This window comes from Sphingobacterium corticis, from assembly GCF_042684745.1.
Taxonomy (GTDB): Bacteria; Bacteroidota; Bacteroidia; order Sphingobacteriales; family Sphingobacteriaceae; genus Sphingobacterium; species Sphingobacterium corticis.
On sequence record NZ_JBHUMA010000006.1, the window covers coordinates 403,701 to 1,326,446 of the forward strand.

General features: G+C 40.7%; 754 protein-coding genes, 10 tRNA genes, 2 other RNA genes, 3 pseudogenes and 2 riboswitches (2 of these 771 running past the window's edge). Of the genes and pseudogenes, 387 read left to right on the top strand and 382 right to left on the bottom strand.

Annotated elements, in window-relative coordinates:
* Window positions 1–1,247: the 3' portion of an efflux RND transporter permease subunit gene (locus tag ACFSQ3_RS07825; RefSeq protein WP_380868984.1), read on the top strand. 1,804 nt of this gene lie to the left of the window's left edge; 1,247 of the gene's 3,051 nt are visible here — the last part of the coding sequence; the start codon falls outside the window, past its left edge; the stop codon is at window positions 1,245–1,247.
* A gap of 22 nt (window positions 1,248–1,269) precedes the next feature.
* Here the strand turns inward: ACFSQ3_RS07825 and ACFSQ3_RS07830 are convergent, their stop codons facing one another.
* Window positions 1,270–1,788, bottom strand: a complete 519-nt coding sequence (locus tag ACFSQ3_RS07830) for a hypothetical protein (protein ID WP_380868985.1) — start codon at window positions 1,786–1,788, stop codon at window positions 1,270–1,272.
* Window positions 1,789–1,902: 114 nt separating this feature from the next.
* Between ACFSQ3_RS07830 and ACFSQ3_RS07835 the strand changes: the two genes are divergently transcribed.
* The 5 genes from ACFSQ3_RS07835 to ACFSQ3_RS07855 all read left to right on the top strand — a co-directional run bounded on the left by ACFSQ3_RS07835 (window position 1,903) and on the right by ACFSQ3_RS07855 (window position 10,224).
* Complete coding sequence (locus ACFSQ3_RS07835; RefSeq protein WP_380868986.1) at window positions 1,903–4,170, top strand: alpha/beta hydrolase family protein; 2,268 nt, start codon at window positions 1,903–1,905, stop codon at window positions 4,168–4,170.
* Between the two features lie 109 nt (window positions 4,171–4,279).
* Complete coding sequence (gene rimP / locus ACFSQ3_RS07840) at window positions 4,280–4,744, top strand: ribosome assembly cofactor RimP (protein WP_380868987.1); 465 nt, start codon at window positions 4,280–4,282, stop codon at window positions 4,742–4,744.
* Window positions 4,745–4,746: 2 nt separating this feature from the next.
* Window positions 4,747–5,988, top strand: a complete 1,242-nt coding sequence (gene nusA, locus ACFSQ3_RS07845; RefSeq protein ID WP_380868988.1) for a transcription termination factor NusA — start codon at window positions 4,747–4,749, stop codon at window positions 5,986–5,988.
* 106 nt (window positions 5,989–6,094) lie between these two features.
* Entirely contained in the window at window positions 6,095–9,052 is a 2,958-nt protein-coding gene (gene infB, locus ACFSQ3_RS07850; RefSeq protein ID WP_380868989.1) for a translation initiation factor IF-2, read from the top strand.
* A 38-nt stretch (window positions 9,053–9,090) separates the two neighbouring features.
* Entirely contained in the window at window positions 9,091–10,224 is a 1,134-nt protein-coding gene (locus tag ACFSQ3_RS07855; RefSeq protein ID WP_380868990.1) for a 2Fe-2S iron-sulfur cluster-binding protein, read from the top strand.
* A gap of 86 nt (window positions 10,225–10,310) precedes the next feature.
* On the opposite strand, the gene ACFSQ3_RS07860 is transcribed toward ACFSQ3_RS07855, so the two are convergent.
* The 3 genes from ACFSQ3_RS07860 to ychF form a co-directional block, all read right to left on the bottom strand.
* Window positions 10,311–10,604, bottom strand: a complete 294-nt coding sequence (locus tag ACFSQ3_RS07860; protein ID WP_380868991.1) for a hypothetical protein — start codon at window positions 10,602–10,604, stop codon at window positions 10,311–10,313.
* A gap of 50 nt (window positions 10,605–10,654) precedes the next feature.
* Window positions 10,655–11,608 (bottom strand): acetyl-CoA carboxylase carboxyltransferase subunit alpha, encoded by a 954-nt coding sequence (locus tag ACFSQ3_RS07865; RefSeq protein WP_380868992.1) that lies wholly within the window; start codon window positions 11,606–11,608, stop codon window positions 10,655–10,657.
* Window positions 11,609–11,674: 66 nt separating this feature from the next.
* Window positions 11,675–12,775, bottom strand: coding sequence for a redox-regulated ATPase YchF (gene ychF, locus ACFSQ3_RS07870; RefSeq protein WP_380868993.1), 1,101 nt, complete (start codon window positions 12,773–12,775; stop codon window positions 11,675–11,677).
* A 185-nt stretch (window positions 12,776–12,960) separates the two neighbouring features.
* Here ychF and ACFSQ3_RS07875 point away from each other — a divergent pair, with 185 nt between their 5' ends.
* The 4 genes from ACFSQ3_RS07875 (at window position 12,961) to ACFSQ3_RS07890 (ending at window position 17,436) form a co-directional block, all read left to right on the top strand.
* On the top strand, window positions 12,961–13,905 hold the full coding sequence (locus tag ACFSQ3_RS07875; RefSeq protein ID WP_380868994.1) for a polysaccharide deacetylase family protein: 945 nt from the start codon (window positions 12,961–12,963) through the stop codon (window positions 13,903–13,905).
* Window positions 13,906–13,981: 76 nt separating this feature from the next.
* Window positions 13,982–14,437: a hypothetical protein gene (locus ACFSQ3_RS07880; protein WP_380868995.1), complete on the top strand. Its 456-nt coding sequence runs from the start codon at window positions 13,982–13,984 to the stop codon at window positions 14,435–14,437.
* A gap of 248 nt (window positions 14,438–14,685) precedes the next feature.
* Window positions 14,686–16,122 carry an ATP-binding protein gene (locus ACFSQ3_RS07885; RefSeq protein WP_380868996.1) on the top strand — a complete coding sequence of 479 codons (1,437 nt, stop codon included), beginning with the start codon at window positions 14,686–14,688 and terminating at the stop codon, window positions 16,120–16,122.
* Between the two features lie 306 nt (window positions 16,123–16,428).
* Window positions 16,429–17,436: a S41 family peptidase gene (locus ACFSQ3_RS07890; RefSeq protein WP_380868997.1), complete on the top strand. Its 1,008-nt coding sequence runs from the start codon at window positions 16,429–16,431 to the stop codon at window positions 17,434–17,436.
* An 85-nt stretch (window positions 17,437–17,521) separates the two neighbouring features.
* Here the strand turns inward: ACFSQ3_RS07890 and ACFSQ3_RS07895 are convergent, their stop codons facing one another.
* Both ACFSQ3_RS07895 and ACFSQ3_RS07900 read right to left on the bottom strand, forming a co-directional pair.
* Window positions 17,522–20,560: an AAA family ATPase gene (locus ACFSQ3_RS07895; RefSeq protein ID WP_380868998.1), complete on the bottom strand. Its 3,039-nt coding sequence runs from the start codon at window positions 20,558–20,560 to the stop codon at window positions 17,522–17,524.
* 19 nt (window positions 20,561–20,579) lie between these two features.
* Complete coding sequence (locus ACFSQ3_RS07900) at window positions 20,580–21,818, bottom strand: metallophosphoesterase family protein (protein ID WP_380868999.1); 1,239 nt, start codon at window positions 21,816–21,818, stop codon at window positions 20,580–20,582.
* A 107-nt stretch (window positions 21,819–21,925) separates the two neighbouring features.
* Between ACFSQ3_RS07900 and ACFSQ3_RS07905 the strand changes: the two genes are divergently transcribed.
* Window positions 21,926–22,612: a carboxylesterase family protein gene (locus ACFSQ3_RS07905; RefSeq protein WP_380869000.1), complete on the top strand. Its 687-nt coding sequence runs from the start codon at window positions 21,926–21,928 to the stop codon at window positions 22,610–22,612.
* Here the strand turns inward: ACFSQ3_RS07905 and ACFSQ3_RS07910 are convergent.
* Together ACFSQ3_RS07910 and ACFSQ3_RS07915 are read right to left on the bottom strand one after the other, a co-directional pair.
* Complete coding sequence (locus ACFSQ3_RS07910) at window positions 22,607–22,990, bottom strand: hypothetical protein (RefSeq protein WP_380869001.1); 384 nt, start codon at window positions 22,988–22,990, stop codon at window positions 22,607–22,609. The two genes, ACFSQ3_RS07905 and ACFSQ3_RS07910, sit on opposite strands and share 6 nt — an antisense overlap.
* A 70-nt stretch (window positions 22,991–23,060) precedes the next feature.
* Window positions 23,061–23,936 carry a PPK2 family polyphosphate kinase gene (locus ACFSQ3_RS07915; protein WP_380869002.1) on the bottom strand — a complete coding sequence of 292 codons (876 nt, stop codon included), beginning with the start codon at window positions 23,934–23,936 and terminating at the stop codon, window positions 23,061–23,063.
* 451 nt (window positions 23,937–24,387) lie between these two features.
* Here ACFSQ3_RS07915 and ACFSQ3_RS07920 point away from each other — a divergent pair, with 451 nt between their 5' ends.
* The 3 genes from ACFSQ3_RS07920 (at window position 24,388) to ACFSQ3_RS07930 (ending at window position 26,326) form a co-directional block, all read left to right on the top strand.
* Window positions 24,388–24,990, top strand: coding sequence for a hypothetical protein (locus ACFSQ3_RS07920; RefSeq protein ID WP_380869003.1), 603 nt, complete (start codon window positions 24,388–24,390; stop codon window positions 24,988–24,990).
* Window positions 24,984–25,712, top strand: a complete 729-nt coding sequence (locus tag ACFSQ3_RS07925) for a DUF3307 domain-containing protein (protein ID WP_380869004.1) — start codon at window positions 24,984–24,986, stop codon at window positions 25,710–25,712. Before ACFSQ3_RS07920 ends, ACFSQ3_RS07925 begins: the two co-directional genes overlap by 7 nt.
* Window positions 25,713–25,828: 116 nt before the next feature.
* Entirely contained in the window at window positions 25,829–26,326 is a 498-nt protein-coding gene (locus ACFSQ3_RS07930) for a hypothetical protein (protein ID WP_380869005.1), read from the top strand.
* A 36-nt stretch (window positions 26,327–26,362) separates the two neighbouring features.
* Here the strand turns inward: ACFSQ3_RS07930 and ACFSQ3_RS07935 are convergent, their stop codons facing one another.
* Window positions 26,363–28,831 (bottom strand): DUF5686 and carboxypeptidase regulatory-like domain-containing protein, encoded by a 2,469-nt coding sequence (locus ACFSQ3_RS07935; RefSeq protein WP_380869006.1) that lies wholly within the window; start codon window positions 28,829–28,831, stop codon window positions 26,363–26,365.
* A gap of 149 nt (window positions 28,832–28,980) precedes the next feature.
* Between ACFSQ3_RS07935 and rplU the strand changes: the two genes are divergently transcribed.
* Window positions 28,981–29,292, top strand: coding sequence for a 50S ribosomal protein L21 (gene rplU, locus ACFSQ3_RS07940; protein WP_380869007.1), 312 nt, complete (start codon window positions 28,981–28,983; stop codon window positions 29,290–29,292).
* Between the two features lie 74 nt (window positions 29,293–29,366).
* A complete protein-coding gene (rpmA, locus tag ACFSQ3_RS07945) occupies window positions 29,367–29,630 on the top strand; it encodes a 50S ribosomal protein L27 (RefSeq protein WP_380869008.1) in 264 nt (87 codons plus the stop codon).
* Window positions 29,631–30,001: 371 nt separating this feature from the next.
* Here rpmA and ACFSQ3_RS07950 read toward each other — a convergent pair whose 3' ends face one another.
* Entirely contained in the window at window positions 30,002–31,684 is a 1,683-nt protein-coding gene (locus tag ACFSQ3_RS07950) for a DUF4980 domain-containing protein (RefSeq protein ID WP_380869009.1), read from the bottom strand.
* 34 nt (window positions 31,685–31,718) lie between these two features.
* Window positions 31,719–32,276 (bottom strand): GNAT family N-acetyltransferase, encoded by a 558-nt coding sequence (locus ACFSQ3_RS07955; protein ID WP_380869010.1) that lies wholly within the window; start codon window positions 32,274–32,276, stop codon window positions 31,719–31,721.
* A gap of 195 nt (window positions 32,277–32,471) precedes the next feature.
* Between ACFSQ3_RS07955 and ACFSQ3_RS07960 the strand changes: the two genes are divergently transcribed.
* The 4 genes from ACFSQ3_RS07960 (at window position 32,472) to ACFSQ3_RS07975 (ending at window position 37,649) form a co-directional block, all read left to right on the top strand.
* The gene (locus ACFSQ3_RS07960) at window positions 32,472–33,368 is read left to right on the top strand and encodes a PepSY-like domain-containing protein (RefSeq protein ID WP_380869011.1); all 897 of its coding nucleotides are present in this window, start codon (window positions 32,472–32,474) and stop codon (window positions 33,366–33,368) included.
* Window positions 33,369–33,578: 210 nt separating this feature from the next.
* The gene (locus ACFSQ3_RS07965; RefSeq protein ID WP_380869012.1) at window positions 33,579–34,274 is read left to right on the top strand and encodes a hypothetical protein; all 696 of its coding nucleotides are present in this window, start codon (window positions 33,579–33,581) and stop codon (window positions 34,272–34,274) included.
* Between the two features lie 23 nt (window positions 34,275–34,297).
* Window positions 34,298–36,301, top strand: coding sequence for a hypothetical protein (locus ACFSQ3_RS07970; protein WP_380869013.1), 2,004 nt, complete (start codon window positions 34,298–34,300; stop codon window positions 36,299–36,301).
* Between the two features lie 4 nt (window positions 36,302–36,305).
* On the top strand, window positions 36,306–37,649 hold the full coding sequence (locus ACFSQ3_RS07975; RefSeq protein ID WP_380869014.1) for a hypothetical protein: 1,344 nt from the start codon (window positions 36,306–36,308) through the stop codon (window positions 37,647–37,649).
* Here the strand turns inward: ACFSQ3_RS07975 and ACFSQ3_RS07980 are convergent.
* The 5 genes from ACFSQ3_RS07980 to ACFSQ3_RS08000 form a co-directional block, all read right to left on the bottom strand.
* Window positions 37,646–38,827: an MFS transporter gene (locus ACFSQ3_RS07980; RefSeq protein ID WP_380869015.1), complete on the bottom strand. Its 1,182-nt coding sequence runs from the start codon at window positions 38,825–38,827 to the stop codon at window positions 37,646–37,648. The two genes, ACFSQ3_RS07975 and ACFSQ3_RS07980, sit on opposite strands and share 4 nt — an antisense overlap.
* A gap of 48 nt (window positions 38,828–38,875) precedes the next feature.
* Window positions 38,876–39,067 (bottom strand): hypothetical protein, encoded by a 192-nt coding sequence (locus ACFSQ3_RS07985; RefSeq protein WP_380869016.1) that lies wholly within the window; start codon window positions 39,065–39,067, stop codon window positions 38,876–38,878.
* 593 nt (window positions 39,068–39,660) lie between these two features.
* Complete coding sequence (locus ACFSQ3_RS07990; RefSeq protein ID WP_380870039.1) at window positions 39,661–39,948, bottom strand: hypothetical protein; 288 nt, start codon at window positions 39,946–39,948, stop codon at window positions 39,661–39,663.
* Window positions 39,870–40,049 (bottom strand): DUF2256 domain-containing protein, encoded by a 180-nt coding sequence (locus ACFSQ3_RS07995; protein ID WP_380869017.1) that lies wholly within the window; start codon window positions 40,047–40,049, stop codon window positions 39,870–39,872. The genes ACFSQ3_RS07990 and ACFSQ3_RS07995 overlap by 79 nt, the downstream gene beginning before the upstream one ends.
* Window positions 40,000–40,485: a DUF4385 domain-containing protein gene (locus ACFSQ3_RS08000; RefSeq protein WP_380869018.1), complete on the bottom strand. Its 486-nt coding sequence runs from the start codon at window positions 40,483–40,485 to the stop codon at window positions 40,000–40,002. The genes ACFSQ3_RS07995 and ACFSQ3_RS08000 overlap by 50 nt, the downstream gene beginning before the upstream one ends.
* A gap of 131 nt (window positions 40,486–40,616) precedes the next feature.
* On the opposite strand from ACFSQ3_RS08000, the gene ACFSQ3_RS08005 reads away from it, so the two are divergent.
* The 3 genes from ACFSQ3_RS08005 (at window position 40,617) to ACFSQ3_RS08015 (ending at window position 45,039) form a co-directional block, all read left to right on the top strand.
* The gene (locus tag ACFSQ3_RS08005; protein WP_380869019.1) at window positions 40,617–41,762 is read left to right on the top strand and encodes a lipase family protein; all 1,146 of its coding nucleotides are present in this window, start codon (window positions 40,617–40,619) and stop codon (window positions 41,760–41,762) included.
* Between the two features lie 332 nt (window positions 41,763–42,094).
* Window positions 42,095–44,560 carry a tetratricopeptide repeat protein gene (locus ACFSQ3_RS08010; protein ID WP_380869020.1) on the top strand — a complete coding sequence of 822 codons (2,466 nt, stop codon included), beginning with the start codon at window positions 42,095–42,097 and terminating at the stop codon, window positions 44,558–44,560.
* 137 nt (window positions 44,561–44,697) lie between these two features.
* The gene (locus tag ACFSQ3_RS08015) at window positions 44,698–45,039 is read left to right on the top strand and encodes a hypothetical protein (RefSeq protein ID WP_380869021.1); all 342 of its coding nucleotides are present in this window, start codon (window positions 44,698–44,700) and stop codon (window positions 45,037–45,039) included.
* Between the two features lie 205 nt (window positions 45,040–45,244).
* Here ACFSQ3_RS08015 and ACFSQ3_RS08020 read toward each other — a convergent pair whose 3' ends face one another.
* A complete protein-coding gene (locus tag ACFSQ3_RS08020) occupies window positions 45,245–45,688 on the bottom strand; it encodes a hypothetical protein (protein WP_380869022.1) in 444 nt (147 codons plus the stop codon).
* A gap of 265 nt (window positions 45,689–45,953) precedes the next feature.
* Here ACFSQ3_RS08020 and ACFSQ3_RS08025 point away from each other — a divergent pair, with 265 nt between their 5' ends.
* Window positions 45,954–46,757 (top strand): DUF3667 domain-containing protein, encoded by an 804-nt coding sequence (locus tag ACFSQ3_RS08025; RefSeq protein ID WP_380869023.1) that lies wholly within the window; start codon window positions 45,954–45,956, stop codon window positions 46,755–46,757.
* A gap of 349 nt (window positions 46,758–47,106) precedes the next feature.
* A complete protein-coding gene (ku, locus tag ACFSQ3_RS08030) occupies window positions 47,107–47,865 on the top strand; it encodes a non-homologous end joining protein Ku (RefSeq protein ID WP_380869024.1) in 759 nt (252 codons plus the stop codon).
* Here the strand turns inward: ku and ligD are convergent.
* The 3 genes from ligD to ACFSQ3_RS08045 all read right to left on the bottom strand — a co-directional run bounded on the left by ligD (window position 47,862) and on the right by ACFSQ3_RS08045 (window position 52,107).
* Window positions 47,862–50,333, bottom strand: a complete 2,472-nt coding sequence (gene ligD / locus ACFSQ3_RS08035) for a DNA ligase D (protein ID WP_380869025.1) — start codon at window positions 50,331–50,333, stop codon at window positions 47,862–47,864. The genes ku and ligD overlap by 4 nt on opposite strands.
* 141 nt (window positions 50,334–50,474) lie before the next feature.
* Window positions 50,475–50,960 (bottom strand): hypothetical protein, encoded by a 486-nt coding sequence (locus tag ACFSQ3_RS08040; protein ID WP_380869026.1) that lies wholly within the window; start codon window positions 50,958–50,960, stop codon window positions 50,475–50,477.
* 4 nt (window positions 50,961–50,964) lie between these two features.
* Window positions 50,965–52,107 carry a zinc-dependent alcohol dehydrogenase gene (locus tag ACFSQ3_RS08045; RefSeq protein ID WP_240920140.1) on the bottom strand — a complete coding sequence of 381 codons (1,143 nt, stop codon included), beginning with the start codon at window positions 52,105–52,107 and terminating at the stop codon, window positions 50,965–50,967.
* Window positions 52,108–52,489: 382 nt separating this feature from the next.
* On the opposite strand from ACFSQ3_RS08045, the gene ACFSQ3_RS08050 reads away from it, so the two are divergent.
* Window positions 52,490–53,071: a DUF4142 domain-containing protein gene (locus ACFSQ3_RS08050; protein WP_380869027.1), complete on the top strand. Its 582-nt coding sequence runs from the start codon at window positions 52,490–52,492 to the stop codon at window positions 53,069–53,071.
* A gap of 247 nt (window positions 53,072–53,318) precedes the next feature.
* Here ACFSQ3_RS08050 and ACFSQ3_RS08055 read toward each other — a convergent pair whose 3' ends face one another.
* Entirely contained in the window at window positions 53,319–53,759 is a 441-nt protein-coding gene (locus ACFSQ3_RS08055) for a hypothetical protein (protein ID WP_380869028.1), read from the bottom strand.
* Window positions 53,760–53,976: 217 nt separating this feature from the next.
* On the opposite strand from ACFSQ3_RS08055, the gene ACFSQ3_RS08060 reads away from it, so the two are divergent.
* Entirely contained in the window at window positions 53,977–54,279 is a 303-nt protein-coding gene (locus ACFSQ3_RS08060) for a hypothetical protein (protein WP_380869029.1), read from the top strand.
* A 396-nt stretch (window positions 54,280–54,675) separates the two neighbouring features.
* Here ACFSQ3_RS08060 and ACFSQ3_RS08065 read toward each other — a convergent pair.
* A tRNA-Lys gene (locus ACFSQ3_RS08065) sits at window positions 54,676–54,751 on the bottom strand.
* A gap of 173 nt (window positions 54,752–54,924) precedes the next feature.
* Window positions 54,925–55,782: a peptide chain release factor N(5)-glutamine methyltransferase gene (gene prmC / locus ACFSQ3_RS08070; RefSeq protein ID WP_380869030.1), complete on the bottom strand. Its 858-nt coding sequence runs from the start codon at window positions 55,780–55,782 to the stop codon at window positions 54,925–54,927.
* Between the two features lie 62 nt (window positions 55,783–55,844).
* Between prmC and ribD the strand changes: the two genes are divergently transcribed.
* Together ribD and ACFSQ3_RS08080 are read left to right on the top strand one after the other, a co-directional pair.
* The gene (gene ribD / locus ACFSQ3_RS08075) at window positions 55,845–56,894 is read left to right on the top strand and encodes a bifunctional diaminohydroxyphosphoribosylaminopyrimidine deaminase/5-amino-6-(5-phosphoribosylamino)uracil reductase RibD (RefSeq protein ID WP_380869031.1); all 1,050 of its coding nucleotides are present in this window, start codon (window positions 55,845–55,847) and stop codon (window positions 56,892–56,894) included.
* A 22-nt stretch (window positions 56,895–56,916) separates the two neighbouring features.
* A complete protein-coding gene (locus ACFSQ3_RS08080) occupies window positions 56,917–58,206 on the top strand; it encodes a DUF2851 family protein (RefSeq protein WP_380869032.1) in 1,290 nt (429 codons plus the stop codon).
* On the opposite strand, the gene ACFSQ3_RS08085 is transcribed toward ACFSQ3_RS08080, so the two are convergent.
* Complete coding sequence (locus ACFSQ3_RS08085; RefSeq protein WP_380869033.1) at window positions 58,203–58,853, bottom strand: ankyrin repeat domain-containing protein; 651 nt, start codon at window positions 58,851–58,853, stop codon at window positions 58,203–58,205. The two genes, ACFSQ3_RS08080 and ACFSQ3_RS08085, sit on opposite strands and share 4 nt — an antisense overlap.
* 340 nt (window positions 58,854–59,193) lie before the next feature.
* On the opposite strand from ACFSQ3_RS08085, the gene ACFSQ3_RS08090 reads away from it, so the two are divergent.
* From ACFSQ3_RS08090 to ACFSQ3_RS08125, 8 genes are all read left to right on the top strand, one after another.
* A complete protein-coding gene (locus ACFSQ3_RS08090; protein WP_380869034.1) occupies window positions 59,194–59,754 on the top strand; it encodes a UbiX family flavin prenyltransferase in 561 nt (186 codons plus the stop codon).
* 191 nt (window positions 59,755–59,945) lie between these two features.
* Window positions 59,946–61,214, top strand: coding sequence for a dihydroorotase (locus ACFSQ3_RS08095; RefSeq protein ID WP_380869035.1), 1,269 nt, complete (start codon window positions 59,946–59,948; stop codon window positions 61,212–61,214).
* Window positions 61,215–61,226: 12 nt separating this feature from the next.
* Window positions 61,227–61,895, top strand: a complete 669-nt coding sequence (locus ACFSQ3_RS08100) for a hypothetical protein (RefSeq protein WP_380869036.1) — start codon at window positions 61,227–61,229, stop codon at window positions 61,893–61,895.
* Window positions 61,896–61,905: 10 nt separating this feature from the next.
* The gene (locus ACFSQ3_RS08105) at window positions 61,906–62,529 is read left to right on the top strand and encodes a DUF4199 domain-containing protein (protein ID WP_380869037.1); all 624 of its coding nucleotides are present in this window, start codon (window positions 61,906–61,908) and stop codon (window positions 62,527–62,529) included.
* Window positions 62,530–62,587: 58 nt separating this feature from the next.
* Window positions 62,588–63,538, top strand: a complete 951-nt coding sequence (locus ACFSQ3_RS08110; protein ID WP_380870030.1) for a glycosyltransferase family 2 protein — start codon at window positions 62,588–62,590, stop codon at window positions 63,536–63,538.
* Complete coding sequence (locus ACFSQ3_RS08115) at window positions 63,539–64,534, top strand: glycosyltransferase (RefSeq protein ID WP_380869038.1); 996 nt, start codon at window positions 63,539–63,541, stop codon at window positions 64,532–64,534. It begins immediately after the preceding gene.
* A gap of 44 nt (window positions 64,535–64,578) precedes the next feature.
* A complete protein-coding gene (locus tag ACFSQ3_RS08120; RefSeq protein WP_380869039.1) occupies window positions 64,579–64,851 on the top strand; it encodes a hypothetical protein in 273 nt (90 codons plus the stop codon).
* Window positions 64,848–65,612, top strand: a complete 765-nt coding sequence (locus ACFSQ3_RS08125) for an MBL fold metallo-hydrolase (protein WP_380869040.1) — start codon at window positions 64,848–64,850, stop codon at window positions 65,610–65,612. The genes ACFSQ3_RS08120 and ACFSQ3_RS08125 overlap by 4 nt, the downstream gene beginning before the upstream one ends.
* A gap of 19 nt (window positions 65,613–65,631) precedes the next feature.
* Here ACFSQ3_RS08125 and ACFSQ3_RS08130 read toward each other — a convergent pair whose 3' ends face one another.
* Window positions 65,632–66,429, bottom strand: coding sequence for a murein L,D-transpeptidase catalytic domain family protein (locus ACFSQ3_RS08130; RefSeq protein WP_380869041.1), 798 nt, complete (start codon window positions 66,427–66,429; stop codon window positions 65,632–65,634).
* A 245-nt stretch (window positions 66,430–66,674) separates the two neighbouring features.
* A complete protein-coding gene (locus ACFSQ3_RS08135) occupies window positions 66,675–67,727 on the bottom strand; it encodes a L,D-transpeptidase (protein ID WP_380869042.1) in 1,053 nt (350 codons plus the stop codon).
* Window positions 67,728–68,050: 323 nt separating this feature from the next.
* Between ACFSQ3_RS08135 and ACFSQ3_RS08140 the strand changes: the two genes are divergently transcribed.
* Genes ACFSQ3_RS08140 through ACFSQ3_RS08150 form a run of 3 tightly spaced genes read left to right on the top strand, consistent with a single transcriptional unit; the run spans window position 68,051 to window position 73,935 of the window.
* Window positions 68,051–69,217: an efflux RND transporter periplasmic adaptor subunit gene (locus tag ACFSQ3_RS08140; RefSeq protein WP_380869043.1), complete on the top strand. Its 1,167-nt coding sequence runs from the start codon at window positions 68,051–68,053 to the stop codon at window positions 69,215–69,217.
* A 55-nt stretch (window positions 69,218–69,272) separates the two neighbouring features.
* Window positions 69,273–72,470, top strand: a complete 3,198-nt coding sequence (locus ACFSQ3_RS08145) for an efflux RND transporter permease subunit (protein ID WP_380869044.1) — start codon at window positions 69,273–69,275, stop codon at window positions 72,468–72,470.
* Window position 72,471: 1 nt separating this feature from the next.
* Window positions 72,472–73,935 carry an efflux transporter outer membrane subunit gene (locus ACFSQ3_RS08150; protein WP_380869045.1) on the top strand — a complete coding sequence of 488 codons (1,464 nt, stop codon included), beginning with the start codon at window positions 72,472–72,474 and terminating at the stop codon, window positions 73,933–73,935.
* A 6-nt stretch (window positions 73,936–73,941) separates the two neighbouring features.
* On the opposite strand, the gene ACFSQ3_RS08155 is transcribed toward ACFSQ3_RS08150, so the two are convergent.
* On the bottom strand, window positions 73,942–75,384 hold the full coding sequence (locus ACFSQ3_RS08155) for an alkaline phosphatase (protein ID WP_380869046.1): 1,443 nt from the start codon (window positions 75,382–75,384) through the stop codon (window positions 73,942–73,944).
* Window positions 75,385–76,204: 820 nt separating this feature from the next.
* Here ACFSQ3_RS08155 and ACFSQ3_RS08160 point away from each other — a divergent pair.
* The 4 genes from ACFSQ3_RS08160 to ACFSQ3_RS08175 are packed head-to-tail and all read left to right on the top strand — an operon-like array spanning window position 76,205 to window position 80,672.
* Complete coding sequence (locus tag ACFSQ3_RS08160) at window positions 76,205–77,215, top strand: NAD(P)H-dependent glycerol-3-phosphate dehydrogenase (protein WP_380869047.1); 1,011 nt, start codon at window positions 76,205–76,207, stop codon at window positions 77,213–77,215.
* A 9-nt stretch (window positions 77,216–77,224) separates the two neighbouring features.
* Window positions 77,225–78,118, top strand: coding sequence for an oxygen-dependent coproporphyrinogen oxidase (hemF, locus tag ACFSQ3_RS08165; protein ID WP_380869048.1), 894 nt, complete (start codon window positions 77,225–77,227; stop codon window positions 78,116–78,118).
* Between the two features lie 15 nt (window positions 78,119–78,133).
* A complete protein-coding gene (locus tag ACFSQ3_RS08170; RefSeq protein WP_380869049.1) occupies window positions 78,134–79,390 on the top strand; it encodes a M16 family metallopeptidase in 1,257 nt (418 codons plus the stop codon).
* Window positions 79,380–80,672 carry a M16 family metallopeptidase gene (locus tag ACFSQ3_RS08175; RefSeq protein WP_380869050.1) on the top strand — a complete coding sequence of 431 codons (1,293 nt, stop codon included), beginning with the start codon at window positions 79,380–79,382 and terminating at the stop codon, window positions 80,670–80,672. The genes ACFSQ3_RS08170 and ACFSQ3_RS08175 overlap by 11 nt, the downstream gene beginning before the upstream one ends.
* A gap of 93 nt (window positions 80,673–80,765) precedes the next feature.
* Here the strand turns inward: ACFSQ3_RS08175 and ACFSQ3_RS08180 are convergent, their stop codons facing one another.
* Window positions 80,766–80,945 (bottom strand): spore protein, encoded by a 180-nt coding sequence (locus ACFSQ3_RS08180; RefSeq protein WP_380869051.1) that lies wholly within the window; start codon window positions 80,943–80,945, stop codon window positions 80,766–80,768.
* Between the two features lie 41 nt (window positions 80,946–80,986).
* Window positions 80,987–81,057: transfer RNA gene (locus tag ACFSQ3_RS08185), tRNA-Cys, on the bottom strand.
* A gap of 331 nt (window positions 81,058–81,388) precedes the next feature.
* On the opposite strand from ACFSQ3_RS08185, the gene ACFSQ3_RS08190 reads away from it, so the two are divergent.
* Window positions 81,389–82,021, top strand: a complete 633-nt coding sequence (locus ACFSQ3_RS08190) for a porin family protein (protein WP_380869052.1) — start codon at window positions 81,389–81,391, stop codon at window positions 82,019–82,021.
* A gap of 586 nt (window positions 82,022–82,607) precedes the next feature.
* On the opposite strand, the gene ACFSQ3_RS08195 is transcribed toward ACFSQ3_RS08190, so the two are convergent.
* Together ACFSQ3_RS08195 and ACFSQ3_RS08200 are read right to left on the bottom strand one after the other, a co-directional pair.
* Window positions 82,608–83,444 carry an MBL fold metallo-hydrolase gene (locus tag ACFSQ3_RS08195; RefSeq protein ID WP_380869053.1) on the bottom strand — a complete coding sequence of 279 codons (837 nt, stop codon included), beginning with the start codon at window positions 83,442–83,444 and terminating at the stop codon, window positions 82,608–82,610.
* 22 nt (window positions 83,445–83,466) lie between these two features.
* A complete protein-coding gene (locus ACFSQ3_RS08200; protein WP_380869054.1) occupies window positions 83,467–84,201 on the bottom strand; it encodes an SIMPL domain-containing protein in 735 nt (244 codons plus the stop codon).
* 192 nt (window positions 84,202–84,393) lie between these two features.
* Between ACFSQ3_RS08200 and ACFSQ3_RS08205 the strand changes: the two genes are divergently transcribed.
* Both ACFSQ3_RS08205 and ACFSQ3_RS08210 read left to right on the top strand, forming a co-directional pair.
* Entirely contained in the window at window positions 84,394–87,240 is a 2,847-nt protein-coding gene (locus tag ACFSQ3_RS08205; RefSeq protein WP_380869055.1) for an alpha/beta hydrolase family protein, read from the top strand.
* A gap of 181 nt (window positions 87,241–87,421) precedes the next feature.
* Window positions 87,422–89,611, top strand: coding sequence for a glutamine synthetase III family protein (locus ACFSQ3_RS08210; RefSeq protein WP_380869056.1), 2,190 nt, complete (start codon window positions 87,422–87,424; stop codon window positions 89,609–89,611).
* Window positions 89,612–90,469: 858 nt separating this feature from the next.
* On the opposite strand, the gene ACFSQ3_RS08215 is transcribed toward ACFSQ3_RS08210, so the two are convergent.
* Window positions 90,470–90,543 (bottom strand) — tRNA-Ala (locus ACFSQ3_RS08215).
* 78 nt (window positions 90,544–90,621) lie between these two features.
* Window positions 90,622–92,403 (bottom strand): ABC transporter ATP-binding protein, encoded by a 1,782-nt coding sequence (locus ACFSQ3_RS08220; RefSeq protein ID WP_380869057.1) that lies wholly within the window; start codon window positions 92,401–92,403, stop codon window positions 90,622–90,624.
* A 152-nt stretch (window positions 92,404–92,555) separates the two neighbouring features.
* Here ACFSQ3_RS08220 and ACFSQ3_RS08225 point away from each other — a divergent pair, with 152 nt between their 5' ends.
* The 7 genes from ACFSQ3_RS08225 (at window position 92,556) to ACFSQ3_RS08255 (ending at window position 98,086) form a co-directional block, all read left to right on the top strand.
* Window positions 92,556–93,629 (top strand): Glu/Leu/Phe/Val family dehydrogenase, encoded by a 1,074-nt coding sequence (locus ACFSQ3_RS08225; RefSeq protein ID WP_380869058.1) that lies wholly within the window; start codon window positions 92,556–92,558, stop codon window positions 93,627–93,629.
* Between the two features lie 74 nt (window positions 93,630–93,703).
* Window positions 93,704–94,654 carry a transcription antitermination factor NusB gene (nusB, locus tag ACFSQ3_RS08230; protein WP_380869059.1) on the top strand — a complete coding sequence of 317 codons (951 nt, stop codon included), beginning with the start codon at window positions 93,704–93,706 and terminating at the stop codon, window positions 94,652–94,654.
* A gap of 18 nt (window positions 94,655–94,672) precedes the next feature.
* The gene (locus ACFSQ3_RS08235; protein WP_380869060.1) at window positions 94,673–95,110 is read left to right on the top strand and encodes a DUF1573 domain-containing protein; all 438 of its coding nucleotides are present in this window, start codon (window positions 94,673–94,675) and stop codon (window positions 95,108–95,110) included.
* A gap of 38 nt (window positions 95,111–95,148) precedes the next feature.
* Window positions 95,149–95,472, top strand: coding sequence for a preprotein translocase subunit YajC (gene yajC, locus ACFSQ3_RS08240; RefSeq protein WP_380869061.1), 324 nt, complete (start codon window positions 95,149–95,151; stop codon window positions 95,470–95,472).
* 104 nt (window positions 95,473–95,576) lie between these two features.
* Window positions 95,577–96,524 carry a hypothetical protein gene (locus ACFSQ3_RS08245; RefSeq protein WP_380869062.1) on the top strand — a complete coding sequence of 316 codons (948 nt, stop codon included), beginning with the start codon at window positions 95,577–95,579 and terminating at the stop codon, window positions 96,522–96,524.
* A gap of 1 nt (window position 96,525) precedes the next feature.
* Entirely contained in the window at window positions 96,526–97,119 is a 594-nt protein-coding gene (gene coaE, locus ACFSQ3_RS08250) for a dephospho-CoA kinase (protein WP_380869063.1), read from the top strand.
* On the top strand, window positions 97,112–98,086 hold the full coding sequence (locus tag ACFSQ3_RS08255) for an exonuclease (protein ID WP_380869064.1): 975 nt from the start codon (window positions 97,112–97,114) through the stop codon (window positions 98,084–98,086). The genes coaE and ACFSQ3_RS08255 overlap by 8 nt, the downstream gene beginning before the upstream one ends.
* 12 nt (window positions 98,087–98,098) lie before the next feature.
* Here ACFSQ3_RS08255 and ACFSQ3_RS08260 read toward each other — a convergent pair whose 3' ends face one another.
* The 4 genes from ACFSQ3_RS08260 to ACFSQ3_RS08275 all read right to left on the bottom strand — a co-directional run bounded on the left by ACFSQ3_RS08260 (window position 98,099) and on the right by ACFSQ3_RS08275 (window position 102,297).
* Window positions 98,099–99,277 (bottom strand): cysteine desulfurase family protein, encoded by a 1,179-nt coding sequence (locus tag ACFSQ3_RS08260; RefSeq protein ID WP_380869065.1) that lies wholly within the window; start codon window positions 99,275–99,277, stop codon window positions 98,099–98,101.
* Window positions 99,278–99,327: 50 nt separating this feature from the next.
* Window positions 99,328–99,474, bottom strand: a complete 147-nt coding sequence (locus ACFSQ3_RS08265) for a hypothetical protein (RefSeq protein WP_380869066.1) — start codon at window positions 99,472–99,474, stop codon at window positions 99,328–99,330.
* A 45-nt stretch (window positions 99,475–99,519) separates the two neighbouring features.
* Window positions 99,520–100,695, bottom strand: a complete 1,176-nt coding sequence (locus ACFSQ3_RS08270; RefSeq protein WP_380869067.1) for an MFS transporter — start codon at window positions 100,693–100,695, stop codon at window positions 99,520–99,522.
* Between the two features lie 105 nt (window positions 100,696–100,800).
* Window positions 100,801–102,297 carry an aminotransferase-like domain-containing protein gene (locus tag ACFSQ3_RS08275; RefSeq protein ID WP_380869068.1) on the bottom strand — a complete coding sequence of 499 codons (1,497 nt, stop codon included), beginning with the start codon at window positions 102,295–102,297 and terminating at the stop codon, window positions 100,801–100,803.
* An 81-nt stretch (window positions 102,298–102,378) separates the two neighbouring features.
* Here ACFSQ3_RS08275 and ACFSQ3_RS08280 point away from each other — a divergent pair, with 81 nt between their 5' ends.
* Complete coding sequence (locus tag ACFSQ3_RS08280) at window positions 102,379–104,277, top strand: TonB-dependent receptor plug domain-containing protein (RefSeq protein ID WP_380869069.1); 1,899 nt, start codon at window positions 102,379–102,381, stop codon at window positions 104,275–104,277.
* A gap of 1 nt (window position 104,278) precedes the next feature.
* On the opposite strand, the gene ACFSQ3_RS08285 is transcribed toward ACFSQ3_RS08280, so the two are convergent.
* The 5 genes from ACFSQ3_RS08285 to ACFSQ3_RS08305 form a co-directional block, all read right to left on the bottom strand.
* Window positions 104,279–105,220: a zinc dependent phospholipase C family protein gene (locus tag ACFSQ3_RS08285; protein ID WP_380869070.1), complete on the bottom strand. Its 942-nt coding sequence runs from the start codon at window positions 105,218–105,220 to the stop codon at window positions 104,279–104,281.
* A 73-nt stretch (window positions 105,221–105,293) separates the two neighbouring features.
* Complete coding sequence (gene tenA, locus ACFSQ3_RS08290; protein ID WP_380869071.1) at window positions 105,294–105,950, bottom strand: thiaminase II; 657 nt, start codon at window positions 105,948–105,950, stop codon at window positions 105,294–105,296.
* Window positions 105,934–106,767 (bottom strand): bifunctional hydroxymethylpyrimidine kinase/phosphomethylpyrimidine kinase, encoded by an 834-nt coding sequence (thiD, locus tag ACFSQ3_RS08295; RefSeq protein WP_380869072.1) that lies wholly within the window; start codon window positions 106,765–106,767, stop codon window positions 105,934–105,936. The genes tenA and thiD overlap by 17 nt, the downstream gene beginning before the upstream one ends.
* 73 nt (window positions 106,768–106,840) lie before the next feature.
* A riboswitch (TPP riboswitch) is annotated at window positions 106,841–106,935 on the bottom strand.
* A complete protein-coding gene (locus tag ACFSQ3_RS08300; RefSeq protein ID WP_380869073.1) occupies window positions 106,901–107,395 on the bottom strand; it encodes a hypothetical protein in 495 nt (164 codons plus the stop codon). (Overlaps the previous riboswitch by 35 nt.)
* A gap of 200 nt (window positions 107,396–107,595) precedes the next feature.
* Window positions 107,596–108,798, bottom strand: coding sequence for a GTP-binding protein (locus ACFSQ3_RS08305; RefSeq protein ID WP_380869074.1), 1,203 nt, complete (start codon window positions 108,796–108,798; stop codon window positions 107,596–107,598).
* 130 nt (window positions 108,799–108,928) lie between these two features.
* On the opposite strand from ACFSQ3_RS08305, the gene ACFSQ3_RS08310 reads away from it, so the two are divergent.
* Entirely contained in the window at window positions 108,929–109,420 is a 492-nt protein-coding gene (locus ACFSQ3_RS08310) for a hypothetical protein (protein ID WP_380869075.1), read from the top strand.
* Window positions 109,421–109,736: 316 nt separating this feature from the next.
* Here ACFSQ3_RS08310 and ACFSQ3_RS08315 read toward each other — a convergent pair whose 3' ends face one another.
* The 5 genes from ACFSQ3_RS08315 to ACFSQ3_RS08335 form a co-directional block, all read right to left on the bottom strand.
* Window positions 109,737–110,678: an alpha/beta hydrolase gene (locus ACFSQ3_RS08315; RefSeq protein ID WP_380869076.1), complete on the bottom strand. Its 942-nt coding sequence runs from the start codon at window positions 110,676–110,678 to the stop codon at window positions 109,737–109,739.
* 86 nt (window positions 110,679–110,764) lie between these two features.
* Entirely contained in the window at window positions 110,765–111,064 is a 300-nt protein-coding gene (locus ACFSQ3_RS08320; RefSeq protein WP_380869077.1) for an antibiotic biosynthesis monooxygenase family protein, read from the bottom strand.
* 13 nt (window positions 111,065–111,077) lie between these two features.
* Window positions 111,078–111,848 (bottom strand): serine aminopeptidase domain-containing protein, encoded by a 771-nt coding sequence (locus ACFSQ3_RS08325; protein ID WP_380869078.1) that lies wholly within the window; start codon window positions 111,846–111,848, stop codon window positions 111,078–111,080.
* A gap of 2 nt (window positions 111,849–111,850) precedes the next feature.
* The gene (locus ACFSQ3_RS08330; RefSeq protein WP_380869079.1) at window positions 111,851–112,534 is read right to left on the bottom strand and encodes a VOC family protein; all 684 of its coding nucleotides are present in this window, start codon (window positions 112,532–112,534) and stop codon (window positions 111,851–111,853) included.
* A gap of 21 nt (window positions 112,535–112,555) precedes the next feature.
* Entirely contained in the window at window positions 112,556–114,388 is a 1,833-nt protein-coding gene (locus ACFSQ3_RS08335; RefSeq protein ID WP_380869080.1) for an MGH1-like glycoside hydrolase domain-containing protein, read from the bottom strand.
* Window positions 114,389–114,524: 136 nt separating this feature from the next.
* Here ACFSQ3_RS08335 and ACFSQ3_RS08340 point away from each other — a divergent pair, with 136 nt between their 5' ends.
* A complete protein-coding gene (locus tag ACFSQ3_RS08340; RefSeq protein ID WP_380869081.1) occupies window positions 114,525–115,955 on the top strand; it encodes a SecDF P1 head subdomain-containing protein in 1,431 nt (476 codons plus the stop codon).
* Window positions 115,956–116,082: 127 nt separating this feature from the next.
* Here ACFSQ3_RS08340 and ACFSQ3_RS08345 read toward each other — a convergent pair whose 3' ends face one another.
* Entirely contained in the window at window positions 116,083–116,823 is a 741-nt protein-coding gene (locus ACFSQ3_RS08345) for an SDR family NAD(P)-dependent oxidoreductase (RefSeq protein WP_380869082.1), read from the bottom strand.
* Between the two features lie 73 nt (window positions 116,824–116,896).
* A complete protein-coding gene (locus ACFSQ3_RS08350; RefSeq protein WP_380869083.1) occupies window positions 116,897–117,463 on the bottom strand; it encodes a Crp/Fnr family transcriptional regulator in 567 nt (188 codons plus the stop codon).
* Window positions 117,464–117,973: 510 nt separating this feature from the next.
* On the opposite strand from ACFSQ3_RS08350, the gene ACFSQ3_RS08355 reads away from it, so the two are divergent.
* Genes ACFSQ3_RS08355 through ACFSQ3_RS08370 form a run of 4 tightly spaced genes read left to right on the top strand, consistent with a single transcriptional unit; the run spans window position 117,974 to window position 127,040 of the window.
* Window positions 117,974–121,177: a SusC/RagA family TonB-linked outer membrane protein gene (locus ACFSQ3_RS08355; RefSeq protein WP_380869084.1), complete on the top strand. Its 3,204-nt coding sequence runs from the start codon at window positions 117,974–117,976 to the stop codon at window positions 121,175–121,177.
* 12 nt (window positions 121,178–121,189) lie between these two features.
* A complete protein-coding gene (locus ACFSQ3_RS08360) occupies window positions 121,190–122,641 on the top strand; it encodes a RagB/SusD family nutrient uptake outer membrane protein (protein WP_380869085.1) in 1,452 nt (483 codons plus the stop codon).
* Between the two features lie 16 nt (window positions 122,642–122,657).
* Window positions 122,658–124,868, top strand: coding sequence for a redoxin domain-containing protein (locus ACFSQ3_RS08365; protein ID WP_380869086.1), 2,211 nt, complete (start codon window positions 122,658–122,660; stop codon window positions 124,866–124,868).
* A gap of 15 nt (window positions 124,869–124,883) precedes the next feature.
* Complete coding sequence (locus ACFSQ3_RS08370) at window positions 124,884–127,040, top strand: alpha/beta hydrolase family protein (RefSeq protein ID WP_380869087.1); 2,157 nt, start codon at window positions 124,884–124,886, stop codon at window positions 127,038–127,040.
* A gap of 78 nt (window positions 127,041–127,118) precedes the next feature.
* Here ACFSQ3_RS08370 and ACFSQ3_RS08375 read toward each other — a convergent pair whose 3' ends face one another.
* On the bottom strand, window positions 127,119–129,662 hold the full coding sequence (locus ACFSQ3_RS08375) for an AfsR/SARP family transcriptional regulator (RefSeq protein ID WP_380869088.1): 2,544 nt from the start codon (window positions 129,660–129,662) through the stop codon (window positions 127,119–127,121).
* Between the two features lie 303 nt (window positions 129,663–129,965).
* Between ACFSQ3_RS08375 and ACFSQ3_RS08380 the strand changes: the two genes are divergently transcribed.
* The 6 genes from ACFSQ3_RS08380 (at window position 129,966) to ACFSQ3_RS08405 (ending at window position 140,956) form a co-directional block, all read left to right on the top strand.
* Complete coding sequence (locus tag ACFSQ3_RS08380; protein ID WP_380869089.1) at window positions 129,966–131,450, top strand: glycoside hydrolase family 76 protein; 1,485 nt, start codon at window positions 129,966–129,968, stop codon at window positions 131,448–131,450.
* 34 nt (window positions 131,451–131,484) lie between these two features.
* Window positions 131,485–134,661, top strand: coding sequence for a SusC/RagA family TonB-linked outer membrane protein (locus tag ACFSQ3_RS08385; RefSeq protein WP_380869090.1), 3,177 nt, complete (start codon window positions 131,485–131,487; stop codon window positions 134,659–134,661).
* A 28-nt stretch (window positions 134,662–134,689) separates the two neighbouring features.
* Window positions 134,690–136,753 carry a RagB/SusD family nutrient uptake outer membrane protein gene (locus ACFSQ3_RS08390; protein ID WP_380869091.1) on the top strand — a complete coding sequence of 688 codons (2,064 nt, stop codon included), beginning with the start codon at window positions 134,690–134,692 and terminating at the stop codon, window positions 136,751–136,753.
* A 4-nt stretch (window positions 136,754–136,757) separates the two neighbouring features.
* The gene (locus ACFSQ3_RS08395) at window positions 136,758–137,588 is read left to right on the top strand and encodes a DUF3823 domain-containing protein (protein WP_380869092.1); all 831 of its coding nucleotides are present in this window, start codon (window positions 136,758–136,760) and stop codon (window positions 137,586–137,588) included.
* Window positions 137,589–137,600: 12 nt separating this feature from the next.
* On the top strand, window positions 137,601–139,808 hold the full coding sequence (locus tag ACFSQ3_RS08400) for a hypothetical protein (protein ID WP_380869093.1): 2,208 nt from the start codon (window positions 137,601–137,603) through the stop codon (window positions 139,806–139,808).
* Between the two features lie 113 nt (window positions 139,809–139,921).
* Entirely contained in the window at window positions 139,922–140,956 is a 1,035-nt protein-coding gene (locus tag ACFSQ3_RS08405) for a S41 family peptidase (RefSeq protein ID WP_380869094.1), read from the top strand.
* An 84-nt stretch (window positions 140,957–141,040) separates the two neighbouring features.
* Here ACFSQ3_RS08405 and ACFSQ3_RS08410 read toward each other — a convergent pair whose 3' ends face one another.
* From ACFSQ3_RS08410 to ACFSQ3_RS08425, 4 genes are all read right to left on the bottom strand, one after another.
* The gene (locus tag ACFSQ3_RS08410) at window positions 141,041–142,114 is read right to left on the bottom strand and encodes a phytase (RefSeq protein WP_380869095.1); all 1,074 of its coding nucleotides are present in this window, start codon (window positions 142,112–142,114) and stop codon (window positions 141,041–141,043) included.
* 7 nt (window positions 142,115–142,121) lie between these two features.
* The gene (locus tag ACFSQ3_RS08415) at window positions 142,122–143,135 is read right to left on the bottom strand and encodes a metallophosphoesterase (RefSeq protein WP_380869096.1); all 1,014 of its coding nucleotides are present in this window, start codon (window positions 143,133–143,135) and stop codon (window positions 142,122–142,124) included.
* 80 nt (window positions 143,136–143,215) lie between these two features.
* Window positions 143,216–146,014 (bottom strand): TonB-dependent receptor, encoded by a 2,799-nt coding sequence (locus ACFSQ3_RS08420; protein WP_380869097.1) that lies wholly within the window; start codon window positions 146,012–146,014, stop codon window positions 143,216–143,218.
* A 224-nt stretch (window positions 146,015–146,238) separates the two neighbouring features.
* Complete coding sequence (locus ACFSQ3_RS08425) at window positions 146,239–147,345, bottom strand: cadherin repeat domain-containing protein (RefSeq protein ID WP_380869098.1); 1,107 nt, start codon at window positions 147,343–147,345, stop codon at window positions 146,239–146,241.
* Window positions 147,346–147,440: 95 nt separating this feature from the next.
* Between ACFSQ3_RS08425 and ACFSQ3_RS08430 the strand changes: the two genes are divergently transcribed.
* Window positions 147,441–149,843, top strand: coding sequence for a TonB-dependent receptor (locus tag ACFSQ3_RS08430; RefSeq protein WP_380869099.1), 2,403 nt, complete (start codon window positions 147,441–147,443; stop codon window positions 149,841–149,843).
* 75 nt (window positions 149,844–149,918) lie between these two features.
* On the opposite strand, the gene ACFSQ3_RS08435 is transcribed toward ACFSQ3_RS08430, so the two are convergent.
* The 4 genes from ACFSQ3_RS08435 to ACFSQ3_RS08450 form a co-directional block, all read right to left on the bottom strand.
* Window positions 149,919–150,788: a glycoside hydrolase family 16 protein gene (locus ACFSQ3_RS08435; RefSeq protein WP_380869100.1), complete on the bottom strand. Its 870-nt coding sequence runs from the start codon at window positions 150,786–150,788 to the stop codon at window positions 149,919–149,921.
* Window positions 150,789–150,794: 6 nt separating this feature from the next.
* Window positions 150,795–152,078 carry a glycoside hydrolase family 2 TIM barrel-domain containing protein gene (locus ACFSQ3_RS08440; protein ID WP_380869101.1) on the bottom strand — a complete coding sequence of 428 codons (1,284 nt, stop codon included), beginning with the start codon at window positions 152,076–152,078 and terminating at the stop codon, window positions 150,795–150,797.
* Between the two features lie 75 nt (window positions 152,079–152,153).
* On the bottom strand, window positions 152,154–153,710 hold the full coding sequence (locus ACFSQ3_RS08445; protein ID WP_380869102.1) for a RagB/SusD family nutrient uptake outer membrane protein: 1,557 nt from the start codon (window positions 153,708–153,710) through the stop codon (window positions 152,154–152,156).
* A gap of 26 nt (window positions 153,711–153,736) precedes the next feature.
* A complete protein-coding gene (locus ACFSQ3_RS08450) occupies window positions 153,737–156,790 on the bottom strand; it encodes a SusC/RagA family TonB-linked outer membrane protein (RefSeq protein ID WP_380869103.1) in 3,054 nt (1,017 codons plus the stop codon).
* A gap of 246 nt (window positions 156,791–157,036) precedes the next feature.
* Here ACFSQ3_RS08450 and ACFSQ3_RS08455 point away from each other — a divergent pair, with 246 nt between their 5' ends.
* Entirely contained in the window at window positions 157,037–159,829 is a 2,793-nt protein-coding gene (locus ACFSQ3_RS08455) for a triple tyrosine motif-containing protein (RefSeq protein WP_380869104.1), read from the top strand.
* Window positions 159,830–159,843: 14 nt separating this feature from the next.
* On the opposite strand, the gene ACFSQ3_RS08460 is transcribed toward ACFSQ3_RS08455, so the two are convergent.
* Complete coding sequence (locus ACFSQ3_RS08460; protein ID WP_380869105.1) at window positions 159,844–162,195, bottom strand: sensor histidine kinase; 2,352 nt, start codon at window positions 162,193–162,195, stop codon at window positions 159,844–159,846.
* Between the two features lie 276 nt (window positions 162,196–162,471).
* Here ACFSQ3_RS08460 and ACFSQ3_RS08465 point away from each other — a divergent pair, with 276 nt between their 5' ends.
* Genes ACFSQ3_RS08465 through ACFSQ3_RS08490 form a run of 6 tightly spaced genes read left to right on the top strand, consistent with a single transcriptional unit; the run spans window position 162,472 to window position 172,122 of the window.
* Window positions 162,472–162,843: a response regulator transcription factor gene (locus ACFSQ3_RS08465; RefSeq protein WP_380869106.1), complete on the top strand. Its 372-nt coding sequence runs from the start codon at window positions 162,472–162,474 to the stop codon at window positions 162,841–162,843.
* Window positions 162,844–162,861: 18 nt separating this feature from the next.
* Window positions 162,862–163,998: a HEAT repeat domain-containing protein gene (locus ACFSQ3_RS08470; RefSeq protein WP_380869107.1), complete on the top strand. Its 1,137-nt coding sequence runs from the start codon at window positions 162,862–162,864 to the stop codon at window positions 163,996–163,998.
* Window positions 163,998–165,440 carry a glycosyltransferase family 2 protein gene (locus ACFSQ3_RS08475; RefSeq protein ID WP_380869108.1) on the top strand — a complete coding sequence of 481 codons (1,443 nt, stop codon included), beginning with the start codon at window positions 163,998–164,000 and terminating at the stop codon, window positions 165,438–165,440. The genes ACFSQ3_RS08470 and ACFSQ3_RS08475 overlap by 1 nt, the downstream gene beginning before the upstream one ends.
* Before the next feature lie 3 nt (window positions 165,441–165,443).
* Window positions 165,444–166,937, top strand: coding sequence for a glycosyltransferase family 2 protein (locus tag ACFSQ3_RS08480; protein WP_380869109.1), 1,494 nt, complete (start codon window positions 165,444–165,446; stop codon window positions 166,935–166,937).
* Between the two features lie 9 nt (window positions 166,938–166,946).
* Window positions 166,947–169,832, top strand: coding sequence for a tetratricopeptide repeat protein (locus tag ACFSQ3_RS08485; RefSeq protein WP_380869110.1), 2,886 nt, complete (start codon window positions 166,947–166,949; stop codon window positions 169,830–169,832).
* A 31-nt stretch (window positions 169,833–169,863) separates the two neighbouring features.
* The gene (locus tag ACFSQ3_RS08490) at window positions 169,864–172,122 is read left to right on the top strand and encodes a DUF4838 domain-containing protein (protein ID WP_380869111.1); all 2,259 of its coding nucleotides are present in this window, start codon (window positions 169,864–169,866) and stop codon (window positions 172,120–172,122) included.
* 8 nt (window positions 172,123–172,130) lie between these two features.
* Here ACFSQ3_RS08490 and ACFSQ3_RS08495 read toward each other — a convergent pair whose 3' ends face one another.
* The 7 genes from ACFSQ3_RS08495 to ACFSQ3_RS08525 form a co-directional block, all read right to left on the bottom strand.
* Complete coding sequence (locus tag ACFSQ3_RS08495; RefSeq protein WP_380869112.1) at window positions 172,131–173,219, bottom strand: sensor histidine kinase; 1,089 nt, start codon at window positions 173,217–173,219, stop codon at window positions 172,131–172,133.
* Between the two features lie 12 nt (window positions 173,220–173,231).
* Window positions 173,232–176,216 (bottom strand): response regulator, encoded by a 2,985-nt coding sequence (locus ACFSQ3_RS08500; protein ID WP_380869113.1) that lies wholly within the window; start codon window positions 176,214–176,216, stop codon window positions 173,232–173,234.
* A gap of 60 nt (window positions 176,217–176,276) precedes the next feature.
* Window positions 176,277–177,131: a DUF6620 family protein gene (locus ACFSQ3_RS08505; RefSeq protein WP_380869114.1), complete on the bottom strand. Its 855-nt coding sequence runs from the start codon at window positions 177,129–177,131 to the stop codon at window positions 176,277–176,279.
* 17 nt (window positions 177,132–177,148) lie between these two features.
* Window positions 177,149–178,060 (bottom strand): hypothetical protein, encoded by a 912-nt coding sequence (locus ACFSQ3_RS08510; RefSeq protein ID WP_380869115.1) that lies wholly within the window; start codon window positions 178,058–178,060, stop codon window positions 177,149–177,151.
* A 10-nt stretch (window positions 178,061–178,070) separates the two neighbouring features.
* Complete coding sequence (locus ACFSQ3_RS08515; protein ID WP_380869116.1) at window positions 178,071–178,313, bottom strand: hypothetical protein; 243 nt, start codon at window positions 178,311–178,313, stop codon at window positions 178,071–178,073.
* Window positions 178,314–178,321: 8 nt separating this feature from the next.
* A complete protein-coding gene (locus ACFSQ3_RS08520; RefSeq protein ID WP_380869117.1) occupies window positions 178,322–179,260 on the bottom strand; it encodes an SPFH domain-containing protein in 939 nt (312 codons plus the stop codon).
* 154 nt (window positions 179,261–179,414) lie between these two features.
* Complete coding sequence (locus ACFSQ3_RS08525; protein ID WP_380869118.1) at window positions 179,415–179,846, bottom strand: PH domain-containing protein; 432 nt, start codon at window positions 179,844–179,846, stop codon at window positions 179,415–179,417.
* A 129-nt stretch (window positions 179,847–179,975) separates the two neighbouring features.
* Between ACFSQ3_RS08525 and ACFSQ3_RS08530 the strand changes: the two genes are divergently transcribed.
* The 6 genes from ACFSQ3_RS08530 to ACFSQ3_RS08555 all read left to right on the top strand — a co-directional run bounded on the left by ACFSQ3_RS08530 (window position 179,976) and on the right by ACFSQ3_RS08555 (window position 184,996).
* Complete coding sequence (locus ACFSQ3_RS08530) at window positions 179,976–180,587, top strand: hypothetical protein (RefSeq protein WP_380869119.1); 612 nt, start codon at window positions 179,976–179,978, stop codon at window positions 180,585–180,587.
* Window positions 180,587–181,447, top strand: a complete 861-nt coding sequence (locus ACFSQ3_RS08535) for a hypothetical protein (RefSeq protein ID WP_380869120.1) — start codon at window positions 180,587–180,589, stop codon at window positions 181,445–181,447. The genes ACFSQ3_RS08530 and ACFSQ3_RS08535 overlap by 1 nt, the downstream gene beginning before the upstream one ends.
* Before the next feature lie 57 nt (window positions 181,448–181,504).
* Window positions 181,505–181,765 (top strand): hypothetical protein, encoded by a 261-nt coding sequence (locus ACFSQ3_RS08540; protein ID WP_380869121.1) that lies wholly within the window; start codon window positions 181,505–181,507, stop codon window positions 181,763–181,765.
* Window positions 181,766–181,925: 160 nt separating this feature from the next.
* A complete protein-coding gene (locus ACFSQ3_RS08545) occupies window positions 181,926–182,522 on the top strand; it encodes a sigma-70 family RNA polymerase sigma factor (protein WP_380869122.1) in 597 nt (198 codons plus the stop codon).
* An 81-nt stretch (window positions 182,523–182,603) separates the two neighbouring features.
* Window positions 182,604–182,951, top strand: coding sequence for a hypothetical protein (locus ACFSQ3_RS08550; RefSeq protein ID WP_380869123.1), 348 nt, complete (start codon window positions 182,604–182,606; stop codon window positions 182,949–182,951).
* A gap of 122 nt (window positions 182,952–183,073) precedes the next feature.
* Window positions 183,074–184,996 (top strand): alkaline phosphatase, encoded by a 1,923-nt coding sequence (locus ACFSQ3_RS08555; protein ID WP_380869124.1) that lies wholly within the window; start codon window positions 183,074–183,076, stop codon window positions 184,994–184,996.
* Between the two features lie 116 nt (window positions 184,997–185,112).
* On the opposite strand, the gene ACFSQ3_RS08560 is transcribed toward ACFSQ3_RS08555, so the two are convergent.
* From ACFSQ3_RS08560 to ACFSQ3_RS08575, 4 genes are all read right to left on the bottom strand, one after another.
* Window positions 185,113–186,309, bottom strand: coding sequence for a glutamate-5-semialdehyde dehydrogenase (locus ACFSQ3_RS08560; RefSeq protein ID WP_380869125.1), 1,197 nt, complete (start codon window positions 186,307–186,309; stop codon window positions 185,113–185,115).
* 65 nt (window positions 186,310–186,374) lie between these two features.
* The gene (gene proB, locus ACFSQ3_RS08565) at window positions 186,375–187,172 is read right to left on the bottom strand and encodes a glutamate 5-kinase (RefSeq protein ID WP_380869126.1); all 798 of its coding nucleotides are present in this window, start codon (window positions 187,170–187,172) and stop codon (window positions 186,375–186,377) included.
* Window positions 187,165–188,073 (bottom strand): pyrroline-5-carboxylate reductase, encoded by a 909-nt coding sequence (gene proC / locus ACFSQ3_RS08570; protein WP_380869127.1) that lies wholly within the window; start codon window positions 188,071–188,073, stop codon window positions 187,165–187,167. The genes proB and proC overlap by 8 nt, the downstream gene beginning before the upstream one ends.
* Before the next feature lie 201 nt (window positions 188,074–188,274).
* Window positions 188,275–189,417 (bottom strand): cytochrome-c peroxidase, encoded by a 1,143-nt coding sequence (locus ACFSQ3_RS08575; protein ID WP_380869128.1) that lies wholly within the window; start codon window positions 189,415–189,417, stop codon window positions 188,275–188,277.
* 125 nt (window positions 189,418–189,542) lie between these two features.
* Between ACFSQ3_RS08575 and ACFSQ3_RS08580 the strand changes: the two genes are divergently transcribed.
* The 3 genes from ACFSQ3_RS08580 to ACFSQ3_RS08590 are packed head-to-tail and all read left to right on the top strand — an operon-like array spanning window position 189,543 to window position 195,258.
* On the top strand, window positions 189,543–192,293 hold the full coding sequence (locus tag ACFSQ3_RS08580; protein ID WP_380869129.1) for a TonB-dependent receptor: 2,751 nt from the start codon (window positions 189,543–189,545) through the stop codon (window positions 192,291–192,293).
* A 36-nt stretch (window positions 192,294–192,329) separates the two neighbouring features.
* The gene (locus ACFSQ3_RS08585; protein WP_380869130.1) at window positions 192,330–193,703 is read left to right on the top strand and encodes a DUF4876 domain-containing protein; all 1,374 of its coding nucleotides are present in this window, start codon (window positions 192,330–192,332) and stop codon (window positions 193,701–193,703) included.
* Between the two features lie 4 nt (window positions 193,704–193,707).
* Entirely contained in the window at window positions 193,708–195,258 is a 1,551-nt protein-coding gene (locus ACFSQ3_RS08590; protein ID WP_380869131.1) for a DUF6850 family outer membrane beta-barrel protein, read from the top strand.
* Between the two features lie 12 nt (window positions 195,259–195,270).
* Here the strand turns inward: ACFSQ3_RS08590 and ACFSQ3_RS08595 are convergent, their stop codons facing one another.
* Entirely contained in the window at window positions 195,271–196,902 is a 1,632-nt protein-coding gene (locus ACFSQ3_RS08595; RefSeq protein WP_380869132.1) for an ABC-F family ATP-binding cassette domain-containing protein, read from the bottom strand.
* 182 nt (window positions 196,903–197,084) lie between these two features.
* Between ACFSQ3_RS08595 and ACFSQ3_RS08600 the strand changes: the two genes are divergently transcribed.
* From ACFSQ3_RS08600 to ACFSQ3_RS08625, 6 genes are all read left to right on the top strand, one after another.
* Window positions 197,085–197,888, top strand: a complete 804-nt coding sequence (locus ACFSQ3_RS08600; protein ID WP_380869133.1) for a class I SAM-dependent methyltransferase — start codon at window positions 197,085–197,087, stop codon at window positions 197,886–197,888.
* Window positions 197,889–198,236: 348 nt separating this feature from the next.
* Window positions 198,237–199,322 carry a family 43 glycosylhydrolase gene (locus tag ACFSQ3_RS08605; protein ID WP_380869134.1) on the top strand — a complete coding sequence of 362 codons (1,086 nt, stop codon included), beginning with the start codon at window positions 198,237–198,239 and terminating at the stop codon, window positions 199,320–199,322.
* A gap of 61 nt (window positions 199,323–199,383) precedes the next feature.
* The gene (locus ACFSQ3_RS08610; RefSeq protein WP_380869135.1) at window positions 199,384–201,867 is read left to right on the top strand and encodes a glutaminase domain-containing protein; all 2,484 of its coding nucleotides are present in this window, start codon (window positions 199,384–199,386) and stop codon (window positions 201,865–201,867) included.
* A gap of 565 nt (window positions 201,868–202,432) precedes the next feature.
* Window positions 202,433–203,653, top strand: coding sequence for a glycosyltransferase WbsX family protein (locus ACFSQ3_RS08615; RefSeq protein WP_380869136.1), 1,221 nt, complete (start codon window positions 202,433–202,435; stop codon window positions 203,651–203,653).
* A gap of 179 nt (window positions 203,654–203,832) precedes the next feature.
* Window positions 203,833–206,832, top strand: coding sequence for a glycosyl hydrolase (locus ACFSQ3_RS08620; RefSeq protein WP_380869137.1), 3,000 nt, complete (start codon window positions 203,833–203,835; stop codon window positions 206,830–206,832).
* A gap of 21 nt (window positions 206,833–206,853) precedes the next feature.
* Complete coding sequence (locus ACFSQ3_RS08625; RefSeq protein ID WP_380869138.1) at window positions 206,854–208,287, top strand: arabinose isomerase; 1,434 nt, start codon at window positions 206,854–206,856, stop codon at window positions 208,285–208,287.
* Window positions 208,288–208,294: 7 nt separating this feature from the next.
* Here ACFSQ3_RS08625 and ACFSQ3_RS08630 read toward each other — a convergent pair whose 3' ends face one another.
* A complete protein-coding gene (locus ACFSQ3_RS08630) occupies window positions 208,295–209,188 on the bottom strand; it encodes an AraC family transcriptional regulator (protein WP_380869139.1) in 894 nt (297 codons plus the stop codon).
* A 329-nt stretch (window positions 209,189–209,517) separates the two neighbouring features.
* Between ACFSQ3_RS08630 and ACFSQ3_RS08635 the strand changes: the two genes are divergently transcribed.
* The 6 genes from ACFSQ3_RS08635 to ACFSQ3_RS08660 all read left to right on the top strand — a co-directional run bounded on the left by ACFSQ3_RS08635 (window position 209,518) and on the right by ACFSQ3_RS08660 (window position 222,414).
* Window positions 209,518–212,607, top strand: a complete 3,090-nt coding sequence (locus ACFSQ3_RS08635; protein ID WP_380869140.1) for a SusC/RagA family TonB-linked outer membrane protein — start codon at window positions 209,518–209,520, stop codon at window positions 212,605–212,607.
* A 14-nt stretch (window positions 212,608–212,621) separates the two neighbouring features.
* The gene (locus tag ACFSQ3_RS08640) at window positions 212,622–214,418 is read left to right on the top strand and encodes a RagB/SusD family nutrient uptake outer membrane protein (protein ID WP_380869141.1); all 1,797 of its coding nucleotides are present in this window, start codon (window positions 212,622–212,624) and stop codon (window positions 214,416–214,418) included.
* A gap of 292 nt (window positions 214,419–214,710) precedes the next feature.
* Entirely contained in the window at window positions 214,711–217,731 is a 3,021-nt protein-coding gene (locus ACFSQ3_RS08645; protein WP_380869142.1) for a glycosyl hydrolase, read from the top strand.
* Between the two features lie 220 nt (window positions 217,732–217,951).
* Complete coding sequence (locus tag ACFSQ3_RS08650) at window positions 217,952–218,956, top strand: SMP-30/gluconolactonase/LRE family protein (RefSeq protein WP_380869143.1); 1,005 nt, start codon at window positions 217,952–217,954, stop codon at window positions 218,954–218,956.
* Window positions 218,957–219,525: 569 nt separating this feature from the next.
* Complete coding sequence (locus ACFSQ3_RS08655; RefSeq protein WP_380869144.1) at window positions 219,526–221,034, top strand: DNA translocase FtsK; 1,509 nt, start codon at window positions 219,526–219,528, stop codon at window positions 221,032–221,034.
* A 354-nt stretch (window positions 221,035–221,388) separates the two neighbouring features.
* Window positions 221,389–222,414 carry an AAA family ATPase gene (locus tag ACFSQ3_RS08660; protein ID WP_380869145.1) on the top strand — a complete coding sequence of 342 codons (1,026 nt, stop codon included), beginning with the start codon at window positions 221,389–221,391 and terminating at the stop codon, window positions 222,412–222,414.
* Window positions 222,415–222,426: 12 nt separating this feature from the next.
* Here the strand turns inward: ACFSQ3_RS08660 and ACFSQ3_RS08665 are convergent, their stop codons facing one another.
* Complete coding sequence (locus ACFSQ3_RS08665; protein ID WP_380869146.1) at window positions 222,427–225,105, bottom strand: S8 family peptidase; 2,679 nt, start codon at window positions 225,103–225,105, stop codon at window positions 222,427–222,429.
* A gap of 207 nt (window positions 225,106–225,312) precedes the next feature.
* Window positions 225,313–225,603, bottom strand: coding sequence for a hypothetical protein (locus ACFSQ3_RS08670; protein ID WP_380869147.1), 291 nt, complete (start codon window positions 225,601–225,603; stop codon window positions 225,313–225,315).
* A gap of 431 nt (window positions 225,604–226,034) precedes the next feature.
* Between ACFSQ3_RS08670 and ACFSQ3_RS08675 the strand changes: the two genes are divergently transcribed.
* Window positions 226,035–228,803, top strand: coding sequence for an NACHT domain-containing protein (locus ACFSQ3_RS08675; protein ID WP_380869148.1), 2,769 nt, complete (start codon window positions 226,035–226,037; stop codon window positions 228,801–228,803).
* Between the two features lie 993 nt (window positions 228,804–229,796).
* Here the strand turns inward: ACFSQ3_RS08675 and ACFSQ3_RS08680 are convergent.
* Complete coding sequence (locus ACFSQ3_RS08680) at window positions 229,797–231,410, bottom strand: hypothetical protein (protein WP_380869149.1); 1,614 nt, start codon at window positions 231,408–231,410, stop codon at window positions 229,797–229,799.
* Window positions 231,411–232,206: 796 nt separating this feature from the next.
* On the opposite strand from ACFSQ3_RS08680, the gene ACFSQ3_RS08685 reads away from it, so the two are divergent.
* From ACFSQ3_RS08685 to ACFSQ3_RS08700, 4 genes and pseudogenes are all read left to right on the top strand, one after another.
* Window positions 232,207–232,479: a helix-turn-helix domain-containing protein gene (locus ACFSQ3_RS08685; protein ID WP_380869150.1), complete on the top strand. Its 273-nt coding sequence runs from the start codon at window positions 232,207–232,209 to the stop codon at window positions 232,477–232,479.
* Window positions 232,472–232,807: a hypothetical protein gene (locus ACFSQ3_RS08690; RefSeq protein WP_380869151.1), complete on the top strand. Its 336-nt coding sequence runs from the start codon at window positions 232,472–232,474 to the stop codon at window positions 232,805–232,807. The genes ACFSQ3_RS08685 and ACFSQ3_RS08690 overlap by 8 nt, the downstream gene beginning before the upstream one ends.
* A gap of 77 nt (window positions 232,808–232,884) precedes the next feature.
* A pseudogene (locus tag ACFSQ3_RS08695) lies at window positions 232,885–233,172 on the top strand (hypothetical protein); the annotation flags it as partial.
* An 877-nt stretch (window positions 233,173–234,049) separates the two neighbouring features.
* Window positions 234,050–234,421: a hypothetical protein gene (locus ACFSQ3_RS08700; protein WP_380869152.1), complete on the top strand. Its 372-nt coding sequence runs from the start codon at window positions 234,050–234,052 to the stop codon at window positions 234,419–234,421.
* Between the two features lie 16 nt (window positions 234,422–234,437).
* On the opposite strand, the gene ACFSQ3_RS08705 is transcribed toward ACFSQ3_RS08700, so the two are convergent.
* The 3 genes from ACFSQ3_RS08705 to ACFSQ3_RS08715 form a co-directional block, all read right to left on the bottom strand.
* On the bottom strand, window positions 234,438–234,806 hold the full coding sequence (locus ACFSQ3_RS08705) for a response regulator (protein ID WP_380869153.1): 369 nt from the start codon (window positions 234,804–234,806) through the stop codon (window positions 234,438–234,440).
* Window positions 234,807–235,065: 259 nt separating this feature from the next.
* The gene (locus ACFSQ3_RS08710; protein ID WP_380869154.1) at window positions 235,066–235,560 is read right to left on the bottom strand and encodes a nucleoside deaminase; all 495 of its coding nucleotides are present in this window, start codon (window positions 235,558–235,560) and stop codon (window positions 235,066–235,068) included.
* Between the two features lie 244 nt (window positions 235,561–235,804).
* On the bottom strand, window positions 235,805–236,176 hold the full coding sequence (locus ACFSQ3_RS08715; RefSeq protein WP_380869155.1) for a response regulator: 372 nt from the start codon (window positions 236,174–236,176) through the stop codon (window positions 235,805–235,807).
* A gap of 347 nt (window positions 236,177–236,523) precedes the next feature.
* Between ACFSQ3_RS08715 and ACFSQ3_RS08720 the strand changes: the two genes are divergently transcribed.
* A complete protein-coding gene (locus ACFSQ3_RS08720; protein WP_380869156.1) occupies window positions 236,524–236,799 on the top strand; it encodes a hypothetical protein in 276 nt (91 codons plus the stop codon).
* Between the two features lie 119 nt (window positions 236,800–236,918).
* Here ACFSQ3_RS08720 and ACFSQ3_RS08725 read toward each other — a convergent pair whose 3' ends face one another.
* Complete coding sequence (locus ACFSQ3_RS08725) at window positions 236,919–237,149, bottom strand: hypothetical protein (protein WP_380869157.1); 231 nt, start codon at window positions 237,147–237,149, stop codon at window positions 236,919–236,921.
* 219 nt (window positions 237,150–237,368) lie between these two features.
* Here ACFSQ3_RS08725 and ACFSQ3_RS08730 point away from each other — a divergent pair, with 219 nt between their 5' ends.
* From ACFSQ3_RS08730 to ACFSQ3_RS08755, 6 genes are all read left to right on the top strand, one after another.
* The gene (locus ACFSQ3_RS08730; RefSeq protein ID WP_380869158.1) at window positions 237,369–237,800 is read left to right on the top strand and encodes a S24 family peptidase; all 432 of its coding nucleotides are present in this window, start codon (window positions 237,369–237,371) and stop codon (window positions 237,798–237,800) included.
* Window positions 237,745–239,025: a Y-family DNA polymerase gene (locus tag ACFSQ3_RS08735; RefSeq protein ID WP_380869159.1), complete on the top strand. Its 1,281-nt coding sequence runs from the start codon at window positions 237,745–237,747 to the stop codon at window positions 239,023–239,025. Before ACFSQ3_RS08730 ends, ACFSQ3_RS08735 begins: the two co-directional genes overlap by 56 nt.
* Window positions 239,026–239,069: 44 nt before the next feature.
* A complete protein-coding gene (locus ACFSQ3_RS08740) occupies window positions 239,070–239,747 on the top strand; it encodes an SOS response-associated peptidase (protein ID WP_380869160.1) in 678 nt (225 codons plus the stop codon).
* Window positions 239,748–239,993: 246 nt separating this feature from the next.
* Window positions 239,994–241,841, top strand: coding sequence for a tetratricopeptide repeat-containing sensor histidine kinase (locus tag ACFSQ3_RS08745; protein WP_380869161.1), 1,848 nt, complete (start codon window positions 239,994–239,996; stop codon window positions 241,839–241,841).
* Window positions 241,842–242,357: 516 nt separating this feature from the next.
* Window positions 242,358–243,356, top strand: coding sequence for a type IV toxin-antitoxin system AbiEi family antitoxin (locus ACFSQ3_RS08750; protein WP_380869162.1), 999 nt, complete (start codon window positions 242,358–242,360; stop codon window positions 243,354–243,356).
* On the top strand, window positions 243,356–244,183 hold the full coding sequence (locus ACFSQ3_RS08755; protein ID WP_380869163.1) for a hypothetical protein: 828 nt from the start codon (window positions 243,356–243,358) through the stop codon (window positions 244,181–244,183). Before ACFSQ3_RS08750 ends, ACFSQ3_RS08755 begins: the two co-directional genes overlap by 1 nt.
* A 79-nt stretch (window positions 244,184–244,262) precedes the next feature.
* Here the strand turns inward: ACFSQ3_RS08755 and mobC are convergent, their stop codons facing one another.
* From mobC to ACFSQ3_RS08770, 3 genes are read right to left on the bottom strand one after another with little or no spacing between them, the layout of a single operon-like run.
* A complete protein-coding gene (gene mobC, locus ACFSQ3_RS08760; protein ID WP_380869164.1) occupies window positions 244,263–246,251 on the bottom strand; it encodes a conjugal transfer protein MobC in 1,989 nt (662 codons plus the stop codon).
* Window positions 246,252–246,285: 34 nt separating this feature from the next.
* Window positions 246,286–247,569, bottom strand: a complete 1,284-nt coding sequence (locus ACFSQ3_RS08765; protein WP_380869165.1) for a relaxase/mobilization nuclease domain-containing protein — start codon at window positions 247,567–247,569, stop codon at window positions 246,286–246,288.
* A complete protein-coding gene (locus ACFSQ3_RS08770) occupies window positions 247,557–247,946 on the bottom strand; it encodes a plasmid mobilization protein (protein ID WP_380869166.1) in 390 nt (129 codons plus the stop codon). The genes ACFSQ3_RS08765 and ACFSQ3_RS08770 overlap by 13 nt, the downstream gene beginning before the upstream one ends.
* Window positions 247,947–248,602: 656 nt before the next feature.
* Between ACFSQ3_RS08770 and ACFSQ3_RS08775 the strand changes: the two genes are divergently transcribed.
* Window positions 248,603–248,887, top strand: coding sequence for a hypothetical protein (locus ACFSQ3_RS08775; protein WP_380869167.1), 285 nt, complete (start codon window positions 248,603–248,605; stop codon window positions 248,885–248,887).
* A gap of 130 nt (window positions 248,888–249,017) precedes the next feature.
* Here ACFSQ3_RS08775 and ACFSQ3_RS08780 read toward each other — a convergent pair whose 3' ends face one another.
* On the bottom strand, window positions 249,018–249,509 hold the full coding sequence (locus ACFSQ3_RS08780) for a JAB domain-containing protein (RefSeq protein WP_380869168.1): 492 nt from the start codon (window positions 249,507–249,509) through the stop codon (window positions 249,018–249,020).
* A 606-nt stretch (window positions 249,510–250,115) separates the two neighbouring features.
* Between ACFSQ3_RS08780 and ACFSQ3_RS08785 the strand changes: the two genes are divergently transcribed.
* The 3 genes from ACFSQ3_RS08785 to ACFSQ3_RS08795 all read left to right on the top strand — a co-directional run bounded on the left by ACFSQ3_RS08785 (window position 250,116) and on the right by ACFSQ3_RS08795 (window position 254,510).
* Window positions 250,116–251,492, top strand: a complete 1,377-nt coding sequence (locus tag ACFSQ3_RS08785) for an AAA family ATPase (protein WP_380869169.1) — start codon at window positions 250,116–250,118, stop codon at window positions 251,490–251,492.
* A complete protein-coding gene (locus ACFSQ3_RS08790; RefSeq protein ID WP_380869170.1) occupies window positions 251,482–252,330 on the top strand; it encodes a DUF4435 domain-containing protein in 849 nt (282 codons plus the stop codon). Before ACFSQ3_RS08785 ends, ACFSQ3_RS08790 begins: the two co-directional genes overlap by 11 nt.
* 656 nt (window positions 252,331–252,986) lie before the next feature.
* The gene (locus tag ACFSQ3_RS08795; RefSeq protein WP_380869171.1) at window positions 252,987–254,510 is read left to right on the top strand and encodes an AAA family ATPase; all 1,524 of its coding nucleotides are present in this window, start codon (window positions 252,987–252,989) and stop codon (window positions 254,508–254,510) included.
* Window positions 254,511–254,802: 292 nt separating this feature from the next.
* Here ACFSQ3_RS08795 and ACFSQ3_RS08800 read toward each other — a convergent pair whose 3' ends face one another.
* Window positions 254,803–255,030, bottom strand: a complete 228-nt coding sequence (locus tag ACFSQ3_RS08800; protein WP_380869172.1) for a helix-turn-helix domain-containing protein — start codon at window positions 255,028–255,030, stop codon at window positions 254,803–254,805.
* A 502-nt stretch (window positions 255,031–255,532) separates the two neighbouring features.
* Here ACFSQ3_RS08800 and ACFSQ3_RS08805 point away from each other — a divergent pair.
* The 4 genes from ACFSQ3_RS08805 (at window position 255,533) to ACFSQ3_RS08820 (ending at window position 261,844) form a co-directional block, all read left to right on the top strand.
* Complete coding sequence (locus ACFSQ3_RS08805; protein ID WP_380869173.1) at window positions 255,533–256,891, top strand: thioredoxin domain-containing protein; 1,359 nt, start codon at window positions 255,533–255,535, stop codon at window positions 256,889–256,891.
* Between the two features lie 4 nt (window positions 256,892–256,895).
* Window positions 256,896–260,126, top strand: a complete 3,231-nt coding sequence (locus tag ACFSQ3_RS08810; protein ID WP_380869174.1) for a SusC/RagA family TonB-linked outer membrane protein — start codon at window positions 256,896–256,898, stop codon at window positions 260,124–260,126.
* 52 nt (window positions 260,127–260,178) lie between these two features.
* The gene (locus ACFSQ3_RS08815; RefSeq protein WP_380869175.1) at window positions 260,179–261,525 is read left to right on the top strand and encodes a RagB/SusD family nutrient uptake outer membrane protein; all 1,347 of its coding nucleotides are present in this window, start codon (window positions 260,179–260,181) and stop codon (window positions 261,523–261,525) included.
* 70 nt (window positions 261,526–261,595) lie between these two features.
* Complete coding sequence (locus ACFSQ3_RS08820; RefSeq protein ID WP_380869176.1) at window positions 261,596–261,844, top strand: hypothetical protein; 249 nt, start codon at window positions 261,596–261,598, stop codon at window positions 261,842–261,844.
* Between the two features lie 166 nt (window positions 261,845–262,010).
* Here ACFSQ3_RS08820 and ACFSQ3_RS08825 read toward each other — a convergent pair whose 3' ends face one another.
* Both ACFSQ3_RS08825 and ACFSQ3_RS08830 read right to left on the bottom strand, forming a co-directional pair.
* Window positions 262,011–262,361 carry a hypothetical protein gene (locus tag ACFSQ3_RS08825; protein WP_380869177.1) on the bottom strand — a complete coding sequence of 117 codons (351 nt, stop codon included), beginning with the start codon at window positions 262,359–262,361 and terminating at the stop codon, window positions 262,011–262,013.
* A 417-nt stretch (window positions 262,362–262,778) separates the two neighbouring features.
* Entirely contained in the window at window positions 262,779–263,393 is a 615-nt protein-coding gene (locus ACFSQ3_RS08830; protein WP_380869178.1) for a Crp/Fnr family transcriptional regulator, read from the bottom strand.
* A gap of 507 nt (window positions 263,394–263,900) precedes the next feature.
* Between ACFSQ3_RS08830 and ACFSQ3_RS08835 the strand changes: the two genes are divergently transcribed.
* From ACFSQ3_RS08835 to ACFSQ3_RS08935, 21 genes are all read left to right on the top strand, one after another.
* Window positions 263,901–264,830, top strand: a complete 930-nt coding sequence (locus tag ACFSQ3_RS08835; protein WP_380869179.1) for a hypothetical protein — start codon at window positions 263,901–263,903, stop codon at window positions 264,828–264,830.
* A gap of 190 nt (window positions 264,831–265,020) precedes the next feature.
* Window positions 265,021–265,935, top strand: coding sequence for a histidine kinase (locus ACFSQ3_RS08840; RefSeq protein ID WP_380869180.1), 915 nt, complete (start codon window positions 265,021–265,023; stop codon window positions 265,933–265,935).
* Between the two features lie 11 nt (window positions 265,936–265,946).
* A complete protein-coding gene (locus tag ACFSQ3_RS08845; protein ID WP_380869181.1) occupies window positions 265,947–266,687 on the top strand; it encodes a LytR/AlgR family response regulator transcription factor in 741 nt (246 codons plus the stop codon).
* A gap of 119 nt (window positions 266,688–266,806) precedes the next feature.
* Window positions 266,807–267,988, top strand: coding sequence for a hypothetical protein (locus ACFSQ3_RS08850; RefSeq protein WP_380869182.1), 1,182 nt, complete (start codon window positions 266,807–266,809; stop codon window positions 267,986–267,988).
* 309 nt (window positions 267,989–268,297) lie between these two features.
* Window positions 268,298–268,780 carry a hypothetical protein gene (locus ACFSQ3_RS08855; RefSeq protein WP_380869183.1) on the top strand — a complete coding sequence of 161 codons (483 nt, stop codon included), beginning with the start codon at window positions 268,298–268,300 and terminating at the stop codon, window positions 268,778–268,780.
* Window positions 268,781–268,912: 132 nt separating this feature from the next.
* Window positions 268,913–269,245: a DUF4134 domain-containing protein gene (locus ACFSQ3_RS08860; RefSeq protein WP_380869184.1), complete on the top strand. Its 333-nt coding sequence runs from the start codon at window positions 268,913–268,915 to the stop codon at window positions 269,243–269,245.
* Window positions 269,246–269,257: 12 nt separating this feature from the next.
* Window positions 269,258–269,587: a DUF4133 domain-containing protein gene (locus ACFSQ3_RS08865; protein ID WP_380869185.1), complete on the top strand. Its 330-nt coding sequence runs from the start codon at window positions 269,258–269,260 to the stop codon at window positions 269,585–269,587.
* Window positions 269,588–269,592: 5 nt separating this feature from the next.
* On the top strand, window positions 269,593–272,082 hold the full coding sequence (locus ACFSQ3_RS08870; protein ID WP_380869186.1) for a TraG family conjugative transposon ATPase: 2,490 nt from the start codon (window positions 269,593–269,595) through the stop codon (window positions 272,080–272,082).
* Window positions 272,079–272,762, top strand: coding sequence for a conjugal transfer protein TraI (locus ACFSQ3_RS08875; protein ID WP_380869187.1), 684 nt, complete (start codon window positions 272,079–272,081; stop codon window positions 272,760–272,762). The genes ACFSQ3_RS08870 and ACFSQ3_RS08875 overlap by 4 nt, the downstream gene beginning before the upstream one ends.
* Window positions 272,763–272,827: 65 nt before the next feature.
* Window positions 272,828–273,415 carry a hypothetical protein gene (locus ACFSQ3_RS08880; protein ID WP_380869188.1) on the top strand — a complete coding sequence of 196 codons (588 nt, stop codon included), beginning with the start codon at window positions 272,828–272,830 and terminating at the stop codon, window positions 273,413–273,415.
* Window positions 273,416–273,440: 25 nt separating this feature from the next.
* Entirely contained in the window at window positions 273,441–274,082 is a 642-nt protein-coding gene (locus ACFSQ3_RS08885; protein WP_380869189.1) for a TerB family tellurite resistance protein, read from the top strand.
* Entirely contained in the window at window positions 274,079–275,272 is a 1,194-nt protein-coding gene (gene traJ, locus ACFSQ3_RS08890; RefSeq protein WP_380869190.1) for a conjugative transposon protein TraJ, read from the top strand. The genes ACFSQ3_RS08885 and traJ overlap by 4 nt, the downstream gene beginning before the upstream one ends.
* 12 nt (window positions 275,273–275,284) lie before the next feature.
* Entirely contained in the window at window positions 275,285–275,908 is a 624-nt protein-coding gene (gene traK / locus ACFSQ3_RS08895) for a conjugative transposon protein TraK (RefSeq protein ID WP_380869191.1), read from the top strand.
* Window positions 275,909–276,214: 306 nt separating this feature from the next.
* On the top strand, window positions 276,215–277,510 hold the full coding sequence (gene traM, locus ACFSQ3_RS08900) for a conjugative transposon protein TraM (RefSeq protein WP_380869192.1): 1,296 nt from the start codon (window positions 276,215–276,217) through the stop codon (window positions 277,508–277,510).
* A gap of 11 nt (window positions 277,511–277,521) precedes the next feature.
* The gene (gene traN, locus ACFSQ3_RS08905) at window positions 277,522–278,358 is read left to right on the top strand and encodes a conjugative transposon protein TraN (protein WP_380869193.1); all 837 of its coding nucleotides are present in this window, start codon (window positions 277,522–277,524) and stop codon (window positions 278,356–278,358) included.
* 17 nt (window positions 278,359–278,375) lie between these two features.
* Window positions 278,376–279,152 carry a hypothetical protein gene (locus ACFSQ3_RS08910; RefSeq protein ID WP_380869194.1) on the top strand — a complete coding sequence of 259 codons (777 nt, stop codon included), beginning with the start codon at window positions 278,376–278,378 and terminating at the stop codon, window positions 279,150–279,152.
* Between the two features lie 357 nt (window positions 279,153–279,509).
* The gene (locus tag ACFSQ3_RS08915) at window positions 279,510–279,782 is read left to right on the top strand and encodes a helix-turn-helix domain-containing protein (protein ID WP_380869195.1); all 273 of its coding nucleotides are present in this window, start codon (window positions 279,510–279,512) and stop codon (window positions 279,780–279,782) included.
* A 382-nt stretch (window positions 279,783–280,164) separates the two neighbouring features.
* Complete coding sequence (locus tag ACFSQ3_RS08920) at window positions 280,165–281,199, top strand: thioredoxin-like domain-containing protein (protein WP_380869196.1); 1,035 nt, start codon at window positions 280,165–280,167, stop codon at window positions 281,197–281,199.
* A 132-nt stretch (window positions 281,200–281,331) separates the two neighbouring features.
* Window positions 281,332–282,069, top strand: coding sequence for a carboxylesterase family protein (locus tag ACFSQ3_RS08925; protein WP_380869197.1), 738 nt, complete (start codon window positions 281,332–281,334; stop codon window positions 282,067–282,069).
* Between the two features lie 1,068 nt (window positions 282,070–283,137).
* Complete coding sequence (locus tag ACFSQ3_RS08930) at window positions 283,138–283,677, top strand: AAA family ATPase (protein ID WP_380869198.1); 540 nt, start codon at window positions 283,138–283,140, stop codon at window positions 283,675–283,677.
* Between the two features lie 285 nt (window positions 283,678–283,962).
* Window positions 283,963–285,372 carry a S41 family peptidase gene (locus ACFSQ3_RS08935; RefSeq protein WP_380869199.1) on the top strand — a complete coding sequence of 470 codons (1,410 nt, stop codon included), beginning with the start codon at window positions 283,963–283,965 and terminating at the stop codon, window positions 285,370–285,372.
* 1,034 nt (window positions 285,373–286,406) lie between these two features.
* Here the strand turns inward: ACFSQ3_RS08935 and ACFSQ3_RS08940 are convergent.
* The 5 genes from ACFSQ3_RS08940 to ACFSQ3_RS08960 form a co-directional block, all read right to left on the bottom strand.
* Entirely contained in the window at window positions 286,407–287,354 is a 948-nt protein-coding gene (locus tag ACFSQ3_RS08940; RefSeq protein ID WP_380869200.1) for a TolB family protein, read from the bottom strand.
* Window positions 287,355–287,608: 254 nt separating this feature from the next.
* Window positions 287,609–287,839 (bottom strand): hypothetical protein, encoded by a 231-nt coding sequence (locus tag ACFSQ3_RS08945; RefSeq protein WP_380869201.1) that lies wholly within the window; start codon window positions 287,837–287,839, stop codon window positions 287,609–287,611.
* 71 nt (window positions 287,840–287,910) lie between these two features.
* Window positions 287,911–288,951 carry an alpha/beta hydrolase gene (locus ACFSQ3_RS08950; protein WP_380869202.1) on the bottom strand — a complete coding sequence of 347 codons (1,041 nt, stop codon included), beginning with the start codon at window positions 288,949–288,951 and terminating at the stop codon, window positions 287,911–287,913.
* On the bottom strand, window positions 288,948–289,523 hold the full coding sequence (locus tag ACFSQ3_RS08955; RefSeq protein WP_380869203.1) for a sugar O-acetyltransferase: 576 nt from the start codon (window positions 289,521–289,523) through the stop codon (window positions 288,948–288,950). The genes ACFSQ3_RS08950 and ACFSQ3_RS08955 overlap by 4 nt, the downstream gene beginning before the upstream one ends.
* Before the next feature lie 92 nt (window positions 289,524–289,615).
* The gene (locus ACFSQ3_RS08960; RefSeq protein ID WP_380869204.1) at window positions 289,616–290,437 is read right to left on the bottom strand and encodes a helix-turn-helix domain-containing protein; all 822 of its coding nucleotides are present in this window, start codon (window positions 290,435–290,437) and stop codon (window positions 289,616–289,618) included.
* Window positions 290,438–290,807: 370 nt separating this feature from the next.
* On the opposite strand from ACFSQ3_RS08960, the gene ACFSQ3_RS08965 reads away from it, so the two are divergent.
* A complete protein-coding gene (locus tag ACFSQ3_RS08965) occupies window positions 290,808–292,277 on the top strand; it encodes a redoxin family protein (protein ID WP_380869205.1) in 1,470 nt (489 codons plus the stop codon).
* Window positions 292,278–292,737: 460 nt separating this feature from the next.
* Window positions 292,738–294,477: a glycoside hydrolase family 15 protein gene (locus ACFSQ3_RS08970; RefSeq protein WP_380869206.1), complete on the top strand. Its 1,740-nt coding sequence runs from the start codon at window positions 292,738–292,740 to the stop codon at window positions 294,475–294,477.
* A gap of 84 nt (window positions 294,478–294,561) precedes the next feature.
* Here the strand turns inward: ACFSQ3_RS08970 and ACFSQ3_RS08975 are convergent, their stop codons facing one another.
* The 3 genes from ACFSQ3_RS08975 to ACFSQ3_RS08985 are packed head-to-tail and all read right to left on the bottom strand — an operon-like array spanning window position 294,562 to window position 296,955.
* Entirely contained in the window at window positions 294,562–295,752 is a 1,191-nt protein-coding gene (locus ACFSQ3_RS08975; protein ID WP_380869207.1) for a hypothetical protein, read from the bottom strand.
* Window positions 295,753–295,786: 34 nt separating this feature from the next.
* Window positions 295,787–296,227, bottom strand: coding sequence for a MarR family winged helix-turn-helix transcriptional regulator (locus ACFSQ3_RS08980; protein WP_380869208.1), 441 nt, complete (start codon window positions 296,225–296,227; stop codon window positions 295,787–295,789).
* Window positions 296,228–296,253: 26 nt separating this feature from the next.
* Window positions 296,254–296,955, bottom strand: coding sequence for an SDR family NAD(P)-dependent oxidoreductase (locus ACFSQ3_RS08985; RefSeq protein WP_380870031.1), 702 nt, complete (start codon window positions 296,953–296,955; stop codon window positions 296,254–296,256).
* Between the two features lie 253 nt (window positions 296,956–297,208).
* Here ACFSQ3_RS08985 and ACFSQ3_RS08990 point away from each other — a divergent pair, with 253 nt between their 5' ends.
* From ACFSQ3_RS08990 to ACFSQ3_RS09000, 3 genes are all read left to right on the top strand, one after another.
* Complete coding sequence (locus ACFSQ3_RS08990; RefSeq protein WP_380869209.1) at window positions 297,209–298,066, top strand: helix-turn-helix domain-containing protein; 858 nt, start codon at window positions 297,209–297,211, stop codon at window positions 298,064–298,066.
* A gap of 99 nt (window positions 298,067–298,165) precedes the next feature.
* Window positions 298,166–299,281, top strand: a complete 1,116-nt coding sequence (locus ACFSQ3_RS08995; RefSeq protein ID WP_380870032.1) for an alkene reductase — start codon at window positions 298,166–298,168, stop codon at window positions 299,279–299,281.
* Between the two features lie 148 nt (window positions 299,282–299,429).
* On the top strand, window positions 299,430–300,383 hold the full coding sequence (locus ACFSQ3_RS09000; RefSeq protein ID WP_380869210.1) for an aldo/keto reductase: 954 nt from the start codon (window positions 299,430–299,432) through the stop codon (window positions 300,381–300,383).
* A 282-nt stretch (window positions 300,384–300,665) separates the two neighbouring features.
* Here ACFSQ3_RS09000 and ACFSQ3_RS09005 read toward each other — a convergent pair whose 3' ends face one another.
* A complete protein-coding gene (locus ACFSQ3_RS09005) occupies window positions 300,666–302,339 on the bottom strand; it encodes a hypothetical protein (protein ID WP_380869211.1) in 1,674 nt (557 codons plus the stop codon).
* 2,521 nt (window positions 302,340–304,860) lie between these two features.
* On the opposite strand from ACFSQ3_RS09005, the gene ACFSQ3_RS09010 reads away from it, so the two are divergent.
* From ACFSQ3_RS09010 to fbp, 3 genes are all read left to right on the top strand, one after another.
* Complete coding sequence (locus ACFSQ3_RS09010) at window positions 304,861–305,496, top strand: helix-turn-helix transcriptional regulator (RefSeq protein WP_380869212.1); 636 nt, start codon at window positions 304,861–304,863, stop codon at window positions 305,494–305,496.
* A 365-nt stretch (window positions 305,497–305,861) separates the two neighbouring features.
* On the top strand, window positions 305,862–307,412 hold the full coding sequence (gene pckA, locus ACFSQ3_RS09015; RefSeq protein WP_380869213.1) for a phosphoenolpyruvate carboxykinase (ATP): 1,551 nt from the start codon (window positions 305,862–305,864) through the stop codon (window positions 307,410–307,412).
* A gap of 15 nt (window positions 307,413–307,427) precedes the next feature.
* Window positions 307,428–308,447, top strand: a complete 1,020-nt coding sequence (fbp, locus tag ACFSQ3_RS09020) for a class 1 fructose-bisphosphatase (RefSeq protein WP_380869214.1) — start codon at window positions 307,428–307,430, stop codon at window positions 308,445–308,447.
* A gap of 301 nt (window positions 308,448–308,748) precedes the next feature.
* Here fbp and ACFSQ3_RS09025 read toward each other — a convergent pair whose 3' ends face one another.
* The 4 genes from ACFSQ3_RS09025 to ACFSQ3_RS09040 form a co-directional block, all read right to left on the bottom strand.
* Complete coding sequence (locus tag ACFSQ3_RS09025) at window positions 308,749–309,234, bottom strand: site-specific integrase (protein WP_380869215.1); 486 nt, start codon at window positions 309,232–309,234, stop codon at window positions 308,749–308,751.
* Window positions 309,235–309,285: 51 nt separating this feature from the next.
* A complete protein-coding gene (locus ACFSQ3_RS09030; RefSeq protein WP_380870033.1) occupies window positions 309,286–309,552 on the bottom strand; it encodes a phage integrase SAM-like domain-containing protein in 267 nt (88 codons plus the stop codon).
* 220 nt (window positions 309,553–309,772) lie between these two features.
* Window positions 309,773–309,955, bottom strand: coding sequence for a hypothetical protein (locus ACFSQ3_RS09035; protein ID WP_380869216.1), 183 nt, complete (start codon window positions 309,953–309,955; stop codon window positions 309,773–309,775).
* A 343-nt stretch (window positions 309,956–310,298) separates the two neighbouring features.
* Window positions 310,299–310,754 (bottom strand): hypothetical protein, encoded by a 456-nt coding sequence (locus tag ACFSQ3_RS09040; RefSeq protein WP_380869217.1) that lies wholly within the window; start codon window positions 310,752–310,754, stop codon window positions 310,299–310,301.
* Between the two features lie 228 nt (window positions 310,755–310,982).
* Here ACFSQ3_RS09040 and ACFSQ3_RS09045 point away from each other — a divergent pair, with 228 nt between their 5' ends.
* Entirely contained in the window at window positions 310,983–311,411 is a 429-nt protein-coding gene (locus ACFSQ3_RS09045) for a DUF1810 domain-containing protein (RefSeq protein ID WP_380869218.1), read from the top strand.
* A gap of 69 nt (window positions 311,412–311,480) precedes the next feature.
* Here ACFSQ3_RS09045 and ACFSQ3_RS09050 read toward each other — a convergent pair whose 3' ends face one another.
* From ACFSQ3_RS09050 to ACFSQ3_RS09075, 6 genes are all read right to left on the bottom strand, one after another.
* Complete coding sequence (locus ACFSQ3_RS09050) at window positions 311,481–311,852, bottom strand: hypothetical protein (protein WP_380869219.1); 372 nt, start codon at window positions 311,850–311,852, stop codon at window positions 311,481–311,483.
* Window positions 311,853–312,137: 285 nt separating this feature from the next.
* Window positions 312,138–313,358 carry a site-specific integrase gene (locus ACFSQ3_RS09055; protein WP_380869220.1) on the bottom strand — a complete coding sequence of 407 codons (1,221 nt, stop codon included), beginning with the start codon at window positions 313,356–313,358 and terminating at the stop codon, window positions 312,138–312,140.
* Between the two features lie 249 nt (window positions 313,359–313,607).
* A tRNA-Lys gene (locus tag ACFSQ3_RS09060) sits at window positions 313,608–313,683 on the bottom strand.
* Window positions 313,684–313,785: 102 nt separating this feature from the next.
* Window positions 313,786–314,487 (bottom strand): carboxypeptidase-like regulatory domain-containing protein, encoded by a 702-nt coding sequence (locus ACFSQ3_RS09065; protein WP_380869221.1) that lies wholly within the window; start codon window positions 314,485–314,487, stop codon window positions 313,786–313,788.
* Window positions 314,488–314,489: 2 nt separating this feature from the next.
* Window positions 314,490–316,445 (bottom strand): M1 family metallopeptidase, encoded by a 1,956-nt coding sequence (locus tag ACFSQ3_RS09070; RefSeq protein ID WP_380869222.1) that lies wholly within the window; start codon window positions 316,443–316,445, stop codon window positions 314,490–314,492.
* 13 nt (window positions 316,446–316,458) lie between these two features.
* Window positions 316,459–316,824 carry a Spx/MgsR family RNA polymerase-binding regulatory protein gene (locus tag ACFSQ3_RS09075; protein ID WP_380869223.1) on the bottom strand — a complete coding sequence of 122 codons (366 nt, stop codon included), beginning with the start codon at window positions 316,822–316,824 and terminating at the stop codon, window positions 316,459–316,461.
* Window positions 316,825–316,977: 153 nt separating this feature from the next.
* On the opposite strand from ACFSQ3_RS09075, the gene ACFSQ3_RS09080 reads away from it, so the two are divergent.
* From ACFSQ3_RS09080 to ACFSQ3_RS09090, 3 genes are all read left to right on the top strand, one after another.
* Complete coding sequence (locus ACFSQ3_RS09080) at window positions 316,978–317,406, top strand: SRPBCC family protein (protein ID WP_380869224.1); 429 nt, start codon at window positions 316,978–316,980, stop codon at window positions 317,404–317,406.
* A gap of 3 nt (window positions 317,407–317,409) precedes the next feature.
* Window positions 317,410–317,691, top strand: a complete 282-nt coding sequence (locus tag ACFSQ3_RS09085) for a GNAT family N-acetyltransferase (RefSeq protein WP_380869225.1) — start codon at window positions 317,410–317,412, stop codon at window positions 317,689–317,691.
* Between the two features lie 87 nt (window positions 317,692–317,778).
* Window positions 317,779–318,594, top strand: a complete 816-nt coding sequence (locus ACFSQ3_RS09090) for a ZIP family metal transporter (RefSeq protein ID WP_380869226.1) — start codon at window positions 317,779–317,781, stop codon at window positions 318,592–318,594.
* A gap of 2 nt (window positions 318,595–318,596) precedes the next feature.
* Here the strand turns inward: ACFSQ3_RS09090 and rpoN are convergent, their stop codons facing one another.
* Window positions 318,597–320,060: an RNA polymerase factor sigma-54 gene (gene rpoN / locus ACFSQ3_RS09095; protein WP_380869227.1), complete on the bottom strand. Its 1,464-nt coding sequence runs from the start codon at window positions 320,058–320,060 to the stop codon at window positions 318,597–318,599.
* Window positions 320,061–320,280: 220 nt separating this feature from the next.
* On the opposite strand from rpoN, the gene ACFSQ3_RS09100 reads away from it, so the two are divergent.
* The 5 genes from ACFSQ3_RS09100 to ACFSQ3_RS09120 all read left to right on the top strand — a co-directional run bounded on the left by ACFSQ3_RS09100 (window position 320,281) and on the right by ACFSQ3_RS09120 (window position 331,355).
* Entirely contained in the window at window positions 320,281–322,599 is a 2,319-nt protein-coding gene (locus tag ACFSQ3_RS09100; RefSeq protein ID WP_380869228.1) for a transglycosylase domain-containing protein, read from the top strand.
* Between the two features lie 29 nt (window positions 322,600–322,628).
* Window positions 322,629–325,751: a basic secretory protein-like protein gene (locus ACFSQ3_RS09105; protein WP_380869229.1), complete on the top strand. Its 3,123-nt coding sequence runs from the start codon at window positions 322,629–322,631 to the stop codon at window positions 325,749–325,751.
* A gap of 518 nt (window positions 325,752–326,269) precedes the next feature.
* A complete protein-coding gene (locus ACFSQ3_RS09110) occupies window positions 326,270–327,730 on the top strand; it encodes a mannitol dehydrogenase family protein (RefSeq protein WP_380869230.1) in 1,461 nt (486 codons plus the stop codon).
* Window positions 327,731–327,743: 13 nt separating this feature from the next.
* On the top strand, window positions 327,744–329,060 hold the full coding sequence (locus ACFSQ3_RS09115) for an MFS transporter (protein WP_380869231.1): 1,317 nt from the start codon (window positions 327,744–327,746) through the stop codon (window positions 329,058–329,060).
* Between the two features lie 171 nt (window positions 329,061–329,231).
* Window positions 329,232–331,355 carry a cation:proton antiporter gene (locus tag ACFSQ3_RS09120; RefSeq protein WP_380869232.1) on the top strand — a complete coding sequence of 708 codons (2,124 nt, stop codon included), beginning with the start codon at window positions 329,232–329,234 and terminating at the stop codon, window positions 331,353–331,355.
* Between the two features lie 139 nt (window positions 331,356–331,494).
* Here the strand turns inward: ACFSQ3_RS09120 and ACFSQ3_RS09125 are convergent, their stop codons facing one another.
* Window positions 331,495–332,511: a hypothetical protein gene (locus tag ACFSQ3_RS09125; protein ID WP_380869233.1), complete on the bottom strand. Its 1,017-nt coding sequence runs from the start codon at window positions 332,509–332,511 to the stop codon at window positions 331,495–331,497.
* 294 nt (window positions 332,512–332,805) lie between these two features.
* On the opposite strand from ACFSQ3_RS09125, the gene ACFSQ3_RS09130 reads away from it, so the two are divergent.
* A complete protein-coding gene (locus tag ACFSQ3_RS09130) occupies window positions 332,806–333,030 on the top strand; it encodes a hypothetical protein (protein WP_380869234.1) in 225 nt (74 codons plus the stop codon).
* Between the two features lie 42 nt (window positions 333,031–333,072).
* On the opposite strand, the gene ACFSQ3_RS09135 is transcribed toward ACFSQ3_RS09130, so the two are convergent.
* Both ACFSQ3_RS09135 and ppk1 read right to left on the bottom strand, forming a co-directional pair.
* Entirely contained in the window at window positions 333,073–334,131 is a 1,059-nt protein-coding gene (locus tag ACFSQ3_RS09135) for a PA0069 family radical SAM protein (protein WP_380869235.1), read from the bottom strand.
* A 34-nt stretch (window positions 334,132–334,165) separates the two neighbouring features.
* Window positions 334,166–336,238, bottom strand: a complete 2,073-nt coding sequence (gene ppk1 / locus ACFSQ3_RS09140) for a polyphosphate kinase 1 (protein ID WP_380869236.1) — start codon at window positions 336,236–336,238, stop codon at window positions 334,166–334,168.
* A 475-nt stretch (window positions 336,239–336,713) separates the two neighbouring features.
* Here ppk1 and ACFSQ3_RS09145 point away from each other — a divergent pair, with 475 nt between their 5' ends.
* From ACFSQ3_RS09145 to ACFSQ3_RS09155, 3 genes are all read left to right on the top strand, one after another.
* The gene (locus ACFSQ3_RS09145) at window positions 336,714–337,016 is read left to right on the top strand and encodes a hypothetical protein (protein WP_380869237.1); all 303 of its coding nucleotides are present in this window, start codon (window positions 336,714–336,716) and stop codon (window positions 337,014–337,016) included.
* An 84-nt stretch (window positions 337,017–337,100) separates the two neighbouring features.
* On the top strand, window positions 337,101–338,237 hold the full coding sequence (locus ACFSQ3_RS09150; protein WP_380869238.1) for an efflux RND transporter periplasmic adaptor subunit: 1,137 nt from the start codon (window positions 337,101–337,103) through the stop codon (window positions 338,235–338,237).
* 12 nt (window positions 338,238–338,249) lie between these two features.
* Complete coding sequence (locus ACFSQ3_RS09155) at window positions 338,250–342,815, top strand: efflux RND transporter permease subunit (RefSeq protein ID WP_380869239.1); 4,566 nt, start codon at window positions 338,250–338,252, stop codon at window positions 342,813–342,815.
* Window positions 342,816–342,924: 109 nt separating this feature from the next.
* Here the strand turns inward: ACFSQ3_RS09155 and ACFSQ3_RS09160 are convergent, their stop codons facing one another.
* On the bottom strand, window positions 342,925–344,133 hold the full coding sequence (locus ACFSQ3_RS09160) for a pyridoxal phosphate-dependent aminotransferase (RefSeq protein WP_380869240.1): 1,209 nt from the start codon (window positions 344,131–344,133) through the stop codon (window positions 342,925–342,927).
* A 105-nt stretch (window positions 344,134–344,238) separates the two neighbouring features.
* Here ACFSQ3_RS09160 and ACFSQ3_RS09165 point away from each other — a divergent pair, with 105 nt between their 5' ends.
* The gene (locus ACFSQ3_RS09165; RefSeq protein WP_380869241.1) at window positions 344,239–345,228 is read left to right on the top strand and encodes a bile acid:sodium symporter family protein; all 990 of its coding nucleotides are present in this window, start codon (window positions 344,239–344,241) and stop codon (window positions 345,226–345,228) included.
* Here the strand turns inward: ACFSQ3_RS09165 and smc are convergent.
* Window positions 345,225–348,785 (bottom strand): chromosome segregation protein SMC, encoded by a 3,561-nt coding sequence (gene smc / locus ACFSQ3_RS09170; RefSeq protein ID WP_380869242.1) that lies wholly within the window; start codon window positions 348,783–348,785, stop codon window positions 345,225–345,227. The two genes, ACFSQ3_RS09165 and smc, sit on opposite strands and share 4 nt — an antisense overlap.
* A 116-nt stretch (window positions 348,786–348,901) precedes the next feature.
* Window positions 348,902–349,573, bottom strand: a complete 672-nt coding sequence (locus ACFSQ3_RS09175; protein ID WP_380869243.1) for a DUF4397 domain-containing protein — start codon at window positions 349,571–349,573, stop codon at window positions 348,902–348,904.
* A gap of 235 nt (window positions 349,574–349,808) precedes the next feature.
* Between ACFSQ3_RS09175 and ACFSQ3_RS09180 the strand changes: the two genes are divergently transcribed.
* Both ACFSQ3_RS09180 and ACFSQ3_RS09185 read left to right on the top strand, forming a co-directional pair.
* A complete protein-coding gene (locus tag ACFSQ3_RS09180) occupies window positions 349,809–350,312 on the top strand; it encodes a lipocalin-like domain-containing protein (RefSeq protein ID WP_380869244.1) in 504 nt (167 codons plus the stop codon).
* 87 nt (window positions 350,313–350,399) lie between these two features.
* Window positions 350,400–352,313 carry an amidophosphoribosyltransferase gene (locus ACFSQ3_RS09185; protein ID WP_380869245.1) on the top strand — a complete coding sequence of 638 codons (1,914 nt, stop codon included), beginning with the start codon at window positions 350,400–350,402 and terminating at the stop codon, window positions 352,311–352,313.
* 32 nt (window positions 352,314–352,345) lie between these two features.
* On the opposite strand, the gene ACFSQ3_RS09190 is transcribed toward ACFSQ3_RS09185, so the two are convergent.
* On the bottom strand, window positions 352,346–352,948 hold the full coding sequence (locus tag ACFSQ3_RS09190) for an HPP family protein (RefSeq protein ID WP_380869246.1): 603 nt from the start codon (window positions 352,946–352,948) through the stop codon (window positions 352,346–352,348).
* 62 nt (window positions 352,949–353,010) lie between these two features.
* On the opposite strand from ACFSQ3_RS09190, the gene ACFSQ3_RS09195 reads away from it, so the two are divergent.
* Entirely contained in the window at window positions 353,011–354,354 is a 1,344-nt protein-coding gene (locus tag ACFSQ3_RS09195; protein WP_380869247.1) for a neutral/alkaline non-lysosomal ceramidase N-terminal domain-containing protein, read from the top strand.
* Between the two features lie 3 nt (window positions 354,355–354,357).
* On the opposite strand, the gene ACFSQ3_RS09200 is transcribed toward ACFSQ3_RS09195, so the two are convergent.
* A complete protein-coding gene (locus ACFSQ3_RS09200) occupies window positions 354,358–354,642 on the bottom strand; it encodes a SelT/SelW/SelH family protein (protein WP_380869248.1) in 285 nt (94 codons plus the stop codon).
* Window positions 354,643–354,706: 64 nt separating this feature from the next.
* Here ACFSQ3_RS09200 and ACFSQ3_RS09205 point away from each other — a divergent pair, with 64 nt between their 5' ends.
* Entirely contained in the window at window positions 354,707–355,570 is an 864-nt protein-coding gene (locus ACFSQ3_RS09205) for a DUF808 domain-containing protein (protein ID WP_380869249.1), read from the top strand.
* Window positions 355,571–355,579: 9 nt separating this feature from the next.
* On the opposite strand, the gene ACFSQ3_RS09210 is transcribed toward ACFSQ3_RS09205, so the two are convergent.
* Window positions 355,580–356,461, bottom strand: coding sequence for a YitT family protein (locus tag ACFSQ3_RS09210; RefSeq protein ID WP_380869250.1), 882 nt, complete (start codon window positions 356,459–356,461; stop codon window positions 355,580–355,582).
* A 141-nt stretch (window positions 356,462–356,602) separates the two neighbouring features.
* On the opposite strand from ACFSQ3_RS09210, the gene ACFSQ3_RS09215 reads away from it, so the two are divergent.
* Both ACFSQ3_RS09215 and ACFSQ3_RS09220 read left to right on the top strand, forming a co-directional pair.
* Window positions 356,603–357,055 (top strand): hypothetical protein, encoded by a 453-nt coding sequence (locus ACFSQ3_RS09215; protein ID WP_380869251.1) that lies wholly within the window; start codon window positions 356,603–356,605, stop codon window positions 357,053–357,055.
* Window positions 357,056–357,127: 72 nt separating this feature from the next.
* Complete coding sequence (locus ACFSQ3_RS09220) at window positions 357,128–358,285, top strand: lycopene cyclase family protein (RefSeq protein WP_380869252.1); 1,158 nt, start codon at window positions 357,128–357,130, stop codon at window positions 358,283–358,285.
* 286 nt (window positions 358,286–358,571) lie between these two features.
* Here ACFSQ3_RS09220 and ACFSQ3_RS09225 read toward each other — a convergent pair whose 3' ends face one another.
* From ACFSQ3_RS09225 to fmt, 12 genes are all read right to left on the bottom strand, one after another.
* The gene (locus ACFSQ3_RS09225; RefSeq protein ID WP_380869253.1) at window positions 358,572–359,171 is read right to left on the bottom strand and encodes a hypothetical protein; all 600 of its coding nucleotides are present in this window, start codon (window positions 359,169–359,171) and stop codon (window positions 358,572–358,574) included.
* Between the two features lie 68 nt (window positions 359,172–359,239).
* On the bottom strand, window positions 359,240–359,962 hold the full coding sequence (locus ACFSQ3_RS09230; protein WP_380869254.1) for a tRNA threonylcarbamoyladenosine dehydratase: 723 nt from the start codon (window positions 359,960–359,962) through the stop codon (window positions 359,240–359,242).
* 200 nt (window positions 359,963–360,162) lie between these two features.
* Window positions 360,163–360,936 (bottom strand): SDR family oxidoreductase, encoded by a 774-nt coding sequence (locus ACFSQ3_RS09235; protein WP_380869255.1) that lies wholly within the window; start codon window positions 360,934–360,936, stop codon window positions 360,163–360,165.
* 78 nt (window positions 360,937–361,014) lie between these two features.
* On the bottom strand, window positions 361,015–361,623 hold the full coding sequence (locus ACFSQ3_RS09240; protein WP_380869256.1) for a Crp/Fnr family transcriptional regulator: 609 nt from the start codon (window positions 361,621–361,623) through the stop codon (window positions 361,015–361,017).
* 9 nt (window positions 361,624–361,632) lie between these two features.
* Window positions 361,633–362,298, bottom strand: coding sequence for a TatD family hydrolase (locus tag ACFSQ3_RS09245; protein WP_380869257.1), 666 nt, complete (start codon window positions 362,296–362,298; stop codon window positions 361,633–361,635).
* A 16-nt stretch (window positions 362,299–362,314) separates the two neighbouring features.
* On the bottom strand, window positions 362,315–362,698 hold the full coding sequence (locus ACFSQ3_RS09250; protein WP_380869258.1) for a hypothetical protein: 384 nt from the start codon (window positions 362,696–362,698) through the stop codon (window positions 362,315–362,317).
* Window positions 362,698–363,258 (bottom strand): NADPH-dependent FMN reductase, encoded by a 561-nt coding sequence (locus ACFSQ3_RS09255; RefSeq protein WP_380869259.1) that lies wholly within the window; start codon window positions 363,256–363,258, stop codon window positions 362,698–362,700. The genes ACFSQ3_RS09250 and ACFSQ3_RS09255 overlap by 1 nt, the downstream gene beginning before the upstream one ends.
* Before the next feature lie 44 nt (window positions 363,259–363,302).
* Window positions 363,303–363,980, bottom strand: a complete 678-nt coding sequence (locus tag ACFSQ3_RS09260; RefSeq protein WP_380869260.1) for a hypothetical protein — start codon at window positions 363,978–363,980, stop codon at window positions 363,303–363,305.
* A 54-nt stretch (window positions 363,981–364,034) separates the two neighbouring features.
* Window positions 364,035–365,159 (bottom strand): lipid-A-disaccharide synthase, encoded by a 1,125-nt coding sequence (gene lpxB, locus ACFSQ3_RS09265; protein ID WP_380869261.1) that lies wholly within the window; start codon window positions 365,157–365,159, stop codon window positions 364,035–364,037.
* 24 nt (window positions 365,160–365,183) lie between these two features.
* Window positions 365,184–366,209, bottom strand: a complete 1,026-nt coding sequence (locus ACFSQ3_RS09270; protein ID WP_380869262.1) for a WD40/YVTN/BNR-like repeat-containing protein — start codon at window positions 366,207–366,209, stop codon at window positions 365,184–365,186.
* 22 nt (window positions 366,210–366,231) lie between these two features.
* Window positions 366,232–366,891: a YceH family protein gene (locus tag ACFSQ3_RS09275; RefSeq protein ID WP_380869263.1), complete on the bottom strand. Its 660-nt coding sequence runs from the start codon at window positions 366,889–366,891 to the stop codon at window positions 366,232–366,234.
* A gap of 61 nt (window positions 366,892–366,952) precedes the next feature.
* A complete protein-coding gene (fmt, locus tag ACFSQ3_RS09280) occupies window positions 366,953–367,879 on the bottom strand; it encodes a methionyl-tRNA formyltransferase (RefSeq protein ID WP_380869264.1) in 927 nt (308 codons plus the stop codon).
* Between the two features lie 108 nt (window positions 367,880–367,987).
* On the opposite strand from fmt, the gene ACFSQ3_RS09285 reads away from it, so the two are divergent.
* From ACFSQ3_RS09285 to metA, 4 genes are all read left to right on the top strand, one after another.
* Window positions 367,988–369,142, top strand: a complete 1,155-nt coding sequence (locus tag ACFSQ3_RS09285; RefSeq protein ID WP_380869265.1) for an ABC transporter permease — start codon at window positions 367,988–367,990, stop codon at window positions 369,140–369,142.
* A gap of 68 nt (window positions 369,143–369,210) precedes the next feature.
* Complete coding sequence (icd, locus tag ACFSQ3_RS09290; protein ID WP_380869266.1) at window positions 369,211–370,476, top strand: NADP-dependent isocitrate dehydrogenase; 1,266 nt, start codon at window positions 369,211–369,213, stop codon at window positions 370,474–370,476.
* 66 nt (window positions 370,477–370,542) lie between these two features.
* The gene (locus ACFSQ3_RS09295; RefSeq protein WP_380869267.1) at window positions 370,543–371,580 is read left to right on the top strand and encodes a threonine aldolase family protein; all 1,038 of its coding nucleotides are present in this window, start codon (window positions 370,543–370,545) and stop codon (window positions 371,578–371,580) included.
* A gap of 53 nt (window positions 371,581–371,633) precedes the next feature.
* A complete protein-coding gene (gene metA, locus ACFSQ3_RS09300) occupies window positions 371,634–372,596 on the top strand; it encodes a homoserine O-acetyltransferase MetA (RefSeq protein ID WP_380869268.1) in 963 nt (320 codons plus the stop codon).
* Here the strand turns inward: metA and ACFSQ3_RS09305 are convergent.
* A complete protein-coding gene (locus ACFSQ3_RS09305) occupies window positions 372,571–373,590 on the bottom strand; it encodes a DNA topoisomerase IB (RefSeq protein ID WP_380869269.1) in 1,020 nt (339 codons plus the stop codon). The two genes, metA and ACFSQ3_RS09305, sit on opposite strands and share 26 nt — an antisense overlap.
* Before the next feature lie 226 nt (window positions 373,591–373,816).
* On the opposite strand from ACFSQ3_RS09305, the gene ACFSQ3_RS09310 reads away from it, so the two are divergent.
* The 10 genes from ACFSQ3_RS09310 to ACFSQ3_RS09355 all read left to right on the top strand — a co-directional run bounded on the left by ACFSQ3_RS09310 (window position 373,817) and on the right by ACFSQ3_RS09355 (window position 381,222).
* The gene (locus tag ACFSQ3_RS09310; RefSeq protein ID WP_380869270.1) at window positions 373,817–374,491 is read left to right on the top strand and encodes a MarR family winged helix-turn-helix transcriptional regulator; all 675 of its coding nucleotides are present in this window, start codon (window positions 373,817–373,819) and stop codon (window positions 374,489–374,491) included.
* Complete coding sequence (locus tag ACFSQ3_RS09315) at window positions 374,488–375,984, top strand: phytoene desaturase family protein (protein WP_380869271.1); 1,497 nt, start codon at window positions 374,488–374,490, stop codon at window positions 375,982–375,984. Before ACFSQ3_RS09310 ends, ACFSQ3_RS09315 begins: the two co-directional genes overlap by 4 nt.
* Complete coding sequence (locus tag ACFSQ3_RS09320; protein ID WP_380869272.1) at window positions 375,968–376,804, top strand: phytoene/squalene synthase family protein; 837 nt, start codon at window positions 375,968–375,970, stop codon at window positions 376,802–376,804. Before ACFSQ3_RS09315 ends, ACFSQ3_RS09320 begins: the two co-directional genes overlap by 17 nt.
* A 16-nt stretch (window positions 376,805–376,820) precedes the next feature.
* A complete protein-coding gene (locus tag ACFSQ3_RS09325; RefSeq protein WP_380869273.1) occupies window positions 376,821–377,291 on the top strand; it encodes an SRPBCC family protein in 471 nt (156 codons plus the stop codon).
* Window positions 377,288–377,758, top strand: coding sequence for a beta-carotene hydroxylase (locus tag ACFSQ3_RS09330; protein ID WP_380869274.1), 471 nt, complete (start codon window positions 377,288–377,290; stop codon window positions 377,756–377,758). Before ACFSQ3_RS09325 ends, ACFSQ3_RS09330 begins: the two co-directional genes overlap by 4 nt.
* Window positions 377,745–378,305, top strand: a complete 561-nt coding sequence (locus ACFSQ3_RS09335) for a lipocalin family protein (protein ID WP_380869275.1) — start codon at window positions 377,745–377,747, stop codon at window positions 378,303–378,305. The genes ACFSQ3_RS09330 and ACFSQ3_RS09335 overlap by 14 nt, the downstream gene beginning before the upstream one ends.
* Entirely contained in the window at window positions 378,295–379,599 is a 1,305-nt protein-coding gene (locus tag ACFSQ3_RS09340) for a cryptochrome/photolyase family protein (protein WP_380869276.1), read from the top strand. The genes ACFSQ3_RS09335 and ACFSQ3_RS09340 overlap by 11 nt, the downstream gene beginning before the upstream one ends.
* Window positions 379,600–379,608: 9 nt before the next feature.
* On the top strand, window positions 379,609–380,157 hold the full coding sequence (gene idi / locus ACFSQ3_RS09345) for an isopentenyl-diphosphate Delta-isomerase (protein WP_380869277.1): 549 nt from the start codon (window positions 379,609–379,611) through the stop codon (window positions 380,155–380,157).
* Between the two features lie 74 nt (window positions 380,158–380,231).
* Entirely contained in the window at window positions 380,232–380,582 is a 351-nt protein-coding gene (locus ACFSQ3_RS09350) for a hypothetical protein (protein ID WP_380869278.1), read from the top strand.
* Window positions 380,583–380,712: 130 nt separating this feature from the next.
* Window positions 380,713–381,222, top strand: a complete 510-nt coding sequence (locus tag ACFSQ3_RS09355) for a GNAT family N-acetyltransferase (protein WP_380869279.1) — start codon at window positions 380,713–380,715, stop codon at window positions 381,220–381,222.
* 46 nt (window positions 381,223–381,268) lie between these two features.
* Here the strand turns inward: ACFSQ3_RS09355 and ACFSQ3_RS09360 are convergent, their stop codons facing one another.
* Window positions 381,269–381,823, bottom strand: a complete 555-nt coding sequence (locus tag ACFSQ3_RS09360; protein ID WP_380869280.1) for an NADPH-dependent FMN reductase — start codon at window positions 381,821–381,823, stop codon at window positions 381,269–381,271.
* A 104-nt stretch (window positions 381,824–381,927) separates the two neighbouring features.
* Between ACFSQ3_RS09360 and ACFSQ3_RS09365 the strand changes: the two genes are divergently transcribed.
* Window positions 381,928–382,332, top strand: a complete 405-nt coding sequence (locus tag ACFSQ3_RS09365; RefSeq protein ID WP_380869281.1) for a YkvA family protein — start codon at window positions 381,928–381,930, stop codon at window positions 382,330–382,332.
* Between the two features lie 139 nt (window positions 382,333–382,471).
* Here ACFSQ3_RS09365 and ACFSQ3_RS09370 read toward each other — a convergent pair whose 3' ends face one another.
* From ACFSQ3_RS09370 to ACFSQ3_RS09385, 4 genes are all read right to left on the bottom strand, one after another.
* Window positions 382,472–383,182, bottom strand: a complete 711-nt coding sequence (locus ACFSQ3_RS09370; protein WP_380869282.1) for a hypothetical protein — start codon at window positions 383,180–383,182, stop codon at window positions 382,472–382,474.
* A gap of 83 nt (window positions 383,183–383,265) precedes the next feature.
* A complete protein-coding gene (locus ACFSQ3_RS09375) occupies window positions 383,266–383,628 on the bottom strand; it encodes a GntR family transcriptional regulator (RefSeq protein ID WP_380869283.1) in 363 nt (120 codons plus the stop codon).
* A gap of 1 nt (window position 383,629) precedes the next feature.
* Entirely contained in the window at window positions 383,630–384,433 is an 804-nt protein-coding gene (locus tag ACFSQ3_RS09380; RefSeq protein WP_380869284.1) for a hypothetical protein, read from the bottom strand.
* Window position 384,434: 1 nt separating this feature from the next.
* Complete coding sequence (locus tag ACFSQ3_RS09385; RefSeq protein ID WP_380869285.1) at window positions 384,435–385,277, bottom strand: ABC transporter ATP-binding protein; 843 nt, start codon at window positions 385,275–385,277, stop codon at window positions 384,435–384,437.
* Between the two features lie 286 nt (window positions 385,278–385,563).
* Here ACFSQ3_RS09385 and ACFSQ3_RS09390 point away from each other — a divergent pair, with 286 nt between their 5' ends.
* Window positions 385,564–385,713 (top strand): hypothetical protein, encoded by a 150-nt coding sequence (locus tag ACFSQ3_RS09390; protein WP_380869286.1) that lies wholly within the window; start codon window positions 385,564–385,566, stop codon window positions 385,711–385,713.
* A gap of 32 nt (window positions 385,714–385,745) precedes the next feature.
* Entirely contained in the window at window positions 385,746–387,440 is a 1,695-nt protein-coding gene (locus tag ACFSQ3_RS09395) for a hypothetical protein (protein ID WP_380869287.1), read from the top strand.
* Between the two features lie 87 nt (window positions 387,441–387,527).
* Here ACFSQ3_RS09395 and purL read toward each other — a convergent pair whose 3' ends face one another.
* The gene (purL, locus tag ACFSQ3_RS09400) at window positions 387,528–391,205 is read right to left on the bottom strand and encodes a phosphoribosylformylglycinamidine synthase (RefSeq protein WP_380869288.1); all 3,678 of its coding nucleotides are present in this window, start codon (window positions 391,203–391,205) and stop codon (window positions 387,528–387,530) included.
* 118 nt (window positions 391,206–391,323) lie between these two features.
* Entirely contained in the window at window positions 391,324–391,860 is a 537-nt protein-coding gene (locus ACFSQ3_RS09405) for a lipocalin family protein (protein ID WP_380869289.1), read from the bottom strand.
* Between the two features lie 88 nt (window positions 391,861–391,948).
* Here ACFSQ3_RS09405 and ACFSQ3_RS09410 point away from each other — a divergent pair, with 88 nt between their 5' ends.
* The 4 genes from ACFSQ3_RS09410 (at window position 391,949) to uxaC (ending at window position 397,009) form a co-directional block, all read left to right on the top strand.
* Window positions 391,949–392,410, top strand: coding sequence for a DUF4268 domain-containing protein (locus ACFSQ3_RS09410; protein WP_380869290.1), 462 nt, complete (start codon window positions 391,949–391,951; stop codon window positions 392,408–392,410).
* A 31-nt stretch (window positions 392,411–392,441) separates the two neighbouring features.
* Window positions 392,442–393,233 carry a S1/P1 nuclease gene (locus ACFSQ3_RS09415; RefSeq protein ID WP_380869291.1) on the top strand — a complete coding sequence of 264 codons (792 nt, stop codon included), beginning with the start codon at window positions 392,442–392,444 and terminating at the stop codon, window positions 393,231–393,233.
* A 60-nt stretch (window positions 393,234–393,293) separates the two neighbouring features.
* Complete coding sequence (locus ACFSQ3_RS09420) at window positions 393,294–395,297, top strand: M13 family metallopeptidase (RefSeq protein WP_380869292.1); 2,004 nt, start codon at window positions 393,294–393,296, stop codon at window positions 395,295–395,297.
* A 308-nt stretch (window positions 395,298–395,605) separates the two neighbouring features.
* Window positions 395,606–397,009, top strand: a complete 1,404-nt coding sequence (uxaC, locus tag ACFSQ3_RS09425; protein ID WP_380869293.1) for a glucuronate isomerase — start codon at window positions 395,606–395,608, stop codon at window positions 397,007–397,009.
* A 374-nt stretch (window positions 397,010–397,383) separates the two neighbouring features.
* Here the strand turns inward: uxaC and ACFSQ3_RS09430 are convergent, their stop codons facing one another.
* Window positions 397,384–399,063 (bottom strand): RluA family pseudouridine synthase, encoded by a 1,680-nt coding sequence (locus ACFSQ3_RS09430; protein WP_380869294.1) that lies wholly within the window; start codon window positions 399,061–399,063, stop codon window positions 397,384–397,386.
* 88 nt (window positions 399,064–399,151) lie between these two features.
* Between ACFSQ3_RS09430 and ACFSQ3_RS09435 the strand changes: the two genes are divergently transcribed.
* Window positions 399,152–400,594: a dicarboxylate/amino acid:cation symporter gene (locus tag ACFSQ3_RS09435; protein ID WP_380869295.1), complete on the top strand. Its 1,443-nt coding sequence runs from the start codon at window positions 399,152–399,154 to the stop codon at window positions 400,592–400,594.
* A gap of 95 nt (window positions 400,595–400,689) precedes the next feature.
* On the opposite strand, the gene ACFSQ3_RS09440 is transcribed toward ACFSQ3_RS09435, so the two are convergent.
* Entirely contained in the window at window positions 400,690–401,049 is a 360-nt protein-coding gene (locus ACFSQ3_RS09440) for a winged helix-turn-helix transcriptional regulator (protein ID WP_380869296.1), read from the bottom strand.
* Between the two features lie 103 nt (window positions 401,050–401,152).
* On the opposite strand from ACFSQ3_RS09440, the gene ACFSQ3_RS09445 reads away from it, so the two are divergent.
* A complete protein-coding gene (locus tag ACFSQ3_RS09445; RefSeq protein ID WP_380869297.1) occupies window positions 401,153–401,899 on the top strand; it encodes an SDR family oxidoreductase in 747 nt (248 codons plus the stop codon).
* A gap of 155 nt (window positions 401,900–402,054) precedes the next feature.
* Window positions 402,055–402,306 (top strand): hypothetical protein, encoded by a 252-nt coding sequence (locus ACFSQ3_RS09450; RefSeq protein ID WP_380869298.1) that lies wholly within the window; start codon window positions 402,055–402,057, stop codon window positions 402,304–402,306.
* Window positions 402,307–402,652: 346 nt separating this feature from the next.
* Here ACFSQ3_RS09450 and ACFSQ3_RS09455 read toward each other — a convergent pair.
* From ACFSQ3_RS09455 to ACFSQ3_RS09465, 3 genes are all read right to left on the bottom strand, one after another.
* A tRNA-Leu gene (locus tag ACFSQ3_RS09455) sits at window positions 402,653–402,737 on the bottom strand.
* Between the two features lie 8 nt (window positions 402,738–402,745).
* A tRNA-Gly gene (locus ACFSQ3_RS09460) sits at window positions 402,746–402,818 on the bottom strand.
* A gap of 107 nt (window positions 402,819–402,925) precedes the next feature.
* Window positions 402,926–403,672, bottom strand: a complete 747-nt coding sequence (locus ACFSQ3_RS09465) for a DUF6733 family protein (RefSeq protein ID WP_380869299.1) — start codon at window positions 403,670–403,672, stop codon at window positions 402,926–402,928.
* 324 nt (window positions 403,673–403,996) lie between these two features.
* Between ACFSQ3_RS09465 and ACFSQ3_RS09470 the strand changes: the two genes are divergently transcribed.
* Genes ACFSQ3_RS09470 through ACFSQ3_RS09480 form a run of 3 tightly spaced genes read left to right on the top strand, consistent with a single transcriptional unit; the run spans window position 403,997 to window position 407,646 of the window.
* On the top strand, window positions 403,997–406,429 hold the full coding sequence (locus tag ACFSQ3_RS09470) for a bifunctional UDP-N-acetylmuramoyl-tripeptide:D-alanyl-D-alanine ligase/alanine racemase (RefSeq protein ID WP_380869300.1): 2,433 nt from the start codon (window positions 403,997–403,999) through the stop codon (window positions 406,427–406,429).
* Between the two features lie 7 nt (window positions 406,430–406,436).
* Window positions 406,437–407,030, top strand: coding sequence for a DUF502 domain-containing protein (locus ACFSQ3_RS09475; protein WP_380869301.1), 594 nt, complete (start codon window positions 406,437–406,439; stop codon window positions 407,028–407,030).
* Between the two features lie 13 nt (window positions 407,031–407,043).
* Window positions 407,044–407,646: a hypothetical protein gene (locus ACFSQ3_RS09480; RefSeq protein ID WP_380869302.1), complete on the top strand. Its 603-nt coding sequence runs from the start codon at window positions 407,044–407,046 to the stop codon at window positions 407,644–407,646.
* Between the two features lie 4 nt (window positions 407,647–407,650).
* Here ACFSQ3_RS09480 and ACFSQ3_RS09485 read toward each other — a convergent pair whose 3' ends face one another.
* Window positions 407,651–408,496, bottom strand: a complete 846-nt coding sequence (locus tag ACFSQ3_RS09485; protein WP_380869303.1) for a universal stress protein — start codon at window positions 408,494–408,496, stop codon at window positions 407,651–407,653.
* 295 nt (window positions 408,497–408,791) lie between these two features.
* Here ACFSQ3_RS09485 and ACFSQ3_RS09490 point away from each other — a divergent pair, with 295 nt between their 5' ends.
* Window positions 408,792–409,328 carry an RNA polymerase sigma factor gene (locus ACFSQ3_RS09490; RefSeq protein ID WP_380869304.1) on the top strand — a complete coding sequence of 179 codons (537 nt, stop codon included), beginning with the start codon at window positions 408,792–408,794 and terminating at the stop codon, window positions 409,326–409,328.
* A 12-nt stretch (window positions 409,329–409,340) separates the two neighbouring features.
* Complete coding sequence (locus ACFSQ3_RS09495) at window positions 409,341–410,690, top strand: hypothetical protein (RefSeq protein WP_380869305.1); 1,350 nt, start codon at window positions 409,341–409,343, stop codon at window positions 410,688–410,690.
* Here the strand turns inward: ACFSQ3_RS09495 and ACFSQ3_RS09500 are convergent.
* Complete coding sequence (locus ACFSQ3_RS09500) at window positions 410,687–411,301, bottom strand: HAD family hydrolase (RefSeq protein ID WP_380869306.1); 615 nt, start codon at window positions 411,299–411,301, stop codon at window positions 410,687–410,689. The genes ACFSQ3_RS09495 and ACFSQ3_RS09500 overlap by 4 nt on opposite strands.
* The gene (locus ACFSQ3_RS09505) at window positions 411,301–412,500 is read right to left on the bottom strand and encodes a proline dehydrogenase family protein (RefSeq protein WP_380869307.1); all 1,200 of its coding nucleotides are present in this window, start codon (window positions 412,498–412,500) and stop codon (window positions 411,301–411,303) included. The genes ACFSQ3_RS09500 and ACFSQ3_RS09505 overlap by 1 nt, the downstream gene beginning before the upstream one ends.
* 84 nt (window positions 412,501–412,584) lie before the next feature.
* Between ACFSQ3_RS09505 and ACFSQ3_RS09510 the strand changes: the two genes are divergently transcribed.
* Both ACFSQ3_RS09510 and aroB read left to right on the top strand, forming a co-directional pair.
* Window positions 412,585–412,791 carry an RNA-binding S4 domain-containing protein gene (locus ACFSQ3_RS09510; RefSeq protein ID WP_380869308.1) on the top strand — a complete coding sequence of 69 codons (207 nt, stop codon included), beginning with the start codon at window positions 412,585–412,587 and terminating at the stop codon, window positions 412,789–412,791.
* Window positions 412,792–412,815: 24 nt separating this feature from the next.
* A complete protein-coding gene (aroB, locus tag ACFSQ3_RS09515) occupies window positions 412,816–413,886 on the top strand; it encodes a 3-dehydroquinate synthase (protein WP_380869309.1) in 1,071 nt (356 codons plus the stop codon).
* Window positions 413,887–414,053: 167 nt separating this feature from the next.
* Here the strand turns inward: aroB and ACFSQ3_RS09520 are convergent, their stop codons facing one another.
* Window positions 414,054–414,638: a suppressor of fused domain protein gene (locus ACFSQ3_RS09520; protein ID WP_380869310.1), complete on the bottom strand. Its 585-nt coding sequence runs from the start codon at window positions 414,636–414,638 to the stop codon at window positions 414,054–414,056.
* A gap of 169 nt (window positions 414,639–414,807) precedes the next feature.
* On the opposite strand from ACFSQ3_RS09520, the gene htpG reads away from it, so the two are divergent.
* Window positions 414,808–416,697, top strand: coding sequence for a molecular chaperone HtpG (gene htpG, locus ACFSQ3_RS09525; protein WP_380869311.1), 1,890 nt, complete (start codon window positions 414,808–414,810; stop codon window positions 416,695–416,697).
* A 93-nt stretch (window positions 416,698–416,790) separates the two neighbouring features.
* On the opposite strand, the gene ACFSQ3_RS09530 is transcribed toward htpG, so the two are convergent.
* Window positions 416,791–417,207 (bottom strand): VOC family protein, encoded by a 417-nt coding sequence (locus ACFSQ3_RS09530; protein WP_380869312.1) that lies wholly within the window; start codon window positions 417,205–417,207, stop codon window positions 416,791–416,793.
* A 242-nt stretch (window positions 417,208–417,449) separates the two neighbouring features.
* On the opposite strand from ACFSQ3_RS09530, the gene ACFSQ3_RS09535 reads away from it, so the two are divergent.
* A complete protein-coding gene (locus ACFSQ3_RS09535) occupies window positions 417,450–418,205 on the top strand; it encodes an isocitrate lyase/PEP mutase family protein (RefSeq protein ID WP_380869313.1) in 756 nt (251 codons plus the stop codon).
* A 698-nt stretch (window positions 418,206–418,903) separates the two neighbouring features.
* On the opposite strand, the gene ACFSQ3_RS09540 is transcribed toward ACFSQ3_RS09535, so the two are convergent.
* Window positions 418,904–418,991 (bottom strand) — tRNA-Ser (locus ACFSQ3_RS09540).
* A 347-nt stretch (window positions 418,992–419,338) separates the two neighbouring features.
* Here ACFSQ3_RS09540 and ACFSQ3_RS09545 point away from each other — a divergent pair.
* The 10 genes from ACFSQ3_RS09545 to ACFSQ3_RS09590 all read left to right on the top strand — a co-directional run bounded on the left by ACFSQ3_RS09545 (window position 419,339) and on the right by ACFSQ3_RS09590 (window position 430,058).
* Window positions 419,339–420,304 carry an ROK family protein gene (locus ACFSQ3_RS09545; RefSeq protein WP_380869314.1) on the top strand — a complete coding sequence of 322 codons (966 nt, stop codon included), beginning with the start codon at window positions 419,339–419,341 and terminating at the stop codon, window positions 420,302–420,304.
* A 90-nt stretch (window positions 420,305–420,394) separates the two neighbouring features.
* Entirely contained in the window at window positions 420,395–420,580 is a 186-nt protein-coding gene (locus ACFSQ3_RS09550; RefSeq protein ID WP_380869315.1) for a CsbD family protein, read from the top strand.
* 200 nt (window positions 420,581–420,780) lie between these two features.
* Complete coding sequence (gene sbnA, locus ACFSQ3_RS09555) at window positions 420,781–421,764, top strand: 2,3-diaminopropionate biosynthesis protein SbnA (RefSeq protein WP_380869316.1); 984 nt, start codon at window positions 420,781–420,783, stop codon at window positions 421,762–421,764.
* 12 nt (window positions 421,765–421,776) lie between these two features.
* Complete coding sequence (locus ACFSQ3_RS09560) at window positions 421,777–423,612, top strand: FAD/NAD(P)-binding protein (protein ID WP_380869317.1); 1,836 nt, start codon at window positions 421,777–421,779, stop codon at window positions 423,610–423,612.
* The gene (locus ACFSQ3_RS09565; protein ID WP_380869318.1) at window positions 423,605–425,011 is read left to right on the top strand and encodes a Y4yA family PLP-dependent enzyme; all 1,407 of its coding nucleotides are present in this window, start codon (window positions 423,605–423,607) and stop codon (window positions 425,009–425,011) included. Before ACFSQ3_RS09560 ends, ACFSQ3_RS09565 begins: the two co-directional genes overlap by 8 nt.
* Window positions 425,012–425,116: 105 nt before the next feature.
* Window positions 425,117–425,656, top strand: coding sequence for a hypothetical protein (locus tag ACFSQ3_RS09570; protein WP_380869319.1), 540 nt, complete (start codon window positions 425,117–425,119; stop codon window positions 425,654–425,656).
* A gap of 168 nt (window positions 425,657–425,824) precedes the next feature.
* Window positions 425,825–426,469, top strand: a complete 645-nt coding sequence (locus tag ACFSQ3_RS09575; RefSeq protein ID WP_380869320.1) for a hypothetical protein — start codon at window positions 425,825–425,827, stop codon at window positions 426,467–426,469.
* A gap of 312 nt (window positions 426,470–426,781) precedes the next feature.
* A complete protein-coding gene (locus tag ACFSQ3_RS09580) occupies window positions 426,782–427,723 on the top strand; it encodes a formylglycine-generating enzyme family protein (protein WP_380869321.1) in 942 nt (313 codons plus the stop codon).
* A gap of 28 nt (window positions 427,724–427,751) precedes the next feature.
* Window positions 427,752–429,065 carry a Gfo/Idh/MocA family protein gene (locus ACFSQ3_RS09585; RefSeq protein WP_380869322.1) on the top strand — a complete coding sequence of 438 codons (1,314 nt, stop codon included), beginning with the start codon at window positions 427,752–427,754 and terminating at the stop codon, window positions 429,063–429,065.
* Between the two features lie 3 nt (window positions 429,066–429,068).
* On the top strand, window positions 429,069–430,058 hold the full coding sequence (locus ACFSQ3_RS09590) for an FAD:protein FMN transferase (protein WP_380869323.1): 990 nt from the start codon (window positions 429,069–429,071) through the stop codon (window positions 430,056–430,058).
* Between the two features lie 85 nt (window positions 430,059–430,143).
* On the opposite strand, the gene ACFSQ3_RS09595 is transcribed toward ACFSQ3_RS09590, so the two are convergent.
* The 12 genes from ACFSQ3_RS09595 to ACFSQ3_RS09650 all read right to left on the bottom strand — a co-directional run bounded on the left by ACFSQ3_RS09595 (window position 430,144) and on the right by ACFSQ3_RS09650 (window position 442,373).
* Window positions 430,144–432,027 (bottom strand): RagB/SusD family nutrient uptake outer membrane protein, encoded by a 1,884-nt coding sequence (locus ACFSQ3_RS09595; protein ID WP_380869324.1) that lies wholly within the window; start codon window positions 432,025–432,027, stop codon window positions 430,144–430,146.
* A gap of 10 nt (window positions 432,028–432,037) precedes the next feature.
* Window positions 432,038–435,265 carry a SusC/RagA family TonB-linked outer membrane protein gene (locus ACFSQ3_RS09600; RefSeq protein WP_380869325.1) on the bottom strand — a complete coding sequence of 1,076 codons (3,228 nt, stop codon included), beginning with the start codon at window positions 435,263–435,265 and terminating at the stop codon, window positions 432,038–432,040.
* A gap of 937 nt (window positions 435,266–436,202) precedes the next feature.
* Window positions 436,203–437,576 carry a DUF2971 domain-containing protein gene (locus ACFSQ3_RS09605; protein ID WP_380869326.1) on the bottom strand — a complete coding sequence of 458 codons (1,374 nt, stop codon included), beginning with the start codon at window positions 437,574–437,576 and terminating at the stop codon, window positions 436,203–436,205.
* Window positions 437,558–438,157 carry a tetratricopeptide repeat protein gene (locus ACFSQ3_RS09610; protein ID WP_380869327.1) on the bottom strand — a complete coding sequence of 200 codons (600 nt, stop codon included), beginning with the start codon at window positions 438,155–438,157 and terminating at the stop codon, window positions 437,558–437,560. Before ACFSQ3_RS09610 ends, ACFSQ3_RS09605 begins: the two co-directional genes overlap by 19 nt.
* A gap of 62 nt (window positions 438,158–438,219) precedes the next feature.
* Window positions 438,220–438,453: a hypothetical protein gene (locus tag ACFSQ3_RS09615; protein ID WP_380869328.1), complete on the bottom strand. Its 234-nt coding sequence runs from the start codon at window positions 438,451–438,453 to the stop codon at window positions 438,220–438,222.
* Window positions 438,454–438,681: 228 nt separating this feature from the next.
* On the bottom strand, window positions 438,682–438,885 hold the full coding sequence (locus ACFSQ3_RS09620; protein WP_380869329.1) for a hypothetical protein: 204 nt from the start codon (window positions 438,883–438,885) through the stop codon (window positions 438,682–438,684).
* Window positions 438,886–439,041: 156 nt separating this feature from the next.
* Window positions 439,042–439,701: a hypothetical protein gene (locus ACFSQ3_RS09625; protein ID WP_380869330.1), complete on the bottom strand. Its 660-nt coding sequence runs from the start codon at window positions 439,699–439,701 to the stop codon at window positions 439,042–439,044.
* Between the two features lie 396 nt (window positions 439,702–440,097).
* Entirely contained in the window at window positions 440,098–440,295 is a 198-nt protein-coding gene (locus tag ACFSQ3_RS09630; protein WP_380869331.1) for a hypothetical protein, read from the bottom strand.
* Window positions 440,296–440,382: 87 nt separating this feature from the next.
* A complete protein-coding gene (locus ACFSQ3_RS09635; RefSeq protein ID WP_380869332.1) occupies window positions 440,383–440,724 on the bottom strand; it encodes a cupin domain-containing protein in 342 nt (113 codons plus the stop codon).
* A gap of 26 nt (window positions 440,725–440,750) precedes the next feature.
* On the bottom strand, window positions 440,751–441,119 hold the full coding sequence (locus ACFSQ3_RS09640; protein WP_380869333.1) for a hypothetical protein: 369 nt from the start codon (window positions 441,117–441,119) through the stop codon (window positions 440,751–440,753).
* Between the two features lie 71 nt (window positions 441,120–441,190).
* Window positions 441,191–441,787: a hypothetical protein gene (locus ACFSQ3_RS09645; protein WP_380869334.1), complete on the bottom strand. Its 597-nt coding sequence runs from the start codon at window positions 441,785–441,787 to the stop codon at window positions 441,191–441,193.
* Window positions 441,788–441,812: 25 nt separating this feature from the next.
* Entirely contained in the window at window positions 441,813–442,373 is a 561-nt protein-coding gene (locus ACFSQ3_RS09650; protein WP_380869335.1) for a recombinase family protein, read from the bottom strand.
* Between the two features lie 534 nt (window positions 442,374–442,907).
* Between ACFSQ3_RS09650 and ACFSQ3_RS09655 the strand changes: the two genes are divergently transcribed.
* The 3 genes from ACFSQ3_RS09655 (at window position 442,908) to ACFSQ3_RS09665 (ending at window position 445,059) form a co-directional block, all read left to right on the top strand.
* Window positions 442,908–443,330, top strand: coding sequence for a hypothetical protein (locus tag ACFSQ3_RS09655; RefSeq protein ID WP_380869336.1), 423 nt, complete (start codon window positions 442,908–442,910; stop codon window positions 443,328–443,330).
* A 164-nt stretch (window positions 443,331–443,494) separates the two neighbouring features.
* Entirely contained in the window at window positions 443,495–444,538 is a 1,044-nt protein-coding gene (locus tag ACFSQ3_RS09660) for a hypothetical protein (protein ID WP_380869337.1), read from the top strand.
* Between the two features lie 8 nt (window positions 444,539–444,546).
* A complete protein-coding gene (locus ACFSQ3_RS09665) occupies window positions 444,547–445,059 on the top strand; it encodes a hypothetical protein (protein WP_380869338.1) in 513 nt (170 codons plus the stop codon).
* A gap of 1,665 nt (window positions 445,060–446,724) precedes the next feature.
* Here the strand turns inward: ACFSQ3_RS09665 and ACFSQ3_RS09670 are convergent.
* On the bottom strand, window positions 446,725–446,850 hold the full coding sequence (locus tag ACFSQ3_RS09670; RefSeq protein WP_380869339.1) for a hypothetical protein: 126 nt from the start codon (window positions 446,848–446,850) through the stop codon (window positions 446,725–446,727).
* 72 nt (window positions 446,851–446,922) lie between these two features.
* Between ACFSQ3_RS09670 and ACFSQ3_RS09675 the strand changes: the two genes are divergently transcribed.
* Both ACFSQ3_RS09675 and ACFSQ3_RS09680 read left to right on the top strand, forming a co-directional pair.
* Entirely contained in the window at window positions 446,923–447,189 is a 267-nt protein-coding gene (locus ACFSQ3_RS09675) for a transposase (RefSeq protein ID WP_380869340.1), read from the top strand.
* Between the two features lie 32 nt (window positions 447,190–447,221).
* The gene (locus ACFSQ3_RS09680; protein ID WP_380870034.1) at window positions 447,222–448,007 is read left to right on the top strand and encodes an IS3 family transposase; all 786 of its coding nucleotides are present in this window, start codon (window positions 447,222–447,224) and stop codon (window positions 448,005–448,007) included.
* A 388-nt stretch (window positions 448,008–448,395) separates the two neighbouring features.
* Here ACFSQ3_RS09680 and ACFSQ3_RS09685 read toward each other — a convergent pair whose 3' ends face one another.
* Genes ACFSQ3_RS09685 through ACFSQ3_RS09710 form a run of 6 tightly spaced genes read right to left on the bottom strand, consistent with a single transcriptional unit; the run spans window position 448,396 to window position 454,748 of the window.
* Window positions 448,396–449,643, bottom strand: coding sequence for a sulfate adenylyltransferase subunit 1 (locus ACFSQ3_RS09685; RefSeq protein ID WP_380869341.1), 1,248 nt, complete (start codon window positions 449,641–449,643; stop codon window positions 448,396–448,398).
* A gap of 39 nt (window positions 449,644–449,682) precedes the next feature.
* Window positions 449,683–450,573 carry a sulfate adenylyltransferase subunit CysD gene (gene cysD / locus ACFSQ3_RS09690; RefSeq protein WP_380869342.1) on the bottom strand — a complete coding sequence of 297 codons (891 nt, stop codon included), beginning with the start codon at window positions 450,571–450,573 and terminating at the stop codon, window positions 449,683–449,685.
* Window positions 450,574–450,582: 9 nt separating this feature from the next.
* Window positions 450,583–451,281, bottom strand: coding sequence for a phosphoadenylyl-sulfate reductase (locus tag ACFSQ3_RS09695; RefSeq protein ID WP_380869343.1), 699 nt, complete (start codon window positions 451,279–451,281; stop codon window positions 450,583–450,585).
* Window positions 451,265–451,849 carry a precorrin-2 dehydrogenase/sirohydrochlorin ferrochelatase family protein gene (locus ACFSQ3_RS09700; protein WP_380869344.1) on the bottom strand — a complete coding sequence of 195 codons (585 nt, stop codon included), beginning with the start codon at window positions 451,847–451,849 and terminating at the stop codon, window positions 451,265–451,267. Before ACFSQ3_RS09700 ends, ACFSQ3_RS09695 begins: the two co-directional genes overlap by 17 nt.
* Window positions 451,849–452,619 carry a uroporphyrinogen-III C-methyltransferase gene (gene cobA, locus ACFSQ3_RS09705; protein WP_380869345.1) on the bottom strand — a complete coding sequence of 257 codons (771 nt, stop codon included), beginning with the start codon at window positions 452,617–452,619 and terminating at the stop codon, window positions 451,849–451,851. The genes ACFSQ3_RS09700 and cobA overlap by 1 nt, the downstream gene beginning before the upstream one ends.
* Window positions 452,620–452,642: 23 nt before the next feature.
* A complete protein-coding gene (locus ACFSQ3_RS09710; RefSeq protein ID WP_380869346.1) occupies window positions 452,643–454,748 on the bottom strand; it encodes a HEPN domain-containing protein in 2,106 nt (701 codons plus the stop codon).
* 127 nt (window positions 454,749–454,875) lie between these two features.
* On the opposite strand from ACFSQ3_RS09710, the gene ACFSQ3_RS09715 reads away from it, so the two are divergent.
* The 6 genes from ACFSQ3_RS09715 to ACFSQ3_RS09740 all read left to right on the top strand — a co-directional run bounded on the left by ACFSQ3_RS09715 (window position 454,876) and on the right by ACFSQ3_RS09740 (window position 459,824).
* Complete coding sequence (locus tag ACFSQ3_RS09715; protein ID WP_380869347.1) at window positions 454,876–455,877, top strand: PstS family phosphate ABC transporter substrate-binding protein; 1,002 nt, start codon at window positions 454,876–454,878, stop codon at window positions 455,875–455,877.
* On the top strand, window positions 455,874–456,761 hold the full coding sequence (pstC, locus tag ACFSQ3_RS09720) for a phosphate ABC transporter permease subunit PstC (protein ID WP_380869348.1): 888 nt from the start codon (window positions 455,874–455,876) through the stop codon (window positions 456,759–456,761). The genes ACFSQ3_RS09715 and pstC overlap by 4 nt, the downstream gene beginning before the upstream one ends.
* Window positions 456,754–457,626: a PstA family ABC transporter permease gene (locus tag ACFSQ3_RS09725; RefSeq protein WP_380869349.1), complete on the top strand. Its 873-nt coding sequence runs from the start codon at window positions 456,754–456,756 to the stop codon at window positions 457,624–457,626. Before pstC ends, ACFSQ3_RS09725 begins: the two co-directional genes overlap by 8 nt.
* The gene (locus ACFSQ3_RS09730; RefSeq protein ID WP_380869350.1) at window positions 457,581–458,393 is read left to right on the top strand and encodes a phosphate ABC transporter ATP-binding protein; all 813 of its coding nucleotides are present in this window, start codon (window positions 457,581–457,583) and stop codon (window positions 458,391–458,393) included. The genes ACFSQ3_RS09725 and ACFSQ3_RS09730 overlap by 46 nt, the downstream gene beginning before the upstream one ends.
* Window positions 458,394–458,754: 361 nt before the next feature.
* A complete protein-coding gene (locus ACFSQ3_RS09735; protein ID WP_380869351.1) occupies window positions 458,755–459,030 on the top strand; it encodes a hypothetical protein in 276 nt (91 codons plus the stop codon).
* Window positions 459,031–459,224: 194 nt separating this feature from the next.
* Window positions 459,225–459,824, top strand: coding sequence for a nitroreductase family protein (locus tag ACFSQ3_RS09740; RefSeq protein ID WP_380869352.1), 600 nt, complete (start codon window positions 459,225–459,227; stop codon window positions 459,822–459,824).
* A gap of 24 nt (window positions 459,825–459,848) precedes the next feature.
* Here the strand turns inward: ACFSQ3_RS09740 and ACFSQ3_RS09745 are convergent, their stop codons facing one another.
* Both ACFSQ3_RS09745 and ACFSQ3_RS09750 read right to left on the bottom strand, forming a co-directional pair.
* A complete protein-coding gene (locus ACFSQ3_RS09745) occupies window positions 459,849–460,214 on the bottom strand; it encodes a rhodanese-like domain-containing protein (RefSeq protein ID WP_380869353.1) in 366 nt (121 codons plus the stop codon).
* Window positions 460,211–460,525 carry a DUF3817 domain-containing protein gene (locus ACFSQ3_RS09750; protein ID WP_380869354.1) on the bottom strand — a complete coding sequence of 105 codons (315 nt, stop codon included), beginning with the start codon at window positions 460,523–460,525 and terminating at the stop codon, window positions 460,211–460,213. Before ACFSQ3_RS09750 ends, ACFSQ3_RS09745 begins: the two co-directional genes overlap by 4 nt.
* Before the next feature lie 48 nt (window positions 460,526–460,573).
* Here ACFSQ3_RS09750 and ACFSQ3_RS09755 point away from each other — a divergent pair, with 48 nt between their 5' ends.
* Window positions 460,574–460,738: a hypothetical protein gene (locus tag ACFSQ3_RS09755; protein ID WP_380869355.1), complete on the top strand. Its 165-nt coding sequence runs from the start codon at window positions 460,574–460,576 to the stop codon at window positions 460,736–460,738.
* A gap of 339 nt (window positions 460,739–461,077) precedes the next feature.
* Here ACFSQ3_RS09755 and ACFSQ3_RS09760 read toward each other — a convergent pair whose 3' ends face one another.
* Window positions 461,078–461,674, bottom strand: a complete 597-nt coding sequence (locus tag ACFSQ3_RS09760; RefSeq protein ID WP_380869356.1) for a TetR/AcrR family transcriptional regulator — start codon at window positions 461,672–461,674, stop codon at window positions 461,078–461,080.
* A gap of 63 nt (window positions 461,675–461,737) precedes the next feature.
* A complete protein-coding gene (locus ACFSQ3_RS09765) occupies window positions 461,738–461,947 on the bottom strand; it encodes a hypothetical protein (RefSeq protein ID WP_380869357.1) in 210 nt (69 codons plus the stop codon).
* Between the two features lie 182 nt (window positions 461,948–462,129).
* On the opposite strand from ACFSQ3_RS09765, the gene ACFSQ3_RS09770 reads away from it, so the two are divergent.
* Window positions 462,130–462,738, top strand: coding sequence for a hypothetical protein (locus ACFSQ3_RS09770; protein ID WP_380869358.1), 609 nt, complete (start codon window positions 462,130–462,132; stop codon window positions 462,736–462,738).
* 90 nt (window positions 462,739–462,828) lie between these two features.
* Here ACFSQ3_RS09770 and ACFSQ3_RS09775 read toward each other — a convergent pair whose 3' ends face one another.
* From ACFSQ3_RS09775 to ACFSQ3_RS09785, 3 genes are all read right to left on the bottom strand, one after another.
* The gene (locus ACFSQ3_RS09775; protein WP_380869359.1) at window positions 462,829–463,854 is read right to left on the bottom strand and encodes a YihY/virulence factor BrkB family protein; all 1,026 of its coding nucleotides are present in this window, start codon (window positions 463,852–463,854) and stop codon (window positions 462,829–462,831) included.
* A 133-nt stretch (window positions 463,855–463,987) separates the two neighbouring features.
* Window positions 463,988–464,377, bottom strand: a complete 390-nt coding sequence (locus tag ACFSQ3_RS09780) for a hypothetical protein (RefSeq protein WP_380869360.1) — start codon at window positions 464,375–464,377, stop codon at window positions 463,988–463,990.
* A gap of 136 nt (window positions 464,378–464,513) precedes the next feature.
* The gene (locus ACFSQ3_RS09785) at window positions 464,514–464,966 is read right to left on the bottom strand and encodes a ferritin-like domain-containing protein (RefSeq protein WP_380869361.1); all 453 of its coding nucleotides are present in this window, start codon (window positions 464,964–464,966) and stop codon (window positions 464,514–464,516) included.
* A 199-nt stretch (window positions 464,967–465,165) separates the two neighbouring features.
* Here ACFSQ3_RS09785 and ACFSQ3_RS09790 point away from each other — a divergent pair, with 199 nt between their 5' ends.
* The 3 genes from ACFSQ3_RS09790 (at window position 465,166) to coaA (ending at window position 467,881) form a co-directional block, all read left to right on the top strand.
* Window positions 465,166–466,395 carry a nucleoside recognition domain-containing protein gene (locus ACFSQ3_RS09790; protein WP_380869362.1) on the top strand — a complete coding sequence of 410 codons (1,230 nt, stop codon included), beginning with the start codon at window positions 465,166–465,168 and terminating at the stop codon, window positions 466,393–466,395.
* A gap of 99 nt (window positions 466,396–466,494) precedes the next feature.
* Complete coding sequence (locus ACFSQ3_RS09795; protein ID WP_380869363.1) at window positions 466,495–466,866, top strand: methylglyoxal synthase; 372 nt, start codon at window positions 466,495–466,497, stop codon at window positions 466,864–466,866.
* A gap of 61 nt (window positions 466,867–466,927) precedes the next feature.
* The gene (gene coaA, locus ACFSQ3_RS09800; RefSeq protein ID WP_380869364.1) at window positions 466,928–467,881 is read left to right on the top strand and encodes a type I pantothenate kinase; all 954 of its coding nucleotides are present in this window, start codon (window positions 466,928–466,930) and stop codon (window positions 467,879–467,881) included.
* Here coaA and ACFSQ3_RS09805 read toward each other — a convergent pair.
* On the bottom strand, window positions 467,868–468,758 hold the full coding sequence (locus ACFSQ3_RS09805) for a mechanosensitive ion channel family protein (protein WP_380869365.1): 891 nt from the start codon (window positions 468,756–468,758) through the stop codon (window positions 467,868–467,870). The genes coaA and ACFSQ3_RS09805 overlap by 14 nt on opposite strands.
* Window positions 468,759–469,029: 271 nt before the next feature.
* Between ACFSQ3_RS09805 and ACFSQ3_RS09810 the strand changes: the two genes are divergently transcribed.
* The 16 genes from ACFSQ3_RS09810 to panD all read left to right on the top strand — a co-directional run bounded on the left by ACFSQ3_RS09810 (window position 469,030) and on the right by panD (window position 495,748).
* Complete coding sequence (locus ACFSQ3_RS09810; protein WP_380869366.1) at window positions 469,030–469,611, top strand: RNA polymerase sigma factor; 582 nt, start codon at window positions 469,030–469,032, stop codon at window positions 469,609–469,611.
* A gap of 135 nt (window positions 469,612–469,746) precedes the next feature.
* Complete coding sequence (locus tag ACFSQ3_RS09815; protein ID WP_380869367.1) at window positions 469,747–470,994, top strand: FecR family protein; 1,248 nt, start codon at window positions 469,747–469,749, stop codon at window positions 470,992–470,994.
* 192 nt (window positions 470,995–471,186) lie between these two features.
* Window positions 471,187–474,714, top strand: a complete 3,528-nt coding sequence (locus tag ACFSQ3_RS09820; RefSeq protein ID WP_380869368.1) for a SusC/RagA family TonB-linked outer membrane protein — start codon at window positions 471,187–471,189, stop codon at window positions 474,712–474,714.
* Between the two features lie 14 nt (window positions 474,715–474,728).
* Window positions 474,729–476,108 carry a RagB/SusD family nutrient uptake outer membrane protein gene (locus ACFSQ3_RS09825; RefSeq protein WP_380869369.1) on the top strand — a complete coding sequence of 460 codons (1,380 nt, stop codon included), beginning with the start codon at window positions 474,729–474,731 and terminating at the stop codon, window positions 476,106–476,108.
* A 69-nt stretch (window positions 476,109–476,177) separates the two neighbouring features.
* Window positions 476,178–477,125, top strand: coding sequence for an ABC transporter ATP-binding protein (locus tag ACFSQ3_RS09830; protein WP_380869370.1), 948 nt, complete (start codon window positions 476,178–476,180; stop codon window positions 477,123–477,125).
* 23 nt (window positions 477,126–477,148) lie between these two features.
* Complete coding sequence (locus tag ACFSQ3_RS09835; protein ID WP_380869371.1) at window positions 477,149–479,449, top strand: Gldg family protein; 2,301 nt, start codon at window positions 477,149–477,151, stop codon at window positions 479,447–479,449.
* Between the two features lies 1 nt (window position 479,450).
* Window positions 479,451–480,782 carry a MutS-related protein gene (locus tag ACFSQ3_RS09840; RefSeq protein ID WP_380869372.1) on the top strand — a complete coding sequence of 444 codons (1,332 nt, stop codon included), beginning with the start codon at window positions 479,451–479,453 and terminating at the stop codon, window positions 480,780–480,782.
* Window positions 480,783–480,784: 2 nt separating this feature from the next.
* A complete protein-coding gene (locus ACFSQ3_RS09845; protein ID WP_380869373.1) occupies window positions 480,785–482,125 on the top strand; it encodes a MutS-related protein in 1,341 nt (446 codons plus the stop codon).
* Window positions 482,126–482,141: 16 nt separating this feature from the next.
* Entirely contained in the window at window positions 482,142–485,012 is a 2,871-nt protein-coding gene (locus ACFSQ3_RS09850; RefSeq protein ID WP_380869374.1) for a M16 family metallopeptidase, read from the top strand.
* A 176-nt stretch (window positions 485,013–485,188) separates the two neighbouring features.
* Window positions 485,189–487,273 carry an adenylate/guanylate cyclase domain-containing protein gene (locus ACFSQ3_RS09855; protein WP_380869375.1) on the top strand — a complete coding sequence of 695 codons (2,085 nt, stop codon included), beginning with the start codon at window positions 485,189–485,191 and terminating at the stop codon, window positions 487,271–487,273.
* A gap of 10 nt (window positions 487,274–487,283) precedes the next feature.
* The gene (locus tag ACFSQ3_RS09860; protein ID WP_380869376.1) at window positions 487,284–487,865 is read left to right on the top strand and encodes an HD domain-containing protein; all 582 of its coding nucleotides are present in this window, start codon (window positions 487,284–487,286) and stop codon (window positions 487,863–487,865) included.
* A gap of 228 nt (window positions 487,866–488,093) precedes the next feature.
* A complete protein-coding gene (locus ACFSQ3_RS09865; RefSeq protein ID WP_380869377.1) occupies window positions 488,094–491,225 on the top strand; it encodes a SusC/RagA family TonB-linked outer membrane protein in 3,132 nt (1,043 codons plus the stop codon).
* A gap of 25 nt (window positions 491,226–491,250) precedes the next feature.
* Window positions 491,251–493,098: a RagB/SusD family nutrient uptake outer membrane protein gene (locus ACFSQ3_RS09870; protein WP_380869378.1), complete on the top strand. Its 1,848-nt coding sequence runs from the start codon at window positions 491,251–491,253 to the stop codon at window positions 493,096–493,098.
* 195 nt (window positions 493,099–493,293) lie between these two features.
* Window positions 493,294–494,307: a PLP-dependent cysteine synthase family protein gene (locus tag ACFSQ3_RS09875; RefSeq protein ID WP_380869379.1), complete on the top strand. Its 1,014-nt coding sequence runs from the start codon at window positions 493,294–493,296 to the stop codon at window positions 494,305–494,307.
* Window positions 494,300–495,373: a DUF6695 family protein gene (locus ACFSQ3_RS09880; protein WP_380869380.1), complete on the top strand. Its 1,074-nt coding sequence runs from the start codon at window positions 494,300–494,302 to the stop codon at window positions 495,371–495,373. Before ACFSQ3_RS09875 ends, ACFSQ3_RS09880 begins: the two co-directional genes overlap by 8 nt.
* A gap of 6 nt (window positions 495,374–495,379) precedes the next feature.
* Window positions 495,380–495,748 carry an aspartate 1-decarboxylase gene (panD, locus tag ACFSQ3_RS09885; protein WP_380869381.1) on the top strand — a complete coding sequence of 123 codons (369 nt, stop codon included), beginning with the start codon at window positions 495,380–495,382 and terminating at the stop codon, window positions 495,746–495,748.
* Here the strand turns inward: panD and ACFSQ3_RS09890 are convergent.
* The 3 genes from ACFSQ3_RS09890 to ACFSQ3_RS09900 all read right to left on the bottom strand — a co-directional run bounded on the left by ACFSQ3_RS09890 (window position 495,745) and on the right by ACFSQ3_RS09900 (window position 499,176).
* The gene (locus ACFSQ3_RS09890; protein WP_380869382.1) at window positions 495,745–496,437 is read right to left on the bottom strand and encodes an ABC transporter ATP-binding protein; all 693 of its coding nucleotides are present in this window, start codon (window positions 496,435–496,437) and stop codon (window positions 495,745–495,747) included. The two genes, panD and ACFSQ3_RS09890, sit on opposite strands and share 4 nt — an antisense overlap.
* Window positions 496,434–497,348 carry a hypothetical protein gene (locus ACFSQ3_RS09895; RefSeq protein ID WP_380869383.1) on the bottom strand — a complete coding sequence of 305 codons (915 nt, stop codon included), beginning with the start codon at window positions 497,346–497,348 and terminating at the stop codon, window positions 496,434–496,436. Before ACFSQ3_RS09895 ends, ACFSQ3_RS09890 begins: the two co-directional genes overlap by 4 nt.
* 73 nt (window positions 497,349–497,421) lie before the next feature.
* The gene (locus ACFSQ3_RS09900; RefSeq protein ID WP_380869384.1) at window positions 497,422–499,176 is read right to left on the bottom strand and encodes a transcriptional regulator; all 1,755 of its coding nucleotides are present in this window, start codon (window positions 499,174–499,176) and stop codon (window positions 497,422–497,424) included.
* A gap of 342 nt (window positions 499,177–499,518) precedes the next feature.
* Between ACFSQ3_RS09900 and ACFSQ3_RS09905 the strand changes: the two genes are divergently transcribed.
* Window positions 499,519–499,857, top strand: coding sequence for a hypothetical protein (locus ACFSQ3_RS09905; RefSeq protein WP_380869385.1), 339 nt, complete (start codon window positions 499,519–499,521; stop codon window positions 499,855–499,857).
* A gap of 68 nt (window positions 499,858–499,925) precedes the next feature.
* Window positions 499,926–500,252, top strand: a complete 327-nt coding sequence (locus ACFSQ3_RS09910) for a DUF4870 domain-containing protein (protein WP_380869386.1) — start codon at window positions 499,926–499,928, stop codon at window positions 500,250–500,252.
* A 413-nt stretch (window positions 500,253–500,665) separates the two neighbouring features.
* On the opposite strand, the gene ACFSQ3_RS09915 is transcribed toward ACFSQ3_RS09910, so the two are convergent.
* From ACFSQ3_RS09915 to ACFSQ3_RS09985, 15 genes are all read right to left on the bottom strand, one after another.
* Window positions 500,666–501,664, bottom strand: a complete 999-nt coding sequence (locus ACFSQ3_RS09915) for an FAD:protein FMN transferase (protein ID WP_380869387.1) — start codon at window positions 501,662–501,664, stop codon at window positions 500,666–500,668.
* Window positions 501,664–503,862, bottom strand: coding sequence for a PepSY domain-containing protein (locus ACFSQ3_RS09920; RefSeq protein ID WP_380869388.1), 2,199 nt, complete (start codon window positions 503,860–503,862; stop codon window positions 501,664–501,666). Before ACFSQ3_RS09920 ends, ACFSQ3_RS09915 begins: the two co-directional genes overlap by 1 nt.
* A 10-nt stretch (window positions 503,863–503,872) precedes the next feature.
* On the bottom strand, window positions 503,873–504,358 hold the full coding sequence (locus ACFSQ3_RS09925; protein ID WP_380869389.1) for a DUF2271 domain-containing protein: 486 nt from the start codon (window positions 504,356–504,358) through the stop codon (window positions 503,873–503,875).
* 4 nt (window positions 504,359–504,362) lie between these two features.
* Window positions 504,363–505,862 (bottom strand): ankyrin repeat domain-containing protein, encoded by a 1,500-nt coding sequence (locus tag ACFSQ3_RS09930; protein WP_380869390.1) that lies wholly within the window; start codon window positions 505,860–505,862, stop codon window positions 504,363–504,365.
* Between the two features lie 213 nt (window positions 505,863–506,075).
* Window positions 506,076–508,457 carry a TonB-dependent receptor gene (locus ACFSQ3_RS09935; RefSeq protein WP_380869391.1) on the bottom strand — a complete coding sequence of 794 codons (2,382 nt, stop codon included), beginning with the start codon at window positions 508,455–508,457 and terminating at the stop codon, window positions 506,076–506,078.
* Window positions 508,450–510,834: a TonB-dependent receptor gene (locus ACFSQ3_RS09940; RefSeq protein ID WP_380869392.1), complete on the bottom strand. Its 2,385-nt coding sequence runs from the start codon at window positions 510,832–510,834 to the stop codon at window positions 508,450–508,452. The genes ACFSQ3_RS09935 and ACFSQ3_RS09940 overlap by 8 nt, the downstream gene beginning before the upstream one ends.
* A gap of 9 nt (window positions 510,835–510,843) precedes the next feature.
* Complete coding sequence (locus ACFSQ3_RS09945; RefSeq protein WP_380869393.1) at window positions 510,844–512,112, bottom strand: hypothetical protein; 1,269 nt, start codon at window positions 512,110–512,112, stop codon at window positions 510,844–510,846.
* A 6-nt stretch (window positions 512,113–512,118) separates the two neighbouring features.
* Window positions 512,119–513,327, bottom strand: coding sequence for a hypothetical protein (locus tag ACFSQ3_RS09950; RefSeq protein WP_380869394.1), 1,209 nt, complete (start codon window positions 513,325–513,327; stop codon window positions 512,119–512,121).
* A 5-nt stretch (window positions 513,328–513,332) separates the two neighbouring features.
* On the bottom strand, window positions 513,333–514,511 hold the full coding sequence (locus ACFSQ3_RS09955) for a hypothetical protein (protein WP_380869395.1): 1,179 nt from the start codon (window positions 514,509–514,511) through the stop codon (window positions 513,333–513,335).
* A complete protein-coding gene (locus ACFSQ3_RS09960) occupies window positions 514,501–515,730 on the bottom strand; it encodes a hypothetical protein (RefSeq protein ID WP_380869396.1) in 1,230 nt (409 codons plus the stop codon). The genes ACFSQ3_RS09955 and ACFSQ3_RS09960 overlap by 11 nt, the downstream gene beginning before the upstream one ends.
* Window positions 515,731–515,774: 44 nt before the next feature.
* Window positions 515,775–516,926 carry a hypothetical protein gene (locus tag ACFSQ3_RS09965; RefSeq protein WP_380869397.1) on the bottom strand — a complete coding sequence of 384 codons (1,152 nt, stop codon included), beginning with the start codon at window positions 516,924–516,926 and terminating at the stop codon, window positions 515,775–515,777.
* 159 nt (window positions 516,927–517,085) lie between these two features.
* Window positions 517,086–518,030 (bottom strand): HmuY family protein, encoded by a 945-nt coding sequence (locus ACFSQ3_RS09970; protein WP_380869398.1) that lies wholly within the window; start codon window positions 518,028–518,030, stop codon window positions 517,086–517,088.
* 11 nt (window positions 518,031–518,041) lie between these two features.
* Window positions 518,042–518,743 (bottom strand): HmuY family protein, encoded by a 702-nt coding sequence (locus ACFSQ3_RS09975; RefSeq protein WP_380869399.1) that lies wholly within the window; start codon window positions 518,741–518,743, stop codon window positions 518,042–518,044.
* A gap of 101 nt (window positions 518,744–518,844) precedes the next feature.
* Window positions 518,845–519,108, bottom strand: a complete 264-nt coding sequence (locus tag ACFSQ3_RS09980) for a hypothetical protein (protein ID WP_380869400.1) — start codon at window positions 519,106–519,108, stop codon at window positions 518,845–518,847.
* 9 nt (window positions 519,109–519,117) lie between these two features.
* Entirely contained in the window at window positions 519,118–519,696 is a 579-nt protein-coding gene (locus ACFSQ3_RS09985; protein WP_380869401.1) for a biliverdin-producing heme oxygenase, read from the bottom strand.
* Window positions 519,697–519,892: 196 nt separating this feature from the next.
* Here ACFSQ3_RS09985 and ACFSQ3_RS09990 point away from each other — a divergent pair, with 196 nt between their 5' ends.
* The 3 genes from ACFSQ3_RS09990 to ACFSQ3_RS10000 are packed head-to-tail and all read left to right on the top strand — an operon-like array spanning window position 519,893 to window position 522,693.
* Window positions 519,893–520,735, top strand: coding sequence for a heme/hemin ABC transporter substrate-binding protein (locus ACFSQ3_RS09990; protein WP_380869402.1), 843 nt, complete (start codon window positions 519,893–519,895; stop codon window positions 520,733–520,735).
* A gap of 6 nt (window positions 520,736–520,741) precedes the next feature.
* Window positions 520,742–521,782 (top strand): FecCD family ABC transporter permease, encoded by a 1,041-nt coding sequence (locus ACFSQ3_RS09995; protein ID WP_380869403.1) that lies wholly within the window; start codon window positions 520,742–520,744, stop codon window positions 521,780–521,782.
* Window positions 521,783–521,817: 35 nt separating this feature from the next.
* Window positions 521,818–522,693 carry a heme ABC transporter ATP-binding protein gene (locus ACFSQ3_RS10000; protein ID WP_380869404.1) on the top strand — a complete coding sequence of 292 codons (876 nt, stop codon included), beginning with the start codon at window positions 521,818–521,820 and terminating at the stop codon, window positions 522,691–522,693.
* Window positions 522,694–522,707: 14 nt separating this feature from the next.
* Here the strand turns inward: ACFSQ3_RS10000 and ACFSQ3_RS10005 are convergent, their stop codons facing one another.
* The 6 genes from ACFSQ3_RS10005 to ACFSQ3_RS10030 all read right to left on the bottom strand — a co-directional run bounded on the left by ACFSQ3_RS10005 (window position 522,708) and on the right by ACFSQ3_RS10030 (window position 531,139).
* The gene (locus tag ACFSQ3_RS10005; protein ID WP_380869405.1) at window positions 522,708–523,688 is read right to left on the bottom strand and encodes a helix-turn-helix transcriptional regulator; all 981 of its coding nucleotides are present in this window, start codon (window positions 523,686–523,688) and stop codon (window positions 522,708–522,710) included.
* A 110-nt stretch (window positions 523,689–523,798) separates the two neighbouring features.
* Window positions 523,799–524,884: a RagB/SusD family nutrient uptake outer membrane protein gene (locus ACFSQ3_RS10010; RefSeq protein ID WP_380869406.1), complete on the bottom strand. Its 1,086-nt coding sequence runs from the start codon at window positions 524,882–524,884 to the stop codon at window positions 523,799–523,801.
* Window positions 524,793–525,128 carry a hypothetical protein gene (locus ACFSQ3_RS10015; RefSeq protein WP_380869407.1) on the bottom strand — a complete coding sequence of 112 codons (336 nt, stop codon included), beginning with the start codon at window positions 525,126–525,128 and terminating at the stop codon, window positions 524,793–524,795. The genes ACFSQ3_RS10010 and ACFSQ3_RS10015 overlap by 92 nt, the downstream gene beginning before the upstream one ends.
* 198 nt (window positions 525,129–525,326) lie before the next feature.
* Window positions 525,327–527,975 carry an alpha-L-rhamnosidase gene (locus ACFSQ3_RS10020; RefSeq protein WP_380869408.1) on the bottom strand — a complete coding sequence of 883 codons (2,649 nt, stop codon included), beginning with the start codon at window positions 527,973–527,975 and terminating at the stop codon, window positions 525,327–525,329.
* A gap of 33 nt (window positions 527,976–528,008) precedes the next feature.
* On the bottom strand, window positions 528,009–529,706 hold the full coding sequence (locus tag ACFSQ3_RS10025; protein ID WP_380869409.1) for a hypothetical protein: 1,698 nt from the start codon (window positions 529,704–529,706) through the stop codon (window positions 528,009–528,011).
* A 29-nt stretch (window positions 529,707–529,735) separates the two neighbouring features.
* Window positions 529,736–531,139 carry a sialate O-acetylesterase gene (locus ACFSQ3_RS10030; RefSeq protein ID WP_380869410.1) on the bottom strand — a complete coding sequence of 468 codons (1,404 nt, stop codon included), beginning with the start codon at window positions 531,137–531,139 and terminating at the stop codon, window positions 529,736–529,738.
* Window positions 531,140–531,369: 230 nt separating this feature from the next.
* Between ACFSQ3_RS10030 and nagA (ACFSQ3_RS10035) the strand changes: the two genes are divergently transcribed.
* The 3 genes from nagA (ACFSQ3_RS10035) (at window position 531,370) to ACFSQ3_RS10045 (ending at window position 533,414) form a co-directional block, all read left to right on the top strand.
* Window positions 531,370–532,473: an N-acetylglucosamine-6-phosphate deacetylase gene (gene nagA, locus ACFSQ3_RS10035; protein ID WP_380869411.1), complete on the top strand. Its 1,104-nt coding sequence runs from the start codon at window positions 531,370–531,372 to the stop codon at window positions 532,471–532,473.
* Between the two features lie 216 nt (window positions 532,474–532,689).
* Complete coding sequence (locus ACFSQ3_RS10040; protein WP_380869412.1) at window positions 532,690–533,175, top strand: hypothetical protein; 486 nt, start codon at window positions 532,690–532,692, stop codon at window positions 533,173–533,175.
* A 17-nt stretch (window positions 533,176–533,192) separates the two neighbouring features.
* Window positions 533,193–533,414, top strand: coding sequence for a PLDc N-terminal domain-containing protein (locus ACFSQ3_RS10045; protein ID WP_380869413.1), 222 nt, complete (start codon window positions 533,193–533,195; stop codon window positions 533,412–533,414).
* Between the two features lie 71 nt (window positions 533,415–533,485).
* Here the strand turns inward: ACFSQ3_RS10045 and ACFSQ3_RS10050 are convergent, their stop codons facing one another.
* From ACFSQ3_RS10050 to tssD, 10 genes are all read right to left on the bottom strand, one after another.
* A complete protein-coding gene (locus ACFSQ3_RS10050) occupies window positions 533,486–535,954 on the bottom strand; it encodes a phosphocholine-specific phospholipase C (RefSeq protein WP_380869414.1) in 2,469 nt (822 codons plus the stop codon).
* A 21-nt stretch (window positions 535,955–535,975) separates the two neighbouring features.
* Entirely contained in the window at window positions 535,976–537,466 is a 1,491-nt protein-coding gene (locus tag ACFSQ3_RS10055; protein WP_380869415.1) for a SusD/RagB family nutrient-binding outer membrane lipoprotein, read from the bottom strand.
* 104 nt (window positions 537,467–537,570) lie between these two features.
* The gene (locus tag ACFSQ3_RS10060; protein WP_380869416.1) at window positions 537,571–540,798 is read right to left on the bottom strand and encodes a SusC/RagA family TonB-linked outer membrane protein; all 3,228 of its coding nucleotides are present in this window, start codon (window positions 540,796–540,798) and stop codon (window positions 537,571–537,573) included.
* Between the two features lie 13 nt (window positions 540,799–540,811).
* Window positions 540,812–541,858, bottom strand: coding sequence for a FecR family protein (locus ACFSQ3_RS10065; protein WP_380869417.1), 1,047 nt, complete (start codon window positions 541,856–541,858; stop codon window positions 540,812–540,814).
* Window positions 541,859–541,942: 84 nt separating this feature from the next.
* Window positions 541,943–542,524 carry a sigma-70 family RNA polymerase sigma factor gene (locus ACFSQ3_RS10070; RefSeq protein WP_380869418.1) on the bottom strand — a complete coding sequence of 194 codons (582 nt, stop codon included), beginning with the start codon at window positions 542,522–542,524 and terminating at the stop codon, window positions 541,943–541,945.
* 285 nt (window positions 542,525–542,809) lie between these two features.
* A complete protein-coding gene (locus ACFSQ3_RS10075; RefSeq protein WP_380869419.1) occupies window positions 542,810–543,025 on the bottom strand; it encodes a hypothetical protein in 216 nt (71 codons plus the stop codon).
* Between the two features lie 17 nt (window positions 543,026–543,042).
* The gene (locus ACFSQ3_RS10080) at window positions 543,043–543,639 is read right to left on the bottom strand and encodes a hypothetical protein (RefSeq protein WP_380869420.1); all 597 of its coding nucleotides are present in this window, start codon (window positions 543,637–543,639) and stop codon (window positions 543,043–543,045) included.
* A 163-nt stretch (window positions 543,640–543,802) separates the two neighbouring features.
* Window positions 543,803–544,345, bottom strand: coding sequence for a hypothetical protein (locus ACFSQ3_RS10085; RefSeq protein WP_380869421.1), 543 nt, complete (start codon window positions 544,343–544,345; stop codon window positions 543,803–543,805).
* Window positions 544,346–544,596: 251 nt separating this feature from the next.
* On the bottom strand, window positions 544,597–545,604 hold the full coding sequence (locus ACFSQ3_RS10090) for a hypothetical protein (protein WP_380869422.1): 1,008 nt from the start codon (window positions 545,602–545,604) through the stop codon (window positions 544,597–544,599).
* 3 nt (window positions 545,605–545,607) lie between these two features.
* Entirely contained in the window at window positions 545,608–546,105 is a 498-nt protein-coding gene (gene tssD, locus ACFSQ3_RS10095; protein WP_380869423.1) for a type VI secretion system tube protein TssD, read from the bottom strand.
* 163 nt (window positions 546,106–546,268) lie between these two features.
* Here tssD and ACFSQ3_RS10100 point away from each other — a divergent pair, with 163 nt between their 5' ends.
* The 6 genes from ACFSQ3_RS10100 (at window position 546,269) to ACFSQ3_RS10125 (ending at window position 552,451) form a co-directional block, all read left to right on the top strand.
* Window positions 546,269–547,045 (top strand): amidohydrolase family protein, encoded by a 777-nt coding sequence (locus ACFSQ3_RS10100; protein WP_380869424.1) that lies wholly within the window; start codon window positions 546,269–546,271, stop codon window positions 547,043–547,045.
* Window positions 547,046–547,092: 47 nt separating this feature from the next.
* Window positions 547,093–550,308, top strand: coding sequence for a S41 family peptidase (locus ACFSQ3_RS10105; protein WP_380869425.1), 3,216 nt, complete (start codon window positions 547,093–547,095; stop codon window positions 550,306–550,308).
* Between the two features lie 167 nt (window positions 550,309–550,475).
* Complete coding sequence (locus ACFSQ3_RS10110) at window positions 550,476–550,718, top strand: hypothetical protein (RefSeq protein WP_380869426.1); 243 nt, start codon at window positions 550,476–550,478, stop codon at window positions 550,716–550,718.
* A gap of 14 nt (window positions 550,719–550,732) precedes the next feature.
* Window positions 550,733–551,041, top strand: coding sequence for a hypothetical protein (locus ACFSQ3_RS10115; RefSeq protein ID WP_380869427.1), 309 nt, complete (start codon window positions 550,733–550,735; stop codon window positions 551,039–551,041).
* Window positions 551,042–551,154: 113 nt separating this feature from the next.
* Window positions 551,155–552,141 (top strand): DUF4625 domain-containing protein, encoded by a 987-nt coding sequence (locus ACFSQ3_RS10120; RefSeq protein ID WP_380869428.1) that lies wholly within the window; start codon window positions 551,155–551,157, stop codon window positions 552,139–552,141.
* Window positions 552,142–552,316: 175 nt separating this feature from the next.
* On the top strand, window positions 552,317–552,451 hold the full coding sequence (locus ACFSQ3_RS10125; protein ID WP_380869429.1) for a hypothetical protein: 135 nt from the start codon (window positions 552,317–552,319) through the stop codon (window positions 552,449–552,451).
* 232 nt (window positions 552,452–552,683) lie between these two features.
* On the opposite strand, the gene ACFSQ3_RS10130 is transcribed toward ACFSQ3_RS10125, so the two are convergent.
* From ACFSQ3_RS10130 to ACFSQ3_RS10175, 10 genes and pseudogenes are all read right to left on the bottom strand, one after another.
* Window positions 552,684–555,203 (bottom strand): carboxylesterase family protein, encoded by a 2,520-nt coding sequence (locus tag ACFSQ3_RS10130; RefSeq protein WP_380869430.1) that lies wholly within the window; start codon window positions 555,201–555,203, stop codon window positions 552,684–552,686.
* Window positions 555,204–555,249: 46 nt separating this feature from the next.
* On the bottom strand, window positions 555,250–556,581 hold the full coding sequence (locus ACFSQ3_RS10135) for a c-type cytochrome (protein WP_380869431.1): 1,332 nt from the start codon (window positions 556,579–556,581) through the stop codon (window positions 555,250–555,252).
* A gap of 2 nt (window positions 556,582–556,583) precedes the next feature.
* Window positions 556,584–557,159, bottom strand: a complete 576-nt coding sequence (locus tag ACFSQ3_RS10140) for a redoxin domain-containing protein (RefSeq protein ID WP_380869432.1) — start codon at window positions 557,157–557,159, stop codon at window positions 556,584–556,586.
* An 86-nt stretch (window positions 557,160–557,245) separates the two neighbouring features.
* On the bottom strand, window positions 557,246–558,940 hold the full coding sequence (locus tag ACFSQ3_RS10145) for a SusD/RagB family nutrient-binding outer membrane lipoprotein (protein ID WP_380869433.1): 1,695 nt from the start codon (window positions 558,938–558,940) through the stop codon (window positions 557,246–557,248).
* A gap of 12 nt (window positions 558,941–558,952) precedes the next feature.
* Window positions 558,953–561,631: a SusC/RagA family TonB-linked outer membrane protein gene (locus tag ACFSQ3_RS10150; protein WP_380869434.1), complete on the bottom strand. Its 2,679-nt coding sequence runs from the start codon at window positions 561,629–561,631 to the stop codon at window positions 558,953–558,955.
* The gene (locus ACFSQ3_RS10155; protein ID WP_380869435.1) at window positions 561,628–562,254 is read right to left on the bottom strand and encodes a carboxypeptidase-like regulatory domain-containing protein; all 627 of its coding nucleotides are present in this window, start codon (window positions 562,252–562,254) and stop codon (window positions 561,628–561,630) included. The genes ACFSQ3_RS10150 and ACFSQ3_RS10155 overlap by 4 nt, the downstream gene beginning before the upstream one ends.
* Before the next feature lie 5 nt (window positions 562,255–562,259).
* Window positions 562,260–563,462, bottom strand: a complete 1,203-nt coding sequence (locus ACFSQ3_RS10160; protein WP_380869436.1) for an ROK family protein — start codon at window positions 563,460–563,462, stop codon at window positions 562,260–562,262.
* A gap of 1,026 nt (window positions 563,463–564,488) precedes the next feature.
* Window positions 564,489–565,031, bottom strand: a pseudogene (locus ACFSQ3_RS10165) (glycoside hydrolase family 76 protein); the annotation flags it as partial.
* A 46-nt stretch (window positions 565,032–565,077) separates the two neighbouring features.
* Complete coding sequence (locus tag ACFSQ3_RS10170) at window positions 565,078–565,389, bottom strand: glycoside hydrolase family 76 protein (RefSeq protein WP_380869437.1); 312 nt, start codon at window positions 565,387–565,389, stop codon at window positions 565,078–565,080.
* Window positions 565,390–565,477: 88 nt separating this feature from the next.
* A complete protein-coding gene (locus tag ACFSQ3_RS10175) occupies window positions 565,478–565,696 on the bottom strand; it encodes a hypothetical protein (protein ID WP_380869438.1) in 219 nt (72 codons plus the stop codon).
* A gap of 667 nt (window positions 565,697–566,363) precedes the next feature.
* Between ACFSQ3_RS10175 and ACFSQ3_RS10180 the strand changes: the two genes are divergently transcribed.
* From ACFSQ3_RS10180 to ACFSQ3_RS10220, 9 genes are all read left to right on the top strand, one after another.
* Window positions 566,364–567,407, top strand: a complete 1,044-nt coding sequence (locus tag ACFSQ3_RS10180) for a YncE family protein (RefSeq protein WP_380869439.1) — start codon at window positions 566,364–566,366, stop codon at window positions 567,405–567,407.
* A 94-nt stretch (window positions 567,408–567,501) separates the two neighbouring features.
* Window positions 567,502–569,865, top strand: a complete 2,364-nt coding sequence (locus ACFSQ3_RS10185; protein ID WP_380869440.1) for an outer membrane beta-barrel protein — start codon at window positions 567,502–567,504, stop codon at window positions 569,863–569,865.
* 11 nt (window positions 569,866–569,876) lie between these two features.
* The gene (locus tag ACFSQ3_RS10190; protein ID WP_380869441.1) at window positions 569,877–570,101 is read left to right on the top strand and encodes a hypothetical protein; all 225 of its coding nucleotides are present in this window, start codon (window positions 569,877–569,879) and stop codon (window positions 570,099–570,101) included.
* Between the two features lie 60 nt (window positions 570,102–570,161).
* Window positions 570,162–570,686 (top strand): RNA polymerase sigma-70 factor, encoded by a 525-nt coding sequence (locus ACFSQ3_RS10195; RefSeq protein ID WP_380869442.1) that lies wholly within the window; start codon window positions 570,162–570,164, stop codon window positions 570,684–570,686.
* Between the two features lie 50 nt (window positions 570,687–570,736).
* The gene (locus ACFSQ3_RS10200) at window positions 570,737–571,408 is read left to right on the top strand and encodes a hypothetical protein (protein ID WP_380869443.1); all 672 of its coding nucleotides are present in this window, start codon (window positions 570,737–570,739) and stop codon (window positions 571,406–571,408) included.
* A gap of 3 nt (window positions 571,409–571,411) precedes the next feature.
* Window positions 571,412–572,638, top strand: a complete 1,227-nt coding sequence (locus ACFSQ3_RS10205; protein WP_380869444.1) for a hypothetical protein — start codon at window positions 571,412–571,414, stop codon at window positions 572,636–572,638.
* An 80-nt stretch (window positions 572,639–572,718) separates the two neighbouring features.
* Window positions 572,719–575,127: a TonB-dependent receptor gene (locus ACFSQ3_RS10210; RefSeq protein WP_380869445.1), complete on the top strand. Its 2,409-nt coding sequence runs from the start codon at window positions 572,719–572,721 to the stop codon at window positions 575,125–575,127.
* Between the two features lie 13 nt (window positions 575,128–575,140).
* Window positions 575,141–576,373, top strand: coding sequence for a hypothetical protein (locus ACFSQ3_RS10215; RefSeq protein WP_380869446.1), 1,233 nt, complete (start codon window positions 575,141–575,143; stop codon window positions 576,371–576,373).
* A gap of 164 nt (window positions 576,374–576,537) precedes the next feature.
* Window positions 576,538–577,680, top strand: a complete 1,143-nt coding sequence (locus ACFSQ3_RS10220) for a PepSY-associated TM helix domain-containing protein (RefSeq protein ID WP_380869447.1) — start codon at window positions 576,538–576,540, stop codon at window positions 577,678–577,680.
* Here the strand turns inward: ACFSQ3_RS10220 and ACFSQ3_RS10225 are convergent.
* Window positions 577,677–579,149: a magnesium chelatase gene (locus ACFSQ3_RS10225; protein ID WP_380869448.1), complete on the bottom strand. Its 1,473-nt coding sequence runs from the start codon at window positions 579,147–579,149 to the stop codon at window positions 577,677–577,679. The genes ACFSQ3_RS10220 and ACFSQ3_RS10225 overlap by 4 nt on opposite strands.
* A 41-nt stretch (window positions 579,150–579,190) precedes the next feature.
* Window positions 579,191–580,309 (bottom strand): vWA domain-containing protein, encoded by a 1,119-nt coding sequence (locus tag ACFSQ3_RS10230; RefSeq protein ID WP_380869449.1) that lies wholly within the window; start codon window positions 580,307–580,309, stop codon window positions 579,191–579,193.
* Window positions 580,310–580,466: 157 nt separating this feature from the next.
* Here ACFSQ3_RS10230 and ACFSQ3_RS10235 point away from each other — a divergent pair, with 157 nt between their 5' ends.
* Both ACFSQ3_RS10235 and ACFSQ3_RS10240 read left to right on the top strand, forming a co-directional pair.
* Window positions 580,467–580,808 (top strand): hypothetical protein, encoded by a 342-nt coding sequence (locus tag ACFSQ3_RS10235; RefSeq protein WP_380869450.1) that lies wholly within the window; start codon window positions 580,467–580,469, stop codon window positions 580,806–580,808.
* A 6-nt stretch (window positions 580,809–580,814) separates the two neighbouring features.
* Window positions 580,815–581,525, top strand: coding sequence for a DsbA family oxidoreductase (locus ACFSQ3_RS10240; protein ID WP_380869451.1), 711 nt, complete (start codon window positions 580,815–580,817; stop codon window positions 581,523–581,525).
* A 152-nt stretch (window positions 581,526–581,677) separates the two neighbouring features.
* Here the strand turns inward: ACFSQ3_RS10240 and ACFSQ3_RS10245 are convergent, their stop codons facing one another.
* Together ACFSQ3_RS10245 and ACFSQ3_RS10250 are read right to left on the bottom strand one after the other, a co-directional pair.
* Window positions 581,678–583,381, bottom strand: coding sequence for a hypothetical protein (locus tag ACFSQ3_RS10245; protein WP_380869452.1), 1,704 nt, complete (start codon window positions 583,379–583,381; stop codon window positions 581,678–581,680).
* 103 nt (window positions 583,382–583,484) lie between these two features.
* Window positions 583,485–583,673, bottom strand: a complete 189-nt coding sequence (locus ACFSQ3_RS10250; protein ID WP_380869453.1) for a hypothetical protein — start codon at window positions 583,671–583,673, stop codon at window positions 583,485–583,487.
* A 612-nt stretch (window positions 583,674–584,285) separates the two neighbouring features.
* Here ACFSQ3_RS10250 and gloA2 point away from each other — a divergent pair.
* The 4 genes from gloA2 (at window position 584,286) to ACFSQ3_RS10270 (ending at window position 587,985) form a co-directional block, all read left to right on the top strand.
* Entirely contained in the window at window positions 584,286–584,672 is a 387-nt protein-coding gene (gloA2, locus tag ACFSQ3_RS10255) for an SMU1112c/YaeR family gloxylase I-like metalloprotein (RefSeq protein ID WP_380869454.1), read from the top strand.
* Window positions 584,673–584,986: 314 nt separating this feature from the next.
* Window positions 584,987–586,072, top strand: a complete 1,086-nt coding sequence (locus ACFSQ3_RS10260) for a glycosyltransferase family 4 protein (protein ID WP_380869455.1) — start codon at window positions 584,987–584,989, stop codon at window positions 586,070–586,072.
* Window positions 586,062–587,165 carry a glycosyltransferase gene (locus ACFSQ3_RS10265; RefSeq protein WP_380869456.1) on the top strand — a complete coding sequence of 368 codons (1,104 nt, stop codon included), beginning with the start codon at window positions 586,062–586,064 and terminating at the stop codon, window positions 587,163–587,165. The genes ACFSQ3_RS10260 and ACFSQ3_RS10265 overlap by 11 nt, the downstream gene beginning before the upstream one ends.
* A 34-nt stretch (window positions 587,166–587,199) precedes the next feature.
* A complete protein-coding gene (locus ACFSQ3_RS10270; protein WP_380869457.1) occupies window positions 587,200–587,985 on the top strand; it encodes a glycosyltransferase family 2 protein in 786 nt (261 codons plus the stop codon).
* Window positions 587,986–588,077: 92 nt separating this feature from the next.
* Here the strand turns inward: ACFSQ3_RS10270 and ACFSQ3_RS10275 are convergent, their stop codons facing one another.
* The 3 genes from ACFSQ3_RS10275 to ACFSQ3_RS10285 are packed head-to-tail and all read right to left on the bottom strand — an operon-like array spanning window position 588,078 to window position 591,779.
* Window positions 588,078–588,971: a bestrophin family protein gene (locus ACFSQ3_RS10275; protein WP_380869458.1), complete on the bottom strand. Its 894-nt coding sequence runs from the start codon at window positions 588,969–588,971 to the stop codon at window positions 588,078–588,080.
* Between the two features lie 58 nt (window positions 588,972–589,029).
* Entirely contained in the window at window positions 589,030–589,914 is an 885-nt protein-coding gene (locus ACFSQ3_RS10280; RefSeq protein ID WP_380869459.1) for an SMP-30/gluconolactonase/LRE family protein, read from the bottom strand.
* Between the two features lie 20 nt (window positions 589,915–589,934).
* Window positions 589,935–591,779, bottom strand: coding sequence for a glycoside hydrolase family 15 protein (locus tag ACFSQ3_RS10285; RefSeq protein WP_380869460.1), 1,845 nt, complete (start codon window positions 591,777–591,779; stop codon window positions 589,935–589,937).
* Between the two features lie 95 nt (window positions 591,780–591,874).
* Between ACFSQ3_RS10285 and ACFSQ3_RS10290 the strand changes: the two genes are divergently transcribed.
* Entirely contained in the window at window positions 591,875–592,651 is a 777-nt protein-coding gene (locus ACFSQ3_RS10290; RefSeq protein ID WP_380869461.1) for an SDR family NAD(P)-dependent oxidoreductase, read from the top strand.
* A gap of 175 nt (window positions 592,652–592,826) precedes the next feature.
* Here the strand turns inward: ACFSQ3_RS10290 and ACFSQ3_RS10295 are convergent, their stop codons facing one another.
* The 8 genes from ACFSQ3_RS10295 to ACFSQ3_RS10330 form a co-directional block, all read right to left on the bottom strand.
* Window positions 592,827–593,897 carry an endonuclease/exonuclease/phosphatase family protein gene (locus tag ACFSQ3_RS10295; RefSeq protein ID WP_380869462.1) on the bottom strand — a complete coding sequence of 357 codons (1,071 nt, stop codon included), beginning with the start codon at window positions 593,895–593,897 and terminating at the stop codon, window positions 592,827–592,829.
* Window positions 593,898–593,914: 17 nt separating this feature from the next.
* Window positions 593,915–594,571 (bottom strand): ligase-associated DNA damage response endonuclease PdeM, encoded by a 657-nt coding sequence (pdeM, locus tag ACFSQ3_RS10300; RefSeq protein ID WP_380869463.1) that lies wholly within the window; start codon window positions 594,569–594,571, stop codon window positions 593,915–593,917.
* Entirely contained in the window at window positions 594,568–597,033 is a 2,466-nt protein-coding gene (locus ACFSQ3_RS10305; RefSeq protein WP_380869464.1) for a ligase-associated DNA damage response DEXH box helicase, read from the bottom strand. Before ACFSQ3_RS10305 ends, pdeM begins: the two co-directional genes overlap by 4 nt.
* A 4-nt stretch (window positions 597,034–597,037) precedes the next feature.
* A complete protein-coding gene (locus tag ACFSQ3_RS10310; protein ID WP_380869465.1) occupies window positions 597,038–598,627 on the bottom strand; it encodes an ATP-dependent DNA ligase in 1,590 nt (529 codons plus the stop codon).
* A complete protein-coding gene (locus ACFSQ3_RS10315) occupies window positions 598,624–599,637 on the bottom strand; it encodes a ligase-associated DNA damage response exonuclease (RefSeq protein WP_380869466.1) in 1,014 nt (337 codons plus the stop codon). The genes ACFSQ3_RS10310 and ACFSQ3_RS10315 overlap by 4 nt, the downstream gene beginning before the upstream one ends.
* 38 nt (window positions 599,638–599,675) lie before the next feature.
* Window positions 599,676–600,299 carry a response regulator gene (locus tag ACFSQ3_RS10320; RefSeq protein ID WP_380869467.1) on the bottom strand — a complete coding sequence of 208 codons (624 nt, stop codon included), beginning with the start codon at window positions 600,297–600,299 and terminating at the stop codon, window positions 599,676–599,678.
* A complete protein-coding gene (locus ACFSQ3_RS10325; RefSeq protein ID WP_380869468.1) occupies window positions 600,280–602,265 on the bottom strand; it encodes a sensor histidine kinase in 1,986 nt (661 codons plus the stop codon). The genes ACFSQ3_RS10320 and ACFSQ3_RS10325 overlap by 20 nt, the downstream gene beginning before the upstream one ends.
* A gap of 78 nt (window positions 602,266–602,343) precedes the next feature.
* Complete coding sequence (locus tag ACFSQ3_RS10330) at window positions 602,344–603,339, bottom strand: hypothetical protein (protein ID WP_380869469.1); 996 nt, start codon at window positions 603,337–603,339, stop codon at window positions 602,344–602,346.
* A 79-nt stretch (window positions 603,340–603,418) separates the two neighbouring features.
* Between ACFSQ3_RS10330 and ACFSQ3_RS10335 the strand changes: the two genes are divergently transcribed.
* Complete coding sequence (locus tag ACFSQ3_RS10335; protein ID WP_380869470.1) at window positions 603,419–603,910, top strand: regulatory protein RecX; 492 nt, start codon at window positions 603,419–603,421, stop codon at window positions 603,908–603,910.
* 23 nt (window positions 603,911–603,933) lie between these two features.
* Here the strand turns inward: ACFSQ3_RS10335 and ACFSQ3_RS10340 are convergent, their stop codons facing one another.
* Together ACFSQ3_RS10340 and ACFSQ3_RS10345 are read right to left on the bottom strand one after the other, a co-directional pair.
* Window positions 603,934–604,707 carry a DUF2490 domain-containing protein gene (locus ACFSQ3_RS10340; protein WP_380869471.1) on the bottom strand — a complete coding sequence of 258 codons (774 nt, stop codon included), beginning with the start codon at window positions 604,705–604,707 and terminating at the stop codon, window positions 603,934–603,936.
* Between the two features lie 137 nt (window positions 604,708–604,844).
* Entirely contained in the window at window positions 604,845–605,075 is a 231-nt protein-coding gene (locus ACFSQ3_RS10345) for a hypothetical protein (RefSeq protein ID WP_380869472.1), read from the bottom strand.
* 173 nt (window positions 605,076–605,248) lie between these two features.
* On the opposite strand from ACFSQ3_RS10345, the gene ACFSQ3_RS10350 reads away from it, so the two are divergent.
* Window positions 605,249–605,878, top strand: coding sequence for a hypothetical protein (locus ACFSQ3_RS10350; protein ID WP_380869473.1), 630 nt, complete (start codon window positions 605,249–605,251; stop codon window positions 605,876–605,878).
* Between the two features lie 69 nt (window positions 605,879–605,947).
* Here the strand turns inward: ACFSQ3_RS10350 and ACFSQ3_RS10355 are convergent, their stop codons facing one another.
* A complete protein-coding gene (locus ACFSQ3_RS10355; RefSeq protein WP_380869474.1) occupies window positions 605,948–607,465 on the bottom strand; it encodes a GH3 family domain-containing protein in 1,518 nt (505 codons plus the stop codon).
* A 130-nt stretch (window positions 607,466–607,595) separates the two neighbouring features.
* Between ACFSQ3_RS10355 and ACFSQ3_RS10360 the strand changes: the two genes are divergently transcribed.
* The 6 genes from ACFSQ3_RS10360 (at window position 607,596) to ACFSQ3_RS10385 (ending at window position 615,916) form a co-directional block, all read left to right on the top strand.
* Entirely contained in the window at window positions 607,596–609,080 is a 1,485-nt protein-coding gene (locus ACFSQ3_RS10360) for a DUF5687 family protein (protein ID WP_380869475.1), read from the top strand.
* Between the two features lie 16 nt (window positions 609,081–609,096).
* A complete protein-coding gene (locus ACFSQ3_RS10365) occupies window positions 609,097–609,792 on the top strand; it encodes an ATP-binding cassette domain-containing protein (RefSeq protein WP_380869476.1) in 696 nt (231 codons plus the stop codon).
* Between the two features lie 23 nt (window positions 609,793–609,815).
* Complete coding sequence (locus tag ACFSQ3_RS10370) at window positions 609,816–613,151, top strand: DEAD/DEAH box helicase (RefSeq protein ID WP_380869477.1); 3,336 nt, start codon at window positions 609,816–609,818, stop codon at window positions 613,149–613,151.
* Window positions 613,152–613,240: 89 nt separating this feature from the next.
* Entirely contained in the window at window positions 613,241–614,320 is a 1,080-nt protein-coding gene (locus tag ACFSQ3_RS10375) for a mechanosensitive ion channel family protein (protein WP_380869478.1), read from the top strand.
* Window positions 614,321–614,540: 220 nt separating this feature from the next.
* A complete protein-coding gene (locus ACFSQ3_RS10380) occupies window positions 614,541–615,245 on the top strand; it encodes a relaxase/mobilization nuclease domain-containing protein (RefSeq protein WP_380869479.1) in 705 nt (234 codons plus the stop codon).
* An 11-nt stretch (window positions 615,246–615,256) separates the two neighbouring features.
* The gene (locus ACFSQ3_RS10385; RefSeq protein WP_380869480.1) at window positions 615,257–615,916 is read left to right on the top strand and encodes a hypothetical protein; all 660 of its coding nucleotides are present in this window, start codon (window positions 615,257–615,259) and stop codon (window positions 615,914–615,916) included.
* Between the two features lie 21 nt (window positions 615,917–615,937).
* On the opposite strand, the gene ACFSQ3_RS10390 is transcribed toward ACFSQ3_RS10385, so the two are convergent.
* Together ACFSQ3_RS10390 and ACFSQ3_RS10395 are read right to left on the bottom strand one after the other, a co-directional pair.
* Window positions 615,938–616,447 (bottom strand): hypothetical protein, encoded by a 510-nt coding sequence (locus tag ACFSQ3_RS10390; protein ID WP_380869481.1) that lies wholly within the window; start codon window positions 616,445–616,447, stop codon window positions 615,938–615,940.
* Window positions 616,448–616,491: 44 nt separating this feature from the next.
* Window positions 616,492–616,713 (bottom strand): hypothetical protein, encoded by a 222-nt coding sequence (locus ACFSQ3_RS10395; protein WP_380869482.1) that lies wholly within the window; start codon window positions 616,711–616,713, stop codon window positions 616,492–616,494.
* A gap of 72 nt (window positions 616,714–616,785) precedes the next feature.
* Between ACFSQ3_RS10395 and ACFSQ3_RS10400 the strand changes: the two genes are divergently transcribed.
* Entirely contained in the window at window positions 616,786–617,016 is a 231-nt protein-coding gene (locus ACFSQ3_RS10400) for a helix-turn-helix domain-containing protein (protein ID WP_380869483.1), read from the top strand.
* A 187-nt stretch (window positions 617,017–617,203) separates the two neighbouring features.
* On the opposite strand, the gene ACFSQ3_RS10405 is transcribed toward ACFSQ3_RS10400, so the two are convergent.
* The 7 genes from ACFSQ3_RS10405 to ACFSQ3_RS10435 form a co-directional block, all read right to left on the bottom strand.
* Complete coding sequence (locus ACFSQ3_RS10405) at window positions 617,204–617,746, bottom strand: hypothetical protein (RefSeq protein WP_380869484.1); 543 nt, start codon at window positions 617,744–617,746, stop codon at window positions 617,204–617,206.
* 123 nt (window positions 617,747–617,869) lie between these two features.
* Entirely contained in the window at window positions 617,870–619,822 is a 1,953-nt protein-coding gene (locus tag ACFSQ3_RS10410; protein ID WP_380869485.1) for an AAA family ATPase, read from the bottom strand.
* Window positions 619,823–619,992: 170 nt separating this feature from the next.
* Window positions 619,993–620,415, bottom strand: coding sequence for a hypothetical protein (locus ACFSQ3_RS10415; RefSeq protein WP_380869486.1), 423 nt, complete (start codon window positions 620,413–620,415; stop codon window positions 619,993–619,995).
* A complete protein-coding gene (locus ACFSQ3_RS10420; protein ID WP_380869487.1) occupies window positions 620,415–621,065 on the bottom strand; it encodes a S1 family peptidase in 651 nt (216 codons plus the stop codon). The genes ACFSQ3_RS10415 and ACFSQ3_RS10420 overlap by 1 nt, the downstream gene beginning before the upstream one ends.
* Window positions 621,066–621,690: 625 nt before the next feature.
* Window positions 621,691–622,059, bottom strand: a transfer-messenger RNA (tmRNA) gene (ssrA, locus tag ACFSQ3_RS10425).
* A gap of 67 nt (window positions 622,060–622,126) precedes the next feature.
* Complete coding sequence (locus tag ACFSQ3_RS10430; RefSeq protein ID WP_380869488.1) at window positions 622,127–623,107, bottom strand: cation diffusion facilitator family transporter; 981 nt, start codon at window positions 623,105–623,107, stop codon at window positions 622,127–622,129.
* Between the two features lie 35 nt (window positions 623,108–623,142).
* Window positions 623,143–623,991 carry a glycoside hydrolase family 25 protein gene (locus ACFSQ3_RS10435; protein ID WP_380869489.1) on the bottom strand — a complete coding sequence of 283 codons (849 nt, stop codon included), beginning with the start codon at window positions 623,989–623,991 and terminating at the stop codon, window positions 623,143–623,145.
* Between the two features lie 209 nt (window positions 623,992–624,200).
* Here ACFSQ3_RS10435 and ACFSQ3_RS10440 point away from each other — a divergent pair.
* Window positions 624,201–624,285, top strand: a tRNA-Ser gene (locus ACFSQ3_RS10440).
* Window positions 624,286–624,803: 518 nt separating this feature from the next.
* On the opposite strand, the gene mnmE is transcribed toward ACFSQ3_RS10440, so the two are convergent.
* From mnmE to pyrE, 3 genes are all read right to left on the bottom strand, one after another.
* Entirely contained in the window at window positions 624,804–626,222 is a 1,419-nt protein-coding gene (gene mnmE, locus ACFSQ3_RS10445; protein WP_380869490.1) for a tRNA uridine-5-carboxymethylaminomethyl(34) synthesis GTPase MnmE, read from the bottom strand.
* A gap of 117 nt (window positions 626,223–626,339) precedes the next feature.
* The gene (locus ACFSQ3_RS10450; protein WP_380869491.1) at window positions 626,340–626,738 is read right to left on the bottom strand and encodes an SRPBCC family protein; all 399 of its coding nucleotides are present in this window, start codon (window positions 626,736–626,738) and stop codon (window positions 626,340–626,342) included.
* 46 nt (window positions 626,739–626,784) lie between these two features.
* The gene (pyrE, locus tag ACFSQ3_RS10455; protein WP_380869492.1) at window positions 626,785–627,426 is read right to left on the bottom strand and encodes an orotate phosphoribosyltransferase; all 642 of its coding nucleotides are present in this window, start codon (window positions 627,424–627,426) and stop codon (window positions 626,785–626,787) included.
* Between pyrE and ACFSQ3_RS10460 the strand changes: the two genes are divergently transcribed.
* Entirely contained in the window at window positions 627,425–628,051 is a 627-nt protein-coding gene (locus tag ACFSQ3_RS10460) for an NUDIX hydrolase (RefSeq protein WP_380869493.1), read from the top strand. The genes pyrE and ACFSQ3_RS10460 overlap by 2 nt on opposite strands.
* 88 nt (window positions 628,052–628,139) lie before the next feature.
* Here ACFSQ3_RS10460 and lysA read toward each other — a convergent pair whose 3' ends face one another.
* The 4 genes from lysA to serC form a co-directional block, all read right to left on the bottom strand.
* A complete protein-coding gene (gene lysA / locus ACFSQ3_RS10465; RefSeq protein ID WP_380869494.1) occupies window positions 628,140–629,327 on the bottom strand; it encodes a diaminopimelate decarboxylase in 1,188 nt (395 codons plus the stop codon).
* A gap of 12 nt (window positions 629,328–629,339) precedes the next feature.
* The gene (locus ACFSQ3_RS10470; protein WP_380869495.1) at window positions 629,340–630,653 is read right to left on the bottom strand and encodes an aspartate kinase; all 1,314 of its coding nucleotides are present in this window, start codon (window positions 630,651–630,653) and stop codon (window positions 629,340–629,342) included.
* A 116-nt stretch (window positions 630,654–630,769) separates the two neighbouring features.
* Entirely contained in the window at window positions 630,770–631,717 is a 948-nt protein-coding gene (locus ACFSQ3_RS10475; protein WP_380869496.1) for a D-2-hydroxyacid dehydrogenase, read from the bottom strand.
* A 32-nt stretch (window positions 631,718–631,749) separates the two neighbouring features.
* Window positions 631,750–632,817 carry a 3-phosphoserine/phosphohydroxythreonine transaminase gene (gene serC, locus ACFSQ3_RS10480; RefSeq protein WP_380869497.1) on the bottom strand — a complete coding sequence of 356 codons (1,068 nt, stop codon included), beginning with the start codon at window positions 632,815–632,817 and terminating at the stop codon, window positions 631,750–631,752.
* A gap of 324 nt (window positions 632,818–633,141) precedes the next feature.
* Between serC and gyrA the strand changes: the two genes are divergently transcribed.
* From gyrA to ACFSQ3_RS10495, 3 genes are all read left to right on the top strand, one after another.
* The gene (gene gyrA / locus ACFSQ3_RS10485; protein WP_380869498.1) at window positions 633,142–635,727 is read left to right on the top strand and encodes a DNA gyrase subunit A; all 2,586 of its coding nucleotides are present in this window, start codon (window positions 633,142–633,144) and stop codon (window positions 635,725–635,727) included.
* A gap of 1 nt (window position 635,728) precedes the next feature.
* The gene (locus ACFSQ3_RS10490) at window positions 635,729–636,832 is read left to right on the top strand and encodes a tetratricopeptide repeat protein (RefSeq protein ID WP_380869499.1); all 1,104 of its coding nucleotides are present in this window, start codon (window positions 635,729–635,731) and stop codon (window positions 636,830–636,832) included.
* A gap of 67 nt (window positions 636,833–636,899) precedes the next feature.
* The gene (locus ACFSQ3_RS10495; RefSeq protein ID WP_380869500.1) at window positions 636,900–638,072 is read left to right on the top strand and encodes a tetratricopeptide repeat protein; all 1,173 of its coding nucleotides are present in this window, start codon (window positions 636,900–636,902) and stop codon (window positions 638,070–638,072) included.
* A 382-nt stretch (window positions 638,073–638,454) separates the two neighbouring features.
* Here ACFSQ3_RS10495 and ACFSQ3_RS10500 read toward each other — a convergent pair whose 3' ends face one another.
* The 7 genes from ACFSQ3_RS10500 to rnpB all read right to left on the bottom strand — a co-directional run bounded on the left by ACFSQ3_RS10500 (window position 638,455) and on the right by rnpB (window position 646,487).
* Window positions 638,455–639,024, bottom strand: coding sequence for a gluconate 2-dehydrogenase subunit 3 family protein (locus ACFSQ3_RS10500; protein ID WP_380869501.1), 570 nt, complete (start codon window positions 639,022–639,024; stop codon window positions 638,455–638,457).
* An 11-nt stretch (window positions 639,025–639,035) separates the two neighbouring features.
* Window positions 639,036–640,460, bottom strand: coding sequence for a Gfo/Idh/MocA family protein (locus tag ACFSQ3_RS10505; RefSeq protein ID WP_380869502.1), 1,425 nt, complete (start codon window positions 640,458–640,460; stop codon window positions 639,036–639,038).
* 27 nt (window positions 640,461–640,487) lie between these two features.
* A complete protein-coding gene (locus ACFSQ3_RS10510) occupies window positions 640,488–642,173 on the bottom strand; it encodes a GMC oxidoreductase (RefSeq protein WP_380869503.1) in 1,686 nt (561 codons plus the stop codon).
* Window positions 642,174–642,213: 40 nt separating this feature from the next.
* Window positions 642,214–643,428: a nucleoside permease gene (locus ACFSQ3_RS10515; RefSeq protein WP_380869504.1), complete on the bottom strand. Its 1,215-nt coding sequence runs from the start codon at window positions 643,426–643,428 to the stop codon at window positions 642,214–642,216.
* 95 nt (window positions 643,429–643,523) lie between these two features.
* Window positions 643,524–644,432, bottom strand: coding sequence for a hydroxypyruvate isomerase family protein (locus ACFSQ3_RS10520; RefSeq protein WP_380869505.1), 909 nt, complete (start codon window positions 644,430–644,432; stop codon window positions 643,524–643,526).
* 239 nt (window positions 644,433–644,671) lie between these two features.
* A complete protein-coding gene (locus ACFSQ3_RS10525) occupies window positions 644,672–646,027 on the bottom strand; it encodes a sigma-54-dependent transcriptional regulator (protein WP_380869506.1) in 1,356 nt (451 codons plus the stop codon).
* Between the two features lie 81 nt (window positions 646,028–646,108).
* Window positions 646,109–646,487: RNase P RNA component class A (gene rnpB, locus ACFSQ3_RS10530), an RNA gene on the bottom strand.
* Window positions 646,488–646,576: 89 nt separating this feature from the next.
* Here rnpB and ACFSQ3_RS10535 point away from each other — a divergent pair.
* The gene (locus tag ACFSQ3_RS10535) at window positions 646,577–647,482 is read left to right on the top strand and encodes a DNA/RNA non-specific endonuclease (protein WP_380869507.1); all 906 of its coding nucleotides are present in this window, start codon (window positions 646,577–646,579) and stop codon (window positions 647,480–647,482) included.
* Window positions 647,483–647,532: 50 nt separating this feature from the next.
* Entirely contained in the window at window positions 647,533–647,877 is a 345-nt protein-coding gene (locus ACFSQ3_RS10540) for a hypothetical protein (protein ID WP_380869508.1), read from the top strand.
* A gap of 445 nt (window positions 647,878–648,322) precedes the next feature.
* On the opposite strand, the gene ACFSQ3_RS10545 is transcribed toward ACFSQ3_RS10540, so the two are convergent.
* Complete coding sequence (locus tag ACFSQ3_RS10545) at window positions 648,323–648,661, bottom strand: zinc ribbon domain-containing protein YjdM (protein ID WP_380869509.1); 339 nt, start codon at window positions 648,659–648,661, stop codon at window positions 648,323–648,325.
* Window positions 648,662–648,891: 230 nt separating this feature from the next.
* Here ACFSQ3_RS10545 and ACFSQ3_RS10550 point away from each other — a divergent pair, with 230 nt between their 5' ends.
* From ACFSQ3_RS10550 to ACFSQ3_RS10565, 4 genes are all read left to right on the top strand, one after another.
* Window positions 648,892–650,604 (top strand): hypothetical protein, encoded by a 1,713-nt coding sequence (locus ACFSQ3_RS10550; RefSeq protein WP_380869510.1) that lies wholly within the window; start codon window positions 648,892–648,894, stop codon window positions 650,602–650,604.
* 164 nt (window positions 650,605–650,768) lie between these two features.
* Complete coding sequence (locus ACFSQ3_RS10555; RefSeq protein ID WP_380869511.1) at window positions 650,769–652,394, top strand: ABC-F family ATP-binding cassette domain-containing protein; 1,626 nt, start codon at window positions 650,769–650,771, stop codon at window positions 652,392–652,394.
* Between the two features lie 89 nt (window positions 652,395–652,483).
* Window positions 652,484–653,005, top strand: coding sequence for a GtrA family protein (locus tag ACFSQ3_RS10560; protein WP_380869512.1), 522 nt, complete (start codon window positions 652,484–652,486; stop codon window positions 653,003–653,005).
* Window positions 653,006–653,055: 50 nt separating this feature from the next.
* Window positions 653,056–653,874, top strand: a complete 819-nt coding sequence (locus tag ACFSQ3_RS10565; protein WP_380869513.1) for an SDR family NAD(P)-dependent oxidoreductase — start codon at window positions 653,056–653,058, stop codon at window positions 653,872–653,874.
* A 60-nt stretch (window positions 653,875–653,934) separates the two neighbouring features.
* Here ACFSQ3_RS10565 and ACFSQ3_RS10570 read toward each other — a convergent pair whose 3' ends face one another.
* The 3 genes from ACFSQ3_RS10570 to ACFSQ3_RS10580 form a co-directional block, all read right to left on the bottom strand.
* Window positions 653,935–657,333, bottom strand: coding sequence for a TonB-dependent receptor (locus tag ACFSQ3_RS10570; RefSeq protein WP_380869514.1), 3,399 nt, complete (start codon window positions 657,331–657,333; stop codon window positions 653,935–653,937).
* Window positions 657,334–657,657: 324 nt separating this feature from the next.
* A complete protein-coding gene (locus ACFSQ3_RS10575; protein WP_380869515.1) occupies window positions 657,658–660,045 on the bottom strand; it encodes an endonuclease MutS2 in 2,388 nt (795 codons plus the stop codon).
* A 16-nt stretch (window positions 660,046–660,061) separates the two neighbouring features.
* Complete coding sequence (locus ACFSQ3_RS10580; RefSeq protein ID WP_380869516.1) at window positions 660,062–660,682, bottom strand: DUF4296 domain-containing protein; 621 nt, start codon at window positions 660,680–660,682, stop codon at window positions 660,062–660,064.
* Between the two features lie 77 nt (window positions 660,683–660,759).
* Between ACFSQ3_RS10580 and ACFSQ3_RS10585 the strand changes: the two genes are divergently transcribed.
* Genes ACFSQ3_RS10585 through ACFSQ3_RS10600 form a run of 4 tightly spaced genes read left to right on the top strand, consistent with a single transcriptional unit; the run spans window position 660,760 to window position 664,725 of the window.
* Window positions 660,760–661,446, top strand: a complete 687-nt coding sequence (locus ACFSQ3_RS10585; RefSeq protein ID WP_380869517.1) for a YggS family pyridoxal phosphate-dependent enzyme — start codon at window positions 660,760–660,762, stop codon at window positions 661,444–661,446.
* A gap of 3 nt (window positions 661,447–661,449) precedes the next feature.
* On the top strand, window positions 661,450–662,262 hold the full coding sequence (locus ACFSQ3_RS10590) for a DUF3298 and DUF4163 domain-containing protein (protein WP_380869518.1): 813 nt from the start codon (window positions 661,450–661,452) through the stop codon (window positions 662,260–662,262).
* 20 nt (window positions 662,263–662,282) lie between these two features.
* Entirely contained in the window at window positions 662,283–663,551 is a 1,269-nt protein-coding gene (locus tag ACFSQ3_RS10595) for an aspartate kinase (RefSeq protein ID WP_380869519.1), read from the top strand.
* The gene (locus ACFSQ3_RS10600; RefSeq protein ID WP_380869520.1) at window positions 663,544–664,725 is read left to right on the top strand and encodes a class I SAM-dependent methyltransferase; all 1,182 of its coding nucleotides are present in this window, start codon (window positions 663,544–663,546) and stop codon (window positions 664,723–664,725) included. The genes ACFSQ3_RS10595 and ACFSQ3_RS10600 overlap by 8 nt, the downstream gene beginning before the upstream one ends.
* Window positions 664,726–664,755: 30 nt before the next feature.
* On the opposite strand, the gene ACFSQ3_RS10605 is transcribed toward ACFSQ3_RS10600, so the two are convergent.
* The gene (locus ACFSQ3_RS10605) at window positions 664,756–665,667 is read right to left on the bottom strand and encodes a sugar phosphate isomerase/epimerase family protein (RefSeq protein WP_380869521.1); all 912 of its coding nucleotides are present in this window, start codon (window positions 665,665–665,667) and stop codon (window positions 664,756–664,758) included.
* Between the two features lie 83 nt (window positions 665,668–665,750).
* Here ACFSQ3_RS10605 and ACFSQ3_RS10610 point away from each other — a divergent pair, with 83 nt between their 5' ends.
* The 3 genes from ACFSQ3_RS10610 (at window position 665,751) to ACFSQ3_RS10620 (ending at window position 667,762) form a co-directional block, all read left to right on the top strand.
* On the top strand, window positions 665,751–666,422 hold the full coding sequence (locus tag ACFSQ3_RS10610) for a DUF1349 domain-containing protein (protein WP_380869522.1): 672 nt from the start codon (window positions 665,751–665,753) through the stop codon (window positions 666,420–666,422).
* Window positions 666,423–666,494: 72 nt separating this feature from the next.
* On the top strand, window positions 666,495–667,502 hold the full coding sequence (locus ACFSQ3_RS10615; RefSeq protein ID WP_380869523.1) for an LLM class flavin-dependent oxidoreductase: 1,008 nt from the start codon (window positions 666,495–666,497) through the stop codon (window positions 667,500–667,502).
* Between the two features lie 11 nt (window positions 667,503–667,513).
* Window positions 667,514–667,762: a hypothetical protein gene (locus ACFSQ3_RS10620; RefSeq protein WP_380869524.1), complete on the top strand. Its 249-nt coding sequence runs from the start codon at window positions 667,514–667,516 to the stop codon at window positions 667,760–667,762.
* A 184-nt stretch (window positions 667,763–667,946) separates the two neighbouring features.
* On the opposite strand, the gene ACFSQ3_RS10625 is transcribed toward ACFSQ3_RS10620, so the two are convergent.
* From ACFSQ3_RS10625 to pdxH, 6 genes are all read right to left on the bottom strand, one after another.
* A complete protein-coding gene (locus tag ACFSQ3_RS10625; RefSeq protein WP_380869525.1) occupies window positions 667,947–668,636 on the bottom strand; it encodes an SIR2 family NAD-dependent protein deacylase in 690 nt (229 codons plus the stop codon).
* A gap of 226 nt (window positions 668,637–668,862) precedes the next feature.
* A complete protein-coding gene (locus ACFSQ3_RS10630) occupies window positions 668,863–669,159 on the bottom strand; it encodes a YgaP family membrane protein (protein ID WP_380869526.1) in 297 nt (98 codons plus the stop codon).
* Between the two features lie 57 nt (window positions 669,160–669,216).
* Window positions 669,217–670,014, bottom strand: coding sequence for a 4-(cytidine 5'-diphospho)-2-C-methyl-D-erythritol kinase (gene ispE / locus ACFSQ3_RS10635; RefSeq protein ID WP_380869527.1), 798 nt, complete (start codon window positions 670,012–670,014; stop codon window positions 669,217–669,219).
* A 22-nt stretch (window positions 670,015–670,036) separates the two neighbouring features.
* Window positions 670,037–671,227 carry an NADH-quinone oxidoreductase subunit D gene (locus ACFSQ3_RS10640; protein ID WP_380869528.1) on the bottom strand — a complete coding sequence of 397 codons (1,191 nt, stop codon included), beginning with the start codon at window positions 671,225–671,227 and terminating at the stop codon, window positions 670,037–670,039.
* Window positions 671,224–671,733, bottom strand: coding sequence for an NADH-quinone oxidoreductase subunit C (locus ACFSQ3_RS10645; RefSeq protein WP_380869529.1), 510 nt, complete (start codon window positions 671,731–671,733; stop codon window positions 671,224–671,226). The genes ACFSQ3_RS10640 and ACFSQ3_RS10645 overlap by 4 nt, the downstream gene beginning before the upstream one ends.
* Window positions 671,734–671,739: 6 nt before the next feature.
* Window positions 671,740–672,393 carry a pyridoxamine 5'-phosphate oxidase gene (pdxH, locus tag ACFSQ3_RS10650; RefSeq protein WP_380869530.1) on the bottom strand — a complete coding sequence of 218 codons (654 nt, stop codon included), beginning with the start codon at window positions 672,391–672,393 and terminating at the stop codon, window positions 671,740–671,742.
* A gap of 138 nt (window positions 672,394–672,531) precedes the next feature.
* Here pdxH and ACFSQ3_RS10655 point away from each other — a divergent pair, with 138 nt between their 5' ends.
* Window positions 672,532–673,098 carry a YqgE/AlgH family protein gene (locus tag ACFSQ3_RS10655; protein ID WP_380869531.1) on the top strand — a complete coding sequence of 189 codons (567 nt, stop codon included), beginning with the start codon at window positions 672,532–672,534 and terminating at the stop codon, window positions 673,096–673,098.
* Between the two features lie 27 nt (window positions 673,099–673,125).
* Entirely contained in the window at window positions 673,126–674,376 is a 1,251-nt protein-coding gene (locus ACFSQ3_RS10660) for a PQQ-dependent sugar dehydrogenase (RefSeq protein WP_380869532.1), read from the top strand.
* A 144-nt stretch (window positions 674,377–674,520) separates the two neighbouring features.
* Here ACFSQ3_RS10660 and ACFSQ3_RS10665 read toward each other — a convergent pair whose 3' ends face one another.
* The 3 genes from ACFSQ3_RS10665 to ACFSQ3_RS10675 form a co-directional block, all read right to left on the bottom strand.
* A complete protein-coding gene (locus ACFSQ3_RS10665) occupies window positions 674,521–675,603 on the bottom strand; it encodes an acyltransferase family protein (protein ID WP_380869533.1) in 1,083 nt (360 codons plus the stop codon).
* Window positions 675,604–675,766: 163 nt separating this feature from the next.
* Window positions 675,767–676,456 (bottom strand): hypothetical protein, encoded by a 690-nt coding sequence (locus ACFSQ3_RS10670; RefSeq protein WP_380869534.1) that lies wholly within the window; start codon window positions 676,454–676,456, stop codon window positions 675,767–675,769.
* Window positions 676,457–676,503: 47 nt separating this feature from the next.
* Entirely contained in the window at window positions 676,504–677,028 is a 525-nt protein-coding gene (locus ACFSQ3_RS10675; RefSeq protein WP_380869535.1) for a YceI family protein, read from the bottom strand.
* A 49-nt stretch (window positions 677,029–677,077) separates the two neighbouring features.
* On the opposite strand from ACFSQ3_RS10675, the gene ACFSQ3_RS10680 reads away from it, so the two are divergent.
* Complete coding sequence (locus ACFSQ3_RS10680; RefSeq protein WP_380869536.1) at window positions 677,078–677,458, top strand: DUF423 domain-containing protein; 381 nt, start codon at window positions 677,078–677,080, stop codon at window positions 677,456–677,458.
* Window positions 677,459–677,480: 22 nt separating this feature from the next.
* On the opposite strand, the gene ACFSQ3_RS10685 is transcribed toward ACFSQ3_RS10680, so the two are convergent.
* The 5 genes from ACFSQ3_RS10685 to ACFSQ3_RS10705 form a co-directional block, all read right to left on the bottom strand.
* Entirely contained in the window at window positions 677,481–678,212 is a 732-nt protein-coding gene (locus ACFSQ3_RS10685) for a menaquinone biosynthetic enzyme MqnA/MqnD family protein (protein ID WP_380869537.1), read from the bottom strand.
* Entirely contained in the window at window positions 678,212–678,838 is a 627-nt protein-coding gene (locus tag ACFSQ3_RS10690; RefSeq protein WP_380869538.1) for a histidine phosphatase family protein, read from the bottom strand. The genes ACFSQ3_RS10685 and ACFSQ3_RS10690 overlap by 1 nt, the downstream gene beginning before the upstream one ends.
* Before the next feature lie 6 nt (window positions 678,839–678,844).
* The gene (mqnE, locus tag ACFSQ3_RS10695; protein WP_380869539.1) at window positions 678,845–680,038 is read right to left on the bottom strand and encodes an aminofutalosine synthase MqnE; all 1,194 of its coding nucleotides are present in this window, start codon (window positions 680,036–680,038) and stop codon (window positions 678,845–678,847) included.
* Window positions 680,039–680,334: 296 nt separating this feature from the next.
* The gene (locus ACFSQ3_RS10700; protein ID WP_380869540.1) at window positions 680,335–681,231 is read right to left on the bottom strand and encodes a transglutaminase-like domain-containing protein; all 897 of its coding nucleotides are present in this window, start codon (window positions 681,229–681,231) and stop codon (window positions 680,335–680,337) included.
* Between the two features lie 42 nt (window positions 681,232–681,273).
* The gene (locus ACFSQ3_RS10705) at window positions 681,274–683,109 is read right to left on the bottom strand and encodes an ABC transporter ATP-binding protein (protein ID WP_380869541.1); all 1,836 of its coding nucleotides are present in this window, start codon (window positions 683,107–683,109) and stop codon (window positions 681,274–681,276) included.
* A gap of 236 nt (window positions 683,110–683,345) precedes the next feature.
* Between ACFSQ3_RS10705 and ACFSQ3_RS10710 the strand changes: the two genes are divergently transcribed.
* Together ACFSQ3_RS10710 and ACFSQ3_RS10715 are read left to right on the top strand one after the other, a co-directional pair.
* A complete protein-coding gene (locus ACFSQ3_RS10710) occupies window positions 683,346–684,515 on the top strand; it encodes a pyridoxal phosphate-dependent aminotransferase (protein ID WP_380869542.1) in 1,170 nt (389 codons plus the stop codon).
* 15 nt (window positions 684,516–684,530) lie between these two features.
* On the top strand, window positions 684,531–685,382 hold the full coding sequence (locus tag ACFSQ3_RS10715) for a prephenate dehydrogenase (RefSeq protein ID WP_380869543.1): 852 nt from the start codon (window positions 684,531–684,533) through the stop codon (window positions 685,380–685,382).
* Between the two features lie 117 nt (window positions 685,383–685,499).
* On the opposite strand, the gene trxA is transcribed toward ACFSQ3_RS10715, so the two are convergent.
* The 6 genes from trxA to ACFSQ3_RS10745 all read right to left on the bottom strand — a co-directional run bounded on the left by trxA (window position 685,500) and on the right by ACFSQ3_RS10745 (window position 693,546).
* A complete protein-coding gene (gene trxA / locus ACFSQ3_RS10720; RefSeq protein ID WP_380869544.1) occupies window positions 685,500–685,817 on the bottom strand; it encodes a thioredoxin in 318 nt (105 codons plus the stop codon).
* A 90-nt stretch (window positions 685,818–685,907) separates the two neighbouring features.
* Window positions 685,908–690,332, bottom strand: coding sequence for a DNA polymerase III subunit alpha (gene dnaE, locus ACFSQ3_RS10725; protein WP_380869545.1), 4,425 nt, complete (start codon window positions 690,330–690,332; stop codon window positions 685,908–685,910).
* 87 nt (window positions 690,333–690,419) lie between these two features.
* Window positions 690,420–690,863, bottom strand: a complete 444-nt coding sequence (locus tag ACFSQ3_RS10730; protein ID WP_380869546.1) for an OmpA family protein — start codon at window positions 690,861–690,863, stop codon at window positions 690,420–690,422.
* Window positions 690,864–690,975: 112 nt separating this feature from the next.
* Window positions 690,976–693,168: a glucoamylase family protein gene (locus ACFSQ3_RS10735; protein ID WP_380869547.1), complete on the bottom strand. Its 2,193-nt coding sequence runs from the start codon at window positions 693,166–693,168 to the stop codon at window positions 690,976–690,978.
* A gap of 212 nt (window positions 693,169–693,380) precedes the next feature.
* A tRNA-Leu gene (locus ACFSQ3_RS10740) sits at window positions 693,381–693,465 on the bottom strand.
* A gap of 8 nt (window positions 693,466–693,473) precedes the next feature.
* A tRNA-Gly gene (locus tag ACFSQ3_RS10745) sits at window positions 693,474–693,546 on the bottom strand.
* Between the two features lie 513 nt (window positions 693,547–694,059).
* Between ACFSQ3_RS10745 and ACFSQ3_RS10750 the strand changes: the two genes are divergently transcribed.
* Window positions 694,060–694,239 (top strand): hypothetical protein, encoded by a 180-nt coding sequence (locus ACFSQ3_RS10750; RefSeq protein ID WP_380869548.1) that lies wholly within the window; start codon window positions 694,060–694,062, stop codon window positions 694,237–694,239.
* An 11-nt stretch (window positions 694,240–694,250) separates the two neighbouring features.
* The gene (locus tag ACFSQ3_RS10755; protein WP_380869549.1) at window positions 694,251–696,005 is read left to right on the top strand and encodes a hypothetical protein; all 1,755 of its coding nucleotides are present in this window, start codon (window positions 694,251–694,253) and stop codon (window positions 696,003–696,005) included.
* A gap of 184 nt (window positions 696,006–696,189) precedes the next feature.
* Here the strand turns inward: ACFSQ3_RS10755 and ACFSQ3_RS10760 are convergent, their stop codons facing one another.
* Window positions 696,190–696,921 (bottom strand): glucosamine-6-phosphate deaminase, encoded by a 732-nt coding sequence (locus ACFSQ3_RS10760; RefSeq protein ID WP_380869550.1) that lies wholly within the window; start codon window positions 696,919–696,921, stop codon window positions 696,190–696,192.
* Window positions 696,922–697,107: 186 nt separating this feature from the next.
* On the opposite strand from ACFSQ3_RS10760, the gene ACFSQ3_RS10765 reads away from it, so the two are divergent.
* Both ACFSQ3_RS10765 and ACFSQ3_RS10770 read left to right on the top strand, forming a co-directional pair.
* Window positions 697,108–698,244 (top strand): acyltransferase family protein, encoded by a 1,137-nt coding sequence (locus ACFSQ3_RS10765; protein WP_380869551.1) that lies wholly within the window; start codon window positions 697,108–697,110, stop codon window positions 698,242–698,244.
* Window positions 698,245–698,249: 5 nt separating this feature from the next.
* On the top strand, window positions 698,250–700,766 hold the full coding sequence (locus ACFSQ3_RS10770; protein ID WP_380869552.1) for a family 20 glycosylhydrolase: 2,517 nt from the start codon (window positions 698,250–698,252) through the stop codon (window positions 700,764–700,766).
* Window positions 700,767–700,827: 61 nt separating this feature from the next.
* On the opposite strand, the gene ACFSQ3_RS10775 is transcribed toward ACFSQ3_RS10770, so the two are convergent.
* The 8 genes from ACFSQ3_RS10775 to ACFSQ3_RS10810 all read right to left on the bottom strand — a co-directional run bounded on the left by ACFSQ3_RS10775 (window position 700,828) and on the right by ACFSQ3_RS10810 (window position 713,423).
* Complete coding sequence (locus ACFSQ3_RS10775; protein WP_380869553.1) at window positions 700,828–701,856, bottom strand: glycosyl hydrolase family 18 protein; 1,029 nt, start codon at window positions 701,854–701,856, stop codon at window positions 700,828–700,830.
* Between the two features lie 85 nt (window positions 701,857–701,941).
* Window positions 701,942–703,135 (bottom strand): N-acetylglucosamine-6-phosphate deacetylase, encoded by a 1,194-nt coding sequence (nagA, locus tag ACFSQ3_RS10780; RefSeq protein ID WP_380869554.1) that lies wholly within the window; start codon window positions 703,133–703,135, stop codon window positions 701,942–701,944.
* Between the two features lie 8 nt (window positions 703,136–703,143).
* The gene (locus tag ACFSQ3_RS10785) at window positions 703,144–704,469 is read right to left on the bottom strand and encodes a sugar MFS transporter (protein ID WP_380869555.1); all 1,326 of its coding nucleotides are present in this window, start codon (window positions 704,467–704,469) and stop codon (window positions 703,144–703,146) included.
* A 6-nt stretch (window positions 704,470–704,475) separates the two neighbouring features.
* Entirely contained in the window at window positions 704,476–706,038 is a 1,563-nt protein-coding gene (locus ACFSQ3_RS10790) for a family 20 glycosylhydrolase (RefSeq protein WP_380869556.1), read from the bottom strand.
* A 34-nt stretch (window positions 706,039–706,072) separates the two neighbouring features.
* Window positions 706,073–707,152, bottom strand: coding sequence for a glycoside hydrolase family 5 protein (locus ACFSQ3_RS10795; RefSeq protein WP_380869557.1), 1,080 nt, complete (start codon window positions 707,150–707,152; stop codon window positions 706,073–706,075).
* Between the two features lie 52 nt (window positions 707,153–707,204).
* Complete coding sequence (locus ACFSQ3_RS10800; protein WP_380869558.1) at window positions 707,205–708,575, bottom strand: glycosyl hydrolase family 18 protein; 1,371 nt, start codon at window positions 708,573–708,575, stop codon at window positions 707,205–707,207.
* 22 nt (window positions 708,576–708,597) lie between these two features.
* Window positions 708,598–710,184 (bottom strand): SusD/RagB family nutrient-binding outer membrane lipoprotein, encoded by a 1,587-nt coding sequence (locus ACFSQ3_RS10805; protein ID WP_380869559.1) that lies wholly within the window; start codon window positions 710,182–710,184, stop codon window positions 708,598–708,600.
* Between the two features lie 11 nt (window positions 710,185–710,195).
* Complete coding sequence (locus ACFSQ3_RS10810; protein WP_380869560.1) at window positions 710,196–713,423, bottom strand: SusC/RagA family TonB-linked outer membrane protein; 3,228 nt, start codon at window positions 713,421–713,423, stop codon at window positions 710,196–710,198.
* Window positions 713,424–713,736: 313 nt separating this feature from the next.
* On the opposite strand from ACFSQ3_RS10810, the gene ACFSQ3_RS10815 reads away from it, so the two are divergent.
* A complete protein-coding gene (locus tag ACFSQ3_RS10815; protein WP_380869561.1) occupies window positions 713,737–714,300 on the top strand; it encodes a Crp/Fnr family transcriptional regulator in 564 nt (187 codons plus the stop codon).
* Window positions 714,301–714,486: 186 nt separating this feature from the next.
* Complete coding sequence (hchA, locus tag ACFSQ3_RS10820) at window positions 714,487–715,335, top strand: glyoxalase III HchA (protein ID WP_380869562.1); 849 nt, start codon at window positions 714,487–714,489, stop codon at window positions 715,333–715,335.
* 105 nt (window positions 715,336–715,440) lie between these two features.
* On the opposite strand, the gene ACFSQ3_RS10825 is transcribed toward hchA, so the two are convergent.
* Window positions 715,441–716,502: a LacI family DNA-binding transcriptional regulator gene (locus ACFSQ3_RS10825; protein ID WP_380869563.1), complete on the bottom strand. Its 1,062-nt coding sequence runs from the start codon at window positions 716,500–716,502 to the stop codon at window positions 715,441–715,443.
* A 201-nt stretch (window positions 716,503–716,703) separates the two neighbouring features.
* Here ACFSQ3_RS10825 and ACFSQ3_RS10830 point away from each other — a divergent pair, with 201 nt between their 5' ends.
* Window positions 716,704–717,654, top strand: coding sequence for a DUF2268 domain-containing putative Zn-dependent protease (locus tag ACFSQ3_RS10830; RefSeq protein WP_380869564.1), 951 nt, complete (start codon window positions 716,704–716,706; stop codon window positions 717,652–717,654).
* 114 nt (window positions 717,655–717,768) lie between these two features.
* The gene (locus ACFSQ3_RS10835) at window positions 717,769–717,921 is read left to right on the top strand and encodes an SDR family NAD(P)-dependent oxidoreductase (protein ID WP_380869565.1); all 153 of its coding nucleotides are present in this window, start codon (window positions 717,769–717,771) and stop codon (window positions 717,919–717,921) included.
* Window positions 717,922–718,172: 251 nt separating this feature from the next.
* Here ACFSQ3_RS10835 and ACFSQ3_RS10840 read toward each other — a convergent pair whose 3' ends face one another.
* The 4 genes from ACFSQ3_RS10840 to ACFSQ3_RS10855 form a co-directional block, all read right to left on the bottom strand.
* Window positions 718,173–718,931 (bottom strand): SDR family NAD(P)-dependent oxidoreductase, encoded by a 759-nt coding sequence (locus tag ACFSQ3_RS10840; protein ID WP_380869566.1) that lies wholly within the window; start codon window positions 718,929–718,931, stop codon window positions 718,173–718,175.
* A gap of 87 nt (window positions 718,932–719,018) precedes the next feature.
* Window positions 719,019–719,960: a helix-turn-helix domain-containing protein gene (locus ACFSQ3_RS10845; RefSeq protein ID WP_380869567.1), complete on the bottom strand. Its 942-nt coding sequence runs from the start codon at window positions 719,958–719,960 to the stop codon at window positions 719,019–719,021.
* 181 nt (window positions 719,961–720,141) lie between these two features.
* Window positions 720,142–721,761, bottom strand: coding sequence for a SusD/RagB family nutrient-binding outer membrane lipoprotein (locus tag ACFSQ3_RS10850; protein ID WP_380869568.1), 1,620 nt, complete (start codon window positions 721,759–721,761; stop codon window positions 720,142–720,144).
* A gap of 20 nt (window positions 721,762–721,781) precedes the next feature.
* Window positions 721,782–724,832 (bottom strand): SusC/RagA family TonB-linked outer membrane protein, encoded by a 3,051-nt coding sequence (locus ACFSQ3_RS10855; RefSeq protein ID WP_380869569.1) that lies wholly within the window; start codon window positions 724,830–724,832, stop codon window positions 721,782–721,784.
* A gap of 1,152 nt (window positions 724,833–725,984) precedes the next feature.
* On the opposite strand from ACFSQ3_RS10855, the gene ACFSQ3_RS10860 reads away from it, so the two are divergent.
* From ACFSQ3_RS10860 to ACFSQ3_RS10875, 4 genes are read left to right on the top strand one after another with little or no spacing between them, the layout of a single operon-like run.
* On the top strand, window positions 725,985–729,239 hold the full coding sequence (locus ACFSQ3_RS10860; RefSeq protein WP_380869570.1) for a SusC/RagA family TonB-linked outer membrane protein: 3,255 nt from the start codon (window positions 725,985–725,987) through the stop codon (window positions 729,237–729,239).
* A 29-nt stretch (window positions 729,240–729,268) separates the two neighbouring features.
* On the top strand, window positions 729,269–731,224 hold the full coding sequence (locus tag ACFSQ3_RS10865; RefSeq protein WP_380869571.1) for a RagB/SusD family nutrient uptake outer membrane protein: 1,956 nt from the start codon (window positions 729,269–729,271) through the stop codon (window positions 731,222–731,224).
* A 32-nt stretch (window positions 731,225–731,256) separates the two neighbouring features.
* Window positions 731,257–732,462, top strand: coding sequence for a DUF5000 domain-containing lipoprotein (locus ACFSQ3_RS10870; RefSeq protein WP_380869572.1), 1,206 nt, complete (start codon window positions 731,257–731,259; stop codon window positions 732,460–732,462).
* 32 nt (window positions 732,463–732,494) lie between these two features.
* Window positions 732,495–733,655, top strand: a complete 1,161-nt coding sequence (locus tag ACFSQ3_RS10875) for a DUF4998 domain-containing protein (protein WP_380869573.1) — start codon at window positions 732,495–732,497, stop codon at window positions 733,653–733,655.
* Window positions 733,656–733,740: 85 nt separating this feature from the next.
* Here the strand turns inward: ACFSQ3_RS10875 and ACFSQ3_RS10880 are convergent, their stop codons facing one another.
* On the bottom strand, window positions 733,741–734,184 hold the full coding sequence (locus ACFSQ3_RS10880; protein ID WP_380869574.1) for a DUF3276 family protein: 444 nt from the start codon (window positions 734,182–734,184) through the stop codon (window positions 733,741–733,743).
* Between the two features lie 475 nt (window positions 734,185–734,659).
* On the opposite strand from ACFSQ3_RS10880, the gene ACFSQ3_RS10885 reads away from it, so the two are divergent.
* Window positions 734,660–735,199 (top strand): GNAT family N-acetyltransferase, encoded by a 540-nt coding sequence (locus tag ACFSQ3_RS10885; protein WP_380869575.1) that lies wholly within the window; start codon window positions 734,660–734,662, stop codon window positions 735,197–735,199.
* 54 nt (window positions 735,200–735,253) lie between these two features.
* Here the strand turns inward: ACFSQ3_RS10885 and ACFSQ3_RS10890 are convergent, their stop codons facing one another.
* On the bottom strand, window positions 735,254–735,760 hold the full coding sequence (locus ACFSQ3_RS10890; RefSeq protein ID WP_380869576.1) for a 2'-5' RNA ligase family protein: 507 nt from the start codon (window positions 735,758–735,760) through the stop codon (window positions 735,254–735,256).
* Between the two features lie 94 nt (window positions 735,761–735,854).
* Window positions 735,855–736,100 (bottom strand): DUF3253 domain-containing protein, encoded by a 246-nt coding sequence (locus ACFSQ3_RS10895; RefSeq protein WP_380869577.1) that lies wholly within the window; start codon window positions 736,098–736,100, stop codon window positions 735,855–735,857.
* 222 nt (window positions 736,101–736,322) lie between these two features.
* Between ACFSQ3_RS10895 and ACFSQ3_RS10900 the strand changes: the two genes are divergently transcribed.
* Together ACFSQ3_RS10900 and ACFSQ3_RS10905 are read left to right on the top strand one after the other, a co-directional pair.
* Window positions 736,323–737,603, top strand: a complete 1,281-nt coding sequence (locus ACFSQ3_RS10900) for a glutaminase (RefSeq protein WP_380869578.1) — start codon at window positions 736,323–736,325, stop codon at window positions 737,601–737,603.
* Window positions 737,600–738,682, top strand: a complete 1,083-nt coding sequence (locus tag ACFSQ3_RS10905; RefSeq protein WP_380869579.1) for a peptidoglycan DD-metalloendopeptidase family protein — start codon at window positions 737,600–737,602, stop codon at window positions 738,680–738,682. Before ACFSQ3_RS10900 ends, ACFSQ3_RS10905 begins: the two co-directional genes overlap by 4 nt.
* Window positions 738,683–738,793: 111 nt before the next feature.
* Here ACFSQ3_RS10905 and ACFSQ3_RS10910 read toward each other — a convergent pair whose 3' ends face one another.
* The 3 genes from ACFSQ3_RS10910 to ACFSQ3_RS10920 all read right to left on the bottom strand — a co-directional run bounded on the left by ACFSQ3_RS10910 (window position 738,794) and on the right by ACFSQ3_RS10920 (window position 744,933).
* Window positions 738,794–740,005 (bottom strand): enolase C-terminal domain-like protein, encoded by a 1,212-nt coding sequence (locus ACFSQ3_RS10910; RefSeq protein WP_380869580.1) that lies wholly within the window; start codon window positions 740,003–740,005, stop codon window positions 738,794–738,796.
* Between the two features lie 310 nt (window positions 740,006–740,315).
* Entirely contained in the window at window positions 740,316–741,926 is a 1,611-nt protein-coding gene (locus ACFSQ3_RS10915; RefSeq protein ID WP_380869581.1) for a RagB/SusD family nutrient uptake outer membrane protein, read from the bottom strand.
* 61 nt (window positions 741,927–741,987) lie between these two features.
* A complete protein-coding gene (locus tag ACFSQ3_RS10920) occupies window positions 741,988–744,933 on the bottom strand; it encodes a SusC/RagA family TonB-linked outer membrane protein (RefSeq protein ID WP_380869582.1) in 2,946 nt (981 codons plus the stop codon).
* 147 nt (window positions 744,934–745,080) lie between these two features.
* Here ACFSQ3_RS10920 and ACFSQ3_RS10925 point away from each other — a divergent pair, with 147 nt between their 5' ends.
* The 4 genes from ACFSQ3_RS10925 (at window position 745,081) to ACFSQ3_RS10940 (ending at window position 749,844) form a co-directional block, all read left to right on the top strand.
* Window positions 745,081–746,748, top strand: a complete 1,668-nt coding sequence (locus ACFSQ3_RS10925; protein ID WP_380869583.1) for a ribulokinase — start codon at window positions 745,081–745,083, stop codon at window positions 746,746–746,748.
* 13 nt (window positions 746,749–746,761) lie between these two features.
* Window positions 746,762–747,463 (top strand): L-ribulose-5-phosphate 4-epimerase, encoded by a 702-nt coding sequence (locus ACFSQ3_RS10930; RefSeq protein ID WP_380869584.1) that lies wholly within the window; start codon window positions 746,762–746,764, stop codon window positions 747,461–747,463.
* A 74-nt stretch (window positions 747,464–747,537) separates the two neighbouring features.
* Window positions 747,538–749,037: an L-arabinose isomerase gene (gene araA, locus ACFSQ3_RS10935; protein WP_380869585.1), complete on the top strand. Its 1,500-nt coding sequence runs from the start codon at window positions 747,538–747,540 to the stop codon at window positions 749,035–749,037.
* Window positions 749,038–749,151: 114 nt separating this feature from the next.
* On the top strand, window positions 749,152–749,844 hold the full coding sequence (locus tag ACFSQ3_RS10940; protein ID WP_380869586.1) for an NUDIX hydrolase: 693 nt from the start codon (window positions 749,152–749,154) through the stop codon (window positions 749,842–749,844).
* A gap of 280 nt (window positions 749,845–750,124) precedes the next feature.
* Here ACFSQ3_RS10940 and ACFSQ3_RS10945 read toward each other — a convergent pair whose 3' ends face one another.
* Both ACFSQ3_RS10945 and ACFSQ3_RS10950 read right to left on the bottom strand, forming a co-directional pair.
* On the bottom strand, window positions 750,125–753,058 hold the full coding sequence (locus tag ACFSQ3_RS10945) for an ATP-binding protein (RefSeq protein ID WP_380869587.1): 2,934 nt from the start codon (window positions 753,056–753,058) through the stop codon (window positions 750,125–750,127).
* A gap of 93 nt (window positions 753,059–753,151) precedes the next feature.
* Window positions 753,152–753,547, bottom strand: a complete 396-nt coding sequence (locus ACFSQ3_RS10950; RefSeq protein ID WP_380869588.1) for a winged helix-turn-helix transcriptional regulator — start codon at window positions 753,545–753,547, stop codon at window positions 753,152–753,154.
* A gap of 94 nt (window positions 753,548–753,641) precedes the next feature.
* Here ACFSQ3_RS10950 and ACFSQ3_RS10955 point away from each other — a divergent pair, with 94 nt between their 5' ends.
* Together ACFSQ3_RS10955 and ACFSQ3_RS10960 are read left to right on the top strand one after the other, a co-directional pair.
* Window positions 753,642–754,271 (top strand): NAD(P)H-dependent oxidoreductase, encoded by a 630-nt coding sequence (locus ACFSQ3_RS10955; RefSeq protein ID WP_380869589.1) that lies wholly within the window; start codon window positions 753,642–753,644, stop codon window positions 754,269–754,271.
* 213 nt (window positions 754,272–754,484) lie between these two features.
* The gene (locus ACFSQ3_RS10960) at window positions 754,485–755,567 is read left to right on the top strand and encodes a tetratricopeptide repeat protein (RefSeq protein WP_380869590.1); all 1,083 of its coding nucleotides are present in this window, start codon (window positions 754,485–754,487) and stop codon (window positions 755,565–755,567) included.
* Between the two features lie 29 nt (window positions 755,568–755,596).
* Here ACFSQ3_RS10960 and ACFSQ3_RS10965 read toward each other — a convergent pair whose 3' ends face one another.
* The 6 genes from ACFSQ3_RS10965 to ACFSQ3_RS10990 all read right to left on the bottom strand — a co-directional run bounded on the left by ACFSQ3_RS10965 (window position 755,597) and on the right by ACFSQ3_RS10990 (window position 764,438).
* Window positions 755,597–757,492, bottom strand: a complete 1,896-nt coding sequence (locus tag ACFSQ3_RS10965) for a glycoside hydrolase family 2 protein (RefSeq protein WP_380869591.1) — start codon at window positions 757,490–757,492, stop codon at window positions 755,597–755,599.
* Between the two features lie 261 nt (window positions 757,493–757,753).
* Window positions 757,754–758,617 carry a glycine betaine ABC transporter substrate-binding protein gene (locus ACFSQ3_RS10970; protein WP_380869592.1) on the bottom strand — a complete coding sequence of 288 codons (864 nt, stop codon included), beginning with the start codon at window positions 758,615–758,617 and terminating at the stop codon, window positions 757,754–757,756.
* Window positions 758,617–759,447: an ABC transporter permease gene (locus ACFSQ3_RS10975; RefSeq protein WP_380869593.1), complete on the bottom strand. Its 831-nt coding sequence runs from the start codon at window positions 759,445–759,447 to the stop codon at window positions 758,617–758,619. The genes ACFSQ3_RS10970 and ACFSQ3_RS10975 overlap by 1 nt, the downstream gene beginning before the upstream one ends.
* A 3-nt stretch (window positions 759,448–759,450) precedes the next feature.
* The gene (locus ACFSQ3_RS10980; protein WP_380869594.1) at window positions 759,451–760,695 is read right to left on the bottom strand and encodes a quaternary amine ABC transporter ATP-binding protein; all 1,245 of its coding nucleotides are present in this window, start codon (window positions 760,693–760,695) and stop codon (window positions 759,451–759,453) included.
* A 291-nt stretch (window positions 760,696–760,986) separates the two neighbouring features.
* Window positions 760,987–762,183 carry a PepSY-associated TM helix domain-containing protein gene (locus tag ACFSQ3_RS10985; protein WP_380869595.1) on the bottom strand — a complete coding sequence of 399 codons (1,197 nt, stop codon included), beginning with the start codon at window positions 762,181–762,183 and terminating at the stop codon, window positions 760,987–760,989.
* Between the two features lie 35 nt (window positions 762,184–762,218).
* The gene (locus ACFSQ3_RS10990) at window positions 762,219–764,438 is read right to left on the bottom strand and encodes a TonB-dependent siderophore receptor (RefSeq protein WP_380869596.1); all 2,220 of its coding nucleotides are present in this window, start codon (window positions 764,436–764,438) and stop codon (window positions 762,219–762,221) included.
* Window positions 764,439–764,678: 240 nt separating this feature from the next.
* Here ACFSQ3_RS10990 and ACFSQ3_RS10995 point away from each other — a divergent pair, with 240 nt between their 5' ends.
* Both ACFSQ3_RS10995 and ACFSQ3_RS11000 read left to right on the top strand, forming a co-directional pair.
* Complete coding sequence (locus ACFSQ3_RS10995; protein WP_380869597.1) at window positions 764,679–765,392, top strand: DUF421 domain-containing protein; 714 nt, start codon at window positions 764,679–764,681, stop codon at window positions 765,390–765,392.
* A gap of 11 nt (window positions 765,393–765,403) precedes the next feature.
* A complete protein-coding gene (locus tag ACFSQ3_RS11000; protein WP_380869598.1) occupies window positions 765,404–765,703 on the top strand; it encodes a hypothetical protein in 300 nt (99 codons plus the stop codon).
* A 7-nt stretch (window positions 765,704–765,710) separates the two neighbouring features.
* On the opposite strand, the gene putP is transcribed toward ACFSQ3_RS11000, so the two are convergent.
* Both putP and ACFSQ3_RS11010 read right to left on the bottom strand, forming a co-directional pair.
* Window positions 765,711–767,204 carry a sodium/proline symporter PutP gene (gene putP, locus ACFSQ3_RS11005; protein ID WP_380869599.1) on the bottom strand — a complete coding sequence of 498 codons (1,494 nt, stop codon included), beginning with the start codon at window positions 767,202–767,204 and terminating at the stop codon, window positions 765,711–765,713.
* 114 nt (window positions 767,205–767,318) lie between these two features.
* Window positions 767,319–767,669 carry a 4Fe-4S dicluster domain-containing protein gene (locus tag ACFSQ3_RS11010; RefSeq protein WP_380869600.1) on the bottom strand — a complete coding sequence of 117 codons (351 nt, stop codon included), beginning with the start codon at window positions 767,667–767,669 and terminating at the stop codon, window positions 767,319–767,321.
* A gap of 169 nt (window positions 767,670–767,838) precedes the next feature.
* Here ACFSQ3_RS11010 and ACFSQ3_RS11015 point away from each other — a divergent pair, with 169 nt between their 5' ends.
* From ACFSQ3_RS11015 to ACFSQ3_RS11040, 6 genes are all read left to right on the top strand, one after another.
* Window positions 767,839–768,852, top strand: coding sequence for an acyl-CoA reductase (locus tag ACFSQ3_RS11015; RefSeq protein ID WP_380869601.1), 1,014 nt, complete (start codon window positions 767,839–767,841; stop codon window positions 768,850–768,852).
* 138 nt (window positions 768,853–768,990) lie between these two features.
* Entirely contained in the window at window positions 768,991–769,194 is a 204-nt protein-coding gene (locus tag ACFSQ3_RS11020; RefSeq protein WP_380869602.1) for a fructose-6-phosphate aldolase, read from the top strand.
* Between the two features lie 6 nt (window positions 769,195–769,200).
* Window positions 769,201–769,881, top strand: a complete 681-nt coding sequence (locus tag ACFSQ3_RS11025; RefSeq protein WP_380869603.1) for a cell division ATP-binding protein FtsE — start codon at window positions 769,201–769,203, stop codon at window positions 769,879–769,881.
* Between the two features lie 144 nt (window positions 769,882–770,025).
* The gene (locus tag ACFSQ3_RS11030) at window positions 770,026–770,577 is read left to right on the top strand and encodes a nucleotide exchange factor GrpE (RefSeq protein WP_380869604.1); all 552 of its coding nucleotides are present in this window, start codon (window positions 770,026–770,028) and stop codon (window positions 770,575–770,577) included.
* Between the two features lie 10 nt (window positions 770,578–770,587).
* The gene (gene dnaJ, locus ACFSQ3_RS11035; protein ID WP_380869605.1) at window positions 770,588–771,760 is read left to right on the top strand and encodes a molecular chaperone DnaJ; all 1,173 of its coding nucleotides are present in this window, start codon (window positions 770,588–770,590) and stop codon (window positions 771,758–771,760) included.
* A 181-nt stretch (window positions 771,761–771,941) separates the two neighbouring features.
* Window positions 771,942–772,679 carry a hypothetical protein gene (locus ACFSQ3_RS11040; protein WP_380869606.1) on the top strand — a complete coding sequence of 246 codons (738 nt, stop codon included), beginning with the start codon at window positions 771,942–771,944 and terminating at the stop codon, window positions 772,677–772,679.
* Window positions 772,680–772,779: 100 nt separating this feature from the next.
* Here ACFSQ3_RS11040 and ACFSQ3_RS11045 read toward each other — a convergent pair whose 3' ends face one another.
* From ACFSQ3_RS11045 to ACFSQ3_RS11055, 3 genes are read right to left on the bottom strand one after another with little or no spacing between them, the layout of a single operon-like run.
* On the bottom strand, window positions 772,780–773,769 hold the full coding sequence (locus tag ACFSQ3_RS11045; RefSeq protein WP_380869607.1) for an NAD(P)H-quinone oxidoreductase: 990 nt from the start codon (window positions 773,767–773,769) through the stop codon (window positions 772,780–772,782).
* Window positions 773,770–773,778: 9 nt separating this feature from the next.
* Complete coding sequence (locus ACFSQ3_RS11050; RefSeq protein ID WP_380869608.1) at window positions 773,779–775,161, bottom strand: M20/M25/M40 family metallo-hydrolase; 1,383 nt, start codon at window positions 775,159–775,161, stop codon at window positions 773,779–773,781.
* Window positions 775,162–775,198: 37 nt separating this feature from the next.
* Window positions 775,199–775,465 (bottom strand): hypothetical protein, encoded by a 267-nt coding sequence (locus ACFSQ3_RS11055; RefSeq protein ID WP_380869609.1) that lies wholly within the window; start codon window positions 775,463–775,465, stop codon window positions 775,199–775,201.
* A 244-nt stretch (window positions 775,466–775,709) separates the two neighbouring features.
* Here ACFSQ3_RS11055 and ACFSQ3_RS11060 point away from each other — a divergent pair, with 244 nt between their 5' ends.
* Window positions 775,710–776,036 (top strand): HesB/IscA family protein, encoded by a 327-nt coding sequence (locus tag ACFSQ3_RS11060; protein ID WP_380869610.1) that lies wholly within the window; start codon window positions 775,710–775,712, stop codon window positions 776,034–776,036.
* Window positions 776,037–776,276: 240 nt separating this feature from the next.
* On the opposite strand, the gene ACFSQ3_RS11065 is transcribed toward ACFSQ3_RS11060, so the two are convergent.
* The 7 genes from ACFSQ3_RS11065 to ACFSQ3_RS11095 all read right to left on the bottom strand — a co-directional run bounded on the left by ACFSQ3_RS11065 (window position 776,277) and on the right by ACFSQ3_RS11095 (window position 782,778).
* Entirely contained in the window at window positions 776,277–777,230 is a 954-nt protein-coding gene (locus tag ACFSQ3_RS11065) for a hypothetical protein (RefSeq protein ID WP_380869611.1), read from the bottom strand.
* Window positions 777,231–777,589: 359 nt separating this feature from the next.
* Window positions 777,590–778,603, bottom strand: a complete 1,014-nt coding sequence (locus tag ACFSQ3_RS11070) for a hypothetical protein (protein WP_380869612.1) — start codon at window positions 778,601–778,603, stop codon at window positions 777,590–777,592.
* 154 nt (window positions 778,604–778,757) lie between these two features.
* Window positions 778,758–779,672, bottom strand: a complete 915-nt coding sequence (locus tag ACFSQ3_RS11075) for a hypothetical protein (RefSeq protein ID WP_380869613.1) — start codon at window positions 779,670–779,672, stop codon at window positions 778,758–778,760.
* Window positions 779,673–779,820: 148 nt separating this feature from the next.
* The gene (locus ACFSQ3_RS11080; protein ID WP_380869614.1) at window positions 779,821–780,747 is read right to left on the bottom strand and encodes a hypothetical protein; all 927 of its coding nucleotides are present in this window, start codon (window positions 780,745–780,747) and stop codon (window positions 779,821–779,823) included.
* Complete coding sequence (locus ACFSQ3_RS11085; RefSeq protein WP_380869615.1) at window positions 780,716–781,921, bottom strand: hypothetical protein; 1,206 nt, start codon at window positions 781,919–781,921, stop codon at window positions 780,716–780,718. The genes ACFSQ3_RS11080 and ACFSQ3_RS11085 overlap by 32 nt, the downstream gene beginning before the upstream one ends.
* A 183-nt stretch (window positions 781,922–782,104) precedes the next feature.
* Window positions 782,105–782,260, bottom strand: a complete 156-nt coding sequence (locus ACFSQ3_RS11090; protein WP_380869616.1) for a hypothetical protein — start codon at window positions 782,258–782,260, stop codon at window positions 782,105–782,107.
* Between the two features lie 14 nt (window positions 782,261–782,274).
* On the bottom strand, window positions 782,275–782,778 hold the full coding sequence (locus ACFSQ3_RS11095; protein ID WP_380869617.1) for a hypothetical protein: 504 nt from the start codon (window positions 782,776–782,778) through the stop codon (window positions 782,275–782,277).
* Between the two features lie 465 nt (window positions 782,779–783,243).
* Here ACFSQ3_RS11095 and ACFSQ3_RS11100 point away from each other — a divergent pair, with 465 nt between their 5' ends.
* The gene (locus ACFSQ3_RS11100) at window positions 783,244–783,399 is read left to right on the top strand and encodes a hypothetical protein (protein WP_380869618.1); all 156 of its coding nucleotides are present in this window, start codon (window positions 783,244–783,246) and stop codon (window positions 783,397–783,399) included.
* A gap of 1,092 nt (window positions 783,400–784,491) precedes the next feature.
* Here ACFSQ3_RS11100 and ACFSQ3_RS11105 read toward each other — a convergent pair.
* The 11 genes from ACFSQ3_RS11105 to ACFSQ3_RS11155 all read right to left on the bottom strand — a co-directional run bounded on the left by ACFSQ3_RS11105 (window position 784,492) and on the right by ACFSQ3_RS11155 (window position 793,959).
* The gene (locus tag ACFSQ3_RS11105; protein WP_380869619.1) at window positions 784,492–785,511 is read right to left on the bottom strand and encodes a hypothetical protein; all 1,020 of its coding nucleotides are present in this window, start codon (window positions 785,509–785,511) and stop codon (window positions 784,492–784,494) included.
* A 17-nt stretch (window positions 785,512–785,528) separates the two neighbouring features.
* Window positions 785,529–786,668, bottom strand: a complete 1,140-nt coding sequence (locus ACFSQ3_RS11110) for a hypothetical protein (RefSeq protein ID WP_380869620.1) — start codon at window positions 786,666–786,668, stop codon at window positions 785,529–785,531.
* 330 nt (window positions 786,669–786,998) lie between these two features.
* Window positions 786,999–788,000 (bottom strand): hypothetical protein, encoded by a 1,002-nt coding sequence (locus tag ACFSQ3_RS11115; RefSeq protein ID WP_380869621.1) that lies wholly within the window; start codon window positions 787,998–788,000, stop codon window positions 786,999–787,001.
* A complete protein-coding gene (locus ACFSQ3_RS11120) occupies window positions 787,951–788,256 on the bottom strand; it encodes a hypothetical protein (protein ID WP_380869622.1) in 306 nt (101 codons plus the stop codon). Before ACFSQ3_RS11120 ends, ACFSQ3_RS11115 begins: the two co-directional genes overlap by 50 nt.
* Window positions 788,237–788,920, bottom strand: coding sequence for a hypothetical protein (locus tag ACFSQ3_RS11125; RefSeq protein ID WP_380869623.1), 684 nt, complete (start codon window positions 788,918–788,920; stop codon window positions 788,237–788,239). Before ACFSQ3_RS11125 ends, ACFSQ3_RS11120 begins: the two co-directional genes overlap by 20 nt.
* Window positions 788,921–788,981: 61 nt before the next feature.
* Window positions 788,982–789,341 (bottom strand): hypothetical protein, encoded by a 360-nt coding sequence (locus tag ACFSQ3_RS11130; protein WP_380869624.1) that lies wholly within the window; start codon window positions 789,339–789,341, stop codon window positions 788,982–788,984.
* Window positions 789,342–789,467: 126 nt separating this feature from the next.
* A complete protein-coding gene (locus ACFSQ3_RS11135) occupies window positions 789,468–789,623 on the bottom strand; it encodes a hypothetical protein (protein ID WP_380869625.1) in 156 nt (51 codons plus the stop codon).
* 210 nt (window positions 789,624–789,833) lie between these two features.
* Window positions 789,834–790,922, bottom strand: coding sequence for a DUF3810 domain-containing protein (locus ACFSQ3_RS11140; RefSeq protein ID WP_380869626.1), 1,089 nt, complete (start codon window positions 790,920–790,922; stop codon window positions 789,834–789,836).
* A 12-nt stretch (window positions 790,923–790,934) separates the two neighbouring features.
* Complete coding sequence (locus tag ACFSQ3_RS11145) at window positions 790,935–791,990, bottom strand: nucleoid-associated protein (protein WP_380869627.1); 1,056 nt, start codon at window positions 791,988–791,990, stop codon at window positions 790,935–790,937.
* A gap of 24 nt (window positions 791,991–792,014) precedes the next feature.
* A complete protein-coding gene (locus ACFSQ3_RS11150; RefSeq protein WP_380869628.1) occupies window positions 792,015–792,920 on the bottom strand; it encodes a histone deacetylase family protein in 906 nt (301 codons plus the stop codon).
* 10 nt (window positions 792,921–792,930) lie between these two features.
* The gene (locus ACFSQ3_RS11155) at window positions 792,931–793,959 is read right to left on the bottom strand and encodes a quinone-dependent dihydroorotate dehydrogenase (protein WP_380869629.1); all 1,029 of its coding nucleotides are present in this window, start codon (window positions 793,957–793,959) and stop codon (window positions 792,931–792,933) included.
* A 52-nt stretch (window positions 793,960–794,011) separates the two neighbouring features.
* Between ACFSQ3_RS11155 and ACFSQ3_RS11160 the strand changes: the two genes are divergently transcribed.
* The gene (locus ACFSQ3_RS11160; protein ID WP_380869630.1) at window positions 794,012–795,922 is read left to right on the top strand and encodes an ABC-F family ATP-binding cassette domain-containing protein; all 1,911 of its coding nucleotides are present in this window, start codon (window positions 794,012–794,014) and stop codon (window positions 795,920–795,922) included.
* A gap of 64 nt (window positions 795,923–795,986) precedes the next feature.
* Entirely contained in the window at window positions 795,987–797,024 is a 1,038-nt protein-coding gene (locus ACFSQ3_RS11165; RefSeq protein ID WP_380869631.1) for an AI-2E family transporter, read from the top strand.
* A 163-nt stretch (window positions 797,025–797,187) separates the two neighbouring features.
* Here ACFSQ3_RS11165 and leuS read toward each other — a convergent pair whose 3' ends face one another.
* Window positions 797,188–799,971: a leucine--tRNA ligase gene (gene leuS, locus ACFSQ3_RS11170; RefSeq protein WP_380869632.1), complete on the bottom strand. Its 2,784-nt coding sequence runs from the start codon at window positions 799,969–799,971 to the stop codon at window positions 797,188–797,190.
* A 133-nt stretch (window positions 799,972–800,104) separates the two neighbouring features.
* Between leuS and ACFSQ3_RS11175 the strand changes: the two genes are divergently transcribed.
* From ACFSQ3_RS11175 to ACFSQ3_RS11195, 5 genes are read left to right on the top strand one after another with little or no spacing between them, the layout of a single operon-like run.
* Window positions 800,105–800,983 carry a cell division protein FtsX gene (locus ACFSQ3_RS11175; protein ID WP_380869633.1) on the top strand — a complete coding sequence of 293 codons (879 nt, stop codon included), beginning with the start codon at window positions 800,105–800,107 and terminating at the stop codon, window positions 800,981–800,983.
* 19 nt (window positions 800,984–801,002) lie between these two features.
* Window positions 801,003–801,248: a DUF3098 domain-containing protein gene (locus tag ACFSQ3_RS11180; RefSeq protein ID WP_380869634.1), complete on the top strand. Its 246-nt coding sequence runs from the start codon at window positions 801,003–801,005 to the stop codon at window positions 801,246–801,248.
* Window positions 801,249–801,253: 5 nt separating this feature from the next.
* Window positions 801,254–802,048 carry an undecaprenyl-diphosphate phosphatase gene (locus tag ACFSQ3_RS11185; protein ID WP_380869635.1) on the top strand — a complete coding sequence of 265 codons (795 nt, stop codon included), beginning with the start codon at window positions 801,254–801,256 and terminating at the stop codon, window positions 802,046–802,048.
* A gap of 5 nt (window positions 802,049–802,053) precedes the next feature.
* The gene (gene truB / locus ACFSQ3_RS11190; protein ID WP_380869636.1) at window positions 802,054–802,776 is read left to right on the top strand and encodes a tRNA pseudouridine(55) synthase TruB; all 723 of its coding nucleotides are present in this window, start codon (window positions 802,054–802,056) and stop codon (window positions 802,774–802,776) included.
* 39 nt (window positions 802,777–802,815) lie between these two features.
* A complete protein-coding gene (locus ACFSQ3_RS11195) occupies window positions 802,816–803,802 on the top strand; it encodes a bifunctional riboflavin kinase/FAD synthetase (RefSeq protein ID WP_380869637.1) in 987 nt (328 codons plus the stop codon).
* A gap of 9 nt (window positions 803,803–803,811) precedes the next feature.
* Here ACFSQ3_RS11195 and ACFSQ3_RS11200 read toward each other — a convergent pair whose 3' ends face one another.
* Window positions 803,812–804,348 carry a hypothetical protein gene (locus ACFSQ3_RS11200; RefSeq protein ID WP_380869638.1) on the bottom strand — a complete coding sequence of 179 codons (537 nt, stop codon included), beginning with the start codon at window positions 804,346–804,348 and terminating at the stop codon, window positions 803,812–803,814.
* 215 nt (window positions 804,349–804,563) lie between these two features.
* On the opposite strand from ACFSQ3_RS11200, the gene ACFSQ3_RS11205 reads away from it, so the two are divergent.
* The 5 genes from ACFSQ3_RS11205 (at window position 804,564) to bglX (ending at window position 816,034) form a co-directional block, all read left to right on the top strand.
* Complete coding sequence (locus ACFSQ3_RS11205) at window positions 804,564–807,434, top strand: ligand-binding sensor domain-containing protein (RefSeq protein ID WP_380869639.1); 2,871 nt, start codon at window positions 804,564–804,566, stop codon at window positions 807,432–807,434.
* 302 nt (window positions 807,435–807,736) lie between these two features.
* Window positions 807,737–810,778 carry a SusC/RagA family TonB-linked outer membrane protein gene (locus ACFSQ3_RS11210; RefSeq protein ID WP_380869640.1) on the top strand — a complete coding sequence of 1,014 codons (3,042 nt, stop codon included), beginning with the start codon at window positions 807,737–807,739 and terminating at the stop codon, window positions 810,776–810,778.
* Between the two features lie 22 nt (window positions 810,779–810,800).
* Window positions 810,801–812,342 (top strand): RagB/SusD family nutrient uptake outer membrane protein, encoded by a 1,542-nt coding sequence (locus ACFSQ3_RS11215; RefSeq protein WP_380869641.1) that lies wholly within the window; start codon window positions 810,801–810,803, stop codon window positions 812,340–812,342.
* Window positions 812,343–812,360: 18 nt separating this feature from the next.
* The gene (locus ACFSQ3_RS11220; protein ID WP_380869642.1) at window positions 812,361–813,731 is read left to right on the top strand and encodes a glucoamylase family protein; all 1,371 of its coding nucleotides are present in this window, start codon (window positions 812,361–812,363) and stop codon (window positions 813,729–813,731) included.
* A gap of 20 nt (window positions 813,732–813,751) precedes the next feature.
* Entirely contained in the window at window positions 813,752–816,034 is a 2,283-nt protein-coding gene (gene bglX, locus ACFSQ3_RS11225) for a beta-glucosidase BglX (protein WP_380869643.1), read from the top strand.
* Window positions 816,035–816,091: 57 nt separating this feature from the next.
* Here the strand turns inward: bglX and galK are convergent, their stop codons facing one another.
* From galK to ACFSQ3_RS11255, 6 genes are all read right to left on the bottom strand, one after another.
* Window positions 816,092–817,246: a galactokinase gene (gene galK / locus ACFSQ3_RS11230; protein ID WP_380869644.1), complete on the bottom strand. Its 1,155-nt coding sequence runs from the start codon at window positions 817,244–817,246 to the stop codon at window positions 816,092–816,094.
* A gap of 2 nt (window positions 817,247–817,248) precedes the next feature.
* Window positions 817,249–818,289 (bottom strand): UDP-glucose--hexose-1-phosphate uridylyltransferase, encoded by a 1,041-nt coding sequence (locus ACFSQ3_RS11235; RefSeq protein ID WP_380869645.1) that lies wholly within the window; start codon window positions 818,287–818,289, stop codon window positions 817,249–817,251.
* Window positions 818,290–818,436: 147 nt separating this feature from the next.
* Window positions 818,437–819,318, bottom strand: a complete 882-nt coding sequence (gene dapA / locus ACFSQ3_RS11240; protein WP_380869646.1) for a 4-hydroxy-tetrahydrodipicolinate synthase — start codon at window positions 819,316–819,318, stop codon at window positions 818,437–818,439.
* Window positions 819,319–819,337: 19 nt separating this feature from the next.
* Entirely contained in the window at window positions 819,338–821,350 is a 2,013-nt protein-coding gene (gene ligA / locus ACFSQ3_RS11245) for an NAD-dependent DNA ligase LigA (protein ID WP_380869647.1), read from the bottom strand.
* Between the two features lie 39 nt (window positions 821,351–821,389).
* Window positions 821,390–822,424, bottom strand: coding sequence for a glycosyltransferase family 2 protein (locus tag ACFSQ3_RS11250; RefSeq protein WP_380869648.1), 1,035 nt, complete (start codon window positions 822,422–822,424; stop codon window positions 821,390–821,392).
* Window positions 822,425–823,291 carry a lysophospholipid acyltransferase family protein gene (locus tag ACFSQ3_RS11255; protein WP_380869649.1) on the bottom strand — a complete coding sequence of 289 codons (867 nt, stop codon included), beginning with the start codon at window positions 823,289–823,291 and terminating at the stop codon, window positions 822,425–822,427.
* Between the two features lie 81 nt (window positions 823,292–823,372).
* On the opposite strand from ACFSQ3_RS11255, the gene ACFSQ3_RS11260 reads away from it, so the two are divergent.
* Window positions 823,373–823,984: a WbqC family protein gene (locus tag ACFSQ3_RS11260; protein WP_380869650.1), complete on the top strand. Its 612-nt coding sequence runs from the start codon at window positions 823,373–823,375 to the stop codon at window positions 823,982–823,984.
* Window positions 823,985–824,075: 91 nt separating this feature from the next.
* The gene (locus tag ACFSQ3_RS11265; protein ID WP_380869651.1) at window positions 824,076–824,738 is read left to right on the top strand and encodes a hypothetical protein; all 663 of its coding nucleotides are present in this window, start codon (window positions 824,076–824,078) and stop codon (window positions 824,736–824,738) included.
* Between the two features lie 293 nt (window positions 824,739–825,031).
* Here ACFSQ3_RS11265 and ACFSQ3_RS11270 read toward each other — a convergent pair whose 3' ends face one another.
* Together ACFSQ3_RS11270 and pnuC are read right to left on the bottom strand one after the other, a co-directional pair.
* Complete coding sequence (locus ACFSQ3_RS11270) at window positions 825,032–826,096, bottom strand: acyl-CoA dehydrogenase (RefSeq protein ID WP_380869652.1); 1,065 nt, start codon at window positions 826,094–826,096, stop codon at window positions 825,032–825,034.
* Window positions 826,089–826,709, bottom strand: a complete 621-nt coding sequence (gene pnuC, locus ACFSQ3_RS11275; protein ID WP_380869653.1) for a nicotinamide riboside transporter PnuC — start codon at window positions 826,707–826,709, stop codon at window positions 826,089–826,091. Before pnuC ends, ACFSQ3_RS11270 begins: the two co-directional genes overlap by 8 nt.
* A gap of 609 nt (window positions 826,710–827,318) precedes the next feature.
* On the opposite strand from pnuC, the gene ACFSQ3_RS11280 reads away from it, so the two are divergent.
* The gene (locus ACFSQ3_RS11280) at window positions 827,319–828,035 is read left to right on the top strand and encodes a hypothetical protein (protein WP_380869654.1); all 717 of its coding nucleotides are present in this window, start codon (window positions 827,319–827,321) and stop codon (window positions 828,033–828,035) included.
* Window positions 828,036–828,109: 74 nt separating this feature from the next.
* Here the strand turns inward: ACFSQ3_RS11280 and ACFSQ3_RS11285 are convergent, their stop codons facing one another.
* From ACFSQ3_RS11285 to ACFSQ3_RS11300, 4 genes are all read right to left on the bottom strand, one after another.
* Window positions 828,110–829,684 (bottom strand): RagB/SusD family nutrient uptake outer membrane protein, encoded by a 1,575-nt coding sequence (locus ACFSQ3_RS11285; protein WP_380869655.1) that lies wholly within the window; start codon window positions 829,682–829,684, stop codon window positions 828,110–828,112.
* Window positions 829,685–829,702: 18 nt separating this feature from the next.
* Window positions 829,703–832,996, bottom strand: coding sequence for a SusC/RagA family TonB-linked outer membrane protein (locus ACFSQ3_RS11290; RefSeq protein ID WP_380869656.1), 3,294 nt, complete (start codon window positions 832,994–832,996; stop codon window positions 829,703–829,705).
* 207 nt (window positions 832,997–833,203) lie between these two features.
* Window positions 833,204–834,208, bottom strand: a complete 1,005-nt coding sequence (locus tag ACFSQ3_RS11295; RefSeq protein WP_380869657.1) for a FecR family protein — start codon at window positions 834,206–834,208, stop codon at window positions 833,204–833,206.
* A gap of 82 nt (window positions 834,209–834,290) precedes the next feature.
* Window positions 834,291–834,914: an RNA polymerase sigma-70 factor gene (locus tag ACFSQ3_RS11300; protein WP_380869658.1), complete on the bottom strand. Its 624-nt coding sequence runs from the start codon at window positions 834,912–834,914 to the stop codon at window positions 834,291–834,293.
* A 198-nt stretch (window positions 834,915–835,112) separates the two neighbouring features.
* Here ACFSQ3_RS11300 and ACFSQ3_RS11305 point away from each other — a divergent pair, with 198 nt between their 5' ends.
* A complete protein-coding gene (locus tag ACFSQ3_RS11305; protein WP_380869659.1) occupies window positions 835,113–836,648 on the top strand; it encodes a family 43 glycosylhydrolase in 1,536 nt (511 codons plus the stop codon).
* A 372-nt stretch (window positions 836,649–837,020) separates the two neighbouring features.
* Here ACFSQ3_RS11305 and ACFSQ3_RS11310 read toward each other — a convergent pair whose 3' ends face one another.
* Window positions 837,021–838,538, bottom strand: a complete 1,518-nt coding sequence (locus ACFSQ3_RS11310; protein WP_380870035.1) for a malate:quinone oxidoreductase — start codon at window positions 838,536–838,538, stop codon at window positions 837,021–837,023.
* A gap of 251 nt (window positions 838,539–838,789) precedes the next feature.
* On the opposite strand from ACFSQ3_RS11310, the gene fabG reads away from it, so the two are divergent.
* The 4 genes from fabG (at window position 838,790) to ACFSQ3_RS11330 (ending at window position 842,342) form a co-directional block, all read left to right on the top strand.
* Window positions 838,790–839,533 carry a 3-oxoacyl-[acyl-carrier-protein] reductase gene (gene fabG, locus ACFSQ3_RS11315; RefSeq protein ID WP_380869660.1) on the top strand — a complete coding sequence of 248 codons (744 nt, stop codon included), beginning with the start codon at window positions 838,790–838,792 and terminating at the stop codon, window positions 839,531–839,533.
* Between the two features lie 26 nt (window positions 839,534–839,559).
* The gene (locus ACFSQ3_RS11320; RefSeq protein WP_380869661.1) at window positions 839,560–840,543 is read left to right on the top strand and encodes an acyl transferase; all 984 of its coding nucleotides are present in this window, start codon (window positions 839,560–839,562) and stop codon (window positions 840,541–840,543) included.
* Window positions 840,544–840,631: 88 nt separating this feature from the next.
* Window positions 840,632–841,399 (top strand): 5'-nucleotidase C-terminal domain-containing protein, encoded by a 768-nt coding sequence (locus tag ACFSQ3_RS11325; protein WP_380869662.1) that lies wholly within the window; start codon window positions 840,632–840,634, stop codon window positions 841,397–841,399.
* Entirely contained in the window at window positions 841,377–842,342 is a 966-nt protein-coding gene (locus ACFSQ3_RS11330; protein WP_380869663.1) for a metallophosphoesterase, read from the top strand. Before ACFSQ3_RS11325 ends, ACFSQ3_RS11330 begins: the two co-directional genes overlap by 23 nt.
* Here the strand turns inward: ACFSQ3_RS11330 and recR are convergent, their stop codons facing one another.
* A complete protein-coding gene (recR, locus tag ACFSQ3_RS11335) occupies window positions 842,343–842,957 on the bottom strand; it encodes a recombination mediator RecR (RefSeq protein ID WP_380869664.1) in 615 nt (204 codons plus the stop codon).
* A 195-nt stretch (window positions 842,958–843,152) separates the two neighbouring features.
* Between recR and ACFSQ3_RS11340 the strand changes: the two genes are divergently transcribed.
* Both ACFSQ3_RS11340 and ACFSQ3_RS11345 read left to right on the top strand, forming a co-directional pair.
* Window positions 843,153–843,857 carry an LOG family protein gene (locus ACFSQ3_RS11340; RefSeq protein ID WP_380869665.1) on the top strand — a complete coding sequence of 235 codons (705 nt, stop codon included), beginning with the start codon at window positions 843,153–843,155 and terminating at the stop codon, window positions 843,855–843,857.
* A gap of 94 nt (window positions 843,858–843,951) precedes the next feature.
* Window positions 843,952–844,104 (top strand): lmo0937 family membrane protein, encoded by a 153-nt coding sequence (locus ACFSQ3_RS11345; protein ID WP_380869666.1) that lies wholly within the window; start codon window positions 843,952–843,954, stop codon window positions 844,102–844,104.
* A 9-nt stretch (window positions 844,105–844,113) separates the two neighbouring features.
* On the opposite strand, the gene ACFSQ3_RS11350 is transcribed toward ACFSQ3_RS11345, so the two are convergent.
* The 5 genes from ACFSQ3_RS11350 to ACFSQ3_RS11370 all read right to left on the bottom strand — a co-directional run bounded on the left by ACFSQ3_RS11350 (window position 844,114) and on the right by ACFSQ3_RS11370 (window position 848,567).
* Window positions 844,114–844,842: a 2-C-methyl-D-erythritol 4-phosphate cytidylyltransferase gene (locus tag ACFSQ3_RS11350; RefSeq protein ID WP_380869667.1), complete on the bottom strand. Its 729-nt coding sequence runs from the start codon at window positions 844,840–844,842 to the stop codon at window positions 844,114–844,116.
* 29 nt (window positions 844,843–844,871) lie between these two features.
* Window positions 844,872–845,921: a tRNA preQ1(34) S-adenosylmethionine ribosyltransferase-isomerase QueA gene (gene queA, locus ACFSQ3_RS11355; RefSeq protein WP_380869668.1), complete on the bottom strand. Its 1,050-nt coding sequence runs from the start codon at window positions 845,919–845,921 to the stop codon at window positions 844,872–844,874.
* Between the two features lie 96 nt (window positions 845,922–846,017).
* Window positions 846,018–846,500, bottom strand: a complete 483-nt coding sequence (locus ACFSQ3_RS11360) for a copper resistance protein NlpE (RefSeq protein ID WP_380869669.1) — start codon at window positions 846,498–846,500, stop codon at window positions 846,018–846,020.
* Window positions 846,501–846,605: 105 nt separating this feature from the next.
* On the bottom strand, window positions 846,606–847,571 hold the full coding sequence (gene trxB, locus ACFSQ3_RS11365; RefSeq protein ID WP_380869670.1) for a thioredoxin-disulfide reductase: 966 nt from the start codon (window positions 847,569–847,571) through the stop codon (window positions 846,606–846,608).
* A 9-nt stretch (window positions 847,572–847,580) separates the two neighbouring features.
* Window positions 847,581–848,567, bottom strand: a complete 987-nt coding sequence (locus ACFSQ3_RS11370; RefSeq protein WP_380869671.1) for an exonuclease domain-containing protein — start codon at window positions 848,565–848,567, stop codon at window positions 847,581–847,583.
* A gap of 157 nt (window positions 848,568–848,724) precedes the next feature.
* On the opposite strand from ACFSQ3_RS11370, the gene ACFSQ3_RS11375 reads away from it, so the two are divergent.
* The 6 genes from ACFSQ3_RS11375 (at window position 848,725) to ACFSQ3_RS11400 (ending at window position 857,295) form a co-directional block, all read left to right on the top strand.
* A complete protein-coding gene (locus tag ACFSQ3_RS11375; protein ID WP_380869672.1) occupies window positions 848,725–850,992 on the top strand; it encodes a cation:proton antiporter in 2,268 nt (755 codons plus the stop codon).
* Window positions 850,993–851,329: 337 nt separating this feature from the next.
* Entirely contained in the window at window positions 851,330–853,072 is a 1,743-nt protein-coding gene (locus ACFSQ3_RS11380) for a hypothetical protein (RefSeq protein WP_380869673.1), read from the top strand.
* A 438-nt stretch (window positions 853,073–853,510) separates the two neighbouring features.
* On the top strand, window positions 853,511–853,912 hold the full coding sequence (locus ACFSQ3_RS11385) for a hypothetical protein (protein WP_380869674.1): 402 nt from the start codon (window positions 853,511–853,513) through the stop codon (window positions 853,910–853,912).
* Between the two features lie 545 nt (window positions 853,913–854,457).
* Window positions 854,458–855,144, top strand: a complete 687-nt coding sequence (locus tag ACFSQ3_RS11390) for an HAD family hydrolase (RefSeq protein WP_380869675.1) — start codon at window positions 854,458–854,460, stop codon at window positions 855,142–855,144.
* 1 nt (window position 855,145) lies between these two features.
* A complete protein-coding gene (locus tag ACFSQ3_RS11395) occupies window positions 855,146–855,925 on the top strand; it encodes a sulfite exporter TauE/SafE family protein (protein ID WP_380869676.1) in 780 nt (259 codons plus the stop codon).
* 62 nt (window positions 855,926–855,987) lie between these two features.
* Window positions 855,988–857,295 carry a DEAD/DEAH box helicase gene (locus tag ACFSQ3_RS11400; protein ID WP_380869677.1) on the top strand — a complete coding sequence of 436 codons (1,308 nt, stop codon included), beginning with the start codon at window positions 855,988–855,990 and terminating at the stop codon, window positions 857,293–857,295.
* A 416-nt stretch (window positions 857,296–857,711) separates the two neighbouring features.
* Here ACFSQ3_RS11400 and coaD read toward each other — a convergent pair whose 3' ends face one another.
* Genes coaD through ACFSQ3_RS11415 form a run of 3 tightly spaced genes read right to left on the bottom strand, consistent with a single transcriptional unit; the run spans window position 857,712 to window position 859,513 of the window.
* On the bottom strand, window positions 857,712–858,182 hold the full coding sequence (gene coaD, locus ACFSQ3_RS11405; protein ID WP_380869678.1) for a pantetheine-phosphate adenylyltransferase: 471 nt from the start codon (window positions 858,180–858,182) through the stop codon (window positions 857,712–857,714).
* 12 nt (window positions 858,183–858,194) lie between these two features.
* A complete protein-coding gene (rsmD, locus tag ACFSQ3_RS11410; protein ID WP_380869679.1) occupies window positions 858,195–858,737 on the bottom strand; it encodes a 16S rRNA (guanine(966)-N(2))-methyltransferase RsmD in 543 nt (180 codons plus the stop codon).
* Window positions 858,728–859,513, bottom strand: coding sequence for a DUF3822 family protein (locus tag ACFSQ3_RS11415; RefSeq protein ID WP_380869680.1), 786 nt, complete (start codon window positions 859,511–859,513; stop codon window positions 858,728–858,730). Before ACFSQ3_RS11415 ends, rsmD begins: the two co-directional genes overlap by 10 nt.
* Before the next feature lie 77 nt (window positions 859,514–859,590).
* On the opposite strand from ACFSQ3_RS11415, the gene ACFSQ3_RS11420 reads away from it, so the two are divergent.
* Window positions 859,591–861,024 (top strand): ATP-dependent DNA helicase, encoded by a 1,434-nt coding sequence (locus tag ACFSQ3_RS11420; RefSeq protein ID WP_380870036.1) that lies wholly within the window; start codon window positions 859,591–859,593, stop codon window positions 861,022–861,024.
* A 5-nt stretch (window positions 861,025–861,029) separates the two neighbouring features.
* Window positions 861,030–861,590, top strand: a complete 561-nt coding sequence (locus ACFSQ3_RS11425) for a hypothetical protein (RefSeq protein WP_380869681.1) — start codon at window positions 861,030–861,032, stop codon at window positions 861,588–861,590.
* On the opposite strand, the gene ACFSQ3_RS11430 is transcribed toward ACFSQ3_RS11425, so the two are convergent.
* The 10 genes from ACFSQ3_RS11430 to ACFSQ3_RS11475 form a co-directional block, all read right to left on the bottom strand.
* Window positions 861,587–863,428 (bottom strand): carbon starvation CstA family protein, encoded by a 1,842-nt coding sequence (locus tag ACFSQ3_RS11430; RefSeq protein ID WP_380869682.1) that lies wholly within the window; start codon window positions 863,426–863,428, stop codon window positions 861,587–861,589. The genes ACFSQ3_RS11425 and ACFSQ3_RS11430 overlap by 4 nt on opposite strands.
* A 153-nt stretch (window positions 863,429–863,581) precedes the next feature.
* A complete protein-coding gene (gene ruvB, locus ACFSQ3_RS11435; RefSeq protein ID WP_380869683.1) occupies window positions 863,582–864,601 on the bottom strand; it encodes a Holliday junction branch migration DNA helicase RuvB in 1,020 nt (339 codons plus the stop codon).
* A 1-nt stretch (window position 864,602) separates the two neighbouring features.
* The gene (locus tag ACFSQ3_RS11440) at window positions 864,603–865,340 is read right to left on the bottom strand and encodes a polyprenol monophosphomannose synthase (RefSeq protein WP_380869684.1); all 738 of its coding nucleotides are present in this window, start codon (window positions 865,338–865,340) and stop codon (window positions 864,603–864,605) included.
* 51 nt (window positions 865,341–865,391) lie between these two features.
* Window positions 865,392–866,876 (bottom strand): peptide MFS transporter, encoded by a 1,485-nt coding sequence (locus ACFSQ3_RS11445; protein WP_380869685.1) that lies wholly within the window; start codon window positions 866,874–866,876, stop codon window positions 865,392–865,394.
* A gap of 26 nt (window positions 866,877–866,902) precedes the next feature.
* Window positions 866,903–868,678 carry a peptide MFS transporter gene (locus ACFSQ3_RS11450; protein WP_380869686.1) on the bottom strand — a complete coding sequence of 592 codons (1,776 nt, stop codon included), beginning with the start codon at window positions 868,676–868,678 and terminating at the stop codon, window positions 866,903–866,905.
* 196 nt (window positions 868,679–868,874) lie between these two features.
* Window positions 868,875–870,461: a peptide MFS transporter gene (locus ACFSQ3_RS11455; RefSeq protein WP_380869687.1), complete on the bottom strand. Its 1,587-nt coding sequence runs from the start codon at window positions 870,459–870,461 to the stop codon at window positions 868,875–868,877.
* Between the two features lie 109 nt (window positions 870,462–870,570).
* Window positions 870,571–871,461: a TIM barrel protein gene (locus ACFSQ3_RS11460; RefSeq protein ID WP_380869688.1), complete on the bottom strand. Its 891-nt coding sequence runs from the start codon at window positions 871,459–871,461 to the stop codon at window positions 870,571–870,573.
* Window positions 871,462–871,496: 35 nt separating this feature from the next.
* Complete coding sequence (locus ACFSQ3_RS11465) at window positions 871,497–872,228, bottom strand: heterodisulfide reductase-related iron-sulfur binding cluster (protein WP_380869689.1); 732 nt, start codon at window positions 872,226–872,228, stop codon at window positions 871,497–871,499.
* The gene (locus ACFSQ3_RS11470; protein ID WP_380869690.1) at window positions 872,221–873,546 is read right to left on the bottom strand and encodes an MFS transporter; all 1,326 of its coding nucleotides are present in this window, start codon (window positions 873,544–873,546) and stop codon (window positions 872,221–872,223) included. The genes ACFSQ3_RS11465 and ACFSQ3_RS11470 overlap by 8 nt, the downstream gene beginning before the upstream one ends.
* Window positions 873,547–873,586: 40 nt before the next feature.
* Window positions 873,587–874,885, bottom strand: a complete 1,299-nt coding sequence (locus ACFSQ3_RS11475) for a D-alanyl-D-alanine carboxypeptidase (RefSeq protein WP_380869691.1) — start codon at window positions 874,883–874,885, stop codon at window positions 873,587–873,589.
* 72 nt (window positions 874,886–874,957) lie between these two features.
* Between ACFSQ3_RS11475 and ACFSQ3_RS11480 the strand changes: the two genes are divergently transcribed.
* Window positions 874,958–875,164, top strand: coding sequence for a hypothetical protein (locus ACFSQ3_RS11480; protein ID WP_380869692.1), 207 nt, complete (start codon window positions 874,958–874,960; stop codon window positions 875,162–875,164).
* A 57-nt stretch (window positions 875,165–875,221) separates the two neighbouring features.
* Window positions 875,222–876,100, top strand: a complete 879-nt coding sequence (gene rlmF, locus ACFSQ3_RS11485) for a 23S rRNA (adenine(1618)-N(6))-methyltransferase RlmF (protein ID WP_380869693.1) — start codon at window positions 875,222–875,224, stop codon at window positions 876,098–876,100.
* A gap of 41 nt (window positions 876,101–876,141) precedes the next feature.
* On the opposite strand, the gene recQ is transcribed toward rlmF, so the two are convergent.
* A complete protein-coding gene (gene recQ / locus ACFSQ3_RS11490) occupies window positions 876,142–878,334 on the bottom strand; it encodes a DNA helicase RecQ (protein WP_380869694.1) in 2,193 nt (730 codons plus the stop codon).
* 204 nt (window positions 878,335–878,538) lie between these two features.
* Between recQ and ACFSQ3_RS11495 the strand changes: the two genes are divergently transcribed.
* Window positions 878,539–878,913: a DUF1573 domain-containing protein gene (locus ACFSQ3_RS11495; protein WP_380869695.1), complete on the top strand. Its 375-nt coding sequence runs from the start codon at window positions 878,539–878,541 to the stop codon at window positions 878,911–878,913.
* 109 nt (window positions 878,914–879,022) lie between these two features.
* Complete coding sequence (locus ACFSQ3_RS11500; RefSeq protein WP_380869696.1) at window positions 879,023–880,222, top strand: pyridoxal phosphate-dependent aminotransferase; 1,200 nt, start codon at window positions 879,023–879,025, stop codon at window positions 880,220–880,222.
* Window positions 880,223–880,278: 56 nt separating this feature from the next.
* Here the strand turns inward: ACFSQ3_RS11500 and ACFSQ3_RS11505 are convergent, their stop codons facing one another.
* Window positions 880,279–881,010: a C40 family peptidase gene (locus tag ACFSQ3_RS11505; RefSeq protein ID WP_380869697.1), complete on the bottom strand. Its 732-nt coding sequence runs from the start codon at window positions 881,008–881,010 to the stop codon at window positions 880,279–880,281.
* Between the two features lie 232 nt (window positions 881,011–881,242).
* Between ACFSQ3_RS11505 and ACFSQ3_RS11510 the strand changes: the two genes are divergently transcribed.
* The gene (locus ACFSQ3_RS11510) at window positions 881,243–881,719 is read left to right on the top strand and encodes a universal stress protein (protein ID WP_380869698.1); all 477 of its coding nucleotides are present in this window, start codon (window positions 881,243–881,245) and stop codon (window positions 881,717–881,719) included.
* Here ACFSQ3_RS11510 and ACFSQ3_RS11515 read toward each other — a convergent pair whose 3' ends face one another.
* The 3 genes from ACFSQ3_RS11515 to guaA all read right to left on the bottom strand — a co-directional run bounded on the left by ACFSQ3_RS11515 (window position 881,720) and on the right by guaA (window position 885,726).
* Window positions 881,720–882,775, bottom strand: a complete 1,056-nt coding sequence (locus tag ACFSQ3_RS11515; protein ID WP_380869699.1) for an RsmB/NOP family class I SAM-dependent RNA methyltransferase — start codon at window positions 882,773–882,775, stop codon at window positions 881,720–881,722.
* Window positions 882,776–882,906: 131 nt separating this feature from the next.
* Complete coding sequence (locus tag ACFSQ3_RS11520) at window positions 882,907–884,160, bottom strand: ABC transporter substrate-binding protein (RefSeq protein WP_380869700.1); 1,254 nt, start codon at window positions 884,158–884,160, stop codon at window positions 882,907–882,909.
* Window positions 884,161–884,175: 15 nt separating this feature from the next.
* Window positions 884,176–885,726: a glutamine-hydrolyzing GMP synthase gene (gene guaA, locus ACFSQ3_RS11525; RefSeq protein ID WP_380869701.1), complete on the bottom strand. Its 1,551-nt coding sequence runs from the start codon at window positions 885,724–885,726 to the stop codon at window positions 884,176–884,178.
* Between the two features lie 82 nt (window positions 885,727–885,808).
* Between guaA and ACFSQ3_RS11530 the strand changes: the two genes are divergently transcribed.
* Together ACFSQ3_RS11530 and ACFSQ3_RS11535 are read left to right on the top strand one after the other, a co-directional pair.
* A complete protein-coding gene (locus ACFSQ3_RS11530) occupies window positions 885,809–886,687 on the top strand; it encodes a DUF72 domain-containing protein (protein WP_380869702.1) in 879 nt (292 codons plus the stop codon).
* A 37-nt stretch (window positions 886,688–886,724) separates the two neighbouring features.
* Window positions 886,725–886,817: riboswitch (SAM-I-IV-variant riboswitch) on the top strand.
* Between the two features lie 46 nt (window positions 886,818–886,863).
* Window positions 886,864–887,133, top strand: a complete 270-nt coding sequence (locus ACFSQ3_RS11535; protein WP_380869703.1) for a 5-oxoprolinase — start codon at window positions 886,864–886,866, stop codon at window positions 887,131–887,133.
* Window positions 887,134–887,154: 21 nt separating this feature from the next.
* Here the strand turns inward: ACFSQ3_RS11535 and ACFSQ3_RS11540 are convergent, their stop codons facing one another.
* Entirely contained in the window at window positions 887,155–888,279 is a 1,125-nt protein-coding gene (locus ACFSQ3_RS11540) for a DUF2891 domain-containing protein (protein ID WP_380869704.1), read from the bottom strand.
* A 163-nt stretch (window positions 888,280–888,442) separates the two neighbouring features.
* Here ACFSQ3_RS11540 and ACFSQ3_RS11545 point away from each other — a divergent pair, with 163 nt between their 5' ends.
* The gene (locus tag ACFSQ3_RS11545) at window positions 888,443–889,021 is read left to right on the top strand and encodes a TetR/AcrR family transcriptional regulator (protein WP_380869705.1); all 579 of its coding nucleotides are present in this window, start codon (window positions 888,443–888,445) and stop codon (window positions 889,019–889,021) included.
* 92 nt (window positions 889,022–889,113) lie between these two features.
* Window positions 889,114–889,911, top strand: coding sequence for an SDR family oxidoreductase (locus tag ACFSQ3_RS11550; RefSeq protein ID WP_380869706.1), 798 nt, complete (start codon window positions 889,114–889,116; stop codon window positions 889,909–889,911).
* 78 nt (window positions 889,912–889,989) lie between these two features.
* Here the strand turns inward: ACFSQ3_RS11550 and ACFSQ3_RS11555 are convergent.
* Window positions 889,990–890,148: pseudogene (locus ACFSQ3_RS11555) on the bottom strand (DapH/DapD/GlmU-related protein); the annotation flags it as partial.
* A 570-nt stretch (window positions 890,149–890,718) separates the two neighbouring features.
* On the opposite strand from ACFSQ3_RS11555, the gene ACFSQ3_RS11560 reads away from it, so the two are divergent.
* The 4 genes from ACFSQ3_RS11560 (at window position 890,719) to ACFSQ3_RS11575 (ending at window position 897,370) form a co-directional block, all read left to right on the top strand.
* Window positions 890,719–891,345 carry an RNA polymerase sigma factor gene (locus ACFSQ3_RS11560; RefSeq protein ID WP_380869707.1) on the top strand — a complete coding sequence of 209 codons (627 nt, stop codon included), beginning with the start codon at window positions 890,719–890,721 and terminating at the stop codon, window positions 891,343–891,345.
* Window positions 891,346–891,443: 98 nt separating this feature from the next.
* On the top strand, window positions 891,444–892,508 hold the full coding sequence (locus ACFSQ3_RS11565; RefSeq protein WP_380869708.1) for a FecR family protein: 1,065 nt from the start codon (window positions 891,444–891,446) through the stop codon (window positions 892,506–892,508).
* Between the two features lie 46 nt (window positions 892,509–892,554).
* A complete protein-coding gene (locus tag ACFSQ3_RS11570; protein WP_380869709.1) occupies window positions 892,555–895,812 on the top strand; it encodes a SusC/RagA family TonB-linked outer membrane protein in 3,258 nt (1,085 codons plus the stop codon).
* Between the two features lie 19 nt (window positions 895,813–895,831).
* Complete coding sequence (locus ACFSQ3_RS11575) at window positions 895,832–897,370, top strand: SusD/RagB family nutrient-binding outer membrane lipoprotein (protein WP_380869710.1); 1,539 nt, start codon at window positions 895,832–895,834, stop codon at window positions 897,368–897,370.
* Between the two features lie 320 nt (window positions 897,371–897,690).
* On the opposite strand, the gene ACFSQ3_RS11580 is transcribed toward ACFSQ3_RS11575, so the two are convergent.
* The 4 genes from ACFSQ3_RS11580 to ACFSQ3_RS11595 all read right to left on the bottom strand — a co-directional run bounded on the left by ACFSQ3_RS11580 (window position 897,691) and on the right by ACFSQ3_RS11595 (window position 908,720).
* Window positions 897,691–899,352: a RagB/SusD family nutrient uptake outer membrane protein gene (locus ACFSQ3_RS11580; protein ID WP_380869711.1), complete on the bottom strand. Its 1,662-nt coding sequence runs from the start codon at window positions 899,350–899,352 to the stop codon at window positions 897,691–897,693.
* A 34-nt stretch (window positions 899,353–899,386) separates the two neighbouring features.
* Entirely contained in the window at window positions 899,387–902,455 is a 3,069-nt protein-coding gene (locus ACFSQ3_RS11585) for a SusC/RagA family TonB-linked outer membrane protein (RefSeq protein ID WP_380869712.1), read from the bottom strand.
* A gap of 338 nt (window positions 902,456–902,793) precedes the next feature.
* Window positions 902,794–907,218 carry a chemotaxis protein CheB gene (locus ACFSQ3_RS11590; RefSeq protein ID WP_380869713.1) on the bottom strand — a complete coding sequence of 1,475 codons (4,425 nt, stop codon included), beginning with the start codon at window positions 907,216–907,218 and terminating at the stop codon, window positions 902,794–902,796.
* Window positions 907,219–907,232: 14 nt separating this feature from the next.
* Window positions 907,233–908,720: a GAF domain-containing protein gene (locus ACFSQ3_RS11595; protein ID WP_380869714.1), complete on the bottom strand. Its 1,488-nt coding sequence runs from the start codon at window positions 908,718–908,720 to the stop codon at window positions 907,233–907,235.
* 221 nt (window positions 908,721–908,941) lie between these two features.
* On the opposite strand from ACFSQ3_RS11595, the gene ACFSQ3_RS11600 reads away from it, so the two are divergent.
* On the top strand, window positions 908,942–909,430 hold the full coding sequence (locus ACFSQ3_RS11600; protein ID WP_380869715.1) for a hypothetical protein: 489 nt from the start codon (window positions 908,942–908,944) through the stop codon (window positions 909,428–909,430).
* 3 nt (window positions 909,431–909,433) lie between these two features.
* On the opposite strand, the gene ACFSQ3_RS11605 is transcribed toward ACFSQ3_RS11600, so the two are convergent.
* Window positions 909,434–909,736, bottom strand: coding sequence for an aldo/keto reductase (locus tag ACFSQ3_RS11605; RefSeq protein WP_380869716.1), 303 nt, complete (start codon window positions 909,734–909,736; stop codon window positions 909,434–909,436).
* 56 nt (window positions 909,737–909,792) lie between these two features.
* Here ACFSQ3_RS11605 and ACFSQ3_RS11610 point away from each other — a divergent pair, with 56 nt between their 5' ends.
* The 7 genes from ACFSQ3_RS11610 to ACFSQ3_RS11640 all read left to right on the top strand — a co-directional run bounded on the left by ACFSQ3_RS11610 (window position 909,793) and on the right by ACFSQ3_RS11640 (window position 916,030).
* Window positions 909,793–910,176: a DoxX-like family protein gene (locus ACFSQ3_RS11610; RefSeq protein WP_380869717.1), complete on the top strand. Its 384-nt coding sequence runs from the start codon at window positions 909,793–909,795 to the stop codon at window positions 910,174–910,176.
* A 16-nt stretch (window positions 910,177–910,192) separates the two neighbouring features.
* Window positions 910,193–910,930 (top strand): DUF2071 domain-containing protein, encoded by a 738-nt coding sequence (locus ACFSQ3_RS11615; RefSeq protein ID WP_380869718.1) that lies wholly within the window; start codon window positions 910,193–910,195, stop codon window positions 910,928–910,930.
* Entirely contained in the window at window positions 910,921–911,676 is a 756-nt protein-coding gene (locus tag ACFSQ3_RS11620; protein WP_380869719.1) for a class I SAM-dependent methyltransferase, read from the top strand. The genes ACFSQ3_RS11615 and ACFSQ3_RS11620 overlap by 10 nt, the downstream gene beginning before the upstream one ends.
* A complete protein-coding gene (locus ACFSQ3_RS11625) occupies window positions 911,669–912,079 on the top strand; it encodes a hypothetical protein (protein ID WP_380869720.1) in 411 nt (136 codons plus the stop codon). Before ACFSQ3_RS11620 ends, ACFSQ3_RS11625 begins: the two co-directional genes overlap by 8 nt.
* A gap of 367 nt (window positions 912,080–912,446) precedes the next feature.
* Window positions 912,447–913,457 (top strand): aldo/keto reductase, encoded by a 1,011-nt coding sequence (locus ACFSQ3_RS11630; protein ID WP_380869721.1) that lies wholly within the window; start codon window positions 912,447–912,449, stop codon window positions 913,455–913,457.
* An 11-nt stretch (window positions 913,458–913,468) separates the two neighbouring features.
* Window positions 913,469–914,632: a glycoside hydrolase family 76 protein gene (locus ACFSQ3_RS11635; protein WP_380869722.1), complete on the top strand. Its 1,164-nt coding sequence runs from the start codon at window positions 913,469–913,471 to the stop codon at window positions 914,630–914,632.
* A 336-nt stretch (window positions 914,633–914,968) separates the two neighbouring features.
* The gene (locus ACFSQ3_RS11640; protein WP_380869723.1) at window positions 914,969–916,030 is read left to right on the top strand and encodes a fatty acid desaturase family protein; all 1,062 of its coding nucleotides are present in this window, start codon (window positions 914,969–914,971) and stop codon (window positions 916,028–916,030) included.
* An 88-nt stretch (window positions 916,031–916,118) separates the two neighbouring features.
* On the opposite strand, the gene ACFSQ3_RS11645 is transcribed toward ACFSQ3_RS11640, so the two are convergent.
* Together ACFSQ3_RS11645 and ACFSQ3_RS11650 are read right to left on the bottom strand one after the other, a co-directional pair.
* Window positions 916,119–916,310: a cold-shock protein gene (locus ACFSQ3_RS11645; RefSeq protein WP_380869724.1), complete on the bottom strand. Its 192-nt coding sequence runs from the start codon at window positions 916,308–916,310 to the stop codon at window positions 916,119–916,121.
* Between the two features lie 283 nt (window positions 916,311–916,593).
* Window positions 916,594–917,571: a hypothetical protein gene (locus ACFSQ3_RS11650; protein ID WP_380869725.1), complete on the bottom strand. Its 978-nt coding sequence runs from the start codon at window positions 917,569–917,571 to the stop codon at window positions 916,594–916,596.
* Window positions 917,572–918,165: 594 nt separating this feature from the next.
* Here ACFSQ3_RS11650 and ACFSQ3_RS11655 point away from each other — a divergent pair.
* The 3 genes from ACFSQ3_RS11655 to ACFSQ3_RS11665 form a co-directional block, all read left to right on the top strand.
* On the top strand, window positions 918,166–918,762 hold the full coding sequence (locus ACFSQ3_RS11655; protein ID WP_380869726.1) for an RNA polymerase sigma-70 factor: 597 nt from the start codon (window positions 918,166–918,168) through the stop codon (window positions 918,760–918,762).
* Between the two features lie 101 nt (window positions 918,763–918,863).
* Window positions 918,864–920,027, top strand: a complete 1,164-nt coding sequence (locus tag ACFSQ3_RS11660; RefSeq protein WP_380869727.1) for a FecR family protein — start codon at window positions 918,864–918,866, stop codon at window positions 920,025–920,027.
* Window positions 920,028–920,242: 215 nt separating this feature from the next.
* Window positions 920,243–922,746 carry the 5' portion of a SusC/RagA family TonB-linked outer membrane protein gene (locus ACFSQ3_RS11665; protein ID WP_380869728.1) on the top strand. 847 nt of this gene lie beyond the right edge of the window, so the window shows 2,504 of its 3,351 coding nt (coding positions 1–2,504); it begins with the start codon at window positions 920,243–920,245; its stop codon lies off the right edge, out of view.

Below are 922,746 nucleotides of genomic sequence, written 5' to 3' on the forward strand. Positions count from 1 at the left end.
ATAACATGCAGCAAGCAACAGAGAATCCATCCTATGCGGAAATTTTTGTGCAACTGCATGATGATGTGAAATATGCGGATAAAATAGCCTTAGTAGAACAGCTTCGTAAACGTTGGTCACCGTATTTGGGTGCGAAGGTGGAAGTGCGCGATTTTGAGCAAGGTGTTCCGGTTATATCTCCGGTGGAAGTACGTCTAATGGGCGAGAACTTGGATACCTTACAACGTTTGGCAGCGTCTGTTGAGCAATTACTGAAAACTACGCTGGGAACGGAATATGTCAATAATCCAATTAAAAGCAATAAATCCGATGTGCGCGTTTCGGTATATCGCGAGAAAGCAATGGCATTTGGCATTCCGACAAGTACGATTGATCAAACCGTGCGAGTTGCATTGGCCGGTTATCCTGTCGGAACATTTTCTGATCCAAACTCAGACGACAACGATTATCAAGTGCTGGTAACCGTTCCGCGCGGATCGTATGCCGATTTGCAAACGCTGGAAGGGATTTTTGTGCAAAATATTCAAGGACAGGCGATTCCTTTGGGACAGGTAGCTACGTTGAAATTGGAATCGTCGCCATCCAGTATTTATCACCGAAATAAAGAACGGACGGTTTCTGTTAACTCCTTCGTGCGAAAAGGATTCGGCAATGATGAAGTAATTAATTCCGTGATTGAGCAGATGGATGAGTTTGATTTTCCTGCCGGATACAGCTACAGCATGGGCGGAGAAGTGGAAAGTCGGGAAGCGGCGTTCGGAGGATTCTCGACCATTATCATCATTACAGTATTCCTATTTATCGCGGTGCTGATCCTCGAGTTTAAAACATTCAAAAGTACATTAATCGTGTTGTCGGTTATTCCTTTGGGGATCGTGGGGGCGGTGCTAGCTTTGATGATAACGGGAAATACTTTGTCGTTCGTAGCGACTATTGGTATTGTGGCGCTTGCCGGAATAGAGGTGAAGAACACTATTTTGTTGGTGGATTTTACGAATCAATTGCGTCGGGAGGGCATGCCATTGAATGAAGCAATTGAAAAAGCTGGGGAAATCCGTTTCTTGCCGATTATTTTGACTTCGTTAACCGCTATTGGTGGATTGATGCCAATTGCTTGGTCGTCCAATCCATTGATATCGCCTTTAGCCATTGTAATGATTGGCGGTTTAATCAGTTCAACCTTGCTGTCGCGTGTGGTTACTCCAGTAATTTATAAGCTGATTCCTCCGGCAATTTCGGAAGACTAAAATTCGACTTGATCAAGCGATGTTAGGCTTGATCAGGTCGTTCGAAAACGACAGGAGCTTCATGTTTTTTATCCACAATAAGTATCATTGCTGGGTGGGAAATGTGAAGCTCTTTTTGCGTTATATGTACGCTGTATCTATGCTTTATGTTCCCTTCATCCACCTTTAAATCCAGCGGTTCTATCGTTGTAGAAAATTCGGTGGGTTCGATCACCACAGCGATCACAAATTGCTTGTCAAAATCGATCGGAGTTGGTGTGCCTTGCTCGCCCATCACGGCAGCCGCTCCAAAAATCTTGTCAAATTCTTCTTTCGTTTTTATGACAGCGGTTTCTGATGGTGAAGCATCGTTCTTAACAAAATAATTTTTTGCAATTGCGAACGGTACTTCCGTCAATTTTGTTTCGCTATGTTCCTTTTCAATCATGGATACCGTATCCTGATTTCCCGATTGTTTGTCGCTACTCGATTGGCAAGCGATGTTTATGGCCAATGCCGAAAAAGTAGAAAATGCGAATAGAATGAGTTTAGGTCGTTTCATAATCATTTCATGTTTATTCTATTGCTAAACATGGGAATTCGTGCAAAGTTTTTTTTGTTGCGCTTGTAACATTTTTATGTACCATGCTACTAATAGTGAAAAACACGATTAAGCATGATAAGAATAGTATTTTCAATGGTATTTGTACTTTTGGGTATGACAAATACTTTTGCGCAGATTGCCGGCGATTGGAAAGGCACGCTGGATGTTCAGGGAACCAAACTTGATTTGATTTTCCATATTACCGAAACTCCTGATGGTATTACCGCTACTTTGGACGTGCCTTTGCAAGGTGCGACCGGATTGCCACTTTCTCCAGCAACTTTTGTAGATAATAAGCTGACGGTCGCGATGGAGCAAGCCGGAATTAAATATGAAGGCGTTTTGGCGGACAAAAAAGTGACCGGAACGTATTCACAAGGCGGTATGGAGCTTCCATTGGTTTTAGAGAAAACCGTGGTTACCAAGCCTGGTGACACCACTTTAGTTTCCAGTCCGCAAGATTTAGAAGCATTGACGGCATTGGATCAAGGTAAATTTGCTTATGAAGTGAAGGATTACTTTGCGAAACCAGTAATGTCCGGCTTTCAGCTTTCGCCGAATGGTAAATATTTGCTTTACCGCGAAAAAGATTCAAACAACAAACGCCATGTCATGATCAAAGAAGTCGCAACTGGCCATGTGGTTAAAGCGATCGAAGAAAAAGATGAGCTAATTCGCGGTACGGGTTGGGTAAACGACGAGCGCTTGATCTACGTGATGGATGAAGGCGGTAATGAAAATTACCATTTGTTTGCTATCGATATCGATGGAAAAAATAACATCGACTTAACACCGTTTGACGGTGTTCAGGCTAGCATTTTAAATATGCTGAAAGAACAAAAAGACTTCATTATTATCCAAATGAATAAAGATAATAAGCAAGTTTTCGAACCTTATAAAGTCAATATCAAAACAGGTGATTTAGAAAAATTATTTACCAACGAAGATCCAGCAAATGCTATTGTAGGATATGATTTTGATAAAGAAGGTACGCTACGTGGATATGCGAAAATGTTGAACGGTACGCAGACGGAATATTATTACCGCGCTGCCGGAACACAAGATTTTGTAAAGAAGCACACCGGACGTTGGGATGATTCATTTAGTATTGTTTCTTTCAACTATGCATCCGACAATAAAGACGAAGCGTATGCGATCACGAATTTGACATCGGATAAAGCGCGTATTGTATTGTACGATTTGAAAGAAAATAAGGAGATCAAAGAAATATTCAAACACGATGAGTTTGATGCAAACTTAATTTCACTTTCGCGAAAACGCAATTGGGAAGTAGATTTCGTAGGTTTTGAAGGGGAGAAGGTGGAAATTAAACCGATCAGCGACACCTTCAAAAAAATCTACTCGAACCTAGAAAAGCAATTTCCGGGTTACGAATTTTCTATCGTAGGCAAAACCGACGACGAAAGCAAATTACTGATCGTTGTGCAAAGCGACAAGTTATACGGTAAGTATTATCACTATGATACCGCTTCCGGAGAGGCTACTTTGTTAGTAGATTTGATGCCACAATTGAAAGAGGCAGATATGGCGGAGATGCGCCCTATTAAATTCAAATCGCGCGACGGTCTAACGCTTCACGGTTATATTACGTTGCCAAAGGCCGCTTTGGAAGGTAAGAAAGTGCCTTTGATTGTTAATCCACATGGTGGCCCGCAAGGTATTCGTGATAGCTGGGGCTTCAATCCAGAAACGCAATTATTCGCCAGCCGTGGTTATGCTACATTGCAAGTGAACTTCCGCGTTTCGGGTGGTTATGGGAAAGATTTCTTGCGTGCCGGATTCAAACAAGTCGGTCGTAAAGCGATGGATGATGTGGAAGATGGTATCCAATATGTGATCGAGCAAGGTTGGGCTGATAAAGATAATATTGCAATCTATGGCGCGAGTCACGGAGGTTACGCCGTGTTGCGTGGTTTGACTAAAACGCCTGATCTGTACAAGGCTGGTGTAGATTATGTTGGTGTATCCAATATCTTTACCTTGATGAGTTCGATTCCGGAATACTGGAAACCCTATAAAGATATGTTGTACGAAATTTGGTACGATTTGGATAAGGAAGACGAAGCTGCAATTGCAAAAGAAGTTTCCCCAATTTTCCATATCGAGAAGATCAAAGCGCCATTATTTGTTGTGCAGGGAGCTAATGATCCACGTGTGAAAATCGCGGAAGCGGATCAAATCGTAAAAGCATTGCGCGAAAAAGGTGTAGATGTGCCATATATGGTAAAATACGATGAAGGACATGGATTCGGTAAAGAAGAAAACCAAATTCAGTTTTATAAAGCGATGATGGGCTTTTTCGGCAAACACCTGAACTAAAGTTCACGAAGCAGTTTGCTATTTAAATAAAATTTGTATCTTTGTACATCTGAAAAGAAGGGGGCATGTATTTGCCCCCTTTTTTTAATTCAATAATTGGATCAAAGTTATGCAGGTAGAACAACGCGTACGGGAATTGGTGGAAGAGAAGATTGCAGATCGCGACGATTTGTTTATCGTTCGAATTAAGATGCAGAAAAACGGAGTTTTGTCTATCTTAGTGGATGGAGATCAAGGCTTACCGATTGAGGATTGTGCGCAGATCAGCCGCCATGTGGGATATCATTTGGAGGAAGAGAATGTGTTGGATCAGGCCTACCGTTTGGAAGTTTCTTCGCCGGGTGTTGATTTTCCGTTGGAAATGCTTCGTCAGTACCAGAAGAATATTGGTCGCCAAGTGAAGGTAACCACGCAAGATGATGTCAAGCAAGAAGGCGAATTGTTGAGTGCGAGCGATGCGGCGATTGAATTATCAGTAAAAGTAAAAGAAAAGGGAAAGAAAGCGCAACAAGAAACGCGTCAAATTCCATTTGAAAATATCAAGGAGACTAAGGTGTTAATTTCATTTAAATAAAAATGAGCAGCAGCAATATCAATTTAATTGACTCGTTTCAGGAGTTCAAAGATTTCAAGAACATAGACCGTCCTACGGTTATCACTGTACTGGAAGAAGTATTTCGCAGTATGATCCGCAAACGCTTCGGTACAGACGAAAACGTCGACGTTATCGTAAACCCGGATAACGGGGATTTAGAGATTTGGCGTACACGTACGGTGATGGAAGATGGTTTTTCTGAAGATGATGATCTAGAAATCGAATTGAAAGAAGCACACACCTACGATCCGGATTTGGAAGTTGGCGACGATTACATCGAACAAATTACCTTAGAAAGTTTCGGTCGTAGAGCGATCCTTGCTGCCCGTCAAACCTTGGTTTCTAAAGTTTTAGAATTAGAGAAAGACGAAGTTTTCAAAAAATATAAAGATCGCGAAGGCGAGTTGGTTATTGGTGAGGTTTACCAAATCTGGAAAAAAGAGATTTTGGTATTGGATGAAGATGGTAATGAATTAATCATGCCTAAAACCGAACAAATTCCTGCCGATTACTTCAAAAAAGGAGATAGCATCCGCGCGGTAGTGCATAAAGTAGATATGATGAACAACAATCCGAAGATCATCATTTCTCGTACTGCTCCGGAATTCTTGCAACGCCTTTTCGAATTGGAAGTTCCAGAGATTTTCGACGGATTGATTACGATCAAGAAAATCGTTCGCGAACCAGGAGAGCGTGCTAAAGTAGCCGTAGAATCTTACGATGACCGCATTGATCCAGTTGGAGCATGTGTGGGTATGAAAGGTTCTCGTATTCACGGTATCGTTCGTGAGTTGCGCAATGAAAACATTGACGTGATCAATTTTACGACAAACAGTTCTTTATACATCACACGTGCATTGAGTCCAGCTCGTATCAGCTCTATTAAGTTGAGCGACGAAGATTCAACGGCTGCGGTATATTTGAAACCGGATCAGGTTTCTTTGGCGATCGGTCGCGGTGGTCACAACATCAAATTAGCTGGTAAATTAACTGGTTACGAGATTGATGTATATCGTGAGAACGATGAAATTGATGAGGATGTGGATATCGAAGAATTCGCAGATGAAATCGATAGCTGGATTATCGATGAATTCAAACGCGTTGGTTTGGATACCGCAAAATCAGTACTAGCATTGTCGGAAGAAGAATTAGTACGCCGTACAGATCTAGAGGAAGATACGATTCAAGAAATCGTACGCATTTTACAAGCGGAATTCGAATAGTCGTTGCGACATTTGCGTGCCGGGCTATTTTTCATTAAAAAATGTTAAATAGGTGTAAAAAAAACATATTTTTGTAATATCATATTTTATAGCGAGTATAAGTTAGATGACAGAAGGTAAAAGCATTAATTTGCTGAAAGCAGCAAAAGAACTAAACATTGGAATCGGTACTGCCGTGGACTTCTTGAATAAGAAGGGATTCGACGTGGAGTCGAAACCTAATACGAAGTTAGGACCGGACATGTATGCAGTTCTTTTGAAGGAGTTTCAGGGAGATAAGATAGTAAAGGACGAAGCAAAACAAATTGTTATTGGTAAGATTCGTCGTGATGAAGCGCCTGTTGCAAACCAGACTGAAACATCTACTGACGCTCCTGTTGATACCGATAGTAAGGCGGAATCTACTCCAGCTCCTGCTAAAGAAAGTGAAGCGCCAGCGGCGACTGAGCAACCAGCAGCGGAAGCTAAGGAAGAGAAAAGCCCACTTAAAGTAGTTGGTAAAATCGATTTGGATAGTCTGAAAAAAGGTAAACCTGCGCCAAAAGCAGAAGAGCCTAAAAAGGAAGAACCAAAAGCAGCTCCTGTAGTGGAGAAGCCGGAAGCACCAGCGAAAAAAGAAGAACCAGTTAAAGAAGTTCCAGCAGAAACTGCTCCAGTGGAAACGGTTAAGGAGGAAAAAGTGGTAGAGAAGCCGGTTGAAAAACCCGTGGCGGAAGCTGAACCTATTAAAAAGGAAGAAAAACAGCCAGAAGTTATGAAAGAGAAACCGGCAGAAACTAAGGATGCTGCTGCTTCAACAAAGAAACCGGAGAATCCGAACGAAGTGATTCGTGCGAGATCAACCACTTTATCCGGTCCAAAGGTGATCGGAAAAATTGATCTTCCGGTATTTAAATCGAACAAACCTGTTGCTTCATCTTCGGATTCGAACAACAACGATAATAGAAGAAAGCGCAAGCGCACCAATACACCTCAAGCAGGTGGCGCGCAAGGCGGTGGAAATCAAAATCAACAAAATCGTCCTGGAGGCGGTGGTCCTCACGGAAATCGTCCGGGCGGTCCTGGAAGACCAGGTGATAGAAACAACCCTGGAAACAGAGGAAGACATGACAATCGCGGTCGCGGACCTCAAACACCGAAGGAGGAACCTTCAGAGAAGGATATCCAAGATCAAATCAAGGCAACACTTGCTCGCCTAAGCGGAGCAGGTAAGTCGGGTAAATTTGCTCAACGTGCTAAACTTCGTCGTCAGAAACGTGATGATGTCGCGCTTTCGGCGGAAGAGGCAGCAATGGAGCAAGAAGCACAATCAAGAATCTTGCGCGTAACGGAATTCGTAACAGCGAATGAGTTGGCCAACTTGATGGATGTTACGGTAACACAAGTTATCTCGACTTGTATGAGCTTGGGTATGTTCGTTTCCATCAACCAACGTTTGGACGCGGAAACGTTAACGATCGTAGCGGATGAATTTGGTTTCGAAATCGAATTTATCAAACCGGAAGATGAGGAAGTAGCTGATCTGGAAGAAGCGGACACTGAAGCAAACTTAGTTTCCAGAGCACCAATTGTAACGGTAATGGGTCACGTTGACCACGGTAAAACGTCCTTATTGGATTATATTCGTAAATCGAACGTTACTGGTGGTGAAGCCGGAGGTATTACGCAGCACATTGGTGCATACGCGGTGAAATTGGATGATGGTCGTAAGATGACTTTCTTAGATACGCCGGGTCACGAAGCCTTTACAGCGATGCGTGCTCGTGGTGCTAAAGTAACCGATATTGTAATTATTGTGATTGCTGCGGATGATGCAGTGATGCCGCAAACGAAAGAGGCGATTAACCACGCGCAAGCAGCTGGTGTGCCGATTGTGTTTGCCTTTACAAAAGTAGATAAGCCGGGAGCGAACGCGGACAGAATCCGTGAGCAACTTTCCGCAATGAATATTTTAGTCGAAGAATGGGGAGGTAAATACCAAGCTCAGGAAATCTCGGCAAAAACAGGTGACAACGTGGAGCTGTTGCTAGAAAAAGTGCTTTTAGAGGCTGAGTTATTAGATCTGAAAGCCGATCCTAAGAAACGTGCGGTTGGTTCAGTTATCGAAGCAGCATTGGATAAAGGTCGTGGTATTGTTACTACGGTATTGATTCAAGGTGGTACGTTGCGCGTTGGAGATGCCATCTTAGCAGGATCCCACTCCGGTAAGGTAAAAGCCTTGACCAATGAGCGCGGAGAGCGTGTGAAAGAAGCAGGTCCGGCAACACCAGTACAGATTTTAGGTATGGGTGGTGCACCGACAGCGGGTGATAAGTTCTACGCAATGGAAAGCGAGCCGGAAGCAAGACAGGTAGCGAACAAGCGACTTCAATTGCAACGTGAGCAAGGTATGCGTGCTACGAAACACATTACCTTGGATGAAATCGGTCGTCGTTTGGCAATCGGAAACTTCAAGGAGCTTAACTTGATCGTTAAAGGTGATGTGGATGGTTCTATCGAGGCATTATCTGACTCGTTATTGAAACTGTCTACGGACGAAATCCAAGTGAATATTATTCACAAATCGGTGGGTGCGATCTCTGAATCCGATGTATTGTTAGCTTCGGCTTCCGATGCGATCATCGTCGGTTTCCAAGTACGTCCGACGCAAGGTTCACGTAAATTGGCAGAGCAAGAGCAAATCGATATCCGCCTGTATTCGATCATTTACGATGCGATAGAAGAGATCAAATCTGCGATGGAAGGTATGTTGGCGCCGAAATTGGAAGAGAAAATTGTGGCGAACGTGGAAATCCGCGAAACCTTCAAAATCTCCAAAGTCGGAACGATTGCCGGATGTATGGTATTGGATGGTAAAATCAACCGAAACAACGATATCCGCGTTATCCGCGATGGCGTCGTGATCCATACCGGTAAACTGGCATCCTTGAAACGTTTCAAAGATGATGTGAAAGAAGTATCATTCGGTTACGAGTGTGGTTTGAACATCGATAGATTTAACGACATTCAGGTGGGCGATATCGTAGAAGCTTACGAACAAGTAGAAGTAAAACGTAAGTTGTAATCAACTGATATATCATTTACGGGCATACCAATAGCGGTTTGCAACCGATAAAATTTTGTCCTGATGCGTTTTCCATGCGTCAGGACTTTTTATTTATAAGCGAAGGAGAGAAAACATTGTTAGATACGTATCCATTCCGCATAGCGGAAATTATTCGACAACCCAACGAGAACGTCACGATTCACTTAACTGATTTATCGGGAGAATATCCGGCTTATCTCGCTGGTGAATTTCTCACATTGGAATTTGATTTCAACGGAAGACAGGTGCGTCGATCCTATTCGTTCAGTAGTTCGCCTGTCGTCGATGAACCGTTGGCTATCACGGTGAAACGTGTGGATAATGGAGAAATATCACGCTTATTGCACCACCGTTCGCAAGTTGGCGATAAGCTTCAGGTTTTACCATCGCAGGGCATGTTGGCGTATACCCCTGATGTTATTGGGAAGTCGAAAACACTTTTCCTCTTTGCTGCCGGGGTTGGAGTTACGCCGCTTTTTTCGATTCTAAAGACGGCCTTGGTTGCTGAATCTGATACAAATATTGTTCTTGTTTATAGCAATGGTTCCGCTGAGCGAACGTTATTTTTAGAGGAATTGAAAGCATGGCAAGCTCAGTACCCCGACCGATTGCATATCGAATGGATATTTTCGAACGCGAAGAATCTACTCACAGCTCGACTGAATAGAGAATATATTATTCGCTTGATTGACGCACACAAGAAGGAGGGAAGTACGCTTTCTTTTTATTTATGTGGTCCTGTTTTCTATATGGATTTATGTCGTTTCACGTTGCTTGGCATGGGATATCCGGATGCGGATATTCATCGCGAAACGTTTCATTTTCCGGAAGAGGAGGAAGACGATGATGAGCGGGAAGAAGAAGAGGTAGATACGACGGCCTACAACGTGGTTTTAAGATATCAGGGGAAATCCTATGAACTTTCCGTGCCCTATAATAAAACCGTATTAGATGCAGGGTTGGCGGAGAAAATCCGTTTGCCTTATTCATGTAAATCAGGTATGTGCAGCACCTGTATTTCTCAGGTAACTAATGGTTCGGTACGTATGAGCTACAATGAGGTTTTGACGGATCGGGAAGTGGAGAATGGGCAATGTTTGATCTGCACGGCACATCCATTGGAAGACGGAACAGTGATTGAAGTAAGGTAAACTTCCTCACTTAAGCGTTATAAATTTAAAACGAAAAAGTCCTGACAATAGTGCCAGGACTTTTTCGTTTCCCTGATTGGAATAGCTTATTTCACGCTATCGATATCTTGCTGCTCTTTCAGCTTACTGATATTGTTTTTATCGCCAAACTCTTCTGTTTTGGTTTGGAACGATTCCAAAATCTCCTTGATAGCTTCGGCATTATGCGCTGTGCGTTCGTAGATCTCTGGAATTTTAGTTTCAATACCTTTGTCGCCTAATTCGATATTATCGACTTCGATTTTTGCTATTTTTTCTAGAACCGCTTGCTGACTGTGTCTCACATCTTCTAGCTCTCTAGAAATCTTTTCCATCAAATCAAACTTTTTTAACTTGTCCATAAGATTTACTGTTGTTTCATCTTATACAACAAAGCAACGTTCGAAATGTTTTATTCTACGACAACGCCCATGTTACTGAACTTGTCAATACGCTCATTTACAAGTGCGTCTACGTCTTTTGATTTTAATGTTGCTAGATCGCTCACGATACGTGCTTTCACGAATTCTGCTGCCGCTAAAGGATCTTGATGCGCTCCGCCGATCGGCTCTTCAATGATACCATCGATTAAGCCGTTCTGCAACATATCCTCTGCACGAAGTTTTAGTACTTCCGCTGCTTTCTCTTTATGATCCCAGCTTCTCCAAAGGATAGAAGAACAAGATTCAGGAGAGATAACTGAATACCACGTATTTTGCATCATATATACTTTATCGCCAATTCCGATACCTAGCGCACCACCTGATGCACCTTCACCGATAACGATACAGATCACAGGAACTTTAAGCACCGACATTTCCAATAAGTTGCGTGCAATTGCTTCACCTTGTCCGCGTTCTTCGGCTTCCAAACCCGGATAAGCACCCATGGTATCGATCAACGTAACGATAGGTTTTCCGAATTTCTCGGCCATTTTCATCAAACGTAATGCCTTGCGGTAACCTTCCGGATTAGCCATCCCGAAATTGTGAAACTGACGTTCTTTGGTGTTTTTACCTTTTTGGTGACCGATGATCATCACCGACTCGCCATTAATTTTGGCAAATCCACCTACAATTGCTTTATCATCACGTACGGTACGATCTCCATGAAGTTCTACAAAATCTGTAGCGATCATTTCGATATAATCATACGTTTGAGGGCGACCGGCATGGCGTGACATCTGTACTTTTTGCCATCCAGTCATATTCTGATAGACCTCAATTTTGGTCTGCGCTAGCTTCTCTTCCAGTTCGCGGATCGTGGCGCTCATGTCCACTTTTGTTTTCTCCGCTACCTGATTTACCTTTTCGATTTGGGTTTGCAGATCTGCTATCGGCTTTTCAAAATCAAATGTTGTCTCCATATTTTCTGTTTACTATCCTTGCTAATAGGCTAAGGTAGCGATTTTTAGATTAGTAAAAAATGAGGTTTATACGTTAAAGCGGAAGTGCATAATATCACCATCTTGCACGATGTATGTTTTACCTTCTACTGCTAATTTACCAGCTTCTTTCACGGCCGCTTCCGAACCATATTGTACGAAATCAGCAAATTTGATTACTTCGGCACGAATAAAGCCTTTTTCGAAATCTGTGTGAATAACACCTGCTGCTTGCGGAGCAGTATATCCCTTTTCAATCGTCCAAGCGCGCACTTCCTGCACACCAGCCGTAAAATAGGTCGCTAAATCCAATAAATCATACGCTGCGCGGATCAATTTATTAACCCCCGATTCTTCCAAACCAAGATCATCTAAGAACATTTGACGCTCTTCATAATCCTCCAATTGTGCAATTTCCGATTCGATTTGTGCAGATATTACCAATACGCTGGCGTTTTCATCTTTCACCGCTTCTTTTACGCGCTCTACATAAGCGTTTCCAGTATTTACGGAAGCTTCCTCCACGTTACATACGTAAAGAACAGGTTTGCTAGTTAATAGCGATAGATCTTCGATAAATTCAAAATCTTCCTCAGAAACTGGAGCTGTACGAGCCGATTTTCCTTCCTCTAAATGCGCTTTGATAATCGAAAGAATTTCATAAGTTTTTTTAGCATCCTTATCTCCGCCGGTTTTAGCCATTTTCTCCACCTTTTGGATACGTTTAACTACCGTGTCCAAATCTTTTAATTGCAGTTCGGTATCAATGATTTCTTTATCGCGAATTGGATCCACTGATCCGTCTACGTGAATCACATTACCGTCATCAAAACAGCGTAATACGTGAATGATTGCGTTGGTGGTTCGAATATTTCCTAAGAATTGATTTCCCAAACCTTCTCCTTTGGAAGCTCCTTTTACCAACCCGGCGATATCAACGATTTCGATCGTGTTTGGCACAATGCGCTGAGGATTCACTAATTCCGTTAACGTCTTCAATCGATCATCCGGAACCGTAATCACACCCACATTAGGTTCGATTGTACAAAACGGGAAATTGGCTGCTTGAGCCTTTGCATTTGATAAGCAGTTGAACAAGGTCGATTTACCCACATTTGGTAAACCAACAATTCCACATTGTAATGCCATATAAGTCCTAAAATTTGTGCAAAGATATGAATTTGCAGAAGATTGCCCAAAACGGTGTGCGTAAACGCTAATAAATAGGCGGATAATATGATATGAGCAATTGGTTTTTTCGTATATCTGCGGCAGATATTCCCCTATAGGCGACACATGTGTGTTTAAAATCAATTTGGGACGAATTAATGTTTATGAGCGGTAAGTTGTTAGGTTGTTTTTTGGCGTTAGGCAGTAGCCTTTTCATTTTTAATGCATGTAATACGACGGCTTCGAAAGCAAGTGCTTTGGCAGGGTTGGATACGATTCGGTATGATGAAGATCTGATGGAATCTCCAGCGCTTTTGATGGATAAACTGGATTCACTAAATAAGGGATTGATTTCTTTTCCTGCGGTAGATTCCTTGAACAAAATTACGCCAAAGCAAGCCAAGCAATTACTAAAGGATTCTATTTATCGCGAATTACGGAAAAAGCCGAAGCATATTTACCTTACGTTTGATGACGGCCCACTGTTGGGAAGTGATGCTATTGATTCTATTGCTACACAAAAGCAGGTTAAAATTAGCGCTTTTTTAATTGGGAAGCACGCTCGAATGAGTAAGCGCCTTACCGGATTTCTACAGCGCTATCTGGATAATCCTTTAGTGGAAGCGTATAATCATAGTTACACGCATGCCCATCATCGCTACCAAACGTTTTACGCGGATTCGACAGGTGCTTTTGCTGATTTTGCCAAGGCGCAAGAAGATATGGGGCTGACGCATAAAGTGGCTCGCTTGCCGGGAAGAAATATTTGGCGTTTCGATGGTTTGAAAAGATCCGATAGCGGAAATGGTGCTACGACTGCGGAAATGTTATACAACAGCGGTTACAAAGTTTTTGGTTGGGACGTAGAATGGCGTATTGATGGCAATACAGGAAAATCTGCTCAATCTGTAAGCGATACCTATCGAACTATTCGTCGGTTTTTAGATAAAAACTACACCTTGCTTCCGAATAATGTGGTGGTGTTGATGCACGATGATATGTTTAATCATCCCAAAAGTCGTGCTCAGTTACGTGCTTTAATTGATAGCTTGAAACAGCATCCGGAGTATCATTTTGAGTTTATGTCGGCTTATCCAAAGAAATACTGACGATAACTGCTAAAGCTACATCATTGCATTTATTAATAACGTTTCTTACATTTGGTTATATCCAATCGAAGAGCTTATGTTACGTTATTCATCCTTTCTATTTTTCGCGAGATCTATCGTGCGTGTAGCGCTTGTTACTTCCGCGGTCTTTATGTTTTCTTGCCAATCTTCCGATAAAAAATCAGATGATGTGCAAACTGCCGACTCGGCTAATGGTCGCGAGCGTATTGATACAACCATTCCCGTGATTACGGATTTAGACGTTGGGATAAATGCCAAAAAGAATGATCTGCATATTGAAGCGGAGTTATCAGCCGTGAAGAAGATCGATCGCGTTGTCGTGACGTTGAAAGGCGATAGTTGGACAAAAGATATTACATTCGATCAAGCGCCACCGCGCGGGGAATTAACCACAAACTTTCATCAGCACGTACACGTCGACGAAGCGCCAGCCGGAGAATACCAAGTGATCTTAACCTTGCACGATCAGGAAGGAAGAGAAGCTAAAGCTGAAGGAAGTTTCGTTAAGTAATTCTGTTTTATTTGTTGGGGATAGGTTGGTTTATTAGATTATTATTTAGGGAATCTGAAAAATAATCAAGATGCGATATTTTAATAAGTAGGCTGGGTCGGATAATTACATTTAAATGTACGTTGATATTACTAAAAAATATTAAACGTCTAAATATTGGAAATTTCATCAATAAGCTTAGTTTGCTATTAAATAGATTGTTTTGGATCTGCTTATTTTTACTATTTTTGATCATTTAAACGTAAATCATGAGTCAGTCCAGTTTAATTCCGACCGAAAAAATAATCGAACGCTTACGATACGAAAATCCCTGGTGGGTAAATAAGCAAATACCAGACACCTACAAGTCGATGTCTAGGCGCTTATACTTCGAGTTATTCTTTCCCTATGTAATTGAAGAGAAAATACGGAGAGCTTTAGTACTTATGGGGCCGAGACGAGTTGGTAAGACTGTTATGTTGTTTCACAGTATTCAGAAGCTAATTGAGGAAAATACGAATCCGCAAAAAATATTCTTCGTAGGTATTGATAATCCCATTTATGTTCATCTAAGTTTAGAAGATCTTTTAAGTCTTTGCAAGCAATCTCTCAATCAAGATAATTTAGATGGCTGCTATGTTTTTTTTGATGAGGTACAGTACTTGAAAGATTGGGAGCGGCACCTCAAAGCTCTTGTTGATAATTACCCTAATACCAAATTTATTGTTTCCGGCTCCGCAGCGGCAGCTCTGAAATGGCATAGTACAGAAAGTGGGGCAGGTCGATTTACTGATTTCATGTTGCCTCCGCTTACATTTCAGGAATACATTCATCTCAAGGGAATGAATCATCTCATTTACGATGGAAAGATTACTTACGGGAATAACCAAATACCTTACTGCCTTACACATGATGTAAAAACATTCAATAAAGAATTTATACATTATTTAAACTTTGGCGGTTATCCTGAAGTTGTGTTGAACGAAAGGATACAAAGCGATATGGGGAGATACGTAAAGAGCGATATAGTTGATAAAGTTTTGTTGAGAGATTTGCCAAGTTTGTATGGGATAAAAGATGTTCAAGAGTTGAATAGATTTTTTACATACATAGCCTATAATTCTGGAAACGAATTTTCTTACGAAAAGATGAGTCAAGAAAGTGGTATTCAGAAGGATACGCTGAAAAAATATTTGGAATATTTAGAAGCGGCATTCTTAATCAAAGTTTTAAATAAAGTTGATATAAATGCCAAGCGTTTAAAAAGAGTGACAAGCTTTAAGGTTTACTTAACCAATCCATCTTTACGAACAGCCCTCTTTTCACCTATAATCGAGACTGATCAGGAGATGGGGAATATGGTTGAAACTGCTGTTTTATCCCAGTGGATGCACCGTGAAAAATTGGACTTAACGTATGCCCGTTGGAAAGAAGGTGAAGTGGATTTAGTTTTGGTAGACGATAAAAAATTTAAACCGGTTTGGGGGGTCGAAATTAAATGGAGTAACCGTTATTTTGATAAACCCAATGAACTCAAAAGTCTTATTGCCTTTTGCAAAAGTAATAGTTTCCAAAAGGCTTTAGTGACATCAATTGATCAATCAGGATACAAAAAAATCGATGATCTATTATTTTCATTCCTCCCAGCATCCGTTTATAGCTATAATATTGGTGATATAACTTTAAAAATGAAAAACGGCAGATAAAATGCCGCATATAGTGAGGTTGCGATATAGAAAGGTGGTAGTTGGCCGAAGAATATTACATTCGATCAAGCTTAAATATCATTGGGAATACGTTGAATTTTGGAAGGGAGAAGATAAATAAAATGCGGAAAATGTAAATAAATACTTTGCTAAGTACTTAATGAAACAAAAACTTCGTATCATCAGTAAATGTTGAAAAGAGAACTAAGGCTACCAAATAATTGACCAATTCAAAATGCATTTTGATAGAAAATGGTAAACCACAACTAATCAATAGCGTAAATTAAATTGTTAATCGACCTACTAATGAATAAATACTTCCTGCTGATCTCCTCGCTAATTTTTCTTAATCCGGCATTTTCCCAGAAACTTAAGAATGACAGCATCAAAATCTTTATTGATAAGTCGATCGAACTTATCCAATCAAATTCGATTCACACAGAAAATATACCATACATAAGGCAGGAGCTATACTATAAATCGCAAAATTTTCAATTATTAGATAGCGTTGCTCCGATGTATGTACGAGTTTTTGAACTGCTAAAAGATCACCACGGAAACTTGGCGTATCACGGCAAAAGCTACGGCTGGCAGAAAGTTCCATCATTCAGGAATGCTTATCTGAAAGAGAAGTTGTCCCATGAAAAATCGGTCGTGAGTAGTGTCGTTGATGAAAGCGTTGGGTATCTCAGAATTCCGGGGAATAATGATTTTGCGTTCAAGAAAGTCGACAGTATTGCCAACGATATTGCCTCACATGTCAATAAAGTGAACTCTGAAAAGATCAAAGCATGGATTTTGGATTTGAGATTAAATACCGGAGGAAATATGTATCCGATATTACTCGGGTTGAAAGAATTTATTGGAGAAGATATCGTATTTGGCGGCTTCAGAAATGCTAAAAATGAATCCACTGGCGAATGGGCGGTCAAAGATGGTAAAATGTTGATCGATGGTATTGAGTTGGTTAGAGCGACTAGCCTAGCTTTGCCGTTAAATAAAGATATTTCTATCGTCATTTTAACAAGTTGTTATACAGCAAGTGCAGGGGAAATGACGGCAATATCGTTGATTGGATGCAAGGACACCTACATCGTAGGTGAGCCTACCGCAGGCTACACGACGGCTGTACAGGGTTTTGAAATAAATGAATCCGCCGGCATTAATCTATCAACGGACTTTGTGGTGGATAGAAACTTAAACGTGTACAAAGACCGTATCGAGCCAAATTTCGAAGTTTTACTCGGCGATAATTTAGAAAACTTGCAAGACGATAAGAAGATTGTTCAAGCGTTGAAATTGTTGAAGAAGTAGTAAGCACTACTATTTTTTCACGAAGAATCGGAGAACTATACTTATAAAGTGAGCCGCAACAAAGTTCACCTTATACTAGGCCTCCCTAAACCATGCCCACCAAGCTTCCTCTATCAAAATCCTTTGTAATGGTGATCGCTCTTGGCATGCGTTCCTTTAACTCTTCGACGTGCGAGATAATACCTACAACGCGGTTTTCCTGATGCAAATATTGTAGCGTATCGAAAACGGTATTGATGCTTTCGTGGTCTTGCGTGCCGAAACCTTCATCGATAAAGAAAAAGTTTTTGTCTGCCTTGTTTAGCGACTGTATATTTTCCGCAAGCGCTAATGCCAAGCACAGTGAAGCCTGAAAACTCTGTCCGCCGGATAGCGTTTTTACTGATCTGCGTCGGCCATCGTTGAGATTGTCAATGACGTCGAAATCGTTGCCTTCGCTGACGCTTAAGCTGAGTTGATTTTTGGTAAGGCGATGGAAACGTTGGTTAGCGATTTCACATAAGCGCTCCATGTGAATAGTGGAGATATAATTCACGAAACCGTTGCCGCGGAAAAGGTTGTCCATCACCTTCAATTGCTCTGCGCGTTTGGTAAGTTCATCGTGTTGTTCGTGCAACTTTTCTTTCTTCGCATATTCCAATGTCAGGTGCGTCAATTCCTTTTCAAGACCGCCGAATTGTGCCAATTGTGCTTCGTACGCGTGATGAATACCCGTCAATTTTGCCTGTTGCTCTTCGAAAATTTCTGCGCTGTAATTGTCATTCGTTGTGCGTTCGATCAAATCGGCCACGCTGCGCTGTAGTACCTCCAGCTGCACATCAAATTCGTGAATTTCCGTACGAATTTTATCGACTGGTAAATCTTTTTGAATGATTTGATTGACCTCAGCCAAATCGCTGTATCCATTTTCCGCCAGCAGTTGTGCAATTTCCGCGCGATATGTTTTTAAGGATTCTCGAAGCAAGCTGAATTGCTCTTTCAATGTTTGATATTTCCCGGCAATATCCGCCATGATTGTTTTCTTCTGATGAAGCAATGTTGTTAAAGATTGATGATCTTCGGTCGTTTGCGCTATTTTACGTTCATGCTCCTGCTTAAGTTGTGTTAGAGCTACTTCATCATGCTGTAGATATTGATCTTCCTCCACAGTTTGAAGTTGATTGCGATATTGTGTAATTAAGTTATTCGCTAAAGAAATCTCTTCCATAATCGATTGCATCCGCTTTTCGTACTTCGCTACGGTGTCCGTTTGTCGGATGATTTCTTCACGGCCGTTCTTTAACTCGGCTTCCAATGCGCGAATGGCATCTTCGGTTTGCTTATTGCGTAATTTCTGTTCGCCAAAAAGGCTTTTGTCTTCGGGCGAATATTGCTCCCAAACGAAATCCTTGATGTGCACGTGCAGTTGTTCGTTTAAAAGATTTTCGTTTTGTTCTAAACGCGAGATTTGATCTTTTTTATTGGTAATAGCGTTCGCGGATTGTCGCAAAGCTTTCGCTTTTTCTTGCAAAGCTAATATGTCTTGCTGAAGCTCCTTTCGTAGCGCGAACAAAGTATTTAATTCCTCGTGTGCATGATCGCTGGACATCGGATGCGGATGTTCTGCCGCGCCACAAAGTGGACAAGGTTCGCCATCGCGCAAAGCATGCGCAAAGTCACCTAACTTAATTTGCACTTGCCATTGCGTTTCTTGCTCGGAGAGAACGCGCAATTGTTCCTGTAGTAAGGTATCTTGTTGTTTGATTTTTTCTTCGAAATCATTTGGGTGATAACCACTTTCGGAAAACTGCTTTTCCATCGTTTCGATTGATAGCGCTACATCTTTCTTTTCCTGAGCAAGTTGATCCATCTGTTTCTGAATATTGTCTTTGCTGACGTACCAGGTTTCAATTTCCATCAATGCGGAAGCATCAAACTTCTCTTCTTTCAGCGTTTCCAGCTTTTCTTCGTCTTGACGTAATTTGAGTTGTGTTTTTTCTAATTCTTTTTTCGATTGCTCCACATAAGGTTCGCCTTTCTTCAGGTTGATTTGTGCAGTCTGTTGCAACGCTTTGTGTTTACGGATCAGTGCCAAAAGATGAAAGTCAGCATGTTCTTTTCTCCAAGTTTCTATTTGACGAAAATCATGATCGACACGTTCGAATTTTTCCTGAACGGTATCAATTTCCTCCGAAAGCGATTTGCGATGACTTTGCAGTTCTTCCACGCGAAGTCCGATGCCATCTTTCTCTTTCTCCATGCGTTGCAGACTGTGCAACGGATCCCGGAATAGCTGAACGGTTTTCTCAAATAGTTGTAATTCTTTTCGAATGTAATTAACGCGATCTTTTTGTTCGATCAATTCTTGTAGAACCGATTGCTTATTCGCGAGTTCGCGATGCCGTTCGGAAGCTTCTTTCAGCAATTGCACCTGCGTTTGCAGCAAATCCAGCTCTTTTTTGGCGTTTGTCAAAAGTTCACGCTCTGCGGTAATGTTCGCTTCTTTTTCGGCTAATATTTCTGGTGAAATGCTTTCGTAGCCAGATAGCGCACCGCGAAGATTTTCGAGTTTTTGATTGTTGACTTGTTGTAAGGCAGAAACTTTTGGTCCGAGGTCATAGCGATTGAGCTGAAAAATTTCCTTCATCATTTCGGATCGCTCTTTTCCTTTCAGCTCTAGAAACTCTTTAAATTGTCCTTGCGGAATGATGATCGTGCGTCGGAAGTTTGCGTAGGATAAATTTGTTACCAATGAACCGTCGGCTGATTCCAAAGGAATCCACTGTTCGGCTTCCCAACGATAAGCGCTTCTTTCTATCGTGCTGGTGTCTTCGAATTTGGATGCACGTCTTTTCCATTGTGCAACGAAACGGTGTTTTTTGCCTTCAAAGTTGAGCAGGTCGAAAACAATTTTCGCTTGCGAAGATTTGAGGTTTAGCATGTTGTAACCCCGGCGATCCGTCTTATTTAGTCGTTCCGTATCGCCGTACAAGGCTAAGCTGATGGCTTCCAAAATGGACGATTTTCCGGAACCTACGGCGCCGAAAATTCCAAAAAGTCCCGCTTCAGTCAATGCGGTGAAATCTATTTCTTGCTTCTCTTGGTAAGAATAAAAGCCTTCTACGCTCAAATATAATGGTAACATGTTCGGAATCTTTTTGGGGTTAGGATTGACGTGGATTTTCGTCCATTTCCGCATTAATCTCACGGAATATGGCTAAAAGTTCCTCGTTCGGTTGTTGCTGATACCTGCTTTGGAAATAATCAACAAACAGGGATTCAACATCTTTTTCCAAATCGGCCATTGTTTTGTTGGACGAGCTGGATTGTTGCAGGTGACGAACGACTGGGATGATATGAATAATTCCATCATGCGCTTCGCGCAAACGTTTCAAGGATTCGGTGCTCATAAAGCTGTCGCTTACCATCGTCAATTCCACCAAGGTATTAGGATTTGCTTCTAGCCAATCCACGGCCGATTGCACTTCCTCGAATCGCTTTCTCATCAACAAGCGACCGCCGTGCAGCGTGTGCGTTTGATAGGACGGGGGAGTGGCAGGTTCAATATCTACCAAAATCACTTTTTTCTCTTGCCCTGCTTCGGAGAAAGAATAGGCCAGCGGACTTCCGGAATACACCACCGGAGCGTCGGAAGTTCCGAGCTGATGATGGCGATGCAAATGCCCAAGTGCGGTATATTGAATTTGAGGAGGAATAGTATCGGTGTAAATCAGTTCTGCGTTGCCGATTTTCAATGGTTTTTCACCTTCAGGTTCTTCTAACACTTCGCCACCGCGTTTCATCATGTATAAATGCGTCACCAATATATTCACGCCTTCATCATCGCAATAGTTGTCGGCCAAGGATTGCCAATGCGAAGCCAATGTTTCGTTGAGCCTGTTGTCCCGATCGTCGTCGTTTCCTAGATATTGCTTTAAGCGAATTTCGTTGGCATATGGTGTGGTCAATACGCGTAGCGGATAGGGAAATTTCGGTAATAATAACTCTACAAATCCTTTGTCTGCACGAAGAATTCTAAATCCATCCGTAGTTGCAGAGGTGCTCAATTGTGCATCCGGATATCCAACGAATAATATGCCACATGCGCGGGCTAAAGGATCAGGCGCATCGATTCTATCCGCAGAATCGTGATTTCCTGCTATCGCAATCACGGGACGGCGTCCATGATTGGTCAGACGTTTTAGCGTAAGATATAATAATTCAATTGCTTCTACCGGAGGATTGAAAGTGTCAAATAAATCCCCGGCAACTACCACAGCATCTACGGCTTCGCGATCTGCTACCTCGCAAATTTCATTCAATACATCCTGTTGTTCTTGTATACGGGAGAAGAAATCCAATCGTTTGCCCAAGTGCCAATCTGCTGTATGTAGTATGCGCATAGTGTATTTTCGCTATCCATGTGAAGAGTTAAAATTAAGGATTTTATTTTTGTCGCGCTATTTTTCCTATATTCGGCTTCGTTATTTTTCCATAACGATCACCTATTATGCGATTTATCTATTTGTTGTTGCTTTGCACGATGGTAACATCGGTTACGCAAGCTCAGTTGCAGGCTGTGCGCAAGAAAAGTGGCTATTCCTATTGGGTTCATGTTCCCGATCATTTGGAGGAAAAAAAGCAATCGCTTCCTATTTTGGTTTTCTTGCATGGGCGCAGTCTTTCCGGATCGGATATCAATCGGGTGAAGCGCTATGGCGTGATTCGTGCAATAGAAAAGGGAAAGCAAATTGATGCCATTGTCGTAGCACCGCAGACATCGAACGGCTGGAATCCAGATAAGGTGATGGATATGGTAGATGAGGTGGCGGATGCGCATCAGGCGGATCGCTCGCGCATTTACGTTTGCGGCATGAGCATGGGTGGATATGGAACGATGGATGTTGCCGGCAAGTATCCGGATCGCATTGCGGCGGCGGTGGCTATTTGCGGTGGCGGAACGCTGGGCTTGGCGTGCGGATTAACGAAAGTGCCGCTTTGGATACATCATGGCAATAACGATCGCATTGTTCCGCTTTCTGAATCGCAGAAGATTTTCAAGGCCATAAAAAACTGCAATCCCCGTGCGGATGCCACGCTAACCGTGGTTCCGGGCGGCACGCATGGGAGCGTGGAAAATATTTTCCATCAGGATGCGATTTATGATTGGATGTTTGGATACACGCGGCAATTATGATGCTTCGGACGGATTTTCTAAAAGATCCGTTACACAGCCAAGTACCTCATGTATATTGTCGCCATTCTCCAACATCGTAAAAGCAATGTAAGCGGCATATATCTCGCCACTGCAAGCTTCATGTTTGTCTGCTAGCACTTTATCGATCACATCTTCTCGAATATCGATGCCAATATGCTCCAATTCGTTGTGCAGGTTGGTCGCAATGCTTTCGTGATCTTCGCCGCAGGCAAAGCCCAATATGATGTGAAGCACCAATTTGTCATAGATTTCAGGATCTATGTTTCCCAACTTCTTGACATATCGCGTGTTGTCAAATCTCTTCTTTGCGCTGCATACAATCTTGTCCCAGATCAGGAACTCTGTTTTTGTCTGCATAATACTAGGTTTACGTTATCGTAAATATAGTAAAATAAAATAAGCGAATGACATATTTCGATAAGTCTGATTATTCGTTTTCCAAAGCTTTTCGATACGACTTAATGTTTTCTGCAATTTCTGGCGCTAGTTCTGGATATTGTATATCCTTATGTTGCTGCAAAACTTCCAGCAAAATTTTGGCTACAATGTAACGCGCATTCCATTTATCATCAGCCGGAACGATGTACCAAGGAGCTTCTTTGGTATTCGTATGTCGAATAGCATCTTCGTAGTACACCATATATTCGTCCCATTTTTTGCGTTCGGACAAATCCGAAGGCGAGAACTTCCAGTTTTTGTCTTCATTGTTCAAACGGCGTAGGATACGATTCTTCTGCTCTTTTTTGCTTATGTTGAGGAAGTATTTAAAGATGATTGTGCCATTTTCCGTCAGGTGTTTTTCAAAGTTATTGATTTGTTCAAACCGTTTTTCCCAAAAATCCTTTGGGAGATTGTCCGTGTCCGAAACGTTTGGTAGATGTTCGTTTTCCAAGTTGTTCGGATGCACTCGATTCACTAACACATTTTCATAATGCGTTCTGTTAAATACGCTGAACTTACCACGCTCTGGCAAAGCGATGTAGTGTCTCCATAAATAATCATGCTGATATTCTTTGCTCGTTGGCACTTTAAAACTGTGCACCACCACGCCGCGCGCGTTAAACTTTTCAAATACTCGGCGTACGAGTGAATCTTTTCCGGCCGTATCCATGCCTTGTATACAAAGCAATACGCTGTATTTTGCATGCGCATACATTACATCCTGTAATTTCGCCAACTTTTTGCGCACATCCTTTAAGTTTTCTTTCGCTTCTTTCTTGCTTAATGGTGTTTCGAGTGCTGTCAGAGATTCCTCGATCCTAAATTTTTTTCCTGCTTGAAATTGTTCAGAATATGCTGTCATAGAATTTTGGTTTATGCGTTGTTCGATTTTTGTGTATTTAGTGACAACAGTTTACGATGGTATTGGTTTGGAAAGTTGTTGGAGGGAAGAGGTTGTTATAAGGTTGATAAGGTTCATGATGTTAAACTGTAAATCACATCGTCATCGTAAGGAGGATCGGAGGAGTGATCTTTAAGCTAATAATCGACGAGGTTAATTCGTAAAGTTGTGAGATTGCTTTACCCGTGTTTTTTGGGTTCGCAACGGCGGCGAAATTTAGATATGCAGAATCACAATCATCGAATTTGCTGATATTTCGTATTATCATTGAATTTAGTGATAATTTACATTATCATTGAATTTGATGATATTTTGTTTATCATTGAATTTAGTGATAAAATGTTTTAATTTGGATAACCATAAAACTTATGGTCAAATATTACATATTTGAATGTGATTGATATTCCATAAAATGAGATTAAAAGCTATATTAACAGGAGATATTGTTGGTTCGCGAGAAGTAGATTCCGTCGTTTGGGGAAAGGCTTTGCGGCGTGTATTGGAGCAGTATGCTACCCGTTTCGATATATATCGCGGAGATAGTTTTCAGGCGGAGCTGCCTGTGGCAAGTGCTGTAGAATGCTGTATGGTGTTGATGGCGGAATTATTGGCGGCAGGAAATATTGGTGTGCGCGTCGGTGTTGGCGTCGGAACTGTTGATCGCATGGAAAAGCACGTGCAGGAATCAACTGGCGAAGCATTTATTCGATCTGGAAAAGCTTTCGATCAACTTAAAAAGGAATTGTTTCGGATGGAAACGCCATGGTCTGATGTCAACGAGCAAGTTAACTTGATCTTCGGATTGTGTGTAGAATTGATGGGAAGATGGACGCCGAATATGGCGGAATCTTTTCTTGCTGCATGGCGAAACCCGAGCATGAGCCAGAAGCAATTGGCGGAACTCCTGAATCGGAAACATCAAAGCCAGATAAGTACTGAGTTAAGTAAGGCCGGTTACGCTAAGATTATCGAAAGTATTCATTATTGTACACGTCAACTTCAATCAAAATGCTAATCATCTTCCTTCAATTTTTGGTTGCGCATGTTTTGGGAGATTTCGTATTCCAAACGAAAACTCTAGTTGCTAAGCGAAAGCAAAATATCCTTTACCTTCTTTTGCATGTCGGTATTCATGGACTGGCTTTATCGCTTGTTTTTTGCCAATCATTGACGACATGGTGGCCGGGAATCGTATTTGTACTAGCTACGCATCTCGCAATAGATAGTTTTAAGATATTGTATGAGCGTAAGTGGAAATCTCGGCCTTTTCAAACGTTTATCATAGATCAAGCATTGCACCTTGCTATGATTTTTTTGGTTATGTTTTATTACTTCCCGAATTATTTTCAGCATATATCCCTATGGACACCCGTAAATTTGCTCTACTTGCTGACTTTGTTGGTTCTTCTGTTTGTTACCCCTATAATGATGCGTACATTTTTCGCTAAATGGGATACAGAGCATGCTTTTACTGGAAAGAAGGAAGAAACTTTACTGGATGCAGGTTTGGTGATCGGGATACTCGAACGCATCATGGTAGTAGTTTTTATTCAGATGGATTTCCTTTCGGGGATTGGTTTTCTGATTGGCGCTAAATCCATCTTCCGCTTTGGTGATCTAACAAATGCTAAAAACACCAAGTTTACCGAATATATTTTGGTTGGAACCTTTCTTAGTTATGCGCTCGCTTTAGGGATAGGTGTGATGCTGAAATTGGCGTTGACTTGGGTGTCGTAATGTGACAATCACACCTGTTATTATGCGTAGAATCGATAATTAACACATTGCTTATAAATTACTTGGTCTGTTTTTTGTATATTTCTTCATGTAAGTGTCAAAAATAAACTAAGATTATGCGCATATCGATCTCCATTATCCTGCTGTTGCAAGTGTGTTTATGTTACGCACAAAAGGTAGACTTATCGGGCATTCGCCAAAACTTCAACAAAGGCGTAAAGAATAAAGAGCTTTGCGAGAAATATCACGAGCAGTTGCAAAAAGGGGCTAAAAGTCCTGTCGAAAAAGGCTACAAGGCAGCTTTTCACATGTTTATGGCTAAGCATACATCCAATCCATTCAAAAAAATGAGTTATTTTAAGGATGCGAAAAGTATGCTGGAAGAGGTGATCGAAGATAATCCACAGAACGTCGAATTGCGATTTATTCGTTTGTGTATTCAATATTATTCTCCGAAATATTTAGGTTACCACAGCGAGGTAGAGCAGGATAAAGAATACGTAATGAACAACCTGCATAAGATGACGGACAAACAAACGAAGCAATTGATCTATGATTACTTGGATGGAGCGAAAATGTACACCGAAAACGAACTAGCGCTTTTGCGACGCTAGAACGTTTCTGGATTCCTTTGAAGCTCAGTTTTCTTATTAGAAGTTCAAAAACTTCATGCCGATTACCCAACCATTTTGGTGATCTCCAGCTTGGATAGCACGCACATAATCTATGCGGAATACCCGAAATTTACCCCAACCAATTTTATCTAATCCTACCGTAAATTCCTGATAAGACGGTTTGTTAGGTATGCTAAAATGATGGTGGCCAATCACTTCGGTAAAACCTAAACGGTTCAATAATGGAATTTTATTCAGTAAAAAGCCTTCGAAATGGTGTTCCGCATGCGTTTCTATATAACGTTGGTTGGTGCTATTGGTGTAATAGGGCAAGATCATAAAGCGATCCATGTATTCTTTTGATGAACCAATGTGCGTTTGGTTTCCATTGAAATGTTTAAAGTCGATAAAAGACATATTATCAGCGTCGAAAAATACTCCACCGCGAGCGAATAATTGCAATGTACCTTTGTTTTGCCAAGATACATCCTCACGAACGTTCGCGGAGGCGAAGAAATAATCGTGATCCGAAGCGAATCCTTGCTCCAATTGAACGCGAATCGTTGGCATGTAAGGTCGGCTGATATATTGGTAACCATCTGGACGATCTATAACACGGCGACCAGGATTGATAACGGATCCTACTCGCCATTTCGCAATATGGTGTCGCTCGAAAGGCGCGCTATTGTAGTTTTCAGGCTGAAGTGGATCATTAGATTCGAACAGTTTGTCTTTATCTCTAAAGGAATAATGTGTGTTTATGAACAAAGGCGAACGTCGATTATATTGTAGCGTTGCGAATATGGATAATTCCGGAGCCAAAACTTGTTCATAAGCGAATTCAATGTGGTCGCGTTGGTAAAGCTTGATGAAATTTTCTTTAAAAAATAAAGAAGCAACGGTGTTCACAAAGGGAGCAATGGGCTCGGATGAATTAAATTGTTGAACATTTGATCCGCCACGCAATGTCAGCGCAGCTCGAGCTTTATTATTCAATACATGGGTTAGAGAGCCATCGAAACGTAATTTTTGATCGGCAAAACCATAGGATATATCGCTGTTGAAATAGGTTCCTCCAAACCCTTTGGCACGCCTTTGTCTTGCAAACAGATTCAAGGTTGGCACGAATCCTTGTACGGCATTATAACGTATTTTATCTACTTGATCTAACAACCCATAACCGATGGTGCGTTTCTTTTCGCGATTGTAATGGCTGTAGCCGAAAAGCATTTTATTGGCCGTGAATGTGTTTGATTTTCGATCAATAGAATCCAGATAAGCCGGCGACCTACGAACTTGTTGAATGCTGTCGCGACGGATGTAATTGGTGGATTCGTCCTCCTTCAAAACCAACGGGCGGTTTTGCGACCAAAAATCATCCGACAACTTATTCGATTGTTCTTCGACCTTAATCAACGTTTTACCAAAAGTTCCCCTTTCGAAAGAAGATACAAATTGGTAATTGCTAAAAACATGGTCGAATTGTCCCGCCATTTTTAAGTTGAATATACCCAACTTGAATTGGATATTTTGGGTTTGTTTCGCCCAGATTGCATCCGTTGGGTGATAAACATATTGCTGTTGGATAAGGATGCTATCAATCACTGGCTCGTTAATGCTTGAGCCTTTTATCGCAACATTCACCGCGTAAATTTGCCATCCCTGATCGATGATGTAAAGGGAACCAGAGGCTACTGGCTCCGCGATACGACGCGGTATTACTTGGATTTCGTGGATAAGATCATCGCCATCTTCGAATGATCGCAATAGCTTAAAACGATAATAATTGAATGCCTGATCCGCCAGTGGCGAGATGATATGATTTAATACCGTAACTTGATTAGCATAAAAATCAAAGTTGGTTCCCATTGCCGAATTAAAACTATAACCTTGGTCGTCGCCACCGACTTTTGATGCCTTCACGGTTTCCGTAAATTTGTTCGGACGATCAAGAGCAACTTCGGACATGGTTTCGGATAGATAGACAATGCCCGAACGCGTAGAATCCAATTGTAAATCGTCTATCACATCTTCATCGACCTCTTTCCCAAATATCTTCTTCGGTAGATCCACCATTTTGATGACACCTTTTGAGTAAAAATCAACTTTATACCGGTCGTATTTTTGTCCATTTTTTTTGCGATGCTTAATAGCTTCTCGCATGATGCGGTCGGCGGAATTTGTTGTGTTCCGTATCGTGACGGTTTCGATTACCTGTTGTATCGGTTGTAATTGCAGGTTGGTCGTTAACGTTTTGCTTTCGTAGTTGATCTTTTTCGATGCGGTTTGATAACCTATTTTATGGACCTGTAATATATAATCTCCAGCCTTAGTAAGTTTGATTTCGTATTCACCTGCGTTGTTTGTTGAACTTCCGAGGTAGCTATCAGCAATCGTGATACTGGCGCCTGCAACGGGTAATCCGGTTTCATCTGTAATAATTCCGCGTATTTGCGCGTTAATAAATAGGGGAAAAGCGGCGATTAGCAGCAAAAGGTACTTCATGTTTGGTTAATGGGTTGAATCAGTTTCACTAAAATAGGAAAAATATCAATTGCAGGCTATTCGATGAGAAGAATAAATAGTTTGTTTTTATTTGAAGGAATTTTTATCTTTGCCGATCATTAAACAATTAACAAATTAATTAAATAACAATGTACGCAATAGTAAATATAGCAGGACAGCAATTCAAGGTTGCAAAAGACCAATATCTTTTCGTGCACCGTTTGCAGGGAGATGAAGGCGCTAGTATTGAATTTGACAACATATTGTTAGCAGAAGACGGTGGTAAATTCACTGTAGGTACACCAAGTATCTCAGGTGCTAAAGTTTCAGCTACGATTTTGTCTCATTTGAAAGGTGATAAAGTAATCGTTTTCAAGAAAAAACGTCGTAAAGGCTACAAAAAGAAAAACGGTCACCGTCAACAATTCACTAAAATCCAAATCACTGGAATTAGTTTGTAAGTAACAAGGCTGAAGAAGCTTTGATAATAATTGAATGTTTAATCTGACGTCAAGTCATAAATTAAGATAAGAAAATGGCACACAAAAAAGGTGCGGGTAGTTCCAAGAACGGTCGTGAGTCACACAGTAAGAGATTAGGTATCAAAATTTTCGGTGGTCAAACAGCTATCGCTGGTAACATCATCGTTCGTCAACGTGGTACTAAACACAACCCTGATGCAAACGTAGGTATCGGTAAAGATCATACTTTGTATGCATTGGTAGACGGAACTGTAGTTTTCCGTAAAAAAGCTAATGATAAATCATACGTTTCTGTAGTTCCTGCTGAGCAGAACTAATTAAGCGGTTTATCGCAAGAAAAAGCCTTCGAACAATATGTTCGAAGGCTTTTTTGTTTTGTGGAAGTTTGATTTTAGTTTATAGTAGTTAAGGGATGATGGATAGTAGTTGCGCTGTTTCCAACTGTCAGCGAATCGAAGCTGAAGGAGGTAGGCGTTTTCATTTTGATAGATCGTAAAGTGCCACCTTATCGCTGGCGCATTGGATGGGTTAATTTTCCATCATAAACGAAAAGAGGTTATCGAAAGCGGATGTACGAAAACTCAATTTTAAGATCAGAAAACAATGCATCTAAAACTGTGTCAGTAATGTTTTTGAGATTGACTTAAAATAAAAACTGCCGATCTTTTTGGGATCGGCAGTTTAGGAGTTATTTTTTCCAGATGGATTTTGCTTCGAATACTTCGAGGGAATCGACATCAATATTGTTTCCAAAAAAATGGAAGCCTTCTTTGTTATTTTTGTCGGGTTTGCGCTCCATAGAGTAGGAGTAGCGACCCCCATCAATGAATACCTCAATGGATGTGTTGTCGATGTAGATATCTGCGGTAAGCGACATGCTGGTCATATCTTCTGGGGAATAGAAAACACCGTTAATCGTATTATGGTTCATGTCGTAGCGTACAATACGTTGTCCAAACAAATTGAGTCCGGCATCGGTGGCATGAGATAAAGTGAACGTCGTGCGAATGCGTAATTGTTTGGCATCGTCGAAAGGTTTAAGCTCTTTGTTCGCGTCGTCCGATTTTAGCTTCGTCCATTTCTTTACTGACGTAAACAGTTTTTCCACCTCAGCAACCGGCTCGCTATAAAGTCGAACGCCGTTGTTGGTCTTCTTTAAAGTCAGTTCGGTAGGCAGTAGGAACATGCCATTGAATGGCATTCCAGGGTGTGCAACACGTCCCCATCCAATTTGAATGCGACGGCCGTCACTTTCCGGAATATTAGAAAATGTTTGCGCAGCATAGATCGTTCCCGTGCCTAGTTGATGCTTTCCGCTTTCCGGCGTAAATTTCTTGCCGTCAAACGAACCAATCATATAGGTGTTGGAGGCACCATACATGACCCATTTTTTGTTGTTTTCATCGCCATCAACGGCTAATTCGAATAATTCAGGACATTCCCAAAATCCGGTTGTGTGGCTTTCGTATTTCCAATCTTTCAAATCCGTGGAGGTATATATTGATTGCCCATCGCGTTCATTCAATACCATCACCCAATGTTTGGTAGGTTCGTGCCAAATGATTTTAGGATCTCGTGTATCGCGGCTATTCCATTTCTCTTTGCTGTCAATCACCGGGTTGTTAGCATACTTTGTCCATGTGCGACCGTTATCTAGGCTGTAAGCCATGCATTGTACTTGTCGTTCTCCTGTCTCGGCGGTGTAAGAAGCCACCATTGCCGGTTTGTCCGGTTTCCCCCAACCGGATGTGTTATTGTAATCAATTACTGCAGAGCCCGAAAACATCGTTCCTATCTCATCTGGATGCAATGCTACGGGCAACTCCTCCCAATGAATTAGATCTTTACTTACCGCATGCCCCCATGACATATTTTCCCACTCGCGTTCGTATGGATTATGTTGATAGAACAAATGATATTCGCCTTCGTAGAATATCAGTCCGTTCGGGTCGTTTACCCAGCCTCGGCGCGTAGTAAAATGAAATTGCGGACGATTGAATTCTTGATAGATTGAATCCTGTCCAGCTATTTTATCATCTTGATAGATTTGTTTCAACGAGCTTTCGTCCCCGTCATAACTTAGCGTTATTGTTTTGCCTTTAAATTCTGAAACATCTGAGAAAACCCAATATTCCGGTTCGCCATCTGCCAAGCGAATGTTGAACTTTCGTTCTTCTTGACCATTTACCGCCATCTTCATTACTTTCCGATCGACTTTGTGAGAAATTGGAAAGTTCAGATATTGTTTAGTGATTTTGATTTTTATATCGCCTGCTTGCGCGAAAAGCGCGCAAGATGTCAAAGCAATAGTGCTTAAAAAAGTGTTGAAACTAAAGTTCATTCTTGGTACGATGCTTATTATTCCGTTCATGTAATTATAATCAAAACTGGCAATATTCAGCGAATTAACCTATCAAATTTGTATCAAAATTATCTAAATAACGATCATTGTTTAATTGATACCAATGATGGTCCATGGATTCTACGACAAATTTAGACGTTATTTCAAACCCTAATTTCTTTAATACACGATCCGATTTTTTATTTCTGCAATCTGCAATAGCAAATATCTCCGTAAGCTTCATTTCTCGAAAACCATATTCTAGCGTTGCCTTTGCCGCCTCGCTTGCGTAACCTTTTCCCCAAAATCGAGGAATCAACCGATAACCTAAATCATAATAATTTATATGTCCGTTTGTTGGTTCAGTAATATATTTTAAACCGCACCAACCAATAAATTCATTGGAATTTTTATCGATGATTGCGCAACGACCAATGTTGTAATCAATGTATTGTTGGCGAATGAAATCAATGATCTGCTTGACCTGCTGCATATCGCTCAATGGCGTTTTGCCCAGATAGCGATGCACCTCCGCATCGGAATCTAGTTCAAAAAGTCCTTCAGTATCTTCGTAGGTTATTTCTCGAAGGATTAATCTTTTAGTTTCTACAGATTTACTCATTAGGCTTGTTAGTTAACGGTGACATTTGTTCTTAAGATCGTTCATTTTCGATAATACTTTATCATTTCGACGCATAATTCTTGCTATTAAATAATTTATGTTAAAGGCATTGCTTTGGCTTCCAGTTTATTATTGTTTTGGCCTAGATATTGCTAAACCGATTTTGTTTTAAAAATTATCACGAATAAAAACAATATGAACATCAACAAAACAATTTTCGGAACATTAGCGGCTGTGTTTGCTGCATTCATCATGTCTAGCTGTAGCGATGATATTGACTTAGGCGATTCTAATCAAATGACAATTGAAGCATCATCATTACCTAGAGCATCAACTGCTACCGTCGAGACTTATTTTTCGGGTGCAACTATTACTACAGCCAAAAAATCCAATACCGCTAATATCTACGGGTCAATTTACAGCGCACTGTTAAGCAATGGATTCGAAATCGATTTCAACGAACAAGGTTTGTGGACAGAGATAGAAAGCGAAAAGGACATAGCTATTCCGGATCAATTTTTGGATGGTGAACTGCCAACCATTTTTGCTTATTTGAACGCTAATTATCGAGATAATTTTGTGGTAGAATTAGAGCGCGAAAGGAGCGGCTACACAGTTGAGCTAAATAACGGCGTTGATTTAGTATTCGATCAAGAGCAAAACTTTATTGGTATTGATTTGGATGAAAATGACGACGATGAAGTTCGTATAGCATACGAAGAACTGCCGGAAAACAGTCGCAACTTTATCGCAGCTAATTTCGAAGGTGCTACTGCTATTACCGTTAAAAAGGAAACAGATAACCGTGTGGTTTCCTACGATGTTTATCTAGACAACGGAGTTAAAATTGAATTTAACCAAGAGGGTAACTGGGTGGAAATGGAAAGCAAACGCAATCAAGATTTGCCAATGAGCATCCTTCCTCAAAATGTTGCTCAATATATCGCGCAAAACTACCGCGGATTTGTTTTGACAGAAGTAGAAATCGAAAGCAATGGTCGATATAGCTTGGAATTAGTAAACCGCATCACTCGTCAAGACGTAGAATTGGAATTCGACGCAAACGGAAATTTTATCCGCGAGGACAATTAAACTAGGCGCTATTGCCGACCTGAACAAATAAATATAATGCGGAGGATTGATTTAGTCGATCCTCCGTTTTTACTTTTAATTCCAACAAAAAGCTATAAAATTATTGCTAAATACGTAGTCAAAGTATCTACATCATCGATATAGCGCGTAGATAGACAGTTAATTCATTATATTCGTAATAAAATTTCTACTACAAGGAATAATTACACTATGAATACGATCTGTCAAATGAACTTATATATGCTTCGATTTGTAGCCGCTTTAGTCGCTTGCGCTTTTCTAAGCAGCTGTTTCGATATTGTGGAAGATGTTACGCTGAAAGGGAATGGTAGCGGAAGCATCAAAGCAACAGCAAATCTAAGTAAAAGCAGAACCAAGGTAGCTTCGTTGATGAAGCTCGACAAAGTCGACGGTGTTAAAATTCCAAAGGAAGCCGATATCCGGAGAGAAATGGGAGAGGTGGTTGTGTTGCTTCGAAAAACACCCGGTATTTCTAATGTCAAAGAGACTTTAGATTTCGACAATTACATTGCGACACTGTCTTGCGATTTCACTTCGGTAAGTGCGCTGAATGCTTTTACGACTACGCTATCTAAACATTTTAAGGCCAACGTTAATGGATATTCGAGTTATGCATACGATGCGAAAACCGGGACTTTTGAGCGTAAATCGGCCTACAATGCAGAAGCCAAGAAGAAACTGGACCAGCTTAGCGCAGAAAGTAAAAAGAGCTTTTCAGATGCCTTTTATTCGGCCATATATCGATTTGAAAAGCCGGTAAAATCGGTGTCAAATAATCAAGCAAAAATTTCTTCCAATAAAAAAGCTACCATGCTCAAGGTTTCGGCACTGCAGGTTATGGAAGGCAAAGTCAATCTCTCCAATAAAATTCAACTCAGCAACTAATAAGTTATTTTTATCATATGAAAATGAAATATTTCATTGCCGCGTCGCTTGCTTTTTTCTTTGGCAGTCAATACTCACGCGCGCAAGATTTGGTAGATCGGGTTCCCGAACACGCTAATGTATTCGTTACGTTAAACACCAAAGCGATTTTCCAACATTTAGACATCAATGATGTGAATGGACTTTTCGAACGTTTAGGCATGTTCAAAGCGTTGGAAGAGAAAGCAAATAGCAAAATGACCAGCATCCAAGATGCCGGAATTGACGTCAATTCGAAAGCATATATGTATGTGGAAGTGACAGACAGCGTGCAATACCTAGGCGGTTTATTGCCCTTGGCGAATGCGCAGCAATTTGAAGCGTTGGTAAGCAGCAAAAAGAAAATTCAAATCGTTCAAGGTTTAAAAACGGTATACAATCATGACAAAACCATTCGATTGAGTTTCGATGATAGGAATGTCTACATCCTAGGTGCGTTGCCGCACACGCCATATTTTGCTCGAGAAGATGTACGCGTGCGCTTTAATTTGCCTGAAATGATGGAAGAAGCGTATCCGACGTACGATTACTCGGATGATGCGGCGGCGATGGTGGATACCGCATATTGGGGCGACGATTGGGCTTATGCGGACACCGCTGTGGTCGATGACTATTGGGAAGAAACGGATACGGTGGATTATGAAGTAGTTGATAGCGCAATGGTTGTTGCTGTACCAGCACCCGTGCCAGCTCCTCCGATCGTTTGGGATGGCGATTATGATGCTGTCGATTCTGTATTGGAACAAGATCAATACGCAGACGATTATTACCTGAATTATCGTAACTACATTAATGAGCGTGATTCGTTGGTTAGCATTATTGTTTCCGGCTGGCTAGAAAACCACATGCGGGATATGCTTTCAGGTAAAGTGAAATCCTATCGTTCGAAATACAAATTAGCTAAAATGAGCGACAATGTAATTGCCGATGTGCAGCTTCGTAATTTTGGTTCATTCTATCAGGCATTCCTACCTGCTGATATTTTCTACAGCATGGTTGGTTATTCGAAAACACCTAATTTCGATTATGGTGTGGATGCTATTAGCGGGCAATTAGTGGTTGAAGGTAATCGATTATTATTCAAAGGCAACGCAGAGCTAGATCGCGAAATGAGTCGTTATTTCCGTGATATCTACGCGAAGAAGATGAACAAAAAGTTTTTACCACATCTTCAGCAAGATCTATTGGGATTTATGTCATTCGCTATGGATACAGAAGATTACATCAAACACATGCCAGCCATGATGCAACGCTATTACGGACCGATGGCAGGGCGTTACGATAAATTTGTCGATGTAGCTGCAGTATTTTTCGATGTGTTGTTGGATGAAAAAGCGATTGCCAAAGTGTTTAAAGGCGATAATTTAATGGTAATGTACGGTGTAACGCCTACGAAGGTGACATACACGGATTATGAATACGATGATGATTACAATTATAAAGAGGTAGAAAAAGAAAAGACAGAGCAAATTCCCGATTTTATCTGGATGTTCTCCTCAGAAGATATGCGCATCTTTGATAAGATGATTCAAATCGGTGTGCAAGAATCAAAAGTGGAGGATCTCGGCGGTATTTATGCATTGGAAAAAGGTTACCGCTCGGGACTGCAATTATATTTTTTGACTAAGGATGGAGTCGTTTACGTAGGAAGCAATTTGTCGAAACTACAAGACATCAAAGCAAATAAACCAATGCCAAGCCCACATAAACCGTATGTCAATATGGTAAGAAACGATGCGTTTTCGGTATTGTTTAACACAAAAAGAGCACCTGAGTTGTTTGATGAAATGAACATCCCGATTGATAGAAAAATGAAGTCTACAGTGGAGGAGTTAGGGCAGTACGGCGATTTCTATTTCCGCTCTTCCGGTATTCGTAAGAATAAAGTAGACGCCGAAATCGCGGTAGATTTCCCGAGTGAAAAAGATAACGCTTTGTTATTCATTTTCGAATTGGTTAACAGATTGAGTACAGAAGCTAAATATTAATACAATGAGAAAAGGAGTACGTATTTTTGGATGGGTCAGCCTAGTTTTAGGCTTTATCGCATTATTAGTCGTACTCCTTTTTCTTTACCGAAACCATCGCGCTAATCAACAGCTGATCCCTCAGACAGCAGAAGCGATTCTAGAAGTAAAAGCCGATGAAATTTTCCGTCAGCTTTTAGGAAATGCAATTGCTAATCCGACGTCTTATTTTGCTGGTAAAAAGGATAGCGCAAAAGATGATCGCTTCGAGGATTTGCGACCGTGGAATTTGGGAGTAGATCTACCTGCGAAATTCTATTTTTTTCAAATCCCACAAGCGCCATCCAGTTACTTGTGTTTTCTAAAGATAGATGATCTTACCCGATTAAAAGCATTGCTAACGGATCGAATGCAGCTTACATGGAACGACGAAGGAAATAATTGGTCCGCAACCAACGAGGATCAGAAACTAGTGTTCGCCGGAAATGCAGAGCATGCTGTGTTAGCTTGGTCATCGAAGAAGGACAACAGCAATCCGTCCCTCATCTTCGAATTATTAGATAAGACGGAAAATATGGTGCCGATATCGGATTTTCTAGATAGCATTCCTTCGAATGATCGCGGACAAATTACCTATTGGCAACCGCATACAGCAAATCATTGGAGTATCTCACTAAAAGTGGGAAAAGCTTCTCTTGAAGGTGTCTGGTCTAACGATTCGTGGCAATTCCCAGAAAAAACGAACGCTCCTGCGTTAGATAACGAAGCTATTCTTTCGGTTGCTTTACATGCCGATATTCGTAATTGGTTGGCACAACATCCGGAATGGTTGCCCAGTCAGGATATTACGTGGAGCGAAGTTTCGCCCTATATTGGGAATTATTTTGAAATGCAATGGAAAGCCGGAACAGTTATGCAATCTGACACCGTCGTAACGTATGATTACGACGATAATTTCGAAATGGTAGAAAAGCAAGAATTGCGCGAGGAAGCTGTTCCAAACCTTACATTATCGTTGATGGCTTCGCCACATTTATTAACCTACCTGCCGGAAAAGATGTTCTACAAATTTAATCGCGGACAGAACGGTCAACTATTGGAACTGAGCACATCACCAACTTCCTTAAAAACACCTCGGCCGTTCGTTGAGAATGATGCGCATTTTGTGTTAAAGTACCGCGAACCCAACTTGTCGGAACAACAACATTTGCCTATTCCTACGTGGTTACAAATTTATAGGAGCGTAGATATTACGGGGGAAAGCACAAAAGCGCATACCATTCGTATTTCCGGAGAAATGCTCACCGCAAACCAAAATCTTCATCCAATAAAACAATTGGCGGATCAGCTATCCAGCAAGAACAACTAAGCTTTCTTGAAAACCGATAGCATACTGCACATCGCAAAGAGCAATAATCCGAATAGCGAAAATACGCCGTAAGAAATACGCAAGCTAGACAATTCGGCTAAATAACCGATAAGCGGAGGTCCGATCAAGAAACCCAAATAGCTTAAGCTAGAAACCATGGCAAGTGCCATTCCTGAAGGAATGGTTGGGTGCTTTCCTGCCACGGAATAGATCGTCGGAACGTTGCATGCGACACCAAAACCAACCAACATAAACCCCGCCGTGCTGGCCATTAACGTTGGAAAACTAACTGCAATCGCTAAACCTAGAAACATCAAAATACCGCTATATTGCAACATTCGCCGACGGCCGAATCGCGTGAGCACCTTATCACCAATGAATCGTGCCGTAGCCATCATGATCATAAAGGAAGCATAGCCTAAGACTATCAAACTCTTCGGAGCATGAACCACCTCATCGAAATAGACGCCCGACCAATCGAACATTGCACCCTCTGTAGCCATGCTACAAAAGCCAACAATACCTAGAGAAATCAACATTCCATCCGGTTTAAAGGCAAATCCACTTTTCTTCGGCGCATTCTCCGCTGGCGGAGCCAAGTATTTTCGGTTGGCCAAATTTAATGTCCAAACAATCGCTGTCACAATTAAGAAATGAACCTCAATGCCTATATTAAAGGTCATACAAATTAAGCCAATCAACGCGCCTGTGAATCCCGCGATGCTCCACGTGCCATGAAAAGAGGACATAATTGATCTTTGGTAAATACCTTCTGCTAACACGCCCTGCGTGTTTACGGCAATGTTGCACATGTTGCCAATAATTCCGAAAAGAAGTAATGCTGCTCCAAGCCACCAAGCATTGGGTGCTAAAGCAATGGAAAATAAATTGGCAACATAGAGCATACCGACAATTGGCAATAGCCGATGGCTACCGAATTTAGAAACCAAATTTCCGGAAATAGGCATGGTTAGCAACTGTCCGATCGGAAGCATAAGTAGGATAGTTCCTAGCTCGCCTTCGGATAGCTCTAAAGCTTGTTTTATTGTTGGGATTCGGCTTGCCCAGGAAGCAAAAGCCAATCCCTGACAGAAATAAAAAGCTGCAACAGCGATTCGTATTCTACGTCTTTCGGAAAGGGGAGCGTCGGACGTAACGTCGCAGGTGGATGTCGGCATGGTGAAGAAAAAATTTGGTCACAAATGTAGGGAAAAATCCTTTGCTTCCTACCAAACCTTCGCTTCCGGCAGTATGTAAAAGTTCGAGTCAATTTCTAGTTGCCAAGGAGCATGATCAAATTGCCAGTAATCATCAAGACGATCGAACCATCGGGAAAGGTTTCGGTGTTCCCATTGATAGTGAATGTCGTATGATTTGCCTTCAAACTCCACGTTGCCAAAAAGATAAGTAGATACCATTTGCGGAAGCGGCTAACGCTTTTCAATCGCTGTGTCGGTTATTCCCATCATCAATAATACCAGCTGCGAAAATCCAACGGAGCCTGTAGATTACAAAAGAAGCAAGCAACCAGAATGTGCCGATATAGCTTAAAATGGATTGTGTTTTAGCATTCATCTTCCCAAGAAATCAAATGTTGCTTAATAGTTCTTTGGTAATTACCCTATAAGGCTTTCAATTTTTGATCAGGTATTACATTAAGTTTTCAGATGTGTGTGAAAAATTTGTTAAAAGATTCGATTCACTTGCTATTGATTTTCTCCGGACGTATTTTTACATAAATAACCTTTATATATGAAATTAACATACTTTATTATCAACTTAGTTATTGAATTAGTGGATTATCTCTTTATATGAGATTAGTTCGTGTTAATCGACATTTCTGTTGAATTCAATCCCGACTTCGTGGTGTTTTATGTTTGTCGTAGCTAGATAATTTGCAAAACCTGTTTTCATATTTTCATGTGTATGGATATTACCTGTTTTCCGCCATGGCAGGTCTTTTTGTGACCACTAGCAGGATTCTTTGTACAACTTAAACATTTCAAGTCGTTTACTTGTCACTTGCAAAACGCACATAATCGGCGGGTTTGCCGATAAGTCCACCAAGCCTGTTTATGTCATTTTCATTTTGATGTCTGGCGGATCTCACTTCCTCAGGCGTCGCACCGCACATATAATTTGTACTAGGCCATAATTTTTTGGCTGTCTTCACGAAAAAAATGATAAGGTATGCCGTTTCGATTGTCTGAAGATTGGTCATTATTTCGTTTTCTGTCTTTTGCACTTCTCTGAACAGTATTTGACTTCTTGCCAAACTTTCTCCCATTTCTTTCTCCAAGTAAAAGGTCTACCACAAGTAACACAAAGCTTGTGCGGTAGATTTTCCTTTTTAACCCCTTTCATTTTTCCAATCCTTTTTGCGTTTGGCGTATAGTTCATTCGCTTCAGCTAACTTCCAATATTTGTAAAAAATATCAGCGGAAGCTGCTTTCTCTAGATCTCCTGTACCTTTTTCCAATATTGCATAATTATTGTTTGCATCATATTTTTTTCCACCTTTGTAGTTCGCGTATCGTCGCGCACGCGTGTACCCCATTTGTAAATACTTTCGAGCCATATCCGCTCCCACGAAATCATCGTCTTTTACATATTTCATAAAGAGCGCATAGATTTTTTTGCTGCTTTTATCTGCAATTTCTTTTGTTTTAAATCGCCAATATTGGCCAATTTCTGTTTTGTAAGGTTCACAAATTAATACGCCTTGTTCACCTTTCCCGACGCGATAAGTGAGGGGTTCAACTCGATAATCAATGTCAGGTTTCCATGCATAGTTCTTTTCGTCGAAGTTTAAATATGTAGGTTTTGTATGAGCCACATCGATCAAACAAATTGATGTGATGGAAGTTTGCTTCCGAACCCAAAAGTCGATTCACACGGGAAGGCTTTATTATGCATTATGCAAGCAATTAGGTATCTTGTATGACAATACGTCAACATCTTTTAGCAATGAAATACAACTATTTATCTCATATACGAATACTCATTTTAAGTTTTTTTCTTCTAGCATTGGTTTCATTCTCATCCGCTCAGCGACAAAATTTATCGCCGAATTTTGATGCTGTAGAATGCGAGGAGGTACTGAAGTTGAATAAATCATTTTTAGATACTAATCTGGATAGTCGTTTTGAAAACATGGTTGCTGGATATCAAATGTACTACCGAACGCCTAGCGTGGGTTTGGATAACCGTGCGGATATTTGGTTGCGCGCGGATTCTACCGTAGTCATCATGTTACGCGGTACTACCCGCAATCCGTCATCATTGTTGGCCGATTTCTATTGCGCGATGTTGCCTGCGAATGGACGTATTCAGCTGAACGAAGGCAGAGAATTTAATTATCAATTAGCTTCTGATGAGCGAGCGGCCGTACATGCTGGATTTCTGATTGGTTTTGCCTACTTGGCGGATCATTTGGAGGAAAGAATTTCAACATTATACCATAATGGCTACCGTCAATTTCTAGTGGGGGGACACTCGCAAGGCGGCGCCTTGTGTTATTACTTTAGTGCGTGGTTAATGCAAAAGCGAAAGCAAGGTATTTGGCAAAATACAACGATAAAGACCTATGCCAGTGCTTCCCCAAAAGTGGGCAATATGTATTTTGCCTATGATTACGACAACGCCCATCTTGCTCAATGGAGTTTTAGTCTTGTAAACACAGCGGACGCTGTTCCAGAAATTCCGCTTACCACACAGCAGTTGGAAATTGATATGAATGAGCCGAACCCCATGATCGATCTTTATGAAAGGATGAATGGCTTACCTTTTTTCAAGCGTACGATCTTAAAGCGATCTTTTAACGTGATGGATAAACGAGCGAGGAAATCATCAGAAGCTTACCAAAAATATTTAGGTAAATATGTAGGACGATTTATAAAGAACCACTTACCGGAACTCGTGTTGCCGCAAACCGTTAAAACGACTTATTTTGTACGGCCTGGTGTTCCAATAATACTCTCCGCAAATGATTCGTATTTAGGTTTTTACAAGGACGCATCCAAATATTTTCATCATGGTATCGATAGCTATCGCTTTTTGCTACGTGAGTATTTTCATGGTTTGGATGAGTTTGCGCCATTTGTAAAACGTTAGTGTCTTTTCTTGATGCTGTTCCATATGTTTTAAACAAGCTTTTCAGTTTGAGGCGACTTCACTTTAACCTATTCACGCGTTGTATGAAGACGAACGCGTACCGTGCTTCTATGGAATTACCTGTAATTTTTTAGTCGAGGCTCGAGATTTGCGCATGGATTTTGATAGTTGAGGAATCAAGCATAATAGCACGTATAAGTAGAATTGTTATTATTGCTCCATTAAATGAATGCTTAGGATAATTAAGAAATACATAATAAAAGATGATAGTGAAACAAAGGGTTAAGTATAATAGCCTACAAAATATATTTACAGGAGTTTTTTCTTTGCTAATGATCGCAGCCTCTGCACAGGAAGGCGAGAAAAGCAAAGTAGAGAATGAGCAATCCGTAGAGCAGCAAAGCAAAGCGCCAACTTCGGTAATGGATTCGATCACTGTTGTGCGCGATTATCGCCCAATGTTAGCGGACGCCGTTAAAATCCGTCGAAGTCCGGATATGGATATCGATCGGAAGGCGCTGGAGATGGAGATGCGCCAAACAGCTGCCGCTATTTATTTTCAAAGGAATAGGTACAAGGAAGCTTATCATGTTCCTTTACCACAAAAGTATCCCAATGCGTTGCGTAATAATATAGACAATAACCGTATTGGTATTTTGGCCTATCGCGCGGGCGAGTACGAGAGGGCGAGTTCCATTTTGGAGAAGGTAGAACCATTGGACGCCTTTTATCAAAGTTCGTTGATCGCATTAGGCCACATTGCAGTTCAAACTGGAAATAATAACCGCGCTCGCGATGCATTTTACAAGGCTTCAAGATTAAACTATGATCAGGAACTGAAAGCGGATGCGTTGTTTAATTATGGCAAAATCTTATGTGAGTTGGATTCCGTCCAAAATTCGATAAAGCCCCTTCAGGAATTCATCAGCCTAAAATATCCTGGACAGCACACGGATGCGGAAAAAGCAGAAACCGTAGAAATGAGATTATCCGATGTACTATCAGGCACAAGCAATTTTCAGGCAGCCGTTTACTTTCTGGAGTCATTCAAAGATAGAGACCCTAAAGCGGACAGGATCTATCAAAAAATAACCTATTACCGCGGATTGGAATTCTATAACGAGCGTGCGTTTGAAAATAGCATATCCATGTTTATGCGATCAGAAAGATTTGCTTTTGATGAAGAAATGGCTGCGCTAGCTACGTATTGGAAGGCTGAAGCGATGTATGAGGTTAGAAAATATGGCGAAGCCGTGGAGAACTTTTCGCAATTCCTTCGATTGCCTGCCGCGCGGCAAACTGCTATATATAATTACGCGAATTATGCTTTGGCATACGCCGCATTCCGAATTAATAGGTACAGCATGGCATCTGAACATTTTGAACGCTTTCTATCTACAGAGGAGAGTACCGCGGATAAAACTATTCGATATGATGTGATCGCTCGTTTAGGCGATTCGTATCTATCCATGCGCAACTATGGTCGAGCTAAAAGCTTCTACGATCAGCTCATCAAGGAGAAAGCGCCTAATCAAGATTATGCCTTATTCCAACAAGGGATTATTCAAGGGTTACAGGGAGATAAGGAAGCGAAATTAAATACGCTAAGAGCGGTTGTGGAGAGGTTTCCAAATTCTAATTATGCAGATGACGTCGCTTTTGAAATTCCATACATGTATTTTACGTCCGGAGATTATGATGTGGCGATTGAAGGTCTACAAAGGATGATCAAAAAATATCCTCGGAGTAGCTATATTCCCAGAGCTTTGATGACTATCGGTCTGGTGCAGTACAATAAAAATGACACGGATGCGGCATTGGCTACTTTCGAAAAGGTGGTAAAAGAATACTCCACGACAGGCGAAGCAGCGCAAGCGCTCCATTCCATCGAAAACATTTATCTGGACCAGGGCGATGCTACCAGTTATATTCGTTATGCGACTAGTACAAATGTTCGAGATTTGAGCCCTTCTGAATTGGATAACCTCGCTTTTCAGGCTGGAAATACTTTATTCTCAAGAGGGCAATATGGCGCAGCTGTCGAAGCAATTAACGCATACTTCGACAAATTTCCTAAACCTAGGCAAGAGAAACATGCTCGATATATCCGAGGGGTAAGTTTATACCACACTGGACATCCGAACGAAGCTTTGCATGACTTAAATATGATTTTGAATACTTGGACAAGTCCTTATACGAAGAATACGCTGGTAACCGTCGCTGCATTATACTTAAACTTGAAGCAATACAACGAGGCTATCGTTCATCTAAAAAAATTAGAGTTGAATTCGGATTATAAAGATAAGTACGGTTATGCTGTGACGAATCTAATGGTTTGTTATTTCGAAATTGGCGATTTCCAGCAGATGGATAAGTATGTAAAATTGATCAAAAATTATGATAGGGTAACGGATGATGAATTGGCGATGATGCACTTGTATACTGCTAAAGCAAAACAGCAGGAGGGAGATAAAGCTTCCGCTCTGAAAGAATTCAACCTAGCGGCTCTGAAAAGCCAATCCGCAGCTAGCGCTGAGGCCAGGTATTTGGTTGGACTCAAGCAATATGAGGCCAAAGAGTATGATAAAGCGGAGAAGTCGGCATTCGATGTAATCGAAAACATGGACGACCAAGAATATTGGGTAGCCAAAAGCTTTATTCTGCTAGCAGATACTTATGCTCGAAAAGGCAATACGCTTCAAGCAAGAAGTACACTGGAAAGTATAATCGAGAATTATACGGAGGATGATGATATTATACCTTCCGCAAAAGAGCGTTTACAGAAGTTGAAGAAGTGATAATCGGTATTCCGAAATGTTTAGTAATTTCTTTGGATAGAAATTAAGCTTAAAAAGGACTGCTCCGAGAAGGTGAGGTACTTTCTCGGGGCATTTTTATCGTGGAAAACAAGAAGAACGGCTTATACAAGTCCTGCTTGACACGTAATTGCTCACAAGTCATTACTAGCGAGGGACAAGTAAAGTCTACGCTCACATCTGTTTTCCTTCTACAAACATTCTATACCTCCCAGTCGTTTTCCTTAAAAACACGCTACTACTGTGCGCGCGATCTGGACGGGGCAGTTGGTTTTGGGTTGGTAAACATTCCCATCAAAATATTTGGTGCCATTCAAGAAAGTCAACTTGACTTAGATATGCTCGATTTGAAGGATTTATCCAACATCAGGTATAAACAGGTAAACGACAAAACAGGGAAAGAAGTTGCTTGTACTCAACCTAAGTTAAAGAAAAGCTACTTAAAATGTTGCCCTTTATAAAAAGATTTAATTTCAATTGTTTCGTAAAGACTAACAACGCCTGCAAACATCAGATAAATAAATATCCAGTTGCAGGTTCTATTGGAATCTCCTCAAATTGTTACCAAAATGTAATTAGTTAGTAAATTGAAAATGGTCGATAGGTACTGGCAATAATAGTACAAATCAAAAACCAAGTATTATTGAAAAATGGCCATACAAAATCTTATTTTGTAAGTTGCCAAGAAGATAAATTATCATCAAAATTCACATTGTTATTATTTTGCATTAATTCATCAACCTTACGAGATTTACATGGATCAGCTTCATTCGGAATTGAGGTGAATCTAATCGTATCTATTAATGTGGAATCAAGTTGAATAAAAAATACCCCTTCCGCAGCAGAAAGCAGCTGTGCTGTAATCTTGGATCTGTCGTTACTAAAATGATGTGGTATACGGACCTTCGCTCCGTTTCTGGTTTCATACAGGTCAAAATCATCTTTAGAAAACCTAGGATTATCTCCAGCGAAAAGATTTTCGCCATCTTCATTAATATATGAGAATTCGACAACTAAGGGGTGTCCCAAATCTGTACATACCGTATCGCTAGTGCAAGACATAATAAAAAGGAACAGGCAGATGCAAGGGTAAAATGTTCTTTTTTTCATATTTGGCTATATTAGTTACAAAACGTACTTTTTATTCAAGTCGCTACAGCATCGCGATTATGCGACTTACTAAAGTGATCTTGCAAATGGAACGTTTTGGAAAGCCCTATTCTCGACTTTGAAGCCAATAAACTGATTAAAAAACAAATGTTATGTTGGCTTTTTTTGTATTTTAGCGATTGATAGGATAAATTATGCAAATACAAATGGATAACTTTCACTAATCCGAGAACTAACTTCAATTCAAAACGGATTGTATAAATAAATGAAAAATAAAAATTGTCTTAATTGCGGAGAAGAATTAATAAATAAATATTGTTCACATTGCGGACAAAAATCCGACACGCACCGTATTACTTTTAAAAATTTTATTTTTCACGATGTTTTGCACGGGACATTTCATATTGATAAAGGGATATTATTTACTGCCAAACAAGCTTTAATCCGTCCAGGAAAAGCAGCTCTTGATTACATATCAGGAAAAAGAAAGCCATATTACAATGTGTTTTTGCTCATTTTGCTAACTATCGGTTTGATGTTGTTTCTTAGACATTATTACAGTGAAATAATGATTGAACAAGGAAGAGCATATGTTAAAGGGACGAGAGGTTTGAATGAAGCGAGTCAAAAAATGGACTATATTTTTTCTCAAAAAAATAAAATAGTAATTTTTCTGTTTGTTCCATTTGCAGCATTAAATAGTTATGTTCTATTTAGAAGGAAACAGCTAAATTTAAGCGAACATACCATTATTGCAGGAATGATATTGTTGGGAATTCTGCTGTTCTCTACTTTTGGAAATGCCATTTTTTATCTTAACTTATTTATTGACTTCAGCAGTACAGTCACGGATTTAGTGAGCACCACAATTATATCCCTAATTTTCCTATATATTATTTATGGATATTTCAATGCTTTTGGCAACAACTATTCTAGATTAGGATTTTCCTATAGAATTCTCTTATTTTTTTTATTGCTTTTTGCGGAAGTCATAATTTTACTTTTGATAACCATTGGGATTGTTACAAACTGGGAATTCGGAGCAATCAAATTGACACCATTTAATTAAAGAGATATTATATATACAAAAGCGCTGTGATCTGCGATACCTAATAAATTGTAAAGTGTTTCAGTAGAATCGAATACCAAAGCCATATTATGTAAGTTATCTAATTTCATTATAGGTTAAAAAAGTAATTTGGAAATAATAAATATGATTGATTTTTGAAAAAAATCATCTGATTAAATTGTAAGATTAGATATTAGTTAAATTATACTATTTCTCATAATTGTGCCGATATATTTAGCCATTGATAAGGTTATATTTATTAGCAATGGAAAGTCTACGCTCACACCTATATCTCATCTACAAACATTTTATGCCTCTCAGTCGTTTTCCTTAAAAACATGCTACTACTATGCGCGCGATTTGGACAGGGGCAATCGGTTTTGGACTGGTAAACATTCCCATCAAAATATTTAGTGCTATTCAAGAAAGTCAGCTTGACTTAGATATGCTCGATCGGAAGGATTTATCCAACATCAGGTATAAACGGGTAAACGACAAAACAGGGAAAGAAGTTGCTTGGAAAAATATCGTAAAAGGATATCTCCTAAAGGATAAATATGTGGTGATAGAAGAGGCCGATTTTGAGGAGGCACTACCCGAGAAAAATAAGATGATTAATTTGCAGACCTTCGTAAAAGAGCGTGATATTGATACAATTTATTTCGATACTCCGTATTATTTGGAACCGCAAAAAGGAGGTGAGAAAGCCTATTCCCTTTTGTATAAATCGTTGGAAAAAACGGGGCATGTGGGGTTAAGCACCTTTGTAATGCGGACCACTGAAAAGTTGGCTATTGTACGACCTTACGACGGGATGTTATTGTTGAATAAATTGCGCTTCGAGGAAGAAATTCGGAACACCGAAGATTTAAAAATACCCAAAACCCGTATTGCCAAAGCAGAAATGGATATGGCGACCAAGCTGATCAAGCAGAATAGCTCGGACTTCGATATATCGGGTTTTCGTAATGAGTATAGCAAGGAACTGCTGAAAATTATTAAGAAAAAAGCTCAAGGAAAGCGCGCTAGCATTCGCAAAATTAACGTCGATAAGGAGAATACAAAAGCTTCTGAATTGTTGGCAAAACTGAAAGCGAGTCTGGCTTAAAAAGCAGCAATGGCTTTCTTCAAGTTGGCTTTGTGTTCAAAAATATTTTTCCAAGGATCCTGTTTCGATTCGATTCTCGTCAATAGAGTATTCATGGAAAACTGCGCAATGCTCAAATCATCATTTAACTCATTCCATTCCAAAGGAGTCGAAACGGTAGCTCCTGACTTGGGACGTACTGAATAGGGCGCTACGATGGTTTGCGCACGTTTGTTCTGCATAAAGTCTAGGTAAATCTTTTTCTTTCTTTTGGATGGTGAGCGATCTACGCTAGTAGTATCTGGATGTTGTTCGTGCACCAATTCGGCTAGCATTTCCATAAAATCACGTACGACATCAAAGGTATATTGCTGGGCTACATAGATGTAAATATGCAATCCTGTAGATCCCGATGTTTTGATAAAGTTGGGTACGCCAGCTTGATCCAATATATCGTGTGCGGTATTGGCTACAGCGATTACTTCTTTGAAATCTGTACCATTAGGATCCAGATCCAATACTGCAAAAACAGGTTTTGTTTTCTTGCGATACGTGGCTAACCAAGGATTAATCTCAATAGATCCCATATTTGCAATCCAAAGCAGGGTAGGAAGATCATTGCATATCAAGTAGTTTACCGTATTGCCGGTAGATTCAGATTCTAGCGCTACGGTTTTTAACCAATTTGGCCCGGTATTCTTGTCTACGTCTTTTTGAAAGAAACCTGTTTCTTTGATGCCATTTGGAAAGCGATTCATAGAAATGGGCTTATCTTTCAGGTAGGGCAACATCAGCTCGCCGACCTGTTCATAATAGTTCAATAAATCGCCTTTTGTTATACCTTCATCAGGCCAATATATTTTCTTTTGGTTCGATAAGGTAAGTTTCTTTTTGCCAAAAGTCAGCTCGCGCTCGTTCACTATTTCTACTAACGGTTCCACCTTTGTAATATCTTGAATCTTCTTATCGTGACGTAACGCTTTAAATACCGGATGTCGAAGATGATCATCGGCCGTCCACTCACTAAATGTTACTTCTGCTATGAGTTTTGGTTTTACCCAGGTTACTTTATTCTCGTTGGCCACCGCAATCGATGTCGCAAAGGGTTTTTTGGTAGTTTTGATCTTGCTAAGTTGCGTGCTCAACTCTTGCAACTGCACATCCGTGAAGCCAGTTCCTACATTTCCAATGTATTGAAATTTCTTGTTGTACATTACCGCTAAAACTAATGCTCCAAATCCAACGCGACTGCCAGCAGCTGCGGTGAATCCGACAATGATGGCTTCTTGCGATTGCAACAGCTTTAGTTTGCGCCAAGAATCTGCTCGTTTGTCCGATAGGTAAGCGCTATCACTTATTTTGGCTACGATACCTTCCCAATTTTTGTCTTTGGCAATTTTCAGGGCCTCTTGTTCGTTTTCGGTTTGTAGACTTTCTACCAAACGCACGTGGGGAATTTTAGCCTTTTTCACCCATCGCTCCAGCAAATCACGACGTTCTACAAATGGATAGTCCCGTAGATCATTATCATCTAACATCAGTAGGTCAAATACATAATATACTAATTGGTATTTTGCCGGAAGTGGATCGCCATGTTGCAACAACTGGAAACGTGATTTGCCCGTGGCATCTTCAGCCACAATTTCGCCATCCAATATGAGGGAGCGCTCATTAGTTTTTAGTGCTTTCGCTAATGAAGCAAACTGTTTGTTGAAGCTTTTTCCATTGCGAGAGCGTAGCTGAACATTTTTTTTCGATAGGTGCGCGATTGCACGGAATCCGTCTAATTTTTGCTCAAAAATCCAATCATCATCTTCGGTGGTGGCAGTTGCTAAAACGGCGAGCATGGGTTCGAATGCGGATGAATTGGTTGTGGTGGAATCTTCTGCTGTTTTGGTAGTACTAACACCTTGCTTGCGAAACCGTTTTCCCACCGCTTTATCCGCTGCGCTGACTTCGTCTTCGGCATCATACGCGTGTTCCACAGCATATTTATCATTATGTTTAAGTAGAAGCCATGCGTTATCATCTTGCGCCTGTTTCATACGTACCAAAGCAAATTCGCCCTTTAACTTTTTGCCATGCAATACAATTTTTATGTTGCCGCTCTCGAGCTCAGCCAACAGTTCTTTTTCCCCGTGCGATTTTTCCAAAGGAGTATAGTAACCTTCGTCGAAAATAGCGACCATTCCAAAACCGTAGCTTCCTTTGGGTATTTCGCCTTCAAATGTGCGGTAACTTAGCGGATGGTCTTCCACCATAACGGCCAAACGTTTGTCTTTCGGGTGGAGTGAAGGTCCTTTGGGAATTGCCCAACTTTTTAAGACGCCATCCATTTCCAACCGGAAGTCGTAGTGTAATCGCGAAGCATGGTGCCGTTGCACAACAAATCGTAATCTCTTTGCAGATCGCCTCGTTTTCTCATCGCCCTTTGGCTCTTTTGTTTTATCAAAATCGCGTTTCTGCTGGTATTTATTGAGCTTCGCCATATCCAAAAAACGTTTGTGCGATTGATTGGTTTGCCATGAGTTTATTTAGCAGTAAGAGATAGGAATATATTAGAGGTAAGCATAATTGTAAAGCGGTAAAGAAGTACTGACGAACTTCTTTACCGCGAAATCTTATTGGTTTTATCGCCTTGTTTTGCGTGAAAATAAGCAAATGACTAGTCCCACAGCGGCAATAGTAGCCACTTTCTTAATCATTCCTTTCTGGTTGTATTTCCATTCGACTTTCCAACCTCTTTCGGCTGCGATATTTGGAATATAACCGCTCCGAATATCATCTAATAGACCTTCCCAGACCTGTAATCTATCCGCTATTATCAATGGAATCCAGTGCCTCATTTTATCTTCGCTATGTTTAAAAGCATAGCGGCGAATCGCCCCACTACAACCCGAAGGTGGTACGGTTGTTCCAAATACACGGGAGATAGCTGGCCGTTCAGTAGATGACAACAATTCGATAGTATCTTTTTGTTGTTCTGCTCGCTCGTACTCACTGCGATTGTGATCATCACCAGTATAATTTTTCATCGGATAGGTGGGTTCATTTTCAGGATCTGCATCCATTCCCCAGCCGGGTATATCTTTATATTTTTCATTTATAATGTCCATAGTATTATGCTTTTGTAGAGGGAATTAATACCGTTTTGATACAATTATCGAGTTTTGAAGAGAACAGTCGGTAAGCGTCTGAAACTTCTTCCAATGGTACACGATGCGTGATTAATTCTTTAGGATTTAATCTTCCGGATTGCACATGATCGATTAATTTTGGTAGTAGGCGCTTGACAGATGCTTGATTGGCACGTATTGTAATGCCTTTGTTCAATACATTACCGATAGGAATCATATTAAATGGCGGCCCATACACGCCTACAATGGATACAATTCCACCTTTTTTGACGGAGTTAATTGCCCATTGTAGTGCAGTAGCGGATCCTGCTTGCATCATCAGATTTCGCCCTGTAAATGTTTGCACGGGATTTCCATCTGCTTCACAACCGACAGCATCAATACACACATCGGCACCATACCAATCTGTAATTTTCTTGATGAATAATACGGGATCTTCATAATCCTTGAAGTTATAAGCTTCGCATTTTGCATAATTTTGCGCAAACTCCAATCGGTAATCGATCTGGTCAATAATGATTACACGTGAGGGGCCGAAGAACCATGCGCATCGGGCAGCCATAATTCCGATAGGTCCAGCTCCAAACACGACTACGGTGTCACCTTTTTTAATGCCCGCCATTTCGGCTGCTTGATAGCCGGTCGGAACGACATCCGTCAATAGCACAGCATCATCGGGATCCATATCAGCTGGAATAACAGTTGGTCCAACATCCGCGTAAGGTACCCGTACATACTCTGCTTGTCCGCCATCAAAACCGCCAGCCGTATGCGAATAGCCAAAAATAGAACCTACAGCGGTCGACATGGTATTAGCTTCATGACAGTTTCCGTAAAGACCTTGTTTACAAAAATTGCAACGACCGCAGGCGATATTAAATGGTACAAGCACTTGATCGCCAACTTTTAAATTTTGTACTAAAGGTCCGACTTCCTCTACGATACCCGTAAATTCATGTCCAAATGTGGAACCAACTCGCGTATCAGGAACCATTCCATGATAAAGATGCAGATCAGAGCCGCAAATACATGTGCGAGTGACTCGAATAATAGCATCTTCCGGATGTTGTATTTCTGGCATCGGTCGCTGCTCGGTTCGAACCCGATAAGGGCCTCGATAATTCATTGCTAGCATAATTTTATTATTTAGATGTATATAAATCCATTTTGTCGCTACCTGTACAATAGGATGTGGAATAGTTAATCCGTTTTACCACTAAGTAGTTGATGTTAGAACCCTCCAGTGAATAGATCGTTCTTAATAAATTCAAAACGGGTATATCTTACTGCCGCTTGCAAATAATACGGTAACGACCATAGGCCGTCGGATATTCTTGAAGTGTGATTCTAAATACCTTTCAAGATTATATTAATTCTGTACGATAACTATGCCTGCGGATAACAAGTCAATCTTTAAAGAAGGTATTTTGGAACCATACAAACCAAATGACATATAAATCGTTCTACAAGAGAAGAGAAACATTTATAAACTTATTAATATGATTACCATGAAGAACGTAATTTATCCATTAGCCGTTTCAGCTTTATTAGCTGCCACTGCTTGTAACAACAGTGCAAACAAAACTGATGGGACTTCCGATACTACAATGGGTGCGGCCAATACGCCACCAGCAGTTGATGACAACGCTATGCAGTCTGCGCAGGTTGACACTGGTTTTGTTCGTAAAGCGGCGATAGGAGGTATGGCTGAGGTTGAGATGAGCAAATTAGCACTTGACAAAAGTAGCAATGCGAAAGTCAAGGAGTTTGCAACGATGATGGTCAATGATCATACAAAAGCGAATGAGGAGTTGAAATCAATCGCCGAACAGAAAAATTTGACGATACCTACATCATTAGACGCTGCACACGAGCAGAAGAAACAAGATCTGATGAAAAAGGAAGGTGCGGAATTTGACAAAGCTTACCTTAAAGCTATGGTCGAGGGTCATGAGGATGCACATAAAGTGATGGAAGAGGGAGCGAAGAACAATCAAGATCAGCATTTACGTGAATTTGCCGCGAAAACGGAGCCAGTTGTCAAACAACACTTAGAGATGGTGAAGAAGTTGCATGCCGATATGAAATAATTCAAACATATAGCATGTTCTAATAAAGCCTCGCTCAATTGCGAGGCTTTATTCGTTTCATTTAGTCAAAATCACATATTATAACCTTGTTTACCGTTTTCCATATAGCCGTAGTATCGCAGGATTATGCAATTATGTGATTGGACAGCTGTTTGCCATACACTTGCCCTATAATTAATTGTTGTACTATAGATATTAGGCTTACAGCGTGATCGGTTCACTGAGTGAATTCTTAAGTCAATGTTTACTATCGTCGCAATGCTTTAATCACTAAACCGGCAGCTAGGCCGCCAATGGTGTACCAAGCGACAGTCATGCATTTCGTTTTGTTGGTTCGAGTAATAGGTTTATCGTCCAAGCCCATAGGCTTTGTTAGGGTCAATGCGCCAACTCCAGCGAGAAGTCCAGCCGCCAATCCAAGCTCAATGATATTTTTTCTACGTACTGTACCTATAAAGCTGTAGTAAGCAGCATTGCTAATCACGTCTGCTGCAAGCGTCGTCAAAAATAATTTCTTTCCCTGAGGTGGCTGTATGCCGATTTTGTCGAGCCCTTTTGAAAGCGCTTCTTCGCCCACTTTATCAACACGAGGAGCATCTTCACTAAACTGTGCTACCGCCTGATGTACAATATTGAGGATCGCCGCGCCAACCAGGCCGCCAACAAGATTTCCTATTACTTTTTTCATAGTTACATGTTTAAAGTGACAAATATGCTAGTTATGTCTGAGCCTTAAATAACAAGTATCCAACTAGATCATGTCATCTACAAAAACAAGCGTAAAGCGCAATTGTTCTCATTGGATAATCGCTATAATACAATGAATAAGGCTACAGGTCAGTATATTATAAACAATTGGAAAACAAAATATGCGCAGATCTCTTTTACTTACAAATAAAGAAGCAATGATACATAAAACAAATCAAACGAGTTTGAAAGCAGAACAAGCTGGCCAGACGAGCTACGAATACTATGATGTTCAATCCGATAAAACGAATCTTAGCGGCTCAGGAATGTATGTAAACGGTGGACAAGACGTTGGCGCTTGGTGTGAGGTTGACAAAACAGAAGGTAAATTCTTCGTCAACAAATCGCTGAATTTGGAGAACGAACAAATGGTGCTAGGGAATTTTGCAGATTACTGTAAGTTGCAATATCCGGGTGTAAAGTTTACAGAATTTGAAAGGGTAGAGGTGGTGGGTATCTAGGTACATCCACTTTCTACACAAAAGCCTCTTTTTGTTGAGAGGCTTTTGTGTTTTAGTAAAGTCTGATTTCTGATTTATTAGATGAAAGGATTTGGTTTAGTAAAATATCGACCTGCAAGCAATGCTATTTTTTCGCGCAAATGAATAAGTGCTAAGGCATTGAGTACATACGAAATGTCTTTTGGATCATTATGCCTTTCTATTAATATGGTGTTAGGTTTCAAAATATCAATAAGTTAAGTCCTTATCCGGTGCGTCATTTAAAAAAATGCCGATGACTCACCGAAAAACGCACCTCAAGTATGCAATTTCGCGCATATTTTGGCGGGTTTGACCAAATAAAAAACCCTGCAATATGTTTATTTGCAGGGTTTTAATGATTTTTAGTGTTACTCTTGGTGATCCCGCTGGGATTCGAACCCAGGACCACTACATTAAAAGTGTAATGCTCTACCAGCTGAGCTACGGAATCGTACTTCTTATTTTCGAAATAACTTTCGTTGTTTGAAGTGATGCAAAGGTAGAAAAATGTGTCATTCACTCCAAATAATTCTCACTAATTTTCTTCTTAATTCAAATAAATGCTTGTTTATCAGTTTGAAAAAATACATCGCCTTTTTTCGTCGCAAGCCAGTTTTGTTGCATTTAACGTTTACAGTGAAGCATTCGCTTGGCACCATTGAGATCCTTCAGTACAGAAACCTTTACAAACCCATATTGCTCCACTAAAGATTTCATTTCTGACTCCAGATATTGATTGATTTCGAAATACAAACTGCCGTTTACAGAAAGTGCCTCTCTAGCAAATGCAGAAATCTCGCGATAAAAAATAAGTGGGTCTCCATTGCTTACGAAAAGTGCGCTATGCGGCTCGTGCTTCAAAACATGGTCGGACATTTCCGCCTTTTCCAAATCACGAATGTATGGCGGATTGCTTACTATTACGTCAAATCGTCTTTCTCTATTAAAGGTTGTTCGCCAATCCAAAATGTCTTGCTGTAGAAAAGCAACATTTGCTCCCAATGTTGTTGCGTTGGCGGTTGCCACTTCCAATGCGTCTGCCGAAATATCCAAAGCAGTGACCGTCGCATTAGATAAATATTTAGCTAAGCTAATTGCTATACATCCGGTTCCAGTGCCGATATCCAATATATTCATCGAACCTCGATGCTTTTCGTTGCGGATAATAAGATCAACTAATTCTTCCGTTTCTGGCCGCGGTATTAACGTGTGTTCATTAACCGAAAAATTCAATCCATAAAATGGTGCGTGACCCAGTATATATTGAATCGGTTGGTTTGCCGATAATTGAGTAAGAAGATTGGTAAATTTTGCAGATTCTTGTTCGAGCATCACTCTTTGCATCTGCATCTTCGCAGAAACCGGACGAAGATTTAAAATCTCCTCCGCACAAATAAAAAATAGGCTGTCAATCTCCGAATCGGAATAGATTATTCTTAGGTTCTCATTGAATTTCTGGCGAATACTTTGGAGCGTTTGCATGTACAAACTTACGAAAGGCAATTCTTTTATTGATACGTTATTGATAGCTTTGCGATATGCAGATGGATGAATTATACATGCGCCGATGTTTGCAGTTGGCAGAAATGGGAGCGGGCACAGTTAGTCCAAATCCTATGGTCGGTGCGGTAATCGTTTGTGAGGAGAAAATCATTGGCGAGGGATATACCTCGCCGTACGGCGGTCCGCATGCGGAAGTCAATGCTGTACAAAGCGCTATAAAGAAATATGGAGAGTCCGAAGCAGGTAGATTGTTCGCGAAAAGTACCATTTACGTAAGTTTAGAGCCGTGCGCGCATTTTGGTAAGACGCCTCCTTGCGCTGATATGTTAGTGAATTATCGTTTTCGTCGCGTAGTCATCGCTTGTCAGGATCCATTTGCAAAAGTGAATGGTGCAGGTGTTCGGAAATTGAAGGACGCAGGCATATCCGTCGTTGTCGGTGTATTAGAAAAGGAAGCGAAGTGGTTAAATAGACGTTTTTTTACTCGGCTATCTCAGCATCGTCCATATGTCATATTGAAATGGGCGCAAACGAAGGATGGATTTTTTGCCCCGCTTGATGATCGTCAGCAATGGATATCAAATAGCGCGAGTAAGCAGCTTGTTCACAAATGGCGCTCGGAAGAGGATGCAATTTTGGTCGGAACTAAAACAGCTTTAGTAGATAATCCGTCGCTCACCGTTCGCGATTGGAAGGGTAGGCATCCCAAACGTGTGCTAATTGATAAGAATTTAGTCGTTCCGCCGGAAGCGGCCATTTATAGTGACGAGGTGGAAACGATTGTTTTCAATGCGCAAAAGACCGATTGGTCATCGCATATCAAATACGTCGAATTAGAAAACTTTGATTTATATCTACCTCAAAATATTCTTTATCAACTACATTTGATGGATATCCAATCCATCATCATCGAAGGAGGCGCAAAAACTTTGCAACTATTTATTGATGCGGGTCTATGGGATGAGGCACGTATCATCTCTTCTCCGAATGTTTGGAATGAAGGCTTCGATGCACCCCGCATAGCGGGAATTTGTATAACGTCAGAAGAAATTGCTGGTAACAATTTTAAGATATATTTAAAGGAAAATTAATTTCTTTTAAATATATTTACGGATGCGCTATCCGGAAAAGTTGTTGATGATGATTTGGCAATGTCGCATGTACAATGCTAAAGCATTGCGCTGCGAAACGGGCGAATATCTACATATAATCTCTCCAGGAAGCGTAAATCGGGACGCAGGACCGGATTTTTTGCAAGCTAAAATACAAATGGATGGTATTGCTTGGTTTGGACATATAGAAATACATTGGGATGCTGCAGATTGGTACGCACACGGTCATCAAAGCGATGTAAATTACGATGGCGTTATTTTGCATGTGGTGTGGCAAGGTGATGATGTCATAAAAAGGACCGACGGGACGATTATCCCGAGCTTGCAACTACAAAAGATTGTCGACCCGCAGATTTTACCACATTACCAGCAATTGATGGAATCGTTAACGTGGATTCCTTGCGCTAGTCGTTTACCTCATGTCCCAAATCATATCTCACGCCAAGTATTAGATAGATTGCTTCCCGATCGACTTATGGAGAAAGTGGAAATGGTATTTAAAATGCTGTCGGATTATCAGGGCGACTGGGAGCGGACTGTTCGTGTATGGATGGCTCAGACATTTGGTATGCGCGTAAACAAGCATGCTTTTTTGCGGTTGCTGGAAAGTTTTCCTAATGCATTAATTGATCGTTATAAACATAGAAAAACAAGTTTGGAAGCTTTGTTGTTCGGCCAATCTGGGCTCCTGCCATCTACGCCCACAGATAGCTATACGCAGTGTCTTCGGTCGGAATATAATTATTTAAAGAAGCTTCATCGGTTAACACCGATGGATGCTCAGGAATGGAAATTTTTGAGAATGCGACCGAGTAATTTTCCGACAATTAGAATAGCGCAACTTGCCGCCTTGTTTCATCACACTCCCAATCTTTGTTCGTTGATAGTAGAAGCTGAAAATTTCAAAAACGTTGAAGTGGTATTTTCTAACGTTGAAGTTTCGGATTACTGGACTAATCAAGTTCGTTTTGGAAAAATAGGGAATATAAATAGTAGATTCTTTTCCAAAAATTTTATGTATCACCTTATTATCAATTCTTTCGTAGTAATCGCGTATGCGTATGGTCATTATCATGGAACGGAAGCTTTGCAACATAGAGCCGTCAAATGGTTGGAGAAACTGCCACCTGAAAATAATAATTTGGTTCGGAAATTCTCCAAACACGGGTTGGACGTACTGCATGCTGGCGATACGCAAGCGCTTTTATATTTGCATGCTCGGTATTGTTCCAGCAAACAATGTATGTCTTGCTCGATCGGTTATTTCGTTATGAACAACCGAGGAAATTAAAAACTTAGAATTTTTCCTATTTCTTGGTGGCCATACTGAAACGCTATTTCCGATGCGCTATCTCCTTTAGCGCTAAGAATTTTAATGTCGATCCCATTTTCTAATAACAGAATAATTAGATCAATATTACCGTGTTGCGCAGCGAAATGTAAAGGAGAAAACCCACCTTGCTGTATCACATTCACCTCGGCGCCGCCTTCAATGAGTAATTTCGCGGTCGATGTATGGTTCGCATTCATTGCGGCATGTATAGGATATACATCATATCCATTTTGCGATGGAATGTTTGGATTCGCGTGATTGCGTAAAAGAATGCGAACCGCGGATTCTTTCCCAAAATGACTGGCAATGCCGAGCGTGGAAAAGCCATTAGTAGAAAGTTCGTCTATAACTTTCGGTCTTTGCGCCAGCATTAATTCGAGTTGTTCGTCGTAGCCTAACGCACAAACCTCGTGAACGCTAATGCTCTTTGTGTGCTTAAGTATCGTTTGAATGATCGGAGCCTTTTGATAATAACACGCAAGTAAAAGTGGGGAAACCTCTTGGCTGGTTAAAGTATTCAATAACTCAGGTTGCTTTGCTAGCAGCATTTCCAAGTCTTGTACGTTTCCGGTTTCTATGTATTCTTCCAAAATAAGTGCGCTCATGTTTGAATAATATTACTTTTACGATTTTTTTAAGCTAATTATCAGTTATTACTGAATTGTTTAATAAAACAAGTAAGCTGTTAATTTTATGACAAGGTATAATCGATTGCGTGTTGACAATTTATTATGATTATTATTAAATTTTTTAACTCAAAATGTAGATTCGTAGCTACAAATCGCTTGGGAATCTCGGTGAAGTGAATTTTTTTATCGGAATTGTTATATATTTGTAATGCCCCTCCCAAGGGCATGTTTTTCATAGGTAGATGTAGGGTCGAATTAAAGCTCTTTATTCGACCCTTTTTTTATTTTTGACTTAAATATATGCAAATTTGGTCAAATGAATAGAAAAGTAGTAGTTGCCATTACCGGAGCCAGCGGATCGATTTACGGAAAAATGCTTTTAGAAAGCTTGGTAAAGATCAAAAGTCATGTGAGCGATGTTGGTGTTGTAATGTCCCAAAACGCAAAAGACGTATGGAAGTTCGAACTTGGGGACGAGTCTTTTACGGATTATGATGTGCAATTTTACGATCGTAATGATTTCTTTGCGCCATTTGCTTCAGGATCCGCAGGATACGACACGATGATTATTTGTCCGTGCTCTATGGGAACACTGGGAAGGATAGCGCACGGTGTTTCCAACGACCTAACCACACGTGCTGCTGATGTAATGCTTAAAGAGCGCAGAAAGTTGGTGTTAGTTGCACGAGAAACCCCTTATAATCTGATTCATTTGAATAACATGACCGCCATCACGCAAGCAGGCGGAATTATTTGTCCAGCAAGCCCTTCTTTCTACAGCAAGCCAGATTCTATGGAGGCTTTAGCAAAAACAGTGACCGATCGTGTCCTTAGTTTGGTTGATCTGCCTAGCGACGGATACCAATGGGGTAGTTAGTTTTAATCTATTTATATCGGCGAATAGATAGTATTTTTGTACATTTGTTCTCCAATGATAGCAATGAGAAATCCGACATTGGAAAATACACCTAGCTACGCTTTCATGGCGGTTTGCAATCTTTCAAAACGATTAGCTCATACATTCGAAAAGTTGTTTGTTTCACCTTACAAAATCACGTTAATAAATACATGGCTACTGTTTTAATCAACTCCGCAACGTTGGTATTGCCGGGACATGCGCATCACTTGAAACAAGTGGACGTCTTGCTGGAGAATGGCACTATAAAATCTATTGGTTCGATTTCGCTTCAGGAAAACGAAAATTGGGAAGTGATTGATGCACGCGGGCAATATTTGTCTCCAGGATTTTTCGATTTGAGTGCCAATTTTGGTGAGCCCGGGTTAGAAACCAAGGAAGATTTGCAAACAGGAATGGCTACTGCAGCAGCAGGGGGGTACACCGCGGTGGCGGTACAACCAAATACCAATCCGGCGGTATACACTAGGGCAGAAGTATCTTTGTTAGTAAACGCTAGTAAAGGTGGATTTGTTAAGGTTTTGCCAATTGGTGCAATTAGTAAGAAGCGACAAGGTGAAGAATTGGCCGAGCTCTATGATATGAAATTAGCGGGAGCAGTTGCATTTAGTGATGGTGACAGAAGTATCCAACAAGCAGGATTAATGAGTCGCGCCTTACTGTATGCAAAAGGTTTTGACGGGTTAATTATGGCGTTTGCGCAAGATGAATCTATCGCTGGAGGCAATAAGATGAATGAAGGCGAAGTTAGCACATATCTAGGTATGAAAGGAATTCCAAATCTCGCTGAATCCGTTATGGTTTCGCGCGATTTGAGTTTGGCAGCCTACCACGACGCACGTATCCATTTCTCGGCAATTTCTACAGCGGAAGCTGTCGATTTGATTCGCGAAGCTAAAAAGCAAGGCACGCGCGTGACATGCGATGTAGCGGCGCACCATCTATTGCTTACCGACGAATCCGTTAAAACTTTTGACAGTCAATACAAGGTAAGTCCACCATTGCGTACGCAAAAGGATGTGGATGCTTTGAAAGCTGGTTTGGCAGATGGTACAATCGATGCAATCGTTTCTCAACACACGCCTCACGAAATCGAATTTAAACAAGTAGAATTTCACATTGCTCACGATGGAGTGATCGCTTTACAAACGGTATTACCAACTTTACTAAGCGCCGGTTTTTCTCCAGAGCAAATTGTGAAACATATTGCTATCAATCCGCGTCGAGTCTTAGGCCAAACTATTCCAAAGTTCGAAGAAGGTGAGCAAGCGGATTTGGTCTTATTCGATGCAAACGCGAATTGGACGTTTGATCGTTCAACAAATAAATCAAAAAGTATAAACAGCCCATGGTTTGGACAACAGCTTGTGGGTAAATCGGTGTTGACGGTGGTCAACAATCAATTAGTTAAACAATCATAAAACGAGATTATTATGGACGCTAACGTAAATAAATCCTTACACCACGCCCTGCAGTTCTACGCAACCGTAGAAGAGCAAGATTTTGCTGCCTTGGAAGCAGAATTAACCACCACTTTCGATGCCGAATTACCTTTTATGGAAAAGGTGGCAAAATTAGATGAGGCATTCGACAACCATCCGCGTTTCGAAGAATTACGTGAGTATGTTTTCGATCTATTGATGATCAATTTCTTCTCAGAAGATGTACAAAAGCTCGAAGAAGATTATTTGGATTCGGAAGAATGGGAGGCAATTGAAGAAGAAACGTTAGATCGCGGTAGCGAATTATTGAACGTTTTGCTTTACCTGAAAGAATGCGAAGATGCTGAAGTGGAACCTTCTTTGGATGACTACCTGAAAGAATTTTTGTTGGTAGAGGAAGATGAGTTTCAAGATGAACATCGGATCTACGAGCAGGTAATTAGCAATCAGATTTTGGTAGAAAGCAATTTTGCCGAAATTTCGAAGGTAGCTTCAGGTATCTCTGAGGATGAAGAAATTAAAGATATCTTCTATCCATTGATGTCGTTTTTCGCCGAGCCACAACCTGATCAGCAGGCAATTACTGAATTTTTAGCACAAAGTGATCGCAAATCATTAGATTTGGCTATTTACCAACTTATTATTCAGTTTAATAATTAACACCTTCCTTATGACTACCAATCCAGTTTTACCAAACGATTTGAAGAAAAAGGCCGCAATATTTGGGCTTATTATCGGAGCAGCTATTTTACTTTTTTCGATCGCGTCACTCGTTTTCGGAGCAAATGCAACTGGGCTTTTCACAGCTGCGTTTGTTAGTATAATCTTGGTCTACGTGATCCCGTTAATCATTACCTGTTTTCTTATCGTTAAATTGAGAAGACTGATAGGTGGTTTTTGGAGTTTTCGTACCGCATTAAGTTATATCTATCTGATGTTAGCCGTAGCGGTGGCATTTTCTACGGTAGGCATGCGAGCATTTAGTTATTTTGCTCCTTCACTAGAAGAACGTTCTTTAGATAACATGGCTAATTTGTCTATCGAGTATTTCGAATCTTTAGGTGTACCAGATGAACAAATTGACGCAACAATAGCAGAAATTGACGTGCAACGCGAAGCTTTGTACACGTTTTCTTTGCCAAAACTATTGCAAGCTGTAGCGCTGACATTGATTATGTACTTCATTCTAGCATTAATCTTGGCTGCCATTTTCAAAAAAGAGCAACCGATGTTTGTTGAGGAAAGTGCTTCAGATCCGCATCCGTGGAAAAGCAATGAGGAATCAAATAGCTAAGAGCGCCGTTTGTTTCTATTATTTATATTGATCATATTCGATGTTAAAATCCGAAAATTTGGATATATCGGTGGTTGTACCACTGTACAATGAGGAAGAATCGTTACCGGAACTTACAGCGTGGATTGCACGCGTGATGTTGGCTCACAATTTTTCGTACGAAATCATATTAGTGGACGATGGAAGTACCGACCGATCTTGGAAAACCATTTGCCAGTTAAAAGAAACGGATTCCTGTATTACAGGAATCCGTTTTCGTCGGAATTACGGTAAATCTGCTGCGCTAAATGTTGGTTTCGCTGCCGCCGAAGGTGAAGTTGTGATAACAATGGATGCAGATTTGCAAGATAGTCCGGACGAAATTCCAGAATTATACGATCGCATTGTCAACCAAAATGCTGATTTGGTTTCCGGCTGGAAACAAAAACGCCACGATCCGTTGTCGAAAACGATTCCTACGAAGTTGTTCAATTCTGTAACCAGAAAGATGTCTGGTATAAAGAACTTACATGATTTCAATTGCGGATTGAAAGCATATCGCAAAGATGTAGTAAAAAGCATTGAGGTTTATGGCGAAATGCACCGCTATATTCCAGTCTTAGCGAAGTGGGCAGGGTTTAGCAAGATACAGGAGCAAGTTGTACAGCACTATCCTCGGAAATACGGCAGTACGAAGTTCGGCGCTGGTCGATTTATTAAAGGCTTTTTAGATTTAGCATCCATCTTTTTCGTTGGCAAATTCGCTAAGCGGCCGATGCACTTTTTTGGTCCAATTGGTGTACTCAGCTTTTTAGTTGGGTTTGTCATTACAGCCTATCTAATATTCGATAAATTGGCAAGTATTGCCAATGCTACGCCTTACCGGAACGTTACCGATCAGCCATTATTTTATCTTTCCTTGGTTGCTATTATTCTAGGTACACAGCTATTCCTTACCGGGTTTATTGCGGAGTTAGTTTCTAGAAATGGATCCGATCGCAACAAATACCATATCGAGCAAGTAATCTAGATGTTTTTTTCGATCATCATACCACTTTATAATCGGCCGAACGAAATACATGAACTGTTACTTTCTTTGGTTCAGCAGAATTACACAGATTTTGAAGTGATTATCGTTGAGGATGGTTCACGAATAAAAGCCGAGGATATCGTAAACGCTTTTGTAGATCGATTACAGGTTCGCTATTTCGTCAAGCAAAATGAAGGACAAGGTTTTGCGAGAAACTATGGATTCGAACAGGCGAAAGGAGATTTTTTCATTGTTCTAGATTCTGATGTAATCGTGCCAGCAGATTACTTAACGAACGTCAGAAATGGTCTGCAACAACATAAATGGGACGCTTTCGGAGGTCCAGATTCAGCGCATAACTCGTTTACAACCTTGCAAAAAGCAATTAGCTATTCGATGACGTCACCACTCACGACTGGCGGCATTCGAGGTAATAAAAAACATGTCGGTGTTTTTCATCCGAGAAGTTTTAATATGGGGATTTCTAGGAAAGTCTGGCAGACAACAAATGGATTTAAACTATCGCGGCGTTCTGAAGATATTGAGTTCAGTATCCGCATGATAGCTAGTGGATTCCGCGTTGGATTGATCCCAGAAGCATTTGTATATCATAAGCGTCGATCAACGTTGTCGCAGTTTTTTTCGCAAACGTATCAGTTCGGAAAAGGACGTATCGATATTTATCAACTTTATCCAAAGGAGTTGAAGTGGGTGCACGCGTTGCCAGCCATTTTTCTAATTGGGTTAGGCATTGTTGGCATGTTGACCATATTCAATTTATTGACATACGGTGGTGTTTATTTTTTCGTCGCGCTGGCGAACGTTGCTTACTTTATTTTAGCAGTGTACACAACGGCATTATTTGCCGACGCATTACGAACCACTAAAAATATCGGGGTATCGCTGAAAGCGGTGGCTGCTGGCTACGTACAACTAATAGCGTACGGCGCAGGATTTATCCAGCAATACATGGACAAAATTTGGTTCAAGAAATAAGTAAGTCGACTGTTCGCTGAAAAACATATTAAATTGTAACTACTATGGCATCATCGCTCACGAATCAACTAAGCAAATTAGAAGATTTATTGAAAGGTTTCGGTTATCGCGTTCGATATGAGAAGGGCAACTTTCGTACTGGGGCATGTATTTTGCAAACATCCAAGGTGGTAGTGGTCAACAAATTTGCAAATGTGGAGGTAAAGATACAGTCGCTCCTAGATCTATTGCTTACCTTGGAACTCGACGTCGAATTGTTAAACGAACAACAGCAAGACTATTACCAACAAATTCAGGAAAAGGAGATGTCCAATTGATAGTTACTTTCCTAGGCACCGGAACCTCGCAAGGCGTACCTATGATTGGGTGCAACTGTTATGTATGTAGCTCTACCGATGCGAAAGACAAGCGCTTGCGTTCTTCTATTTTGTTGTCTATTGACGGGAAACAAATTGTGGTGGATACCGGTCCGGACTTCAGAACGCAAATGTTACGTGAAAATGTAACGCGTTTGGATGCCGTATTGATGACACATTCACATAAAGACCACATCGCGGGTTTAGATGACGTTCGCGCATTCAACTATCTGCAACAGGAATCTATTCCCATCTACGGCACAAAGGAAACGCATGACGCGCTTAAGCGTGAGTTTTATTATGCTTTCTCGGATTATCGTTATCCCGGAGTTCCGCAGTTAGAGTTAGAAGAGATTTATCCTACAAAACCTTTTAATCTAAAGGGTTCGGAAATAATACCGATTGAGGTATTGCATTACCGCATGCCCGTTTTAGGTTTTAGAATGGGTTCGTTCGCCTATGTAACGGATGCTAAAACTATTTCCGAAGAATCGTTTGCATTATTGGATGGAGTAGAAGTTTTGGTTCTAAATGCGCTACAAAGGGAGCCGCATATATCTCACCTCACATTACAGGAAGCCCTACACGTGGTGGATCGATTAAAACCCAAACGAGCTTATTTTACGCACGTAAGCCATCGTTTTGGGCGCCATGATGAGATACAGCAAGAACTTCCGCCGCATGTATCAATGGCCTACGATGGCTTACAGATAGAATGCTAATGTATTCTTATTTCCTTTATTAATTCAGTACAACAGTAGGTGAAGAGGTGTTTTCGACCTCATCATGTTGCGCTAACATGGTTTTAGACGCCGCCAATTTTGTTTTCATAATCGTACTACTTGCCATGTAGTTTTTGTTGTTGGCGTAAATGTATAACATTGATCCACCCTTAATCGTATTAATCACCGCCGTGTTCAGTTCGCGTGGTAAAGCAGGGCAACCATACGAACGACCTAATCTTCCCATGCTTTTGACCAAGTTAACATTGCAATAATCGGCGCCGTGCATAACCACAGCGCGTGCACGAGCTTGGTCATTAATACCTTTTTCTAAACCATCTAAACGTAACGAGTACCCATTTCCACCTTGGTAAGTTTCAGCAGTTAAGTAAAAACCCAAGGAGCTTTGATAAGATCCATGTTTGTTGGAAAAGTTCGTGGCATAATTATCTCCACTATTACGTCCATGGGCGACAACGGTGTGATATAGTAATTTTTTATGCTTCAAATCCAATACATACATCCGCTTTTCCGTAGATGGTAACGTAAAGTCGATCACGGTAAGTATATCTTTGCGCTTCGCTTTATCGAAAGCTTCCGCTCCATACATAGCTTCTTCAAAAGCAACATAACTCAAAATACTATCTACATGTAAGCTGTCGTACAACGCACGAATATGATCGAACGGCGCAGGTTTCTCGACATCTATTACTGTTAAAATTTTAGTATTTTGATCGATTGATCGGTTTTTAAAACTGGCAAATGCTACAAACATTAATCCCACACACAGCATAACTCCAAAAAAAATCTTCCTCATAATCCCAACATCCTCTTTTTTGTGAATGAGCAAATTTAGTAATAAAGAAGTTACCATTGTGTTAAATACTGTCAAATGAGGTATTTGCCGCAAATGCTAAATGCGGTTTACTCCCTACGAGAAATAAGCTAGATTGGTCGAGCTTTGGCTTAAACACGTATTTTCGACTTATGTAAACAAAAATAGGCTGACTCCGAAACGAAGTCAGCCTAATGGTTTATAAGATCGGTTAAAAGATGCTTTTATTATTCAATCACGATAATCAGTGAGGATAATGTTTTTGTCCAGTCATATACAAATTTTGCGTGAGATGAGGCATTGCGGACGCACATGTGTGAGCGTGGAATTGTTCCTAACGACCAACTATATTCGACAATGCTTCCTTTCGGATTGTTTACAGGAACGCCATGAATGTAACCACCATTGCTAAACCGTGACGCATAAGGCGCAAAACCTTGAATGCTCGATGTTCCATCTTTTAAAAACATCATCTTCGCTTTCTTTTCTTGCACAACGTACACACCTAAAGGAGTTTCGGTAGAGAATGGTGGCTTGTGCATGCCACTCGTTGCTGGATTCATACTTAACACCTTCCAAGCTCCTTTATCCGTCTTTTCAAACGTCGCAATATTTTGGTTGGTCACATCTACCACCGCTACGCGATCGAAAATGACTGTGTCGCCTAAAGCTTTCACATAACGCTTTGGCACATCAAATTCTCCGGACAACGATATTCCTTCGATCGACATCATATCCGTTGTGTCATTACTTGTAATGATCACCAAATGTCCATCGCGGCCATAAATAACTGGCGCATCATGTTCATCGATCGCATATAGCGGAATGCCTTGCCAACGCTCAGTTCCCAAGGTATCGGCTACACGTTTATACGCATTACGCTTCCAGTTTTTTACGAGTGGAGCTTCTTTGTTTTTATTCTTGTGATTCTGTAACACACCGTATTTGTGCGGCATACGCTGAAAATTTTCCACGTCAGCCAATCTTTCTTTTATCTTCTCCCATTGAAAAACACGCGTAGTGTCCTCATAGGCGTAGGAATCCTCAAGTGTGTGCTTGTCATACTGTAGATCTTTAGATAGTGTAATATCAGCCGCGGTTAGCGGTTTCTTCCTGACTTCTTCCGCCTCTGCTTCGACTCTCGCCAAAGAGTCTGCAGATCTTTTTTCAGCCTCGGAAATATTCTTCTCTTCCGGTGTGTTGTTTTGGCAAGATGTTAGCGTATAGCCGAGTGCAAACGATAAGATGATTAGTTGGATTTGGTAAAAAGGTCTTTTCATATATTATACGTGGAAATTACACTAAATGATAGCATTGTGCTGTTATTAAAACAAAAAGCCGACCAAATATCTACGTGATAACGTATATTATCCAAGAAATGAAATTAAACCGATTGGTGCGATATTTAAAATCGATAATTATTATGTTATAAAATGAATGTAATTCGCTTAATATTAGTTTTTTGTGAAATTAAGCTAAGTGTTAACTATACACACTTATCATGTTAACGCATCGTTAATTTCTGTGATTTTACACAATAAATCCAGATATTCGGGGTTATAGTATTGAATTGTAATAAAAACGTTACCTCCAAAACAAATATATGCCAGATATAAAAATGAAATGGTTTAGGCCACAATTGTTCGTCGCGTGCTTGTGCGCGATTGCCGTATTAGATAGCTGTAGTCAAGGCGAATCTAAAGAGAAAGAAAATTCGGAAAAAGCTCTAGCTTTACCCGTACATGTCGTGGAAAGAACTGATGCAGTAACTGTAAAAAATTACTTGGGAACTATTGAGGGTAAAGTAAACGTAGAAGTGCGCTCTCAAGTGGAAGGTTTGTTGAAAGAGATTTATGTGGACGAAGGCGCTTATGTACAGAAAGGACAGAAATTGTTTCGCATTGATCCATCTGCTTATCAAGAAACGCTAAATAACATGATCGCTACCGCTGAAGTGGCAAAGGCGCAATTGAAAAATGCACAATTAGAAGTAGATCGTTTGAAGCCATTGGTCGATAATGACGTAATTTCTGATGTGCGATTGTCTGCTGCGCGTTCGGATTATGAGGTAGCACAAGCAACTTTAGAGCAAGCGCAAGCTGCCGTTCGTAGTGCGCAGATCAATAAGGATTTCACGTTGATTACCGCTCCGGTAAGTGGTTACATAGGTCGTATTCCTAATCGTGTCGGTAACTTGGTCACTAAAGGCGACGGCGAACCGTTAACTTTTTTATCAGATATCCAAGAGGTGTATGTCTACTTCGCGATGAACGAATCTGATTTCTTGTATTTTTCTAAGGCACAAGCGAAAAAAGATAGCATTGCTGGCCGCGTTTATGACCGTAATAATAAGTTGACCTTCCCGAAAGTTACGCTGATGCTTGCAGACGGAGAGGAATACCCGATTAAAGGTGTGGTAGATGCCGTTAATGGACAGGTAGATCGTAGCACTGGAGCGATCTCCTTGCGTGCAACATTCGCCAACAGAGATAACATCTTACGTTCTGGAAGTAGCGGTACCTTAAAGATTACCGAAGTGAAAGAAGCAGTGATTCAAGTGCCTCAATTGGCTACCAACGAATTACAAGATAGAACTTTCGTATACATGGTGGATAACTCCAACCAAGTGCAGCGTAGAAACGTGGTAGTGAGCGGCAAAAGTGCAGACAACTACATCATTTCTGAAGGTTTAAAGGAAGGGGATCGTGTTGTAATGAGTGGGTTTGACAAGCTTACGGACGGATCAACCATCATTCCAATCAAGAAATAGCGATCGATATTTTTTGTATCAAGCTGTTTCTATTCTTTCAATCTAAAATCAAAATATGCTAAAAGTATTTGTCGAACGTCCAGTGTTGGCCACGGTGGTATCCATCGTGTTGGTCATCTTGGGATTAGTAGGAATGAAATTACTTCCCGTAACCCGTTTCCCGGAGATCGCGCCACCTAGCGTTGTGGTAACGTTAACGTATCCGGGTGCTGATGCGGAAACCGTTGCTAAAAGCGTTTTGCTTCCTATAGAGGAAGCGATCAATGGGGTCGAAGATATGACCTATATGCGTTCCAACGCCTCGAATTCCGGCGCTGGAACAGTTACCGTATTTTTTAAAACAGGAACGAATCCGGATGTAGCTTCAGTAAACGTGCAGACACGTATATCGCGAGCAATCAGCCAAATTCCGGCAGAAGTAAATGAGGCCGGAATTACTACGATGCCCCGGCAAAGCGGTGTCATCATGACGATTAACTTGTATTCGGATCACCGCGATACCGTTTACGACGAAACATTCTTGCAAGCTTACGCGCAGATTAATTTGATGCGCCCATTACTTCGTGTAGATGGCGTGGCACAGGTGGCGCGTTTAGGTGCAAGGGATTATGCAATGCGCCTTTGGTTGAATCCAGAAAAGTTAGCCTTGTATAATTTGGTTCCTCAAGATGTGATGAAAACTATCGGTGATCAGAACTTCGAGATGGCACCTGGAAAGTTTGGCGAAACGTCAGAAGAGGTTTTTGAAACAGTTATTCGACATAAAGGTCGATTCACGCATCCAGAACAGTTCCAAAATATGGTTGTTAAAACCAATACCGATGGTTCTGTACTTTACTTAAGAGATGTTGCCAGGATCGAGTTCGGTGCCACCAACTTAAACTCCGATAATAAAGTAAACGGAAATCCGGGCTTAACACTCAACTTGACTCAAACCAGTGGTTCGAATGCGCACGATATTGACGTGGAAGTGCGCAAAGTATTGGAAGAGCAAGCTCGTTCGTTCCCAAATGGTATTAAATACGAAATTACCTATTCCGTTCGCGAACAGATTGACGAATCTATCAGTCAAGTGCAACATACTTTGTTTGAAGCCTTTCTTTTGGTATTCATTATCGTATTTATCTTTTTGCAAGATTTGAGATCAACTTTGATTCCAGCTATCGCAATCCCTGTGTCACTCGTAGGTACGTTTTTCTTCCTGCAAATGTTCGGTTTCTCGCTAAACGTATTGACAATGTTTGCGTTAGTGCTTGCCATCGGTATCGTGGTAGATGATGCGATTGTCGTGGTGGAGGCAATACACCATAAAATGCACAGCACAGGTTTGAAACCGAAAGCTGCGACCATCCGGACGATGTCCGAGATTACCAGCGCCATTCTTTCCATTACCATGGTTATGGCAGCGGTATTTTTGCCAGTCGGATTTATGGAAGGTCCGGCCGGGATTTTCTATCGACAGTTCGCGTACACCTTAGCAACAGCGATTTTAATTTCCGCATTAAATGCCTTGACATTGAGCCCTGCATTGTGTGCATTGTTGCTGAAAGCACCTCCCGCGCATGGGCTGGATGGACATTCGGAAGATACACAAAAAGTCGGAGAAGCTGAGAAAAAGAAAAATAAGTTTGCCTACTACCGTGATCGTTTCTTTATCGCTTTCAACGCTGCGTTTGATCGTTTTACAGACAAGTACATCGTTGCTGTTAAGTTTTTAATCAACAACAAAAAGGTCGCATGGGCAGGATTGGCGTTGATTAGCGCGTTGGGCCTATTTTTATTATCACGTTCACCGAAAAGTTTTATTCCGACGGAAGATGATGGGTTTATTACTTACAATCTAGCCATGCCTCCGGGTGCTTCCCTAGCACGTACTACAGAAGTGCTGCGTCGTGCGGATAGTATTTTACGTCAGCGTGAGGATGTTTACGGGATGACTACCGTTTCCGGTTTCAATGCTTTGGACGGAAGTGCCAGTCCAGCGTTCGCAGCCGGATACATTAATATGTTTCCTCATGCAGAACGTAATGGAGTGAAGAGCATCGAATCTTTTATGGACACGGTTCGTAAAGATCTTTCCCAAATCCATGAAGCAAACTTTACCGTTTTTGCTCGACCGACGGTGCAAGGTTTTGGTGATTTCGCCGGTATAGAAATGGTATTGCAAGATAGGATGGGAGGTGATATTCGCGATTTTAATATGATCGCCGATACATTCATTAATAAGCTAAATACGCTCCCGGAAATCGATAATGCTTACACCACCTTCAAATCAAACTTCCCGCAATATGAAGTAGATATCGATGTAGTGAAAGCAAAAAGTTTGGGTGTAGATGTGCGCGAGCTGATGTCAACCATACGTTCATATTATGCGCGTGTGCAAGCGGGAGATTTTAGTCGATTCGGAAGACAATATCGTGTGTACATTCAATCGGATTTCGATTTTAGAAAGGATCCAGAATCCTTCAATTCTATTTTTGTAAGAAATAAAGCTGGAGAGATGGTGCCGATTAATACTTTGATTAATCTGGACAAAACCGTTGGGCCAGAAACGATTACCAGATATAACTTATACAACGCTATTGCAGTAAATGCGACGCCCGCGCCTGGATATAGTTCCGGCGATGTAATGGAAGCGATCGAACAACTTGCGGATGCTGAGTTGCCCGGAAATTACGGCTACGAGTGGACGGGTATGAGTTACGAAGAAAGTCAATCCGGTTCGCAGATGATTTTGATTTTCATTCTGAGTATTCTCTTCGTGTATTTCCTGCTATCCGCACAATATGAAAGCTACATTTTACCCTTTGCGGTGCTTCTTTCCATTCCGGTTGGTCTAGTTGGTGTTTACGCCACGATCGGTTTGGTTGGCTTGCAAAACAATATTTATGTGCAGGTAGGTTTGATTATGTTGATCGGACTTTTGGCTAAGAACGCGATTTTAATTATTGAGTTTGCCGTGCAAGAAAGAGATAAAGGATTGACCATTGTGGACGCCGCTATTATGGGAGCTCGCTTGCGTTTACGTCCTATTTTAATGACGAGTTTGGCATTCGTGGCCGGTTTAGTGCCATTGATGTGGTCTGTAGGTCCGTCTGCAATTGGTAACCATTCCATTAGTTTTAGTGCAGCAGGTGGAATGCTTTCGGGTGTTATATTCGGTATTTTCATTATCCCGATGTTATTTATCGTTTTCAAAACATTGGACGAAAAAGTGCGTGACAAATTTAAAGATGAGGAGGAGGTAGCATAATATGAGAAACAATATAATTTTTGGATTATTTGGACTCGCTTTGTGCATCTTGTTTGGTGTGCAAAGCTGTAAAGTCGGAAAGAAATATACGCAACCTGATTTGGATCTTCCCGAAACATATCGTGGCGATACGATTGCATATTTTGCAGATACGATTAGTATTGGTCGTATTGATTGGCGCACATTTTTTCAAGATCCTATATTAAAGGACTTAATTGATTCCGCGCTGGTTAATAATAATGATATGCGAACTGCGATATTAAATATTGATATTGCCGATCAGCAGGTTCGACAAAACCGCGCGAACTTTTTACCATCGGTAGAAGCTGGCGTGGCGAATGCTAGCAGGCAATGGGTATCTCGAGATTACATTTCAGCACCGCCATCGAAATACTATGGTAACGGACAGCGTGAGCAACCGGAAAATATGTATCTGTTGAACTCATTTTTCGGAACAGATGTTACATTTAGTTGGGAACTAGATATTTGGGGCAAAATCCGAAATCGCCAAGATATGGTGGTCGCAGATTATCTTGAAACGCATGAAGCACGTAAGGCTGTGCAAACGAATTTGATTGCGCGTGTTGCGAGTGGATATTTCAATTTGTTGATGTTAGATGCAAAGATTGAAGTAGCCAAGCGAAATGTACAATTGAATGATAGCACATTGCAGATCATCAAATTGCAGTACGAAGCAGGTGAAATTACTGCATTAGCGATTCAGCAAACAGAATCTCAAAGATTGTTGGCGGCATCGTTGGTTCCGGAACTCGAACAGGAAATCGCTTTGCAAGAAAACGCACTTCGTGTTTTGATAGGCGAAATGCCTGCTGAAATCAACCGAGGAACAAGCTTCGATAATTTATTGGATGATGCGACCGATGTTTCTTTAGGTTCTCCACTGGAGATTATTCGTAATCGCCCAGATATTCGACAAGCGGAATTAAGCTTAATTGCAGCAAATGCGAACATGAATGTGCAACAAGCGATGCGTTATCCATCCCTAACATTAGGTGGGCGCTTTGGTGTAAATGCAGCGCTTCCAAAGAACTGGTTCAATATTCCCGGCGCGTTGCTAGGACAGATTGGCGGAGATTTGACAGCACCGATCTTCCAAAATAGACGTTTGAAAACAGAGTATGAGGTAGCCAGGCTGGAGCGTGAACAAGCTGAGATTGGCTTGCAACAAACCGTATTGGAGGCGGTTGGCGAAGTTTCTGATGCAGTGATAACCGTGGGTAAACAGCGAGAGCAACTGGAATTTGCGAAGCAACGTGTAAGTAATTCGCAATTGGCCGTTCGCAATGCTGGTTTGCTTTTCAAAGGAGGGTATGCTTCTTATTTGGAGGTAATCACCGCCCAAAGCAGCGCTTTGGACAGTGATTTGGCTTTGGTGGAATTGCGTCAGCAATACCTAGCTTCCTATATCGATTTATACCGCTCCTTGGGCGGCGGTTGGCGATAGCCAAAATTATTTTTTCTTAACAGAAACTTTCGATGTTGACATTTTCCAGCCAGCTGCTTCGGCAATTTTGGTTGGAATGTCAACATTGTCCATTTTTCGGCTGAATAGATTGGCGCCTGCGCCAATAGCATAAATTGGAATGTACGCTGCAGAGTGATTGCCGGAAGCCCAAGAAATGCTGGAAGCACGATTTAGGGATTTAACGGCTAAGGCTGCAATGCGATCGTCAATAGCATACAAACTTTTTTCCGTTTCGTTTTTGTGTTGAACGAAGCTTCGTTGATAAGCTTCTTTGATGTCGCTTTCCTCGTGTTCAGTCGGTTTAATCTCATTCCAAAGTCCGATATTTTCCTGAAGTACCTGTTTTACTTGGTCCCATGAAGCGTTTGGCGAAGCTTTGCGTAAGTCGGAAATCTTTTGACTTAACGCTCCCTGAGAAATTTTTTGATGCTGAATATTACCTAATCGAAGGGTTGAACTACCATTCCCTAAAACCATTCCGCCTGTTTCGTGATCGGCTGTAACAATGATTAGTGTTTCCTCTGGATGTTGTTTGTAGAACTGAAATGCTTCTGCCACTGCGGCATCAAAATCGCATGTTTCTTGAATTGCTGTAGCGCCGTCGTTACTATGGCAAGCCCAATCGATCTTTCCGCCTTCAACCATTAAGAAAAATCCATTATCATTATCTTTCTGCAAAGTTTGGATGGCTGATGCCGTGATTTGTTGTAATGTTAATTCTTCTGGTTTGCGATCAATGGCGTACGTTAAGGATTCGTTGGATGCTCCTTTGTCGGCCATCAAAATGATTTTGGTCGCTGATTTTGCTTTGGTATTATAATCATTTAATCCATATGCTAATGTATATCCAGCTTTCTCAAATTGTGGAAATAACGACGGTGCATCTTCCTTTTTATGATTCTTTTCTGGACTCAAAAAGCCGGCTCCTGCGAAGAAATCGAATCCAGATTTTACCAAATCTTGTCCAATTTCGTAGTACATCCCGCGATCCGGTTGCGTAGCGTAAAATGCCGCCGGCGTTGCATGATCGATACTTACGCTGGTCGTAACGCCGACCTTCATGCCACTTTCTTTCGCGAAATAAGCAATGCTTTTGTAGGTTTCGTTTCTACTAGAATCCATACCGATCACGCCATTTTTTGTTTTCTTACCAACAGAAAGAGCAGTTCCTGCTGCTGCCGAATCTGTCACACCGTGCGATAAAGAAAAGGATGTCGCAAATGTTGCAAATGGAAACTGGGTGAACGTTAAGGGAAATACGGTATTTCGGCTCTCAATTGCGGCCGCATAGCTTTCTGCAATATGGACTTGGTTTAATCCCATACCGTCGCCAATCATATAAAAAATATATTTCGGTCTGTTTTGAGCAAAGGACGCGCTTGCTAGGAATACAAATAAAAATAGAAGATAAATTGAATGTTTTTTCATGTTCTCGGATTTTTCTGCAAAGATATGAGCTGAATATTAAGGCTATATTATCAAATAAGCAGATAGGTATGTTTTTGGGGTTGAGTGAAGTTGATGGGGTTGAGTGAAGTTAATATTTGTTAATAGGTTTATAAACTTAGTAAACACAGTTATCGCGAACCCCAGGCGCGAGTGGTAAAGTGATCTCAAAACTTGATATTGAAACTATTTGATAAACTTATTGAATGCTATTAACATCTATCAAAGACTGCTTTGTCGTGCCTCCGCGCAGTGACGATATGGGTGGTTATTCGTCATCGCGAACCCGAGGCACGAGTGGTGAAGCGATCTCAAAACTTGATATAGAAACTATTCGATGAACTTATTGAATGCTATTAACATCTATCAAAGACTGCTTTGTCGTACCTCCGCGCAGTGACGATATGGGTAGTTATTCGTCATCGTAAACCCGAGGAACGAGCGGTGAAGCGATCTCAAAACTTGATATAGAAACTATTCGATGAACTTATTGAATGCTATTAACATCTATCAATGACTGCTTTGTCGTACCTCCGCGCAGTGACGATATGGGTGGTTATCCGTCATCGCGAACCCGAGGCACGAGTGGTGAAGCGATCTAGTTACTAAGTAGCTCCACAACTTTACAACTCAACACCTTCATACATTTACCACCCAACAACTTTACATTCTTAACTACAAACCGTATGGTTAATAACGATGTTACCTCCTTAGTAAATCGTGGTGATGATCGGATATTTTATCCGTTAATTCGTTGATCGGCAGTATTCCTTGGGAATGTGTACCTTTGCGACTTAATTACATGCAGCGAAAATCAGGAATGAATATAGGAGTAATTGGTAGCGGAAGTTGGGCAACGGCCATGATTAAGATGCTATCCGACAATCAGCAAACGAAACAAATCTATTGGTGGGTTCGCAAAGAAGCGGATGTGGAACACATTCGCCGATATAAACATAACCCAAGTTATTTGAGTTCTGTTGCAGTTGATTTTGAAGATGAATTCGTTACTTCGGATTTAAAGCAGGTATTTGCCCAATCGAATATTATTGTATTGAATACGCCTGCCGCGTATTTAAAATCTGTTTTAGAGCCACTATCAGCGAGCGATTTTGCTGGTAAGGTAATCGTTTCTGCTATTAAAGGAATTGTACCAGGAGAAAACATGGTAGTTGGCGACTATTTGGCGCACGTCTATCAGGTTCCTTTAGAACAAATTGTGGTAGTTGGCGGTCCTTGTCATGCGGAGGAAGTTTCTTCCGAACGGCTTTCTTATTTAACCATCGCTTCGCGCACTTCTGATCACGCCCAATCGGTAGCCTCATTACTAGAAACGCGCTACATCAAAACCATTTTGTCCTCCGATATCATCGGTATTGAATATGCAGCGGTATTGAAGAATATTTTTGCTTTGGCCGGCGGCATTTGTCATGGATTGGGATTTGGTGATAATTTTCAGGCAGTTTTAGTATCCAATGCGATTCGTGAAATTGATTACTTTGTGGAAGCATTGGATCCAAGTGATCGCGATATTAACCATTCGGCTTACTTAGGTGATTTGTTGGTTACTGCCTATTCACAATTTAGCCGTAATCGAACGTTTGGGGCGATGATCGGTAAAGGTTACAGCGTAAAGTCGGCGCAAGTGGAAATGAATATGGTTGCTGAAGGATATTACGCTTCCGCATGTATACAATCGATTATTGCGGAGCATCAGTTGGATATGCCGATTTGCCAAACGGTGTATCAAATTCTTTATCAAAACGGCCAGCCGATGCAAGAGATTAAAAAATTAGCAGAGAAGCTTACCTAATTATTTCTCATGAATAGAGAGCATATAGCGAATACCTATAAACAAATACAACAAGAGATCACGGAAGCCTTAGAAAAGGTGGATGGCGTAGCTACATTTAAGGAAGAAAATTGGGAGCGCGATGGCGGTGGCGGTGGACGCACGCGCATCATTCAACATGGCGACATTTTCGAAAAGGGCGGCGTCAACTTCTCGGAAGTTCATGGCAAATTGCCGGAACCGATTCGACGATCGTTTGGCGTGGAAGAAGAAGATTTTTTCGCTACAGGCGTTTCCATCGTTATTCATCCAAATAATCCTTGGGTTCCTATTATTCACATGAACATCCGATATTTCGAATTGAATGACGAAATAAAATGGTTTGGAGGCGGAATTGATTTGACTCCGCATTATGTGGATCGCGAAGATGCCAGCTACTTCCATCAAAGTTTAAAGAAAGTCTGCGACGATTATCATCCTGAGTTTTATGCAAAGTATAAAGCGTGGGCCGATCGCTATTTCTACATCAAACACCGACGAGAAACCCGCGGTATTGGTGGTATATTTTATGACAAAATTACACCTGAAAATACCGGCCTGAACTATGAAGACATTTTTGCTTTTTCTTGCGATTTAGGTCGGTTGTTTCCGAAAGTGTATGCTGATCTGGTTAACAAATCTCGACACAAGGCATTTTCTGAAGCGGAGAAGCAATGGCAATTGATCCGACGCGGTCGATATGTTGAGTTTAATTTGGTGTACGATTCGGGAACCAAGTTTGGGTTGGAGACTAATGGCCGCATTGAATCAATTCTGATGAGTTTGCCTGAGCAAGCGAATTGGATTTACAATTATCAACCCATCGCCGGTTCGGCAGAAGAGCAAACGTTGGCTCTGCTGAAACAGGATATTAACTGGGTTTAACTTTTAAGCTTTTACATGGTAAACTACGATAAGTTTGTGTTGGCAAACGGTCTTCGCGTATTGGTGCATGAAGATCCGACTACGCCAATGGCTTGCGTCAACGTTCTGTATGACGTAGGTGCGCGCGATGAAGATCCAGAACGCACCGGATTTGCCCATCTTTTCGAACATTTGATGTTCGGCGGATCAGTTAATATTCCGAATTATGATGAGGTTTTGCAGCGTGTTGGCGGCGAGAACAATGCATTCACTAGCAATGATATTACAAATTATTACATCACGTTGCCAGCAGTCAATTTAGAAACAGCACTCTGGTTGGAAAGTGATCGAATGCTCAGTTTGGCATTTAATGAGCAAAGTTTGGAAGTGCAGCGGAACGTGGTATTGGAAGAGTTTAAGCAGCGTTACTTAAACCAACCTTATGGAGATGTTTGGTTGCGTCTGCGCCCGTTGGCTTACAAAACGCATCCATATCGTTGGGCAACGATTGGCAAAAACATGAAGCACATCGAAGATGCTACGATGGACGAAGTGAAGGATTTCTTCAAAACGCATTATCATCCCGCAAATGCCATTTTGGTTGTTGCTGGAGATGTGAAGACAGACGAAGTCAAGAAATTGGTGGAAAAATGGTTCGATACAATTCCTGCTCAAACTGTCAAGCAACGCAACCTTCCGCAAGAAAGTCCTCAAACCATCGCACGGCGTGAGTCTACAGAGGCAGATGTTCCTGCGGACAGCATCTACATTGCTTTTCACGGACCAGATCGTCTACATGCCGATTATCAAGTGTTGGATCTGCTGTCGGATTTATTATCGCGCGGCGGATCATCCCGCCTATACCAGCAATTAGTAAAGGAGAAGCAATTATTTTCCGAAGTAAATGCTTATCTGATGGGCAGTATTGATACCAATTTATTTGTGGTTGAAGGTAAACCTGCAGACGGTGTTTCGCTATCTGACGCGGAAGCAGCCCTTTGGATTGAACTAGATCTTTTGAAAACCAAATTGGCGGAGGAGAATGAATTACAGAAAGTGAAAAATAAAGTCGAATCTACGATGGTTTTCGCCGAATTATCCATTTTGGACAAGGCCATGAATCTGGCGTATTTCGAATTGCTCGGCAATGCTTCGGAATATAATACGGAAGTAGATAAATATATTGCCATTACTGCGCAGGATATAAAACGCGTCGCTAATGATGTGTTCCGTACGGAAAACTCTTCTACATTATCTTATTACGCAAAAAAATCAGAAGCCCATGCTGAATAGAACAGTGGCACCCGCTGCTTACGAAATACAAGGAATGTGGTTGGTCGAACCACAATCTTACATTTGGAATAATGGATTGTGTGTTTTTACCTTTCATGCGCCCGATCAACCTTTGGTGAAAGCGGAATTTGTTTTTAAAAACGTATTTGATTCGCAAAAAGAGGATCCACTGCAAAACATGGCATTAAGTGCGATGATGCGCGAAGGGACGAGTAAGATGAGCAGCGCAGAAATAGCCGAAGCGGTGGACTATTACGGCGCATATCTAGTTCCCGAATTTAGCTTCGATTATACTTCGTTTACGTTGTACACGTTAAGTAAATATGTCGATCAGGTTCTTCCGATTTTGCATGAGATATTTATTGATGCACAGCTTCCGGAATCCGAGTTGCTGACCTACAAACGAACGAACAAACATAGTTTACAGATCTCCTTGGAGAAAAATGAGTTTATTGCGAAACGCGCATTTTACCAACAACTTTTTGGTGAAAATAGATATGGTCGGGTAACTATTGAGTCTTCGTTAGATGCTTTAAATCGGGAGGAGTTGCATCGACTAATGTTTTCTCAGATGAGGCCTGAAAACTGTACGTTGTTTCTTTCTGGAAATGTCAGTGAAGAATTACTCCAACAAACGAATAATTACTTCGGGGAGCGATGGTCTTCTTTGAAGAACATTGAATCTAAGCCGTCAGAAACGTCGTTTCGGCCAATGTCGGCATATTCTACGGATTTAATTTATCAAGAACGTGTCCATTCACTACAATCTGCTATTCGTTTAGGAAGTTGGGGATTACAACGTACAAACCCGGAGTTTCCCGCACTACAATTTGTAAACACACTTTTCGGTGGATATTTTGGTTCACGCTTGATGCGTAATATTCGCGAAGATAAGGGTTATACATATGGGATAAGTTCTTCTGTTGTCAGTTTTCAGCATGTGGGAATGATTGCAATTGCTACACAAGTAGGAGCGGAGGTTACGCAGAGTGCGCTTGATGAAATCAAGAAGGAAATGGATGTGTTGCAGGATAAACTAGCGGATGATGGTGAAGTTTCTTTGGTGAAGAATTACCTGCTTGGAGCCATGCTAGGTAGTCTGGAATCGATATTCTCTCATGCCGATAAATTTAAAGCGGTGTATTATGCGGGGTTGGATTTAGATTACTATCCCTACTATGCGCAAGTAATTCATGAAATGGATGCAATCAAGGTGCGTGATATTGCAGGGAAATATTTACAATACGACGCAATGGCAAAAGTAATTGTTGGTAAGATGTAGGAGCATCTTGCCAACAGCGGCTAGGCTAAGGCAATAAAAAAAGGAAAGACAAGCGTCTTTCCTTTTTTTATGTGTGCAGTTTCGTGTCGAAACTTATTTTGCGCTAGCAGATAATTGATCTAGAATAGCGTTGTTCAAAGAAATCTGATCTTTGTCAGACATTTTGCTTTTAGAACCTAACTCGATGTTACGACCTAGTTTCAAAAACTGAACTTCAACACGAGAAACAGTTTTGTTTCTTCTATCTTTTCTTTTTAAACGAGTAACTCCCATTGTGCTAAATTTAATTTTTTACTTTTTTGTTTTTAAGTACGAGGTCGGAAGCGGATTCGAACCGCTGTAGCAGGTTTTGCAGACCTGAGCCTAGCCACTCGGCCATCCGACCATAACCCTTTCGGCTTGCAAAAATATAATTTTGGTTTGACATTATAAAGTTTTTTTTGCCTTCAAATGCAATTAAAGCGAAAAGGCCTGATTTTTAAGCTTTATTATTCTATGATAAGTTGTTCTGACGGTAATGGAAATTGAATTTGCATAAGCTACAATCCACAGTTGATGAGGTTCCAACTTTAAAAATAATAGATTGAATATCTTTTTATTACCGTTTGATTTTAGCTGCTATGTCGATTTTGGTCTGAACTTTGATTAATGAGAGTCAAACATTGCTGACGTTGAAAACAACAACAGCTATTATTTAAAACTTAAAGATTATAGTGATGAAAAAAGTTTTACTATCATTTGGAGTAGCTATGCTACTAGCAGGAGCAGCACAAGCACAAGTTTCTTACGGATTGCGCGGTGGCGTTAACTTAGGTAAGATTTCAAACCTTGGAGAAAATCAATCTAACAATACATCGTTTCATGTAACTGGTTATGCAGATTTACCAGTAGCGCCGAATTTCTCAATTCAGCCAGGTTTATCTTTGCAAGGTAAGGGTACGAAATTCGACTCAAACTTCGAAAATGCATCAGGAAGTTATACGCGTAACACCATGTCATTGGAAATTCCTGTTAACGCAGTGTATTATATTCCAACAGGATATTCAGGAAGCGTTTTTCTTGGAGCGGGTCCGTACGTAGGAATGAATTTGAGTGGAAAAGATAAAATCAAAGGAGACTTGGCTAATACAGCGGGATTTGAGAACGAAAGAGATCTAAGCTTTTCTGGCGATAATAAAGACATGAACCGTATTGACGCAGGTGTAAACTTCTTGGCTGGTTACCGTTTTAATGGAGGTTTATTACTGAATGCTGGTTACGGATTAGGGTTGACAAATTTGAATCCTGTAAGCAACAACACAACTTACGCTAACCGTGTATGGTCATTCGGAGTTGGTTTCCAATTCTAGTCATTCGTAAAGAATTTCTATTTGATATTATTAATTATGCGATAAAAAGCGGGCTTTAGCCCGCTTTTTCTATTTTGTAAAACGGTTCGTAGTTACGAAGCTGGTAGTTCGGTTGTTAAATAAGATCGCTTCGTCGCCTCGCGATGACGATAGAAGGGAAAGAAGGCTAACCCCACAATCTCGTCATTACGAAGCAGAGGTACGAGGCTGAAGTAATCTTCGCGATGTATAGTTCGGATGTTGAAGAAGATCGCTTCGTTCCCTCGCGATGACGGCACGGAAGGAGGGCTGAGGGCTAACTCCATAACCTCGTCATTACGAAGCCGAGGCACGAGGCTGAAGTAATCTTCGCGAAGTGTTATTTGATTGAATAAGATCGCTTCGTCGCCTCGCGATGACGACAGAAGGGAAGGAAGGCTAACCCCACAATCTCGTCATTAAGAAGCTGAGGTACGCGGCTGAAGTAATCTTCTCGTGTATAGTTCGGATGTTGAAGGAGATCGCTTCGTCGCCTCGCGATGACGGCAGCAGGGAAGGAGGGCTAACTCCGCAATCTCGTCATTAAGAAGCTGATGTACTCTAAATCTTAGATCTCACTCAATTTAAACGTTTCGTTTACCCGAATGCCTTTCTCCGTAAGTTGAAGCGTACAACATTCGTAAATTGGGTCGTGCTCCAAATAGCAGATGTACTCATTATCGACAATCTCCTGCCAGTAATCTTTTCTTTCCTGCATAGTAACTAATGGGCGAACGTCGTAGCTCATCACGTACGCAATCGGAATGTGGCCGACGGAAGGAAGCAAATCAGCCATATAGAGCAATGTTTTGTCCTTATACTGTATCTGCGGAAGCATCATTGCTTCGGTATGTCCGTAAGCATAACGCATATCAATTTTGTCGCCATAAGCTGCGTTTTCTTGTAAAAATCGAAGCTGTCCGGATTCTTGAATAGGTTTGATGTTTTCCACCAAAAAGGAAGCTTTTTCTCTGGGATTAGGATCAACGGTTGCCCAATTCCAATGCTTTTCGTTCGACCAGAATTGCGCATTCTTAAAGGCCGGAACAAGCTTTTCGCCTTCGCGCTTGATTGCTCCACCACAATGATCAAAATGCAAATGCGTTAAAATTACATCCGTAATATCGTCGCGATGAAAACCATGTTTGGCTAAAGATGAATCTAATGTATCATCGCCATGCAAATCGTAATGTCCGAAGAATTTAGCGTCTTGCTTATCACCTAATGATGTATCCACCAATGTTAGTCGATCACCGTCTTCAATAAGTAGCAACCTTGTTGCCCAAGTGCACAAATTTTTTTCGTCAGGCGGATTTGTTCTCGACCAAATCGATTTCGGTACAACGCCAAACATGGCGCCGCCGTCCAATTTGAAAAAGCCGGTATCAATGGTGTATAAATTCATGAAATGTTATTTTTGTTGGTAGTTATCGTGCTAAATAACTTGTCTTGACCGTGATATTTGCTGTTTTGCTTCTCGACGTTGTGTTGAAAGCACCTCCGTAAGAATATTCTTCGTTATCGTTCTGTCCGGTAATTTGAAAAATACCCAAATCTGCTTTTACTAAATTACCTAGTGAGGAACCGGATTCGGTAGCAATGTTATTAGCGCGCAATTTTGCGTTTTCTGAAGCTTGAGAAATCAACTCTAATTTCAGATCCTCCAAACCTGAAAAATAGTAACTCGGCGCATTGGAACTCAATTCTACGCCTTGAGATATCAGTCCGGATATTTCGCGGGAAGCATTATCCACTTTGTCCAAATCTTTCGATTCGATGCTGACCTGTTGCGAAAGGTTGTATCCCGTAAATGTATTATAACTATTGCCATCGCTGTCGCGATTATAGTTGAATTCGCGATTAATATTTACCGCATTAAAAAGAATTTCTTTTTCTTGAATACCGCGTTGTACCAAAAAGTTTTTTACCAAATCGCGATCTTTTCTAAGTTGTTCGGAAGCGCTACTTAAATCCATCGATTTGCGACTAAAGGAAGCAGACCATTTTACAATATCAGACTCGAAATCCTTCTTCGCATTGCCTGTAACGTTGATGGTATTGCTGTTGTTGTATTTGAATTTATAAGCCGATCCGAATATCCAAGCGAAGGAAATAATGGCGAAAGCGGCAATTAAGCTGATAACTATGTTGGAGTTTTTCATAGTGTGCGGTTTAGATTGTGCCAAATTTGTTGCACGTAAAGCTTAGGCAAGATAAGTAAAAAATGCTAATATTGGACTTCACAAACGAGCAATAACGCACCTAGTATGGAATGTCCATGATTGCAAGAAAACAATCATCCACGAAAGTGATCTGGATATTCCATATGGCCACGAAAAAACAAACTACTTAATATGAATAATTGGAGTATTCTCTGCGCAACGCTAGGCACTTTTTTAAGTGTACAAGCATTTGCGCAAAAGCCACCTTTGGATCACGATGTGTACGATAATTGGAAAAGTATCGGATCATCCAACATCAGCAAATCAGGAAATTTCCTGCATTACACAATTGTGCCGCAAGAGGGCGATGCTGTTCTTGAGTTGAAAGATCAGAAAAATAATTTGCTATTGCGCGTTCCGCGCGGCGATCGTGGGACATTGACTACCAATGATCAATTTTTCGTAGCAGGCATCAAACCTATGTTCGCGGATGTTCGCCAAGCAAAAATTAAAAAGAAGAAAGCGGATGATATGCCGAAAGATTCTTTGTTGGTGTTTGGTCTGAAAGATAAGAACCAACCAAGAAAGTTTGCAAACGTTAAATCATACAAGCTTGCGAGAAATAGCAAAGAATACGTCGCATTTATCGCCGAAAATAAGCTTTCGGAAACAAAAGATAGCTTGACGATCGCGAAGGATTCTACTTCTTTAGCAAACAAAACTTCTGCTAAAGGGAAGGGCAAAACAAAAACAGTATTACACCTTTTGCATTTGCCAACTGGGGATACCACGAATTTTGAAGGTGTTGATGACTATTTTTGGCGCGATGATGAACAACAGCTTTTGATGACAAAGAAAGGCGAAGATAAGGACAGTACATCGAAAGAAGCTGGACTTTATTTGTATTCGTTGAAAGATAAATCGATAAAGAAAATTAGCAATGGCAAAGGTTCTTACAAATCATTTAATTATTCAGATGATAATGCGCAATTAAGCTTCGTTGCGTTCAAAGGCGATGATAAAACATTGTCGAAGGAATACAAGCTTTATTATTACACAGATCGTCAGGATACTGCGCAAATTTTGGCGCAACGCGGATCTTCCGGCATGCCGAAAGATTGGTGGGTGAGTGGCGATGCATCTTTGGATTTCAGCGCCGACGGCAATAAATTGTACTTAGGTTTAGCGCCAATTCCGTTGGTAAAAGACACTGCTCTAGTGGAATTTGAACATGCTAAGTTGGATATTTGGCATTGGAAGGACGATTATTTGCAACCTCAGCAGTTAGTGAACCTAAAACGCGATCAAGCGAGAAGCTTTTCAGCCGTAATTTATCCAGAGAATTCCGCAAATGTTATTCCACTCAGCGACGAAACATTCAACCGTATGATCCGAACCGATTTGGGAAATGAAGAATGGGTTTTGGTAACTACGGATTTTGGCAATCGTATTCAATCGCAATGGGATTTGGGCACTTCATCGAAAGTGTATAAAGTTTCGACAAAAAGCGGGAAGAATGAGTTGATCATTCCGACATTGGATGGACAAGTTTATCTTTCTCCGAAAGCGACGCACGCGGTTTATTTTGATCGTAAATCGGCTGGCTGGTACAGTTTAGATTTAAATACGGGCGATAAAAAACATTTGAATCAATCTATTGAGGCTTCTTTCGTAGACGAAGAAAATGATATGCCTATGTTGCCGGGATCTTATGGTGTAGCGGGTTGGTCGGAAGATGGAAAGACCGCATACGTTTACGATCGCTATGATGTTTGGGCATTTCCTTTAGATGGAAAAGCGCCGTCGACAATCACGAATGGTTACGGTCGTGAGAACAAAATATCCTTACGTTTAGCCAATCTGGATCGCCAGGACCATCCGCGTTTCAGGACGAATTATGTTGATCTTGGTAAAGCGCAGTATCTGAATGCGTTCAACGAAGTGACGAAAGAAAATGGCATGTATATTTTGGATGCAGGAAAGCGAATTCGCAATCCACGTCCGGTATTGATGGCGAAAAATACGTTTCGTCGTTTGATGGCGGATGAAAAAGCAGATCGTGTGATTTATACCAAAGAAGATTACATGCATTCGCCAGATTTATATGTGAATTCCATTGCAATGAACCAAGAAATGCGTTTGACGGATATCAATCCGCAACAAGCAACCTATAATTGGGGAACAGCGGAGTTAGTAGAATGGACAACGCCAAAAGGCCATGCTGCGGAAGGAATTTTATACAAGCCGGAAGATTTCGATCCGAATAAAAAATATCCGATAATCGCGTATTTCTACGAGAAACTTTCGGACGGATTGTATTCATATCAAGCACCAGCACCAACGCCTTCACGTTTAAATATTCCTTATTTCGTAAGCAACGGTTATTTGGTTTTTGCGCCGGATATTGAATATGAAACAGGACATCCGGGTCAGGCTGCGGAAGAATTTATCAACTCCGGTATGCGTCATTTAGCGCGCACAAACAGTTGGGTAGATTCCACGAAGATGGGCATTCAAGGTCAAAGCTGGGGTGGCTATCAAGTTGCGCATTTGATTACGAGAACCGATATGTACGCAGCTGCGTGGACAGGAGCGCCCGTTGTAAACATGACCTCTGCGTACGGCGGTATTCGTTGGGGATCGGGTATGTCGCGCCAATTCCAATATGAGAACACGCAAAGTCGTATTGGGCAAAACCTTTGGGAAGCACGCGATTTGTATATTGAAAATTCGCCTTTGTTTTTCTTGGATCGCGTAACCACGCCAGTGGTAATTATGCACAATGATCAAGATGGAGCCGTGCCTTGGTACCAAGGAATTGAAATGTTTACGGCGCTTCGTCGTCTGCAAAAGCCTGTTTGGTTATTAAACTACAACGGCGATGATCACAATTTGATTCAAAGGCAAAATCGGAAAGACATTCAGCGTCGCGAAGTGCAGTTTTTTGACCATTACCTGAAAGGAAAGCCAGCTGCCGTTTGGATAAAGACCGGCGTTCCAGCAATTCATAAAGGAATTCAGTGGGGATTGGAAGTTTAAAAACGATATGAATGGTCATTAAAAATAGGAGGAATGAGAATTCCTCCTATTTTTTTATCAAAAATCTTGTATGTTTTTGCTTTTGATCTTAAAAAGCGTCATATTTACAATGTAAATAATGTGCGATCTACCTGATTTCTTAAGGTGACGGAAATTATTATAAAATTAACTTTCAAAAAATATGTCATTTTTACGGTTTCAATCTGTTAATTCGGCTGGTTCAAGAGAAATAAGCCACGAAGGATATGCAGAATCAAAAAAGGCCATAGCAATTTATGGTAAAAGTGTTTTTACAGTAGATAAAATGCGGGACTACCTGCCGAAGCCTACTTTCGTAGAGCTAAAGGACGCTATCGAAGGCGGTAAGCGCATTTCTCACGATTTAGCAGAGCATATCGCTCAAGCAATGAAATCTTGGGCCTTAGCAAATGGCGCTTCGCACTATACGCACTGGTTTCAACCATTAACCGGATCAACTGCAGAAAAACACGATGCTTTCTTTGAGCCGGATAATAATGGATTAGCGATCGAAAAATTTACAGCTGATGCTTTGGTACAACAAGAGCCGGATGCATCTTCTTTCCCGAATGGTGGTATCCGCAATACCTTCGAAGCGCGTGGTTATACCGCTTGGGATCCATCTTCTCCAGCGTTCTTATTCGAAACTGGCGGTGGCAAAACCTTATGTATTCCTACGGTTTTCGTTTCATACACAGGTGAATCTTTAGATTACAAAGCACCTTTATTGAAAGCGGTTTCCGCGGTAGATAAAGCAGCGACTGAAGTAGCGCAATTCTTCGATAAATCCGTAAGTAAAGTAACGGCTTCTTTGGGTATCGAGCAGGAATATTTCTTGGTGGATTTATCTTTGTTCAACGCACGTCCGGATTTGCAATTGACTGGCCGTACTTTGTTTGGTCACATGGCTGCAAAAGGACAACAATTGGACGACCACTATTTCGGGGCTATTCCTGAGCGCGTTCTAGCATTTATGGTAGATTTGGAAAACGAAGCGTTGAAATTGGGTATTCCTTTGAAAACACGTCACAACGAAGTTGCTCCAACGCAATTCGAATGTGCGCCAATGTTTGAGGAAATCAACTTAGCGATCGATCACAACCAATTGTTGATGAACCTGATGGAGCAAGTTGCTCGTCGTCATCACTTCAAAGTATTGTTGCACGAAAAACCTTATAGCGGTATCAACGGTTCCGGTAAACACAATAACTGGTCATTGATTACAAATACAGGTGTGAACTTGTTAGCACCGGGCAAAACGCCTAAAAATAACTTGATGTTCTTAACATTCTTCGTAAACACAGTGAAAGCTGTTTCTGCGCATGCAGATTTGTTGAGAGCTTCTATCGCTAGTCATTCCAACGATCACCGTTTGGGAGCTAACGAAGCGCCGCCGGCAATTATTTCTATCTTTTTAGGATCTCAATTGGATGAGATTTTGGATGAAGTGGAATCTGCACGCGTAGCGAAAAGAGTTAAGAATGAGACGAACTTGTGGCACGGTATTCCTAAAATTCCAGATTTGAAATTGGATAATACGGATCGTAACCGTACATCTCCATTCGCTTTCACAGGAAACAAATTTGAGTTCCGCGCAGTAGGTTCATCGGCGAATTCAGCATTGCCAATGACTATTTTGAATGCAATTGTTGCTAATCAATTGATCGAATTCAAAATCGAGGTAGATAAGCAAATCAAAAAAGGAACGAAGAAAGATCTAGCGTTGCTAAACGTGGTTCGTAGATATATCAAAGAATCAAGAGCAATTCGTTTCGAAGGAAATGGTTATAGCGATGAGTGGGCGCAAGAAGCCGAAGCTCGCGGTCTATCTAACGTTAAATCTACGCCGAAAGCGTTGGATGTTTACGTATCGGAAGAATCGTTGGCATTGTTCGAGAAATTGGGTATCTATTCTAAACGCGAGTCGGAAGCGAGACACGAAATCTTGTTGGAGAACTTCTACAAGAAATTGCAAATCGAAGCACGTGTGATCACTGAGCTTACAAACAGCTTAATCGCGCCAGCTTGTTTCGAATACCAAAATCAATTGATCGAAAACGTAAAAGGATTAAAAGAAATCGGTTTATCCGAGCAAGCTTACAGCTCGCAACGTAACTTCATTGAGCGTATTTCTTCGCACATCAACATTGCTTTGGAGAAATCAGAAGCGATGCGTCAGGAGCGTAAGAAAGCAAACGAAATCGAAGATATTCGTGAACGCGCTATCGCTTACGACGAAATCGTTAAACCTTACTTCGATGAAATCCGTTACCATGTGAATAAATTGGAGAAAATCGTTGACGATAATAAATGGCCATTGCCAAAATTGCGTGAACTTTTGTTCATCAACTAATAGATAGCATTACTAACTAACCTGCTATTATCCGGAAGCCACTTGCGAAAGCGAGTGGCTTTTTTTATTGTTTAGTCGACAGTAGTACGTGAGTTGGTTTAAAGAAGCATTATGAATGCGATGAACAACGACAGGTTATTTATAAAGAGCAAGGGCAACAATAGATCTTATAGACGCAAATAAATAGAAAGAACTTTAAATAAAAAATGCCGCAGCTTGGGAGACTGCGACATTTGTATTGAGAAGAGATAATGTACTTAGAAGTTGTTTATAATATTTATTTAGATTAAATATAAACAACATTACAAATGTATATTCTATCGAGCATATATGCAAATAGAAATACTTAAAAAATGAAAAATATTTTAGGAAGCTTATAAGTCATAAACAACCGACATGTTGTATGCCAAAAGCGTTATCCGAACAATCCGCGCTATAGAGAGCCGAGTTATCTAAAAATGATAATTGCCACAGTAACTGCAATTAAGACTAGGAGCAAAGCTATTGATTTAATACTAACGGCCTTCCTGAAAAGTTGAAAAACCGCCAAAAACAGCGAAAATATAATAAGTATTAAGGTTGGAATAAAAAACAATTCGTGAACGAACTGCGCCATGTTAAGTAAGAAACCTTCCACATCTGCGTAAGTGACTATTGTGGTAAAAACCAATAACGCTATGGCGATTGCATTGAGTAGAATTGTAAATCTAAATGCTTTGCCAGCATCAGAAGGTATGTTATCGGATAATGGTCTTGTGCGTCGATCCATGGTTATAGAATTTAGCTCTATATATCTTGGTTGATAGTTCTGTCTACCCTAAAGTAAATAAAAAAAGCGACTAATAGGTCGCTTTCTTGTGGAGATTATCGGAGTCGAACCGATGACCTTTTGGCTGCCAGCCAAACGCTCTAGCCAGCTGAGCTAAACCCCCGTTTTGGTTTGATTTGCACGCAAATATACTATTTCGCTTATAATATCAAACCACAAGTTTACAATATTTTAAAAGTGGTTATTGCTCTGCATTTTCCAACAATTGCATTTCGTACAAGTTTGCATATTCGCCTTGTTGTGAAAGGAGCTCCTCATGTGTGCCTCGCTCCACAATTTCACCTTGATCCATCACTAAGATAAGATCTGCATTTTTAATCGTGGAAATACGATGCGCGATGAAAATACAAGTTTTGCCATCCATAATGCGCGATAGATTATGAAGAATTTCTTCTTCCGTTTTCGTGTCGACAGCAGATAGGCAGTCATCGAAAATTAAAATCTTAGGATCTTTTACTAATGCTCGAGCGATTGACAAACGTTGCTTTTGTCCGCCCGACAGCGTCACTCCGCGCTCACCAATGAATGTTTCGAACCCATCATCAAAACGAATAATGTTATCGTAAACTGCCGCATCGCGCGCCGCTTGCTCCACTTTCTCCTGATCAAGCGTATCCAGTCCGAAAGCAATATTTCTGGCGATGGTATCTGAAAACAAAAATACTTGTTGCGGCACAAATCCAATTTGGCTACGTAAGCTTGCGGTTTGCAAATCACGAATATCCACGCCGTCGTACCGAATGTTTCCATTATCCGTGTCAAACATTCGAAGCAACATATTGGCCAATGTCGTTTTTCCCGATCCAGTTCGTCCGATTAAAGCAACGGTAGTTCCCGGAGCAATATCCAAATTGATATTTTTCAAAGCCGTAATTCCTGTTGATTCGTACGTGTACGAAAGATTTTCTATGCGAATCTGTCCGTTCAACGTTTGATCGGCATAGCCGTTAGGAATGTCCGATTGCGTCTTCAAGAACTCGTTGATACGTTTTTGAGATGCTGCGGCGCGTTGGATCAGCGATGTTACCCAAGCTAACGACATCGCCGGAAAAGTCAATTGGTTGACATAAATGATAAATTCCGCTATATTTCCTGCGGTAATGGTTCCTTTGCTCAATTCTAAACCGCCCACATAAACCGTGATAATCGTACTGAATCCGATCAAGAAAATAATCAATGGAAAGAATACCGCTTGAACGCGAACCAAATCTAACGTGCGGTCTTTGTAGTAGTTACTTTCGTTAACAAATTCATCCATTTTGTGATTTTCGCGGGTATACGTTTTGATCACGCGAATGCCTGAAAAGGTTTCCTGCACGAAGGAGGACAATTTCGACAGTTGCGCCTGAATGCGTGTGCTTCGTCGGTTGATTACTTTATTGACAAAAAGAATAACGGCTGCAAGGATTGGGATTGGAAGTAGGGAATAGGTCGCTAAAGTGGCATTCACGCTGTACATCGCATAAATAATCATAATGGATAATACAATCGTATTAATCGCATACATGATCGCCGGCCCTAAATAATTACGAACCTGATTGACATCTTCTGTCACCCGATTCATCAAATCTCCCGTATTGTTTCTTCTGTAAAATCCAAAATCCAACGCTTGATAATGCTCGTAAATTTCGTTTTTTATATCGTATTCAATTCTTCGGGATGTCAATATTAGCGTCTGACGCATCAAGAAAAGAAATACTCCGCGAAGCAATGCTAAAACAAGGACAACGATACCAAAAAATAATAAACTACTGCCGAATACCTTGTAAATCACCTCTTGTCGATCAAATCCGTCATACAAACGATACAAATCGATGTTCTCCTTAACCAAATCGAACGCTTCACGAATGACGCGTGCCGGAAGGATGCCGAAATAGTTGGAAATGATTACGAAAAGCACGCCGGGAATAACTTGCCAACGATATTTTATGAAGAATTTATTGAGATAGGAAAGCTCTTTCATGTGCCACAAAAGTACGCAAATATCCGCGATATGAACTGCTTAATTTCGTTGCTCAGCTGTCACATTTTTGCCATTTGCATTTGCGATAATAAAATTCTCCACGTGAATTATTATTTCTAATTTTGCGGAGTTAATTCTATTAAACACCCGTTATGAGTCAGCAACAAGGCCATTCTCTATTCGATCTGATGCAAGCATCTGATCATCAAAACTTATTTTTTTGTCAGGATTCTGAAGTCGGCTTAAAGGCCATTGTTGCGATCCACGATACCACGCTTGGTCCTGCGATCGGTGGCGTGCGTATGTTGCCTTACGTATCCATTGATGATGCCATCGAAGATGCGCTTCGTTTGTCGAAAGCCATTACGTACAAAGCATCTTTGGCAGGATTGAATTTGGGCGGTGGAAGCGCGATTATTTTAGGAAATCATCGTACGGAGAAATCTGAAGTGTTGATGCGTCGTTTCGGACGTTTTGTAGAAGGTTTGAATGGAAATTTCATTGCTTCTACGGATGTGGGTACCTCTCAACTGGATTTGGAGCATATTCATGCAGAGACAAATTATGTGGCTGGACTTCCTGCTTCGCTAAAAGGTGCGGGTGATACAACGGTTTTTGCTGCAAAAGGTGTTTTTTATGGGATCAAGGCGGCGATCAAAGAGCTTTACGGCGATGATAATTTAGCCGGACGCAAGATTGCGGTAGAAGGTGTTGGTGCGGTTGGCGAGCATTTGGTTTCGCTATTACGTGGAGAAAATGCACGCGTTTATGTTACTGATATGACGGAGGAGCGCATGATGAAGATTGCTGCAAAATACAAAGCGGAGCCATTAACGTATTCTACCAGTTTCGAACATGATATTGATGTGTATGCACCATGTGCTTTGGGAGGAACGGTAAATCCGGATTCGGTACCGCGTATGCGTTGTAAAGTAATTGCCGGATCGGCAAATAATCAATTGAAAGAAGAAGAGCGCACGATCGGTTTGTTAAAAGAACACAACATCCTTTACACGCCAGATTTCTTAATTAATGCCGGTGCGTTGATTAGCTGCTATTCGGAGTTGGAAGGATATGGAGCGGAGCGCACCGAACATTTGATCCGTCACATTTACACCGCGACACGCCACGTGATTCAAAAAGCAAATGAAGATAATGTCTCAACATACGAAGCTGCGAAACAATTGGCAGAAAAGCGTATCTTTGACCTTCGTAAGTTAAAATAAGTCGGCACGAGCAGACTTATTATTAGTAATACATTTATTATTCGTTCTTATATACAAATTCGTTCTTTTAAAACATGCTAAACAGAAGACATCTTCGCGTAAAGGTTATGCAGGCGCTTTATGCCTATCATTTGACAGAAGATAAAAACATCAAGGATTTCGAGCGCGCACTATTTCGCAGCATCGAAGAAGTGGATCACATGTACATCTGGACACTGAATCTACTGGATGAGGTAGCAGAATATGTGGTTATCGATTCCGAAGAAAGATCAAAAAAATGGATTCCTTCGGATAAGGATAAGTTTTTCTCTTCCACAAAATTAAATAGCAATGCCTTTATCGAAAGTTTACGCCAAAATCGGGAGTACGTCGAGAAAGTAAAGAAGTATAAAGTAGATTGGAGTTTCGATCCGGAAATTGTTCGTTCGGTGTATGCTCAATTGAAAGCTTCTGATGCTTACGAAGCTTATTTGCACGATGAAGACCGTTCGATTGCGAAAGAAAAAGATATCATCAAATACGTTTTCAAAAAGATAATTTTGAAAACACCGGATATTGAACAGTCTCTAGAAGCACGTTTTATAGATTGGTCAGTAGATAAAGAAGTGTTGAAAGCAATGGTCGCTAAAACATTTAAGAATTTCTCTTTCGAAGATCCTAACAAAAACAAATTAGCTGATCTAACACCGAGTTGGGTAGAAGATCAGGATTATGTGTTAGAATTGTTGTCGAAAGTAATTCGTAACCAAAGCGAGTATGGCGTTCTAATTGCTGACAAAACGAAGAACTGGGAATCAGATCGTATTGCATTGATGGACAATTTGTTGATGCAGATGGCGATTGCGGAATTGTTAAATTTCCCAACGATTCCTGTTAAAGTAACGATGAACGAATACATCGAAATCTCAAAAGATTACAGTACGGCAAAAAGTAGTACATTTATAAACGGTATCTTAGACAAGATCTTGGCGGAATTGAAGCAAAAAGGCCGAATCCGTAAAGAAGGTCGAGGACTACAGGATTAATAAAACTAAAAATACGTAATGATGCAGAAATCACTTATTTATTCCGCTGTTTTAAGCTTGTCATTCATAGTGGCATGTAACAATGCTCAAGAGAAATCTAAAGATTCCACTGACGCGGTTACGGAAGAAACTGCTAAGGCAGTGGGAAATGGCCAAATTAGTTTCGACGAGGAAGTGTTTGATTTTGGACAAGTGAAAGATGGTGAATCAGTAGAACATGTTTTCACATTCAAGAATACGGGGTCTGAGCCGGTCATCGTTTCGCGCGTTTCTACGTCATGCGGTTGTACGACGCCGGAATACACAGCTACACCAGTTGCGCCGGATAAAGAAGGACAGATCAAAGTAGTTTTCGATAGTCACGGTCAATCAGGAAAGCAACAGAAAATCATTACGGTAGTTTCGAATGCGAAGAATAATATTCAAACTATTCAGCTTAAGGGTGAAGTAAGCTAAAGGTAAGTAAATAACTATAAATCTAATACATAACAATAATGCTATCAACAATTTTATTGCAGGCACAAGGCGGGTTGGGAATGTTTGTTCCAATGATTTTGATTTTTGTAGTCTTCTATTTCTTCATGATCAGACCGCAAATGAAAAAGCAAAAGGATCATAAAAAATATATTCAAGAGCTTGGCGTGAACGCAAGAATCGTGACTACTGCGGGCATTCATGGTCGTATTGTCGAGGTAAACGATACGTCTTTCTTAGTTGACGTAGGCTCTGGTGTAAAGATTCGTTTCGATAAATCAGCGGTTTCATTGGATGCTTCCAAAGCGTTAAACGAAGTAAAAGAAAAGAAAGAGACGGTTTAGTTTTTAAATCAAACCTTATAAAAGTAAAAAGCCACGACATCAATCGTGGCTTTTCTGCATATCATGACATGGTATTTTGATGCCATAATGCTACATTTGTAAATATGCTAGGAAACAAAATTTCCAAAAATCAAAAGCGAAAGATCACACTGTTTTTACGGTGTTTGATCATTTCCTTTGTTGCTTGGGCGCTGTTCGCTATTTCTAGCATGTACGATTTTCAGCAAGTTGCTCGAATTAGCTATGTCAATTTGCCGGAAGAGAAAGCTTTTCATCCCTTGCAATCTGATTTGGTTCGTGTGCATCTTAAAATGAGTGGATGGGATGTATTGGTGAAACGATTTACGCCGGATACCGCCCGTCTGGAACTGGATTTAAGTGGATTAAAAACCAAGAATTTCATCGCTTTAAGCAGTCAAATCAATTTTATTAATAAGCAGTTTCCGGCGACGAAACAGGCTATTTCTGTTTCGCCAGATACACTCTATTTCGATTTTTCTAAGCAATCGCAAAAGCGCGTTCCGGTGAAGCCGGTTTACGGGCTAACATTTCGTAAGCAATATGGCATTGCGGGTGAAATTCGCACCAATCCATCCTATGTTACAATTACGGGTCCCGCGGAAGATGTAGACGAAATTACGTATATCGAAACGGATAGCGTTAAAGGTAATTTGGTGGATTCCGATGTACGAACGGTGAGCTATCTCAACCGAAACAATATGACGAATATTGCTATTTATCCAACATTTGCCGAAGTGTTAATTCCGGTAGCGGAAATGACAGAAAAAGTAATTGAGCTACCTATTCGTTTACGAAATACCGAATCATATACGTCTGTGCGCACCATTCCAAGTAAAGTGAAAGTAACCTTGCTCGTTTCTTTGCTGGATTATGGGAAATGGACACCACGAGATTTTGAGGCGGTAGCTGATATGCAAGATTGGGCAAAAGGTCGAGCAACAAGTTTGCCCGTGCAACTCACCAAAGTGCCGCCTTATTGCAAAGTGCTCAGTATCGAACCGCAAAATATTGATTTCTTTGTTCGTTTATAATATGGGATTGAAAGTTGGCATTACCGGAGGAATTGGAGCAGGAAAGAGCTTGGTTTGTCGCATTTTTTCGGTTTTAGGCATTCCAATTTATGATGCAGATCGGGAAGCTAAAGTTATTATGTCGGAAGATAGAGAAGTTGGGAATGCTTTGAAAGCAGCATTCGGCGATGCTGTGTTCGATCAATACGGCAAGCTCGACCGCGCCTATCTTTCTGAGGTCGTTTTCTCCGATGAAAAGAAGCTTAAACAGCTTAACAGTATTGTACATCCTGCTGTAATCAAAGCAGGAGACGATTGGGCGTCGGCACAAATGAGCGCTTATTCCCTAAAGGAAGCAGCATTGTTGTTTGAAAGCGGTTCCTATAAAAAGTTGGATTTTACCATTCTTGTAACGGCGCAAGAATCCATTCGTATAAATCGCGTGATGAAACGTGACGGTGTTACCGAAGATCAAGTGCGCGCGCGTATGAGCAAACAATGGTCGGATGATCAAAAGTTGCCATTAGCGGATGCAATTATTATCAATGACGGTGAACAATCACTGATCGAACAAGTGATGGCCATTCATCACCGACTTACTCATTCTAATGAATAACACCATCTTAGCAGATTTCTTAATAAAAAAAGACGACTCGTATTATTGCCGTTATGGCGATTTCTACATCGATCCACTTTACCCGGTAAAAACGGCTGTCGTTTCGCACGCGCATGGCGACCATGCCAGTCCCGGACATCAAACTACGTTTGCCACATCATTTACAATAGCTTTTATGGAACATCGTTTTTCGAAATATCCGAAAGATGGTTATCAAACAAAACGTTTTGGCGAATCGTGGATGATAGGACCAGTAAAGTTAACGTTATTTCCTGCTGGACATATTTTAGGTTCAGCACAAATATTAATGGAATATAATGGTGTTCGCTACCTCTACACCGGCGATTACAAATTGCAGGAAGATGCTACTTGCGAAGCGATTGTGGTCGTTCCAGCCGATGTGTTGATCACTGAAACGACATTTGCGGATCCTGAAGTGCAACATCCGGATGCTGCGGAGGAAATACAAAAGCTGAACGATATAAATAGCAACATCCTGTTAGGCTGTTATACACTTGGTAAATCACAGCGCATTACGCATTTGATCAATACATTTTGTCCGGATCGGGAAGTGCTGTTGCATCATAAAATGGCGATGGCGCATCGGTTGTATGAACAGTACGGCGATGTACCTTTACGCTACAAGTTATATGATCGCAAATCGATGAAAGGGACGAAAGATAAAGTATATTTGGTTCCGCCATTGACTTTCAATAGCTATTTCCGGGCGACAAACGTAGCGAGGGTATTTGCATCAGGTTGGGCTCGATTGCAGCAGCATAATGATCTTTCGCTGTATATTTCCGATCACGTAGATTGGACGGATTTATTGACGTATATTGATCAGGTAAGACCAATAGAAATCTGGACGATTCATGGTGATGGAACTCAATTGAGGACTCATTTTGAAGGTAATATCTTGGTGAGAGATATTCATCAAGCGAATTCCTCATTGTTGATCGACTAATTCCGACCTGTACTAATCCAGAAGACCTTTTTCAAAAAGCATCCAAGTAGGTGAGTTGGACCGAATTTTATGCACGGCCGCAACGATCGCTTCAATCGTTTGTTCGATTTCTCCATCCGTGGTGTATTTGCTTAAAGAGATGCGGATGGTACATTTTGCATCATCGGGAGATAGACCCATTGCTAGCAAAACGTGCGACGGATCGCGGGTGCCGGTAGCGCATGCAGACCCCGATGAAATCGCAATATCCGGAATCTGACTCATCAATTCCGAACTAAGAACGTGTTTAATGGTAATGCTACTGGTGTTACAAAGTCGATCGTGCTGTTCTCCGTTTATAGCAACATGCTTCAACTTTTCGGCCAATTCTTGCTCTAGATAATCACGTTTATTCGCTATGCTCCGCCAATCCGTTTCAGCGGAATGTGCAATTGCTTCACCCATCCCAACAATGTTATGTACAGAATAAGTTCCGCCACGAAAGCCCTTTTCTTGTTGTCCTCCGGCTATCATAGTCTCCAGCTGTATGGGTTGTCGTTTTCGGCGAATATAGAGCGCGCCTATTCCTTTGGGGCCATGGAATTTATGCGCGCTCACGCAAAGTAAATCTATAGGTATATTTTGTAGATTTACAGTGTCGGTTTTTCCAATATATTGCGTTGCATCACACAAGAATAGGACATTTCGTTCTTGACAGATATTAGCTACGTCAGCGATCGGATTGATCACGCCCGTTTCGTTGTTTGCCGCCATCAGACATACCAAAATGGTTTTTTCAGCAATTGAGGATTTTAAATCTTCCAAGTTTATCAATCCATCTCGGCCGACGGGCAAGTAGGTGATCTCAAATCCTCTTTTTTGTAGTTGGGCGCAGGTCTGTAACACGGCGGGGTGCTCGGTTTGGCTGGTGATAATATGATTTCCTAAACTAGTATATCTTTCAGCCACACCTTTCAATGCCCAATTAATGGCTTCCGTTGCGCCGCTGGTAAAAAATATTTCCGAAGGATCGCTGGCTGATAAGGATTGCGCAATTTGTATACGCGCTTTCTGAATGGCCTCATTTGCTTTTCGGCCCATTCGGTGTTGCGTGCTGGATGCGTTGCCGTATTCGTCTTTTAGAAATGGAAGCATCGCCTGTAAAACGGCATCGTCCAACCGAGTGGTCGCATTGTTATCTAGATAAACCATGCGTAAAAATAAGGTTTATCCACGGTTGGTGGAGGATGAACGACTTATTATTAATCTTTTGATTGAATCAATACGTAATAGCGAAATGCCACGACAGCCTGTTGCCACTTGGTTAGTTTTGTGGGATCTAATTTGCTGTAGCGTGGAAGTATGCTTTTATTGATCTTATTAATAAAACGGAAAAATGCCTTTTTCATACGCTTTTTGATTTATTAGCATAACAAGGGCATAAACAAAAAGTTTTAGGCTTCCGCTACCACAATCGCCTCTTGGGATTGACGAAGTAGCTTGTAATAAAACGCAATCAGCGCACCGATACTAGCCATACCGATACCAACGAGCAGGGGAGAATTGTAAGCTAAACCGTAGGTTAACGGAATTCCACCCAAGTATGCACCCAACGTATTACCTAAGTTGAATGCTGCCTGACCGCCAGCTGCAGCTAAGGTTTCAGCACCGCGTGCCGAATTGATCAAACTAATCTGAACTGGTGAGCCGATTGTAAATGAAATCATTCCCGTTAGGAACGCTAAAATGTATGCCAATCCGTCGATATGAATGGTAAAATATACCAGGAACAAGCAAGTAGCCATGGCAGAAAAACAAACAATGGAAGCCTTAACGGAACCAATGCTATCCGATAATTTTCCGCCGATGAAATTGCCCACAACCATTCCCAGCCCGACTAATGCCATAATGTAGCTGACATTCTCTTCTGGCAATTTCGCAACTTTCGTCATTAATGGAGAGATGTAAGACATCCAAGCAAACAATCCGCCCGTACCGATGGAAATCATGGCAATCAAAATCCAAGCTTCTTTTTTCGTAAAGTAGGAAAGCTGTTTAAAAATGTTTTGTGCTTGATAGTTAGCGATTTTTGGTAGCCAAAAGAAGATGCTCGCAATAGTTGCTAATCCGCACACACTGATAATTCCATACGTCCAACGCCAAGAATAATGGTGACCTAAATAGGTTCCCATCGGCACACCGAACAAATTGGCCAGCGTCATTCCGGTAAACATGATGGATATAGCCTGCGCTTCTTTTCCTTTGGTAGCTAATTGCGTCGCAACTACCGAACCGACTCCAAAGAAGGCGCCATGAGGCAATCCAGATAGGAAACGTGTAAGCATTAATGTATCATAGTCTGGCATCACTGCAAATAGTCCATTAAAAATTACGAACAATAGCATAAGAAACAGTAGTACTTGCTTCGGTTGGTATTTACTGGTAAAAAGTACCAACGTAGGGGCACCGACCACAACACCGAGCGCGTAAATTGCTATCAGGTGGGCGGCAGTTGGGATTTCAATTTGTTGATCCTTCGCTATATCTTGTAGAATTCCCATCATCGTAAATTCGGTCATGCCGATGGCAAAAGAACCAAACGCGAGGGATATCAAACTTTTTTTCAACATGGTAGTGGTGTGCTATATTTCTTCTTGTCGGTTGCGCGGTAGAATCACGGCATCCTGAATTCGGAAGCAAATGTAGTGGTATTTGCCGCTTATTCCAATTTGATTTTAATGAAATCCCAAATCCGCTAAACCTTTTAATAATAGGTTTACACAAGTCGTCATTTCCTCTTCATTCATCCGCCCAAACCCGATTCGCATTCCCGAAATATCATGACGTTGATACAGCAAATGTCGCGGAATATGTAAGCCATGTTTTTCGCATGCTTCCGCAAGTTTGGATAGGTTAATTTCTGGTGTCCACGTTGTCCAAATAGCTAAACCACCCGGTGGAGAAGTAAATCGGATATATTTGTTCAGCTTTTCGCTAAATAATCGGGTAATGTGCTCTCGGCGTTGTTCATAGATCTTCAGAGATTTTTTTGCATACCGTTGGATTTCGCCGTCTGCAATCATTTCACCCAATGCAAGTTCCATCGTCAAATCACCTTGCCGATCGATAATACCCAGGTATTTCCGCATCTCCAGCATAAGATCCTTTGGCGCGACGATAAATCCTGTTCGAAAGCCGGGTGCCAACGTTTTTCCAAATGTGCCTATATAAATGACCATACCATCGCCGTCGGCGCTGGCGATAGGGAGAGTGGGTTTACGATCGTAACGGAATTCGTAATCATAATCATCTTCCACAATAGCAAAGCCGAATTGTTTAGCTAACTGTAAAAGTTCGAAACGTCGTTGCGCACTCCATGTAACTGTTGTCGGATAATGGTGGTGTGGCGTAACATAGATCATGCGGATTCGGTGCTTTTCACAAAGGTTGCGAATGGCATCGGTGTCCAATCCATTATCATCTACGGAGACGGTCATGATTCTTGCACCCGATGCTTGCAAAACCATGTTTACCGCAAAATAGCTTAACGATCCAACAAGAATAATATCACCTTCTGAAAGCATCACTTTTGAAATGATATATAAACTCATTTCGGTACTTCGTGTCACTAAAACATTTTCGGGAGAAATCTGTAATCCGCGCGTTAAGTGTAGGTATTGGCTGAGTTGTTCTTTAAAATATTCACTTCCTTCGCTGTTGTAGCGTTCCATTTTCTTCTGATTGCTTTTCCGCTTAAGATTTGCCGAGTAGAAACGAGACAATTGTTTAATCTGCGTTAAGCGTAAATCCGGGATACCATCATCCAACGAGTATGCGCTTGTGCTGATTGACCAAGGATTGTCAAGAATATTAGATTGTTTAAAATTAAAACCTGCGTGAGGAGCATAAACAGCGGAGCTTCGTGAACTCGTATTCGAAGAAATCTTCGAATACGTTGCCGTATGCGGAGCGACAACGAAAGAGCCGCGATTCGGAAAAGTTTCTATCCAGCCTTGTGCTTCCAATTCTTGATAAGCGGCAACCACCGTTTGGCGGTGTACACCGAGTTCGGCGGATAACTGTCGAGAGCCGAGTAGCTTAGTACCATTAGGTATTCGCCCGCCTTGTATAGCATTTGCTAGACAATCGGCGATTTGCAAATATAGCTGTTTATCGCTGGAACGATCGAAATCAATATAGCTCGATAACGTGATTGAAGCCGGACTGCTCATTATTTTAAAAGTGGCATAGTTTGCTGGTCCGGCAATATACTACATTTGCCGAAATAAAAAATACAGCGCAAGAATTCAATAATGGCAAATCGAAAAAATAAACAGCATATAGCATTTTTACTTATTACCGTGTTCGGCTTCTTTCCATTAAAGCAAGTTGTAGCACAATCGAGTACAGGCGACACCACAAAGATTAATGAAGTGGTAATTCAGGAAAATAGGCTGCAAATTCCATTTGATAAAAACAGTCGAAATATCGAAATACTAACACAAGAGGAGATTCGTCGGATGCCTGTTCGCACGCTTAACGAAGTTTTGACGCATTTGAACGGAGTAGATTTGCGACAGCGCGGGCCGTTTGGCGCGCAGGCGGATATTGGAATCGACGGCGGTAGTTTTGAGCAGACATTGGTTTTGGTAAATGGAATGAAAATGAACGATCCGCAAACCGGACATCACAGTTTAAATCTTCCTATTCCTTTGGAAGCCATTGAGCGAATCGAAGTCGTTCGCGGTCCTACTTCGCGTATTTACGGAATTAATGGATTGACTGGATCGATTAATATTGTAACGCGGTCGGCGACGAAAAGTGAAATTTTTGCACAAAGCTATTTAGGCTCTTCGCTAAAATCTGTCGAAGAGGAACCTGGCCGTTCTGGGATTTATTATGGAATGGGGCATCAGCTTGGAGGACAATTTGTTCGCGAAAAGCATCAACACCAGCTTTATTTGACCAAAGAAACTAGCAATGGTCAGCGTTACAATACCGCTACGGACGCATTCAAAGCATTCTACGAAAGCAAAATGCAGTTGAGCGAGCAAGATGAAATACAAACTATGGTTGGCTACATTGCTAACGAGTTTGGCGCTAACGGTTTTTATGCTGCGCCGGGCGACGTGGAATCCGAAGAGAAAGTACGCACATTTATCGCGGCGCTAAGTTCCGCACACGACCTAAATGCACGTTGGCGAATTAATCCGCGGATCAGTTATCGCAATAACAACGATGATTATCGGTATTTCAGAAACGATTGGTCGCGCGCGCGCAGCTTGCATGAAAGCAATGTTTTGTCGGCGGAATTTAACACGCGTTATCGCACGGATATTGGGGACATCGGTGTCGGAGCGGAAGCGCGATGGGAACGTATCGAAAGTTCGAACTTAGGTAACCATAATCGACAAAATCAAGGCTACTACGCTGAATTCCGCACGGAACGCATAAAGGATGTTATTTTGAATGTCGGAACATATATTAATCACAATACGCAATATGGTTGGCAACCTTTTCCGGGTTTGGATGTGGCGTATAATTTTCATCCACGCTGGCGCATTGCAGCGAATGTTGGATCGAGCCAGCGTATTCCCACGTTTAATGATCTTTATTTAGATCAGCGACCGGGAAACATTGGGAATCCGTTATTAGAGTCCGAGAATGCTTGGCAGGCGGAAGGGGTTTTACGTTATCAATACGGCAACTTTACGGCGCAAGCTGGATATTTCTATCGGAATGTTTCACAATTTATCGATTGGCGAAGAAGTAGTATCGATGTGCCTTATCAACCGATTAATATAGATCATAACAGAATGCGTGGATTACATTTTAGAACGGATTATACGCACAAAATTAGTAATGATGCGCAGCTTCGATTCCGATTGGGATATAATTATTTAAATCCGGAAATTATGTCGAATTCCGATGGCCTAATTTCCAAATATGTTATCGAGAACTTGAAGCATCAGGTGAATAATGCCGTTCATTTTTCGGTTAAGGATTGGACTTTCTCGTCGACCAATCGTTTCATCGAACGAGCATCCAAAACGTCCTACGTGGTTTCCGATCTTCGGGCAGCATACCAATGGAATGCTTTTACCATTTTTGCCGATATGCAAAATTTATGGAACGTCACATACGTTGAAGCAGGAGCGGTGCCCATGCCGGGAAGATGGCAAACAGTTGGCATTCGTTACACAACGAGATAAATTAATGCCATTCCTCTCTACCAAAAATTTTGTTGGTTGGGGTAGGTAAGGTATCCTGTATTGTATAAGTTGATGTCGGATCAATATTGCGTAGCGATGGTTGTCCGGCATCAACCCATGCAGAAAACCAAAATGATCCCACCATGTGGATGGATGATCGAAGTCGACGTTGCACCATATCATTCAGTGCATCGTGATATGCGTGCGCATAATGATCGGAAAATTGCAAGCTCATTACCTTATTTCGGCTTAGATATGCCTTTTGCAAATGTGCCGGAATCGATTTGGAAAGATTTTTTTCCACCGATAGTACTGAATCGACCAATCCATGGCTTTCTTTTACAATTTCCCATGCGGTGCTCAGCGGATCTTCGATGTATTTCGCTCGCCCAACCAACAGGTCATATTTGCTGGAAAACATTTCCGGTAGTCGGGTTTCCCAAAACGCGTGTATGCCAATTTGTTTGGAATATTGTCCGTTATAATTTCTCGTGGTATGCAACGGTACGTGTGCATCAGCAACGTAATGTCCTAAATCCGCAGCATGCCGAATGATGGCATTGATTTCTTTTTTCTCGAATGCCGAAACGAGCTTTCTGTATGTTTTCTCGATCTGCCAAGGAATAATTCCTCGGGCGATAATCGTTCTTTCTTGATATTTTTCTTTTGCTTTTGACCAATGAACGGGAATAGAATCCGGGGCATCATCATAACGGTCTAAGTCGATATAATGTCGTACTGACTCTGCTGTATCGGCATAGCAACGTTTATCGGCATCAATTGCCTTCGCGGTAATGGTGGCAATATGAACCTTGAAAAATCCGGCTAACTCGCTAGGCAATGTGAAAACTGCCGATTGATTAATTAGCTTGTGCACGAAGAATCCCCAAGAGCTGAAAAAGCAAAGCGCGAGGATACCTAAACAGAATCGGAATATTCGCATAACAAACGAAGGTTTGTTATAAAGATACAAATATTTCTTTTAAAGAAATATTTGTAATTAAATAATGTTGATATTACCATCTTCGAAGATGATACGCTGCATTCCAAAACTCAAATTCTAAGCGCGTTGATGCTTCAAAAGCTCGCCACATTTGTTCGCGAATGGCTGGAGTAGATTGAGACGCGGCACGATCGGCATATTCAATCGCTCGCTTTACGCCATCTGCGAAATCATCGCCGCTGTAGGTTTCTATCCAAGCCTTATATTGATTATTGTCCAAGGAGCAGTTTGCATAAATGTAATCTCCAACTTCCTTGTAAATCCAAAAGCAAGGAAGCACGGCTGCAATAGCTACTTCGATGGGGCAAAAGGCCGCGGTGCTTTGCAAGAAATGCACATAATGATGGCAGGCCGGTTGTATATCGCCGTCTGCCGATGCGTGATTTACGCCAAAATCCTTGAAGTACGTTTCATGTAAAGCTTTTTCGACCACCAGTGCATTGGTTCCGAACTCAAAGAAATGGAGCGCTTGCTGATTATCATTGCTTTTGCTTCCGATGAATGAGAGAACACGACCAAAATATTCTAGATAGCGCGCATCTTGTTGCATATAAAACTGGAAATTGGGAAGTGGGAGCGTGCCATCTTTCAATTCCTGGATAAATGGCATTTGAAGAATTTCTTCGTAAATGGGCGTAATGTTTTCCCAAGCTTTATGACTCCATTGCATAGCTGATTAGTTTTTGTGGTTCGAAAAAATGATTTAATGGTCCATTTCCTTGTCCGATTTTCAGGTCTTTCGCCTCTGCAATTGCCTTATATATATAATGTATTGCTTGCTCGACGGATTGTTCCAAATGATGTCCGATCGCTAAGTAAGTCGCAATAGCGGATGATAAGGAACAGCCGGAACCGTGCGTGTTTTCGGTGTCGATTCTTGGTGTTTGATATCGCTCGATATGGTTATTCGGTTGTATAAGCAGGTTGGTTAATATAGATTCCTGCAAATGACCGCCTTTAGCCAAAACGCTTTTGCATTTCAAACTTAGCAGTGTTTTTCCGGCGGATTCCATGTCCGCAACATGCGTGATTTCCTTCCCAACCAATACACCGAGTTCATCCATGTTTGGGGTGATAACGGTTGCTAAAGGAAAGAGGAGTTCCTTGCAAGCTGCTACCGTGTTATCCTGAATGAGTTGATGTCCGCTGGTCGAAACCATTACTGGATCGAAGACAATTGGGCCGTGATAATCGCGAAGATGTTGATGAATACATTCGACTAATTCTACAGAATGCACCATGCCGATCTTGATTGCATCGGGATAAATGTCGTCGAAAATTGCTTTGATTTGATCCGCAACCGCAGATGTGGGAATGTCGTAAATGGTGCGAACACCTTGTGTGTTTTGCACTGGCAACGCGGTTAAAACATTGGTGGCGTATCCGCCAAGTGCCGATATGGTTTTGGTGTCAGCTTGAATGCCAGCGCCTCCGCTACCGTCGAATCCGGCAATACTTAAAACAGTTGGAACGCGAAACTTATCCATGAGATTATCCGTTTAAAAAATTACTTGATGAGAAACGGATGATGGAATAGGGAAATGCCAAAAAGGCCAGAATGGTCTAATCTGCGCTTTTCCCTACGTCGGTATCAACCGAATCAGGTTCAAAGGGACTGTCTCAATTCTGTATCCAGAATACCCCTAAAGCCGTAGCGAATATAGGGATTTTATTCGATTTGTCAACCACATCAAAATGCAGTGTTTCCGAATTCGGATTCTGTTTACTGTCGATATTATTCGACCGGATAGGAGTTAAGGAAAGGTTTTTTGTGTTCTTGCTCAGGCTGTATTGATAATAGAATCGATTATCGTTATATGAACGTGATAGTTGTAGGTTTTCGGGTATTACGATTTCGAGCATCAATTGGTTTTTCGTTGAATCGAATTCGTATTTGGCTCTCAATTCTTGGTTGATGAGTAGTTTCTGTTCCCCAAATTCCCAAATTTCGACGGACTTTTGATTGGGTGCAATTCGTTTTCTTAAGTCGGTACTCTGTTTTAGTTTCCAAGTTGATGAGATAATGTAAGCAATATCGTTTCGGGCAACTCGATGTTGAACAGATGGAATGACAAGCAGTACAATCAGGGCAATTAGATTAGTGGATATGTTCATACGTTATTTATGATAGCTCAGTCTTTTATTTCCTATTCCAATAGATAAAGGTTTTTATTCTTTACGATTTGGTTCCTATATCCTGAAAGAATTATATGGTTTTTATTATTAAATTTTCGATTTATAAATCTTCTGAAAAAGCTATCCACCAAAACAAAGCGCGGAATATATAATTAAGATATATCTCCGCGCTTCTTTTATTAAAGGTTTTTCGGGAAATCGTCTTTCCACCATTTTAATTTCCAATCGTCCATTTCGCTGTCCGTTAGCAAGCACGCGCGAAGATCCGACAAATTCTTTTCCTTGTCCATATCTTGTCCGATAAATACCAATTCGATTTTTCGGTCTTCCCATTCGGGATGCCAACGTTGCATAATTTCCGGTTTTGCTTCGCTATAACTTGGGTACATTATTCGCTCCTCTTCGGGCATGCTACTCCACCACGATCCTGCATTTTCTAAACGTAGACTTCCGCCTGCCTGACTGAAATTGATGGCAACATCCGGCCTGGAAGCCATCCAAAATAAACCTTTTGCGCGAATAATATTGTGCGGATATGTATCATGCAGATACGCATGCCAACGCTGCGGATGAAAACCGCGTTGCGACCTGAATACGAAAGACGAAATACCATATTCTTCGGTTTCCGGCACGTGCTCGTTTTCCAATTCCTGAATCCATCCGGCAGAGGAAGCTGCTTTCTCAAAATTGAAGGATTTTGTTCCAATGATTTCACCTGGATGGATTTGTCCAAAGCTTGTGCTAATTACCTTCGCGTCCGGATTTAACCTTTTGATCGCCGCTTTCAATAAATTGATGGTTTCATCTGCTACTAAGTCCGATTTGTTGAGCAAAATGACATTAGCGAACTCAATTTGATCGGTTAGTAAGTTGACGATAGTACGCTGATCATAATCATCATCCGTCAGATCACGATCTAACAAAGTTTCCGCCGATCCGAAATCTTTAAAGAAATTGTAGCAATCGACCACCGTTACCATGGTATCGATATAACTGAACGTAGATAAATCAATGTTCTGCTGCTCGTCTACGTAACTGAATGTTTGTGCAACGGGAATAGGTTCGGAAATTCCTGTGCTTTCGATTAACAAATAATCAAAGCGGTTTTCTTTAGCTAATCGTTCGACCTCCAATACCAAATCTTCACGTAACGTACAACAGATACAGCCGTTGCTCATTTCCACCAATTTTTCTTCAGTTCGCGATAGCACATTTTCCTTTTCTACCAGTTGAGCATCGATGTTGACTTCACTCATATCATTGACGATAACGGCGACTTTCAAACCTTCCTTGTTATGCAGAATGTGATTGAGCAATGTGGTTTTGCCGGCTCCCAAAAAACCGCTTAATACAGTAACCGGTAATTTCCTATTGTTTTCCATATAATCTCTTCTTTTAGCTTTTCGAATTATTCGCAAAGCGATATGACACACAAAAGTAATAAACAATTTATCAAAAGCAACAATGTTGCTTTTGATAAATTTTGTTAAGTTTGTTTTATATCTATTGAATATGAAAGCGATCTACTTTGCCACTACAGCATTATTTTTATGTCTGATTGCCATATCAGGCTATGCGCAGGACGAGAAATCCAAGCATCTGCAAGATCATAAACCGTTGATGAATGAGGTTTGGAAAACTTTTGATTTGATGATGTATAAAGTGACTAAAACCAATGGAAAAACGATTTACACGCCCTATTTTCCACCGAAATTACAACAGCTTCATGGAAAACGTGTTCAGCTAAAAGGATATATGATTCCCATAAAATCGGGGGTGAGACACAATAGTTTTTTGTTGTCGGTTTTGCCTTTGCATCAATGTATGTTTTGCGGTCAAGATGGTATTCCGGCGATGGTTCAGGTGACGTTATCCGGTGATGCTAAAGAACGTGCTAGGGAACATCCGATAACCATTATTGGTGTGATTTCGCTGAATGCAACGGATAAAAATAAGACCGAAATTCTTTTGGAAAAGGCATCGATGTTATCAGATCGGAATTAGTGACTTAATGTAAATCGATATTTTTAAAGTTATGAGGTACAAATTAGTGTATGATTGCCCGACATTCGATCAATACCGATTTCTGTGTGAAGCTTCTGGATTAATTTCCGAAAACAGAACAAGCAGTAAGCATTGCCTCGAAAAATTCGTTGTGTAGCATTTTAGCATTGGATGTAGAAATCGAAAGCAATAGTCGTTGTACCTTGGCATTTGTTAACCACATCGCCCGCCAAGATCTTACATCAGGATTTGATAATGTTAAGGGAAATGTCATCCGCGAAGACAACTAATTGAATTGTCTTTTCTTGTCTGGTCGTTACTCGCTCCGTACTAATTTTGATAAATACTCGATGAATAATTCCTGTTGATCGACAAAAGGATAATGCGAACAATTATCTATGAATAAGCATCTATCTTCACCAATAAGATTTTTGATGTCACTCTTTTGCTTACCGGAGAAAATATTGTCTTGCCAGCCGTAGATGCCAGCCAGCTTCACGCCAGCTGCTTTAATATTTCTTAGGTTGCTTTTCGTATCAATATTAACTTGGCTTTCATTTTTATAAAAAAGAAGGGGTGCATTATCATTTCGGATGTTGTCTTTAGCAAAGACTCCATGTTCATAATTCGACTTTATTTCTGTTGATGAAATGGTCGAATTTGGCATTTTGAAAAAGCCAAATTTCGCCGCAATATCGTAACATTGCTTACGATATTCTGCGCTAAGCGTATCTAAGGAACGCGTAGCAAGAATTTTGTCGCGCATATCTTTATCGTTGTGCCTATTGGATAGGATGGCGCAACTATCTAAAATATGGTCGTATGTTTCTTGTTGCGAAAATAATGCGCCGACCAAAATTAAGTTATCTACTTTATCGGGGAATGCTTCCGTGAAGAGGGTTGAAACTATTCCGCCAAAACTATGGCCGATGATATTCACTTTTTTCAAATCATAATGTTCTATGATGCTATGCAAATCATCAAAAGCTTCGCGGAAAGTAAGCGTTGCATTCTCATCGACCGATCGACCTTCTCCTCGACGATCGTAAACAATTACATGAAAGCCGCAGTTTGCTAATTTTTCGGCAGTGGTTCCTTCAAACAAAGTGGAGTTGCCACGGGGCCCGCCGTGTACATATAATAATGGTGGATCATCGACTTTGCCATAGGATTTACTATAAAGATTCTGAGCAAATAAAGTTGTGCTCGACATCATCAAGACGGTAATGATGAAATTGGAAATAATTCTTATAATCATGTGCTTTTGTAGCCAACTGAAGGATGTAATGTTTTCGAATTTAATTTATTAATTAGCCTGTCAAAGTATATCTCAAGATCTTTATATTAATCATTTTGTGAAATCTCTTTATAATGAAATACCATTGGAAAGGGCTCATAGTAATGATGTAACAGCTCTTTCCATTTTTGATATTGTGGTGATTGTCGGAAGCCAATTTCATGAGCTTCCAAAGATTCCCATTCTACCAAAAGTAAATATTGATGCTTGCTTTCCAAGCAACGATGTAAAGAATGCTTTATATATCCATCAATAGAAGAAATGTATTTCGAAGCTAATTTGAAATCCTTTTCAAATTCTTTTTCCTTTCCTGCTATTACCTGTAATGTTGCTTGTTCTAGAATCATTTTCCGTTTTTAGTTATTTATTAAGGTACTGCTCTATAAAACCTAGTAAAGTTTTTCTTTCGCTTTCGGTCGCGTCATCATCCATGCTGCTATGATTGACATCTACAAATTGGATAGCGATTTGATATTTTAAAGCTTCCTCTTTATTCGGTAAAACGCCATCGTCCGCTGGATAATCATTGGATCGGATTGTGAAAATTCGAGGTTCCGATGTTCTCGGCAATGGCATTCGACGATTATCTAAAGAAATGATTTTATGAGCCAACCTAGGGTATTTGTGAGCAAATAATACCGACATATCACCACCGTTGGAATGACCTATTAATGTTACGGAATTATAATCCAGATTAGGATGTTTTTCCTTTAAATAATGAAGTACAAAATGGATGTTTTCCATTCCACGTTTCCAATTGGGCATACGCGTTTCCATGAAGTTTCCTTCCATAGCTAACAACTCGTCATCCGGCAGTTCGTGCTGGATACTCACCACAAAGTAACCTTTACGCGCTAAAAAATTGGTTAGATAGCTGTATTTTAAGAGATCGCCACCTTCGTTTTGCCCATATCCATGACTTATTATGACAACTTTTTGAGGAACGTTTTCTTTGTTATCCCCATCTGAAATATACGCTACAGGAATTTTTCGTTGACGATTTTTATCAAAAAGTTCTTCCTGATTGATGGTGATGTTACTATTATCCAATGGTTGTCGAGTATCTTTTTGGCTAAAGGCATCATTAGAGATTGATAAAAAAGAAATGACGAGGATAATAAGAGTTTTCATGATCACGAAGATAGAATATTAATTAATCGACCATTGCTAAAATAGAAGCTGAATACTCGATTATTGATTTCGATGACAGAAGAAATAGATATAGGTTTAGTTTGAATATCCGTAGGAAACCATGTCGTTTTGGTGTGATGATTGGGCAGAAGAAATAATCCTTCTTGAGATCCAATGGTAGAAAATCGTTCCCAATCGCCTTTCCAAATATCCAATCCAAATGCATTGTAAAATTGATCGTAAACTGCTCGAATATTGTCTGTCGGTAGTCCAACTTCATTAACACATAAAAAATGTTTTGTCGAAAATGGAGTCGTTATATCATTCTCTAAATCGTGTCGAACGATGCATTCCGCAATATTTCCAGCAGGATCTAGAAAGTAGAATGATTGCGCGTTCCAATCTTCGAAGAACGCGAATTTTTCATCTTCGTTAGTGTCCATTATTTCGACACGATTGTACATCCACTCAAATGCTTCATTTAGCTTATTCCTCGGAATTAAAAAGCAATAATGATAAGCAGGAATTTGCAGGTCAGATCGTTGAAACTCTAAACAAGTCCACCCAACTTGAACCTGAAATGAGTTTTGGGTTTTATTTTTTACCTCAAATGCTAAGATAGATTCATAGAAATACAGCTGCTCAGCAAGGTAATTGGTTTGTAAAGTAAGGTGTTTAATTTTCATAACCGACTAAGAATGCTTCTTCTATAACTTCACTACCAATTTACTGTTTAAATCTGGGCTTGTCGCCACCAATTTATTATCTACCCAAACGCACAGCATGCTTTGATCTCCCGATTTTTCTTCGTTCCAATCTTTTTTCCAAATAATATCGATATCGCGATCGTGGTAACGAAGCTGACCTAAATAGAAATAATCCCATTCGTCAACAGGCAACAGCGGTTGCAAGGTGAACTCATTTTTTTGCGAAGCTTTAAAACCGATTAAATCGTCAATAATAATATCCGGGTAGGTCGAATGAAAATAATCTTGTTCGCCACCAAATGCTTTGCCATCGCTCGGAATGTACCATTCGCCGATATTTGGTTTTTCTGGATCATGCAATGAGGTGAGCTGACTGGTGTGTTTGTATAACAAGTTGCGATCTTCCGACGTTATGTCTTCCTTGTAGTTGCGTAAATAATTTGCGTAAGCCTTGTAAACGACGGAATTTTGAAATGGCCAACCGCGACCGTTCCATGCGTAAGCTTGTTCATTATAATAAGGATGTTGGCGTTCAGCAGTCGTCATTCCTTGCGTATTCATAAAGCCATCTTCGGATCCAAATAGCTTCCAGGCTTCCGCGTATTGCGTAGATTTATTCTTCGGAATCATGTTGAAATACCAAGGTGTATAACCCACCGATTCGCGAACCTGCGCTTCAAAACCTTTCGCTCCAAATGCATTATCTCCCGCAGTGTATGTGTTGAAAAACTGCATTTCCTCGTTCCACAACAAATCCAGTGATTTATCGCGGACGGCGCTGGCGCGCGCTTTGTACATGTCGGATTTCTCTTTCGAAAAACTATTTAGCGCATACAACGTGCTCAACGCTTTCAGATTTCCATACGCGTAACCGTTAACGGATGGACGTACTAAATATAGATCCGGATAGCCTTTTCGATAGGCTTTCGGATATTCGCTGGCGTATTTTGATTTTGCGGCAGCATCGGTCGTATTCCAACCCAAATAATAATTTCGCCAGTTTTCAGCGGTATATAAATCGTAAGCGCCTTTGCTTTCAATTAATCCCAACACAGCGGAAAGACTGAATTCCATGCCATCATACAAATCCAAAATTTTGTACAAGCCATTTGTCGCTGACTGCGGATTATGCACCGTAAATAAACTGTCCCAAACCGCCTGGTGCTTTTCCATGTGTGGCAAAATGTGTTTCGTCCATTCTTTGTCGGGATGGATTTGCAAATAGGCATGTACGCCATCAATCATCCAACTGGAAAAATGATGACTTTCCGGTCGACTCATGTAGGTTAGAAAGTTTCCGTTTTCGCGTTGATTCAATCGTGAAGCCGATCCGCTCATAAAATAATCTGCATAAGATTTTAGATATTTCGGATCGCGGAGCCAGCGTAAATCATAGAATTGGTGGCCGGCAGGGCAGGTGATGGCACCGCTAAATGAAGCCCACGGTTTATCGCCAAAAAATTCGGTAACTACCCAATAATCCTTGTTGTCGATGCTGTCACGGTATTGCTTCAAATGCTTGCTCATCATCCACCAGCGATAATTGTATACGCGATTAAAGTCGGTGTTTGAGCTCATGAAAAGCGGAACATTTTCTTTCAAAAAAGCTACGTTGTTTGTGGAGTTAAACGGTCCGTCAGATGTTGGACGATCTCGGTAGCTATTAAATTCTTCCACATCTTTAACCAAGTATTCTTGCGCCGATTCCTTGACTTTTTTCAACTCCTTTTCGTAACTAATCGATTTAGTTGTTCCGCACGCTGCTAATAATCCAATACTGATAATCGAAGTTGTACAGAGGGCAAAACTGCGCCAAGATGATTGAAAATGCATAGATAAGGTTTATGTCTTGTACGTTGAGATTTCTAATATAACAGTTCGTGGCGGTAATCGCAAAGTAACATCCGCGATGTAATACGTCGATTTGTATTTTTATTATATTTATGAATCAATAGTTATCTGACAAACGATGAAGAAAATACTATGGAGTTTATTGTTGTTGGCCGTTTGTAGCGACGCGATGTCACAAACAACTAAAATAAATAAAGACTACATCGGCCGATATGGTAGTAGCAATGGTGTTTGCATCTTCGAAGATGGTAAATTCTTTCTTTATGGATATGCCACGATGGTTTTTGGTAATTATAAGTTAGATGGAAGTAAGATTGAGTTTCGCCCGGATCGAAGAGATCTTTTCGAGTTATATGGCAATAGAAATCCGCAATTAGAAGACGGAAAAACACGTTGGCATTTCGTAGGGTTTGAACGTGGAAATACATTCGTTAAGTTCGATGAGGATTCTGTGCAGCGCGTGTTCAATGTTGGTGCGAATTGTTTTTCTTCTCCTTTTATTCATAATCACGACAAAACTGTGAAAGCAATCACGTTGATTGAAGAAAAAGAGGGTTTCGACGGCAATTCCTATCTTAATTGGCAATTCACTAATGCGGATCGCAACGATTTTATCGTCGTATACAATGAGGTTAAATACGAGAATGAGGATTTCTTTGGTATGATAGAAGACGGTGTCTTACGTCTTTCTAATTTTGGTGGTGAATCTGGCTATAAAAAGCATCAGGACGATCACGAATGGGATGATATTATCTCTATGAAAAGGGAATATGAGAATTATCAAGGAAATGATCAAGCTGTTTATGCCAACAGGGAATTTGCCAATTTTCAAATGGATTCATCAAGATATACATTGGATTTATCTACCAATCAATACATGGTTGCCGACACAACGATCAATGCTGAGTATCACAAAGATAGCCCTTATCAGGATGATCGCATTTTAAGAAAGTTCGATAAAATGGAACGAAAAAGTGCGAGTAACAAGGTTTTGGAATCAAATGGCATCGCTCATTCGACCATTTTCTATACTACGTGTGAAGAGGTAGAGAATTCTTATCGCTACAAAAGTGAGTATGAATCGGAGGAGTACAATCTAGAAGATCATGGGCACTTACCAATCCTAGAGCCAATTCCTGTCCCATTGGTTGATGAGGAAGAGGATAAATTTTGGGAGTTAGTTCCGTTTAGGTTGGAACGGGAAAATGGCCTTTATCTAGTTCAACTTCGTGACGAAAACACTGAAACGGCAATAATTATCGCTGATACGGCTTCTTTATTGTTGGATGATATTAGGTCTGTTGAATATGAAATAGAAGATCATGGGCTTCCAGTGGTTCGACTAAAGTTAGGAGAGCAAAGTGCGGAAAAATTTGCCGAACTCACGAAAGAATACAGCGGAAAATACCTTGCGATTATCGTAGATAACATGGCGATATCAATTCCACAAATTAATCAACCCATTGCGGATGGAAACATTCAAATCGGAGGAAATTTGTCGGTTGAAGAAGCGCAAAATATAGTTAAAGCGTTAACTCCAAAAAAGTAACATTGTAATCTATACTGGTTTAATTCCTTTGATTTTTAGCAGAACACCCTGAAGCTAAATTGAATTTGGCATTCAGGGTGTTTTATTTTGAATAATGCTGTTTATTCAACTGGCTCTAACCAAAATCTTACCAAGCGACTTCGCCGGTGGCTGGATTTGTTTCCTCACTGAAAAACTTTCCGGTTGGACAGTGTTCTTCCAGCAAAGCATATTTTATTATTCTTCTTGCTGCGTCGCTTACCGATCCACCTTGATTGCCTGTGAAATCGGTTTGTGTGTAGCCCGGACAAACAGCGTTCACCTTAATAGCCGTATCTTTCAGTTCGTAAGCCAGTTGCACGGTAAGCATATTGAGCGCCGCTTTGGAGATCGCGTAAACCGCATATTTCGCGTAATCATAAGCCGGCCAGTTCGGATCACTTTGTAAAGTTAATGAACCGACGCTGGTACTCACGTTGACGATACGAGCTGATGAAGATTGTTTTAGCAGGTCAACAAATGCTTTAGTTACCAACGCTGTTCCTAAAACATTCGTCTGAAAGGCATCTGTGAATTCCTGTTGATCTGCGGCAAGCACCGTATATGGCGCGCTTCCTCCATTAATCCCGGCGTTATTGATCAAAACATCTAATTGCTCAATCTCCAAACCAATAGCTTCGCGCGCTAAGTTTACGGATTCGGCGTTCGTGATATCAAGTTGAATAGCTTTAACTTGATCAAAACCTTCTTGGTTCAATAGTTTTGCAGCAGCTTGCCCACGAGATAAATCTCGGCTGCCTACATAGACGAAAAACCCACATGCCAATAATTGCTTCGCTGTTTCGAATCCTATGCCTTTATTTGCACCTGTAATTAATGCTGTTTTCATTGCTCTAATTCTTTGTTTACCACAAAGGTCAATCAAAAAAATAGCGTAAAATTTACCAAATGGTAAATTAAAATTAGCGCACGTTCTTTCGAATTCTACTCAATGATTGTAAGGTAACACCTAAATAAGAAGCGATGTGAGATAGGGGAACTCGATTTGCCAAATTGGGATAATTCTCCAGAAAAGCTTCATATCTCGCAGTAGCATCTTGCGATATCACTGGGCCTTTTCTGGATTTTTGGTACATACACTGATGTACCATTTTATTTTTTATCTCGTTCCATTCAACGACTTGTTCGGAAAGCTGTTCCCAAGATTTTTTGGAAAACACGAGCAATGTACAATTGGTACAAGCCTCAATATACTCGGTAGATGTTGTAGCAGCTTCAAAATTAATGTAATCGGCACTTAGGCTGCCCTCGGGGATAAAACAACGCGTTATAGCGTCGCCTTTTTTGGTATAATAAACACCACGTAAAACACCTTCCAAAACATAAGCAACAGTGTTCGGAACTTTTGCTGCCTCCGAAAAATAATCACCTTTGTGGAGATATACCTTCTCCAATTTATGGGAAATTGCCGCCAATTTTTCATCCGACAATTCAACATATTCTGCTACAAAGTCATTCCATGTTTTCACGGTGCAAGATAAAAAAAGGAATTTAGAATCAGCTGTGTTGGCAATTAGCTAAATGCATTATTAGCCCTTAACAACGTGTTTTATTCATTTATTAGTCGAACAGCGTACTGTCCGCTGAATACTGAGATAAACATTTAGGCTAAAATTCAATATTTAAAATAAAAACTACTAAAAACATAGATTATATATTTTTAATAATGTATATTTGCTTAATATCATTTTGACAGTGATGTATTATTAACGTAACATATATTAATCAAACGCCAGATGAAAACAATTGTACCCCAATTTTCATTCCCGAACGGGTTTCTCAGTACAACAATTATTTCCGCATGCAACTCCTGTATGCGAATGTGTAGCTAACTAAAGCTATCGACAACGGTCACTATCGCCGTTTGTTTTACACGGATTTAAATCCGGATTTCTTCCAATTACTTCGGCAATCAATCGGTACATCTATCTGAACATCTCAAGTAGATATCAGTCTGCATTTGCCAAAATTTTATCCTTATGAAAAAAAATTACACATTTAGGTATGCCATCGGTTTACTTATATTTATTGGATCGCCGTATCCTATATTACTAAAAGCACAAGAAACACCGCGTGCGATTGTCAATGCCAATTTCCGTGGTATAGTGGTGGATGCTAAGAACGGTACGCCAATTGAAGGCGCCACCGTTACTTTGTATGGCGTAACGCATTCGGTTACCACCAATCGCCAAGGAAGTTTCAGCTTCGTTACCGGCCAGAGCTTACCCGCACGAGTCGTGGTTTCTTCGATTGGTTACGACGAACAAACGGCAACGATCACCAATCCAGGAGATACTATTCGCTTAGTTCAAAGTGATAAATCGGTAGATGAGGTGGTCGTTGTGGGTTATGGCACGCAGAAAAGGCGCGAATTTACAGGTTCAGCTGCAAATGTCTCTGCCGAAGATATAAAAGATATTCCCGTGCAGAGCTTCGACCAAGCATTGGTAGGCAAGGCGGCGGGTGTCAGTATTTCTTTGCCGAATGGTTTGTTAAACAATCCTCCCGTTATTCGCGTTCGCGGAGTTAATTCCATTTCCTTAAGCTCTTATCCGTTAGTTGTAGTCGATGGTATTCCGGTGAACACAGGAAGTATTGGTTCTAATAATGTGCCTAACAATCCTTTAGCCGACATTAATCCGGCCGATATCGAATCGATTGATGTGCTAAAAGATGCAGCGTCTACATCCATTTACGGCTCTCGTGCTGCGGGCGGTGTGTTATTGGTAACGACCAAGAAAGGTAAAGCCGGTCGAGTAAAAGTAAACTATGATGCTTGGGGATCAGTCGTTCGCGCTGCACGGTTACCTAAGTTATTGAATGCTGAACAATACATGGAAATCAAAAATGAATCGGTGCGCAATAGCAAATTACTTTCTGGTAATCAAAATAACGCAGCGGTCGCTGATGCCTTGTTTTTCCCTCAATATGACGAAGCTGGAAATTTGGTGCAAACGAATTGGTACGATCATGTTTACAATACCGGGTACAGCCACAGCCACAGCCTTTCGGTAAGTGGTGCGAGTGAAAAAACACAGTATTACATGTCGGCTAACTTTTCGGATCAAGAAGGCTTTTTCGCCGGAAACGCATTTGATCGACAAGGCATACGTTTCAATTTGGAACACAAGGTTAATGATTGGTTCAGCGTGGGAGGAAACGTGAACTACAACAAAACGTTTAATCAAGCTCAAAATTCCGGGTCTCTGCCGGGAAGCCAATTATTTTTGGTAGGTGGAGCACGATTGGCGACGGCTCTTCCACCCAATGTTTCGCCATTTAATCCAGATGGAAGCTATCATTTAAGTAGTACAGGCTTACTTGGTCCCGGCGCAAATAGATTTACAAATACATTGTATAACCCCGAAGCATTATTCGATTACAGCAGTTTCACGACTGGTAACGATCACATTTTAGGTAATATTCATGCGCAGTTACAATTGGCTCGTGGATTGAAATTTACCAGCACTTACGCGGTAGATCGAAACCTAACGACTAGCAAAACATTTCAAAGTCCGAACATTGGATCAGCGGGTTATACCAATGGTGGGTCGGTTACCAATTTAAGTGCGTTGCGTAACAATTGGAACTTCATAAATACGTTGAATTTCGATCGTACATTTGATGGAAAGCATGATGTAGGTTTGTTGCTCGGTTACGATATTCAACAATACAATAACGACATTTGGAGTGCTTCACAAAACAATTCGGCCGATCCTTTTTTCGAAAATTATCAAGGAAGTTGGACAACCATTTCGGGAGCTGGTGGAACGTTGAATGAGCAATTTTTTCGTTCTACATTTTTCCGCGGATCATACAATTACGATCGACGGTATTTCTTGACAGCGAACTTCCGCCGCGATGGAAACTCCGCATTGGGAGGCAATAACAAATACGGCGATTTCGGTGGAGTTTCCGCAGGATGGTCGATTTTCGAAGAAAGCTTTTACAGCGAAAGCTTATCCAATTTGTTCGGTGATTTGCGCGTTCGTGCAAGCTGGGGAAAAGTCGGTAATGGCAATCTTTCCGCGTTTCAATCACTCAACTTATATAGCTCTGCATTATATGGAGGCGTTTCCACCTGGAATTTGTCGCAAGCAGGTAATCCAAATTTAGGTTGGGAAACCTCCGAGCAAACCAACGTCGGGCTATCTTTTGCTTTATTGCGAAGAAAACTAAACGTGGATATCGACTACTTCCGAAACAATGTAAACGGATTAATTCTAAACGCTCCGCAATCACCGTCGAAAGGAATTCCTGGAAACAGCATTACACAAAACATCGGAAGCATGTATAATCGCGGATTGGAAATCGCACTACACGGCGATATTGTCCGTACAGAAAATTTCTCTTGGAATGCCGGACTAAACTTCACGCACGTAAAAAATAAGGTTACCGCACTTGCGGAAGGAAATTCGGACATCATTGGATATACGCATACCACCACCGAAGCGAATAATGTTACGCGAGTAGGCCACTCTGTAGGTAGTCTTTACGGCGCATTGACGGATGGCGTAAATCCAGAAAATGGCCGACGGATTTTCTTCAACCGAAATGGAGAGCGCGTGCAATACAGTGCTGCAGTAGCTCCAGGAGAAAGCAATTGGACCTACTTAGATGGAACAACGGCGGCACCGATAACGGTAGCTGATTACCAAGTTTTGGGAAATGCTTTACCAACCTATTACGGCGGTTTTAACAATAACTTCCGCTACAAGGATTTTGATGCGACGGTCAACTTCACATTTGCCGGTGGCAATAAAATAATGAATGGCACGCGAGGAACTTTGCTGGATCAGCGTTTTTACAACAATTCCACGGAAGTTTTAGAAAGATGGACAACGTCAGGACAACAAACGGACATTCCGCGCGTGGTGTATAACGATGTAATATCTAATGGCTCTGCTGGCTTTTCGATTTCGGACAATGCGGAGAAAGCAGACTTTTTACGTCTTCAACAAGTAGTTCTGGGATATACTTTCCGTCCAGCGTCTTTAGCGCGTTTAGGATTGTCAAGTGTGAGATTTTACGCACAAGCTTCTAATTTGTTCTTAGTAACAGGTTATACGGGGGCGGATCCTGAATCATCGTCCAATGGAAATTCAAACACATCGATCGGAATTGAGAAGAATTCCATCGGACAAGGACGCACATGGAGCGCAGGCTTAAATGTTTCATTTTAATGATTAGAAAACATGCAAAACTTTATTCATAATCCAGTAAAAAAATATCTTATTTGGGCACTTGTACCTATTACCATTTTCCAAAGCTGCAAAAGTGAGTCGGGATTATATCCTATTCCCGAAACCAGTATTTCTGATCAGAATGTTTTCGATACGCCTGCGCGGATAGAAGGATTGGTGAATGGGATATATCGAAACTTGAAGGCCGCTAGTTTGTACGGTGGACGATATTTGCTCTATCAAGATGTTCGCGGCGAAGAATTTATTAATGTAACAGCGAATAGCTATACCGCATACGAAAGCTGGAACAATTCGTACAGTTCGGGTTCGAATGATATCAACAATCTTTGGACGGGCGCCTACGCCACGATCAATAGCGCCAATATAGTAATTCAGGGTTTGGAGAATACGGAGGTGATTTCTCGGGAAGCGGCGTCAGCGTATATCGGCGAAGCTAAATTTCTTCGCGCACTCGCTTACTTTAGTCTTATCACGGTTTTCGGGCAACCTTACAATTCGGATCAAGGTGCGTCTGCGGGTGTGCCATTGCGATTGCAAGCCGAAACAGGAACGCAGAACAACGATTTAGCAAGAAGTAGCGTTGCGGAGATTTACACGCAAATCTTGAAAGATTTGGATGAAGCGGAACAAGCGCTGCCGGATAAACATGCTTCCGCATCGTTAAACACAACAAGAGCGCACAAAAATACCGCAATTGCATTGAAAACGCGCGTTTATCTAACGACTAAAAACTTTGCAAAAGTTTCCGAGGAAGCCGCTAAGATCGTTCCGCAAACCGCAGCGCCATTTTCCGCTCAACGTGGGGTCGCGCATCAATTGCAAAGCGATCTCCAAACGGTATTCGGAGGAAATTATACAACGACAGAATCCATTTTAAGTTTGCCGATGACGCCCACAGATGCGGTTTCTGGTCAATCTGCTTTAGGATACGTTTATCTGGTAAATAGAGAATATTATCTTAATCCAAATGGGATCATTTCGGACGCGCAGTGGCGATCGAATGATACACGCCGTGCACTGATACAAACAACCAGCGGTCGGCAATATTTAAGAAAATATGCAAAAGCATCGCCTTATATCGATTATATTCCTGTTATTCGATACGCGGAAGTATTGCTTAATTATGCCGAATCAGCGGCGGAAAGCGGACAATTAGCGCTTGGCTATTCTTTATTATCGGCGGTGCATGGTCGGTCGGATGCTAGCTTTACGTTTCCTGCGGCAACAGCAAGCGATAGAAGCACGTTGCTAAATGCTATTGCTACGGAGCGAAGAATAGAGCTGCTAGGGGAGGGTTTCCGTGGTCACGATTTGCTTCGTAAATTACAGCCATTACCAGCGAAAGGCGATGCCAATATCCAAACGCCGAAAGTGGAAACATCTGCACAGAATTATATATTTCCAGCACCAAATACGGAATTGGCAACAAATAAATTGTTTTAGATAAAAATCGACTCCTATGAAAACTAAAGTATATCTTACCACAATAGGTATGTTATCCAGCTTTGTCGGATTGCAAGCGCAAGATTCTCCCGTAAAATTGGCAGGTACAGTGAATCATTCCGATAGTAAATATGTGTATTTGCATCGTTTTGAAAATAAGACATTTACCGTAATAGATTCCGCGAAAGTGAGCAAAAAAGCGTTTGCATTTAATACAGTATTGCCCTTGCCCGAGTTGTATGGCCTATCCTTGAGCAGAGAAGAAGCACCATCTTATGTTTTTCTAGATAAGGGAGATATTAAGGTTCAACTGGATGGCGCATCGTCAAAAGAATTCGAAGTGAGCGGATCGGCTAGCCAAACGCTTTTTGAAACGTACAAAAAAGAAAAACATACTGATGTAGCAGATTTCATCGCGAAGCATCCCGACGAGATTGTTTCGAGCTATGTGTTGTATCGCGATTGGTCTTATCGACTTTCGCCAGATCAATTGGAACGGAATATTGCTTTACTAACTTCTAAACAACAGCAATCCCGCTACACGCAAGAATTGAAAAAGATTATTGAGGTAACTAGACAAGTTGCTGTCGGTAAAAAAGCACCTCCAATAACCGCTGCAAATCCGGAAGGGGATGATGTTGCGCTTTACGATCACCTTGGAAAATACACACTGATTGATTTTTGGGCTTCCTGGTGTCCGCCATGTCGCCGGGAAAACCCAAATATCGTAGCAAACTACCAAAAATATAAGGATCAAGGATTTCAGATTTATGCCATTTCTCTAGATAAGAAGAAAGATGCTTGGCTGAAAGGTATTGCTGATGATCATTTGACGTGGTTGCACGTTTCGGAGTTGAAATATTGGAATAGCGATATTGCTGCAGCGTATGCAGTGCGGGCGATTCCTGCAAATTTTTTAGTGGATGAAAATGGCATTATCGTAGCTAAAAATGTGAAAGGAGAACGATTGGGAATTGTTTTGGATAGTTTGTTTAATGGACAGAATGATCAACAAGGATCAAAAGTAGGATTAGGTTGGAAAGGCAACACATTTAAAGGACAGGATCCGATCGCATTTGAATCTACAGAAAGTCAACCTACGGCCAAGCAAATAAAAAATACATTTAGTGCGGACAATCGCGTGTTTTTCAGTAACGAATCGGCAGGGTCGCGATTGAATGAATTAGCTAAAGCCGATGACGGAACCTATGAAATCTTAATTTCTCCAGAGAAAACGCCGATCAATCAAAGTCCGTGGTATGGTTTTCAAGTTTGGGCGGAGCGAGATACCACGATCAGCGTGAAAATTAAGTACGCTACAGGTTTCTATCATCGATACGATCCGAAGATTAGTAAGGATGAAGGGACATGGGAAAAGTTGCCCACGCCGACTTACATTCTGGAAGGCGACCGAAAAGTAGCCATCGCGTTTAATGTTTCCGTTGGACCCAATAAGACGTGGATCGCGGCGCAGGAGAATATTCCATCTGCAAAAGCTTATGCTTGGTTAGAAAACGTAAATCCAAAACTTCAATTAGATAAAACGGAGGTAGGTAAAACGGCGCTTGATGCGCCGCTTTACGTTTATGGCGCAGGAAACTCGAATAGCAAAAAACGGATTATTGTAATGGGACGGCAGCATCCGCCTGAGATTACAGGGCATTATGCGTACGCAGGCTTCGTGGATTATTTGTTGGGAGACACACCGGATGCGAAAGCATTTCGTGACGAATATTACCTTTATTTTATTCCCGTCGGAAATCCTGATGGCGTAGATGAAGGACATTGGCGCACGAATGCGAACGGTGTTGATCTCAACCGCGATTGGGACGCGTTTCATCAACCAGAAACGCGCGCATTTCGGGATTATTTCGAACGAGAAATCAAATCAAAAGATCGTGAATTGTATTTCGCTATCGATTTCCATTCCACGGCGAAGGATATTTATTACACCGTTGACCCATCGCTTAGCAGCAGGTTTCCAGGTTTTGTTCCCGATTGGATTAATGGGTTAAAGGAAGCTATTCCTAGCTATCATCCACACGTAAAGCCGCTTTATTTTGAAGGACCAACTTTCACAGCTTATAGTTATTTTTATAAAAATTACGATGCTGAAGCTTTGGTTTATGAGATCGGTGATGATACGGAACCAGGGTTTATCGATCAAAAGTCGAAATTGTCCGCAAAACATTTAATCCAAAAATTAACGCAAGCAGATAAGTCTTAATACCAACGAAAAACTATGAATATAAAAAGCAAGTTACTGAGCATAGCAGCGCTCGCCATTGTTCAAACTTTATCTGCTCAGAGCGATAAAATTACGGTCACGGACCTGACCAAAATCAAGCAGATTACCGATTTGCAGGTTAATGCGGACATCTCTGAGGCCGCTTATTCGGTCAAGAGCGTAACGCAAGACACTGCAGCTCGCGGCGGTTATACGTATAAAACGCAATGGTTCACGAGAGCTTTAAAATCCAAAAAGTTGTCGGAAAATGCGCTGAACAACGCACTAGATGAACGAATCGAAAAAATTATCTACACGCCCGATGGCAAACGCTGGGCTTTGGTAAAGAAGAAGGAAAAGGTTGTGCAATTGCACCCATATTCGTCGAATGAACTAGATACCTCTGCATTTTTTAGAGGAGTTACTTATCCTATACAGCAAGTTCGATTTAGCGCCGATAGCAAAAGGGCTTTGTTTTCTGTTCGACTTACTTTGGACGAATTAATAGAAAGCAAAGATTTCAACCCGAAAAACGAGTTGCCGAAATGGTCTTACGAGCGTCCCGGTGACGCGAACAACGCATCTTTGCGGAATGCGAAAGCCAATCCAAATGCAGATGGCGATTCCGAAAGTGTGGCGGCCTATCTTTTGGAAAACGAAAAGAAAGAGTTAGCAAAACGTACAAATAAATTGCAATTTCAGACTGAAAACTCTACGACGGGAACGCTTTATTTCGTGCATTGGTATGCAGTTGATTTGAAAGAAGGATCGCTCGTAAAACCTTTGACGTCAGGATTTCGATCTTATCCACGAGCGGAATTTTTATCGGATAAACAAATTATTGCAAGCACTGATCGCGACACGATCGCGCATCCCGACAGAATAAATACCTCGGATATCGTCATTTTCGATACCCAGAACGGAACACACAAAACGGTGCTCGGCGATGGGCAATATCGTTATCAATTGGAAGCGGTCGCATCTTCCGGCAAATACATTGCTGTTAATAGAAATATTCCCAACGTGCTCACGCAGTCTCAATTACTCGTTTACGAAACTAAAAATTGGAAAGGTAAACCAATTGATTACGATCGTACGGCAGGGCAGGTGCTGTTTGGCGAAGGCGATTCCGATTTATATTTTATTTCGCCGAGCAACGGTGGTAAAGTCGTTAATCGCGTAGAACTATCTACAGGAAAAATTTTCGCGTTGACTTCTGTCGATGAAGGCATAAACGAATTTTGGATCGGTAAGAATAAAGCGATTTACGCTAAAACGACATTTGCTAATCCGGCAGAACTGTTTTTAGCTGACGCAAACTTTTCTAATGAAGAAGTTTTGACTGCACTTAATTCGGAATGGCTAAAAGAGAAAGCCATCGTAAAGCCTGAAAAATTTACTTTTAAAAACGAATTGGGATTAGACGTGGAGTATTGGTTGTTGAAACCTACGAAGGGAACAGCCGACGAAAAAGCGCCACTTTTAGTGGAGATCCACGGTGGGCCTGCATCCATGTTCGGTCCCGGCGATGCGAGCATGTGGCATGAATATCAATATTTCGCGGCGAGAGGTTATGGCGTGATATATGGTAATCCGCGGGGTTCCAGCGGATATGGCGAAGATTTTTTAAAATCGAATTATCGAGATTGGGGAAAAGGTCCTTCTACTGACGTGTTGAGTGCGTTGGATCACGTGGTTGCTCAAAATTGGGTGGATACAACTCGATTGTATCTTACTGGCGGATCGTATGGCGCATTTTTGACAACATGGATTATCTCGCATGATCATCGTTTCCGCGCTGCATCCAGCCAGCGCGGCGTGTATGATCTATATACATTTTTTGGTAGTGGAAATGTTTGGCCGATGTTGAAGCGTTATTTTGGAGGATTTCCTTGGGAGGATGGCATTTTGCAAGTATTGCAAGAGCAATCGCCCATTAATTATGCCACAGCAATCAAAACGCCTTTGCTCATTTTTACGGGTGAAAACGATAATAGAACTGGTCCGGTGCAAGGTGACTATTTATACAAGCAATTGAAATATTTAGGTCGAGACGTAGAATACATCCGTCATCCGGGCGCAGATCATGAAATCACGCGTTCTGGAAATGTAACGCAACGAATCGATCAAATGCTTCGAACCTATGAATTTTTCGAGCGATTCAAGAATTAGTAAAAGCAGCCGATTTTAAAAGACATATCCTGATCGTAAAACCGTCAGGATATGTTTTTTTAAAGGCAGGATAGATTACTAGGATTTAAACGTCTTTAGGATATCGTCCAAACTACGATTATACGCTTCTCCGAAAGCGTCCATGTGTTGCTTTTCGAATTGCTCATAGAATCGTCGCTGTGTTTTCTCATTTTGGTTTAGCTTAGTTAGCGCATTTAACCCTTTAAAAAGCGCCTCCTCGTTGGTCGGATCCGCTAACATCATGAGCTTTGCTAGTGAATAAATATTCTCCCAATGATGTTGCTTTTCGTTTGCTTCTATAGCATTCTGTAACCTGCTAATTAGCGTTTGCTCCAGTTTGGCTTTGGCATCATCAAACATCGGATCATCCATCCCCAATAAAAACGATCCACGCCGAAGGATCAGGGCCAAACGATCAATTTCTAGCTTATGTTGCGCCGATAAATGCTTTATCAAATTCTGATGATCACAATAGCAATTCTCTGCCATAATCAACTTGTACTGACCATTTTCATAAACAATTTCTATGTCATCGAGGTCACTCAGCGACTTTCTCAAATTGTTGATAGCTACATTTCTTGATGTTTTTACTTTGTCTTTTTCTTTATCTGGCCAAATCAAATGGCTCAATAAGTTAGAACTAATTCCCGCACCATCGCTATGCAGTAGAATTAAACAGAAAACCTGACGTAATCGCGTACTGAACAAATGGGAAATATCTGTACCACGACGATCCAAAACGGTAAAGTCCCCAAAAAGAAAAATGGCATTACGGTCTGGTCGTTTATGCGTAATTTCTACGATTTCATTCCGGGAAGTTTGATTGATATTCGTTTCGACTTCCAGTTTTGGACTGCCCGTTTTTCGGCGAACTAAAACCGCTCCCGCAATTGCTCCACTTACCAGAAGTCCGGCCAGTACAATCCACTTAATCTTTTGGCTTTTCTCGGGAAATGCTCCAAGCTGTGCTTGATGGATTGCTGGAAATTCCAACTCATAGATGGAAAGTTTTGATCGAACATCATCATCTGATTCCTGTACCAGCGCCACCATTTTTTGTAAATATTCATCGTAGTACAACCTCGCGCGCGTGCTTATTTTGTCGGAATAGATAGGAATGGAATCGCCCAAGTTTTCCGAATAGCCATCGCGTAATGAAAAACGCTTCAGTTGGATTAGTGAATGCGATACATGCTCGGGATAAGTTAATGCATACAACCAGTCGTCATTTGGAATAGCTAACCCTTTGGCAGGCACAAAATGTTTCTCCGGCGCATTCAATTGCCATATTTTTTTTGCTGTACCGTCAGCAGGATCAATTTCATAGAGATCGTAAAAATAGGTTCTTCCGACGATGTGTTCGCCGGATTCGTTCCCCATTCCGCCAAAAAGATAGATTTTTTTGTTTTTAGCAGAATAGCCCATTGAAGTGAAATAGCGCGGTAAAATTTTATCGCCAGTTAATTCCTTTGGCGCTGTCCAGGACGATCCGTCGATTGGAAGCTGCATCATCTTGTTATTATATAACATGTTTCCAAACCCACCGAACACGAACAATGATTTTTTATTCGCTATATACTGGACGCCGTGGTGGTTTATCTCCATCTCCTTATAACTGTCATTTTCCACGCGCCAAGTGAGATCCGATAAATCTAAACTTGCTATGGTTGGGCCGTCATAGGGATGTTCGTAAAATGTTTCGTACACATAAAGCCGATTAGAAGCCGTGTCAACGAAGCTATTGCCCAGTTTTATTAAGACAGGACATGGCGCCGTGAATTTGAAACTTCGGTGAGTATTATCTCGCAGATAGTGTGCATATAGCGAATCGCTGTTGAAGTAATAGGCAATTTGATGCTTGGCATCGTAATCGGATCCCGCTTTTTTGCTGGAATACTGTACACGATGCCGTTGCCAATGATAGGCATTATTAAGAAGCCATGTACCTTTTGTTAAATAACCCAAACTTTCGCCGTGTTCATCATGCAGTTGATTTCCGTCACTTTCGAGCATCGGGAAGCGATAAGTTTTCTTTTGATCTTTGACAACTAAAGAGCGTATAGAAAATGTTGGTACATCAATTAAGTAATCGCTTTTGCCGAAGATCAAGATTGGATCGTAATGGGTTCTTTTCTTCGCGCGAACCGCCTTTTTATTCAATTTTCCAAGTGTTAGTGATAACACGCCTTGATGCAAATCATACTCAATTCGCGTAGATAGCCAACGATTCGCTTTTAGCTTCTCCATGGGAACAGATAAGCGAATCAAACAACTTTTACCTTCTTCATTAAGTCGAAATACGCCCTCGTCATCCTCTTTATCGAAATACAGATTGTACGTAGGATCGCTTCCGCGATCTTTGATTCGGATGATGTATCCAGCTGTTCTATTATCTATCAAATCAAGGTCGAAATCAATGGTCAGTTTTCCATTGAAAGCATGTTTAGAATCCTGAAATAATTGTAAAGAAGATCGCTGCTCTATCGGAGAATTGCTACCGGTAAATGCTATCCCTTGTGCCCACGTGTTGAACGAATTCATCGAAATAATGACACAGATTGGAATGGCTAATTGTTTAAGGCGGCTAATTATATTCATCATCAAGTTTATCATTCGGCACATAACAAGCCTATTTATCGGTAGTGTTAATATAACAAATGTAAAAAAAGTTCCACAATCGTTTTAGTACATAAATAGGGATAGGATGCTGTTTTTAATGGCGACAGTACGTGCCCACAGAATTGTTACGCATCGATCGATAGGGGTTAAGAGATTTATATACGTATTAAACGCCCTTTTTTAACCCATTCATTAACCCCTCCGTTTGTATATTTGGTTTGTTATGATCGAGCAACTTTAACCATGTTGCTCAGCTAATAATTATTAAACCAAATATAGAACATCATGCCGTTAAACCGTATTGTTCCTACCGCGCTTAGTGCTGCTTTAGTTTGCGCGACCATGGCCAGCACCACGGTGTTTTCCTGTTCGGAAAACGCTGTTCAGAAAATTGATGTTGTCGACCCTGATATCGGCCAACCTTTACAAGTTGCGAAGCAAAATTTAGAACGCGCAATCAGCTTAGTGGATGTGACGATGGGGAAGCAATTTGATCCGCAGACGTTTGAAATGCGCCGCTTCTACAATCCATTTACGAAAAGTAAGTCAGAAGAGCGTGCTTCCGTCTGGATGTACACTGCCGGAATCGAAGCCGTGAATGCGATTATAGCAGGATTGAAAAAAGCAAAGGATGCAGGCGATCCGCAATTGCATGATTTACATTTCCAACGTTATGTGAAATTGCTCGATGATCTTTATGCGAATGCAGATTATTATCTCGGCACGTTTGAGTTGGTTTCTTTTACGCAAACGAAAGAATGGTCGGTTTACGCCGTAGATCGTGTTAACACCAAAGGACAAGCGAATGTTACGGGCGTATTGAATGTGTATGATGATCAAATGTGGTTGATTCGGGAGTTGTTGGAATCCTACAAGTTGACAGGAAATGATGCGTATCGCCAAAAAGCGGAATACTTAACAGATTATGTATTGGATGGATGGGATACGACGTTGGATGAGCAAGGACAGGAAAATGGCGGTATTCCATGGGGACCAGGTTATACCACAAAACATGCGTGTAGCAATGGACCATTAATCACGCCATTAGTCTGGTTGCACGAACTTTATCGTGATAAATCCGAACAGATAGCAAAACACTACATTGATGCGAGCGATAAAAAAACGCGGTTGACAAAGATGGTTGATAAGGGAGCGTATTACCTCGATTATGCTAAGAAAGTTTACGCTTGGCAAAAAGATCATCTCTTGAATAGCGAGGGTGTCTACAGCGATATGATGGGCGGATGTGTGCCCAACTGTGACTTGCAATATGAAAACATTGCGGGTGTCCGCTATCGAGCAAACACACCACTTCGTGATGCAGTGGGCGAAGCATTTACCTACAATAGCGGAACAATGCTCTCTGGTGGTGCCGACTTATATCGTGCTACGCAGGAGGAAAGCTATGCTTCCGATGTAAAGAATCTATCCCAAAAAAGTTTTGCGAAGTTCGCTTCCTTAGGGCAGGATGTTCCGCAACATTTTACGTTCGGAACGGATGGATTTAAAAACTGGTTCAACGGCATACTATTGCGTGGATATCAAGAATCTACAGCGCTTAATGAGCAGAATAACGCGTATCTAAATGCATTTCAGAAAAACTTGGATTATGGATTTGAGCGTTTCAACGAGGATGGGTATTTACCGACAAATTTGCTAAAAGGCTGGCAAGATGAGCGAAATGGCCAGGGTGTGGAAGGCATGTTTATGTTCACTTATGCCGCGCAATACGCGCTTCTCGGTCAGCATCAATTGGACATTAATTTTTAGTAGGGGATAAACCAATTTATAAACCAATATAACCATGAAGGTAATCTTAAAAAGATGCGCCGCAATGTCGGTGTATGCGTTTACCGTGCTTGTTTTATGTTTGCCTAATATTTTGCTGGCGCAAACAACAATACAAGGAACGGTAACAAATTCGCTAAATCAACCTTTAGCCAATGTTTCGGTAGTGGTGAAAGGTATAACACCACAAATCGCTACCAGCACAAATGAGCAAGGTTTTTATCGTATTAGTGTGCCCGCGAGTGCCGTATTGCAATTCACTTTCATCGGCTATCAGCCCGTAGAGGAAGCCGTGAATGGGAAAACGAACATCAACGTGAAACTCGAAGCAGGGGATCAAAGCGTAGAAGAAGTAGTTGTGGTTGCTTACGGCACGCAGCGAAAGAAAACACTTACTGGCGCCATCTCCGGTGTGAAAGGTACTGAGATGCGTCAAACGCGGAATGAAAATCCACAAAATATGCTCACTGGACGAATCGCGGGTGTGCGTGTTTGGCAGCAAAGTGCCGAACCAGGATCCTACCGCGCAAATTTCGATATCCGCGGAATGGGCGCACCGTTGGTCATTATAGACGGTGTCCCTAGGTCGATTCAAGATTTTCAACGCTTAAATCCCGCCGATATTGAGGATGTTTCGGTACTTAAAGATGCTTCTGCGTCCATTTACGGAGTTCGTGCAGCGAACGGAGTGATGTTAGTGACCACAAGAAAAGGGAAAGAAGGCGCTATTGCTGTGAACTACAATGGTTCGTATACGTTTCAACGCCCGTCGAATATGCCTTTTTTGGCAACGGCTTTTGAAGCAATGACCTTGTACAACGAGCGTTCAATGAACAACATTAATGGTGGAAACCACGTGTACACCGAAAAGGATTTCGAAGATTTCCGCACCGGAGCACGACGATCCTCCGATTGGACATCCCTCATCTTTTCAGAAGTATCGCCACAAACGGCGCATGATTTGAGCATTTCGGGCGGTTCCGCTAAAACCCAATATTACTTCGGTGGCGGATATAATTTTCAGGAAGGATTTTTCCGAAGTGGCGATTTGAATTACCACAAATTCAATATACGAACGAATCTAACGACCGAGATCACAAAAGGACTGAAATTAGAACTTAATTTAGCAGGAATGTCAGACGTGCAAAACAATCCGTATGCATCGTCAGTAGATATTATTCGGAATTATTGGGCTCAAGGAATGCTGGTTCCGGCGTTTGCTGATCCGGAAGGAACATTGATCAATTATGAAGGAATTGGTTTGGAGCAGAATACCGTTCCGATGATCTATTCAGATATTTCCGGTTATCGAAAATACAAACAGAAAACGTTTCAGTCGTCCGCTGCATTGAATTATGACTTTGGAACTTTATCGGAATCCTTGAAAGGATTAACCGCGCGAGGTTTAATTTCCTACGATTACCGAACGGATAACAATGCCATTTTCCGCAAGGAATATTATCAATATGCGTTCGATCCGATTAATAATCGTTACAACCAGAAGTTGTTTGATTTAAGCAGTCCGAGCAGAATGCGACGCGAATTTTTCGAAAAGCAACAAATTCTAAGTCAGTTTACATTGAATTTCGATCGCACCTTCGGAAACGGACATTCACTAAACACATTAGTGGGTTGGGAAACCCAAAAGAATGACGGCGATAATTTCTACGGAATGAAGAATTTGGCTTTCAATTCCGATATCCTGTTTCTAGGCGTCGAAGAAGGACAAATGACCGGAATGAACGGTGGCTTGGGAGATTATTATAATGAAGCAAAACAAGCCGCGCTTGGTCGGGTAAATTACGGTTTTAAAGATCGTTATATTGCTGAATTCCAATTTAGGTACGATGCGTCGTCTCGATTTTTTAAGGATAATCGATGGGGATTTTTTCCATCGGGATCAGCCGCTTGGCGAATCTCTGAAGAACCATTTTTCAAATCTATTGATGCATTAAAGTTTGTCGATCAATTAAAAGTACGCGCTAGCTATGGCTTATTGGGCGATGATATAGGAAATAACTGGAATTTTGATTGGGTTTCCGGATACAATTATCCTGCTACCAGTGGCAATGCGGAGAATGGTTATTACAACCAGTATGCTCCTGGTTATCTTTTCGGAGATCAATACATCACGGGTGTTACGCGTAGAGGTATTCCTAATCAATTCCTCACTTGGTTTGAAGCAACGGCTTTGAATGTGGGTGTGGATTTCGATGCATGGAACGGCAAGTTCGGCTTTACGTTGGATTACTTCGATCGGAGAAGACACGGACTTTTCAATCGTCGCTTAGGTGATTTTCCGACCGTAATTGGAATGGAAGCTCCTTTGGAAAATGCAAATAGCGATCAACACTTTGGCTTAGAATTAGAGCTACGCCACCGCAATCAGATTGGTGATTTTGGTTATAGCTTACGCGGTATTGCCACAATTACGAGAAACAAATATTTGGTTGGCGTGCAGAATGGACCTTATGCAAATTCGTACCGAAAATGGCGCGATGATAACTTAAACCAACGTTATCAAGGTCAGCAATTTGGTTACTTATCGGACGGTCGGTTTATGGATTGGAATGATATCCGAAATTATCCAATTTATACGGAGCGCGACCAACTTCCCGGCGATTACAAATATGTGGATTGGAACGGTGACGGAGAAATCAGCGGTTTGGACGAGCATCCATTTGCTTTTGATCAAACGCCGTGGATGAACTTCAGTTTGAATATGCAAGCCAATTACAAAAACTTTGATTTAGCGATGCTATTTCAAGGATCAGCTTTAGGCTCGATGGAATACAAAGAACCGCTTTATGCTATCTGGGGAAGTAACGGCGGAGGAACGTTGACGCAATATTTAGATCGTTGGCGTCCGGTAGACCCCAATGCCGATCCGTACGACCCAGCAACGGAATGGATTCCGGGTTATTATGCATATACCGGACGTTATCCGAGAGGAAATTCAGAATTCAATCGCGTCAGCACCTCGTATTTGCGGCTAAAAAGTTTGGAGTTGGGATACACATTGCCAGCATTTGCTAAAAATCCAAACATGCGATTGCGTGTTTTCGCGAACACGTACAACGTATTCACCATTACGGCGGTAAAATTTGTTGATCCTGAACATCCGGATAGTGATTTGGGGAGAATGTATCCACTCAACAAAACCTACACGGTGGGTGCTTCTCTTAATTTTTAATCGATCACAGACCAAAGAACTAAAACCTATGAAACGATTTGTTCCAATACTTTTAAGTCTGACACTGTTTGCTGCTATGCAATCTTGTGTGAAGATGGATATTGAACCGAAGAATATTGTGTCGGATAATGAGCTGTTTAGCACACCGGCCAGTGTGGATATTTATATGGCAACGATGTACAGCCGTATGCCATTCGAAGATTTTAAATACATGAGCCAGTGGGGATTTGAATATAATGGCTGGCTAAACTCAGTCGGAATTGATGGATCCGGCGAAGCGGTAAATCGCGACGGAATTACCACTGCGTTTACTGGTGAACGTACCGCTTATTGGGGACAGGCGTTCGGTTTACTCCGAAATGCCAACCATTTGATCGAAACCTTGCCACAGTACCAAAGTAATTTTAGCGAGGATTTGTATAACCACTATTTAGGAGAAGCATATTACATCCGCGCATTCGTGTTTTACACCATGGCCAAGCGATTTGGCGGAGTGCCGTTGGTGACCAAAGTGATTCAATATCCTGCCGATGATGCGGATCTCGAAGTACCCAGAGCTAGTGAAGAAGAAACCTGGGATCAAATTCTCTCGGATTTCGATCAAGCGATTGAGTTAATGAACGAAACGAGCCCGAAGGAAGGTTACTCCAATAAATACGTGGCGTTATCTTTCAAAGCACAAGCGATGCTTTATGCTGGGAGCGTCGCTAAATACAATGAAAACGTAATTGGACGTTTGACCGGTTTGGGACGCAAAACGCAGGTGCGCGTTATTGGTTTCGAAGCATCTCGCGCTGCTGCGGCATCACAACGTTATTTCACGGAAGCGTATAAAGCGGCGCGACAGGTCATGCAATCTGGGAAATACTCGCTCTACCGAAAAGGTTGGGCTGCAGGAAACAAGGAAGCACAGTTTCAAAATATGGTCGATATGTTTACGGATGTAAGCAGTACAGAGAATATTTACGTGAAGCGCTACCTATTTCCAACAATAACGCACGGTTTTGATGGTTATAATATGCCGTATTCATTTCGTCAGCCACTTTCCGCAGGAACTTGCCCAACATTGGATTTCGTGGAGCTTTTTGAGGGCTTTCCGCGCTATCCGAATGGAAGAATTCGCGTAACGACAGGTTCGGACAACGCGTCGGGCGATTATATTATGTACGATAATCCTTCCGATTTTTTCCAAAACGCGGAACCGCGTTTACGAGCTTATGTTATTTTTCCATTTGATCAATTCCGTTTCCGCGAAATGGAAATCCGTGCGGGTGTTTTTACGGGCGAGACGCCGATCAAGCCATTTTTCTCAAACTACGCCTACAATACGGCAGATGAGCGCTATCAAAATCTGAGTATTTTCAATGGTAATGCGAAAACGCTGTATTTAAGTCCGCGTGAAGGAAATGGACAGCAGACGGTGCAGTATCAAGGTCGAACGATGACCGCAGCTGGACAAGAAGGTCCGTTTTTCGATAATGGAGAAGCGACGCTCACGGGTTTCTACATCCGTAAATGGTTGCAAACTTCCGCGGAAATCGTTACCGGAGAAGGGAAATCCGCACAGCCCTTTATTTTAATGCGTTATGCGGAAATGCTTTTGACTGCTGCCGAAGCTGCGATAGAGTTGCAGCTAGCGGATCAACCATCGCCGGACGGCAGTAATTTATCGCAAGTGGCAACAGAAAGCATCAATCAGATTCGCGAACGCGCCGGAGCGAGTTTACTCGTTGGGCAGTTGACACCCGACCTTGCAAGTCGAGATACTGTACGTAAAGAACGCCGGAAGGAATTGGCATTTGAGCATAAATCCAAGTGGGATTTGCGGCGCTGGCGCGTTAATCATTATGAAGGACGCGATGGATTTTGGGGCGAAACGCGTGATAAAAATTTCTATAGCAATAATGAGAACTATCGCTTCCGCGGATTGTATCCCTTTTTCTCGACGCGCGAAGGCAAATATTTCTTTGATACACGCTTTCAGTGGGTTTCATCCAAAACCTTCGGTTATCAGCCGATCGATTATTATTTTTCTATTCCGGGCGGCGAAGTAGCAAAGAGCCCATTGATTGACCAACAACCAAACCGATAAAACCATGAAAAAGATAACAACGAGAGTAACAAGTTGGGTGATTTTAGGCTTAATAGCTATGGGTTCAAGCTCCTGTAGTTTCTTTGAAATAGATAATTACGACGCACCCGATGTGACCATAAACGGTGAAGTGGTAGATGTAGCGACCGGTCGGCCCGTGCTGACCGATCAAGGCTCAGAAGGCATTCGTGTCCGTTTGACAGAATTGAGTTGGGGAGATAATGTAGAACACAATCCTGATTTCTACTGTATGCCAAACGGCAAATTCCGCAATACAAAAATATTTAAGGGAAACTATCACATCAATATCGAAGGGCCGTTTATTCCCATTCTTCGACGCAGTCAAGATGGAACCATTGTGGCTGATGAAAGTATCGTAATGGATTTGGAATCCAGTCACGACGTGCGTTTTGAAGTGCAACCATTTTTGCAAGTAGAGTGGGTGGGAGAACCTACGGTGCAAAATGGAAAGATTACTGCGCAGGTTCGGGTAACGCGGGCTGTGAATTCAGCAGATTTTAAGTCTAAAATGGAACCTATTCGTCAATACAATGATGATTTGTTAAACATGACCGATATTCAATTCTTTGTCAGTTATTCTTCGAGCATCGGTTATCGGGCGCGCGACGAACGCTGGTCGAGCCGATTGGATTACGCCGGAAAATCGTTTGATCCATTATTTGGTGAAACGATCACACTCGTTTCCAATGGACAGATTCCGACTGGTCGAACTGTTTACATTCGCGCAGCAGCACGAATCAATTGCGACACGCCTGTCGGAAGTGGTGTTCGCCGTTGGAATTACAACGAAGCGAAAGAAGTGTTGGTGAATTAGAACTGTTCAATCATGAAAAGAAGTGGGAATAAAATCATTTATTGGAAATCCTTTTGCGCATTTGGCGGAATGACATTGTTGGCGGCGCCATCCGCATATAGTCAACAGAAACCCGATCAGGTAAAAACCACGTTCCAATCATCGGCCGAATGGCGACCAACGATCGATAATCGGGCAGATGCGGTGATGATTTACGGGGTAAAAGGTAATCCGTCAGATAAGCGTAAGAAATGGCCATTTTCAGATCGCGTAAAATCTTGGAAAGATAATGGATATACCATTCATTTCATGACGGGAATTGCTTGGGGAGAATACCAAGATTATTTTACGGGCGCTTGGGATGGAAAAATGCATTTGGATGAAGGGCAGGTAACGCAGATGCAGGATACCATTTGGCACGGACACATGGTGCCTTACTTGGTGCCTACGGATAATTTCATCAAGTACCTTAACGAAGAACATATTAAGCCGGTAATTGATGCTGGCATTGATGCTATATTCTTGGAGGAACCTGAATTTTGGGCAAGAGCCGGTTATAGCGAGGCATTTAAACGCGAGTGGAAGAAGTATTACGGTTTCGATTGGCGCCCGCAACACGAATCGCCCGAAAACACCTATTTGTCCAATAAGCTAAAATATTGGTTGTATTACAATGCGTTGGATAAGGTATTTACGTTTGCGAAGGAATATGGGAAATCCAAAGGGATAGATGTAAAATGCTATGTACCTACGCATTCTTTAGTCAATTACTCCCAATGGATGATCGTCTCTCCGGAAGCAAGTTTAGCGTCGCTTCCAGTAGTTGATGGCTATATCGCTCAAGTGTGGACGGGAACTTCACGCGAACCAAATTGGTTTGACGGAAAGGAACGCGAACGTGTTTTTGAAACGGCATATTTGGAATATGGATCTATGGAATCCATGACTGCGCCGACAGGCCGAAAAATGTTTTTTCTAACTGATCCGATCGAAGATCGAGCGAAAGATTGGGATGATTACAAGCGAAATTATCAAGCTACGTTTACCGCACAATTATTGTATCCAAATATTTCGGATTACGAAATTATGCCGTGGCCAGAGCGTATTTATGAAGGCTTATATCGCGTGTCGTCAAATAGCGAGGAGAAAGCAAAAATTCCAAAACCATATGCTACCCAAATGCAGATCATGGTGAATTCACTAAATGATATGCCAAAAAGCGATAACAAATTGTCGGGTAGTGAAGGTATCTCGGTCTTGATGGGAAACTCATTGATGTTTCAACGATTTCCTACGCATAAAGGATATGATGATCCGCAACTTGCCAACTTTTATGGTTTGACGTTACCTTTCGTAAAGCAAGGTATTCCGGTTAAGACGGTGCATATCGAAAATTTAGGTTATCCAGCCGCGTTGGCCGAAACGAAGGTGTTATTAATGACGTACTCCAATATGAAACCATTGGATTCGATGGCACACAATCAGTTGGCGGATTGGGTAAAGCAAGGCGGACAATTGATTTACAGTGCGACCGATAATGATCCGTTTCAGTCCGTTCAAGAATGGTGGAACACCGAAGGAAAGCAATACGCAACGCCGTCGGATCACCTTTTTGAAATAATGGGCATTGGTGCTGGGGCGGTGGAAGGAACTTATTCGTTCGGAAAAGGAACAGTACAAATCCTTCGTCATGATCCAAAAGAATACGTATTATCGGATGGCAAGCATCAGCTTTTGGTTGATGCGGTGCATGCGCGCTACCAAGCGAGTACTGGTAAGGAACTGACTTTCAAAAACCATTTTTATTTACAACGCGGACATTATGAGTTGGTTGCGGTGCTGGATGAAAATGTATCAACCGAACCGTTTGAGCTTCAAGGCAAACTGATTGATTTGTTCGATCCAAATCTGCCGATTTACAACAAGCGGAAGATTGTTCCCGGAGAGCAAGGGTATTTTCTGAATGTAAATTTGGTAAAAGACAAAAAGAAGGCGAAAGTGTTGGCAGGGGCTAGCCGTATATACGACGAACAACAGGATAAAAATGCATTTTCGTTTGTAGCGAAAAGTCCGATTGATACCGATAACGTATCGCGGGTGTTATTGCCTAAAAAGCCAAAATCGGTAGCTATTGATTTAAAAGAAAGTTTCGAGGAGAAAAATTGGGACGAAGATTCAAAAACCTATTTACTCCGATTTGCAAATAATCCAGAAGGAATAAAAGTAAGATTTGTTTGGTGATTTAATTGCGCCGTTTGTGTTGGTGGTGCCGATCCTCGAAAGAGGATCGGTTTTTTTGTGAAAAAAAATAACTTTCGTATTATTGCGAAATAACCAGTGTTTAATAACTTATTATGAATTTATCTCGCATTTCAATAAGTACCACGATTGCTTCACTTTTCTTTTTCATTAGTTCAACTTCCTTTGCGCAACATCGAGAAATTCTAGATTCCATTGTTCAAACACTTTCGAAGGAATCCATTTACAAGGATAAGCTGGACAAAGCGAAGTATTTGAAACAATTAGATACGTTGAATGTCCAAGATTTTGAAGGTGCTGTAGGGCCGTTTGTGATGCAAATATTTTCTGATATTGGGGATCAGCATGGATTATTTCAGATGGGTTGGGCTACATTTGTTGGCGAACAAAATGAAAGCGCAAAAGAAAAGTTAGAGTTACAAAAATATGCGTACAATGAACATTTTGCCTTTCGCTCAGCGGTAATCAGCGGTAAATACGGATATGTCGCTATTCCATCTCCACAAATTCCTACGAAATCATTTTCAGCTCAAGAGCAAGCCGTCAAATACATATCGCAAATGGCGCAGCAAATCCAAGATACACTGTGTGCGGCAAGGTCGCAATCCGAGGGCGGATTAATCTTGGATTTGCGACTTAGCATGGGAGGAAATATGCCGCTGTTATTGAATAGTATCGCTCCCATATTAGGCGACGGAAAGCTGTTTGATGCAGTTTGGGGGAATGGCACTGAGTCCAAATATGAGCTGATTGATGGACAACTTTTTGAAGACAATGTTGCACTAGGAAAAACCAAATGCAAATGCAATTTTGATGGTGTAAAAGTTGCGGTACTTCTTAGTCCTTTAACTGCGAGCGCTTCATCTCAAACCGCTATTGCTTTAAAAGGATTGCCTAACGTGCGTTTTTTCGGTGAAGACACGGATCCGCAAAGTTCCAATATCACCAAAACGCTAATGTTTAAAAATGGTCCGATAGTCACTTTCGCAGGAGGATTAGTTCGCGATCGATTGGGCGTAATGTATGAAAGTTCTGTTTCGCCCGATCAAATAATTAAAGGTGGAGACAATTTCGAATCCCTAAAAGATGATGCTAAAATCAAAGCAACGCTTGAATGGTTTGCTGAGTAGAAAGGATTAGTTTAAACGAGATCTTTATACGATAATAAACAAGCAATTCCCTGAAGGAATGCTTGTTTATTATGCCCTAAAATCCTAATCTGTTAATAGGTTTTCATCAATCCGCTGCTGAATAATCCGCCAATCATAATAATGGAAGATTTTATGGTTACTCATAGCAACCAACATACCTTGCGGGAATTTCGGTCCAAAGTTTAAATTCATCGCATCTGCGCCATCGCATTCAACCGCTGAAACAGGAACTTCAGCAATGAGCGTATGCGCGTGCTGATCCTCACTTTTGCCTTCGCGTTTGTAAACTAAAAAGGAATTTTTCTGCTGGTTGGAAACCAAGATATATCCTGTAGTGGCATCTTTTTTATAAATCGCAATGCCTTCGTGATCGCGCAGGGCATCTTTTTGTCCGAAAAAAGCTAGCTCTTCGTTTCCTTTTTTCGGGTCTGCATAATATTTTCGGATTCCTGATGTTTCGTCCGAGTAGTACACGTAGCCCAGCTCATTGTCCACGGCGATAGCTTCTATTTCCTTGTTTCCACTGTATTTTCCGAATTTGCGAACGACTTCACCCTCCACATTCCCGTTTTCATCAGCAGATAATTTATACTGCCATAAATATGAACCTGAAGGTCCTGTTTTTCTTCCGACAATAGCGTAAATAGTTGCCGAGGAATCGGATTTTTCGGTGTAAAGCGCAATGCCCATTCCATCGCGCTCATCTTCTCCCGTTTCACCTTCAAAGATTGGAATACCTCCGTTATCGATTGGCTTTAAATCAGGTAAAGAAAAGATACGAATCGTATTTGCTTTTCTTTCTGTAGTGACGGCGATATCCGTTTTCACACCGTTGATCTCCAGACTATAAGCTACATCAACATTATTTGGACGTTGCATATTCAAGAATTTGTTCACGATTTTTCCGTCTAGATCATAAACATATAATCCGCCATCGACTTCTTTATCTGTGCCGATAATCAAGCTTTTGCTAGGATCGGTCGGATGAATCCAAAATGCAGGGTCATCTGTATCATGTTGGGTAGCTTCTGTAACGATTGTCGGTTTGATGGCGTTGGGCGCAACAGCGGCCAAACGATCGCCACAAGATTGAAAGGCAAGCGCTACGGCAAAAAATAAAATATGATTAATACGCATAGTATAATTATTTTTTGGTGTGTTGATGTTTATATAAGACTTCGTTGCCGTTTGAATCTGCTTTGATCACATGTACGGTCAATTTATTATCCAAAATGGAAAAAGTCATAAATCCTGGTTCGCCGGCAGAAAAAATCGTTCCTTCGCGTTTTCCGGTTTCGCCACGACGCACTTCGCTAGCCGATCCAGTAAGATATTGGGTAGTATAGCGTCCTTTTGGCTTAATGACCTGCTGATCATGTTCGTGTCCGCAGATATACGCATCTACTTTGTATTTATCGAATAAGTCGGCAAATTGCTGTTCAAATCGTTTGGTATCCATAATATCCTTTCGTGGACCACCACTATAAAGCGGATGATGACCAACAACGACGGTCCAACTTACATTGGGATCATTTTCAGCTAATTCTTTAGTCAACCAAGTACGTTGCGCAGCGGTATCTTGCTCGGCAAGGTTCAAATATTTTTCGGGCGTTTTGTAATAACTTTCGATGTATGGATTGGTATCCATTACGATCATTTTAAGTAGCTTACCATTTTCCATCTTAAACTTCTTGCTGTAATAACGGTCAGGCATATTCCATCGACGACTTACTTTTGAGTAATCGATTTGTGCTTGTACATTACCGCGATAATCGTGGTTGCCTAAAGCTACATACCAAGCGCGATAAAGGGAAGGATCCTTATAGATTTCTTCGAATGAGGAAATCCAATGATAATCCTGTGTGCTTTCTACGCCGTCGGGATAGAAATTGTCGCCAACAGAAACGATAAAGCTGGCATCCAAAACGATTGTTGCTTGTCCCATTTCCCGCGCTACATCGCGTTGATAATAATCGCCCACGCGGCCAAAATCACCTAAAACGATAAAGTTGAAACTATCCTCTTGATAATTCAGTCCGGTGATATTTTTGCCGGAATAACCGGTTTGTTTCTCATACTCAAATGGCGTCATGTTGTGTTGCGCAAAAGCGGATACACTACAGGAAAGCATTAATGCGGTAAAAAATGTGTATTTCATCGATTCTGTGTTTATAGCACATGCGACGAAGCTGTATAGCTCCGTCGCATGTAATGAGTTATTAAATATTGTTTTACGATCTACAAATCGAATTTTAAACCCATTGTGTAGCGAGCGCGGTAATATTCTAATTGCATCATGCGTTCTTGACTGCCTTGGTAATAGCGCAATGGCTGATTGGTCAAGTTATTTGCTTCCGCAAACACACGCAATTTAGGTGTGATCTTGAAAGAAGCATTTGCATCCAAGAAGAATTGCTTATCGTAATAAGGATCATCAAAGGCGGTCTCACCAATCCCGTCCAAATAAGCGGCTGCGAAGTTTGCCGATAATCGAGCAGAAAAGCGATTATTCTCCCAAGATAGTGAACCATTAAACATATGTGGAGCTGTTCTAGGCAAACCTAAACCAGTTCTTTCTTCGCCATCTTCGTTCGTAATACCTTTAGCAACCGATTTAGTGAATGTATAGTTGGTGTAGATGCCGAATCCTTTTAAAAATTTACCTGGAAGAAAATCCAATTGACGTTGGAAAGCAACTTCTAAACCATAGACATCTACGCTTTCGCCATTACGTGCTTGCAGGAAATTCCATGGCAAATTATTATCCGCCGGAATAGGGTTTTCTACGTTCGGAAAATCTCCAGCGAATTTTTCGCGATTATAGTTTGGATCGCTGTAGTTGTAGATAAAGTTTTTAAGACGTTTGTAAAAAACACCACCCGACACCAAGCCGACATTTTGAAAATAGTTTTCTGCCATGAAGTCAAAATTAGTAGCGTAAGTAGCTTTCAAGTTTGGATTACCTGCTTCAATAGATTGCTCATCAGGAATAGTACTCACAAATGGCGCCAGCGCATAGTAATTTGGTCGTGCTAAACCGGTTGTTATGGCAGCTCTTAAGATAAAGTCATTCGTTACATCATGTTTGAAGGAGATGCTAGGTAAAATGTTTAGGTAGCTGTTTTTATTATTCACCTGTCCCAAAAGTTCCTCTTCCGACTGTACGTAGTTTCCAGTATAATTAATACGTGTGTATTCCATTCTGGCACCGACGATCATAGATGTACGCTCCGTAAAGTTTTGATCCCAACGGATGTAATTAGCGAAGATGGTTTCTTTAGCAGAGTAATTTAATGCTAAAAACTCTTCCAATTTAGCGGATTCCGTAAACAAAGCGGGGTTGTTTAAATCTAAAGAGCCTAAAAATTGTTTGTCAACAAATGATCCAGGTACATATTGACTTCCCGGTCCATAATTTTCGCCAGCCCAATCCACTAAAGGAAGGTTGTTCATTCCTCCGAAAGGTGTAGTTGGTTTATAAGTGAAGTAATTATTCTCACGCATTTTGTTTTTTAAACGCAAACGGGTACCTACGCGAATACGGCCTTTTTGTTCAGGAATAACGCTAAATGGAAAGCGGACGTTTGCTTTGAACCCAAACTCATCTTCTGAGGTATAATCACTTTTCTGAGTAAGTTGTTGTAGCGTGAACTTGGAATAGTCGCGATAGTTATCTGGAATGAATGGATGATTTGGATCACTCAAATCTTGTGTTAACGCTACGTTATCTTGCTGAAATTGGATAAGGCGCTCCAAAGGACGGTCTTCTAGTGCTTTGGAGTAACTTGCTGCCCAATCAAAGTCCAGGGTGGGAGCAAGTAAATGCTCTCCACGTAAAGAGAAATTCATCACACGCTGCTGTTCAAAACGTGTATTATCATTTGGATTCCTGCCTAGACCTCCTTTGGTTTCGCGACGAATACGTCCGTTGTAGTTTTGATTTGTTTCATTCCATTCTAGATCTGTATAGCGCGTGCGATAACGGTTTTCACGATCATCACGCCAGTTGTAAATGGCGTTAAATTCAATACGGTTTCTAGCATCAAATTCATAATCAGACGCGATAGAAACACTCCTACGGATACGCTGCACATCGTATTTACGGATGTCCATCTCGCTCATATCAATTCGTCCGCCGTCGTTTTTCCAAGTAGCTTCTATATTATCCGAACCAAAGTTTTGGGATTGGAATGTTCCGCTCGCTACGATACCCAGTTTATTATTTGCAAAACGATTTCCATAAACTAAAGCACCATTATAGACGCCCTTTCCACGGATTGGCGCGTATCCACCGCTTAATGTAGCGGAAATACGTTGTCCGTTTGGTGTAGCGCGCGTGATCAAGTTTACCGAACCACCGATCGCGTCAGCATCCATATCCGGAGTAAGCGTTTTGTTTACTTCAACGGTTGAAATCATGTCCGAAGGAATCAAATCCATCTGTACATTACGGTTATCGCCTTCGGCGGATGGAATACGATCGCCGTTGATGGTCACCGAGTTCAATTCTGGCGACAAACCGCGAACAATGATATTTCGCGCTTCGCCTTGATCATTTTGCATCGTAATGCCGGGTACGCGCTTCAACGCATCACCGATATTTTGATCTGGAAAGCGACCAACTTGATCGGAAGAGATAATATTGGTGATGTTGCTATTGTTTTTCTGTTGATTCAGCGCTTTCGCTTGTCCTTTCGCCATATCCCCAAGTACGGCAATAGCTTCCATAGATTGGCTTGCTGGCTGAAGTAAAACCACGATAGGTTGTTGATTATTTCCAGTAGTTATCTGTTGTTTATACAACTGATAACCCATGTAATTTACGCTTAGCGTATAAGTGCCTCGTGGCACATTAAGAAATTCGAAAGATCCTGTTTGGTCAGAGACGGTGTGTCGGTTGCCTTCTTCCAAACGAAGTGTAGCACCAGGAAGGGAAAAATTATCGGATGCATCTAAAACCTTCCCCTGTAGGATCGTGTTTTGAGCAAATGCATGCCCGCAGATTAACATAAATAGTAACGAATAGAGTAATTTCATAAGGGTAGTTATTTTGGGACAAAAGTATTACCGATATGATAAGTAAAGATTATTTGGGTGTTACGCTTGTGTTAAGATATACCAAAGAAAGTGATTCCACAGCGGTGTGTGCGCTTCGAATAAGCAAAAAGGTGTCAGGTTTTTATGGCGAAAAATATAGAAACATCGTTTTGCCTCACGCAATGGGCAAAACAATGTTTTTATATCTGATACGTAATATTAACTTATTCCGTAAGCGGTTCCATTGCTAAGGTCAACGTATTTCTCATAGTCAACCCAACAGTCGTTTTTGCTTCCACAGTTAGGGTGTACCGACCTGCGCTTAGCGTTTGGTTTTTCATAACGCGTATAATTCCGCTGGATTCATCAATACTGAAGATATTATTCACATCATCAAAAGCTTTTCCATCTTTTTCGATCGAGTCAATTCGAAATTTTCCCTTGTATTTCTCCGGAAAAAATGCTGGAGCACTCGATACATATGCGTTTGATAACGCAATATGTATCAAGTTCATATTGATCGTTAAGTCGTACTCTGGATAATACTGGCCGAAGAAAAACTTGATTTGAGGGATAAAGATGATTCGAAAATCTCTTGACGCAATCGTAAAGCCGTCTTTTTCGAAGGAGGACTGAATCGTTACGCTTGTTTCCTCATTGTCTTTTTTGTTTACTAGTGCTTTTATGGTAAGCGTATTTCCCGATACATTTGCTATTTGTTCAGAACCAGATTTCGTCGCTACTTTCCACGTTCCGGTCGCCTGAGCATCGTCAGACAAGGATAGGTTAAAATGATTGTTTTCTGTTTCCCCATAAAGCATATAACTGAATTCCGCATTCGCATCGGTGTCCTTGTTGATTAATCGAATATTGGGCGATTGTATTTTGATATTTACGTTTTGTCTTCCTACGACGGCTCCATTTTGATCAGTGGCAATTACGGTTACTTGATAATAATCTGGTATTTGCTTTCCGTCAATCGCTGAAGTAGCACCGTTCGGAAATAGTTCTTCCGTTGAGATAATTATTTTCTTTGTTGCATGATCAATAATAATCCCTTTTTCTAGGTATTGTCGGAGCGATAAATTACTTGTGATAGCTAAATTTTCTATGTTGCTGAAATCCAAAGAAAATTGCGTGGATTTCTTGTCTAACGAAGATTTATCGAGTTCGATTTCTTGTATCCTTCCGAATGGAATACTCAGATCAGCAGGAAGTCCCATAGGAATATCTTGAGGTGTTTCTTCCTTTTTGCAGTTGGAGAAAATTAGGACCGACAAAAGCAGGCTTAGTAGCATTGCTAGGCGATTGATTTGGTGTTTAAAGCTCATATGTTTCTTGAAATTTTGGCAAAGCTACATATCAACATTATAAAATGCAATAATGTTGCATTTATATTTTATTTATTTAATTTTGCAGCCTGTTCATGCCCAAACACCATTTTAATAAGATGCGTTTTGCCTATTTATCTATAAGTATATTGTTTTCACATGCGCTACTCGCTCAAAATCGAGACGAGAAAACAGATTCGCTAAAAACAATTCAAATACCCATCACCACGGTTATTGGTCAGGGAACTCGCGACGGAAAACGCGTTTTCATCAATCGCGAACAGCTAAATATTTTGCAATCTACAACGCTGGGCGAAACGTTAAGTAGGACACCAAGCGTACAGAATGCATCATTCGGACCTAACGCCGGAATGCCGATGATTCGGAGTTTGAGTGGAAATCGCGTTCGCGTTATGGCGGACGGTTTGTCACTTAATGACTTATCGGGTATAACGCCAAATATCAATACGCAAATTGATTTAGAAAACCTTTCGGGCATAGAAATTTACAAAGCGGGAGCGAATGTACTGTTTGGCGGGCGCGCGATTGGTGGAGCAATAAACCTTATCGATAACACGATTCCAAAAGCTGTGTACAAGAAACAAGTTCAGGGATCGGCGGTGGTGGAAGCGGGTACAAACGCGGGTCATCGAGAATCTATTTCCGTCAAAGGAAATGCAGGAAAAAGATGGGCTTGGCATATCGGAGGATCTCAGCAGCAACACGGCAATTTGCGCATTCCGGGAAACACGAAATCGGATGTTGCGTACGATCCCAACATTGACCACTTAACTGCGGATATGGCACAAGTGCACGTCGATCGGCGAAGCGAAATGAATCTAACGCTGTATCGATATTTGAGTCGCTTTGTTCAGGAAAATATCAACAATCCCGAATGGGGATTGTCAGAATTTGAATTGTATACCAACGAACCTTATTCGAATATCGATGGAGAACGTGTTCAGAATGATCCAAACCCACTTTACATTGCCGGGCAACCTGAAGATACACCGCGTTATAATAGTACGGTCCTTGGCATTCAAGATTATGCTCCGGTTCGCAAAGGAATTATGCCAAATAGCCATGCAGATAGCAGATCTGTGCATGTTGGAGCTGGATACATGCACAATAAATTCCGCTTAGGGATGGGCTACAAGGCAATCGAAGGTTATTATGGCATTCCCGCATTCGCCCAATTAGCGAAGCCAAAGCACACACATAATCCGGCAGAAATGGTCGAGCCGACGTATTTGCCCATCAACACACGAACCTTGTCGCATAGCGGTCATTTCGAAGGTGCTTACAAGTCAGACAATCTTTTTATTTCAGAAGTACTCGTTCGATACAGCTATCAGCGAGGCGACGATCGGGAATTGGTCGGCATCTATCGCGTAAACAAATTCGATAGTAAACGACATAACGTTCGAGGTGAGGTTAATCAGCAAAAATGGCGATTCTGGAGCGGTACGACCGGAGTAGATTTTTCCGATATGCAGATCGAAAGTGATGGCGAACAGCGCTATCTACCCGATGTTTCCGGTCGCGAACTCGGCATATTTACTTTGCAGAAGTTTGATTTTAAACGTGTTAACGCTAGCTTAGGTTATCGGCGAGATTGGGTGGCGAGAAGAGCGGTGCATGACGAAGGTTATGTGGTTAGTCGCGGAATGGCAGGAGGGAAATTGTCGGATCGTGATTTTGGTTTACATCAAGCGGCTGCTGATATTCGTTGGGATATATCATCAAATTTTTTCGTGCGCAGTGCAGCAAGTCATGCGGAGCGCGCGCCGGATTTTAATGAGCTATACGCCGGAAATGATCATTTTGCAATTCTGGTGGAGGAAAATGGCGACGATCGGTCACCTCAGGAAAGAGCACTTTCGTATGAAATAGGAGTAGGAATGAAATTCCAAAATCTCCAACTTTCCGGAAGTCATTATACATCTTCATTTAAAAATTATCTGTATTTAGCGCATACTGGAATCTCGCGTTCGGGTGGATTCTTGGTAAAGGAATGGCGCGCTTCGGACACAGAGATTAGCGGGTGGGAAGCACAATTGGATTATCATTATACCTGGCAGGAGGGCTCGATGTTGGAATTCTTGGCGTTTTTCGATTTGGTCAAAAATCGGAATACATCGGACGACGACATGCGACAATGGGCGGAAGGCGACTTCATGCCTAATTTGCCAACCAGTCGCTATGGCCTTTCGGCAGGTGGGCAGCACGGACGTTGGATGTTCAATGCCTCGCTAGATCGTTATCTGAAACAGCGATTTTTAGGAAAAAATATCAACTTAGAGCGGCCTATGCCTGCTTATACGATGGTTCGCGCACGAGTTGGTCACCGATTTACGATCCTAGATAGAGCGTTATTAACTTACGTGGATTGCAATAATTTATTGAACGCGGAAGCACGACCGCAGAATTCTCCGTTAAAATACTTGGCGCCATTGCCCGGAAGAAATATTTCGCTGGGTTTGCGGATGGAAATTTAAGTCAAAAATGAAAACAGCATCCGCAAATGAATGGGATGCTGTTTTGTGAAATAAGCGAATCTCCTTACCGTTCTATTATTTTTTTAAGTCGTAAACACGTACATAATCTACAACAAACGTAGCCGGGAATGCTTTTGGATCGATGCCTTTTTCGCCGCCCCAAAATCCGCCAACTGCGAGATTTACTAACCAATGAAATTTTTGATCGAATGGCCAAGCTTTCGACCCCGTGCCTTCATTCGCAAACGAGAATAGCTCTACATTATCCACGAAACCTTTGATAGAAGCAGGCGTCCAATCGATTCGGTAGGTATGGAATTGTCCACTGGCATCATCAATTTTCTTGAAAGCTGTTTTTTGTGTTCCTATGGAATGATGGTAATCTTTGGTGTGTACGCTGATGTGAACCATATCTTGATCAAAGCCGACGTGCTCCAAAATATCAATCTCACCGGATTCCGGCCAGCCGCCATATTTGTCTTCGGTAGGCAACATCCAAACCGCTGGCCAAGTTCCGCGCCCTTTAGGAACTTTCGCGCGAACTTCGAATCTCCCATACAGAAAATCACCCTTTCCTTTGCTCACCAAGCGCGTAGATGTGTAATCTTTGCCTTCCTTCTGTTCAGCAAGTGCAGTGATGTGCAACAATCCATCTTTAACTTGCACGTTCTTCGGATCTGCATCGGTATAATATTGTAACTCTTGATTGCCCCATCCATCGTATTTCGAACCCACATCATACGACCATTTGCTCGTGTCAGGTAAACCTTCTTGATCGAATTCGTCCGACCAAGAAGGTGTTGTGTTGAATGTGTACGAGGTCGTGCTATCCACAGTGGATGTTTCATTGGCAGTCTGCTCCGTTGTTCCTGATTGGCAAGCAAAAAGCGTTGCACATAGCAGTGTTGCCGGGTAGAGTAGGGTATTTGATAATATGTTTTTCATAGCTGTTTATTTTTTGACGAAAAATGGAATGTTTGCAGTCGCTACTTTCCCGTTTCCATCGCTCGCGTAATAGAATAAGCGATAAGCGCCTTCTTTTTTCGGAGCAGTTAACGTCGCATTTTGGTAATCATTTTCTTTTAGTAAACCCTGAATAGCTTTCGGACGATTTTCGCGATCGCCACCTTCTTTTAGATCGGTACTTTCCGGCAATAATTCCCAACGTGCGGTAATTGCGTTGCCTTGCGGATCGCTAACTTGTGCAGCAACAGGATACGAAGTGCCGGGTTTTAAATAAACATGATCAGCTGCTTTCTTATCATTGATCGTAAAAGAATCAATATGTGGTGCTCGGTGCGTTGGCCATGATCCTGTCCATAAGTATTGCATCACGTCGATCACTTCGGATTGTTCGCCTTTTTCCGTAAACAAACCATACCAAGTTGGCGTGCGCTCCTGCTTTTGTCCCCAAAGAAAGACATACGATCCTACACAATGTGAATCCTTCGCGATGGATGCTTCGTACCTACTTTTATAAACGGCCGCTTTCTCACTACTTGTTTCCTCGATGGATGCTTTCCACGGTGTTTGTAAACCTTCCCAATGTCCGGTTGGTCCCCATTCAGTGACCATATACGCTTTGTTCCATCCAGCGTCTTTCAATTGTTGTGGAACCGAAGCCAACGTTCCGTAAACTTGTACGGCAATTAAATCCAAAGCAGGACATTTGCTGTTTATTAAATCGATTTCTTTTTTGTTTACACCCGCAAGCATCGTGGTAACCAAATGGTTTGGATCTTCTTCGTGTAACATCGTTGCAATATCATTTACCGCATCCCACACTTTTTCATTACTATAATGCAGGTTTAGCTCATTGCCGATTCCCCAAGCCAACAAAGCAGGATGATTTTTGAAAGGTTGAATTTCCTGTCGGATTCTTTCCAATTGCTCTTTTACCGCATTTTGATCGTTGTAATCAAAACCGTGGCGCTCGGTGCTAACTCGGATTCCCAAGGTAACGGTAAGTCCTAATCGCTGCGCTTCATCTAGAATTTCCGTTGCACCATCAGTGCTCCACGTACGGATGGAATTCCCACCAGCTGCTTTTAGTTCTTCCAGTCGTCCGGTTCCTCCGGCTCCCAAAATAAAATACGGCTTATCTTCGCGAAGAATTTGATAAGAATTTTGATTTTCTTTAATACGAACCGGAATAGGTTTTTGTTGGGCATGAAGGTTAGGAATCACGAAATGCCATCCTAAGAAAAGTAAGGTAGTAAGCTTTTTAATTTGCATGGTAGCTGGCTTTGATTTAAAATTTTAACGGACAAATAAATAGCTCGTAACGAAATGCTACGAGCTATTTTGTTTCTATCTGAAATTTTGATTGGCGTCAATTTGTGTTTGCGGAATAGGAACCGATTCACTAACTCCCGGTACAAATCGAGAACCGAAAACCTGAGCTGCCCTTCCTGTGCGCACCAAATCGTTGAAACGCTCACCCCACCATTCACAAGCAAATTCCGCACGGCGTTCATCCAGAATCTGTGTCAACGTTACGCCGGTAATAGCTGGCATGTTCGCGCGAGTACGAACCAAATTGAATGGCTCGTCGCCGTTTTGGCCTTTGCGAACTTTCGCTTCTGCATTCAATAACAATACATCCGCGTAGCGAAGAATACGGACATTATTGTTCGCACCATACTCAATACGTCCTTCGGTCATTTGGTTCTTCGGCAAATAAGCTTTACCGTTAAAGTATTTGATACCAAAGATATTTGGATAAATCGCATCACCGCTCGGTGTGGTGGCTGGAACATCTACGCCATTTGTTCGTGTTCCGTAATTAAGAATGGTTGTTTTTAAACGGGTCGTATCTCCGCGAGTCGTTAAGAAATCAACGATATTTTGCGAAGGCGGAATCCATCCCGCACCAGAAATAGCACTTCCTTTTTGATCTCCCGTCGGACCTTGCCATCTGAAAAAGGTACCCCAATCGATTCCCGGACGAACGATATCTCCTGTAGGTAAGCCGAAATCCGAATACTGCAGCTCGAATAACGATTCGTTGGATAACTTTCCTCTGATTTTCCAAAGCTCGTAGAAGTCTTCGAAAAGGGTAAAACGATTGCTCGCGATGATTTCGTTCGTCGTATTCAACACGACATCCCATTGCGCACTGCCGTTGTCATTTGCGGCAAGATCAGCCGCCGCTTTTGCTTTTAATAAAAGGGCGGAATATGCCGTTACTGCACCGCGGTGCGTGGTTGATTGATTCGGACGTTCCTTCTTCATGTTTGCAATACAGAAATCCATCTCTTCGATAATCCACTGACGAACTTGTTCGCGTGTACTTTTTTCGATTGTGGTCAAACGAGCAATGTCTTCGCTATCGGACAAGATCGGCACATCGCCAAACAATCGCGAAGCCAACAAATGCGCGTAAGCTCTTAAGAAGCGAACCTCTCCTTGATATTGTAAATTCAAAGCAGTTTGCTCGGTATTACTTGCCGGAATCGTTGCAGCGAACTTTTCCAGTTCCAAAAGTGCATTATTGGCCGCAATAGCTAAGCTATAGTAACCGATCCACGATTGATTTAATCCCCAATAGGATTGAATGGTGGCATCACGTTGGAAGTTTTTAATAGCCATCAACTCCGGATTATCGTTTGGATCAGGAGCTGCTTGTTGGAAATCATCATCGCGAATAACACGAATACATAGGTCGATCCAATGTACCAAATTATCGTCGGATGCCGCGCGATACACACCGGAAACAGGCTCGTACATTCTGTTCCAATTGCTGTAATTGATTTCTTCGGAAGCTTGTTGGTTTTCCAAAGGTTTGTCTAGAAACTTTTCGCAACTGCTCATTAATGTCGCAGCGCCAAAACATCCAGCTAATATGATATAATTTAATTTTTTCATGATAATGTTGTTGAGGAATTCGGTAATTAGAAACTTGCTCTTAATCCTAAACTGTATGTTGCCGCTACCGGATAGACATTCGAATCGAATCCCATTCCAGAAACTTCAGGCGTAAATCCGTTGTAATTCGTAAAGATCAACGGTCGATCTGCCGTTGCAAATACGCGGAAAGGAATAGACGGTGTCAAGTTGAAACTATATCCCAACTGCACGTTTTGTACACGTAAATAAGCGCCGCTTTCTACAAAGAAAGAACTTGCTTGTAGGTTCCAAGGAGCAACGCTTCCCTCTGCTGACGGATACGTATTGGACGTTCCTTCACCTGTCCATAAACCATTCATAAATGCTTGATCGGCATTCATTTGTGGATATTTACGGCGCATCGCTCTGTTCAAATTGTGAATTTTATTTCCAGCAACTCCTTGGAAAGCAACCGTTAAGTCAAATCCTTTGTAATCAACTCCTACATTAAAGCCATAGCTCAAGGTTGGAAGATAATTTCCTAAGTTAACACGATCGCTTTCATCCAATTCGCCATTGCCGTTTTGATCTTTGTAGCGCAAATAACCTGGCTTAATCGTTGAACCGGGATTCAATTCATTGTAACGGCTAGCAATTGGATCTGCGTTAATTTCCGCTTGGTTTTGATAAACACCCTGCACTTCATAACCATAAAAATAATTCAATGGTTGACCAACTTCAATACGAGAAGGGAACTCGGCAGCCCATTCTGGAAATCCGTTCATAATGTTTTGCAAACCACCTAGATCGGTTACACGATTTTTCAATGTTGTAGCGTTCGCACCAATTCTGTAGCCAAAATCACCACGTTTGTCCGCCCAGTTTAATCCAAATTCCCAACCGCTGTTAGCTACCGTTCCCCAGTTGCCATAAACGCGATCCCAAAGGAATGGAATTGGACGATCGAAGGCTAAATCTTGCGTTTCGCGATGATAATAATCCACCGTACCGTTCAAACGATTGTTAAACAAGGCGAAATCGATACCAGCATCCCATTCTTCGACGATTTCCCAACGTACCTGCGTGAAGAAACGATTGACGCGGTAGCCCGGAACACGTGCGCCGATATTTTCTCCGAAACTTCCATAAATCCCAGAGAAAGCATTTCCTGAGTTGACGATCGCATAACCTGCATTCGGTTGAATACCATCATTACCCAATAAACCCCAGCTACCACGAATTTTCAACAAATCAAATAGATTTTGTTTCTCCATGAATTTTTCACGGCTCAATACCCAGCCCAAACCTACAGAAGGGAAGTAACCCCATTTCGTTTGGTACTTGGAACTACCATCCGCACGGAATGTAGCAGTTAACAAATACTTGTTATCGTAATCGTACGTACCACGCGCAAATACCGACACGCCGGCGTTACGGAAACCATTTTCGCCGTATCCGGTCGCCGATCCTAAACCTTGCGCACCTTGACCAGCATACCAGAATTCTTGTGATGCAGGAACATCGTTCGCGGAAACCCACGTTTCACGCCAGCGCTCTTCGCGAGCAGATTGCCCCAAAAGCACACTCCAATGATGTTTTTCCGAAGCATCGCGATATGTCAACAAGTTATCCAAAATGTAGTTGGAATCGCGACCTTGCGCAGAACGTAAATAGGAGCGGTCAGCACGCTGGTCATTGTCGATGTAATAGACCGGATTGTATTGAATGCCGTGTACCGACTGGTAGCGTTGGCTTAATTGTGAACGAAACGTAATTTTGTTCTCCCAAAAATTAGCCTCTACGTAAGCGCTTGGCAAAATTTGAAAACCTTTGCTTTCATTGTGATTATAGTAAGCCGTCGCAATTGGATTATTAAACCAAAATCCGGTAGGAATGCCTATTGGTGAACTCGATCCAAACTTTACTGGATCAGCTAATTCCAATTTATCATCATAAACCGGATACAATGGCGATGCGAAATAAGCTTGGCGGAATGCGGCGTTATTCGGGTGGAAGTTGTTGAAGTTGTTGATGTGAGCTGTGAAACCAACTTTCAACCAATCGGTAACGCGTGCTTCCGTTTGCATGCGGATATTGTATTTCTTATGGAAGTTCTTTGCGTCCATAATACCATCCTGATCCAAATAATTCAGTCCAAAGGAATAGGTGATTTTATCACTACCGCCTTGTACATCCAAATTATGATTGTGAATCAATGCGCGAGAACGCAAAAGTTCGCCATACCAGTCCGTACTCATTGGAGTGGTATTTCCCGGCTCATTGAAACGATCGATCGACGCATCCACAACGCTTTTTCTGCCAATTGCTGTCGCGTAATCAGCGAATTGCTGGCCGCTCGCCATTTTTAGCATATTGGTTGGCGTCTGAAAACCAGCGTACCCATTGTACGTAATACGCGCTTTTGTGTTTAGTTTACCTCGTTTTGTGGTAACAATGATGACACCATTTGCTGCGCGAACTCCGTAGATCGCTGCGCCGGAAGCATCTTTCAGCACGGACATGTCTTCGATGTCGTTCGGATTTAGGAAATCGATGTTATCCATAAACATACCATCTACAACGTAAAGCGGACTTTCGTTGTTGAACGAACCGACACCGCGAATTCGAACGGTCGGCGTTGATCCCGGCGCGCCACCGCTTACGACTTGAACGCCTGGCACGGCACCTTGGATTGCGTCCATTGGCGTTGCAACGGTGCGTTTTACCGCTTCTTCCATATTTACCGTTGCTACAGGTGCGGTCAAGTCGCCTTTTTTCTGCGTTCCGTAACCGATGACGACTACTTCTTCAACATTGAAGCCTTCGTCGGCAATCATTTGAACATTTACAGTATTCGATTTAACGGCGACTGATTGCCGCATATATCCAACTGCGGTAACAATTAAAGAGTCGGCGCTTTCCAGAACTTGAAGTCGGAATGCACCTGTGGCGTCGGAGCTGGTGCCTCCGCTTGCGCCTTTAATCAAAATGGAAGCCACTAACGGATGTCCGTTTGGATCCGTAATTCTTCCGGTTACCTGACGGCTTTGTGCGAACGCTAAGTTAGCATGTAAGCAAAGAAAGGCAACCATAACAAAAAATAGTACACGGTGTTTCATGTGACAAGATTTGGTTTTTGGTTGTTGTTTATAATTTAGCTGAGCCAAATGTAGCGAAGCTGTGCTAAACTCGCTAAAAATGGTACTACTTCATTACTACGTCATGCAGTATAATATGCGTTAATGCCTATATTTGCATAGTTTTCCCGGTCGATTGCGGTTGAATAAGTTATGATGACGTTAAGAAGAATTTGTTGTTTTGTTGGACTTTTATTTGTTCAAACGATTAGTGTCCACGCACAAAATATGATTGGTACACCGTTAATTTATGGTTATCCTAAATCCATGTATCAAGGTGGCAGCCGAACTTGGCAAATCACACAAGACAGCAGCGGCGTCATGCTCTTTGCAAATAATGAAGGCTTGATCGCATTCGATGGACAATATTGGACGAGGCATCAGTTGCCGAACCAAACCATTGTAAGGTCAGTATGCGTGGATGAGGAAGGTCGTGTTTTTGTCGGTGGACAAGGGATATTTGGATTTTTTGATAAGGACGATGATGGACAACGTCGCTTTCATTCTTTAAGTGATAAACTTTCTGCTAAATATCCAGCCTTTGCTGATGTTTGGAATACGGTCGTTCACAATCATAGAATCATTTTTCGGTCGCACAATGCTATTTTCGTGTATGATAAAGGTCGAATCGTTATTCATCCTGCCGTTTCCAGGTGGGAATTTCTGGCGGTTGTTGATGGGAGACTATTTGCTCAAGATGCAAAGCTTGGTTTGATCGAATTTCGATCCGGTAAAAAGGTACAGATTTCCGGATCAAACGTGTTGCAAGATGAATTGATTTCTGCCATCTTACCTCAAAAAAATAATCAACTGCTTATTGTTACAACCACCGATAAGCGATTTTCGGTAAAGAATGGTCGGCTGGAGAAAATGAGTTTTCGGGATGCTAATTTCCACGATTTATATGTTCCATCGGTAGCGCGCATAGATAACAACACTTATGTTTACGGTACGGCATTGGAAGGTTGCCTTATTCGCGATGCGCAAGGAAATCCGTTGCAGACGATTGGCATGTCGGAGGGATTAGCAAATAATAACGTTTCTAGCGTATTTGTTGATCGCCAACAAAATATTTGGGCAGGCGTCGATAATGGTTTGGCATTAATTAGTTACGGTAGCGCAGTACGATATATGCGTCCAAGCGCGCATGCAGATGTTACGGGATATTCTACGCTGATTAAAAATGACGATTTGTACATTGCATCATCCAATGGTGTTTTTCATACGAAAATTCCAGCAGGGCAAACGGATCATAGTCGAATACGAGATCGCTTTCAATTGATCGGCGGTAGCGCGGGAGGTGAATCATGGAAATTAAAAGCACTAGATGAACAAATTTGGCTAGCACATAACCGTGGAATTTACAAAATTTTCCAAAACAGAATTTCGGAAATTTCAAAAGGTCAGGGAGTTTGGACATTTATTCAGCAGCGAAATCAAGGTAAACCGCAAACAAAAAAGGAATCTATTCTGGCTGGTGGATACCACGGTATTCAACGAATAGAACAAGCATCTCGTCAGAAATTTTCGATAAATACACTGGCAGGTCAATCGGATTCTTACCGATTTTTAGTGCAAGATGAATTCAGTACTATTTGGGCTTCACATCCTTACCGCGGTATCTATCAATTGAAGATGGATAAGGAATCTAGAGAATATCAGGCGCATTTATTTACCGAAACTGATGGTTTACCATCAACATACCAAAACTACGTTTTCCAATGGGGTAAAGGTGTTGTTTTCGGTACGAAAAATGGCATTTTTAAGTTTAATTCTGCTAACGAGCGATTCGAAGCTATTAAGGAATTGTCTGCGTTTAATGGTGTTGGATTACGTTTCATTCAGCGTAACGAGGACGGTAATATTTGGTTTGCCAGCGACCGGCACATCGGTTTGGCTCGTTCAAATGGCCATCAAGGTGGATATCAACTGTGTTATTTGAACGAAATTGACGGCATGCACACAACGGGGTTCGAAAATATTTATGCGTACGATAAAAACAATGTTTATATAGGAGCGGAGAAAGGAGTTGTACATGTTAATTGGGAAAAATATGTAGCTCAACGCGATAAGCCCAGCGTGCTTTTATCTAAAGTGATTATCAAAGATAAAAATGATAGTATTCTTTACAATAAGCAGTTATTGGATGCTAATTTTGATTCATTTCATTTTGAGTTTACATCACCAAGTTACGGAGCAAACGCAGATTTGTCGTTCAGTTATAAATTGGATGGATACGATAAAAGATGGTCGGATTGGAGTACTGATCGGCAGAAAGCGTATACCAATTTGCCCAGCGGGAAGTATCAATTTCAAATTAAAGCAAAAAACAATCTACATTTCGAATCGGATATTTTAAATTACTCCTTTGAGGTAAAACCTCCCTGGTACGCGACCACATTTGCTTGGGCAATGTATACGATACTGTTTTTATTCGGCTTTTATATACTGGTGAAGTGGCAACGTGCGATGTGGTTGAACAGACAAAAAAAGCACGACGCAGAGATTGCGCGTTTGCGTTATATTTATCAACTCGAATTGGAGAAGAACGAACGAGAAATTATCAAACTGCAAAAGGAACATTTGGAGGATGAAGTGCTAGAAAAAACGAAAGAATTAGCAAATACCAGTTTGCAATTGATGGAGAATGCGGACGCGCTTACCAAATTACGCAACGAATTGAATAAAATTGAATCTGGACAATTGGATGAAACCGAATTGAGACGTGTTACCTCTATGCTCAAAGACGTAGAAAAGAATGCTGCACATTGGGATCAGTTCGCTGTTCATTTTGATGAACTAAATGATGGCTTCTTACAACGACTAAGCGCGCTACATCCTAATCTTTCTCGGAATGATCTAAAAGTTTGCGCTTATCTTCGGTTGCATCTCAGCACGAAACAGATCGCGCAATTGCAAAGCATTTCGGTGCGAGGCGTAGAAGTGCATCGTTATCGGATTCGCAAAAAACTTCAGGTCGAAACGGAGGTTTCGCTAAGTACCTATCTAAATAAACTTTAGGAAACCAATCGTGCTTAATATTCTGAAGTTCGCGCGGTAATGTCAAATGAAAATACGCTGCCGACATCGACCGTGCTTTTCAGCTTTAGCGCGCTTCCCATCGTTTCTAACAATTTATTCGATACCGTCAATCCTAATCCAGTTCCACCGTATTTGCGCGTGACCGATCCATCTTCCTGCGCGAACGCGTCGAAAATACGTTGTTGGTTTTCTGGTCGGATGCCAATTCCCGTGTCGGAGATAGAAAACCGCAAGGTGCTGCTTTCTTCATCCTTACCAAGCAATTGAATGCTAAGAAGCACCTCGCCGGCTTCCGTAAATTTAATCGCGTTGTTTAACAGGTTGTTTAAAATCTGCCGAAGGCGCATAGAATCTGTCCAAATATAGCGGGGGATATCAGAGTAATTGTCTACTCGAACGGAAATGCCTTTTTGTTTTCCCTCCATTGCAATTCCGTTAATCGATTTTTTGACCAATGTTTGCAGGTCGGTGCGCTCAATCTGTAATGGGATGGTTCCTCCCTCCAATTTAGAGTAATCCAAGATATCGTTGATAACTTGTAGAAGATTGTAGCCCGACTTGATCACCAACTCTAAATATTGCCGACGGCTTTCGTCGGTGTCGGTATCCAACGCTAATTCAGCAAATCCCAAAATACCGTTCAATGGCGTTCGCAATTCATGACTCATGTTCGCCAAAAATTCTGATTTTGCCCGACTAGCTGACTCTGCTATTGCTTTAGCCTCTTCCAATTGCTCGCGCTGTTCGACTTGATGACTCACATTTTTTGTGAAAATCATAATACCGCCTATTTCACCGTCGATTTTGTACCATGGCCGCATTTCCCAAGCCGTATAGCCGTGGTACGGACTATCTTTTAACAAAATCAGATCTTCATCATTTTGTTCTACTGCTCCATTCAAAACCCGTTCATGGCGTGCTCTACCTTCCGGTGGAATGAAAGGGAATACATCGTAGTGCGATCTTCCTATGATTTGTTGATCTTGTAGTTCGTACTCGTTAATCCACTCATTACTTACTGCGATATACCGTAATTCGCGGTCAAACATGGCAACCGCGGCTGGCGCGTGCTTAACGAATGCCTGCAGTACCGCTCTAGAATTCGCATTCTCAATTTGCACCTTTTTCTTTTCATCAATATCCTGAAACGTTCCAAACAGACGATTACAGTTTCCATCACACATTTCGGCTTTTCCAATAGCACGTACCCAAATCTCCTTTCCGTTACTATCTACGATCTGTACTTCCATAGACCAAGGCTCGCCGGTTGCTATTGCTCTGTCGACCGCTTCCTTAACGCGCATACGAACTTCTGGTTCTTTATAAAAAAGGATCGCATTCTCTATAGTAGGCTCAAAATCTGCCGGCACAGCATGTATTTTCTTGGTTACCGCCGTCCAACGCAGTTCCGCGGTATTGATGTCAAATTCCCAACCGCCGATCCGAGCTACCTCGTTCGTCTCTTCTAACAATTGGGCGGTGCGCTCTAGCTCTTGTTTTAATGCAATAGAATCCGTCACATCGCGTCCCATAGCAAATACCTGATTGGTTTTATGCTCCAACGACAATATCCATTCTACGAAACGATATGTTTCGTCCGCCGCTTTTACGCGAATCGTAAATTTTGCTTCGCTTTTGGTTTCATTGCATGCTTGAAAAGCTGTAAGTACATGCATTTGATCATCACGGTGAATAGACTGATACCAATAATCACCTTCTATTAACGAGTTTTTGATTCCGGTTAAGGCGCGATAGGCAGGGTTAACACGAATCATATTCGTGTCCATTTTGTAGATACCGATTAAATCCGGTGATAAAGTAAACAGTCTTTCAAAATTTCGAAATTGTTCTTTCTGACGACGCTCAACGATTAACGTCATGACCCCATTAGCCAACAAGCGTAGCGATCGACGTTGTTCATCAGTAAGTTCGCGTGGGATACGATCGATCACACATAGCGTACCTAAATTCAATCCTGCTGGATCTGTCAGGGGAAATCCGGCATAAAAGCGAATATGAGGATCTTGCGTTACCAAGATGTTGTCAGCAAACCTTTCATCCAGCTGGGCGTCTGGAACCTCGAATGGTTCGTTGTTCATAATCGTATATTGGCAGAAAGCGATTTCACGTGGCGTTTCAGTAACTACTAATCCTTTTTTTGATTTAAACCATTGACGTTTTTCGTCCAAAAGTGTGATCAACGAGATTGGGGTATTGCAAATGAGGGAAGCTAACTCCGTAATCCGATCGAATTCTTCCTCACTTAGAGAATCTAATATCTCGTATTCTTCTAGCGCTCGCAGCCGCTCCAGCTCGTTACTCGGAATAGGGTTAAGGTTGTTCATTTCGCTTTGTATTTTAATTCATCCACCTCAAGCTACGGCAGTTACTTCACCGTTAAGACTCCTCCATTTCTACGTTATAAACAACAGATAGTAAGAAAGCGTTTGCTCGCCGATTGTCTTATTTTCCTAAAGTTATGAAGTTGAATGTTTTAAAGCAATAATCATTTTTGTATTTTTTTGCAGGAATAGAGTTCTATGCTTAGTTTTGTACGTTTTAATATGAAATTACGGGAAACCCCAGCTGCAGTCCAATTCAGCCGAAAAATGATATAAAGCATGAAGAAAATTTTATTGGTGGAAGATAATGAGATTATGCAAAAGCTAATCATTGCGATCTTGGAAAAGGAAGGTTATCACGTTAAAATGGTTGGTAATGGAAAGGATGCGCTTGATTTATTAAGTGCTGAAAATGTTGACTTTGATCTGATCGTTACCGATATTATGATGCCGTATGCTAGCGGTTTTGAAGTGTTGAATAAGGTCAGCAAGTTAGAAGGGAAGCGGATTCCAACTATTATTGTGTCTAGTTTGTCTAATGAAGAAATGATTTTGGAGGGATTCAAATTGGGGGCATCGGATTACCTGACCAAGCCAATAATGGCTGGAGAGCTGGTTTTGCGTGTAAAACGTTTGTTACAACAATTTTAGGGCATTTACCTACAGATTATGTTCAACGATTTAATTCCATATTTTCGCAATACGCCCGATCTGCCAATTGTGATCAAAATTGCTATGGTGTTCGTTGTGGTAGCTATTTTTGCTACGCTGATTGCCTATTTATCGATTTTGCGAGGCAGATATTTGGGAAGCGTGCGCGCCAGACGCGAGGCAAAAGTTACGCCTTTAATAGATGATTTGTTGATTGGAAAAGTATTGGCAAATGACAAGTTGCATTATCCGGATAGTGCAGCCGAAGAATCCATTGCTGATTATTTTGATATTCCAGAATTAGATCCGAAGTGGGCTCGGCAAATTTTAATTGATCGAATCGTTGATTACAGAAAAAACATTCGCGGTTCGATGGGTGAGGTGCTTCGAAATCTTTATTTGGATTTAGAATTGGATAAGGATACGCATCGTAAATTGAAATCGGGGAAATGGAATAAGCGTGTGCAAGCGTTAAATGAGTTTGTGAATATGGGAGTTCCTGTTGCCGATGTCGCTTTGCTTCCACTTACGAATAGCCGAAACATGGAACTTCGTGCTGCCGCTCGGCATGCCTACATTAAGCTAAGTAGAAATGAGCCTTTTAAATTTTTCGATGTCGTTTCGGACACCCTGTTACCTTGGGATCAGATTGAACTTTTCCGCATTATTACGACTACCGAAAAAATTGTAATTCCAAACTTCGCGCGATGGATTACTTACAGTGCCAATAAATCGGTCGTGTCATTTTGTTTGAAGTTAGTAGTTCACTTCAATCAGGTTGCCGCCATTCCTGCAATTATAAAGTTATTGGGTACGAAAGATCATTATCTACGTGCTGATGCAATCATTGCATTAGGTAAATTAGAGGTAGACGAGGTGGAGCATGATTTGGTTAATATGTACAATAATCAACCGCTCAACTGCCAAATTGAAATTCTTCGAGCGTTGAGTCGTTTACGTGGTAAATCGCATGTTGATTTTGTGATGACAGAATTTCTTCACGCTACAGATTTTGAAGTACGTAAGAGTGCGGCGCGTGCCTTGCTGAAGATGCATGCACCGGATTCGCCTGTTATTCAAGAATTATTGGAGAATTCCAGTAAGGAAAATCAATTGATTCTTCGCCATTGTATGAACCCGTTAATCAAACATTGATGGAAGAACGTAGTATTTGGGATTGGATTGGTTTCTTCTTCGAATGGGCGATATTCTCCTATGGAATTATTCTGCTTTTGGTCTACGCTATGTTGGCCATTTTGTCGTTTTATGCTATACGCCATTATCTTCGTTCCTCATCCTTTACCGATACGCACCATGGCTTAATGGCTTCGCCTTTAGCACCTGGCATCACGGTGCTGGCACCTGCCTATAACGAGGGGCTTACGATTATCCAAAATGTTCGTTCATTGCTCACGCTGAATTATTCGGAATTCGAAATCATCATTGTCAATGATGGTAGTACAGATACTACGCTTGAACAGCTCATCGCCGAATTTGACATGATCAAAGTTGATTTTGCGTACAATGCGCAAATTACTACGCAACCTATTCGTGGCATCTACAAATCGAATAATCCTGCCTACGGTCGGTTGTTAGTTATAGATAAGGTAAATGGGAAAAGTAAAGCAGATGCTGTAAATGCCGGAATTAATGCCGCGACCTATAACTATTTTGTCTGTACAGATGTCGATTGCATCTTGCATACAGATACTTTGCTAGAACTAATTAAACCTGTACTTCAAGAGTCCGAAAAACGCGTTATTGCTGTGGGTGCCACGCTACGCTTAGCCAATTCGTGTGAATTTGAAGATGGCGTAATGGTGCGTATGCGTCCGCCAAGACAGTGGCTACCGCGGTTCCAAGAGGTGGAATATATTCGCTCGTTTATTGTCGGAAAAATGGGCTGGAGCAAAATAAATAGCGTTCCGAATGTATCCGGAGGTTTGGGTTTATTCGATCGGGAAATTGCTACCAGAGCAGGCGGTTATGATAGCAAATCTTTCGGGGAGGATATGGAACTCATGTTTAGAATGTGCCGATTTGCGAGCGATAATGATATTAATTACGCGATTCGTTATTTGCCAAAAACATTGTGTTGGACGGAAGGACCAGCGACTATACAAATTTTTAAACGGCAGCGTACGCGTTGGGCGAAAGGTTTAGCACAACTCATGTATGCCCATTTCAAGATGTTTATGCGTCCGCGTTACGGCCGGATGGGTATGATTGTATTACCCTACAATTTTTTTTTCGAATTATTAGCACCAATAATTGAAGCGGTTGGATTGTTATTTTATCTATTTATGATCCTTTTTGGTGTGATCAATTGGCCGTATGCGATCATATTATTGGTTTTTGTGTACACGTATGCGATTATGATTACCACGATTTCCATCGTTTGGGATCAGTTAGCATTTCGGCATTACAGATCATGGAAAGAAGTGGCGCAACTGTGCGTTGCTCCGTTTTTTGAGTTCCTGATCTACCACCCCTTAATTGTTGTGTTTTCTTTGATGGGATATTGGGATTTCCTAACAGGGAAAAAGGGAAGCTGGGGAAATATGCAACGTCAGGGATTTGGAGGGACAAAAAAGTAAGCGATGGAGTGGATTCAAAACATATTCCAATGGATAATCTTTGCTTACGGATGTACGCTTTTGTTCATCTACGCACTGTTAGCGTGGTTGTCTTTACGAGGAGTACGTCGTTTTAAAGCAGAAAGTGAGTTTGTGGATTATGACCGCGCTTTCCAATCCTCTATTTCTCCCGGAATTTCCGTTATCGCGCCTGCTTTTAACGAAGCATTGACGATCATCATGAACGTTCGCTCGTTGCTCACGTTGAATTACCCCACATTCGAAGTCATTATTGTCAACGACGGAAGTACGGATGATACTTTGCAACAGCTCATCGATGAATTTGAAATGGTGGAAGTGCCATTTGCCTACGATGAAAAGATCGTTACGCGACCGACAAAGCGTTTCTATAAGTCTACTAATTCGGCGTATAGCCGTTTGTTGGTGATCGATAAGGTAAATGGAAAAAGCAAGGCGGATGCTTCCAATGCGGGTGTTAACGCAGCTGCTTACGATTACTTCTTGTGTACGGATGTAGATTGTATCCTCGAGAAGGATACGTTGTTAAAAATGATTAAGCCCTTTTTGGATGAAGGCGGCAAAACGGTCAAGGAAGTAGGCGAACCTTGTCCGGAATGTGGATATGTACACGTGGTAGAAGATAATGTACGCGTGATAGCCAGCGGAGCGACATTGCGTTTGGTAAATTCTTGTGAGGTGGAAGGCGGTTTAATTACCCGTGTTCGTCCCCCGAAGCAGTGGCTACCACGTTTTCAGGAAATGGAATATATTCGTGCTTACGTGCTTGGGAAAATGGGCTGGAGTCAGATCAATTGTGTACCGAATGTTTCTGGAGGATTGGGATTATTTGATAAAGAAATCGCTATCAAAGCCGGTGGATACGATCATAAATCCTTCGCGGAAGATATGGATATCGTGACGCGGATGTGCACGTATATGATCGAAAATAAGATGAAATATGCGATTCGCTATATTCCATCTTCACAATGTTGGACGGAAGGCCCATCATCGTTGGATGTATTCGGTAGGCAACGTACACGTTGGGGACGAGGTTTGGCGGAAATTATGACCATGCATAAAAATGTCCTGTTCAACCCGAGGTATGGTCGCTTAGGACTGGTCGTTTTACCTTACAATTTGTTATTCGAGTTTCTTGCACCAATCCTTGAAGTGATCGGGATTATATCTTATGTTTACTTGATAGTTACGGGAAGTATAAATTGGCCATTTGCCCTGATCTTGTTGTCCTTTGTTTACCTATATGCAGTTATGATTTCAACGTTGGCTTTACTTTGGGATCAATTGACTTTTAGGTATTATAAAACTTGGGGCGAATTGATGGGATTAAGTCTGATGGCATTTATTGAGCCTATTGTTTATCACCCGTTGATCGTATTCTATGCGTTAAAAGGTTATTTTAATTTTGCTACAGGACGTAAGCATACATGGGGAAATATGAAGCGCCAGGGATTTGGACAAAAGAAAACCGCAAAATAATTAAACAGGATGGCCATTATGGGGACATTTCGTATCACATTCAGAATTTTAATAGTTGGCATTTTGTTGCTGTCCGGTATATCTTCTGCGCAGAGCCAATGGTTTCGCTCAAAAGACAATGCAGATGAAATGTATGAACAAGCTGTGCAGCTTACAAATCAGAAAAACTACAATCGCGCCATTGCCGTAGCGAAAGAAGGCTTAAGTCAGCGTCCGGAATTTACTGATTTAGAGTTGTTATTGGGTCGTGTTTATATGCTAACCGGTCAATGGGATTTAGCAAGGAAGCATGTCGATAATGTCTTGAAAAATGATGAAAAATATTTGGATGCGTATTATTACAAAATCAACATCGAAGTTAGTTCCAAACATTATAAATCGGCATTGACTGCTGTTGATGGCGCACTGAAAGCATACCCGAATCGTAAGGATTTGTTGTTGCGTAAGCTGGGCATTTTGGACGTACTAGGTTATATTGCAGAAGGAAATAATTTGGCTGATCGCTTAATTCGGCAGGCCCCGCGAGATAAGGATATTCAACAAGCATACATCGGTCATCATTTGGAAAATGCGCGTCGCTATCGCGCACAAGATTTGCCAAGCGCGGCAATATCGAGTTTAGATAAAGTTTTTGCGATCGATCCTGGAAACTTGGAAGCGCGCGAATTAATGGGCACATCAGATCTTTCCGTGCATACCCGTTCCACCATGGCAAATCAAATATCTGCCGAATTGGAAAGCAACCCCACTTCGTACGAATGGCTGATGAAGAAATTAAATATGCTTCGGGAGGATTTACGTTATGCGGAAGCTTTAACCGTTTTACAAACTATTTATCGTTATCACCCGAATGATGGCGTAGCTCGCGCGTTGGAGCGCGAACTGCGTGAAGAAGCTGCCGTATTCTATACGCAAACCGATCCTTACATGCTTTACCAGTCGATTTTGGAAAAAGATCCGAGCAATCGGGAGGCGTTACGCAAGGTAATTGGTTTGGCGACATCTCGTGGTGCATATCGAGAAGCGATGACTTGGGTCAATGCCGGATTACGCAGGGAGCCAAGCTCGACGGAATTATTGTTGTTGAAGCTTGATCTGCTAGAATATGAAAGGCAATTTAGCGAAGCTTCTCAAATAGCTGGAAATTTGTTACAACGATCGCCTTCCAATACCGATATGCGAGCCCGATATGTGGATTTGAAAATTGCAAGTTCGCGTTATTACGTTAGTCAACAACAAAATGATTTAGCTTTGCGGGAGTTGGAGTTAGCGCTTGAAATTAATCCTCAAGATTCTTCGGTGCTGGAAAGTATGGTTAACACCTATGCCGCTCAACGCAATTATGATCGCGCGCTGGAAACCTTGGAACAACAAATTTCTGTTACCAACAATGACCATCTTAAGCTGAAACAAGCCAGCTTGCTTACAGATGCCGGACGTTTTGATGAAGCAGGAGATGTGCTGCAAGATTTAATTAATGCGTATCCGGATGTGCCTCAATACTTAACAGCATTCACGGAAAATCGTCTGCGCGCAGGAAATCGATTGTTGCAAGATGACGAATATGCTCTTGCTGCACAGCAGTTACGTGCCGTATTGCGCCGGGATACAAACAATAGAGAAGCAATCAATTATCTAATTAATTTGTACAGCGCAACCAATGAGCTGGATAGCGCATTGTATTTTACCGATTTAGGACTAGCATCTTACCCACAAGATCGGGAAATCTTATTAAAACGCTCTTCTGTACTTACAAGCATGGGACGATTTGATGAAGCAAATCGTGAAGTTCGTTCGTTGATGGATCGTTATCCATATACGATTCGTTATCGCGATGCCTACACAGAAAACTTGTTGAGCGCAGCAAACCAAGCAAAACGAATTAATAATCTTGATGGCGCGCTTGATAATTATCGTGCAGTTTTAGCCATTAATCCCAAAGATTCTGTGGCTCAGCTCAATATTATCAATATCCAAATGGAACGCTTAGCATACGATAGTGCTCAATATTACATTCAGCAAAGTTTGCAGTGGAATCCGAATTGGACGGATATTCGATTGCGCAGAGCGCAAGCATACGAAGCGCAACGCGATTTCCTACGCGCATCCGCCGATGCGGACACTGTGTACACACAGCAACCATCCGTAATAAATAGAGATTATGCTGCGTATCTGAAAAGCCGGACGTTAAAGAACCAGTTCGGAATGCATTTTCTACGTTCCAGGTACGATTATTCAGAAGATAAATACGATATCGCTACCTTAGAGTACATCCGAACGTTCAAAAAGGGGACAATCGGAGGTCGGATTAATTATGCGGGAAGAGCAAGCGGCACGGGACTGCAAGCCGAGACAGAAATGTATTACACGCACAATCCGAAATGGTATTCTTATGCACACCTGGCATTTGGAAATCAAGTTGCTTTTCCACAGGTGAGGCTAGGGTACTCATTGTACCGCACTTTCAAAAATGAAAGCGAAGTGGGACTTGGGGTACGTTATTTGCAACGCGATACGTTGAGAAGTACTTCGGTGTTAGGCGCGTATTCCAAAACGATTGGTGATTTTTGGGTAAACCTGCGTGGTTATGCAGTTTGGGAAGCACAAGATATAGCATCTTCCTTTGCGTTGGTCGGTCGATATTATATGAATAATAGACAAGATTTTCTATCCACGACCATTGGATTAGGTACGTCGCCGGATGATCGCAGTCGGTTAATTCAATTCTCGCAATTAACCGGTCTGTTGACGCGTAGCGTTGGTGCGGGCTATCAACGAACATTTCAGTATAGAACGAGTTTAGGTATCAATGGAACGTGGATTTCACAAAAAGTGGGGCCGCAAAATTTTCAAAATCAATATGATCTCTACATTTCCGTAATGCGACGGTTTTAGTGGAGATTACTAATAAGTTGGAGGTGATCTCATGTGGAAAAATATATTATTTATCTGCTTAATCGTGCAAGCGCAATTTAGTTGTGGGGCAGCGCAACCGGTTTTCGAATTAACCAAAGATGGGCGCGCTACTGCAAATATTGTTGTGTCGGAATCTGCTCCGGCAATTGATCATAAATCGGCAGCTGTACTACAAGATTATGTTTTTCGCATGAGCGGAACGAAGCTTCCTATTATTCGCAGTCAAAAGGAAGACCAACTGAATAGCATTTTAATAGGCGCAACTGCAGCCGATTTTGCTGGAAAGTCTGCACAAAGCACAGATGGTTTTACGATTCGACAAGATGGCAATAAATTATTGATTTATGGAGGCGGAGGTAAAGGAACACTTTACGGTGTTTATTCCTTGTTGGAGTTGCTTGGATGCCGAAAGCTGGATGAGGGCGCTACCTATGTACCCGAACAAAAAACAATTCGTTTGCCCGAATCAATAAATATCACTGAGGAACCCGCTTTTACATATCGCGAAAGCTTTTATCCAGCCGCAATGGACAACGAATACATGGATTGGCACAAACTTCATCGTTTCGAAGATCTTTGGGGATTTTGGGGACATTCTTACTTTAAACTGGTCGATCCCAAAGTGCACTTTGCTGCGCATCCCGAATACTTCGCATTAGTTAACGGGAAACGCCAAGCTACCCAACTCTGCTTAAGTAATCCGGATGTTTTAAAGCTTGCAAAAGCTACGTTGAAAGAAGCAATGGCGGATCGCCCGGAAGCAGAATATTGGTCAATTGCACCGATGGATGGAGCTGGATTCTGTACGTGCGAAAGCTGTCAGAAAGTAGATCAGGAAGAAGGTGGTCCACAAGGAAGTTTGATTCGATTCGTCAACAAAATTGCAGAATCTTTTCCTGATAAGAAATTTACGACTTTAGCGTATACTTATACTGCTAACCCACCGAAGAAAACTAAACCTGCCGAGAATGTTTACATCATGCTAAGTAGCATTGATGCGCAACGGCAGAAAGATTTGGAACGCGAACCAACGGCAAAGGCATTTCGTGATCAACTAGCCGGTTGGAAGGAAAAAACAGATCGCATCTTCGTTTGGGATTATAATACGCAGTTCACTAACTACATTGCGCCATTTCCAGATGATGAACATCTTGCATCCAATATTTCCTATTTTAAGAAGAATGGAATTGGCGGTGTCTTCTCGCAGGGATCAGGATACACACATGGCGATCTAGCCGAATTGAAAAGCTATCTAATTGCAAAATCGCTATGGAATTCGGAGATTGATGTAGATGCTATTCGTCAAGACTTCTTGGCGAATTATTATGGTGCTGCTGCACAAAAAGTTCAATCTTTTTTGGATGCACAGCACAAAGCGATCAAGGAAACCAATTCCGTTTTGGATATTTATGGCACGCCCGTAAATAGTCGAAAGGATTTTTTGAAGCCGGAGCTTATTGATCAGTACAGTAGCTTACTCGACGAAGCGGAGGCGGCTGTTGAGTCAGACGAAATCCGTTCAGCTCGCATCCGTAAATTACGTTTGGGACTAGAGTATGCCGTTTTGCAACAAGCCAAATTGTTCGGAAGGGAAAAATTTGGGTACTTAGCTTACGATCCCGACAAGGAAACGATAGGTGTGAAGCCCGGCTGGAAAGCTCGTGTTGAGCGATTTGTAAAAGCGTGCAACGAAGCTGGAGTAACGGAATTGGCTGAAGCGGGAATAGATCCTAAAACTTACGGTCAGGAATGGCAAGCGCTGTTGGATCAAGGCTTTATCTCTGGTTTATCATTGGATAAGCCGGTGGTACTGGCTAATGCATTTGTTCCTGATTACCCAGCCAAACGTGAAGTGACATTAACAGATGGCATGGCTGGGGGATTAGATTACAGCTACAATTGGTTGCTTTTTGAGCAGGTAGATCTGGTAGCAACAATCGACTTAGGTAAAACACAACCTGTACAAGAAGTGCAAGTGAATTACTTAGATGATCCACGTCATTATATATTCGCACCCGATCAAATGATTGTGGAGGTTAGCGTAGATGGGAAAACATTTCGAAAGGTTGGATCTGCGAAGCCGGAATCAGGCGTTGATGGAGAAGCTTCTGCACTGCGTCGTACACAACAAATAAAAATCATCGATAAGAAGATTGAAGCGCGCTTTGTACGAGTTACAGGTGTTACGCCAAAACAATTTCCGAGTTGGTTCTCGGGGAATAATCGTCGCAAGCCGTTAATTGCTGTTAACGAAATTACCGTGCGGTAGCAAGAATTTTATTCTGGCCAAGTAAAATAGAATGTGCTGCCTTGGTTTGGTTCGGAGTCGACGGTAATTTTTCCGCCTCGCTCTTCGACAAATAGTTTGATCACATTTAGTCCGATACCGGTATCGTTAGGATCGTTTTTATCTACCGTTTCAAACAATTTGAAGATTCGCTGGTGATCCTCTCGTTTTATTCCAGGACCATTGTCTTTCACATAAAACGTGTAGTAACCTTTTTCAGGACCTTTAAATCCTATTGTAATTTCGCCATGCATTTTATCATTATGTTTGATGGCATTACTAACAAAGTTTTGGAATACTTGATGTATTTTTAATTTATTTCCATGAATTACTGGTAGAAAGCCATCAATTGAAATACGGATATTTGGCGGAGGGAAAAGTAAGCGAATCATTTCACTAACTAATGCGTGTGTATCGACCAATTCAACTTGTTGTTCCGTATTTGCCTTCCTAGAATACTCTAAAACAGAGCTAATCATTCCATTTAAGTGGTGCGCCGCATCTACACACATTTGCAAATAGTTATCTACCGTCGTATTAATACTATCTCGCTCATAGGTCCGGATATAATCCATCATGGAAAGCATGCCCGAAAGAGGAGATTTTAGATCGTGAGCTACGACGTACATGAAGCGCTCCAACTGCTTATTAATGTCCTCTTTTTCTTTTAATGCAACTTGCAATTCGTTTTGATAACGATACAATTTTTCAAAGACTGCTACTTTAGCACGTGTTACCTGAACGTCCAATGGTTTGCTCAAATAATCCACTGCACCACCTTCAAAACCTTTGAGAATATATTGTGGTTCTTTATTAATTGCGGTGACAAAAATAATAGCTACGTGTTGTGTCTTCGGATTGCTTTTAATTAAGGAAGCTACCTCAAAGCCGTCCATATCAGGCATTTGTACGTCGAGCATGACTAAAGCAACGTCCGAGTTTCGCAATAACTGTTTTAGTGCATCGTTGCCGTTATTCGCGATAAGAAATTCGCGGTCATTTTGCGCGAGCATGTGTTCCAGCGCAATAATATTTTCCTGTTTGTCGTCTACTAGAAGAATTTTAAATGCGCCTTTCATACCGCTTTTTTGTTAGCCTCTATTCTTTGGTATACAAGAATGAATTAATGTTATTAGTTCTGTTTTATTTATCGGCTTTGTTAAATATTCCGTTGCTCCCGCATCAATTGCTTTCTGCCGATCACCCGCCATCGCTTTTGCACTTACTGCAATAATAGGAATTTCTTGATACTTTTCCTGCTTCCTGATGTGTTGCATGGTTTCATAACCATCCATGACCGGCATCATAATATCCATCAGAATTAATTCTATATCGTTCTCCTGCGACAAATAATCGAGTGCCTCTTCTCCGTTACTAGCTGCAGTAACATCAGCACCAAGTGCCTCCAGCATAGCTGTTAGTGCATAAACGTTACGCATATCATCGTCGGTCAATAATATACGGCAACCATCTATACGGAGCAGATCCTCATCGATCGTCGATGATGGTGGATTATTTTGCTGTTTTTCGCGCGGCTGTTGGATGGATAACCTGTTTAGCGTGTGCTCCGTTGTTTTACTTTGTGTTGGTTCCGCGTTTTGTAGATTACCGGATTTTGGAGCAATGCTTTGGAAGATAGAATCTAATTGCTCGAATTCAAATGGTTTAATGGTAATGCCTGCAATCTCCTGCTGTAAATATCCTAAATCATCGTGGGAAGTAATGACGTGGATTGGAATATTGGACAGGTTCGGCGTACGTTTTAATGTATATATAATTTCCGTTCCGGATAATCCAGGTAGATGAATGTCCAGTAATACCGCCGAAGGAGCGAATTTTCGCGCGCAGTATAATCCTTCTTCGCCGCTGAGCGCTACTATAGCATTGTAATTCTTCTTCCTAGCAAAATCACGCAGTATGGTAGCAAAATTTTCATCATCTTCAATAATCAGTAATTTTAGCTTGTTTCCATCTTCCAATGCGTAACGATCGTCTTCCACGCTGTCTTGGTGCGTTACCAGCGCAGATGCAGGTGCAGGCATGGGCTTCGTTACCGCTTGCTTCATTTCTAGGGATTGAATAGGAGCGGTTGGCCCAATTTTAGGCAATAACAGCGTAAACTCACTACCTACACCCAATGTACTTTGCAACGTTAGCGATCCGCCCAATTGTTCCGCCAAATTCCGACTGATGGATAATCCCAAACCGGTACCACCAAACTTACGGTTGGTCGCACCATCCACCTGCTGAAAAGCTTCGAAGATAACGGATTGGTATTCATCTGGAATGCCCTTTCCAGTATCTTTAACCACGAATTTGAAGTGGTCGCTGTCACTGTTGTAGTACGATTTCAAACTTACTGTACCGCCTGCAGTTGTGAATTTTAATGCGTTGGACAGTAGGTTTTTAAGGATTTGTTCGATACGTTTCTTATCGGTATATATGCGCGGATCGTTTGGAGATGTGAATTCTACCGAAAAGGAAATCTCACGCTCTGACGCAACATGGCTGAAAAAATCATCCATATCTTGGGTGATAATATCAACAGAAATTTCTTCTGGAAATAGGTCTATTTTGCCGCTTTCAATCTTAGATAAGTCGAGAATATCATTAATCAAATGCAAAAGATCGGATCCTGACTTATGAATGATTTGACTATATTCTTTCTGTTTTTCGGACAACTGTCCACCCATATTTTCAGACAAGAGATTAGCCAATATCAAAATACTATTCAATGGAGTACGTAGTTCGTGCGACATATTCGCCAGAAACTCGGATTTGTAACGGTTGCTTTGCTCTAAGGCAGACGATTGGGCTTTTACAGCTTCTTGCGAAGTTTCCAACTCTTCTTTCTGCTTGCTGATTTGATTTACTAACTCTTGTAAATGTTCCCTGGAAATTACGCTTTGTAACGCACCTGCCATATTATGGGCAAGTAAGTTTAATAGCTGTACATGGATATCCGTGAAGGGTTTAAATCCAATGACCTCAAGTAAACCAATTAACTGATCATCTACCCACAATGGCAATAGAATAAGGGCTTTTGGATGCGCTGACCCGATGCCGGTCGATAAGGTCGGATAATCTTCCGGCAAGGTATCAATAACTGTCGCCTCACGAGCGAGTGCAGCTTGTCCTGTGATTCCTGTCCCTAAATAGTGATGGGTAGGAATTTCACTCGGCGTAGCGTGCGTACCAATAGGTTGTAAAAGTTGTCCCTCTTCATGAAAGCTATATAAAATCGCCGCTGGTGCATCCAATAGCTTGGCAATTTCCGAGGTGCAAGCTCCTGCAAGTTGTTGCGCATCCTCATAATATTGTCCTTGCAATAAGTTGTTTACTTTGGAAAGACTGGTTAATTGCCAATTCTGACGCGTAGTTTCAGCATTCAGATTCTCCATGTTTTTCAGGCTTCGTTTTAACTTGTTTTGCGTTCTTAGGCGACCGACTAGTTCGTGGTAAACTTGGTAACTCAAAGCACCGACAATAATCAAGATTAGCGCTAATCCGCATAGCAATATACCGATACTTTGCTGAGCCCACTTTTCAGCCTTATTGCTTCGATCTACAAATAGCCTGTGTTCAAATTGTTTAAAACGTTCTAGTTCTTCTACCAATGCATTGGTTTTTGCAGACCCAGCACGGATTTTCTGCAATAATATTAAGGTGTCGTTGTTCGGATCAAAGTTCTTCGGCGCGTTAATATCACGCCAAATTTGGATAAATGCATTCGTGGAATCCAATATGGACTGCACATGTGCGGTGGCGTCGGGGTTATCTTCGACCAGCGAATCCAATTGTTTCAATGTATTTTGCAAACTGACCACCGTGGTATCAAAAGCCATTTTTGCTTGAGTAGTGGGATTGGTGATGATGTTTCGCTTATTGGTTTCAATTTGCGTAATCAATTGCTTTACTGACGTGGTGGTATTGATAACTTCTTGCGTATGCTGTACCCATTTGCTCTGCCTGATCTGCTTTTGGTATGACAAATAGGAGAGTACCCCGATAGTAAGGACAATGATAAAGCCAGCGATTAGTCCAAAATAAAGACGTTGGGCGATAGAAAACTTCATAGGGTTCGGTAATAATAACGTACAAATATGGTCATTTAGCCGCTCATTTTAATCGAACGATTAAAATTCTATATCGTCCGCAATATTTCCACCTTGTTCTTCCGCAAATTTAGCAGCGTATTCTTCTTTTTTTTGTTGATGATAATCTGTAAAATGTAGCACGTCCGCGCTATTGAATTGTTGATTTTGTTGGGTCATCCATTGCATCGCAACCGATTGAAAATCGGCCAAATTAATACCGTATTCGTCCAAAATCCACTGAGCACCATCTAAACCATATTCGTAAGCGGCTTCGCGTGCGCCAGCCAATTCTTCGTAGAAATAGCGATCAGTGCTCAATTTCCGCAAGTTTTCCGAATTGCCCGCGCTCGAAGAAGCTCCTAATGCTTCCAATTTTGGATGCGTAGCATTTTCCGCGAAATATTGTCCAAATAATGTGGTCACGGTAAAGCTGGTATCTTCCGCCATTCGCTGTCCCCAAATTGTGTTTAATTCATCCCAAACGGGAGCTTCGATTCCCATCGCCGCAAATATGTCGGCTTCCGGAACACCCTGTGTTATTTTGATCGTCATCGCAGTATAATCTCTTAACGACAATCCGTGAACGGGAGCAAGCAGAGGATTTTCTTCGACATCGTTTTCCTTGACAAATCCCGATGATTGAATACCATGATGTTTGTAAGAATTAGCCGTTTCAAAACGAATGACTTGATCCGAATCGCAATCATTCCATTCTTGATACAACGACTTACGTAGGTTGGTACGGATGTTAGCGATTTCATCTTCACTATAAACCTCATCATCACTCGCCAAATACTGTTGAACACGGTTTTCTAATTCTTGGTAAAATGATTCGGAAGAATAATGCGTTCCATGTAAATTTTCTACATCGTAATTTGTGTGATTATTGCTCATTTCGATTTTAGTTAAGTTTACTTGATAGGGATTAATTTTCGTTTAAATGCCGTTAGATCGTTTTGATATCTTTTCATGAGATGCTCTTCTTGATCTGGACTTATGCTGATCCAATCTTTATAGAACGCTTCTAGGTAATTTTCCTCCGCTAACAGAGATTCTTGGATAACGCGCTCGCGTTCTTCTTGTAATTCCTGCAATTTGGATTCGGAAGCTAGCTTTTCGTTATTGGACAAATGAATAGAGCTGATTTTAAGTTGATGAATTTCCAAATACAACGTGCGTTCTCTTTCTTGCAATTCATCGATGTGCATACGCAAATGCGCTGTTCGCTGTTCGGCCAAAGGACGGGCAATTAGATTGAGCTTGGCCAAACCCGTCCCAGGCTCAAATGTGTTTTGCGTGCTGCAACTCGGACAGCTTATGTAAGTTCGCAAATAGATTTTTTTACCTAATGTAAGCGGCGATCCGCATTGCGTACATTGAAAGCTTTCTTTTAAACGCTGAAATTCATCTTCAATTTCTTGAAAAACAATCTCCAAGTCTTCTTTGGATGTATTTTGAATTTCAGTGTGATAAGCGTTTAATTTTTCTTCGAAAGCGTGCAAACGATCCATGCAAGCTTCGCGAAACGCATAGCTCTCTTGATTTAGAAACCCGGAAGCAAGCTGACTATGTTTTTCCCAAAGTGGAACAATCTGTATTTCGTAGGTGTCGGAAGCTTTAACACGCAAACTCTCCAGTTGGCCTAAAATTCCTGATTGAACTTGTGAAAAGTTCCGTTTGTACAAATCTTCATCCGTAGCATACAACGTGCGAAGTTCTGGTATTGCTTCATCAACGAGCTCTGACATACGTTGCTCCATCTTTTCCAAAAATTGAAACCAACGCTGTTGTTGGTTTACAAAAGTCGCTGTGCTATCTTTCATGACTTAAAAGCTATGATTTGGTATTATCGTCGGTGTTGAGATAAATTCCTTTGCTCAATTCGGTGTCAATAAATACAAAGCCACAGTAGGCGCATTTCGTCAATCCGTCGTGTTTTGCGCGTCCGGCTCCGCAATTCGGACAAGTTAGCGTTTGCAGATTACTACTTCTTTCCTGCGCCTCGCCACCGTAGATTGATTTCTTGCTAGCCTTTTCTTTCAGCTGCGCCAAAATAGACTTTGTTTTATTTGTCATGATCGATGCTATAATTGATCCAATAACTCTTTTTTCTTTGCTTGATAATCTTCGCTATCAATCAATCCATTATCTAGCAAGTCCTTCAATTGCTTCAGCTTTGCCGGAATATCTGTTTCCTTGGTTGTCGTTTTCGGGAAACCCTGATTCATAGCTTGGATCGCCATAGAACTCGCTGCGATATCGCTCATCGCAGTTCCTTTTTGACTCATCGCTTGTGCCGCCGAGAATTGCGTGTATTTATCGATATCGTTTACCATGTTCATGCTGGTAATTTTGTCGTAATGTTTGCTTACTTCGTCGGGTAACGTAACGGAGCTTATACGAAAATCCAACAATTCCAATCCCAGTTTTTGAAAATACGGAATCAATAACAGCAATACGCGTTCGCTCAAATGCGTCATGTTGCCGGCAACTTCTTTGATAGAAATTTGTTCTTGCGCTAGCACTTCTCCGAAGATTGGTGCGATAAAATCACGTAATTGCGCCTGCAGCTCAAAAATGTTGAAGTGCGAGAAACTTCCTGCATATTGCGAGAAAAACGTTTTCACATCCGCTATTCGTATATCGTACGTGCCGAATGCCCGTAAACGAACTTGTCCGAAAGCTTTATCCTGCATCAAAATAGGAGCGGGCGTTCCCCATTTATTTTGGATAAATCGATGCGTATTGAAAAAGTAAACATCTGCTTTGAAAGGACTTTCAAAACCATATTTCCAACCCTTCAACTTACTTAGGATAGGTATGTTTTCTGTTTTGAGCGTGTGCAATCCGGCATCAAAAACATCAGCTATTTGTCCCTCATTAATAAATAATGCTTGTTGAGAAGGCCGAACGGTTAGCTTCGCACCATTTTTAATTTCTCGATCTGTATCCGGATATTTCCATAATAGCAGATTCGGGTTGGGCGCAACGGATTCGATAATTTCGATATGTGGTAGCTTCATGTGAAATCAATACGTAAAATGTAGATGTCGACTAATCCGAGGTAGATTTTCGAAAAGTCAATGCTTTAAATATAACGTATTTAAATGAAATTTTAGTGTAATTACGGATAGTTTGATGGATGAGCGAAGGAAATATTCGAGCAAATAGGATTCGCTATTTGATTATTTCAATGTCGGATTTAATCTGCAATAAGGCTTCTATAAACCGATCGTTATCGTCGGGAGTAATATACACATCATCAAATTTATCATAATGAATAATTAATCCTTTTGTCGCAAAGGCATAACGGTCTCCAGAAAGCATAGTTTTTTCTCGTTCTATCTTACGGATTGTCGCTATCGAAACGGTTTTTCGCATGTAACCACATATTATGTGGATGTTTTGCTCGTCGATAATAAAAGATGAATCAAACCAACTTCTTAACAGATATATAGAGAATCCGATGAGGATGATGGCAATAATAATAGATGGATGTAGTATCCCGAACGCGACAATACATGCGATTGGAGCAATCCACATGCTCAGAACAGAAAACCAAAATATAATTCCGTAAATCCAGTCTTTACGCATTTTGAAGTATGTCATCTACATCAAGCTTTCCTGAAATATATGAAATTTTTACCTTAATGTTGGAAAATTTGTATGTTTGTTTCGTCACAAGCGCTATGAAAAATCTATGATGATATATAGCGCGAATTCTAACTAACTATTATTATGCGATTTACTTTACAAACTTCTCTTTGCCTCATTTTTTTTGCGCTCTTATGGACAAGTTGTTCCAAAAAAGCAATTGAACCAATTGTTGATCCAGTTGAACCTGAGGAACCTGCACCACCGCTTCCCGAAGAACCAGATTCTAGTTACTACGTTTTCGGTATGACGAAATCGCAAACGCGATTTAAGATTGAAAAAGGTGTTGAGTCAAATAATTTAAACGATGAAGAAGTTGAGCAATATTTCGCAAATCGACGTCAGTTTTTTCAACCTACGGAAATCCTCATCACTAAAGATTCGACGTTCATAACCAAATCCAATCTCACCGAAAAATACAAGTCCGTTTGGAAAAATGACGACAAAGAACTTTATATTCTTACGGGTATTGATGGCACAGAAAAACTTTTAGGCAAGCTGACAGAAGATAAACTTTTGCAAATTGATGTGGCATTTTCTCGGCAAATACAAAGCTCCGGTTCGCGAAGTTTGGTGGTTTTAGATCAGGATTATTCCAGTAATCCTTTCGACAAATCTTTACATTTAGGAAAAACCGGAAACTCGGCTTATGGAGTTGCAGAAGTACTTTTATATAAGGAGAAGGAAACCAAATAATGAAAGAATTTTTGAAAGTGATATTTTCGGCGGCCTTACTCTTATTTTCGGACTGCCTTTTCGCACAGCATAACCGAAGTCAACGAATTTTTGTGAAAAATCCAGATGCCATTTATCTCGGAGCGTTTGTTTCAAAATCTTCCATTAATGAAAGTGAGCACATTATATTGGATGCTCCAACAGATTCGTTGACTGTAAGTTCAAGTTTGCCAATTCTGTCCAAGCGTTTTGCATGTAATAAATTGTCGTATGAAAAAGCCGTAGCGGACATGATAGAAGCCGCTAATTTGTCGAATTTCGGTTCTGTCGGTTTCGCTTCCACACAACGTGAGTTTGTAAACTACGCGGATTTGAATGTTTTGTTCGGTCAGGAAATCGATATCGAAAGTTTTTTGATGACCAAGGCAACGGCGCCATCCACTAAAACGAATCTTGTCTTTAATGTGGAGCATATTTTTGCAGATTTTGCAGCAGACATTAAAAAGCGAGAATTTGATGCAGAGAAACTAAACGGGCTGGAAGAAGATAACATAGCATACGTCTCGGTCGTCGAATATGGTCGTAAAGCTGTTTTGCTAGTGGAATCCAATTTGGGAGAGGATATAGTCAAAGAAGCAATCAATGATGCCTTCGAGAAAGGAGGAATTCGATCTTCAAAATTTAAAGATGTGCTGGCAAATTGTACAATCCGCTACATTAGCTTGGACGCTTCAACATCTCCCGAAGAGTTGGATTTAGATCCCGTCGAACGATTCGTCAATTATCTTGAAAACCCTGTTACGAAAGAAGATTTTAAATCGCCAATGTCATTTCATTTATCCACCCTAAATAACGGGATGTATTTGAATGAATATCCTTAGCTGAAAATCTACGTTGAGTTCTGTGGAACCGATTAATACATCGAAATTTTCGACTTTATGAAAGATTTACAAAAGTGGTGGATTCTAATCAGCTTCATGTTTTTAATGAACCACGCATTTGCGCAAACCAACTCAAGCACTGAACTTTTTGCGAAAAATCCTAAAAAGATTTTTTTAGGCGCCTTAGTTAAGAAAAGTAGTATTAATGGAGCCACACACGAAACCTTAAACACCAGCGCGGACTCTGTCGTCATCCTTCCAAGTGAATTGATGTTGGACTACCGTCGATTTTCTGGTGGGAAGAATGCATTTAACTAAGCCTTAAAACTTATGTTAAAAGATACCGATCCTTCACGATATTCAAGCGGGAGCGCGCTTTTAATAATTTCATAACATCAACTTCAAACCAGCAGAATAGTATTTAAATACTTTTGTTTCGCGTTCCCGAATGTAAAGATTGGGCAGTAAAAACATCAGTATGGAAATGGAAAGCTCGGAAAAAAATGATGTTAGCGGTCTAGCTATCGGCGATGTAACAGCTTTTAATAGAATTTACGAACGCTATCACAAACGCATTCATGCCAATATTCTGAAATTCATTCGCCACGACGATGCTTCGTTTGAAATTTTGCAGGATGTGTTTCTTTCCTTATGGCAAAATCGCTTCAAATTCGAATCCAGCGACACGGTTGGAAATTGGCTTTTTGTAGTTAGTTACAATAAGTCCTTAAACAAACTGCGTAGCGAGCTGAAGCATTCCATTGATTACGTTGCTGAGTTTTCTCAAGAACAAAGTTACTATGTGGACGAGGAAACAGATGATGTGCAGGAAAAACAATTAGCCCTTATTGATGATGCTATTAACATTTTGCCGGCGCGTAAAAAGCAAGTTTTTGTGATGTGCAGATACGAAGGTAAATCGAAAGATGATGTAGCAGCATTGCTCGGGATTAGCCCGCAGTCCGTTTCTGATTATCTGAAACAAGCCAACAAAGCCATCAAGTCCTATGTTCTGCAACGTTATGATGCGCAGGTTCCATATATTTTGTTGTTGTCCGTTTTTCTACAGTCCTAAATTTTATCCTTACAATTTCTTCATGATTCGTTAATACGAATTCGCATCCCCAATTGGTCAATCGTGGTGTATTTATAGTTGATGAAACACCAGAATGATAAACGCATCGCCGATTTTTGGAAAGGTTTGCTGACAAAAAAGCAGAAACAGGAGCTTTTAAAAGAACTCGAGGAAAATGCGGATACAAATGAGGAAAATACGAGAGTAGCATTTCTTCATGCGCATCCCGACGAAAAAGATTTATTTTCTGAAACTCAATATCAGCAAATCTTACGTCAATTGCATCGCGAAATGGGCGTAGAGGAAATCAAACCTATTACGACAAGTCGATATCGCTGGTATGCTGCGGCAGCATCCATTGTTATATTGATAACAACGACGATAACGATCAATTCTAGAAATAATGCGATCGAAGCAGGTAAGATTTAAGTAATGGAAACATTTCGCAAAACGAAGGTTGGTAATCGTAAATAAGAACATTTAACTTTAAGCTATGTATGCGGAATTCTCTTATGAATTTGGTGTACATAGCTTTTCCAATAATTAATACCATGAAGAAATACTTTTTAGCCATAGCCACTTGTTTCGTTATCACTTCGGCAACACATGTTGTAATCGGTCAAGACAACGCGTCGATGAGCCAACGATTCGAACAATTGATGTTCGCGGACAAATCAGCTGGAAAATTAGCGGTTGCCGGACACAGTCACAACGATTACGAACAAGCTATTCCATTTTTAACGGCTTATCATGCCGGAATGGAGTCGATCGAAGTAGATTTGTACTTATCGAATGATAGCTTATATGCTGCCCATGATAAAAAAGATATTAAAGAGGGCAGAACGCTGGAAAAATTGTATTTGCAACCACTTGCTGCGGAATTCAAGAGGAATCAAAATCATCCATTCGCTGATTCGACGAAAAATCTACAGTTACTGATCGATTTCAAGGAAGATTATACGCGCTTGATGGCGCCGTTATTAGCAATTTTGAACAAGTATAACTTTATGTTTGATGAAAAGCATGCAGCACATCCGGTTCGTATAGTTATTAGCGGAAGCATGCCGCCACCAGAGAAATTTGCTGAGTTTCCGACTTGGCTTCGGTTCGACGGTCGACCGAACATTACGTACACGGAAGCGCAACGTAAATATTTGGGAATGATCAGTCAGGATTTGCGCGCTTACGCGGATTGGAACGGAAAAGGAGAACCAAAAGTTTCGGAAATGCAAGCGATTATGAACGATAGTCGCAAAGCGAAGGATTGGAATATTCCTTTTCGATTGTGGGGTACAGCTGATAATGCAAATTCATGGCTTGTACTGGAAAAAATGGGTGTGAAATGGCTAAATACCGACCATCCGGCAGAACTTCAACTTTATCTTAAAAACCTGAACGCATCACGTTTTGAGTTGCCACAAGCGTTAGAAACCTATGTCCCGACTTACAAATCGGATGGGCATAAGTCGAAGATTAAAAATGTAATCCTACTGATTGGTGATGGGATGGGTTTAGGACATTTGCAAGCAGCGATAGCAGCGAATCATGGAGAATCCAATATTAGTCAGATGCACTATATCGGCTTTTCTTCGACAACGTCTTACAGCTTAGGTAACACCGATTCGGGAGCCGGAGGAACGGCAATTGCTACTGGCACGAAAACATACAATGGCCAAATTAGTGTAGATACGAGCGGACGGGCTTTGTCAGCAATCCCAGAATTGCTAAAGCCACTTGGGATGCGCAGTGCGATCATTACGACGGGTGATGTTTCCGATGCTACGCCAGCTGTTTTCTATGCGAAAAACAAAGATCGCGAAGCATCAGAAGAGATCATGGCATCTTTGTTTAACAATCAATCCATTGATTTGCTTATTGGTGGCGCACCCGCGTCTTATCGCGAAAGCGCCAAGCAAAGATATTTCAAGGATCAATTGGCTGAAAATGGTTTTGGGTTGATTAACGACATAAGTACTTTTGAAAAATCAGCGGATCGGAAATTGGTTTTGTTTTTGCCAGATTCACTAACGAAACCCGTTAAAGATGGAAGGAAGCCTGTATTATCGTCGTTACTAAACCTGACTGCTCAAAAATTTGGCAAACATAAAGATGGCTTTTTCATGATGGCGGAAAGTGCGCAAATCGATTGGGGCGGACACGCGCGTGATTTGAATTATGTAGCTACGGAAACGTTGGATTTTGATCAAGCGGTTGGTGAAGCTTTACGTTTCGCGGATCAAAACGGCGAAACATTGGTGATTGTGACCGCGGATCACGAAACAGGTGCTTTAAGCTTGCTGGATATTGATCGTGAAAACGGAAAAGTTCAAGCAAATTTTGCATCCAATGATCATAGCGCGATGTTTGTTCCAGTTATGGCTTACGGTCCGCATGCCGACGCATTTATTGGGTTTTATGAGAATACCGAGATATTTCATCGATTAATTAAGCTTTTAAAAGAACAACGGAACTAGTGATTCTGTTGACTTTGTTGTTCATATTTCCTTTGTTAAGGATTTGAACAATACATAAATAAACCGATCAGGCATCCTCTTTAGGATGCCTGATCGGTTTAATATATAATAGTTTTCTATTCTCTGATCTGCCCAGTGCCAAAAACGTAATATTTGTTGGTGACCAATTGCTCCAATCCGAGCGGACCCCGATGATGCAATTTGTCGGTACTAATCGCCAATTCTGCACCAACACCCATCTGTCCGCCATCCGTAAATCGGGTAGAAGCGTTGTGATAAACTGCTGCGCAATCCACTTGTTCCATGAAAGCTTGCGCCTTCGTTTCGTCTGCGGTAAATATCACAGCAGAATGTCCACCGCTGCAGGTATTTATTTTCTCAATCGCTGCTGAAAGTCCGTCTACTGCGCCGATGGCAATTTTCTTCGCCAAAAACTCCTCGTGCCAGGCTTCGTCTGGTAAAGACTGCGCAGCGGAGAAATAATCTTTCAATTCCTCATCCGCCAAGATTTCTACGGATTCCGTACCAAATCGTTTACCTAATTCTTGCATACGCTCCGTTAAATTTGGTAGAGAAGCATCCACCAGAATCTTATCCAATGCATTACATGCACTGATTTTATCTATTTTGGAATGCACAGCGACTTTAACAACCATATCCCAATCCGCATCAGGCGCAATGTAAGCAAAGTTGTTTCCGCGTCCACTGATCAACACGGCACATTGTGCATGCTCTTTCACAAATGCAATTAATCGTTCTCCACCTCGGGGAACAATTAAATCTAAGCGTTGCGGCGGATTACGAAGAAATTCTTGTGTTTCTTCTCGATTCAGCGTAAGCAACTGAATCCAATCTTCCGATAAATCGTGCTCCGCTAAAGCACGATGCCAGCAATCTACCAAAGCTTGATTGGTATAAATAGCTTCCTTTCCACCTTTTAGCAAAATGCTGTTATTCGCTTTAAATGCAAGCACGGCTGCTTCGATGGTTACATCCGGGCGTGATTCATAAATAATCATGATCGTACCGAATGGGGCCGTTTGGTTGGAAATACGTAAACCGTTTTCCAAATTTCTTTCAGAAATTGTCCTTCCAACTGGGTCATCCTGCGAGCTAACGGCCTGAACGGCTCGGATCATTTCGTCGATCTTCTTATCGTTGACGAGCAGGCGATCGTAAAGCGCTTGATCTTGTCCTTGAAAATTGGCAATATCCTGTGCGTTAACATCTAAAATTTTTTGACGATCTCGATTTAATATTTCAATCATCGATGCTAAAACCTTATTTTTTATATCTGTATCTAAACGTTTCATCTGTAAATGATTTTTATCGTATGCTATTCGGTTGTTCGGCTCTGTAAATTAATCAATTGATTCCATTACATGGTAAACTTCGTGCCTACTTCTACACCATTTACAATATCTAAAATTACGTTCGGACGTTTTCCGTTGGCGATATACGTAGTGATCCCTAGATTAGCCGATTTTTTAGCAATATTCAATTTGGATTTCATTCCGCCACGACCTTGCGCTTCGCCTTTGGTGCTTTCCTGCACATATTTTTCTACGGGTTCGTCCGCGCTGATATGACTTAGCAATTCACTATCGGGATCTTCAGGATGGCCATTAAAAAATCCATCTGCATCCGTCAATAGAATCAACATATCTGCTTGAATCAATTCCGCTACCAAACTAGCCAGCTCATCGTTGTCTGTGAAAGTGGACATAGATAGCGATACGGCATCATCCTCGTTGGCAATCGGCACAACGCCTTCCTGCAACAATCCTTCATAACAATTGATCATGTTTTCTCGGTGTCTGCCTGGATCGAAATCGCGTTTTGTAGCTAAAACTTGTGCGCAGCGGATTCCGTATGAACGAAACAACGTATAATAATGACGCATCATACGTGGCTGGCCTATGGCCGAGAACACTTGCCGACGTACGATTTTATCGTCTGTTTTTAGTTTATGACGCATCACTTCTTTCCCAGCAATCACCGAACCCGAAGATACAAGTACGGTCATAATATCCTGCTCGTGCAAAAAAGCGATTTGGTCAACTAATTTTTGAAGCACCTTCTCTACGATGCGATTGTCTTTATTGGTTATGACGTGCGTCCCCACTTTGATGACTACACGTCTGATTTTCTTTTCCTCTATGTTGTTATTATGCATGGTTAAATTCTTTTCCTAATTCTACCGCTCGGTTAAATGCTGCGTAAGCCGCTTCTTTAATTTGCTCTTTCACGTTGTTGTCTTCCATGGAATCCAGCGCCGCTTGTGTTGTGCCGCCTTTGGAAGCCACTTTTGCCATCCAAGCGTTTGGATCTAAGTCGGAAGATCCGAAAAGTTCCACTGCCCCCGCAAAAGTTTGATAAACAAGCGTACGTGCTTCCCGCGCTGAAAAGCCCATTTGCTGCGCCGCTTCCATCATGGATTGCATGAAATAGAAGATATATGCAGGTCCGCTGCCCGAGATTCCAGTAGATGCGTCAATGTCCTTTTCGGTATCTAAATAAATGGAGCGTCCCGTTGTGTCCAATAATTGTTTGATGGTCGAACGTTCCAATCTAGATACTTCCGGAGAAGCGGTAAATGAAGTCATCCCCAAGCCAACTTGTGCTGGTAGATTTGGCATAGCGCGGATTACCTTGCTCATTCCCAGTCCTTCCTGAATCACTTTGATGGTCACGCCCGCCATAATAGAAACAAACACCTGTTCGTCGTTAACAAATGGGCGCATTTCCTCCATCAGGCCTTGCGCATGATTGGGTTTTACGGCAATAAAAATAACGTCAGCCGCCGGTAGACAAGCGCTGAGTTGTGTATAGCCATCCAACAACGGATTGGTGGATAGTTCAGCCACACGTTCTTCTGATTTATCTAAAATCATCAGATCGTTGGTTTTTAAAATGGTTGATTTCGCAATAGCTTCCGCGTAAGTGAAGCCCATATTCCCGCCCCCGATTACTAGTACTTTCATCCTTTTGTAATATTGATTTTTAAAATGTACCAAATGAAGGTTTTCTTCATTTTTACACCTAAAATGAAGCAATCTTCGTGCGAAACGTGCCAAAAATGGTCTATTTTTTTCATTTTTCGCAAAATATGAAAAATAAGGTGATGAAGTTTTCAGTGCTTTTATCGGCTATCTCCGGCTAAACGTACATTATTTTCATAGCCTGCAAATGTGTCACCTTTACACTTAGGTAAGGAAATCATTGCGATATGGCCTGACAGATCTGCGAGATGTCGAGCATTTCCGTGAGAATCGGGATTAATCTCGCGGCAAACGCTCCGGACGGCGCATGTGGTAGCTAGTTGCTGTGATCGCCTCCATGAATGAAACGATAGCCGCAACTTCCGATTTTGTGAGATGTAATTTTTGAAGTAGCGGATCGGTGATTGGATGCAATGGATCAGCTGCTTTTTCTTCGGCGGTTGCCGTGTTCATTTGCATGCCGCTGTTGTAAATATTTATCACACCAGTCATATTCCAAAACATACCGTTGTGCATCCACGGCTCTGTATTCATGACGTCGCGGAGCGATGGTGTGCGGAATTTTCCAACATCTTCCGGTTTTCCGGTGATATGGTACCGCCCCAAATCTTCGTATTTTCTTTTATAATAAGTCAGACCAATATTATGGAAATCCTCATCGGTTAGAAATTGTCCATTATGACAATTCATACATCGTGCCTTGGTTCTAAATAAATGTAGCCCTTCAATTTCTTGTACGGAGAGTGCCTTGTAGTTTCCATCTAGAAATTCGTCAAAGCGGCTTCTTCTGCTTTTTATTGTTCTTTGGAAGGCTCCTAATGCTTTTAATACTTCGGGTACAGAATAGTCCGGATCATCAAATGCGGCCAGAAAAAGCTGGTTGTAAGCGCGGATTGATTTTAGTTTCGGGATGAGTTCCGTGATGTTCATATTCATCTCGTGATGTGCTTCGATAGGAGATAGCGCCTGCGCTTCAAGTGCACGCTCACGTCCGTCCCAAAAAAGCGTTTTGCGCGCGTAAACATTTAATAAGGAAGGTGTGTTTCGCGTGCCTTGCTGATGATCATGACCGATCGGAGTGCTCACCTTATCCGCCCAACTGCTTTGAGGATGGTGACAGGAACTGCAGGAAATTTGATTGGATCCCGATAAGATCGGATCGAAGAATAAATTTTTACCCAAGACTACAATCGGCGATTCCATGATTTCGAAATAGTTCGAGTCGACTTTTGGTAGCGATTGAAATTCTGCCCAATTGACGGATGGATCGATAGTAGGTTTCGGCCATTCGCTTATTGGCTTTTTATATAAGTGAGCTATAGTGTCTGCTTTTTGGATTGATTGATTCATTTGCTCATTACCGAAGGATAGCAAAAGAACCGTGAACACACAGCAAAAGAAACCAATTAAAACGCGCATACTATTTGATCTAAAGTGCACAAAATTATATCTTTTATTTAGAATAAATAAAAATAATTAGGGATTACTAAACACGATTTCTATATTTGCCGCATTATTTAGAATCTATATAAATAGTGTCTGCCGTGGGAATTTTATTGAGGACATTGGTATTCATTGGTCTGATTTGTTTCGCTATTTTATTCAATGCTGTGAACGCTTTCGCACAAAGCCGATATGAAGCCAAAATAGTTGGTAAAGTGTATGACAATTCCATTAGTGATGTGCTATCGCTTGCTAATATCTATGTAGAGGAAACACAGCAGTCGACCAGAACCGATGCCAAAGGTGCATTTGAAATTAATTTAGGTCGCTATTCCTCGGATATTACCGTAGTGGTTACTTACATCGGCAAGAAGATGGTCAAACAAAAGATTTCACGACGAAACTTCAATCATCCGATTAGCATCATCTTGGTGGATAATAGCTTGACGTTGGAAAAAGTGGATGTCAATCCAAATTTTGAAGGAACGAGGAACTCTATATCGTCCATCACGTTTGACGAGGAAGCGATCGAACGAGTCCAAGCTTTTAGTCTGATAGATGTTTTGAATAATCTACCCGGTAAACAAATTACCGCTCCAAATATCAATGGTCCGCAAACGTTGACATTACGCAATACTTTGGATAGAAGTGACGCAATCAATAATTCTCTAGGTATTCCTATTATTATGGATGGAGTCGCGATATCAAACGATGCGAATATGCAATCGCGCTTGGTGGGACAACGGGGAATGGGTTCGACCGGCATACCATCGACTGGTGGAGCGCGATTACCGGTAGACGTGCCATTTACCGGAATTGATTTGAGGGAGATTCCAGTGGAATCGATCGAAAAAATTGAAGTTATCCAAGGTGTTGCGTCTGCGGAGTATGGAGAATTGACGGATGGTGCAATTTTGATTGAGAGAAAAGCAGGAAAATCGCCTTGGCATTTTACGACCAACATTAATGCTGGCGCACGTAACTTTTCTCTTAACAAAGGCGTCAACTTACCGAAAAAATGGGGTGGGTTGACCATCGATGGTAATTACGCTATTTCTAATTCCGAACCTACTGATCGATTTCAGGAATATCGTCGCTATGGTTTGGGCGTACGCTGGAATACGGTGCAGTACAAATACTTTCGTAACAAACTTAGTTTGGACTTCAACCAGCGTTTGGACGAAGTTAAATTGGATCCAGACGATAATGCTGACAAACGCTTTGAATCAAAGGAATCCGGTATTCGTATCTCCAATAATACGTCCATTTTGATCAATAAATCTTGGTTGGATGATATCAATGTGGTTCTTTCTTATTCGGAACGCAACCAAGAAAGCTTCGCTCAGATGCTATTGAACAGAGGCCCGATTCCAATCGGAGGAAGAGATACTACCGGAATTTACGAAGGGATTTACATAGATGGGCGTTATCTTTCTGAGGAACAAATCATAGGCCGGCCGGTCACAGCTTCTGCCAATATTCGATTAACAACTCGATTTAAAATAGGGGATGCTTCGCATGTACTAAGTTACGGCGCGAACGCGAATTATTCCAATAATGGCGGGCGTGGAATGATTGCCGATCCGGCTCGTCCGAGGTTTATTAACTTCAACGGACAAAATCTTCGACCTTACCCATTCGAGCTTACGCCATCCATTCTAAATTCCGGAATTTATTTAACAGATAATATGCGGTATCGTTGGTTCGGCAAAGCCATGAATAGCAGCCTTGGTGTTCGCTTCGATTCACAAAATGGTTCACTATCTATCCAGCCTCGACTTAATACTCAAATCGTATTTAACAAAAAATGGCAAGCCGGATTGGGATTTGGCGTGGCAACAAAATCTCCTACTTTATTGCATCGGTATCCGCCACCAACTTGGATCGATATTCCATTAGGTAATGTTATGTATAATGATACGTATTTGTATCTGTTGCATACAGAACGCGTAGAATTAACTACGCCGAATTTGAAACCAAATCGATCCATGCAAGCCGAATTTACGGTGAATTATCGAAATGAATTCATCACATCGCGCTTCAATGGTTTCTTTAAACATGCGACAAACGGCTTTCAAAGCGTAAACGCCGTCTATCCGATAACGCTACCTAATTTTTCATTTAGTAGAAATCAGGAAACCGGAAAAATCGAATACGAAGAAACGGGTGAATACACGAAGCATTTCGCGGAAATCAATAAAATTGAAAATCGTTTGAGTTCCTACAGCTACGGGTTTGATTGGACAATATCAACAAAGAAGATTGACGCCATTCAAACGAGCTTTCTTACGAGTACCTCGTTCATTCTATCACAAAATGATAATGGCGAATTAGTCAATCGTGTCCGACTTTCATCGCCAGTAGATATTAATGGCGCGGAAATTTGGCATGCATTATATCGGCCGACAGACAACGATCAACGATATATCTTGACCAGTAAGCTAAATTCTACTACGCATATCCCGAAGCTAGGTTTTGTCGTGATGGCCAATGCCGACGTTTTTTGGATGAATAAGCTATCGTCGCTACATAAAGCAGATACGCAACCCGCCGTTGGCTATCTAGATGAATATTTAAATCCCGTTTACTTGACTTCAGCGCAACAAATAGCGGGAATCATTCCTCCGCGGGATTTAAATCGAAATAGTACGGAACAACGAATCGTATATGCAAACTTGTCGCTGTCCGTAGCTAAGGAAATCGGGAAAAAAATTCGAATCGCAGTAACGGCTTATAACGCATTCAATCTTCGACCTGTATCTTCTTTTATCGATCCAAATAGTGGTCAAGAAAACACCATTCAATACAATAGTCCGGTAAGCGTAACCGGTGGAGTCGCGTTCAGACTTTAATCTACTTTATTTAGAAAACCATTCACAGAAATATATATGAAAATGAAACCAAGTTTATTATTTATAGCAAGTGCGCTGTTCTTATTTACTATCGCTTGTCAAAAAGATAGGGAGCAGGCGATGCCAGTTAATATGCAGATTCAATTGGGTGTTGACGAAGCAGAAGTTCCCTTTCAGGTGCCTTATGAGAAAGCAAAGATTGTGCTGGAAAGTAGCGCCGGAGGAATGAAGTATGAAATTCAGGCCGATTCCGAAGGAAAAATAACATTACGTGATCTAGTCCCGGGAGTGTATTCTATAAATGTCACTTTGCAAATTCCCGCTGCTGATTACAGCACGTTGAGCGGTTCAAATCAAGAAGATGATTTCTTTTTAAACTTTTCGCTACCTAACAAAGGAATCTATGCAGATGAAATTTTGAATGCTACGCTTATTCCAGCAAGTACCGTCGGCGGATTTGTTATCAAGCAGATTTATTATTTAGGTTCCGACATAAAGAAGGGAGCAAATTTCCGAGATAATTTTATTGAAATCTATAATAATAGTTCACAAAGACTTTACGCCGATAGTTTGTTGATTATTACTGTTTTCGGTAATCAAGGAAAAGTTTCTAACGATTGGACACTTCCTGGTACCACACAATATGATTGGAGTAAATCGATAAATATGGATTTATCAAAAGGCGATCCAAATACTGAATTTATATATGCGAAGGCACTATTTGAAATTCCAAGTGATGCCACCGGAAAAAGATATCCAGTTGATCCCGGAGAGAGTATTATTATCGCCGCTACAGCCGCAAATCATGCAGGTTCTTACGTAGATGTAAACGGCAAAACGATTACTGTAGAAAATCCAGAGCTTACTGTAGACTTGAGGGACGCGGATTTCGAAGTAAATACTGCGGACTACAATAAACGGATTGGTGATACTAGAGCGCCCATGGCTAGCGATATTGATAATTTAGATGTGGATAATGTTTATATCCATTTTATGAGTAATAGCAAGGAGTGGCTTCTTGACCCGAAAGCAAGAGAATCTTACGCTATCGCGAAAGTAGACCGAACAGTCGATGTAAGTAAATTGCCGACCTATTCAAAACCCGAAGATAGAAATGTGACATCGTCAACGACGCTTTATCCACAGTTTCCAATAAAATACATCATTGATGCCGTTGAAATTAAAACTATGGTAACAAAAGAAATTACGGCTAGGCGGTTACCTATCCGGCTTGACGCTGGTGCAACGTATGGCCCGGGTGAACAATACTCAAGTCAATCTGTGGTTCGTCGTACTGCTAAATCGGTAAATGGAAGAAGGATTTTAAAGGATACCAATAATTCTAATAATGATTTTGGGTATTTACAACGAGCTGACGCGACAAAAGGGCAAACTTCATTTATCGATTAATTGAATGATTCGTATTAGTTTATTCGTTTTACTATTTTTTACCATCCAAACTACGTTTTCACAATGTAGTTTGGATTCGGTGTATTGGTTTAACCAAATTCAGCAACGAACGGAAGCACTTATTCTAGCACCTACCTTTAGGATGCAAGGAGAGCAAAACAGCTATGGGATTTTGGAACTTAACCAACAATTTGGGCAAGGCAGATTTAGGCAAGCGCAACAAGCATTCTCCAATAGAAATACCAGTTTTACGGCAAAGGGTTTCAATCAATTAGGCCGTTTTCATGTTGGGGCTGTATTTACTTTTAACAACCAATATGAAGATAGTTTAGCGAATAATCTGCGAAGTAATCTGAATGATTTAGCCACGTTTTATCCTTATGCAAACCAAAGCGGACGATATCAACGACAAAATTATAAGCTAAATGCGGCACTTGCTTTTCAAGCTACGGATCACGTTAAACCTTTCATCAAATTGGACTACCTATATCATTGGTCGGCCGGTACCGTCGATCCTAGACTGAAAGCTACGCGTTTCGAATTAAGAGCCAAACCCGGCGTTGCTTTTACCTATGGTGCGCATCAATTGGGTGTTTACGGAATTATAGGGAAGGGGGATGAGCAAGTTAGCCTTTCTTATAAGAACGACGTGTTTTCAAACTCTATGCTGTATCCAGATCGGATCTACCACATGAGTTACGGATATGGAAGCTCCGTGATCCGTGATTTTAGTAATAATTATAAATATGATTCTTATCTAGGCGGCGGATTAGAATATGCTTCTATGTTTCGTGATTGGAAGATGCAAGCCAATGCAGAATGGCAACGTTATCATAACACCAATCAGATTACGTCTAAAGGCTCGGCATATTACACAGGAATTGTGGGAGAATTTGAGTTGCAATCTTGGAAAGCCAACTTAGCTTTATTCGGACCTTCGAATAAATCGACACAACAGTCGTTTAGTCTGGATGCTCTCTATCAAAGTGGATTCGACGGTAATATAAGAACTACAGGAAGCTTAGATATTGTAAACTACAAGGTAAATACGCTGGATCTTTTAGGTAGGTACGATTTGTTGTGGGACAAGGATAAGCCATTTTCTAAGGAAATAGGTTTGGATGTGAAATATGCTTCTAGCTCTCGGCAGGATTTGGTTCAATCGGTGGATTTTAATATAGCGGATGTCGACATCGGGGCTCATTTTCGAGCTTATGTTCAGCAACGTTCCGGAAACCGGATGAAGTTTGCCGTGCTTCCTTATTTCAGATTGCCTACAGAAACATCACTGACTTACAATACCTATTCCAAATCGGAGTTCGTTCGGAATGTTATTTTCACAGATTACTATTATAACGCAGCGCGATATGTTGGGTCGCAATTTCAAGCGGAATATATCGGTCAATTCTTCGGGAAAAACCACTTGGGATTCTACGCGAATTTCGACTACCGCCGAGCGTCCAATCCGGAATTAAGACCCGATTTTGATCCGACTTTTGTTCCCAACGGGAATCGTTGGGAAACAAATGTGGGAATACGGATGTATATTCAATAAGTTAGGAAAGGACTAGCGCTCAATATCTTTCAGACTATCCATTTTCTTGTATGCTAAGAAACCTTTGATATCTTCGAAATGTTCGCGCACGCGTTTGTTGCCAAACTCAAATACTTTCTTCGCTAAGCCGTCCAAGAAATCACGATCGTGAGAAACCAAAATCAGCGTGCCATCAAAATCTTGCAACGCATCCTTGATGATATCCTTGGTTTTCATGTCCAAGTGGTTAGTTGGCTCATCGAGGATAAGTACGTTCACTGGTTCAAGCAACAGTTTAATCATTGCTAAACGCGTTTTCTCACCTCCGGAAAGTACTTTTACTTTTTTGGTGGTATCATCTCCGCTGAACATAAAAGCACCCAACAAATCCTTGATTTTCACACGAACATCGCCCACAGCAATTTGGTCGATGGTTTCAAAAACCGTCATTTCCTGATCCAACAATGCCGCTTGGTTCTGTGCGAAATAACCGATTTTTGCATTGTGGCCAACTTTTAGGGAACCTTCGTAATCGATCTCGCCCATAATTGCTTTGATCATGGTGGATTTACCTTCCCCATTTTTTCCGACGAAAGCTACCTTTTCGCCCTGCTCAATCACCATATTCGCCTTTTCGAATACCGTATGATCGCCATATTTCTTGGTCAATTCTTCCACCATCACCGGATATTTACCCGAGCGCGGAGCAGGAGGAAACTTCAATCGCAATGCCGATGTATCCACTTCGTCCACCTCGATAATTTCCAATTTCTCTAACATCTTTACACGCGATTGCACTTGCAATGTTTTAGAATATGTGCCCTTAAAGCGATCGATAAATTCTTGGTTGTCGGCAATAAAACGTTGTTGCTCTTCGTACGCTTTCAGCTGATGTTGACGGCGTTCTTTACGCAATTCTAGATAATGGCTATAGGTCGCTTTGTAATCGTAGATCCGACCCATCGTCACCTCGATCGTGCGATTGGTGATATTATCAACAAAAGCTCTATCGTGTGAAATCACAACAACCGCTTTTGCAGAGTTTAACAGAAAATCCTCCAGCCATTGAATACTTTCGATATCCATGTGGTTGGTCGGCTCATCCAATAAAATTAAATCAGGTTTCTTCAACAGAATTTTCGCCAACTCAATACGCATGCGCCATCCACCGGAAAACTCAGACGTCAAACGCGTGAAATCTGCGCGCTCAAAGCCCAAACCTTTCAATACTTTTTCGACTTCGGCATCATAGTTCGTTTCTTCCAAAGAATAAAACTTCTCGCTGAGTTCAGAAACCTGCTCAATCAGGTTCATGTATTCGTCACTTTCGTAATCCGTGCGCACGGTAAGTTGTTCATTCAGTTCTTCCAACTGCGATTGCATACGATGCACTTCATCAAAAGCTTTTGATGTTTCCTCAAAAACCGTGGCATTATCTTCGGTTAGCAAATGCTGCGGAAGGTACGCGATCACCGCATCTTTCGGAGCGGAAACATTACCGGATGTCGCCTTGCCGACACCAGCAATAATTTTCAATAGCGTAGATTTCCCCGCGCCATTTTTACCCATCAACGCAATTTTATCATTTTCATTAATGGAAAACGATACGTCGCTGAAAAGCGTAGTTCCCCCAAATGCTACCGAAATATTATTAATACTGATCACTGTTTGTCTTGTTTTTAATGCAGCCGCAAAGATAAGGTAGTTAGTGCATTTGACGCATAGTTCGAAGTAAATAATTTGCAAGGAGATTTCGGGTATAATGAGCGGCTATTTAATCTTTAACATCATAAAATTCTGTATCTTCGATAGTCTATCTTCAAAAACTGATCACCGATAAACTAAATATGGATCCTTCGAAAGACTATATAGCGATTAACAGAGCATCTTGGAACAACAGAACCGACGCGCATATTCATTCCGAATTTTATGATATGCCGAGCTTCTGGGCAGGGAAATCATCTCTAAAAGAAATAGAACTGCCGTTGCTCGGTGATCTTCGTGGAAAATCGGTGTTGCATCTGCAATGCCATTTCGGACAAGATTCGATTTCGTTGAGTCGGTTGGGAGCCAAGGTAACTGGTGTTGATTTGTCAGACAAAGCGATCGATAAAGCGAGGGAAATTGCTACGGAAGCCGGGTCGGATGCGCAATTCATTTGCTGTGATATTTTCGATTTGCGTAATCATCTAGAAGGTCAGTTTGATGTGGTTTTTGCCAGCTACGGAACGATCGGTTGGTTGCCGGATTTGAATAAATGGGCGAGCATTGTCGAACATTATCTGAAACCTGGCGGCAAGTTTGTGTTTGTTGAATTTCATCCGGTGATCTGGATGTTCGATGAGCAATTTCAGGGAATCCAATACAGTTATTTCAATACCGGCGCAATCGCGGAATGCGAAACAGGAACTTACGCGGATAAACAAGCAAATATTTCACAAGATTACGTGATGTGGAATCACAATTTGAGTGAGGTTATGGGAAGCTTATTGCAAAACGGTTTACAGATCGAGCATTTTGATGAGTTCGACTATTCACCGTATGATTGTTTTAATAATACAACCGAGTTTGAGCCCGGCAAGTTTCGTATCGTTAATTTTGATTCAAAGATTCCGATAGTTTACGCTTTAGTTGCTAGCAAAACGGTATAGATGTTGTTCGAAGTATTTCGTTAATCAAGAAAAGAAAGTTATGGAATTATGGATTCTTTATGGTTTAGATGCGATTTGGATTGGCGCAACGATCTGGTATGGCGTCGTGCATTTTAGACGTAAGTTTGCGAAGTAGTTAGCGCTTGTGTTATTTCGATATCGCTATGTAATTTTCCTGTTGCTAAAACCTTTTTGTGATACGATTTGGATATTTTATGATCTAAATTGACAACTTCCTCATTGCTTTAATCTTCAAATTTGTTTTATCGAGTCGTCCATATTGGAATTCCTCTTGAGGCCAATTTGGCGCCTGATATAACCATTGTAAATAGAATAAAGCGATTTTTGATGATTACACCGACAATAAACCATTTTATTCATTTTGGCATTTGGGCAATATGTATTTCCGGTTTCCATTTCCCACCAACCAATAATGCGGAAAACGGATCGGCAATTGATTCTATAAAAACGTATCAAAATCCGGTATTTGAGCCAATCCTTGCGGACCCTAGCGTAATTCGCGATCCACTTACCGGTGTTTTTTACGCGTATGGTACGCAAGATAATTGGCGCGACGGAAAAGGTAGTCGATTAGTTCCTATTTTGGAATCAAATGATTTGGTATCATGGAAAGTGATTGCAAACGCATTTTTGACGAAGCCAAACTGGAAAGCGGAAGGTGGCATTTGGGCGCCGGACGTTGTTTTGCTTAACAATGAATATTATATGTATTATGCATATTCCACGTGGGGCGATGCTAATCCCGGCATTGGCGTTGCACGTTCCAAATCGCCAACCGGACCATTTACGGACGAAGGAAAGCTTTTTGATAGCAAGGACATTGATGTACCCAATTCCATCGATCCATATTTTATCCAAGAGGATGGTAAAAACTATCTATTCTGGGGAAGCTTTAGCGATGCGCCAACGCAAGGGAATTTCGGCGTAGAGTTATCGAGCGACGGTTTAAACATTGCCGAAGGCGCAGAGAAATTTAAAATTACAGCTGGCGATGTGGAAGCAGTCGTAATCCACAAGCGCAACGGTTATTTTTATTTTATAGGTTCCAAGGGGAGCTGTTGCGAAGGAAAGAAAAGCACTTATCATGTTGTAGTCGCTCGTTCCAAATCGTTAACCGGACCATATTTGGATAAAGAAGGAAAAGATATGAAAAATCGCGGTAGCGGCACCCTGTTGTTCAAACGAAATGCTCGCTTTGTCGGTACTGGACATACTTCGCGTATTATTACCGACGATGAGGGGCAGGATTGGTTATTGTATCACGGGATAGATTCTCAGAATGATCGGGTGGGAAATGGAACTTCCCGTCGTACTTTAATGTTAGATGCCGTTCGTTGGGAAGATGATTGGCCGAGCGTTGTTGGCGATACGGCAAGTGCCGCCATACAGAGAGCACCAAGATTTAAGAAATAACACATGTACCTATGGAAAACGTGCCTTTCCAAACGGGTACGTTTCCTTAATTAGCAAACCTATGATAAAACGATTTATTAGTTGCGTAATACTAGCCGCGACGATTTATGGAGCATCCGCGCAAGCCACAAAAAGCGATCTACGCGCACCGGCTTACCCTTTAATTACTATCGATCCCAATACCAGTGCTTGGTCGTACACCGATGAATTGTACGGATCTACTGTAAAGCATTGGACAGAACGTCCATTTCCACTATTAGGTGTGCTAAAAGTAGATAATGAAACCTACCGTTTTATGGGAACCGAAGAAGTGGAAGTATATGCTTTATTGTCCATGGGCGAGGATACGGCTTGGGAAGGAAAATACACGACCAAAATGCCTTCAGGTAATTGGTTTTCTCCGAAATACGATGCTAAAGGCTGGCAGACAGGTAAAGGAGCCTTCGGGACGCCAGACAGCGAAAAAGCTTCGAAAACTGCATGGAATGAGGAGAAAATATGGGTGCGCCGCCCATTTACATTAGATCAGGATCTGAAAGGCAAAACAGTTTATATTGAATATTCGCACGACGATGATGTGGTACTTTATCTGGATGGGGTAGAAGTAGTCAATAGCGGACCTGCGACCGGGAAAAATAAACGGGTTAAATTATCGCCTGAACAAACAGCAAAACTTACCAAAGGCGAACACCTGATTGCTGGATATTGCCACAACACCGGTGGGAATGGTTTCTTCGATGTGGGTGTTGTCGTCGAGAAAGATATGCCCCGATCGTTTGAAAAAACCGCACAACAGATCTCGGTCGATGTACAAGCTATGCAAACACATTATACCTTTCGCTGTGGCGATGTGGATCTAAAAATTACGTTTACGGCACCATTGTTTCTGGATGATTTGAATCTAGTTGCTCGTCCAGTAAACTATATCTCGTACGAGATCAAGAGCGATCAACCTCGTGAGATGTCGATTTACCTAGAAGCAGCGCCAAACTGGGCTTTAAATTTGCCTTCGCAAGCGTCGACTTCGTCAACGAGTAAACAAGGAAATCTATTATTTGCAAAAACTGGTAGTGCACAACAGCCTGTTTTGCAGCGTAGTGGAGATCATATCAATATTGATTGGGGCTATTTTTACCTGGTAGGCAGTGACCATAATGGTAGCGTAGGTGCTGGCGGTAGTCAGGCCTTGCGCAAAGCATTTGCTGCTGGCAACGACATTGCAAAGGTGAGCGGAGCCGGATCTGACGGCCATCAAAATATAGCATACACAAAGTCATTCCGTGTAAACGGAACGCACCACGATCATGTTATGGTGGGTTATGATGATGTGTATTCTATTCAATATTTCGGAGAAAATTTACGCGGTTACTGGAATGTGGATGGAAAAAATACCATCGAAGCCGTATTTGCTAAAGCAGATCAACAATATAAAACGCTACGTAAGCGAGCAGATGCTTTTGATGCAGACTTTATGCGTCAATATACTGCTGCTGGTGGTAAAAAGTATGCCGAGTTGTGTGCGCTGGCTTATCGTCAATCGATCGCTGCTCACAAATTGGTGGAAGCACCAAATGGTGACCTTATGTTGCTGTCGAAAGAGAATGATAGCAATGGATCAATCGGTACAGTGGATGTGACGTATCCCTCAGCGCCTTTGTACTTGTACTACAATCCAGAGCTGGCAAAGGCTTTGTTGAATTTCATCTTTGCCTACAGCGAAAGTGGTAAATGGACAAAGCCGTTTGCGGCACATGACATCGGCACGTATCCATTGGCTAATGGACAAACCTACGGTGGTGATATGCCTGTAGAGGAATCGGGCAATATGTTGATCCTGACGTATGCTATTGCGCGCATGGAACAACAAGCGAAGTATGCCGAAAAACATTGGGACGTCTTGACCACTTGGACGGATTATTTGGTGGAGCATGGTTTAGATCCGGATAACCAATTGTGTACCGATGATTTTGCCGGGCATTTTGCACATAATGCGAACTTATCCGTAAAGGCAATTGTGGGAATAGGATCGTATGCGAAGTTAGCGGCCATGTTAGGTAAAACGGATGTTGCAGCGAAGTACGAAAAAATAGCTAAAGATTATGCAGCAAAATGGAAAACCATGGCGAACGATGGCGATCATTATCGTTTGACGTTCGATAAATCGGGAACATGGAGTCAAAAGTATAACCTGGTTTGGGACAAGTTATTTGATATGGAATTGTTCGATAAGGATATTTTCGATACCGAGATTGCCTATTATCTAACGAAGCAAAATCAATACGGATTGCCTTTGGATAATCGCGAAACGTACACGAAAACGGATTGGATTTGCTGGACGGCAACCATGGCCGACGATCAGGCAACTTTTGAGAAGTTCGTTAATCCAGTGCATGCTTTTATGAATGAAACCACGACGAGAACACCGATGTCGGATTGGGTATATACCGATAAGCCAGTACGCCGTGGCTTCAAGGCGCGTTCGGTGGTTGGTGGCTACTTTATCAAGATGTTAGAACAGAAGGTTAACCAATCGGAGAGGAAGTAGGGAAGTTCTAATACGAAATTAGTTCAGCGCTTCGGATTATTTTCCGAAGCGCTTTTTTATTTAGTTTCACTATGAATCGATTCAATTGATTACAAGTCTTTGTCTATCAAATTCTCTTTGCCTGTCTTTGTCTATCAAATTCTCTTTGCCTGTTATGCAACGTTTTTCAAAGGCGAATGAATAACACATATTGCTTCAACGGAAGAGCTTTTTTGTGTCAAAAACCTAAACTTATAAATCATTTGAAAAAATAAAAGCTAAAACTATTCGTCTATTTTTACTGAAGCCATAATGACCATAATTTGCTATTTATTAAGGTGTGAATTGATGATTCGGGGTCGTTCTCGATTAGTTTTGTGCGTTTAGATTTTTGGTATTCATTATTTAAATAGTGAATAGAAACTTTTCTAGAACGCCATATACTAACTTCAATGATACTGAATCTGTAGCTTTATCTACAGATACGGACGATATAGTACAGCGCATTATTAAACACTTTGAAAGTAGTTGGAAGGGCCTAAACGAAGTAAATGTGAAATTAAAAACTAAAAAAACTAAAATAGATATGACAGAAAAGATAAAGATTACGGTGATTCTTGCTATGATGTGTGTCTTAGGTTCTTGCCAAAATGCGGTTTCGCAACAAGGAAAAGACGACATAACTGTAGCTTGTTATTATTTCCCTAATTATCATACTCGCGATTCATCCGAACTTCCTATAAGTCGACAGCATTTTACGAACTGGTCGGAGTGGGAACTCGTGAAGCAAGCCAAACCCCGTTTTGAAGGACATGAACAGCCTAAAGTACCGGCGTGGGGTTACGAAGATGAAAAGGATCCTAAGGTAATGGAAAAGAAAATTAAAGCCGCTGCTGATCATGATGTAGATGTGTTCATTTTCGATTGGTATACGTATGAAGGTAAACCTTTTTTAAACCGTTGTTTGGACGAAGGATTTCTTCAGGCAAAGAACACCAATGATATTAAATTCTCGTTAATGTGGGCTAATCACGATTGGATGGAGTTATATCCGTACACATCAGGCACCAAGCATGATTATTTGTACGACGGTAAAGTAACTTCGGAAATTTTTGATAAGATAGGAAGTGATTTGGTAAGTCAATATTTTACGAAACCAAACTATTGGTTAATAGATGGTAAGGCGTATTTTTCCATCTACGATATTCAAAATTTTATAAATAGCTTCGGGTCTTTAGAGGCTACTTTGGCAGAGATGAAAAAATTGGATGCTAAAGCGGTTAAAGCAGGTTTAAAAGGGATACATTGGAATCTGGTAGCATGGGGACAAGCAATTCTTCCCGGACAAGATGCACCGACTAATAATGCCGAATTATTAGAAAAACTCGCATTTAATTCGGCAACATCTTACGTTTGGGTACACCACGCCGGACTTCCAAAAGTACAGACCGATTACAATGAAGTTCGTGGTGTGTACATGCAGCATTGGGATAAGGTAAAAAATGAATACAAAGTTCCATATTATCCCAATGTTAGCATGGGTTGGGATCCTAGTCCACGAACTAATCAAAATAAAGAGTGGCATGGCAACGAAGGATACCCATACTCGTATACTATGGGTAACAATACGCCTCAAAACTTCAAAGCAGCATTGCAACTTACCAAAGAAAAATTACTAAAAGATCCGAAAGGTCCGCGTGTACTAACCATCAACTGTTGGAATGAATGGACAGAAGGCAGTTATTTAGAGCCGGATACCAAGAATGGAATGGGATATTTGGAAGCGGTAAAAGCCGTTTTCAAATAAATATTTTTGTTAAAGATCTCTACCGATAAATAACCTACTAAATGATTTATCCAATTAAACAACGATTTTATATTCGCACACTGTGCACACTTGTAATAAGCATTTTTTCTGTCGGATTAGCGACAAAATCTACATTTGCTATATCTGTAAATACGTTACGTATCTCGCAAAATGATACCTTGGCAAACTTATTTAAAGAGCCCCCATTATCATCAAAAGCGGGAGTATATTGGTACTTTGGTGATGGAAACCTTTCAAAAGAAGGGATTACTAAGGACCTTGAATCTATGGCTAAGGTCGGTATCAACCATGCGTTGTTTCTAGAGGTCAACGTGGGATTACCGCTTGGACCGGTAAAAATGCTGAGCCCAGAATGGAAGGATATGTTTGCGCACATGGAGTCGGAAAGTAGACGTTTGGATGTACAGCTCATATTGGGAACCGGTCCAGGTTGGGCGGGTACCGGAGGGCCGTGGGTAGACGTAGAGAAATCTATGAAACATCTAATCCATACTTCCGTTGAAATTGATGCGAATGAGCTTCCTAGTATAAAGCTTCCGATCGGTGAGCCTAAAGATCGCTATTACGGAACATTTCATGGCTCACGCGAGCAGTCGCAACAACGAAATGACTATTTCAAAGATATTGCCGTTCTAGCTTACCCATTGGTCGCGGGTACCGATCAAATTGAGGATATCGATGAGAAAGCACTTTATGATCGTCCTCCTCACAGCTCTATGTATGGCGTAAAGCAATACATCCCTATGCATGCTAACTACGAAAATGACGAAGGTTCCGCAATTGCTGTAAGTAGTATTATCGATTTGTCGGATCGTCTACAGCCCGATGGCAGCATTAGCGGAACGCTTCCAAAAGGGAAGTGGAAGATTATGCGTTTCGTATCCAGAACCACAGGTGCAATATCGAGTCCTGCTCCGGTAGCAGGGTCGGGGTTTGAAACAGATAAACTAGACACGGTAGGCATTTCGCATCACATGGATCATTTCGTAGGCCAATTGTTGAAACAGATAAACTTCAAGCCACGCAACGAAAAATCGCCTTATGGAGGTCTTACGCAGTTGCATTTTGATAGCTGGGAGATGGGCGCGCAAAATTGGACTGAAAATTTTCGATCAGAATTTTTAGCACGTCGTAAATATGATCCACAACCTTACTATCCAGTGTATGCAGGCGCCATTGTGGAAAATCGTGAAATTTCTGAGCGTTTTCTTTGGGATTTACGATTGACCGTGCAAGAGTTGATTGTGGAAAAATACATGGGTTTTATGAAAAAATATGCCCATGAGCGAGGTTTGAAATTATCTATCGAACCTTACGATATGACTCCCTTGGCTGATATGGAACTCGGAGCCGTGGCAGATATTCCATCGAGTGAGCATTGGTCTATCGGTTACGGATTTAATACCGTATTCAGTATCGCTCAAGCAACATCATTGGCTCATTTAAAAGGTCAGCCTATTGTTTCATCGGAAAGTTTTACGGCATTGCACGACGGATGGGATTTGTATCCCGGAAGGTTGAAGAATCAAACGGATTGGGCACTTGCTGCTGGGATAAATCGTTTTATGTTCCACACCTTTCAACATCAGCATTTGCCAGACAACTTAAAGCCAGGTGCAACCATGGGAGGTATCGGAGTACATTGGGATCGTAGCCAAACATGGTGGGAGATGGGAAAAGCTTATCATGATTATCTAGCAAGATGTTCGTTCTTGCTTCAGCAAGGAAGCCATGTTGCTGATGTATTATATTTAACACCAGAAGGTGGCCCACACGTGTTTAGAGCGCCCAATTCGGCGTACGAGGAAGGCATTCGCGAAGCCAGCGAAGCATTTTATGTGAATAGTAGTCAGGAATTAATTCGTTCTTCTGAAGTCGATTTCCCTGCTCTATTGCCAGACAAAAGAGGGTACGCCTTTGATGGATGTCCGCCAAGTCTTTTCTATGAAAGCAAAGCAGAAAATGGACGGGTAGTGTTTCCAAGTGGAGCGTCGTACGAGTTATTAGTTTTACCTGCTACGGAAACGATCACGCCGCGGATGTTATCGAAAATAAAAGAATTGATAAATGATGGGGTAACAGCAGTAGGTTTACCTCCTCAAAAATCACCAAGTTTGATGGATTACCCATCTGCGGATCAGGAGATTGCATCGCTAGTTGAAGATATTTGGGGGGATGTTTCGTTGATTCCGTCTTACGAGAAAAGATCGGTAGGTAAAGGTTTCATTATTTGGGGAACAGAGGTTGCCAAAAATACGGAGAACCTCTATGCTAATTATGCAACGACATCCGCTATTCTCGCTAGTAAAGGGGTTAAGGAAGATTTTACCGCTGACGGAACTATCCGCTATGCACACCGGAATAGTGGAAACTATGACATCTACTTCTTATCAAATCGATCTGGTAAGCCGACAAATTCGATCTGTACGTTTCGAGTTGACGGCAAAATTCCTGAACTTTGGGATCCAATGACCGGACGTGTAAAGGACCTGAAGGTATTCGAATCTGCCGATGGCATGGTAAAAGTACCTATCAATCTGGACAGCGACGAAAGTCTATTTGTGGTATTCAGAAATTCTGGAACATCAACTAATGTAAAAGGAAAAAACTTTCCAGAACTAAATCCTATTCAAGTATTAGATAAACCTTGGAAGGTTTCCTTTGATCCTAACTGGGGCGGTCCTGAACAGATTACTTTCGACCATTTGATCGACTGGTCTCAACATCAGTTGGATGGAGTAAAATATTATTCAGGATGCTCAACGTATCATCAGTCATTTAATCTAAAGAGCAAGCCTAGAGGTAGCTATTTCTTAGATTTAGGAGAGGTGTCCGTTATGGCTACGGTAAAGTTAAATGGGAAAGTCGTTGGAACAGTATGGACGAGTCCTTGGAGGTTAGATATCAGTGAGTTTTTAAAAGCTGGAAAAAATGATCTAGAAATCGAAGTGGTCAATTTGTGGATCAACCGATTAATCGGAGATGAATATCAAGAATATGATGGAGTCAAGAATGGTCGTTGGCCAGATTGGTTGACCAATGGGCAACCAAGACCTTCCAAACGGTATACATTTTCTACCTATGCACCGTACGGGAAAGATACCGAGTTGCATAAGTCTGGTTTGTTAGGTCCAGTCAGAATTCTCAAATCTCAATAACTATTTCAAAATATGTTTCAGATGAGCTCAAAATATACTTTAAAAGTCGGTTTATTTGGTGTTGGACTTGATGCCTACTGGGATCAGTTCGATGGTTTGAAGGAAACGCTGGAAGGGTATTTAGATATCGTACATCAACGTCTCGATCAGTTTGGAAGTGAGGTGGTCAATCTCGGTCTGATTGATACCGCCGAGAAGGCAATGGACGCTGGACACGCTTTTCGGCGTGCCGACGTCGATATTTTGTTTCTTTATGCCACTACCTACGCATTATCCGCTACCGTATTACCTATTGCACAACGTGCAAAAGTTCCTGTAATTATACTCAACCTATCACCAACGTCAGCGATCGACTATCAATATTTCAATAAATTGGGTAATCGGAAGATGATGACTGGTGAATGGCTGAAATTTTGCGGATCATGTCCAGTTCCTGAAATTGCAAATGTATTTAAAAGATGTAATATTCCATTTTATGAGGTGACCGGGGTACTCGATGATAATGACAGTTGCTGGCAGGAGATTCAAGAATGGATAGCAGCAGCCGAGGTTGTACATACTATGGCACACAACCGCCTCGGTTTAATGGGTCATTACTATAATGGTATGTTGGATATTTACACCGATAAAACCAAACAGCTAGCCACCTTCGGCGGACACATGGAGGTGATAGAAGTAGATGAGTTAAGTGCAATTAAGCGAGGAGTATCGGGTCAACAAACGAGAGAACGAGTTGCTCTTTTTAGGGAAAAATTTGATATAGATCCATCTTGTATAGAATCTGAATTAGAACGCGCAGCTCGTACATCAGTAGCCTTAGATCTGTTGGTAGAGCGATACAATCTGGGTTCGCTTGCCTATTATTATAAGGGAACGGGAAATGTTGAAAACGAAGATACAATGAGTTCTGTAATATTAGGAAATTCCTTGTTAACGGCTAATCATGTTCCTGTTGCTGGCGAATATGAGATCAAAAACGCGCAGGCAATGAAAATCATGGATGCGTTTGGCGCTGGCGGATCATTCACAGAATATTATGCATTGGATTTTGATGAGGATGTCGTATTAATGGGGCACGATGGGCCGGGTCACATCGCAATTGCTCAGGGCAAAACTAAAGTGAAACCATTGGAAGTATATCATGGCAAGGTTGGCAACGGTTTGTCTGTGGAAATGGCGGTAGCTCATGGACCTGTAACTTTATTGTCAGTAGTAGATCGCATGGATGGTTCAATCGCCTTATTGGTGGCCGAAGGAGATTCTGTAGCTGGACCAATTCTCGAGATCGGTAATACAAATAGCCGTTACCGTTTTTCTATTGGTGCTCGAAAATTCGTCAATGATTGGAATAGTCATGGACCAGCGCATCATTGCGCTATCGGAGTCGGGCATATTGTTAACAAAATTGAAAAATTAGGAAAACTTCTTGCTACCGAGGTAATAAGAGTGTGCTAATCCGACATTAGCACTTCACAAGAGAAAGTCGATAAATCTTGGGCGACATGCCGGTTTTAGATTTAAAGAAAGTTACAAAGTAGCTTATGGATTCAAAGTTGAGTTCATAAGCTATTGTTTTTATAGGCTTGGATGTGTTAGATAACAGTTCCTTCGCTTTCTCTAATTTGATTTCCATCTGATATTGCAATGGAGAGAATCCCGTATATTGCTTGAATAGTTTTCGAAACCAAGAATAGCTTAGGTTAAGCTCCTCTGCGATTTCCTCAGGGCTCTTTTTGTTGTAAGCATTTGCGGTCATAATCATACGCGCTTTGTCGATAATGCTCAAGACATCTTGGTCTACCAGTGTTTTGTTTTGATGTGTGTAGAATAAAAAGCTAACCAGATGATGTATAATTCCCGCCATCATTTCCTGATAAGAATGCCGTTGTGAATTAGCTACTTCAATAGCTTTTTCCAATAAAAAAACAGCAAATTCATTGAAGCCGATGTCGAATACTGCATTCTCTTTATTAGAGAAGATATCCGTAAATAATGAGTGAGCGTGTTTTCCATCAAATCCTAACCAATACACTTGCCATCCAGTGGTTTCAGATGGGCTAAATGTGTGCCATTCTCCAGGAAAAAGTAAGATAACAGATCCTGCGTTAACTTCCATGGTGGAACATGAAGTTGATTGGAAACTACCTTTACCCTCTACTATGTAGATAAGTTGATACTCCTGCAAAATCCTACCAACAGATGTTTTAAAAATATACTCCGAGGGATGTCCTTGCGGTGGATAGGAAGTTTTGGGAGATATATTTTGAAAGCCAATCGTGGTAGCATATAACCCCCACGACCTATTGAAATTATTGGAGATAAGGTATTTTAAATGTTCATTTTTTCGAATGTTCATCTTGGTATCAAAAATTTAAAGTTTAAAATCAAATATTGGTACAGCAAAGATAGTTTAAAATATACTTTTATAATATAATTATTACAAATTAAATTCAACCTATGATACTGATTTTTAGGTTGTTAAGTTTCTTTTTGTAATTATTTACCTAGATCAAATACGTTACGTGTTTGATACGCCTAAAATGATAAAAAATTCGATCTATTGCGGTGGATTGTTAGCACGTTGTTGCTTTTAATATAACCTATAATAATAACAAGTTTAATTAACCATTTATCTATATGAGCCTAATTTCATACACTAGTTTTAGTGCAATCTGCGCCATCGTAATGAAAATACCTTCGGCATCAAGATTACTTTTATTAACAGGATTTTTATCCTTTGTTGTACCAGAACTCGCTTGTGCATTTCAAAACGTTCAGACTGCTGGACGCGACGATTTAACAATCACTGGGACAGTCACCGATAGCATTGGAACAACTTTGCGAGGCGTTACTGTTTCCGAAAAGGGAACCACGAATAGTGTAGCAACCAACCAAAATGGCAGGTACACAATCAATGTGAAAAGCAGTGAGGCAATCCTTGTATTTTCCCTTGTCGGTTATGCGGATCGAGAGATTCAAGTTGCCAGAGAGACGGTTATTAATGCGGTGCTGAGTACGCGAGATAATCAGTTGGAAGATATCGTTGTGGTGGGATATGGTACCCAAAAACGGACCTTAGTTACAGGTTCGGTATCGACTGTCCAGTCCAAAGATATTACGGTAGCACCGGTCGGAAGTACGATTAATACGCTTGCAGGACGAATACCCGGATTGATTTCTAAACAAGAATCCGGACGACCTGGGGCTGATCAAGCTGCGCTAAGTATTCGAGGCTTTGGACAGGCTATTTGGATTGTTGACGGAGTGGAATCGAACTTTAATAACATAGACCCCAATCAAATCGAGAGCATTAGTATATTGAAAGATGGTGCGGCAGCTATTTATGGTGCTAGAGCGGGTAACGGTGTAGTTTTAGTAACGACCAAGCAAGGTCTAGTAGGGAAAACTGACATCACGTTAAATTCAGCTTATACTTTACAAGGGAATACCATTATGGTTGAGCCTGTTAGTTCAGGTCAATACGCGGAGTTGCAAAACCGCTTCTTTCAAAGTCAGGGACGACCACTTCCATATACGGAAGAGGATATCCAAAAATATTATGATGGCACAGATCCAGGCTATCCGAACACCAACTGGCGTAAAGTGGCTATGAAAAATTGGGCACCTCAACACAACCAAAATGTGTCGGTCCGCGGCGGTAGCGACAAGATTAAATATTTTGGTTTCATTGGCTATATGGATCAGCAATCGATTTGGAGAAACAATGGCGGTGGTTACAAGAGATATAACTTACAATCGAACATCGATGCGAAAATAAGTGATGATTTCAGTGTGCAATTACTTTTGTCTGGGGTACATGATGGACGTTCTGAATCTGCACGCGGAGCAGGAATTAATGGAGGCGTGTTCGGAGATTTGTGGGCCTCACTTCCTATTTATCCAGCAACATTACCAGACCCGACTAAACATTCTTACGCAGTTGCGCAAGGCGTGGGTAGTGCGTTGTTGGCTACCGACGAAGAGATTTTCGGTTACAGTAGAAACAACGCCGAAAATGTGAAAGCTACTTTTATTGCCGATTATAAAATCCGAGCCGTAGAAGGACTGAGCTTGAAAGCCTTTATCAACTACGATAAAACCTACATTACCAACAAGCATTTCTTGAAGGCATACTCGTTTTATACCTATGATCCGGCCAGCGAGCAGTATACCCTAATTGGGTCTAAAGGATCGACGGCAAAATTAGATTATAGTAATCAGCAAAATAGGAATATTACTACCCAGTTTAGCATTAACTACAATCGTCGATTTAATAACGATCACTATGTAAATGCGTTGTTACTAAACGAAATGATCGATTATCGTACAAACGTAGTATTGGCGGGTAGAGATAACTTTTTGACACAATCCATCGAAGAGCTTTTCGCTGGTTCTGTAGCAACTGTTACGGCTAATAGTTCTGCTACGCAAATGGGCAGAGCGAGTTATCTTGGTCGGGTAAACTATTCGTACAAAGAAAAGTATATCGCAGATGTGGCGCTGCGCGCAGATGCTTCTGCTAAGTTTGCTGAAGGTAGCCGATGGGGATATTTTCCGAGCACCTCATTGAGCTGGCGTATTGATCAGGAAGATTTTTTTCAACAGTTGAAAGCTGTCGATGAGTTAAAACTACGTGCTAGTTACGGCCGTTCTGGGTTAGACAATGTGGGGGATTTCAGGTTCTTGACCGGTTATCAACTGGGCGGACAGTGGTTAATAGGTGATACGCCAGGACCGGGGATAGCCACTACAGGTTTAGCGAATCCAAACCTTACTTGGCAAAATGTTGCTATTTCAAATTTGGGAGTCGATTTCTCTTTATACAATAGAAAACTGTATGGTACAGCGGAAGTTTTCTACAGAAAGTTGACCAGAATCCCGGCGACTCGTTTAACTACTTTACCTAATACATTTGGGGCTGTACTTCCAGAGGAAAACTTAAACAGTATGTCTAACCGAGGTTTCGATTTTAGCTTGGGAACAGTTGGTAATATTGGGGAATTGAATTACGATATATCGGGTAACCTTTCATGGAGCAGAGCCAAATGGATTCATTACGAAGAACCCGAATATACTGACCCTGATCAAATTCGATTGTATCAGCTCTCGGGACAATGGGCAGACAGAAGGATTGGTTATCGTGCTGATGGTTTGTTTACCTCACAAGAGGAAATCGATAATCTTGCCTTCACTTATCCGCAAGGAAATGACGGGCTTCGTCCGGGAGATATAAAATATATTGACGTGAATGGAGACGGAAAACTAGATTTTCGTGATCAAGAAGTAATAGGTGCGGGTACTACGCCAAACTGGATGGCAGGTCTAACCATCAATCTACGGTATAAGAATTTTGATCTACAAACCTTATTTCAAGGGGCGTTTAATCACTATGCTTATATCCTAACAGGGAGAACAGACGTAAATTATTCGGTAGCATTTTACAATACGCTGTGGACAGAGGAGAATAACCGTGCGGATGCGTATACGCCTCGTATTGGCGGAGCATCTAGTAATAGCTTATTTTCAGATCATTTTTACAGAAAGATAAATTACTTAAGACTAAAAACCTTGGCGATTGGATATACATTGCCACAAACTATTTCAGAACGTGCGAGAATCCGAAATCTACGGGTTTTCCTTGCAGGAACAAACTTGTTTACCGTGAGTCCGTTGAATGAATTCTTTATGGATCCTGAGGCGCCTTCTTCCTTTGGTGTCGGCTATCACTATCCACAACAACGTACCATCACGCTTGGTTTAAATTTGACCCTTTAATAAAAAGATACACGATGAAAATTTTGAGATACTTAATGAGCATCACCTTACTAATATCGGTAAGCTCTTGTGAAAAATGGGTTTTAGACAAAAAGCCCCTGAATATTATATCTGATTCCGATGTGTTTACTGATGAGGCATTGATCGAAGCATATCTAACTCAGGTCTACGCCCAAATGACGATTTTTGCAAACGACGTAAATGGAAGTGGTATGCAAGGAGATGGTTATGTCGCTGTCTTCGAACTGAACGAAGTCTCCGATGAATGTCTTCCACAATGGCGCGACGCACCGCAGAGCAACGCCTATACATTCAAATACGGAAACTTGAACATTAATGGCGGTCTTCTAGATTGGTGGGGATATGGTACCGTGCGTGTAATTAATATGTTTCTGCAGAAGATCTCCGATTCGCCGCTGTCACCAGAAGTTATCGTTTCAAAAACAGCAGAAGCCAGATTTTTACGCGCATTTTGCTATTTCGCTATGGCTAAACGTTACGGTGGAGTTCCTATTATTACTACGCCACAAAATGTGGATGATCCTGAAGAAGCACTCTATCCAGCTCGCGCGAAAGAAGAAGAAGTGTATGATTTTATTATTGCCGAAGCAGAAGCAGCGAGTGCCGATTTACCGGAGATGCAAACGGGTGCAAACTTGGGAAGGCCATCCAAATATGCGGCGCTAGCACTTAAGTCTAGAGCTGCTTTGTACGCAGCAAGCATCGGACAATTTGGAACAGTAAAGTTGAACGGTGTTGTTGGAATACCTTCTGCTCGCGTGCAAGGGTATTACCAAAAATCTTTGGAAGCTTCAAAAGCGATTATGGACGGTGGGAAGCACGCACTATATAACGCAGATGCGGATAAGACCACCAATTTCAGAAATATCTTCTTGGTAAAAAACAATCCGGAAGTAATTTTCGCAAAACGCCATGATAACATCAGTCAGTTTGCTGGAGGTAGTGGCTGGAGTATTGATTTTATCAACGCCCCACGTCCAAATGGATGGGGAAGAGGTATGTACGACCAAGCTTACTTAGAACTTGCTGAAGCTTTTGAATATGTAGACGGTAGACCTGGAGCGCTCAATAGAACGGCCATACAACAAGGTGTACACACGATGGATGAAATTTGGGGAGATCGTGATCCGAGATTTTACGCAACACTTTACACACAAGGTACATCATGGAAGGGAGATAACCTTGCTTTTCATGCTGGGCTGCGGTTGCCAAATGGAACGATACAGACAGCTGGAAGTTACCAAGGCGTGCTAGCTACGGGTAACCAAGATTATTTGGGAACTGGATTTGGTATGTTAAAATATCTAAATGAAAGTCATGATAATATGGCTGGAGCATCAGGCAACTGGCCGGATTCAGAGCAAGATTGGCAGATTTTTAGGTATGCAGAAGTTTTATTGAATTACGCGGAAGCAGCATTTGAACTTGGTCTTACTTCGGAAGCGGTTTCCGCTATTAATCAAGTTCGCGATAGAGCTGGTATAAGCCTTTTGACATCGCTTACTCGAGAGAAAATTCATCATGAGCGACGTGTCGAGCTCGCCTACGAGGGACATCGTTATTGGGATGTGCGTAGATGGCGGACTGCTGTGAGAGATCTTTCGGTTAGGTGGTCTGGTCTGCGTTACATTTTAGATTTCGAAACGAAAAAATTTCAGGTGCAAATTTTAAATAATTTCGATGGTACTACAAATATTCCACGTTTTAGAGAAGAGAATTATTATCTTCCACTTACTAATGGTAGAACATCTAACAACCCAAAATTAATAGAAAATCCAGGTTACCAATAGTCTTTACCTGTTTAGAAAACGAATCGTGTTGGAATGTGAAGATCACTTCCAGCACGATTTTGATATTAATAAAGTTTACCTATAAATATATTTTTGCTGTTGTCGTCATCTTCGGAGATATTTACTATAAATCACATTTGAGCTCGACGATGTAGAATTAAAAGCTGTGATGATCGAAAAAAAAATGAATTACCTAGTCCTATTATTTTTTATAATAATCAATGTTTTGGTGTCGCAAGCGCAGACACCTGAGTGGAAAAAGAAATATACTAACCCAAGCACCGTGCGGGGAATGTTTGCCGAACCACCCATGTTCTACGCTCCACACACATTTTGGTTTTGGGATGATACGATCCGCAATGAGAATACTCCGGCCGTTATGGCTGAAGAAATGATTAAACAACGTCTAAATCCAGGGTACGTACATCCTCGAAGCTCCATGAATCGAGGTGATGCTCGTCTACCTTCCTTACCTTTTGAACAATACTTAGAAGCACCTTGGTTTAACAGCTTCCGAAATGCGTTAGACAAAGCCGCTTCTGCAGGATTTACGCTCGGCTACTGTGATGAATACGACTGGCCAAGTGGGCAAGCCGCAGGAAGGGTGCTAGAGCAACGACCTGATTTGGAAGCACAACATCTCGATTGGAAGCGCACGGTGGTACATGCTGGAAAGTCGGTATCCTACGATTCAATCGATTTTGCGGTTGCTGGAAGGCTAATTGACGGAAAGTTAGACGGTTCTACATTAAAATTGCTGGGTGAAAAAAAGGTAAGTTGGAAAGTGCCGAAGGGCGAATGGGTGGTGTACACCTATACAAAAAAATTTCACGCCGGATTTGATGGCGGTCGGGTAAATTACTTACATCACGAGCTGGCAGAAACTTTTATTCCATTAGTGCATGAGCGTTACGAGCAGGAGGTTGGGGCTCAAATGGGCAAAGCTATACCAGGCGTATTTGTCGATCACGAAGGTGATTATGGTTGGCATATCGCATGGTCAGATTATCTAGCAAAACTCTATCATATGAAAAAAAACCGTGACATGCGGCTATGGTTACCGATGCTGACAGAACAGGATCGAGACGGATTATATGTAAAAGCTAGAAATGACTGGTTCGAGGTGGTAACGGATGCATATATTAACTGCTTTTTTGAACCCGTGGTCGACTGGCTTGCCAAACGCGATATGTATGCCATCAGTAATTTATGGGAAGAATCCTTGCAGTTGCAGACTTCGATGGTGGGTGATTTGATGAAAGTCACTCGTGCCATAACTATGCCGGGAAATGATTGTTTGATAATGAAGTCGCAGAAGATTCACGATTTTAAAGAAGTTCAATCCGTAGCAGAATTTGAAGACCGTCCATTTATGAGCGAAATCATGGGGGTAGCTGGATGGGAACAAACGCCACAAATGATGAAAATGACGGTCAACGCGGTGACATCATTTGGGGTAAGTCATATTGTGCCGCACGGTATCAACCTTAATCGAAAATTAGAAACTATTCCCTTTCCCGCGGATTGGTACACAGAAAATCCATTTTGGCCGTATCTACATAACTGGACAGATTTTGCGAGAAGAAGCTCATTTGTAACCCGACAAACTCAATTGGCTGCGGATGTCCTCCTGTATCATCCACTTGAAAGTATTTGGGGAGAAGCAGAAGGGATGTTTCATTATCCGGAAGGTGGTTTTCACGACCAAAATAATAAGATATGGAGCGATTTGTCGCGCGAGGTGAATGAGACATACAGCGATGCCATGGAGCATCTAGATCAAAATCACATCGAATTTTTAATAGCAGATAGGCACTATCTTGAAAATGCTAATATAGGAACATCTAAAGACGGTAAAACGACTATATCAATAAACAAACACGAACTGTCCGCGATCGTACTTCCGCCAATAAGCGTTATTTCAAAAGGCGCAGCAAAGAAAGTGGTTGATTTTGCGCAGGCCGGAGGTGTAGTAGTAATACTGGGGCAGTTGGCTACAGGCTCGCCTCAAGTCGGCAAAAACGATCCGGCTATCGCAGAATTAATGCATCAGCTTCGGAATTGTAGTAAGGTAATTGATCTTTCTAAAGCAGCGGAAGATCGAGAACGTTTGGCGCAGGAACTTCATCGCACTGTTGGTGTAGATATGTCCTTCGATGATGCTGGTAGATTGTACACATCACATCGAAAATTAGGTGAAACACACTTTTATTGGATTGCCAATAATACAGATAGTACGAAGTGCATTGACTCCTGGTTGCGTGATGGGAAAGGGACGCCTGAGATTTGGAATTGCGAAACGGGAGCCGTGGACACGGTACATTCTTCCATAGAAAACAATGGAAATTCTATGTCACTCACTTTAAAACCTTATGAGGCATATTGGGTAGTTTTTAACGCAGAGAAACCGCTAAGTACTTCGGGAATGTGGGAATCATCTTTATCTAAAGAGAAAAGTAAAGGGATAAGTAATATAGAGATACAATTGACCACTCCTTGGAAAATTAGTTATGTTGATTCCGACACGATTTACTGTACTTCAGCGATTGCATGGCATGGGTTAAATGATATTATCGACTTTGAGGCTTTCTTGAAGCGAACAAATGGAACTCCCGGACAGCGCTCTTCGTTTATTCGTGGATCTTTGGAAAGAATCGATCGCTCGCATGAACCAATCAAGCGTGAATCAATAGAACTTGAAGGCGGAAAAGCTTCCTGCTGGCAACTCACTATTCCATTAGGCGCAACATCAATAGTATTCCCTAGTGAGATGAATGGATTGCGTGTTTGGGTCGATCATCAAGATGTTTTAATATCCAATAAACCTGTCCAATTACCTCCAAATTCGAAGCAACTAACCTTTGCTATATCTGACTCGGCGCAACTTCCTACAACGCCAATTGCCTTTAAGGTTAATAAAGTGAATACCGCACACCTTGATTCATGGTACGGCTACGGATTGGATGAGTACACCGGTTATTTGGAATATGAAACTAATATTAAGATTGATGGAAATCACGAGAAACTACTATTGGCACTCGGAAAGGTGAGTTATATGGCTGAGGTATTTGTAAATGGTAAATCTTTAGGGGCAAAGCTGTGGCCTCCCTATGATTTCGACCTTTCAAATGCAGTAAAAGAAGGTCTAAATACAGTAAAAATTCGCGTTGGAAATTTGATGGTTAACCGAATGTCACTAATGGATGATCTTGGTCAATTACGAACTTGGTCGTGGGGATTTTCCCCTGAGCCTGATTTGGATAATTTTGCCGCAGGCTTGTTCGGCCCTGTTGAAGTGGTTACATTGGATTGATGATTATTAATTAATGGAGTTAAGCATATTTTGGGAGTAATGTTAAGCGTTTAGTGCTCAATTTATCTATTCATAAATTAACATGTTTGTCTGGCTATCTTTCACTTTTAATCTTTGTTAATGTATCTAATACGAACACAAGTAGCCGAAGTTTTGGTCTAAAATTCGTTACCTTGCTCATTGAATACGTTATTGGTATTTAACCTATGATATTATCCATATGAGTTTAGCAAAATATATTATTATCAGCTTAACAATGCTACCGGCAATCGGAACAATAGCACAAACGCATTTAAAATTAGGAAGAATTGATGTGTATGACGATGACTTCCACGCCATCGCGGATACGAATTGCATGATCGAAATATTAGCTGAAAGTTTGGAATGGGCAGAAGGGCCAGTTTGGGTACACGACGACAAGTTTTTATTATGTAGCGATCCAAAGCGAAATACCATATACAAATGGAGCGCAGAGCAGGGGTTTCAGTCTTTTTTTTCTCCATCAGGATTTACGGGTAAAGGACGATATAGCGACGAGCCTGGATCAAATGGACTTTTGATTAATCATTCAGGTGAGTTGGTCGCGTGTGAGCACGGCGACAGGCGAATATCAAAAATGAATTTGCAAAATGGATACAAAGAAACCATTGCTAGCTCATGGGATGAAAAGCGTTTTAATTCGCCTAACGATATCTGTCAGAGTGAGGATGGTACTTACTATTTTACTGATCCGCCGTATGGGTTGCCAGATCGAGAAAATGATATTAAAAATAGAGAGATTGTAGAAAATGGTGTTTATAAAATAAGCACAAATGGTCAAGTGCAACAAATTATCTCGAACCTCGACAAGCCTAACGGGATAGCGTTGTCGCCCGATGAATCTAAATTGTACGTTGCGCTAAGTGATTCGCGACATCCATATTTGATGTCTTACGAATTGGAAGGCGGCAGTGTAGTTGGAGAAGGAAAAATTTTGTTCGACTTTGGTAGTAATCAATTACTTGGAAATGGTGCGGCTCCAGATGGAATAAAAGTAGACAAAGAAGGCAATATTTTTATGGCTGCAGGCAGGGGAATCATTGTTATCAATGGAAAAGGTAAGCTTTTAGGCCGAATCTTTACTGGCGTACAAACTGCTAATTGTGCTTTCGGAAGCGATGATTGGCTATATATCACTGCATCAAATTACTTGTTGCGGATAAAGATTGAACCGGCTTCGATGTAGCTGAATAGATGATCGCTATTTTTAATACGATCTAAACGGTTATGTTTTTATGAGTCCATCTTTGTCGTCGACATTGATCGCGTATCGACCATAATTTTTCGTTCAACAAAGTTTTAGCGATTTGGTATAGTCTGTCACAAACAATAAAACCTCAACGAAAGTTGAGGTTTTATTGTGATCCCGCTGGGATCATATTTTGAGTGTGAAATCGTCATTTAAAGTGCTTTAACGCTACTTTTTAGAAAGCGACTCACCGAAATGCGCACCTTGTTTTTTAGCTGCAAATGCTATTTTATAAATCTACGAATTTAATCCATATTATAATGAAGAATATGTACCTCTTTGCAATCGTAATCGACTGAGCTAGTCGATCACACAAAACTTTCTTGAATAGCATAAAAATGTCATAATTTACTCTCGGTAATTGTAATCATAACCAATTAGTAACAGCTAGAAAAATTTCTAGTTGCCATATGTTGTATGAACATATTTTACCCAAATAGCAATCAAGATACTAAACACTTGCTATTACTACGTTGTAAGTAAAGATGTTTATTAATTATTAACTAATGAATAACAATGATTCTTCCGAAGACTTAGTAGAAAAGTATGGAACTTATGACCCACAATTAGATTTGTCATCTTATCGGCATCCAACATTAGAATTGTTGCCAGAATCACAGCGTCTATGGCTCTCTAATGTCAAGACTAGTTACCGTAATTTTGAGCTGCCATTATTGTTAGAAAATGCGCCGTCGATTATTGTGCGTGATCTTTATCATCATCCAAATGTACTACTAGCGGGGACAATAGCATCTGGTAAAACGCAGTTCATATACAATCAGATAATCAGCTGGCTGTATGTTTTTCATCCAGCGGAATTGAAGTTTATAATTTGTCGTAGTAAACCCGTTGATTATAATTCTATTGCTAAGATTGAAAGACACTTCTTGTCTAAGTTACCAGGTGCAGAACCGGCTATAGCCGAGAGTGGTCAGGTAGCTAAGACTATAAACGCTCTATTAATTGAGTGTGACCACAGATTGGATTTATTTACTACGGCAGGCGTAAAAACGATTAAGGATTATAATAACTTATTCATCCATAGAAAACTTAATCCTGCCGATGGGCATCGATTTTTATCTAATATCGTATTGATAATGGATGACATGCAAACATTCCTACATGGAGACGTAACAAGCTCATTGATTAGTCTGACGCAAAGGAACTTGTATACTGGGATATATTTTATTGGCGCTACAAGTCAGATCATGTCTCGAAGCATTACTCCCCAACTTAGAGCGAATTTTAGTGTTCGGTTAGCGATGCGTTTGATGTCTCAAAATGAATCGCGAAAAATATTGGATCGGGTAGGAGCAGAAAAGTTAAATCCACCTGGTGAACTAATTTTTGAACAGGGAGATAGACTTCTTACGGTTAAACAGCCTTTTGTAGACTATGATGTTATACAGAACGTCTGTGATTTCGTAGGCTCCCAGAGAGGCTATCCTAATGCCTATCTATTGCCTATAACAAATGTCGAGGAATCAATTTTCTTTAGTGATTTTGATATTTACGATCGTGATCCGCTCTTTGAAGAATCAACTAGATTAATCGTGATGCACCAGCAAGGTTCAACTTCGTTGATACAGCGCAAATTAAAACTTAGATATAACCGAGCTGGGAGAATAATGGATCAATTAGAAGCTGCGGGAATAGTTGGGTCGTTTGAAGGTAGTAAGGCAAGGGAGGTATTTTATGCAGATGAACATGCATTAGAACAATATTTGGAAACTATAAACGCCTCTAACTCTTCAAAATTATCGAATTTATCTATTTCAGAGAGTATTCTTCGCGTTGCAGGTAGCAAAATTGATAAAATCGTTGAACAACCAGAGAAGTTAGTACAACCCAAGTCGGGTAAAGAGAATATAGCAATAAAATCACCGAATGATTCCTGTCACAACGGGAATGATAGTAGAAAAGCACAACTTGCAATCGCAATTTTTATTTTAGCTATGATATTGATCATCTACTTGATTAGCGGGTGGGAAGGTGTAGTAAACTGGCTTAAGTAGAGGGATAAGAGTCAAAAAAATATTTGTAATGCGTTTTGGCAAAGAATATATTATTTTACAGTGTCAAATTGAGTGTCAAACCCAGCACAAACTTTTACGGTTTAAGATCGAATACGCCTAAAAAGATCTTTATATGAGCCTTCACATTAGAAATGGTGACTAAAGATTTACCTTTAAACTGCAATACGAACTAGATACTCATAAATTACGTACACATTCTTTTGCTTTGAATGCATGCTTTTAAATGTTCACTTGGTAAGAAATTTGTTATATTTAGCTAAATAAACTTAAATATGCAAGAAAAGTTAACAATGTGTAACTTTGCGGTAGCAGAATCTGCTAACAAAAAATAAAATGGGACAACAAGATTACATTAAAGATATAGCGCGTTTTGGGTTAGAAAATGACCAAGAGAAGCTATTGTCCACTTTGAATGAGTTTATTGAACACAATAAAAATAGTAAAAAAGTTAACTTTGCGCTGCAGTTGCAGTCCCTGCTAAAAGATAGTATACGTCGTCATCAGAATAGCTCCTTGCAAAAAGTAGGCTCGCCTTCGCACTACCAAAGTCTGCAAGAGCGAGACACGGAGGATTTGATATTAGAGAAGCTCACCTCCGCCTATAGCCTTACTAATCTTGTTTGCACCGAATCAGCAAAAGACCAGTTGGTAAACTTTTTGGAAGAACACAGGCATAGCGAGCTTTTAGCAAAGTATGAACTCCCCTTATCAAACAAGCTTTTGCTCTATGGTCCATCAGGATGTGGTAAAACCTTAGCTTCCTATGTGGTTGCCGGGGAATTGCAGAAAATGATGATTGTGGTCAATTTGGGTGCTATTGTTTCGTCTAAGCTTGGAGAAACAAGTAAAAATTTGGCCAAGCTATTTCGCAAAGCTGCTCAAGACGATTGTATCATTTTTATTGATGAATTTGACTCGTTGGGTAAGGTGCGCGACTATAGTCAAGACCATGGAGAAATGAAAAGGGTGGTGAATACGATCCTCCAACTTTTTGACTACCTGCCGCAAAGCAGCATGGTGATCTGTGCGACAAACCAAAAGGATATGCTTGACGACGCGCTATTGCGACGTTTTGACCTTGCTATCTCCATGGATCTTCCGGAAAAGCAGCAGATTGCGGAGTTGATTCATTTGGTACTGAAAGAAGACAAATTTGCGCTTGACAAAAAGGTTTCCTTGGTGAAACTCATGGCAGAGGCACAGGGACTTTCCTACTACAGCATACAGAAAACGCTAGTTAACGCGATAAAGCGCAGTATCTTTGCGATGACGGGCACGCGCGCCTTAAAGCCGAAGATCGATACGCAAATATGGATGGATCTACTCATTAAAGAAAAAGAAGCCTTGTCAAGTAAATAAGCCGAGGCTTTTTTATGCGTCGGCTTCTAGATCTTGATCAAGGTCTGCCATTGTATTTGCAATTATCTCCAACGTATTAATAGCCTGCAATTCTTCATAGAGTTTCGGTTTGTCTTCAAGCTTAGACTCGTCAGTTATTCGCAAGGCTATTGAGAATTGATGCATAGGCGTCCTCCTGATCCATTCCTGTAAATCGGAATCCAGATTTTCTTTTACTGCGCAGCGCACGGCAAGCACAAGCTGGTTGCCTATTTTCTGAATATCCTTTTTAGCCAGTTTGATGCTAATTTGCTGCCTGTTTGAGAGTGGCTTATTGACCAATGGGAAGAAATCTTCAGACCATCGATTGACGGATGTTTTAAAACCTAGTAAATTTCCAATCGCTTCTGTTTTCAATTTTGCTAAACGTTTCTTTTCCTCTTTTGACAGGGCTTCTTCGTCTTTTTTGTTTTGCAATTGCTCAATTTCTTCCGTCCAGATTCCCTGATAGAAGTCGTGGTGGCGATCGGCTATAACTTCGGCTAGTTTATCTGGAGAATCTTTAATAAAGCTATTTAAAAAGTTGAAAGACATGTGAAGGGGATTGTAGTCAACATGATTACCCCAAGCCGGGTTCATTTTAAAAGATAAAGTCGCTTGGATGTGCAGTGATTTGCCGTTAGTGCTATTTAATAGATATTCTGGAATGTTGATCAGAAAGACTTTATGATGATCCATTGAGATTACGTCTTCCAAAACTAAGGAGACAGCGTTATCAGTAGAATAGAGTAACTTCTCCTGGTCGGGCTTTCCATATCCGGCAATGTTACGATGGATATCTTCAGCCGACAGGATTTGCCTAGTAATAACCGCCTTCTGCGCTCCGCCCAAATCATCGAAAGCAGATTGGTAATCTCTTTCTGCTAACAATTCCCTACGTTTTTCTACACTTTCGTCAAGATGGGCATGCGAGTAGCTATCTGCGCTATTGATCATTAACGCCTTAACCGATTGTAGCGCGATATTCGGGTACAGATTCATTAATTGCGCTGCTAAATTTGCAGCAATGGGCGTCGCCAAACTGGTGCCTGCGTCAAAAACATAGTAATCATTGCCATTGTCGCCAAAGCCAAGCACTTGCATGGCGGAATCGTCATTCAAAAGATCTCCGCCCGGCATCACTATGTCTGGCTTAAATAAATTCCTATTGCTATAATTGTTACTCAACCGAACACCGTTAATTGGTTGCTTAAAGTCGTAATGATTTTTGCGTGTATAGTAGGCCGGCAAGTTTTTATCTAGACTAAGATGAGTCGGTGTATCTGGACGATAATTGTCGGCAAGTGCGCCTACCGTAATATTGTTCATGCTTTCAGCAGGTGCACAAATATTTGTGAAGGTACATTCATGTATGGCAGAAGATACGCCGGGATTGTAAAAATGATTTGGATAAACATGCAACTCATGCGAATCTTCCTGCATAGCAAGCAAATCGTCTTGATACATGTTCCCTGCCGCTATAAAGATCAAAACATCGAGCTCGTAGGACAACTTATCCAGCAAATAGGCAAAAAATGAAGGCATTTCATTGTAAGCCTTGCTTTGAATGCAAACCGATAAATTAAATAGTCGTACCCCATGAGAATAATGAATGGATCGAATCGCTTCTGTTACCTTGATAACGTCAATGTATCCGTCGACACCATCCATTATCTTAATAGAATAAATCTTTGCATCGGCCGTCAAATTATTTTGCGTACCAAAAAAACGATGCCCTACCGCAGCGAGACTTGCCACCACGGTTCCATGTCGATGTGATGCTGCCAGTGAGTCTCCCGATTCAGTAACATCCAGTCCATCCAAAACGATCTCGTTAAGGGGACCTATGGGACGAATCCCGTTATCCAGCACCCCAATAGTCATTGTGTTGTCATCGCTATTGTTTATACTTAGATCCCATGTCAATTGCTTGATATTAAATTTATCTGGTCGAACGGTTACTGTTCGTAAAGAATGGGCTTGGGCGACTACATCAAAATTTTGCGCAATTTCTACCATAACTTGCTTACTCGCACCCTTGATTTGCACCATTTTGTCATAAGGATCAATGGTGAACGAGGAAATCTCCTCAAGAACTCTGCGTTCATCTAGATATTCTATCAAGAAGGCACGTTGCAGATCGTACTTAGCATTTACTTCAGCATTATTGCTAATGAATTCAAAAACTAGATCGCCCGAACAATTATTTCGGATAGCATCCGCGGTATGATACTTCACATCAAATAATGTTGTCATGATCGCATAAGGTGTACCCTGAGGAGGAGTGCGTTTGTCGCTTTCTACATATTGGTTTAGCAAGATATGGAAGTTTCCAAATTTTGCCTCATCAACTATGGCGAAAAGCACAGTACGATTGAAATCTCGCTGCATAACGGGACTCAATCCGAAATCTTTCAAGAACTTGTTAAGTGCGTAATACGGAGCAACATTGCTGAAGGGAATTAAAAATCTGACTTCGACTATAGAAATATTTTCCACCTTTAGTGTCTTCCGCTCTAGTCTATCTGCTCTATCTTGAAGTAATTTGGCGAAGGAAGTCGCTAACTTCTTTTTGTGAGCCGTATAGGCCTCGGGGTCTTTTGGCTTCTCTTCAGGATCTGTAATCGCTCTAGATTTATCAAATCTGTTAGTTTGGCCGAAAGGGTTTTTCAAATAGAGATGAGGTAATTTTGGATTCATACATTTAATAATCTGGTTAACAAATCGAATATAATTAAATACTGACTGATTAAAAATAAAATACAGTTCTAAGGTGCATTACGCCCAAAATTATACTCTAGTATTCTTTAATATTATTAGATATCGGTACAATAGTTAAAGACTAACAACAAAAAGCCCATACATGGTGGGCTTGTATAACTATTTAGTCTCTTTTGAAACTTCTACAATCCATTGGTAAATCAATTCGCTAAGTGGACAGTTATCAAATGCATTACGTCTTTCGGTTTTGATTGATATCTTTCCATCCTCTACACGACCACAAACAACTTCACGTTGGGTATTAGTATTATCTAGTGATCTTATATATACTGGTAGAATTCCAACATTACTTCTATTCTCACAGTTGAAAGTAAAAGCAGACATAAATAATTCAAACTTTTTGTTTTCGCTATTGGTGAAGAATTTATTAGATTTGTTAATTATTAGCATAATATATAATTTTACGGTTTTAAAGATTTTTTGATGATTTCAAACTAGAAGTTGTCTTTAATAGATTCTCTGCGCCTAATATATTCGTAATCTTTAAAAAGCACTACAATTTCGACAGTTAAATAAAATTCGTTTGAATGACGCTTTAATAAATCATCAAGGATAAGCGGAGCGAGTTACTTTGCAAGTAGTTTGGAAATGGTCATAATTTTATATCATTAATTACCAAATATACCATCCCAAAAACTATGAAAATTACGGTTTTCCGTTTCCACCATAAAACCCCATTAATGGTGGTTAATCTTTATAGATCTTCAATCCAGCGCTTCAGTCTACGAATCGTGCTCTGCCATACTCTTACTAGAGAAAATTTATTCTAATTGAAGTCAACAAATATTTTTATCTTAGAAAGTTAATTAGGTTTTTTAATGATGAGTGGAGAATTAGCTATGCTAAATATTGGAAAATGGATTCTAACAAAAATTCTTGATAAAGGTTTCGACTCTATAGTTGGCAAAATTTCAAACAATGATGAGATAAACATCGCGTTTAATAAGGCATTTAAAAAAACCGCTGACGAAATACAAAGTAAACACCCAGATGTGCTTGGAAATAGTCTTTATGTATTTTTCAAAAAAGATGAAATTTACAACGAATTATTTAAAATGCTTTTCAAATCATCTAGAGTTAATATATCCATTATCGAAAAGCACTTTGACACCAGTTCTTTACCTAAAAATTTGATACTTGATTTTATCAACTCTTTAAGGACGGAGCTATTAAAATATAGGATCTTCGACGAAATTTTATCTGATAATCAATTATTTTTTATTTTCCAGGGTTTGGATGCAAATATTCAAGTGATAGCAGAAAACTCACTGATATCAGTAGAAACTCTAAGTGCAATTTACGACACTATACAAACTCGAATTGGACAAAGGTTTGATTACGAAAAATTTAAAAGGATTTATTCGGAAAATGCTATAAATAATCTTTCTCAAATAAGCTTCATTGGACTAGGTATTGACATTTCAATAAAAAAAAACAGAAAGAAGCTTAACGATGTATTCGTTGAGCCACTGTTTGAATTGAGCGATAGGGGAAACCCAGATCTCTATCAACTCCAAAATATCTTCTCCGATTCAATCACATTTGATGATATATTTGCAGCAGGTAAAAAAATCGTTATTTTAGGAAATCCTGGCTCTGGAAAGTCCATGGTGCTAAAATCAATAGTATGTGACATTCTACAAAGAAAAGAAGCAAGATTTAAGGGAAATCTCGTTGATTATTTACCTTTTAGAATAGAACTTAGAAACTATCTTTCATACAAGAAGAAAAATCACGTTAACATATGCAAATACTTGTTATCCTTATTAGAAACAGATTACCAAGTAACTAACTTAACCGAAGAAATACTTTCAACCATTTTATCTTCTAAAAATTGCATAATGTTGTTCGATGGTCTCGATGAAATCTTCGATATAAGTGACAAGATTGCGATTAAAAATGATATCGAAAACTTTCATAACAATTTTGATAATATTTTTTCTATAACGACTTCTAGGATCATTGGATACGAAGATGCGAGCTTAAATGAAGATTTTCAAGTAATACAGATTAAACATTTCAATATCGATAAGATTCAAGAATATGTAAAAAAATGGTATGATAAAGAGGAAGAAGTAGCAGATATTAGAGAACGTGAGGTTAATGGTTTTCTTAGTAAAATGCACGAGATAGATGGAGAGCTAACAAGTAATCCCCTTTTACTATCATTAATAGTAATTATTTACAGAAATATCCTTAAGCTGCCCGAGTCTAAACTTGAGATTTACCAAAGCTGTACTAAGACCCTAGTTGACAAATGGGACGCTTCAAAAGATTTAGTCATTAATCTCGATGAACGATTATTGAAGGAGAAAGAAAAACTATTTGCAGATTTAGCTCATTGGCAATATGACCAATTGAGTAGTAAAGAAACTGCTATAACCTTCGTAAAAGCAAGGCAAACCGTTGCAAAAACAATTAGAAGATTAAATATTGCGGACGAAGATACTTCAGAATCTTTAGCAGAAGAATTCATGGAGTATGCTCAAAAACGATCTCTGTATTTCGATAACACATTTACACACAAAACTTTTCTAGAATATTACACAGCTTACTGGATCTATTCTAACATAGAAAAAAAACATAATGTTGATGAAAGAAATAGAATTATCAGCAAATACATCGGCAATTCATTTTGGTTTATCGTATTAGAGCTATTGTTAAATTTGATTGATAAAGACCAAGCCGATACTGACATTATCGACGACATATATAAGATCCAAATTCGTGATAACCCAGCAGGGATTCCATTTCTGATAAATATGTCTTTACAATTAAAGAATATTAGCGACATATCGATTCGTGACTGTATAATAACTGGCGTAGATCAGTTATTCTGTAAAAAGATCAGAGAGAATATGTATCGATCGAGAGTAGACAATAATCTATTTTCGTCATTATCTAAAGCTATTAGATACTCTACTAAAGCTAAAGCATTTTTTGATAAACATATTACAGAAATGGAGAGAATATACTCTCAAAATATGTCCGAATTGATAAAAGTTTACGCGCTAAAAATCGAACTTAATAATGTAGATTTTAATAAAGGTATGGATTTCTTTAAATTTGAAAATCCAGCAACCTACAGGGAAGCTACTTTGTCAAACGCCTATTTGTATTTGTTAGATAAGTCCATATCTATGGAATACCCGCAGTATATTGTTGATACTTTAGACGAGTTTATTAGGTTATTCGGGATACAAAAGATATTTGAAGAATTAATCTCCTTTTATGACGATTATCATTTCGGATCATACTTCAGCGGCTTTATGCATAGTGTGTTTTCGAGCCCAATCAACAAAATGGAACAAATGATTATTATTCTAAACAATCTTGGCATTACAAATAGTGACATCATAGATAACATTAATCGTTCGTTGCACGGCTATTTCATTTCTGAAAGTCAGAAAAAATCATTGTTAAAAGCCTTTGAAGCTACCGAAAATTTAGAAATTTGCGAGATGATATATCTTGCGATTTTAAAGGAAACATTTGATATAAAAATACCATTGGAAAATCTTTCAGAAGCTAAAAAACAGATGATCACTAGAATAGAGCAGCAAAATATTGAAAAGTCGATCACATTATAATGATTGTAGGGATATTGATTATCAATTTATCTAATTTAAGCTTTAAATAGGCACTTATGATCGTTATTAATAGAATATTAAAAATGTTATTAACTCATTATAAGCTTATTAGATTTGTAAGGTGCCATGCCTGACTTCCATAATCTAGTCACGTTTTTTTAGGCTTAATCTTTACGCGGAAAAATACCTAATAAATCACAAGATTGTATGCAGGTAGTGAAGCAAATAAATAGTACTATAGTCTTTCTTAATATCATAAAAGTTATAAGAATCATAGTTGAAAGTTGGTGATCTTCTAAAGATAATGCATGCAATGTAACAACCGTTAACTTATCAATGTCAATTTGAGCTTTTCCTCTTTTTGTTTAGCTAGCAATCGAGCTATTATTGCTGTCACAGAAAACAACCAGTTTACTCAATTGAGATTCCAAACATAAATGCTTCGATCCCCCTTCGAAATTTGGATTGGATCGTTTTATCTATTGAACTGGTTTATCTTTGAAGTTCACTTAGCGTCCTACAGCTAGATTTGTGAACTGTTAAAGGATTCAGTTTCAAAACCTGTGGGCTAGGGAAATAATTTTGTCAACCTGAATAGGAAAAAGTTTGAGCAAGCGGAAGTTGGGCAGAGCATCACTTTTGTGCTTTAAAGCCTTGTAGTCGCACATTTCAGTATCCTCCGGGGATAATTATTTTAATTAAACTTGGGTAGGTAGAGTTTTAAGTATACCCCTAGGAATACCTTTATTGTGTGACAAGGTACCCGTTTTGGTAAGGCTTCAAGGTTGATCACAACTAAATTAGAGGGTCAGAATTATAGATATGATAGTTTACTTAAAACGACTTTAAGATAATTGCCTAATGGCGAAATATTGTAATTTTGTATCTAAGTATTAATTAACAATACTAATTCCAAAAGAAGTATCACATTACCAATATCATTATATGTAGAATATAATGATATTGATAAGCAAAGTTAAAGTTAAGAATAATTTATTTATACAATGGTAAATACGTTCTGGTCATAACAATAGGATCCGTATTATAAGGACTTTTAGGATATAAAACTAAAGTAACTTTGACAATAAAAGAAGGATCATAGTTATTCATAGGAACATTCTTCCTAGAAGCGTCCCTGAACTCAATCCAGTCCATATTTTGTACATATACCCCTCGAGCATTTCTGTAAAATTCGTTTTGGTCATCTTTATATATTAATTCTCCAGCATGTTCATTCGAATTTGATACTTTTTTAATACCATAGATATACGGTTCTGTACCTCCTGTATTTGAATTATTAAATGTAGGTTTATTCACCCCCATATATTTGTCATAATACCACAATTCAGTTGTTACAGTATAGTCAGATATTGCTTCAGCTGTTTTTGAATTCAATACCACTTCTATTGATGAATTATCAATTGTATATGATTGAATAAGATCATCTCTTGTTCCTCTAGCAAACTTTCCGTAAGATACAACAGGCCTTTGTTTAAGCGTCCAGCTACCCAACAAACCACCTTGACTTGGTAAAATTCCTCCGTCAATATAATTTGTTCCAGGCAGAGCAAAGTTTTTTGCGGAAACAATGATCCCAGGTATACCTGTTAAAATTGTTCCCGAAGAAGTGATCTTTCCTTCAGTATTTAAATTTATTGACTGTGAACTAGAAGATGTTGATCCAAACTTTCCTATGAAAGAAGAAAATATTCCAGTTATTCCAGAGGTAGCTAAGTTTGAAACCAAATTAACTGAATTTGATATGAGAAGAGGTAATATCCCAGACTTTCCTTTAATCGTATCTCCGCTTATTTTGTTTTCTAAAAATTCTTTAGCCTTTGTACCTCCCTGTTTAATACTCGCATTTATTAGTGATGATAGGGGGTTCGACGATGATGTTGTTGTTAATGTACCCTTTGTTGTTGAGGAAAACGTGCCAGTCATAGCAATTGTTGACAATTGCTTTTGATCTGAGTGAATAGAGATTTTAAGCTTATCGGAAGAAGATATATCTCCATCATACACAAGTGGTATATCAAAACTATTCCAGCCTACCCGAAATCCAGAAAGGTCGCCATCTGAATCATTAGATATGATGATATTTGGATTGCTTGTTTTGAAATCACCAATTAAAGGATCTTTCATTGCTAACAAAGATGTTGATTTAATACCCTCAATCTGAACATTGAAAAGTCCTTCAGAATTATTGATTGAATGATCGAAGTTATAAGTGAAAACACGTAAAACACCTGTAAATCTATTGTGAAAAATAAGATAGTTTTGATTATAAACACTAAGATTCCAATCTGGAAAATTATAGTATAATTCCCATCCATTAGCTTTAGACATGTCCTCAAGAATTCTTGTAGGTATTGTTGAAGGTACTCCACCTATCCAAGGTAATGGAACTTCCGTCGGAACTCCATTGTTATTTTTAAGAAGGATTGAACTTGTGCTCCAATCGAAATCAGTTGAATAATAAGTGTTTAATGTATTGTTTGCATTCGCAGAAATATTCGATATATGTGAATCCGTGTTTTCTGGTAAATAATCAGTTTTGCAGCCTATTAATGATGAGATAATAAATATCGCAGTAATTTTCTTCATAGCATTTAGTTAGTTAATGTGGATAGCTTCATTAAGTTAGGAAAAAACAAACTTAGGAGTTTTGATAGTAATTTGCAAGTTTAAAAATGCTGAACGCTACAAAAAGTAAACAATTCTTTTAACCGCTATGATCGACAATTTACGTATCTACATAAATAAGTTAAAATTTAACATAAAAACTTTTAAATGGTAATATTCTCTGCGAAAATGAGCACAAAGCTGCGGCAATCCTTCGCCATGAATTGAGACTTAAAATTGTCCTATAGCGTTATGTGAAAGCATTAAAACGTATTTAAATTTAGCAAATGACTGATGTTTTTATTTTTTTATTCTCCGAATTTAAAAAAGTCAGCAAAGAGTATCAATCAACTTCACAAACGCACATCGTTCACGGCATTTAAAATTATTCGATCTTATCCGCACTTAATTCTTATCAAAAAAAATAGGTATAGCTAAGAGCTTTAACTATTTAGTATTTTATGCAAAAAGTTCTGATCTCTTGCGCTTAACTTAAGTATATCCAAATTTTATCAAAACGTTTGTTATGCCAATTTATGAAACATATATTTTTGAAACAAGAATCTGAAACTTGTTATGATAAGATATATAGATCATTCATCAATCTAATTTTGTTGTTGCAGAAAACGACCAATTTACAGAACTGAGATTCCAACATAAATGCTTCGATCCCCTTCGAAATTTGGAGGGGATCGTTTTTATCCGTTAAATTGGTTTATCTTTAAGGTTTATTTAGCGTCCCACAGCTGAATTTGCGAACAGATAAAAAAGACCAAAGATGAAGATAGATTTTGTGAGCAGGGAGGAATTGGCAGCGCTTAAAGCGGAGCTACTTAAGGAAATCAAAGATATCCTAAAAGAAAAAGTAAATGGAGGTATTAGCCAGCAATGGTTTCGCAGTGCCGATGTCAGAAAGTTACTGGGCATCTCCGCTGGCACATTACAAAACTTCCGAATTAATGGCACGCTGCCGTACCGAAAGGTAGGAGGAATTATGTTCTACAGTAGAGCGGATATTTTGGATTTGATGCAAGGGAGGGATAATGGCTAAAGGTAACCGTAACCCCAGAAGCCAAACCAATGGCTACTTCCAACGCATTGCGGTTGATTCGCGATTAACGTGCATGCATATTGGACTGCTGATGGCGCTGTATTATTATGGTGAATCGATAAAGATAAAGTTTGATGAAAACTTTCGAGCAAGCAGGCGCAAACTGATGAGCTTTTCGCGCATCAGATCAAGGGCTACCTATCATAAGTGCATCAAGGAGCTGGTTTGTTATAAATATATCAGCTATGAGCCCTCTTGGCATCCTCAACATGGAAGTAGTTTTCAGTTCCTAGTTAAAGAAAAGGGAGGTAGTGATGAGCAAGCTTGATAAAAAACTGTGAGTCGATTCGCTTTCCGGTAAATTTAGATGAAAAGCTATAGTTACTTTAGCACAAGCTTGGACGTAGCAAAAGGCAGATTACAATGAATATGATCGGTTATTTTTACGAAAGTAAAAAGGATTCTACTGATCTAAGTTATGACCTATTAAAGCGGGAGCTTTCCAGTGGAATCCGCCGCATTATATCCTTTATCAAAACGCAGGAGACAGATTGCTTGATTCCTATGTATGCGCAGCTGGATGGATTGTCCAAGGCTTTTGAAGCCCAGCTAACTATATGGACGAAGCAAATGACAAACTCCCATTTGTGCAAGAATCGATGTATAAAACGATCAGTTAAGTTAGCGCTGTAGGCAATAAGCTTGATTTACTTTTTACTCAAACGAGCGATAGCAAAATATTGAAAAGAGAGTTTCTGAAGCTTTTTGATGATTATGCATTCCAGCGATTCTTGCTGGAATGCATAATCATCCGCTACTGTAGGAGACATGCTACTTAAGCAGCCTCATGCTGGTATTTATGCAGTTTAATGTTAGTCGTTGTATTTTTATCAATCATCAGAAATGTGAGATAACAAATGGAACTGTAACACACTATTGGAATATTTCCAAAAGGAGTAGCTTCCACGTGAGCGCAGCACACAATCATTCAGCCATGTCGATAACAAGAAGCCGAATAAGCAGATTCGCCCCAATATGCTTAATTGTTTGGAAGCAATAACCAACCGGTATATGTTGTGTCGTAGATCGGGTCATATGACCGACCTATTGTGCGCGGACTGCGTACGTCGAGCTGGCCTACTGCGCCACTGATTGTACTGGATAACTTTCCCTATGATGGTAATCTAGATCATATCAACTCGATGAGGCACAAGAAATCACGATAGTAAAAGATGCTGAGGCGGCTTCGATCTAGCGAGCGCGCTGGTGATGGTGTAATTGTGGCAGGACGAAACCCAACCCTCGCAAAATCCTTAATATCAATATTTTAGTAGTTTTTCTATTTAAAGACTCACCTTATCGCTCACCGTTATATTTGTTATCGCAAATATAATAAACTCCTGTTATAAAGATATGGATAAATATCAAAATCAACGCTGGATTTCAAATTGATTATATGTAGTCTTCCTTTGATTGATCTACAATTATTGATGCAGTCTATGATTTGACTTTCAAGATGATCTGCTTACCGTATCTATTTACTCGGCACCATTATTGACAGTGGACAATTATGAGAAATCTAGCCATACTACTATTTACTTCTATCATACTATTTTCGTGCGGAAAAGATAAGGATATGAACTCGGATCAGATTCAAGGGAAATGGTATTATTTTTCTGAGCAAAGAATATCTACCAGTGGCGAAATTACCATCGATACTTTAGACTCTAAAGACTACTATTTTGACTTTAGAGCTGATATGTCATTTTTATCCACTGCAGACGGAGAAGGGTTTTACGAGTTATCTCGAGATTCTGTACACATCAATGTAAAATCTGGTGACGCAGATCAATATGAACGTTTTGGATTCAAATATACCATTTCCGGAAATGATCTAGCGCTTCAAGAGGGGAGAGTGATAGCAAACATGAAACGTTTGTAGTGAATAGTGATTCTTACTAAGCCGCAAGACCTTCATCCACTGCCTTTACAATATCATCCATATTAAAGGGTTTGGCCAAGAACGCATTAGCTCCAGCATCGATCGCTACATGCATGCCGTCCATGCTGGCAGAAATGCAAACTATATACAAGTTTTTGAAAATTTCTTTTGAACGAAGCTCTCTGATGACCCTGTCTCCAGACATCTTCGGCATCCAAAGATCGATGACTAAAACCCGGGGTTGGGTTTTAGTAATACGGTCAAATAGCTGACTACTATCGATTTCTACCTCAACGCTCATATCCGACATTTCCAATATTACTTGTATTACTTCGGCGATACTTTTATCATCGTCACAAACCATAACCCTGTTTTTCGTATTCATCAATTTTAGTTGGGTGTTATTGAAATAATCAACTTATTATATTAGTGCTAGACAATAATTATACCCCAATAGATAATTCTTGAATATTATTCGATTTAGCGTAGTAATACTTTAATTCTGAATTATTTATATTATTCAAATTTCATGTCTTCCGTTATCAAAAATGTTCCAAACTATATCTTATATCCACGAAAGGGATTTTAGCAGCGCTTAAAAAAGACTATCCGCTAGAAATACATAGCTTTATATTTTATCAAGTTTATAGGGAACCATCTTTAACATTTTCCTTTTTCTCAGAAGGCATATTTACCCATTCCTCGAAATGCTTTATTGAGTCGCTCGCAAAAATGCGCTCAAATACGATTGATTGATCTTCAATCTTTTTATGCAATTCATCAATAATAAATTGATCTCCAAATCCAGCCCATTCAGCATCTCGCTTTGTGTTTCCATAGTAAACCATGCTTATATTCGCCCAGTAGATAGCGCTCAAACACATCGGGCATGGTTCAGTACTTGTGTACAAAATGCAACCGCTCAAATCTGCTTTACCAATTTTTCTTGCAGCTGCGCGAATCGCATTAATTTCAGCGTGTGCAGTGGGGTCACAATCTTTTGTCACCGAGTTACTTTCAGCACTTAGAATTTTTCCATCTCTAACGATGACTGATCCAAACGGACCTCCATTTAAACTTTTCAAGTTCTGCTCCGCTAAAGCTATAGCGCGATGCATAAATTTTTGGTGTTCATCCATATGATCTATACTATTCAATTAGTTTACAAAGTGATGCTACAATATGCCTAACCAAAGAATACTTATGGATATTTGGTGGATTTTCATAAGCTAATATAACTTGGTGTACGAAGGTGAATAATCCTTGTCCGAGTAAGTTTGTTATCGCTTCTCTATGTTTTAGCGTTATCACTATATTTGGTTTCTAGTATAGTTAGAAACTCGAAGCTTACAGTAATGTTTTAATTAACTATGTTAGCCCTCATCACTTTTTACTGTCAGGGATTAATGCCTGAATAATTGACTCAAAATCTTGAATGTCGAAGGGTTTACTTAAAAACGCATCAGCCTTTGTAGATTGAGCTAAGTTGGCGAAATCCGTATTCGCGGAATAAAATATAATCGGGATTTGCTTAGTCCTTTCGTTCTGTTTCAACATATTTATCGAAGCGACACCACCTTTACCTGGAATCCAATTATCCATAATTATCAAATCCGGTTTTTCCTGCATAACATCGTCTAACACATTGTTTGTTTTTGTCCTATATGCAACATCGAAACCCAACTGATCGGCAATTATCCCGGAAAATTCAGCTGTAGCGCTATCGTCCTCAAAAATTAATACTTTTTTATTCATAGATGTGCAATGTTTGAAACACCTGGAATGCGTCAAATATAGCTAAATTATTTAGTAATGCTTATTCGCTACCAAACTGAGTTTTTTCCTGCTTAACACTTAATCTGCTTGGGGTATTATCCCCTTTCTATTACAAATTGTACCCTTATGTTTACGACAATGGTATATTATAAAACCAATTTGATGCTCAAATGTTTTTTTTTCGTTCTAAAAGACAACTTATGATAGACAACTACATAGAAGTGAACAAAGCATTTTCGGTAAAAGTAGAAGCGCTATACAGCACATGGACAAAATTTGAAAAGTCAAAACAATGATGGAAGCCCTTAGGAAAGAATTTAGAAAAAATGAATCTAGAACAAAGGGAGCCTGAAGTGGTTTATCAATTTTCCGCGGATGTTGATGATTGCAGGGCTCTTTTTATTAAAAGCAAGTTCAAGGAAAAAGTTGTAAATGAGCGATTAGATTATTCTTGGAACTGGTATTTGGACGGCTCAACTATTAAAGATGGCATTTATAATCTTAACGTCTATTTTGAAAAGAATGAGGGGGGATCCAAAATCACTGTAGTTAAAACGAATCAATCGGAAGATGAAAGCACGCATCCTCACTCGGATGGATAGGAAGCTGCATTAAATCAATTAGAATCTTATCTTGAATCCGGGAAATTAAAATATCAAATTCAAATCCATCAAAAAAGGGCTTTCGATTTTCGAAAGCCCTTTTTTGATCACTATGCACACTAGTCGTGACCTTCTGTTTTAACGATTTTGTTATAAATCCCAAGCAGTAAAAATGGAGCCGCCCATTGCCCGACAAACAAGGCATTCTTATCCTTGCATAAACATTTTAGTGTTAGTGAAATTCCCATTGACGCAACTGCCGCGCCTAAAAATACGATCGATGGAATTTTAGAAGTTTGATCTTCTACTGCCTTTGTCAAGTTTCCTTCATTTCCTGTTCCTAAAGCCATAATACTTTATTTAATTTTTAAAATTAGTGTATAAATAATCTAAAAGAATAACGCTCTAAACGTTTTACAGTTTGTGGTGTATTCACGGTTAAATGGGTAACAAATACTCAAATTTTTAGGGTACTAATTCTGATTCTGTAATATATAGATGCTACGAACAAATACGCGTTTTAAAATCGGTTGGTTGAATACTAATATTTTTAGTATAAATTTGTTGCTATGATTAGGAAGGTACAGCAACGTGCGCAACAAATTGTCTCTGGTTTTAAATCTCCCGCTGATGATTATTTAGAAGGGAGATTGGATATTAGCGACGTGCTTGTCGTGGATCCGCATTGTACTTTTTATTTTCGAATGGACGGAAATGCTATGTCGAGTTACTGTATCCCAGATGGAGCGTTGCTAGTGGTGGATAGATCGCTACGCGCGATTGATGGCGCGATTATCATTACACCATTACACGGCCAATTAGTTTGCAAATCCCTTAGTTTCTCTAAGGATCGTATCGTGAAGCTTACTTGTGATACTGGTGAGGTAACCCTAAGAAATAATGATGTTTTGGAAGTTTGGGGTGTAGTCATTGCTGTTTGTTATAATGTATTGCCAAAAGGATTACAGAAAGGGAGGTATCGCCGTGTTTGCGCTATGTGATTGTAATAATTTCTACGCATCAGCTGAACGGCTCTTTCGACCGAGTTTGAAAGGATTGCCTATCGTTGTGCTTTCCAATAATGATGGTTGTGTTATAGCAAGAAGTGAAGAAGCGAAGGCTGCCGGCATCCGAATGGGAGATCCAGAATTTTTAATTCGTGATCTTCTAAAGAAATTTGATATTCAAGTATTTTCAAGCAATTATGTGTTGTATGGGGATCTGTCCGAACGCGTCATGAGCAATTTGGCACGATGGTATCCGATGGTGATTCCATACAGTATCGATGAAAGTTTTGCTTGGGCAGGTGGGATAGATAATTTGGGAGATTACACAAAGCGCGTGCGAGAAGAAGTCATTCGTAATACCGGAATACCTGTATCCATAGGTGCAGCGCCTACCAAGACGCTTGCTAAGGTAGCGAACAAAATAGCTAAGAAGAACTCCGGTACATGCGTTCTTTCTACTCCCGAGGATATTACCAAAGCGGTGGAAAACTTTCCAATTGATGATCTATGGGGAATCGGCCGACAATACTATCAGAAGCTTCAGGCTATGAAGATCGAAACGGTAGGGCAATTGCGCGATCTACCGGAAGGATGGTTTAAACAGCATATGACCGTTCAAGGGCAACGTTTATGGAATGAGCTTTGGGGGCGACCTATGTTAAGTTTGGGAGATCCGCCGCCAAAAGCTAAGGGATTATCTGTTACGCGCTCTTTTAGTGGCTACATAGAAAATCCAGATATTCTATGTGAAGCGGTAACCACGTACGCATCGCGCTTGGCGGAAAAATTGAGAACAGAGAAAATGTGTTGTCAATTCTTGGAAGTCTTTCTATTGACTAACAAGCACCGCGAAGATCACCCGCAACATTATCCACGTCATACGCATAGGCTAGCTATCGCTAGTAATAACACATTACATATTGTAGCAGCTGCTACTAAGGTTGCGCGAATGTTGTTTCAATATGGGATCAAATACAGGAAAGCCGGGGTATTAGCTACTGCGTTAGTGCCAGAAAGCGAGGTGCAATTTAATTTGTTTCAAAAACACGATGAGAAAGCGGATAAGCTGTCGTCGGTATTGGATCATCTAAATATGGCCTACGGACGCGGCACGATCCGCATTGCTAGTGAGGGATACAAAAAGGAGTGGCGATTGAAACACGAATTTTTAAGTGGGGGATACACTACGCGTTGGGATGAGATTATTAAAGTTTCTTAAGATTTTGTAAATTAGTATGTTGTCATTAACAGGGAGATAAAGATATGTGTGGAAGAACATTGATTAGTGAAGCAAAAGAGTTGGCTGCAAAAGCTGGCGTACAATTGGGTAGCGAGAACAAAGAGCGCGATACAAACCGACCTCCAGGAACCGATATGCCTGTAATTTTAGATGCTCGTCCGGGCAAATTGCATTATATCAAATGGGGACTGATTCCGGCTGGCAGTGTCGAGCCACCCAAGTTTGCAACTACGTACGCGCGAATTGAGACAATGCATTCGCTACCAAGTTATAAAAATTTGATTGGCCGTCGGCATTGTGTGTTTGTTATTGACGGGTTTTATGAATTCGACAAACGCCAAACACCAAGTCAGCCTTATTATTTTCAGCGCAAAGATGGAGAAACATTGTATTTAGCTGGCTTTTGGGATACATGGAAAGATCCTACTAAAGACGTTGTCATTCCAAGTTGCACGATGCTCATGCAACGTGCCAACAATTTTATGAGCCAGATACACGATCGTATGCCTTGCATCTTGTCGCAATCCGAAGCTTTGATTTGGTTAGATCGAGAAGCGGCGAAACAAAAGCGCATGTCTGTTTTGCAACTTCCTGCTGATGATTTGTTGGAAGGTTGGCCTGTCGATAAGCGTGTAAACAATGCTAGAAATAAAGATGACCATAACAGCGACAGAAATGGGCCGCAGCTGGGATTGTTTTAGTTTAATGAGCTGAAATAGTAGTTTAATACTATACGCAAAAAGAATAGTGAAAACTATCGAACATTTCTATATATGAGATAGTTAAAAAAAAGCAATGCATTCTGAGATTTGCTAATGTGCGGATATTGTATGAGAAATATTTTCTACTTTAGCAAGATTAATACATTATGACATTTCCAATATTAACCGATTGCTTTGAAGCCATTTGTCTACGTTACTCTTATACTGATTCTTTGTACATCTTTTTTGACTTCAAACGCATTTCAACGTGATGAAACTGAGATTAAAAAAGACAGCGTTATACGCTTTTCAGAGAAATTAAAGTCATTATATCAATCCAGTGATTTCGCTGGAGTTCTCTCCTTGCAAGAAGAATTTGGATATATAAAGCGTCACTTCGGAGCTGGAAAAGGTTATTTTCCTGATTTAGAAATGATAATTGCTAAGTCATTATATAATTTGGGAGATTACGAAAAATCCTTAACGCTGGTGTTACGCGAGCTTACCAAATATGAGGATCAAAAAGATCTGAAGGGAATAGCCGACGCCCGCAATATATTGGGATTAATATATCTTGAACAGCACCAATATGAGGCTGCATTGCAAGAGTTTTCTAAATCTGCGAATCAGCACAAAAAACTTAGAAACTTTCGGCGTTTGTCCGCCAATCTTTTGAATATGGGTTTAGTTCATAAAAGACTCCACCACCCGGATTCTGCGCAATATTATTATCTACTGTCGAAACAATATGCATCAAATTCCGCCTATTCAAGTGTTGTAGCGATGGCGAATAATAGGCTGGGCGAATTGTACGCATCGCAGATGAAATTAAAAGAAGCGGTGAGATCTTATAATAGCGTGCTAAATGACACTACATTTACCGATGACTGGGAATTGAGTTTTGCGCATAGCGGAATAGCATCTTGCTATGCGCATTTAGGTCATTATGAAAAGGCGAGAAAACATGCTTTGACAGGGTACGAGTTAGCAAATAAATTGAAAACGAAATGGGATATTAAACGTGCTGCAGAAGTATTGTCCGAGGTAAGTGTTGAGTCAGGAGATTTTAAAGATGCTTTTTTCTATCAATCAGTTGCTATAAAATACCGGGATAGTATTTTGTCAGAAAGCAAAAGAATCAGTTTAGATTCCATGCAAATGAGTTTTCAACGTTTGGCTAACGAAAAACTCAAAATTGAAAATGACTCCGTGCTCTCCAAACTACGAATTGGGCAATTGATGTTAATTTTGGCCTGTTGCATAATTGGATTTGTAGCTGCCATATGGTTGACCGCGCGAAAGCATAATCGTACTACGATGGCGCTTAATAGAGAGCTTCGAATAAATAGCCAATTGATGACGCAGCGCAATAAATTAATTGAAAAACAAAACGATGAACTTAAAGAAGTCGTTACGACAAAAGATTTTTTAATTGCAGTGTTAACGCACGATCTACGAACTCCAATGACTTCAATATTGAGTGTGATCAAATATATCGAAGAAACAGATTTGAATATTAAAGAGATGAAGGAATGGTTAGGCATGTTACATAACCAAACCTTATCGACAAGTAAACTTATGGATAATCTTTTACTGTGGTCAGAAATACAGCGCAGTGGTGTAAAGGTCAAGCGTGAATGTATTCAGACATCAAATATGGTTAGTAGCATTATAACTATGTTACAAAAATCCATTCACGACAAAAACCTGAATTTTGTCCATGTTCCCGAACCAGATGTTACTGCTTTTGTTGACCCCTATCACTTACAAATAATTCTGTCAAACATTATCAGTAATGCTATTAAGTTTACACCCAAAGGTGGAGATATCCTAGTTAATTACGAGCATCGCGAAGATAAGTTATTGATAAACATTCGGGATACCGGTATGGGAATGAATGCGGAGAAATTAAAGCAAATACAAGCAAATAACACAAGTTTATATTTTACCCACGGAACCGATCAAGAACGTGGTTTTGGAATGGGAATGAAGTTAATTTATCATTTTTTGAAAGCAAATGGCGGTGAGCTGCTAATCGAAAGTAAAGAAGGGGTAGGAAGTCTATTCTCCATCGTATTAACCATTTCTGAGTAAAGCATTTAAATCTATTATCACTACTTACTAGTAATGGTGAGATTAAAAACTCTTATCATGATAAATATGTTTTCTTAGCCATGCAGGCTTCCTTGCTTCGTTGATTAAAAAATTGCATGCTTTCTCATACCAACATCTTAGTTTCGTTTTTTCACACGTATTAAATCCCTTGCAACGATCTGTCTCAGGTTCGCTAATCACTTGGCGTTACAGGTGGATTTGGTATAACGGATGTGTTCAGTTTTAAAACTTGAGCTGATCATTTTGGATTGGGATAATTTGTAGATCTCGACAACCCTTTGTAATGCGAAGCGAATCTCGTTGCATACGCATAGGTTTATATCCATAACGGTTGATATACATCAGTTAACTGATTATTTAATAATTTCATCAATTACAATCACTTTAGTAGTGATTTCTTATTTCAATTGAAAAAACTGTTAACAAAACTCAATAATGTTCATTATATTTAAATGCTCATAAAATGTGAACATTATAATTTAATGAACAAAAAATATGGTGCATAGGAAGAAAGATTTATTGGAGAAAGTTATGCATTCTTTCCAAGAAACAACGCAGATAGAATCGCGGTGGCGGGAGACTGACGATTTCGATTACAGGCTGACTATGGAAGTCAATAAAAAGGAACTGCAATGGTGTGTAGAAGTAAAGAATAACATACAACTTTACCACTTGAGTGATTTGATACACAAATCAACACAAAACGGACAATTGCTGATAATTTCAACAAGTTTTTCTGAAGCAATAAGGCAGGAATTGCGAAAAGCGAATATCGGCTATATTGATCTGCTGGGGAATGCGTATTTAAGGCAGAAAGACACGATGATATGGATAGATGGTAGAAAGAAATCAAAGCAAGAAAATCCAGTCGTGACTAGAACATTTTCGAAATCTGGGTTGAAGCTGATATTTCTGCTATTAAGCGAACCTTCCGCTGTAAAGATGACGCAGAGAGCGCTCGCTGATCAAGCCGAAATAGCCTTGGGAACCGTTCCAATTATCTTGAAAGGATTAAAGGATGATGGCTATTTAATGAAACTAAACGCGAAGGAATATACACTTACCAATAAAAAGGAGCTTTTGGAAAAATGGATTGAAGGATATGGAGATAGACTAAAGCCATCGATTCAGATCGGAAAATACAGACTGTCGAAATCGCATAAAAATTGGCAAGAGATATCCTTGTTGAGCGGAGACGTATGGGGCTCTGAGGTAGCTGCATCGCTGATGAACTATTCATTAGTTCCTGAAAAATTCACGATATATAGTAATAGGACTTTTAGTGAACTCATCAAGAATTATAGGCTTATACCAGATGAAAATGGATTAGTAGAAATAAACAATGCGTTTTGGAAAGAAATCGACACAAAGAACTCAGAAACAATTGCGCCACATATTCTGATTTATGCGGATTTATTGACGAGTGATGATTATAGAAATCATGAAGTGGCATTTAGCATCTATAATGATTTAATTAAGCAGCACATCGTCTAATGAGAAACGGAGAACTGAAAGAACTTTTTGATACCATTGAAGAAGGGTTTGCGTACCTAAATATTGACTTTTACTTAATCGGCGCATTAGCACGACAAGTATGGTATGACAAGGAAGATATTGTTTATCGAAGAACAAAAGACGTTGATTATGGTGTATTGATCAGCACACAACAAGAATATGAGGAAATAAAGCGTTATTTAATTACTAGGGCAAAATTCACGGAATCTCAAGATAACGCTTTTTTAATGATTTCTCCTGACGGCATTCAAGTGGATCTTTTGCCTTTCGGAGATATCGAAAATACTGGATCAGTTTTGAGAGATAGCCACGGGATGACCTCAATAAAAGTTGATGGCATGATGGAGGTTTTTAGATTGGGAACACGCGAGGTAACATTTGAAACTGGTCATACATTTAAGGTTGCAACTTTATCAGGAATCACTATACTCAAATTCATTGCCTATGATGACCGGCCGGAACAAAGGCAGAAAGACATCACAGATATAGCAAACATTATCAAGCATTTCTTCCAGCTTCATGAGGAATTGATATACGAAGAGCACAATGATCTTTTCGATGAATCCATAAATACTCGTTTTGAATCTATAGGTCCGATTGTATTAGGGCGCGAAATGCAGCGAATTTGCAACGAAAATGAAGGTTTAAAAACTAGAATAGCATCCATCTTTGCAAAGCATATCGAACAAAAAGAACAGAGTTCACTTTTAAAACTGCTGGTAGCCGCCCAAAGAGAAGCGGAATTAAGCATCGAGGACGCTAGCGAAATACTAAAAAATATACGCAGGGGTTTTTTAGCGCAATAAATTTCGATATGCCTTTTTTCAGTAGATTCCGTTTTGTCTAGGGCGGGATCTGTGTATATCTGATTCAATTACATCTTTCCTATTTTTCGATTACCAAATGACTTAACGAAGGGTTTTGACGCAACCGGTCCATTTCTACGTTAATACACAATTGTATATCCTGTTTGATCTGTAAATAGTTTTGTTGAATGACCTGCTGGGTAACTGCGCGTACATCAGGAATGTCCTGATAACTATTTTGCTCAGCAGCTAACATGTTATGATCATTAACAATCTCCGCATTAAATATCTTATGATCTATTTTAGTGTCTGGGTTATCAGCTACAATGCCAACAAACTCACCTGAACTCAGTGTTGAAATCTTCGATGCTGGAATGGCCAGATCAAGTTGTTTGGATCGGGTAATAGAGGTGTCCGTACTATTGATTGAAAGGCTTTCGCGATCTTGCAATATTTTCCCGAAGCGATCGGAGAGCTGTTTTGCCGTGTCGCCTGTCACCTGACCAGAAATAATGTTGCCGGCAATATTCACAATAACGTCGGCTTGTTCCCTGCCGTAGTCTTTTCGTAGCTGACTGAAATCTTGGACACCTAGTACGGTAGATACTAAATTGCTTCTAGCCGTAGCCATTAAACTATCTATATTGTTTAAGTATATGGTTGGAAACTCATCGAATATTAGGCTACTTTTAAGTTTCTTTTTCTGGTTAACAATCTTTATCAGTCTATTTACATACAGCGATAACACGGCACCATAGGTCTGGATTTTTTGCGGATTGTTGCCCATGCAAATAATTTTTGGATCAGCGGGATTATTCAGGTCTAAACGAAAATCATCGCCTGATAGCACATAATAAAGTTGAGGTGATGCCAAGCGAGCCATAGCAATTTTAGCAGACGCTATCTGGCCTTCCAACTGATCCGTTGCGCCATTTAAGTATGCGTTCACAAATGGGTTTATTAACACTTCGATCTCTTTTTCGGTACGCAATAATGTGAACAGACTGTTATAGTCAGATTGCATGAGTTCTATAACGTGGGGGAGGGTACAAAACTCGCCGTCGCGGTAGCATCTTAAATACCATATAATAGCCGTTAAAAAGTTGATGGGAGATTCCACAAAAAAGTCCCCCTGCTTTTTAATCCATTCGCGGTTTAATCCCATCAGAATAGTTCTCGCGCTCTCCGCTGCATCTGTAATATCGTTCATGCTTGAGGGTTCTAAGGGGTTGCAACGATGAGTTCGGTTAAGGTTGTCAAAGTTGATTACATAGAACTTTGGTATGGTGGAATACTGATGTTTATTTGCCAGCCAGGTATTGTAAGCAATACGCGAAAGATCATCGAATTTGAAGTCATAAATAAACATGCTAAAACCCTTTGCGATGTGTTGGGTAATGAAGTGCCTAATTACGAAGTAAGATTTTCCTGAACCTGGCGACCCCAGAACGAGCGTTGCACGAAATGGATTGATAATATTTATCCAGCTATTACGATGTTGCTTTTTTAGTTGATAGCGAGCAGGTAAGTTTATGGAGTACTCATTATGCAGGTATCTTTCTTCTTGGGGAAAGGTCTCGTTTTCTCTATTGAATATGTCCGCTCCGCTTAGTCGCTGTTTAATGATGCGCGTTAAGAGTGTTCCGCTAGTAATGATAAATAGTAAGCCTAGGGATGTCAATATTATATAGGTGACGAGCGCGGTTTTGCCAGCCAAACCTATTTTAAAAATAAATACGCTTGTAAAATAAAGCAAGATGCCCATTATCAAAAACCTTAAAGTTTGCCCATAGTTGATCTTCTCACTTTTGCGCCCTTTCGCACCCAATAGAGAAACAATTACTAGCCCCAAACAAATTACTTTTGAATAGTGAAATCTTGTAAATAATCCAGTAGATTGAATATTATTCATCAGACTATCAGTGATCGAACTATGCAGTCCCCAGCTGGCAAATATGCTATACCCGTAGTAGTAAAAATGCAGGCAAAGGATTACTATTCCCAGCATGCGTGTCATGTCTAGAATCTTGCGTAATGCTTGTTCGTTTTCTCCAGTTTGTAAAGCCATACCATTTCTTTCTTTGTTTCAATGCCTAAGCGCTTCAACGTTTAATATTTCTCTTTTTCTTCTTCTTTTTGGTCAAAGATTTGGACACATAGTCAGGCGTATACTCGGCATTCATTATGGTACTGATAGCATCCGTGAGATCTACTGGTGATTGCTGCTCCATAGTAGTGGGTTTATCCAATGATCCAGGCGCGGCATTGTCTTGTAGCGCGGTCTTATTGTATCGAAAAGAAGTTCCCACAGAGTCATCTGCTGAATTGTTTATTGATTGAATTCTTTCTTGTAAGGGCTTTGCACTATAACTCTTTCCTAAGGCACTGCCGTTAAATACGCATTTTGTAATGTGATCAACAAACGTTAGCCCATAGATTTCTTGGTTATTATTTTGGCGCAGATGTAACTGTATACCGCTATTTTTTAGCAGCGCGCGAAGATCAGACAAACTCGAAGGGTTATAAGCAAATGCTTGTTCAATTTTGTTGCGAAGATGCGGTTTGTATGCCAGGCGCGCGTTGTGATGTTTTGAAAACGTCGACTCCAAATATTTCAAAGTTGCCGCCGAATAAAATTTGCTTGCCTTAATTGGTACACCAATAGGTTTTTTATTGTGGTCTATGATTCGATACATTAGTCCGCCATGCCTGTAAGTTCGCGAAGTTTCATTGCCTCTATCTGCCATAATATTAAACTCACTAAGCACGGCGTTAAGCTCGGGCAGACTGGTAAACTTGTAATGAGGCAACACGGCATCAAGCACTTTTTGGATGGCTGCTTTAGTTTCAATTTGGCCATATAATACTTTGCTAATTGCAGATACATTGATAACCTTGCTTTGCCGCTTACTACGTGAATCAGCAAACACTAAATCGAATCTTTTTTCAATTTCGCGCCGAGCATCTTCCGACTGGTTACGACCGATGTTTTGCATATCTATGCGGCTTCCGTCTGGGCGCACTTTAACCGTGACGATGTGAATATGTGGATGCCCGGCATCGTGGTGCTGATAAACCAAATAAGGCTGTTGTTCAAAGCCAATTTTTTGCATGTATACCTGTGCAATTTCATTCAGTCTATCTGCAGTCAAATCGCGATCAGTGGTATCAAAGTTCAGTGAAATATGAACGCTATTTCGGGAGACATTTGTATTAAGTTCCGCACATCTCGATAGCCTATTCAGCTTCATGTGGAATGTCAAATTTTGCAGCTCACACGGGTAATTGATCGCAGCGATACAATTGGCAACGCCTTGATCGACCTTCGCTTCATTGTAGTTGAGAATCCTAGAAATGGAGCTACCTGTCTTAATTATTGCAACCATAATTCTGCAATTTTTTGTATTGAATTTTTGATTTGCTCTATTTTATTAGTTAGGATTTTTCGTTGCATTTCAAAGCCAATTTGCCACGATTTCAACTCGTGATATGTTGTAAGCATATGCAATCTTTTCACTGCTTGATTAAGATTATTGCCTAGTGGATTAAGCTGATTTCTAAGGCGAATAAGTTCTTCCATCATATCATCCATTGACCTATTTCGAATGGTCTTGACAATAGGTTTCCCCAATGCGCAATTACGTATATATTCACTCAGCTTACGGCAGGTGGACTGCTCGAACCTTTTCTGAATTAACACATATTCATCCTGCGTTAACCTGAAAATTACGCGCCTACTTCTGTTTGCATTTTCGTTCTCCATCACATTTTCCCTTTCTACATTACAAACACTATCTTTTCATTTTCATTACTTCATAAAATCGCCGAGTTCCGAGGCGTTTACCAATAATCGGTTGTCTGACAAACGGACATCTTGCCGATTGCACAAGACAAGCAATCTCACTTAGCATGTCAAATGACCTACGGTAACTAATCAAATTCAACTCACTACCTACGCATTCTGAGGTTTCTCAATTTTTCCCCAATCTGAAACCCGACAAAACTCCTCTAAACCCAAAAACTGGCTTTAAATTTTAAATTTCTAATTCTCCGAAGAATAACATCTCGAACTATCTCAAAGAAAACCGATAGAAATAATTAAAAATTCATTAATCGGGTGTTCAACTTTTCATCATAATTTGCTGTTCAGCCTAGAATATTTAAAACATCAAAAGCTTGTAATTCTAACTACCAATTCCAACCCGCTTCCCCAATTAATTACTTAGGTTAATCCTTATCTCTTTGTTATTAAAGGGTAACCTGAACTACTATACACCTAACTGTCTAATCAGTAATCAGCAGATCAAATTTAGTAAGTCTATTGCCTTAGAACGAACCACTACAAATTTCGAAGGGGTCATCATGGAAATTATCCTTTAGATTTGCAGAATAAGTGTTGAAGGATAAAGTGAGGAAATTATGTTATCAAAAAATGATGTTGCTCAAGTGTATGATACCATATTGAGTATCCCGGGTATGACTGAAACGGTCAAAATTGATTTGAAGATATCTCGGACGAGCGCGTTGCTGCTAGCGCACGTAATAGATCGTGGTATTAAAACTAAGGGCGATGGTACAAGCATGCTTGATGCAATCTCGCCGGAGAGCTTACGCGAGCTCGAATCGCTGAGCGAAAGCTGTTTGTCAAAAGCTGGATTGACGGATTTAAATGAACGCTTAAAAACGTTGGAAGCAGTCAAGTAATCGTGCATGTATTAGCGGCGATTAGCTGCGGTACATGTCATCGGCAAGAGCTGATTCCACCTGTCTCAACTTGATCGAACGCCAATTCAAAAAGTTTCAATTTCTATATCAAAAAAAATGCAAATGGGGGCTATAAGTCCCCATGTTCATTAAAGGAATAAAAATGGTTTTCGGTTAAGATGATGTGATCATTAACTGTGATGCCTAACAAGTCAGCTCCTGCTTTGATGCGAGCAGTAATACTATGATCAGCTTCACTTGGTTTGAGTGTTCCCGATGGATGATTGTGCGCAACAATAATGGATGATGCGCGGCACAGCAGTGCTGCAGAAAATATCAGTCTGGTATCCACCATTACCGAGTCGATTCCACCATCGGCGACTTTAAAATATCCAATTAAATCAGCAGCATTTGAAAAGCATAATAAGTAGAAACTTTCTCTAATAACTAGATCTGCAGCATTCCAAATTTTGCGTAAAACTTGTGAAACTTTATACGGACTGTTCACATGTTTGAATGTACCATCTTCAAGCATGGCACTTTGGTGATAAGTAAGCATTAATTCGTTGGCGTAGACTGGAGATAATGTTTTTAGATCGGTTGTTTTGCTTTGAGTAGACATAACTTTAAAATTTACGTGATGAAAAAAATTAATTAACAACAGCGTCCTACGAGACAATAGCAAATCGATAAAAAGAAAAATGAAAGAAAATGAGCGTAGCGAGGAGGCTCCATTACAAATGGATACCCATTTTGTTGAAATTTTTATTTGCGCCGAGGCATGGGGGAGGGATATCGTTTTGCTGGTGAAGTAACTTTGTGTATAATTAATATTCGCTCCGATTCTTTATAATACTTAAAACGGTATTTTCTATTCAAAAAACTATCCCGCCATCTATTGATTTTGACTCATGTAGAATGGAGCGAGCTCCAAAGCAAAAGTCCCAACCTGAAGAACTATTATTTAATATATTTCGTACAAAGGATCATAATATTTCATAGGGAAAGCTAACCTAAGAAAAATAGATAGATTATTTAAGAAAGATTCTATGATATAACAATCGTTCATTTTCAACGAAAGCAAAAATAGTTCGATAAAAAATGCTCAATAATATTTACTTTAGTTCACGAATTTTCAACGGATTGACGGGTGAATATACGATTCAGAATAGCATGAAACCCTTTCCTGAAAAATTATTTAGAATACGAACCTTATATAGCCTTAATAATGAGAATACTAAAATTTGTAGGGACTAAAATCCATGATTATATAAACATTGATGTCGAATTTAATCACGATCTATCGATAGTCACAGGCGTAAATGGATCTGGGAAAACGACAGCAATACTATTGCTTCAAGCGATACTCTGTCCTAATGTTAAGGACTTAATTTCAATCCCATTCGAAAAGCTAGCATTGAGTATTTTCTATGATGGACTAGAACACCATATTACACTTGTAACGGAAGGGGACAATATAAACATCAACATCAATAGTATTGATGTCCCTATGATAATTAACAAAAGAAAACTAGAAGAATACGACTATATACAGTATAAACAAAAAGATGGCATCGAGGTGAATGACTATCTGCTAAAAAGTATCGCCCCCCACCCGGTAATCGATTTTATCCAAAGACTACCCTCTCCTATTTTTATAGGTCTCGAGCGAAGAATAGATGAGTCTCAATCTGATAAGGATGATTTCCTCATGGAAAGAAGAATGTTCATGAATAAGTCTAGGCATGCTATTTCACAGTATAGGCGACAATATAAAGGAACTCTCGGAGTGAGTCTTTTAGAAACAGAATTTCTAGTCCAATCAATGTATAAAACAATTAAAAAAATTGACGATGGTTACACTGCGGCTATCCAAAAGCAGATACTACTTAGTTATTTTGATTACATGACATTTGATCCGAAAAAAGATATTGCAAATCTTGATAATTACAACGAGAAGCTCCAACTGTTATCGAGGAGGCATGAAATTGAACAAACATTAAGAAAAATTGGTTATGACAACAATGCGTTTGTACAAAAATTGCAACCATTTTTTGAAAAATTGGAAAGGCTAATTGACAGCATTAAGCCCATGGAAACTGAAAGAAGCGGTATCAGTATTGAATGGCTAATAAATCGCTCACAAGTTGATAAATTGGCAACACTTGTAGAAATTATTGACGATTACAATAAAAAAGCAAGCAAAGCGTTCAGACCAATCACGAAGTTTGTTGATATAATCAATTCTTTTATAAAGGATACAGGAAAGAAAATTTACATTGATCAAGTCGGACATTTATTTATTAAAAGGCCTAATGGCAGAGATGTATCAATAGACGCTTTATCCTCAGGTGAAAGACAGATTGTTATTCTTTTTGCAAATGTAATGTTCAATAGATTTAGCTCGCAGTCTCAAGAAAACATACTGATCATCGACGAACCTGAATTGTCTCTTCACATAAGATGGCAAGACATATTTATAGAAAAATTATTGATAGCGAGCGAAAAAACTCAATTTATTCTAGCCACTCATTCCCCCGATATTGTTGGTGATTATAAAAGTAAAGGCGTCAAAATTAACAAAAACAAGAAAAATGCACAATAGGGCAATCGCTGCGAAATCGGCATCATCGATTTTCTACGAAGAGTATAATGATGTTGACATTTATATTGAAGATACTGGGGAAGGTTATCGTAAAATTTTTAAAGAACTTTTAAATAAAGCTCTGGGAAAAAAATTTAATATCGAACAAGTGTTCCCTTTAGGAAACAGGTCGCAAGTTATCGATCAGTGTAAAAAAAATCAGGAAAGCGATGGTCGAAAAAAAGTATACATAGTAGACGGTGATCTACATATTTTAAATTATGAAACAGATGATGAACTTAAAGGTCTATATGTACTTCCTCGATATTGCATTGAAAATTATCTTTTTTGTGAAAATGCTATAAATGAAACAGCTGACGAGGAGGAGTGTGAGATGGATGAAGATGAAATACGGTCTAAAATTGATTTCGAGTATTGGCTGTCAGAAAACGAACAAACTTTAGTGGATCTATTTATAATTTATGCGATCTGCCATAGATACATTCCTGACGAACAAACGGTTGGCTATAAAGTTTCGAAATTATGCAGTTCAAACTCAGGAATTGTTAACCCAGATAAGGTAATGGAGAGAAAGGAGAGTTTATTATCAAAGCTTATACCTATCCTGGGTGAGGAAAAGCTTCAACAAGAAATAAATAGCATAAAAGAAAGGATAAATCGTGATGACCGAAAACTGCTAAAATTTGTTTCTGGAAAAGACTACTTATTTCCCCTCATTATTACACGGCTACAATCAATAATGCGTTTTCCATCAAACAGTATATCCGTCCGTTTAAGGTTGGCGAAAAAAGCTAATGCTGACGAGCTAAAAAATCTAGAAAACTATATTTTTGAATAATAAACTTTTGGTTTTCACAGGAAGCATCATTCTGAAATCGAGAATAAAACCTTTTCATAGACAATATGTACTAACTGTTGGAAAGAAAACTTTGTTGCTAGGAATGCGTTATAGGAACCATTTAATCCTCTAAGCTGCATGGTGTTAATCTTAAAGGAACTAAACTTGAAATCTATTAAAATAAATTCCATATAGAATCATTGAAGGTCATAATTAAGAAATGAAAAACCCGAGGAACCGAAAGAGCTATACTCAGCCCTTCAATAGTAATAAATTATGCTTTTGGTAAATATACAATGGGCTAAAACTATGAAAACATTGCCACATCTTGAATTTTCATATATTAGCGAAATATAAAAATTCTTTGAATGCAAATTGGGTGCAATTTGATGTTTCAAATGCTATCAAACGTAAAAGAGATAAAACAGGTAGAAGCATCTCGAATAGATTTGTCATAAATCCGTAGTGATGGAAATTCATGACTATAAAGCTAACAGTATCTACTTAATCAATTTCGCAGTCTTAGCTATAAAAATTGATGTGATTTTTACAACAAATAACTTATGAAAATTAAAAAGATATAACTGAAAAACGGATATAAAAGGTTTCAAGACTTAACTATCGACCTTGGTGATAACCCCAAACGAATCGTAGCATTGGTCGGGCCGAATGGATGTGGGAAAAGTAGTGTTTTCGAAGGGATGTTGTTTCTCAATTCATCATTTAATTATTTGGGTGATACAGGAGGCAAGGATCATACTTATCATTCCCTTTACCAAACACCAAACTTCAATTATGAAAATGTGTCTATAGAATTTGACGAAGGTGGTTTTCATGAGTTAAGACAGAGACGAGAACAATTCGGTACGGAGAATACACTTTTCTCATTTCGAAGCCCATACAGGTACAATAGCAACTTAAAAGTCACGCAGGCTAGATCAACTAATGAAATAAGATTGAACCGTTATGGGGCAAGTTCCTCTGCGGATATCGATAGCAAAATGGAAGAGAACTATCGGCGAATTAATATCGAATTTAATCGATACATCAAGAACAATCCGTCATTCGTGACCTATGATTTAGCCAAACAAAAAATTATTGGAGATTTGAATAAGTCTCTAAAGAACTGTTTAGACCTTGAGATAGTTAGCATTCGAGATATTGAGGATGACAAAGGTACCTTGTATTTTAGAAAAGATGATCACGTAAATGAATTTGATTATAATGTTCTATCGTCAGGAGAAAAAGAAGTTGTCGACATATTGCTCGATTTGTATCTGCGACAAAACGACTATACGGATACTATTTTTTTAATTGACGAACCTGAGTTACACATAAATACATCAATACAGAAAAAACTTCTTTTGGAAATCAACAATCTGATTGGAGCTAATTGTCAAATCTGGATATCTACACACAGCATCGGATTTTTGAGAGCGTTGCAGCAAGAATTGAAAGATGATAGTCAAATTATTCAATTTGAAAAAGGAATTAACTGGGCGTCTTCAACTCAATTACTCGTACCTATAAAGAAATCGTTATCCAAATGGAAAGAAATTTTTGAGACTGCACTAGACGATTTGACAGGCTTAGTTAGTCCGAAGAGAATTATATATTGTGAAGGCAGAGATAGACCTGGATTGAATGGAATAGAAAAAGGTTTAGATGCAAAGGTATTTAACAACATTTACGGTGAAAAATACCCTGATACGTTATTCATTTCAAGCGGCGGAAACACTGAACTTGACCAAAGAAGTGAAATTGCATTAGCAATTTTGACTAAAGTCTTTTCCAATATAGAGATTCTGGTTTTTAAAGATCGAGATGTGTCTTCTGGTAAGCATAACACTGAAAATGATCGACAACATTATCTACTTAATAATCCGGCGCACTACAGAATTATGAAACGTTGGGAAATTGAAAACTATCTCTACGATAAAGAGGTTTTGGTTGCATATTGCAACAAATTCGGATTTAATTTTAATGAAACTAACTACGACGAGCACGTGCTCAATATTTACGATCAAAACCTTAAAGACGAAACTGGTAAAATCAAAAAGTTTTGCGGCATTACAACTAGCATAAATACTGAACAATTTAAAATAAATCTATCTGAGTGTATTACTGAGAATATGAAAGTGTATAAAGAATTAGAACAATGCATTTTTTATAGAAAATAATCTATATCGATAATATTATTTTAGATAAATACTTTTCTAGTTTGACGACACTTGTTATTGATCAAAACATAGGTGTGTGAGTGTAGTATATTTGTAGTAAACAAACTTAAATAACTGACTATCAACATACAATTATATTTATCTAACAAAGAACATCTTTTTATTTCAGTTTTTTCTAAACCGTATTATTCTAGTGGTTTAAGTTATCAGCCGTTTTCTATAATTAATAAAGGATAATTAAGATATCGAAATTATTAAGGAGCTATAATGCAACTTTATGTATTAATTTCGTTTAATTTTTGCCAAATAAATCCCGTACATCTTTGCCTAACGCTTGACAAATCTCAATAAGTGTAGATAACATGTAGTCTTCTCTAGCATTCTCAATTTTGCTTATTTTTTCTCTGTTAACTGTTCGACATCTATTCGCCAGATCTTTTTGTGTCCAACCTTTATTATGACGTAAATCTCTTATTTCTTCTCCGATTATTTTGTAGGTAGTTTTATGCTCTTCCTTCATCCTTTGAAAATCGCACATTCAAAAAATTATTTACGTGTTAATATTGACACATTCATATTTTATTCTTAACTTTAAATCGTAGAAAAAATTAAATATATCAGCTTCAAAATCTGATTGAACAGGTTGGAGCATTGATTAAGAGTCTCGTCACTCAAAGAATGACAGCCAAGATGCGAGACGGTAAGACAATGCCCATTACCATTCTTAAAGTGTATATTCGCACGTTGAGATAGGTATGGGCCTTACTGTAAATCCATTTTCTTGGCTGTCAACTAGGAGTGATGGTATGGGAGGCCCACCTATCTTTCTTCCACGAGACTCGTAATTCAACGAGTATGAAAAAGCAACTTTATAAAAATATTATCCGTAATCCGGCTTAATTGTTGGATTCCAATTGAATTGGTATCTATGTTAGGCTACTAAATTTTTACCCAATTCAATATTGAGATATACTAATCTATCTCAATAGTAATATTATCCACTTGTTAACCCGCTAAAAATTATGACGTATTTATATGCATTGGCCACGCTTTGGCCTAAATCCAAAAAATATTTAGCCACTGTTTACCGGCTATTAACCCTACTTCTAGTAAGTGTGTATTGGCTATTTAATAGCGCCTTTGCCCAGCCTGGCAAGAACAGCCGGGCTGAGGTAAAGGTTCAGAATGTAAAACCTTTAAATGTGGGCGACATGCTTCCCGATGATTTTTGGAAGCAGGAGCACCTGTTTTCTGTCGGTGGTACAACTTCCAAAAAAACGCTCGAAGCTTATCGTGGCAAGCTGCTTGTCATCGACTTTTGGGCGAGCTGGTGCGGCCCGTGTCTAGCGTCTTTCCCGAAAATTGATTCCTTGACATCCAAGTATTCCGATCTGGAATTTTTAAAGGTGACTTCAGAAGATCAGGCTGCGCGAGCTGCCCATACCAGTATTATCCAAGACTCTGTGCTCCGAATGTGTTTTGATCACCAAATTATTCCGCACTATGCATGGATCTCACCAGCCGGAGAAGTTCTAGCATTTACCTCTAGTGATGGATTAACCGAGCAAAACGTAGAAATGATGCTAGACGGAAATCGCCCGGAGATACTTGGCAAAGTTGATTTGGATTATTTCAAACCAATCTTCCTGCATATGCCAGACAGTGTGCGCGTGCTGGATGTCTATTCCGCTTTCTATAAAGGACTTTATAGAGGACTACCTAGTAGCTTTCATTACCGAACTGGTAATGGCCGCACAGTAGGCATGGCTATTATGAATGAACCCCTAAGAATTATTTACCGAAAGCTTGCTCGCCAGTTACTATTAGAAATTGATAGCAGCTACTTTCATCACCCTTTTATTGTCGAAGTGAACGATCCGCAGGGCTGGGCTTTTGGCGGTGAGGTGTCTAGCCGGCACGATGAGCTATATAACTACGATATAGAAGTGTCGATTACTAGAGCAAAAGAACTTCACAGGCTCGTCTTGCAAGACATCAACCGATACACACCTTATCATGGCTGTTTGGAAAAACGTAAAATGCCGGTTTATCTGCTCCAGCGTAAGGCAGCAAAACACGCAATCAAAAGTCAATCGGGTAATGATTCCATCCCACCACTACGTTTGAAAGATAACAAGATGGCTACGCTGGTCAACTTTCTTAATGCGGCAGGCAAGCTGGGTAGATTTATTATAGATGATACGGGCAGTTTGACTTATACCAGTTTGCACATTCCTTATCAGGCTACCGCCCAGCAGATCAAAGTAGCGCTGGCTGCGCAAGACCTGGAGATTGTAGCGGCTATTAAAGAGTTAGATGTTTTTGTCGTTCGTGACCAGAAAATTGCTTCTAGAGATAAAACGACCACTCCAATCCACTAATGCTATGGAGAAACTAACCATTAAATCAAAGCAACCTAAACGGATTGTATTGTGCATAGCGCTTTTAATGCTCCTAGATGGACATGACACACAAGCTCAAAGCTATAAGGGCATAGTTCGCTCGCATGCTACCCGGCAGCCACTCTCGGGCGTCACTGTAACAGATAATTTACAGCGGCAGCAGCTTAGCGGCAGCAAAGGAGAATTTACGTTTTCTGGTAGAACAATCAGCTGGGTAAGCGCGCAGATGCTGGGCTACAAAGTAGATACGATCACAGGTGTATCTGTAGATTCTCTTATCGTATTTGATCTGCAACCAGGCGGGCAGCAGATTCAGCAGGTGGTAGTCTCCACGGGCTATCAGCAACTTCCGCGCGAGCGTAGCACGGGATCATTCAGCCATGTGGACAATGGTAAGCTTAATGAGCAGATCGGCTCCAATGTACTTGACCGACTTGAAGCGGTGACTAGCGGCTATATGGTGGATCGCCGTTCGGGTTTTCCCGATCGCCCGATCGTGCGCGGACTGGGTACATTGAGCGGACCTACTGCACCACTGATTGTGCTGGATAATTTCCCCTATGATGGGGATTTGGATAATATCAATCCCAACGATGTACAGGACATCACGGTGTTAAAAGATGCTGCGGCAGCTTCGATCTGGGGCGCGCGCGCTGCCAATGGCGTCATTGTCATTCGCTCGAAACAGGGTAGCGATGCGCCGGGATTGCGTTTGACCGTTAATGCCAACACCACGGTTTCGACCAAACCGGATTTGTTTTACATCCCGCAGATGAATAGCCATGATTTTATCGCTGTAGAGCGGATGCTTTTTGAAAATGGCTATTATACGCCGCAAATTGATAATATAAGCCGTCCGTCACTCTCACCGGTGGTGGAGCTACTGATCAGGCGTCAGGACGCTGGTGTCGAGCAGCAAATACTTATCGATCAACAAATTAGGCAGCTTGGTGAAATAGATGTGCGTGAGCAGTTTTTAGATCATGTCTATAGCCCAGGGCTGGATCAGCAGTATGCTGCCCAGCTTAGTGGCGGCACGCGCCGAGGCAGCTGGCTGATTTCTCTGGGTCATGATGCCAACCGTAACCAGCTGGGCGCGGCTTACAACCGTACGAATATACGCATGAGTCATAACTTGCAGGTAAGCTCGTGGATGGATGTGGTGGCGGGACTTCGCTACACGCATGCAGGAACAAAAAACGGCCGTACAGGTTTTGGCGACATTTCTGTAATCCGTGGTGGACTGTATCCCTATGCCCAGCTTGCCGCTAGCGATGGAACTCCGATGGTACTAGCTAAAGATTACCGCCGCACGGTAATTGATGGATATAATAGCGAAGGCAAACTGTTGAATTGGGATTACATTCCATTACAAGAGGATAATCATATCGATCGCACGAGCAATTTGAGTGATCTAGTTGCAAACTTAGATATGAATCTGACCTTTACTTCGTGGCTAAAAGGGCGTATTGCTTACCAGTATCAGCAGGAAACTTCCGGCGCGCAGTTTTACCGCTCGCCCGAAAGCTATTTTACGCGTAATTTGATTAACGGTTATTCGCAGATTTCGGGCAGCTCGATCAGTAGACCCATACCAATTGGTGGTATCTTGGATGATGATGCCGGCCGTATGGCTTCCCATCAACTGCGCGGTAGTTTGTCTGCCAATCATAGCTGGTCGGAGCATAGTATTGATTTGCTGCTGGGTGTAGAAGGTCGCCACCTCGGAAGAACTTCTCAGTACTATCGCACCTATGGAATGGATCGCGACATTTTAACCTATCAAGAAGTAGATTTTCTAAATCCATATCGAAACTTGATATCGGGCAGCGCATTTCCCATTCCTAACCGTAAAGGCTTTGACAAGGTAACCACACGCTTTATCTCTACCTTTTTTAATGGCGCGTATACCTTCAAGCAGCGGTATAGCCTTTCTGGGAGTGCAAGGCGGGATGCGTCTAACCTTTTTGGACTTGCTACGAATGATCAGTGGAACGTGTTCTGGTCAGTGGGGGCGGGCTGGGACATAGCCGCTGAGGATTTTTATAGTAGCAGCTGGCTAGCTGCACTGAAGTTGCGCGCCACTTATGGCAGCTCCGGAAATATTGACCCGGCGATGGCGGCCGTGACTACGATTGCTTATGATGGTTATGCAGACATCTACTCGCAGACTCCGTATGCGCGGTTTAATAACTACCGCAATGATCAGCTGCGCTGGGAAACATCACGCATGCTGAATCTGGCGTTAGACTTTTCCACTTCGGGCAACACCATTTCCGGATCGCTGGAGTATTACACCAAGCGGGGGCAAGATCTTTTTGGTCGGGCGCTGCTGGACTACACGGGCGGGGTGGGGCGTACAATCACGCAGAATGTAAGCAGTATGCACGGTAGTGGTGTAGAGTTGCAGCTTCGCGCAAGGGCGGTTAGGGGAAATCTAAATTGGGAAGGCACGTTGAACGGAAATTATTTCCGCGATCGAGTGACTAAGAATATTCCCTCCACTAGTTCAGTTAGTTCGCTAGTTTCTGGGCTAGCAGGAACAACTGGTGTGGTGGCGGTAGAAGGACGTCCGGTAAATGCGCTGTTTTCCTACCGCTGGGCAGGGCTTGATTCAGCCACGGGTAACCCTAGGGGTTACCAAAATGAGCAGCCGAGTATGGATTACGTGGCGCTAACAGGCGGGCAGCTTACCACGGATGATCTGGTGTACAATGGTTCGGCCGTACCGATTGTCTTTGGCACACTAGGCAACCGTTTTGCTTACCGCAAAGCTTCCATCAGCGTGGGGATAACCTACCGGCTGGGGCATTACTTTCGGCGCCCATCCATTCACTATAATACGCTATTTTCCAACTGGCGCGGCGGTCACAGCGATTTTTCGGATCGCTGGGTGGTCCCGGGCGATGAACTTACTACAGATGTACCGGCGTTGGTGTATCCGCAGAACTCATCACGTGATAACTTTTACAGCGGATCAGAGATCCTTGTTGAGCGGGCAGATCATATACGTGTGCAGTACATCAACTTGGCTTATGCCCTGCAGTTGGGTAAGTCAAAAACGCCGCTTACCGGAGAGTTGTATTTTAATATCAACAATCCAGGGCTACTTTGGCGGGCGAACCATAGAGGGATAGATCCGGACTATTCGGGTGCTACTGATTTTCCGATATCGTCATCCTATAGTCTGGGCTTACGGTTTACTGTTCACTAAAAAAACTACGAAAAAATATAGTAATCATATGAAAACGACTTTAAGAACATATATGCTTATTGCAATAATAACAAGTGCAGCCGTGCTGGCTACAGGATGTGACAAGTTTTTACAGGAAAAATCAGATGGTAAGTTGGTGGTTCCGCAGACGCTGGCTGATTTGCAAGCGATGCTAGACAATTCGGCAATCCGCACGGTATCCTACTGCTCGCTGGGAGAAACCAGCGCAGATGATTATTACTTGCCCCAGGCAACCTATGATGGTTTAGCTGAACACCTGCGGCGTCAATACACCTGGCAGCCCGATGAATTGTTTGCTCGTTCGGGACTCAATGAATGGCTAAGTACCTATCAAGCGGTATATGCATGTTCCTCGGTGCTGGAGTCTTTAGAGGATATTCAGCGAACAGCGGGCAATAGGGAGCAATGGGATTCAGTAAAGGGACAGGCACTTGCGCTGCGAGCGCTTCGTTATTTGGATGCACTTTTAGTTTGGGCGCCTGCTTATGATGAAAGTTCGGCTGAAACTGATTTAGGTATTGTCCTGCGTAACCGCGCAGATTTTAATGAGCGTAGCGAACGCGCTTCTGTGCAGATTTGCTATGATCAGGTTATTAATGACTTCCAGCAAGCGGCCGCGCTATTGCCGATAATCAACATCAATGCCTCACGCCCCTCTAAATCGATGGCTTATGGCGCGCTGGCACGTACGCATTTATTTATGCGGCAGTACTGGCAGGCTGGAATTTATGCGGATTCTTGCCTAAGTTTACGCGATGTGTTGCTGGATTACAATGCCTTTAACGAAAGAGCCAACCAAACCTTTCCGGCATACTTCAATGAAGAGGTGATATTCTTAGCGCAGATTGGATCAGGGAGTTTAGCATCTAGCCAGCCTCGAATTCCTGACAGTTTGGTACGAGCTTATGATAGTAATGATCTTAGAAAAACTTTATTTTTCAGACTGGATAATGCCGGGTTGTGGCAGTTCAAGGGTCAATACACAGGTACAGCCACGATGAGTAGCAGTTTGACTACGGCCGAGATGCTGCTTATTCGGGCGGAGTGTCTGATTCGTGCCGGAAATGTGCAAGCAGGTCTTGACGCCGTAAACATACTAGGTCAGAAAAGATGGAGAGAAGGAAGTTATAGGCAGGTTACGGGATTACCAGCTCCGCAAGCCTTAGATTATGTTTTTGCAGAAAGAAGGAGAGAATTAATCCGCCGAGCACTACGCTGGCCGGATATCAAAAGGCTAAATAAAGAGGGCATGGGAATCAGCTTGCATCGGGATGTATCAGGTGAACACTACCGATTACGCGCAAATGATCCTCGGTTCGCTATAGCGCTTCCTGAAGAGATATTAGAACTATCGGGCATGCCGCAGAATCCGAGGTAGCGTAAAATAGCTAAAAGAAGCATGGAGTTATTGTTCCTTATCTTTACTAGAACAAATACGTTATAGAATTATGAATATCATTGAAGAGTATCTTGCTTTACACCCGGTAGCTAGCCGTTTAAGCCAGGCTGATGCCGATCTCTTGCGGCGGACTTTGAGCCTTTCTATTTACCGCCAAGATGATCGTGCACTTTTAAACACATCAGTATTGATTGGCTATTGCAGTGAGCAGTTGACAAATCTTAATTATCCGCAGCCCGCTATAGCGCGCATAGCTACGAAAGCTGCTGAGATTCTCTTTAAAAATGAACTAGTCTAGATCTGTAGAAAAAGAGAAACTTACAAACGTAAATAGCCAGTTCTTTTTATCCGCAGCTCTGCACGGCTCGCAAGTTTCTTTGAAAATTACACACTTAACTCTTTATACTGAAAAAATCCCATGACGCCTGCCATGGGATCTAACTGAATATTGCTTAGGAATTAAATCAAGGAGCGCTGCGACCAACTGCAATCTCAAAGATAGCTTGTTCAGGGTAGTCTGCGAGTAGAGTCTGTAACTCATCACGATCTGTGGCGGTAACATTACTGAGCTGGCATGGTACCTCTTGGATGGCATCGCATGTTACGGGACTTGTTCCTAACTCCCAGTTTTGTGGTTTGTTAAAATCTGCCGGGTTTGACCCGCCAGTATAGTGCCAAGTTTGATTACCAAACTCTGGCTTTTTAACCTTCGCACCATTTTTATTCATCACTGCATTAAATGCGAACGTACCGATTGCAATTAGTGCTAATATTAAAGTGAAAAGTGACGTCTTCACTACAAATGTATTTTTCATGTTATTTATGTATTAAAAGATTTATTATTTGCCTAAATAGACCGCAGCTACAAGGCTTTAGATAATATGTGCTGTGGTGGCCTACTTACATTTATTAATTTGTAAGTAGACCTTGAGCCGGAAGAGAGCAAATCTCATTTTGAACTTTTTCATGTCAAATCTCCTTTCGAACTAAACAGATCATTTGGTTTGTATTGATAATAGTCAAAGTTCCATATCATAAGTTTCAAATATTGCGTATTCAGGTGCGCAATATTTGGATTCTTAATGAACAAGCGGAGGAAAATTAGGTGTTTACAACTTTTGAAAGTATGCTAAGAGCGTATTGATTTAAAGTCATCTATATTTTTACTAATTACTATCAATATCCTTTATTCTTAGCAGAAATAAGGATATTGATATTTCAAAAAATTATTTCTACTTCGACTTACTTGTCAACAGTGCGTACAAACTTTTCTGCAGCGCTCGCCTACTGATTCCCAAATAGTCTGCCTGCTCTTGCTGGGTCATTAGTAGCGCTAGCTGATTTAATTCGAGCCTGAAATGACGCACTCTCTCAGTAACAGATTTATGTAGTATTACAGCAATGTGTGCATCTTGCTGCCGCATTTTTTTATTCACTAGAATATTTACCAGTCTTGCAATAAGAGGATCCATCTCTTTCATTTTGTTAATGCTGCTGTACGCTATCCTTAAAACTTTACTTGCCCGGAGTGCCACGATTTTTCCAGAGCGTGGGGTATCACTATGCAAATGACTTGTGGTTTTCAATGCATTAAAAGGCGCAGCAATACTCTTTATTATTCGACGATTTTCCCCATTAATTTCTATAAGCGCAATCATTCCTTTACAAACGAAATAGATACATTTTTCCGGTGTACCACTGTCGTAAAGGACTTGCTGACGTTTTGCTGATATTTGTTTCGCGTGTTCTCTAGCCCATTGCTTATGAAAATTTTCTATTGGAGCATGCTTTAGCCAAAAAGCTAAAAAGATTTGTAATGAAATACTATCTCTATAGCGCTTTGACATAGATGGAAAAGTTAGGTACGCTCGCTATTATTCATGAGGTAGGAATGATAATTACTTTAAAAATACTTAACCCATATTACAAAGATGCTAATCTCCGCGCGAAAGGCTATTTGATACTACAAAATGCTTATTTGCTCGTCATGTATTGTAAAAGTGAGCATATACACATAGCTACGAGGAGAAGACGTATAGTTATTTTTAATTGCGAATTAGGCTGCTGAATTTAGCCAGTGATCGATCAATAGCCTTCAGCGCATGAAGCCGTTTTTTCCAATGCGAGATTGGAGTATGGTTTTATAATTTATAGAAGATCATTGGCTATGGAACTAAAAGAGCTAAATAATCTAAGCGACCTTTTTTTGAGTGTGCCACTGGCACTATCAGAGGTTATGCATCTACTGGATGAAGATATTGCTGACAAGAAATGCAATATTGTGTTTCCATTCTAAACAGATTAGGTAGCTAGTGTTTCGCTAGCTACCTCGTTTAACCAATAAAATTGACATTATGAAACATCACTTTGAACTGAATTGGACAGAATTCTGCTTTTTCTCTGCTAATGTCATACATGTTTTTGGCAAAAAGGATCTATCGGATCTTTATAGCTTATATAAAAGAACCATGCTTGCTTTAAAGGTACCAGTTGCGGACGCCGGATTGATTCGGGAAACATCAATAGGAGAGGTAAAACTTCTATTAAATAAACAACCTTCACTCATTATCAGCTTTCATTATGGCATGTACTGGAAACTACCTAATCAATTAATCAATCAGGGTTGTAAGGTTGCTATACTGGTCAGTCGAGATATCATTCAAAACCAACAGCGGTTTTCTACGAAAAATCTAGCTCCATCACTTCGCCAAAACCTAGTTTTTATTGATGCTGAAGATCCGTCCATTTTCTTTCGAATAAGGATATTAAATCAGGATGGGTTTCATGTATTATGTTATATGGATGGCGGAGTTGGGGCAAAACAGCTGTCATCGATAAATAAGGAAAAACTGTCAAATGTAAATTTCGGACAGGGTGTGGTGTGCGTTCGAAAAGGAGTTTTCGAAATAGCCTATTTGTTAAGGCTTCCCATACATTACTTTCCAGATTTAAGCACGTCATCAGCTCTAGCGGGTATTGTTAGTTTTTATCCCATAGATGGTGAGCATAGAGGTGCATACGTTAAAAGGATATTGCATGAAACATATCTTTTATTGTATGGGTGTATTAACAAGGATTTAACGCGCTGGGAAGGTTGGTTTTTTATGCATCATTCGCTGCTGCCAATTCCTAACTCATTCAATAAAGGACATCTCTATTTGCCTTTTGCAATCAATAAGCGATATTATCTAATGAATGTATACAATTATGAATCCAGAGAAGTTGGCGTTGAAAACTTTGGGTTCGTGAAGGATTCAATTGGATGTCAACTTGATATTTGTTAATTTATCCCTGATTAATGGTTGCTACTTCACTGGCGCAGCGTATTAATCTGACTAGTTACACAAACTTATGAATGGTAGAAGCCGGTACACTAACACTTGGCGTCATCTACTTTATTGGTGTATTTACCTAATATACTTTTATACGGTCAACTTATTAGGTAACGAGGAGCTATCACCAGTTACAGTATTGATGTCATTCCCTTACTTTATAGGGATCTTTTATGCCACCCTAAGTATTTTTAAAAGGTATTTTTTAAAAGACAAGATACTTTTAGGCTGTTCAGCATTTCTCATGTTCTATGTGATTTCAGGGGCTTTTATGTATATGGCTACAAGCAGTTCGCCCTTGTTTGAAGAGCACTTTGGAGAATATCTTAAAGAGTCCTACCGTTTTAATTTTCGTGAGTTCTTGCAAACATTTTTGATTATGCATGGACACTTTACCATGCTAGCATTCTTATACTATCAACATGAAAATGAGCTTCGAGCTATTCAAAAACAATTATCTGAAATTCGCCTAAGACATGATTATGAATACTCGGCACTAGCGCAGCAAATATCACCGCACATGTTGACTAATCTTTTGCAAAACTGCATTATGGAAATTCGAAGAGGACATCCCACAACCGCAGATCAACTCAACGACTTATATCGTCTTATGAATTACTACACTGATGCTCATGCTGCAGGTTCTAGAAAAACCATATTAATCAGCACGGAAATTGAGTCAGTTAAAACATATTTACGAGCGAATCAAGCCTTATCTGATGTTCCCTATTATATCGATTGGAAGATTACTGGTAATATTAATAGAGGTAGTTTGCCACCGACGTCAATGATATGCCTGGTTGAAAACGCCATTAAATATGGGGAAATTGGTGATAGGAATGATCCTTTAAAGATTCAAATCGAAATTGGTACGAGTACAATTTATCTAAGCATAAGAAATAGAAAAAAACGGTCAAGTCCTTCATCCATTTCAAGCCGTGGTTCGGGCTTACAAAACTTGCGTAGGCGTTTGCAAATTGCATACCCGCGTGGTCACCGATTTCTAGTGCGCGATGAGAGCATATATTTCAAGGTAAAAATACTTATACACTATTAACCTATACTTTTATGAGAAAATCCATTGGTATAATCCTAGACGATCAGCAGTCAAGTATAGACTATCTGATTGAAAAATTAGCACTTATAGAGTACGTAGATATTGTCAAAACTTTTGATAAACCCTTAAAGGCTATGGCTTTTTTACGTAAAAATAAAGTTGACTTTATCATTCTAGATGTGGAGCTCGGATCAATAAATGCTTTTGAGTTTTTGGCATCATTACCTGATCCAAATTTGCCTACTATTCTTCACACCGCCCATCCGAAATATGAGGACAGAGGTTACGAGATGAATTTAATCGATGTGTTACTCAAGCCAGTGAGTTCAGCTAGATTACGAGGAGCTTTACGCAGGGTGACTCGCGATATTTATGAAACGCTAAAGGGCGATACTTCGCTAGATCATTGGTATGATTACTTTTTAGTACGTGGACCGGCTCGCTATGAACGGCAACTGGTATGGTTAAAGAACGTAGTGTGTTTCGAAAGCATAAATCGCACAGTGAACATTTATCAGTCAGATGGTAGCGCACCACTAGTGAGCAGCACTCCGCTAAGAGAAATTGTAGATCGATTACCGGAAAACTGGTTTAAGCAATGTCATAAAAGTTATGTTTTCAATATTAACTACTTTAAATCATTCAAAAGCAATAGGGTTGTGCTTTCCTACTTAGCATCTCCAGTGCCTGTCGGAAGAAAACACTCTTACCCTGAATTTTATCGGTTTTTGGAAAACGATGATGATTCGTAAACCTGCGAAATAATAATAACAACCTTAGTGTACGCCATCACTTAGATTTCAAACCATTTGGAGGTGATGAAATTGATATTATAGCCAACTATTATGGCTCTTAAGAATCTTTTGAGCTTATGGAAGAAACAATTGTAGATGATCTACTAGGTCTAGAATATATGTTCGATAATGTTGCCATTCATCGAAAGGAATTGCAACAATCGGCCAAGGAGTCAACTATCCCTATTAAAGATAGGATGCGATTTGCCGAACTTAAACTTATGAGGCTGCTTGTGGAAGCTGGAGATGAAAACACATGTAAAACAATACTAAATCAAGTACGACAAGCACTCCAATATTGCTCCCAAAGAATACTTAGCAACCCAATCTTAGCTACGGGGACTTCTTTGAATATAGAAAAATCGCACAAGCATGGTCAAGAATTGCTTCAATTTCAGGCGTATATAGAGGATAGGTACGGACACCTTTTAGAAAGTAGTGATATAGTCGCGCCATTGATTGTGGTAAACAGAATACGCTTATATAGGGCCCAACTTCGGGAAATTGCGCAAAACATAGATTCTGCCGCAGCCTATACAGCTTGGAAATCTTTATTAGCATATTTTTCTTTCGATGGAAAGCAATTGTTCAAGATCCGATATTATCAAATTTGGGAAAGAGATGCGTTTCTTGAGCGACTTTCTGTTATCAATGCTATACCGATTTCCTTGAAATACTTCTCTCGCATAGATGCCTCATTGATTTTGTTAGACTATGCCGAATCACCTTACAGAGCAACTATGCTAAATCAGCTAAACGCTTTATCGAAACACAATACGTTTTCTGAGCAGTTAGTTTGGCTTGTGGATGATCTATCCCAGATGGACATCGTATCGAATGCTACTTTAATAGAAAGTCGTGACGAAGGATCCAATGTCTTTTTGAGGTCTGTCAAGCAACTATTCAAACGTACTAAAAAGACATCTTTTGGTCTTGCGACGAAAAATGAACTTAGCAACCAGACGAGTAGTACTGATAAAATAGGCGAAAAAAAACAAAATCCTCCATATAAAATTTTATGCAATCTTTCCGCTGACCAACTTGCTTTGATACTCCGGTCAGTAGATGATACTCGCTTACTAACTGCAAAGTCGCTGAGTATGGTTTTTAGTAGCGTTGTGCCCTATCTATCCACGCCTGCCAGGAAAAATTTATCAGCAAACTCCTTACGAAGTAAATCGTACGATCCAGAGGAATCCGATCGAGAAAAGGTAATCACTGTATTGCAAAAAATGATTGCATCGATAAAAGGTTATTGAATGGGATTTTCCGCTGATAGCCATATGTAGGTACTTCATATAATAGAATTATATATCGTGCTAGAATCCGATGCATGCAATGTTTGCTATAGCGCATTGATATACAAACCGGCTTATTAACGCTTTCCTTTCGCTCTTGGCATCTTAAAGTAATAATCCTTTCGGGGCACAATAAGGGTACAACTTTTACAGGGCAAAGTTGTACTTGTCGACCTATGTTTTAGCGTGTTTCTTTGTAATAGAAATCAAGGTAAACAACCCGACTAGGTAGCCGAGTTGAGATGTGTGGAACGACAAAAATAGAAGCGTATGTTTACAGAAATTTCATGGGGAGAATACCTCATCACAACACTCATTATTACGATCCTTTATTATCTAGCTGTCCTGTTTTTAAAATTTAGGATGGAGATCAAAAATCTATTTCATAAGGGTTCTTCCAGGCAAGCTCAAGTTGAAGACATCAATTCATCGGAGGATTCGAATATGACCTTAGAATTTTCAAAGGGAGATACACCAACTGGTTTAACCCAAGAAGCCGATTGGTCAGAACATGATTCGACAGCAGTTGATGAATTTATCACCCTCATTCAAGAGACGTTAAGTAGCAGAAGAAATTTGGATAAAAATGTGATGGAGCAATTGCTTCGCGAGCTATTCAGTAACTATTCAAATATCAAGCACTCGGCTTATCGAAGCTCAATTAATGAGTTCACCATTAGTGAGGGTGAAAAGTATGGACATGTTATGCCCAGTGAGGTGGAAATAGATGTGCTGTGGAATGAGCAGGCATAACGTGTTTTGCGAAGTACTGTTCCTATCCATCCACGCGCTGTAGGGCATGATGTGGTAGTGATAAGGTGGGTATGGTGATAGCGGCAGTGCTTCGCTTTTTAAATTAGTTTCAATTTTAAATAGATGTGTGGTATGGAAATGTGGAGTAGGAAATTGTTTTTTAAGAGATTAATCAGTCGAGCCGTAGTCCTATTGACCGCTTTGGTAATTGGCGTAAGTGCGCGTGCTCAGGATGGCATTGCCGGAATCAATGAGGCCAATATGCGCGTTCGTAGTTATTTCGAGGTGGGTACCAGCTTGATGTATGGTGTAGGCGCTCTGCTAGCACTCATTGGGGCGGTAAAAGTTTATCAGAAGTGGAATGGTGGAGAGCCCGATACCAGCAAAGTCGCTGCGGCATGGTTTGGTAGTTGTGTTTTTTTAGTGGTTGTGGCCACGGTTATCAAGTCATTTTTTGGTGTTTAATCTTATCTGATTATGATGACATCCATTTACAAAATCAACAAGGGAATTAATCAACCTATTGAATTCAAAGGTTTAAAAGCGCAATACATTTGGTACCTAGGTGCCGGAGTGGTGGTATTGCTTATCTTTTTTGCGGTTTTATATCTTTTTGGTATACCCAATATGATCTGTGCAGCGGTCGTCGGCGTTGCAGCATTTGGATGGATTAGCTTGGTATATAAGATGAGCCGAGATTACGGGCAGCATGGGCTTATGAAAGTCTTCGCATGGCATTGTTTACCTAAAGCGATACACGCTCGATCTCGGCGTCCCTTTTTTACTGACGGGTTGAAAATTAAGTAATGATCATGGAACATATTTTAGATGATGCACTTCCAATTATGGAAGTTGCCAATGATTGTATTGTGAGTAAGATGGGAGATATTTCTGTTGCTTACCGGCTGGAATTGCCAGAAATATTTACGCTGTCAGATGCCGAGTATGAAGCATTTCATCAGTCTTGGATCAAGGCGATCAAGATACTTCCAGCGGGAAGTATTATGCACAAACAAGATTGGTTTTTGCGAACGGCATTTCGAGCAGATTTTCAAACAGATGATCAAAGTTTCCTTACTCGAGGCAGTGATCACTTTTTTAATGAGCGCCCCTTTTTAGATCATAGCTGTTATGTGATGCTAACGAAGAAACCGACTGGCAGAAAGCCAGCTAGTTCTTTATTCAGTTCGCTGCTCCGCAAAAGCATCGTGCCCTCAGAGACATTAAGCGATCAGAGTTTACAGCATTTTTTGGATGCTGCCGGGCAGTTCACTCAAATTTTAAAAGATAGTGGTTTTGTAGGGATTCGCCGCTTAAAAGACAATGAACTACTTAGCGACCGAACGTCGGTGGGCTATATAGAGAAATATTGCACATTAGCGGATCGCCCAGATAGTTTGTTAATTAACGATTTGCAATTTAAGGATCATTTATCGATTGGCAACCGACATTGTCAGCTTTACACACTTGGCGATGTCGCTGATTTACCTAGTTTGTGCGGAAGCCGGATAACCTATGACAAGTATTCCACGGATCGCAGTAAATTCAGTATAGGGTTTGCTTGTCCTATCGGTCAGCTACTGCCATGCGATCACATGTACAATCAGTACATTTTCGTGGATGATGTCCAGAAGACCATTGCGCGTTTGGAAAACAAACGGCTGCGTCTTCAGTCGCTGTCTGCTTACAGCCGAGAGAATGCCATCGCTCGTGAGGCGACCAATGATTTTCTAAACGAAGCGCTCTCCGAGCAGCACGTTCCTGTAAAGGCACATTTTAATCTTTTGGTGTGGACCCCCGAGCGTGAAGCATTAAAGGAGATCAATAATATGGTTAGCTCGTCGCTTGCTCAGATGGATGCTGTGGCTAAGCCCGAAACGCTGGGTGCCGCGCAAATATTTTGGGCTGGCATTCCGGGCAATGCAGCAGATTTCCCGATGAATGATACTTTCGATACGTTCGTTCAGCAGGCCTGCTGCTTTTTAAACTTGGAGACAGGCTACAAAAGCTCCATCAGTCCTACAGGCATACGTCTTGGCGATCGCCTAAGTGGCAGGCCTGTGCATGTAGATATCAGCGATGAGCCCATCGAAAAAGGTATTTGTACAAACCGCAATAAATTTATCCTTGGGCCATCAGGGTCGGGAAAATCTTTTTTCACGAATCATATGCTGCGTTCTTATTATGAGCAGGGTAGTCATATTGTGTTGGTTGATGTTGGTCACTCTTATCAGGGCTTGTGTGATCTTGTAGGTGGATATTACTTTACTTATAGCGAGCAAAATCCGATACAGTTCAACCCATTTTATATCGGTCAGGGAGATACGCTAGACACGGAGAAGAAGGAAAGCATCAAAACATTACTGCTTGCCCTGTGGAAAAAGGATGACGAAAATTTCAAACGTTCTGAATATGTAGCGCTCTCGAACGCAATCACAGGCTACTACCGTTATTTGGAGGATAATTTGACGCTTTTTCCTTGTTTTGATACGTTTTATGAATATTTGAAACTTTGCTACATCCCCATCTTGAAGGCGGATAAAGTAAAAGAAAGGGATTTTGACATTGACAATTTCTTATATGTATTACGCCCCTATTACGCAGGCGGCGAGTTCGACTACCTGCTCAATGCCAAGACTAATCTAAATCTTTTACAAGAGCGATTTATTGTCTTTGAGCTGGACAACATAAAGGATCATCCCATTTTATTTCCAGTAGTGACTATTATCATTATGGAAGTCTTTATCAATAAGATGCGTAAGATGAAAGGTGTGCGTAAGATGATATTAATTGAAGAGGCATGGAAAGCGTTGATGAAGGAAGGGTTTGCCGAATACATCAAATATCTATTTAAAACGGTGCGTAAGTTTTTCGGTGAAGCAATAGTGGTTACTCAAGATGTGGAGGATATTATATCCTCGCCCATTGTGAAGCAGGCCATCATCAATAATAGCGATTGTAAGATTCTACTGGATCAGAGCAAGTACCAAAATAAATTTGATCAGATTCAGGATTTGCTCGGATTAAGCGAAAAGGAAAAGTCTTTGGTGCTTTCCATAAATAGAGCAAACGATCCAGCGCGTAAGTATAAGGAAGTTTTCATCTCGCTTGGCGGAGTGCTTTCCAAAGTATACCGTACAGAGGTTAGTCTGGAGGAGTACTTAGCCTATACTACCGAGCAGCGCGAGCGTGTAGCACTAAATGACTACATAGTTCGCTATAAAGGGGATATAAAAAAAGGTATTGCCGCCATGGCGCAAGACATCCGTCAACCTGAAGATGCAAGGGAGGTGAGATCATGAGCAAGCGATGGATTGTTTTGATGCTGACATTATGCATAAGCTTTGCATGCCTTCCAACGCAGCAAGCCACGGCACAGCTGGGTATTGCTGAGGTTATCCGTGCCGGAGTTAAGCGCGTCATCCGGGCAGTTGATCTGCGTATTCAGCGCCTACAAAATCGAACGATCTGGCTTCAAAATGTACAGAAAACATTAGAAAATAAACTATCCGAGCTAAAGTTGGAGCAGATTGCCAGCTGGACTGCCCGGCAGCGCGATCAGTACCAAGTGTACTACGATGGGCTTACTCAGGTCAAGGGTATTATTGCGCAGTACCAGCGCATTCGAGAAGTTATCAACAGGCAAGCTTTACTAGTTAAGGAATACGGCAGGGTATGGTCACTGTTGCAAAAAGATACTCGCTTTAGAGCCGAGGAACTGCAGTACATGGGTAAAGTATATGAAGGTATTTTGGACGCTAGCTTACATAACATCGAGCAGATTGCCAGCGTTATCCAGTCCTATTCTTTAAAAATGGAAGATGCGGATCGGGTAGCGTTGATTCAACAGTTGGCTACTGGGGTAGAGCAGAACTACCATGATTTACGGACTTTTAATCAGCAGAATATTACGCTGAGCATCCAGCGAGGTAAATCAGTTCAGGAAGTCCAGACTCTTAAAAAATTATATGGCGTAAAGTAAAATGATGTATTATGAATCTACTAAAATTTATTTGTGTAGGGATGCTATCGCTATGTTTCACAGGCATGGCAAATAGTCAAACTGTGGCTGAGTGGCTACGTCAAAAAAGTACTCAAAAAAGGTATCTGATCCAGCAAATCGGTGCGGCACACGCCTATGCCGAGCAGCTTAGTGCCGGCTACCGAATTATTACTGGTGGTTTGTCAATTATCAACGCTTTACAACGTGGAGAATTTGATTTGCACAAAAAGTTTTTTAATGATCGGAAGTCTCCGAGTCCATATTTGCGGACTGATAAACGAATAGATCAGATTATGGTGTTACAGCGGGACATTCTACTCGAGCAGCGCCACTGTGCTCGCCTACTTTCTAAAAGTAATTTGGCTGATGGCCGGATTGCTTATGTGCGCCGGGTAATGACACGAGTCGGCCGGGAAAGCCAAGGGGATTTAGCGGATCTATCCACGCTTTTTAAGTCAGGCGCATTTGAGCTGGATGATGCTGATCGTTTGAGCCGTTTGCAGGCGATTTACCAACAAACGCTGCAGCGACATACTTTCACAAAGCATTTAACCCGGTGGCTGAACGTACTGGTTTTAGGAAAGCAATACGAGAGTCGTGAGATCCATAGGTCGATCATTCTTCACAATTAAAACGAAAAACACCATGGCGAAATATATGCTAGTATTTATACATCTTTTTATCGGGGGATTCTGCGGCGTTAAAGAAACGTTAGGGCAGAGCCATGAGGTGCAGCAGCTATTGCTGAATGTAGAAAAGCTTAGGCAATTTCGAGATATATTGGATCAGATGCAACGTGGTTATGAGACCATTAGTAAGGGTTATAATACCGTTCGAGATCTTTCCAGTGGCAACTTTAATTTACATAAGCATTTTTTAGATGGACTATGGCAGGTAAGCCCTAGCGTTCAAAATTACCGCAAGGTTGGGGAGATTATTGATTATCAGCTGAAGCTTGCCCGTTTATCACGTCAGGCTAGTATCCGATATGCCACTTCTGGCTTGTTAAATGGTGCTGAACGAAACTATTTGCTCAAAATATACGACCGTGTATTAAGGGAAAGTTTGCGCCAATTTGATGAGTTGACGATGGTACTAACTGCCGGTAGTATGCGCATGAGCGATGAGCAGCGACTGGCTGCTATTGATGCTATTTATTTGAAAATGCGGGAGCGTGTACACTTTGTACGGGAATTCGATGGTAGTACGGCCATTTTGATAGCAAATCGTAAGAAGGAGCTATCTGAGGTAGATAGAGTAAAGAAGTTGTATGATTTACCGCAAGGAGGTGGGCAATGAGGAAGATAATATTGGTGCCAACTTTGTTTTTATTTGGCTTAATACCTCAAGCGCTTTGTCAGGGGCTCGCCGGTGAAATGAATAGCTTGCATGCAGTTCTTGATCAACTTTATCAAGAGATGCTGCCTTTATGCAGCCAACTGATAGGTGTAGGACAAGGGATTGCCGGCTTTGGAGCACTTTGGTACATCAGTTCACGTGTCTGGAAGCAACTGGTGAACGCAGAAGCGATAGATTTCTATCCCCTTTTTCGTCCTTTCGTACTTGGTTTCTGTATTATCATATTTCCTTCAATTATAGGGCTCATAAATGGCGTGCTACAGCCTACGGTGGATGCAACAGGTAAGATGGTAAGTGATTCGGGAAAAGCTATACGTGTGCTTTTAGAACGCAAAGAACAAGCTGTTGCTCAAAGCGAGGCGTGGGAAATGTATGTAGGGGATACCGGGGATGGTGATCGTCAGCGGTGGTACAAATATACGCAGGATGAGGAAGGCGAATCCTCCTCAGAAGGTTTTTTTGAAGGCATAGGAAATGATATACGCTTTGCCATGGCCAAGGCAAGCTATAGTTTTCGCAATTCTATCAAGCTATGGATGAGTGAAGTCTTAGCTGTATTGTATGAAGCAGCTGCGCTATGCATTAATACGCTGCGCACTTTTCAGCTTATTGTGTTGGCTATTTTAGGGCCACTTGTTTTTGGCTTAGCTGTTTTTGATGGCTTTCAGCATACGCTGACGGTATGGCTTGCTCGGTATATCAATGTGTTTCTTTGGCTTCCCGTTGCTAATATTTTCGGGAGTATTATGGGTAAAATCCAAGAAAATATGCTGCGGCTTGACCTTTCGCAAATAGAGGAGGCTGGGGATACCTTTTTCAGTCGTACGGACATGGCCTACATCGTATTTATGATTATCGGAATCGCCGGATATTTCACGGTGCCATCGGTAGCAAATTATATCGTGCATGCTGGCGGCGGTAGCGCTGCAACCACCAAAGTCACAAACCTTTTTAGCGGAGCGGTCACTAACGCTACGGCTGCGGCCTCAGGTATGGCGCGCGATGCTATGGGAGATGCATCTAGTAAAATGTCTTCGGGCATGGCGAGTTCGGCTAAGACGGAAGGTTATTTTCCAAACCAAGCTTCGTCCTCTTCATATATGAACGATAAAATTAAAGGTAATCAATAAAAGGAGTGGAGTATGACATTCAAAAAAACCAAAAATATTGACACCGCATTTAGGCATGTACGCGGATTTACGATGCTACTGATTTCTCTGGGAGCCATAGTTTTAGGGTTTACGATTTACAAATCTTTTTCCGCAGTACTTGCCTTGCAAGAGCGGATATATATACTGGCCGATGGTAAAGTTTTGGCTGCGAATGCTTCTCTTCGGGAGGATAACATTTTAGTGGAAGCCCGAGATCATGTTGCAACTTTTCACCAACTATTTTTTACCCTTGATCCAGATGACAAGGCTATAGCGGAGAACATCTCTCGTGCGCTATACTTAGCTGATCGTAGTGCACATCAGGCCTATGATAACCTGAAAGAAAAAGGCTTTTATTCGGGGTTGATTGCGGGAAATGTGAATCAAACTTTACACATAGATAGCGTAGTGGTAAATACGGAGGAGTATCCATTTTCATTTCAATGTTTCGCTAGCCAGCAAATAGTGCGTCCAACGAGCATCACTACGCGGAGTTTAACCACCGCGGGAGCTTTACGAACAGTTTCGCGTAGTGACAATAATCCGCATGGCTTTTTAATAGAGCGATGGACAACACTGGAAAACCGGGATCTTAAAACCGAGCTCAGAAGATGAAAAAGCCATTTACCAAATATCTCAACAGATGTTTCCTGCAACTGCAACTAGTATGCTGTCTGTGGCTAGGACAACAATCCCGGAGATACACCATCTTGCAGTGCAAGCTTTTTTTAATTCTATGGGTAACGATCGTTGGTTTTTGGAGTACATACAAAATAGTATATCCTAGTTCTCCGAGCGAAACGTTGAAACAAGATGATGTCGCTAAAATTGACCAAACAAAAAGATTGATCGACAAGAGGGAACAAGAATCCAGCATGCCCCAGCATAAGAAACGAATTTATCATAATAAGCAAAAATAATATGGAACCAAAAATGATAACTATCAAGCAGAGGCAGCATCGAAGATTTCTTCTGATGTTACCGCTACTAACTTTTCCCTTTTTGACTATCCTATTCTGGTCATTAGGTGGCGGAAGCCCTAAAGCCGGCAACGAAAATATTTATCAGGATGCTGGCCTTATGGTAGATTTACCAAATCCAGACTTTAGTGATCAAGCACCACTGACTAAGTTAGATTATTACGCTAATGCGCGTAAAGATTCTTTACTCAGGGATGAGCAAACTAAAAATGACCCTGCATATGTGGCACTTGACTCACAAGAAGCTACGGGTGAGGATGATTATTTTGTCCAGGGAGATTACTTATCGCAAAGTTTTCCGGCATCGGGCAATATTACGTTTGTTGATTACCAACAAGAGCAGGTACATCGTAAGATGGCTGAGCTTGAAAGAACGCTTCGAGAGCAATCGGCTCGAGAACAGAATCATACACAAACATCTATGGAAATGCTGCCACCGCGGCAAGGAATAGCTACAGCTGATATTGATCGGTTGGAGCAGTTGATGGCTGGATTATCGGAAAGTTCAGGTCCGGATCAAGAGCTGAATGAACTTAGTGGTATTTTGGAAAAAATCATTGATATCCAGCATCCTGATCGAATAACATCCGAAGGTCGAGAACAGTCTAATTCATCTATTGATAGTATGGTAGCACCTTTAGAAAGGTTTAGCACAAGCCTTCATATATCGCAGCTTGGGCAACTGGATACTTTTTCGGGAAATGGGGTCGGATTTTATGGAATACGAGAAAGCCGCTCTACAGAGATAAAATCAAATATTATTAGGGCTGTGATTCATGAGGATCAAACTGTGGTTGACGGCTCTGTTGTCAAATTAAGATTCTTGGATGATGTAAAGCTGCATAATGTGCTGATTCCAAAAAGCAATTTTGTCTATGGGGTGGCACGCTTAGCAGGGGAGCGTTTGCAAATACATATCAGTGAAGTTCGCTGGATGGATACCTTGATACCACTTAAAGTATCACTATACGATTTGGACGGTATGATAGGTATTCATGTCCCCGGCTCCATAACGCGCGAGAGCGGTATGCAATCTGCCGATCGATCTATTCAAGCACTAACACCCAGAATGATGGATCCTTCTTGGTCCATACAGGCTGCTGGTGCGGGTATTGATGCAGCGAAATCATTGCTCAGCCGAAAAACTAAATTAATCAAACTGCACCTGAAGGCAGGACATCAGGTTTTACTTCGAAACGATCAAAACCATCATTATTCTAATAATTCGAATATTTAGATAGCTATTTTATGAAAAAGATAATTGTAAATATAACCATTTGGTGGACTGCTTTAATAACGGGCGCGACCGCTTTCGCTCAAAGATTCACCCCTATTGATCTAACGCCGTTACCAGTAGAGTTAAGCACTGGATTTACAACACATATTATATTCCCGCATTTTATTAAAGCGGTGGATTTAGGAAGCACGGATATAATCGCGCAAAAAGCCCAAAATACGGATAATGTCCTTCAAGTAAAAGCTGCTAAGGAGCATTTTAATCCCACAAATTTGACTGTTATTGGAGGAGATGGAACGTTGTATAGTTTTTTAGTTAGTTATGTCGCGCGTCCGGATAAGCTGACCATTTCGTTGAAACCAAAATTGGAGAGCGACTCGCAGATTATGATTTCCGATACGCAGGTGAATGAATCGAAATTACATGAAAATTGTAAGTTGATCACCAATCAACAGTTTAGGCGACCTATGGTTAAGCGTGCAAAATATGGTGCAGAGGTTGGTATGACAAACCTTTACACCCATGAGAACCAACTTTACCTGCGACTAGATTTGCAAAATAGCAGCACAATAAACTACCGGGTCGCTCAAATACGTTTTTTCATGAGCGATAATAAGCTTGCTAAGAGAACCACGATACAGCAGCAAGAATTATTGCCAATATACGTTGACGGTGACATTTCGAAAATTGCACCCCGAAGCCATCAGCTAATTACGTTTGTGTTGCCATTATTTACTATTCCAGATGGTAAACATCTACGGATACAAATGCTGGAGGAAAATGGAGGCAGGAACATTGAAATAAAACTACGCAACAAGCATTTGCTTCGGGCAATTAATATTGATTGATATAAACCTTAAACATCATGAACATGAACAATTTTGAATACCTACGCGATCAAATTAAATATTCTGGATTTGGTGAGCATTTGGAAAGCGATCTCAAAAAACATATTGAGCAAGGTAAGCCGGAGTTTCAACTAAAGCACAGTACTGATTTCGGGCATGATAAGGTAAACGCAGAATTGAATTTTTCGAAATCAAAGCAGACAGATATGTATTTTTTTAATTCCTATCAAGTTCAGATTGAAAAGCCGGATAATCAGCTGGCTTCATCGCAACTGTTTTACATTAACAAAAATAATAACATCACGTTCAAAGAGGCTTACAATCTGATGGACGGTCGTTCGGTACATAAAAATCTTACCAATAAGCAGGGAGAAAGTTTTGAAGCGTGGTTACAGCTGGACTTTAAACAGACAGATGACCAAGGAAACTTTAAACTTAAGCAGTATCATGAAAATTATGGATACAATCTGGATTCAGAATTGAGCAAGCATACTATTAAAGAATTAACAAACCAGACCTACAAAGATAATTTGACCGAATCGCTGAAAAAAGGCAATGTTCAGTCTGCCACTTTAATACGCGATGGTGTTGAGCAGAAAGTTACGCTTGAAGCTAATCCTCAATATAAGACGGTAAATATCGCAGAATTTGTTTCTAATGATATGAAGCAACAAAACGATAGGACGCTAGTTACGCGGCAGGGACAAAAAGATTTGGTTCACGACAAATCCAAAAGTGAGGATGTGAAAAAAACTCAAACAAAGCAAAGTCGCAACAAAAAGCAGAGTATGTAACCCAAAAGAAAGGCAGTTCAAATGCATGTAAAACCATTGAATACCTTTTTTGACGCAATAGCATATGATGCCCGAATTGGAATGTCTCATATCGCGTTATACGCAGCTATTTTTCAATACTGGTCAAGAAATTCACAAGTTAAAAGCATTTGTTTGTATAGCAAAGAAGTTATGAGGATGGCAAAAATATCTTCACCGTCCACTTATCATCGATGCTTAAATGAACTAAGAGAATGGAATTACATCATCTATCGTCCATCGTATAATAGATTGAGAGCAAGTGAAATTGAACTGAAAATTCTTGATGGTAATTCTGCTCAAGATGTTGAATAGCTATTGATTTTAAAAATTAAAATTATGAATGTAGAAATAATAACGAAACGAGATTTGGAAGTTCTGAAGACTGAGCTCATCCATGAGATCCGAAATATGCGATTTACTAAACAGACCAATGCTTCGTTGCAAAAGGAATGGTTGAAAACCTATGAGGTGCTTGAAATGCTAGGCATTTCGCCGGGCACCCTGCAGAATCTCCGTCAGAAAGGGGTAATACCATATTCAAAGATTGGTGGTTTAATATTCTACAAGCTAAAGGATATCGAAAGTATGTTATGCACTAATCAATCTTAAAATCTTTGGTGGATACTTTCAGCGTACTAACGTTCGCATAGCAGTTCAGTAATGTCTCATTATTGAACTGCTTTTTTATCGGTCGTTTTTTGCGACAGAAATAATAGATTCATCACTTACCCACTTTTCACACTAAATGTTATCTCAAAATGTTGTTTTACAAATCTATGTTTCATAAAATTTCATATCAAACGTTTTTATGGAAATAGGATATGCTGGGTTTAATACCTAAGATCAGAATCTAAATATGGAGATTGACTGCTTACAAAAAACGGTTGTAAGACAAAATAATTAGATAGATTTCAAGCTTCTCCTTTTCAAATCTATCTCAAAAAAGACGGCAATTTTACGTATATTTAATTTCACCTAAATAGTACCTTTTATGATGTTTCGTTTCTTTTTCTTGCTGATAATCTGCATTATGGTAGGCAACCCTCATATTTTGCTTTCTAGCGATAATGATAATTTTCGCATTAAAGGCTCTGTTGAAGGGAGTTCTGGAGCAAAGGCTTATTTGGTGGATATTGGAATCTTCTATCGCCTGATAGATAATGGTATAATTCTAGACTCTTGCGAAATAGAGAATGATAAATTTGAATTTAAAGGGAATGTCAATATCCCTACTTGGTGTGCTATAAAGATACCAGAAATGACTAAAGCTTACCAGATATTTATTCTTGAGCGTGGAGACATTGAGGTTGCTGGGCATATCGACAAGCTACATGAATCGAACATCTTTTCAGAGGGTTCTGAAAACGATGTGCTGAAAAATTACAATAAAAGAAGTTATTCTCTAGAAGAAAAACTAGCTATGATATCAGAGAATCCTGAATCGATTGTATCACTGCATGTACTCGACATGCTACTTTACCGATCGGAAATAGATTTGTCACAGGCGCATAGCCACTTTTCGAAGCTTTCAGAAGATATAAGACGCTCTGAAATGGGCAACATTGTATATAAAAGAATAGAACAGTTAGAGCATAACAACTGGCAGGTCCTCCCAGCATTCATCGGCACCGATATATCTGGAGAAAAAATATCTTTTCGAGATTTTAAAGGCCAATACGTGATAATAGATTTTTGGGCAACTTGGTGTCAGCCGTGTATGGAAGATATGCCCAAATTGGTTGATATTTACGAAAAATATCAAGATAGCTTAGAAGTCATCTCAGTATCTCTGGATCGCGACATAAATCTTTGCAGGGAAACAATTGAAAAAGCAAATATGAATTGGCGGCAAATTTGCAGCGGCGATGCATCCAGAGGTGTTCTTCCGCTAATGTTTAATGTTGATGCAGTACCTCGCGCTATTATTTTTGATAAAAATCAAAATCTAATTTATGATTCCTCAACTTCTGAAGTGAAATTTCACGACTTTCTGGAGGATAGGTTCTTTAAAAATAGTCGCTTGTAATGTATTTTGAGTTAACCGGGGTGTGCTAAAAACTTATATACCCAATAGATATTGCTGTCTCACAAATCGAATAGTAATAAGTAAATCGCTTTTCAGGTTTCAGAAATATCTTAAAACAACTAGATTTGTGCGATGATATTTCCAGTACCAAATAAATTTCTTAGATCAATATTACCCTTTTGTCACTTTGCATTTTTGATTGCCATTTTCCATAATTCAATAGTTAAAGCATCAGCACAAGAAAAACCGAGAGTTAGTTATAACCAATTAACTTATCTGCCAAAACAATATAATTTAGACACGCTATATCATCCGCTGGTTATCTATCTGCACGGAGGATCTCAAAAAGGGAATGATTTGAATAAACTTAAAACTTACGGTCTTCCTTTTCTAGTAGATCAGGGAAAGGAATTTGATTTTGTCATGGTCGCTCCGCAATGCCCAGATGGAAAATACTGGTCTACGGAAAACTGGTTTGATTCACTCTACAATGATGTTACCTCAAAATATAGAATTGACAAAAGCCGAGTATATGTGACGGGTATCAGCATGGGAGGGTACGGAGCATATATTACTGCATTAGATCATCCGGACAAAATAGCAGCCATTGTTCCTTTGTGCGGAGGGATAAATGATAGGGACATATCTCGGATATGCACAATCAATCACATTCCTATTTTAACATATCATGGAACCGCTGATGATGAAATATCTATACACGAAACTGAGAGAATAGAAAATTTGTTGAAGCAATGTAATGGCAATATGGTATTTCATCGACTAGAAGGTGAAGGTCACGCTATTCAATATATTTATGAGACCAAATTACAAATCTATAAGTGGATGTTGCAACAGCAAAAACATTTGTAAAACATCTCAAATTCCAAGATAATTACCTGATGGTTTAGAGTACCCACCATTAGTCTCGGCGAAAGACTGACAGGGGCTATTTAATATTTCACTTGACTTTAGACTCAGCGGAAAAGATCTTTTGTAGTCTCACAAAAGGAATATTTTCATTTCTAGTATCTAGGCCGTCTTCAATAGGGTAGTTCTAATCAAATTTGATATATTTGGGTAAATTATGAATTCCATGAAAACCAGATATTCAAAGCGATCCTATTTGAGGGATGCTGTATTCTTATTTTTAGGTGTGATTTTATACAAAATTATCGTAGACCTCATTTTTCCTTTGTTTTCATAATCCCAAAAACTACTAATCTAACGCTAAAATTTATGTTAAGTAAAATTGACTTTAAGAAAACTTCGGATGATGAATTAATACGCAAATCAAAAAAAATGCGAAGAGATTACAAAATATCTTTAGTGTGTACGATAGTATTGTCAGTTGCATCAATTGTCTCGATTATTGACGGTACTGTCAAAGTGTACACATTTTTATTTATTCCTTTGCTTTTACTGCTTATCGCTAACCGTAGGCAGCAGAAATCTCTGATAAACGAACTTGAACAGCGGAGAATTGCCTGAGGAAATATCAGCTATTTTCTTAATTAGGATTTGTTAAACCGGTTTTCCACTTGTCAAGTCTACTATTTAAGACCATTTAATTCTATGAAAGACAACAACACCGAATTAAAAACAATAACTATGAAGGAGCTTTTGAGAAAAAAGTCTTCTGCTAGTGCGGTACTCTTAGGTATTAGTTCAACAGTGCTATTTCTAATAACTACACTCATATATTTAGCCATAGTTAAGGATAAACCTGTACTATAAGTTGTTGCTACCTCACTCTCAGTTACGATATTGCCGAGTGTGATCTATGTAAAAAACATTCTTGATGAAATCAAAAGGAGAGGTGAAGCATCATAAGGAATTGTATATACCAGTTGTCTCACAAAACGAACAGATTTGATCTCGATTCGTTTTGAACTATACAGTATTCCATTACTATTCAAAACTGAAAGCAATCAAGATTATATGGATAATTTTTATGTAATAACTGGCGGCCCAGGTGTTGGTAAAACTACATTGCTGACCGAGTTGGAGAAAGTCGGTTTTAGAATCGTACATGAAGACGCGAGGCGTATAATACAAAATGAAGTTAAAAAAGGAGGAGATGGATTACCATGGAAGAATAAAGCATACTACACGAAATTGATGATTGAAGAGTCAATCAAAACATATAAATTACTTTCTGAAAGTGGTTCAAGTGATATCCATTTTTTTGATAGGGGTATTTTCGATGCGTTTTGCTACGCTGATATGATTGGGATAGATATAGAAGATCATTTAAAAAAGGCTGTCAGCGATATTAGGTACAATCGAAAAGTCTTTCTTTTGCCACCTTGGAAAAGGATATACGAAAATGATAATGAGCGTAAGCAGGAGTGGAATGAGGCCATATCTACCTATAACGCTATGAAATTGACTTACCGTAAGTATGGGTATGAATTAATGGAAGTACCAATTGGGACTATCGCTAATCGGGCTGATTTTGTAATCAGCCAGATCGGTTGATGGTGTCAGACTATCACAATCTGTCTCACAAAACGAAGAATTTTAACTTTAGTAATGCATATGGAAGTAACTATTTAGTATTTCCAGACATTATTTCCCGTCCTACTGTCATACGAATTAAAGATTTCGAGATTCAGAATGTCATGTTTATGCCGGCGGCTTCTTTATGCGCGAAGCCTTTATATACTTTACAAAATCTCAATAATATCATCATCAATTTTTTATGTATTTTAGTAATTAGGAAGCATCTATACTATCCTTAACTTGAAAATATAACCTAAGAATATGAGAATTGTATTGTTTATTTTATTAATTATCGCAGTTTCAGGAAGCAACGTTTATTCACAAACACGAAGCACCTTGTCAATCGACGAGAAGATTTATGGTTTATCCAAATTTTGGAGTGAGGCAAATTACAATTTCGTATACATGTACAAGATAAATCCATCGGTATGGAACAGTGCATATAAAGAAGCTATTGCTAACGTTCAAAAGGTACAAAACGATTATGAATACTTTCGGGAACTTCAAAAACTTTGTGCAATTTTAAAAGACGGTCATACTCAAGTATATTTCCCGGATGATATACAGAATGAAATACTGACAACTAATTTTGGAGAATACCGCATATTTCTAGCAAATGTCAACGGCAAAGTGTATGTTGTAGATGTAAATAAGAGCAAACAAAAAGATATCCCAATAGGCAGTGAGGTTATTAAAGTAAATGGCTTATTAACAGAAGAATATCAACGACAGTTTGTAAAACCGTTTATCGCAACTTCGACAGAAGCTGACCTGAATAATAAAGCAGCTTATAACCTTCTTTCGGGATTAGCTGGAGAACAATACAGTATTCATGTCAAGACGCCCGAAGGCGAAATGAAAAACATTAAATTGACTCACGCAAAAACGGATGAGATTGAAATGGTTTCAGGGTCAATGCCTAATAGTGAGATGTTCGAATTTAAGTGGCTAGAAAACGACATAGCTTATACCGCTATTCGCTCTTTTGAGGATGGGGAGGTTGTGCAAAAATTTGAGTCAATACTAGCAGAATTACAAAAGGCTAAAAGTATTATTATTGACATTCGTAATAATGGCGGCGGAAGCGGAAAAAATGCTATGAATATTGCTAAATATTTTATAGAAAATGATATTATTTATGGGGCTAAAAACTATAGTAGGAATATAATCCCGACAGAACGAGCAATCGGCTCATTTCTTACACCACAAGATACGATCAATGGAAAAGCTCAATGGGGTATATCTAAAAAAGAAGCCATCAACTACTATAAAGCATTCATGGGTGTAAAATTCCATGCGTTTGATTATCGACCTACTGTCGCTCATACAGATATTAAACTGTTAGTCCCTGTCGTCATTCTTTCCAATAGCTACACCGCTTCTGCGGCTGAAGATTTTTTAATATATCTTTACGATAAGGAAAATATTAAACGGATGGGTGATTACACAAATGGCAGTACAGGCCAGCCGATCCAAATTGACTTGCCGGGGAATACTACAGCTTGGATTTGTACAAAGAAAGTGACATTACCAAATGATGAGGAATTTGTTGGTGTAGGAATAAAACCTAATGTTGTTGTAAGACAAAATCTCAATGACGTTTTATATCCCTTAAAAAGTGACTCTCAATTGGAATCTGCTATTCAATATTTAAACCAAGATGAAAAATAGATCAATATAAACTTCACTCTGTGCGCATGAAATCAATGTCTAGAAAAGTAGCTAAATGTTTTTAAGATTATCGAGTTTCTTAAAAAACAAACAATAAAAGCATTTTACCGTCTCAAAAGGTCTCCACGCATTCTTTCGAATACTATTTCAGGTCCAGCCAGTAATAAGAATAGCGCTACAAATGCAATCTGTGCAACGATAAGGTAGATATTTGGAATCAGTATTATCCACCAGACAAGATTTTTTTTGCGTATCTTGACCAAGGAGGCAATTGTCGTTGTTGATGTAAATAAGAATAATATTAAGTAGACTCCATAAGTCATTATATCATTCCAGTATGCAAAATAAAATACGTTTCCACTGATAATTGTCATTGTGGCTGCGATTAGCAGTAAACTATTTCTGTTCATACAATAAGCCTCCTCACTAATATATTAATTCAGTTTGGAATCCACGGAACATATTAATTGAATGGGCATAGAAATACTACCTATAGAACTTGAAGAATTAAAGCGGATAAGATCGAGGTCGGCATTATTAAGATTCCTCCTTCTCGTATTTGTATGTCCTCTTTACATCCTATTAATGTACGAGGGCATATCTTCCTTAATCTACCTTGTAAGAACCAATTTCCAATTAACAGATTTACTTCTAATAGCTTTCGTTATTATTTTCAACTTTCTGATATTTAAATATGTTACCCCTTTTTATAGAGTAGCAGCTGATGATTCAAAGTTGACGACAAAACGTGTAATCAAGACAAGAATTATAAAAGTCGAAGAGGAATTTATAAGTGACATGGGGACCAGATACATTGTTTATACAGACTTAACTCCCCCTATAATATCTACCCAGAATGTTCTCATATTTAAAAACATTGATTTCTCAAAACTTGCCCAAGGCCAACTGATTGAGATAAACTGTCTTGATCGAGAGTGTAAGAGAATACTATCTATTAAAACGTATTTGGGTAATTGATTTTGTCTCACAAAACGAAGATATATACAAACTATATGCTTTTAGGGTTCAAAAGCCTAACGCCATAACATATAGTCATCACCTCTCTCCACATTTGAGCTGTTTTGTTCTTTAACTACAATTACGGATTGTGATGGGTTACTGCCTACCGTATGTATGCTTCCATCCAATGGAATAATATTTAGGTTCCATGTACCAGGTCTAAATGTAGCCGGCTGATAATCCGATACAACAAGCAAAAAGTTTCCATCTGGGGAAAAAACACCCTCTCTTTCTTGGGTCTGGCTATCTGTAACCTGTTTTAACTCGGTTCCATCGCTATTCATAACGTATATGTGTTTGTCTATTCGAACCGAAATTTTCGAACCATCTCTACTACAATGCATATTACCCCACTCGGAATAACTCATTTCTTTTATTGCCACAATTTCATCATATGGAGGATGTGTTTTCAAAATATGTTTGCCATCAAAGGTAAATAGGATACTCTTATCAGCAAGCATCAATGCTCTATCTCCCAGTGTTAAATTCTTACCGTTTACCGTCTGTAGATGTTTAACAATATTACCTTCTAAATCAAGCAATACAATTCCATGATTCAAATCTGGTTCAAGTAAAATATGAGAGTTGTCCGGGCTGAGCTTACCAGCTATCAAACGATCTTCTCCTGCAAGACGTGGGTAGATTATTTCTTTCGAAATCGCACCATTTCCAGTCTGAACGAAGTTGAATTTGATGTGCTGAAAATCGCCAGCTATGGATGATGTTTCCAGACGTAAGAGCCCATCCCAACTCACATCCCAACCATTCAAAGAATAATTATTTTGATCAAAATAGATTTTCTTTGTACCACTGCTCAAATCTAATGAATATGTTTTCTCGCCGTTATCGTATAAAATATTTCCAGTTGGGGTTAGGTTCGATCTGTCGTCATCGACGTTGTTGTCCTTGCTACAGGCAGAAACAAATGCGATTAGGTATACCAAAAAATGGATATTTTTCATAATATATAAACGTTGTATGCGATAAATTAAAGCAATAAGAGTGCCCTTACTTATCCACGAAAACCAGTATTTTATAGAAAAATCTCCTAAAAATTAGATCAAGAATATAAACTAAATATTAACGTACAATCGAACCCTATGAGAGTTATGAATGTCGCACAAAACGAACTAATAAAAAAAGTCGCTCTCATGCATAAGCATGTAGCGACTTCAGCATTAGTAGTCATGTCAAAATCTTTATTCCAGGGGCAAGATTAAGGCAAAATTGGAAATGCAAAGACATAAATATACGTTCCATCAATTCCAGTATTTTTTAAGACATTTACCTGTGTTTCCACATAATCTGCCTGTTCCTTCTCACGTATTACGGGCACTTTATTATCCATATAGATGCCCGTACCATCAGGGTTAGTACCTTGTAAAACAGCAAATCCACCATTTTCTTTTTCAGCAGCGCCATCATAAGCACAGCTACCTACTTCCATTAACAATAGAGGCTTACCTATTTTATATTTTTCCAGTCCACGTACATAAATATTGAAGCTATATCATATAATTACTTTAGGTTCTGCTTAAAAAACGCCTCCATCTTATCAAATGGAATAATATCAATCTTGTCGTACAAATCGGTATGTACGGCATTAGGCACTATAACCAGTTCTTTGGGGCTTGCTGCGTTTTCATAAGCAGTTTCGCTAAAATAGCGCGAGTGTGCTTTTTCGCCTGCAATAATTAAAACAGGTCGTGGCGAAATCTCTCGTATGTAAGCCAATATCGGTGCATTCATATTTGTCACCGCGTTAGTCAATGACCACGATGCATTGGAGTTGAGCGAACGCGGATGAAACCCTCTATCAGTTCTGTAATATGCTGCATATTCTTTCACAAACTGTGGCGCATTTTCAGCGACATTTGCCAGCCCGGTAGCGCCATAAGCCGGAGTTCCGTTTTGCACATCCTTCCAACGTTGTTCGCCTATTTGTACATATTCATTTAAACGTTCTTCCGATGTTTTCTTATCATAATAGCCATTTGCAGCCCCTCTCGATATGTCATACATGGTGGAAGTAGCGACGGCTTTGATACGTTTATCTGGTGCTGCGGCATTCAGGGCATAGCCTCCAAATCCACAAATACCGATAATACCTATTTTGTTACGGTCTATATTATTTTGTACGCCCAAGTAATCTACGGCAGCACTAAAATCCTCGGTATTAATATCGGGGGATGAGATATTTCGGGGTTCGCCACTGCTTTCTCCTGTATACGACGGGTCAAAAGCAAGGGTTATAAATCCACGTAATGCTAACTGATTCGCATATAATCCCGATGATTGTTCTTTGACCGCGCCATAAGGACCGCTAATGGCAATAGCAGGCAGCGGTGATGTTCCTATACTTTTGGGAATATACAGATCGCCTGAAAGTGTTATTCCGAAACGATTTTTGAATGTTACTTTTTTACGAGTTACCTTATCACTTAGTTGAAAGGTGTAATGGTCTGTTGTGTCTAACTGTTTCATTTCTGTATGTTTATGCTGTGCAGTGGCCCCTAACATAAAAAAGGTTGCTATTGCGACCATAAGTGTCTTTTTCATTTTATTCGCTGATTAAATTGTTTTAATAATTTTGCAGGTATACCGCCTACAACTGCATTATCGGGAACATCTTTGGAAACCACCGATCCGGCGGCTACGACTGCATTTTCGCCAATGGTCACGCCCTGCAAGATGATTGCTCCAGCCCCAATCCAAACATTCTTTTTAATATGTATAGGCTTTGGAATTAATGATTGTCTCTCCTCGGGCAAGATACCGTGACCCTCTGACAATAAGCTTACTTTCGGTGCTATCAGCACGCCGTCTTCTATAGTTATGCCTCCCATATCAAGAAAAACGCAGTCGAAATTGATAAATACGTTCTTTCCGATTTTGGTATGCTTTCCGTAGTTGATATGCAATGGGGTAAATATCGTTACACTTTCATCAATCTCCGCACCTGTGATTTCGCTCAATAAAATTCGCATCTCGTTCGGATCGGTGGTATCGTTCATCTGAAGAAGTAACTTTTTCGTAGCAAAAGCAGCCTCGCGCATTCTATGTACTTGCGAGTCATTAGATAATATGGTTTCCCCATTTTTCAGTTTTTGAAATATATCTCCTGTGTCCATACGATAAGAATTTGATACAATTCAAAATTAAAATAAAAGCCTTACAGGTATATTTCTGTAAGGCTCAAATATCTTTTCCTTTAGGCTCAATTCTACACTTCGGTCGGTGTCATTCCGTACTGTTTCTTAAATGCGGTAGAAAAATGTGAGGGATTTTTAAAACCGACTTCTACATATACATCCTGCACCTTTTTTCGGTCTTCTTTCAACTTTACATACGCAGCATCTAAACGTTTTTTTATCAGCCATTTTTGAGGACTTAGGTTGCTGACCTTTTTAAAATCCCGCTTGAATGTTGCCAAACTTCGACCTGTATATGCGGCAATCTGCTCCATCGAGAGGTCGTCCATATAATGATCGTTGAGGAACTCCAAAATATCTATCTTCCACGGGTCGGTGAAATCAAATAATACTGGAAAGAAAGTATCGGAATTATTCAACAAGGCATAAATGCCCTCCAATAATTTCAAATGGGTAACGCCCACGGTAGGTTTTATGTTCTCATCGAAATATGGAGTAAGCGATTGAAACAAACTGATAATATCTGCGCGAGGTTCAATTTTAAATACACTTTTGTCTGAAATGTTTACCTTTTTTGGCAGTTCTGATTTATTGAGGTTGCCATAAAATTCTCTTAATATGTTACGGTTAAAGGTCAGTGAAATTCCTTTATAAAACTCTTTACCCTTGCTATTTTTGTGTAATGTCAGCCTGTTGTTACGTCTTATAAAAGCGCATTCGCCGGCTTTTATTTTGATCTTCTTATTACTGTCCTCTATTATTTGCTCGCCTGAATAGAGGTACAGTAATACGTGTTCCGGTGTAGCGTGGATACATTTCTCACTATAATCAGTAAAACAGGATAAGAAGATACCCGAATAGTTTATTGTCTTTAATTTATCAGTTTGTCCCATATATTATACCTATATTATAAGGTCACCCTATGTACATGCAAAAGTACGCATTGAAACTTTGCGCACGTTTTTTGTAAGGCTCAATATACATTTTTGTATGCCTCATTATGCATTGCTCGTCCAGGTTATCATTTTTCAAATCCTATCAGAGTTTAAGTAGTTGTTTCAATAGATCGCATAAAAATCCCTGATAATTTACAGATAAAAAAAGAGATAAGATTTCAATGTAAATACGAAATATTGTCTCAAAAAACGAAGCATATTAGTCGCTAATGACCTCCTATTATTTGGGGAATAAATTGTATGTCGCATTTAAACAATCATTTAGATAATGAGTTCTATATACAATTATACAAACCTAATTTCTGGCATGACGAAATTTAAAATAGCCCGTTTAATATTTATTAAGTTGCTTTGCGTAGTATCCGCACACTCTTACTCGCAAGAAAACATATCCATAAAACAACTGGAACAAAATCTAGATAGCCTTGATTTACATATGATTTTTCTGGAGGAGTCTGACCTGAGCATAGATAGTTTAATATCACAATATGAAGTATGGAGGCTCAAATTTCCTCATTCTTCAACGGTACCATTAGCGTTGGGAAGATCATTGTTCTATCGAAGTCATTCAGATGCTCGAAAGTGGTTAACGTATGCGTTGCAGAACGATTCCGCCTTGGCAGAAGCACATATGCTATATGGCATGGATGCAGAAAGGTGGGGAGATAACAAAGTGGCTTCTGAAGCTTTTAGTAAAGCGAGTAGGATAGAAAAGGGTAACGCTCGTTACGCATTTTATGAAGCACATAGTTATGCTAATTACGATCTTAAAACTTATTTTGATAAGATGAATTCAATACCCGTCAACTACAAGGGCGATGAGGCTGCTGCGATGGCGCTTTATTGGCTGGCTAACAAAAGCCTTGATACTTTTCAAAAGAAGAGATATTACAAACAACTAGCTAAGGAGTATCCATTTGAGAAGTATCATTTTACCCGTAGCGGAATGAATGAATATTTCGATCTTTTGGTAAATGAGGATTTAAAGGAAGCAATAGAGTTAGCTACAAGTATATGGAAGCAACAGGCAGATAGCACTTGGTTTATTCGTCTTGAAAGTGCACAACTGTTATACTCCGCAAAAAATCAGTACAGCTCCGCTCAATATGATTCCGTATTATATTCAATAAAGAGCCTTGAAACTAGTAGGTATTCCTCAATCTCGCGTGCAACGACTTTATTGGTTGCAGACACATTTGTGAAACTATCCGATTTTAAATCAGCGCTTCAGGCTCTGACAACATACTTCGTTCAAAATCCCGATACTTCGGTATACAAGAGGATAGAAAAAATAGGTTTTAACAACGGTATGGAAAAATTTCAAATCAGGGATTTAGTTAAAACTACAATACTCGAAGAAGCGGATAATGCTTCCGAGATAAAAGCGACAAGTTATATAGATCAAAGTGAAATAAAGCTGAGCGACTTTTACGGCAAAACTGTACTGTTATCCTTTTGGTTTCCTACATGTGGGCCATGCAGAGCCGAATTCCCGCATATAGAGTATGTTCTAAACAATAGAAAGGAACGAGATGTCGTATATCTAGGCATAAACATGGTTCACGAACAAGATGACTATGTATTACCGTTTTTAGAAAAAGCTAAAACGTCATTCATACCTCTGAAAGACAATCCAGAAGAAAGAGGCAATCTAATTGCAGAAGCAGCACCTTCGAATTATCTAATAGACAAATCCGGGAAAATAGTCTTCAAGGATTTTCTAGTCAACAGTAATAACAGAAATGTCTTAGAGTTGATGCTTTGGATAATTGAATAACTGCCAAATAGAAATATTCGTGAAAATTCAAAGTACCTATAAGATCTCTTGTTGGAGATATATGTATCAGCTACACTACATATGTAATTTTTACTCATACTGAGTTGTCGCACAATACGAAGGTATCCAGCGATGATATCGTCTTATATAATTACTTATAATTACTTGGTGGGTGAGATGCTATTACACTGCGATAGATAAGTTCCTAACTGAAATATTCGCAAATCAAAAAACTTTATGATAAAATATCAGGATGACAAATTTGTATATCTCACTTTTCAGGTAGTAGCTTAGATTTCTTTTTTACTACAATACATAACATCACAGCGTAAAGATATTTACTAGACTTCCATTTAATAAAAACAAAAAGGTAACAAGAATCGTCTTTAAAGGGTAAGTAATTATGTTCAAACATCTAATAGAACCTTAATTATTTTTCATCACTATAATAATTGTATTAATGGACTATTATCCTACTATCGAGTCATTGGCACTGATCAGTGATCGAAATACTTGCGCTATATTAGACAAGAATGCGACGATCAATTGGTACTCTCCAAAAAGGTTTGATGACTCTTCGGTCTTCCACTCCTTATTGGATTCTAAATCTGGAGGAAGCTGGGAAATAATTACATCAGCGAGTCTAGAAAGTAGAAATTTTATTGATCGCAGTTCAGTTTTGGAGCAGAACTTTGTTGGGGGCGATGATCAGTTTACCTTGCGCGACTGGATGCCGATTCATAAATCTTACCGCGGCATCGTTCGCCAGTTCAGTAGTTCCAAACATAATATACACTCCCAAATAAAGATGACCCCTGACTATGGTAGGGGTCAAGCAGATATCACACGCATAAATGACCAGACCGTGCTATTTGAAAATACGGGCCTTTACCTATTCGTAAGCGTGCCCATTCAGATTTCTGGTGAAATGGTCGGTTTCAGTATTCCTGCAGGCACGGGAGGTTGGGCTTACCTGACCGATTTACAAACACCGGATGTATGGGAAGATGATTTTTTCGAAAGCATGCTTACCATCACGTTGGAAAATTGGTCTGACATTGCTTCCGAATTTGAGTATGAAGGTCTGTATCAGACAGAGGTTCTGAACGCAGTTCGGGGAATTCAGCAGCTAACTTGCGGGGCTACCGGAGGGGTGATAGCAGCTGCCACAACTTCTCTTCCGGAGGTTATTGGAGCTGAGCGAAACTATGATTACCGGTATGTTTGGGTACGTGACGCCGCACTTATCACCGGTGCACTTTCTGCACTGGAAGTAAGTGGAAAGGTGGAAGAAAAGTTTCTGGAATTCATGTATGAATCTATGCGCAAGAATACCGGGCAGTGTGTCTATCCCCTATACACTATCGATAATAACATTATCGAAGATCTTACTGAGCTGGAACTGGACGGCTATCAGCGGAGCAGACCTGTCCAAATCGGAAATATTGCTTCAGATCAGCGGCAGCTTGATGCCGAAGCTAATATCCTTATATCCTCTAAAATTATATACGACAAGTACGGTCGCAAAACGCACTGGGAAATGGTTCGACGTGTAGCTAATTATATCTGTGAAAACTGGCATAAACCTGAAAATGGTATCTGGGAAGAAGGGGCTGAATTGCAGTACACGTCTGGAAAGGTATTTTCAGTTATTGGTCTTGAAATGATCTCTCGTTATAGCGATGATGAACAGGAAAAATCGTACTGGCAGGCTACAGCGAAAAAGATAAGAAAATATGTTGGCCATAATTGTATGACCAGCTATGGGGCGTTTGCAAACTACGCTGGATCAGAAGAAGTGGATGTTTCCTCTGCGCTTTATGTACTGTGGAACTATACACTAGCGGACTCTCCTGAGATGCTGGCTACCATTGATAGATTGGAACAGCATCATTCGCGTGATAATTTATACTGGCGCACTTTGGTAGAATTTGATGCAAGCAAGGAAGGTGCTTTTTTGGCGGGAAGCTGCTGGATTGCGCACTACTATGCCGTAGCAGGTAATTACGAAAAAAGTGCGCAGATTTTGGATTCAGTCAAGTCTTATCAAAATGATCTGGGATATTTTGCGGAGGAGGCGGACGTTGATAATAAATGTCAGCTAGGGAACTTCAATCAAACTTTTGTACAGTCCTCATTTATTTGTGCAGCTAACGGTCTTAGCCGTGAAAAAGAGGGAGTAGATACCGTAGTGCGATAGTCTTGCAGCTACGCGGGAATCTAAAAAAAGCGTTCGATAGGCATATCCTATCGAACGCTTTTCATTTATCAAACTGTTTTCAAATCAATTTCCCTTTAATTTACCATACACTTCACCTAGGCGATCAAATGCCTCTTTCTTTTCCCAAGTCGGGATTTTTTGGGAGCGTGGATCGTCTTTAGGGAAAGACTTCACTAGGGAGAAGGTGGTCATATCAAAATCTCTATTCCCGGGTCCACTATAAGGCATAATCGGAAAGGCAAATACGTAGATATAGGCACCGTCAATACCTGTACCATTAAGGATATTTATTTGAGTTTCTATATAGTCCGCCTGCTCTTTTTCATCTCGGACAGGAACCTTGTTATCCATATATATGCCCGTACCGTCGGGGTTCGATCCCTGGAGAACGGCAAATCCGCCATCTCCCTTTTCACCGGCACCCTCGTAGGCGCAGCTACCAAGCTCCATAACCAAAAGCGGCTTTCCTATTTTGTATTTTTCAAGCCCCTGTACATACTCTTCTGCTGTCTCTCCTCTACGGTAATAGTCAATGCCCACAATGTCAAATAGATCCCAGTTCACCTCTTCCCAAGTTCCCGAAGAGTAAGTGACCTTTCCTGTGAAATTGGCACGCACGCCCTTGCATATCTCAGCAAGTATTTCGTTTAGCTTTACGTTGGCCTGTTTAAACTCTTCCGTCTTTTCTGTGCCGTGTCCAGGAGCAACACCGTTTTCTATCATGAACATTACGCGTTCATTAAATGTCTCTCCCGGAAAGGCTCCGCGACTAAAAATAGTGTATTCGCATCCTTCTACAAAGATAAGATCCACCCCTTTGGACTTCAACTTTTCAGCTTCTTTCGCTGCTTCGGTCATAAAAGCAATGGTCTCATTTGCATCCGCGCCCATTTTCCATGGATTGAACAGTACATGTAGTCCAGCCTCATGCGCGGCTTCTGCCGCCATTACAAGGCGTGGTATTTCTTCTCCTTCGATACGTACTGAATTGGCATGCAACTGACCCGCAATCTGCTTCATATCGTATTTTACCAATTCCGGATTGAATGGTTCTACCGAAAGTGGGCCTGGACTAAACTGGAGCCCAACATCATAAACTACTCCTCTGTACTTCATATTGTTATCATTTTTATTAATTTCATTCTGTTTAATTTCATTTTCTGGATTCTGCTGTTTTGCAAAGCTGGGTACATACTGAAATACAGAAAGTACCATAAGTCCCATAAGTGTGCTTTTTAATGCTGATTTATTCATGCTATCTAAAACTTTTATACCTGTAAAGACTAATCTAAAACCCTTTTAATTTTACAAGCAATCCTATTAATGTCTGCATCTCTTGGCTGGACAGCGAATCAAAATTGCTTTCCATCTGGCTAAATTCTTTCTCCACTTTATTGTATAATTCCTGTCCTTTTGGAGTAAGACCAATGACCACAAGTCTCTTATCTTGAGTGTTTGCCGACTTTTCGACCAAACCCTTTTTTAGTAGTCTATCCACCAAACGAGACACTCCAGGATTTTTCTCGTACATCCACTTTAGAATGTCCGATGTGGATACTTTCCCTGCGTGATGCAGTATGGCCATAACATTATGCTGCTGGGGAGTGAGATCGTATGTCTTAAAAAACTCTAATGCCCGGTTGGTCAAGTGGTGATAAGCCTCCAAGATTTCTACGCCAATCCTTTTGGTGTCATTTAGATGTTGCTTCCCTTCTGTTTGTGCTTTCATCGTATATGAATTTTATTATTATAACATTACATATGTGCTCCGCCATCGATCCTTAACTCCGTGCCGGTGATGAATTTACCATCATCCGAAGCGAGCATGGCTATTGCTCCGGCTACTGCATGCACAGATCCCAAACCGCCAGGAATCGCCGCCTCCTGCTTGGCGAAAAGTTTGTAGTCAATATCGGGCGGAAAAGCGATTCCGCCCTGTTTTGTCATGCCCGTTTGTATACCACCTGGAACAATATTTACTGCACGAAGTCCCCTGTGGGCATACTCTGCAGCAATGGCATGGGTAAGTGCTTGTATGCCTCCTTTGCTGGCAGCATATCCCGCAAAATAGGGGTGTGCAAAGTTTGCAGCAGTGGAGCTGAAGTTAACCACTACACCCTTTCCCGATTTTAACAAAGCTGGTAGCGCAGTTTTGGTCATTAAAAATGTACTGGTCAGGTTTACCTTTATCAAGGTATTCCAAAGATCCAGCGATGTCTCATGGAAATGAGCTGCCCGAAGAATTCCAGCAGCATTAACTAGCACATCTAAAGTATCATCTTCTTTAAGTAAGCTAGAAATTGTATCCGTCACTTTATTTTCATCGGACACATCTAGTGTAACCAGCGTAAGTTTGTCGTCTTCCAACCATTCCAGAGCCATGTTTCGCGTAATTTCTAGGCCATCGCTGGATATGTCAATAGCCAATACTTTAGCCCCTTCGGTTAATAGCCTTATTGTTGTTGCTTAGCCAATGCCGGAGCCCGCTCCAGTGACGATCACTGTTTTACCTTCAAATCTTTTATTCATATATTAATTATATTACATTTCAAAACTAATGATTAAACATCAATGTCTAGTCATTGTTTTGTTTTTTTTGCTTTTCAATATTCAGCGAGACAAGATTTGCACGATCATGACCAATATATGAGTACAGGTGTATTCATATTATTGGGTATATTTGCACATTATTTAGGTAGAAAGGTTACACATGAAAGTATTAAGTCAATTCGAACCGTTATCTGTAGAAGAAGTTCAGGAGGTTAGCTATTCCTGCTCCAGACACTCGCATACCTATTACGAGCTGGTTTACATTTCTAGTGGAACAGGTAACCATTTGCTCAATGATGACATCATTCCCTATGTTGCGGGAGATCTTTTCCTGGTTGCACCAGGCGAACTTCATTCATTTGATTTAAAGAGCGAAACCCACTTTATCTACATCAAATTCACAGAAGCTTATTTTGAGAGTAAAAAGCATTTGGCACCTGATGAATTTAAGATTGGATCTCCAGAGCTACTTATGCAGATGAAGTGGCTGAAAGAAGTGAAGATTGTAGTGAAGGAGCCGTGCAACCATATTCTAAAGTCGACAATTGAAAATCTATTACTGTACAGCAAGCACCGGAGCATCAGTGCTTCGCCAGTGGCATATTATCAGCTGCTGAGCATCTTTGGTATGATAAGAGAAATCCTTCGAGAACGTAATGCAGCCAGCAAAGAAGAACTAAATCACGAACGGCTGATATCGTTTGTTCATGAGAATATCTACGACCGTCAAAAACTGCTTGTTCGAAATGTAGCTAATCACTTCAGTATTTCATCCACCTATTTTAGTAATTACTTTAAGCGTCACTTTGGCATGTCCTATCAAACGTACCTAGACACTTACCGAACTGCTCTGGTAGAAAAGCGTTTGAGTGTTGGAGGGCTAAAGACCAAACAGATCGCGCAGGAGTTCGGGTTTACCGATGTCAGCCATCTTTCCAAGACATTTAAGAAAGTAAAAGGATATACCCCTAAAGCTTATCTCAATAGTTTAAAGTCCAACCTTAAGCAAAGCATTTAGACCGAAAAGCCCAAAATTAAAGTTATTATACTTTTAAATGAAATAAATTTACTCAAATTTTGATTCTGATGGCACTAGCTTTGTAAAAAAGCTAGTATGATGTTTGAGAAATTTAATTTAAAAGGCACTGAGCTGTCCAATAGAATCGTGATGGCTCCTATGACTAGAACTAGGTCAAAGAACGGAATCATGACAGAAATGAACGCGCTATACTATCGGCAGCGCGCATCCGTGGGATTGATTATTACTGAAGGCACATCGATCTCGGATACATCCATGGGTTACCTGTATGTTCCTGGAATATACAATGCTGCACAAACCGAGAGCTGGAAGCAGGTGACAGATGCTGTGCATGCGGATGGAGGAAAGATTTTCACGCAGCTGTGGCATGTAGGTCGCGTCGCGCACATTTCCAACCAACCTAACCATTTCCAGCCCGTAGCACCGTCTGCGCTGCTGGCAAAGGATAGCACGGCTTGGGGTATAGAAGATGGGGTGGAAGGAAGAGTGCAGGTATCAACGCCACGCGCTTTAGCACACAATGAGATTGCGGAAGTTATTGCAGATTATGTAAAGTCAGCAAAGAATGCCATGGAAGCCGGCTTTGATGGTATTGAGTTACACGGCGCTAATGGTTATTTGATAGATCAGTTTTTGAACCCTGATACAAATCTACGTAAGGACGAATACGGCGGATCGATCCAAAACAGAGCAAAATTTGTACTTGAAGTAATTGACGCCGTTTCCGCAGAAATCGGTGCAGGAAAAGTGGGCATTCGTATATCGCCATATGGCACGCAGCATGACATGTCCGTGTATAAAGAAATTGCGGAAACCTTTGAATACCTCGCTCTAGAATTCTCAAAAAGAGGTATAGCGTATGTACATCTGCATGATCAGGGAACACTGCTAAAAGATCACTATGATTTTGTGAAAAATTTTAGAACATGGTTTGATGGGGCATTAATCTTTGCCGGATTTTTGACTAAGGAAAAAGCGATGGAAATGTTAGCTGAAAACGTTATCGATCTCGCCGCATTTGGGCGGCCCCTGATATCAAACCCAGATTTACCGGAACGCTTTGCCAAGGATCTTCCTCTCTCGCCGGGCGATCGGGATCGCTATTATGGTTTTTCCGCTGAAGGTTATATCGACTACCCAAGGTATGAAGAATTAAGTGAGGCCGATAAAAAAGAATTGGAAGAAAACAATTAGCAGCAGCAAGTAGTACTAGACTAGGGTGTAGTACTACTCACAAATTTTGTCCGTTTCTGTGGTGTGGCGCTAAGCAGAATTGATCAATGCCTGTAGATCGGACAAAGTACAAGACAATATTCTTTTCACATTTTAAAATTGAAAGCATATGGAAAAAATTGGAATTGGAAACACGGATCTACAGGTAAGTAGAATAAATCTGGGAGGAAATGTTTTTGGATGGACGTTAGACGAGAAACAGTCGTTCAGTATTCTAGACGCATTTATTGATAAGGGGGGCAATTTTATTGATACTGCAGATGTATATTCTGCTTGGGTTTTGGGAAATAGCGGTGGAGAATCAGAGACCATCATAGGAAAATGGCTTAAAACCAAATCAAAAAGTGATGATATTATCGTTGCGACAAAAGTAGGATGGGATTTCGGCGATGGAAAAAGAAAGGGACTTAGTCCTTCTTATATTCGAAGTGCTGTTGAAGACTCTTTAAAAAGGCTTCAGATTGATCGTATCGATTTGTACTACACCCATGTCGACTCGGAGGAAATTCCCGTGGAGGAATACCTCGGCGTCTATGCTGATCTGATTAGGGAGGGAAAAATAGCACACATCGCTGCATCAAATGTGCCTGCGGATAGACTAAAGAAATCATTGGAATTAGGAAAGTCAGGTCAATACCCGCTCTACCAAGCATTACAACCTCACTACAATTTAGTCGAACGTGAAAAATACGAACATCAGTACGCTCATATTGCAAAGGATTTTAACTTAACAGTCTTTCCTTACTGGTCTTTAGCGGCGGGATTTTTAACAGGGAAATATAGATCCGAATCGGATTTGAATAAAAGCCAACGCGGCGAAAGCGTTAGACAGTATTTAAATGTAAAAGGCCTGGCAATACTAAAACAGCTTGATGAATTATCGGAAAAGCACCATACAACCCCGGCGGCAGTTGCAATAGCTTGGCTTTTACATAGACCGCAAATTGGTGGTACAATAGCAAGTGCAACGAATGAAAAGCAATTAAACACTTTAATTGAAGCATCAGGACTCAGATTGGATAAAGGTGATATGGAAGTCCTTGACACCGTAAGCCAATACTGATAGACATAGTTTTTTATAAGACCTCCTTTATGAGGTCTTATTTGTTTTATATCGTTACGACATGGTAAAGAGTATATGTCTCACAAAACGAAACTATTATTAAAAAATATATGATACTATTATGTTATGGAAGTCAACACTTACTCTATTCTCTATGTTTTTGAGTTATAATGGGAGTTGTGTACCAATTCATAATGAAGCCTTACCAAAACAGGTAAGGCTACCTATAGACCTCAACGGTTAATACTTTAAAAGAAAAGTATTTTAAAGGTTATTTATAATTTATGTTGGCCTTCTCACACATCGGTATGGCTTTCTATCTAATCGGTTGCCGTCTGTAGCACCGTTAAAAGCTCCGTAACTGTAATTTCCAGCAGTGACTTGAGTAATCTCTGATCGAGCTCTTGAGGATGTTGAGCCGGTATTCTCTACTTGCCAATATTCAGCAACTGCCAGGCCGCCTACTGGTTGGTTGTGGCCTTGCTGTACGAGTACACGCTGTCCATTATCGTAGTAACCGATGTATAGTAGCTCAAAGGTGTTTCTCGGGTATGCGGGGTTATTCGGCGTGTTTGCTGCTGGATCCCATTGCGCCATAACACGTGTATTGCCTCCAATAGTTGTTCTGAGGTTTCGCGTAGGAGCTCCTGTAGAAACCCTGTTAGCATTTGTTGGGGTAGACCATACATTGTTTGGATACACAGAGTTGCATGGATCGTAAGTTGCACTGAATGTTGTTCCAGCGGGGGTAGTTGTTCCTTTGTTCCAGAATTCTCGAGCCACATCGCCTATCGCATACTCGTTATTTGGCCTGAATCTATATCTGTCTACCACCCCCTCATCTGAATTGTACAACAGATTTGTCCTCGCCCATCTTACTCCATTGATCGTCACAGGTGATTCAATCAAACGGGCAGTTATCACATGGCGGCTACCTATTGCTGGATTTATAGACCCTGTGATAGATAATAATGTATTCGCTGTAAACGTTCGCGTATTTGTGTTGTCCAAAGTAATATTTAATGTATTCAGGCGAACACGTAGGCTGCCAGCTGGTACATTCGCCGTATTGATGGTGTGGAATGAAGCCTTTTTAACAGCATTACCTAAAGAAGCATCCACCACCGCCATGCTTCCTCCATTTATTTGGGGGGCATCCACCAGGTTAGTAAATGTCGCATTTTGTATATTCAGGTCGCCAATTCTGTTGAGTTTAACGAAAGACCCTGAAGCCACTGAGCCTATATCAATTTCTGAAGAGTTTTGAATTTGTCCGAATATTCCCCTCGTATTCAAATCTACTTCAATGCGCGAAGTTAATCTGCGGAAAGCAACAGTAAGCGTATTGTTTCCAAAATTTGGTGTAATCTGACCAGAAGAATATAAGATATCTTTGTTCCCAAGCAAAGATGAAGGAATAATTCCTGAGGAATTGATATCAGGAACTGTCGTTTCATTTATAGAAACCGCATACCAATTGTAAGTTCTCCCTGCATTAACTTGAAAATTGAGAGCTGATCCAGCGGTTGCTACGCGGTTTGCTACCAAAATTCCTGTTGGCGTTTCATACATTAAGATTCTATATTGTATACCGTTTGACATTGGTGTCGAAGCCCTATTTACCGTTCTCGCCTTCGTAGAATTTGCGCTATTTGTGCTATCTACACTAACTGGGAACTGAATATCATCTATCATATCAAATTCAGGTAGTTCAACTATTTTGAACTGATTTGAATGTGACATCTGCGATGTTGCCGAACGCGATCTATTCGATGATGATCTCGAAATTTGATCTTCAACATTGGATGGATTTACTTCAAATGATGCTTCATCCTCAATGTTGATTAAAGAGATGTTGATATTTGAGTCTCCATTACTCTCAGATACATTTGATTTGGAACAAGATTGCAAAGCAATTAATCCAAATAGTAGCGTACTTAGCCGGATGTTTATCATATGAATGTGGTTACAGATTCTAAATGTCAAAGTCATTGATTCTGGTATCATCGTTGTTCCAATCTTCGATCTCAGGATTCGCTTGATTTGGGCTTGAGCCAACATTAATGTTAGCAGAACCGCTAGCTATAGAATGCTCACATTTCACAGTGAGTGTTTCAATCTTGGGGGGAATATAATTTTGGAGCATAATTTTGACGTGTTAGTTATGTCGTTTATTATCAAAGATATGCCAATAGTTCTCGGTGCGGGGAATAAATTTTTGACGCTGTAGCTAAGCAACTACAAATTTTTATTCTTGAGATAATGAAATTATTGAAAAGTGTTACAGTGAACTATGTCTTTATAAATTTTGTCATGCTATAACAGTATGTAATTTTTCCTATTAGGTTAGGAGAAATTCTTATGATGTTTATTATTGTAATTTAAAGTGTAATAAATCCGCTTCACGAAAGTGGTTTATTGCTTTTCGACTGGTTCGCTATTGGCAGTTTAAACATTCCTTCGTACCCGAATAGAATAAACATTGCTAAACATTTGCATTCCTATTATAAGTGGATTAGATTAAATGGTTAGGTATCCGAAGAAACTGATATACTATTAGATTATGTAACCATAAGTGTTTCAACATGAGAATGGTAGATAATATTTGATGAACAATAGTTCTTTGACTCGCCTGAAGTAATAACCAATATTACAGCAGCCGGATTAGGAAGTATAACAGTCATAGGTGTTAAGACAGGCTGAGCAATGATTTGCGGATTGAAGCGCCCTGAAAGATATCCAACTTGAGCCTTAAGCAGGATTATAGTTAAATAGAGTATAACAGATTTTACTTTTTGCAATACGAAGTACTTGTACAACCGTTATGAAAAGATTGGGACTAGCGAAATATAAAAAACATGTAACGCGTTATTTTTTAATAATTTAGTGGAAAATTCTATCAGGGACAATAGAAGTTTTTATTTCCAAAATAATATTTTTTTAGCTCTGGAGAAATACAGTTAAATCTGCACTACTTAACAAAAGCATATTGTTTGGAAGCAATTCGTTGTTACCGGTAATATTGATCTTAAATTTCCAAAAGGACATTATTATATTTTTTGATGTTACTATTGATATAGCTGAAAATTATAAATAAGATTAGCTATACACCTCTACTCCAAGCTGAATGTTCTGGCGAGATCAGTTTTAAACGAATCAAGTTCTTGATTAAGATTTATTACAGCTCTGCAATTTTTACTCAACAATTCTATTAATTTCTTGGGCGCTTTTTCATCCTTAATTAGAATTAGCCTGTTTTTAAAATCATAATCTTGAGACGCCGAAAAGCCTAAAAAGTTTTGATCAGTCAAAATGCCAGAATTCACTAATATAAACTTAAAGGTATTAATATTCAATTGATGGTTCAATTCATCAAGATTGTCTACTTCGTAACAAGTAACGGACGGGTTGATTTCATTTATCACCAATATCAAACCGAAGCGAGTTATACTAGATACGTCGGCTATTATTATATTCATATTACAAATGATTTAAATTGATTCTTCTTAAAACTTTTATGCTTTTGCTAATCGGAATTAATTGGTGCTCTACTCACCAATGTTCCGACCACTATATATCGACATTTCAAATGTAGTTTTTAACAGAGAGCTTATAAGGTGTTATCAAAAGTAAAAGCTATTTATTTTGGAGCGGCAATTATGAAAAAAGTATATCGAATGGTTTGGGTATAAATATAGAAAATTTAATTAAACAATTTTGCGCAAACGATTGCGTAAACTTTTCAGTGTTTTGTAGTTTTTTATATTACTATCAAATTGCATACATACTTGGTAACTAAGATCTTTAATTGAAATTTATCTTTACCGAGCTTTGTTGATCGCATTTCACGTTCGAAATATTGAGCGTTTTTGCTTCAGTTTAATGAGGATTTATTGTCAAGGAAGTTCCGAGAGGTAGATTTCTTATACAACACGATTTTAAAGAAACTTTACTAAGCTCTAGCTCTATCAATAACATCTATCGGGCAATCACCTGATGCTGTATAATAACGGTTTTGTTAAGTTGAAACCTGAGCTAACTTGAGTGGTAGTCAATTTTACTAATATCCGTATTTATACATTTTAGTTTTATCACTTTTATAAATGCCTGTAAATGAGTATTTAAATTATTTTTGATGTCCTGTGTTTTGTGTTGTTTAAGGTGTATTTATATACCTTTGTAGTTGATTAGCTACAACGATCAACATTCTTTTTTAACTTCAAATTCCAAAAGTTAATTTTATTACTAGCACTAAATGGTAGGAGAGTTGTCTGCTTTATGAAAGAAAACTGTAGCTCTTTCCAAATTTTGAAACCTTGTGAAATGATCTTTTTTGGGTAACAACCAATTTAATCAGCTTACTAAGTTGTTCTTAATACCTACCATCACCTGACACTCGAAGGCTTAATAAAAACAGTGGCATGATACAATATTTACTACCAAATTATATCCCACACTCAAATTAACTATCGTTTATATGAGATGCCTGATTATTGATAACAATACTCCACGAAGAACAGGAATTTTCACCATTGCTAGACAGGTTGATGACAATCTCTATGTTCAAGAGTTGCGAAATGTGGACGACTTTAAAGTATTGTCGAATGAATATTTGGTGAGTCGTGTAGTAATAAGTACTTCAATCGTTGAGCGAACACTTACAGATTTGATTGAGGTGGTCAAGCAAAATCAACCACTTGCAAAAATACTTCTTATCACCAACGTTGGTGATATAGTAGTTCCCAGTTTATTTTTGGAACGTGAAATCGATGGTTTTATCTACTTCAATAGCACTATTAATGAATTTGAAATCTCTTTACGATATTTTATTAAATTCGGAAGCTTGAGGAGTATTACTAAAGAAAAAGTCTCGTACTTTTCAGCGATGGACAAAATATATAACCTGTGTAAAATTCACAGTAGCCTTTCTGAAAAGGAAAAGCTAATGCTTGAACTGATATTGAAAGGCCACAAAGTAATTGACTCAGCGAAAATTCTAAAGATTTCTCCATCTGCGGCATCAACTTATAAAAAAAGAGCATTCAAAAAGCTGGGTATAAAAAATATAATACAATATATTTCCATTTTAGAGGTGTATAGAAAATTAGCGTAGCACTAATAAATTTTCCCGTGAAATGACAATCAACTATAGCTGTGGGTTATTTAGTAGAATTTTCATTTTTCTAAAGCTCGCTCTTTAAATCAAGGGTAAGGCTTCAAAAACAGGTAAGGCTACCAATATTTCACGATTAGCCGAATTTTTGTCCCAAAATTTATCTACAACATAGTTATAGTGCAGGGATAGTGTATTATTTAGCTAAAATGTTTTAGCCTTTTCATGTAAATTAATATATAGCATAAATCACTGTATAGCAGTATTTTATGTATGTGTATCTCCTACAATAACTAAAAAAGTGGTTTTCTCTTGCTTCGTTTATGGATAATTTGCAGCACACAAACAAAAACAAATAAACCGCTATGCAAAAATTTCTAAACGAACTATCTTCACAAGTGAAGCCCAAAACGAATGGTAACATTTTCGAGGACTTGACGCCTGCCGAATTGATGGAACATGCGATCAAACAAAAACAAAGTACATTATCAGCCAATGGATCCCTAAATATTATGACGGGAAAATTTACTGGACGATCGCCCCGCGACCGCTACATCGTGCAAGATGAGGTAACCGCTAATGTGGTGGATTGGGGAGCTGTCAATCAGTCTTTGAGTTCCGATATTTTCGATGTATTGGAAATGCAGGCGCTAGATTATCTGAATGCACGTGAAGTGTTATTCACTCGGCGTGCCAATATTGGAAGTTTCGCGAAATATAGTAGGAGCATCTATTTTGTTACCGAGCTTGCTGCGCAAGATTTGTTTATTCGCAATATGTTTTTGCCGACGGACCATACAGCAAAGCAGGATGATTGGAGCGTTTATGTTGCGTCTTTGTTGAAAATAGCAGATTACAAAGAGCTTGGATTAAACGCTTCGAATGCGGTTGTGCTTGATTTTTCTCGTCGAAAAGTCCTCATTATAGGCACAGCGTATACTGGAGAAATTAAAAAAAGCATGTTTTCGATGATGAATTTCGTGCTTGCTCAAAATGATAATGTGTTGCCGATGCATTGTTCTGCTAACGCAGGAAAAGATGGAGAAACTGCATTGTTCTTCGGCTTATCCGGAACGGGTAAAACAACATTATCGGCAGATCATGATCGTTTTTTGATTGGCGATGACGAGCATGGATGGGCAAATGAGGGAATCTTCAATTTGGAAGGCGGTTGCTATGCGAAATGCATTGGTTTGAAAGCAGAGACAGAACCTGATATTTATCATGCAGTACGTTTGGGTGCATTGACCGAGAATATGGTTTACCATTCAAATACGCGTGATTTAGATTTTGATAATAAGTCAATCACGGAAAATATCCGCGTTTCTTATCCGCTGAACTTCATACCCAACGTAGTTAAAGCAAATATTTCCGCTTCACCAAAACATATTTTCTTCCTAACGGCGGACGCATTTGGTGTTTTGCCGCCATTGTCAAAGTTGACCGTGGAACAAGCAATGTACTATTTTCTAAATGGCTACACAGCGAAAGTAGCTGGAACGGAAGTGGGCGTTGCAGAACCTGTCGCTACATTTTCAGCCTGCTTCGGACAAGCGTTTCTTCCGTTGCATCCCATGCGCTATGCAGAAATGTTGGGCGAGCGTTTACAACGCGATCAATCCACGCAGGTTTGGTTGGTCAACACAGGTTGGATCGGCGGGCCTTACGGAGTAGGGCGACGAATTCCATTATATCATACGCGCGCGCTAATTCGTGGCGTTATGCAAGGAGCTTTGGAAGATGGACATTTTGTGAAGCATCCGATATTTGGTTTGCGCATGCCGGTATCTTGTCCATTGGTGCCCGATACGATACTGGATCCACAATCATTGTGGGATGATGCAGATTGTTACGATATAAAAGCACGTGAACTGCAGCAGTTGTTTGAACAGAATTACCAAAAGTATATTGATTAATCAAGCAAAGCTTTTATGAAATTTAAAACATTAGGCCAATTTATTATTGAAAAGCAGGCCGAGTTTCCATTTGCAAAAGGCGAATTATCTCGTTTGCTGCGGGATATTGGTATAGCTGCCAAAGTGGTTAATCGCGAAGTGAATAAAGCTGGATTGGCCGAAATCTTGGGCCCGCTCGGACAAATCAATGTACAAGGCGAAGAGCAACAAAAGTTGGATGTTCTTGCTGATGAAGAATTTATTTCGGCATTAAAGCGAGGAGGTGAATGCTGTTATGTAGCTTCTGAGGAACACGATGAAGGTATTGATCTTTGCGCTGATGATACATTATGTCCGGGGAAGTATATTGTTTGTATCGATCCATTAGATGGCTCTTCAAACATCGACGTTAATATTTCCATTGGAACTATTTTTTCGATTTACCGAAGAATATCACCTTCGGGAAAAGTGCAGAAGGAAGATGTGCTGCAGAAAGGGTTGTACCAAGTTGCTGCAGGATACGTATTATACGGATCATCAACGATGTTGGTATACACAACGGGGCATGGCGTGAATGGATTTACGTTAGATCCTAGCATTGGTGAATTTTGTTTGTCGCATCCGATGATGCGCATTCCAGAAAATGGAAAGACCTATTCCATCAACCAAGGCAACTTTGTGCATTTTCCAGAGCCGATAAAACAATTTGTTAAATATTGTCAGGATGAAGATCCAGAGTCGGATAAGCCGTTCAGTTTGCGCTATATCGGTTCCTTAGTAGCAGATTTACACCGAACTATGTTGAAGGGCGGTATTTTTATGTATCCTGAAAGTTTGCGTCATCCCGATGGTAAGTTGCGATTAATGTACGAATGCAATCCAATGGCTTTTATTTTGGAGCAGGCTGGGGGAGCCGCATCCACAGGTAAACAACGAATATTGGATATCATTCCAGAGAAACTACATCAGCGAACACCGCTAGTCATTGGTAGTGAACGGATGGTTCAACAGGTGCAGCAACTTTACGCATTGGAAAAATCAGCCATGTTAACGTGATAGTAATAGTATAATGTTGAAGATATGGGTTAGCATGATCAATTGCTAGCCCATTTTAGAAGAATATCTTCGCGCACTAACAGCTAAAGTATCTTAATATTTTGCAGGATGCCGTATTTTTTAAGGTATTTTGAACCTATACGTCAAATTTAAAAAAAGCTGTAGTGGTAGTGCATTTTGCATAACATAAAGTGCAAAATCTATTACCACATATGCTTAAGTTGGTACTGCAAGGTTATTAGATATGAAATGCATCATCAAAGTCACTTGATAATGCATTTATTTAATTAATCCAAACACTTTAACTCATCAATTTTTTTGCCATACTATTTTCCAATTTTTCCATATCTGACTCTATTTTCTGTTCGACCACTTTAGCATAAATCTGCGTGGTACGTATACTTGTATGGCCTAACATCTTAGATATGCTTTCTATTGGTACACCATTACTCATCGTAACAGTTGTAGCAAAAGTATGTCGAGCGATATGAAAAGTTAGGTTTTTCTCGATGCCGCATATTTCAGCAATCTCTTTTAGATAGCCGTTCATGCGCTGATTTGAAATACACGGAAAGATTGGGTCATTCTCTGTAGCCCGCACATCATCTCTGTATTTTTCTATCATTAACAATGCTTGAGGCAGCAAAGGTATCCGGACTGGTTCATAGGTTTTGGTTCTGTTGATAAATATCCATTTTTTTCCATTTTCTTTTTGAATGATGTTATTAACAGATAATTTAGATAAGTCAATAAATGACAATCCTGTATAGCAACTAAACAAGAACATATCTAAAACTTGCTGGAGTCGCTTTATATTGAAAATCTTGTTTGAGAGTAGTTATAGTTCATTGGCAGAAAGAAATTTTCTTTCCACCCTTTCAAAACGCTTTTTAAATTGGGCAAAAGGATCACGAGGTATCCATTCCAGAGTTACGGCCAAGTTTGTAAGCTTTCGCAGTCTTTCGATGTGTTTCATCACGCCGTTGTTGTTTAAAGGCTGATGGTGGTCTTTAGGTTTATAGTGCCTTAGAAAGGTTTCAAATTCTATTATAAAGCTATAAGAGAGATCTGCAAGCTTATAATCCTTTTTTGCGATATTGCTGATCTATAAATTCTCTTATATATCTTACCGTAGTGGTATAATTTTTTAGAGTCCCTGGTGCAAGTCTTAACAACATGGTGGAGGAGTGATAAGAAATTAATTTATTCTTAGTAAATACCTCATCCTTTTCCCCAATAAAGCGAAATTTTACAGTCTCAATAGAAACTTTTGATTGCTCTCGCACAATCTGATTATAAGCATCAGCGATTAGAGACCGAACTCGCTAAATGTATTGATTGAGGTTCATAATTTCTTCATATCTACCTTGAGCTCTATCGCGAAGATGATCCCAATCACTTGGCGACACTTTAGATTTCAGACAAATCCTTGTTCTTTGGCCAGTAACAACTATATGTACATAGACTGTCTCTTTTCTTTCTATAATTGATTTGAGGGATCTAACCACAAAATGAATCCAAATGTATTTTTACTTCTCATATAAATTAGTATTATTTAAAATCATATATATTAGTACTAACACACTATACTCGCTGAACTGTACTAAAAGGCGTCAATTTATTACAAATAAGAACAAATAGAAAACTTGATATGTAACCTATTTACAGGCTCCCTTTCAAACTAAACAGAGCATTTTGTTTGTATTGATAATAGTCAAAGTTCCATATCATAAGTTTCAAATATTGCGTATTCAAGTACTCAATATTTGGATTCTTAATGAACGAGCGGTGAAAAATCAGGGTATTTATAACTTTTTAATGTACGCTAAGAGCTTATCAATTAAAAGTCATCTATTTTTTTAACCAAAGAATATCATTTTCTACTTCGAAATTATTTTTCAACACTACGTATAAACTTTGTTGTAGCGCTCGTTTGCTGATTTCCAAATAGTCTGCCAGCTCTTGCTGAGTCAGTAGAAGCGTCAAATGTTTTAATTCGCGCCTGAAATGACGTACTCGCTCTGAAACAGATTTATGTAGTATTACAGCAATGTGTGCATCTTGCTGCCGCATTTTTTTATTGACAAGAATATTTATCAGTCTTGCAATCAGAGGATCAGTCTCTTTTATTTTGTTGATGCTGCTGTACGCTATCCTTAAAACTTTACTTGCTCGGAAGGCCACAATTTTTCCAAAACGTGGGGTATCACTATGCAAATGACTCGTGGTTTTCAATGCATTATAAGGTGTAGCTATACTCTTTATTATTCGACGATTTTCCCGATTAATTTCTATAAGGGCAATCATTCCTTTACTGATAAAGTAGATACATTTTTCCGGTGTACTACTTCATAAAAGACTTGCAGACGTTTGGCTGAAATTGGTTTGGCGTGCTCTCTAGCCCACTGCTTATGAAAGCGTTCTAACTTCGTGTTTACTTCGATCCACCATGGGCGTATTGTACAGTAAGCTGTCAAAGTATAATTGCTGCCAGTAAAGAAATTATTCTATATATTGCCAACTATAATAGCATATATGCCATACAACTTAGACCGATTTTTAAAAGCACAAAATCAAGTTTACTTAAATGCTTATGAAGAGATAAAGCAGGGCAGAAAGCAATCTCATTGGATGTGGTATGTTTTTCCGCAGATTGCTGGCTTAGGTAGTAGTGAAGCAGCGAATTACTATGGTATTTCTAGTAAGGAAGAAGCGACAGCTTATCTCAATCATCCGGTTCTCGGAGCAAATCTGCGGACACTTTCTCAGTTGCTTTTGGAATTACCAAATACATCTGCCGAAAATATATTTGGAAGCATAGACGCTTTAAAACTTCGTTCGAGCATGACACTTTTTTCTGAAGTGTCAAATCAGGATGATATCTTCCAAAATGTTATTGAAAAGTATTTTGACGGACAACATGACCACAAAACTTTCATGATATTAAAAGCTTTAGATAACTAGCCTATATTTGTCGCTGGTGGCTTATTCGAGCATTAAAGAATAGGAGTGATGATACATGCTAGTACATCTTCAGTGATCAATACTATGCAATATCCGCTCTAATGCTTCGCTACATAAATCCAGTGCCTGTACTAACTCTATATTATGTTTGCTGTAAAACTTTGATCGGTGAACAAATTCCTGACATGTGCGATCGTCTTTAATAATAACAAGATTGACTTGAGGTTCTATTTGCTTTATTTTTGCAAGAAAATCGATGGACTGCGTAGGAAATATGTTGGGGTTTAGAAAGACGAAATCATAAGGCTTCAATGCTATTAATCCAGTACATTGTTGGAAGCTATCTGCTTCATCGAAATTCGCCAATTTGTTAATGTGACTGATAGCTAACGTCAAGCCAAAACGTGCTATGCTGGATAGATCTACAATTAGGATGTCCATAGCTTTAAAGAATTTAGGCATCGGTTTATTTTTCGGGTAAGTCATAGATATCGGAAAAGGTATGTACCAATCTTACCAATTAGTGAATCTTACCTATCCTTCCATAAAAATAGATATAATTGCGAATATTTTTTTGCGCAATCGATTGTGTAGATTTCCGTAATCAAGTCAGCGACTTTAAAACAGAACTACATTTTTAAGGTTTTCAAAAATCAATAAACCAAAAAGCATTTTGAGCATACGAAACACTTTTTGGTTTACTGGATCTGGTAATTACTCCTTTTATCAGATGACAAACTTTTCCATCAGGGGAGCCATATCATCGCTTACTTTTTTGTCGAGTACTTTGGCATAGAGTTGTGTGGTGCGAATACTGCTATGACCTAGCATCTTGGATACACTTTCAATGGGTACGCCATTCATCAGTGTTACGGTGGTAGCAAAAGTTCTTTTGGCAACACGGTTGCCAAGCGTTTTATTGATGCCGCAAAGCGCGGCAATCTCCACCAAATATTCATTCATTTTTTGATTGCTGGATATTGGAAGTGCTCGATTATTTGTTTGGCACCAAGGGTTGTCTGCATATTTGGCTAAGATACTACGAGCTACGGGAAGTAACGGTACAGCGACTCGGCTGTCTGTTTTTTGCCGATTTGTAAATATCCATTTTCCGCCATCCACACCAGTGCTAATATCACTAAGGCGAAGCTTGTGCACGTCTGCATAGGATAATCCTGTATAGCAGCTGAATAGAAAGAAGTCACGCACCTGAATTAATCGCTGTGTAGTTAGTTCTTTTTCTGTGATTCTTTTTAACTCGTCAGCTGTTAGAAATGTCCTGTTGACAGGTTTGGATTGAAGTTTACGTCCGTCAAACGGATTCTGATCAATCCATTTGTAGCGTAAACATGTCAGAATGATTTTCTTCAAATTCTTTAAATGCTTATTGGATGTGTTAATATCATTTGACTTCACCGAGCGAAGATAGAATTCGAAATCATCAACAAATGTCTGTTCGATATCATTTAAGGTGACATCGCTTTGATTGTAGGTGTGTTTTACAAACTGCTGAATGTGGCGATCTAATACCTGAAATCTTTTAAGCGTTCCTATGGCATATTCGCCATTTTCAACCAATGCCTGCATTTTCTCATTATGCATCTTCACAGCATCAAGTATGGTGTATTCAGCTTCTTTAATACCCAAGTAGCGATGCTTCAAAGCTAATATGTCTAAATTACTACCTTCCATGCGAAGCTCATCGTATACGGAATAAAGCTTAGTACGTAAATTCTCCAAGAATGCATTGATTGTTTTGACTTGCTGGGTTTTTCCAAAGATTCTTCCGGCATGGACATTCCAGTTTTCGGCTGCTGTTTTTTTACCTGTCGGGCGTTCCCAACGTTTGCCGCCCAGAGTAATGCGCCAGTAGATAAAGCATAAACTTTGCGATTGGTAATTTTTTGGTTTCTTCAAAAAGAAGAGGACATTAAAATTAGTTTTCATAACTAACATGTTTTAAAGTGAAACAAAATTAGCTTTGCAGTACTATTTTAACAAGATGTCCTATTGGTGAACCTGTTCAATATCAATATGTTGTAACTTGATTCGGTGAGTCATTTGAAATATCGAAAAGACTCACCGAAAAACTCACCTCAAGTATGCGATTTCGTGCATATTTTGATAGGTTAAACAAAATAAAAAACCCTGCAAACATTTGATTTGCAGGGTTTTAATGATTTTTGATGTTACTCTTGGTGATCCCGCTGGGATTCGAACCCAGGACCACTACATTAAAAGTGTAATGCTCTACCAGCTGAGCTACGGAATCGTACTTCTTATTATCGAAATAACTTTCGTTGTTTGAAGTGATGCAAAGGTAGTGTTTTAAATTGAAACTGCAAATCTATTTTTAAATTTTCTTGCTTTAATGCTATTTCAGGTCGGTTTTTTGAGATCTAAATTTAGTGTAAGCGTCACTAATATAAGCTCTTAAATCCTCTGGTGTCGCACTTTCAATAAATGATAAACTTGGACGATATCCTTCGCGGAACAACGGAATTTCATCTTCATTTAATGGTGTTATAGAACGAATAAGTTGATTGCTAAATATTTTGTCGATTTTCCTATTATCACGTTCTGCAAATAAAATGTCCAAATTGCTGCGAGCCTGTTTTCCTTTTCTACCAAATAGGCGAGAAGGAGAAACACGCAATCCACCACGTTGTTGGCTCGCTTCCGCGGCCTGACCCTCTCGTTTGGCTCTGGCAATCTCATTCGCCAATCGGCTATCCGATAGGCGCGTCACAAAAACCTCATTGATGACCAATGTGCTTTGATCTCGTACCAAATAAATTCTGCGAATAGCTTCCTCAAACACGAATATGGTGTCCGACTGATATCCGCCACCAGACAATGTCAGGTAATCATTTGTTTTGGCAGATATTGTGAAGTTTCCTTCGCTATCAGTTTCCGTTTCTTTATTGTTGTTTAAATTCTTCACCGTGATTCCACGAAGCTTGTGGCTATCTTGCAAATCGAAAACTACCCCTTTTAGATCTTGAGCCAATGCCGATCCGGCATTGGTCAAGATAAATAAAGCAAATATTGAAAATGATAATATACTTTGTTTCATAGTTATTTCGCTTTCCAAACGTTGTTCTCTTTATTAACATCCGGATAAACTTGATCTGGATCTATAGTTACAGAAACAACTGGTTCTGTTGTATCTAACGCAAATGACCAAGTTTTGTTTCGCTCCCAAACATCCACAGGAAGCTTTTTGCGAACTTTTTTACCACTTTCCGTTACAGCCTCAATAACGACTGGCATTGGTAACTGACCGAGGTTGCTGATCTGTACGATAGCACCTTTTTCCGGACTCATTTCTACATATCTCACTTCATCAATCGCTTGGTCGAGTAACCAGTTATGCTGGAACCATCCGCGCCAAAACCAAGCAAGATTTTCGCCCGTTTCGTTTTCGATTGTACGGAAGAAATCTTCCGGAGTCGGGTGTTTGAATGCCCAATTGTGCACGTATGTTCTAAAAGCTGCATCAAACCGCTTTGCGCCAACAATTTCATCACGCAGTAGGCGAAGTCCAAATCCCGGTTTGTAATACGCTAAAATTCCCAAATTGCGCTCGCGCATATTTTGCGGCGAACTCATGATTGGTTCCAAAGCAGGGGCAGCAAATGCTGCTGTCATTGCGTTTTTATCGCCCATTCTACGTTGGTATTCACCGTTATTAAATGCTTCGGTCGATAAATCGTTGATGAATGTATTGAAACCCTCGTCCATCCAAGCATGCAAACGTTCGTTGCTTCCTACGATCATGGGGAACCAGTTATGACCGAATTCGTGATCCGTTACGCCCCAAAGACTGCCCGCTTTTGCTTTGCTAGAACAAAAGGAAATTCCCGGATACTCCATGCCACCAACATTCGAGGCTACGTTGACAGCGGCAGGATAAGGATATTCAAACCATTTTTTTGAGTAGTGCTCGATAGAAGCTTTCGTGTATTCTGTCGAACGTTCCCATGCGTTGTTGCCGTTACTTTCTGCGGGGTACGCTGATAAAGCTAACGACGTTTTTCCACTTGGTAGATTGATTCGTGCACCATCAACGATAAATGCTTTAGAAGAGGCCCATGCTACGTCGCGCGCATTTTCTAGACGAAACTTCCACGTTAATTCCTTTTTATTTGGGCGCGATGCTTTATTACCAACCTCGTTAGCTGAGCGAATCATAACGGTTTTATCACTTTTTTGTGCTTCTTTATACCGGCTCAATTGCTCGGTTGTCCAAACATCTTGCGGATTTAATAATTCTCCGCCCATCACGACAATGTGATCTGCTGGAGCGGTAATTTCTACATTAAAATCACCGTACTCGCAATAAAACTCCCCCGGACCGGTGTAAGGCAATACGTTCCAACCTTGAACATCGTCGTAAACATAAACACGCGGATACCATTGCGCAATCGCAAAAATATCTCCTGCCTTTGTGCTTAAAATACCGGTTCGATCTGCGCCATATTCTGGTACAGTGTAGCCGTAATCAATGGTCAACGTCGTTTTACCGCCGTTCGCCGCAACAGGTTTCGGCAAATCTACACGCATGCGTGTATCGTTTATCGTGTATTTGACATCGCTCTGTCCGCCAGAAACGACTTTTGAAATCTCGTAACCACCTTTAAAATCATTTCCTGCGCTACCATAACGACTATTTGTTAGTGGCACCACAGTTTGCCCGATAGAGTTTGGTTCGAATAGATTTTGATCCAATTGCAGCCAAATGTAGCTCAACTCGTCCGGGCTATTGTTGGTGTAAGTAATCGTCACGCTACCAGTTACACGTTTTGATTGCTCATCCAAACGCACTTTTAGATCATAGCTAGCTGCATTTTGCCAATACTGATGTCCGGGGCGGCCGCTTGCTGAGCGATATGGAGATCCGTTGTTATTATAAAATATTGGATGAAAAGCTTCCGTGTAGTTGTATAACGATTCTTTTTTTTGTTGCGCTTCTAGCGATAGCGTTGTCATGGCAATTCCAGCAGTTGCCAAACTCAATAATAATCTATTCATGAAAAGTTGTTTTCTATAATTGTGTTTTATAAGCTTCTTCATCAAATCCAACTAGAATCCCATTTTTGTATTCTACGATTGGACGTTTGATCATGCTGTTGTTCTCTAACAGTACTTTATTGGCGGATTTGGCATCGACGACAGATTCTTGTTCCGACTTGTCGAGTTTACGCCAAGTTGTTCCTTTTTTGTTTACCAGCGTTTCGAAGGGTACATGCTGTTCCCATTCTTCTAGCTTTTCTGCAGTTGCCGGCTCTTTTTTGAAATCGTGAAATTCGAAAGATTTGTTGTTTTCTGTGAGCCAATCGAGTGCTTTCTTTACCGTATTACAGTTTTTTATTCCGTAAACGTGCAAAGTGGCTTCTTTGGATGTAGTCATGAGATAAAGATATTAAATTATCACATATCGAGCAGCGTTATTTTGCAAACTTCTTACACGAATTCGTGTTTAATGTAAAGTTATGGTGATGAAATTATTTTGATTAGGTAATGATCGAGATAAATCGTAATTTGATAATAAATTTTTCGACCTATGCACTTGGATACCATACATATTGAGGTGACTTATAATGTTCCTGCCGAAAAGGTTTGGGAAGCGCTCACTTTGCCGGATCAAATTCGTGAATGGTGCTTTGATGTGCCAACATTTTCTACAGAAGAGGGGGATGAGTTCGAGTTTAGTCGGGTCGGTCGAAAGCGTATGTTTTTGCATCGTTGCAAAATACTAGAATCGGTCGATAAATCGCTATTGAAATACACGTGGAATTATCCGGAATTGATGACTGGAGAATCTGTTGTCACTTGGGAACTGATTCCTCGAGGATCAGCTACATCGGTTCGTTTGACACACGAACATTTACTCAATCATAAAGAAGGTGGAGAATCATTCGGAGTAGATAATTTCGAAGCCGGATGGGGTGATGTATTAAAACGATCGTTAACGAATTATTTAGAGAAATAAATCATGGAATTCAAACGGATAGATAAAGAGGCTAAATCTACTATTTTAGCTTTAGAAGACGATATTCAAATTGGCGAAATTACCTATGTGAAGCGTGATGATCAAAAGATTGTCATAGACCATACCGAGGTTGAATCCTTTGCGCGTGGGCGCGGCATTGCCAAAGATTTGGTGGGAGAGGTGGTTTCGATTGCCAGAGAAAAAGGTTGGAAGGTGGTGCCACAATGTCCATTTGCTGCTGCCGAATTTGAAAAGAACGAAGAATATAAGGATGTCTTAGCTTAAATAATTTTTTAAACAGCTACAACGCATTGAGTTTTTTGGTTTCTTTGTGCCATGGTCGAATAAAATTTTGTTCGATTTACTTATACTATGGATAGCATCATTGCTTATTTTTCTTCTATTCCCCCCGTACAAGCTGCACTTTACGCAGGATTATTTACTTGGGGAGTAACCGCTGTAGGAGCAGCATTGGTATTCTTCTTCCGAGAGGTAAATCGCAAATTTCTCAATATGATGCTCGGATTTACTGGTGGTGTGATGATCGCCGCTAGTTTTTGGAGCTTGCTACAGCCCGCTATTGATATGAGCGAAGGCGAAGGTTTTGTTAAAGTAATGCCGGCGGCTGTCGGGTTTGTTTTAGGCGCGCTTTTTATCTTTGGGTTAGATAAGCTGATGCCCCATTTGCATCTCAATTTCTCGAAATCTGAAGGGCCGAAATCATCTTTACACCGAACAACCTTGTTGGTAATAGCTATTGCGTTACACAACATTCCAGAGGGATTGGCTGTAGGCGTTTTGTTTGGCGGTGTTGCGTATGGATTAGGTGATGCAAGTATTGCAGGTGCGGTATTATTAGCCGTAGGTATTGGTTTGCAAAATTTCCCCGAGGGAATTGCCGTTGCTATGCCATTGCGCAGAATGGGATTAAGTCGTTGGAAAAGCTTTACGTACGGACAACTTTCGGCAATCGTGGAGCCAATCTTCGCCGTGATTGGCGCTGTGGCTGTTGGTTTTTTCGTTCCAATATTGCCTTACGCATTAGCTTTTGCCGCAGGAGCAATGATTTTTGTCGTTATCGAAGAAGTAATTCCGGAAACCCAAGCAGAAGGACATTCCGATGTGCCGATTCTTGGTTTCGTAATCGGCTTTGTCGTCATGATGGTATTAGATGTAGCTTTAGGATAATCCTAAAGTTCCTTTCTCAATCGTGCAACTGGGATGTTCATCGCTTCTCGGTATTTTGCTACGGTACGACGTGCGATCGAATAACCTTTCTCCTTTAAGATCTCCGTAAGTTTTTCATCAGCCAATGGTTTGCGTTTATCTTCATTGCCGATACATTCTTCCAATATTTTCTTGACCTCTTTATTAGAAACCTCTTCGCCGGAATCAGTTTGAATGGCTTCTGAAAAGAACGACTTTAATAGAAATGTGCCGAATTCGGTTTGCACGTATTTCGAATTAGCTACGCGCGATACGGTAGAGATATCCATTTCGATGCGTTCCGCAATATCCTTTAAAATCATTGGTTTCAACATGCGATCATCACCTTTCAAAAAATAATCATATTGATACTCCATGATCGCATTCATGGTTTTTAAAAGCGTTTGCTGGCGCTGCTTGATGGCGTCAATAAACCATTTTGCCGAATCCAGTTTTTGCTTAACAAATTGAACGGCATCCTTCATCTTCTTATCGTTTTTCTCTGCTTTTTCGTAGTGAGCGAACATTTCCTGATAAGATCGGGAAACACGAAGTTCAGGGGCATTTCTTCCGTTCAAGGTCAGGTGTAAAATGCCATCGTTGTTAGAAATGTGGAAATCGGGAATAACGTGCATTTGCTTGCCGGCTGCTGCTCCAGAATCGCCCGGTTTCGGATTAAGTTTTAATATCTCTGCAAAAATATCGCGTAGCTCCGCGGAATTTACGCCTAATTGCTTCTCAATTTTATCGTAATGTTTTTTGATAAATTCATCCAAGAATCGTTCAATTACATCAATTGCTTTTTGAATAATTGGGTTATTCAAATCTTTTTTGCGAAGCTGAATAAGCAAGCATTCCTGTAAATCGCGTGCTCCAACTCCGGCAGGATCAAACTCTTGTACGACCTTCAGCATTTCCATCACTTCCTCTTCCTCTGCAATCACGTTTTGTGAAAACGCCAAATCATCAATTAATGATAAGATCGGTCTTCTCAAGTAACCATCATCATCAAGACTTCCAATAACTTGTAAACCAATTTGATATGATTTATCACTCAGAGCAAGTAAGTCCAGTTGATTACGTAGGTTTTCGTAAAAGGAATCTTGGATTGCAACAGGAATTTCTTTACGGTCATCGTCATCATCGCTGGAATACGACGAACTGTAATCATTAAAATCTTCCTCCTGTATGTATTCTTCCACGCTGAACTCCTCATCCGCTCCCCGTTCTTCCATCTCATAATTTTCGTCTGGATCACGATCCGGATACTCCTCAACAGGATCATTCATGTTTGCTAAACTTCCATCTTCCAAAGCCGGATTTTCCTCCAACTCTTCCTTGATGCGCGCATCCAAAGATACTGTCGGTACCTGTAACAACTTAATAAATTGTATTTGCTGCGGAGATAGTTTCTGAAGAAGCTTTTGTTGTAGGGTCTGCTTTAGCATTCGATGTAATTGTTTGATTTGGTAAATTTAATCAATTTCGAGTATAAAGGTAATGAAATTACGCAAAACCGAAAATTTAGGTACAATTATTGCTACAATGCGCGCCGAATAAATTTTCATTGATCGTAAAAGTGTTAAATAGCGTAAATAAACTATATATTTTAACGTTTTTTTCGAAATTGCATCATCGATTATCAAACTAATTACTCATTTTTACGGGATGTTTAAGCGTGTCAAAAATCAGGTTGTTCGTTGGGTTTTAATTTTAATCTACGCGATCATTATCATAACCTGTGCTATCCAATTAAATTTTCTTTGGCTTTTTGGCTATTCGCCAACGCAAAAGGATATTTTCCTGCCAACGCTTAACGTCAGTTCTGAATTGTACACAGCCGATTCGGTACTAATTGGTCGCTATTTCCGCGAAGACCGCGATCCCGTTCCATTTGATAGTATTTCGCCATCGATTCTAAATGCGCTAATTGCAACGGAGGATGTTCGCTTTTATAAACATAGTGGCGTGGATGCTATTGGTCTAGTTAGTAGTGTCGTATCTACATTGAAAGGAAGTGGGCGTGGAGGTAGTACGATAACACAACAGTTATCGAAAAACTTGTATAAAACGCGGTATCAGGAATCGCAAGGTTTGCTAGGAAGACTGCCGGGCTTGGGTATTCTAATCACGAAATATAAAGAATGGATGACGGCTTTCAAATTGGAAAGCCGCTATTCCAAAGAGGAAATTATCACCATGTATCTGAATACCGTTTCGTTTAGTAACAATGCGTACGGTATTAAATCAGCTTCATTGCGTTACTTCAATAAACAGCCTTCCCAAGTTGCTGATAAAGAAGCTGCCGTTCTAATTGGTATGTTAAAAGCAACGACTTTATACAATCCAATTCGAAATCCAAAAAATGCTTGGAAGCGTAGGAATGTCGTTTTAAGTCAGATGCTTAAAGAAGGATATCTTGACGATGCGAAATATCAGCAATTTTCGAAAGATTCTCTGGGACTAAATTTGAACTACACGGATGTTTCGGGTTCGAATGATTCTTATTTACGTAGTGCGGTAGAAAAATGGTTGGACAAATGGTCAAAAGAAAACGACGTAGATATTTACACCAGCGGTTTAAAAATCTATACGACGATTGATTCTCGTATGCAGCAGTTAGCGCAGGAAAACATGGTGCAGCAGATGCGGAATTTGCAACAACGGTTTGACAATATTTGGCGAGGAAAAGAGCCGTGGCGAGATAAAAGTGGCGAAGTAGTGCCTGAATTTCTCGAAAATCAAGCGCGTCAATTGCCGATCTATAAGTCGCTGATGGAGCGGCACAATAATAATGAAGCGGAAGTTTTCGAGGTGATGCGCAAAACCAAGGACATGGAAGTGTTTACTTGGGATGGCATGGAGAAGCAATCGCTTTCTACAATGGATTCTTTACAGCATTATTTGACCATGCTCAATATGGGAATGATGGCGATGAATCCATATTCCGGCGAAATTAAAGTTTGGATCGGAGGTATTGATCATCGTTTCTATAAATTCGATCACGTTAATCAATCTAAACGTCAAGCAGGCTCGACCTTTAAGCCTTTTGCTTATATGGCGGCGTTGGAATCGGGTATGTCGCCATGCGATAAATATGAGGATAAGCCGGTTCGCATTGAATTCGTGAACAACAAGAATGAGGACGAAGTTTGGGAACCGAAAAATGCCGATTGGAATTTTTCGCACCAACAGATGTCGCTTCGCTGGGCAATGGCTCGTTCATTAAACAGTGTAACCGCACAAATCACCAACGATATTGGTTGGGATAAGGTGGTGGAAATGGCTAAGAAACTGGGCATAACAAGTCCATTGGCGTCAGTACCTTCCGTTGGATTGGGGTCAAATGATGTTTCTGTTTTTGAAATGGTTCGCGCGTATGCGGCCTTTATGAATAAAGGAAAGCGTACCGAACCGATTCTTGTTTCTAAAATTGTGGATGCCAATAATAACGTGGTGGCTACATTTGAATCGGAACAAAAACAGGTTATTACGCCGGAAAATGCCTGGTTAATGAGTTATATGTTGCGCGGAACGATTGAGGAACCCGGAGGAACTTCCCAAGCGCTATGGGAATGGGATTTGTTCCAAAACGAAAATGAAATCGGTGGGAAAACCGGAACCTCGTCTGATTATGTGGATGCTTGGTATATGGGGGTCACCAAAGATTTAGTTGCCGGAGTTTGGGTAGGTTGCGATGAGCAAAGTATTCATTTTACGAGTTCAGCAAATGGGGAAGGCTCAAAAACAGCATTGCCAATTTACGCTTCCTTTATGGAGAAGCTTTACCAGCAACCTGAACTTGGTGTAACCTTCGGGAAGTTTCCCGAAGCGTCTGTGGAAATTAAGAAGTCATATCTTTGTCCAAGTCCGCGTATTCGGATTCAGCCGGATTCCTTAACGCTAGATATTGAAGAAGAGATGCCGGATTTTGAAAGCATCACCTTCCCGGATATTATTGAGCCTGATCTGACAGAACAAAATTAGTACCTATTAAATAGGTTGTCGCTTATATTATGAATGATTCTAAAAGTATGTTTAGTTATCGCTATCCTGTATTAGCATTGCTGTTTGCTTGCTTCTATTTGTTATTGCCGACCACGAGTACAGCGCAGTATTTTGGCCAGAACAAAATGAGGTATAAAAAGCTTGATTTCAAGGTGTATGATACGCCTCACTTCAATGTTTACTACTACCTAAATAACGATTCCATGATGCATTGGTTGGCCAAAGAATCGGAAGTTTGGTATGAAATGCATCAGCAGGTTTTCCAAGACACGTTCCTCCGTAAAAACCCAATTATCTTTTATAATAATCATCCCGATTTCCAGCAAACGACCGCAACGCCGGGCGAAGTTGGTGAAGGAACAGGTGGATTTACGGAAGCATATAAGCAGCGCGTGGTGATGCCGATTGCGCAATCAAATCATCAAACACGACATGTTCTTGGTCACGAATTGGTGCACGCTTTTCAATATCGCGTATTAATCGAAGGAAATGATAGCACACGTTTAGAAAATGTCGGCAATATTCCATTATGGATGATTGAGGGGATGGCGGAATATTTTTCCATCGGAAAAAAAGATGCCTTTACGTCGATGTGGATGCGTGATGCCTACGCGAGAAATGATTTTCCTTCGTTGAAGCAGATGACCGATCAATCATATCGTTATTTTCCATATCGGTATGGTCAATCTTTTTTAGCGTTCATCGGAGCGACGTATGGCGACACTGTGATTATGCCGATGTTTATCGAAACCGCAAAATACGGCTATGAAACCGGTATGAAACGCGTTTTTGGTTACGATGCGCAAACGATTTCTACGTTATGGAAAAACACGATGGAAAGCACGTATCGCGGCTTGGGTAAGGATACGACAACGCGCCCAATTGGTACACCGCTGTTGACACGATCGAATGCTGGGCGGATGAATGTGTCGCCTGCCATTTCTCCGGACGGAAAATATGTCGCTTTTTTATCTGAACTAGATTTATTTGGGATCGATCTCTTTTTGGCGGATGCCAAAACGGGGCAAGTACTTAAGAAGCTTGGAAGCAGGCAAACGAACAAAGATATCGATGCTTTTAGCTTTATAGAATCTGCTGGAGCGTTTTCGCCAGATAGTAAGAAATTTGCATTTAGCGTATTTAATCAAGGTAAAAACAAGCTGATGATTATTGACGTGGAAAAACGTCGGCAATTGGGTTTAGTGGAGATGGAAGGTGTGGCACAATTTACCAATATCTCGTGGGCGCCCGATGGCGAAACGCTCGCCTTTTCAGGCTTAAAGAATGGACAAAGCGATTTGTACACGTACAACCTTAACTCCAAGAAGCTTGATCAATTGATGGATGATTATTATTCGGATGTACAACCTAGCTTTTCTAGGGATGGCCGTTTCTTAGTTTTTGCAACGGATCGATTGGCGTTGCAAGGTGATAATCGTTCGGTAGATATTCCTATGAATCTAGCGATCTATGATTTAAAAGCACGCAAGCTAGAAAATTTAGATGTATTCGCAGGAGCGAACAACTTGAACCCACAGTTCTCGGCAGACGGATCACAGGTTTATTTCTTGTCGAACAGCGATGGCTTCCGAAATATGTACCGCGTCGTATTGTCATCTGGACAGGTGGAGCGATTAACGGATTATTTCACCGGAATTAGCGGTATCACGGAGTATTCGCCCGCGATGAGTATTTCCGCGCAGGATGAAATTGTTTATTCCTTTTTCAAAAACAACGAATATAGCGTTTACCGTGCTACCGCAGATGAATTCACGCCAGAAGTCGTTAATTCGCAAACGGTAGATTTCCAAGCTGCAATGCTTTTCCCAGATGCAGATCGAGGGATTAACATCGTTAATTACAATTTGCGAAATTTCAACGCTTACGGAAGAATCGGCGATTCACAAATTCAAAATATTGCGTATAATCCTCAATTTAAACTCGATCAGCTAAGCAATATGGGCATGATGGGAATGACGGTTGGAAATCGCTATGGTGCCGGTATGGCCGGCGGTGTTTTTGGTACTTTCTCTGATATTCTAGGCTACAATCAGATCGTTGGCGCATTAAATGTCAATGGAGAAATATACGATTTCGGTGGTCAGGTTGCATACATCAACAAACGTAGTCGTTGGAACTGGGGTTTTGCGGCTTCCCATATTCCTTTCCGTTATGGCTTTTCGAGTTACAACCGACAAGATCTTGGTCGCGGTGAGGAATGGGTAGAGAACACCTATTTGATGCGTCAATTTCAAACGCAGCTGGAAGGCTTTGTCGCTTATCCATTCAATCGCATTCACCGCTTCGAGATGGGAGCGGCTTATGCTCGCTATGGGTATCGTGCAGAGCATTGGCGCTACGGACAGTTTTCTGGCTTGGGTGATCGGCAAGCGATGAGCAATGAAGAAGCACAGCGTCTGGGACTTGGTAACTTAGATCCGTTTACGATGCCACAAGTGACTGCGGGATTCGTTGGAGATAACGCAGTGAATGGTGTTGCAGCGCCTTTGCAGGGATACCGATATAGAATGACTGTGGGTCAAAATTTGGGTGAACATAATTTTCAAATTTACAACATTGATTACCGTCATTACAAACGCTTGAAGCCAATTACATTGGCGGCGCGTGCATATTCATATATGCGGGTGGGTGAGGGTGAAAATCGTTTCCAAGGATTGTACATCGGTTACCCTTTCCTTATGCGCGGTTTCGAGCAAATTCGCGATCAATCCGGAAGGGCAACCTTTAATGATTTAGTGGGGTCTCGAATGGCCGTTGCAAACTTCGAAGTACGTTTGCCATTTACTGGACCAGAAGGATTGGCTTTGTTTAAATCCGGCTTACTGTGGTCCGACCTTAACTTGTTCTTCGATGCGGGCTTAGCTTGGAATAAGGGAAATACTTTAAAATGGTCAAAAACGGATGCTGACCGAAATCTGGTGACTGATCCAAATGGTCAAAGTTTTTACGAATATGATAGAAATGTGCGTGCTCCGCTATATAGTCTTGGCATTTCAATGCGGGTAAATCTGTTCGGCGCGATGATATTAGAACCTTATTATGCTATTCCTTTGATTAAAGGTCGTTCGGAATTTGGACACTTCGGATTAAACTTTGCTCCGGGTTGGTAGTCTAAAAATCAAATAGTTAATGTATAGGGTTGTTAAGGTCGCCGTTTTGCACTTCATGTGTTGACGGCGACTTTTTTGCAAATACGGGTTTCTTATATTTTATCCATTCAGGATAAATAGCAAGATAAGTATCGCTATGATTTGTAGCGCTAGCGACACGACAGCCCGCATAGGCGGGGATTTTCTGAAAATTTTGTTGTAGAAATAGAACACGTATTAATTTTGTTCGAAATTAGCTGTTCATCTCTTTTAGTCATTACGGTTTCCCGTATGGAATATCGAAAAATGCGTTTTCAAGGTAGGAAGTTTGCTGTCTGCCACACCAATAGCATCGTAACCGTTCCATACAAATCCCAAAATCTTATGTACGTTCAGCCTCTAAAAATTATTTTTTAAGCGTCTATTTTCCTAGATTAGAAATCAGTAAGCGCTATTTTGTTAAGAGGTATTGTATGGTCGCCAAGAACAATTCCTCTACTATTTGTTTAGTAAATATTAAACGACAATAATTGCAAATTATGCTTCAAACTTTCGAATCGTCTGGTAATAATGTCATAGTGCCATCTTATCATAGGCAGAATATTAACATTGGTATAGTGCACATCGGCGTGGGTAATTTTCATCGCGCACATCAGCAGTATTATACCAATCTTTTGTTAAACGATGCTGATCAGCACCATTGGGGAATTTGTGGTGTAGCTTTGCTCCCCGGCGATGAAAAGTTGGTGCGCAATCTCAAAAGCCAAAAAGGTACGTATACGTTGACAGTTTGTGGGCGGGATGGTCGAAATGAAGTACATCAGATTAATTCGCTTGTCGAGGTACTGTGGGCCATGGAAGATTCGGAAGCGATATTGGAAAAAATAGCTGCTGCGGAAACGAAGATTATTACGCTGACTATCACAGAGGGCGGCTACAACTTGGATAATTTAACAGGAGAATTTCAAATTGACGACCTAGCGGTGGCAGCTGATATCAAAAGTGTTAACGCTCCTAAAACGGTATTTGGTTATGTTGCCGAAGGTCTGCGAAGAAGAATGCACAGCGGAGTTGGCGGAATAACCATTCTTTCATGCGATAACCTGCAACATAATGGTGATACAGCAAAGCGCGCATTTACGCAATTTTTTGAGGAGCAGGACAAGGAATTGTCGGTTTGGGCAAAAGAAAATGTGACATTCCCAAATAGCATGGTCGACCGAATCACGCCAGCAACTAGGGTAGAAGATATCGTTCGGTTGAACGAGAAAAACGCTACGGATGATATAGTGCCCGTCTATTGTGAGGATTTTATTCAATGGGTGGTAGAAGATGATTTCGCGGCAGGAAGACCAGCTTGGGAGCGTATAGGTGTGGAGTTTACGGATGATGTGACAAGTTTTGAGCACATGAAATTAAGTTTACTAAACGCTTCACACTCGCTGTTATCGTATCCCGCATTTCTATCGGGTTTCCGGAAAGTTGACGAAGCCATGCACGATCCCGAAATCCATCGTTTTGTTCAAAGTTTTATGGATAAAGATATTACACCTTATGTTCCCGCTCCGCCGAATACCGATTTGAGCGCATATAAAACTATCTTGCTTGAACGATTCGCAAATAGCACTGTGAGCGATCAAGTAAGCCGACTATGTTTTGATGGCATGTCGAAGTTTCCAATTTATCTTATGCCAAATCTTATCGAGATGTTATCCGGAGAAAATGATTTCTCGCGAATCGCATTCGGTTTGGCCTCATATCGACATTATTTGAAATATAAAAAGGACGATAATGGCGAAGCATATGATATCGCTGAACCTTGGTTGACTGTAAATGACTTACCTTTTATCGAATCGGAAGATCCGTTGCAGTTCTTGCAATTTAAACCATTCGCAGGAGCCGGGTTAGCAAACAACAAAAAGTTTGCAGATCAATTCGTACATTATTGTGAATCAATTAAGGAACATGGTGTGTATGCTGTTTTAAAATCGATGAATTAGTGCGAAGATTAGGATGAAAGCGCAAAGAAATATTTGGCCGTACGCCATCGTTACATTTATTTATTTTATCGTTGGATTCTTAACGACAGTAAATGAGCAGCTGCAAGCGCCTTTGAAGGTAACCTTCCTCTCCGAAGCCGGGAATTATAAAAATACCTTAACAACCTCGATATCCTTCTTTTTCTTTTTGGGATATTTAATAAACAGCACATTAGGTAGTAGATGGGTAAATCGTGTAGGTTACAAAACGACGATTATTCGTGGTTTGCTCTTTATCATCAGCGGATTAGCGATGTACTTGTTGTCGACCTGGATTGGTCATAATTATTCGGACAATGCAATTCGGTTTTCAGATGTGGTATTGCCTTATGGGTTTATTGTTTTCGTTACAGGGTCTTTCCTAATGGGAACCTCAGCAGCAGTAATCCAGGTCGTCGTAAATCCTTACGTGGCTTCCTACGATTTGAAGGGAACGAATGATGTTCAACGATTGAATATCACTACGGGAATTAATTCCATCGGTACAACCAGTGCGCCTTTCTTCGTGACATTGGTTATGTTCAGTGGAACATCTATCGAAAATATTCAATTACAACAACTGCTTAATCCGATAACGGCATTAATGTTATGTATTTTAATAGTCATAATCTTTACAATAAAATTGCCCATTCCAGATATTGCTAACACGCGCTTAACGACAGATAGCGTCAAATTGCCTCGAAGCGTTTGGTCATTCCGACATTTTGCATTAGGCGTGGTGGCGATCTTTTTCTATGTTGGAACGGAAGTCGCCATTGGCGCGAATCTAAATTTGTATGCATTCGAATTGATGGAATCGGGCAATCCTGTAAGCTTTTTCGGGAAAACGGAATTGATTATTGCCGGCAAGGATTTAGGAATTCATGCTTTGCTTTCTACCTTGTATTGGGGCGGTTTTTTAGTAGGGCGAATAGCGTCAAGTTTATTAAAGGATGTTTCAGCACGAAGCCAATTAATTGTTACAACCACTTTAGCCGCTAGCTTCGTACTTATCGCCATGATAAGCGATAATATTTGGTTTTTAGTGGCGATTGGTTTGCTTCATTCTTCCATGTGGAGTTGTATCTATTCCTTGTCTATAAAGGGATTAAAGCAATACACCTCCAAAGCTTCGGGTGTTTTTGTTTCCGCGGTTTTCGGAGGTGCTGTATTTACTTTGCTACAAGGTGCTTTAGCGGACAGTTTAGGTGGTTGGCGCTGGACGTGGATAATTTCGTTGATGTGCGAGTTAGTAATTTTGGGTTATGCTTTCGCAGGATCTAAAAGGCGTGGCACTGATATTATCGGGTAATTCTCAGTATAAGAACCACTAAGAAGTAAAGATCGTTTGGTAGTTGCAATAGCAAATAGTACTTCGCAATTTTTGGTACGGGTATTGAATGCTGATGATGGCAATCGGATCGAGTATTATTTTAGTTCGGTATCATGCTAAACATTTAACCCAAAGAATAGAAAACAGTATATGACTTTTTTAGCAATTCATGCTTTAACCTTTCCGGTTGAAGATCCTATTATCAAATTCCTGATTGAATTGGTTATTATTTTGTTCATTCCAATTTTATTGAATAAGATAAAAGTGCCGCATTTGCTAGGTTTGATCATTGCTGGTGCATTGGTCGGCCCGAATGGATTTAACGTGTTGGAACGAGATAGTAGTGTCGTCGTGATCGGAACGACAGGTTTGCTTTATATCATGTTTTTGGCAGGACTGGAAATCGATATGGGCGATTTCAAAAAGAATAAATGGAAAAGCCTAACATTCTCCATATACACCTTCGCCATTCCTTTTATTTTAGGGATGATTGGCGGATATTATGTACTTAATTTTTCATTATTAACAACGTTAGTTTTTGCTAGTTTATTTTCGTCTCACACATTGATTGCTTATCCGATGGTGAGTAGTTTAGGTGTCTCAAAGAAAATATCAGTCAATATAACGGTTGGCGGCACGATGATTACTGACGTGCTTTCCTTATTAGTATTGGCAGTTGTCGTCGGAATGACGCAAGGTGAGGTTGGTACGGCGTTTTGGTTGAAGTTAACCGTTTCCATGTTCTTGTTTTCGGGAGTTGTACTATTTGTATTTCCGATCATTGCGCGTTGGTTCTTCAAAACCATTCAGGATAAAATTTCGCAATATATTTTTGTTGTCGTGATCATATATCTAGGCGCACTATTAGCTGAACTAGCAGGTATAGAGGCTATTATCGGCGCATTCTTTGCGGGTTTAGCATTAAATCGCCTCATTCCACATACATCTGCGCTTATGAACCGCGTGGAATTTGTAGGCAATGCTTTGTTCATACCATTTTTTCTGATCAGTGTGGGCATGTTAATCGACGTTCGAGCTTTCGTCAGTAGTTGGGAAACACTGGGTGTTGCAGCTGTGATGTTGGTTGCTTCGATAGTTGGGAAGTGGGCTGCAGCTCGACTTACACAAAAAACTTTTAAGTTTACCTCCGATGAAGGCAAGCTTATATTCGGCTTAAGTTCGGCTTCCGCGGCTGCAACATTGGCAGCCGTTTTGGTCGGATACAATATTATTATCGGAGAAACGATAGCCGGTGAACCCATTCGATTGCTCAACGAGCACGTGCTTAACGGAAGCATCTTGCTGATTCTGATATCATGTACGATTTCATCCTTTATCTCCATGTCGAGCGCGCAACGTTTGGCCGAAGCGGAGAACGAAAATACCGTTTCCGAGAGTGATGGGCACGGGGAAAAAATACTCATGCCGATCAATAACGAGGAGATGACGCAAAAGATGGTCAATCTTGGTCTACTTATCAAGGCAAAAACGAATACCGAAGGTATTTACGTGATGAACATCATCAATGAGGAAACGAATGAATCTTCATTAAAAAATGCTGAAAGAATTCTAGACAACGCCGTAAAAATGGGTGCCGGTGCAGATACAACCATTACACCAATTAAGCGTTATGATAGTTCAGTAGTTTCTGGAATTAATAATGTGATCAAAGAGAATGAAGTCACCGACTTAATTCTCGGTTTACAGAAAGAACGGGGATTTACGCCATCTTTTATTTACAACTTGTACAATGGATACCTAAAGAACGAACACATAAATCTGATTCTATATCACGCAATTCAGCCTTTATCCACGGTCAAGAATTATCGCGTGTTAATTCCACCTCATGCCGATCGAGAACCTGGTTTCTTTTACGCTTTGCTAAGAATTTGGAATATTGCAAAGAATTCAGGCGCTACGATGCACTTTCATGCCACCGAACGTATGATTTCGCTATTGAAACGCATAGTAAGTAAGTCGAACATCGAAGCTGATTTTTCAGCCATCATGAATTGGGATGAAGCGCAAGAGCGTGCCGACAATCTGGATCGGGATGAAGGGTTAATCATCATCATGGCCGATAGAAACCTTTTCAGTTATTCATCACAAATGCACTCCGTTCCTGATTATTTAAACAAGCAAACCGTAGATAACAATTACATATTAATTTACCCATTTGCCAAAGAGCGAAGCGCTGTTGTGGAATCTCGTTCGGTAAATAATGCTGACGATTTCGCCGCTATCGGTAAAATGATTTCTAAGGTTTTTAAATAAGGATGTTTACGCGCGACATATCTGATTTGTTTACCAGCGTACGGTAGTAATCGTAAAATATAAAATGAAATATCTTTTTATATCCGTGGCCTCGAGTAACGTTCCAGAGGATATATCATTAAATCCTTAAAATTTAACTTCAGAAGTAATAACCCAGATTAATATTAAAACGACTTTGTCGTTTAGCATTTGGATCACCCAAACTAAAATCATTCACAAAGTTGCCGCCGAACCAAGAATGGTTTAAGCCGGTTGCATAATCGATATACGTTATGATAGGTCCAATATTAGTACGTACGCCCGTCACTTGCATATATGAATTTTCAAAAGATTTGACGTGTTTCTGCATATATCCGAAATCGTGATACACTACCAGAGCTTGCATCGGCTTCCAATTCACGGAGAAATTCTTAGCCAGGCCAACCGTATAAACATGGAAGTTTGTCGCCGTTTCATAAGCAGAACCATAAGCACCAAGTTCCATAACTTGGTTTGAAGTTCCCGCGGCATTCATTGGATTATGTATAGCGTGAATGAAACTAGCTTTTAAATTCCATGTGCTGTAGTCTACTTGGTATGCTAACGATGCCGCGTAATGGTTGCCCATTTTCTTTGTGTCGATATTGTAAAGCCCGCCCAACTGACCGGAAAGTCCAATTTGTTGTTGTATCGCTCCGGTAGTTTTATAAACGACATTGGCATTCACCTGATTTACTTTTTTATTACGCCCCACGATATCGTACGCAAATCTACTTTGTGACAATTCCGTATCGCCACCTAAATCCAGTGTCTCCGCATTTTTTATAAATGCGAAATCATAATCCCAACGTTCCTTTTGGCGGCTATAGCGTACGCCCATATCATAGTTATCTTCCAATCCGAGGTAATAGCCAATGTTATAGAACCAACTATTTCCCGTAACCGGTTGTAAACCAAACGGAACAGAAACCAAACCTACATGAAGCTGTTCACCATCTTTAAATTCGTATCCAATCCATCCATGTTTTAAGAAGCCTCCGCCGAAAGAACTCGAATATTGACGGTACTCTGCATCTAGTGTGAAATTTCCATAAGATGCTGTAGGATTTATTCTAAAAACGTCATAAGCAATCGTACCACCCTGATTTTTCTGATCTTGATCCCATGTGGAATACACATAGTTAAATCTTAATCCCCCATGAAGTTTAAATGCTAAACTGTCTTGAGCATGGCATTGAAAGGTATAAATAGCCGCTAACAAAAAAATGAGAAATAGCCTATAGCGTGGTTTGTGATCAATCATAAATACTTTCGGGAGATAGAGAAGGATATCTTTTAACGATAACATTTAAAATAAAAATACTATTAAGGTTGCGCTTTAGTTTCGGATTTACGTATTTATACTTGAAAACCTGTATCGATTAAACAACATTTCTTGGTTGCTGTTTTGAATAAAACAACAGATACAACTATGAGAAAGAAAAATGTACTTTTAGGCTTTTTAGTTGCAGGCGTTTTAGCGCTTTCGGCTTGTAATAATCATCCCCGCGAAGAAGCGGAAGAGCCGAGACAGCCAGTAGATCGCGAGATGTCACCCATGGAGGAGCCTGGATCGACTACAGATACTGCTCATCGCGATACTATGCCCACAGCAGATACATTAAATACCAAAAGGCCAGCGCAACCGAATTTTTAGGTTTGCATTTTCATACACGATTTACATAACTCCATGGATCAATTAAAATAAACGTAATTGATTCATGGAGTTCTTACTTTTAAAATGTGCTTTGGAAAGAACAACCGGCTCTTTGTTCAGCCCATATTTTGTCGTGTACAATAGGAATTGTTGCTTAATGATTTGCGCAACGTGTCCAGAACCTGCCATTCTTTCTCCGAAATTACTATTGTTCAATCGTCCGTCGTGACACGAAGCAATACTGTGTAAGATTTTATCTGCACGATCAGGATAAGCTTTCCGAACCCAATCCGTAAATATATCCGCGATTTGTCCATTTAGCCGAACTATGGTGTAACCAGCATTTTTGGCGCCATGATCCGCTGCAGCGGATAGAACATCGGAAATCTCGTGATCCGTCAATCCCGGAATTATTGGTGCACACATTATTCCGGTTGGAATTCCAGCTTCTGTCAAGGTTGCTAACGTGCGCAATCTCTCTCTTGCGGTGGCCGTTCTAGGCTCCAGTTTTAAACGAGTTTCTTCGGATAGTGAATTGATGGATAAATACACAACACACAAATTTCGTTTTGCCAATGATTGAAGAATATCTATATCCCTACGTACTAAGCTGTTCTTCGTGATAATACTTATCGGTTGTCCATAGCATTCTGCTATCTCTAAAATTCTACGCGTGAGCTGGTATTTTCTTTCAAGTGGTTGATAACAATCCGTATTTCCCGATAATGAAATCGTTGAAGCGTCCCAAGATCGTTTTAAGATATGCGCTTCAAATAATTGTGGTGCATTTTCTTTAACAAGAATTTTGCTTTCGAAATCTGATCCAGCATTATATCCCCAATATTCATGCGAATTTCTTGCATAACAATAAACGCATCCATGTTCACAACCTTGATATGGATTCGCCGAATACAACATGCCTACATCTGGACTTGCCACTGTATTTACCAGCGTTTTTGGATGAACCGTCGTTGTGGTTGTTTTCAACGTATCCTGTTCCCAGCAATCAATTCCTTCAGAATGGTATGTCGCATACTCATTGGAAGAAAATCGATTGTGCGGATTACATTGCGCGCCGCGACCTTTGATAATTTGATTCATAATGCAAAATTACAAATCAAAAATACTAAAAATATTAGTTTTTTAACAATTCGCTTTGAAGATATTTGTGAATTTCTATCTGCGAACGACATGCCGGTGATTCGTTCTCTACATAGTTATTTTCCAAAGAATTATCTAAGTGGCGCGCCTTTACATTGTCTTGGAGCTGAATAGTCAGCATGTCTTTTAATTGCGATCGAATCTTGCTATCGTTTATTCGAACAGCGGCTTCGATACGATGATCCAAATTTCTTGTCATCCAATCTGCCGAAGAAATATAGATATCTTCGTTTCCTCCATTATGGAAATACATGACGCGTGCGTGTTCCAAATATTCGTCAACTATGCTAATTCCACGTATAGCTTGTTTAAACTTTTTTTGATTCATCGCGCAGTAAATTCCACGCACGATCATATCGATCTCTACACCGATTTCGGCTGCATCGTACAACTTTTTAATCAGATCCTTGTCGGAAAGTGAATTGACTTTTATAATCATATGTCCGCGACGTCCAGCTTGCACCTCCGCAATCTCGCGATCTATGTGTGCAACTAATTTTTCTCGCATGGTGGTGGGGCAGACTAATAAATGTTTGCATTTAGCTAACCACGCACCGGTATCTGCTTTAGGCTTTTGCAATGCGGCGAAAATCCGGTTGATATCAGCCATGACGTGGCGATCGCTTGTCATCAGACAGTAATCTCCATACAACGCCGCAGTTTTCTCGTTGATATTTCCGGTACTAACAAATCCGTATTGAATGGTTTTAGCTTCTGCACGTTTCTTGATAATACATAACTTTGCATGCACTTTTTTGTTGGGAACGCCCAAAAGGACTTGGATGCCCTCCATCTCAAAACGTTCTTTCCATTCCAAATTATGTTCCTCATCAAATCGTGCTCGAAGTTCCATCATTACGGTTACTTTTTTACCATTTCTAGAAGCATTTATCAATGCATTAGCAATTTTGGAATTGGTGGCCATACGATAGATGGTTATCTGCATCGATACAACGTCGGGATCCATAGCGGCTTCTCGTAATAGATCAATAATTGGATCGAAGGTGTGGTATGGGAAGGATAGGAGAACATCTTGTTTAGTGATAACATCGGTTATTCGCTTTCCTTCGTCAAAGGCAGGATGATCAAACGCCGTACGCTCTGCCGGCTTTTTATAGGCTTTGAAAACGTTTGGAAAATCCATAAAATGTTTAAAATTATGAATCTTCTGTCCAGGAATAATACTATCTTTTTTACTTAAATTCAGTTTTTTAATAAGGAATTCCACTAAGTTGGTATCCATATTTTTGTCGAATACAAACCGAGTAGGCTTTCCCTTTCTACGGTTTTTGACCCCTTTCGTAATTTTCTCTACTAAAGTGGTATTCACATCGTTGTCAATATCGAAATCTGCATCTTTGGTAATTTTAAATGCGTGTGCATAAAACTCGTCAAAACCAAAGTAGGAGAATATATGTGGAAGGTTAACCTTGATTACATCCTCTAACAATACAACATGTTTCTCGTGCTTCTTTCCTGAAGGAACGATCAGAAAACGCCCTACGATACGTGTAGGCAATTCGATAATAGCAAATTTAGTTTCATACTGCCACTGCGATTTTCTCATTGCGATCCCTAGGTACAAACTTTTGTCGCGTAGATAGGGCATCGGGCGGATATCGTCCAACAGAAGCGGAATCACATTGCTTTCTACATTTTCTTTGTAGTAATCTTTCACAAATGCAATTTGATCCTCGGTCAATTCATCCGCAGAGCGAATAAAGACCAATTGCTTCGCCATTTCTTTCTGTACATTCTTCCAAATCTGATCAAACTTTTTTTGTTGTTTGATCACGATACTGTGTACGTCCTCCAATATGATGGATGGGTCTTCAAAAAATGATGCGTTTGCACCCTTATCTTTAATTTCTGTTGCTCTTTTTAACCCAGCCACGCGTACTCGGAAAAATTCGTCCAAATTGTTGGAGAAAATCCCAAGAAACTTGATACGCATAGGTAATGGTACGCTCTCGTCAGCTGCTTCCTGCAAAACGCGCCCATTGAAGCTCAACCAACTAATATCTCTCGGATTATATTTTTTCGGCATGTATTAACGTCTATTCCTCAAAATTAGTTTTTGCATATTGTGATAGTGTTAAGTATGTGTTAATTCCATTTTTTGACATCGGATACCAGTTTGAGTGCTATTTGAAGTGATAGCGGTTCTGGCTTTCCTGATATCGAAGGACTTATTTTCTTAACGAATGGATGGTGGAAACCATGGTTGGCCATCCTCAAAAACAGGAATTTTCTATTTTTCATGACTTTAAGGCTTATAATAGAATAGAAGAATTTATCTTCATCAAAAACTCTTATCAATATACCGCAAAGCATTGTAAAATGTTCTATCAAATGTAAAATTTGTGTGAAGTTTAGACCGATTAATCGGATTAGCAACGGACTTATTCACTAATAGTGTACAATAAACACTATATTTGGAATTCGATATGATCGCACGAATTATACACATCATAACGTTTCTGAGCTTTCTAAATATGCTCACCTTCGACAAAAGCCGGCATATGGAAATGCTTTTTGGTCAGGATGAGATAGTGACCGATACGCTGATGGAGTATATTTTGGAGGATTTTATGGACATCGATGGCAACCCAATTGCCGATCCAGAGGATCCAGATATTATTTATGAAGACTACCGTGACATCACGATGTCGTTAAGCTTCATTCTTCCTATTTTCCTTTTCCTAGCCAGAGATCTTTTTATCAATATTGAACGATTCCTAAAGTTCGATCATCCAAACTACGATTCTAAGATGTGTTCCGAACCCGGATATTACACATTTTTATATCGCCTTCGCCCTTTCTAAGTTCTTTCCAGATTCTTCTTTTATTATTGTCCAGCAAACAATTGGACGATCTATGTACTTTTTAGTTTTTACAATAAATATTTTATGAGAAATAGCATTTTTGCTTGTGCGATAAGTATTGCTGCACTCGCTTTAGGCGCATGTACCGCATCAAGCAACGATAATGAAAATAGTAATACCGAAACCAAGAAAGCTGGACGCTCCATTCCTGTTGTGGACTTGGTGGAGATGGATACAACAGTTTATAAGCAATACATTGCAGATATACAGGCATTTAGAAATGTAGAGTTACGCTCCCGTTTAACTGGTTTTTTAGAATCTATCCATGTGGACGAGGGAGCACAAGTTCGAAAAGGGCAAGTGCTATTTCGTTTGAATTCGGAAGAATATAAAGCCGAGTTGGCGAAAGCAAAAGCACTACGCAGCAGCGCGCAGGCCGACGCCAAGAAGATTGAGTTGGAAATGGAGCGGACGAAGAAATTAGTGGAAAAGAATATCGTCAGCGAAACAGAATATGAACTGTTAGAAGTGCAGTTACGCGCTGCCAACGCTAAGATAGAAGAGGCTTCTGCTATGGTTCAACAGGCACAAACGCAATTATCGTTTGTAGAAATCCGTGCTCCATTCGACGGTCGGATTAACCGGGTACTGTTGAAGGAAGGTTCATTACTAAATGAAGGAAGTTTGTTGACAACGATTTCCGATCTAAGTCAAGTGAACGTATATTTTGATATTTCAGAGTCTGAATATTTAAACTTGGCCAGAGATTCTAACTTCAACAGAAACAATTACCGTAAAGAAGTACAGCTTTTATTGGCAAATGGCGACCGCTACCCAAGTAAAGGTATCGCGGAAATTGTAGAGAGCGAATTCGAGTCACAAACAGGTTCCATTTCGCTCCGCGCACGTTTCCCTAATCAGCGTTTGTTGCTAAGTCACGGCGCATCCGGAAAGATTGCTGTCCCATTAGCAACCGGAAACCTGCTGTTCATCCACCAGAAATGTGTATTAGAGATTCAAGACAAAGTTTATGCTTACGTACTGCAGGACGATAATACCATTAAAATGACACCATTTAACGCTGGTCAACGCGTAGGACACTTTTATGTCGTCAATAGCGGTCTAGATAGGGGTGACAAAGTGGTTTACGAAGGAGTACAAAGTTTGCGTGATGGCATGACTATCAATCCGAAAGACGCAGTATTTAAAGTAAAAGACTAGTAAGATTTTAGGATGTTTGAAAGTTTCATAAGACGACCAGTGCTATCACTGGTCATATCAATATTTATTAGTTTGCTGGGCATTTTGTCCATCTTAACTATCCCGATTACTCAATTCCCCGACATTGTTCCGCCATCTGTTGTGGTAAAAGCAAATTATACCGGAGCAAATGCAGAAGTAAGTACGAATGCCGTAGCGATACCAATAGAACGTGCTATCAATGGCGTTGCGGGAATGACCTATATGAGTTCGGTATCGACCAATAATGGATCGACGGTTATCCAAGTTTTCTTTAAAGTAGGAATGGATCCCGACATCGCCGCTGTAAACGTGCAGAACCGTGTGACCACCGTGTTGGATGAGTTGCCGGAGGAGGTAATCAAGGCGGGGGTAACCACCGAAAAGGAGGTAAACAGTATGTTGATGTACCTCAATATTTTCACAGAAGACGAAACGGCAGATGAGCGATTTATCTACAACTTCACGGATATCAATATTCTGAAAGAATTGAAACGTATTGAGGGAGTCGGTTTCGCCGAGATTATGGGGATGCGCGATTACGCGATGCGTATTTGGGTAGATCCCGCTCGTTTGGCTTCCTATTCGATTTCTACAGAAGAAGTTATTGAGTCGTTGCGCCGACAAAATATTGAAGCCGCGCCAGGACAAACGGGTATCAGTTCTGATAAGATGACCAATATGCAGCAATATGTATTGCGTTATCCTGGAAAATTCTCTGAGCCCGACGAATATGAAAATATTCCAATCCGCGCGAATGCAGACGGAACAATTATTCGCGTACGCGATGTAGCGCAGGTAGAGTTCGGATCCTTTGAATACGAAATGTCGTCTAAAACGGATGGACGCCCATCCGCCTCTATCATGATGAAGCAGTTGCCGGGATCCAATGCGCAAGAAGTAATCAAGCGCGTAAAAGATAAAATGGCGGAATTGAAGGAAACATCATTCCCGTCCGGGATGACGTACACCATGGGATATGATGTATCCCGTTTCTTAGACGCATCCATTAGCAGCGTTTTAAAAACATTAGTCGAGGCGTTTATCTTGGTTTTTATCGTCATCTTCATCTTTTTGCAGAATTTCCGAGCTACGATTATTCCCGTATTCGCTGTTCCAGTTTGTTTAGTTGGAGCCATCTTTTTCATCAATATGATGGGATTCTCCATCAACTTGCTTACGCTTTTTGCATTAGTTTTGGCTATCGGTATTGTGGTGGATGATGCTATTGTCGTCGTGGAAGCGGTATACGCAAAGATGGAGGAGGAGCATCTGCAACCGATGGAAGCAACGATTGCTGCCATGAATGATGTAGGTAAAGCAATTATTGCGATCACGCTTGTGATGTCGGCGGTATTTGTCCCCGTTGCATTTTTAGATGGTCCAGTTGGAATCTTTTATCGACAATTCTCCTTGACACTAGCTTCTGCAATCGTGATTTCTGGAGTAAACGCATTAACGTTGACGCCAGCATTATGTGCGATTATTTTGCGTTCGCCTCATGATGAGAAAGAACAAAAAGGTTGGTTAGCCAAATTCTTCAAAGCATTCAACCGCGTTTACGATCGTGTTGCAGGCCGCTATAAAAATCTGCTAATTAAAATCAGCGGACGTCGTATCGTGACGTTGGGCATGCTGGTTGTATTCTTCATTGCAGCTTACGGAACCGGAGCTATTTTGCCGGGTGGATTTATTCCTACGGAAGACCAAGGTATGATCTATGCCGCCGTCACAACACCTCCGGGCGCTACAGTAGATAGAACGGAAAAGGTGTTGGATGAGATTGATGCAATTGCCCGCGATATGCAGGAAGTTGAAACGGTTTCGACGCTCGCTGGATATAGTATTATTACCGAAGTATCTGGTGCATCCTACGGAATGGGCATGATCAACCTGACCGATTGGTCGGATCGATCCAAAACCGTGGACGATGTCATGAAGGAGCTTTACGCAAAAACAGATCATATTACCGATGGGTTAATCGAATTCTTTCCTCCACCGACCGTGCCGGGATTTGGTAATGCGGCTGGTTTTGAATTGCGTTTGCTAGATCGTAGTGGAAACGATGATTTGCAAGGTACGGCAGATGTATTGGGTAAATTCATTTCTGACATGAATAATCATCCTGCCGTAGAGGCCGCAAGTTCGACTTACGATGTAAACTTTCCGCAATACATGTTGGAAATAGATTATGATTTGGCTGCTAAAAAAGGAATTTCAGTCGAAAACTCCATGACGACCTTGCAAACTTTGATGGGAAGTTTTTATGCAACCAATTTCATCCGTTACGGACAGATGTACAAAGTGATGGTTCAGGCAGATGCATTTTCGCGTTCACGACCAGAAGACGTCTTGCGTATGCACGTAAAAACAAAGGATGGCGATATGGTGCCTTACTCTTCATTCATTCGTATGAAGCGCGTGTACGGACCTGAACAGATTACCCGTTATAATATGTTTAACTCTGCTATGGTAACCGGACAAGCTGCTCCAGGATTTAGCTCTGGGCAAGCTATTGAAGTAATTGAAGCATTAGCAGCGGAATTACCGCAAGGCTATTCGATTGAATGGTCGGGTATGACGCGTGAAGAGAAAATTTCCGGAAATCAAGCCGCGTATGTATTCTTGCTTTGTTTGATCTTCGTATATCTATTACTATCAGCCCAATATGAAAGCTTCTTGCTTCCTTTACCCGTCATTCTTTGTTTGCCGGCCGGATTATTTGGTGCATTCCTGCTTCTGAATGTGATGGGATTGGAAAACAATATTTATGCGCAAGTTGCATTGGTCATGTTGATCGGTTTGCTCGGCAAGAATGCCATCTTGATTGTGGAGTATGCGGTATTGAAGCGACAATCTGGAGCGTCTATTTTAGATGCAACCATTGAAGGTGCTGTGGCTCGTTTACGTCCAATTTTAATGACATCCTTCGCATTTGTGGCTGGTTTAATTCCGTTGATGTTGGCAAGCGGAGCAGGAGCCTTGGGTAACCGAAGCATTGGTACCGCGTCCGTCGGCGGTATGGTTGTGGGTACTTTGCTTGGTGTGATTATTATTCCTGGATTGGTCGTCATATTTTCGAGAGATCCAAAAAAGAAGAAGAAAATCGCTGATGCCGGTAAGGTGGTTGGTTTGTTCCTTTTCTTTGGCTTTTTTATCGCGTCATGTACTGTTCCGAAGAAAACGACAAAGCCGGAAGAAATGGCAACACCGGCTTCGTTTAATGAAGCGAATATTGATTCGGCAGAAAACGTAGCGCGTTTACCTTGGCGTTCAGTATTTAAGGACGAGTTATTGGTATCCTTAATTGATACCGCATTAGTAAACAATCGCGATTTACAGCAAGCATTACGCCGATTGGAATCTGCACAAGCGTATTTCAAACAGCGTAAGGCTGCTTTGCTACCACAATTAGAAGCGGCTGCAGAAGCGGGTTTGACGAAATATGGTCATTATACGGAAGAAGGGATCGGTAATTACGATTCCAACTTTTCTGAAAATCTCACCGATAAGGAAAAGATTCCTGATCCCGCGATTCCAGATTATTTTGTCGGATTGCGTTCGTCATGGGAATTGGATTTATGGGGAAAACTAAGAAATCGTCGAGAAGCTGCGTTTCAAACTATTTTAGCAGAGAACGAAGCTCGTCGTTTAATAGAAACCGAATTGGTATCCAGCATTGCAGAAACGTATTACGAATTAATGGCGCTAGATCGTAAGGTGCAGGTGTACGACGAGAACATAAAATTGCATGAGGATGTATTGGAACTTATTCAAATCCAAAAGGATGCCGGAAAGGCCAATGAATTAGGCGTGCAACAATTCAAAGCATTGCTTTCCAACACAAAGGCAAATCGCGAATTAGTTCGTCAGGAAATCATCATGTGGGAACATCACATTAATTCGTTGATGGGACGTTTTTATCAACCAATCGCTCGTACTATTCAAGAGAAAACTACTTGGCCGCTGTTTGATACATTACAGGTAGGTACACCGGATGAGTTGGTGAATAATCGTCCAGACATCCGCTCGGCATATTTCAGCATGCTTTCTGGAGCGAACGAACAGGAAGCCGCACGTTTAAGCTTTTTGCCTTCTGTTGCCGTTAGTCCTTATTTAGGATTACAAAGTTTTCATCTAGATCAACTATTCAATTTAGATCGCTCTGTTACCTATGGTATTTTAGGAAGCATTACTGCACCGATTCTAAATCAACGTAATTTGCAAGCGCAGTATGCGATGATGAAAGCGAATTATGGCGTTGCTTTTCTAGAATATGAAAAACGCGTATTGAATGCATTCAACGAAGTTTCTAATATCATTCAAACGCAGGAAGCCATTGAAACTAGAGCATTACATGTTACAGAGAATGTGGATGCTTTAAATGCATCCATCGACGCGGCAAACGAATTGTTCTTTGCAGGTCGCGTTACTTACTTGGATATTTTTACCGCACAAAAAGAAGCCGTGGATGCGCAAATCAATGCGGTTTCAGTAATGAAAGAAAGAGCTATTAATCAGATATTGCTTTATAAAGCACTGGGAGGCGGATGGCGATAATCTAGTAACCTGATACTACCTTTTGGGTCAAACGGATGCTATCGAAAACGGCGGATTCATTTTGAATCCGCCGTTACTATTTTAAAGCTTTTGATAATAGGAATAGCTATTAATCGACTAACTTACCTAATGCTTCTTTAATGCGACGCAATGCTTCGCGCAAGCTGTCATCAGAAGCTGCGTACGATAAGCGGATGTAGTTATTGTTTCCAAAAGAATCTCCACCAACCGTTGCTACGTGACCGACATTCAACAAATAAAGCGCTAAGTCAGCCGAATCTTTAATCACGTTGCCATCGGCATCTTTCTTTCCGAAAAATGAGCTGATTTCTGGGAAGAAATAGAAAGCACCTTCAGGGAGATTGGTTTTTACGCCCGGAATATCTTGCAGCAAATCGTACACCAATTGACGACGGCGTGCGAAAGCTTCTTTCATCTCATTCACGCTGTCCAAACCTTGCTCATAAGCAACGATGCCGGCACGCTGAGCAATTGAACATGTTCCCGAAGTAGTTTGTCCTTGCAATTTATCATTCGCTGCCGCAATCTCTTTGCTCGCTGCAATATATCCTAAACGCCATCCAGTCATTGCGAATGCCTTCGAGAAACCATTTACAATAATCACGCGATCTTTGATGCTATCAAATTGTGCAATCGATGCGTGCGCAGTTCCGAAGTTGATATGCTCATAAATTTCATCGGAAATGATGAAAATATTTGGATGCTTTTCAAACACTTTCGCTAAAGCTGCTAATTCCGCTTCGCTATATACAGATCCAGTAGGATTACATGGCGACGAAAACATAAATAATTTCGTTTTCGGTGTAATAGCGGCTTCCAATTGCTTTGGAGTGATTTTAAAATCAGATTCAATTTCTGTGTTGATGAAAACTGATTTTCCTTCCGCCAAAGTTACCATCTCGGAATACGAAACCCAATATGGCGTAGGAATTACGACCTCATCTCCCGGATTAATTAAGGTCAATATGACGTTAGAAAGGGATTGCTTTGCTCCCGTAGAAACCACGATCTGCGAGATGTCGTAATCCAAATTATTCTCCTTCTTCAGCTTATCAACAATTGCTTGACGCAAATCAGGATATCCGGGTACCGGAGAATAGCGTGTGAAGTTCTCGTCCAACGCTTGCTTTGCAGCCTGCTTGACATGCTCCGGCGTATTGAAGTCCGGCTCGCCTACACTTAAACTGATTACGTTAATTCCTTTAGAAGCTAATTCACGACCTAATTTGGTCATTTTCAAAGTTGCTGACTCAGATAAATTGTTTATCCTGTCCGATAGAAATGAAGTTGTACTCATGGTAACACAAATATATTACATAGTTTGCACTATATCGCTGACTTACTTACAAAATTATCATTTTATATTTGCCATCTCTTGCATACACAAACAACAAGCTAAACTATGCGATTAAAGTTCGATCCATTTATTCTCTTTTTATTTTGCGCTATCATTATCGCGTATCTTTTGCCTGATTTAGTTCTTATTCAAGATGGAAATCTGATTGAAATGGCAACCTCAATTGGCGTGGCACTCATCTTCTTTTTCTATGGATTGAAATTGAGCTTCCAGAAAATTAAAGATGGTTTACAGAATTGGCGATTGCATATTGCCGTACAAAGTTATACGTTTGTGCTTTTTCCATTATTGGTAATTGCGTTTCGACCTTTGATTCAAAACGCGCTGCAAGAGCAGTTTTGGCTGTCTTTCTTTTTCTTAGCAGCGTTGCCTTCCACCGTTTCATCCTCGGTAGTAATGGTTTCTATTGCAAAAGGAAACATTCCGGCGGCAATTTTCAACGCCAGCATATCCGGGTTGATCGGCGTAATCGTTACGCCACTATGGATGCAATTTTTCTTAGACTTTGGCGAAGTGGATGTATTGGGGGATGTGTATTTGGGGTTGATTTACGAAATTATACTTCCAGTCATTGCGGGCCTTTTTCTTCAACGGTTTTTAGGAGCGTGGGCAGCTAAGTACAATAAAGCACTTTCCAACTTTGATAAAGCCATCATTCTATTAATTGTATATAGTAGTTTTGCTGAATCTTTTGTTAGTGGAATATTTAACAGTATAGACGCGAGTTATCTCGTTGGTGTGTTCGTGGTTACAATCGTGCTATTTTTTGTTGTTTGGTTGGTCGTTGACTTCATCAATAAACGTTTTCTACGATTCAACCGTGCAGATCGAATCACCGCGCTGTTTTGTGGCTCGAAAAAATCCCTCACGCACGGTAGCGTTTTTGGAAAATTCCTTTTCGTCAATACCACATCCGCCGGATTGTACTTCTTGCCGCTGATGATTTTTCATGCGTTTCAGATTTTGGTTGTAACGATCATTGCGCAACGCTACCATAAAGAAGCAGAACTAGCGGAACAACTTACTAAAGATTAGCTTGCTTGCGCAACATCTCGTAAATCCACCGCCACTACACGGGAAACACCTTGCTCCACCATGGTCACACCATAGATAATGTCGGTATTCGCAATAGTACGCTTGTTATGTGATACGACAATAAACTGTGATTCTTTCGAAAATTCTCGAATGATATTGTTGAATTTATCGATGTTGGTGTCATCCAAAGGTGCATCCACCTCATCAAAAATACAGAACGGTGCAGGTTTCAAAAGATACAGCGAAAATAGCAGGGCAGTAGATGTCAAGGTTTTCTCGCCACCACTCAATTGATTAATGGAGAGCGGACGTTTTCCTTTCGGCTGGGCAATAATATCGATATCCGATTCCAAAGGATGTTGCGGATTAGAAAGTACCAAATCGCAGGAGTCCTCTTCATTAAATAAAGAACGGAATACGGTAACAAAGTTTTCGCGAACGGCGTTGAATGCCAGCATAAATTTATCCTTCGCCGTTTGGTCGATTTCGTGAATCGTTGATAGCAAGGAATTTTTTGCTTCCAGCAAATCGTTCTTTTCTTTGACAATGAATGCGTGACGTTCGCTCATTTCCTCATAAGCTTCCTTCGCCATTGAATTGATTACCCCGAAATCTTCGATTTGTTTCTTCAATTTCGCTGTAACCATTTCTAGCTCCGGTAATTCCCGAGTTGGCGCTATTGCTTCATCACTCAACAAATCCTGAATATCAACGGAAAATTCCACGGAAAGACGTTCTTTCAATGTATGTAAATCAATCTGCAAACGTGTTTTCTTATCTTTGTATTCCGTGATGATTACTTCCGTCAATTCTTTCTTTTTACGCAACTGCGCGATGGCGGATTCTCTTTCGACGATCTGCGTGCGGCTTTGATGAAACTCCGTTTCCATCGATTCCAAACCGATTTCTAACGCTTCTTTTTGCTCAAGCAATTCCTTTAGATCTTCCGCCGGTTCGCCTTCCTCCAAGTTCAGCGCTTCTTTGATCTCATCTTTCGCAGCAGCATGCTCTTTGGTATTTTTAGCGATGCGCGTATCTAACTGTTCACCTTGTTGCTCAAAATATTCGATGTCTTTTTGAATATTGCTGAGTTTATTTTTCTGTTGATGAAACTTTATGTTTTCCTGATTGTAAGCCGCTTGTTGATCATTCAACTCATCATTCAACTCCGAAAAATGCTCTTGCTGAGTAAGATATTCTTGCTGTTGTTTCCCCACATTCGCAGAAAGATCGGTCAACAAAGGTTCTTGACGCGCAATGGTATCTTTGATTTGACGTAATTCCGATTCAATTTGGATGTTGCGTTCCTGAGATTCTTGAATTGACGATTCGTATTGCTCTAATTTCGCCTTCGTTGTATTGGATTCATTTTGCCAACGATTCGCTTGCAACTGAATTTCTTGAATGGCATTTTGTTGAGAATCGCTTTTGAAATCGACGATCCGTGTGCGTTCACTTTGTAAAGCTTCTTCGCGCGCAGCGATTGTTTTGTTGAGCGCTTTGATTTCTTTCGCCAGATTCTCTAAATTCTTTGCCCGACCGATGCGCTTTCCTTCAAATAATCCGACCGATCCGCCTTGCAATCCCCATTTATTTTTAGCGAATTTCCCTTCGGGGTGCAGAATAATTTCTCCGTTTTGTGGTAACGGAGCATCCAAATGTTCCTCGGCAGTGGATCGTAGCAGGAAAACCTGTTGCAACAATTGCTCGCAAAGGCGCTTGTATTTCTCCTCCACACGGATAACCGACATGGCCGAAATCAGCAAATCATTTTCCACAGATTGATTTTGTGCTGCGTTTTCCAAGGATGGAATGGCATCCAACACAAAAAAACTTGCTTTTCCACGCGACGCATCCGACAGTAGACGAATGGCTTCTACGGCTTCCGTTTGCGTGTCAACCACATAGTAGTTCATGATTGGTTCGAGGAAACTTTCAATGGCAACACGGTAATCTTCCTGACAAAACAACACATCGGATAGGAGCGGGAACGGTTTTTTCCAACATGCATTTTTACGCAGGAAACGGATGGATTCCGGAAATCCTTCCAAATTATCGACCAGCGATTTAGTCAGGTTATATTCGTTTTGCTTTGCGTCCAGCAAACGGCTTTCCTGATTAATTTTACTTTCTAAATCCTGAACAAGTTGCTGGCTCGATTGGATTCGCGTATTCAAATCTTTTTCCCAAAGTTGAAGTTGCTCCAGTTCTTGGTTTAATAACTCCAATTTGTTTTCAGATTCTTCCAATTGTTGCTCCAAACGTTCCTTTTCGGTACGTTTAATACTAGCGTCAAGCTCATTTCTTTCGTGTTCGCGCACAAAATTTTCCTGCTTAATTCGTAATATGGCAAGCGCTTTCTCTAACTCATTGACTTGTTGCTCTTGCTCCACTTTAAGCTGGGCGAGGCTGTCCAGTTTATGTTTAGCCGTTTGTTGTTGTCCGCGTAACGCATCAACCTCCAATTGTGTGCGTTGCAATGTGGATTCCATGCGGTCAACTTGAGCTTGTTCCTCCAAAGCCGATTCATAATGACGCTTGAGCTGATGCGATATATGTTCGCGTTGCAATTTATCTTGCGCTAGATCGTTCTTCAATCGCGTTTCCTTGTCGGTTAAATGACGGATTTGTTCTTCCTTGAGTTGCTTTTTCGATTCCTGTTTTTGAATCTTATGTCGGTATTCATTGGTTACCTTTTGCTGCTTAAAAACATTTTGCTCGAGTAACAGGACCGCATTTCGTTGATTTTGAAGAATTTTTTCTTCAGCGTCAATATTGGTTGTAAAATCTTGAAGTTTGTTGGATTCATCTTCCGACTTTGCTTCCAAAGCGTCTAATTCATCGCTGAAGTGGATTAAGCGGTGATACGCCAGTTCCGTGCTGGCTTGTTTATATTCCTCCTTCAACGTTTCGAAACGCTTCGCCTTCTTCGCTTGATTTTCGACCGTCTTTAAATTTTTATGAATTTCAAAGAGCAAATCATCAACCCGTTCCAAATCAGATTCCGTGTCTTTCAAACGAGATAACGTTTGTTTTTTGCGCACTTTATATTTCGATATTCCGGAAGCTTCCTCAAAAAGTGTACGCCGAGAATTATCCTTATTGGCAATGATTTCATCGATCATTTTAAGCTCAATAATCGAATACGTATCTGTACCGACGCCGGTATCTAAAAATAAGTCGGTAATATCTTTAAGTCGACATTTTACGTCGTTCAAACGGTATTCGCTATCGCCATTGCGATATAATTTACGCGTAATGGTTACCGTCGTAAACTCCGTGGGTAAGATGTTTTTGTTGTTGTGAAAAGTGAGGGAAACTTCTGCAAGATTCGCAGGTTTGCGATCTTTACTGCCGTTGAAGATGATATTTTCCATCTTTTCCGAGCGGAGATTTTTTGTGCTCTGTTCTCCAAGCACCCAGCGTATCGCATCTACTACATTCGATTTTCCGCAACCGTTGGGACCCACGATGGCAGTTACTCCTTCATTAAAGTTTATCGTAATCTTGTCACCAAAGCTTTTAAATCCTTTGATGACTAATTTAGTCAATTCCATGCGCAACCTTTCTAAACGTTATCTGCCCAACCGATCAAAATAGGTTGGGCAGATAACGGGGTAGCGAAAGTACATATTTTCAGGAATTGTTCCTATATGTTTGCTATGCGGTATTTTTAATAGGACACAAGTTTTACTGGGTCTGCTTGGCTACCGCCTGTTCCCCAAAGAATGAGCGTAACATGACGGCCAGGCGTAAAAGGAATTTCTCGTGAAGTAGCAATTACATTTCCAGCACTATCTTTTGCCGAAAAAACGCGATTTCCGGCAGCACCAATAGGCAAGAAAACCTGACTGTTCGCTACTGTGCTAGCTGATTCCTGCGTACGATTCGTCAACAGTTCAACTAACGTCTCTCCTTCGTAGATGTCGATTGCAGCAACATTATTTGCCAGATTGATAAATCGAACAGCCACTTGTCTTTCGATATCTGGCAACAAAGAATCCTTAGTCAGAAGCAATTTTGGACTTTGTTCAGTTCCATAACTAAATGTGGTATAATAGTTCCAAGGATCGATACGGACCGTGGTATCGACCAGCGTCGTTTGGTTTGGATCTTGCACACGGAAACGGCGGTTACCGATGTGAATCTCGAAACTTCTGGCGGTGGTGTAATCGCCGCTGTGAAATGTATTGCCATCAAGTGCGTACGTCAATCTTGGTTCCGCACCATATCCGTTGATCACGGTCAATCGAGAAAATGGTTGCTGTACGGCATCATCCTTTATACAGCCTCCAACAAGCAACATTGCTAAACATCCCCATATAATTGTTACTGAAATCTTCATGCGGTCTTCAATTTTTTTTGTAGTATTAATTCATGTTTTGTACTGTATAAATGAACGCGTTATAAATTCGCGACGCTACAAGCAGCCAAAATTTATTTTTTGGCCTAAACATTGCCTAACCTGCATCATATGGGAATCATAGATGTGTCATAAAAAGTAAATTTAAATTATACAAAGACTATTTGACGGAATGTTCCGTTACATTAGTGATCAACCATACATAAAGCTATTCACTATGACATCGATAAAGAATGAACTGACTGGATCGTGGAAGCTGCTATCTTATATTGAGATATCAACGGACGGAGCGGATTCATTTTTTCCTTTGGGAAATACCCCAAATGGTTTGCTGATTTATTCGGCAGACGGATATATGTCTGTCCAAATCAACGGATCGGACGAAAAACAGGAAACGCTATTGGAAGATAGCGCAAAATACGCCGATATCAACTACCGCAATTTTTTAGTATTCAGCGGAACATACTATACCGACAATGTGCAGGCTACCGTAGTGCATGATGTTATTACATCGGTTACGCCAAGTTTAGTTGGTAAAACGGTGGAACGCGATGTTACTTTCGAAGCAGACATTTTATATTTAAAATCAACACGACCTATCTTTTCACATGGGAAAATGGTAAATAGCTATATGACTTGGCAACGGGTTGAAAAGTTCGAACTGACGCAAAGAAAGGAGCGTGCTGTGAAACTTAGAAACAGCAAAGTCAAAATTGGGTAAAACCAAAAATTATTCCTCACAGAGAAACATTTTTCTTTGCAGGAATATCTTCAATTATTCTGTACCTTTGCGACTTCAATAGGAACTATGAGTGACGCAATAAAACACGAGTGCGGAATTGCAATGATCCGCTTATTAAAACCCCTCTCTTATTATCAGGAAAAGTATGGTACGCCGTATTATGGAATAAACAAGCTCTATCTTTTGATGGAGAAACAACATAATCGGGGACAAGACGGTGCTGGTATTGCAACAATTAAGTTTGATGTGAAACCTGGTAACCGCTACATTTCTCGTTACAGAGCAATGGGTTCTACAGCAGTAGCAGATATTTTTGAATATGTACAAAAGAAATTTGCCGCTGTAAATAAGGCGTATCCCGAACAATCCCGTGATCCTCAATGGCTGAAAGACAATGTCAGCTTTACCGGTGAAGTACTTTTAGGTCACTTACGCTACGGTACGCACGGAAAGAACAGCATCGAAAGCTGCCATCCATTTCTTCGTCAAAACAATTGGATGACGCGTAATCTGGTGGTTGCAGGTAACTTCAACATGACCAATGTTGATGAGTTACTTCAGCAATTATACGATCTAGGTCAGCATCCGAAAGAACAAGCGGATACGGTGACGGTATTGGAGAAAATTGGTCATTTCTTGGACGAAGAAAACCAGGAATTATTTGATCAATTTAAAAAAGAAGGTTATTCGAATATTGAGATTAGTTCGCAAATTGGTAAGAACCTTGATGTTTCCAAAATCTTGACGCGCTCTGCAAAAACGTGGGACGGTGGTTATACGATTGCCGGAATTTTCGGGCACGGCGATGCGTTCGTTATGCGTGATCCTGCCGGAATTCGTCCCGCATTCTATTATCAGGATGAAGAGATTTTAGTGGTTGCATCTGAACGTCCGGTGATCCAAACTGCCTTAAATATTCCTTTAGGTGCCGTTAAAGAAATCAAACCAGGCCACGCACTTATCGCGAAAAAAGATGGTACTGTAACACAAGAAATGTTCCGCGAACCAGTAGAACAGAAATCGTGTTCATTCGAACGGATTTATTTCTCGCGCGGATCCGATGCCGATATCTATAAAGAACGTAAAGCGTTAGGAAAGTTGCTTTGTCCACAGGTTTTGAATGCTGTAAAGCACGATATAAAAAACACTGTTTTCAGTTTTATTCCGAACACGGCAGAAGTATCTTATTACGGAATGATGGAAGGTGTGCATGAATATGTACGCAGACATCAGAAGGAAGTTTTATTGAAGCGTGCAGACAAAATTTCTGATGAGGAATTGGACGATATGTTGAGCATTCAACCTCGTTTCGAGAAATTGAACGTAAAGGATGCGAAACTTCGTACATTCATCACGCAGGATGCTGATCGTCAGGATATGGTGCAACACGTTTATGATACTACTTACGGAATTGTACGTGATCACGAAGATACGATCGTTGCTATCGATGATTCCATCGTACGCGGAACTACCTTGAAACAAAGTATTTTGACGATTTTGGATCGATTGAATCCGAAGAAAATCGTTATTGTTTCTTCTGCTCCGCAAATTCGTTTTCCAGATTGTTACGGAATCGATATGTCGCGGATGGGTGAATTCGTAGCGTTTGAAGCAGCTATTTCTTTATTGAAACAACGCGGATTAGCGCATATTATCGAGGATGTTTACCAAAAATGTTTGGCTTCTCTGTCTAAGCCGAAAGATGAAGTAGATAATTATGTGAAAGCGATCTACGAACCGTTTACGGATCAGGAAGTTTCTGATGAAATCGCTCGCATTATCAAGCCACATCATTTGAATGCAGAAGTGGAAGTGATTTTCCAAACTTTGGACAACCTACACAAAGCGTGTCCGGATCATTTGGGCGACTGGTATTTCTCTGGAAATTATCCAACTCCAGGCGGAAATAAGGTAGTAAACAGAGCCTTTATGAATTGGATGGAAGGTAAAAATGTTCGTGCTTATTTCAGTTCTAACTAAAAACGAATAAAATATATAGTAAACGCTTTCAGCTAATTAGGTTGGAAGCGTTTTTTTATGGCGTTCCGGCGCGAACGACGAAGTCGAGAATGCTTCACCGGATAATGGCGTTTTGATGTGATGTTATTAAATAGCAAGGCCACCAAAAACAATATGATCGAGCCCGATAAAACTGGACTTAGCACATACATATAGCCCATTCCGCTGATCTTTGTTCCACTAGCTACCGCGATAAGTGCAGTCGCTCCGCCGGGAGGATGCAATGTGCGCGTAAATTGCATAGCAACGATGGATAGAGCGACAGCCAAAGGCGCCGTCAACCAGATGACTTCCGGACATATTTTGCCGACGGTAACACCTACGATAGCGGAAACCACATGACCGCCAATTAAATTTCTGGGTTGCGCTAATGGGCTTTGTATCGCACCGTAAATAAGCACGCTCGAAGCACCAAATGATCCAATTAGAAACAAATTTTCGAATTGCGGAATTTGCAAAGATTGTACGTAAGCAATAACTCCAATACCAACAAACGCGCCTACAAATGACCAAAATTGTTCGTGAGAATTGATCAATGTTTCTCTGTAAAATACGTACCGATATTTACGCAGACGGCGCGAGATGTTTTTACTCATTTAAATGGTAGTTTTGTACTGTTCGAAATTAAAGAATGTAAACTCAAAATTGCGCGTTTTCCATGAAAAAGATTTGGAAGGTTTTATTGATCACAACTGCTTGCATTGCTTTGCTATTGATTGCGCTTGTCGGAAAAATCGATCGCACACCGATGGAAAAAACGTCGCATTATGCAGCGTGGAAGGCATGGATTAAAAGTGTAAATTTCGAAACGCATACGGGCGCCTATCAAGTAGGTTGGAGCAAAGTGAATATAACGCCAGCGGAATCTGTGCCGATGGCTGGCTATGGCAATCGTTGGGGGAAACATTATGAAGGAATTCGCGATTCGTCGTACGTGCGCGTTGTTGCTATCCGTCAGCCCGATAAAACAACCTATTTGCTATCTGCGGATATGCTCATTATCCCACCCAATATCACGAACCGACTAGAAAAGCTTCTTTCAGAAAGGCATATTTCGCTTCAAGATGTTCATCTTAATGCCACACACACACATCATGGTCAAGGTGGTTGGGGTTTAAAACTTGCCGGTCGATTATTTGCCGGAGCGTATGACGAAAAAGTCGAAATCCGCTTAGCAGAGCAATTCTGTCAAGCGATTTTTCAGGCAACGGATCAATTGGAAGATTCTAAAATATATTATAGTGAGGTGGAAGATACAGACCACATCCGTAATCGGTTACCGATAGAAGATGGACTCGTGGATCCTTGGCTGCGCAACCTACGTTTTGTGCGATCGGATAGCTCTGAAGCTGAGCTGGTCACTTACGGTGCGCATCCAACGGTATTGAACCGCAAAACGTTGTTGCTTTCCCGCGATTATCCTGGAATGTTAGTGGATTCGATAGAGCGCAAAAACGGACGTTTCGCACTATTCATGTCCGGAGCGGTAGGGAGCATGGGCGCGCAGAGCGAGGGCGAAAGCGACGAAGCTTGGGCAGAAGGCATGGCTAGCGGTTTGTTTGCAGATTTAATCGCTGCACGAGAAAATGAGGACGTTGCGCTCAGCGATTCGCTGATTTCAACTTATTTTGAAATTCCTATGCCGGAACAATCTGCGCGCATCAGTAAGCATTTTGCATTGCGACCTTGGGTTTTTAATACGTTTTTTGGACGTTATCCGACTTTTATCAAAGTAACAAAAATCGGAAAAGTATTGATGCTGGGCATGCCAGCTGATTTTTCCGGTGAGATCATGGCGGAACTTGATCAGCATGCGCTCAAACAAGGTTTGCAATTGATGTTGACAAGCTTCAACGGTGGATATGTCGGATATATTACACCAGATAGGTTGTACGACCGAGATCTATACGAAACCACTACCATGTCCTGGAACGGATATCAAGCAGGGGGTTATTTTACCGAAATTGCCAAAGATATCATCGACAAGCTGGCCGTGAAATAAATGCTATTCAATCTTTTTGTCACTGTGGCCAAGCGATTTATCGGGATTTACCTGATCGCGAACTAACTGTTTCATGACTTTGACTTCTATAAATCCACCATCACGTTTGCGATCGTGGATGCAGAGATCATTTACGCGTACCTGAAATCGGCCACTTACTTCACTCGGCACCAACGTTACTCCCCGTAAATCATCCACGAAAGTGGTCAATAATTCTTGTGCTAAGTATGCGGCGCGCAACATCCAACCGCACTTCGGACAATATTCAATTTCAATCGTTGGTTTCATGCAAGCAATATCGTTTTTTTTAGGTTATAATAGCTACATTTAGCGTACTTAAAATAAGATAACTATGGCTTCGGGCTTTTTTGCAATTTTAGATGATATTGGTGCTTTAATGGATGATGTTGCTGTAGCAAGTAAGGTTGCTACGCGTAAAACGGCAGGCATTTTAGGAGATGACTTGGCGGTCAACGCTGAAAAAGCAACTGGATTTTTGTCCAATCGTGAAATTCCTGTGCTTTGGGCCATCACCAAAGGTTCTTTTATCAATAAATTGATCATCGTTCCGCTTGCACTCTTGCTAAATGCTTTTTTTCCAATTGCGATAAAGGTGGCGTTGTTGCTTGGCGGATTTTATTTGGCCTATGAGGGCGTGGAGAAGATTATCGAGTATCTATTCCATCGTAATAAAAAAGGCCATGAGGTTGTGGCGGAAGCTAAGCAGAGCGATGTGGATCATGAGAAGATTAAAGTGCGATCGGCTATAACGACCGATTTTATTCTATCTGTCGAGATCGTTATTATCGCTTTGGAAACGGTCTTGGATCGCGAATTATCTATCCAGATTCTAACCGTTTCGGTTGTAGCCATTTTAGCCACCGTGGGCGTCTATGGCATTGTAGCACTTATTGTACGTATGGATGATGCTGGATATCATCTGATTAAAAAATCAAACGATCAAGGATTTCGTGCAAAACTTGGTCATGGTTTAGTTAAGGGTTTACCGATTGTTATCAAATCGCTCGGCGTTATTGGTACAATTGCTTTGATATTAGTTTCTGGCGGAATTTTCCAACACAACGTTGCATTCTTACATGATCTGCTACACAGCCTTCCGGAAATGCTTGCTCAAATCATTTTGGGATTGGCAGCCGGTTTGGTAGCCTTATTACTGATTAATTTAGGAAAGAAACTAGTGGGAGCTTTTCGTTAGAAAAGCTTCCTAGTGTTTCACAATTTCTTTCACGATACCGCCTTGTGGTTCACGAACAGTTTGCGTAAAGATGAACGCTTTTGGATCGATCGCGTGAACGATATTGCGTAACTTTCGTACTTCCAAGCGCGTAACGATCGTGAATATGATATCTACATCCGTGCTTCGCTCAAAAGATTCTTTCATAAAACCTCTTTCGCCTTTGTACACCGTTATTCCTCTGTTTAACGAGAGCACTAACGCACGTTTGACTGCCTCACTGTCGGAGGAAACAATGGTAACGCCCGTATATGCTTCAATTCCTTCAATGACGTATTTGGTAGTTTGACTAGCAATAAGATAGGTCAGGATCGCATAAAGCGCCGTTTCTACACGAATGAATGCTGCAGCGATGATGAAGATAATCATGTTCATGCCCAAAATAATTTCCGTAATTGTGAAACTACTTCGCTTGAAGGTCAATAACGCAAGCACTTCCATACCATCGAATGTACCTCCACCGCGCATGGATAATCCAATGCCGATACCCATAAAAAAGCCACCAAACATCGCTACCAATAAGCGGTCGTGTGTCAACTCTGGAAATGAGATAAAATGCATAGCCAAAGCGATCAAAATAATCGTCAAACTGCTCCGGATGGCAAAATTACGACCAACCTTCGCCCACGACAAAAGGATGAATGGAATATTCAGCAGGATCAACAATAAACCCAAATTCCAACCGTAAACTTCATGTAGCAATAAGGAGATTCCCGTAACGCCTCCGTCCAAAAAATGGTTCGGCACTAAAAAACTTTTAAGCGCGAAGCTAGCACATAAAACACCTAGAATAAGAAAAATAATGTCGTAAATCGTGAAAAGAGATCCGTGTTTTTGAGACGTGGAAGACATGTTTGGTTATAGCAGTTAATAAATATTAGTTATGTTAGCATTTTGCGTAAAACTAGCGCGACCCAAATATATCACATTCTTTCCCGATTTGGAAACTATTCCTTATGTTTGAGAAAGGCGCTCTTCAACTTATGCGCAACTATGATCAAATCCATTTTATTTTTTTTATTTGCCTTACCTGTTTTAGTTTTTGCTACAAATGTGGACCAAGTACGTAATCAGTTTTCTCAAGCGGTTTCTGATAGTGAAATTTGCGGGCAACTAATCAAATCTTTAGAAGTTAAAAAATCAATTTCCTCGGTAGAACGCGCGTACTTGGGTGCTCTGCAAACAATTTGGGCTAAGCATACAGGAAATCCGATTCAGAAATGGAAAACCTTTCAACGTGGGAAAGAAAATCTAGAAAAGGCAGTTGCTGCATCGACGAATGATGTTGAGGTTAGGTTGTTGCGCCATTCGGTACAAGTGAATTGTCCGAAATTCTTGGGTTATAATGATCATTTGGCGAATGATAAAGCTTTTATTTCAGCGCGACGGTCGGAAGTAACACATCCAGAATTAAAAAAAATGCTGAACGCAGTTCTTGATAAGTAATCTTGGTTTCCAAAAAAGTTATTGTTCGAAAACAAATTCAATGCAACGCAGGTTTCCTACCTGATAAATTACATGATGAAATACGATTTTGCTATTCTAGGAGCCGGCATTGCGGGTTTAACTTTGCTCGACACCGCATTTCGACGGGGGTTGTGGTTAGATAAAAAAATTCTTCTCGTCGATCGATCTTTCGACAAGAATCCAAATAAACGTATTTCATTTTGGTCAACCGAGGAGAATCCATTACCTCATTTTGAATATTTAGCTTGGAACAAGCTTGCCATTTTTTCAAATCAAGGACAACAAATCGACCTTGTCACCGACGAATATCGGTATTTCAGCTTTGATGCTTCTGCATACCGCGCAAATCTTCTAGCTAAAATGGCGAATCAATCCAATGTTACCATGTTGGAAGGAGAGGTAGAAAATTTGGAGCAGAAAGCAGGCCAATGTACGATATCTGTCAATTCTTCTCTTTTTCATGCGGAGTATGTCTTTCAAACGATTTTCGAAAAACCTTTATTGAAGGCATACAACCAATATTTTTTACAACATTTCGTGGGCTGGAAAATCAGCACTAAGCAGGGTAGTTGGGATGCCGATAAAGCGATCATTATGGATTATCGCACGCCGCAAGAAAATGGGACGACGTTCATTTACTGTTTGCCGGTTTCTGAGGAGGAGATCTTCGTAGAATACACGATTTTTTCTAAGAATTTATTGTCGAAAGAAGCTTATCGGGAGAAACTAACAAGTTACCTTTCCGATGTTTGGAATTTAGACGATTATAAAATAATTGAAGAAGAATACGGGGTCATTCCGATGACGGATTTTGCGTTCGATCGTAGAATAGGGAATATTATCTCTTTAGGGTCAGCCGGTGGAGATACGCGAGGGTCGACAGGTTATACCTTCACCAATACCGTACGCACGATAGATTTGCTTCTTAGCGCGTATCAAAAAGGCAACTTAAAAGGTTTATCCTTTCCATCGCGTCGTAAAGAGCAATTTTACGACGCGATCTTATTATATGTTTTGGATAGTGGCAACTACGAAGGTCACGCACTTTTTACTGACTTGTTTCGCAAAGCGAAAACAACTCGTATTTTTCGCTTTTTGGACTCAAAGTCCGATTTCGTGAATGATCTTCACATCATGCTTAGCTTACGTACATCCCCATTTCTAAAAGGTATGTTCCGACTTCTAAAAAAGAAGTGGTTTGCGTTGTAGCTTTTCTTTATTAGGAAGCTTCTGCTAAGGTGTCATCTTCGTTAGCGTCATCTTCTAAGATCGCCATCAATAATAAGAAATATCCTTTTTCCAACCCTAACTTTGCTGCTTTTGCTTCAATCGTGTTCATAGCTTTTTTGTTTTAGTGTACTGATGATATTGTTTACAGTAAGGTTATTCCAAAGCAGATGCCAAAAAAGGTTATTTATATACGAATAGGGGTAATTACTGCGTTAAATACGTATATCAAACCATGCTTGCGTGATTTACTCAACGACGCCGTAGATCACGCACGAATGATCCCTTTAACAAGTGACTTCCATTGCGGATAGGATGCGCCGAGCTTTGCACCAAACGTAACGAGCGTGTTTCTAAGCTTTACTGCTACGTTGTTTGGGCTTGTATTGGCCTGCTGATTTCTACCAGCGTAAACTACCACTACTAAATTCCGGTGCTGCTCTACACAAATGGATGATGTAGCTGATGGTTTGAAGAAATGCGCGGTCGTTGCAATATCACTTGTCGGATCATCAGTTGGCCTTAACACGATGCACGTTCGTTTAAAGTCATCCATTTCTTCGTCTGTGATTTCTTCGATCTTTACCCAATCGAATTCACTTTGGGTAGCGAACAATGGAAAAGGAATTTTTATCTTAACAAAATCACCAACTTCAGGCCTGTCTGTTTTGTTAACACTATCGTCCACCGTATAAAGCGAAAAGGTAGCTAGCGGTAGCGCACATATTTCATCCCAGTTATCGATGTTTAATAAGCGATTTTTTGCAATGGTGTAAAAATGATATGCGTCTTCACTATTGTCGAATTCCTTTTCTTCGCGAATGTTGAGCTGATGTCCTTTGACATTAATCGGAATAGGTGATTTCATACACGTAGAATTATTAAATTCGTTCTACGTTTAGAACTGATCCACAATAGAAATGTTTCGATTAAAATTTATCTACCGATCAGTTCTCGGATGGCAACGGATGCAATCGCGCCGCCAAAAGCAGCAGGAAGATAGGACATCGTGCCATAAGCGGACTTTTTATAATTACTTCCATCGGTATAAAGCAAGGAAGCTTTATCTGGAAGCTCGGTAGAAAAAGCAACTTTTACGCCTTTACGGATATCGTGTTTGCGTAGTTTCTTCCGAATATGTTGCGCTAGTTTGCAATTGTACGATTGGCTGATATCTGCAATTTTGATCTTGGTTGGATCGACTTTTCCGCCTGCGCCCATGGAACTAACAAATGGAATGCCGGCCGCAAACGCAGAACGAATCATGAATAGTTTAGGCGTGATGCTATCGATAGCTTCGATTATATAATCAGGTTTAAGATCTAAAAATGCCGGAATACGTTCTGGAATTACAAATTCTTCGAACACCTGCAATTCCAATTCTGGATTGATAGCTAATAAGCGCTCCTTCATAATTTGCGCTTTAGAAACACCATGATTCGTAGCAAGAGCAGGTAGTTGACGATTACGGTTGGATGGATCCACAGTGTCGCCGTCAATGATTGTCATCTTACCCACGCCACCACGACAGGCGAATTCGGCCGCAAAAGATCCTACTCCGCCCAAACCCAACACCATCACATGTGCATTGTTCAACTTATCAATTGCTTCTTTGCCGATTAACGCTTCTGTGCGTGATAACCATGATAAATCTTTCATACTATATCTACCCTGTTTCTATTATTAAATTGTACTTTTTGCGCTGCAAATTTAAAAGTAAAATTGATGAAGTATATAAATAGCACGGATAATTTTCCAGGTTTTTCAGTATTCGTTTTTTAAAAAGCAGGATAGATGGTTCGCACCAACTATCCTTTTTAAAATGATGCTCGCGAATGTAGGATCGTCGTTGTTAAGTTTTAAACAGTCGGCAAGGAACCCCCATCAATTAAATAATTCGCACCGTTTATATATTTTGCATCATCAGAAACTAAAAAAGCGACTAAATTAGCAACCTCTTCCGTTTCGGCCATACGATTTAACGGAATGCCGACTTGATTGATTAGATTTTCCGCTACTTGTTCTTTCGTGGTTTTATTTGATGTGGCAATATTTTCTATGAAATCTGCCATTAACGGCGTATTAACCATTCCCGGAGATACCACATTAACGCGAACGCCTTTTGATCCGATCTCATTTGCCAACGCTTTACTGTACATGTTTAGGGCTGCTTTGGCGGTAGAATACGCCATTGTTAAATCCCAAAGTGGTTGTTTGGCAACGCCGGTAGAGATGTTAATAATCACACCATTTCGGGAATCAATCATTGCGGGAAGAAATGCTTTATTGATCCGAATAGCCGACATCAGATTAAGTTCTAGTTCATTTTTCCAGTGCTCATCGTTCAACGTGCTATAACCACCGGAAGGGCTCAAATTGGCTCCAGCGTTGTTGACAATGATATTGATCTTTCCGTATTTTTCGATCACTTCTTTCGCGATGTTTTCTCCGCTTTCGGAATCAAGCAAATCGGCCGCGATAAAATGCCTATCGTCCAAATTTTCTTGTGGTTTTGTCCTTGCTGCAACAATTACGTTTGCACCCAGTGCTTGTAATTTATCTGCAATAGATTTTCCTATTCCTTTGGTTCCGCCCGTAACCAGAGCAACTTTTCCAAGTAATGTTTTGTTCATGCTAACTCGTATTATTAAAATTCGAGAACAAAATTACTTGGTGTTGTTGCGATAACGGTTGCCATTTGGCAACATCGACTATCGAATTGATTTTCGGATACGGCTCAATGAAAACCGCGTAATGCCCAAATAAGAGGCGATGTGGGTTTGAGAAACGCGATTTGCCAACATGGGAAATTGCTTCAGAAAGGAAAGGTATCGATCTTTGGCATTTTCAGTTACTAAGGATGTTCGGCGTTCCAAATGGATTTGAAATGCATGTTTGACGGCATTATTAACGAGTTCGCGCCAAGCGGGAATTAAGTCAAATAGAGCATCCCAATCTTTCTTATCGATGATCAATACCGTGCAATCTGTAGCTGCCTGTAAATAATCGGGAGCAACGGCTCCAGATTCGAAACGAGCGTAATCCACCACTAAACGATTTTCATCGATAAAGTAAGTCGTCACCTCATCGCCTTGATCATTATAGTTAAACATTCGTATCACACCGGAGATGATGAAACCAACTTGCTTTGGAACTTTGCCTGCTTTAGATAAGTAACCTTCTTTCTGAAGATGCAGCACCTGAAATTTGTTCGTCAATACGGAAATATCGCCCTCGGTTAGGTTGCCGAATTGCAATAAATAGGCAATTAGTTTCTCCATAAATGAATGGTGCGCAACAGGTCGATCGCTATTATTCATGATCCAAAATCATTTAAGAAATACCTTTGAATAATTGTTCCACATCTGCGCCTTTAGCATATCGATCTCTAATCCACGAACGTGGCTGAAATAGCTATAAAGTTCGATGATGGAGATGGGCGATTGATCCGTTTCTAAAAACAGACGATTTATTGGCATATTTTTTATCAACGCATCGTTTTTGCCGGATAGGATAGAAGCCCCCAAGGAAAGATAGGTGTTTGGAATAGCAAGCAGTTGATCGGCTAATTTTTCCTTTTTCTGAAATCCATGGTAAATAATCGGCTCCGAGATTTCTACTGCTTTAATACAATGAATTACTTCCTGATAAGCACGGACGCAATGCACGATTATTGGTTTCCGAAATTGTTTTGCCAATCCTAGCTGCGCCGTAAATGTGCGAATTTGTAAATCCCAGTCCGTTTCAGATACCTTATCTAATCCACATTCCCCGACGGCTAATACATTATCGTTTTGAATTAAAAGCTTTTTTAGTTCAATCAACTGTTCTTCGCCATCATCCACTATGTGCCAAGGGTGAATTCCGGCAGAACATAACCCACCATCAATCGCATCTTCTGAAAGAATTACATTCCGAATAGCAAGCACTTCATTCTGACGATTTTCTGGCAGGATATGCTTATGTGCATCGAAGTATACGTGAGATTGATTCAAGGCAAATAGCGTTCTTTTAGTTTTCTTTTGCTCCGTAGCGCTTCACAATTCTTAAGGAAGCAAATTTTTGCGTGTCGAAATGTGGCTCTTCAAGCGTCAATTCTGTCGGATAAGCTGCTGATTTATCAAAGAAATACACTTTTGTAACGCTACCGTAATCATTTGTCGGGAAAAGATCAGCGCAAGCTTCATAATCTGCGGCATGCGGATCTTGCACAGTTACAGCGTAAATGCGAACGATTGCACCTTTATTTTGTTCATTTCGAACGAATGCCACTTCTTCGAAACCGCCTGGTAAATCTTTTATGGAAGGCTGCGTGTATCCATCCCAAATAAAATAACCCAATAGAATGACCAGTGCCGCGCCAAACCAAATAATTTTCTTCGATTTAATCTTCATTATATATTCTTCTCACTAAATACTTTAATCATTTCCCGCTTCGTTTTTCGCACTTTGGCCTCTAATTGACTGCGGTATAAACTATTCGTAACGCCTTTGCCATCTTCATAGTTCGCAGCAAATTCTGGTAGCGCGATACTATCAATCACCGTCCCTCCATCATAAGGCATCCTCGCTACCGCGATGTCTAAAACGCTTTGTCCGCCTCGTGCGCCTTGGCTGGTCGATAATAAGAAAAGGTGCTTGTCTTGAAATGGTTTTCGGCCTTTGATGCGCGAAATCCAATCTACTAGATTTTTATAGGCAGCTGCATAGTTTCCATTATGTTCAGCAAACGAAATTAAAACCAAATCTGCCCAATCGATGCGCGCTGCAAACTCGGTTGCTGCATCGGGAATACCCAATTCTTTCTCCCGATCGATCGAATACAAAGGCAACTCAAAATCATTTATGGAAATCACATCCACCTGATCTTCTTTGTAATACCTCGATACGCTGGTTACCAGTTTGTGGTTAATGGAATTGTTGCTGCTGGAAGCCGCAAATGCTAAAACATTCATGCCTAAAAGTACAAGAATCTTTGCTGGCGCGCAACTCGCTTCGTCTAGTTTTTGTCAGAAGATTCTACGGTTACTTTGCCTTCCGTTCCCGGCGATCCGGAGTAAACTTGACCTTGTGGAATTCCGCCCATTCGCGGTCCGCCCATGCCAATTCTGCTCATCACGATGGCAATGTCGGTTGGTGGATTCACACGACGACCGCCTGCGCTAGCATCAATGGCTAAATAATTTTTGGACTTTTTATCTTCTTGTTGTGGAGTTAAACCTGCCGATGAATAATGGATTTTCACATTCCCGCCATCGCCATTTGGATTTGTCCGCGTGCCATTCATAGCGTCCATTCCTCGCGCCAAAATATACATGGATTCCAGCTTCGCGAAGTGAATGTCGATATCGAAGTTCGAAGCGTTATTTTTGCTTCCCATGCCAGATATCACGACATCTTTGCCAATTTCTGCGTAACCGACTTTCAATTTTACATCCTTCAAATTGTAGAACTGAAGTGATGCCCGATCTTTTAAAATCAATGTATCAATTTCCAAGGTAAGCGTGGAATCACGACCTTGATTGCGAAAAACTTCCTTTTTCTTTTTGGAAAGTTGTAAGGTACCAATGCGTTCTGTTCTCGTACTATCTTGAGCGAACGCCGAAGTTAGATGGCCAAAGAACAACGATGCAATAAGCAATGCCGTCATGTATACTATTTTGCTAGATGATTTCATAAGCTGCTGTCTTAATACGAGTTTTAGACTTTTTGCTTATGCGGAAGTTTAAACTTAATTAGTTGCTTCCTGTAAATACGTCACAATTTTTTCTGCGGTACGACCTGAAGCTCCCGGTTCACCCAACTTTTCAGCAAGCACATCGTAGTTTTCCATAACGCTGGCGCGATGAGCAGGATTGGTAATGAGTTCGCCGATTTCGTCTGCGATTCGCGTGGCATTGCAATCCTTTTGAATCAACTCATACACGGATAGATAATTGTTGATGAGATTGACCAAAGAGATAAATTGTACTTTAATAAGTTTTCGAGCGATCGCTATCGTGATTGGATTTGCTTTATAAACCACTACCTGCGGAACACGTAGAATGGCCGTTTCCAATGTGGCTGTTCCGCTGGTCACTACAGCTGCAACCGAATTTTTTAAGAGATCGTAGGTTTGATCGAATACAATCTTGATGGGAAGATCGCCAATTATATCACGATAATAGGATTCATCGAAATTCGGCGCTCCAGCAACAACAACCTGATGAGATGGAAACTTGTGATATAGTTCGGCCATTTCAGGTAAAATGCGCTCAATCTCCATTTTTCGGCTGCCGGGTAGGAGAGCAATAATATCTTCTTTCTCCGATAAATTGTTGTCCGAAATGAAGTTAGGGTTGAATTCATAAGCACTGATCGCATCCAACAAAGGATTGCCCACATAATCCACGGAATAATGGAATTCCTTGTAGAATTTTACTTCAAATGGTAAGATACAGAACATGTGATCGACCACCTGCTTAATCTTGTACACGCGTTTTTGGTTCCAAGCCCAAATTTTTGGCGAGATATAATAGCAGGTTTTGATGTTTTTCTTCTTCGCGAAGTCAGCAATCTTTAAATTGAAACCTGGAAAATCGATTAAAATAACGGTATCCGGTTGTGCACGCAAAATATCCGCTTTAACCGCTTTCAGGTTTTTAGCAATTTTCGACAAGTTCATCACGACTTCCACGAAACCCATAAACGCCATTTCCGATGTGTGAATGAGCGCTTTCTGTCCGCTGGCAGCTTCCATCTGCGATCCGCCGACAATATCGAACGTAGCTTCCGGATCACGTTCTTTGAGTGCTTTAATTAAATTCGCACCGTGTAAATCGCCCGAAGTTTCGCCTGCTATGATGTAGTATTTCATACGATGTAATGATCTTGTTATTTATTATTTCCAATCTAAAACACTGATTTGGCCATTGCTTCCTGCCAAATAAATCGTTTTTCCGGAACGGGATTTTCCTAATACATTGTAGCTGTCTTTGGAAATCGTATTCCAGTTTTTTCCGCCATCGTTCGAAATATCCGTTCCGGATGTCCCCGTTGCCACCAATTTTTGTTTGGTGATGTATTTTACCGCAGAGCGATAACCGCCAACTGGCTTTTCTGAAGCGATCCAATTTTCTCCACCATCGTTCGTCATGTACACACTATGCGAATTATCGGCATCATTCAAATAATCGCCACCCACTACAATTCCGTTCAAATTATCCCAAAAATTTAAAGAAAAAATACCTTGGCTGGCAGCTCCGCTTAAAATGGGTGTCAACATTTTGTACATCAACAGCTTCTTTTCGTTACGACGAAAAATAGCGGCGAACGTTCCTCCGCTTCCAACCCAAAGATCGTCTCCCAGTAGCTGTAATCCGCTTCCGCTCGCAGCGAAGCCGACCTCGCCAGGCTCAGCGAATAGCAATAAACTTCCGGAAACATCCGCCCAAGTTTTTCCACGATCTTTGCTTTCCAGCAATTGAAAACATCCGTCGATTGGATCGCCGATAGCAAAGCCGTGTTTTCCTTGGAAATCCATGCCGTTAAGGAAGATTTCCGGATCTTCGTTGTGATAAACTTCTTCCCAATTTTTTCCAGCATCAACGGTTTTTAGAATTAGCGCAGGTGATCCTGCGCTTACAATGACCGCTTCGTCTTTTCCGAATACGGCAATATCCCGAAAATCCGCTTCTGGAAAATTTTTCGGACCGATCCATTCCCAAGTTTTACCTCGATCTGTAGATCGACCGACGGTTCCTTTCGTTCCACTGACCCAAACGATGCGCTCACCATACGTGTCTAAACCGCGAAATCCAGCATCTGCATGCTTGGTCAACGGCCGGATAATTTGCGCTGTTGCAGAAAAGGTAAAAACGCAACATAAAAGGAATAGTTGAAAAAGGCGATTGGTGTTCGATCTCATAACGCGATGTGTTTAAAGTAGATTAACTTAATTCCTGCATGAGCTTATCAAACTCCGCCCGTAGCGTGCTTAATTCATTTTCCAAAACCGACACGCGTTCCGTGAGTGCTGCGATCGTAGAAGATGATTCTGTTACATTATTAATGGCATCAGATTCGTATTCATCTTCATTAAACTCACTTAGTAGATGAACGTATCTAACTTCTTTTTGTCCAGCCTTTTTTGAAGTCAATTTCACAAAAGGAGGATCGTTCGTTTCTAGTTTATTAAGTAGTTCGACAACCTCACTAATTGATTCGAAATCGTATAAGCGCCCCGAATTGCTGTTAATTTCTCCGGGAGTCAATGGTCCACGAAGCAACAACAAACAAATTATTGCCAATTCTTGTGGCAATAGCGGATATTGAATGGCTAAATTATGCTTGTATTTAACAACACGGCTACCGCCGCCAACCACGGTTGATATTAAACTTCGTTTTTTTAAACTATCCAGCGCATTGATCACGGTATTCTCATCGTATTGAACGACAGGTTTGCGCGACGACTTTTGGTTACACGCGGAAACCAAACTATTCAGTGTCAATGGATAGTATTCGGGCGTTGTTTTCGCTTTCTCTAAAAGCGAGCCTAAAACGCGAACTTCTTCGGCACTTAAAACAGGTAATTCTTTGCTTTCTTCCATTTCTATATCTTCTTAACCTAGCTAATTGGGTCTTTCTAATATAGTAAATATTTGTTTACAGCTATTGTTCTGTCGGAAAACGATAACCGCGTAAGAACTCATCTACGGTCATTTTCTTCTTGCCTTCGATTTGAATGTGTTTCAAATCCAGATAGCTATCCAATGCGGCAAAACGTAGAAAGGTTTTGTGATCTGTTTCCCATTGACCTGCCGAGATTGTTGGTTTTTCATCAAGTATTGATGCTTCATAAATCTTCAATACCTTCTCATTCAGCTTTGTATATGCTGCTGGATAAGGGCTTAATCCACGAATATGATTGTAAACTTGCTTACCAGACTTCGACCAATCGATTAAGCCATCTTCCTTGAAAATTTTCGGAGCGTGTTTTAATTCGTCGTTCGTCATTTCCGATTGTGGAACCGGCGTGATGGTCTTGTTTTTAATGCCTTCAAGCGTTCTCAACAATAGCTCCGCTCCAGCATGCATCAAGTTATCATGCAGAGTGCCTGCATTGTCGGTATCTGCAATGTCCACTTCTTGTTGCAAAAGCACATTCCCGGTGTCGATTTCATGCTGAAGTAGAAAAGTTGTTACTCCAGAAACGGTTTCACCATTCATAACCGCGTGGTTAATAGGTGCAGCACCTCGGTAATTGGGTAGTAATGAGGCGTGTACATTGATTGTACCCTGCGGCGGCATATTCCAAACAACTTCTGGCAACATGCGAAAAGCAACCACCACCTGCACATCTGCTGCATAGCTTTTTAAACTTTCTAAAAACTGGGGATCGCGCAGTTTTTCCGGCTGCAAAACGGGAATATTATGCGCAACCGCATATTGTTTAACGGCCGATTCGTGCAACTTTTGCCCACGGCCAGCCGGTTTGTCGGGTGTTGTTACTACCGCAACAACTTCCTCGCCGGCATTTATAAGTGTATCAAGGGTAGCTACCGCGAAATCCGGCGTCCCCATAAATATAATTCGCATTGTATAATTTATTAACTTTGCGAAGTTACAAAATATAATTTCAGCTTGAATTTCTCTTACTTTCTAGCCCGTCGTATTACGCTTTTCGGCCAACGGACTTTCTCGAAAATGATTATTCGAGTCACTATTGGTGCGTTGAGTTTGGCCATTTTGGCTATCATTATGGCCGTGGCGATTCTTAAAGGTTTCAAGCAAGAAATTACTGATAAACAGCGTGGATTTTTTGGGGATATTACGATCACAAAAAATGATGTCTCTTCTTCCTACGAGAATACGCCAATTGCGCTATCCCAATCCATGTTGGATTCTATTCGGCAAACGCCTAATGTGGTTGACGTTTATCCGTTTGCGAGTAAAGCGGGAATAATCCATGTTAACAGTGAAGTCGAAGGTGTGTTGATTAAGGGCGTGGATGCCAGTTACAAACAGGATTTCCTTTCAAGAATGATCGTGGAAGGCGATACTATCAATTTCGATGCTGAAAATGCGAATAACCAAGTGCTTATTTCCGAGCAAACAGCGAGTCGATTGCAGTTGAAAGTTGGCGATAGCTTCATTATGTATTTTGTGCAGCATCCGGTTCGTAAGCGAAAATTAGAGATAAACGGCGTTTATACCACACATTCGGAAGAACTGGATAAGATGTACATTATTGGCTCGTTGGATTTGATCCGTAGGGTTAATAATATGGCTGATGATGAAGTTGGCGGTTACGAAGTGCGCATTCAAGATTTCACGCAATTGCAAAATACGTCCTTCGCCGTCGAGGACATTTTGCCTCAACCGCTGATGGCGACTAACGTAGTGGAACAAATGCCGGACGTCTTTAATTGGTTAGAGCTTTTGGATATGAATGATAGTGTGATTTTCGTTTTGATGGTTATCGTTGCGTTGATCAATCTTGTATCCGCTTTGCTGATTAATATCTTGGAACGTTCTTCTATGATCGGACTTCTGAAAGCGCTCGGAATGCGAAATAGCAACCTGCGTAAAGTCTTTTTATACAATTCCATGTATTTGATTGGTTATGGTTTGGTCATTGGAAACGCACTGGCAATCGTGTTATATTTCTTCCAACGAACGACGCATTTTTTTAAGCTAGATCCGAGTATTTACTATGTTTCCTTCGTACCTGTGCAAATAAGCTGGTATGAAGTGCTATATCTAAATGCTGCTTTGGTCGGCATTGTTTTGCTCGTACTTGTTATTCCATCCATGTTAATTTCCCGAATTTCTCCCATTAAAACGATTCAGTTTAAATAGGTGTTTGATTTCGTGCCATTTTGGTATCATTTTGGCTGATTGCTAGTCAACCAAAACAAAAATCATTTATGGCGGACAGAATCTCGATGGGAGCTGATGGCAATCTTCAAGTTCCTACAAATCCTACAATTCCTTTCATTATTGGTGATGGCATCGGGCCGGATATTTGGAACGCGTCGGTACGCGTTTTTGATTCGGCAGTGCGGCATATTTATGGCGATCAAAAACGGATTAATTGGTTAGAAGTATTAGCCGGAGAAAAAGCATTTAATGAAACGGGGAGTTGGCTTCCGGAAGAAACATTAGAAGCTTTTCGGACACATTTGGTTGGCATCAAAGGGCCTTTGACTACGCCAACAGGTGGCGGAATTCGCTCGCTAAATGTGGCACTTCGCAAAACATTGGATTTGTATGTTTGCCTACGTCCAACGCGTTGGTATCAAGGCGTGCCGTCTCCAGTGAGCCATCCTGAATATGTAGATATGTTGATTTTCAGGGAGAATACGGAAGATATCTACGTGGGCATTGAATATGCTGCTGAAGCGGAAGAATCTTCGAAGTTACAACAGTTTCTAAACCATGATTTGGCTTTGAACTACGATTTCAGGGCAAATACAGGTCTAGGAATAAAGGTGGTTTCCGAGGAAGGTACTAAGCGACTAGTTCGCGCAGCGATTCAACATGCCATTGATCATAAAAGACCATCCGTTGCTATTGTGCATAAAGGTAATATTATGAAATTCACAGAAGGCGCTTTTAAAGCTTGGGCTTTCGAGGTGGCGGAACAGGAATTCGGTGATTATGTATATACGTGGGGGCAGTGGGAGCGAACCAAAGCTGAAAAAGGTCAAGAAGCCGCGAATGCGGAACAATCGGAAGCCGAAAAACACGGGAAAATTATTGTTAAAGATGTGATTGCGGATAATTTTCTACAGCAGATTTTACTAGCGCCCAAAGATTATGATGTGGTAGCGACGTTAAATCTGAACGGCGATTATATTTCGGACGCCTTAGCGGCTATTGTTGGTGGAATTGGTATAGCGCCAGGTGCGAATATCAATTACAAAACCGGACACGCCATCTTTGAAGCCACGCACGGCACAGCACCGCGATTTGCAAATACAGATACAATGAATCCTTCCTCGGTTATTCTCAGCGGCGTTATGCTCTTCGAATATTTGGGGTGGCATGACGTAGCAAACACAATTACGCGAGCTGTCGAAAAGACCATTCAACAAAAGACAGTAACGGTAGATTTCCACAATCAAATGAGCGATGCAACTTTAGTGAAAACAAGCGAATTTGCAGATCATATTATCGGAAATTTCGAATAGGAAAAGCGCTAATTACAGCGCTTTTTTTGCAACTTTGACGTCAGCATCAAAAACGTAGAAAAATCCATGTATAATTTTAAAAACGATTATGCCGAAGGCGCGCACCCGACGATTTTACAACGTTTGTTAGAAACCAATTTAATTCAACAAAATGGTTATGGCGAAGACGAATATTGCAAGCTGGCAAAGAGTGCGATTAAGGAAAGATTAAATAATCAGTTTGCTGAAATTTACTTTGTTTCTGGAGGCACGCAAGCTAATCTGTTAGTGATATCTTCCTTATTACGCCCGCATGAAGCAGTAATTAGTGCTTCTTCGGGACATATTTTCACGAACGAAGCGGGCGCGATTGAATCTGTCGGACATAAGGTTATATCCGTCTCTACCAATAATGGAAAAATCACTCCATCTGACATCGAGCGAACCTTACAAGCTTATCAGTTAAAGCCACATGTCGTCAAACCTCGTTTGGTTTACATTTCCAATACGACAGAGGTCGGTACATTCTACAATAAAAAGGAACTGCAGGATTTGTATGCGCAGTGTAAAGCGAACAATTTGCTATTGTTCTTAGACGGCGCGCGATTAGGCCATGCTTTAATGGCGCCAGGAAGCGATTTGTTATTGGAAGATGTAAGTCGGTTTACCGATGTATTTTATATCGGAGCCACAAAAAATGGTGGTTTGCTTGGAGAAGCGGTAATTTTCAATCACCGCGAAGTAGGCACCGACTTTCCATACATCATGAAGCAAAAAGGTGCACTTTTAGCTAAAGGACGTGTTCTTGGCGTTCAATTTTTGTGTTTATTTGAAGGAGAGCTTTACCTTAAATTAGCACAACATGCTAATCTGATGGCGGCAAAAATCGCTGAAGCCATTCAACAACAGGGCTATTCCTTTCTCGCTGATGTGGCATCCAACCAGCTGTTTCCGATATTGCCCAATGCATTGATCGTGGAACTTGAAAAGAAATACGAATTTTACGTTTGGCAAAAAATAGATGATGAAAAATCGGTCGTTCGTTTGATCACATCATGGGCTACAGACCCGAAAATTGTAGATGCTTTGGTACAAGATATTCAAGCAGGAAGCAATTCTTTTTAAATACTACGATTTCTTGTTATTTTTGCATACCGTAAAAAGGAAAGATAAGGGATATGCCAGTTAAGATACCAGATAATTTGCCTGCTATTGAGTTGCTCAAAGAAGAAAATATCTTTGTGATGAGCGATCTGCGTGCCAGCACGCAGGACATTCGACCATTGCGTGTATTGATTCTAAATCTGATGCCTTTGAAGATTTCGACCGAAACCGACTTTGTTCGTTTGCTGTCGAATAATCCTTTGCAAGTGGAGGTGGAGTTCTTGCGCTTGGATACGCATACTCCAAAAAACACATCCGAAGAGCATTTGGAATTGTTTTACAAAGGCTTTAGTGAAGTAACGGAGAATTGCTATGATGGGTTGATTGTAACTGGTGCTCCTGTTGAGTTATTGCCGTTTGAAGCAGTAAGTTATTGGACAGAAATGCAATTGATTTTCGATTGGGCTAAAACCCACGTTACCTCTACGCTGTATATCTGCTGGGCTGCGCAAGCTGCGCTTCATCATTTTTACGGAATTGAAAAATTACCATTGGATCATAAACTTTTCGGTGTTTTCAAGCATACCGCTACAGAAAATAGAAGTCCGCTTTTCCGTGGATTTGATGATGAGTTCTATATTCCACATAGTCGCCATACGACCATCTCTAGAGATGCATTGCTGATGCATGGAGATATTTCCATTCTTTCCGAATCTGATGAAGCGGGTGTTGCGATTGTCGCCTCTCGTGGAGGAAGAGAGTTCTATCTAACTGGACATTCCGAATACAATCCGCTAACGTTGCACGAAGAATACGTTCGCGATTTGGAAAAAGGTAGCGAGATTGATATGCCGAAAAATTACTACCGTGACAATAATCCGGAAAGTCAACCATTAGTGAGATGGAGTGGGCACGCGAATTTGTTATTCAACAATTGGCTGAATTATTTCGTCTATCAAGAAACGCCATACAACTTACAAGATGTGAAACATTTGGGATCGCTAAACGAACCTAACGAAGTAATCGCTGCGAAATAGCTTCCGCTTGATTAATTGTCAATCTTCGGCCTCCGACTTTCAATTTCGCTTTTTTATAAAATGTTCCAGAAAGGAACATTTCTTGAATAAGCGGATGAATGTAATATTTCTTAGCTACCGCGCGTGTATTTCCCAACTCCGCCGCTACCATATCTACAATCGCATTTAATTGTTTGGTGCTATTTTTGACTGAATACTCCTGTTGGATCAATGCCATTTCCCGAATAGCCATTATTGTCGCTCCCCATATCCTGAAACTTTTTACCGACAAATTTTTCGTTTGATCCGTTCCCTTCAGATAGCTATTAACATCTCTACCACGAAGTTTTCTAACTATTTTTGATTCATCATCCATATACTGGAAGAGATTTTTGCCGGGAATCTTAGCGATAGACTGCAGGTGCTGCATCAAACGTTTTTCAGTAACCAAATGATTTTGAGCAACGCCTTTTTTGCCAACATATTTTATTTGGATGGCTTCCGTAGATATGCTTAAGTGGTTCTTACGTAAGGTAGTCAGACCGTACGACTTATTTTCCTTCGTGTAACGCGCGTTGCCTACACGCATCAAAGTACGTTTGATTACAGCCAGCGCAAGAGCCGAAGTTTTAGCTTTAGACCAATCAGGCAATTTTAAATCTTGCTGTATGCGTCGCTGTAGGGCCGGAAGATACGGGCCTAATTGCAGCACCTTTTTAAACTTTTGATCATTTTGGCTTTGCGACCAATCCGGATGATAAATGTATTGCTTTCGGTTGCGCGCGTCGAATCCGAAACATTGAATGTGTCCTTTCGGATCAGGACAAATCCAAACGCGTGACCATGCTGGTGGAATAACTAAGCTTTGTATGCGTTTCAATGTTCGCTCATTCGTAATCACTTGTCCGCGTAAATTCTTGTAACGGAAGCCTTTGCCAACTTTCAAACGCTTGTAGCCCTTCGTGCTACAATCTATATACTTACAAATTTCTTGTATTGCCTCTTCTCTATTCATATTTACCACTTTTTCCGATGGTAGATCAACATATGAGCGATACAATTTGTTTACATGGAACGGATGAGATTATGTGAATAAATGGATATCGTAAAAAAGTTTAAAAACATACTATTTGACACAAACAATTACCGCTTCCGCCCGTTTAATAAATTATCAATGAAATTGGATACTATATTTATATACCTTTTTTCATGCCAATAGAATCATTTTTAGTAATATAGCGATGAATTACGATTTAATACAAGGCGCTATTCAGTTGGTGTCTGAATTTGAAGAAGCGCGTTGCGAACAACCAGCTTATTCGCTCGATGTGGAAGGGTTTAAGCAATGGATCGCTGACGATTTGCAAGCAAAAACTTTACCTGATCCGGATTGGCCCGGGATGGATGATGGTCGTTCTGCAGAAAGTGCAATTAGTACTTTACTAGTCCACATGAATCGGTATGCGAAGAGCTATTCTAAATCTGCTATTCATGATTCATCCTTTTCGACACAAGAGGATTTTATCTATCTTATAAACTTGAAAGCTTTTGGCGCAATGAGTAAGATGGATTTAATTAAAAAAAATATCCATGAAAAGCCCGTAGGTATGCAAATTATCAATCGATTGATCAGTAATGGTTGGATTATCCAACGTAATTCGCTTCGTGATAAAAGAAGTAAGGAAATTTCCATTACGGAAGATGGGCTTCAAGTATTAGCGAATCAAATGGATAATATTCGGAAAGCGACACAGATCGTTTCTGGCAATCTGACTAATATCGAGAAGATGGAATTGATTCGATTGTTGCAAAAGTTAGAATCCTTTCATCATCCGATATATACGCAAAACATGAGCAGTGCGGAACTGTTGAGCAATGCCTACGGACAGATCAATAAGTCAATTAGCGAAGCATGAAAAAGAAAATTGCGATCATAGGTTCTGGTTTTTCTGGTTTATCAGCAGCAGCTTATGCCGCTGCTGCAGGAAACGAAGTGCATGTTTTCGAAAAACACCGTGTACCTGGTGGTCGAGCGAGGCAATTTACAACGGACAATGGCTATAAATTTGACATGGGGCCAAGTTGGTATTGGATGCCGGATATTATTAATGGTTTCTTTCAGGATTTTGGAAAGGATGTTCATGATTATTTGAATTTAATTCCGCTGAATCCGCAGTTCGAAATGATTTTTTCCGACGAGAAAGTCGCCGTTCCCGAAAATTACGAGGAAATGCGTGCACTTTTTGAGCATATGGAAGTTGGTGCGGGTGCTCGTTTGGATGATTTCATGAAAGCTGCGAAATATAAATACGAAGTTGGCATGCGCGATTTTGTTCGCAAACCTTGCCATAGCTGGTCTGAGTTTATCTCACCGAAGATTGCAAGCAGTGCCTTTCGCTTAGATTTATTATCTGGTTTTCGTAAGTATGTAAAAAAGTACTTCAAAAATCCTAAGCTAATTTCTTTAATGGAGTTCCCCGTAATATTCCTTGGTGCTTCGCCGAAGAAAATACCTGCGCTATACAGCTTAATGAATTTCGGAGGTTATGCGCTTGGGACTTGGTATCCAAAAGGTGGATTTTTTGAATTGGTAAAAGCGATGCATTCGGTAGCAGAGGAGCAGGGAGCAGTTTTTCATTTTGATCAAAATGTTGAAAAGATTACGTGCACGGATGAAACGGTAGAATCTTTGCTCATCAATGGACAGAAACATCAATTTGATGCCGTCATCGCATCTTCCGATTATCATCATACGGAGACATTGTTGCCAGAACATTTACGCAACTATCCGGAAAGCTATTGGAAAGCGAGAACCTTCGCGCCATCCTGTCTGATTTACTATTTGGGTTTTAAAGAACGTATCCCAAATTTAAAACATCATACGTTATTTTTCGAAAATGATCTAGACGAGCACATTGATTCCATTTATTTGGATAAAAAGTGGCCAGAGAAACCATTGTTTTATGCCTGCTGTCCCTCTAAAACAGAAGATGGTGTAGCGCCCGAAGGACACGAAAACATCTTTTTGCTAATGCCGTTGGCATTGGGAATAGACGACAAAGAAGAAACGCGGGAAGTTTACTTTAAGCAAATGATGGCGCGGCTGGAGAAGCACACCGGGTCAACTGGCTTGATCGATAAACTTGATTATAAGCGTAGTTATTGCGTAGCAGATTTTATCAGCGATTACAACGCCTACGGTGGCAACGCGTATGGATTAGCCAATACGCTATCGCAAACCGCAGTTTGGAAACCATCAATTCGAAACAAAAAAATAAAAAATTTATATTATACCGGACAATTGACCGTGCCAGGCCCCGGAGTTCCTCCAGCAATTATTTCTGGCAAGATCGTAGCTTCTGAAGTAAATAACCTCGTAACACATCCAACTTATGAAAAAGCTGTTTGATGAATTAAGTTTTCAGGTCAGTAAAGCGACTACCGAAAAATACAGTACCAGTTTTTCGCTGGGAATATTAGCGCTGGACAGCAGCATTCGTCCTGCTATTTATGCTATTTACGGATATGTTAGGCTTGCCGATGAAATCGTAGATAGTTTCCATTCCTACGATAAACAACGATTGTTAGCACGATTTAAAGAGCAAACCTACCAATCGCTGGAGGAGAAAATCTCGCTAAATCCGATTCTTCAATCCTTTCAGGAGACTGTTCATCGTTATGATATTGATGTAGCATTGATTGAGCAATTTTTACACAGTATGGAAATGGATTTGAATCCTACGGAATACAATACTGAAAAATACAAGGAATACATCTTAGGATCGGCTGAAGTAGTTGGTTTGATGTGTTTGCAAGTGTTTGTTAACGGCGACAAAGCTATGTATCGATTATTAAAGCCATACGCCATGAAATTAGGGTCGGCATTCCAAAAAATAAACTTTTTGCGCGATTTGAAGGATGATTACGAAGTTTTGGGTAGAACGTATTTTCCGAACGTGGACATGGCGGTATTCGACAACAATATCAAATCGACTATCGAATCCGATATTCATGCTGAATTTCAAGAAGCCTTAATCGGGATTAAAAAGTTACCGGTTTCAGCACGGTTTGGTGTTTATCTAGCATACAAATACTATCTGTCGTTATTCAAAAAAATACGCCGAACGCCAGCACAACGTATTATGAGTGAACGTATACGCATCCCGAATGGACAAAAGGTTTCTTTGATGATGCAGAGCTATGTAGCATATAAAATGGCCATTCTGTAAAATTAATCTTCCATTTATGTACCACCTTCATCGCGAACAGTTTTTACAGGGAGATTTGGAAAGTATTTGGAAATTCTTTTCGTCGCCACACAATTTGGAAAAAATCACGCCGAAAGAAATGTCGTTTGTCGTGAAGACCAAACTCGCTGATGAACCTATTTACGTGAATTTGGAGATCGATTATATTGTTCGTCCCTTATTGGGTATCCCACTAAAGTGGAAAACGGTAATTACGCATGTAGATCCGCTAACTAGCTTTGTAGATTTTCAAAAAAAAGGTCCGTATAAATTTTGGGAACATACGCATACATTTACGGCAACCGATGGCGGTGTTTGGATGACGGATCATGTGAAGTATGAATTACCATTCGGTATTTTAGGTAAGATTGCCCACGCGTTATTCGTTAAGCGAAAACTGCAAAACATTTTTAATTATCGATATCGTATTTTAGAAGATAAATTCAATCAAAAATCGACACAGTTATGAACATAATAATATTTTTAGCCACGTTCTTTATCATGGAAGGCATCACCTGGACAGTTCATAAGTATGTTATGCATGGTTTTTTGTGGAGTTTACATCGGGATCACCACGATCACAGCACCGAAGGGCATTTGGAAAAGAACGACTACTTCTTTATCATCTTCGCGATTCCCGCTATTACGCTCATGTATATCGGCAGCATGCGTGGTTTCGATTATTTATTTTACATCGGTTTAGGGATTACGTTGTATGGATTCGCTTACTTTTTCGTGCACGATATCTTTATCCATCAACGTGTTTCCTTTCTTAGAAATACCAAAAATCCTTATTTATTGGCGATTCGCCGCGCGCACAAACAACATCATAAACACACTGGCAAGGAGGAAGGAGAATGTTTTGGCTTCCTTTGGGTGCCGGTGAAATACTTTCAAATGTATTTTAGCAAGAAAGGAAATCATGAACGGGTTTAAATACTTAATTGGTTGTACGCTTGTCGTTGTACTGTTTATCACCTCGACGTCATGTACTTACAAGCCGGAGAAAGCGGAACCAGTTTCGAATTTTCAAGTCGAACGTTACTTAGGTACTTGGTTTGAAATCGCTCGGTTGGACCACTCCTTTGAGGAAGGCTTGTCCCACGTTACAGCGACTTATGCGTTGAACGAAGATGGTACGATAGCCGTTTTAAATAAAGGTTATGATAAAGAGAAGATGAAATGGAAATCTGCCGATGGCAAAGCGAAATTTCGCGAAGACCAATCCGTAGCGGCACTAAAAGTATCTTTTTTCGGACCATTTTATTCTGGATATAATGTGCTTGCGCTGGATAAAGATTATCAATATGCATTAGTTGCGGGAAAGGATTTCGATTACCTGTGGATATTATCAAGAACAACCGATGTTCCAGAGAATATCAAGACAAAGTATTTGGAATTAGCGAAAAAAGTGGGGTATGATACGGATAAACTTCTTTGGGTAGATCAAGAAGAAAAGACGAAAGGAAATAATGAAGGATAAGGTTTCCGTTTTTTGGTTCCGAAGAGATTTACGGTTAACGGATAATGTCGGACTTTACAAAGCACTTTCATCTGATTATCCTGTTGTTCCCCTGTTTATTTTTGATAAAGATATTTTATCAAAACTTCCGAATCCGAAGGATATTCGCGTTGATTACATTCACCAGGCGATCGAAAGTTTACAGGAAGATTTGGCTAAAGCCGGTAGTTCGTTGCATGTTTCTTACGGGAAAGTAAAAGGTGCTTTTAAAGATATACTCGATCAATATGATGTGCAAGCGGTATTTTGCAATCACGATTACGAACCTCAAGCGATACAACGGGATAAGGAAATAGGGGAAATGCTCTCGAAATCTGAGATCGCGTTTCACTCCTTTAAAGATCAAGTCATTTTTGAGAAGGATGACATTTTAAAAAACGACGGAAAGCCTTACACGGTTTATACACCGTATGCAAAAAAATGGCGCGCGAAACTCGAACAAAAACATTATACCGTGGCGCCAACGAGCAGGGAAGGATTTTTCCAAACTGCGAAAAAGAGAATTCCGTCGCTAAAGTCGATGGGTTTTGAAAAGACAACGGTTGATTTTAATACGCCTAAACTGACACCCGGGATGATCAGTGATTACGATAAACATCGCGATTTTCCTGCAGAAGATCGTACAACGCGTTTAGGTGTTGCGTTACGATTCGGAACAATTTCGGTTCGAGAATGTGTAAAAACTGCGCTTAAGAACAACGACACATGGCTTTCGGAACTAATTTGGCGGGAATTTTTTATGCAGATTCTATATCATTTTCCGAATGTTGTTGATAAAAGTTTCAAGTCGCAATACGATGGCATCCGTTGGAGAAATAAGGAGGATGAGTTTAAAAAATGGTGCAAAGGTGAAACCGGATATCCGATTGTCGATGCTGGAATGCGTCAGTTAAACGAAAGCGGATTTATGCATAATCGTGTACGCATGGTCGTAGCGAGCTTCCTCTGTAAACATTTGTTGATCGATTGGCGATGGGGAGAAGCATATTTTGCAGAAAAATTACTGGACTATGAATTATCATCCAACAATGGAAATTGGCAATGGGCGGCAGGATGTGGTTGCGATGCGGCTCCTTACTTTCGAATTTTCAACCCTGATGCGCAGACCAAGCGATTCGATAAAGATTTAAGCTATATTAAAAAGTGGAATCCCGATTATCAAAAGACAGTAGAACGCCCGATTGTGGATCATAAAGAAGCGCGCGAAAGAGCTTTGAAAGCTTATAAAAAAGCGTTAGATGATGCTCGATCTTAGCAAGGAAATATGGAAAGAAACAAGGTGGTTTTAGTAGATCAGTATGATCAGCAATTGGGCGAGATGGATAAGCTTTTGGCGCACCAACGCGGCGAACTGCACCGGGCATTTTCAGTATTTATCTTCAATTCCCAAGGAAAAATGCTGATTCATCAACGCGCGTCGCATAAGTATCATGGCGGTGGATTGTGGACGAATGCTTGCTGTTCGCATCCACAAATGGGCGAGGAGCTGAAATCTGCTGCGCAAGAAAGATTACAATTTGAAATGGGTTTAGTGTGCGGTTTGCAGCATGTTCACGAATTCGTGTATCATGCTGAGGTGGAAAATAATTTGATTGAGCACGAATATGATCACGTTTTTTTTGGTTCCACGAATCAATTACCAAATCCAAATCCCGACGAAGTGAGTGCATTTAAGTGGATTTCTGTGGATGACTTGCTACGGGAAGTTGCTGAGAAACCGCAAGAATTCACCTATTGGTTTAAATCGGTTTTGGAAGATTTACTTATGAAGATCAAGGATTTAACTATTTCATTAGAAAATACATCGCAATAACTGTTATAGATAGTCAAACTAAACCGTTTAGTTGAATGTTTATCATACATAAATTATCTTACTTCAGATTAAACATGAGAATTATTTCGACCATACTTTTAGCTACGGCACTATTGTCTACAGCAGCTTGCGGAAGCAAGAAAATGAAAAACGATGCGGCACAGGAAAAGCCTGGATTAGATGCCAGCCGTAATTTGGTAATCTATTACGATAAAGACACCGGAAATGAGCAATTGTTGGAAGCGGTGCAAACGTACGGCGCGGAAGTCGTTTACTTGTACGATGCGCTTAGCGGAATAGCAATCAGCATTCCAGACGATAAACCATTGGAAGAAGCGATGAAATATTTCGAAAAAGTACCCGGTGTAACGTCGGTGGATCGCGATGGCATGATGTCCATTCAAAGTCAAATGGAGAATAAATAGTAACCAACGCAAACTCGCTTTGAAATTTCCGCAAATGTGCTTTTAGCGCTACATTTGTGGAAATTTTCATTTTATCCATTATCGAATCCGATCGAGGTAGATTGAAAACCTAGAACATGAACAGCAAGAAATGGATAAACAAAGCCTAATCTTCAGAGATAGTACAATAGCAGATTTAGAAACCATTGTCGATATTTACAATTCTACCGTTGCATCGCGATTAGTAACTGCCGATACCGAACCGGTGAGTGTTGAAAGTAAGCGCGCATGGTTCAATGTGCACAGCGCGGAGAAACGTCCACTTTGGATGGTGGAGCGTGGAGAAGACCAAGCTACGATTGGCTGGGTGAGTTTTCAGTCATTTTACGGTCGGCCAGCGTACGATGGGACGGTAGAAATTAGCATTTACCTACATAAAAGTCAACGCGGAAAAGGTTACGGAAAAGATATTTTGCGTTATAGCATGGATAAAGCGCCAAATTTTGGAATAAAAACATTACTTGCGTACATCTTTGCTCATAATGAACCGAGTTTAGCGCTCTTTGAAAAGTTTGGTTTTGCAGAATGGGCAAATCTTCCCGAAATTGCCGTTTTAGATGGCGTTAAGCGAAGCCTGATTATTTTAGGAAAGCATTTATAAATAAATAAGATTTATAAATGCTTTCTTTGCAACTTATTTTTTGAAATTAGGCATGCTTAGCAGCAAATGCTAAATAAGCATCCAAAACTTGCTTTAAGAATTTTCCGCTGTCTTCTTTTTTCAATGTACCATCCTCATCGAATATTTCTTGCACATTTGCGATGTAAGCTTCAGGTTGCGCTAAGGTCGGCATGTTCAAATAGGCCAAGATTTGTCGCAAATGATGATTCGCACCAAATCCGCTTTGATTGCTGATCGATGATGAGATAACCAAGGCAGGTTTCTCATCCCAAGCACTGTGTCCATACGGTCGCGAAGCGACATCCAGCGCATTTTTTAATACGCCAGGAATCGATCGGTTATATTCTGGAGTTATGAAAATAATGCCATCGTACGATTTGATTTGCTCGCGAAATGGTTTGTATTCTTCCGGTTCTTGACCTTCATCATAATCCTGATTATATAAAGTCAGATGCCCTATCTCGACTATTTCCAATGAAATGCCTTCCGGCGCATTTTCCTTTAGATAATTTCCAATTGCTTTATTGAATGAACCTTTGCGAAGTGATCCAACGACCACACCAATGTTTTTAATTGCCATAATGTTCCTTTAATAGTTTGTATGAAATCAACAAATGAAAGTTTAGTTTAGTTTTCGTTTGGGCATAGTTGTTGACTATTTTAGGATGAAAAAGTGATTGAGATATGTTGAAATTAATGAAGCCACGCTATATAGTGAAAGCTTTAGCGCTATATAAAGTTTACAAATCCTACCGTTTGAGCAACAAGGATTTACAAAAAGCAGACAGTTTGTCAGCAAATTTAAAAGCGCATGCTGACAATTTTAAATTGTTAATTAGCATGGCAAACGATACGGTAAAAGGTCGGTTTACCATGAACAAATGGAACTTGTCTATTATCGTGGGAACTATTGTTTATGTTATTTCGCCATTGGATGCTGTGCCTGATATTGTGCCGGTTTTAGGTTGGTTGGACGATGTAACGATTGTTACGTATGCGCTTACGAAACTGCAAAAAGAAATTGACCGCTACCGAAACCATGTAAAACAAGAGGTGGAAAGTAAATTGCCAGTTCCATCGTCTCGATAATTTAAAATAAACAAAACGCCGCTTCGAATTCTTCGAAGCGGCGTTTTTGCGATTGGTTGCTTTCGCTATCCAATCCAATTGGACAATACAACCATAATATATTGCACAAGTTTTAAGATTAATGTTATCATAACTGGCATTATTGGATCATATTTATTTTAACATCCTGGCCAATCATATCTCGTCGGAAAAAGTCGCTCTTTCCAGCAACATTTAGCACATTGACTTGATTAATATTACCCGGTTCTGTGGAAGAAAGGGCACTTTTTCCAACCAATTGTACATTCATAGTGTCGACTTTCAAATTTGGTGCATATCGCAGTAGTCCATTTTGAAGATTTACATCCAATTTTCCGATGTAATATTGACTAAGATACAATTTGGATTTATCAGAAACCGATATCGCTAGATTTGGAATTAACGTGAGCAACGTATCGTTATCAGCACGATGAGGCATATTCAGCGAAAATTCACTTTGTCCGCCAATGTTCAGTTTCATGTTTTCGACTAGCTGTGGCTCGAAAGTGGCACTTCCTTCCGCATTCAAAATGGTTAAACTCTGCAAAGGCTTTGCGATATTTAAGCCGAGGTAATTTGCCTTTTTATCGAGTAACTTGAGGAATAATGTATCGTTATGGACATTGTGCTTTACACTATTTCTTATGATTGGAGAGATGCTTGTCGATCCAGATTCGCTATCAATCAAGGAAACATGGATTCGCGTTTCTTTAGCTTCGACTTTAACGTGGCTAAATTGTTCCGCGATATCTATAGATTCCTCTTGATCTGAATGTTTATACCAAAATTTGGAAAGCGGATCGATCGGTTTACGTTCTGCGTTGAGTTTCATTAAACCTGTCAATTGCGGAAAGCACCCAACTAACACTATAAGCGCGAGTGAGCTCGCAAATACGATATTTGAAATTTTCATTTTTAGCTTTTTTGTTGGTTATTATAATATGTATTTACTTCGTCTATGCTAATATCTAACAGATCCAGCGTGCGAAACATGAGCGGTAATTCTTCCTCAAGAAATTGGATTTTTTTCGCTTTCAGAATGGTTGTACGCGCATCTTGATGAACGAAGAATCCCAATCCTCGTTTATTGAAGATGATTTCTTGCTGTTGCAAATGATCGTAAGCGCGCATTACCGTATTAGCATTAACTTCCAAACTGACAGCTAGGTCGCGTACGGAAGGAATCTTTTGCTCATTTTTCCATTCTGACAGGATGATACGATTCATCGCAAATTCTACAATTTGTAGATAAATTGGTTTTTCGTTTGAAAATTCCATATTAATGAACCTCCTTTTCGCGTAGTTTAAAATAGGTTGTCACGACAAAACCTATAAATAGCAAAGTGAAAACTATACCAAACGCCATGCTATTAAAATCCGATCCATTATAGATATAAATCGTTTCTTTATATAGACTGGTGAGTAACTGAAAAAATAAAAATCCGAAACCTATTATCATCAAAATAAATAAAGGAATACTGTACTTACGGAAGAAGGTAGCCGATAACTGATATAAGCATGCGAAAACGAGAGAAAGCAGGATGGAAACCTTATAAATTTGAGCACCGAAAGTCACGAAATAGCTCTTGTCACTAAAGTTATAATACAATTCTCCAACACTTTCTTTGTAGGCAATTGCATCTGCTAAATAAATTGACTTCATCACCGAAACAAAACTCCAATTTGCAAAAAAGAAGGAAAGTAAAATTAGTACGATAATTGCCAGATTTCCGATCCAAAGTGTGATGATTCGTTCCCCACGCGTTATCGGACTCATTGTTCCAAATACAGATTTGGTAGTTCGTTTCAAGTATGATGTTGTGCACATGATAATATACAATGGTAGAGTAAACAGTGCTAATGTCGCAACGTCCGTACCGTTGTATCTTGAAAGAGACTCGAGAAACAAATTAGGGTAAGGATAAAGGTGAAATAGTTGATTAAACAAGGGAGTGCCATACCAGAACATGGTTAGCAGATATAAACCCAATACCACTACCGGAATGCTAATTAACTTATTTTTGTTGATTAAGCCATATTCGGTAATCGCAATTTTTAGTCTTTGGATATTAATGTTTTTCATATTACGCGTTGGTTTTGGCAGTTTTCAGATGATTCACTAAACTTGGATCGGCGGATAGCGCATTGAAGAAAAATTCAATATCAAATTGACTTTCTTCCTTTCCTGTGTTCGGCAACAAACTCAGCGTACCGTGAATTCCTTGCTCGCTATATATAGCATTGGCTGCATCGCTAGTTTGCTTAGAAATATAAAAGTGATCTTGCAACGTATTAATGCTGTGATCCAAAATCAATCGGCTATGGTTAAGTACCAACAGGTGATCGATCAGGTTATGGATATCGCGGATTTGGTGCGTAGAAATAATCAACAATCTTTCATCAGTCACGTAACGAGATATAATTTTGCGGAACTGTGTTTTCGATGGAATATCCAATCCATTGGTCGGTTCGTCCATCAAGATCACATTGACATTCGTTGCCAGCGCAAAGGCGATATTCACTTTCTTAACCTGCCCGAATGATAAATTTTTTATGTTCTTCGTGATATCGATCTGGAAAGTTTCTAAAACACTATAAAAGTAGGTTGCATCAAATTTCGGATACAATGCTCCGTAAACTTCTTGGAATTGACGGATCTTCCAGTCCGGTAATTCAGCGTGATCGGTAACAAAATAGATATCCGTCAGAAAGCCAATTTCCCTTTTCTCAGGATTAAATTCGGAAACTCTTATATTTCCAGATTTAGGAAATAGCAAGCCACCGATATTTTTTAAAAGCGTCGTTTTTCCAACTCCGTTTAGACCAAGTAATCCGTAAATATGGCCAGGTTTTAGATCAGCCGTGATGTTCTCCAAAATCGGAACACCTTTACGATAATGATAGGATACATTTTTTAAGTCAATCATAAAATTAGTTTTAGTGTATTAGAAAACTAGTACACTACAAATGTAGTTTAAAGTTAGATATATCCAAAGATTTTTGAAATTATTTTAAAAAGGGATAATCAACATTTCGAGTATTTTAGAAAGCGAGGGAAAATTCTGCATATAAATTATCTGTGTAGCTAATTCTTTACAAGATTGTATTAAGAATTTTGACAAACACGTATGAAATGCAATTTTTGTAGAAATCATTTTAACTTCAGAGATGTCAAAATCAATCAATAATTTAACACCAATTTATAAAGCTCCCTTGATAGAGGTTCATCAAATTATTCTGGAAGAAGGATTTGCGAATGCATCTACTGCAGCTGTAACCGTGGGCTCCTCAAGTAATGACTATTCTCCAGATGTAAACGACTGGACTGTAGGCGGTTTAGAATCCGGTGATTACGATATATAAACTAATTTTTAATTCCTATTAAAGATATAATTATGAGATTTATATGCTCTTGCGTTACACTTTTTTGTCTTTCAAATTTTATTGCTTCCTGCTCTAATCAGGTAGAAAATCCAATTGTTTCCGAAGGAGATACCAAAATTCAAATTAATGTTTCAGGTATTGATGATGAAGGTGTTTTTGAACTGGAAGAATCTGAGGTCGAAAATAAAATTGCAAAATTTGCTAAAGCGAGTCTAACGGCCAAGAATCGATCTGAAGATATCGCTGCAGAATACAATATTACGAGTTTGGCAGAATTTGACGTTTTAAGTGATTTACAAGCCCCAAGATCGGTTTCAAGAACGGAGGGATTATTGGATATTTCGACAGAAGCGGAGACGAGCAAAAAAGCGAGTATAAAACATGAGAAAAAATTAGCAAGAATGACCGATGGGATACAATATCGCATACTCATGTACCCCGAAGGAACTACTCAAAATGCCGTAAATCAGGTGGGCACTGCCGGTATTGCTACATCCTTTCAAGTAAATTTGGGACAAACCTACGATTGGTATGCTGTTTCGATCAATACGACAAACGTACCAAATATAGATGCTTCTGGTATTATTTCTTCAGCTGTTTTATCTAACCAAGACGTTCTGTATGCAGCTGGAAAATTCACACCAGCTGTTGGGCAAAATACATTGAATATAACCTTTAGAAGAATGACAGCGAGAATAGAGGTCGATGTCAATGTAAGAGGTATATTTGGTCGTATAGAGAATAATACTAGTTTGACTGTCGGCTCTTTGGAGGGAGGGACGTTTGTAAACGCTATACAAACCGGCGATTTCAATGTAAGAACTGGAGGATTTAATAATTTAGTTGATGCCACACCAGTTACGGGTCAACAAATGACCGTAAGCAATGTCCAAACTGGAGACGCGGTAAAAAAAGCCATTTTCTATACCGTTCGTAATAACTCCATTGCCACTGGAAACATTAGGGTTAGATTGAACCAACTCAACATATTCTTAGATGATAATACGATAAGACGTTTTTCCCCGAACTCTTTAGTTCCTATATCCGGCGCGATGACACCAACAAGGGGATTTCGTTATTTATTGACGGCGCGATTAATAGAACAGCCAGTGATCGTTGGGGGGGTGCGTTGGGCTCGAACAAACCTTATATACGACTACTCAACAGCGCAAATCGACCGTTATCGTTTTCGCCCAAATAATAACTATGCTATCGCATCCTTGGATAGCGAATATTGGGTCAAAGGAGCACCCACTCCAGGTGGAAGTTCAAACGGATCTAGCCCGTGTCGACAGGTGTACCCTGAAGAACTTTGGATTACTCCATCAAAAAGCCAGCGATCGAATTTAGGTTCTCCAGCGTTGCAGGCTGTAGTTTCTGCTCCCGACGGTATAAAACCATATTCTCAATGGAATCAAGACTCTGGAACGCAGCCCAACCCAGCATATCCGGATAACGTTTTAATTTTGAATTATTTAGGTATTTATAGTGGAGGATCTTTTAATCACCAAGGACACCTTTTAGCTTCCCAAGGAAGTGCACAGAGTACTTTTTGGACTGTTGAAAATACAAGTGGCACAACGGGGTCAATATTTAGGTCTACTGTAACCTACTCATCCAGCGGTCAACTTAATTTTGGGAGTTATTCTAACGTAGATAATATTGCAAGAACTTCACGGAGGGCTTATAGGTGCGTAAGATCTTAGTTTTGGGAAGGAGTAATATTTCCATATAAAGCCAAACAGCTCCGAAGAAAGACTTCGGAGCTGTTTGGCTTTAATCATTTAATATCCTTACCCGTTATTCTGTGCGTCGATCCATTTCTTAGCATTCACAAATGCCTCCAACCAAGGGGAAACTTCATCTTGGCGACCTGTCGGATAATTTGCCCAGTTCCATTGGAAAATAGAACGCTCAATGTGTGGCATGGTTACTAAATGGCGGCCCGTTTCGTCACATAGCATCGCTGTGTTGTAATCGGATCCGTTTGGATTGTGTGGATACGCTTCGTAAGCATATTTCGCAACAATTTGATATTGATCTTCCGATGCCGTTAAGTTGAATTTTCCTTCACCATGAGAAATCCAAACTCCTAAAGTGCTTCCTGCTAAGCTGGATAGCATTACCGATTTATTCTCGCCAACTTGTACAGAAACGAAGTTAGATTCGTGTTTTCCGGAAGTATTATGATGCATCTTGCCGTGCTCAGCATGTGAAGGGTTGATTAATTCCAACTCCATAAACAACTGACATCCATTACAAATACCTACTGATAAAGTATCCGGACGAGCAAAGAAATTATCTAATGCTTTTTTCGCCTTTTCGTTGTAAAGGAAGGCACCAGCCCAACCTTTTGCCGATCCTAAAACATCCGAATTCGAAAATCCACCAACCGCTCCGATAAATTGGATATCTTCCAAAGTTTCGCGACCGGAGATTAAATCGGTCATGTGCACATCTTTCACATCAAATCCAGCCAAATACATCGCATGCGCCATTTCGCGCTCGGAGTTCGAGCCTTTTTCGCGAATAATTGCCGCCTTCGGCTTCGGAGCTGAAGCATCAATCTTTGGAAGTAAACCATCGAAATGGGCTGGCAATACGAAGTTCAAAGGCTGTTGTTTGTAATTTTCGTAACGCGCTTCAGCGGTACCGTTTTTCGATTGCTTTTGATCTAATAGGAAAGAGGTTTTGAACCAAACATCTCGCAATGCAGATACACTAAAATCGAAACCTTCCGCATTGTTTTTAATGGTGATTTGATCACCCGCCTTCGCGGTACCAATTTTTACCGCCTGAATGCCAGCCGCTGCAAATGCTTTTTCGAATGTCGAATCGTCATTCGCTTGTAGAACGACCGCAATATTCTCGTTGAATAATGCTTTAACGCTATCGTCTTCTCCTAAACCACTCAAATCGTAGTTTGCACCCAAATTAACCTGCGCAAACGACAATTCCAGCAATGTCGTGATTAAACCGCCCGAACCGATATCGTGTCCAGCAGCAATTAAATCTTGACCGATTGCTTCCTGAATGGTATTGAACGCTCTCTTGAAATAAGCTGCATCCGTAATATCGGGAACAGCTTGGCCAACTTTATTTTGAATTTGAGCGAAAGATGAACCGCCCAATTTGAATGCATCCTTCGATAATGAAATGTAGTAAATCGATCCAGCGTCAGCTTTCAATACGGGTTCAATCACCTTATTGATGTTATCGCAGTGTCCAGCAGCAGAAATAATTACCGTTCCGGGAGCAATTACCGCTTCACCGTTTGGATATTTCTGTTTCATGGATAGCGAATCTTTTCCGGTAGGAATATTGATTCCTAATTCGATAGCGAATGCAGAACAAGCTTCTACCGCTTCATATAATCTGGCATCTTCACCTTCATTATTACAAGCCCACATCCAGTTTGCCGATAAGGAAACGCCTTTCAAGCCTTCTTTGATCGGTGCAAAAACGATGTTCGACAATGCTTCCGCAATCGCGGTGCGACTTGCAGCCGCTGGATCAACAATCGCCGCTACAGGAGAGTGACCAACCGTCGTTGCAATACCTTCTTTGCCTTTGAAATCAAGCGCCATCACACCAACATTGTTCAATGGCAATTGCAATGGACCTGCACATTGTTGCTTGGCAACTCGTCCACCCACACAACGATCTACTTTGTTCGTTAACCAATCTTTCGAAGCAACAGCCTCCAATTGCAGTACTTGCTCCAAATATGTAGGGATCTGATCCGCGCTGTAGGCTAAATCCGAATAATTTCTTTCCACCTTTTGATCGCGCATGATGGTTTTTGGCGATGAACCAAAGAAATCAGAAAGCGCATAATCCATCGGCTTTGCTCCAGTAGTTTGCGAAGCAAAAGTGAAACGATGATCGCCCGTCACATCACCGACCGTATACATCGGTGAGCGTTCGCGATCTGCAATGGTTTTTAGTGCATCGACATCTTGCTCACCGATCACCAATCCCATACGTTCTTGTGATTCGTTTCCGATAATTTCTTTGGCCGAAAGGGTAGGATCACCAACCGGTAACTTATCCAAATCGATCAAACCACCAGTTTCCTCTACCAATTCCGATAAACAGTTTAGGTGACCACCAGCGCCGTGATCGTGAATAGAAACGATCGGGTTTTGATCCGCTTCCACCATCGCTCGAATGGCATTGGCTGCACGCTTTTGCATTTCCGGGTTGGAACGTTGGATAGCATTCAATTCAATACCCGATCCAAAAGCACCCGTATCCGCCGACGAAACTGCCGCGCCACCCATTCCAATGCGGTAATTTTCACCACCTAAAATGACAATTTTATCGCCTGTTTTTGGTGTATGTTTTTTCGCTTGTTCTAATTTACCATATCCAATACCACCCGCTTGCATGATTACTTTGTCGTAACCCAATGTGCGTCCAGCTTCTTCGTGCTCAAAAGTTAATACCGAACCGGTAATTAATGGCTGTCCGAATTTATTTCCAAAATCAGAAGCTCCGTTTGAAGCTTTGATCAAGATGTCGACTGGACTTTGATATAACCACTGACGAGCAGGAACCGCTTGTTCCCACGGGCGATCAGCCAACAAACGCGAATAAGCGGTCATGTAAATCGCTGTACCCGCTAAAGGAATAGATCCTTGGCCACCAGCTAGACGATCGCGGATTTCACCTCCCGAACCGGTAGCTGCACCAGAAAACGGTTCCACCGTAGTTGGGAAGTTGTGTGTTTCTGCTTTTACCGATAAAACGGAATCAAATGTTTTTTCTTCGTAGAAATCAGGCTTATCTGCAGATTTAGGAGCGAATTGAACAACCTGTGGACCTTTGACAAAAGCCACATTATCTTTATACGCAGAAACAATGCTATTTGGATTCGTTTCTGATGTTTTCTTGATCAACTTGAAAAGAGAAGTTGGTTTCTCTTCTTCGTCGATAATAAATGTTCCGTTGAAAATTTTGTGGCGACAGTGCTCGGAATTGGCTTGTGAGAAAGCGAAAACTTCCGCATCCGTCAATTTACGGCCTAATTTCTCCGACAGTTGTTCCAAATAAACAACTTCCTCAGCATTCAATGATAGTCCTTCGGACAGGTTATACGCTGCAACATCCTCAATATCCAAAATAGGTTCCGGATCAATGTTGATCGTGTATATATCTTGATTCAAGGCTTCGTATTTCTGCGAAATCATGGGATCAAAATCGACAAAATCTTCAGCCACCGGATTGAATTCCTCGATACGAATAATGCCTTCGATTCCCATATTTTGGGTAATCTCCACAGCATTAGTACTCCAAGGAGTTAGCATGGCTGCACGTGGTCCGACGAAAGTGTTATCGATTGTTGTTTCCGCTAAAAGGGTTGCGTTTCCAAAAAGCCAGTTGAGTTTTTTAATCGTTTCAGCGTCAAAAGCTTTTTCTGTATGTACACTGTAGACAGTGCCATGTGGGTTACGAAAGAATTGGATCATTAGAAATACTGCGTAAGAAATTCTTCAAAATCAAACACAAAATTAACCTTTTTTACGGTAAAATACGCACAGAAATAATGGTGTTGGTAATTAATACAATTATTAACACTCGATGTTGTTATTGTTCATGCTTCGTCCAAACCAGTTTTTGGGTAGCATAGCCGGAGCGCGAAGCGTATTGCACATATTTTTGTTTAATATTTTCTGGAACGTCTACGTCTCGTGACAAAATCCACATGTAATCGGTATTGCTGCCGAATATCAATGCGTATTTATAATCTTCATCGATATGAACGATATTGTAGCCTGCATAGATAGGGCCAAAAAAGGAAACTTTTAAGGCTCCATCTTTCGGATCTCCTAGAGGCTTAGCTTTTCCAATTCGTTGCTTCCATTTTTTCGATTTCTGGTCGAATCCCCGATTGATCACTTGAATCTTGCCATTCGAAAGCTTGGTGTACGTTGCCGTAACATCCGTCAAATCTTTTTCCCAAAAGAAATCTAAACGGGCCACCTCATGCCATACACCCATATACCGATCTAAGTCCAAATCATCTACAACCGCGACATTGGATTTTACGGGTTTAAGTATATTATAAGCTGCAGTACCGATAGCAATTGCGCTTAAAGCTAAAAGGGATTGTTTCTTATCCATCGTGTAACAATTTTTTCTAAAAACAGCTTGAGGTTCCAAAAGTTTAGGCAGAATTGATAATTTTACATACCATTTAAATAGAAACGTATTGTACGCGAGGGACGAGGTTAAGAAAACGAAGCAAGCTTTTTGGACAGCATACGGGCAATATATGCGCGTTGTACCATTTGCGGATGCGGAGCGACAAAGTTGGGTCAATTATAAAACTGGAATCAAACATATTTATTTCCGCATGGAAGCAGATAACCAATCTGCGCAGATCGCGATTGAAATCGACCATCCAGACGCAGGAATACGTGCGCTAATTTTTGATCAATTCGTGCAGTATAAAAATATGCTTCAAGAAGCTTTGGGCGAATCGTGGGAATGGTTGCCTGTTTCTACGGATGCTTATGGTAAAGAATCGGCAGAAATTAAGTGCGTATTGACCGATGTAAGTATTATGCGAAAAGACGATTGGCCGAAGCTCATTTCATTTTTCAAACCGAGAATGATAGCGTTGGATGAATTTTGGTCATCGGCGAAATACGCTTTTGAAGTCTTTATTTAGAATGAGAAAACAACAACACAAAAAACACAATATGAACAACTTCGTTAAAGGGCTTTTTTTACTGGTTTTCATGGGAACTGCGCAGACCGTTTTTGGATGGGGAATGACTGGCCATCGTGTGATTTCGGAAATTGCCGAAGCGCATCTGACGAAAAAGGCGAAAAAGAATATCCAGCAATTAATTGGTAATCAAAAGATCGCATATTGGTCGAATTGGGCTGACTTTATTAAATCGGATACCGACCCTGAACTACAGAAAACCGGTTCTTGGCACTTCGTGAATACCACGGGAAATCTATCTTACACGGATTTTGTTGAAGAATTGAAGCAATCACCGGAAAACAATTTGTACAAAGCGTACGCTGCGCTTCGCGATGAAGCGAAACAGCGGAAAGGTACTTTGGAGCAGAGACAACAACAATTCTATTTTATTGTGCACCTGCTGGCCGACGCACATCAACCGATGCATGTGAGCCGTGCCGAAGATTTGGGCGGAAACAAAATCGATGTGACTTTTTTCGGCCGTAAAGGTAATATTCACCGTGTTTGGGACAGCGATTTGATTGATAACGAAAAATACAGCTATACCGAATACGCGCGCGTATTGGATTTTGAAAAAGGAAATTATGAAAAATATAGTCAGTCTACCATGGAAGATTGGCTATACGAATCGCATCAGTTGGCCAATGAAATATACGCGGACGTTGCCAAAGACAACAATCTAAGTTATACCTATATTTATAAGTTCAAATATCCAATGGAAATGTGTTTGCTAAAAGCGGGCATTCGTTTGGCTAAAGAACTGAATGAAATTTACGGCTAAAGTAATTGATCATCAATAAATAGAAACGCAAGGGAAGACAACAAATAAACACAAATAAATATGAAGAAAACAATCATTCTTGCCAGTGTGATGCTCGCGGCAGCAACAACTCAGGCGCAAGAAAATCAAGCCATTAATCTTTCTCACATGGATAAAAGCGTAAGAGCGCAAGATGATTTCTACCAATTTGTTAACGGAAATTGGATGAAAACGGTGGAAATTCCTTCTGATAAAGCACGTTGGGGAAGCTTCGACGAGCTGCGTGAAAACACCGATAACAATACACAGAAATTGTTGCAACAAGCTTTAGATAAAGATTTTGCTAAAGGTACGGACGGACAAAAGATTGCTGATTTATATCGATCTTATGTTGATTTAGACGCTCGTAATAAGCATGGTATTGAGCCGGTTAAACAACAATTGGCAGATATCGCAGCAGTTAAAAACCTGAAAGATTTATATGCTTATTTCCTAAAATACGGTCCTGTAGGTGGAAATCCATTTTTCGGTGGCTATGTGGGTACACACATGAAAAACTCTAAAATCAACACCGTTTATTTAGGTGGTGGTGGTTTAGGTTTGGGTCGTACTTATTACCAAAAGGAAGATGCTAAAAACACAGAAACTCTAGGTGATTACGTTAAGTTCATTAATACGTTATATCCAGCTTTCGGACAAAAAACACGCGATCTTAAAGGTCCCGGTATTTTGGCGTTTGAGAAATCCATTGCGGCAAAACTAAAAACGGTTGAAGAATCTCGTGATGCGAACAAACGCTACAATCCGGTTGCTGTAAAAGATTTAGGTAAACTGGTAAAAAACATGGACGTGGCCGATTACCTAAATAAAATGGGATTCAAAGCGGATACGGTTATTATTGGTGAACTAAAATATTATGAAGGATTGGACGAAATCTTAAATGCGAAGAACTTGCCAATTATCAAAGATTATTTGAGTTTCCATGTTATGGATGGTGCTACGGGTTATTTAACTAAAGATTTGGAAGACCTTTCTTTTGAGTTTTATGGTAAAAAATTGCGCGGACAAAAGGAGCAACGCGCATTGGATAAACGCGGTTTAGAATTCGTAAACGGCAATGTAGGCGAGCTTCTGGGAAAATTATATGTGGAAGCTTATTTCCCACAAGAAGCCAAAGAAACTTGCGAAGAATTGGTAAGCTACGTGCGTAAATCGTTCGAAGTGCATATTCAAAATCTAGCTTGGATGTCGCCCGCGACGAAAGAGAAAGCTTTAGAAAAGCTTTCGAAATTTACCGTGAAGATCGGCTATCCGGACAAATGGAAAGATTATTCGAAACTAAATGTAGGTACATCTTTGTTCGAAAACATCAATGCCATCAAACGTTGGAGATTCGAAGAGAACTTGGCAAAACAAGGTAAACCGGTAGATAAAGAGGAGTGGGGTATGTCGCCACAAACGGTTAATGCTTATTACAGCCCATTGAACAATGAGATTGTATTCCCGGCAGCGATTTTGCAAGCGCCGTTTTACGATTATAAAGCGGACGCTGCTGTAAACTTCGGTGGTATTGGTGCTGTGATCGGTCACGAATTATCGCATGGATTCGATGATTCTGGTTCGCAGTATGATGGCGATGGAAACTTGAACAACTGGTGGACAGACGAAGATCGTAAAGCGTTTGAGAAAGCAGCAGATGCATTGGTAGCACAGTTTGAATCCTACGAACCGGTACCAGGTGTTTTCGTAAATGGTCGTTTCACGTTAGGTGAAAACATCGGTGATTTAGGTGGTTCTTCGGTCGCTTTCGACGCTTTACAGATGTATTTGAAAGATAAAGGAAATCCTGGGTTGATTGACGGTTACACACAAGATCAACGCTTCTTCCTTTCTTGGGCGACTATTTGGCGCACCAAAACAACCGATGAGTTTGTTGTGAATCAAGTGAAAACGGATCCTCATTCTCCAGCACAATACCGTGCGTTTGCACCGATTATCAATTTGGATGCTTTCCACAAAGCGTTTGAAACGAAAGAAGGTGATAAAATGTACGTTCCTAAAGAGAATCGTATCGTAATCTGGTAGTAAGGAAAACCAATATTTTACGAAAGCCGCAGCATTCAATGTTGCGGCTTTTTTTGGCTGTGCGCGATAACGTTTGCGTAAAAATTGTAACGTATTCTCCATTTTTTCGTGTGCGAATATTTTATCTTGCAGTCGTTATAGCGATCGATTAAGATGATATGTTCAACTCGGACGCTGTTATATAAACCGAAAGCACATTAAGTAGAAACATGCGCATATTATATTTCCGATGTTCGGCGAATAGCTGATAGCTGAAGAATACTACATTAAAATCTATTTTGGCTTTTTTATAATTTTCGACTATTGCTATGAAGAATTTTTTAGATGATAATTTTCTTTTGAAAACCAAAACGGCAGAAACGTTGTATCATAATTACGCGAAATCGTTGCCGATTATTGATTATCACAATCATCTAATTCCTCAGCAGGTTGCAGAAAACCTGCAATTTGATAACATTACGCAAGTTTGGCTGAACGGCGATCATTATAAATGGCGCGCCATGCGTGCAAATGGCATTTCAGAACATTACATCACAGGCAACGCGTCCGATAAAGAAAAGTTTTTGAAATGGGCTGAAACGGTTCCTTATACGATGAGGAATCCTTTATACCATTGGACACATCTGGAGCTGCAACGTTACTTCGATATTCACGAAATTCTTTCGCCAGCTACCGCTGAAAAGATTTACGAAGAAGCTTCCGCAAAGCTTCGTTTGCCAGAATATAACGTTCGTGCTTTGTTGGAAAAAATGCGTGTGGAAGTCATCTGCACCACTGACGACCCGATCGATTCCTTGGAATATCACCAAACGTTTTCGAAGGAAGAAAGCACATTTAAAATGTATCCTGCTTTTCGGCCGGACAAAGCGATGCAAGTGGATGATATTGAATCTTTCAACCAATATGTAGATACGTTGGCACAGGTTACAAAATTGGAGATTGATAATTTTTCAAACTATTTACAGGCACTAAAGGCAAGGCATGATTTCTTTGCGGAGAATGGATGTTCGGTTTCTGATCACGGTTTGGAACGTATTTACGCGGAAGATTACACCGAACAAGAAATTGCCGATATCTTTCTGAAGATTCGCGGGCAACAGGATATCTCAGTTCGGGAAAACCACCAATTCAAATCTGCTATGCTAGTTTGCTTTGCACAGTGGGATCACGAAAAAGGCTGGGTGCAACAATATCATTTGGGTGCATTGCGAAATAATAATTCACGGATGTTGGGAATTAGCGGTGCAGATGCAGGCTTTGATTCCATAGGCGATTTTTCACAAGCCAAAGCATTATCTAAGTTTTTAAATCGATTGGACGCTGGAGATCAATTGACGAAAACCATTATCTACAACTTGAATCCTGCCGACAACGAAATGATTGCCACAATGGTTGGTAATTTTAATGATGGAACCATTGCTGGGAAAGTGCAATTTGGATCAGCATGGTGGTTTTTAGATCAGAAAGACGGCATGACCAAGCAGATCAATACCTTGTCGAATATGGGCTTATTAAGTCGTTTTGTAGGTATGCTGACAGATTCGCGAAGCTTTCTGTCATTTCCAAGACACGAATATTTTCGCCGTCTGTTGTGCGATCTATTTGGGGAAGATATAGAGCAGGGCGAACTACCTAACAAATTAGACTGGATTGGTAAGGTTATTTCAGACATCTGCTACCATAATGCCAAAGATTACTTTAAGTTTAAATAATGTTTAAACATCAAAATTTATGAATATTTATTATTAAATAGCGTTTATTTTTGACAAAATGATATTATTATTTTGAATTGATTATTAAAATAGTATATTTGACTAACCAATAGATGATGAGTCCCCTAATTAGATAGGTTGTCGCTATATAAAGAATTATCCGCTTACGCGGATTCAATTTTAGTTTTTGTTGTAAGCGTTTTCGCTTAGTTTGTGTTGGGTAGCAGCCTTCGGGCTGCTATTTTTTTGGACAATATGGAATAATTTCTTTTACGGTAATAGTATCCATGCGAATTCGAGGCATGAGTGGTGTAACCATCTCACATCAAAGAAGTAAATAGCGTCACAAATTAACAACTTCACGTATTCACTCCCTAAAACGGATCGGCCACTTCGAAAGAAATTTCTTTACCCGATGTAGGATGAATGAAACGAATAAATCCGGCATGTAAATGTAAGCGATTTTCTCTTGTGCCGTAAATGTCATCACCGACAATGGGTGTATGTAAACCGAGACTGTGCGCCGAATGTACACGCAGCTGGTGCGTTCTTCCAGTCAATGGAAAGAAATGTATTTTCGTTCTGTCATTTTTTCGTTCAATTACCCTGAATTGAGTTCGTGCTGGCTTACCATAGGTGTAACAAACCATTTGTCGCGGCCGATCATCCAGATCTACGCGTAAAGGTAAATCGATTAAGCCTTCGTCTTCCGAAATCAAACCGTTTAACAATGCGGTGTATCGTTTTACTATGGTATGCTGAATAAACTGATCTTGAATAAATTGATGCGCTTCTTTGTTTTTCGCTAAAACCAAAATGCCAGAAGTAGACATATCCAAACGATGAATAATGATCGGTCCGGTCATGTCCGGACGAAGTTCCATCGCGCGCTCGAATACAGAATCGCTGATCTGCTTTCCGGGTACAGAAAGCAGTTCGGACGGTTTGTTAACAACCAATATATCATTGTCTTCAAATACGATATCTAAACCTTTAGGTGTGTGTGTAGCTTGTAGCAACGGATTGCTTTCAACATCTAAACCTTGCATCATGAATCCGAGGATAGGCTCGCATTTTCCTCGACAAGATGGATAATAATGTTCGTGCAATCTTACCTCCGAAGCCGAAGAGGTTCCCCACCAAAACTCCGCCATACAGATGGGTGTTAATTGATTTAAGTAAGCATACTGAAATAATTTTGGTGCGGCGCATTCACCCGCACCAGCTGGAGGAATGATTCCCGCCGTTTCCTGAAAAATGCTAAGCACATCCTTGGTTTCGCCGTGTGCGTTTAAAAACTGATATTGATCAAAGATTTTTTTCTGCAACGCGGCAGAACGCCGTTTGCGTTCTTCTTTTAGTCGTTCAATCTTTTCAATGTATTGATCAACATCCGACTGCGCCTTATTTAGCTCCGTCCTGGTTTCCAATTTCAGCACATCGTATTCATGTTGATCACGATAGCTCTGCTTAATCAAATCTTCCAGTATGGCTTGCGTTTCCACATCTGGCAAAACGGTATCCAACGTGCTACGTATTTGTTTACGTTCTTTTTTGTTAGCCTTATGCAGTTCCCGGGCAGCTTTGAGTGCAGATTCGTTAGCGGATTTAACCTCTTCCAACTTGGTTTTCGCCTCGGCAAAAGCTTCGCCGTTTTGTATGTGCTCTATATCTCGATTGATGCGATTAATATGATGTTCTTCCGCACGAAAAAAACCTTCTTCATCCAATATATCGTAAATCGGAGGAACAAAATATGCGTGTTTGTTAGTATTCGCCAACTTTCCGGAAACTGCCGCCAAAAAGCCGAGGTTTCCATTCGAATCTTTCACGACCATTACCCCAAACATCTTTCCGATCGGCGATTCATTTAACTGCTCATCCGACCAGAAAGGATGTTTAAAATCCTGTTGCGTACGCAAATACATTTTCACTTGATCGGCTGCAAGCAAGCTCAACGGGTGAGGCTCATAGAAAAATGGAAACGTGAACTGTTTGGGTAACGACACCGATTCGACGCTTAGCGGGTGAAAAAAAGGCAGTGTTTCGAACATAATAAGAGTGCAAAATTAGGGAAATAACATTTGGTTTGCCGGGCTATTTTTTTAATTTTGCTGAAACAAGGTTAAACCCAAACTTTACATGCAGAAATCGAAAATTGCTCTTGTAACACTCATAACCATAGCATTAGCTTCCATTTTTACGTTACTTTCCGAATACGATATTTTGACCATACCGCTGGTAGGCATGATGGCAGTTCGTTGGATTACCGCTATCGTCTTGATCGTAAATGCGTTAACGAGAAGAAATTTAACTACGTGGATACTAACCTGCATGGCTTTAGGTGTTTTCATTGGATTAGACTTTCCGAACGTAGCACGAGCATTGCAACCATTAAGTCAAGGTTTTATTAAGTTGGTAAAAACGATTGTTGGACCGATCTTGTTTGCTACACTGGTTTATGGGATTGCCGGACATTCTGATTTGAAGCAAGTAGGCAGGATGGCATGGAAATCATTGTTATATTTCTTCTGTGCAACTACCTGCGCAATTTTTATCGGTTTGGTGGCAATTAATGTAACGAAGGCAGGGGTGGGCATCGATGTAAGCAAAATGCCAAAAGAGGAATTGCCAGAATCTACCTCAACAATGACTGCCTCCGATCTTGCCGCTATGGAACATATCGATCCATCTACACACGGATTGTATAAGTTTACTGCGTTTTTCAGGGATACCTTTCCAGAAAACATCGTTAAATCTGTTTATGAAAACAAAGTATTGCAGATTGTAGTATTTGCAGTAATTTTCGGTATTGGTTTAGCTATGGTGTCAGAGGAGAAGCGAAAGCCGATGGTGGAATTTACAGAAAGCCTTTCGGAGGCAATGTTCAAGTTTACGAATCTCATCATGTATTTTGCGCCTATCGGTGTAGGTGCAGCAATGGCATACACCGTGGGACATTTAGGAGTTGAGATTTTAAAAAATCTATTCATGCTTCTGGCTACATTATATTTAGCGTTGATTTTCTTTATTTTACTGGTTTTATTTCCAGTAATGCTTTATCTAAAAATTCCGATTAAACAATTTCTGCTTGCTATAAAAGAGCCCGTTTCGATTGCTTTCGCTACGACAAGTTCGGACGCTGCCTTACCCAAAGCGATGAGTGCGATGGAGCGTTTTGGCGTACCGCGCAAAATTGTATCCTTCGTAATTCCTACGGGCTACAGTTTCAACTTGGATGGCACATCGTTGTATCTATCCTTAGCAGCTATCTTTGTTGCGCAGGCGTCGAACATGGATTTAAGCATCGGACAACAGCTTATGATCGCTTTCACGCTAATGATTACATCAAAGGGAGTTGCCGCTGTACCTCGTGCTTCGTTGATTATTTTGATCGCAACAGCGGATCAATTTGGTCTATCTACCGTCGTAATTGCTGCCATTTTAGGGATAGATGAATTGATGGATATGGCCCGGACATCAGTCAATGTGGTAGGGAACTGCCTTGCTACTGTTGTGGTTGCAAAATGGGAAGGTGAGTTTGATGAAGAAGCGCCGTTCCGAACGGAAGAAATTGCAGAATAAAATATTTTACTTTATTCAATACAATCCTGATTGAAAATAAAATTGGTGTATTCTTTTTATCCCGTTTGTAGCAAGTAATATGGAGAAGGTTTTCCTTATTTTCCTGTTATAACTCGGCGATGCGCTATTCCCCAGTCACTCAAACTCTCGATAATATTTTTTAACGATTTACCGTGTTTCGTGAGTTCATACATTACGGTAATCGGCTGGGTATCCATAACAGACCTGATAATTAATTTATTGACCTCTAATTCTTTGAGTTCCTTGCTCAACATTCGATTAGAGATACCCTCCACATCATTTAAGATCTCCGAAAATCGACGTTTGTTGTAATAACAAATCGACGATAAGATGGCGACTTTCCACTTGCCATTTAATACATCCATTGAGTCCTGAACCGCACGCATTTCCTTACTATGCTTTTGCTGAAAATAGTTGTTCTCACACGTTTTCATGTTACTTAGTTACTTCTATGTTACTGTTATTTATCGGTACTAAGTTACTAAAAATAACCAACACGTACTACTTTTGTATCATTGTTAAATTAAAAATGTAGACATGGAATTTAAAAACAAAAATGTAGTGATAACTGGCGGTAGCACTGGAATTGGATTTGCAACAGCCAAAGCATTTATCGAAGAAGGTGCCCGAGTATTAGTAACAGGTAGAAACACGGATAATTTGGAGAAAGCAGCGAAACAAGTAGAAAGTGAGAACTTCCGGACCCTAGTTTCTGACACTTCCAACCTTCAGGGGATTGCTGTTTTGGAGGAATACGTCTCGAATTCTGGGATAAAGATCGACATCTTGTTCCTTAACGCTGGTGTGGCTATTTTCGCTCCAATAGCGCAAATGACTGAGGAAGATTTTGATTACCAATTCAATACTAACGTCAAAGGTTACTATTTCACACTGCAGAAATTGATGCCATTTTTAGCAGAAGGAGCCACTGTAATTTTTACTTCATCAACTGTAGCGACAACAGCTCAAAGCTATGCAAGCGTCTATTCGGCAACTAAAGGCGCAGTAAACAAATTAGCACAGATCGCAGCAAATGAGTTGGCAGAAAAAGGAATTCGTGTAAATATTGTCAGTCCAGGCCCGACAAAAACGGAAGGTTTCGAGAAGGCAGTGGTAGATGAGGAAACGAAAAAACAATTTGCCAGCTCAACCGCGGTTAAACGGTTAGGTGATCCTTTAGAGGTTGCAAATGCAGTGCTTTTTCTAGCGTCGGAAAAAGCGAGCTTCATCACAGGAACCGAATTGCTGGTTGATGGTGGATATATTAACTATACGCTGCAGTAAACTTAAAAGCGAAGGTCAATTTGCATGGTTGACTTTCGCTTTTTCTGGCCTCCCAATTCGGTATTTGCGCTGCTTTGTAGTATAATCGCTTCAATAATAAATTATTTTCGGCAAGAATATCCTAACCGAAATGGTGGTGCTTACATTTGTACATTATGATCAAAAAGATTGAAGAAAGCATCGACGATTATTTATCTACAAATTCTGTTACCAACCAACTCGATTCTAGTGAGCGTGAACTTCTAAAGAAGTTTTTGTATGATTTTGCGCACTACAGCAAAAGTGCAGATTGTATTGAGACGCTGTTGAAATTCGCAAAGAATACCCTTACCGACAAGAGACGTTTTAGCAGCGATCTAGCGAAGATAAGCAACGAGGCGTTAGCGATGATTCTCAATCTCAAATAAATTAACGCCGTTGCGTTTCTAGTAAGTAATATGTCGATATAAACTGATTCAATTGGTTTCTTTAGTGAATTTCGATACCGTAATACCGATAGAAGTAATTTAATTTGATGCGAATCGAAAACATTTGAGGTTACACGCAAATTTATAAAATACCAAAAAAGCTTCGTTCGCTTGAAATTGCTTGGATTGCATAAGTTTTGTTATTGGAAATTCTTCGGTAGAAGTGGAAGGCAAGTTTAACTAAATGTATTTATTTGAGGAATCTGACGGAAAGACGCGTTTCAAATCCCAGACACGATGAGATTACTTAAAACAAGAAATCCCTTCATTTTCATGAAAGGATTTGTACCTAGGGCGGGAATCGAACCCGCACTCCTTTAACAGGAACAGGATTTTAAGTCCTGCGTGTCTACCAGTTTCACCACCTAGGCAACTTAAGAGCGAAAGACGAGATTCGAACTCGCGACCCCGACCTTGGCAAGGTCGTGCTCTACCAACTGAGCTACTTTCGCTTTTGGTGATGCAAATATAGAGGAATAATGCGTTTGCGCAAAGGAAAAAATAAAAAAGTACCGCGAATGCAGTACTTTGTTGCGTGTTTGTGTTGGGTTGTAGGTGTTTAGAATGAAAATCCTGTCGATAATTTGTAGAATGATTTCGAATCATTCGCAATCTCTCCATCCTTAACGAAGTCCGTACCCGCCGATAGACGAACAAAGCTTGCAAATTTTGGAACGTTGAATTGTACATATGGACCTAGCCATTGGTAGTAATCCAATTCTCCGCCCACATCATCTTTCGTTCTGCGTAAATGTTCAAAATGTGCTCCGAACGAAAATGCCGGACTTACTTTATATCCTGCATTTGCCCAATAGTGTAAATAAGCTAATGTAGAACCACCTTCTGGCGCTTTGTTGGTTAGTGGCGCATAATAGCCTGCGTAAACTTCACTTTCAAATTTTTCTTTGTCCACGTTGAAGAATAAGTTAGGAACTATACCGTCGCCCGCAATTCCGCCAAATTGGCCATCAGCCGCACCTTTTGATAAGAGATTGCCAAAAGTAAAACCCAAGTTTGGATTTAGTGTAATGCCTTCGCTTAAATACAAATTAAGACCGCCACCGAACTCTGTCCAGTTTCCCCAAGCAGCAGCGCTTCCAGCTCCCCAAAAAATGCCATAGGTGGAGACGCCTATTTTATCACTCAATTTATATTCCAACGTAAAATTTGGTGCGAATCCAAAAAATTGATCGCTTGTCAGTCCAAAATATGCTGTAGCATCTGAATCTTGTGCATTAGCAACCGATGAAATAGCTAATGTGACTAGAGCTACTCCATAAAATTTAATTTTCTTTGTTAAATTCATATAAAAATGTTTAAATGGTTAATTGTATTTCAAATATATGTTAAAATATATTTAATTATTGTATTTGTAATCAAAAATTGATCAGTTTTTGACTTATTTTGATAAGAACATGTTGTTAAATAGGTTTATTGGGCGCCATTTATGGTGTATTTTCATAAATTAAATCCAAATTTTTAGTTTTCTATCAATTTTAATGTCCTTTTTTTGTTTTTGAATCCGGTGGTTGCGCGATAGTTTTGATTTTTTTTAAACCGTTTATAATTGTTGACCAAATAATAGAAATGTTCGAAAAAATCGTGAACTTCGTTTATCAAAGTTGAGATCATGTATCAAGTTTCGGATATCGTTCAAATAGTTACCACGCAAAGGTTCATGCTTCCGTCGGCTTCGCTGACGATCAGTGAATTGGTATATGATAGTCGGAAAGTCTATCATGGTGACAGCGCTTTGTTTTTTGCATTAAAAGCAGCGCGTGACGGCCATCGGTTTATTCGAGCTGCGTATGATCGTGGGATTCGCAGTTTTGTAGTTTCCGATTTAGACTTAGATTACAAGCAATATCCAGATGCGAATTTCCTTTGGGTGGACGATGTATTGGAAGCATTGCAAACTTTAGCAAGCTATCATCGTAAACAATTTCATTACCCGATCATCGGGATTACAGGTAGTAACGGAAAAACCATTGTAAAGGAATGGCTTTATCAAATGCTCTGTCAAGACAAAAAAGTGTATCAAAGCCCGAAAAGTTATAATTCGCAGTTGGGCGTTTCTTTGTCGCTATGGGAGCTCAGTGATCAATATGATATCGCGCTTATCGAAGCGGGAATTAGTCAGGAAGGCGAGATGGCTAAACTTGCCGAGATGGTAAAGCCAGATATTGGCGTGTTGACGAGCCTTGGTGTAGCTCACGCAGATGGATTTTCGAGTAAATTGGTTAAGCTGAATGAGAAGCTCATGCTTTTTCAAGACAGTAAGACGGTTATTTTTCCTTCCAAATATGTTCCTGAAGATTTACGCTCTCAAAGTATTCAACAATTATCTTGGGGTAATAGCGCCAGCGACAAATGGCAGTTGGTCAGTACTGAAATAAATGGTAGTTGGACGGAAGTGCTTTTAATGGAAGATAGCGTCGAGCAAAGATTGATTCTTCCTTTTATTGATCAAGCTTCTATTGAAAACTGTTTGACCTGTTCCAGTGTGATGCGTTTCTTAGGTTATGATTGGAGCGTGATTGCAGAACGATTAAAGCAACTCGAAGCTGTAGAAATGCGTTTGCAGTTGAAAAGCGGAATCAATAATACATCCGTTATCGATGATTCCTATTCGAATGATTTAGGTGCGTTGCGTATCGCGCTAGACTTTTTGGAACGTCAACAACAGCACGTCAAGAAGACGTTGATTCTATCCGAAGTGATGGGACTGCCAAATGACGAAAAATATTTCGATAAGCTTCGCACGCTGCTTTCCGTGTTTAATTTGACACGATTGATTTGGGTTGGCAATGCGACAACTATTTTCGATGGGCTGGATTTTGAAACTATTTCTTTCTCTAGTGTAGATGATCTTGAGCGGCATTGGGCAACGCTTTCTTTTGCTGATGAAACAATTTTAGTGAAAGGTGGACGAGCGTTTCATTTTGAATCTATAGTAAAACGATTGACGGCGAAATCCCACGGAACCGTATTGGAGATTAATCTCAATGCAATTGAACATAATCTACATGCTTATCGATCGTTACTTCCTGCGGATGTGAAGTTAATGGCGATGGTAAAGGCGTTTTCTTACGGAAGCGGTAGTTTCGAAGTGGCCAATATGCTACAATATAATGCGGTCGATTATCTGACGGTTGCTTTCGTCGACGAAGGCGTCGAATTGCGACAAGGTGGAATATCGCTCCCGATTATGGTGTTGAGTCCCGACGAATCTACTTTCGATCGTTTGGTTACGCATCGTTTAGAACCGGAAATTTATAGCTTCCGGATTTTCGAAGCATTCAATGCATACCTTAAACAACAAGAATTGCAGAAGTATCCAATCCACATCAAATTGGATACAGGGATGCATCGTTTGGGTTTTTTGGAGGATGAACTGCCTGAGTTGTTAGCGCGTTTGAAAGAGGAAACAACCGTAAAAGTGGTTTCTTTGTTTTCGCATTTAGTGGCTTCCGGAAAGCAAAGTGAAGATGCATTTACACAATCGCAAATCGGCCAATATCAACGCTGCGTTGAACATCTTGAGCATGAACTTGGATATAAAGTGATCAAGCATCTATGTAATACATCCGGTATAGTTCGTTGGCCCTCAGCTTATTTTGATATGGTGCGTTTGGGTATTGGGTTGTATGGTATTGATTTGCATCATAGTAATTTAGATATTTGGGCAACCAGTATGCTGAAAACCACCATTACGCAGATTAAAACATTGAAAGAAGGAGAAACTGTTGGTTACGATCGGAGAGGTGTCTTGAAGAAAGATGGGCAGATTGCAACGGTTAAAATTGGATATGCCGACGGCTACGACCGTCGTTTTGGAAATGGTGTCGGCACGATGTTGATTCGTGGTCAGTATGTTCCAACGATCGGCAACATCTGTATGGATATGTGCATGTTAGATGTCTCAGATATGAAAGTCGCCGAAGGTGACGAAGTTATTGTTTTTCCCGATATTCAACAATCTGCACGAGCAATTGGCGTTATTCCTTATGAATTGTTAGTGAATATTTCTTCGCGCGTAAAGCGTGTTTATTATTATCAGTAGTTTATATATGTTACGTAGGTTTTTTCAACGTTTTTTATATTATTTAATTAAAGGAACTTTAGTTGTTCTACCAGTTGCCGGCGCTATCTTCTTAATCTTTTGGTTAGTTGCTACTTTAGATAATGCGCTCAACTTGACGCACTTTATAGAAGACGAAACCGGAGAACCAAGGTATATACCGGGAATGGGTATAGTTACGGTGATCATCGTTTTAGTATTTGTAGGATTTGTATTTACTACGCTCGTAACGGTTCCAATCCAGCAATGGATGACGAGAATGGTAAACCGTATCCCTATATTTAATACGCTGTATTCCTCCATTAAAGATTTTACAGCAGCTTTTGTTGGTGATGCTAAAAAGTTTAACGAGCCTGTGTTGGTGGAAGTAAATGAAACTGGATTAAAAAAAATCGGTTTTTTAACACAAAAGAATCTAAAAGCTATTGGTTTGGAAGGCGAAGTAATCGTCTATTTTCCGTATTCCTATTCTTTTGCCGGACAGGTGGTTGTAGTAAAAGCAGATCGCGTTTCCAAACTCAATATGTCCGCAACGGATGCAATGAAATTAGTAGTTTCCGGTGGTGTAAGTAACTTGGATTAGCGAAGGAGAAAGCATGACAAAATTCATAGATCGAATATTTGGAACAAAGGTCGAGGTTGATTTGGTACGATTGGCACTGGAAAGCAGGATTAGTTTTGAAAGCGCACAGGTGGACAAGTTGCTATTGCGTGACTATGCGATTGCGGATCGACTGAACGATTTGGCTGCTTTTCAACAGGATTTGTTGGCACTAAATTCGGAAAGCAACTGGTCGTTGGAGCAGGAGCTCGACGTTTTGAGACAATATGTCGAGTTGATACAGAGTATTAAAGGAGCAGATTTCTTTGCGCAATTCAACACAAAAGTGGTTGATCAAAATGCTCAAATCCAATCCTTGATTTTGTTTCCTTTAATACAAAACGCAATAAAAAACGGCTATGCCTCGATGGAAAAATTCCCCATTAAAATTCGAATCAGCGGTTCGGAAGGTAGCTTATTGCTCGAAGTCAGCAATCGCGTCAATCATTATGTCGAAAACCAAGGTGAAGACGAACTAATCCAATTTTACAGAAAGCGTTTGCAATGGATTTACGCCGACAAGCACGAACTATTCGTTAATAGCAATTCTCAGACCTTCAAGGCAACCTTGTTTCTAAAATATGATAGCAACGATTAGCATTCTATTCTTCGTGATAGACGAGGATGGGTACTTTGGTGTGAAATGTTAGGTTGTGCGTGGTGCTATCTCTAAAAAGTCGGTCGAAAAATCCACGATTTCTTTTTACGACCGCCAGCATATCGATGTTATTATCCAATATGTAATGCGTGATCGTATGTTCAACGCTTTCTATTTTGTCCAACAATTGAAAGTTAACATCGTAACGATCAAAATCTGTCGACCATTGATCCATCTGACGACCTAGATTTGTGAGATCGCTTTGGGTAGCAACGTGTGCGCAAGTAGTTTCAGCACCGACTTCCTTCGCCATAATCAGCGCTTCGCGCAACGGAGTCCGATCGGATTCCCGAAATAAGGTTGTGAAAAGTACTTTCGAGATTCCACGAAATCGCGCATGCGGCGGAACAGCAATGATTGGTGTTTTCACAGCATTAATCACGGAAACGGTGTTTGATCCGATAATTCGATCCAGAAATCCGGATTGCCCATGCGTCCCCATAACGATCAAATGGATTTTTTCATGTTGTGTAATCTCGCGCACCACAGATGAAACCGGACCTTCTTCAAATAAAAATGAAATCTGATCTTCCGGAAAACCTTCGCGAACCGCGATTTCTTTCAAATGTGGTGTATTGCTCCGAAACGTTTCATATTCCGAACTTTCTAAATTCGCATACATTTCGCCCAACATTTCCGGCTGCCCGGGATGAATGGATGCAAAAACTGGCGACATATAGCTGTGCAAAACCTTCAATTTCGCTCCGACGCTTTTGGCTAAATGAATCGCGTATATAAAGGCATTGTCAGCCAATTCGGAGAAGTCTGTGGGAAATAGGATCGTTCTCATTTGATTAGGTTTTATAAAAGTCTATGAAATTTAGAAAAAAAATATCAATTTTTAAAGAGATAATTTTTCTAACTTTTCCGTTCATTGCGCTGTAGCGAACGGGATTACTCGATCGTTTAAGCCATAAAATGAGTATGGCTAAAAAGGAACACCAGTAAGCGCGCGATGGCGGAAGATAAAGTTTGTGAAAGAAGTTTGATATAAACGAATCGATTTAGCTCGCTTGGAAATTATACGGAAATATGTCTCGCGTGACAAGCAACTGACCCTTAGAAAGGCGTTGGATGACTGTGTTATGGCAGATTCTGAGCGGAGTAAAGCATTTATTTATAAGAAATTTTACGGGTACATCAAGGCCGTCGTTTTGCGTTATGTCAAGATCGATATAGAAGCGGAAGAAATTATTAATGAAAGTTTCGTAAAAGTGTTTCGAAAGTTGAGTGTGTTTGAGCAACACGAAGACGATGAAGCATTGGAAAAGACGTTTCGCTCGTGGATGGCGCGAATAGCGGTCAATACGGCGATTGATATGTTACGCACGAAAAAGCAGATGGCATTTATCGATGACGAGGATGGCAGCGAAATCAATAATTTATCGGTTAATATGGCGACAAGTTTGGAAGCGAATGATATTTTAAAGTTGTTGGATGGTTTGCCAACCATTCAAAAAACCATCTTTCAGCTATACGAAATTGATGGCTACTCGCACGAAGAAGTGGGGCAAATGCTGGGCGTGCCGGAAAGCACATCCAGGACGTACTTGACAAGAGCCAAGCAAAAGTTACGGTCATTATATAGCATACACATTGAAAAAGCACAGATTAAATCCTAGTATAAGTTGGGAATGAAAAAGGAGAATAAAGATCAGGATATCGTTGAACGCATTATACAGGAGCTGAAAGAGCAATCTGACCTTCCGTATGAAACGGGCGCATGGGAGCGCTTTCGCGATACGCGTTTGCAGCCGACTGCTGCCAAACCAACTAAGGTTTGGTGGATAGGAGCGGCCGCAGCAGCGTGTTTGATGTGTGTAGCTATCTTTTGGTGGCAAAATAATCCATCGACGGAGCCCTCGAAGGATTTATCTGTTGCATCCAACAACGAACAATCTGTTGAGAATACAGATTCGACTACTTCTATCGAATCGTATGACGGCTTGCAGCCAAATGTGGCTGATCATGTAGAACCAAATGACGCATTGCCTATGCAGATTTTTGCGCAGAGACAGCAACAAAGCGGCAACACCCGTGACCTTTTGTCCGGTTTAGATAGTCGATTCGCGTATTTGTCGGGTATTTCGGGGCAGCTTCAAACAAATAATGAGTTGTTCGCTGGAAATATGCAGTTCCCCAAAGCAAACTTGAGTATCGTCGAAAATGATCCTTCGGATAATTCATCGATCTTGATGAGTAACCAACAATTGCCATCTGTTTTCTCGACGCAAGATGATGTCGCTTTGACGCAAAGAAAAGAGGTTGTTGGCGAAAGTAAGCGTTTCCGCCTGCGCGATAAGTTTGATTTAGGAGTGGTGGTAGCGCCATCTGCAACCGATCAGAAAATGAATTTCGGTGGGGGATTAATGTTGGCTTATAACGTAACGAAACAATTGAGTGTAAGAACGGGAGCTACATTTCACCAATATGAAGTTGGCGCGTTGCGAGATCCTATGCAGGCAGCTTCGATGGAAGTTGCTGCTGCACCTGAACGTCCAATTCAAGCGGATATGCCGACATTTTCCAATGCCTTAGCGATGCGCATGCCATTGATTCCGCATGTCAATTCAGTGAGCGGTATGGTTCGCACAATCGATATTCCTATCGAAGCTAAGTATTCGTTCTATAAAGGTGTTTATGCTGGAGTTGGTGTTTCTTATGCAGCGGTATTGGATCAGCAACGCTTTGCGCATTACATAGAAAACGTGAATGCCAATCCTTATGCTAATGGTTTGCCAAGTGACGAACGAGAAATGCGCAACGCTGTACAACCTGTTTTGCAAACCTTAGAATCTGCTAATAGCAATGTGGATGCGAATGGTTTCGGTGGTTTTGTAAATATGTCTTTAGGAAAAGAAGTGAAGATTCGTCGAGGACCTTCACTTTCTATAGAACCTTACGTAAAACTTCCTGTTGGAAACTTCAAACGTGCAGATATGAATTATACGAACGGTGGTGTCCGTATAATTACGAATTTTTAAACTTCGTCGAGCTGATCAATTCTTACCCAGCCCATTCCGGCTGCAATGGCGCCGCGAACACCAGGATCACCATCTTCGAAGACGATACAGCGTGAAGGATCTACACCTAATTGTTCTGCCGCCAATAAAAATGGTTCGGGAGATGGTTTTCCGTTAGGTGTGTCGCCTGCGCAAACCAACACTTCATACAATCCGTTTGCACCGATCACTTCCAACGTGATTTCTAACGTAGAACGAGTTCCACCAGAAACTAATCCAATTTTCTTCTTGCCGACGTGCTCACGCAGATGCTCAAATACGTGTTCGACAGGTTGTGTTTGTTGAATATAATCTGACCGGAAAATACCAGATTTGAGCGTCGCGAATTCTTGAAAATCGAAAGTTTTATTGTAGCGTTCCGAAATCAATTTTGCGACAGCTACCGTTGGCCAGCCCGCTGTTTCATCGATAATATCGGTATCTAAATCAATATCATATTTTTTCGCTGCCGCTGCGTAAGCAGCTTTATGCGCATGCATATTGTCAGCTAAAGTGCCATCTACATCGTATAATAACGCATCATACGATGCAGATAGTGCTGTTAAGTGTTTTGTTTTTTCTAAATTCGTCATTAAGCTTTTTTCGCTTTCTTACGTCTTTCTTTTTCTGCCATAATTAATCCCAATTCCCGACTCGTCTGTCCGCCCACTGACGTATTTTCTTGTGCGCGACGGAACAAATAAGGCATTACTGATTTTACCGGACCATAAGGCATGTATTTCGCTACATTATAACCTGCAGCAGCCAAGTTGAACGATAAGTTGTCCGACATACCCAATAATTGTGCAAACCAAATATTCGGATGGTTTGTCGGGATATCGCGACGGAACATTTCATCGGCTAATAAGCGCGAACTTTCTTCGTTGTGAGTTCCGGCCATTAAACCTATTTGATCAATGTGATCCAAACAAAAACGAATTCCTTCATTATAATCGTGATCGCTACTTGCTTTGTCAGGTTGAATAGGTGAGGGATAGCCTTCCGATTTCGCACGTTCGCGCTCAATCTCCATATATGCACCACGCACCAATTTCGCTCCTAAATGGAAGTTGCGGACTTGCGCATACGCAAAATCTGCTTTCAGCGAAGCTAATTTATCGTGCCGATATAATTGGTAGGTGTTATATACAATCGGTTTTTTCGTGTTGTATTTCTCCATCATTTCGCGAGCGATATCGTCAATAGTTTCTTGGATCCAAGAATGCTCACCGTCGATTAATACCGGAATGCCAGCTTCGTGACAAGCTTTACAAATGCGATCACAACGTTCCAAAACACGCGTGTATTCGATTTTTTCCAAATCGGTCAGCACTTGCTTAGCATCACGCTTCGCGAAAAGATCAAAACGACCTAATCCCGTTGGTTTGAATACACAAAACGAAATATGCTGGTCTTTCTTGGCAAAGGCAACCGTGCGTACAATCTCCTCGCAGGTATGCTCAAAGCTCGTTTCCGTTTCCTCACCTTCTACGGAATAATCCAGAATGGTCGTCACATTTCCTTCACCTAACTCGCGAATAGAACGCGTGCAATCTTCGATGCTTTCGCCTCCACAAAACTGCTTATAGATGGTGTTTTTAATAATGCCCTGTATAGGAACACCTATTTTGAGTGAAAAGTTGGTAATGGGGGTTCCTACCTTAATCAGAGCGCTGCTCGATACCATTTTAAATAACCAATATGCTTTGTTCAGGTCCTTGTCACTCTTCGTCCTGAAAGCAGTTGCCGTATCGTTAAAATCCAACGTAACAGGCACTCTTAAGGTTTCCATCAATGTTGCTTCGTGTTTAGTTATGCAAAATTAAGTAATTTGAATTAAAAGCTGAATATGCTCGTTATTTATTTAATTTTGGCTATGCAAAAGTTTGTGTTAGAGGGTGAATTTATTCACATGATTCAATTGCTTAAAGCACTGAATTGGGTGGAGCACGGCGCGATGGCGCAGTATGTCGTGGAAGAAGGCATGGTGACGTATAACGGGGTGGTGGATTATAGAAAAAGATTGAAGGTGCGTCGTGGTGATAAAGTGGAGTTTGATGGCCAAATGGTCGAAATTGTTTAAAAAGATAGAGTAGCGTTTAATAATATGCAACAGATAGAGAGTTTAGGATATCAGGTTTTCTTTGAGGACGATTTAGCCAGCCTTCAGCCATTTATTTTGAATGGTGGATATTCCAATGTGTTGATTTTGGTGGATTTGAACACCAATGATCACTGCCTCCCAATACTTCAGGCGGCCATGCCGGAAATTGTCGATTACGATATTATTGAGGTCGATCCGGGAGAAGAAAATAAAAATATCGACTACTGTATCGGCATTTGGAAAACCATGCTGGATTTCGGCGCAGATCGTAAAGCGCTGATGATTAATTTAGGTGGCGGCGTGATTACCGATATGGGTGGTTTTGCTGCCTCAACATTTAAACGTGGTATCGATTTTATTCAGATACCTACAACGTTGCTTGCTCAAGTAGATGCTTCTGTAGGCGGTAAAACCGGAATCGATCTGGACAATGTAAAAAATATCATCGGTACATTTACCCAACCGAAAGCTGTTTTTATTAGTTCCCAGTTTTTAGAAACTTTGGACAAAAGACAACTACTTTCTGGCTTCGCCGAAATTATAAAACATGGTTTGATTCAAGATAAGGATTTGTTTGAGCGTTGTAAGAATAGCGACTTGTCGGAATTAGATATGCAGATTGTTCACGATTCGGTTGCCATTAAAAATAACATCATTACGCAAGATCCTACCGAGCAAGGAATTCGTAAAATTTTGAATTTTGGACATACAATTGGCCACGCTGTGGAAGGCTATTCGATGTTGCATGATCAGGATCCCTTGCTGCATGGCGAAGCCATCGCGATCGGGATGGTTTGTGAAGCCTTCTTATCACATCGAAATGGAACGTTGGATGCAGCGTCCCTAGAAGAAATTACTTCCTACCTGACAAGCATATATTCGTATTATGTATTGCCGACTGAAATTGATGCGGAATTATTGCAATTGATGCTAAATGATAAGAAAAACGAAGCGCAGAAAATAGGTTTTGCTTTCTTGGATGGTATCGGTAATTGCCAATACAACTTGTTTGCTGATCAATCTAGCATTATGGAAGCGCTGAACTATTACCGCAGTTTGCAACCAGCGGACTAGCTTCCAAACAAAAGATAACTACATACGTTCTTTGTTTATCTATTAGAAAACAAAGAACGTATGAATAATTTCTTCAAAGTACTTATCGCCGGATGGGGCGCCCGAAAATTAGGTTTCGGCTGTTTTGGCACCATCATCGCCTTCATTATTATCTATTATATATTGGGTTATTTATAGGAATCAATGGTTTTACGCTGTACATCTTCCTTTTCTTGATCGATTTTCGACAAGAAAAGGGTAAAACCATACCGATTTATCCAAGCGAGTTCCTGCTCATAAACCGGAATTAACTGTACCCAATTCACTGAAAAGCGTTTGTTGAGTTGATAAGAAGCCGGACCGATTTTATGATCTGCATCTTGCACTAAAAAATGCTGCATAGTAGAATCTTCCGAAATACTTTGTCCAAAACGTATGATCTGTCCAGGATCGAATGGACAATCTTCACGCAAATGGCTGATCAGAAAACCTAAAATATGCCCCCAATTTTCGTTGGAACTCTTTACTTGGATCGCCAATTCTCTACCTGTTGTTTTATCTGATCCAATGCTTGCGGAAAGACCATAGCTGTATGCTGTTAAATAACCGTTATTTGGATAATTATGAAATAGCAACACAAATACTTTGGGCAGTTTCTTATTGTTCGACGGATGGCGGTATACGTTGCACGATTGTCCTAGAGCAATTTCTAACTGACTTTTTAAGCGCTCAACGCCGGATTGCATGAAGTTGGGTTTTCGAAATAAACGCATACATGTTTGTAATAAGACCTGACGATTTGTATCGTCCGTTTAAACAAAAATACACAAAGACTGCATTTTTTTCAGTCCTCGGCTGTCATCTTGACTTTATAGCGTGTTTGGAATGTTCCTTGATACAAAATATTCATATAAATCTTTGAAACAAAAGCATAATACACATATGGCAGAAAAAGGCACCATTTCCATCCACACCGAGAATATTTTCCCGGTAATCAAAAAGTTCTTATATTCTGATAATGAAATTTTTCTTCGCGAATTGGTTTCCAACGCGGTAGATGCTTCACAAAAAATTAAACGTTTGTCGTCTTTAGGACAGTTCAACGGAGAAGTTGGCGAATTGACAGTGGACGTAAAATTTGATGAAGCAGCTAAAACCATTACGATTTCCGATAACGGTTTAGGGATGACCGCCGATGAGATCAAAAAATACATCAATCAAATCGCATTCTCCGGTGCTACCGAATTTATGGAGAAATTTAAAGAAGCAAACGATGCTAACGAAATTATCGGTCGTTTCGGTTTAGGTTTCTATTCTGCATTTATGGTGGCAGATCGCGTGGAAATTCAATCTTTATCCTATCAAGATGGAGCAGAACCAGCACATTGGACCTGCGACGGAAGTACATCCTACGAAATTGCGGAAGGTAACCGTACACAACGTGGTACGGATGTGATTTTGCATGTAAATGCAGATTCTGAGGAGTTTTTAAGCAAAAATCGTTTAGAAGAAATACTAAACAAATACGCTAAATTCTTACCCGTTCCTGTTCGTTTCGGAACGAAATCAACTAGTGAGCCGGACGGCGAAGATGAGGAAGGTAAACCGAAATACAAAACGGTAGAAGTTGATAATTTTATCAATAATACCAATCCAGCTTGGACGAAATCTCCTTCGGAGTTGACGGACGAAGATTATTTGGCGTTCTACAAAGAATTGTATCCATATTCGATGGATGAGCCGTTGTTCTGGATTCACTTAAACGTAGATTATCCATTTAATTTGACGGGTATTCTGTATTTCCCAAAAATCAAAAATGAGTTAGAAATTCAACGCAACAAAATCAAATTATACTCTCGTCAGGTATTCATTACCGATGAGGTAAAAGATATTGTTCCTGAATTTTTGATGTTATTACACGGCGTGATTGATTCACCGGATATTCCGTTGAACGTTTCGCGTTCGTTCTTGCAAGCTGACGGTAATGTGAAGAAAATCAATACATACATTACCAAAAAAGTGGCTGACAAATTGCAAGAAATCTACAAATCCGATCGTAAAGGTTTTGAAGAAAAATGGAGCGATATCGGCATGTTCATCAAATACGGTATGTTGAGCGATGATAAATTTGCAGAGAAAGCCAATGAATTCTGCTTGGTTAAAAATACCGATGGCGAACATTTCACGATCAAAGAATATTACGAAAAAGTGAAAGATATTCAAGTCGACAAAGATGGAAACATCGTTTACTTGTACACCAATGATACCGCGCAGCAAGATGGTTTCATCAGCGGAGCTAAAGCAAAAGGTTATGATGTTTTGGTGTTCGATGGTCCTTTGGATACGCATTTCACTTCCTATTTAGAGCAAAAAGGCGGAGAAAAAGTACAGTTGAAACGTGTGGATGCCGATGTTGCGGATAAATTGATTCAGAAAGAAGAAAAGATTGAAGCGGTTTTGTCGGAAGATGAAAGCAAAAAAGCAACAGAACTTTTCGAGAAAGCAATTGCGCGCACGGATATGAAAGTGGAAGTGGACGCATTATCGGCTTCAGATCTTCCAGTATCGGTGACGATTGACGAGTTCATGCGCCGCATGAAAGATATGGCAAAAACTGGTGGAGGCGGAATGGGCTTCTACGGAGATTTACCAGATCAATACAAAGTTACTGTAAACGGAAATCACCCGTTAATCAAACGTATTTTGGATAGTGAAGAGGAGGAAGGTTCTAAATTGGCAAAACAAGCTTTCGATTTAGCATTGCTATCTAGAGGTTTGTTGACCGGTGCTGATTTGACTTCATTCGTGAAGCGCAGCGTGGATATGATTTAAGTTTGTTGGGAGCGAACTTGCTTCCTGCAATTTTTATTTGTTTATTTTAAAAAGCAGCAATCCGATGGATTGCTGCTTTTGTATTGAACGGCATTATTTTCTTTCAAAGAAATCTTTCTGTGCAAGCATCGCATCATTCAGTGACGACTGGATGTAGGCGATACCAGCTATAGCTTCTGGCGTTGTTGCACGATGCTGAACGGTTTCCATATTTGTAAAATCGACTTCTTTCACGCGTTCATTCAACCACCATAAATTGCCAAAAGGATCCAAGATTCTGCATACCTTTTCGCCGAACCACAGTGTCGTAATATCTGTTACGGATTTTGCGCCGAAAGCGATTGCATTATTGTACGCCTGCTCTACGTCCGAAACATACAGATTTAAAAAGGTAGGAGTGGGCGCCCAGTTTTCTTTGGAATCGAAAAGGTTGATCATGGCATCACCAATCTTTGCGACCGCGTGAATAATAGCGCCTTGTTCATCTTGTTTTTCATTAATCTTATTCATCGAAATAGCTCTTTTTTGTATTGCAAAATTATTTCTTGAAACTGACAACATTATGTCAGTTGATAAGCTGTTTTTTACAGCTGTTAGAAATAGTATCTGTGCGAAATTAACTAGATCGTTTAATTAACTGAACAACATAACTTTAAAGTAACGTATAGCCGAATATCGAAACCTTTTTCAATAGCTATTGTTTGGTTACTAATTGGATAAATCGATTTTTAAAAACTTAAAATAGTCACATTATGTCAGTAGAAAAGTTTAAGGCGCTGCACGAGCAAGATACACCGTTTATTGTTGGAAACGTTTGGGATGCCCATACCGCTAAAGCTGCTCAAGATGCAGGATTTCAAGGCTTGGGTAGCTCCAGCCACGCGATAGCCAATGTGCTTGGTTACGAGGATGGTCAGCAAATCAGTGTTGACGAAATATTGTTCGTAGTTGAACGGATTGTTAAATCAGTGGATATTCCGGTGTCCGTAGATTTTGAAGCAGGATACTCATCCGATCCGGAAGAAGTTGCCGCACACGTTAAGCAACTGGTCGACGTCGGTGTAGTCGGAATAAATTTGGAAGATGGTGTAGTTAAAGACGGTAAACGCGTTTTAGAGGATTCACAAATATTAGCTAGAAAAATTAAAGCGATAAAAGCGGTAACCAATATTTTCATCAACGCTCGTGCCGACACGTACACAACAAAACACGCGGATGCGTTAGATGAATCAATTAAGCGCGCCAAATTATACGAAGAATCCGGCGCAGACGGCATCTTTTTGCCCGTTATTGAAAAGCAAGAAGATATTAAAAAAGTGGTGGAATCTATTTCACTTCCGCTAAACGTTTTCGCTACGCCAAACATTACCGATTACGCGACCCTAACTTCGCTAGGAGTGAAGAGAATCAGTCACGGAGCAAAATTGTATGAAAAGATTTTTAAACTAACTCAAGAGCAATTAAAAGAGATTTATAACAAGCAAGATTTTGGTTTGTTGTATAAGTAAGAGGCTTTACGAGCATCAATTTTAGATCACCTGCTGCTCATAGAAACACAAAAGAAAGAAGCTACCGCAACCGTAGCTTCTTTCTTTTGTTACCATCATGATGTTGTCATATAGCGTTAACACAAAAAGCCTACAAATACAATTAGATTTAACGATCTTTTCATCGGGACATTTTAAAGCAGGCAAATATAAATTATATAAAATTCACTTTAAAAGGAATGATGTTTAAACATTTATACGTAAACTTGTATATGTCAAATAAACACCATGATCTTATTACTACGTTCCTTTCGGTTAACGTTGTAACGAGAAATTTAGAACAGGTCGATCGTGATATGGTTCAACAATTGTTGGAATCATATTGCCATAAAGTACCGGACGCGGATAAGCTCACAAAGCTAATATTAACTGCTCAGGGAATATTTAAGTCTCCAAAATCATTTGAGAAGGATTTTGCTAAATTGAGTATTATAGCTTTAGAAATGATGTTAGAATAGCTTTTAATTAGACGGTGAACGGAGATAATTAGAGTTATACCGATAAGTTTTAATTGATTTAAACGTTAATAAGTAGGTTTGAAATTAACGTATTGATTTACTATTGTGGAGAACAAGCTTGCTGAAGCTTCAGGTGTAGCCCTAATAAATATTATCATTAATAAAACCCGCTGATTTTCAGTGGGTTTTATTATTAATATGCGGAGAGGGAGGGATTCGAACCCTCGATACGGTCATCCCGTATACAGACTTTCCAGGTCTGCTCATTCGACCACTCTGACACCTATCCGTGAATGGACTGCAAATATAGCTTTTCTACTCATTAAACGCAAATAACCTTCTTTATTAGTTTAAGACCGCAAAATTTCTAGAAAACGAACGTCTGAAGAGTTGTAGCAATTACTTCGCAGATAAATTCGTCAACGTGCATAAATGAAGACTAAATCGTTTGGTGGCAAAGATAATTGCGAAAAAAAGCACCGGAGAAACGCGAGTGAAGATGCTTTTCCCTACAAGATATGTTCCTTTTTAAGCTACAATCTAAATTTTACCGCATTCAAGTGTGTAAAAATCACACAAAGTAATTATCTTAGTCGCCACTGATGTTCAATAATAGTAAACACTTAATTAAATAAAATGTCTATAGTACAGCCGTCAGACGCAATCGTTCTTGGAATAGATATTGGGGGAACCAATACCAAATTTGGATTAGTAAGCAGTAGTGGTGAAGTTTTGGATAAAGGAACCTTACGAACAAATATCTATAAAGATATAAATGATTTCATCGATGCGCTGTACAACGAGGTTTTGCCTTTGTTGAATAAACACCTAAACGGAAATCCTTTAGCTGGTATTGGAGTGGGCGTTCCCAATGGAAACTTCTATACTGGAACGGTCGAATATGCACCAAATCTTCCTTGGAAGGGCGTAATTCCATTTAGCGAATTAATTACGAACCGATTTGGCGTACCTTGCTTGATTACAAATGACGCGAATGCGGCAGCACGTGGCGAGATGCTTTTCGGTGCAGCAAAAGGAATGCGCGATTTTATTATGATTACGTTAGGTACTGGTGTGGGCAGCGGAATTGTCGCTAATGGCGAACTCGTTTACGGGCATGATGGATTTGCTGGAGAGTTAGGACATACTATCGTCAAGCCGGGCGGCCGTAAACATTGGAGTACGGGATCGGAGGGTAGTTTAGAAGCGTATGCATCAGCTACAGGAATCGCCATTACGGCAAAAAAAATGCGTGCGGAATTTCCGGAATCCATGCTAAACGATTACCCAGAAGATGCCATTAATTCAAAGACAGTATTTGAATGTGCTTCTAAAGGCGATGCAATTGCGATTGAAGTATTTCGCTATACGGGTCAAAAATTAGGCGAAGCTTTAGCAAACTTTGTTATGTTTTCATCACCGGAAGCTATCCTTTTATTTGGCGGAGTAATTCGTGCTGGAGATTTTATTTTAAATCCTGCAAAACTGCACATGGAACGCAACTTGTTGCCGATTTTCCGCAATAAAGTAAAGATCGTTTTCAGCGGTTTAGATGAATCTGATGCTGCAATTTTGGGCGCAAGCGCGCTGATTCTTGGTTAAAATCTAAATCATTATTAAGATTTATTTTTCTTTTTGAAAAACATAATTCCTGACTACGTGTTCTTCTATTAAACAAAAAAGGAGGATATCATGAGTGAATTAACTTGGAAAGGTCGTTGGAACGAACTTAAAGGAAAAGTAAAACAACAATATGGAGAATTGACTGATGATGATTTGACTTACGCAGAAGGTAAGGAAGATGAATTGTTAGGTCGTTTGCAGAAAGAGACTGGCAAAACCAAAGATGAGGTAGAGAGCTGGTTGAACGACTTATAGGTCGAAAAGATCTTATCGATCGATAGATCATTTTAAGAGTGTAGATATGAATAATGTCTGCACTTTTTTTATGCATTTTGCCGTATAAATTCAAACAGGTCACGTAAAACTTCCGCGCTTTTGACTTGTTATTATACTATCATTACTAAGCACGCGACGTGGTGATCATGTAATCAAAGGATAAAGCAAGGGAGGTCACAATGCAAGCAGTAAAAGCAAACGTACTTACACAAGTACCAAAGAATGATATTCTATCGTGTATAGGTAATACACCATTAGTTCGTTTTAACAACCTTTTTCTAACGCTACAATCGGCAGTTTATGGCAAAATGGAAATGCTTAACCCCGGCGGAAGCATAAAGGATAGAACAGCCCACAACATCGTGCGTCATGCCATGGATGTCGGAAAAATTAATGCAGATAGCGTTTTAATCGAATCCACATCTGGAAATATGGGTATCGGACTAGCACGAATTTGCCATTTTTATGGGCTGAAATTAATTCTTGTAACCGACCCCCACATCAATCCATTAGCGGAAAAAATCTTGAAAACATTTCATGCGGAAATTGTTAAGGTGGATGAACATGATGGGAATGGAGGTTATCTCAATTCAAGATTAAAAAAGGTCGAGCAGTTGTTAGCGGATATTCCAAACAGCTTTTGGCCAGATCAATACCATAACATGGATAATCCTGCTGCGCACCAGCAAACCTTTCAGGAGATCGTTGAAGATTTGGGATTTGCGCCGGATTATTTATTTATTCCTACAAGCACCTGCGGCACATTACGTGGATTTGCAGATGCTGTTGAAAACTTAGGAGCAACCACAAAAATTGTGGCGGTGGATGCAAAAGGCAGTATGATTTTTAAGGATGATCCTAGCGCCCGCCTTATTCCGGGCATGGGTGCCAGCAGAAAATCTCATTTTTTACGAACTGATCAAGTCCACGGTGTGATACATGTCTCGGACGCAGACTGTGTAGCGGGCTGTAAAAAATTATTGGCAAAGGAAAGCATTTTAGCAGGCGGTTCTTCTGGCGCTGTAGTCATGGCAATTGAACAATATCAGGCAAATTTTAAGTCGAACGAAACTATTGTTGCAATTATTCCAGATAATGGAGAACGCTATTTAGATACCATCTATTCTGATAAATGGTTGATGGAAAAAGGACTTCAAGGATAACCGGGACGACGTATGATTTGGAAACAACAACATATAAGTACTGAGGCAAGAGGTGCCAAAAATCATATTGAAGAATACATTTGCGAAGCGAAAGCCTTTATTGGGAAGGAACATATCGACGAGAAACGTATAGGAATTATTGGTGGCGGACCAAAAGGTCTTTATGCGTTGGAAAGGCTATTGAACAATATCAACGAATCGAGAAATAAGACTCCCATACAAATCATTTGGTTCAACCAAACGTCAGATTTTGGGAGTGGCAACAATTATCAGGTCAGTCAGCCGGACAACCTTTTGATCAACTATTGTATCGGAAATATTGACGCTTGGTTGAGGGATGAAGTGAACAATGCGGTCAATGAACAGCTTTCACTCACGGATTGGATCAAAAAACACAATATTACGGATGTGGATGTAGCACCTACTGATTTTGCTTCTAGAGCCTTGGTAGGATGTTATTTACAGGATGTGTTAAAACAAATCCTATCTTCGATCCCAAATGAAACTACGTTAAATCTCATTGTTGAAGAGGTAAAAGCCATTAAATACGAGAATCATTTTCTAGTAGGATTCGCGAATACCCCAATAACTATGGAGTTGGACTACGTATTAATGACTACTGGGCACTGTTACCAAAATACGCCACCTTTTGTTGGTGAAATAACCGATAAATATTTCCCAAGCGCATATCCAGTACATCATTTAGACACCATCCCTACAAAGGCTTCAGTGGGCGTGCTCGGATTGGGATTAACCTGGGTTGACATTTGTTTGCAGCTCACAGAAGGTAGAGGCGGTGTATTCGATGATAATGGCAAGTATCAAGCTTCGGGAAAAGAACCGATGATTTATCCATTCAGCCGAAGCAACCTTCCTATTCAACCTCGCGATGCCATTTTTGGCACGCGTCGCTACCAACTGCGGAATACCACAGTAGATGATCTGCTCACTTTAGTAGACGAGAGATCCGATCGACAAATAGATTTCCAACACGAGGTCTACCCAATAATTGAGAAAGAAATTCAATTTGCCTATTACGGTACATTGTTGCAAACTAAAAACGAAAGCATCATAACAGCGTACCAACAGTCGATACCAGAAGCCGAGCTATTTACGTTTCAAAAGTTGCTTTTTCCCGAAATTGATACCAGTGACGCTGATAGACACGTAAAAACCATTAACTATATTGCAGATATTGTGGAACGCGCCGAAGTTGGCGAACTAAATGATCCGTATATGGCGGCTGCCGCAGTTTGGCGCGAAGCAACACCATTAATTGGAAGAATATATAATTTTGGTGGCTTAACCCCGGCAAGTCAGGAATATTTGGATCAAAAAATATGGAGTGCATGTTGTCGAACGAGTTTTGGACCACCCATAGCCAATATGCGTAAAATGCTGGCATTGGCAGAGGCAGGCATTATCCAATTTTCCATACCGCCACAATCTTCCGTGCAGTTCGATCAATCGAAAGATGAGTTTATCGTTGGAACTAGCAGTACACGAAAAACTTTGTCGTATCTCATCGACGGACGCATTGCACGAAGTAAGCCAGGGCAAACAAATACTTCGCTTTATCGCAATCTTGGCGACGAACAACTTATTACAGCTTACAGAAATGGAAATTACGAACCTGGGTGTATGGACATTAGCCAAGATGGAAAAGCGAATATAAGCGGATCTGAAATCGATATTCCGTTGTATTTTTACGGCACACCTACTGAGGGCATATTATTCGATAATGATTCATTATCGCGAGTACGCAATAATTTGGCGAGTCCTTGGGCAGACGCCATGTTGCAATTAATTAATCCGACTATACATGGACTTTACGCATATAATGACTGATACTGATCATTTACCATTAACAGCAATCAAGCATACTTGGATTCAAGATCTCGTACAAATACCTGCTGCGTTGCATGGAACCATTCAAGATCATGGATCACCAGTCAACATCCAATCGCTAGTACCTTTCGAGGAGAATATCATTGAATATGAGGGTGTTTTTCGAAAATATGATTTGAAGCATCGCATTTATTTTGCGCGCAAGGCAAATAAGTGTTTGACATTTGCAAAACATGCTGCATCACAAGGACAAGGCGTAGATACAGCTAGCTACCAAGAGCTTCAGCAATGCTTAGATGCTGGAATCAGTGCTGACCAACTCATATCAACAGCTGCCGTTAAAACTCGTCAACTGTTGGATCTCGCTGTGCGAAGCGCCGTCACGATTGTGATTGATAACATGGATGAGTTATCCTTATTAGAAGAAGTTTGCGAAGAACATCGTTTGCAAGCAAATATTAGTCTGCGAATAGGAGGATTTGAGGTAAATGGAAATCGTATGCATTCTCGATTTGGATTTTCCATCGATGAAGCAAAAGCGCTTGTTTTGGACAACCTAGCGACGCATACAAATTTAATTTACACCGGATTACATTTTCATTTGAATGGTTATTCGGTTTCGGAACGTGCTATCGCCATCGGCGAATGTATTGGATTGATTGACCATTTAGCGGCGCACGATATCGAAACATTCCATGTCGATATTGGTGGCGGATATTTGATTAATTATCTTGAAGATGAAAACCAATGGCAAGAATTTCAGCATCAACTTAAGCTAGCGATACTTGGCAAACGTCCAGAGCTAACCTATCGAAACGATCCGTTAGGAATAATTAATATTGAAGGAACCTTACACGGCGATGCAAAAGTTTATCCATATTATAACAAATTACATAAGGGGGATTTCCTAGAGAGCATTTTGGGACATTATGTTCCGAAATATGAAGAGCCAATTCACCAGTTGCTTCGCGATCGTGATATTGAAATACGAATCGAGCCAGGAAGATCACTGTTAGATCAGGCAGGTATCACGGTTGCCCGTGTGGCTTTTAGAAAGCACGATTCTGCCGGAAATCTATTGGTAGGTTTAGAAATGAATCGCACACAAATGAAAAGTTCTAGTGCAGATTTTTTACTAGATCCGATACATATTCGATCCAACCAAGCCGAAGATGAACAGCCGATATTCGGCTATCTTGTTGGCGCCTATTGTTTAGAGCAAGAATTGATATTACTTCGAAAAATCAAATTCGAAAGCATGCCGCAGGTAGGAGATCTAATGGTATTCTTAAATACTGCTGGGTATATGATGCATTTTTTTGAGTCGCAAGCTCATCAATTCGATCTAGCAAAAAACGTTTTTTATGATGGGTCGGGACATTTCACTTTGGAAAGTTAATGCTCCATGGTTACCGAACATCAATACTTGGACAAATACCCCATTTCCGCAAACAGTAAAACGCTTATATTAGGAACTATACATCCTCACAGAACGGAGGAATTTATGGTTCCTTTTTTTTACGGAAATAGAAACAGCTTGTGGAATTTATTAAGTGAAGCATTCCCGACGGAGTTGCCAAAACCCATTACGTTACCAAATATCATTCATTTTTTGGACGATAGAAAGATTGCCATGAGCGATACTATTAAATCGTGCCGACGAACTAATGCAGGAGCATTGGACAGCGATTTAATTCCAATAGAGCTCAATGATGATCTACCTTATCAGATCCAGCAATCGAATATCCAAAACATATTTTGCACAAGCTCCTTCGGAAAAAATAATGCTTTCAAGCTCTTCTATGAAAATATTTTGGGATTGAGACTGACGCATAAAATAAGAACCGATCGTGAAATCTTGTTACCTAATAAAATTTTCGGAAGACCCGTATTGCTTAAAGCGTTGATATCTCCATCTGGAGCAGCAAATATATCGCTTTCAAAAAATCCGGCTTACCTAGCGGAATTTGATAAATACAAACATTATCCAGCGCCTGTACAGGCATTCAAAATAAACTATTACAAACGGTTATTTTCCAAATAAATATTATTGATCGTTATCGATAGCTTGGCTAATCGTTCGTGTAACGGAGTCGTTGGATAATATCGGCAATGCTTGCGAGTAAGCGATGATTTTTTAAATTCGTCGAACAAAGCACAAGCAAGATTTAAACTTTTGTTGCTCTGTTGTAATCAAAGAATAAAATCAATTATGAAAAAATTAATCTTATCATCCGTAGCACTATTGTTCAGTTTTTCACTTTTTGCGCAGAATTCCAGAATGCGCACCAATATTTTTGGGAATCTTGAATATCGCTCTTCCGACGGAAGATATAAGGCTGATTTGAAGAAAAATATTTTTGATGATTTGGAGTTTACCGATAACCGAAACAATCAGATTAAATTGGAAAAAAAATATTTAGCCTCCGAATACCCTGACATACATAACAACGAACGCATTCGACAAAGATTGTTTCGAAATTTAGTCCGTGAAAATAGCAGGAGCGAAGGGTATAAGGCAGCATATAAAATTGATCTTATGGATCGATTGGTCATTGAAGATAATCAAGGTTATCAATTAAAGGAGCACGTAGACATCTTTGGAAATAGACAAACTTCCGAAAAATTTAACGGTGTTAACACTAAAATCGGAAAAAATATCCATGGCAATTGGGAGTTCTCTGCTAGTGGTAATCGCGCTTCCTTAGAAAAGAACATTTTTGATCAATACATTTACAAAGATAGTTTTGGAAATAAGATCCAATTTGAAAAGGAAACATGGAAAAGAATGATCCGACGCTTTGAATCCGAAGAAAGTATTTTTAGATCATTGATTGATCAATTTTTCTATGACTAGCATGTAAGCTGATTTAAACTTTTGTAAATCATTCATCATCAAATAATAATTGTATTACAACATTTCATTTTTCAATTAACATGCAGGTTCCATTTTGAGGTTATCGAACCCTTAAAATAGCCACCAGCCAATGTTGACTTAATCAGGCAGTTAAGTAAAATTATTGTTATCATACGAATAATTCCTTGCCAAAGCTATCTATTGTTTCAACTGTGCTTTCCCAGCAGTTCGAAAATAGCTATATTGGATTACTATTCATTAAACCTAACAAGAATGATTATCGATCTGCTAAGGCGTTCATCGGTGAGCTTTATGCTATTGTGCGTACTGGTTGTTCATGGACAAAACAAACATGAACGTTATATTCAACAGCTTCCAGGGACGCGTTTACAGTTTTCCATGGAAGCTATTCCGGGCGGCGAATTTATGATGGGAAGTAAAGGTGATGCGCCAGCGGATGAAAAACCCGCACACCGAACCCAGATAAGTCCATTTTGGATGAGCACATTTGAGGTTACTTGGGATTTGTTTGAACCTTTCGTTTACAAGGATTTTGAAGTAGCTAACGCCACCGAAGAAAAAATTGACCCAAAGGTTGATGCCGTCACACGGCCGACAAAGCCCTATTTAGATATGACTTTCGGAATGGGAAAACAAGGCCATCCTGCATTAGCGATGACACACTACAATGCGATCCAGTTTTGCAAATGGCTTTACATGCGTACGGGCGAATTTTATAGATTACCAACCGAAGCGGAGTGGGAATATGCATGCCGAGCAGGATCGGTGTCGGATTATCATTTTGGCGATGATGCCACTAATCTCGAGGATTATGGATGGTATTCAGAGAATAGCGACGGTGAAACATCTGCGGTTGGTAAAAAGAAACCAAACGCTTGGGGATTATTTGATATGTTAGGCAACGTTGCGGAGTGGACCTATGATCAATATCAAGAAGATTATTATCAGCAATTTGATAGTCAAATAGCAGAAAATCCAATTTCAGAACCTACCGCACTTTATCCACATAGTGTTCGAGGAGGGTCGTTTGAAAGCAAAGCGAATGAATTACGCTCAGCAGCTCGAATGGCATCTGATCCTATTTGGAAACAGCTCGATCCTCAAATTCCAAAATCAAATTGGTGGTTTCCCGAGGCACCATTCGTAGGTATGCGGCTGGTTCGTCCGGTGCTAAAACCGTCGCACGAACAAATTATGGCATACTACGATAAAGCTCCCATCAAAGACTTCTAACTATTTAACAATTATACAGCTACACAGCATGAATACATTTAACCGAAGAAACTTCATGAAAGCGGGTACTACCTTAGCCGCGACCACATTATTAACATCTACATCTTTTGGCAAGATATTTACAGCCGGATCAGACGAGATTAAAATTGCACTTGTCGGTTGTGGCGGGCGTGGTACTGGTGCAACATTTGACGCTTTCGCTTCTGGACAAAATATCAAATTGGTCGCTATGGCGGACGCTTTCAAAGATAATTTGGATACGGCATATAACACGTTAAAGGAAAAATTCGGAGACAAAATTGATGTGCCGGATAGCCGAAAATATATCGGATTTGATGGCTACAAAGCTGCTATAAAGGAAGCCGATGTGGTGCTTCTAGCTACACCTCCGGGATTTCGTCCGCTTCATTTCGAAGAAGCCGTAAATGCAGGTAAACATGTCTTTATGGAAAAGCCCGTTGCAGTGGATATTCCGGGAATTCGAAAGGTACTTGCTTCGGCAGAAGAAGCTAAGCGCAAAAAGCTAAACGTGGTGGTCGGACTGCAAAGGCGTTACCAAAATAACTACCGAGAAGCTATTAAACGTATTCAAGATGGAGCTATTGGCGATATTTACTCCGGTCAGGTGTATTGGAATAGCGGCGGCGTTTGGGTACGACCGAGACAAGCCGGACAATCTGAAATGGAATACCAGATGCGCAATTGGTATTATTTTAATTGGTTATGTGGAGATCACATCGTGGAACAGCACGTACACAACATTGATGTAGCTAATTGGGTAAAAGGCAAATATCCAATTTCTATTCAAGGTACAGGCAGCCGAGCACATCGCACAGAAAAAGAATACGGAGAAATATACGATAATTTTGCTGTAGAATTGACCTATGATGATGGTACGGTCGTGTATAGTCAATGTCGTCACTTCGAAGGAATATCCAACCGAGTTGATGAAACATTTCAAGGTTCCAAAGGACGTGTGTACATGTCTGCCGGAAATCAAGCCGTTTTGTGGGATGCTCGAGGAAACGAGATTTATCGTCATGACCCGAAAGGGAATCCGAACGCCTATCAGCAAGAACACAAAGAATTATTTGAGGCAATTGCTAAAAATGAATATAAATTTGACAATGCTGAATACGGTGCATACAGTACATTAACTGGAATTATTGGACGCTTGGCATGTTATACAGGGAAAGTCATCAAATGGGACAAAGCACTGTTATCAGAGATTGATTTGTCTCCGGCGAATTATGCGTGGGACGCTCAACCTAAAGTTTTGCCGGACGAAAACGGTATTTATAAAGTCGCTGTTCCAGGCATCGATACGGAATTGTATATATAAATAATGCTATCAAATGCGTATTTGTTGCTCTGTTTTTTAGGATCGCTTTTTATAGCAGAAACAAAACAGAAAACGTTTACTATCTCGGGTAGAGCACAAGGTACAACGTACCAAATTCAATACGTCAGCGAAGAGCCGATTGTTGGCGAAAATTCGATCGATAGCATCATGGATGCTATTGATCGATCTATGTCGCTGTATCAGCCACACTCCCTAATCTGCAGCTTTAACAGGTCATTCCAAAAAAGTGCGGAAGTGGATGAACACATGGTAAATGTGCTTCGCGAATCGTTTCGCATTCATAGAAAATCCAACGGACTATTCGATATAACCGTTAAACCGCTAATGGATTTATGGGGATTTGGAACGGAAAGCGTAAATCACTTGCCTGAAAGAGAAGCTATCGATAGCATACGAGCGTTGGTAGGTATGGATAAGATTTGGTTGGAAGGAATGATCCTGTATAAAAGCAACCCGAAAATATCGATTGATTTAAATGGTATTGCGCAAGGATATACCGTTGATGTTTTGGCTGATTTTTTGGAATCGCGCGGTATCGAAAATTATTTAGTGGAGCTCGGTGGCGAGATTCGTGTAAAGGGAAATAAAATAGGAGGGAATCCCTACGAAATTGCAATCGAACGACCTTTCGAAGAGCAATCATCTAATCTGTTATTACAAATTTCAAATGGCGCAGTAACTACATCAGGAAACTACAGAAACGTCTTTCAGCATCAAGGAAAAACAATACATCATCATATCCATCCCAAAAAAGGATATCCGATACAGAACAATGTGTTGAGCGCTACAGTGATCGCTTCAACAGCCATGGAAGCAGACGGCTACGATAATGTTTTTATGGCGTTGTCACCGATCGAAGGAATTGCTTTGGCGAATACATTACCCAATATTGAAGTTTATTTGATTTACGACGATGCTGGAATTTTAAAGGAAGCTTTCTCCAATGGCTTCCACCAATACGTAAAGAAGTAATCGATATACGAGTTATTATTATTGTATAAAAAATCCGGCCCAAAACATCGCTTTAGGCCGGATTCCTTATCAGTTATTTTAATCGCTAATTGTAACCTGGATTCTGTTGTAACTTGATATTACGATTCGTTTCATCTCGATGGAACGGCATGAAATACATTTTGTCTTGCCATTGCCGGTTCTCAATTCCCGGTTCAAGTTCGACAGGCGTATATGTATAGTTGTAATTGGCCGTATTGTATTGATAAGTTCGAACCTGTACGCCGGCTTTCAATGTACCAACAATATTGATCAATCGAATCTTAGCACCATTAGTTTGCGGTGCAATCATCCATCTACGCGTGTCAAAAAAGCGGTGTTCTTCAAAAGCAAGCTCAACCCGTCTTTCGTTTCTATATCGCGTTTTTAACGCATCACCGGCATCAGTGATTGCCGGCATTCCTGCACGGAAGCGGATTTTATTTAACCAATTTCTAGCCTCCGCTTCTTCGCCCAACTCAATACACGCTTCCACATAATTTAGTACGGACTCCGTGTATCTCAATACTGGCCACGGAATATATTGTCGGGTGTTTTGATCGACCACAGCAGGATCGGGATCGGTGAATTTTCGGAAATAATATCCTGTATACGAACCGTTCCAATCTTCCACCGGACTATTTCGGGTATCTAAGCCTTGATAAGCGACGACCGCGCCAGCAGCATTTGTAATTTGATAACGTCCTGATTGAATTTGGTTGTTCGGATCGCGACCAGCTACATCGGCGGTTCTTGGCTTCCAATCAGCGCCATCATACAATATCGTGGCGTAGAATCGCGGATCACGATTTTGGTAGGGAGCGGCTTTATGAGCAGCATTTTGCCAATTAAATTGGGTTCCATCAAGCATTTCGTAATCGTCCACCAAATTTTGTATCGGTGTATTTCCTGCCCAATTGTGATATCCGTTTGGCCCATTATTTCTGCCAATATAGTTGCCCATTTCATCCTTCAAATCGATAAAATATCTACCCAATAGCAATTCTCGCTGTCCATCGGCAGATACCGATTTACTACCTCCGCCCATAGACAATACCATGTAGTTTTCCGTACCTTCTTCCACGGTCGCCGGAGCAGTTAATTCCAGTTGATAACCCAGATTGGTCATTTTTACCACTTCGAAAGCTGCCTCTTTTGCCCTTTGCCAACGCTCGGTACGACTTCCGCTAGGATAACCTAAAAATTGATTATCGCTATAACCACCAATTACTGGAGCTTTGGTAGATGCTGTCGGCAGATCATGCAAATCGCTGGCTGCGTAGAGTAGAACTCGCGCCTTGAGCGCCAACGCAGCAACTTCCGTAGCACGTCCCTGACCGCCGCTAGTGCCGGCGAGCAACTCGGCAGCTCGATCGCAATCGCGAATAATAAAATCGACTACCTCTGCATACGAATTCCTAGGAGCTGTGTAGTCATCTTCTCCCAACTCATAAACGCGATCTATTAACGGAACTCCACCGTAAAAACGTAGCAATTGTTGGTAGTAATAAGCGCGTAGAAAATGCGATTGACCCAATAGATTATTTACACGAGCTTCATCGCTAAATTGTGGCTCCGCCAAATTTTCAATAGCCACATTACACGCTCGAATCCGAACATACAGTGGACCGTAACCGTAAGTATCTTTAATCATCCCTTGATCAGCCGGATTAGAGCGTGATTCGGTAATCGTATTGATTCCTCTTCCAGGATGTGTGAACATGGATTCATCGGTTAGCGAAGATTGCATTTCTTCATCAAAACCTCCTTGACCTAGTCCGTTATATATTTCGAAAACAAATGCTTCCGCCAAAGCCGGATCACTCCATGTTAATTCTTTCGGAACTTCTTCCAAAGGTTGTGTATTGACGAAATCATCATTACATGAAACAAGGGGTTGCATCAGCATGAAATAAGCTAAACAGATGTATATATTTCTTTTGTTGTTCATGGTGGTAGATTTAAAAGGTTACGGATGCGCCAAAATTAATGACGCGTGCTTGTGGATAATATTGTCCTGTTTGAGTAACGGATTCGGGATCGTAGGCTGTCATTTTACTTATTGTAAATAAGTTCAACCCATTGGTGTATAAACGTAAATTGTTCATGCCAATTTTCTTCGTCCATTCTACAGGAAAATTGTAACCTAACTCCAAATTTTTCAGACGCAGGTAGTTTGTGCTTTCTAACCAATACGTATTACCGCTAGAATAATATTGATCGCTACGATCGGTAATACGCGGATGTTCGCTACTCGGATTATCCGGCGTCCATCGATTTTCATAGAACTGAATTAGATAATTTCCGATAGCTCCGGATTCTTCCGTACTTACCGGTAATTCAGCGCCCGCTGCACCCTGGAAAAGGATCGTTAAATCGAAATTCTTGTACTGCAAACCTATATTTACACCGCCTTGAAATGTAGGAATGTTATTTCTGTCTCTGCGGACCCGATCATCAGGTGTGATCTTACCATCACCATCATAATCTACAAATTTCATATCGCCAGGTCGAAGGTTATTAGTTACCGCACTGTAATCGAGGGTGTTTGCATCAATATCTGCTTGATCTCTGAATACGCCGTCGTGGATGTAATACATTTGTGCATTTAGCATCCTACCCGTAGTACGTTGCCATTCTGGGGCTCCAGCTGCTTCATCCCAAAAAAGGATTTTGTTTCTTGCGTAACCACCGTTGACGTTCACATTGTATCGCAATTCACCGATGCTTCCGTTGTAACCAATATTAAGGTCAAAACCTCTGTTTTCCATCCGACCAATGTTCTCAGCTGGAAGCGTCATACCTGTACTTTCAGGAATAGAAGCGTTTCGTTGCCACAAGATGCTACTGCGACGATTTAGAAAGAAGTCCAATTCAAAATTTACTTTACCCCGAAATAATTGGCCATCTAAACCGACATTGTAATTATTGGCTACTTCCCATGTGATGAAACTATTAGGCACGCGGCTTTCGTAAAGTGACTTCACCAAGTTTCCGTCCACGATATATGTACCAAATCCGTAAGTCGAGAAGTATTGGTATTCCTGTAATTCATCATCAAAATAGATATTATCGTTACCCATTTGACCATATGAAGCACGCAATTTCAAGAAGTTGACGAAAGACACGTTGTCCTTCCAAAAGTTTTCCTCAGATATTCGCCATGCGGCCAATACGCCCGGAAAAAAGCCGTACCGACTGGCTTGAGGAAACATATAAGAACCATCATAGCGCCATAAGAATTCAGCAATATATTTTTCTTGATAATTGTAGCCAACACGTCCGAAATAGTTTAAGCGAGCGCGTTCCCAAGCTCCGCCTTCATTATCCTTTTGGGCATCGCCTCCAGCAAACATCTGATCGATCGCCGCTGAGATAAAATATCGTCTGAACGCCGAAAAATTATCATTACGAATGGTTTCCCTATTAACTCCAGCCATCACATTCAAGCTGTGATCACCAAATTTACGATCGTAGTTCGCCACCGCACCTAACAAGATATTGAGTTGATCCTCATTTCCTTGATTCAACGCCGGATCGGGCTGAGGACCTCGTAAACCGGGTACCAATTGTGGCGTTACGCCATCTGCCTCAAAATTACCTTGCCAAGTATATAAATACCAAGGGATTTCCCAGCGTTTGGTTTGTTGTATGTACTTATCTGCAGATGCCGTTCCTGTTAATTTTAATCCTTCGACACCCGGAATTTTAATATCTATTTGTCCATTTGTTTGAAAGTAATATCGCTTATTTCGGTCGTACCCAGTCTGATCGGTCGTTATCACCACCGGATTTTCACCATTTTCAATATCCGGCCCCGGCAATCCATTTGGCCAAAATGCGGGTTGGGTAGGGTTTCCGCGCATCAGCATGCGAAAGATGGTCCCAGCTGATTTCGTCGGAAAATTCCGATCTTCTTGCCGACCAAGTACACCAACACGTACGCTCACATATTTATTGATGTCACCTTCCAGATTAATCCGCATGTCGTACTGACTGTAATTCGTTGCGGAGTTTTTGTAGAAGGCATCTTGCGTTTGATAGCCGATAGAGGTGAGGTAACGAAAGTTATCCGAACCGCCACTTAATTGTAGATTGTGTTGGGATTGGGGCGTCCAATTTTTTAAAGTTGCTCCGTACCAATCGGTATTGGGATGCGTCCAAAGATTGGAACCGTCTTGAAATTTCCTGATATCTTCCGGAGAAAATGGCGCAGTAATGGATGTTCCATTACTGCGTTCGAAAAGACCTTGCTCACGAAAACCTCGGTTGGCTGCAGACCATTCTCCAACAGGAAGTTTAAAAACTTCTAACTCATTGCGCATTTCTGCATATTGTGCGGCATCCGCCAACTGTGGAATATAAGTGGGCTGGGAAAATCCTTGATTGAACGTATAAGATAGGGTAGGCTTACCCTCTTTCCCTTGTTTGGTGGTTACAAGGATCACTCCATTGGCAGCGCGTGCGCCGTAAATCGCAGCTGCAGCATCCTTCAAAACAGAAATATTATCGATATCTGCAGGGTTCAATCGCTCAAAACCTCCTTGACGTGCAGGAATTCCATCAATAACAATCAAAGGATCTGAATTTCCAAACGTATTTGTTCCGCGAATTCGAATGTTGGAACCGTCGTTACCAGGTTCTGCACTGCTTTGCGTAGCTGTAATGCCTGCCATTCGTCCGACTAACGCATTTGACACGTTTAGTGTTGGCGATTTGACCAAATCAGCACTTTTTACCGTGGCAACAGAACCGGTAATCGTTTCCTTTTTTTGCGTACCGTATCCGACTACGACAATTTCATCCAAATCCGACAAATCCTCCTGCAAGGCGATCGATAGGGTAGTACGTCCATTCACTTGTTCTTCTAAGGTAATGTAACCAACCATATTAAACACAAGCGTTGCATCCGCAGATACATTCTCCAGCGAGAAAAAACCTTCCGCATTCGTACTCGTTGCGATTTGCGTTCCCTTGACCGTTACGGATACGCCGGAAATCGCCTCATTTCCCGACATAGAATTTACGCGGCCGGAGACAGAAATTTGTTTGTTAATCGCATGATCTTTCGAAGTAAATAAATCTTTCGGAGGATCCGTTTTCGACTGAGCCTCTTGCGGAGGAATGGTTAGTAGTAGCATCACCGTGGGGCAAAGCATTTTTTTAAAGGCTTCTTTAGTAATGTTCATGGTAGTTTAAGAATAAAGGTTTATGCAGTCAGTGAACTATTAAATTCAACTTTAATAGAATATAAGAAATCCGCGGATGGCAGGTTGTCTTATTGGTTGTTATAAACTTAACAAATATTAATTGTCTATGCAACAATAATTATTGCAAAATGCGCAGATATATTACTATAAATCAATAGTATTAGCTGATTTTTACGCATAGAATGCTGATGAATATTGTAATCCAATTGTGCATAGTATTGGCCGATGAGTTTGCTAGATGGTATTAGCAAAGTAAATTATATTGTTGGTATTGGAGGATATGAACCTAAGATTAAACCATTAAATTGCTTATCAAAAAAAATCGATAAAATAGAGATTTTAGCATAAAGCTTTCTGATGGTAATCAGTAGCCCACATGATTATGTGAGAAAAAGCTGCTTCCAAATTCTTCGCAGATGCCGTTAAACGATATTTACATCGCACAATAACAACAAAGAATTATCAGCTTACATTGAAGATGTTTGGCGTTACAACTTCGAACTTGATTATCTCGGTTGGATACATTGAGAAAGACCGTTGAATAATGTGGAGTGTCAAAAACACTTGATGATATAAAATACTATATAAGACAGAGTTTTAGACTTAATGTCAAAATCAAATAGTGATAATTTATAATATTCGAAAAACCAAACTATTTCTGCACCAACAGATTTCAAATCACAATAATTTAGTGACCAAAAGTTCCAAATGATTTCTCGAACCTTATTTTAACCCTTTTTCGAATCGATAGTAAATGCTTTATAAATTGGTGCATGTAGATCATCTGCGATACCCTTTTTATTCCTAGACTTTCTAAATTATAACAGAAATTCTTAAACTGAAATGGTAAGGCTTCACAGTTAATTTAGTTAACAATATCGAATAGATGAATATTTTTGATACCGAAAATATTGATCTAATCGAAAGGATGATAATTTTTGTAACATTCTATGTCCATTCCCAATTGAGTAATTCGGTCTCGAAATAATTCAAAATTAAGTGTTTTAGGACCCCAATATATTGAGCGTAAATAAGATTTATTACCGTTATGAAAAGGGATATAATCTATATACATTCTACAGTTATCCGGCGTCATCTTTATTCTAGAGTTGTTTTGCAAAGGTTCAACTTGAATTATTCTGCATTCCTGCTCTTCTTTAAAAGCTGAATGCTTAACAAGGTATCTCAAATGTATTAGTAGTAATGGAATTATTTTAAGAGCTTCAAGTTCTAAATTCTGTTGTGATCGTATCTCTTCGAAGAGAATTTGTATCTGAGATGTAAGATCGGACAACGCTCCCTCTACATCGTTTTTTAGGTTGTTAATCCTATCTAAATATAAATTCATTTTTTTTTCTTTCTCCGAATCATCATATGGGTAATCACGGTAAAATACTCCCGCTTCCCGATGTCCTAAAGATACAATACGCTTAGAGACTGGATCAATATAAATACATCTGAATAGCGATTGCTTAGCCTTATGTGAAATAACACTTTGAGGATTGGTTAAGTTGTTATTGATTTTAGATTCAGTTGCAAAATATCTGTAGGAAAGAACTAAACTTGTTCCTGTTCCTTCGATATTATCGTTTTTGCCATACAATCTAAACTGATTTAGACTATCTGGGTTGAAAGTAAAGCTACCGACAAATGCTTGATAAAAATTTGGTAAGTATGAATGAGGAAATCCGATAAAGTCTAAAAGTGGATATCCTTCTTCAGGATCGTTTGCAGTCGTAACTGTATGTAGCCTAAAGTTTGAATTTTCAAAAATTAGCTTATTGGCTGTATCCGTGGTAGTATAGTGGGCAAATTCTATTTCTTCGATCTCCGTCACATTCAGCATTGCTACAATTTCTATAGACTTCTGATAAATATTAAAATATGCTTCGGGTTTTACGACACAATCTTTTACAGTTTCAGAATAAAAAATATCCATATTTATCATTCCGCTGATGATTTCTTGAACTTGTTCACGAGTGAGATATTTTTGAATTGAAGAAAAAGCTTCGTATATACCTGTTGGAAAGTAATTAGCTCGAACGAGAAAATAGCCTACATCTGAAAATGTACCTCTAGATGTTTCACCTGAAAGAATAAGTTGAGTTAAGATTTCAGCCTTATTTTCCCAAAACTGAGGCGGCATTGGATTTTTCGTTGTTGCGAATTCGATGAGATCCCACGCCTCATCAAATTTCAACTGTTTATTTTTAATGATTGCTAAGTTGTTATAGGCGAAAGTATTTGATTCGTTGAGACTTATGGCTTTTTTTAAAGCCCTTTCTGCCAATTTAATCTTCCATCTAATTGATAAGCCTGTCCTAAATTGTTATACCACATGCTATAATTAGGATTGATTTTGGTTAACAATTGAAATATCTTTATGGCATCCCTATATAACTTAAAATAAACTTTTAACAGTCCTAAGGTGTTTAAGGCAGTTGAATTTTTTCCATTGATGCTTAATGATTTTCGCACAAAGACTTCGCAATTATCAAAGTTCTCGATAGTATAATAATAAATAGCGATTTCAGCATAAGCGATTTCACTCCCTTCCAACCTTAAAGCATGTCCGACACATATTTCTGCATTATCTAAATCTTGGATCGCTAAGTAATGTGTACTAAATAACGCCCAAGTATCAGAAATATCGCCATTGATTGAAATAGATAACTCAAAACATGACCTGGCTTCGTCAAATCTTGACAGTGCCGTAAGGCAAATTCCAATGTAATTTAATGCTTTCCAATTCTGATTGTCTATATCATACACGGAATTAAAAAATTCTAACGCCTTTTCATAGTCTTCATTATAAAAAAATATCTCCCCCTCATTCATGTTTTTATTCCGAATGTTTTTAAATGATTTCATAAATATTCGTTAGGATTCTATTAGTCTCTCAAATAAGGTATTTATTACAAGCTTATAAATGTTCAAAAGCGTAAATATTTGCTAAAAGGTTTCGCAATTTTAGGATCAATGATCCAGTTAAATTCTTGGTCATGTCCCTTACCCACAAATGATCTTAAATGATCGGCAATATCGTTTCCAAACAAGTATTCAGCCTCTTTTGCATAAGGTTCTATATCATTCCAATCAAGGACTAGCTGTTTTCCTCCCATATTCTCTGGTCCTGTCTCTTTAAAAAGTTTATCAAATCTCTTCAAAAATTCATATCTCCTATCAAAAAGTTCATCTTTTCTTTTTCATTTTTGTAGCAAATGATTTGCAATACCGATATATATACCAACTAGTGCAATAACCGGAGTTAGAAGTGCTGAAAAGAGTGTTATAGTACGATTGATGTTTTCCATATTCTGGTCTTCTGAGTTGTAGATTACTTCTTGACTATCCAAACTGCTTTCTTCAAATTATCTTTGTTCCATGGATTGGACTTACCAGTAATTTTTTTTAAAACCTTCTTTTTTTTTCATAGCTTGCATTTTTTTTTCATTCCTTCTTTTGCTATTAAACATACTCGGATAGATTTCTTGTTGATTTTTCGATAGGATATAATCACTGGTAATCGAAACGGATAATATTGATTCAAGTCTATCTTGAGATATACCATATTTTCTACAATAATCAATAGCTCTCATATAAAATGTTTCTTGTTATATTCTTTTAGGTCAAATAATTACATTTACAATAAATAATTGTACGTGCATCTTTCAAAGATGATATAAAGATCCTAAATATTTTTTTTTCGTAGATTACGGTAAACCGTACTGCTTTATTTAAGTTTTCATGGTTTTTTAAGATTGTTGTGCATTATAAAAGCCGGTTCGTTCATCTTGATCTCTGACAAAACTTTCAGATATTAATTGCTCACCGACTTTTTCAGTTCGAACTACAGTCTTTAAATCTATCTGTTTTGATTGCGATTGAAAATATGAAATACCCTGCTCCTGAAAAAAATTAATAAGCTTCAAACGCACTCTTTCCATTTTTTTATTTACATATTCCTGAATATGGTCAATTATTGATATTAATTTTTCATATGCCACTATCTGGGAACCCCACAATCTTTTGATGTGAGAATATCTAAGGTCTACCAGTTCTTTTGATGTATCATCGAAGTATAGAATAAGAGTATTCATATAATCGCCAGAGTGTGCTATGCTACTATTTCTAATCTCCTCAATTTTTAGATAGAGATCTTTTAGTTCTTGAACATTACTAAACACGTCCTTATAATTCAAGCTTAAGCTGCGTCCGTCCTTAGAGCTGTTGAAGCACTTAATTATAAGAGTTATCGATAGTTCAAATAGTGCTTTATTTACTATATCGTTATGTTTAAAATAAGCCTGACGCCCCGAGTTAGAAAGTTCTTCAACTGCATCTTTTGCCTGCGATAAATCAAAATTTATGTCTTGATACTTTGCAAGTTGCTCAGATGCTTTGTCCTTTAGCACATAATATGTGCATGGTTTACCCTTGATGTTATATATACAATATACAAAGGATTTACTATCGTGATCATATGCTATGTCAAACTGCTCAGACTTCATACTGATATTCGCCTATTATTGGTTAGATTTAAGTACTATCATATTTTGAGACTTTCAATTTTTGTTTGCTATCGTCGATAGCTCTGCGTTTTTATTCAAAAGATACAATTACTTCTTGAGCGACTTGCCTAATAGAAGCGATTATGGGATTTGATGTATAAGTTACTCCGTCTCTATTAAAAACGACTCCTGATGTTTTGCCAGATTTTAAGTTATGATATTATAGTGGTAGCGAGGGGTCTACATGGCCGCCCGCATCTTTATTTACTATAGCTAAAACAATCGTTTTTTGAGATTTACTTATTGATTTAAGATGGCTTTAGATAGGGCATCTGGAAGATGTATTAATCTAAATTCCTCCACATCTTCGAGCCAAAAATGGGGATCTCCCTTAACTTGATATCTAATTCTATAAGGTTGATCGTTCATGGGTTCAAATGCCACAATTTCAACTTCATAAAGTGGTTCTTGGTTTCCACCGATTTCTCTTAACCACATGAAAGGTTGTCCTACGACGTATTTCAGATTCATCGCTTTTTGAGATTATTTAAGTTTTTTAGATTTATATGTTATTGATAAGGTCAATCACAGATTAGTTCGATCTCCGTGAGATTTAGGTTCCGAAATCACTACAAATTCCAAATCATTGGTAGTTATGTTGAAAATCCTGTGGACTTGATTTGCCTGAATATGAAATCCTTGTCCTTCTTCAACGGAATAAATCTCATTGTCAACCTCGAAAGTAGCTGTTCCATTAAGGATATAAAAAAATTGCTGTGCTTTAGAATGGAGATGCAAACTTTCTTCAGTGTTAGGAGGCATTTTCTCTTGGATTATACTTAAAGAATCCGATTTCAATAGGTGCCATCCATCACAATTCTCCCCCCAAATATAATGTTCTGAATTATTAATGTCTTTTATTTTCATTATTTATCATATTTTGATACCAAACTTTATGCTCGGCCTCTCTCGAAATATTCATCAAAAGTTTCATTTTGACAATCTTGAATTTGATCGACTACGAATTTCAGTCCTTCAGCAGTCAACTCTCCGACTTTCGTAAATGGACCCCATTTATTTGGTTTTATAAACCTTCCTTTTACTAAAAAGGAATTTTTATAACATAAATCAAAACCATCTTTAAAGTGAGCTTTCTCCATTTTTATATTTTGGCCATTGTAAGGCGATGTTGTTATCATCGCACCTAAAAAATCAGCATCTGAATGGCCACCAATATATACTATTGGGTGGTACCCTTCATCTCTACCATTTTCAGTTGCTTTAAGTATAAAACCGGGAGTACAATCCTTTAATTCTATCATAATAGGGAATTCTAAATTATCATATTTGAGACTTTCAAATTTTGTTTGCTACTATCGATAGCTCTGCGTTTTTATTCAAAAGATACAATTACTTCTTGAGCGACTTGCCTAATAGAAGCGATTATGGGATTTGATGTATAAGTTACTCCGTCTCTATTAAAAATGACTCCTGATGTTTTACCAGATTTTAAATCATGATATTGTAATGGTAACGAGGGGTCTACATGGCCGCCCCCATCTTTATTTGCTATAGCTAAAACAATATTTTTTCTAAAGAAATCATGCCCTGAATCGTCACTTAAAATAACTTCTTCTTCCCACCAATACTTTATAAATACTTCCCGACGAGGTGATGACAGTTTCCCGGGTACGAAAAGACTTTTGCCTTCGCCATCAGCCAATATGCTTGCAAGTCCATGATAATGCTTGAAAAGATTTCCTGGGATTTTTTTGCCACATGTAGATATCATCAGTTTATCCGAAATACCTAATTGTTGAATGAGTGAATTAGAGTGCGGTGTATGATGAAACAATACTCGCAGCTTCATAGCTATAGACCTATGGACAATTTCTTGTCCGTTATCGTACATATCACAGAGAGCAGTCAATTCTTCTAGCAGTTCTGCGAGATGTTGCCTTATCTCTACTTTAGTAAGTTTTATATCCATAGCTGTCACTCTTTGAAGATTGATTTTAAAGTTTAATAATTTTATAGAATGTCGTTTTGCTACCAATGCTAAAGGCTTTCATTATCTCTTCCACTGGCGTGTTTTTACTTTCATAAGCAGCTTTTACTAATGGGGCTATGCTCTTATACTTTTCTGTCATACCCTTTGGTCTGCCACCATTTCTCCCTCTTTCTCTAGCAGACTTTAAACCGGCATTTGTTCTTTCAATAAGAACATTTCGTTCGTGCTCGGCTAGAACGCAAAATATTTGAAAGATTAGTTTCCCACTTGCCGAGCTAGTGTCGATGTTCTCCGATATAGATTTGAAATGCACTCCCTTTGCATTTAAATCTGCTACGAATTGAATCAACCCTACTGTGGATCTTCCCAATCTATCGAGCCTCCAGACAGTCAGTATATCATCTTTTCTCAGGTAAGACAATAGTTCATAAAGTTGGGGTTTTTCAGATTTTACTCCGCTTACTTTGTCAACAAATATCTTCTTAATCCCTATGCCTTTTAATGCATCAGTTTGCAGATCAAGATTTTGATCAAACTTGCTTACCCTAGCATATCCTATTTCCATATATTACACAATTCTCGTTCAATACGAATATAATGTAATTACATTTAATGTACAAATTAAATGTACGTTGTATTAATATAACTTCTCATATTTATTTCCCTTCCGGCCGGTACACAAAACCGACCGTTTAATCATACGTATGATTTATATTATTCTAAACGATTCGTGATGTATGGTAAGCTATTTGACTTCTTTCCAAACAATAAATTGTAAAAAAGTTTCAAAAACCTAAAATGGTTTAAATAATCAAAGTTATTTTATCATTCAAAAGTAAATATCAATAAATAATTTCTTACATTTCGTAACCAAAAAAAACATCTTAACCTATAAATTATATGAAAACAACCTTCTGGGTATTGATCCTATTCTGTTTAATAGGGTGCAAACATGAATTACAAGACAATCAAAACCTACTAAATCGTGATAGTGGGAAAAACTCATTCAATTTAAAAAACCTAAAAAAATTTGCTCAGCAACGCGCTATCCTCGAGAAGAGTAGTCAAAATCCAACTATGCTTGCAACGATCTCTAGGAATGCCACAACGGGGGAATTCCACAGATTTCAACGACTATCTGGATTGGGAATTCGCAAACAAAGAATTCAATACTGCTGACAACACATTTTCTTATTTAATACCCGTAAAACTTGCATTTAATTCATCAAATCCAATAAGTGGAGTTGCAGAGGCAGGATATAGTTTTCTAAATTTTTATTCGGATGATACTGGAAATGAACTATACGCGAGACTTAGAGAGTACAGACCTAATCCTACATATATTTCGAATCTTGCCACACAAAAAGGTATAAATTTTACAGGTGGAACCTACCGAGATTATGATGCTCTATTGAGAGGTGAAGCGTATTACGGTCATATTATTGTTTATAATTTGGATTCTCAGCCTTTTAAATTAGTTGAAATAGAAGACGACAAAGTAATTAATGTTTCATTTTTCTAGCAATAGCTCTTCGAAATGTTTAATAAGAAAACAACAAGAAAGCCATTGTTGATAGTCAATATGGCCATATTTATGCTGCTTGGGGGGGGGAATATCTTTGTTTTCGCCAAGTTTTGGATCACGATGACGCAGAAGAGGTTGCGGCAATAACAACTAACTATAATATGAATTCGACGTTGTGTGCAGTAAGTCAAGGATCAACTGGAACACCCCTTGATCCTAATGATGATACTAATAGAATTGGCACAGGGTTAAATTCTAGCAATCAATTACAGAACGTATTTACATTTACCGGAGTCAACATTATAGCCGAGGTGGTTGTCACGCGCCCTGGTTCAAGAGTCCAATTGCCAGAACCCAGTAGATGCAGTGCCATTATATTCGTTCAAGGGCAAATTTGGGCTGGTTCTGGCGTTCCAGATCGAAAGCCTGAAGTCTACAAACCCGTTTTTGTTCCTGGTAGAATCCGGATAAAGTTTATATGTAATTCGACAAATGTTTTCGAACTATTATCAGAGCAAAGTCTTAACAACATATATAGTGGGGTAGCAGATAACTATACCCTACCCGTGCGTTGCCTTGTTATGAGTTTATTACAAGATATTGCCAAAACCCAGGGCCCTAATCTCTCCATAGGCTTTTGCTTAGATGAAAGTTTGATGTTGTCAGGTGGCGCTATTTATGACCCAACTACAGAATCCATTAAATTCAACAATGAAACCTATATGATGGAACAGACGCTTATACATGAGCTATTCCACTATTACCAACATAAGAATACATATGGTGTAAGATTTAATAGTTTTGGCCAGTATACGAACAATGGAATTGTAATAAATTCGCCGGGGTTCGTAAATATCGAATTCGAAACGCATCTATTTTTGAGCATAATGACAAGAAGTACTGATGGCTTTATTCAAAGAATTAGAAAAAGTTACCCTAATCTACTGGAGCTAAATGCAATAGAAGAACAATATTCAGAATACATAAAATCCTTTACCGACATAAATCTTAAATTGTATCCGGGAGATGTTACAAGAGCACTTCTGTACGGTTCAGACTATGAAAAATTCTTGAATATTTTTGCAACAAAATCAGATCACTATCGTTCGGAAATAATAGACACCATGAAACCAGAAACACTGGCCAAGTTGTTATTAGATGCTTCTATATCGGAGTGTAATCAAATAGGTACAAGAATAGATTAATAAAGTTTATGAAAAAATTAGCATTTTCAGCGATATCTCTTATTGTCGCTCTTATTTCTTTAAGCAAGGTTGCTGCGCAAAACACATCGATTACGGAAGGAATTTTAACTACACCGTACGCGGAGTACAATGTATTGATTAATCCAAAACACTCCTTCATAACACTTTACGACACAGGAGCGGCTAAGGTAGAAAATGATTTGACAAACCCTTCTCCTCAAGCAGAGTATATTTCAAGAGCTTTTATTCACCTTGATTACCAAAATTTGACTAATATTAAAAGGAAATATTTGCCTAATCAAAGAGATGAATTAAACCTTACGTTCTCTGTAAAAAAGAATGGTGAGCTGATTGGTATAGGTTTCCATATTCCAAAAGTCTGTGGCTTAAGCATCAACCAGTTTAAAGCGTTGGAGAAGGACCTTCGTCAGAATATAAAATTTACTGCAGAACCTCATAAAATTAGATCTTTTTATCATGAAGTTCATGGATATACCTGGATAGGTGTTGCTGTATTTTAATAAATTCAGTAATATGGTAGTGCAACCCACCGTTATTGTAAACTAATAATAACGAATCGACCTATCGCGTTAAGAAGATAGGTCGATTCAATTCAGAGACTACTCCGAACTTAAAAGTAAAGAACCTTATGACTTAAATAATTATAACTGTACACATTTCGCAATAGACGTTTATAATTCTGCACATTCAATTACGGATAAGCTTATTGGTCCTTCGAGCCCATCTGTCGGTTTCATTACCCTGACAGGACTTTACCAAGAAATTCTAAAAAGGAAACAAGCGGGAGACTATGATGTAGAAACCGCGATAAAAAATCCTCCAACTGATGTAGGAGACTGTTAATCAGCGGCTTAAATTTACAACATAAAAATAGATGACTAATGAAAATACCGAAGATTATTTTAATCATTTTTTTAGTGATAATGGTGGCAAATTTGCCTGTAGTGAGTCCACAAATACTGCAAATAGTTGATAACGATCATTTCAAATACTCTAATAGTGACGCCTCATTTACAGCAACTCAACGATTTGGATTGAAGCAACCTAATATAAGTAAGAACAACTATGAAAGTTTGTTAAGAAATTCAGGAGCGACCGATAGCACGAATCAGATATATAGAATTTACAGGATTAACCCACTTTGCTTTTGGAGATGGGCTTACTATCTTTTATATAGTAATCAGTTTACGTATAAATCATGGCATGATATTGCCAAAACCAGAGTGCCATATGATCCTGATAACAGATTACAACAATTTTAGAACTTAGAACAATTTCACTTCTTGATCTTCGCAATGTCGTTTCTTAGAATTTTTATGCTGTGCTATAAGAGACATTATCATACTGTCATATAGGGCTGTGCCATACCGAAGCGCAGTGAGGATATGCCGTAATAGCCTATCGGAAGTATGAAAGGTAATGGATCTACCTTTGCATACGATAATTCCGAAAACCTCTTGGCAATGGAAAGTTATAGGTGGAAAATAGGATAGGGGTTATACTTACTTTACCGTATTATTTCGCTATGCTTGGGTTTATGTAAAAACAAATGGGTCATCTGCTAAATAGACCCATTTGCGCAATATTGCTTTTAAATTGACGCAGAAATTTACCTACGTATCAATAATTGCCAAATTACAAATAATTTATTAATAAATAATATTTCTATTAGAGCTATTTATTAGCTAATAGAAATATTTTAATTTCGTTCAGAGATATTTTGAATGATAATTACCGTATTCAACCGTATAGAGTAAGGCATTGTTTAGGGTGGTTATATGCCTCTGACAGGTGAACTACCTGAACATATGAAGGTAAATTAGTTTTATCTGATGAAGTTACCGTTGGGTAAACTCTAATATCGAAGCGTGAGGAAAGGCAATTGGTATGCAATAAATTGCCGTCACGGATGTGACAAAAGTTTGCATACGTATTGTGCGCGCACGAATGGTGCGAGGGTTTAGAGCTTAAATGTAGTATTTTTGGAATTAGGGGCAGCGCGTTGGGTAAAAAATAGTCGCTATTTAAGCTAGACATGGACAGGCTCCATTTGTAAAAGGGGATATACCTCTGTAGGGTGGGTGGTTTGCCATATTTCCGTGTAGTTGTGAGCTGCAAAGAATTAGCCTATTCCCATCGAGAAATAGGCTAATTCCATCCAAATTTTACCAATTACTAAAATCGGTGATGACCTTTCCAGTGTGATTGTTAATAAGTACTGCTTGGTAATTGTAGGCTTCCGCTTGGGCTAGTACAAAATCGTCGGTGGTCAGGATTACTTCCATTGCCATTTCATCAAATACTGGTAGCCTTACCTGTTTTTCAAACCAAATAGAAATATTAAATTTAGTTTGTTAAACATTATGAAAAAGAGCAAATTTTCAGAGCATCAGATCGTCAATATTCTTAAAGAATATGAATCGGGTAAAGCCACGCGAGATATCTGTCGAGAACACGGCATATCAGCACCAACTTTTTATCAGTGGAAACAGAAGTACGGAGGTATGGATGAGCAGCATCTTAAAGAGTTGAAGGCTCTACAGGAAGAAAATTCGCGCCTAAAGCGCATGTTTGCTGATTTAAGCCTTGATCATCGAATTCTAAAAGACATTATAGAAAAAAAGCTCTAAAGCTTTGTGAACGTAAAGAGCTGGTGAGTGGTGTGGTTGCTGAGGAAGGGATCAGTGTTCATAAAGCTTGTAAAATTGTCTGCATGAGCCGTAGTATGTACTATTACACCCATACGAAAGATGATGAGGAAGTGGTTGCTAAACTCATGGATCCGGCGGGCAACTATCCAACCAGAGGCTTTGAAACCTATCATGGAGAAATTAGAATGGAGGGTTTGGTGTGGAACAGAAAGCGGGTTCTAAGAGTCTACAGAAAGATCAATCTTAAGCTGCGTAGTAAGCGGAAACGTCGAATTCCATCTAGAATTAAAGAAAAGCTAATAGTTCCGGAAGGAATTAACAGGACTTGGTCAATCGATTTTATGAGCGATTCGCTTTCTAACGGCCGCAGGTTTCGAATACTAAATGTGATGGATGATTATAACAGAGAGTCTCTGATAAATGAAGCTTTCTATTCGATTCCAGGTGTTAGGCTGGTTCAGAAATTGAAAGAATTAATCTTTTCTAGGCCTAAGCCTAGGCGTATCAGAACCGATAATGGGCCAGAGTTTCTGTCCAAGGTTTTTGTTGATTTCTGTAAAGAGAATGACATTGAGCTACAATATATACAACCTGGTAAGCCCTCGCAGAATGCTTATATTGAGAGACTAAACCGAACGTTTAGAGAGCACGTCTTGGACGCTTACTTGTTCGGATCACTGCCAGAAGTCAATGCTATTTCTTACGAATGGCAGATCGATTACAACAGTAATCACCCACACAAATCATTAAATGGACTAAGTCCGTGGTTATATATGAAGGAATCTTTGAAAACGTAAAGAACGTTTTTATATTTATTCACTGTTTGAAAAAGGGTAAGGCTTCAGTCGATTTCTATAATAAATTGTTTTTTACTAGCAGTAATCAGATGTATTTGACATTCCATGTTAAAACTCGTAAAGTATGTAATTAGCCAAACCAAATTATCCTAAACAAATTTAATTATAATATATATTATGTTAAATAGTGAAAAGTGAGTTTGGCTAATCCTACCTTCCTATCAAATGCTATTAATATAATCTATCTGGCGTAAATCGTGTTTCCAGTTACCACATTCTGGCACTCGACTTACTTAAATTCGATTATTCAATATAAACCGATATATTTCTATATAAAAAAAACCTCCAGTTTTCGATTGGAGGTTTTTAGGGTTGAGCTATTATTTTTTTAGCCTAAATTTTCAATGGTAATCGCGCCGACGGTAATATTCGTGCGTGGATCGATGATGATCGCCCGACCATTTTCAGGGAAATCCGATTGCGTATCGAAAGCGATTTCTTCCGCAGCTTTGATAGCAACTTTTCCAATATCATTCAAGCGAATGTCTTCACCGTAAAGCTGTTCCTGCGTATTCACGTCATACCGAAATAATACCTCAGGGACTTTGATTTTCACTGTGTTACTGTGATGTTGTAATAAATACAACTGATTGGTATCAAGCGGTTTGTTATCAAACCAACTGATATTAGCTTCAAAATTTTTATCGCTCAACGTCGGATGAGCAGCGCTTACGATCGTATCTCCTCGTGAAATATCAACATCATTCGTTAAGTGAACGATAACGGACTGTCCATTTTCTGCTTCTGTAAATGCTTGTTGGTTGATTTCTATGCGCGCAACGCTGCTTTGTATTCCACTTGGCAGAATGATTACCTCCTCGCCTACGCGCAATCCGGCGCCAATTACACGACCTGCGTATCCGCGATAATCATGCAGATCTTCCGTTTGCGGACGAACAACCCATTGAACCGGAAAACGCCAACCGTTGGAAGGTTTCGCTTCCGTGAATTCAACACGTTCCAAGTAATCCAATAACGGATTTCTATCGTACCAAGCAATGCGATCCGATTTGTGTACAATATTGTCACCTTTTAGTGCTGAAACGGGAATATAATCCACATCGGTTAGTCCCAATTTGTCTGCCAGCTGCGCATAATCTGCTTTGATCTTTTCGTAAACAGATTGGTCATAATCGACCATATCCATTTTATTGATACAAACCAGCACTTTCTTTAGAGAAAGTAATTTCGCCAAAAATGAATGGCGTTTTGTTTGTTCGATAACGCCTTTTCGCGCGTCCACCAAAATAACAATCAAGTCAGCATTGGACGCTCCCGTAACCATATTTCTTGTGTACTGAATATGTCCAGGTGCATCCGCAATGATAAATTTTCGACGTTCCGTTTGGAAGTATTTGTACGCAACATCAATGGTGATACCTTGCTCCCGCTCGGCTTTCAGTCCATCTGTTAAAATCGCTAAATCTACCGTTCCATCATTATTTTTTCGGTTTGCTTTTTTTATAGCCTCCAATTGATCGTCCAAAATGGAATTGGTATCATATAATAATCGGCCAATCAGCGTACTTTTTCCGTCGTCTACAGAGCCTGCCGTAATAAATTTTAATATATCCATTCTATTGAATTCGTTAAGAAAATTAATACTTGAAACAGCTTAAAAATAACCCTGCTTTTTACGTTCCTCCATAGCTGCTTCGGAAACCTTATCGTCCATTCTAGCTCCGCGCTCACTGATAGTCGACTTGCTTATTTCATCGATAATATCATCCAGTTCCACAGCCACTGAATCTACAGCTGCAGTACAAGTCATGTCTCCTACCGTCCTGAAACGCACCGATTTAAAATCGGTCGTATCCGATTCATCAATTTGCAGGAACGGCGCTGCTGCCATCCATTGTCCGTTGCGTAAGACAACTTCGCGCTCGTGACTAAAGTAGATCGATGGTAAAGAAATATTTTCACGTTTAATGTAATTCCATACATCCAATTCCGTCCAATTTGAGATCGGAAATACACGCACATTTTCTCCCTTATTGATTTTACCGTTCAAAATATTCCAAAGTTCAGGACGTTGGCGTTTCGGATCCCACTGTCCGAACTCATCACGAACAGAAAAAATACGCTCCTTCGCTCGCGCTTTTTCTTCGTCGCGACGAGCGCCACCAATGCAAGCGTCAAACCCATGCTTTTCAATCGTATCCAGCAAGGTCACGGTCTGCAGTGCATTTCTGCTGGCGTGCTTTCCTGTTTGCTCCACCACTTTTCCTTGATCAATACTGTCCTGAACATAGCCGATAATTAATTCTTCGCCCAATTCCTTAATCAGTTGATCGCGATAAGAAATTGTTTCCGGAAAATTGTGGCCGGTATCAATATGTACCAGCGGAAATGGAAACTTCCCAGGGCGAAATGCTTTTTTAGCCAAATGAACTAATGTAATTGAATCTTTTCCTCCAGAAAACAACAAGGCCGGATTCTCAAATTGTCCCGCAACTTCCCGTAAGATATAAATGGCTTCCGCCTCTAAATGATCTAAGTAATCCATTCGTTTTCTCTATTTACTTGTGGCATGTAAACCACATTCTTTTTTACTTTTATCTTCCCACCACCAGCGTCCAGCGCGAAAATCTTGTCCGGGCGCCACTGCGCGTGTGCATGGTTGGCAACCAATACTCGGAAAACCTTTGTCGTGCAGTGGGTTGTATGGAACAAAATGCTTCTTCAAAAATGCTTCCACATCTTCCAACGTCCAGTCGAACAAAGGATGAATTTTGATCATTTTGTTGACATCATCCCATTCCACCTGCTCCATATCATGTCGGTTGGCAGATTGATCCGCGCGAATTCCCGTGATCCAAATCTGATACCCTTTTATCGCGCGTTGTAAAGGTTCTATCTTCCGGATAAAACAGCACTCTTTCCGGTTTTCGACGCTTTCGTAAAAGCTGGAAGGACCTTTCTCACGTACCATATTCTCAACTTTTTCCGTCTGCGGGTAGTATGGACGAATGGGGAAACCGTACGTTTCTAATGTTCTGTTCCAAACGTAATACGTTTCCGGAAATAGCCGACCAGTATCCAACGTGAAAATATCGATCTCGCTTTGCACTTCGTATAAAAGGTGCGTCAACACCTGATCTTCAATACCAAATGATGTAGAAAATATCGTCTCTTTCGCGAAATGCCGTTGCAAATACGCCAGAATGCTTTTCGCATCCATTCCTGCAATATGTTCTCTAATTTCCGCTATCATTCGTTACCAATTCCTTCGTATGTGCATTTAGCACCTTAATCTTTTCTTGAAAATCGCCCTTTAAATTGTTTCGAAGTTGCTGCATCAATGCCAACGTTTCATCAATTTCCTCCGGAATCAAATCATTCAACAATTCCTTTACGCGCTTCGCGATGGTTGGCGATTTTCCATTGGTAGAAATACCAATTTTTAAATCGCCTTTTTGAACGACGGATCCTAGATAGAAATCGCACAAACTAGGTTTGTCTGCAACATTAAGTAAAATATGATTGGCCGATGCCAATTCCCTTATCCATTCATTTAACGTAGCATTATTGCTTGCAACCACGACCAAATCAACCTTTTCCAGATCGGATGGTTCAAAACTTTTTTGGTGTACCGTAACAAGCGGAAGTGCTGCAACAAATGCTAAAAACTCCTCACTGATCACCTCAGCTACCACCTTCACTTTCGCTTCAGGAGAATTGTTCAGAATCGCTTGTATTTTTTCCAATCCAATCGGCCCTGCTCCCACTAGCAAGGTCTGAATCTGATCCATTTTAACGTAGATGGGGAATAGCGTATTCATTAGCTCAATACATCTTGCTTGATATTCTTCCAAGTTTCAGCAAACTGCGCATGCTTAGCGACCACATCGCCCAACACAATAATCGCTGGCGCACCGATATTTTCTGCGCGAACGCGATCCACAATGGTATCCACCGTTCCAAGCACCACGCGTTCTTCCGTCGTTGATCCGCTTTGGATGACCGCAATTGGCAATGCTCCGCGACCTTCATGCTGATACTGTGCAGCAATTTGAGCAAGCTTAGCAAACCCCATCAAAATGACCACGGTTGCTTTACTTTTAACAGCTAATTGCAAATCGGAAGATAGATTGGTGTCTGAGGTTGATCCTGTGATTACCCAAAAACTTTCTGAAATCCCACGATGCGTTAAAGGAATTTGTTGCAATCCGGTCAACCCAATCGATGAGGAAATACCGGGAACCACCGCGGTTGGAATGTCGTACGCATGCACGTAATCCAATTCTTCACCTCCGCGACCAAAAACAAATGGATCGCCACCTTTCAAGCGAACCACGTGCCCGTAATTCTGCGCATAATCCACTAACAAGCGGTTTATTTCATCTTGCGATGTTGATAATCGTTCCGCACGTTTACCTACGTATATCTTTACGCAATCCGCTTTCGCGTAATCCAACAACTCCTCATTTACCAACGCATCGTATAGAATAACATCTGCTTCGCGAATGGCGCGAATGCCTTTTAAGGTGATCAATTCGATGTCGCCTGGACCTGCTCCTACTAAAGTTACAAACGGTTTTATCTCTTTCATCCTACTTTCAATCTCCTCTTTAATTATGAATTTACTACGCGAAGCTCTTCCCGACGTTCTACACCTTCCAGATAGAAAGCGGTAGACTGAATCAAATATGCACCTGCAAATTCTTTCGATGGTTCAAATTTATTAATCTGCAAAACGCGATCCGTGAATGTGGTTGGGAACGTAAACAATCCTTCCTGCACGAAACGTTCGTCGAATTCCGAAATCACTTGTGCTTGCGTACTTACATTAACGCCTTTATCCAATAGCAGTGCTTTTGCTGTCCAAACAAATGCGCTGTACGCGTGATAAATCGCATCCGCGTATTGTTGTTTTTCTAAAGCTTGGCGTGCCCAATCGATTTTCTCTTCTGCTTCGAAAAGCAACGTAGCCACTAAATCGATCACTACGCCAGCACATTCGCCGACACCGATCGCAGTGGAGAAAGTGCCTTCATGCCCCCAATCAACGAACTCATCATCCGTCAACGTTGTTAAATCTGCTAAAGGTTTCAGCAAACGATAAAAATAATCCTTCGTTTGGCGTTCGTAGTAAGCGTGGAATTTCTCTTCCGATTTGCGATTATTTTTGAAATCATGTAAAATTAAATCTACGACTTGCAGCACGCGTTTCGTTGGCACTTTGATCACGCGTTCAGCCACACGACCTTGCCCATCTCCCAATGTACCACCGCCTAACATAACCTGCGCTGCCGGAACTACTTTTCCGCTTGCTTTTACCGAACTACCATGAAATCCTAAATGTGCTAAACCATGTTGTCCACATGAATTCATACATCCGGAAATCTTAATTTTCAGTTGCTTTTCGTACACGAAATCGGCATGAAATTCATGGATATATTGCTCAATAACGCGCGCCATTTCTGTGGAATTAGAAATGCCGAGATTACAAGTGTCCGTTCCGGGACAAGTGGTCACATCGCTTGTGCTGTTATAACCCGGTTTTGCATAACCAAGGTCCGTTAAAAGGTTAAACAAGTGCGGTAAAGATTCCTCGCGCACATATTTAAACAGCAGGTTTTGATCTTGCGTGATACGGATATCATCCGCAATATGTCCGCGTACGCCAGCAACAAGTTTCCTTGCTTTATCGGTTGGAATATCGCCGGTTAGCACTTTCACATACACACCAAAATAACCATTTTGTTTTTGAGGGAAAACATTGGTTGCTTTCCATATTTCGTATGCGGTAGCATCTATGGGGTTTTCGATCGCAACATTTTCTGACGGTGCCGCAGGTTGAACAATTGTATTTTCATCGATCACGAAAATCTTGGATTTGTTCGCGATCTTTTCTTCTTCAATCAAGCGAAGCACCTCATCCAAACCTAATTTTTGAATCAAATACTTGAAACGCGCCTTATTTCTGTTATTGCGTTCGCCATGACGATCGAAAACCCGCAGCGTCGCTTCCATGTAAGGAATAATCTCATCCACAGACAAGAAATCGAACACTTCATTTGCCAAAATCGGTTGCGCTCCCAATCCGCCGCCCATCATCACTTTAAAACCGCGTTGCTGTTTCCCATCTACCTCACGGATTTTAGGGATGAATCCGAAATCGTGAATGTACGAGAATGCGGTATCTTCCTCGCTGGAAGAAAAAGAAATTTTAATCTTCCTTCCCATTTCCGCACAAATCGGATTTCGAAGGAAATATTCAAAGGTTGCATGGGCATAAGGGGAAACATCAAAAGGTTCCTTTGGGTCGATACCGGCGGTTGCCGATGCCGTTACATTTCTCACCGTATTTCCGCACGCTTCGCGTAAGGTAATATCATCCGCCGCCAATTTAGCCCACAATTCCGGTGTTTTATCTAAGCTTACGTAATGGATTTGAATATCTTGACGGGTCGTCAGGTGCAAATTCTTACTTGCATATTCATCAGATACATCCGCAATTTTTAACATTTGCTGAAACGTAATACGGCCAAACGGAAGTTTGATACGCACCATCTGTACGCCTGCTTGCCGTTGACCATAAACACCGCGCGCCAAACGAAGCGAACGAAATTTCTCTTCCGGTAGCGTACCCGCATGGTAAGCACGAATCTTTTCTTCTAACGCAATTATTTCCTGTTCAACAACTGGGTTCTCCAGCTCTGTTCTAAAACTCTGCATACACTCTTCTATTGGACGTTTATTATCTCGGGTAGTCCGGTAAAGACTACCATAATACAAACCTAAAAAAAATAATAGACAAAACCCATAATATCTACCAATTTACTATATATTTGTGAAGAAGGATATGAGTACAAAGAGAGTAGTATTGATAAAACAAGTTGTTTTCCAGTTTGTTATGTTAATTTTCGCATTACTATTAATTGAATGCGCTCCTAAATCATCGCAAAGTTTAGATGGTTCAGGAAAATTAACAGGCAACATTTCAATGTCAGGTGCATTTGCATTGTATCCGATAGCGGTGCTTTGGTCAGAAGATTTTAAAGCGATTCATCCAAATGTGCGTTTCAATATTTCGGCTGGCGGAGCCGGAAAAGGCATTGCCGATGTCTTAACAAACATGGTAGATATTGGTTTGGTATCGCGCGATTTGCATAATCAAGAAAACGAAAAAGGTGCATATCCCATTCATGTTGCGAAAGATGCCGTAATCGGCACCATAAATAGTGCACATCCAAATTTCAAACTGATTGCGGAACGCGGTCTCACGCAACAAGAGCTTATTGATATTTTCGTGACGCAGCGTTACAAGAGATGGAATGATATCGACGATCGATTCGTGGCACAACCTATTGAGGTGTACACCCGATCGGATGCTGCTGGTGCCGCTGAAACCTGGGCAAAATTCTTAGGTGTTAATCAGGAAGATTTACGCGGCGTTGGGATCTTCGGGGATCCCGGAATTGCACAAGCCATTAAAGAAAGACCGCTTTCCATTGGTTTTAATAACATCAATTATCTGTTTGATTTGAAATCAAAGAAACCGAGCGATGGCTTAGCCGTTATTCCAATCGACATCAATAAAAATGGCCGCATTGATCAAGCGGAAAGCTTTTACGATACGTTACCCGATTTAACAGAAGCGGTCGCCGACAACCGTTATCCGGCTCCGCCTGCCCGTGATCTTACTTTTGTGGTTGCACGGGAACATCAGGATACATTACTTACTAATGCTTTTATCCGATTTGTACTGGAAGAGAAGCAACAAGGTTATCTTTTGGAAAACGGGTATGTGCCATTGAATAAAGATGCTATTCAGCGTGAACTTCAAAAATTAGCTACACGATGAGGTATAGAGCATGGAAGGATCAGTTTGTTAAGTATGGATCGGCCATTTTACTATGGATGACCGTATTGGTTATTGCGTTAATCGCTGCAGGATTGATCTTCAAATCTTTGCCATTGCTCCGTAATGAAAATCTATTACAGATTTTGAGCAGTAGCGTTTGGTCGCCACTGAAAGGCAATTTCGGATTTCTTCCCTTTATTTTGGGAACAGTCTGGGTAACGCTTATATCCCTTATTATCGCTGTTCCACTTTGCATTATGGCATCCATTTATTTGGTGGAATTTGCATCAGATCGATTGCGCAATTTTGTATTGCCATTGATGAATGTTTTAGCGGCTATTCCACCCGTATTGTACGGTGTTTGGGGTATTTTATTCGTTGTACCTATTCTGCGAAACTACATCGCTCCTATCTTCGGGATCGAAACTACCGGATATTCTGTATTTGCCGGAGGTATTGTACTCGCAGTAATGATATTTCCTATTTTGATCAGTATAATGGTGGAAGTTATGCGCACTGTTCCCAAAGAATTGAAGGATGCGTCGCTTTCCTTGGGTGCGACACATTGGGAAACTATTACGGCGGTAAGTTTGAGAAAATCGAAGCCCGGAATTATAGCAGCAATTGTTTTGGGCGTTTCGAGAGCAATTGGAGAAACCATTGCCGTGCTAATGGTTTGTGGAAATGTCCCACAATTACCAAAATCTCTTTTTGATGCGGGTTACCCGATTCCAGCACTAATCGCGAATAACTTTGGAGAAATGATGTCGATTCCACTATATGATTCCGCATTGATGTTTGCGGCTTTACTACTATTCGTCATCATTTTCGGATTTAACCTAGTTTCGCGTGTGGTATTAAACAGATTGGAGGATCATGGCTAAGGCGACATCATCGAAGTTAGTTCAAAAGCGTTTGCGCAAGCAATGGATTGCTAAATTGTTGATGCAATTCTCTGGGATCTGTATCACAGGATCTTTGTTTTTTATCGTGGGAACCATTCTTTATAAAGGACTGCCCTATTTAACTTGGGAAATGGTTAGCGAAGCGCCGCAGGGCGGATTTTACATCGGTAAAGGTGGTGGTATTTTAAATGCCATTTTAGGTTCGCTTTATCTTGCGTTGGCATCCACAGCAATTGCGACATTGATTGGTGTTCCGATTTCCTTGTATTTAAGTCTATATACGGCGAAGGACTCCTTCGTTGCGCGAAGCGCCAAACTGCTTTTCGATGTGTTATTTGGTATTCCGTCGATTGTTTACGGCGCTATCGCATTCAGTATTATGATTTGGCTGGGTATTCGCGCTTCCTTATTGGGTGGAATTATTACGATCACGCTATTGACTATTCCCATCGTTGTTCGAACCATGGATGAACTTTTGAAAACCGTTCCTGTCGACTTAAGGCAAGTTACTTTTTCATTAGGCGGTACCCGTTGGGAAGCTGCAAAGGTGATTTTGAAATACATCAAACCGGGCATTTTTACCGCAATCTTGCTGGCATTCGGTCGTGCTATTGGGGATGTGGCGGGTGTATTACTTACGACGGGATTTAGCGATAACATGCCAAAATATTTGGATGAACCTGCTGCAACGTTACCGTTAGCTATCTTTTTTCAATTAAGCAGTCCAATTCCGGAGGTTCAAGGTCGCGCATACGCGTCGGCACTGGTATTAACTTTAATTATTTTATTCATCGTTTTATGCACTCACTTATTAGCAGCGAAACAAAAGAAACACAAACTGTGATTGAGATACCTACGAAGCCGTTAATTCAGATTAAGGATCTTAACGTATGTGTTGAAGGCAAGCAAATCTTGAAGAATATCAATCTAGATATTCCCAACAACTCGATCACCTCGATTATTGGGCCGTCGGGCTGCGGAAAAACCACGCTATTGAAGACGTTGAATCGATTGATGGATGATAGCAAAGATGTGGAAGTGAGCGGATCTGTTTTGGTGGATGGTGAAGATATTTATGCAAAAGATGCGGAAGTAACGCACATCCGTAAGAAAATGGGTTTGTTGTCACAAAAACCTTTCCCGTTGCCGATGTCGATTTATGATAATATTGCCTATGGTCCGCGTATTCACGGTGAGCGCGATAAAGGTAAGTTGAAGCAAATTGTAGAAACACAATTGCGCAACGTGGGCTTGTGGGAGGAAGTGAAAGATCGTTTGGGATCTTCCGCAACGCGCTTATCCATCGGGCAACAACAACGTTTGTGTTTGGCGCGCGGGTTGGCCGTTCAGCCGGAAATTATCTTAGGCGATGAATCCACATCTGCCCTCGATCCTATATCGACACAAACAATTGAAAACTTATTGATCGAACTAAAAAAGGATTATACCATCGTTTTGGTTACTCATATTTTGCGTCAAGCGCGACGCGTATCGGATTACATTTTGTTTGTTTACCAAGGTGAGATCGTGGAATTCGGTAAAACTGAAGATATATTGCTCAATCCGCAGCAGGAACTGACAAAGCAATATGTGAAAGGTTTTATTACATAAAGGATTACATTTAATATATCATATAGGCTAAAGCTAAAATCAACTATTATGGCTGGATTAGCTAAATTTCGAATATGCACAATCTACATAGCTGCCTCCGTTTTCTTTCTATCAAAAACCTCCCAAAATAGTAAGAGGAAGCGCTTAATGCCTTAATCGATTACTAGCAATTAATTGACAATCTTTGACCGGCAATTCGTTTATGCAATGGGTATGGACATACAGCTTTTGTCACGTTATGTAGCGAAAAATCTACAAGCTTAATTTTATAATTTATCAACGATTTTATTGATTTAGTTTTCCGTAATATTGCATATTACCAAACCACGGAATAAGCCATATTCCGTTTATTTGTTGACCCATGAGAACCGAGATCAAAAGGAGGCTCGACCTCTACTTAGATAGCGATGCTATCATTAACATATTGGAAGTAGGACAAAAGGAAATGCTTAGAAAGCTGCTTTATAGCGCCTTCGACACGGAAATAAGCAATGATAATTTGCGTGAGATTTTGGCACTTAGTCAAAAAACCATTACGGAACCTGTTAATTTCGAAAAAGATCTCGCTCAGTTAAGTCACAGAATTTACGAAGTCATTTTGCCTGTACATACGCGATTAGGTAATCGACGCGCATGATAGACCAGGCGCACATGTTCTAATGATTCGAGTAGCTGCGCAATCCTTCCTGCCATTACCTAATTTCCGTTAAAATCGCTCCTACCGTAGCAAAATATATCGTCTACGATACATATATACCATCATTGCATAGCTTGAATTGCTATCATCATTTTAGTAAGTAAAAAAAGTACAATAATTAACAATTGAAATTTATGCACTTCAAAGAACTATCTAAATCGCGTTACACTACAAAGAAATATGACTCCAGTAGAAAGATTCCAGATTTTATCATTGAGGAATTAAAGGAAATTATCAGTCTTAGTCCGTCTTCTATTAACAGCCAACCTTGGCATTTTACATTTGTTGCCAACGAAAAAGTAAAAGCAGAGTTAGCTAGCCTATCTTTCTTCAACGAGCAGAAAATAAATGAAGCGAGTCATTTAGTGGTGTTTAGCGCTATTGATGATATTGCGCGCTTTGAGCAGCAAATCAATGAAAACTTGCCGGAAGGTTCAGTGAACTATTACAACCAATTTGTGAAGCCACTGGGTGATGTTGCTATAAAATCTTGGTTGCAACATCAAGTTTATTTATCACTTGGTTTCTTTTTGGCCGCTTGCGCTAGTTTAGCGTTCGATAGCACGCCGATGGAAGGCATTCAAGGTTCAGAATATGATAAAGTGTTGAAACAGGATGGCTATAAAACATTATTCGCTGTTGCCATCGGTTACCGTAGTACGGACGACAAAAATCAACCGGAATTAAAACCGAAAACGCGTCTTCCACTAATAAAAACCATCACAACGATATAAGTTAAGCAATCCATACAGCATTCTTTATCGGGTTGATAAAGAATGCTTTTTTGATAAATCTTCCCAAGATCCGCCATTATACACATGGACGAAACCGCGCTCTTTTAGCAAATTCAGTGCTTTAACGCTTCTCAATCCATGCGAACAAACTGTAATGTATGTTTTGGATTTATCTAATTCAGTAAAGCGAGTTCTTAGCTCGCCTAAGGGTATATTTGTGGCATTAATAATGTGACCACGCGCGTATTCAACTGATGTCCGAACATCCAAAATTATAGCATTCTTTTCCAATAAGGTGTTCAAATTGCCGCTTTGATTCATTTTGTAAAAGATGCGATAGGCGGTATAAATCAGGGTGAATACTATTGAAATAATTAGTAGTATTTTCATGATGCTATTGCTTTCTTGAGGTATTTATGATCTATATAAAATGTTCCGAACGGAATAAAACAAGCAATAAACATTAGCGCCATTCGACGTTTCGGCCATTTCAATTCGATTCCAACGCTAATCACCTTAATCATAAACAACAGAAATAACGCGCCATGAATAGGCCCCAAAAAGCTTGACAATGCTGGCTGTCCGAAAGCGTGTTTCATTGGAACAGCTAAGCCAATGAGCAATAATAATGAAGCACCTTCTAAAAAAGCTAACAAGCGAAGACGACCCAAAGAAGTTTGAAAAAAGGATTTGAAATTCATCGTATAAATGGTCTGTTTGATAATGGAGAGAATGGCCAAGGGATGGCAATGAAAATAATTAACAGTGCTACGCAGAACCAGATTAACATTGTGCGAAACTTCGCTGATGAAGTAGCTTGCCTTTTCGCAACGCTAGATCCAATACTGATTACTACAACTGCCAATAACATTAAACTGCTGTGGATAATTCCGAAAAATGTGGCATCGGAATAGCTGACAAACTTCTTCGGCTGATTTAAAAAATATGCAACTATCGGACTCTTAAAATAAAGAATCATTCCGATTAGAAATTGAACATGAGCAATGGTCGCCGTCCAATGTCGTGTACGATCATCAAAACTAGAAAATGTCGAGTTTAAAAAATAGCCGCTTCCTGCCCTAACAATAGCAAAAATTAAACTGACTAAAACCAGCCAGCGAAAGTAACCGTGATATTGGATTAAGTAACTCATTAATCATTTTTCTTTTAGCAAAGCAAAACTAAATATAAAACATACTAATTGGTATGTTTTTGTGAAAAATAATTCAACCTTTTTCTTTTAAAGAGTGCAACTAGCTTGTTTTCAGGTTGTTTAAATACCTTTTTAGTTCTTTCAAATACGGCTTGTAAACCTGGGAGGTGTTAGCGAGCTTCCCAAAATTTCGGATTCCCCAATACCCAGACATCACGAATAGCGTTATTTGGTAGGCATTCGCATCGGATTTTACAATTCCTTGCTTTATTCCACTTTCGATAGCAGAATTCATTGTTTCTTCCCATTCTTTCGTGATCGCATTGAGCGAAAGGGTAAACTCTTTATTCCAAGGCGCCATTTCTTGCGTAAAGTTTGCAGCTGGGCAGCCGTATTCAACGCGTAAAAATGGATCCTTTAATAAAAGATTATAGATAAGCTGATATATAGCATCCAGCGGATTATATACATTTTGCAACGGATCGACGAGCCCTTGCTTCAAAGTCGGCTTCATCAATTCATTGATAATCGCCAAGCCCATTTCATCCTTATTTTTGAAATGATAATAGAACGCTCCTTTTGTAACAGCAGTTGTTGCTAAAATATCATCTATGCTAGCATTTTGGTAGCCCTTTGCGTAAATGAGTTCAAAGGATTTTTGTAGAATATGTAGTCGCGTAGCTGCTGCTTTTTTCATACTGTGGCCGATTTATTCGTCGATCAAAGTACGAAAAATAAGAGCTGGTACTACACGAAAATCTTATAAATATTCTCTAACGAAAAATCCTAGCCAAAAAACATCCTTTGGCTCCAAATCTTTCCCATCTTTTCTAGAAAATTCGATGTATGGACTCTTGCCAGTTAACGAGTACTTTACGTTGCACAACTGCCTCATGCTCCTGCTATACGTATTCGTTTCCATTGCATCTAAGATGGCCAAAATAATATAATCTTGTGCGGATATCTTCATAACTAGTACAAATGTCGCATTCGCTTTTGAATTAAATTACGGAAAGCCGTAAATAGCTTGTAGAATTATAACTACACACAAACCAACGATTTTTAACGTGTACTGAAAATCCTTGTTTTCGTGGATTTTTATTTTGTGTATAGCTTGCTACCTTGTCGACTGCACATATTAATTTATCTTCGATGAAAAATATCTTATACAGTATACTTTTATTAGCCATGTTTGCAGCGTGTAGCAAAGATGAAAATCGTGATTTTGAAAACATGACCTTTCAAGAATTATACGGAGGAAGGCCATACCGAGGTACCGCAAAGGCAATAATCACCGGAGTTGGTGCTACTGAGCAAACCATAGATGGAGACGGAAGAATTGTTTTAATGGATGAAACGGCGGATTCCGTTTCCTTAGTTTTCTTGGCTGATTTTGGAAAAACTGGTGAAGTAAATATGAAACTACGCGGAAAACAAGATGGCAATAGTTTCCGCGTAGAAGGTGATAACATTCCCGGTTTTTTTCGGGTGAGCAACGAAAGCATTCAAGGTGATATCGATAACCCTACGCAAACGATGAAATTCGCGGGCACACTAAAAAGAGAACAAGGTATTCTGCAGTTGGAGGTTTATTTTAAAGAAGCGACGGAATCATTTCCGCAAGGATCTTCACTGAAATTGCATTTGGAGACGAGTCGTAAATTACCCCAAGAGGGCGATGACACTTCCGGATGTCAAACGCGCGTAGTTCCTATTTGGGGACCGAACGGAATGACAATGGGAATCGTGCCCGATTGTTAAAATTAGCTAGTTTGAGGTTATATAATAGAATGAAAAACCGCGATATTCGATCGAATATCGCGGTTTCTTTATATGGATAATTGTTGTTTCCTATTTTTGATCCTCAGGCATTTCCCTGCTACTACCTGGCTTATCAGGTTGACTTAAATCCTTCTCCTCGTCGGTTAGTGGCGCCGCAGGAATCTCCTTCACTTCTCTTTCCGTCTCCGTTAATTCCACATGTACTGCAAATTCCGATGGCTCTATAGAAACTCCATGATAAGTGGCATATTCACGTGTGTACACGGCACCGAAGTATAAAATAGCGGCCGTATAATACACCCACAAAAGTATAAGCACGATCGCACTTGCCGTGCCATAAGTGGATTCTGTGTCAGAAGAATCGATGTAAAAACCGATTCCAAATCGCCCTAATACAAATAAAAACGCAGTGAACAGCGCCCCGGACGAAGCGACCTTCCAGTTGATAATAACATCCGGCAGTACTTTAAAAATAACAGCGAACAACAGAAAAACCACGCCGAATGAGATTAAAAAGTTGAAACCGCTAAATAAGAGCACGCTACTATCTGGCAAGAAACGTTGTAGGCGATCCGTCATAGCCAACACAGCCCCATTCACGATAAGCGTAACTACAAAAAGGAACCCTAATCCAATAACGAGCGATGAGGAAAGCAGCCTATCTTTTACCATCTTTAGCCAGCCCTTTTTTACCTTCGGACGAACATGCCAAATCTTATTGATGGAGTTTTGGATGTCTCCGAAAACTGTCGTAGCACCTAACAACAAAGTAACTATACTAATTACTAATGCAATATTCGATTTTCCAGAGAGTGATAAGTTCTTGATAACATCCTGAATTTGCAGAGCCGCGCTTGCCCCTATCAAACCTCCCAGTTCAGAAAATAATTTACCTTGCGTGGCTTCTTGGCCATAAAAGACGCCGGCCAAAGAGATAATTAACACCAAGATTGGTCCTAGCGAAAAAACAGTATAATATGCCAGCGAAGCGCTATACTTCATACAATCTTCACCCGTAAATCCCATCGCTGAATTTTTTAGCAATGCAAAGTGGTCCTTAAGCCAGTTTCCTTTTTTCTTATTTTCCTCCGTCATACAGAAATCTATTTAATTAATGTTAGATGCAATTCGTGGATATTTAAATCGACATTATCTTTCAAATAATAACGCAGCGAAGCGAAAAAAGTTCGTTTAAGACGTCGATTCTTTAATGGAATAATAAGAAAACTTACACAGCAAGCGCTGGTAAATGCTGTTGGAGCAATTCTTCGCTGCAATTCTGCCATACAGATATCTTGGCTTCCTTGAAACGGATTTTAGAATTTAGTAACTCCTGTAAAATTAAGCCATTAAATTTGGAAAAAACAGATTTTAAACCGACTTCTTCAGCGTTTAATTCCGAATTTCTAGCTTCCTGTAGATATATTCTAAATTGCTGACATGCGAACTCGATGGGTTTCTGAACGCTTACGTTCTTCCCTACAAGTTGCCCGTATTGTGTGCATAAAACATGAAGGTAATCGGCAACATGATCTGCACCCGTAGATTGTCGATATTCGACATAATATTCTTCTTTGACCAATTCCAAAATTCGGCCGATTCGTTTGTTTGGTTTCAAAATAACTATGCTTACTTGTAATGCGATTATTTCATAACCATAGATTTAGATCAACCGCTTAAAATTATTACAAATACAGCCGCAAAAGATCAATTCTATTGCGGCTGTATTTGCCTGTTTGCTTTTTAAATGCGGGTTAGTCCGCTTTTCTCGCTAAGTCACGCAACGCTTTAATCGCGTCATGACCATCGTTAATTTTCTGTGCTTGCGCTTTGATTAATTCACGGTGCTCCAAAGACAAGTTCTCTGCAGATAATGCGTTTTGATAAGCCGCTTTGATGGCATCTTCACCACGTTCTGCCTCATTTAAAATGCTTGTGCGATCGCCGCCTGTAAATAAAGCTTTGATATCAATCCAAGCACGATGCAACGTACCGCTTACACTATTGTCAGTTTCTACGTCGCCACCTAATTTTCCAACTTCCGCACTTAACTCCTGTGCGAATTGACGGCTTTGGGATGCATAACCTAAGAAAATTTCTTTCAAGTCGATATTTTCATCTTTGATGTCGCTAACTGCTTTTTCGAAACCTGCTACACGATCATTATTAATTTCGATTAAATCGTTCAATACTGTTACGTTACTCATAATAAATAATATTTAACCACCGCGTACAATCACGCTGCTGGAAATAGAACATCGCTTTGATTTAAAAAGTTTTTAACCATGTCAAATTATCATCTTAAATAATGTTAACGCCTATTATTTATCGAACGGATTATAAAGTAAAACGCAGTCTTTAATGGATAATTTTTAATATGTACATTTACGAAAAAATGGCTTTTCAATGGCGTTAAATTATGTTTGGGTATCGTTTTTTCTAATCACGTTTGTGGTTGCATTAATAAAATTGATCGGCGGTGATACCGAAGTTTTCCAACAAATTGTCAACTCGCTTTTTGAAAGTGCTGCAAACGGCGCAACCATTAGTTTGGGTTTGGTGGGGATGATGACATTTGCGCTGGGAATTATGAAAATCGGTGAACGCGGTGGAATGATCAATATTTTCGCTCGCTTAGTCGGTCCATTTTTCAGTAAGCTATTTCCGGAAATCCCTAAGAATCATCCTGCTTTAGGTTCAATTTTGATGAATTTTTCAGCAAATGCGTTAGGATTGGACAACGCCGCCACACCGTTGGGTTTAAAAGCCATGAAAGAATTGCAGGAGCTAAATCCGAGTAAAGAGACTGCGAGCAATGCGCAAATCATGTTTATTGTTTTAAACGCGTCCAGCCTAACCCTCCTACCGATTTCGATTATGGCATATCGACAAGAAGCTGGCGCAGCGCAACCTTCCGACATATTTTTACCCATTCTAATAGCCACCTTCTTCTCTACATTAGCTGCATTGATATTAGTCGCGATATATCAAAAGATTAACTTATTCAACAGAACGATTTTGGCGTACTTGGGCGGATTGTCCATTTTGGTATTCGGAACGCTCTATTATTTCAACACGTTGAGTCAGGAACAAATTGGTGTATTATCTCGCGTGGTTGGCAATGTAACCCTGTTTGGAATCTTCGTTTCATTTATAGCATTAGCCTTTTTCAAAAAAATTAATGTTTACGATGCGTTTATTGATGGTGCGAAAGAAGGATTTGACGTTGCGGTAAAAATCATTCCTTATCTAGTCGCTATTTTAGTAGGAATTGCGGTTTTCCGTGCGTCTGGAACGATGGATTATTTAGTAGAAGGAATTAGTTTTCTCATCAGTTCTATGGGTATCGATACCGGATTTGTTGACGCACTACCCGTCGCTTTTATGAAGCCACTCAGCGGATCCGGAGCGCGTGGTTTGATGGTGGAATTAATGGCGACAAAGGGAGCAGACGATTTTGCTTCACGCGTAGCTTGCGTGATTCAAGGATCGACAGAAACCACCTTTTATGTTTTAGCTGTTTATTTTGGCTCGGTAGCGATCAAAAACACAAGACACGCTTTGCCTTGTGCATTGCTTGCGGAATTGGTTGGTATAATTGCAGCAATCGTAGTGGCCTACATTTTCTTTGGATAGCCAAATGCTAAACCCTATATTGTGACGCACCAATCGATCATTCGGTAGATTATTTTTCTCTATCAGTGATCAAGAACTTAATTTTTAGAAAGTAAAATAATGAAAACAATAGCACTTGTTGCACACGATGGTAAGAAGGCTGAAATGGTCGCTTTTGTGAAAGATCACAAAGAAGCTTTATCAAACGCAAATATCATAGCAACCGGAACTACAGGAACTTATGTTAAGCAAACTGGACTAGAAGTTGAATTGAAATTAAGTGGTCCGAAAGGTGGCGATGCGCAGATTGCGGCTTTAGCTGCAGAAGGTAAAGTCGACGGTATTATATTTTTCCGCGATCCGCTCGGGAAACATCCACATGAGCCTGATATTCAGATGCTGATGCGTATTTGCGATCTATATAATGTACCTTTGGCGACGAACCCAGCGACGGGAAGTCTGATCCTAGAAGGGCTTTTACAAACTTTTTAGCACCATGAAGGGTTAAATTTTATCGCATAGCGATTATATTTGTGCGATCAAAAAGCAGGTTATGTCTTCGATACAAGAGCAAACATTTACAAATCCTTTCCACAGTTTCAGCAAAGAAGCTTGGAAAAAGTTGAATGGGACGCGCAAGCACCAACTAACTCCAGAGGATTTAAACAAGCTTCGGGCGCTTGGGGAGCCATTAAATATGGCTGAAATCGAAGATATATATTTTCCGCTTTCTTCGTTGATCGAATTGCATATCAAACATTACCGCTCTTTGCATGCTAGCAGCAATGAATACTTTCACCGCAAAGAAAAACATCTTCCCTTCATTATTGGCATTGCAGGATCCGTTGCGGTCGGCAAAAGTACAACTGCGCGCGTTCTTCGCAAGGTGCTTTCATTGCTACCGGGAAAACCGAAGGTAGATTTGGTAACTACGGATGGTTTTCTATTTCCGAATGCGGAGCTGATTAGCAAAGGTATTTTAAACCGAAAAGGTTTTCCGGAAAGTTATGACACCCGTTTGTTGTTGAACTTCTTATCTGAAATGAAGTCGGGAAACCGAACCTACGAATTACCGATTTATTCGCATTTGGTGTACGACATTGTTCGCGATAAATATCAAACGATTGAACAGCCCGATATTTTGATTGTGGAAGGCATCAATGTGTTGCAAGTAAATTCCCAACGTCAAGTCGGAAATGGCGTTTTCGTCTCCGATTTCTTTGATTTGTCGATTTACGTGGATGCTAACGAAGAAGATATTGTCAATTGGTATATCGAGCGCTTCGAATCGTTGCGCGCTACCGCATTTCAGGACAGCAACTCCTATTTTCACAAATATGCAGATATGTCAAAGGAGGAAAGTCACGCAATGGCGAGCGCTATCTGGGATGAAATAAACCGACCGAACCTACACGAGAATATCCTGCCGACGCGCTATCGCGCTGATCTGATTTTATTGAAAGATGCCGAGCATTTTGTGAAGGAAGTGAAAGTTAGGCGGATCTAGCTTCACTAGATTCTTTTTCAAATTTTAATACCTCTTTCAAGATTTCGTTTTCCAAACGACGGTGCAGTTTATTACTGTAACTGATGGCGTGCAGATCGATTTTGTATTTGACAGCATCTTTACCGATCTCCAACACTTTTAATTCCATTTCTTCTGCATTTTCCAGGTTAGGATGTGATTGTAGATTCGCTCGAAGCGATTTCTCTAGTTTTTCCACATCCAACGCTACGTTTAACGGAAGTTCGAAACGCACAGCAAAGAAGCTGGATGGATGCGCAGAATGATTTGTAAACGTCGAGTTAAACACCATATTATTTGGCACCATCACGATATCGTCTTCCTCGTCCTGAAATACAATATTGGCTAAGGTTATATCAATTATTCTACCCTGCTGATCGTCCACCCGAATTCGATCGCCGATGGATAACTGGTCGGAAAACATAATAATCAAACCACTGATCATATTCGTAATGTAATCTCGGAGCGTGACGGCAATTGCCATCGCTACGATAGTAAGACTAGTCACAAATTCGACGGGATTAATGCCAAAAAATAGCATAAGCGCAATAATTCCTGAGATGGCGTTCGCAACTACAGTCAATCGGTTGACACCTAGAACAAAATTGCCCCGAACTGCGCGATTAGCGTTTCTGGCATTATAAATTGCTATAAAAACGTATCGAATAATCGAGAAAAAAATACTTAAAATAAGAAAAGTAGACGCGCCTCGAGAGATGTGAGTAAGCATCTTACTGTCTTCATAGACCTGATCGAATTGCACGTAAGTCCAAATGATAATACAGGAAAGAAAAACTTTCAAAATAAAGGTGATAACGCCTCTAGGTACAAGTGCTTTTTGTGGATTTTCCGGTGACATAGGATACGAAAATAGGGAATTTTGATATAAATAGCTTCAACAAAATAGCGATCGATATTCATAGTATCATTTTATTTCTTCGGATCAAAACTTAAAGGTATAATCTCCTAGCCTCCCGAAAACATCGGTCACAGATCCTACTTTTAAGGTTAAAAACACACACATGCATTGGATATTATAGTAATGTTACTCATCCATTCGGAGAATTAGAGAAAAAATCATTTAATTTGCCGTCATTAACCGTTATGGCCCTCACTATGACGATAATATCATGCGGGAGAACGAATACAGCCACTTAGCCGACGACGTCTTATTTGATTTAATTCACGAAGACGACGAACACGCTTTTTCCATGTTATACCAACGATTTAGCAGCATTCTATATGTGCATGCTTATAGCATGTTGCGCGATCGTGATGAAGTAAAAGACATCATTCAGCAGGTTTTTATAAAAATTTGGGAACGTCGGCATGAACTTAAACACCAAGAAAATGTTTCCAGTTATCTTCATCAGTCAATAAAAAACGCGGTAATTAATGTCTTAGCACATCATAAAGTCGTCGATAAATATCTAGACAACCTATCTTTCGTTGCCAACCGATCCACAAACGATACCGATTTTATGGTTCGAGAGAAGGAATTGAACGAGATTTTGGAGCAGGAAATTGCGCAGCTTCCCCCGAAAATGCGCCAAATCTTCGAATTAAGCAGAAAAGATAATCTTTCGCATGGCGAAATTGCTTCGCTTCTCGGCATTAGTGAGAAGACCGTTCGGAATCAAATTAGTAATGCGCTTTCGTTGTTAAAATCTCGATTGCCGATCATTTTGGCGGCCTTCATTTTTCCATACTGATATTCTTATCAGTATTATTTTTGTAATAAAAGCTATACTTCTTTAAATCTTTTTTAAAAAAATTCTGATTTGACCCGGGACTTTCATACCGCTTCCCTGTTATATAATTATTAAGGAATTATAAAATCAGATCAAGTGGAGGAAAAATATTCATTTCAACAACTCCTAAAAAAATATAGTGCACAAACCTGCACACCAGAAGAAAAAGCTTTGGTGGATGCTTGGTATGTTGCGCAGAAAAAGCAAAATGTACGTTTCGATTTAACGGATGAGGAAGTCGGAGCAGATTTAGAGGACAGTTGGCAAAAAATTTCTGCTAGCATTCAAACGAATGATGTATCAGATCCGATTCGTTTAGAATCCAAAGCTTACAAAAGATGGTTCAGCGTTGCCGCCGTTGTGATCACCTTACTTTCAGGAACCTGGGCGATGATTCGTTTCCAATCGAACAACCCAACTGAACAAGTAATCGTTGAAAACCAAAATCCATCCACCACTGAACATAAGGAAAGCAAGCGCGCATATTCTGTAAAAGATGCTAAAGTAGATTTTGCTCCTGCAAGACAAACAGCTCAATTAATTCTTTCAGACGGACAGCGTATTCAGATCGGCGGTCACAACAAAGGTTCGCGTGTCGATCATCAAATCGGTATTGATTTTACTAAGGAAAATATAATTTCCTATGTAGAGATGCAAGGAAATATGCCCAAAGAACTGGCTAATCTCAGCAATACGATCATCACGCCCAAAGGCGCTGTCTATACTGTTGTTCTAGCCGATGGTACGAAAGTGATGCTTAACGCGGACAGTAAGCTAACTTTTCCGTTGCAATTTGCCGGAAATTCCCGCGAAGTATATTTGGAAGGTGAAGCCTATTTCGATGTCACCAAGCAGAAAATAGATCATAGTTCGCAACCATTTATTGTGCACACCGCACAAAGTCAAATTCGGGTTTTAGGGACACGATTTAATGTAAATGCCTACAATGATCAGACTGCCAGTAGCACAACATTGGAAGAAGGTTCTGTAGAAGTTACTCGGCACGCATCGATGGAAAAACATATCCTGATTCCTGGTCAACAGGCTTATTTAACAGCTAGTAATTTGCAAGTTCGTGAAGCTTCGTTGACAAAGGAACTAGCTTGGAAAGATGGCGATTTCGTATTTGAAGGCGCATCTATTGCTGAAATGATGGACGAGTTAGCGCGCTGGTACGATGTAGATGTGAAATATCTGGGTGAAATAAATAATGACAAGTACATCAGTACGATTTCGAGATCTAAAAGCTTGAAACAAGTTTTAGAGGTGTTGGAAGCGACGACGAATGTACGATTCGATATACAGATGCAAGGAAAAGAAAGGAGGCTCATGGTAATACCATAACTCAAGCGCTGTCATATTGGAAATAAACTGGAGGTGCGGGAACACCCCCAGCCAAAGTTTCTAATCATGATCAGCTGATCACAATATCGTTAAAAACAAATGTATCATTTTTTGGCGTAGACTGCTGTTAAAGGATTTCACATCTGCAAAATCTGTCTCGCCACATCTATCAAATTAACAATTATTAATCAGATGCGTTTATTACTATGGGTCACCATGTTGGTGACTGTTTCCTCCTTTATTTTGCCTGCACACGCACAAGATAAAGTGGATTATGAATTCAGCCAAGCCGGGCTACGCGAGGTATTAACCACCATCCGCAAGAAAACAGGTGTCGATTTTAGTATGCAACAAACACACGAAAGCCAATTCAAACCGATTTCGCTTTCCGTAAAGAGTGCTTCACTATCGCAGGTATTGAGCCTCTCCTTTGCTGGACAGCCGCTCTCCTATCAAATTAGAAATAATACAATCATCATTAGCGCGCGCGCCGCCAACCAAAATAATGTATCTGGTGTTGTAACCGATGATAAACGCACACCGTTGTCGGGCGCAAGCTTGCGCATTAAAGGGACAAACATTTCAGCACGTACCGATCAAAACGGAAGCTTTAGCTTAAATAATATTCCGGCAGATGCCGAGCTAGAAATCAGCTATTTAGGATATGTGGTCCGCAATATTGATTTATCTACCTCGAACCGTGGAAATATCGGACCAATTTTCATTTTGCAACAAAAGCTTTCTGAATTAGAAGAAGTCGTCGTGTTAGCCAATACAGGTTACCAAAAACTGGACCCCAGTAAAGCTACAGGATCTTTGGTAGTGATCGACGAGGCGAAAATCCGTCAAAATCCATCTTTAAGTTTAATGCAGCGTTTAGAAGGTCAGGTTGCCGGTGTGCAATTCAGCCCTAAAAACAATCGAATTCAAGTGCGTACACCGAATAGCTATTTTGGTGACACAAAAGGTCCTTTGATTATCATCGACGGTTTTCCAGCGATGGAACAACAGTTGACAAGCAACCCTACTGGAGACGGTGGTCGTATGTCCGCTACTACCCAAAGTTCCGGTATATTAAACAACTTCAATCCTGATGACATTGCTAGTATTACCGTTTTGAAAGATGCTGCAGCAGCTTCAATTTGGGGTTCACGCGCGGCAAACGGCGTTATTGTTATTGAAACGAAGTCAGGTAGATCTGGCGGGAACAGCATCAATTTTTCAAGTACTTTCGGGACAAGTGCTCCTGCCAATTTGAACAACCTCCGTACGATGAATGCGTTTCAATATATTGATTTCGAACGCGAATTGTTTAATAACAACTTCTTCTACGATCCAAAAGATGGCTGGAGATCGATGAATGTTTCTGAATCGCTAACGTCTATGTTTCAGCACAAAAACGGACAAATCACAGAAGCAGAATTGGAAAGTAGATTAGCCGAAATGGGACAGCGTAATAACCGCGATCAAATCCGAGAATATTTGTTACAACAGGCTCAAAGTCAGCAATACAATCTATCCTTCAACGGCAAGGCGCAAAATGGTCGTTACTTCGCATCAATCACGCACAGCAACGATCAACCGATTTATAAAGAAAACTTTGCTAAGAATACTGGCATCACCTTCAATATAGATAACAGCTACTTCAATAACAAAGTAAAAGTTGCCTTAAGCATCAATCACATGATGCAAAATAGTAAAGTCAACAACGCGGCGCTTACAGCAATCAGTCCGGGCACCTACGGATTAACGCCTTATGATATGCTAACGGATGGGAATGGACAGTCTTTAGATCGCTACTACTTATTCACCCCAGCGGTAACTCAAGAACGTTTTGAAAGCAAAGGGTACTTGCCTTGGACGTACAATCATATTGATGAGCTACAATATAGCAACGATCGCTACGATAACAACATCACCAGAATGATGGGTAACTTAACTTACTCGCCATTCACTTGGTTGAATGCATCCTTGTTAGGATCTTATCAAAAAGGATTGCGTTCTATGGAAAGCTTACGCGAACGTGAGAGCTACGAAATGCGAAACATGATCAATACAGGTACTACGATAAATGCACAAAACCGTCTAGTTTACGGCGTACCTATGGGCGGTAGATTAATCACTTCTAATCAAAAATCGGATGATTATTCAATTCGCTTTCAATTGGATGGCCACCATAAATGGAATAATCAACACGAGATAAATGTGTTTGCCGGAACAGAAATTCGTCAGACAAGAGGGCAAGGCTACATACAGACTAGATACGGTTTTGACCCTGATACGTACCAATCCATATTAGTAAACTCCTTGAGTCCGTACACAAATATTTACGGAGCGAATGCTAATTTCAATATTCAAGATGCCGGAATTAACATTACTAAGCAACGCTTTTTAAGTTATTACGCAAACGCCGGTTATACATTCTTAAACAAGTATTATGCTACAGGTAGTTTGCGTTTTGATGATGCAACCATCATTGGCATAGACCGATCCAACCGTGCTCGCCCATTTTGGTCGGCAGGTTTACGTTGGGATGCGCATAAAGAAAGCTTTCTACAAAACGTAGATTGGATTAACATGCTATCTGTTCGTTCAAGTTTAGGAACGGGTGGCTCTGTTCCAAGTAGCGGAACGAGTTACACCATCGTGCAACGCGGCGCACCAGATTCGTTTACTCAATTGCCTACGGGCTACATTTCTACTCCAGCCAACCAACAATTAGGTTGGGAACGTACGCGCACATTCAATACCGGTTTGGAAGCAGGAATGTTCAATAATCGTTTAAACGTATCGTTTGACGCATACAGCAAACGTTCGACAGGCATCGTAGTTTCTTTACCATTCAACACCACCTATGGATGGCCTACTATGAACTTTAATACCGCAAATCTGAAAAGTAACGGTCTAGAGTTCCAGGTCAGTGGTGACATCTTGCGGAAGCAAGATTGGAACTGGAATAGTTCATTCAATTTCGCTTATAACGACAATGAAGTAACCGACTCTCGCTTCCCTAACGTCAATAATTCGCCAGACTATGCTAGTGTCATATCTGGTTATCCGCTTGACGCTATTAGAGCATACTATTGGGGAGGATTAGACGAAAAAGGTCGTTCTCAAATCAAAAACGCAGCAGGCGAAATTATCAATGCAGACGCAACAACTGGCTCATTCACGCCAGACGATTTACGCTATATGGGACGTACCACCCCGCCTTACTTTGGAGGATGGACGAACAGCGTATCGTACAAAAACCTAACATTGACAGCTCGCTTTACCTTCCAAGCTGGACATAGGGTAAGATCAAAAGAAATTACTGCTGGACAATATCCTACTGGCACCACTTTCCAAGGCTTTTTATCGACAAGTACCGCTTTGGTTGATCGTTGGCAACAACCTGGAGATGAAGCTTTCACCAACATTCCGGGCGTAATTAGTTCAAACCAAAATAGCGTATCTCGTTTCATAAGCGCAGATATCAACGTTTTGGACGCTAGTCATATTCGTTTCCAACTGCTATCTCTAGATTACCGTGTAAATGGTTCTTTTGTTGGCGCAACAAAAGCAATTAAATCGTTGAATGTGGGGGTAACCGCCTCTAACTTAGGTGTGCTTTGGAAAAAATCGAGTTTAGATATCGACCCAGAATACCTGTTTGATGGCTCCTACCAAAGTATGCCTCCAACACCGCACTATTTATTCACAGTACGTTTAGGTCTTTAATTTTTAGGAAGAAGATGAAAAGAAATTTCATATTTATAACTATACTTTCTGCCGCATTGTTCACGACAAGTGCTTGTAGAAAATATGTGGAGCTTGATCTGATCGGGCAACGCGAATTGAAATACACGGAAGATTACAAAGCATTATTAAATTATCGTGTAGACATGGAGCCGAATTTGTATTTCCCTGTTTTGGCGAGTGACGATGTATATTCGGCTGACGATTCTTACTTAAATCGTTTCATGGCAATTGATGCGAACGCATACACTTGGGCTGGCGATATTGTCGGCGACAATCAAGAAGATCCAGATTGGCAAAAGCTATACAAGCAAATTTACATTACCAATCAAATCATTGCTGAAGCACCTGATAGTCGAGGGGGAAGCGAATTGGAAAAAAAGCAAATCGTTGCACAAGCGAAAGTACACCGCGCTACAGCATACTACTTTCTGGTGAATACATATGCCAAGCAATACAATCCAGCATCAGCAGGAACCGATCTTGGAGTGCCCGTATTAACCAAGCCAGATTTATTTGCAAAATTAGATCGTATGCCCGTACAAGGCGTTTACGATCAAATTATCAGTGATCTGACAACTGCAATGGTTGATTTACCGGAAATGACGCAAGTGAACACGTTACCTTCGGCTACTGCAGCTAAAGCGATGTTGGCGCGTACGTATTTACAAATGGAGAACTATCCATTAGCGCTTCAACATGCGAATGAAGTATTGGCGGTACAGAACAAATTGACAGATTTACAGTTATTTGTCAACAGTCCAAATACCTACCCGAGCTTAACACGCGATACGGAGGAAATTTTCATAAAAACAACGAGAAATACCTATCCTACATTAGCGTTAAATCCAGAATTGTTAAATCTATTTGAAGCAAATGATTTACGTCGTACATTATTTGTTGTCGAAGGAGCTGCATTTGGCACTTGGCAGTCATTTAATGGATTCGGGTATAATAAATTGCGTATTATTTCTCAAAACCAAGCATTAACTAACGGCCCAACCGTGCCAGAAATGATGCTGATTAAAGCAGAAGCTTTAGTGCGCAACGCAGCAACTTTTGCGGAGGGAATTGCAGTGATTAATGAATTAAGAAAATTCCGATTTGAAACTGCTGACTATCAACCATTTGTTGCTGCCAATCAAGCAGAAGCGTTAAAGTTGGTTATCAATGAGCGTCGTAAGGAACTTATGGCGAAAGGCTTACGCTGGTTTGATCAGAAGCGTTTGGCTTCCGAACCGGGTTTTGTTACTACGCAAACCCGCACATATAAGGGTGTTACATATACATTGGAACCGAACAGTCCAAGATACGTGATGCCGATTGCGACCAAATACATCGTATTAAATCCAGAAATCATCCAAAATCCACGTTAATAGTATTTAGAACGTGGATTAATGCACGCCGTTCGCTCATTACGGACGGTGTGCTTTAAAACAATATAAATGATCGATAAGAATCAAGAAACGCCCATCGTAAAGGTGGTTAACCTCTCCCATCGCTACAGCTTGCAATGGGCCATCAAGGATATTAGTTTTGAGGTAGGGAAAAATGGTATTTACGGATTGCTAGGCGCAAATGGTGCAGGGAAATCAACCACCATGAATATTATGTGCGGTGTGTTGAACCAAACATCCGGCGATATTTTCATCCGAGGAATTAACTTGGCCGAAGATCCAATTGTAGCAAAAAAACACATTGGTTTTCTACCACAGCAGCCACCCTTATTGCATGAATTGACCGTGGAAGAATACTTAATTCACACGGCAAATCTTCGCTTGATGCCTGCAAATGAAATTGGGGAAGCAGTCAATGATGTGTTAGAAAAATGCGGAATCAGCCATTTCCGCAAACGTCTATTAAAAAACCTTTCCGGAGGATATCAACAGCGCGTTGGGATTGCGCAGGCCATTATTCATCAACCCGACTTCGTGGTATTCGATGAACCAACAAACGGACTCGATCCCAATCAAATTTTAGAGGTTCGTCACCTGATTCGCGAGATTGCGAAAGAACGTACCGTTGTGCTTTGTACCCATATTTTACAGGAAGTACAGGCACTGTGTGATCACATTTGGATGATCCACGATGGACGATTAATTTTCTCAGGAACGCTACACGAATTTGATAGCCAAGTGGCGCCGCAATCCATTTTAATGAGCATCACATCGCCGCCAGCGATCGAAGAATTATTGGCCTTGCCACATGTCATCGATATTGAAGCTTTGAGTACCGTTCGATTCCGCATCAAATCGGATAATACGCGAGAATTGACACCAATTTTGGTAAGTAAAAGCGTGAGCGAGCAATGGAACTTAATTGAGATTACAACCGAGAAGAGTTCGTTGGAAAACGTTTTCGCGGAACTCACCAAAAAGAAAAAGAAAGCCTAATCAGCAGTAGCACAAAAAAAAACATGAAAACAACTTTAAAAATAGCAAAAACTGAGCTGCAGCTGCTGTTCTATTCGCCGGTTGCATGGCTTATCTTAATGATATTTACCTTTCAAATCGGTTTCCTTTTCACAAGTAATTACGAAGGAATGATTCGCGTACAATCCATGAAGATTGATTTGAATAACGCGACACAAAGTTTATTTGCTTCGCCTTGGGGTGGTATTTTCCCAAAGGTACAATCGTATTTATATCTCTATATTCCTTTGCTGACCATGGGCATGATGAGTCGCGAATATAGCAGCGGATCGATCAAATTGCTCTACTCCTCACCGATCACCAATGCACAAATTATATTAGGAAAATACTTAGCGCTGTTGGGATTTGGATTGATCTTGATTGCCTCCATGGTCATTCTTATTCTTTTTACTGCAGGAACTTTGGTAAATGCGGATTTACTGCCGTTGCTTTCTGGGTTGATTGGTTTGTATCTTCTTTTGGCCGCTTATGCCGCGATCGGATTATTTATGTCGTCGCTAACGAATTACAATATCGTAGCAGCAATTGGAACATTGTGCATTTTCGCCATCATGAATTACGCTCGTGGATTGTGGCAAGATGTGCCATTCGTGCGTGAAATCACGTACTGGTTAGGTATTAATGGTCGAGCAGATTTGTTCATTTCCGGCTTAATCACCTCCGAAGATTTCATTTACTTCCTTCTAGTGAGCGCCTTGTTTTTGTCATTCAGCATTTACCGTTTGCAAGGCATGCGCCACAAAGAATCTGGTAGTTTGCGCTTCGCGAAAATCTTTGGAACGATCGCTGTAACGTGTATTTTGGGTTATCTAACCACATTGCCGGCTAGTAAATTGTATTATGATACGACTTATCAAAAACGCAATACGCTGACGCAAGCAAGTCAGGATATAATGAGCCAATTGGATGGCGATTTTACGATTACTACCTACGTTAATATGTTGGATGGTAATAACTTCATCGGCCTACCATCGGCCTACAAAAGCGATGTAAAATCCTTTGAAAAATACACGCGCTTCAAGCCGGAAACCAATATGAAATATGTGTACTATTATCACGACGCGGACAACCCGATTTTAGAACGTCAATTCCCGAATTTGACGACGGAAGAACGCTTAGATACTTTGCGCAAATTCAACCAATGGAATTTTGATATCAAACCGTATTCAGAAATTAAGGATCAAGTAGATTTGTCTACCGAAAACTATCGTTTTGTACGTGTTTTGGAACGGGAAAATGGTAAGAAAACTTTCCTTCGTGTTTTTGAAGATATGGTTCGTGTACCGAGCGAATCGGAAATCAGTGCAGCAATCAAACGACTGGTTATAGACAAGTTGCCAACCGTGGGATTGGTTTCCGGACACGGTGAGCGCGACAGCGAATCGGCACAAGATCGCGGTTACAAAATCATTACGCAAGAAAAAACCTTCCGCTACTCCATGGTGAATCAAGGATTTGATTTCACGAAAGTGGATTTATCGAAACCTATTGACGAAAGTATTCAGCTTCTTGTTTTAGCGGAACCGCGTGGAGAATATAGCGCCGTGGAATTTGAGAACTTGAAAAAGTACATTGAAAGCGGAAAACATCTATTAATTGCCGGCGAGCCCGATCAACGCGCGTATTTCAACGCACTAGCGAAACCATTGCTGGGTGTCAGTTTAGAAGAAGGCGTTTTGATAAGTCAACAGGAAGCTCTTCAACCGGATTTGATGATCTTGAAGCCTACTATCGAAGCGACGAAATTCTCTTTTCATTTGGAACCCATGTTGACGCGTAACGAAGTGCTGACAATGCCTTCTGCCGGAGGGTTGCATTACGATGGATCGAAAGGATTTGAACAAACCGTTTTATTTCAAACAGATAGCACAGGCATTTGGAACGAAAAGCAAACGACCAACTTTATCGATAGCAAACCGAGCTTGGATTCGATTGCTGGAGAAAAAATGGACGCTTACCCCACCGTTTTGGCTTTATCAAGAAAAGTAAATGGCAAGGAGCAAAAAATCTTGGTTACTGGCGATGCCGACTGGATCAGCAATAGCGAATTGTTTATGCAACGTAATCAGGTACAAGCGTCGAACTTCTCCCTAGTTAGTGCTGCATTTTACTGGTTGAGTGATGGCGAAGTTCCGGTTGATATGCGTTTACCAAACCCCATTGATACCACTTTGCGCATCAAAGAAAGCGGCTGGTTTTATTTCAGTATCCTGTTGAAATGGATTATTCCAGTCAGCATGTTACTTGCCGGATTGATCATCAACATTCGCAGAAGAGGAAGATAGCATGGGATTATATATTGATAAGCAAACCTTAGACGATTTGGGGATTTTTGCGCAACGCGGGAAAACCTCCATTTATAATCTGTTTAATCAGACTCGAACTTCCGGAGCAGCGGAATTGTTGGAAGAATGGTTCCAATACCCACTTTCGGATGCAAAGCAAATTACGGAGCGTTGCCAGATGATCGGATATTTCATGGATCATCCGATGAAGTTTCCGTTTCAGGCAACTTGGTTTGATCAGGCTTTGTTCTATTTGGACATGGTCGATGAACGGAGCCGCCTACAATTGCAAGAAAAGGGATTGCTCGCTCGTTTGCAACGCCTGCTAAAAGCAGATGTGGAACAGGAAAAAGTAAAGAGCGGGATTCTTGCCAGTGCGGAGATCGTGCGAACATTTATCGGCATGTTAGAAGAAGCGCGCTCGAACAACGCGATTGCGTTCAGCAATTCCCTATCTCCGATTGAAAAGCAATTGAATGAATCGCTATTGGTGGATCTGCCAAACGTCAGTGACAGCAAGAAAATAACGCAGGAGGAATTGATTCGCTTAGATAATCTAATTCGATTCGAAGAGCGTGAATTGTTCCTGAAAATACTACAGGAAATTTACCGATTGGATGTTTATCTCACGGTTGCAAATGTGGCGAAAGAACGTGGATTTTGTTTACCGACTGCCGAAGAATCGGCATCCGAAACATTGAGTTACGAAAATGTCTACCATCCATTAATCGATGGTGCGAAAGGAAATTCTTTGATGATGGATAAGCAAAAAAACATTGTATTTCTAACGGGCGCGAATATGGCTGGAAAGTCAACTTTTATGAAATCCTTGGGAATCTCGTTGTATTTAGCACATGTAGGTTTGCCGGTTCCGGCAAAAAGTATGCATTTTGCGCCGCGCGATGCGATATATACATCCATTAACCTTCCGGACAACATTCAAATGGGTTATAGTCATTACTATGCGGAAGTACTTCGCGTGAAACGTATTGCGCAACAACTGGTAAATAGAAAGAAATTGTTCGTGATTTTCGACGAATTGTTTCGCGGAACGAACGTGAAAGATGCGTATGATGGAACAATTGCCATTACGACGAGATTGTATCAACATCCGTTTTGCCAATTTGTGCTTTCTACGCATATCATCGAAGCTGGTGAATTTCTACGTGCATCTTATCCTAAAATTCAATACCGCTATTTACCGACAGAATTGAAAGATGGCAAACCGATTTATACTTATGCACTCACCGAAGGAATTACTTCGGATCGCCACGGTATGGTTATTATCGAGAACGAAGGCATTATCGATTTATTAAAACTTCCAACACCATAAGGATGCAGTTTATTACCGACAAACAAACCTTGGAGGATTTAAATCTGCCGGGTAAATACAAGAAAAACTCCGTTTTTTCTTTATTCAATCGTACACAAACCTTTGGTGGCGAGCGTGTGTTGGAAACGATTTTTTCAACGCCTTACGCTAGCGTAGAACCTATTCGTCAGCGAACGGAGTTTATTGCTTTTGTTCGTCAAATTGGCACAGGATTCCCCATTGATTTAGACGATCTTGCGGCCGCTCAACTGTATCATCAAAGCGACGTTAAAATATCAGCCTTTTACAGCTTCGCGAAGTCGCTTCGCCGTCGCACATTCAGAATGCTTGGAACAGCGCAGGAAGATACGCTCTTTCAAAATGGTATGTTCGCCGCCACACGCATGCTATCGCAACTGCATCTTTGGTTACTGGATGTGAAAAAAAGAGACAAAAACGACGCGTTGCGCTACGTTGAGGTTGACAATGACGTGCTGATTGAACAGCGTAATTTGCTCGAATTCTTATCGATGCATACCGAACGTGAAGATCCTAGTTTATTCTCCATTGCGAAAATGGATTACCTGATTAGAGGAAAATATAATCATGTATTGCAACAAGCTTTCCGGATAATTTATAACTTCGATGCCTATATCTCTATATCGAGCGTTGCAAACGAAAAGGGATTTCAGCCGGCCTTAGCGTTGGAAGCTTCTTCAAGAAGCATCCGCATTGAGGATGGTTATCACGCAACTATGCCAAAGGCAATTGGCAATCCTATGGACTATGATTCCGAACAGAATCTAACTTTCCTTACCGGAGCGAATATGGCAGGAAAATCAACCTACATGAAATCCTTCGGCATATTGATCTATTTAGCCCATTTAGGATTTCCGGTTCCCGCGAAGCGAATGGAATTTGCGGTACGCGATGGATTGTATACGTCGATTAACGTTTCCGATGATCTATCGATGGGGCAAAGCCACTATTACGCCGAAGTTATGCGCGTCAAGCAAGTTGCTCAGGAAGTGAACAAAGGCAAAAAGCTGGTCATCATTTTCGATGAGCTTTTCAAAGGGACAAACGTGAAGGATGCATTCGATGCCACATTAGCTATCACGCAAGCTTTTCAAGCGCATAAAGATTGTCAATTCCTTATCTCCACGCACATCGTTGAAGTTGGTGAGAAATTACGCGATCAGCATGAAAGCAACATTCGCTTCAGCTATCTACCGACGATCATGCAAGGGCATATCCCGACGTACACGTATCAATTAGAATCGGGCATTAGTGCCGATAAGCACGGTATGATCCTGATAGAAAAAGAAGGAATTTTGACCTTACTAGAAAATAAAAACGCATAATAACAATACATTAAGAATGACTTTAAACCGTAAATTAATTTTACTATTAGCGATAGCAAGCAGCGTTTCAAGCTTGCCAAATTACGCGGAAGCGAACAACAATACGTTAAAAACGGAAACTTCCTTTTCTGTAAAAAACTTCTGGAAGCAGCAAACCGTAACGGATTCTTTACCGCTAGATCCAAAGGTGAAAGTGGCTACATTACCGAACGGATTCACTTATTACATTGTACAAAACTCGGAGCCAAAAGACCGCGTGATCATGTATTTGGCCAACAAAGTAGGTTCTATTTTGGAGACGGATAGTCAACAAGGCTTAGCGCACTTTTTGGAACACATGAACTTCAATGGCACAACGCATTTCCCAAAAAATGAATTGGTGGATTACTTGCAAAAAGCTGGTGTTCGTTTTGGAGCAGATTTGAATGCTTATACGAGCTTCACCGAAACCGTTTATCAGCTCCCAATCCCTTCAAATCAACCGGAACTATTGGAAAACGGCTTATTAATCATGCGCGATTGGGCGAATGGTGCTTTATTGGAAGCGGAGGAAATTGATCAGGAGCGCGGTGTCATTTTAGAGGAAAAACGTCAACGCGGCGGTTTGTCGGCGCGCATCCAAGAACAAACGTTTCCATTGGTGACCAATAATTCATTGTATGCGAAAAGAATGCCGATCGGTACCGAAGAAATTTTGAAAAACTTCGACTATGAAGAAATTCGCAGCTTTCACCGTAATTGGTATCGTCCGGAATTGCAAGCTTTAATCGTTGTTGGTGATATTGATCCACAAGAAATCGAAAAACGAATTGTTGCACATTTTTCTCCGTTGGAGAATCCAAAAAATGCACCTAAACATTTCGTTCCGAAAATCGAGCTAAACGGAGAAAACCACTTTCTTGGATTCAGCGATAAGGAAGTTACCTCTACTTCCTTACAAATTATGTACAAAAAGCCGGAATTCAATATCGTAAAAGCGGGAGATTATAGAACATCGTTGACCAAAAGTTTATACGCGCAATTGGTGAATACACGCTTGCGTGAATTGTTGCGCGAATCGGCAACGCCATTTTTGAGCGCGAACATAGGTAGCGGCGCTATGTTGGGCGGATTGGAATCAAACAGCATTCAAATTGGTCCGAAGCCGGGCAAATTGCAGGAATCGATTGCTTTGGTTTATGGTGTTTTGAAGCAAGTAGAAGAATTCGGATTCACGGAGGCAGAAATCAATCGCGCGAAAGAAAACTACAAAACCATGCTGGCTAGAAATGCGGCCGAAATCGATAAAACTCCATCGAAATCTTACGTGGAGGAATTACTCAATCATTTTCTGAAAGGCACACCTTCACCATCGTTTGACTACGTCTACCCTATTTTAACCAAAAACATTGAGGAAATACAGTCTGCAGATTTGATCGCGCACTCATCGGATTTCTTTCAAGAAGGAAATAGAGATATCGTACTAGTTACGGGACAAGATTCCGAGGATGCTGCTTCCGAATCTGATATTTTGGCATGGATCGAAACAGCATCCAAACAGGAAGTAACGGCTTACACGGAAGAAGCTGTTGATGATAAATTGATTAAGGAATTGCCTGCTCCTGGATCGATTACGAAGCGAGAAGAAGATACGAAAATTGGCACGAAAACTTGGACGTTGAGTAATGGAGTTAAAGTAATCGTTAAACCGACGGATTTCAAGAATGACGAAATCCAATTCACATCCTACAGTCCCGGAGGATTCTCCTTGTATGAAAAATCCGATTATCAATCCGCTACCAATGCGGTTTCCATCGTAACATCAAGCGGTTTAGGAAACTTCAATTCTCTGCAATTAGGTCGATATTTGAATGGAAAAAGTGTTTCTGTGGCACCGTTCATTAACGAAATTGGCGAAGGCATCCGAGGATCTGCCAACAAAGAAAGTTTGGAAACGGCGTTCCAATTGATTCACGCTTACTTCTATCAAAGCAGATTGGACAAAGACATTAATAAAGCGAGCATAGAACGTTCAAAAATTTCACTTGCGAACCGCTTGAATAATCCAAGTGCAATTTTCTCCGATAGTATTTCGCATATTCTTTACCGCGGTGACGAGCGCAGAACTGGCGCAACGATCGAAAAATTGGAGCAAGTAAACTTAGATCGCGCTTGGGAAATCTACAAAGATCGTTTCGCAGATGCTTCGGATTTTACTTTTGTTTTTGTTGGAAACTTGGATGAAAAAGTATTGGAATCGTATCTCGAACAATACATCGCCACGTTACCAAATTTGGGTAGAAAAGAAAACTTCCGTGATGCTGGACCTCATCCATTGAAAAAAGGCATTTCGGTAGATATCCGAAAAGGTTCAGAAGAGAAATCTACGGTCGCAATGGCATATTTAGGTGATTACAAATATGAAGAACATGACAATTTGTTAATGCAAGCTTTGTCGGCATGTATTGATATTAAATTGATTGAGCGCTTACGCGAAAAAGAAGGTGGCGTTTATAGTATCAATGTTTCTCCTTCGCTTATTCAAAATCCGAAAAATAGATTTGCGTTGAATATTTCATTCACTACGGATCCGCAATTGGTTGACAAATTGACAAATGCTGCCAAGGAAGAAATCAAATTGATCAAAAAGAACGGTCCAAGCGAAGCAGATGTAGAGAAATTCATCGCCGAGCGATTGCTTTCCAGCAAACAGAACTTGCGTAATAATGGATTTTGGTTGTCTTATTTGTTGAGCAGTAGCATTGATGGTTTGGATGCCGATCGTGTGCTGACGTCGGATGAACGTTTGAAAACCATAACCGCAAAAGATATTCAACGAATTGCCAATAAGTATTTGAAAGACAAAAACTTATTCCAGTTTGTGCATTATCCAGAAACAGCGAAATAACCCGTTTGTTAAAAAATGTAAAATAGCTAAATAGCCTAATTACTGGCACGCATATTGATTAATTGTTAGTATTCATAATTTAGGTTAATAATTGGTTAGTTAGTGAAACACCTGAAGTTCCCCGCTTCAGGTGTTTCTTTTTTTACTATATTTAACCACGATTAACCTCGTTAACCATGCTTCTAAACAACAACGTGCTCTTTGCAAGTAAATCATCCGTTTACTTTCGATTTTTATTAACTATCGCGGCAGGTATTTTCTTATTTCAAAACAGCTTCGCGCAAACGAAAACGGATCGCAACGGCTCACACATTGTGCAGATTGATACATTGTGGTTAAAAGACGAACTAAATAGCGACTCCATTTGGTTGATCAAAGGAGAGGATAACCCAATTTTTAAAGCATTAAACTTCGATGATAGTCAATGGGAACTTCGTGAATCCGCGGTTAAGGCATACGATGATAAAGGTATCTCTTGGTTGCGCATGAAATTTAAAGTTGCGCCTCACTTGCTGAAAACACCAATTTGTTTGGATGTATCCCAAAATGGTGCATCTGAAATCTATTTAGATGGTGAATTGCTGGATTCCGTTGGTGTGATTGGCGCCGGAAAACCAGAAGTGACAGAAATCAGTAAACGGTTCCCCAAATCTTTCAGCGTGTCCGATACGGGAATTCACGTAATAGCGGTGCGTTACCAAAACCTGCCCGTCGTAAATACATTTAACGATATAGAGAGTAATATGCTCAGTGGATTCTTAAGCGCATTTAAAAGCTTCAATACATCCTTTCGCGATGCTAACTTGTATTACCAAAAAACGATTGAAAAGAACTTCAGAAACACGAATGTGCTGACCGCTTTGAGCGGCATTTTCTGCGCATTGGCATTTGTGCATATTTTACTATTTTGCTTCTATTACAAAGGTTGGTACAACTTATACTTCGGCTTATACAACCTATCTATTGGGTTGATATGCTTCTTTATATATAAGATGCATACCACCTTGGATATCATGCAGAATGTATTTTATGCGAGAGGAATTTTCGTTACGCTAATTGTATTTTGTACCACATTAACGGGCTTCACCAACACCTTGTTTGGACGAAGTCGCATACGACGCATCATCATGCTTGGCATCGGCGGTTTTGCGTTCGTAGCATCATTCATCGCTCCTATGATCAGCGTGCTTATGGTGCCATTGTATTTATTTGCTGTCTTAATAGAATCGCTATTTATCATTATCCGTGCAATGCTTCGCCGAGAACGAACGGCATTTATTGTCGGTGGGGGAATTCTGGCTTGTTTCGGATATGTGATATTACTTTTCTTCGTTTCCATGTTAGGCAAGTCCAATCCCATCAATAACTTCGTCGACACGCATACGGGAAAAGCTTTAATATTCATCCTGATTAGCTTTCCTGTTTCTATTTCTGCTTATTTGGCCTATCAGTTTGGAAAAACAAGTAACAGCCTACAACGACAGCTGGCGGAAGTGAAACGTTTATCCATTCGATCGTTGGAGCAGGAACATGAGAAGCAACAGATTTTGGAAAATCAGAAGTCTGTTTTGGAGGATCAGGTTCGTTCGCGAACGCAGGATTTGCAGGATGAAAAACAAAAATCCGACGAATTGCTACTAAACATTCTTCCGCAGGAAGTGGCCGAAGAGCTGAAAGAACATGGATCTACAAAAACGCGTTATCACGAAGAGGTTTCTGTAATCTTTACGGATTTTGTGAATTTCACGCAGAATTCTGAAAAATGGGGTGCAGAGCGAATGATCAAGGAATTGCATGAAGATTTTACAGCATTTGACCATATCATGGAAAAACATGGATTGGAAAAGATCAAAACCATTGGTGATGCATATTTAGCCGTTTGTGGCTTGCCGATGAAGACAGCCAACCATGCCGAGCGAGCCATAAAGGCGGCGTTAGATATTTTGGATTACGTAAACGAAAAAGCTCAACTGAGCGAAGAAAATGCTTTGCAAATTCGAATTGGAATCCATTCCGGACCTTTGGTTGCTGGAATCGTCGGCGTGAAAAAGTTCGCTTACGATATTTGGGGAGATACGGTAAATACGGCTGCCCGATTGGAACAGAATAGCGCAGCAGGCAAAATCAACATCTCAGAATCGACATACGAATTAGTAAAAGATAATTATATCTTTGAAAATCGCGGATTGATTGAAGCTAAGGGCAAAGGTGCTATACCAATGTATTTTGTAACGTCAGCCATTAACAACGTAAAATCATAATCTGATCGCCATGAAATACCATCAACTGTTCGACATCATTATCCAAAAATTACGCGATGAACTTCCCGGACACCTTTCCTATCATAGCGTAACACATGTAAAAGATGTTATTGAATCGGCCGAAGCCATTGCTAAAAGCGAAGGGATTGAAGGCGATGAATTGACGTTAGTGAAAACGGCAGCTTTGTTTCACGACACCGGATTTATTTTCGGCTCCAAAGAGCATGAAAAACGTTCTTGTGAAATTGCCGAATCGTATCTCCCAAATTACGGCTATTCGGCTAAAGACATCGAGCGAATCGGCGGAATGATTATGGCTACGAAAATTCCCCAATCGCCCAATAATCATTTGGAAGAAATATTGGCAGACGCTGATTTAGATTATCTTGGCCGCGATGATTTTTTCATCATTGGCGATAAGCTTTACGAAGAGCTTGCCATGTTCGGCATCGTACAAACGGAACACGATTGGAATAGATTGCAAGAGAAATTCCTAGAAAATCATCACTATTTTACGGCAACTGCTATTTCCAATCGCCAAGCGAAAAAAGATGAAAACCTAGCTATTATTAAAAAGAAGCTGTCATCCTAATCACTTATTTACAATACTATAAACGCAAATAGTCCCGATTGATTTTTCGGGAAGTATTCGTGATATGTTCAATTTTTAATTGAGACTATATCACGATATTTTGAGACGATATGGCAATCCCCGGCTGTGTCGAATACCTACATTTGATTTTGTGTTCTCCACTGTCCAATACTTGGAGACATACACATCAGTCACACTAACTGATTTATAAACTTTAAAAACAACCCTATGATGATTTTCTCTAGGCGGCGCCCCGATCGGGTACACGTCCTCTACCAACTGTTGTTTTTCTGCATTCTGTGGAACGGAATCCCGCTTTTAGCGCAAGCTCAAGAACCTATTCAAATAACGGGATTTGTTCGGGAAGCAGAAACAAACAACGCGCTAAGCAACGTCACGGTGCAAGTAAAAGGCACAAACATCGCCACCAGTACCGACGAAAATGGGAAGTACACCTTAGAAGGTGTTGATCCAAATGCCACAATCGTATTTTCACTGATCGGCTATCCAAACATTGAACGCAGTGTACAAGGACAAACGAACCTTGATGTGACGATGGGTGCCGCCGCTGCTGATCTCGACGAAGTGGTCGTTGTTGGATATGGTACGATGCGGAAACGTGATGTAACGGGCGCTGTTTCTTCGTTGAACGCTAGCAAGATTGAAAACGAAGCACCAACGCAATTGACCGATGCGTTGCGTGGAAACATCGCCGGTTTGAACGTAGGATTTAGTTCGCGTGCAAAAGGCGGTGGTTCTCTGCAAATTCGAGGAAGAACGTCGTTGAATGCTGGGACAAGTCCGTTAATCGTTTTGGACGGAGCTATTTATTATGGTGCTTGGGAAGATATTAATCCGGCCGATATAGAAAGCGTGGATGTATTGAAAGATGCTAGTGCAGCAGCAGTATTCGGCGCAAAATCCGCTTCTGGCGTTATATTGGTCACAACAAAAAAAGGTACGCAAGGAAAGCCTTTGATCAATTATAATACAACCATGGGATTGGCTACCATGGCGCTCGATCAACCTATTTATCAAGGTCAGGATTTTGTGAATTGGCGATCGGATGTGTTTAAAAGTATTAATGCAAATGCGCAACCATTCCAATTTGATGATCCGAGAAATCTGCCTGCCGATATTAGTTTGGATACCTGGTTAGGTTATGATAATTCATCCGGCGATCCTACGCGAGTTTGGTTGCGTCGACTGAATTTACAACCTAACGAAGTCGATAACTACATGAACGGCAACGTAACCGATTGGTACAGTCAGGTTTTTCAACGCGGGTTTCGTCAAGATCACAACATAAGTGTTTCTGGAAAAAATGACGATATCTCCTATTATGTGGGAGCTGGATATTTAGATAACGAAGGAATTATTGTCGGCGACCGTTTTAAAACATTACGCACGCGCGTAAATTTGGATGCGAATATTACCGACTTCCTGTCCGTCGGCATGAATCTTCAAGCTGTATCTCGCGATGATAGTGCGATTCCACACGATTGGGGACAAATTTCCGCGCTGTCTCCTTACGGAACGCAATACGATGAAAATGGTCAGCTAATTTGGCGCCCAAACTACGAAGTTTCCGGCGGAATAAATCCCGGCTACGACGCATATCACACCGAGCGAATCGATCGAACTAATTCTTTAAATAGCACCATATTCGCAAAATTGAAATTGCCGTTGGGTTTCACATTTACGACAAATTTCACACCGCGATTAGAGCTTTATGAGCGTTACAATCATGAAAAATCATCGCACGAAAGTTGGGCAACATTCGGAGGTCGCGCAAGCAGACAGCAACGAACCACCTACTTTTGGCAAGTCGATAATATCCTAAACTGGAATAAAGAATTCGCTGGCATCCATCGCTTTGATGTAACCTTGTTGGCTAACGCGGAGAAACTACAGAACTGGGATAACAATATGTCAAACGACAATTTTGATCCAAATGATGACTTAGGATTTCACGGCATTGGAAACGGAATCAATCCCATCATCGGTAGCTACGATCAATACAGCACCGGCGATGCATTGATGGCTCGCGTAGTATATACGTTGAAGGATCGCTACACCGTAACCGGAACTTATCGAAGAGACGGATACTCGGCTTTTGGGCAACGCCATCCAAGAGCTAATTTTGGTTCAATAGCCGGCGCATGGACATTTACCGAGGAATCTTTCTTTGATTCGGATTGGTTCAATTACGGTAAGCTCCGCGCTTCCTTCGGAACGAATGGTAATCGCGATGTTGGAGGCGGCCGCGATATGTACGTCGCTCTTGCGGATTTGGCAACCGGAAAATACCTGTATGTGCTACCAGATGGAACAGTGATTCAAGCGAACCAACTACGCGTAGATCGCATGCAAAATCCTAATTTCCGTTGGGAACGTAATACTTCCTATAACTTTGGTTTGGACTTCTCGATATTAAATGATCGCCTGTCGGGAAACATGGAATATTACCAAATGAATTCCACCGATCTATTGGTTTTGCGAAGTTTACCAAATGTAATTGGATTTGATAATGTGATGGATAACCTAGGCGAAGTTCGCAACCGCGGATTTGAGGTTACGCTAAATTCCTTAAATATTTCAAGAGAAAATTTTAGCTGGCGATCAACTGGATTATTTCAAGTGAACCGAAATCAGATCAAACACATCTATCGGGATTTTGATGCATCCGGTCGGGAATTGGATGACGTTCAAAATCGTTGGTTTATCGGACAGCCGATTGATGCCATTTGGGATTGGAAAGCGCTCGGTGTATATCAGCTCGGACAGGAAGAGCAAGCTGCGCGCTACGGATTGCAGCCCGGAGATTATCAGTTAGAAGATGTGAATGATGATGGCGTTTTTAGCAACGCCGATCGCCAGTTTATTGGTTTCTCTGAGCCACGCTTCCGCTGGTCGTTACGCCACGACTTTCAGTTTCTGAAACATTTCTCCGCATCCATTTCCATGTATGCTTTATGGGGTCACTCCTCGCCTTTCAATTTCACAAAAAGTCGGGATGGATTTCCCGATCGTAGAAACAGCTATGCATTTCCATATTGGACACCGGAGAATCCATCGAATGAGTTTGCACGGATCAACTCCAACGAAGGAAGTGCTTCTGGATTTAATGTATACAGAAAACGTTCGTTCATTCGTATAGATAACATTTCCTTAGCGTACAATGTGCCACAAGAATTATTGCAACGCTACAAATTACGTGGCTTACGTGTATTTGGAAATGTACGAAATGCAGGAATGTGGGCGCCGGAATGGCAATTTTGGGATCCGGAATGGGATCCAGATAACGGCGCCGGCCCGACGCCCCGATTTTACACATTAGGACTAGATATATCGTTGTAATTTTTAATCAGAAGCTACACATCTTATGAAAATATTATCAAAGTATTGCATATTTAGCGGACTTGCTTTGCTAGGTGCAATGCAAAGTTGCAAGCGCTCTTTTTTGGAGCCAAAGCCATTATCTATTTATACGCCCGACGAAACTTTCCAAAGCGCAGCCGCGCTTTGGGCAACTGTGGTTTCCTGCGAACGAAACGCACGCATGGAATTTATGGGCGACGGTGCGCCGATCGTTACTGAGTTGATTTATTCGGACATCGCCGTATCAGGAAGTACAGATAAGCCAGGTCCAGCTATCGATCTTAACCAAGCAATTACTCCAGATGGCCAACTCAATAATTTGGAATACGAGAATCGAATTGAATGGTATTGGCTCGAACAATTCCGCGGCATTCGCTACGCAAATACGACCATCCACTACATTGATGTTCCACAAGATTATACCGATGAGGCAGAGAAAAATCATTTGTTGGGCGCAGCTTATTTCCATCGTGCGTTGAGGTATTATCGATTGGTACACCAGTTTGGAGACGTTCCCGCAGTATTTTTTATGGCGACGGAACCGAAGTTGGACTTTTACAGTACGAAACGCGAAGTAATTTTGGAGCAATTGAAAACAGATTTAGAATTTGCGCAAGAATGGGTTCCAGATAATGTCAATAAAGGACAGGTTACGAAAGGTGCAGTCGGACATTTATTGACCAAAGTAAATTTGGCACTTGGCTATTTCGATGACGCCATCGAATCTGCGAATAAAGTAATAAATGGCGGAACATATTCTTTAATGACTTCGCGATTTGGATCTACACAAAGTGATGCTAATCGGAACGTAATTTGGGATTTACACCGCCCACAAAACAAATCGCTTGCTAATAATCGGGAAGCTTTGTTTCTTGTTATCGATCGTATAAATCTGGATGGAAATCAGGACGGCGGTGTACAATCCATGCGAAACGGAATGCCATTTTGGAGTAACGCCGGAATTGTAACACCTGCCGGAAACCGCGCTATGTCTGACCAACCGAATGTAGAATTCCCTATGGTAATGCAATACGGACGCGGGATAGGCCGAATTCGACCAACTTGGCATAGTCAACACGGACTCTGGACTGATAGCACTGACCTAAGACATGCACCCGGAAATTGGATGCGAATGGAAGATTTGGTGTACAATGCACCAACATTAAAAGGCAGCGATCCGAACTATGGTAAACCCCTTCAGATGCGTAACGCACAAGGTGGATTATTAACAACCGATACAATCCGTTTTTGGTTCGACTGGCCGCATTATAAGCTTTTCGTAGAAGATCCACAACGTGTTCAACCGGCAGGCGGTAATTCGGATTGGTACGTATTCCGTTTAGCGGAAACGCTTCTGCTACGTGCTGAAGCGTATGTTTGGAAGGGCGATTTTGCAAGTGCTGTTAGCGATATCAATACGGTAAGAGCGAGAGCAAACGCTGCTCCTATGTCCGTTTCGGAGGTAAACATCGGAACCGTCTTGGATGAACGTGCGAGAGAATTGTATTATGAAGAACCTCGAAAAACCGAGCTCACACGCATTTCATACATATTTGCAAAAACTGGAATCGCATCCGATGAAGGCAAAACGTACAGCTTGGCCAACTTCTCGGAAAGCAATTACTTCTACGATCGCGTGATGGCCAAAAGCGATTTTTACAACAAAGGCGTGAAAACAAACTTCGGCATCGAATATCGTATGAGTCCATATCACGTGTTATGGCCGATTCCGATTAGTGCCATAAATGGAAATCCGAAAGGAAACATCAACCAAAATATCGGATATTTAGGCTCAGAAACTAACGTAGAAGCGCTAGATTACGTCATTGATAAAGCGGACGGAGAAGAGTGAGTTTCGAAACGAATGTTGTACGGATTAATTACCAATAATTAATCCGTACAACATTCATAAATAGCTATTATTCTCATTTTTTTAAACCACGTCCGCCAAAAAACGTTAAAACCCTTCTCCTTCATACCAACTCATAAAACAAATAAAAAAAAAGTACGTTCTAATTGCACATAGTTTGACAACTGAACCTGCCACGTGCATTTGCAAGAAGAGAATAATACGGTTTCTATCACGCCATCGATAGGTAATACGCCTATAAAACGATGCGATTTTTTGTCGGGTTTCTACGGCACAAACATTTTTATTAAGGAAGAGTTTCATAATCCAGGAATGTCTTCTAAAGATCGTCCTGCCTATTTTATGATACAGGATGCTATCCGTAGAGAGCGGATTCGGCTGGGCGGTACGTTTGTAGAAGCCAGCAGTGGGAACACGGGGCTCGGTATAGCCATGATTGCGAAGCAATTAGGTTACAAAGCGAAGATATTTGTTTCCAAAAGCTGTTCGCAGGAAAAGATCGATAAGTTAGAAGAAGCTGGCGCGGCCATTGAGATTTGTGATAATTCCAATGGTCTACATGACTTTCAATCCACACAATTTCGAGCGCAATCTTTCGCCGCAAAAGATCCAAATGCATATTTCACCAATCAATATTATAATACGCAGAATATTCGCGCGCATTACAAAACGACTGGACCTGAAATTTTTCAGCAAACGAGTGGAAAGGTTACCCATTTTTTATGTGGTGTTGGTACGGGCGGAACGATTTCCGGAGTGGGACGTTTTCTAAAGGAACAAAATCCGACGACTCAGATTTGGGGCATTGAACCTAAAGGTTCCATCCTTCAACATTATTTAGCATACCGAACTACACCGCAAGACATTCGACCGTGCGATGCTATCGAGGGGATTGGTCGAAACTTCGTGCCCGGATCGTTCGACCCAGAACATGTAGATGAAATCTATCAGGTGGAAAAACGCGTGTCCAAAATGATGGCGCAATGGTATTTTCGAGAAACATCTTTTCGGTGTGGATTTTCAAGCGCTGCAGTTTTAGCCGGTTTGCATGGCTTTTATCATGAAATGCGATTTAAATCAACAGATCAGGTTGTATTATTTTTTCCAGACCACGGACGTCGATATTTGACCAAGTTGTATTCCGACAAAGTTGAAATAAACATCACAAATGCGATCGCTAAACATGGGTAACCGTCATTTTAATGATATAGCCATTCCCATTTCATGGCCAGATAAGACCGCGCGCGGCGACGAGAAGTGGATGGCATTTTTTGCTAAAATTGGAATCGTCAAAAATTTGAATTTCCGTGTTGGTCACGCTGCCGTTTTAGTGGTAGAAAGAGCAAGTGGAACGATTAAGTATTTTGATTTCGGACGCTATTTGGTGCCACGCGGATATGGTCGGGCCCGCTCCGCTCGCTTCGATCCTAGGCTCAACATTGAAACCAAAGCTTTATTCAGCAACAACGGATCCTTGATGAATATGCAAAGCATATTCGATGAACTGCATGATAAAGAAGCAGCAACACATGGGGGCGGCCGAACTCTATTTTCTATTTGCAAAGAGATATCTTTTGAATGCGCTGTAACTTACGCAGAAGAACTGGTGAGCAAAGGGCCGATTCTCTATGGTGCATTAGCAAACAACAATAATAGCTGTTCGCGCTATGTAGCACAAATTTTAACTACAGCCATGCCGACGAGCGATCCGCGCCGTCGAAGAATTCTATATCCGGAATCTTTAAAAGCCAGTCCAACCAGCAACGTCGTAAATGCTGCCCAAGTGCAAGATATCTTTTGCTACGAATCAAAAACAATTCAGGCCATGCCCATGCAAAGAATAGCATCGTTGCGTTTCCAGTTTGGTTTGTTGAAGGATAATTTTAGTCGTTCGGGTGCGGAAAGATTAGGTTGCGATAAAGTTCCGGGAATGGTGGAATTTTCGGAACGCCCGTCAAATATTCCGGTGCATGCAAAATGGATCGGTGGAATTGGCGAAGGTGCATGGTTTAATTTGATCCAACTGGCAAATAATCTTTACGAAATAACGCGATACGATGCTCATGGTGTTTTGCTCTTCACACAAACGATGACGTGCGATGGCAATTTTTATTCTGATCAACAATTTGAATTTACCTACGACTTCTCCTTTGAACAACATCAGATTATTCAAAACGGAAAGCTGCTTATTTTTAAATCAATCGACCAAAAACACAATTTATCTTATACATCACAGATTAAACAAACAATTTTATAGGAAAACATGGAAGTAACTCTTTTAAAATCAAAAATTCATACCGTAAAGGTCACTGAAGCAAACGTTGCATATAACGGATCTATAACGATTGATGCTGACCTATTGGATGCAGCAGGAATCAAAAAATATGAGCAGGTTTACATTAATAATGCAGTAAATGGAAGTCGAATTATGACTTATGTGCTTCCCGGAAAACGCGGAAGCGGCGAGGTTTGCATGAATGGCGGCGCAGCGCTACACGCTAAAGTTGGCGACACCGTACATATTCTTTCGTTTATCAACTTATCTCCCGAAGAAGCAGATATTTATCAGCCGACTTTAGTTTTTACCGAAGGCGAAAACCAAGTTAAATCGGTAGAGAAATACGAATATTAAGGCGATTTAAGTTGATCAAATAGCGTATCCAGATTGTTGGCATTCATGTCTTCGGACAGGAAAGTTTTTAGATTGGGAAATTCCGAACGATCGCTAGAACGAGCAATCGTACCATCTTTCAAATACAAAATCTCGTCGCACGTTTCTTCCAAAAGTGCAAATACGTGCGACGAGATTAAAACCAACTTATTTTCCTTTTTCAAGCGCTTAATGATATCTGTAAGCAATAAGCAACTTTGAAAATCTAAGCCATTATAGACTTCGTCGAAAATAAACACGTGATTATCTTGAAGAAGCGCGCCCAAAATCGACAACTTCTTTTTCATTCCTGTAGAATAGCTAACGATGTACTCGTTTAATGGTAAATCAAAAACGTTGATGGATTCCAAAGAATCGAGCTTTCTATTTCTTGCCTGCAACATCAATCGTAAGTACTCCGCCCCCGTTAATTTAGCTAAGAAATGTAACTCCGCAGGAACATATCCCAAATACGCTTTCTCCGATTGTCCCGATCTTTCGATTATCCCTTTGTATGATTCCAACCCCGCCAAGCAGCGAAACAGCGTAGTTTTACCTGCACCGTTTTGTCCAACCATACCATAAACTTTTCCAGCGGAAAACTCGAAAGAAATATTTTGAAGCACCGGATTTTTACCGAAAGATTTGTTGAGTTGTTTTAAAACGATCATAAACATTGTTTCAACCGACGCACGGATTTCTTGTAAAGATGAATGCATAATAATGGCAACGGAATGATGGTTGCAACTGAAAACGCAAAAGCCAAAATTTCTACAACTCCAGGACGGCTTGGATAACGGCTATATTTCATCAAGATGGTAAGCCCAAGCAATAAGATTACGACAAAGCATAGCAATAATATCATCCATATTCCTTCCGGAAAACGAATCAGCACTAAAATAAGCATCGGCAAAGTCCAAATCAAAAGATCTTTGACTCCCCGAATAAATTTCATCCATAGATACCGTTTTGGCGATAAAACATAATTCCATACCAAATGCTCATCCTCCACAACATCGTATGCTTGCAGCGCTATTAAGGCAGTAGCGCCGAGCAAAACGAATGCTAAATTTTCGTTTCCGTAAAGCAAGCTAATCAGGCAAAGGGCATGTAACAACATCCAAATCCACCAAGCTTTGCGAAACAAAAGAGCAAACTCAAATGGCTTTTTTGAAAACGGCGTGGGGACTACTAGGCCACTAATCGCCATTGCTCCGCTGAAAACTATTATTCCAGGCATAATTACCACCGCTAAGCAAAGCAACCATTGCGGATGAACAAGAGCTAAAGCAATGATCGGTAGAGAAACCAAATAATTTTCTAGAAATCGAATGCGATAATATTGCGAAGCAGAAAAAATTTGTCGAAGCGCCAGCAGCTGCGTGCGGGATGATAAGCTCTTCAACAAAATAAATTGCAAACCGATCAATACAAACGGATAGTATTTCGGCGATCTTTGTCCAACGGAAAAAAGCAACGCCAGCAAAATAGTCGCTACCAAAATCGCCATTGGAAATGGAATTCCAGCATCTTCCGCATATCGTTTCAATAAAGTGATTCGTAATCGGAAGTAGTAATTCATGTTTGCGATGAAAGGTCAGTTTTGTGAAGAAGACAAAGATAAGATAATCGCTGTGTTCACGATTAGCGAATAATTAAATTTTAATGAAATCTTCCAACCTTTCTTGTTCTTCTAAACCAAATTTCTTCTTTAACCGGTATTTCGTCATCCGAACGCTTTTCGGCTCCACGTTTAGCAAATTTGCGATTTGTTTGGTGTCAATTCCGAGATATAGATACGCACAGTACTTCAAATCCAAGGTAGTCAATCGCTGCTTCGATTTATGGGTTAAATTTTTGAAGAAATGCGGATGTAATTCCTGAATACGAAATTTGACATTTTCAAAATCGTTATCGAACAGGTTTTCTTCTCGAAGTACCTGCTGAATGTTCACCGCGCTATTATCGCTCAGCTTTTCTTTTAAGCTTTTCAGCACTTCATTCTTATGCTGAAGATGCAATTGATTAGCTAGCACTTCGTCTTGCAATTGTTGCTCCCGCAAGCTCAACAATTCCTGTTCTGCTTTCAAACGATTTTTTTCTTCCTCCGCCAGCTGTATTTTCAGCTCTGCCTCGTGCTTTTCCGCATTCAATTGCTTCTCCCTAACCAAAGAGTAGCGTAGGCGATCTTGATAAGAGCGAAACATAAAAAATGCGCCTATTATTAAAATAACAATCAAAACAGCATATAAGGTTTTCATCTTATTCTGCTGATTTGCTATCTCGGACATTGAAGCTAACTCCTGTTCCTTCTTTTCAAACTGGTAAAGTGCCTCGGTCCTTTTCGTTGTCTCGGCTTGATTCTCGTCAAAAAGTTTTCGGCTATATTCTGCCACTTTTTGTTCGTATTCATAAGCTTTTTTATAGTTTCCCATTTCCGCGTACAACTCCGACAGTCCGCGTACCACATTGATCATGGTATGATAATAAATGGGTTCATAGCTTAAGATGACTGTATAGGCGCGTAGTAGATAGTCTTCTGCCGACTTCAGATCGCCATCGCGCCGCGCCAGCTCGCTTAATATTCCGTAAGCACTTGCAACGACAGACTGACCATTTTTCACTGTACGGCTAACTCGAAGCACCTCTGCTGCGTTATCTTCAATGTCTTCACGAATCGCTGGAGTGAGCTCCGGGAAAAACCGGAACAAATAACTGGCTTTATTTACCCGAGCGATAGCATAGGTATATGTGGCCACTTGCATGGGGAATTCTTGGTAAAGGTCAATAGCTCTTTGCGTAAAGTGGAGCACCGAATCCAAATACATTTTCTTGTTTGTTTCATCGTATTTGTAGGTGTAAGCAACTGCTAATCCTGCGTAAGCATTACTTAATAAGTTTTGATTTCCAGTCTTCTCTGCATCCCAAACGGATTGTTTAGCATAGTCATAGCATTTACCGCCATCGTGCCAATCAACATACACCGTGTACAACAAATAACGAAGTTTCGCGCGGATGTAATAATCTTCTGAGCGATCTACACTGCCCAACGCATTTAGGGCGATCTGAACAGCTTGCTGGACGTCGCCGAGATGAAATAACCTAAAAGCTTGAAGATATTCGAAATAAGCAATTGCTAACGGATCCTTAACGCGCTTTGTGATCTTTGAAATAGTATCAATTATTAGTTCGAGCTTTTCAAAATCCTGTTTGTAAATCGTACCGCGTTGTACCAATGCTTTTATTTTCTCCAACTCATTATTTTCTTTGGATGCTAAATGAATTTGCTTATCGACCCATCCATTTGCCTCATCGTACCGCTCGTTTACGCGGTACCAGTCTACTAATTGGTTAAGGGCGCGGAAGCGATGATCGACAGAATTACCATCATCGCTATAGACTTTCTTCAAGCTATCTAGATAATCACTTTGTGCAAATACAGGAATATATAGAAAGGTAGCAAAAATTATAAGTAGTTGTTTCACCTTCTAAAAATACTAAAAATGCAAATCAGATAGCTATAAAAGACACTAAAAAAACAAAACATTTATCACAAAAAGATACTGATAGTCAAACAACTACGTGCAATATGTGGTCATTTTGTAGACACACGGAAACCATTAGTAGGCAGTATGTAGCTGTAAATTAATAGGAATACAGAAATATTAATTGGAAAATTGTGAAAGGCGATCTAGATCCTATGGAGATCGACCTTTTATCTATCTACACTAAGAAAAATTAAATTTCAAGCTATGATTATTTTCGGTACGCGTTCAAAAAATATTGGCTCAGAACAGGCAGAAGTAACCTGCGGACATTGCGAATCTAACAATAGCATTTGGGTTTATATTTACCGGAGCTACTTCCACATTTTTTGGGTTCCGGCATTTCCGCTTTGGAGATCTTCTGCTTCTCAATGCTCGCATTGCAAACAGGTTTTAGAAGAATACCAGTACAATCCGGAATTAGTAAAAGCCGATAAGCTTGCACGTAAAAATGCCAAAACACCTTGGTGGATGTGGTTTTGGCTTCTGGCGCTTCTAGTGCTAGTAATTGCAATATCGTTGACGAGCATTTTTACCAAAATGTAGCAACCATCTATCGAAGAAACCATCATCTATATATTTTCAAATTTTAACTATTAAAAAATCATCTAATCATGGACAACAAAACACTTTCATTCGTTTCGTACATCACATTAATCGGTTGGTTAATTGCTTATTTTTCTGGAAAAGATACCGCAAATAGCTTATTAAAATATCATTTAAAACAAGCTTTAGGTTTATTTATTCTGTCGCTTGTTTTTAATGTTGCTATTTCCATCCTGGTAATGATCGTCCCTGCTCTGGCATTTCTAAGTTATATCGGTCTTGCTTTCCTAGTATTAATGATCTTTGGAATTATCAATGCTTCTAACGAAGTAGAAAAACCGTTGCCAGTAGTTGGAAAATTATTTGAAGATAAATTTGAGTTCTTGAACAAATAGGCGAAGCTATAACCTAATTGATTGCATAATATATCGGCTAGCAATCCATTTGCTAAAAGCAAATTATACAAACCTTTTTATACTTGTCGTTGATGACTTCTGTAGTCATCATCACACCTTGCAATTATCTTTGAAATCATCCAACAAGGGTGTCTTCAAGCCAAAAGGTTCCTTGAAGCTTTTCTGAAGCTTCAAGGATACTCGGAGGCGAAAAATGTGCGCTCATCAACGATGGTTACTGCTAATGGTGATGTAAAAAATCATAGATTGACGCAGGAGTAAAATTTTTGTTGGACAATCCTTATGCCGTTACGGAGAGCAACTTTTACGAGATGGTTGATGGCGATTACCAATTAATTATAACGCGTAAATATGCGTATTCAAAAGCGAGTAAATAAAAATGTTTAACCATCTTATTTGCTCTTTTCAATGTCGCCGTTATCCGAAACAAAAATATAACGGTAATTGGGATAGCGCTTTATCAGTTTTCTACCTTGCTCCGCTCCTAACACCATAATGGAGGTGCTTAGCGCATTGGCAAACTCGGCAGATGGGCCATAAACTGTTGCGCTTGTCAATCCAGTGGAAGGATATCCGGTTTTCGGATTAATAATATGACTATAACGCACGCCGTCAAACTCGACAAATTTCTGTGTACTTCCTGAAGTCGCAATCGCTCCGCTTTTAATCTTTAATGTCTTTACGATTTTATTGCTGTGAAATGGATCATCGACTCCAATCTTCCAAAACTTTTGTTTCGGCGGATTTCCCCACATCGCCATGTCGCCGGATGCGTTTACGATACCGCCTTTTACTCCGCTTCTTTCCATCAATTCTCGTCCTTTATCTGCTGCGTAGCCCTTTCCTATCGATCCAAACCCAATCTTCATTCCGCAGTTTTTAAGATAAATGGTTGATTTCAAGCTATCCAAGAAAATATTCTCGTAGCCTACGCGTGCGATACTTTTTTGTAGTTCTTCGCCGGAAGGAAGCGTATCCACCGAACCGTCAAAACGCCAAACTTTATCCAAACCGGCGACGCTGATATCAAAAGCGCCGTCCGACATTTCCGAATAGGCGATTGCACGCTTTGTTAATTCAAAAACTTCGCGATCGACCTTTACAGGTCGAATTCCTGCTTGCTGATTTACTTGAGAAATTTGTGTATGTGGCCGCCATTCGGAAATCAGATTTTCAATTCGGTCGATCTCGGCGATTACCACTTCAATATTCTTCTTCGCACTCGCAGAATCAACATCGACGATGGTTATTTCGAAAACGGATCCCATTAATGTGGTTTGCTTGCGCACCAAAACATCTTGTGCGGAAACACTTGGGTATCCTAACAAACTAATTGCAAGGGTTGCGATCAACAAACGTTGTAAACGACGAAGGCTTGGTAAAATAAACATCAATAACAATCGGTTAGAAGTTGTCCGCGATCGCGATAGAATGCTAAATCTTTAAGATTCCGCTTTGCTAATAATTCATCCAAAATAGATTCTACATCGCGCTGCATTTGCAACGCTCCACAAATCAAAATCACACCACGATCAGCCAATAAATTAGCAAAATATTCCGCGTCTTCCTTGATCAAATCCAACACATATTGACTGGTCACTTCTCGAGAATACGCAACATGATAGGAACTCAACTTTCCTGAGTTAATTTGCTTATCGGCAAATTCTGCATAGGATTCGTTGGATGGTTGCTTGTTTCTAAATCCTACATACAAACGCGTAGGAATCTTTGATTTATTGTTGTCCAACATCCCTAAAAATGGTGCGATTCCCGTTCCATTGGCAATCATAACTACTTGTTTTGCTTTCTTTGGAAAATGAAAATGCGTATTCGGTAACCATCTCGCTGATAATAATTTATTATCTTTTAACTCATTTAAATATCCAGATCCTAACCCATGCGGATGAAGCTTCACAAGAAGCTGTACGCAACCGTTAACACGGGCAATCGAATAGAATCGTTCCGTGGCATCATTCTTCGGATAAATAGCTAATAAATCACCTGATTTTATGCGTAGACGTTTGATTGGTTTTAAGACCACTTTGAATATCGGATCGCCTTCAATTACTTTCGTTTTGCTCACCACTTTAAACTGTTGCAGCGATGGCATTTTTTCTTCGTAAACCGATTTGGCTGTTGCCAAAGTTATTCCACTTTCTTTCGTCCACGCGTGTACCCAATTCACTACATCATCGGCCGAACGATCATTAACCGTATATAATGGTAAAATCTGTTTCGCCCAAGTTTGTTCTTGGAGCAAAGCATCGACTTTCATAGCGTAAGCGCAAAAATCAGGATATGATTTTGAACCGAAACCTAGAACGGAGAACTGAACATCCTGCACTTGCGGAAACTGCGCTAATCGAGATTGAAATTGTTTTGCTCCCTGAGGTGCTTCACCCAAACCGTAAGTACAGGTAAAAACAAGCAAATGCTTAGCATTCGGATATTTATCATATCCATTCAAAGAGTCTACAAAACTTTTGACACCTTGATCAAGCAATTGTTTATGTACTCGATTTGCCATCGCCAAGGTGGTTCCATTCTCTGAACCAACCAACAAAATTACTTCGGCTGTTTTTGCGGAAAACTTGTTCTTGATACGACTGCGCGTACGTCGAAACGTGATTACAAAACCTGTATAAATAAAGAATAGAATATTCAGCGCAGCCAAACCTAGTACGATCGCTAATCCTCGATTAGTTTGTCCGGTGTGTAGATCCAAGCTGATCTTTTCCCAAACCGCGGTATAAGCATATTTGGTTTCCTTCAAAATGGCACCATCCATTTGACTGACTGTCAACTGACGATCTTTCAGCGTGATGATATAAAATTCTTCTGGATCATCTTCAATAAATGGAAACTCAATGCGTTCTACATCAGACAGCTTCGTTTGTTGAAACAAACGAAAATCCAAAACAGAAGTCGAAACCTCCTCACTTTGATTGACCACATATTCTTGCACGGATTCCGGTTTAGCGATAATGTTCGTTCGCACTAAGAACAGATATGTTCCGGTCAACGCGATCAATAAAATTGGGATCAACATCAATCGACCGCTAACAACATGAAAATACTGCGCGAAAAAATCCTTACGCACTTTGGAGAAAAACCGCTTCCAGTTCTGTTGGCGTTTTACGATTAACAAGATGCCGGAAATGGTGATTAGCAGGAGTAAAAATGATATCACGCCGACGACGATCCGACCTGTCTCGTGGAGAAACAGCGAGCGATGTAACGTTGTCGTCCACTGAATAAAATCACTTTTCTCTTCTTTAGCACCTAAAAGTTTGCCAGAAATTGGATCAATGTAGCCTTGTACGGCTTCGCTGTCTTCGTTCAATGCATCCAAATAAACGCGTGACTGACGATCAACAACAAGTTCTAAAATTTCAGGATATTGCTGCTTCAATTGAGAAACCGTATTCGCTAACGATATGGTATCCAAATCAGCAATCGCGAAGTTCGAGCTGTTGCTATCGACAGCGTCGTATGCTAAAATAATTCCGGTGACGGAAAGCAGTAGTAAAAACAAAGAAGATGCCCATGCTAAAACTAGATGGGCATACCTCCAAATGGACAAAGTCATGTACTATAAATTATTGCGCTTTCGTCAATTTTACAAAACGTATATAACCTTTCCCGTTGGTGCGCGCAGTAACGCCATCAGTGGTTAGTGCTACCTCCGCATCCGTGGTATGGTATTTTTGTTCTTCTACAGCCGATTCAAAACGAAGTTTGTAACCTTTGTTCATTTTATCAGCATCAATCTCTATCACTCGAACCGCGCGATCCCCACCGCCAACTGAAGCGCCAGTGATAGCATTCAACTTTTCTTTGGTTTTGTTCTGAAATTTATACCATTCTTTCAAGGTATTATACCATTGCTTGTCTGGCCCTAAAACGGAAAGCGTCTTCTCGTAACCACCCTGCGGATTAACTAGCGAAATAATTACATACGCCGCCTCGCCTTCGTACGCATTCATTTGAATCATGCACTTGTATTTGCTTGATTGCGCGAATGCGCTAGATGATAAACCAAAAACGATAGCAAGAAGTAAAAATATTTTCGTGAGATTGTTCATAGTTCTATTTTAAGAAATCGGTAGAAACTTGATTGTTAGTTAAAAATTCGTTCTCTTGCGCCAAATCAAAGGCTGTTTCGTCGAATTCAGTTTTCAAATTTTTGTCTGCTCCCAATGCCACCAATGCCTTCAAAATCGTATCATCTTTCGCAATCAAAGCTGCTTTATGCAACGCCGTCATTCCTTCGTTATCCTGCGCGTTTACATCAGCACCGAGTTTGGCAGCTTGCTCAATCAATTGGACGTTTTCTTTTGCTACTGCGATATGAAATAATGAGCTTCCGTCAGATTGTGGTTTCGCAACGTCTACATTTTTTGCCTTCAATAAAGCTAATTTTTCATTGAAAGGATTTCCGGTTGGAGCACCGCCAGGTCCAGGTCTGCCTTCGCGGTAAGAATCGAACCAATGAAATGCTAAATTACGACCATCTTTATCCAGTACATCCACGTTCGCACCTTTTTCCAAAAGCAATTTTACGTTATCCGCAGAGCCGTTTGCTACCGCAAATGTTAAAGCGGATTGTCCCTTTTCGTTTTGCGCATTCACGTCGCTTCCTGCGTTCAAAAGCGCTTGAACAACTTCCGATTTTTGTCCAACCGATGCCAACATTAACGCCGTATTTCCATCGTTATTTGCTTTTTTAGCGTCAACCTTTTTATCTAGGAAGTATTGAATAATCTCCATGTTACCACCGCGAACTAAACCGTGTAGGATTGTTGCTCCTTCATGGTTAATTGCCTGTGGGTTCAATCCTTTTTCCTCGACTAAATATTGATATACATCCAGTCCATTTGCTTGGCGACGGAAACCTTGACTTGCGAAGAATAGTGCGTCATCGGTCAACTCCGCGCCTTTTTTGATAAATGCTTCCACGATTTTCTTATTTCCTGATTTAGCAGCGTAATCAGCAACGGTGCGACCGTGCGCGTCTTTATCCTTTACAGAAAGACCTTTTGATTCGAAATAGTTGGTCAATTTCAAATCTTCATCCGCTGCCGCGGCAAGCATCAATAATGTTGCGCCGTCAGCGTATGTTTTCTTTGGATCAACGCCTTTAGCAAATAACGCATCATAGATTGCTGTATTTTCATTTCCACCACTCGCTGCATAAGCTACAATCGGCGTTCCGTAGCTGTCTGCGTAGTTGACGTCAGCTCCTTTTTTTATTAGGTAATCAACTACCTCCTTATTCCCATTGGCTGCTGCCCAGTGCAAGTAATGACGGCTATGATGCGTTTTTTTATCGACAGGATTTCCTTCTTGATCCAATAAATAGAAAATCACCTCGTTCGAAGCTCCGCTATTGATGGCCATCGTGGTTACATCGAAAGATGCAGCATTCGACTCAGCAGGATCGTTACCTTCTGCTACCAATGTTTTCACTTTTTGAAGATCAGGTTTTCCTCCCCAAAAATCTCTACTTAAAAATACGGAATTACTTTGTGCAAACGTGGTGCTTGCGCTTAGGCAAAATAATAAAGATGCGAGTTTGTATGCTTTCATAGATAATCTTGGCTTTATTTAATATAAGTCTAAATAATGCTGCAAACATAAGGAATAATAGCGAATATTGAGTATTAAAGATGTTAGTATTGAGTTTTGAGATATTAGTACTAAGATGTTCGGTATTAAGTATTAAGATGTTAGTATTGAGATAGCAGTATTCAAACTTTTGCCTTTTTAATTTTTACTTTTTACCTTTTTAATTTTCACTTCTCACTTCCTCAATCGATAGCTTAACCCAACTAAGAATAAGCGACCGGGTTGACCCGGCATCATCATGTTAGTAAAGTTAAACACGTTATCGACGGTAAATCTTAAAGCCAAACCCTGGTGGTAAAAATTCTTTTCAACGTGCGCGTTAACTAGATAATGGCCGGGAACAAATGTATCAAATCGATCAATGAATTGATTGCCATTGAAGTCCGCAAATGGATACTTTCCGCGGTAATTTACACGCATGGAAATGCTAGTATCCCAAGGTTTATAGGTGTAAAATGCGCGCACGTTCAGCATGTGACGAGAGCGGTTTTCAATTCCCCAATAATCGGATGTGCTAACTGGCGGAGATTCTCCAGTTTTCGGATTGTGCAGGTTTTGGTTATAAGGCCAGTTTCCTGCACGAATGCTATCTAATACGCTGACATCCCTGGATAGCAGATATTGATAGCCAAATTGGATATCAAGATCGCTTATCGGTGTCCATTTCACGTTGGCTTCAAAACCTTTATTAACGACCTTCGCTAAGTTTTGGTAAGAGAATATTTGACTAATTTCCGTTCCGGTAGCTACTAATATTGGATTAATTTGATTTCGTATTATATGGTAAAATACATTGAATTCACCAGAAAGACTTTCATTTAATCGCGCATTTAACCCCGTATTGTAAGACATACTTTTTTCCGCTTTCAAATTTTGATCCAGCTGACTGATTAAATATCGACGTACCTCGCTAATCTGTCCTGTTTCCTGAAGTTGCGATAGCGTTTGTTGCAACATTTCATTTCCCACGACCAAATAGCTGGCCGATGGATTAAAGAAAACCAAATAGCGCGTACGATAATCTGGCACTTTGAAACCACTTCCTACGCCGGCCTTCCACGTTAGGTGATCATTAATGGCTACATTAATCCCCAAACTTGGATTTACACGCCCGCCAAAATCGACCGTGTGATCGTAGCGTAATCCGCCCAAAATATTTATTCTATTAGAAAGCGCTTTTTCTCCTTGGAGAAATCCAAAACCTGTAAACAAGCTTTTGCTCCCGATCAAAGCCTGATCGCGCATGGTTTCGCTACTTCCTCCTATTCCACCAGTCAACTGCAAACCATTCGCGAATTTCTTGGCAAATTGTTGTTCCAGCCGATGAATCTGCTGCACAAACTCCAAGCTATTTCTCGTGTCAGCAGCATCCTGCCATTGCACAAACTCATCCGCATTGTATTGCGTGTAATAATATCTGCTCAATAATTGCCAATCGTTTCGAAGGCGTTGATCCCAAGTTAACGAAACGTTTAAATCTTTCTCATCTTGCCGATCTTCAGAAACCCAATTATCGCCCCAGTTTTTCGGCATAAAGGATTGACGAATTCCATATCGAATGCTCGCTCCTGCCGTGCTATTCGCACTTACTTGATAGCGACCGCGCGCTTGAAAACTGTAATTTTGATACGGCGGACTGGTTTGTCCGTCAACCAAATATGGATTGGTATTAAAACCATCTGTGCGGTAATAATTAGCACCGACATGGATATTTCCGCGTTGTTGCGCAAAGGAAGTTTCGCCATCCAATGTCGCATCGATCATATTCAAACTTCCATAACGGATTGAAGCCAGCGCCTGCGGTTCTAAAGCACCGTGGCGCGTGATAATGTTGATCGCTCCGCCTAACGCTTCGCTACCGAAAAGACAGGACGACGCGCCTTTGACGATTTCAATGCGTTCAATATTGCTGACGCTAATGCGCGATAAATCGAAATTGCCATTGTTACGACCAACCATCGGCTGACCATCAATCAGAATCATCACATAATCGCTACTAAATCCCTGTAATTGCACACCAACCGATCGACTACCTCCGCCCATATTATTCACGACAGCGATTCCGGTTTGCTCTTTCAGAATTTCGTCCAATCGACGGCTACCCATCATTTGGATTTCTTTCCTTGTGATGATACGCATCGGCATAGCAGCGCGCTCTAAGCGGACGAGGTTATCGGGCGTTTCCAGTTTCGTGGCATCGTGCCAAACATCAACTTCGCCAATAACGTGCGATCCAGCCTTAAGCGTAAATGTTCGCTTTAATTCTTTATTTGGCTCGATTGAAATCGAATCTTTCCAAACCTCATAGCCGGCGTGTTGAATCGTCAGATAATACAATCCGGCATACAACGATGGAAACGAGAAACGACCATTTTCACTTGTTTTCTCTTGATGACGGTCGGGCTCTAAAGCTAAGGTGACGCCATTGATTGGCGATCCGGATTCGTCGGTGACCAAGCCAACGAACGATCCTTTATCTTGTGCTAAAACAGCGTCAAGATGAACAAACAATATAATTATCAAACAAAATCGCAAAAAGCGAACGGATTTAATCATTCCGATATAGATGGTATGTAAGTCCTAAAAAGTACATTCTTCCGGGTTGGGATGGTACTTTAGGATCGACAAAATTCAATAAATTCTCTGTAGTTGCACGAACTGCCAAACGTTGCTTAGGAAACTTCTTTTCAACCGCAGCATGCAACAGATAATGTCCGCGCACAAACGTATCAAAACGATCCATATAGCCATTGTTATTCAAATCGGCAAAAGGATATTTCCCACGATAATTCACGCGGAGGTTTGCACTTAAGTTCATCGGTTCGTAGGTATAAAAAACCTGCGCATTGTACATATGCACCGAACGATTTTCGATTCCCCAATAATCTTTTGCCGAAGGCTGATAATTGACATAACCCGTTTCCGGATCGAATAACGGACTATTATACAATCCGCCTTCGCGAATTTCATCGCCAACGGTTCGGTCTTTCGCAATCAAATACTGATATCCGGCAGCCAATTGTAAAGCTGGAATTGGTTTGAAATTCATCGATAATTCCGCTCCGCGGAAAAAAGCACGCGCATGATTGCGATAGGAATAAATCAATTGACCATCAATGTCCGTTCCTATTAACACCGGATTTATCTGGTTCTCGATTTCGTGGTGGAATACGGAACCTTCCGCACGTAAACGGTTGTCGAATCCTTGCCAGATCAGACTGAAATTGTAGGAGCGACTCATTTCCGCATTCAGCGCTTGGCCACGAATTTCGTCGTAAACAGGCTGCAATTCGTATTGGCTCATACGTCCGGATTGACGGAGTTGATTAATTACATCTTGCAAGGCATACGATCCCACCAATACATTATTTTGAACCGGATTGTAAGCTACCTGAAACAACTTCCGCATATCAGGCGCTTTAAAAGCCGTACCGTAAGCAAATTTGGCGCTTAACGAAGGTAGCACTTGGTATTGCGCTGCGAAACTCGGATCTAAACGCCAACCGTATTGGTCAATGTGATCATAGCGCAGCCCTAATGTAAGATGTAAGCGCGGATCAACCTGCCAATTTGCCTGCGAATAAGCGAAGATCGTACGAATCTGATCTACGTCAGTTAGAATATTTTGGTCAATGCCTTCAATCGTTCCTCCTACCCCGGTAATCACATCCAACTTATCGTCGACGCTGTACGCCACTTGTTGCTCCAAGCGATGAAACAATTGCGCAAACTTCGTTTGGCTGATGCTGTCGCCTTGCGATAAGCTGACGTTCATATCCGCATTGTACTTTGTCAAATAATAGCGCGTCATGCTACGCCATCGATCACTTATTTTGCCGTCGTAGTTTGCGAATAAATTAATATCCTGCTCGCTAAGCACATCGTTCGTTTGGAAATCAGCACCTAAAAATTCCCGACTCATAAAACTTCGGCGCAAACCATAGCGTCCGCTCACGGACATCGTGTTATTTTCGTTGAAGCGATATCTAAATCGGCTTTGCGCCGCATAATTATCATAAGGCGGTGCCGTTGTTCCTTTAATGGTTCCCTGATTGGTATTGAAACCGCCGGTGCGGTAATAATTAAGATTTCCGGAAACCGTACCTTTCTGTTTTAAAACGGGCGCTTCGCCATCAAGCGAAACATCCACCGTTTCGTTCTTTCCGACATTCACGAAAGTCATGGCTTGGGGTTCAGTAACGAGCTGTTTGGTGATCACGTTGATCGTTCCACCAAGCGCATCACCACCATAAATATTTGCGGCAGCACCTTTGGTGATTTCGATGCGCTCGATATTGCTGACGCTGATTCGCGATAAATCGAAATTACCACCGTTCCGCCCAACCATCGGCTGTCCATCGATCAGCACCATAATGTACTCACTGCCGAATCCCTGCATCTGCACACCTACTGAACGCGCACCACCGGCAATATCATTAACAATGGCAATACCAGTTTGCTCCTTCATCACCTCATCCAAACGTCGGCTTCCCATCAGCTCAATCGTACGTCGGTCAATCACCGTCACGGGCATAATGGTATTTTCTAATTTTACCAAGGTTTCCAAATTCGCATTGATACGCCGACCAGTTACAACGGCTTCATCAATGCGTTGATCGTTGCGTTGTAACCAAATATCGTGCGTAAACGTTTTTTCGGCAGCAATCAGCACCGTATCGATTTGTGTTTGATAACCTAAAGCTTTCGTTTGGATAATAATCCGATTTGCATTTAATTTCGAAAAAACATATCGTCCATTTTCATCACTTGTCGTGATTTCTGTAGTTCCAACCACTTGTATTTCTGCGCCGGAAATCGCATCCGTCGATTGATCGGAGCGCTGCGCCAGCACACGCCCCTGCAACTTTTGTTGCGCAAATGTTGTGGGTATATACGCTAACCATCCGATTAGCAAAATAGAAAGTAATCTCATGCTTGTTTATTAATCTTTGGTGCGCAAGTTTCTGCTTCCGTCAGGTTGAATGTAATAGCGCATGCTGATATAAGGCGATGGCCAATTCGCATCGGTCAATACCTCCGGCGCACCTTTGTACATGCTTATTAATTGTAGTTTTCCATATTGATACGAACGTTCTCCAGTATTCGGATCGATTCGTTCCAATCGAAGAAAATACGCTCGATATGGAAATGGTTTAGCGATGAAAGTATTTCCGATTTGATACCAGGAATTGATACCGGGTCCATACTGCGATTCGAATCCGATCTGCATCGTATTTACCGGACGGTTATCAAAAAACTCATCCTCCGGCGCTTCGTCCATGAATTCGTATCCATATTCGTACATAATAACCGACGTTTTCCGAATCGGACTACCGTTGCCCGGACTCAATGGCGAAAGGCCGTTGTTGAGGTAAATCATGCTATTCAAATCGCCAGTGAATGCCAAATCCCATTCATCAGTCCGCAAATAGCGAACGGAATCCGCATTGTCGCGCAGGAAATGTTGCCATTTATCTTTGAAACGAAACAGAAACGGACTGAACACTCCGGCTTCCTTGCCACTTTTACTGAACTGAACTTCCACGAAGTTTTCATTCTGCCGATAATTGGCTGGTTTCGTTAGCAGCTCCCAAGCTTTTCCATTGTACAGATATACCCGATTGTTACGGTTATTGCGATATGCCCAATTCGTTTGCGGATTGCTCGGCGCTTGTTGCATAAAACCACGCCAATCAATGGTTAGCGGTTGCGCGGATTGGTTCGTGCTATCCACCGCAATTTCCATTTGATACCAACTGTTCGTTCGGCGGATATAGTGTAACCCATCAGAAGTATTTTGATAAGCTTGATTCGCCATCGCTCCGGACGGATGCGCAGTCGCCGGACTTAACCATTGAATATTTTTTTCGCTTTCCAGCACTTCTCGCATCCAAACGTCTGCCGTTTTACTGCCGCGCTCCACATCAACTCCGCGTGCACCGTTGATGATTTCATTCGCTATCGGCGTAAAGCGAATAGAATCCGTCCAGGAACTGTTATAAAAACGTTGTCGCAGATATAAATCTCTAGTTTCCAACTCCGGTTGCCAACCGTCGGTCGCCAACGTATCGCCCGGCAAATCGTAAATCACCGTGCTCACACCATCTTCGTAATTTGGCGACGGATCTTCCAGCTTGTAACAAGCTTGGAAAAGAAAGCTCGTAAACAATCCGGCAATACCGATTTGATAAATGATTTTTTTCGCGATCATGCTATGCTATTTTTTTGCGGAAACAATTGTGGTATAATTAACCGTTCCCCGCTGGCTGTACATGGATATCGTTTGTCCGTATTGAACCGCCATATCACCACTGAGATGTGTCCAAATACCGTTTTGATTGATGTATTCGTACAAAAATTGGATGTAGGAAATATGTCCACCTACGAATTCTTCGGCTTCCGCCGGTATGTTGAACTTCACTTCATTCTCCGTAGCATCAAAATTTTGAATTGGGAAGGTTTTGTTTCTGTACGTGTATCGATATTGCGGAAGTCCCGTTCTCGGGTTTATTGTCGTATCGATACGTTCGACCGCGCGTGTATGTAATAAGATGCTATGCAGATGATCTTTCTTGTAGTATCGCGTGACTGCTCCGTTTACTTTATCGTCGTATTGGTATTTGACATGAAGTTGTTGACCGGGAGTTACGTTTGTATTTTCTTCTACGAAATTCGGCGTAACGCTGCCCGATATCAATGCAAGATTTGGCGCTCGCATAAATAGGATTTTCGAATCAGACACTAAATCCCCCACTTTTACATAAATACGGTGCTTTCCTGTATCCTGCTGATTGGAGAACTTAGGTAACTCCACACGCAGATTGGTGTTCGTTGCCGTAGCGGTATCTATCGGTAAGTCAAACTCAAAGCCATCATGTACACGTTGCATGTAAACCTTTACATCCGACAGATTTCCTGTTGTTAGAAAATATTCACCAAGCAAAAACAGGTAAAGTCCGGAAGTCGCTTGATTTTCAGGAACTACGCGCCATCCCGATCCTTCAACCACATTTAAGTAATCCAAATTACCCACTACAGCCGTAAAAACTGGCGTTTCGCGCGTGGTTTTAATTTTAAAAACGTAGGTTTTTGAATCGCCATTTTCTGCCGTTACGGTGTAGGTTGTTTCTCCATTAAATGGAACTGCGGTACCTGATGCCGGACTAATTGTCGCGCCTTTCGCGATTTGAATCGTCGGCGTAACATTTTCCGGTTTTGTCAATTGCGGATTCCAATACACAATAATGCTATCCTTAGAAACGACGCCGCGAAGCGGATCGTTGCCAACATTTTGTCCGGAAAGATATACGCTCAAGACATCGGTATATGGCTGCTTGGCGGTTTCGTATTCAGTTTTGCTACAGCTCACTAAGAATAATGCCTGCAACACAAAACAAATGATAATGCTGATGTTCGTTACTTTCATGTTGCTTAGTTATTGGTTGATGCTTCTACTAAAAATCCAGCACTACTCGGAATAGCGATTCGGTGTTCTGTGCCAAAAACGGTTCCTGCTCTGAATCCGGGCTCCTCCTTGAATACCGCGTAAAGATTGATGACGTTACTTTGGTAATTTCTGTAAACGCCCACAGGCATTTCCGGAAAAATAGCCTTGATGGTTGATCTGTCATTACTCACGATGCGCATCGCAATTTCTTTTCCGTAAAGATTCGAGGCAAATCCGGTCGGCACATCCCCTTCACGTGTCGATTTGTTCACACGTAGATATATTTTTTCTGGTACTGGAAATGTTGCTTCGCCCGATTCGAAAACGATCGTATCACCTACCATATATTTGGTACTACTGCTATAGCTTTCCGTGTAAGGTAATCGGTAATCAATTTTCATCGGTGCTAACTGCGTCGTTCTTCCTTGATGATCCAGCGTTACGTCATACGTTCCGAATTTTGCATTTGGAGAAACGCGCGCTGTCATCACATACATCTCATTCGCTTGCGGCGAAACCGAAATACTGCGTACATAATCGGTATGTGTTTCGTCGGTTTCCTGATTTTTCAGTGTGAATGTTGCGCGATGCGAGCTGGAAAGGAAGTTTCCGAACGCATAGAAAGCCGCATTGGCGTTGATTTCGTAGTTGCCATCCTCCACGGTATGTAGCTTAAAATCGAATGCGTTACGTCGTGGATTGTTTCCATAACCGATCACTTTCAACGAATCTGGATGCGGCAATATTTCTTGGGTAAGCACATAATTTCTGTACTTTCCGTCAGCACTGCGTACGATGTAACGTGCTGAATCCCCTGCCGCAATCGGATCAAGTTCATCTTCCAAAAGATTGATTTCCGTACTGTCCGAGCGCAAGAGCGTTGCGCCCTCGTCGATGATGATTTCGCCAATAAGAAAATCTAGATTGCTGTAATATGGTATATATAATTTGATGCTGTTTAAATCCTGGTCAATAGCACCAACCAAAGGCTGTGGGCTGTTTTTAATTTGAAAAGCAGTAATGCGATTTTTCGGCTCTTGCTCAAAATCGATAACTTCTGTTTTCGTACACGATTGCAACGACAATCCGATGAGAATAGACAGCGGAAAAACCGTCCGCATAAACTTGCTTGCGAACGATTTACATTTTAGGTTACTTGCCATTGGACGAAACGATTTTGGTTTCAACAGTTAATCTTCCAGTTTGCGGATCCGGTGCGTAAAATAAGCTGTTATTAAACAATACAATTTGACCGTATCGATTGGCACCACCGTCGCTTAAATGTGTCCAAACGCCATCGCTATTGATGAATTTGTATACGAATTGACCAATACGCAAATTTCCGCCGACAAATCCTTCTAATCCATCGGGAAGTTTAAATGAAACTTGATTAGCAGTTGCTTGGAAATCAGTAATCATAAAAGCTTCATCTTTATAGACGTTCTTATATTGTTCCTTTCCTGTCCGTGGATTAATCGTCGTATCAATGCGCTCAAGTCGACGTGCGGAAATCATTACGGTATGCAAATCAACAGGTTTGAAATAACGCGTAACGGCGCCATCCAAATCGTCGGTGTAGTTGTAATCGATCGAAACGGTTTGACCGGCGTGTACCGATTGGCCTCTTTCTTTAAATTGACCGGAAACTTCTCCATATTGTTGCACATTTGGACCGCGCATGAAAATATCTTTAGATTCTGATTTTAGATCACCTACCTGAACCCAGATTCTGTGTCTACCTGTATCCAATTGATTGGAAAACTTCGGTAATTCTACCTTCATGCTTGTGTTGGTCACCGATTCTGCATCGAATGCTAAATCGAATTCGTAACCATCGTGTAAACGTTGCATATAAACCTTTACATCTTCTAGGTTTCCCGTTGTTAGAAAATACTCTCCCAAAAGATTGAGATGTACTTGTGAAGTTGGCTGCGTTGCGGGAGTTACGCTCCAAAACGTTTCTTCCATTGGATAGATCAAATCCAACGAGGTTACGATCGCAGTAAGAACAGGTTGCTCGCGATTGGTTTTGATACGCAAGGTATATTCTTTGGTCTGTCCGTTTTCCGCCGTAACCGTGTATTTAGTTTGATCAGAAAATGCGACGGATGTCCCAGATTCTGGACTGATCTTTGCGCCTTCGGCCAATTTGATCGTCGGTACGATATTACTAGGCTGTGTGGTTTCCGGGTTCCAATAAATGATGATGCTATCGCCAGAAATGACACCTTGCAACTTTTGTTTTCCTGCCACCTGATCTTCGACATAGAAGCTAACAATATCTGTGTAAGGACGCGTTTCCTGATCGTAGTTGGTTTTGCTACAGGACATGTATAATCCGCAACACATCAAAACCAAGATGATTATATTATTTATTTTCATGAATTTAACTTGCTATAAATGAATGATAATTACTGGTCAAAAACTTATTGCTGTTTTGGAAGTACAGTAAAACCTAAACCCGATGTGATCGCTATTTTCACTTCCTGACCGAACGGCGTATTTTCTTCAAAACCATCTTCGCGAGCGAACACACCGAAGATGTTGATGATGTTGCTTTGCCAGTTTTTATATAATCCTGCAGGAACATCTGGGAATATGGCTTTGATTTCCGTGCGCGTCGCGCTCACAATCTTCATTTCTAAATCTTTTCCATATAAATTTTCCGGAAAATTTGGCGGCACATCACCTTCCCTTGTGGATTTATTAACGCGAACGTAAATGCGTTCTGGTTTAGCGAAAGTCGAAGCTGGCGCCGTGAACGTTATGGTATCGCCTTGAGCATAAGACGTGCTACTTGAATAGTTCTCTGCATAAGGTAATTGGTAATTTATTTTTACTGCTGGCAATGTTGTCGTTCTGCCTTGATGTTCTAAACTAACATCGTATGTTCCGAATAATGCTTGGGGCGATATACGCGCGGTCATCACGTATTGGTTGTTCGCTTGCGGACTTACTGCTTGGATTTGCGCATAATTTTGATGTACTTCTCCAGTTTCCCTGTTTGTTAAGGTGAACTTCCCTAAGGCACTACTGGAAAAGAAGTTACCAAACACATAAAACACACGGTTGGCATTGATAGCATAATCGCCATCCCCTGTAGTATGCAATTTGAAATTATATGCTCCCATCCGTTCTTCATTACCGTACCCTAGAATATTCAAAGGTTGGGTATGTGGTAGAACTTCTTGCAATAAGGTATAAGTACGATATTTCCCTTCCGCGCTACGAACAATGTATTGCACCGTATCGCCAATAGCAACGGGTTGCAATTCATCTTCCAAAAGATTGATTTCCGTGCTATCAATGGTTAGTAAGGTGGCGCCCTCATCCAGTTTAATATTGCCAATCAAATAATCCAGGTTGGTATAGTATGGTAGAAACACTTTGATGGTGTTTGTTTCCTGATCAATCGCGCCCATCATGTGCTGCGGATTATTCACTACCTTGTATTCTACAATCTTATTTAACGGCTCTCTTTCGTATGGAACCAATTCATTTTTCGTACAAGATTGCAGCATGAGAAGCCCAATCACTGCAGCGTACAGCAATTTGGTTTGGTTTGTTATGTTTTTCATATGTTAATAATCTGCTTTTTAGTAGCCATATGGAATGTCCAGATTTTTACCTTCGGTGAGCTCGCAAGCTCGGTTCTATTGCTGTCTGCTTTTGGCAATAATGGACATTTCATAGGTTGATGTTACTCGTATAGTAATCTGATTATTCTATTGATGAAATCAGATTTGTTCATCGTAATGAACGGTAGTTTTCTTTCTGCTGACATCCACCGTCATGGAAGGTCGACGTTTCACGAAACCGAATCGTACTTCATCCGCTTTAATCAAAATATAGCGGAAGCTGAAATACCCAAATGGCGTATTTCGTTGATCGCGTTTCATGTTCTTTGGATCGATGGTATCCTTATAATAGGATAGAAATTCCAACTTGGCGAAGTTACCTCGCGCTGTACGTACAATTAACGTTCTCGGACGAAGCAACCCGGCGCGCTGTGCATTTTGTGCGGTTGGAAAAGATTTGATCAAATCCTCTGAAAGCGCGTAGATTAAATGCGAATACATAAACGCTTCGTGTGCCAATACCGGATCTTGGCTTCCCAAATTGACCACTTTATCTGGACGAATGAAGTTTCCGCCGAATGTATACGCAAAAGGCCCCATTCCACTTCCCGCCGCGCCTTGCGCGTCCAAGGAAGTTAATCCTGGCTCCATGATCGTCATGCTTGTAGGCAAATCCTGTACCTGACTATATGCGGTGTCCATCAATGCATATCCTCCAACGGACGAACTTCCGTAACCCAATCCACGTCGCGACCCGTTGTTTCCGGAAATACTAACGCCAAATGATCCACCCATTCCCAAATCCCAGCGATCGCTGATTTTGTATCCCGGATGTACGACGCTAAACCGCTCCAAGCTGAAAAGAATCGGATCCAAATAATCAGGTGGTTGTCCGGTCAATCCTTCCACGCCATCCAGCGCGAGATTATGCACATAAATTTCTCGATTGAATACCGAATCGTTCAATGGGATCTCCGGCTCCCAAACGAAAGCATTTAAATCGTATATCTCACCGCAGCTGTTCAGCATTCCTGCTATGCCGAGTAGACCTAGCATCCAGCTGGCTCTGTGACGAGTTTTTTGGTTGGTTTGGTAATATTTCATGCTTGGTGCAATTATCTTGTACTAAGATTTCTAGAACCGTCTTCCTGAATGAAATAACGGAACGTCAAATACGGCGCCGGCCAAAATTGGTCGGTAACTGCTGGTGGATTTCCCTTGTATGCACTAATCAATTGTAGTTTTGCATATTTTCCATTCGCCAAGCGCAATGCATACGTGCGATTCGGCAAACTCTTCATGATGTGCGTGCTGCTGTTGTAGCTGTACCATCCCGGCGAATTCTCCTCATTTGCCCAACTTACGTCGGTAAATGTGCTTTGATCAAATTCTGCATCCGATGGCGCTTCGCGTACCGCATCGTAATCGGCATGAAGCAAGACAATCGCCGTGCCTTCGGCAACGCCTTCAAAACCAGGGTTACTGGAATCTGCATTATTATTGATGAATATGCGGCTGTTGTAATTATCGGTGAAAGCCAAATGCCAATCGTTGGTTTTCAACCAACGTGCAGAATCCGCAGCAGTGCGTACCCAAATTTGTCGGGCTTCTTCCAGATCAAATAAGAAAGGATAAAACGTTCGGCGATCTTTTCCGGGAATTCCGGTAGATACGGACGCGCCGGTATCCCCTGCTAAATCGTAAATCACTTTGCTAACGCCGTCTTCCAACGTATCTGGTGTGTCCTCCTTTGCACATCCGATCGCTAACACGCCGAATAAGAAGATTTTATTTAAACTGATTCTAAATAATTTCATGCAGCAAAAGTCTATATTATCTAAATAAGTTTTATATGCGATCCGTATTATTTTATATGCGATCCGTATTTTCCGATGCTAAATGCTGTTGCTTGAAGCAATTATGACGGAAATACGATACAATAAGCAGGTTGCTTATAGGTTTGCTTTTTGATTAGGCAGCCCAAACTTTCGAGCAGTCGAACCGTATTATGCACGGTAGCCCAGCTCACGGCGTGCGATTCCCGAAGATCAATCCACAATCTTTCTAAATCAGAAACGTGTTCTCGTTCGCACAATGCCTTTATAATACACAAACGTTGTGGGCTCAGGAGGTATCCCTCCCGGCTCAACAACGTCAGTATGTTTTCGATCTTGTTATTCATCTCCTGATTTTAAACGGAAAGCGACGCTTGTTCCTTCGTTGATCCTGCGAAGACATCTTCGAAACGTGCGAAGGTTTCTTCTCCCGTTTTCATAAGTGCCGCCACATCCGCAGGTTCGACTACCAATTCATTCATGCGCTCCGTGAATGCTGCCCAACGTTGACCCGTAGATTCGCCGTATCCGGAGAAAAAGCTAAATCCGGTTTCCATGCCATATTTCTTCAACATCTGCACAATGTACGGTCCGCCCATGATCGATCCTTCTAAAACGTATAGCGCTCCAAAAGCTTCCGCTACCGATTGAATATTCGGTGCTTTTGCTGCTGGCAACGTATCCACGTTTTCGCCCAAATCAACAATATCCTGACGTATGTGTGAAGCGTTTCTTCGACTTGCATAATCCGGCAATACACCTGACGTGATAAATGGAGCGATTGCTTGCTCGACTGCGCTGAAATAAGCATAGAAATGTTTTAAAACATCTGCATAATCCGCTTGACTACGTATTCCTTTCAACCGCATAACGACGGTTTTCTCTAATTGTTGATGAGCCGATTTAGTGGCTTCCTTGATTGCTGTACTTACCATAACACAAAGTTGTCGATCGAACGACATATCGTTTATATGCAATCCGTATTAGTTTATATGCAATCCGTATTAGTTTTAAGTCCAAATACGGTGCTTTATATGCGATCCGTATTTTTTTATATGCAATCCGTATTTTTTAAGTAGTTCGCGCTTTGGGATTTGCTTTTGCTTGTGCGATATGTTTCTTTTGTAGCCCATGAGGCAAATAATCATTTTATGCGTTACTATTTCATCCAGCATTTCGCTGAGTTTTGCGCAAGCAAAACGAATTGTGACGCTCGGCGCTGCGTTGAGTGAAACCGTACATGCTTTGGGTGCGGGAGCGCGAATTGTGGCCGTCGACGTGACCAGCGAATATCCGACGGTTATCAAACAAAAACCTCGTGTAAGTAAAGATCGAACCGTTTCGTTGGAAGGCTTGCTTTCTTTCAAACCAGATTTAATCCTCACTCCTCCCAATGAGCTTACCGCCGAAACCATCAGAAAATTAAAGCAATTGGGTGTTCGCGTGGTGACAATTAATCAGGAATATTCCGTTAAAGGTGCACAGCGATTTATTCAGGAAGTCGGCACATCAATCGGCATGCAGGATGCCGGTGCGAAATTAGCGGCAAAAACCGCAAAAGAGACACAAGAAGCGCTGGCATCGCTTAAAAAATCGAACCAAAAACCCAAGGTGCTTTTTATTTATGCGCAAGGTGTTGGATTGATGAGCGTAGCTGGAAAAGCAAGCCAATTGGATGCTATTATTTCCTTGGCCGGAGGCAAAAACGCGATACAAGAGTTCTCCGATTTTAAACCTTACAGCACGGAAGCTTTAATTAAAGCCAATCCCGACGCATTGCTACTATTTGATTTCGGAACCAGCAGTTTAGGCGGAGCGAATGCGGTATTGCGCATGCCCGGCATGAGCATGACAAAAGCCGGCAAACAAAAAAGAATTATATCAATGGATGGGCCATTATTGGTTAACTTTAGCACGCGATTGCCGATTGCTATTCGGGAATTGAATAAGAAATTATATCCTTCGGCTCCATAATCCCCAATGAAAAGACCAGCAATTTACGCACTTCTAGCTTTCGCTTTACTGATAGCGATCGTTTTATCATTGAGCTTGGGCGCGGTGCATATTCCCTTTTCTGACATAGCGCAGATTATCGGACAAAAAATTGGAATTGGCGCTTATCGTGAAATTGATGAGTTGTATATCGGCGTGATGGATTTGGTACGTTGGCCACGAACCTTATTGGGTATCTTAGTTGGTGCAGCACTCGGCATTTCCGGCGCGGCAATCCAAGCTGTCTTTCGCAATCCATTGGCCGAACCCGGATTGATTGGCATTTCCGCCGGAGCATCCTTAATTGCTGCTTCCATTATTGCTTTCGAAACACTGCTCTTTGTGAGTTTAGGTCATCTTTTTGGCAGTTATTTGCTTGCGATCGGCGCATTTGTGGGCGCGGCATGTGCCACTTGGTTGGTGTATCAGATATCGCTCACCAATGGGAAACCACATATCGGAACGATGTTGTTAGCCGGAATTGCCATCAATGCATTGGCCGGATCGTTAACGGGTTTGATAAGTTACATTTCGGACGAGCAACAGCTAAGAACCATCACGTTTTGGATGTTGGGAAGTTTGGGCGGTGCAAATTGGGAAGCCGTTTGGACGATACTGCCTTTTGTAGTCATTGCCTTGTTTGGATTGACATTGCTTGGAAGAGCGTTAAATACATTCGCCCTCGGCGAACAAGAAGCGCGACAGTTGGGTCAAAGACCCGATCGTGTCAAATTGTTGGTTATTGTTTTTGCAACGATGGCTGTCGGCGCATCGGTTTCCGTTTCCGGCGTTATTGGATTTGTTGGTTTGCTTGTTCCGCACGGCGTGCGAATGATTGGCGGCGCGGATAATCGTTTCGTATTGCCCGCTTCTGCCATTTTGGGCGCAGTGACGTTAACCATTTCCGATGTGATTGCTCGAACGATTGCCATACCGTCGGAAATCCCGATCGGTGTGGTCACATCGCTGTTAGGAACGCCAGTATTTTTGTACATTTTAATCCGAGACAAAAAGAAAATTGTCAGCTGATTTATACGTAGTTTTAAGAATTGCACATCATATTTATGCTATTTGCTGAAAATCTAAGTTATTCCATCAAGAAAAACACCTTGCTTCGAAACTTCAACCTAAGCATTCGTCCGGGTGAATTTTTGGCGGTTTTGGGTGCCAACGGCGCAGGGAAATCCACCTTGATTAAATTATTGAGTGGCGAACATACGCCGTCCGAAGGAAGCATTCAACTACATGGGAAACCGCTTACTGCGTACAGCGATTTGCAATTAGCAGGCTTTCGCGCAACCATGATGCAACAGCAACATATTAGCGCAGATTTTACGGTAGAGGAAATTGTGTTGATGGGACGTTATCCCCATTACCAAAATCGTCCTTCCGAGCAAGATTTGGCGATCGTTCAACAAACTATGCAAATCACGGGCATTGAACTTCTTGCGGAACGCTCTGTGCTCAGCTTATCCGGTGGAGAACGCCAGCGCGTGCAATTAGCGCGCATTCTAGCACAAATTTGGCATCAACCGAATGCGCTTTTGTTATTGGATGAACCGGTTTCGGCGATGGATATTCGCTTTCAACATCAAACCTTATCCATCGCGCGCGCATTGGCCGATAAAGGTTGGATGGTCATGTCGATTCTGCATGATATCAATTTGGCATCGCAATATGCCGACCGATTATTGATGATGAAAAACGGACGTAAATTGATGGATGGCACATCGTCCGAGGTACTGACTTCCAGAAACATTTATACGGTATTTGGAATTGATGCTGAAGTTGCGGTAAACCCCAAAACGCTGCACACCTATATTGTGCCTAAAGCCATTAAAGTGGAAATTGAGAACGTAGCAACGTTGGGTTCAGCGGTAAACAAAGCTAATGAGCAATCTTCGGATCAACAGAATACATTGATCAGCACCTCTTGGTAAGAAAAGTTCAGTAATTAGTACGATTTCAACTCGCTTGGCGGTAAACCAAAGTACTTTTTGAAAGCAATACTGAAGTTATTTTGATGGGAGAAACCGACATTGGCAGAAACCTCGCTGATGCTTTGACGTTCATCCAACAGCAATCGCTTCGCTTCTTCCATACGCAAACGCGTGATGTAATCGTAAACTGTAATTCCAAAATATTCCTTGAATCCTCGACGAAGCTTAAATTCATTCAGACCCACTTCGCGCGATAAATCCTTTTGCGTAGGCGGTGTGACGTAACGAGCGCGTAGCACTTCTCGGGCATTTTCCAATTTTAAAATATCGTCGCCGCGAATCAGTTCCTGCTCCTGTCCTTTTCCGGAAAGCTGCTCCAGTTGGTACATCAGCAATTCTAAGATGCGGGCTTCGGTATGAATACGTTTTAGTTCGCCTTGTTGCCGACAATTCACCATATCATCAATCACGCGACGCATTTCCAGCGTAACAAAGAAATCTTCGGAAGAGAACGACGTGTATTCGCCCAACTCAATATCGCGAACAAAATCTTCATGCAACAAAGAATGCCGATCGATTAAGTTGAAATAATAATCCTTGCTCAGCACAATCAAGAAATACATATAATCAATATCTTGCTTGATCTCATGCTCATTGGCTGTCGTGGGAATATAGCGGATATTGTGTCTGCTTCTACCGTAAAGCGCATTCGGCTTCCCTTTTAATTTATCGGATGCCTGCTTGTAAAAAATGAACTGACTGGTAACGGTTTCGCCTACAACTTCTGTGTATATCTGGGTAGGAATATCAAAGCGTATTTCGGATTGCATCATAAACAATCCGCCGGTAGCTAGCTGTCGGTTTAATAAATGGATGGGCTTTTCAGCAATAGCTAATTCTTTCTCTTCTAACTTGTAGTTGGGAATATAGGTATCAGGAATATCTTCTTTGAAAAGCCAACCTTCTAGGCCTTCGATTCTCGATTTTACTAGCATCTCTAGCGTCCATTATTTCGAACAAACATACAAAAAATTCTTCAACTATTTATAATCGTTCTAAATAATTGTATAAAAATGGGGCAATGCTTTACTGCCCCATATGAAATCTAGTAACCGTCGTTCTGCGTTAGCTTATTACTAAGGAAAATTTGCCGATCCGGAATTGGAAATAAGGCTTCATACCCTTCGAATCGATAATCGGACGCTGCGAATGGCACGCCGCCACGCGTGACGGTAGGATTCGCTCGTTCGCGCGCTCCATGTGCAGTTAGCTGCTGCACTAATTGTTCAGAACTTAATGTCCTTTTAAGATCAAACCAGCGGTGGTTTTCGAAAGCCAATTCTACGCGCCGTTCATGCGCTATGGCGACACGAAAAGATTCTTTAGTAAGACCAGAAAGCGGAGAAAGTCCTGCTCGATCTCGCACTTGATTGATATGAGTATAAGCTTGATCCGGACCGACCTCTTCGTTGATTGCCTCGGCAAGCATCAGCAATACATCTGCATAACGCAAAATGGGCCAATTGTCATCTGTACGACCGACAATAGTATGCGGATGATTGTATTTATTGATATAGGGTATTGGAATATAGGTACCTGCAGAGTTGGTATAACCTTCTTTCAATGAAACGTCTTTACGGATGTCACCAGTTTCGTAAGCCGCAATCATGTCATTTGTTGGAATATTCCAACCCTGTGGACGCGCCGTAGGAAATCCCACGACAGCCCCTTCCGAATCACGCGGAGCAAAAGTGTAAATAAAACTACTCCACTCTCCTAGATTATTTCCACCCTGATACTGAACTTCGAAAATGGATTCTGCGTGATTTTTATTGGTCGGTTCAAACACCTGCGCATAATCAGCCAATAAGCTATAGTCCATATTCAGAATTTGTTCTAAAGTTTGTCGAGCACTAGGATAATTCTTTTGGGTTAGATAAACCTTTCCCAATAATGCTAGAGCAGCACCTTTGCTCGCCCTACCGATATTCGCAGCATCGTAATCTGACTTAAGGGGTAGAACGGTGACCGCGCCTTCCAAATCAGTAATAATTTGCTGGTATACTTCTTCAGAAGGCGTACGAGTAAGTCCAAAAGCCTCACTTGCATCTTCCAATGGTGCTGTCATCAAAATGACATCCCCAAAATACTGGGTTAATAGAAAATAGTGATACGCACGAAGAAACAGCAACTCGCCACGATATTGACTCTTTTTTTTTCTGTAGCAATATCTGCTGGGCGGCTTCTTCGATACTCGTTTTATACACGTCGAAATACGCTTCCGTTAGGTATTTGGGTTTAAAATCTTTTCCAAATGGCAAAATGCTTACGCCCCCATAACCTGCTTCTTTGATTTGCTTAAGTTGTGCGACAATTCCGTTTTTCGTCACTTCTGTATTATTCCAAAACCAAAGCGGAATAGGACGGTGTTTCATTGGCAATGATTTAAAATCATTGCCAAAATATCCTAGTTCTGTGCTACACTTGATCCAATACAACTTAAAGTTGTCACTACAAGCAACAGCAATGGTCTCAACATAATTGTGGTTTATTAGGTATATACAGCACAAAATTAGAAGAGTTACGAACATTCGATTTACCGATAATGGTAAATCGAATGGGTTTTTTGATATTTACTTCCTCAGCTTCACCTGCAGAGTATGCGTGCCTGCCAATAAAGTTTGCGGTGCATTTTGCGTTGTGTTTTCCGGCAATTGCAGCGTTGCGCTCGCGTTCGCGGGAACGGTAACCGTGTAAGTGATTGTTTTATTCTTATTGCGTTTCCATTTCGACACGATTTTGCCATAAGGCGATTCATGGCTTACTTCCGAATGCTCCAATCCCTCCGGAAAAATCGGACGCAATAAGGTGTTTTTGAAACCTGGCTTTTCTGGATCGGGATGAATACCGCCAATCGATTTGAAGAACCATCCGCCAATTTCACCAAACATCATGTGATTATCAGAAATATCGCGTTCCGCTTCTAAATCCCAGTTTTCCAATAAGGTTGTCGCTCCATTGACGACCCACCATCCCCAAGATGGATACGTATCTTGCACCGCAACTTTGTAAGCGGTTGAAGAATAGCCGTTATCTTTCAACGCATCTAACAATGCTTTAGCGCCCAAAACGCCCACATCCAAATGGAAATTTGTTTCTTCCACTTTCTTATTTAGATTCGCGGCTACCTTCGCAACCATATCTTCCGGAACCACTTTCCAAAACAACGGAACGCTTAACTCCGTTTGCGTGCCGGAAGCATAAACGCCCTTTTCGCGATCCAAAAACTTGTCGTTAATCGCATCTCTAATTTTCTTGCTTAGCGCTTCGTATTTCTGCTGATCTTCGGTTCTGCCGAAAAGCTTCGCAGCAGATGCTAATATCTTAGTATCTGTATAATAATATACGGATGATGTCAGCTCCAAATTGGAAGTTGATTTTACCGGAACCCAATCGCCGCGACCAAATGTGGTTAAGCCCGACGGGCTGATGCGCGTGACATAATCTACGTAACGTTTGATATTTTCATACGCATCGTCCAACAATTTGCTATCGCCGTAAAACATATACATTTGCCAAGGAATAATCGCAATCGTACTTGTCCAATCTAATCCATTTGCGGTGCCGTAACCCCAACCGCCTGTTGGAATAATATCCGGCAAAACGCCATTCGGTTGTTGCTCATCCTGGTGATCAGCAATCCATTTTTCGTACACCGTGATCCCATCAAAATTATACAAAGCGGTTTCAATGGCCAAATGACCATCTCCCGTCCAACCATTCTTTTCGCGTTGCGGACAATCTGTTGGATATCCCATCAAATTAGAAAGGTATGCATTGTTGGTAACACGCCAAAGATCGTTCACAATTTGCGACGATGTTTTCACTTCACCCAGCGGAGCTACATCACTGTGTGTGAAATAGGCAGTAATGTTGTCTTTATCCAATAGGATCGGTTTGCTGCTCGTTACTTCCACGTAACGGAAACCTTTGTAGTTAAACTTCGGGGTAAATTCATCTTCTTTAGTTCCGCTAAGCGTCAATACATCCGTTTGGAATGGATCTGCTTCGCGATCGCCCCGATAATACACATCGATATTCGACATATCAATTCGGCCATTATCATGTAAACGTTCACCGTGTTTGATTTTTAAAATGGTTCCCGCTTCACCTTTCACCTTAATATGTGTTACGCCAGCCATGTTTTGTCCCATATCGAACACATAGGTGCTATCGTTGAACTTCTGCACCGCTTGGGGCGTATATTTTTTCACGAAACGAATCGGCACCGTTTGCTGCGCGACAATGTTGTCGGACGGAAAGCTACGATAACGAACGCCTTTCCATTGTTTATCATCGAAATTCGGACTGTCCCAACCTTTTTGCTCTAATCTTGCATCGTAATGTTCGGCCGTGTAAATACTATTGAAAGTAATGGGGCCGCCCGAAGTTTTCCAGTCTCTCTCCGAAGAGATCGTTTCCTCCGTACCATCCGTGTAAACCACGCGCAAGTCCAAACAAAACGTCGGCCTTCCGCGCCATGGCGCGTTATGAAAATCCCAAACGCCCAAGGATTGGTGGTTGTACCAGCCATTTCCAAGCACAACGCCGATCGCATTATCGCCGGATTGCAATTGCTTTGTGACATCGTGCGTGACATACAAGGTACGGCGATCGAAACGTGTATACATCGGATCTAAACGGTGATTACCAACCTTTGCCCCATTCAACGAAAGCTCATATAATCCGGCTACGGCAATGTATGCGCGCGCGCTGGCAAGCGGCTTTTTCAGCTTGAATTCCTTGCGGAAATACGGCGCAGGTTTGTAGTTGACATCGTGGTTATCACTGATCCAAGAACCTTTCCATTGCGCCTTCCCCATCATGCCGGTTTCAAAAGCCGCTACCGAGGATGCTTGTGCCTTTCCATCTTTATCCCAGCTTGTCACCTTCCAAAAATAACGTGTTTGAGGTTTTAGCTTTGCTCCTGCAAATGGCAATAAAATCGCATCGTTCGTTTTCTTTCCGGTATCCCAAATCTGTCCGCGATTGTTTACCACCGACATGGAATCCGTATCAACAATTAATTGATAAGCAGTTTGCACTGCGCCCGCGCGTTCATCCTGTAACTTCCAGCTGAAACGCGGTTTCGCATTGTCAATTCCAAGTGGATTTACTAAATGCTCGCAGCGCAGATCAATAGGTAGCCCATCTTTGGCTTCAGCCATGGAGAGCGATCCTATGCTCAGTAAAACGGCAAGAAATGAAGAAGATTTAATCATGTATAATCGATTGTTAATAGTCAAAAAGTAATGTTAGTATGCCGTGCTGATGTTGATGCTGTTCTTATTAGGCAAGATTTGAAATATATGTGAAGATAGTGGCCCTCCTTTTAAGATTGCACCTTCTTTCAAATTAACCCGATAATCGTAATCTCTAAAATTTGCTTTGATCATCGATTTACCTAATTCTTTGAATGGTAGCTCCGATTTTTTCTCAGCAGGAACGTGCAAAGCTAAATACCAATCTGATTCCCCTTTTGATGGTTTACAGGAAACCTGAATGTGATCCGGATTTAAGGTGATGGTAAATGAATTATTGTGTTGATCGTTCGATACAATTTCTAGCACATCAGACGATGCATTTTTCACCACAGGATCACTCAACAACAGTTCTTCTGCCGAACCATCTTTTGCTTTGCTCATCAGTTTCAACCCCGCCAAATCATTTTCTGTGCTCCAAAAATAACCATCCACCAACGGCAAAGTAAAATAGAAAAACTGCCCGCCCGTTCCCGGAGCTTTCAAATAAGGAGAAGCCACGCGTTCATCGAATAAATGAATATCGCGGAAGCGGAATGATTTCCCATGCCAATACAGGTTTGCACGATAAAAACGACTGTTGTACCAAATGGATTTATTGCCTTCATCGCGGTAATCTTCCAATGCCGTAACCGCCGTTGCTGGGGTCAGCTCAAAATTCTCTTTGAACCATTTCCCCGATTGTGCCAACGTTTCTATGCGGATTTTCCCTTCATTGCGCAAAGAATCGAAAATAGGAATCTGCATTTCCAATCCATCTTTCATTCCCTCCCAAGTAAACGAGTTTTCTTGTCCTGCCTGCGCATAATTGAATGCCAAACTTGGTTGCTCAACAATCGAGTTTAGAAAATATTCTGTCCAACGACGATCTTTTCCGCCGTCTGGATACACAGGTTCCAAAGAAATCACGCCTTGACGCGAAGTTCCAACGCCCATATCATATTGATAAATCGGATCGCTACCTAACATGCGGAAAATCGGTACAGGAATTTGATTTTCTTTCGTTTGTGCCGGCATGTATGCATTCGATTTACTTGGATAATAGGCTTGATTCCAGTAACCGCCCCACAAGGTATACCCATCCGTTCCGACTTGATCTTTACAATTGCTCGAAGCTACGATGTTATATTTTTCATACATATAATTTAGCGAATGCGAATCGATAAACCATGATCCGGCCGATTGCGGATAATAACCAAAAATGCTGTTGAATTTCTCCATGTAAACGTCCACCAACTTCTCGCGCTCCTCCGGCGTGTAACCTGTTGTGAAAGCAATATTTGCCGTAGAAACCCAACGATGTTGACCGCGCCAAGTTATTCCGGCCGCCTCACAATGCGGTTGCGTAATTTCCCACCAAGCCCCGATTTCCGACGTAGCATCCAATTCATTCTTCAGCAAATCCTGATATTTTGGATTAATCAGCGCATCATATTGCAAAAGGAAAGTTCCCGGTAATTGATGCTTTTTCAATTGCGCGACCTGTTTGGTTGTAGCATCGAATAGCAAACTGTCGGCCCCTTCTACACGATAATCCGTTTGGCGAATGAAGTTGATAATATTGATAATACGAGGTGATTCCGTGCTTACCGTTGCCGTATCTGTTTTGGAAGCATTGTTATTACAAGAATGGAGTGAGCAAGTGGCTACCGTGAGCGCTATAATGGAAGTAATACGCGAGAAATAATTCATATCAGCTATTGAAAAATTAGAATTTTGTATTAAAATGACCAATCATCCGTTCGGAACGGTGCAACGGGTAAACCGTTGCTATTGAAAAGGTTTGAAACACCGGCTTCCGAAAAATTAAAACGAACGGCCACAGGCTGTTTAACGTCCGATGCAGAAACAATTAATTTATTACCTTGAATAGTTCCCTTCGCCGGATAGAATTTTTGATCCGCACCCGCGATAAACAAATCTTCTACTTGATCACCTTTCAATTGTAATTTTCCATCCAATTGACTAAAAGTAATTTCTATTTTATCGCCTTTAATGCGTTGTTCCTTAAAAATTGGAGATTTATAATCGGATTGCGATCCAAGCTGATAATGATCCTGCAAAGCGATTGTGGCCAAACGTTTAGCAACAGCTTGTTTCTGAATCGGATGGATATCTTTCACATTGTCCACTAAATCCGAAATAACAACCATTCCCGAATTCGCTAATGTGCGAGCCGTTCTATCTTGTTGCTCACGCAATAAAGCGGCTAAAGGTTGTTTATTATTGTAAGTATGCGGAGCAATTTGCACGAAATAAAACGGGAATTGCTTACTCCAAGCTGCTCGCCAAGCACCAACCATGTGTTGCATCAGCAAATCATAGGATGACCAACTGCCCACATTACTTTCTCCCTGATACCAAAATGCACCGGAAATGGCGAAATCCCGCAACGGATAAATCATGCTATTCCATAATGAACCAGCGCGATGCGGACGAAAGGAAGCAGGCGTCTGCCGATCCGCAGCATCAGCCAAGATTTTATCCCCTTGAATAACCTGTGTTGGCGTCCAAACTTCTGCGCCAGTACCGCCCCAACTTGCATTTATAATACCAATTGGCACATTTAATTCGCTTCGTAGCTCCTTCGCAATAAAATAGCCAATGGCAGAAAATGGACGTAACGAAGCGCTGTCTAATTGCTGCCAAACGTTTACAATATCTTCTTGCGGATTGGCTGCCGTTACCCGGCTAACCTGCAACAAACGAATTTGCTTATCATTTGCCTTCGGCAATTCTTGGATAATTTCGGGAAGGTTTTGCGCACCGCCCCATTCCATATTCGATTGACCAGAACACAGCCAAACATCCCCCAGCAGAATATCGTTTAACGTGATGATTTCTTCATTTGACGTTACCTTTATGGTGTACGGACCACCAGCGGCCGATGTTTTCAAACTTAATCGCCAATGGCCGCCACCATCAATGACTGCGACAGCCGTATCTGGCAGCCAAGATGCCTTCACACCGACGTGCGATCCAGCATTTCCCCATCCCCAAATCATCACCTCAGATTCACGTTGCAAGACCATGTGATCCGATAACACATGCGGAAGTCGAAGTTGTGCATGCGTGGCCAAACTGAGCAGCAGTAGGCAAAGAAATAACGTTGTTTTTTTCATCATAATTTTATTCATACCGACTAATAAGCATGTAATACCCAAAATGGATATGCATAATTGTTGTTTGCTTGAGGTAGACGGGTTAACAAGCAAATCTAACATTCTGATCGCAATAAACCGTACTGTTCTATCATGCTCTGTTTTTTGTAAATAATCAAGCTAAATGCTTAGTTGATCAACAATTTATTTCCGATTATCCATCAGATTAACTATCAAATCCTTAAGTTAGAAATATGAAAATATTTGCACGCAAAGTTTACACAGGTTCGACGGTTCTTCATGATCAAATTATCGAAACACAACACGGAAAAATCACAAGAATCGTCAGCGGATTACCTACAGATGGCGTTAAAACAATTGCTTGTATTGCGCCAGGATTCGTAGACATTCATATCAATGGCGGCAGCAAATATCACTTCACCAAACAACCAAATACCGAAACGATTGAGGATATTTCATCATCGTCGAGCTTGCAAGGAACGGCGTATACGCTGCCCACATTGATTACTTCTCCGTTCGAAAATATCAACGCCGGTACGGAAGCAATACGAAATTACAAATTAGCCTTTGCTGCTTCGGGCGTGCTTGGAATGCATTTGGAAGGACCGTTTATTCATCCGAAGAAACGCGGGGCACATCTTTTGAATTTCATCAGGAAACCTACCGATAAAGACATTGAGCAGATAACTTCATATAGCGATGCTATTCGACTTTTAACCATCGCGCCAGAACTGTTCAGTACATCCCAATTAAAAAAACTGCTGGATAGTGGAATAAAAATTTCCGCTGGCCATTCCAATGCAAGCTACAAGGAAGCGATGCAGGCCTTTGATAATGGCGTTACATTAGTTACGCACATGTACAATGCCATGTCCTCGTTTATGCACCGCGAACCCGGACTCGTTGGCGCTGTTTTGGATAGTCCACATGTGTATGCGCCAATTATCTTAGATGGCTTGCATTGTGATTACGCTGCAGCTCGAATAGCGTGGAACGCTAAAGGCGAAAAGCTTTTTCTGATTTCGGACGCACTGTTCGTGGACAGGAAAGTGAAATCCTTTCAATGGGAAGGTTTCGATTCGGAATTGAAAAGCAACGCTTACTACAATTCGGAAGGAAATTTGAGCGGCGCCGCTATTTCACTCGCCGAAGCAGTTCGCAATGCGGTAAATCAGGTTGGGATTCCATTGAAAGATGCTATTGAAATGGCTTCCATTCGTCCAGCGATAGCGCTTGGTATCGACGATCAGGTTGGAAAAATCGAAATTGGCTATCCAGCAAGATTTACGGTATTCGATGAAGATTTGAAAAGTTTTGAGGTGGTTGTTTGTGGTTAAACTGACGTTTTAAAAAATTTCGCAAATAGTTTGAATACATAATTCGCCAACAATGATTGAAAACAAACTTCCCAATTAAAAACATCATTATTTTTGAACCAACCGAAGATTAGTTTTTAGCATATCTATCGTATACCATTTTAGTTAATGCAAACATAATTTGTCCGACTTGTGTTTATAGCGCATACTATTCATTGGATGATCAAATAAACGACTATGAAATTTTACTTAGGAATAATTACGCTCGCTCTGGGTATAGGTGCTTGCCAAAACAGTGCTGATAAAACAACGGATGAGTCCGGAATAACATCTACAGACACAACATCGAGTTCAGTCGCCAGCCACGACCTAGACAACGGACATTATTGTTTTTATCGTACCGAGGGAACAAAAAAACAAGACACCACTAAAGTTCATTTGGTTATAGACAAAGATGCTATTTCTGGTGAAATGGACTGGATTCCGGCGGAAAAAGATCAGCGAAAAGGCACATTGAAAGGAAGTATTAATGGTGAGCACATTTCAGCGGTCTGGACGTACATGCAAGAAGGCATGACAGATTCATTAAAAGTTCATTTTAAGCTACCTCCGACCGGAGTTCTTACGCAAAAACCGATGAAGGTAAATGCCGATACGCAACGTGAAGAAACGGATGAGTCGGCAGATTATACAATAAAATATTCCGCTACGGATTGCAAGTAATTACGTATATTCAGGACATGACATTACTTCCGGCTTTTATCAATTTAAGCTCTTGGGAATTGGCGATTATTTTGGCTATCCCGTTTATTTTTGTGGCGGTCGCAATTTTTCTCATTCTGAAAAGGGAAACCGGCATCGAAAAGATTTTGTGGATTTTAGCGGTACTTTTCTTCCCGTTTGTGGGCGCGACGATTTACTTTATTTCGAGTTTCTTGCAGAAAGATAAAACTCGCCGATAATAAAAATCGATCTCGAAAATCATAAACATTTCGAGATCGATTTTATCGGTTTTTCTCCAATAAGCATGCCGTTACGCCATCAACGGATCCGTTTGGCTAGCTTTTCCCGTTTCTAAATGCCCAGCATATTGATAGCGAATGTTCGAATCATTCGTGCTTTCGATAAGAATATCGTACCAACCTTTTGTCGCTGCGCAATCGACCTCAAGATAATTTCCTTTCTTTTGCTTTCGAATGATCACTTCATTCCGGTACGACAAATTGCTAACTTTCCAATCTGGAGCGTTTTCTGGAAACTGAATGTCTAGAATCGTTTTACCTTCTTTTAAATTTACGCTGATCGGCTCGTTAATTTTTAACGAATTAGCATTTCCAGAAAATCTTCTGTAAAAACCATTCGGACCATGAACTTCCAAATCATAAAGACCATTAATAAAATCCTTTAGCGGCCATCGGTAATTCATCACTTTTCCCTCAGGAACCGTAAAGTTCCAAATACCGACCGCATTATTTTTAAATTTGAAATCACCTTTCGCACGTACAATCAGCGGCACAGCAATCTCCGTTTTTATCCTTGATAGCCGTCCGTAAAAATTCATTTCCATTACCAATTCCTTACTAGAAGAATCAACGCGAAGATTAACATCTAGATCGTAAGGCAACGCGCATGCTGGCTTTACTCCTGCTTCTTGTTTTGGGATAATCGTCGTTTCTTCATCACTTCTGAGTTTCTGCAACAAATCGTCCGACAGCGGATCAACTTCCTTCGGAAGATTTTGTGTTCGCGCAGTGTAAATTCTGGCTACCTCCGCATCGCGGTCGACAAATTCAACTGCTGGAGCAGGTTCGCTATCTCCTGCTTTTCGAAAAACCGAAGTCATATCGCCGCAGACGGCACGGCGCCAGCTAGACAGATTGGTTTCGAGCACCTTCTTTCCTGTTTTCTTTTGGATAAAATGCTCTAAAAACTGAATATTCGAAGTCAAATCCAACACCTCACTATTTACCCAACCGCCCTTACTCCAAGGCGAAGCCACCACCATCGGCACGCGAAATCCTAAACCGATCGGACTATCCAAATTGCTTTCGAAATTTTTTGTGCGTAATCGCTCTTGTTCGGCGGTCACATATTCCGTTCGTGTATCCATTCCTTCAGGATTTAGTCCAGTAAACGGACGATCTGGATGTGCCGGAACAAATGGTGGAATATGATCGAAATAACCGTCATTCTCATCGTAAGTAAGAATGAAGATTGTTTTCTTCCATATCGCTGGATTTTTGGTCAAGATGTCGAGCGTTTCAGAAATATACCACGCACCAAACCACGGCGAACTTGGATGATCCGAAAAACGACAAGGTGCAGTTAACCAAGAAACCGTAGGCAGATTATCCGCTTCAACATCTTTTCGGAATTCGTGAAAGATATCGCCTTTTGGAACTTGAACCGTTTTCGATTCACCATTTTCAGTATACGTTAAGGTGGTCAATGTATGGTAGTCAGGATCATCGCTATTCGTTCTAAATGCTTTCTTGTGGATGCTTTTCTTGAAATCAGTGAATTTTTCGAAGTTTTCCGCACTGAACTTTTCGATGTCCTTTTCGATTTTTTTAATTTGCTCACTTAGCGTGTGATACGCGTCGCTATCAGCATCTTTTATAGAAGAAATTTCCAGCTGTAATGCCTTTAACTTTTCTTGCATCCACTTGCCATGTGCTGTGTGATAACGTACGCCGTATTGCTCATGGAATTCCAAGTTGTTATTGGTGAAATTAGCCAACCAATCTTCTTCCTCCCCTTCAAAACCAACTGGAATACTAAGTTCATTCTGATACACCTTCCACGAAATACCCGCTTCTTCCAAACGTTCCGGATACGTTTTCCAGCTTACATCCTTGTAATTAATTTGGCCATTATCCACATGCGCTGTAGATTCCGGATCATGTGGATTTTCACGAATCGTTCCCGACCAAAAATAAGAACGGTTTGCGCTTGTTCCGGTCAATGATGAACAAAAGTGCTGATCGCAAACCGTAAATGCATCTGCAAAGGCGTAATAAAACGGGATATCTTCACGCGTGTGATAACCCATCGTCAGCGGAAGATGTTGATACGCTTTATTTCCCGCTTTTTTTGCTTCCAGCCACGTATCCAATTTTCCGTCGTTCCGCGCCGCCACCATATCTTTCCAACTGTGTGGCAAAGAGCCCATCCACGTGGCTTTCGTACGTTCTATATCCAATCGAAATGGGCCGAACGCTTCGTTATTCGTATTTTTTTGGATCCAAATAGGCAAATCATCCGCGTGCTTGATCGCGCGAGGATCATTAAATCCTCGCACGCCGCGCAATGTTCCAAAACAGTGATCGAAGGAGCGATTTTCTTGCATCAGAAAAACAATATGTTCCGCATCCAAATATGTGCTTCCCTTTTCCGCCTCAATAGCTAACGCACGCGCTATGGACTCCGGCATCAATTGATAAGTGGCCGCTGCACCACCTAATAAAGCGGCTTTCTTTAAAAATGATCTTCTGCTATCCATCCTATTCCAATTAATTTCGGTTTATTTTACCCACCAAGTTGCTTGTTGTATCACATCGTTGCCACCAAACTGACGTTTGATCGCTTCCTCTACATGCGCCGTATTTTGGTTATACTCTTTTTGCGGATACATCCAGCGATATGCTGTACGCACATTGGACGCTTTGCGCAATGTTGGATATCCGGTACGTAAGTGATCAAAATAGCTGGAGTAACCGCCTTGGTGGAATGAACGTAAATATTTTTGCATCATAATTTTCGCGATACGTTCATCAGCATTGCTACTGCTTGCTAAATTAACATTTTGCTGTTGCAAATACGCATCAATCTTTTCTGCATTGAAATAGGATCCCATATTCTTTGCATATTTCGCGTAGAAATTCAATCCTGCACGTACACCAGATTCGTACGTTGCAACATCATCTCCCGAAATCCACCCGCGTACCATAGCTTCTGCCAAGATAAATTGTTGTTCGGCATAACCAATTAACACCATCGGTTCACAGGTTGGATCGGTTGTATATCGGTCGTGTACTTTGGAAAGCCGACCAGCAATAGCTTTATTATTTACTTGCGCGTAAGGCACAATCGGATCACCACCTTCATACGCCGAAAAATCATCCAACGGCTTCCCTGCTTCGCGTCCTAATCTCGTTTGTGAAGCAATGGCAAACAATCGCGGATCGTTATGATCTTGTAATCGACGGATGAACGTGGAATCCATATACATCCCGGATCCGTAACCACTGGAATTGAATTCCGGATAACGGTTATCTTGCTGATCTAAATACACCAATTGAGCATCATCCGCGTCCGATTGTAGAATCGGCTTATCGGCGACAATCTGTGCAAATTCTTGCGTAATTGCTAAATCACTTTCGGAAGTACGTTTGGATAACGTCATTAATACTTTCAGTCGAAAAGCATTCACCGCTTTACGCCATTTTTCGGCATTTCCAGCGAAAATAATATCTCCTTGAATGATATCCGCGTTATTCGCGAGCAACGAATCTGCTTCTTGCAGCTCACGCATCACGCCTTGGAAAACGGATTTCTGCTCGTCATATTTCGGAAGATAAATACCATCCGATTCTCCTTTCAACGCCTCGCTGTAAGGAATATCACCAAAAGTCAAGGTTAAATTATAGAAATAATACGCACGGAAAAACTTCCCTAAAGCTAAGTATGTTGGTTCATTGATTTTGGTCGCTTCGTCGATCATTTTGGTCACATTACGAAGGTTGCCGTATTGATCAAAGCTACCACGCTGCCAATTGTAAATTTGGTTTGCGTTTTCGCCGTCTGTTTGGACGATCATTTTTTGCGTATATAAAGGCGATGTTCCGCGCCAAGCGTTGAAAGCACTCCATTCTACGTTGGTCAACAATGCTTGCGGATGTGTAGTACCCGCATTATTAGGATCAATGTTTATATCAGTTAGTTTCTCGCAAGCGCTCATCATTCCCAAAAGAATCATCGCTCCGAAAATCAATTTATATTTGAAAGTGGTCATATTTAAAAATTTATCTGTTAATGGTCTTATGGAATGTCCCAATGATCTTCAGTGAGTTCGCAAGCTCCGTTGTTTGCAATCAAGACATTTCATATCAAGCTGAATTAGAAAGTTACATTTAAGGAGAATCCTACATAGCGTGTGGATGGATCCTGTAAATTATCGTCATTACCGATTCCAAAATCTGGATCGATGTAAGGAATATTCTTCCACATCGCTAGATTCATTCCGAATACAGAAGCTTCAAGCGATTTTACCTTTGTAGATTTCAGCACCTTATTCACGTCATATCCAACAGATAAACGTCTTAATTTTACGAATGAACGATCGTACACGTTTGCGAATGTGCTGTTTTCATTCTCGGTAACTCGCGCTTGATACGGATAAATCTGCGACCAAGTTTGCCAGCTAACAGCATCTGTGAATGGCGCGTAAGTCCGCGTATCGCTGGTGATATTTCCTTGCACATCATAAGCTACTTCGCCGCCGGTCACGACAACGCCTTTCGGCACATAGATATTTTGCCCAGCGTCATATTCTTCTTGACGATACATGGTTGATGATGGATGTTTTCCTCCCCACCACATTTTCTCGATCGTTTGCGAACGCATTACACCACCAATCGATCCGTCGATATCCATTTGAACGCGGAAACCTTTTACATTGAACGTATTACTAAAACCGAATTGCCAATCTGGATTGAAATAACCTAAGTAACGTGGGAATGGATCACGGATTGGCATTCCTGTCGTTGGATTTAAGATCAAATCACCGTCCGCATTCTTCTGCCAAACCTGATCGTAGTAAGCATCCGCGCGATCGCCTTGATATAAATTTCCAAAACGCGTTTGGTTATTGTAAATAGATTCCAGACGGCGAATTGAGCGCGTCCAATTAACTGCCGTGCGCCATGAGAAATTATCATTTTCTATAATACGCGCACCTAACATCACTTCCAAACCTCTTGTGCGATATACATTTCCATTTACGCGACGCGTAGAAAAGCCCGATGCATCTGAGTTTTCCAATTGAATGATTTGGTTCTGATCACGCATATTATAGTATGTCACATCCATATTCAACCGATTTTTCAAGAATGCAAAAGCAACTCCCATTTCCCAAGTTTCTGATTTTTCAGGAAGAATATTTGGGTTGACGATTCCGCTAGGATAAGTTACAGAAGGGATGGATCCGTAGGTTAACCCTTTGTTGTATACCGAGCGAATGTTGTATGGATCAAGCGCTGAGGATACAGAAGCCCAAGACGAATAAACCTTTAGATAGTCGACCGAACGTGGCATCGCGATATAATCCGACAAAATCGTACTGAAGGATGCTGAAGGATAGAAATACGAATTATTCTCCGCAGATAAAGTCGAAGACCAATCATTTCTACCAGCAAAATTCAAGTAAGTGGATTTGAAGATGTCGAAATTAACGGACGCATATGCACTTCGCGTAACCGAAGTTAAGTTGGAATTGGTTGCTTTAACTGGACCTTGTGTATTTCCTAGGTTGTACACAAAAGGCACGACCAATCCATCGGTTGATTGATAAATTTCAGAATACGTACGTTTGAATGTCGATGCTCCAGCATTAATATTTAACCCCAAGTTATCGCCAAATTGATCCGTATATGTAGCCAATAAATCCGCATCGAAGTTCAACTGATCCTTGTTCCACATTTTGTAATCGCCATTTCTAGAATCACCGTAATTCATATACGACTTCGGACTTTGCATATCTTCGAAGATGGAGCGTTGGCGCGCTGCGATACGTCCTTGTAAATTGAATTTAGAGGAAACTTGCCAATTCAATCTCGATTGCGCATGTACGACATTTTGGTCGAAAACTTGGTTTAATTCATTAGCAGCAAAGTACGGATTGTTGTACCAAGCATAATTGTAATTGGCCTGACGGTAACCTTCTTGACCAGGAATGTAATAATGATTTGCTAAATCATTTCCATTCACATCATTCCCCATCCACAACAAAATCGTGTACATGTGATTTCTCGGGCCGTATCCATAGCGTGGATAGTTCGGCGATTTCACTTTATTGTAGGAGAAATTAATATCGAGATTCAAATTCGATGTAAAACGGTAATTACTATTGATGTTTACACCACCAGAATGTAAGGAAGTATTTGGTACCTGCCCTTTTTGGAAAGCATATTTACCAGAAGTAAACAAACTCAACTTTTCCGATTTATGCGACAAGGTAAAGTTGTTCTCCGTAACAATTCCTCTACCTAAGAAATCACGCAAGTTATCGTACGAGCGCCATTCCGTTGGCACCCGTTCGTACCTTGATTTATCGTTATAAATAGTACCACTCACATCACCCCACCAAGGAATAACTTCTCCTGTTTGGCGATCGCGAATAGGGCTGTTCCACTGTGGAACAAGAATTCCGGTATTCAATTTTGGTCCCCACGTCATGTCGCCATCCGAAATACCACCATCAGCGCCATCCCAGAATTCGTATTTACCATTTGACCCGCTACCAAATTCACTTTGCGATTCCGGAAATACAGTAAATCCGGCCGACATCATATTAGTTGTTCCGATGCTGATTTCTAATCCTTCTTTTTTCGCATTCTTTGTAGTGATCATGATCGCGCCGTTTCTACCTCTAAAACCATAAAGCACGGATGCGGCGGTTCCCTTTAGCACGTTCACGTTCTCAATATGCTGTGCTGGAATATCAAATAAATCTGATTCAACCGGAACTCCGTCGACCACGATAAGTGGACTACGACCACGTAAATTAAATGTTGGTGCTTGAAAAATTCCGGTTTTATTATTCACGTTCAAACCAGCAACCTGCCCTGTCAAGGCATTACCGATATTCATCGTTTTCGATTCGTTTAACACTTCTGTGTTTACTTCTTGGGTTGCGTAGCCAAGCTTACGTTTTTGTTGTTTAATCCCAATCGCGGTTACGACAACCTGATCCATTTCATTCAGAGCAGGATCTTTCAGAACGATGATAGCACTGCTGCGTTGCCCGCCGGAAATAATGAAAGAACATTCTTCTTTCGACAGCATTCCGACGTAACTTACTTTCACACAATAATTGCTATCAGCAGGTAAATTCTCGAAAATAACACGTCCGTCTGCGTCCGACGATCCTAATTTTTCCAAATTTAATGTTGGATTGTGCAAACGCACGGTTGCATCTGGAATCGCATTGTTCTCATGATTTTGAACGAGGACGATTAATTCCCCTGTTCGTTGTTGAGCTTTCGCACCAAGGACGAAAACAAAGGATAAAAGTAGTGCTACGAGTCCGATCCTTTGAACCCATAGCTGTTTGGGTGTTGTAAACATTGGTTTGTAAGAATTAGTCATTTTTGGGGTTGATAGATTTTTTAGAAACGATGTACGATGAGTCATCGTCCGATTTTTCAATGGATAATTGATGCGTCAGCATAATATGATGAATGATGGTGGATAGCGGTGTTTTGGAATCGTAGTTTCCGTAGAAATTCATGCCTTTCAGATCAGCATTGGTACAATCAAATTGAACATCGAAGTTTTGCGACAATCGCTCAAAAACTTCTTCCAACGGTGTGTGATGAAAAGCCAAAATACCAGCTTCTAAAGTGAAAATTTCGGGTTTACTTTCTTTAGAAACTTCCTTAGGCATGTTAGAAATCGCCGAGATTTGAGATCCATTTTTCCAGATATCGCCCGGATTTAATGTTGCTAAGATGACCGCTGGCGATTTCCTTGTTTTCTTGCTTATAGCGACCTTACCGGAAAGGAGTTTGACGCTCGGTTGATGTTTATCGGAAGAATGATCCACCCAAAATACGGTTCCGAGTGCTGTGGTATGGTATTCTCCCGTGATGACGGAGAATGGACGATTTTTATCTTTGAATACATCGAAACGCGCTTTACCTTTTAGATAAACATTTCGGCGCTTTCGGTCGAATCCGTCCACCAAATGAACGGTAGCATTCGGCATTAATGTGATTTTCGTTCCGTCGGAAAGTAAAATAGATCGTTTCTGGTTACCATGATTGGCGTAAACCTGTAGTCTACTAACCGCTTCTGGTATGACAACGTTCGCTATTCCCTCGACAAGCAGATCACGCTGCTTAAACGAATTCGAATAGAAATACATCGAAATTCCCAAGCACAAAACCATGGAAGCTGCGATGGCAGCGATTCGATATATCTGTAGTGACCGAAGCTTGGTTTGCTTGCTGCCAATTCGCTCATCAATGCGTTGTTTTAATAACTTGATATCGTCCTTCGAAGCACGTTCTTCTGAGACGCGTACCGACTTTAACCATTCTTTGAGTTGAACAATTTCTTCCGGCGTGCATCGCCCTTCCGAATACGCTTGGATAAGTTCTTGTAATCCCTTTTTTTCTTCCGACATATACTAGGTAGTTGCCGGAAGTGGTAGATCGTACTATCTTTTCGTTGTTAAGAAAACATGAAGTTTAGCTTAACGCAATATGAGTTAGTTTTGAAGGAAAAAGGCCACAATGGGGAGCATAAACAGTGTTTCTTGGACGTGCTTCCCCGTCATCTCTTTGCGCAAGTAATCCAAAGAATTTGTCAGTTGATTTTTAACCGTCTGATTGGATATCTCCAACATATCCGCAATCTGTTGGTTGGAGTAGGATTTATAATATTTCAATTCGAAGACCGCGCGCATACGGGAAGGCATTTGGTCTACGGAATGATCGATTTGTTCCATCATATCGGAATAAGCATGCTCAAATGCATTAGCTTGATCAAATCCTTGCATCTCACTTTGAAGCGACTGAAGCACCGTATAATGATCTAAATGTTTTTGACTCAATCCAGATTTCCGAAAATGAAGAAAAACTTTTCGATAAAGTGCTGAAATCAGATAATTCTGTACGTTTGATTGGATGTTGATATGGCCTTTACGTTGCCAAAGGTCAACAAATAAGTCTTGCACTAAATCCATCGCTACATCCTTATCTCCTACTTTGCTAATTGCAACATTCAATAATGTATTTGCGTGCTGTGCGTATAACTCCTCAAAATTGGCACTAGAAATAATATCCTCCATGTGGGCTCGAATCAATTGATCGGTTCGCTTCCAAATTTCAGATGCCAGTATAACTAAATTGTTAATCGATTATTAATGAATTATAATTTTTAATCACAAGGAATTTAATTATCAATAAAATTATACATCTACAGGAAAGTGATTCGGAAAATTAATTCCATCTAACGTATTGAGCCAATTATTTATTCATGAAATCCACTGAATCCTCATCCTTGCCAAGATGAAATTTTCGCGTTATTTTTTTATTTAATTCAACATGAAATACATGGGAATTGGCCTTTGTTTTTAAGTGCTTTCGAGTTGTTCGGAATTATTTTGTTGATCGCTATCGGAATGTTTTTCTTTTGCCGCTAATGCTTCTTTCATTTTTTTGCGCGCGCCAATAACAGATCCGAGGAACCAATATGTAGCGACAAAAACGCCAATATGAAGGATAGCTGGGATATCCTGAAAAACTAAAATAGATAGAACTGCGTAAACTGCCGCTAAAATAGTAACCACATAAGCTACAATAAGAGCTATATTCCGTTCAAAAAATCATTCCCAACTTCTATTAATGGTTGACCTTGACGCTTCTCTATATTGTTCAGTTCTTCTAGTTTTAGCAAGAAATTTTCCTCAAACTGATGGTGTTGGGATTTTGGAATGAACGCCGAAACACTAAATGTAAAAATACGACGATCAAATGTTGTTAATGTGAAACCATATCCCCCGCGTCCATGTACGGATTGATAAAAACGTATATCACCCCAATCGAATGATCCATCCTCTGAATTTTTAAACATGCAAGGCTTTTTCCAATGCCAACTTACACCACCGTTGTCCACTTGAATTTCCAAAACGCCGTAAGAAAGTTTGAAGGCAACCCAGAAGCTTATAATTAATTTCGCAGCAATCAATAATAAGAATATTGGCTTACTCATCGAATAATAATACCATTCAATGATTGCAGAATTTTCTCTTCCGTACACAACGATCCATGCAAGCGAAAAGATCAATATCATCCATATACCAATGTGAGCAAATGGTTGAGTAACTCGATGTGTCGTAGTTAGAGCTAAATCCCGCGAAGATTCCTGTTCCGTAATTTGATCTAAGTTGTAATTGCTATTCAAAAATTATAAGCTAAGGTTTCCGATTCGTACAGATTTTAATATAAGAATTATCCATGTGAAAACCAACAATTCAGCCCTATTTGTTTCTGGATCTCTTCTGTCTTCGAGCAATGTGTAGTTTTACATCAAGCATTCGAATAGCACCGAAGAAAAAAAAATTGCACTAATTATTTTCACTAAATAACCCTACCGTTTCTTCCAGCGTTTGCGTTATTCTTAGCGATATCTCCTCTGGTAATTCTGTGATATTTTGATACGATCTGATAGCATAATCTTGATCCACAAAATCTATAAATGCCATCACTCCTGTTCCGCCCCAGTAAAAATCATAAATGATCGCGTTCCCGCTTCTACCTTCCGAAATAAATGGCGCTGCCCCGGCTAGTAAAGCGAGCATTGGTAATATTTCGCTATAATTCTCAGAAAAGAAAATGATTACAAACACCCATTCTTGATTTGCTTCGTCGTAAAATTCGCGAGCACCAGCACCGCTTTCTGCAAGGAAAAAATCAATAATAGCACGATTGCTAGAAACAGGATAGAATGAAACTTGTTTTAGCAAAATCCCACTATGCATTCGGCGACTCTTCCACCAGCAAGACCATTCCTCATTTACCTCGACTATGCTGGGTTTTTCGTCGAAAAATATCTGTAATTGTTCTTTTGAAATCGGGAGACGTACATATAAAGAATTTAGTTCTGCCATGAATAATAGGTATTTTCTCTCACTTGTTTAATTTGTTCTCGAAAACAAAAGTGCATAAATATACTATTATGAACAACCTTTTATTGTCTACATTATAACTACACAGCTACAAAATTGATGTTAAATACACGATAGAGAGAATTTCCGAAGGGTATATTTTTAACATATATCCTCAAATTATATCGTAGACCTTCGAATTCCAAGGGCAAAAAAAATTACGGCCGTATCGGCCGTAATTTTACATTTTGTTGCTACGAATTTCCTAAATTCAAACGCATTATTTGCTGATACTCTTGCATAAAACGTTCCACTTTGCTGACTCGATAGAATGATGCCACTTCCACCTCTTGTGCACTTTTGCTTTTGTCGGAACTCAAGAAGTTGAGATTGACTGATGTGCGCGAATAAATGCCATTCGTCGAATGTCGAACGGTTTGTACACCGATATAACTCTTGTAGTCGAATTCTTTATTTAGAAAGGCAAATAACGCTTTCTTTTTAACGGTTCCAGCATCAGGATCGAATATGAAATGTGTAAATGCATTGTTGGCAAACACGATCGTCATAATCAGAAAAAATCCTTGCCCAATCCACACGCCGGTGGTTTTTTCTTCAATCAAAGTTGCTAGAAAAATTGATAAGCCGATAAACACCAGCGCATAAATTAGGTTGCTGACTTTACCATTTCTCACTACATAAACCCCATCTTCCTCTTTGAAATACTTGAAATGCTCAATATCAGCTGGCTTATCCGGTCCTTGCGGATCATGCTGATCTAAAAAAGCATGAATGCGTGGGATGACATCGTTGACAAAAGCTGTTGCATTTGCATCATTGTTGTTGCTGTAGCCGCTCGAAATGGTGATTCCTTTTCCATATCGTGCATTTTTCCGAAATAACTTATAACTATAACCTCCCAAGGTTTGGTTAACGACATTTACCGCATGCAACTTACTGAATGGAATCGTGCTAACTGGTAGAATGTTAAACAGCTTTCGTTTGAAAACCCCTTTTTTGTTATCGAAAATGGCACTGCTGTTACCACTCATCCAAATTAATCCGGCAATAAACAGTATAGGCGCAACAATTGGAAGAATGACTTCGAACGAAGTATGCTCAATAAACCAAAACGCAGCGCATAACAATATTGCCAATCCGCCAAAGATAAAAGCAAGCAATTTGCTTATTCGGAACGGGAAAATGGTCACTTCATCTTCCGAAATCACCCATTTTGTATTCGTCCAATTATTAAATGCCATGATCTATTTCTCAATGGAAATTCCGTTGATAGCTACCTCATCGCAAGATAAAGCAATGCCAGAATCGCCATAACCTTCGCCGTAATTCGAGGCTTGCTGACTAAAACTGTACACGGCCGCTTTCTTAAACGTGATGGTTTGTGTAGCATTTCTGCCGAAGGAGTCAATCACAGTAATTGTTCCGTCGAAGCGATTCGATTTCTTCGCTAACACACGCAACAGATCGTCGGTTACTTTCAAAGCATTGATGGAAATGTACAGCGAAGCACCATCATACGCAGGAGTAGCTAGAGCCACTGAATCTGCACCAGTTGGTTTTGTAGGTTCTAAATTTCTCGAAAACGATGTACTTAACGAGGTCAAATCCGCGACAATTTCCTTGCCTTCGAATGAAATGGTCATTTGAATTTTTGTGCGATTCTCATTTTGCTGAGCAAACGAAGAACTGGTACATAATGCGAAACACATAATCGCACTAAAGAGTGTTACAATAGTTTTCATAGGTGATTAATTTAGATGAAGTTACAACAACTTTATCAATATTTCGGTTTTGAGATCGAAAGAAAATTTAGATTTTACCATCAATTATTGGATAAAACGCAATAAATAATCATTGTTCGAATTTTACTATATTGATACCTTCGTATATTAAACCTTCGAAAACATGTCCATATTCGATGCTCATTTTCATATTATAGATCCTAAATTCCCATTAGTTCCAAACGACGGTTATCTTCCACCAGAATTTACCGCCGAAGATTACCAAAGCCTAGCGAAAAAGTTAAATATCAATGAAGGTGCTATTGTTTCGGGATCATTCCAAGCGTTCGATCAGGAATATCTTATTCATGCTTTGAATGTATTGGGAAATGGTTTTGTCGGCGTTGCCAATATCCCGAACAGCATGAGCGACGAAGAATTGGATCGCCTAAACCAAGCTGGCGTCGTTGCTGTTCGATTTAATATTAAACGTGGCGGATCTGAAAAAGTGGAGTTCATGCAAACTTTATCCAACAAATTGTACGACCGATTCGGCTGGCATACGGAATTGTACGTAGACAGCAAAGACCTTGCTTCGCTGAAACCGCTGCTCGAAACGCTTCCTAAGTTTTCCATTGATCATTTGGGATTGACGGATGTCGGGTTAAAAGAATTACTTTATTGGGTGGAACGTGGTGTAAAAGTGAAAGCGACTGGCTTTGGTCGAATCAATTTTGACCCGATTCCTATCATGAAAACAATCTACGATGTCAATCCCCAAGCATTAATGTTCGGTACGGATTTACCGTCAACGCGCGCCAAAACGCCGTTTTCGGAAGCTGACATTCACTTAATCCGAGAACATTTCTCAGAAGATACACTGGAAAACATCTTTTGGAAAAATGCTCGACAATTCTACAATCTAAATTCGAATATCTTACATCTAAATACGCGCATCTAACTACTAAATGCTTACTTTTAACTTCTAATACCTTATTAACACCATTTATGCGTAAATATTTTTCATTTAGAAAGCTCGCGCTCGTGGCTTGCCTGTCTTTGCCTGCGGCGCTTTCTGCACAAGAAGCTTTATGGCTTCGCTATCCATCCATTTCTCCCGACGGAACATCCATCGTTTTTGGTTATCAAGGCAATTTATATAAAGTTGCATCAACCGGAGGGAATGCCACACCATTAACGGTTGGCGAATCGCACAGCATGATGCCAATTTGGAGTCGCGATGGCAAATCGATCGCTTTCGCGAACAATCGCCATGGCAATTTTGATGTATTTGTAATGCCTGCGAATGGCGGCCAAGCTACTCGCTTAACGTATAATAGCGCCGACGATTACCCGTATGATTTCACAACAGATAATGGCTCCGTTTTCTTCGGAAGTGCGCGACAAGCGCCTGCAGCTAGCGTTCGCTTTCCAAGTATTCGCTTGTTCCAAAATGTGTATCAAGTTCCCGTAAACGGTGGACGTGCGAAGCTGATTTCCGCTGCCGGAATGGATCATGCGAAAGTAAGTCCAAACGGAAAACAACTAGTTTTTCAAGATCGCAAGGGTTATGAAGATCCTTGGCGAAAGCATCATACCTCGTCGGTAACGCGTGATGTTTGGATCTATGATTTGGATAAGAATAATTATTTAGCGTTGACCAACGAAGAAATTGAGCACCGCGAACCGGTATTTGCTATAGATGGCAAATCAGTTTTCTACCTATCTGAAAAAGATGGCACCTTAAACGTTTACAAAAAAGGTACGCAAGCGAACGGTGCGAATAATCAGCTGACAACATTTACAAAAAATCCGGTGCGCCATTTAAGCGTTTCGAATAATAATACGTTGGCTTTCACGCAAGACGGATCGATTTACACCTTGACCGAAGGTGGATCACCCAAGAAATTAAGCGTACTTATAAACACCGATTCGGGCCTTCCGGATGTCAAGAATCTGCCGCTAAGCGGAGATATTCGCGAATTTGAATTGAGTCCGGATGGTAAACAAATTGCCTACATCACGCGCGGCGAATTATTCGTCACAAGCGTAGAAGGAGATTTTACGAAAAGAATTACGGAAACATCCGGGCAAGAACGCATGCTGAATTGGGCTCCAGACAGCAAATCGATTATCTATGCCGCGGAACGCGACAGCACAGGTTGGGGCATTTACAAAACGGAGATTGCCAAATCAGGCGAATCCTATTTTTTCAATGCCAGCTTATTGAAAGAAACGCCCGTTTTAGTAAACAGCAACAACAATTTCGCTCCGAAAATTTCTCCTGACGGAAAATCCATTGCATTCATTGAAGATCGCAACATCCTGAAAGTGATGCCGATCGGCGGCGGAAAAGCGGTAACCATTCTTCCGAAAGGACGCAATCACTCCTATTCGGATGGTGATTGGGGATTTAATTGGAGTCCGGATAGCCGTTGGTTGTTCGTAGATGATCAACGCGGATTTTTCATGAGTGGAAATACGGCTTTGGTAAAAGCGGATGGTAGCGGCGAACTGCGCCATCCTATACAAAGCGGATTTGGCGATGGCCGAGCAAAATGGTCGGCAGATGGAAAAGTGATGACTTGGGTGAGCAGCCGTTATGGTCGCAAATCGTTGGCTTATCAAGGTAGTCGCGAAGTGGATGTTTTCGCCGCGTTCTTCGATCAGGAAGCTTATGATCGTTTTCAACTAAACAAGGATGAATTCCAACTATTGGAAGAACGCGAAAAGCAAGATTCTACCAAGAAAAAGGAAGCAAAAGCAGAATTTGTACCGAACATCGAGAATTTGCGCAATCGTACGGTACGCCTAACGATCAATAGTTCGTCGATCAGCGATTACGTATTGAACAAAGATGCCAGCAAGCTGTTCTATTTGGCAGCTTTTGAGAAAGGTTATGATCTTTGGGTAACGGAACCTCGCACGCGCGAAACGAAGATTTTGGCGAAATTGGGCGGTTCTCCGAGCGGATTGGAAATTAGCAAAGACGGAAAGAGTTTGTTCATGACCAATCGCGGTGGCTTAGTAAAAGTAGATGCGGCAAGCGGTAAAGTAACGCCTATTAGCAGTCGAAGCGAAATTAGCCTGGACGCAGCTGCGGAGCGCGAATACATCTTCCACCACGCGTGGTTGCAAGTGGAAAAGAAATTTTACGATCCAAAAATCCACGGGGTGGATTGGAAAGGTTATAAATACACCTATGCTAAGTTCTTGCCACATATCAACAACAATTATGATTTTCAAGAGTTGTTAAGCGAGTTATTGGGCGAATTGAATGCTTCGCACACGGGAGGTCGTTTCTCTCCTCGCCCATCGAATCCAGATGTTACGCCGAGCTTAGGTTTGCTATACGACGAACAATATACCGGCGACGGATTACGCGTAAGCGAAGTGCTTTCTGGCGGACCTTTAGATAAAGCAAATATTGCGATTGATAAAGGATCGGTCATCACGGAAGTAGATGGAAAACCGCTGAAAGCGAATGAAGATTGGGCAAAATGGTTCAATCGGAAATCAGGCCAGTATGTAAACATCAGCGGTAAAACCTCGAATGGAACTGCGTTCTCAGAGAATATCAAGCCAATTTCGCAAGGTGAAGAAAACAGTTTGATGTACCGCCGTTGGGTAAATAGCCGCAAGGAATATGTGAACAAAATAAGTAATGGCCAAATCGGTTACGTGCATATTGAAGGTATGAATGATGGTAGCTTCCGCGAGCTGTACGAGCGCGCAATGGGCGAAAATGCCGAGAAAAAGGCATTGGTTGTTGATACGCGTTTTAACGGTGGTGGCTGGTTACATGATGATTTGAATACCTTCTTGAGTGGAAAAGAATATTTGCAATTTGCTCCGCAAGGCGATATTGTGAAAGGCGGCGAACCGGCATCGCGCTGGACACGTCCATCGATCGTTGTCATGAGCGAAGGAAACTACAGTGATGCGCATATCTTCCCATACATCTATAAGCAAAATGGATTAGGTAAATTGGTGGGAATGCCCGTACCGGGAACCGGAACTGCAGTTTGGTGGGAATCGCAAATTGATCCGACTTTAGTTTTCGGTATTCCGATGGTTGGCACCATTGGCAAAGAAGGACGTACCACGGAAAATATGCAGGTAGAACCGGATATCCGCGTTCCACTTCCTTATGGAGCATTCTTGAAGGGCGATGATCCGCAGCTTAAAACTGCTGTAGAAGAATTGTTGAAAGAGGTAAAGTAAGCTTTTCCCTAACCTGATAAGATAAAGCACAAGCTCCGACGATCGTCGGAGCTTGTGGCGTTTATAGCCGTTTTATTAGATAAAATATCTGTTACGGGAAGCCGTAAATTTTATTCGAGCTCGATTGTGTATCTTGGTGGTAAGTATTAACCAAACTACTATTAATCATGGCATTTATATTACTACAAGCTTCCACATTTGGAAGCGTTATCGGCTTACTAATTTCACTCGCGTTCGCCCTGGCGATTTTCTTATTATTTCGCAGTATATTTCTGTGGTACTGGAAAGTAGATAAGATTTTAGAAAACCAACAGAAGCAAATTGATCAACAAAAGACGATTATTGATGGCTTGGCTGGATTGTACAATCTTTTAGAAAGCGCGCAAAGCGAGTATTTTAAGAACAAATAAAAATTTCTAAAAAAATGACTGTAAAAGAGATCTCGGCAACATTTCCAAATACCTACAGGGTTTATATTAAATCAGTTTTCTCGCAAAATAATGGGCGGAACACTATTGATAAATTATATGGATTTTTAGATTCATTGCATAATGTACGTATCAATCTAGTACCAAACGATAAAAACACGTTGTTCAAACGGATATTAAAAGTAGACGACGAACACATTTATCGTGGAGAAGGATACCGCATAAATGATGCTAAAAAAGTACTTATTGAAAAAGCTATGGCACGTTTAGAAACGACCTTTGAAATCAAATCTTTCTTCATCTAAAACCAATTTAAGCGACTACCCTTATTTCATGATAAGCCAAATTGTTTTCTGATAATATTTTTGCACCTTTGTTGCATTAATAAGTTTTCCTAATCATTTCATCGAATGATCGTATGATTAAGTTAGGAGAATGGCATTATCTACATACATACTACAAAAATTATATCTACATGAAAAACAGCGTTAAGATGGCCAACTTGCTTTGGGTAGCGGTCATGATTGGGTTATGCACATTTACTGCTTGCGACAAGGAAGAAGCCTCTATAGAAGCTCCTAAACCCATTATTGAACATTTAGAAATTGGTTCAGGAAACAACAAACGTGCTGTTATAGGCCGCGATTTCCACTTGGATATGGACATAAAAGCTGCCGCCCCGGTTCTTTCTGTACAGATTAAAATAGAACCTAAAGCGGGCGAAACGTACGCCAGCGATTGGCGTTTTGAAAAAACGTGGGAGGGCGAATTTAGAGGACATCAAGAAGTTAATGTCCATAAGCATTTTGACATTCCAGAAAATGCCGCGGAAGGCAATTATGACTTCATCATCATCGTTCATGACGAAAATGGGGGAATTTTAGAAATGGTGGAACAGATTGAACTGATTCATCCCGCGAATCTTCCTGTCGACCCAAAATTGTATATGTTCATGGCGCAGAAAAACAAGAAGGATTATTTTTACATTCTGAACCGAGGTTTGGTTGATCCAACTGTAAAAGGATATTCAAGAGGCGATACGTTAACATCATACATCGACATTCAGCACGTGAAAGATGATGGCGTATTGTATTTATTACTTATCGCCAAATCGCTGAATTATCGTCCGGAAAGTGCGAACAATTTAGATTTTTCTAAAGTAATTGTCGCGGATAAGTTGGAACACAAAGGGTTGACAGAAACAAAAACATTCAGTAATTACGGTAAGCAAGTCGCGCAGAAGGAATTGGTTATTGGTTCCGCACAAGACAATAATTCTCCACAGGGAAATAACTTGTCTAAATCTTGGAAAAATGGTGATTACTTACTAGCTGTGATCTATACAAACAGCACGAATAATCTAAGCGTTTTTCATTACGTGGATTGTGCTATCGACGGTTTTTAGCGTTTGATAAATCATTTAGCATCATACTGACCTGAAAATCAAAAATGGCAACCGCAATTAATTTCGCGTTGCCATTTTCCTTTGTTTCAACAATTACATTTTAATGATTGCCGTCGATCAATTCATCAGGTTCCAATGATGCTAAGGGCAAAAGCATTTTCATACAAGCACCTTGATGAAGCACATCTCATTTGGGTTGCGTAGTTTCTACACGCATATCCGCGTTGCACCTCCTTATGAAGCATTTTTGAAGGGCGATGATCTGCCGCTGACAGCCGCTGTAGAAGAATTGCTAAAAGAGGTAAAGTAAGCTTTTCCCTAACCTGATAAAGCACAAGCTCCGACGATCGTCGGAGCTTGTTTTGTTTATAATCTTAAAGTGCCTTGCTATTTTACATCTATAAAATATGTCCACGAAAAGCAAAAATCTTGTTTTTCCTATCTGATCGCTTTATAATTAAGATAATTTTAGGAACAATTTTCTCATTAAACGCAAAAGAAGTATTGTAGATGCCTCTTTTGTGTTAGTCAATCTTTAACAGCTACAATGACCAATCGTTGTTAAAAAATCCGACATCCACTAAACCCGAAGCTCCGTTGGTCAACATATCGATTGAGAAAAACATGTAATCCGGAAATCCACTTGCACCAGCCATATATTGATTGGCTGTAGCAGCTTTCATACCTTGGATGCCTGTACCCGTAATCACGCCAACAGATAGTGTATCGCTACCAGATTTTGGATATACAAAGTAGCCACCCAGATCGTTAGCAGCTTGTACCTTCTCTCCCATCTTCAACTGTCCTGATACAACTTGAATTGGGCAATCTTCAAGTAATGTATTCCACGCGCTGTTTGTTTTAGCATTTCCAACCAAAATGACATTGCGATCTACATATTTTGCAGGATCGAAATCTTTGTCTGCTACCGCATCAAACGCGCCATTACCACGGTAGTACCAAGATTCAGCATCATACCGCACTTTTTCCCATGCCCAAGCATTCTCTTCGGCTGTACCTTGCGTACCATAAACGTACACCATGTTGTGCCGGAATGCTTCTTTAAACGTACCATTCCGTTGTGGGCCTTTGTTTGCTAAAGAAGGTTTTGCAACCAGTTCCCATTTGTTAGCTTGTTTTTCCAAGTAAATATGCCCGTCTATACTTTGAGCAAGCGATGGCTGTAAAACATTCAGACTGTCCAAAAATACTGTCAACGTGCCAGTAGCACCAAATTCAGAGATATCCAATTTCAATGTTTTCACATTGTTAGTTCGGCCGCTAATCTGGCGCTTCGTCACATCTCGCGATAGTTGGATATGCGAGTAAGCCAAGGCTTCTTCTTGATGATAGATCGTAGCCCAGTAGTAACTAGCAGAGATTCCTGGGTTTGATGTTTTAAAATCTACTTCATTCACTTCGTTGCTCGACTTGCGCTGGTGCCATTTGAAGTAGTCGAATAATGGTTTCCAATCCACACTTTCATTGCTATACCAGTGCGATCCGCCTGGATATTCGTAGTAATTGAAATCTGGGTGAAAACCGGCTAATACTTCACGCATTTGACGCGCATAGGTAACTGGTACGGTGCGATCCGCATCGCCATGCAACACATATACGCCCAGCGGTTTGTAATTGGTCGCATAAGCGATTACATCACTTTGATTACTTGATCTTAGCAAGGTATTTTCTAATGCATTACCTCCTTGATCAGGAATAATTCCATCTGCCGAACCGTAACCTTTCAACGTCGGGTAACCAGCACATGGCGCAATGGCTGCCCATTTGTCGGGATATGTCGCTCCGAGAAACCAAGTGCCATGGCCGCCCATCGAATGCCCAGTCAAATACACGCGCTTTGTATCGTGTTTAATCGATTTTTGGGCTAAACCCAATACTTCCAAAGCGTCCAATCTTCCCCAATCTTCCCAATTGAAACCACGTGGTCTACGATTGGTGGGCGCTACTAAAGTACCCCAATCTTTGGATTCGTAGGCTTGTGCTTGTCCTAAAGCTTCTACACCAGCACCATGTACTGAAAAGAATAAACCTTTATCTGCCGAGTCACCACCAATCGCTGGATTGACTGCATAATATTGTACACTACCATCGATATCACTCACAAATGTCATACGGTAAGTTGTCGTCTTGTCTAAAGAACGCAATGAAATCGTTTGCTCGTCTTTTACCTCTCCTTCTTGCACTAACGCAATGGTTGCAGAAAGATCGCCAACTTGTCTAACACCTGAACCATCTATTGCAGCTATCACTTTTCTAGTGCTGTGTGCGGCGATGGTAGGTATTTCACGGTCTACTATTTTGCCCGCTACCGTGCTTCTTATAATGGTCTTTGGAATAACTTTGTTCGATGTATTTACAACAGTGACACCCAGCATCAAAGCTGAGTTGTCACGACCCGCCACGATGTCTGGAAGTGTTAAATCTTCTGTAGCTAAAAATAGCGGTTTTTCAGAAAACACCAATTCTGCCGCTACGAATGTACCGCGCACGTAAAATTCATTTTTTCCCTTTTTAAGACGCACTGGTATATTGAGCCAACCCATTCTGTAGGGATCACCGGCATGCAGTTCTCCATTGACCAATACCGCACTGTTTCCTTTCACGTTAAGTACCGCATCTTCGTTTTTAGAAGATTGGTAAGTTAAATATAAATAACTGGAACCAAATCCGCGACGTTGCGGCATGGGCGTTCTTGGCACATTTTCAGTTTGTACAGCGATGCGGCCTGGCCCAGGCGGATTGTTGGGATTTGACAGGTTTCCACCTGCATTTCTTTGTGGCCTAAAGAAACCTGCTGTATCCGTGGTGATTTTTAACCAAGAGGACTCCGCATCACCATTCCATGCTTTACCTTCTATTGGACTTTCAAAACCTTTTTGGTAAAACTTACCTAAAAATGGATCCGCATATACCGCTTCACGACCATAATTAAATGGAATCTGAAGAAATAAACCTTCGGTAAAGATATGCTTCTTTTGTGCCTGCAACGTGAAGGCCATACCAAGCATACAGAGCCAAGTTAGCGTGGGTTTCAACCTCATAAGTAATGTTTTGCTTGAGATATTCATAGATAGATTTTGTTAAAAATTAAGGACCTTTTGGTATGGCAGTAATTCGATTTTCATCACCGTCTTGATACGGCAAGTAAATCATCAAGAGTGTCATCATCTCTTGATCAGATTTCATATTCGAATACGAGAAAATGTTTTGCGGTGGCGAAAATGGATTAAATGGATTCGCCGCCGTATTATCATACGCACATTCCATATGAATAACCGCCCCTTTCGGGATTTTTTTAAAAAACTTATAACGATACATTTCTTGCCATCGATAATCCCAGTCAGGGATATTTACTAATGGAATTGTGTCGTTATTTTCTAAAGTAGCATATACTTTAATCGATTTGCCAATATAGTGCATATGTGGCCAGGTGTAGAGCATGGAAAGATCTTCACCTGGATTTTTGAATTTCAGGGAGTAATGACTGACTTTATCAGCAGGAATCATAAAGAAGGAAGGCTGGATATCCAGCTCGCCAATGCCTCCAGAACCGAAACTAACCACTTTTACTTCTCGCTCTACTGGCACATCAGTGAAAAATAAATGGACACCATTGACCGACAACTCATCGATCGGCGTAGCCGAAAAATGTACGGTCAACAAGATCACACCTCGCTTTGGCATTTTCCAGCCTATTTTAGGTGGATAAGCTTCTGCGGAAGCACCCGGAATCCAGCCGCCATAGTAGGCCATGGTTCGCTTATATTTTTTGTAAGGATCATTGTGTCTAACTGCGCCATCGGTATGATTGGCCATCGCTGGAGCCGCATGAATATCTATTGCAGGATCTTCGATGATTTGAACTGCATAGTTGACATGATGAATGAGTTTTTTATTATTAGAAAAAAATTCGATCGCTTCGACATCAAACGATCTGTCGAACTCGAAGGGGATCTTGAATTCTACGAAACGCTCCAGGTTATTGCCTTTCACTAAAAATGTATCAGCTGTCGCCAAGGTCATATCTGCGGGACGACCATAACTCGTCATCTTATTACGATCGACCGATGTCTCGCGACTTTTTCTTTTTCCTTCTTTTGCGCCGGCATCTACCCAAGACACAATCGTTTGAATTTCCTTTTCGGAGAGCGAGCGATCATTGTCAAAATGAACGTATTCGTTGTCCGCTTTCCAAGGTGGCATATAACGGGACTTCACCACTTCTTTGATAAAGGTGGCGCGTTTGGCTACATCGTCATAAGTGACCAAAGGAAAAGGCGCCGCCTCGCCATCGCGATGACAGGATACACATTTGCTTTGAATGATCGGCTGCACATCTTTTACAAACGTTTGCGCATGCACACGAGACAAACCCAAAAAGTTGGTGACTCCGATCAGCAGAATAGTTAAAATTTTCATCATTAGCGCGTATTAATGAAACAACCTTTGGCCACTGTTTTTTTTACTGAAATAGGCTTGTTTTGAAGCAAACTGGCGATAGCGTCTTGCAGATAAAGCTCCGTCACGACCACTCGTTTTTTGCCCAGCTCTCGCAGTGCATTGTCAATCGCTCCGAAATATTGTAAGCCTCCCTTATCATACAAAGCCACCGATGGTGTTACTGTCGCCTCTAACGCACGGGTAAACTGAAAATTGGGATCTTGATAGAGCGCCATAGCTATTTTGTATTTGGCAGCAAATTGCTTGATATCTGCTGAACCATATGCTTTACCAGGAAATATTCCTATAAATTCTATTTGCTGGTTGTATTGTTGATGGAGTTGATTGATAGTTTGGGTATAATTTTGACAAAGAGGGCATTCTGGAGAAAGAAAAATCACCGCAACAGGTTTATTTACTTCGATACGATGAGGTAGCTCGGTCGAAACATCAATGAGCAATTGTTTCCCCAGATTATTTTTTTGTGCCGAAATAGAATAGCTTGTTAAAGCGAAGAAGCAAATCAATAAAAAGCGCAGAATCGACAAGGTATGCATAACTGAAATTTAGTTAAAAATAAACATTGAAACGCATGAAGCAAATAACACCAGCCTAACGGCTGGTGCTATCACAATTATTTAATTTACTGTTTATCCCACCATATTCTGCCTTGAATGTTTGATGGCTGTCCAAATTCTGGATCGCTCATCATCTGGTCAATAGCAGCTTTCTTGTTATCAAAATTGTACTCACCTGTTACTGGAAAACCAATACTGAAACGACGTGGCATTTGCGAAACGCTACCAGTATTTGTCCAATCTTCGAACACGAGTGCGGTATTTTTATTCGGCATACCCGTACGTTTTACCAATGCCCAAGCCTCATTGAAGTTACGGAAGTAATTCAAATACGCTTGTAATATAATTTGCTCTAAGCCTGTTGCAGCATTGTAAGCAATATCTGGTTTAGCTATGAAAGCAGCAATTTCTGCATCGGTAATAGCAGTGTAATTAACAACTTGTGCCGCACCTGCTAGCTTACTGTAGAAACGCAACGAAGCTTCAATACCTTTGTTGTACCACTCTCCAGCATTTTCATTAGACCAGCCTCGTTGTGCAATTTCTGCACGCATAAAGCATACATCAGCATAGGTAATTACTGGAAAAATTCCTGTTCCTGTGCCGCCATCATTTTCTGGTTGGAATAGACGATCTTGTATGCGTGACACGGTATCTAATACGACAGTAGCCTCGCCATTACGGATTGAAAGTGGAGAGAAGAATCGCAACTTAGTCGGATCATCCGCTGCTTCTGGATTAGAAAACTGTCCGTAATAACGACGCGTATCATAAACTGCACTCTGCGGAATCACACCTTGCTGTTTTGCTGTCGCAAAATTCTCTGGACTCCATTGGTTTGGACGAAAGAATTGGCGCAACCTTGGATCTTCATTATTCCACATATAATCCACTACACCCGACTCACCAACGAAAAGACGACCGTTTCCTGTTATATTCCAGTTACCCCCCGCAGTGAAGCTTAACCGCGCAGGCAATGCCCATTCTTCAGCCTCACTGGAGATTAATCCTGCTGGATGGCTTAGCACCTCACGTATGATAGCTTGCGCTCCAGAGGGATCGCGCTTCATTAATCGTAAAGCAATCACAAGACGTAGCGAATTCGCCGCTTTAGCCCATTTAGCTGGATCACCTGCGAAATACAAATCTGCACTTCCATAACTATCTTGAGTCACAGCTTGCGGCGTATTTAAAGTTGTTGCTGCGTCTTTTAGTTCTTGCTCAAATATGGTAAAAAGCTCTTGCTGAGTTTCGTATTTAGGGCGCAATGTACCACCATACCGAGCTTGGAAAGCTTCCGTGTAGGGAATACTACCATTTACGTCCGACACGTACCAAGCCTGCCATGCTTTTACAATACTTGGAATGACGCGTTTATATACACTTCGAGCTCTCTGATCTTCAGGCATACGATCAATAAGCACTTGTATATCTACCAGCAAGGGACCTATATCTTCAAAAAATCTTCCGTAACGATTATTGGCATTTGCTGCATTATCGGTTACTCCTATACCGTTACCCGTAATCTGTAAGAAAACCCTTGACCAACGGCTGATGTAACTATAATTGTCATAGAACGCTTCAAAATCATTATCCTGCGTTCTTACGAGTGCTTGGGTAAAGAGATAATCAGGATTTGGATTTAGTACCGCATCTGGATCGGTGTTGAATTCAGCATATTGGTCTCGGCTACATCCCATAAAGGTTGTTTGAGCGACGAGTGCAAATGCGATATATTTTAATGTCTTTAAAATTGTCATAACACAGGTGTATTAAAAATTAGTGTTGATGGTGAAATTGAAACTTCTAGTCAACGGCGTACCACCTCCTAACATAGAAGCTGCCGAAGATGTAGATCTCAAATCTTCTGGATTCAAATTATCTGGCAAAGAGTTATATAAATACCCCAAGTTACGAGCATTTAGCGTCAATCTTAAATTGTTTAACTTAAGTCGACTAGCCGTACTTTGTGGTAAATCATAGCTTACGGACACATCACGCACCATAACCCATGAAGACTCAAATGCACCACGCTCGCGTATACCTGTTCCCCAGCCATAAGCCGAGTTATAGTAGTTCACATCACTGATTGGCACTGTAATCCCACGTTCCGTCGTTTCCTGATAAGTCAATCCACCTACATCTTGTCCAGCAATACGTGTACCTTGTGCAAAAACGCCATCAGGTATCACACCCCACGCTTGATTGCCAGCCGCATTCGTAAACTCTACACTACCTTCCGTGCCCGGTCTTCCCCATAGCGAGCTTGCCATCTGACCAGTCTGCATCGCATAATTGTAAGTAGGCGAATACACATAGCCACCAAACTTAGCATCTAGCATAAAGCTAAACATGAAGGATTTATAACTGAATTGATTGATAATACTACCCATAAAACGCGGCAATATTGATCCAATCTCTTTTTCGCGCTCATTTCCTTGTGCATAATCTTGAGAACGTACAAACCTTCCTAGATTAGTACCCAATAGGGTCATCACGTTTTTACCATTGTTCACATGGTCTATAGGATTACCGCTGGCATCACGTGCTTGAAACAAAGCGTGACCATAATTAGAAACCATCGTACCATATGTGCCACCTACTTGAGCAATGGTACGAATACCATCATCCGACTCCAACTCGTGAATATCTACACCAGGAGCCAATTCTAAGATCTTATCTCTATTGCGTGTATAGTTAAAGAAGACATCCCATGCAAAATTGCCAGAGCGTACAGGAGTACCATTCAGTCCTAGTTCTATACCACGGTTGCGTATGTGCCCGCTGTTGATCAAGGCTCTAGTAACACCACTTTCTCTGGACACTGGCAAATCGATAATTTGACCGCGAGTGTCTTTACTATAAAACGTGGCATTGATACCTACGCGAGATTGAAACAACTTCATCTCTGTCCCCACTTCCCAAGTACTACTTTTCTCCGGCTTTAAATCTCTATTTCCCAAACGTTTAGAATCAAAATCATACATTGATTCCGTAAGGTATGGATCGCGTGGAACATAAAAACCAGTCATAGCATTATAGGTGCTTGTCCCTTTACCTACTTGATTGTAAGACGCACGAAGTTTACCAAATGAAAATATATCTCTATTGAGATCTAACATATCAGAAAATACCCAAGCTGCATCTGATCCGTAGTAGAAGTACGAATAATTACCTGTTCCATCTGGGTAAACTAAACTAGAGTCCCAATCATTACGTCCGTATAAGTTGAGAGTTAACGCATTTTTGTAATCGACCGCCGTTTGAAAGATTGCCGAAACAGTTCTCTTTTGATTTGGTTTTTCTTCGGACACAATCGGACGTGCTCGGGAGTTACTTAACCGAAATACATCTGGAGTTACCATACCATCTGTACGAGCAGAAATACCATTTCTAGATGAATGATTTAATTCTAGACCGGCCTGTCCCATAACTTCAAAATCTCCGTACGTACGGATCGCGCGTAAACTGTTGATATATCGTGTTTGCAATACTCTGGATGAATAGTTGCTATAGTTACCATTAGCAAATGCAGCATCTTGACCGCGGTTCATCATTTGGCGGTTTGTGGCAAATAAATTGGCACTAAAGTTACTTTCTAAGGTAAGCCAGTCGGTGAAATTAATACGGCTATTTAAGTTACCTCTAAAGTTATCCTCGGACTGCAACTGGCGATTTTGATACAACATAAACAACAATGGTGTCTTATTGGATGCATCTGCACGATTAACACCACCATTCAGCGGATCAATATAGTTATCTCTCCAATAAGCTAAATCATATTGACGAGGCACACCAAAAGATAAGCCATACAAAATGTTGTTACCCATATTCCAGCGGTCACCACCATACTGTGGATTAAATGCTGCATTGTTAACATAGCTTACACTTCCATCTAATTGAATCGCATTGCCAAGTCGCTGTGTCGCTCTTAGGTTAAAGTTGTTTCTATTCATCTTGTTATTTGGCGAAACACCTTTTGCGTAAGTATTGGTATACGAGAAACGAAATGTCGTGCGTTCATTACCACCTTGTAATGACAAGTTGCTGTTCGAATAACGACCAGTTTCGTAAATGTCCAATGGGCTATTATTTGCTTGAAACGGTACAAGTAGACCATTCACATCACGTACAGTACGACCATCGAATTTAGGTCCGAAACTATAGGCATAGTTGGTCGTCGGAATTATCTCAATTCCGTCTGTACCTACCGCATACACCGCATTAGGATTGGTACCGGGCCCATAGATATCCTGAAAGTCAGGCGTGGCATAGGCTTGTTCAAAACCTTGTGTATGTGAAAATCCGATTCCGAAACCACGTTGTGAGTAACCTTTTTTGGTGGTAATCATGATCACACCATTACTGGCGCGACTACCATATAATGCCGTTACCGAACCTCCATTTAGTACCGAAATAGATTCGATATCATCTGGGTTGATGTTTTTCAAAATGTTACCAAGTCCTGATCCCCACCACGGTGTGGTAACACTACTTCTTCATCCATGATAATACCATCGACTACAATAAGCGGCGCATTACCGAATGGATCTAAAGATCCTGCACCACGAATTAAAAAACGAGTAGATGACTGAGGGCCACCTGTACCCACGTTAACCTGTAGTCCGGGTACCATACCTTGCAAAGCGGCAATTGGGTTGATCGCGTTGGTTTGTCTAATTTGGTCACCAGAGATTTGCGTCATGGCATATCCCAATTGCCGACGTTGTCTTTGTTCTCCCAAGCCGGTAACCACCACTTCATCAATGTTTCCGGCATCGGCCGCTAAATCAATATTGATGTTTGCCTGTGCACCAACTTGAATTTCTGAGGTAATGTAGCCGATACTTGAGAAGCGTAAACGATCTCCAGAAGTTGCCGTGATTGTAAAGCGACCTCGTCCATCGGTTTGAGCTACTCGATTTGTCCCGATCAACGTTACTGTAACGCCTGGTAATGGTCCATTCACATCTTTCACCGTACCAGTGACGAGTGGTTGTTGCGCAAACACCGCTCCGATGGCAAATACCATCAGCAGCAGCAAGACGCATGTTTTAAAATTGATTTGATTCATAATTATTATTGATTTGGTAATGTGCTTGCTAAAGATTGTGTTGTTAAGGCTGAAAAATCGAGCTTCTGAACAGCTAAGGCATAGGTTCCAATCAGCTGCGGATGTTCAATGTTTGAGATGATAATTTTTGTAAACCGTGCAATGTGTGGTATAGCGTATTTTTGTATCGCAATCTGTATCTCCGGCAGTAGGATGGCATCCATTTTGGCACCCCGACCACTAATTGTGATGTATTCGGGATTGATAATATGGATCAAGGTTGCAATACCTTTGCCCAGCATTCCTGCAATTTTTTGCGCTTCTTCCACAGCGAGCTGATCACCGCGGTTCACCGCGTCGATAAACTCATCTCCCGAGATTGTACGGTGCTGCTGATATGTAGCAGCCAACAAAGAAGCTTCTCCTCTGTCGATCCGCTGTGTAACCGCTGCTAAGGCAATTGTTAAAGAGGCGCTTACTTCCAAGCAACCACGCTTGCCGCACGAACATAATAATTCGGTATCCGCCAGCGGAATATGGCTAAACTCTCCCGCATGACCACTGTGCCCCTTAAAAAGTTTGCCATCTATAATAATCCCCAAACCGACACCCCAATTTAGGTTGACTACCAAAAGATCCTTAGCATATTTTTGATCGCCAAATGATTTTTCAGCCATTGCGATAGCGACAGAATCATTTTCTACAACGACTGGGATCTTAAACAGAGATTGTAACTTTTCTTTTAAATGGAAGAACGGGTCAGACTCTGGATAGGAATTGTTGATACCCGAGTCAGCATCGATGAAACCTGGCATGGATAAGCCTATAATACAAATCTTTCCACTTCCGTATTGAACTATAAATTCCTTACAGGATTGTGCGAGCTGCTCATAGGCCCTTTTTGTATTTTTCAATGGGTTATACAGGTACTTAACATCACATATCACATTACCCGAAATATCGTAGAGAGCGAAGGACGTGTAAAATTGATCTAGTGCAACTGATAGCACGTAAGGTAGTTGCGCTACGTTCAGAGCAAAACGCTGCGCTCTTCGTCCTCCTGTAGAAGGCGCTAAACCTTTTTCGATGACAAGATCCGCTTCCAGCAGGCAATTGACTATTCCTGTTATGTTAGGAACACTCTTATTTATCAGTTGTGACAGCTCTGCAATGGAATGTTCCTGATTAATCGAGAGACACCTCATCACTTGGCTAATAGATTTCGCCATGGATAGAGAATAAGAGCTCGTACGGTAAATGGTACAGGCTAACAAGATTTGGTTCGTTAATAATATGTGGCGGCAAGATAATAACAAATGGTTAATAAAATAAAATCTTTTTAATTTTATTATAAAGAAAGTTTTAACATGATAGTTTTAGTATTGGAAAACAAATCCAACCCCTTGTGCATTATGATTTATCATTGTAAGAAGAAGTAAGTTGCTAACTAAAATCATAATCAGCAAATCATTTCTAATCATAAAAAATTTACAATAAACAACTTAACGTCATTTTGCAAAAGAATATCGGAAGTTTTTAGAAAAACATCAACAAACAGGTAAATATGCATACAACTCAGTCGTCCACCTTTGAGCGACGTTGAGCTGATCAGCCGGAGTTTGACAGATGGATACAGATATATCGACAGTGAGATCGACACCTTTCGTTTGGATTTTTCCGGACGCTTAAATTATCCAAAGATGTATTTATCTTAGGTCGCGTGCCTTTGGAAGTCTGTAAAATTGCTCGCAGTTGGCGCTCAAAAATATGTAAAGAACTGCTCTTCGGCAGTACGGCCAAGGGGTAGTGTTTCTTAAAGCATGTATTATTATGTATACAAACTTTATGCTATCTTTTCTTTAAAAGGTAGCTTTTAGTCGATTGACCTTATGCCGGCCAATGTTCATGATGTTCACTACCTGAATGACCTCAAAGGTCAGATTTCGAATTGCACTCTACTGATAGATAAATGACATCTGTCGCAACGATACAATTAAACCTGTTCGGATATACTAATTTCACATGAGATGCTCCACAGGGAAATAACTTGTCTAAATCTTGGAAAAATGGTGATTACTTACTAGCTGTGATCTATACAAACAGCACGAATAATCTAAGCGCTTTTCATTACGTGGATTGTGCTATCGACGGCTTCTAGTCTTTAAAAACCATTTAAAATCATGCTGACTTGAAAATCAAATGGCAACCGCAATTAATTTCGCGTTGCCATTTTCCTTTGTTTCAACAATTACATTTTAACGATTGCCGTCGATCAATTCATCAGGTTCCGATGATGCTAAGCGCGAAAGCATTTCAAGGTAAGCACCTTGATGGAGCACATCCCATTTCGTTTGCGTAGTGCCACCGCGGAAATCGGAATTCACTAAATTCGTTGTAGAATTTCTCGCGGAAGAAAGCCACGCATTCGTAATTGACAACTTGTATGCGTTAACATATTTGGGATCGTTATCAATTTTAAACAATTCGATAAATCCACGCAGAGCAATCGCCTGAAACCAAACGTGATTAGGCTTTATAATAATTGAAAGTTTGCCACAAGACGGAGAATTGTACAAAGTAAACCATTTTGCATACGCTGCGTGCGTAGTAGCTGTCGCCTCATTTAAATAGCGTTGTCCATTGGTAATATTATACAGTAATGAAGCAGCTCGAATAGGCTGTCCAGAATTGTATATAAACTTCGCTTTTCCAATAACCAATGGTGAATTGCCATCCGATTGATCGGTCAAGTTTGCATTATCCCAATATAAAAAGTCGCTCGGATCGTGTAAGATGTCCGTGCACCATTCTTATAAATCTTTTGCATGATCCAAATTTTACGAATCATTCGTTGCTAAATAAAGCTTTCCGGCTGAGAGCTGCCGGAGCGGTGGAACACATATTTTTCGAGTTACCAAATTCTTTCCAATGCACGCCGCCGCCCATTTTGTCGTTCATTCCCGTCAGGATAAAATCCCAAACTAACTCCGCGCGATCCAAATATTTGGTATCGCTGGTCATCTCATACATATCTGTCATGTCGATTTTTACCCCAATGTTATCGTCGAAATAGCGCTCATTACTATTTCCTAGATACACAGCATAAGATTCGGCGTTACCATTTGTGGTGTTCCGAAATTTATCAATGCTGGTCAACAGGCGATTGTCATAATCCTGCGCGATATCATCGGCTTACTGCGGAAATCCTTGCGCAACTTCCCGAAAAGCGGATCAATGTCCCACATCACGGCCGCTCCATCCCAATAACCGTTCGATTGCGGAAAACTGGACGACCAAATATCCATCGGTTTCCCGTCAGGTATTTATCGACCAATGCGGTCATCATCGTATCGGCTCTTTCCAAAAATATAGGTGTAGTTTGTTGCGCGTTCGCTAACGAAGCTTTTGCATTATTAAGCGAATCCGTTTGATCCGTAACGTCCAGTTGCTTGTTACAAGACATACATACTACAAGCATCTATGTAATACAGAGATAATTTTTCTCACAACAAAATTGTTTTAGTGATTAGATGTGTAGTTAAATGATCCTTTTTTGAATACATGTTGTTTGATCAGTATCGACAGTAAGCGTTTTTGGGAAACGGTTATCCGACTTTCGGACGGTCGACAACTGCAAGGAAATAGTTGGTGTATGTAATGGAAGGAAAATAGCGGTTTATTCTCGACGAATCAGAATGGAAGCTCTTTGGATGCATTTTGATCAATACTTCAAAAAAAAGAGAAATCCAAATACCGAATCAAGTTCATGAAATTGGCGTCTACAAAATTTTATAATGGTGTAAAATCCCGCATTGCATGGCGTGTTATACAGATTAATCCTAATTAGTAATCGAAGAAATAGTACAAATTATTCTTAAAATTTCACAAACAAAGGAGCAATTTTCTTTTGTGAAATTTATATCCGATTAAATACTGAAAAGCAAACATTTACAACCGTAAAACACGATAACAACCGAAAGAAAAATCGGAAGAAAATCTAAGTTGGTTTTCGCAAATAATCTGATGCCGAACAAGAACATTTTTTATCGCTTACTTCGGAAAACTCGACATTGAGCAACTGTCCTTTAAAGGAAGCAGTAAAAGTTGCTGCTCAAGTTTCAGAACACTAAATGATGAAAAAATCAACCCTAATCCTCGCATTCGCTTTTGCAGCATCGGCCGCTAGCGCCCAAGAAAAAGATTTCGATTACGAAATCTTGCATACTCAAAAATTACCCAACGAAGTTTACCAACTGGTCTTTAATTCGGCGAACAACAAAGTTTATGTTGCCGGACCGAAAAAAGGATTTGACAAAGAAGCCGAGAACTTCATTTATGAATTGGATGGATCAGATTTGCGCATTACGGATTCCATTTCGGTAGGTAAACATCTACCCTTCGGAATTACATTGAACAATAGCACGCAAACCTTGTATGTCGGTCATTCGTTACAAAATGCGATTAGTGCGATCGACTTAAAAACAAAAAAACAAACTTTGATCTCTGGAGGAAAGGAAAAATCAAAAATCCGCGAACTGGCAGTCGATGAAAAAACCAATAAAATTTACGTTTCCGACCACGGAAATCCTTCAATTTGGCAGGTTGACGGCAAAACAAACACCTACGAAAAATCTTTCGATAAGGCTGGCGCATACCTAATCGGTTTGGGCGTGGATAGCCAGCGTGGGCGCGTTTACGGAACGGATGGGCAGGATATGAAAGGAAATATTCTGGTATTCAATAGCAAAACCGGCGCGTTAAGCAATAGCTTTAAAACTTGGTCATATTGTCCGCTTAATATTGCGTTGGACTTGAAGCAGCATCGAATTTTTGTTAGCCAATCCAACGATAACAACATCACGGTTTTGGACGGGGAATCTGGGGATATTATCGACAAAGTATATTTGGGATTCAACACGTCTCCTATTGGTTTGGTATATGACGAAACCAACGATTTAGTTTATACAGCAAACCGCGTGAAGCAAGAAGTTGCCGTTGTAGATGCTAAAACTTATAAAGTTTTGGATCGTATTCCCACCGACGGATTGCCAAATACCATTAGCTTAGATCAAAAAACAGGCATCATCTTCGTCACAAATAAAGAAGCTGGACGCAACGGTGAGCCGGTAGAAAACGGCAACACCGTGATGAAAATCCAATACAAGAGATCATAAGAACTCTTTACAAAGAACATAATCCTCCCTACTTGCATATTCAGAAATTATCCTCGGATTCTTTGCAGAACCGGGGGTAATTCCACACTAAAACATGAATTTACCTAAATCCCTTCTTTTATTTTTGATATCGCTTTTAACGAATCAATTATACAGTCAGAGCATCATATCCGGTCGAATAATTTCGCCCGATCAGAAACCTTTAACTAACGTTTCCGTAGCGTTACTACACGCATCGGACAGCACTGTGATCGCCCAAGAAAAAACAAATCGCGACGGTCAATACGTATTGAAAACTAAGCAAAAAACTTCTGTATTCTTACATGTACAAACCTTGGAATATGCCGATTTCTATTCCGATCATTTCGAAGTGGACGGTAAAGCAGCCAAACAGATCGATGATATTTACCTAAGAACCGATCAAACCGAAATTGCTGCTGTTAGCGTCATGGGACGGCAACCAGCAATTCGTCAATACGCGGATAAGTTGGTGGTTGATGTGGAAGGCTCTGTACTGAGCGAGGGCAATAATGCTTTGGAACTGTTGGAGAAAACGCCAGGAATAGTTTCTGATGGTAAAGGTAACTTTTCGATTCAAGGACGTGCCGGCGCGAATGTGCGCATCGACGGACGAGAAACGTATCTGACGGGCGCCCAATTGGCGAATTTATTGCGCGGCATGCAAGCCTCAGATGTGGCAAAACTAGAACTGATGAGCAATCCTTCTGCGCGCGAAGATGCAGCGGGAACGGCCGGAATCATCAATATTATCACGAAGCGCAATAAACGCAATGGATTTGGTGGTGATATTTTTGTTCGCGGTTCGCAAAGTCGACGTTCGCAAGGAACAGTTGGCGGCAGCATTCACTACAAAGTGAATGGTTTGAACATGTACGCAAACGGTTCGATTGGACGGGAATATTCGGAAGATAGCACCATCATCGAACGTCGCTTTTTGTCCGAAGGAGCATTGCAATCCATTCAAAGACAAAAAGAAACACAGGAACTAAGTCCGGGGAAATTTCACAGTATCCGCACAGGAGCAAGCTACGAGTTCAACGACGGTGGAATTTTGGACGCTAGTTTCCACTGGATGCGTGGAAGGTTTATCAGCTCATCGTTGATTGACATGAATACAACAACATCAGAAAATATCCTCTTACAAACGGCCACCACAAATAATAGCTTCGATGAAACATTTAATAACCTAACATTCAACGTCAACTACGTCAACAAGTACGAAGGCGAAGATCACTTTCTGAAAATCAATTTCGATTACGCACCACACGGCAACGATTACGACAACCAGTTTCGAACCGACATCAACGATATTAATTCGGGAAACCAACGCACGTCTGCGCGCGCTAATAAACAGGATTTGAGCAATACTACGTATGCCGGAAGGTTGGATTACAGCAAACCATTCAACAATGAGCAAAGCAAATTGGAAATGGGTTGGAAAGCCACGTATTTTTTCATCAATAACGATGTGCAAAACGATACGCTAAGCGGAAATAATTGGGTTCTTGATCCAAATACGTCCAATCGTTTTCAATATACCCAACATATTCAAGCAGCGTATGCAATGTACTCCGGCAAGGTAAAGCGCTTCGAATACCAAGCAGGTTTACGCGGAGAATATACGTTCATCAAAGCGAATCAGGTTACCTTAAACGACATCAGCGAACAGCGATATTTCGATCTATTTCCAAACGGATTTTTATTGTTTAATATCAACGACAATAATACGATTCGTACGTCCTTCAGCAGTAGGATCGAACGTCCGGGCGACCACGATATCAATGCGTTTCGGATTTACCAAGATGCGTTCACCTACTCGGAAGGTAATCCGGAATTGAAACCTGAACGCAGTTATATTGGCGAAGTCGGGCATGGATTTAAGAACGCACTCTTCACGACCTTGAGTATGAGCTATGGCTACGATGTGATCAATTGGGTTTCCCGCGTGGGCAGTAACGTCGGAGAAAATCTGACGCGTCCAGCGAACATCGGGAACTTCAAAAATTATAGCGCCAACATGATGTACAACAACCGATTTACTTCTTGGTGGACGGGAAATCATTACGTGAATGCTTTTCACAATAATTATCGTGGCGAGATCGACGATGTCATTTTAGACTCCAAAGGTTCAAGTTGGACAGCGAACAGTAGACATACGCTGGAATTAAAATACGGATTACGCGCTGAAGTTGCAGCGTATTACAATTCTGGTGTTACCACGGGTGCAATGCGAACCGATGAACGTTATGGATTGGATTTAGCAGCTGAGAAAAAACTACTAAATGATCGCGCTATGTTAAAATTAGCAGTAACAGGATTAATTAGAAATGGTAATCCAAAATATACGAGCACTTACGGAGATTTAATTTTATGGAATTCTGCGTTTCCCGATAACAGAAAAATCATGTTGTCTTTGAACTATCAATTCGGAAACTAAAAAAAACCAACATGGCGCAATCTAAAACTAAACAAGCTATCATCGATTTACTGAAAAATAAGAAAAAGGCAATGTGTGCAGACGATATCTTCATCAAGTTGAACCCTGGAAAGAAGTGCTATAGCTATTCCGCAATCTACAATAACATCAGTCAATTGTGTCAAGATGGGATCTTAATAGTAGAGGAGATAACGAAAGACCGTCGTAGAACCATTAAAATAAACCGAAGCAAGTAAAATGGAATACATGAAAATATTATTTATAATAAATCTAAATAATTTTATATTTGCGATGCCTTGGAAGAACATCGCCATACCGAAACATTACGTATTACCCGTTCATCATTCGAAGAACTGTTCGAACGATATTGGAAACGTATGTTTGCTTTCGCGCTAAAAATGACTGCCGATGATGACGATGCCAAGGAGATTGTGCAAGAGATTTTTAAGTCGCTTTGGGAACGTCGGGAAGAGCTTTCTATTCAAGATGTGGAGCGGTATTTACTTCGTTCGGTAAAACTGAAAACGATGGAATACATTCGCAACAAATCCACCAAACAGCGTCATCACGAAATTATCTTGAATACCACAAAGATCGATTACGAGGATCAACATGTTCAGGTGAAAGAATTGAACACAAAAGTGCATAACTTAGTAGAAAGCTTACCGAAACAATGTAAAAATGTGTTTAGGATGAGCCGAGAAGAAGGATTGACCAATAAAGAAATTGCGCGCTTGCTCCTTATTTCGGAACGAGCCGTAGAATATCACATTAGCAAGGCATTATCGACATTAAGAATCGGTTTAGGTCGCGTTGATTAATCCCGTCGGATAACGGTTAGAAAATATAGTTATCTTTGTCAGAAGAGAAAATGAAAATAACCAAAGAATTACTTGAGCGCTACGAGCTTGGTCAATCTACAGATCAAGAGGAAGCGTTCGTGTCTGATTGGTTAGCTAATGATCTTTTGGATGAAGACGAGTTCAACACGGACGATGTAGATGTCGTCGAAGAAACCAATGTTAAGCAAGCTATTTGGTCAGATATCGCTTCGCATATCGATCAAAAAAATCCTTCGGAAAAAGTTGTTCCCGCAAAAAAATCGAAAACGCTTCTTCTATGGGGTAATCCTTGGATGCAGAGTGCCGCCTCTTCGCTTTTATTTATGGGAATCGCTTGGTTTGTGTATCAATCCCCATCCGACGTCGATTACCGTTCATTTAGCGCAAACAACATTCATCAAAAAGTGATGCAATGGCAGGAAGAAAAGTTTGATGTTTCATTGAGCCAAAACAGTTCGGCCAGCATCGATTTCCGCTCCGGCAATATGGCTATTTCGGGAGATATTCTGTTTACGCCGAAAAAGAATTTAATTTTATATGACGCGAGCAATCGCGCTCCAATAGATTTCAAAGAGGGCGAAATTTATTACATTTCCACCGATCCGGATACGAGCGAATTAATGGTTTTCGCGAAAAGCGACATGGAATATCTTCCGCCAATTATCCAAAAACATATCCGAAAGCAATTTCAGTCTATCTAATTTATGCAATCCTTCTCGCGGTTTTTCTTCTTATTGTTCTGCGCAATCTCCATCCTATCATGCTGGAATGCTTGCCAAACTAAAAAGAAAACTGACGAACAATCTATACCCAACGAACTCGATTTCGATCCTGCTTATTCGCTTTTTGTGAGTAAGAATAGCGTTAACCACTTTCTTTTCGTGGACAGCACATGGAACAAAGTTGCCGCTATTCCACCTCCGAATGCATCGTTCAATCGAGAGTTCATTATCCATAAAAAGCATTATTACGAAGTGAATGCCGATAATGATTATTTCATCAAATATCGGATCGGAAAAAGCAAATTGGAAGCAGTCGATTCCATTAAACTCGTTAACGATAATATTGAGCAATTTCATTGGAAAAATGGTTCAGACACGCTCCTACTTTGCAACGTAAAACATGGCTACAGAGAAATTTGTCATTTCTACGAGATTGACACCAAAAATTTTAAGCTGATCCGAGAAGCAATCGTTCCGATTCCATCCGCGGTTCGCGAATTCAATATTTTAAGCATCGGTTTGATGCGATACCAAGCAGATAAAATCTGGCTAGCGTATACGTACAGCAAAATGATTCGTGGTACGGATTATACGACCATTGATACCATGTTTTACGCAACGCTTGATTATCAAAACTTAAAAAATTTAGGAACCGAAACAGACGGCCGATCGACATATCCCGGCGGTATCAATACGATTCAAACGTACAGTGGAACGGCAGAAAACGGCGATTTCTATTTCACAAGCAGTCCCGGAATTGCAGCAGGGAACGCTATTGAACTTCCGTCTTCCATCTTTCGAAAAAAGCAAAACGAAACGACCGTGGACAGTTCGTATATGATTAACATTTCCGAGCAAATCAAAAACCACGCATACGGGTTTTGGTATTTAGGAAAGGATAAAGCAATCGTCCGCAGCGAACAATCCGACAAGTTTACGGATTTCGCCAACCACCACGCCGTTTATCAGTTTGACTATTTCTTAACCGATCTGACATCCGGAAAAATGGAACGTTTGGATTTGCCTTTGGACAAAGGAACGCGCAAAGAAAACGTCATTCAAGTTAATCAGGATCTTTACATCGCCATTGACGACGATGAAGATCGACACACAGTTTGGAAATACAACTTGCCTACCAAGAGTGTATCAAAACACCTAACTCCAAAATTCCCAATCGATTACATCCTTCGTTTGGATCGATTAAAATAATTCTTCACTTTTTCTGTATTCCGACCTTCGGTTAAATGCTGCATAAGCTACATTCTTATGTGTCATTAATCTAAATAAATATGTGTGGTCTGAAATGGAGACTTAGTCTTCTGCTGCTCGTAGCAATTACCACGATCTACGCGCAGGAAAATGGAGTGAAAGGATTGGTAAAATCCAAAAATAATCTGGGATTAGAGGGCGTAACACTCCGTGTAGTAGGCCACGAATTAGAAAATACGCAAACCGATGCGAACGGAGCATTTTTGCTAAAAGGATTTGCTCCCGGCGAATACACGGTCGAAACTTCTTTAATGGGTTTTAAAAAGCAACAAAAGAAAGTTCGTATTACGCAGAACGCTACATCAACCTTGAATTTTACGCTTGAAGAGACCGATGCCAATATTGAGCAGGTGGAAGTGAGCGGGCAAACAAAAACCAAAGAAATCATGCAATCGGGTTTGAATGTCAATATCATTGAAACCAAACAATATGCGAATAGCAATACCGATATCAACCAAATCCTGAACCGCAGTACGGGCGTAAAAGTCCGCGAGCAAGGTGGATTGGGATCGAATTATACATTCTCTATTAATGGCATGTCGGGCAATCACATTAAATTTTTCATTGATGGCGTGCCTATTGAGGCGTACGGAAGTGGTATGTCTTTCAATAATATTCCGGTTAACATTGTCGAACGCATAGAAGTATATAAAGGTGTTATTCCGGCGCATTTGACATCCGATGCTTTGGGCGGCGCCGTCAATATCATCACAAAGTGGGATCGTCGGAAATCCATCGATGCCAGCTACAGCTTCGGATCATTTAATACGCATCGTGCAGCGTTGAGCGCCAGCATGACTGATCCTAAAAAAGGTTTTCACTTTAATGTAAACTCATTCTTCAACTATTCGGACAATGATTATCGCATGTATACCAATCCGGAAGCGCGTGTATATCTTGAGGTAGTGAATAAGGATAATCCGAATCAGTTCGACATTATTCCTTCAGCCAAACGCTTTCACGATGCATACCGCTCAAACATGACGCAGGTGGAAGCCGGGTTATCTGGAAAAAGCTGGGCAGATGTATTTGTATTGGGATTAACATATAATTCAACCTACAACGAAGTGCAAACCGGAGCAACACAACAGAAAGTGTATGGACACGTGACAGAAACCAGCAGAAGTTTAGTTCCTAGTTTACGCTATCGCAAAGAAAACTTATTTACCGAAGGGCTTTCAGCAACGATCTTTGCCAATTTCGCAAACGATAAATCGATCATAACCGATACCAGTTCGTACCGAGGATATCGTTGGGACGGTCGTCCGGAAGCGTACTACGCGGAGGCAGGAGAAATCAACCTGACCAAATCTATTCAGCATTTCAATAACTACAATAGCTTGGTGCAAAGTAATTTCAATTATCAAATCAATCCAAGTCAATTCATCAATCTAACACACTCCTTCACGAACAATTACCGCAAGCGGTATAACGAAATCGATCCATATAATCATAGTTTTCAAGAAAACAACACCGTTAGTCGGCACGTACTTGGATTAAATTACACGCATGATTTTTTCGATCGCAAATGGCGTAATCAAGTGTTCTCGAAATACTACAATTTCGGCGGACGCGTAGGAAATCCGGATGGCGGCAACACGCGCCAATCCAAAAGCTACATGGGATACGGATTATCATCCAGCTATTTGTTCAAAAATGGATTGGGCGTCAAAGGATCATTCGAGCGGGCTTACCGACTTCCGACCATGATCGAATTGTTTGGTAACGGCGTGGATGTTTACGCAAATCCGGGATTAACACCAGAACGTAGCGACAACTACAATTTGGGTGTTTTTTACAATGGTACATTCGAGGAAAAACATCGCTTATATGCAACCGCGGGTGTTTTCTATCGCAATGCAGAAAACTATATTCACCGCACGCCACCGGGAGTCGTTTCCGGATCGTCCGAAAACTTTAGCCAATATTATAACTATGGCGGAATAAAAGTGGAAGGTGCAGAAATGGAGTTCACTTATTCGTATGGTGATTTACTTAAGCTAACCGTAAATGGTAGTTACGAGAGCGCCGTGGATCGCGAACGTTTTGTGCGCGGAACAGATCGCATTAAAATTACTTATGGCAACCGTTTACCGGACAAACCCTGGCTATATGGAAATACCGATTTCATCATCGGCAAGAATGACATACTGGGAAAAGGCACGCGTCTAGAATTGAATTGGTTTATGCAATACGTTGATGAATATTCGACCACTTGGTCGAAATTGGGCGACCGTAGCACGAACTATTACATTCCTACGCAATGGATCCAAAATGCCGGCATCACCTACTCCATCAAAAATGGCTTATACAACTTCACTTTGGAAGGCCGTAACCTTACCGACCGCATTGCTTACGATAATTCTAAGCTGCAAAAACCTGGTCGCTTTATCTCCATGAAATTTCGTTACAACTTAAATATTTACTAATTAATAATTTGATATGATCAATTTAGGACACACCAAAAAAAGTGTTTGGGCGATAGCGCTTGCCTTCGTAGCGCTGAGTTTCTCCGTAACTTCCTGTAAAGACGACGGTCCTTCGTCGCCGGATGACGTGGAAGATCCAGAATTTGCTGTTATCGTCGGTACCGATAACGGTCGTTATATGTTGCCAATCGCTGACCTGATGAGCGGCGTTATTTCTCCCGTAGGAAAAGGAACGAATGTATCTGAAATCCTAACATGGGAAGAAAACTTGATACAAAAAGGGCGCGATATGTACCATGTCGATCCGAATTCCAACAAATTTGGGAAATACCGTTTCGAAGATGGCGTATTGAAAACCATTAAGGAAATTCCTTTCTCGCAGTTACCGAGCTTATATCTAGGTTGGCACACTTGGCTGAGCGAAACGGAAGTAATGTTTGGCGCACGTTCCAATAATTTTTATGCTATCGTAGATGTAGAAAAAATGGAAGTGACTAAAAGCGGTGAGTTCGATAAAACGGGTGTTCCTGCAAACCATACTCGTCGTGTATTTTCTGTTATTCCGCAAGGCAATAAGTTGTTCATAGGATACGGCTTGTACAATGAAGCGACCAAAGTGCATTACGACAAAACCTACACCGGAACGATTGATTATCCAACCTTGACGAACTTCCAAGTTACCGGAGAGGATGAGCGCTCTGCTCCACTTGGAACCCTTCGTAATTCTTATTTCAGCACGTTTAAAGAAAGTGGATATACTTACATTTTGACCATACCAATGCCGGTATTGGGCGGTGGCAAAGAAAAGCTGCCAACCGCAATTTATCGTGTAAAAGATGGCGAATCCAAGTTAGATCCGAATTATTTCTTTAACATCAGCGCACAACGCGGCGGAGATAACCAATTAGGCGTTTCCTACATCGGAAATGGGAAAGCGATGCTGATCAGCGCGCATGACACAAAAACCAACATCAAAGAATTCAACGATTGGTGGTACGCGGCCATGTGGGAATACTTAATTGTGGATATAAACACACAACAAGTAGTTAAGAAACTAGATTTTCCATTGGTGGGTAACTCTAGATCAGGCGTTGTACATAATGGCAAAGCATACATTGCGGTGAATGATCCGAAAGCGGACGGCGTATACGTTTGGGAATACGACTCAAGTACGGATAAGTTGACTCGCGGTGCGCGTATTGACGGCGCGGACGGTGACACACCGATGCTTTATCGCTTAAAATAATTCCCTACATCTACCAAATATCTTCCTCCACGCGACGTGGCAGGAAGATATTTTTTTGACCAATTATCACGAAGAGATATTGTCGATATGAAATATTCATGTTCAACAGAACACAAACACACATGAATATTCCATATGGCCACTGAGAAGATAATTATATACATATGAACAAAGTATTACTCAAAATTAACGCGTGGTTGCACCTTTGGCTGGGCTTGATTTCCGGAATCGTTGTTGTTATTCTTTCCTTAACCGGATGCGCATTGATTTTCGAAGAAGAAATTAAATATTCTTGGTTGTACAGTGCATCGCCGGACAGCACCGACCAAACTGAACTGCTTGCGCCAAGCGTTGTTTACAACAAGATTAAGGCAGATCATCCTGAAAAGGAAATCGAAAGTTTTTGGTATTATGGGCATGGGAAACCTATAAAAATTGGCATTGATCATGGCGAAAGATTAATGTATGTCAATCCTTACAATGCAAAGATTATTGCTGAAGTGGATCATGAAGATTTTTTCCACTTTATGGATGAAGGACATCGCCATTTATGGCTTCCGACGGAGATCGGACGTCCAATTACGGGTTGGGGAACCCTGATGTTTTTCATTATTTCATTATCTGGATTGATCTTGTGGTGGCCAAAGCGATGGAATAAACGCATGGTGAAACAGAGCTTCACCATCAATTGGAAAACAAAATGGAAACGCATTAATTATGATCTCCATAACGTATTGGGATTTTACTCGCTAATTCTCGCGGTTGTCATGGCATTCACTGCCATGATGATGTCGTTTCCTTGGTTGCGCAAATCCATCATTGAAATGGCGGGCGGCTATCCGCGTTCCCCAAAGAAAACGGAAATGAAAAACGAAGAATTGGATCGTCCGAAAGTGGATGCTTTGATGGTGGCTGATTCGATTTGGCTTCAGGTGCGTACACAAATCGCGCTTCATAACAAAGATGCCGTCATTGTTCACATTCCCGAAGAAGATGAGGATGTAGTATATGCTTGTACGGATATGCACGCCGGGAGCTGGCGAGATTTGAAGTTCGATCGCTATACGATGCAGTTGCTTCCTTCCTCGCAGAAACCGATTGGCGAAGCGAAAACAGCAGAATGGATTTCGCGATCCAATTTCGGTTTACATACCGGATATATAGGTGGGCTGACCACCAAAACTTTATATTTCGTGGCCAGCCTAATTTGTGCAACGCTTCCAATCACCGGTTTTTACGTTTGGTGGTACAAACGGAAGAAGAAACCTGTTAAAAAAGCGAAGAAGAAGTTGCAGCTTGCAACCTAAATCTTATCCCGAAGATAACCTTGAAAATTATCCTCAAACTGAGAGCCATTGCCTGAGCGATATTTACTCAACTTGCTGTGCAACGTTAATCCCCAAAGCACAAACTCCAACAAAAAGTAAACATCTTCGGGCTTGGTATCCGGTTGATATTGATCCAGCAAATCGCGCAACGGCTTCACCTGATCCAACTGCGATTTGTAATCGGCATCTTTGGCATCATCCGATAAATGAATGCCATCTTCCTCCGAAAACCAACGAACAATATCATCGTACGGATAGCGCTGATTATCCTTCTGCAATTTTTCTACTTTTGGAAACAGCGAATTGAAAACTGTTTTAACAGCGCTTTCCAGCAATTGGATCGCCACGCTGGCCGCTCCCTCCTGCTCGCCTTCATAAACCAATTCCACCTTTCCCGTGATGGCAGGAATAATTCCCATGAAATCACTCAAACGAATCGCTGTTTCGCTGTCGCCGTTTCGCAAAATCCTCAATTCTGCAGCACTTAACAGATTCTGAAAGGCCGTGATTCCCATACGAGCGCTTACACCGCTCTTCGCATCGATGAACTCACTTTCGCGCGCTTCGAAACTAATTTGTTCCAAAAGGTCGAGCGCCAATTCCGGCACGTAAATTTGTTCTTTTTGTGCTGTTTCTAAACCCGCTTCTTGCGCGGTAATCTTTTTAGCAGTGGCTACAGAAGTTGGATAATGCGTGAGAATTTGCGAGCCAATACGATCTTTCAACGGCGTTACGATGCTACCACGATTGGTATAATCTTCGGGGTTTGCGGTGAATATAAACTGAATATCTAACGGTAAACGTAGTTTGAAACCACGAATCTGAATATCACCTTCTTGCAAAATATTGAACAGCGCAACTTGAATTCTCGCCTGCAAATCCGGCAATTCATTGATGACGAAAATGCAACGATTCGCGCGCGGAATCATACCGAAGTGAATGACACGATCGTCCGCATAATTCAGTTTCAAATTAGCTGCTTTAATCGGATCGACATCACCAATTAGGTCAGCCACCGTAACATCCGGCGTAGCTAACTTTTCCGCAAAACGTTCGCTGCGATGCAACCAAGTTATTGGCGTTTGATCGCCCTGCGTTTCGATTTGCTCTTGCGCGTAGCGCGAAATCGGCGCAAAGGGATCATCGTTGATTTCTGATCCGGCAACAACCGGAATATATTCATCCAAAAGGTTCACCATCAAGCGCGCCAAACGTGTTTTGGCTTGTCCACGCAAACCCAATAAGTTAATGTTGTGCTTCGATAAAATTGCGCGTTCCAACTCGGGAATGACTGTATCTTCATAACCGTGTACGCCTTCAAAAACGGTTTCACCTTGTCGGATTTTCTGCATCAGATTTCCTCGTAATTCCTCTTTGATGGATTTCGTTTGGTAACCTGCCGCTTTCAGTGCTCCGAATGTTTGTATCTCTGTATAATTTAATGACATGCTTCTTGTTTTTCTAAATTGTTCTTGATGTAGATTGCGGATTAGCGAATACGTTTCTTGCGATTATCCTCGTAATCACTGAATATCATTTCGCCCAAATCGCCTAATCCGGTATAATAAGCTTTCCCTTTATTGGATGCCGTAAATTCGTCTACAAATTCTTGTAAATAAGGATCAGATGTGATCATAAAAGTCGTAATCGGGATTCCCAACTTGCGCGCTTGCGCAGCCATGCTGTAACATTTGCTGGTGATCATCGGATCCAATCCCATCGGATTTTTATAATATGTTCCGTCGGGCATATTCAAGCAACTTGGCTTTCCGTCGGTAATCATAAAAATCTGCTTATTCGCGTGTCGTTTCCTCCGTAAAATATCCAACGCCAACTGAACGCCAGCTACCGTATTGGTATGAAACGGCCCAACTTGCAGGTAAGGTAAATCCTTAATAGCGATCGGCCACGCATCATTACCAAAAACGATCACATCCAAAGAATCTTTCGGATAGCGTGTCAATATCAATTCCGAAAGCGCCATCGCCACTTTCTTCGCTGGTGTAATACGATCTTCGCCGTACAAAATCATGCTGTGGCTGATATCAATCATCAGGACTGTACTCATCTGCGATTTAAACTGCGTATCCTCCACCACCAAATCATTCTCCGACAAATTAAACTCGCCAATACCGTGATTCACCTGCGCATTTTTCAGACTTTCCGTCATGGAAATCTTGTCCAAGTTGTCCCCATATTGATAAGCGCGAAGATCGCCTGTGCTTTCGTCGCTTTGTCCGCTGTATTTGGTTTTATGATTGCCAGAAACGCCCTTGCGCATCTTCCCGAAGATTTGTTCCAACGCATTCTGCCGAAGTGCTTTCTCCATTTTGGAAGTTATCCCAACTCCACTCCCACCGAAATCTGGACGTTCCTGAATGTAGCCTTTGTTCTTTAAGTCCTCGATAAAGTCGTCAACGGTATATTCCGGCGTGGTTAGCTTAAACTCTTTATCGAGCTGTCGCAACCAATCAATCGCTTCGTCGAAATCGCCCGAAGTATGCGTAATGAGTTCCTTGAAGATTTCGAAAAGCTTATCAAACGGTGTCTGAAAAGGCGCTTCGTACTGTTTGAACACAAATCCATTATTTCTCTTCCGATTTGTCATACCTAAATTTACGACATAATAATCTAGTTTCTCGCATACCACTCCTACAATATGACGTTACCGTGAGAACCTCGCCGGCGACACATCCTACATTCTTTCTACATTTGTTTATCCGATAAAACGCTTCAGATAGCTTATTGGCAGAATGAATAATAACATGGAAAACAAGACGAAAAGTACGCAAACAGTGAAGCTGAAATCGTATCTACCGGTGGCTTGGGAATACCGCGAAATCATCGAAGAATTGATCGCCAAGCAGGCTAGCGGAAAAATTTTCTACTTTGATGCTGATGACCGATTGCAAGAAACTGGGAAGGTAAGATTGGTGAAGCTCGAAGGTGATGAAGGTGCCGGTTTGTTCGTACGAACCGATGGTGATATATCTGTTCGAATTGATCGGATTATAACGGTTTTTGGTAAGCTCGGTGCTGCGTACGATGAATATAATGCATTTAGTGTTTGTGGAATGGGATGCGATCCAGATAATAACGATCAATAGCAAATTATGAAAATAGAAATTTGGAGCGATGTGATGTGTCCGTTTTGCTACATAGGGAAACGGAATCTGGAATCCGCATTGGAGAATTTTGATCAGAAAGACGATTTAGAAATTATTTGGAAAAGCTTTCAGTTAGATCCAAATATGCCGGAAACGCCACAAGGTAGCCAAGCAGAATATCTGTCGAAAAACAAAGGTTTGCCGATCCAACAGGTCGAAGGCATGATGGCCAACGTTACCGAATATGCTAAACAAATTGGTTTGGATTTTAATTTGAAAGATGCTGTGATGGTGAATTCTTTCCGCGCGCATCGATTTATTCAAATCGCTAAGGAACGTGGTTTGGGCGACGAAGCCGAAGAATTATTATTCCGAGCGTATTTCACAGAAGGTAAAAACATCGCAGATGAGCAAATTCTAAAGGAAATTGCGACAGAAATCGGATTGAGCGAAGCGGATGTGCAAACCGCCTTACAAGATGATCATTATGCTTATCAAGTAAAACAAGATATTCAGCAAGCGCAACATTTAGGTGTTCGCGGCGTACCATTTTTTGTTTTCGACAATAAATATGCTATTTCTGGCGCGCAACCTGTGGAGCAATTCTCCCAAACCTTGGACAAAGCGTTTTCGGCATGGAAATCAGAAGCAAAGCCGAAGTTTCATGTAAGCGAAGGCGATAGTTGTTCGGTAGAAAATCCGCGGGGTTGTATTTAAAATTCTTACGACATTTAATTTGATTTGAAATCAAGGTATATGCCGAATCAGGATATAAACATTTAGAAAATTGTAACATGACGCCCAAAAAATGCCAAGCAAATTTGGATTTTTGCTTGGCATCTCATTAGTTTGCTATTGGTTTTACGTCACTAAGGAGTTCGAATGTCTGCGACACAGCGAATTACCTTACTACGAGAGTAAAATGCTAGGTTATTGTTGCTTTGCGATATACGTGGGTGATCAGCCTCAAAAAAGAGTGCCCTTAGGTTGTTTCCTTGACCCCAACTGGTATGATAAAATCCCATTGCTCCCCTAGATACAATGGAAGTAGGTTCGTAGTTACTAAAAGCACTCCCCGATACATTGAAATACCCTTGAGCTGGTAATATAACTTGAACACTCGCATTACGCTTACTGGTCATTACTTTTGAAGAAGTGTAGTTGGAAGATGAGGAACTTCTATTCACATTCGTACTTACTGTCCCATCGATTAATAATTGCGCTTCGCGCATTGTTGGGATTCTATAGTTTAATGGACAAGGATCTAAGTACGTCTTTATTGGATCAATTTCGGTTCCACCGTTCCACGACGTACGGGATGGATTATTTCTTACCCAAATACTACGTGTCACATTATTTGCGGTTCCTGCAGCGACTGGAGTGTTTCCTCTACCCCATTGATAATAATATCCTAAATCGTTAACCCCGATAGCTGTCGGTGGTTCTGTTCTTTGAAGTACTGCATCCACGTTCGAATTTGCCCAAATAACGCCATTGATACGCGATACCTGAACTCCGTTGTAAGTGATCACGGAATCCGTAGGTATTACGGTAAACCTTAAATTGTAACGTACGCCTGGAGTCATTCGTAATCCGGTAATCGTTGGTAATGCAGGCCCTCCTGATTCCGGCAGAGTCAACGGTCCAATTGTAATGGAATTAATGTTATAGGTAGCGGCGGTCGTTGAAGCGGTATTTATGATAGTAGAATATCCAAGCGTATCTTGGGTATTGCCAGTCTCGGTGAAGGTTAATGAGGATGCAGTCTCTTGTCCGGATCTTGTGATTGTGCCAGATTGTAATGCAATAGAGGCAGTCGGACTATGCGGCCTAAACGATCCGTCTACACTCGTTACCTTATATCCCGTTCCTTGCGAATCGAAGATGGCAGTGACTTGGCTAAATCTATGTGTAAGTACGACATTTAAACGAGTGGCGTTTGCACCAGTACCTGCTGGAACAAAAAGTTGCCGATTGAAAAACATGAAGTCGGTATTTCCATCAACATCGACCTTCGCAGCTGCTAAAGTTCCGGTTGTACCATTATATGTCAAATTAGGAGGATCTGTTTGTGTATTAATCGAATAGGCAATAAAAGTATAGTTCCCTGACGGCAAAGCTATATTATTAGCTTGAGATTCTTGACCTCTCGTATACACTCGATTTTCAACAAGTGTTCCGGATTGATTGAAAACTGCCACTCGGTAACGAACTAAGTTTGGCAGCGTTGAGGTGATTAATGCTGCTTTCGATTTGTCTTTTAGCCTTATTTGTGCATCGTCAGAATTATTCAATAATTCATCCGCTGGTGATAGGTTTGCAACCAATAGCATTCCATTTCCAATATCTACTGTCTGCTCTTGTTCGTTAGTTTCAAATGTTGTCCCGTTGCGATAGGGCCCAGCAGCTCGCGCACTCAAATCTAACTCCTTCTCGAAAGTTACACCTTCGAATGATATTTCAACAATTCCTTCCCCATCTTGTCCGTCCATTCCGGCTTCGAGTTTATTACATGATTGGAATGTACACAATGAGCCAAGTAATATGGTTAATAACAATAATTTCCTTTTCATTTTATATTGATTAGTGCTAACCTTGTAAATCCACGTATGGAATTCACTCCAGCGACGTTAAAACATTATATAACAATTTTTCTCTCACCGAGGTAAAAGTAAATTACCAAAGTAATTCCTGCGAAACCGTACCTTCGTCATTCCACTCATCCTGAACTTGGTTATTTCCATCCACTGGCGTTACCGCAGCCGGACTTGCGGCTGCAATACTGTGCTCTACTTGAATAAAATGCAACTGACAGGTAGGCGTTTCGTATTCCAATTCACCGAATTTTACAGAACAATCTTTCATAATCGACATTTTAATAAATTTTAAAAGTTAATTAGTTTGATGGCCTAAAATGACCAAATATTTCAAGCTCATCGCATCAAATTTTCTGCCTGTAATTATAATTTATATCGCGAATATTTTTACATGTAGTTTCATAGCTACAAGTGTGACAGAATTAATACTACCTACTTAGAAATTTTAGTTGGGGATATAGTGGCTTCAGCTTCATAGACAATACAAACGTAGATAGCGTTACTATCATAATTCGTATTTGGCAGGCGTTCGACGTTATTTCTCAGACCTTTCAGCATATAACTTTCTTCTTTTTTCTCGAAAACACTAACAGCAGGAAGTACAACCTTATAAAGCCGGAGAGGAAGCTTACCAATGCTTCCAGTTTAGAATTCAATCCTACAGCAGAAAAAACAAATAAATAGCCGAATACTGCTATTGGGAGGAGAGCAACGAGATAAAAAACCATTTTTTATCATTACACGTCATTGGGCTGCACATGATTTATAGTGTATTGAATATCAAATACTTTAAAAGTATTTCTTAGTCGTGAAACGATATCGGTTTGAAACAAACCATTTATCACTATTTTAGCTATTCAAGAAAAAACATTTTCGCCACATGGAAATACTCGGGCTTCATCATATAGCTATCATTTGCTCCAATTATGACACTTCGAAACAATTCTATACAGAAATATTAGGTTTTAAAATCGAGCAAGAAATCTATCGTTCGGAACGCGATTCGTACAAGCTTGATTTAAGCCTTAACGGCAATTACTTAATTGAATTATTTTCTTTCCCAAATCCGCCGACTCGACCCAGCAGACCGGAATCGACGGGATTAAGGCATATCGCTTTTGCTGTCGCGAACATTCAGGAATCCGTGGATTATTTGTCCAGCAAAAATATTATTTGCGAAGATATTCGGATCGATGAAACAACGGGTAAAAGGTTCACATTCTTTAATGATCCCGATGATTTGCCAATCGAGATCTATGAAGCTTAATTTGATTTGAGCGCTTATCAATGAACCTTCCCCTTTCTAAAACTTACGGAAAGAGTCAATTTCCTTAAGACTTTAGGCCCTATTTTTGAAAAATTGGAAGATCATCTTTGGGTGATTTTCAAAAAAATATCCCTATTCCGTATATGGGATTTATTCCTAGCAGTGCACATTTTACGTGTTTTACTCACTAAAACTACGCGAATAATTTTCACGACGCCAATTGGCACCTGCTTTGACTAACGTATAACGCACTACTTACGATACGCTTTGGACGCGTACCACTGGAAACGCATTACATCTCTAAACGTACGACTATGAAGATCGGAATAATAGCCCATCTAAAACACCCTATCCGCAAACCATTTATGGGCGGCTTGGAAGCATTTACTTACGATATCACAAACTTGTTAGCTAAAAGAGGACACGATGTTACGTTGTTTGCCAGTGAACATTCTGACCCTAATCTTCCTCTCCGATCGATCATGAGCGATTCAGATTACGATCGGGAAACATTCAGTCGTTTTCGTTCGCACGAACTTTCTGAAGATTTCATATCTACTCATCACGCATATTTGGAATTGATGCAAGATATCGACAATGAAGGTTTCGACATCATTTTCAACAATAGTTTGAACTATGTACCAATCACTATGTCATCCATTGTGCAAACACCGATGGTAACCGTGCTACATACACCACCAATTTTTGAGATGAAACGCGCAATCAGTAAGATAAAATCGTACACAAACATGAAGTACGTTTCTGTATCCGCTTCTAATGCTAAGTCGTGGCAGCCTTATTTACCAAGCTGTGAAGTGATAAACAATGGAATCGATTTGAAGCGTTGGAACTTCCAAAAGGAGAATGATCGCGATTACGTTCTGTGGTTCGGCAGAATACATCCAGATAAAGGTACCCATCATGCTATTGAAGGTGCACTTAAAGCTGGCAAGCGTATAAAAATAGCTGGCTCGGTAGCAGACAGGCATTATTTCGAAACATACGTTCAACCGTTATCTTGTGATCGGGTCGAATTTTTGGATCTATGCACACATGCACAGCTTAACGAACTGATTGGAAATGCCGAAGTTAGTATCATTACGCCATGCTGGGATGAGCCTTTTGGGTTGGTTGTAGCGGAAAGCTTGGCGTGCGGTACGCCTATTGCCGGATTTTCGCGTGGAGCACTTCCCTATATTATCACAGAAAAAACGGGATGCCTTACCTCTTCGATGAATAGCGAAGAGTTGGCCCAATGCATCTTAAGTGCTTCGAAGTTATCGAGGAAAGATTGTCGCGAATCCGCCGAGCATAGTCTTGGCATGGAAAAAATGGTAGCGTCTTACGAAGACTTATTTCATCGTGTCATTGATAAAAGTTATCTTCCGCATGCCATATAATTATTGCTTCTATATTCATCATCACGGTGCAGGGCACCTCATGCGCGCGGTCGCCATTGCGAATAAAATGCCTGAACATCAAATCACATTTATAGGTAGCGATTTGATGCGGCATGCAAATGCTATTCCTGATTACGTAGATTGCATACATCTTCCTATGGATACACCGACGAAACAAGATAGCTATGCAAAATCTGAATCGAAATCATTCCTACACTATACTCCGCTAAACGTACATGGACTGTTAGAGCGAAATGGTTTGATGATCGATTTTTTTCGTCGAAATCCACAAACGATAATTATTGTGGACGTATCTTCAGAAGTTACGCTATTGGCAAGATTGTGCGGAATTCCGAGCGTCGTAATTCGTCAACATGGAAATCGCACAGATCCGGCACACGCATTGGCTTACGAAAGTGCAGATTTAATCATAGCTCCATTTTCGCAGGAAATGGATACGCCAGTCAATCATCCGTTTTGGAATAAAACGTTGTATGCAGGTGGATTTTCCAGATATACCGATTGCAAAGCGACTTTGGATTGGGAAGCAAAGGATATTGGCATCCTGATTGGTGAAGGAGGATCTCCTATTAACTCCTCATTTGTGCATCATTTGCGTAAAGAGTTGCCCAAAGAAGTAAAACTACATGTAGTGGGAAAAGTAGAACCTTCGACCAGCTCCTTGGACAATCAAACACATGTTTTTTATCATGGAAGAGTTGATAATCCGCAAGAAGCCTTACGAACTTGCAGTCGTGTTATTTGCAACGCAGGACATAATACCATTATGGAACTGGCCGATTTGCGAAAGAAGATTATATGTATTCCTGCTGAACGACCTTTCAACGAGCAGACCGACAAGGCGTTTCAATTAGAACGACTGGGATGCGCTGTGACGGTATTAGAACAACATATGTATACCGTAGACTGGAATGCATGTTTGAATTATGCGGATTGTATCGATCTTGACCGATTACAAAAATTGACAAGTTCCAACGCCATAAGCAACATAAAAAAAGGGCTGGAATCATTGAGTGAAAAACATTTCGTCCACTCGACGGACAAAGTGACGTCTTATGAACAATATAGCTAAAAACATTACCTTACTTACACTAGTTCATAATCGAATGAACGCGTTAAAAAATCTTTTGAATGGCATCGAACGGGGTTCGCAATGGCCTTCGGAAGTCATCATTGTGTACATGAATGAGGATGCGTATAACTTGGAACATGTATACTCATTTCCTATTAGATCGATTATTCTTCACACGGATAAAGGCATTAATCTTGGTGCAGCTCGAAATTTGGCTATGCAAGAATCCTCGACGGAAAACAATATATTTTTGGATGTAGATTGTATTCCCGAGGAACATTTAATAGCAAATTATGCAAAGCATATGGATGAGGAAGATGTGCTCTTTTCCGGACAAGTTCGTTATTTACCGGCGGGCTATGATCGAAGTAAAGATTGGGAAGATAAGCTACATCAATTGAGCTTGCCCGATCCAATTCGCGGCGACCTCCAAGAATATACGTACGAGTTATTTTGGTCTTTAAACTTCGGATGTTCTAAAAAGACTTTTAAGCAAATCGGTGGGTTTGATTCGCAATACGAAGGCTATGGAGCAGAAGATACTGATTTTGCATTCGAAGCGCGCAAGCATGGTGTTACACTGAAAACTATTCCTGCGTTATCTTATCATCAACATCACGCTACCTATAAGCCCCCATTAAATCATTTGCAAACGATAAGTACTAACGCTGCGTTGTTCTTTTCAAAATGGGCAGTTTGGCCAATGGAAGGTTGGTTATCATCTTTTGAGCAACTAGGTTATCTGCGACGTGATGCAGGAAATTTACAGGTACTTCGACTGCCAACGGATTCGGAAATCGAAGCTGTAAGGACGAGTTAGATTGAAGTTGGATTAATTATATGAGAAAACTCCCAAAAGTGATTTTGGGAGTTCTTTTTTGGGAATTTTTTTTACTTGAATTTTAAAAATCGTTACAAAGCGTAAAAGGATTCCGGTTGGATGGGTTCCGGTTTATCCGTTCTACCTAATAGATCGATGGTGTTGATATGAATGTTACGAGCGATAGTCGTCATCGCGGTATCGTGCTCCCGGTTTCTAAACGGATCTTGCATGTGTGTGGCTGTACTTTCTAATAGAAAGAAACAAGAGGAAATAACCACCAATAACGGCAATTCGAATGCGCTTGCAATTTCTCCCAAAGAAATAGACAAAGTCACTACAAATACGTAGATCATAAAATGCAGAAACAAACGATACGTTACCGGAAAAACAGTGCTATTAATACGTTCGGCCATTCCCATTTCGTCCGAAAACTTGACGAAGGATGTATTAATCTGTACATGACTAAATTCCGTTAATGCTCCCGTTTTACGTAAATCAGCAACCTGCCGGGCGCTTTGCTGCAATAGGGCTAATGGAACATTAGTATGTCCTTTCAACTTCGACATATCCTCCGCACTAATCAGATTTTCAATGTTCTTAGTAGGATCTTGTCCGCGCAAATTTTGCCCTAAACTGTAGCACCAAGCAACATGTCTTAGCGCAATTTGCTCGATAACCGACTTGTTTTCCGGCGAAACAAACGATTGTAATTGGACCACTACGCTCCTACTATCATTTACAATGCCTCCCCAAACTTTTCGTGCTTCCCACCACCTGTCGTAGGATTGATTCAGGTTGAACGATAACAAAACTGAAATAGCCGTTCCGATAAAAGCTGGAATGGATATATTCATGGGTGGGATGTAGTCGATAAAGGTGATCGTTAAATATTTGACTAGCGATCCAATAATAATCACATAAAGTATGTCCAACTTGATCTTGTCAAAGATGTATTTGATGGGTATTTTTTTATTAATTAGCATATATCCTTTTCATTTGCTGCTTCGTTTGTGTTACTAGGTTGATATTATTTGTCATCAATTATCCAAATTTATTCGCTGGTCTTCCAGTAAATGGTAGATTTTTTATCACAAAAGTATATCCTGCCTGCGGTTGGTAAGCCAGTTCACTATCTGACAAACCTTTTGAGGCTGTCGTAATATATAGATCATTTAAATCTTCGCCTCCGAATACGCAACTAGTGACCTGTTTCACCGGTAGTTCTATTTTTTCCAGTATCTCTCCATTGCTAGGATCACGTCTCGTTACGCATCCCCCGCCGAAATGCGCTACCCAAAGCATACCTTCGCTATCTATTGTCATACCATCGGGCACACCTTCTTCGTCCGGGAACTCCACGACAGTAGTTTTCCCAAGAATCCCGCCTTGTAACTTTTCGTAATCAAAACGACGAATCTGTGCGTCGTCACTCTCTACATGGTAAAAATACTTATCATCTTCACTCCAGTCCAATCCATTGGAAATGGTAGTTTTCTCCAAAACCATCTTAAAAGTAAGGTCGGGATACACCACGTACATATTTCCAAGGCCTTGTTGCTCCGATTGAGCCATCGTTGCAATCCATAAGCGCCCGCTACTATCCGCCTTGCCATCATTAAAACGATTTTCAAGATTTCCGGGTTCGGGTTGCACCAAAATTTGTGGCGTACCTCCAGGCAAATTTAATCGATAAATACCAGATGGCAACGCAGCTAAAAACCCTAAGTTTTTCGTTGGCACGATCGCTCCTACCATTTCATCTAATTGCGTTACTTGTGATGTTTCATCATCAGGCCAATACGTATAAATTTTATTCGATAAAATATCTACAAAATGCAAACAACGTTGTTGATCGTCCCAAACGGGAGATTCTCCCAATGCACAATTTTCTGCTACGGCTACTTGTATTGTTCTTTCTATTTTCATCTTCTCTTTGTACTTCTATTTTATTGCACTCCTTGCCTATCGCCAGTTCTACGTCCGATCTGCTTGTTAAGTTCCAGCGCTGCGCTAATTAATCCTAAATGCGTAAATGCTTGTGGGAAGTTTCCTAGGTGCTCGCCTTTTTTGCTTATTTGCTCGGCAAAAAGTCCGAGATGATTACCATAGCTGATCATCTTCTCAAAATTTTCGACCGCTTCGTCCACCTTACCCATTTTCGCTAAACACTCGATGTACCAAAACGAACACATCGTAAATGTACCTTCTTCCCCTTCTAAACCATCGATTTTTTCATCGTTCAAGTACCTGTAAACAAGCACATCAATACGAAGTTCTTTTTCAATAGCTTTCATCGTGGCTTCCCAACGCGGTTCTTCCGGACTAATAAAATGCACAAGTGGCATCAATAACACACTTGCGTCGACACGCTCCGATAGCTTTTTGCCATCTTTGTATTGCACCCAGGCCTGCACATCCTCGTTCCAAAAATTCTCAAAAATATCCAAGTAAATCTCGTTACGTAATCGGTGCCAGCGATCGGCATCATACGGAAATGAGCGATCCTCACCAATCTTAATTGCACGATCAATTGCTACCCAACACATCAGACGGCTATGAAGAAACTCATGCTTTTCGTTTCGGATTTCCCAAATACCGTGATCCGGCTTCTTCCAATTTTTCTCAACCTGTGCTACTTCTTTCACAATGATTTCCCAGAGTTCATACGTGATGGGTTTGTACATCTTATTGTAGATATAGACCGTGTCGAGCAGTTCGCCATAGATATCTAGCTGCAGTTGGTTATTCGCTTCGTTTCCAATTCTCACAGGTTTACTGTCGCGATAGCCTGCTAAGTAATCTAACTCCTTTTCTTCCATTTCAGAAGTACCATCCACGCGATACAGAAGATGCAAATCCCGATCTTTATCCTGCTCGATAATCCATTTTAGGAAAGATTTCGCTTCGTCTTTGAATCCTAGCTTTAAAAATGCATACATGGAGAATGCTGCGTCGCGAATCCAAGTAAAACGATAATCCCAGTTTCTATCTCCTCCGATTTCTTCGGGCAATCCAAAGGTTATCGCTGCAACCGTAGATCCATATTGCATAGATGTCATCAACTTCAATGTAATTGCCGAACGATGAATAATTTCCTGCCATCTGCCTTGATAGACGGATTGCTTCAACCAATCTCGCCAGTACTTTATGGTATCAAAATAATTGTCCGTTCCGTATTTTTCAATGTCTTGGAAATGCGTATCGTCGCCATCTTTCGCTGTTTCGAGAACAAACATAGATTTATCTCCTTCCTTCAAGCTGAACGAAGAATACACATCATCATTTCTGATGGATAAATCGGATGTGGCGGATAAACGAATGGTTGACTGTCCATTATTTTCAGAATGGAAATAAACATGATCATCTTTCTTTTCCGCAGTGTGCTTATCTTTCGCGTATCCGAAGCGCGGCTTGCATTGCATCTTAAAATCAATGTTTCCGCGTATAGCCTTTACTTTGCGTACAATAGCGTTAAATGTATAACAACTATCCTCTACAATGGGCATATAATCTGTGATTTCCACAATGCCATCTTCAGAGAAAAACCTAGTAATCAATACCGCTGTACCCGGGATATAAATCTGCTTGATATTGACATCTTTCATCTCAGGAACGATGCTGAAATATCCACCCTTATCTTTATCGAGTATGGATGCAAAAATGGTGGGAGAATCGAATTTCGGAAAGCACATGAAGTCGATGGTTCCGTCCATGGCAACTAGTGCTGCCGTATGCATATTTCCAATAACACCGTGATCTTCGATCGCTGGATAAGATGTGCTTCTTCGCATATAATGTGTTTAACAATAGACCGATTTTGGCCTATCGTTAAAAAAACAAATCCGAAGACTTCTTGTTTTTCATCATAGACAATTAAGAAAGATAAATGGGAAAACTAACAAACAAGGTTGCCTTAATTACCGGATCAGATACTGGAATCGGCTTAGCTATTGCAGAGGCATTGGGCGAAGAAGGTGCCAATGTGATTGTCACTTATCGCTCTGACGAAGAACGCGCTCAAAAAGCTTCGGAAGAATTAACGACAAAAGAGATCACACATAGTATTTATCAACTCGACGTAAGTAAAGAAGATGAAGTGGAGAAGGTCTTTAAAAATGTCGTAGAAAAATACGGACAAATCGATATTCTAGTCAATAACGCGGGAGTCAATGGCAGTGATATTCCGGTGATTGACATGGATACGGAAGTTTTTGACACCTGTATCAAGACGAATCTCTATGGTCCATTTTTCTGTAGCCGCGCATTTTTACGTTTCCGCAAAAGCGGACAAAAGGGTGGTAAGATTATTAACGTAAGCTCCATTCACGAGGAAGTTGTTACTGCAGGAAATGCGGATTATAACGCATCTAAAGGCGGTTTAAAGAACTTTAGTAAAAGTCTCGCTTTAGAATTAGCAGAACAAAAAATTCAAGTGAATAACATCGCCCCGGGTATGATTCTAACAAAAATGAATCAGGAATCTGTGGATGATGAAAAAGTGAAGAAAGAAAAAGAACAAAATGTCCCAATGAAACGCGCTGGTGAAACCAGAGATATACAAGCAGCAGCTGTTTACTTGGCTTCTGATGATAGCGACTATGTTACCGGATCCACCTTGACAATTGATGGCGGATTAAGCATCAATCTGGGGCAAGGCGCTTAGTGTAGTGTTTAGTAGTTAGTAATTAGTAGTTAGTATTGAGTACCGAGCATCTAATATCTAACATCTAGTATCTAGCGTCTAACATCTAACGTCTAACATCTAGTATCTAATATCTAACATCTTGTATCTAGTATTAAGAAACTACTGGTTGAAATGTTTTGAAGCGGGAGCTTAACTATCGGTTATCTCCCTCTTCTTCTTTTCCTTCTCGGATGCGCTCATCCACTTCCTCTGCTTCCTCCGCATCCAAATTTTTCACATCCTTAGATTGCGATTGGTTTCCTAAGTTGATATGAAAGGTACATCCAACAGGAAAATGATCGGAACCTATGCTCGGATAGGTGAATAGCTTATCAATAAACACGGATGTAGAGTGAAATAGCAAATCCAGCGGAACGCGAAATAACCAATATTTTGCATGAAACGTAGCCAAAATTCCACGACCAATACGCGCATCAATAAGCTTACTTGTTTTTTTAAAAAGTATAGACGTTCTTGCCCAAGCTACATTGTTAAAATCGCCGGCAACGATTACCGGTAAGTCGTAATCGCGTACTTTCTTGGCTACGCTGAGCAAATCGCCGTCACGTTCTTTAGAATTCTTTTCTTCGGTCGGACTTGGTGGCGGCGGATGTACGCCGAAAAATACAAAACGCTGCCCGTCGGGCGTTTCCAATTCTGCTTCGATACTTGGCAAATCGTCTGCAACGAAATAATGTGTTTCTACACGGTGCATTTTCAATCTCGTATAAAGATGCATGCCGTAAGTATTGTCTAAAGTCACTTTCTGGAAATTCGGATACTTACTTTCCAACGAACTCATAGCCTCTTCCCAGTTCGAATCACTTTCCATCGTCAAAAAGATATCTGGATCTTCCTTTTCGATCAATTCCGTAAAACGATGAAACGCTTTATTATACTGATAGATGTTGCACGCAATCAATCTTACCGATTTAGACGCATTTTTTTTGTCATCATTGCGCTTTTGGCTTCGCCAAAATTTGGTATAACGAATGAAAATATAAATATGAAAAACAACCAACGCGAGTTGCGCGCCTTGTAATATCCAAAGCCATAGTTTATCACCAACAAAGAAGAACGTTAATGGAAAAATAATGAGTTGCAGAAAAAGCAATTGCAAGCGCATAAAATCGGGCACTCGAAACACCCAATGTTGATTTTGAATAAAAGGTAACGCACTTAAAACGATCAATACGATCGATAAGACAATGAGGATAGTGTACATTGGAGATTACTGGAACATTAACAACTAACTTGAAAAAATCCGTCTTCGTAAATGGCATAACAATTTGCACCTTGTGGTACACATCGTGTGTCCAATCCACTGAATAGACTGAAAGCGGGAAGAATCAGTCGATGATTTGTGATGACGTAACACGGAAAGCGCATGGAACTTTTTCGTCCCACTGCCACATGCACTCCCGGATGGTAATGTCCGCATATCGTAAATGCGTCTTCTAATGCCGGCTGATGCCCATGGGAAAACGTAATGCCATTTACTTGAAAACCTTCATCGATAACACGCACACCTATTTGGGAAAACAACTCCGATGAAAGACGATCGTGATTTCCACGCACCAGCACAAAGTCAACCTGCGGAAATGATGCAATCAATTTGGTTAACATCGGCACTTCGTTGTTCACACCAGCATGCAATAAATCTCCAGCAATTAATACGCTGGAAGGCTCGTAATAAGTAATCAATGCACGCAATCGATCTAAATCCTTTTCAGTTACCTGATGCGGTAATGCGATGCCGGATTTCCGAAAATGCGCTGCTTTGCCAACATGCAAATCAGATAAAATCAACATTCGTTGTTCCGCCCAAAATATAGCACGTTGATTAGTCAAAAGAAGCGTTTCTTTACCGAAAAGTACAGATTTTTCTAAAATGTTCATCGTCTTCGCTTTCGAAGCTTATCGCCCTGCTCCTGCATCCTACGCACTCGCGTAGCCAAATCTTCGCTGGATAAGGATTGCCGCATGCTATCAACCTTTATAGGGAAGCTCAGCGGCGTAAAGCTTGTCGCAAATTTAAAGATTATATTGCTAGCATTTATACGTTTGAACGCGCTTTGTAATCGTGGCTCTTCCAATTGCTGATTGAACACTTCGGTGTACGCTTGCCGAAGAAGCAAATTTTGTGGATCGTGATCTTCCAGAACTTTAAAAATAATTCCAGAGGAGGATTGCAGCGATTTATTATTTTTTTGTGCGCCGGGGAACGTTTGTACCACCATACCAGAAACCACCGCAATATCACGAAACTTTCGCATAGCCATTTCGGTTGCATTGATACTCGAAAGCACATCATCCATCAAATGATCTGCGCTCAATATTTTGTGAAGTTGATCATTGTCCAAATGGATTTCGGTATCCGAAAACAGTTCAAAACCATAGTCGTTCATAGCCATGGAAAAAGTGATTGGATAGAGCTGACTGATACGGTACGCCATTAAAGCGGCCATCACTTCGTGTACCAAACGTCCTTCAAATGGATACATGAACAAATGATAACCTTCTCGCGTATGAATCAATTCTACCAAAAACTCATTCTCACTCGGAATATGCGAGTCGATATTTTGTCTGGAAAACAAAGGTTTTAAAAAACGTAGCTCTGCTTCTTTTGCTGTGGGCTTGATGGAAGCCGCCAACTTTTGCCTTAGAAAATGACTAAGATTCGAACTTAGTGGCAATCTTCCGCCTAACCAACTCGGCGTGATGGCCTTACCGGACGACAAACGTACATAAGTGGTCATTTCTTTGATGCGAGCAAGCTCCAACACCCGTCCAGCTAAAATAAATTTGTCGCCAGATTTAAGTTTGGATATAAAATATTCCTCAATCATGCCAATATATCCTCCGGAAGTAAACCGAACACGCATCATTGCTTCGCTCACTATCACACCGATGTTCATGCGATGCAACATCGCAATACGCCGTTTTGGTACAACCATCAATCCATCTTCGTTTTCGGAAACTTTGTGAAAGTCTTGATAATTTGCGCCAATCTGTCCGCCCTGCGTGATAAAGAACATACACCATGCCCATTCATCTTCCGTTAGATAAGTAAAAGCGTGCGTATCTTTCATCACTTGGTACAAATTTTCTTTTCGAAAACCGCCCCCCAATGCTACGGTAACTAGAAACTGAACCAAAACATCGAAGGTCTGCACCATAGGTTCGCGGGATTCGATAGTTCCTAAGTGAACCGCCTCCTTCAACGCCGCCACCTCAATCAATTCCAAGGAATGGGTGGGTACGACGTAAATCTTTGAAACCTCGAAAGGTGAATGCCCGCTACGGCCCGCGCGCTGCATAAAGCGTGCAACGCCCTTACTTGAACCAATTTGAATAACGGTATCTACAGGTTTGAAATCCACACCCAAATCTAAAGAGGAAGTAGAAACAACCGCTTTCAGCTTTCCTTCGCTCAGCGCTTCCTCAATCCATTCACGAATACTTCCACCGATGGAACTATGGTGCAGTGCAATTTGTCCTGCAAAATCGGGGTATGCTTCCAGCAGAAGCTGGTACCACATTTCGCTTTGGCTTCGTGTGTTAGTAAATACAATTGTAGATTTGCTGGCCAGAATGATCGGGACAACTTGCTCCACCAGCTTTCCACCAAGATGTCCTGCCCAAGGCAACACCTCAACTTCTCCCGGAAAAACGGGAAGAATAGCGATTTCCTTCTTCTCTTTAGCAACGATTTTAACACTTTTAAGCGGAGGCGGAATAAGGACGTCCATTGCCTGATCAAGATTACCGATGGTCGCTGTAATTCCCCAAATGCGGATTTTTCCATAACTGTGTCGCAAAAATGCCAACGCCAACTCCACCATAACGCCACGTTTTGTTCCGAGCAATTCGTGCCATTCATCAACCGCAATGCAGCGCAGCGATTTGAAGAACCGATCACGCGCTTTCTGCGCAATAAGCAGATGTAAGCTTTCGGGAGTTACCAAAAGTACATCCGGCATTTGTTTACTCTGTTGCTGTTTGCGCTTGACATCTGTATCACCATTGCGCACATCTACCACCCAATCCAAGCCGATTTCGTCAATCGCCTCCTGCATCGCACGGCCTAGATCTTTCGCCAAACTTCGAATCGGTGTAATCCATAACAACTTTAATCCGGTTTTATAATGCTCCGGTTTATTCATAAAATCCTGAAGAACGGCTAAGAACACGGAGAACGTTTTCCCGAACCCGGTAGGTGCTACGACCATACCACTTTTGCCGGCCGCGTAGGCAGACCATGTTTTTTCTTGGAACTGAAAAGGCCGATTGCCTTTTGCATGCATCCAGTCGACGATTATTTTATGTCCGTCGGAGGTATTGGTTTTGCTTTCGGACATGGTTTTAGGTGCTGATTGGAATTAGCTTTTTTATTTCTTCGATGGTGTCAATATCTGCGACAGTTTTGTCTTTTCGCCACCGTAAAATACGCGGAAAGCGCAATGCAACGCCTGACTTGTGTCGATTACTGAGTGCAATTCCTTCGAATGCAATTTCGAAAACAAGTTCCGGTTTTACTGTTCGAACAGGACCGAATTTTTCCAATCCATGTTTATTTACGAAACGACTCACTTCCTGAATTTCCTTATCAGTCAACCCCGAATAAGCTTTCGCTACCGTAACGAGTTCTTCGCCGCGTCGGACAGCAAACGTGTAATCCGTATAGTAAGCGCTTCTTCGGCCGCTTCCCTTCTGCGCATAAATCAGCACCGCATCAATCGTTAACGGATCCACTTTCCATTTCCACCAATCGCCTTTTTTTCGTCCACTATGATAAGGAGAATCTAAGTGCTTAAGCATCAAGCCTTCGCTATTCAATTCTCGTGCATCTTCGCGAATTTGTGGCAAATCAGTCCAATTACTTCCAGCAATTACTTGGGAAAGTTGCATATTTGGGTGCGGATTTACGGTGACAAGTTGCTCCAATTTTTCGCGGCGAGACTTCAAGGGCTTGGCGCGCCAATCTTCTCCCGAAAATTCTAATAAATCGTATAGAAATACTGCAATCGGCACATCATCCAATAATTTCTTTGCAACTTGTTTTCGATTTAGCCGCTTTTGCAATTCACTGAAGGCCATTACCTGACCATCTTTATATGCCAGCAATTCACCATCAATCACAAAGTCGCCATCCCATTCCGACAGCGCCTCGATAATTTCTGGAAATTGATCACTCACTAATTCTTCACCACGCGACCAAATGAACACTTCCCCATCTCGCTTAATAAATTGGCCGCGAATGCCGTCCCATTTATACTCCGCCTGCCAATTGGTGCGCTCCCCAAGTTCTTCCAAATCTTTTTCCAAAGCATAAGCTAAGCAAAATGGATATGGTTTTGATAATTCGGTGTCGCTGTAATGACCTCGAATTAGCTTATCGAATTCAACCGTTTCGCGATCCCAATGTCCCATAATACTATGAGCTACTGCACTATCTTCCATCTCGTAGAACCTAGCAAGCGCATTGATTAAACTTTTAGAAGAAACGCCAATCCGAAAGCTTCCGCCTAGCAATTTATTAAATATGAAACGTTCATGTGCTGGCAAGGAGTTCCATGCAAGTAACACGAAGGTTTTCTTTTCTTCTTCCGTTTTATCTTTCAATCCAATAATATCATCCATCCACTCCGAAAGACTTCGATCGACGATCTTTTCTGGAGGTGGGAGAATTAACGCAATAGTTTCGCCCAAATCTCCTACGGAGGAATAGGATTCCAAAAACAACCATTCCGGAATTTCGGTTACTTCCATCGCCCACAATTTAAGTAAGGTGGTTGTTAATGGACGTTTTGGCCTTTTTCCCGTAAACAGTGTCAGAAACCATAATTTATCAGATTCGCTCCCTTCGGCGAGGAAATGCTGAATGGCATCCAACTTAGCGGTTGTTTTGTTTGTGCTATCTAAGGCATAGATTAAGTCAGCAAATGCTTTCATTCTGTCGCTCCGCTCCTTTCCGGACTTTCGTCTTCTTCCTCATTGCCATAGGCTGTCTTCACTTCGTCCGCCTTGATGCCAATTTCGTTCAAGTACTTCGCGAATACAGCCGTTTGCCCATGCGTGACGTGTACTTGCTCCGCTCCTGTTGCTTTCACCGCCTCGATCAAACCTTCCCAATCCGCATGATCGCTGATTGGAAAACCCGCATCAGCGCTTCGCCAACGTCGCGCACCACGCACCTGCATCCAGCCCGAACAGATTCCATGTACCATGTGCGGAATCTTTTTGATTACTTTCGACTCTAATAAGGACGGTGGTACAATGACGATTCCCTGATCCAAATGCTTGACATCTTCTCGTAAATCCGCTACCTCATATTTTGGTAACTTAATGCCAATTTGCTCAAATGCTTGGTTCAGCTTGCCGATTGAATAGTGGACATGCAACGGTCCACAATCTTGCAATGCTTGCATAATCCGTTGTGCCTTACCTAAAGAATAGCCAACAAAAACCGACGTTTTTTTATTTTCTTGATTGCTTTTTACCCAATCTTGGAGCTGCTTATTTTGATCTTCCACAGATAGCCAGCTATAGATCGGTAATCCGAACGTACTTTCGGTGACAAATTCGTGGCAACGAACCGACTCAAATGGTGTCGATAATCCATCATCCTGAATTTTATAATCACCGGAAACTACCGCAACCTTTCCTTTATATTCCAAACGCACCTGTGCGGAACCAATTATATGTCCTGCCGGAAATAGCGAAATTTTCACGCCATTTCTAGTGATTGATTCATGATAACCAATACCTTCAACGGAAATATCTGGACTAATTCGGCTTCGTAAAATGGGAACAGTGAAATGATGGCAAAGGTAATGCTTCATGCCCCATTTGGCATGATCGGCATGACCATGGGTGATAATGGCGAAGTCTACCGGCCGCCATGGGTCGATATAAAACTTGCCCGGTTCGCAGTAGATTCCTTTGTCGGTAAATGTCAGCATCGTATTAGATGCAACACGGATGCAGGGCGATTTGTTTTTTAGATAAACTTCATTTCAGTAGCGCGGTGAATTAAGGAAGCAACATTATTCACCTTGAATTTTTGTAACAGATTGCGGCGATGACTTTCAACGGTCAATGGACTTATAAAAATCTTTTCGGCAATATCAGCCGTAGTTAACCCACTGGCAAGTAAAGCAAGCACTTCACTTTCACGACGTGTAACGAATGGCACCTCGTAATCTGTTGTTTTCAACATGTCGCGCATTTCTAAAGACACAATTTGTTTGCCCTCGCAAACCTGTTCCACCGCATCAACCAATTCCTCCGCGGAAACATTTTTCAATAAATATCCCTTAGCACCGTAATGCAACATCCGCGTTGCAACGCTTGCTTCCTTTAAATTGCTGATCGCAACAACGTGCACCATTGGAAACTTCTTCTGGACATATTGAATCGCCTCAAAGCCATCCATTTCCGGCATATTGATATCCAATAATATCACATCTACATGCTGTTGTTCTAAAAAAGAAATCGCCAATTTGGCATTCGAAAATGTAGCCAGTAGCTCGATAGATTCTGCGTCACGCAAAATATGTTCGAAACCGTTTAGTACCAATGGATGATCGTCGATGACGATGACTTTAATTTTTTCTATGATCATGTAAAGGTATGCTTATGTGAATAGAAACGCCTTCGCCGGGAGCAGTATCTATTGACCATTTTCCTTGCAACATATCCATTCGATTTTTAATATTTTGTATTCCCATTCCAAAATTATTTTCTCGACTTGAAGTGTACAAAAATCCTATCCCATTATCTTCCACCGATAAATAGAATTCGCCATCGCGTTCGCTACATTGTACCCATGCATGCGTCGCTTGGCTATGCTTCAACATATTCGTTAGCAGTTCCTGCACGATTCGGTAAACACTAATCAGGAAAGCGGTACTTTTGTGAGCTGATATGTTGTCGGCGGCGAAATCAATTTGCAAATTATCGTGTTGCAAGCTTTTACATAAATCTCCTAGTGCAGCTTCCAGTCCCATTGAGCGCAGCGATTCCGGCATCATATTTCTCGCAACACGACGTACTTCATCTACCGAATAATCAACATCTTGTATGAGATTATTTAAAGAATTAGTTACGTCGTGGGCTGTAGAATCCCTTTGATTGACAATAGCTGAAAGCTTCAGCTTAATGGCGGCGAGCACGCCGCCAAGACCGTCGTGCAGATCACGTGCCACCCGGCTGCGCTCCTGCTCCTCGCCCTGTGCAACAGCTTCAAAAATTCGCATACGCGCTTGTTGATTTTCATTTCGTTTACGATTTCTAAATGTGATGAAAGTGATAGCACCTACAGCGATCAGTAACAAGCAACACAGCGATAGAATAATCGTCCATGTTTGCGTACGAACCAAAGAAAGTTGCTGCCGTTGATTGATTTCACGTGTTTGCGAAAGCTCCTTTTCTTTTTCTGCAGTTTGATATTTTCGCTCCAACTCCATGATTCGTGCTTCGCCCGTATCTTCCATAAGCGTGTCTACCGCAACTGCATATTTTTTGAACCACGCAGAGGATGACTCAAAGTTGCCCAAATCTCGTTCAACATTAGCCAAATTATAGTAAATGCGTTGTTTGTTGCGCCAAATCGCACTTTTTTCTACATAAGGTAAAACTTCTAAAAGCGCTTCCTTCGCTTCTGGTAGTCTACCTGCTTCCTTATATGTTTCGTATTGATCAAAAAGAACGGAAGCAATCATTTCATCGCTATTCAATGCGCGAGCGCGTGCCAATCCTAAATCAAATTGTTCGAAAGCGCGCTTCCAGTTGCCTCTTTTTTTCCAATAGCTACCGTAAACAGCGTGATAAATTGGCCCGTACGTAGAAAGCGGAATCCGTTTGAAAACATCATAAGCTTGCGATAATAATTTTTCAGCTTGCTCAAGATGCCGCTGGAAAACGGCATTTCGGGCAGCATTTACATAAGCAGTTAGCCGATGTTCATCGCTGGCCGATGAAACACCGAGCATTGCAATGGCGCGTTTGTAATACTGATCTGCTTCCTTGTATTTCTGCATATTCATCAATGCCATCGCTACATTCTGATAATTATTACCAAGCAAAGCTGTATCCTTTATTGCTGTTGCTAAAGGAATAACCTGATTAATCAGTGCATCCACATAATCGTTCGGTTCACCATCTCGTTGCCGTAAAGCGCCGTAACTCGACCACAGTCGAATACGATAACGCATAGCTTCTTCAGTTTTTACCTTAGATAAATGCCGTTCAGCTAACATATATAGCTTTTTCGCCTGCTGCGGGTCAGTATCGAAGTGCACCGCTGCTTTGTAAAACGATAACAGGCCAAGTTGATATGGAGAATCCTTTTCGGTTTCCATCAACTTCGTAGCTTCGCGGATGTAAATAAAGGCTTGTGCAGTATCGTAATCGCTCCAAAAGAAACTCAGCTCAAGTAGCGCTTTTGCCTTCTTTTCGTCTTCCGGCATATCGGAAATCTTGCGATACACACTATCCCCGTACGCTCTAACCGCTCCCGAATTTTGCGCTTGCAAAGTGCCGAGGAAGAGCATGGATAGTAGAAAGGTCAAGGTTGATGGATAAAACATGTAATCTGGGCCACGATCTAGCTAGTAAGATACGTATTTAAGCGCATTTTCTACAACCATTTATTTATACGCTACATGCTATCGCCATAGCACTTGCCCACCAGCTGTTTCTACCTTATTGTTTCGCCAAATGATGGGAATAACGCCAGCGGTATTTGTTGCGTTAGGATCTACGTTATAAGTTTTGCCATCGTTCGGAATGACCTTCAGCTCCCAAATGTATCCGAATGGTCCTGTTTGCCGATAGTTAGAACCAACCAAAATATGCTTATCATCCGGCGAATAGTGTGGCTCTGCCTCTTTGAAATTGCTCTCTGTAATCTTAACAGGATCACCACTTTGAAAATCCATCGTATGCAAGTGATTTCCAATCCGCACCACCATCTGATTACCGGCGTTATTTACGTTCAAATCACCCCAATCATCGTATTTCATTTCGCGAACCAATGTACCATTGTTGTAAGGTGGATCGATCCTGATGATGTAATTCTTATGGGTAATTAGTAAACGGTTCTCTGGTAGCCATAAGCGCGTCTCGTTGAAATCGAAAGCTTCTCCATTGATATCTAACAGTCGTGCCACCACTTCGCCATTTCTTCGAACGATCGTAATGCCATCCTCATCATCATTGGACAGAATCATGATGAGACTTTTATCGGGCGATAGAAAGCCTTTACAGAAAGCGTTTAATCCGGGACTACGATATACAAATTCATCAATTACCGAGTTGTTTGCCATGCTACTCAGCGTGAATCGAATCGGATAATCGCCTACAGTACTTTCGTTCATTACGGTCAAACGTTCCTGTCCATCGCGCGACACATCAAAACTGTTTAGCTTGGTATCATCGGGAATAAATGCACCGCCACTGGCAGCGGCTAAATGTACGCGCATGATACCTTCCGTTGCCCAATCGTAATAAATCGTACCAGGCAAACTGGTTATATTTCCTTCCGTACCTCCGCCGTTAATATCACCGTCTTTACTGCAGCTTGCATAAAAAAGAATGCTGAATAAACACATAGCAGGTAGGAATTTTGAATAAATGCTCGATAGAAACATGATCGCTTTCATAGTGTGATGATTGTTTTTAATAAAATTAATACGCAAATGGCCCGAGATCAATCCACGAAAACCAGTAATTTAGCGAACCATGATCGACGGCAGCGACAAACCACAGAAAAAATTCACACCAGTACAAGCTAAGTTGAAAGCTGAAGGTTTTTGTGCGTATCAAGAACGTGCGCAACAGGAAGTGCGGGAAAAGTTGTATAGTTGGGGACTGTATAGCCGTGATGTAGAGCAAATTATTGGTCAGTTGATTGAGGACAACTTCTTAAATGAAGAACGTTTTGCTCGCGCTTATGTGCGTGGTAAGTTTAACATAAAAGGTTGGGGAAGAATTAAGATCAAGCAGGGATTGAAACTTAAAAAAATCTCCGCACCTCTCGTTAGAATCGCTATGACGGAAATTAACGCTAGCGATTACTTCGCACGATTGGAATCTATCTTAGTGAAGAAAAATGCTTTGATCCGCGAAGAAAACGTGTACAAACGCAAGAATAAACTTGCGCAATACGCGCTGGGCAGAGGTTACGAAAGCAATCTTGTTTGGGAAGCTATTGGCGGGATTTTGGAAGGTTGAGTTGATCTTTAGCAATAAGATTTTTAGAACGATGTAGTAAGCGACAGCCTAAATATGTTTGACGTTTGTCTGCTAGATTCATTTTGTTCAGTAATTCTTCCATACTCGAAAGACGATTCCATTTTAGGATTATACCGATAGCCAATTGAAACGTATGGTCGCAATTGATCTAAAACATGGTTGTTTACGTGCTTCTTATTCCAAACGTTCAAAAAGATTTCATCTTGTAAACCAACAAACGGACCTTTGCTAAAATCGCTATTGGCAAAAACTGGAATTATTATACTGGCAAATAATCGTGCGCGCAACGAAAATAGCGTTTCATTTTCTTGGATAAAACGCTCTTCGAGACGAGTTCTCACTTCCAATTCAGCCCGACCAATTGTTTTTTCATACTGATATTGCTGATAGATACGGTTTTCGGGAATGTACATACGTCCATCTTCCGCTGATTCCCAATCTCCTTTGAAAGCGTAGCCAATAGCAACGGCGTGATTATCATTAATGTTGTAAGCGACGCCCGCTCGTAACAATATCGTAGAAGTGGGAGCTAAATGATTTTCCAATCTGCGCTGCGCGTCAGTCAGAAGATCTATTCGCTCATTAAGTCGAAAATTGCTGGTCAAAAACATCCAATATTCTGATGAACCATGTTGAGCTTTGGCAGAAAAAGGAATAGCAATTGGGATTAATATGCAACCAATAATAAATAGTTGAAACCGGTAATTACGCGATACGCAACTTACGAGCTTCCTAAAACTGTACGTTATACCTTTAAAATCTTTAATTGGCGACAAGTAAACTCTTTGTTAAAAACTGAAAGAAATGAAGTAGGAATGTCGTGGAGTGATTATATTGCGTGACGCAAAAATGTTATCGTCAATGAAAAAAGGGAAACGTTTCGTTGATTAAGTTTGAAACGCTTCCCTATTCATTAATCATCAGTTTTTTCAGGATCTACATTTCCCGCTGCATTACCAGCTAAAGGGCCGCTAGCGTTATCAACTTCTTCTTCATCAGTTGTTTCTTCAATATCAGGATCATACTCTTTTTGAGTTCCCTTCTTATCATCTTCTTGAGGTGGAAAATTGGTGTAATTTGCCTTTTCGTTTTCCGCTTTCCCACTTTCATCGGCCGTTTTCGGCTTTTTATTTTTATCGTCCATATCTTCGAAATAATTAAGTTAAAACTACCTATCCAACAGATCGTACAGCGGATTGTTTTTCACGACAACAAACACTTTCCGCATCTATTTGTCCTAAAGGCGAAACTGATAAGCATTTGTTTTTACAGTTCAGTTTTCATCGGATAAAAAATAAAGGCAGAAAATCACATAGAATGGCAATTATTGACGCAACGGTAACTAATAAAGAAATTCCACATATCATTCAAGAGCAAATTGTTAGCGCGCTAAGTCACTATCCTGAATTGACAGATACACATATTCGTTTTAAATTTACAAGATCTCTAGGGGGATCTATTATGGCTGCAAGACCCGTGGTTGCGTCGCTATTTGGCGACAGAAAAAATCGTCAATACGAAATCTTAATTAGTGCGGTATTCAAGCTATCAGATAGCATAGAACCAATCCATCAGGTAGAAGATGACGTACTTATCGGATGGATCGGTCACGAACTGGGACATATCATGGACTACGAGCAACGAAGCACGATGGGAATCGCGCGCTTCGGATTGCTGTATGGGCTTTCGAAACGGTATATCCGCAAAGCCGAACGCGTAGCGGACACTTTTGCGGTGCAGCGAGGGATGGCACCATACCTATTAGCGACCAAAAACTTCATATTAACACATAGTGGATTATCCGAAAAATATAAAAATAAGATAGCGAGCTTATATCTTTCTCCCGATGACATCGTTGCTTTAGTCGAGGAACTCAAACATAGCGATAAAGAAGAAAAGCGCAAGGTAATAGCTGAGGAAGAAGTAATTGGCGACGAAATTAAATAAGTCGAAAATTAAATACAAATAGGCGCATTTGCGCCTATTTGTATTTAATGAATTTATTGATTTAACCAATTACAATGTAGCAATATGGGCTTCGAATTTTAGAAGATCTTCTTCATTCATAACGCGTGGAATTTTTGATTGCCCACCCAATTTCTTAAAATTAGCACTCCAATCGTGGAAATGACTTACCGGAATTACACGTACCAAAACGTCGGATAGTGATTGTTTTCTAGCCACCAGATAGTTCTTATTGCTATTACAAAGTTCGGAATCCAAATACCTGCTCAGCTCTTCCGATTCGAACACTTGATCGCTACCTAAATACCATTTAGATACATATTTCCCATTTTCCGACACCGTTGAAACCAAAAATTCCTGCACATGAATATCGAATTTATCTTGCACCTTTTGGATAGCCTGATTCATTTGGTGTACAGATAGTTGCTCGCCTACAACATTCAAAAAATGTTTCGTTCGGCCACTAATTTTAATTTCGCTTTTCTCTTTGTCGGAGATAATGACTGTATCGCCAATCATATAACGCCAAGCACCGGAAACTGTAGATATAAGCAATACGTATTCCTCTCCTTCCGTCACATCCTTTAGCGGTAGCACCGTTGCATTCGATCTTACACGTCCATTGTCATCCATATTTTCAGGCTTGAACGGCACGAACTCAAAAAAGATACCATTGTCTATTATTAAGGACATGGCATCGGTATCAGGTCGCTTTTGTGTAGCTAAGTAGCCTTCCGAAGCTAAGTACGTATCGATATAGGTCATCGATTTCCCAAGCAGTTTCTCAAAACTTTTTCGATACGGACCGAATGCCACACCGCCAGTGGTATAAACTTGAAGATTCGGCCAGATATCGTGGATGTTATCAAGTTTATTGTACCGAATAATTTCTTTCAGCATCAATTCCGCCCAAGATGGTATTCCGCTAATCGTTCCCACATCCCATTTAGGAGCAGCTTTAGCGATGCGACGAACGCGTTCTTCCCAAGTATCGCTTGCCGCTATTTTCTTACCGGGTTTGTAGAATTTCCGAAACCAAAGTGGCAAATTAGCCGCGGAGATACCGCTGATCTCTCCCGCTAGAAAACCATGATAATCTTTAAGGTGCGTACTGCTTCCCAACATCATGATATCTTTCCCAAAAAAGTCGGCCGGCATATCAAAATTCTTCATACTTAGCACCTGCTGGATTCCAGCTTTACGGATAGCATCTACCATATCATCTGTTACAGGTATGGCTTTACTATTGCTAGTGGTACCACTACTCAATGCGAAAAACCGTTGTCCGCTAGGCCAAGTAACGTTTTCATGGCCTTCTTCCAGATAGTGCCACCATTCGGCGTGCAACTTATCATAGTCAAAAATCGGCACTTGTTGTTGAAATGTTTCTACGGGATTCTGGGATTCGATGATTTCTTGGAATCGATAATGCTTTCCGAAGGCAGTATTTTTTGCTTTCGATAACAAGCTTAATAACACTTCATGCTGCGCGTTCTCAGGAGTGGGATCTGGCGTAATCAGACCATTAACCTTGATAGCGCGCTTGATAATCTCTCCAATTATTGCCATAGGTAACGTGATTATTTATTTTGGTTATATAACCCGCGAACGGCTATTTTGTTGGTAATTTAAGGACGAGAATTCCCAATTTTACTTATCTTCGACAACCAACGGACGCTTAAAAAATTAAATTTAATTTATGTTCTTGCAGATCATCATTTTAGAATGGAAAAGTTTTTTTCGTGCGAAGCACTTCGGGCAAAGCTTAACATTGAAAATTTTGATGGGATTTGTTGGTCTGATGATCTTGTCCAGCTTATGGACTGCCGGAGCTGCTTTGTACGATCTATTGGAAGAACAATCAGATAGCAACCTTCCTATAAAAACGTTGAATCAATATCTATTATATTGGTATTTGACGGAAATGACGATTCGCTTTATGATGCAACAATTGCCCATATTGAACAGCAAGCCCTTACTGATACTGCCTGTACGTAGAACAGCAATTTCGCATTACATCCTGACGAAGAGTTTTTTTTCGTACTATAATTTGTTGACACCAATTTTGTTCGTGCCTTTTGCGGCAGCCTGTGTTAAAGAACAAGACTTCAGCTGGTTTGGAATTTCCGCCTGGCTGGCGGGAATCATTTTGACGTCCACCGCTGTACATTATTTGAATTTCCTCATTCAACAAAAACTAACGCAAACTTGGAAATGGACTGTTGGAGTTTTGATCGGGGTTCTGGCAATAGCTGGCTTAGATTATGTAAACATACTTCCTGTCTCTTCGTGTTTCGGATTATTATTTGATCAGTTGTTGCAATCGCCGATTTGGCTTCTCGTCCCTATTTCGTTTATTATAGCAAGTTATGTGGCCTTATATCAAAATCTGCATAAACAACTGTATATCGATAAAAAATCAAGCGCTAAAAGACAGCAAGAAGTATCGCTTGATAATAATTTACTTTCCGTATTTGGAAAAACTGCTCCATTTCTACAACTGGATTTACGATTGATTTGGCGCAACAAACGGAGTAAATCCATGTTGATTACATCGGTAATCGCTTTGTTCTACGGCGTGATTTTCTATAAGGATGTTAATCAACCTTCTTTAACGATGACGATATTTGCCAGCACGTTTATGTCCGGCGCGTTTGCGATTAGTTTTGGGCAGCTTATCCCGGCTTGGGATAGCGCGTATTACCCGATCTTTCATACGCAGCCGTTTTCATTTAGCAACTATCTAAAAGCAAAATATATACTGCTATCAATCAGTATAATTTTAGCAAGTATTCTTTGCCTTCCGTATGTTTATGTCAGTCAAATAGATGTGCTTTGGACGAATTTGGCTACCATGCTTTTCAACGTGGGTGTAAATATACCGATGATGTTATATTTCGGAAGCTTTAATAAGAAGCGCTTGGAGTTAGACCAATCACAGCTATTTAATTATCAAGGCATGGGTGCATCTCAGTTTTTTGTCGCTTTACCTGCGCTGATTGTGCCAACCATTTTTTGGTTTATTTTCAAGACAATGTTCACGCCGACTATTGCATCCATCGCTTTAGGTTTTGTTGGTATTATCGGTATTGCATTTAATCCTTGGATGATCCAATCATTATCCAATAGATATCTTTTGCGTAGGCATATCATGATCGAAGGATTTAAACAGGTATCCAGTTAATAATTAAATTAGCATAATGATTAAAATTCGGGAATTACGAAAAACCTACGCCGGTAAAGATGTGCTTTATATCGACCATCTCGAGATTCGCAAGGGCGATTGCATTGGTCTTGTTGGTAATAACGGCGCTGGAAAAACGACTTTGTTTAGCTTGATTTTAGATTTAATTCCAGCATCTTCCGGAGCTGTTTATCACAAAGATATGTTAGCTACAGAATCGCACGAGTGGAAATCATGGACTGGATCCTATTTGGACGAAAATTTTATTATTGGATATCTTTTCCCGGAGGAATATTTCTATTTCGTCGGCAATCTTCGCGGTGTCAAAAAAGAGGAGGTTGATCAGCTGCTGGAAAAGTACACTTCTTTTTTCAATGGAGAAATTTTGAAAAAAAATACGTACATCCGTGATATGTCCAAAGGAAATCAGAAGAAGGTAGGTATAATCGCTACATTGATTGGAAACCCAGAATTGATTATTTGGGACGAACCGTTTGCGAATCTAGATCCGAGTACGCAAATTCGATTAAAACAGGTAATTCGTGATTTGAGTGCTGACGGAACAAAGACCTTACTCATTTCTAGTCACGACATTTTACATACGGTGGACGTATCTAGCCGGATTATTGCGCTACAAAAAGGCCAGTTGGTAAAAGATATGGAAACCTCACCCAAAACACTGATCGAACTGGAAGCATTTTTCTCCGCGTAAATAGCTAGTAAATAAACAAATAAGTGAGGTCAACTGATCATTCGTACACGATATCAGATCATCAAATTTGCAGCATCAGCGAATTGGATATTTTGTCGCACTATCAACTCAAGGAACAGCCAACTGCCATTGAGATTCGGCAGCTACGTGTTTCCAGCGTACAACTTAATCAAGTTGTATTTGAGCTGCCAACCGAGTTTGAAGCCCACATTCGCATACAACAATCTCATACGGATATTTTAATATCGCCATCGTTTACTATAGCCGATTCAAAATTATCAAAATGGGAATTTGCCTGTTTGCAAGCCGTTTTACAACGAAGGAGCTTACGCGCATTTTTCGACCCCATATTACGCCGCCAAATAATTCAACCATATGCCAAGCCATTTGGCCTGCAAAATGAGCATGACTTGGACACTTATTTCGACATCCAATATCATCAGGAAGAAATTATTGTTTTGGCACGAAACAAACAGATTTTGGCGGTAAACGAAGCGAACCCAAACGCAAGCGGAATTCCAATGCCGGCGGCTATCAATCAGGCAAATCTACCTACGGCAAACCTAACTACCATTTTGCTGATGTCAACACATCGATTTTACGGGAACATAAAATTCGAGATTATCGAGGCGGGAATGACACAATTGGGTAAACCAAAAGCGCCGTTCCAATCTCGAAATATTGCCATGCAACTTTGGAAAGGCCATGATGCTGCCATTGTAAAATTTTATGCTGCGTTGGCGCAGTTCGCTGATGCCTACGAGGAACGTGAAATGGATAGCGATTTACAGGCACTTCTGGCAATTCATCGAAATCCATCAAAAATTCCGTTCTATTTTCATGACAGGGAAATATCGGACAATATAACAGCAAAATCAATCAAGCCTTTACAGATGCAGATTGCTGATCTGGTTTTGGTAATTGAAGTGTTCAGGCGACAACCATTTTACGAAATAGTTGCGGTGATTCGTTGGCGAGGACAAATGATTCCAATCAAAAACATCCCCATTCGCCATCGCTATTTTTTGCAGAAAGAAAATGAACTAGAACTCATTGCCGACTCAGAATTGCTTTCGTTGATCGCCTATTTTCGTAAAAGTCCCGACCGCCTATTGATCCATGAAAGCAAATACCAATCTTTCGAACATAGCGTGTTGGAACCGCTAGAAAACTTGGTGGAAATTCATTATTCGTCCGTTCGTAAAGCCGAACCCGAAGAACAGCTAGCCGTCGATAATAATACGGAGAAACTACTTTACTTATCGCAACGTGGTGAATTTATATACCTTACTCCCGCTATGCGCTATGGCAACGCCGAAGTGCAATTGGCTAGCCGCAAGCAACTGAAAAATGTAGATGCCAATGGAAATATTTTCCATGTGCAACGCAATTGGCTGGCTGAAGATCAATTTAAATCCTTAATTACTCGGCAACATCCAAATTTCACGGAACAAGTACATGATCGCGATTTTTTCTATTTGCATAAAGATCGATTTTTGGAAAACAATTGGTTTCTTGTTGCTTTCGAAAACCTCAAGTTGGAACACATAAAACTTTTAGGTGTACAAAACCTACAGCCGGAAAAACGAAATCTTTTCGCTCCGAAAATCGACATTAAGGTATTAAGCGGAACCGATTGGTTTAATGCAGAATTAGATGTTTCTTACGGTGATCAACAGGTATCTGCAAAGCAACTTTATCGATCGATCAAAAATAAAAGTCGTTTTGTGCAACTTGACGACGGTAGTCAGGGTGTCTTACCAGAAGTTTGGCTTGAACGTTTAACGAAACTATTTTCGCTAGGTGATTTGGTTGCCGATAGCGTACATATTCCAAAAGTACGATTTACAGAGTTGTCGGAATTAGAAAATATCCACCTTGAGCCAGATGTTGATGAGGAAATCAAATCATTTGCAGAAACATTCCAAAATAGCGACGCGTCAATATATAGTAATCAGTTAACCGCGCTTAAAGCCGACTTACGCCCGTACCAACTCCAAGGATTACGTTGGCTATATCACTTGGATAAACTGAATTTTGGTGGATGTTTGGCTGATGATATGGGTTTGGGAAAAACCTTACAGATCATTGCGCTCTTTGTGTTGCAGCGATCCGAAGGCAGGAATGCGACCGCGCTCATTGTAGTCCCCACTTCTCTATTATTTAATTGGCAGCAAGAATTGGCGCGCTTCGCTCCTTCTTTGCGCGTACATACGTATTATGAAAGCGGCCGCAATCTACATCAGAAAGATTGGGATGATCAGGATATTTTATTAACCACCTACGGTGTGATGGTATCAGACCTCCCTAAGCTGAAGAAATTTCGATTCGACACGATTGTACTAGACGAAGCGCAAGCAATCAAAAATCCATCTTCTATTCGGCATAAATCGGCATTACAATTAACAAGCAGAAACCGATTTACATTAACTGGAACGCCGATTGAAAACAATACCTACGATTTATACAGTCAATTAGCATTTGCCAGTCCCGGACTTTTAGGAAACACAACGTACTTTCGAGATACCTATGCCACACCTATCGACCGATTTTCCAATGATAAACGCATGGAAACCTTGCGTAGATACACTTCGCCTTTTATACTACGAAGAACCAAAAAGCAAGTGATTGAAGAACTTCCAGAGAAAACAGAAATGCTGATCTATTGTGAACTAGGCGAAAAGCAACGTGCTATTTATGATACTTATGAAGCTGAAATCCGCAACTATGTAGAGGAACTGGATGAAGATGAATTTGAAAAGGATAGCATGAATGTTCTTGCAGGTTTAACGCGTTTACGTCAAATTGCCAACGCACCTGTACTATTAAAAGCTGGCTATTCAAGCGATATTTCCGCGAAGTTAGATGCGATGATGGAAAAGTTGAATGATATCGTTGGAGAACATAAAGTGTTGATTTTTTCGCAGTTTGTCGAGATGTTGCAACTGATTGAAGAGCGATTGAAAGCTCGCCAAATTGTTTATTCATTGCTGACCGGACGAACTAAAAATAGAGAGTCTGCTGTCTCGAATTTCCAAGAGCGCGACGATGTGCGTGTTTTCTTAGTTAGTTTAAAAGCTGGCGGTGTCGGACTTAATTTAACGGCTGCTGATTATGTCTTTTTAATGGATCCGTGGTGGAATCCCGCAGTCGAAAACCAAGCGATTGATCGAAGCTATAGAATAGGTCAAGAAAAGCATGTTTTTGCAGTTCGTTTCATCGCAATGAATACTGTAGAACAGAAAATGATGGACTTGCAACAGAAAAAACGTGATCTTGCTTCAGCTTTGGTAACACAGTCTGGAGTTTCAGGTAAATTGCCTTTGACTAAGTCCAATTTACTATCGTTATTTCAATAATTAGCAAAAAAACACTTTCCAACATCTCAAAAAAAAACCAGCCATTCAATAATCTGTTATATCGTCAGACCAATCTTTTAGAAAACGATATGGCAATCGATTTAACAGCGTGGGCATACAAAATGCCATCTTGGACTTGGAACACACTCATTATTCTATTTTCATTTATTGTCGGAATAATTATTCGATCTATCTTGGTGCCGATCGTGCGACAGCAAGGAAAATACGGAACATCCTATTCCATGATAAGATCAATCATTCGACACCTTAGTAAAATTGCCGCGATATTTATTCCTCTCCTAATATTTAATGCACTTTTACCAGTCACACGTTTCAACGCAAAAACGTTTTTGTATGTTGAAAAAGCGACGGAGATCTTGATCACTTTAGCATTTGCCGTTGTCGTTATGCGATTAATCCGAATATTCGAGGATTATTTGTACCATCGTTTTGATATTAATAAAGAGAATAATTTACGAGAACGTAAAATACGTACGCAGATTGTTTTCATTCGCAAATTATTGATTACGCTCATCGTTATCATAACCGTAGCAATCGTACTCCTTAGTTTTGAGAATATGCGTAAGATTGGGGCTGGATTACTAACCGGTGTAGGCGTTGGTGGTATTATTATCGGTTTTGCCGCCCAAAAGTCTTTAGGAAATTTATTAGCAGGATTGCAAATCGCCTTCACACAACCTATTCGTATGGATGATGTGCTGATCGTAGAAGGCGAATGGGGAAAAGTGGAAGAAATTAACCTTACCTACGTCGTTGTCAACATTTGGGATAAACGAAGGCTTGTGCTCCCCATCAACTACTTCATTGAAAAGCCATTTCAAAATTGGACTAGAAATACTGCCGAAATCTTAGGTACTGTATTTTTACAAGTCGATTTCACTATCCCAGTAGATAAACTTCGCCAAAAACTTACGGAACTATTGGAAAGCAATGTGCTATGGGATGGGAAAGTGAATGTGCTGCAGGTAACTGATTTTAAAGAGAAAACGATGGAGATTCGCTGTTTGATGAGTTGCCGAAACTCGGGCCAAGCGTTCGATTTACGTTGTTACGTCCGTGAAAACATGATTGCATACATCAACGAAAACTTCCCAATGGCGCTTAGCCAGACACGAGTGACTTTCAGTTCCGGAGATATAAAAGCGTGAAGTTTCTAAGTTGTAAAGAGATGTAGCTTCATGCTATCCGTTTTAGAAGAAACCCGATAGACAGGCAAAGCGCCTGACGACGAGATTCTTTGATGGCTTCTTGTATTAAAGTTTTTGATATAAAAGTGGTGGAAAACGACTAATTAAAACAAAATCGCCCAAAATTAATAAATGTAATTTTGGGCGATCACTTGTACATTATTGATTTACAAGTATTCTTGTGGAGGAGGATCTGGATGGCAGACTGTCCGACAACATGATGAGTCTCATCGCACAAGATTATTTGAACAAAATGAAAATAAAGAATACAGCACTAATTGTTGTCCGACATGAAGATAAAAAGCATCCTCACTGTCATCTCGTTTTTTCAAAGAATGGTTATGATAATCTCAAAATAAATGAAGACTACTCGAAAATACGTTCATTAAAAGCTGTCAGGGAGATTAATATCAAATATGGATTTACCAAAGGCAGGGAACAATCACCTTACACGGATAGTAAAAACAAATACTATCAAGTGAAAAAAGAGATCCGTTATTATTTGCAACAAGGTACTAGGAGCAGTAATGCTGGAAATGGCTGGAAAGATTTGACCCACTATCTCAATTCAAAAGGAATAAGTGTAGAATTTAAATTTAAGGGTGATTCCAAAGAAATTCAGGGGGTGTCTTTTGCGAAGGACGGTTTTAAATTTAAAGGGAGTGAAATCGGAAGAGAATTTTCTTTTTCAAAGATTGAACAATCCTTTGACACTGCGGTATCATCTGCTGTAAATACGGATGAAAAAGAAATTGATACAGGATACGAACCTAAGCAATCGGGATTTCTGCAACAATCATTTCACGGATTACTTAGCCTCGGTGGCTCGATAAATCCAGTGACAGTTGACGATGCCGCGAAAAGAAAACGTAAACGTAAAATATAAAAAGTAAAGAAATGGAACAGATAAAAGAAAAATTACTGCAAATAGAAACATCGGTAGATGCATTAGTACGTGACCTTGTCAAGATCGCCCCAATGATACATGAATCGAATCAAGATACAACAGAGTTAAACCAAAACCTCGTCAAAGGCTTGAATAAACTTCAAGAACTGATTCTTGAAAGAGAAATTCAACAAGAAAAGCTTTTGAATGCTTTAGAACCATATTTCTTGACAATCGAACAATACCAAAAAGTGGGAACAAATATTGAACAAATTGTCGACACCGCTGTTTCAAAATTAAACTCAACCCAATCTTCTCTTTTACAATCAGTAGGCAGTATTCCCAAGGAAACACTCCTCGTAAAAAAACACACATTAGATTACAAATCCCTTCCGCTAATATTAATATTCAGCCTCATGGCAACAGCTATCTCTTTCGGGCTAGGTCAATTTTGGGAGCAAAAGAAACAGCTTGTCGAGAAGCGATCATACGAAATTCGCTACCGCCTAATGGCTTTAGAAATGCCCGAATTTGTGTCTGGCGTCGATTCACTATTCAGTGAGAATAGTGAACGTTTTGAAGAAGTCGTTATGAAGCGCGAAGAAGAACAACGATTACTTCATTCAATTGAAAGGAAAAGATTAGATATCAAAAATTTGGACAACAAATAGTATGAATGATTCGGTCAAGCTTTAGACCGAATCATTCTTTAGGTAATTCTTTACTAAAACTTCATTCGGAATAGAAAAGACAGATGCCAAATTTAAATTCATATATCTCTTTTTTATTTCATCCATATAAAGAACAGTGACTCCTTGATATTGCTTTAGTTTTACCAAAGTTTTATCCGCAACGGATATTCGCGTGTTGGGTTCAAAACTGTATGGGTAAAAACAATAACATTTGTAATATATCCCGTTTGAATTGAGAAAATCAAGTATTTCTATAATGCAACTAGAACCAGTTTTCCCACCGAGTCCAAGAAAAAGTTCATAGCGATTTTCTTTACGGAAGTAAGTCGACAAATTTTGTTTGTCGTAGATATTTCTCTCTAACTCATTCAGCTCATCACTAAAATGTTGTAGATCTACAATTCTATCCAAATAAAAATATCGCTTGTCACTAAAAAAGTAATTGTGATGCTTGATGATGTATCCTCCCGATCCTCCAATTCCCATGTATACCGTTCTTATTAATGACATTTTATTTTGATTAATATTTCTGATTAAATATATTTTTGAAGAAATTATTTCCTCAACTGCTGTCTCAAATATTCGTCTATCATCTGGTCTCTATTTTTCATCTTTCTCTTCTTCTCTAGGCTTAAGAAAATCGCTCGAAGAAAAAGAGCCCAAGCTGCAAAAGCGATGAAGGCACCAACGAACATATTTCCATCACCAATCAACCCTTTCATCAACGAGAAGAAGCTGACTATATTCACCACAAAAAACCAAAATATCCATCTCATCGTATAAATATAGAAAATATTACTGATACATGTAGCGGTGTTTTTGAATTTTAACTTTCATTAATTGCATATATGGAAAGGAAGCCACATGCAACTGGTGTTGAAATTCATTTGATAGAAAGAGTCAAGCAATTGAGAGCTAAAAAGGGAATCTCTCAAGCCGAGCTGGCTTATTTTTTAGATGTATCAGCGGGCTTTATTGGTCATGTGGAAAGCTCTAAAGGCAGAGCTAAGTACAACTTAAATATGCTTGTCAAACTAAAACAAATCCTCGAATGTGAATACGAGGACTTGCTACCTTAGCAATTTGTTAGAGAATCCAACTGCTTTTACCGCTTCTTCTGTATTTCGATGCACATAACGGTTTGCCGCTTTGCAAAAGGCGGGGTTTTTCAGCAATTAACTTCATTGGTAGTAGAAAGCTTGAATTTAGAACTTCAATGTCGTAGAAGCCCCCGCGTTTTACAAACAGGATGTTATGTGCTGGGCTTTAAAAGTCTTTCGTATAATTTGAATATGGGAATCCGTTTACATAATATTCGATTTTGATTTGTCTACGAGTTATGCTTATTTCATAAAACACCCCTAATTTATATCCACATACGTATTGAGGTAGAACTTTACCGTCCACGGAATACGTTTCTGAGTTATTTGTTGGCTTGGTCAAAGCTCTAAGCCTTATTCTGTCTTTATTTTTTTCAGTCAAAGGATGAGTATCCCTTTTCATTTCAATTGCGATTAGATTATCCAAGTCAGCTACTTGTCCACGGCTATGTATTATCAAGTCACACGTAACATCAGTAACTTGCATATTGTCATCAATAATTGTCTTGATTTGTCCGTCAAAATTTCGGTTGTACTCTATATCGGAAAAGTATCGAGCAAAGTCTGTCGTGTCTATAATTCTTCGCAAGATTAGCATAAATGAACCACAAAGGCATCGTTCGCTTACGCCACTCAAAATTAAATCCGTTTCGTTTGCGACAAATTGTTCACTACTCTCAATAAAGATTTGCATTAATCTTGCAACCATATGTGTTGATTTTTTGTGTTAGCCTTGCAGCTAACGGTCAGTTGGTATCACAAAATAGCTGCGCTTTCGTATCTTCTATACAAGCTGCGCTACGTCGCAAAATTGCACGACCATTAGCAGAAGTTATTTTAGCAATTTATTTATATCATTAAATAGTTTTTCAAAATTAGAAATTGTGTCTAAACTCAGATCTTCAAACTTCAAGCAACCTTTCGATAACTCCAATGCAGGTTGGTAATGATTGAAGCGTTTAATTCCCAAATGTTTATTGATTTGTAAGAGTGTTGGTTTTAAATTGCTATCCAAATCAGTCAAACTAATGTCTGAATGTTCAGTAAAAGCTTTATTAAATAGTTTTAGATAATCTTCTTTATTGAATAAATCTTCAATATCTGCTTGTGAATAATCAATGAGATATTCGTTAAAAAATCTAACTTTATTTTTATGAATTAGTTTTTGATTAATAATATTTTCAAACTTTGCTCGACCTTTTGGATCAGTAAAAGAATCCAATAGACAAGCAATTTCTAATTTACTACCCCTTAATAATGAGATAAAAGTCGAGACTTTTTCTAGTCCACCAGTTGGTACTAATGTTATTTCTTGGTCTATATATTCTTTACCATTTTGTTCAAATAAAGATGAAATTGAAGTTAAAAATACTAAATCAGAAACTCCTTCAATTAGTAAATTTTTCTTGCCAATAAAGAGATTTTGTGCTATATCATATCCCAAAGCTGCTTGTAAAGGAAATAATGTATTTGGATCTTTCTCTTGTATACTGTCTGATATTCTTGATCCTTTCTCTGTTTCTAAAACAGTTCTAACTCTTTCGAGTTTATCAGTTGGAATTGAAAATGGTGAATGTGTTGTATAGATAATTTGGTAATTTTCGGATAAATCTTCTAAAAATCTAAGCATATCACTTTGAGCAGATGCATGTAAATTTAATCCTGGTTCATCTAAAAGTAAAATATATTTTGAATTATTATCCTCTTGTATTTTCTTGAACCATACTAAAAATGAAAAAAACCAATTAAATCCTTTGCTTCGATTTTTTAGTGGCAATGACACCCTAGTTCTTTGATTTTTTACACGAATATCTAATATGTGTTCAACAATATTTACTTCAATAATTTCTTCGTGATTGTAATGGTCTTTCGCCTTTCTAGTAACTTTTTCTTCTTTAGCTTCTATTTTAAACTCAATTGAAAGGTTATCATTTGTAGACCAATATTTAAATAGCTCGTCACTGATAATTGCTTCAGTTGCTTCTAGTTCCGCTATATAATCTTCAAAATCCTTAGCTTCAAGAATTTCTTCTGGATCTAAGTCAGCCAACTCTAGTAAAGCTTTGGCAGTTTTCATTTCTTCTACATCAATATCTTCCTTAATCATGTTTTCGATTATTATTCTTGATGGCAATGAATAATATTCATCGTAATACAAAAATTTAGGGAGATTTGGTGAGAGAATTTTGTTAGCAATATATTCTTCAATAGGGTTACTCCAATTATTGCTATTTTTAAAATATTTTCTTAACGTTTCTAAATTTGTAAGTATTGTATCGTCTTTATACTCTGCAATTAGTTTATCAAAGTCTACATTGTTTTTTACTTTTAATAGTTTATCAACTATTGTTTTGCTATAAAAATTTAATTTTTTTGTTATAAATTCAAGAAATTTAGATAAGTCCGCATCAACCCCAGAAAAATTTCTCTTATTATCATATTTGGTAGTTATTGAAAAATCAATATTCTTTAAAACGTCTATACCAAATTCTTTTTCAATTTTAATTACTGTTTCTGAATCAACTGTATAATAACAAGTTATTGCTTTTGGATTCTCACCTGATTTGTCAATAGATTTCTTTTCACGTCTGGGATAATCGTGAGTAACGTTGAATTTGAATTTTTTATCTTCTTGGAAATATCTAGTTTTTGCGATTGATTCAAGTACAGAAGTTTTACCTGATTCATTCATTCCAACTAAAATAGTAATGTCATCTCGTACTTCAAACTCTTGGTCACTTTCGAAACTTTTGTACTTATGTACAATGACCTTTTTTAATTTCATATTTAGTAGTAGTTTGGTTAATAATTTCTGCTAACGTTTTGGGTATTGCCGAAGGCGGGAATTTTTAGCACAAAAGTTCAATAGAATTACTAATGTTGAACCTTGCACGAATGTACAATCGAAGCCGTTCAGACCCGCTTTTGGCAACATCTTGTTAGGCACAGTTTTTTTTAATTTTCACAGAAAGCATTTATTCCCATCTTTCCAATTATTGATAGCATAATAGCAACGACAGGAGCCAACAAGGTGGCAGCAAAGCCCAAAGTTGCTCCTAAAGCAGCAGATATTATTGAAATCCAAATTGCCTTAGAAATAGGTGATTCTATATTAAGCTTTTCGCGTTCTTCCTCATAGTCAGGGTGATTACAAACGAACTTTTTAAACTCAGTTTTAAATTTGTCTAGAAATGGTTTACTATCATTTGTTTGAATGCCGCCAAATGGTACATTATCTTTAGGTCCATTTGCAGAAAGCCATTTTCCCATAGCTTCTTCTTCTCCAAATTCATCTACCAACTGCTCAATTGATTTTTTTTGGTATGCCTTTAATTCCGATAACCAATCTTCTAAGCTTATATCTTGTATACCTTCCATTACAACATGTCGTTTATGTATTCTGCAGAAATACAGTGAGTTGTTTGATGTAATTCTTGTGGGTTGATACCTCCAAGAGAGATTCCCCCTCCTTGGTTAGGAGCATACGCGCCAACTAGTATCCCAATTACCTTTCCAAGTTTAGGAGAGAAAACAATTCCCCCCGACTGTCCTGGTCTTGCCTGTGTATTTATCACAGCATGTTTTGATTTAATTGAATTAGATTCTAACAAAACTTTTGCTCCGATTTCTGTTTCTTGAAAAGTCAGTACTCTCCTTCCTGCAACACAATGCGGATATCCGAAAATGCCTACTTTTTCTCCAACATTAACTTCATCAAAAGAGCCTAATTGAGGTAACGTTCCTGAAAATGTAATATCAGCTTTTAAAACACATAAATCCTTAATTGGATCCATTTCCAATACATTAGTTTGAATTGGTTGGCACCTAGTGTCAGATGTATCTTGATAAGAATTAATGTCAGTAATGTGTGGAGCAAGAATAACTAAATTTGAAGGGTCAGAACCTACAACATGCTTAGTAGTTACAATTTTTCCATCATTTGAAATGATAAAGCCAGTTCCTAACATGCTGACTCCATTTGGTGTTATCTTTCCAACAACAACGACTATTTGTGTAAATAAATTCATGGTCTTAGTTTAATTTTGCCTAACTACCTTTTCAACGAAACGCGATTTCGTCAATTATTCTCTATCGGTGCATTTCGCTAATCAAGTTTATAAAAATAGTAATTTTCAGTATATTAGTTCGATATGATCTTAAATTAGCAGAATTTTCTACTTTAGAACACTCCTAAATTCGGGGAGAGGTCAGTAGCTAGCTAAGGGAAGATTACAATTGATATTTTTACATTTTCTGACTTCGGTACTCCCACTCCGATGTTTGTTTAAGAAAATTTAGTAGACTGTCTTGATGGAATTATTGCTTTAAGCCTGTTTATTCTACTTTGTCCGCATATTTGGCAGGGCTATTAAGCGGATAGATTTTGACAATGGTTGTTTTTATCTCACAATAATCGAAAACTTCTTTAGCAATGATAAGAGTCATTAAAGCTTGAAATGAATCGTACATATGTCTATAAGTTCGAGGCAATAATATCTAATTATTTTTTTAGCACGCTCCACAGCTTTTAAACGTTATCCTCTACTAACACGTTTCAAGGCAAAACCAGAATAATAAAAAAACAAAAACACCCAAAATTATCGGGTGTAATTTTGGGTGTAAAACTTGTAAATTATTGATTTAAAGGTTTTTTTGTGGAGCCGGAGGGATTCGAACCCTCGTCCAAACATAGTATGATTTACGCTTTCTACATGCTTAGCTTCTCTTTAATTGTCGGGAACATAAAAGGTGAGTCGCTTACCTATATCATGCTCCTTAGTTACTGTTTCTCATCAATGCTTAGTAACATCACATTGACCAGTTCTATCGTTCGATGCCCCTGATGTTAAACCAAAGAACAGGATCTAACGGGACAAATAGCTATGCTAAGTCTAACTTAGGCAGCTAAGGCGTAGTTTTCTTCGCCAGTTGTAAAGTTGAAAGTTCAGATTATAGTGCTAGACTAACAATGCACTGCATGCTTACATAACCATCGCTACCCTGTCAATTCCGGTCGACCCCAAAATAATTTGGTTCGCGATAATCACGAGATTACGAAGATAATAAAATTATCGGAAATAATTCATGCTTAGTTTTCGCGAAAATGCTTCATGTTCTTTGGCAAATTCTCCGAAGTCCACTCAATATGCTTGCTAAATTCTTCCGCTCGAATAGGACAATCTTTCATCGTACAATAGTGACAACATTCAGGCATACATGGATCAGCGTGTATAAAAAGCTCCGTCGACATATCAAGTTGATTATTCAAATTATCCTCGAAATCTGATATGACATCGTGTACTTTCGTTAGCGTATAATATTTAGGAAGTGTAAGGTGGCAATCCACATGCAGTTCACGTCCATAGCGTTGTATCCGCATATTATGCACATCAATCCAATCATGTTTACGCGTTTTTCCAAGTACATCAACCACTTCCTGAAGTACGGCTTCATCCGATTCATCCATCAATCCACTGATGGATTTTCTAAGCATCTTGTAACCACTCCATAAAATGTAAATGCCAAGCCCTGCAGATAATGCGGTATCAATCCAAGACATCTTCGTTACCTTCATTAAATATAATCCAGCAATCAGGCCAATTGAGCTTATCGCATCAATTTGCAGATGTTTTCCATCCGCTTCAATAGTTAGCGATCGAAGTTGAGATCCTCTCCTCTTCAGGTACTCTCCTACTCCAAAATTTATAATTGCAGTGGAAAGGATTAACCACAAACCTTCTTCGATATTGCTGATTTCTGAAGGATATAAAATGGCATAAATTGCTTTGATCAAAATAATTGACCCTGCAATAAAAATCAATCCACCCTCCACGAATATGGAAAAAAATTCTACCTTACCATGTCCATACGGATGATTCTGATCTTTCGGTCTGGCTGATAAATAGATACTGTATAGGGCAAAGGACGATGCCACGACGTTAACGATACTTTCGGCAGCATCAGAAAAAATGGCGTTAGAATCAGTCAGAAAATACGCCAAAAATTTCAGCAGCATCAATCCGATACCGGTCAATAACGACAATACGATCAACCGCTTTTCTCTCGACATTATCTTCTAATTTTTGGCAAAATTAGCCAAAATTTCTAGAATGGGATGCACAATGATTCTAGCACTTCAATATCGCCTTGAAACATGTTTAAATCCACAGGCGTTGAAATCCCATTTACCGTTCCTTTTTCGGAGAATTGCCAGAAATCCCAATGCTCTTTAGGAGATTCTATCCAAAAGTTGTAATTCGCGATCCATAGTACGTAATCAGAAAATTCTTTCTGCAAAAAATCGGTGTAATAGCTGTCACCAGAGTAAAGAATTGGCTTGACCTTGTAATGTTTTTCTACCCTGTCTAACCAACGTTTCAATCCTTTCTTCAATTCACTCAAGGATTGTCTTTTTGGTAGTTCCTCAATATCCAACACCGGAGGAAGATCACCAGCTTTAAGTCGGACACGTCGAATAAAATTATCGGCTTGCCGAATGGAGTTCTCATTCGGCCTATAGTAATGATAAGCACCCCTGATTTTTGAACGTCCGCGCGCCCCGTTCCAATTGTTTTCGAACTCACGATCTACGTTTCTCTCTCCCATGGTTGCTCGGACAAACACAAAATCCAAGGGAAACCGATCGTTGATCGTACTAATACTATCCCATTGTATCCGACTTTGGTAATGACTGACATCAATACCAAAAGCTTTTTCTTCATGTTTAGACATCAGGAAAATATTTCTCGCATCGTATTTCTTGTTGACCTCGATAGAAACGTCTTCGTCTTGAAACAATACTTTCACATAGTACTGAATTCCCGTACGGTAATGCCACAATGAAAATGCAAACAACAATAAAATCGGGATAAGAATACTCCATATCAAATATGGCGTTCGCTCCTGTTGCGTAGCAACGACCGACCGCTTTTTTCCTTTCCGAGATACTGCCATGAGGTTTCGAAATTAATGAAATTCAAAACGGTCAACAAGTATATCCTGATATTTACCATAGATGTTAATGATGAAATGAATTCAATTTAATAATGTCAACTACAGACATGCTATTAGCTAGCAATAACCATATAAAAATAATTCTATTCATTTTCAAGGCTATAAGAAATATGCTTTGGAGCTAATTCATAATTTTCTACCTTTGCAGCGGAGAGTTGGCAGAGTGGTCGAATGCGGCAGTCTTGAAAACTGTTGACTGTCACAGGTCCGGGGGTTCGAATCCCTCACTCTCCGCAGATAATTATATTGAAATACTATAAAATCCTGCAAATGAAACATTTGCAGGATTTTTTATTGGTACCAAAGCCATGAATTACGCATTATTTCGCATCAAAATGGTGTGTTATCTGGTGCGTTATTGGAGTAGAAAGAGTGACGCACCAGAATATTTGCAAAGATCTGTTAGTGAACAGGTTGCATCGATGAACATCTCGATTGAAATGTCTTGTAATCCTATTTTTATTCATACGGCAACATTTATTTTTAATCACTTGCAAAATAATCAAAAGCGAAGTGAGGAAATCACGAAAAACCGTAATGGAACAATAAAAAACATTTCGGCGTTAATTCACTTGAGATCCTATCTGAGTTCTTGTACGTGGCGAAATCAAAAAATACAAACCAGTTACAAAACCGTTCGAAATGCATCGTTTCAAAAGTAATGCATTACAAACAATAAATCATTGAAAACATTTCATTTTCAATGATTTATATTTATTTACTAATAAATAGTTTTATCCAGTAATGCCCAACTACTTGCCGATACAAAACTTCCCGAAAATAGTACCTAGAATATCACGATCGACATCTACCTGTCCGGTAATCGTTCCGATGTGTCGAAGCGCATCGCGGAGATGAGAAGCCAAAAGATCGCCGGAGATCCCTAAGTCAAAACCACGGTCTACATCCTCCATCGATTGCAGCGCTTGCTTCAAAGCTTCAACATGGCGGATGTTGGTAATCACTTGTTGATCGTCGGATACCATGCCACGGATTTGCAAAACTAAGGAATTTGTTAGCGCCGCTACCGAGTTAGCATCTTTTGCGCTAATGGCGATAATTTCAGCAACATATCCCGGTTCAAAAAGTTCTTCTCGTATACGATCATCCATTTCATTCGGAAAATGCCCACCTTCCAAATCAATCTTATTGCGAACTAAAATAGCGGTTAATCCTTCACGTCGGAACGATTTAACTTGTTCGATTACTTCGTCAGCGGTGTTATTTTGCGCGTCGTACAAATAAAGCAAAATCTTGGCTGCAGCAACCTTTTCTTTTGCGCGCGCCACGCCGATTGCTTCAATAGCGTCATCTGTATCACGCAATCCGGCTGTATCAATAAATCGAAAGGTAACACCTTCGATGGTGATCGCTTCCTCAATCGTATCACGAGTGGTACCGGCAATATCGCTAACTATAGCACGCTCCTCGTTCAACAATGCGTTCAACAACGTCGATTTTCCAGCATTAGGTTTACCTATGATCGCAACAGGAACACCATGTTTAATAGCATTTCCATACTCAAAAGAAGCAATTAGCTTTGTCAAATGAGCTTTTAAAGTAGTGCTCAATTGCATAAATTCGGAACGATCGGCAAATTCCACATCTTCCTCACCGAAATCAAGCTCTAGCTCCAATAAGGCGGTAAAGTTGATTAACTGCTCCCGCATCCCTTGCAACTCGCTGCTAATACCGCCACGCATTTGGTTCATGGCGATCTCGTGCGAAGCCTTATTCTCCGACGCGATCAAATCAGCAACTGCTTCCGCTTGAGAAAGATCCAATCCGCCATTTAAAAAAGCACGTAAGGTAAACTCGCCAGCTTTCGCAGCCCGCGCTCCATGACGAATTAATAAGCTAATAACTTGATCAATGATGTATTTGGAGTTATGCGTCGATATCTCTACTACATGCTCTTTTGTATAGGAATTTGGACCTTTAAACAATGATATCAATACCTCATCGACGATAACTTCTTCATCTCGAATCGTACCGAAATGTAAGGTATGTGTTTCCTGCTTTAGCAAATCTTTCCCTTTGAAAACGGCATTGGCAATATCAATGGCCCGATCACCAGACAGGCGAATTACAGCAATTGCGCCCGTCGTTCCAGAGGAAGTAGCTAACGCCACGATTGTGTCCGAGGATATGAGGTCTGAGGTTGATATCATGCGGCAAAATTAAGGAAATAAAGTGAATACAATGCCGATGGAATCCGCTCTTAAAAAGAAAGCTTGCCGATTACATCGGCAAGCTTCTATATTTTATGATAGTTCAAGTGATCGATCTTAACCAAGCACTTCTTTCAGACGTGCTACTTGATGATCAACCAATTTTTGTAACGGACCGGAAGCCATCATTTTCATCATCATGTTTAGTTGCGCTTCGATAACAAAGGTAGCTTTCGTTTGTCCTTCTGCAGCTTCTTCCATCTTCCAATGCAAGGAAACTTCAAATGGAGCATCGCTTGATGGCACGCAAACCAACTCCTTATTTTCCACGCGCTGACTAATTTTAAGAGCCAGTTTAGCCATATTTTTTATCGTGAATTGTGCTTCATCTACCGTAGACGACCAATTATAAATATTATCCGGCATCAACTGCTCGTGATTGTTTAAATCGGAAAGAAATGTGTAGACGTCGCCTACTGGCTTATTGATGATAGTGGAATTTTGAATAATCGTCATGTCCGATTGAATTTTTAATAGTAGAACAACTATTTCGCTAAAAGATTTATTGACCCCAAGTTGCAGGATTTTTTCGCCATTCTTCTAGCATCTCGATGTCAGACTCTAAAATATATCCATTTTGCAAAGCAACATGTATCAACGCATCATAGTTACACAAACTGTGCAATTTACATTTTGCTTCTTTAAAGTTTTCCTCTGCGATGTCGAATCCGTAAGTAAAAATAGACACCAAACCCACAACGCTACATTCTGCATCGCGCAAAGCTTGTACAGCGGCCAAACTACTTTTTCCAGTAGAAACTAAATCCTCAATAACAACAACACGCTGTCCGCCAACAACTTCACCTTCGATAAGATTTTGGCGACCATGACCTTTTGCACTCCCACGAACATACGTAAAGGGCAATCCCAAATCCTGTGCTACCAATGCTCCTTGAGGGATACCGGCAGTTGCCACGCCAGAAATCATATCTACTGTACCGTATTCTTCCTGAATTAGCTGCGATAGATTCTGTCTGATGTATGTGCGAATCGAAGGATGAGATAGTGCTATTCGATTGTCACAATAGATAGGCGATTTCCAACCCGATGCCCAAGTAAAAGGGTTTTTAGGTTGTAATTTAATTGCTTTAATTTGCAGAAGCGATTCAGCAATTTTTTGTTCAACCTCATTGTAGTTATTCATGCCACAAATTTATAAAATTTATGTGAACCAAAACCTGCTAATTTTAGCAGATTTCGTCCCGACCAACTTACCCAACCCTCAAACGATTGGTTTACAAGATATTGATCTGGAAAAACTTTTCCGCTCCAGTGCTAATACAATTGATTCCGTAACTTATCTGGCTATCACACCCGATCCTCATCAACTTTTTAAAACTGTGGTGGCCGATATCAAAATTATCAAAGCAGCAGGTGGCGTTGTAAAAAATGGACACGGCGAATATTTATTTATTCATCGCTTGGGAAAATGGGATTTGCCAAAAGGCAAGCTGGAGGAAGACGAGAAAGTACGTTCTGCAGCAAAACGCGAGGTCGAAGAAGAATGCGGTGTGGACGTTGATTACTTGGGTGCAAAATTTTGTACCACTTACCATACATATACTATGCGCGGAAAAGTGGTATTGAAGCAAACCAATTGGTACGAAATGGGCGTTAATAAATCACCAGAACTGACGCCTCAATTGGAGGAAGATATCGATCAGGCAGAATGGATTGATATCCGAGAAGGATTCGAAAAGATCGCAGAGAATACATATCCACTTATTCTGGATATTGCAAAGCGATTATTGCAACAAGCAAATAGCTAAAATCGCTTCAGAATATTAGATAACAAAAAGGTCGATGAAATAATAAAATTTCAACGACCTTTTTGTTAAATGTGATCCGCTAAAATGCTTAAGGTGCTACCAAATCGTGTTGACCTTGATGCGCGTAGAAATAGCGGATCTCATCACGAAGGTTGTAGCTAGACGCCATCACTTCCGCGTAAGCTCCTGCAGTACGTATAGCGATTAGATCGCCGCGCTTGCTGACCGGAAGAGCAACTTCCTTACCAAACGCATCGGTCGATTCGCAAATCGGCCCCACCACGTCGTAATTTGCTTTTTCAGCTTCCGCGCTCGCCCCTACTTTCTCAATTTTATGATAAGCTTGGTATAGCATTGGACGCATCAACTCAGTCATTCCGGCATCCAAAATCAAGAAGTTTTTCTTTACACCGCTCTTGATATAAAGCACTTTGCTGATCAAAGATCCGCATTGCGCTACTAAGGCTCTTCCCAACTCAAAATGTACTTCCTGATTTGGCGTACGCTCCAAGAAACGATCGAAGATATCGAAATACGTTTCGAAATCAGCGATTGGATTTGCGTCCGGACCGTAGTAATCAACGCCCAATCCGCCGCCAACATTCAATACACGAATCTGCGTACCGCGTTCTTCGAACCAATTTTTCCACTCGTTTACCTTTACACAAAGGCTTTTGAACACGTTCATATCCGTGATCTGCGAGCCAATATGAAAATGCAACCCAACTAAATCGACGTTTTTGCAATTCCGCAAAACGCTCGCTGCGCGCTCCAACTCCGAATTTGGCAAGCCAAATTTATTCTCATCCAATCCCGTCGTGATATATTGATGCGTTTTAGCATCCACATTTGGATTAATTCGAAGAGAAACATTCGCACGAATACCGATTTCGCCAGCCAGCTCATCGATGATTTCCATTTCTTGGATGGATTCCACATTGAAGGCAAAAATTTCATGCTTCAATGCCGTACGAATTTCCTTATCCGATTTGCCCACTCCGGCAAACGTGATTTGCGATGCAGGAAAACCTACCTCAATTGCTTTGCTTACCTCATTTCCGCTGACGCAATCCGCACCAAAACCTTGCGCTTGCACCATCTCCAAAACACGTGGATTGAAGTTCGCTTTCAGCGCGTAATGAACGTGAAAATTTCGTTTATCCGCTGCCGCTTTCGCTGCCGAAAGTGTTTCTTGCAACAGATCTAAATTATAATAGTAGAAAGGCGTTTCTAGCCCTTCAAATTGTGTTAATAATGTTGAATCAAAATAAGACATCAAACGTGGAATTTAAAATAATCGATGATGTAATGAACGTAATGCTTCAGTCTTATGCGCCGAATCTAACAAAACGGAGACGTTAAAATCCGAACCACCGTAAGATACCATCCGGACCGGAAGATGTTTTACCGCTTCTAAAACGCGGCCTACATAACCATGCGCATTCGAACTAAAGTCGCCAACCACACAAACGATGGTTTGTTCGCGGTCTACCGCTACGGTTCCGAAATCTTCTACTTCTTTAATGATATCCTCCAAATTGGTCGTATCATCAATGGTCAATGAAACGGCTACTTCCGAGGTTGTAATCATATCGATTGGCGTTTTGTAGCGTTCAAAAATTTCAAAAATTCTGCGCAGGAAACCGTATGCTAACAACATACGCGAAGAATGAATATGTATTGCCGTGATGCCATCTTTAGCAGCTACCGCACGAATAACACCCTTCTCTGCTCCTTCTTTACTAATTAATGTTCCCGGTGCTTTGGGATCCATGGTGTTCAACAATCGAACGGGAACATTGTATTTTTGTGCCGGAAAAACAGATTGCGGATGCAAAATTTTCGCTCCGAAATAAGCTAATTCCGCTGCCTCGTCAAAACTTAAATGACGGATCGGCGTCGTACCATGCACGACGCGTGGATCGTTGTTGTGCATACCATCTATATCCGTCCAAATCTGCACTTCATCTGCGCGAATCGCAGAACCAATCAACGAAGCAGTATAATCCGACCCACCGCGGCGTAAGTTATCAATCTCACCAAATACATTGCGACAGATAAATCCTTGTGTAATAAACAAGGTATTATCCGGATGTTGCGCCAACAACGCTTGCAATTTCTCCGAGGTAAAATCCACCATCGGCTCATTGTCTTCATCAATTTTCATGAAGTCCAAAGCTGGCAATAACACCGACGAGATACCCAATTCCGTTAGGTAATAATGCCACAACGTGGTGGACAACAATTCACCTTGTGCTAATATGATTTTTTCCTCCGAAGGAGTGAATAGATCACTAGCAAACGAAGCAATGCTTTCGAAATGATGATCGATCAATTCCTTGCCCTTCTTGTAGCCTTCCTCGGTGGCGAAAAGCTCCTTAATCAAATCCTCGTATTTATCCTTATGTTTCTTTATCAGCGTCTTGGCTTCTTCCGTCTTCGCTCCCGCAAATGCTTGAGCAATTTCCACCAATGCGTTCGTCGTACCGGAAACGGCCGACAAAACTACAATCTGACGTTCTTCAGGCGCTACAATCTCGAGCAATCCCTGAATACGCGCTGCACTACCTACCGAAGTGCCACCGAATTTTAGAATTTTCATTAGAATATACTGTTATGGATAATATAAAATTTCCGAATACTTCAATAATGAGGATCAAAGTATTCGGAAAATCGCGTGAAGATAGCATTTTACGCGTCATTTCACGCTAAAATTGTCTATTTCTTTAGATTAGCGATGAGTAAAGTCGCTAATTCTTCTCCAATGCGCTCTTGTGCCTCGTTTGTCGCGGCGCCGATATGAGGTGTAAGCGAAATTTTGGGATGCGTCAATAGTTCTGCACGTGGAGTTGGTTCGCTATCGTACACATCCAAGCCCGCAAAGGAAACTTTGCCGCTATTTAATGCATCCACCAAAGCTAATTCATCAATTACACCACCACGCGATGCGTTAACGATTCCAACTCCTGGTTTTACTTTTTCAAACTCTTCAACACCCAGCACGGCTTTCTCCGTAAATGGAACATGTAGGGAAATGAAATCCGAAACACCTAAAAGTTCTTCAAAAGATAGTTGCTTAACAGGAACTTCCACTTGAAGTCCTCCAGAAAGTGACAATGGCAACGATAAGGGGCCTTCAAATAAATCTGAATATACGACATCCATTCCTAAACCTAACGCCACTTTCGCCGTTTCACGACCAATTCTTCCGAATCCTACTACACCCAATGTCTTGCCCTTCAACTCCACACCCTTCGCATACGCTTTTTTCAAAGCACCAAATTGTGTATTCCCGTCTACAGGCATTTTACGGTTTGCATCATATAGGAAACGTACACCATTTAAAAAGTGTGCGAATACCAATTCTGCTACGGAATGTGAGGACGCAGCGGGTGTGTTTACCACAGCAATCCCTTTTGATTGGGCATAGTCTACATCAATATTATCCATACCGACACCACCGCGGCCGATAACCTTTAAATTCGGACAAGCGTCAATCAATTCTTTTCGTACTTGCGTTGCGCTACGTACCGTAATGGCATCGTAAGCTTGTAATTTGACGGCTAATTCCGCCTGAGGTATATGAACGGTATCGACTATAAAACCTGCTTCTTCAAGCAATTGTTGTCCTAGAGGATCAATTCCGTCGTTCGCTAAAATTCTCATATTTAAAAATGTTATTCATAATGAAACCGCTGTTAACGATTTGCTTCTTCAAATTCACGCATCAAATCCACCAACGCGTTGATGGATGAAATACCTAGCGCATTATAAATAGATGCACGGAAACCACCCACCGAGCGATGCCCTTTCAGGCCGACCATTCCGCGCTCTTCTGATAGCGCTAAAAAAGCTGCTTCTAATTCTGGACGCGTCATAACAAACGTCACATTCATACGTGAGCGATCTTCAACCTCCGCCGTTCCGCGGAACAAACTATTGCGATCGATCTCTTCGTATAGCTTGCGTGCTTTAATAATATTTTCTTGTTCAATAACTGCAACTCCACCTTTTGCCTTCAACCAACGTAAGTTTAGCATAGAAACATAGATGGAAAACACGGGTGGCGTGTTATATAATGAATCTGCTTTTGCGTGCTGTTGATAATCAAAAATCGATGGAATCGTTCTTCCGGTTTTACCCAACAATTCATCCTTCACCACAACCAATGTAGCTCCTGCCGGCCCCATATTTTTTTGTGCTCCTGCGTAGATCAATCCGTGATCCGCCACGCGAACTACGCGACTAAAAATATCAGAAGACATGTCAGAAACCAAAGGAACATCCGTTTCGGGCAAATCAAATATTTCTGTTCCGAAGATGGTGTTGTTGGATGTATAATGCAGATATGCCGCATCTGCGGGAACCGTAAATGATTTTGGGATATAGCTATAATTGCGATCGGAAGACGTCGCAACGACATCCACTTCGCCGAACTTCTTAGCCTCCTTGAGTGCTTTCGAAGCCCATGTTCCGGTATCCAAATAAGTAGCGCGACCACCTAACGGCAACAAATTAAATGGTACCATCGCAAATTGCTGACTTGCGCCACCTTGAAGAAACAAAATAGAATAGCCGTCAGGAACTTCTAACAGTTCGCGTACCAAGCTTTCTGCTTCTTGAATAACAGCTTCAAATTCTTGCGAACGGTGCGAAATCTCCAAAATGGACAAACCTGTTCCGTTAAAATCTACAACAGCCTGCGAAGCCTCAGCAAAGACGTCTTTAGGTAAAATACAAGGTCCGGCACCGAAATTATGTTTCATAATTATAAAATGCTAAAGTGTGGAATAACTAAAAATTTATGATTTATGTTGCAAATGTAGTGTAAATCTGAATGATTTCACAACGATTTTTTGTTTATAATAAATATTTCACAATCAAAATCCTGATCGGATAACAATAAATCAAATTAAAACTACGTTTTTTAAAAAGATTACATTTTAAAGATCAAATATTAAAAACGTTTCGCAAAGCTGTCACTAAGGCTTCTCAATTGTTCAAATGATAGCAAAAAAATACGTATCTTCGCACGAATGCGTTTTGTCCATTTCAAAGCGCTAACAACAGTTAGTATGTAACCCAATAATATGGCTGAAGAAACAGAAAACGAAAACAACCTACTGCCTAGCAGCGACAGGATCATCCCAATTAACATTGAGGAGCAGATGAAGGCAGCTTACATCGATTATTCGATGTCCGTTATCGTATCCCGTGCGCTCCCAGATGCTCGCGACGGATTAAAACCCGTGCATCGACGCGTATTGTACGGCATGCTCGATCTTGGCGTAACTAGTAGCAAACCTTATAAAAAATCAGCTCGTATCGTCGGAGACGTATTAGGTAAGTATCACCCGCATGGTGACTCATCCGTTTACGATACGATGGTGCGTATGGCGCAGCACTGGTCTTTACGCTATCCAATGGTTGATGGTCAAGGTAACTATGGTTCCATTGATGGTGATCCACCAGCGGCAATGCGTTATACAGAGGCACGCCTTCGCAAAATCGCGGAAGAAATGCTTTCTGACATCAACAAAGATACCGTTGACTTCCAACTTAACTTTGATGATTCCTTACAAGAGCCTACGGTATTGCCGACACGCATTCCCAATTTATTGGTAAACGGTGCATCAGGTATTGCGGTTGGTATGGCGACCAATATGGCGCCACACAACTTGACGGAAGTGATCAATGGTACGGTAGCTTATATCGACAATCGCGATATTGAAGTAAGCGAATTGATGCAGCACATCAAAGCGCCTGACTTCCCTACCGGCGGTTTAATCTACGGTTACAATGGTGTAAAAGATGCTTTTGAAACCGGTCGTGGACGTATTGTTATGCGTGCGAAGGCCGAAATCGAAACCAACAAAGCAGGTAAAGAGATTATCGTCGTTACGGAAATACCATATCAGGTCAACAAAGCTGATATGATTAAGAGAACCGTGGATTTGATCAATGAGAAAAAGATCGAAGGTATCTCCGAAATCCGTGATGAATCTGCAAAAGATATTCGTGTTATCTACGAAATTAAGCGCGATGCCAACGCGAATGTAGTATTAAATAATTTATTCAAATACACTTCGCTACAAACCTCTTTTTCAGTTAATAACATCGCCTTAGTCAAAGGTCGTCCGGTATTAATGAACTTGAAGGATATGATCCACGAGTTTGTGGAGCACCGCCATGATGTAGTGGTTCGCCGTACTAAATTTGAGTTAGCAGAAGCTGAAAAACGCGCACACATATTAGAAGGATATTTGATTGCTTTAGATCATTTAGATGAGGTGATTAAATTGATTCGTGCTTCGGATACGCCGGAGGATGCGCGCGTTGGATTGATGGAGAAATTCGGGTTATCCGATTTGCAAGCTCGCGCAATCTTGGATATGACGCTTCGTCGTTTGACAGGACTAGAACGCGACAAGATCAAAGAAGAATATGCTGAATTGATGAAAACCATCGATTACTTAAAGCAAGTTTTGGCAGACGAAGGCTTGCGTTTCCAAATCATCAAGGATGAAATTATCGAAATCCGCGATAAATTCGGTGACGAACGTCGTTCGATTATCGTTCATTCCGCAGAAGATATGCGTATGGAAGATTTCATCGATGATGAAGAAATCGTAATCACTATTTCGCATAATAGTTACGTGAAGCGTACACCGTTATCAGAGTACCGTCGACAAAGTCGCGGTGGCCGCGGTTCGAAAGGATCTAGCACGCGAGAGGAAGATTTTACTGAGCACATTATTACAGCATCCGCACATAATTACCTATTATTATTTACCGAAGCTGGACGTTGTTTTTGGTTACGTGCGTTCGAAATTCCAGAAGGTTCGAGAACATCAAAAGGCAGAGCGTTGCAAAATATCATCAACGTACCTAAAGATGAAAAAATCAAGGCCTTCATTAAGGTGAAAAACCTAAAAGATCAGGATTATCTAGAGAATAATTTCATCATCATGTGTACTAAGAAAGGTACCATTAAGAAAACTTCTCTAGAAGCGTATTCTCGACCACGCGCAAATGGTATCAATGCGATTAATATAAACGAAGGTGATCAATTGATCGAAGCGAACTTGACAAACGGAGAAAGTGAAATCGTTATGGCACTTCGTTCCGGTCGCGCAATTCGCTTCAACGAATCAACAGTAAGACCAATGGGACGTACTGCAACAGGTGTTCGAGGTGTTCGTTTAGCACATGACAACGACGAGGTGGTTGGCATGATTAGTGTTGATAATAGCGAAGAAGCAACCATATTAGTGGTTTCGGAAAAGGGATACGGCAAGCGTACGGATTTGGAAGATTATCGCGTTACAAATCGTGGAGGTAAAGGCGTCAAAACCCTCAACGTTACGGATAAAACGGGTGAATTAGTATCTATAAAAGATGTTACTGATCAAGATGATTTGATGATCATCAACAAATCAGGCATCGTAATTCGTATCGGTGTAGAAACGCTTCGCGTGATGGGTAGAGCAACACAAGGCGTTAAATTGATTCGTCTAAATGATAACGATGAAATAGCGTCAGTAACGAAAGTGGCTCGCGAGGAAGAACTGGAAGAGGGCGAAGAGCTGGCAGAAGGTTACGTAGTCCCAGATGAAGAAACTGCTTCAGATAATGAAGTTTCGGATTCAGAAAATGAAAATGAAGATAGCGAATAACATGAATAAGCTTATTTTAACTGTTGGCTTAACGGTAGGAAGTCTTTCTGCCTTTGCGCAATCGGGAGTTAAAGAAGCAACCAATAATTTTGCTTTGTACACCCAAACAGGTGACCTTAAGCATCTGGAGAATGCGAAGAAATTTATCGACGGCGTGTATAAAACACGCCGCGATTCTTCTAATGTTCGCATAAATGTAACGCGCGCTATGGTGTATAGTTCCATAGCTTATGCCGATTCTTTGCGTACCATTAAGATGGATAAAGATAAAGATCCAATTAACCTGACGTTGGCCACACTCGCTCGTCTGAAACCGAGAGAAAAAGGTACGCGCGAGAGTGAAATGGCTTACATTACGCAAAATCTGGCTGCCGCGTATACATACAAAGCAAACGTCGCCTTAGAAGAGCAGCGCTACGATGAAGCTTACAGCTATTTCCTGAAAGTGAAAGATTTGCAACCTAAGAATGAGGATATTATTTACAACTTGGCGTTGTTGGCCGATCAGACCAATCAAACGGATCGCGCAATCGAATATTATCGTCAAGCCATCAAATCAAAATCTCGTCAGCCTATTCAGTATCTAGAACTTTCCAGGATCTTCGAACGTAATAATAAGCCGACCGAGGCACGTACCACATTGGAAGAAGGCAGATCTGCATACCCAGATAGTAAGGAAATTCTTTTTAAGTTGATTGAAGTGTATTCTCAGCAAAGAAATTATGCTGCGATCGTTCCTCTGGCGGAACAAGCTGTGAAGCTAGAGCCGGAAAATGTCGATTTGAATTATTTAGCAGGATTTTCGTTTGAAAACGTTGGTAATGTGGATAAGGCAAAGCAATTCTATGAACGTACCATTCAATTGAACGACAATAATTATGAAGCAAATTTAGCGTTAGGTTTACTTTATCTTCAGAAATTTATTCAAAATAACGATGATCAGGAAGCGCAGTATCAGGCGCAGGATTATTTACTAAAAGCCAACGAGATACGTCCTCACGAAGTAAATGCTTTACGTTCGTTAGCTATGTATTATGAAAATGCAGAGGATGATATGCAACTTGATCGCGTAAACTTATTATTGAATCGTTTGTTAAACTACTAAGATTTTTTGCGGTCATATAGATCGTGTATTTTATAAATTAGAACACTTTTTTAAACAAAAACGTAGTATGAATACTAAGAAATGTCTTTTTATAACTGGAGCACTTGCTATCTCTATGAGTACGGCATTTGCACAGTCTGGTAATTTGAAAAAAGCTAAATCAGCGTATACCAAATACGAAGAAATGGGTGGTCCGGAAGCGGGCGAAATTTCTGCAAAATTGCTTAAAGATGCTGTAGAACCGATTGAGGAAGCTACCCAACACGAAAAAACGAAAGATAATCCAGAAACTTGGACGGTGTACTCTTTAATCTATTCGAACTTAGCTTTTGCTGAGAAAAATGGCGAGTATGCAGAAAAAGCCATTGCTGGCTTAGGCAAAGCCACTGAATTGGATGCAGACAAAAAAAATGAAAGCAACATCAGCGCAGCAAAAGTAACGTTACGTAATTTCTACCAAACAACTGGTTACGAAGAATGGAAAAACGAAAACTTCAAAGGTGCGGGTGAAGAATTTGAAAAAGGTTTGGCTTTAGTTCCCGGAGATACTACCCTAACCTATTTCGGTGCATTGGCTGCTATCCAAACACAAGATTATCCAACTGCAATCAAGAAATATGAAGAACTACTTCCTCACGAAGATCACTCAGAATATCGTATGATCAATGCAGATTTGCCAAAATTGTATCTTTCTACAGGTGATACAACAAATGCATTAAAATATGCGGCATCTGCAGCGGAAAAATTCCCTGAGGATAACGACATCGTATTGCAAAACATCGAGTTGAACTTGATCACTGGTCACGAGCAAGAGATCATCCAACAAATCGAGGCTCAATTGCAACGTGAGACGGACAACAAAACGCTTTACTACTATTTAGGTACAGCTTACGGTTCAAGCGAAAACGATGAGAAAGCACTTCAGGCATACAAAAAAGCGATCGAAATCGATCCTGATTACTTAGAAGCGAATTTGAACACTGCTGCTGTGATCATGAACATGGCGAACAAAGCGCTAATGGATTTGAACGGAGATAAATCAGTTTCAGATGCGGATTACAATACGCGCGTAGAGAAAATCAAAGCAGATATGGGCGAAGCAGTTCCTTATTTGGAAAAAGCATTGAGCATCGATCCTAAAAACACGAATGCTTTAAGTAACTTGAAAAGCTACTATAACTTCATCCAAGATGAAGAAAAAGCAAATGAAGTTCAAGGAAGATTAGAAGCAGCTCGCTAGAGATACTACTTATTTTACCATGATGCCCGTGAGAAGTGAACACTTTTTACGGGCATTTTTTTTCTAAAAGAAAAGGTATTTCTTTGAAATTCGTTCTTAATTATGCTAAGTAATTATATTCAATCATTTTAAGAAAGCCTATAATAGATCTTGCTATTTATTCGATAGTTCGAATCCAACTAGGGCAGTATTTCGCGAAAATACTTATCCCAGAAAACTACCATAAAAAGCGAGCTACAGGTCACAACTACCGTAAGAGCCAACGGAGATTTAAATATAAACAAAATGAGCTCGATAAAATATCGAGCTCATTAAATCAAAAATAATATTTGTTACTGTTTTTTTACCTTTATTGAGGTTTAGACAGTACGCAATCGCATCCCTAGATCGCCCAGGCTTTATCCCCTTTTTTATAAGGAAACTCACCATCGTACCGACCAGGAATCTTCACGAAGTTCAATGCCTGAGTCATGCCGACCTCAGAAGTAAAGAAGCCCGTTAATGTCAGTTGTTTCAACATGGTAAAGAAATGATTTGCATCATCATCTTTCTTATCTTTTTGGTAAGCTTTTGCTTCTTTGTCGTATTCGTTTACGAACGTCAATTGTTCTTCCGGAGATAATTCTTGAAATTTCTTGCCATGCTTTTCATTAGCGCGATCATCCACTTTTCCAAATCCGTCCATAAATGCCTTTTGATCGGCATCGTTGTAACAATCGCGAATCATTACTGGAATGAACGATCCGACTCCAGCTTCTTTGGCACCAGGCGTTGACGTTTTCGGCAAAATTGCTTCTGCCAAATCACCTAGCAAATCCATACTTTCTTTCTCAAAGAGCGAAGCGACTTCCTTAGACGCTTTCCTTGTACAGCCTTCCAAGAAAAGGCTACCGCCAATGACGGCACCTCCCATTAAAAGAGCTACACGCTGAAGGGCTTCTCTTCTATTCATGTTTATTGTGATTAAAACTTATAATTCAATTCCCATCCCGGACGGTATTCGCGCTTCACAAATTGGTTAACCATATCAAAGTTAGTTACTTTCATATTTTGGTTATCCCAAAGAAGCTTCAGATTTCGGCCTGGGTATTTACCATCCACATTCATATCCGCTCCGCGGATAGCTAAGTTAGCCATTAGCAAACACTCCGTCAATGGTCCTGAAATTTCAAATGGAGCACTTACTTCTTTCTTGCCATATCCGGCAATACAAGCTTCTACCCATTGCGCATAGTGACCAGACGCTTGTCCTTTAACACGCTCGTATTTAAGAGCAACCTGTTCTTTGCGAGAAGTAGGCAATAGACGTGCATTCTCTGCATAGGTATCTGCCAAGATTTTGCCTTTTGTACCTACCAAAAGAATACCGTTACCACCATCACCAAAGATTTCATTTGGCTCTAGTTCTTCTGGTCTTGCAGGTTGAATACCACCATCCATCCAGTGTAATGTAACTGGTCCAGCTGTGCGCTCTGTTTTAGGGAAGGTCATGGTAGCGTGGCTCGATGGAGGACAACTTTCTGGAAATACACCGCGTTTGAACTCATCTACGTAAACTGTACCCACACTCGCGTGTACATCTTGTACATATTGCAATCCTAAAACGCTGAATGGCAATTCTACCAAGTGACATCCCATATCGCCTAATGCACCAGTTCCATAATCCCACCATCCGCGCCAGTTAAATGGCACCAAATGGTCAATGTAATCACGCTGAGGCGCTGTACCTAACCATAAATCCCAATCCAATTCCTTTGGAATCTCGGCTTTGCCTTCCGGCCATTTGATACCTTGAGGCCAAACTGGTCTGTCGGTCCAACAGTACACCGTGTGCACATCTCCAATAAGTCCAGCTTCGTACCATTCTTTCGCTTGGCGTGTGCCGTCGTTGGATGCACCTTGGTTACCCATTTGAGTAACTACTTTGTATTTTTTCGCTGCATCAGTTAATACGCGCGCTTCCCAAATATCGTGTGTTAATGGCTTTTGTACGTAAACGTGTTTGCCCAACTGCATTGCTGGCAAAGCGTGGATAGCATGGTTATGATCAGGTCCGGATACCGAAACAGCATCAATGTGCTTATGCTCTTTATCGAGCATTTCGCGGTAATCCTTGTAATATTTTGCTTTAGGGAAACGTTCTCTCGTTCTTGCCGAACGACGATCGTCTACATCACATAGAAATGCGATCTCTGCTTTTCCACTATCGTGGAATGCTTTGATATCGCTTTCTCCTTTTCCTCCGACACCGATACCAGCTATCATCAATTTGTCACTAGGCGCAACAAATCCCGATCCTCCCAATACGTGGCGAGGGACAATGGTGAAAGCTGCTGCTGCCACCGCTGCTTGCTTGATGAAGCTTCTTCTTGAATTATTATCACTCATGGTTTTTCGTGTTTATTGGTATGTTTTTTATAGATTTCCTTTTTTCAATTCGCTAACGGCGTAATCTACCGCGCGAGCAGTTAATGCCATGTAGGTCAACGAAGGGTTGACACAAGCTCCGGAAGCCATCGCCGCGCCGTCCGTAACGAATACGTTTTTCGCGTCCCAAACTTGGTTGTGCTTGTTCAATACCGAATTTTTAGGATCCGTACCCATACGAGCTGTTCCCATCTCGTGAATACCTTGTCCGAATCCGTAACCATTGTCGTAAGTATTCACATCCTTAGCTCCTACCGACTCCAACATTTCCTTCATCTCGGACATCATATCCGGTCTCATTTTCAGTTCGTTTTCTTTGATCTCCATGTCCATTTTCAAAACAGGCAATCCCCATTTATCTTTCACAGATTTGTCAAGAGAAATTTTATTTTCGTGATACGGAAGAATTTCACCGAATGCGGTAAAACCAACACTCCAATCGCCCGGCTCGCTTAATGCATCTTTCCATGCGCCACCTACAGACATTTCAGCTATCTCGCCAGACCAACGGCCACGACTAGCCGCACCTTGATATCCGAAACCACGTACATAATCACGTTTCTTATCATCCCCCGGAACATTTTGGAAACGAGGAACATACAATCCAGTTGGACGGCGTCCGTAGAAATATTTGTCTTGAAATCCTTCAATACGACCGCTGGCACCCAAACGGAAATGGTGATCCATAGCATTGTGACCTAGCTCACCGCTGCTACTTCCTAATCCGCCTTCCCAAACATCCGTGGCAGAGTTCATCAACACCCAAGTAGAATTGAACGCCGATGCGCATACGAAAACGATTTTAGCGTAGTACTCGTACGTTTTACCTGTTTCTGCATCTACAATTTCTACACCTTTCGCTTTTTGAGTGTCCTTATCATATAAGATACGACTCACGATGGAAAACGGACGTAATGTTAAGTTTCCTGTTTTTACAGCTGCTGGAAGCGTGGATGATTGTGTGCTGAAATAAGCGCCAAAGTTACATCCTAACCAGCATTGATTTTGATATTGACAGTTTACGCGTCCATGGTGTGGAACGGTAATATTTGCCGTACGTCCCATGATGAAGTGACGTTTTCCGCCGTAGTTCTTTTTGATACGCTCGACGATATCTTTCTCCACAGCGTTAAATGGCATTGCAGGCATAAAATCACCATCTGGCAAAACATCTAGGCCATCTCTGTTACCAGAAATACCTGCCCATTTCTCGGCATAGCTATACCAAGAGGCAATATCTTTATAGCGAATAGGCCAATCCGTTCCGTGACCATCCTTAAGGTTTGCTTCGAAATCCAAATCAGAAAATCGATAGCTTTGACGTCCCCACATTAACGACCGTCCACCGACATGATAACCACGGTACCAGTCAAAACGCTTCTCTTCCGTGTATGGACTTTCCTTTTCATTTACCCAAAAGTCGAGGTTACGCTCATTCAACGCATAATCACGGCGTAATACCGGATAATCTTGTTCCATTTGTTGAGTACGTCCACCGCGGTGTTCGTATTCCCAAGTATTTGGATTCGCGTGATAATCTTTCACATGCTCCACGTTTCTTCCACGCTCTAACATGATCGTTTTCAAACCCTTCTCCGTTAATTCTTTGGCAGCCCAACCACCACTTATTCCGGAGCCTATAACAATTGCATCGTACGTATTACTTTGTACCATTATCTCTCGTGTTTATTTTTATTTTCCCAAAAAAGTATTCTTATTCCGCAACAACGTTTTTGCGTGACGTAGTGTCCTTGAACAATAGCAAGAAAATCAACAAGACAGCAAACGCAATTCCCGCTGGAATCAACCAGATCGTTTGCCAATCGTGACCATCAGCCATAACATAGCTTTCTACAATCTTGCCTGACAGCAAAGATCCAATCAACATACCTACCCCGTAGGTGGCTAGAGATATAAATCCTTGAGCAGCACTTTTAATCTTCGGTCCAGCTAACTTATCGGTGTACACTTGTCCTGTCACAAAGAAGAAGTCATAACAGATTCCGTGGAGGACTATTCCCATCACTAACATCCAATATCCTTGTCCCGCATCGCCAAAAGCAAAAAACGCATACCTAAGCACCCAAGCGAACATCCCAACCGCTAGCATTTTTTTGATTCCCAAGCGAACAAACAAAAAAGGCATTACCAATAGAAATAAGGTTTCTGAAACCTGCCCTAAGGATTGTACTGCGGCCGCGGATTCCATACCAATTTCATTCAAATACACATTCGTGAAGTTGTAATAAAATGTCAACGGTACACAAATCGCGATAGATGATAAAAAGAATAAAAGAAATGATTTGTTCTTTAAAAGACCAAAGGCTTCCAATCCCAATACTTCGCCAATAGTAGTTTTTTCGTTTTTCTTGGTCGGAGGCGTATCTGGTAAGAAAAGGCTAAATACAGCTAAAATGGCAGAAGCAACAGCCGCTAAAAGGAATGTGTACTGCAATGTGTTGTTCTTTTCCCACGCGAACCAACCGATTAACAAACCGGCCAAAATCCATCCGATCGTCCCAAAAACCCGTATACCCGGAAATTCGCGTTCCGTATCTTTCAATTGTCGGAATGAAACCGAATTCGCTAGAGCCAATGTCGGCATAAAGCAAACCATGTATGCCATAACGATTGGAGAAAACTCGGAAAATGTATTTAATGTGGAAGCATAATACAATAAGCCAGCTCCGACCAAATGTAAGAAGCCCAAAATACGCTGAGCGGCAAAATATTTATCGGCTATCATGCCGATGATAAAAGGTGCAACGATTGCTCCGATGGATTGAGAAAGATAGGCCACGCCTACTTCACCATCTGTTGCTAATAAGTGATTTTTGACAAAGGTGCCTAACGTAACGAACCACGCTCCCCAAATAAAAAATTCAAGGAACATCATAAAAGACAGCTTAAATCTGGTACCGAATGACATATAAAAGGTTTATAAATTTTTGTTTTCTAAAAGTAATGAAAAAAAAGAGATTGCCATGACGAATAACAATGCATTAACATTTCCGTAAAGGCGGATTAAATAAACGCGTCGACAGCCCTGTATGCGTTTAATAGCGCCTTTTCACCGTCTTTGCCTGCGTTAGACACGCCGTGCTCCATCCCCACAACTCCCTTATAATCTTTACCATGCAACCATTTAAAAATGTTCAGATAGTTTATTTCTCCTGTGGTTGGCTCATTTCGACCAGGGTTATCTCCCACCTGAATGTAAGCAATTTCACTCCAGCACATTTCCATATTAGGAATCAAATTTCCTTCATTTTTCTGTTGATGATAGATATCAAAAAGTATTTTGCAAGAAGGACTTCCTACGGCTTTACAGATTTCATAACCTTGATCGGAATAGCGTAAGAACAAATCCGGCGTATCACTCAATGGCTCGAGCACCATCGTAATTCCATGCGGTTCAAATATTTCAGCACCTCGTTTCAAACTTTCAATGACATTGCCTGTTTGCACGCCTAATGGCAAGCGTCGAGCATAATCACCTGGCACAACAGTTACCCACGTTGCATTCACACGCTTCGCAATTTCGACCGATTCTCGACAGCCTTTTAAAAAAATATCTTCATATTCTTTCTTTCCCGCAGCTAAAGAGTTCTGTCCGTTACCTCCTTTTGGAACCACGAAAACGCCCATTCGCATATTTAGCGACGCTAATAATTCCCCAATTTGCGTTTGTTCTGATTTTGAACGAGCAGGCATGCCATTATCTTCAATGCTTCGGAATCCAAGATTATGCATGTACTTAATTTCATCAATAAAATTCTTACCGGCTGACGCCGCAAACATGCCCTGATGAGGTGCGTAATCTAGGTTAAATGTTTTATTAGACATATTCCTTTCCTTAGCAGTCAGGTCGCTGGCGAATGCAGACGCTCCTAGCAAAAGACCGCTTTTTTTAATAAAATCTACTCTATTCATAATAAAAATTTGACATTAACGCGTTCGCGATAGTAGCGCGTCCGATAGGTAGATGGAAATTAATCATAAGTTATTTTTATGTTAGTAAGTTGATGGAAAGATAGGAATTTCTACCAAATCGGCTACATAACAAATCGGTTACAAAACAAGAAAACCACCTTTTCCCGCTGTCGCTAAATGGTTAAAGTTGTATTTAGCTGAACGAAAAGGTGGTTTTCATAAAGATACAATAAATCTATTTATTGTACTAGTTTACAATCTCTTAATCTCGTTTCCAAATCCGCTTCCGATAGCCCGACAGCCTGTGCTACCAAGTCTTTGCGACCATTATATTTTCCCAATTGAAAATCTAAATACAAGGATTCAGCATGCTGCTGATAAGACGAAATGGAATCGAAGCCATCCAAGTCGACGATCTTTCGGCTTTTTGACGTTGGCTGTGACGGATTTGCAAAGGATTCTACTTCTTTCGCTGTGATCTTTTTACCGCTAAGGATGATTAAGCGTTCCACCATGTTCCGTAGTTCACGAATGTTTCCTGTCCAAGGCAACGCTTGAAGCGCTTTCATCGCATCCGCTGAAAATTCTTTCACCGGCATGCTGTATTCGCCGCAAATCTCTTCACAAAAAGCCCGCGCAATAATTGGAATATCTCCTTTACGCTCATTCAAAGGTGGCACGTGAATCAAAATCACACTTAAACGGTGATATAAGTCCATCCGGAAGTTACCATCTTCAATCTCTTTCAATAAATCTTTATTCGTTGCCGCAACAACGCGCACATTTACGCTAATTTCCTTGTCGCCACCAACGCGCGTGATTTTATGTTCTTGCAACGCGCGAAGCACTTTTGCTTGCGCAGATAGACTCATATCGCCAATCTCATCCAAAAACAAGGTTCCTCCGCTAGCTTGTTCAAACTTACCGATGCGTTGTTTGACTGCGGAAGTAAATGAACCCTTTTCGTGTCCGAATAATTCCGATTCGATCAACTCAGATGGGATTGCCGCACAGTTTACCTCGATCAGAGGCGCCGACGACCGCTCCGATTTCTCGTGCAACCAACGAGCAACCAGTTCTTTACCCGCTCCATTAGCGCCAGTAATTAAAACGCGCGCATCTGTTGGTGCCACTTTATCAATGGTATCTTTTATTACCGAAATACCATCGGATTCGCCCAGTATCTCTTTTGTTTTAGAAACTTTTTTCTTCAGGACTTTCGTTTCCTGTACCAATGTTACTTTTTCCAGCGCATTACGTACGGTAATCAGCAATCGATTAAGATCTAATGGCTTTTCCAAGAAATCAAACGCGCCTTTACGAGCAGCTTCCACGGCAGTTTCGATAGTACCGTGACCAGAAATCATAATAAAAGGCGTATCGCAAAATGTCTTAGATGTGCTCAGCACTTCCATGCCATCCATCTTATTCATCTTGATATCGCACAACACCAAGTCGATTTGCTCCTTCTTTAGGATGGCAAGCGCATCTGCGCCATTGTCCACGTCGAGCACTTTATAATCTTCGTATTCTAGGATATCGCGAAGCGAACTTCGGATAGGTCTTTCATCATCAATAATTAAAACTGTAGCCATTTAAGACAAATATTTATGCGGTTTGTATGTTCGGTCAATATATTAGAAATATCTGAATATATGTACGCACTATTCTAAAAAAAGGAAGCAAACCTTGTAAGCCGGGTTCTGTAATCGAAAAATCGAATTTCTATCATTTATCTACGCTTTCATTCACACAAAAGCTGTATCAACCTACCCATTGCAGATGTCCAAAGACAAAGAGCGAGCAACTCTTTCCGAAGTCTGCAACCTATTTGGTCTTTCAACACACGAGGTTTACCGCGATGCATATTGCTACGCAAAGCCGTGAGCTCTTACCTCACGTTTTCACCCTTACCTTATTGCTAAGGCGGTCTATTTTCTGTGGCACTTTCTATCGCATCATTGCAGATGCGCCTTCCCGTTAGGAAGCGTGTTGCTCTATGTTGCCCGGACTTTCCTCTCCCTTTTTCAAGGCAGCGATAGAACCAGTCTGCTTCTAACGACAAAACTACAGAAAATATTGAAAAAGGTCTGCCTTGATCTTTGTTGATGCAATAAAAATACGTGTATCTTTGCTGCCAAATCATGAAATCTATCTTCCCTTACATTCTCATAGCGCTATTTTGGTTGGCGGGATCGTGTAAAGATATGGCACGTGTCGTTCAATCCAATAAAACTGTTAGTCGGCAGGATATTTCCAAAGAATCACAACAATCCTCGCCGGCATTTACTTCGGAAAATTCGCATTTACTATTAGGTAATCCGTCCGATGCAAAAAACTCATACATAGATAAAAATAATCATTTAATTCAACTAACAGATTATGTGCTTTCGTATAATGAGGATCGTGGGATTGCTAATTGGGTATGTTGGCATTTAAGCGCTTCGGAGATAGAAAAGAACGTTGATCGTAATGACAATTTCAAACCTTTTTCGGCATTGCCTGAAGGTTGGCATATCGTTACTTCTAAAAGTTATACGCATTCCGGTTTTGATCGAGGTCACCATTGTCCGTCAGCAGATCGATTGCATTCTTTTGAGGCAAATTCTGCTACGTTTTACATGATCAACATTCTTCCTCAAGCGCCTAAAAACAATCAACGCGTTTGGAACAATTTTGAGGATTACTTACGCAAGCGCGTGCAAGAGGGCAGCGAGATATATATTATCATGGGTTCATACGGTGATGGTGGCATTGGATCTAATGGATATGCCGAGCGAATTGACGAAGGAAAAATTGCTGTACCAGCGCGCATTTGGAAAATTGCGGTCATATTGCCGGAAGGAGACAATGATCTAAAGCGAATCGAGTCTGGAGAAGCGAATATTATAGCGATAGATACACCAAATAGCAATAAAGCGGGTTCAAAGTGGGAAAAATATCAGGTGGACGTTCGATCAATTGAACGCGCTACTGGCTTAGATTTCTTGTCAAACATATCCATCACCATGCAAGATGAGCTAGAGATAGAATATAAAAATGCTGCTTAACAAATTCACGTATTTTTTAATACTGAAGTGAATAAATAGTATATTTATGAATGAAACAACGCATATTAATTATTGCAACCATTTTTGGCTTAATTACTATCTCCTCTTGTGCCGGATTACTTCGAAAATATGATGCGTATATGGAAGATTGGAAAGGACAAAATGAGGAGTTAGTGTATAAAATATACGGCCCGCCAATGCGAAGTCAAATGTTGAAAGACGGTAGAAAATTAGTGGCATACGATTTTCAACATGCTAATAGCGAACGTTCATCACATTGTGTCGTTAACTTCGAAATCAGGGACAGCCTCGTTCAATCTGCTAGCTATTCTGGAAATCACAGCGCAGTGTCTCATTACCTAAAAGGGCCGAACGATAAAAAGTTAGTCGACTAATAACACGCGACTTAACTGTCTAGCTAGTAGTACATCGAATGTTCTGTTACTAAGTTTGGTTAACTTATTACCGAAGTTATTTTTACTCTTAAAAACGCGTGTGCAATAACTTAATATTTGCTTTACCGTTGGAATGTCGGGTCTAAAAGAAATAGCCTTGTACAATAATTTTCTCAATAACTCTAAATCTCCTGTATTCAACGATTGAATTGATGCATTCGAGACCATATATTCATCGACCAACCTAACTAATTTAATATCCATACCTTCCTCTTCCTTCCATTATATGTAGATAACTACATTGTAAAACGAACTATTGAAGAAATATGTTTCCTGTCAAAGTACGGTAATTTAGAAAGTATTTTAACAGGAAAAACATTTTGGATCAGGTAGTTGCCACGGGTTAATACTTGAAAATCCGCGGATTTTATTTCCGCGTACTACACTATGCTTTCTTAACAAACTCGGATTTTAGTGCCATCGCCCCGAAACCGTCTATTTTACAATCGATGTTATGATCGCTGTCGACCAACCGAATATTCCGCACTTTTGTTCCAGATTTTATACCTTTCGGAGAGCCTTTTACTGGCAAGTTTTTGATAACAACAACGCTATCTCCATTTTGAAGGATGTTTCCATTGCTATCTTTTACGATTAAACCGGTTTCTAAAATTTCTGATTCAGCCGCATTCCATTCATGTGCGCACTCAGGACAAATTAACAACGAATCCATCTCATACGCATAAATAGATTCGCAAACTGGACATGGGGGAAGTGTACTCAAAACAAAATATTTATTGGTAAGGCACAAAAATACAAAATTTACTAAACACTTTTAAAATTCTCATAACTAGTAAATAAAAGGAATTCCGCAAGTATGTGTAGATATTATTCTACAAGAATTAAACGGGAACCCAAACTTTGTCAGCCATCTACTACAAAAAGAAAATGAAAGTAAAATTTTCTTATCAACGATAGTTCAGATTTATACTTTTGCGTGCTCAAAATCTACGTATGAAAAGCAAAAAACTCACGATACTATTTGTTACTATCTTTGCATCCTTAGAAATCATTTCTTGTAGCAAGAATACTCAGAACGACCTGGGCGACGAGGAAGGGACAGCAAGCATAAGCGTGTCCATTGCAAGCGAAACTTTTGAAGGGGCAGAATCTTTTGGAAATCGCGCAGCGACAAATACAACTTCTCATGTAGAGAATTTTGAAACCTACAATTCGATCACCGATGTAGGCAATGACATGATGCTGATTGCCAAATTGGAGGAACAAAAAGATACCGTAGAATCAGGAATTTCGACATTGAAATCAGCGAAAATAGGGAGCAGTAAAGCAAACTTCGTTCAAAAGGATTTAGATAGCGGAATTCGGTATAAAGTGGCGGTTTTTGATCAAAGTGGTGAATTTATTACAGAAAGAGATTATACTCGCGGAAAAGAGTCCACTACCCGAGAATTGTGGTTGGATCATGGAAAAACCTATACTTTTATCGTTTATTCCGTTAATAGCCCGCGAATTGAAGATGCTGGCATGCCAGGTATTGTGTTTGTCGGCGGCAGTCGAACACTTAAAGCCGCTACTATGGTTGCCCCAGGAAGCGGACAGCTCCTATACTTTAGGCAACAACTTACGGTCTACAGAAACCAAATCAATAGATTAGATATTATATTAAGACATAAATTCACTAGAATCACAACTATTCTCAATACTTCGGCAACTGGATATTTACCAAGAGAAATTAACTCTTCTTTTGTTCCACATTACTCGACCGTAAGTATGGATTTAGAAACAGGCGTTCTCAGAAGGACTGGAAATTTAGAAGGTGCGGTAGCTAGAAGAACTTTCAACCTAGCGACGAGTACTGCCGCCCATAGTTCGAATACCGTCAGTTTTTCTACCGACATCAATCACGATGATAATACGACAACCTCTTTTGTCATCTCTTCCTTAAAGGTTGGGGAGCTAACGCTGAACAACTTGACACCATTTAAAACACTACCTGTGCGTGCAGGCATACGATACAACTTATATTTGAACCTTGTTCCTAAAGATGAATATCTGACGCATGCAAATCTACCAGCTGTTCGGATAGGAGGAACGATTTGGGCACTACATAATTTGGGAGCAAATACGGCGACTAACGGAAGAGAAGAGACGATATCCCAAGACGCCCACGGGAACTTTTATCAGTGGGGACGCAAAGAACCATCAGCCGGTAAAACAGATAATGCAGTCAATGCTAACATGGATACAAGCAACAATCCTTCTGATAATGCATGGAATGCAGGAACAGAGGAAAAGCCTATCAAAGCTGCCGCCGACCCATGCCCTACCGGATACCGTATTCCTACCAAGAAGGAAGCTGAAGACTTAGTTAATAATATGATCAGAACAGATATCGGCGTTCTCAGAGAATCAAGCGGCCAATTTACAACAGGCGTCAAATTAACTAGCAAAAGGAAAACAGGTATTTACATGACGCTTCCGGCGCAAGGTTGGTTTTCATTTTCGGCACAAACGAGGCCGGTTGGAAACAGCAATACACAATATCGCGGAAGTGAGGGCTACTATCATACTAGTTATGCTGTTGGAGATGACTTGTGTGAAATACATTTCTCTTCCAACGGTTATGCGTCGAGGATGACTGGAGACAGAACTCCAAATAAAGCGCGATCGAAAAATATTCGTTGCGTAGCGGATATTACCAATTAGTGGTAAACCAGTGCGTTGTCGGAACATACGTTTCTATTGTAGTCGCATGCAGTAATACGGAACCTTGGACATGCATATTACTCTTTTTAATCGTACCTTTGTGGCGAGCTTATTTATAGCATCAAGACAATGATGTTTCGGTTAAAAAAAGAAAACAATAATTCATGATTAATATATCCAACCTCTCCTTACGTTTCGGTAAACGTATACTTTTCGAAGATGTAAACTTAAAGTTTACACCGGGTAATTGTTATGGTATCATCGGAGCAAATGGCGCAGGAAAATCGACCTTTCTTAAAATCATTTCTGGCGAAGTAGATCCATCAACAGGTTCTGTAGCCTTTACCCCTGGCGAGCGCATGTCTGTATTGAAGCAGAATCACTACGAGTTCGATGAGTTTTCAGTATTGGAAACCGTAATGATGGGTAATCAAGATCTTTATAAGATCATGAAAGAAAAGGACGCTATATATATGAAGGAAGATTTTTCGGACGCAGATGGTGAGCGCGCCGGAGAATTAGAAAGTCTTTTTGCAGAAATGGATGGCTGGAATGCGGAGAGCAATGCTGCAACGCTTCTGAGCAACTTAGGTATTAAAGAAGAGCAGCATTATAAATTGGTGAAAGAGTTGGATGGTAACGAAAAAGTTCGTGTGCTATTGGCACAAGCGCTTTTCGGAAAACCGGATATTTTGATCCTCGATGAGCCTACCAATGATTTGGACATCAACACCATTGCATGGCTAGAAGATTTCCTAGCTTCTTACGAAGCGATTGTCTTGGTTGTTTCCCACGACCGTCACTTCTTGGATGCTGTATGTACGCACATTGTCGATATTGACTTCTCGAAAATGACGATTTATACGGGTAACTACACGTTCTGGTATGAGTCTTCTCAATTAGCGTTGAAGCAACGTTCGGATCAGAACAAGAAAATGGAAGATAAGGTGAAAGAATTACAAGAATTTATCCGTCGATTCTCCGCAAACGCTTCCAAATCCAAACAAGCTACGTCACGTAAGAAAGCATTGGATAAAATCAATATCGATGAGATCAAACCATCAAACCGGAAATATCCGGCGATCATGTTTAATCAAATGGATCGTGAACCTGGAGATCAAATTTTGCAAGTAGAAAATTTGAGTAAAACAGTAGATGGGCAGGTTTACTTCAAGGACATTTCTTTCATGGTCAACAAAGGCGACAAAATCGCCGTATTGGCAGAAAACAACCTAATTACTTCCGCATTTTACGAAATCTTAGCCGGACGCGATCAAGACTTCGGTGGCGAATTTAAATGGGGAGTTACTATCACTCCTGCGGATATGCCGATTGAGAATGCTGAATTCTTCGAAGGAGTAAGTGACAATTTGGTTGATTGGTTGCGCACCTACTCTACTCGTCCGGATTCTGACGAGCAATTTATTCGTGGATTCCTGGGTAAAATGTTGTTCTCCGGCGAGGAAGTATTGAAAAAATGTTCTGTACTTTCCGGTGGCGAAAAAATGCGCTGCATGTTTTCTAGAATGATGTTGCAAGGAGCGAATTTCTTAATCTTTGATGAACCAACAAACCACTTAGATTTGGAGTCGATTACCGCATTAAACAATGGAATGAGCGATTTCAGAGGTTCTATGTTGTTCACTTCTCGAGATCACGAATTGACAGAAACGGTGGCTAATCGTGTAATTGAATTGACACCAAAAGGCATTATCGATAAATTAATGACTTACGACGAATACATTCAGTCGGAAGCCGTTCAAGCGCAACGCGCAGAAATGTATAAATAATTTTTTAGATTGACGCCATAAAAAGCTTGTCGAGAATTTTTGATTCTCGACAAGCTTTTTTGTTTTATACTGCCTATATTAGCGCCTTGATGGAGTCCAACAACAGTAAACTGAAAAACCTTAAACGCTACATTACCGAAGCCGATGTAAATATTTCGGTAAAAGATAAGAAGGTAAATCTCTTTAACTTTCAAAAATTCAAATATGTGCTTTTTGGCGGAGCAAATGTTTTACTGAATTGGGTACTCTTTTATCTCATTTTCCATTACGTAACCTTTAAAAATAACGTCGTATTATTCTACGGCGCGATTACCATCAGCCCTTACATTTTTGCGCTTCTTTTGTCGTTTGCGATTACCTTTTTTACAGGATTTCTGGCAAACTTCTACCTTGTATTTGGCAAAGATGAACATGCTCCAAAATTCGGAAATCGCCTTCTCCGTTACTTTGCGACTAACATGGGCTCGTTAACCATTAATTATTTTCTACTGAAGCTCTTCGTAGATGTATTCGTATGGTATCCTACTCCATCACAGATTTTGTGTACGTGCATTATTACAGTTTACAGCTATTTGGCGCAACGTAAATTTACCTTTAGCAAGCGATTCTAAACTTTTCGTCCGCTCAATTGTCGTCTAACTGTTATCAAACAAAACGGACGATGAAAGTTACTTTAATAACCGGAGCATCGGGCGGCATCGGTGAAGCGATCGCACATGCATTTGCTAAAAGAAAAAATAACCTCCTTTTGGTTGCTCGTAACAGCGAAAAGCTTAATCTGCTTTGTAAAAAGTTAAGATCGGAATATGCTGTTGAAGCCAATTTTATATCGGCAGACCTATCACATTCAAATGCGGCCGAAGAGGTTTTTGAAACCATTCTAGCTCGAAAATGGGAAGTCGAAACGCTCGTTAACAATGCCGGGATTGGTTCCGGTGGTGAGTTCGGAACAAGAACATTGAAGGAAGAAATGGATCAAATCCAATTGAACATATCTTCCTTAGTAGCCATGACCCAATTGTTCGGAAACGAAATGAAAGTTAAACGTGCAGGAACGATCATTAATATCGCTTCGGTCGTTGCTTTCGCCCCTGTTGCCTATATGGCGAATTATGGAGCAAGCAAAGCATTTGTCAAGACCTTTACGCAGGCTATAGCGCAAGAATATAAACCATATCGAGTACACGTCATGGTCTTCTGTCCAGGATTAACGAAAACAAACTTTAATGCAGCGGCTGGCCTAGAAAGCGAAGCGGGAGATGGACTTGGACTAAGCTATGAAAAGGCACAAAAAATTCTACAAACGCCCGAAGAAGTCGCTACGGAATTGATGCGCGCATTGGATAAAAAGAAAATTGTTGCTATTTCGGGAAGTAAAAATTCTTTTGCCGCTCGACTATTAGGATTACTACCAAGTCAATGGATCGCAAAAGCCGCGGCGAATCGATATCGTAAGAAAGTAGGATGGATTAGTAAATAACAAAAAAATCCCCGAGCGAATCGCTCGGGGATTGAATATATGTTACTGGAATTTATCCGACTAAAATGTGTACCGCACACCAAGCATCATCTGCCAAGTTGTGGCTAACGTACTTACGTTTTGAAAGGGCGTGCTTTGCAGTGCATTATCTACAACATTCATATTGAACGATGGCACTCCATTAGCAGGAGTTGCAACAGTATTCAATACTGGCTGTCCTTGACTATTGGTTCCCGGTACTAACTGATTACCATAAAGAAACTGAGCATTGTTTAGACGGCTTTGGACTCCCCAGCTTTTCTTCAACATATTCCCAAGATTAATGACGTCTAAACTAAGTTGAAGCGAATTTCTACGACCTCCGATATTTGTAAAAACGTCTTGAAGAACACGCACATCAAATCGGTTCAACCAAGGCATCAAAAAACCATTTCTAGGCAAATATTGTCCTTTATATTTCTCCAAACCGTTCTCTGAAATAAAGTTATTCAGAGCTTCACGCTGTTCTGCCGCAGTAAACAAAACTTGTCCGCTAGAGTTTACACGATCAACAAAATTCAACGAATTAATATCGCGAGGCAAGTAAATCAAGTCGCTGTTGATTCCATCTCGATTAATATCCGAGGTATAAGTGTATGAGAAACGACCTTGATTAGCACCGTTGTAATAGACACCTACAGTTGTTGCGAGTGCATCAGCATACTCAAACCTATAACTCAAGTTAGCCATCAATCTATGCGGAAGAGCGAAAGCAGATGGGTGTAAAATTTGATCATTAGGTCCATTTATGTTAGCGGAGCCACCCCATGCTGAACTCGCGCTAGAGCCTGCATTAGCACTAATTTCCCTAGCATCTGAGTACGTATAAAACAATCCTCCGCTAAATCCTCTGTAGTTTGGAACAGTTATCCCCAAAGTTGCACTAAGCGCATGTCCTTTCACATTTGTATTTGTTAGAACAGTTGCATTGTTACCACCGATTGCAGAATTGAAACGTTGTATTCCTGAAGGGAAAAACGTTCTATTATCTCCATAGTCACCTTCTTCACCAGACTGTCCATAGTTAAGGAATGTATTAGGAGATGGTCTATTTGCCCCGAATTGGAATATTGCATTAACGTCTCTAGTGTAAAGAAAATCACCCGTTAGTGTAATTGGCGTATTTGGAATTTTGTAATCTCCCCCGATACTCGTTCTCCATACCATCGGCATTTTGAAGTTTCTATCCACCAAAGCAAATGAATTTGGAGCACCATCTTTAGGTGAATTTATGAAAACACCCTCTGCTCCTGCTGGAACATTATTTAAATGATAGTAACGGTCTGGATTAAATCTCACGTTACCGATCCAGCCAGCAACGTCATTATAAGAACCTGGTTCTACGACATTCTGTAAGACCCCAGCATTTGTAGGCATATTCGTTAACCATACAAATGGTACACGTCCTGAGAAAAAGCCCGTACCACCACGCAAGACTAAACTGCGATCTCCAAAAACATCATAATTTAAACCCAAACGTGGAGATACCATCAACTGCGATTTAGGCCACAGTCCTGAGTTATAATTGGTCGGCATACCATTAACTCCTAATAATCTCAATGCATCAATTGACGGGTTAGCAGTCAGCTTATTCATATATATCGGTAGCTCTGCACGAACACCGTAAGTCACTGTTAATTTGTCAGACGCCGTCCAACGATCTTGCGCATACAATGACGCTAAACCAAAGTTAATACGTGAATACGTATCCTGTCCTTCATAAGGGTAGGTCAAAGCGAACATGATTGGCGCAACTTCATTTGGACCTCCAGTAGTTAAAAAATCTTGAACTGAAGCATATCTGTAATACGAAGTTCCACTACGCGTGTAACTATTACCAAAATTTTGAATTTCAAATGCAGCTCCAAATGTGAAGTTATGTTTATCAGCAGATAACGATAGGTTATTGATAAAAGAGTAGTTATTGTTAACAACATCATTATTGTAAGAAAACAGCTCCGTACCGAAACTCATATAATTAGAGTGTGGAGAGTTATTATTACTATGTGTTCCGTCGCCGATATCAACAAACGGAAATAATTGATTGCTAGGAGTACTTCTCGTATCTTGTATACGTGTATACGTTGCTAAAAATTGATTGCTCAGTCTAGAGCTGAAATTACTATTTAATTCAGCAGTAAGCGAGCGTACGACATTTTTGAAGGAATAGTTACCGTTTTCAAAAGTAATCGACTGTTGGCTTACGCGATTTGTCTGGCTTCTAGGATAAGGGCCAGAATTTCCGTTTGCTGTTTGCATAGAGTTACCCACTACCTGATTATAACGTAAAGCAAGCTTGTGAATATCATTTATATTCCAATCCAATCTAGCTAGAAACTTGGTACTACTTTCTTTCGCCTCGTTAGCGTAACCTTCGTAACGCCCTGGATCCCAACCCCATTGATTAACTAGATGATTTCTGACTAGTTCTAGATCTGAGCGAGTTGTTCTAGCAATATTTTCTTCCGGAACTGCAACACCATTCTCGGATGGACGCCAAGGATTTGATCCAGACGCATTACCGCCCGTCGTTTCTTCTCGTTCAGCATTTACGAAAAGAAATAATTTATCCTTAACAATTGGCCCTCCCAATCTAAACCCGTAATTACGTTTAGCAGCGTCGATCTTATCCAGTGTCACATCACCAATTCGACGACCTTGTAAATTTTGATTTTGTAGAAAGTAGAATGCTGAACCTTCAACTCTATTCGTACCACTACGAGTTACCGCATTGATACCAGCACCGGTAAAACCAGACTGGGTAACGTCAAATGGCGCGATATTAACGGAAATTTCCTGAATCGCATCCAGAGATATTGGCTGAGAATTCCCTCCCGGAAGTGGATTAGAACTCAATCCAAATCCGTTATTAAAATTAGCACCATCAATTTGAAGGTTATTGTAACGTGCATCACGACCTGCAAAAGAGTTACCATTGGCTTGCGGCGTCAATCTAGTAAAGTCAGTAACACTTCTGTTAATTTGAGGAAGTTCATTAAGCTGCTTCAAGCCAACGCTAGTAGACGCTCCCGTGCGAGAGGTATTAATACGTTGCCCCCCCATGATAGCTATCTCTTCGATATTAGTTGCGCCATCCGTAAATACAGCATTCAAAACAAACGGTTGTCCTAATTGCAAGTAAACATTTTCGTAAACTACTGGATCTTGTCCAACGTAAGTTACCTCAATGCGGTAAGGACCTCCAACACGCATGTTGGCAAGGTTAAAACGTCCAGCGTCGTTAGCGGCGCTAGAATAGGTCGTTCCAGACGGCGTGTGGATCGCACGAATGGTAGCACCTGGTGTTGCCTGCCCTGACGATTGCGTTACGATACCTGTAACACTACTCGTCGTGACCTGCGCTTGGATAGTTCCATAACTAGCTAGAACTAACGCAAAGAAAAGTAAAGATCTCTTCATAAGTTTTGTTTGATAAAATAATTATGCACCGCAAAATTAAGAAGAGGAAACAGTATATCAACGCCTTAACATAAACTTAATATTGGATTTATACTATTCTTACAAGCAAGGAGTTGTTAGAAGAAAAAAGGATTTAACCATTATCGAAAAATCAATCAGCCTAAGACAAAAAACGTTAACGATATGTTAAAATTACAACTAGTTATTTAACAAAATAACAATCTCAGTTGTATGTGAATTGTGGAAAAATAATTTTCCACACTGTTAACATTTAGACAATTTATACAAAATCTAAACAACTAAAGATCAAACTAATGCATATAACTATTTGATATACGCATAAGTAACACCATCACCTCCTCGGTCGGCGTGCTCGTCTTCAAAATGCGAAATATGACTATATTTCCTTAAATATTCACGGACAAATCGACGCAATATCCCATCCCCCTTGCCGTGCAATATTTTTAAGGATGGGTAACCGATCATCACAGCACGATCCAAAACTAGTTCCAATTGATGAAGTGCGTCCTCCGTACGCATACCGCGTACATCAAGTTCGGGACTGAAATCAGCAGCATCGCCCGTCGAAACGGAATTAAAACGTTTGGCCGCCTTTTTCTTTTCTTTGCCTTGCAACTTTTCTACTTTATTTGGTTTCACGACTGTTCGCAAATCACCCAAAGCTAAGATCAGATTTTTGTTTTTGGCGATCTCCATGATTTGCGCTTCCGTCCCAGAATCTTTTAGTCGAACCCAATCGCCAACTTGTAATGTTTGGTCGACATCGACATCTTTATTATCTGCAACAATCTTTTTAACTAAAGGCTTAGCTTGTGTGTGCTTATCAATTGCTTGATGTAAGTTGGATCGAATTGCTTTTGTCTTTTCTTTATCCGCCTGCACAGATTTAATCTCTGCAATCGTGTTTTCTACCAGCTTGTTAGCATCTTTCAGGATTTGTTTTGCTTCCGCTTTTGCTTGATAAAGCAATTCTTTGCGATTATCATCGATATACGATCGCAGTTCTTCGTACTCGCGTTGCTTGATCAGAAGTTCCTTTTCGCGTTTATTGATAGCTGCTTTTGTATCATGAATTTCCTTTTTATCGCGCTCTAAATTAATCAATAGCGCATCCACATTTTGCTGATGCTCACCAATTTTCTCCTTAGCCAATCGAACGACTTCCTTAGGTAAACCAATGTTTTGAGCGATTTCTAAGGCGTAAGAACTTCCTGGCTTACCAATTTGCAACACGTAAAGTGGTTTCATTGCCGCATTATCAAATAGCATAGAAGCATTTTCCAAGCCATCTGTTTTTCCGGCAAATGCTTTCAAATTCGAATAATGCGTAGTGATAATGCCGCGAACCTGCTTGCTGTTTAACACTTCCAAAACGGCTTCCGCGATCGGACCACCAAATTGCGGATCCGTTCCTGTACCGAATTCATCGATTAGCACCAAGGTTTTCGCATTGGCAAACGTGGTGAAATGTTTCATCTTCGACAAATGCGCGCTGTACGTACTCAAATCACTTTCTATCGATTGATCATCACCAATATCCGCAAATACCTGACGGAAAATCCCCATTTTTGAATTGGGTTCTGCAGGTATCAACAGTCCGGCTTGAAACATCAGTTGCAATAAACCGACGGTCTTCATACAAACCGATTTCCCTCCAGCATTCGGACCGGACACCAGAATAACACGATCGGTCTCATCCAATTTGATGTTTAACGGAATCACACCTCCGGTTCCTTCTGCTTTCGCCGACAGGTACAATAATGGATGTCGCGCGTTTACCAAATTGGTTTCGCACGTTTTACCAATTTCCGGCAATGTAGCATCCAAATCGATCGCGAAAAGTGCTTTCGCACGAACGAAATCCAACTTCGTCAACAAACCATGATATGACAATAAAAGCGGAATATGCGGTCGCAATAAAGTCGTCAACTCTGTCAAAATACGAACCACTTCACGTCGGCGTTCGAATTCCAAATCCCTTACCTTATTATTGAGGTGGAATACATCTTCTGGCTCTATATAAGCTGTTTGTCCTGTTGCAGATTCATCGTGAATCAATCCTTTTAGCTTCCGCTTGTTCTCCGCTAAAATAGGAATACACAAACGTCCGTCTCTGATCGTCAAATTACCATCAGCCGTCCATCCGTTGTTTTGCGCCGCTTTAAAAACAGATTCCAAACGCTTCCGCGCTTCCATCTCGCTTTTTTGAATTTGCTGATTGAGATCCAATAACAATCGGGAAGCATTTTCTTTCATCTTGCCGCGATCATCGATAATACGTTCGATATTCCTTATAATCGAGTTTTCAATCGGCAAATGTTCCAACAACATATCCAAATATGGATACTTGCCGGTACGTTCGTTAAAATAGCGAATCAGCGCAAACACTGTTCGCAACGAAAGCAGTACGCGATGAAATTCTTCTTCCAGTAGAAAGGTTCCCTCTACCCGCGCCTTTTCCACTAAAGGGCGAATCGGATACATATGATCAACCGGAAGCGGATCATCAGCGGTAAGCAAAGTTTTGAATTCGTGCGCTTGGTGCAAAAATTTTTCGACCTGTTCCGCATTGGTTTGCGGCTGAATTTTATCGACCAATTCGCGCGCCGGTTCGCTTAAGCATTTCTGCCGAACCAAAGCTTTTATTTCAAGAAAACCGAGCTTTTCGGCCGCGTTATTTGGATAAATCATACTATTGAATCAATTTTTACTGCGGTTCAGTCAAAATGCTACCTACAGGTGTTGGCCCCTCTAATTCTACCGGAACCTCTGGCAGGGAAACAGGAATTGGAGCTTTAAAACGTATCTGGCCATCCGATTTCCACAAATATTGCAGACCGCTTGGCGCGTACAACTGTTGCCTGTACTGATCGTAATCGAACTGATACGTACTGTCCTTAAAAAATTGCAACAGATTTTGCTGAGATTGCAACTGCTGCTGCAATCTGTTTACGTGCGCTAAACTATCTCGTTCTCGCGCATATCGAATAGAATCTGCTCTTGAAAATTCGCGATCAGCGTCGCTTAACTCTTTTTGTATCTGATCGTAGATTTTTTCTGTTCTAGTTGGATCAGCATAATAGTATTCCACATTCCGAGCAAATTGCATGGAATCCAAGTTGTATTTACTTAAAAGTTGCCTATATAAGGTATCAATAACTTTTTGTGAACTATCCAATGGCAGCGTTTGAAGATAACCATCCAACATATGCACTTCCGTGAGCAAAGTTTTCATCTTATCTTCCGGCAATACATCCGCAGGCCTTTTGTCGAAACAAGAAGCTAACAGCAAAATCACCGGAACTAACGCAAAGAATAAAGCACGCATTTTGTAAATTTGTACAAATTTAGCAATTCGAGGCGAATTAGCCTACGTCATTGCTCGTTATTAAATGCTAAAAGAAAATGAGTATAACTAAAAATATTGAGTCATTACGTCAGGAAATCCCTTCGGGTCAAGTCACCTTAATTGCCGTATCTAAAACCAAATCCAATGAAGACATTATGGAAGCTTATGAGGCTGGACAGCGTGTTTTTGGGGAAAATATGGTTCAGGAGCTTACTGCGAAACAGGAAGAATTGCCGAAAGATATTGAATGGCATTTAATCGGACATTTGCAATCCAACAAAGTCAAATACATTGCGCCGTTTATTGCGATGATTCAATCGGTTGACTCGCTTAAGTTGCTCAAAGAAATTAACAAGCACGCCGAAAAAAACAACCGTGTGATTGATTGTTTGTTGCAAGTACATATTGCTGATGAGGAGGCAAAATTTGGTTTTGATCATGCAGAATTAGTGGAAGCGCTACGCGATGAAAGTTTAGCGGAATTGAAGAACATTCGCATTCGCGGATTAATGGGTATTGCTACCAACACCGATAACGAAAAACACATTAAAGACGAATTCTACGAACTGAAAATGCTATTCGACGGTGTAAAGGCTAGTTTCTTCCGCAAAGACGATTCGTTCAATACTTTATCGATGGGTATGTCCTCCGATTATAAGTTAGCGATTGCCGCAGGCAGCAATATGGTTCGATTAGGTAGCACGATTTTTGGAAAGCGAGTTACCAAACATTATAAAGCATAAAGTATGATCATAAAGCCATCGCCTATTTTTGGAGTTGTTGCACTCGCTATCGGTCTTTCCAGTTGCCAATCCGGCAATAAGGAATCCAACATAAATTCTGACAACGACAAGGATACCACAATTTATAAAATCACTGAATTTTACCAAAGCAGCCCGTATTATCAGCAGCGAGAAGACGGATACGACACCAGTTATTATAAAGTAAGTTATCCGGTTTCCGACGACTCTCAATTCAACGCCTTGGTGATGGAATCCTTATCGGTAAAAGATCGAGCAGAATTGGAGCAATCGGCAGAAGCATTTTTGGCGGATTATGATAGTTATGTAGAAGAAGCAAACAAACCGGAATTTGTACATGCTTGGTATCAAGATATTGCCAGTAGAATTATTTTGACCACTCCACGCCTACTCGTTGTTGGAAACAAACTGACCGAATATTCCGGTGGTGCGCACGGCAATTATGCAGAGCTGTTTTACAACTACGATTTGCAAGAAAACAAAAAGCTATCCATTAACGATGTAGTCGCTACGGAAAAGCAACAAGAACTTATTGCATTGGCCGAAACGCGTTTTCGTGAGATTGAAAAGTTAGCTCCGGATGCAGCGTTGACGGATAAATATTTCTTCGATGAAGGTGTTTTTGTGCTGCCTGATAATTTCGCTTTCGACAGAAAGGGAATTATCTTCCAGTACAATCCTTATGAAATTAAACCGTATGCGGACGGCGTAACGCGCTTTGAAATTCCTTACGAAAAGCTGGAAAGCTTGCTAACAGAGAAAGCAAAAGCATTCGTTGCTCAAATTCAAAATCTATAACAAAACAGTTTAACATATACATGCAGGTATTTAAGTTTGGCGGGGCTTCCGTTAAAAGTGCAGATAATATCAAAAACGTAGCGACCATAATCGAAACTTACGGTAAAAGTGGCTTGTTGGTCGTTGTTTCGGCAATTGGTAAAACGACCAACAAATTATCGGATGTTGTTGATCGTTATTTCTACCGTAATGGCGATGCGTTTGCAGCCTTAGCAGAAGTTCGCGAAGAGCATTTGAATATTCTTCACGATTTATTTCCAGAACCAACGCACCCGATCTACGATGATATAATGAATACGTTAGTGGAAGCGGAATGGATTTTAGAAGAAGAACCGCAAGATGCGTACGATTATATTTACGACCAAATCGTTTCATTAGGCGAATTGTTATCTACGAAGATCATTGCTGCGTATTGTAAAGAAATTGGATTTGCAACGCGCTGGATCGACGCCAGAAACTATATTTTTACCGACAATCGGTATATGGAAGGCACGGTCGACTGGTCGAAAACGGAAGATAAAATCCGTCGTGAATTACCGGCTATTCTTGAAAAAGGAATTATTATCACACAAGGATTTATTGGCTCTACTTCCGAAAACTTCACAACAACTCTAGGACGTGAGGGGTCGGATTACAGTGCCGCTATATTCGCTTCCTGCTTGCGGGCGCAAGATTTGACAATCTGGAAAGATGTACCGGGCGTTTTGAATGCCGATCCAAAATGGTTTAATGAAACGGAGTTGATACCCGAACTTTCTTATAAAGATGCGATCGAATTGACCTATTATGGTGCAACGGTTATTCATCCGAAAACCATCAAGCCATTACAAAATACACAAATTCCATTGTATGTACGCTCGTTTATCGATCCGCAACAACCCGGAACGAAGATCTGTGCTACGCACGAAACCTTGCCTATTCCGTCCTTCATTTTCAAGGTCAATCAGGTGTTGGTCAATATCCAACCGTTGGATTTTTCGTTTATCGTGGAAGATAATCTGGGGCACATTTTCAATACATTCCATCAAAATCGTATTAAAGTGAACATGATGCACAATTCGGCGATTAGCTTTAGCGTGAGTATTGATGATACGGGCGAAAATGTATGGAAACTCATGGAGGATTTGCAGAAACGCTACAAAGTAGATGTGGCTTCCGGATTGGAATTGATTACCATTCGATATTACAATCAACAAACGATCGATCGCGTGCTAATCGATAAGGAAATCGTTCGCGAACTAAAAGATAGTTATACCTGCCAAATGTTGGTAAAGAAAAAAGATGAATAAACGCCTGCTCGACAAAGACGTTCAACAATTTATCCTGCAGCATCGGCAGGAATCGCCAGCGAAAATCGCGCTGGGGAAAAGTCCGTTTTCTGATGTTTCATCCGGAGAACTGGCGATGCAAATTGATGGATGGCAACGCAGCGTAAACAAGCTACCAACTTGGGGATACAGTGAGAACATCTACTATCCGCCCAAATTGAATTTAGAACAGTGTTCTTCGGAACATACTGCGCTAATTAAACAAACTTTAATTCGGAAAGGTAGTAAAGCGATTGACCTGACAGGTGGATTTGGCGTGGATAGTTGCTATTTGGCTCAGCATGCTGAAACCGTCATCCATTGCGAATTGAACCAAGATCTTTCCGCTATTGTCGCGCACAACGCGAACATACTTGGCGTACATAATCTAGAATGCATCGCTGGCGACGGAATTCAAATCTTACAAAGTTTGGCCGACGACAGCTTAGATTATATTTACATTGATCCGTCGCGTCGCGTACAACATAGCAAAGTTTTTCTGTTAGAAGATTGTGAACCGAATATTATAGCGCTGCAGGATTTATTTTTCTCCAAATCCGAGTACGTTATTACGAAGGTTTCTCCGTTGTTGGATATCACGCAAGCACTGCGATCGCTTGATCAGGTTTCGCATGTTTATGTGATTAGCCTAGATAACGACTGCAAAGAGTTGCTATTCTTTCAGAAACGTGGTTTCGTTGGCGAACCAATAATCAGTGCAATTCGTTTATTTAAGGATCAGTTGCAGGAATTATCTTTCACTGCTGAGCAAGAACGAGCAACCTTGCCTCATTACAAAGAACCTGCTGGATATTTATACGAACCGGATGTAAGCGTAGTAAAAGCTGGCGCTTTCAAATCCGTTGCAAAAGCATTTAATCTGGCAAAACTTCATCCGCATTCGCATTTGTACACATCGGAACAATTGCATGAGGAATTTCCGGGCAAAGCTTTTGGTATTACGGAAGTCCTCCCTTTCGGTGATTTGAAACGTAAACGCACATTTGCGAAAGCAAATATTACGACACGAAACTTCCCCTTAAAGGTGGAGGACATCCGCAAGAAATATAAAATTCAAGATGGCGGAAACGTATATCTATTCTTTACAACCGATCCACAAGAAAAACTAATTGTGGTTGCTTGCGAACGCATTTGACGTTTCCAACCTATCCTTTATTCTTTACTATTACTTTGCGTAGCTCGCTTTCACAAACGGCGCTGCCAATAAATAATCGATACTTTCTTTCAATCCAACTTCCAAATCGCCGCTCACTTCTTCCAATTCTACGAAGATATGTTTGACGCCGGCAGTTTCTGCATTACGAAAAATGGCGTCAAAACCAACCATTCCGCTTTGGCCGATTTCTTTATGATCTTTAATGTGCAACGTGGCAAAACGAGAGGGATAACGCGTGAAATAATCAACCGGACTCGCATGTCCGATTACGGCCCAATACACATCCATTTCGAAAAACACATATTCCGGATTTGTATTTTCGATCATAAAATCATACATCACCGCCTGATCGGCAACTTTTTGAAATTCATGCGCGTGATTGTGGTAGCCATACTTAATTCCGTTTTCGTTACACAACTTTCCAATCGCATTCAAATAGTCGCATTGCGTTTTCAAATCGTCCATCGATTTTGGCAAATCCATCCACGGATCGACGATGTATTTCATGCCGGCTGCCTTATGTGCTTTGACAGTTTCCTTCCACCAAGCCATAGATTCCGAAAAATCTTTACTCGCCAATTCCTTCGCGCTTAATGGTTTAGAAACGTGCGATGAAAGCGCTTGCATTCCAGCCGATTCGACGCGTTGTTTAAATACTTCAGGCGCTGTGTTGTAAAATTTCCCATCTCGATAACCAGCGGTTTCTACCGAGGTATACCCCATGTCCGCCAACTTTTGCAGTACTTCCTGATAATTTTCGTTATAGGATTTCGGATCAACATGACTTCCCATCATGCTCCGCACAGAATATAGCTGTAAACCAATTTCCTTCTTTTCTGAATTGACGGCATCTTGCGCCATAACGTTTGACGTGCTCAAGCAGCACATCAGCAAGGCCGAAGCAATTACGGATAATTTCATAGATTATAATTTAGGATCCCCAATTTGTGTAAATGTTCAGTTTTTGATAACATCGTAAATATATTAAACAAGCTACATAAACAATGAAGAAATTCAAAAGTATTATGCAAATATTTAGCGCGGGGTTGCTTGCTTTAAATACCACTCAAGTTTCCGCGCAGCGCTTAGATAAAATGACTTGGTTCAATGAGCCGGAAAAATGGGAAGTCGATACGAAGGCGCTAAACATGTTTGTAACGCCAAAAAGTGATTACTGGCGTATTTCCCATTATGGTTTTACGGTAGATGATGCACCTTTCTATTATACCGAGCGTGGTGGAGAATTTGAAGTGAAGGTAAAGATTTCTGCGGATTACAAAACCAGATTTGATCAGGCTGGCTTAATGTTGCGTATTGATCACGAGAACTATATCAAGGCCGGTATTGAGTTTGTGGATGGAAAATACAATCTAAGCACCGTAGTAACGCACAAAACAAGCGATTGGAGCATCATTCCGGTAGAAGAAAAGATTCCATTCGTTTGGATTAAAGCTGTACGCCGATTGGACGCCGTCGAATTCTTTTATTCTTTCGACGATAAAAACTACATCATGATGCGTAATGCGTGGCTGCAGGATAATCATCCGGTGAAGGTCGGCGTGATGGGTGCTTGTCCCGATGGAGATGGATTCGATGTTAAATTCGAACATTTTAGCATTAAGCCACTAGCTGATCAACGCAGAACCGAGTGGTTGCAGAAAAATGCTGGCCAATAACTGGTGGATTGCACGCGCTAATTTGACTATTTCAAGACCATAGTAAAGTTCGTTACGGTGTATCTTTGAGGTATGAAAAACGTTAAATTTTCGACACTCGAATTGGCGACCGTGGTGAAGGGAAGTAATTTGGCGGGAGCGATGGCACGTGCGGTTGAAAGCGCGCAAGCTTCCGAAAAATACGGCTTCGAACGCATCTGGTTAGCCGAACATCATAATATGGAATACATTGCCAGTTCGGCAACCTCCCTACTGATTCAGCACATTGCCGCTCAAACCGATAACATTCGCGTTGGGTCGGGCGGCATTATGCTTCCCAATCATGCGCCTTTGGTTATTGCTGAACAATTTGGCACGTTGGAAACGCTGTTTCCCGGCCGCGTGGAGATCGGACTTGGCCGCGCGCCCGGAACCGACCAACAAACGGCCATGGCATTGCGCAGAAATAACCTAAATACCTCATTCTATTTCAAGGATGATGTATTGGCATTGCAGCAATTCTTAAGCAATAACAATCATACGGCAAAGGTTAGAGCCTTTCCGGGCGAAGGATTGGAGATTCCATTGTGGATTTTAGGATCAAGTACGGACAGTGCTTATTTGGCAGCGGAACTGGGATTGCCTTACGCATTCGCCGCGCATTTTGCGCCAGCGATGCTTTCTAATGCCATCGATATTTATCGCGCGAACTTCAAGGCCAGCGAACAATTGCAGGAGCCTTACGTGCTAATTTGTGCGAATATTATCCCGGGCGAAACGAATGAAGAAGCACAGCGACTTTCGACCAGTTTGTTTAATATGTTTTGTGAAATTATAACCAATCGTCGAGCGCCACTTTCCCCTCCAACGGACGAACCGATTTATGCGGGCATCGCAGAAATTGAGCAGGCCGTTCAGTCGATGGTAAGCTGTACTTTCGTGGGCGACAAATCGACGTTGACAACCGAACTTAAAACGTTTGTCGATCGTTACCAACCTGACGAAGTTATGGCTACGAATTACATCTTCGATAACACAAAACGATTGGACGCGTTCCGAATTATTTCCGAAATATTCAATGATATTAACCTTTCAAAATAGCAAAATAATTTATGCGTGTATTAGCAGAACTTCCGCATCCATCCTTTAAAATTAGTCTGTTCGGAATGAACCAAAAGTTCATCATTAAATTCGAACAAGGCACCTTGGAACAATCTTACAAAATTGCAGAAGCTGACATTATTGGTGGCGTGAATGGCGTGTTCGAATTGCTGGACGAAGCATTTTTAAAAGCCGTTGAAGATAATTTTCAAAACATGCGAAATCAATTTATCGAGGCTTATAAAAGATACGAATTATAACTTTACTTCGATAAGTATAAAACCCTGTATATTAATTTAAAATATGCAGGGTTTTTTGTTTTCAGAATTTTATTTGGGTAATTTCAGACAGCTATTGCAATCAATAGTATTTGATATGAAATCAACTGTTTATATAACAATTACAACAATTTGTATTTCAAAAAATTATAAATCTGACAAAATATTATTTGGCTAAGATTTCTTTAAGAAAAGGCACGCTTTCTACCGCAGTTTGTGCTATGATCCGCGTTTTGGCGGGAGTGCGATATTCGGCAGCATTTGGATCGACAAAAATCAATGCGCAATCGTTATTTATATAGTCAAGCAAGCTGGCTGCGGGGTATACTTGAAGCGATGTTCCAATCACTAAAAACACATCAGCCTGCCGCACTAAATTGATCGCAACCTCCAACATAGGAACGGCCTCCCCGAACCAGACAACGTGCGGACGAAGCGGCGAACCCAGCTCGCAAACTGACTCCATTTGCAACTCCTCCCCTGTTATCGGATACACCAATTTTGGATCAATACTCGACCGAGATTTGGTAATTTCGCCATGCAAATGAATCACCTTTTTGCTGCCGGCTCGTTCGTGCAAATCATCAATATTTTGGGTGATAATTTGGACATCTTCCGTCTGCTCTAAATCCGCTAGGAACAAATGCGCCGCATTAGGTTGAGCCGCCAAACAAGCTTTCCTTCGCAGGTTATAGAAGCGCTGAACCGATGCTGGATCACGCTGCCAAGCTTCCGGCGTTGCCACATCTTCAATACGAAACCCTTCCCATAATCCGTCGGATCCTCGAAACGTTTGCAATCCACTTTCCGCAGATATTCCGGCTCCCGTAAATACAACTATCTTCCTTTTCTTCATGTTTCTTGATTCTGTACCAAATAAAAATCCTATCCACCTTTTCGGTGGATAGGACTAAATATAGTTAATAAAGTGTTGTGTATTGAGAGCGTAGTATTGAGAAATTAGATTATAGTATTTAGATGTTAGTATTTAGATTTTTTCACTTCCTACTTCACATTTCTTACTTCTCGCTTCTTACTTCATACTTCTTACTTCATACTTCTCACTTCCTACTTCTCACTTCCTACTTAACAAAATAACGGTGTTCAATAACTGTGGTATCCGGTTTTTCTTCTTGATTATTTAATGCGCTCGTCAACTTACATTTACCAGTTACACCACGATAAATTAGCGAACCGCCCAAAGCAATACCAGAAAATGACGTTAATGGACTACGAAATAAATTCTTTACACCAACACCTAAAATAAATCCACCTGCAACGACAGAAAGTACACGCTCCGTGCTACCGACATTTGCCGTCGTGCATTCAGTATCTAACTTATCTTTCAAGGTTTCCAACGTTTTATTTAAAATACTCATAGCTTTTGATTTTATATCAATTAACAAACAAAACAGATTTCAAAAAGTTTGAATACTTTAAGCGGAAAAGACATGCCCTAATTTTTGTAATTCTTTCAGATCAGGCAACTCATCAAAAATTCCGAAAACAGCAGATCCTGATCCCGACATTGCCGCGTACACTGCACCTGAATCATAAAACGCAGCCTTCAAGCGCTCAATTTCAGGATACGCACGAAACAAACCTTCTTCAAAATCATTGCGAACATGGAACTTCCATTCTTGAATGGGCAATTGAATGGCTTGACGCAAATCAACCTGACCTGTTCGAATGGCTACGCTTTTATAAGCTTCCGCAGTAGAAATATGGATCGGCGGTTTAACAATCAGCAATCGCTTATCGGACAAATCTAAATCCAAGTCTGAAAACGTCGTTCCAATTCCGGTTGCATATACGGGCTTATTTCGAATAAAAAACGGACAATCTGCGCCGAGCTGAGCCGCATAAGTTTCCAGTTGTTGCGTATTCAAATGTAAGTTGAATTGCTTGTTCAACATCAATAAAACATGACTAGCATCCGATGATCCACCGCCTAATCCCGCACCAACAGGTATTCCTTTCAGCAAATTTATTTTTACCAGAGGCAAATCGAAATCATGCGCCAATAAATGATAAGCTTTGCTACATAAGTTATCCTCCCCGACCGGAAAATCGAAATTGTAAACCTGCATCGAATACTCCTCGGAAGGAAATATTTCAATCGCATCGTACACCTTTACAGGATAAAATATCGATTCCAAATCGTGATATCCGTCCGCACGTTTTCCAACGATGTGCAGGCCAATATTTATTTTAGCATTTGCAAATTCCAGCATTCAGTTAGTTTTCTTAATTCTATTATCGGTCTACTTCACCTAAAACAATATCGATGGATCCTAGAATCGCGATCAAATCGGCTATCAAAACATCTTTTCCCAAAACAGGTAACACCGAAAGGTTGTTGAAACTCGGGCCACGCGCTTTGACGCGACGTGGAATATCCGAACGTTCTTTCGTCACGAAATAAAAACCCAGTTCTCCTTTTGGATTTTCCGCACGCACGTAATAATCCTGCGCTTTCAAGTTTACTTTCTTCGGCACCAATGCACGCGGATCGAATTCCGGCGTACGTTTAAAATCCTTTTTCAAGCGATCAACACATTGTTCGATAATACGAACGGATTCCCGAACCTCATCTACACGCACTTTGTAGCGATCCCAACAATCGCCTTTTTGTCCCATCGCGCCTTCACCTACCGGAATATCAAATTCAAGCTCTGGATATACGGAATATCCGTCAATGCGTCGCAAATCCCATTTTATGCCCGATGCGCGCAACATCGGCCCACTGCAACCATAGTTGATCGCTACGTCTGCCGGCAACACACCAATATTCGCTGTTCGCGAAATAAAAATCTGATTATTCGTCAACAATTCATCTAGCTCATCGAGTTTTGGTTTGAAGTAATCGACAAATTCTTGGCAACGCTCTTCGAAACCAACCGGTAAATCGTAGAACAATCCACCAATCCAAATGTAGTTGTACAGCATTCGCGAACCGGAAGCCCATTCGAGCATCGCCATAATATGTTCGCGATCGCGAAAACACCACATAAATGGCGTAAAAGCCCCAATATCAATTCCGTAAGTACCAATTGCAATAAGGTGCGAAGCAATTCGATTGAGTTCACAAACCAACACGCGGATGTACTCCACGCGCTTTGGAATAGATTGATCTAAACCCAACATCCGCTCGACGCCCATCACAAATGCGTGACTGTTGTTCATGGAAGCGAGGTAATCTAATCGATCCGTAAATGGAATGCTTTTGCCGAAACTCATGGATTCAGCGTGCTTATCGAAGCATCGATGCAGATAACCCAAATGCGGAATCACTTCTTTCACGATTTCGCCATCGGTAATTAATTCCAGACGCAAAACCCCGTGCGTTGACGGATGTTGTGGCCCCATGTTAATCACCATTTCTTGCGAACTGATGGAGGATATTTTCTCTTTATATTGTTTTAAACCTTGTTCGTATTGGCTCATTGCTCATCTTTTACGGGAATTCCGTGATATAACTCAGGATCCTGATAATCTTTGCGTAAAGGAAAACCTTCCCAATCATCCGGCATTAAAATACGGCGTAGATCGGGATGACCGCTGAAGAAAATGCCCATCAAATCAAACGCTTCACGCTCGTGCCATTCGGCGGTATGCCAAACCGAAGATACGGAAGGCAGTTCCGGCATATTTGCGCTCGATCGATCGTGCTCCATACGAACTTTCAACGTGATTTGCTTTTCATTGGGAATGGACGCCAATTGATAAACCAGCTCGAAATAAGGTTCTGGCAAATAATCCACCGCAGCAATATCCGACAGAAAATCCATGTACCAATCCGGATCGTCGCGCAAAAATGCACAAACGGAAACCAAATGTTCCGATCGGATATACAGAGCGGGTTGCAAACCTCCCAATTGTATATCGACCACCGCATCGGTATGCACGCGCTCAATTAAAACGGTTCGTAAATGTTCTATGTATTCGCTCATTAAAAATTATGGAGCTAATCGTTCTTTAATCCAATTTCCTTCATCCGATACGTATTTCACACGATCGTGCAAACGGCTTGCGCGTCCTTGCCAAAATTCAAAAGCAACCGGACGAACTAAATACCCCCCCCAATATTCAGGGCGCGTTATCTTTTCGGCGTCGATAAATTGTTCATCCACCGCCTTCACCCGATTTTCTAAAAACGCTCGATCGGGAATAACTTGACTTTGAGGCGAAGCGACCGCACCAATTTGGCTTCCGCGAGGACGGGATTGAAAATATTGATCCGATTCTTGCTTAGGCAACTTTTCTATTTTTCCGGTGATTCTAACTTGGCGTTGCAACTCCGACCAGAAGAAAAGCAAAGAAACAAAGCTATTTTTTTCCATTTGATGACCTTTTGCACTGCCATAGTTTGTAAAAAAGCTGAAACCTTCGGGTTTGATGTCCTTTAACAAAACAATCCGCGCGTGCGGTCGCTGTTGATCATCAACCGTAGCTAAAGTCATGGCTGTCGGCTCGTTCACTTCCGCGCGTATTGCCTCGTCAAACCAAACGTTAAATTGCTCTATGGGATTCGCTAAGGCCTGTTTTTCATCAAAACTATCTTTTAAATAATCTTCGCGAATGCCGGCGACTTCTTGTCTTTCAATTGCCATCAAAAACCAATGTTAGTATGCACAAACTTAATCAAAACTGCTAGTTTAATAGGCATGTACTTATTAAAATTATTGTCAAAAACTAGGGAATACTAAACACAATCGATAAATTTGATTAGAGAACGGAAGAAAAAAGATATGTTTAGCGAATTTGAACCAAAAAAAGGCAGCTTGCTGGTTTCCGAACCTTTCATGCTCGATCAAAACTTTGAGCGATCCGTTATTTTGCTCTGCGAACACGATGCAGAAGACGGAACTGTTGGCTTGATTCTGAATCATCGATCATTTATGGTGCTTTCCGACATTGTTGATGAGGTGCAAAACGCGACTTTCCCTGTTTACGTTGGCGGTCCAGTGGAACAAAACACCTTATATTTTGTTCATGAAGCGTACGAGAAGTTGCAGAGTGGAACACATATCGTCGACAACCTGTATTGGGGAGGAAACTTTGAATTATTGGTTGACTTGATCAATAAAGAGGAAATCAAACCGGAACAAGTAAAGCTTTTCCTTGGTTACTCAGGTTGGGAAGTTGGTCAATTGGAAAAAGAGATTCAACAGAATTCATGGGCGGTGCATAATTCCTACGGAACGGACTTGGCTTTTATGACGGATGGCGAAGACCTTTGGAAACATACGCTGATCAGTTTAGGACCAAAATATGCACACGTTGCAAACTTCCCGAAACGACCCGAATACAATTAACTTGTTTTCAACACGATTTATCATATTATGAAAAACACAAAAATTATGTTGCCTACGGTTTTGGCTGTAGCTTTGATGGCATCTGCATCTTGCAGCACCCAATCTTCGTCTGAAACACCTGCCGGCGGCAGCGACACGACTTCCTATCCTCCAGTGGAGACAGGAAAAGCAAATACAGATTACAAGCCTGCTTTTGAAGGACAAACACGTATTGCTGGCGTAAAAACGACGACGCCGTTCGAAGGAAAAGTGGTTACCGACAAATTATCTTCACCTTGGGGAGTGGTAGATTTGCCAAGCGGAAAATTGCTTGTTACGGAAAAAGCGGGCAACATGCGCATCGTCGATCCATCGAACGGCAATGTTAGCGAGCCAATTACAGGACTTCCAAAAGTGGACGAAAGCGGACAAGGCGGATTATTGGGATTGGCATTGGATCCAGCGTTCGAATCCAATAGAATGGTTTATTGGGTTTTTGCTGAGCCGGCAAATGGTGGAAACCATACAGCCGTAGCGAAAGGTAGATTATCGGACGACGAAAGCAAAATTGAGAATGCGAAAGTTATCTATCAAGCACTTCCGACATACAATGGTAAGTTGCACTACGGTGGACGTGTATTGTTTGATAAAGACGGAAACTTATTTGTAAGCACAGGTGAACGTTCTGATTTGGAAACACGCCCTCAAGCGCAGGATTTGAAATCAGGCTTAGGCAAAATCTTACATATCACAACGGATGGTAAACCCGTAGCAGGAAATCCATTCGAAGGACAAGCGGATGCTCGTCCGGAGATTTATTCCTACGGTCACCGTAATCCACAAGGCTTGGCGTTTCATCCAGAAACAGGCGATTTATGGAACAGCGAATTTGGCCCGCGCGGTGGTGACGAAATCAACATTGTGAAAGCAGGATCGAACTATGGCTGGCCTGTCATTACTTACGGTTTGGAATACAGCGGCGATAAAATCGGAACACCAGTGATCCAACAGAAAGACGGCATGGAACAACCTGTTTACTATTGGGATCCCGTATTGTCGCCAAGTGGAATGACATTCTACACCGGTGAGCGCATTCCTGAATGGAAAAACAACTTGTTTATCGGCGGATTGAGTTCGACACATATTGCTCGCTTGGTAATTGAAAACAACAAAGTGGTTGGCGAAGAACGTCTATTGAGCAGTGAAGGTCAACGTTTCCGCGATGTTCGACAAGCGAAAGACGGCGCACTTTACGCAGTAACGGATGCTGGTCGTTTATATAAAATCGACAAAAAGTAGAAGCGTGAAGGCATAAAGTAAAATGTAAAACTCCGCGGTAGGATAACGAATCCATACCGCGGAGTTTTTTATTTATCATCCAGAATTCGATCAACCGATATCGGAATCGATCATGTACTTTTTAAAGCAGTAGATCCTCAGTTCTTATCGATATCGTCCTAAATACTTGCGGATAGGTTCATTTAAATAGCGTAAAACCAAATGGGCCAACACCGTCGTTAACACCATTCCTACGCTTACGATCCAAGCCATTTCCTCCATATTTGGCGCATTGCGTTGTACATAACTATAAAACAACCAAATAAATGGATAATGCACCATGTACAGCGGATACGAAATCTTACCCAACCATTTTATGGTCGTAGTTTCCGCTTTTCCGTAACTGGATTGATCCGCCCCCGCACTAAAAGCCAACAAAATAGGAAAGTAAACAATAACGATCGCCGGATCAAATACGGGGCTGATGGTTTCTGAAAAAGGCATGAAGAAAACCCAAGCTAGGGCGATCGATAGAAACCAAAATGGCAATTTATTGGGAATAATCCACTTCGATCGATACGCTAACAATCCGGCCGTAAAAGAAAAAAACAAGCGAATACCGCCTGCCCAGAAATTATCTCCTCCAAAACCTTCTGCCAAAAAACCGGACTTGTAGGACTGCCAGCATAGCAATCCGGCAGCGATGATAAACAATGGCCAAAGAACTCGCTTTGTTGCACGAACTAAAACCAAAGCATAAACAACGTTCGCGATGTATTCCCAAAACAAAGACCAGGTTGGCGGATTGAGGTGAAACAAGTTATTGTATCGCTCCGGAACAATTGGATATGGAATCAAGAAGCTACCGCTCAAAAACAGTAAAACGATTTGATAGGTTTCAAAGCGTTTGATCAAATCGCTAAATGGATCAAACACGAAAGCCAGCAAACCAATTACTGCGCCGATAAAGACCAATGGTTGCAAGCGGACTAATCGTCGTTTGATGAATGTCCATGTGCCGATCTCGGCAAATTTATCGTCGTATGCATGCGCAATAACAAATCCGGAAAGGCAAAAGAAAAAATCGACCGCCAAATAGCTATGTGGAATAAAGCTATCCTCATATTTAGGTGCAACAATTTCCATAAAATGAAATAATAGCACACCAATAGCCGCAATGCCGCGTAATCCATCCAACGCCTTGAAATGGTAGTTCTTCGTCAGATAAAATGTGTTCGTATTAATCATAGGAATTATAATCTACCTGAGAAAGGCTGCACTAAAATAGAGATTTTCTAATGGAAATTTCAATGGCTAAAACTAACCTATTCTACATAATTCTTTCCGACATAACAAAAGCGCATTTTAGCAGCTAGTGTCACAAACAGTTTATAATTTGGGTGACCGTAGGTTAATTAAACGGATTAAAATAATCCGTTTGGTAGCCTATGATGATCTTATCTGCAAGCGCTTTCTTACTAATAATATCCATTTTTGCGTTGACAGATTGATTAATCGGATCTAAAGAAAGGCAATATGCAACGTCATTTTTAATCCAATATGCGCGCTGCGGATAATCGATTACTTTATTACCTAAATCGTCTTCATGCACTTTACAGTAATTCGGGAAACCGCTTTTCAGGTTTTCAATAACCTCATCTTTCAAAGTTTCTACCATCACATACTCGATTGTTACCGAATCTGGCTCTCCCAACTCCTTTTTAAAAATCGTCAGAAAATCCTTGCTCTGATTCTCCTGTAACTCAAAAGAGATAAAGGCAAGGTTATCGTTATACGTTGAAACTCTGGTCGCCTGCGATTCCTTCAACTGGAATCCATAAAATGTTAGGTTTTTAGTATCCGAATCACTAAAAGTATAATGCACCACTTTTTCTCCATTATCGACAATGTTGAAACCTTCTTCTGTCGATTCAATGTGTCCATCTTGATTTTCTACTTTCGTAGCGCCGTCCGCTATACCCACATTAAGCGGCTGGCCGACAGTAAGCTTACCTAGATCAACGATCGGCTTATTGCAAGAAACGATCGCAAATGCACATATAATACATGTAACTTTTTGAGAGAAGGTTGAAATACTCATATTGGTAAATTAGGCTTTAAAGTTCGTGGTAGTATTCATCACATTAACTATTTGCTGACAGGTAATTTTATATCTATATCAAGCACCTCACCTATTCCCCATTTCTCTAAATTGTAATCCGTGCGATTAATCTGAAACTGCCCATTAAATTCTCCACTTTGACCTTTGTCTACGAATGTGAAAGGAATTTCTACGCGCTTGGTTGTAGCTTTAATAGTTAAATCTCCACGAACAAGATAGCTGTCGCCAGATTTTACGAAGCTAGATGATTTAAAAGTGATTTTCGGGTATTTCTCCGCATTCAAAAAACCATCGTTTTTTGCGTGCTTAGATTTCAAACTTAGCCCGGCATCCAGCGTATTTACATCCACAGAAACATCAATTTTCGAGCTATTCAACGTGTTAGGCGAAAAATTTACTACTCCACTCAACCCAGCGATCGTTCCGGAAGCCCCTTTGGTATCAAATGCGATGATATAATTTTTATCTATTTTCCACGTAGAAAAATAAAAACTGAAGGATAGCAAACAAATTAGCACGGGCGCAAACAAAATTTTTGCAATTGTTTTCATAGTAATGTCGATTATTATCTAAATTCGAATTTTAAATTCGATCAAAGGTATGCAAAAAGTCGTATTAATTTCTGGTGCTATATTTGGCTTTTTGGCCATTATATTTGGGGCATTCGGTGCGCACGCGCTTAAAAAGATTCTGTCGGAAGAGAAAGTGGCATCGTTTGAAGTCGGTGTACGTTACCAAATGTATGGCGCGCTTACCTTACTGTTGATCGGGATAGGATTGGATTTTGATATGCGGACAGCTCGCTGGGCATTTTTCGGCATCTTTTATGGCACCATTGTCTTCTCCGGAAGTATATATATTTTATCCTTCAAAGAATATTTGAAAGCTGACGGTTTGAAGATTTTTGGCCCAATAACACCTTTAGGCGGATTATTACTATTGGTAGGTTGGGCATGCATATTTTTGAGTGTCTTAGGTTAGATAAACATCAAAAAATGCTCCGTTACAATGTCCTATACAACTCCAAATAACGGTCAATAGCTTGACGCTTTTGATCTGTAAGATCGAAATTCAGTTTGTTACGTAAGTAATCGTCATAATCAAAATTATCAACCTCAGGCAATGAGGCAATAACGCGATTAATTTGCGAAACCCCCATACCTAAAGCAATATTAAAATCCTTCAAGAAACTTTCGGGTAATTCCTTATTAGCTGCCCAAACAGCAAATGCAAAAGGCAAACCGGTAAACTCTTTCCAGCATGCTCCCAAATCATACACATAAGCGTGGGAGTTTTTCTGCCCGAAGGTACGATCGCCAATCAAAACATGCGCATCCGCCTCGCCGGCCATAACCACGTCGACCGATTGACGCCAGAAGTATTTTAAAAGGATCCTAGCTAATCCATTCGATGTTTTCGATTGCATATCCAACCGTAAGACTTTCACCTGTTCAATCGGCACGTCTGAAAAGATAAAAACTGAATCTACCGCGCCATCACTCCCGATGCAATAATCACTCACAATGCTATAGTTCGGGATATCTAATAAGGCTTGAATAGGTATAATACCTAAGTCAGCTTCTCCACGAATTACACGCTCAGCGCAAGCGCTTGGGTAATCCATGATAAATTCAGCTGCGGCATGCAATGCAATGGAATCACGCAAACCAGTCAAGAACGGAATGGTATTCGTATAAGTAGCTACTGCTACCTTAATCTTTTGAGGAGAGAACATTAATTCGATGCTAAAGATTCTAAATGCACGGTATTGTAATGATCTACAATCTGAAATTTACCATCGTTATATTCAACAATATATAGTGCAGTATTGGTATGTGGAAAATCATCCATTTGGCAAACTGCCATTTCCGTCAAGTGACATAATAGAATGCGCAAGGCGCGACCGTGTAAACACACTAATAGCAAATCTTCTCCCGGCTGAGCCAACATGTGTTGAATGGCCTCTTGCTGACGCTTTACTAAGGTATTCGGCGATTCTCCATTTTCTACCGCTACATCCAATTCATTATTTCGCCATTGATTGACCAAATCCTTAAATCCGGCCATAATGGTTTCATCTTGCTCCTTACCCTCGTAAATCCCCCAACTGATCTCGTCTAAACCTTCTAATTGCTCTGTAGGAATTCCTGCTTCCACAAATCGCTGTACGGTTTGATGTGTCCGTAATAGCGTTGATGTATATACTTTATCGAACGGAATATCCTTGTACGTTTCATAAAAAGCATCCGCTTGTTTGATTCCCATTTCGTTTAGTGGCGAATTCACACCACGTCCCTGTACGATGCCGCGCAAATTTAAATCCGTTTGTCCGTGTCGTATGAAATAAAAAGTCTTCTTCAAATTGTATTAGTTTACTACCGGCAAGGCGTAATAATTTTTCTTTTGTTCCTGTTCGAAAACCACGCCTTTGTAATCCGTAACGACATTATAAAGTGTGTCACGTTCTACAGGATGGCGATCCACGTTTCGAATGAGTTCTACTAATTCCTGCGTAGACATCGCTGGAGTTTGTTCTTCCGCTCCTGCCATGCTGTAAATCTTCGTTGTATCGTCTAACGTACCGTCGATATCGTCCACTCCGAAACTCAGTGACATCTGTGCCGTGTCTCGCGAAATCATTGCCCAATAAGCTTTGATATGCGAAAAATTATCTAGATATATCCGAGCAATTGCGTAGTTCCTTAAATCTTCAATTACGGAAACTTCCGGCACATTCTCCATTTGATTATCCTTATTGCGGAATTTTAATGGAATAAAGGTTTGAAATCCTCCAGAACGATCTTGCAAACTACGAAGCCGTTCCATGTGATCCACACGATGCCAAAAATCTTCGATATGTCCATAAAGCATGGTAGCATTAGTATGCATACCTAACTTATGCGCTTGCTCATGAATATCCAGCCACTGATCGGCGGTACATTTATCATGCGCAATTTGTTGACGAATTTCTGGATGAAAAATTTCTGCTCCGCCGCCCGGCATAGAATCTAAACCAGCTTCTTTCAAAAACTTCATGCCCTCGTAGTGCGATAGCTTAGCTTTCTTGAAGATGTAATAATACTCTACAGGCGTTAACGCCTTTATATGCAACTCCGGGCGATGCTCTTTGCAACGTTGGAAGAAGTCGGCATAAAATGCTAAGTTTTGTTTTGGAACGACTCCTCCTGTAATATGCACTTCGGTAACCGGCTCGCCATCGTATTTTTTCACGATATCTAGCATGCCATCTACGTCCATTTCCCAACCTTCTTCACGTTGCTTGATCATTCGCGAATAGGAGCAGAATTTGCAATCGTACACACAAACATTGGTCGGTTCGATATGAAAATTTCGATTAAAATATGTCAAATCGCCATGTCGATCTTCGCGAATATGATTAGCCAATACACCCAAATACGAAAGTTCCGCATGCTCGTAGAGATAAACTCCTTCATCGAAAGCAATCCGTTGCTTATCACGCACTTTTTCCGCGATTTGCTTCAATTTTGCGTCTAAGTGGGGGTTATCGATCAGAAAATCTAGCTTTTGCTTTGCGTCCATGCGTCTCTCCTAAAATTCTACCAAATACAAATGTATCAAAAAATCCCCTTAACCTCGTTGTGATAACAGCTATTTTTGAGTCAGGATTTCGGAACGGCACATCAATACCTTCGCCTGAATCGTGCAAACGAAAAGCGAACGATTTATCTATCCGAAACAATTTAGTGCGGTTATTTCGAATTTTAAAATAGGTATTTGTACAACCATAATTAATCATTGCAGGAGAACTTACAAAGCATACTTATAAAAAAATCACACCTTACCGATCTAACGAATGAAAATCCAAATAGCAATTACTAAAACTGCGGGTAAAATGTATCTAAAGAATGTGTGTACAATGCAGTGTTTAATCGCATCATTTTCTGAAAGTAAGCTGGTTGTTCCGCACCGACCGGATAGAGCGTCAACTGACGTTTATTTCCCACAATTCGATCCCAAATACTAACTTGACCTCTTTGCAACGATATGGTGAAATAGTACAAGTAAGGTCCTATCCATTTTTCGTAATCGGTTTTTGTGATAAGTTTATTTGGGTTTAGAATTTCAAAGTCTATACGGTTAGCAATGCAATGTTGCAATTCTACAGCGTTCATCGGAACGCCATTACGCAAAGTAATTACGTCATATTGCGGATCGATAAAAATCCACTTTTTTAAATCCTCTATATACACTTCGTTGGTCACATGTCCCCCATTCCACTTTACTTCAGAAATATCTCGTGTCATTAGTCCAAGTTGTCGCGTTGAAAAACCTAGTGCCTGTAGACATTGCTGTGCAACCGTAGCGTATTCCACACATCGAAATCGACGACCTTTCTCGGCCTCTTTTAAGATGTAGTAAGCATCCTGATATTCTGGAACGTTTTGTCCATCATGTTTCCATCTGCTTTGAACCCAACTTTGCACAGCTTTAACTTTTTCGAAGTCCGTTTGGCATTGGGCTGCAATAGAATCTAAAGGAAATGCTGACCGTAGTTTTACAGATGTTGGCGATTTGGATAGATCCCCATAGTATAATTTAATATTAGCTTGTTTTTGAGTTGTAAATTGGAGTTTTTGAATCGTTAAGTCAATATGGTCTTTCCCAAATTCGAGTAAACCACCTAAACGTGGCGACATCCAACATAGGAAGATAAAGGTTACGCACAATAAGCTTAAAAAGGAAATGCCGACGACACGCCATCTAATTTTCATAAGGTTAATTTTGGAAAATATTTAAACCTATGAATAATTCGATTAATTCGCAAACTGCTGCATCTCGATCAGACGTTGATACAATCCGTTTTGCGCAATCAGCTCCTGATGTGTGCCGACTTCACGAACTTTACCAGCTTCTAAGACAATGATTTTATCCGCATTATGAATAGTACTCAAACGATGCGCAATAACGACTGTTGTCCGGTTCTTCATTAGTTTATAAAGCGCATCTTGCACCAATTTTTCCGATTCAGTGTCTAAGGCAGATGTCGCTTCATCCAATAACATGATCGGTGGATTTTTTAATACTGCCCGTGCAATACAAATACGCTGACGCTGGCCTCCCGAAAGTTTTGATCCTCGATCGCCAATATTCGTTTGATAACCGTTTTCGGTTTTCAGGATAAATTCGTGTGCATTCGCAATGCGAGCAGCCGCCTCCACTTCTTCAGCTGTCGCAGCGGTGTTGGCGAAGGCTATATTGTTGAAGATGGTATCGTTAAACAAAACGGACTCTTGGTTAACAACACCAATCAGCGCACGTAAATCGTCTTGCTTGAGATCCCTCAAATCAACACCATCGAAAAAAACAGCACCTTGATTAACATCCATAAAACGTGGAATCAAATCCACCAAGGTAGATTTACCACCACCAGATGGCCCTACCAAAGCTACGGTACTTCCTTTCGGAATATCGATATTGATATCGGTTAGCACTTCATGATCGCCGTAAGCAAAATGAACATTGTCGAATTTTATTTCCTTGTGGAATGTAGAAACGGATTTAGCGTCAGGCTTGTCTTCCACTTCGTTCTTCTCATCGATCAGCGCCAACACGCGCTCTCCAGCAGCGATACCATTGTGTACATTACTGAACGCATCCGTTAACGCTTTCGCCGGACGCATTACCTGAGAAAAAATAGCGATGTAAGCAATAAATTCTGAAGCACCTAATTCGCCAGAACCACTCAATACCAGATGTCCACCGTAAACTAAAATTACCGCGACCATTACCACACCTAACAGTTCGGAAATCGGTGAACCCATCTGCTGACGGCGAACCATACGGCGCATAATGTTAGCATAACGATGGTTTTCTCCATTAAAACGATCTTTGACAAAAAATCCAGCGTTAAAGGATTTAATAATCTTCATCCCCGACAATGCTTCATCCAAATAGGTGATCATATTTGCGTAAGATTGCTGCCCAGCGATTGCTTGCGCCTTGAGTGTTTTTACTATTCTAGAAATGAAAAACGCAGAAACCGGTATTACCAACAGCGAAAACAAGGTAAGTTTTACAGAGAAAACAAACAACATGATTAAATATGCAATAAGCTGAAGAGGCTCTTTAAACGCGACCTGCAAAGTTCCTGTAACCGAGAATTGTACAACTTGAACATCTGACGCTATTTTTGAAATGACATCTCCTTTTCGTTGGTTGGTAAAATATCCCATGTGTAGTCCCATCACATTATCGAAAACCGCACGACGTAAGTTTAATAATGTGTGAATACGAAGATTCTCCATAATGCGTTGGGAGAAATAGCGAAAGATATTGCTGATTAAAACAGAAATAACGATTACTATACATACATATTTTAATGCTTCGTAGGGACCGATGTCATAATAAAGTTTATCCGCATAATAAGTAAACCAAGCACCAATATCTGTAATTTCTTCCGGGCGCTCTATAACTTTTGCTGCCGTCATTCCTTCATCGCCCGTTCCTTTAAAGAGAACCTGCAGCAGTGGAGCTAACAACGCCAAATTTAAAGTACCGAAAACAACAGTAAAAAGCGTACAAATTATATATGGAATAGCATACTTCGCTATAGGATTGGCAAATGATAAGAGTCTAAAATATGTCTTCATTCATCTATTAAATTGCACAAATGTAACAAAATTTGCCCTATCTGCCGTTGCACATCACATTAGTTACCAAATTGTGCCCAAAATTTGACAATTAACCAATTTAGAAGAATAGTCAAAATTTGGCGTTACTATGTTGTGATCTTTTTAAAATCACATTTGAGAGTTTGCATAAACTATTTGCGGCGAAAATTTAATACTTTCGTGTAATTGACAAATAAAATATACCACGTATAAAAATGCAGATCACGGTTGCGCAGCGCCTTCAACAAACGGAGGAATATTATTTTTCTAAAAAACTTCGTGAAATCGAAGAACTAAATAGAGCAGGCAAACAGATTATCAACTTAGGCATTGGCAGTCCAGATCTACCTCCTCATCCGGAAGTAATCTCAGAATTATGCAAAAATGCGGAAGAATCTACCACACATGCTTATCAAAGCTATAAAGGGAGCCCTGTACTTCGCCAAGCTATTGCCGACTGGTATTACCGATATTATCAAGTTCAATTGGATGCGAATTCCGAAGTTCTTCCGCTTATGGGTTCGAAAGAAGGTATTATGCATATTTGCATGACCTATTTGCAAGCGGGTGACAAGGTTTTGATTCCGAATCCTGGATATCCTACTTACGCGTCCGCCGCTCGCCTAAGCGAAGCAACCGCGATAACGTATAATTTATCTGCAGAAAACGATTGGTTGCCCGATTTGGATGAATTGGAAGATCAGGGATTGGAAGGTGTGAAAATGATGTGGATTAATTATCCGCACATGCCGACCGGCGCCGCGGCTACGGATGAATTCTTCGAAAAAATTGTTGCTTTTGGTAAAAAGCATAATATCTTAATTTGCCACGATAATCCATACAGCTTCATCTTAAATGATAAGCCATTGAGCATTATGAGCGTGCCGGGAGCATTGGATGTCGCTATCGAATTGAATTCACTGAGTAAATCGTCCAACATGGCGGGATGGCGCGTGGGTATGCTCGTCGCGAATAAGGAACGTGTGGATGAAGTTTTGCGATTCAAATCTAATATGGATTCGGGTATGTTTTTACCTGTTCAATTGGCTGCTGCAAAAGCACTTTCTTTAGATGAAAGCTGGTATGAAAATCTGAATAACATCTACCGAAAACGTCGAGAAAAGGTATTTCAGATTATGAATATGTTGCAATGCGACTATCAAAAAGATCAAATTGGCTTATTTGTTTGGGCTAAAGTTCCTGATAAGTACAAAGATGGTTACGAATTGACAGACAAGGTTTTATACGATGCAAACGTATTTATCACGCCAGGCGGTATATTTGGCGACGCTGGATCGGCATATATCCGTATCAGCTTATGTGCTACAGAACAGCGATTCGAAGAAGCTATTGCGCGCATACAACAAATAGAAGATCAACTCTAAACGCCATTCCATAACATGCAAAAAGAACTAAATGTTGCCGTTATCGGTATCGGACTAATCGGTGGATCAATCGCCATGCGCCTTCGAGAAACCGAATTTGCTACGCGAATATTTGGTGTAGATAAGAATGAAAACAACCAAAAGAAAGCATTGCAACTTGGTTTGGTGGACGAGATTGTCGATTTAGAAACCGCGATAGAAAAATGCAAAATTATATTGCTTACGGTTCCGGTTGATGCCATTATGCAACTTGCGCCCACGATATTGGACAAAGTTAACGAGCAGGTAGTTATTGACATGGGCTCAACTAAGATCAACATTTTACATAGCATCGAAAACCATCCAAATCGCGGTCGCTATATTGCAGCCCATCCAATGGCAGGTACAGAATATTCTGGTCCGGAAGCTGCCATTCCAAATCTCTTCAAAGGCAAAGTGATGGTGTATGTTGAAGCTTTTAAAACAGATGAAGACGCATTTGATTTAGCTGATAGCGTAACTGAACAATTGGAGATGCGCAGTGTTTTTATGACCGCCGAAGAACACGATATGCATACGGCGTATGTTTCGCACATATCTCACATTACTTCCTTCGCTTTAGCGCTGACCGTTTTGGAAAAGGAGAAATCGCAAGGACGTATTTTTGAGTTGGCTGGTTCTGGATTTGAATCGACCGTGCGTTTAGCGAAATCTTCGCCAGATATGTGGACACCAATTCTAAAACAAAATCGCGAGAACGTCTTGGAAGTTTTGGAAGAGCATATTAAACAACTGCAGGATGTTTACCGCAATTTGAAAGATGAAGATTATGATTCTTTGCATAAGTTGATCAAGCGATCTAATAAAATCAAAAGGATCATCCGGTAGACAACAAGTCCCAAAATCAAGAATTTTAAAGATCTGCAGAAGAATTAAAAAAATAAAAGCACAGCCAAAACAGGCTGTGCTTTTATAAATCTATTCGCACGCTAGTGCGGTAAAAGATTACAATTGCTTTTCCAATTTCTCCGTTAACACAGATTTGGGAACAGCACCAACTTGCTTATCAACAATTTCTCCATTTTTGAAGAACAATAACGCAGGGATATTGCGGATTCCGTAACGTACAGAAATATCTGGGTTGTTATCTACATTAACTTTTCCTACAACAGCTTTTCCGTCGTAATCTTTTGCAATTTCGTCAACAACAGGACCTACCATACGGCAAGGACCACACCATTCTGCCCAAAAATCAATAAGAACTGGTTTATCCGATTTCAATACAACTTCGTCGAAGTTGCTATCTGTAATTTCTAATGCCATAATATTATTCGTATTAAGTTATCTCTGATAACAAATATAACTATTCATTTGTTAGCGCAGTGTCCAAAAAATGTAATTAATACTTGTCTGTTAATTCAATTTGTATTTTACCGTTTCCAACTTCTCCAAACCTTCCAAAAACTCGTTGGTAAGGTTGATTTTAATCTTTTTGGCCGGCATTTCGATAGCAAGCTCATCCTGCATGTCCAAAATTTTGAATTTAAGTTGACAGTTTGCTTGTTCATCTTCGACCACCGTAAGCGCAATAAGTTCTTCCAAGTTGTTAACAAATTCATCGTTCAATGATTGCAACGGAAGTTGAATGGTAAAGGATTTAGCCATTTTATCGCGAAGATCAGACAACAATTGAATGCTGCGAAGCTCAAATCCCCAGTTTCCAATTTGCTTGAAACGTTCTTGAACGATCCCGCGCACTTGAATAAAATACCCTTCCTGTAAATAACCTTTGAACTTCACGTAATCTTCCCCGAAAGCCATAATTTCGTAGGAATCCGAGTAATCCTCAATCACGAAAGAACCGAATGGCTTTCCATTCTTTTGCGAAACACGATGCGACGCCGCCGCAACAATCCCACCGATAATCACTTCTCGGTTTTTAATCTTCGCAAATTGTTGTGTTACTTCTTCGTCCACTTCCAATGCTTTGGCTTGATTAATCAGTTGAAGATCGGAAACCTTATTCGGACAGAAATGCGTCATTTCAAATTTGTAGCTGTCCAATGGATGATTTGTCAAGTAGATGCCGATAACATCCTTTTCGTATTTCAGTTTTTCTACTAAACCCCATTGCGGACAAGGTGCTAAAACAGGCTCGGGCAATTCCGCTGCACCTGCACCGCCAAACAGACTTGCTTGTGCCGAACTTTCATTGTCTTTAAAACGCTGTCCGAAACGAATCGCTTTTTCCAATCCGGTCGATTGATCACCATCATGGTAGAAATATTGCGCACGGTGCATGGTTGTGAAGCTATCAAACCCGCCAGCGTAGCACAAACTTTCGAATGCCTTTTTATTCGCTGCGCGCAAATCAATACGCTTTGCCATATCGAAAACCGATTTGTATAAGCCTTTATCACGATTTTGCACAATGGTATCTACCGCGCCAGCTCCGACCCCTTTCACTGCCCCCATTCCGAAACGAATTGCTCCTTCGTCGTTTACTGTAAATTTGTAGTGCGATTCGTTGACATCCGGACCTAAAACGGCTAATCCCATTCGGCGACATTCTTCCATAAAGAAGGTTACCTGCTTGATATCGTTCATGTTATTGGATAACACGGCCGCCATATATTCAGCCGGATAATGCGCTTTCAAATAAGCAGTTTGATAAGCTACCCAAGCGTAACAGGTGGAGTGAGATTTGTTAAAAGCGTAACTAGCGAATGCTTCCCAATCCGTCCAAATTTTCTCTAAAACTTTCGGGCTATGCCCTTTCTCTGCAGCTTGGTTAACGAATTTTGGTTTCATCTTGTCCAAAACTGCCTTTTGCTTTTTACCCATTGCTTTACGCAAAACGTCGGCATCACCTTTCGAGAATCCAGCCAATTTCTGCGATAAAAGCATTACTTGCTCTTGGTAAACGGTAATTCCGTAGGTTTCTTGTAAATATTCTTCACAGGCATCCAAATCGTATGTAATTGGCTCAATACCATGTTTACGCTTAACAAAGGACGGGATATAATCCATCGGCCCCGGACGATATAGCGCATTCATTGCGATCAGATCGGCAAAAACTGTCGGTTTCAATTCCTTCATGTATTTCTGCATGCCGGGCGATTCGTACTGGAATACACCGACCGTTTCACCGCGCTGGAAAAGCTCGTAAGTGAGCGTATCATCGATTGGAAAAAAGTCGGGATCGAGTTGAATATTATGACGAAGTTTGACGTTCGCTACGGTATCCTTAATTAAGGTTAGTGTCTTCAACCCCAAAAAGTCCATCTTCAATAATCCGGCGCTTTCTACTACTGAGTTATCGAATTGCGTAACATACAAATCTGAATCTTTGGCGACCGAAACGGGAACGAAATTGGTAATATCGTCCGGCGTAATGATTACACCACAAGCGTGAATTCCTGTGTTCCGCATTGACCCTTCCAGTACGCGCGCTTGCTTGATTGTTTCAGCCTCCAATCCTGCACCATCTGCTAAATCTTTCAAACGCTTCACCGCTTCGATTTCATCACCACGCAAAGCATCCTTTAATGCCTTTTCTTCCAAATTGAAGATTTTGCTCAGCTTTAAGTTTGGAATAAGTTTCGCGATTTCATTGGCATCCGACAGCGGTAAATCCAAAACGCGCGCAGTATCTTTGATGGAAGATTTTGCAGCCATTGTTCCATACGTAATGATCTGCGCCACCTGCGACGCGCCATATTTATCGATTACATATTGCATAACCCGACCACGTCCTTCGTCATCGAAGTCGATATCAATATCGGGCATAGAAACACGATCCGGATTTAGAAAACGCTCGAATAGCAAATCGTATGCGATCGGATCAATATTGGTAATTCCCAAACAGTAAGCTACGGCCGATCCGGCAGCCGATCCACGACCAGGACCAACCGAAACGCCCATATTTCTAGCTTCTGCAATAAAATCCTGCACAATCAAAAAATATCCGGGATATCCCGTATTTTCAATCGTTGCCAACTCGAAATCTAAACGCTCGCGAATTTCCTCGGTAATTTCCGGATAGCGCTTTTCTGCTCCGACATAGGTTAAATGTCTTAAAAACGCATTCTCACCGCGTTTCCCGCCATCGGCTAAATCTTCTACCGACTGAAACTCTTCCGGAATCTCAAATTTTGGGAGTAATACATCGCGATATAAGGAATAAGGTTCGATTTTATCGATCACATCCTGCACGTTGATAATCGCCTGCGGAAGATCGGCGAAAGCCTTCTTCATTTCGGCTTCCGATTTGAAATAATATTCTTGATTAGGAAGTCCAAAACGAAACCCTCGACCTCTTCCTTTCGGCGTAGAGAGCTTTTCGCCATCTTTCACGCATAGCAAAATATCGTGCGCATGCGCATCCGCCTTGCTAACGTAATAGGTATTGTTGGTAGCCAAGAGTTTGACGTCGTGCTTCTGCGCAAATTGAACCAACGTTTCGTTGACACGCGATTCATCTTCCTGACCGTGACGCATGATTTCCAAATACAAATCGTCGCCGAATTGCTCTTTCCACCACAATAAAGCTTCCTCCGCTTGTGCTTCACCGATATTCAATACCTTGGAAGGGATTTCGCCATAAAGATTTCCGGAAAGGACAATCAAATGTTCCTTGTATTTTTCAACCGTCGCCTTATCAATACGCGGTACGTAATAAAAACCTTCGGTGTACGCAACCGACGACATTTTTGCGAGATTGTGATAACCTTGTTTGTTCTTAGCAAGAAATACCACTTGGTAACCATTGTCTTTGCGCGTTTTATCTTTTCGATCTTCACATATGAAAAATTCACATCCAACGATAGGTTTTAATGTTTTACCGTCGAAATGTTCGTTGTTTTCTTCGGCTTCTTTACGCTTTGCCTCTATGGATTTGTTGTGATCGAAAATCTTGCTTACAAACTTGAAAGCGCCCATCATGTTGCCGTGATCTGTCAGCGCTACCGCGGGATGACCTTGTTTTATTGCAGCGTCGACTAAGCTGTCCACGGAAATAGTGGATTGCAGGACGGAGAATTGGGAATGGTTGTGCAAGTGCGCAAAAGGCGCATCTTCCAGCTCCGCCAGCAAATTTTTGTCGACAACGACGCGATCCGATCCATCGGATTGATTTTCGCGAAGTGATTGCGAAGCCGCTTTTAGATTGACATGTTTCAGTCCGACCGTCGGAATTCTAGTCGGATTTTCTCTTTTAAAATCCGTAAAATATCCGGTGTCAACCTGTAAATCTTCTGGCGTGAACACTTCTTTACGCACCAACTCGAAGAAACAACGTGTTGTTGCTTCCACATCGGCGGTTGCATTATGTGCTTCCGCGAAAGGTACATCGAAAAGATATTGATGTAATTCGGTCAGGTTCGGTAACTTGAAACGTCCGCCGCGTCCACCGGGAATTTTAAGTAAATCCGCTGTTACTTCTGTACAAGTATCCAAAATAGGCATCTTCGCCATCGGCGAATCCACACCGAAGCGATAAAACTCACAACCCATGATGTTGATATCGAAACCAATATTCTGACCGACCACGAATTTAGCTTTCGCCAAAGCTTCATTGAAAATTGGCAAAACTTCCTCCAAGGGAATACCTTGTTCCGTTGCCAACTCTGTGGAAATACCGTGAATCTTCTCTGCGTCATATGGGATATTAAATCCATCCGGACGAATTAGAAAATCTTGATGCTCGACCAAATTACCCATTTCATCGTGTAATTGCCATGCAATTTGAATACAACGCGGCCAATTATCGGTATCGGTAATTGGAGCGTCCCAGCGTTTAGGCAATCCCGTGGTTTCGGTATCGAAGATGATATACATGAGCGGTGTTTCTAAGTTTTTAATAACAGCGAAAGCAGCACATTAAATATGCTGCTCTCCAAAATATCATAGCTATTTAACGGCTTTTTAGTCGAGGATAATCACCTCCACGCGTCTATTTTTCTGACGGCCATCAGCAGTTTTGTTGTCTGCTACCGGAACAGTTTGGCCACGACCCTTAGTAGAAATCCGAGATCCGGAAACACCAGCCGATTCTAAATATGCTTTTACGGAAGCAGCGCGTTTTTCTGACAACCAAACATTGTAATTTGCTTCGCCAGTCGAATCCGTATGTCCGTCTACGCGTATTTTTTTCTTCCTATCTGCATTTAACAAATCCGATAATTTATCCAACTCTGCTTTCGCAGCGTTTGTTAAGTAAGAAGAGTTAGTAGGGAACAACAAATCAGAAGATAGCGTAAACTTAATTCCTTCATCTGTGCGCGAAGCATCTTTAAATTCGCTCTTCACATTGTTTAGACCGTCATCAGTGCCATCTTTTGATACCACCGCGCCAGGGTTTACAATCATATTCTTTTGTTTACAAGAATAGAAAGATAATGAAGCTAAAACACAAACAGTGAGAAGGTTGATCCTTTTTATCATCTTAAGTACGATTTTTCGTTTGGTAAATATAGTAAATCTAGTTCAAAGTGTTTTCCACAAATATCTTTTCTTGCACAGCTTTAATTTCTGGAATTTCGCGGTAAAGCTTCCAAATCAAGCCCGTACGTGCGTTTTCAATCATAATGGCGACGGAAGCTTGATTAACGGATAAATATTCGTCGGAAACATCACTATTTTTCAAATCTAACCACGAACGGAAACCGTATTCCGTCAACAAAATATCGCCATAGTTGTGGTAAAGCGCAAGGAGAGCTTGCAATCCTTTTTCATAATCAACTGAAACAGAGGAAATACTGATAGCGGGATTGATATGAAAGGCAGCGCGTTCATCCGTTTCCGAATCATATCCCCAAATATCGACATTCCTTGTACCACGACCAGATTCATTATCGCGTCGTTTTACATAATCTGTATAATTCTTCAGAATTTCTGCAAATCTATAACTTTCCGTATTTGCGAGACGAGGGTCAATCGTAAGAAAAGGCATATACATAGACAATAAATTGCGATTTGTCAGTTCGCCAAAAGGTACATTCACGCCGTATAGCACTGTATCTTTTACCATGTTTTGGCGCCGCAAAGTATTATCCAAATCCTGCATGTCATTCGCAAGCGTTTTGTTCAGCTTTCGTTGGTCTGTAACCACTTTCCCTGTATCCAAACCTTCGATACTGTCTATTGAGAAGCTGTCAAATTCTTCGTATTCCAAAGTTAGGTTATTGAGAAATCCGCTAGCAGAAATACCATTTTTAGCAGAAGCAGCCGCTAAAATGTAGCTATTCATACTTTGATTTAATCCGCCCAATGGCTTGATGTTGGTAAGCTCCTGCAAAACGCCCACATCGGAAACCAAAACATCTTCCGTATCTGCCATGACCAATGCTGGCCAATTAATATTTTCCCAAAGTTTTGTAATTTTTTCGCGAACATATTTTTCATCCGCATCATCTCCATCTAGATATTGACGAGCAATCAATAAAGCTTGGAAAATAGTTGTTGTGGCGGTTAAACTATAATTCGGTCGCGAATCCAAATGAATAGCATCTTTCTTACGACCGTCGTAGTACGATGCGAAGATACCATGTCGATCTGGAACAGAGCCTAAAAAGTCGACAATGCGTTTCGTGCGTAACGTAAAGTTCCTTCTAGAAAAGTATTCTCGATCAACACCAATTAACAAGGATAGCAGTGCCAATCCCGTTTCATTGGTAGAAACGACCGTCTTGCCTTCTTGCTTGAAAGGCGTATGCATACCGCTGTTGATATCGAAGTTGTCGATGAAGTAATTCACGTGCGCGCGTTGGATAAAATCGAAGATCTGATCATCAGCCAGTTTCGTTGGTTTTACCTGTTGAACTGCCGAGAATGGTGACTCTTTATAATCGTAATCCACCCAAGCTATCTTATAGTAGTAGGTTTTGTCTAAAACGGGAATGTAATCCAAACTACCTTGCATACTAATCGGACGGATACCGACAGCTTCGAAGTTCTTATTGTCTTCTGAACGATATATTTTCACATAACGAATGCTTGGCGTCAAAGGCAATTGCCATTGTAGTTGGATATGCTTATCAAACGGATAAACTTTAGATAATACTGCTGGCGACGTTAATTTTGCTTTCGAATAGTTGGTGGGTAAAAATTCGATTTGATCGATGTAAAGATGATGCGAACCTTCTCCTTGTTGGTGGAATACGACGGCTTTAATTGCACTGTCATAATCTATACCATTGAGCTCTGATATCGGTATGCGCACATCCATCCACGTGTCCACGTTGAAATCCTCGATAAAATTCGTCAAGTTTACCTTTTCACTGTCGCGATTTTTCTGACGAATGGACAGCAAAGGCAATTGCTTGGTCGTAGTTTTGGCAGAATTTACGTAAAGCTTAAGTACCAAAACATCTTTGCTCGTAATTCTATAGCTAAATTTTTGGCGGCTATACTTTACGGCAGCTTCCCAATTTCCGCCATTTGCGTTTTGATAACGCAGGGAAAGCGCGTTACCCGGTGTAAAGAAAATGCTATCTGAAACGGGAAGATGGCGATCAATATTCTCCACCCAACTACCTCCTTCAGAATGCGTTTCGCTCTTGGCATACACACCAGATATGAGGCTGTTGTCGAAAACCACTTCGGGATAGGTGTCTGCTTTCGCTTGTACAGCAACTATAAAACTCAAAAGGATTAGTAGACGTGTCAACATCATAGTTAATTCATTAGATAAATCAATTGTGACATGCTTTGCAAAAATCAAACCATTATCCCAGAAACGGGCGGTAAAGCTTATTGCTGATGTTTAAATGTCTTTTCGGTTTGTACAATCGGAAACATCGAAGCATTTAAATTATTCAAATGCGGCAATAAATTGCCTTCAGAACATTTAAAACAACAAAACCCTCCATAAAATGAAGGGTTTTGTACCTAGGGCGGGAATCGAACCCGCACTCCTTTAACAGGAACAGGATTTTAAGTCCTGCGTGTCTACCAGTTTCACCACCTAGGCAACTTAAGAGCGAAAGACGAGATTCGAACTCGCGACCCCGACCTTGGCAAGGTCGTGCTCTACCAACTGAGCTACTTTCGCTTTTGGTGATGAAAATATAGCGAGAAACTTTAAATGTTAAAATAGTTTTTGAATGTATGACGCGCATGAACGACTAACGTATTAGTAATGCGCATGTTATTTTTCGTCGCATCCAGTAAATAAGGTGGATCAAGATAGAGATAATGCCTAGGCGATCTAAACTCTTTGAGCTATAGCCGCTTTTTCAATTAGATCTTTTTGTTTTCGGAAAACGCGTCAAACGTACACTTATGTTGAAGAATATGTTAATTAATAATTAACAAGTTTTAAAAAAAATTAATAATTTCGAACTCTTTTAAATTGCTTTATAAAACATTAATAGGTCTTGTATTTGGTCTTGCGCACTAATTACATTCCAAACAAGATTTGTAGCTAATTAACTACAAGATAATTTGATATGAATTGGAACGAAGGTCTATATGCGGAATTCGGCTATTAATTTGTGTTAAAAAGGATAAGCATTATATCAATTAATTAAACTAATGATTTAACATAAAAAATAAACCGTTGGCTATGAAACAACAATACACACCGCCGCTCATCGATTGCTATCAAATAGCAGTTGAGCATAGCATTGCAGCAAGTTCGTCCGATATTACAGTTGGTGGAAACACAGGTAGCGGAAATGCGAACCAACCTGATGTAGAAGACTGGCAATCCACAGATGGCTTTAACCAAGGCTTTAATATGTAATAATGAAAGTTATGAATAAACTTTTTAGTTCCTCATTTCGCTATTCATTCCTTGCTATATCGTTACTTGTTATAGCCTTAACTTCATGTACAAAGGATGATAAAACTGAATCAGAAGGCGATGGTACAGAAATAACCATCGACCTAGCCGGAATCGATGATCCGACAAATGTTAATTCAAGCATCGCTAGATCTGTCACAGGGACGGCGAATGCAGAAAGTATTCTATCTCAAAAAATCTTAGCACAAGAAATTAAACATTTTGAAGAAGATGGTCTCGACGCTATTGTCACGCTATCTGAAATAAAGGATAATTCGATTAAAGATAGCATAAATACGACCAATAATGTCGACCCACTTAATACAAAATCAAGCGCTACATTAACCAGTCCACGAGCACCATTACCGTCAGGTATTGCGTATCGAGTAGTGTTTTATGAAAATGGTGTGTATAGAGCTACAGTAAACGCAACGTCTGGTAGCGAGTTTAAGTGGACATCTGCTAGTCGTCTTCGGACGTACACTTGGTTCGCGTACTCTGTAAACACGAGCAGCGCTTTTACGGGCAATTTTAGTTCTACAGCAACTACGATAGATGTTAGTAATTCGAGCGCATTCCTATTTGCTTCGGGCACCATCAGCACAAATCCCGACAATCGTAACAACAAGCTAAACATTGTATTGCAAAACAAATCAGCAAGAATTGATGTTGTACTTGACGGACGGGGTATGTTTGGTCGTATGTTGAATATATCTGCAAATAATATTACCCCGAATCATTTGAAATCCGGAACATTTAACTGGCAACAACAAACCTACAATAGCACGTATAACCCAAATACACTAATCACTACGGTTAATAATGCAGGTTTTGTGAATTATAATACATCCTCAGCCGATTCCATACGCGTCGGAACATTTTATACCGTAGATGGAGTGAACCCTATTTCCGATTTCGGCATTAGGGCCTCATTTAGTGTTTCGCCAGATGCAAGTAATTTCGGAAACAGAAATTTTAGTAATAAAAATTTCAACTTTACAGGCACGACATTTACACCCCAAATAGGATATCGCTACCGAATTACTATAACGCCGATCATGTCAACTAAAACATTAAATGGGGTCGAGTGGGCGCGAACGAACTTATTCTACAACGCAACCAGACGCGCCTATGGATTCAGACATCATGGTTCGAACAGATATGGTACTTCTACAAATGTTGAAAGCGCTGGGGAATTTTTTAATTGGCGCGCGATTTTGCCAACTTTCGGGGCAGCAACAAATCAAGGGGATCCATGTGCTATGGTCTACCCCGCAACAAAGGTTGGTAACAATTGGGTTGGTCATTGGAGGATGCCGACGAGAGATGAAGCAACGGCGCTTGCTAACACCTCTTCGCCTGCAAGGTCTTTAGCGACTGCCACCGATGACCAGTTGGTTAGGTACTTCAATTTTAATTATGGTGGTACTGATGACTACGGAAACAACTGGATTGTTTTTATATTATACGGATACAGAAACGTGGGAAGCAATACGATAACTGGCTTCAGCAATAATGGAAATGTCGACGGTGAGGGGTATTTTTGGACTTCTACTGCTGGAGCGACCCCCGGACAAGCTTACCAGTTAAGTTTCAACACAGATGGAGCTACAATTTTGACCAATACGGAAAGAAATGTCAATGCAGGACTTAATATACGTTGCGTTAGAAATACGACATGGACCAGCGCTAATATGCCAGCACTACCACCTGCAACTTACCAATAAACTAATTTTGTCAAAATAAAATAATAAAGGAGCTAAGTATAGCTCCTTTATTATTTTATGCATACGAGTATATTCCTTTTCATAATATTACACGCCGGACCACCTGCCGCTAAGCACTCAAATGCTGAAGGCTAACAAATTAGAATTAATTAATCGTTCCAAATAAATATGGCATGACAAAAATCTACAACAACCCACTACTCTCTTTATCTAAAAACAATACTGAATTTTCATGCGTACGCAAAATTGTAGATGGGCAACTCGTGCTTATTTCATCTTGAATGGTGGCACGAACTGCAGACGCTTTAGTGGAACCCGGAACTACGCAGTTGATATATTGCGCAGACAAAAGCGCGGGGATAGTTAACGTAAGGGCGTGTGTTGGAACAAATTCTATTGCAGTAAAACATCCATCATTCACTTGCTGCATCCGACAGACTTCATCCAACCCCACTACCTTAACCGCGAGTTTATCTTGAAAATCAGCAACCGGAGGATCATTAAAAGCCAAATGCCCATTTTCGCCGATCCCCATACAAACAAAATCGACTGGAAAATCGCGTAGAAGTTTTGCATAACGATCACATTCCGCTTTGGTATCTGACGCATTTCCATTCATATAATGCACGGATTTGAATGGAAAGCGATCGAAAAGCTTCGATTTCAAGAAATTTCCAAAGGCCTGCGACGCATCCCCTTCCAAACCAATGTACTCATCCATGTGAAAGGCATTGATTTTACTCCACGAAATAGCATACGATTCCAGTTGTTGTAGAAACTCATTTTGCGAAGGAGCTGCGGCAAAAATGATGTTTACTTCTTCTCTATCCTCTAAAAGTTTTTTTATAATCTCTGAAAATCGTTCTGCGGCAGCAGCACCTAAAAGATCTCTTGATTTATAAATACGTGTATCCATTGGTTTTCGTTATTTTAGGATGATTGTCCAAACAATAATAGTTACTTTCATAAAAAGTTTAATTTTTCCCCGAACAATCGGCAAAACTAAATTACAAATAATTTCGTGTACGTACACGAAATTATTTGTAATTGTTTACCTTGCTTCAAATTAACCTATTAACAAATCTTCAAAGGGTAATCGTCTATGACCTTACAAAATCAACCGCCTAAGCGGTATCTTTCACTTGATGTGCTACGCGGAATCACCGTTGCTTTTATGATTGTGGTAAACACTCCGGGCAGTTGGAGTTCCATTTATTCGCCATTCGCGCATGCAACATGGCATGGATTCACGCTTACCGATTTGGTTTTTCCTACCTTCCTTTTCGTGGTGGGCAATGCAATAAGCTTTAGTTTCAAAAAGATTGATAATCAACCATTCTCTGCATTTTTCGGCCGATTATTAAAGCGTTCCGTCATCATCTTTTTGATTGGCGTCCTCCTGAATCATTTTCCTTTTATCGATTTCGGCGCCGATAGTTGGACACTTAAAGACATATCTTCCGTACGTATACTAGGTGTTTTGCAGCGGATCGCATTGTGCTATTTTCTTGGCGGCTTAATCATTTATTTCTTTAGAAAAGCAAGCACATTACTGTTGATTAGTACGGGCATTTTACTGATGTATTGGCTAATATTGTATTTATTTGGAACCGGTAACGATCCTTATGCTTTAGAAACAAATGCTCCAAAACTTTTCGATGATCTAATTTTTAATGCAAAAAATCTGTATCAAGGATTAGGTATTACATTTGAGCCAGAGGGAGTTTTAAGCACTCTCCCATCTATTGTGCACGTTATCGTTGGCTATCTGATTGGTAAATTTATTCAGGTGAATGGAAACAAACGAAGCACTTTCTTACAATTATTAGTGATTGCGACTACAGCACTAGCGATCGGATTGCTTTGGGATACCGTGTTTCCGATCAATAAGTCGCTTTGGACAAGTTCCTATGTGCTTTATGCTTTGGGTTGGGATATCTTCATTCTAGCTGTGCTAATGGGAATTATTGATTTGCTTCATCTTAAACGTTGGACGTATTTTTTTGAAGTTTTCGGTAAAAATCCTTTGTTCATTTATATTTTAGCGTGGGTTATTATTAGCGCACTTCATATCATTCCGGTAAACGGTTCTACCGTACCAAGTTTGTTTTACCGTGATTTCCTCTTAAATCATTTTGCCGACAAAACCGCTTCCCTACTATTCGCAGTTTGCTATATGCTACTACTTTGGTTGATTGGTTTTGCATTGGATAAAAACAAGATTTACGTAAAAGTTTAAAGATTATGAAGAGATATATCTTATTATCGATAGCGATTAGTTTCTGTGCCTGTATCGGTTTCTCGCAGAATAAATCGTCATCTAACATTAAGCTGCGCTGGAAAGTTTTGGAAAAAGACCACCATAATTCGGGAAAAACGCTTTCAGAACTTACATTATTTAATCACTCGAAGACGAAGCTATCGAAAATTGGTTGGCAGATTTATTTCAATAATGGAGAACCAAAAGTTCTAGACCGTGATTCTACATTGGCGAGGATCAATTTGATTAATGGAGATTTCTATCAATTACTCCCTGGTGATGGATTTAAGGAAATTAATAAGGGCGATTCCGTAAAATTTCAAGTGCTATCCAAATCGATTCAAAACATTTCGGATTATCCGACTGGGTTTTATATCATTTCCAATCATCAAAAAGAGAAGACATCTGATATCGAGGTAGAATTTGTGTATGGCGTTGATATCGCAGAACACGAGCGCCGAATCGCAAATTTATCGTATGAGAAAACAGAGAAAGCCAACAAAGCAAATGCTGGGAATGAAAATTTACGACCAACGATTTTCCCTAGCCCAACATCCGTTAATTATCTTGAAGGGACATGTACACTAAATCTTAAAACGAGTATTCAATCAACCGATTTTCCGAGAGAAGCGGAATTGCTTAGGACGGAATTAGCGAATTTATTAAGTAAACCGAACTCCAAAAACAAGGCAAAAAGCACTATCGTTGAACTCAAGCGTCAACCTGACCTGCCGCATGAAGGTTATCAACTATCTATTTCCGCCGAAAAAATCGTTCTGGAAGCATCATCCGAAGCAGGTATGTTCTACGCGATTCAATCCCTTAGAACATTGATTCCAGCGGAAAATTGGAAAGCAAAAACTCAGGAAATTACATTGCCAGCTTTGCAGGCAAAGGACGCTCCGCGTTTTCCTCATCGTGCTTTTATGATGGATATTGCGCGCAATTTTCAACCCAAATCCCAAATTTTGAAAGTGCTCGATCTACTTGCTTTATACAAGATTAATCGACTGCACCTGCATTTTAACGATGATGAAGGCTGGCGAATTGCGATCGATGGATTGCCGGAGTTGACGGAAGTTGGAAGCAAACGTGGACATACATTGACCGAAGAAAATCACCTGTCGCCAGCTTATGGTTCGGGTTGGAGAACAGATAATCCTGCTGGATCTGGTTTTCTTTCCCGTAAAGATTTTATTGAAATTCTGCGTTATGCAAACGATCGGCATATTCAAGTCATTCCGGAATTCGAAACTCCTGGACATGCGCGCGCGGCAATTAAAGCCATGGATGCACGCTATGTAAAATTCAGCAGGGACGGAAAGCAGGCGGAAGCAGAAGAATTTCTATTGCGTGACCCACACGATCAATCCGTCTATCGATCTATTCAAGGATTCAACGATAATATTATCAATCCAGCTTTGCCTTCGGTTTACCGATTTTTAGAGAAACTGATCGATGAAACGGTTGCGATGTATAAAGAGGCAAACGCACCTTTGCACACCATTCATTTTGGTGGCGATGAGGTTCCTGCCGGCGTTTGGGAAAAATCGATTGCTGTAAATCGTTTGCTGCAATCGGATAAGACCGTCAAGAATGTGGATGAATTATGGCATTATTATTTTAAAAAATTAAATGCTTTACTGAAAGACCGAGGATTATATTTGTCGGGCTGGGAGGAAATTGCACTTAAAAAGGAACTCGTTAACGGCAAGAAGCAAATGGTTTTGGATGAAAGATTTTTGGGAGAAGACTTTCATGTTGATGTTTGGAACAACCTGTCGGGAAATGAAGATCTTGCTTATACACTGGCAAATGCCGGGTACAAAGTGGTGCTAACGAACGTCACTAATCTTTATCTTGATTTAGCATACAACCCCAGCTACTATGAGATCGGTCAGTATTGGGGCGGATTCGTCGATGTTGATAAACCGTTCGATTTCGTGCCAATGAATTACTACCAAACACAACAAGAAGATCAATATGGAAAACCGATTGCCGCTAATCATTACAAAGGAATGGTTCAGCTCACGGAAGAAGGCCGAAAGAATATTGTGGGAATTCAATCGCCATTATGGAGCGAAATTTTGACGACTAAATCTGAATTTGAATATATGCTTGTTCCAAAATTGCTATCCTTTGCGGAACGCGCATGGACGGCCGATCCACTTTGGGAAATCAATACCGGAACAGCTGACAAAAAAAGTGAGCAATGGTCAAAATTTATCCGTGTTTTAGGCTTACAGGAACTGCCTAGATTACAGCATTACGTTGGAGGTTTCTCATATCGCATTCCAACTGCTGGATATGTAGTAAAAAATGACCTGGTATTCGCTAATAGCTTATATTCAGGAATGAAAATCCGTTTTACAATTAACGGTGAGGAACCTAAAGCAAAAAGTCCGGTGTTTGTTTCTGGAACGCCATTTCAATTGAGCATGAAGCTACGCGTTTTCGATCAATCCGGCCGAGGCGGCAGATCTATTTCCGTAACGAAATAAACCTATATATTAAAAAGGCCGGGCGAGCCCGGCTTTTATTTTAAATACAAGCAAATATCTATTAGTCAATCTCTCGACCGATAGCCTGTAGCAAACTCGCTTGTCCGGTCGCATCTTGTGAAATTTCCCAGATCATTACCCCTGCAATATGTTGTTTTGCGTATCTGGTTTTTGCTTCAATAGCAGTAACGCCATTATATTTATATCCAGCGTATGTGTCAACATGAGATGCCGCCGGATGAGCCGCAACGATATCCTTAAATGCAGTATAAGTTCCAGTTCCAACATTTCCTTGATAACCATAAAACGGTAATCCCAAAGTCAATTTGGATGCAGGACATCCATTGTCCAAAAAGCGTTTAATATGTACTAAAGCATCCGCATACGTAGAATGGTTTCCGCTACCTTCCCAATTGTTATCGTAGGACATGATATGAACGAAGTCCAAGTGCGCAAAAGCGGCTGGTGGAATCATTCCACTGGTATACGGCGCAGAAGCGGCAGTTACTAACTTTCCGAGTGGATTAAGCGCTGCGCGCAATTCTTGGATAAATGGCACATAATTTCCTGCGTTTTTAATTGCCGTTAAATTTGCACCTTCGATATCCACATCGATCCCATCCAAATTGTAATGATTAGCAAATGCTACAATTTTTGCGATCAAATTTGCTCGGTTCCCGGGTTGCAGTAGCGTGACCATATTTCCAGAACAATTAGGCACCTTTCCTCCAGCGAGCGATGCCAAAACTTTTAGGCCGTTCTGATGTGCTTTGGTTACGATGTAATTGATCTCCGTGGAGTTCGCATCGCTACAAACTGGTTGCCCATTTGCCATCATTTGTCCGGAATTATTTGGACTGAAAAACGCAATATTGATATGCGTCAAGATATTTAAATCGGTATTATCCATAATCTGTTGCACGTTGCCCCAAGATGGTACGTAGCCGAAAACAACTTTTCCGGATGCTTGCGCGGCATTTCTCGCATTAGTACCTTCTGCTTTGCTAAGTTGATCGCTCGCTGTACTTTTGGAGCATGAACTGATTAATCCGATCGTTGCGATGACGCAAAATGATTTGATGATTTTCATAGTTTTAAATGTATGTGATAAATATTTATTGAATTATCCGTTACTATTCATTTCCTACTCCTCTTTCACCGAACAACTACTTTTTCTATTTCTTATTGACATCAAACACCAACTTACCTCGTACAAAGGTTTGTTGTACTGATATATTTTCATTGAATATGACGATATCCGCATCCTTCCCTGTCGACAAATCGCCTTTCTGATTACTGATACTCAAAATTGAAGCTGGAACAGTGCTTGCCATTTTCACTGCATCGGCTATGGAAACGTTCGCTAGGTCTATCATATTTCTCACCAACCGATCCATCGTAGCAACACTTCCAGCAAAAGCCGTACGATCGGGTAATTTGGCTACGCCATCTTCCACAATGACATCCAAACCACTTTTCAAACTTCCCAAAACACTCGGTCCTTCGGGCATTCCCGCTGCACGCATCGCGTCGGTCACCAACGCGATCCGATCCACGCCTTTAATTTTATGAACTAATTGTAGCAAGGGCGCTGGAAGATGAATACCATCAGCAATTAATTCCACCGTAACATCATCCAGCAAGTAAACGCTTTCTACAACACCGGCATAGCGGTACGCATTCCTACGCGAAACGCCCGACATGCAAGAATAGAAATGAGTTGCATGAGAATACCCAGCTTCATAAGCACGCATCACATCATCGTAAACGGCATCCGTATGTGCAATGGACGCCATAATGTGGTGCTCACGCAAAAATTCCCCAAACTCAATTGCACCCGGCAATTCCGGCGCTGCGCTCCAGCGCTTAATGTGTTTGGACGAAGCCACCAATTCGCGGTATTCTTGGGGATCGGGATTCCGTATATATTTTGGATCTTGCGCACCTTTTTGCTTCATCGAAAAATACGGCCCTTCGATGTGCAATCCGACGAACTGCGCGCCCAAACAATCCGCATCTACAACCTCCTCATAGGTTTTAATGGTGCGATGAAGATCTTCTTTCTCACAGCTTAATGTCGTCGGCATCATCGAAGTTGTGCCATATTTAGCATGCGTTTGTGCAATTCCGATGAACGCTTCCGCAGTGTTGTCCATAAAATCGAATCCACCTCCTCCATGCACATGGATATCGATAAATCCCGGCGCCACATAATTTCCTTGTGCATCTATTTCCTGCGCAGCATCTACCGCAATATCGTCCTTGCTAATCGCGGCGATTTTATCGTTTTTAATCAGCAGATTTCCATTATCGATCACTCTTTCGGGAGTGATAATGCGCGCATTAACTATTTTTATATAAGAATTCATTAAAAGATTTATTTGGAAGACCACGATGTAATGCGATGGCCATAAAAAGCATAAAAAATGAGGTAAGCGTAACACGGCAATAAAACCCAATACGCTTCACGTAAGCTATGGTGATCTGCCCAATAACCATAAAGCAAAGGCATAATGGCGTTTCCGCATAGCCCCATAATGAGCAGGGAAGCGCCTGTTTTGATAAATCGTCCTAGATTATTTAATGCCAATGGCCAAACGCCGGCCCAAATCATGGAGTTGGCGAAACCGAGCAAGACGATAAACCAGATCGAAATATCAACGGTTTGTCCGAAAGCATGAATCGGATGTTTGACGATCAAAATCAGTGCACTCAACAGCAAACCAAGTACGGTACAGATTTTCAACGCAGTAATTTGCGAAAGCACTTTTGGAATAAAAGAAATGCCTAGAAGGTAACCAACGATGGTAGCGGTTAGCGTGTAGGATGGAAAGTTTTTTGCCGTTAAAAAATCTACGCCTAAATGAGTGGCATAATTAACGATGCTATCCACCGCAATCACTTGCGAACCAACGTGAAAAAAAATAGCTATTGCGCCGAGCACCAAATATGGAAAATCCAACACGCTCTTTTTCGTTGCATTCGTCGTGGCCACCTCGTCAGCTTCATGATCCGTATCAATTTCAGGAAGTGGAGAAACACGAACCAACAGCGCCAAAACCGCAAGCAACGCGCCAACAACGGCGTACGGATGGACAACACGCGCAATAAGCGCATCCAGCGCAGCTTCTTTTTCCAATCCCTGCATCAGCTCAATCTGTTGAAACATCAAATTATCAGTCGGCTTTAAGATTACCGCAGCAAACAGCGCTGGCGCAATAATCCCGGCAAGTTTGTTACAAATTCCCATGATGCTAAAACGTTGTGCTGCACGATCGCTAGGACCAAGGATGGTGATGTATGGATTTGCTGCTGTTTGCAAAATAGCTAATCCAATTCCCAAGGTGAACAATCCGGTTAGGAAGACAGGATATGCACGATTCAAACCGGCTGGAACAAATAAAAATGCACCAACCGACATAATGATAAATCCGACCATCATGCCTTTCTTAAAACCAATGCGCTTGAGCAAATAGCCCGAAGGCAAGGCCATTACCAAATAGGCAATGTAGAAAGCAAACGTTACTAAGTACGATTCGAAGTGATTAAGTTCGCAAGCAATTTTAAAAAACGGAATTAAGATAGCATTTACCCAAGTGACAAACCCGAAAATAAAGAATAGCAAGCCAATCAATCCGATGGATATTTGCGTATCACGCTTACTGAGATCGGAAACCCGAACGGATGTTTTTGTTTTCGACATATCGCTTTACGATTGATTTTGAATCCACTTTTCCAGCTTGCTGACCAGTAAATGATAGCGGTAATTCCTTAAATATTCTTCCTGCTTAATTTCGGAATCAAATAATAGATCACTTTGCAATGCCTTAAATTCCTTATCCACTTCCTTCACATTAAGCCTTTTTAATTTGGCCAAAGCATTTGCAGCATCCGCTTGCTTGAATGCTACTTGATTCAGCTCATTTTCGACGGCAATGCACACCAAATAATTATACCTGATATTGGCCATAAGTTTGTAATGCGCGAATTCTTGTTTGTTACTTTTTACGGGAAGATTTTCAAATGTTTGCAAGGTATGATGCGCACTATCTATTAACGTCGGCAAGGACATTCCCGCTTTACTCACCTTTCCTTGGTTTACCTCGTAAGGAGCAGAAATCAACGCTCGATAAAATGCAGAAGCATTATTCTCATCCAATCCATATCGCTTTTGCGCGTAATCTGTGGAAAATTCTTCGATATCCAAAGATTCAGATTGATTGACGGCCGTGAAAAATGCATTCGTCAGCAAGGAAAATCCCGAAATCGGATAAACGCGACGAATAGCATGCAAATCAACTAAATCGGATGAACTTTCCATAATCGTCGAGTACAAACCGGAAGTCGACCAAGATGTAATAACGATCCCTTTATATCCCAATTCCTTCGCCTGCGGAATGAACGTTTTGACATTATTCAAGTGTTTCCACCAATCCGTCAGGAAATAAGTATCCGGATAACTGCGAATCGCCGGAGCACCCCAAATTTCGAAACCGCTTTCCACCAACTTTTTGTGGTCGCCAAAACGATCAAGCTCCCAGCCGTAATTCCAATCCACGAAAACCGTTTGCTTGGGCAATCCTTCCAATGCATCCGGATATTTCAAAGCGATATCTGCCCAAACGACAGGCGTTTTTCCTAAACTAATGACCAGCTCGCATAGCATTTTTATGTAGTCGCCATAAACCCGACCCAAGCCCACTTTTTCGGCTTTCGCTTTCGATTCCTTTCCCTTGCCCAGCAAGTAAGTTTCATCACCGCCAATATGGAAATATGGAGAGCGATGCGTGCTGATCATATCTGCAAAAAGATCAGCAAACAGCGATCTACACAGATCCTCTTTTATGGGATTAACCTGTGAAAAATCTTGCTGATCTTCCCTCAAATCTCTATATCGATAGTTTTTGAGAATGTATTCCACATGTCCGAAGCTTTGTTGCAACGGAATCACGTCCACGCCCAAAGTTTCACAATACGACACAAAATCGACAATTTCCTGGCGGCTGTAAGCGTATTGATTTTGGATAACCGGATGCTTTTCGAAAGGATACGTACCCTCCCATTCCATGATCAACGTATTGATGCCATTTGCGCTCAAATCTTTAACAAATGCTTTCAGCTTTGGCATTTTCATCACCTGAATACGAAGATCCAAATGGAAACCTTTTACAGGAAATTCCGCCTTTTGTGCATGCGCCATTGGAGTGAACATGATCAGCATGATCAGCCAATGAAAACGGAAGAATTGAAATAACGGTCGTTTGAGATTCATGAATATGATGTTTTCGACTAAAGTAGATTTGTTTTTATTGCGTTGCAAATTCGTCCGCCGGATTACTTAGCTTTCCGCGAATCCATTTACCGGATTCTTTCAGGTTATCATCCGTCCATGGACCGTTCGGGCAAGTTCCATTTTTCCATACCGCTCCACTTAATGGGCTGTCTGAATAATTCCAATTACACCAGGAAATCTTGTTGGTGCGCATAAAATCCAACCACAATTGGGAAGCAACAAAATCGTTCTCGCCATCGCCCCAACCATCTTGCGTACCGAACTCGGTCACGAAAACGGGAAGTCCAGCCGCGATCGCTTTGGAAACGTAATCACGTCTTCGCTGTTGGTGATTGCTTTGCCAAGTATCTGCCGCGTAAAAATGCATGGTGTACATCACATTTGCTTGCGTCAATGGATTTCCAATCGCCATATCCGGACGTGATGCATTTTCTGGCGTTCCTACAATAATGATGGATTTCGGATCATTATTGCGTACAATCGGAATGATTTGATTGGCGTAATTCTTAATCATTGCCCAAGTGACAACACCTTCCTTGTCGTTAGGTTCGTTACAAATTTCATATAGCACATTGCCTTTGTCGGCATGCTTTTTAGAAACATGCTCAAAGAAAACCTTTGCCAACTCCGTATTTGCATTCGGGTCGCCGGGATGCAGCATGTGCCAATCGATGAGCGCGTAAATCCCCATTTCATAACATTTCTCGACCAAATTATCGACCATCTGCGTAAACTTCTCCGGATTGGTTTCGTAACCGCCTTCTTGCACATACATAGAAATCCGCAAAATATCCGCTCCCCAACCATAAGCCAACAATTCCAGTGATTCATCGGTGTAGCAGTTACCACGATATTGCAAACCGTGCGTACTCATGCCACGAAGTTGAACCGCCTTGCCAAATTGATTGACTATTTGTGTTCCCGAAAGCGTTAGGCGGCCGTTTATGCCAAAAGGCGTGCTCGCTTTATCGGGTTTTGTCGACAGCACTTTTTCAACGGAATCCACCGATTCCGTCTTTTTCATATTTTCCGCTTTACAAGCACCGAATACGGTGAGCGCGATGGCAAAGAGGAAGGACATCTGTTTGTTCATAATAGAGTGTGATTTAGTGATTAAATATTTTACGTTGATTTCATTCGGAATGTTATTTCAATACGTCGTAAATAGCTTTTGTTAATGAATTCGGTCCGCTCACATCAAAATCGCCTTGCCATAAATAGGCGCCCAAAAAGCCGCTGTCTTTGATGAAGTTCGCTTTCCGCGTAACCATAGGTACGCCGTTGAAATAAATAGCCAAAGGCGCTAGCGACAAATCCACCTTTTCTTTGTCGAAAGCCGTTGGATAAAGCGCCAGAATATCGCGGAACGGGATGTAATTGAAAGATGTAAAACTCAAGTTATTGCCATTCGCATCCACAGCCGTATAACGCAAACCCATCGACGGAATACCAATTACTAACTTAGAAAGCGGCAATTTTCCTTTCCAAATGTTGGCGCTTGAAACCATATAATCATAGCCGGAAGGATTTCCTAAAGGTCGACCTGTTCCAGTATTCGCTCCGCTCTCGAATGCGCGGACATGCACCCAGTTCACATTCGCTAAGCTGCTTGCTGTGTAATAGCTATGTGTGTAATTTACTGGGACGGTCAAGCTAATGGTTTTCGATGTTCCCAATGCAACACGAAGTTCGTTCACAAAACTGATCGTTGCAGCAATGTTAGCTGTTGTTGTCGATTCTACACTATTGCCAACATCGGCCATCATAATATCCACACCGTCAAAGTTCCGCAGTTCAACATAAGCTTTGATGGCTTTCACCATTTCGCTTCGCTTGGCCACATCCTTTAATGCATTGCCAAAAGGATTGGCATCATACACATTCCAACCATTTGCGGAAAGCGCTCCACTAATTCCCAGCAGCACGGAAACACCTTTCAAATGCGCTTTGGTTACAATTTCTTGAGATTTTCGTCCGTTATCTCCACGAGAAAGATCCAATACGCCACTGGTATTGACTAATCCAGCTTTGAAGCAAACATGCGAAACCTGATCCCAGTTCAATCGCGCGATATCTCCCGTTTCACCCAAGTAGGAAAGCACCAAGCGATTATATTGCTTCGGTGTAAAAGCTTCGCCAGATTCTGCCAGCACAAAAACATCTTTGTAGCGACTGACGGTCGTACCATTGTAGCTGGCTTCCACGCTGACGCGATGATCGCCTACGCCGGAAGCTTTGTAAACAAACTGCTCGCCAACAGCAACCTGCTCACCATCTACTTTCCACAACACATCTACCTTTCCGGCAGGAGAAAACTGCAAACTGGAAAAATCTACTTCTTCCCCAGGTTCAAGAACTTGAACCGCATTCGGATTCGGAAAGATTGCTGCAATATCGCCACCCAAAATACGCGGCGTCAGCATTTCATTTTCCTCCTGATTTTTCAACACATCTTCCTTACAACCAACGAATAACGTCAGCAGGAACAGGAAGGATAATATTTTATAATTTTTCATAATCGTTCTATTTATCAATGCATTATTCCTGATCCCACCATACACGTTTTGTCCAATCGTCGCCACCTAAAAGTTGGATAGCCACGTCAACATTCGCTGTATTCTGTTGCTTTTCGGACAATGGATATTCAAATCTTCGAGGAATCGTTTGCGACATGGATTCGCCGTTCGGCGATGGTTGCAACTCCGGAAATCCGCTACGGCGCCAGTTGGAAAATGTTTCGTTTCCATTCAATAACAAGGCGATCCAAAGCTGCGTATTGATTTGTCTGAGTTCATCGCCAACCATCAACGGATTGCCCGAAATGAAATCAGCAATCTCGGTTTCTGAAACGACTGGGCCTTCCGGATAAAGGCTCAATTGTTGCATCGCAGCACGAACGCCTTTTTCAAAATGCTCTTGTGCTGTACCGCCTAAGTTCATTCCCAATCTCAGCGTAGCATCCGCTAATAGAAGTTCCACTTCCGCATACGTGATATGAAAAAACGGCGCATTGTTTCGCAACAAATTATGGTTCAATTGTGGTTTAAGATCGATGCTTCGCGGTGTGTAGGAAGATCCGTTCGCCAGGGTGATGGCACCCGAAGTCAAAACATCTTCGGAGTTGTATCTGCCCGGTATTCCTCCAACTAAACCAATCCTAGCACGAACCTGCGCGGTAATATCTTCTCGTTCCAAAAAACGCGTCGGCGCAACAGGATTAAACTCCCGGTAACATTTGATGAGATGATCGACCCGCGGATCATTTGTGCTGGTTAATGCATCTAAGAACGTTCTGACGACACGTCCCATTTCATTTTTCACATTCCAAGCAGCAGAAATGCCGTTAGGTCGTTGATCTTGATAGCTGTTCGGAATATTTTCGTGCCTGGTCATGCAGATATCGGCATTGCTGGTAAACAACCCGGCATCGTAAGCAGCCTGAATTTCTGCGCGCGCTTTCGCCGGATCCCTTTTCGCAATACGCAATGCTAAACGCAAGCGTAATGAATTAGCAAATTTTTTCCAAGCCGGAATATTGCCCTTATAGAAATAATCGTTCGATACCGGATCTTTGGAAGCATCCAATTGATCGCTTGCTTCTTTCAATTCCTTGAAAAAATCATCATAGATATCTTTCTGCGCATCGTATTTCGGACGTATGATCCCGGAATAACCTTTTCCAGCCTCGAAATACGGAATATCGCCATACAAATCGGTCAATCGCGCAAAGGTGTATACTTTCATAATCCGGCTCATGGCGTTTAGATTCGACTTCTCCGGCACACCGTTGGTTCTTTCGACTGCGTCAACAATATTTAGTGCGTCATTTGCATAACTTTCATCGAACATCCGCCATAAATACAAAGGCGTTTTCTTGTAAACCGCACCAAAACTCATGTTAAATGCGCCTGCAAATTGCTGCATCATGGGAATGAGCATAAAATAATTAGTACGTTCTTGGATTCCCAAATCGCCCGAGAAATATACTTGAGCATACGCCAGCTGGCTGGCTGGATCCATATCTGTTGATCGCGTTGTGTCGGTATTCAGATCGCCAAAATCTTTACATCCAGACAAACAAAACACAAACAGCAGCACTATCGAATAAATTTTAGTTGTTTTCATAATCTTAGGTGCTAAAATTTAATATTCAGGTTAAAACCAAAACCTCTTCGCGTTGGCAAAGAGCCGTATTCCAATCCTTGACCATTGCTATTATTATAGTTGGAATCCGGATCAACATTTGGAATATCTTTGTAGATGATGAAAGGATTTCGAGCCACCAGGCTGATAGCAGAACCCTTTAACCCCAAGCGATTATTTAACGCCTGCGGCAGTGAATACGTCAGCGTAATTTCGCGCACCTTCACATAGGTTGCTTTGTAAATAAACGGTGTGGCAATGTTTGCGCCTTCATTAGAAAATACCGTCCAATACAAACTCGGATCCATCGCGTTCGTGTTTTGCACATAAACCGGATCAGCCGCCGTTCCTGTATTCACAACCCCATCCGGTACGAATCCACCCATTCTTCCCTCCGATCGCCATTCTGCGGGAGATTTCTTTTCAGCTAAACGCTGTTCCTCCGAAGCGATCCATTCCGCACGACCTTCTAAGGTTGCTAAGGCCGATCCGCGCGCATGCATGAATAAATTTGTCATTGAGAATATATCAGCGCCATATTTCACATCCAACGCCGTGTTCACACTGAAACCTTTGTAGGAAACGCGACTGGTTAAACCGCCCGTCCAATCGAAAATCCCTTTACCCAATACTTTCATTTCCGGATCGATGGTTGGTTGCAGATTGGCATTTAGAATTTTGTTTCCTTCGGGATCACGTAGGAAATCGTATCCCATAATTGTGGCGTACTGCTCTCCCGGTTTAGCGACAACGCGCAACCCAGCCCAACGGGCTTCCGACAACGTCAAATATTCGCCGACGCGATCCGACAAGGATTCGATACGACTGATATTACGTGCAAAATTCACGCTCAAATCCCATTTCACTTTGCTTTCGTTGCTCAACAAACTTCCGGAAACCAATAATTCTACCCCTTTATTAGAAACTACCCCAGCATTAATCAATTGCTGCGGAAAACCGGATGATATGGCCGATGGCACAATATTGATTTGATCTCTGGAATCAGAAGAATAGTAAGTGGCGTCGAAGTTGAATCGGTTGTTGAAGAATTTCATATTGGTTCCGACTTCGTAAGAGCGCGTTCTGGTAGGTTTTAAATCGATCGGCGGAATAACGCGACTCGATATTTTACCATTTAGCGAGCCATTGAATGGCAGTTGGTTCAGCGCGTAATACAAATCCAATAAGAAGGGATCGGTATCATTTCCGACTTCCGCAATAGAAGCACGTAACTTTCCGGATGACAAAATACGGTTGCTGATTTTGAACGCGTCTGTGAATACAAAACTGGTCGACAGCGAAGGATAGGTATAAGAATTATTATTTGCCGGCAAAGTAGATGATTGATCGCGACGTAATGTAGCGTCGAAAAACAAGAAATCCTTGTAACCCAAAGTAGCTAAACCATATACGGAACGAATCGTACGCGGAATATCATTCTCAATCACTGATTTATCCAAATAACTTCCAGGCGTGATAGCATCCGGGACAATCATATTGGTAAATGCAGCGGTAGATCCTTGACGAAGACGTTGATTGATGCTCCCTCCGACGCGCGCCGACAAGTTGAAATCTGTTCCCAACTTTTTGGTATAGCTGGCTAAAACTTCCATTTGATTCGTCACATATCGTTGATTGACCTGATCAAGCTGTCCGCCGAGCGCGCCGGGCGTGGTTCTCGGACGATAGTTTTCGTAATCCAAATAGGTAATATCCGTTGCTGCTTTCGCATTTACATTAAACGCTTTGGAAAACTCATACGTAGCATTCAACGCACCCGTCAATCGATCTTTGTCGGTTACGTTGTACATTTCATTGATTACCCAATACGGATTGATGCGATATTGTCCGCCTCCCCAATCCAAATAATCGCCTTGCGCTGTTTTGTAGTTCGTTTTGAACAATTCCTGATCGATATTATTTGCCAATCCATTAAAACTGTTACCGATGTTCGATGGAGAATCGCCCAAACCGGCACGGTTGTTCACGCGTTCATTCAAGTAAGTTGCGCGTACATCAAAAGATAGCTTTTCGCCGAATTTTGATCTTCCTGTGAATGTATATGTGTTTCTACGGATATCGCTTGATGGAATAATGTCTTTGTAACGCAAATCGGAAGCAGAAAATCGAAAGCTCGATTTTTCCGTGGAATTAGATAATGCTACCGTGTTATTAAATGACGATCCGGTACGGAAAAAGTTTTGAATATTGTCCTGCACAAGCGCGTAAGGACGAGATTCACCATCAAATCCGACATAGTTTACTCCAGGATCCAATCTTGCTCCAAAATTGATGAACAAACTATTAAATGCTTGCGCTTGATCGCTTGGAATAAGTTGATTTCTTCCCTGACCGTACAAATATTGCACATCATCATAGCGAGTCAGCTGTGTTTCAATCGTATTTGTGCTATTGAAATCAATCCCCAATTCCCGTTTCCCCGTTCCTTTTTTGGTAGTAATCAAGATAACACCATTTGCGGCCAAACTTCCGTAAAGTGCCGACGCGGAAGGACCTTTTAATACGCTGATGCTTTCGATATCGTCCGGATTAATGGCCGAAATCGCATCGCCCATATCCACACCAGCGCCAAACTGTCCCGTCCCAACTTGACCGTAGTTCGAATTATCAATTGGAATACCGTCGACCACATAAAGCGGTTGGTTATCGCCAGTAATACTCGTTGCTCCACGTATTACCACTCGAGAAGATCCGGCTGGTCCACCTGCTCCGCTATTGATGACCAATCCAGCCACTTTACCAGATAAGGAATTCATCACGTTAGTTTCTTTTGCCTTATTGATATCGTCGCCACTGACCTGCGTAACGGAATAGCCAAGTTCTTTTTCCCCGCGTTTAATGTTCAAGGCCGTTACGACAACATTTTCTAAAGTTGCCATGCCATCCTGCATATTCAGATCGTACGTTTTCTTGGATGCATCCGCTCTCATCGTGACGGTTTCGTAGCTCAACATGCTGAATGAAACACTGTCGCCCGTGCTTACGCGGATAGAATACCCGCCTTGCACATTCGAACTGACGGATTGTTGTGTTTTTTTGTTTGTGATGGTTACTCCGGCCAATTTACTTCCGCCCGCACTTTGGATGATACCGGTTTGATTAAACGTTTGCTGCTGCGCGAGTGCGTGCCAGGGCCACCAAAAGGCACAACAGAGCAAGGTAGCTAGAAAATATCCAGCTAAGTGATTTTTTGAATTCATGTGGTTAGTGGTTGAGGTTAGTTTTTCTTTTGTATTAGTAGCTGTTTATCAATTCATTGAGTTTTCGTTAACGTACACGTTTTTGGTCTTAAAAAAATTCGCTAGCCAAAAGGCAGCAAATCTGTATTTCGGAAACACTCTCCTGATTTCCTTTGGTTAATTAAAACGAATATAATCATAAAATTCTAAAAAGCAAGTTTTTAGAATAAAAATCCATGACAAATTTTAAAAAATATAGCCTCTTCTCCCTTTTTCGATCAAATCCATTTCCAATTTTCATAGATTTAACGTTTATACATTGGAGCGAGAAAAAATGCAAAACATATTCAAGGAGCATTTAAAGGAACTCATTGAAATAAACGATGAGGAATATGCATCTATTAACACCTATTTTCAAGCTATGAAATTTCGCAAGCGGCAGTTCGTTATTCAGGAGCATCAATTTGTCGACAGCATATATTTCGTGATGAAAGGCTTGATTAAAAGCAGTTTTATCGACGAAGCAGGTAAAGAGCATATTTTACAATTCGCTAGCGAAAATTGGTGGACTTCGGATTTTGCTGCTTTTTATAAAAAAGAAAAATCGACCATCGCGTTGGAATGTGTCGAAGAATCCGAGCTGATGGCGATTCGCTTCGCGGATTTGGATCAACTTTGCATAGCATTTCCAAAAATGGAACATTTCTTTCGTTTGAAATCGAACTTCGGCTATGTTGCCCTGCAGAAACGTATTCTGTCGTTAATGGCAGATTCAGCAAAAGGCCGATATGAAAGCTTTTGCGCACAATATCCCCATCTGATTCAACGGCTTCCGAAGCAACTTATCGCTAATTATCTGGGATTGAGCAGGGAAACCTTAAGTCGGTTACAGCTGTGATCTACATCACATGCAATTTGTGCGCTATGTCCTTGTATGCAAAAGCTTGTTCGAACTAACTTTACAGCAACAAAAAATAGAAACATGTAGCGGTGTCAGCTGTTTCATGTTAGGTGACATCCTCCAAAAAAATACGCGGATGGATAGAATCAGAAAAAACGATTAATGCACTAAAAACGATAAGTTATGTCACAAGAATTAAGCAAAGAACCACAATTTGACGGAGTTGGATATGAGCCTTCACCTTTCTCGTTATCCCAGTTCGTAGCACCAAAAACAGACTACGATTTCACGAAATATGAGCGAGGTAACCAAGATAAAAACAAGAAAATCTTGGTGGTTTGTACAGAAGAGCGCTATATGACCATGCAAAACGGGAAAAAGTTTTCGACCGGAAATCATCCTGTAGAAACCTTAGTTCCGATGCTACATCTCAAAGCGGCAGGTTTCGATGCGGATATTTATACGCCAACTGGAGCTCCGGCAATTTTCGAAATGTGGGCAATGCCTTCTGAAGACGATGCTGTGAAAGGTATTTATGAGGAATACAAAGCGCAGTTGGAAAGTCCGAAAAGCTTGCAAGATTTCGTGTCCGGAAATTTAGAATCTGAGGTAGAATATGTAGCTGTATTTTTACCGGGTGGCCACGGCGCGATGTTGGGATTGCCAGAAAACAACGACCTGAAAAAAGTGCTTCAATGGTCAATCGAAAAAGACATTCACGTTTTAGCTATTTGCCACGGCCCGGCAGCTTTCCTGGCGGCGGCGCACGAGGAATCTGCGGAAGATTTCCCTTTCAAAGGTTATCAAATAAACTCTTTCCCGGATGCTATTGACACGCAAACTCCGGCAATTGGTTATGTTCCCGGAGAAATGCCGTGGTTTTATGGCGAGAAATTGCAGGCTTTAGGCGTCGAAATTCTAAACGGTGATATTTCAGGCGCTTGCCATACCGACAGAAAATTGGTCACGGGCGACAGCCCAATGGCAGCCAACAATTTTGGAAAAATGAGTGCTGAAGCGCTGTTGAAATAATTTTTACACAAAAAAGTAGAAAGAGCCGGAAAAAAAATCCAGCTCTTTCTGCATTAAGATATTTCTATCTCGCCTTTCTTGCATCATAAAGCGAAAACGGCCTAACTAATTTTTATAATACTGATAATTCTCTTTTGTCAGGATATCAATCGGCATATATTGCGTTTCCGGATTTTCCGCGTTCCCATTGAGATGCTGGTACAAGGTCATAATGCCACGATAACCCTGCTCTTGCGGTTTTTGGCAAATCAAGAAATCAATTACGTTCTCTTTCATATAATTGACATTCTCTTCGAGAAAATCGTAGCCAATCAACTTTACATTTTTGATTTTCCGATCGGCAAAATATTTCGCTACGGAAGCCACACGCGAATTGGTTACGAAAACTAAATCTATTTTTTGCGCAGCCATCACTTTATCCAACGCTAATTTGATGGAATCGTAATCGGTATTTCGAATATCAATCTTAGAAATTGACAAATCGCTTCCGGCCTTCTCGAAATATGCTTTGAATCCTTCCTCCTTTTTTAATAAGTGATGATGCAAATCAATTTCCTTCGAAATATTCACGATCAGTGCAGATTGTTTTTCACTAATCAAATATTTACTAAGATGAGCGGCCACATAACCACTTTGAAATAAATCGGGACCTACGTAAGAAATACGCGCGGTCGTATTTAAATCAGAGTTGATCAATACGGTGGGTATCTTTTTATCTTGACATTTGACTAAAAAGCGCTTTGATTCCGATTCAAACATAGGTGCCAATAAGGCTCCATGATATTCTTTATCGAACACCGCAGCCATTTGCTGGTCGAAAGTTTGTCTATCGTTCTGATCGAAAAAGTACTTATCAATTCGAACGCCGAAGTTCGATAATTCTTCTGCAGCTTGATTAATTCCATTCAGCGGTGCGTTCCAATATCCGGTTTCTGTGGAAACGGCAGGAATCAGCACCGCCAACTTAACGATCTTTTTGGAAGCCAAACGCCGAGCCATGATATTTGGCTTGTAATCGAATTCTTTAACGATGGCGAGCACTTTATCCTTCGTTTTTTGGGAAACGCCGACGCGATTATTTAATACGCGATCGACCGTACCTATAGATACGTTTGCTTTGATGGCAATCTCTTTAATACCAATACCTTGTGATTCGTCATTTCCCATTATAACAAAACTAATAAATTTCGAGATGTATTATGTAGACATTATGCGGCTGATATATCTCAATTAAAAAAAACGTCGAAGTTAAAAACTAAATGACGCAAGCACTAACCAATTTGAAAACTATATTTGACATTAACCAACACATAATATTATATTGTGAAAACAATACTTACTAAGCTTTTCACTATTATGATTGTCATTATGAAGACTATACTTACCGTTTTTCTTGCTTGTGCTTTTACTTGTGCTTTTACTCAAAATAAAATTAATGTTGTTACTGAGGATATCCATAATTTTTGGGAAGCATATGACAATATGCTTGAAGTAGATAATTTTTCTGATAAATTGAGTACAATAAATAAGATATACCTTGATAAACAGACGGCGGGTTTAAAAAAGTTCAGACAATTAAATAATTACAAAGACACATCTTACATCAAGATGCTTGAAAACTATCCTTCCTATTTTCAAGCGATCCGATCAAACATGCATAAGTTAGCGACTCAAAAAGAGTTAGTTGAATCTGCTTTCTCAAAATTCGAAACTCTATACCACGATCTTCAGGACGTCAATATCTATTTTACTGTAGGTTGTTTTAATTCTGGTGGCACAATATCAGATAATATGATTTTATTGGGTGCCGAAATCCTATCCGCTGATAGCACTATAAATTTTGAAGAGAAAAATCTAAAATGGTTAAAGGATTATGCCGAAACTCAAAAAATAGATAATATCGATTTCTTTACGATTCACGAATATGTACACATACTACAAAAGAAAAATGACACTTTGAAACCTACGGTGTTAAGTGCCTGCATAGGTGAGGGTGCCGCTGATTTTGTAGCGGAATTGGCTACCGAAAAACCGCTTAATACACCTTACAGAAGATATGGAGAAAAACACTTTAGGAAAATAAAAGAGGATTTCAGGAAAGAGATGTTATCTACCGAAAAACATTCCAATTGGCTTTATAACGGCCACAAATTCGGAGAAGCTGGTGATCTTGGATATTTTTTAGGATATGTTATTTGCAAAAGCTATTACGAACAAGCGATAGACAAAAAGCAAGCGATAAAAGAAATTATCGAAGTGGATTACAACGATGAAAACGCAATTGAGACATTTTTGGATAAATCTAAATTTTACCAGTAAACGAGTATCAAAATATTAGTTCAGGTGATAGTGATCAAAATCGCTTTTTGCCAAATGACAAATTTATTCCGGGCAGTGCTACGGAACTTTGTGCAATAAACAATAGCATAAAAGATGAAAACAGTATTAGTAACAGGTGCATCGTCTGGAATTGGCAAGGCGACTTACAATTATTTGGCAGAAAAAGGTTATAAGGTTTATGGTGCGGTTGGCAGGAAATCGGTCATACAATCGTGGGCTGGGAACAGATCGTCAATAAAATCGTAAAAAAATCACTAATACTGAAGCTTGATCGACGAAGTACACTAGTTTCTGAAGACGCTACAACGCGCTATTTGGTATTTTTAGAGGAGTTTCCGCGATTGGCAAATCGTATTCCGCTCTCCTATTTAGCATCATATTTGGATATAACGCAATCGTGTTTAAGTCGAATTCGCAAAACGATGCGTTAGTTTTTAAAAAGTGAAAATCCCTCATGTATCATGAGAGATTTTCGCTTTTTTAGCATGCAAAAAACCTTAGATTTTAAATCCACCGGAAACCTCGATGCGTTGCGCATTGATCCATTTCGAATCTTCCGAACAAAGGAATGCGACCACACGACCAATATCGTCTGGCATACCGACGCGACCCAGAGCGGTTTGTGATGATAAGAATTGCGCGAACTCCTCGTTATCTCTGGTTGCACCTCCTCCGAAATCAGTCGCTATCGCTCCCGGAGCCACGGAATTCACACGAATTTTGCGACTTCCTAATTCTAGCGCTTGATAGCGGCTCAATGAGTCAATCGCGGCCTTCATCGCTCCATAGGCTGAATAACCTGCAAAAGAAAACCTTGCCAATCCAGACGAGGTATTTACCACGCTGCTTCCGTCGTTCAACAATGGTAACAGTTTCTGTGTCAAAAAATATGGACCTTTAAAATGAATATTTGTCATGGCATCCAACTGCTCTTCCGTAGCTTCTGCAAACGGCGCATTGATGCCAATTCCTGCATTGTTTACCAAAGCATCTAACAAATCTCCATTAAACTGATCGTTAAGTATTTGTTTCACTTTGTCGACGAATGCCTCGAATCCTGACGTTTTAGACAAATCTAATGCAATAGCAAATGCCTTTCTACCTAAATCCTGAATCTCTTTGACGACTTGTTGCGCAAATTCTTCTTTCGTTTGATACGTGATGATGATGTCAAATCCTTTTTCCGCCAACTTTAAAGCGGCATCTTTACCTAATCCGCGGCTACCGCCGGTCACTAACGCTATTTTTCCTTTCATGATGATCTTTTTGTTTAAAAGTACAACACAAAATTGCACAATATGTACCTTGGTAATTTGTCTACATCAAACGGATGTTTGTAAAAATCAAACCAGCAAATTGGAACGATAGACATTGGGAGAAACGCCGGAAAGTTTTTTGAAGAAATGGGAGAAAGACGAAAGTTCGTCGAAACCTAAAGTGAAAGCAATTTCCGAAATGTTCCAATGTGTTTGGTTTAACAAGGTTTTTGCTTCTTGAAAAATGCGTCCGCGAATGATTTCACCAGTTGTCCGTCCTGTGCTTTCTTTTAACACACGATTGAGATGGTTGACGTGTACGCCCAATGCATTGGCGTAGTCGACCGGAACCTTCAATTGCAAAGATTGTTGCAAATTTTCTAATGGAAATTGAGATTCTAGCAGCTCGATAAAAATTGCGCTCGTTCTGCTGGCTGCTGTCTTTGTGGTATCCGAAACAGGAATTGGTTTTAACTTCTGTCCGAAATGAATCAGCTCCATCAATTGATTTCGTAACAAATCGTACTTAAATGTATAATCAGAGGACAATTCAACCTGCATCCTTTGGAAGATAGCACGAGCAGCTTCATATTCCTTTTCTGAAATTTCAAACACAAAATCGCTCTCCGCGGAAAAGATTGGAAGGTAATCGATATCCGTCCCGATGTTGGATTTGCTCATAAAATCCGGCGTAAAAACGCAAAAATAACCCGCTTGATCTTCGTCCAAAGGCGTGTAATAATAGGGCACTTTTGGGGATGCAAACAAAACCCCGAACTTTTTTACCTCCAACGTTTTTCCTGCATATTCCACTTTATTGCGACCGCGAATCAAGCTAACTTTGTAGTAAGCACGACGATTGTAAGGCATCTTCGGACGCTGTTTCGCCGACTTGTACATTTCTCCGATATCGAAAATATTGAAGTTGCCAATCTCCTTTCCAATATTTTCATTTAGAAAGTTGGTAATCTCCGGACAAGCATCTTTTAAGAGATCTTTGTAAAAATCTTGAATAGCGATTGCGCTCATAACAATTTGTAAAATTCGAATATAAGATCTTTTTTGGTAATGGCTATTATTGAACAATCAATACGATAATACTATTGCTTTAAAAAAAACTCACCTTAGAAATACCAACTATTTCTTAAGGTGAGTAGCGTTGCAAAAAGTTTAGGGTAACCCTTTACTTTAAAAAACTTTCAGAAATTGCTTATAGCGTTTTATTTGCGATATCCCACCACAAACGCGTTCCTCCATTATCTTTACCACCAAGCATTTCCACTGCTTTAGTCACCGCAGCATTGTTGCTATTGTATTCTCGCTCGGGATATGGCATTCTACGAATCCCTGGATTAGTCGGAATAACGTTATTACTCAGGTTTACTACAACCGGAAACAAGATCGGATAGCCAGAACGGCGGTACTCTGCCCAAGCTTCGTCACCATCTGGGAACATGGCAATCCATTTTTGTGTAATGATGCGCTCTAACTTTCTATCCCGTGTATCGGCCTCATTCCATTGCACGGTTATGGTACTCAAATACGGAGATCCCGCCGCAATATTGTTTTGCCCTGCCGTTACGGATTTTGGATCGGTGTATGGTGCAGGTATGTTAGTAGCGTTACTGATATACGCTGCCGCGCCACCTAATTGGTGCATTTCGAACGAGCGAGTGACACCTGTTTCGTAATTTATCTTGGCGTCTCCGGCATTGTTCCATCCTCTCAACGCAGCTTCAGCTTTCAAAAACCAGCTTTCTGATGCTACCATCAATTGCATTTTGTTGAGCTGAGGACTTAATCTTGAAAAGTTTTCGTATCGTCCTTTTGCATCAATATTGATTCCCGTTCTTAATCCTTTACGTTGATCTCTAACGGTAGCATCTAACGCAGGTAAAAAATATTTTGATAATCTGGGGTCATTCAAACCGCCAAGAATAGACTCAACATTTGCGTGCATTCTCGTATCACTCCACGATGATGTAATGATGTTCAACGGGTGATCAGTGCTTAAACTAATTAAACAGTTGTCTGCGGTTTCAGCTAACAGACCGCCACTACTTGGATCAAGCGACTTCTCTCCTTCGGATTTAGCCAAAGTCGGATTGACATAGGCGATACGCAGCGCCAAACGTAAACGCAGTGTATTTGCAAACTTCAACCAATGTGTGTAGTTATCCGACGTGTACGCCAAATCGGATTTCTGCATAGCTGATGATACGTTCTGTCCAACATACGTCTTCAATATGGAAGTCGCCGTATCTAAATCTTTAAAAAAGTTGTTGTATGCTTCTTCTTGAGAATCGTAGTGGATCTGATTGCTTTCGTCGGGAGCGTTATATTTGCTATAAATAATCGGTCCTACTTTGTCGGACGTTCGATGCATAGCAGAAACTTTTAAAACTTTAGAGAACGCAAATATATCTTGTAGATTCTCATCCGCCCGAGTCATGATTTCCACGCGTGAGATGGGATTCATGGCACGTATGTAACGATCTACCCAAAGCGAAGAAAACCAGCTTGGCACTAAGCTATAGGTTAGATTGTTGGCATTTCCTACAAACGGGGTTGGTGACGCGAAGTATCCAGAGTAAGCATCGCTTGTCAAATTATTGGATAATTGATACTCTCCTACGTTTTCAGAAATGATCGCCCGTTGTCCTTGTGCAAGATAAGCAGCTACCAAAGCAAAATCTCCCATTGCTTCTTCATCCTTAACGCCCGCTGGATTTGTGTTTAAATCGGTAAAATCTTTCGTACAACTGGCTGTAAACAATAGGGCTCCAAGCGCTATTGCTATTGGTTTATAGTAAAAAAATGTCTTTTTCATTTTACAGTGATCTTATTGAGTTAAAAGGATGCCTTCAGATTTAATCCGTAGCTTCTTGTTGCAGGCAATGCGAAGCTATCATATCCTTGTCCGCCGACACCAGTAGTCGTATTCAACTCTGGGTCGTAAGGTGCATCGTTTCTGAAGAAAAATAGATTACGGCCTGTTAGTGAGATCGAAGCGCCGTTCACTCCCTTCCACTTAATCGGCAAGGCATAGCTGATAGCAATTTCACGCATGCGAATATTTGTTGCACTGTACACTTGTCCTTCAATAATACCGTCGCGGTTTCCGACTGCACTGTAGTATGCTTGTGCAGGCAATTTACCTTCCCATGGCGTTCCATCCAATTTAACAGCAGGGACATCCACACCTCCAGCATCACGTGCCGCGGCACTTTCCTCACTTACACCGAATGAATTTAAGTACCCATCAGTTACGCTGATTACCTGTCCGCCGAAACGTGCATCAATCGTGAAGCTCAAAGCCACCTTTCCGTAATTAATGGTATTATTCCAGCCTACAATAGATTTCGGATTATTGTTACCAATATATCCTTCTGGACCAATTTGAGGCCTTCCAGTATCATCGACGACGATGGTACCATTTTCATCCCTTAAAAATGTACGCGCCCAAAAATCACCGAATTGCCCTCCCACTCGAAGTACATTAAAGTTTCCACCAATCGGATAACGTTCACCAAGGTTCGGCGCCAATTCCAATATTTTGTTTCTATTTGCTGTAAAATTCAAAGATGTATTCCAACTGAAGTTTTCTTTACGGATAGCGTCAATTCCTAAAGCTGCTTCAATACCTTTGTTTTCTACATTACCTGCATTTAAGAAAGCGGTCGTAAAAATTTGGCCTACTGCCGCTTCATACGTAAAGTATTGGTCTCTTGTGTTGGTTTTGTATAGCGCTAAGTCGAAATTAATTCTATTATTCCAAAAACGTCCTTCGTAACCTACTTCGTAGCTTCGGCTAATTTCTGGTCGAAGCGGTAAACCTTGATATGGCCCTGCAACATTGGAGTTTAACACCCCAGTAACTAATGTATTCGTCGGAATCGTACTGTAGATTCCAACATCATTTCCAACCTCGGCCATAGTTACACGGAATTTACTATAGCTGATAAATGATGGCAATGTAAACATATCCGACACTACCGCAGATAAACCAGCTGACCAATAGAAGTAACCTTTTTTCTCTCTTGGTGTATTTGCCAACGTGGATGCCCAGTCATTTCTTGCCGTTAAATCCAAAAAGATTCGATCCTTATAACCCAAATTCGTAGATGCAAAGATCGATTGCAATTGCCGTCTGCTAATTGTTTCATTCAAGGTATTGATCGGAGCTTCTCTAAAGATATTGCTCAACAAAAATTTATTTGCTACCGCTAATTTTGATTGATCTAAATTCCAACCTCTAGAGCGTGTGTCATTGATAGAGGTTCCGGCAGTAAAATTCAAATCCCATTCATCTGCAAATGTTTTATTACCGATCAATAAAAAGTCCCCATAAATTGCAGTACTTTCCATTTCATCACGTGTATATCGACCATTATCATCAATCACACCGTCAATTCTTTCTCCAGATAAAACACCCTGTGTTCCAGCATAAACATGCCTTTCCCATTTATCCCAACGTTTGTTAAGCGTTCCTCTTGCACTTACCGATAACCAGTCTGTTAGCGTGTATTTCAACTGTCCTTGCGCAATAATATTGTCTCGTAATTGAAAGTTTGGATTTCTATTTAATACCCAAAATGGATTTTGACTATGATGTGTACCTGTTAAACCTGCGTCTGCATTGATGTTCCACCAATCTTGCAAATACAAATTTCTAGTTGGAGAAAGATATTCGTAATTCTGATACTGATTGAAGTCTAAGCCTCTCGGAAACATATACAAGCCCGGCAAAGCATTAAAGTACAAACCGGAAGTTGGACGATTCTTGATATCTTGGCGGGAATACATCATACTCCCATCAAAAGTTAATTTGTTGTCGAAGAAATTCGTTGAATTACGGAATGTTGCTGAGTGTTGTTTGAAAGTATTAGTAGGTAAAATGCCGTTATTTGTTGTGTTACCATACGAGAAGTAATTTTGCATTTTATCGGTACCGCCGCTCAGCGAAACCGTGTTTATCAACGTCGTTCCCGTGTTGTAAAAGTCTTTTACCGGATCAGCGAAACTGCCTTTTTCGCCCCAACTTTCTTCACTTCCTTCAGTAGTTTGTCCATAGCGATACTGTAACTTTGGCAAGTAATAAGGTTGATCGGCTGTAATACCAGAAGAAAGATCAATGCGAAGATTCCCTGCTGCGCCCTTTTTGGTAGTAATCATAATGGCGCCATTTGCACCTTGACTACCGTATAAAGCGGAAGCAGAAGCTCCTTTCAAAACATTAATGCTTTGAATGTCATCCGCATTCAATGTACTCAAGATGTCACCGCGATCTGGTCCGCCACCGAATGCGCCTTCTGACCCGCTTCCTGTTGTATTGGTAATTGGTAATCCATCGATAACATACAATGGTTGATTGTCGCGGTTAGATTTGAAGCCGCGGAGAATAATATTTACCGATCCGCCAATTCCTGAGGAACTACGGTTTATTTGCATACCGGAAACCTTACCTGTTAGATTATTCATCGGGTTAGCATCTTTAACGCGCGTTAGCTCCTCGCCTTTTACCGACTGGGTGGAGTAAGATAGACTTTTTGCTTTTCGTTGTACTCCTAACGCGGTTACTACCACATCTTCGATGTCGTTACCTTGCGGTGTTAAAGCAATAGTAAAGTTTTCATTCGACGAGGGGATGGTTTGCGTAGTACTATTGTATCCTATGATAGATACTTTTACCGAAGTTGTCCCTGTTGGAACTTCAATAGAAAAATTTCCGGCTTCGTCAGTCGACGTGCCGCTTTTGCTTGGCTCAAGGGTGATGGTTGCACCAGAGATCGGTGATTTCGTTTGCTCATCCACAACGGTTCCCTTCAAAACTCGTTGTTGGGCATAAGACAAATTCATCAACAATAGCCAGACAGCTAGATTAGTTAATGTTTTAAGCATAAAAATAAGTTCAATTTGTATAGAGGTGATTAATGTAACAGCATTATTACTGTAACAGCAATAATACAAAGATTAAATGAAGTTGCTCCTACCCAATTTCACTTTTTTCAATGTTTTTCAAAACTGACAGTTAATGAAAGAAGGCAGCTTAATATAAGTTGCAAAATCAAAACACAACATGCTGTAAATAAAAAAACAAGCTTCAAAAAAAGCATTTCGAGCATGTAAATGATCAGATAGGAAGGATTCAACTTACTAAAAACTATATTTACGATAATAAACCATAAGAAATAAACACGAACTTAAATTATGATTCAGCTTTTTCAGCAAACCAGCCATTTATAAGTATTCAATAGAGACATAATTAGCCGCATTACAAGAATACATATAACAACCTCGTAGCTGAAGTAAGATATTAGCTCGAATAAATCCGAATTTGATTAATTATTGAAAGTTTTTAAATATCATACTTATCATTCTAAAAAAAGAAGAAAGGATTGGGAGCACCGTCAGTAGAAAACACAGCTTCTCATTAATATTTATCTAGTCATAGGAATGTTTAGGAAAAACTTAAATTGAAAATTTAAAAAGCATTAAACTCAAAATCTCTCAGTTAAAAGAATTATAGAATGAAACGATAACTACGGCGTGGAGGTTTACGCGCTTAAATCTTTCATTTGAGACAATTCAACAATATTTTGATACGATTTGATGATATAATATTACATACAATAGTGAAATTTGATTTACTGAATTACTGCTAACCAAAAACGTAAATCAAAAGCTTATGATGCTATATCAAAAGCGTAGTTCAGTTATTCGCCCCCATAGACTAATTAATTAAATGCAGTGATGCGTAAACAAAATGATTAACTGAAAACCTATTTTTTGTGTAGAAAAAGAGCCGCCTTATTGTAAACCAGAAAGGATTAAAGAAAATCTAGTCAGACATTCTTCACACGAGAATGCGAGAACTTTTATGTCCAAAATCGTAAGAATTTTGGGACTTGAAATCTTTTGTCTTATTTCACAAGCAATTTCGCCACAAATTTCATCGGTTTTCGTAGCTCATTTAGTACTTGTTCGATTCTAACCAGTTGAACACGGTAAGCGCGGCACCTAATCTATAAACTTTATAATTAATGAGAACCTATGATGAAAAACAAATTGCCACCAACTATGTGGCCATCGCGTTGGCGTAAATTGAGCTTCGCGATCAGTTGCTTTTTCTTGCTCACTTCCTTCGGATTTGCCAGAGAAAAAAGCGAAAACCACACAGCTATTCTTGAGAAAAGCAGCACCTACTTTCAGCAAGATAAGGAAGTACGTGGAAGTGTCCGCGACACCTCGGGCAACATCTTGCCCGGTGCTTCCGTTAGCGTCAAAAACAAGCAATCTATTGGAACGACAACTGATTTAAATGGTCGTTACATACTTAAAGTCCCCGAAAATGCTACGTTGATCTTCTCGAATATCGGTTTTGAAACTAAAGAGATTAATGTCGCCGGTAAAGAAATTATTGACGTTCAGCTTGTGGAAAGTGGCTTCTTAGTAGAAGAAACCGTGGTAACAGCATTCGGCCAACGGCAACGAAAAACAGATTTGATTGGTTCGGTAAGTTCGATAAACCCGGAAGAATTACGAATGCCGAGCAGCAACTTGACAGGCGCTATGCAAGGGCGTGTGGCTGGGATGATCTCGTTTCAGCGCAGTGGCGAACCGGGCTTAGACAATGCGGATTTCTTCATTCGTGGCGTCGGTACGTTCGGCGTAAACAGCCGGCCTTTAATATTGATTGATAACATGGAGGTGAGCACCGATGATTTGGCCAGAATTCCAGTGGATGATATAGCTAGCTTCTCCATTTTGCGCGATGCAACCGCATCCGCCGTTTACGGTTCCCGCGGTGCCAACGGTGTTATTTTGGTCACCACGAAATTGGGTGCAGAAGGCCGTCCACGAATCACTTTCCGTGCGGAACAGCGGATGTCAGCTCCGACCCAAATGCCGAAAATTGCCGATCCGGTCACGTTCATGCGCATGAACAACGAAGCTATTCTGACGCGTGATCCGCTTGCTTTGACGCCATACACCGATGAAAAGATTGCACGGACTGCCGCTGGCGACGATCCAATTAATTATCCAGCGGTTAATTGGCTTGATGAAGTAACAAAACCAAATACACACACGCAAAATTACAACCTCAACATCCGCGGTGGCGGACAACTGGCCCGTTACATGGTCAGCGGAAACTTTACACAGGATGATGGCCTAATCCGTGTAAATCCGATCAACAATTTCAATAACAATGTTGTTTTTAAGGTGTACAATATACGAAGTAACATCGAAGTAAACGTCACGAATTCAACACAGTTGATGGTGCGCACGATTGCCAATTATCGAAATTACAGCGGACCTCCAGAAGGTGGAAGTTCTTCGTTTCGAAATGCATTACGAGCGAATCCAGCCTTGTTTCTTCCTGTTTACGAACCGGGACCGCAACAAGCGTACATCAGCCATCCCCTATTCGGAAATTATGACGATGGAAGTGCTGCCTCCTATTTAAATCCATATGCGCAAATCGTCCGAGGTTATTCGGAATGGTCGGAAAGCAATATGCAGGTGCAGATAGAACTTCGTCAAGATTTCTCCAAATGGATTGAAGGATTGAGTTACCGCGGTTTAGCGAATGCATCGCGGAAAGCTTACATGGAATACCGCCGTCAGTATAATCCGTTTTACTACTCGCCGCAAGGCATCGATCCTACTACGGGTGCGTACACCTATTTCAACCTGAATCCTTTAGATGGAACGGAATACCTGAATTTCAGCGATAACGGACGCGGACAAGAATCGCTTTTCTATATGGAAAATGCATTCAACTACAATCGTACGTTTGACGACAAGCACGCTGTAACTGGTATGGTTATCAACACCATTAGAAACCGCATTACATTACCAAGAGATGAAACAGGAAATGTCATCAACACGTTGCCGTATAGAAACGTCAGTTTTGCGGGATCATTCACGTATGCATACGACAATCGTTATCACGCACAATTCTCTTTCGGCTATAATGGTTCCGAAGTTTTTGCGCGCAACCATCGTTGGGGATTTTTCCCATCAGCCGGGATAGCTTGGACCATCCATAACGAAAAATTTATGGAACCGCTCCGGGATGTGGTGAATACAGCGCGACTTCGTTTGACGCATGGTTTAGTCGGAAATGACAATATTCATAACACGCGATTTTTCTACCTATCGCAAGTGAATTTAAACGACAATTCACGCAGATACAACTTCGGAATAAATGCGAGTGAAGAAAACTACCACAGAAATGGCGTTTCCATTAGCCGATATGCGAATCCATTCGTTAGCTGGGAAATTTCCCAACAAACCAATCTCGGTGTCGATTTAGGTTTTTTCAATGGAAAACTAACATTTACCGGAGATATGTTCCGTCAGATTCGTTCGAACATCGTTCAAGAACGTGCCGCGTTACCTTCGTCCATGGGACTAGCCGCACCTGTACTTGCGAATTTGGGTAAATATAAAAGTCAAGGATTTGATGCCGAATTGGTTTACAATCATAGCGTAAACCAAAACTTATGGTTTCAAGGTCGCGGAACATTCACATTTTCCAAAGGTGAATATTTGTATTACGAAGAACCCACATTTGATCATGCTTACTTGAGCAGAATTGGATTAGATGTTAATCAGCGTCGCGGTTATGTTGCCGAGCGATTATTTATCGACGATGAGGAGGTATATAATAGTCCGGAACAATCATTCGGTGGTGTCGTGATGGGCGGTGATATTAAATATCTGGATATAAACGGAGACGGTATCGTCAATGCGAATGACAACGTACCTATCGGATTTCCAACCGTGCCACAAATCAATTACGGATTCGGACTGACATCAGGCTATAAAAACTTCGAATTCTCGTTCTTCTTTAGCGGAATGGGTAGAACATCGCTATTTATTAATCCGCGATTACGTAATCCAGACGACGACAGCATCAACGGAGCCGCTCCTTTCGGAAGTCAAACTTCGCCGAACGCTGTTTTGCAAGCTTGGGCGGACAGCCATTGGACCGAAGATAACCGCAACGTCTACGCGCTTTGGCCGAGATTAAGTCAAAACCCATTGGAAAACAACGTAGTGAACAGTACGCATTGGATGCGAAATGGCGCCTTTCTTCGTTTGAAGCAAGTGGAATTAGCATACACACTCAACAAAGAATTTACTAGGAGATTTAAGATCGATCAATTTCGTATTTACGGTAGCGGAAGCAACCTATTCAGTTTCTCTGCATTCGATTTATGGGATCCGGAAATGGGCGATTCAGGATTGAGATATCCGCTTCAGCGCGTGTTTAACCTGGGCGTATTGCTCACACTGTAAACCAATTCAATATGTACTTAAAAATACAGATGATGAAACACAAAATTAAGATACTATATGCAATCGGACTTTTCTTGTTGAGCGGTTGCAATAAATATATGGACATCGTGCCCGATAATATTGCCGAGCTCGAACAAGCATTTTCGATGCGCGTTATGGCCGAGCGATATCTATTTACATGCTACAGTTATATTCCGCGTGGAAATGATTTGCAAAGAAACCCAGCGCTCCTTTCTGGAGATGAGTTTTGGCTAAATTCCATGACAAACTATTCGCAGGGCGAATTTCCAAACTGGTATATCGCCATGGGCGCACAAAACACCAATAGTCCGTTACTCAATTTTTGGGATGGAAATAATCAGGGCGGTAGTGGCGACGATCACGTCCGTTTGTGGCGCGCGATACGAGATTGCAATATTTTCTTAGAAAACATCTATGATGTGAGGGATATGGACGAAGTAGAAATAAAGCGCTGGTCGGCTGAAGTAAAATTTCTGAAAGCGTATTTTCACTATTATTTGCTACGCATGTATGGACCAATTCCGATTGTGGACGTTAATACCGCTACTTTCGAAGATCCAGAAAATGTACATTTCGAACGGGAATCAACTGATGCGGTATTTGCCTATATAACGAGAACCATTGATGAGGCTATGCCGGATCTGATGGTCGACGTCATGCAACCTGCGCAGGAAAATGGTCGCGTAACGCAAATTGTTGCTAAAGCGATGAAAGCAGAAATCTTAGTAACCGCAGCGAGTCCGTTATTCAACGGCAATGCGGACTATCCTGATTATGTGAATGCAGACAATCAGCCATTATTCAACGCCGCAGAAAACCCAGAAAAATGGGTAGCAGCAGCAACAGCTTGTCGAGAAGCCATTGCTGCAGCAGAAGCGGCCGGAAAATCATTGTATAAATGGACGCCACCAACGACGATGATTCGTGCGCCACAACCAAGCACCATTTACCAAATGAGTATTCGTCAAGCGGTTACCGAAAGAATGAACAATCCTGAATCCCTTTGGGTAAATAACAGAAGCACAGCAAACCAATCTCATCAAGGTCATGGCTTCATGCCACGCAGTATCGATCCTGCTCGAATTACGAATTCACAAACTGGCGGTTATATGGCACCCACATTAAACATGGCTTTGCTTTTTTATAGCAAAAACGGTGTGCCCATTGAAGAAGATTTCACATACAACTATGCTGGGCGATTCAATTTGCGAACTGTTCCCATCGGACAATCGCCTTACCAATATGATCTTATTCCTGGACATGTTACGGTAGGAATGCATTTTGATCGAGAAAATAGATTTTATGGTTCGCTATCGTTTGATGGTGGTCGATATTTCATGAATAATCACTCAAGTGATAGTTTAGCTTACCCGATTAACGCTCGACCGGGTGGAAATGCAGCAGCAACGAACTCTCCTACGCGATATTCGGGAACAGGCTACACGCCGAAGAAACTAGTCAGTTATTTTAACGTAGTCGGTAGCGAACAAGCATTCACAACGTATACTTACCCTTTCGTGATGATGCGTTTAGGAAATCTGTATTTGCTATGTGCTGAAGCGCTTAACGAAGTGAACGGACCGACGCAGGAAGTTTTCCAATACCTTGATGCTATTCGCGCGCGAAGCGGATTACGTGGAGTAATTGAGTCTTGGTCAGATTTTTCTAGCAATCCAACAAAACCAAACAGCAAAGAAGGTTTGCGCGAGATTATTCATCGCGAACGTACAATCGAGCTAGCTTTTGAATCGCAACGTTTTTGGGATTTAAGACGATGGAAAACCGCACAAGAAGAATTGAACACGCCGATTTATGGTTGGGATATTCGCCAAAACACGGAGCAAACATACTACCGACGCGTCGTAATGTTTACGCGCACGTTTACATTGCGTGATTATTTTTGGCCAATTAGTATTAACGAGCTTCGTAGAAATACTAGCTTACTACAATCGCCACTTTGGTAATTGATCAGGAAATCAAGTTTAATTAACAAATTATGAGAACAACAAATAGATTCATAAAAATATATTTCTTGCTGGCAGCGCACCTAGTGTTGCTCGGGGGATGTGCGGAAGATATGCTTCCAGGACCAACGCGCGAAGGTGGAAAGCCACAATCAATCACATCTTATACGGTGAGAAGCATTTCCGGTGGCGCAATTATAAAATATGAATTGCCGAATGATCGCGATTTACGATACGTAAAAGCCGTTTACACTATGGCTGACGGCCGTGTACGCGAGAATAAAGCATCTGTTTATAAAGATGAAATTCTAGTTGACGGTTTCGCTCGTGCTGGAGAATATCAAGTAAATCTGATCGCGGTAAGCGTCGGTGATGTTGAATCGGATCCAACAACTATTTCAATCAGCGCGCTAACTCCGCCTTATCTACAAACCTTGGAAAAACTTCGAGAGGAAAGCAATCTTACAGCGACATTTGGTGGCATACGTTTATTGTTTGAAAATAATACCGAAGCACCAATTGCTATCCATATTATCGCGAAAAACAATAATGGACAATGGACAACAGCGCGTGATTTTTATACACGTTTGAAAGAAGGCGTTGTAAATGTCCGTGGATTCGCAGCGCAAGAGCGAGAGTTTGGCGTTTTTGTTACCGATCGATGGAACAATATCTCCGATACGTTAACAGGATTATTTACTCCGATTCACGAGGAGATGATGGATAAGAAGAAATTTGCAGAATACCATCTTCCAACGGATACGTGGCAAGCGCACACAGGCTACAGAACTCCGAGTGTGATATGGGACGGGAATACGCGTGTATCTGCCACCATTTTCCATTCTGCACCTGGATCCGGCATGCCACAGCATTTTAGTTTTGATATGGGCGTTGCCGCAAATCTGAGTCGATTCTTGATGTATTCTAGATTGGATCACGAGTATCGATTTAATCACCCGAAGGTGCTAGAATTATGGGGTTCGAACGAACCAAATCCGGATGGATCTTGGGAATCCTGGACTAAAGTAGGGACGTATACATCCATAAAACCATCTGGATTGCCATTGGGAGAACAAACGAATGACGACATTAATTACGCACGTGCCGGAGAAGAATTTGATGTGGAATTTCAAGAAGAGCCATATCGTTATTGGCGTTGGCGCACCTTAGATACATGGGGAGGAAATTCAGATGTTTCCCTTGCTGAGCTCACATTTTATGGAACGGTGGCCAATTAGTTCGCCAATCTACGCACTTAGAAATTTAAGAGATGAAAAGAAATCATATTTACCTCATCATGCTGCTCTGTATGATCGCAAGCAACAGCTTGTTCATGCGATGTACACCGGCTGATCACTTTTACAGTGAATACCTAGAAAATGGAGAACGTATTTATCCCGGCAGACCGGATTCTATTGAGTTCAGAACAGGAAACAATCGGGCCGCAATACGCGCAAAAATAAGTCCGGATTCTCGCGTTGTAAAGATGCGCGTATCCTGGGGTCGGGACAATGAAATAGAAATTCCGATTTTACGGGAGGAGATTGCCGAATACAAACAGGTTATTATTCCAAACGTTCCGGAAGGAAGTTACACGTTTGAAATTCGTACATACGATCAAGAGGGTAACCAATCCATGCGATCGGAAATTTTTGGACGTGTTTACGGGCAAACGTATATTGCCAATTTGAACAATCGCATTATCAATAATTTGGAAGTTTTGGCAAACAACCAAGTTCGACTGAATTGGTTTGTTGAATCTAGGGATACTACGCAACTTGGCGCCAATATCACCTATCCGACATTATCTGGAGACAGCACAAAAATCTTCGTTCCGTCTGAAATCAACCAGATATTGCTACCGGATATTGATCTTTCGGGAACACTGACTTACCAGACATTGTACAAACCTTCATCTTTGGCTATTGATACGTTCTACACGCAATCGGTGACAGTACGAAGTCGGGAGCTTTTACCGCCAGATCGCGAAGAATACGCACAAAGCAATTGGTCAATAAATAGCTTCAGTTCACAAGAACCGAATAACAATCGTGCGGCGGTGAATCTTTTGGACGGTCGGGATGATACGTTTTGGATTGCTCGTTTTTCTTCGCCAGCAACAAATTATCCAAACCACTGGGTAGTGATTGATATGGGCGCGACTTTGGAAGTCAGTGGTTTTATGTTTGCACAGAAAAATGGTGATCGTAAAATCAAGGAAATGGAAGTTTACGTGAGTAATGATAATAAAACTTGGGAGCTAGCTGCGTTGGCGAACCTGCGTAATGTAGATCGCACAAAGCAATATTTTGATATCGCAGAAACACGATCTTTCCGATATTTCAAAATTGTTCCAATCAATGGACACGATAGTCAGCAACAACCTGGCTTAGCCATGGTCGGAGTTTACAAAAACGTTTTCGGCGACTAGATCATAGTCTTAATTTGCAAAAGGCTGCCACGAAGATCTACTTCCGAGCAGCCTTTTGCTTTAGCTAGTAACAATTGCTACGAAGTTATTTCAAATCGTACTTTTCTGACAACTCCAGCTTTTTAATACGGGAAAGTATTCCTCCCTCATTCCGATTAAATATGCTCATCAATTCTGCGACAGATTTGCCGGAGCAATATAATTCTTCTAGCATCCTGTCATCTTCCGCCGTCCAAGGTGCGTAGGCTTTAGGAAAACTTATAGCTGAGTCTTCCATTTTAGATTTATCCGAGTAAGCATCCTCGCGAATTGCCAGCATTCGGCTCGCTATTTCATTTAGTGCGTGTCGAAATCCGACAATATCTTCTTCAAATATGATGATTTTATGTGACTCGTATTTGTCATCCGCCTTTTTTCGCTCCGTAATCCTTAAATACAATTTCTGATTTGCTGACTCTTTCACATCAAAGAAGTACGTGCGATTACCTCGTGATGACATTTCTGTGTCTAAATTTTTTTTATCTAGCATATCGGTATTAAATTGGCTGAATGTAAAAATATAAACTTTAAATTAAAATAAAATAAAAAAATGATAATTTATTACCATATCCAATCCGTGATCTTCCCCTAACAACTGTTTGAACTAAAAATCTATCCATACATGTGATCCTTTTATATGCATATACTATGCTATATTGTGGCATGTTTGAATGTACGAAGTAAGGAGTACGCTCCAAGAAAAGCCCAGTTCCAATAGTCACTGACGTATAACTTCATGTTGACTTTTATGACAACAATGTTCCAAAACCTTAGATCTAAACAGCCGCGATTGTTTTGAGAATGGCAATATTGCGCATTGTTATACCTTGTAAAGTGTCTCGGACGAAATTACAAGACTCTTTAATAGAAGATAAACAAGTGATTGATAATGGATATCCACCAAAAACTTTTACTAAAAAATGTGTGTTGTGTAAACTGATGCACTTACCCATTGATATCACCTCATGCAACTTAATCTACAACCCATATTAGAAAATGAAAATCTTGCCTTAATTCCGCTGGAAAGCAACGACTTTTCGTCGCTCTATCGAATAGCGTCTGATCCAAACATTTGGACTCAACACCCGAACAATGACCGATGGAAAATGGAAAAATTCGATATTTTTTTTTCGAACGCGATTCAAAGCGGCGGTGCTTTCAAAATAATGGACAATTTAAGCGGAAAAATTATCGGAAGCACACGATTTTACAACTACAGGGAAAGCGATAATAGCATATTTATCGGCTATACCTTTTATGCAGTGGAGTATTGGGGAACAGGAACAAACAAACTTGTAAAACAAATGATGTTGGATTACATATTTCAATACGTTGACATCGTTTTTTTCCATATAGGTGTAAATAATACAAGATCGCAAATCGCTATTTCCAAAATTTATGCAGAAAAGATAGCTGAGGAAGAAGTGTATTATGCTGGCGAAGCATCCAGATTAAATTTCGTTTACGCTATTAGTAGAGAAAGATGGATGAATATTCGGTTGTAAATCATTACGTTTCTTCGGCGCTTTTTCCAATGGTTTAAAAACAAGCAAGGATTATTACGATAGATCAAAACCCGCATTAAATTCCCATGGCCCACCTTTATAAATCCAAAGATCAATCCCCGTGGCCTGGATTGTAAAGGGTACAAATTCATGATTCAGGATTTCAAATAAACGCTTAGATACTTCTGGTGTCGCTTTATTTTGTATGGTGATATGAGGCTTGAAACGTTGCTGATCTTGCGGAATCAGACAATCAGAAAAATGGGAAGAAAGTTCCTGATGAAGATGTAATAACTCTTCCGACTCAATAGTATACGCCACGCCCGAACCTAAATGCATCAATCCGTTTACTTTCATATCAAACCGATCCATTTTAAGCTGCTGCAAATTTTGAAACGTTCGTGGATGATCTGGCAACTGATGAAACAGTGTCAAGTGCGCCTGCAGAAAATTTCTTTCGCGCGGAAAATGTTCCTCTCGTAATCGATTGAAGAAAATTTGACTTTCTTTATCCAAACGCAAGGTCAATATATAAATCACCTTGTCCTTCGTTAAACTCATAGAAGTTGCCACATTTTATAATTTATAACCGTCAATACATTTTGTCCAACGACTTACACATTTAACGTTTATTCAAGTCGCTGTCCATCCCGTTTTATTTAGTCCTTATGCGAATAGGTCCTTTGATTCGATCTACCTGAATAACTTCGCCCTTCTGCATGATTTCGACACAACCTCTTTGATGCAGCTGAATAGCCACATCTACTACGTCATCCATATGCGCTTTCCAATCTGCAGGATACAACTTGCGTGCAATCTCTGATGGGCATATGCTTTTGTTCTTCCCACGCTCTTGTGTAATGGACAGAATCGCTTCAGAAATGGTGGATTGATCTTGCATAGCGTACCAACAGTTTTTTCGAATACCGGTTTTATTCAAACAAAATTTCGTCGTGCTCGATAATTCCGAATTCATTTAATTCAAAACAGGAACACGAGCAAGATGTTTCATGTTTAGGTAAACTAAGACTGAATGTTGAAGATAATGTTGACCATACTGAATTTTCATAACTTCTAGCGTTTACCATACATAAATCTGAAAACATACAATACATATATTTAGATGAATACACCCGTTCCCGAATATTTAGCCGATCTTCTTCGTAATTGCAAAGCCTTCGAAGGCGGCCAACTCGCCACTTACATACCAGAATTAGCATCCGCAGATCCAAATAAATTGGCCGTTGCATTGACTACTTTAGATGGAATAATCTATACGGCGGGCGACGATGAGTACGAGTTTAGTATCCAATCCATTTCCAAAGCATTCGCTTACGCATTCGTAATCGAAGAATTAGGATCAACGGTCGTAAAAGAAAAAGTCGGTGTAGAACCGTCCGGAGAAGCATTTAACGAGATATCATTGGATCAAACGGAAGAACGGGCAAAGCCCAAAAATCCAATGATCAATTCGGGTGCAATTACGGTACATTCTTTAATCCCAAAAACGACCCGTGCAGATAGAGCAGAAACAATTCGCCAATTTTTCAGCAAGCTAGCCGGACGGGACCTTTCTTTTGATCTTTCTATTTATGAATCGGAAAAGGACACCGCATTTAGAAATTTGTCAATTGGCTATTCCCTTCGAAACCTCGACGTTCTAGAAAGCGATCCCGTTGAGATTGTGGAAAGTTACATTAAACAATGTTCTATCAATGTTACCGTAAAAGATTTGGCAAACATGACCAGTGTGCTAGTTAACGACGGTGTATTACCTACAACTGGAGAGCGAATCTTGAGCCGTCAAACGGTCCGCCAGGTCCTTACTGTCATGACCACTTGCGGCATGTATAATGCAGCAGGCAATTGGCTAGCGAACGTGGGAATTCCTGCTAAAAGTGGCGTTTCCGGTGGGATAATCGGCGTGTTACCCGGACAGGTAGGTTTAGCGGTCTTCGCCCCAAAATTGGATCAGTATGGCAACTCTGTTCGAGGGATAGATATCATGCAGCAAATGTCGAATGACATGGGGCTTCATTTACTAGAAGGCATTCCATCATCGCGCGCAATTATCAATGATCAAGATATTAAAGAAGTGGAGGCCGATGTGAAAGTCTATAAATTGCATGGCGTATTACAATTTTCCGAAGCCGAAAGGCTTCTTCGAAAACTACAAGAGGAAAAACGCGGAAGCAATTCGATTGTATTCGATTTAAGTCACATATCCCTTGTTAATAATGTTGGTCGCAGGATGCTTTTAGATGGAATTGATAGACTTCGGGCGGACGGCCATCGGGTAGCACTAATAGATCCTGAACAAATCCTGCCAAATGCAAAAACGAATCTAGATTTCGAGCCAAAAATTTACCATGAGATTCAAGAAATATCTAAAGAAAAAGCATGATGCGTCGGTTAATCTATCTTTTATTCCTTTTATTGATGGTTGCCTGCAATCAATTGCGGCCATTGCTTCATCACTCAGAGCGAGGTAAATATGAAAGTAGTTTCCGCGGAGATGATAGCTTATTCTCACTATGGAAAGCATCATACGATAAAGCAATGAAAGATCCGCTTCCTATAGTGCTACCTTACGTAGCTACCATGCAAATTTCCGATGCCGCCAGTTCGGCTTTAGTTTATAAGGCATACCTAAGACAAGGGCAAAGACTTATTGCTGAATTGACGAAACCATCTGATAGTACGCACCTTTTTATGGAGTTTTCGAGCATGGAAGACACCGCTGCTCATAAGCTGATTGCAGAACTCAACAAGGATTCAAGCACTTTATCCTGGGTCACTGATCGAGATGATAGTGTACGCATAAGTTTGCAACCAATGATCGCCGATTCGGCAGTATATCATTTAAAAATTTATCTACAGCCAGCATATCATTTTCCTGTGTTAGGAAAGAACAATTCTGCTATCCAAAGTTTTTGGGGTGCAGATCGAGATGGCGGCGTGCGGCGTCATGAAGGCATTGATATTTTTGCAGCTAGCGGAACGCCAGTCTTGGCGGTAGCCGACGGTCGTGTTGGCTTCGCTGGAGAGCGAGGAAAACTCGGAGGTAAGCAAGTTTGGCTACGTGAGAAGCAATTGGGCTTTAACGTGTACTATGCTCATCTTGATAGCATTGCCATAAATAGCAACGCTATGGTTGAGTTAGGAGATACACTAGGATTTGTAGGTAATACCGGAAATGCTGCAGGTGGGCCGCCACATTTGCACTTTGGCGTTTATGGAAATCAAGGAGCGGTAGATCCGCTGCATTTCGTCAAGCAATTAAATACGCCGAGTACAAAACAATACCAAATTCCGGTTTACACGAAACTTCCGAAACGGACACGACTACACGATGGTCCAAGTAATAGTAGTCCTGTTCGATTACAGCTGGAAAAGGGTGAATCCATCAAAATTATGGCAAGATCAAACAATTGGTTGCACATTATAGCTAAAGATACGATAGCTGGATTTATCGCAATGTAGTAATCGTGCTGCCGGATGATTGATATAGATCAACTTAATATGATCGTACCGATGTTTTATCCATAAGCGCAATTATAACACCCATTCTTTAACGCATAAACATTGCGGTATTTAAACTTGCTTTAATAATTTCATACCAAATCCTGGTGACGATGGAGGAATCAACTTTCCATTTTTCAGCTTATAGCCGGACAAATCTACATCGTCTGAGGTACTGGCAACTCCTTCAATAGTGACCACATTACCTAACCCTCCAGCTAAATGCGCAATGTAATGCGTTTTCAAGAGTGAACCCCAAGCGTGTGGAGAAGCATGCGTGTTTGTCTTCTGTAATTTTGGAATCAAATTTCGCCAATTCGTGAAGCCTAATTCCTCAATATCTGTTAAATGTACATCAAGTAATTTCCTATTGATGAGTTCGTTTAAAAACTGTTGATCCGCATTTGCTTCTCCGTCGGCCAATAAAACATCCAATCTTTGCTCTTTCACATATCCTCTAAGCTTCTCGTATTGCGCGATCGTTTCGTGAAAAGGTTCCTCGATCCAAAACAAGGAAACACCTGCAATTCCCTCTAAATATTGAATAAACTGATCAACGGAGAAACCATTGTTACCATCCACCAATATCCCGCAATCAGGAAATGCTTGCGCTACCTGCTTTGTCACCTCTATATCGCGTGCCAACCCTTCTTGGAAAGGCATCCATTTATGTCCTCTCCCGATTTTCAGCTTAAACTGTCGGTAGCCGAGATCATAATCGTACTGACATTCCCTTAAGATTGTATCAACCCCTCCCGGCTTATCAGTTGGCTCCAAATCATCAAAATAAATCATTCCGCTATAGCAATCGGTAATAATAGGCTCGGCTTTACCCAATAACGCGTAAACGGGCTTTTGCAATATTACACCTGCTAGATCGTGTAACGCTATATCGAAAGCAATTAAGGTCGGGTCGCCAATACCCCCTTCGGTAGTAAAAAGATCGGAAACGCTATTGCCAATAAGCCGATCAACCATCTTTTCTGCGTCGGAGCGGCTCCCTCGCAGCGATCCCCATCCCATTGCTCCTCTGTTGGTGTGTATTATACAAATATCAACCTGTGGACCGTAACCATGTAGATCCAATCTCGCGTTTTTACCTACAAGCCTCGGATACTGAAGTTTCACATTCGAAAATTGGATTTTCTCAATAACGTGCTCCGATAATTCGGTATAGGAATTACCAATCTTTTCAAAGAACTCCCTACCGTAAGCGTTTCTATGTAATAATGTGCTGGACAAGGCGCCGAGACCTAAGGCTTTTAAAAAATGATTACGTTTCATGGCGATAATAGTTAGTGGTGTATTTACACCTTTCAATGTGTGTTTTCAATCCAGCTGCTTGCCCCCATTAGCTAAAACCTTTTATCTATCTAATGTTAAATATTCGTCGCGTAGAAAAAACGAACAGTAATGCGGTAATGGATTGAATTTCAGTTTATAATATCTGATAAAGATAGCAATTTATTGCAAATCGACAATTTTATTGGAGACAAAACTCGGCACTGGCTAACCTTATATACCAACCCAACGTTAATTAACAAAAAAAGGAAGCCGAAGCTTCCTTAGAAAATATAAATATGTATTTCGTGTGCTAATAACCCTGGTTCTGCTTAAGCTTAGGGTTTTTAGTAATTTCTGCGTTCGGAATAGGAAATAGCGTACGGCTTTGTGCATTTGCGTGCGGGCGATGATTAAACCACGATTTAGTTTGAAATACACCAAAACGAATGATGTCCTGTCTCCTACGCGCTTCCGCGGAAAATTCCCATCCCAGTTCGTCTAAAAAACGACCAAAAGTAATATCTGCGCCGCCATTTGCTCCACCGACTGTCCCATCTTTCGCCTGCAACCCATAATTGTATCTGCTTCCTTGTAAAAGTTCCGCCCCGGAAACATTCGCTTTTTCTGGATGTTCGCGAAACGCACGTTCTCGAACTTGACTGACCAACACCGCAGCTTCATCGGCTCTACCTAAACGCAATAGCGCTTCGGCTTTCATCATCAACACATCCGCGTAACGAAACATTGGATAGTCGTTGTCAAGATTGTTGGTAGCTCCTTGTTTTACGGCATATTTTCCAATTCGGTAACCGCTGTTCGACGGTGCAATCGTACCATCACCGCCTATTCCGGGAACTACTTTCGAATAGGTAATTACAACCGCTCCCGTCGCTGCACTCACTTGTGGGCCTTGTATCCATGTATCGTACAAACGGCTGTCGTCGGTATCGTAACTATCTATAAACTGCGGAACAGCACAATTTCCACCCCACGGCCCTGCCGCCATCCCATAAACCAACCGGCTTAGTGGATCGAGCGTTTTCATGTGAATTTGATTTCCGTGGCCGTACACTTCATCGTAAGGAATTGCAAAGATAATTTCAGGTGATGACTCATTCGTATGAGAAAAAACTGCTTTGTAATTTTCGTCCAAACGATATTGGTTGCTCGAAATAATATCGTCGGTTTCCTTAATTACCTTATCCCATTCAGCGGTGCCGATATATACCTGTGCATTCAAATACACCTTAGCTAACAAGGCCTTTGCGGTCCATAAATTTACTCTTCCATACATCGAACGAACATCTTCCGACAAGTTTGGCAGAGCTTCCGTCAGTTCTTTAACGACAAAATCATATACTTCCTGACGGGTGCGCTGTTCGGGCAAATCTGCATCACGATAATCGGTTACAATCGGCACATTTCCGTGATTATCTAACAATAGATAATACGCCATAGCGCGTGTGGCGCGAAGTTCAGCTAGCGCCACAGCGCCAACTTCTTCCGGTAAGGCCAAAGAACCGTCTTCGATTTGCATAATTACCATATTAACTTTGGTAATGGTGGCATATGCCTGATTCCACGTGTTATAAGGTTGCCACTGTTCGGTATTCCACGTGTGTTGGTGCATGCGACGATATGTTCCTGCGTCGTCCCATCCATTCGGCCGAACGGGCGTGATGATATGGTCAGCACTTTCCTCTTGTAAATCAAAGTAACCCTGCCAACCAAACATCAAGGCACGAAAAGACGCATAAGTTGGGGCTAAAATAAAGGGTAAATCCCTTTCCGTCGGATTAACGGTATTGCCCAACACTTCTGAATATACTTGTTCATGCAGATCCGTGCACGCGGGCGCCAATGTGAACGATGTTAACATGAGTGCCCAAGTTGCGATAGATGAACGTTTAAACTTTTGCATAATTTTTATGTTTTTGGAGCTTAGTTGCTCCGTTCATACTTAATAAGTAAAGATCAGCTGACTAAAACCGTACATTTAGTCCGGCAGTGTACGTACGCACAGTAGGGTAGCGATCGCGGTGTTCTATTCCTGGTGCAAACTGAAAATCACCTTCGTAGCTAGTAGCTTCTGGATCTAAACCTTTGTAACCTGTGATCGTAATAAGATTCAAACCTGAGATATAGATCCGAAGACTTTTGATGCCTTTGATTAATTGTTTATCGAAGGTATAGCCGATCGTTGCGTTATCTAACTTTACAAAATCACCGTTTTCAATATAATGCGATACGTAAACCAAATCATTATTTAATATGCGTCCATAAACAGGATCATACGATGATCTTAGCGCATTATATGTCGTATTGATGGGATTTTCATAGTTCATTCTGGTCATGTTCAGAATCTGGTGACCGAAAGCACCGCGCCAGTTTAACGTTAAGTCTAGATTGCCGTACTGAAAAGAGTTATTCCAACCGATATTAAAATCTGGAATACCGTTTCCGTAATACTGTCTATCTTCTATCGTAGCATCCTGAATAGGGATAACAGCACCATCACGGCCTTCCACCAACCACTTCCCTGCTTCATCCACACCGACGGTTTTTAGCACGTAGAAGTCGCCAATACTCCGACCAACTTGTACGCGATGCGTAAAGGTTTGAATTGGTTCTCCCGTATATCCCGTATCAAAGAAGGATTGCGTAACGCCGAAACGATCATTGGAAAGATTAAGCAACTTATTTTTATTGGTGGAAAACACGAAGCTTGTTCGCCAGTTCAAGCGTTCCTTCTTTAAAACATCAACGTTTACCAAAGCTTCAAAACCGCTGTTCTTCATTTCCCCTGCATTCAAAAACATCGTTGAGGTAAGATAAGGAGGAACCGGAACTTCAAACATGTACAGTAAATCTTTCACGTTTCGTGAATAGTAATCAAAAGCTCCATAAACGCGGTTATTGAATAAGCTAAAGTCGGCACCGATGTTGAACTCATTCTTACGTTCCCAGCGTAAATCCGGATTGAAATTCCTTGCCGGCACGAATCCCGGAACCCACGACCCATTGATATAGGCACCTTGCTCAAGCGTATAATTGTAGCTAATTTGTGAGTTGTAAGGGGATGCGGCAATGGTTCCGGTAACACCGTATCCGGCACGCCATTTCCATTGATTAATTACTTTTTGACCAGCCATAAAATCTTCTTTGGCCATATCCCAACCAACTTGAACTGCCGGGAAATTACCCCATTTATTATTCTCGCCAAAAGTGCTGGAACCTTCGCGACGAATACTTGCCATCGCTAAATACTTTTCCTTGTAACTATAATTGGCCCGAGCAAAATAACCGATCAGGGTTGACTCTTGCTTGTAGCTCTGCATCGTTGCTAATCCATTTTGCAATGCCAGCCCAGATTCAAGCTTATTATAGCTGTACTGATCCGTCGGGAAGTTAAAATTGTAGACATTAAAATTTTCAAACATATTTCGCTGCCAACTGTAGCCAGCTAATCCTATAATTCGGTGATCACCAATGCTTTTATTATAATTTGCAGTAATCTCCATCAGATTTTCTACACCAGCTTGTGTCCAGCGCGTAGCGGTACCATTTAAGTTATTTTTAGTGGTGTTTACGTGATCAAAAGATGTAGCCGTTCCGGTTAAGTCGTTGTCTTGAACACGAGAAAACAATGCTTTAAAACTTAAATCCGTTGTCGGTCTGTAATCTAAGGATCCATTCATCCGCGTTTCACGAAACATCCGATCATTGGTGGTTTCATGAATCATTCCCAACGGATTGTCATACATATAGGCATTACTTTCTTGCCATTTTCCATTATCATTATAAATGCGATCCGTTGGATTTCGAATCATAGCTTGGCGCCACATGTAGTCGGAGCTTCCGCCCTGCTTGGCAGATATCGTATTGCTAATGATTTGCATTCGGCTACGTAATTTCCCATCGAACATATCGTGATTCAAATCTGCACGAACATTCAAACGCTCCTGCCCGCTTCTCAGCAAAACACCGCCCCAATCTCTGTAGTTAACAGATCCTGTAAAATTTGTCCTCGAATTTCCTCCGAACAAGGTCAAGTTATGATTGTGGCTGAATGGATTTTGTGTTACTTCATCAATCCAATTCGTGTTATGCCCTAAATCTTCGTAGTTTTTGCCCTCCGCAATTAATCTTCGGTAATCTTCGGCTGTCAACAAATCGGGCACGCGGAAAAGTGTTTGTAAACTTGCGTAGTTGTTGTAGTCAATACTTGTCCGTCCGTCGGTCGATCGGTTTTGCTTCGTGGTAATAAAAATAACGCCCCCGGTTGCGCGCGTTCCATAGATAGCGGCTGCAGAACCGTCCTTCATTACATCGACAGATTCAATGTCTTCCGGTGCCACGGAATTAAACTCTCCCGGCACACCGTCGATAATTACCAACGGATTTACCGCACCTTGAATTGAATTTAAGCCCCGTAGATTGATTTGCGTAGTCGCATTTGGATTGCCGCTCGGCGTGGTAATGCGCAAACCGGCAACCTTTCCTTGGATTAATTGACCAGCATCAACTACCGCACCCTGATTGAAACTTTCTGATTTCACGCTGGCTACGGAACCCGTGGTTTCCCCTTTCCGCTGCGTTCCGTAACCAACCACAACAACTTGTTCCAATTCTTCGGAGGATGTTTGTAACCGAACGGTCAAGGTTGTTTGATTGGTTAATGTTTGAGTGAAAACCAGGTGTCCTACCGAATTCACTGTGATGATCGCGCTTGGCGTGTAGCGCAAAGCGAATTGACCATCTTGATTGCTAGAATACTTCTCTTGAGAATTGCTTAATGAAATGGTTGCGCCTTGAATCGGATTTCCCGATTCATCAACGATTTGCCCAGTGAGTGAACGCTGCTCTTGAGCATATGAAAAACATACATTAAACAATAATAAAAGAAGCACGTAATGGAATCTTCTCATAATTTATGTAATTAGTTATTATTGTTACTGGGCAAGTTAATAGGTATAATTAGCATCGATCAGTCAAATTTTAACACGAATCAGTCGTATTTTGACTAATAATTGTCAATTTGACAATCTTTTTCAATATTTGAAAAAAATCAAATTATGACGCAACCAAAATATGTGATCGGAATCGACTTCGGAACGGACTCGGTACGAGCCGTTTTAGCCGATACTGCTGACGGCAATGAAATCGCTACGTCAGTATTCGAATATCCGCGGTGGAAACAAGGTTTATATTGCGATGCCAAAAATCATCAATTTAGACAACATCCGTTAGATTATATCGAAGGACTACAGTCGGTTATTTCAAATTGCGTACAAAAAGCGGGAAAGGAAATTGCTGATCGCGTTGTGGGCATATCCGTAGATACCACGGGCTCTACGCCAATAGCCGTAGATAAGAACGGTACGCCTTTGGCCTTGCTACCAGAATTTTCCGAAAATCCGAATGCGATGTTTGTATTATGGAAAGATCATATGGCCATTCAGGAAGCGGCCGAAATCAACGAACACGCAAAGCAATTTGACATCAATTACTTACAATACGTTGGCGGTATTTACTCTTCGGAATGGTTTTGGTCGAAATTGCTACATGTTTTTAGGAAGGACGAACAAGTTAGATCGGCTACATATTCTTGGGTAGAACATTGCGATTGGATTCCATTTTTATTGTGCGGTGGCGATAATGTAAAAGATATAAAACGCGGCGTTTGTTCGGCCGGACACAAATCGCTATGGTCGGAAGCATTCAACGGATTTCCGCCGAATGAATTTTTTGCATCCTTGGATCCGCTGTTGGATGGATTTACAGAAAAGCTTCCGCAAGAAACCTATACAGCTAACCAGGCTGCAGGTAAATTGAGCGCTCATTGGGCGAATCAATTAGGTTTGTCGACCGACGTTCTTATCGGAATCGGCGCATTCGATTGTCACATGGGTGCCGTTGGTGGTCAAATTGAACCTTACTATTTAAGCAAAATCATCGGTACATCTACATGCGATATTTTAGTCGTTCCAAAAGAGGAAATGCACGACAAGCTCGTCCACGGAATTTGCGGACAAGTAGATGGTTCAGTAATCCCGGGAATGATCGGCTTGGAAGCTGGGCAATCGGCTTTTGGTGATGTGTATGCTTGGTTTAAGCGACAATTAACTTGGCCGCTAAAACAGATAGCCGCTCAGAATAACTTGCTTAGTTCGGAACAAATAGAGGCGATCGAAAATCAAATCTTATCTACTTTGAGCGAACGGGCAGCCGAGATTGTTCCAAGGGAAAATGATGAGTTGGCATTGGATTGGTTTAATGGCCGACGTACACCCGACGCCAACCAGCGCTTGCAAGGCGCAATCACCCGTTTGGATTTGGCTTCTGATGCGCCGCACCTATTCCGAGCTTTAGTGGAAGCAACTGCGTTTGGCGCAAAGCGGATCGTCGATCGATTCATTGAACAAGGTATTCCGGTAAAAGGCATTATCGCCCTCGGTGGTATTCCGCGTAAATCCGCATTCATTATGCAGATGATGGCCGACGTAATCGGCATGCCGATCCGCGTTCATCAATCCGAACAGACTTGTGCTATCGGTGCGGCTATGTTTGCGGCGACGGTAGCGCGCGTATTTCCTACCCTGGAAGATGCGATGAAGCAGATGGGACAAGGATTCGACAAAGAATACATCCCCAATCAAGAGCGGACTGGTATCTACGCAAATCGATATGCGCAATACATCGCTTTAGGTCAATTCACCGAACAACAAACCATTCAACCCTAAATCGACACCAACCATGTCTACATCCTACAAAAAAATTCAGCAGGAAGCTTACGAAGCTAATATGCGTCTACCAGAATTGGGGTTAGTGTTATTTACGTTCGGCAATGCGAGCGTCGCTGACCATGATCGAGGCGTATTTGCCATCAAACCGAGCGGTATTGATTACAACGATTTGACCCCTGATAAAATGGTAATTGTCGATTTCGATGGACAAACCGTGGAAGGTGAATCGAGACCATCATCAGATACGAAAACACACGCCGTATTATACAAACATTGGCCAAAAATTGGGGGCATTGTTCATACGCATTCACAATACGCGACCGCTTGGGCACAAAGCCAACGCAACATTCCGATTTATGGCACCACGCACGCTGACCATTTAACAACAGATATTCCCTGTGCGCCACCAATGGAAGATGCGATGATCGCGGGAAACTATGAATACGAAACCGGCTTTCAAATTCTTAATCATTTTGAACAACAAGGGCTTAACTATGAAGAAGTAGAAATGATTCTTGTGGCTAATCACGCTCCTTTTACGTGGGGAAAAACAGGCGAAAAGGCTGTTTATAACAGCGCTGTATTGGAATACGTAGCTAAAATGGCGCTATTTACCGAGCAAATCCAACCCAATGCCGATCGCATGAAAGATGCACTTATCAAAAAGCATTACGAGCGAAAACATGGTCCAAATTCGTACTACGGGCAGTAATTAGCATTGAGATGTTAGACGTGCGTAGTGCGTAGTGAGATTTAGAATTAACCTTATAAACATAAATACGATATATGATCAATTTAAAAGACTTGGAAGTTTGGTTTATTACAGGAAGCCAAAGCCTTTATGGAGAAGAAACTTTGAAGCAGGCTGCTTCGCACGCTGAAGAAATTGCTAAATCACTAGATACTGATGCAATTATTCCAGTACAAGTAGTTTTTAAGCCCATCGTGAAATCGACGGAAGAGATCTACGAAACCATTGCGGCAGCAAATTATGATAAAAAATGTATCGGGATTATCACTTGGATGCATACATTCTCGCCTGCGAAAATGTGGGTACGCGGATTAAAAATTCTGAACAAACCTTTGTTACATTTACATACGCAATATAATCGTGACATCCCTTGGTCAACCATCGATATGGATTTCATGAACCTAAACCAAAGCGCGCATGGTGATCGAGAATTTGGACATATAGTAACCAAATTAGGTATTGCGCGAAAAGTAGTTACTGGCTATTGGAAGGATTCGGACGTGGTCGAGCAGATTGCTATCTGGTCTCGCGCGGCAGCGGCATGGCACGATTGGCAGGGGGCAAAATTCGCTCGTTTTGGAGATAATATGCGTTTTGTTGCCGTTACAGATGGCGATAAAGTTTCTGCTGAATCGCAATTTGGTTATTCGGTAAATACATACGCAGTTGGTGATTTGGTCGCAAAGATTGACGCGATTACTGACGAAGAAGTGGATGCGCTGATCCAAGAATACGAAGAAACGTACCACATGGACGCCTTGGTATTAAAAGGTGGATCCAAACATCAAAATGTGCGTGATGCAGCACAAATTGAACTTGGATTGAAAGCATTTTTGGAAGAAGGTGGATTTAAAGGTTTTTCAAACACGTTTGAAGATCTTCATGGCATGAAGCAGTTGCCGGGCATCGCTACGCAGCGATTGATGGCTGCAGGTTATGGATATGCAGGTGAAGGCGATTGGAAAACAGCAGCTTTGGTTCGCGCTGCGAAGGTAATGTCAGCAGGTTTAGAAGGTGGAAGTGCATTTATGGAAGATTATACCTATCACTTGGACCCGAAAAATAGCCTAGTGCTCGGTGCACATATGTTGGAAGTTGACCCCGTATTGGCGTCCGAAAAACCGCGATTGGAAGTACATCCATTAGGTATTGGTGGCAAAGAGGATCCTGCGCGTTTGGTATTTAATGGGAAAGGCGGCGATGCGCTGAACGCAAGTTTGGTGGATATGGGCGATCGGTTTCGTTTGGTAGTCAATACAGTCGAAGCCAAAGAATTGGAAAATGACATTCCCGAATTGCCCGTTGCGCGCGTTTTGTGGGAACCGAAACCAGATATGAAAACAGGATGTTCCGCCTGGATTTATGCTGGCGGCGCGCATCATACCGTATATAGTCAGAATCTAAGCACAGCTTATTTTCAAGATTTCTCGAAGATGGCTAATATCGAATGTGTTGTCATCGATGAAGACACAAATCTCAAATCTTTCGAAAAAGAGTTACTTTGGAACGAAATGGCGTACAAGATGAAATATTAATGTAGAAATACGTTTAAAATCTACAAATGCAATGTTATCGCGTAACAATTTAAACTAGCCAGTTGTAGAGTTCTGTTTTTCTGGGCAAATTTGCCGATAGACAAACGGAGATATATGATTGCTTACGATAAGCAGTCCCGCATTATGCTTGCGGTAGATTGCATCATTTTTGGTTTCGACGGAAATGCGCTCAAATTGTTGATTATTGAACGCGGCATGCTGCCGGAGAAAGGCAAATGGAGCTTGATGGGCGGCTTCGTTCAGGGTGATGAAAACCCGAACGAAGCCGCTTCTCGTGTTTTAAACCACCTTACAGGTTTAAAAGACATATATATGGAGCAATTTCAAGTTTTCGGCGAACCGCGCCGCGACCCAACGGAGCGCACGGTTAGCATTGCATACTATGCACTTATCGATATTAATAAATACCAACATCAGCTCAGTACAGATTACAAAGCAGCTTGGGTGGAGTTAAATCAATTGCCTATGCTTATTTTTGATCACAACGAGATGGTCACAGCAGCACGTCAGCAATTACGTTATAAAGCTGCCCTCCACCCCATTCTTTTCGAACTTCTTCCGGAGCGATTTACTATCCCACAAATAGCGGCGCTTTTCGAGCAAGTTTATCAAGTGGAATTGGACCGTCCTAATTTTATGCGAAAGCTACGGTTGACAGATTTACTTATCAAGCAACCCGACAAAGACAAAGAAGGTTCAAAGCGTGGCGCTCACTATTATATGTTAAATCAAGACGTATATCGCAAAAAATTCTCTTCATTTGTACATTTCGTAACACAACTTTAAACATATAACAAATTATCCTATAACACATTAAGACGTTATATAAATAAAAAAAATAGGTTTTCAAACGGGGAGAATGAAAACCTAAACTAACCAATTAATAAACCTATTTTTGAAGAGATAATTACGTTCTGCTTCAAAGATATAAAAAAGACTACTAATATTGTAGTCTTTTTTATATAAATAATTTATTTTTTTTTCGCATCGCCATTACAACTTATTAACCACTTAATAGTCAATACATTAAGTCGATATTAAAAAATGATCACCAAAAATATGTGGCTTAATCTACGCTATAAATTGGCAACGAAAACCAAAAAGTGGCACCTTGTCCCTGCACACTCGTAACACCGATTTCACCACCGTGCATACGTACGATTTCTTTAGATATGTACAAGCCGATTCCAAAACCGGATATCAGAGGCGAGTTGGCACTGTGTATTCTATAAAATTTGTCGAAAAGTCTAGTTTGATTATCTTCGGAGATACCGGGACCTTCGTCTTCGACGCGCACAATAACATCTTGCTCCGCAAGCTCTAGAATGAGCGTAATTTTCGTGTTCGATGGCGTATATTTTATTGCATTGTTAACGAAATTTACAATCACTTGCTCTATCTTCCCGCGATCGCCACGTACTAAAGGCATATGCTCCAATGTACGGAGTTGAAAAACGTGGTCTTTAACTGTATCGATAAACGTTTCGTACACATCATGAACTACGTCTTGCAGGTCAATCAGATCATTATTCAAATGCAACTCGCCTTCTTCTACATGGGAAATATCCAAAAAGCCATCGATCAAGGCACGCATTCTAGTTGTTTGATGCTCGGCACTTCTTACAATTGCAGCAATCCGATCAGGCTGCATAGTGGGCCATTTGTATTCCAATATTTGCAAGTAACCCGTTAACGCTGTTAAAGGTGAACGTAATTCGTGTGAAGCTATACCGAGAAAATCTGTTTTACGCTTTTCATCGATTTTTTGCGCAGTGACGTCGATAATCACGCCGTAAAACATGTTTGGATCTGCCTCCCCTGCACTACTTCCCATAAACCTCAACCACTTCGATTCTCCAGATGGTTTATCCAAGATTTGGAAAACCTCATCGTAGAGTAGGCCTTCTGCTGTTGCAGATGCCATTCCTTTTTTCAACAATGGCAAATATGTGGCTACCGTATTCTCGATAACGTCTGGTTCGTGTTTCTTTTTAGCAGAGGTAAAACCAAACAAGTTTTGAGAATGATCGTTAAACTGAATCTCTTTCGTTAGGTAATTGAATGTGTAAGTACCTACTTTCGCGGAATCGACAATCAATTGTAGCTTGCGCTCTTTTTGCGACACAAGATTATGAAAAGCATCTGTTCTTTCCTTTTGCAACATCGCATCCGTAATATCCAACACAATTCCCGAAAAGAACGTCGGATTACCTTGCTCATCGAAGTACGATTTTCCCTTCGCGTGAATCCATCTGAAAAGATTACCCGCGCGATCTATCGTTCGAAACGTAACATCATAATCTTCTCGGAATTCCGGAGAAATGGCTTTATCAATAGCAAGTTCCACGGATGGTCTGTCCGCCTCGTGCATATATTTAAGCACATCTTTGTATGCAACGACCTCATCATCGGTAAAGCCGTACAATTCTCTTGTACGATCGTCCCAGTACACTTTTGATTCCTCTACATCTAGTTTCCAAGTGCCAATGTATGCGGACTGTATAGCCAAGTTGAGCCGATCTTCACTTTCTAATAGTTGATCGTAAGCGCGTTTGAGGGATTCATTTAATTGCTGACTGGTAATTTGTGCAGTCAAAAGCATTTCATTCGTTACTTGGTACTCCTCATTGATAGACATTAATTCTTCGTTGGTAGTAGCAAGCTCTTCGTTAAGCTGTTGGAGTTCTAAATCCCGCTGCGTTAGGTCCTCTAGCATCTTCACTTCGTTGGACATATCGCGAACGGTTCCTACAAATCGCACTGGCTTTCCATATTCGCTGAAATAGACTTTACCTATCGCATGCACATGGCGTACGACGCCGTCGCTAGCGCCTAGAGTACGATAGCTCACATCGAAATTGCCACCTGAAAGATTCTGATTAAAAGATCGGTCAATCTGTTCCAAAACCCGCTTCTTATCCTCACTGTGCAAGCCGTTTACAAAGTCCGATCCGTAAGAAACGTCATTTTGAATAGGTACTCCAAACAATTCCTTACACCTTTCGTCCCAAACAAGACGGTCGTTTTCTACGTCTAAATCAAACGTTCCTAAACCTGCAGATATTTTTGCTAGTCGCAATTGATTCAAAGCATCTTCGACTTCTACTATAGATTTGCGTTGTTCCGTTATATCTGACGCCACAATTAAAACACAATCTACCTCGCCATCATAAGCAAAAATGGGATGATAAGTTACATTATGATAATAATCTTTGCTGAATCCCTTTAATGTTGTTCGAATTTCTGGACGAAAGATGGGTTCTTTCGTTTGCGAAACTTGATCAATTAATCGGTTAAATAATGCAACCTTATCTTCAGAAAGTACTGTTGGAAACGGTCGGCCTACACCGCGTTGATCTATTTCCAAAAGTTTAAGAAAATGATCATTGGCAGACTGTATATTTTTCGTTTTCGCATGGATAACTCCGAGTCCGATCGGTGCCGTTTGAATGATCTGCTTCAATTGATTTTCCGACACCTCTAAACGACCATAAGAAAACTCCAATTTTTCGAGGGTGGCACCAAGTTCTTCCGTAGTCGAAATCAGTTCCTCGTTGCTAGCCATCAACTCTTCGTTAATAGCTGCTTCGCTGGCCTCCCTTTCCTGCACGGTTTTCCAAGCCAACATTCTGTCAGAAACTTCTTTCGCAGTATGCAAAATGGCATACGTATTACCACTTTCATTCTTCAGAGCCAGATACTGAAAATCAAAATAACGTGCTGTACGTACACCGTCGATAACTATTTCGGCGCGCGTTTCTTGAGCATTAAATGTCTCTCCTGTGATCCATACGTTCCGCAGTAATCCATCAAACCCTTGCTCAACGTGCTCCGGAAAAACATCGCCAAAATTACGATCAATGAGATTATCGCTTCTATTCCAAATCTGAAGCATTTCGGTGTTCACAAATGCTATATTGAGATCCTTGCTATCATATACCGCTACCGCATGTGGCAGATGAATAAACGCATCGAGCAAGCTCGTCAAGGTGATGTTCATGGAAGGTTGATATAGTCCGCAAATATAGTCTTAATTTTTCTTACTAAAGGCAGGTATATAGACGCGAAATTTGAGCTGTAAGACCTACCTAATCTATTTAGCTAAGGCATCAACATGCTCGTATTCTAACAATTTACCAGCAATCTTTTTACGATGTTTAAACCCCCAATCCGCAATTGCTTGCGTCAATGACTTCAATGTCGACCCATAATCCGTTATTTCGTATTCTACAGAAATAGGTTGTGTTTCGAGCACCTTCCTAGATATCAAATGATTCATCTCTAAATCCTTTAATTCACGACTAAGTACCTTACCTGATATTCCATGCACTTCCCGAAGTAATTCCGAGAAACGCATTGGTTTATAGCACAAACAGGCTATGATTGAAACCTTCCACTTCCCGTTTAATACGTACATGGTGTCGTGAATAGCCTGAATCGTTTGGTTGCACTCCTTTATAAGGTCATTATTTTCGCTTTGCATCATCATCACTGGTTACCTATTTGTCACTATTACTTTTTGTCACAAAGTTACATAAAGACACGACAACAAGTTACATTTGCCGACATAATAATTTAAACTCATGGATTTAATACAAGATTTGAATTGGCGATATGCTGCCAAAGCGTATACTGACGAAACCGTATCGGAAGAGAAAATAGATTTCATTTTAAACGCGATCAACTTGACCGCATCCTCTTGTGGATTGCAACCTTATCGCGTTTTTTCGATAAGCAACAAAGCGTTACAAGCAAAATTAGGTGCAGGATCTTTTAATGGACAGATTGCTCAAGCATCACATCTGTTAGTTTTTGCTGCATTCAATCGGGTAACTACTACTGACGTTACCAACATGGTCGACCACATTGCTAACGAGCGAGGTGTACCCAAAGAATCGTTGGACGGACTTTTTACGGCAATCGACGGCTTTTTTAAAAGTAGAACGGATGAAGAAAATGCATTGTGGGCCGATAAACAGGCCTATATCGCTTTAGGTACGGCACTTATCGCTGCCGCGAACATGCGCGTGGATTCAACACCGATGGAAGGTTTCGATCCGAAACAGTTTGATAGATTACTCAATTTGCCGGAAAAAGGATTGCATACGTCGGTTATTCTTTCTTTAGGCTATCGCGATGAAAATCTGGATTACCTAGCTAATGCAAAGAAAGTACGGATTCCATTAGATCAAATGGCTACCAAGATTAAATAGATTATCCTAATCGCAAACAATCTATTTCCGACTTGTATTTCGGAGTCGGAAATAGGTTTTAATCTTCTTAATAGTTTCCATTATTCAGTCAGCTTTCCTTATAAAAAACCTACATGTAATGCATTACAAGAAACAAAAGGCATATAATTTGCGGTTGATTTAGCTTATCTCCTATACGATTAATTGTAAAGGAAGACACAAACTACATCGGCAATGAAAAAGAATTTCTTGTTTCCATTATTAATAAGTGGATGCTTAACAATCGGTTTCCAACATGTATTATTGGCTCAAAATAATTCAAAACCGGAGAGGAATGAGCCGGAAACCGCGCTAGATAAGGGCACCGAGGAGATAAATAATGGCAATATAGACGCTGCTATTGATTTCTACAAAATTGCTGTTTCGGAAAACCAAAGTGATACTACATTAAATGCCTTAGGCTATGCTCTCACATTGAAAGAGGATTTTGATCATGCTCTCGAAGTGCTAAATAAATCTGTTGAGCTTTATCCAAATTCAGCAACCAGCTTTAGCTATCGCGGCATTATGTATCGCAAACAGGGGAATTTTGATGCCGCTATAGCCGATTTTAGCCAAGCTATTTTTTTAGCGCCGAAAGAAACAGTCTATTATATCAATCGTCAGGAATGCTACATGAACAAAAGTGAGTTCCACAAAGTAGTCGACGATTGTTCAAAAGCGATTGCCATTGACCCGAAAATTCAACGGTTGTATCGCAATCGAGCGACTGCTTATTTTTTCATGGCAAAGTTCGATGAAACCATCGCGGATGCCACCCAAGCTGTCGTACTAGATCCGAATGATGTGCAATCGTACACGCTCCGAGCCGGCGCCAACGTCACCAAAGAGCAACCGGATTATGCTGCGGCAGTTAGTGACTTTACGAAAATCATTGAAATAGATCCGCGGGAGGCGGAGTCCTATATTAGTCGTGGCGCTATATATGCAATGAATGAAGAATTTACAAATGCCATTAGCGATTACAGTAAAGCGATTGAATTGACGGAGAGCAACAATGCAAATTATTTAAGCGAACGCGGAAAGGTGTATGTGCTGATGAAAGATTTCGAGAGCGGCCTTAATGATTTGAACCGAGCCATCATCTTGGATCCAACAAATGGTGAATATTATCGTAATCGTGGCAGAGCGCATCATTATGCCCAACAACATCAATCTGCTATTGACGATTACACCAAGGCAATTGAATTAGCTCCGGATGATGTTAAAGCACAAGAATATTTGGCGGAGGCCAAAGAAAAACTGGGTGACTCATGAGATAATATTTAACGATTGAGTAGCCACCGCTACTCAACTGGATATTCCCGAACAATGGAACTCACTTTCTTCTTCTCTCCTAGTTTTCTACCGTTTTTTATGATTTCGGTGTTGATCCATTTTACCTTTTGGAAATCCATTTTCTCGACTTTTCGATCGTACGTTACCAAGCCGTTTATTTCATGTTCTACATCCGTGGTTTGTGTATAAATGGCGGCGCTTAATCCCCTGTAAAGCATTCTTTGTTCTACTTCGTTTAGTAAATAGACATAGGTATCGCTCAAAACATCTTCGTTGATCACAATTTCATAAGCATTATTCGGAACTGGCCACATATGCCCGCGTACGAATAATCCCTTGCCACCAAACTCTCCAAAAGATGCTGCGCGATGCTCATCTGGCATAGGAAAATACTTGTCCTCCATTTTACCATAGTGATGCAAATCAACAAAATCTCCGTTTCCTGGATCGCCGGGAGCAAGACGATAATGCGGTGCATAATTATAACCGGAAAGTCCGTTTACTAATCGTGTGGGATCATATTTTTTTGTCCAATCCGTAATATCTGCAACCTCGAAAGCACCCCAGTTTTCGTTAAATGGAACCCACATCACGATAGAAGGAACACTAATCAGTTGGTCGATCATATCTTTGAGTTCATTTCTAAAATTTTGACGTACCGCAACTGAATCTACATCATCCGGATACCATAAATTTGGCATATCCTGCCATACCAACAATCCTAGTTTATCACAGTGATGATACCAGCGCTGCGGCTCCACTTTTATGTGCTTACGAACGACATTAAATCCTGTTTGCTTCGCCAACTCAAGATCATAAAGTAATGCTTCATCAGTTGGGGCTGTAAAAATACCGTCGGGCCAATAACCTTGATCCAATAGTCCAAGTTGAAACTCGAACTTACCATTCAGCAAGGTTCTATTAATGCCATCAACCTTTTCAATCTTAACCGATCGCATCGCAAAATAAGAATTTACATCATCGATCACTTTTCCACGATCATCTAGCAATTGAACGTTTAAATCATATAAAAAAGGATCATCGGGCGTCCAGAGATGTGGATTTTCTATATTGATGTAAAGAGGTTCATCAGAAATACCACTCGCATTGACAGCACCTTCCTTCGTCATGACTTTAACTTTTAATCCTTTGCGAATAGCCGAAGCGGTAACTTGGAGACGATTACTTTCTAAGTCAGGAATGAGTTTTAGTTTTGATATATATTCTCGTTCTACCGGTTCCATCCATACCGTCTGCCAAATACCCGAACTAAACGTATAATCCCCTTTATCACCATTTTTCCCGCAAGGCACCTTTCCATCATTTGCGTCATGCGCACCAACGACCAAAGTATTCTCATTCTTGGTTAAGTAATCGGTAATATCAAAATTGAAAGCGGTATATCCTCCCGTATGTGTACCTACTTTTTTGCCGTTGATAAATATGGTTGCGAAATGATCAACGGCCCCAAAATGTAGAAGCACCCTTTTGTTTCCCCAACTTTTCGGAACGCTAATTTGTCTCTTATACCACATGAACGTTTCGCCACTTCTTGCCAAACCAGAAAGTTCCGATTCTGGCACGAAGGGAACACGTATCTTATCCGCATTATCTGAAAAGGTTGGAGCAGTTTCGGCGGATCGTGGATCGGGTTGGTTTTTACCGCCCATATAATCCCAAAATCCGTTTAGATTTTCCCATTCCGAGCGTTCCATCTGAGGTCGAGGGTATTCTGGCAAAGGCAATTCGCTAGATAAAACTTCTTCTGTCCATGGAGTTGGCAGCGTAAAATCGGTCAGCGTTTGGGATTGAATGCTAAACGATATTAGTAAACTGATAGCTGTAAACAAACAAGTTAGTAGACGGTAAATCATATTTTCGATCATTAAATGAAGGTTTTTCATAGTACAGATACGAATGTAATGAGAATAACATAACGCTCGTATAAAATCTTCGTAACAGTAATGATAAGTCGAAAGAAATGAAGATGTAAAATGGATTTTGTTTGATTAAACCATCCGATATTAGGCAATTAGAATATATAAAGGCATAAAAACATAATGCTTCCATCCAGCGCGATCCAAGAGATAATTAAGGTAATGAGTAGAAATCTTAGGTTGGAGAAATCCAATCTATTCGTAAAACAAAGAAGGAAATTAGCGGTGCTAATTTCCTTTTTTGTTTTGTCCATTCCACCAGGAATCGAGCAATGTTCTATTCTCCTCCACCCATTCTCGGGCGGTTTCCTTCTCGTTTTTACTTTCTTCCATTCTCGTAAGTAGTTTCGAAAGAATTTCGTCTTCGAAAAACGCATGCTGGAAATAATTATATACTTCTGGATAATCCTTTTCGAAATCATCGCGTACGTAGGTTTCGATATGTTCGGTATCGCCGTACACCTTTTTCGGATCTTCCAAAAATTTTACATCGTAACGACCGAACAGCCAGTGTGGTTGCCATGCTGTCACGACAATCCAGCGTTTTTCCCCAATCGCTTTATCCAATTCCGAAGCCATGGCGACCATAGATGAATTTAATTGACGGTAATCCAAATTGTATTCCATCAAAACCGTATCGGTGTATGTTGCCATTCCTGATCCGCGCTCAATTCCTACGATACGTCCGCCAAATTTATCTTTGTGATCATTCAATTCTTCGATAGAATTAATATCCACATATTTTGGGACAACCAATCCTAAGCGCGCGCCATCATAATTCATTCCCGCACTTTTAATATGATCAAACGGAGCGACCTTATCTCCGTGCGTTGTCGGCAACCAAACGTTCATAAATACATCCGTATCACCATTATCCATCGAAGCTAACAGTAAATTCGGCGCCGCTTTGTGAGTAACCACCAAATAGCCTTTCTCCGTTAAATATTCTTTCGTTACCAACGTCATCGCATTTCCTTCCGCCCAGCCTTCGACCATCCCCATGCTAATGCGCTTTCCAATTCTGCCACCGCAGTTTCCGAATAAAGAAAACACAGCGATGAAGAAAGTGATACTGTATATTATTCGCTTCATTATTTACTGATTTTATTACCGAAACCTTGGGTAATACGATCCAAGATAATGGCCAAAATAACCACCGACAAACCGCTTTCAAACCCCAACCCGATATCCAAATTATTAATTCCTTCCAGTACCTTCTCTCCTAGTCCGCCCGCAGCAATCATCCCCGCGATAACTACCATGGAGAGTGATAGTAAAATAGTCTGATTTACACCTGTTAGAATCGTTTTCAGCGCTAAAGGTAATTCTACCTTAAATAGCAATTGCTTTTGTGTTGCACCAAGCGAACGAGCAGCTTCCAATACATCGGCTGGCACTTGTTGTATCCCCAATGCGGTTAAACGAACCGCTGGAGGCATCGCAAAAATGATGGTAGCAAATGCTCCTGGCAACTTTCCGATGCTAAAAAACAAAACCGCCGGAATCAGATAGACAAAGGCCGGCATCGTTTGCATTAAATCGAGCAACGGACGAATAATGCGATGCGCCGAACGATTCTTTGCAGACCAAATACCTAAAGGAATCGCGATAATCAACGCGATGATGGTCGATGAAATGATCAATGCTAACGTTTGCATCGTTTCTTCCCAAAAACCCATCAAATAAATTAGTGCTAACCCTCCTAAGGTAAAAGCTGCCACGCCTTTGCTGGCGTAGCGCCAAGCAGCAGCCGTAAATAAGGCAATCGTTATAAAAAATGGCAGACTTACCAAAATCCATTCGATGCTTTCAATCCCCGCATTACCCGAAGTTTTGATGAAATCAAAAACAGGTCGCAGGTTATTCATCAACCATTTGACCGCAATCGCTATATATTGTCCTATATCTATCGTTTTTTCCATGAATTAGTTGTGGTTGGCATTTTCTTTCAGTTCTGTAATTTCTTGTTCGTTGAATCGTGTTGCTTCGATTACCACGGAATTTTGTGAAACGATTCCCAGCAATACACCGCTGTCTTTATCCGTTACCGCAATCGGTGATCTTGTTGCTGTAATTAGTGGCAACATTTCTTCCACCGTCACTTCCGTTCCTACCGTCGGCACATCTCTTTTGATCACGCTTTCGACGGTTGGATCTTTACGCTTTGCGGAAATTACCGCATCATTTACCCAAACAAAACCTAAAAAAACCTGATCATCATTAACTACGGGAAGCACATCTAATCCAGTTGTTCGCATTTTGCGCAATGTTCCCTCCGGACCGTCTTTCCCAAAACGTACCATGGTCGGTTTATTATGCATCAGCGAGCCAGCAGTAATGATCGTTTTCCGATCTACCTTTTCTACGAAAGCTTCCACGTATTCGGTTGCAGGATTAGTGAGAATTTCTTCCGCGGTACCGATTTGCTCAATTATACCATCTTTCATAATCATAATCCGATCGCCCAGCTTGATCGCTTCGTCCAAATCGTGGGTAACGAAAACTACGGTTTTCTTCAACTTATTTTGCAGACCGATCATTTCATCTTGCATTTCAGTTTTTATCAATGGATCAAGTGCAGAAAATGCTTCATCCATCAACATCACTTCCGGATTATTCGTGAGCGCGCGCGCTAATCCCACGCGTTGCTGCATACCGCCGGAAAGCTGCGCCGGCAGTTGCTGTTCAAAACCACGCAAACCAACCGTATCGATCGCCTGCTGCGCCCGCTTCTCACGATCTTCTTTATCTTCGCCGCGAAGTTCTAGCCCAAAAGCTACATTGTCCAGAATACTGCGGTGCGGAAGCAAACCGAATTTCTGAAACACCATGCTCATTTCGCTGCGGCGAACATCCAACAATTGTTTATGATTTTTCCTCGTAATGTCGGTTCCGTTAACAAACACGTTACCGCTGGTTGGTTCGATTAATCGATTCAGACAGCGAAGCAAAGTTGATTTGCCGCTTCCTGATAAGCCCATAATGACGAAGAACTCGCCTTCATAAATTTCGAAGTTCGCTCGATTAATTCCTACCGTGCAATTCGTCGTGGCTAATATTTCTTTTTTTGTTTTGCCTTCGCCGAGAAGCTTCAAGGCTTGTTCTTTTTGTTTCCCGAAAATCAATATTAGATCCTCGACCTTTATTTTAACGGGTCTTTCTTCTTTCATATTCAATAAATGTTGTCAGCTTGATCAGCCTGAAAAGGTTAAAGGGACACCATCGTGTCTAGTCGTTACCCGAAAAACGAAAGCATTATACTTTTGTTTACTTAGAAGTTAAATAAATTACCGGGTAATCGGAAGGCTTTAGTGTTTGCAGGGAGGAACTTTCTGCGTAGTAGTCAGCGAAATTTTTCTGATTTGATAAAATAAGCAATAGGTGGTATTGTATATTTTGTATTTCCTCATTGGCACAAAGGTACAAAAAATAAAATAAGGGGCTTTTTTGCCCCTTATTTCTTAATCTTTTAAAAGTTTCTTCCGCCTACCGTACCAAATCATAAATCCGGTTATCGGCAACGATGCACAAATCAGACTGACCAAAAATGCGATTATTTTTGTTGGAAGATTGAATACAGAACCGACGTGAATATCGTAATTCGCGCTGACCATTTTTTCACCTAAATTTTTATCGTTGTGATCGTGGATATGAAGCAATTCTCCAGAATGTTCATCAAAAACAATATGACTAGCTTTGTGATACGAGTACGAAAGGTGTTTCACGTACACCTCGAAGTTTGGATGTACGTGATCATCCATATGCTCATCACCCAAATCCAACGAAAACTGATAACTATCCGGATATAGGCGTTTCACTTGATTAGCGATCGAATCCAACGTGTAAAGTGTTCTTTCTGATTCTGGCGCTGTCGTAGTAATATGCGATCGATCTGGATATACCGTTTCTCCACCGGAAAACACCACATAAACCATTGCTTGGACAATGAAAAAACAGTAGAATAGTCCGGTTATGGCAAAGATCAACGCGAAAATCGAACTGTAAAATCCGAGGATATTATGCAAATCGTAATTTTTACGTTTAGGTTTCGTCGTGCTTTTCCATGCAAACTGAAATCGCTGTTTTCGACCAGCCTTGTTCCGTGGCCACCATAAAACAACGCCCGTAATCAACATAATTACAAAAAGACAAACGGGAATACCGACCACATATTTCCCCCACTCCGACTTAAGCAGGAAGCTAAAGTGGATCATCTTGACGATGTTAAAAAATCCCATTTTCTCATCGTACACACGTAAAACTTCTCCCGAGAACGGATTGACATAAATGGTTTTGTAGATAACCGTTTCGTCAAAGTAGTTCCAAGCATCTGGGTTGTGCTCGTAATAGTAATACTTATACGATCTAGTGACATCCGTAGGAACGTCGACCCAATGCAACGGGTAATCTTCCGGACAAGCTTTTGCGACGCGTTCGGCCAAAACTGAAATCGGAATAAGTTTTTTGCTTCCGATGTTTGGCTCATGGTGGTAAATAACATCCTGCCGAGTGAAATTTTCTACCTCATCTTTGAATACATACAAAGCGCCGGTAATGGAAATAATTACGACAGGAATACCAACGGCAAGACCAAACCACAGATGTAGTTTGGCCGACCAATATTTAAAAAAGCTTTTTTTCTTCTTTTTTAGCGACATATATCTCTTCTTCTATTCGCTGATAAATTTATTTCTTAGAATCGGTAAGCAACGTTACCAATGATGCTTCTCGTAGGTTGTGCGTTCGCTGTGCTGTACCCGATCCAATATCTTTCGTTGGTCAAGTTATCCACGCGGATACCAAAACGCATTTTTTTATAATCGTAATATGCGTTTGCATTAAACACCGTGTATTTCGGCAATTCAAACACACCGGCGGTGCTATTGAAAATCTTAACGGCTCCAGCATGATTGGCTCCCACACCAAATGCTAAACCATTTAAAGGACCGTCCAAGAAATTATAAGTTGCGTAGAAATTAGCTAACCACGGTGCAGCGCCTGTGGTCGGACGACGTCCAAGAACGGACGCATCTGTGGTTTCTGTGATTTTTGAATCGTTGTAGCTAACTCCACCAACTACAGTAAAACCTTTTACTAAATAGGCGTTAACTTCCAATTCGACACCGCGGCTAACGCGTTTACCCAATTGATTTTGCACAAATACGCCGGAACTCGCAGCAACGCCTGCTCCTTGCAAACTATTGCTTACCGTAATATCGTAGTAACTCAATGAAGCATTAATACGGCCTTTCAACAAATCTGCTTTCAATCCACCTTCCCATTGATTAGCGGTTTCGGGTTTCGAAAGTTGAATAGTACCTAACGTGTCCGCAACGAAGTAACCGTTGGACGTAAAACTATTTTGGTAGTTAGCAAAAACAGAGAATTTATCCTTTACAATCTCGTAAACAGCGCCGAATTTTGGCGACCAGCCAGCTTGATTATATGCTTCCGCAGGTGCATTGTAAACGTTTCCGCCAAGGAAGTTATTTTTCTCATAACGAAGGGAAGCCATCACGTTCAATCCCGGAATAATCGTAAGCACGTTTGAGGCGTAAACACTGTACGTATCCAAATCATCAATTAATGGAAATCCTGGAAACGCATTGTTGTTCCGAAGGTTATCGTAATAGCTATTCGCGAAATCCTTATTAAAAGCGCCATAATCCCCACCAGTGAAAGGCACAAAGCGCATTTCCGTAGAATAGAAAAATTGACGATTGTTCGTTCTCATGTAATCACCACCAACAACCAATCGGTTACGCATTTCTCCGAATTTCCAGTCGAAATTGAAGTTTTGCTGGATTTGAAAAATATCCTGATGACTGTTTAATGTGGATTGATCGGACTGCGATAAACCAAGCTGCCCGAAACGCGTACCATCTTCTCGTACACCTTCAGTCGTTATATAAAAAAACGGGTTAAAACCATTTGATCTGTTGAAAGCCTTATTAACAGCAGTTGTCGACTGAACCCTGTCAGATATATGATAATGTGCGGTTGCGAATAAATTGCTGGTACGTCCGTTATTGTACAGGCCTTTCCCGATGTATGATTCTCGATATTGAAGACCGGTGCCATCCACCAGCTCATGCATATCGTTGTAACCGTAATCGGAGGGCGAGAATTTGAAGAATATACTTTGTTCTCCGATCGTTCTATTTTCAAAATGCTCGTACTCCAAATTAATATCCAATCGATCGTTTACGCGCCAAGTCAGACTAGGTGCTACAGCAAAATATTGATTTTTTGCATCTGCTATTTGGAATGTTCCTGTATTTGTATACGCTGTATTTAATCGGAAAAGAAGCGATTTGTTATCCGTCAAAGGTGAGTTTACATCAGCTTCAACACGATAATAATTGAAACTTCCTGCGTAAACACCGATACGTCCACCGATTTCCTCATAAGGCTTTTTCGTGACGCGATTGATAACCCCGCCATACGATGTGGCGTTCGTTCCGAACAAAGTTGCTGAAGGACCTTTGAGTACTTCAATTTTTTCGACATTGATCGCATCCATCGAAGACGTTACTGGAGCTACGTAACCATCGCGAAGCGAATTGTTGGTAACGAAACCTCTTAGGTTGACATAGGAACCACCATCTCCACTACGATTCGATGCATTCCACATTTTCTGAAGACCAACCACATTCCGGAAACCATCATCCACCGTGGTAATTTGCTGGTTTTCTAATGCTACGCGATCGATAGAAGAAAATACTTGTGAGTTTTCGATAGCCTTTAATGGCATGCGGTTGACGGTTGGAGAATTTTTCTTGACGTAACCATCAATGATAACCGTTTCTACGTTTTTCGAAGAAGTGGTATCGCGTTGTTGTGGGTTGTTTTGCTGCGCAGATACTTGTTGCGCCGCAATAACAAGTAAAGCGATAGCGATTTTGCTTTTCATGGGACCAAATAATTTGGTCGCAAATATATCCTTATTTTTACTAATTCTAAATAAATATTAAAAATACAATAGAAAAGTTTTCATTGAGTTTGAAAGTACGATTCGAACAGGAACTAAGATTCGACATAGTAAATGTTAAAGGCTATGAACCAAGATTAAAATACCAATAACTAAATGTGCTCATGCTCGAACTATTCTTAAAAAAATACGTTTTAACTTAGAACGTATTCGAAAACATCCATGCCTGAGAAAACAATATCAGATCACAATGTCAGCGCTTTCTTAGAAAAAGTTTTTTTACATGATTTAGATTTCAGCTATGCGCTGGAAATCATTTTCCGAACAACCATCATGTTTGTTATCATCTTGGTCTTTTTAAGGATGACTGGAAAAAAGGGTATTCGGCAGTTAAGTATTTTCGAGGTAGCTATTATTATCGCTTTAGGATCAGCGGCAGGCGACCCGATTATCGTGCAAGATATGGCAATTATCCCGTCACTTATCGCCTTTACCTCTACATTGATTTTATATCGATTTATCACTTATCTCGCTGCGCGAAATACAAAAGTGGAATCCATCATCGAAGGGAAACCGGTTTATGTTATAGAAGATGGTATGTTTAGTTTGGAAACGAAAGAAGCGCATACGTTAGGCAAGGATGAATTTTTCGCGGAAATGCGGGAACGAAATGTAAGTCAACTCGGACAGGTAAAAACCGCCATATTGGAAACGAATGGTAAATTAAGCATTTTCTATTTTGAAGAAAAAGATGTGAAGTACGGACTTCCCATTTTACCAAACGAATACCATAAGAAGTCGAATAGCGTGGAGACATCTGGCCGCTATGCATGCACAAACTGCGGTTATGTTAGTCAATTGGAACTAGACAGCTCGTGTGAAAGATGCAAAGATTCGCAGTGGGTAGCTGCAACCAATGAGCGACGAATTACTTAAGTGACACTATTATGCAAGAAAAAAATAACTTTTCCGGTAAACTAACATCAACCGAAACGAAGCTTTTGGCCAAAGCACTTATCAAATATGCTAACGATGAATCGGCAAATTATCCGGATTGCGATACTGTAACCGCTTTTCAAAAAACTTCTGTTCCCGAACCCAAAGATGAAGAATGGGGACAAATAGTTGGCCTTGCTTACGATTCAACCGGATATGATGATTCTGCTATAGAAATGGAGGTAGGTAAATCGGTTTCTCCATCCGAATTCAAACGTAAATTCAAACAATGGCAACAAGTACGTAGTTAGCAGGTTTTTATCTTATCATCGCTTCCATCTCATCGAATTCCTTGTCGATATGACTGTTTGGTTTGTAAGTTAAAAGGGACACCATCAAATTGACTAATAGACCGGCAAAAAATCCGGGAATAATTTCGTACACATCCTTATAATCGTGCGGCACGTATACCCACAATAAAACAATTGCACCGCCCGTCAACATACCGCTTAATGCGCCCCATCGTGTAGATTTTCGCCAAAGTAGGGAAAGCAAAATTACAGGTCCGAATGCCGCGCCGAAGCCAGCCCAAGCATTTCCTACCAAATTTAAAATACTATCCTGCGGATTAAGTGACAACAAAATAGCGATAACTGCAACAATCAATACCGACAATCTACTTACCAGCAACATCCGTGATGGCGACGCATCGCGATGCAACAAAGCTTTATATACATCCTCCGTCATCGAACTTGCCGTTACTAACAATTGGGAAGATATGGTACTCATGACGGCAGCTAAAATCGCAGAAAGCAAAAAGCCACCAATCAATGGATGGAACAACACCCGAGAAAGATGGATAAAAATGGTTTCCGCCGTTTCCTTCGAACCATCAAATTGTCCCATCAATCCGATGTCTATTTTTGCTAAGTAAGCGATGCCAAATAACCCAACTAACATCGCTCCGCCAACCGTAAAAATCATCCAGCTAATTCCAATGTTACGCGCTTTGGCCAGTTCACTCACTTTGTCAATCGCCATAAAACGCACCAAAATATGAGGCTGACCAAAATAGCCGAATCCCCAAGCTAACAAAGAAATTATACCGACTGTTGTGGTTCCGCGAAAGAGATTAAGATAATCCGGGCTCTTGCTTTTGATAATTGCAAAGGTTTCACCAAATCCACCCAACTCCGAAATGATCACAATAGGTAAAATAACTAAAGCCAAAACCATAATCGCGCCCTGTACAAAATCCGTCAAACTGACTGCCAAAAAGCCACCCATGAAGGTATAAAGCACAACCACCAAACTGGTAACGATCAATCCGGTGTTATAGTCCAAATTAAATGCCGACTCAAACAACCGTCCGCCGGAAACCATGCCTGCTGACGTGTAGAGTGTGAAGAAAATCAATATCAACAAACTCGAAGCAATCTTTAAAGATTGAGACCGATCATGAAATCTATTTTCGAAAAATACGGGAAGCGTAATGGCGTTTTTCGCAACCTCGGTGTATGCACGCAGTCGCGGTGCAACGAGCAAGTAATTCATATATGCGCCAAATGTCAGTCCAATAGCAATCCAAGATGCTGATAATCCGGAAAGGTACATCGCGCCAGGCAACCCCATCAACAGCCAACCACTCATATCGGCAGCACCTGCTGATAGCGCCGTAACCGCGGCACCTAAACTACGTCCGCCCAATAAAAATTCTTCGGTATTCGCGGTGGATTTCTTGTAAGAATAAAAGCCAATTGCGAGCATGAGCAACATGTACAAGCCAATGGATATGCCTTCGTAAACATTCATAATTTGGTGCTAAATAATGCGTGAAGGTAGGGAAAAGCGAAAACAAAAAAAAGCATCAAGATAAAACTCGATGCTTTCTGTGTCCTTGCAGATGCAAGGTATAAAAATCCTTTATTATTCGGCGTGAAGCCAAGCTTTCTTCGCCAACAATTCTTCTTCCGATTCTACTATATCTTCATCCTCCACACAACAATCTACCGGACAAACTGCCGCACATTGTGGCTCATCATGAAATCCTACACATTCCGTACACTTATCCGAAACGATATAATAAACTTCGTCCGAAATAGCGTCTTGCGATTCGTTTGCATCCAACGTTACGCCATCACCAAAATCAATAACTCCCTCTAAAGCGGTACCTTCAGAAAATTTCCAAGTTACGCCTGCATCATAGATTGCATTGTTGGGGCATTCTGGCTCACAAGCTCCGCAGTTGATACATTCGTCTGTTATTTTAATTGCCATTTATAACCTCTCAATAATAATTTTAAACTAGTTTTGCATTGCAAAGTTAAGGAATCCGCGAACTATTCTCTACAACTTTTGTAGATTATTCTCTTCGAATCACCCTAGCCTGCAAATATAGAGCAAAATTACATCAGATTTGTTCTAAATTATTTAAAGAAAAAGCATTTTGACAAAGAACCAACGAATTCAATCTTTCGAAAAATTAGGCACGTATCTCCTATCGGACGAATCGGAAATATCCGCATTACTTACCATCGTAGCGGTTAAAAATCCATGGTATACACCCGAAAATGTAAGACGTCAATTTCAAGCCATTGCGCAAAATTTGACCGCAACAAAGTTAAATGAATGGACGACAAATGTAACGGATGAGGAATCTGACAAAACGGTAGCGTTGGTACTAGCTGGAAATATTCCGTTGGTTGGCTTTCATGATATTTTGTGCGTTTTGATCTCCGGATTCAACGTGCAAATTAAGCCTTCATCGGACGATGCCGGACTAACCGCTTGGTTATTGCAAACGTTGATCGACATCGAACCGGCTTTTGCTGCGAAAATTAAAATCGTCGAACGATTGGAAGCGCATGATCTGATCATTGCGACCGGAAGCAACAATTCTGCGCGCTATTTCGATTATTATTTCGGAAAGAAACCACATATCATTCGTAAGAACAGAAATTCTGTCGCAGTGATTACTGGAAACGAAACCGTAGAAGAATTAGCGCAGTTAGGACATGATATTTTCGATTATTTCGGTTTAGGTTGTCGCTCTGTTTCCAAATTTTTCATCCCAGCAAACTACGATATTGCTCGCTTTTATGAATCGATCGAGGGATTTAAAGCCATTATTCAGCACCACAAATACGTCAACAATTACGATTACAACAAATCCATTATGTTGATCAACGGCGATGTGCATTTCGATAATGGCTTTCTGTTATTGAAAGAAGATGATCGCTGGGCTTCTCCCCTTGCGGTTGTGCATTTCAGCCGATACGAGGATTTAGCGGTGGTTAAAACCAAGATTAATGCGGATCAGGAAAACATCCAATGTGTGGTTAGCAGCGAGAATTTGCATATATCTGCACCAAATTTTCGATTCGGCGACAGCCAATGTCCTGCATTAGATGATTATGCGGATGGCGTCGATGTTTTGGCCTTTCTATCCGAAAATCGCTAGAAACTGCTTTCCGTGATCGATCGCAGATCAAAAGTTTTGTTAATTTTCGACCCATTAAGTGGCCTTGTGGCCAAAAAACTTTACATTTGATTGTTGGACTATACATTTGGCAATTAAGGTTTACATTTGACCGATAACATGTATCTAATTAAAGTAAAAGGCGTAGCAAAAATTCCGGATTACGTGCAACTGCGCGATGAGGCATTTACCTTATTGGCCTATTTCCGCGTCGATCGTCCTGATAAATCATTGGACAAGATTGGCCTGGGCGATAAAATGGACTACATTATGCAGGTTGCTCAGGAAATTCCTTTTGGTCAGATCGTCAAACTTGAATTATAATATTTTATGACAGAACATACCGTAATTAGGCTTAAAAACATCGACATATATCAACAGAAACATTTGGTTTTGGCGAATGTCAACTTAAGTGTACAATCTGGAGAATTTATTTACTTGATCGGACAATCTGGATCCGGAAAAAGTAGTTTGCTTAAAATCATCTATGGCGATTTATATATTACTACTGGAGAAGGCATGATTGCGGGATTTGATTTAAAGAAATTGCATGATAACGATGTGCCTTTCCTACGCCGTAAATTGGGTATTGTATTTCAGGATTTCCATTTACTAAACGATAGGACGGTAGAAAAAAACCTAGAATTTGCCCTGAAGGCGACTGGCTGGAGAGATCGTGGATTGATCGAAAATCGCATGATTGATGTGTTGGAGAAAGTTGGTCTTCGTTCTAAGCTTAAGAAAATGCCACACGAACTTTCTGGTGGTGAGCAACAGCGCGTCGTTATCGCACGTGCATTATTAAACGATCCGGAAATTATCTTGGCGGATGAGCCAACGGGTAACTTAGATCCAGCCACTTCGGAAGAAATCATTCTATTATTACGCGATATTGCTGCATCCGGAACAGCTGTCCTAATGGCTACGCATGATTATCAAATTATAAGAAATATGCCTTCGCGCATCCTGCGCACAGGAGATGGTGCATTGCACGACAATGTCACTATCTAATCTCAATCGCTGACATATTTACACATAGCAGACATTTTGCACGTTAGTTTTCTTCAAAACTGACAGGCTGTCGGCTATTGTCGTATTGGCAACAAAATTGAACACCCACAACATTAAAAGATAGCGCTTTTATAGAATAAGATAATGGTAAACGAACACGAACATCACTCAGAAGAAGAAAACTTGGAGCAAGAGAACTTGACATCCAACGAAGAAGAGCTTGATCCTCAAACCGAAGAGGTAACTGATCCTGCTGACGATTTGGAAACAAAATTGGCGGATGCGCAGGACAAGTACGCTCGTTTATTAGCGGAGTTCGAAAACTATAAAAAAAGAACATCACGCGAGAAAATAGAAATTATTCAATCTGCCGGAAAAGAGGTTATTGGCAAACTATTGCCGGTATTGGACGATATGGATCGTGCGGTAGCTTCAATGGGTTCGGCACAAGATGTTGAATCAGTAAAAGAAGGCGTTGATTTGGTGAATACCAAATTCAGAAAGCTTTTGGAACAACAAGGATTGAAAGAAATGGATGTCGTTGGACAAGCGTTTGATTCTGAATTTCAAGAAGCAATCACCGCTATCCCTGCTCCTAACGATGATATGAAAAACAAAGTAATCGACGTAGTCGAAAAAGGTTACTTGTTAAATGATAAAGTAATCCGATTTGCCAAAGTGGTGATTGGACAATAGAAAATAAGCAATGTCAAAAAGAGATTACTACGACGTATTAGGTGTTTCCAAAAATGCGGATGCGGCAGAAATAAAATCTGCTTATCGCAAGCTAGCGATTAAATATCACCCGGATAAAAACCCGGATGATGCGGCGGCTGAAGATAAATTTAAGGAAGCCGCTGAAGCGTACGAAATATTAAGCAATCCGGAAAAACGTCAACGTTACGATCAGTTTGGTCACGCTGGAAATAGCGCAGCTGGCGGTTATGGTGGTGGTGGCTACGGCGGCGGCATGAACATGGAAGATATTTTCAGCCAATTTGGCGATATCTTTGGTGGTGGCGGCGGTGGCAATCCGTTCGAAGGATTTTTTGGTGGCGGTGGATCACGTGGCGGCGGTCGCCGTGTGCAACGCGGTTCCAACCTACGCGTTAAAATTAAATTAACGCTAGAAGAAATTGCGCAAGGCGTCGAGAAGAAAATCAAAGTAAACAAGCAAGTTGCTTGTCAAACCTGTGATGGCACGGGCGCAAAAGATAAAAGCTCATATAATACGTGTAGAACTTGTAATGGTTCTGGATCCGTACGCCGCGTAACGAACACGGTGTTGGGACAGATGCAAACAACCAGCACCTGCCCTACTTGTAACGGCGAAGGTATTGAAATTACAGCGAAATGTACGACCTGTAAAGGTGAAGGCTTAACGCGTAGCGAAGAAACAATTTCTATCAATATTCCGGCTGGAGTAAGCGAAGGCATGCAGCTTTCAATGAGTGGAAAAGGTAATGCAGCGCCACGCGGTGGTGTTCCGGGAGATTTGATTATTCTGATCGAAGAGCTTCCACACGAAACATTGAAGCGCGATGGCATTAATGTGATCTACGATTTGTATGTCAACTTCGCGGATGCTGCTTTAGGAACTAGCATTGAAATTCCTACGATCGATGGCAAAGCTAAAATCAAAATAGATCCAGGAACACAAGGTGGAAAAATCTTACGTTTACGAGGTAAAGGACTTCCTGAAGTGAATTCTTACCACAAAGGAGATCAATTGGTTTACGTGAATGTTTGGACGCCAAAAGCGGTTTCCAAAGAGGAACGTGATGTGCTGGAGAAATTGAAAGAATCCAACAACTTCAAACCTCAACCGGGTAAAAACGAAAAATCATTCTTCGAAAGAATCAAAGAATATTTTGAGTAAGCTCAGGTCATAACAGCATTGAATAATTTTTGAAGAGGTTGCCATTTCGGTAACCTCTTTGTATTTTTAGCTATTCGACCTAAAAAAATCGTTTCTTGTTGTAGCGAAGAGTAAAAGCGCTTCGTATAATGGGTAAAGAAAAGATTTAGTGTAAAAAGTAGTGACTAACGTAAAATTCTACATGAAAAAATTATTTAATTTGAAGAGCGCTGTTGCTGTAGCGCTAAGTGCGGTATTGTTTACAAGTTGTATGAAAAGCGAACCAGCACCTCCACCAGAACCAGCTGCTTTTTTGGCGATAGTAAATGCTTATTCACCAATTACTACCACTCCGCTTCAATTTACATTTAGTGGTGCTGGCTCGGGAAATCTTAGATACGGTCAAGCTTTTGCTTACTCAGCATTTACCAACATTAAGGATTTAACTTTGAAAGTTGACAATCCTACAAGTAATCAGAATCTTCTTAATAACTATTCACTTTCATCACTGCAACTTGAAAAAGGTTATTCGGGTTATTTATACGGTAAGGGCATGCCAGCTAAATTTCTGTTATTGAATGACGTTCTTTCGGACAGTACAAGCACTAGCAATAATCCTCGTATGAGATTTCTAAATCTTGGCGAAGGAGTTGAAGCGGTAGATTTGTTTATTGGTACAGATAAAATTGCGAGCTTGAGTAATAGAGCTCCAGAAACACAAGCGAACTCCACAGTAAGTGAGAAATTTATTATAAGTCCAAAGGCTGCAGGTCCGAATGATATTATTGTCCGCAGTTTAGATGGAACCCTACTTGCTGAATTGAAAGCTTATAATTTTGCCAATAATGGTCGTCACACAATAGTACTTCGTGGAGATAAAGCTTCTGTTGGCGAGAGTGATGAAGCTAAAGCTAAAGCCTTGGTTGTTGCTGTGTACTAAATTTAGGCAGTTAAAATTTCAAATTTCTATAAAGGGTCAATATCGGTAATCGATATTGACCCTTTTATTTTACTTTATATCCTAATTACTTGAATGATCTTTATAAGGTCAACACAATCTTCCCAACATGACCGCCTTTTTCCATTAATTCATGTGCTTGTTGCACTTCTTGAATTGGAAACGTACGTTCGATAATCGGTTTTATTTTGCCGGATTCAATCATCGGCCAAACTTGATTTTTTAAATCTTCGGCAATGCTGGCTTTCGTAGAAAAAGATTGCGGACGCAAAAAGCTTCCTGTTAAAGTGATTTGCTTCCGCATTAACTTGGGAATCGACAATTCCACTTTAGCGCCAGTTAGGAAAGCAATGTACACCAATCGACCATGGGGCCGAAATACGTCCAGATTTCCCGAAAACGTAGATTCTCCTAACATATCCAAAACTACATCTACTTTTCCGAAGCGCTTCAGCAAATTATCCGACCAATCTTCCTCCAATAAAATGGCTTCATCGGCACCGACGGATTTACAAATAGCTAACTGATGTTCTTTTCTTGCTGTTATCGCTACGCGATGCCCTAAAGCTTTTGCTATCTGTATTGCAGCTACGCCGATGCCACTTGCGCCAGCATGAACTAGTAAATTTTCCGATTTACCATTCGCTCCCAATCGACCTTGCTGAAAAACATTGAACCAAACCGTGAAAAACGTTTCCGGCAATGAAGCAGCTTCTGTAAACGACCATCCTGCAGGCTTTGGCAAACAATGCCGTTCATCCACCCAAACATACTCCGCATAACCACCGCCGTGCGTTAAGGCGCAAACCTCATCGCCCGGCCTCCATCGACTATCGCCATAAACCTGCTCCACGATTCCGGCAACTTCTAAACCTAGAATCGGCGATGCATCCGCAGGCGGTTCGTACTTTCTGTCGCGCTGCAAAATATCAGGTCGATTCACTCCCGCCGCTTTCACGCGCACAAGAACTTGTCCGCTCGCAGTTGGCCTAGGGTAAGGAGCATCTGCCCATTTCATTTTGGAAACGCCCTCTTCTTCCTCTACCAAAATGGCTTTCATCAGCTCCTTCATCCAGAAAAATTATTGTGGCATTTCGCCAATATGAGAATCTACCAAGTAAAGAAGCGACGCTATTGCTGCCACTCCCGACTGCAGTTCCCGACGATCTACCGCCTCAAAAACGTCTTTCTCCGTATGGTGCAAATCGAAATAACGGTGTGGATCGGGACGAAAATTAAACATCACAGTATTTGGAAATTGCGCCGCCCAAATGCCCGAATCTACTCCCGGACTGCCTTGCAGAAATCGGGAAACCCAATATTGCTCCTCAAATAATGGTTTCCATTGTTGTTGAATCCAATCTACCGCTTGACGAGATGCTTTAATATCAAAACCGCGCGGCGCAAATCCTCCAGCATCACTTTCTATTGCTGCGATCATGGTTTCCTTATTCTCGGCCGCCGCTTCGCCATATTTCATGGAGCCTTGTACGCCGTTTTCTTCATTCATATAAAATACAACTCGAATCGTATGCTTCGGTTTATAACCAATCTTCATCAGCGTACGAACCGCATCCAACGTTCCTGTAATTCCAGTTCCATTGTCGTGCGCCCCCTCGCCCACATCCCACGAGTCAATATGGCCACCTATGGTGATGATTTGATCAGGATGTTCCGTTCCTTTCCACTCTGCGATAACATTGTGGGTTGGTACGATGCCTTTCCATCCCGATTGTTGTTCTAAGAAAACTTTTGCTTTTGGATTTTTCTGCAATGCATCGTGCAATCGCTCGGCGCTAACTACCGAAATCGCCATAGCGGGAATGCTGTCGATTCCTTGGGTATATCTCGTTCCTCCTGTATGCGGATAATCGTCGCGCGTGGACGAGGAAAGCGAACGAAATAGATAAGCGATACCACCTAACTTGGCGACCTCTGCCGGACCGCGACTACGTTGGGATGTATTCAACCCATACGCCATTCCCGTTTCCACCAACGATTCGTCCCAAGGCTTATTGACAAAAACGATCTTGCCATAAACATCTCCACCGAACTTTTTTAAATCGGATAAATATTCTACCTCAATAACCTCCGCTTCGATACCACCTTTCGGTGTTCCTACTGATCCGCCCAATGCCAAAACTTTGAGCGGTTCTTGCGATTCCGTAAGTATCGCTTTCTCTGCCGGACCACGATCCCAATAAGGCACATCGACATCTTGCAAATAAACGCGATCGAAAGGTAATGCTTTCATCAAAGACTCCGACCACCTAACCGCTTGCTCCGCTTTCGGCGATCCAGCAATTCGGTTTCCAATTTCTTTGGTTAAATGCCTTAAATCGTCGTAAGCTTGTCCGTGGGTAAGCGCATGTTTATAAATGTCGCGCATCATGGTTGTATCGCTTTGCGCGGAAGCACTGAAAGACACTCCCAGTGATAGAAGCGCTAGGTAAATTTTATTCATGTTTTTCGTTAATACGGGTAGATTTCGTTATTGATCCTTAGTAACTGACATCGATTAATGAACGAAGTGGGATAAGCACACCTGCTTTTAACACCAAATACTTTTCTGTTAACGACCAAACCGTTGTTTCGACACGTTTTGGGCCATCTTCGGTCATAAAAGTTAGCGCTGTTTTCGCTTTGAACTCGTTTCCAAGTCGTTGTGCAGAAGATAACTTAGATAAAAACGCTTCCGTACCGTCAACTTCTGCTGGAACAAACTTGTATTTTTGGATTTCCTCCTTTTCAATCAATGTCGTTGTCATATCTTTCTCCATTTTAATACGTGTTAGCAATTATTTTTAAACTTAAACCTAATCTACAAAAAAGAGCTCGCTTAAACACAGTTGTCGACGTTAAAATCTGTGAAACTCATTTATATTTCAATTAAATTACAAAAGGAATAAATTGCATTTCTTGCATTTTATATGACATAATTCCAACCCAACCGTGTTGCATTTTTTACAAATAATGCGGTAATTTGTCTATCACATAATTAAAGGATTGGCTATGGTGACCGTGACGGAAAAAGCAAAAACACGTATTGAGGAGATTTTGAAAAACGAGCAGTATGATAGTTCGTATTTCGTTCGTGTAGCGGTGGAAAGCGGTGGCTGTTCGGGCTTATCGTACAAGCTGGATTTTGACAACGAAGAAAAGAAAGGCGATCAGTTTTTCGAAGATAACGGTGTTAAAATTTGTTTTGATATCAAATCCTACTTGTATCTAGCGGGTACAGAATTGGATTATTCCGACGGATTAACCGGTAAAGGTTTTGAATTCCACAATCCGAATGCGTCGCGCACGTGCGCTTGTGGAGAGAGTTTTTCTGTTTAATAAATCAATACATATAGTTCAAATGGATAAGCAACTTACATCAAAGTTGCTTATTTTTTTGCCAAATGCATACAATATCTAAAGCCAAGTTGGCTTAAATACCCAAAAGGCTTCTTTCTATTTACAAGGATATAGTTTAGTGGGATAAATTTGGTTGAGGTAGCTAAACACAATGATCTTATATTCCATTACAGCAATTTACATCAACCAAAAAGCTTTAAGAAAGTAGTGGAATGAGCTTTACAAAGCTAATTCTGAAGCTAACGCTACTTTTTCTTCAACCATATTTCTGAAAAACAGATAATTAAAAACATCTCCATCTCCATTGGTTTCAAATAAAGGCTTAAAATAAAAATCGTATGACCCTGCCACAATCCCTTTGCCCGGCATGTAAATTAACCTTTCTACTCCCCGACTAAAATCAAGATTATGATTTGAATTATCAAAACTAGTTGTCCAAAACTGGTAGCCTATGTCATTGTTTATTCTAATGGTACCACTCAAGTAGTTCTTCCAAAAGCGCCACCATTCACGATAATTCAATTTTTTGGAATTATCGATATATCCAGATAATGCTGGATTATAATTTGGATAATACTTGCTAAAAAAATCAAGGTACTCTGATATTTTCAATGCCGAATCCTTAAGATTGAGTTGTCCATAAGTCGAGGGTATTATAGGGTCAACAAATTTAATATCAAATAACTCGAGTAAACAATTATTGCTTTTGTATAGCTTTCCATTATTTTCCACTATTACGTGATATTCATTGTAATACTTCCTCTCTACATTGGTCATATTTTCATTTACATAACCAACATTAGACACGAATAATGCTTGGAGATCTGTCAGTGACACGTCTTGAAATTTTTCTTTTAATGTGTCGACTTCACCCCACTGTTCCCCCGTATCATAATCAGGAAGAATTGAAACCAATACAATGCGTTCATAATTATTTTCGTTTTCCGCAAATATTATATTGTAAGTGATTACTTGTAAATCTAGATTGTACAATGGTTTCATATCCAAATTATATTTCGTCAAAGTATAGTTTGGACTATTAAATGATTCTGAGTTGATCCTTATAGCCTTGATGGTTTGAGAAAAAGCATCCACTCTACAGAACATCATTAAAATGAGGAAAACTAATTTAACATTTACTGCCAACTGAATTTGCATTGCTCTCCCTTTCATTATTATTAAGGTTTATTATAGTTTGATTTTGTCCATCAATTACGCCCGTAGTTATCAATGCTTCAACCACATCAGCAGGTAAAGAAGGATTATATATCTTAAGATCGTCGCGCATAAAAGTAAAAAAATCACTAACCCGGTTATGATCTGCGTCTTTTTTTAACTTGTATCTTTCGCATTTCCTTGTCATAAATCAATATTTCCGGATATTTTGCGATAGCAAGCAGATGCATTTCTTACATAGGTGCGTGAAATATTTTAAAATAGTTGGTTTCCAAATGCATAAAACCAGTCTAACCGGATACAAAGATGGATTTTCACTACTCAGTTTTGAAGTTGTGATAAATCGGTTAAGATATCTAATTTGATACCTTGCACTTAAGTTCTTCTGCCAACATTACTTTTTCTTCCATTACATTTTCCATCCATTCCTCATCAGTAAGGTTATTTGGTTTTGGCACGTTTTCCAAACTTTCTGCGAGGGCGTGTGGAAGCTTTCGGAAATAAAAGTCATAAGATCCGGCTATAATCCCGAGACCTTCAACGTACATAAATCGCTCTACGCCTCTAGAAATATCGTAAGCATCTGCAATGTTAGTTGCTGCAGCACACCAAAAATGGTAGGCCTTTTTGTCGCCTATTTTGCCAGTTTTAGATAAGAATTCTTTCCAAACCCTCCAACCATCCTGATAGTTTGGCGCCGCGTTGAATGAGATTGGGAGTTCACCCAAATATTGAGGATAATATTCTCCATATAATTTGGAAAACTCTTTGATTGTCAAAAAATCTTGACGAAGATTTAAATGACCATAAAACAATGGAAATACCGTTAACGACTTTTTAATAGAAAACACCTCCATGAGGCAATTTTTTGATTTATAATACTTCCCATCTATTTCTTGAAGCAAAATATACTCATTAAAAAACTTGCGTTTTATATCATAGTTTCCATATCCAATTGGTTCCAAAAATAGGCTCTCAAGACTCTCTAAATGTAAAATATCACCCGAAATGTCAGAGCGATCCACCGACTCCCATAATTTTCCGGTTTTAAAATCGGGTAACAACGAAAACAAAACCAATAGCTCATTGCGCCCTTCTTTCTCAGGAAAAATAATATTATACACCTTTACAGGATATTCTTTCCTGTACAATTCTTTAGTATTAAATGTGAAACTTTTCACGTAATAACGCTGGTTTTCACACTCGTTTTTCGTATCTAAGGTGTCTGTCAACACAATATACTTCTCTTGCTGGCTGTAACCACACAAACAGTTTACCACCATTAAAAATGCTACTAAAATGCTATGAGCATTTAGAACTTTTGATTTTCTATATGCTTTATCTCTACGGTTTAAATTAAGTATGTCCATTTCATTAATAGTGCATCAATTATACCCGCTGTTATTTATGCTTCTGCAACTTATCTGATAAACATGGTTAAATCTCCTAAGGTCTGCGCATATTAGATTGCAAAAATTAGTTAACCGATTATAATCCGCATCTTAGCTGAACTTATATTGAGTCCTACTTAAGTTCCTCCGCAACCATAATACGTTCTTCGAGTATGTTTTCTAACATTTGATTCGTGTCAAGTTCAGATAGTTTTCGTTTTTCAAGATGATAATTTAAAGTTCTTACCGTAGAAAAATATTTGAAGTAAAAATCGTAAGATCCACCAACAATGCCCTTCTCAGGAATATAGAGGAATCGATCTATACCGCGTTCTTCTGCAAAACCATCAGATTTGTTCCAAGGTGCGTAGGTCCAAAATTGATAGGCTTTTTCTCCATGTATTTGATATACCTTGGACAGGTAGATGCGCATATAATCATTACTTCCATATGGAATCATAACGCTAGGAAAATTTTTAGTAAAAAAGCTTGTCATAATAAAGCTATGATCAGGAAAATTTTTCTTAAAAACAACCTCCATCTCCCTAATAGACATTAAACTTTGCCCAGTATTTATAACGTGTCTAGGGGTGTTGAGCTCCGAGCCATGGTGCGCAAGTATAAAATACTCTACCAAGCAAAATCTCGATATATAATATGCTCCATCTACTTTTTTGATTAGTTTTAGATCTAACCTGGGAGCTCTATCTTTTTCCCATAAAAGTGGTCGTTCTAAATAATCTCTATAAGATTTTGGGTTGATGACTTCATTTTCAGGAATATCCTCAAAATTTACCTTCTCCCAAAGATCTGTATATGTTTGTACAGGTAAGACTGAAATCAAAGCAAAACTTCCTTTTTTAGAAGGCATTATATTATACAATTCTATATCTCCCTTTACGAAATAAAAAGAGTCGGTCTTTAACGTGTAATGTTTAATAGAATATTTTTCTGTTAAGCTATCTAGCATCAGAAATTTTTTCTGTGCCTTTACGCTTAATGAAACCATTCCAAAAATGACTATATAAATTATAATACTTTTAGACATAACTTTACTTAGCCAATTGTACATGTTAAATAAGACTGATTTTTAAATTGTTAATGTTTAGTTGGAACGACTTTAAATTTATTACTTAAATTCTGTATCCAGCTAAAGGTAATAACTTTAATTTTTGCTTATTCAAAAATCGACTATACTAATCTGAGCCTTCCAGTAAGCCATTAACAATCATTACTCTTTCAGAGTAGATATTGTCCCTGAATTTTGCCATGCTCAAATTTATAATGTTCCGGTGATAATAAAAATAGAAGTCAAATGATCCGCCCACAATACCTTTTCCCGGAATATAGACAAACCTATCAATACCTCTGTCAACCTCATAAGCATGAGATGGCATATGCCAATCTGTTAAAGACCAAAATTGATAAGCATTTAAGTTTCCAATCTTGATTTTTCTGGAAAGAAATTCTTTCCGATCTCTTAAGCGATCAAAAGTGGAATAGCGCTCGAAATAACTCAATAATGGAAAATCGCATTTAATACTTTTGTAATAATCGGCTACCGACTTCAACGAAACTGGAGTTTGCTCCGTATTTATTGTTCCCCAAACAGAATTGAATATATCAGGCTTATCCCGTAATGCATAAAATTGCAACAACGTATTGTAAGCCGCGTAGTGCTGTCCATTTCGTTTTACGACAAGTTTGTATTTGTTGAAGAATTTATTGTGTTCGTCGTAGGTTCCTGAATATAACTCATATAATGATAATTGTTTTATTGCCAATAAGTCTTTGAAACTAATCGTATCTACAACTATTTCAGCTAAGTCAATTTTCTCCCATAATTTCATTGATGTAACTTCTGGCAACACACTAAACAATATTATCTCTCTGTTATCCCTTGTATTAGTTTTATATTTCGGAAATATATTAAATATCTCGACTTTTGAATTTAATGCATATAGATCTTTAGTGTCAAGCGTATAACTCTTAATATCATACGATGAATGCTCATCGTCCAGTACAAAATATTTTTCTTGAGCTTCGCAAAAACAAATAGTAACCAGAAAACAAATGAAGGTAATAGCACTTTTAATTAAGGCATTTCGTTCCAGAATTTCCATCTTTATATGATTTGTTTTTATTAATATCGAGATCACTCATGCTACTAACCACACCGGTTTTTGCTAGTACTTCCGCATCGTAATCACTAATATTTGGGTTATATGCTTTGATTGCAGATACAAGATGTATCATGAGGTTCTTAAATTGCGAATGTGTAGTTACGTACTTTGGGACACCTTGCAAATTAATTTCAGACCATTCACTGTATTTAGCGAAGAATAATTCTGGACTGAGCCTGGTCTTTTCAAGATAAATATAAGCGTGCAATGCTTCATGATACATAGTAACTAATATATATTCTTTAGAAGCTGTATTCAACATATATCCATTTAAAGTAATAGTTTGCATCGTACCAATCTGATTATTTGTGTTCCAATAACCATCTACATCATCCGGCAGTGTTGTTACTGCCCTGAACACCAAATCATTTTCTTGTCCACCAAATTCTTTAACTAGCCATTCCGATATTTGATTCTTTAGATTAGGTAATTGATTTAAAACATTTTGCGCACACGGATAACCTTGCAAAGAATCCTTAATTTCAAAGTATTCCTCTGGCGGCTCAGGTTCAGTATGATTCTCGTCGTAATCGGGCTCAACAGGTGCATATGGGTCGGGCTGATAATGTCCAGGACCACCTCCGTTACCAGGGGGATTCGGGGATGGGTCTGGCGGAGCAGGAGATGTCGGTAGATAAATTGGAATTTCATCAATATCTATCTGCCAGTCCGGATCATCAGGATCATTTCCACTATTCGCTCTTCGCAAATTACCTATTGAACCTTTTTTGGTAGAGGATATTTGTTTTAAGCTTTGTGTTCCGGTCGTATTTGCAACGCGCAGCTTTTTTGTTTCGAAAATATAAAGACCATCCATATATAGTTTGCCATCGCCTGTGTAAACTTTCAACGGTGAATTTCCGATAAAAGGATTCTTTTCAAATTCTTTTATGACACCATGAGGTGGCCCCCGACCATCTATGACAACTACTAATTGAGAAAGATATACTCTTGCTTTACTTTTTTTATTTAGCGATACGGATACAAATGATTGATCGTGTGAGTTTTTCCGTACCTTGTAACTATTCCAATCAGGATATAGTTCCGAGAGATTTAGATCAGAATTACTGGTCGCACCCCTTGATCCTCTGTTAAACCATTGTTTTGCTTTCATCAAAACAATGTCTTCAAGGGAAAGCTCTCTATCGTCGATATAAATTTCTTTTATGCAAAAAGAAAAATGCTACTAGATAAAACGATTAGTATAAAAATGGTTACATAATTATAGAATTTCATAATAGGTAGGTTCAGTTATATTCCCCTAATATAGAAATTAAAATAGAAAACTCAAATTTCATTAAAATTCTTTCGCAACCATTATTTTTTCTTCCGTACTATTATCTTCGAGCTCTTCATAACTTTTAGTAGTACGTGGCGATTTCGAATCAGGAATGCGCTCGCTGTACCTGAACCAAAAGTCATATGCCCCACCGATAATTCCTTTTTCTGGCATATACAAGAATCTGTCTATCCCCTATAAGTCCGTAACCCATCACCAATAAACCAATCTGTGAAGGTCCAGAATTTATAAGCAGTATCGGATCCTAATTTAATTTCAGCCGATTTATATATGGTTTCCATGGCACGCTGTTCAAGGATATTTGTATCTGTAAACTTCACAGGAAACATTCCTTTCCCGAAACTCATCTCGAATTCCTGTTTCATTGATTTAATCGTATGAATATCCGCTCCTATATTAATAGTCATTTTCGCAGTTCGGAAGATCGATGAATGATCAACTACAAAAAAGAATTCGAACAGACAATTCTTACTCGCATAGAATGCATCGTCGCGCTTAACTACTAAATTATATGCGAAAGACTTATTTTCCTCGAATCCATCTCCTTCATAACGTAATATAGATTTAAAAAAATCCTTTCTTGATACGATACTGTCTGATAAAGATGAAATATCTATTTTCCTCCAATTGCTTGTTGAACTAAAATCAGGAAGAACAGATAGTAATATCAAATTACCGCGCTTTGTGTAGATGTTAAAAATCTCAATATCTTTATCGACACCATACTAAGATTAGATATCGCTGAGTTTTCCCAAATAGTACCGAATTTGAAAGAAACAGAGCAAAAAATAAAATTAATCTAATATTCATAAGCATGTTAGTGGGGTTTACAGCGCGTTCCTTTAAATTTATTATTTCTACGATCTCCCTCTCATTATTATTAAAATCAATTTCAAATTGATCTAAATTTTTCGCTATACCAGCTGCCGCTAAAGCTTTAGCTTCTTGATGAGTAAAACTACTATTATAAACGAGTATTGAATTTTCAATTAAAGTTATAAAATTACCAAAGATCTTATAAATAAGTTGAATCTCTATAGATTTGCTCCTTCGTCGATAGAGCCATATTTATTACTACCCTGATTCTAATGCTTAAAGATTTGGCGTAGAAATTCTAATATTTTATCCTAAATTATATGCGACATCTGTTTCTTAAACTAACTCAGGTGCTTATTCCTGACACGTCCAAAACGGTGGCGGTTGATTACGCTAGACCAGCTCCGAGAGGAGTTATTGAAGAATATTCAGCCAATATCAAAATTAATTCAGGAGCAGTTGTTATTGATGCATGAGCTTTCTTGATTGTTCAGTTCGATATCGTTAGCCGCTATGACGGAGAATTGCGAAGATGTGCTGCTTTGCGANTGCCCCTGACCATCTATGACAACTACTAATTGAGAAAGATATGCTCTTGCTTTACTTTTTTATTTAGCTATACGGATACAAATGATTGATCGTGTGAGTTTTTTCGCTCCTTGTAACTATTCCAATCAGGATATAGTTCCGAGAGATTTAGATCAGAATTACTGGTCGCACCCCTTGCTCCTCTGTTAAACCATTGTTTTGCTTTCATCAAAACACTGTCTTCAAGGGAAAGCTCTCTATCGTCGATATAAATTTCTTTTATGCAAGATAAAAAAAATGCTACTAGATAAAAGAAATAGCGTACAAATGATTACATAAGTATAAAATTTCATATTAGGTCAAGTGTTAATTATTCCCCTAATATAGAAATATGTATTTTAAATTCCCAAATATCTTATAAATGAATTGAATCTCTATAGATTTACTACGTCGTCGGCAGAGCCATATTTATTGTCCCCCTGATTCTAATGTGTAAAGATTTCGTGGTAGAAACTCTAATATTTTAGCCTTAATTATATGCGACATCTACGCATTATACTAACTCGGGTGCTTATTCTTATACCTTCATAATGGTGGCGGTTGATTACACCAGACCAGCTCCTAGAGGTGTTATTGAACAATTAATATCCAGCCAATATCAGAATTAATTCAGGAGCAGTTGTTATTGATGCATGAGCTTTCTTGATTGTTCAGTTCGATATCGTTAGCCGCTATGACGGAGAATTGCGAAGATCTGCTGCTTTGCGACGGTTGTTAGAGTGTCCGGAAGCGGTTGAAATAGTTTAAAGTGTCCGAATTAAGCAACTTTGGAATTCAATCGAGATATTTTGTGTCCACACTTTCCCAATCAAATTACCTTCATCAATATTTTCAAAGCATCTTCTATAACAAGAAGATGCTTTTCTTCCATCGGAACATCAATAATCGAAACTCATTGTTTTCCGAATGTGTAAAATCATATAGATCAACCGAATCAGGATACCAAGATGGGTTCTCGCTGCTTAATGGCGATAAGGTTTTTATCTCTTCATCTTAAGAAATTTATCATACTTAACACCATTAATCGACTTGGTTTTGAATAGGAGATTATACGTTGGATTTTCTTCGCGATCGGGACTATAAGTTGGCTTTGAACCTAAAAAATAATCTAAGAAATTGCCATTGATTACTCCAACTCCATAAAGAACCGAGAAATCCCCAACACCCGAGTAGATATAAAAATCGGAATAAGGTTTATATGAGGGTCTACTTCTTTTTATGTAATTCCTTTCGGTAGAATGAAATTCAAAATTTGTCCAGAAATATCCTATTAAATTATGATCATCGATTTTTTCTAAAGAATCCAGAAGTATTCGATCGGCAGGATAAGCATAACGCCGTTTGCGAGTATAACCATACCTATCGGCAATAGTAGTACTTTTGTTGACTGTTGGCGAACTGAAAAAGAGCCCACAAGAATTATATTCGCTTGGATACAAACCTATTTGATGGCTTAAGTAATAGATTTCAGTTAACGTAACTTGATCAATAAGGTAGTACCTATCTTTCTTCTTTACAACTATCTTGATATCGACCCGTTTTAAATCAACACTTGGAATAGAATCAAAGATCCCCATAGGTGCATAAATGCCAAAGTAAATATTATTTAAACTATTTTTTAAAAGAGATTTTGTATCGATGAATGTCACATCTCCTGCATTTACAGATTCGGTTATGTCTATTTTACACTCCTTTTCCTTGGTAAGGGGTGTCACACTTACAACAACATCATAGGGCATACTATTAAAATTGTCTGTGCTAGCCTTGAATCGCTCGTAGATATCCTTTTTTTTGTCACTAGCCCATAAGGATTTACTGGTAGAATAATAATAATTGTAAATAGTCTGGTTGGGATACTTTTTATCCCTGTGCTCTATTTGAGCATAATACCTCTTTAAGGTAATCGTGTCACTAATCTGATCTTCCAGATTAGACATATCGAATAATACATAAGAGTAATTAGCTTGCGCAGATGCATTAGCAAAATATAAATTACTCATGAATACTATTACTGTAATTATCTTGTACATGGTGTTTTTCTACTTCCGTTATTATGCGTTGTGATAAAGTTATTTAATTCGTCTTCAGTTACATTAAAACTATCTAGCAAAGATTCAAATAATTTCTTAATGTCTTCCTGCTGCTCAGATGTTGGTGATTCAGATCCATCATCAAATTGTCCACCAGGATGATTAAGCCCGATCAATGCCGCTAGTTCATATTCTCTCATCGTATACCTATTCTCACCCCATGATTTTAAACCGCTTATAATATCTGAAAACGTACTTTCCATCATAATTTTATGATCGGTATAGTTACGATTTACCCCACTTCCGACACTAAAGTCTCTTACGTTTAATGCCATAAAAATCCATGACTTTTCCATCACCTCTCGATGAACATATCCATCATCTGGATCTGCAGGCGAGTTGTTTAGTGCGTGCGTTTTAACGTAGTAGGTCGCATAAGCGTGGATAGCTTCATGAAATATAGTTGCAGCAATCATTAAATCTGACGATTGTATAAGGCGTTGAGTGTTTAATGTAATAGTGACATTACGGTCGAAGAAAACATTTACATCGGAAGCTGCAGCCGTACCGAAAAAATATCGACCATTGTTATTCCAGCCTAGGTTTTTATGTGTCCAAAATAACGAAGGATCACCGCTCGCGGTACTTCTAAATGGGTTCATCAAAGCGACAAAACGTCCAGTACGATCCAAAACATTCTTAATCTCTTGCGCACACGGATACTCACCTAATAAGTCTGTTATTTCGGGATACTCTTCTTCGTGCTCCAGGCCATAATCGGGTTCAACAGGAGCATATGGATTAGGCTGGTAATGGCCACCTCCACCACCTCCGCCTCCACCATCTCCACCGCCACCTCCATTACCAGGGGGATTCGGGGATGGGTCTGGCGGAGCAGGAGATGTCGGTGGATAAATTGGAATTTCATCAATATCTATCTGCCAATCTGGATCATCAGGATCATTTCCACTATTCGCTCTTCGCAAATCACCTATTGAACCTTTTTTGGTAGAGGATATTTGTTTTAAGCTTCGTGTTCTGGTCATATTTGCGATGCGCAGCTTTTTTGTTTCAAAAATATAAAGACCCTCCATATATAGTTTGCCATCGCCTGTGTAAACTTTCAACGGTGAATTTCCGATAAAAGGATTCTTTTCAAATTCTTTTATGACACCATGAGGTGGCCCCCGACCATNACGGTTGTTAGAGTGTCCGAATTAAGCAACTTTGGAATTCAATCGAGAATTTTATGTCCACACTTTCCCAATCAAAGTACCTTCATCAATATTTTCAAAACATCTTCTATAACAAGAAGATGCTTTTCTTCCATTGCAATATTCAATAATCGGAATTCAGTGTTTTCCCAGTGCATGAAGTCATCGAGGTCTACCGTATCCGGATACCAACATGGATTTTCGCTGCTCAATGGTGATGTTGCGATAAATCAATTGAAGTGTCTAATCGGATTCCTTGGATTTAAGTTCTTCTGCCAACATCACCTTTTCTTCCATAACATTTTTTCGCCATTCATCTTCAGTGAGGTTGTTTGGCTGCTCAGGATATGGTCTAGTGTCAGGATGACGATAGTGCCTTTTGAAGTGAAAGTCATACGAACCTCCGACAATCCCCAAATCCGGCATATATATAAATCGATCAATACCACGAGTAAAATCCGGGCCGTGAGAGACGTTCATAAAGCCGCTTGTCCAAAATTTATACGCTTTCTTACCGTTGATTGCTAACGTGTCGCTTAAATATTCTCGACATATACGCCAACCTTCTTCCACGTTTGCTATTTCTCCAGTATGCGATATGGATAGCGGAAGTATTTCAAAGGGATAAGATCGGGCATAAATATCAGCATAGGATTGAATTGAAAGCTTATGATCTGTCAGATTCAGTTGGCCGTAAAGAGTTGGCATAAGTGGATCAACAGACTTCACTTCAAATATTTCCAGAAGACAATTTTTACTGCGGTAATATTTTCCATCCTTTTTAACAACCACAAAATATTGATTAAAAAATTTCCGTTGCATATTAGTCATACCTTCATAGTACCCCATATTTGGGAAAGCTAAATAGGATAAACTTCCTATAGGCTTTCTCTCTGCAAATGCTTCTGCCGAATCTATTGGAAACCATAATTCGCCCGTTACAACATCAGGAAGCACTGTAAGAAGAGCAATTCTCTTGTAGCGATGATCTGGTTTATCAAAAATAATATTATAGGCCTCAACAGAATAATTCTTTTTATATAGCTGATCGGTCTTAAAAGTATAATTTTTAACTACATATTGTTCAATGTCTTCTGCGGTTGTATCTAATGCATCTGCAATAATCACATATTTATCTTGCTGAGCATAAATTGGCAAATCAAATACTGATATTAATATTAAAAATATAATAATATTACGGGCATTTGCTACCTTGGTATTTTCCATTTCTTGTATCTTTTTCATTTTGATTCAAAATTTTCATCTCATCATTTCTACCTTCCACAATACCCGAAGTTACTAATGCCTCTACTAAATCGTCCGACATTTCTGGATTATAAATCTTCAAATCTTCTCTCATAAGATCCATAAAACCTTTAAATCTTCCGTGCATGTGCGCTTGATCAATTTGATATTTTCTTCCAGAGTTAGATGAATATTCTTTTATTTCAGGATACTCTTGATTAAATCGTTCTTGTAGCCTATGTTTTTCCAACTCCAAATATCCCGTGCCAAAACTCGTGGTACATCGTGACGAGTAAGTATTCCTTAGATGAATTATTCAACATGAAAGTAGATAAGGCAACCGTTCGATCATATATAGTGGTCGACGGAAGAATCATAGCATCGTAGTTAATATCCGAAAAAGTTCTTGGAACAAAGGCAATATTAATCTTCTTCTGTCCTCCGCCAAATGATTTATTCAAAGCTAATCCAATTTTTGACTCAGACTGCTTCATATATGTCAATATTGCATTAGCGCAGGGGTAAGCCTGCAAAGAATCTTTAATTTCATAGTATTCCTCTGGTGACTCAGGTTCTGTAGGATTCTCTCCGTAATCGGGCTCAACAGGTGCATATGGGTCGGGCTGATAATGTCCAGGACCAAGTCCACCACCACCGCTACCGCAGCAATTACCTCCTCCTCCACCGCTACTAGGAGGGTCAGGAGGATCTGGAAATGGTGTAGGTGCTGTTGGAGGTGGAATAGGAATTTCATCAATATCTATCTGCCAATCTGGATCATCAGGATCATTTCCATTATTCGCTCTTCGTGAATCACCTATCGAACTTTTTTTGGTAGAGGATATTTGTTTTAAGTTTTGTGTTCCGGTACTATTTGCAATACGAAGCTTTTTTGTTTCGAAAATATAAAGACCTTCCATATATAGTTTGCCATCGCCTGTGTAAACTTTCAACGGCGAATTCCCGATAAAAGGATTCTTTTCAAATTTCTTTTATGACCCCGTGAACTTGACCATGGCCATCTATGACAACTACCAATTGAGAAAGATATCCTCTTGCTTTACCTTTTTTATTTAGAGATACGGATACAAATGATTGATCATGTGAGTTTTTTCGCACCTTGTAACTATCCCAATCAGGATATAGTTCCGAGAGATTTAGATCAGAATTACTGGTCGCACCCCGTGCCCCTCTGTTAAACCACTGTTTTGCTTTCATCAAAACACTGTCATCAAGCGACAACTCTCTATCGTCTATATAACTTTCTTTTATGCACGATAAAAAAATGCTACTAGATAAAATAAATAGCGTAAAAATGGTTACATAAGTATAAAATTTCATAATAAGTAGGTTCAGTTATATTCCCCCAATATAGAAATTAAAATAGAAAGCTCAAAATTCATTAAACATAACTGATGTTACCATTAAAATCTCCCAACGCATTTTACTAACCTTACATTCTCATTTTTACCCAACTCGCTTAATAAAACCTGTTAGAGAAGTAACTAGAGCTATTCCTACACCAACCACCAATCCCAATGCTCCATATCGTCCAAAACGAGAGACTACCTTCCTTTTCGTTTCTTTGCTTTTCAAATCCAATCTTCTTGTCTTTCCAGTCAAAGTTGTCTTTTTTGCTACTATTCTTTAAAGAATGTTCATATTGAAAGACACCACAAATTGTTCGCATCCGGCGTAAGAGAAACGATTAAATTGAGTTCTGGATATCAATTAACCTTGGAAAAACTAACAACGTCATTTTGAAAAAAGAGTTTAAACATATCGATTCAATTAAAACCGATAAACGTTATTCAAGTGGATAAGCAACTTACATCAGAGTTGCTTATTTTTTTGCCAGGCGATGATTAAGCGATTCATCATGCCATAGCGGAGAACTCCTTCGGGTTGATTGTTGTGCTGTAGATACCGGTTGTAGATAATGCCGGAAATATAATCCACTGGACCACGGTAATTTGACCAAAAAGCGTATTCCGCCTTCAAATCCTTAATGATTTCGGGATTTAGTTGTTTCATGTAACGATCGAATAGTGCATCGTCGCTGTATCGGAGATCTTGTAGGAAAGATTGTAAAGCTTCGTAGTGCGCGCTATACTGAAATGCCGGGTTTGGATGATTTTGAAGCATTTGATAAGCGATAAAATTACATTCATCTTCAAAACCAATTCCCATTTGATGTGCTAGTTCGTGCACGCAGGTAAATGGATAACCTACCGATGGAATGAGCGCGTTTACTTGCACTTCGTGCGTAAAAGGATTGAAATATCCGGTTACCGTAAAATAAGATACCGCCGTGCTGGAAAAAGGTTGTTTTATTTGAATATGCTTCTTGCTTAGTATTTTTGAGAATGTAGAATCACGGCGCATCAATTGCATCATTTCCGTTTGAATACGTTGGTGATCTTCTTGATTCCAATTCGGCCGTTCGGACAATTGGGCGCGTAATTTATTCGTGCGGTCAACCAAAGAATCCAGCACCTGAAAATAATCTTCCTTCGAAACATCCGCTACATCCAGATCGTACTGCTCGTACAACGTGAGTCGATAATAATTCAGTCCCCAGCTTAGGTAGAAAAAATTATGCAATAAAAACAGCAAACAAACTAGCCTGAGCGATGCGCGCTTCGTGGCTGACCATTGCTTCCGAAAAGCATTTTTGAGTAGCTGAAAGATACTGAAACCAATTGCTAAAACAGCCAAAACATAAAAAACGTCTCCAAAACTGAACGGTAACCAATCCAACAAAAAAGCTGGTAAATAGCTGTAATACGGATAAAATCCTTTGGAATAATATCGATCAACTACGGTTGGATTTTGCACAAAAAGCCAACCTATCAACAGCAATACGGCATTGATTCCAATGATCCAGAAATACTTGCGATAGTTTTGGCTTCTTTTTGACATTTGCCAATTACTTTACTGCTCGTTATCGAAAAACAATTTATAATAATTCATACCGCGATCGTCGTCATATCCGCGTTCGATATAATCCCGTTTCCCGTGAATATAGATATGAAAATTCTTATCTAGCTTCACGACAGATTTATAATCGGAAGCCATTTTCTTCACTGCTCCGGCGGCAATATCAAAATTCGATTGGAAAGGCATATCCAGCTCCTCCTCCACTTGTTGACGATAATCTTTAAACAAAGAAATCGCCTCGGAATTTCCCAACACCTCGCCGGAAAATTCTTCCTCCTCAAAATTTTCGTGCGTTTTAAAGTAATTCATCGACCGATTCAACAAATCAATCTTTTCCGCTTTATCCATTTCAAACACTTCATCAATTTTTTCATTGACGAAATTCTTGTACACCTTTAAGAAGTTTCCGGTTTGTTGAAAATTATCATCGCGTACGCGCAACTGCAAAAAATCATCCTTCCAATATACTGCGTCCGAACCATTCGTTTGATCCGTAACCAGCACCTTATATCCTTCTTCCGCATCTTGCTTGATAATAACAACGCCCTTATCCAACTTATTGATGTTGATGGCTTCTTGTTCATATTCCAAGTTGAATCCACCTTGGTCAGGATAAACTTTCAGATATGCTTCCTTATTCTCGGACTTGAAAATACCCACTGCCGACGCATCTTCGCCTTCCATTTGCACATTCGACAACGCTACCACATACAATTCGCCTGCTTTAATATTCGGATGCGACGAAGCTTCATAAAGGTGTTTTGTCACTTGCTCCGAAAACTCATGAAATGGCATTTTTCCTTCGAAGAAAGCGTGCGCGAAATGATACACTTCATTCAATTGCAAATCCTCGTTCGGATGAAACAATCGATAAACCTCCTTCGCTTTCGCAAAAGGTTTCATAAAATATTGCATCAACAAATCCGGCAGCACTTCGTCCTGACTTAAATCGATTGGTGCTTCGGAAAGAATATAAAACTCGTCGCGCGCTTTGTTGCCAACGCGATGTATGGATAATTGATCGAATGTAGCGTCCTGATGGAAAAACATAAATAAAAATTGAGTTCGGTAAAGTTATAAGTTATAGAGATCAATCGCGGTGCGAAATGTGGCAATATGTGCGTCAACGATATGGCGTAATGCTTCCGAATATCCACCGCCCATGCTCACTTGAACGGGAGCATTAAATTGTCGGCAAAGCTGAAAAACGAAAAGATCACGCGCACGGCAACCATCCGGTGTCAAGCCAAGCTTTCCTAATTTATCGGTCGATAAAACATCGACCCCGGCTTGATAAAACACAAAATCTGGCCGCACCTGCTCAAAAGTTGGTTTCAGCGTTTCCTCCAGTTTTTGCAAGTATTGATCATCGTCCATTCCGTCGGGCAAACCGACATCAAGATGAGAACGCTCTTTGACAAAAGGATAATTTTTCTCGCCGTGCATCGAAAACGTGTAAATATAGGGATGATCGGTAAAGATATGTGCCGTGCCGTTGCCTTGGTGCACGTCCAAGTCGACAATCAAGATACGCTTCGCTGTTTGTGACCGAAACAAATACGCAGCTGCAATTGCTTGGTCATTTAGCAGGCAAAATCCTTCACCATACTTCTTTCCAGCATGATGTGTGCCACCTGCGCCATTGAATGCAACGCCATATTGCTGTGCAAACGCACAAGCTTTTATTGTGCCATCTACTAGCAGCCGTTCGCGAATAATGAGCTCTTCGGAAAGCGCAAAACCAATCCGTCGTACCATTTTTGCATCTAACGTAAGATTCAGCAGATGATCCACATATTCCGAATCGTGCGCCAAGCACAACGTTTCGCGGTCAGCCAATGTCGGTTCGAAGAAGTTTTCAGGCTTTGCCAAGCCTTCATGAATAAGTTGCGCGGGAATCAGCTCGTACTTTTCCATCGGAAAACGATGGTTTTCCGGAACAGGATGTACGTAAGCTGGATGAAAAGCAACTTTTAGCAAGGCGATAGATTTATTTTTTGATAAGCGCTTTGCAGATTTTTCGAATCAATCCCGGTCCTTCATAAATAAATCCGGTATATAATTGAATCAAAGACGCTCCGGCGTCCAGTTTTTCTAACGCATCTTCAGCAGAATGAATACCGCCGACTCCAACAATCGGAAACGAAGCGTTGGATTTAGTATGTAAATAGCGGATCACTTCCGTCGAACGCTTTGTCAATGGCTTTCCGCTTACGCCGCCCATTTCTTGCACCAATTTCGGATCGCTCTGCAATCCTTCACGCGAAATGGTCGTATTGGTTGCGATTACGCCAGCAATTTTAGTTTGCTGAACGATATCCACAATATCATCAAGCTGACTATCCGTCAAATCGGGAGCAATCTTTAGTAAAATAGGTTTTGCCGCCGCTTTTTCCTGATTAATTCCCTGCAGCGTATTCAATATATGCATCAACGGTTCTTTTTCCTGCAAGTCACGCAATCCAGGTGTATTCGGCGAGCTTACGTTAACCACAAAATAATCGACGTAATCATACAGCGCATGGAAACAATAGATGTAATCATCAACCGCGTTTTCATTCGGCGTAATTTTATTCTTTCCGATATTACCGCCAATGATGACATCGCCTTTATCTTTCAAATGTTTTAAACGTCCGGCCGCAACGTCCGCGCCCTGATTATTGAATCCCATTCTATTGATTAAGGCAGCGTCCGGAATTAAGCGAAACATCCGCGGTTTATCATTTCCAGGTTGTGGACGAGGCGTTACCGTACCGATTTCGATAAAACCGAATCCGAAACTAGCCATTTCTTCGATGTAGGAAGCATTTTTGTCAAATCCGGCAGCCAATCCGACCGGGTTCTTAAATTTCAAACCAAAAACTTCACGTTCTAAACTAGGATGTTCCAAAGCGTAGCTGGCTTTCAGCACACTTTTTCCGCCCCAAATTTTAGTAACAAAAGAAACACCACCGGTAACAAAATGATGCGCCGATTCCGGATTCATTTTGAAGAACAAAGGTTTGACAAGTTTATACATAGTGCCGCAAATTTAGCCAAACACGGAGAAATATTCACTACTTTTGCGGGAAATGATCTCGATTAACAATTTAACTTTTGAAATAGGCGCGCGTGCATTGTATGACGATGCGAATTGGCATATCAAACCGGGCGATAAAGTCGGACTTATTGGTGCGAACGGCACGGGTAAATCTACCTTGCTAAAAATTATCGTTGGCGAGTACTCGCCGACTTCCGGCACGGTTTCTATGGCGAAAGATTTGAAAATTGGTTATTTGAATCAGGATTTGCTTTCCTACCATTCCGACAAAAATATTGTTCAGGTGGCAATGGAAGCATTCGAACGTCAAAATCAATTGCATAGTGAGATTGAGATATTGCTACAGAAATTGGAAACCGATTATTCCGATGAGGTTTTAAATAAGCTGAGCGATAAGCAAATGGAATTTGAAGCGCTGGATGGATATAACATCGAATTCCGTGCGCACGAAATCCTAGCGGGTTTGGGATTCTCCGAAGAAGAACAAAAACGACCGCTTGCTACCTTTTCCGGAGGTTGGCGTATGCGCGTGATGTTAGCGCGTATTCTACTTCAAACTCCAGATATTTTGTTGCTAGATGAGCCTACCAACCACATGGACTTACCGTCTATCAAATGGTTAGAAAACTACTTACAGGCTTTTGAAGGTGCTATTGTTATTGTGTCGCACGACCGCTATTTCTTGGATCGAATTATCAATAAGACGGTAGAATCACGCCGTGGAAAGTTGACGCTGTATGCCGGAAATTATTCTTTCTATTTAGAGGAAAAATCGCTTCGCGAAGAACTTCAGGGTAATCAGTTTAAAAACCAACAAGCGAAAATCAAACAAGAAGAAAAACTTATCGAGCGTTTCCGTTCAAAGGCTTCAAAAGCGAAGATGGTGCAGTCGCGCATCAAGGCTTTGGATCGGATGGAAAAAGTGGCTGATGTGGACGATGACAATCCGGAAGTAAACTTCAGCTTTAAGTTCTCCAAACCTTCCGGCCGCCATGTGGTAACCTTGGAAAACATCTCGAAAAGCTATCCGAATATAGAAATTTTGCGCAATGCAGATGGGTTGATCGAAAAAGGCGATAAAATTGCCTTGATTGGTGCGAACGGTAAAGGTAAATCTACCTTACTTCGCATTGTTGCTGAAGATGACAACGAATATGAAGGTAAGAGCGTTAAAGGGCACAATGTTTCCCAAACGTTTTTCGCGCAGCATCAGCTGGAAGCTTTACATTTAGAGAACTCCATTCTTCAAGAATTGCAAACTTTCGCCCCGAAACACACGGAAACGGAAATCCGATCTATTCTCGGCTGCTTCTTGTTTACCGGAGATGATGTATTTAAGAAGATTAAGGTGCTTTCTGGAGGCGAAAAATCACGCGTTGCGTTAGCGAAAGCGCTGACGGCGGATGCTAACTTTTTAGTACTCGATGAGCCTACCAACCACTTGGATATGGCGTCCGTAAACATTTTGATTCAAGCTTTACAGCAATATGAAGGTACGCTAATTGTAGTTTCTCACGACAGGTATTTTCTAGATCACGTAGCCAACAAGATTTGGTACATTGAAAACAAGGACATCAAAGAATATCCGGGCGATTATCAGGAATACGAAGTTTGGAACAGCAAACGCGTAGTCAAACCGCAAGCGGAAAAGCCTGCCGAAAAACCAAAAGAGCAGAAAAAACCGAAGGTGGAAGTTTCCAACGACACGCGAAACTTGTTGCAAAAGAAAAACAAGGAACTTAAGCAACTCGAAGATAAAATCGCAACGGCTGAATCGGAAGTCAAAAAACTGGAAACAGCATTAGCTACCGAAGAAGTTTTTTCTGATGCGGAAAAACTAAAAACGACCACGCGCAATTATAATTCCAGCAAAGCAGCTTGGGAAACTTTGCAAGGCGATTGGGAGCGGTTGGCGGAGGAAATTATGGCGCTGGAATCGTAGTAGATACATTTTTCTGGTACGGATACATGAAACGTTTTTTGCAAAACGTTGTTGTACCGATATTATGCAGAACATCGAAAAGAGTACATTAATGAGCCGAACCGCGCTCATAACGCTTATTGCACTACTAATTATTCTATTTGCCGCCCTTTTTGTCAATACATTTAGCATTTTCCTATTGCTCTTTGGGGGTATTTTACTATCTGAACTCTTTCAAGGGATATCCAATCGCCTACATCTTTGGACGAAATGGCCGCGAGGAGTCACGCTTACTTGTGCTTTTTTATTGGTTCTGGCATTTATTTCTGGCATTACGTTTCTGATTGGCAATACCGTTGCCCAGCAATACGATCAATTTGCCAAGGCAATCCCGCAAATCACCAAAGACGTAAACTCTTACGTGGAAAAACAAAGTTGGGGTGACAAGGTAAAAGATATGATGCCGTCCGGCGATGAGAATGGTGACCAAATAGCCAAACAAGCTGGAAGCTTTTTCAAATCGACATTTGGTGTATTCGGTGACCTTTATGCAATTATATTCTTGGGAATATTCATTATGATTTCTCCGCAGCAATATGTGAAAGGAACCATTGCCCTATTCCCAGCAAAATATAAATCCAAGGCTGAAAACGTTATTGTAAAAATGGGCAACGACTTGAAGGTGTGGCTAAAAGCACAAATGTTGGAGATGTTGTTTACCTTTACGCTAACAGCCATAGGTGCAGTAATACTTGGTGCTGATCTTTGGATTATACTAGCAATAATAGGCGGTACATTAACATTTATCCCCAATATCGGCCCTACGATTGCATTAATTCCCGCAATTTTAATCGGACTGATGGACGGACCGGAAATGGCTATGTTATTAGTTGGGCTATTTCTATTGGTTCAGCTATTGGAGTCGGCCGTATTCGGACCGTTTGTTAGACAAAAAATGCTCTCACTTCCTCCTGCATTAGTTTTATTTTTTCAATTGTTGATGGGTGCACTTGCTGGTGCTTGGGGAATCTTATTCGCTACACCGCTACTTGTCGTTATCATCATATTCGTTAATGAAGTCTACATAAAGGGAACGCTCGAGGAATCGCTGGATTTGGATTAGCAAAGATGACGTCGTTACAAATGCCGACGATGCATTGATCCAACAGAAACTACGGCAACTTAATAATCGGTTAGCATATATCTATCAGGTTGCTTCGGCTCCTAACAAAGAATCCCGAATTTGGTCTAGCAAATTCGGGATTCTTTGTTAAATCAGGCTTTGACTAAACCACGATATTGATAATCTTTCCTTTCACAAAAATAATCTTACGAACGGTTTTTCCATCAATATAACGTTGCACATCAGGATTTGCCAGCACGGTCGCTTCTACCGTTTGCTGATCTAAATCTAAAGCTAATGGTAAATTTAATTTGGTTTTTCCATTGACAGAAACCGGATAAGCGAATTCTGATTCCACCAAATATTCCGCTTTAAATTCCGGGTAAGCGGCGTAGGAAATAGTTCCTTTTGGCTCGCCCATCAAGCACCAAAGTTCTTCCGCGATATGTGGTGCATAAGGTTGCAACACGATCACTAGATCTTTTAGAATACCAATTTTATTACATTTTAAATCCGTCAACTCATTCACGCAAATCATAAAAGCGGAAACCGACGTGTTGAACGAGAATCGTTCAATATCCTCTTCTACTTTTTTGATGATCTTATGCAGCGCTTTGTACTCCGCTTTGGTCGGCTCATCGTAGGAAACATGGAAATTACCCTCGGAATCGTGGAATAATCGCCAAAGCTTCTTCAAGAACTTATAAACGCCCTCAATACCATTTGTGTTCCATGGTTTGGATTGCTCCAATGGTCCCAAGAACATTTCGTAAAGACGCAAGGTATCTGCTCCGTATTGCTCGATAATATCATCCGGGTTAACGACATTGAATTTCGATTTCGACATCTTCTCCACTTCGCTACCGCAGATGTATTTACCGTGTTCCAAAATGAATTCCGCATTCGCGAAATCAGGACGGAAAGTTTTGAATTTTTCCAGATCCAACACATCATTCGAAACGATATTTACGTCTACATGCAACGGCATCACTTTGTAGTCAGCCTTCAATCCGTAAGATACAAACTGGTTAGTAGCCTTTCCTTCTGCATCCATAACGCGATAAACAAAGTTTGATCTACCTTGAATCATCCCCTGATTAATCAACTTCTTAAATGGCTCTTCCTCACCTTGGCAACCCCAGTCTTTCAGGAATTTATTCCAAAAGCGTGAGTACAGCAAGTGCCCTGTAGCATGCTCAGAACCACCGATATATAAATCCACGGATTTCCAATAATCGATAGCATCGCGCGAAGCAAATGTATTCGGATTATGTGGATCCATGTAACGGAACCAATACCATGACGAACCTGCCCAACCCGGCATCGTGCTCAATTCGTACACGTTTTCATCTTGGTATTTCCAATCTTTGGCGCGACCTAATGGGGGTTCACCCGTTTCCGTCGGCAAGTATTTATCAACCTCCGGCAATAGCAAAGGCAACTCCTCTTTATCGATTAAATAAGGTAATCCTTGTTTGAAATAAATCGGCACCGGCTCACCCCAATAACGCTGACGACCGAAGATGGCGTCGCGCATGCGGAAGTTCACTTTTCCTTTTCCTAAACCTAAAGATTGCAACTGATCGATAACAGCTGGAACCGCTTGCTCATAAGTCAAACCGTTGATAATTTCCGAATTGATATAACGTCCATCTTTATTTGGATCGGCCGCTTCGCTGATATCCTGCGAATCGGAAATTGGAATAATCGGCAAATCGAAGTGCTTAGCGAATAAATAATCACGCTGATCGCCCGAAGGAACTGCCATCACCGCTCCCGTTCCGTATCCAGCTAACACATAATCTGCAATCCAAATTTGCACATCTTGACCGGTCAACGGGTGTTTAGCATACGCACCAGTAAATGCACCGGACACCGCTTTCACATCCGACATGCGATCTAGCTCCGATTTTTTTGACGTCGTCGCAATATAATCCTCAACAGCAGCGCGTTGATCATCCGTAGTTAAAGCTTTTACTAACTCGTGTTCAGGCGCTAGAACAATAAAACTAACCCCATATACAGTATCAACGCGTGTGGTAAAAACTTCGATATTCGTATCCAATTGGGGAACAGGAAAACGTACCGTTGCACCGACGGATTTACCAATCCAATTGCGTTGCATTTCTACCAAAGGTTCTGGCCAATCCACCGTATCTAATCCGGTCAGCAAACGCTCTGCATACGCAGTAATCCGCATGGACCATTGCATCATTTTCTTCTGCTCCACCGGATAACCACCGCGTTCCGAAACGCCATTGATAACCTCGTCGTTCGCCAATACGGTTCCCAACGCTGCACACCAGTTTACTGTACTTTCCCGCAAATAAGCCAATCTATATTTCAGCAATTCCTCCAGTTGTTGTTCCGGAGTAAATGCAAGCCATTCGCTGGCCGTAAATGTTAAAACATCCTCATCGCAATGCGCATTAACACCTGATGTTCCAGATGTTTCAAAAGCTTTAATTAACGTATCAATTGATTCTGCTTTATCTGCATCCTTGTTGTACCAAGCTTGAAATAATTGCATGAAAATCCACTGCGTCCATTTGTAATAAGCAGGATCTGATGTGCGCACTTCACGCGACCAATCGTATGAAAAGCCGATGTTGTCCAACTGCTCCCGATAGCGATCAATATTTACTTCGGTAGTGATCGCAGGATGTTGTCCGGTTTGGATGGCATATTGCTCGGCAGGAAGTCCGAAGGAGTCATATCCCATCGGATGCAACACGTTAAAACCTTTCAATCGTTTGTATCTTGAAAAGATATCGGAAGCAATATATCCGAGCGGATGTCCTACGTGCAAACCTGCACCGGAAGGATAAGGAAACATATCCAACACGTAATATTTCGGCTTATCGGTAGATTCGCTCGTGCGAAATGTTCCGTTCTCCGCCCAAAATGTTTGCCATCCCTTTTCAATGACCTTATGATTGTAATCCATATAATATGATGTAACGTATAACAATTGCGAAAATAGCGATTTCCGACGGAAAGTGTTAGATAATGTTAAGAGCTATTCCTATAGTCGGCAATATTCCTTACTTTCGCATGGTATATTTAGATCGCAAGAACATATGTCAATCATTGAAGAAGGCTCATCGAGGAAAAAGACTAAATCCGTATACATTTCTACCGTTATCAGCATTGCGCTGGTTCTTTTGATGACCGGATTGCTTGGTCTTATCTTAGTGCACGCCAAAAATCTTTCTAAATACGTGAAGGAAAACATTGTCCTAAACATCATTGTCAACGACAATGTGAACGAAGGCGATGTGTTGGCATTGCAGAAGGATTTGGATAAAAACAAAGAAGTCCTACGGACCGAATACATCAGTAAAGAATTGGCAGCCAAAAACTTGAAAGAAGATTTGGGGGAGGATTTCGTGGAATATTTAGGACACAATCCATTGCTACCTTCTATTGATGTTTATTTGAACGAACAATACGCAAATACCGATAGCATTCAAGCGTTCATTGCGCAAGTTTCACGCAACAGCCGCATCAACGAAGTGGTTTACCAGGAGAACCTGATTGATATGGTGAACCAAAACATCCGTGTAATTGGAATTGTGGTTTTAGCATTCACAGTGATTTTATTAATTATCGCGGTTGCTTTGATCAATAATACGATCCGTTTGGCGATCTATTCACAACGTTTTCTGATTAAAAGCATGCAGCTTATCGGCGCAACGAAAGGTTTTATTCGCAAGCCCTATATTCTTTACGGCATTGTTCACGGCTTAATCGGCTCATTAATCGCAATTTTATTATTGCTATTGACCTTACATTTTGCACAGCAACAAATACCCGAATTAATCTTTTTACGCGATTGGCTGGAATTTATTTTCATCTTCTTAGTAGTGGTAGCATTAGGAATTCTAATTTCTGGAGCGAGCACCTACTTCGCGGTAACGAAATATTTAAAAGCAAAATCGGCAAGTTTATACCGTTAGTACAAAAACACACACTTACATGGCAAAGAACAATGCGCAGGGAACAAACTCTGCCACGAACGCAAACAAAGCTTCGTTTGTATTTCGCAAGCAAAACTATCAACTTTTCTTGTTGAGTATCTTTATAGTTGTTGTTGGATTCTTTTTGATGGCTGGAACAGAAGATATTTACAGCTTCGCTAAAATAACCTTGGCTCCATTCATCGTAGTAGTGGGATTTGCCGTTGGATTTCTTGCTATTTTGTATAAACCAAAATCGAATTAAATATAATGACGTATTTCGAGGTCATTGTCTTGGCGATCATTGAAGGCCTTACCGAGTTTTTACCGGTTTCATCCACTGGCCACATGATTATCGCTACGGCACTGATGGGCGTTGAGCCTACTCCCTTTGTCAAGCTCTTTACTATTGTTATCCAGCTTGGAACTATCCTTTCTGTTCTAGTACTTTACTGGAAACGCTTCTTCCGCACATTCGACTTCTATTTCAAGTTGGTCGTTGCAGGTATTCCTGCTTCAGTTCTTGGATTATTGTTAAGCGATTTTATTGATGACCTTTTGGAAAGTCCGTTAATGGTTGCCGTCATGCTGGTAATCGGTGGGGTAATTTTATTGTTCGTCGACAAATGGTTCAACAAACCTAAGACGGATGATTCGGACGAGATCACTTACAAGCAAGCATTCATCATCGGTTGGTACCAATGTTTGGCGCTTATTCCAGGTACATCTCGTTCTGCCAGTACAATTGTGGGCGGTATGACGCAGAACTTAAGTCGTAAAGCAGCGGCCGAATTCTCTTTCTTCTTGGCGATTCCTATGATGTTAGGTGCCTCTATTGTGAAGTTGTACAAATTCTTTAAAGAAGGGCATGCATTCAGTTCCGATGAAATCAACTTATTGATTATCGGTAACGTAATTGGATTCGTGGTGGCGATTATTGCGATCAAAAGTTTTATCGGAATATTGACTAAATATGGATTCAAAGCATTCGGTTGGTACCGAATTGTCGTAGGAACCATACTTATCGCTTTGATCGTTGGCGGTTATAATCTAGCCATCATCTAATAAATATGTCAACAATGAATGCACAACAAAAAGCTGACTTTCAATTTCAGGAAGGTGAGCTTTTATTGGTTGATAAACCTTTAGAATGGACGAGTTTCGATGTGGTGGGTAAATTGCGTAATACAATGAAGCCATTAAAAGTAAAAGTCGGACACGCAGGAACGTTGGATCCATTAGCGACCGGACTACTAATCCTTTGTACTGGAAAGCTTACCAAAAAAATCGACACGTTTCAGGCTGAAGATAAGGAATACACGGGCGTAATCACGCTGGGTGCTACCACGCCGACATTCGATTTGGAAAGCGTTATTGATCAAACCTTCGACATCAGTCAAATCACAGAACAACAAATTCTAGAAACTGCTGTTTCTTTCATTGGTGAGCAATCGCAATATCCGCCAGCGCACTCCGCCATCAAAATTGACGGTGAACGTGTTTACGAAAAAGCGCGGCGCGGTGAAACCGTAGCATTGAAATCGCGCCAAATTACGGTACATTCCTTTGATGTCGAAAAGATCGAACTACCGAATATACACTTTCGGATCAAATGTTCGAAAGGAACATACATTCGTTCTATTGCGAACGATTTTGGAGAACGTTTAGGAAATGGAAGTCATTTATCGGCATTACGCAGAACGATGAGTGGCGACTTTCATGTCGATAACGCGTGGAAACTTGAAGAATTAATTGAAGCAATCAAATTGCAAAAAAACACGAAAACTGTTTAATATTGGCAGCGACAGAACGCTTATAAAAAGATCTGAACCTTGAAAATCTATAGAAGTCTAGACGAATTTGAGCGGCTGCCAAACGCCGTAGTAACCATTGGAACATTCGATGGTGTACACATCGGCCACCAGCGCATATTAAGCCAGTTGGTGGAAACAGCACGACAAACCGGCGGAGAAACGGTGTTATTAACCTTTTTCCCTCACCCACGTTTGATTATCAATCCGGACGATGACAGTTTACGTTTGATTAACGATATCGAAGAAAAAACCCATCGCTTAGCTTTGGCAGGAATTGATCATCTAATTATCACGCCATTCACTAGAGATTTCTCTATCCAAACGCCTGAAGAGTATATTTCGGATGTATTAGTCAACAAAATCGGCACGAAATCTATTATTATTGGATACGATCATCATTTTGGAAAGGACCGTGCCGGAAATATTGACGTATTGAATGCAAACAGTTCGATTTTTGATTATCAGGTTGGCGAGATTCCCAAACAAGATGTAGACGATGTGGGCGTTTCATCTACACGCATTCGTGAATCCTTGATAAAAGGCGATATTGATACGGCGAACAAATATCTGAATTACGCTTTCGAACTCACGGGAACCGTGGTTCGTGGCGATCAAATCGGTCGTACAATCGGGTTTCCTACAGCAAATTTGAATGTTCATGAGGCGCATAAGCTAATACCAGCGTATGGCATTTATGCGGTCGAAGTGGAAATTTATCCGCGTGTGCAATCGATTGAATCTGGTCCGTACATTCCGCCACAACCCGAACGCGTTGCGCAAGGTATGTGTTACATCGGTACTCGCCCAACCGTGGACGGCATGAACCGAAAAATTGAGGTAAATTTACTAGATTTTAAAGACGATTTATACAAAAAGACATTGCGCATTCGCTTTGTTCATTTTGTAAGACATGATCAATGGTTCGAAAACTTGGAAGAATTGCAAGCGCAAATCGGGCGAGACGAAGATGCAGTTCGGGCCTACTTTGATCAGCGAGAGCGATAAGATTGCTACTTAGTAGCGCCAGCCCAATTTTCTGAACACCAATGACCACAACCATAGTGGCCCAATGGTTAGTACCTGCCAAAAGCTTATTTCTCCACCATTATTATTCGCTACATCTTTACAGTAAGCAAATAACGTGATGGTTAATGCGATCAACGCCAAAACCGCGAAAACGATCCAAGCTGGCAAACCATGATCTCGCTCCACATACTCTAATTGAACGATCAAGAAGCTCATCACACCAATCGTGAACAACATAACATACGACAAAGTCGGCGCAAGCTTCAAATAAGCATAAACCACGATGGCGATAAAGAACGAACCCCAATTCAAAAATGTCTGCGCTTGCATGCGTTCTAGAAAACCAAGTTGTGGAAATGGAATCATCCAAATCAATCCCATTAAAGCAAAAAAACTTAAAAATACACCGAATGCGTACATCGGAATCGATCCTGTCAGTTGTTCATCCATATTGTAAAAATGTCGATCTACCGGACGGTCGAATTTTGGTTTCGCTTGTTGTGCGTTTCTTTTTGCTTTTGCCATTTCTTTACAAAGAATTCATTGAGCTTATCGCTCCTGCGAAGATACGAAATCCACCGGAATGCGATGCTCAATAGTGATCATGACAGCGAAACGAACTAAATATATTGTCTTTCGGAACAAGCATATCTACACTTTTCAGTAATTTAGCAGAGAAACCTATATATGGAACTATGTCGAGTAGATCATAGTTCAACATATATTTCTAGTGCAAGCTTATGCCAATATCGTTGTATCGTATTTTATTTCTCCTTTGCCTAATTTCACTGCAACCAATTGCGTTATGGGCGCAAGAGTTGCCGCGTGTAGCAATGCCTTACATTGCGCATTATACCAAGGCAGATTACGCTGGGGGAAATCAAAACTGGGGCTTAGCTGTCGATAGTACAGGTATAATATATGCTGCCAATCATGCCGGGTTGATGCGTTACGACGGAAAGGAATGGCATTTAAATCGATTGGCAAAAGCGGCGCCATTGCGTAGCGTACAGATCGCAAAAGACGGAAAGATTTTCACGGGCGGAAAGGGCGATTTTGGTTTTTGGGAAGATCAAGGTTTCGGACGGTTAAAATATACCAGCTTGGCTGAATTAGTTGCCGACTCCGAAAATTTGAAACGAGATGAAATTTGGAAAATCATTTTCCACAAATCGCAGGTAATATTTCAATCTTTTTCTAAAGCATACGTCTACGAAAAGAATAAAATTACCACGTTAAAGGCAGATGGTGAACCGTTCTTATTCTCTTTCCAAGTGCGCGATCGCATTTATTTCGAACAATTACCTTCTGGATTGCATCGATTGAGCAATGGAAAACTTAACCCTGTTCTTGGGAAGTCCATTCTTGCCGATAAACGGATCTTGAGCATGTTGCCCTTTTCAGGCGGACAAACCTTAATTGCTACGGAGCGCGATGGTTTGTTCCTGATGGATCGAAGTGAGATTATCCGTCCGTGGAAAACAGAAGCACAGCAATTATTTGAACAGCATCAAATCAATAATGGCCTGCAAGTGGGCAAAGATTTGTATGCTTTCGGCACGATAAAAAATGGGTTAATTATTATCAACAGTCGTGGCGAGCTCATACAGCACCTGGACAAAAATAGTGGGTTGCAAAATAATACGATTTTGAGCTTAACGCTAGATCGGCAATCCAATTTGTGGATCGGTATGGATAATGGCATTGACCGTTTGGACTTACACAGTCCGCTATATTACTATACGGATCAGACTGGTACACTGGGAACAGTGTATGCGTCCGCAATTTTCAACGGAGAATTATACTTGGGCACGAATCAAGGACTTTTTAAAAGTCTTTGGCGAGGGCCATTTTCTAATACGCCACTGAAGTTCCAATTTGTCGGAAATTCCAACGGACAAGTTTGGTTTTTAAAGGAAATAGACGGGAAATTATATTGCGGACATAACGCAGGATTGTTTGTTTTGAACAATGGCGAATTGCAGGCTACGTCGCCTTTCACGGGAAGTCAACAGCTGCTTTCCGTCCCAAATAAACCGTATGTTTTAGAAGGAAATTATACGGGATTATCGCTTTTTGAACGCAATAACGGCTCAATCAAACATCGCTTTCAATATCCCAATCTCAAACAATCCATTAAATACATCGCGGATGAACATGGAAAAGGATATTGGATTGGTAACGAAAATCAAATTCAATTCTTTACGTTCAATCAGGATTTTTCTGCTTTAAAAGGAATTGGCGCTGCGCCGAAAGGTTTGCCGAAAGATGCAAAGATTTTTGGCATCTATCCGATGGGCGGACGAAATGTTTTCGCGACCGACAGCGGTCTTTATCGCTTCGATAATGTACTGAACGAATTTACTTCATACAATGAACTGAATGATATTCTCGGGCCTTTTGCCACGTCGAACCGCATCCAAAAAGATGCCGATAATAGCTATTGGTTGTTCAAGGATGCGAAAGTTGCCAAACTTAGTTTGCATACGCAAGCAAATGCAACACTCGATTCCACGACCTGGCAGCCGATTAGTGAAAAGATAATGAGCGGATATGAAAACGTTCAACGCATACAAGATGGAATAGATTTGTTTGGCTTAAATGATGGTTTCGCACTTTACATCCAAAAGTTAAAAAGCGACAATTCGTATTTTACAAACCCGCTGATTACCGGCTTTTGGAACATCACGTCCGATCCCAAAAATATAGACTTAGATCAGCCAATAGCTTACAGCCGAAATAATATTCGTATCACATATAGCTTACCTTGGTACGAAGCTAATCCGTTGCAATTTCAATATCGATTGGTTGGATTTAGCAATGTCTGGTCCGAATGGAGCTCGGACAACTACCGAGATTTCACTAATCTACCTCACGGCGATTATCGATTTGAAATTCGAGCGAAAAACGTCAACGGAGTTATTTCAGAAACGACTTCCCTCCCATTTACAGTAAGTCGACCTTGGTATTGGAGCTGGTTTGCGATCGTTCTTTATATCGTTCTCGCTATTTGCGCCGTATATTTAGGTAGGAAATGGTATCAGAAACGTTTGTTTAAAGCTAAAGAGCAATTGAGAAGGAAGCTGGAATTGGAAAAGGAAGATGCGTTGAAGCGAGAAAACGATGTTCGAGCCAAACAAGTAATGCAATTGAAAAACGACCAGCTGGAACTGGAGTTGGACAATAAAAAGCGTGAGTTAGCAAACATGGCGACCAATCTGGTTTATAAAAATGATTTGCTAAAAACCTTGCATGAAGCGCTGTCCAATATCAAAGGTTCGGACGGTAAGCCATTAAGTTCGGATCAACTTAAAAAAGTCAATAAGCTGATTGAGGAGGCAAAAAATGATGAGCGAGAATGGGAATTATTTGAGTCGAGTTTCAACGAATCGCACGATAACTTTTTCCGAAAATTAAAACAAGATTATCCGGAATTGGTGCCGAATGATTTGAAACTTTGTGCATATCTACGATTAAATATGTCGAGTAAGGAAATCGCTTCGCTATTAAACATCAGCTTACGCGGCGTGGAGATTCGTCGCTACCGCTTACGGAAGAAATTACAGTTAGAAACACATAAAAATCTAACGGAATTTTTGCTTGAAATCTAATAATTACTACATCATTACCTCTCATATTTATATTACTCCTCTCCGTGAGCATCCATCAAAATACTTTTTTTACGGAGCAACAAAAAAACACTACAATCTTATTATCAATAAGTTATAATACATCATAACACCACAGATCATACTACACTCTCCTAGTAGTATTGATGTGCTAGTCGAATAATCGATTGGCAAACCTTATATGCTGATATTTGTTTTGTCCTCGGCTACAATATGATGATCGGACATTAAACAACACAGCCAAATTATAAATTAAATCTTTTATCAAACTACATTTTTACTTTATGAGGAAGTCACTTTTACTCGCCTTGTTGTTCCTATACAGCAGCTTGCTGGTATATGGACAAAACTCCACGATTCGTGGAACAGTAAAAGACAGCCAATCGCAAATGAGTATTCCCGGAGCTACCATTCGTATCGCCGGTAAAACTACAGCATCACAAACAGATGATGCTGGACGATTTAGCATCGAAGCCACAGCTGGCGATGCCCTGTCTTTTTCCTTTCTAGGTTATGAAACTAAAACGATCACAGTGGCAACTGGAGACACCGTTCTCAACGTGTTATTGGAAGATGGTAACCGAGATCTAGAAGAAATTGTTGTTGTTGGTTACGGTACGCAACGCCAACGCAACTTAACCACGGCAGTTGCGACTATTAAGAGTGATGACATCACTAAGACTCCAGCGGCGCAACCTATGCAAGCGCTTCAAGGACGCGTACCCGGCTTGCAAATAACCAGTAATGGTGCTCCCGGTGCGTCGCCAACGGTTCGTCTTCGTGGCGTTTCTTCTGCAGAAGGTGCATCCGCTCCGTTATATGTAGTTGACAACATGTTTTTCGATAACATCGATTTCCTAAACCCCAATGATATTGAAACAATCAACGTCCTGAAAGACGCATCTGCATCAGCAATTTATGGTGTACGTGCAGCAAATGGAGTGGTGATCATCGAAACAAAGTCCGGTGCATACAATAAAGATGCTGAAATTGTGTATGACGGTTATTGGGGTATTCAGAATCCGCAAAACGTATTACAAATGGCTAATACGGAGCAATTCGTTAGATACATCAATGAAACAGGTAGCACCGCAGATATCGCTTTTATTCAAAATGCGATTGATCGCTTCGGCGCGAATCCAAACAATTCGGCTCTACCAAATGTGAATACGAACTGGTACAACGAAGTGATGTCGCCTGCTCCTATCCAAAACCACAATTTATCTTTCAGCGGCGGTAGCGAAAAAACGCGCTATGCAATCGGCGGAAGTTATTTCAATCAGGAAGGTTTGTTGAACGATCAGCGCAACGATTTCACGCGCTTAAATTTTCGGACGAAGGTCGATAGCCGCGTTAGAGATTGGTTGACGGTTGGCGGAAACTTTAATGTGAGTACTGCACGACAACACGTAGGAGAAAACACCGCTTGGTTTCGCTCTTATTTCGCCGTGCCGACGTTACCAATTTATGATCCACAAAATACCAATGCACGGCCTTTGGGCTTAGCAAATGCACAATCGCTGGGCTATAGAGGAGTTCAAAATCCATTTTACCCATTAAATTATGTAGATACGCGAAACAATATCGCAAAGGTGTTGGGTAACTTCAACATGGAAGCTCAGATCATCGAAAATAAATTGAAGTTCCGCACGCAGTATAACTACAGTTTGGCATTTGTGAATGCTCGACGTGTTGATCAAGATTACCACGATGGTGTTACGCAAGTTCCTTCTGCTATTCGTAGAGAAAACACGGCCAGTTATGATCAGGTTTGGGATAACTTCTTGACGTATGATGACCAATTTGGAAAACATAATTTAAATGCCGTTTTAGGTCAATCATTCCGCAGCGAATACAGCGAATTACTTTACGCAAGAGGAACAGCTATCAACCCATCGCCTACTCGTGCAGCGGAAGAATTTTGGTACCTATCCCGCGCAACAAATTTTGACCTCAATCAAATCGGTGATGCGAACGACGATAATACCATCAACGCTAATTTAAAGTTTCTTTCTTTCTTCGGTAGAGCTGCCTATAACTACGATGGTAAATACCTTTTGTATGGTACGCTACGTAGTGATGGAAACAATAAATTCCAAAAAAAATGGGGACATTTTGCGACAATCGGTGCGGGTTGGGTGATATCACAGGAAGAGTTCTTTAACGTTCCGAGTGTAAATTTCTTGAAAATTCGTGGAGGTTGGGGACAACTAGGAAATGATAATATCCGTCCGGCATTGGGTCGCCCGAGCTATGTGCCAAACAATGGCGCTATCGGCGATGGCCGTTCGGTAGGTGCTGCACTCAACCCGCTTTTCGATCTAATTACAAACTGGGAAACCACAGTTGAAACCAACGTAGGTTTAGATGCGCAGTTCTTAGACAATCGATTATCCTTAAATGCAGATTATTTCATTCGCGATACACGTAATTTAGCAATTTCAATCATTCCTCCTGGAATCAGAGGTACAGAGCGTCGAAGTGCTGGAGAATTCCGTAATCGCGGCTTTGAAATGAATTTGAATTGGCAGGATAACATCAGCGAAGATTTCTCTTACAACATTGGGGGTAACATCGCGACATTAAATAACACTGTTCGGAGCATTGGCGATGCACCGTTTTTAGACGCAGGTCAGGCAGAGTTTCGTCAGCGTTCTATGGTAGGACAACCGTACCAATCTTTCTTCGGTTATGAAACGACTGGCGTTTTCCAAAATCAAGAGCAGATATTGAACAGTGGTTATACCGCCGAATTTATCCAAGCCAATGGTATCCGTCCAGGCGATCTAATTTTCAAAGATCAAAACGGAGATGGTGTGATTAATGATCAGGATCGTGCTTTCTTAGGTTCTTACTTACCTTCATTTACTTGGGGAGGAAATATTGGATTTACCTACAAGCGTTTAGACTTCTCCGCTTTATTCCAAGGACAATCTGGGTTTAGTATCCTAAATCGTAAACGCGGTGAGATGATTTTCACCAATGATACGAACATCGATGCGGATTTAGCAGAAAATATGTGGCGTGGTGAAGGTACTTCCAACAAATACCCATCGGCTTCTGGTTTACGCAGAGCTTGGAATCAAAACATGAGCAGTTACTTCATTGAGAGTGGCTCTTACTTCCGTTTACAAAATGTACGTCTATCCTACTCGTTTTTCGGTCGTGAATCCAAACTTCCAGAAACGCGCGTGACATTCACAGCGGAAAGACCACTTACTATTTTTAAGTACAACGGATTTAATCCAGAAGTTGCTGACGGAATCGATCGTGAAATTTATCCGATCCCTGCTGTATATACGCTTGGCCTTATGATCAAATTATAAGCAACCTTTATAAAAGATAAACATGAAAAGAATACCATATATATCCTATGTCGCGCTCACTTTTTTTGCAGCGATTATGGCTACATCTTGCTCTAAAATGCTGGATGAACCTTTGGAAAACGAACGTCCTGCGGATGAAGTGGATTATACACAGAGTAGTGATATGATTTTACTTACACGCGGTGCCTACAATCAACTATATGCAATGGAGTGGGAAACAGTTCCATTGCTTGGAATTCGTGGAGATGATATTGATGTGGGTGGTTTGGGCGACCAACCATTATTGGCTAACGTAGATAGCTTCCGTTACGACCGTAACTTTTGGATGTTGAACTCCACCTGGTTAAACTTATACACCGACATTATCAATTGGCAGGGTGCGATAGAAGAAATCCAAAAGTACCAAGAAGCCGGCGCGCCAGAGGCTACTGCTCAACAATATATTGCAGAGATCAAGGTGATGCAAGGTTTTGAGTTGCTTCAGTTGGCGCGTATGTGGGGTACATTAGTTATACCTACAACATCAGCACCTTCAGACTTATTCACTGCTGAACCAACCGAATTCGCCGGCGTGATGGAATATGTTTCTGATCTGATGGATGAAGCAATTCCGGCGTTGCCAGACGGTCGCCCTAACCAACGAACCGATATCCGTGGAGGTGTGACTAAACAAACAGCGCTAGCGGTAAAAGCGATGGTCAATTTGGAAGCGAAAAATTATCCTGCTGTAGCAGAAGCTACCGGACAAATTATCAGTAGCGGATTATTCAGTCTTTCAGCGGATTACTATCAATTATTCAAAATTCCGGGGAAACTGAACAATGAAAATCTATTAGAATATCAATACTCCGATCTGGGAACAGCTACCGGAACTTCTTATCGTTTCCCTTGGGATTTCTACGGACCGGGCAGTTGGACGCCTGCGAGAAACGGCGCAAGTCAAGGTTGGGGTTTCTACGAGCCGAGCCAAAAGTACATCAAGTTTATGCTTGACCGCGGCGAAACCGAGCGTTTGGAAACGACCGTATTGTTTACCCCTCGTGGTATCGCAGCATTGCAAAATGATCCAAACTATGCAACCTTGCCGGAATTTGTAAAAAATGCAACACGTGAAGGCGATGTGTTTAATAATCATCCACGTTACTTGTTCCTAAGCGGAAAACACTATTTGCCGTCAACCCAGTTAACCCAAGGTCGTACAGCGTACGGTGAAAATAAGAACATGATTGTGATTCGCTACGCAGAAATCTTGTTGATGCATGCGGAAGCTTTGGTAAGCGGAGCTTCTAGTTCGGTACTGAGCGCAGATGAAGCAGTTAATTTAGTACGTCGCCGTGCAAAATTATCCGATGTTTCGGGCGTTACGCTAGAAAATGTGTTGGACGAGAAAATGGCAGAGTTTGGTTCGGAGTGGGGCGTGCGTTTTTACGATTTACTCCGTCACGATAAAACGGATGAATTGAATTACGGAGGTCGTCGCTATCCCGCAACGGGACGTTTCTACCCTTATCCTTTAGAGCAACAAAATTTGTTACCTCAATTACAGAACATCGAACAGAAATAGTAAAACACAGACAGATATATGCTAAAGCTAAAAACAGTTACGCTTTCGCTGTTGGCAGTCGGCGCCTTAATGGGCACCGCCTGCCAACAAAATAGCGATAGCAATACTGATCCTCAAAATCAGCAAGACTCAACAAGTAAGGAAGATTCCCTACTAACGGAAATCCAGCGAAACACTTTTCAATATTTTTGGGATGGCGCGGAGCCGACCTCGGGAATGGCACGCGAAAGAATCCACTTGGATGGTATTTATCCGAAAAATGATCAAAACGTGGTCACAACCGGCGGAAGTGGCTTCGGATTAATGGCTATCATCACAGGAATGGAGCGCGGATTTATCACCAAAGAAGAAGGCGTGAAACGCTTGGCTCATGTGATGGACTATCTTGGCGATATTGATCGATTTAAAGGTGCTTGGGCACATTGGTATCATGGCGACACCAAAAAGGTACAAGCGTTTAGCGAGAAAGACAACGGTGGCGATATCGTTGAAACTGCTTTTATGGCGGAAGCTTTGATTATGGTTCGCGAATACCTTAAGAATGGATCGAAAGAAGAACAAGCCGTTGCAGCGAGTGCCGATGCATTGTGGAAAGAAATCGATTGGAATCATTATACTAACGGACAAAATGTGATCTATTGGCATTGGAGTCCCACCGTGGATTTCGGAATGAATCACCCTGTTCGCGGATACGACGAAGGATTGATTACTTACATCTTGGCAGCATCTTCCCCAACCCATCCAATCGACACAGCGGTTTACCACGAAGGTTGGGCGCGCACTGGCGAAATACGTTCGACGGATGAAAAATTAAATATTCCATTAAGCATCAAGCACAATGCTCGTCCCGGAGAAATTGGTCCTTTATTTTGGGCGCATTACTCCTATTTAGGGCTCGATCCGACTGGTTTGCAAGATCGTTATGCCAATTATTGGGACGTAGTGAGCAATCATGCAAAGATCAATATTGCGTATGCGGAAGAAAATCCAAAAAATTATAAAGGTTACGGTGCGGATAAAGGTTGGGGATTAACGGCTAGCTATTCCTTAAAAGGTTACGATGCGCACCATCCGGACAACGATCACGGCGTAATCAGCCCGACGGCTGCGCTTTCTTCTATGCCTTATACGCCAAATGAAAGTAAAGCTTTCGCACATTATCTGAAAGATTCTTTGGGCGATAAGGTTTGGGGAAAATATGGATTTTATGATGCTTACAGCGAAACGGAAGATTGGTTTCCACAACATTATTTAGCGATTGATCAAGGACCAATCGTCGTAATGATCGAAAATTACCGCAGCGGATTGTTATGGAACCTATTTATGGGCGCGCCAGAAATTCAAACTGGCTTAAAGAAATTAGGATTTTCGTCCCCTCGCATTCGTTAAATAACGTATTCAAATTTGCTATGAAGAAATCAATGAAAATCATGCTTTTTGCAATCGTCCTTCCGTTTCTAGGGCAAGCACAACAAGATGATACAAAAATGAATAAATTCTTGGATGAGCTAATGTCCAAGATGACTTTACAGGAAAAAATTGGGCAGTTGAACTTAGTGACGGCTGGAGAGGCCGTAACAGGATCTGTTGTTTCAACAGGTGTAGAAAAGAAAATTGCTGAAGGAAAAATAGGCGGAATATTTAGTTTAAGTACACCCGAAAAAACACGTCGTGCGCAGGAAATTGCCATGAAGCAATCGCGATTAAAGATTCCGATTATCTTCGGGATGGACGTGATTCACGGTTATCGAACAACATTTCCCATTCCTTTAGGCTTAGCAGCATCTTGGGATTTAAATTTGATCGAACAAACTGCTCGCATCGCAGCCAAAGAAGCAACGGCAGACGGTATTCAATGGGCATTTTCGCCCATGGTAGATATCAGCCGCGATGCTCGTTGGGGACGGATTTCGGAAGGTAGCGGCGAAGACCCGTATTTGGGAGGCCTAATCGCTGCTGCGATGGTTCGCGGATTGCAATCGAATGATTTGCGTGCAAAAGATGCGATGTTAGCTTGCGTGAAACACTTTGCATTGTATGGCGCCGCGGAGAGCGGACGCGATTACAACACCACAGATATGAGCTTGCATCGTATGTACAACGAATATTTCCCGCCTTACAAAGCGGCGATCGATGCAGGGGTTGGTTCGGTAATGGTTTCGTTCAACGATATCAACGGCGTTCCAGCAAGTGCTAATAAATGGCTATTGACGGATGTGTTGCGTAAAGATTGGGGATTTGGTGGTTTAGTCGTTTCCGATTATACCGGCATCAACGAATTGGTAGATCATGGTTTGGGTGATTTGAAACAGGTTTCTCAACTTTCCTTGAATGCCGGAATGGATATGGATATGGTCGGTGAAGGCTTCTTGACGACCTTAGAGCAATCACTGAAAGAAGGAAAAGTAACACAAGAAAGAATTGACGCCGCTTGTCGTGCCGTACTTGAAGCGAAATACAAACTGGGTCTATTTGATAATCCTTTCAAAAACACAGATAGCGAGCGCGCTAAGACTGACATTTACATCGCCGAACATTTGAAAAAAGCGCGTGAAGCAGCAACGAAATCATTTGTGCTATTGAAAAACGAAAACCAAACCCTTCCGTTAAAAAAACAAGGGAAAGTGGCGGTAATCGGGCCTTTGGCAAACACGGGAAGCAATATGCCGGGAACTTGGAGCGTGAGCGCAGATCATGCAAATACACCATCCCTAGTGGAAGGTATGCGCGAATCGTTAGGAAATAACGTAGAAATTATTACCCACATCGGTTCAAATCTGTTGGAGGATGCAGCTTATCAAGAACGTGCAACAATGTTCGGCAGAACTATTCCTCGCGATGAGCGCGACGAAAAAACGATCATTGCGGAAGCTATAGAGGCAGCAAAAGATGCCGACGTTATCGTAGCTGCATTGGGTGAAGCTTCGGAAATGTCGGGTGAAAGTTCCAGCCGCGTTGATATCGGCATTCCAGCCGTTCAGCAACGATTGTTGAAAGAATTGGTGGCAACTGGAAAACCAGTAGTTTTGGTTCTTTTTGCAGGAAGACCGATGACAATCGCAGAAGAAAGTGAAACTGTTCCAGCTATTCTTAATGTTTGGTTTGGTGGTTCGGAAACAGGTAAAGCGGTAGCTGATGTCCTTTTCGGAGATGTCAATCCGTCTGGGAAGTTACCTGCAAGTTTTCCAAAACATGTCGGGCAATTGCCGCTTTATTACGCACACAAAAATACTGGACGTCCATTGCCTAAAGGTCAATGGTTTGAAAAGTTTCGTTCGAACTATTTAGACGTAGATAATGATCCGTTATATCCGTTCGGATATGGTTTAAGTTATACGAAATTCGATTACGCACAACCAACCGCCTCGGCTACATCCATGAAATTTGGCGAAAAGCTAAACGTGGAAGTACAAGTGAGCAATAATGGAAATTGGGATGGAGAAGAAGTGGTGCAGCTGTATATTCGTGATTTGGTAGGTTCTATTACTCGACCAGTCAAAGAATTGAAGAAGTTCGAAAAAGTCCTTATCAAAAAAGGAGAAACTAAAACAATCGCTTTCGAGATAACGGAAGAAGATCTAAAATTCTTCAACAATAATTTGGAATGGATCGCTGAAGAAGGAGAGTTCGAATTATTTGTTGGTTCGAATTCCAGAGATACACAATCGCTAAAGTTTACTTTAGAAAAATAACAAACGAAAGCGGGTGATCAAATGATCGCCCGCTTTCGTTTTATCAAATAAAATAAGTTACAACAAACTTGAACCTCCGGAAGCGGCGACGAAGATCGGTTCTAAATCCAAACCAAATTTTTCTTTATACAAGGGAGCAACTTCATCAGCAATCCGTTCCGCATGACCTTTCTTCGCGATGTTTACCGTGCAACCACCGAAACCACCGCCCATCATCCTCGCTCCTACTACTTCCGGCTGTGCCTTCATATAATTCACTAGAAAGTCCAGCTCGGCACAGCTTACTTCATATTCTTTACTGATCGCATCATGTGCAGTAAAAAGCTGATTGCCCAATTCTTCCACATCGCCCGACTTCAATGCCTCACAAGCCAATTCCACGCGCTCATTTTCCTCCACCACGAATTTGCATTTCACGAATACATCTTCATTTTTCGGCTGGACAACTTCGGTCAGTTGTTCGACCGTTGCATCACGCAGGCTCAACACATCGGGATAGACTTCCTGCAGCCAAGCAACACCTTGTTCACAAGAAGCACGGCGATCGTTGTATGCCGAAGATGCTAAAGAGTGTTTCACATTCGTATTCAAAAGGAAAAGCTCATAATCGCCCAATACCAAAGGCACATGTTCGTAATCTAGAGAACGACAATCTAATTTGATCACGAAATCTTGCTTGCTTAACACAGAAGCAAACTGATCCATAATACCACATTTTACGCCAGCAAAGGTATGCTCTGCCATCTGCCCGATTTTAGCGATTTCCTGTCTGCTCAACTGCAATTGAAATAATTCATTCAAAGCAAATCCTGTGGCGCATTCCAAAGCAGCAGAAGATGACAAGCCGGCACCAAGTGGCACATCGCCATCCACATACAAATTAAATCCGCCCAATTCTAGGTTTAACTTTTGAATCTGATCAACCACACCTAAAATATAGTTCGGCCAACCTTGATCCGTCGGTTTTACGTCATCCAAAGTCGTTTCAAATTGGCTTTGAAAATCCTCCGCATACAGGACCAATTTATCGTCAGCTCGTTTACCTAAAGCCACGTAAATCGCTTTGTCAATAGCTGTTGGCAACACAAAACCTTCATTATAATCCGTATGTTCTCCGATGATATTGATTCGGCCAGGAGATTTTGCAGAAATATCCGGCGCTTGACCAAAAATTTCTTGATATCGTTCTTTCAATTTGATGTCTTTCGCCATCCCTATTTGTTTTTATAGTGTATAGTCGATTGTTGTTTGAGCATATCAGCCGCAAATTCTGGGGTGATATCGCGTTGTGGATTCGCCATCATTTCATAGCCCACCATAAATTTCTTAACTGTTGCCGAACGCAACAATGGTGGATAAAAGTGCATGTGCCAATGCCAAAACGATTGATCTCCGCTATTGACAGGCGCTTGGTGCATTCCTGCCGAATATGGGAATGAAGTGGAAAATAAGTTATCATAACGAATCGTTAATTCTTGCAACGTTTTGGCCAAATCTTCCTTCTCTGCCTCCGTAAATGACTCGATGGTGGTAACGTGGCGCTTGCTAATTATCATGGTTTCGTATGGCCATGCTGCCCAAAAAGGAACGAGCGCTACGAAATGATCGCTATCAATTAAAATTCGCTCTTGTTTCTTTAACTCCAGCTCTAAATAAGCGCTTAGCAAGGATTTTCCGTGTTTCTCAAAATACTGGCTTTGTTGCACCGATTCCTTTTGAATCTCCACCGGAAGATGACGTTGTGCCCAAATCTGGCCGTGCGGATGCGGATTGCTGCATCCCATAATCGCACCTTTGTTTTCGAAAATTTGGATATACGCTATCCAATCCACCGCCGCTAATTCTACAAATTCCTTTTGCCAAAGATCAACAACCGCTTTGATAGCTGGCTGCTCCATTTCCGGCAAGGTTAAATCGTGACGTGGCGTAAAAGCAATTACCTTACAAATGCCGCGTTCACTTTCGGCAAGCAACAGATTTTCATCATTATATTGCTCATCCGGTGTGTCCTTGAGCAAAGCGGAAAAATCATTAACAAACACAAAGCTGTCTTTATAATCGGGGTTTATAGTTCCATCAGCACGTTCATTGCCCGGACACAAATAACATTTTGGATCGTAAGCGGGACGTTGATCCACAACCAGATCTTCAACCTGACCTTGCCAAGGTCGTTTACTTCGGTGCGGCGATACCAACACACGTTCGCCGGTCAATATATTAACACGCGTATGCGGGTGGTCTGAAAAATTTAGCATATATCATCTAAATGGTTAGCATTCGATTTAATATCACAATTGATTAAACGAATATAGGGATAAAAATTTAAAAGTGTTGATTTAACACTTTTAAATTTTTATCCCTAGCTAGTCTATTAGAAACCGGAAAAGAACCTGAATTAACCGTTAATTGGCTAAGTCAACCATTTCCCTTTTTATCAGATTTTGTACGTTTTCGCTCACTGGCACTAATGGCAAACGTACCACATCGCTTCCAATTCCCAATTCTTGCAACATGTATTTAACGCCACATGGATTTGCTTCTGCGAAGCATAAATCGATTGATCGCAACAATTTTTCATGAATTGGACGAGCTTCTGCATAATTTCCTTCGGCGCATAAATGCACCAATGAAGCAGTTTCTGCTGGATAAGCATTCGCTACCACTGAAATCAACCCTACGGCTCCAATGCTCATCATAGGCAATGTGATCGGATCATCACCGGATATCAACAGAAAATCTTCCGGTTTATCGCGCATAATTTCATTGAATTGCGCAAAGTTGCCAGATGCCTCTTTCGTTGCCACAATATTATCGAAATCCTTCGCCAATTGAATCGTGGTTGCAGGCGATATGCTACTTCCCGTTCTCGATGGCACATTATAAAGAATGATTGGCAACTTGCTTACTTCGGCAATTGCTTTGTAGTGTGCATAAATACCGGTTTGCGTCGGTTTGCTGTAATAAGGAGAAACTGATAGGATGGCACAATAACCTGCAACATCAAACGCAGCAATATCCTCTACGACTTGAGATGTATTGTTGCCACCGATTCCGGCAACCAATGGAACACGACCAGCCACCTTTTCTGCAGTAAATTTCCAAACAGCCAATTTCTCTTCTTTGGACAAAGTGGCCACTTCACCAGTTGTTCCTAGAGAAACCAGATAATCCATACCACCATCAATCTGAAAATCAATCAATTTCGATAATGCTTCGAAATCAATTGATCCATCTTGTTGAAATGGAGTTACTAACGCCACACCCGCTCCGTGTAATTCTTTCATTGTAAAATATATCCTGTATTTAATTATTTATAAGTTGAAACAAGTCTTGATCGGTAATGATCGGCACTTTTAGCTTCTCGGCCTTTGCCAATTTCGCCGGGCCCATCTTCTCGCCTGCTACCAAATAATCAAGCTTTGCAGAAATGCTGCTGAGCATTCGTCCGCCGTGCGATTCAATCATTTGGGTCAGTTCTTCGCGGCTATGTCCTTCAAAAACGCCCGAGATCAAAAATGTTTTTCCAGATAGATTATCTCCAGCAAGCACAACTTCCTTTTCTTCTATTTCAAATTGTAAACCTGCATGTTTCAAACGTTGTATTTCCTCCGCATTTTCTTCTGTATGCAAATAGAAATACACACTTTCTGCAATCCGATTACCAATATCGGCCACCGCCTCAATTTCCTCAATACTTGCTTCTGTAAGCCGTTCGATGGTTTTAAAATGCTGGGCTAGCTTCTTTGCAACCGTTTCACCAACATGACGAATTCCTAGCGCAAACAAAACCTTTTCAAAGGGCTTTCTTCTAGAATCAGAAATGCCCTGTAGCATGTTATCTACCGATTTCTTACCAAACCGATCCATGCTCAACAATGCGTCCGCATGTTCGGACAACCTGTATAAATCCGAAATCTTCCTAACTAAATTTTTTGCATGAAGTGCTTCGATAGTTTCATCACCCAAACCTTGCACATCCATTGCTTTCCGACCAATAAAATGCTGGATACCACCAACAATCTGTGGACGGCAGCTTGCATGATTCGGACAATAATGCACCGCTTCACCATCCTGACGGACAAGCTCTGTTCCACATTCAGGACATTGCTTTGGATATTCTATCGCTATAGCATTTGGTAATCGCTTATCTAGATTTACGCCAATCACTTTGGGAATGATTTCTCCACCCTTTTCGACAAAAACTGTATCCGCTTCATGCAAATCAAGCCTTTCGATCTCGTTGGCATTGTGCAACGAAGCACGTTTTACGGTCGTTCCTGCCAAAAGCACCGGCTTTAAATTTGCTACCGGGGTGACTGCACCAGTTCTTCCGACTTGATAGGTTACGCGCTGTAATATACTTTCTGCGCGCTCCGCTTGATATTTGTAAGAAATGGCCCAACGCGGCGATTTTGCCGTAAAACCCAGTTCCTCTTGCAAAGCATAATCGTTGACCTTAATGACGATTCCATCGATATCGTATGTCAGATTATGCCGTTCTTTATCCCAATGATGAATAAAGCTAAGCACATCCTCTATGGAAGTACATAATTTGGAATGCTCCGCAACATGAAAGCCCCAGGCCTCACAAGCTTGTAGACTATCCCAATGCGTTTTAAAGATTCGATTTCTGTTTTCAGCATATAAAAAGTACAAGAAACAATCGAGCGGTCGTTTGGCCACTTCCTTTGGATCTTGAAGCTTGATCGTTCCCGATGCGAAATTTCTAGGATTTGCGTAAGTCATTTCGCCTTGCTCTTCACGCTGCTTGTTTAGACGTGAAAATGCCGATTTGTGCATCAGAATTTCGCCACGAATCTCGAAAGATTCGGGATAATCGCCTACTTTTAATCGATGTGGAACGCGGCGAATTGTTCTTACATTTTCCGTAACATCATCCCCTTTTAGTCCGTCCCCCCGTGTCACTGCTCGCTTAAGGAGTCCTTTTTCGTATGTCAATGCGATAGACAGACCATCAAACTTTAGTTCACAAACATAGGAAACATCATCACCAACTGCCTTACGAACGCGCGCATCGAAATCCTTCAATTCCTGTTCGTTGTAAGTATTGCCCAAAGAAAGCATTGGCCAACGGTGTTGCACAGTATCAAATCTATTGGTGATATCGCCACCAATTTTTTGCGTGGGCGAATTTGGATCTATATATTTTGGATTTGCTTGTTCCAATGCGGCCAGCTCGGCTAATTTTTGATCGAAATCAAAATCGGAAATCTCCGAATTAGCCAAAACATAGTATTGGTAATTGTATTCGTTGAGCTCGGCAGTTAATTCCGCGATCTTTTGTTGAACATCCATTGGCATAGACGACGAAAATACGAAAATATTGCGACTTCTCTAACGTAAGAATCCGCGGCGCTCTAGCTTTGAAAATTTACGAACCCCTTTAGCGAAATATGCCCACATTACGGATTTCGCATACCATCCTTTACGGGTAAATGGACCGAAATAACTACGACGCTTTCGCGCAGTGCGAAAAATATTCCACAAGAAACTCTGATGTGCTCGGCTGATTGCCCAAGCATCACCGAACTTGAATTTTAAAAGGGATAAAATCAACGCAAAAAAATCCAACCACATCCGAACAAATAGTACCCTACACGCCGGCCAGAAAAGGAGGTTTTTCTGTAGCATAATGAGGTTGTTTCGAAAATTCAAGAATGTTTTTCTGGGATTACTCGTTTTTAGTGTTCCACCACCAACATGATAAACGACCGATTGCGGACATACACCGATTCTGTGCCCCATGCGTTTCAAACGCCAGCATAAATCCACCTCTTCCATGTGAGCAAAAAAATCAGCATCAAATCCGCCAGAAGAACGCCAAACGGAAGAACGAATAAACAATGCAGCTCCACTAGCCCAAAAGATATCGGTTGGATTATCGTATTGTCCGTGATCTTCCTCTGTATGGTTAACTATGCGCCCGCGACAAAACGGATAACCAAAGCGATCGATATAACCACCTGAAGATCCGGCATGTTCGAATTTATTTCGCTGATGATAGGATTTAATTTTCGGTTGAGCCGCTGCCATATTTTGCTCTTCCTCCAACATCTCAATTACCGGCTCTATCCATCCAGTAGTAACTTCCACATCGGAGTTAAGTAAAACAAAATAATCCGCCTCCACTTGCTCCAAAACCGCGTTATATCCGCCCGCAAAACCTAAATTCTCCGCATTTTGCACGACACGAATCTTCGGGTAATATTGTTGCACAAAGGATACGGAATCGTCCGTTGACGCATTATCACCTAATACAAATTCTATATTTGAATAGCTACTATTAAAAACGGAAGGTAGAAATTTCTCTAAAAAATATCTTCCGTTCCAATTCAATATGACGACCGCTACTTTGGGAGATGTAGTCATTTATGATCTTCGTTTTCTTTTCCATCTGCGATGCGACCACAACCAGTAAGCCGGATCTTCGCGAATGATTTTTTCCGTAAATGCTGTGTGCTTTTCGATAATTTCCTTATCGGCACATTTTTTTGGATCTTCCACCAAAGTTACAAATTCGACAGAATAATACCCACGACGTTTTTTACGCCTGATTGTGCAAAATACGACCGGTAAATCCATTGACTTCGCAATACGTTCCGTTCCCGTAAAAACCAATGTTTCTTGACCTAAAAAATTGGTGAAATAATCAGAATCCTGATAGCCGGGGGTCTGATCGGCGACAAACACGCTGATATGTGGTTTTCCTTTGAGCTTAACAAGATGCCGTAGTATTTGTTTCATAGGCACCATGGTTACACCAAATCGCGTTCGTATTTTGTTCAGTATAGAGCCGAAAGAAGCACTGGATAAAGGTTTGTAAATGATCAACCGAGGAAGCGCTGTCAACAGAGAAAGTCGATGTATTCCTAATTCCCAATTGGTATAATGCGCAGTGACACACAAAACACCTCTTCCCTGCTCAAAATGTCTATTAATTTCTTCGGGGTTAGTAATCTCAACGCGTTTCAGCAGTTCGCCTCTAGATACACTATATCCTTTGATGGTTTCCACGATAATATCTGGGAAAAAGCGAAAGAACCGCTTTGCAATTTGTTTTAGTTCAGTTGCCGATTTTTCAGGAAAGGAATTCCGCAAATTTTCCATAACCACCTTTTTGCGATAGCCAAAAACGTAGTAAATCAGCACAAAGAGAAAGTCCGAAATACGATAGAGTACCCAAAATGGAAGCAGTGAAATCGTATATAAAAGGAACGAAAAAATTCTTTCTTTCATTGAACAGCATTCGCAAATAAGCTACAAATATCCTAAAATAATGGTACTTTTGTTGCATCCTAAAAGAGGATAATTATCGTGATGACAGAACAACTTGTATTACCTGCTTTTTATCTCCCAAATATTGCTTATTTCAGTGCTATTCAAAAAAGCACTTCGACGGTTTATATAGAGCAACACGAAAATTTTCCAAAGCAAACTTACCGCACGCGCACCAGCATTGCAACGGCAAATGGCACATTAGATTTGATCGTTCCGATTTTGCATGGTAGAAAAGAGCATTCGCCGATGAAAGATGTCCGCATCAATTACGATCATAATTGGCAACGTCTGCATTGGTTGAGTTTGCAAACGGCTTACCGCAGCTCGGCGTACTTCGAGTATTACGAAGATGACTTTGCTCGGTTTTACGAGCAAAAGTTTGAGTTTTTGTTGGACTACAATGTGCAGCAATTGGAAGTAGCTCTTCGACTACTGAAACTTAATCGAGAGATTGTCTTAACAGAAAACTATTCTTCTGAAATTAGCACGTCTGTTGATTATCGTTCAGCCATTCATCCTAAGAAAGAAAGTTTGCTGATCGATCCCAAAGAATATTATCAGGTATTCGAAGATAAGACGGGCTTTCAGCCGGATTTGAGCGTTGTTGATTTATTATTTAACCAAGGTCCTCAAGCTAAATCTTTTCTATAATATTTCTTCATCGAAGAAAAACCATATCTTTTATTTTCGTGTTAATTGGGATATAAATCTATTTCCCATGATCAGATTAGGGATATTATTAATGACTTTATTTGCTTTTACGCAAGTTTATAGTCAAGACAAGGCCGACACTACATTAATGCGCTACCGTGGGCCAGATACGCTCCATTATAACAAGGTGTACTATTTTGGGGGAACGGGATTAGCTTTCCCGATCGGGAAAACGAGCGAGTCACTTTCTACGCAAGCATTTACGGGCAGTATGGGATTGGATATTGCTCTGCATAATCCGCGGTATTTCCTTATCCCAACACTATTTACGATGCAATTTCGCTACAACCAGCTTCAAAATGATCCAAACTACAATCGCGTGCTTGAAAATGGACATGCATCCATTTATGCATTGAGTCTTGCCGGAGGTATTCGCAGACAGGTTAATCGGCTCAATACTTATGCGTATGCCGGTCCGGCTTTTTGTTTAAATGTGGAATCTCGCGTTAATGATTTAGGTAACCTGCGCGCACGCATGGAAAAACTATATGGTTTCTCTCCAGCAGCGAAAATAGGCATAGGATCAGATTATAAATTTCGAGGATTTTATCTCGGACTAGAGCTCGACTACATGCACAATTTCCGTAAAATTCAAGGCAATCCGGTAAACATTCTTACCGTAATGGTCGGCCTAAAATCTGATATTACCAGTTTCAGCGATCGCATGGTACAGGTTATTAAGCCGAAAGACTAGATCGATCGAATTAATAAGGTAGCCATTGACAGCTGACGTAACTTCATAAAAAAATAACATTAACGTGATATTATTGAAATATCTGGCTGCTATCTTTAGCTAAAACAAATTAAAAGATCATGATTAAAGACGAAGAATTATTGCAGGAACAAGCTTCCCAAGTTAATGAATGGTTGTATGATGGGGATGATTTAAACCCGATGGAAGACTAATCGCTTTTAGAAAAAAATTTCTAAAAGTTAATTTGGATCGGCGAGATCCAGTGATACTTAAGCCAAGCGGTTTAAGTTTTTTTATGCTTCATCCTGAAGTAACGCGTGCTGAGTCGCCGTAAAGAAGTTGCAAAAAACGAGGTTCAACTCACTTTCTTCCTGTGCAGCCTTAATCCCACACTTGACATGTAAATCCATTAATAAATTACGCATGCTCCTCAAGTCAGCGCGCGTCCGTCGACTAACTTCCTCGTAAATCGCCTGATCGGCTTCGCCATTTTGCAGTTCATCCCAAGATTTTTCAATCGCTGCATAAATATATTTGCGACTATCTTCAGCGAACTGTTCAGCCCTACCCAACAGTTTGAAATACGATTTACCGCGTCTGTCCACCCAATCTTGATCTTTTGAACGTAGGAAAAATTCCTTTTGAACTAAATCGCAATACCGACTAAACATACCTAGATAGTTGACAAAAAGTGTGAACTCGGCGAACTGCTGAAATGGGTATTGGAAAAGTTTGCAACCATGCGTCGCTTTCTCAGGCGTCAAATCAAAACTTTGTGTCGTCGGAACAAAAACATCCTGCAATTCAAAACTATGACTTGCCGTAGCTTTCAATCCAAAGGTTACCCAATCGTGATCGATAAGCACCTGATCCTTTTCTACGAAAAACGATTTTACGATCAGTTCAGTGCCTTTTGCACCATTGGTTTCAACGACCGCATTACAGGTGAAATGACTTAAATGCGGAGCGCCGGTCGCATACGACCAACGTCCTGTCAAACGGTATCCACCATCGATCGGCACAGCACGTCCGCTAGCGCGACCGCTCCCACCAAAACATACTTCTCTATTGGCGAAAACAGATCGAGCTGTTTTCGGGTCAATAAATCCGGCAAACATATTCGCGCCTGAACACAGCGTTACTGTCCAACCTAAAGCACCGTCCCAATACGCCAAAGATTCTAACAAGCGACAGCCATCAGCCAGTGGCATTTCCAATCCACCATAAATTTTCGGCACCCAAATATTGAACCATTTTCGAGCGTACAGCTCGTGCAATATGATGTCGGGTAATTTTCCAATGCGAACTCCCTCCATTCGACTTTCTATGATCAGTGAAATCTGTTCCTGATTAAGCATGATGCGCTGTTTGAGATTTCATAATACGTCGCCATTTGGCAAAGCCAACAAACGCGATGACAAATAAAAATGTGGTAAGCAAAGCAAATAAATATAGCTCTTTGTAGACGAGAAGCGGAATAGCGAAAAGATTGCTTAGATTCAACAACAGCCAATTTTCTACCTTTCGTCGTGCCAGCAACCACATCCCTGCCCAAGCCGTGCAGGACACCCAAGCATCCCAAACAGGAACATCCGAATCTGTAAATTGAGATAACGCACCGAACAATATGAAAAAGCCCACAACAACAATGGAAACTACAATAACCGCATCTTTCCTATTCATTGAAGTAATTGGCTGTTCCTCCTTTTGAGCGTTGGACGTCCAATACCACCAACCATAAGCACTCATCGCCAAGTAATAACCATTGAGGAGTAATTCCGCATACAATTTCGCACCAAAGTACGCTGCCATTCCGAACAGAATACCAGCAATACCTACCGGGTAATTTGCCAGCTTATTATTCTTGGAAAGTAGCACTTGTGCAACGCCAAATATAACGGACAAACGCTCCAACCAAGATGTTTGTTGAAATGCTTGTTCTAGGGAAGAAAAAAGTGTTGGAAAATCCATTCGATAACTTGCAATGTAATCGCAAATATCTCAAAAAACCGATGGATTGTGGGTATAAATTTCAGATAATAGACCGGAAACAAATGTGTCGGCTAACCATAACCTTATCGAATTAAAGAATTTACCATCATAAATGGTAAAATATTCATATATTCAAAGACCTATTAACTTCAAATATGCAATTTACCGAGCTATCTAACGAATCGCTATCTACGGCATTTAGAAATCGAAAAAGAATTCTTTTGTTATACATTGTTGCCGTATCGCTTATGGCTAGTGTTTCGTTTTTTCAAGTAATTGAAAATGACATCAAAGCTATTACCGTGCTGCCGTTATGTTTTCTCCCAATTGTTATCGCAAATTGGCGCACTTACCAATCAATGAAAAAAGAACTTGAAAGCCGAAAACAGCAGTAGCGGCATTGCAGTCGGATAAGATATACAAAGTATACCTAATTAATCGAACCTATAGCCGAAACATAATCTTAAAAATGATCAATTTGATGTTACAACTTGATGTTCCGTGATCAAAATCTTTCATAGCATGGCTATATAGCTATTTGTTTATAACTTCTAATACGCTAATTTTGCGGGAGGTACTTAGCCTATTATGAGAAAAAACAACCCAAACCGTTCCAATGCGATCGTGATCGTATTGGCTGTGCTGCTCACTATTTTGTTTTGTGGCCTTGCTCAACCATTCGGAAACTTTTTGATCGATGAATATAACATCGATCCCACATTATTTGTGAACACCAATGGATGGGCGATTTATATTTTACTATTGGTTTTCGCCCTGCTTTTGTATCGTGTTTTGCAATCACAGGCTGCTACACAACGCGAGCAAACTAACTTAAACAAGTTACAAGCTTATCATATTCGTTCGCAGTATTTGGGCAATATCGAACTGACAAACGATCACCAAAATGGGACGAGCGAATTAGCTAAATTCAAACGCTTACCTTTCAAAATTGTTGGAAATAGTGCTTTCGATATGTCGATTACCTGCGATTGGAATCACAGTTTATCCGAAGAATACTTTATTCAGGCTACCAAGAATGGATACGAATCGAGATTGGGAAAATGGCAGGCGGACACTAAACTCGAATTGGAATTAGCAGAAGATTTAGATCAATCCATTGAAGAAGCTGGCCGTAAATCCGCTGATCAGGATGGAAGTGATTCGCAACAAAATGTAGGATTTTATCAAGTGGTTTTCAACTTTGCGGATCAGTTCGGTTTGCGTTACAAAAAGGTATTTATCCTCTCTTATTCTTTCACAGAGAAAAAATTCTACCACACCGCATCACAAACGGAATTTTTATAAGCTGATCAGGGATCAGCATAATAAAAAATCCTCCGCAGCGAACTGTGGAGGACTTTTCATTTGGTAATGTTTACTTACCAGCCGTTATTTTGCGTTAACAATTTATTCAGCACCAATTCGTTTGCCGGAATTGGCCAAAGATAATCACGACCTGCGTTAAACGATCTGCGTTCTACGGTAATGAAATTATTGAAATCGCCTCGCGTGTTGTCGAAATTATTGAAAATCCCTTGCGCGGAACCTTGCATAACTTGCTCAGCAATTCGCCAACGGCGGATATCGAATAAGCGATTGTCTTCTACTGGAAACTCCACATGGCGCTCACGGCGAACCAAAGCGCGTAAATCTGCCTGTGTTGGGTGCGTGACAGCAGTTGCTGCAACCATATTTACACCGTTACGTTGACGGACGCGATTGATGGCTTCGTAAACGGATGCATCAATTTGCCCAGCTTCGATTTTAGCTTCTGCATAGGTCAATAATACCTCTGCGAAGCGAAGCAAAACTACATCTGCACCGGCACTACGATCCCATTCTCCAGAAATATTTCTTGGAACAGCTTTCTTGTAGTAATAACCGGAAAACGAAGCATTTGATTTACCCAACGCATCGGGAGAATTCGGTTTGGTGACATCAATTGTTACTCCGTTTACTTCCGTGCCAGGCGTAACAATGGTCAACGCTAAACGTGGATCACGATTTACAAACGGCGTAGCTGGATTGTACAAAGGAGAAACATCAATTGTTTGTCCATCCGTACATTCATACGCGTCCACTAAAGAGCGCAAAGGAACAATTTGTCCCCATCCCGCTAAACTTGGCGCACCAATCCACGTTGCGTTTGGATTCGTGTACACGTTCTCTAGATAACGTGCGGAAAGAATGATTTCCGTACTATTTTTATTCGTGCCGTTGAACAGGCTTAAGTAATTGTTATCGATGGTGTAAACTCCCGAATTCATTACTTCCTGAGCTGTTTGCGCAGCTTCCGACCATTGCTCGTTGTACAATTGAACGCGTGCTTTCAGTGCTAAAGCTGCACCGCGCGTAGCTCTACCTTGATCCGCTGTTTCACGAGTTAAAGGAAGATTTTCTGCGATTTCCGTTAATTCACTTAGGATGAAAGCTACGATTTCGCTCTTCGGTGTTTTCTCTTTTTGGAATTCTTCCGGCGATGGTGTGGTTGTGTAGAATACAACATCTCCGAACAATCCCGTCAATTGCTGATACGCATAAGCTCTCAAGAAACGTGCTTCACCCGTCAGCTCCGCTTTTGTTGCCTCATCCATATTCGGAACACGATCAATATTGTCCATCACGTCATTTGCACGTGCGATTTGTCCGTACAGATTTTTCCAAAAATTATTGAACACACCATTTGCGGGTGTTGCACTTCCGTTTGCAGCAAATTGTATATCCACCGGCCAATTGCTCCAAGAGAAACTATCATCCGTTGCGCAAGAAATAAAGAAGCGATCGTCCGATCCCAAGTAACGATAAATATCGTTAACTGTACGCTCAGCGTCCGCAGGAGTGTTCCAATAGGTTGTGTTTCCAATGGAATCCAAGGGTTGTCTATCTAGGGTATCTTCACAGGACATCAACAGAGCTAAACCTGCGATGCTGTAAGTAATTCTTTTTATGATCATGTGATTAAGGTTCTGTGATTAAAAATTAGCGTTAAGTCCAAACGACACCGTTCTAACTTGCGGATAGTAACGATTATCGTTAGGAGATTCTGGATCTAAATCCTTTGGCAATGATGTCAAAGTAAATAGGTTTTGCGCACCAGCGAACAAACGTACGCTACGAAGGAATGATTGTTCTCCTAGCACACTTTTTGGCAACCTATAACCTAACGTAACGTTTTTCAAACGCACATAAGCACCGCTTTGCACCCAAAATTCGGAAGGCTGATAATTGGTTTGATAAGGCGCTAAGCGCGGATAGTTTGAACCGGTGTTATCCGCTGACCAAGCATCTACCCAAGCAGTTCTAAAGTTACCATCCTGATTGATTGGCGCACGTTCCAAATTCAATGTATTGATATCGACTTTAGCGACACCTTGGAAGAAAGCACTGAAATCGAAACCTTTGTAATTTGCCCCAAGCGTAACTCCATAATTGAAACGAGGAATATTACTACCTAAATAGGTGAAATCATTCGTGTTGTCGAACACGCCATCACCGTTCAAATCACGGTAAATTAAATCACCAGGACCAACTTGACCGGAAAGCGTAGTAGAATTCGCTACTTGCTCCGCCGTTTGGTAAATTCCATCCACTAAATAACCATAATAAGATCCGATCGGACGACCGACATAGTTACCCACATTTAAACCATTGCCATCTGTGCTATTGAAGTCGGTACCTTTTAAATCCAAAATTTCGTTGCGAACATCGGATAAGTTAAACGCTACATTGAAACGTAAATCTTCGTTTACAGGTTGATTGTAGTTCAATGATAATTCCCATCCACGGTTACGAACGGATGCCGCATTTTGCCAAGGGGACAATAAGCCCACCGCTCCCGGAATAGGTAGCTCCAATAAAATGTTCTTTGTTTTCTTATCGAACACATCCAATGTAACATTCAGACGATTGAATAAGGTAAAATCCACCCCTACGTTAGCAATATCCGTTGTTTCCCAAGTCAAACCAGAGTTCGGATAAAGCTCCAATCCAGTAGCTGGATTCAAGGCACCACCCAAAGGATAACTTCTTAGTAAATAGTTGGATTGGTACGGATAGTTGCCGATTGCATCATTACCTAAACGACCGTATGATCCACGTACTTTCAAATCTTGTAAAAACGTGACGTCAGCCATGAAATCTTCCTCAGATATACGCCATCCCACAGATGCCGAAGGGAACCATCCCCAACGCTGACCATCAGAAAAACGCGAAGAGCCATCGCGACGTAAGTTGGCTTCCAACAGATATTTACCACGGAAAGCATAGTTAACGCGACCAAAAAATGAGATTAAGCTGTACTCACGAGCTGTTCCATCCGTTAACTGTGTTGCTGGAGAACCTGCGTTGATTTCAGTCAAGTTATTATTCGGCATATCGTAACGCGTTCCCAATAACTCATCCGTGCGTTGACCCAAATAAGAAAGACCTCCCAATACTTTTAAATCGTGATCACCAAAAACCTTACTATATTCGGCAAGACCTTGATAGTTCTGATTGATATAACCAATCGCGTGTTTGGTGATTTGATCACGTCCTAGCGGTGACGAAGAATTCACATAACTGAATTGCTTGGAGTGATTAGTGAAATATTGATTTTGGAAGTTGTTCGATGCTATCGCACTCAACGTCAAACCTTCGACAGGGAGATAATTCAAGCGGAAGTTAGTCGTAAACAAGCGATCGTTGTCCGAGAAAAGTCCACCCTCTTCTTGCAAACGCAAAACGTTGTGTTCGCCACGCAATGCGCGCCAGTTTCCGAACTCATCTTTCGCTGCTTCCAACGGATTGATTTTTACCGTTTGTCCAAACTGAAACCAAGCTGCACCACTCGCAGATTGCGCTTGACGCATACCGGCAAGACGACCTGTAGATACCGCACTTCCGCCTGAAGATTGCGGCTCACGCGTTCCCGAAAGACGACCCGAAATATCTGCCGTAAAATTTAACTTCTCAGAAATCTGGAAATCCGTATTCAATCGAACAGTCAGACGATTGAAGTCCATTCTGCTGATCAAACCATCTTGATCGAAATAGTTAGCCGAAAAACGATATTTGTTTTTTTCGTTACCACCAGCTAACGACATGCTGTGCTTTTGTTGAAAGCCCGAGCCCGTTAGGATATCTCCTACCCAGTAATTATCTGGATACATGTTCATGTCGCGATTAGGATCATTGTACGCATCAATTCTCTGTTGATTATACACCGCTCCGTTGCCCACGTTGGCATTCATTTGATTTACCAAACGCATAAATTGTTGTGCGCCTACGAAATCGGGCGTACGAATTGCATCTTGCCATCCAAAATAATTGTTGTAATTAACTTGCGTTCCGCCTTGCGCGCCTCTTTTTGTGGTTACCAAGATAACGCCGTTCGCCGCGCGAACACCATAAATAGAAGCTGCAGCCGCATCCTTCAATACGGAAATGTTCTCAATATCATTGGCATCGATATCATCCAGACTAATGGAATTATCGTAGCGAATACCATCTACCAAAATCAATGGACTAGCGTCGTTCAACGTTCCTACACCACGAATATTCAGTGTTCCTTGATCACGTCCTGGCTGTCCGCTTCCGTTTGTTACGGTTAATCCGGCAGAAAGACCTTGCAACGCTTGCGATGCCTGACCAACAGTTTGACGACTAATATCTTCCGATTTTACCGTGGAAACCGAACCCGTTAAGTTTACTTTGCGTTGCGTACCATAACCGACCACAACGATTTCGTCCAAACCTTCCGCGACAACTTGCAACGTCGTTGCCAACGTTTGTTGTCCGTTGTAAGCAACTTCTGCCGGTTCGAAACCGATGTAAGAAAAGGTCAATGTCTCGCCTGAAGCAACTTCCAGCGTATACTGCCCGCTTTGATCCGTCGACGTTCCGCGGTTCGTACCTTTCACGCGAACGCTCACACCAACTAAGGCATTCCCATCAGGATCAGAAACTTTACCGGAAACGGATTGTTGTTGCTGACTGTTTACCACAATCAGATTATTTTCCATTTGGGTAAATGTCAAACCTTTCGCGCCGAGTACCTTCGTTAATACATTTACAACCAACTGTTCACGCACATTCACGTTTACTTTACCTTTCTTTGCAACCGCTTGTTCGTCGAAAACAAAGCGATAATCGGTTTTAGATTCTAACTCCGATAATACATCAGCAATGGAGGCCGATTTAAGTTGCAGCGTTACTTTCTTTTGGGCCAGCACATCGGCATAACCTTGCAGGTGAAAAAACACCGTTAATAATACAATTAGCTTCATAGTAATGAGCGTTTGGAGAATCTTATTTCTCCCGATAGCACCACGCGGGTGTTGAAAAAAAACCATAATTTTAATACCAATTCGATGAAGGTCAGCATCGGCAAATGCGGACCCGATTCTTGTTTATTCTCAGTTGGTGAAAGCTGCCTAGCAGCTTTCACTTTTTATGTTGGGTGTTTTAAATATGCCATATAGAGGTTTGGTTAGTTACTTGTAGATCATTATTTTGTTGTTTTGCTTTTCGTATTGAAATGATGCGGCTAACTGCAAAGCCTGTAAAATTTGATCTAGATTTTCATCTTCGAAACGCGCACTGAATCGCAGTTTCGTTAAACCGATATCTTTGAAATCAACCCGTACGTCGTATTTTCGGGCAAGTGTTTTTGCCAATTCATCGAAGGTCACATCCTTAAATACCAGTTTATTTTCTAGCCACGTGGTTTCCACCGCGTGGAGATCCGTTGGACGAAGAAATTGAATTTTAAGTTTTTTGGCCGTCTTGCGCTTGCTTTTAGAAGTAAAGTTTTTGGGCTGATTGGTAATTACGGCCTTTTCCGAAGGACGCAATATCATGGTTTCGCCTTCCTCATCATGCACCTCCAACGCACCTTCAATTAAACTCGCTTCTGTGGTTGGTTCATCGGGATATGCACGAACATTGAAACTCGTTCCTAAAACTTTGAGTTGCGCGTGCTTTGTTTTTACGATGAACGGACGATCGGCTTCTTTCGCAACGCGGAAAAAGGCTTCACCAACTACCGTTACTTCGCGTAGATTATCTGAAAACTTGTTGGGATAAAGCAGCGTACTTTTGTAATTCAGAATTACCTCCGTTCCGTCGTCAAGAATGACTTTCTGCTGTTTTTGATCCGCGATAAACTGGCGTTGTTCTGAAGAATTGATCTTAAGCAATAACCATAAACCCACGCAAACCAATATGGAAGCCACGCCGCCAAACCAGTAGTATAGCCTTCTGAAATGCGTTGGGTGATTATCCAATTCAAGCGGTTGCATTTTTTCTAAAATCTGTTGAAATAATTCGCGATCGCGCGTATTCTGCGAATGCTTCTCAGACCAATATTGCTGCAACAAATTATATTGCATACGCCATTCAGCATCACCCAAGAAAGTACGTAGCTCATCTTGCTCGCTTGTCGTCAGACGATCGCCAAGTTCCTTACTTACTAAATACTCAAAACGTTCTTGCTGCATGTAAATTTCAACCGATAGGAATATCCTTTGATGCTAAGACAATAATTTGAGAGAAAAGGCGTAGTGGGAAATCGATATTTTTTTAAAATAAAAATAACATGAGCATAACAATGGAGTAAAACTTATCCATCAACCGCAAATTATCGCGCTCAGTATAATTTCGGAGCAATGTGCCAATCTTTTGAAATGCAGTGCGCATATGCGTTTGCACGGTGCGTGGAGAAATATCTAACAACTCCGCTACTTCTTTGTATTTCATACCATCTTCCTTAACCAACCGAAAAACTAAAAGTGTTTGTGTTGGCAACTTGGATATAATATTATCCATTTTGGCGAAGAATTCTTTCCGCTGCAAAAGTGTGTTAGGATCTGTAGCGTCCACTAACTTCACATGATCTGTTAGATCCACATGTAGTTGTAAATGAGAAAACTGTTTTAAATAGTTTAGTGCTTTGTTTTTTACAGCAGTAAACAGATAGGACTTTGGATGCTGTATATATTGTAGTGATTTGCGTTTATTCCAAATATTCACAAAAATATCGGACACTAACTCTTCTGAGGCACCCTGATTATGAATAAATGTATCGCAAAAAAGCAACAAATTTCGATTTAATTGATAGAATAGCAACTCAAACGCCTTCAAGTCGTCGTTTAAACATACTTGATCCCAAAGTTTTTTAAGGTGTTCATTTGAAATCTCTTGCATTCGTAGGGTAAATCCCCCAAATATACAATTTGTCTACCTGGCTTTCGGTAATTTTTTACAGTTTATGCACCTTAATTTGTAGATCACTAACACTAGTTAAAACTGATAAAACGACACTTGGAGGCAAGTGCAACTCTTTACATTTCAGGAATAAAATTATCTTTGTAAACCACCTTCTTCAAAAGAAAACATAAACCTATGAATAAAGCATTGCGATCTGGCATTTATCTTCTAGCATTTTCACTAATTATTTCATGTTCAGCCAACAAAGGCTTTGTTAATCCGGTTATTTCGGGAGATCTTCCTGATCCCAGCGTTGTTCGGGTAGGAAACCATTATTATGCAACGGCAACATCTTCTGAATGGGCACCATTTTATCCTTATTTTAAATCGGATGATTTAATTAATTGGACTCAAATCGGACATATTTTCGACATACAACCTGAATGGACGCTATCGTCATTCTGGGCGCCAGAACTTTACGAAATCAATGGAAAAATGTATTGCTATTATACGGCGCGCCGAAAATCCGACGGGATTACGTGCATCGGCGTTGCCATCGCTGATTCTCCTGAAAGCAAGTTTGTAGATCATGGAATACTTTTGGACCACGGAAAGGAAGCTATTGATGCTTTTATTTTTGAGGAAGATGGGCAACTTTACATCACATGGAAAGCATACGGGCTGGACGACAGGGATATCGAAATTGTCGGAAGTAAGTTGTCGGCCGATGGATTAAAGTTGGAAGGTGAAACTTTCTCGTTGTTACGCGACGATGAGGGCATCGGAATGGAAGGGCAATATCATTTTAAGAAAGGTGATTATTATTACTTGATCTACGCTGCTCGCGATTGCTGTGGCCCCAAAAGCAATTACGATGTTCGCGTCGCTCGAGCCAAAAGCTTCGCCGGGCCTTATGAGAAATACCAAGGCAACCCGATCCTAATGGGTGGGGAAGAATATGTTTCCGTAGGCCACGGAACTGCGGTAAAAGGTCCGGATAACCAAATGTATTATTTGTGCCATGGCTACCTTACCGGTGACGATGTTTATCAAGGCCGTCAACCGATTCTTCAGCAGATCGACATAAATCCAGCGGGTTGGCCCTATTTCGTTACGGGAAAAGATGCAACGCGATATCAAAAAACAATTAAATCAGCGAAAGCACAAAGGAAATCCATCGATTTTGAAGAGTCTTTTGACGGCGATACACTTAAATCCGAATGGACGTGGAATTATCCGTTTTCAAAAAATGAGTTCGAATTGAAAGACGAGCGCCTTTACCTAAAAGGAATCCCAAAAGCTAATAATAACTACGGCACAGCTATGTGTATTCGTCCAACAGCTGCGAATTACACATTCGAAACGCAAGTTGTAAATCAGAATAGTGCGTCAAAAGGTTTGACGTTATATGGAGATCAAGAAAATCTGTTGTTGTTGAGTTTCGAAGATGATAAAGTGCGCCTTAAATCTGTGATTGACGGAAAGGAAAATGTAATAGAAAGCAATCTCGTTGGTGCAGAAAATGTGTTTCTAAAAACGGAAGTGAATCGCGGTGTTTTCTGTGATTTCTTTTGGAGCGTAGATGGCAAAAAATGGACAAAATTAAACAAAGAAAAGATTGACGCTACAGCACTTACACGCTGGGATCGCGTGGCTCGTCCCGGATTGTTACACGCTGGCAAAACAAGCGAACCTGCTATCTTCGCTTACTTTCAGCTAAAGAAAAAATAATAGAGAATCGATAAAAATCAAATTGGACAAAACTAGGTATTTGTGAAATAAAAATTAAACGCCGTATATCCTACATAGGCTAAAGCGAAGAACAATAACACAAATAGGGTAATTTTCCTATAAATACATGTTTGTTTCATAAATTGTTGGTTGGTTTGGTTTTACCGTTTGCTTACTTTTTTAACGATGATTTCCGATAAATATATTTATTTTCTCAATTATGCCCATCAAAAACAAATCATTACTATTTATAAGTAGGCTAAATTCTCTATTCAGCAATAACAATATGCTTTAAATACAAAAGCCGAAATATTTCTCGTATTTCAGCTTTTGTATTTGTAAATCGCTCCAGAAGAGTGAATATATAATCAACTACTTCAACTTTAGCACTTCATGCGTCCACTGACGTGTACTCGCGCATAGTTCCGCGTCGTCATTTAAACTTTTACCCCAAGAAGGAATCATCGTGCGTAATTTCGTACGGTAGCTGTCCGATTTTGCACGTTCCGGAAAACATCTTTTCAATAGGTTGATCATTACCGCGACCGATGTAGACGCCCCAGGCGATGCACCTAATAAAGCTGCAATCGATCCGTCTGCACTAGAAACCACTTCCGTACCAAATTCTAAAATACCACCATGAACGGGATGCTTTTTGATTACCTGCACACGCTGTCCGGCCTTTTCAATTTCCCAATCTTCCATTTTGGCAGTCGGCATAAATTGCTTCAGCGCATCCAACTTATCTTTCGGCTTTTTAAGTACTTCCGTAATCAAGTATTTCGTCAACGGTAAATTATCAAATCCAGCTGAAAGCATCGGACGAATGTTTGATAGTTTAATAGAAGCTGGTAAATCGAAATACGAACCTTTCTTCAAAAATTTTGTCGAAAATCCTGCGTAAGGACCGAACAGCAACGCTTGCTTTCCGTCGATATAACGCGTATCCAAATGCGGAACTGACATCGGAGGCGCACCTACAGAAGCCTTTCCGTACACCTTAGCGTGATGCTGAGCAATGACTTCTTCGTTTGTGCAACGCAACCACTGTCCACCAACCGGAAAACCGCCATAACCTTTAGATTCCGGAATGCCCGATTTTTCAAGCAATAGTAATGAATGTCCGCCTGCACCAATGAAAACAAATTTCGCTTTGATTTGGCGGCGTTTACCTGTTTTCAAATCCTTCGTTTCCACTTGCCAACGGCCATCGCGCAAGCGCTCAATATCTTTTACCTCGTTACTTGTCGAAAGCGCAATATTCTCTTTCTGATCTAGATATTGAACCAAATCGCGTGTTAATGCACCAAAATTCACATCCGTACCGATGTCCATTTTGGTCGCCGCCAAGCGCTCTTCCGCAGGTCGATCTTGCATCATCAATGGAATCCAATCTTGCAGCACCGATTTATCTTCCGAATATTCCATGCCTTTGAATAAGTTGTGTTCCGTCAAAGACTTATAACGCTCTTTCAAGAATTCAATATCTTTTTCACCGAATACAGCAGACATATGTGGCACCTGACGAATAAATTCATCCGGATTTTTAATCACATTATGTTCTACCAAATACGCCCAGAATTGCTTCGAAATTTCATATTGTTCCGCAATAGAAATAGCCTTGCTGATGTCGACTGATCCATCTGCGCGTTGTGGCGTATAGTTTAGCTCACACAAGGCGGAGTGCCCTGTGCCCGCATTATTCCATGCGTCCGAGCTTTCAGCCGCCACCGTATCTAAACGCTCTAAAATTTCGATTGTAATATCAGGACTAAGTTCGTGTATAAGTGTTCCCAATGTGGCGCTCATGATACCAGCACCGATCAACACTACATCTACTTCTGTCTTTGTCGTATTCTTACTCATTTTATATCCGTGTGATGCAAAAATAACATTCGAGAGTTGATTTTCTGCATGAAAATGTCACAAATCTTTCATTATATGTAACATTTTTCCACCAGATTTGAACCAAAACTAAGAACTTGATAACCGAACAACTTTTGCCAATCGCGCGCCATTCTCCATCTCGTTTTTAGTCATCTGTTGTTAATACAACAATTATTTAACATTTTTGTGCCTGCATTTTACAATTGCACAATGGCTAAAACCGTTGTTTTAAAAAGAAACAAACATCGTTAAATATGAAATTACTTGCAGGTAAAACCGCATTAATTACCGGCGCGTCCAAAGGAATAGGCCGAAAAATTGCCGAAGTTTTTGCGCAACACGGCGCAAACGTAGCATTCACTTACCTATCATCTGTAGAAAAAGGGCAAGCATTAGAAAGCGAGTTGCAAGCTTTTGGAACACAAGTAAAAGGGTACCGTTCTGATGCTTCCAAATTTGATGAAGCAGAAAAATTAATTGAAACAATTGTTGCTGATTTTGGCACCGTAGATATTGTAGTAAATAACGCAGGAATCACTAAAGATGGCTTGTTGATGCGTATGACGGAAGAAAACTGGGACGATGTGATCAACATCAACCTTAAATCCATCTTCAACGTAACGAAGGCAGCATCCAAAGTGATGATGAAAGCGCGTAAAGGTTCGATCATCAACATGAGTTCAGTTGTTGGTATTCAAGGAAATGCTGGGCAGGCAAACTACGCAGCATCTAAATCCGGTATTATCGGCTTTTCAAAATCCGTAGCTAAAGAATTGGCTTCGAGAAATATCCGTACAAACGTAATTGCTCCAGGATTTATCCGTACGGAAATGACAGATGTTTTGGATCCGAAAGTAGTAGCTGGATGGGAAGCAGGAATTCCGATGAAACGCGGTGGTGAAGCGGAAGAAGTCGCTAACGCTTGTTTGTTCTTGGCATCTGATTTAGCAAGCTACGTTAATGGGCAAGTTCTTGCTGTTGACGGCGGTATGTTGTAAATTTTCATCGTGAATTGGATGAAATGATGGCACCGGAAGTAAACGCAATATTTGAAATTCAGAATGAGCAATCATTCAACGAAGTAGCGCTTTCCGTATTTCGCTTTCAGGCAGAAAACACCGCTATCTATCGCCAATATATACAGCTTTTAGGCAAAAATATTCAGGATGTCCGCGGTTACGCGGACATTCCTTTTTTACCGATAGAATTTTTCAAAACACAAACTATTCTTGCGGACAACTACGCTTCGAAGATCACTTTTCAAAGCTCCGGAACGACCGGAATGACGACCAGTAAACATCTTGTTGCCGACCCTGCTATCTACGAAACAAGTTATAATAAAGCATTTCAATCATTCTACGGAAACGTGAAAGACATTGCTGTGCTAGCTCTACTTCCCTCCTATCAAGAACGCAGCGGATCATCGTTGATTTACATGGTAGATGATCTTATCGCGCAAAGCGACGTGACGGAAAGTGGCTATTTTCTCTACGATCATCAAGCCCTTTTCAATACCTTATCATCGCTCCGCGACCGCAACATCAAAACCATTCTTTTTGGTGTAACCTATGCTTTATTGGATTTCGCAGAGCATTTTGCGATATCTTTTCCTGACCTGATCGTGATGGAAACGGGCGGAATGAAAGGTCGTCGCAAAGAAATGATCAGGCCAGAATTGCACGCGCTTCTTCGCGCAGGTTTCGGTGTGGAACACGTGCACTCCGAATATGGCATGACGGAACTTCTGAGCCAAGCTTATTCCCAGCGCGATGGTATTTTTACGACACCGCCCTGGATGAAAGTGCTCATTCGCGACACCAACGATCCGCTCACATTAATTGAGCAACATCGAACTGGAGCCATCAATATTATCGATTTAGCCAACATGTACTCTTGCTCATTTATTGCTACGCAAGATTTGGGGAAGATTCATGCAGATGGACAGTTTGAAATTCTCGGGCGATTTGATCACAGCGACATCCGCGGATGTAATCTACTTGTACAATAGCAACGGATATTTATTGTAAAATTAATTGGATAAAACGCGCAGTATAAATTATTCTTAATAGTTTTGCAGCGAATTGTCCATCGTTATTATGACATATCCTTCGTTCAGAAAATTTCTCCCTATCGCTGTCATAGCTACACTCAGCTTAGCAGGTTGTAAAACGACCGCTCAGTGGCAACAGCAACAATCTTATCAAGCTAATCGTTTCGTGGTGAATAATGAAGTTACAGCGGATTCCGCTATGCTTCAATACATCGAACCATATAAACAGCGACTGCGAGCACAAATGGATACCGTAATCGGAAAAACAGCGCAGATATTACCGCGAACAGCGAAAGATGGACAAAGCTTGGCCGGAAATTTCTTCGCAGATGCTTTATTATCTTTAGGACAGCAGTTGGATTCCGATGTAGTTTGTTCTTTAGGTACAAGCGGTGGTATTCGAGTTGATATTGCTGAAGGCGATATTCAAATTGGAAAAGTTTTCGAGCTGATGCCTTTTGAGAATTACCTAACGGTATTGACTTTAAAAGGAGAAGATTTGTTGGTTCTTGGGAAGTACATCGCCAAAACAAATGGACAACCCGTAGCTGGCATGTCCGTAACTATAAAAGATCAACAATTGGTCAGCATGAAAATTAAAGGAGAAACCGTTGATCCGAATAAAACCTACAAGTTGGTAACGTATGACTACCTAGCAAACGGTGGCGACAATATTGAAGGTATTGGAAATCCGGCGCAGCGTGAGGACTCTTCCTTACGCGTTCGCGAAGGATTAATTGACTACATTTCTTCTCAATCCAAACAAGGCAAACTTATTAATGCAACACGCGATGAACGAATTATTATCCTATAACAGACGTAATTTTCTTAAAAAAGCGGGTGCATTAGGAACTTTAGCTGCATTATCGCCATTGGCATCTTTTAGTCAGGGTGAAGCAAAAGAAGTAAAGCTAACTATCTTGCATACCAACGATGTGCATAGTCGAATCGAACCATTTCCGATGGATGGATCACGCATGCAAGGGCTTGGTGGTGCGGCGCGACGTAGCGCATTGATTAAACAAATTCGTTCCGAAGAATCGAACTTGCTGTTATTGGATGCAGGTGACATGTTTCAAGGAACGCCGTATTTCAATCTTTTTGAAGGGCAGGTAGAATTGGAATTGATGTCGAAAATGGGATACGATGCAGGAACGTTTGGGAACCATGAATTTGATAATGGCTTGGAAGGCTTGTTAAAGCATTTCGACAAAGCGAAATTTCCATTTATTACTTCCAACTACGATTTCAGCGAAACCGTATTGGCAGGAAAAACCAAGGAATATATCACATTCAACAAGTCAGGATTGAAGATTGGCGTGTTTGCTGTCGGCATAAAACTGGATGGCATGGTCGATCCTAAAAACCACAAAGGCGTCAAGTACCTGGATCCAATTGAAGTTGCTAATCGTTTAAGTAAAAAACTGAAAACGGAGGAAAAATGTGACATGGTCATTTGCCTTTCTCATATCGGTTACCAATACAAAAACGATCAAGTTTCGGATTTGGTGATGGCATCGCAAACGCGTGATATTGATTTGATTATCGGCGGACATACGCATACATTTTTAGAAAAACCTACGGAGATACGCAATTTGGACAATCAGGTTACCGTAGTGAATCAAATGGGTTATGGTGGCGCTTATCTAGGGAGATTAGATTTCTATTTCGACCGTCGTCGTGGCAAATTAAGATATCAAGCCAATCATTATCAACTGGATAGTTTTCAAGAAGCAGATCAACTGATGTGGGGCTAATTACCCCACTTTTCGTTCGTACGGAACGCGCGTCATAATCGATCGACCTAACGTCACTTCATCTACATATTCCAGCTCTCCTCCGAAAGCAATACCGCGGGCAATCGTCGATATTTCAATATCAAATTCTTGCAACTTGCGATACAGATAGAAAATGGTCGTATCGCCTTCCATCGTAGCGCTTAGAGCTAGAATAACTTCTTTTACTTCGCCTTGCTTCACACGATCTATTAAACTTTCAATTCTCAAATCCGACGGACCGACGCCATCCATCGGTGAAATCAAGCCACCCAGAACATGGTAAACGCCTTGATATTGATTGGTATTTTCAATAGCCATCACGTCGCGCGTATCTTCAACGACACAAATAGTCGCACGATCGCGCTTAACGGACTGACAAATTTCGCAAGTACTCGTGTCCGAAATATTAAAGCAATGTTGACAATATTTTATGTGTTCTTTCAGCTGTGTAAACGCTTGCGAAAAACGATTTACATCTTCCTTGGATTGCTTCAGCAGATGAAGAACCAATCGCAATGCCGTCTTCTTTCCCACTCCAGGCAACTTCCCAAACTCCTCAACCGCTTGCTCCAATAATTTCGACGAAAAATGCATGGCTCAAAATTACGAAACAAAACACATATATAATGCAGGCTGCTAAAATGTAATATTGTCTTATTTTTAAAAACAAAGAAAATAGTTATCTTGCTAAAACCGCCAGTTATGACATACAGATAAAAATTTTGTTGTGGATGTGGCGCTAGTATAATTTATTGAGCATTTAGCAATCAAGAAACTTACTATATTTTTATGGGAAAAGACGATAGAATTAGCCGTTCGTTTGCGAACAAAACTTGGCAAGAAATTAAAGTGAAGGATTCGTGGCAGATATTTAAAATCATGTCGGAATTCGTGGATGGATTTGAAAAGTTGGCGAAGATTGGACCCTGTGTGTCGATTTTTGGATCGGCGCGCACACCAAACGATCATAAATACTATCAATTGGCTGTGGATATTGCTGCTTTACTGGCAGATCGCGGTTACGGTGTGATTTCAGGCGGTGGTCCGGGAATTATGGAAGCTGCTAACAAAGGCGCTTATGAATCGGGCGGTAAATCCGTAGGGTTGAACATCGACCTGCCATTTGAGCAATTTCACAATAAATACATTGATAGAGATAAGTTGCTGGAATTTAAGTATTTCTTTGTTCGTAAGGTCATGTTTATGAAGTATTCGCAAGGATACATTGTTATGCCGGGCGGATTCGGAACCATGGATGAAATGTTTGAAGCTATTACATTGATTCAGACTGGGAAAATTGCTCGCTTCCCGATTGTATTGGTGGGCTCTGAATATTGGTCTGGGTTATTGGATTGGATTAAAAATACGATGCTCGGAGAAAAATACATCAGTGAGGAAGATCTGAATTTGTATCGCGTGGTAGATACTGCTGAGGATGCCGCTGAACATATTTTCCGTTTCTACGACAAGTATTTGTTGAAACCAAATTTCTAGTTTTTGTCGCATGTTAAAACCTTTGTGCAGATTAGTTGTTGAACAAGTACATTCAAAAACAAAATAATTAAGGAATTAACAAACATCAATTACTATGGGAAACTTATTGTATATCATTGCAGTCGTTTTAGTTATTATTTGGGCAATTAGCTTTTTAGGTGGATTCGCAGATGGCGGTATTATTCACGCATTGTTAGTAATTGCCATTATAGTGGTTTTGCTTCGCGTAATACGCGGGAACGCTTAACGCAATAACTTACTTTTTCAAATACAAGTGGGCAATATCTAAGTCTTCAGGAAGAGTTATCTTTATATTTCGATAACTTCCTTCTACCATGACGATGGTATTGCCCATTTTCTCTACTACAGAAGCATCATCTGTAAATAATACATCCTCTTCTTGCTCATAGGCTTTTAAAAGTAAATGCTTTGAGAAAATTTGTGGCGTTTGCACCTGCCACACCTGCTGACGATCCACAAATTTACTGTCCAACATAGTGCCAAAACGAATACTATTTGTACTCTGCAACGCCGGAATTACAGCATCGCTCACTCTCACGCTTTCCACAAGCCGATTGATCAGATCTATTTCAACAATAGGTCGCGCCCCATCATGCACCGCAACAAACCCTTCGCTATTTAAACTACTCTGTTGGGAGATTTCATCTATAATTTTTGTTGCATTTTTTACCGATTGGAAGCGCGTAGCTCCACCTAAAACAATATCGTGTGGCACATCAAATTGGTATTCTTCACATTGCTGTTGCCAAAAATCATGCATATCTGGCGAGAGCACAACGATAAGTTTAGTGATAGGTAATAAAGGTTTGAATGCGGAAATCGTATGCATTAGCACGGGGCGACCGCCCAACAATAAAAATTGCTTGGGAAGATTACTTTTCATTCGCGATCCGACTCCGGCCGCAACAATAACCACAAAATTTTCTACCATAAAAAAACGCAAACCGATTAGGCTTGCGTTCAAAGTTATTATTTTTTGTTGATTTAGCTGATTTAGATAATCAACATCGCATCGCCGTAGCTATAGAAACGATATTTCTCTTTCACAGCGATTTCGTAAGCATTCATGGTATTTTCATATCCGGCAAATGCAGCAATCATCACTAAAAGCGTCGATTCTGGTGTATGGAAATTCGTGATCATAGAATTCGCGATACTGAAATCGTATGGCGGATAGATGAATTTGCTAGTCCAATCGGCACTTGGTTTCAAGTGCTTATCAGCCGAAACAGCGGATTCGATTGCACGCATGGAGGTCGTACCAACCGCACAAACACGGCGCTTAGCATCGATTCCCTTATTCACGATACGAGCAGCTTCCTCGGTAATGATGATTTGCTCAGAATCCATTTTATGTTTGGTTAAATCTTCCACTTCCACGGTACGGAAAGTTCCCAATCCAACATGTAACGTGATTTCTGCGAAATCAACACCTTTTAACTCCAAACGTTTCATCAATTCGCGAGAGAAATGCAAACCTGCTGTTGGTGCAGCAACTGCTCCTTCGTTTTTCGCATAAATTGTTTGATAACGAAATTTATCTTCAGGTGTAGCTTTACGTTTGATATATTTCGGAAGTGGCGTTTCGCCTAAGATTTCAATATTGCGACGAAATTCTTCATCAGTACCATCGAATAAGAAACGAATCGTACGGCCACGTGAAGTTGTGTTATCCACTACTTCAGCCACCAATAAATCATCCTCACCAAAATACAATTTATTTCCAACGCGGATTTTACGAGCAGGATCTACCAAAACATCCCAAAGTCTTAATTCTTTGTTCAATTCGCGTAGCAAGAATACCTCGATTGTCGCTCCGGTTTTCTCTTTATTTCCATACATTCTAGCAGGAAATACCTTCGTATTGTTTAGGATCATGACGTCTTTATCGTCAAAATAGTCCAAAACGTCTTTGAAAATTTTATGTTCGATTTTACCAGTATCACGGTGCAAAACCATCAATCTAGATTCGTCGCGGTTTTCACTGGGTTCTGATGCTAAAAGAGATTCCGGTAGGTGGAAATTAAATTGAGATAATTTCATTGTTTCTTAAAATTAATCCACGCGACCTACAGAGTCGCGCTTCCAAAAATTATGCAAAGGTAAGATTTTTTCTTAACATTTAAAGTTTGCTATTTTTTATCCTTGAGGGATTTTTTGGTGCTTATCATGTGTAGGGTAATTTTCTTGCTTCTTTAGTTTATAATCATCCGCCATCGGCATATCACCTACATTCTTCGGATCATCTAAAAAGGTAATTTCTCCATCACCTAAACGGAATGCATATTCGCTCTTTTGACCTTTCAGTAGAATGTAGGTTTCATTGCTTTCCCAAGTAATTTCGCCTTTATCCTCGATCACTTCATTCGGACCTTTTCTCGTCACTATAACCGCGAACGTATTATCTTTATTAATGGTTACGTCCATCATAGTCGTATCACAATCTTTACACGGAATACCTCCCTTGTAATTGCCTGGCCAGTCGATCACATTATCGGACGTATGTAGAGAATCGATGGCAGGATTCACGGCAAGACTATCTGCGGAATCCTCCTTATTACTATTCGCCGATGTACAGGAGAGCACTAATAATGCAGACAAAGAAAAAAATACTGATTTCATATCGTTTATAGTTATATATAAGTTTACGCGTTATTCGGCATAAAAAAACGCCGTTTCTTGTTATTGAAACGACGTTATATGTATTTTGTTTGCTTTTAAACTCGACTACTCCGCGAAAGTTTCTTTTGCTGCCAAATAACGTTCTGCTTCCAACGCAGCCATACAACCAGTGCCTGCCGCGGTGATCGCTTGACGATACACATGATCTTGTACATCGCCACAAGCAAACACACCTGGAATATTGGTCGCTGTAGCGTCAGGCTGCGTAATTAAGTAACCAGTTTCGTCCATATCTAAAATCCCTTTGAACAATTCCGTATTTGGCGTATGTCCGATCGCGACGAAGAAACCCGTGATATCTAGATCGCGGCTTTCACGACTCACATTATTAATCACACGTAACCCAGTTACTACCTGACCATCGCCCAAAACTTCTTGTGCTTCCGAATTGTAATGCACCTCAATATTTGGCGTATTTAAAACGCGGTGAACCATGGCTTTAGAAGCGCGGAACTCGTCGCGACGAACCAACATATGCACTTTATTACACAACTTCGCTAAGTACGTTGCTTCTTCAGCAGCGGTATCACCAGCACCTACGATAGCTACATCCTGTCCTTTAAAGAAAAATCCATCACAAACAGCACAAGCAGAAACACCAAAGCCGTTGTATTTTTGCTCGGAGTCTAATCCTAACCATTTTGCTGTTGCGCCTGTAGAAATAATAACGGTATCTGCCGTTACGGTTTTTGTGCTGTCTATTTCAATAGTGTGAATGCCACCATCTTTCGAGAAATCGACCTTGTTGACATAACCAAAACGAACTTCAGTGCCAAAGCGCTCCGCTTGCGCACGCAAATCTTCCATCAACACCGGACCAGTTACGCCTTGCGGATATCCAGGGAAGTTATCTACTTCTGTAGTTTGAGTTAATTGTCCACCCGGAACCATTCCTGTATACATTACTGGCTTTAAGTCTGCTCGGGCAGCATATATAGCAGCGGTATATCCCGCAGGACCTGATCCAATGATCAGACATTGTACGTGTTCTATTTCTTGTTGTGTTTCCATGTTTGTATTTTATTCTTTTCCGAATTTACCCTGCAATGCTTTCAGCATATCATTGGTTACCGGAGTTGCTTTTTCTTTCTTTTTAAATGTCTGCGGTTTTCCTCCTTGCGATGGACGCGGTCTTTCTTCCGAAGAAGAATCGCTCCCACGATCACTTGCGGGTTTCGGAGCAGTCGCTTTTTGCTCTTTCTTCGCTTGGCGATGCGCATTCCATAAATCCTGCAACACCTTTTTGGTGTATAAAGGAAAATCGCCATTTTGCATCCAAGCATAATAGCTTGGTTCTACATCAAACACATCCAGCACCTTTTTGCCTTTGTGTTTACCAAAATTGATTGCCGGATCGCCATCTTGATCGTAAACCAATCGACCAGCAAAATCCACCGGTTTCGTTAAGTTGGTAAACTGATGCAACGCTTCTACATCGTTTACCACCGGTGTAGAAACAGCTCCTGTCTTATCTTCGAAGCTCACGCCTTCGTATTTATCCAACTGCGCCTTTAGCACGTCGTATGTTGCGCGTACATCGGCTTCCGCTGTATGTGCATTTGTTAAGTCTTCCTGACAATAAAATTTGTATGCTGCTTTCAACGTACGCTGTTCCATCTGATGAAAGATATTTTGTACATCTACAAAAGATCGGCCATCCAACGAAAATGCAATATTGGCACGAAGAAACTCTTCCATAAGCATTGGAACGTCGAATTTATTGGAATTATAACCTGCCAAATCGGCATCTCCGATAAAATCGGCAATCTGCTGCCCAACCAAATCAAACGTTGGCAAATCTTTTACATCTTCATCATAAATACCGTGAAACATCGATGATTCTGCTGGAATCGGACGAGCCGGATTTACGCGCATGGTCAAAACTTGTTCATCGCCGTCCGGCATTACTTTCAAAATCGCTATTTCCACAATTTTGTCGGTCGCGATATTTACTCCCGTAGTTTCTAAATCGAAAAAAGCTAGCGGTCGATTTAATTTTAATTTCATGATGATTGATACAAATGATGCAACTAAAGGGCAAATGTACAAAACATCTATCTGCCAATCCAATTTCGTAGGATTTCTTATTTGCTTAGTGTGCTATTGCCAAGAAATTCGTATCCTTGGAAAGTAATCGTTACCCCTTATCGATAATTTTATTTACATGAAAAATATACGTTCGACGGTTTTTTATATTTCCATTTTATTGGTTTTCGGTCTATTTGTTTACTTGGTTGTGCAACAAGGCGGAAAGTTAGAAGACGGTCGGGAAGTTCTTATACCTACGTCCGAGAATGGCGCTTGGTTCGATTTTGTTGAATCGTTGAGAGAAAGTTTGAAGTACCCACTTTCCATCCTCCTGCTACAAATCGTTGCCATCATTCTAACAGCACGTTTATTTGGTTGGATTTGCGTAAAAATAAAACAGCCTGTTGTTATTGGAGAAATGTTGGCCGGAATTATCCTCGGTCCTTCGTTGTTGGGTTTGTTTTTTCCGGAATTCTTTCAAACGCTCTTCCCTGCTCAATCTTTGGGTAACTTACAATTTTTGAGTCAGATCGGCTTGATTCTATTTATGTTCATTGTCGGTATGGAGCTGGACTTAAATGTGTTGCGAAACAAAGCGCACGATGCTGTAGTAATTAGTCACGCCAGTATTATCCTTCCCTTTGGACTGGGAATCGGGTTGGCTTACTTTCTCTACGAAAATCACGCGCCGGATAATGTGCAGTTTCTTTCTTATGCATTGTTTATAGGAATCGCGATGAGTATAACGGCGTTTCCTGTATTGGCGCGTATTGTGCAAGAACGCGGTTTGCAGAAAACGCGTTTGGGAACGGTGGTTATCACTTGCGCGGCCGCTGATGACATTACCGCTTGGTGTATTTTGGCTACTGTAATCGCTATCGTGAAAGCCGGATCTTTTGTATCCGCGCTTTATACGATTGGTTTAGCTTTGGCATATGTGTTCTTGATGATCAAGATTATTCGTCCGTTTATGCAACGTATTGGACAAGTGAACTCAACGAAAGAAAGCTTGAGCAAACCTGTCGTGGCGATATTCTTTTTGCTACTTATTTTATCTGCTTATACGACCGAAGTAATCGGCATTCACGCATTATTTGGCGCATTTATGGCGGGCGCGATTATGCCGGAAAACAATAAATTTCGAAATCTTTTTATTGAAAAAATCGAAGATGTTGCGTTGGTTTTACTGCTCCCATTATTCTTTGTATTTACCGGATTACGCACGCAAATTGGTTTGCTGAACGATCCGACATTGTGGTTGATTACCGGATTAATTATTTTGGTTGCCGTTGTCGGTAAATTCGTTGGAAGTGCGCTCGCAGCTCGCTTTATGGGACAAGGTTGGAAAGACAGTTTAAGTATTGGTGCGTTGATGAATACGCGCGGATTGATGGAGCTGATCGTGTTAAATATTGGCTACGATTTGGGTGTTCTGTCTGCCGAAATGTTTTCGATGATGGTAGTAATGGCGTTAGTAACCACCTTTATGACCGGACCGGCGCTTGATTTGATCAACTGGTTTTTCCGGAACAAAGAAAAACCAGCATTTGTAGAACGAGTGGAGAGTCAATTTAATATTCTATTTAGCTTCGGAAAAGTAGAGTCTGGGAAAGCGTTGCTCCGACTTTCGAGCGCGCTGACAACAAGTTCCAAGGAATCTAGCGAAGTGGCTGCGCTACATATATCTCCGGCGAATGAGTTGCATCATTATGAAGTCGAGGAACAGGAAACAGCATGTTTTCAAGACATCATTGCGGATAGCAAGCGTTTTGATCGTCCAGTGAAAACATTGTTTCGGATATCAAGCGATATTGACAGTGAAATCGTAGATGAGGTGGAAACTGGCCATTACGATATGTTGCTAATCGGTACCAGCGAATCCATCTACGAAGGAAGTTTGTTAGGTAAAATCATTGGTTTTACCTCCAACTTTATTAATCCCGACAAGCTGTTTACGAACAAAGGGCCGGTTTACAGCAACAAATTTTACGAACGTACGAATCGCTTGTTATCAAAGGTAGATATCCCGGTCGGAATTCTCATTGACAAAGGTTTGGAAAGGATCGATCAGGTAATCATGCCGATCTTATATCGTGAGGATTTGTTTCTTCTTCATTACGCAGATAAGCTAATTGGTGGAAACGAAAATGCGCGTTTGATTATTTGGGACGTCGATCAGCAATTTACACGAGAAGAATTGCTTGCGGAAACTACAGAACATTACCCAACCTGCAAACAAAAAGTAGATTGGTTAGCTGGCGAACCTATTGGCCACGAGAAACTCATCAAAAATCGTTTATTGTTAATGAGCTTGGTAAGCTGGGAGACATTGTTACAGCAAAAACGTAAATTACAATTGGAAATATCATCGGAACTGGTAATAAGGGATCGCTTAACAAAGTGATATGATAGTAAGTTAATTCATTTAGCATCCAAAATTGCCGACAATCAGTTTCGAACCTAAGGACTTGATCAGAGCTGCAATTCCAAAAAATAGCCAAGCCGTAACGTTAAAATGTTACGGCTTAATCATTCCCTGTCATTTGTAGCCTCAAGCTTACAATAAGGATAAAATTATAGAAAAACCTGATAATCAAACTGGTATTTATAATCTAACATTCCTATATTTGCACGCGAATTAAGAAATAGAGAAGCTTTTTAACGAAAGCGCACAGCGTGTGATCTTAGCAATTTTACACTATACGAAACACTTACTTTTATTTAGAATAATGTCCACTTACATGAAAAGTACACTACTAAATCAAGCTAATTTGCTAAAACTAAAGGCACTTTTATGCGCGATAACTTTTGTTGCACTCTTTCATTCGTGTAAAACGTCATTGGACAATAGCGAATTGGGAAATGGGGAGCTTGTTCTTATTCAAGTTTCTGTGAGTGGAAGTTCTTACGACGGCGAGGAACAAATCGGCGATCGCGCTGCGAGATTGAATCAAAACGGAACCACATCCGAACATTTACCGACAACACAAATCAGTACCGCTCAACTTGACGATGATTTGATGATAGTAGCGGAACTGGAACCCGTTTTGTCGAATCAAGCAATATCCAACGAATTACCATCGGGGTTAAAAGGAAGTGCGAAAGCGCAAACCGTTATCGACCCCATAAGCAGAAGTATTCGATATCGGTTAGTGGTATTTGATGCATCAGGAAATTATGTTACAGAAAGAGATTACCGAACAGGAGCGGAAGCGAACACAGAACAACTTAAGCTAAACGGCGGTGGTACTTATACATTTGTCGCCTATTCCGTGAACAGCGATACATCACTTCCAGATGTTGCTTATGCAAATAATTCGGCACGCACCTTAGCAGGAGCAAATCTGACGGTAGGCGGTACTACCGACTTAATGTTTTTCCGTAGAAGAATGACAATAACCGGGAATAACGAAAACAATCTTGATATCGTGTTAAAGCATCGTCTCAGTCAAATTACAACTACAATAAACTCGTCTAGTACAGGATACACAATTACGGAACTTACAGCGAGTTTTACACCACATCAAAACAATGCAACAATCAATTTTGATACTGAAGCATTGAGCAGAAGTACTGAAAGCGGTAGCGTATCGCCCATTACTTTTGGCGCATTATCATCTGAAGATATTGTTGGTTCTCCAACAATTGTAAACTCTGTGGCAGCAGGAAATGCATCTTTGACATTGAATTCAATAAGGATCGGTGAAGTATCTTTAACAAATGTAGTACCATTTCGCACGTTGACTATAACTCCAGGAGTAAAATATAATTTACGATTAAACATTGTACCTAACGATCAAAATATAACATTTCAAGGTGTTCGAGCAGTTAGGATTGCTGGTGTTGTTTGGGCATTAAGAAACCTAGGTGCAGATCAAAATATAAGTGTTGACTCAAATCCTTATGTATCGGGATTACATGGAGGTTTTTATCAATGGGGATTGCGCGATACGTCGGCGAGCGGAACTGCCATTGCTATCAATAACGTACCTGCGAGATTTAATGGAAATAACAACCCACCAAATAACTCTTGGAATTCTGGCAGTGAAACACTTCCAGCTAAATCGAACATGGATCCATGCCCTGCCAACTTTCGCATTCCGACAAAAAATGAGGCTAATTTGCTTATTACGAATACAACGGCGGTTTCTCGACCAATACCGCTAACGCAGGGTCCAAATATCTTTAGCAATGTCAAAATTTTGACAAGTAAACGAAACGCGAATGTGAGACTATTTTTTCCTTTGCAAGGCTTCTTCCCTACAATGTCTAATAACGGAAATAATACATATCCATTCTCTCCACAAGGAATAAGTCGAAGGGGCGAACTTGGTAGATATTGGGTCAGCTACGTAGAAGGTGAATTTGGAACGAACCGAATAATTTTTGACAGCGGCGCTCCCAAAGTTGAACTCGCAACCGGAAACAATGGTTCCAATAAAGTAACATCCTCTAACATTCGTTGTGTAGGAATACAACCCTAATTTTTATGACTTAGGATGTTCTTCAAAAAGACATCTCAATAGGTTTGTATTATTAACGTTCCATGTTGGATATTTTGAGATGAACATATAGAATAATCTATGTTTCCATCATAAGATATTCACGAGGGAAACACTTCTATTGCGATAACACGATCTCATGTTTGTTTCCGCACCGTCCTATTATTGCATAAATATTCGGTTAATAAATAAAATTTTTACATAATCAACATCGATGGCTAAACACGTATTTTTTCACATTTCACAAATTTTCCTGCTAAATTTCGAAATATTATTTGGTCAAAATAAATTTCCACAGCCATTAACTGATATTTAAATAAATGCGTATAATATTCATTATTATAATATTTATATAACTAATTGTCAAATGTTTGCAAAATTTGTAAATTGCAATGCGTTATAAATTTGTCTCTTAAAATTATGAAAATACTTTTCGCTGACGAAAGTGATTTGATTCGCTACAGTACCCTGCTGTTGGTAGAACAAAGCTTAATAAAAGCATCCATCACAGAAACGCGTAGTTATGCTGAACTTATCGAATCATTGCGAACGGAATTTTACGACTTTATTTTTATAAACATCGACCTTTTGCCCCCCCCTTCACTCGCTTCGTTAAAGAGTATAAAACGCCTATCGAAGACATCACGAATTATTCTGGTCGTTTCTAATCGTACATCGCTGGGAATCATGCAACAACTATCTAAGTTAGCATTCGGAATCTTAGATCTCGGAGGAGATTTTGAAAAGCAAAAACAGTTAGTGTTTCACTATCTTATGTATGGAGATTCGTATTTAGGTCCTAACAAGACATTAGCTAAATAGACAAGTCATCTATACATCCATCTTTCGCTTCTATTCAATTTTAACCTATGATAACAAGATGGCTTATATGGAGCGGGAATTATGCACATGACAAGCGCATTAAAACACAATTTACTCGATCAGTTTCGCGAACAACATAACGGAATCCCAATTATAGCTATCTTCTATTTTGGCAACAGTAACTTTTGCCACTCAAAAGTCAATACGAGTACAAAAACAACCATGTAGATTCGATCTTCGCTGCTCAGGGAATCTCCAACAAAAGATTAAACAGTAATTAGGCTTCTTCGAAGCCCTTTCCCGAATTAGCCATTGGATCGGATTGTTTATTGATCTTACTATAAGCAGATGAACATAAAAATAGTTATCGGTTCCCTAACAATACAAAGATGTTAAACTCGATGTTATTATTAATCGTAGGTAAAGGTTGTGGCGCAAGCAACAAAACGACATCAGCGAGCGTCGACCGATCATTGCTTAATCGAACGCATAGCGCTATCTTTGCTTTATAAAATATAAAGGCTAACTTAGAGATAGCATTTCATATGAGTTCTAATACAAATCCTTCTTCAAGCAATCAACTAGCCGTCGTTTTTGATATGGACGGCGTAATCGCCGATACGAATCCATTTCATGCCAAAGCATTTGAAAGGTTCTTTGATAAATATCAGGTAGCATATTCGCAGGAAGCATTCGAAAAGCATATGTACGGCAAACATAATAGCTACATTATGCAACATTTTTTCGGTCGGAAGATGTCTTCTGATGAAATCAAAAAATTGGAAGCTGAGAAAGAAGGTTTGTTTCGAGAAATATACAAATCTATCGCTACGCCAGTAAATGGTTTGGTGACGTTCCTAGAAGATTTGAAGCGAAACAACTTTAAATTGGGCGTAGCAACGTCCGCACCAAAGGCAAATATGGATTTAGTTTTGGACGCATTAAATATTCGCTCGTTCTTTGATTCCACGCTATCCAGCGAAGATGTCATCTTGCATAAGCCACATCCCGAAGTTTACCTAAAGTCGGCGGAGGTCTTGTCCGTAAGTGTCGAAGACGTTATGGTATTTGAAGATTCCTTCTCTGGCGTCACAGCCGGACTTTCTGCAGGCATGTCGGTTACTGGAGTACTTACTTCGCATAGCAAAGATGAATTGCCACCTTGTGCTGCCTACATCCGCGATTATCGCGACACCAATGCGTCGACCATCAAATCCTTACTGAAAAAATAGCATGTTCGATACGGCTTGGCAGGAGGCTATGCAATTGCTTCCCAACCCACAATCGTGGTTGCTTTATTTTGTCTGTGCATTGCTGATTGGCATGTCGAAAACAGGTATTCAAAACATCGGTACAGTAGCGGTTCCATTTTTCGCATTGCTATTTGGCGCCAAATATTCAACAGGAATTGTCTTAATCATGCTCTGCATGGCGGATCTTACCGCCGTTATTTATTATCGAAAATCGCTTATTTGGTCTGAGGTTGTGAAATTATTACCATCGGCCTTGATAGGTTTATTGACGGGATTGTTTTTAGGCAATGTGATCGATGATCAATGGTTCAAAACATCCATGGGCATCTGCATTTTGATTGGCGTTATCATTATGCTGTGGTCGAATCGACAAACAGAAGAAACCACACAAAATTTAGTCAAAAAACGATGGTATTCTCCGCTATTTGGATTCATTGTAGGTTTCTCTACAATGATCGGAAATGCCGCCGGCCCTGCCCTTTCGGTATATCTGCTTACCAAACGAATGCAAAAACTTACGTTCGTTGCTACCGGAGCTTGGTTCATTATGATTCTCAATTATATTAAAATCCCGCTTCAAGCATTCGTTTGGCAAAATCTTTCGTTATCTGGTTTGGTGCTGAATGTATTGGCCATTCCTTTTATCTTGTTAGGTGGATTTGTCGGTATTAAGCTTGTCCAGCATTTAAATGAAAAGCATTTTCGTTGGGTAATTATGACCTTAGTAATCGTCTCGTCAGCCATGCTTATTCTATTATAGCGAACTATCGTGCAAAAAAGTACCGGAATATAAAACCGCTTTTTTGTGCTACCTTTGCGCTTATGGGAGCGCAACAATACTTATCCAACTTAAATATCGGTGCATTAAATGAAATGCAAGAAACGGTCGTATCGAGCTATCGATCCGAGCATGATTTGCTATTGCTTTCACCCACCGGAAGTGGAAAGACGTTGGCGTTTTCGTTGATCATTCAAAAACGCATGGATTGGAATAAGGTTGGACAAATCCAATCTTTGGTAATCGCTCCTACACGTGAATTGGCTTTGCAAATCGAACAGGTTTTACGCAAAATGCCTAATCAACCCAAAATCACTTGCTTATATGGTGGTAATGATCTGCGTACCGAGAAAAACAAACTGAAAGAACCGCCTCATATTTTGGTGGGCACACCAGGAAGAATTATCTATCACTTGGAAAGAAACAACATCGATCTTTCTAATCTGAAAACGTTAGTTCTGGATGAATTTGATAAATCGTTGGAGCTTGGTTTTCATGATCAGATGGAACAAATCGTCCGCGAATTGCAGAAACCTTTCTGCATGCTGACTTCTGCAACGGAGTTACAAGAAATTCCGACGTTCTTGGAGTTGAATCAACTGAATAGCGTGAACTTTTTGCATGAAAAAGGTTACGCGCCAGATTTGACTTTTCAAACCGTCACCGCTAGTCCACAAAACAAGCTCAAAGCACTATTTAAGTTGATTTGCAAACTAGGAACGGAACAAAAAACGCTTATTTTCTGTAATCATCGAGAAGCGGTAGATCATATTAGTGAATTGTTGGCCGATCGTGATGTAATTCACGACGTATTTCATGGCGGCTTGGAACAACAAGATCGCGAGTTGGCTTTATTAAAATTCAGAAATGGCAGCACTAACATCTTGCTAACTACAGATCTGGCGGCGCGCGGATTGGATATTCCGGAGGTAAACGCGATCATGCATTATCAATTGCCTTATAAAGAAGATGCTTTTGTTCACCGCAACGGACGTACTGCAAGGATGCAAGCGAAAGGAACCGTTTACTTATTCTTAAAACCCGATGATGATTTTCCTTATCTAACAGATAACATGCAGGAAGAAAATTTGGAAGGTGAGTACGATATTCCATCCAATAGCGCAGTTACCACATTGATGATTACGGCGGGAAAACGCGATAAAGTGAGCAAAGGTGATATTGCAGGATTTTTGATGAACCTGCCGGATGTTGCAAAAGAGGATTTGGGAATGATTGAAGTGAAGGAAAAAATGGCTTTTGTAGCTGTTGCGCGTAAAAGCGTTTCCGGAATTCTAAAGCATGGCAATAACGGAAGGATCAAGAAAACAAAAGTTCGTATTCTGCGGTCGTAAGTTTTTTAGCTAGTTAAGAGTTTAGCTAGCTATTTAGCTGGTTTTAAATGCAAAATATCTTCATCGCGAAACAGCACGTATATATTTAGAAGATCATTTCGTCGTACCTCCTCGCGATTACGATATGAGGTCTACTTCATGTATAAAAATCAAAAATATCGTCATTGCGAACCCGAGGAACGAAGGTGAAGCAATCTCGCAACTCTTTACGAATCCACCTCGTTGGTTATCGGCTTAAGATCACTTCGTCGTACCTCCTCGTGATGACGATATAAGGTCTACCTCATGCTTAAAAATCAAAAACACGTCCTTACGAACCTGAGGAACGAGGGTGAAGCAATCTCACAACTTTACGAACCGACAACTTCGCCTACTAACTCTATCAACCTTCTTAACGAATTAAAACCTCAACACCTCTACCTCTCCAAAAAAGGCAAAACCGCATCAGGAACTAAAGCTGTCACATCGCCATTATAGCGCAAAATCTCCCGTACGATGGTCGACGAAATATGTGAAAGGCCACTTCTGCTGAGCAAAAAATACGATTCTACGTCAGGATTAAGAATCAAATTGTTTTGAGCAATAGCTTGTTCAAATTCTAAATCCTTTCCATTTCGCAAACCACGTAGAATGAAACGTGCACCAATTTCCTTGCAATAATCTACCGTCAATCCTTTGAATGTAGCTATCTTAACCCCATCTTCTCCAGCGAAAACTCCTGCTATGGAAGCTTCGCGATCATCTACACTAAGTAAACCTTGCTTGGCGCTGTTAATACCGATTGCTACATGAATTTCGTCGAATAACGGAAGCGCTCTGCGCACTAAATCTTCATGAGCTTTGGTAAATGGATCAAAAGAACCCGGAAATAATGCTATTCTTTTCATACTGAGTAACGATTAAAGTTCTTGATGACTGTAAAAAGCGAACGATGAATATCCATATTTTCGAATATTACGCAAAAGCGGATGTGGCTGCATTTGTCGCGTTGAAGGATGTTCGATCACCAAAATCCCTTCTGGATTTAACAAGTTTTGATCGAAAATCATGTGCGCCAACTGGGGCAATCGATCCACATCATAAGGTGGATCAGCGAAGATAAAATCGTAGGTATCGGGCTCTTGCTGTACAAATTTGAACACATCTGCTTTCCGTGTAGAAATCGCTTCCAATTTATGTTGCGTAGCCATATCGGCGATAAATTTCAAACACTTGAAATGTGCATCTACCGAAGTAACGGATTTCGCACCGCGAGAAGCAAGTTCAAAAGAAATATTTCCAGTTCCCGCAAATAAATCCAAACAACTCGCACCATCTAAATCAATTTGATGTTGCAAAATATTGAATAAAGCTTCTTTGGCAATGTCAGTTGTAGGACGTACTGGTAAATTAGCGGGCGGATGAATACGAATTCCGCCGATCTTCCCTCCAATTACACGCATAACTCTCTTTGAAATATCGAGGCAAACAATCCAGATGACAAATCAGTGCTTTCTGCAGCATTTTGCTGATTGTTTATTTTTAAACATTCAATTCTTGCGGAAAATGACTTTATAAATCGAAGCAAATCATCTTCGAATGCAATATTGGAAAGCAAAATCGACTCAAACGACTCGATTTCAAAATCCTGCATTACGCGGCGCACATAATATCCCAAATCTGCTGCGTTATCTACTAGGAATTGATTGTAGAAAACAAACTGACCGTTTTGAACTATGACCAAATGCATTTGATCATCTGTTTGATGAAGTATAATATGCGCACCTAAGCTCAAATCTTGTGGCACCAAATCAAACAATACCTGAAAAAATGGCGCGTACAGCGCATCGGGAAACAAGGTTTTCCAACGCTTATATAACAGCGAATCGAACTGATAAACTGCCTGCAGACCAAAATTTGCAACATTAACCGTATATACATCTTCATCATTTTTATTGACAAGATATTCCTCATATAATGCTTCATCCTTTTGCTGATAAACTTCTGCAGGGACAAATGTGACACTGTGTTGCGGAATGACGATAAAAACCTTCGCAAATGGCAAAGCAAGCAATCGTGTCGCCTCCAAAGTCGGACTCGAAGAAGGATAGCGTAAATAAGCCTGCACAGTCTGCTCTTGATCAATAATCAGAAGCACGTCTTCTTGATGACCAGCGTAAATAAGTAGCTGATAATACGATAAGTGCTGAATACGAAAATCTTTCGAAATAAAATTCATGCTAAAAAAATAGGTGCCGTGCCAAACAAAAATAGCTTTTAAAATTGGATTAGCCAACCTTTTAAATAACTTTGAACGTGCATATTCGCGAATCCTTTGAGCAATATTTTCAGCAAAATCCGACCGAGCAACAACGGGAAGTTTTTGCGTTGCTAGAAACGTTTATTTATAATTTCGATCCGAACAGCTTGTTTATTTTGAAAGGCTATGCCGGAACTGGGAAAACAACGATTATAAGTACGTTGGTAAAGATTTTACCGAGATTTCAACGAAAAACGGTACTCCTAGCTCCTACTGGACGTGCGGCAAAAGTGATTAGTCAATATGCAGGACGTACCGCGCTTACCATTCACAAAAAAATCTATCGCAAGAAATCAGTCGCTTCTGTAGCCATGGATTTCGCACTTTCTGACAATCCGCACGAAGACACCTTGTTCATTATCGACGAAGCTTCCATGCTTTCCGACGATCCCGTCAGCGTATTCAGAAGCAGCCTTTTGCAAGATTTAATTACTTATGTTCAGAGCGGTGAGCGTTGCGTGCTGATGTTTGTAGGTGATACCGCCCAACTCCCTCCTGTTGGCATGTTGCAAAGTCCGGCCCTGCAAGAAGAATATATGGCTAGTCGATATAATCTTCATGTTAATAGTTATGAGCTGACCGATGTTGTTCGCCAGAACAAACATTCCGGTATATTATTCAATGCCACGAAGATTCGCCAAGAAATTAAACTGGAAGACGAAACCGCAGAATATCCTTTTCCAGAATTCGTAACGCGCGGTTACCGCGATGTGTTTCAAATGACGGGCGAACGCCTGATCGACGGTTTACATTACAGCTACGATAAGTTTGGTTTAGAAAACACCATGGTGATTTGTCGTTCCAACAAGGCTGCGAACCTGTATAATCAACATATTCGAAATCAGATTCTATTTCGCGACGAAGAAATTACGGGTGGCGATTTAATTATGGTGGTAAGGAACAATTATTATTGGTTGCAACAGCACGATGCGGCGCAAACAGGATTTATTGCCAATGGAGATATGGCGAAAATCCGCAAGGTTTCGAATGTGCACGAAATGCATGGTTTTCGATTTGCTGATTTGTTGTTGGATTTTTTAGATGGCAACGAAGATGATAGCATACAATGCCGCATTCTGCTTGATAGTCTTTACGTAGAAAGTCCCAATCTACCGCAAGATCAGCTTCAGAAATTGTATGAATCAATCGCATTGGATTATCAGGATATCCTAGATAAAAATCGTCGAGCGGAAGCCATCAAGCAAGATCCATATTTCAATGCCTTACAAATAAAATTTGCTTATGCCATAACTTGCCATAAAGCACAAGGTGGGCAATGGCCGTCGGTATTTATAGATCAAGGCTACTTGAACGATGAGATGTTGACAACGGAATTTCTCCGTTGGCTATATACGGCGCTTACGCGAGCAACAAACGAATTATATCTAGTTAATTTTCATAAAAACTTCTTCCCAAATTCGACATCATGAACGTGATGAGCGCTTACAATTTGCAACACAACCGTTTTCTTGCTTGGGCAGAAAAACACAAAATGCCACATCTCGCTGATCTTATTGAGGATAGATTTCATCTAGAAGAAATACTTGCATTGTGTTTATTAGAACAACGTAAAGACAGCTTAGCCCTTCAATCCATTTGGCTGGTAGAAAAATGGACGATGTATTATAAAGATCATTTGAAGCAGTCCGCAGATTTCTTTATTGAGCATTTAGGAGATATAAAAAATGAAGGTTCGCTACGTATTTCGGGAAATATATTGATCAACAACTACAAAGTTCATGGCAAAACTGCCTTCACACCAAAACAATCCGAAACGGTCATTGAATATGGTTTCAATTGGTTGACAAATTCCTCTACTTCCGTAGCGGTAGTAGCGAATGCTGTAGAAATCCTATACTTATTTTCCGAAACAAACGATTGGATCAAACCGGAATTAACCGATCAAATCCAACATTTGCTACGTCAAGGAACGACGCCCGCAATTCACTCGCGCGCTAATAAATTTCTAAAAAAACTAACCGCGAAAAAAGGTTAACGTTCTACCAGCTCTTTTACTTTTTCGCCGTAGAAATCAGTTTCCGTCGGTGTCTTCTTGGATAAGCTATACCATTTTCCAAAAGCGGCAATAAACACAATCAACATAAGCACCATCGCAACGATTGCTAAACCGGCCAACAAATAATCGCCTTTCGGCAGATAGATATCGACCACTTGCAAGTAGCCTGCCCAAAAGGTAATAATCGCCATCATGACGCCCGGAACTGCCGCACATAATGCATACTTTCCTCGATCCATCCGCATCAACATCGTTGTACAAACAATCAATCCGCAGGCTGCCAAAAGTTGATTACTGATTCCGAAGAGCGGCCATATACTACTAACATTTCCGGTAAATACTAAATATCCCCAAGCGAACGTGAATAGGAAGCTTGAAATAATCACGCCCGGCATCCAATTCTTATCGTTGAATTTTGGAAAAACATTGCCCATCATTTCTTGTAAGAAAAATCTTCCTACACGCGTTCCAGCGTCAATCGCTGTCAAGATAAATACCGCTTCAAACATAATGGCGAAATTGTACCAATATGCCATCACTTCGTCCATAAACGGAATACTGTTGAAGATATGTGCCATACCAACAGCTAAGGATACCGCTCCGCCAGTTCGGCCTTGCAAATCGATGCCGATTTTCTCCATGAAATACGGCAACTCAACCGCTCCCAAACTCGGATTTTCTGCAAGAAATTGCGCATAACCTGCAGCCGGAGTGTTGATAGCAAAATAATCGCCCGGCATCAAGGTACATGCGGCAATCAGTGCCATCAGCGCAACGAAGCCTTCTACCAACATAGCTCCGTAGCCAACGAATAAGATTTCTCGTTCATTACCGATCATTTTTGGCGTTGTTCCAGTTGCAATTACCGCATGGAATCCGGAAATAGCACCGCACGCAATCACAATAAAAATAAAGGGCAAAACAGGACCGCCAATAACGGGGCCGCCACCGTAGATAAATTCCGTTAATGCTGGCATTTGCAATGTTGGATGCACGAAAACAATTCCGACAGCCAATAATAATATTGTTCCGATTTTTAGGTATGTGGACAGGTAATCGCGCGGCACTAATAACAACCAAATGGGCAATACCGAAGCGAGGAATCCGTAAACGGCAATGGCGATAGAAATCGTCGATACATCCCAGTGAAACAGGTCATTAAAAAACGGAACTTGCATCAAATTGTGACCTCCGATAATTCCAGCGATCAGCAATATGCCACCTAAAATACTGGCAAACGTCACGCTGTCTTGACGATAGCGCATAATCAACCCCATAATGATGGCAATCGGCATGGTAATAATTACCGTAAATAATGACCACGAAGCTTCGTGCATCGCGCTGATGCACGCGAGCGATAAGCCTGCTAAAGTCAAAATGAGAATAAACAATACCGCGATTCCGGCGATCGTTCCGGTCGTCGGACCGATTTCCTTTGCAGCGATAGAGGCTAAACTTTGTCCTTTATGACGCATGGAAGCGAAGAGCACAACCATATCATGCACACCACCAGCTAAAACACAACCGATCAGAATCCACAAAGTTCCTGGCAAATACCCAAACTGCGCAGCCAACACAGGCCCGACCAAAGGTCCAGCTGCAGCGATTGCCGCGAAATGATGACCGAATAATACGTTCTTGTTGGTTTTTACGTAATCCCGTCCATCCGCAAATTCTACGGCAGGTGTTACTACCTTCGCATTCAATCGAAGTACTTTATTTGCTAAAAATATTCCGTAGAATCGATAACCAATCGCCAGTAATAGCAACGCCGTAAAGACTAAAGTCAGTGCGTTCATGCCGTTTAGGTATTCCATAGCGTGCAGCTTTAAGTTTACATTAATATTGGTGTTGCAATGAGTGCGCGTGCAAACACGTAACATCGCACCGCCAATTTACTAACTCCAAATCAAAAGTTACTGCGGAATTTCAAAAAAAATTTTTGATGTAGTTGTTCGGCTTCGGTTGTTTTAGAACAATGTATTTCCACGCGGAAATAATCGGCCAAGATGTTTGAATGCTAACTCCGTGCATTCGCGACCGCGCGATGTACGCATCAGATAACCTTCTTGAATTAAGAATGGTTCATAAACTTCCTCAATTGTTCCTTCATCTTCTCCAACTGCGGTCGCAATCGTTTTCAGACCAACAGGACCACCCTTAAATTTATCGATGATCGTGGAAAGAATACGGTTATCCATTTCATCCAAACCGTGCTCATCGACATTTAGAGCGTTCAACGCAAACTGCGCAATAGGTTTATCAATGCTTCCGTTTCCTTTAATTTGAGCAAAATCACGGGTTCGACGCAGTAAAGCATTTGCAATCCGTGGTGTTCCACGACTACGACGCGCAATCTCATAAGCGCCTTCTTCTGAAATTGGAACACGGATAATATGCGCAGATCGTTCAACAATCGTCGTCAATAATTTGACATCGTAATATTGCAGGCGAGAATTGATCCCAAATCGAGCGCGCAAAGGTGCTGTCAATAAACCCGAACGCGTTGTCGCTCCAACTAAGGTGAAAGGATTTAAGCTGATTTGCACGGATCGCGCATTCGGACCTGTTTCCAACATGATGTCGATCTTGAAATCCTCCATGGCAGAATACAGGTATTCTTCCACTAACGGACTCAAGCGATGTATTTCGTCGATAAATAAAATATCGCCTTCTTCCAAATTGGTCAACAAGCCGGCCAGATCGCCAGGTTTATCCAACACCGGACCGGAGGTAATCTTGATGCCAACACCCATTTCATTCGCAATAATGTGCGAAAGCGTGGTTTTACCCAATCCGGGAGGCCCGTGCAACAAAACATGATCCAACGCTTCGCCACGTAATTTTGCAGCGCGCACAAAAATGGAAAGGTTTTCCAAAATCTTTGCTTGCCCTGTAAAATCTTCAAAGGTTTGCGGACGCAGCACGCGCTCCAACTCCTTATCGGTATGGCTTAATCGTTCCGCGTTTGGATCTAGATTTTCGTTCATGCTACGCTCCTTTTCTATTTGGCTTATTAAAAAAGCTTGCCCATTTCAGACTAATCACACCCCAAAAAGCTTCGCGAAATATCTTCGTGCTCATCTTAGATACACCAAGTGTGCGATCGGTAAAGATAATCGGTACTTCAACTACTTTAAAGCCATGCTGAATGGCTTTGAATTTCATCTCAATTTGAAATGCATAGCCCACAAATCGAATTTTATCCAAGGGAATGGTTTCCAAAACTGTTCGGCGAAAACATACAAATCCGGCCGTTGCATCTTGAATATTGATACGCATAATGGTACGCACATACATGGAGGCGAAATAGGATAGCAATACGCGCTTCATGGGCCAGTTTACAACATTGACGCCTTGAATATAGCGAGAACCGACTGCAACATCCGCACCCGTAATGCAAGCTTCCTTCAGTCGAAGTAAATCATCCGGATTATGACTAAAATCAGCATCCATCTCGAAAATATATTGATATTCCCGCGCTAGAGCCCAACGAAATCCATGGATATAAGCGGTGCCTAAACCTAACTTACCAATACGCTCTTCAATATGAAGACGATCCGGAAAATGCGGCATCAACCCTTTAACGATAGCGCCCGTTCCGTCCGGAGATCCATCGTCTACGATGAGAATGTGGAAATCGCCAGCTAAAGAAAACACCTTACGAACAATGCGCTCGATATTTTCTTTTTCGTTGTACGTTGGGATGATGACTAAACTATCGGACACAGCTATTTTGTAAGGATTCAAAAGATAAAGTTAGTAAAAATAGCTTGCTTACTATCGTACACCGTGCATCAATCGTTTCACAAAAGGAGATAATATAAACAGAACAAGCGCCGCAACAATAGAATATATTGCTAATTGCTGATAACCGTCCGTGTAGGCGATCAATTTATCCAAAGCGCTCGCATTCGCATCGGGCGAAGACATCCCTGCTCCTAACAAACCAGCTACATATTGACCATACGCACTTGCCAAAAACCATAATCCCATCATCATTCCGCCCAAACGCTTCGGCGACAACTTGGTAATCATCGATAATCCGATCGGCGACAAACATAGCTCACCAATGGTTACAGCAAGATAAGCTAAGGTGAATACGCCCAAAGATGTTTTTCCATCCGCATCAGCAAAGAAACGCGTTCCGAAGAACATATAATAAGCCAATCCTAAGAACACAAAACCTAAAGCAAATTTGATAACCGTATTGGGTTCCGATTTACGTTTTGCCATCGCTAACCAAAGCAAACCCAACAATGGGCTAAAGATAATGACGAACAAAGAATTCGCACCATTATTCACAACATTTGGGTCGATATTGAAAAAGAACAAATCATCATGCAAATTATTGTTGGCGAATAGCGCCAAAGAGCCACCAGCTTGTTCGAAAATTGCGAAGAAGAAAATGGAAAACACGATAAAAATAAGCGCGGCGATTAATTGCTGTCTAGCTTTGGATTCCTTCTCCTGCATCATTTGCCATACGAAATATCCCAAAGCGATCGGACCGATCGTGTACATAAAATAATCCGTATAGGTGGTATTATTAATCATCAAAAAGATCAAAGGAATACTCGCCAAAGCAGCTACATAAACAAATATTTCGCTACGAATACGTGTCGCTTTTGGAAGATGCTCGATTGGACTATTTCCAATAGGTTTGATGTGCTTCTTCGTTGCAAGAAAAATCAACAATCCGATTGCCATAACCGTTGCTGCGGCAGCGAAAGCATAGTTCCAAGAATAGTTTTTGCCTAGATAAACACACAAGATACCGCCTAACAATGCGCCAACGTTGATGCCGGAATAGAACATCCCGAACCCAGCATCGCGACGTGGATCGCCTTCTTTGTACAAATCGCCTACCATAGAAGAAATGTTTGGCTTAAAAAATCCAGTTCCTATGATCGTTAAAGCAATTCCGAAATAGAAATAATCATGTGGTGACAACGCGATTAAGCCATTTCCAACCAACATCATGGATGCACCAAACACCAAAGAGCGCTTGAAACCTAAAAACTTGTCAGCGAAAATACCGCCAACGAAAGTAAATGCATAAACAAACGCTTGAATAGCGCCGTATTTAAGATTCGCATCGCGATCGGACAATAACAATTGATCCACCATAAAGATGGCAAGCACGCCGCGCATCCCATAAAAGCAGAAACGCTCCCACATTTCCACTAAAAACAAATACCATAATTGCTTCGGATACTTCCCTTCGAAATTCTGGATATCTTCTAACGTAACTTCTTTAGACATGTACTGAAATATAATTTGCGCGCGGACTATTTAACGCCGTGCATCAATTTTTTGATTAATGGATTCAATAAGATAACGATCAATCCGCCGGCAGCAGGAATAATCGTGAATAGGAAAAAGAAATGGCTCAACGAGTAATTTTCCTGAATAACTTCAACCTGTCCTCCGAGAATGGCTGCCAACTTTTGTGCAATAGCAATTGCCAAATACCACATTCCAAACATAAATGCCAACATCCGCGCCGGCACCAATTTAGAAACGTAGGACAATCCAACGGGAGAAATAAACAATTCACCGATGGTGTGAAACAAATAAGTTAGCACCAAAAATACCATCGACATCTTGACGCCCGTTCCAACTTGCATTGATCCAACGCCAAGAATTAAAAAGCCGATTGCCACGAAGAACAATCCAAAACCATACTTGTAGGCTGCCGATGGATTGTATTTAGAATCCCAAATTTTGGAAATGGTGGATGCCAAAGAAATGATAAAAAAGGAGTTCAAGATCGAGAACCAAGAAACCTTTATAGCCGAAGCTTCAGCGGAGAATTCGCGATACAACATCCATCCACCCGCTCCCCAAATGAAAAGGAAACAAATAAACAACGTAATGTTGGATGTCGCTGTTTTGCTCCATGTGATAATCGACAAACGAATCAGTACCCAAGAAATAATAGCTAAAGGAACGATAGTAAGTAAAGCATTTATTATATTGAAAACTAGCAAACTATTACCTGTCAACTCACGATCCACATAATCACGCGCCACCAAAACCAAAGAAGTTGCTCCTTGCTCGAAACTCATGAAAAAGAAGATGAGGAAGATCGCTAAAAGAATAACACCGAACATACGATCGCGGACTACTTTTGCGTAGCGAATGATACGAGAAACGACCAACCCCAAGAAAACAACTAAGGCAGAAATTACAACGATGTTTTGTCCACGCAAGCTTTCTGTATCCAAAAAAGCGAAGAGATCGAGCACGCCATTTTTAGATAAAGGATCGTTGAATGCGTAAGCTAAACCCACGATTGAAACGACAATGATCAGCAGCATATCGAGTTTAGTGAAACGATTGTATTTGGTTTCTCCTTCTTCCAAATCGGTTACCACCTTTTTTTCATTGGCTTCCTTTTTCTTCAAAATACCCAAATTGCCCAGAATTGGCTTCGCCAGCCAAAACTGCACAGTTCCTAACAACATAAAGATTCCAGCTAAACCAAATCCCCAGTGCCATCCCACCGTTTCGCCGAGATAACCACAAAGCATCATCCCAAAGAATGCACCCGCATTTACTCCCATGTAAAAAATCGTATAAGCACCATCTTTCTTTTCTGGGCGGAAACGATACATTTCACCAAGAATTGCAGGCATATTCGGCTTGAAAAATCCCGTACCGATCACCAATCCGGCTAAACCGATGAAGAACATAATTGGAGAATTGAATGCCATGGCGACGTGACCTAAAGTCATGACGATCGCACCAATAATAACGGCTGCACGCGATCCAATGTATTTATCGGCGATCACACCACCGAAAATCGGCGTGATATAGAGTAACATGGCATACGTACCATACAAAGCGCCAGCTTGTTCGGCTGACCATCCCCAGCCAGGATTCGAAGTTAAAACGGATGCCGTCAGAAATTGGATAAGGAGAACGCGCATTCCGTAAAATGAAAAGCGTTCCCACATTTCTGTAAAAAACAGCACAAACAATCCTGGAAAGTGACCCAATAACAGCTTTTCGGGTTCATTTTGGTTGGTTCTCGCGGGTTCCACGTTAGAAATTGAATTCATATTTATTTGATCTGTCTTTTATTGGCCATATGGAATATTCATGTGGGTTTGTTTTTTCTAACATGAATAGGTCATATATTAACGAAAGATGAATTTTCAAGTCCCAAAGTTAAAAAAAAACGTGAAGTGACTATGTTAATTCGACAAAACAAAAAAGCGCCGAAGTTCGGCGCCTAAAAATTATATTTTACAATTCTTATTTAATACCGTGCATCATGCGTTTTAGCAACGGATTAAATAGCATCAGCAGTAACGCAACAGCGATTGGTAAACTGGCTACAATCAGAAAGAAAACGGAAATAGAATATTCTTCCGCAATCTTATCAATCGATCCTCCAAGCCAACCCGCCAAATAGTTGGCAATGGCGGTGGCTAAGAACCAAAACCCGAAAATCAAACCTACTAAGCTTTTAGGTGACAATTTACTTACATAAGATAAGCCGACCGGAGAAAGACAAAGCTCGCCCATGGTATGAAAGAAATAGGCTAAAACCAACCAAAGCATACTCACAGAAGCCGTCAATGCACCATTTGGAATTTCACGACTACCGTATGCCAACGCAATAAACCCAAGCGCTACGAACAACAGTCCGATAGCAAATTTAATCGGTCCGGATGGATTCCACACCTTCTCCCAGATCTTGCTGAATAGCGAAGCAAAGGTGACAATAAAAAACGCATTAAGAATCTGAAACCAGGAAACCGTTACTTCCGTATTGATGGAATTAAATTCCCTGTCTACCTTCCAAAATCCTAAATAGGCCACAAAAGCAAAGGATAACATCGTAAACAAGATGGTCATGGGATGCTTGTTGATTACTTTACGCGCCAAGCTGAAAAGCACGTAAGTAACAATAACAATTGGCAGGATCGTTAGGATCGCATCAATCCATTTGAAACTGGTTGCTGCCGTTCCGGATAGTATGCGCTGTGTGTAATCTTTTGCGAAAATCGTCATCGAACCACCAGCCTGCTCAAAAGCGAAAAAGAAAAGAATACTTGCCACCATCAAAACGCCAGCTACGATTAATCGATCGCGAACCACGTTTTTCGGAATTACCTCTTCCTCAACCGCTTCTTCTACTTCTTTTGCTTCTACAGGAATTTTATTGCTTGGCTTATCTCCTATTACGCCGAAAATGCGTTGCCCGAAATAAAATTGCAACATGCCAAAAAACATGAAAACACCTGCCAAACCAAAGCCATAATGCCAGCCTACGGTTTCTCCGATATAACCACAAAGCAAAGAACCTAAAAACGATCCAGCGTTGATTCCCATGTAGAAAATCGTATATCCAGCATCTTTTTTCGAGCTAGAATCCGGATAAAGCTGTCCGACCATGGAAGAAATATTCGGTTTGAACATGCCATTTCCGAGTACCATCAATGCTAATCCTAAATAGAAAAAGTTATCCGAAATACCTTCTAAGGCCATGGAAGCATGCCCTAAAGTCATGGTCAGCGCGCCAATAAGGATCGCTTTTTTGTACCCAGTTAGTTTATCGGCGATAATACCACCGATTAGTGGCGTAAAATACACTAAGGAAGTGTACCATTTGTAAAGCGACATCGCTTCCTCATTGTTCCATCCCCAGCCGCCTTTAGCAATTTCAGAAACTAAAAAGACTGTTAAAAGCGCCCGCATGCCGTAGTAGCTGAAGCGCTCCCACATTTCAGTAAAGAACAAAACCAGTAATCCGGCTGGATGGCCAAACACCATTTTATCGTCAATACCTTTCTTTGCCAAGTGTTTTACAAGGCCATCATCGTTGTGTTGGATCATATTTTATTAAATGCAATATGGTTGATTAGTTGTACACTATGCCAGCGCAGAATCGGTTTTTGTTGTAAGCGATGATTCGGCTGTCGCGACAAAGAAAAGAAAAAAAATATTATTCTCCTTGAAATCGCTGTAACAATGCCTTGGTAAGTTTGATTCCTTGAGTCTCATCCAAAGTTTCACCTTCATATTCGATACCGATATAACCACTATAACCGCCATCTTTTACGATTTTCATCATACGCGGGTAATCGATTTTGCTTTCCATACCTTGCGCATCAAAATCCCAAGATTTGGCGCTAATTCCTTTTGCGAATGGCATCAAATCGGTAACGCCCTGATAGCGATCGTACTCGTAGAAATTCCCAAAATCCGGCAATGAACCACAATTGTCTAAATTGACTGCCGCCAATACGCCTGAAAGCCAATTTCCGTCGGATGAAATACCACCGTGATTCTCAACGACAACTTTGATGTTAGCGCCCTTCCCATAAGAAGATAACGTAGTTAAACTTTCCACGACGCGCTTCGCCACTTCTTCGGGCGTGCCCTTACCTGCAGCGTTTACCCGTACTGCATGACAGCCCAATTCTTGCGCAGCATCAATCCACCGGTAGTGATTTTCGACGGCTTGCTTTCTTTTCGCTACATCGGCATCGCCCAAATCACCTTCGCGATCAATCATAATCAACACATTCTTCACATTGTGATCTGCAGCACGTGCATTCAAATCTTTTAAATAAGTAATATCCTTGGATTCATCTTTGAAAAACTGACTAACGTATTCTACCGCGTGGATTCCAAATTCATTGGCTGCAAAAGCTGGAAAATCGATGTTCTTTAATTTTCCGCCACGGATGGTGCGATGTAGCGACCATTCTGCTAAGGAAATTTCGAACCAAGGTTTAATTCCAGCAGATGCGATGAAAGGAAAAAGTGGTGATAGGGCCAAGCCCGCACCCACTAAACTCATTTTTTGTAAAAATTCTCTTCGTGACTGCATATCATATTTGTTTTAGGTACATGTTGTTAGTTATGCTAAATGTTTGGCCAACCCGCGGTTAGCACATCGACCAAATGAATGGCCTGTATAGGTAATTGTTGCTTCTCAATAATTCCCTGAAGATGCATCAAACAAGTGTGATCTTGACAAATGATATACTCCGCCTGCAAATCCACGCCTTGCTTTAACAATTGCTCGCCCCAAGAAACCGACAACGGCAGATACTGCGCCTGCGTAGCTTTCCCAATCTTGCAATTTGCCACGGTCGAATTCACTTCCAATAATTCTAGTCCGCCCACTTGCTCCAAAAGCTTCTTCGCTTCATCTTTCAAGTGATACGCATTCCACGATGCACACGCAGGATGAAATATCGCCGTAGAAACAAATTCAGCTCCAAAATACTCCTTCCGAACGACATTCACTAGAAAATCCGTGATTTCGAAGATGTTCCGCTGCAAGTTTCTACATCGGTTGTGCTCCGTGGAATTCGTAAAAAGATCATTGAAACCTTCCCGAACCATACCAACCTCTGTCAATGAAGGCGAAACGACATAATCATCGCCAGCAAAATCTTCCAAATATTTCGCGCCAATTTGCTTTGCATCCTCCCAATATCCGGCCTCGTAAGCATCAATTCCGCAGGTAGTTTGCTCCGGATTATAACTTACTTCGCAGCCTGCACGTTCCAACAATCGCAATGTATTGAATGCAGTATTTGGATAAAACTGGTCGATGACAGCGGGGATAGATAAAGCAACTTTATGCATGATGATTTTTCTTAACTGATCGTTCGAAACGATATAAGCTGATCAGTAAAATGATTCCAATGATGAAAAACACGGACATAAATAATGCCGAATAACGGATGTTGTGGCTAATTTGTTCGATTAATGCGAAGCTAAATAAACCTACAACGATCGCCAGTTTCTCCGTCACGTCGTAAAAACTAAAAAATGCGGTGGTATCTTCTATGTCCGTTGGCAATAGTTTCGAATAGGTCGAGCGCGATAAAGATTGAATCCCTCCCATCATAGCGCCAACTAACAAAGCCAAAAGATAAAACTCGATCTTTGTCGTGATATAAAACGCAGCTACACAAATAAATATCCAAACCGAGACAACCAATATCAACACCATGGTATTGCCAAGCGGTTTTGCCAATTTCGACATGACATACGCACCTGCAATTGCGATTAGCTGAATAAGCAAAATTGCAGCGATCAACTCCGACATCTCCAATCCAATCTCCTTTGTTCCGAAAGCGGTCGCTACGATCATTACCGTTTGCACGCCCATGGAATAGAAAAAATAAGGTACTAAAAACCGTTTTATTTGCGGAATAGTTTGGATTCTTTTGACGACGCCGACGAATTCTGCTTTCACTTTACCCATGATGGATAATCCGGTTGCAATGGGCGATGGCCTGCTTTCTGGCAATCTGCGAAAGGGAATTTGAGAAAATCCTAACCACCACGCTCCCACCAAAAAGAAGGATAAACGCGCTGGAAATGACGCATCCGTAATCCCGAACCATTCCGGCTTCAAGACAAACACAAAACAGATAAGCTGCAAAGTAACGCAGCCAACATAACCGTAAGCGAATCCTTGCGCACTTACCTTATCTTGCCGATCGACAGTTGCAATTAATGGCAGGTAAGAATTGTTGAATGCTAAACCTCCAATATATCCGGCCGCAGCTAATGCATACAAGAAAATACTGATTTCTAACGTATCTAGCTTAAAGAAAAACAATCCCATGCAAGCGAGTGCACCGATGTAGGTAAATACCTTCATGAAATACTTTTTGCGTCCGCGGATATCAGCGTAAGCCGAAATGAACGGCAACGCAAATGCCATAATCAAATAAGCGATGGAAAGTGCAAAATTGGATAAAGCGGTATTTACAATCGGATAACCAAAGAAATGTACAACGTCACCGAAGTCCTCTGAAAAGGTAATCGCGGTGTAATATGCAGGAAAAATGGTTGATGTAATCACTAAATTATAGGCAGAATTTGCCCAATCGAACATAGCCCACGATCGTATCGTTTTGGGATTGTCCTTTTCTAAATCTTGAATATGCATAGCGTACAGCGAATATACTACAATGGCGCAATACCTCGCGCTAAAAATTATGATGAATAAAGGTCATGATCTTTACCATCTCGCCTTTCACCGCTTTCAGATTATCGACATGATTGTTGTTCATAAAGGAAAAGGCATATCGCTTCCCACTTGCGGAAGTTAAGAATCCGCTTTGCGCATACACGCCGCTGATTGTTCCAGTTTTTGCCCAAATAAACGGCTTTCCTTTATGCAAAGTATACATATTTCGCAATGTCCCGCTTGATCGACCTGCCGGAAAATAACCTAATAACATCTGTTCATCGCGAACCGCACCGCGCAACAAAAGCAACAATTCGATCATACTATTTGGAGTTACCTTATTGTAGAACGATAAACCGCTAGCGTCGTGGAGATCGATTTTATGGCTAAATGACTGATAAAAATTTTCATTCATATATCCTCTCATTTTTAACGCGTTAAATTGGTTGAACTGAAGAAAAGAACACACATAATTTAATTGTTCAGCCAGAAAGTTATCGCTGTAAAGCATCATTTCGCGCAAAACGTTTCGTGTGGAATTGGAATAAATATATCGCACCTGCGATGGCATGCTGTAACCGGACAACAGCTCAATTTCTCTTTTCAACGTATCCCGTAATAGCTCTACAAAAAGATGTTCATTGTAAATGAAAGGCTTTTCCGTTGAGAATCCGGCAGGCATTCGATAGCTGGTCATGTCGAAATAGTTCTCGTGCGCGTGGCGGATAATATCGAAGCCAGCGATTCCGGGCTTCACGCTTACTTTAGTTTCGAACCATTTCGGAATTGCCAGTAAATTTCCACGTACGTTTCGGAAGCGAACGGTGTTTCCATAAATTGGAAAGCTAGTGATATCCGGCTGAAAATCATTTTGGTAATCCTCCGCGGCCCAACCATTCCTATAAGCTGTCTCCAAAACTTGCGCCGGCGCATAATACAACTTGTAACGCGTTTTGGAAAGAAATTTAAATACCTTTCCGCTATCTAGCTTTCGATGCAAGAATGTTGGATCACCCGTTCCCCAAAAGATCAAAGAATCCCCTTTCACGATGTATGCCAATCCGGGAATAGAATCCCCTAAATGTTTTAAACTTTGAAATAAGGTAAACAACTTGGTATTGGAAGCGGGCGTAAATCGCGCTTCATCGCGAACACCATAAACATATTTATTCTCATCTAAGTCATACAACGAAAATCCATAGAAATGTCGATTCAAAACTGAAGACTGAGAAAACAAGCTCGATAAAGTATCGAATTGCTGCGCTTCAGTAGAAAACGCAAATGCAAAAAATAGCAATGAAAAAATCCTTCTTTTCATAACGGTAAACATACCAAAAAAACAATTTACCTCGCCTATCTGTTAGTACACTAAACAACGAAAGGAGAAGTTATGAGCATTAATAAAGATGAAGAAAAAAAAGGAAAATTGACTGAAGAAGTGAATTCAGATCGAGGACATTTGCCGGAGGATCAGAAGAAAGAATCTGAAAAAGGCGACGGTTACGTTCCACCAACACCGGAAGTACCTTCCGCAAACAACGCTCGTCAGCACGATGAGCCAATCACCAGCAAAACACCGCGAGCTGGACAACACTAAAGCGAAAGGGCGAATAAGAAAAAACTTATTCGCCCTTTTTAATACCTTTGCATGATTATGGCAAACAGCGCTCCCAAATTACATCCAGATAATAGAAACGTAAAAGGTTATCATTTTGCAAAGTTGATTAAGGCGGAGCCGGAATTGAAAGCGTTCACGGTAACCACACAGAAAGGCACGGAATCGATTGATTTCAAAAATCCGCAAGCGGTTTTTACCTTGAACAAAGCGATTTTAAATGCTGAATATGGTGTAAAGAATTGGAAGCTGCTTGCTAATAGTTTATGTCCTCCCATTCCCGGCCGCGCAGATTATATTCATTACGTACATGACTTGCTCCAAAGCGAAAACAAGCCTTTACATGTTTTGGATGTGGGAACAGGATCAAGTTTGATATATCCTTTAATTGGCGCCAGTTTGTATCCTTGGACATTTGTAGCCACAGATACAAACGAGCAATCACTTGATAATGCTTATGAAGTATTGGATTCAAATCCTGATTTAAAAGCACGCATTAAACTACGTCTGCAGAGGCAATCTGAAAATATTTTGGAAGGCATTATTCGTCCGAACGACCAATTTGATTTGATTATTTGCAATCCACCGTTCTACAGCTCCCGCGAACAGCATTGGAAAACCGTGGTATCTAAGCACGAAAAATTGCACAAGGGAAAAGATCTTCCAGTGCAAAATTTTGGTGGTTTAGCAAATGAGCTTTGGTGTAAAGGTGGAGAAAAAGCATTTATTACGCAGATGATCTACGATAGTTTGCGCTATAAAGGTCAGTTGCTTTGGTGCACGGCGTTAGTGGCTGATAAAGCGCATTTAAAACCACTTATTGCGGTTTTGGAATACCACAAAGTTCCGCAGATTGAGATCGTAGAGATGCAACAAGGACAGAAGAGCACCAGAATATTGGCTTGGCGCGTACGATAATCGTAAATCGCGCCAAACATATCTTTTATTTAATTTCCAGTTTAGTTGCCCAATTCCGACATAAATTTTATGCGCATCAGCTGAATATCCTCGTAGGTATAATCTGCTTCGCCAAGTGTATCTAACGCACTCTTTACCGTATCAATTTCGGCAGAAAGGAAATAGTCGTACACCTCATCTTGACGATCTTGATCAATCATTTCATCAACGAAATAAGCAATATTCAATTTCGTTCCCGAGTTGACAATGGATTCAACCTCGCGTAACATATCTTCATAACTGATTCCTTTGGAAGATGCAATATCGTCTAAACCAATCTTCCTGTCGATATTTTGAATAATAGAAACCTTTAACGCTGATTTATTGGCTGTACTTTTGATTACCAAATCTTGCGGACGATCAATATCATTTTCCTCCACATATTTACGAATTAGCTCCGCAAAAGCGCCACCGAATTTGACTGCTTTACCGCTACCAACGCCATGAATTTGTTTCAACTCATCAATCGTCACGGGATAGTGTGTACACATCTCATCCAGCGATGGATCCTGAAAGATTACAAACGGTGGTAAAGACTTTTGTTTGGCAATTTTCTTACGCAAATCTTTAAGCAACTGTAACAACGTCGTATCCAAAGTGCTTGCAGCGTGATTATGCTGACCGCCGATTGCGGCTTCCTCCGCCGATTCCATCGGTTTGTTCAACACAAACTTAAGTGGATATGGATTTGCTAAATATTTGCTCCCTGAATCGGTTAACATCAACAGACCATAATGATCAATGTCTTTCTTAATAAAATCAGCAAGCTCCGCTTGGCGAATTAAGGACTTCCAATAAATAACGCCTTGCTCCTTCCCGGATCCGAACAACGGGTGTACGTCGTGTTTGTAGGAAGATATTGGTTGGTTATTTTGCCCCATCATCACGTTGATAATGTGATGATCGTCGAACTTGTGCCCCTGTTCCTTAATGAAACCTAAAACCTGCAATAACGCAGGCTCTGCATCGAAATGTACACGCGTAGAACGACAATTATCGCACATTGAGTTACAGCCAGTTTCATCGAAAGATTCACCGAAATAATGCAAAATTTGCTTTCGTCGGCAAATGGAAGATTCCGAATAATCGATCACTTCCTTTAATATCTGTGTACCAATTTCCCGTTCGGAAACTGGCTTATCTTTCATAAATTTCGTTAGCTTCTCGATATCCTTTTCGGAATAAAAAGCTACGCAAACACCTTCGCCACCATCTCGCCCGGCGCGCCCGGTTTCCTGATAATAGCCTTCCATAGACTTCGGAATATCATGGTGGATCACGAATCGAACGTCCGGTTTGTCGATCCCCATGCCAAAAGCAATTGTCGCTACGATCACTTCCACATCTTCCATCAAGAATTTATCCTGAGTATCGGCGCGAACCTTCGCGTCTAATCCGGCGTGATATGGTAACGCCTTAATACCATTTATATTAAGTACTTCAGCGATTTCCTCAACTTTCTTACGGCTTAAACAATACACAATTCCTGTTTTCCCGGCATTATTGCGAATAAACCGTACGATTTCCTTAACGACGTCGCGTTTAGGACGTACTTCGTAGTACAAATTGGTACGATTGAAAGAAGATTTGAATAAAGCTGCGTCGTTCATTTGCAAATTCTTTCGAATGTCCGACTGTACCTTCGGTGTAGCGGTTGCCGTTAATGCAATGATCGGTATACCTTCTCCGATTCCATTAATTACCTGCCGTATTTTTCTATACTCCGGACGGAAATCATGTCCCCATTCCGAAATACAATGTGCTTCATCCACCGCAACGAAAGAAATGGTAATGCTGCGTAGAAACTGAATATTTTCTTCCTTTCCAAGCGATTCAGGAGCAACATAAAGCAGTTTCGTACGTCCTTTAGAAACGTCGTCTTTAACGCGTGTCACTTCGCTTTTGGTTAACGACGAATTTAGGAAATGTGCGATACTGTCGCTCCCGCCGAAGGCGCGAAGCTGATCCACTTGGTTTTTCATCAGCGCAATAAGCGGTGAAATGACGATGGCCGTACCTTGACTCATTAAGGCCGGCAATTGATAGCAAATGGATTTACCGCCACCAGTAGGCATGATTACAAACGTATCTTTCTTATTAAGTACGTTGGTAATGATGGCTTCTTGATCACCTTTGAAAGTATCGAACCCAAAAAACTCTTGCAAATTATCAAACAGTGATTTTTCTATTTCCATAGATAAGACGACATATACAAATGATTCACATTTAATCTTTTCTGCGACAAAAATATCAGGAGAATAAAAATACAGTTTTTCCAAGAGAATCCGAAACCTTGTATCTTTTTTGTGTGTATGCAGTTTTCAATTGACTTTTAAACCAAAAGTGATACTTTTGGTCTGAAAATTGATTTAACAACATTCAAACAGAAACTTTACAAGATGAAAAAGATAAATAGTATCATTTTAGCGGTAATCACTTTAGTAAGTTTGGCATCCATGACAGTAGTGCAGGGAACATTTAAGTTCGATGCTGAAACACACGATTTCGGAAAAATCCCTCATAATCAACCAGCATCTTTCGAATTTACCTATTCCAATGATGGTGATGCGCCGATTATCATTTCTGAAGTAAGGCCGACCTGCGGATGTTCGGTTGCAGATTTCACAAAAGCTCCGGTTAAGCCAGGCGATTCAGGTGCGATCAAAGTCACTTACGACGCGAGCGTGAAAGGACCATTTACCAAGTCCTTCATCGTTAAATCGAATACGAACACACCGGTAAAAAACTTAACCATTAAAGGAAACGTAGAATAGAGATATCAATTCTATAAAAATAAATTCAATAACCGCATCCTCATCCGATGCGGTTATTTTTTTGGATGCTGCCTTGCAAGAAATTGTTAACTTTGCGCAAAACAATACTATGCCAACGATATCCACTCGCGGACAACAAATGCCCGCATCTCCTATCCGAAAACTGACGCCTTTTGCCGATCAGGCTAAGAAAGATGGCAAGAAAATATATCACCTAAACATCGGTCAACCGGACATCAAAACACCAGCTGGGATGTTGCAAGCGATTCGCGATATTGATTTCGATGTTTGGGCATACACGCCTTCCGAAGGTACAGCGACGTATCGCAATAAGCTTGCGGAATATTACAACAAGCTAAACTACAACATTCAGCCGAGCGATATCATTGTAACAAATGGCGGATCGGAAGCAATTACTATTGCGATGCAAGCGTGTTTAAACCCGGGTGATGAAATTATTATTCCAGAACCGTTTTACGCGAATTACAATGGTTTTGCATGCCCGGCAGAAGTAACTATCCGTCCGATCATGTCACATATTGAGAATGGTTTTGCTTTACCAAGCATCGCCGATTTTGAAAAAGTGATTAACGAGAAAACGAAAGCGATTGTAATTTGTAATCCAAACAATCCTACCGGATATTTATATTCTCGCGAAGAACTGGAAGCACTGAAAGAACTGTGCTTGAAGTACGATTTGTATTTATTTGCGGACGAAGCATACCGTGAATTCTGTTATGATGGTCGCGAATTTATTTCTCCAATGCACTTAGCAGGATTAGAGAATCACGTCGTTATTTTTGACACTGTTTCGAAGAGATATTCTGCATGTGGCGCGCGTTTGGGATGTTTCATCACCAAGAATCAGGAGTTATACGGCGTGGCTTTGAAATTTGCGCAAGCAAGACTTTCTCCACCAGCGGTAGCACAAATCGCAGCAACGGCAGCTGTGGATACGCCACAAAGCTATTTCGATGAGGTTTTGGAAGAATATACTGAACGCCGTGATGTCTTGGTGAACGGACTGAATAATATTCCGGGTGTTTACTCTCCAAATCCGGGCGGTGCTTTTTACGTAGTAGCGCGTTTTCCAATTGATAATGCAGATCGTTTCTGCCAATGGATGTTAGAAAGTTTTTCGTATGAAAACGAAACGGTAATGATGGCGCCAGCTGCAGGATTCTACAGTTCGAAAGATGCGGGACAAAACGAAGTGCGTTTGGCTTATGTGTTGCATACAGATGAATTGAAAAAAGCGTTGGTTTGCTTGGAAAAAGGTTTAGCAGCCTATCCTGGAAAAACAGCTTAACTAGAAAATAGATAATCTAACAAAATCCCGTTGCTCACCGCAACGGGATTTTATTTTTACGAATTTGTACTGCTAATCAATCGTTTTATAATTCGCAAACGGTGCGTATACTTTTGGGTTTCCTCTTGAAAAATCCCCGTCATATCAATGCGATCAATGCGCACTTTTGCAGAAGCATGGAAAATACGTTCGCTATCCAACATGATACCTACGTGCGTAATTCGTCCTTCCTCGTTATCGAAAAACGCTAAATCCCCTACTTTCACTTCCTGTAAAAAATCGATTGTTTCGCCCTGCAAAGCTTGCTGCGAAGCATCTCTCGCCAACGAAACACCGAAATGTCGATAAAACAGTTGCGCCAAACCCGAACAATCTATGCCGAATCGGCTACGTCCGCCCCACAAATAAGGCGTTTGCAAATAATATTGAACAAACTTCGGCCATTCTTGCTGAAAATCATCTGCCGTAGGCTTCCTCAACTTTCCATTAACCTTATGGGATTTGCCTTCCAAATCTAGTAGCCCGTCAGCTGGAAAAACGCAACCGTGTAAAACCGGAAATGATGAACCTCCATCGATCTCAACTTCGACATCTGCCAAATCTACAATAAGAAAATTATTCATGGATTCTTCCAGAAAACTTGATTGACCACGTTGGATCCAGCCTTCATACGCCGGATCAGCAACTTTAATACGCAACCATTCTGGACGTTCTTCTAGAATATCGAAATATTCTCCAAAAAGCAATTGGGAAACCTGCTCACCGCGGTGACTGGGTTCTGATCGCATCGGTATCACCGATAAATTACAGACTGCTTGTCGTTTCATGTTTAAATAATCTGCTTTTTTGTAATGACACGGAATGTCCAAATAACTACCGTCGTTGAGCCCTACTCACTTGTGTTCGGCAGTCATAGACATTTCATACTGCAAGTTAACGCAATTCGTTGTGTAAGGCCAAACCATTTCAAACAAAAAAACAGGCTTATCGGTTATCTATATAAACTAAAACGCTATTGCTATGACAGGACATACATTTCAACGAATTTTAATTGCATTAGATGACAGTCCGGGCTACGACAAAGCCATCGCTTACGCGAAACCTTTTGTAAATGACACCGGTGCAAGCTTGGCTTTACTGACTGTAACCTCGGTAACATCTCCAGCAAATTTCGGCGCGGATCCGCTATTAGGTCAGCAACCCATTGTGGTTCCCGATGTGTCAGACGCACAACAAGACGGAGCACAACGCTTCTTGCAAAATCTGCGCGCAGAATTCCCAGAAACGCAGGATGTAAAATTGTTGAATAATATAGGGAATGTTCGTGACGAGATTTTATCGTCGGCGGCCGAGTGGAAAGCCGACTTAATAATTATGGGAACCAATGGCAGAACGGGATTTGATCACTTCTTATCGGGAAGTGTAGCAGAATCGGTAATCAGAAAATCAACCTGTCCGGTCTTGGTGATTCCAGTTGGCGATGAAGAAGAGAATTAATTATTTTTTTCGAAAGCTCGCAACGTACATGGAATCTGCCTGACGATCATACCCTAATATTGGCTTTTGATCAATCAGTTCCAATGCGCCATCTTTTAAAATGCGATCGACGACCGATTCGTTTTCTGCGGCAAAAACCGAACAAGTGATGTATAATAGTTGTCCTCCCGTCTTCAAATATGGGAGGACATTTTTTATAATATTATATTGCAGATGATGAAAATGATCTATGCTTGCTGGATCGAATTGCAGCAACATTTCGGGCGTACGACCCCAAGTTCCAGAACCAGAACATGGTGCATCTACTAGAATGCCATCAAAAGTTTCTCCACGCATAATATGATCAACGGGTTGAGAAAGATCTAGAATTTTTTTGCGGTATTGGTTTGCTTTAATTCCGGCAATCTCAAAGCGTTCTTCCAAATTTATAAGGATCGACAAACGAACATCGGAAACAGTCAGATTTATATCAGGGCATTGATCCAACATCATAAGCGATTTTCCACCCGAAGCTGCGCAACAATCCCACCATTTTTGATCGGCTTCTAAATTAAGCAGGTCGGCGGTTTGTTGCGAACTAAAATCTTGCACTTCGTACCATCCGTTCGCTTGTTTTATACCCCCTACATTAAATCCGTTCGGGAAAGCGATGGTTTGTCCTTCTAGCAATTCGAAAGGTGCTTGCACCTTTTTCAAAATAGCAACAAGTTCATCGTAATGCGTTCGCTTCGCTCGAATAAAAAGTTTAGGCTGAATTAAATGGCTTTGCGCAAACGCTTTTGCTTCTACTTGTTTCGATAAAGCATATTTATTCGGAAATATATCTTCGACAAATTTACCGTATTCTTTCTCGACGACCCCTATTTTATCTGATAGCGAATTTGCGATTAAATCATTCCACTCGGGCTTCCGCACAGCGATTAAACTGCTTGATTCTTCGCACAGAAATTCCGCAATAAGCAATCGTTCTTCGACCTCAAGTCCACTTAAAGCATTTCCCAAGCGGAAATAATTATAGCAAAGACGAGAAGTCATACGGCGATCCGTTGATCCCATTTGCCTATTTGCTTTGTAAAATTTAGTCAGAAATCTTGACAAAGGTTCCTTATAGCTATAGCCATTCAGAACCTTCAGAAAATTTTGGACTTGGTGAAATACCCGTTTTTCGGACATAGAAAAGATAAACGCTATTGAAATTTACCGAATCGATACTCTAAAAGGTTGACACCGAAATTCACGTAACCCCAACGATCGTTGCGATTAAATTTGTAATTGCTGTACAAGCCTTCGAATGTTTCTTTCGTTAAATGTTCTGCATAATCACGACCATATTTTTGCAACAAATTGCCGAAGTATGTTCCCGAATCGAAACCTTTATAAGCATGATCCGATGGCGTTATTCCGTAAGCAGATTTATAAGCCGATTGAAAATTACGCGTTGCAGAAGAAAGTTCATTCAGATGGCTTTCGGATGTAATCACAGGACGATAGAATGTGAAGTTGCTGTAGGAGCTGAAGTCAATTCTATTCCAAAGTGGATGACCATAAATACGAAAATCGATATTTTCTTCCAGCGACTTTTGATCCATTACGTTGAGCAAACTTTTCAATTGATTTCTGTCGGTTGTACCCGTAATAACGTGGTATCTTACGCCAGATGTCAAGCGATCATTTAACTGCGATGCAGAAGAAATCGAAACAATTTCGGCTTGCGGAATACGCTCTTTAATATCGGCTGGAAAACCTTGTATAAATTGTTGATGATCGCTATTAGCCGTGTTGTAAATAACTACCACATCGCCTTCGTGAAAGTTCTTGGCCAATTCAGCAGATACCGCACGCATGTGAATGCTGATTGGCGGAGTTACTGAAATTAAGTTCGGAAGGTTGAACTCCGTCGGCATAGTAGCCGCTAAAGGATTTACCTGTAGTACCGAAGCATTCAAATCGCGATTCGAACTAAAAGCTTTTATTTCGGCTGGATAAACTGGTCCAACGATTAATGTTGCATCTTTAATTTCTTGCGATGCAGCCAGATTTGCGTTATGTCCGGCGTTATCTCTGGAATCCAGCACCTGAAGTTCAAAACGTTTATCAGATTTTGCAACTTGCTGCAATCCCAATTGGAAACCCTGATAAAAATCTAGTGCTAACGCAGAACGCTTCACATCTTCTTCCGACAAAGAAGAAGATGCTACCCGATCCAATTGAAAAGGAAGCACCAGAGCGATACTTCCGCCAGTGTACTTTTTTGCTTTTTCGGTCAGCACTTCATTTTCTCCGCGTGTTTTATCATCACGTCCAGATTCCGCTTCTTCGCTTTTGCCTTCTACGTTACTCACCGTTTGACCAGGAGAACGCAAAACGCCACGAGTTTTCGGAGCACAGGAAGAGATTGCTAGCGCTGCTGCGAAAAAACCAATTAAATAAGTACACTTCATATCGACTTTATTATTTTATTCCCACTCAATAGTTGCGGGCGGTTTTGAACTAATATCGTACACAACACGATTAATTCCCTTAACGTGATTGATGATTTCGTTAGAAATTTTTGCCAGCAATTCGTAAGGCAAGTGAATCCAATCCGCCGTCATTCCGTCTAAAGATCCAACGGCGCGTAAAGATACAACGTGCTCATAAGTACGCTCATCACCCATCACGCCAACTGATTGCACCGGCAAGAAAATTGTTCCAGCTTGCCAAATCTTATCGTACCAACCTGCTTCGCGCAAATTGCGTATGTAGATATCATCTGCTTCTTGCAAAATCCGTACCTTTTCAACAGTAATATCGCCTAATATACGAATTCCTAATCCAGGCCCTGGGAACGGGTGTCTTCCTAAGATCAGCGGATCGACTTCTAACGTTTTACCAACACGTCTAACCTCATCCTTAAACAATGTTCTTAACGGTTCGATTACCTTCAATTTCATGTAGTCAGGCAATCCGCCCACGTTGTGGTGAGATTTGATGGTTGCAGATGGCCCATTTACAGAAATAGATTCTATCACATCTGGATAAATAGTTCCCTGACCCAACCATTTTGCTTCAACGCCATCCGGCAATTCCGCTTGTATTTGCTTCGCGGCATCGTCGAATACATCGATAAAAGCGCCGCCAATGATTTTACGTTTTTGTTCCGGTTCAGAAACCCCGGCCAATTTACCGTAGAATTGATCTTTAGCATTCACGCCTTTGATGTTCAATCCCATATTCTCGTAAGAATCCAACACTTCTTGGAACTCATTCTTACGTAGTAAACCATGATCCACAAAGAAGCAATGTAATCTATCGCCGATCGCGTGATGCAACAATACCGCAGCAACGGTAGAATCCACGCCGCCAGATAGCGCCATAATCACGTGATCATTTCCTAATTGTTCTTTCAAATCAGCAATCGTCATTTCCACGAATGCATCCGCCGTCCAATCTTGCGTACAGCCGCAAATATCTACGACAAAGTTTTTCACCAAAACCTGCCCATCGGTACTATGCGTTACCTCCGGGTGAAATTGGATTCCATACGTGCGCGTTCCTTCGATATGATAAGCCGCAACACGCACCTTATCTGTACTTGCGATTACGCGGAAATTGGAAGGAACTTCTTTAATGGTATCACCATGCGACATCCAAACTTGCGATTGCGTTGGAATTCCAGCTAATAATGGATTTTCCTGATCCACAAACATCAAGTTTGCTCGACCATATTCGCGAATTTCAGAAGGCAAAACCTCTCCCCCATTATGCTGTGCCAGATATTGAGCGCCATAACAAACGCCAAGCACGGGGTAATCTCTTGTCATCGAAGCAAAATCAACCTGCGGAGCATCTTCCTGACGAACAGAATATGGACTTCCGGAGAAGATAATTCCTTTTACGGTTTCATCAAAAGCAGGGATATTGTTGAACGGATGAATTTCGCAATAAACATTCAGCTCGCGCACACGACGTGCAATCAGCTGCGTATATTGTGACCCAAAATCGAGGATAATAATTTTTTCTGACATGGCGCAAAGTTACATATTCAAGATGATTTTTGCACGCCAAATATTTGTACCTTAGCATTTACACTATTCGGATTGACACAACATGAAATTTGGCAGCGTAAACGACCCTTCTTCGATTGATTTTTCACTTCCTGAAACACCAAAGGAAACCCTTAATTTGCTCAAAAAACAGCAAAATAACGAACCATTCGAAGCGTATGTGGGCTGCGCCAAATGGAACAAAACGGACTTAAAAGGTTTCTATCCGCGGGGTACCAAAGATGAGTTGACGTATTACGCTACGCAATTTAATTCCATTGAATTAAACGCGACTTTCTACAATTCCCCTTCGAAAGATCAGGTAAAAACGTGGAAAAATAAAACGGGAAACGACTTTAAGTTTTTTCCTAAAATTCCGCAATCGATCAGTCATTACAGCCGCCTGCTCAATACGAAAGAAAAAGTGACGGATTTCGTTGATTCGACCGTACTATTCGAGGAAAAGTTAGGCATGGGATTTCTACAACTGCATGATAATTATAAACCGAAAGATTTCGATCGCCTAGCTGAATGGCTTAAAGACTTTCCGGCAGGATATCCACTAGCGGTTGAGGTACGAAACGAAAGTTGGTTTGCTGACCAAGCTGTCGCTGAAAAGTTCTACACTTTACTCGAAGAAACCAACAAAACAAATATCATCGTTGATACTGCTGGACGCAGAGATATGCTGCACATGCGATTGACCACTCCTATTGCATTTATTCGTTATGTCGGGGCGAACGCACCTTCAGATTACAGCCGATTGGAGGATTGGGTAAAACGAATTGTGGAATGGAAAACAGCCGGTTTGCAGAAGCTTTATTTTTTCATTCATCAGAACATCGAAAAAGAATCTCCTTTACTGGCTACGCACTTTATCACTTTAATTAATAAAGAACTCGGGTTGAATCTCAAATTACCGAATAATGACAAATTATTTTAAAAATCATTTGGTTTGAAAAATAAAGTCTACTAGATTTGTAGAGTATTCAGAATTGCAGATGCAATACCAACCGAGTTTTTACCGCGGTGGTCATTATAATACGGGATTTAGTCCAAAAGAAAACAGACCCGCATTGCTGAATACAGTTTATGGTTACACATTAATTCTAAACGAGTATGCACACACCACAGGAACTGTATCAACATCTTATTCAAAATTTCCATCAATATTCTGTTCGGGAATTGATCAATCTAAACAACGATTTAGTGCGTAATGCTTCTTGGGGATCGCACAAAGCGACGTTTCGAACGGCAGTATTAAATAGTTTGGCTAGAAAAGGCGTGGATTTATCGCCGATTACGTCACATGACGATGGTTTTACTACCATTCAGCTGGTTCCGGTCGATTTAGATGAAAACAATTCATTGATTCCCTTAGCGTGCTAAGGGAATCAATGGAAAGGTTATTTATTGATTCGTGATCGCATAAAGAGCAAATGTTCCCAACCAATGCGAGCCCATATAATCGTCTTCCTTTGTCAAATTAGGCAAGCTAAATGACATGTGCTCATCCGCGATTTTGCGCAAATGATTTAGTTGTGGAAGTTCGTGCGTGATACCGTACAAACAAGCTGCGCGACTGTAATTCAAGCCATCTAAATGTACCAGTTGCCCATCAGTCCGATCTTTAACGATAGCAGGGTCCAGTTTGAAGTCAGCTTCATAAACTTGAGGAAGAAACTGCTTCAACCATTTATCGTAACGATCGCCTCCTAATAACTTGCTCATTAAATACGCTTCTTCCAAACATGGAGAGAGAAAATCAGATCCACTCGGTTCGTAAGAGAAATCGCAGTTCTTATCGTTCTCAAACAATCGTACAGCATGTTCGGTAATAGCATCGATTAAAGCTTGATCTTTCGCTGTAATGGCGTAATCTAACATCAGCGACAAGCCGAAGGCTGTATTATCATGCTTTCCAGAACGGATTGGATAAACCAATTTCGGTAAATAATCCATCAATTTCCCGCGGAGCAACTGCACTAATGGGTCCAGTGATTTCGCCCAGCGTTTTGCATCTGGATCTTCCCAAGTAATCAGTTCTTCTTGAAGCTTGAACAACCAAGCCCAGCCATAGGTACGCTCAAACGATAAATTGTTTTTATCCTCGAAGAAAGCTTTCTCGATGGCAGCATTCTCGTCGGTGATGTGCGCGTTTAACATACTGCGAACTTTTCCATCCGCATCTAAATCACTATGACTTTTCAGCAGTTTCATAATCGACCAATAGCCGTGCACAGAAGAATGCCAATCAAAACATCCGTAAAAAATCGGACGTAAAACGCGAGGTGGTTTCAAATCCGCATCGCTGCCAATTGATTGTCCTAACTTGTTTGGATATTCTACATTGACGCAATGCACGGGCATGTCAAAAATCGTCTTTGCCTGCTGTTGACTTAACTCAAATTTCGTTTCAACAGGTTCTTGATCAACGTGCTTTTCCGCCGGATCATTTCCGCAAGAAAACAATCCTTGAACAGCAATTAATACTATCGGAATCAGCGAAAACCGTACGCGTGCAGATTTATTCATGTATGAGGTTGTTAAAGTTTTGAGGTTTAAAGATAGGAAAAATGAAAAAGCTTGCCACAGAAAGTTTGCAGGTTGGAAAATGTATTTGAATTGTCATAGTTCAAAAATGAGTTCTACGACATTTTGAAATAAACGTTTCAGATTATACCTTTGCTTCCACGTTATGGCAAGAAATGTTGAATTTAATGAGGAGTTAGCCATCCAAAAAGCAATGGAAGTTTTTTGGGAAAAGGGCTATAATGGCACTTCATTACGCGATTTGACAGAAGCGATGCAAATCAATAGTAGCAGTCTATATAACACCATTGGTGACAAGGAACAACTATATTTTCGCTGCATTAAACACTATACAGATATTCGGAAAAGCGATTTAAAGGCGCGTTTATCCAGTGATTCTTCTCCTAAAGCAATCTTAATTCGGTACGTACGAGATGCCACTAACGTAATTCTTGGCGAAGGCAAAAGCTGTTTGGCAATAAAATCGGCATTCGAAATAGGCGATAGTAATCCTGCGGTAAAGCAGTTGCTAAAAGCCGACAGCGATGTGAACTATGACTTTCTATGCACGCTGATTGGAAAGGCAATAGATGTGAAAGAAATCAACACGCAGGAATCTCCAGAAATATTAGCCGATTTCTTTTTGAGTAGCTGGACAGGCTGGTACGAATCCTACATTTTACACAAAGACGAAGCTAAAATCCGCGCGATGGCAGCATTTTTTATTCGTCAAATCATCCAATAAAATTTTTTTGCCTATTCTGAAACAAATGTTTTAAATAAAAACAGAGTATTCATATACAATTCTGAAACGATCACTTTAAAATAATAATTACTATGACAACATCAACTCAAATGCTCAGCAATCTTCAAGGAAAGACAGCTGTGGTCACAGGCGGAACAAAAGGAATTGGCAGAGCTATTGCCGACAAACTAGCCTTGGAAGGCGCGCAAGTTATCGTTACTGCGCGAACTAAACCATCGGAAGAAAACTTCCCCTATCATTTTATTGCTGCGGACGCAACTTCTGGAGAGCAAATAGCAGCTTTGACAGCAGAAATTAAATCAAAATTTGGAAGCATTGATATCTTGGTCAACAACGTTGGTGGCGCAACCGCACCGATGGGTGGTCATAGCACATTGACCGATGAAGATTGGGAAAACGAGTTACAACTTAATTTATTGAGTGCCATCCGAATTGACAGAAATCTTATTCCCATTATCAAAACGGACAATGGCAGTGCTATCGTGCACATATCTTCCGTTGCTGGACGCGTGACACTGTGGAATTTAAATTTAGCTTATTCGGTAGCGAAATCTGCGTTGAATACCTACAGCAAGGCCTTGTCTAACGAATTAGTATCGAAAGGTATTCGAGTTTTGACTGTTTCTCCTGGAGCGACAAAAACACCTCCAATGCAACAATTTATTTCCGATTTTGCAGCGAAGCAAGGCTTAACTTACGAAGAAGCTTCTAAAAAAATGCTGGAACAAACCGGAGGCATTCCTATGGGAAGAATGGCCGAGCCGGAAGAAGTAGCCAACTTGGTGCACTTCTTAGTTTCCCCAGCGGCGAGTTACTTAACAGGATCAAACTTTGCTATCGACGGCGGATCGCTTCCTGTTTTTGCTTAACAGGTGTGAAGAGCTTTCAAATCGAAGGAAAGCTCTTCCATTTTTTCTAGCTCGCCACCCGATGGACTACAGATCGATTTGCTTAATAAACTTTGCAGGATTACCTCCTACGATACTATTTTCGGGAACATCCTTAATCACCACAGAACCGGCTGCTATAATGGAATTGTCACCAATAGTCACTCCGCCAACAACAACGACGTGGCCACCTATCCAAACATTGTTACCAATGATTATGGGATTTGCTATTCCTGTTTTATGCCTATCTAGTGGATGAATGTTATGTCCAGCCGTATACAGCCCAACATTTGGTGCGATCAAACAGTTGTCTCCAATGCGCACCTCCGCCATATCTAGCACTGTGAAATTATATCCAGCATAGAAATTGTTTCCGACATAGATATTGTATCCAAGATCGCAATGAAAATTATGTTCAATTACAGGGTTTTCGCCGACAAATCCGAGCAGTTGCGTAATAAGGTTTGATCGCTCATTGTCTCCGTCGTAGTCCGAATCATTGAAAGCTTTAATTAATCTTTTGGCATTTAGAAAGGCATCTTTCAATTTATGATCTCCCCTTACATAATGGATTGTATTATTCTTCATAAAGTTTGATATTTCTTTCAAAATAAAAAATATAGGATATTAAAACAACAACAAAATAATTGGATAGTGCCTTTATCATAATATTTCACAAACGCTAAATTAAAGATAAGATAACAAGCAAAATAACTCGTTGAAAGACTGAAATAATAATTTTGTTGCATTAAAATAGATTCTTCCAAAACGAATCTATGTGCTGTAACTATGAAACTACTTTTTAATCTACCTCCAAGCGGTTCGGAAGTTGAACGGTTAAATCGCGGCGATGAAAAATCCTTTGAAACGATTTATTGGACACATCATCAGAAGATTTATAGTAATATTTTAAAAATTGTACATATTCCGCAATACGCCGAAGAAATCTTGCAAGATGTGTTTATTAGTTTGTGGGAGAACAGAGCGCGGCTGGATAAGAATAGCCCAGTTGCCAACTGGTTATTCACCGTGAGCTTTAATAAATCCATGGACTTTCTGCGCAAAAAAGTGCGGGAACATTTGGACTTCGTCGATGATTTCGAAGGCATAAATGTATTGGGCGACGATCCGAAAGAACAAAGTGATATTTTGGAAGAGCAAAGTCGCATATTGGAAGAAGCTATTGCTCATCTTTCGCCTAGAAAGAAAGAAGTTTTTACGCTTTATCGGTTAGATGGTCAATCGAAAGAACAAGTTGCCGCAAAATTGAATATTACCAAAGGTTCGGTTTCAGAATATTTGAAGCAAGCCAACAAAAGCATTAAGCAATATGTGGAAAAGAATTATGCCTGCCATTATGGAAGCAGCATCAGCGTTCTGCTATACGCAAAGCTATATCTAGAAATGGTAAACTAAACCTTTCAACAAAGCACATTTAATTGATCATTCCTTAATGATTTGTTAACCAAACCAACCATTCCATTTTAGGCGGTCGCTTCGTATTTATCAGTGAAATGCGACAAGAAATCAAAAATACGCTTCGTCTATTTTGGGAAGGAAAACTAAATCGTTCGCAGGCAAAGCATTTGCTGAACGATTTGGACTCTCAAAACGACGAGTTACGACATGAATTAGAAATAGAATCGACTCAAGAAGAAAAAAATATGCTGTCTCGAGATCAATCCTGGCAGATTCTTCAAGCGATCCAAAAACAAACAGCGGCTACCAAATCTTCGTCAAAAACTCGGCGTATAAGTTGGCTTTTCCGCGCGGCGGCTATTCTTATCATTTTCGGTGTATCTTCCCTACTCTATCCCTACTTCTTCGAAAAAGAAACGAATGAAATTGGTCACATCATCACAAATTCACATCGCAATTTACATTATGTGATGGCGAATAAAGATTCGGTGACACACCTTCTTGCCGACGGCTCCATTGTTGAATTATCACCAAACAGTTCCATATGTTTCGATGATGATTATGGAGTAAATAATCGAAATATTGAGTTGAAAGGAAAAGCCAAGTTCCAGGTACAACGCGATTCAACAAAAGCATTCATCGTTACGGCTAATGGCTTCACCACGACGGCCTTGGGAACTACCTTCATTATTGATGGTAAAAAATCAGCAAACACGTCCATTCATCTTTTGTCGGGAAAAGTGGTAGTGCGCGCAACCATAACCGCAAAGCTGCAGATTAAAGATACTTATTTGACTCTTGGGCAATGCTTGTCGATCAATGAAAACACACGCTTAGCGCACATTTCGACAAAAAACCAAAACACATCTTATATAGCGAATGTTAGCGAAAACACAAAAACTCGGGGCCATGTGCCGTCGCAGATTTTAGCATTCAACAAGCTTCCATTACGCGATGTGATGGACGCACTAGAAAACCATTTCGATACAACCATTGAGGTTTCTAACGATGTTCCAAGCGTGCTTACGTTTACGGGAACTTTCTCGGAACATGACAAGCTATCAAAGATTTTGGAAACCATCTGTTTGGTCAATGACCTAAACTACATTATTGCTAAAGATGGCATGATCACCATTCTTCAAAACGAATCCATTAAATAATTATCCATACATATCTAAAATTCCAAAAATCAAACAACATCATCCCATGAAAACAAACCATTTTCTTCGGTATCCATTTTGGCTTTGGCTCGTTGGCCTCCTCTTACTCTCGGTCGAGCTACATGCACAACAACTTGGACAAATGAAGGGACGTGTGATGGATCACGAAGGCGTTCCATTAAGCGGCGTTTCGGTATCCATTACCAACAAAAACGGACTAAACAAAACCAGTTCAACAAACCAACAAGGCGTATTCTCGCTGAACGATTTGCCTAGCGGAATAGCTTACCAAATCACCTTTTCGAGAATGGGGTACAATGATTATCAGGAAAGCAATTTTACCATCAAAGCTGGTGACAAAAACTCCCTGATGGTCCGACTTTCAGAAAAATCTACGGATGTGGAAGAAGTTGTCGTAACCGCTTTGGGAATCACGCGTGCAGCGAAATCGGTCGGATTCTCGGTTCAACAGGTGGATGGCGATAAAATTCAAGAAGCGCACGAAACAAATTTGGTAAACTCCTTGAATGGCCGCGTTGCAGGTGTTAATATTACCAATTCAAATGGCGGTGTTGGAGCTTCCTCGAACATACAAATCCGAGGGCAAAATTTCGTAAGCGGATACAACTACAGCAATTCTCCATTATTTGTCGTGGATGGTATTCCGATCAGCAACAACAACGAAACATCCAACCGTGCATTTACTGGAAGACAGGATTTCAATAATCCGAACCTTACTGCCGGAGAAGGCGAAGTGGATTATGGCAACGCTGCCGGAGAAATTAATCCTAACGATATAGAAAGTATTTCGATATTGAAAGGTCCGAATGCTGCGGCACTTTATGGTTCAAGAGCTTCGAATGGCGTTGTTTTAATTACTACTAAATCAGGTAAAAACAGCAAAGGATTGGGCGTTTCTTTTAATTCAAACGTGGATTTCGGAACGCCGTTGCGATTACCTGATTATCAATTCGAATTCGGACAAGGTAGAAACGGTATTTATGAATATGTAAACGGACAAGGAACGGATGCATCAAGTTTCGATAATATCGCGGAAAACTGGGGTCCAGCTTTGAATGGACAATTGATTAAGCAATGGGACTCTCCCATCGATCCAAATACTGGAGAGCGCATTGCGACGCCATTTATCGCGCATCGCAATCAGGTGAAAGATTTCTTCGAAACCAGCAAAACATTCACCAATAGTTTATCGATCTCCAACAGCAACGACAAGTTAAATTACCGTTTTTCGTACACCAATTTAAACCAAACTGGTATCGTACCCAACAATGATATGAAACGAAATTCGGTGAGTATGAATGTTGGATATCAGCTTATGCCGAAGTTGCGTTTGGATGCTGCCATGAACTGGATTAATTCTGGAAGCGATAACCGCAGTAGTTTCGGTCCTAAAAATGAGCAATCTATCATGCGTATTTTGTTGATGATGCCAAGAAACTTGGACATCAATTCGCTACGCGATTATTGGAAACCAGATTCGGCGATTCCAACGCAGAACTCCCCTATTTATAATGTGAACGGAACGATTTGGAACAATCCGTATTTCGTAGCATACGAAAACTTAAACGGCAATAATCGTGACCGCATTTATGGTAATGTGCGAGCAACCTACGATTTTAGTTCGGATTTGAAGTTGATGTTACGTTCCGGTCGGGATGTATACAATGATAATAGAACGATTCGCCATGCAAACTCCATGAGCCAACACAGAAATGGTTACTATCAGCAAGACGATGTCTATTTCTTGGAAACCAATCATGATGCTTTGTTGACTTACAACAAACAAGTGAATTCAGATTTCTATGTAAACGCTTCGGTCGGTGGAAACTTAATGACGCAAGTTTCGAAGCGTTTTGGCGCTATTGCTCCGCGTTTGGCGATTCCTAACGTCTACAACTTGACGAACAATGCCTCGGCAATCGTTTCAGGAAATGTTTATCAAGAGAAACGTATCAATTCCATTTACGGAACCGCGCAAATTGGTTACAAGGATTATTTGTATTTGGATTTGACAGGAAGAAACGATTGGTCAAGTGCACTTCCAAAACAAAATAACTCCTATTTCTATCCATCGGCATCGTTAAGCGTGGTAGCGTCGGAGATGTTTGGCTGGAAGAACGAAAATATCAATCTAGTAAAATTCCGCGGAGCAACTTCATCTGTTCGTCGTGATTTGGAGCCATACCGCACATTGCCAAATTTCTTGGTAGCACAAGGTTGGGGCGGTCAAACGACTGCCGTACATAACAATAATTATCCAAACGAAAACATCCGTCCGGAGAAAGTTAACTCGTACGAATTCGGTTTTGATACACGATTGCTAGATAGCCGTTTAGGCATTGATCTGACTTACTATAACAGCACAACCACGGATTTGATTATCCCCGTAACGTTGAATCCGTCTGCCGGGTATGATACGAAGCTAATGAACGTTGGAAAGATGAAAAACCGCGGTATCGAGTTAATGTTAAGTGCAACTCCGATTCGCAACGAAAATTTCGCTTGGGATATTTTTGTAAACTACTCGTTTAACCGCAACAAACTAGTATCGCTTGATGAAGAAAATGGTGTTTCACGCATTCGTCAATTGGAACGTTGGGCATCTTTGGAGCTGAGAACGGAAAACACCAAAGGCGACGGCTCTTTCGGTTCCCTTTATGGTGATTACTTAATTTTCAATGGCAACAATCAGTTGACACATCGTGATGGTCGTCCGCAAGAAGAAAATGGCGATTGGGGATATTTGGGTAATGTGAATCCGGACTTTATCGGAAGTATTGCCAATGAATTCCGTTACAAAGATTGGAACTTAAGCTTCTTATTTGGTGGTCAGAAGGGCGGTGTAGTGCACTCACGAACATATATTGAAGGAATTAGAGCAGGAAGTTTAGCCGAATCGGTACCGCTCCGCGATGCGAATGGCGCCGGAAATGTGATTGGCGAAGGGATCGACATCGAAACCGGGCAGCCGAATGCTGTGGAAGTTCCGGTTCGTGATTATGTGGGCGCTTATTATGACAATGATGCTATCGCGACATTCGATGCAACGTACATTAAATTACGCGAATTGAAAATTGGATACCGCTTCCCGCAATCTATGCTTAGTGGAACAAAACTGAAAAACGCTTCCATCTCTTTCGTCGGCAGAAATCTCCTGTTATGGACAGACGTTCCGCATATCGATCCGGAAGTTTCTTCTTATAACGGGCAAATGGTTGGTGTAGAAGCACTTTCACTACCATCGTTACGCACATTCGGAATGTCGTTAGGTGTTAATTTTTAATAAAACAAATAGCAAAGTCATGTTCAAAAAATCAATTATATATAGTTTGGCAGTCGCTACCATGCTTTTTCAATCGTGTAGCAATTTTGAAGAAATCAACGTAGATCCGAATAATCCAGCAACTGTTCCTGCGGAAATGTTGTTGCCACCGATTATCAGCGGGAGCGTAAGTACGATGACGGCAAGCGGTCGTCGAGCTGGACAATACGTACAGCATTTGGCTTATCTCGCGGCAGATAATGAGGCTGATGGACGTTATAACTTGACCGGCGCTTCTTGGCGCGAAGAATGGAATGGTGCTGTTCGTGTGACCAAAGATATCAATCAATTGAAACGCATTGCACAAGAATCTAACCAGCCTCAATATGAAGCGCTCGCGCATATAACGAAAGTATATATCTTGTCGTTGGTGACGGATGCTTACGGTGATATTCCTTACGATGAAATTGGTATGGCAAATGTTCCGGGATTGGAGTTCGCAAGATTTCAATCGCAAGAGGAAGTTTATCAACGTATGTTAGAAGAATTGGAGACAGCGAACAAGATGCTCGCTGATCTGCCAACAACAGCTACAATCCAACGCGATATTCTATTCAACGGAGATTTAATTCGCTGGCGCAAGTTCGCAAATGCCCTAAAGGTTCGCATTTTAATGCGTCAATCAGCGAAGAAAGATGTCGCATCCGCAATCGCCGAAATATTCAATAATCCAACGCAGTACCCTGTATTCACAGGAATACAAGATGCACCAACGTTGACATACGATAATCAAAACAATTTTTACGCATGGTTCATTCAAAATCCGCCAACGGATGGTAGTGGTGTCGATTTTTCGGATAATGCACGCATCAGCGAAACCATGATCGGCTTACTAAAACGTGACAGCGATCCTCGGCTTTCCGTTTACGCTGCTCCAACTAGAAATTCTTTCGAAAGAAATAGAGCGAATGCATCCGCTCCATTGGAATATCGTGGACAAATAGCAGGATTTAGTCAGGCTGAAGAAGCCGCCTATAATCGCCAAAACAATTTAAACACCTCTGATTTTTCTGTGGTTTCAAGACGTATCCGTCAGGAAAGTCGTGCATTTTTAATGACATACAGTGAATTATTATTGCTGAAAGCGGAAGCGATACAGAAGCAAATGGGCGTTCAGGGAGATTTGGCAGCGATTTATAAACAAGCCGTAGATGCTTCTTTCGCAAAATGGCCACAAGTTGGCACATCATCGCAGAGAGAAAACCCATATATCGACCAAGCACAACAAAATGCCTATTGGTCAAATCCGGCAAATGCTTTCAATCCGGCGCGAGGTATAGAACAAATTGCTGAGCAGTACTTTATTGATAGTTTCTTAAACGGCTTCGAAGGTTGGGCAACATGGCGACGTGTTGGTTTTCCAAATATTAAACCAGGACCGTCGGTTTTGGCTAAAATTCCTGTTCGTTATGTGTACTCAGATAATGAACAAAACAATCCTAAATTATTGGAATGGGTGAATAGCCACTATTCTGGTAAAATGCCGGATCAAAATGTTAAAGTTTGGTTTCAACCATAAACCTTGATTGATTAATTATGCTAACAAAGCCTTTCCGTTTTCGGAAAGGCTTTGTCATTCAAATAGTTTACATGGTGTAAATCCACCATTATGTCGCTACAGAAGATATGCTTTAGTGACCTTCGTTTCTGAAATGAAACTACCACTTTATTTGCTTACATAACATTTTCCGAATTACAGAAATCAGTAAGCATACCTTCCACGTCAGTAATTGGGGGCAATATGTAAAAAGGTGGCAGCAAGCTGTTCGCTTGCTACCACCTTTTCATATATTCTAAAATTTGCTAATCTTTAGTAACCTGCTAGCAAATAAAGATATTTTAATTATATCCTTCGTTTTGTTCCAAGTTCGGATTCAAAACGCGTTGTCTGTTAGGAATTGGATACAAATTTCTAATTGCTGTAGAAGGTTGGTGATCCCACCAAGACTCTGTGTGCAATTTACCATAACGGATCAAATCTTGGCGGCGATAACCCTCAAAGATAAATTCACGTCCACGCTCTGCTAACAATTCGTCCATCGTCAATGTTGCTGGTGTATATAAATTCCCTGCACGATCTCCTTGAGCAAATGATCTTTGTTTCGAAGCATTAATCAACTCCACTGCGTCTGCATTAGCAGCACCTCCTGCGCGGCGCATAATTGCTTCCGCTTTAGCAAAATTGATCCATGTTAAACGATATACGTTCCAATCTGTGCTATTATAACTTGGATGTGCCAAATTACCTATTCTGTATTTGTTAAAGCGCACACCACTATTTCCTTCTCCAGTAGTCATGTTAGATGGCAACTGCTCAGGATCAGTTCCATTTGCTGCCGCAACAGAATTACGACGTATGTTATCAACGAAGATCACAGGTCGTCCAGCATACTCATCAGAAGATCCTAACACTGGTTTTGTAGGATCAGAAAACATCATCTGTGGACCGAAAAGCATCCACTCTTTTTTACGCAAATCTGTATCTGCGAATGTAGAGAAAACACCAGGAATAACAACAGCACCATTATTTCCATTACGACCACCTCCGTTTATATCGCGGTGATTAAAATAAAAGAATTCTGAAGGCCACTGAGGCTGCGTTGTCGAATTTTGAAATTCGGTAGCAATAGCGAAAATAACTTCTTTAGACAAATGGTTATCAGGCTTGAAGGCATCGGTAATATTAACATCTAGTTGCATGGTACCATTTTGGCCACCCGCTGTTCCAGTCAATAATTTGTCTGCCGCAGCAATACAATCATCCCAGCGCGGTGTGCCAGTCCAAACCTCTGCATTGAGATATAGTTCGACTAACATCGCATAACCCGCAGCTCGAGACACGCGTCCTGTCATTTCTTTAGAAAGCAGTGGAACATTCTCTACATTTTCAAGAATTTCTTTTTCAATAAATTCAAAAACTTCCTGTCTTGAATTGGTTGGAGGATTTGTAGGCTCAGGTGTTTTGTTGGTTTCTGTAGCAATAGGTACGTTTCCCCACAAGTCCATAATTCGTAAATAATGAAACGCGCGAAACAACTTCAACTCACCAATATAAGCTAAACGTTCCTCCTCTGTAATTCCCATGGATGCTGCTTCGCGGCTTTCTAAATTTTCGATAGGATTGGTACAGTACCCAACACCACCAAATGCTAAAAGCCAGGCTTCATTCAACGTTTCCTCGTCGGCTGTCCAAGTGTGATGGTGCAAACGAATCCAGTTACCGCCATCAAACCCGTGCTGACCTTTTTGCGGCCAAGCTAACTGATCAGCAGCATATTCACTCAAACGCCACCAACCATTCCGTCCTGGTGTGGCCCATGCTTGTGCATGCGTATACGGTCTAAGCACCGCAGATAGCGTTTCTAATTTGTTGTTGTAATATCCTTCTTGATCAAGTTCGTCATATAACGTTTCGTCTAGATTGGTACATGCACTGAATGTGGCCATTGTTCCGCCCATCAGCCCAAGCATATATATCCATTTTTTTATATTATTTTTCATGATATGTCTTTGTCTCGGTACTATTTGATAATTGTTAGAATCCAATGTTTAAGCCGAATAAAAATGATCTCGTATTCGGGAAAATACTTCTGTTATCGATACTTGGATCCAATCCAGTATCTGCAATAAAATCTGGATCGTTACCTGTGTACTTCGTAAATAAAGCCAAATTGGTTCCCGTCATGTAGACGCGTAGGTTACGGATTCGTTCGTTATTTAATTTGAATGTATAACCTAATGTCACCTCATCCAGCTTAAGATGTGATCCACTCTCTAAGTAATAATCAGAATACATCAATGCATCATTCAATTGTGCATGACGCGTAAAAGCATCTTCTAGCACATTGTTTGGTAACGTCACTCTGTTACCGTAATTCAATTGCATCGTGTTCAAGATATCGTAACCGAAACGACCTCTAAAGAACGTTCTTAAGTCGAAGTTCTTATAAGTAACTACACTATTCAAAGACAGATAATATTTAGGAATAGCATTACCAATAACCGTTAGGTCTGTGTTTTCTAAGTCGATACGATTGTCGTTAAATTCAGCATAAGGAACAGCTTCTCCTTCTTTATTGTAAAACAACCATTTACCTTCGTCAGTAAAGCCTGCGAATCGTTTTCCGTAGAACTGACCTAAACGACTTCCTTCGAACGTACGAATTGCATCACCTAATGCGCCGAATCCTCCAATTGATCCGAAATCACGATAATTCGCTTTGTATGTATCATCTGAGAATGAATCTAAGCGATTGCGGTTGGTGCTTGCCACCACATCCACAGACCAAGTCACGTTTTCATTACGAACAGGTATCGCATTAACACTAACTTCGACACCATTGGAAGAAATTTGACCTACGTTGGTAAAGATGGACTCACGCACAAAAGATGGCTGTTGCGAAGTGTACGTTCCAAGCAAATCTTTTGTAACACGACGATACACATCAATCGCACCTCCTAATCGACCACCTAGTAACATAAAATCTACTCCAGCATTATATTCACTTTTGGTTTCCCAACGAAGGTCTGGGTTAGGATTACGGCCTGGCCCATATGTTTGGCGCCAAAAGCCATCTGGATAGATGTAGTTATTTCCCGTAGTTAGTGTTACTAACGACATGTAGTTACCAATATCTTGATTTCCTGTTACCCCGTAACTCGCGCGCAACTTCAAATCATCAACGAAAGTCACGTCTTGCATGAAATCTTCAGCGGCCATATTCCAAGATGCACCAACGGAACCGAAGTTACCCCATTTGTTGTTAGCACCAAAACGTGTAGAACCATCGCGGCGGAATGTACCTTGGATAGTATATTTACCATTGTATGAGTAGATCATACGTCCCAAGAAACCAATGATTTTATTATCATTCTTGAAACTTCCCATACCAGCAAAACCTTGCACCAAACCATCACCGGTTTCCAAGTTATTTTCTTGGAAATTGTCGTTCATAAACCCAAGGTTTTGTGCGTTGAAACCCTGATTCACATCGTATCGGTAACTATAACCCGCCACGGCATTGATGGAGTGTACATCATTAATCATTCTATTAAATGAAATGGTTGGCTCGAAAGCGTATTTCATTTGCAAGAACGTATTTTGTCTAGCCAATCCATTTAATCCACGTTCGTTTTTGAAAGAGGGTTCAGATGTTGTTTTCGCATAATAGCCATCAGTCAACGAGTTACGCTGTACGGAACCAAAAACATTGAATTTCAAATCGTCAATAATTTCGTATCCAACCGTACCGGCGATGGTAGTTGTTTGCTGCTGTCTACGAAATGTTTCCTCGTGTAACTTCGCTACGCCATTCGTCGTATTTGGATCATAAAACCAGCTTCCATCAGGGTTACGAAGAGGAACTGTTGGATTTCTAGAATAAGCCCATTCCCAAGGTCCACCACTCCGTAAGTCTGTTTCTGATAAAGTCTCGCCGGCTCCTTCGCTAGTGACTTGCAAATTACCGCCTCCTAAAAGATTGGCGTTGTTAAAGTTTGTTGCAAAATCAACTTGGGTAGTCAAGCGGTTATTCAATCCTTTACCATTAAAGTTAGCACGTACACCATATTCTTTACGTCCGTTCTCACGCGCAACACTTTGCAAATCGCGGTAATAGGTACTTGCACGGAAGTTATTATTCTCTCCTCCACCTGATATTGCTAATGTGTGATATTGACTAAGATTTGATCTGTCGGTCATTTCTCGGATCACATCATCGTTTCCTCCACGATCCTGACTTTCTGGAATAACACCTTCCGCGATTTTCTGTCTAAACTGATCTGTGCTAAGGAATTTTGGTTGCCTTTGCAATACATCTTTACTTAGATAAGTTGCATAATCAAAACGCGTTTCGCCTGGAGTACCTTTTTTAGTGGTCACCAAGATCACACCACCGTTCGCTTGCGTACCATAGATCGCCGCTGCCGAACCATCTTTTAACACGGTAATTGATTCGATATCCTCTTGTTGTAAAAGATCTAAGTTACCACCTGGGATACCATCAATTACCACTAGTGGAGAATTAGTTCCCGAAATTGACGTTGCACCACGGAGTTGAACGCGTGGCGAACTATTTGGATTACCACCACTTCTAGTAACCTGTAAACCTGCAACCTTACCTTGCAAAAGATCCATGGCATTCCGTGCTGCACTTTGGCGAAAATCTTCAGCCTTTACCGTCGTCGAAGCTGCTGTAATCTCACTTTTACGTGCGGTACCAAAGCCGACAACGACTACCTCATCCATACTTCGGGTATCCGAGCGCATAACAACTTGAAGGCGTGCGGAAGTCCCCACTTTCACCTCCTCTGGGAGGTAGGAAATGTAATCAAATTGCAACACATCTGTCGCTAAAGCTTCGATGGAAAATTGACCGTTGTCATCTGTTGTCGCAGCAGTTTGACTGCCTTTAACGCGTACGGTAACGCCGACTAACGGAGTCTGATCCGTAGCGCTAGTTACGACTCCCGTGACTGTTTTTGATTGCGCTTGCGCCATAGTGCTTGATCCCAAAAGGAAAAGCATGGTCATACAAACGCTCGATAATAGCCGATAAAGCGAACGCGGTCGGCTACATAATAAATCGTGTAGTGTGTTCATCATGTGTGATTGGTTGTGCATATCGATGGATACCAACTAGATACCAGTCGAAGAATTAAAATTGATAAAACGTTTTAGTCAGTGTATAATTAATTGTAAAGAAGAATAGCACCACGGAAGTGATCTTCATAAATGCCTTTCTACAAAAGTAAACTTAGTGTAATAAAACTGATTTACTTGTTAATAAAAACTAAACGAATTGTTAATGAATAGCAAAAACCTAGGTGGCGCTAAAACGTTTTTCCTATTAACAAACTATAATACAGCCATTTGACGGGAAAACACGCAAAAAAAATGCGCAACAAGATTGATGCACATTTAACATTTGTATGTAAAAGATACTACTTCGTTGGAATAGTAAACCAGAATGTAGAGCCCTCTCCTTCCTTGCTAATCAAGCCGATCTTTCCGCTATGTCGAAGAATAATATCTTTCGATATGTATAACCCTAATCCAAGTCCTGAGTAATTATTTGATTCTTCCGCACGGAAGAATCGATCAAAAACAAATTCTTGCTTTTCTTTAGGAATACCGATCCCCGTATCTTTTACGGCTAAATATGCCGTATGCTTATTTTTACGTTTAAGCTCTACAAAGATTTCTTTAGAATCGGGCGAGTATTTGATGGCGTTCGATAAGAAGTTACTTAATACTTGCTCAATACGATGTTGATCCGCATCCACCTTAATGCTAGATACTACATCAATATGTATAGTAATATCAGCATGCTCTGCTTGCAGACCTCTTACCAAATCATCCAGTAATTCTGACAGGTTGAATACCGTATAATTTAATTGGAGTTTTCCGGCCTGAATCTTCGTGACATCCAGCAAATCATCGATTAAAAATGTCAACTTATCTGTTTGTTTCAAACTACGTCCAACGAATTCTTCAATGGTAGATTTTGATTTATCTAGCGAGATATAACGCGACGCAATTTGCAACATCCCTTTCAAACTTGTAAGCGGCGTTTTCAATTCGTGGCTGGCAATACTCATAAATTCATCTTTACGATGCATCAGTTCTTTTGTCGCTAACTGAGCCTTCATCAATTCGGAAACCTCAAACCCAAAGAACGCTACACCGTCGATTTCTTCCTTCTCATTGTAGACCGGCGTAAACAAATAATCTAGCCAAGCATTTCCAATTTCGTTCCCTTCACTGTCGTACTTCGTAATCGGTAGAGCTTTTCCCGAGAATGAATTCCCACTTTTCAATATCTCTTGATCCGATTTGTAAAGTGCCTTATCAACGCCAACGCGGTGTGCGTCTGTTGTTGCCAAGCCCATAAATGATAATTCATCATAGAACTGATTGAAGGCCGTGTTGGTGTATTCGTAAGTTAACGAAGAACCTTTGCGGATGGAAATTAGAGCAGGTACATTAGCAAAAAGCTCATAGAATTCCTTTTGCTGACGAAGCACAAAATCTTGAAGTTCCTGCTTTCTATGCTCCGCTTCTTTAACGCGCGTCACGTCGATTACCGAACCCACCATGCGGTAAGGTACTCCATTGGAATCGAGCTGAATGCTACCACGATCCAGCACTTCCACGTAAGAATTATCTGCTTTTGCAAAACGATATTCGGCGGACCAATTTTCTTCCTGCTCGTTGATGGCTCTGTGGACGCTCTCTTGCACCCGCTTACGATCTTCCGGATGAATACGCTCGTACCAAAAAGCAGTAGATTTAGTTTGCTCATTAGGCTCGAAACCAAACATACTATTGAAGTTATGATTTCTCCAAATTGTATTGTTTACCAAATCCCAATCCCAAATGGTGTCACTAGTAGCCATAGAAACCAGTTTGAAACGATTTTCGCTTTTTGCTAAACTGGATGTTCTTTCGCGCACGCGATTTTCCAACTGATTATTTAATTCTTTTAGCGATTCACGCGTATTAATTAGCTCGTTGAAGTTTTTACGCAAACTTTCCTCGTTCTTTTTGCGCTCGGTAACATCGGTGTAAGTTACGGCTATCATATCGCTTACTTTCGAGGCTGTAATGATATACCAGTTGCCGTCTGCCAATTGAATCTCCGTTTGTAAGGTTTCGCTATCTTCATAGGCTCCTTTCAAACGATCCAATAAAGTAGCGTCTACAATCTCCGACAACTGATTTTTCAGTCTCATGCCGACAAGCGAATCGGTATCTCTGCCAGCCACCGCATTGGCCATTTTATTGGCGGCGATACATTCGAAATCAATTATTTTGGTGCGTTCTGAGCGGATAGGTTTGAGAATAAAGATCGCACTTAAACTTGTTCGGAATACGCCAGAAATAATATTATTCTGCTCGTTTAGTGTAGTGATGTCTATGAACGTGATGACGATTCCGTCTTTTTTACCATCAAGCCGCGTATACGGAAGGATACGCATCAAGCAAACTCGACGATTACTTAATTCAATTTCCTTCTCCGTAATGCTATCGGGATCGGAGAGCGCATCCTTGACATCTTGAAGGAAATGATGGTATTTAATATTGTTAGAAATATGGCTAATTGGACGACCTATATCCGCCTCAATAAGGTTGACCATTTCTACCGCTGCCGGATTGAATTTACGAATCTGTCCTTGACGATCCAAGAAGATCTGACCGATATCGACGCTTTTAAAATAATTGTTTAAGTCATCATTCAGTTCGATCAATTCTTTGATCTTTTGTTGATGCTCGGCATTTAATGTATGCAACTCCTCGTTCAAGGATTGCAATTCCTCATTCCCAGACTGCAATTCTTCGTTCGCCGATAGTAGCTCCTCGTTGCTGGATTGCAATTCCTCATTGGTGGTTTCCATTTCTTCCACCGCAATCTGTAAATTGCTACGAGTTTCGTTCAACTCATTTTCAAGCTCCATTACATAACCAGTCTGCTGTTCGTCAGAATCTACCGGAACCACATACTGCGGAAGTTCTACCTCGCTTTCCAACTGTTTGAACACGACCAACGTATAGGGCTGCGCTACTTCGTCGCTCGCTGGACTGACGTCAATATTTACATAAATATCGTCTTTGCCTTTCCGAACACGTGCGCGTTTTAGGGAGCGCAGGCTATTTTCTTTCCAAACCGTTCTGATCGTATTACTCAACATGAACGATAATTCCTGCGGAACCATCTTCAGCAGGTTTACTTCTAGTTTTTTCTCGGGCAGGGAAAGGAATCGCTTATAATCGCCGACCGTATCACGCACTTCAAAATTACGGTCGATAAATACGCCAACGTAGCCGTACTGCGAAAGTAAAAATTTTTGAAATTGATCTTCCGCAGAAACCTTTACCTTTTGACGTACCTGCATTTGGAAACGTCCGCTTTTATCGGCGCGCGTACCATGCGGAAAATCACTAGGACGCGGAATAATGCCACTTTTACGGTAAATTTTCCATTTACTACTAATTTCTGTTACGCCATCGCGAATAGGCGCGATCGTTTCACTCGGCCCTAGAAACAAGTAACCATCACTATTCAGCGAATAATGAAATGTAGTTAATATTTTTTGTTGCAGAATGCTGTTCATGTAGATCAACATATTGCGACAACAAATCAAATCGTTTTTGATAAACGGCGGACTTTTTATTACATCGTGTTTTGCGAAAACTACCTGTTTACGAATGTGCGGAACGACAGAAATACGTTTACCATCATGCACAAAATATTCCTCTAAAATATCCGAAGGAATAAACTTCACGAAAGATTCCGGATAGCTGTTTTTGGACGCGATATCCAAGCTCGCGTCGTCCACGTCCGACGCAAAAATCTTTACCTCAATATGTTTTTCTATCGTTTGTAGATATTGATCAAGTAAAATAGCGATAGAATACACCTCTTCGCCCGTACTACAAGCGCATACCCAAACCTTTAATACATCGCCGTCATCTTTGCTAGCGATAATTTCTGGAATAACCTTATTTCTAACAATTCGAAAAGCAGCGTCGTCGCGAAAAAACTGCGTAACGCCAATCAAGAAATCCTTACTTAACAGGGAAACTTCTTGACGATTTTCCGTTAGATAGCGTACATAGTCCGCAGTACTTCCTACAGCGAGTTCCTTCATCCTCCGACCGATCCGGCGAAAAATAGTCGGCGTTTTGTATAAGGAAAAATCATGTCCGGTTTGTTCATAGATAAGATCGAAAATCTTATCTAAATATTTTTCTGAAATACCGCCACTTTCTATTTTACGGATAGGTGCAGAATTGATATGCGCCGTTATTTTCCCATACATTTCGGACGTCGGCACAACAAAATCCACCACACCGGATGCAATAGCATTCGTAGGCATACTATCGAATTTCGCCGTATCGGGTTGCTGCGCAATTACTAAACCACCTTGTTCCTTAACAGCTTCAATTCCTTTGGTTCCATCGTTTCCAGTACCAGAAAGCACAATAGCGATTGCTTTCTCTTTTTTGTCTTGAGCCATGCTCAAGAAAAAATTATCGATAGCATTATTAGGGACTTTCTCGCCTTTTTTTTCCAAATGTAAACGGCCATTGACAATTTTGATCAACTTATCGTTCGGAATTACGTACACACAAGAAGGCTCAACAAGTTGCCCTTCGGAAGCTTCGATCACTTTCATGTGTGTATGTTTCGAAACCAACTCCACGAGCAAACTTTTATAATCCGATGAAAGATGTTGGATTAGTACGTAAGCCACATCGATATCCGAAGGAACTCGATCAAAAAAATCGTGGATAGCTTCTAATCCACCTGCTGAAGCACCAATCGCAACAACATAGGTCGACAATGGCTTTGAACTTTTCCCCATTCAGGAATGCGCTATTAAGATTTATATTCTAAAAGAAAACTACGTATGGTATTGGCAATCTGAATCTCCTGTTCGTGCCAAGGTTGTGCCGTTTGGTTGACCGTTTCCATCCAAATTTTAAATGAGTTTCGAGGGTGATAAGTGAGTCCATTATCTTCGAAGTTGATGGCTTGATGCGGATTTCCTCCCCACTCAATAGTTTTCACTACTTCCGGACGAAAGCAAACAATGTAATCTGGTTGATTTGCAGAAATAGGGATCACCAACATACCACTAGCTATTTCGCTGTAACGCGCGGCCTCCTCCATGATTCCGGCTAAGTTATGCGTGGTGTAGACCTTATCTACATTCTTCGCTTGCAACCACAGAATCAAATTATCTAAAAAATGAGCACCTGGCACCTCGCCATGTCGGTACTGCTTACCGCCACTGTACAACACGCTACCTTTGGCTTTAAACAGATCAAGGATAGAAGAATTGGCCGAGAAGATGCCTTCGATAATCGAACCAGAATTATAAATGGTATCGATTATCGTATTTCTGTCCGACTGCATTTTCGAAATGAATTGGTATTCATTGGCATTGATGATCGAAGAAATTTTATTCGAGATTACGTTGGATAACAAAGCGTAATTGGCGCTTTCTTCGAATGTGATATGGTATGCTGACGTGTGGTTGCATGATATCAATCCCCAAAGTTTACCGTTGTGAATAACACGAATTGACATCGATCCGAACACCTTCATATTCGTCAGATATTCTAGATGTACATCAGCTACACCGCGCAAATGGCAAGGCGAGAGATCCGTAAATGCGCTTGTCAGCGGGTTGATAACAGGATACAAACGTGCTGGTGTATACGTGCGATCAGGAATCAAGCGAACTGGATTTTTCAAATATAATTCTCGCGCTTGTTTGGGCACATCGGATGCGGGAAACGTCACACCGAGATAATCTTCTAGGCCATTGCTTTTCTTCTCCGAAATAACTGTTCCATTCCAGTCTTCATCGAACTTATACATCATGACACCATCAATATGAAGGATCTCCTGCAATTGGGCAACGATAATATCACAAACTTCTGGCAGGCTGTTGCTATCTTCTAGCACTGCTACCAAATTTTTCACATCTTGCAAACCATCTGCACTTTGCTTATTCGCTTCTTTGGGCTGAATTTCGGCAATAAAGTACGAGTCGTGCTCATGCACCAATGCAAAAAGCGACACACCGTTGATCGTAAATTCTTGAGCAGATTTTTTCTGCGCATGATGCTCACACGCAGCACGAAAATCCGACAGATTCGTTCCAACTAAAGTGCTCAAATTTTGGCCAATTAATTCCTTATAATCCAAACCAATATGCTCCCGTGTATTGGTACTGGTCTGAATGATGTCGAAATTGTTTTTCTCCATTACCAATACAGCACCATGTGGCTGAATGGTATTAATATGATGTATGGGCAATGCTCCGCAAAATTCGGAGTCAAAGTTCGTTTTGTTCATACGTTGTAACCTGTTAAAGCGCTATTAAAAGAGGCAGCAAGTGAGGCAATATAGTTATTATAATTCACTATTTGATACAAGAGCATACGTTGGAATTAGCATAAACAACTATTAACGGCTATTTCGCGAATTTTCGTATTTAAAATGTGAAAATTTACAAACGTTTTTGGTTTGGTTTATAAAAGCTTCATATAATGATCACACTTATCTAACTTTGCGTCATGAAAAAAGTGTTTTACGAGGTGCCCGACTTGTTACCGGAGATGATCGAACGATTTAACGCACTTGCTATGTTTGATGCGCTGGAAGAAGGTGATATTGTTTCCGTCATGCCAATCAAAAAAGAAGAAATTGCGGTAGATTTTGTTAAAAAAACGAATGCCGTACTCTCCGACTATTTCAATGTACACGACGAAGACTGCTATGAGGCGGATAGCTATAAAAGCACCGAAGAAAATCCCATTTTCTTTTGGAAAGATTATTTGAACTGCTTTTACAACCTAAAATTGGTCGACGATGAACCTGCGGACATTGCTTTAGCAGGAACAAAATTTGGAGTTTTTGAAGTAACGGAAGTGTTGTTTATCGATGAAGTTAACAAGCGCTTGAAGCAACGCAGATTGGATGGAATTCGTTTAGAATATAAAGTAAAAGCGACGCCGATGGATCGACATAACCATTGGAATCGCTCCTACGATAAGGATTTTTAAAGATTACAAGCGATTTCCTGTAATTTCTATAGCAGAAAGCTGATCCGTCAAACTTTTTAGTTCGACAGAAGAAAATGCAAAATCAGCTGCTGCCAAATTTTCTTTTAAATGCGCAAGTTTGGTTGTGCCAGGAATAGGAACGATGAATGGTTTCTGAGCTAACAGCCACGCCAACGCTACCTGCGCGACGGTTAATCCGCGCTGGTCGCCGAACTTCTTCAACACATCAATCATTTTCCAATTCGCAATAACAGCATCAGGTTGGTAGCGCGGTAAACCGGCTTCACGCCACAAGCATTTCGACATAACGAGTTGTAAAATAATCGCTTTTTCTTTAGTTTTAGATAAACTATCTATTTGCTTTGCACGCGCAGAATTTGTATCGTTTTTTTCGTTTCTTATTTGCCATCATTTGGCTCGTAAATGGATTGATTTGCAAAGTTTTTGGCTTGGTTCCTCGGCATGAAGCAATAGTTTCGAACATACTCGGATCAACCTACGCCGGATTCTTCACTATGCTTATTGGTTTCGCCGAAATAGGTATGGCGATATGGATATGGATCGGTTTTTTGCCACGATTCAATGCCTGGACACAAATCATCATCATTATGACCATGAATATCATGGAATGGATGCTTGTGCCCGATCTCTTACTTTGGGGAAGATTTAACCTTGTTTTCTCCGCATTGCTTTGCGCGACGATTTACTACGTAGAATTCAAATTAAAACCAAAATCCATTCGTTAGCATCACGTAAACTCAAATGTTCAGCCAACTCAAAAATCATCCATTCGCTGTAAATGCGCACTTTGATCAATCCATTATATTGACCTTTGCGGTATCTCGCGAACAGTTGGCTCCGCTCCTACCGCCATCGTTGCAATTGGATACATATCAAGATAAGTGGGCATTTCTTGCAGTTGCTTTAGTACGAACATCTGCGCTTCGGCCTGCAGGATTTCCAACTTGGATGGGACAAAATTTCTTTTTGATTGGATATCGCATTTTCGTTCGGTACACAGATCAAAACGGAAGACGATTACGTGGATTGTTGATTCTCAAATCACAAACCGATAAAAAACAGATGAGCTTGCTGGGAAATGTATTCACGCATTATCGTTATGAGGAAATAAAGATTCAAAAAGGAGCGAAAGGATCCAATCAAATTATTGAAGCTCCGGATAATCGATTTCGCATAGCATTTCAATCAAATTCCGAGGATGTAAAGATGCCGATTGATTCGCCATTTTATGATTGGAAAGATGCACGCAAATTTGCCGGACCGCTACCGCATACCTTTACCTATTTATCGAACAGCAAAGAAATGCTGATTGTGGAAGGACAGCGTCAAAATTGGATTCCGAAACCTGTTCAGATAAATTCTTACAACATTCCTTATTTTTCGGAATTGGGAATAAAAAATCCAATTTTGGCGAGCGCTTTTCAAATAAAAGATATTCCATACCACTGGAAGAAAGGAAGATTGGAAAGATGTTTATAAATCCAGTAGCGCGTTCACCTTTTCTCGGCGTTTGGAACATCCTACGCTTTAACTGGCACTTTTACGTGCTTACATTGCTATCGATTATATCGTTATTTGGCATTTCTTTTTTCCTAGAAGAAAGTTGGAAGCCAACGATCTGGTTGCTAGTTCTGCTGATATGTTTGCCGTTATGTATTTCCTTGATCGTTTCATTTTACATATACGATTGCACAAACTTGTACCAATTGCCTTGGTTGCCGGATTTGAACGAGAAGCGCGTACTGTATGTACATGCGGGGTTCGACGAAATCAGTAAACAACTGAGGAATCAATATCCAAAAATGGAGTTCCATATTTGCGATTTTTTTGATCCGAACATGTGTGACGAAATATCCATCAAACGCGCTAGAAAAATTTATCCGATTGATCCAAAAACAATACAAATCCATGCGGAAAAACTTCCATTTGCACCCAACAGCTTTGATATCTGCGTCGTATTTTTCGCTGCGCATGAATTGCGAAAGCAAGAAATCAGAACTAAATTTCTATCAGAATTGGCTCGCGTTTGCAAAAAGGATGGCTTTATCTACGTCACCGAACATCTTCGCGATTGGAGAAACACGTTGGCCTATTCGATTGGGGTTGGCCATTTTTACTCACGCAATACTTGGTTGCAGCAATTCCGCAAATCGAAACTTATTTTAAAACAAGAAGTTAAAACTACGCCATTCGTGACCACTTTTATATTATGTCCGCATGATTAAACACATCGAAACAGCCGGATTTCTATTAACCTTATTATCATTTCTGCACATCGCTTTTCCACGCTATTTCGGATGGAAAGAAGGGTTACGAAGTCTATCACTTATCAATCGCCAGATGATGCAGGTTCATACATTTTTCATTGCATTTTTCGTTTTTTTGATAGGTTTTCTTTGCTGGAGTTCGGCCGCTGATTTGGCGTCTACCGCGCTCGGTCAGAAAATTCTTTTGGGATTGAGCGTTTTTTGGATAGTGCGTTTGTTTTTTCAATTATTTATCTATTCCAAAGAGCTTTGGCGTGGTAAAAGATTTGAAACCACTGTACACATTATATTTATCGTGTTCTGGATTTATCTATCAGCCGTTTTCTTTGTTGCTGGCAGCAAGTTTTTTTATATTGAATAAAAGGGAACAACTTTAGGCTGACGGACTGCAAATATTCCCAACACGTAATATCACAAGATTCGCGTTATCAGTAACACGTATGTTATGTAATTATTTTGCAACAAACACGCGTTTGAACACACAATTTGAACTAAGAACAGGGGATCGAATCATTATGGCATGGACTTTGAAAGTGAAAAAGTATTCATAATTTAGGTTAATAATTGGTTAGTTAGACAAACACTTGAGGTTCCCCGCTTCAAGTGTTTTTTTTATTTATTACCATTCCTGTCTGGAACGAATTATTGTAACTAATTAGTGAGCCTGCAAGGAACTGCATACAATTATTCCTACCTTAAACATCAATTTTATCAAATCACAAAATAAGATGTCGGATATAAAGCGTGTAAAATTAGGAAGTCAGGGTTTGGAAGTACCAGCAGTGGGTTTGGGATGTATGGGAATGACGGTGGGTTTTGGGTGCAATATTTATGGTGATGCCGATGAGCGCGAAGCTATTTCAGCAATTCATCGATCTTTGGAATTGGGCGGAAACTTTTTGGATACGGCCGAATCTTACGGACCATTTCTGAATGAACAACTTATTGCGAAGGCAATTAAAGGAAATCGCCATGATTACCAAATTGCCACGAAATTTGGCATTGAAGTTACTAATCAAGGAGAATATACGGGCGCAAACAATGGCAGAAAAGCTTATGTGAAAAAAGCGGCAGAGCGCTCATTGAAAAATTTGGGTACAGATTACATTGATTTATATTACTTACACCGCTTAGATCCCAATACACCGATTGAAGAAACCACGGAAGCGATGGCGGAACTGGTTAATGAAGGAAAAATCCGTTATATCGGCATCTCGGAAGTTGGATCGGAAACAATTCGCCGCGCGCATGCTATTCATCCGCTTACTGCTATCCAGTCAGAATATTCGCTATTCGAGCGAGAAATAGAACGTTTGGGCATCCTTTCTACCATGGAAGAATTGGGTATTGGTTTGGTGGCTTATTCGCCAATCGGTCGTGGATTGATGAGCGGAAACATTCAACAAAGCAGTGATTTGGCAAGCGACGATTGCCGTTGGGATATTCCAAAATATCAAGGCGATTATTTCACGGAGAACATTCGATTGGTAAACGAAATTAAGGCTTTAGCGATCGAAAAAAACATTACAACGGCGCAACTCGCCATTGCTTGGGTCATCGCCAAAGGACATGTTCCGATTCCAGGTACTAAACGCGTGAAATATGCCGCCGAAAATTTAGCCGCTGCTGATATACAACTAAGTGAACAAGATTTGGCCCGATTGGAAGCAATCGTACCTCTAAACGCTGATACAGGCGAACGCTATGATGCAGAAAGCATGAAAGGCGTAAATATTTAAAAATCCATCTTATGAAAAACTTCCGTTTGATAACCTGCGGTTTATTCACTTTATCTGCATCAGTTGTTTTTGCTCAACAATCGAACACAGAAAAAGCAAGAGAAACCTTAGCAAAAATTGACGAGCATTATGCGGTAAATGATGGCACTCATTTGTATCGGGAAACATTTCCGTTCGACAGCAATTATCAAGCAAGCTATCTGGCGGAAGCCGAGCAAAAACAAGCGCCCAATGCTTACTCCTATCTTTGGCCATTCTCGGGCAGTTTGTCGGCATATGTCGCATTGCTGGAAACAACGGGAGATAATTCATTACAAAAGCATCTCGACGAAAAAATCATACCCGGACTAAATCAATACTTCGATAAAAGAAGTCCGGTGGGTTATGCCTCTTACATTCATACTGCCCCGGAATCAGATCGCTTTTACGACGACAATATTTGGTTGGGAATCGATTTTACAGATCTCTACTTACACACGAAAAACAAAGCTTACTTAGAAAAATCGGAAGAGATTTGGAAATTCGTGGCAAGCGGAATGGATGACAAACTAGGCGGCGGAATCTATTGGTGCGAGCAAAAGAAAAGCTCTAAAAACACCTGTTCAAATGCGCCTGCTGTTGTATATCTGGCGAAGCTGTATCAAGCCACAAAAAATCAGGAATATTTAACCGAAGCGATCCATTTATATGAATGGACAAAACGTAGTTTACAAGATCCATCGGATCGTGTGTATTGGGATAACATTTCGCTGAAAGGAAGCGTAAATAAAAGCAAATATCCATACAACACCGGGCAGATGATTCAAGCTGGAGCATTGTTGTTTGAGATTACGAAAGAGAATAAATATTTAGTAGATGCAGAGTCGACAGCCAAAGGTGGTTTCGAATATTTCTTTGCGCAAGATACCGATGACGCTAAGCATCCTGTACTTAAAAGTAGTGACAATTGGTTTATCGCAGTGATGATGCGCGGATATGTGGAACTATACAAGCAGAATCATGATAAAACGTATATCGATGCCTTCCGCAAAAATTTGGCACACGCGTGGTCGGCAATGCGCGATGAGGATGGTTTGTTTACCAAAGATTGGAATCAGCAGACAGCTACTCCCGGAAAACGATGGCTACTAGATCAATTTGCAATTGCAGAAATGTACGCGCGATTGGAGGATTAATTGCTGCCACCGAAAAAAGGTACTTGTTTATCCACGATGTTATGGGCCAGATACGTCGTTAGTTGTGGCTATTTTGTTAAGATTGTGTTATATCTTGCTATTTGTCAAGCATGTATTCGCTCGTAATCAAATAAAGGTTTACATTTACAGTAAAATAAGATAATGGATGTCTCGTCCATTCATCCAAGGGATGATGTGGTACATTAGGCAATGGAATACTTCGTTTATTGTCTTGTTATACACAAAAAATTATTCTTATTAACTTCAAAACGCGCTCCTCCCACATTTCCGACCTCACTACGCTGATCAGGGCAAGTTTGGAGCTTCATCACTTCCATGAAAAAGTCAACAAAATTTAATAATACCGATACGTCATTTTCACAGATTCTCCGTAGTCGAGTCAACGAATACTTTAAGTCTACTGCACAGAAAACCACGGGCGGAAGAAAAATGTATATCAAATCTTCCATTTTACTTTGTTCTGCCGCATCGCTTTACAGCTTGCTGCTGTTTGCTCCCTTGCCTTGGCCATTGGCCGTATTTTTTTGTATTGTGTTAGGGATTAATTTAGCAGCGATAGGTTTCAACATCATGCACGATGCTGGCCACAATAGTCTTTCGGTAAATAAAAATGTAAATACCGTGTTATCGTATAGCCTTAATGTGCTTGGTGGAAACATCTATCTGTGGAAACTTAAACACAATATTGCCCATCATACCTACACCAACATTGAGGACGAAGATCACGATATTGAAATCAAGTTTCTGCGCGTTCACGAATCACAAACGCCAAAAAATCATCACCGATATCAACATGTTTATTTCCCGATATTGTATTCAATATCTTATTTGGCATGGATTTTCTTTCAGGATTATGAAAAGTATTTCCGAAGAAGGTTGGGTAAAAACTCAGCCATATTCAATATGCCTAACCGCGAAAAAATTATTTTTTGGTTAAGTAAATTCATCCACTTCCAAATCTTTATAACGCTTCCGATCGTATTTTTAGGATGGCAAAGCGCATTGGTTGGTTTGCTAATTGTTGGCTTATCGTGCGGTATATGTTTGGCTACCATTTTTCAACTTGCGCACGTCGTAAAGGAAACCGGGTTTACGGCAAGTAACCCAGGAGTTATTGCCGACCAATGGACCGTTCATCAATTAAGTACAACGGCCAATTTTGCTACGAAAAATAAAATACTTACTTGGTTGCTAGGCGGGCTAAATTTTCAGGTGGAGCATCACTTATTCCCTAAAATCAGCCACATTCATTACCCAGAGATTAATAAGATTGTGAAATCGGTATGTGATGAGTTTAGAATAAACTACATTGAATTCCCGTCGCTTTACACTGCTTGGAAATCTCATGCGGGCTTCATAAGAAGCATGTCTAGATAAATCTAGGCATATTAATGGCCAAAATTTTATCATAAAAAAAACCGTTCTGCTATGCAGAACGGTTAATACAATATATGCAAAAATTAACTTAAATCAACTTAACATTTACTGCGTTAGGCCCTTTTTTGCCCTGCTCCACTTCAAATGAAACGTGATCTTTTTCACGGATATCTTCTTTTAAACCAGATACGTGAACGAATACTTCTTGACCACCATCATTTGGAGTGATAAATCCGAAACCTTTAGTTTCGTTAAAAAATTTTACGATGCCTTCTTGCATTACTTCTAAATTATTAATATTACTAATTGTTGTAAATATAGGTATATTTATGAGGATTGCTACAGCTAAATCTCTATAAGTCAATATTTTTTAGCAATTCCTTCAAAACAGGTATTTAGCACCGAAAGCGGTGTTAAATATCACCGTATATTGCGCCTGTATTGGTCGAACCAAAAAAGCGATTTTAAAGACAACTTTTGATGGAATTCAAATGCTTATATCGTTGAGGTACCCCCGTCATTCATCGGATATGCTAGTATATAATATGATCTAGATTTATGCGCTATTGCGGCATCCATAACATCAAACCTTTTTTGGCTTCTGCATTGTGTTGACCTTTCGGAATAATCGAAATGACGTTCGGGTTGTCCACACTCATATCATAAGTTTGTCCATCGAGTGGAATTGCTTTCATGTAACTCTGACTGGACGGTACACTGCCCGGCACGCCAATACTATTAAAGCCAGTTCCAACAAGTAAATATCGACCATCGAGTGAGAATGCGCTGCCGCTTTCTTTTTGCTCGCCTGAAGTAACTTCATAAAAATCGGAACCATCGGTATTCATCAGCGCGATGTGATCTTTGTAATTCAGCGCCACTTTCTGACCATCTTTACTCACGGAGAAGTCGGAAAAAGATTCTGTATCAAACTCCTTTACTACCACTAATTGATCGAAGGGCATTTTTCCGCGAATTATAGCATTTTTCCATTTGAATAAAAGTGAATTATCAGGCAGCCAAGCGAAACTTTGATATCGTGGAATTCGTTCGCCATTTATCGCATCGATATGAGCAATTAGTTGTCCATTGGTAGCGTTTAAAAACACAAATCCTTCATCAAAAGAGGGAAAAATACAGATCATGGATTTATCGGGAGAAAGATCGGCCGATTGGAAATTTGACCCACCATTCAGTGGTCGATAAAAGAAGGTATGCTTTATTTCACCTGATGCTAAATCCTTAATCACAAATTTGATCTGATCGGGCTTGCCGTCCGAACGGCCATCCGTCATTTCCATCAGCGTCGTTCCGTCTGCACTGATGTGCCAATTATAATGTGTTCCGTTTCCTTTTAAAATAGTCTTCTCGCCAGTTTGTAAATCCAATTTTGAAAAACCATCGTAATGATTGTAATAGATCGTTCCTGATAATACACCATTTTCCGATTCGGGATTCATAGTCGAATCTTCGGAACAAGCGGAAATCAATAAGATGCCAACGGACATCAAGAAAAGTAAGTTTGAAAACAGCAATTTCATACGCGATATTTCAGTTTTTATGTTCCGCTATATGTTTTAGATATACAACATGTAGCGAAGCAAATGAAATATGGAATTTAGCTTTACTTTCGAGCAAATTCAATCACGGGAAACCACTATTTTGCAATTTACTTTCTAAAACCGAAACTGCGCAAGTTTCTTCTTTGTGTGGGTTTCGACTAGTTACTATTAACTGAAAATTATTTTCAGCAAATCTCAACGCAGTAGCGTTACCTATCCCCGTTGTTTCACCACTAATTAAAACCGTTCCCCTTTCATATTTTCAAACTTTATTGCAACGCTGTAATAAATACAAGTTCGAACGTAAACTTTGCTCAAAAGATCATATAACTTCGCTTATTTATTCCACGAATCGACTAGATAGCTCAACTTTTATTTTAAAACTAGAAACACGGCCGACATTTAGAGAAATAACGCATCCATCCACTAATTCAAAATGATAAAAACTGTCGATTTCATCATTTTTATTTAAAAATTCACAAAATGTTTACGAAAAATTTATATAAATTTACTCTTAACCAATTTCTACCTGTAGAATTTACATTTACTCGAATTTAACCGGAAGAGCATATTATGGATGAAAAGAAAATTTTAAATGGCATAATATCTGGCGAGCAGCAAGCTTTTTCAGCATTTTTCCATTTCCATTGGAAGACCTTTTTCTCTTATGCGAATAAAATTTTAAACGATACCGAAGAAAGTACAGATATCCTTCAGGATACCTTTGCGAGTATCTGGGAAAACAGAAGTAAGTTGCATCATGTGCAGTCGCTAACTGCTTACACGTATACCATTATCCACCACAAAGCAGTTAAGTGCATCAAGGATCACGTCAAATTTCGTTACCTTCAACAAGAATTAGGAGATCAACTTGCTAAACAGTCCGACAAGCCTTTGCAGGAGATCAATGCAAAAGAACTGGCTGCCATTATTCAACAACAAGTAAATCTATTACCACCGCGCATGCGGGAAGTATTTGAATTAAGCAGAACCGAGCAGCTTTCTTACAAAGAGATTGCCCAACAATTGAACATTTCTGAACTTACTGTCAAAAAGCAAATCAACCTATCGCTTCGTCAAATTAAACGCGGACTTCAACATGCGTATTTCACAAAATCATTAAGTGCTGTCAGTCTATATAAAGCGTTACTCATGATCGCGAATGGATAATTTATAATGCTAAAAACTAGCTAGTTATAAATTATTTCATTTTTCTTCTACTACCATTCTACCTTTTTGAATACTTACTTCTAACTAACACCTATTTACCAATGAATCGCAAATACGTCAAAGATTTGCTTAAGAGATATGAAGAAGGTAACTGCTCACGTCAGGAGCTCGACCTTATTGATCTTTGGCTTTTCCGACGCGGAGCTAGCGACGAAATCCAGCTATCTGACGATGAAGAAAATGAGTTAGCAGCACGCGCTTTAATCGGATTAGAAGACAGATTACAAATACAACTCGCCGTTCCAGCTAAGCGAATCCCGATTTGGCATAAAATTCAGCATTTAAAAACCTACGTTCTTCCTATTTCCGCTGTTTTCATGGTGGCACTTTTCATTTGGCTTTGGCAAACGAAGGATTCTCACACACCTTCCGAAAAACGTATGGCGAATACCGAATCGGTTGCGCAATCTATTGCGACGATTCCTACAAGTTATAGCATCAGCGTATCAGAAAAAGAATATCTTATCGATGAGATTCCATTGAACACCAAATTTCAAATCGGCGACGCAACGATATTGAAGTTAGCACAAAATAGAATACACTATATGTATTCGTCGAATCCGAATACGGAGGCGCAGCACACGATTAGCGTTCCGTCCGGAAAAGATTTACACGTCAGTTTGCCCGACGGATCAAAGGTTTGGATGAACACCGAAAGTACAATCAGCTTCGCGGAATCATTTACGCAGCAAGAAAGACATGTCGCGCTTTCAGGCGAGGCGTTTTTCGAAGTAGCATCTGACAAAGCACATCCTTTTTTAGTACAAAATGCTGATTTCTCCGTGAAAGCGACGGGAACACAGTTTAATGTGCGTGCCTATCCGAACGAAGAACTCAAAACTACCACATTAGTGGAAGGAAAAGTGGCAGTTAAAGATAAACGTTCTGCTATCGAGTTGATACCTAATCAGCAATGGAGCGCCTTATCTTCTAATAAACCAATAGTAGAAACAGTAGATGTTTCTTCCGTTTTGGGCAATCGGGATGGCTATTTCACTTTTCATCAAAAAAACATTCGAGAAATCATGAGCGAGGTAGCGCGGTGGTATGCTATCGATGTTCACTTCAAAGGAAATATTACGAAAGAAGCTTTTGGCGGAACATTCTCGCGGAAGCGCGACGTCGATGAACTTTTAGATTACCTAAGTGTTCTCGGCGGATTCCAAATCGAACGGCAAGGAAGGAGGGTGACGATTATGCCATAATGCTACATAAAAAAACCGGCGTGCTGCAACACGTCCGGTAAGATCAGCAACGGTAAGGTCGCTGATAGGTCTAACAATTGCGGTAACAATTCTAACTAACCTACAACATGCAATTATATGAAAAATTTGCTGTCCTTGAAAGGAACAGCCCTAGAACTTTTTGTCGGGCGCAATTCAATATAACCTTAAAATTATGCATCGCACTATTTTTCTCAGTGCTCCAAGTTGATGCAGCTATATTCGCCCAACATGCTACCATTCAGGTAAAAAATGAGCCATTAGAAAAAGTATTCGACAGTTTGCGTAAGCAAACAGGCTACGATTTCCTATATGTAGCTTCCGATTTAAACGGAACAAAACCAGTCACCTTACAATTCAGAAACGCATCTATTACCACCATTTTAAATGCCGTTTTCGAAAAACAACCGGTCACTTACTCCATCAAGAAAGACATGGTTTTGGTTCAACGCCGATCAGGAAATACATCTGCTGCGTCCGCTACAAAACAAGACACCACGATTCGCAGAATCTCCGGAACGGTGAAGGGAGAATCGGGAACAGCCTTAGCGGGCGCTTCCGTTATGGTGCGCGGATTAGCTTCATCTAGCACGTACACCGATGCTAACGGCGGATTTACGTTAAACGCACCGCGAAGCGGACAATTGACGGTTTCTTACGTCGGCTATCGCACCGCGAATGTCGCTCTGGAAGCCAAATCTCAATACGAAATCGCATTGGCGGACTCATCCAGCACAGTCGAAGAAGTAGTGGTTACGGCATTAGGGATGCAACGTAAAAGAAAAACGCTAGCCTATTCCAGTGCTGAAATCGCAGGATCATCTTTGAACGAAGCACGCGAAACGAATGTGGCGAATGCGCTTACCGGAAAAATTGCAGGTGTGGATGCAACGCAAGTTGCATCTGGACCTGGTGGTTCCAGCCGTGTAGTAATTCGCGGAAATGGATCTCTGAATTCCAACCAACAACCCTTATATGTGATCAACGGTATCCCGATGAACAACAACAACAAAGGTGGTGGTACGAATACGGTTGGCTTGAACATTGACCGCGGAGACGGAATTTCCAGTATCAATCCTGATGACATCGAATCGATGACGGTGTTAAAAAGTGGCGCTGCGGCGGCGCTTTATGGTAGTCAAGCGGCAAATGGCGTTATTTTGATCACCACAAAAAAAGGCGCTGCACGTCAAGGTATTGGAATCGAATTCCGTTCGAATGCAATGATCGGTACGCCCAGCGCTTATCCAAATTTTCAATACGAATATGGTTCAGGAAACGACGGAAAAAAACCATTAACGCAAGCGCAAGCATTGAGCGCCGGCCGCCTTTCCTATGGTGGAAAAATCGATGGTTCGCCTGTTGTTCAATTCGACGGTGTGGAACGTCCATACAGCGCAGTTAATGTGAAAGACAATATCAATAGTTTCTATCAGCCAAGCGTGGATTTCACGAACTCACTGGCTTTCAGCGGCGGTTCGGATGCCATCAACTACCGCGTATCGTTATCTGATTTACGTTCTCGAGCACAAACTCCCAACTCCACATTTAAAAGAAAAACGGGAAATCTAAGTTTGCAATCCAAATTGGGTAAAAACGATTTCCTTGAACTCGAATCTACGATTCAATATAACCGCGAGAACAGAAATAACATTGCCGGAGTGGGTTACGCAGAGCGAAATCCTTCATGGGCTGTTTACCTGATTGGAAACACAGTTGATATCAACTCCTTAAAACCGGGTGCTGATGCTGCAGGAAATGAGATCCCTTGGAATCCGGTCGCAGCAGCTCCAAATCCCTGGTTTGTCGTAAATAACACAGGTAACGAGGATATTCGCGATCGCTTTATCGGACAGTTTTCTGCTAAAGTAAACTTCACCAAAAATTTATATGCAAGGGGTACCATTGCGCGCGACTGGGAATCGATTGACTATAGCGATTTCAACCCAATCGGTACGGCATTTACGCCACGCGGATTATTCAATTCTAATCAAGAGCAAAACGCCAAAACCAACTATTTAGGTATTATCAATTATACACCGGAGATTTCCGATAACGTCGGATTGAATTTGTTGGTCGGTGGTCAGGCAGATCGAAATGAATATACATTAAGCACCATTAGCGGGCGCGATTTCATTGTTCCGAATTTCATCAGCTACACCAACTTAGGCGTTTTGGATAATCCGAGTAGAATTGATACGCGTTGGGGAACAAACTCCGCTTTCGGACAGGCCGATTTTAACTATAAAACATTCTTAAACTTAACCGTAACTGGCCGTCAGGATTGGTTCTCTACTTTGAACCGAGAAATGAACTCGATCTTCTATCCTTCTGTCGGCGGTAGTTTTATCGTTTCTGATGTAGTTAATATGCCTTGGAAAATGAACTTCTTAAAAGTTCGTGCTAACTGGGCGCAGGTCGGAAGTAGCAATGTCGGACCGGGTGATGTGATTCGTATGTATGAAATTCGTACGGGCGGTTTCCGCGGAATTACCGTGCAAGATGGTACCAGCGATCTAATCGATGTGAACCTGCGCCCATTAACTGTAACCACTTCCGAAGGCGGTTTTGAGATGAACTTTTTCAACAACCGTTTGGGAATCGATGCAACCTATTACAGCCGTATAACAACAGACGATATCTTAAAACCAAACATTTCCCAAACGAGTGGTTTCCTTTCGGGCTTCATCAATGCCGGAAA

Bases quoted from the DNA above. Each gene is read 5' to 3' on its own strand.
- ACFSQ3_RS07830 (WP_380868985.1), bottom strand. From the start codon at position 1,788: ATGAAACGACCTAAACTCATTCTATTCGCATTTTCTACTTTTTCGGCA.
- ACFSQ3_RS07835 (WP_380868986.1), top strand. From the start codon at position 1,903: ATGATAAGAATAGTATTTTCAATGGTATTTGTACTTTTGGGTATGACA.
- rimP (WP_380868987.1), top strand. From the start codon at position 4,280: ATGCAGGTAGAACAACGCGTACGGGAATTGGTGGAAGAGAAGATTGCA.
- nusA (WP_380868988.1), top strand. From the start codon at position 4,747: ATGAGCAGCAGCAATATCAATTTAATTGACTCGTTTCAGGAGTTCAAA.
- infB (WP_380868989.1), top strand. From the start codon at position 6,095: ATGACAGAAGGTAAAAGCATTAATTTGCTGAAAGCAGCAAAAGAACTA.
- ACFSQ3_RS07860 (WP_380868991.1), bottom strand. From the start codon at position 10,604: ATGGACAAGTTAAAAAAGTTTGATTTGATGGAAAAGATTTCTAGAGAG.
- ACFSQ3_RS07865 (WP_380868992.1), bottom strand. From the start codon at position 11,608: ATGGAGACAACATTTGATTTTGAAAAGCCGATAGCAGATCTGCAAACC.
- ychF (WP_380868993.1), bottom strand. From the start codon at position 12,775: ATGGCATTACAATGTGGAATTGTTGGTTTACCAAATGTGGGTAAATCG.
- ACFSQ3_RS07875 (WP_380868994.1), top strand. From the start codon at position 12,961: ATGAGCGGTAAGTTGTTAGGTTGTTTTTTGGCGTTAGGCAGTAGCCTT.
- ACFSQ3_RS07880 (WP_380868995.1), top strand. From the start codon at position 13,982: ATGTTACGTTATTCATCCTTTCTATTTTTCGCGAGATCTATCGTGCGT.
- ACFSQ3_RS07885 (WP_380868996.1), top strand. From the start codon at position 14,686: ATGAGTCAGTCCAGTTTAATTCCGACCGAAAAAATAATCGAACGCTTA.
- ACFSQ3_RS07890 (WP_380868997.1), top strand. From the start codon at position 16,429: ATGAATAAATACTTCCTGCTGATCTCCTCGCTAATTTTTCTTAATCCG.
- ACFSQ3_RS07895 (WP_380868998.1), bottom strand. From the start codon at position 20,560: ATGTTACCATTATATTTGAGCGTAGAAGGCTTTTATTCTTACCAAGAG.
- ACFSQ3_RS07900 (WP_380868999.1), bottom strand. From the start codon at position 21,818: ATGCGCATACTACATACAGCAGATTGGCACTTGGGCAAACGATTGGAT.
- ACFSQ3_RS07905 (WP_380869000.1), top strand. From the start codon at position 21,926: ATGCGATTTATCTATTTGTTGTTGCTTTGCACGATGGTAACATCGGTT.
- ACFSQ3_RS07910 (WP_380869001.1), bottom strand. From the start codon at position 22,990: ATGCAGACAAAAACAGAGTTCCTGATCTGGGACAAGATTGTATGCAGC.
- ACFSQ3_RS07915 (WP_380869002.1), bottom strand. From the start codon at position 23,936: ATGACAGCATATTCTGAACAATTTCAAGCAGGAAAAAAATTTAGGATC.
- ACFSQ3_RS07920 (WP_380869003.1), top strand. From the start codon at position 24,388: ATGAGATTAAAAGCTATATTAACAGGAGATATTGTTGGTTCGCGAGAA.
- ACFSQ3_RS07925 (WP_380869004.1), top strand. From the start codon at position 24,984: ATGCTAATCATCTTCCTTCAATTTTTGGTTGCGCATGTTTTGGGAGAT.
- ACFSQ3_RS07930 (WP_380869005.1), top strand. From the start codon at position 25,829: ATGCGCATATCGATCTCCATTATCCTGCTGTTGCAAGTGTGTTTATGT.
- ACFSQ3_RS07935 (WP_380869006.1), bottom strand. From the start codon at position 28,831: ATGAAGTACCTTTTGCTGCTAATCGCCGCTTTTCCCCTATTTATTAAC.
- rplU (WP_380869007.1), top strand. From the start codon at position 28,981: ATGTACGCAATAGTAAATATAGCAGGACAGCAATTCAAGGTTGCAAAA.
- rpmA (WP_380869008.1), top strand. From the start codon at position 29,367: ATGGCACACAAAAAAGGTGCGGGTAGTTCCAAGAACGGTCGTGAGTCA.
- ACFSQ3_RS07950 (WP_380869009.1), bottom strand. From the start codon at position 31,684: ATGAACGGAATAATAAGCATCGTACCAAGAATGAACTTTAGTTTCAAC.
- ACFSQ3_RS07955 (WP_380869010.1), bottom strand. From the start codon at position 32,276: ATGAGTAAATCTGTAGAAACTAAAAGATTAATCCTTCGAGAAATAACC.
- ACFSQ3_RS07960 (WP_380869011.1), top strand. From the start codon at position 32,472: ATGAACATCAACAAAACAATTTTCGGAACATTAGCGGCTGTGTTTGCT.
- ACFSQ3_RS07965 (WP_380869012.1), top strand. From the start codon at position 33,579: ATGAATACGATCTGTCAAATGAACTTATATATGCTTCGATTTGTAGCC.
- ACFSQ3_RS07970 (WP_380869013.1), top strand. From the start codon at position 34,298: ATGAAATATTTCATTGCCGCGTCGCTTGCTTTTTTCTTTGGCAGTCAA.
- ACFSQ3_RS07975 (WP_380869014.1), top strand. From the start codon at position 36,306: ATGAGAAAAGGAGTACGTATTTTTGGATGGGTCAGCCTAGTTTTAGGC.
- ACFSQ3_RS07980 (WP_380869015.1), bottom strand. From the start codon at position 38,827: ATGCCGACATCCACCTGCGACGTTACGTCCGACGCTCCCCTTTCCGAA.
- ACFSQ3_RS07985 (WP_380869016.1), bottom strand. From the start codon at position 39,067: ATGGTATCTACTTATCTTTTTGGCAACGTGGAGTTTGAAGGCAAATCA.
- ACFSQ3_RS07995 (WP_380869017.1), bottom strand. From the start codon at position 40,049: ATGAACTATACGCCAAACGCAAAAAGGATTGGAAAAATGAAAGGGGTT.
- ACFSQ3_RS08005 (WP_380869019.1), top strand. From the start codon at position 40,617: ATGAAATACAACTATTTATCTCATATACGAATACTCATTTTAAGTTTT.
- ACFSQ3_RS08010 (WP_380869020.1), top strand. From the start codon at position 42,095: ATGATCGCAGCCTCTGCACAGGAAGGCGAGAAAAGCAAAGTAGAGAAT.
- ACFSQ3_RS08020 (WP_380869022.1), bottom strand. From the start codon at position 45,688: ATGAAAAAAAGAACATTTTACCCTTGCATCTGCCTGTTCCTTTTTATT.
- ACFSQ3_RS08025 (WP_380869023.1), top strand. From the start codon at position 45,954: ATGAAAAATAAAAATTGTCTTAATTGCGGAGAAGAATTAATAAATAAA.
- ku (WP_380869024.1), top strand. From the start codon at position 47,107: ATGCGCGCGATTTGGACAGGGGCAATCGGTTTTGGACTGGTAAACATT.
- ligD (WP_380869025.1), bottom strand. From the start codon at position 50,333: ATGGCGAAGCTCAATAAATACCAGCAGAAACGCGATTTTGATAAAACA.
- ACFSQ3_RS08040 (WP_380869026.1), bottom strand. From the start codon at position 50,960: ATGGACATTATAAATGAAAAATATAAAGATATACCCGGCTGGGGAATG.
- ACFSQ3_RS08045 (WP_240920140.1), bottom strand. From the start codon at position 52,107: ATGAATTATCGAGGCCCTTATCGGGTTCGAACCGAGCAGCGACCGATG.
- ACFSQ3_RS08050 (WP_380869027.1), top strand. From the start codon at position 52,490: ATGAAGAACGTAATTTATCCATTAGCCGTTTCAGCTTTATTAGCTGCC.
- ACFSQ3_RS08055 (WP_380869028.1), bottom strand. From the start codon at position 53,759: ATGAAAAAAGTAATAGGAAATCTTGTTGGCGGCCTGGTTGGCGCGGCG.
- ACFSQ3_RS08060 (WP_380869029.1), top strand. From the start codon at position 53,977: ATGATACATAAAACAAATCAAACGAGTTTGAAAGCAGAACAAGCTGGC.
- prmC (WP_380869030.1), bottom strand. From the start codon at position 55,782: ATGCAAACGCTCCAAAGTATTCGCCAGAAATTCAATGAGAACCTAAGA.
- ribD (WP_380869031.1), top strand. From the start codon at position 55,845: ATGGATGAATTATACATGCGCCGATGTTTGCAGTTGGCAGAAATGGGA.
- ACFSQ3_RS08080 (WP_380869032.1), top strand. From the start codon at position 56,917: ATGCGCTATCCGGAAAAGTTGTTGATGATGATTTGGCAATGTCGCATG.
- ACFSQ3_RS08085 (WP_380869033.1), bottom strand. From the start codon at position 58,853: ATGAGCGCACTTATTTTGGAAGAATACATAGAAACCGGAAACGTACAA.
- ACFSQ3_RS08090 (WP_380869034.1), top strand. From the start codon at position 59,194: ATGAATAGAAAAGTAGTAGTTGCCATTACCGGAGCCAGCGGATCGATT.
- ACFSQ3_RS08095 (WP_380869035.1), top strand. From the start codon at position 59,946: ATGGCTACTGTTTTAATCAACTCCGCAACGTTGGTATTGCCGGGACAT.
- ACFSQ3_RS08100 (WP_380869036.1), top strand. From the start codon at position 61,227: ATGGACGCTAACGTAAATAAATCCTTACACCACGCCCTGCAGTTCTAC.
- ACFSQ3_RS08105 (WP_380869037.1), top strand. From the start codon at position 61,906: ATGACTACCAATCCAGTTTTACCAAACGATTTGAAGAAAAAGGCCGCA.
- ACFSQ3_RS08115 (WP_380869038.1), top strand. From the start codon at position 63,539: ATGTTTTTTTCGATCATCATACCACTTTATAATCGGCCGAACGAAATA.
- ACFSQ3_RS08120 (WP_380869039.1), top strand. From the start codon at position 64,579: ATGGCATCATCGCTCACGAATCAACTAAGCAAATTAGAAGATTTATTG.
- ACFSQ3_RS08130 (WP_380869041.1), bottom strand. From the start codon at position 66,429: ATGAGGAAGATTTTTTTTGGAGTTATGCTGTGTGTGGGATTAATGTTT.
- ACFSQ3_RS08135 (WP_380869042.1), bottom strand. From the start codon at position 67,727: ATGAAAAGACCTTTTTACCAAATCCAACTAATCATCTTATCGTTTGCA.
- ACFSQ3_RS08140 (WP_380869043.1), top strand. From the start codon at position 68,051: ATGCCAGATATAAAAATGAAATGGTTTAGGCCACAATTGTTCGTCGCG.
- ACFSQ3_RS08145 (WP_380869044.1), top strand. From the start codon at position 69,273: ATGCTAAAAGTATTTGTCGAACGTCCAGTGTTGGCCACGGTGGTATCC.
- ACFSQ3_RS08150 (WP_380869045.1), top strand. From the start codon at position 72,472: ATGAGAAACAATATAATTTTTGGATTATTTGGACTCGCTTTGTGCATC.
- ACFSQ3_RS08155 (WP_380869046.1), bottom strand. From the start codon at position 75,384: ATGAAAAAACATTCAATTTATCTTCTATTTTTATTTGTATTCCTAGCA.
- ACFSQ3_RS08160 (WP_380869047.1), top strand. From the start codon at position 76,205: ATGCAGCGAAAATCAGGAATGAATATAGGAGTAATTGGTAGCGGAAGT.
- hemF (WP_380869048.1), top strand. From the start codon at position 77,225: ATGAATAGAGAGCATATAGCGAATACCTATAAACAAATACAACAAGAG.
- ACFSQ3_RS08170 (WP_380869049.1), top strand. From the start codon at position 78,134: ATGGTAAACTACGATAAGTTTGTGTTGGCAAACGGTCTTCGCGTATTG.
- ACFSQ3_RS08175 (WP_380869050.1), top strand. From the start codon at position 79,380: ATGCTGAATAGAACAGTGGCACCCGCTGCTTACGAAATACAAGGAATG.
- ACFSQ3_RS08180 (WP_380869051.1), bottom strand. From the start codon at position 80,945: ATGGGAGTTACTCGTTTAAAAAGAAAAGATAGAAGAAACAAAACTGTT.
- ACFSQ3_RS08190 (WP_380869052.1), top strand. From the start codon at position 81,389: ATGAAAAAAGTTTTACTATCATTTGGAGTAGCTATGCTACTAGCAGGA.
- ACFSQ3_RS08195 (WP_380869053.1), bottom strand. From the start codon at position 83,444: ATGAATTTATACACCATTGATACCGGCTTTTTCAAATTGGACGGCGGC.
- ACFSQ3_RS08200 (WP_380869054.1), bottom strand. From the start codon at position 84,201: ATGAAAAACTCCAACATAGTTATCAGCTTAATTGCCGCTTTCGCCATT.
- ACFSQ3_RS08205 (WP_380869055.1), top strand. From the start codon at position 84,394: ATGAATAATTGGAGTATTCTCTGCGCAACGCTAGGCACTTTTTTAAGT.
- ACFSQ3_RS08210 (WP_380869056.1), top strand. From the start codon at position 87,422: ATGTCATTTTTACGGTTTCAATCTGTTAATTCGGCTGGTTCAAGAGAA.
- ACFSQ3_RS08220 (WP_380869057.1), bottom strand. From the start codon at position 92,403: ATGAAAGAGCTTTCCTATCTCAATAAATTCTTCATAAAATATCGTTGG.
- ACFSQ3_RS08225 (WP_380869058.1), top strand. From the start codon at position 92,556: ATGAGTCAGCAACAAGGCCATTCTCTATTCGATCTGATGCAAGCATCT.
- nusB (WP_380869059.1), top strand. From the start codon at position 93,704: ATGCTAAACAGAAGACATCTTCGCGTAAAGGTTATGCAGGCGCTTTAT.
- ACFSQ3_RS08235 (WP_380869060.1), top strand. From the start codon at position 94,673: ATGATGCAGAAATCACTTATTTATTCCGCTGTTTTAAGCTTGTCATTC.
- yajC (WP_380869061.1), top strand. From the start codon at position 95,149: ATGCTATCAACAATTTTATTGCAGGCACAAGGCGGGTTGGGAATGTTT.
- ACFSQ3_RS08245 (WP_380869062.1), top strand. From the start codon at position 95,577: ATGCTAGGAAACAAAATTTCCAAAAATCAAAAGCGAAAGATCACACTG.
- coaE (WP_380869063.1), top strand. From the start codon at position 96,526: ATGGGATTGAAAGTTGGCATTACCGGAGGAATTGGAGCAGGAAAGAGC.
- ACFSQ3_RS08255 (WP_380869064.1), top strand. From the start codon at position 97,112: ATGAATAACACCATCTTAGCAGATTTCTTAATAAAAAAAGACGACTCG.
- ACFSQ3_RS08260 (WP_380869065.1), bottom strand. From the start codon at position 99,277: ATGGTTTATCTAGATAACAATGCGACCACTCGGTTGGACGATGCCGTT.
- ACFSQ3_RS08265 (WP_380869066.1), bottom strand. From the start codon at position 99,474: ATGAAAAAGGCATTTTTCCGTTTTATTAATAAGATCAATAAAAGCATA.
- ACFSQ3_RS08270 (WP_380869067.1), bottom strand. From the start codon at position 100,695: ATGTTGAAAAAAAGTTTGATATCCCTCGCGTTTGGTTCTTTTGCCATC.
- ACFSQ3_RS08275 (WP_380869068.1), bottom strand. From the start codon at position 102,297: ATGAGCAGTCCGGCTTCAATCACGTTATCGAGCTATATTGATTTCGAT.
- ACFSQ3_RS08280 (WP_380869069.1), top strand. From the start codon at position 102,379: ATGGCAAATCGAAAAAATAAACAGCATATAGCATTTTTACTTATTACC.
- ACFSQ3_RS08285 (WP_380869070.1), bottom strand. From the start codon at position 105,220: ATGCGAATATTCCGATTCTGTTTAGGTATCCTCGCGCTTTGCTTTTTC.
- tenA (WP_380869071.1), bottom strand. From the start codon at position 105,950: ATGCAATGGAGTCATAAAGCTTGGGAAAACATTACGCCCATTTACGAA.
- thiD (WP_380869072.1), bottom strand. From the start codon at position 106,767: ATGGATAAGTTTCGCGTTCCAACTGTTTTAAGTATTGCCGGATTCGAC.
- ACFSQ3_RS08300 (WP_380869073.1), bottom strand. From the start codon at position 107,395: ATGAACATATCCACTAATCTAATTGCCCTGATTGTACTGCTTGTCATT.
- ACFSQ3_RS08305 (WP_380869074.1), bottom strand. From the start codon at position 108,798: ATGGAAAACAATAGGAAATTACCGGTTACTGTATTAAGCGGTTTTTTG.
- ACFSQ3_RS08310 (WP_380869075.1), top strand. From the start codon at position 108,929: ATGAAAGCGATCTACTTTGCCACTACAGCATTATTTTTATGTCTGATT.
- ACFSQ3_RS08315 (WP_380869076.1), bottom strand. From the start codon at position 110,678: ATGATTATAAGAATTATTTCCAATTTCATCATTACCGTCTTGATGATG.
- ACFSQ3_RS08320 (WP_380869077.1), bottom strand. From the start codon at position 111,064: ATGATTCTAGAACAAGCAACATTACAGGTAATAGCAGGAAAGGAAAAA.
- ACFSQ3_RS08325 (WP_380869078.1), bottom strand. From the start codon at position 111,848: ATGAAAACTCTTATTATCCTCGTCATTTCTTTTTTATCAATCTCTAAT.
- ACFSQ3_RS08330 (WP_380869079.1), bottom strand. From the start codon at position 112,534: ATGAAAATTAAACACCTTACTTTACAAACCAATTACCTTGCTGAGCAG.
- ACFSQ3_RS08335 (WP_380869080.1), bottom strand. From the start codon at position 114,388: ATGCATTTTCAATCATCTTGGCGCAGTTTTGCCCTCTGTACAACTTCG.
- ACFSQ3_RS08340 (WP_380869081.1), top strand. From the start codon at position 114,525: ATGAAGAAAATACTATGGAGTTTATTGTTGTTGGCCGTTTGTAGCGAC.
- ACFSQ3_RS08345 (WP_380869082.1), bottom strand. From the start codon at position 116,823: ATGAAAACAGCATTAATTACAGGTGCAAATAAAGGCATAGGATTCGAA.
- ACFSQ3_RS08355 (WP_380869084.1), top strand. From the start codon at position 117,974: ATGAAAAAAAATTACACATTTAGGTATGCCATCGGTTTACTTATATTT.
- ACFSQ3_RS08360 (WP_380869085.1), top strand. From the start codon at position 121,190: ATGCAAAACTTTATTCATAATCCAGTAAAAAAATATCTTATTTGGGCA.
- ACFSQ3_RS08365 (WP_380869086.1), top strand. From the start codon at position 122,658: ATGAAAACTAAAGTATATCTTACCACAATAGGTATGTTATCCAGCTTT.
- ACFSQ3_RS08370 (WP_380869087.1), top strand. From the start codon at position 124,884: ATGAATATAAAAAGCAAGTTACTGAGCATAGCAGCGCTCGCCATTGTT.
- ACFSQ3_RS08375 (WP_380869088.1), bottom strand. From the start codon at position 129,662: ATGATGAATATAATTAGCCGCCTTAAACAATTAGCCATTCCAATCTGT.
- ACFSQ3_RS08380 (WP_380869089.1), top strand. From the start codon at position 129,966: ATGCCGTTAAACCGTATTGTTCCTACCGCGCTTAGTGCTGCTTTAGTT.
- ACFSQ3_RS08385 (WP_380869090.1), top strand. From the start codon at position 131,485: ATGAAGGTAATCTTAAAAAGATGCGCCGCAATGTCGGTGTATGCGTTT.
- ACFSQ3_RS08390 (WP_380869091.1), top strand. From the start codon at position 134,690: ATGAAACGATTTGTTCCAATACTTTTAAGTCTGACACTGTTTGCTGCT.
- ACFSQ3_RS08395 (WP_380869092.1), top strand. From the start codon at position 136,758: ATGAAAAAGATAACAACGAGAGTAACAAGTTGGGTGATTTTAGGCTTA.
- ACFSQ3_RS08400 (WP_380869093.1), top strand. From the start codon at position 137,601: ATGAAAAGAAGTGGGAATAAAATCATTTATTGGAAATCCTTTTGCGCA.
- ACFSQ3_RS08405 (WP_380869094.1), top strand. From the start codon at position 139,922: ATGAATTTATCTCGCATTTCAATAAGTACCACGATTGCTTCACTTTTC.
- ACFSQ3_RS08410 (WP_380869095.1), bottom strand. From the start codon at position 142,114: ATGCGTATTAATCATATTTTATTTTTTGCCGTAGCGCTTGCCTTTCAA.
- ACFSQ3_RS08415 (WP_380869096.1), bottom strand. From the start codon at position 143,135: ATGAAATACACATTTTTTACCGCATTAATGCTTTCCTGTAGTGTATCC.
- ACFSQ3_RS08420 (WP_380869097.1), bottom strand. From the start codon at position 146,014: ATGAAATTACTCTATTCGTTACTATTTATGTTAATCTGCGGGCATGCA.
- ACFSQ3_RS08425 (WP_380869098.1), bottom strand. From the start codon at position 147,345: ATGAGCTTTAAACACCAAATCAATCGCCTAGCAATGCTACTAAGCCTG.
- ACFSQ3_RS08430 (WP_380869099.1), top strand. From the start codon at position 147,441: ATGCCCAAACACCATTTTAATAAGATGCGTTTTGCCTATTTATCTATA.
- ACFSQ3_RS08435 (WP_380869100.1), bottom strand. From the start codon at position 150,788: ATGAAAAACATATTATCAAATACCCTACTCTACCCGGCAACACTGCTA.
- ACFSQ3_RS08440 (WP_380869101.1), bottom strand. From the start codon at position 152,078: ATGCAAATTAAAAAGCTTACTACCTTACTTTTCTTAGGATGGCATTTC.
- ACFSQ3_RS08445 (WP_380869102.1), bottom strand. From the start codon at position 153,710: ATGAAAAAATTAAATTATATCATATTAGCTGGATGTTTTGGCGCTGCG.
- ACFSQ3_RS08450 (WP_380869103.1), bottom strand. From the start codon at position 156,790: ATGAAACACCGTGTACTATTTTTTGTTATGGTTGCCTTTCTTTGCTTA.
- ACFSQ3_RS08455 (WP_380869104.1), top strand. From the start codon at position 157,037: ATGATTGGTACACCGTTAATTTATGGTTATCCTAAATCCATGTATCAA.
- ACFSQ3_RS08460 (WP_380869105.1), bottom strand. From the start codon at position 162,195: ATGAACAACCTTAACCCTATTCCGAGTAACGAGCTGGAGCGGCTGCGA.
- ACFSQ3_RS08465 (WP_380869106.1), top strand. From the start codon at position 162,472: ATGAAGAAAATTTTATTGGTGGAAGATAATGAGATTATGCAAAAGCTA.
- ACFSQ3_RS08470 (WP_380869107.1), top strand. From the start codon at position 162,862: ATGTTCAACGATTTAATTCCATATTTTCGCAATACGCCCGATCTGCCA.
- ACFSQ3_RS08475 (WP_380869108.1), top strand. From the start codon at position 163,998: ATGGAAGAACGTAGTATTTGGGATTGGATTGGTTTCTTCTTCGAATGG.
- ACFSQ3_RS08480 (WP_380869109.1), top strand. From the start codon at position 165,444: ATGGAGTGGATTCAAAACATATTCCAATGGATAATCTTTGCTTACGGA.
- ACFSQ3_RS08485 (WP_380869110.1), top strand. From the start codon at position 166,947: ATGGCCATTATGGGGACATTTCGTATCACATTCAGAATTTTAATAGTT.
- ACFSQ3_RS08490 (WP_380869111.1), top strand. From the start codon at position 169,864: ATGTGGAAAAATATATTATTTATCTGCTTAATCGTGCAAGCGCAATTT.
- ACFSQ3_RS08495 (WP_380869112.1), bottom strand. From the start codon at position 173,219: ATGAAAGGCGCATTTAAAATTCTTCTAGTAGACGACAAACAGGAAAAT.
- ACFSQ3_RS08500 (WP_380869113.1), bottom strand. From the start codon at position 176,216: ATGAAGTTTTCTATCGCCCAACGTCTTTATTTTGGACTAATCGCTGGC.
- ACFSQ3_RS08505 (WP_380869114.1), bottom strand. From the start codon at position 177,131: ATGAGCAATAATCACACAAATTACGATGTAGAAAATTTACATGGAACG.
- ACFSQ3_RS08510 (WP_380869115.1), bottom strand. From the start codon at position 178,060: ATGAAAGATAGCACAGCGACTTTTGTAAACCAACAACAGCGTTGGTTT.
- ACFSQ3_RS08515 (WP_380869116.1), bottom strand. From the start codon at position 178,313: ATGACAAATAAAACAAAGTCTATTTTGGCGCAGCTGAAAGAAAAGGCT.
- ACFSQ3_RS08520 (WP_380869117.1), bottom strand. From the start codon at position 179,260: ATGAAGCTACCACATATCGAAATTATCGAATCCGTTGCGCCCAACCCG.
- ACFSQ3_RS08525 (WP_380869118.1), bottom strand. From the start codon at position 179,846: ATGACATACTTCAAAATGCGTAAAGACTGGATTTACGGAATTATATTT.
- ACFSQ3_RS08530 (WP_380869119.1), top strand. From the start codon at position 179,976: ATGCGATTTACTTTACAAACTTCTCTTTGCCTCATTTTTTTTGCGCTC.
- ACFSQ3_RS08535 (WP_380869120.1), top strand. From the start codon at position 180,587: ATGAAAGAATTTTTGAAAGTGATATTTTCGGCGGCCTTACTCTTATTT.
- ACFSQ3_RS08540 (WP_380869121.1), top strand. From the start codon at position 181,505: ATGAAAGATTTACAAAAGTGGTGGATTCTAATCAGCTTCATGTTTTTA.
- ACFSQ3_RS08545 (WP_380869122.1), top strand. From the start codon at position 181,926: ATGGAAATGGAAAGCTCGGAAAAAAATGATGTTAGCGGTCTAGCTATC.
- ACFSQ3_RS08550 (WP_380869123.1), top strand. From the start codon at position 182,604: ATGAAACACCAGAATGATAAACGCATCGCCGATTTTTGGAAAGGTTTG.
- ACFSQ3_RS08555 (WP_380869124.1), top strand. From the start codon at position 183,074: ATGAAGAAATACTTTTTAGCCATAGCCACTTGTTTCGTTATCACTTCG.
- ACFSQ3_RS08560 (WP_380869125.1), bottom strand. From the start codon at position 186,309: ATGAAACGTTTAGATACAGATATAAAAAATAAGGTTTTAGCATCGATG.
- proB (WP_380869126.1), bottom strand. From the start codon at position 187,172: ATGCATAATAACAACATAGAGGAAAAGAAAATCAGACGTGTAGTCATC.
- ACFSQ3_RS08575 (WP_380869128.1), bottom strand. From the start codon at position 189,417: ATGCGCGTTTTAATTGGTTTCTTTTGCTGTGTGTTCACGGTTCTTTTG.
- ACFSQ3_RS08585 (WP_380869130.1), top strand. From the start codon at position 192,330: ATGAAAATGAAACCAAGTTTATTATTTATAGCAAGTGCGCTGTTCTTA.
- ACFSQ3_RS08590 (WP_380869131.1), top strand. From the start codon at position 193,708: ATGATTCGTATTAGTTTATTCGTTTTACTATTTTTTACCATCCAAACT.
- ACFSQ3_RS08600 (WP_380869133.1), top strand. From the start codon at position 197,085: ATGGATCCTTCGAAAGACTATATAGCGATTAACAGAGCATCTTGGAAC.
- ACFSQ3_RS08605 (WP_380869134.1), top strand. From the start codon at position 198,237: ATGATTACACCGACAATAAACCATTTTATTCATTTTGGCATTTGGGCA.
- ACFSQ3_RS08610 (WP_380869135.1), top strand. From the start codon at position 199,384: ATGATAAAACGATTTATTAGTTGCGTAATACTAGCCGCGACGATTTAT.
- ACFSQ3_RS08615 (WP_380869136.1), top strand. From the start codon at position 202,433: ATGACAGAAAAGATAAAGATTACGGTGATTCTTGCTATGATGTGTGTC.
- ACFSQ3_RS08625 (WP_380869138.1), top strand. From the start codon at position 206,854: ATGAGCTCAAAATATACTTTAAAAGTCGGTTTATTTGGTGTTGGACTT.
- ACFSQ3_RS08630 (WP_380869139.1), bottom strand. From the start codon at position 209,188: ATGAACATTCGAAAAAATGAACATTTAAAATACCTTATCTCCAATAAT.
- ACFSQ3_RS08635 (WP_380869140.1), top strand. From the start codon at position 209,518: ATGAAAATACCTTCGGCATCAAGATTACTTTTATTAACAGGATTTTTA.
- ACFSQ3_RS08640 (WP_380869141.1), top strand. From the start codon at position 212,622: ATGAAAATTTTGAGATACTTAATGAGCATCACCTTACTAATATCGGTA.
- ACFSQ3_RS08645 (WP_380869142.1), top strand. From the start codon at position 214,711: ATGTTTGCCGAACCACCCATGTTCTACGCTCCACACACATTTTGGTTT.
- ACFSQ3_RS08650 (WP_380869143.1), top strand. From the start codon at position 217,952: ATGAGTTTAGCAAAATATATTATTATCAGCTTAACAATGCTACCGGCA.
- ACFSQ3_RS08655 (WP_380869144.1), top strand. From the start codon at position 219,526: ATGAATAACAATGATTCTTCCGAAGACTTAGTAGAAAAGTATGGAACT.
- ACFSQ3_RS08660 (WP_380869145.1), top strand. From the start codon at position 221,389: ATGGGACAACAAGATTACATTAAAGATATAGCGCGTTTTGGGTTAGAA.
- ACFSQ3_RS08670 (WP_380869147.1), bottom strand. From the start codon at position 225,603: ATGCTAATAATTAACAAATCTAATAAATTCTTCACCAATAGCGAAAAC.
- ACFSQ3_RS08675 (WP_380869148.1), top strand. From the start codon at position 226,035: ATGAGTGGAGAATTAGCTATGCTAAATATTGGAAAATGGATTCTAACA.
- ACFSQ3_RS08680 (WP_380869149.1), bottom strand. From the start codon at position 231,410: ATGAAGAAAATTACTGCGATATTTATTATCTCATCATTAATAGGCTGC.
- ACFSQ3_RS08685 (WP_380869150.1), top strand. From the start codon at position 232,207: ATGAAGATAGATTTTGTGAGCAGGGAGGAATTGGCAGCGCTTAAAGCG.
- ACFSQ3_RS08690 (WP_380869151.1), top strand. From the start codon at position 232,472: ATGGCTAAAGGTAACCGTAACCCCAGAAGCCAAACCAATGGCTACTTC.
- ACFSQ3_RS08700 (WP_380869152.1), top strand. From the start codon at position 234,050: ATGAGAAATCTAGCCATACTACTATTTACTTCTATCATACTATTTTCG.
- ACFSQ3_RS08705 (WP_380869153.1), bottom strand. From the start codon at position 234,806: ATGAATACGAAAAACAGGGTTATGGTTTGTGACGATGATAAAAGTATC.
- ACFSQ3_RS08710 (WP_380869154.1), bottom strand. From the start codon at position 235,560: ATGGATGAACACCAAAAATTTATGCATCGCGCTATAGCTTTAGCGGAG.
- ACFSQ3_RS08715 (WP_380869155.1), bottom strand. From the start codon at position 236,176: ATGAATAAAAAAGTATTAATTTTTGAGGACGATAGCGCTACAGCTGAA.
- ACFSQ3_RS08720 (WP_380869156.1), top strand. From the start codon at position 236,524: ATGAATCTAGAACAAAGGGAGCCTGAAGTGGTTTATCAATTTTCCGCG.
- ACFSQ3_RS08725 (WP_380869157.1), bottom strand. From the start codon at position 237,149: ATGGCTTTAGGAACAGGAAATGAAGGAAACTTGACAAAGGCAGTAGAA.
- ACFSQ3_RS08730 (WP_380869158.1), top strand. From the start codon at position 237,369: ATGATTAGGAAGGTACAGCAACGTGCGCAACAAATTGTCTCTGGTTTT.
- ACFSQ3_RS08735 (WP_380869159.1), top strand. From the start codon at position 237,745: ATGTATTGCCAAAAGGATTACAGAAAGGGAGGTATCGCCGTGTTTGCG.
- ACFSQ3_RS08740 (WP_380869160.1), top strand. From the start codon at position 239,070: ATGTGTGGAAGAACATTGATTAGTGAAGCAAAAGAGTTGGCTGCAAAA.
- ACFSQ3_RS08750 (WP_380869162.1), top strand. From the start codon at position 242,358: ATGGTGCATAGGAAGAAAGATTTATTGGAGAAAGTTATGCATTCTTTC.
- ACFSQ3_RS08755 (WP_380869163.1), top strand. From the start codon at position 243,356: ATGAGAAACGGAGAACTGAAAGAACTTTTTGATACCATTGAAGAAGGG.
- mobC (WP_380869164.1), bottom strand. From the start codon at position 246,251: ATGGCTTTACAAACTGGAGAAAACGAACAAGCATTACGCAAGATTCTA.
- ACFSQ3_RS08765 (WP_380869165.1), bottom strand. From the start codon at position 247,569: ATGGTTGCAATAATTAAGACAGGTAGCTCCATTTCTAGGATTCTCAAC.
- ACFSQ3_RS08770 (WP_380869166.1), bottom strand. From the start codon at position 247,946: ATGGAGAACGAAAATGCAAACAGAAGTAGGCGCGTAATTTTCAGGTTA.
- ACFSQ3_RS08775 (WP_380869167.1), top strand. From the start codon at position 248,603: ATGTTATCAAAAAATGATGTTGCTCAAGTGTATGATACCATATTGAGT.
- ACFSQ3_RS08780 (WP_380869168.1), bottom strand. From the start codon at position 249,509: ATGTCTACTCAAAGCAAAACAACCGATCTAAAAACATTATCTCCAGTC.
- ACFSQ3_RS08785 (WP_380869169.1), top strand. From the start codon at position 250,116: ATGAGAATACTAAAATTTGTAGGGACTAAAATCCATGATTATATAAAC.
- ACFSQ3_RS08790 (WP_380869170.1), top strand. From the start codon at position 251,482: ATGCACAATAGGGCAATCGCTGCGAAATCGGCATCATCGATTTTCTAC.
- ACFSQ3_RS08800 (WP_380869172.1), bottom strand. From the start codon at position 255,030: ATGAAGGAAGAGCATAAAACTACCTACAAAATAATCGGAGAAGAAATA.
- ACFSQ3_RS08805 (WP_380869173.1), top strand. From the start codon at position 255,533: ATGACGTATTTATATGCATTGGCCACGCTTTGGCCTAAATCCAAAAAA.
- ACFSQ3_RS08810 (WP_380869174.1), top strand. From the start codon at position 256,896: ATGGAGAAACTAACCATTAAATCAAAGCAACCTAAACGGATTGTATTG.
- ACFSQ3_RS08815 (WP_380869175.1), top strand. From the start codon at position 260,179: ATGCTTATTGCAATAATAACAAGTGCAGCCGTGCTGGCTACAGGATGT.
- ACFSQ3_RS08820 (WP_380869176.1), top strand. From the start codon at position 261,596: ATGAATATCATTGAAGAGTATCTTGCTTTACACCCGGTAGCTAGCCGT.
- ACFSQ3_RS08825 (WP_380869177.1), bottom strand. From the start codon at position 262,361: ATGAAAAATACATTTGTAGTGAAGACGTCACTTTTCACTTTAATATTA.
- ACFSQ3_RS08830 (WP_380869178.1), bottom strand. From the start codon at position 263,393: ATGTCAAAGCGCTATAGAGATAGTATTTCATTACAAATCTTTTTAGCT.
- ACFSQ3_RS08835 (WP_380869179.1), top strand. From the start codon at position 263,901: ATGAAACATCACTTTGAACTGAATTGGACAGAATTCTGCTTTTTCTCT.
- ACFSQ3_RS08840 (WP_380869180.1), top strand. From the start codon at position 265,021: ATGTCATTCCCTTACTTTATAGGGATCTTTTATGCCACCCTAAGTATT.
- ACFSQ3_RS08845 (WP_380869181.1), top strand. From the start codon at position 265,947: ATGAGAAAATCCATTGGTATAATCCTAGACGATCAGCAGTCAAGTATA.
- ACFSQ3_RS08850 (WP_380869182.1), top strand. From the start codon at position 266,807: ATGGAAGAAACAATTGTAGATGATCTACTAGGTCTAGAATATATGTTC.
- ACFSQ3_RS08855 (WP_380869183.1), top strand. From the start codon at position 268,298: ATGTTTACAGAAATTTCATGGGGAGAATACCTCATCACAACACTCATT.
- ACFSQ3_RS08860 (WP_380869184.1), top strand. From the start codon at position 268,913: ATGGAAATGTGGAGTAGGAAATTGTTTTTTAAGAGATTAATCAGTCGA.
- ACFSQ3_RS08865 (WP_380869185.1), top strand. From the start codon at position 269,258: ATGATGACATCCATTTACAAAATCAACAAGGGAATTAATCAACCTATT.
- ACFSQ3_RS08870 (WP_380869186.1), top strand. From the start codon at position 269,593: ATGGAACATATTTTAGATGATGCACTTCCAATTATGGAAGTTGCCAAT.
- ACFSQ3_RS08875 (WP_380869187.1), top strand. From the start codon at position 272,079: ATGAGCAAGCGATGGATTGTTTTGATGCTGACATTATGCATAAGCTTT.
- ACFSQ3_RS08880 (WP_380869188.1), top strand. From the start codon at position 272,828: ATGGCAAATAGTCAAACTGTGGCTGAGTGGCTACGTCAAAAAAGTACT.
- ACFSQ3_RS08885 (WP_380869189.1), top strand. From the start codon at position 273,441: ATGCTAGTATTTATACATCTTTTTATCGGGGGATTCTGCGGCGTTAAA.
- traJ (WP_380869190.1), top strand. From the start codon at position 274,079: ATGAGGAAGATAATATTGGTGCCAACTTTGTTTTTATTTGGCTTAATA.
- traK (WP_380869191.1), top strand. From the start codon at position 275,285: ATGACATTCAAAAAAACCAAAAATATTGACACCGCATTTAGGCATGTA.
- traM (WP_380869192.1), top strand. From the start codon at position 276,215: ATGGAACCAAAAATGATAACTATCAAGCAGAGGCAGCATCGAAGATTT.
- traN (WP_380869193.1), top strand. From the start codon at position 277,522: ATGAAAAAGATAATTGTAAATATAACCATTTGGTGGACTGCTTTAATA.
- ACFSQ3_RS08910 (WP_380869194.1), top strand. From the start codon at position 278,376: ATGAACATGAACAATTTTGAATACCTACGCGATCAAATTAAATATTCT.
- ACFSQ3_RS08915 (WP_380869195.1), top strand. From the start codon at position 279,510: ATGAATGTAGAAATAATAACGAAACGAGATTTGGAAGTTCTGAAGACT.
- ACFSQ3_RS08920 (WP_380869196.1), top strand. From the start codon at position 280,165: ATGATGTTTCGTTTCTTTTTCTTGCTGATAATCTGCATTATGGTAGGC.
- ACFSQ3_RS08925 (WP_380869197.1), top strand. From the start codon at position 281,332: ATGATATTTCCAGTACCAAATAAATTTCTTAGATCAATATTACCCTTT.
- ACFSQ3_RS08930 (WP_380869198.1), top strand. From the start codon at position 283,138: ATGGATAATTTTTATGTAATAACTGGCGGCCCAGGTGTTGGTAAAACT.
- ACFSQ3_RS08935 (WP_380869199.1), top strand. From the start codon at position 283,963: ATGAGAATTGTATTGTTTATTTTATTAATTATCGCAGTTTCAGGAAGC.
- ACFSQ3_RS08940 (WP_380869200.1), bottom strand. From the start codon at position 287,354: ATGAAAAATATCCATTTTTTGGTATACCTAATCGCATTTGTTTCTGCC.
- ACFSQ3_RS08945 (WP_380869201.1), bottom strand. From the start codon at position 287,839: ATGGAAGTAGGTAGCTGTGCTTATGATGGCGCTGCTGAAAAAGAAAAT.
- ACFSQ3_RS08950 (WP_380869202.1), bottom strand. From the start codon at position 288,951: ATGAAAAAGACACTTATGGTCGCAATAGCAACCTTTTTTATGTTAGGG.
- ACFSQ3_RS08955 (WP_380869203.1), bottom strand. From the start codon at position 289,523: ATGGACACAGGAGATATATTTCAAAAACTGAAAAATGGGGAAACCATA.
- ACFSQ3_RS08960 (WP_380869204.1), bottom strand. From the start codon at position 290,437: ATGGGACAAACTGATAAATTAAAGACAATAAACTATTCGGGTATCTTC.
- ACFSQ3_RS08965 (WP_380869205.1), top strand. From the start codon at position 290,808: ATGACGAAATTTAAAATAGCCCGTTTAATATTTATTAAGTTGCTTTGC.
- ACFSQ3_RS08970 (WP_380869206.1), top strand. From the start codon at position 292,738: ATGGACTATTATCCTACTATCGAGTCATTGGCACTGATCAGTGATCGA.
- ACFSQ3_RS08975 (WP_380869207.1), bottom strand. From the start codon at position 295,752: ATGAATAAATCAGCATTAAAAAGCACACTTATGGGACTTATGGTACTT.
- ACFSQ3_RS08980 (WP_380869208.1), bottom strand. From the start codon at position 296,227: ATGAAAGCACAAACAGAAGGGAAGCAACATCTAAATGACACCAAAAGG.
- ACFSQ3_RS08990 (WP_380869209.1), top strand. From the start codon at position 297,209: ATGAAAGTATTAAGTCAATTCGAACCGTTATCTGTAGAAGAAGTTCAG.
- ACFSQ3_RS08995 (WP_380870032.1), top strand. From the start codon at position 298,166: ATGTTTGAGAAATTTAATTTAAAAGGCACTGAGCTGTCCAATAGAATC.
- ACFSQ3_RS09000 (WP_380869210.1), top strand. From the start codon at position 299,430: ATGGAAAAAATTGGAATTGGAAACACGGATCTACAGGTAAGTAGAATA.
- ACFSQ3_RS09005 (WP_380869211.1), bottom strand. From the start codon at position 302,339: ATGATAAACATCCGGCTAAGTACGCTACTATTTGGATTAATTGCTTTG.
- ACFSQ3_RS09010 (WP_380869212.1), top strand. From the start codon at position 304,861: ATGAGATGCCTGATTATTGATAACAATACTCCACGAAGAACAGGAATT.
- pckA (WP_380869213.1), top strand. From the start codon at position 305,862: ATGCAAAAATTTCTAAACGAACTATCTTCACAAGTGAAGCCCAAAACG.
- fbp (WP_380869214.1), top strand. From the start codon at position 307,428: ATGAAATTTAAAACATTAGGCCAATTTATTATTGAAAAGCAGGCCGAG.
- ACFSQ3_RS09025 (WP_380869215.1), bottom strand. From the start codon at position 309,234: ATGTTCTTGTTTAGTTGCTATACAGGATTGTCATTTATTGACTTATCT.
- ACFSQ3_RS09040 (WP_380869217.1), bottom strand. From the start codon at position 310,754: ATGATTGCCCTTATAGAAATTAATCGGGAAAATCGTCGAATAATAAAG.
- ACFSQ3_RS09045 (WP_380869218.1), top strand. From the start codon at position 310,983: ATGCCATACAACTTAGACCGATTTTTAAAAGCACAAAATCAAGTTTAC.
- ACFSQ3_RS09050 (WP_380869219.1), bottom strand. From the start codon at position 311,852: ATGGACATCCTAATTGTAGATCTATCCAGCATAGCACGTTTTGGCTTG.
- ACFSQ3_RS09055 (WP_380869220.1), bottom strand. From the start codon at position 313,358: ATGAAAACTAATTTTAATGTCCTCTTCTTTTTGAAGAAACCAAAAAAT.
- ACFSQ3_RS09065 (WP_380869221.1), bottom strand. From the start codon at position 314,487: ATGAAACAAAGTATATTATCATTTTCAATATTTGCTTTATTTATCTTG.
- ACFSQ3_RS09070 (WP_380869222.1), bottom strand. From the start codon at position 316,445: ATGAATAGATTATTATTGAGTTTGGCAACTGCTGGAATTGCCATGACA.
- ACFSQ3_RS09075 (WP_380869223.1), bottom strand. From the start codon at position 316,824: ATGACTACATCCAAAGAAGCCACTTTGCACGTTTACGGAATAAAAAAC.
- ACFSQ3_RS09080 (WP_380869224.1), top strand. From the start codon at position 316,978: ATGCACTTGGATACCATACATATTGAGGTGACTTATAATGTTCCTGCC.
- ACFSQ3_RS09085 (WP_380869225.1), top strand. From the start codon at position 317,410: ATGGAATTCAAACGGATAGATAAAGAGGCTAAATCTACTATTTTAGCT.
- ACFSQ3_RS09090 (WP_380869226.1), top strand. From the start codon at position 317,779: ATGGATAGCATCATTGCTTATTTTTCTTCTATTCCCCCCGTACAAGCT.
- rpoN (WP_380869227.1), bottom strand. From the start codon at position 320,060: ATGCTAAAGCAGACCCTACAACAAAAGCTTCTTCAGAAACTATCTCCG.
- ACFSQ3_RS09100 (WP_380869228.1), top strand. From the start codon at position 320,281: ATGTTTAAGCGTGTCAAAAATCAGGTTGTTCGTTGGGTTTTAATTTTA.
- ACFSQ3_RS09105 (WP_380869229.1), top strand. From the start codon at position 322,629: ATGAATGATTCTAAAAGTATGTTTAGTTATCGCTATCCTGTATTAGCA.
- ACFSQ3_RS09110 (WP_380869230.1), top strand. From the start codon at position 326,270: ATGCTTCAAACTTTCGAATCGTCTGGTAATAATGTCATAGTGCCATCT.
- ACFSQ3_RS09115 (WP_380869231.1), top strand. From the start codon at position 327,744: ATGAAAGCGCAAAGAAATATTTGGCCGTACGCCATCGTTACATTTATT.
- ACFSQ3_RS09120 (WP_380869232.1), top strand. From the start codon at position 329,232: ATGACTTTTTTAGCAATTCATGCTTTAACCTTTCCGGTTGAAGATCCT.
- ACFSQ3_RS09130 (WP_380869234.1), top strand. From the start codon at position 332,806: ATGAGAAAGAAAAATGTACTTTTAGGCTTTTTAGTTGCAGGCGTTTTA.
- ACFSQ3_RS09135 (WP_380869235.1), bottom strand. From the start codon at position 334,131: ATGAATCAAATTATCAAAGGTCGCGGCGCGCAATGTAATCCGCACAAT.
- ppk1 (WP_380869236.1), bottom strand. From the start codon at position 336,238: ATGCCGAAAAAATATAATCCGAGAGATATTAGTTGGTTGAGCTTCAAT.
- ACFSQ3_RS09145 (WP_380869237.1), top strand. From the start codon at position 336,714: ATGGAAATGCTTTTTGGTCAGGATGAGATAGTGACCGATACGCTGATG.
- ACFSQ3_RS09150 (WP_380869238.1), top strand. From the start codon at position 337,101: ATGAGAAATAGCATTTTTGCTTGTGCGATAAGTATTGCTGCACTCGCT.
- ACFSQ3_RS09155 (WP_380869239.1), top strand. From the start codon at position 338,250: ATGTTTGAAAGTTTCATAAGACGACCAGTGCTATCACTGGTCATATCA.
- ACFSQ3_RS09160 (WP_380869240.1), bottom strand. From the start codon at position 344,133: ATGAGTACAACTTCATTTCTATCGGACAGGATAAACAATTTATCTGAG.
- ACFSQ3_RS09165 (WP_380869241.1), top strand. From the start codon at position 344,239: ATGCGATTAAAGTTCGATCCATTTATTCTCTTTTTATTTTGCGCTATC.
- smc (WP_380869242.1), bottom strand. From the start codon at position 348,785: ATGGAATTGACTAAATTAGTCATCAAAGGATTTAAAAGCTTTGGTGAC.
- ACFSQ3_RS09175 (WP_380869243.1), bottom strand. From the start codon at position 349,573: ATGAAGATTTCAGTAACAATTATATGGGGATGTTTAGCAATGTTGCTT.
- ACFSQ3_RS09180 (WP_380869244.1), top strand. From the start codon at position 349,809: ATGACATCGATAAAGAATGAACTGACTGGATCGTGGAAGCTGCTATCT.
- ACFSQ3_RS09185 (WP_380869245.1), top strand. From the start codon at position 350,400: ATGAGTGACGCAATAAAACACGAGTGCGGAATTGCAATGATCCGCTTA.
- ACFSQ3_RS09190 (WP_380869246.1), bottom strand. From the start codon at position 352,948: ATGAGTAAAAACATCTCGCGCCGTCTGCGTAAATATCGGTACGTATTT.
- ACFSQ3_RS09195 (WP_380869247.1), top strand. From the start codon at position 353,011: ATGAAAAAGATTTGGAAGGTTTTATTGATCACAACTGCTTGCATTGCT.
- ACFSQ3_RS09200 (WP_380869248.1), bottom strand. From the start codon at position 354,642: ATGAAACCAACGATTGAAATTGAATATTGTCCGAAGTGCGGTTGGATG.
- ACFSQ3_RS09205 (WP_380869249.1), top strand. From the start codon at position 354,707: ATGGCTTCGGGCTTTTTTGCAATTTTAGATGATATTGGTGCTTTAATG.
- ACFSQ3_RS09210 (WP_380869250.1), bottom strand. From the start codon at position 356,461: ATGTCTTCCACGTCTCAAAAACACGGATCTCTTTTCACGATTTACGAC.
- ACFSQ3_RS09215 (WP_380869251.1), top strand. From the start codon at position 356,603: ATGATCAAATCCATTTTATTTTTTTTATTTGCCTTACCTGTTTTAGTT.
- ACFSQ3_RS09220 (WP_380869252.1), top strand. From the start codon at position 357,128: ATGATGAAATACGATTTTGCTATTCTAGGAGCCGGCATTGCGGGTTTA.
- ACFSQ3_RS09225 (WP_380869253.1), bottom strand. From the start codon at position 359,171: ATGAAATCACCTATTCCGATTAATGTCAAAGGACATCAGCTCAACATT.
- ACFSQ3_RS09230 (WP_380869254.1), bottom strand. From the start codon at position 359,962: ATGAAAGATTTATCATGGTTATCACGCACAGAAGCGTTAATCGGCAAA.
- ACFSQ3_RS09235 (WP_380869255.1), bottom strand. From the start codon at position 360,936: ATGAACAAAACATTACTTGGAAAAGTTGCTCTGGTTACGGGCGGAACC.
- ACFSQ3_RS09240 (WP_380869256.1), bottom strand. From the start codon at position 361,623: ATGAATAATAGCGATCGACCTGTTGCGCACCATTCATTTATGGAGAAA.
- ACFSQ3_RS09250 (WP_380869258.1), bottom strand. From the start codon at position 362,698: ATGAAGATTAAATCGAAGAAAATTATTTGGTTTGGCGCGGCACTGGTC.
- ACFSQ3_RS09255 (WP_380869259.1), bottom strand. From the start codon at position 363,258: ATGAATGTTTTAGCATTTGCGGCTTCCAGCAGCAACAATTCCATTAAC.
- ACFSQ3_RS09260 (WP_380869260.1), bottom strand. From the start codon at position 363,980: ATGAAATCATCTAGCAAAATAGTATACATGACGGCATTGCTTATTGCA.
- lpxB (WP_380869261.1), bottom strand. From the start codon at position 365,159: ATGAAATACTACATCATAGCAGGCGAAACTTCGGGCGATTTACACGGT.
- ACFSQ3_RS09270 (WP_380869262.1), bottom strand. From the start codon at position 366,209: ATGAGATCGAACACCAATCGCCTTTTTCAACTATTCCTTTTATGTTGC.
- ACFSQ3_RS09275 (WP_380869263.1), bottom strand. From the start codon at position 366,891: ATGGAAGAAAGCAAAGAATTACCTGTTTTAAGTGCCGAAGAAGTTCGC.
- fmt (WP_380869264.1), bottom strand. From the start codon at position 367,879: ATGCGAATTATATTTATGGGGACGCCGGATTTCGCGGTAGCTACCCTT.
- ACFSQ3_RS09285 (WP_380869265.1), top strand. From the start codon at position 367,988: ATGATTATTCGAGTCACTATTGGTGCGTTGAGTTTGGCCATTTTGGCT.
- icd (WP_380869266.1), top strand. From the start codon at position 369,211: ATGGCGGACAGAATCTCGATGGGAGCTGATGGCAATCTTCAAGTTCCT.
- ACFSQ3_RS09295 (WP_380869267.1), top strand. From the start codon at position 370,543: ATGTATAATTTTAAAAACGATTATGCCGAAGGCGCGCACCCGACGATT.
- metA (WP_380869268.1), top strand. From the start codon at position 371,634: ATGCCAGTTAAGATACCAGATAATTTGCCTGCTATTGAGTTGCTCAAA.
- ACFSQ3_RS09305 (WP_380869269.1), bottom strand. From the start codon at position 373,590: ATGAATAGAGAAGAGGCAATACAAGAAATTTGTAAGTATATAGATTGT.
- ACFSQ3_RS09310 (WP_380869270.1), top strand. From the start codon at position 373,817: ATGAATTACGATTTAATACAAGGCGCTATTCAGTTGGTGTCTGAATTT.
- ACFSQ3_RS09315 (WP_380869271.1), top strand. From the start codon at position 374,488: ATGAAAAAGAAAATTGCGATCATAGGTTCTGGTTTTTCTGGTTTATCA.
- ACFSQ3_RS09320 (WP_380869272.1), top strand. From the start codon at position 375,968: ATGAAAAAGCTGTTTGATGAATTAAGTTTTCAGGTCAGTAAAGCGACT.
- ACFSQ3_RS09325 (WP_380869273.1), top strand. From the start codon at position 376,821: ATGTACCACCTTCATCGCGAACAGTTTTTACAGGGAGATTTGGAAAGT.
- ACFSQ3_RS09330 (WP_380869274.1), top strand. From the start codon at position 377,288: ATGAACATAATAATATTTTTAGCCACGTTCTTTATCATGGAAGGCATC.
- ACFSQ3_RS09335 (WP_380869275.1), top strand. From the start codon at position 377,745: ATGAACGGGTTTAAATACTTAATTGGTTGTACGCTTGTCGTTGTACTG.
- ACFSQ3_RS09340 (WP_380869276.1), top strand. From the start codon at position 378,295: ATGAAGGATAAGGTTTCCGTTTTTTGGTTCCGAAGAGATTTACGGTTA.
- idi (WP_380869277.1), top strand. From the start codon at position 379,609: ATGGAAAGAAACAAGGTGGTTTTAGTAGATCAGTATGATCAGCAATTG.
- ACFSQ3_RS09350 (WP_380869278.1), top strand. From the start codon at position 380,232: ATGAGAATTATTTCGACCATACTTTTAGCTACGGCACTATTGTCTACA.
- ACFSQ3_RS09355 (WP_380869279.1), top strand. From the start codon at position 380,713: ATGGATAAACAAAGCCTAATCTTCAGAGATAGTACAATAGCAGATTTA.
- ACFSQ3_RS09360 (WP_380869280.1), bottom strand. From the start codon at position 381,823: ATGGCAATTAAAAACATTGGTGTGGTCGTTGGATCACTTCGCAAAGGT.
- ACFSQ3_RS09365 (WP_380869281.1), top strand. From the start codon at position 381,928: ATGTTGAAATTAATGAAGCCACGCTATATAGTGAAAGCTTTAGCGCTA.
- ACFSQ3_RS09370 (WP_380869282.1), bottom strand. From the start codon at position 383,182: ATGAAACTCAACGCAGAACGTAAACCGATCGATCCGCTTTCCAAATTT.
- ACFSQ3_RS09375 (WP_380869283.1), bottom strand. From the start codon at position 383,628: ATGGAATTTTCAAACGAAAAACCAATTTATCTACAAATTGTAGAATTT.
- ACFSQ3_RS09380 (WP_380869284.1), bottom strand. From the start codon at position 384,433: ATGAAAAACATTAATATCCAAAGACTAAAAATTGCGATTACCGAATAT.
- ACFSQ3_RS09385 (WP_380869285.1), bottom strand. From the start codon at position 385,277: ATGATTGACTTAAAAAATGTATCCTATCATTATCGTAAAGGTGTTCCG.
- ACFSQ3_RS09395 (WP_380869287.1), top strand. From the start codon at position 385,746: ATGAGATTTATATGCTCTTGCGTTACACTTTTTTGTCTTTCAAATTTT.
- purL (WP_380869288.1), bottom strand. From the start codon at position 391,205: ATGATCCAATTCTTTCGTAACCCACATGGCACTGTCTACAGTGTACAT.
- ACFSQ3_RS09405 (WP_380869289.1), bottom strand. From the start codon at position 391,860: ATGGATAAGAAACAATCCCTTTTAGCTTTAAGCGCAATTGCTATCGGT.
- ACFSQ3_RS09415 (WP_380869291.1), top strand. From the start codon at position 392,442: ATGAACAACTTCGTTAAAGGGCTTTTTTTACTGGTTTTCATGGGAACT.
- ACFSQ3_RS09420 (WP_380869292.1), top strand. From the start codon at position 393,294: ATGAAGAAAACAATCATTCTTGCCAGTGTGATGCTCGCGGCAGCAACA.
- uxaC (WP_380869293.1), top strand. From the start codon at position 395,606: ATGAAGAATTTTTTAGATGATAATTTTCTTTTGAAAACCAAAACGGCA.
- ACFSQ3_RS09430 (WP_380869294.1), bottom strand. From the start codon at position 399,063: ATGTTCGAAACACTGCCTTTTTTTCACCCGCTAAGCGTCGAATCGGTG.
- ACFSQ3_RS09435 (WP_380869295.1), top strand. From the start codon at position 399,152: ATGCAGAAATCGAAAATTGCTCTTGTAACACTCATAACCATAGCATTA.
- ACFSQ3_RS09440 (WP_380869296.1), bottom strand. From the start codon at position 401,049: ATGAAAACGTGTGAGAACAACTATTTTCAGCAAAAGCATAGTAAGGAA.
- ACFSQ3_RS09445 (WP_380869297.1), top strand. From the start codon at position 401,153: ATGGAATTTAAAAACAAAAATGTAGTGATAACTGGCGGTAGCACTGGA.
- ACFSQ3_RS09450 (WP_380869298.1), top strand. From the start codon at position 402,055: ATGATCAAAAAGATTGAAGAAAGCATCGACGATTATTTATCTACAAAT.
- ACFSQ3_RS09465 (WP_380869299.1), bottom strand. From the start codon at position 403,672: ATGAATTTAACAAAGAAAATTAAATTTTATGGAGTAGCTCTAGTCACA.
- ACFSQ3_RS09470 (WP_380869300.1), top strand. From the start codon at position 403,997: ATGTATCAAGTTTCGGATATCGTTCAAATAGTTACCACGCAAAGGTTC.
- ACFSQ3_RS09475 (WP_380869301.1), top strand. From the start codon at position 406,437: ATGTTACGTAGGTTTTTTCAACGTTTTTTATATTATTTAATTAAAGGA.
- ACFSQ3_RS09480 (WP_380869302.1), top strand. From the start codon at position 407,044: ATGACAAAATTCATAGATCGAATATTTGGAACAAAGGTCGAGGTTGAT.
- ACFSQ3_RS09485 (WP_380869303.1), bottom strand. From the start codon at position 408,496: ATGAGAACGATCCTATTTCCCACAGACTTCTCCGAATTGGCTGACAAT.
- ACFSQ3_RS09490 (WP_380869304.1), top strand. From the start codon at position 408,792: ATGGCAGATTCTGAGCGGAGTAAAGCATTTATTTATAAGAAATTTTAC.
- ACFSQ3_RS09495 (WP_380869305.1), top strand. From the start codon at position 409,341: ATGAAAAAGGAGAATAAAGATCAGGATATCGTTGAACGCATTATACAG.
- ACFSQ3_RS09500 (WP_380869306.1), bottom strand. From the start codon at position 411,301: ATGACGAATTTAGAAAAAACAAAACACTTAACAGCACTATCTGCATCG.
- ACFSQ3_RS09505 (WP_380869307.1), bottom strand. From the start codon at position 412,500: ATGGAAACCTTAAGAGTGCCTGTTACGTTGGATTTTAACGATACGGCA.
- ACFSQ3_RS09510 (WP_380869308.1), top strand. From the start codon at position 412,585: ATGCAAAAGTTTGTGTTAGAGGGTGAATTTATTCACATGATTCAATTG.
- aroB (WP_380869309.1), top strand. From the start codon at position 412,816: ATGCAACAGATAGAGAGTTTAGGATATCAGGTTTTCTTTGAGGACGAT.
- ACFSQ3_RS09520 (WP_380869310.1), bottom strand. From the start codon at position 414,638: ATGCGTTTATTTCGAAAACCCAACTTCATGCAATCCGGCGTTGAGCGC.
- htpG (WP_380869311.1), top strand. From the start codon at position 414,808: ATGGCAGAAAAAGGCACCATTTCCATCCACACCGAGAATATTTTCCCG.
- ACFSQ3_RS09530 (WP_380869312.1), bottom strand. From the start codon at position 417,207: ATGAATAAGATTAATGAAAAACAAGATGAACAAGGCGCTATTATTCAC.
- ACFSQ3_RS09535 (WP_380869313.1), top strand. From the start codon at position 417,450: ATGTCAGTAGAAAAGTTTAAGGCGCTGCACGAGCAAGATACACCGTTT.
- ACFSQ3_RS09545 (WP_380869314.1), top strand. From the start codon at position 419,339: ATGTCTATAGTACAGCCGTCAGACGCAATCGTTCTTGGAATAGATATT.
- ACFSQ3_RS09550 (WP_380869315.1), top strand. From the start codon at position 420,395: ATGAGTGAATTAACTTGGAAAGGTCGTTGGAACGAACTTAAAGGAAAA.
- sbnA (WP_380869316.1), top strand. From the start codon at position 420,781: ATGCAAGCAGTAAAAGCAAACGTACTTACACAAGTACCAAAGAATGAT.
- ACFSQ3_RS09560 (WP_380869317.1), top strand. From the start codon at position 421,777: ATGATTTGGAAACAACAACATATAAGTACTGAGGCAAGAGGTGCCAAA.
- ACFSQ3_RS09565 (WP_380869318.1), top strand. From the start codon at position 423,605: ATGACTGATACTGATCATTTACCATTAACAGCAATCAAGCATACTTGG.
- ACFSQ3_RS09570 (WP_380869319.1), top strand. From the start codon at position 425,117: ATGGTTCCTTTTTTTTACGGAAATAGAAACAGCTTGTGGAATTTATTA.
- ACFSQ3_RS09575 (WP_380869320.1), top strand. From the start codon at position 425,825: ATGAAAAAATTAATCTTATCATCCGTAGCACTATTGTTCAGTTTTTCA.
- ACFSQ3_RS09580 (WP_380869321.1), top strand. From the start codon at position 426,782: ATGCTATTGTGCGTACTGGTTGTTCATGGACAAAACAAACATGAACGT.
- ACFSQ3_RS09585 (WP_380869322.1), top strand. From the start codon at position 427,752: ATGAATACATTTAACCGAAGAAACTTCATGAAAGCGGGTACTACCTTA.
- ACFSQ3_RS09590 (WP_380869323.1), top strand. From the start codon at position 429,069: ATGCTATCAAATGCGTATTTGTTGCTCTGTTTTTTAGGATCGCTTTTT.
- ACFSQ3_RS09595 (WP_380869324.1), bottom strand. From the start codon at position 432,027: ATGAACAACAAAAGAAATATATACATCTGTTTAGCTTATTTCATGCTG.
- ACFSQ3_RS09600 (WP_380869325.1), bottom strand. From the start codon at position 435,265: ATGAACATTACTAAAGAAGCCTTTAAAAAAATGCTTTGCCCCACGGTG.
- ACFSQ3_RS09610 (WP_380869327.1), bottom strand. From the start codon at position 438,157: ATGAAATCATTTAAAAACATTCGGAATAAAAACATGAATGAGGGGGAG.
- ACFSQ3_RS09620 (WP_380869329.1), bottom strand. From the start codon at position 438,885: ATGAGAGCTATTGATTATTGTAGAAAATATGGTATATCTCAAGATAGA.
- ACFSQ3_RS09630 (WP_380869331.1), bottom strand. From the start codon at position 440,295: ATGTGGTTAAGAGAAATCGGTGGAAACCAAGAACCACTTTATGAAGTT.
- ACFSQ3_RS09635 (WP_380869332.1), bottom strand. From the start codon at position 440,724: ATGAAAATAAAAGACATTAATAATTCAGAACATTATATTTGGGGGGAG.
- ACFSQ3_RS09640 (WP_380869333.1), bottom strand. From the start codon at position 441,119: ATGATAGAATTAAAGGATTGTACTCCCGGTTTTATACTTAAAGCAACT.
- ACFSQ3_RS09645 (WP_380869334.1), bottom strand. From the start codon at position 441,787: ATGGATATAAAACTTACTAAAGTAGAGATAAGGCAACATCTCGCAGAA.
- ACFSQ3_RS09650 (WP_380869335.1), bottom strand. From the start codon at position 442,373: ATGGAAATAGGATATGCTAGGGTAAGCAAGTTTGATCAAAATCTTGAT.
- ACFSQ3_RS09655 (WP_380869336.1), top strand. From the start codon at position 442,908: ATGCCACAACGGGGGAATTCCACAGATTTCAACGACTATCTGGATTGG.
- ACFSQ3_RS09660 (WP_380869337.1), top strand. From the start codon at position 443,495: ATGAATTCGACGTTGTGTGCAGTAAGTCAAGGATCAACTGGAACACCC.
- ACFSQ3_RS09665 (WP_380869338.1), top strand. From the start codon at position 444,547: ATGAAAAAATTAGCATTTTCAGCGATATCTCTTATTGTCGCTCTTATT.
- ACFSQ3_RS09670 (WP_380869339.1), bottom strand. From the start codon at position 446,850: ATGGCAATGGAAGTAATCCTGACCACCGACGATTTTGTACTAGCCCAA.
- ACFSQ3_RS09675 (WP_380869340.1), top strand. From the start codon at position 446,923: ATGAAAAAGAGCAAATTTTCAGAGCATCAGATCGTCAATATTCTTAAA.
- ACFSQ3_RS09685 (WP_380869341.1), bottom strand. From the start codon at position 449,643: ATGGATATATTAAAATTTATTACGGCAGGCTCTGTAGACGACGGAAAA.
- cysD (WP_380869342.1), bottom strand. From the start codon at position 450,573: ATGGATTACTTAGATCATTTAGAGGCGGAAGCCATTTATATCTTACGG.
- ACFSQ3_RS09695 (WP_380869343.1), bottom strand. From the start codon at position 451,281: ATGATAGCGGAAATTAGAGAACATATTGCAGGAATGGATGCGAAAAGC.
- ACFSQ3_RS09700 (WP_380869344.1), bottom strand. From the start codon at position 451,849: ATGAATACGCTATTCCCCATCTACGTTAAAATGGATCAGATTCAGACC.
- cobA (WP_380869345.1), bottom strand. From the start codon at position 452,619: ATGAAAGAGATAAAACCGTTTGTAACTTTAGTAGGAGCAGGTCCAGGC.
- ACFSQ3_RS09710 (WP_380869346.1), bottom strand. From the start codon at position 454,748: ATGCAGAGTTTTAGAACAGAGCTGGAGAACCCAGTTGTTGAACAGGAA.
- ACFSQ3_RS09715 (WP_380869347.1), top strand. From the start codon at position 454,876: ATGAGTACAAAGAGAGTAGTATTGATAAAACAAGTTGTTTTCCAGTTT.
- pstC (WP_380869348.1), top strand. From the start codon at position 455,874: ATGAGGTATAGAGCATGGAAGGATCAGTTTGTTAAGTATGGATCGGCC.
- ACFSQ3_RS09725 (WP_380869349.1), top strand. From the start codon at position 456,754: ATGGCTAAGGCGACATCATCGAAGTTAGTTCAAAAGCGTTTGCGCAAG.
- ACFSQ3_RS09730 (WP_380869350.1), top strand. From the start codon at position 457,581: ATGCACTCACTTATTAGCAGCGAAACAAAAGAAACACAAACTGTGATT.
- ACFSQ3_RS09735 (WP_380869351.1), top strand. From the start codon at position 458,755: ATGAGAACCGAGATCAAAAGGAGGCTCGACCTCTACTTAGATAGCGAT.
- ACFSQ3_RS09740 (WP_380869352.1), top strand. From the start codon at position 459,225: ATGCACTTCAAAGAACTATCTAAATCGCGTTACACTACAAAGAAATAT.
- ACFSQ3_RS09745 (WP_380869353.1), bottom strand. From the start codon at position 460,214: ATGAAAATACTACTAATTATTTCAATAGTATTCACCCTGATTTATACC.
- ACFSQ3_RS09750 (WP_380869354.1), bottom strand. From the start codon at position 460,525: ATGAATTTCAAATCCTTTTTTCAAACTTCTTTGGGTCGTCTTCGCTTG.
- ACFSQ3_RS09755 (WP_380869355.1), top strand. From the start codon at position 460,574: ATGAAAATAATTAACAGTGCTACGCAGAACCAGATTAACATTGTGCGA.
- ACFSQ3_RS09760 (WP_380869356.1), bottom strand. From the start codon at position 461,674: ATGAAAAAAGCAGCAGCTACGCGACTACATATTCTACAAAAATCCTTT.
- ACFSQ3_RS09765 (WP_380869357.1), bottom strand. From the start codon at position 461,947: ATGAAGATATCCGCACAAGATTATATTATTTTGGCCATCTTAGATGCA.
- ACFSQ3_RS09770 (WP_380869358.1), top strand. From the start codon at position 462,130: ATGAAAAATATCTTATACAGTATACTTTTATTAGCCATGTTTGCAGCG.
- ACFSQ3_RS09775 (WP_380869359.1), bottom strand. From the start codon at position 463,854: ATGACGGAGGAAAATAAGAAAAAAGGAAACTGGCTTAAGGACCACTTT.
- ACFSQ3_RS09785 (WP_380869361.1), bottom strand. From the start codon at position 464,966: ATGAGTAACGTAACAGTATTGAACGATTTAATCGAAATTAATAATGAT.
- ACFSQ3_RS09790 (WP_380869362.1), top strand. From the start codon at position 465,166: ATGGCGTTAAATTATGTTTGGGTATCGTTTTTTCTAATCACGTTTGTG.
- ACFSQ3_RS09795 (WP_380869363.1), top strand. From the start codon at position 466,495: ATGAAAACAATAGCACTTGTTGCACACGATGGTAAGAAGGCTGAAATG.
- coaA (WP_380869364.1), top strand. From the start codon at position 466,928: ATGTCTTCGATACAAGAGCAAACATTTACAAATCCTTTCCACAGTTTC.
- ACFSQ3_RS09805 (WP_380869365.1), bottom strand. From the start codon at position 468,758: ATGTCACCGGAAAATCCACAAAAAGCACTTGTACCTAGAGGCGTTATC.
- ACFSQ3_RS09810 (WP_380869366.1), top strand. From the start codon at position 469,030: ATGCGGGAGAACGAATACAGCCACTTAGCCGACGACGTCTTATTTGAT.
- ACFSQ3_RS09820 (WP_380869368.1), top strand. From the start codon at position 471,187: ATGCGTTTATTACTATGGGTCACCATGTTGGTGACTGTTTCCTCCTTT.
- ACFSQ3_RS09825 (WP_380869369.1), top strand. From the start codon at position 474,729: ATGAAAAGAAATTTCATATTTATAACTATACTTTCTGCCGCATTGTTC.
- ACFSQ3_RS09830 (WP_380869370.1), top strand. From the start codon at position 476,178: ATGATCGATAAGAATCAAGAAACGCCCATCGTAAAGGTGGTTAACCTC.
- ACFSQ3_RS09835 (WP_380869371.1), top strand. From the start codon at position 477,149: ATGAAAACAACTTTAAAAATAGCAAAAACTGAGCTGCAGCTGCTGTTC.
- ACFSQ3_RS09840 (WP_380869372.1), top strand. From the start codon at position 479,451: ATGGGATTATATATTGATAAGCAAACCTTAGACGATTTGGGGATTTTT.
- ACFSQ3_RS09845 (WP_380869373.1), top strand. From the start codon at position 480,785: ATGCAGTTTATTACCGACAAACAAACCTTGGAGGATTTAAATCTGCCG.
- ACFSQ3_RS09850 (WP_380869374.1), top strand. From the start codon at position 482,142: ATGACTTTAAACCGTAAATTAATTTTACTATTAGCGATAGCAAGCAGC.
- ACFSQ3_RS09855 (WP_380869375.1), top strand. From the start codon at position 485,189: ATGCTTCTAAACAACAACGTGCTCTTTGCAAGTAAATCATCCGTTTAC.
- ACFSQ3_RS09860 (WP_380869376.1), top strand. From the start codon at position 487,284: ATGAAATACCATCAACTGTTCGACATCATTATCCAAAAATTACGCGAT.
- ACFSQ3_RS09865 (WP_380869377.1), top strand. From the start codon at position 488,094: ATGATGATTTTCTCTAGGCGGCGCCCCGATCGGGTACACGTCCTCTAC.
- ACFSQ3_RS09870 (WP_380869378.1), top strand. From the start codon at position 491,251: ATGAAAATATTATCAAAGTATTGCATATTTAGCGGACTTGCTTTGCTA.
- ACFSQ3_RS09880 (WP_380869380.1), top strand. From the start codon at position 494,300: ATGGGTAACCGTCATTTTAATGATATAGCCATTCCCATTTCATGGCCA.
- panD (WP_380869381.1), top strand. From the start codon at position 495,380: ATGGAAGTAACTCTTTTAAAATCAAAAATTCATACCGTAAAGGTCACT.
- ACFSQ3_RS09890 (WP_380869382.1), bottom strand. From the start codon at position 496,437: ATGATCGTTTTAAAACAACTCAACAAATCTTTCGGTAAAAATCCGGTG.
- ACFSQ3_RS09895 (WP_380869383.1), bottom strand. From the start codon at position 497,348: ATGAATTACTACTTCCGATTACGAATCACTTTATTGAAACGATATGCG.
- ACFSQ3_RS09905 (WP_380869385.1), top strand. From the start codon at position 499,519: ATGATTATTTTCGGTACGCGTTCAAAAAATATTGGCTCAGAACAGGCA.
- ACFSQ3_RS09910 (WP_380869386.1), top strand. From the start codon at position 499,926: ATGGACAACAAAACACTTTCATTCGTTTCGTACATCACATTAATCGGT.
- ACFSQ3_RS09915 (WP_380869387.1), bottom strand. From the start codon at position 501,664: ATGTTTATTTTACCAAGCCTTCGTCGTTTACAACGTTTGTTGATCGCA.
- ACFSQ3_RS09920 (WP_380869388.1), bottom strand. From the start codon at position 503,862: ATGACTTTGTCCATTTGGAGGTATGCCCATCTAGTTTTAGCATGGGCA.
- ACFSQ3_RS09925 (WP_380869389.1), bottom strand. From the start codon at position 504,358: ATGAACAATCTCACGAAAATATTTTTACTTCTTGCTATCGTTTTTGGT.
- ACFSQ3_RS09930 (WP_380869390.1), bottom strand. From the start codon at position 505,862: ATGAAAGCATACAAACTCGCATCTTTATTATTTTGCCTAAGCGCAAGC.
- ACFSQ3_RS09935 (WP_380869391.1), bottom strand. From the start codon at position 508,457: ATGATTAAATCCGTTCGCTTTTTGCGATTTTGTTTGATAATTATATTG.
- ACFSQ3_RS09940 (WP_380869392.1), bottom strand. From the start codon at position 510,834: ATGAGATTACTTTCTATTTTGCTAATCGGATGGTTAGCGTATATACCC.
- ACFSQ3_RS09945 (WP_380869393.1), bottom strand. From the start codon at position 512,112: ATGATCGCGAAAAAAATCATTTATCAAATCGGTATTGCCGGATTGTTT.
- ACFSQ3_RS09950 (WP_380869394.1), bottom strand. From the start codon at position 513,327: ATGAAAGTAACGAACATCAGCATTATCATTTGTTTTGTGTTGCAGGCA.
- ACFSQ3_RS09955 (WP_380869395.1), bottom strand. From the start codon at position 514,511: ATGGCAAGTAACCTAAAATGTAAATCGTTCGCAAGCAAGTTTATGCGG.
- ACFSQ3_RS09960 (WP_380869396.1), bottom strand. From the start codon at position 515,730: ATGAAAATAAATAATATAATCATCTTGGTTTTGATGTGTTGCGGATTA.
- ACFSQ3_RS09965 (WP_380869397.1), bottom strand. From the start codon at position 516,926: ATGAAAAACATAACAAACCAAACCAAATTGCTGTACGCTGCAGTGATT.
- ACFSQ3_RS09970 (WP_380869398.1), bottom strand. From the start codon at position 518,030: ATGAAATATTACCAAACCAACCAAAAAACTCGTCACAGAGCCAGCTGG.
- ACFSQ3_RS09975 (WP_380869399.1), bottom strand. From the start codon at position 518,743: ATGAAATTATTTAGAATCAGTTTAAATAAAATCTTCTTATTCGGCGTG.
- ACFSQ3_RS09980 (WP_380869400.1), bottom strand. From the start codon at position 519,108: ATGAATAACAAGATCGAAAACATACTGACGTTGTTGAGCCGGGAGGGA.
- ACFSQ3_RS09985 (WP_380869401.1), bottom strand. From the start codon at position 519,696: ATGGTAAGTACAGCAATCAAGGAAGCCACTAAATCGGCTCATCAACAA.
- ACFSQ3_RS09990 (WP_380869402.1), top strand. From the start codon at position 519,893: ATGAGGCAAATAATCATTTTATGCGTTACTATTTCATCCAGCATTTCG.
- ACFSQ3_RS09995 (WP_380869403.1), top strand. From the start codon at position 520,742: ATGAAAAGACCAGCAATTTACGCACTTCTAGCTTTCGCTTTACTGATA.
- ACFSQ3_RS10000 (WP_380869404.1), top strand. From the start codon at position 521,818: ATGCTATTTGCTGAAAATCTAAGTTATTCCATCAAGAAAAACACCTTG.
- ACFSQ3_RS10005 (WP_380869405.1), bottom strand. From the start codon at position 523,688: ATGCTAGTAAAATCGAGAATCGAAGGCCTAGAAGGTTGGCTTTTCAAA.
- ACFSQ3_RS10015 (WP_380869407.1), bottom strand. From the start codon at position 525,128: ATGAAACACCGTCCTATTCCGCTTTGGTTTTGGAATAATACAGAAGTG.
- ACFSQ3_RS10020 (WP_380869408.1), bottom strand. From the start codon at position 527,975: ATGATTAAATCTTCTTCATTTCTTGCCGTTTTACTGAGCATAGGATCG.
- ACFSQ3_RS10025 (WP_380869409.1), bottom strand. From the start codon at position 529,706: ATGAATTATTTCTCGCGTATTACTTCCATTATAGCGCTCACGGTAGCC.
- ACFSQ3_RS10030 (WP_380869410.1), bottom strand. From the start codon at position 531,139: ATGATGAAAAAAACAACGTTATTTCTTTGCCTACTGCTGCTCAGTTTG.
- nagA (WP_380869411.1), top strand. From the start codon at position 531,370: ATGAAAATATTTGCACGCAAAGTTTACACAGGTTCGACGGTTCTTCAT.
- ACFSQ3_RS10040 (WP_380869412.1), top strand. From the start codon at position 532,690: ATGAAATTTTACTTAGGAATAATTACGCTCGCTCTGGGTATAGGTGCT.
- ACFSQ3_RS10045 (WP_380869413.1), top strand. From the start codon at position 533,193: ATGACATTACTTCCGGCTTTTATCAATTTAAGCTCTTGGGAATTGGCG.
- ACFSQ3_RS10050 (WP_380869414.1), bottom strand. From the start codon at position 535,954: ATGGATAGCAGAAGATCATTTTTAAAGAAAGCCGCTTTATTAGGTGGT.
- ACFSQ3_RS10055 (WP_380869415.1), bottom strand. From the start codon at position 537,466: ATGACCACTTTCAAATATAAATTGATTTTCGGAGCGATGATTCTTTTG.
- ACFSQ3_RS10060 (WP_380869416.1), bottom strand. From the start codon at position 540,798: ATGTTTACAACACCCAAACAGCTATGGGTTCAAAGGATCGGACTCGTA.
- ACFSQ3_RS10065 (WP_380869417.1), bottom strand. From the start codon at position 541,858: ATGTCGGAAGAAAAAAAGGGATTACAAGAACTTATCCAAGCGTATTCG.
- ACFSQ3_RS10070 (WP_380869418.1), bottom strand. From the start codon at position 542,524: ATGGAGGATATTATTTCTAGTGCCAATTTTGAGGAGTTATACGCACAG.
- ACFSQ3_RS10085 (WP_380869421.1), bottom strand. From the start codon at position 544,345: ATGGCAGAACTAAATTCTTTATATGTACGTCTCCCGATTTCAAAAGAA.
- ACFSQ3_RS10090 (WP_380869422.1), bottom strand. From the start codon at position 545,604: ATGGCATTTAATAATTGGACGAATACAAAATGGGTGATTTCGGAAGAT.
- tssD (WP_380869423.1), bottom strand. From the start codon at position 546,105: ATGAAAACTATTGTAACACTCTTTAGTGCGATTATGTGTTTCGCATTA.
- ACFSQ3_RS10100 (WP_380869424.1), top strand. From the start codon at position 546,269: ATGTCCATATTCGATGCTCATTTTCATATTATAGATCCTAAATTCCCA.
- ACFSQ3_RS10105 (WP_380869425.1), top strand. From the start codon at position 547,093: ATGCGTAAATATTTTTCATTTAGAAAGCTCGCGCTCGTGGCTTGCCTG.
- ACFSQ3_RS10110 (WP_380869426.1), top strand. From the start codon at position 550,476: ATGGCATTTATATTACTACAAGCTTCCACATTTGGAAGCGTTATCGGC.
- ACFSQ3_RS10115 (WP_380869427.1), top strand. From the start codon at position 550,733: ATGACTGTAAAAGAGATCTCGGCAACATTTCCAAATACCTACAGGGTT.
- ACFSQ3_RS10120 (WP_380869428.1), top strand. From the start codon at position 551,155: ATGATTAAGTTAGGAGAATGGCATTATCTACATACATACTACAAAAAT.
- ACFSQ3_RS10125 (WP_380869429.1), top strand. From the start codon at position 552,317: ATGAAGCACATCTCATTTGGGTTGCGTAGTTTCTACACGCATATCCGC.
- ACFSQ3_RS10130 (WP_380869430.1), bottom strand. From the start codon at position 555,203: ATGAGGTTGAAACCCACGCTAACTTGGCTCTGTATGCTTGGTATGGCC.
- ACFSQ3_RS10135 (WP_380869431.1), bottom strand. From the start codon at position 556,581: ATGAAAATTTTAACTATTCTGCTGATCGGAGTCACCAACTTTTTGGGT.
- ACFSQ3_RS10140 (WP_380869432.1), bottom strand. From the start codon at position 557,159: ATGCATACCTTGTCGATTCTGCGCTTTTTATTGATTTGCTTCTTCGCT.
- ACFSQ3_RS10145 (WP_380869433.1), bottom strand. From the start codon at position 558,940: ATGACAATTTTAAAGACATTAAAATATATCGCATTTGCACTCGTCGCT.
- ACFSQ3_RS10155 (WP_380869435.1), bottom strand. From the start codon at position 562,254: ATGAATCAAATCAATTTTAAAACATGCGTCTTGCTGCTGCTGATGGTA.
- ACFSQ3_RS10160 (WP_380869436.1), bottom strand. From the start codon at position 563,462: ATGGCGAAATCTATTAGCCAAGTGATGAGGTGTCTCTCGATTAATCAG.
- ACFSQ3_RS10175 (WP_380869438.1), bottom strand. From the start codon at position 565,696: ATGTCTTGTAACAAGCAACTGGACGTTACGGATCAAACGGATTCGCTT.
- ACFSQ3_RS10180 (WP_380869439.1), top strand. From the start codon at position 566,364: ATGATGAAAAAATCAACCCTAATCCTCGCATTCGCTTTTGCAGCATCG.
- ACFSQ3_RS10185 (WP_380869440.1), top strand. From the start codon at position 567,502: ATGAATTTACCTAAATCCCTTCTTTTATTTTTGATATCGCTTTTAACG.
- ACFSQ3_RS10190 (WP_380869441.1), top strand. From the start codon at position 569,877: ATGGCGCAATCTAAAACTAAACAAGCTATCATCGATTTACTGAAAAAT.
- ACFSQ3_RS10200 (WP_380869443.1), top strand. From the start codon at position 570,737: ATGAAAATAACCAAAGAATTACTTGAGCGCTACGAGCTTGGTCAATCT.
- ACFSQ3_RS10205 (WP_380869444.1), top strand. From the start codon at position 571,412: ATGCAATCCTTCTCGCGGTTTTTCTTCTTATTGTTCTGCGCAATCTCC.
- ACFSQ3_RS10210 (WP_380869445.1), top strand. From the start codon at position 572,719: ATGTGTGGTCTGAAATGGAGACTTAGTCTTCTGCTGCTCGTAGCAATT.
- ACFSQ3_RS10215 (WP_380869446.1), top strand. From the start codon at position 575,141: ATGATCAATTTAGGACACACCAAAAAAAGTGTTTGGGCGATAGCGCTT.
- ACFSQ3_RS10220 (WP_380869447.1), top strand. From the start codon at position 576,538: ATGAACAAAGTATTACTCAAAATTAACGCGTGGTTGCACCTTTGGCTG.
- ACFSQ3_RS10225 (WP_380869448.1), bottom strand. From the start codon at position 579,149: ATGTCATTAAATTATACAGAGATACAAACATTCGGAGCACTGAAAGCG.
- ACFSQ3_RS10230 (WP_380869449.1), bottom strand. From the start codon at position 580,309: ATGACAAATCGGAAGAGAAATAATGGATTTGTGTTCAAACAGTACGAA.
- ACFSQ3_RS10235 (WP_380869450.1), top strand. From the start codon at position 580,467: ATGGAAAACAAGACGAAAAGTACGCAAACAGTGAAGCTGAAATCGTAT.
- ACFSQ3_RS10240 (WP_380869451.1), top strand. From the start codon at position 580,815: ATGAAAATAGAAATTTGGAGCGATGTGATGTGTCCGTTTTGCTACATA.
- ACFSQ3_RS10245 (WP_380869452.1), bottom strand. From the start codon at position 583,381: ATGAAAAGGAAATTATTGTTATTAACCATATTACTTGGCTCATTGTGT.
- ACFSQ3_RS10250 (WP_380869453.1), bottom strand. From the start codon at position 583,673: ATGAAAGATTGTTCTGTAAAATTCGGTGAATTGGAATACGAAACGCCT.
- gloA2 (WP_380869454.1), top strand. From the start codon at position 584,286: ATGGAAATACTCGGGCTTCATCATATAGCTATCATTTGCTCCAATTAT.
- ACFSQ3_RS10260 (WP_380869455.1), top strand. From the start codon at position 584,987: ATGAAGATCGGAATAATAGCCCATCTAAAACACCCTATCCGCAAACCA.
- ACFSQ3_RS10265 (WP_380869456.1), top strand. From the start codon at position 586,062: ATGCCATATAATTATTGCTTCTATATTCATCATCACGGTGCAGGGCAC.
- ACFSQ3_RS10270 (WP_380869457.1), top strand. From the start codon at position 587,200: ATGAACGCGTTAAAAAATCTTTTGAATGGCATCGAACGGGGTTCGCAA.
- ACFSQ3_RS10275 (WP_380869458.1), bottom strand. From the start codon at position 588,971: ATGCTAATTAATAAAAAAATACCCATCAAATACATCTTTGACAAGATC.
- ACFSQ3_RS10280 (WP_380869459.1), bottom strand. From the start codon at position 589,914: ATGAAAATAGAAAGAACAATACAAGTAGCCGTAGCAGAAAATTGTGCA.
- ACFSQ3_RS10285 (WP_380869460.1), bottom strand. From the start codon at position 591,779: ATGCGAAGAAGCACATCTTATCCAGCGATCGAAGATCACGGTGTTATT.
- ACFSQ3_RS10290 (WP_380869461.1), top strand. From the start codon at position 591,875: ATGGGAAAACTAACAAACAAGGTTGCCTTAATTACCGGATCAGATACT.
- ACFSQ3_RS10295 (WP_380869462.1), bottom strand. From the start codon at position 593,897: ATGTACACTATCCTCATTGTCTTATCGATCGTATTGATCGTTTTAAGT.
- pdeM (WP_380869463.1), bottom strand. From the start codon at position 594,571: ATGAACATTTTAGAAAAATCTGTACTTTTCGGTAAAGAAACGCTTCTT.
- ACFSQ3_RS10305 (WP_380869464.1), bottom strand. From the start codon at position 597,033: ATGTCCGAAAGCAAAACCAATACCTCCGACGGACATAAAATAATCGTC.
- ACFSQ3_RS10310 (WP_380869465.1), bottom strand. From the start codon at position 598,627: ATGAAAGCATTTGCTGACTTAATCTATGCCTTAGATAGCACAAACAAA.
- ACFSQ3_RS10315 (WP_380869466.1), bottom strand. From the start codon at position 599,637: ATGCTGACATTTACCGACAAAGGAATCTACTGCGAACCGGGCAAGTTT.
- ACFSQ3_RS10320 (WP_380869467.1), bottom strand. From the start codon at position 600,299: ATGATCATAGAAAAAATTAAAGTCATCGTCATCGACGATCATCCATTG.
- ACFSQ3_RS10325 (WP_380869468.1), bottom strand. From the start codon at position 602,265: ATGTTTTATCCATCAACCTTGACCTTTCTACTATCCATGCTCTTCCTC.
- ACFSQ3_RS10330 (WP_380869469.1), bottom strand. From the start codon at position 603,339: ATGAAAGCGATCATGTTTCTATCGAGCATTTATTCAAAATTCCTACCT.
- ACFSQ3_RS10335 (WP_380869470.1), top strand. From the start codon at position 603,419: ATGATCGACGGCAGCGACAAACCACAGAAAAAATTCACACCAGTACAA.
- ACFSQ3_RS10345 (WP_380869472.1), bottom strand. From the start codon at position 605,075: ATGGACGATAAAAATAAAAAGCCGAAAACGGCCGATGAAAGTGGGAAA.
- ACFSQ3_RS10350 (WP_380869473.1), top strand. From the start codon at position 605,249: ATGGCAATTATTGACGCAACGGTAACTAATAAAGAAATTCCACATATC.
- ACFSQ3_RS10355 (WP_380869474.1), bottom strand. From the start codon at position 607,465: ATGGCAATAATTGGAGAGATTATCAAGCGCGCTATCAAGGTTAATGGT.
- ACFSQ3_RS10360 (WP_380869475.1), top strand. From the start codon at position 607,596: ATGTTCTTGCAGATCATCATTTTAGAATGGAAAAGTTTTTTTCGTGCG.
- ACFSQ3_RS10365 (WP_380869476.1), top strand. From the start codon at position 609,097: ATGATTAAAATTCGGGAATTACGAAAAACCTACGCCGGTAAAGATGTG.
- ACFSQ3_RS10375 (WP_380869478.1), top strand. From the start codon at position 613,241: ATGGCAATCGATTTAACAGCGTGGGCATACAAAATGCCATCTTGGACT.
- ACFSQ3_RS10385 (WP_380869480.1), top strand. From the start codon at position 615,257: ATGGAACAGATAAAAGAAAAATTACTGCAAATAGAAACATCGGTAGAT.
- ACFSQ3_RS10390 (WP_380869481.1), bottom strand. From the start codon at position 616,447: ATGTCATTAATAAGAACGGTATACATGGGAATTGGAGGATCGGGAGGA.
- ACFSQ3_RS10395 (WP_380869482.1), bottom strand. From the start codon at position 616,713: ATGAGATGGATATTTTGGTTTTTTGTGGTGAATATAGTCAGCTTCTTC.
- ACFSQ3_RS10400 (WP_380869483.1), top strand. From the start codon at position 616,786: ATGGAAAGGAAGCCACATGCAACTGGTGTTGAAATTCATTTGATAGAA.
- ACFSQ3_RS10405 (WP_380869484.1), bottom strand. From the start codon at position 617,746: ATGGTTGCAAGATTAATGCAAATCTTTATTGAGAGTAGTGAACAATTT.
- ACFSQ3_RS10410 (WP_380869485.1), bottom strand. From the start codon at position 619,822: ATGAAATTAAAAAAGGTCATTGTACATAAGTACAAAAGTTTCGAAAGT.
- ACFSQ3_RS10415 (WP_380869486.1), bottom strand. From the start codon at position 620,415: ATGGAAGGTATACAAGATATAAGCTTAGAAGATTGGTTATCGGAATTA.
- ACFSQ3_RS10420 (WP_380869487.1), bottom strand. From the start codon at position 621,065: ATGAATTTATTTACACAAATAGTCGTTGTTGTTGGAAAGATAACACCA.
- ACFSQ3_RS10430 (WP_380869488.1), bottom strand. From the start codon at position 623,107: ATGTCGAGAGAAAAGCGGTTGATCGTATTGTCGTTATTGACCGGTATC.
- ACFSQ3_RS10435 (WP_380869489.1), bottom strand. From the start codon at position 623,991: ATGGCAGTATCTCGGAAAGGAAAAAAGCGGTCGGTCGTTGCTACGCAA.
- mnmE (WP_380869490.1), bottom strand. From the start codon at position 626,222: ATGATATCAACCTCAGACCTCATATCCTCGGACACAATCGTGGCGTTA.
- ACFSQ3_RS10450 (WP_380869491.1), bottom strand. From the start codon at position 626,738: ATGACGATTATTCAAAATTCCACTATCATCAATAAGCCAGTAGGCGAC.
- ACFSQ3_RS10460 (WP_380869493.1), top strand. From the start codon at position 627,425: ATGCCACAAATTTATAAAATTTATGTGAACCAAAACCTGCTAATTTTA.
- pyrE (WP_380869492.1), bottom strand. From the start codon at position 627,426: ATGAATAACTACAATGAGGTTGAACAAAAAATTGCTGAATCGCTTCTG.
- lysA (WP_380869494.1), bottom strand. From the start codon at position 629,327: ATGTCTTATTTTGATTCAACATTATTAACACAATTTGAAGGGCTAGAA.
- ACFSQ3_RS10470 (WP_380869495.1), bottom strand. From the start codon at position 630,653: ATGAAAATTCTAAAATTCGGTGGCACTTCGGTAGGTAGTGCAGCGCGT.
- ACFSQ3_RS10475 (WP_380869496.1), bottom strand. From the start codon at position 631,717: ATGAGAATTTTAGCGAACGACGGAATTGATCCTCTAGGACAACAATTG.
- serC (WP_380869497.1), bottom strand. From the start codon at position 632,817: ATGAAACATAATTTCGGTGCCGGACCTTGTATTTTACCTAAAGACGTC.
- gyrA (WP_380869498.1), top strand. From the start codon at position 633,142: ATGGCTGAAGAAACAGAAAACGAAAACAACCTACTGCCTAGCAGCGAC.
- ACFSQ3_RS10490 (WP_380869499.1), top strand. From the start codon at position 635,729: ATGAATAAGCTTATTTTAACTGTTGGCTTAACGGTAGGAAGTCTTTCT.
- ACFSQ3_RS10495 (WP_380869500.1), top strand. From the start codon at position 636,900: ATGAATACTAAGAAATGTCTTTTTATAACTGGAGCACTTGCTATCTCT.
- ACFSQ3_RS10500 (WP_380869501.1), bottom strand. From the start codon at position 639,024: ATGAATAGAAGAGAAGCCCTTCAGCGTGTAGCTCTTTTAATGGGAGGT.
- ACFSQ3_RS10505 (WP_380869502.1), bottom strand. From the start codon at position 640,460: ATGAGTGATAATAATTCAAGAAGAAGCTTCATCAAGCAAGCAGCGGTG.
- ACFSQ3_RS10510 (WP_380869503.1), bottom strand. From the start codon at position 642,173: ATGGTACAAAGTAATACGTACGATGCAATTGTTATAGGCTCCGGAATA.
- ACFSQ3_RS10515 (WP_380869504.1), bottom strand. From the start codon at position 643,428: ATGTCATTCGGTACCAGATTTAAGCTGTCTTTTATGATGTTCCTTGAA.
- ACFSQ3_RS10520 (WP_380869505.1), bottom strand. From the start codon at position 644,432: ATGAATAGAGTAGATTTTATTAAAAAAAGCGGTCTTTTGCTAGGAGCG.
- ACFSQ3_RS10525 (WP_380869506.1), bottom strand. From the start codon at position 646,027: ATGGCTACAGTTTTAATTATTGATGATGAAAGACCTATCCGAAGTTCG.
- ACFSQ3_RS10535 (WP_380869507.1), top strand. From the start codon at position 646,577: ATGAAATCTATCTTCCCTTACATTCTCATAGCGCTATTTTGGTTGGCG.
- ACFSQ3_RS10540 (WP_380869508.1), top strand. From the start codon at position 647,533: ATGAAACAACGCATATTAATTATTGCAACCATTTTTGGCTTAATTACT.
- ACFSQ3_RS10550 (WP_380869510.1), top strand. From the start codon at position 648,892: ATGAAAAGCAAAAAACTCACGATACTATTTGTTACTATCTTTGCATCC.
- ACFSQ3_RS10555 (WP_380869511.1), top strand. From the start codon at position 650,769: ATGATTAATATATCCAACCTCTCCTTACGTTTCGGTAAACGTATACTT.
- ACFSQ3_RS10560 (WP_380869512.1), top strand. From the start codon at position 652,484: ATGGAGTCCAACAACAGTAAACTGAAAAACCTTAAACGCTACATTACC.
- ACFSQ3_RS10565 (WP_380869513.1), top strand. From the start codon at position 653,056: ATGAAAGTTACTTTAATAACCGGAGCATCGGGCGGCATCGGTGAAGCG.
- ACFSQ3_RS10570 (WP_380869514.1), bottom strand. From the start codon at position 657,333: ATGAAGAGATCTTTACTTTTCTTTGCGTTAGTTCTAGCTAGTTATGGA.
- ACFSQ3_RS10575 (WP_380869515.1), bottom strand. From the start codon at position 660,045: ATGATTTATCCAAATAACGCGGCCGAAAAGCTCGGTTTTCTTGAAATA.
- ACFSQ3_RS10580 (WP_380869516.1), bottom strand. From the start codon at position 660,682: ATGCGTGCTTTATTCTTTGCGTTAGTTCCGGTGATTTTGCTGTTAGCT.
- ACFSQ3_RS10585 (WP_380869517.1), top strand. From the start codon at position 660,760: ATGAGTATAACTAAAAATATTGAGTCATTACGTCAGGAAATCCCTTCG.
- ACFSQ3_RS10590 (WP_380869518.1), top strand. From the start codon at position 661,450: ATGATCATAAAGCCATCGCCTATTTTTGGAGTTGTTGCACTCGCTATC.
- ACFSQ3_RS10595 (WP_380869519.1), top strand. From the start codon at position 662,283: ATGCAGGTATTTAAGTTTGGCGGGGCTTCCGTTAAAAGTGCAGATAAT.
- ACFSQ3_RS10600 (WP_380869520.1), top strand. From the start codon at position 663,544: ATGAATAAACGCCTGCTCGACAAAGACGTTCAACAATTTATCCTGCAG.
- ACFSQ3_RS10605 (WP_380869521.1), bottom strand. From the start codon at position 665,667: ATGAAATTATCCGTAATTGCTTCGGCCTTGCTGATGTGCTGCTTGAGC.
- ACFSQ3_RS10610 (WP_380869522.1), top strand. From the start codon at position 665,751: ATGAAGAAATTCAAAAGTATTATGCAAATATTTAGCGCGGGGTTGCTT.
- ACFSQ3_RS10615 (WP_380869523.1), top strand. From the start codon at position 666,495: ATGAAAAACGTTAAATTTTCGACACTCGAATTGGCGACCGTGGTGAAG.
- ACFSQ3_RS10620 (WP_380869524.1), top strand. From the start codon at position 667,514: ATGCGTGTATTAGCAGAACTTCCGCATCCATCCTTTAAAATTAGTCTG.
- ACFSQ3_RS10625 (WP_380869525.1), bottom strand. From the start codon at position 668,636: ATGAAGAAAAGGAAGATAGTTGTATTTACGGGAGCCGGAATATCTGCG.
- ACFSQ3_RS10630 (WP_380869526.1), bottom strand. From the start codon at position 669,159: ATGAGTATTTTAAATAAAACGTTGGAAACCTTGAAAGATAAGTTAGAT.
- ispE (WP_380869527.1), bottom strand. From the start codon at position 670,014: ATGCTGGAATTTGCAAATGCTAAAATAAATATTGGCCTGCACATCGTT.
- ACFSQ3_RS10640 (WP_380869528.1), bottom strand. From the start codon at position 671,227: ATGAGCCAATACGAACAAGGTTTAAAACAATATAAAGAGAAAATATCC.
- ACFSQ3_RS10645 (WP_380869529.1), bottom strand. From the start codon at position 671,733: ATGAGCGAATACATAGAACATTTACGAACCGTTTTAATTGAGCGCGTG.
- pdxH (WP_380869530.1), bottom strand. From the start codon at position 672,393: ATGGCAATTGAAAGACAAGAAGTCGCCGGCATTCGCGAAGATTATTTA.
- ACFSQ3_RS10655 (WP_380869531.1), top strand. From the start codon at position 672,532: ATGTTTAGCGAATTTGAACCAAAAAAAGGCAGCTTGCTGGTTTCCGAA.
- ACFSQ3_RS10660 (WP_380869532.1), top strand. From the start codon at position 673,126: ATGAAAAACACAAAAATTATGTTGCCTACGGTTTTGGCTGTAGCTTTG.
- ACFSQ3_RS10665 (WP_380869533.1), bottom strand. From the start codon at position 675,603: ATGATTAATACGAACACATTTTATCTGACGAAGAACTACCATTTCAAG.
- ACFSQ3_RS10670 (WP_380869534.1), bottom strand. From the start codon at position 676,456: ATGAGTATTTCAACCTTCTCTCAAAAAGTTACATGTATTATATGTGCA.
- ACFSQ3_RS10675 (WP_380869535.1), bottom strand. From the start codon at position 677,028: ATGAAAACAATTGCAAAAATTTTGTTTGCGCCCGTGCTAATTTGTTTG.
- ACFSQ3_RS10680 (WP_380869536.1), top strand. From the start codon at position 677,078: ATGCAAAAAGTCGTATTAATTTCTGGTGCTATATTTGGCTTTTTGGCC.
- ACFSQ3_RS10685 (WP_380869537.1), bottom strand. From the start codon at position 678,212: ATGTTCTCTCCTCAAAAGATTAAGGTAGCAGTAGCTACTTATACGAAT.
- mqnE (WP_380869539.1), bottom strand. From the start codon at position 680,038: ATGGACGCAAAGCAAAAGCTAGATTTTCTGATCGATAACCCCCACTTA.
- ACFSQ3_RS10700 (WP_380869540.1), bottom strand. From the start codon at position 681,231: ATGAAAATTAGATGGCGTGTCGTCGGCATTTCCTTTTTAAGCTTATTG.
- ACFSQ3_RS10705 (WP_380869541.1), bottom strand. From the start codon at position 683,109: ATGAAGACATATTTTAGACTCTTATCATTTGCCAATCCTATAGCGAAG.
- ACFSQ3_RS10710 (WP_380869542.1), top strand. From the start codon at position 683,346: ATGCAGATCACGGTTGCGCAGCGCCTTCAACAAACGGAGGAATATTAT.
- ACFSQ3_RS10715 (WP_380869543.1), top strand. From the start codon at position 684,531: ATGCAAAAAGAACTAAATGTTGCCGTTATCGGTATCGGACTAATCGGT.
- trxA (WP_380869544.1), bottom strand. From the start codon at position 685,817: ATGGCATTAGAAATTACAGATAGCAACTTCGACGAAGTTGTATTGAAA.
- dnaE (WP_380869545.1), bottom strand. From the start codon at position 690,332: ATGTATATCATCTTCGATACCGAAACCACGGGATTGCCTAAACGCTGG.
- ACFSQ3_RS10730 (WP_380869546.1), bottom strand. From the start codon at position 690,863: ATGATTGTAAACCCTGGCGCGGTGGTATCAAAAGATGGCACTGATGAC.
- ACFSQ3_RS10735 (WP_380869547.1), bottom strand. From the start codon at position 693,168: ATGATGTTGACACGTCTACTAATCCTTTTGAGTTTTATAGTTGCTGTA.
- ACFSQ3_RS10750 (WP_380869548.1), top strand. From the start codon at position 694,060: ATGAAACAACAATACACACCGCCGCTCATCGATTGCTATCAAATAGCA.
- ACFSQ3_RS10755 (WP_380869549.1), top strand. From the start codon at position 694,251: ATGAATAAACTTTTTAGTTCCTCATTTCGCTATTCATTCCTTGCTATA.
- ACFSQ3_RS10760 (WP_380869550.1), bottom strand. From the start codon at position 696,921: ATGGATACACGTATTTATAAATCAAGAGATCTTTTAGGTGCTGCTGCC.
- ACFSQ3_RS10765 (WP_380869551.1), top strand. From the start codon at position 697,108: ATGACCTTACAAAATCAACCGCCTAAGCGGTATCTTTCACTTGATGTG.
- ACFSQ3_RS10770 (WP_380869552.1), top strand. From the start codon at position 698,250: ATGAAGAGATATATCTTATTATCGATAGCGATTAGTTTCTGTGCCTGT.
- ACFSQ3_RS10775 (WP_380869553.1), bottom strand. From the start codon at position 701,856: ATGAAAATCATCAAATCATTTTGCGTCATCGCAACGATCGGATTAATC.
- nagA (WP_380869554.1), bottom strand. From the start codon at position 703,135: ATGAATTCTTATATAAAAATAGTTAATGCGCGCATTATCACTCCCGAA.
- ACFSQ3_RS10785 (WP_380869555.1), bottom strand. From the start codon at position 704,469: ATGTCGAAAACAAAAACATCCGTTCGGGTTTCCGATCTCAGTAAGCGT.
- ACFSQ3_RS10790 (WP_380869556.1), bottom strand. From the start codon at position 706,038: ATGAATCTCAAACGACCGTTATTTCAATTCTTCCGTTTTCATTGGCTG.
- ACFSQ3_RS10795 (WP_380869557.1), bottom strand. From the start codon at position 707,152: ATGAACAAACAGATGTCCTTCCTCTTTGCCATCGCGCTCACCGTATTC.
- ACFSQ3_RS10800 (WP_380869558.1), bottom strand. From the start codon at position 708,575: ATGAAAAATTATAAAATATTATCCTTCCTGTTCCTGCTGACGTTATTC.
- ACFSQ3_RS10805 (WP_380869559.1), bottom strand. From the start codon at position 710,184: ATGAAAACAACTAAAATTTATTCGATAGTGCTGCTGTTTGTGTTTTGT.
- ACFSQ3_RS10810 (WP_380869560.1), bottom strand. From the start codon at position 713,423: ATGAATTCAAAAAATCACTTAGCTGGATATTTTCTAGCTACCTTGCTC.
- ACFSQ3_RS10815 (WP_380869561.1), top strand. From the start codon at position 713,737: ATGCAAAACATATTCAAGGAGCATTTAAAGGAACTCATTGAAATAAAC.
- hchA (WP_380869562.1), top strand. From the start codon at position 714,487: ATGTCACAAGAATTAAGCAAAGAACCACAATTTGACGGAGTTGGATAT.
- ACFSQ3_RS10825 (WP_380869563.1), bottom strand. From the start codon at position 716,502: ATGGGAAATGACGAATCACAAGGTATTGGTATTAAAGAGATTGCCATC.
- ACFSQ3_RS10830 (WP_380869564.1), top strand. From the start codon at position 716,704: ATGAAGACTATACTTACCGTTTTTCTTGCTTGTGCTTTTACTTGTGCT.
- ACFSQ3_RS10835 (WP_380869565.1), top strand. From the start codon at position 717,769: ATGAAAACAGTATTAGTAACAGGTGCATCGTCTGGAATTGGCAAGGCG.
- ACFSQ3_RS10840 (WP_380869566.1), bottom strand. From the start codon at position 718,931: ATGAAAGGAAAAATAGCGTTAGTGACCGGCGGTAGCCGCGGATTAGGT.
- ACFSQ3_RS10845 (WP_380869567.1), bottom strand. From the start codon at position 719,960: ATGAGCGCAATCGCTATTCAAGATTTTTACAAAGATCTCTTAAAAGAT.
- ACFSQ3_RS10850 (WP_380869568.1), bottom strand. From the start codon at position 721,761: ATGAAAAAGACATTTTTTTACTATAAACCAATAGCAATAGCGCTTGGA.
- ACFSQ3_RS10855 (WP_380869569.1), bottom strand. From the start codon at position 724,832: ATGCTTAAAACATTAACTAATCTAGCTGTCTGGCTATTGTTGATGAAT.
- ACFSQ3_RS10860 (WP_380869570.1), top strand. From the start codon at position 725,985: ATGATGAAAAACAAATTGCCACCAACTATGTGGCCATCGCGTTGGCGT.
- ACFSQ3_RS10865 (WP_380869571.1), top strand. From the start codon at position 729,269: ATGATGAAACACAAAATTAAGATACTATATGCAATCGGACTTTTCTTG.
- ACFSQ3_RS10870 (WP_380869572.1), top strand. From the start codon at position 731,257: ATGAGAACAACAAATAGATTCATAAAAATATATTTCTTGCTGGCAGCG.
- ACFSQ3_RS10875 (WP_380869573.1), top strand. From the start codon at position 732,495: ATGAAAAGAAATCATATTTACCTCATCATGCTGCTCTGTATGATCGCA.
- ACFSQ3_RS10880 (WP_380869574.1), bottom strand. From the start codon at position 734,184: ATGCTAGATAAAAAAAATTTAGACACAGAAATGTCATCACGAGGTAAT.
- ACFSQ3_RS10885 (WP_380869575.1), top strand. From the start codon at position 734,660: ATGCAACTTAATCTACAACCCATATTAGAAAATGAAAATCTTGCCTTA.
- ACFSQ3_RS10890 (WP_380869576.1), bottom strand. From the start codon at position 735,760: ATGAGTTTAACGAAGGACAAGGTGATTTATATATTGACCTTGCGTTTG.
- ACFSQ3_RS10895 (WP_380869577.1), bottom strand. From the start codon at position 736,100: ATGCAAGATCAATCCACCATTTCTGAAGCGATTCTGTCCATTACACAA.
- ACFSQ3_RS10900 (WP_380869578.1), top strand. From the start codon at position 736,323: ATGAATACACCCGTTCCCGAATATTTAGCCGATCTTCTTCGTAATTGC.
- ACFSQ3_RS10905 (WP_380869579.1), top strand. From the start codon at position 737,600: ATGATGCGTCGGTTAATCTATCTTTTATTCCTTTTATTGATGGTTGCC.
- ACFSQ3_RS10910 (WP_380869580.1), bottom strand. From the start codon at position 740,005: ATGAAACGTAATCATTTTTTAAAAGCCTTAGGTCTCGGCGCCTTGTCC.
- ACFSQ3_RS10915 (WP_380869581.1), bottom strand. From the start codon at position 741,926: ATGCAAAAGTTTAAACGTTCATCTATCGCAACTTGGGCACTCATGTTA.
- ACFSQ3_RS10920 (WP_380869582.1), bottom strand. From the start codon at position 744,933: ATGAGAAGATTCCATTACGTGCTTCTTTTATTATTGTTTAATGTATGT.
- ACFSQ3_RS10925 (WP_380869583.1), top strand. From the start codon at position 745,081: ATGACGCAACCAAAATATGTGATCGGAATCGACTTCGGAACGGACTCG.
- ACFSQ3_RS10930 (WP_380869584.1), top strand. From the start codon at position 746,762: ATGTCTACATCCTACAAAAAAATTCAGCAGGAAGCTTACGAAGCTAAT.
- araA (WP_380869585.1), top strand. From the start codon at position 747,538: ATGATCAATTTAAAAGACTTGGAAGTTTGGTTTATTACAGGAAGCCAA.
- ACFSQ3_RS10940 (WP_380869586.1), top strand. From the start codon at position 749,152: ATGATTGCTTACGATAAGCAGTCCCGCATTATGCTTGCGGTAGATTGC.
- ACFSQ3_RS10945 (WP_380869587.1), bottom strand. From the start codon at position 753,058: ATGAACATCACCTTGACGAGCTTGCTCGATGCGTTTATTCATCTGCCA.
- ACFSQ3_RS10950 (WP_380869588.1), bottom strand. From the start codon at position 753,547: ATGATGATGCAAAGCGAAAATAATGACCTTATAAAGGAGTGCAACCAA.
- ACFSQ3_RS10955 (WP_380869589.1), top strand. From the start codon at position 753,642: ATGGATTTAATACAAGATTTGAATTGGCGATATGCTGCCAAAGCGTAT.
- ACFSQ3_RS10960 (WP_380869590.1), top strand. From the start codon at position 754,485: ATGAAAAAGAATTTCTTGTTTCCATTATTAATAAGTGGATGCTTAACA.
- ACFSQ3_RS10965 (WP_380869591.1), bottom strand. From the start codon at position 757,492: ATGAAAAACCTTCATTTAATGATCGAAAATATGATTTACCGTCTACTA.
- ACFSQ3_RS10970 (WP_380869592.1), bottom strand. From the start codon at position 758,617: ATGAAGCGAATAATATACAGTATCACTTTCTTCATCGCTGTGTTTTCT.
- ACFSQ3_RS10975 (WP_380869593.1), bottom strand. From the start codon at position 759,447: ATGGAAAAAACGATAGATATAGGACAATATATAGCGATTGCGGTCAAA.
- ACFSQ3_RS10980 (WP_380869594.1), bottom strand. From the start codon at position 760,695: ATGAAAGAAGAAAGACCCGTTAAAATAAAGGTCGAGGATCTAATATTG.
- ACFSQ3_RS10985 (WP_380869595.1), bottom strand. From the start codon at position 762,183: ATGTCGCTAAAAAAGAAGAAAAAAAGCTTTTTTAAATATTGGTCGGCC.
- ACFSQ3_RS10990 (WP_380869596.1), bottom strand. From the start codon at position 764,438: ATGAAAAGCAAAATCGCTATCGCTTTACTTGTTATTGCGGCGCAACAA.
- ACFSQ3_RS10995 (WP_380869597.1), top strand. From the start codon at position 764,679: ATGCCTGAGAAAACAATATCAGATCACAATGTCAGCGCTTTCTTAGAA.
- ACFSQ3_RS11000 (WP_380869598.1), top strand. From the start codon at position 765,404: ATGCAAGAAAAAAATAACTTTTCCGGTAAACTAACATCAACCGAAACG.
- putP (WP_380869599.1), bottom strand. From the start codon at position 767,204: ATGAATGTTTACGAAGGCATATCCATTGGCTTGTACATGTTGCTCATG.
- ACFSQ3_RS11010 (WP_380869600.1), bottom strand. From the start codon at position 767,669: ATGGCAATTAAAATAACAGACGAATGTATCAACTGCGGAGCTTGTGAG.
- ACFSQ3_RS11020 (WP_380869602.1), top strand. From the start codon at position 768,991: ATGTATCTAATTAAAGTAAAAGGCGTAGCAAAAATTCCGGATTACGTG.
- ACFSQ3_RS11025 (WP_380869603.1), top strand. From the start codon at position 769,201: ATGACAGAACATACCGTAATTAGGCTTAAAAACATCGACATATATCAA.
- ACFSQ3_RS11030 (WP_380869604.1), top strand. From the start codon at position 770,026: ATGGTAAACGAACACGAACATCACTCAGAAGAAGAAAACTTGGAGCAA.
- dnaJ (WP_380869605.1), top strand. From the start codon at position 770,588: ATGTCAAAAAGAGATTACTACGACGTATTAGGTGTTTCCAAAAATGCG.
- ACFSQ3_RS11040 (WP_380869606.1), top strand. From the start codon at position 771,942: ATGAAAAAATTATTTAATTTGAAGAGCGCTGTTGCTGTAGCGCTAAGT.
- ACFSQ3_RS11045 (WP_380869607.1), bottom strand. From the start codon at position 773,769: ATGAAGGAGCTGATGAAAGCCATTTTGGTAGAGGAAGAAGAGGGCGTT.
- ACFSQ3_RS11050 (WP_380869608.1), bottom strand. From the start codon at position 775,161: ATGAATAAAATTTACCTAGCGCTTCTATCACTGGGAGTGTCTTTCAGT.
- ACFSQ3_RS11055 (WP_380869609.1), bottom strand. From the start codon at position 775,465: ATGACAACGACATTGATTGAAAAGGAGGAAATCCAAAAATACAAGTTT.
- ACFSQ3_RS11060 (WP_380869610.1), top strand. From the start codon at position 775,710: ATGGTGACCGTGACGGAAAAAGCAAAAACACGTATTGAGGAGATTTTG.
- ACFSQ3_RS11065 (WP_380869611.1), bottom strand. From the start codon at position 777,230: ATGAAAGGGAGAGCAATGCAAATTCAGTTGGCAGTAAATGTTAAATTA.
- ACFSQ3_RS11070 (WP_380869612.1), bottom strand. From the start codon at position 778,603: ATGGACATACTTAATTTAAACCGTAGAGATAAAGCATATAGAAAATCA.
- ACFSQ3_RS11075 (WP_380869613.1), bottom strand. From the start codon at position 779,672: ATGTCTAAAAGTATTATAATTTATATAGTCATTTTTGGAATGGTTTCA.
- ACFSQ3_RS11080 (WP_380869614.1), bottom strand. From the start codon at position 780,747: ATGGAAATTCTGGAACGAAATGCCTTAATTAAAAGTGCTATTACCTTC.
- ACFSQ3_RS11085 (WP_380869615.1), bottom strand. From the start codon at position 781,921: ATGAAAGCAAAACAATGGTTTAACAGAGGATCAAGGGGTGCGACCAGT.
- ACFSQ3_RS11090 (WP_380869616.1), bottom strand. From the start codon at position 782,260: ATGCCAGAAAAAGGAATTATCGGTGGGGCATATGACTTTTGGTTCAGG.
- ACFSQ3_RS11100 (WP_380869618.1), top strand. From the start codon at position 783,244: ATGCGACATCTGTTTCTTAAACTAACTCAGGTGCTTATTCCTGACACG.
- ACFSQ3_RS11105 (WP_380869619.1), bottom strand. From the start codon at position 785,511: ATGAGTAATTTATATTTTGCTAATGCATCTGCGCAAGCTAATTACTCT.
- ACFSQ3_RS11115 (WP_380869621.1), bottom strand. From the start codon at position 788,000: ATGAAAAAGATACAAGAAATGGAAAATACCAAGGTAGCAAATGCCCGT.
- ACFSQ3_RS11125 (WP_380869623.1), bottom strand. From the start codon at position 788,920: ATGGAAGGTCTTTATATTTTCGAAACAAAAAAGCTTCGTATTGCAAAT.
- ACFSQ3_RS11130 (WP_380869624.1), bottom strand. From the start codon at position 789,341: ATGAAATTTTATACTTATGTAACCATTTTTACGCTATTTATTTTATCT.
- ACFSQ3_RS11140 (WP_380869626.1), bottom strand. From the start codon at position 790,922: ATGTCAAAAAGAAGCCAAAACTATCGCAAGTATTTCTGGATCATTGGA.
- ACFSQ3_RS11145 (WP_380869627.1), bottom strand. From the start codon at position 791,990: ATGTTTTTCCATCAGGACGCTACATTCGATCAATTATCCATACATCGC.
- ACFSQ3_RS11155 (WP_380869629.1), bottom strand. From the start codon at position 793,959: ATGTATAAACTTGTCAAACCTTTGTTCTTCAAAATGAATCCGGAATCG.
- ACFSQ3_RS11160 (WP_380869630.1), top strand. From the start codon at position 794,012: ATGATCTCGATTAACAATTTAACTTTTGAAATAGGCGCGCGTGCATTG.
- ACFSQ3_RS11165 (WP_380869631.1), top strand. From the start codon at position 795,987: ATGCAGAACATCGAAAAGAGTACATTAATGAGCCGAACCGCGCTCATA.
- leuS (WP_380869632.1), bottom strand. From the start codon at position 799,971: ATGGATTACAATCATAAGGTCATTGAAAAGGGATGGCAAACATTTTGG.
- ACFSQ3_RS11175 (WP_380869633.1), top strand. From the start codon at position 800,105: ATGTCAATCATTGAAGAAGGCTCATCGAGGAAAAAGACTAAATCCGTA.
- ACFSQ3_RS11180 (WP_380869634.1), top strand. From the start codon at position 801,003: ATGGCAAAGAACAATGCGCAGGGAACAAACTCTGCCACGAACGCAAAC.
- ACFSQ3_RS11185 (WP_380869635.1), top strand. From the start codon at position 801,254: ATGACGTATTTCGAGGTCATTGTCTTGGCGATCATTGAAGGCCTTACC.
- truB (WP_380869636.1), top strand. From the start codon at position 802,054: ATGTCAACAATGAATGCACAACAAAAAGCTGACTTTCAATTTCAGGAA.
- ACFSQ3_RS11200 (WP_380869638.1), bottom strand. From the start codon at position 804,348: ATGGCAAAAGCAAAAAGAAACGCACAACAAGCGAAACCAAAATTCGAC.
- ACFSQ3_RS11205 (WP_380869639.1), top strand. From the start codon at position 804,564: ATGCCAATATCGTTGTATCGTATTTTATTTCTCCTTTGCCTAATTTCA.
- ACFSQ3_RS11210 (WP_380869640.1), top strand. From the start codon at position 807,737: ATGAGGAAGTCACTTTTACTCGCCTTGTTGTTCCTATACAGCAGCTTG.
- ACFSQ3_RS11215 (WP_380869641.1), top strand. From the start codon at position 810,801: ATGAAAAGAATACCATATATATCCTATGTCGCGCTCACTTTTTTTGCA.
- ACFSQ3_RS11220 (WP_380869642.1), top strand. From the start codon at position 812,361: ATGCTAAAGCTAAAAACAGTTACGCTTTCGCTGTTGGCAGTCGGCGCC.
- bglX (WP_380869643.1), top strand. From the start codon at position 813,752: ATGAAGAAATCAATGAAAATCATGCTTTTTGCAATCGTCCTTCCGTTT.
- galK (WP_380869644.1), bottom strand. From the start codon at position 817,246: ATGGCGAAAGACATCAAATTGAAAGAACGATATCAAGAAATTTTTGGT.
- ACFSQ3_RS11235 (WP_380869645.1), bottom strand. From the start codon at position 818,289: ATGCTAAATTTTTCAGACCACCCGCATACGCGTGTTAATATATTGACC.
- dapA (WP_380869646.1), bottom strand. From the start codon at position 819,318: ATGAAAGAATTACACGGAGCGGGTGTGGCGTTAGTAACTCCATTTCAA.
- ligA (WP_380869647.1), bottom strand. From the start codon at position 821,350: ATGGATGTTCAACAAAAGATCGCGGAATTAACTGCCGAGCTCAACGAA.
- ACFSQ3_RS11250 (WP_380869648.1), bottom strand. From the start codon at position 822,424: ATGACTACATCTCCCAAAGTAGCGGTCGTCATATTGAATTGGAACGGA.
- ACFSQ3_RS11255 (WP_380869649.1), bottom strand. From the start codon at position 823,291: ATGAAAGAAAGAATTTTTTCGTTCCTTTTATATACGATTTCACTGCTT.
- ACFSQ3_RS11260 (WP_380869650.1), top strand. From the start codon at position 823,373: ATGACAGAACAACTTGTATTACCTGCTTTTTATCTCCCAAATATTGCT.
- ACFSQ3_RS11265 (WP_380869651.1), top strand. From the start codon at position 824,076: ATGACTTTATTTGCTTTTACGCAAGTTTATAGTCAAGACAAGGCCGAC.
- ACFSQ3_RS11270 (WP_380869652.1), bottom strand. From the start codon at position 826,096: ATGCTTAATCAGGAACAGATTTCACTGATCATAGAAAGTCGAATGGAG.
- pnuC (WP_380869653.1), bottom strand. From the start codon at position 826,709: ATGGATTTTCCAACACTTTTTTCTTCCCTAGAACAAGCATTTCAACAA.
- ACFSQ3_RS11280 (WP_380869654.1), top strand. From the start codon at position 827,319: ATGAGAAAAAACAACCCAAACCGTTCCAATGCGATCGTGATCGTATTG.
- ACFSQ3_RS11285 (WP_380869655.1), bottom strand. From the start codon at position 829,684: ATGATCATAAAAAGAATTACTTACAGCATCGCAGGTTTAGCTCTGTTG.
- ACFSQ3_RS11290 (WP_380869656.1), bottom strand. From the start codon at position 832,996: ATGAAGCTAATTGTATTATTAACGGTGTTTTTTCACCTGCAAGGTTAT.
- ACFSQ3_RS11295 (WP_380869657.1), bottom strand. From the start codon at position 834,208: ATGCAGCAAGAACGTTTTGAGTATTTAGTAAGTAAGGAACTTGGCGAT.
- ACFSQ3_RS11300 (WP_380869658.1), bottom strand. From the start codon at position 834,914: ATGCAAGAGATTTCAAATGAACACCTTAAAAAACTTTGGGATCAAGTA.
- ACFSQ3_RS11305 (WP_380869659.1), top strand. From the start codon at position 835,113: ATGAATAAAGCATTGCGATCTGGCATTTATCTTCTAGCATTTTCACTA.
- fabG (WP_380869660.1), top strand. From the start codon at position 838,790: ATGAAATTACTTGCAGGTAAAACCGCATTAATTACCGGCGCGTCCAAA.
- ACFSQ3_RS11320 (WP_380869661.1), top strand. From the start codon at position 839,560: ATGGCACCGGAAGTAAACGCAATATTTGAAATTCAGAATGAGCAATCA.
- ACFSQ3_RS11325 (WP_380869662.1), top strand. From the start codon at position 840,632: ATGACATATCCTTCGTTCAGAAAATTTCTCCCTATCGCTGTCATAGCT.
- ACFSQ3_RS11330 (WP_380869663.1), top strand. From the start codon at position 841,377: ATGAACGAATTATTATCCTATAACAGACGTAATTTTCTTAAAAAAGCG.
- recR (WP_380869664.1), bottom strand. From the start codon at position 842,957: ATGCATTTTTCGTCGAAATTATTGGAGCAAGCGGTTGAGGAGTTTGGG.
- ACFSQ3_RS11340 (WP_380869665.1), top strand. From the start codon at position 843,153: ATGGGAAAAGACGATAGAATTAGCCGTTCGTTTGCGAACAAAACTTGG.
- ACFSQ3_RS11345 (WP_380869666.1), top strand. From the start codon at position 843,952: ATGGGAAACTTATTGTATATCATTGCAGTCGTTTTAGTTATTATTTGG.
- queA (WP_380869668.1), bottom strand. From the start codon at position 845,921: ATGAAATTATCTCAATTTAATTTCCACCTACCGGAATCTCTTTTAGCA.
- ACFSQ3_RS11360 (WP_380869669.1), bottom strand. From the start codon at position 846,500: ATGAAATCAGTATTTTTTTCTTTGTCTGCATTATTAGTGCTCTCCTGT.
- trxB (WP_380869670.1), bottom strand. From the start codon at position 847,571: ATGGAAACACAACAAGAAATAGAACACGTACAATGTCTGATCATTGGA.
- ACFSQ3_RS11370 (WP_380869671.1), bottom strand. From the start codon at position 848,567: ATGAAATTAAAATTAAATCGACCGCTAGCTTTTTTCGATTTAGAAACT.
- ACFSQ3_RS11375 (WP_380869672.1), top strand. From the start codon at position 848,725: ATGAAAAATATACGTTCGACGGTTTTTTATATTTCCATTTTATTGGTT.
- ACFSQ3_RS11380 (WP_380869673.1), top strand. From the start codon at position 851,330: ATGAAAAGTACACTACTAAATCAAGCTAATTTGCTAAAACTAAAGGCA.
- ACFSQ3_RS11385 (WP_380869674.1), top strand. From the start codon at position 853,511: ATGAAAATACTTTTCGCTGACGAAAGTGATTTGATTCGCTACAGTACC.
- ACFSQ3_RS11390 (WP_380869675.1), top strand. From the start codon at position 854,458: ATGAGTTCTAATACAAATCCTTCTTCAAGCAATCAACTAGCCGTCGTT.
- ACFSQ3_RS11395 (WP_380869676.1), top strand. From the start codon at position 855,146: ATGTTCGATACGGCTTGGCAGGAGGCTATGCAATTGCTTCCCAACCCA.
- ACFSQ3_RS11400 (WP_380869677.1), top strand. From the start codon at position 855,988: ATGGGAGCGCAACAATACTTATCCAACTTAAATATCGGTGCATTAAAT.
- coaD (WP_380869678.1), bottom strand. From the start codon at position 858,182: ATGAAAAGAATAGCATTATTTCCGGGTTCTTTTGATCCATTTACCAAA.
- rsmD (WP_380869679.1), bottom strand. From the start codon at position 858,737: ATGCGTGTAATTGGAGGGAAGATCGGCGGAATTCGTATTCATCCGCCC.
- ACFSQ3_RS11415 (WP_380869680.1), bottom strand. From the start codon at position 859,513: ATGAATTTTATTTCGAAAGATTTTCGTATTCAGCACTTATCGTATTAT.
- ACFSQ3_RS11425 (WP_380869681.1), top strand. From the start codon at position 861,030: ATGAGCGCTTACAATTTGCAACACAACCGTTTTCTTGCTTGGGCAGAA.
- ACFSQ3_RS11430 (WP_380869682.1), bottom strand. From the start codon at position 863,428: ATGGAATACCTAAACGGCATGAACGCACTGACTTTAGTCTTTACGGCG.
- ruvB (WP_380869683.1), bottom strand. From the start codon at position 864,601: ATGAACGAAAATCTAGATCCAAACGCGGAACGATTAAGCCATACCGAT.
- ACFSQ3_RS11445 (WP_380869685.1), bottom strand. From the start codon at position 866,876: ATGTCTAAAGAAGTTACGTTAGAAGATATCCAGAATTTCGAAGGGAAG.
- ACFSQ3_RS11450 (WP_380869686.1), bottom strand. From the start codon at position 868,678: ATGAATTCAATTTCTAACGTGGAACCCGCGAGAACCAACCAAAATGAA.
- ACFSQ3_RS11455 (WP_380869687.1), bottom strand. From the start codon at position 870,461: ATGATCCAACACAACGATGATGGCCTTGTAAAACACTTGGCAAAGAAA.
- ACFSQ3_RS11460 (WP_380869688.1), bottom strand. From the start codon at position 871,461: ATGCAGTCACGAAGAGAATTTTTACAAAAAATGAGTTTAGTGGGTGCG.
- ACFSQ3_RS11465 (WP_380869689.1), bottom strand. From the start codon at position 872,228: ATGCATAAAGTTGCTTTATCTATCCCCGCTGTCATCGACCAGTTTTAT.
- ACFSQ3_RS11470 (WP_380869690.1), bottom strand. From the start codon at position 873,546: ATGCATATTCAAGATTTAGAAAAGGACAATCCCAAAACGATACGATCG.
- ACFSQ3_RS11475 (WP_380869691.1), bottom strand. From the start codon at position 874,885: ATGAAAAGAAGGATTTTTTCATTGCTATTTTTTGCATTTGCGTTTTCT.
- ACFSQ3_RS11480 (WP_380869692.1), top strand. From the start codon at position 874,958: ATGAGCATTAATAAAGATGAAGAAAAAAAAGGAAAATTGACTGAAGAA.
- rlmF (WP_380869693.1), top strand. From the start codon at position 875,222: ATGGCAAACAGCGCTCCCAAATTACATCCAGATAATAGAAACGTAAAA.
- recQ (WP_380869694.1), bottom strand. From the start codon at position 878,334: ATGGAAATAGAAAAATCACTGTTTGATAATTTGCAAGAGTTTTTTGGG.
- ACFSQ3_RS11495 (WP_380869695.1), top strand. From the start codon at position 878,539: ATGAAAAAGATAAATAGTATCATTTTAGCGGTAATCACTTTAGTAAGT.
- ACFSQ3_RS11500 (WP_380869696.1), top strand. From the start codon at position 879,023: ATGCCAACGATATCCACTCGCGGACAACAAATGCCCGCATCTCCTATC.
- ACFSQ3_RS11505 (WP_380869697.1), bottom strand. From the start codon at position 881,010: ATGCGATCAGAACCCAGTCACCGCGGTGAGCAGGTTTCCCAATTGCTT.
- ACFSQ3_RS11510 (WP_380869698.1), top strand. From the start codon at position 881,243: ATGACAGGACATACATTTCAACGAATTTTAATTGCATTAGATGACAGT.
- ACFSQ3_RS11515 (WP_380869699.1), bottom strand. From the start codon at position 882,775: ATGGGATCAACGGATCGCCGTATGACTTCTCGTCTTTGCTATAATTAT.
- ACFSQ3_RS11520 (WP_380869700.1), bottom strand. From the start codon at position 884,160: ATGAAGTGTACTTATTTAATTGGTTTTTTCGCAGCAGCGCTAGCAATC.
- guaA (WP_380869701.1), bottom strand. From the start codon at position 885,726: ATGTCAGAAAAAATTATTATCCTCGATTTTGGGTCACAATATACGCAG.
- ACFSQ3_RS11530 (WP_380869702.1), top strand. From the start codon at position 885,809: ATGAAATTTGGCAGCGTAAACGACCCTTCTTCGATTGATTTTTCACTT.
- ACFSQ3_RS11535 (WP_380869703.1), top strand. From the start codon at position 886,864: ATGCACACACCACAGGAACTGTATCAACATCTTATTCAAAATTTCCAT.
- ACFSQ3_RS11540 (WP_380869704.1), bottom strand. From the start codon at position 888,279: ATGAATAAATCTGCACGCGTACGGTTTTCGCTGATTCCGATAGTATTA.
- ACFSQ3_RS11545 (WP_380869705.1), top strand. From the start codon at position 888,443: ATGGCAAGAAATGTTGAATTTAATGAGGAGTTAGCCATCCAAAAAGCA.
- ACFSQ3_RS11550 (WP_380869706.1), top strand. From the start codon at position 889,114: ATGACAACATCAACTCAAATGCTCAGCAATCTTCAAGGAAAGACAGCT.
- ACFSQ3_RS11560 (WP_380869707.1), top strand. From the start codon at position 890,719: ATGAAACTACTTTTTAATCTACCTCCAAGCGGTTCGGAAGTTGAACGG.
- ACFSQ3_RS11565 (WP_380869708.1), top strand. From the start codon at position 891,444: ATGCGACAAGAAATCAAAAATACGCTTCGTCTATTTTGGGAAGGAAAA.
- ACFSQ3_RS11570 (WP_380869709.1), top strand. From the start codon at position 892,555: ATGAAAACAAACCATTTTCTTCGGTATCCATTTTGGCTTTGGCTCGTT.
- ACFSQ3_RS11575 (WP_380869710.1), top strand. From the start codon at position 895,832: ATGTTCAAAAAATCAATTATATATAGTTTGGCAGTCGCTACCATGCTT.
- ACFSQ3_RS11580 (WP_380869711.1), bottom strand. From the start codon at position 899,352: ATGAAAAATAATATAAAAAAATGGATATATATGCTTGGGCTGATGGGC.
- ACFSQ3_RS11585 (WP_380869712.1), bottom strand. From the start codon at position 902,455: ATGATGAACACACTACACGATTTATTATGTAGCCGACCGCGTTCGCTT.
- ACFSQ3_RS11590 (WP_380869713.1), bottom strand. From the start codon at position 907,218: ATGGGGAAAAGTTCAAAGCCATTGTCGACCTATGTTGTTGCGATTGGT.
- ACFSQ3_RS11595 (WP_380869714.1), bottom strand. From the start codon at position 908,720: ATGAACAAAACGAACTTTGACTCCGAATTTTGCGGAGCATTGCCCATA.
- ACFSQ3_RS11600 (WP_380869715.1), top strand. From the start codon at position 908,942: ATGAAAAAAGTGTTTTACGAGGTGCCCGACTTGTTACCGGAGATGATC.
- ACFSQ3_RS11605 (WP_380869716.1), bottom strand. From the start codon at position 909,736: ATGTCGAAATGCTTGTGGCGTGAAGCCGGTTTACCGCGCTACCAACCT.
- ACFSQ3_RS11615 (WP_380869718.1), top strand. From the start codon at position 910,193: ATGTTCAGCCAACTCAAAAATCATCCATTCGCTGTAAATGCGCACTTT.
- ACFSQ3_RS11620 (WP_380869719.1), top strand. From the start codon at position 910,921: ATGTTTATAAATCCAGTAGCGCGTTCACCTTTTCTCGGCGTTTGGAAC.
- ACFSQ3_RS11625 (WP_380869720.1), top strand. From the start codon at position 911,669: ATGATTAAACACATCGAAACAGCCGGATTTCTATTAACCTTATTATCA.
- ACFSQ3_RS11630 (WP_380869721.1), top strand. From the start codon at position 912,447: ATGTCGGATATAAAGCGTGTAAAATTAGGAAGTCAGGGTTTGGAAGTA.
- ACFSQ3_RS11635 (WP_380869722.1), top strand. From the start codon at position 913,469: ATGAAAAACTTCCGTTTGATAACCTGCGGTTTATTCACTTTATCTGCA.
- ACFSQ3_RS11640 (WP_380869723.1), top strand. From the start codon at position 914,969: ATGAAAAAGTCAACAAAATTTAATAATACCGATACGTCATTTTCACAG.
- ACFSQ3_RS11645 (WP_380869724.1), bottom strand. From the start codon at position 916,310: ATGCAAGAAGGCATCGTAAAATTTTTTAACGAAACTAAAGGTTTCGGA.
- ACFSQ3_RS11650 (WP_380869725.1), bottom strand. From the start codon at position 917,571: ATGAAATTGCTGTTTTCAAACTTACTTTTCTTGATGTCCGTTGGCATC.
- ACFSQ3_RS11655 (WP_380869726.1), top strand. From the start codon at position 918,166: ATGGATGAAAAGAAAATTTTAAATGGCATAATATCTGGCGAGCAGCAA.
- ACFSQ3_RS11660 (WP_380869727.1), top strand. From the start codon at position 918,864: ATGAATCGCAAATACGTCAAAGATTTGCTTAAGAGATATGAAGAAGGT.